The organism is Pseudomonas sp. s4, assembly GCF_046764235.1.
GTDB lineage: Bacteria > Pseudomonadota > Gammaproteobacteria > Pseudomonadales > Pseudomonadaceae > Aquipseudomonas > Aquipseudomonas asiatica.
On the sequence record NZ_CP177209.1, the window covers coordinates 2,015,001 to 2,921,999 of the forward strand.

Annotated in this window: 842 protein-coding genes, 8 tRNA genes, 2 rRNA genes, 24 pseudogenes and 3 riboswitches (2 of these 879 running past the window's edge); of the genes and pseudogenes, 477 read left to right on the forward strand and 399 right to left on the reverse strand. The window is 62.5% G+C overall.

All coding sequences use genetic code 11. From position 1 onward, the window contains the following. The 3 genes from ACK56M_RS09400 to ACK56M_RS09410 form a co-directional block, all read left to right on the forward strand. Nucleotides 1-1,739 (forward strand): 23S ribosomal RNA (locus ACK56M_RS09400); it begins 1,153 nt to the left of the window's first position. A 131-nt stretch (nt 1,740-1,870) separates the two neighbouring features. Then, nucleotides 1,871-1,986 (forward strand): 5S ribosomal RNA (gene rrf / locus ACK56M_RS09405). Between the two features lie 194 nt (nt 1,987-2,180). Next, nucleotides 2,181-3,989, forward strand: coding sequence for an ABC transporter ATP-binding protein/permease (locus ACK56M_RS09410; RefSeq protein WP_217190567.1), 1,809 nt, complete (start codon nt 2,181-2,183; stop codon nt 3,987-3,989). Here ACK56M_RS09410 and ACK56M_RS09415 read toward each other — a convergent pair. Next, complete coding sequence (locus tag ACK56M_RS09415; protein ID WP_411959379.1) at nt 3,986-5,215, reverse strand: MFS transporter; 1,230 nt, start codon at nt 5,213-5,215, stop codon at nt 3,986-3,988. The genes ACK56M_RS09410 and ACK56M_RS09415 overlap by 4 nt on opposite strands. Nucleotides 5,216-5,514: 299 nt before the next feature. Between ACK56M_RS09415 and ACK56M_RS09420 the strand changes: the two genes are divergently transcribed. Further along, the gene (locus ACK56M_RS09420) at nt 5,515-7,749 is read left to right on the forward strand and encodes a TonB-dependent siderophore receptor (RefSeq protein ID WP_411959380.1); all 2,235 of its coding nucleotides are present in this window, start codon (nt 5,515-5,517) and stop codon (nt 7,747-7,749) included. A gap of 131 nt (nt 7,750-7,880) precedes the next feature. Then, a complete protein-coding gene (locus ACK56M_RS09425; RefSeq protein WP_085721229.1) occupies nt 7,881-8,420 on the forward strand; it encodes a histidine phosphatase family protein in 540 nt (179 codons plus the stop codon). Between the two features lie 3 nt (nt 8,421-8,423). On the opposite strand, the gene ACK56M_RS09430 is transcribed toward ACK56M_RS09425, so the two are convergent. Together ACK56M_RS09430 and ACK56M_RS09435 are read right to left on the reverse strand one after the other, a co-directional pair. After that, nucleotides 8,424-9,209, reverse strand: a complete 786-nt coding sequence (locus ACK56M_RS09430; RefSeq protein ID WP_013971855.1) for a sulfite exporter TauE/SafE family protein — start codon at nt 9,207-9,209, stop codon at nt 8,424-8,426. A 218-nt stretch (nt 9,210-9,427) separates the two neighbouring features. Continuing rightward, nucleotides 9,428-10,021 carry a helix-turn-helix domain-containing protein gene (locus ACK56M_RS09435; RefSeq protein WP_015269673.1) on the reverse strand — a complete coding sequence of 198 codons (594 nt, stop codon included), beginning with the start codon at nt 10,019-10,021 and terminating at the stop codon, nt 9,428-9,430. A 114-nt stretch (nt 10,022-10,135) separates the two neighbouring features. On the opposite strand from ACK56M_RS09435, the gene ACK56M_RS09440 reads away from it, so the two are divergent. From ACK56M_RS09440 to ACK56M_RS09450, 3 genes are all read left to right on the forward strand, one after another. Then, the gene (locus ACK56M_RS09440; protein ID WP_015269674.1) at nt 10,136-11,272 is read left to right on the forward strand and encodes an NAD(P)/FAD-dependent oxidoreductase; all 1,137 of its coding nucleotides are present in this window, start codon (nt 10,136-10,138) and stop codon (nt 11,270-11,272) included. Nucleotides 11,273-11,284: 12 nt separating this feature from the next. Beyond that, a complete protein-coding gene (locus ACK56M_RS09445; protein WP_015269675.1) occupies nt 11,285-11,662 on the forward strand; it encodes a RidA family protein in 378 nt (125 codons plus the stop codon). 150 nt (nt 11,663-11,812) lie between these two features. Continuing rightward, nucleotides 11,813-12,877: a hypothetical protein gene (locus ACK56M_RS09450; RefSeq protein ID WP_411959381.1), complete on the forward strand. Its 1,065-nt coding sequence runs from the start codon at nt 11,813-11,815 to the stop codon at nt 12,875-12,877. A gap of 28 nt (nt 12,878-12,905) precedes the next feature. Here ACK56M_RS09450 and ACK56M_RS09455 read toward each other — a convergent pair whose 3' ends face one another. From ACK56M_RS09455 to ACK56M_RS09465, 3 genes and pseudogenes are all read right to left on the reverse strand, one after another. Further along, nucleotides 12,906-13,646, reverse strand: coding sequence for a methyl-accepting chemotaxis protein (locus tag ACK56M_RS09455; protein ID WP_370290711.1), 741 nt, complete (start codon nt 13,644-13,646; stop codon nt 12,906-12,908). Between the two features lie 162 nt (nt 13,647-13,808). After that, nucleotides 13,809-14,837, reverse strand: a pseudogene (mcpA, locus tag ACK56M_RS09460) (methyl-accepting chemotaxis protein McpA); the annotation flags it as partial. A 97-nt stretch (nt 14,838-14,934) separates the two neighbouring features. After that, a complete protein-coding gene (locus tag ACK56M_RS09465) occupies nt 14,935-15,813 on the reverse strand; it encodes a LysR family transcriptional regulator (RefSeq protein WP_023661323.1) in 879 nt (292 codons plus the stop codon). Between the two features lie 101 nt (nt 15,814-15,914). Here ACK56M_RS09465 and ACK56M_RS09470 point away from each other — a divergent pair, with 101 nt between their 5' ends. Further along, nucleotides 15,915-16,343 carry a PACE efflux transporter gene (locus ACK56M_RS09470; RefSeq protein ID WP_054572833.1) on the forward strand — a complete coding sequence of 143 codons (429 nt, stop codon included), beginning with the start codon at nt 15,915-15,917 and terminating at the stop codon, nt 16,341-16,343. Between the two features lie 97 nt (nt 16,344-16,440). On the opposite strand, the gene ACK56M_RS09475 is transcribed toward ACK56M_RS09470, so the two are convergent. The 4 genes from ACK56M_RS09475 to ACK56M_RS09490 form a co-directional block, all read right to left on the reverse strand. Next, a complete protein-coding gene (locus ACK56M_RS09475; RefSeq protein ID WP_085721233.1) occupies nt 16,441-17,502 on the reverse strand; it encodes a hypothetical protein in 1,062 nt (353 codons plus the stop codon). Nucleotides 17,503-17,745: 243 nt separating this feature from the next. Next, entirely contained in the window at nt 17,746-18,414 is a 669-nt protein-coding gene (locus tag ACK56M_RS09480) for a GntR family transcriptional regulator (protein WP_015269681.1), read from the reverse strand. A gap of 16 nt (nt 18,415-18,430) precedes the next feature. After that, the gene (locus ACK56M_RS09485; protein ID WP_015269682.1) at nt 18,431-19,135 is read right to left on the reverse strand and encodes a FadR/GntR family transcriptional regulator; all 705 of its coding nucleotides are present in this window, start codon (nt 19,133-19,135) and stop codon (nt 18,431-18,433) included. A gap of 44 nt (nt 19,136-19,179) precedes the next feature. Further along, a complete protein-coding gene (locus tag ACK56M_RS09490; protein WP_054572835.1) occupies nt 19,180-20,490 on the reverse strand; it encodes a C4-dicarboxylate transporter DctA in 1,311 nt (436 codons plus the stop codon). Nucleotides 20,491-20,995: 505 nt separating this feature from the next. Between ACK56M_RS09490 and ACK56M_RS09495 the strand changes: the two are divergent. The 3 genes and pseudogenes from ACK56M_RS09495 to ACK56M_RS09505 form a co-directional block, all read left to right on the forward strand. Beyond that, nucleotides 20,996-21,277: pseudogene (locus tag ACK56M_RS09495) on the forward strand (PAS domain-containing protein); the annotation flags it as partial. Nucleotides 21,278-21,436: 159 nt separating this feature from the next. Then, on the forward strand, nt 21,437-22,561 hold the full coding sequence (locus ACK56M_RS09500) for a methyl-accepting chemotaxis protein (RefSeq protein ID WP_371034806.1): 1,125 nt from the start codon (nt 21,437-21,439) through the stop codon (nt 22,559-22,561). A 13-nt stretch (nt 22,562-22,574) separates the two neighbouring features. Continuing rightward, on the forward strand, nt 22,575-24,260 hold the full coding sequence (locus ACK56M_RS09505; protein WP_085721235.1) for a putative bifunctional diguanylate cyclase/phosphodiesterase: 1,686 nt from the start codon (nt 22,575-22,577) through the stop codon (nt 24,258-24,260). A gap of 3 nt (nt 24,261-24,263) precedes the next feature. On the opposite strand, the gene ACK56M_RS09510 is transcribed toward ACK56M_RS09505, so the two are convergent. From ACK56M_RS09510 to ACK56M_RS09520, 3 genes are all read right to left on the reverse strand, one after another. Next, a complete protein-coding gene (locus ACK56M_RS09510) occupies nt 24,264-24,743 on the reverse strand; it encodes an Lrp/AsnC family transcriptional regulator (RefSeq protein WP_015269686.1) in 480 nt (159 codons plus the stop codon). Between the two features lie 162 nt (nt 24,744-24,905). Beyond that, on the reverse strand, nt 24,906-25,970 hold the full coding sequence (locus ACK56M_RS09515) for an ornithine cyclodeaminase (protein WP_015269687.1): 1,065 nt from the start codon (nt 25,968-25,970) through the stop codon (nt 24,906-24,908). Between the two features lie 179 nt (nt 25,971-26,149). After that, on the reverse strand, nt 26,150-27,898 hold the full coding sequence (locus ACK56M_RS09520) for a sigma-54-dependent Fis family transcriptional regulator (protein WP_015269688.1): 1,749 nt from the start codon (nt 27,896-27,898) through the stop codon (nt 26,150-26,152). 224 nt (nt 27,899-28,122) lie between these two features. Between ACK56M_RS09520 and ACK56M_RS09525 the strand changes: the two genes are divergently transcribed. The 6 genes from ACK56M_RS09525 to ACK56M_RS09550 are packed head-to-tail and all read left to right on the forward strand — an operon-like array spanning nt 28,123 to nt 34,057. Then, the gene (locus tag ACK56M_RS09525) at nt 28,123-29,217 is read left to right on the forward strand and encodes an ABC transporter ATP-binding protein (RefSeq protein WP_015269689.1); all 1,095 of its coding nucleotides are present in this window, start codon (nt 28,123-28,125) and stop codon (nt 29,215-29,217) included. Next, nucleotides 29,217-30,329: an ABC transporter ATP-binding protein gene (locus ACK56M_RS09530; RefSeq protein WP_015269690.1), complete on the forward strand. Its 1,113-nt coding sequence runs from the start codon at nt 29,217-29,219 to the stop codon at nt 30,327-30,329. Before ACK56M_RS09525 ends, ACK56M_RS09530 begins: the two co-directional genes overlap by 1 nt. Next, nucleotides 30,326-31,189, forward strand: a complete 864-nt coding sequence (locus ACK56M_RS09535; RefSeq protein ID WP_015269691.1) for a carbohydrate ABC transporter permease — start codon at nt 30,326-30,328, stop codon at nt 31,187-31,189. Before ACK56M_RS09530 ends, ACK56M_RS09535 begins: the two co-directional genes overlap by 4 nt. Before the next feature lie 3 nt (nt 31,190-31,192). Further along, a complete protein-coding gene (locus tag ACK56M_RS09540; RefSeq protein WP_013971876.1) occupies nt 31,193-31,993 on the forward strand; it encodes a carbohydrate ABC transporter permease in 801 nt (266 codons plus the stop codon). Between the two features lie 12 nt (nt 31,994-32,005). Continuing rightward, on the forward strand, nt 32,006-32,278 hold the full coding sequence (locus ACK56M_RS09545; RefSeq protein ID WP_013971877.1) for a DUF2160 domain-containing protein: 273 nt from the start codon (nt 32,006-32,008) through the stop codon (nt 32,276-32,278). Nucleotides 32,279-32,317: 39 nt separating this feature from the next. Further along, nucleotides 32,318-34,057, forward strand: coding sequence for an ABC transporter substrate-binding protein (locus ACK56M_RS09550; RefSeq protein WP_232881009.1), 1,740 nt, complete (start codon nt 32,318-32,320; stop codon nt 34,055-34,057). Between the two features lie 166 nt (nt 34,058-34,223). Here ACK56M_RS09550 and folD read toward each other — a convergent pair whose 3' ends face one another. Then, complete coding sequence (gene folD, locus ACK56M_RS09555) at nt 34,224-35,078, reverse strand: bifunctional methylenetetrahydrofolate dehydrogenase/methenyltetrahydrofolate cyclohydrolase FolD (RefSeq protein ID WP_015269692.1); 855 nt, start codon at nt 35,076-35,078, stop codon at nt 34,224-34,226. Nucleotides 35,079-35,350: 272 nt separating this feature from the next. Between folD and ACK56M_RS09560 the strand changes: the two genes are divergently transcribed. The 4 genes from ACK56M_RS09560 (at nt 35,351) to ACK56M_RS09575 (ending at nt 35,802) form a co-directional block, all read left to right on the forward strand. Further along, nucleotides 35,351-35,427 (forward strand) — tRNA-Arg (locus ACK56M_RS09560). A 42-nt stretch (nt 35,428-35,469) separates the two neighbouring features. Next, nucleotides 35,470-35,545: transfer RNA gene (locus tag ACK56M_RS09565), tRNA-His, on the forward strand. Between the two features lie 52 nt (nt 35,546-35,597). After that, nucleotides 35,598-35,682, forward strand: a tRNA-Leu gene (locus tag ACK56M_RS09570). Nucleotides 35,683-35,726: 44 nt separating this feature from the next. After that, a tRNA-His gene (locus tag ACK56M_RS09575) sits at nt 35,727-35,802 on the forward strand. Nucleotides 35,803-35,875: 73 nt separating this feature from the next. Here the strand turns inward: ACK56M_RS09575 and ACK56M_RS09580 are convergent. Together ACK56M_RS09580 and ACK56M_RS09585 are read right to left on the reverse strand one after the other, a co-directional pair. Then, nucleotides 35,876-36,178 (reverse strand): XRE family transcriptional regulator, encoded by a 303-nt coding sequence (locus ACK56M_RS09580; RefSeq protein WP_015269693.1) that lies wholly within the window; start codon nt 36,176-36,178, stop codon nt 35,876-35,878. Continuing rightward, the gene (locus tag ACK56M_RS09585; RefSeq protein WP_015269694.1) at nt 36,175-36,531 is read right to left on the reverse strand and encodes a type II toxin-antitoxin system RelE/ParE family toxin; all 357 of its coding nucleotides are present in this window, start codon (nt 36,529-36,531) and stop codon (nt 36,175-36,177) included. The genes ACK56M_RS09580 and ACK56M_RS09585 overlap by 4 nt, the downstream gene beginning before the upstream one ends. A gap of 206 nt (nt 36,532-36,737) precedes the next feature. On the opposite strand from ACK56M_RS09585, the gene ACK56M_RS09590 reads away from it, so the two are divergent. From ACK56M_RS09590 to ACK56M_RS09620, 7 genes are all read left to right on the forward strand, one after another. Continuing rightward, the gene (locus tag ACK56M_RS09590; RefSeq protein ID WP_015269695.1) at nt 36,738-37,037 is read left to right on the forward strand and encodes a DUF6388 family protein; all 300 of its coding nucleotides are present in this window, start codon (nt 36,738-36,740) and stop codon (nt 37,035-37,037) included. A gap of 247 nt (nt 37,038-37,284) precedes the next feature. Continuing rightward, nucleotides 37,285-38,598, forward strand: coding sequence for a trigger factor (gene tig, locus ACK56M_RS09595; protein ID WP_015269696.1), 1,314 nt, complete (start codon nt 37,285-37,287; stop codon nt 38,596-38,598). 91 nt (nt 38,599-38,689) lie between these two features. Next, nucleotides 38,690-39,331 (forward strand): ATP-dependent Clp endopeptidase proteolytic subunit ClpP, encoded by a 642-nt coding sequence (gene clpP, locus ACK56M_RS09600; RefSeq protein ID WP_003259400.1) that lies wholly within the window; start codon nt 38,690-38,692, stop codon nt 39,329-39,331. 108 nt (nt 39,332-39,439) lie between these two features. Beyond that, nucleotides 39,440-40,723: an ATP-dependent Clp protease ATP-binding subunit ClpX gene (gene clpX, locus ACK56M_RS09605; RefSeq protein ID WP_013971882.1), complete on the forward strand. Its 1,284-nt coding sequence runs from the start codon at nt 39,440-39,442 to the stop codon at nt 40,721-40,723. Nucleotides 40,724-40,886: 163 nt separating this feature from the next. Further along, nucleotides 40,887-43,283 carry an endopeptidase La gene (gene lon, locus ACK56M_RS09610; protein ID WP_015269697.1) on the forward strand — a complete coding sequence of 799 codons (2,397 nt, stop codon included), beginning with the start codon at nt 40,887-40,889 and terminating at the stop codon, nt 43,281-43,283. A 152-nt stretch (nt 43,284-43,435) separates the two neighbouring features. Then, a complete protein-coding gene (locus tag ACK56M_RS09615) occupies nt 43,436-43,708 on the forward strand; it encodes an HU family DNA-binding protein (protein WP_003259401.1) in 273 nt (90 codons plus the stop codon). Between the two features lie 183 nt (nt 43,709-43,891). Continuing rightward, nucleotides 43,892-45,763, forward strand: a complete 1,872-nt coding sequence (locus ACK56M_RS09620; protein ID WP_411959382.1) for a SurA N-terminal domain-containing protein — start codon at nt 43,892-43,894, stop codon at nt 45,761-45,763. 237 nt (nt 45,764-46,000) lie between these two features. Here ACK56M_RS09620 and ACK56M_RS09625 read toward each other — a convergent pair whose 3' ends face one another. Then, nucleotides 46,001-47,041 (reverse strand): patatin-like phospholipase family protein, encoded by a 1,041-nt coding sequence (locus ACK56M_RS09625; RefSeq protein WP_024086621.1) that lies wholly within the window; start codon nt 47,039-47,041, stop codon nt 46,001-46,003. A gap of 178 nt (nt 47,042-47,219) precedes the next feature. On the opposite strand from ACK56M_RS09625, the gene ACK56M_RS09630 reads away from it, so the two are divergent. The 3 genes from ACK56M_RS09630 (at nt 47,220) to ACK56M_RS09640 (ending at nt 49,170) form a co-directional block, all read left to right on the forward strand. Beyond that, nucleotides 47,220-47,498: a hypothetical protein gene (locus ACK56M_RS09630; RefSeq protein WP_003259403.1), complete on the forward strand. Its 279-nt coding sequence runs from the start codon at nt 47,220-47,222 to the stop codon at nt 47,496-47,498. A gap of 17 nt (nt 47,499-47,515) precedes the next feature. Next, nucleotides 47,516-48,295, forward strand: a complete 780-nt coding sequence (locus ACK56M_RS09635) for a CHAD domain-containing protein (RefSeq protein ID WP_015269700.1) — start codon at nt 47,516-47,518, stop codon at nt 48,293-48,295. A 77-nt stretch (nt 48,296-48,372) separates the two neighbouring features. Further along, nucleotides 48,373-49,170, forward strand: a complete 798-nt coding sequence (locus ACK56M_RS09640) for an acyl-CoA thioesterase (RefSeq protein WP_015269701.1) — start codon at nt 48,373-48,375, stop codon at nt 49,168-49,170. A gap of 168 nt (nt 49,171-49,338) precedes the next feature. Here ACK56M_RS09640 and ACK56M_RS09645 read toward each other — a convergent pair whose 3' ends face one another. The 3 genes from ACK56M_RS09645 to ACK56M_RS09655 all read right to left on the reverse strand — a co-directional run bounded on the left by ACK56M_RS09645 (nt 49,339) and on the right by ACK56M_RS09655 (nt 52,315). Beyond that, nucleotides 49,339-49,707 (reverse strand): Mpo1-like protein, encoded by a 369-nt coding sequence (locus ACK56M_RS09645; RefSeq protein WP_054572839.1) that lies wholly within the window; start codon nt 49,705-49,707, stop codon nt 49,339-49,341. A 75-nt stretch (nt 49,708-49,782) separates the two neighbouring features. Continuing rightward, entirely contained in the window at nt 49,783-51,261 is a 1,479-nt protein-coding gene (locus ACK56M_RS09650; protein WP_013971890.1) for a methyl-accepting chemotaxis protein, read from the reverse strand. Nucleotides 51,262-51,517: 256 nt separating this feature from the next. Then, nucleotides 51,518-52,315 carry a TatD family hydrolase gene (locus tag ACK56M_RS09655; protein WP_015269703.1) on the reverse strand — a complete coding sequence of 266 codons (798 nt, stop codon included), beginning with the start codon at nt 52,313-52,315 and terminating at the stop codon, nt 51,518-51,520. A 158-nt stretch (nt 52,316-52,473) separates the two neighbouring features. On the opposite strand from ACK56M_RS09655, the gene ACK56M_RS09660 reads away from it, so the two are divergent. The 4 genes from ACK56M_RS09660 (at nt 52,474) to greB (ending at nt 55,474) form a co-directional block, all read left to right on the forward strand. Continuing rightward, nucleotides 52,474-53,880 carry a transglycosylase SLT domain-containing protein gene (locus tag ACK56M_RS09660; RefSeq protein ID WP_015269704.1) on the forward strand — a complete coding sequence of 469 codons (1,407 nt, stop codon included), beginning with the start codon at nt 52,474-52,476 and terminating at the stop codon, nt 53,878-53,880. A gap of 113 nt (nt 53,881-53,993) precedes the next feature. Continuing rightward, a complete protein-coding gene (locus ACK56M_RS09665; protein WP_015269705.1) occupies nt 53,994-54,431 on the forward strand; it encodes a DoxX family protein in 438 nt (145 codons plus the stop codon). 249 nt (nt 54,432-54,680) lie between these two features. After that, nucleotides 54,681-54,989, forward strand: a complete 309-nt coding sequence (locus ACK56M_RS09670; protein ID WP_015269706.1) for a hypothetical protein — start codon at nt 54,681-54,683, stop codon at nt 54,987-54,989. 11 nt (nt 54,990-55,000) lie between these two features. Then, nucleotides 55,001-55,474 carry a transcription elongation factor GreB gene (gene greB, locus ACK56M_RS09675; protein ID WP_054572842.1) on the forward strand — a complete coding sequence of 158 codons (474 nt, stop codon included), beginning with the start codon at nt 55,001-55,003 and terminating at the stop codon, nt 55,472-55,474. A gap of 126 nt (nt 55,475-55,600) precedes the next feature. Here the strand turns inward: greB and ACK56M_RS09680 are convergent, their stop codons facing one another. Together ACK56M_RS09680 and ACK56M_RS09685 are read right to left on the reverse strand one after the other, a co-directional pair. Beyond that, nucleotides 55,601-58,108 carry an ABC transporter permease gene (locus tag ACK56M_RS09680; protein WP_411959383.1) on the reverse strand — a complete coding sequence of 836 codons (2,508 nt, stop codon included), beginning with the start codon at nt 58,106-58,108 and terminating at the stop codon, nt 55,601-55,603. Next, nucleotides 58,108-58,791 carry an ABC transporter ATP-binding protein gene (locus ACK56M_RS09685; protein WP_003259775.1) on the reverse strand — a complete coding sequence of 228 codons (684 nt, stop codon included), beginning with the start codon at nt 58,789-58,791 and terminating at the stop codon, nt 58,108-58,110. The genes ACK56M_RS09680 and ACK56M_RS09685 overlap by 1 nt, the downstream gene beginning before the upstream one ends. A gap of 10 nt (nt 58,792-58,801) precedes the next feature. Between ACK56M_RS09685 and ACK56M_RS09690 the strand changes: the two genes are divergently transcribed. From ACK56M_RS09690 to ACK56M_RS09700, 3 genes are all read left to right on the forward strand, one after another. Beyond that, nucleotides 58,802-59,407: an arylesterase gene (locus ACK56M_RS09690; protein ID WP_015269709.1), complete on the forward strand. Its 606-nt coding sequence runs from the start codon at nt 58,802-58,804 to the stop codon at nt 59,405-59,407. A gap of 58 nt (nt 59,408-59,465) precedes the next feature. Next, nucleotides 59,466-59,756, forward strand: coding sequence for a hypothetical protein (locus ACK56M_RS09695; protein ID WP_013971899.1), 291 nt, complete (start codon nt 59,466-59,468; stop codon nt 59,754-59,756). A 111-nt stretch (nt 59,757-59,867) separates the two neighbouring features. Then, a complete protein-coding gene (locus ACK56M_RS09700; protein WP_003259779.1) occupies nt 59,868-60,845 on the forward strand; it encodes a L,D-transpeptidase family protein in 978 nt (325 codons plus the stop codon). 132 nt (nt 60,846-60,977) lie between these two features. On the opposite strand, the gene oprI is transcribed toward ACK56M_RS09700, so the two are convergent. Continuing rightward, nucleotides 60,978-61,229, reverse strand: coding sequence for an outer membrane lipoprotei OprI (oprI, locus tag ACK56M_RS09705; RefSeq protein ID WP_003259780.1), 252 nt, complete (start codon nt 61,227-61,229; stop codon nt 60,978-60,980). 510 nt (nt 61,230-61,739) lie between these two features. On the opposite strand from oprI, the gene ACK56M_RS09710 reads away from it, so the two are divergent. Continuing rightward, the gene (locus ACK56M_RS09710) at nt 61,740-62,021 is read left to right on the forward strand and encodes a GNAT family N-acetyltransferase (protein ID WP_003259781.1); all 282 of its coding nucleotides are present in this window, start codon (nt 61,740-61,742) and stop codon (nt 62,019-62,021) included. Nucleotides 62,022-62,153: 132 nt separating this feature from the next. On the opposite strand, the gene ACK56M_RS09715 is transcribed toward ACK56M_RS09710, so the two are convergent. Continuing rightward, a complete protein-coding gene (locus tag ACK56M_RS09715) occupies nt 62,154-63,230 on the reverse strand; it encodes a 3-deoxy-7-phosphoheptulonate synthase (protein ID WP_013971901.1) in 1,077 nt (358 codons plus the stop codon). A gap of 231 nt (nt 63,231-63,461) precedes the next feature. Between ACK56M_RS09715 and ACK56M_RS09720 the strand changes: the two genes are divergently transcribed. From ACK56M_RS09720 to cysB, 3 genes are all read left to right on the forward strand, one after another. Further along, nucleotides 63,462-64,409 (forward strand): putative 2-dehydropantoate 2-reductase, encoded by a 948-nt coding sequence (locus ACK56M_RS09720; RefSeq protein ID WP_137138077.1) that lies wholly within the window; start codon nt 63,462-63,464, stop codon nt 64,407-64,409. Nucleotides 64,410-64,533: 124 nt separating this feature from the next. Continuing rightward, nucleotides 64,534-65,031, forward strand: coding sequence for a universal stress protein (locus ACK56M_RS09725; RefSeq protein WP_015269711.1), 498 nt, complete (start codon nt 64,534-64,536; stop codon nt 65,029-65,031). A gap of 129 nt (nt 65,032-65,160) precedes the next feature. Continuing rightward, a complete protein-coding gene (gene cysB, locus ACK56M_RS09730; protein WP_013971904.1) occupies nt 65,161-66,135 on the forward strand; it encodes an HTH-type transcriptional regulator CysB in 975 nt (324 codons plus the stop codon). Between the two features lie 122 nt (nt 66,136-66,257). Here the strand turns inward: cysB and ACK56M_RS09735 are convergent, their stop codons facing one another. From ACK56M_RS09735 to ACK56M_RS09755, 5 genes are all read right to left on the reverse strand, one after another. Continuing rightward, nucleotides 66,258-66,992: a phosphoadenylyl-sulfate reductase gene (locus ACK56M_RS09735; RefSeq protein ID WP_015269712.1), complete on the reverse strand. Its 735-nt coding sequence runs from the start codon at nt 66,990-66,992 to the stop codon at nt 66,258-66,260. A 166-nt stretch (nt 66,993-67,158) separates the two neighbouring features. After that, entirely contained in the window at nt 67,159-68,502 is a 1,344-nt protein-coding gene (pabB, locus tag ACK56M_RS09740; protein ID WP_015269713.1) for an aminodeoxychorismate synthase component I, read from the reverse strand. A 213-nt stretch (nt 68,503-68,715) separates the two neighbouring features. Next, the gene (locus ACK56M_RS09745) at nt 68,716-69,696 is read right to left on the reverse strand and encodes an alpha-L-glutamate ligase-like protein (protein WP_013971907.1); all 981 of its coding nucleotides are present in this window, start codon (nt 69,694-69,696) and stop codon (nt 68,716-68,718) included. Continuing rightward, entirely contained in the window at nt 69,696-71,231 is a 1,536-nt protein-coding gene (locus ACK56M_RS09750; protein WP_013971908.1) for an inactive transglutaminase family protein, read from the reverse strand. Before ACK56M_RS09750 ends, ACK56M_RS09745 begins: the two co-directional genes overlap by 1 nt. 5 nt (nt 71,232-71,236) lie before the next feature. Beyond that, nucleotides 71,237-71,773 carry an ATP-dependent zinc protease gene (locus ACK56M_RS09755; protein ID WP_023662146.1) on the reverse strand — a complete coding sequence of 179 codons (537 nt, stop codon included), beginning with the start codon at nt 71,771-71,773 and terminating at the stop codon, nt 71,237-71,239. 329 nt (nt 71,774-72,102) lie between these two features. Here ACK56M_RS09755 and ACK56M_RS09760 point away from each other — a divergent pair, with 329 nt between their 5' ends. The 6 genes from ACK56M_RS09760 to prpD all read left to right on the forward strand — a co-directional run bounded on the left by ACK56M_RS09760 (nt 72,103) and on the right by prpD (nt 80,768). After that, nucleotides 72,103-72,819 (forward strand): GntR family transcriptional regulator, encoded by a 717-nt coding sequence (locus ACK56M_RS09760; RefSeq protein WP_013971909.1) that lies wholly within the window; start codon nt 72,103-72,105, stop codon nt 72,817-72,819. Next, nucleotides 72,816-73,706, forward strand: a complete 891-nt coding sequence (gene prpB / locus ACK56M_RS09765) for a methylisocitrate lyase (protein WP_003259689.1) — start codon at nt 72,816-72,818, stop codon at nt 73,704-73,706. Before ACK56M_RS09760 ends, prpB begins: the two co-directional genes overlap by 4 nt. Before the next feature lie 167 nt (nt 73,707-73,873). Further along, a complete protein-coding gene (gene prpC / locus ACK56M_RS09770; protein WP_015269714.1) occupies nt 73,874-75,001 on the forward strand; it encodes a 2-methylcitrate synthase in 1,128 nt (375 codons plus the stop codon). Between the two features lie 191 nt (nt 75,002-75,192). Beyond that, complete coding sequence (gene acnD / locus ACK56M_RS09775) at nt 75,193-77,781, forward strand: Fe/S-dependent 2-methylisocitrate dehydratase AcnD (RefSeq protein WP_015269715.1); 2,589 nt, start codon at nt 75,193-75,195, stop codon at nt 77,779-77,781. A gap of 157 nt (nt 77,782-77,938) precedes the next feature. Continuing rightward, nucleotides 77,939-79,129 carry a 2-methylaconitate cis-trans isomerase PrpF gene (gene prpF / locus ACK56M_RS09780; protein ID WP_054572632.1) on the forward strand — a complete coding sequence of 397 codons (1,191 nt, stop codon included), beginning with the start codon at nt 77,939-77,941 and terminating at the stop codon, nt 79,127-79,129. Between the two features lie 154 nt (nt 79,130-79,283). After that, nucleotides 79,284-80,768, forward strand: coding sequence for a 2-methylcitrate dehydratase (gene prpD, locus ACK56M_RS09785; RefSeq protein WP_411959384.1), 1,485 nt, complete (start codon nt 79,284-79,286; stop codon nt 80,766-80,768). A gap of 208 nt (nt 80,769-80,976) precedes the next feature. Here prpD and acnB read toward each other — a convergent pair whose 3' ends face one another. Beyond that, nucleotides 80,977-83,586, reverse strand: coding sequence for a bifunctional aconitate hydratase 2/2-methylisocitrate dehydratase (gene acnB, locus ACK56M_RS09790; protein WP_023661205.1), 2,610 nt, complete (start codon nt 83,584-83,586; stop codon nt 80,977-80,979). 406 nt (nt 83,587-83,992) lie between these two features. Here acnB and ACK56M_RS09795 point away from each other — a divergent pair, with 406 nt between their 5' ends. Beyond that, nucleotides 83,993-84,472 (forward strand): DUF1289 domain-containing protein, encoded by a 480-nt coding sequence (locus tag ACK56M_RS09795; protein ID WP_177342386.1) that lies wholly within the window; start codon nt 83,993-83,995, stop codon nt 84,470-84,472. Between the two features lie 68 nt (nt 84,473-84,540). On the opposite strand, the gene queD is transcribed toward ACK56M_RS09795, so the two are convergent. The 12 genes and pseudogenes from queD to ACK56M_RS09855 all read right to left on the reverse strand — a co-directional run. Beyond that, entirely contained in the window at nt 84,541-84,897 is a 357-nt protein-coding gene (queD, locus tag ACK56M_RS09800) for a 6-carboxytetrahydropterin synthase QueD (RefSeq protein WP_015269720.1), read from the reverse strand. A 63-nt stretch (nt 84,898-84,960) separates the two neighbouring features. Further along, complete coding sequence (locus ACK56M_RS09805; RefSeq protein ID WP_054572450.1) at nt 84,961-85,173, reverse strand: helix-turn-helix transcriptional regulator; 213 nt, start codon at nt 85,171-85,173, stop codon at nt 84,961-84,963. Between the two features lie 24 nt (nt 85,174-85,197). Further along, on the reverse strand, nt 85,198-85,374 hold the full coding sequence (locus ACK56M_RS09810; protein WP_411959385.1) for a hypothetical protein: 177 nt from the start codon (nt 85,372-85,374) through the stop codon (nt 85,198-85,200). Between the two features lie 15 nt (nt 85,375-85,389). Beyond that, a complete protein-coding gene (locus ACK56M_RS09815; protein WP_411959386.1) occupies nt 85,390-86,124 on the reverse strand; it encodes a metallophosphoesterase in 735 nt (244 codons plus the stop codon). 51 nt (nt 86,125-86,175) lie between these two features. Beyond that, the gene (locus ACK56M_RS09820) at nt 86,176-86,394 is read right to left on the reverse strand and encodes a hypothetical protein (RefSeq protein ID WP_016711333.1); all 219 of its coding nucleotides are present in this window, start codon (nt 86,392-86,394) and stop codon (nt 86,176-86,178) included. Nucleotides 86,395-86,437: 43 nt separating this feature from the next. Next, a complete protein-coding gene (locus ACK56M_RS09825) occupies nt 86,438-86,626 on the reverse strand; it encodes a hypothetical protein (protein ID WP_411959387.1) in 189 nt (62 codons plus the stop codon). Next, nucleotides 86,623-87,201, reverse strand: coding sequence for a hypothetical protein (locus tag ACK56M_RS09830; protein ID WP_371034159.1), 579 nt, complete (start codon nt 87,199-87,201; stop codon nt 86,623-86,625). Before ACK56M_RS09830 ends, ACK56M_RS09825 begins: the two co-directional genes overlap by 4 nt. Further along, nucleotides 87,198-87,449, reverse strand: a complete 252-nt coding sequence (locus tag ACK56M_RS09835; protein ID WP_411959388.1) for a hypothetical protein — start codon at nt 87,447-87,449, stop codon at nt 87,198-87,200. The genes ACK56M_RS09830 and ACK56M_RS09835 overlap by 4 nt, the downstream gene beginning before the upstream one ends. Then, complete coding sequence (locus ACK56M_RS09840) at nt 87,446-88,036, reverse strand: hypothetical protein (RefSeq protein ID WP_411959389.1); 591 nt, start codon at nt 88,034-88,036, stop codon at nt 87,446-87,448. The genes ACK56M_RS09835 and ACK56M_RS09840 overlap by 4 nt, the downstream gene beginning before the upstream one ends. Nucleotides 88,037-88,119: 83 nt before the next feature. Beyond that, entirely contained in the window at nt 88,120-88,953 is an 834-nt protein-coding gene (locus ACK56M_RS09845) for a hypothetical protein (protein WP_411959390.1), read from the reverse strand. A gap of 18 nt (nt 88,954-88,971) precedes the next feature. Then, on the reverse strand, nt 88,972-89,283 hold the full coding sequence (locus ACK56M_RS09850) for a hypothetical protein (RefSeq protein ID WP_411959643.1): 312 nt from the start codon (nt 89,281-89,283) through the stop codon (nt 88,972-88,974). Nucleotides 89,284-89,547: 264 nt separating this feature from the next. Then, nucleotides 89,548-89,997 (reverse strand): annotated as a pseudogene (locus ACK56M_RS09855) (DNA cytosine methyltransferase); the annotation flags it as partial. 78 nt (nt 89,998-90,075) lie between these two features. Here ACK56M_RS09855 and ACK56M_RS09860 point away from each other — a divergent pair. Continuing rightward, nucleotides 90,076-90,279 carry a hypothetical protein gene (locus ACK56M_RS09860; protein WP_411959391.1) on the forward strand — a complete coding sequence of 68 codons (204 nt, stop codon included), beginning with the start codon at nt 90,076-90,078 and terminating at the stop codon, nt 90,277-90,279. Between the two features lie 29 nt (nt 90,280-90,308). On the opposite strand, the gene ACK56M_RS09865 is transcribed toward ACK56M_RS09860, so the two are convergent. The 18 genes from ACK56M_RS09865 to ACK56M_RS09950 form a co-directional block, all read right to left on the reverse strand. After that, a complete protein-coding gene (locus ACK56M_RS09865; protein WP_377734933.1) occupies nt 90,309-90,920 on the reverse strand; it encodes a hypothetical protein in 612 nt (203 codons plus the stop codon). Between the two features lie 72 nt (nt 90,921-90,992). Further along, entirely contained in the window at nt 90,993-91,328 is a 336-nt protein-coding gene (locus ACK56M_RS09870; protein WP_411959392.1) for a hypothetical protein, read from the reverse strand. Beyond that, nucleotides 91,303-91,650: a hypothetical protein gene (locus tag ACK56M_RS09875; protein ID WP_411959393.1), complete on the reverse strand. Its 348-nt coding sequence runs from the start codon at nt 91,648-91,650 to the stop codon at nt 91,303-91,305. Before ACK56M_RS09875 ends, ACK56M_RS09870 begins: the two co-directional genes overlap by 26 nt. A 41-nt stretch (nt 91,651-91,691) precedes the next feature. Next, nucleotides 91,692-91,886, reverse strand: coding sequence for a hypothetical protein (locus tag ACK56M_RS09880; RefSeq protein WP_049818798.1), 195 nt, complete (start codon nt 91,884-91,886; stop codon nt 91,692-91,694). Nucleotides 91,887-91,889: 3 nt separating this feature from the next. Beyond that, nucleotides 91,890-92,402 (reverse strand): hypothetical protein, encoded by a 513-nt coding sequence (locus ACK56M_RS09885; protein ID WP_411959394.1) that lies wholly within the window; start codon nt 92,400-92,402, stop codon nt 91,890-91,892. Nucleotides 92,403-92,409: 7 nt separating this feature from the next. Continuing rightward, a complete protein-coding gene (locus tag ACK56M_RS09890) occupies nt 92,410-92,973 on the reverse strand; it encodes a siphovirus Gp157 family protein (RefSeq protein ID WP_411959395.1) in 564 nt (187 codons plus the stop codon). Next, the gene (locus tag ACK56M_RS09895; protein WP_054572438.1) at nt 92,970-93,698 is read right to left on the reverse strand and encodes a hypothetical protein; all 729 of its coding nucleotides are present in this window, start codon (nt 93,696-93,698) and stop codon (nt 92,970-92,972) included. Before ACK56M_RS09895 ends, ACK56M_RS09890 begins: the two co-directional genes overlap by 4 nt. Nucleotides 93,699-93,714: 16 nt before the next feature. Continuing rightward, on the reverse strand, nt 93,715-94,149 hold the full coding sequence (locus ACK56M_RS09900; protein WP_054572439.1) for a hypothetical protein: 435 nt from the start codon (nt 94,147-94,149) through the stop codon (nt 93,715-93,717). A 188-nt stretch (nt 94,150-94,337) separates the two neighbouring features. Further along, nucleotides 94,338-94,643: a hypothetical protein gene (locus tag ACK56M_RS09905; protein WP_028697931.1), complete on the reverse strand. Its 306-nt coding sequence runs from the start codon at nt 94,641-94,643 to the stop codon at nt 94,338-94,340. Between the two features lie 301 nt (nt 94,644-94,944). Then, nucleotides 94,945-95,160, reverse strand: coding sequence for a hypothetical protein (locus ACK56M_RS09910; protein ID WP_411959396.1), 216 nt, complete (start codon nt 95,158-95,160; stop codon nt 94,945-94,947). Then, entirely contained in the window at nt 95,157-95,684 is a 528-nt protein-coding gene (locus ACK56M_RS09915) for a hypothetical protein (RefSeq protein WP_411959397.1), read from the reverse strand. The genes ACK56M_RS09910 and ACK56M_RS09915 overlap by 4 nt, the downstream gene beginning before the upstream one ends. Then, nucleotides 95,681-95,884 (reverse strand): hypothetical protein, encoded by a 204-nt coding sequence (locus ACK56M_RS09920; RefSeq protein WP_196184252.1) that lies wholly within the window; start codon nt 95,882-95,884, stop codon nt 95,681-95,683. Before ACK56M_RS09920 ends, ACK56M_RS09915 begins: the two co-directional genes overlap by 4 nt. Continuing rightward, the gene (locus tag ACK56M_RS09925) at nt 95,881-96,300 is read right to left on the reverse strand and encodes a hypothetical protein (protein WP_411959398.1); all 420 of its coding nucleotides are present in this window, start codon (nt 96,298-96,300) and stop codon (nt 95,881-95,883) included. The genes ACK56M_RS09920 and ACK56M_RS09925 overlap by 4 nt, the downstream gene beginning before the upstream one ends. Nucleotides 96,301-96,320: 20 nt before the next feature. Further along, nucleotides 96,321-96,557, reverse strand: a complete 237-nt coding sequence (locus ACK56M_RS09930) for a DUF551 domain-containing protein (protein WP_411959399.1) — start codon at nt 96,555-96,557, stop codon at nt 96,321-96,323. Next, entirely contained in the window at nt 96,554-96,766 is a 213-nt protein-coding gene (locus tag ACK56M_RS09935; RefSeq protein ID WP_411959400.1) for a hypothetical protein, read from the reverse strand. The genes ACK56M_RS09930 and ACK56M_RS09935 overlap by 4 nt, the downstream gene beginning before the upstream one ends. Before the next feature lie 463 nt (nt 96,767-97,229). Continuing rightward, a complete protein-coding gene (locus ACK56M_RS09940; RefSeq protein ID WP_411959401.1) occupies nt 97,230-97,502 on the reverse strand; it encodes a hypothetical protein in 273 nt (90 codons plus the stop codon). A 65-nt stretch (nt 97,503-97,567) separates the two neighbouring features. Then, nucleotides 97,568-98,113 carry a hypothetical protein gene (locus ACK56M_RS09945; protein ID WP_411959402.1) on the reverse strand — a complete coding sequence of 182 codons (546 nt, stop codon included), beginning with the start codon at nt 98,111-98,113 and terminating at the stop codon, nt 97,568-97,570. Beyond that, complete coding sequence (locus tag ACK56M_RS09950; protein WP_411959403.1) at nt 98,101-98,532, reverse strand: hypothetical protein; 432 nt, start codon at nt 98,530-98,532, stop codon at nt 98,101-98,103. The genes ACK56M_RS09945 and ACK56M_RS09950 overlap by 13 nt, the downstream gene beginning before the upstream one ends. Nucleotides 98,533-99,042: 510 nt before the next feature. Here ACK56M_RS09950 and ACK56M_RS09955 point away from each other — a divergent pair. Then, nucleotides 99,043-99,357 carry a DUF1654 domain-containing protein gene (locus tag ACK56M_RS09955; protein WP_236222296.1) on the forward strand — a complete coding sequence of 105 codons (315 nt, stop codon included), beginning with the start codon at nt 99,043-99,045 and terminating at the stop codon, nt 99,355-99,357. A 50-nt stretch (nt 99,358-99,407) separates the two neighbouring features. Here ACK56M_RS09955 and ACK56M_RS09960 read toward each other — a convergent pair whose 3' ends face one another. Both ACK56M_RS09960 and ACK56M_RS09965 read right to left on the reverse strand, forming a co-directional pair. Further along, on the reverse strand, nt 99,408-99,785 hold the full coding sequence (locus ACK56M_RS09960) for a hypothetical protein (protein WP_411959404.1): 378 nt from the start codon (nt 99,783-99,785) through the stop codon (nt 99,408-99,410). A 68-nt stretch (nt 99,786-99,853) separates the two neighbouring features. Further along, nucleotides 99,854-100,675 (reverse strand): S24 family peptidase, encoded by an 822-nt coding sequence (locus tag ACK56M_RS09965; protein WP_236166642.1) that lies wholly within the window; start codon nt 100,673-100,675, stop codon nt 99,854-99,856. Between the two features lie 90 nt (nt 100,676-100,765). Here ACK56M_RS09965 and ACK56M_RS09970 point away from each other — a divergent pair, with 90 nt between their 5' ends. The 19 genes from ACK56M_RS09970 to ACK56M_RS10060 all read left to right on the forward strand — a co-directional run bounded on the left by ACK56M_RS09970 (nt 100,766) and on the right by ACK56M_RS10060 (nt 109,758). Next, a complete protein-coding gene (locus ACK56M_RS09970; RefSeq protein WP_024086961.1) occupies nt 100,766-100,975 on the forward strand; it encodes a hypothetical protein in 210 nt (69 codons plus the stop codon). Nucleotides 100,976-101,007: 32 nt separating this feature from the next. Further along, a complete protein-coding gene (locus ACK56M_RS09975; protein WP_027907145.1) occupies nt 101,008-101,211 on the forward strand; it encodes a hypothetical protein in 204 nt (67 codons plus the stop codon). A gap of 290 nt (nt 101,212-101,501) precedes the next feature. Continuing rightward, the gene (locus tag ACK56M_RS09980; protein ID WP_027907143.1) at nt 101,502-101,708 is read left to right on the forward strand and encodes a hypothetical protein; all 207 of its coding nucleotides are present in this window, start codon (nt 101,502-101,504) and stop codon (nt 101,706-101,708) included. 19 nt (nt 101,709-101,727) lie between these two features. Beyond that, entirely contained in the window at nt 101,728-101,940 is a 213-nt protein-coding gene (locus ACK56M_RS09985; RefSeq protein ID WP_027907142.1) for a hypothetical protein, read from the forward strand. A gap of 127 nt (nt 101,941-102,067) precedes the next feature. Next, nucleotides 102,068-102,883 carry a Rha family transcriptional regulator gene (locus ACK56M_RS09990; protein ID WP_411959405.1) on the forward strand — a complete coding sequence of 272 codons (816 nt, stop codon included), beginning with the start codon at nt 102,068-102,070 and terminating at the stop codon, nt 102,881-102,883. Next, entirely contained in the window at nt 102,880-103,287 is a 408-nt protein-coding gene (locus ACK56M_RS09995) for a hypothetical protein (protein ID WP_411959406.1), read from the forward strand. Before ACK56M_RS09990 ends, ACK56M_RS09995 begins: the two co-directional genes overlap by 4 nt. Beyond that, nucleotides 103,284-104,039 (forward strand): hypothetical protein, encoded by a 756-nt coding sequence (locus ACK56M_RS10000; RefSeq protein ID WP_411959407.1) that lies wholly within the window; start codon nt 103,284-103,286, stop codon nt 104,037-104,039. The genes ACK56M_RS09995 and ACK56M_RS10000 overlap by 4 nt, the downstream gene beginning before the upstream one ends. Then, nucleotides 104,036-104,797 (forward strand): replication protein P, encoded by a 762-nt coding sequence (locus tag ACK56M_RS10005; RefSeq protein ID WP_411959408.1) that lies wholly within the window; start codon nt 104,036-104,038, stop codon nt 104,795-104,797. The genes ACK56M_RS10000 and ACK56M_RS10005 overlap by 4 nt, the downstream gene beginning before the upstream one ends. Next, the gene (locus tag ACK56M_RS10010; protein WP_411959409.1) at nt 104,794-105,162 is read left to right on the forward strand and encodes a hypothetical protein; all 369 of its coding nucleotides are present in this window, start codon (nt 104,794-104,796) and stop codon (nt 105,160-105,162) included. The genes ACK56M_RS10005 and ACK56M_RS10010 overlap by 4 nt, the downstream gene beginning before the upstream one ends. Beyond that, the gene (locus ACK56M_RS10015) at nt 105,162-105,446 is read left to right on the forward strand and encodes a hypothetical protein (RefSeq protein WP_411959410.1); all 285 of its coding nucleotides are present in this window, start codon (nt 105,162-105,164) and stop codon (nt 105,444-105,446) included. The genes ACK56M_RS10010 and ACK56M_RS10015 overlap by 1 nt, the downstream gene beginning before the upstream one ends. Then, nucleotides 105,443-105,727 carry a hypothetical protein gene (locus tag ACK56M_RS10020; RefSeq protein ID WP_182408144.1) on the forward strand — a complete coding sequence of 95 codons (285 nt, stop codon included), beginning with the start codon at nt 105,443-105,445 and terminating at the stop codon, nt 105,725-105,727. Before ACK56M_RS10015 ends, ACK56M_RS10020 begins: the two co-directional genes overlap by 4 nt. Beyond that, nucleotides 105,724-106,323 (forward strand): hypothetical protein, encoded by a 600-nt coding sequence (locus tag ACK56M_RS10025; protein WP_182408143.1) that lies wholly within the window; start codon nt 105,724-105,726, stop codon nt 106,321-106,323. Before ACK56M_RS10020 ends, ACK56M_RS10025 begins: the two co-directional genes overlap by 4 nt. After that, entirely contained in the window at nt 106,316-106,786 is a 471-nt protein-coding gene (locus ACK56M_RS10030) for a hypothetical protein (protein WP_182408142.1), read from the forward strand. Before ACK56M_RS10025 ends, ACK56M_RS10030 begins: the two co-directional genes overlap by 8 nt. Then, nucleotides 106,783-107,073 carry a hypothetical protein gene (locus ACK56M_RS10035; RefSeq protein ID WP_411959411.1) on the forward strand — a complete coding sequence of 97 codons (291 nt, stop codon included), beginning with the start codon at nt 106,783-106,785 and terminating at the stop codon, nt 107,071-107,073. Before ACK56M_RS10030 ends, ACK56M_RS10035 begins: the two co-directional genes overlap by 4 nt. Before the next feature lie 202 nt (nt 107,074-107,275). After that, nucleotides 107,276-107,881, forward strand: a complete 606-nt coding sequence (locus ACK56M_RS10040; RefSeq protein ID WP_411959412.1) for a recombination protein NinG — start codon at nt 107,276-107,278, stop codon at nt 107,879-107,881. After that, the gene (locus ACK56M_RS10045; protein ID WP_411959413.1) at nt 107,878-108,000 is read left to right on the forward strand and encodes a hypothetical protein; all 123 of its coding nucleotides are present in this window, start codon (nt 107,878-107,880) and stop codon (nt 107,998-108,000) included. The genes ACK56M_RS10040 and ACK56M_RS10045 overlap by 4 nt, the downstream gene beginning before the upstream one ends. Then, entirely contained in the window at nt 107,997-108,533 is a 537-nt protein-coding gene (locus tag ACK56M_RS10050) for a hypothetical protein (protein WP_061302580.1), read from the forward strand. Before ACK56M_RS10045 ends, ACK56M_RS10050 begins: the two co-directional genes overlap by 4 nt. A 232-nt stretch (nt 108,534-108,765) precedes the next feature. Next, nucleotides 108,766-109,275, forward strand: a complete 510-nt coding sequence (locus tag ACK56M_RS10055) for an acyloxyacyl hydrolase (RefSeq protein ID WP_038409512.1) — start codon at nt 108,766-108,768, stop codon at nt 109,273-109,275. Between the two features lie 243 nt (nt 109,276-109,518). Continuing rightward, nucleotides 109,519-109,758 (forward strand): hypothetical protein, encoded by a 240-nt coding sequence (locus ACK56M_RS10060; RefSeq protein WP_023661593.1) that lies wholly within the window; start codon nt 109,519-109,521, stop codon nt 109,756-109,758. Nucleotide 109,759: 1 nt separating this feature from the next. On the opposite strand, the gene ACK56M_RS10065 is transcribed toward ACK56M_RS10060, so the two are convergent. Next, nucleotides 109,760-109,942, reverse strand: a complete 183-nt coding sequence (locus tag ACK56M_RS10065; RefSeq protein ID WP_023661592.1) for a hypothetical protein — start codon at nt 109,940-109,942, stop codon at nt 109,760-109,762. A gap of 104 nt (nt 109,943-110,046) precedes the next feature. Between ACK56M_RS10065 and ACK56M_RS10070 the strand changes: the two genes are divergently transcribed. The 22 genes and pseudogenes from ACK56M_RS10070 to ACK56M_RS10175 all read left to right on the forward strand — a co-directional run bounded on the left by ACK56M_RS10070 (nt 110,047) and on the right by ACK56M_RS10175 (nt 126,730). Continuing rightward, complete coding sequence (locus tag ACK56M_RS10070; protein ID WP_023661591.1) at nt 110,047-110,370, forward strand: phage holin, lambda family; 324 nt, start codon at nt 110,047-110,049, stop codon at nt 110,368-110,370. Nucleotides 110,371-110,427: 57 nt separating this feature from the next. Then, nucleotides 110,428-110,658 (forward strand): annotated as a pseudogene (locus tag ACK56M_RS10075) (hypothetical protein). Between the two features lie 8 nt (nt 110,659-110,666). Then, entirely contained in the window at nt 110,667-111,119 is a 453-nt protein-coding gene (locus ACK56M_RS10080; protein ID WP_016487771.1) for a proteasome subunit beta, read from the forward strand. Further along, nucleotides 111,094-111,717 carry a putative metallopeptidase gene (locus tag ACK56M_RS10085; protein ID WP_411959414.1) on the forward strand — a complete coding sequence of 208 codons (624 nt, stop codon included), beginning with the start codon at nt 111,094-111,096 and terminating at the stop codon, nt 111,715-111,717. The genes ACK56M_RS10080 and ACK56M_RS10085 overlap by 26 nt, the downstream gene beginning before the upstream one ends. Before the next feature lie 31 nt (nt 111,718-111,748). Continuing rightward, entirely contained in the window at nt 111,749-112,225 is a 477-nt protein-coding gene (locus ACK56M_RS10090) for a DUF2280 domain-containing protein (protein WP_411959415.1), read from the forward strand. Beyond that, nucleotides 112,197-113,495, forward strand: coding sequence for a terminase large subunit domain-containing protein (locus ACK56M_RS10095; protein ID WP_044047016.1), 1,299 nt, complete (start codon nt 112,197-112,199; stop codon nt 113,493-113,495). The genes ACK56M_RS10090 and ACK56M_RS10095 overlap by 29 nt, the downstream gene beginning before the upstream one ends. A 2-nt stretch (nt 113,496-113,497) precedes the next feature. Beyond that, entirely contained in the window at nt 113,498-114,904 is a 1,407-nt protein-coding gene (locus ACK56M_RS10100) for a DUF4055 domain-containing protein (RefSeq protein WP_411959416.1), read from the forward strand. Beyond that, a complete protein-coding gene (locus tag ACK56M_RS10105; RefSeq protein WP_411959417.1) occupies nt 114,904-115,980 on the forward strand; it encodes a hypothetical protein in 1,077 nt (358 codons plus the stop codon). Before ACK56M_RS10100 ends, ACK56M_RS10105 begins: the two co-directional genes overlap by 1 nt. 153 nt (nt 115,981-116,133) lie before the next feature. Continuing rightward, entirely contained in the window at nt 116,134-116,880 is a 747-nt protein-coding gene (locus ACK56M_RS10110; protein WP_411959418.1) for a DUF6651 domain-containing protein, read from the forward strand. 9 nt (nt 116,881-116,889) lie between these two features. Continuing rightward, nucleotides 116,890-117,858: a major capsid protein gene (locus ACK56M_RS10115; RefSeq protein ID WP_100414007.1), complete on the forward strand. Its 969-nt coding sequence runs from the start codon at nt 116,890-116,892 to the stop codon at nt 117,856-117,858. Between the two features lie 42 nt (nt 117,859-117,900). Continuing rightward, nucleotides 117,901-118,197, forward strand: coding sequence for a hypothetical protein (locus ACK56M_RS10120; RefSeq protein WP_286595161.1), 297 nt, complete (start codon nt 117,901-117,903; stop codon nt 118,195-118,197). Next, the gene (locus ACK56M_RS10125) at nt 118,197-118,565 is read left to right on the forward strand and encodes a hypothetical protein (RefSeq protein ID WP_411959419.1); all 369 of its coding nucleotides are present in this window, start codon (nt 118,197-118,199) and stop codon (nt 118,563-118,565) included. Before ACK56M_RS10120 ends, ACK56M_RS10125 begins: the two co-directional genes overlap by 1 nt. Before the next feature lies 1 nt (nt 118,566). After that, nucleotides 118,567-118,953, forward strand: coding sequence for a hypothetical protein (locus tag ACK56M_RS10130; protein WP_286595158.1), 387 nt, complete (start codon nt 118,567-118,569; stop codon nt 118,951-118,953). A 2-nt stretch (nt 118,954-118,955) separates the two neighbouring features. Then, nucleotides 118,956-119,627: a hypothetical protein gene (locus tag ACK56M_RS10135; RefSeq protein ID WP_411959420.1), complete on the forward strand. Its 672-nt coding sequence runs from the start codon at nt 118,956-118,958 to the stop codon at nt 119,625-119,627. Continuing rightward, nucleotides 119,624-120,052 (forward strand): phage tail terminator-like protein, encoded by a 429-nt coding sequence (locus ACK56M_RS10140; protein WP_411959421.1) that lies wholly within the window; start codon nt 119,624-119,626, stop codon nt 120,050-120,052. Before ACK56M_RS10135 ends, ACK56M_RS10140 begins: the two co-directional genes overlap by 4 nt. Nucleotides 120,053-120,091: 39 nt before the next feature. After that, nucleotides 120,092-120,751 carry a phage tail protein gene (locus tag ACK56M_RS10145; protein WP_411959422.1) on the forward strand — a complete coding sequence of 220 codons (660 nt, stop codon included), beginning with the start codon at nt 120,092-120,094 and terminating at the stop codon, nt 120,749-120,751. A gap of 9 nt (nt 120,752-120,760) precedes the next feature. After that, nucleotides 120,761-121,144, forward strand: a complete 384-nt coding sequence (locus tag ACK56M_RS10150; RefSeq protein WP_411959423.1) for a phage tail assembly chaperone — start codon at nt 120,761-120,763, stop codon at nt 121,142-121,144. 92 nt (nt 121,145-121,236) lie between these two features. Further along, on the forward strand, nt 121,237-121,458 hold the full coding sequence (locus ACK56M_RS10155) for a DUF1799 domain-containing protein (RefSeq protein ID WP_411959424.1): 222 nt from the start codon (nt 121,237-121,239) through the stop codon (nt 121,456-121,458). Nucleotides 121,459-121,461: 3 nt separating this feature from the next. Next, the gene (locus tag ACK56M_RS10160; RefSeq protein ID WP_411959425.1) at nt 121,462-124,875 is read left to right on the forward strand and encodes a phage tail tape measure protein; all 3,414 of its coding nucleotides are present in this window, start codon (nt 121,462-121,464) and stop codon (nt 124,873-124,875) included. Beyond that, the gene (locus ACK56M_RS10165; protein ID WP_100414002.1) at nt 124,875-125,213 is read left to right on the forward strand and encodes a phage tail protein; all 339 of its coding nucleotides are present in this window, start codon (nt 124,875-124,877) and stop codon (nt 125,211-125,213) included. Before ACK56M_RS10160 ends, ACK56M_RS10165 begins: the two co-directional genes overlap by 1 nt. Before the next feature lie 9 nt (nt 125,214-125,222). Further along, nucleotides 125,223-125,972, forward strand: a complete 750-nt coding sequence (locus ACK56M_RS10170) for a phage minor tail protein L (protein WP_411959426.1) — start codon at nt 125,223-125,225, stop codon at nt 125,970-125,972. A gap of 2 nt (nt 125,973-125,974) precedes the next feature. Next, nucleotides 125,975-126,730: a C40 family peptidase gene (locus tag ACK56M_RS10175; RefSeq protein WP_411959427.1), complete on the forward strand. Its 756-nt coding sequence runs from the start codon at nt 125,975-125,977 to the stop codon at nt 126,728-126,730. Nucleotides 126,731-126,923: 193 nt separating this feature from the next. On the opposite strand, the gene ACK56M_RS10180 is transcribed toward ACK56M_RS10175, so the two are convergent. Then, nucleotides 126,924-127,121 (reverse strand): hypothetical protein, encoded by a 198-nt coding sequence (locus tag ACK56M_RS10180; protein ID WP_054573889.1) that lies wholly within the window; start codon nt 127,119-127,121, stop codon nt 126,924-126,926. 176 nt (nt 127,122-127,297) lie between these two features. Here ACK56M_RS10180 and ACK56M_RS10185 point away from each other — a divergent pair, with 176 nt between their 5' ends. From ACK56M_RS10185 to ACK56M_RS10240, 12 genes are all read left to right on the forward strand, one after another. After that, complete coding sequence (locus ACK56M_RS10185; RefSeq protein ID WP_411959428.1) at nt 127,298-127,630, forward strand: hypothetical protein; 333 nt, start codon at nt 127,298-127,300, stop codon at nt 127,628-127,630. A gap of 56 nt (nt 127,631-127,686) precedes the next feature. Then, nucleotides 127,687-128,298: a tail assembly protein gene (locus tag ACK56M_RS10190; RefSeq protein WP_411959429.1), complete on the forward strand. Its 612-nt coding sequence runs from the start codon at nt 127,687-127,689 to the stop codon at nt 128,296-128,298. 56 nt (nt 128,299-128,354) lie between these two features. Continuing rightward, nucleotides 128,355-133,538 (forward strand): DUF1983 domain-containing protein, encoded by a 5,184-nt coding sequence (locus ACK56M_RS10195; protein WP_411959430.1) that lies wholly within the window; start codon nt 128,355-128,357, stop codon nt 133,536-133,538. Further along, nucleotides 133,538-134,593, forward strand: coding sequence for a hypothetical protein (locus ACK56M_RS10200; protein WP_411959063.1), 1,056 nt, complete (start codon nt 133,538-133,540; stop codon nt 134,591-134,593). The genes ACK56M_RS10195 and ACK56M_RS10200 overlap by 1 nt, the downstream gene beginning before the upstream one ends. A 9-nt stretch (nt 134,594-134,602) precedes the next feature. Further along, nucleotides 134,603-135,181, forward strand: a complete 579-nt coding sequence (locus ACK56M_RS10205) for a hypothetical protein (RefSeq protein ID WP_411959062.1) — start codon at nt 134,603-134,605, stop codon at nt 135,179-135,181. Next, nucleotides 135,181-135,780: a tail fiber assembly protein gene (locus tag ACK56M_RS10210; RefSeq protein WP_411959431.1), complete on the forward strand. Its 600-nt coding sequence runs from the start codon at nt 135,181-135,183 to the stop codon at nt 135,778-135,780. Before ACK56M_RS10205 ends, ACK56M_RS10210 begins: the two co-directional genes overlap by 1 nt. Before the next feature lie 60 nt (nt 135,781-135,840). After that, nucleotides 135,841-136,059, forward strand: coding sequence for a hypothetical protein (locus ACK56M_RS10215; RefSeq protein WP_274079542.1), 219 nt, complete (start codon nt 135,841-135,843; stop codon nt 136,057-136,059). Further along, nucleotides 136,056-136,502 carry a structural protein P5 gene (locus ACK56M_RS10220; protein ID WP_411959432.1) on the forward strand — a complete coding sequence of 149 codons (447 nt, stop codon included), beginning with the start codon at nt 136,056-136,058 and terminating at the stop codon, nt 136,500-136,502. The genes ACK56M_RS10215 and ACK56M_RS10220 overlap by 4 nt, the downstream gene beginning before the upstream one ends. Next, entirely contained in the window at nt 136,499-137,020 is a 522-nt protein-coding gene (locus tag ACK56M_RS10225; RefSeq protein ID WP_411959433.1) for a DUF2514 family protein, read from the forward strand. Before ACK56M_RS10220 ends, ACK56M_RS10225 begins: the two co-directional genes overlap by 4 nt. A gap of 109 nt (nt 137,021-137,129) precedes the next feature. After that, on the forward strand, nt 137,130-137,501 hold the full coding sequence (locus ACK56M_RS10230) for a hypothetical protein (protein WP_411959434.1): 372 nt from the start codon (nt 137,130-137,132) through the stop codon (nt 137,499-137,501). 91 nt (nt 137,502-137,592) lie between these two features. Continuing rightward, nucleotides 137,593-137,901, forward strand: a complete 309-nt coding sequence (locus tag ACK56M_RS10235) for a hypothetical protein (protein ID WP_411959435.1) — start codon at nt 137,593-137,595, stop codon at nt 137,899-137,901. Beyond that, complete coding sequence (locus ACK56M_RS10240) at nt 137,891-138,094, forward strand: hypothetical protein (protein WP_411959436.1); 204 nt, start codon at nt 137,891-137,893, stop codon at nt 138,092-138,094. The genes ACK56M_RS10235 and ACK56M_RS10240 overlap by 11 nt, the downstream gene beginning before the upstream one ends. Nucleotides 138,095-138,106: 12 nt before the next feature. Here the strand turns inward: ACK56M_RS10240 and ACK56M_RS10245 are convergent, their stop codons facing one another. Then, nucleotides 138,107-139,285 (reverse strand): tyrosine-type recombinase/integrase, encoded by a 1,179-nt coding sequence (locus ACK56M_RS10245; protein ID WP_411959437.1) that lies wholly within the window; start codon nt 139,283-139,285, stop codon nt 138,107-138,109. Nucleotides 139,286-139,522: 237 nt separating this feature from the next. Then, entirely contained in the window at nt 139,523-140,602 is a 1,080-nt protein-coding gene (locus tag ACK56M_RS10250) for a patatin-like phospholipase family protein (RefSeq protein ID WP_411959438.1), read from the reverse strand. A 279-nt stretch (nt 140,603-140,881) separates the two neighbouring features. Here ACK56M_RS10250 and ACK56M_RS10255 point away from each other — a divergent pair, with 279 nt between their 5' ends. From ACK56M_RS10255 to ACK56M_RS10275, 5 genes are all read left to right on the forward strand, one after another. Next, a complete protein-coding gene (locus ACK56M_RS10255; RefSeq protein WP_003256549.1) occupies nt 140,882-141,193 on the forward strand; it encodes a PepSY domain-containing protein in 312 nt (103 codons plus the stop codon). After that, entirely contained in the window at nt 141,193-141,507 is a 315-nt protein-coding gene (locus tag ACK56M_RS10260) for a PepSY domain-containing protein (protein ID WP_013971918.1), read from the forward strand. Before ACK56M_RS10255 ends, ACK56M_RS10260 begins: the two co-directional genes overlap by 1 nt. After that, nucleotides 141,508-142,176 (forward strand): response regulator transcription factor, encoded by a 669-nt coding sequence (locus ACK56M_RS10265; protein ID WP_013971919.1) that lies wholly within the window; start codon nt 141,508-141,510, stop codon nt 142,174-142,176. Then, nucleotides 142,173-143,492 carry a sensor histidine kinase gene (locus tag ACK56M_RS10270; protein ID WP_015269723.1) on the forward strand — a complete coding sequence of 440 codons (1,320 nt, stop codon included), beginning with the start codon at nt 142,173-142,175 and terminating at the stop codon, nt 143,490-143,492. The genes ACK56M_RS10265 and ACK56M_RS10270 overlap by 4 nt, the downstream gene beginning before the upstream one ends. Before the next feature lie 568 nt (nt 143,493-144,060). Next, nucleotides 144,061-145,215 (forward strand): HPP family protein, encoded by a 1,155-nt coding sequence (locus ACK56M_RS10275; RefSeq protein ID WP_253152908.1) that lies wholly within the window; start codon nt 144,061-144,063, stop codon nt 145,213-145,215. Here the strand turns inward: ACK56M_RS10275 and ACK56M_RS10280 are convergent. After that, nucleotides 145,189-146,055, reverse strand: a complete 867-nt coding sequence (locus tag ACK56M_RS10280) for a LysR family transcriptional regulator (RefSeq protein WP_411959439.1) — start codon at nt 146,053-146,055, stop codon at nt 145,189-145,191. The genes ACK56M_RS10275 and ACK56M_RS10280 overlap by 27 nt on opposite strands. 180 nt (nt 146,056-146,235) lie before the next feature. On the opposite strand from ACK56M_RS10280, the gene ACK56M_RS10285 reads away from it, so the two are divergent. Beyond that, nucleotides 146,236-148,125 carry a propionyl-CoA synthetase gene (locus tag ACK56M_RS10285; protein WP_411959440.1) on the forward strand — a complete coding sequence of 630 codons (1,890 nt, stop codon included), beginning with the start codon at nt 146,236-146,238 and terminating at the stop codon, nt 148,123-148,125. Nucleotides 148,126-148,252: 127 nt separating this feature from the next. Here the strand turns inward: ACK56M_RS10285 and zapE are convergent, their stop codons facing one another. Continuing rightward, on the reverse strand, nt 148,253-149,323 hold the full coding sequence (zapE, locus tag ACK56M_RS10290) for a cell division protein ZapE (RefSeq protein ID WP_015269727.1): 1,071 nt from the start codon (nt 149,321-149,323) through the stop codon (nt 148,253-148,255). A 158-nt stretch (nt 149,324-149,481) separates the two neighbouring features. Here zapE and ACK56M_RS10295 point away from each other — a divergent pair, with 158 nt between their 5' ends. Then, entirely contained in the window at nt 149,482-149,907 is a 426-nt protein-coding gene (locus tag ACK56M_RS10295; RefSeq protein WP_015269728.1) for a DUF1810 domain-containing protein, read from the forward strand. Between the two features lies 1 nt (nt 149,908). Here ACK56M_RS10295 and ACK56M_RS10300 read toward each other — a convergent pair whose 3' ends face one another. Then, nucleotides 149,909-150,151, reverse strand: a complete 243-nt coding sequence (locus ACK56M_RS10300) for a DUF465 domain-containing protein (protein ID WP_013971925.1) — start codon at nt 150,149-150,151, stop codon at nt 149,909-149,911. Nucleotides 150,152-150,411: 260 nt separating this feature from the next. On the opposite strand from ACK56M_RS10300, the gene ACK56M_RS10305 reads away from it, so the two are divergent. Beyond that, a tRNA-Gln gene (locus ACK56M_RS10305) sits at nt 150,412-150,486 on the forward strand. 93 nt (nt 150,487-150,579) lie between these two features. On the opposite strand, the gene ACK56M_RS10310 is transcribed toward ACK56M_RS10305, so the two are convergent. From ACK56M_RS10310 to ACK56M_RS10320, 3 genes are read right to left on the reverse strand one after another with little or no spacing between them, the layout of a single operon-like run. Continuing rightward, nucleotides 150,580-152,967, reverse strand: a complete 2,388-nt coding sequence (locus tag ACK56M_RS10310) for a hybrid sensor histidine kinase/response regulator (protein WP_100413134.1) — start codon at nt 152,965-152,967, stop codon at nt 150,580-150,582. A gap of 13 nt (nt 152,968-152,980) precedes the next feature. After that, complete coding sequence (locus ACK56M_RS10315) at nt 152,981-153,442, reverse strand: response regulator (RefSeq protein ID WP_015269730.1); 462 nt, start codon at nt 153,440-153,442, stop codon at nt 152,981-152,983. A gap of 15 nt (nt 153,443-153,457) precedes the next feature. Beyond that, nucleotides 153,458-155,707, reverse strand: coding sequence for an ATP-binding protein (locus ACK56M_RS10320; RefSeq protein WP_015269731.1), 2,250 nt, complete (start codon nt 155,705-155,707; stop codon nt 153,458-153,460). A 261-nt stretch (nt 155,708-155,968) separates the two neighbouring features. Between ACK56M_RS10320 and ACK56M_RS10325 the strand changes: the two genes are divergently transcribed. From ACK56M_RS10325 to ACK56M_RS10355, 7 genes are all read left to right on the forward strand, one after another. Then, nucleotides 155,969-156,496, forward strand: coding sequence for a spore coat U domain-containing protein (locus ACK56M_RS10325; protein WP_137137317.1), 528 nt, complete (start codon nt 155,969-155,971; stop codon nt 156,494-156,496). A 30-nt stretch (nt 156,497-156,526) separates the two neighbouring features. Beyond that, the gene (locus tag ACK56M_RS10330; protein ID WP_054573132.1) at nt 156,527-157,063 is read left to right on the forward strand and encodes a spore coat U domain-containing protein; all 537 of its coding nucleotides are present in this window, start codon (nt 156,527-156,529) and stop codon (nt 157,061-157,063) included. 18 nt (nt 157,064-157,081) lie between these two features. Next, the gene (locus tag ACK56M_RS10335; RefSeq protein ID WP_054573133.1) at nt 157,082-157,612 is read left to right on the forward strand and encodes a spore coat U domain-containing protein; all 531 of its coding nucleotides are present in this window, start codon (nt 157,082-157,084) and stop codon (nt 157,610-157,612) included. Between the two features lie 3 nt (nt 157,613-157,615). Continuing rightward, nucleotides 157,616-158,119 carry a spore coat U domain-containing protein gene (locus ACK56M_RS10340; protein WP_054573134.1) on the forward strand — a complete coding sequence of 168 codons (504 nt, stop codon included), beginning with the start codon at nt 157,616-157,618 and terminating at the stop codon, nt 158,117-158,119. A gap of 39 nt (nt 158,120-158,158) precedes the next feature. Beyond that, nucleotides 158,159-158,935, forward strand: coding sequence for a molecular chaperone (locus ACK56M_RS10345; RefSeq protein WP_411959441.1), 777 nt, complete (start codon nt 158,159-158,161; stop codon nt 158,933-158,935). Nucleotides 158,936-158,998: 63 nt separating this feature from the next. Then, nucleotides 158,999-161,332, forward strand: coding sequence for a fimbria/pilus outer membrane usher protein (locus ACK56M_RS10350; RefSeq protein WP_015269736.1), 2,334 nt, complete (start codon nt 158,999-159,001; stop codon nt 161,330-161,332). Next, nucleotides 161,329-162,297 carry a spore coat protein U domain-containing protein gene (locus tag ACK56M_RS10355; RefSeq protein WP_411959442.1) on the forward strand — a complete coding sequence of 323 codons (969 nt, stop codon included), beginning with the start codon at nt 161,329-161,331 and terminating at the stop codon, nt 162,295-162,297. The genes ACK56M_RS10350 and ACK56M_RS10355 overlap by 4 nt, the downstream gene beginning before the upstream one ends. Before the next feature lie 151 nt (nt 162,298-162,448). On the opposite strand, the gene ACK56M_RS10360 is transcribed toward ACK56M_RS10355, so the two are convergent. From ACK56M_RS10360 to ACK56M_RS10380, 5 genes are all read right to left on the reverse strand, one after another. Next, complete coding sequence (locus ACK56M_RS10360) at nt 162,449-163,597, reverse strand: M14-type cytosolic carboxypeptidase (protein ID WP_015269738.1); 1,149 nt, start codon at nt 163,595-163,597, stop codon at nt 162,449-162,451. A 109-nt stretch (nt 163,598-163,706) separates the two neighbouring features. Next, nucleotides 163,707-164,480, reverse strand: a complete 774-nt coding sequence (locus ACK56M_RS10365; protein ID WP_054573137.1) for an AraC family transcriptional regulator — start codon at nt 164,478-164,480, stop codon at nt 163,707-163,709. 36 nt (nt 164,481-164,516) lie between these two features. After that, a complete protein-coding gene (locus ACK56M_RS10370; protein ID WP_015269740.1) occupies nt 164,517-165,749 on the reverse strand; it encodes an MFS transporter in 1,233 nt (410 codons plus the stop codon). A 288-nt stretch (nt 165,750-166,037) separates the two neighbouring features. Next, a complete protein-coding gene (locus ACK56M_RS10375; protein ID WP_061302719.1) occupies nt 166,038-166,277 on the reverse strand; it encodes a hypothetical protein in 240 nt (79 codons plus the stop codon). Continuing rightward, the gene (locus ACK56M_RS10380) at nt 166,267-167,049 is read right to left on the reverse strand and encodes a VacJ family lipoprotein (protein WP_015269742.1); all 783 of its coding nucleotides are present in this window, start codon (nt 167,047-167,049) and stop codon (nt 166,267-166,269) included. Before ACK56M_RS10380 ends, ACK56M_RS10375 begins: the two co-directional genes overlap by 11 nt. A 168-nt stretch (nt 167,050-167,217) precedes the next feature. Here ACK56M_RS10380 and ACK56M_RS10385 point away from each other — a divergent pair, with 168 nt between their 5' ends. Both ACK56M_RS10385 and ACK56M_RS10390 read left to right on the forward strand, forming a co-directional pair. Beyond that, on the forward strand, nt 167,218-167,928 hold the full coding sequence (locus tag ACK56M_RS10385; RefSeq protein WP_003256403.1) for a response regulator: 711 nt from the start codon (nt 167,218-167,220) through the stop codon (nt 167,926-167,928). After that, a complete protein-coding gene (locus tag ACK56M_RS10390; RefSeq protein WP_411959443.1) occupies nt 167,925-169,280 on the forward strand; it encodes an ATP-binding protein in 1,356 nt (451 codons plus the stop codon). Before ACK56M_RS10385 ends, ACK56M_RS10390 begins: the two co-directional genes overlap by 4 nt. Here the strand turns inward: ACK56M_RS10390 and ACK56M_RS10395 are convergent, their stop codons facing one another. The 6 genes from ACK56M_RS10395 to ACK56M_RS10420 form a co-directional block, all read right to left on the reverse strand. After that, on the reverse strand, nt 169,281-169,745 hold the full coding sequence (locus ACK56M_RS10395; protein WP_015269744.1) for a DUF1348 family protein: 465 nt from the start codon (nt 169,743-169,745) through the stop codon (nt 169,281-169,283). It lies immediately after the preceding gene. 136 nt (nt 169,746-169,881) lie between these two features. Then, nucleotides 169,882-170,385: a hypothetical protein gene (locus ACK56M_RS10400; RefSeq protein WP_411959444.1), complete on the reverse strand. Its 504-nt coding sequence runs from the start codon at nt 170,383-170,385 to the stop codon at nt 169,882-169,884. Next, nucleotides 170,360-170,614: a hypothetical protein gene (locus ACK56M_RS10405; RefSeq protein WP_052329211.1), complete on the reverse strand. Its 255-nt coding sequence runs from the start codon at nt 170,612-170,614 to the stop codon at nt 170,360-170,362. Before ACK56M_RS10405 ends, ACK56M_RS10400 begins: the two co-directional genes overlap by 26 nt. Before the next feature lie 4 nt (nt 170,615-170,618). Then, entirely contained in the window at nt 170,619-171,422 is an 804-nt protein-coding gene (gene dkgB, locus ACK56M_RS10410; RefSeq protein WP_015269745.1) for a 2,5-didehydrogluconate reductase DkgB, read from the reverse strand. 356 nt (nt 171,423-171,778) lie between these two features. After that, on the reverse strand, nt 171,779-172,273 hold the full coding sequence (locus ACK56M_RS10415; protein ID WP_013971943.1) for a DUF934 domain-containing protein: 495 nt from the start codon (nt 172,271-172,273) through the stop codon (nt 171,779-171,781). Continuing rightward, nucleotides 172,257-173,909, reverse strand: coding sequence for a nitrite/sulfite reductase (locus ACK56M_RS10420; RefSeq protein WP_013971944.1), 1,653 nt, complete (start codon nt 173,907-173,909; stop codon nt 172,257-172,259). Before ACK56M_RS10420 ends, ACK56M_RS10415 begins: the two co-directional genes overlap by 17 nt. A gap of 213 nt (nt 173,910-174,122) precedes the next feature. Here ACK56M_RS10420 and ACK56M_RS10425 point away from each other — a divergent pair, with 213 nt between their 5' ends. Then, complete coding sequence (locus ACK56M_RS10425; RefSeq protein ID WP_015269746.1) at nt 174,123-175,199, forward strand: ABC transporter substrate-binding protein; 1,077 nt, start codon at nt 174,123-174,125, stop codon at nt 175,197-175,199. 263 nt (nt 175,200-175,462) lie between these two features. Here ACK56M_RS10425 and ACK56M_RS10430 read toward each other — a convergent pair whose 3' ends face one another. Continuing rightward, nucleotides 175,463-175,678: a DUF2970 domain-containing protein gene (locus tag ACK56M_RS10430; protein WP_003256398.1), complete on the reverse strand. Its 216-nt coding sequence runs from the start codon at nt 175,676-175,678 to the stop codon at nt 175,463-175,465. A 160-nt stretch (nt 175,679-175,838) separates the two neighbouring features. Next, nucleotides 175,839-179,546 (reverse strand): methionine synthase, encoded by a 3,708-nt coding sequence (gene metH / locus ACK56M_RS10435; RefSeq protein WP_411959445.1) that lies wholly within the window; start codon nt 179,544-179,546, stop codon nt 175,839-175,841. Between the two features lie 183 nt (nt 179,547-179,729). Here metH and ACK56M_RS10440 point away from each other — a divergent pair, with 183 nt between their 5' ends. The 5 genes from ACK56M_RS10440 (at nt 179,730) to ACK56M_RS10460 (ending at nt 185,229) form a co-directional block, all read left to right on the forward strand. Next, nucleotides 179,730-182,030 (forward strand): fatty acid cis/trans isomerase, encoded by a 2,301-nt coding sequence (locus ACK56M_RS10440; protein WP_054572711.1) that lies wholly within the window; start codon nt 179,730-179,732, stop codon nt 182,028-182,030. A gap of 208 nt (nt 182,031-182,238) precedes the next feature. Further along, on the forward strand, nt 182,239-183,273 hold the full coding sequence (locus ACK56M_RS10445) for an acyltransferase family protein (protein WP_100413124.1): 1,035 nt from the start codon (nt 182,239-182,241) through the stop codon (nt 183,271-183,273). Nucleotides 183,274-183,331: 58 nt separating this feature from the next. Continuing rightward, nucleotides 183,332-183,916 carry a Fe-S biogenesis protein NfuA gene (nfuA, locus tag ACK56M_RS10450; protein ID WP_003250416.1) on the forward strand — a complete coding sequence of 195 codons (585 nt, stop codon included), beginning with the start codon at nt 183,332-183,334 and terminating at the stop codon, nt 183,914-183,916. Nucleotides 183,917-184,137: 221 nt separating this feature from the next. Next, a complete protein-coding gene (locus ACK56M_RS10455) occupies nt 184,138-184,746 on the forward strand; it encodes an SCO family protein (protein ID WP_024086651.1) in 609 nt (202 codons plus the stop codon). Then, entirely contained in the window at nt 184,747-185,229 is a 483-nt protein-coding gene (locus tag ACK56M_RS10460; RefSeq protein ID WP_015269749.1) for a copper chaperone PCu(A)C, read from the forward strand. A gap of 44 nt (nt 185,230-185,273) precedes the next feature. On the opposite strand, the gene ACK56M_RS10465 is transcribed toward ACK56M_RS10460, so the two are convergent. From ACK56M_RS10465 to ACK56M_RS10500, 8 genes are all read right to left on the reverse strand, one after another. Continuing rightward, a complete protein-coding gene (locus ACK56M_RS10465) occupies nt 185,274-185,501 on the reverse strand; it encodes a hypothetical protein (RefSeq protein ID WP_003260451.1) in 228 nt (75 codons plus the stop codon). A gap of 72 nt (nt 185,502-185,573) precedes the next feature. Continuing rightward, a complete protein-coding gene (locus ACK56M_RS10470; RefSeq protein WP_015269750.1) occupies nt 185,574-186,407 on the reverse strand; it encodes an AraC family transcriptional regulator in 834 nt (277 codons plus the stop codon). Continuing rightward, entirely contained in the window at nt 186,404-186,718 is a 315-nt protein-coding gene (locus ACK56M_RS10475; RefSeq protein ID WP_046615691.1) for an AzlD domain-containing protein, read from the reverse strand. The genes ACK56M_RS10470 and ACK56M_RS10475 overlap by 4 nt, the downstream gene beginning before the upstream one ends. Continuing rightward, entirely contained in the window at nt 186,715-187,407 is a 693-nt protein-coding gene (locus ACK56M_RS10480) for an AzlC family ABC transporter permease (protein ID WP_411959446.1), read from the reverse strand. Before ACK56M_RS10480 ends, ACK56M_RS10475 begins: the two co-directional genes overlap by 4 nt. A 224-nt stretch (nt 187,408-187,631) precedes the next feature. Then, a complete protein-coding gene (locus tag ACK56M_RS10485) occupies nt 187,632-188,327 on the reverse strand; it encodes a hypothetical protein (RefSeq protein ID WP_015269752.1) in 696 nt (231 codons plus the stop codon). A gap of 138 nt (nt 188,328-188,465) precedes the next feature. Next, nucleotides 188,466-189,548: a hypothetical protein gene (locus tag ACK56M_RS10490; RefSeq protein WP_137137323.1), complete on the reverse strand. Its 1,083-nt coding sequence runs from the start codon at nt 189,546-189,548 to the stop codon at nt 188,466-188,468. A gap of 39 nt (nt 189,549-189,587) precedes the next feature. Next, a complete protein-coding gene (locus ACK56M_RS10495; protein WP_015269754.1) occupies nt 189,588-190,214 on the reverse strand; it encodes a LysE family translocator in 627 nt (208 codons plus the stop codon). A gap of 2 nt (nt 190,215-190,216) precedes the next feature. Further along, a complete protein-coding gene (locus ACK56M_RS10500) occupies nt 190,217-191,005 on the reverse strand; it encodes a YqcI/YcgG family protein (RefSeq protein ID WP_015269755.1) in 789 nt (262 codons plus the stop codon). Between the two features lie 159 nt (nt 191,006-191,164). Here ACK56M_RS10500 and ACK56M_RS10505 point away from each other — a divergent pair, with 159 nt between their 5' ends. The 7 genes from ACK56M_RS10505 to ACK56M_RS10535 all read left to right on the forward strand — a co-directional run bounded on the left by ACK56M_RS10505 (nt 191,165) and on the right by ACK56M_RS10535 (nt 202,194). Further along, a complete protein-coding gene (locus tag ACK56M_RS10505; RefSeq protein ID WP_003260436.1) occupies nt 191,165-192,085 on the forward strand; it encodes a LysR substrate-binding domain-containing protein in 921 nt (306 codons plus the stop codon). A gap of 154 nt (nt 192,086-192,239) precedes the next feature. Next, nucleotides 192,240-194,600, forward strand: coding sequence for a DNA polymerase II (locus tag ACK56M_RS10510; protein ID WP_137137324.1), 2,361 nt, complete (start codon nt 192,240-192,242; stop codon nt 194,598-194,600). A gap of 81 nt (nt 194,601-194,681) precedes the next feature. Next, complete coding sequence (locus ACK56M_RS10515; protein WP_253153199.1) at nt 194,682-199,169, forward strand: NEL-type E3 ubiquitin ligase domain-containing protein; 4,488 nt, start codon at nt 194,682-194,684, stop codon at nt 199,167-199,169. 199 nt (nt 199,170-199,368) lie between these two features. Next, nucleotides 199,369-199,923: a DUF4174 domain-containing protein gene (locus ACK56M_RS10520; protein ID WP_015269758.1), complete on the forward strand. Its 555-nt coding sequence runs from the start codon at nt 199,369-199,371 to the stop codon at nt 199,921-199,923. Nucleotides 199,924-200,086: 163 nt separating this feature from the next. Then, nucleotides 200,087-200,578 (forward strand): hypothetical protein, encoded by a 492-nt coding sequence (locus tag ACK56M_RS10525; RefSeq protein WP_013971966.1) that lies wholly within the window; start codon nt 200,087-200,089, stop codon nt 200,576-200,578. Nucleotides 200,579-200,654: 76 nt separating this feature from the next. Further along, the gene (locus tag ACK56M_RS10530; RefSeq protein WP_015269759.1) at nt 200,655-201,503 is read left to right on the forward strand and encodes a DUF692 domain-containing protein; all 849 of its coding nucleotides are present in this window, start codon (nt 200,655-200,657) and stop codon (nt 201,501-201,503) included. Continuing rightward, nucleotides 201,496-202,194: a DUF2063 domain-containing protein gene (locus tag ACK56M_RS10535; protein ID WP_015269760.1), complete on the forward strand. Its 699-nt coding sequence runs from the start codon at nt 201,496-201,498 to the stop codon at nt 202,192-202,194. The genes ACK56M_RS10530 and ACK56M_RS10535 overlap by 8 nt, the downstream gene beginning before the upstream one ends. Nucleotides 202,195-202,344: 150 nt before the next feature. Here ACK56M_RS10535 and ACK56M_RS10540 read toward each other — a convergent pair whose 3' ends face one another. From ACK56M_RS10540 to ACK56M_RS10555, 4 genes are all read right to left on the reverse strand, one after another. Beyond that, entirely contained in the window at nt 202,345-202,833 is a 489-nt protein-coding gene (locus ACK56M_RS10540) for a DoxX family protein (protein ID WP_054572705.1), read from the reverse strand. Nucleotides 202,834-202,847: 14 nt separating this feature from the next. Continuing rightward, nucleotides 202,848-203,465, reverse strand: a complete 618-nt coding sequence (locus ACK56M_RS10545; RefSeq protein ID WP_015269762.1) for a ferric reductase-like transmembrane domain-containing protein — start codon at nt 203,463-203,465, stop codon at nt 202,848-202,850. Between the two features lie 248 nt (nt 203,466-203,713). After that, nucleotides 203,714-205,000 (reverse strand): sensor histidine kinase, encoded by a 1,287-nt coding sequence (locus tag ACK56M_RS10550; protein ID WP_015269763.1) that lies wholly within the window; start codon nt 204,998-205,000, stop codon nt 203,714-203,716. Then, complete coding sequence (locus tag ACK56M_RS10555; RefSeq protein ID WP_003250463.1) at nt 204,997-205,737, reverse strand: response regulator; 741 nt, start codon at nt 205,735-205,737, stop codon at nt 204,997-204,999. Before ACK56M_RS10555 ends, ACK56M_RS10550 begins: the two co-directional genes overlap by 4 nt. 220 nt (nt 205,738-205,957) lie before the next feature. Here ACK56M_RS10555 and ACK56M_RS10560 point away from each other — a divergent pair, with 220 nt between their 5' ends. After that, the gene (locus ACK56M_RS10560; protein ID WP_054572704.1) at nt 205,958-206,233 is read left to right on the forward strand and encodes a DUF2790 domain-containing protein; all 276 of its coding nucleotides are present in this window, start codon (nt 205,958-205,960) and stop codon (nt 206,231-206,233) included. Next, complete coding sequence (locus ACK56M_RS10565) at nt 206,223-206,759, forward strand: thioredoxin family protein (protein ID WP_411959447.1); 537 nt, start codon at nt 206,223-206,225, stop codon at nt 206,757-206,759. Before ACK56M_RS10560 ends, ACK56M_RS10565 begins: the two co-directional genes overlap by 11 nt. Nucleotides 206,760-206,878: 119 nt before the next feature. Here ACK56M_RS10565 and ACK56M_RS10570 read toward each other — a convergent pair whose 3' ends face one another. Both ACK56M_RS10570 and aroQ read right to left on the reverse strand, forming a co-directional pair. Further along, the gene (locus ACK56M_RS10570; RefSeq protein ID WP_015269766.1) at nt 206,879-207,727 is read right to left on the reverse strand and encodes a shikimate dehydrogenase; all 849 of its coding nucleotides are present in this window, start codon (nt 207,725-207,727) and stop codon (nt 206,879-206,881) included. Further along, nucleotides 207,724-208,173, reverse strand: a complete 450-nt coding sequence (gene aroQ, locus ACK56M_RS10575; protein ID WP_013971975.1) for a type II 3-dehydroquinate dehydratase — start codon at nt 208,171-208,173, stop codon at nt 207,724-207,726. Before aroQ ends, ACK56M_RS10570 begins: the two co-directional genes overlap by 4 nt. A 215-nt stretch (nt 208,174-208,388) precedes the next feature. Between aroQ and ACK56M_RS10580 the strand changes: the two genes are divergently transcribed. The 3 genes from ACK56M_RS10580 to ACK56M_RS10590 are packed head-to-tail and all read left to right on the forward strand — an operon-like array spanning nt 208,389 to nt 213,997. Beyond that, the gene (locus ACK56M_RS10580; RefSeq protein WP_411959448.1) at nt 208,389-209,642 is read left to right on the forward strand and encodes a TolC family protein; all 1,254 of its coding nucleotides are present in this window, start codon (nt 208,389-208,391) and stop codon (nt 209,640-209,642) included. Next, nucleotides 209,635-210,834, forward strand: coding sequence for an efflux RND transporter periplasmic adaptor subunit (locus ACK56M_RS10585; RefSeq protein WP_015269768.1), 1,200 nt, complete (start codon nt 209,635-209,637; stop codon nt 210,832-210,834). Before ACK56M_RS10580 ends, ACK56M_RS10585 begins: the two co-directional genes overlap by 8 nt. A 16-nt stretch (nt 210,835-210,850) precedes the next feature. Beyond that, nucleotides 210,851-213,997 (forward strand): efflux RND transporter permease subunit, encoded by a 3,147-nt coding sequence (locus ACK56M_RS10590; protein WP_054572703.1) that lies wholly within the window; start codon nt 210,851-210,853, stop codon nt 213,995-213,997. A 134-nt stretch (nt 213,998-214,131) separates the two neighbouring features. Here ACK56M_RS10590 and ACK56M_RS10595 read toward each other — a convergent pair whose 3' ends face one another. From ACK56M_RS10595 to nhaR, 14 genes are all read right to left on the reverse strand, one after another. Then, a complete protein-coding gene (locus ACK56M_RS10595; RefSeq protein ID WP_015269770.1) occupies nt 214,132-215,469 on the reverse strand; it encodes an MFS transporter in 1,338 nt (445 codons plus the stop codon). 187 nt (nt 215,470-215,656) lie between these two features. After that, nucleotides 215,657-216,628, reverse strand: a complete 972-nt coding sequence (locus ACK56M_RS10600; RefSeq protein WP_411959049.1) for an IS110 family transposase — start codon at nt 216,626-216,628, stop codon at nt 215,657-215,659. A 395-nt stretch (nt 216,629-217,023) separates the two neighbouring features. Next, entirely contained in the window at nt 217,024-219,174 is a 2,151-nt protein-coding gene (locus ACK56M_RS10605) for a TonB-dependent receptor (RefSeq protein WP_411959449.1), read from the reverse strand. Nucleotides 219,175-219,244: 70 nt separating this feature from the next. After that, nucleotides 219,245-219,655 carry a DUF2946 family protein gene (locus tag ACK56M_RS10610; RefSeq protein ID WP_013971980.1) on the reverse strand — a complete coding sequence of 137 codons (411 nt, stop codon included), beginning with the start codon at nt 219,653-219,655 and terminating at the stop codon, nt 219,245-219,247. Nucleotides 219,656-219,739: 84 nt separating this feature from the next. Beyond that, nucleotides 219,740-220,516: a ParA family protein gene (locus ACK56M_RS10615; RefSeq protein ID WP_015269772.1), complete on the reverse strand. Its 777-nt coding sequence runs from the start codon at nt 220,514-220,516 to the stop codon at nt 219,740-219,742. A 228-nt stretch (nt 220,517-220,744) separates the two neighbouring features. Further along, the gene (locus tag ACK56M_RS10620) at nt 220,745-222,316 is read right to left on the reverse strand and encodes a sensor domain-containing diguanylate cyclase (RefSeq protein ID WP_054572701.1); all 1,572 of its coding nucleotides are present in this window, start codon (nt 222,314-222,316) and stop codon (nt 220,745-220,747) included. A gap of 78 nt (nt 222,317-222,394) precedes the next feature. After that, entirely contained in the window at nt 222,395-222,874 is a 480-nt protein-coding gene (locus ACK56M_RS10625; protein WP_061302684.1) for a hypothetical protein, read from the reverse strand. Between the two features lie 204 nt (nt 222,875-223,078). After that, the gene (locus tag ACK56M_RS10630; RefSeq protein WP_054572699.1) at nt 223,079-224,416 is read right to left on the reverse strand and encodes an OprD family porin; all 1,338 of its coding nucleotides are present in this window, start codon (nt 224,414-224,416) and stop codon (nt 223,079-223,081) included. A 16-nt stretch (nt 224,417-224,432) separates the two neighbouring features. Continuing rightward, nucleotides 224,433-225,221 (reverse strand): ABC transporter ATP-binding protein, encoded by a 789-nt coding sequence (locus tag ACK56M_RS10635; protein ID WP_280167907.1) that lies wholly within the window; start codon nt 225,219-225,221, stop codon nt 224,433-224,435. After that, a complete protein-coding gene (locus ACK56M_RS10640; protein WP_054572697.1) occupies nt 225,218-226,234 on the reverse strand; it encodes a FecCD family ABC transporter permease in 1,017 nt (338 codons plus the stop codon). Before ACK56M_RS10640 ends, ACK56M_RS10635 begins: the two co-directional genes overlap by 4 nt. Beyond that, nucleotides 226,234-227,244, reverse strand: a complete 1,011-nt coding sequence (locus tag ACK56M_RS10645) for an ABC transporter substrate-binding protein (RefSeq protein WP_015269777.1) — start codon at nt 227,242-227,244, stop codon at nt 226,234-226,236. The genes ACK56M_RS10640 and ACK56M_RS10645 overlap by 1 nt, the downstream gene beginning before the upstream one ends. 110 nt (nt 227,245-227,354) lie before the next feature. Next, nucleotides 227,355-227,553, reverse strand: a riboswitch (cobalamin riboswitch). A gap of 28 nt (nt 227,554-227,581) precedes the next feature. Further along, complete coding sequence (locus ACK56M_RS10650; RefSeq protein ID WP_236222388.1) at nt 227,582-228,748, reverse strand: DUF1624 domain-containing protein; 1,167 nt, start codon at nt 228,746-228,748, stop codon at nt 227,582-227,584. A 290-nt stretch (nt 228,749-229,038) separates the two neighbouring features. Next, complete coding sequence (locus tag ACK56M_RS10655; protein WP_411959450.1) at nt 229,039-231,165, reverse strand: TonB-dependent receptor; 2,127 nt, start codon at nt 231,163-231,165, stop codon at nt 229,039-229,041. Between the two features lie 108 nt (nt 231,166-231,273). After that, a riboswitch (cobalamin riboswitch) is annotated at nt 231,274-231,482 on the reverse strand. Between the two features lie 34 nt (nt 231,483-231,516). After that, the gene (nhaR, locus tag ACK56M_RS10660) at nt 231,517-232,410 is read right to left on the reverse strand and encodes a transcriptional activator NhaR (RefSeq protein ID WP_013971990.1); all 894 of its coding nucleotides are present in this window, start codon (nt 232,408-232,410) and stop codon (nt 231,517-231,519) included. Between the two features lie 134 nt (nt 232,411-232,544). Between nhaR and ACK56M_RS10665 the strand changes: the two genes are divergently transcribed. Beyond that, nucleotides 232,545-232,784 carry a hypothetical protein gene (locus ACK56M_RS10665; RefSeq protein WP_015269781.1) on the forward strand — a complete coding sequence of 80 codons (240 nt, stop codon included), beginning with the start codon at nt 232,545-232,547 and terminating at the stop codon, nt 232,782-232,784. A 29-nt stretch (nt 232,785-232,813) separates the two neighbouring features. After that, entirely contained in the window at nt 232,814-233,566 is a 753-nt protein-coding gene (locus ACK56M_RS10670) for a TerC family protein (RefSeq protein WP_003260907.1), read from the forward strand. A 133-nt stretch (nt 233,567-233,699) separates the two neighbouring features. Here ACK56M_RS10670 and ACK56M_RS10675 read toward each other — a convergent pair whose 3' ends face one another. Further along, nucleotides 233,700-233,876 (reverse strand): hypothetical protein, encoded by a 177-nt coding sequence (locus tag ACK56M_RS10675; protein ID WP_015269782.1) that lies wholly within the window; start codon nt 233,874-233,876, stop codon nt 233,700-233,702. A 165-nt stretch (nt 233,877-234,041) separates the two neighbouring features. Between ACK56M_RS10675 and ACK56M_RS10680 the strand changes: the two genes are divergently transcribed. After that, a complete protein-coding gene (locus ACK56M_RS10680) occupies nt 234,042-234,776 on the forward strand; it encodes a peptidase C39 family protein (protein ID WP_013971993.1) in 735 nt (244 codons plus the stop codon). A 111-nt stretch (nt 234,777-234,887) separates the two neighbouring features. Here ACK56M_RS10680 and ACK56M_RS10685 read toward each other — a convergent pair whose 3' ends face one another. Then, nucleotides 234,888-236,171, reverse strand: a complete 1,284-nt coding sequence (locus tag ACK56M_RS10685) for an NAD(P)/FAD-dependent oxidoreductase (RefSeq protein ID WP_013971994.1) — start codon at nt 236,169-236,171, stop codon at nt 234,888-234,890. 203 nt (nt 236,172-236,374) lie between these two features. Here ACK56M_RS10685 and ACK56M_RS10690 point away from each other — a divergent pair. From ACK56M_RS10690 to ACK56M_RS10705, 4 genes are all read left to right on the forward strand, one after another. Continuing rightward, a tRNA-Val gene (locus ACK56M_RS10690) sits at nt 236,375-236,451 on the forward strand. A 166-nt stretch (nt 236,452-236,617) separates the two neighbouring features. Beyond that, nucleotides 236,618-236,694: transfer RNA gene (locus ACK56M_RS10695), tRNA-Val, on the forward strand. A gap of 131 nt (nt 236,695-236,825) precedes the next feature. Then, complete coding sequence (locus tag ACK56M_RS10700; protein ID WP_003260952.1) at nt 236,826-237,395, forward strand: SPOR domain-containing protein; 570 nt, start codon at nt 236,826-236,828, stop codon at nt 237,393-237,395. 240 nt (nt 237,396-237,635) lie between these two features. Next, on the forward strand, nt 237,636-238,061 hold the full coding sequence (locus ACK56M_RS10705; RefSeq protein WP_061302673.1) for an HD domain-containing protein: 426 nt from the start codon (nt 237,636-237,638) through the stop codon (nt 238,059-238,061). A gap of 12 nt (nt 238,062-238,073) precedes the next feature. On the opposite strand, the gene ACK56M_RS10710 is transcribed toward ACK56M_RS10705, so the two are convergent. Together ACK56M_RS10710 and ACK56M_RS10715 are read right to left on the reverse strand one after the other, a co-directional pair. Next, complete coding sequence (locus tag ACK56M_RS10710; RefSeq protein WP_003260955.1) at nt 238,074-238,316, reverse strand: DUF1654 domain-containing protein; 243 nt, start codon at nt 238,314-238,316, stop codon at nt 238,074-238,076. Nucleotides 238,317-238,451: 135 nt separating this feature from the next. Continuing rightward, nucleotides 238,452-239,540, reverse strand: a complete 1,089-nt coding sequence (locus ACK56M_RS10715; RefSeq protein ID WP_015269784.1) for an asparaginase — start codon at nt 239,538-239,540, stop codon at nt 238,452-238,454. A gap of 404 nt (nt 239,541-239,944) precedes the next feature. Between ACK56M_RS10715 and ACK56M_RS10720 the strand changes: the two genes are divergently transcribed. Together ACK56M_RS10720 and ACK56M_RS10725 are read left to right on the forward strand one after the other, a co-directional pair. Then, complete coding sequence (locus ACK56M_RS10720; RefSeq protein ID WP_013971996.1) at nt 239,945-240,901, forward strand: sugar ABC transporter substrate-binding protein; 957 nt, start codon at nt 239,945-239,947, stop codon at nt 240,899-240,901. Between the two features lie 21 nt (nt 240,902-240,922). Continuing rightward, a pseudogene (locus ACK56M_RS10725) lies at nt 240,923-241,684 on the forward strand (ATP-binding cassette domain-containing protein); the annotation flags it as partial. Between the two features lie 141 nt (nt 241,685-241,825). On the opposite strand, the gene ACK56M_RS10730 reads toward ACK56M_RS10725, so the two are convergent. Then, entirely contained in the window at nt 241,826-242,806 is a 981-nt protein-coding gene (locus ACK56M_RS10730; protein WP_058178368.1) for an IS5-like element ISPpu18 family transposase, read from the reverse strand. Nucleotides 242,807-242,862: 56 nt separating this feature from the next. On the opposite strand from ACK56M_RS10730, the pseudogene ACK56M_RS10735 reads away from it, so the two are divergent. The 6 genes and pseudogenes from ACK56M_RS10735 to ACK56M_RS10760 all read left to right on the forward strand — a co-directional run. Continuing rightward, nucleotides 242,863-243,672, forward strand: a pseudogene (locus tag ACK56M_RS10735) (ATP-binding cassette domain-containing protein); the annotation flags it as partial. Then, nucleotides 243,669-244,664, forward strand: coding sequence for an ABC transporter permease (locus ACK56M_RS10740; RefSeq protein WP_015269786.1), 996 nt, complete (start codon nt 243,669-243,671; stop codon nt 244,662-244,664). The pseudogene ACK56M_RS10735 and the gene ACK56M_RS10740, both read left to right, overlap by 4 nt. A 4-nt stretch (nt 244,665-244,668) precedes the next feature. Beyond that, nucleotides 244,669-245,691: a LacI family DNA-binding transcriptional regulator gene (locus tag ACK56M_RS10745; RefSeq protein ID WP_015269787.1), complete on the forward strand. Its 1,023-nt coding sequence runs from the start codon at nt 244,669-244,671 to the stop codon at nt 245,689-245,691. Nucleotides 245,692-245,706: 15 nt separating this feature from the next. Beyond that, a complete protein-coding gene (gene rbsK, locus ACK56M_RS10750; protein ID WP_015269788.1) occupies nt 245,707-246,615 on the forward strand; it encodes a ribokinase in 909 nt (302 codons plus the stop codon). After that, on the forward strand, nt 246,612-247,010 hold the full coding sequence (gene rbsD, locus ACK56M_RS10755; protein ID WP_015269789.1) for a D-ribose pyranase: 399 nt from the start codon (nt 246,612-246,614) through the stop codon (nt 247,008-247,010). Before rbsK ends, rbsD begins: the two co-directional genes overlap by 4 nt. Before the next feature lie 156 nt (nt 247,011-247,166). Then, complete coding sequence (locus ACK56M_RS10760; RefSeq protein WP_191472910.1) at nt 247,167-248,168, forward strand: nucleoside hydrolase; 1,002 nt, start codon at nt 247,167-247,169, stop codon at nt 248,166-248,168. Here the strand turns inward: ACK56M_RS10760 and ACK56M_RS10765 are convergent. Beyond that, entirely contained in the window at nt 248,140-248,352 is a 213-nt protein-coding gene (locus ACK56M_RS10765; protein ID WP_003260960.1) for a hypothetical protein, read from the reverse strand. The two genes, ACK56M_RS10760 and ACK56M_RS10765, sit on opposite strands and share 29 nt — an antisense overlap. A gap of 276 nt (nt 248,353-248,628) precedes the next feature. Here ACK56M_RS10765 and ACK56M_RS10770 point away from each other — a divergent pair, with 276 nt between their 5' ends. After that, on the forward strand, nt 248,629-248,949 hold the full coding sequence (locus ACK56M_RS10770; protein WP_191472908.1) for an I78 family peptidase inhibitor: 321 nt from the start codon (nt 248,629-248,631) through the stop codon (nt 248,947-248,949). A 207-nt stretch (nt 248,950-249,156) separates the two neighbouring features. Here the strand turns inward: ACK56M_RS10770 and ACK56M_RS10775 are convergent, their stop codons facing one another. Beyond that, nucleotides 249,157-249,369, reverse strand: a complete 213-nt coding sequence (locus ACK56M_RS10775) for a cold-shock protein (RefSeq protein WP_003250656.1) — start codon at nt 249,367-249,369, stop codon at nt 249,157-249,159. Nucleotides 249,370-249,531: 162 nt separating this feature from the next. Further along, the gene (locus tag ACK56M_RS10780) at nt 249,532-249,837 is read right to left on the reverse strand and encodes a hypothetical protein (RefSeq protein ID WP_411959451.1); all 306 of its coding nucleotides are present in this window, start codon (nt 249,835-249,837) and stop codon (nt 249,532-249,534) included. Between the two features lie 338 nt (nt 249,838-250,175). On the opposite strand from ACK56M_RS10780, the gene thrS reads away from it, so the two are divergent. The 9 genes from thrS to ACK56M_RS10825 all read left to right on the forward strand — a co-directional run bounded on the left by thrS (nt 250,176) and on the right by ACK56M_RS10825 (nt 257,661). Next, the gene (gene thrS, locus ACK56M_RS10785; protein ID WP_054572421.1) at nt 250,176-252,098 is read left to right on the forward strand and encodes a threonine--tRNA ligase; all 1,923 of its coding nucleotides are present in this window, start codon (nt 250,176-250,178) and stop codon (nt 252,096-252,098) included. Beyond that, on the forward strand, nt 252,098-252,649 hold the full coding sequence (gene infC / locus ACK56M_RS10790; RefSeq protein WP_013972005.1) for a translation initiation factor IF-3: 552 nt from the start codon (nt 252,098-252,100) through the stop codon (nt 252,647-252,649). The genes thrS and infC overlap by 1 nt, the downstream gene beginning before the upstream one ends. Nucleotides 252,650-252,710: 61 nt before the next feature. After that, nucleotides 252,711-252,905: a 50S ribosomal protein L35 gene (gene rpmI, locus ACK56M_RS10795; RefSeq protein WP_003250667.1), complete on the forward strand. Its 195-nt coding sequence runs from the start codon at nt 252,711-252,713 to the stop codon at nt 252,903-252,905. A gap of 27 nt (nt 252,906-252,932) precedes the next feature. Next, complete coding sequence (gene rplT / locus ACK56M_RS10800) at nt 252,933-253,289, forward strand: 50S ribosomal protein L20 (protein WP_003250671.1); 357 nt, start codon at nt 252,933-252,935, stop codon at nt 253,287-253,289. A 109-nt stretch (nt 253,290-253,398) separates the two neighbouring features. Beyond that, entirely contained in the window at nt 253,399-254,415 is a 1,017-nt protein-coding gene (gene pheS / locus ACK56M_RS10805; protein WP_013972006.1) for a phenylalanine--tRNA ligase subunit alpha, read from the forward strand. Nucleotides 254,416-254,446: 31 nt separating this feature from the next. Further along, on the forward strand, nt 254,447-256,828 hold the full coding sequence (gene pheT, locus ACK56M_RS10810; protein ID WP_102083871.1) for a phenylalanine--tRNA ligase subunit beta: 2,382 nt from the start codon (nt 254,447-254,449) through the stop codon (nt 256,826-256,828). A gap of 4 nt (nt 256,829-256,832) precedes the next feature. Then, a complete protein-coding gene (ihfA, locus tag ACK56M_RS10815; RefSeq protein ID WP_003250679.1) occupies nt 256,833-257,135 on the forward strand; it encodes an integration host factor subunit alpha in 303 nt (100 codons plus the stop codon). Continuing rightward, the gene (locus ACK56M_RS10820; RefSeq protein ID WP_003250681.1) at nt 257,116-257,472 is read left to right on the forward strand and encodes a MerR family transcriptional regulator; all 357 of its coding nucleotides are present in this window, start codon (nt 257,116-257,118) and stop codon (nt 257,470-257,472) included. Before ihfA ends, ACK56M_RS10820 begins: the two co-directional genes overlap by 20 nt. Nucleotides 257,473-257,584: 112 nt before the next feature. After that, nucleotides 257,585-257,661, forward strand: a tRNA-Pro gene (locus ACK56M_RS10825). Nucleotides 257,662-258,162: 501 nt separating this feature from the next. Here ACK56M_RS10825 and ACK56M_RS10830 read toward each other — a convergent pair. Then, nucleotides 258,163-258,810 (reverse strand): HEPN domain-containing protein, encoded by a 648-nt coding sequence (locus ACK56M_RS10830; RefSeq protein WP_110639956.1) that lies wholly within the window; start codon nt 258,808-258,810, stop codon nt 258,163-258,165. A gap of 219 nt (nt 258,811-259,029) precedes the next feature. Here ACK56M_RS10830 and ACK56M_RS10835 point away from each other — a divergent pair, with 219 nt between their 5' ends. From ACK56M_RS10835 to ACK56M_RS10845, 3 genes are read left to right on the forward strand one after another with little or no spacing between them, the layout of a single operon-like run. After that, entirely contained in the window at nt 259,030-260,505 is a 1,476-nt protein-coding gene (locus tag ACK56M_RS10835) for a hypothetical protein (RefSeq protein WP_409279718.1), read from the forward strand. A 23-nt stretch (nt 260,506-260,528) separates the two neighbouring features. Further along, nucleotides 260,529-263,930: a TM0106 family RecB-like putative nuclease gene (locus tag ACK56M_RS10840; protein WP_409279719.1), complete on the forward strand. Its 3,402-nt coding sequence runs from the start codon at nt 260,529-260,531 to the stop codon at nt 263,928-263,930. A gap of 37 nt (nt 263,931-263,967) precedes the next feature. After that, entirely contained in the window at nt 263,968-264,627 is a 660-nt protein-coding gene (locus ACK56M_RS10845; RefSeq protein WP_409279720.1) for an ankyrin repeat domain-containing protein, read from the forward strand. Between the two features lie 61 nt (nt 264,628-264,688). Here ACK56M_RS10845 and ACK56M_RS10850 read toward each other — a convergent pair whose 3' ends face one another. Beyond that, a complete protein-coding gene (locus ACK56M_RS10850) occupies nt 264,689-265,564 on the reverse strand; it encodes a WYL domain-containing protein (protein ID WP_409279721.1) in 876 nt (291 codons plus the stop codon). 119 nt (nt 265,565-265,683) lie between these two features. Between ACK56M_RS10850 and ACK56M_RS10855 the strand changes: the two genes are divergently transcribed. The 4 genes from ACK56M_RS10855 (at nt 265,684) to ACK56M_RS10870 (ending at nt 268,312) form a co-directional block, all read left to right on the forward strand. After that, nucleotides 265,684-265,944 (forward strand): hypothetical protein, encoded by a 261-nt coding sequence (locus ACK56M_RS10855; protein ID WP_144968035.1) that lies wholly within the window; start codon nt 265,684-265,686, stop codon nt 265,942-265,944. Between the two features lie 8 nt (nt 265,945-265,952). After that, the gene (locus ACK56M_RS10860) at nt 265,953-267,005 is read left to right on the forward strand and encodes an ADP-ribosylglycohydrolase family protein (RefSeq protein WP_409279722.1); all 1,053 of its coding nucleotides are present in this window, start codon (nt 265,953-265,955) and stop codon (nt 267,003-267,005) included. 272 nt (nt 267,006-267,277) lie between these two features. After that, on the forward strand, nt 267,278-267,403 hold the full coding sequence (locus ACK56M_RS10865; protein ID WP_256592196.1) for a hypothetical protein: 126 nt from the start codon (nt 267,278-267,280) through the stop codon (nt 267,401-267,403). Nucleotides 267,404-267,517: 114 nt separating this feature from the next. Continuing rightward, entirely contained in the window at nt 267,518-268,312 is a 795-nt protein-coding gene (locus ACK56M_RS10870) for an EcsC family protein (protein WP_409279723.1), read from the forward strand. Nucleotides 268,313-268,605: 293 nt separating this feature from the next. Here the strand turns inward: ACK56M_RS10870 and ACK56M_RS10875 are convergent, their stop codons facing one another. From ACK56M_RS10875 to ACK56M_RS10895, 5 genes are all read right to left on the reverse strand, one after another. Next, the gene (locus ACK56M_RS10875) at nt 268,606-268,827 is read right to left on the reverse strand and encodes a hypothetical protein (protein WP_409279724.1); all 222 of its coding nucleotides are present in this window, start codon (nt 268,825-268,827) and stop codon (nt 268,606-268,608) included. A gap of 117 nt (nt 268,828-268,944) precedes the next feature. Beyond that, complete coding sequence (locus ACK56M_RS10880) at nt 268,945-269,973, reverse strand: IS30 family transposase (RefSeq protein ID WP_188258425.1); 1,029 nt, start codon at nt 269,971-269,973, stop codon at nt 268,945-268,947. 351 nt (nt 269,974-270,324) lie between these two features. Beyond that, entirely contained in the window at nt 270,325-272,397 is a 2,073-nt protein-coding gene (locus tag ACK56M_RS10885; protein WP_409279725.1) for a dynamin family protein, read from the reverse strand. Next, complete coding sequence (locus tag ACK56M_RS10890; protein WP_409279726.1) at nt 272,394-274,637, reverse strand: dynamin family protein; 2,244 nt, start codon at nt 274,635-274,637, stop codon at nt 272,394-272,396. Before ACK56M_RS10890 ends, ACK56M_RS10885 begins: the two co-directional genes overlap by 4 nt. 13 nt (nt 274,638-274,650) lie before the next feature. Next, the gene (locus tag ACK56M_RS10895) at nt 274,651-276,357 is read right to left on the reverse strand and encodes a dynamin family protein (RefSeq protein ID WP_411959452.1); all 1,707 of its coding nucleotides are present in this window, start codon (nt 276,355-276,357) and stop codon (nt 274,651-274,653) included. Between the two features lie 687 nt (nt 276,358-277,044). Between ACK56M_RS10895 and ACK56M_RS10900 the strand changes: the two genes are divergently transcribed. Further along, a complete protein-coding gene (locus ACK56M_RS10900; RefSeq protein WP_411959453.1) occupies nt 277,045-277,530 on the forward strand; it encodes a hypothetical protein in 486 nt (161 codons plus the stop codon). 51 nt (nt 277,531-277,581) lie between these two features. Here ACK56M_RS10900 and ACK56M_RS10905 read toward each other — a convergent pair. Next, nucleotides 277,582-277,848, reverse strand: a pseudogene (locus ACK56M_RS10905) (WYL domain-containing protein); the annotation flags it as partial. Between the two features lie 171 nt (nt 277,849-278,019). On the opposite strand from ACK56M_RS10905, the gene ACK56M_RS10910 reads away from it, so the two are divergent. The 8 genes from ACK56M_RS10910 (at nt 278,020) to zorD (ending at nt 291,298) form a co-directional block, all read left to right on the forward strand. Continuing rightward, complete coding sequence (locus ACK56M_RS10910) at nt 278,020-278,406, forward strand: hypothetical protein (RefSeq protein ID WP_409279728.1); 387 nt, start codon at nt 278,020-278,022, stop codon at nt 278,404-278,406. A 382-nt stretch (nt 278,407-278,788) separates the two neighbouring features. Continuing rightward, on the forward strand, nt 278,789-279,532 hold the full coding sequence (locus tag ACK56M_RS10915) for a hypothetical protein (RefSeq protein WP_411959454.1): 744 nt from the start codon (nt 278,789-278,791) through the stop codon (nt 279,530-279,532). 89 nt (nt 279,533-279,621) lie between these two features. Then, a complete protein-coding gene (locus ACK56M_RS10920) occupies nt 279,622-281,049 on the forward strand; it encodes a DUF262 domain-containing protein (RefSeq protein ID WP_411959455.1) in 1,428 nt (475 codons plus the stop codon). Beyond that, nucleotides 281,039-283,069 carry a DUF262 domain-containing protein gene (locus ACK56M_RS10925; protein ID WP_015269892.1) on the forward strand — a complete coding sequence of 677 codons (2,031 nt, stop codon included), beginning with the start codon at nt 281,039-281,041 and terminating at the stop codon, nt 283,067-283,069. The genes ACK56M_RS10920 and ACK56M_RS10925 overlap by 11 nt, the downstream gene beginning before the upstream one ends. 367 nt (nt 283,070-283,436) lie before the next feature. Beyond that, on the forward strand, nt 283,437-285,629 hold the full coding sequence (gene zorA1 / locus ACK56M_RS10930) for a type I Zorya anti-phage system protein ZorA1 (RefSeq protein ID WP_411959456.1): 2,193 nt from the start codon (nt 283,437-283,439) through the stop codon (nt 285,627-285,629). A 13-nt stretch (nt 285,630-285,642) separates the two neighbouring features. Next, the gene (zorB1, locus tag ACK56M_RS10935) at nt 285,643-286,386 is read left to right on the forward strand and encodes a type I Zorya anti-phage system protein ZorB1 (RefSeq protein ID WP_015269894.1); all 744 of its coding nucleotides are present in this window, start codon (nt 285,643-285,645) and stop codon (nt 286,384-286,386) included. After that, the gene (gene zorC, locus ACK56M_RS10940) at nt 286,383-288,011 is read left to right on the forward strand and encodes a type I Zorya anti-phage system protein ZorC (RefSeq protein WP_015269895.1); all 1,629 of its coding nucleotides are present in this window, start codon (nt 286,383-286,385) and stop codon (nt 288,009-288,011) included. Before zorB1 ends, zorC begins: the two co-directional genes overlap by 4 nt. After that, nucleotides 288,011-291,298 carry a type I Zorya anti-phage system protein ZorD gene (zorD, locus tag ACK56M_RS10945; RefSeq protein WP_015269896.1) on the forward strand — a complete coding sequence of 1,096 codons (3,288 nt, stop codon included), beginning with the start codon at nt 288,011-288,013 and terminating at the stop codon, nt 291,296-291,298. The genes zorC and zorD overlap by 1 nt, the downstream gene beginning before the upstream one ends. On the opposite strand, the pseudogene ACK56M_RS10950 reads toward zorD, so the two are convergent. From ACK56M_RS10950 to ACK56M_RS10975, 6 genes and pseudogenes are all read right to left on the reverse strand, one after another. Then, nucleotides 291,275-291,680, reverse strand: a pseudogene (locus ACK56M_RS10950) (IS5/IS1182 family transposase); the annotation flags it as partial. The gene zorD and the pseudogene ACK56M_RS10950 overlap by 24 nt on opposite strands. Before the next feature lie 165 nt (nt 291,681-291,845). Continuing rightward, entirely contained in the window at nt 291,846-293,654 is a 1,809-nt protein-coding gene (locus tag ACK56M_RS10955) for an AIPR family protein (protein WP_015269897.1), read from the reverse strand. Further along, nucleotides 293,654-294,622, reverse strand: a complete 969-nt coding sequence (locus tag ACK56M_RS10960) for a PD-(D/E)XK motif protein (protein ID WP_232874169.1) — start codon at nt 294,620-294,622, stop codon at nt 293,654-293,656. Before ACK56M_RS10960 ends, ACK56M_RS10955 begins: the two co-directional genes overlap by 1 nt. A 28-nt stretch (nt 294,623-294,650) precedes the next feature. Further along, on the reverse strand, nt 294,651-297,482 hold the full coding sequence (locus tag ACK56M_RS10965; protein WP_411959457.1) for a Z1 domain-containing protein: 2,832 nt from the start codon (nt 297,480-297,482) through the stop codon (nt 294,651-294,653). A gap of 17 nt (nt 297,483-297,499) precedes the next feature. After that, nucleotides 297,500-298,945 carry an ATP-binding protein gene (locus tag ACK56M_RS10970; RefSeq protein WP_043936122.1) on the reverse strand — a complete coding sequence of 482 codons (1,446 nt, stop codon included), beginning with the start codon at nt 298,943-298,945 and terminating at the stop codon, nt 297,500-297,502. Between the two features lie 52 nt (nt 298,946-298,997). Further along, nucleotides 298,998-300,650, reverse strand: coding sequence for a DNA cytosine methyltransferase (locus ACK56M_RS10975; protein ID WP_015269901.1), 1,653 nt, complete (start codon nt 300,648-300,650; stop codon nt 298,998-299,000). Nucleotides 300,651-300,679: 29 nt separating this feature from the next. On the opposite strand from ACK56M_RS10975, the gene ACK56M_RS10980 reads away from it, so the two are divergent. Beyond that, nucleotides 300,680-301,111, forward strand: a complete 432-nt coding sequence (locus ACK56M_RS10980; RefSeq protein WP_015269902.1) for a very short patch repair endonuclease — start codon at nt 300,680-300,682, stop codon at nt 301,109-301,111. A 2-nt stretch (nt 301,112-301,113) separates the two neighbouring features. On the opposite strand, the gene ACK56M_RS10985 is transcribed toward ACK56M_RS10980, so the two are convergent. After that, nucleotides 301,114-302,166 carry a hypothetical protein gene (locus ACK56M_RS10985; RefSeq protein WP_173585867.1) on the reverse strand — a complete coding sequence of 351 codons (1,053 nt, stop codon included), beginning with the start codon at nt 302,164-302,166 and terminating at the stop codon, nt 301,114-301,116. 339 nt (nt 302,167-302,505) lie between these two features. Here ACK56M_RS10985 and ACK56M_RS10990 point away from each other — a divergent pair, with 339 nt between their 5' ends. Next, the gene (locus ACK56M_RS10990; protein WP_411959458.1) at nt 302,506-303,273 is read left to right on the forward strand and encodes a hypothetical protein; all 768 of its coding nucleotides are present in this window, start codon (nt 302,506-302,508) and stop codon (nt 303,271-303,273) included. Between the two features lie 114 nt (nt 303,274-303,387). Here ACK56M_RS10990 and ACK56M_RS10995 read toward each other — a convergent pair whose 3' ends face one another. Then, nucleotides 303,388-303,651, reverse strand: coding sequence for a DUF3077 domain-containing protein (locus tag ACK56M_RS10995; protein WP_003256566.1), 264 nt, complete (start codon nt 303,649-303,651; stop codon nt 303,388-303,390). Nucleotides 303,652-303,816: 165 nt separating this feature from the next. Beyond that, nucleotides 303,817-304,059: a hypothetical protein gene (locus ACK56M_RS11000; protein WP_063915107.1), complete on the reverse strand. Its 243-nt coding sequence runs from the start codon at nt 304,057-304,059 to the stop codon at nt 303,817-303,819. 531 nt (nt 304,060-304,590) lie between these two features. On the opposite strand from ACK56M_RS11000, the gene ACK56M_RS11005 reads away from it, so the two are divergent. Continuing rightward, on the forward strand, nt 304,591-305,259 hold the full coding sequence (locus tag ACK56M_RS11005; RefSeq protein ID WP_411959459.1) for an HD domain-containing protein: 669 nt from the start codon (nt 304,591-304,593) through the stop codon (nt 305,257-305,259). A gap of 554 nt (nt 305,260-305,813) precedes the next feature. Here ACK56M_RS11005 and ACK56M_RS11010 read toward each other — a convergent pair. After that, nucleotides 305,814-306,851 (reverse strand): sensor domain-containing diguanylate cyclase, encoded by a 1,038-nt coding sequence (locus ACK56M_RS11010; RefSeq protein WP_316927896.1) that lies wholly within the window; start codon nt 306,849-306,851, stop codon nt 305,814-305,816. Between the two features lie 200 nt (nt 306,852-307,051). Here ACK56M_RS11010 and glsB point away from each other — a divergent pair, with 200 nt between their 5' ends. Further along, entirely contained in the window at nt 307,052-307,960 is a 909-nt protein-coding gene (gene glsB, locus ACK56M_RS11015) for a glutaminase B (RefSeq protein ID WP_015269909.1), read from the forward strand. Nucleotides 307,961-307,999: 39 nt separating this feature from the next. Here glsB and ACK56M_RS11020 read toward each other — a convergent pair whose 3' ends face one another. Both ACK56M_RS11020 and ACK56M_RS11025 read right to left on the reverse strand, forming a co-directional pair. Next, nucleotides 308,000-308,722: a FadR/GntR family transcriptional regulator gene (locus ACK56M_RS11020; RefSeq protein ID WP_024086746.1), complete on the reverse strand. Its 723-nt coding sequence runs from the start codon at nt 308,720-308,722 to the stop codon at nt 308,000-308,002. Nucleotides 308,723-309,232: 510 nt separating this feature from the next. Next, nucleotides 309,233-310,966, reverse strand: a complete 1,734-nt coding sequence (locus ACK56M_RS11025; RefSeq protein ID WP_054572970.1) for an IlvD/Edd family dehydratase — start codon at nt 310,964-310,966, stop codon at nt 309,233-309,235. Nucleotides 310,967-311,150: 184 nt separating this feature from the next. On the opposite strand from ACK56M_RS11025, the gene ACK56M_RS11030 reads away from it, so the two are divergent. The 3 genes from ACK56M_RS11030 to ACK56M_RS11040 all read left to right on the forward strand — a co-directional run bounded on the left by ACK56M_RS11030 (nt 311,151) and on the right by ACK56M_RS11040 (nt 315,219). After that, nucleotides 311,151-312,458 carry an MFS transporter gene (locus tag ACK56M_RS11030; protein ID WP_013972014.1) on the forward strand — a complete coding sequence of 436 codons (1,308 nt, stop codon included), beginning with the start codon at nt 311,151-311,153 and terminating at the stop codon, nt 312,456-312,458. A gap of 28 nt (nt 312,459-312,486) precedes the next feature. Then, nucleotides 312,487-313,476 (forward strand): AraD1 family protein, encoded by a 990-nt coding sequence (araD1, locus tag ACK56M_RS11035; RefSeq protein WP_411959460.1) that lies wholly within the window; start codon nt 312,487-312,489, stop codon nt 313,474-313,476. Nucleotides 313,477-313,644: 168 nt separating this feature from the next. Beyond that, nucleotides 313,645-315,219, forward strand: coding sequence for an aldehyde dehydrogenase (NADP(+)) (locus ACK56M_RS11040; RefSeq protein WP_411959461.1), 1,575 nt, complete (start codon nt 313,645-313,647; stop codon nt 315,217-315,219). A gap of 58 nt (nt 315,220-315,277) precedes the next feature. Here ACK56M_RS11040 and ACK56M_RS11045 read toward each other — a convergent pair whose 3' ends face one another. The 4 genes and pseudogenes from ACK56M_RS11045 to ACK56M_RS11060 all read right to left on the reverse strand — a co-directional run bounded on the left by ACK56M_RS11045 (nt 315,278) and on the right by ACK56M_RS11060 (nt 320,800). Continuing rightward, nucleotides 315,278-316,042 (reverse strand): DUF2182 domain-containing protein, encoded by a 765-nt coding sequence (locus ACK56M_RS11045; protein WP_191472891.1) that lies wholly within the window; start codon nt 316,040-316,042, stop codon nt 315,278-315,280. Next, entirely contained in the window at nt 316,023-316,658 is a 636-nt protein-coding gene (locus ACK56M_RS11050) for a DUF1326 domain-containing protein (RefSeq protein WP_013972018.1), read from the reverse strand. The genes ACK56M_RS11045 and ACK56M_RS11050 overlap by 20 nt, the downstream gene beginning before the upstream one ends. Before the next feature lie 122 nt (nt 316,659-316,780). After that, complete coding sequence (locus ACK56M_RS11055) at nt 316,781-317,584, reverse strand: DUF6708 domain-containing protein (protein ID WP_226989605.1); 804 nt, start codon at nt 317,582-317,584, stop codon at nt 316,781-316,783. Further along, nucleotides 317,581-320,800, reverse strand: a pseudogene (locus ACK56M_RS11060) (T6SS effector BTH_I2691 family protein). Before ACK56M_RS11060 ends, ACK56M_RS11055 begins: the two are co-directional and overlap by 4 nt. Nucleotides 320,801-321,045: 245 nt before the next feature. Between ACK56M_RS11060 and ACK56M_RS11065 the strand changes: the two are divergent. Together ACK56M_RS11065 and ACK56M_RS11070 are read left to right on the forward strand one after the other, a co-directional pair. Then, nucleotides 321,046-321,213 carry a hypothetical protein gene (locus ACK56M_RS11065; protein ID WP_160320193.1) on the forward strand — a complete coding sequence of 56 codons (168 nt, stop codon included), beginning with the start codon at nt 321,046-321,048 and terminating at the stop codon, nt 321,211-321,213. A gap of 96 nt (nt 321,214-321,309) precedes the next feature. After that, on the forward strand, nt 321,310-321,438 hold the full coding sequence (locus ACK56M_RS11070; RefSeq protein ID WP_262926140.1) for a hypothetical protein: 129 nt from the start codon (nt 321,310-321,312) through the stop codon (nt 321,436-321,438). Nucleotides 321,439-321,616: 178 nt separating this feature from the next. Here the strand turns inward: ACK56M_RS11070 and ACK56M_RS11075 are convergent, their stop codons facing one another. The 8 genes and pseudogenes from ACK56M_RS11075 to ACK56M_RS11110 form a co-directional block, all read right to left on the reverse strand. Next, nucleotides 321,617-322,381: a hypothetical protein gene (locus ACK56M_RS11075; RefSeq protein ID WP_411959462.1), complete on the reverse strand. Its 765-nt coding sequence runs from the start codon at nt 322,379-322,381 to the stop codon at nt 321,617-321,619. Between the two features lie 64 nt (nt 322,382-322,445). After that, nucleotides 322,446-323,723, reverse strand: a complete 1,278-nt coding sequence (locus ACK56M_RS11080) for a bifunctional O-acetylhomoserine aminocarboxypropyltransferase/cysteine synthase (RefSeq protein ID WP_013972022.1) — start codon at nt 323,721-323,723, stop codon at nt 322,446-322,448. 117 nt (nt 323,724-323,840) lie between these two features. Beyond that, nucleotides 323,841-324,278, reverse strand: coding sequence for a hypothetical protein (locus ACK56M_RS11085; protein ID WP_191472885.1), 438 nt, complete (start codon nt 324,276-324,278; stop codon nt 323,841-323,843). A gap of 63 nt (nt 324,279-324,341) precedes the next feature. Continuing rightward, the gene (locus tag ACK56M_RS11090; RefSeq protein ID WP_015269921.1) at nt 324,342-325,031 is read right to left on the reverse strand and encodes a hypothetical protein; all 690 of its coding nucleotides are present in this window, start codon (nt 325,029-325,031) and stop codon (nt 324,342-324,344) included. Nucleotides 325,032-325,211: 180 nt separating this feature from the next. Continuing rightward, a complete protein-coding gene (locus tag ACK56M_RS11095) occupies nt 325,212-325,928 on the reverse strand; it encodes an aspartate/glutamate racemase family protein (protein WP_411959463.1) in 717 nt (238 codons plus the stop codon). Next, complete coding sequence (locus tag ACK56M_RS11100) at nt 325,925-327,121, reverse strand: DUF917 family protein (RefSeq protein ID WP_411959464.1); 1,197 nt, start codon at nt 327,119-327,121, stop codon at nt 325,925-325,927. The genes ACK56M_RS11095 and ACK56M_RS11100 overlap by 4 nt, the downstream gene beginning before the upstream one ends. Nucleotides 327,122-327,151: 30 nt before the next feature. Beyond that, nucleotides 327,152-329,410, reverse strand: coding sequence for a sigma 54-interacting transcriptional regulator (locus ACK56M_RS11105; protein ID WP_411959465.1), 2,259 nt, complete (start codon nt 329,408-329,410; stop codon nt 327,152-327,154). A gap of 67 nt (nt 329,411-329,477) precedes the next feature. Next, nucleotides 329,478-329,813, reverse strand: a pseudogene (locus ACK56M_RS11110) (OPT/YSL family transporter); the annotation flags it as partial. A gap of 166 nt (nt 329,814-329,979) precedes the next feature. On the opposite strand from ACK56M_RS11110, the gene ACK56M_RS11115 reads away from it, so the two are divergent. Continuing rightward, nucleotides 329,980-330,426 (forward strand): hypothetical protein, encoded by a 447-nt coding sequence (locus tag ACK56M_RS11115; protein WP_015269926.1) that lies wholly within the window; start codon nt 329,980-329,982, stop codon nt 330,424-330,426. 98 nt (nt 330,427-330,524) lie between these two features. On the opposite strand, the gene ACK56M_RS11120 is transcribed toward ACK56M_RS11115, so the two are convergent. Beyond that, complete coding sequence (locus tag ACK56M_RS11120; protein ID WP_139657626.1) at nt 330,525-331,496, reverse strand: GlxA family transcriptional regulator; 972 nt, start codon at nt 331,494-331,496, stop codon at nt 330,525-330,527. A gap of 130 nt (nt 331,497-331,626) precedes the next feature. Between ACK56M_RS11120 and ACK56M_RS11125 the strand changes: the two genes are divergently transcribed. Further along, the gene (locus ACK56M_RS11125; protein ID WP_253153074.1) at nt 331,627-332,268 is read left to right on the forward strand and encodes an HD domain-containing protein; all 642 of its coding nucleotides are present in this window, start codon (nt 331,627-331,629) and stop codon (nt 332,266-332,268) included. 116 nt (nt 332,269-332,384) lie between these two features. Here ACK56M_RS11125 and ACK56M_RS11130 read toward each other — a convergent pair whose 3' ends face one another. The 3 genes from ACK56M_RS11130 to ACK56M_RS11140 form a co-directional block, all read right to left on the reverse strand. Continuing rightward, nucleotides 332,385-333,371 carry a 5'-nucleotidase gene (locus ACK56M_RS11130; RefSeq protein ID WP_015269929.1) on the reverse strand — a complete coding sequence of 329 codons (987 nt, stop codon included), beginning with the start codon at nt 333,369-333,371 and terminating at the stop codon, nt 332,385-332,387. 82 nt (nt 333,372-333,453) lie between these two features. Further along, entirely contained in the window at nt 333,454-333,945 is a 492-nt protein-coding gene (locus ACK56M_RS11135; protein ID WP_013972028.1) for a DUF1543 domain-containing protein, read from the reverse strand. Between the two features lie 194 nt (nt 333,946-334,139). Next, nucleotides 334,140-335,048, reverse strand: a complete 909-nt coding sequence (locus ACK56M_RS11140) for a LysR family transcriptional regulator (RefSeq protein ID WP_054572955.1) — start codon at nt 335,046-335,048, stop codon at nt 334,140-334,142. Nucleotides 335,049-335,142: 94 nt separating this feature from the next. Between ACK56M_RS11140 and ACK56M_RS11145 the strand changes: the two genes are divergently transcribed. After that, nucleotides 335,143-336,318, forward strand: coding sequence for an MFS transporter (locus ACK56M_RS11145; RefSeq protein ID WP_191472879.1), 1,176 nt, complete (start codon nt 335,143-335,145; stop codon nt 336,316-336,318). Nucleotides 336,319-336,448: 130 nt separating this feature from the next. Here ACK56M_RS11145 and ACK56M_RS11150 read toward each other — a convergent pair whose 3' ends face one another. Continuing rightward, nucleotides 336,449-337,072 carry a glutathione S-transferase family protein gene (locus ACK56M_RS11150; RefSeq protein WP_015269931.1) on the reverse strand — a complete coding sequence of 208 codons (624 nt, stop codon included), beginning with the start codon at nt 337,070-337,072 and terminating at the stop codon, nt 336,449-336,451. A gap of 197 nt (nt 337,073-337,269) precedes the next feature. On the opposite strand from ACK56M_RS11150, the gene ACK56M_RS11155 reads away from it, so the two are divergent. Both ACK56M_RS11155 and ACK56M_RS11160 read left to right on the forward strand, forming a co-directional pair. After that, nucleotides 337,270-337,572, forward strand: coding sequence for a DUF3077 domain-containing protein (locus ACK56M_RS11155; RefSeq protein ID WP_015269932.1), 303 nt, complete (start codon nt 337,270-337,272; stop codon nt 337,570-337,572). A 78-nt stretch (nt 337,573-337,650) separates the two neighbouring features. After that, nucleotides 337,651-338,373, forward strand: coding sequence for a hypothetical protein (locus ACK56M_RS11160; RefSeq protein ID WP_015269933.1), 723 nt, complete (start codon nt 337,651-337,653; stop codon nt 338,371-338,373). A gap of 99 nt (nt 338,374-338,472) precedes the next feature. Here ACK56M_RS11160 and ACK56M_RS11165 read toward each other — a convergent pair whose 3' ends face one another. Further along, nucleotides 338,473-338,952, reverse strand: coding sequence for an REP-associated tyrosine transposase (locus tag ACK56M_RS11165; protein WP_137137396.1), 480 nt, complete (start codon nt 338,950-338,952; stop codon nt 338,473-338,475). A 256-nt stretch (nt 338,953-339,208) separates the two neighbouring features. Further along, on the reverse strand, nt 339,209-339,751 hold the full coding sequence (locus ACK56M_RS11170) for a WYL domain-containing protein (RefSeq protein ID WP_015269935.1): 543 nt from the start codon (nt 339,749-339,751) through the stop codon (nt 339,209-339,211). A 735-nt stretch (nt 339,752-340,486) separates the two neighbouring features. On the opposite strand from ACK56M_RS11170, the gene ACK56M_RS11175 reads away from it, so the two are divergent. From ACK56M_RS11175 to ACK56M_RS11190, 4 genes are all read left to right on the forward strand, one after another. Next, complete coding sequence (locus ACK56M_RS11175) at nt 340,487-341,680, forward strand: MFS transporter (RefSeq protein WP_015269936.1); 1,194 nt, start codon at nt 340,487-340,489, stop codon at nt 341,678-341,680. 30 nt (nt 341,681-341,710) lie between these two features. Further along, nucleotides 341,711-342,817 carry an alkene reductase gene (locus tag ACK56M_RS11180; protein WP_054572951.1) on the forward strand — a complete coding sequence of 369 codons (1,107 nt, stop codon included), beginning with the start codon at nt 341,711-341,713 and terminating at the stop codon, nt 342,815-342,817. Nucleotides 342,818-343,060: 243 nt separating this feature from the next. Then, nucleotides 343,061-343,306 carry a type II toxin-antitoxin system Phd/YefM family antitoxin gene (locus ACK56M_RS11185; protein WP_013972043.1) on the forward strand — a complete coding sequence of 82 codons (246 nt, stop codon included), beginning with the start codon at nt 343,061-343,063 and terminating at the stop codon, nt 343,304-343,306. Further along, complete coding sequence (locus ACK56M_RS11190; protein ID WP_085721569.1) at nt 343,296-343,577, forward strand: type II toxin-antitoxin system RelE family toxin; 282 nt, start codon at nt 343,296-343,298, stop codon at nt 343,575-343,577. The genes ACK56M_RS11185 and ACK56M_RS11190 overlap by 11 nt, the downstream gene beginning before the upstream one ends. Before the next feature lie 15 nt (nt 343,578-343,592). Here ACK56M_RS11190 and ACK56M_RS11195 read toward each other — a convergent pair whose 3' ends face one another. The 3 genes from ACK56M_RS11195 to ACK56M_RS11205 form a co-directional block, all read right to left on the reverse strand. After that, entirely contained in the window at nt 343,593-344,225 is a 633-nt protein-coding gene (locus ACK56M_RS11195) for a BRCT domain-containing protein (RefSeq protein ID WP_015269938.1), read from the reverse strand. A gap of 16 nt (nt 344,226-344,241) precedes the next feature. Next, entirely contained in the window at nt 344,242-344,637 is a 396-nt protein-coding gene (locus tag ACK56M_RS11200; RefSeq protein ID WP_411959466.1) for a hypothetical protein, read from the reverse strand. Nucleotides 344,638-344,725: 88 nt separating this feature from the next. Continuing rightward, nucleotides 344,726-345,634, reverse strand: a complete 909-nt coding sequence (locus ACK56M_RS11205; RefSeq protein WP_411959467.1) for a LysR family transcriptional regulator — start codon at nt 345,632-345,634, stop codon at nt 344,726-344,728. A 291-nt stretch (nt 345,635-345,925) separates the two neighbouring features. Between ACK56M_RS11205 and ACK56M_RS11210 the strand changes: the two genes are divergently transcribed. From ACK56M_RS11210 to ACK56M_RS11220, 3 genes are read left to right on the forward strand one after another with little or no spacing between them, the layout of a single operon-like run. Next, nucleotides 345,926-347,230 (forward strand): MFS transporter, encoded by a 1,305-nt coding sequence (locus ACK56M_RS11210; protein ID WP_013972046.1) that lies wholly within the window; start codon nt 345,926-345,928, stop codon nt 347,228-347,230. 30 nt (nt 347,231-347,260) lie between these two features. Next, nucleotides 347,261-348,502 carry a Zn-dependent hydrolase gene (locus ACK56M_RS11215; RefSeq protein WP_411959468.1) on the forward strand — a complete coding sequence of 414 codons (1,242 nt, stop codon included), beginning with the start codon at nt 347,261-347,263 and terminating at the stop codon, nt 348,500-348,502. Next, a complete protein-coding gene (locus ACK56M_RS11220; RefSeq protein WP_015269942.1) occupies nt 348,502-349,524 on the forward strand; it encodes a histone deacetylase family protein in 1,023 nt (340 codons plus the stop codon). Before ACK56M_RS11215 ends, ACK56M_RS11220 begins: the two co-directional genes overlap by 1 nt. Nucleotides 349,525-349,867: 343 nt before the next feature. Here the strand turns inward: ACK56M_RS11220 and ACK56M_RS11225 are convergent, their stop codons facing one another. Further along, nucleotides 349,868-351,292, reverse strand: coding sequence for a PLP-dependent aminotransferase family protein (locus tag ACK56M_RS11225; RefSeq protein ID WP_015269943.1), 1,425 nt, complete (start codon nt 351,290-351,292; stop codon nt 349,868-349,870). 47 nt (nt 351,293-351,339) lie between these two features. Between ACK56M_RS11225 and ACK56M_RS11230 the strand changes: the two genes are divergently transcribed. The 3 genes from ACK56M_RS11230 to tam all read left to right on the forward strand — a co-directional run bounded on the left by ACK56M_RS11230 (nt 351,340) and on the right by tam (nt 353,930). Further along, nucleotides 351,340-351,615: a hypothetical protein gene (locus tag ACK56M_RS11230; RefSeq protein ID WP_411959469.1), complete on the forward strand. Its 276-nt coding sequence runs from the start codon at nt 351,340-351,342 to the stop codon at nt 351,613-351,615. Continuing rightward, on the forward strand, nt 351,615-353,024 hold the full coding sequence (locus tag ACK56M_RS11235) for an amino acid permease (RefSeq protein WP_013972050.1): 1,410 nt from the start codon (nt 351,615-351,617) through the stop codon (nt 353,022-353,024). The genes ACK56M_RS11230 and ACK56M_RS11235 overlap by 1 nt, the downstream gene beginning before the upstream one ends. 129 nt (nt 353,025-353,153) lie before the next feature. Beyond that, entirely contained in the window at nt 353,154-353,930 is a 777-nt protein-coding gene (gene tam / locus ACK56M_RS11240) for a trans-aconitate 2-methyltransferase (RefSeq protein WP_015269944.1), read from the forward strand. On the opposite strand, the gene ACK56M_RS11245 is transcribed toward tam, so the two are convergent. After that, entirely contained in the window at nt 353,920-354,291 is a 372-nt protein-coding gene (locus tag ACK56M_RS11245) for a DUF2784 domain-containing protein (RefSeq protein ID WP_015269945.1), read from the reverse strand. The two genes, tam and ACK56M_RS11245, sit on opposite strands and share 11 nt — an antisense overlap. A gap of 156 nt (nt 354,292-354,447) precedes the next feature. Beyond that, nucleotides 354,448-355,317, reverse strand: a complete 870-nt coding sequence (locus ACK56M_RS11250; RefSeq protein WP_015269946.1) for a LysR substrate-binding domain-containing protein — start codon at nt 355,315-355,317, stop codon at nt 354,448-354,450. 243 nt (nt 355,318-355,560) lie between these two features. Here ACK56M_RS11250 and ACK56M_RS11255 point away from each other — a divergent pair, with 243 nt between their 5' ends. The 5 genes from ACK56M_RS11255 to ACK56M_RS11275 all read left to right on the forward strand — a co-directional run bounded on the left by ACK56M_RS11255 (nt 355,561) and on the right by ACK56M_RS11275 (nt 361,843). Continuing rightward, complete coding sequence (locus ACK56M_RS11255; protein ID WP_003259277.1) at nt 355,561-356,877, forward strand: MFS transporter; 1,317 nt, start codon at nt 355,561-355,563, stop codon at nt 356,875-356,877. Between the two features lie 15 nt (nt 356,878-356,892). After that, on the forward strand, nt 356,893-358,284 hold the full coding sequence (locus tag ACK56M_RS11260; protein ID WP_411959470.1) for an FAD-dependent oxidoreductase: 1,392 nt from the start codon (nt 356,893-356,895) through the stop codon (nt 358,282-358,284). A gap of 226 nt (nt 358,285-358,510) precedes the next feature. Continuing rightward, a complete protein-coding gene (locus ACK56M_RS11265; RefSeq protein WP_013972055.1) occupies nt 358,511-359,221 on the forward strand; it encodes a YebC/PmpR family DNA-binding transcriptional regulator in 711 nt (236 codons plus the stop codon). A gap of 144 nt (nt 359,222-359,365) precedes the next feature. Continuing rightward, the gene (locus ACK56M_RS11270; RefSeq protein ID WP_015269948.1) at nt 359,366-360,310 is read left to right on the forward strand and encodes a LysR family transcriptional regulator; all 945 of its coding nucleotides are present in this window, start codon (nt 359,366-359,368) and stop codon (nt 360,308-360,310) included. A gap of 120 nt (nt 360,311-360,430) precedes the next feature. Then, nucleotides 360,431-361,843 carry a DOPA decarboxylase gene (locus tag ACK56M_RS11275; RefSeq protein ID WP_253139773.1) on the forward strand — a complete coding sequence of 471 codons (1,413 nt, stop codon included), beginning with the start codon at nt 360,431-360,433 and terminating at the stop codon, nt 361,841-361,843. 274 nt (nt 361,844-362,117) lie between these two features. Here the strand turns inward: ACK56M_RS11275 and ACK56M_RS11280 are convergent, their stop codons facing one another. Next, entirely contained in the window at nt 362,118-363,491 is a 1,374-nt protein-coding gene (locus ACK56M_RS11280) for an MFS transporter (protein ID WP_015269950.1), read from the reverse strand. A 374-nt stretch (nt 363,492-363,865) separates the two neighbouring features. On the opposite strand from ACK56M_RS11280, the gene quiC reads away from it, so the two are divergent. Beyond that, nucleotides 363,866-365,773: a 3-dehydroshikimate dehydratase QuiC gene (gene quiC, locus ACK56M_RS11285; RefSeq protein ID WP_191472869.1), complete on the forward strand. Its 1,908-nt coding sequence runs from the start codon at nt 363,866-363,868 to the stop codon at nt 365,771-365,773. Nucleotides 365,774-365,917: 144 nt separating this feature from the next. On the opposite strand, the gene ACK56M_RS11290 is transcribed toward quiC, so the two are convergent. The 6 genes from ACK56M_RS11290 to ACK56M_RS11315 form a co-directional block, all read right to left on the reverse strand. Next, nucleotides 365,918-366,586: a class I SAM-dependent methyltransferase gene (locus ACK56M_RS11290; RefSeq protein ID WP_102083892.1), complete on the reverse strand. Its 669-nt coding sequence runs from the start codon at nt 366,584-366,586 to the stop codon at nt 365,918-365,920. 139 nt (nt 366,587-366,725) lie between these two features. After that, nucleotides 366,726-368,084, reverse strand: coding sequence for a chromate efflux transporter (gene chrA / locus ACK56M_RS11295; RefSeq protein WP_015269953.1), 1,359 nt, complete (start codon nt 368,082-368,084; stop codon nt 366,726-366,728). A gap of 17 nt (nt 368,085-368,101) precedes the next feature. Further along, a complete protein-coding gene (locus ACK56M_RS11300; protein ID WP_043935540.1) occupies nt 368,102-368,965 on the reverse strand; it encodes a sensor domain-containing diguanylate cyclase in 864 nt (287 codons plus the stop codon). A 90-nt stretch (nt 368,966-369,055) separates the two neighbouring features. After that, nucleotides 369,056-370,384 (reverse strand): TolC family outer membrane protein, encoded by a 1,329-nt coding sequence (locus ACK56M_RS11305; protein WP_015269955.1) that lies wholly within the window; start codon nt 370,382-370,384, stop codon nt 369,056-369,058. 1 nt (nt 370,385) lies between these two features. Continuing rightward, on the reverse strand, nt 370,386-371,726 hold the full coding sequence (locus tag ACK56M_RS11310; RefSeq protein ID WP_085721579.1) for an HlyD family type I secretion periplasmic adaptor subunit: 1,341 nt from the start codon (nt 371,724-371,726) through the stop codon (nt 370,386-370,388). A 6-nt stretch (nt 371,727-371,732) separates the two neighbouring features. Further along, nucleotides 371,733-373,469, reverse strand: coding sequence for a type I secretion system permease/ATPase (locus ACK56M_RS11315; RefSeq protein ID WP_100413706.1), 1,737 nt, complete (start codon nt 373,467-373,469; stop codon nt 371,733-371,735). 547 nt (nt 373,470-374,016) lie between these two features. Between ACK56M_RS11315 and ACK56M_RS11320 the strand changes: the two genes are divergently transcribed. The 3 genes and pseudogenes from ACK56M_RS11320 (at nt 374,017) to ACK56M_RS11330 (ending at nt 385,704) form a co-directional block, all read left to right on the forward strand. Beyond that, nucleotides 374,017-384,774, forward strand: a complete 10,758-nt coding sequence (locus ACK56M_RS11320) for a peroxidase family protein (RefSeq protein ID WP_411959471.1) — start codon at nt 374,017-374,019, stop codon at nt 384,772-384,774. 197 nt (nt 384,775-384,971) lie between these two features. Beyond that, a pseudogene (locus ACK56M_RS11325) lies at nt 384,972-385,145 on the forward strand (LysR family transcriptional regulator); the annotation flags it as partial. 73 nt (nt 385,146-385,218) lie between these two features. Continuing rightward, nucleotides 385,219-385,704 carry an isochorismatase family protein gene (locus tag ACK56M_RS11330; RefSeq protein ID WP_100413704.1) on the forward strand — a complete coding sequence of 162 codons (486 nt, stop codon included), beginning with the start codon at nt 385,219-385,221 and terminating at the stop codon, nt 385,702-385,704. A 166-nt stretch (nt 385,705-385,870) separates the two neighbouring features. On the opposite strand, the gene ACK56M_RS11335 is transcribed toward ACK56M_RS11330, so the two are convergent. Beyond that, nucleotides 385,871-386,569, reverse strand: coding sequence for a pirin family protein (locus tag ACK56M_RS11335; RefSeq protein ID WP_013972071.1), 699 nt, complete (start codon nt 386,567-386,569; stop codon nt 385,871-385,873). Nucleotides 386,570-386,744: 175 nt separating this feature from the next. Here ACK56M_RS11335 and ACK56M_RS11340 point away from each other — a divergent pair, with 175 nt between their 5' ends. Then, a complete protein-coding gene (locus tag ACK56M_RS11340) occupies nt 386,745-389,261 on the forward strand; it encodes a UvrD-helicase domain-containing protein (RefSeq protein ID WP_015269961.1) in 2,517 nt (838 codons plus the stop codon). Nucleotides 389,262-389,268: 7 nt separating this feature from the next. Here ACK56M_RS11340 and ACK56M_RS11345 read toward each other — a convergent pair whose 3' ends face one another. Further along, nucleotides 389,269-394,140 (reverse strand): NEL-type E3 ubiquitin ligase domain-containing protein, encoded by a 4,872-nt coding sequence (locus tag ACK56M_RS11345; protein WP_411959472.1) that lies wholly within the window; start codon nt 394,138-394,140, stop codon nt 389,269-389,271. Between the two features lie 254 nt (nt 394,141-394,394). Here ACK56M_RS11345 and ACK56M_RS11350 point away from each other — a divergent pair, with 254 nt between their 5' ends. The 3 genes from ACK56M_RS11350 to ACK56M_RS11360 all read left to right on the forward strand — a co-directional run bounded on the left by ACK56M_RS11350 (nt 394,395) and on the right by ACK56M_RS11360 (nt 397,946). Then, nucleotides 394,395-395,321 (forward strand): alpha/beta fold hydrolase, encoded by a 927-nt coding sequence (locus tag ACK56M_RS11350; RefSeq protein ID WP_015269963.1) that lies wholly within the window; start codon nt 394,395-394,397, stop codon nt 395,319-395,321. A 310-nt stretch (nt 395,322-395,631) separates the two neighbouring features. Next, entirely contained in the window at nt 395,632-396,057 is a 426-nt protein-coding gene (locus tag ACK56M_RS11355; RefSeq protein WP_411959473.1) for a VOC family protein, read from the forward strand. Nucleotides 396,058-396,269: 212 nt separating this feature from the next. Then, nucleotides 396,270-397,946 carry an MFS transporter gene (locus ACK56M_RS11360; RefSeq protein ID WP_013972077.1) on the forward strand — a complete coding sequence of 559 codons (1,677 nt, stop codon included), beginning with the start codon at nt 396,270-396,272 and terminating at the stop codon, nt 397,944-397,946. Nucleotides 397,947-398,057: 111 nt separating this feature from the next. On the opposite strand, the gene ACK56M_RS11365 is transcribed toward ACK56M_RS11360, so the two are convergent. Next, the gene (locus ACK56M_RS11365) at nt 398,058-398,627 is read right to left on the reverse strand and encodes a hypothetical protein (protein WP_013972078.1); all 570 of its coding nucleotides are present in this window, start codon (nt 398,625-398,627) and stop codon (nt 398,058-398,060) included. 111 nt (nt 398,628-398,738) lie between these two features. Here ACK56M_RS11365 and ACK56M_RS11370 point away from each other — a divergent pair, with 111 nt between their 5' ends. From ACK56M_RS11370 to ACK56M_RS11400, 7 genes are read left to right on the forward strand one after another with little or no spacing between them, the layout of a single operon-like run. After that, nucleotides 398,739-399,416, forward strand: coding sequence for a thermostable hemolysin (locus ACK56M_RS11370; protein ID WP_015269965.1), 678 nt, complete (start codon nt 398,739-398,741; stop codon nt 399,414-399,416). Next, nucleotides 399,406-400,866 (forward strand): AMP-binding protein, encoded by a 1,461-nt coding sequence (locus ACK56M_RS11375; RefSeq protein WP_411959474.1) that lies wholly within the window; start codon nt 399,406-399,408, stop codon nt 400,864-400,866. Before ACK56M_RS11370 ends, ACK56M_RS11375 begins: the two co-directional genes overlap by 11 nt. Nucleotides 400,867-400,881: 15 nt before the next feature. After that, the gene (locus ACK56M_RS11380; protein ID WP_023663323.1) at nt 400,882-401,562 is read left to right on the forward strand and encodes a TenA family transcriptional regulator; all 681 of its coding nucleotides are present in this window, start codon (nt 400,882-400,884) and stop codon (nt 401,560-401,562) included. Beyond that, nucleotides 401,549-402,355, forward strand: a complete 807-nt coding sequence (locus ACK56M_RS11385) for an SDR family oxidoreductase (RefSeq protein ID WP_013972081.1) — start codon at nt 401,549-401,551, stop codon at nt 402,353-402,355. Before ACK56M_RS11380 ends, ACK56M_RS11385 begins: the two co-directional genes overlap by 14 nt. Beyond that, on the forward strand, nt 402,352-402,993 hold the full coding sequence (locus ACK56M_RS11390) for a tetratricopeptide repeat protein (RefSeq protein WP_015269968.1): 642 nt from the start codon (nt 402,352-402,354) through the stop codon (nt 402,991-402,993). Before ACK56M_RS11385 ends, ACK56M_RS11390 begins: the two co-directional genes overlap by 4 nt. A gap of 2 nt (nt 402,994-402,995) precedes the next feature. Then, nucleotides 402,996-403,658, forward strand: a complete 663-nt coding sequence (locus tag ACK56M_RS11395; RefSeq protein ID WP_015269969.1) for a response regulator — start codon at nt 402,996-402,998, stop codon at nt 403,656-403,658. Further along, the gene (locus ACK56M_RS11400) at nt 403,655-405,022 is read left to right on the forward strand and encodes a sensor histidine kinase (RefSeq protein ID WP_015269970.1); all 1,368 of its coding nucleotides are present in this window, start codon (nt 403,655-403,657) and stop codon (nt 405,020-405,022) included. Before ACK56M_RS11395 ends, ACK56M_RS11400 begins: the two co-directional genes overlap by 4 nt. A gap of 7 nt (nt 405,023-405,029) precedes the next feature. On the opposite strand, the gene ACK56M_RS11405 is transcribed toward ACK56M_RS11400, so the two are convergent. After that, nucleotides 405,030-405,416: a VOC family protein gene (locus ACK56M_RS11405; protein WP_061302467.1), complete on the reverse strand. Its 387-nt coding sequence runs from the start codon at nt 405,414-405,416 to the stop codon at nt 405,030-405,032. A gap of 200 nt (nt 405,417-405,616) precedes the next feature. Between ACK56M_RS11405 and ACK56M_RS11410 the strand changes: the two genes are divergently transcribed. Then, complete coding sequence (locus ACK56M_RS11410; protein ID WP_061302466.1) at nt 405,617-405,802, forward strand: hypothetical protein; 186 nt, start codon at nt 405,617-405,619, stop codon at nt 405,800-405,802. Between the two features lie 147 nt (nt 405,803-405,949). Continuing rightward, nucleotides 405,950-406,855 (forward strand): LysR family transcriptional regulator, encoded by a 906-nt coding sequence (locus tag ACK56M_RS11415; RefSeq protein WP_013972086.1) that lies wholly within the window; start codon nt 405,950-405,952, stop codon nt 406,853-406,855. 38 nt (nt 406,856-406,893) lie between these two features. On the opposite strand, the gene ACK56M_RS11420 is transcribed toward ACK56M_RS11415, so the two are convergent. Continuing rightward, complete coding sequence (locus ACK56M_RS11420) at nt 406,894-407,367, reverse strand: YMGG-like glycine zipper-containing protein (RefSeq protein WP_003259312.1); 474 nt, start codon at nt 407,365-407,367, stop codon at nt 406,894-406,896. A gap of 150 nt (nt 407,368-407,517) precedes the next feature. Between ACK56M_RS11420 and ACK56M_RS11425 the strand changes: the two genes are divergently transcribed. From ACK56M_RS11425 to ACK56M_RS11440, 4 genes are read left to right on the forward strand one after another with little or no spacing between them, the layout of a single operon-like run. Next, entirely contained in the window at nt 407,518-408,114 is a 597-nt protein-coding gene (locus ACK56M_RS11425; protein WP_015269972.1) for a paraquat-inducible protein A, read from the forward strand. Continuing rightward, nucleotides 408,111-408,755, forward strand: a complete 645-nt coding sequence (locus ACK56M_RS11430; protein WP_100413700.1) for a paraquat-inducible protein A — start codon at nt 408,111-408,113, stop codon at nt 408,753-408,755. Before ACK56M_RS11425 ends, ACK56M_RS11430 begins: the two co-directional genes overlap by 4 nt. Next, entirely contained in the window at nt 408,739-410,379 is a 1,641-nt protein-coding gene (locus tag ACK56M_RS11435) for an intermembrane transport protein PqiB (RefSeq protein ID WP_015269974.1), read from the forward strand. The genes ACK56M_RS11430 and ACK56M_RS11435 overlap by 17 nt, the downstream gene beginning before the upstream one ends. Before the next feature lie 11 nt (nt 410,380-410,390). Next, on the forward strand, nt 410,391-410,924 hold the full coding sequence (locus tag ACK56M_RS11440; RefSeq protein ID WP_100413699.1) for a membrane integrity-associated transporter subunit PqiC: 534 nt from the start codon (nt 410,391-410,393) through the stop codon (nt 410,922-410,924). A 138-nt stretch (nt 410,925-411,062) separates the two neighbouring features. On the opposite strand, the gene ACK56M_RS11445 is transcribed toward ACK56M_RS11440, so the two are convergent. Beyond that, nucleotides 411,063-412,841, reverse strand: coding sequence for a phosphoethanolamine transferase CptA (locus ACK56M_RS11445; RefSeq protein WP_080604859.1), 1,779 nt, complete (start codon nt 412,839-412,841; stop codon nt 411,063-411,065). A 153-nt stretch (nt 412,842-412,994) separates the two neighbouring features. Between ACK56M_RS11445 and ACK56M_RS11450 the strand changes: the two genes are divergently transcribed. Next, entirely contained in the window at nt 412,995-413,141 is a 147-nt protein-coding gene (locus tag ACK56M_RS11450; RefSeq protein ID WP_015269977.1) for a DUF2986 domain-containing protein, read from the forward strand. Between the two features lie 157 nt (nt 413,142-413,298). On the opposite strand, the gene ACK56M_RS11455 is transcribed toward ACK56M_RS11450, so the two are convergent. Next, nucleotides 413,299-413,667, reverse strand: coding sequence for a hypothetical protein (locus tag ACK56M_RS11455; protein ID WP_015269978.1), 369 nt, complete (start codon nt 413,665-413,667; stop codon nt 413,299-413,301). A 286-nt stretch (nt 413,668-413,953) separates the two neighbouring features. Between ACK56M_RS11455 and ACK56M_RS11460 the strand changes: the two genes are divergently transcribed. Next, a complete protein-coding gene (locus ACK56M_RS11460) occupies nt 413,954-414,445 on the forward strand; it encodes a GNAT family N-acetyltransferase (protein WP_015269979.1) in 492 nt (163 codons plus the stop codon). 60 nt (nt 414,446-414,505) lie between these two features. On the opposite strand, the gene ACK56M_RS11465 is transcribed toward ACK56M_RS11460, so the two are convergent. Together ACK56M_RS11465 and ACK56M_RS11470 are read right to left on the reverse strand one after the other, a co-directional pair. After that, complete coding sequence (locus ACK56M_RS11465) at nt 414,506-415,879, reverse strand: 8-oxoguanine deaminase (protein ID WP_100413698.1); 1,374 nt, start codon at nt 415,877-415,879, stop codon at nt 414,506-414,508. Between the two features lie 159 nt (nt 415,880-416,038). After that, nucleotides 416,039-417,418: an APC family permease gene (locus ACK56M_RS11470; RefSeq protein WP_411959475.1), complete on the reverse strand. Its 1,380-nt coding sequence runs from the start codon at nt 417,416-417,418 to the stop codon at nt 416,039-416,041. Nucleotides 417,419-417,699: 281 nt separating this feature from the next. Here ACK56M_RS11470 and ACK56M_RS11475 point away from each other — a divergent pair, with 281 nt between their 5' ends. The 5 genes from ACK56M_RS11475 to ACK56M_RS11495 all read left to right on the forward strand — a co-directional run bounded on the left by ACK56M_RS11475 (nt 417,700) and on the right by ACK56M_RS11495 (nt 425,578). Then, on the forward strand, nt 417,700-418,542 hold the full coding sequence (locus tag ACK56M_RS11475) for a helix-turn-helix domain-containing protein (RefSeq protein WP_013972098.1): 843 nt from the start codon (nt 417,700-417,702) through the stop codon (nt 418,540-418,542). A gap of 42 nt (nt 418,543-418,584) precedes the next feature. Continuing rightward, nucleotides 418,585-419,967: an aspartate aminotransferase family protein gene (locus ACK56M_RS11480; RefSeq protein WP_015269983.1), complete on the forward strand. Its 1,383-nt coding sequence runs from the start codon at nt 418,585-418,587 to the stop codon at nt 419,965-419,967. 178 nt (nt 419,968-420,145) lie between these two features. Continuing rightward, nucleotides 420,146-421,639: an aldehyde dehydrogenase gene (locus ACK56M_RS11485; protein ID WP_015269984.1), complete on the forward strand. Its 1,494-nt coding sequence runs from the start codon at nt 420,146-420,148 to the stop codon at nt 421,637-421,639. Nucleotides 421,640-421,908: 269 nt separating this feature from the next. Further along, nucleotides 421,909-424,794 (forward strand): HD domain-containing phosphohydrolase, encoded by a 2,886-nt coding sequence (locus tag ACK56M_RS11490; protein ID WP_411959476.1) that lies wholly within the window; start codon nt 421,909-421,911, stop codon nt 424,792-424,794. A 520-nt stretch (nt 424,795-425,314) separates the two neighbouring features. Further along, nucleotides 425,315-425,578, forward strand: coding sequence for a DUF3077 domain-containing protein (locus tag ACK56M_RS11495; RefSeq protein WP_411959477.1), 264 nt, complete (start codon nt 425,315-425,317; stop codon nt 425,576-425,578). 194 nt (nt 425,579-425,772) lie between these two features. Here ACK56M_RS11495 and ACK56M_RS11500 read toward each other — a convergent pair whose 3' ends face one another. After that, the gene (locus ACK56M_RS11500; RefSeq protein ID WP_100413696.1) at nt 425,773-427,485 is read right to left on the reverse strand and encodes an FAD-dependent oxidoreductase; all 1,713 of its coding nucleotides are present in this window, start codon (nt 427,483-427,485) and stop codon (nt 425,773-425,775) included. A gap of 194 nt (nt 427,486-427,679) precedes the next feature. Here ACK56M_RS11500 and ACK56M_RS11505 point away from each other — a divergent pair, with 194 nt between their 5' ends. The 3 genes from ACK56M_RS11505 (at nt 427,680) to ACK56M_RS11515 (ending at nt 430,482) form a co-directional block, all read left to right on the forward strand. Further along, nucleotides 427,680-428,456: an IclR family transcriptional regulator gene (locus tag ACK56M_RS11505; RefSeq protein ID WP_085663306.1), complete on the forward strand. Its 777-nt coding sequence runs from the start codon at nt 427,680-427,682 to the stop codon at nt 428,454-428,456. A 140-nt stretch (nt 428,457-428,596) separates the two neighbouring features. After that, nucleotides 428,597-429,649 (forward strand): Gfo/Idh/MocA family protein, encoded by a 1,053-nt coding sequence (locus ACK56M_RS11510; protein WP_100413695.1) that lies wholly within the window; start codon nt 428,597-428,599, stop codon nt 429,647-429,649. Between the two features lie 17 nt (nt 429,650-429,666). Continuing rightward, nucleotides 429,667-430,482, forward strand: coding sequence for a sugar phosphate isomerase/epimerase family protein (locus ACK56M_RS11515; protein ID WP_102083882.1), 816 nt, complete (start codon nt 429,667-429,669; stop codon nt 430,480-430,482). Nucleotides 430,483-430,840: 358 nt separating this feature from the next. Here ACK56M_RS11515 and ACK56M_RS11520 read toward each other — a convergent pair whose 3' ends face one another. The 5 genes from ACK56M_RS11520 to ACK56M_RS11540 form a co-directional block, all read right to left on the reverse strand. Further along, entirely contained in the window at nt 430,841-432,166 is a 1,326-nt protein-coding gene (locus tag ACK56M_RS11520; RefSeq protein ID WP_015269991.1) for an MFS transporter, read from the reverse strand. A gap of 191 nt (nt 432,167-432,357) precedes the next feature. Further along, nucleotides 432,358-434,037, reverse strand: a complete 1,680-nt coding sequence (locus ACK56M_RS11525; RefSeq protein ID WP_054571862.1) for an FAD-dependent oxidoreductase — start codon at nt 434,035-434,037, stop codon at nt 432,358-432,360. Between the two features lie 39 nt (nt 434,038-434,076). Further along, nucleotides 434,077-434,397, reverse strand: coding sequence for an NIPSNAP family protein (locus ACK56M_RS11530; protein WP_013972108.1), 321 nt, complete (start codon nt 434,395-434,397; stop codon nt 434,077-434,079). After that, entirely contained in the window at nt 434,382-436,115 is a 1,734-nt protein-coding gene (locus ACK56M_RS11535; protein WP_100413693.1) for an FAD-dependent oxidoreductase, read from the reverse strand. The genes ACK56M_RS11530 and ACK56M_RS11535 overlap by 16 nt, the downstream gene beginning before the upstream one ends. A 4-nt stretch (nt 436,116-436,119) precedes the next feature. Then, entirely contained in the window at nt 436,120-436,929 is an 810-nt protein-coding gene (locus ACK56M_RS11540) for a shikimate dehydrogenase family protein (protein WP_015269994.1), read from the reverse strand. A 154-nt stretch (nt 436,930-437,083) separates the two neighbouring features. Here ACK56M_RS11540 and ACK56M_RS11545 point away from each other — a divergent pair, with 154 nt between their 5' ends. Beyond that, nucleotides 437,084-437,854, forward strand: coding sequence for an IclR family transcriptional regulator C-terminal domain-containing protein (locus ACK56M_RS11545; protein WP_054571860.1), 771 nt, complete (start codon nt 437,084-437,086; stop codon nt 437,852-437,854). Nucleotides 437,855-438,093: 239 nt separating this feature from the next. Here ACK56M_RS11545 and ACK56M_RS11550 read toward each other — a convergent pair whose 3' ends face one another. From ACK56M_RS11550 to ACK56M_RS11580, 7 genes are read right to left on the reverse strand one after another with little or no spacing between them, the layout of a single operon-like run. Then, on the reverse strand, nt 438,094-439,137 hold the full coding sequence (locus tag ACK56M_RS11550) for an ABC transporter substrate-binding protein (RefSeq protein WP_015269996.1): 1,044 nt from the start codon (nt 439,135-439,137) through the stop codon (nt 438,094-438,096). Then, nucleotides 439,134-440,267 carry an NAD(P)/FAD-dependent oxidoreductase gene (locus ACK56M_RS11555; protein WP_015269997.1) on the reverse strand — a complete coding sequence of 378 codons (1,134 nt, stop codon included), beginning with the start codon at nt 440,265-440,267 and terminating at the stop codon, nt 439,134-439,136. Before ACK56M_RS11555 ends, ACK56M_RS11550 begins: the two co-directional genes overlap by 4 nt. Continuing rightward, complete coding sequence (locus ACK56M_RS11560; RefSeq protein WP_100413692.1) at nt 440,264-441,622, reverse strand: NAD(P)/FAD-dependent oxidoreductase; 1,359 nt, start codon at nt 441,620-441,622, stop codon at nt 440,264-440,266. The genes ACK56M_RS11555 and ACK56M_RS11560 overlap by 4 nt, the downstream gene beginning before the upstream one ends. Continuing rightward, the gene (locus tag ACK56M_RS11565) at nt 441,619-441,909 is read right to left on the reverse strand and encodes a (2Fe-2S)-binding protein (protein WP_013972115.1); all 291 of its coding nucleotides are present in this window, start codon (nt 441,907-441,909) and stop codon (nt 441,619-441,621) included. Before ACK56M_RS11565 ends, ACK56M_RS11560 begins: the two co-directional genes overlap by 4 nt. A 14-nt stretch (nt 441,910-441,923) precedes the next feature. After that, nucleotides 441,924-442,718 carry an ABC transporter permease gene (locus tag ACK56M_RS11570; RefSeq protein WP_100413691.1) on the reverse strand — a complete coding sequence of 265 codons (795 nt, stop codon included), beginning with the start codon at nt 442,716-442,718 and terminating at the stop codon, nt 441,924-441,926. A gap of 4 nt (nt 442,719-442,722) precedes the next feature. Continuing rightward, nucleotides 442,723-443,592 carry an ABC transporter permease gene (locus ACK56M_RS11575; protein WP_100413690.1) on the reverse strand — a complete coding sequence of 290 codons (870 nt, stop codon included), beginning with the start codon at nt 443,590-443,592 and terminating at the stop codon, nt 442,723-442,725. Beyond that, nucleotides 443,589-444,608, reverse strand: coding sequence for an ABC transporter ATP-binding protein (locus ACK56M_RS11580; protein WP_015270001.1), 1,020 nt, complete (start codon nt 444,606-444,608; stop codon nt 443,589-443,591). The genes ACK56M_RS11575 and ACK56M_RS11580 overlap by 4 nt, the downstream gene beginning before the upstream one ends. Before the next feature lie 249 nt (nt 444,609-444,857). Between ACK56M_RS11580 and ACK56M_RS11585 the strand changes: the two genes are divergently transcribed. Next, a complete protein-coding gene (locus ACK56M_RS11585; RefSeq protein ID WP_100413689.1) occupies nt 444,858-445,685 on the forward strand; it encodes an IclR family transcriptional regulator in 828 nt (275 codons plus the stop codon). 315 nt (nt 445,686-446,000) lie between these two features. On the opposite strand, the gene ACK56M_RS11590 is transcribed toward ACK56M_RS11585, so the two are convergent. Both ACK56M_RS11590 and ACK56M_RS11595 read right to left on the reverse strand, forming a co-directional pair. Continuing rightward, on the reverse strand, nt 446,001-447,854 hold the full coding sequence (locus ACK56M_RS11590; protein ID WP_054571855.1) for an ABC transporter ATP-binding protein: 1,854 nt from the start codon (nt 447,852-447,854) through the stop codon (nt 446,001-446,003). A 244-nt stretch (nt 447,855-448,098) separates the two neighbouring features. Then, entirely contained in the window at nt 448,099-449,016 is a 918-nt protein-coding gene (locus tag ACK56M_RS11595) for a LysR family transcriptional regulator (protein WP_015270004.1), read from the reverse strand. Nucleotides 449,017-449,135: 119 nt separating this feature from the next. Between ACK56M_RS11595 and ACK56M_RS11600 the strand changes: the two genes are divergently transcribed. The 7 genes and pseudogenes from ACK56M_RS11600 to ACK56M_RS11630 all read left to right on the forward strand — a co-directional run. Further along, complete coding sequence (locus tag ACK56M_RS11600; protein ID WP_100413686.1) at nt 449,136-449,894, forward strand: 5-oxoprolinase subunit PxpA; 759 nt, start codon at nt 449,136-449,138, stop codon at nt 449,892-449,894. A gap of 90 nt (nt 449,895-449,984) precedes the next feature. After that, entirely contained in the window at nt 449,985-450,872 is an 888-nt protein-coding gene (locus tag ACK56M_RS11605) for a 5-oxoprolinase subunit B family protein (protein ID WP_013972123.1), read from the forward strand. Beyond that, nucleotides 450,869-451,840, forward strand: coding sequence for a biotin-dependent carboxyltransferase family protein (locus tag ACK56M_RS11610; RefSeq protein WP_100413685.1), 972 nt, complete (start codon nt 450,869-450,871; stop codon nt 451,838-451,840). Before ACK56M_RS11605 ends, ACK56M_RS11610 begins: the two co-directional genes overlap by 4 nt. A gap of 232 nt (nt 451,841-452,072) precedes the next feature. Next, on the forward strand, nt 452,073-452,945 hold the full coding sequence (icmH, locus tag ACK56M_RS11615; protein ID WP_015270006.1) for a type IVB secretion system protein IcmH/DotU: 873 nt from the start codon (nt 452,073-452,075) through the stop codon (nt 452,943-452,945). Between the two features lie 14 nt (nt 452,946-452,959). Further along, nucleotides 452,960-455,038: a type VI secretion system Vgr family protein gene (locus ACK56M_RS11620; RefSeq protein ID WP_411959478.1), complete on the forward strand. Its 2,079-nt coding sequence runs from the start codon at nt 452,960-452,962 to the stop codon at nt 455,036-455,038. Beyond that, nucleotides 455,038-455,961, forward strand: a complete 924-nt coding sequence (locus tag ACK56M_RS11625; protein ID WP_015270008.1) for a hypothetical protein — start codon at nt 455,038-455,040, stop codon at nt 455,959-455,961. Before ACK56M_RS11620 ends, ACK56M_RS11625 begins: the two co-directional genes overlap by 1 nt. Beyond that, a pseudogene (locus ACK56M_RS11630) lies at nt 455,958-459,075 on the forward strand (T6SS effector BTH_I2691 family protein); the annotation flags it as partial. The gene ACK56M_RS11625 and the pseudogene ACK56M_RS11630, both read left to right, overlap by 4 nt. A 29-nt stretch (nt 459,076-459,104) precedes the next feature. Here the strand turns inward: ACK56M_RS11630 and ACK56M_RS11635 are convergent. Beyond that, nucleotides 459,105-460,133, reverse strand: a complete 1,029-nt coding sequence (locus ACK56M_RS11635; protein ID WP_188258425.1) for an IS30 family transposase — start codon at nt 460,131-460,133, stop codon at nt 459,105-459,107. A 165-nt stretch (nt 460,134-460,298) separates the two neighbouring features. On the opposite strand from ACK56M_RS11635, the gene ACK56M_RS11640 reads away from it, so the two are divergent. From ACK56M_RS11640 to dapA, 4 genes are all read left to right on the forward strand, one after another. Then, the gene (locus ACK56M_RS11640) at nt 460,299-461,108 is read left to right on the forward strand and encodes a DUF6708 domain-containing protein (protein ID WP_224765925.1); all 810 of its coding nucleotides are present in this window, start codon (nt 460,299-460,301) and stop codon (nt 461,106-461,108) included. Further along, on the forward strand, nt 461,105-461,362 hold the full coding sequence (locus tag ACK56M_RS11645) for a PAAR domain-containing protein (protein ID WP_015270011.1): 258 nt from the start codon (nt 461,105-461,107) through the stop codon (nt 461,360-461,362). The genes ACK56M_RS11640 and ACK56M_RS11645 overlap by 4 nt, the downstream gene beginning before the upstream one ends. Before the next feature lie 103 nt (nt 461,363-461,465). Further along, a complete protein-coding gene (locus tag ACK56M_RS11650; protein ID WP_023661540.1) occupies nt 461,466-461,618 on the forward strand; it encodes a hypothetical protein in 153 nt (50 codons plus the stop codon). Between the two features lie 121 nt (nt 461,619-461,739). Next, complete coding sequence (gene dapA / locus ACK56M_RS11655) at nt 461,740-462,606, forward strand: 4-hydroxy-tetrahydrodipicolinate synthase (protein ID WP_054572901.1); 867 nt, start codon at nt 461,740-461,742, stop codon at nt 462,604-462,606. A 214-nt stretch (nt 462,607-462,820) separates the two neighbouring features. Here the strand turns inward: dapA and ACK56M_RS11660 are convergent, their stop codons facing one another. Then, complete coding sequence (locus ACK56M_RS11660) at nt 462,821-464,497, reverse strand: NAD(P)H dependent flavin oxidoreductase family protein (RefSeq protein ID WP_191472840.1); 1,677 nt, start codon at nt 464,495-464,497, stop codon at nt 462,821-462,823. Nucleotides 464,498-464,575: 78 nt separating this feature from the next. Here ACK56M_RS11660 and ACK56M_RS11665 point away from each other — a divergent pair, with 78 nt between their 5' ends. Continuing rightward, nucleotides 464,576-466,123 (forward strand): PLP-dependent aminotransferase family protein, encoded by a 1,548-nt coding sequence (locus tag ACK56M_RS11665; protein WP_015270014.1) that lies wholly within the window; start codon nt 464,576-464,578, stop codon nt 466,121-466,123. Nucleotides 466,124-466,331: 208 nt separating this feature from the next. Here the strand turns inward: ACK56M_RS11665 and ACK56M_RS11670 are convergent, their stop codons facing one another. Together ACK56M_RS11670 and ACK56M_RS11675 are read right to left on the reverse strand one after the other, a co-directional pair. Continuing rightward, nucleotides 466,332-467,576 (reverse strand): DUF1835 domain-containing protein, encoded by a 1,245-nt coding sequence (locus tag ACK56M_RS11670; RefSeq protein ID WP_015270015.1) that lies wholly within the window; start codon nt 467,574-467,576, stop codon nt 466,332-466,334. 189 nt (nt 467,577-467,765) lie between these two features. Further along, nucleotides 467,766-468,164 carry a tetratricopeptide repeat protein gene (locus ACK56M_RS11675; protein WP_024086815.1) on the reverse strand — a complete coding sequence of 133 codons (399 nt, stop codon included), beginning with the start codon at nt 468,162-468,164 and terminating at the stop codon, nt 467,766-467,768. A 253-nt stretch (nt 468,165-468,417) separates the two neighbouring features. On the opposite strand from ACK56M_RS11675, the gene ACK56M_RS11680 reads away from it, so the two are divergent. Next, on the forward strand, nt 468,418-470,043 hold the full coding sequence (locus tag ACK56M_RS11680) for a methyl-accepting chemotaxis protein (RefSeq protein ID WP_054572897.1): 1,626 nt from the start codon (nt 468,418-468,420) through the stop codon (nt 470,041-470,043). A 460-nt stretch (nt 470,044-470,503) separates the two neighbouring features. Here ACK56M_RS11680 and ACK56M_RS11685 read toward each other — a convergent pair whose 3' ends face one another. The 4 genes from ACK56M_RS11685 to ACK56M_RS11700 form a co-directional block, all read right to left on the reverse strand. Next, nucleotides 470,504-470,824, reverse strand: a complete 321-nt coding sequence (locus ACK56M_RS11685; RefSeq protein WP_015270018.1) for a hypothetical protein — start codon at nt 470,822-470,824, stop codon at nt 470,504-470,506. A gap of 147 nt (nt 470,825-470,971) precedes the next feature. After that, nucleotides 470,972-472,813 carry a potassium transporter Kup gene (locus ACK56M_RS11690; RefSeq protein WP_080604860.1) on the reverse strand — a complete coding sequence of 614 codons (1,842 nt, stop codon included), beginning with the start codon at nt 472,811-472,813 and terminating at the stop codon, nt 470,972-470,974. A 301-nt stretch (nt 472,814-473,114) separates the two neighbouring features. After that, nucleotides 473,115-474,341, reverse strand: coding sequence for an MFS transporter (locus tag ACK56M_RS11695; RefSeq protein WP_013972141.1), 1,227 nt, complete (start codon nt 474,339-474,341; stop codon nt 473,115-473,117). 371 nt (nt 474,342-474,712) lie between these two features. Further along, entirely contained in the window at nt 474,713-475,588 is an 876-nt protein-coding gene (locus ACK56M_RS11700; RefSeq protein ID WP_411959479.1) for a universal stress protein, read from the reverse strand. Between the two features lie 245 nt (nt 475,589-475,833). Between ACK56M_RS11700 and ACK56M_RS11705 the strand changes: the two genes are divergently transcribed. Then, on the forward strand, nt 475,834-476,067 hold the full coding sequence (locus tag ACK56M_RS11705; protein ID WP_054572896.1) for a hypothetical protein: 234 nt from the start codon (nt 475,834-475,836) through the stop codon (nt 476,065-476,067). Between the two features lie 101 nt (nt 476,068-476,168). On the opposite strand, the gene ACK56M_RS11710 is transcribed toward ACK56M_RS11705, so the two are convergent. Continuing rightward, complete coding sequence (locus tag ACK56M_RS11710; RefSeq protein ID WP_015270021.1) at nt 476,169-476,546, reverse strand: hypothetical protein; 378 nt, start codon at nt 476,544-476,546, stop codon at nt 476,169-476,171. A 289-nt stretch (nt 476,547-476,835) separates the two neighbouring features. On the opposite strand from ACK56M_RS11710, the gene pstS reads away from it, so the two are divergent. The 11 genes from pstS to ACK56M_RS11765 all read left to right on the forward strand — a co-directional run bounded on the left by pstS (nt 476,836) and on the right by ACK56M_RS11765 (nt 487,184). Next, nucleotides 476,836-477,867 (forward strand): phosphate ABC transporter substrate-binding protein PstS, encoded by a 1,032-nt coding sequence (pstS, locus tag ACK56M_RS11715; RefSeq protein ID WP_003259756.1) that lies wholly within the window; start codon nt 476,836-476,838, stop codon nt 477,865-477,867. 72 nt (nt 477,868-477,939) lie between these two features. Further along, nucleotides 477,940-478,905, forward strand: coding sequence for a phosphate ABC transporter permease subunit PstC (gene pstC, locus ACK56M_RS11720; RefSeq protein WP_061550789.1), 966 nt, complete (start codon nt 477,940-477,942; stop codon nt 478,903-478,905). Continuing rightward, nucleotides 478,905-479,798: a phosphate ABC transporter permease PstA gene (gene pstA, locus ACK56M_RS11725; RefSeq protein WP_023661149.1), complete on the forward strand. Its 894-nt coding sequence runs from the start codon at nt 478,905-478,907 to the stop codon at nt 479,796-479,798. Before pstC ends, pstA begins: the two co-directional genes overlap by 1 nt. Nucleotides 479,799-479,873: 75 nt before the next feature. Next, complete coding sequence (gene pstB, locus ACK56M_RS11730; RefSeq protein ID WP_031324478.1) at nt 479,874-480,635, forward strand: phosphate ABC transporter ATP-binding protein PstB; 762 nt, start codon at nt 479,874-479,876, stop codon at nt 480,633-480,635. Between the two features lie 93 nt (nt 480,636-480,728). Continuing rightward, nucleotides 480,729-481,427, forward strand: coding sequence for a hypothetical protein (locus tag ACK56M_RS11735; RefSeq protein ID WP_015270024.1), 699 nt, complete (start codon nt 480,729-480,731; stop codon nt 481,425-481,427). After that, nucleotides 481,427-482,026, forward strand: a complete 600-nt coding sequence (locus tag ACK56M_RS11740; protein ID WP_015270025.1) for a hypothetical protein — start codon at nt 481,427-481,429, stop codon at nt 482,024-482,026. The genes ACK56M_RS11735 and ACK56M_RS11740 overlap by 1 nt, the downstream gene beginning before the upstream one ends. 160 nt (nt 482,027-482,186) lie before the next feature. Beyond that, nucleotides 482,187-482,741 carry a helix-turn-helix domain-containing protein gene (locus ACK56M_RS11745; RefSeq protein WP_015270026.1) on the forward strand — a complete coding sequence of 185 codons (555 nt, stop codon included), beginning with the start codon at nt 482,187-482,189 and terminating at the stop codon, nt 482,739-482,741. Nucleotides 482,742-482,768: 27 nt separating this feature from the next. Then, entirely contained in the window at nt 482,769-484,115 is a 1,347-nt protein-coding gene (locus ACK56M_RS11750; RefSeq protein WP_039613291.1) for a glutamine synthetase family protein, read from the forward strand. An 84-nt stretch (nt 484,116-484,199) separates the two neighbouring features. Then, on the forward strand, nt 484,200-484,973 hold the full coding sequence (locus ACK56M_RS11755) for a gamma-glutamyl-gamma-aminobutyrate hydrolase family protein (protein ID WP_015270028.1): 774 nt from the start codon (nt 484,200-484,202) through the stop codon (nt 484,971-484,973). Nucleotides 484,974-485,042: 69 nt separating this feature from the next. Continuing rightward, nucleotides 485,043-486,401, forward strand: coding sequence for an aspartate aminotransferase family protein (locus tag ACK56M_RS11760; RefSeq protein WP_015270029.1), 1,359 nt, complete (start codon nt 485,043-485,045; stop codon nt 486,399-486,401). 228 nt (nt 486,402-486,629) lie between these two features. Continuing rightward, entirely contained in the window at nt 486,630-487,184 is a 555-nt protein-coding gene (locus ACK56M_RS11765) for a helix-turn-helix domain-containing protein (RefSeq protein WP_054572893.1), read from the forward strand. A 26-nt stretch (nt 487,185-487,210) separates the two neighbouring features. Here ACK56M_RS11765 and ACK56M_RS11770 read toward each other — a convergent pair whose 3' ends face one another. Beyond that, on the reverse strand, nt 487,211-487,981 hold the full coding sequence (locus ACK56M_RS11770; RefSeq protein WP_054572892.1) for an SDR family NAD(P)-dependent oxidoreductase: 771 nt from the start codon (nt 487,979-487,981) through the stop codon (nt 487,211-487,213). Between the two features lie 158 nt (nt 487,982-488,139). On the opposite strand from ACK56M_RS11770, the gene ACK56M_RS11775 reads away from it, so the two are divergent. The 3 genes from ACK56M_RS11775 to ACK56M_RS11785 are packed head-to-tail and all read left to right on the forward strand — an operon-like array spanning nt 488,140 to nt 490,410. Beyond that, nucleotides 488,140-488,661 (forward strand): chalcone isomerase family protein, encoded by a 522-nt coding sequence (locus tag ACK56M_RS11775; RefSeq protein ID WP_085720410.1) that lies wholly within the window; start codon nt 488,140-488,142, stop codon nt 488,659-488,661. A 43-nt stretch (nt 488,662-488,704) separates the two neighbouring features. Further along, entirely contained in the window at nt 488,705-490,231 is a 1,527-nt protein-coding gene (locus ACK56M_RS11780) for a cryptochrome/photolyase family protein (RefSeq protein WP_054572891.1), read from the forward strand. Further along, nucleotides 490,228-490,410, forward strand: a complete 183-nt coding sequence (locus tag ACK56M_RS11785) for a DUF2256 domain-containing protein (RefSeq protein WP_081013970.1) — start codon at nt 490,228-490,230, stop codon at nt 490,408-490,410. The genes ACK56M_RS11780 and ACK56M_RS11785 overlap by 4 nt, the downstream gene beginning before the upstream one ends. Here ACK56M_RS11785 and ACK56M_RS11790 read toward each other — a convergent pair. The 7 genes from ACK56M_RS11790 to ACK56M_RS11820 all read right to left on the reverse strand — a co-directional run bounded on the left by ACK56M_RS11790 (nt 490,348) and on the right by ACK56M_RS11820 (nt 495,853). Beyond that, a complete protein-coding gene (locus ACK56M_RS11790; RefSeq protein ID WP_054572890.1) occupies nt 490,348-490,836 on the reverse strand; it encodes a DUF2878 domain-containing protein in 489 nt (162 codons plus the stop codon). The two genes, ACK56M_RS11785 and ACK56M_RS11790, sit on opposite strands and share 63 nt — an antisense overlap. Next, a complete protein-coding gene (locus ACK56M_RS11795) occupies nt 490,836-492,098 on the reverse strand; it encodes an SAM-dependent methyltransferase (RefSeq protein WP_015270035.1) in 1,263 nt (420 codons plus the stop codon). The genes ACK56M_RS11790 and ACK56M_RS11795 overlap by 1 nt, the downstream gene beginning before the upstream one ends. Continuing rightward, nucleotides 492,073-492,882, reverse strand: a complete 810-nt coding sequence (locus ACK56M_RS11800) for a DUF1365 domain-containing protein (RefSeq protein ID WP_015270036.1) — start codon at nt 492,880-492,882, stop codon at nt 492,073-492,075. The genes ACK56M_RS11795 and ACK56M_RS11800 overlap by 26 nt, the downstream gene beginning before the upstream one ends. Further along, on the reverse strand, nt 492,879-494,126 hold the full coding sequence (locus ACK56M_RS11805; protein ID WP_015270037.1) for an NAD(P)/FAD-dependent oxidoreductase: 1,248 nt from the start codon (nt 494,124-494,126) through the stop codon (nt 492,879-492,881). Before ACK56M_RS11805 ends, ACK56M_RS11800 begins: the two co-directional genes overlap by 4 nt. Nucleotides 494,127-494,132: 6 nt before the next feature. Beyond that, nucleotides 494,133-494,885 carry an SDR family NAD(P)-dependent oxidoreductase gene (locus tag ACK56M_RS11810; protein ID WP_054572887.1) on the reverse strand — a complete coding sequence of 251 codons (753 nt, stop codon included), beginning with the start codon at nt 494,883-494,885 and terminating at the stop codon, nt 494,133-494,135. Next, nucleotides 494,882-495,304: a nuclear transport factor 2 family protein gene (locus tag ACK56M_RS11815; RefSeq protein WP_015270038.1), complete on the reverse strand. Its 423-nt coding sequence runs from the start codon at nt 495,302-495,304 to the stop codon at nt 494,882-494,884. The genes ACK56M_RS11810 and ACK56M_RS11815 overlap by 4 nt, the downstream gene beginning before the upstream one ends. Before the next feature lie 102 nt (nt 495,305-495,406). After that, nucleotides 495,407-495,853 (reverse strand): PAS domain S-box protein, encoded by a 447-nt coding sequence (locus ACK56M_RS11820; protein WP_003257626.1) that lies wholly within the window; start codon nt 495,851-495,853, stop codon nt 495,407-495,409. A gap of 154 nt (nt 495,854-496,007) precedes the next feature. Between ACK56M_RS11820 and ACK56M_RS11825 the strand changes: the two genes are divergently transcribed. From ACK56M_RS11825 to ACK56M_RS11840, 4 genes are all read left to right on the forward strand, one after another. Further along, nucleotides 496,008-496,895, forward strand: coding sequence for a MerR family transcriptional regulator (locus ACK56M_RS11825; protein ID WP_217190486.1), 888 nt, complete (start codon nt 496,008-496,010; stop codon nt 496,893-496,895). A 217-nt stretch (nt 496,896-497,112) separates the two neighbouring features. Then, complete coding sequence (locus tag ACK56M_RS11830) at nt 497,113-498,297, forward strand: porin (protein ID WP_217190488.1); 1,185 nt, start codon at nt 497,113-497,115, stop codon at nt 498,295-498,297. A 269-nt stretch (nt 498,298-498,566) separates the two neighbouring features. Further along, a complete protein-coding gene (gene nosP, locus ACK56M_RS11835; protein WP_013972164.1) occupies nt 498,567-499,730 on the forward strand; it encodes a nitric oxide-sensing protein NosP in 1,164 nt (387 codons plus the stop codon). Then, on the forward strand, nt 499,699-501,594 hold the full coding sequence (locus ACK56M_RS11840; protein WP_015270042.1) for a NahK/ErcS family hybrid sensor histidine kinase/response regulator: 1,896 nt from the start codon (nt 499,699-499,701) through the stop codon (nt 501,592-501,594). Before nosP ends, ACK56M_RS11840 begins: the two co-directional genes overlap by 32 nt. 171 nt (nt 501,595-501,765) lie before the next feature. Here ACK56M_RS11840 and ACK56M_RS11845 read toward each other — a convergent pair whose 3' ends face one another. The 6 genes from ACK56M_RS11845 to ACK56M_RS11870 form a co-directional block, all read right to left on the reverse strand. Beyond that, nucleotides 501,766-502,431, reverse strand: coding sequence for a response regulator transcription factor (locus ACK56M_RS11845; RefSeq protein ID WP_013972165.1), 666 nt, complete (start codon nt 502,429-502,431; stop codon nt 501,766-501,768). Nucleotides 502,432-502,488: 57 nt separating this feature from the next. Next, the gene (locus ACK56M_RS11850) at nt 502,489-503,049 is read right to left on the reverse strand and encodes a PQQ-dependent catabolism-associated CXXCW motif protein (RefSeq protein ID WP_411959480.1); all 561 of its coding nucleotides are present in this window, start codon (nt 503,047-503,049) and stop codon (nt 502,489-502,491) included. A gap of 304 nt (nt 503,050-503,353) precedes the next feature. After that, nucleotides 503,354-504,145: an ABC transporter permease gene (locus ACK56M_RS11855; RefSeq protein WP_013972167.1), complete on the reverse strand. Its 792-nt coding sequence runs from the start codon at nt 504,143-504,145 to the stop codon at nt 503,354-503,356. After that, a complete protein-coding gene (locus ACK56M_RS11860) occupies nt 504,142-504,882 on the reverse strand; it encodes an ABC transporter ATP-binding protein (RefSeq protein ID WP_015270045.1) in 741 nt (246 codons plus the stop codon). The genes ACK56M_RS11855 and ACK56M_RS11860 overlap by 4 nt, the downstream gene beginning before the upstream one ends. After that, a complete protein-coding gene (locus tag ACK56M_RS11865; protein WP_217190492.1) occupies nt 504,879-505,868 on the reverse strand; it encodes a YVTN family beta-propeller repeat protein in 990 nt (329 codons plus the stop codon). Before ACK56M_RS11865 ends, ACK56M_RS11860 begins: the two co-directional genes overlap by 4 nt. 31 nt (nt 505,869-505,899) lie before the next feature. Continuing rightward, a complete protein-coding gene (locus ACK56M_RS11870; RefSeq protein ID WP_411959481.1) occupies nt 505,900-507,093 on the reverse strand; it encodes an ABC transporter substrate-binding protein in 1,194 nt (397 codons plus the stop codon). A 151-nt stretch (nt 507,094-507,244) separates the two neighbouring features. Here ACK56M_RS11870 and ACK56M_RS11875 point away from each other — a divergent pair, with 151 nt between their 5' ends. Beyond that, nucleotides 507,245-508,519, forward strand: coding sequence for a histidine kinase (locus tag ACK56M_RS11875; protein WP_100413427.1), 1,275 nt, complete (start codon nt 507,245-507,247; stop codon nt 508,517-508,519). Continuing rightward, nucleotides 508,519-509,157 carry a response regulator transcription factor gene (locus ACK56M_RS11880; RefSeq protein ID WP_003257635.1) on the forward strand — a complete coding sequence of 213 codons (639 nt, stop codon included), beginning with the start codon at nt 508,519-508,521 and terminating at the stop codon, nt 509,155-509,157. The genes ACK56M_RS11875 and ACK56M_RS11880 overlap by 1 nt, the downstream gene beginning before the upstream one ends. A gap of 179 nt (nt 509,158-509,336) precedes the next feature. Here the strand turns inward: ACK56M_RS11880 and ACK56M_RS11885 are convergent, their stop codons facing one another. Both ACK56M_RS11885 and exaA read right to left on the reverse strand, forming a co-directional pair. Next, complete coding sequence (locus ACK56M_RS11885; RefSeq protein ID WP_137137417.1) at nt 509,337-509,996, reverse strand: pentapeptide repeat-containing protein; 660 nt, start codon at nt 509,994-509,996, stop codon at nt 509,337-509,339. Nucleotides 509,997-510,184: 188 nt separating this feature from the next. After that, nucleotides 510,185-512,080 carry a quinoprotein ethanol dehydrogenase gene (gene exaA, locus ACK56M_RS11890; RefSeq protein ID WP_043935556.1) on the reverse strand — a complete coding sequence of 632 codons (1,896 nt, stop codon included), beginning with the start codon at nt 512,078-512,080 and terminating at the stop codon, nt 510,185-510,187. A 254-nt stretch (nt 512,081-512,334) separates the two neighbouring features. Here exaA and pedF point away from each other — a divergent pair, with 254 nt between their 5' ends. The 10 genes from pedF to ACK56M_RS11940 all read left to right on the forward strand — a co-directional run bounded on the left by pedF (nt 512,335) and on the right by ACK56M_RS11940 (nt 522,927). Continuing rightward, a complete protein-coding gene (pedF, locus tag ACK56M_RS11895) occupies nt 512,335-512,796 on the forward strand; it encodes a cytochrome c-550 PedF (protein ID WP_013972175.1) in 462 nt (153 codons plus the stop codon). A gap of 5 nt (nt 512,797-512,801) precedes the next feature. Beyond that, the gene (locus ACK56M_RS11900) at nt 512,802-513,677 is read left to right on the forward strand and encodes a substrate-binding periplasmic protein (protein WP_015270051.1); all 876 of its coding nucleotides are present in this window, start codon (nt 512,802-512,804) and stop codon (nt 513,675-513,677) included. Nucleotides 513,678-513,839: 162 nt separating this feature from the next. Continuing rightward, a complete protein-coding gene (locus tag ACK56M_RS11905) occupies nt 513,840-514,607 on the forward strand; it encodes a quinoprotein dehydrogenase-associated SoxYZ-like carrier (RefSeq protein ID WP_015270052.1) in 768 nt (255 codons plus the stop codon). Between the two features lie 40 nt (nt 514,608-514,647). Further along, nucleotides 514,648-515,580, forward strand: coding sequence for a quinoprotein relay system zinc metallohydrolase 1 (locus ACK56M_RS11910; RefSeq protein WP_137137419.1), 933 nt, complete (start codon nt 514,648-514,650; stop codon nt 515,578-515,580). Nucleotides 515,581-515,847: 267 nt separating this feature from the next. Then, nucleotides 515,848-517,632 (forward strand): PQQ-dependent alcohol dehydrogenase PedH, encoded by a 1,785-nt coding sequence (gene pedH, locus ACK56M_RS11915; RefSeq protein ID WP_024086834.1) that lies wholly within the window; start codon nt 515,848-515,850, stop codon nt 517,630-517,632. Between the two features lie 162 nt (nt 517,633-517,794). Continuing rightward, complete coding sequence (locus ACK56M_RS11920; protein WP_137137420.1) at nt 517,795-519,315, forward strand: aldehyde dehydrogenase family protein; 1,521 nt, start codon at nt 517,795-517,797, stop codon at nt 519,313-519,315. Nucleotides 519,316-519,566: 251 nt separating this feature from the next. Further along, the gene (gene pqqA, locus ACK56M_RS11925; protein WP_003253598.1) at nt 519,567-519,638 is read left to right on the forward strand and encodes a pyrroloquinoline quinone precursor peptide PqqA; all 72 of its coding nucleotides are present in this window, start codon (nt 519,567-519,569) and stop codon (nt 519,636-519,638) included. 52 nt (nt 519,639-519,690) lie between these two features. Beyond that, the gene (gene pqqD, locus ACK56M_RS11930; protein WP_061302426.1) at nt 519,691-519,963 is read left to right on the forward strand and encodes a pyrroloquinoline quinone biosynthesis peptide chaperone PqqD; all 273 of its coding nucleotides are present in this window, start codon (nt 519,691-519,693) and stop codon (nt 519,961-519,963) included. An 89-nt stretch (nt 519,964-520,052) separates the two neighbouring features. Then, the gene (gene ercA, locus ACK56M_RS11935) at nt 520,053-521,216 is read left to right on the forward strand and encodes an alcohol dehydrogenase-like regulatory protein ErcA (protein WP_013972181.1); all 1,164 of its coding nucleotides are present in this window, start codon (nt 520,053-520,055) and stop codon (nt 521,214-521,216) included. Beyond that, nucleotides 521,200-522,927, forward strand: a complete 1,728-nt coding sequence (locus ACK56M_RS11940) for a NahK/ErcS family hybrid sensor histidine kinase/response regulator (RefSeq protein ID WP_054573832.1) — start codon at nt 521,200-521,202, stop codon at nt 522,925-522,927. The genes ercA and ACK56M_RS11940 overlap by 17 nt, the downstream gene beginning before the upstream one ends. Before the next feature lie 237 nt (nt 522,928-523,164). Here the strand turns inward: ACK56M_RS11940 and ACK56M_RS11945 are convergent, their stop codons facing one another. Continuing rightward, complete coding sequence (locus tag ACK56M_RS11945) at nt 523,165-524,817, reverse strand: SulP family inorganic anion transporter (protein ID WP_411959482.1); 1,653 nt, start codon at nt 524,815-524,817, stop codon at nt 523,165-523,167. Between the two features lie 766 nt (nt 524,818-525,583). On the opposite strand from ACK56M_RS11945, the gene ACK56M_RS11950 reads away from it, so the two are divergent. From ACK56M_RS11950 to xth, 3 genes are all read left to right on the forward strand, one after another. Continuing rightward, nucleotides 525,584-526,198 (forward strand): hypothetical protein, encoded by a 615-nt coding sequence (locus ACK56M_RS11950; protein ID WP_031324729.1) that lies wholly within the window; start codon nt 525,584-525,586, stop codon nt 526,196-526,198. Between the two features lie 160 nt (nt 526,199-526,358). Next, a complete protein-coding gene (locus ACK56M_RS11955) occupies nt 526,359-526,601 on the forward strand; it encodes a hypothetical protein (RefSeq protein ID WP_003257678.1) in 243 nt (80 codons plus the stop codon). Beyond that, nucleotides 526,598-527,392 (forward strand): exodeoxyribonuclease III, encoded by a 795-nt coding sequence (gene xth / locus ACK56M_RS11960; RefSeq protein ID WP_100413429.1) that lies wholly within the window; start codon nt 526,598-526,600, stop codon nt 527,390-527,392. Before ACK56M_RS11955 ends, xth begins: the two co-directional genes overlap by 4 nt. Before the next feature lie 18 nt (nt 527,393-527,410). Here the strand turns inward: xth and ACK56M_RS11965 are convergent, their stop codons facing one another. From ACK56M_RS11965 to ACK56M_RS11990, 6 genes are all read right to left on the reverse strand, one after another. After that, nucleotides 527,411-527,839: a hypothetical protein gene (locus ACK56M_RS11965; RefSeq protein WP_100413430.1), complete on the reverse strand. Its 429-nt coding sequence runs from the start codon at nt 527,837-527,839 to the stop codon at nt 527,411-527,413. A 26-nt stretch (nt 527,840-527,865) separates the two neighbouring features. Next, nucleotides 527,866-528,975 (reverse strand): mechanosensitive ion channel family protein, encoded by a 1,110-nt coding sequence (locus tag ACK56M_RS11970; RefSeq protein ID WP_100413431.1) that lies wholly within the window; start codon nt 528,973-528,975, stop codon nt 527,866-527,868. A gap of 86 nt (nt 528,976-529,061) precedes the next feature. Beyond that, nucleotides 529,062-529,217 (reverse strand): hypothetical protein, encoded by a 156-nt coding sequence (locus ACK56M_RS11975; protein ID WP_217190497.1) that lies wholly within the window; start codon nt 529,215-529,217, stop codon nt 529,062-529,064. A 45-nt stretch (nt 529,218-529,262) separates the two neighbouring features. Further along, nucleotides 529,263-529,508, reverse strand: coding sequence for a hypothetical protein (locus ACK56M_RS11980; protein WP_015270062.1), 246 nt, complete (start codon nt 529,506-529,508; stop codon nt 529,263-529,265). After that, nucleotides 529,508-529,972 (reverse strand): hemerythrin domain-containing protein, encoded by a 465-nt coding sequence (locus tag ACK56M_RS11985; RefSeq protein ID WP_004376291.1) that lies wholly within the window; start codon nt 529,970-529,972, stop codon nt 529,508-529,510. Before ACK56M_RS11985 ends, ACK56M_RS11980 begins: the two co-directional genes overlap by 1 nt. A gap of 432 nt (nt 529,973-530,404) precedes the next feature. Beyond that, nucleotides 530,405-530,908: a CinA family protein gene (locus ACK56M_RS11990; protein WP_013972207.1), complete on the reverse strand. Its 504-nt coding sequence runs from the start codon at nt 530,906-530,908 to the stop codon at nt 530,405-530,407. 186 nt (nt 530,909-531,094) lie between these two features. On the opposite strand from ACK56M_RS11990, the gene ACK56M_RS11995 reads away from it, so the two are divergent. Beyond that, entirely contained in the window at nt 531,095-531,328 is a 234-nt protein-coding gene (locus ACK56M_RS11995; protein WP_015270063.1) for a PLDc N-terminal domain-containing protein, read from the forward strand. 296 nt (nt 531,329-531,624) lie between these two features. Here the strand turns inward: ACK56M_RS11995 and ACK56M_RS12000 are convergent, their stop codons facing one another. Beyond that, a complete protein-coding gene (locus ACK56M_RS12000; protein WP_253138514.1) occupies nt 531,625-532,824 on the reverse strand; it encodes a zinc-dependent alcohol dehydrogenase in 1,200 nt (399 codons plus the stop codon). 226 nt (nt 532,825-533,050) lie between these two features. On the opposite strand from ACK56M_RS12000, the gene ACK56M_RS12005 reads away from it, so the two are divergent. After that, nucleotides 533,051-533,746: a DUF2238 domain-containing protein gene (locus tag ACK56M_RS12005; protein ID WP_191472820.1), complete on the forward strand. Its 696-nt coding sequence runs from the start codon at nt 533,051-533,053 to the stop codon at nt 533,744-533,746. A 350-nt stretch (nt 533,747-534,096) separates the two neighbouring features. Beyond that, nucleotides 534,097-534,582, forward strand: a complete 486-nt coding sequence (locus tag ACK56M_RS12010) for a glycine zipper domain-containing protein (RefSeq protein WP_015270066.1) — start codon at nt 534,097-534,099, stop codon at nt 534,580-534,582. A gap of 50 nt (nt 534,583-534,632) precedes the next feature. Here ACK56M_RS12010 and ACK56M_RS12015 read toward each other — a convergent pair whose 3' ends face one another. Further along, nucleotides 534,633-535,463: an AraC family transcriptional regulator gene (locus ACK56M_RS12015; RefSeq protein WP_015270067.1), complete on the reverse strand. Its 831-nt coding sequence runs from the start codon at nt 535,461-535,463 to the stop codon at nt 534,633-534,635. A 130-nt stretch (nt 535,464-535,593) separates the two neighbouring features. Here ACK56M_RS12015 and ACK56M_RS12020 point away from each other — a divergent pair, with 130 nt between their 5' ends. Further along, a complete protein-coding gene (locus tag ACK56M_RS12020; protein ID WP_013972212.1) occupies nt 535,594-536,112 on the forward strand; it encodes a carboxymuconolactone decarboxylase family protein in 519 nt (172 codons plus the stop codon). A 13-nt stretch (nt 536,113-536,125) separates the two neighbouring features. Further along, a complete protein-coding gene (grxC, locus tag ACK56M_RS12025; protein ID WP_411959483.1) occupies nt 536,126-536,380 on the forward strand; it encodes a glutaredoxin 3 in 255 nt (84 codons plus the stop codon). Nucleotides 536,381-536,500: 120 nt separating this feature from the next. Here grxC and ACK56M_RS12030 read toward each other — a convergent pair whose 3' ends face one another. From ACK56M_RS12030 to ACK56M_RS12040, 3 genes are all read right to left on the reverse strand, one after another. Beyond that, entirely contained in the window at nt 536,501-537,517 is a 1,017-nt protein-coding gene (locus tag ACK56M_RS12030; RefSeq protein WP_015270069.1) for a GlxA family transcriptional regulator, read from the reverse strand. Between the two features lie 223 nt (nt 537,518-537,740). After that, nucleotides 537,741-539,126, reverse strand: a complete 1,386-nt coding sequence (gene gabP / locus ACK56M_RS12035) for a GABA permease (RefSeq protein WP_039612831.1) — start codon at nt 539,124-539,126, stop codon at nt 537,741-537,743. Nucleotides 539,127-539,209: 83 nt separating this feature from the next. Next, entirely contained in the window at nt 539,210-539,983 is a 774-nt protein-coding gene (locus ACK56M_RS12040) for a creatininase (RefSeq protein ID WP_023660546.1), read from the reverse strand. A gap of 331 nt (nt 539,984-540,314) precedes the next feature. On the opposite strand from ACK56M_RS12040, the gene ACK56M_RS12045 reads away from it, so the two are divergent. Both ACK56M_RS12045 and ACK56M_RS12050 read left to right on the forward strand, forming a co-directional pair. Next, on the forward strand, nt 540,315-540,878 hold the full coding sequence (locus ACK56M_RS12045) for a hypothetical protein (RefSeq protein ID WP_061550744.1): 564 nt from the start codon (nt 540,315-540,317) through the stop codon (nt 540,876-540,878). A gap of 199 nt (nt 540,879-541,077) precedes the next feature. Next, nucleotides 541,078-542,289 carry a M24 family metallopeptidase gene (locus ACK56M_RS12050; protein WP_013972218.1) on the forward strand — a complete coding sequence of 404 codons (1,212 nt, stop codon included), beginning with the start codon at nt 541,078-541,080 and terminating at the stop codon, nt 542,287-542,289. Nucleotides 542,290-542,381: 92 nt separating this feature from the next. Here ACK56M_RS12050 and ACK56M_RS12055 read toward each other — a convergent pair whose 3' ends face one another. Beyond that, nucleotides 542,382-542,762 carry a cupin domain-containing protein gene (locus ACK56M_RS12055; RefSeq protein ID WP_003256754.1) on the reverse strand — a complete coding sequence of 127 codons (381 nt, stop codon included), beginning with the start codon at nt 542,760-542,762 and terminating at the stop codon, nt 542,382-542,384. Nucleotides 542,763-542,872: 110 nt separating this feature from the next. Here ACK56M_RS12055 and ACK56M_RS12060 point away from each other — a divergent pair, with 110 nt between their 5' ends. Beyond that, nucleotides 542,873-543,724, forward strand: a complete 852-nt coding sequence (locus tag ACK56M_RS12060) for a LysR family transcriptional regulator (protein ID WP_047932473.1) — start codon at nt 542,873-542,875, stop codon at nt 543,722-543,724. A gap of 100 nt (nt 543,725-543,824) precedes the next feature. On the opposite strand, the gene ACK56M_RS12065 is transcribed toward ACK56M_RS12060, so the two are convergent. Further along, on the reverse strand, nt 543,825-544,724 hold the full coding sequence (locus tag ACK56M_RS12065) for a LysR family transcriptional regulator (protein ID WP_100413436.1): 900 nt from the start codon (nt 544,722-544,724) through the stop codon (nt 543,825-543,827). Between the two features lie 106 nt (nt 544,725-544,830). Here ACK56M_RS12065 and ACK56M_RS12070 point away from each other — a divergent pair, with 106 nt between their 5' ends. After that, nucleotides 544,831-545,832 (forward strand): zinc-dependent alcohol dehydrogenase family protein, encoded by a 1,002-nt coding sequence (locus ACK56M_RS12070; protein ID WP_100413437.1) that lies wholly within the window; start codon nt 544,831-544,833, stop codon nt 545,830-545,832. A gap of 124 nt (nt 545,833-545,956) precedes the next feature. On the opposite strand, the gene arsJ is transcribed toward ACK56M_RS12070, so the two are convergent. The 6 genes and pseudogenes from arsJ to ACK56M_RS12100 form a co-directional block, all read right to left on the reverse strand. Next, nucleotides 545,957-547,180, reverse strand: coding sequence for an organoarsenical effux MFS transporter ArsJ (gene arsJ / locus ACK56M_RS12075; RefSeq protein ID WP_054573826.1), 1,224 nt, complete (start codon nt 547,178-547,180; stop codon nt 545,957-545,959). Nucleotides 547,181-547,189: 9 nt separating this feature from the next. Continuing rightward, nucleotides 547,190-548,194: an ArsJ-associated glyceraldehyde-3-phosphate dehydrogenase gene (locus ACK56M_RS12080; protein WP_039612838.1), complete on the reverse strand. Its 1,005-nt coding sequence runs from the start codon at nt 548,192-548,194 to the stop codon at nt 547,190-547,192. Between the two features lie 23 nt (nt 548,195-548,217). Continuing rightward, nucleotides 548,218-548,934, reverse strand: coding sequence for an arsenical resistance protein ArsH (gene arsH, locus ACK56M_RS12085; protein ID WP_054573825.1), 717 nt, complete (start codon nt 548,932-548,934; stop codon nt 548,218-548,220). A gap of 3 nt (nt 548,935-548,937) precedes the next feature. Next, nucleotides 548,938-549,999 carry an ACR3 family arsenite efflux transporter gene (gene arsB / locus ACK56M_RS12090; protein WP_015270079.1) on the reverse strand — a complete coding sequence of 354 codons (1,062 nt, stop codon included), beginning with the start codon at nt 549,997-549,999 and terminating at the stop codon, nt 548,938-548,940. Between the two features lie 18 nt (nt 550,000-550,017). Beyond that, nucleotides 550,018-550,104, reverse strand: a pseudogene (locus tag ACK56M_RS12095) (arsenate reductase ArsC); the annotation flags it as partial. A 9-nt stretch (nt 550,105-550,113) separates the two neighbouring features. Next, on the reverse strand, nt 550,114-550,470 hold the full coding sequence (locus ACK56M_RS12100) for a metalloregulator ArsR/SmtB family transcription factor (RefSeq protein WP_013972227.1): 357 nt from the start codon (nt 550,468-550,470) through the stop codon (nt 550,114-550,116). A 383-nt stretch (nt 550,471-550,853) separates the two neighbouring features. Here ACK56M_RS12100 and ACK56M_RS12105 point away from each other — a divergent pair, with 383 nt between their 5' ends. From ACK56M_RS12105 to tcuB, 3 genes are all read left to right on the forward strand, one after another. Next, entirely contained in the window at nt 550,854-551,774 is a 921-nt protein-coding gene (locus ACK56M_RS12105) for a LysR family transcriptional regulator (protein WP_013972228.1), read from the forward strand. Between the two features lie 148 nt (nt 551,775-551,922). Beyond that, entirely contained in the window at nt 551,923-553,377 is a 1,455-nt protein-coding gene (gene tcuA / locus ACK56M_RS12110; protein ID WP_100413439.1) for an FAD-dependent tricarballylate dehydrogenase TcuA, read from the forward strand. Next, on the forward strand, nt 553,358-554,539 hold the full coding sequence (tcuB, locus tag ACK56M_RS12115) for a tricarballylate utilization 4Fe-4S protein TcuB (protein ID WP_054573822.1): 1,182 nt from the start codon (nt 553,358-553,360) through the stop codon (nt 554,537-554,539). Before tcuA ends, tcuB begins: the two co-directional genes overlap by 20 nt. Nucleotides 554,540-554,599: 60 nt before the next feature. On the opposite strand, the gene ACK56M_RS12120 is transcribed toward tcuB, so the two are convergent. After that, a complete protein-coding gene (locus ACK56M_RS12120; protein WP_013972231.1) occupies nt 554,600-555,493 on the reverse strand; it encodes a LysR family transcriptional regulator in 894 nt (297 codons plus the stop codon). Between the two features lie 147 nt (nt 555,494-555,640). Here ACK56M_RS12120 and ACK56M_RS12125 point away from each other — a divergent pair, with 147 nt between their 5' ends. The 4 genes from ACK56M_RS12125 (at nt 555,641) to ACK56M_RS12140 (ending at nt 560,847) form a co-directional block, all read left to right on the forward strand. Further along, a complete protein-coding gene (locus ACK56M_RS12125; RefSeq protein ID WP_015270082.1) occupies nt 555,641-556,720 on the forward strand; it encodes a 4-oxalomesaconate tautomerase in 1,080 nt (359 codons plus the stop codon). A 73-nt stretch (nt 556,721-556,793) separates the two neighbouring features. Beyond that, complete coding sequence (dctA, locus tag ACK56M_RS12130) at nt 556,794-558,107, forward strand: C4-dicarboxylate transporter DctA (RefSeq protein ID WP_003256769.1); 1,314 nt, start codon at nt 556,794-556,796, stop codon at nt 558,105-558,107. A 123-nt stretch (nt 558,108-558,230) separates the two neighbouring features. Further along, nucleotides 558,231-559,535: a CitMHS family transporter gene (locus ACK56M_RS12135; protein WP_411959484.1), complete on the forward strand. Its 1,305-nt coding sequence runs from the start codon at nt 558,231-558,233 to the stop codon at nt 559,533-559,535. Nucleotides 559,536-559,593: 58 nt separating this feature from the next. Continuing rightward, nucleotides 559,594-560,847, forward strand: a complete 1,254-nt coding sequence (locus tag ACK56M_RS12140; RefSeq protein WP_015270083.1) for an OprD family porin — start codon at nt 559,594-559,596, stop codon at nt 560,845-560,847. Between the two features lie 48 nt (nt 560,848-560,895). Here the strand turns inward: ACK56M_RS12140 and ACK56M_RS12145 are convergent, their stop codons facing one another. The 3 genes from ACK56M_RS12145 to ACK56M_RS12155 all read right to left on the reverse strand — a co-directional run bounded on the left by ACK56M_RS12145 (nt 560,896) and on the right by ACK56M_RS12155 (nt 564,592). Continuing rightward, nucleotides 560,896-561,795, reverse strand: a complete 900-nt coding sequence (locus ACK56M_RS12145; RefSeq protein ID WP_100413440.1) for a DMT family transporter — start codon at nt 561,793-561,795, stop codon at nt 560,896-560,898. A gap of 24 nt (nt 561,796-561,819) precedes the next feature. Continuing rightward, nucleotides 561,820-563,331 (reverse strand): sensor domain-containing diguanylate cyclase, encoded by a 1,512-nt coding sequence (locus ACK56M_RS12150; RefSeq protein ID WP_100413441.1) that lies wholly within the window; start codon nt 563,329-563,331, stop codon nt 561,820-561,822. A gap of 160 nt (nt 563,332-563,491) precedes the next feature. Further along, the gene (locus tag ACK56M_RS12155; protein WP_015270086.1) at nt 563,492-564,592 is read right to left on the reverse strand and encodes an SDR family oxidoreductase; all 1,101 of its coding nucleotides are present in this window, start codon (nt 564,590-564,592) and stop codon (nt 563,492-563,494) included. Between the two features lie 73 nt (nt 564,593-564,665). Here ACK56M_RS12155 and ACK56M_RS12160 point away from each other — a divergent pair, with 73 nt between their 5' ends. The 9 genes from ACK56M_RS12160 (at nt 564,666) to ACK56M_RS12200 (ending at nt 573,723) form a co-directional block, all read left to right on the forward strand. Beyond that, complete coding sequence (locus tag ACK56M_RS12160) at nt 564,666-565,052, forward strand: MerR family transcriptional regulator (protein WP_411959485.1); 387 nt, start codon at nt 564,666-564,668, stop codon at nt 565,050-565,052. Nucleotides 565,053-565,145: 93 nt separating this feature from the next. Next, entirely contained in the window at nt 565,146-565,670 is a 525-nt protein-coding gene (locus tag ACK56M_RS12165) for an RNA polymerase sigma factor (protein WP_015270088.1), read from the forward strand. Next, nucleotides 565,667-566,503, forward strand: coding sequence for a FecR family protein (locus ACK56M_RS12170; RefSeq protein WP_411959486.1), 837 nt, complete (start codon nt 565,667-565,669; stop codon nt 566,501-566,503). Before ACK56M_RS12165 ends, ACK56M_RS12170 begins: the two co-directional genes overlap by 4 nt. Before the next feature lie 77 nt (nt 566,504-566,580). Then, nucleotides 566,581-569,019 (forward strand): TonB-dependent siderophore receptor, encoded by a 2,439-nt coding sequence (locus tag ACK56M_RS12175; RefSeq protein WP_100413442.1) that lies wholly within the window; start codon nt 566,581-566,583, stop codon nt 569,017-569,019. A 91-nt stretch (nt 569,020-569,110) separates the two neighbouring features. Next, the gene (locus ACK56M_RS12180) at nt 569,111-569,617 is read left to right on the forward strand and encodes a GNAT family N-acetyltransferase (protein ID WP_015270091.1); all 507 of its coding nucleotides are present in this window, start codon (nt 569,111-569,113) and stop codon (nt 569,615-569,617) included. A gap of 10 nt (nt 569,618-569,627) precedes the next feature. Continuing rightward, entirely contained in the window at nt 569,628-569,894 is a 267-nt protein-coding gene (locus ACK56M_RS12185) for a hypothetical protein (protein ID WP_411959487.1), read from the forward strand. Between the two features lie 37 nt (nt 569,895-569,931). Continuing rightward, nucleotides 569,932-570,960, forward strand: a complete 1,029-nt coding sequence (locus ACK56M_RS12190) for an IS30 family transposase (RefSeq protein ID WP_188258425.1) — start codon at nt 569,932-569,934, stop codon at nt 570,958-570,960. A gap of 50 nt (nt 570,961-571,010) precedes the next feature. Then, entirely contained in the window at nt 571,011-572,708 is a 1,698-nt protein-coding gene (gene leuA, locus ACK56M_RS12195; protein WP_100413443.1) for a 2-isopropylmalate synthase, read from the forward strand. Between the two features lie 298 nt (nt 572,709-573,006). Then, nucleotides 573,007-573,723, forward strand: a complete 717-nt coding sequence (locus ACK56M_RS12200) for an SDR family NAD(P)-dependent oxidoreductase (RefSeq protein WP_015270093.1) — start codon at nt 573,007-573,009, stop codon at nt 573,721-573,723. Nucleotides 573,724-573,848: 125 nt separating this feature from the next. Here the strand turns inward: ACK56M_RS12200 and ftrA are convergent, their stop codons facing one another. Further along, the gene (gene ftrA / locus ACK56M_RS12205) at nt 573,849-574,808 is read right to left on the reverse strand and encodes a transcriptional regulator FtrA (RefSeq protein WP_100413444.1); all 960 of its coding nucleotides are present in this window, start codon (nt 574,806-574,808) and stop codon (nt 573,849-573,851) included. A gap of 95 nt (nt 574,809-574,903) precedes the next feature. Between ftrA and ACK56M_RS12210 the strand changes: the two genes are divergently transcribed. Continuing rightward, complete coding sequence (locus ACK56M_RS12210; RefSeq protein ID WP_015270095.1) at nt 574,904-575,338, forward strand: rhodanese-like domain-containing protein; 435 nt, start codon at nt 574,904-574,906, stop codon at nt 575,336-575,338. A 348-nt stretch (nt 575,339-575,686) separates the two neighbouring features. On the opposite strand, the gene ACK56M_RS12215 is transcribed toward ACK56M_RS12210, so the two are convergent. Continuing rightward, complete coding sequence (locus tag ACK56M_RS12215; RefSeq protein ID WP_100413445.1) at nt 575,687-577,123, reverse strand: IS1182 family transposase; 1,437 nt, start codon at nt 577,121-577,123, stop codon at nt 575,687-575,689. Between the two features lie 196 nt (nt 577,124-577,319). Here ACK56M_RS12215 and ACK56M_RS12220 point away from each other — a divergent pair, with 196 nt between their 5' ends. Then, on the forward strand, nt 577,320-577,769 hold the full coding sequence (locus tag ACK56M_RS12220) for a GNAT family N-acetyltransferase (RefSeq protein ID WP_085719787.1): 450 nt from the start codon (nt 577,320-577,322) through the stop codon (nt 577,767-577,769). Nucleotides 577,770-578,028: 259 nt separating this feature from the next. On the opposite strand, the gene ACK56M_RS12225 is transcribed toward ACK56M_RS12220, so the two are convergent. Continuing rightward, nucleotides 578,029-578,940, reverse strand: a complete 912-nt coding sequence (locus ACK56M_RS12225) for a LysR family transcriptional regulator (protein ID WP_100413446.1) — start codon at nt 578,938-578,940, stop codon at nt 578,029-578,031. 93 nt (nt 578,941-579,033) lie between these two features. Here ACK56M_RS12225 and ACK56M_RS12230 point away from each other — a divergent pair, with 93 nt between their 5' ends. From ACK56M_RS12230 to aroE, 5 genes are read left to right on the forward strand one after another with little or no spacing between them, the layout of a single operon-like run. Beyond that, the gene (locus ACK56M_RS12230; protein ID WP_015270099.1) at nt 579,034-579,981 is read left to right on the forward strand and encodes a ketopantoate reductase family protein; all 948 of its coding nucleotides are present in this window, start codon (nt 579,034-579,036) and stop codon (nt 579,979-579,981) included. Continuing rightward, nucleotides 579,978-580,376 carry a VOC family protein gene (locus ACK56M_RS12235; RefSeq protein ID WP_015270100.1) on the forward strand — a complete coding sequence of 133 codons (399 nt, stop codon included), beginning with the start codon at nt 579,978-579,980 and terminating at the stop codon, nt 580,374-580,376. The genes ACK56M_RS12230 and ACK56M_RS12235 overlap by 4 nt, the downstream gene beginning before the upstream one ends. Continuing rightward, the gene (locus tag ACK56M_RS12240) at nt 580,373-580,828 is read left to right on the forward strand and encodes a MaoC family dehydratase (protein WP_003256790.1); all 456 of its coding nucleotides are present in this window, start codon (nt 580,373-580,375) and stop codon (nt 580,826-580,828) included. The genes ACK56M_RS12235 and ACK56M_RS12240 overlap by 4 nt, the downstream gene beginning before the upstream one ends. Further along, on the forward strand, nt 580,825-582,057 hold the full coding sequence (locus tag ACK56M_RS12245) for a CaiB/BaiF CoA transferase family protein (protein ID WP_015270101.1): 1,233 nt from the start codon (nt 580,825-580,827) through the stop codon (nt 582,055-582,057). Before ACK56M_RS12240 ends, ACK56M_RS12245 begins: the two co-directional genes overlap by 4 nt. Continuing rightward, the gene (gene aroE / locus ACK56M_RS12250; RefSeq protein ID WP_015270102.1) at nt 582,054-582,872 is read left to right on the forward strand and encodes a shikimate dehydrogenase; all 819 of its coding nucleotides are present in this window, start codon (nt 582,054-582,056) and stop codon (nt 582,870-582,872) included. The genes ACK56M_RS12245 and aroE overlap by 4 nt, the downstream gene beginning before the upstream one ends. Before the next feature lie 53 nt (nt 582,873-582,925). On the opposite strand, the gene ACK56M_RS12255 is transcribed toward aroE, so the two are convergent. The 8 genes from ACK56M_RS12255 to ACK56M_RS12290 all read right to left on the reverse strand — a co-directional run bounded on the left by ACK56M_RS12255 (nt 582,926) and on the right by ACK56M_RS12290 (nt 592,219). After that, on the reverse strand, nt 582,926-583,645 hold the full coding sequence (locus ACK56M_RS12255) for a proteasome-type protease (protein ID WP_100413448.1): 720 nt from the start codon (nt 583,643-583,645) through the stop codon (nt 582,926-582,928). A gap of 41 nt (nt 583,646-583,686) precedes the next feature. Next, nucleotides 583,687-584,466, reverse strand: a complete 780-nt coding sequence (locus ACK56M_RS12260) for a transglutaminase family protein (RefSeq protein WP_015270104.1) — start codon at nt 584,464-584,466, stop codon at nt 583,687-583,689. Next, a complete protein-coding gene (locus ACK56M_RS12265; protein ID WP_015270105.1) occupies nt 584,463-585,413 on the reverse strand; it encodes an alpha-E domain-containing protein in 951 nt (316 codons plus the stop codon). The genes ACK56M_RS12260 and ACK56M_RS12265 overlap by 4 nt, the downstream gene beginning before the upstream one ends. Nucleotides 585,414-585,416: 3 nt before the next feature. Then, nucleotides 585,417-586,826, reverse strand: a complete 1,410-nt coding sequence (locus ACK56M_RS12270) for a circularly permuted type 2 ATP-grasp protein (protein WP_015270106.1) — start codon at nt 586,824-586,826, stop codon at nt 585,417-585,419. 478 nt (nt 586,827-587,304) lie between these two features. Further along, the gene (locus ACK56M_RS12275; RefSeq protein WP_061302399.1) at nt 587,305-587,796 is read right to left on the reverse strand and encodes a GNAT family N-acetyltransferase; all 492 of its coding nucleotides are present in this window, start codon (nt 587,794-587,796) and stop codon (nt 587,305-587,307) included. Nucleotides 587,797-588,232: 436 nt separating this feature from the next. Further along, the gene (locus ACK56M_RS12280) at nt 588,233-589,498 is read right to left on the reverse strand and encodes an MFS transporter (protein ID WP_039612867.1); all 1,266 of its coding nucleotides are present in this window, start codon (nt 589,496-589,498) and stop codon (nt 588,233-588,235) included. Nucleotides 589,499-589,531: 33 nt separating this feature from the next. Continuing rightward, a complete protein-coding gene (locus ACK56M_RS12285) occupies nt 589,532-590,602 on the reverse strand; it encodes a sugar phosphate isomerase/epimerase family protein (protein ID WP_015270109.1) in 1,071 nt (356 codons plus the stop codon). Between the two features lie 111 nt (nt 590,603-590,713). Further along, entirely contained in the window at nt 590,714-592,219 is a 1,506-nt protein-coding gene (locus ACK56M_RS12290; RefSeq protein ID WP_043935571.1) for a PLP-dependent aminotransferase family protein, read from the reverse strand. A gap of 896 nt (nt 592,220-593,115) precedes the next feature. On the opposite strand from ACK56M_RS12290, the gene ACK56M_RS12295 reads away from it, so the two are divergent. After that, on the forward strand, nt 593,116-593,352 hold the full coding sequence (locus ACK56M_RS12295; protein ID WP_015270111.1) for a hypothetical protein: 237 nt from the start codon (nt 593,116-593,118) through the stop codon (nt 593,350-593,352). 660 nt (nt 593,353-594,012) lie between these two features. Continuing rightward, on the forward strand, nt 594,013-596,565 hold the full coding sequence (locus ACK56M_RS12300; protein WP_054572909.1) for an EAL domain-containing protein: 2,553 nt from the start codon (nt 594,013-594,015) through the stop codon (nt 596,563-596,565). Between the two features lie 22 nt (nt 596,566-596,587). Here ACK56M_RS12300 and ACK56M_RS12305 read toward each other — a convergent pair whose 3' ends face one another. After that, nucleotides 596,588-597,502 carry a LysR family transcriptional regulator gene (locus ACK56M_RS12305; RefSeq protein WP_054572910.1) on the reverse strand — a complete coding sequence of 305 codons (915 nt, stop codon included), beginning with the start codon at nt 597,500-597,502 and terminating at the stop codon, nt 596,588-596,590. Between the two features lie 199 nt (nt 597,503-597,701). Between ACK56M_RS12305 and ACK56M_RS12310 the strand changes: the two genes are divergently transcribed. The 4 genes from ACK56M_RS12310 to hutH all read left to right on the forward strand — a co-directional run bounded on the left by ACK56M_RS12310 (nt 597,702) and on the right by hutH (nt 601,963). Next, complete coding sequence (locus ACK56M_RS12310; RefSeq protein ID WP_015270114.1) at nt 597,702-598,670, forward strand: ABC transporter substrate-binding protein; 969 nt, start codon at nt 597,702-597,704, stop codon at nt 598,668-598,670. 75 nt (nt 598,671-598,745) lie between these two features. Beyond that, the gene (locus ACK56M_RS12315) at nt 598,746-599,597 is read left to right on the forward strand and encodes an ABC transporter permease (protein ID WP_015270115.1); all 852 of its coding nucleotides are present in this window, start codon (nt 598,746-598,748) and stop codon (nt 599,595-599,597) included. Continuing rightward, the gene (locus ACK56M_RS12320) at nt 599,594-600,427 is read left to right on the forward strand and encodes a quaternary amine ABC transporter ATP-binding protein (RefSeq protein WP_003256804.1); all 834 of its coding nucleotides are present in this window, start codon (nt 599,594-599,596) and stop codon (nt 600,425-600,427) included. The genes ACK56M_RS12315 and ACK56M_RS12320 overlap by 4 nt, the downstream gene beginning before the upstream one ends. A 12-nt stretch (nt 600,428-600,439) precedes the next feature. After that, on the forward strand, nt 600,440-601,963 hold the full coding sequence (hutH, locus tag ACK56M_RS12325) for a histidine ammonia-lyase (protein WP_015270116.1): 1,524 nt from the start codon (nt 600,440-600,442) through the stop codon (nt 601,961-601,963). Between the two features lie 412 nt (nt 601,964-602,375). Here the strand turns inward: hutH and ACK56M_RS12330 are convergent, their stop codons facing one another. Further along, the gene (locus tag ACK56M_RS12330; protein ID WP_015270117.1) at nt 602,376-603,701 is read right to left on the reverse strand and encodes an SDR family oxidoreductase; all 1,326 of its coding nucleotides are present in this window, start codon (nt 603,699-603,701) and stop codon (nt 602,376-602,378) included. Nucleotides 603,702-604,062: 361 nt separating this feature from the next. On the opposite strand from ACK56M_RS12330, the gene ACK56M_RS12335 reads away from it, so the two are divergent. After that, nucleotides 604,063-605,691 carry a mechanosensitive ion channel family protein gene (locus tag ACK56M_RS12335; protein ID WP_015270118.1) on the forward strand — a complete coding sequence of 543 codons (1,629 nt, stop codon included), beginning with the start codon at nt 604,063-604,065 and terminating at the stop codon, nt 605,689-605,691. Nucleotides 605,692-605,883: 192 nt separating this feature from the next. Here the strand turns inward: ACK56M_RS12335 and ACK56M_RS12340 are convergent, their stop codons facing one another. Genes ACK56M_RS12340 through ACK56M_RS12350 form a run of 3 tightly spaced genes read right to left on the reverse strand, consistent with a single transcriptional unit; the run spans nt 605,884 to nt 607,999 of the window. Continuing rightward, nucleotides 605,884-606,942 (reverse strand): MgtC/SapB family protein, encoded by a 1,059-nt coding sequence (locus tag ACK56M_RS12340; protein ID WP_100413534.1) that lies wholly within the window; start codon nt 606,940-606,942, stop codon nt 605,884-605,886. After that, a complete protein-coding gene (locus tag ACK56M_RS12345) occupies nt 606,927-607,748 on the reverse strand; it encodes a helix-turn-helix domain-containing protein (RefSeq protein WP_015270120.1) in 822 nt (273 codons plus the stop codon). Before ACK56M_RS12345 ends, ACK56M_RS12340 begins: the two co-directional genes overlap by 16 nt. Nucleotides 607,749-607,750: 2 nt before the next feature. Beyond that, on the reverse strand, nt 607,751-607,999 hold the full coding sequence (locus ACK56M_RS12350; RefSeq protein ID WP_223997932.1) for a hypothetical protein: 249 nt from the start codon (nt 607,997-607,999) through the stop codon (nt 607,751-607,753). Nucleotides 608,000-608,371: 372 nt separating this feature from the next. On the opposite strand from ACK56M_RS12350, the gene ACK56M_RS12355 reads away from it, so the two are divergent. Then, the gene (locus tag ACK56M_RS12355) at nt 608,372-609,298 is read left to right on the forward strand and encodes a universal stress protein (RefSeq protein WP_411959488.1); all 927 of its coding nucleotides are present in this window, start codon (nt 608,372-608,374) and stop codon (nt 609,296-609,298) included. 27 nt (nt 609,299-609,325) lie between these two features. On the opposite strand, the gene ACK56M_RS12360 is transcribed toward ACK56M_RS12355, so the two are convergent. After that, complete coding sequence (locus ACK56M_RS12360; protein ID WP_411959489.1) at nt 609,326-609,874, reverse strand: N-acetyltransferase family protein; 549 nt, start codon at nt 609,872-609,874, stop codon at nt 609,326-609,328. Nucleotides 609,875-610,060: 186 nt separating this feature from the next. Here ACK56M_RS12360 and ACK56M_RS12365 point away from each other — a divergent pair, with 186 nt between their 5' ends. From ACK56M_RS12365 to ACK56M_RS12375, 3 genes are read left to right on the forward strand one after another with little or no spacing between them, the layout of a single operon-like run. Further along, complete coding sequence (locus tag ACK56M_RS12365; protein WP_015270124.1) at nt 610,061-610,975, forward strand: universal stress protein; 915 nt, start codon at nt 610,061-610,063, stop codon at nt 610,973-610,975. Between the two features lie 2 nt (nt 610,976-610,977). Then, nucleotides 610,978-612,345, forward strand: a complete 1,368-nt coding sequence (locus tag ACK56M_RS12370; RefSeq protein ID WP_015270125.1) for an MBL fold metallo-hydrolase RNA specificity domain-containing protein — start codon at nt 610,978-610,980, stop codon at nt 612,343-612,345. A 55-nt stretch (nt 612,346-612,400) separates the two neighbouring features. Beyond that, complete coding sequence (locus tag ACK56M_RS12375; RefSeq protein WP_043935573.1) at nt 612,401-613,009, forward strand: hypothetical protein; 609 nt, start codon at nt 612,401-612,403, stop codon at nt 613,007-613,009. A 185-nt stretch (nt 613,010-613,194) separates the two neighbouring features. Here ACK56M_RS12375 and ACK56M_RS12380 read toward each other — a convergent pair whose 3' ends face one another. After that, nucleotides 613,195-613,764, reverse strand: coding sequence for a GNAT family N-acetyltransferase (locus tag ACK56M_RS12380; RefSeq protein ID WP_054572914.1), 570 nt, complete (start codon nt 613,762-613,764; stop codon nt 613,195-613,197). A gap of 57 nt (nt 613,765-613,821) precedes the next feature. Continuing rightward, nucleotides 613,822-614,280 carry a hemerythrin domain-containing protein gene (locus ACK56M_RS12385; RefSeq protein WP_015270128.1) on the reverse strand — a complete coding sequence of 153 codons (459 nt, stop codon included), beginning with the start codon at nt 614,278-614,280 and terminating at the stop codon, nt 613,822-613,824. 231 nt (nt 614,281-614,511) lie between these two features. Here ACK56M_RS12385 and ACK56M_RS12390 point away from each other — a divergent pair, with 231 nt between their 5' ends. Then, nucleotides 614,512-615,243, forward strand: a complete 732-nt coding sequence (locus tag ACK56M_RS12390; protein WP_024086875.1) for a helix-turn-helix domain-containing protein — start codon at nt 614,512-614,514, stop codon at nt 615,241-615,243. Here the strand turns inward: ACK56M_RS12390 and ACK56M_RS12395 are convergent. Further along, nucleotides 615,218-615,943 carry a hypothetical protein gene (locus ACK56M_RS12395; RefSeq protein WP_015270130.1) on the reverse strand — a complete coding sequence of 242 codons (726 nt, stop codon included), beginning with the start codon at nt 615,941-615,943 and terminating at the stop codon, nt 615,218-615,220. The genes ACK56M_RS12390 and ACK56M_RS12395 overlap by 26 nt on opposite strands. 194 nt (nt 615,944-616,137) lie before the next feature. Between ACK56M_RS12395 and ACK56M_RS12400 the strand changes: the two genes are divergently transcribed. Next, complete coding sequence (locus ACK56M_RS12400; RefSeq protein WP_054572917.1) at nt 616,138-616,692, forward strand: Hsp20/alpha crystallin family protein; 555 nt, start codon at nt 616,138-616,140, stop codon at nt 616,690-616,692. A gap of 140 nt (nt 616,693-616,832) precedes the next feature. Here ACK56M_RS12400 and ACK56M_RS12405 read toward each other — a convergent pair whose 3' ends face one another. From ACK56M_RS12405 to ACK56M_RS12415, 3 genes and pseudogenes are all read right to left on the reverse strand, one after another. Beyond that, on the reverse strand, nt 616,833-617,258 hold the full coding sequence (locus ACK56M_RS12405) for a potassium channel family protein (RefSeq protein ID WP_411959490.1): 426 nt from the start codon (nt 617,256-617,258) through the stop codon (nt 616,833-616,835). 27 nt (nt 617,259-617,285) lie between these two features. Beyond that, nucleotides 617,286-617,504 (reverse strand): annotated as a pseudogene (locus ACK56M_RS12410) (cell division protein FtsH); the annotation flags it as partial. Further along, nucleotides 617,456-617,773 (reverse strand): annotated as a pseudogene (locus tag ACK56M_RS12415) (divalent metal cation transporter); the annotation flags it as partial. The pseudogenes ACK56M_RS12410 and ACK56M_RS12415, both read right to left, overlap by 49 nt. A 287-nt stretch (nt 617,774-618,060) precedes the next feature. On the opposite strand from ACK56M_RS12415, the gene ACK56M_RS12420 reads away from it, so the two are divergent. The 11 genes from ACK56M_RS12420 (at nt 618,061) to ACK56M_RS12470 (ending at nt 632,736) form a co-directional block, all read left to right on the forward strand. Further along, the gene (locus tag ACK56M_RS12420) at nt 618,061-618,630 is read left to right on the forward strand and encodes an acyl carrier protein (protein ID WP_015270135.1); all 570 of its coding nucleotides are present in this window, start codon (nt 618,061-618,063) and stop codon (nt 618,628-618,630) included. Between the two features lie 11 nt (nt 618,631-618,641). Continuing rightward, the gene (locus ACK56M_RS12425) at nt 618,642-619,916 is read left to right on the forward strand and encodes a beta-ketoacyl-[acyl-carrier-protein] synthase family protein (RefSeq protein WP_411959491.1); all 1,275 of its coding nucleotides are present in this window, start codon (nt 618,642-618,644) and stop codon (nt 619,914-619,916) included. 157 nt (nt 619,917-620,073) lie between these two features. Continuing rightward, entirely contained in the window at nt 620,074-621,000 is a 927-nt protein-coding gene (locus tag ACK56M_RS12430) for a hypothetical protein (protein WP_015270137.1), read from the forward strand. Continuing rightward, nucleotides 620,997-622,295 carry a beta-ketoacyl-[acyl-carrier-protein] synthase family protein gene (locus ACK56M_RS12435; protein WP_015270138.1) on the forward strand — a complete coding sequence of 433 codons (1,299 nt, stop codon included), beginning with the start codon at nt 620,997-620,999 and terminating at the stop codon, nt 622,293-622,295. Before ACK56M_RS12430 ends, ACK56M_RS12435 begins: the two co-directional genes overlap by 4 nt. After that, entirely contained in the window at nt 622,292-623,497 is a 1,206-nt protein-coding gene (locus ACK56M_RS12440; RefSeq protein WP_015270139.1) for a beta-ketoacyl synthase N-terminal-like domain-containing protein, read from the forward strand. The genes ACK56M_RS12435 and ACK56M_RS12440 overlap by 4 nt, the downstream gene beginning before the upstream one ends. A 43-nt stretch (nt 623,498-623,540) precedes the next feature. Next, on the forward strand, nt 623,541-626,411 hold the full coding sequence (locus ACK56M_RS12445) for an aminotransferase class III-fold pyridoxal phosphate-dependent enzyme (RefSeq protein ID WP_015270140.1): 2,871 nt from the start codon (nt 623,541-623,543) through the stop codon (nt 626,409-626,411). 9 nt (nt 626,412-626,420) lie between these two features. Next, nucleotides 626,421-627,158: an SDR family NAD(P)-dependent oxidoreductase gene (locus ACK56M_RS12450; RefSeq protein WP_015270141.1), complete on the forward strand. Its 738-nt coding sequence runs from the start codon at nt 626,421-626,423 to the stop codon at nt 627,156-627,158. After that, on the forward strand, nt 627,155-627,919 hold the full coding sequence (locus ACK56M_RS12455) for an SDR family NAD(P)-dependent oxidoreductase (RefSeq protein ID WP_015270142.1): 765 nt from the start codon (nt 627,155-627,157) through the stop codon (nt 627,917-627,919). Before ACK56M_RS12450 ends, ACK56M_RS12455 begins: the two co-directional genes overlap by 4 nt. Nucleotides 627,920-627,921: 2 nt before the next feature. Then, the gene (locus ACK56M_RS12460; RefSeq protein WP_217190529.1) at nt 627,922-629,205 is read left to right on the forward strand and encodes a DUF1302 family protein; all 1,284 of its coding nucleotides are present in this window, start codon (nt 627,922-627,924) and stop codon (nt 629,203-629,205) included. A gap of 51 nt (nt 629,206-629,256) precedes the next feature. After that, entirely contained in the window at nt 629,257-630,093 is an 837-nt protein-coding gene (locus tag ACK56M_RS12465; protein WP_100413528.1) for an outer membrane lipoprotein-sorting protein, read from the forward strand. Between the two features lie 33 nt (nt 630,094-630,126). Then, nucleotides 630,127-632,736: an efflux RND transporter permease subunit gene (locus tag ACK56M_RS12470; protein ID WP_411959492.1), complete on the forward strand. Its 2,610-nt coding sequence runs from the start codon at nt 630,127-630,129 to the stop codon at nt 632,734-632,736. 69 nt (nt 632,737-632,805) lie between these two features. On the opposite strand, the gene ACK56M_RS12475 is transcribed toward ACK56M_RS12470, so the two are convergent. The 7 genes from ACK56M_RS12475 to ACK56M_RS12505 form a co-directional block, all read right to left on the reverse strand. After that, entirely contained in the window at nt 632,806-633,189 is a 384-nt protein-coding gene (locus tag ACK56M_RS12475; protein WP_003256870.1) for a MerR family transcriptional regulator, read from the reverse strand. Between the two features lie 164 nt (nt 633,190-633,353). Beyond that, on the reverse strand, nt 633,354-633,932 hold the full coding sequence (locus tag ACK56M_RS12480) for an NAD(P)H-dependent oxidoreductase (protein WP_015270145.1): 579 nt from the start codon (nt 633,930-633,932) through the stop codon (nt 633,354-633,356). A 515-nt stretch (nt 633,933-634,447) separates the two neighbouring features. Continuing rightward, entirely contained in the window at nt 634,448-634,831 is a 384-nt protein-coding gene (locus ACK56M_RS12485; protein WP_225903934.1) for a type II toxin-antitoxin system YhaV family toxin, read from the reverse strand. Beyond that, on the reverse strand, nt 634,831-635,148 hold the full coding sequence (locus ACK56M_RS12490; protein ID WP_095064487.1) for a type II toxin-antitoxin system PrlF family antitoxin: 318 nt from the start codon (nt 635,146-635,148) through the stop codon (nt 634,831-634,833). Before ACK56M_RS12490 ends, ACK56M_RS12485 begins: the two co-directional genes overlap by 1 nt. Before the next feature lie 322 nt (nt 635,149-635,470). Further along, entirely contained in the window at nt 635,471-635,614 is a 144-nt protein-coding gene (locus ACK56M_RS12495) for a hypothetical protein (protein ID WP_167506595.1), read from the reverse strand. 338 nt (nt 635,615-635,952) lie between these two features. After that, on the reverse strand, nt 635,953-636,864 hold the full coding sequence (locus ACK56M_RS12500; protein WP_411959493.1) for a magnesium transporter CorA family protein: 912 nt from the start codon (nt 636,862-636,864) through the stop codon (nt 635,953-635,955). Nucleotides 636,865-636,867: 3 nt separating this feature from the next. Beyond that, nucleotides 636,868-638,448 carry a RimK family protein gene (locus ACK56M_RS12505; protein ID WP_100413526.1) on the reverse strand — a complete coding sequence of 527 codons (1,581 nt, stop codon included), beginning with the start codon at nt 638,446-638,448 and terminating at the stop codon, nt 636,868-636,870. A gap of 94 nt (nt 638,449-638,542) precedes the next feature. Between ACK56M_RS12505 and ACK56M_RS12510 the strand changes: the two genes are divergently transcribed. After that, nucleotides 638,543-639,637 carry a GNAT family N-acetyltransferase/peptidase C39 family protein gene (locus ACK56M_RS12510; protein ID WP_217190530.1) on the forward strand — a complete coding sequence of 365 codons (1,095 nt, stop codon included), beginning with the start codon at nt 638,543-638,545 and terminating at the stop codon, nt 639,635-639,637. A 134-nt stretch (nt 639,638-639,771) separates the two neighbouring features. Continuing rightward, nucleotides 639,772-641,673, forward strand: coding sequence for a potassium transporter Kup (locus tag ACK56M_RS12515; RefSeq protein ID WP_100413524.1), 1,902 nt, complete (start codon nt 639,772-639,774; stop codon nt 641,671-641,673). A gap of 181 nt (nt 641,674-641,854) precedes the next feature. Here the strand turns inward: ACK56M_RS12515 and ACK56M_RS12520 are convergent, their stop codons facing one another. From ACK56M_RS12520 to ACK56M_RS12530, 3 genes are all read right to left on the reverse strand, one after another. Continuing rightward, nucleotides 641,855-643,213, reverse strand: a complete 1,359-nt coding sequence (locus ACK56M_RS12520; RefSeq protein WP_411959494.1) for a glutamine synthetase family protein — start codon at nt 643,211-643,213, stop codon at nt 641,855-641,857. Nucleotides 643,214-643,296: 83 nt separating this feature from the next. Further along, nucleotides 643,297-644,526 (reverse strand): outer membrane beta-barrel protein, encoded by a 1,230-nt coding sequence (locus tag ACK56M_RS12525; RefSeq protein WP_280167952.1) that lies wholly within the window; start codon nt 644,524-644,526, stop codon nt 643,297-643,299. 442 nt (nt 644,527-644,968) lie between these two features. Next, nucleotides 644,969-645,883: a LysR family transcriptional regulator gene (locus ACK56M_RS12530; RefSeq protein WP_013972367.1), complete on the reverse strand. Its 915-nt coding sequence runs from the start codon at nt 645,881-645,883 to the stop codon at nt 644,969-644,971. Between the two features lie 206 nt (nt 645,884-646,089). Here ACK56M_RS12530 and ACK56M_RS12535 point away from each other — a divergent pair, with 206 nt between their 5' ends. The 5 genes from ACK56M_RS12535 (at nt 646,090) to ACK56M_RS12555 (ending at nt 654,584) form a co-directional block, all read left to right on the forward strand. After that, a complete protein-coding gene (locus ACK56M_RS12535) occupies nt 646,090-647,112 on the forward strand; it encodes a zinc-dependent alcohol dehydrogenase family protein (protein WP_015270146.1) in 1,023 nt (340 codons plus the stop codon). 512 nt (nt 647,113-647,624) lie between these two features. Continuing rightward, nucleotides 647,625-649,010: a hypothetical protein gene (locus tag ACK56M_RS12540; protein WP_137137437.1), complete on the forward strand. Its 1,386-nt coding sequence runs from the start codon at nt 647,625-647,627 to the stop codon at nt 649,008-649,010. After that, nucleotides 649,010-650,365 carry an aminotransferase class I/II-fold pyridoxal phosphate-dependent enzyme gene (locus ACK56M_RS12545; RefSeq protein ID WP_100413522.1) on the forward strand — a complete coding sequence of 452 codons (1,356 nt, stop codon included), beginning with the start codon at nt 649,010-649,012 and terminating at the stop codon, nt 650,363-650,365. Before ACK56M_RS12540 ends, ACK56M_RS12545 begins: the two co-directional genes overlap by 1 nt. 311 nt (nt 650,366-650,676) lie before the next feature. Then, the gene (locus ACK56M_RS12550; protein ID WP_217190534.1) at nt 650,677-652,326 is read left to right on the forward strand and encodes a VRR-NUC domain-containing protein; all 1,650 of its coding nucleotides are present in this window, start codon (nt 650,677-650,679) and stop codon (nt 652,324-652,326) included. Then, complete coding sequence (locus tag ACK56M_RS12555; RefSeq protein ID WP_054572927.1) at nt 652,323-654,584, forward strand: ATP-dependent DNA helicase; 2,262 nt, start codon at nt 652,323-652,325, stop codon at nt 654,582-654,584. The genes ACK56M_RS12550 and ACK56M_RS12555 overlap by 4 nt, the downstream gene beginning before the upstream one ends. Before the next feature lie 172 nt (nt 654,585-654,756). Here ACK56M_RS12555 and ACK56M_RS12560 read toward each other — a convergent pair whose 3' ends face one another. After that, a complete protein-coding gene (locus ACK56M_RS12560; RefSeq protein ID WP_054572928.1) occupies nt 654,757-655,938 on the reverse strand; it encodes an NnrS family protein in 1,182 nt (393 codons plus the stop codon). 214 nt (nt 655,939-656,152) lie between these two features. Here ACK56M_RS12560 and xerC point away from each other — a divergent pair, with 214 nt between their 5' ends. The 9 genes from xerC (at nt 656,153) to ureG (ending at nt 663,191) form a co-directional block, all read left to right on the forward strand. Further along, nucleotides 656,153-657,067: a tyrosine recombinase XerC gene (xerC, locus tag ACK56M_RS12565; protein ID WP_015270152.1), complete on the forward strand. Its 915-nt coding sequence runs from the start codon at nt 656,153-656,155 to the stop codon at nt 657,065-657,067. Between the two features lie 555 nt (nt 657,068-657,622). Next, the gene (locus tag ACK56M_RS12570; protein WP_100413517.1) at nt 657,623-658,456 is read left to right on the forward strand and encodes an urease accessory protein UreD; all 834 of its coding nucleotides are present in this window, start codon (nt 657,623-657,625) and stop codon (nt 658,454-658,456) included. A 9-nt stretch (nt 658,457-658,465) separates the two neighbouring features. Continuing rightward, nucleotides 658,466-658,768, forward strand: a complete 303-nt coding sequence (locus ACK56M_RS12575; protein WP_003256923.1) for an urease subunit gamma — start codon at nt 658,466-658,468, stop codon at nt 658,766-658,768. Between the two features lie 19 nt (nt 658,769-658,787). Continuing rightward, entirely contained in the window at nt 658,788-659,105 is a 318-nt protein-coding gene (locus tag ACK56M_RS12580; RefSeq protein WP_015270155.1) for an urease subunit beta, read from the forward strand. After that, nucleotides 659,102-660,805: an urease subunit alpha gene (ureC, locus tag ACK56M_RS12585; RefSeq protein ID WP_013972449.1), complete on the forward strand. Its 1,704-nt coding sequence runs from the start codon at nt 659,102-659,104 to the stop codon at nt 660,803-660,805. Before ACK56M_RS12580 ends, ureC begins: the two co-directional genes overlap by 4 nt. Nucleotides 660,806-660,815: 10 nt before the next feature. Further along, on the forward strand, nt 660,816-661,319 hold the full coding sequence (gene ureE / locus ACK56M_RS12590) for an urease accessory protein UreE (protein WP_015270156.1): 504 nt from the start codon (nt 660,816-660,818) through the stop codon (nt 661,317-661,319). Nucleotides 661,320-661,336: 17 nt separating this feature from the next. Then, a complete protein-coding gene (locus tag ACK56M_RS12595) occupies nt 661,337-661,882 on the forward strand; it encodes a HupE/UreJ family protein (protein WP_013972451.1) in 546 nt (181 codons plus the stop codon). Further along, entirely contained in the window at nt 661,882-662,556 is a 675-nt protein-coding gene (locus ACK56M_RS12600) for an urease accessory protein UreF (RefSeq protein WP_015270157.1), read from the forward strand. Before ACK56M_RS12595 ends, ACK56M_RS12600 begins: the two co-directional genes overlap by 1 nt. Before the next feature lie 11 nt (nt 662,557-662,567). After that, nucleotides 662,568-663,191, forward strand: a complete 624-nt coding sequence (gene ureG, locus ACK56M_RS12605) for an urease accessory protein UreG (RefSeq protein WP_010953755.1) — start codon at nt 662,568-662,570, stop codon at nt 663,189-663,191. Between the two features lie 184 nt (nt 663,192-663,375). Here the strand turns inward: ureG and ACK56M_RS12610 are convergent, their stop codons facing one another. The 10 genes from ACK56M_RS12610 to pnuC (ACK56M_RS12655) form a co-directional block, all read right to left on the reverse strand. Further along, nucleotides 663,376-664,104, reverse strand: a complete 729-nt coding sequence (locus tag ACK56M_RS12610) for a DUF899 domain-containing protein (RefSeq protein WP_015270158.1) — start codon at nt 664,102-664,104, stop codon at nt 663,376-663,378. A gap of 93 nt (nt 664,105-664,197) precedes the next feature. Beyond that, nucleotides 664,198-666,399: an LTA synthase family protein gene (locus tag ACK56M_RS12615; protein ID WP_411959495.1), complete on the reverse strand. Its 2,202-nt coding sequence runs from the start codon at nt 666,397-666,399 to the stop codon at nt 664,198-664,200. 135 nt (nt 666,400-666,534) lie between these two features. After that, entirely contained in the window at nt 666,535-667,815 is a 1,281-nt protein-coding gene (locus ACK56M_RS12620; RefSeq protein ID WP_015270160.1) for a transporter, read from the reverse strand. Between the two features lie 46 nt (nt 667,816-667,861). Beyond that, nucleotides 667,862-668,614, reverse strand: a complete 753-nt coding sequence (locus ACK56M_RS12625; RefSeq protein WP_054572457.1) for a hypothetical protein — start codon at nt 668,612-668,614, stop codon at nt 667,862-667,864. Between the two features lie 46 nt (nt 668,615-668,660). Next, complete coding sequence (locus ACK56M_RS12630; RefSeq protein ID WP_015270162.1) at nt 668,661-669,341, reverse strand: C39 family peptidase; 681 nt, start codon at nt 669,339-669,341, stop codon at nt 668,661-668,663. 62 nt (nt 669,342-669,403) lie between these two features. Next, on the reverse strand, nt 669,404-670,855 hold the full coding sequence (locus ACK56M_RS12635) for a hypothetical protein (RefSeq protein ID WP_039612960.1): 1,452 nt from the start codon (nt 670,853-670,855) through the stop codon (nt 669,404-669,406). A 48-nt stretch (nt 670,856-670,903) separates the two neighbouring features. Next, nucleotides 670,904-671,482 carry an adhesin gene (locus ACK56M_RS12640; protein ID WP_085719915.1) on the reverse strand — a complete coding sequence of 193 codons (579 nt, stop codon included), beginning with the start codon at nt 671,480-671,482 and terminating at the stop codon, nt 670,904-670,906. A 1-nt stretch (nt 671,483) separates the two neighbouring features. Beyond that, nucleotides 671,484-671,918, reverse strand: coding sequence for a hypothetical protein (locus tag ACK56M_RS12645; protein WP_015270165.1), 435 nt, complete (start codon nt 671,916-671,918; stop codon nt 671,484-671,486). Nucleotides 671,919-672,216: 298 nt separating this feature from the next. Further along, nucleotides 672,217-672,786, reverse strand: coding sequence for an AAA family ATPase (locus ACK56M_RS12650; RefSeq protein ID WP_054572459.1), 570 nt, complete (start codon nt 672,784-672,786; stop codon nt 672,217-672,219). Next, complete coding sequence (gene pnuC, locus ACK56M_RS12655; protein WP_015270167.1) at nt 672,783-673,349, reverse strand: nicotinamide riboside transporter PnuC; 567 nt, start codon at nt 673,347-673,349, stop codon at nt 672,783-672,785. Before pnuC (ACK56M_RS12655) ends, ACK56M_RS12650 begins: the two co-directional genes overlap by 4 nt. A gap of 355 nt (nt 673,350-673,704) precedes the next feature. On the opposite strand from pnuC (ACK56M_RS12655), the gene ACK56M_RS12660 reads away from it, so the two are divergent. Continuing rightward, nucleotides 673,705-674,676 (forward strand): IS110 family transposase, encoded by a 972-nt coding sequence (locus ACK56M_RS12660; protein WP_411959049.1) that lies wholly within the window; start codon nt 673,705-673,707, stop codon nt 674,674-674,676. Nucleotides 674,677-674,759: 83 nt separating this feature from the next. Here ACK56M_RS12660 and ACK56M_RS12665 read toward each other — a convergent pair whose 3' ends face one another. Continuing rightward, nucleotides 674,760-675,494: a methyl-accepting chemotaxis protein gene (locus ACK56M_RS12665; RefSeq protein ID WP_404940922.1), complete on the reverse strand. Its 735-nt coding sequence runs from the start codon at nt 675,492-675,494 to the stop codon at nt 674,760-674,762. Between the two features lie 186 nt (nt 675,495-675,680). Next, nucleotides 675,681-676,394 (reverse strand): annotated as a pseudogene (gene mcpP / locus ACK56M_RS12670) (methyl-accepting chemotaxis protein McpP); the annotation flags it as partial. 299 nt (nt 676,395-676,693) lie between these two features. Between mcpP and ACK56M_RS12675 the strand changes: the two are divergent. Next, nucleotides 676,694-677,524, forward strand: a complete 831-nt coding sequence (locus ACK56M_RS12675; protein WP_015270169.1) for an undecaprenyl-diphosphate phosphatase — start codon at nt 676,694-676,696, stop codon at nt 677,522-677,524. Next, nucleotides 677,517-677,930 (forward strand): DUF1294 domain-containing protein, encoded by a 414-nt coding sequence (locus ACK56M_RS12680; protein ID WP_043935580.1) that lies wholly within the window; start codon nt 677,517-677,519, stop codon nt 677,928-677,930. The genes ACK56M_RS12675 and ACK56M_RS12680 overlap by 8 nt, the downstream gene beginning before the upstream one ends. A 120-nt stretch (nt 677,931-678,050) precedes the next feature. On the opposite strand, the gene ACK56M_RS12685 is transcribed toward ACK56M_RS12680, so the two are convergent. Together ACK56M_RS12685 and ACK56M_RS12690 are read right to left on the reverse strand one after the other, a co-directional pair. Continuing rightward, entirely contained in the window at nt 678,051-678,410 is a 360-nt protein-coding gene (locus ACK56M_RS12685) for an MmcQ/YjbR family DNA-binding protein (RefSeq protein WP_043935581.1), read from the reverse strand. Next, nucleotides 678,403-679,305: a LysR substrate-binding domain-containing protein gene (locus tag ACK56M_RS12690; RefSeq protein ID WP_015270172.1), complete on the reverse strand. Its 903-nt coding sequence runs from the start codon at nt 679,303-679,305 to the stop codon at nt 678,403-678,405. The genes ACK56M_RS12685 and ACK56M_RS12690 overlap by 8 nt, the downstream gene beginning before the upstream one ends. Nucleotides 679,306-679,438: 133 nt before the next feature. On the opposite strand from ACK56M_RS12690, the gene ACK56M_RS12695 reads away from it, so the two are divergent. Beyond that, nucleotides 679,439-680,050 carry an FMN-dependent NADH-azoreductase gene (locus tag ACK56M_RS12695; RefSeq protein ID WP_003258995.1) on the forward strand — a complete coding sequence of 204 codons (612 nt, stop codon included), beginning with the start codon at nt 679,439-679,441 and terminating at the stop codon, nt 680,048-680,050. A gap of 154 nt (nt 680,051-680,204) precedes the next feature. On the opposite strand, the gene ACK56M_RS12700 is transcribed toward ACK56M_RS12695, so the two are convergent. The 3 genes from ACK56M_RS12700 to ACK56M_RS12710 form a co-directional block, all read right to left on the reverse strand. Next, on the reverse strand, nt 680,205-681,407 hold the full coding sequence (locus ACK56M_RS12700) for an NAD(P)/FAD-dependent oxidoreductase (RefSeq protein ID WP_015270173.1): 1,203 nt from the start codon (nt 681,405-681,407) through the stop codon (nt 680,205-680,207). Between the two features lie 69 nt (nt 681,408-681,476). After that, nucleotides 681,477-682,076, reverse strand: a complete 600-nt coding sequence (locus ACK56M_RS12705) for a helix-turn-helix domain-containing protein (protein WP_015270174.1) — start codon at nt 682,074-682,076, stop codon at nt 681,477-681,479. Between the two features lie 39 nt (nt 682,077-682,115). Further along, nucleotides 682,116-684,068, reverse strand: a complete 1,953-nt coding sequence (locus ACK56M_RS12710; RefSeq protein ID WP_054573111.1) for an FAD-dependent oxidoreductase — start codon at nt 684,066-684,068, stop codon at nt 682,116-682,118. A 174-nt stretch (nt 684,069-684,242) separates the two neighbouring features. Here ACK56M_RS12710 and ACK56M_RS12715 point away from each other — a divergent pair, with 174 nt between their 5' ends. From ACK56M_RS12715 to ACK56M_RS12740, 6 genes are all read left to right on the forward strand, one after another. Next, the gene (locus ACK56M_RS12715; protein ID WP_054573112.1) at nt 684,243-685,286 is read left to right on the forward strand and encodes an ABC transporter substrate-binding protein; all 1,044 of its coding nucleotides are present in this window, start codon (nt 684,243-684,245) and stop codon (nt 685,284-685,286) included. A gap of 23 nt (nt 685,287-685,309) precedes the next feature. Further along, entirely contained in the window at nt 685,310-686,065 is a 756-nt protein-coding gene (locus ACK56M_RS12720; protein WP_054573126.1) for a class II aldolase/adducin family protein, read from the forward strand. A 140-nt stretch (nt 686,066-686,205) separates the two neighbouring features. Continuing rightward, nucleotides 686,206-687,090 carry an EamA family transporter gene (locus tag ACK56M_RS12725; RefSeq protein WP_023663280.1) on the forward strand — a complete coding sequence of 295 codons (885 nt, stop codon included), beginning with the start codon at nt 686,206-686,208 and terminating at the stop codon, nt 687,088-687,090. 114 nt (nt 687,091-687,204) lie between these two features. Beyond that, on the forward strand, nt 687,205-687,525 hold the full coding sequence (locus tag ACK56M_RS12730) for a YbjQ family protein (RefSeq protein WP_015270179.1): 321 nt from the start codon (nt 687,205-687,207) through the stop codon (nt 687,523-687,525). Between the two features lie 138 nt (nt 687,526-687,663). After that, nucleotides 687,664-687,852, forward strand: coding sequence for a hypothetical protein (locus ACK56M_RS12735; RefSeq protein ID WP_003253897.1), 189 nt, complete (start codon nt 687,664-687,666; stop codon nt 687,850-687,852). 140 nt (nt 687,853-687,992) lie between these two features. Next, nucleotides 687,993-688,304: a hypothetical protein gene (locus tag ACK56M_RS12740; protein WP_023663278.1), complete on the forward strand. Its 312-nt coding sequence runs from the start codon at nt 687,993-687,995 to the stop codon at nt 688,302-688,304. A 46-nt stretch (nt 688,305-688,350) separates the two neighbouring features. Here ACK56M_RS12740 and ACK56M_RS12745 read toward each other — a convergent pair whose 3' ends face one another. Next, the gene (locus ACK56M_RS12745; RefSeq protein WP_003253895.1) at nt 688,351-688,683 is read right to left on the reverse strand and encodes a hypothetical protein; all 333 of its coding nucleotides are present in this window, start codon (nt 688,681-688,683) and stop codon (nt 688,351-688,353) included. Nucleotides 688,684-688,984: 301 nt separating this feature from the next. Further along, nucleotides 688,985-690,127: a class C beta-lactamase gene (gene ampC / locus ACK56M_RS12750; RefSeq protein WP_100413514.1), complete on the reverse strand. Its 1,143-nt coding sequence runs from the start codon at nt 690,125-690,127 to the stop codon at nt 688,985-688,987. A 119-nt stretch (nt 690,128-690,246) separates the two neighbouring features. Between ampC and ACK56M_RS12755 the strand changes: the two genes are divergently transcribed. Beyond that, nucleotides 690,247-691,239 (forward strand): bile acid:sodium symporter family protein, encoded by a 993-nt coding sequence (locus ACK56M_RS12755; protein WP_411959496.1) that lies wholly within the window; start codon nt 690,247-690,249, stop codon nt 691,237-691,239. 62 nt (nt 691,240-691,301) lie between these two features. Here ACK56M_RS12755 and ACK56M_RS12760 read toward each other — a convergent pair whose 3' ends face one another. Both ACK56M_RS12760 and ACK56M_RS12765 read right to left on the reverse strand, forming a co-directional pair. Then, nucleotides 691,302-691,895 carry a DUF4157 domain-containing protein gene (locus ACK56M_RS12760; RefSeq protein WP_024087033.1) on the reverse strand — a complete coding sequence of 198 codons (594 nt, stop codon included), beginning with the start codon at nt 691,893-691,895 and terminating at the stop codon, nt 691,302-691,304. Continuing rightward, nucleotides 691,882-692,445 carry a TetR/AcrR family transcriptional regulator gene (locus tag ACK56M_RS12765; RefSeq protein WP_061302367.1) on the reverse strand — a complete coding sequence of 188 codons (564 nt, stop codon included), beginning with the start codon at nt 692,443-692,445 and terminating at the stop codon, nt 691,882-691,884. Before ACK56M_RS12765 ends, ACK56M_RS12760 begins: the two co-directional genes overlap by 14 nt. Before the next feature lie 89 nt (nt 692,446-692,534). Here ACK56M_RS12765 and ACK56M_RS12770 point away from each other — a divergent pair, with 89 nt between their 5' ends. Together ACK56M_RS12770 and ACK56M_RS12775 are read left to right on the forward strand one after the other, a co-directional pair. Next, entirely contained in the window at nt 692,535-693,266 is a 732-nt protein-coding gene (locus ACK56M_RS12770) for an SDR family oxidoreductase (protein ID WP_015270184.1), read from the forward strand. A 29-nt stretch (nt 693,267-693,295) separates the two neighbouring features. Beyond that, nucleotides 693,296-693,907 (forward strand): 2-hydroxychromene-2-carboxylate isomerase, encoded by a 612-nt coding sequence (locus ACK56M_RS12775; RefSeq protein ID WP_054573116.1) that lies wholly within the window; start codon nt 693,296-693,298, stop codon nt 693,905-693,907. A 94-nt stretch (nt 693,908-694,001) separates the two neighbouring features. On the opposite strand, the gene ACK56M_RS12780 is transcribed toward ACK56M_RS12775, so the two are convergent. The 4 genes from ACK56M_RS12780 to ACK56M_RS12795 all read right to left on the reverse strand — a co-directional run bounded on the left by ACK56M_RS12780 (nt 694,002) and on the right by ACK56M_RS12795 (nt 697,501). After that, a complete protein-coding gene (locus ACK56M_RS12780; RefSeq protein WP_003248033.1) occupies nt 694,002-694,547 on the reverse strand; it encodes a cupin domain-containing protein in 546 nt (181 codons plus the stop codon). A gap of 81 nt (nt 694,548-694,628) precedes the next feature. Further along, nucleotides 694,629-695,834 carry an MFS transporter gene (locus ACK56M_RS12785; RefSeq protein ID WP_054573117.1) on the reverse strand — a complete coding sequence of 402 codons (1,206 nt, stop codon included), beginning with the start codon at nt 695,832-695,834 and terminating at the stop codon, nt 694,629-694,631. An 84-nt stretch (nt 695,835-695,918) separates the two neighbouring features. Beyond that, the gene (locus ACK56M_RS12790) at nt 695,919-696,452 is read right to left on the reverse strand and encodes a cytochrome b (protein WP_015270187.1); all 534 of its coding nucleotides are present in this window, start codon (nt 696,450-696,452) and stop codon (nt 695,919-695,921) included. Then, nucleotides 696,449-697,501: a catalase family peroxidase gene (locus ACK56M_RS12795; protein ID WP_041506053.1), complete on the reverse strand. Its 1,053-nt coding sequence runs from the start codon at nt 697,499-697,501 to the stop codon at nt 696,449-696,451. Before ACK56M_RS12795 ends, ACK56M_RS12790 begins: the two co-directional genes overlap by 4 nt. A gap of 124 nt (nt 697,502-697,625) precedes the next feature. Here ACK56M_RS12795 and ACK56M_RS12800 point away from each other — a divergent pair, with 124 nt between their 5' ends. After that, on the forward strand, nt 697,626-698,147 hold the full coding sequence (locus tag ACK56M_RS12800; protein WP_013972484.1) for a sigma-70 family RNA polymerase sigma factor: 522 nt from the start codon (nt 697,626-697,628) through the stop codon (nt 698,145-698,147). Beyond that, nucleotides 698,144-698,896, forward strand: a complete 753-nt coding sequence (locus tag ACK56M_RS12805) for an anti-sigma factor family protein (RefSeq protein ID WP_061552185.1) — start codon at nt 698,144-698,146, stop codon at nt 698,894-698,896. The genes ACK56M_RS12800 and ACK56M_RS12805 overlap by 4 nt, the downstream gene beginning before the upstream one ends. Before the next feature lie 308 nt (nt 698,897-699,204). Here the strand turns inward: ACK56M_RS12805 and ACK56M_RS12810 are convergent, their stop codons facing one another. Further along, nucleotides 699,205-700,212 carry a GlxA family transcriptional regulator gene (locus ACK56M_RS12810; RefSeq protein WP_100413712.1) on the reverse strand — a complete coding sequence of 336 codons (1,008 nt, stop codon included), beginning with the start codon at nt 700,210-700,212 and terminating at the stop codon, nt 699,205-699,207. A 160-nt stretch (nt 700,213-700,372) separates the two neighbouring features. Between ACK56M_RS12810 and ACK56M_RS12815 the strand changes: the two genes are divergently transcribed. After that, a complete protein-coding gene (locus ACK56M_RS12815; protein ID WP_100413713.1) occupies nt 700,373-700,843 on the forward strand; it encodes an FAD/FMN-containing dehydrogenase in 471 nt (156 codons plus the stop codon). Nucleotides 700,844-701,067: 224 nt separating this feature from the next. Further along, the gene (locus ACK56M_RS12820) at nt 701,068-701,280 is read left to right on the forward strand and encodes a PLDc N-terminal domain-containing protein (RefSeq protein WP_013972488.1); all 213 of its coding nucleotides are present in this window, start codon (nt 701,068-701,070) and stop codon (nt 701,278-701,280) included. A gap of 44 nt (nt 701,281-701,324) precedes the next feature. On the opposite strand, the gene ACK56M_RS12825 is transcribed toward ACK56M_RS12820, so the two are convergent. Further along, a complete protein-coding gene (locus ACK56M_RS12825; protein ID WP_015270192.1) occupies nt 701,325-701,648 on the reverse strand; it encodes a hypothetical protein in 324 nt (107 codons plus the stop codon). Between the two features lie 210 nt (nt 701,649-701,858). Here ACK56M_RS12825 and ACK56M_RS12830 point away from each other — a divergent pair, with 210 nt between their 5' ends. Both ACK56M_RS12830 and ACK56M_RS12835 read left to right on the forward strand, forming a co-directional pair. Continuing rightward, entirely contained in the window at nt 701,859-702,269 is a 411-nt protein-coding gene (locus ACK56M_RS12830; protein ID WP_054573119.1) for a RidA family protein, read from the forward strand. A 108-nt stretch (nt 702,270-702,377) separates the two neighbouring features. Continuing rightward, nucleotides 702,378-703,250: a DMT family transporter gene (locus tag ACK56M_RS12835; RefSeq protein ID WP_100413714.1), complete on the forward strand. Its 873-nt coding sequence runs from the start codon at nt 702,378-702,380 to the stop codon at nt 703,248-703,250. On the opposite strand, the gene ACK56M_RS12840 is transcribed toward ACK56M_RS12835, so the two are convergent. Together ACK56M_RS12840 and ACK56M_RS12845 are read right to left on the reverse strand one after the other, a co-directional pair. Continuing rightward, complete coding sequence (locus ACK56M_RS12840) at nt 703,247-703,966, reverse strand: TorF family putative porin (protein WP_015270195.1); 720 nt, start codon at nt 703,964-703,966, stop codon at nt 703,247-703,249. The genes ACK56M_RS12835 and ACK56M_RS12840 overlap by 4 nt on opposite strands. An 81-nt stretch (nt 703,967-704,047) precedes the next feature. Further along, nucleotides 704,048-704,299: a hypothetical protein gene (locus ACK56M_RS12845; RefSeq protein WP_015270196.1), complete on the reverse strand. Its 252-nt coding sequence runs from the start codon at nt 704,297-704,299 to the stop codon at nt 704,048-704,050. A 122-nt stretch (nt 704,300-704,421) separates the two neighbouring features. Between ACK56M_RS12845 and ACK56M_RS12850 the strand changes: the two genes are divergently transcribed. The 5 genes from ACK56M_RS12850 (at nt 704,422) to ACK56M_RS12870 (ending at nt 710,113) form a co-directional block, all read left to right on the forward strand. Beyond that, nucleotides 704,422-705,081 (forward strand): VIT1/CCC1 transporter family protein, encoded by a 660-nt coding sequence (locus tag ACK56M_RS12850; protein WP_217190554.1) that lies wholly within the window; start codon nt 704,422-704,424, stop codon nt 705,079-705,081. A 189-nt stretch (nt 705,082-705,270) separates the two neighbouring features. Beyond that, the gene (locus tag ACK56M_RS12855) at nt 705,271-706,728 is read left to right on the forward strand and encodes a DUF3300 domain-containing protein (protein ID WP_015270198.1); all 1,458 of its coding nucleotides are present in this window, start codon (nt 705,271-705,273) and stop codon (nt 706,726-706,728) included. Further along, the gene (locus ACK56M_RS12860) at nt 706,725-707,618 is read left to right on the forward strand and encodes a DUF2950 domain-containing protein (protein WP_100413716.1); all 894 of its coding nucleotides are present in this window, start codon (nt 706,725-706,727) and stop codon (nt 707,616-707,618) included. Before ACK56M_RS12855 ends, ACK56M_RS12860 begins: the two co-directional genes overlap by 4 nt. Nucleotides 707,619-707,867: 249 nt before the next feature. Beyond that, on the forward strand, nt 707,868-708,896 hold the full coding sequence (locus ACK56M_RS12865) for an RHS repeat-associated core domain-containing protein (RefSeq protein WP_243897546.1): 1,029 nt from the start codon (nt 707,868-707,870) through the stop codon (nt 708,894-708,896). Nucleotides 708,897-709,132: 236 nt separating this feature from the next. Next, on the forward strand, nt 709,133-710,113 hold the full coding sequence (locus tag ACK56M_RS12870) for an IS5-like element ISPpu18 family transposase (protein WP_058178368.1): 981 nt from the start codon (nt 709,133-709,135) through the stop codon (nt 710,111-710,113). Between the two features lie 460 nt (nt 710,114-710,573). On the opposite strand, the gene ACK56M_RS12875 is transcribed toward ACK56M_RS12870, so the two are convergent. Continuing rightward, nucleotides 710,574-711,437 carry a LysR family transcriptional regulator gene (locus tag ACK56M_RS12875; protein WP_015270202.1) on the reverse strand — a complete coding sequence of 288 codons (864 nt, stop codon included), beginning with the start codon at nt 711,435-711,437 and terminating at the stop codon, nt 710,574-710,576. A gap of 92 nt (nt 711,438-711,529) precedes the next feature. Here ACK56M_RS12875 and ACK56M_RS12880 point away from each other — a divergent pair, with 92 nt between their 5' ends. Continuing rightward, nucleotides 711,530-711,958, forward strand: coding sequence for a multidrug/biocide efflux PACE transporter (locus ACK56M_RS12880; protein ID WP_102084222.1), 429 nt, complete (start codon nt 711,530-711,532; stop codon nt 711,956-711,958). Between the two features lie 230 nt (nt 711,959-712,188). On the opposite strand, the gene ACK56M_RS12885 is transcribed toward ACK56M_RS12880, so the two are convergent. After that, nucleotides 712,189-713,208, reverse strand: a complete 1,020-nt coding sequence (locus ACK56M_RS12885; protein ID WP_013972500.1) for a branched-chain amino acid aminotransferase — start codon at nt 713,206-713,208, stop codon at nt 712,189-712,191. A gap of 473 nt (nt 713,209-713,681) precedes the next feature. Next, a riboswitch (cobalamin riboswitch) is annotated at nt 713,682-713,895 on the forward strand. A gap of 99 nt (nt 713,896-713,994) precedes the next feature. Here ACK56M_RS12885 and cobW point away from each other — a divergent pair. The 4 genes from cobW to ACK56M_RS12905 all read left to right on the forward strand — a co-directional run bounded on the left by cobW (nt 713,995) and on the right by ACK56M_RS12905 (nt 720,519). Further along, nucleotides 713,995-715,062 carry a cobalamin biosynthesis protein CobW gene (cobW, locus tag ACK56M_RS12890; protein ID WP_015270204.1) on the forward strand — a complete coding sequence of 356 codons (1,068 nt, stop codon included), beginning with the start codon at nt 713,995-713,997 and terminating at the stop codon, nt 715,060-715,062. A gap of 3 nt (nt 715,063-715,065) precedes the next feature. After that, nucleotides 715,066-718,827 carry a cobaltochelatase subunit CobN gene (gene cobN, locus ACK56M_RS12895; RefSeq protein ID WP_100413717.1) on the forward strand — a complete coding sequence of 1,254 codons (3,762 nt, stop codon included), beginning with the start codon at nt 715,066-715,068 and terminating at the stop codon, nt 718,825-718,827. Nucleotide 718,828: 1 nt separating this feature from the next. Then, a complete protein-coding gene (locus ACK56M_RS12900; RefSeq protein ID WP_411959497.1) occupies nt 718,829-719,851 on the forward strand; it encodes an ATP-binding protein in 1,023 nt (340 codons plus the stop codon). A gap of 101 nt (nt 719,852-719,952) precedes the next feature. Next, nucleotides 719,953-720,519, forward strand: a complete 567-nt coding sequence (locus ACK56M_RS12905) for a vWA domain-containing protein (protein WP_015270207.1) — start codon at nt 719,953-719,955, stop codon at nt 720,517-720,519. A gap of 108 nt (nt 720,520-720,627) precedes the next feature. Here ACK56M_RS12905 and ACK56M_RS12910 read toward each other — a convergent pair whose 3' ends face one another. Beyond that, nucleotides 720,628-720,894: a hypothetical protein gene (locus ACK56M_RS12910; RefSeq protein WP_013972506.1), complete on the reverse strand. Its 267-nt coding sequence runs from the start codon at nt 720,892-720,894 to the stop codon at nt 720,628-720,630. Nucleotides 720,895-721,236: 342 nt separating this feature from the next. On the opposite strand from ACK56M_RS12910, the gene ACK56M_RS12915 reads away from it, so the two are divergent. Then, nucleotides 721,237-722,562: a sigma-54 dependent transcriptional regulator gene (locus ACK56M_RS12915; RefSeq protein WP_015270208.1), complete on the forward strand. Its 1,326-nt coding sequence runs from the start codon at nt 721,237-721,239 to the stop codon at nt 722,560-722,562. Nucleotides 722,563-722,686: 124 nt separating this feature from the next. On the opposite strand, the gene yghU is transcribed toward ACK56M_RS12915, so the two are convergent. Continuing rightward, nucleotides 722,687-723,529, reverse strand: a complete 843-nt coding sequence (gene yghU, locus ACK56M_RS12920) for a glutathione-dependent disulfide-bond oxidoreductase (RefSeq protein WP_013972508.1) — start codon at nt 723,527-723,529, stop codon at nt 722,687-722,689. A 200-nt stretch (nt 723,530-723,729) separates the two neighbouring features. On the opposite strand from yghU, the gene ACK56M_RS12925 reads away from it, so the two are divergent. Then, nucleotides 723,730-724,776: an alpha/beta hydrolase family protein gene (locus ACK56M_RS12925; RefSeq protein ID WP_015270209.1), complete on the forward strand. Its 1,047-nt coding sequence runs from the start codon at nt 723,730-723,732 to the stop codon at nt 724,774-724,776. Here ACK56M_RS12925 and ACK56M_RS12930 read toward each other — a convergent pair. Both ACK56M_RS12930 and ACK56M_RS12935 read right to left on the reverse strand, forming a co-directional pair. Next, nucleotides 724,738-725,931, reverse strand: a complete 1,194-nt coding sequence (locus ACK56M_RS12930; protein WP_085719956.1) for an MFS transporter — start codon at nt 725,929-725,931, stop codon at nt 724,738-724,740. The two genes, ACK56M_RS12925 and ACK56M_RS12930, sit on opposite strands and share 39 nt — an antisense overlap. A 184-nt stretch (nt 725,932-726,115) precedes the next feature. Then, a complete protein-coding gene (locus tag ACK56M_RS12935; protein ID WP_013972511.1) occupies nt 726,116-727,702 on the reverse strand; it encodes an ABC-F family ATPase in 1,587 nt (528 codons plus the stop codon). A 606-nt stretch (nt 727,703-728,308) separates the two neighbouring features. Between ACK56M_RS12935 and ACK56M_RS12940 the strand changes: the two genes are divergently transcribed. After that, the gene (locus ACK56M_RS12940; protein WP_224765924.1) at nt 728,309-728,638 is read left to right on the forward strand and encodes a hypothetical protein; all 330 of its coding nucleotides are present in this window, start codon (nt 728,309-728,311) and stop codon (nt 728,636-728,638) included. A 131-nt stretch (nt 728,639-728,769) separates the two neighbouring features. On the opposite strand, the gene ACK56M_RS12945 is transcribed toward ACK56M_RS12940, so the two are convergent. Then, nucleotides 728,770-729,435 (reverse strand): SOS response-associated peptidase, encoded by a 666-nt coding sequence (locus ACK56M_RS12945; RefSeq protein WP_217190561.1) that lies wholly within the window; start codon nt 729,433-729,435, stop codon nt 728,770-728,772. A 130-nt stretch (nt 729,436-729,565) separates the two neighbouring features. Then, a complete protein-coding gene (locus ACK56M_RS12950; RefSeq protein ID WP_217190563.1) occupies nt 729,566-730,933 on the reverse strand; it encodes an HD domain-containing phosphohydrolase in 1,368 nt (455 codons plus the stop codon). Nucleotides 730,934-731,104: 171 nt separating this feature from the next. Between ACK56M_RS12950 and ACK56M_RS12955 the strand changes: the two genes are divergently transcribed. The 9 genes from ACK56M_RS12955 to ACK56M_RS12995 all read left to right on the forward strand — a co-directional run bounded on the left by ACK56M_RS12955 (nt 731,105) and on the right by ACK56M_RS12995 (nt 749,595). Continuing rightward, on the forward strand, nt 731,105-732,031 hold the full coding sequence (locus tag ACK56M_RS12955; RefSeq protein ID WP_015270215.1) for a cytochrome-c peroxidase: 927 nt from the start codon (nt 731,105-731,107) through the stop codon (nt 732,029-732,031). Next, nucleotides 732,028-733,839, forward strand: a complete 1,812-nt coding sequence (locus tag ACK56M_RS12960; protein ID WP_100413724.1) for a DAHL domain-containing protein — start codon at nt 732,028-732,030, stop codon at nt 733,837-733,839. The genes ACK56M_RS12955 and ACK56M_RS12960 overlap by 4 nt, the downstream gene beginning before the upstream one ends. Before the next feature lie 412 nt (nt 733,840-734,251). Continuing rightward, nucleotides 734,252-734,407 (forward strand): hypothetical protein, encoded by a 156-nt coding sequence (locus ACK56M_RS12965; RefSeq protein ID WP_158239717.1) that lies wholly within the window; start codon nt 734,252-734,254, stop codon nt 734,405-734,407. Nucleotides 734,408-734,718: 311 nt separating this feature from the next. Next, nucleotides 734,719-735,051: a hypothetical protein gene (locus tag ACK56M_RS12970; RefSeq protein WP_015270217.1), complete on the forward strand. Its 333-nt coding sequence runs from the start codon at nt 734,719-734,721 to the stop codon at nt 735,049-735,051. Between the two features lie 129 nt (nt 735,052-735,180). Next, nucleotides 735,181-735,492, forward strand: coding sequence for a hypothetical protein (locus ACK56M_RS12975; RefSeq protein WP_039614856.1), 312 nt, complete (start codon nt 735,181-735,183; stop codon nt 735,490-735,492). 380 nt (nt 735,493-735,872) lie between these two features. Next, a complete protein-coding gene (locus ACK56M_RS12980) occupies nt 735,873-744,995 on the forward strand; it encodes an Ig-like domain-containing protein (RefSeq protein ID WP_411959498.1) in 9,123 nt (3,040 codons plus the stop codon). Further along, entirely contained in the window at nt 744,995-746,266 is a 1,272-nt protein-coding gene (locus ACK56M_RS12985) for a TolC family protein (RefSeq protein ID WP_039613506.1), read from the forward strand. The genes ACK56M_RS12980 and ACK56M_RS12985 overlap by 1 nt, the downstream gene beginning before the upstream one ends. Further along, nucleotides 746,256-748,418 carry a type I secretion system permease/ATPase gene (locus ACK56M_RS12990; protein WP_411959499.1) on the forward strand — a complete coding sequence of 721 codons (2,163 nt, stop codon included), beginning with the start codon at nt 746,256-746,258 and terminating at the stop codon, nt 748,416-748,418. The genes ACK56M_RS12985 and ACK56M_RS12990 overlap by 11 nt, the downstream gene beginning before the upstream one ends. Then, on the forward strand, nt 748,408-749,595 hold the full coding sequence (locus ACK56M_RS12995; protein WP_411959500.1) for an HlyD family efflux transporter periplasmic adaptor subunit: 1,188 nt from the start codon (nt 748,408-748,410) through the stop codon (nt 749,593-749,595). The genes ACK56M_RS12990 and ACK56M_RS12995 overlap by 11 nt, the downstream gene beginning before the upstream one ends. 9 nt (nt 749,596-749,604) lie before the next feature. Here the strand turns inward: ACK56M_RS12995 and ACK56M_RS13000 are convergent, their stop codons facing one another. After that, nucleotides 749,605-750,462: a LysR family transcriptional regulator gene (locus ACK56M_RS13000; protein WP_161551370.1), complete on the reverse strand. Its 858-nt coding sequence runs from the start codon at nt 750,460-750,462 to the stop codon at nt 749,605-749,607. 90 nt (nt 750,463-750,552) lie between these two features. Between ACK56M_RS13000 and ACK56M_RS13005 the strand changes: the two genes are divergently transcribed. The 3 genes from ACK56M_RS13005 (at nt 750,553) to ACK56M_RS13015 (ending at nt 752,943) form a co-directional block, all read left to right on the forward strand. After that, on the forward strand, nt 750,553-750,966 hold the full coding sequence (locus ACK56M_RS13005) for a VOC family protein (protein WP_161551371.1): 414 nt from the start codon (nt 750,553-750,555) through the stop codon (nt 750,964-750,966). Nucleotides 750,967-750,993: 27 nt separating this feature from the next. Then, nucleotides 750,994-752,262, forward strand: coding sequence for a cation:dicarboxylate symporter family transporter (locus ACK56M_RS13010; protein WP_411959501.1), 1,269 nt, complete (start codon nt 750,994-750,996; stop codon nt 752,260-752,262). Nucleotides 752,263-752,520: 258 nt separating this feature from the next. Beyond that, nucleotides 752,521-752,943, forward strand: a complete 423-nt coding sequence (locus ACK56M_RS13015; RefSeq protein ID WP_015270222.1) for an anti-virulence regulator CigR family protein — start codon at nt 752,521-752,523, stop codon at nt 752,941-752,943. A gap of 28 nt (nt 752,944-752,971) precedes the next feature. Here ACK56M_RS13015 and ACK56M_RS13020 read toward each other — a convergent pair whose 3' ends face one another. Next, on the reverse strand, nt 752,972-753,193 hold the full coding sequence (locus ACK56M_RS13020; RefSeq protein ID WP_080604868.1) for a hypothetical protein: 222 nt from the start codon (nt 753,191-753,193) through the stop codon (nt 752,972-752,974). A gap of 164 nt (nt 753,194-753,357) precedes the next feature. Here ACK56M_RS13020 and ACK56M_RS13025 point away from each other — a divergent pair, with 164 nt between their 5' ends. After that, a complete protein-coding gene (locus ACK56M_RS13025; protein ID WP_015270223.1) occupies nt 753,358-753,687 on the forward strand; it encodes a hypothetical protein in 330 nt (109 codons plus the stop codon). Between the two features lies 1 nt (nt 753,688). Here the strand turns inward: ACK56M_RS13025 and osmE are convergent, their stop codons facing one another. Together osmE and ACK56M_RS13035 are read right to left on the reverse strand one after the other, a co-directional pair. Next, nucleotides 753,689-754,045 carry an osmotically-inducible lipoprotein OsmE gene (gene osmE / locus ACK56M_RS13030; RefSeq protein ID WP_015270224.1) on the reverse strand — a complete coding sequence of 119 codons (357 nt, stop codon included), beginning with the start codon at nt 754,043-754,045 and terminating at the stop codon, nt 753,689-753,691. Nucleotides 754,046-754,125: 80 nt separating this feature from the next. After that, nucleotides 754,126-755,361: an NADH:flavin oxidoreductase/NADH oxidase family protein gene (locus ACK56M_RS13035; protein WP_015270225.1), complete on the reverse strand. Its 1,236-nt coding sequence runs from the start codon at nt 755,359-755,361 to the stop codon at nt 754,126-754,128. A 111-nt stretch (nt 755,362-755,472) separates the two neighbouring features. Here ACK56M_RS13035 and ACK56M_RS13040 point away from each other — a divergent pair, with 111 nt between their 5' ends. Next, nucleotides 755,473-755,892: a MerR family transcriptional regulator gene (locus ACK56M_RS13040; protein WP_015270226.1), complete on the forward strand. Its 420-nt coding sequence runs from the start codon at nt 755,473-755,475 to the stop codon at nt 755,890-755,892. 166 nt (nt 755,893-756,058) lie between these two features. On the opposite strand, the gene ACK56M_RS13045 is transcribed toward ACK56M_RS13040, so the two are convergent. Next, nucleotides 756,059-756,265: a hypothetical protein gene (locus tag ACK56M_RS13045; protein WP_015270227.1), complete on the reverse strand. Its 207-nt coding sequence runs from the start codon at nt 756,263-756,265 to the stop codon at nt 756,059-756,061. A 229-nt stretch (nt 756,266-756,494) separates the two neighbouring features. Between ACK56M_RS13045 and ACK56M_RS13050 the strand changes: the two genes are divergently transcribed. The 7 genes from ACK56M_RS13050 (at nt 756,495) to ACK56M_RS13080 (ending at nt 762,929) form a co-directional block, all read left to right on the forward strand. Beyond that, the gene (locus ACK56M_RS13050; protein WP_015270228.1) at nt 756,495-757,475 is read left to right on the forward strand and encodes a quinone oxidoreductase family protein; all 981 of its coding nucleotides are present in this window, start codon (nt 756,495-756,497) and stop codon (nt 757,473-757,475) included. A 13-nt stretch (nt 757,476-757,488) separates the two neighbouring features. Further along, nucleotides 757,489-758,337, forward strand: coding sequence for a TauD/TfdA dioxygenase family protein (locus ACK56M_RS13055; protein WP_013972530.1), 849 nt, complete (start codon nt 757,489-757,491; stop codon nt 758,335-758,337). A gap of 54 nt (nt 758,338-758,391) precedes the next feature. Next, nucleotides 758,392-759,441, forward strand: coding sequence for a 3-keto-5-aminohexanoate cleavage protein (locus ACK56M_RS13060; protein ID WP_015270229.1), 1,050 nt, complete (start codon nt 758,392-758,394; stop codon nt 759,439-759,441). A 194-nt stretch (nt 759,442-759,635) separates the two neighbouring features. Then, on the forward strand, nt 759,636-760,949 hold the full coding sequence (locus ACK56M_RS13065; protein WP_139657679.1) for an MFS transporter: 1,314 nt from the start codon (nt 759,636-759,638) through the stop codon (nt 760,947-760,949). Beyond that, complete coding sequence (locus tag ACK56M_RS13070) at nt 760,946-761,599, forward strand: DsbA family oxidoreductase (protein WP_280167970.1); 654 nt, start codon at nt 760,946-760,948, stop codon at nt 761,597-761,599. The genes ACK56M_RS13065 and ACK56M_RS13070 overlap by 4 nt, the downstream gene beginning before the upstream one ends. After that, the gene (locus ACK56M_RS13075; protein WP_015270232.1) at nt 761,596-761,922 is read left to right on the forward strand and encodes a Rieske (2Fe-2S) protein; all 327 of its coding nucleotides are present in this window, start codon (nt 761,596-761,598) and stop codon (nt 761,920-761,922) included. Before ACK56M_RS13070 ends, ACK56M_RS13075 begins: the two co-directional genes overlap by 4 nt. Next, the gene (locus ACK56M_RS13080) at nt 761,919-762,929 is read left to right on the forward strand and encodes a YeiH family protein (protein WP_015270233.1); all 1,011 of its coding nucleotides are present in this window, start codon (nt 761,919-761,921) and stop codon (nt 762,927-762,929) included. The genes ACK56M_RS13075 and ACK56M_RS13080 overlap by 4 nt, the downstream gene beginning before the upstream one ends. Nucleotides 762,930-763,081: 152 nt before the next feature. Here ACK56M_RS13080 and ACK56M_RS13085 read toward each other — a convergent pair whose 3' ends face one another. After that, entirely contained in the window at nt 763,082-764,140 is a 1,059-nt protein-coding gene (locus ACK56M_RS13085; protein WP_015270234.1) for an AraC family transcriptional regulator, read from the reverse strand. Between the two features lie 307 nt (nt 764,141-764,447). On the opposite strand from ACK56M_RS13085, the gene ACK56M_RS13090 reads away from it, so the two are divergent. From ACK56M_RS13090 to ACK56M_RS13125, 8 genes are all read left to right on the forward strand, one after another. Continuing rightward, nucleotides 764,448-765,026: an RBBP9/YdeN family alpha/beta hydrolase gene (locus ACK56M_RS13090; protein ID WP_015270235.1), complete on the forward strand. Its 579-nt coding sequence runs from the start codon at nt 764,448-764,450 to the stop codon at nt 765,024-765,026. Between the two features lie 74 nt (nt 765,027-765,100). After that, complete coding sequence (locus ACK56M_RS13095; RefSeq protein WP_015270236.1) at nt 765,101-767,056, forward strand: DUF1302 domain-containing protein; 1,956 nt, start codon at nt 765,101-765,103, stop codon at nt 767,054-767,056. Between the two features lie 38 nt (nt 767,057-767,094). Then, nucleotides 767,095-768,453: a DUF1329 domain-containing protein gene (locus tag ACK56M_RS13100; RefSeq protein WP_191472763.1), complete on the forward strand. Its 1,359-nt coding sequence runs from the start codon at nt 767,095-767,097 to the stop codon at nt 768,451-768,453. Between the two features lie 21 nt (nt 768,454-768,474). Continuing rightward, the gene (locus ACK56M_RS13105) at nt 768,475-769,470 is read left to right on the forward strand and encodes a WD40/YVTN/BNR-like repeat-containing protein (protein ID WP_100413732.1); all 996 of its coding nucleotides are present in this window, start codon (nt 768,475-768,477) and stop codon (nt 769,468-769,470) included. 15 nt (nt 769,471-769,485) lie between these two features. Continuing rightward, nucleotides 769,486-771,951 (forward strand): efflux RND transporter permease subunit, encoded by a 2,466-nt coding sequence (locus ACK56M_RS13110; protein WP_054571966.1) that lies wholly within the window; start codon nt 769,486-769,488, stop codon nt 771,949-771,951. Further along, the gene (locus ACK56M_RS13115; protein WP_054571965.1) at nt 771,944-773,722 is read left to right on the forward strand and encodes an acyl-CoA dehydrogenase C-terminal domain-containing protein; all 1,779 of its coding nucleotides are present in this window, start codon (nt 771,944-771,946) and stop codon (nt 773,720-773,722) included. Before ACK56M_RS13110 ends, ACK56M_RS13115 begins: the two co-directional genes overlap by 8 nt. An 11-nt stretch (nt 773,723-773,733) precedes the next feature. Then, a complete protein-coding gene (locus ACK56M_RS13120) occupies nt 773,734-775,374 on the forward strand; it encodes a fatty acid--CoA ligase (RefSeq protein ID WP_411959502.1) in 1,641 nt (546 codons plus the stop codon). Nucleotides 775,375-775,575: 201 nt separating this feature from the next. Further along, complete coding sequence (locus ACK56M_RS13125) at nt 775,576-776,076, forward strand: methylated-DNA--[protein]-cysteine S-methyltransferase (RefSeq protein ID WP_025339247.1); 501 nt, start codon at nt 775,576-775,578, stop codon at nt 776,074-776,076. Between the two features lie 4 nt (nt 776,077-776,080). Here ACK56M_RS13125 and ACK56M_RS13130 read toward each other — a convergent pair whose 3' ends face one another. The 3 genes from ACK56M_RS13130 to ACK56M_RS13140 all read right to left on the reverse strand — a co-directional run bounded on the left by ACK56M_RS13130 (nt 776,081) and on the right by ACK56M_RS13140 (nt 777,655). Further along, nucleotides 776,081-776,323, reverse strand: a complete 243-nt coding sequence (locus tag ACK56M_RS13130) for a hypothetical protein (RefSeq protein ID WP_015270243.1) — start codon at nt 776,321-776,323, stop codon at nt 776,081-776,083. Further along, on the reverse strand, nt 776,320-777,063 hold the full coding sequence (locus ACK56M_RS13135) for a carbon-nitrogen hydrolase family protein (RefSeq protein ID WP_411959503.1): 744 nt from the start codon (nt 777,061-777,063) through the stop codon (nt 776,320-776,322). Before ACK56M_RS13135 ends, ACK56M_RS13130 begins: the two co-directional genes overlap by 4 nt. Nucleotides 777,064-777,139: 76 nt before the next feature. Next, the gene (locus ACK56M_RS13140; RefSeq protein ID WP_015270245.1) at nt 777,140-777,655 is read right to left on the reverse strand and encodes a DUF3016 domain-containing protein; all 516 of its coding nucleotides are present in this window, start codon (nt 777,653-777,655) and stop codon (nt 777,140-777,142) included. A gap of 75 nt (nt 777,656-777,730) precedes the next feature. Between ACK56M_RS13140 and ACK56M_RS13145 the strand changes: the two genes are divergently transcribed. Next, nucleotides 777,731-778,438 (forward strand): metallophosphoesterase, encoded by a 708-nt coding sequence (locus tag ACK56M_RS13145; protein ID WP_015270246.1) that lies wholly within the window; start codon nt 777,731-777,733, stop codon nt 778,436-778,438. Here ACK56M_RS13145 and ACK56M_RS13150 read toward each other — a convergent pair. Both ACK56M_RS13150 and ACK56M_RS13155 read right to left on the reverse strand, forming a co-directional pair. After that, nucleotides 778,404-779,018, reverse strand: a complete 615-nt coding sequence (locus ACK56M_RS13150) for a LysE family translocator (RefSeq protein ID WP_100413736.1) — start codon at nt 779,016-779,018, stop codon at nt 778,404-778,406. The two genes, ACK56M_RS13145 and ACK56M_RS13150, sit on opposite strands and share 35 nt — an antisense overlap. A 211-nt stretch (nt 779,019-779,229) precedes the next feature. Then, nucleotides 779,230-780,039 carry an AraC family transcriptional regulator gene (locus tag ACK56M_RS13155; protein ID WP_411959504.1) on the reverse strand — a complete coding sequence of 270 codons (810 nt, stop codon included), beginning with the start codon at nt 780,037-780,039 and terminating at the stop codon, nt 779,230-779,232. A gap of 131 nt (nt 780,040-780,170) precedes the next feature. Between ACK56M_RS13155 and ACK56M_RS13160 the strand changes: the two genes are divergently transcribed. Then, complete coding sequence (locus ACK56M_RS13160; RefSeq protein ID WP_054571959.1) at nt 780,171-780,797, forward strand: LysE family translocator; 627 nt, start codon at nt 780,171-780,173, stop codon at nt 780,795-780,797. Here the strand turns inward: ACK56M_RS13160 and ACK56M_RS13165 are convergent. The 6 genes from ACK56M_RS13165 to ACK56M_RS13190 all read right to left on the reverse strand — a co-directional run bounded on the left by ACK56M_RS13165 (nt 780,794) and on the right by ACK56M_RS13190 (nt 787,733). Beyond that, complete coding sequence (locus ACK56M_RS13165) at nt 780,794-781,069, reverse strand: peptidylprolyl isomerase (protein ID WP_013972552.1); 276 nt, start codon at nt 781,067-781,069, stop codon at nt 780,794-780,796. The genes ACK56M_RS13160 and ACK56M_RS13165 overlap by 4 nt on opposite strands. A gap of 208 nt (nt 781,070-781,277) precedes the next feature. Then, nucleotides 781,278-783,230: an acetoacetate--CoA ligase gene (locus ACK56M_RS13170; protein WP_100413739.1), complete on the reverse strand. Its 1,953-nt coding sequence runs from the start codon at nt 783,228-783,230 to the stop codon at nt 781,278-781,280. Nucleotides 783,231-783,373: 143 nt separating this feature from the next. Continuing rightward, complete coding sequence (gene eco / locus ACK56M_RS13175; protein WP_054571957.1) at nt 783,374-783,853, reverse strand: serine protease inhibitor ecotin; 480 nt, start codon at nt 783,851-783,853, stop codon at nt 783,374-783,376. A gap of 55 nt (nt 783,854-783,908) precedes the next feature. Further along, on the reverse strand, nt 783,909-784,679 hold the full coding sequence (hbdH, locus tag ACK56M_RS13180; RefSeq protein WP_015270252.1) for a 3-hydroxybutyrate dehydrogenase: 771 nt from the start codon (nt 784,677-784,679) through the stop codon (nt 783,909-783,911). 10 nt (nt 784,680-784,689) lie between these two features. Then, nucleotides 784,690-786,081, reverse strand: coding sequence for a GntP family permease (locus ACK56M_RS13185; protein WP_217190448.1), 1,392 nt, complete (start codon nt 786,079-786,081; stop codon nt 784,690-784,692). Between the two features lie 269 nt (nt 786,082-786,350). Beyond that, nucleotides 786,351-787,733 (reverse strand): sigma-54 interaction domain-containing protein, encoded by a 1,383-nt coding sequence (locus tag ACK56M_RS13190; RefSeq protein ID WP_015270254.1) that lies wholly within the window; start codon nt 787,731-787,733, stop codon nt 786,351-786,353. A 143-nt stretch (nt 787,734-787,876) separates the two neighbouring features. Here ACK56M_RS13190 and ACK56M_RS13195 point away from each other — a divergent pair, with 143 nt between their 5' ends. Together ACK56M_RS13195 and ACK56M_RS13200 are read left to right on the forward strand one after the other, a co-directional pair. After that, the gene (locus ACK56M_RS13195) at nt 787,877-788,728 is read left to right on the forward strand and encodes an RHS repeat-associated core domain-containing protein (RefSeq protein WP_411959505.1); all 852 of its coding nucleotides are present in this window, start codon (nt 787,877-787,879) and stop codon (nt 788,726-788,728) included. Nucleotides 788,729-788,752: 24 nt separating this feature from the next. After that, entirely contained in the window at nt 788,753-789,781 is a 1,029-nt protein-coding gene (locus ACK56M_RS13200) for an IS30 family transposase (protein WP_188258425.1), read from the forward strand. A gap of 73 nt (nt 789,782-789,854) precedes the next feature. Here ACK56M_RS13200 and ACK56M_RS13205 read toward each other — a convergent pair whose 3' ends face one another. The 10 genes from ACK56M_RS13205 to ACK56M_RS13250 all read right to left on the reverse strand — a co-directional run bounded on the left by ACK56M_RS13205 (nt 789,855) and on the right by ACK56M_RS13250 (nt 800,207). Continuing rightward, a complete protein-coding gene (locus ACK56M_RS13205) occupies nt 789,855-790,871 on the reverse strand; it encodes an ABC transporter permease (protein WP_015270256.1) in 1,017 nt (338 codons plus the stop codon). After that, complete coding sequence (locus tag ACK56M_RS13210) at nt 790,871-791,929, reverse strand: microcin C ABC transporter permease YejB (RefSeq protein ID WP_100413742.1); 1,059 nt, start codon at nt 791,927-791,929, stop codon at nt 790,871-790,873. Before ACK56M_RS13210 ends, ACK56M_RS13205 begins: the two co-directional genes overlap by 1 nt. After that, nucleotides 791,926-793,854, reverse strand: a complete 1,929-nt coding sequence (locus ACK56M_RS13215) for an extracellular solute-binding protein (protein ID WP_102084098.1) — start codon at nt 793,852-793,854, stop codon at nt 791,926-791,928. Before ACK56M_RS13215 ends, ACK56M_RS13210 begins: the two co-directional genes overlap by 4 nt. A 13-nt stretch (nt 793,855-793,867) precedes the next feature. Continuing rightward, nucleotides 793,868-794,149, reverse strand: coding sequence for a peptidylprolyl isomerase (locus ACK56M_RS13220; protein WP_015270259.1), 282 nt, complete (start codon nt 794,147-794,149; stop codon nt 793,868-793,870). 80 nt (nt 794,150-794,229) lie between these two features. Continuing rightward, a complete protein-coding gene (locus ACK56M_RS13225; protein WP_085720108.1) occupies nt 794,230-795,285 on the reverse strand; it encodes a 3-deoxy-7-phosphoheptulonate synthase in 1,056 nt (351 codons plus the stop codon). Between the two features lie 555 nt (nt 795,286-795,840). Next, on the reverse strand, nt 795,841-796,392 hold the full coding sequence (locus ACK56M_RS13230; protein WP_013972562.1) for a YbhB/YbcL family Raf kinase inhibitor-like protein: 552 nt from the start codon (nt 796,390-796,392) through the stop codon (nt 795,841-795,843). Nucleotides 796,393-796,440: 48 nt separating this feature from the next. Next, on the reverse strand, nt 796,441-796,749 hold the full coding sequence (locus ACK56M_RS13235; RefSeq protein WP_015270261.1) for a hypothetical protein: 309 nt from the start codon (nt 796,747-796,749) through the stop codon (nt 796,441-796,443). Between the two features lie 146 nt (nt 796,750-796,895). Beyond that, on the reverse strand, nt 796,896-797,861 hold the full coding sequence (locus ACK56M_RS13240; RefSeq protein ID WP_015270262.1) for an endonuclease: 966 nt from the start codon (nt 797,859-797,861) through the stop codon (nt 796,896-796,898). A gap of 199 nt (nt 797,862-798,060) precedes the next feature. Continuing rightward, a complete protein-coding gene (locus ACK56M_RS13245; RefSeq protein WP_170976247.1) occupies nt 798,061-799,245 on the reverse strand; it encodes an MFS transporter in 1,185 nt (394 codons plus the stop codon). A gap of 80 nt (nt 799,246-799,325) precedes the next feature. After that, complete coding sequence (locus ACK56M_RS13250; RefSeq protein WP_015270265.1) at nt 799,326-800,207, reverse strand: LysR family transcriptional regulator; 882 nt, start codon at nt 800,205-800,207, stop codon at nt 799,326-799,328. Between the two features lie 170 nt (nt 800,208-800,377). Between ACK56M_RS13250 and ACK56M_RS13255 the strand changes: the two genes are divergently transcribed. Beyond that, nucleotides 800,378-802,021: an acetolactate synthase large subunit gene (locus tag ACK56M_RS13255; RefSeq protein ID WP_013972567.1), complete on the forward strand. Its 1,644-nt coding sequence runs from the start codon at nt 800,378-800,380 to the stop codon at nt 802,019-802,021. A 260-nt stretch (nt 802,022-802,281) separates the two neighbouring features. Here ACK56M_RS13255 and ACK56M_RS13260 read toward each other — a convergent pair whose 3' ends face one another. Together ACK56M_RS13260 and ACK56M_RS13265 are read right to left on the reverse strand one after the other, a co-directional pair. Next, a complete protein-coding gene (locus ACK56M_RS13260; protein ID WP_054571951.1) occupies nt 802,282-803,604 on the reverse strand; it encodes an APC family permease in 1,323 nt (440 codons plus the stop codon). Nucleotides 803,605-803,703: 99 nt separating this feature from the next. Beyond that, nucleotides 803,704-804,525, reverse strand: coding sequence for a carbon-nitrogen hydrolase family protein (locus ACK56M_RS13265; RefSeq protein WP_100413927.1), 822 nt, complete (start codon nt 804,523-804,525; stop codon nt 803,704-803,706). 162 nt (nt 804,526-804,687) lie between these two features. Between ACK56M_RS13265 and ACK56M_RS13270 the strand changes: the two genes are divergently transcribed. Beyond that, nucleotides 804,688-805,476, forward strand: a complete 789-nt coding sequence (locus tag ACK56M_RS13270) for a helix-turn-helix transcriptional regulator (RefSeq protein WP_013972570.1) — start codon at nt 804,688-804,690, stop codon at nt 805,474-805,476. Between the two features lie 91 nt (nt 805,477-805,567). Next, entirely contained in the window at nt 805,568-806,209 is a 642-nt protein-coding gene (locus ACK56M_RS13275; protein ID WP_289805829.1) for a dTMP kinase, read from the forward strand. An 18-nt stretch (nt 806,210-806,227) separates the two neighbouring features. Here the strand turns inward: ACK56M_RS13275 and ACK56M_RS13280 are convergent, their stop codons facing one another. Beyond that, nucleotides 806,228-806,650 (reverse strand): hypothetical protein, encoded by a 423-nt coding sequence (locus ACK56M_RS13280; RefSeq protein WP_289805828.1) that lies wholly within the window; start codon nt 806,648-806,650, stop codon nt 806,228-806,230. A gap of 239 nt (nt 806,651-806,889) precedes the next feature. Here ACK56M_RS13280 and ACK56M_RS13285 point away from each other — a divergent pair, with 239 nt between their 5' ends. The 4 genes and pseudogenes from ACK56M_RS13285 to ACK56M_RS13300 all read left to right on the forward strand — a co-directional run. Next, a complete protein-coding gene (locus ACK56M_RS13285; RefSeq protein WP_003258763.1) occupies nt 806,890-807,327 on the forward strand; it encodes a YeeE/YedE family protein in 438 nt (145 codons plus the stop codon). Between the two features lies 1 nt (nt 807,328). Next, nucleotides 807,329-807,748 carry a DUF6691 family protein gene (locus ACK56M_RS13290; protein WP_015270271.1) on the forward strand — a complete coding sequence of 140 codons (420 nt, stop codon included), beginning with the start codon at nt 807,329-807,331 and terminating at the stop codon, nt 807,746-807,748. A gap of 90 nt (nt 807,749-807,838) precedes the next feature. Further along, complete coding sequence (locus ACK56M_RS13295; protein WP_411959506.1) at nt 807,839-808,342, forward strand: peroxiredoxin; 504 nt, start codon at nt 807,839-807,841, stop codon at nt 808,340-808,342. A gap of 405 nt (nt 808,343-808,747) precedes the next feature. After that, nucleotides 808,748-808,828, forward strand: a pseudogene (locus ACK56M_RS13300) (dehydratase); the annotation flags it as partial. Nucleotides 808,829-808,906: 78 nt separating this feature from the next. Here ACK56M_RS13300 and ACK56M_RS13305 read toward each other — a convergent pair. After that, a complete protein-coding gene (locus ACK56M_RS13305) occupies nt 808,907-809,773 on the reverse strand; it encodes a patatin-like phospholipase family protein (protein WP_015270273.1) in 867 nt (288 codons plus the stop codon). A gap of 240 nt (nt 809,774-810,013) precedes the next feature. Between ACK56M_RS13305 and ACK56M_RS13310 the strand changes: the two genes are divergently transcribed. From ACK56M_RS13310 to ACK56M_RS13350, 9 genes are all read left to right on the forward strand, one after another. Then, nucleotides 810,014-810,232, forward strand: a complete 219-nt coding sequence (locus tag ACK56M_RS13310; protein WP_013972583.1) for a hypothetical protein — start codon at nt 810,014-810,016, stop codon at nt 810,230-810,232. Between the two features lie 18 nt (nt 810,233-810,250). Beyond that, nucleotides 810,251-810,547 carry a hypothetical protein gene (locus ACK56M_RS13315; RefSeq protein ID WP_013972584.1) on the forward strand — a complete coding sequence of 99 codons (297 nt, stop codon included), beginning with the start codon at nt 810,251-810,253 and terminating at the stop codon, nt 810,545-810,547. Further along, nucleotides 810,547-811,260: a DUF72 domain-containing protein gene (locus ACK56M_RS13320; protein ID WP_289805827.1), complete on the forward strand. Its 714-nt coding sequence runs from the start codon at nt 810,547-810,549 to the stop codon at nt 811,258-811,260. Before ACK56M_RS13315 ends, ACK56M_RS13320 begins: the two co-directional genes overlap by 1 nt. A 112-nt stretch (nt 811,261-811,372) precedes the next feature. After that, entirely contained in the window at nt 811,373-811,669 is a 297-nt protein-coding gene (locus ACK56M_RS13325; RefSeq protein WP_015270275.1) for a DUF6555 family protein, read from the forward strand. Nucleotides 811,670-811,776: 107 nt separating this feature from the next. Next, nucleotides 811,777-812,301: a hypothetical protein gene (locus ACK56M_RS13330; protein ID WP_015270276.1), complete on the forward strand. Its 525-nt coding sequence runs from the start codon at nt 811,777-811,779 to the stop codon at nt 812,299-812,301. A 241-nt stretch (nt 812,302-812,542) separates the two neighbouring features. Then, nucleotides 812,543-813,130 carry a hypothetical protein gene (locus ACK56M_RS13335; protein ID WP_100413923.1) on the forward strand — a complete coding sequence of 196 codons (588 nt, stop codon included), beginning with the start codon at nt 812,543-812,545 and terminating at the stop codon, nt 813,128-813,130. Beyond that, a complete protein-coding gene (locus ACK56M_RS13340; RefSeq protein WP_003258743.1) occupies nt 813,130-813,558 on the forward strand; it encodes a phage holin family protein in 429 nt (142 codons plus the stop codon). Before ACK56M_RS13335 ends, ACK56M_RS13340 begins: the two co-directional genes overlap by 1 nt. Then, nucleotides 813,555-814,361, forward strand: a complete 807-nt coding sequence (locus tag ACK56M_RS13345) for a DUF3618 domain-containing protein (RefSeq protein WP_411959507.1) — start codon at nt 813,555-813,557, stop codon at nt 814,359-814,361. The genes ACK56M_RS13340 and ACK56M_RS13345 overlap by 4 nt, the downstream gene beginning before the upstream one ends. A gap of 83 nt (nt 814,362-814,444) precedes the next feature. Further along, complete coding sequence (locus tag ACK56M_RS13350; RefSeq protein WP_100413921.1) at nt 814,445-815,419, forward strand: LysR family transcriptional regulator; 975 nt, start codon at nt 814,445-814,447, stop codon at nt 815,417-815,419. Nucleotides 815,420-815,468: 49 nt separating this feature from the next. On the opposite strand, the gene ACK56M_RS13355 is transcribed toward ACK56M_RS13350, so the two are convergent. The 3 genes from ACK56M_RS13355 to ACK56M_RS13365 all read right to left on the reverse strand — a co-directional run bounded on the left by ACK56M_RS13355 (nt 815,469) and on the right by ACK56M_RS13365 (nt 818,231). Continuing rightward, nucleotides 815,469-816,476 carry a zinc-binding alcohol dehydrogenase family protein gene (locus ACK56M_RS13355; protein ID WP_100413920.1) on the reverse strand — a complete coding sequence of 336 codons (1,008 nt, stop codon included), beginning with the start codon at nt 816,474-816,476 and terminating at the stop codon, nt 815,469-815,471. 172 nt (nt 816,477-816,648) lie between these two features. Continuing rightward, a complete protein-coding gene (locus ACK56M_RS13360) occupies nt 816,649-817,413 on the reverse strand; it encodes an SDR family oxidoreductase (protein WP_191472746.1) in 765 nt (254 codons plus the stop codon). A gap of 20 nt (nt 817,414-817,433) precedes the next feature. Continuing rightward, nucleotides 817,434-818,231: an SDR family NAD(P)-dependent oxidoreductase gene (locus ACK56M_RS13365; RefSeq protein ID WP_061302325.1), complete on the reverse strand. Its 798-nt coding sequence runs from the start codon at nt 818,229-818,231 to the stop codon at nt 817,434-817,436. Between the two features lie 106 nt (nt 818,232-818,337). Between ACK56M_RS13365 and ACK56M_RS13370 the strand changes: the two genes are divergently transcribed. After that, nucleotides 818,338-819,291, forward strand: a complete 954-nt coding sequence (locus tag ACK56M_RS13370) for a GlxA family transcriptional regulator (protein WP_054571942.1) — start codon at nt 818,338-818,340, stop codon at nt 819,289-819,291. 45 nt (nt 819,292-819,336) lie between these two features. On the opposite strand, the gene ACK56M_RS13375 is transcribed toward ACK56M_RS13370, so the two are convergent. The 5 genes from ACK56M_RS13375 to ACK56M_RS13395 form a co-directional block, all read right to left on the reverse strand. Further along, nucleotides 819,337-819,714 (reverse strand): NUDIX domain-containing protein, encoded by a 378-nt coding sequence (locus tag ACK56M_RS13375; RefSeq protein WP_024087115.1) that lies wholly within the window; start codon nt 819,712-819,714, stop codon nt 819,337-819,339. Nucleotides 819,715-819,811: 97 nt separating this feature from the next. After that, entirely contained in the window at nt 819,812-820,135 is a 324-nt protein-coding gene (locus ACK56M_RS13380) for a hypothetical protein (protein ID WP_054571941.1), read from the reverse strand. Between the two features lie 212 nt (nt 820,136-820,347). Next, nucleotides 820,348-821,952: a hypothetical protein gene (locus ACK56M_RS13385; RefSeq protein WP_411959508.1), complete on the reverse strand. Its 1,605-nt coding sequence runs from the start codon at nt 821,950-821,952 to the stop codon at nt 820,348-820,350. A 70-nt stretch (nt 821,953-822,022) separates the two neighbouring features. After that, a complete protein-coding gene (locus ACK56M_RS13390; protein ID WP_054571939.1) occupies nt 822,023-823,759 on the reverse strand; it encodes a hypothetical protein in 1,737 nt (578 codons plus the stop codon). Further along, complete coding sequence (locus tag ACK56M_RS13395) at nt 823,756-825,582, reverse strand: tyrosinase family protein (protein ID WP_411959509.1); 1,827 nt, start codon at nt 825,580-825,582, stop codon at nt 823,756-823,758. The genes ACK56M_RS13390 and ACK56M_RS13395 overlap by 4 nt, the downstream gene beginning before the upstream one ends. A gap of 159 nt (nt 825,583-825,741) precedes the next feature. On the opposite strand from ACK56M_RS13395, the gene ACK56M_RS13400 reads away from it, so the two are divergent. After that, a complete protein-coding gene (locus tag ACK56M_RS13400) occupies nt 825,742-826,221 on the forward strand; it encodes an Lrp/AsnC family transcriptional regulator (protein ID WP_003258733.1) in 480 nt (159 codons plus the stop codon). A 47-nt stretch (nt 826,222-826,268) separates the two neighbouring features. Here ACK56M_RS13400 and ACK56M_RS13405 read toward each other — a convergent pair whose 3' ends face one another. Continuing rightward, on the reverse strand, nt 826,269-826,721 hold the full coding sequence (locus tag ACK56M_RS13405; RefSeq protein ID WP_054573578.1) for a helix-turn-helix domain-containing protein: 453 nt from the start codon (nt 826,719-826,721) through the stop codon (nt 826,269-826,271). A gap of 173 nt (nt 826,722-826,894) precedes the next feature. Further along, entirely contained in the window at nt 826,895-827,581 is a 687-nt protein-coding gene (locus ACK56M_RS13410) for a hydrolase (protein ID WP_013972601.1), read from the reverse strand. 263 nt (nt 827,582-827,844) lie between these two features. On the opposite strand from ACK56M_RS13410, the gene ACK56M_RS13415 reads away from it, so the two are divergent. After that, nucleotides 827,845-828,306: a Rid family hydrolase gene (locus tag ACK56M_RS13415; RefSeq protein WP_411959510.1), complete on the forward strand. Its 462-nt coding sequence runs from the start codon at nt 827,845-827,847 to the stop codon at nt 828,304-828,306. 20 nt (nt 828,307-828,326) lie between these two features. Here the strand turns inward: ACK56M_RS13415 and ACK56M_RS13420 are convergent, their stop codons facing one another. Further along, nucleotides 828,327-829,253: a LysR family transcriptional regulator gene (locus ACK56M_RS13420; RefSeq protein ID WP_411959615.1), complete on the reverse strand. Its 927-nt coding sequence runs from the start codon at nt 829,251-829,253 to the stop codon at nt 828,327-828,329. 216 nt (nt 829,254-829,469) lie between these two features. Between ACK56M_RS13420 and ACK56M_RS13425 the strand changes: the two genes are divergently transcribed. The 4 genes and pseudogenes from ACK56M_RS13425 to ACK56M_RS13440 all read left to right on the forward strand — a co-directional run. Beyond that, a complete protein-coding gene (locus tag ACK56M_RS13425) occupies nt 829,470-829,892 on the forward strand; it encodes a hypothetical protein (RefSeq protein WP_411959511.1) in 423 nt (140 codons plus the stop codon). Between the two features lie 338 nt (nt 829,893-830,230). Then, nucleotides 830,231-830,500, forward strand: coding sequence for a DUF3077 domain-containing protein (locus tag ACK56M_RS13430; RefSeq protein ID WP_025339172.1), 270 nt, complete (start codon nt 830,231-830,233; stop codon nt 830,498-830,500). Between the two features lie 154 nt (nt 830,501-830,654). Continuing rightward, nucleotides 830,655-831,068, forward strand: coding sequence for an alternative ribosome rescue aminoacyl-tRNA hydrolase ArfB (gene arfB, locus ACK56M_RS13435; RefSeq protein WP_410952433.1), 414 nt, complete (start codon nt 830,655-830,657; stop codon nt 831,066-831,068). A gap of 90 nt (nt 831,069-831,158) precedes the next feature. Then, nucleotides 831,159-831,554 (forward strand): annotated as a pseudogene (locus tag ACK56M_RS13440) (transposase); the annotation flags it as partial. A 283-nt stretch (nt 831,555-831,837) separates the two neighbouring features. On the opposite strand, the gene ACK56M_RS13445 reads toward ACK56M_RS13440, so the two are convergent. Then, a complete protein-coding gene (locus ACK56M_RS13445) occupies nt 831,838-832,383 on the reverse strand; it encodes a GNAT family N-acetyltransferase (RefSeq protein ID WP_158239723.1) in 546 nt (181 codons plus the stop codon). A 336-nt stretch (nt 832,384-832,719) separates the two neighbouring features. Here ACK56M_RS13445 and ACK56M_RS13450 point away from each other — a divergent pair, with 336 nt between their 5' ends. From ACK56M_RS13450 to ACK56M_RS13465, 4 genes and pseudogenes are all read left to right on the forward strand, one after another. Further along, complete coding sequence (locus tag ACK56M_RS13450; protein ID WP_411959616.1) at nt 832,720-832,935, forward strand: hypothetical protein; 216 nt, start codon at nt 832,720-832,722, stop codon at nt 832,933-832,935. Between the two features lie 292 nt (nt 832,936-833,227). Beyond that, nucleotides 833,228-834,049: an ABC transporter substrate-binding protein gene (locus ACK56M_RS13455; RefSeq protein WP_309673689.1), complete on the forward strand. Its 822-nt coding sequence runs from the start codon at nt 833,228-833,230 to the stop codon at nt 834,047-834,049. Then, nucleotides 834,046-834,790 (forward strand): annotated as a pseudogene (locus tag ACK56M_RS13460) (amino acid ABC transporter permease). Before ACK56M_RS13455 ends, ACK56M_RS13460 begins: the two are co-directional and overlap by 4 nt. 35 nt (nt 834,791-834,825) lie before the next feature. Beyond that, on the forward strand, nt 834,826-836,202 hold the full coding sequence (locus ACK56M_RS13465) for an LLM class flavin-dependent oxidoreductase (protein ID WP_061302316.1): 1,377 nt from the start codon (nt 834,826-834,828) through the stop codon (nt 836,200-836,202). Between the two features lie 354 nt (nt 836,203-836,556). On the opposite strand, the gene ACK56M_RS13470 is transcribed toward ACK56M_RS13465, so the two are convergent. The 3 genes from ACK56M_RS13470 to ACK56M_RS13480 form a co-directional block, all read right to left on the reverse strand. Beyond that, nucleotides 836,557-837,927, reverse strand: coding sequence for an IS1182 family transposase (locus ACK56M_RS13470; protein ID WP_061302315.1), 1,371 nt, complete (start codon nt 837,925-837,927; stop codon nt 836,557-836,559). Nucleotides 837,928-838,042: 115 nt separating this feature from the next. Further along, the gene (locus tag ACK56M_RS13475; RefSeq protein WP_100413911.1) at nt 838,043-838,639 is read right to left on the reverse strand and encodes an NADPH-dependent F420 reductase; all 597 of its coding nucleotides are present in this window, start codon (nt 838,637-838,639) and stop codon (nt 838,043-838,045) included. Nucleotides 838,640-838,651: 12 nt separating this feature from the next. Then, nucleotides 838,652-839,404 carry a 3-oxoacyl-ACP reductase family protein gene (locus tag ACK56M_RS13480; RefSeq protein ID WP_061302313.1) on the reverse strand — a complete coding sequence of 251 codons (753 nt, stop codon included), beginning with the start codon at nt 839,402-839,404 and terminating at the stop codon, nt 838,652-838,654. A gap of 110 nt (nt 839,405-839,514) precedes the next feature. Here ACK56M_RS13480 and ACK56M_RS13485 point away from each other — a divergent pair, with 110 nt between their 5' ends. Continuing rightward, on the forward strand, nt 839,515-840,453 hold the full coding sequence (locus ACK56M_RS13485) for a LysR family transcriptional regulator (RefSeq protein ID WP_061302312.1): 939 nt from the start codon (nt 839,515-839,517) through the stop codon (nt 840,451-840,453). Between the two features lie 611 nt (nt 840,454-841,064). On the opposite strand, the pseudogene ACK56M_RS13490 reads toward ACK56M_RS13485, so the two are convergent. Continuing rightward, nucleotides 841,065-841,705: pseudogene (locus tag ACK56M_RS13490) on the reverse strand (efflux RND transporter permease subunit); the annotation flags it as partial. A 150-nt stretch (nt 841,706-841,855) separates the two neighbouring features. On the opposite strand from ACK56M_RS13490, the pseudogene ACK56M_RS13495 reads away from it, so the two are divergent. The 4 genes and pseudogenes from ACK56M_RS13495 (at nt 841,856) to ACK56M_RS13510 (ending at nt 844,859) form a co-directional block, all read left to right on the forward strand. Further along, nucleotides 841,856-842,946 (forward strand): annotated as a pseudogene (locus tag ACK56M_RS13495) (VOC family protein). Between the two features lie 173 nt (nt 842,947-843,119). Next, a pseudogene (locus tag ACK56M_RS13500) lies at nt 843,120-843,434 on the forward strand (fumarylacetoacetate hydrolase); the annotation flags it as partial. A gap of 178 nt (nt 843,435-843,612) precedes the next feature. Beyond that, on the forward strand, nt 843,613-843,888 hold the full coding sequence (locus tag ACK56M_RS13505; RefSeq protein ID WP_411959512.1) for a hypothetical protein: 276 nt from the start codon (nt 843,613-843,615) through the stop codon (nt 843,886-843,888). 467 nt (nt 843,889-844,355) lie between these two features. Then, on the forward strand, nt 844,356-844,859 hold the full coding sequence (locus tag ACK56M_RS13510) for a hypothetical protein (RefSeq protein WP_411959513.1): 504 nt from the start codon (nt 844,356-844,358) through the stop codon (nt 844,857-844,859). Between the two features lie 41 nt (nt 844,860-844,900). Here the strand turns inward: ACK56M_RS13510 and ACK56M_RS13515 are convergent, their stop codons facing one another. From ACK56M_RS13515 to ACK56M_RS13565, 11 genes are all read right to left on the reverse strand, one after another. Then, nucleotides 844,901-845,542 carry a helix-turn-helix domain-containing protein gene (locus ACK56M_RS13515; RefSeq protein ID WP_411959514.1) on the reverse strand — a complete coding sequence of 214 codons (642 nt, stop codon included), beginning with the start codon at nt 845,540-845,542 and terminating at the stop codon, nt 844,901-844,903. A gap of 4 nt (nt 845,543-845,546) precedes the next feature. Then, nucleotides 845,547-845,711: a hypothetical protein gene (locus ACK56M_RS13520; RefSeq protein ID WP_411959515.1), complete on the reverse strand. Its 165-nt coding sequence runs from the start codon at nt 845,709-845,711 to the stop codon at nt 845,547-845,549. A gap of 1,064 nt (nt 845,712-846,775) precedes the next feature. After that, nucleotides 846,776-847,468, reverse strand: a complete 693-nt coding sequence (locus ACK56M_RS13525; RefSeq protein WP_411959516.1) for an HAD family hydrolase — start codon at nt 847,466-847,468, stop codon at nt 846,776-846,778. After that, nucleotides 847,465-848,253 (reverse strand): GntR family transcriptional regulator, encoded by a 789-nt coding sequence (locus tag ACK56M_RS13530; protein WP_411959517.1) that lies wholly within the window; start codon nt 848,251-848,253, stop codon nt 847,465-847,467. The genes ACK56M_RS13525 and ACK56M_RS13530 overlap by 4 nt, the downstream gene beginning before the upstream one ends. Then, a complete protein-coding gene (gene pnuC, locus ACK56M_RS13535; protein ID WP_411959518.1) occupies nt 848,250-848,846 on the reverse strand; it encodes a nicotinamide riboside transporter PnuC in 597 nt (198 codons plus the stop codon). The genes ACK56M_RS13530 and pnuC (ACK56M_RS13535) overlap by 4 nt, the downstream gene beginning before the upstream one ends. Nucleotides 848,847-848,865: 19 nt before the next feature. Continuing rightward, nucleotides 848,866-849,699: a 5'-nucleotidase, lipoprotein e(P4) family gene (locus ACK56M_RS13540; protein ID WP_411959519.1), complete on the reverse strand. Its 834-nt coding sequence runs from the start codon at nt 849,697-849,699 to the stop codon at nt 848,866-848,868. A gap of 9 nt (nt 849,700-849,708) precedes the next feature. Further along, nucleotides 849,709-851,874 carry a TonB-dependent siderophore receptor gene (locus tag ACK56M_RS13545; RefSeq protein WP_411959520.1) on the reverse strand — a complete coding sequence of 722 codons (2,166 nt, stop codon included), beginning with the start codon at nt 851,872-851,874 and terminating at the stop codon, nt 849,709-849,711. Between the two features lie 120 nt (nt 851,875-851,994). Continuing rightward, nucleotides 851,995-852,873: a sulfurtransferase gene (locus tag ACK56M_RS13550; protein WP_411959521.1), complete on the reverse strand. Its 879-nt coding sequence runs from the start codon at nt 852,871-852,873 to the stop codon at nt 851,995-851,997. Between the two features lie 11 nt (nt 852,874-852,884). Continuing rightward, nucleotides 852,885-854,033 (reverse strand): phosphotransferase enzyme family protein, encoded by a 1,149-nt coding sequence (locus ACK56M_RS13555; RefSeq protein WP_411959522.1) that lies wholly within the window; start codon nt 854,031-854,033, stop codon nt 852,885-852,887. Then, nucleotides 854,030-854,950 (reverse strand): ABC transporter substrate-binding protein, encoded by a 921-nt coding sequence (locus ACK56M_RS13560; protein WP_411959523.1) that lies wholly within the window; start codon nt 854,948-854,950, stop codon nt 854,030-854,032. The genes ACK56M_RS13555 and ACK56M_RS13560 overlap by 4 nt, the downstream gene beginning before the upstream one ends. Before the next feature lie 160 nt (nt 854,951-855,110). Beyond that, on the reverse strand, nt 855,111-856,193 hold the full coding sequence (locus tag ACK56M_RS13565; protein ID WP_411959524.1) for an amidohydrolase: 1,083 nt from the start codon (nt 856,191-856,193) through the stop codon (nt 855,111-855,113). On the opposite strand from ACK56M_RS13565, the pseudogene ACK56M_RS13570 reads away from it, so the two are divergent. Then, nucleotides 856,155-856,435 (forward strand): annotated as a pseudogene (locus tag ACK56M_RS13570) (transposase); the annotation flags it as partial. The gene ACK56M_RS13565 and the pseudogene ACK56M_RS13570 sit on opposite strands and share 39 nt — an antisense overlap. A gap of 528 nt (nt 856,436-856,963) precedes the next feature. On the opposite strand, the gene ACK56M_RS13575 reads toward ACK56M_RS13570, so the two are convergent. Together ACK56M_RS13575 and ACK56M_RS13580 are read right to left on the reverse strand one after the other, a co-directional pair. Next, entirely contained in the window at nt 856,964-858,547 is a 1,584-nt protein-coding gene (locus ACK56M_RS13575) for a rhodanese-related sulfurtransferase (RefSeq protein ID WP_411959525.1), read from the reverse strand. After that, on the reverse strand, nt 858,544-859,146 hold the full coding sequence (locus tag ACK56M_RS13580; protein WP_411959526.1) for a cysteine dioxygenase: 603 nt from the start codon (nt 859,144-859,146) through the stop codon (nt 858,544-858,546). The genes ACK56M_RS13575 and ACK56M_RS13580 overlap by 4 nt, the downstream gene beginning before the upstream one ends. A 299-nt stretch (nt 859,147-859,445) precedes the next feature. Between ACK56M_RS13580 and ACK56M_RS13585 the strand changes: the two genes are divergently transcribed. Both ACK56M_RS13585 and ACK56M_RS13590 read left to right on the forward strand, forming a co-directional pair. Beyond that, a complete protein-coding gene (locus ACK56M_RS13585; protein ID WP_411959527.1) occupies nt 859,446-860,399 on the forward strand; it encodes an ABC transporter substrate-binding protein in 954 nt (317 codons plus the stop codon). Between the two features lie 112 nt (nt 860,400-860,511). After that, the gene (locus tag ACK56M_RS13590) at nt 860,512-861,831 is read left to right on the forward strand and encodes an LLM class flavin-dependent oxidoreductase (protein ID WP_411959528.1); all 1,320 of its coding nucleotides are present in this window, start codon (nt 860,512-860,514) and stop codon (nt 861,829-861,831) included. Nucleotides 861,832-861,860: 29 nt separating this feature from the next. On the opposite strand, the gene ACK56M_RS13595 is transcribed toward ACK56M_RS13590, so the two are convergent. The 13 genes from ACK56M_RS13595 to ACK56M_RS13655 form a co-directional block, all read right to left on the reverse strand. Further along, on the reverse strand, nt 861,861-864,272 hold the full coding sequence (locus tag ACK56M_RS13595; RefSeq protein ID WP_411959529.1) for a TonB-dependent receptor plug domain-containing protein: 2,412 nt from the start codon (nt 864,270-864,272) through the stop codon (nt 861,861-861,863). Nucleotides 864,273-864,305: 33 nt separating this feature from the next. Further along, nucleotides 864,306-864,800, reverse strand: coding sequence for a RidA family protein (locus ACK56M_RS13600; protein ID WP_026020330.1), 495 nt, complete (start codon nt 864,798-864,800; stop codon nt 864,306-864,308). Between the two features lie 19 nt (nt 864,801-864,819). After that, entirely contained in the window at nt 864,820-866,382 is a 1,563-nt protein-coding gene (locus ACK56M_RS13605) for an NAD(P)/FAD-dependent oxidoreductase (RefSeq protein WP_411959530.1), read from the reverse strand. Between the two features lie 363 nt (nt 866,383-866,745). Continuing rightward, nucleotides 866,746-867,840 carry an LLM class flavin-dependent oxidoreductase gene (locus ACK56M_RS13610; RefSeq protein ID WP_411959531.1) on the reverse strand — a complete coding sequence of 365 codons (1,095 nt, stop codon included), beginning with the start codon at nt 867,838-867,840 and terminating at the stop codon, nt 866,746-866,748. 62 nt (nt 867,841-867,902) lie between these two features. Next, on the reverse strand, nt 867,903-869,237 hold the full coding sequence (locus ACK56M_RS13615) for an LLM class flavin-dependent oxidoreductase (protein ID WP_411959532.1): 1,335 nt from the start codon (nt 869,235-869,237) through the stop codon (nt 867,903-867,905). Nucleotides 869,238-869,509: 272 nt separating this feature from the next. Continuing rightward, nucleotides 869,510-871,129, reverse strand: a complete 1,620-nt coding sequence (locus tag ACK56M_RS13620) for a dipeptide ABC transporter ATP-binding protein (protein ID WP_411959533.1) — start codon at nt 871,127-871,129, stop codon at nt 869,510-869,512. Further along, the gene (locus ACK56M_RS13625; protein ID WP_411959534.1) at nt 871,126-872,022 is read right to left on the reverse strand and encodes an ABC transporter permease; all 897 of its coding nucleotides are present in this window, start codon (nt 872,020-872,022) and stop codon (nt 871,126-871,128) included. The genes ACK56M_RS13620 and ACK56M_RS13625 overlap by 4 nt, the downstream gene beginning before the upstream one ends. Before the next feature lies 1 nt (nt 872,023). Further along, nucleotides 872,024-872,974: an ABC transporter permease gene (locus tag ACK56M_RS13630; protein ID WP_198751238.1), complete on the reverse strand. Its 951-nt coding sequence runs from the start codon at nt 872,972-872,974 to the stop codon at nt 872,024-872,026. Then, nucleotides 872,971-874,590, reverse strand: coding sequence for an ABC transporter substrate-binding protein (locus ACK56M_RS13635; RefSeq protein ID WP_411959535.1), 1,620 nt, complete (start codon nt 874,588-874,590; stop codon nt 872,971-872,973). The genes ACK56M_RS13630 and ACK56M_RS13635 overlap by 4 nt, the downstream gene beginning before the upstream one ends. Nucleotides 874,591-874,683: 93 nt before the next feature. Further along, on the reverse strand, nt 874,684-875,481 hold the full coding sequence (locus ACK56M_RS13640; protein WP_411959536.1) for a class II aldolase/adducin family protein: 798 nt from the start codon (nt 875,479-875,481) through the stop codon (nt 874,684-874,686). Between the two features lie 17 nt (nt 875,482-875,498). After that, nucleotides 875,499-876,443, reverse strand: coding sequence for a D-isomer specific 2-hydroxyacid dehydrogenase family protein (locus ACK56M_RS13645; RefSeq protein ID WP_411959537.1), 945 nt, complete (start codon nt 876,441-876,443; stop codon nt 875,499-875,501). Then, the gene (locus ACK56M_RS13650; RefSeq protein ID WP_411959538.1) at nt 876,440-877,573 is read right to left on the reverse strand and encodes an acyl-CoA dehydrogenase family protein; all 1,134 of its coding nucleotides are present in this window, start codon (nt 877,571-877,573) and stop codon (nt 876,440-876,442) included. Before ACK56M_RS13650 ends, ACK56M_RS13645 begins: the two co-directional genes overlap by 4 nt. Nucleotides 877,574-877,785: 212 nt before the next feature. Then, the gene (locus ACK56M_RS13655) at nt 877,786-878,676 is read right to left on the reverse strand and encodes a LysR family transcriptional regulator (RefSeq protein ID WP_411959539.1); all 891 of its coding nucleotides are present in this window, start codon (nt 878,674-878,676) and stop codon (nt 877,786-877,788) included. Between the two features lie 200 nt (nt 878,677-878,876). Between ACK56M_RS13655 and ACK56M_RS13660 the strand changes: the two genes are divergently transcribed. From ACK56M_RS13660 to ACK56M_RS13670, 3 genes are all read left to right on the forward strand, one after another. Beyond that, nucleotides 878,877-879,842 (forward strand): ABC transporter substrate-binding protein, encoded by a 966-nt coding sequence (locus ACK56M_RS13660; RefSeq protein WP_411959540.1) that lies wholly within the window; start codon nt 878,877-878,879, stop codon nt 879,840-879,842. A gap of 16 nt (nt 879,843-879,858) precedes the next feature. Beyond that, nucleotides 879,859-880,815, forward strand: a complete 957-nt coding sequence (locus ACK56M_RS13665; protein ID WP_411959541.1) for an aliphatic sulfonate ABC transporter substrate-binding protein — start codon at nt 879,859-879,861, stop codon at nt 880,813-880,815. Between the two features lie 145 nt (nt 880,816-880,960). Then, the gene (locus ACK56M_RS13670) at nt 880,961-881,269 is read left to right on the forward strand and encodes a hypothetical protein (protein ID WP_411959542.1); all 309 of its coding nucleotides are present in this window, start codon (nt 880,961-880,963) and stop codon (nt 881,267-881,269) included. A 471-nt stretch (nt 881,270-881,740) separates the two neighbouring features. Here ACK56M_RS13670 and ACK56M_RS13675 read toward each other — a convergent pair. The 5 genes and pseudogenes from ACK56M_RS13675 to ACK56M_RS13695 form a co-directional block, all read right to left on the reverse strand. After that, nucleotides 881,741-882,379, reverse strand: a pseudogene (locus ACK56M_RS13675) (integrase); the annotation flags it as partial. Nucleotides 882,380-882,663: 284 nt separating this feature from the next. Continuing rightward, entirely contained in the window at nt 882,664-883,434 is a 771-nt protein-coding gene (locus tag ACK56M_RS13680; protein ID WP_217190427.1) for an SDR family NAD(P)-dependent oxidoreductase, read from the reverse strand. 26 nt (nt 883,435-883,460) lie between these two features. Beyond that, on the reverse strand, nt 883,461-884,489 hold the full coding sequence (locus tag ACK56M_RS13685) for a phosphotransferase (RefSeq protein WP_217190425.1): 1,029 nt from the start codon (nt 884,487-884,489) through the stop codon (nt 883,461-883,463). A gap of 11 nt (nt 884,490-884,500) precedes the next feature. Then, nucleotides 884,501-885,712 carry an acyl-CoA dehydrogenase family protein gene (locus ACK56M_RS13690; RefSeq protein ID WP_217190423.1) on the reverse strand — a complete coding sequence of 404 codons (1,212 nt, stop codon included), beginning with the start codon at nt 885,710-885,712 and terminating at the stop codon, nt 884,501-884,503. Nucleotides 885,713-885,865: 153 nt separating this feature from the next. Continuing rightward, nucleotides 885,866-886,030, reverse strand: coding sequence for a hypothetical protein (locus ACK56M_RS13695; RefSeq protein WP_190288806.1), 165 nt, complete (start codon nt 886,028-886,030; stop codon nt 885,866-885,868). Nucleotides 886,031-886,468: 438 nt separating this feature from the next. Here ACK56M_RS13695 and ACK56M_RS13700 point away from each other — a divergent pair, with 438 nt between their 5' ends. After that, nucleotides 886,469-888,247 (forward strand): acyl-CoA dehydrogenase C-terminal domain-containing protein, encoded by a 1,779-nt coding sequence (locus ACK56M_RS13700; protein ID WP_061302308.1) that lies wholly within the window; start codon nt 886,469-886,471, stop codon nt 888,245-888,247. 35 nt (nt 888,248-888,282) lie between these two features. Here the strand turns inward: ACK56M_RS13700 and ACK56M_RS13705 are convergent, their stop codons facing one another. Both ACK56M_RS13705 and ACK56M_RS13710 read right to left on the reverse strand, forming a co-directional pair. Next, nucleotides 888,283-889,380, reverse strand: coding sequence for an AraC family transcriptional regulator ligand-binding domain-containing protein (locus tag ACK56M_RS13705; protein WP_411959543.1), 1,098 nt, complete (start codon nt 889,378-889,380; stop codon nt 888,283-888,285). Beyond that, entirely contained in the window at nt 889,377-890,411 is a 1,035-nt protein-coding gene (locus ACK56M_RS13710) for an AraC family transcriptional regulator (RefSeq protein ID WP_236222185.1), read from the reverse strand. Before ACK56M_RS13710 ends, ACK56M_RS13705 begins: the two co-directional genes overlap by 4 nt. A 47-nt stretch (nt 890,412-890,458) precedes the next feature. Here ACK56M_RS13710 and ACK56M_RS13715 point away from each other — a divergent pair, with 47 nt between their 5' ends. The 11 genes from ACK56M_RS13715 (at nt 890,459) to ACK56M_RS13765 (ending at nt 904,424) form a co-directional block, all read left to right on the forward strand. After that, nucleotides 890,459-890,779 carry a hypothetical protein gene (locus tag ACK56M_RS13715; RefSeq protein ID WP_217190419.1) on the forward strand — a complete coding sequence of 107 codons (321 nt, stop codon included), beginning with the start codon at nt 890,459-890,461 and terminating at the stop codon, nt 890,777-890,779. 418 nt (nt 890,780-891,197) lie between these two features. Then, nucleotides 891,198-892,622, forward strand: coding sequence for a DUF1329 domain-containing protein (locus tag ACK56M_RS13720; RefSeq protein ID WP_217190417.1), 1,425 nt, complete (start codon nt 891,198-891,200; stop codon nt 892,620-892,622). 83 nt (nt 892,623-892,705) lie between these two features. After that, a complete protein-coding gene (locus ACK56M_RS13725; RefSeq protein WP_061302303.1) occupies nt 892,706-894,292 on the forward strand; it encodes a DUF1302 domain-containing protein in 1,587 nt (528 codons plus the stop codon). A gap of 14 nt (nt 894,293-894,306) precedes the next feature. Then, nucleotides 894,307-896,709, forward strand: coding sequence for an efflux RND transporter permease subunit (locus tag ACK56M_RS13730; protein ID WP_061302302.1), 2,403 nt, complete (start codon nt 894,307-894,309; stop codon nt 896,707-896,709). Nucleotides 896,710-896,719: 10 nt separating this feature from the next. Continuing rightward, nucleotides 896,720-897,697 (forward strand): WD40/YVTN/BNR-like repeat-containing protein, encoded by a 978-nt coding sequence (locus ACK56M_RS13735; protein ID WP_217190413.1) that lies wholly within the window; start codon nt 896,720-896,722, stop codon nt 897,695-897,697. Nucleotides 897,698-897,870: 173 nt separating this feature from the next. Then, complete coding sequence (locus ACK56M_RS13740) at nt 897,871-899,205, forward strand: NAD(P)/FAD-dependent oxidoreductase (RefSeq protein ID WP_411959544.1); 1,335 nt, start codon at nt 897,871-897,873, stop codon at nt 899,203-899,205. Nucleotides 899,206-899,268: 63 nt separating this feature from the next. After that, nucleotides 899,269-899,985 carry a hypothetical protein gene (locus ACK56M_RS13745; RefSeq protein WP_061302300.1) on the forward strand — a complete coding sequence of 239 codons (717 nt, stop codon included), beginning with the start codon at nt 899,269-899,271 and terminating at the stop codon, nt 899,983-899,985. Nucleotides 899,986-900,076: 91 nt separating this feature from the next. Beyond that, nucleotides 900,077-901,564, forward strand: coding sequence for a flavin monoamine oxidase family protein (locus ACK56M_RS13750; RefSeq protein ID WP_411959545.1), 1,488 nt, complete (start codon nt 900,077-900,079; stop codon nt 901,562-901,564). 9 nt (nt 901,565-901,573) lie between these two features. Next, nucleotides 901,574-902,227 (forward strand): c-type cytochrome, encoded by a 654-nt coding sequence (locus tag ACK56M_RS13755; RefSeq protein WP_061302298.1) that lies wholly within the window; start codon nt 901,574-901,576, stop codon nt 902,225-902,227. Nucleotides 902,228-902,260: 33 nt separating this feature from the next. After that, complete coding sequence (locus ACK56M_RS13760; RefSeq protein WP_061302297.1) at nt 902,261-902,911, forward strand: hypothetical protein; 651 nt, start codon at nt 902,261-902,263, stop codon at nt 902,909-902,911. Between the two features lie 88 nt (nt 902,912-902,999). Beyond that, nucleotides 903,000-904,424: a coniferyl aldehyde dehydrogenase gene (locus ACK56M_RS13765; RefSeq protein WP_236222178.1), complete on the forward strand. Its 1,425-nt coding sequence runs from the start codon at nt 903,000-903,002 to the stop codon at nt 904,422-904,424. 331 nt (nt 904,425-904,755) lie between these two features. Here ACK56M_RS13765 and ACK56M_RS13770 read toward each other — a convergent pair whose 3' ends face one another. Together ACK56M_RS13770 and ACK56M_RS13775 are read right to left on the reverse strand one after the other, a co-directional pair. After that, on the reverse strand, nt 904,756-906,336 hold the full coding sequence (locus tag ACK56M_RS13770) for a GMC family oxidoreductase (protein WP_061302296.1): 1,581 nt from the start codon (nt 906,334-906,336) through the stop codon (nt 904,756-904,758). 55 nt (nt 906,337-906,391) lie between these two features. Further along, nucleotides 906,392-906,999, reverse strand: the 3' portion of a protein-coding gene (locus ACK56M_RS13775) for an alpha/beta hydrolase (protein WP_411959546.1). 352 nt of this gene lie beyond the right edge of the window; only the last 608 of its 960 coding nucleotides appear in the window; its start codon lies beyond the right edge, outside the window; it ends in the stop codon at nt 906,392-906,394.

Below are 906,999 nucleotides of genomic sequence, written 5' to 3' on the forward strand. Positions count from 1 at the left end.
GGGTGTCATCTTTGATGACGCGGTAGAGGAGCGTTCTGTAAGCCTGTGAAGGTGAGTTGAGAAGCTTGCTGGAGGTATCAGAAGTGCGAATGCTGACATGAGTAACGACAATGCGAGTGAAAAACTCGCACGCCGAAAGACCAAGGTTTCCTGCGCAACGTTAATCGACGCAGGGTTAGTCGGTCCCTAAGGCGAGGCTGAAAAGCGTAGTCGATGGAAAACAGGTTAATATTCCTGTACTTCCAGTTATTGCGATGGAGGGACGGAGAAGGTTAGGCCAGCCTGGCGTTGGTTGTCCAGGTTTAAGGTGGTAGGCTGAAATCTTAGGCAAATCCGGGATTTCAAGGCCGAGAGCTGATGACGAGTTGCCTCTAGGCGACGAAGTGGTTGATACCATGCTTCCAAGAAAAGCTCCTAAGCTTCAGATAACTGGGAACCGTACCCCAAACCGACACAGGTGGTTAGGTAGAGAATACCAAGGCGCTTGAGAGAACTCGGGTGAAGGAACTAGGCAAAATGGCACCGTAACTTCGGGAGAAGGTGCGCCGGCGAGGGTGAAGGACTTGCTCCGTAAGCCCATGCCGGTCGAAGATACCAGGCCGCTGCGACTGTTTATTAAAAACACAGCACTCTGCAAACACGAAAGTGGACGTATAGGGTGTGACGCCTGCCCGGTGCCGGAAGGTTAATTGATGGGGTTAGCGCAAGCGAAGCTCTTGATCGAAGCCCCGGTAAACGGCGGCCGTAACTATAACGGTCCTAAGGTAGCGAAATTCCTTGTCGGGTAAGTTCCGACCTGCACGAATGGCGTAACGATGGCGGCGCTGTCTCCACCCGAGACTCAGTGAAATTGAAATCGCTGTGAAGATGCAGTGTATCCGCGGCTAGACGGAAAGACCCCGTGAACCTTTACTATAGCTTTGCACTGGACTTTGAATTTGCTTGTGTAGGATAGGTGGGAGGCTTTGAAGTGGGGACGCCAGTTCTCATGGAGCCATCCTTGAAATACCACCCTGGCAACTTTGAGGTTCTAACTCAGGTCCGTTATCCGGATCGAGGACAGTGTATGGTGGGTAGTTTGACTGGGGCGGTCTCCTCCCAAAGAGTAACGGAGGAGTACGAAGGTGCGCTCAGACCGGTCGGAAATCGGTCGTAGAGTATAAAGGCAAAAGCGCGCTTGACTGCGAGACAAACACGTCGAGCAGGTACGAAAGTAGGTCTTAGTGATCCGGTGGTTCTGTATGGAAGGGCCATCGCTCAACGGATAAAAGGTACTCCGGGGATAACAGGCTGATACCGCCCAAGAGTTCATATCGACGGCGGTGTTTGGCACCTCGATGTCGGCTCATCACATCCTGGGGCTGAAGCCGGTCCCAAGGGTATGGCTGTTCGCCATTTAAAGTGGTACGCGAGCTGGGTTTAGAACGTCGTGAGACAGTTCGGTCCCTATCTGCCGTGGACGTTTGAGATTTGAGAGGGGCTGCTCCTAGTACGAGAGGACCGGAGTGGACGAACCTCTGGTGTTCCGGTTGTCACGCCAGTGGCATTGCCGGGTAGCTATGTTCGGAAGAGATAACCGCTGAAAGCATCTAAGCGGGAAACTTGCCTCAAGATGAGATCTCACTGGGATCTTGAATCCCCTGAAGGGCCGTCGAAGACTACGACGTTGATAGGTTGGGTGTGTAAGCGCTGTGAGGCGTTGAGCTAACCAATACTAATTGCCCGTGAGGCTTGACCATATAACACCCAAGCAATTTGCTAACGCAGATTGCGGTGGTGAAGACGAAGCAACCGAAAGTTCGCAACATCACAAATATCGCATATTCGAATTCGCTGGGCTGTCCATCTGGACATTCTGGCAACAGAATTTCTTGACGACCATAGAGCATTGGAACCACCTGATCCCATCCCGAACTCAGCAGTGAAACGATGCATCGCCGATGGTAGTGTGGGGTTTCCCCATGTGAGAGTAGGTCATCGTCAAGATTCATTTCGCAAAACCCCTATCTGCGCATGCAGGTAGGGGTTTTGTCTTTCTGGCCAATAAGCCCCAGACCTGTGCAACGCTCCCACAGAGGCCCGCGTAGCTCCGAAAGCAATCATGAAATGTGCGTCATTTATGCCTGACGAATCACAGGTCAATGCTACGCTCGCGGAAATACTCAGCACGGATACCCATCATGGAAATGAACTGGCACCAGGCCTTGCAAGAGAGCCTGAGCTGGCTGGCAATCGCCTCGTTCATCACCCTTGTCTGCTTCACAGCAGCCGCCACACTGGCCGTACGTTGTACGCGCTGGGGCAGCCAGTTCTGGCAGCTTGCCGGGCCCTATTTCAGTTTCAGGCGCAGTTGGCGGCCGTTACTGGTGTTCGCCCTGCTGCTGGTATTGACGCTATTCTCGGTGCGCCTGAACGTGCTGTTCTCGTTCTGGTACAACGGCTTCTACAGCGCCTTGCAAGGCCTTGACCAAGCCGCCTTCTGGTACCTGCTCGGCGTCTTCGCGGTATTGGCCACCATCCATGTGCTGCGTTCGCTGTTCACCTTCTATGTAAGCCAGGCGTTCAGCATCCAGTGGCGGGTCTGGCTGACCGAGCGCCTGACCCACGACTGGATGCACGGCGATGCCTACTACCGTGGCCAGTTCCTTGCCGAGCCGGTGGACAACCCTGACCAGCGTATCGAACTGGACGTCAACGCCTTTGTCAGCAACTCGGTGACCCTCGCCCTGGGCGCGGTCAGCGCGCTGGTTTCGCTGGTGGCGTTCACCGGTATCCTCTGGGGGCTGTCGGCGCCGCTGGCCGTCGCGGGTGTGGAGATTCCCCGGGCGATGGTGTTTGCCGTGTACCTGTACGTCATCGTCGCCACCTGGATCGCCTTCCGCCTCGGGCGGCCGCTGATCCGCCTGAACTTCCTCAACGAAAAGCTCACCGCCAACTTCCGTTACGCGCTGATGCGTCTGCGCGAGAACGCCGAGAACATCGCTTTCTACCAGGGTGCGCAGGTCGAGCGGGGCACCTTGCTGGGCCGCTTTGGTGCCTTGATCGTGAATGCCTGGGCGCTGGTGTTCCGGAACCTGAAATTCAGTGGTTTCAACCTGGGCGTGAGCCAGGTAGCAGTGGTGTTCCCGTTCATTCTGCAGGCACCGCGCTTCTTCAGCGGGGCGATCAAGCTGGGCGACGTCATGCAGACCTCCCAGGCCTTTGGCCAGGTGCAGGATTCGCTGTCGTTCTTCCGCGAGTCGTATGATGCGTTTGCCCAGTACCGGGCTACTCTCGATCGTCTGACCGGCTTCCTCGATGCCAACGAGCAGGCAAGCGCTTTGCCGCGCGTCATCACCGAGGAGCAGGAGCATGCCTTGGCGATCAGCCGCCTGCAGGTGCTGCGCCCGGACGGGCATGCCCTTATCGCCGACCTGGACCTTGACCTGCACGCCGGCCAGGCGCTGTTGATCAAGGGGCCGTCGGGCAGCGGCAAAACCACGCTGCTGCGTGCGCTGGCAGGCCTCTGGCCGTATGCCGAGGGTGAGGTCAGGCGCCCGCTGGGCCACCAGGCGTTGTTCCTGTCGCAGCGGCCGTACCTGCCGCTGGGCGATCTGCGCGCCGTCATTGCCTACCCGGCGGCCAGCAGGCCTGAGGATGAAACGCGGATGCAGCAGGCCTTGCGCCAGGTCAACCTGGCCCACCTGGCCGAGCGACTGGACGTCAGCTGTGACTGGTCACACATTCTCTCGGTCGGTGAGCAGCAGCGCCTGGCATTTGCCCGGGTGCTGTTCAACCGGCCGCAGGTGGTGTTTCTCGACGAGTCCACTTCGGCCATGGACGAAGGGCTCGAGCATGCCCTGTATTCACTGTTGCGCACGGAAATGCCGGGAGCGTTGCTGGTCAGTGTCGGGCACCGCAGCACACTGGCAGGTTTCCATACCCATCGGCTGGAGGTGGATGGGCATGGCGGCTGGTCGCTGCTGGAACAGCAGCCAGCGCTGGCCTAGTGCGGCTTGCCGGTGATCGGGCCTGACCTGAGCAATGCGACCCCGACCAGGGTGCTGCCGGCACACGCTGCGCCAAACAGGAATGTCGCCTTGAAGCCGACCCCGTCCCACAGCAGCCCGGCCACCACGCTGGCCACCAACAGCGCCACGCCGGTCAGCAGGTTGAACAGCCCGAAGGCTGTACCGCGCAGCTCCGCGGGGGCGCTGTCGGCGATCATGGCGGCAAAGATGCCTTGGCTGAAACCTAGGTGCAGGCCCCAGGCAGCCACCCCCATGGCCAGCCCGGTCCAGCCCGGCAGCAGGGCCAGCAGCAGGTCGGCGGCGACCAGCAGCCCCAGCCCGGTCATCAGCACGCCGCGGCGGCCCACGCGGTCCGACAGCACCCCCGCGGGGTAGGCCGACAGCGAGTAGGCCAGGGCCATGAGCACCAGCACTGCCGGCGCCCACAGCGGCGCCAGGCCCATGTCCTGTGCGCGCAGCAGCAGAAACGCCTCGCTGAAGCGGGCGAGGGTGAACAGCGTGGCCAGGCCGATCAGCCGCCAGTAGGCCGGGCCCAGGCGGGCCAGCTCGTGCAGGGCCAGCGGTGAGCGCACCGGCCGGGTGGTGGCCGGCGTTTCAGGTTCGCGCACGAAGGCGATGAGGATGTACACCGCCACGAACGCCGGGAGCACCGCCACCCAGAACACCGTCTGGAAATGGCTCGCGGTCAGCCACATCAGCACGATCGCCAGCAACGGCCCAAGGAAGGCGCCCACGGTATCCAGCGCCTGGCGCAGGCCGAAGGCTGCACCACGCAATTCTGCGGGCGTGACGTCGGCCACCAGCGCATCGCGCGGCGCCCCACGAATGCCTTTGCCTACCCGGTCGACGAAGCGTGCCGCGGTCAACCACTCCAGCCCGGAGGCCATGGGGAACACCGGCTTGGTCAACGCACCCAGGCCATAGCCCAGCACCGTGAGCAGCTTGCGCTTGCCCAGCCGGTCGCTGAGGGCACCGGAAAACACCTTGGTGATCGAGGCGGTCGCCTCGGCGATACCTTCGATAAAGCCCACCGCCACTACCGAGGTACCAAGCACAGTGACCATATACAGCGGCAGCAGTGCGTGAATCATTTCCGAGGAAATGTCCATGAACATCGACACGAACCCCAGCGCCCAGACACTGCGAGGGATCTTCGACAGGGACCTGGTGGTGTTCGTGGCGTGGCTTTCTTCGTGGCTGCGCATCAGGAGGTTCGGCAGAGGGCTACGTTCGAAACTGTAGGAGCCGTCACGCAGGATGCAAATCGGACAGGTGTATGCAAGCAACAGCGCGAATAGCCGGGCTGCGTCGGCAACGCTGTCGTGTCAGCAAAGTTCCGTTACAAACATGTAAACTTCGTAAATAAGATTTAAACTCATTTGCGAATCTCTATATTTACCATCCCTGTTGGCCACCAAACTGTGTTTGCGAGGCCGGTGGGCGAGGGCCCCCGGTTTCCGACAGGGATGTGCCGTTTCGCTCATGAATCGCAGGAGATGTACCCATGCAGTGCAAGACTTCACCCAACAGCCTGGCCCTGGCGTTCGTCGCGCTGGCGTCACCGGCCATGGTGGCCACCGCGGCCCAGGCCGAAGAACAGCGTACGGGTGAGGTGCTGGAGATGCCGGTTGCCGACAGCGCGCTGGTTATCCAGGACACTCTGGTTACCGCCGAGCGCGAGGCACGCCAGGCCCTGGGTACGTCGATCATCACCGCCGAAGACATCAAGCGCCATCCGCCGGCCAATGACCTGTCAGACATCATCCGCCGCGAGCCCGGGGTCAACCTGACCGGCAACAGCGCCAGCGGCGCGCGTGGCAACAACCGGCAGATCGACCTGCGCGGCATGGGCCCGGAAAATACCCTGATCCTCATCGACGGCAAGCCATCCAGCGCACGCAACGCCGTGCGCTATGGCTGGAACGGCGACCGCGATACCCGCGGTGAAACCAACTGGGTACCGGCAGAAGCGGTCGAGCGCATCGAGATCCTGCGTGGCCCGGCGGCCGCACGTTACGGTTCCGGCGCCATGGGCGGGGTGGTCAACATCATCACCAAGCGGCCCACCGACGAACTCAAGGGCAGCGTCAGCCTGTACACCCAGCTGCCGGAAGACAGCGCCGAGGGCGCCAGCCGTCGGGCCAACTTCAACCTGGGCGGCGGCCTGACCGACAACCTCGGCTTCCGCCTGTACGGCGGCCTGGCCAAGACCGATGCCGACGACCTGGACATCAACGCCGGGCATGCCACCAGTGCGCTGGTGGCGGGCCGCGAAGGCGTACGCAACAAGGACATCAATGGCCTGCTGAGCTGGAAGCTGAACGACGAGCACCGCCTCGAGGCCAGTGCCGGCTACAGCCGCCAGGGCAATATCTTTGCCGGCGACACCATGAACAGCAACGGTGGTGGTGACGTCGAGTTCGTGTCCAGCCTGTACGGCCACGAAACCAATGTGATACAGCGCAGTACCTACGACCTGACCCACCTGGGCGATTTCACCTGGGGTACCAGCAAGACCGTGCTGGCCTACGAGTACGTGCGCAACTGGCGCCTCAACGAGGGCCTGGCAGGCCGTACCGAAGGTGCCCCCAATGCCGAAGGCGCTGCCATGTCGCGCCTGCGCAACACGCGCCTGAGCAGCGAAGTGAACCTGCCATTCGCCATGGGCAGCACCGAACATGTGCTGACCCTGGGCGGCGAGTACCTGTACGAAGCGCTCAATGACCAGGGCTCGCTGCGCCCGCAAAGCTCGGACCCTACCGGTAACGACGGGTTGGTCGGTTTCGACCGCAGCAGCTCGAAGATGACCGCCCGCAGCTATGCGCTGTTCGTCGAGGACAACATCATTGTCGGCGACACCACCATTACCCCGGGCCTGCGTTTCGACCACCACGAAACCTTCGGCGACAACTTCAGCCCCAGCCTGAACCTGTCGCACAAGCTGACCGAAGCACTGTCGGTCAAAGGCGGTATCGCGCGCGCCTACAAGACCCCGAACCTGTACCAGTCCAACCCCAACTACCTGCTGTACAGCCGCGGCAATGGTTGCAGCGTGCAGCAGACCAACAACGGTGGCTGCTACCTGCAGGGCAACGCCGACCTCAAGCCCGAGATCAGCGTCAACAAGGAAATCGGCCTGATGTACGACCGTGGTACCTGGCGCACCAGTGCCACGTACTTTCGCAACGACTACAAGAACAAGATCGTCGGTGATACCGATGTGTTGTACACCATCGGCACCGGCAGCCGCGTGACCCAGTGGGACAACGCCGGCAAGGCGCGGGTGGAAGGTATCGAAGGCAACCTGTTCATCGAGCTGACCCCGGCCCTGGACTGGAACACCAACCTGACCTGGATGCTCGACAACGACAACCGCGAGACCGGCGAGCCGCTGTCGGTGATCCCGGAATACACCGTCAACACCACCCTCGACTGGCGCGCCACCGAGAAGCTGTCGTTCCAGGTGGCGGGTACCTACTTCGGCAAGCAGAAGTCGCCGACCTTCAACGACCGAACCCAGCAAAGCTACGACAAGGCCGCGCAACAGGATGTGGAAGCCTACGGGCTGGTGGACGTGAGCGCCGGGTACAAGTTCAACGCCAACTACGACGTGCGGGTGGGGGTGAACAACGTGTTCGACAAGCAGATCCTGCGTGGTGGCAACGCCAGTACTTCGGGCGCCAATACCTATAACCAGCCAGGCAGGGCGGTGTTCGCTGCGCTGAATATCACCTTCTGACATCGGGGTGCTGTACGGCCCATTCACCGACAAACCGGGGAACACTGGCGCAGGCGGTGCCATATTTGTTGCGGCAAAAAGTGCCGCAGCATGCTAAACCTTGCGCCTCAACCCGCCATGAGAAAAACCCGGTGAAAGCCGTCCGCCTGACGCTGATCTGCCATGCCCTGACCCAAGCCCAGAAGTCCGGGCGACTGCACCATGCCGAAGACGGCATTCTTCCACTGGGCCAACAGCCTTTCGCCGACCTTTCCGGTGTGCCGGTGCTGACTGCACCAGAGCGGCGAGCCTTCGAGACAGCGGCGTGGTTTTCGGGGCCGGTGCAGGTCGAGCCGGCATTGGCCGATTGCGACCTGGGGCGTTGGCAAGGGCTGACACTGAAGCAACTGCAGACCGAGCAATCGCAGGCGTTGACCGAATGGCTTCAGGACCCGGCCAGTGATGTTCACGGCGGCGAGTCGTTCGCCGTGCTTTGCCAGCGCATCGCCGCCTGGCTGGCGGCCTTCGACAGGCCTGGTGAATGGCTGGCAGTTACCCACCCGATGGTGATGCGCGCCGTGCTTGTACAAGTACTTGGCTGCCCGATGAGCGCCAGCCAGCGGGTCGACGTGTTGCCCCTGTCGCGCCTGGAGCTGAGCTTTACCGGGCAGTGGCGCCTGCGCCTGGGCTGAAGGTCAGAACGCCAGCTTGTAGCCGATCAGCAACAGCATCGCCGCCAGGCACGGGCGCAGCACGCGGTCGGAAATCCGCCCGGTGAGGTGGCTGCCCAGGTAGATGCCTGGCAGCGAGCCCAGCAGCAGGTAACCCAGCAGCGACCAGTCCATGTTGCCCATCCCCGCATGGCCCAGCCCTGCCACCAGGGTCAGCGGCACGGCGTGGGCGATTTCGGTACCGACCAGACGGCGGGTGACCAGGAACGGGTACAGCAGGAACAGCGCCACGGTACCCAGTGCGCCAGCGCCGATGGAAGTAAGGGTGACCATCACCCCCAGCACCACGCCGGTGAGCACGGTAAGGGTGTTCAGGCTGCGGTCGCTGAGGTGATAGTGGTCACCGGCATGGCGGCTGGCGAAGGCCTGCAGACGCGATTTGAACAGGATGGCCAGCGCGGTCAGGATCAGCACGACCGCCAGACCTTGCTTGATGACGGCGTTGAGCGCCGATGTGTCGGTGTGCAGGGTGCTGAGGAACCACAGGGTCAGCGCCGCGGCGGGCACGCTACCCAGGCTGAGCAGGCCGGTGATCTTCCAGTCGACGTTCTTGTTGCGCGCATGCACCCAGACGCCACTGGCCTTGGTGATGGCGGCATAGAGCAGGTCGGTACCGACGGCCGTTGCCGGGCTGATGCCGAACCACAACAGGATCGGGGTCATCAGCGATCCGCCACCGACGCCGGTCATGCCGACGATGAAACCCACGACCAGGCCTGCAATGGTGAAACCGAAAGAACCTACATCCATACGCTACTCGACTGCCCAACTTTGCCCGTTATCGGATGCAGCCAGCATATAGATTTTTTTATAGCCAAATAGACTTGTTCGTTATTAGGTTATAACCAGGTGCTGCCTGCCAGGGCCCTATCAAGCCGGCACCCACACCGACCGCATCAACCTCAAGGCCTGTGCCGTACCTGTGGGAACTGGCTTGCCGGCGATAGGCCCTGGCAGGCAGCACCGGGTCAGCGATCAGTCATCACCACCATCACATGCGCATCTGCGCCATCGTCACTTTCCGACAGGTAGATATGTCCCACCTGGCTGTCGAAATACGCCGTCTCCTGCGGCCCGATGCTCACCGCTTCCCCGGTTTCGAACTCGATACGAACGCGCCCGCTCAGTACCAGCGCGAATTCTTGGCCCGGGTGGCGGATAAAATCGTCGAACTGGCCACGTTCACGGGCAATGATGCGGGCATAGGCGGGTGTCATGCGCCGTTCAGGGAAGTCGCCGGCAATCGGGTGATAGTCATAGGTGCCGGTCGAGTAGCCAGCCGCCGCTGGCAGTGAATCGACCACCACCGTCACCGGCACTGGTGCGGTTACCGTGCCGCTGGCGCGCAACAGCTGGGCAATGTCGACGTTCAGCGCCCGGGCGGCGGCGGCGAGTTTTTCGTAGCTGACCGAGACCTGCGCCAGCTCCATCTTTGACAAGGTGGACAGCGGGACGCCACTGGCTTCGGACAATTGCTTGAGTGTCATCTGACGCGCCTTGCGCACCTGGCGCAGGCGCTGGCCGACTACGGCACGGTCCAGCAAGGGTAGGGCAGCGGGCATTCGGGGGTCTCGGCATGCGGCGTTGGTCGGGCATCTTACCTTGGACCCTTGCGTATTCGTAAATTCTCATATATTAGAATTCTCATATATGAAAATTCCTTGGCAGGAGCGTGCATGATCCCGATCTACGACACCCTCATCATCGGCGCGGGCATCGCTGGTGCATCCCTCGGTTATCGCTTGGCCGGCCGGCAGAAGGTGCTGCTGCTCGAGCGCGAGGCGCAGCCTGGCTACCATTCCACCGGGCGTTCGGCAGCCATGTTCATGGAGGCCTACGGCACTCCGCAGATACAGGCGCTGACCCGTGCCAGCCGGGCCTTCTACGAAGCACCACCGCAAGGGTTCTGCGAGCACCCGCTGCTGGAACCGCGCGGCTGCCTGTACGTCGCCAGCCTGGAACAGCGCACGCTGCTCGAGCAGACCCACGCACAGAACCTGGCCAACGGCACCAAAGTCAGCCTGCTCGACCGCGACGCAGCCCTGGCCCTGGTACCGAGCCTGCGTGCCGAGAACCTGGCCGGCGCGGTGCTTGAAGCGGGCGCAATGGACCTGGACGTACATGCCCTGCACCAGGGCTTCTTGCGCGGCTATCGCGCCGCTGGCGGTGAACTGCGCTGTAACGCCGAGCTGATCCAGGCCTGGTACCTGGATGACCTGTGGCAGGTGCAGCTGGGCGATGGCAGCCACGTACAGGCGCGCCAGCTGGTAAATGCCGCTGGCGCCTGGGCCGACCGAGTAGCCGAGCAGTGCGGGGTGGCGCGCATCGGCCTGCAACCCTGCCGGCGCAGTGCCTTTACCTTCCCCGGCCCGGCAGACCAGGACTTCGCCCGCTGGCCGGCGGTGATCGGCGTAGACGAAAGCTTCTACTTCAAGCCCGACGCCGGCCAGCTGTTGGGGTCGCCGGCCAATGCCGACCCGGTCGAACCCCAGGACGCCGTGCCCGAGGAGCTCGACGTGGCTTTGGGCATCTACAACATCGAAGCCATGACCACCCTGGAGATCCGCCGGCCGAGCCACACCTGGGCCGGGCTGCGCTCGTTCGTCGCCGACGGCGACCTGGTGATCGGTTTCGATGTGCGCGCGCCAGCGTTCTTCTGGCTGGCGGCACAAGGTGGCTATGGCATCCAGTCGGCTGCGGGCGCCTCGCGCCTGGCTGCCGACCTGCTGCTGGGCCTGCCCCTGTGTCCCGGCCTTGTCAGCCAAGGGGTGGTGCCCGAGCGCTTGTCCCCGGCCCGTTTCCAGCAACCCTGAAAGGAGCATCCCATGAGCAATGATATCCAGCGTTTCCCCAGCAGCCTGCCGTTCCCGTTCTCCCGAGCGGTGAAAGCCGGCGGCTTCCTGTTCCTCTCCGGCCAGGTGCCGATGAGTGCTGGCGGTGAAGTGGTGCGCGGCGACATCCAGACCCAGACCCGCGCCGCCTGCGAGCGTATCTCCGAAAGCCTGGCTGCCTGCGGCGCGCGTTTCGACCAGGTAGTCAAGGCCACGGTCTGGCTCTCGGACATGAGCCACTTCGCCGGCTTCAACGAGGTGTACAAGGAATTCTTCGGCGCAGCGCTACCGGTGCGCTCGACCGTGGCCTCGGCATTGGCGCTGGGGGTGGATGTGGAGATCGAAGTGCAGGCGTTCGTCGGCGACGCCTGAGCGCTTCTGTAGGAGCAGCCTTGCGCTGGGAAGAGGCCAGTAAAACCCATGCATTTGCAACAGTCATACCGGCCTCTTCGCAGCGCAAGGCTGCTCCTACAAAAAGTATGCGGTGGCAGTGAGACAACAACAATAAATCCAGAGGTTCACATGCAAGAGCAGCTGAAGATTGCCGGCGCGTTTGTCGGCGTGATCGTGGGGGCGGGGTTCGCTTCGGGGCGGGAACTGTTGTTGTTCTTTGTCGATTTCGGTGTGTGGGGGCTGGTCGGTGCGCTGGTCAGCGCAGCCTTGTTCACCTTCCTCGGCATGGCCCTGGCGGGGCTGGGCAATCGCCAGCAGGCCACTTCGCACAAGGATGTGATCCAGGCCATCTGCGGCCGTCACCTGGGCCTGTTCGTCGACTGGCTGATCACCTTTTTCATGTTTGCCGTCACCGTGGTCATGCTGGCCGGTGGTGGTGCCTTGCTGGAGCAGCAGTTCGGTATCCCGGCGCTGGCCGGCAGCGTGCTGGTGACGCTGGTTGTGGTGGGCATCGTGTGCCTGGATGTGCGCAGGGTGATCCTCGCCATTGGTGCCATCACGCCGTTGCTGATCCTGGTGGCCTCGGCGATTGCGTTGTACGCCGTGTTCAGCCGGGAACAGAGCTTCGCCCAACTCGACCAGCTGGCCAGCCAGCAACAGGCGGGCGCCCGTCACTGGCTGCTGGGGGCGTTCCTGTACGTGTCTTACAACATCGTTGCCGGCGCGCCGATCCTGGCCATCCTGGGTGGGTCGGCCAAGGGCGAGCGAACCGCTGTATGGGGTGGGCTGCTTGGTGGCGCCGCACTGGGTGGGCTGATGCTGGTGATGAGTGCCGGGCTGTTGTCGCGCCTGGACAGCGTGGCTGAACTGCCGATGCCGATGCTGTCGATTGCCAACGAAGTATCGCCACTGCTGGGGCTGGTGATGTGCCTGATTATCTTCGGCATGATCGTCAACACTGCGGTGGGTACGTTGTTCTCGTTTCTCTCGCGGCTGATGCCGGCGGGTACGGTGAGGTTTCGCTGGGGCTCGGTGGTGACCGGCGTGGCGGCGTTCGGATGCAGCCTGGTGGGGTTCATCAGCCTGGTGGGTGAGGTGTACCCGCTGTTCGGCTACCTGGGTTTCGTGCTGATGGCGGCGGTGCTGCTGGCCTGGGTCCGGCGGAGCAGAGTGGTTAAAGCGGCGGTGGCGTAGGGGGCTGCGCAGCAGCCCCCCTGGGCCATCAGATTCTGAAGCTGCCTACCAGCTGCTTCAGGCGCCCGGCCTGCTGGGCCAGTTGGTCACAATGGCGCAGGGTCTCGTTGAGGTTCTCCACCCCTTGCTGGTTCAGGGCGTTGATCTGGGTGATGTCCAGGTTGAGGCTCTCGACCACGGCGGTCTGTTCTTCGGTAGCAGTAGCCACCGACTGGTTCATGCCATCGATCTCGCCAATACGCTGGGTCACGCTGGCCAGGCGCTCGCCGGCCTGGTTGGCCACCTGCACGGTCTGCTCGCTGGAAACCTGGCTGGTGTTCATGGTGTGCACCGCTTCGCGCGAGCCTACCTGCAGGCTGGTGATCATGCGGTGGATTTCTTCCGCCGATTCCTGGGTGCGGTGCGCCAGGTTGCGTACCTCGTCGGCCACCACGGCAAAGCCACGGCCGGCCTCACCGGCACGGGCCGCTTCGATGGCGGCGTTCAGCGCCAGCAGGTTGGTCTGCTGCGAGATGCCCTTGATCACGTCGAGGATCTTGCCGATTTCGTCAGTGCTGGCGTTGAGCGTTTCGATTTGCGCGCAGGACTCGCTGATGCGCTGCGACAGGGCGGTCATGGCGCTGATCGCTTCTTCGACCACTTCACGGCCACCGTGGGCCTGCTCGCTGGCACCGCTGGCATGCTGCGAGGCATCGGCGGCGTTGCGGGCGATCTCCTGGGTGGCAGCACCCAGCTCGTTGATCGCTGCGGCCACGCTGTTGGTGCGCATGCTTTGCTCTTCGGAACCGATGATCGACGCATTGGAGGCATTGACCACCTTCTCCGACAGGTCGTGCACCAGGCGGGTTGCCGAGGACACTTCGCTGATCGAGGCATGAATGCGCTCGACGAAGCGGTTGAACGAAGTGGCCAGTTCGCCGAACTCGTCCTTGTTCTGCACGGTCAGGCGGCGGGTAAGGTCACCTTCGCCCTCGGCGATGTCGCGCATGGCGCGGCCCATGGTGGTCAGCGGGCTCATCAGTATCGGGATCAGCAGGCCGAGCAGGCCGGCGATGGCAGCCACCGCAATCAGCATCGCGATGATCGCCGAGGTGCGGAACTGGCTGAGCGCAGCGTAGGCCTTGTCCTTGTCGATCGACAGGCCGATGTACCACTGTGCCGAAGGCAGGCCGGCCACCGGGGCGAAGGAAATGATGCGGTCCTGGCCATTGAGGGTGACATCCTGCATGCCGGCGGCGACTCGCAGGTTGCTGCCGGGGTAGATGTCCTTGAGGTTCTTCATCACCTGGTCTTTGTCGGGGCTGACGATCACCTGGCCATTGCTGTCGGCCAGGAAGGCGTGGCCGATGCCGCCGAAATCGACTGAGTTGATGATCTCGACCAGGGTGTCGAGGGTGACGTCACCGCCGACCACGCCGATCAGCTCGCCATTGTTCTTGCTTTTCACTGGCGTGGCGATGGTTACCATCAGGCCGCCGACAGCCCCCTGGTACGGGGCAGTCAGCACGGTCTGCCCGGCGCTGGCCGCGGCGCCGTACCACGGGCGCTGACGTGGGTCGTAACCGGCGGGCATCTGCGCATTGGGGCGTTGGGTGAACGCACCGGTGGCCAGGCCCAGGTAAGTGAACAGGAAATTACGCGTATAGGATGGCTGCTCGATCAGTCCTTCCAGGGTATCGCCAGCGCCTTGCTGGGCGATGTCCTGGGCCAGGTTTTCCAGCACCAGGATGCGCCCGTTCATCCAGTTCTGCACACTACTGGCGGTCAGTGCGCCCGACTGCTGCACCGAAGCTTCGATGTTCTGGCGGATGGTATTGCGTTGCAGGTAGTCGTTGTAGAGCGTGAACAGGGCAAATGCCAGGACCACGACACCGCAGGCGCTGAGCAGGATCTTGTGGCGAAATTTCAGGTTCATGTTTCGAGACCTTGGGCCAATGAGGGGAGGGCGCAGCGCGCTCATGACGCATTGCGGAACCTATCGTTCGGGATATCGGCTCAAGGGTTAAAAGATTGAAGTGCTTACAGAATTTTCTTACGGTCATTTCGACGGACGGCATTCACTGGCTACACAACTGCTCGATCAACAGGCGTGCAGCCTGCTGCAACGGTTGTTGCTTGCGCCAGAAGATGTGTACCGGCAACTGCAGCTCGTTGCGGGTGTTGCGAAAATCCAGGCGCACCAGGCGCCCGCTGGCCAGCAGTGGCGCGACCCTCGACAGCGGCAAGTCGCCCCAGCCCAGGCCGGCCTCGACCATCTGCAGGGCGAGGTCGAAGCTGTCGGTTGACCAGTGCGTGGCGCCTATCAACGGGCGTGGGTCTGTCACCGGAAGGTCATGGCTACGCACCAGGATCTGGCGCACTCGGGTCAGGTCTTCGAGGTAGTGGATACGCCCCTCGCGCAAGGCCGGGTGAGCGGGGGACAGTGTGGCCACCAGCGATTCCATGCCGATGTGCTGGAAGCCGCGACGGGCATCGACCTGCAACCCGGCAAAAGCCACGCAGAGGTCGGCGCGGCCACTGTCCAGCAGGTGTACGGCCTCTTCCTGCGGGGCGCTGAGCAGGGCGATGTCCAGCAGCGGGTGCCGCTCACCCAGGTGAGCGATGGCCGCCAGCAGCGGGCGGTGGTCGATGTCCGGCACCACGGCCAGGGTCAGGCTGCTCTCCAGCCCCTGGGACAGTTCCAGGGCATGCACCTGCAGCAGCCCCAGTTGTTCGGCGATCAACCGGGCATGAGGTTCCAGCGCCTTGGCCTCGGCGGTGGGGCGGACTTCCCGTGGGCCGCGCTCGAACAGGGTGTAGCCCAGTTCGGCCTCGAGGTTGCCGATGGCCATGCTCACGGCCGAAGGCACCCGCTGCAGGGCCCGCGCAGCGGCGGAAAACGAACCGCGGTCGAGCACGGCGAGAAACAGCTGGATATTGTCGCTGGAAAAGTTCATGGCAGCCTCCTGTCAGAAGATCTGACAGCTGCTGACTTTTGCTGTCAAGAGCGATGAAGCATGATCGCGCCCCATCGCTTTGTCATTGGAGGTAATCCCGGGTGCAGGGACTCAAACGCAAACTCGTCTACGTGACTTTCTATGAACTGATCGGGCTGTGCATGTCGACCCTCGGGCTGGCCTACCTGTCGGACACCCAGGCATCGCATACCGGGCCTCTGGCGGTGATGATCACTACCATCGCCATGCTCTGGAACCTGATCTACAACACCCTGTTCGAGTGGTGGGAGAGCCGCCAGGCCACGCGCGGGCGCAACGTGGCACGGCGGGTGGCGCATGCCATCGGCTTCCAGCTGACCCTGGTGGTGTACCTGATCCCGCTGATTGCCTGGTGGCTGGACATGACATTGCTAGAGGCGCTGCTGGTGGACATGGCGTTCATCGTGCTGGTGCCGTGCTACACCTTTGCCTACAACTGGGCGTTCGACCGGATCTTTGGCTTGCCCAGCTCAGCCTTGGCAGCAGCCTGATTCAACCTGTTCCGGCCTCTTCGCAGCACAAGGCTGCTCCTACAGCGACCGCACAACCTTCAGGCGGGAGCTGCGAAAAGGCCGACACAGTCAACCACTAAGGCGGCAGGCGAATGATCAAAGGCTCCTGCTGCTGCTTCACCTGCTGCTCAACCGGTTGTTCCTCCGTCCTCGGTGCACTGGCCAGCAAGCTGTCCTCGACCTGCCCCGAAAGGTAGTACACCCCCGACATGGCCCCGCTCTGGCGGTTCTCCATCAGCTCTTGCCATTCCTGGTTCAGCGCCACGTTGAGGATCACCCGCAACTGCTCGACCATCTGCGGGTGTTCGCGGTCATGGGTCATGACCCCGTAACCGGCCGCCGCAATCGAAATCATCGCCCCCGCCACTTTGCCCACCGCCGACGCCACGGCACTGGCGATGCCGCGCGGAGCCAGGGTGGCGCCGAGCTTTTCGCTGGCCTGGTTGGCCACCGAGTTCAGCCCGACATCGGTCTTGCCCGGGCCTTTGCTGGCCTGCTGGTGCAGATGCTGGCGCATGGCTTGCCAGGCAGGTTGCTGGGCCAGCGACTTGGCCCGCAGAAGCTGGTAAAGGCTGGCATTGCGCGCATCCGGTGGCCCCAGGGCGATGGCGGGAATGCGGTTGAGGCGTTGGCTGAACTGCTCGGGGGGAGCGTTGTAGCGGCTGATGATAGCCGGCAGCTGCTGGCCGAGCAGTTGCAGGTACAGCTCGCTGGCGCGGTCGCGAATGCCTTCGGGGTTGATCTGCTCGGCCACCGGTTCGATCACCCGCTTGTGGTACTGCTCCTGCAGGTACAGCGCCAGGCGCTTTTCCGCCGGCTCCCGGCCTTCACCGCTGTCGATCTTGTACCAGGCCACCTTGAGGGTCAGCCACTGCTGGGTCCAGTAGCCGGTAAACCAAGGGATGAATTCGCTTTCGGTACGCTGCTGTACCTGTTCCTTCCACACCCGCATGGAACGGCGTGCATAGTCGTTGGCCGAGCTGCCGGCGCCGACCGAGGCTTCGATCAGCTCCTGGTCGATGCGTTGCCAGGTGGCGGGGGTGAGCACCACCGGTGGCGGCGGGACAGGTGGGGGCTTGCCTGCGCAGCCGGCCAAGGCCAGCAGCAGGCACAGCAGCAGGAGGGCTCGAGTGCTCACGCAACCGCCTCCCTGGTAGAGGCTGGGGTGGTTCTCGGAGTATAGGGTGGGTAGTGAAGGGCTGCCGTGCAGCCTATCGCCCATCGTCCGGCCAACGCGATCCATGTAGGAGCGGCCTTGTGCCGCGAAAGGGCCGCAAAGCGGCCCCGGCAATTTCTGCTGCACAGCTGAAATCCTGGGGCCGCTTCGCGCCCCATCGCGACACAAGGCCGCTCCTAGAAGGGGGGCGTCAGCTTGAATCGGTCATTCCAGGTCGAGCTTTTCTTCCAGGCGGTCGAGGTGCTTGTGCATCAGCCCCAGCGCCGCCTCGGCATCGCCATGCTCCACGGCATCGATGATCGCCGCATGTTCCTCCCACGCGCAGTGGTCGCAGCAAGGCGACTCGTAACGGGCGATGATCAGCGAGGTCATCGGCACCAGGCCATTGAGAAACCGCGCCAGTGGCGCATTGGCAGCCACCTGCGCCAGTTTCAGGTGAAACTCGCCGCCCAGGCGGATCGCCGCACAACGCTCGCCGTTTTCATGGTGCTGGCGCTCGCGCGCCACTAGTTGCCGCAGCTGGCGAATCTGTACCGGCCGGGCGCGTTGCGCGGCCAGGGTGATCAGCGTGGTTTCGGCCAGACGCCGGGCGCTGAGCACCTGGCGTGCCTGCTCCGGGTCGGGCACGGCCAGATGCGCAGTGTGGCTGGGGCGTTGCACCACCACCTGCTGGTCGGACAGGCGCCCGAGCACACGGCGGATCACTGTACGGCTGACACCAAAGGCATGGCCCAGCGCCTGTTCGGGCAACAGGCTGCCAGGTGGCAAGCGCTGTTCGAGGATGGCATCGAACAGCCGCGGGTAGATCTGCTCGGCCGACAGGCGGGTTTCGCCGGCCGCGAGCAGGGCCGGCAAGTGAGGGGCGGCGTTCATGGTCGCTCTCCTGGGGTCATGGATGCGGGTGTTCGTCCGGGATGTTCAACGGGATGCCCATGCGCAACCCTTCGGCCAGGATGTGCTGACGCATCTGGGCACTGGCCTGGGCGCTGCTGCGCTCACGTATGGCGCGCACCACCGCTTCGTTTTCCTTCAGCCGCGCGGCCAGGTGCTCTGGCGAATTGCGCAGCATGTCAGCGCTTTGCTTGAGGGCATTGCCGGTCTGTTGCACCACGCTCTGGAAGATCGGGTTGGTGGTCAGGGCGAACAGCGCTTCATGAAAGGCGATGTAGGCCCTGACGCCGGCTTCGCTGTCATCGGCCTCCAGCGCTTCACGCATGTCCATCAGGGTCAGGCGCAGTTGGCCGATGTCCTGACTGTTGGCCGACTGCGCCACCAGGCCGACGATGAAAGGCTCAAGGGTGTAGCGCAGCTCCAGCACGTCGGCCAGGCTGGCTGCGGCGCTGGTGTCCAGGCCCGGTTCCTGGGTGGCGGCATCGACATCCAGTACCAGCACACCCTTGCCTGGCAGCGAACGCACCAGGCCCAGGGTTTCCAGCACGGTCACCGCTTCGCGCAGGCTGGGGCGGCTGATGCCCAGTTGTTCGGCCAGTTCGCGCTGGCCTGGCAGCATGTCGCCGGTGCGCCATTGGCCTCGGGCCAGGGCCTGGCGCAGTTTTTCCACCACTGAGTTGACGACGGTAGATGAGCTGATCACGGTTCGCTCCTGGAAGGGCCGGCGTCAGTGCCGGCCACGTTCCCTCAGAATTCCTGTTGATGGGGGTTGGGCTGCTTGCGTGGCATGGGGGCGAAACCGGGCTTGCCGTCGAGCACGTTGTGCGCGCGTTCCAGGTCGATGTCCTTCTCCCAGCGGGCGATGGCCACGGTGGCCACGCAGTTGCCGATCAGGTTGGTCAGCGCCCGGCCGATGCCCATGAACCAGTCCACCGCCAGTACCAGTACCAGGCCGACCACCGGGATCGCCGGCACGGCGGTCAGGGTAGCGGCAAGGATCACCAGCGCCGAGCCTGGGATGCCGTGAGCGCCCTTGGAAGTCACCAGCGATACCAGCAGGATGGTCAGCAGGTCGGTCATTGCCAGTGGCGTGCCGGTGGCGTTGGCAATGAACACGATGGCCAGGGTCAGGTAGATGGAGAAGCCATCGAGGTTGAACGAATAACCGGTGGGGATCACCAGGCCGACGGTGGAGCTGCCGATGCCCAGGTGCTCGAGCTTGCGCATGATCTGTGGCAGTACGGCGTCGGACGAGGCGGTGCCCAGCACGATGGTCAGTTCTTCACGCAGGTACTTGATCAGCGGCAGCAGCTTCAGCCCCGACAGGCGCATGACCGTGCCCAGCACGATCAGTACAAAGCCGGCACAGGTCAGGTAGAACAGCGCCACCAGCCCGCCCAGGTGCTGCAGCGATTCCAGGCCGTACTTGCTGGTGGTGAAGGCGATGGCGCCGAACACGCCGATCGGTGCCAGGCGCACGATCATGCCCATGATGCGGAAGATCACGTGGCTCAGTTCGTTGATCAGCCGCGAGATGCCGGCTGCCGAGTCACCCACCAGGTTCAGCGCGCTACCGAACAGTACCGAGAACAGCAGCACCTGGAGGATGTTGTTGTCGGCAAAGGCGCCGATCACCGAGGTGGGGATCAGGTCCATGAAGAACGCCGTGGCACCGTGGATGTGCTGGCCGCGCTCGGCCAGGCTGCTGGCGTCGGCGCTGGACAGTTGGTCCAGGTGGATGTTGGCGCCGCTGCCGATGCCGCTGGTGAAGGCGAACACCAGGCCGATCACCAGCGCCAGGGTGGTCAGTACCTCGAAGTAGATCACCGACTTCAGGCCGATGCGCCCGACCTTTTTCAGGTCACCGGCGCCCGAGATACCGCTGACCACCACGCAGAACACGATCAGGCCGATGAGCATCTTGATCAGCTTGATGAAGCCGTCGCCAAGGGGTTTGAGTTGCAGGGAAAGGTCGGGGAAGCTGAGACCGCAGGCGATGCCGAGGGCAAGGCCGAGCACGACTTGAAGGAAGATCGAACGCGAGCACCATTTGAGCATGGGAGGGATCTCTGATCGGTGTCCTTGCTTCGGTAGCCGCACGGGGCGAAAGAGCGCAGGACTTAATTATTGTGGTCTTACCGGTTTGTTCAGCGCGAAGCCATGAAAGCGCGAAAAATCCGACATTGCAAGGATTTTTGGCCTTACCGGTCTGACCAGTTGTGGGGCAATCCAGCGTATCTGGCTCTAATTCGGTGCATCTGGTTGGGTGGAGCCGCAGTGCGGTCGTTTACAGGTGAATCGCAGCGGCGAACCGCGTGCGCACATGAATCAGATCAGGCTTTGGCCAGTGCCTAGGGCACCTTTGCAATCAGCTTGCCAATCGCCATGCCAACTTCGATATTTTCGATAACGCCATGATTCGTAAGGTTTATTTGCATTCCTTGGCTGACCTCGTAGAATCCGCGCCCGACCGGGAAGTCACCAAAGGGTCGATTGCAGGGGATTCATCCTGATAATCGCCTCGCAAGCAGGCTCCCGGCGTTTGAATGAATGGAGTCTCATAGTGCGTCTCAACCTTCCGGTTACCCCGGTCGAGCAACGTTTCCCCCCCGATCAGCGATTGATTTCTGCTACCGACACCAGCAGCCTGATCACCTACTGCAACCCCGAATTCGCCGCCATCAGCGGTTACAGCGAGGCGGAGCTGATCGGCAGCCCGCACAACCTGGTACGCCACCCGGACATGCCGCCGGCGGTGTACCAGTTGATGTGGAGTTACCTGAAGGCCGGCAAGAGCTGGATGGGCATCGTCAAGAACCGCTGCCGCAACGGCGATTACTATTGGGTCAACGCCTACGTCACGCCTATTCTCGAAGCCGGGCGGGTGGTGGGCTATGAATCGGTACGGGTGTGCCCGACGCGTGAGCAGGTGGCCCGTGCCGAGGCCCTGTATGCACGCATGCGCAACGGTCAGGCTGTGTTGCCCTGGTCACGGCGCGCGACCATGCTGGCGCGTGACCTGGCCGTACCGCTCGTGGGCGGGGGGCTGGCTTTGGGGGCCAACAAACTGTGGCCCGGCCTGGTCGCGCAGGGGCTGACCCTGGGGCTGTTCCTGGCCTATGGCCTGTTGGCACGCAATGCCGTTGGGCGGCAGATGGAGCGCGTAGTGCAGGGCGCAGGCGGCACCTTCGCCGACCCGATCGCCGCCTTGACCTACAGCGACCTGCCCGGTGCTGGCGGACAACTGCAATTGATGCTGATCAGCGAGGAGGCGCGGCTGAAAACCGCGCTGACCCGGTTAAGTGACCTGGCGGCCCAGATGGCCGTGGCTGCACATGATGCCGGTGCGTTGTCGCGCAGCACCGAGGCGGCATTGCTGGAGCAGCGTGCGGAAACCGACCTGAGCGCCACTGCCATGAACCAGATGGCCGCTTCCATCGGTGAGGTTGCCAACCATGTGCAACTGACTGCTGCCGAAGCCCACACTGCGCACCTGCTGGCCGAGCAGGGCAGCCTGGTGGCCGACGCCAGCGGAACTGCAATCCGCACCTTGGCCGGTACCGTGGCCCAGATCAACCAGGCGGTCAGCCACCTGGCTGGTCAGACCGGTGCTATCGCCGAAGCCACCGGGATGATCCGCGGCATCGCCGAGCAGACCAACCTGCTGGCGCTAAATGCCGCCATCGAGGCGGCCCGTGCCGGTGAGCAAGGCCGTGGCTTTGCCGTGGTCGCCGATGAAGTGCGGGCACTGGCCGACAAGACCCGGCAGTCGACACTGCACATCCAGGCTATCATCGATGCTCTGCGCAGTGGCGCAGAAGAGGCCGTGGCGATTGCCAGCCAGGGCATCGACGGTGCCGAGCAGGGCGTTGCCCAGGTGCAGGAAGCGCGGCAGGCGTTGCATGGCATTCGTGATGCGGTGCAGCGCATCAGTGACATGAGCCAGCAGATGGCTACGGCTTCGCAGCAGCAGTCAGCCGTCGCCGAAGACGTCTCGAGGCAGATCAATGGTGTGGCCGGCATAGCCCAGCACAGCGCACACAGCGCCAACGCCGCAGCCTCTCGCGGCGCCGAACTGGAAGAGGTGTGCGCCGGACTGCGTGCCCTTGTGGAGCGCTTCAACCGTTAAGGCAGGATGCTTTATGGATGACAACTATCGTGCAGCCGTTGACGCGGCTGCGATCTTTTCCGAAACCGACCTGCGTGGAACCATCACTTACGTCAACCAGCAGTTCTGCAGCATCTCGGGCTACAGCCGCGAGGAGCTGCTGGGCGCCAACCACCGCATCCTCAACTCCGGCCTGCACGAGCCGGAGTTCTTCGTTGGCATGTGGCGGGCGCTGGCCGCCGGCCGGGTATGGAAGGGCGAGATCTGCAACCGCGCCAGGGACGGCTCGCTGTACTGGGTCGACAGCACCATGGTGCCACTGGTCGACCCGCTCACCGGAGAGGTGCGCAAGTACGTGTCGATCCGTTTCGACGTCACCGAGAAGCGCCAGCTGCTGCATACCTTGCAATGGCGTGTGGGCCATGACGTGCTAACCGGCCTGCCCAACCGCGCTTACCTGTCCGACCTGCTGAACCAGGCCCTGGCCTACTCGCGCCGTGAAGACATTCCGCTGGCTGTGTGCATGCTCGACCTGGATGGCTTCAAGGCAGTCAACGACGGCTACGGGCATGCCATGGGCGACCTGCTGTTGGTCGAGGTGGCGCAGCGGCTGAAGCACATCCTGCGCGATGGCGACGCAGTGGCCCGGTTGTCGGGGGACGAATTCGTGCTGATCCTGCGCAACGTCGAAGACCGCCAGTTGCATGCTGCGCTGCGCCGGGTGCTGCGGGCACTGGCGGCGCCTTATGTGGTACGCGAGCAGCGCCTGTCGCTCAGCGCCAGTATCGGCGTGACCCTGTACCCGCAGGACGACGAAGACGCCGACACCTTGGTGCGCCATGCCGACCAGGCCATGTATGTGGCCAAGCAGCGTGGGCGCAACCGCTATCACCTGTTCGACGTGACACAGGAACAGGAACTCAAGGCTACCCACCAGACCGTGGCGCGGGTGCGCCGGGCCCTGCACAACGGCGAGCTGTGCCTGTATTACCAGCCCAAGGTCAACCTGCGCAGCGGCCAGGTGCTGGGCTTCGAGGGCTTGCTGCGCTGGCAGCGGCCAGGCCGCGGGCTGGTGCCGCCTGGTGATTTCCTGCCGGCGGTGGAGCAGACCGACCTGATCGTGGAAATCGGCGAATGGGTGCTCGACCAGGCGCTGAACCAGTTGCAGGCATGGCAACGTCAGGGGCAGCCCTGGTCACTGAGCGTGAACATCGCCGCGCGGCATTTGCAGCGTGGTGACTTTGTCGAGCGCCTGCAGCAGTTGCTGGCGGCGCACCCGGAGGTGGACCCGGCGCGGCTGGACCTGGAAATCGTCGAGTCGGTGGCCATCGATAACCTGCAGCATGTCAGCTGCTGTCTCGATGCCTGCCGCGCACTGGGTGTGCGCTTCTCCCTGGACGACTTTGGCACTGGCTATTCGTCGCTGAGCTACCTGAAGCGCTTGCCGACACAGACGATCAAGATCGATCAGTCATTCGTGCGCGACATCCTGCATGACCAGGACGACCTGGCGCTGACCGAAGCGGTGATTGGCCTGGCCCGGGCGTTTGGCCGCGAGGTGATTGCCGAAGGGCTGGAGAGCGTCGAGCACGGCCGCGTGCTGATGGGCCTGGGCTGCGAACTGGCACAGGGTTACTGCATCGCCCGGCCGATGCCGGCCAGTGCGGTGCAAGCCTGGGCGCAGGCCTACCGGCAGCCGGTGCAATGGCGTGACCCTTGATCATCAGCGGGCCATTGGCTTGACCTCGGCCAGCACCGGGTGCGCCACCAGCTTGTCGATGTGCAGGGCGTCGTCGTTCATCCAGCTTTCGCTGAGCAGCCGGTAGTGTTCCATGTCGCGGCAGCGCAGGCGCAGGCTGTAGTCGAAGTGGCCGCTGATCAGCTGGCACTCGTGCACTTCCGGGCAGTTGCGCAGGGTGGCTTCGAAGGCCTTCTGCGCGGCCCGCCCGCTTTGGTTGGACAGGGCGACCAGCACCAGCAGCGACACCCCGGGCGCGACCTTCTGCAGGTCGATGATCGCCCCGTAGCCGCGGATCACGCCACGGCGCTCCAGCTTGCGTACACGCTCCAGGCAGGGGCGCGGGGTGAGGTGGACGAGGCTGGAGAGTTTTTCGAAAGTGATGCGGCCGTCATGGCGCAGGATGTCGATGATCGCTTCGTCGATGCGGTCGAGGGGGTGGGCGTTGGCGTCCTTGGTGTCCATGCGCTTGGGCTTCTTTCAGAAGAGGGCATGGGACAGGGTAGGCGGTAAAGGGGGCCGCTGCGCGGCCCATCGCGACACAAGGCCGCTCCTACAAGGGATACGCGGTCCTTGTGTAGGAGCGGCCTTGTGTCGCGATGGGCTGCGCAGCAGCCCCAGGATCCATCAGGCGCAGACAGAACCAGCCTTGGGCACCGCCCGCAACTCCACCACCCGCGGCTGCAACAACCCATACAAATCCTTCGGATCCTCCAGCACCGGCACCAGCCCGATGTCCGTGCCGATACCCAGTGCCTGCGCCGTGTCCAGCACATAGCGCAATGCCGAGTAATCCTCCAGGGCAAACCCCACCGAGTCGAACAGCGTCACCTGTTCGCCGTGCTCACGCCCCTTGGCTTCCCCGGCGACCACACGCCAGAACTCGGTCACTGGCGAGTCTGCAGGCATCTGCTGGATCTCGCCTTCCACCCGGCTTTGCGGTTCGTACTCGACGATCACCCGGGCCCGCTCGACAATCGCCCGATGCAGCTCGGTCTTGCCCGGGCAGTCACCACCCACGGCATTCAGGTGCATGCCCGGCTCGATCATCTCCGGGGTGAGGATGGTGGCGCAGGCCTTGTCGGCGGTTACCGTGGTGACGATATCGGCCCCGCGCACCGCTTCGGCCACGGAGCTGGCGATGCTCAGCTTGAGGCCGGGGCGGTTGGCCAGGTTGGCGACCAGCTTGGCCGAGGCAGCCGGGTCGATGTCATACAGGCGGATTTCATCGATGCCCAGCAGGGCATTGAAGGCGATGGCCTGGAACTCGCTCTGCGAGCCATTGCCGATCAATGCCATGCTGCGGCTGTCCTCGCGCGCCAGGTAGCGGGCGGCCAGGGCCGAGGTGGCGGCGGTGCGAATGGCGGTGGTCAGGGTCATTTCGCTGAGCAGCAACGGGGCACCGGTATCGACGCTGGCCAGGGCGCCGAAGGCCATCACCGTGAGCAGGCCATGGCGAGTGTTCTTCGGATGCCCGTTGACGTACTTGAAGGCGTAGCGGCTGGCGTCCGAGATTGGCATCAGCTCGATCACGCCGTCCGCTGAATGGTTGGCCACCCGGGCGCATTTTTCGAAGGCGGGCCAGCGCAGGTAGTCCTGGCGGATGTACTCGGCCATTTCCAGCAGGCACGTGGGCAGGCCTTTGCGGTTGACCAGGCGGGCCAGGTCTTGCACATCGATATAGCGGGTCATGAGGGGTCTCCCTGCGGTCGACGCTTCCAGAGTGGGCTCTGGTTTCATTGTGCGGCGGGTGGGGAGGCAAAGCTGGCTGTAATGGGCTGTGGCGGCAGCGGCTTTGGCTGATTTCGCTGCGCTGGCAGCCGAATCGGCTGTGGCTGGGCCGGCGATGAGGCCAGTACAGGCCGGGGCAATCATCGCTCACGCAGCCGCTTGTACAGCGTGGTGCGGCTGATCCCGAGCCCACGCGCCACCGCCGAGAGGTTGCCGTTGGCTTGTGCCACCAGCTCGCGCAGGTCCGCCTTTTCGGTCGCAATCGGCACAGGCACCTGAGCCTCGGCGAGAAAACCCGCAGGCAGGTGTTCCAGGCCGACAGGCCCATTGCCCGCCAAGGCCAGCGCCACCTGCAGCACACTCACCAGTTCACGCATATTCCCCGGCCAGGGGTGCTGATCGAGCAGTTCGATAATGGCCGCAGGCAGCCGCGCAGGCTGCCCGGGATCACGGTAGCGCGCATGCACCTGCTCGATCAGCTGCCGGCGGTCATTGCGCTCGCGCAGCGGCGGCAAAACCACTGCCAGCCCGGCGATGCGGTAATACAGGTCCTGGCGAAAGCGCCCGGCGCGCACTTCTTCGGCCAGGTCGCGGTTGCTCGCCGACACCACGCGGATATCCACCGCCACCGGTTCGCCGCTGCCCAATGGCTGGATGCTGCGCGTCTGCAGCACGCGCAGCAGGCGGGCCTGGGTGGGCAACGGCATGTCGCCGATTTCGTCGAGGAACAGGATGCCGTGGTGGGCCTTGCGGATCAGCCCCGGGTTGCCCTTCTGGTGGGCGCCGGTGAACGCGCCCTTGTCGTAGCCGAACAGCTCCGACTCCACCAGCTCTGCGGGGATCGCCGCGCAGTTGACGGCTATGAGCGGCTGGCTGGCGCGGCTGCTGGCCCGGTGCAGGGTATCGACGAATACCTCCTTGCCTACGCCGGTTTCGCCCTGCACCAGGACCGGGATGTCCTTTTCCAGCAGCAGGCCGGCCTGCGCCAGGGCTTTCTCCAGGCGTGGCTCGGCGCTGCTGGCGGCGGGGCGGCCGGGAGCCTCGCGCGGCGGCTGCCACTGGCAATGAAAGCGGTTGCGCCCGGTGGCTTGCAGGGCGAAGGGCTGTTGCCGGGGATGGCTGAGCAGCTGTTGCAGGGGCAACTGGAACAGTTGCGCGATGTTCTGCTGCAGCGGGTTGCCCCCGAGCAGGGTGTCGGCCCGGTGATTGGCGGCCAGCACCTGCCCCTGCTCATCGAACACCAGCAGGCCGGCCCAGGGGCTGTCGAGGTTGTCGGAGGCGCTGTTGAAGATCAATTGCGCATGCTGGTCGGCATGCTTGGCGAGGATCAGGCGGTTCTCCAGGCTCTGGCCCATCATGCGTACCAGGCCCAGGGTCTGGCTGGCGGGCAGGTAGCCGTCGCTGGCCACATCGAGCACCCCGACCAGCTGCCGTTCGGCGTCGAACAGCGGCGCGGCGGCGCTGGACATATAGCGGTTCTGGCGCAGGAAGTGCTCTTCCTGGCCCACGTGGATCGCCTCGGCGCAGACCAGCGCGGTGCCCAGCGCATTGGTGCCGACACCGCGCTCGTGCCAGTGGGCACCGGCGCTGAAACCATGCTGCTGGCGCGGCTCGATGAACCGCCGCGAGCCCCAGCTGTCGAGCAGGCAGCCGCTGGCATCGGCCAGCATCACCAGGTAGCTGGCATTGCCCAGCAGGTGGGCATATTGCGGCAGCACCGCTTCGCGGGTCAGGTGCAGCAGGGCCTGGCGCCGCTCCAGCAGGGCGCTCAGCTCGGCGCGGGTCAGGCAGTCGAAGTCCGGGGCGTGTTGGGGGTGCAGGCCGTGGTCGCGGCAGCGGGCCCAGGAGGCCTGGATCAGTTGGGCATGGGGCGAAGCGGATGCGGCCATGGGCCTGTCCTGTGTGATTGTTGTCATGGGGCCGACCGCTGTTCAGTGTCGTGCACGGTTGTTCAATGTCAAACCGGCAAGTGTTCAGTTGTTCAGTGCTTGTGTTCAGTTGTGAACCTGCGATTGACCGGCATTGCCGGCCAGGCCCCGGGCCAGACGGTTGCGGCGCATCTGGCACGAAACTGGCTGTGTCCGGCAGACAAAAACCACAAGAAGGCCACGCCATGTCCCTGGTGCTGGAACAGGTCAGCCGCAGCGTCGACAACCAGGCCTGGATCGTCGATGCCTCACTGCGTTTCGAACCCGGCTCGTTCAACGTGCTGCTGGGCCGCACCCTGGCCGGCAAGACCAGCCTGATGCGCCTGATGGCCGGGCTCGATCGCCCGGACCGGGGGCGGGTGCTGATGGATGGCCAGGACGTGACTGGCGTGCCGGTGCGCCAACGCAATGTGTCGATGGTGTATCAGCAGTTCATCAATTACCCGACCCTCAGCGTTTACGAGAACATTGCGTCACCGCTGCGCCAGGCACGCATGGACGAGCCCCAGATTCGCCGACGGGTGCAGGAAACCGCCGAGATGCTGCGCATCGAAGCCTACCTGCAGCGCCTGCCGCTGGAGCTGTCCGGTGGCCAGCAGCAACGCACGGCAATGGCCCGGGCGCTGGTCAAGGATGCCTCGCTGATCCTGTTCGACGAGCCACTGGTCAACCTCGACTACAAGCTGCGCGAGGGCCTGCGCCAGGAGCTGCGCGAACTGTTCGCGGCGCGCCACTGCATTGCCGTGTATGCCACCACCGAGCCCAACGAGGCGCTGGCTCTGGGCGGCACCACCACCCTGGTGCATGAGGGCCGTATCGTCCAGAGCGGGCCTACCGCCGAGGTCTACCAGCGCCCGGGCAGCGTGCTGGCTGCCGAGCTGTTTTCCGAGCCGCCGATCAACCTGGTACCTGGCCGTATCAGCGGCAACGACGTGAGCCTGGCCCAGGCCGTGCACTTTGCTCGCAATGCCGACTTGCAGCCGCTTGCCGAGGGTGACTACCGCTTTGGCGTGCGGCCCAGCCACATCAGCCTGGTGCCGGCGCACGACGACGACCTGGAATTGTCGGTGCTGGTGGAACTCGCCGAGATCAGTGGTTCAGAGACCTTCCTGCATGTACGCAACGAACACTGGCGCATGATCCTGCACCTGCCAGGGGTACACGAATACCAGGTGGACACGCCGATCCGCGTGTTCATCCCCACCCACAAGCTGTTCGTGTTCGACAGTACCGGGGCGCTGGTGCAGGCCCCGGGGCTGCGCCAGGCAAGGAGAGGTTGATGGCCGAGATCCGCCTGCGCCAACTGGCGCACAGCTACAGCCGCCAGCCCGCCAGCGAGGCGGACTATGCCCTGCACGCGCTGGAGCATGTGTGGGAGCAGGGCGGTGCCTACGCCTTGCTCGGGCCGTCGGGCTGCGGCAAGTCGACCTTGCTCAACATCATCTCCGGGCTGCTGACCCCTTCCCACGGCGAGGTGCTGTTCGACGGCAAGCCGGTCAACCAGCTGTCACCGCAGGCGCGCAACATTGCCCAGGTGTTCCAGTTCCCGGTGGTTTACGACACCATGACGGTGTTCGACAACCTGGCGTTTCCCTTGCGCAACCAAGGGTTGGACGAAGCCCGGGTGCAGGCCCGGGTGGAAGAGATTGCCGAGGTGCTCGACCTGTCGGCCGTGCTGCGCAAGAAGGCGCGCAACCTCAGTGCCGACGAAAAGCAGAAGGTCTCCATGGGACGGGGCCTGGTGCGCGATGACGTGTCGGCGATCCTGTTCGACGAGCCGCTGACGGTGATCGACCCGCACCTGAAGTGGAAGCTGCGGCGCAAGCTCAAGCAGATCCACGAGCAGTTCAACATCACGATGATCTACGTCACCCATGACCAGCTGGAGGCCTCGACGTTCGCCGACAAGATCGCGGTGATGCACGGCGGGCGCATCGTCCAGTTCGGTACCCCGCGCGAACTGTTCGAGCGGCCGCGGCATACCTTCGTCGGTTACTTCATCGGCAGCCCGGGGATGAACCTGATCGAGGTGCGCGCCGAAGCGGACGGGGTGGCGTTCGGCGATATTCACCTGATGCTGCCCGGGCATTTGCGGGAACATCTGCAAGAGCGCCTGGCGGCCACAGGTGGTGGTGGTCGCCTGCAGCTGGGCATCCGCCCGGAATTCGTGCAGCTGTGGGACAGCCCGTTCGATGATGCCTACCCGGCACGGGTGCTGGACGTCGAGGACCTGGGCACCTACCGCATCGTCACCCTCGAGCTGGGAGGTGTCGCGCTCAAGGCACGCCTGGGCGAGGACCGCCCGGTGCCGGTGGCCCAGGCCTGGGTCAGCCTGCCGGCGCAGTGGCTGATGCTGTACCTCGACGATGTGCTGCTGGAGGCCGGGCCATGAACAAGGTGCCGAACAACAAGGCCTGGTGGCTGGTGCTGCCGGTGTTCCTGCTGGTGGCATTCAGTGCGGTGGTGCCGATGATGACGGTGGTCAACTACTCGGTGCAGGACATCTTCGACCAGTCCAACCGCTACTTCGTCGGCGCCGACTGGTACCGTCAGGTGCTGCGCGACCCGGCGCTGCACGATGCGCTGCTGCGTCAGTTCATCTATTCCGCCTGCGTGCTGCTGATCGAAATCCCGCTGGGTATCGCCATTGCCCTGACCATGCCGACCAAGGGGCGCTTGGCCTCGGTGTGCCTGATCGTCATGGCCATCCCGTTGCTGATCCCGTGGAACGTGGTCGGCACCATCTGGCAGATTTTCGGCCGGGCCGACATCGGCCTGCTCGGCGCTACCCTGGCCAAGCTCGGGGTCAGCTACAACTACGCCGGCGACCCGTTCGACGCCTGGCTGACCGTGCTGGTGATGGACGTGTGGCACTGGACATCGCTGGTGGCGTTGCTCTGTTACTCGGGGCTGCGCGCCATCCCCGACGTGTACTACCAGGCTGCGCGCATCGACCGCGCCTCGGGCTGGGCGGTGTTCCGCCATATCCAGTTGCCCAAGCTGAAGAACGTGCTGCTGATCGCGGTGATGCTGCGCTTCATGGACAGCTTCATGATCTACACCGAGCCCTTCGTGCTGACCGGTGGCGGGCCCGGCAACGCCACCACCTTCCTCAGCCAGACCCTCACGCGCATGGCCGTGGGGCAGTTCGACCTGGGCCCGGCGGCGGCGTTCTCGCTGGTGTACTTCCTGATCATCCTGCTGGTTTCTTGGCTGTTCTACACAGCCATGACCCATGCCGACAAGGACTAGGCCATGAGCACGCGCAAATCGCTGGCCCTGCTGCTGTACTTCTTCTTCCTGCTGGTGCCGATCTACTGGCTGCTGAACATGTCGTTCAAGAGCAACACCGAGATCCTCGGCGGCCTGACCCTGTGGCCACAGGCGTTCACCCTCGACAACTACCGGGTGATCTTCACCGATGCCAGCTGGTACAGCGGCTACATCAATTCGCTGTACTACGTGTGCCTGAACACGCTGATTTCGCTGCTAGTGGCGCTGCCAGCGGCATATGCCTTCTCGCGTTACCGCTTCCTCGGTGACCGGCACCTGTTCTTCTGGCTGCTGACCAACCGCATGGCGCCACCAGCGGTGTTCCTGCTGCCGTTCTTCCAGCTGTATTCGTCGATCGGCCTGTTCGATACCCATATCGCCGTGGCCCTGGCCCACTGCCTGTTCAACGTGCCGCTGGCAGTGTGGATCCTCGAGGGGTTCATGTCTGGTGTGCCGAAGGAGATCGACGAAACGGCCTATATCGACGGCTACAGCTTCCCACGCTTCTTCGTGAAGATCTTCATTCCGCTGATTGGCTCCGGCATCGGCGTGACGGCGTTTTTCTGTTTCATGTTCTCCTGGGTGGAGCTGCTGCTGGCGCGCACCCTCACCTCGGTGAATGCCAAGCCGATCGCCGCGGTGATGACCCGTACCGTGTCTGCCTCGGGCATAGATTGGGGGGTACTGGCGGCGGCGGGGGTACTGACCATCTTGCCGGGCATGCTGGTGATCTGGTTCGTGCGCAACCATGTGGCCAAGGGCTTCGCCCTGGGCCGAGTGTGAGGAGGGCAAGGCATGGAGTGGATGGCCTGGACCTTGCCGACGGCGCTGTTCTTCGCCGCCGTTGGTGTGCTGCTGCTGGGCATGACCCTGCTCGAACTGCGCCGCCCCTGCGTGGAGCGACGCGGCTTCCTGCCGCTGGTCACCAGCCGTGGCGACCGTTTGTTCATCGGCCTGCTGGCCAGCGCCTACCTGCATTTGCTGGTGGTTGGCGTCAGCGAGTGGCCATTGTGGGTGGCCTCGCTGCTGTCGCTGGCGTGGCTGGTGGTGGTGCTGCGCTGGGGCTGAGCGAGCGGCCCTGTGGGATAACTGAAACGGGAGATCACAATGTTCGACAACAAGTACAACAGGCGACATTTGACCCTGGCCGCGTTGCTGGTACTGGCCAGCGTGCAGGGCACAGCCTGGGCCGACCAGTACGAGGATGCGGCAAGGAAGTGGCTCGGCAGTGAGTTCAAGCCTTCGACCCTTACCCCTGAACAGCAGTTGGCCGAGTTGAAGTGGTTCATCAAGGCTGCCGAACCGTTCCGTGGCATGAAGATCAACGTGGTGTCGGAAACCATCACCACCCATGAATACGAGTCCAAGGTGCTGGCCAAGGCCTTCAGCGAGATCACCGGTATACAGCTGACCCACGACCTGCTGCAGGAAGGCGACGTGGTGGAAAAGCTGCAGACACAGATGCAGTCGGACAAGAACATCTATGACGGCTGGGTCAACGACTCCGACCTGATCGGTACGCACTTTCGCTACGGCAAGGTGGAATCGATCACCGACCTGATGGCCAACGAAGGCAAGGACTACACCTCGCCGACCCTGGACCTGAAGGACTTCATCGGCATTTCCTTCACCACCGCGCCGGATGGCAAGGTCTACCAGCTGCCGGACCAGCAGTTCGCCAACCTCTACTGGTTCCGTGCTGACTGGTTCGAGCGGCCCGAACTGAAGGCCAGGTTCAAGGAAAAATACGGCTACGAACTTGGTGTGCCGGTGAACTGGTCAGCCTACGAGGACATTGCCAGGTTCTTTACCGAAGACGTCAAGGAAATCGACGGTAAACGCGTCTATGGCCACATGGACTACGGCAAGAAAGACCCGTCACTGGGCTGGCGCTTCACCGATGCCTGGTTCTCCATGGCGGGTGGCGGCGACAAAGGTTTGCCCAATGGTCTGCCGGTGGACGAATGGGGCATTCGCGTGGAGGACTGCCACCCGGTGGGGTCCAGCGTGACCCGTGGCGGCGACACCAATGGCCCGGCTGCCGTGTATGCCACGCAGAAATACGTGGACTGGATGCGTGCCTATGCGCCCAAGGAAGCCCAGGGCATGACCTTCTCCGAAGCCGGCCCGGTGCCGGCCCAGGGCAACATCGCCCAGCAGATCTTCTGGTACACCGCGTTTACCGCCGACATGACCAAGCCCGGTCTGCCGGTGGTGAATGCCGACGGCACGCCGAAGTGGCGCATGGCGCCTTCGCCGAAGGGGCCGTACTGGGAGGAGGGGATGAAGCTGGGCTACCAGGACACCGGTTCGTGGACCTTCTTCAAGTCCACCCCCGAGAAGCAACGCCTGGCTGCGTGGCTGTACGCCCAGTTCGTCACCTCCAAGACCGTGTCGCTGAAAAAGACCATCGTCGGCCTCACGCCGATTCGCGAATCGGACATCAACTCCCAGGCCATGACCGAGCTGGCGCCCAAGCTGGGCGGGCTGGTGGAGTTCTACCGCAGCCCGGCGCGGGTACAGTGGACACCGACCGGCACCAACGTGCCGGACTACCCGCGGTTGGCGCAGTTGTGGTGGAGCCACATCGCCGAAGTGGCCAGTGGCGAGAAGACCCCGCAGGAAGCGCTGGACGGCCTGGCCCGCGACCAGGACCGGATGATGGAGCGCTTGCAGCGGTCCAACGCCCAGGCCACCTGCGCACCGAAGCTGAACCCGGAGAGGGACGCCCAGTACTGGTTCGACCAGCCTGGGGCGCCGAAACCGAAACTGGCCAACGAAAAGCCCAAGGGCGAGACAGTCAGCTACAACGAACTGCTGAAGTCGTGGGAGGCGGCCAGGAAGTGATCGGCTGAGCACCGCGCTGGCTTCTTCCCACAGGTACCCCGCGCATCTTGAGAGCGGCGCAGTACTTGTGGGAGCGGGCAAGCCCGCGAAGAAGCCGGCGCGGTGCATAGTTTACGGGCAAAAAAAACGGCACCTGCCAGAGGTGCCGTTTTCATATCACGCGGTCTTACCTGTGCAGCTCTTCAGCCGCATACAGCGTGTTCTCCAGCAGGCATGCGCGGGTCATCGGCCCGACGCCGCCCGGCACCGGCGTGATCCAGCCGGCGCGCGGCAGGGCGGTCTCGTAGACCACGTCGCCGACCAGCTTGCCGTCTTCCTGGCGGTTGATGCCCACGTCGATAACGATGGCACCTTCCTTGATCCATTCACCCTTGACCAGGCCAGGCTTGCCTGCGGCCACTACCACCAGGTCGGCGCGGCCGACATGGCCGGGGAGGTCCTTGGTGAAGCGGTGGCAGACGGTCACGGTGCAGCCGGCCAGCAGCAGCTCCATGGCCATCGGGCGACCAACGATGTTGGACGCGCCGACGATGACCGCGTTCATGCCGTACAGGTCCTGGCCGGTGCTTTCCAGCAGGGTCATGATGCCCTTCGGTGTGCACGGGCGCAGCAGCGGGATGCGCTGGGCCAGACGACCGATGTTGTACGGGTGGAAGCCATCCACGTCCTTGTCCGGGCGGATGCGCTCGAGCAGCAGCGAGGCGTCCAGGTGCGCCGGCAGCGGCAACTGCAGCAGGATACCGTCGACGGCCGGATCGTCATTGAGGCGGTCGATCAGCTCGGTCAGGGCCTGCTGCGTGGTTTCGCTGGGCAGGTCGAACGCCTGCGAAATGAAGCCGACCTCTTCGCAGTCCTTGCGCTTGTGCGAGACATAGACTTGGGAGGCGGGGTCGGTGCCGACCAGGATCACCGCCAGGCCCGGCGTACGCAGGCCTTGCTGGCGACGCTCCACGACACGTTGAGCGATCTGCTGGCGCAGGCTGGCGGCGATCGCCTTGCCATCGATTAGGTGTGCAGTCATAGACGCGTGATTAACCATCGAGAAGGAAACAATTAAAGAGGGCGCATTCTCGCACGACATGGGCCAAGGGCAAAGGCGGGTGGTCGGGCAAATCCCCTAAGCCCTTAAATAATTTAAATTTTTTTGAGAAAGGTGTTGACGACTTTCAGGCTCGCCTATAAGATTCGCCGCACTTGTCGGGCACAGCCTAGCACTGGTTGGCGAAGTCGGGCAGAATGAGTGGTTTAGCAGTTACCTGTTAAAGGTCTCGTTCGGTTAGGCTTCAAGCTTAAGCGCCCGTAGCTCAGCTGGATAGAGCATCCGCCTTCTAAGCGGATGGTCGCAGGTTCGAGTCCTGCCGGGTGCGCCATTTAGGCAGCTTTGGCAAGCAAGTAGGCTGTAATGCAATATGGTGGGCGTAGCTCAGTTGGTAGAGCGCTGGATTGTGATTCCAGTTGTCGTGGGTTCGATTCCCATCGTCCACCCCATATTCTTCAAAGGCGCCTCGATAGCATCTGGCGCCTTTGTTTTAAGCGTTACGCGGACGTGGTGAAATTGGTAGACACACTGGATTTAGGTTCCAGCGGCGCAAGCTGTAAGAGTTCGAGTCTCTTCGTCCGCACCATGCTTCTGTAAGGTTGTACTGCAACATCGCAAGACCGCAATATGGTGGGCGTAGCTCAGTTGGTAGAGCGCTGGATTGTGATTCCAGTTGTCGTGGGTTCGATTCCCATCGTCCACCCCATATTCTTTGAAGGCGCCTTGATCGTGAGATCGGGCGCCTTTTTGTTTTGCGCCCTGATCTGGCGGCGCTGCGCTCAGGCGAGGGCAGGGCTGTTTTCCGGTATCAGGCGCACCTCTACGCGATGCCCGAGGGCGCGCGCTGCGCTGGCCAGGGTTGCCAGTGTCATGCCTGAGTCGTTCTGGTCGAGCGCCCGGTCAACCGCGGTGCGACTGGTGTGCATGCGCTCGGCCAATGCCTTCTTGCTGATCTTCTGCGCTTTCATGGCCTCGGCGATCTGCCAGGCGATCACGCGCTTCAGGGCGGCTGCGGATACCTCCTCTGCAAGGTCCTCGCTTGCCAGGAAGTCGTCGAAGTCGGAGCCGATATGTATGGTCATTGCTTGTGCCTCTTTATGGCGGCTTGGCGCTGCCTGGCGGCGGCCAGGTCCGGCGCTGGTGTTTTCTGGCTCTTCTTGATGAAGCCGTGAAGCAGGATCATGGTGTTTCCATCCACGGTAAAAAGTACCCGGGCGATCGTGTTCTCAAGGTTGACCCTGGCCTCCCATAGGCCTTTCCCGAGCTTCCTGACAATGGGCATGCCTAGCGGCCATCCGATTTGTATTGTCTTGATCTCGGTTCCAATCAGGTATTTGTGGGTGCGGGGGAGTGAGGTCAACCATTCGCGTACAGGCTCATTGCCGGCTTCGGTGCGAAAGAAGCGGACATCTAGTGTTGTCGTGTTCCTGCCCATGGAAGTGTACCAAAAAAGGTGCTCCATTCAAGCGCAGGGCAATCGCTTGTGCCATAGCGTGTTTCCCGCAGTGCTGTAGGAGTGTTCGCCGGGTTGCAAATCAATCGATCCCGGCCCTTGCAATCCTCTGGTGACACCCCAATAAAAGCTGTTAGATTTCAGCCGGTTGAAACACTGGCCCATTTGGCCGGCAGAGGAACAACCCGATGATCGCAAAAGAAGGCCGTCAGGCCCTGGCGCTACAGCGCTTTGCCGAGGCCAACCCGCAGCTGCTCGAAGAGATCCGTGAGCTGGATGCGCGCGAGCAGGCCCAGCAGATCGAGTGGGCGTTCGAGGATGCGGCCGAGGAGCTGGGTATCCAGCCTTGGGAGCTGGCCCTGCAACTGATCGCCGAAACCCCCGAGCAGCTGCAGGCCATGCGCCTGGAGACGCACCGCGAGGTAGCCGAGGCGCTGGGGATGGAGTGGGAGGAGTACTGCCAGTTCAACGAAATCGAACCTGAATAAAGGAAGCGAATTCGTTGGTGGCAGTTGTTTGACAAGGTATTTCGGCTGCAGGTCGCCTGGTGGCGTCGTGCGGCCCCATTGAAGCAGGCTCGGCGTTATGTCGTACGGGCCTTGAAAGTTAATCGACCGGCGTGGTTTCTCGTCGTCCCGAGTGGGGTGACTTCTGCTGCGCGACTCACTAGAATGCTTGCCCTTGATTCTGGAGTCGGGCTAACGCCGGCTAACGTCTGTGCAACGAGGAATATCCATGCAAGTTTCTGTTGAAAACACTTCCGCTCTCGAGCGCCGCATGACCATCGCCGTTCCGGCCGAGCGCGTCGAGAACGAAGTCAACAAGCGTCTGCAACAGACTGCCAAGCGCGCCAAGGTTGCCGGCTTCCGCCCAGGCAAAGTGCCGATGAGCGTGATTCGTCAGCGTTTCGAAGCCGATGCCCGTCAAGAGGCGTTCGGTGACCTCGTCCAGGCTTCCTTCTACGAAGCCATCGTCGAGCAGAAGCTGAACCCGGCTGGCGCCCCTGCGGTAGAGCCGAAGTCCTTCGAGAAGGGCAAGGACCTGGAGTTCGTCGCCATCTTCGAAGTGTTCCCGGAGTTCACCGTTGGCGGCCTCGAGTCGATCAGCGTCGAGCGCCTGAGCGCCGAAGTGGCTGATGCCGACCTGGACAACATGCTGGAAGTGCTGCGCAAGCAGAACACCCGCTTCGAGGCCGTCGAGCGTGCCGCGCAGAACGACGACCAGGTCAACATCGACTTCGTCGGCAAGGTCGACGGTGAAGTGTTCGCCGGTGGTTCGGCCAAGGGCACCCAGCTGGTACTGGGCTCCGGCCGCATGATCCCAGGCTTCGAAGACGGCCTGGTTGGCGCCAAGGCTGGCGAAGAGCGCGTTGTTAACGTGACCTTCCCAGAGGACTACCAGAACCTGGACCTGGCTGGCAAAGCCGCCGAGTTCACCATCACCGTCAACAGCGTTGCCGCTCCTGTGCTGCCAGAGCTGAACGAAGAGTTCTTCGCCCAGTTCGGCATCAAGGAATCGACCCTGGAAGGCTTCCGCACCGAAGTTCGCAAGAACATGGAGCGTGAACTGCGCCAGGCCATCAAGGCCAAGGTGAAGAATCAGGTCATGGACGGTCTGCTGGCTGCCAACCCGATCGAAGTACCGAAAGCCCTGCTGGAAAACGAAGTCAACCGTCTGCGCGTGCAGGCTGTTCAGCAGTTCGGTGGCAACATCAAGCCTGAGCAGCTGCCGGCCGAACTGTTCGAAGAACAAGCCAAGCGCCGTGTAGTCCTGGGTCTGATCGTGGCCGAAGTGGTCAAGCAGTTCGAACTGAAGCCGGACGAAGGCAAGGTTCGCGAAATGATCGAAGAAATGGCTTCGGCTTACCAAGAGCCTGAGCAGGTCATCGCCTGGTACTACAAGAACGACCAGCAACTGAACGAAGTCCGTTCGGTTGTGCTGGAAGAACAAGTTGTAGATACTGTTCTGCAGAAAGCGACTGTGACCGACAAGTCGGTCTCGTACGAAGATGCCGTTAAACCAGCACAGGCTCCAGCCGCCGCTGAGTAACAGGCTTCTCTCGTAGGAAACCCCCACAAGCCAGCCTTCGAGCTGGCTTGTGCGTATTCAAGCCATGACTATTTGGGAGTGAGCGCAGGACATGTCCCGCAATTCTTATATTCAGCAGAGCTCTGACATCCAGGCCGCAGGCGGTCTGGTCCCGATGGTTATCGAGCAGTCCGCCCGTGGCGAACGCGCTTACGACATCTACTCGCGCCTGTTGAAGGAGCGTGTGATCTTCCTGGTTGGCCCGGTAGAGGACTACATGGCCAACCTCGTCGTTGCGCAACTGCTGTTCCTTGAAGCGGAAAACCCGGACAAGGATATCCATCTGTACATCAACTCGCCGGGCGGTTCCGTCACCGCCGGCATGTCGATCTACGACACCATGCAGTTCATCAAGCCGGACGTCTCGACCATCTGCATCGGCCAGGCCTGCAGCATGGGCGCCTTCCTGCTGGCTGCTGGTGCCAAGGGCAAGCGTCACTGCCTGCCCAACTCGCGCGTGATGATCCACCAGCCGCTGGGCGGCTTCCAGGGTCAGGCCACCGATATCGAGATCCACGCCCAGGAAATCCTCAATATCAAGGCCCGCCTGAACGAGCTGCTGGCCTACCACACCGGCCAGGATCTCGAGACCATCAAGCGCGACACTGAACGTGACAACTTCATGAGCGCCTCGCGCGCGGCCGAGTACGGCCTGATCGACTCGGTCTACGACAAGCGGCAACTGGCCTCCTGAACCGGGGTGCCAGAGCAGGTAGGCGCGGAAAGCGCCTACCTGCGGACTTGAAAAAGCCCGCAATTGCCTTCATCTTGTGTTGCAAGCCTACCGGATTGGATCGATCGAATGACTGACACCCGTAACGGCGAGGACAGCGGCAAATTGCTTTATTGCTCCTTCTGCGGCAAAAGCCAGCACGAAGTGCGCAAACTGATTGCCGGGCCCTCGGTATTTATCTGCGACGAGTGCGTCGACCTGTGCAACGACATCATCCGTGAGGAGGTGCAGGAAGCCCAGGCCGAGAGCAGCGCGCACAAATTGCCTTCGCCGAAAGAAATCAGCGGTATCCTGGACCAGTACGTCATTGGTCAGGAACGCGCGAAGAAGGTGCTTGCCGTAGCGGTGTACAACCACTACAAGCGCCTGAACCAGCGTGACAAGAAGGGTGACGAAGTCGAACTCGGCAAGAGCAATATCCTGCTCATCGGGCCAACCGGCTCGGGCAAGACCCTGCTCGCCGAAACCCTTGCACGCCTGTTGAACGTACCGTTCACCATTGCTGACGCCACCACCCTGACCGAAGCCGGTTACGTGGGTGAGGACGTCGAGAACATCATCCAGAAGCTGTTGCAGAAGTGCGACTACGACGTGGAAAAGGCCCAGATGGGCATCGTCTACATCGACGAGATCGACAAGATTTCGCGCAAGTCGGACAACCCGTCCATCACCCGTGACGTATCGGGCGAGGGCGTGCAGCAGGCACTGCTGAAGCTGATCGAAGGCACCGTGGCCTCGGTTCCGCCGCAAGGCGGCCGCAAACACCCGCAACAGGAATTCCTGCAGGTCGATACCCGCAACATCCTGTTCATCTGCGGTGGTGCCTTCTCGGGCCTGGAAAAGGTCATCCAGAACCGCTCCACCAAGGGTGGCATCGGTTTTGGCGCCGAAGTACGCAGCAAGGAAGAGGGCAAGAAGGTTGGCGAGTCCCTGCGTGAGGTCGAGCCGGACGATCTGGTCAAGTTTGGCCTGATCCCGGAATTCGTCGGCCGCCTGCCGGTGCTGGCAACCCTCGACGAGCTGGACGAGGCCGCGCTGATGCAGATCCTCACCGAGCCGAAGAACGCCCTGACCAAGCAGTATGCCAAGCTGTTCGAGATGGAAAACGTCGACCTCGAGTTCCGCAGCGATGCGCTCAAGGCCGTGGCGCGCAAGGCCCTGGAGCGCAAGACCGGCGCCCGTGGCCTGCGTTCGATCCTCGAAGGCGTGTTGCTCGACACCATGTACGAGATTCCTTCGAAGAAGGATGTCAGCAAGGTGGTGATCGACGAGAGCGTCATCGATGGCACTTCGCAGCCGCTGATGATCTACGAAAACAGCGAGCCGCAAGCCAAGGCCGCGCCGGACGCCTGATCCAGGCAATGGCTGGTTGACGGTTGCAAGCAAGAAGGGGCCTACGGGCCCCTTTCTGCTTTTCCTGCGCTAGCGCTTGTAATTTCCCAAGCCTGCCCCCACATTAGGTCCAAGCATCATTTCCACCGGTTTCCGGCCATAAGGCCGCTGTAGAGGCGAAATCATGAAGACCACCCTCGACTTGCCTCTTTTGCCATTGCGCGATGTCGTTGTTTACCCGCACATGGTCATCCCGCTGTTCGTGGGGCGCGAAAAGTCCATCGAAGCCCTTGAGGCGGCGATGACGGGCGAAAAGCAGATTCTTCTGCTGGCCCAGAAAAACCCGGCCGACGATGATCCGGGCGAAGACGCCCTGTACCGCGTCGGTACCGTTGCCACCGTGCTGCAATTGCTGAAACTGCCCGATGGTACCGTCAAGGTGCTGGTCGAGGGCGAGCAACGCGGCGCCGTGGAGCGTTTCAGCGAAGTAGAAGGGCACATCCGTGCCGAAGTTTCCCTGATCGACGAAGTCGACGCCGCCGAGCGCGAGTCGGAAGTGTTCGTGCGCACGCTGCTGTCGCAGTTCGAGCAATACGTGCAACTGGGCAAGAAAGTCCCAGCCGAAGTGCTGTCGTCGCTGAACAGCATCGAAGAGCCAGGGCGCCTGGTCGACACCATGGCCGCACACATGGCCCTGAAGATCGAGCAGAAACAGGAAATTCTCGAAATCGTCGACCTGCCGACCCGTGTCGAGCACGTACTGGCGCTGCTGGATGCCGAAATCGACCTGCTGCAGGTCGAAAAGCGCATTCGCGGTCGGGTCAAGAAGCAGATGGAGCGCAGCCAGCGCGAGTACTATCTGAACGAGCAGATGAAGGCCATTCAGAAGGAGCTCGGTGATGGCGACGAAGGCCACAACGAAGTCGAAGAGCTGAAAAAGCGCATCGAAGCCGCTGGCCTGCCCAAGGACGCACTGGCCAAGGCCCAGGCCGAGCTGAACAAGCTCAAGCAGATGTCGCCGATGTCGGCCGAGGCCACTGTGGTCCGTTCCTATCTCGACTGGCTGGTGCAGGTGCCGTGGAAGGCCCAGAGCAAGGTGCGTCTGGACCTGGCCAAGGCCGAGGAAATCCTCGATGCCGACCACTACGGCCTGGAAGAGGTCAAGGAACGCATCCTCGAGTATCTTGCCGTGCAAAAGCGCGTCAAGAAGATCCGCGGCCCGGTACTGTGCCTGGTTGGCCCACCCGGCGTCGGCAAGACCTCGCTGGCCGAGTCGATCGCCGCTGCCACCAATCGCAAGTTCGTGCGCATGGCCCTGGGTGGTGTGCGTGACGAGGCTGAGATCCGTGGTCACCGCCGTACCTACATCGGTTCCATGCCTGGCCGCCTGATCCAGAAGATGACCAAGGTGGGGGTGCGCAACCCGCTGTTCCTGCTGGACGAAATCGACAAGATGGGCAGCGACATGCGTGGCGACCCGGCCTCGGCACTGCTCGAGGTGCTCGACCCGGAGCAGAACCACAACTTCAACGACCACTACCTGGAGGTCGACTACGACCTCTCGGACGTGATGTTCCTGTGCACCTCGAACTCGATGAACATCCCGCCGGCGCTGCTCGACCGGATGGAAGTCATCCGCCTGCCGGGCTACACCGAGGACGAGAAGATCAACATCGCGGTCAAGTACCTGGTGCCCAAGCAGGTCAAGGCCAACGGCTTGAAGAAGGACGAGCTGGAAGTCGATGTCTCGGCGATCCGCGACATCATCCGCTTCTACACCCGCGAAGCCGGTGTGCGCGGCCTGGAGCGGCAAATCGCCAAAGTCTGCCGCAAGGTGGTCAAGGAACATACCGGGCAGAAGCAGGTCAAGGTCAAGGTAGCCAGCGAGCAGTTGGAGCACCTGCTCGGCGTGCGCAAGTTCCGCTACGGCCTGGCCGAGCAGCAGGACCAGATCGGCCAGGTTACCGGCCTGGCCTGGACCCAGGTGGGCGGCGAACTGCTGACCATCGAAGCCGTGGTCATCCCCGGCAAGGGCCAGCTGATCAAGACCGGCTCGCTGGGCGACGTCATGGTCGAGTCGATCACCGCCGCGCAGACTGTGGTGCGCAGCCGTGCCCGCAGCCTGGGTATCGCCGCCGACTTCCACGAGAAGCACGACGTGCATATCCACATGCCTGAAGGCGCCACGCCGAAGGATGGCCCAAGTGCCGGTATCGGCATGTGCACCGCGCTGGTGTCGGCGCTGACGCAGATTCCGGTACGTGCCGATGTGGCCATGACCGGCGAAATCACCCTGCGTGGCCAGGTGCTGGCCATTGGCGGGTTGAAGGAAAAACTGCTGGCGGCACACCGTGGCGGGATCAAGACGGTGATCATTCCCGAGGAGAATGTTCGCGATCTGAAGGAGATTCCGGAAAATATCAAACAGGATCTGCAGATCAAACCAGTCAAATGGATTGACGAAGTCCTGCAAATTGCGCTGCAATACGCCCCGGAGCCCTTGCCAGATGTGGCTCCGGAGATTGTCGCGAAAGATGAAAAGCGCGACGGCGATGCTAAGGAAAGAATTAGCACGCACTAGTAGTTTTTGGCTGGGGGGCTTTCCTTGACAGTTTTTTCGGGGCCTTGCTATAAAGCGGCACGCTATTGTCATCAGGCCACCCAGCGCACGTTTCATAAGCTTTTCATTACATACTTAGAAACAAACTCAATAGAGAAATAAGGGGACTTAGAGTGAACAAGTCGGAACTGATTGACGCTATCGCCGCATCTGCTGACATCCCGAAAGCTGTAGCCGGCCGTGCGCTGGACGCAGTCATCGAATCCGTCACCGGCGCCCTGAAGCAAGGTGACGATGTGGTACTGGTTGGCTTCGGTACCTTCTCGGTCAAGGAGCGTGCAGAGCGCACCGGCCGCAACCCGCAAACCGGTAACGCGATCAAGATCGCTGCCGCCAAGGTTCCAGGCTTCAAGGCTGGCAAAGGCCTGAAAGACGCCGTCAACTAAGTCGTCTCTTTCAGCCGGACCCGGCCTGGCCAGGTCCGAGCACGGTGATGGCGGGGCGCAAACGTTCCCGCCTGACACGTTTGCTAAGAAAAGGCGCATCCTCGGATGCGCCTTTCTTTTATCAGGTTTCTACCCACGCTCCGCGGTTGTCGACGCAGTGGTACAGCCGTTTCTGGGGGACGCATGCTGCAAAATATCAGGGACAATTCACAAGGTTGGATTGCCAAGACCATCATCGGCCTTATCGTCGTGTTGATGGCGTTGACCGGCTTCGAAGCCATTTTCCAGGCCGCCACCCATAGCCAGGACGCCGCCAAGGTGAACGGCCAGACCATCAGCCAGAACGAGCTGAGCCAGGCGGCCGACATGCAGCGCCGTCAGCTGATGCAACAGTTGGGCAAGGATTTCGACCCGGCGCTGCTGGATGACAAATTGCTGCGCGAAGAGGCACTGAAGGGGCTGATCAGCCGCAAGCTGCTGCTGCAAGGCGCCGAAGATGCCAAATTCGCCTTCTCCGAGGCCGCACTGGACCAGGTGATCCTGCAGACGCCGGAGTTTCAGGTGGACGGCAAGTTCAGTGCCGACCGTTTTGACCAGGTCATTCGCCAGATGGGCTATGGCCGCATGCAGTTCCGCGACATGCTTGCCGAGGAAATGCTCATCGGCCAGCTGCGCACCGGCCTGGCCGGCAGCAGCTTCGTGACCGACCAGCAGGTCGATGCCTTTGCCCGCCTCGAGAAGCAGACCCGTGACTTCGCTTCCCTGACCTTCAAGGCCGACCCGGCCGCGGTCAAGGTCAGCGATGAAGAGATCAAGGCGCACTACGACCAGCACGCCAAGGAGTTCATGTCGCCAGACCAGGTGGTGATCGACTACATCGAGCTGAAGAAGTCGGCGTTCTTCGATCAGGTCAAGGTGACCGACGAAGAGCTCAAGGCCCAGTACGAGAAGGAAATCGCCAACCTCGCCGAGCAGCGCCATGCCGCGCACATCCTCATCGAGGTCAACGACAAGGTCGCCGACGCCCAGGCCAAGGCCCGCGCCGAAGAGATCGAGCAGCGCCTGGCCAAGGGCGAAGACTTTGCCGCGCTGGCCAAGGAGTTCTCCCAGGACCCTGGTTCGGCCAATAGCGGCGGTGACCTTGGCTTCGCCGGCCCGGGCGTTTACGACCCGGCGTTCGAGGATGCGCTGTACAAGCTGCAGGACGGTCAGGTCTCGGCGCCGGTTCGCACCGAGTTCGGCTACCACCTTATCAAGCTGCTGGGCGTGCAGGCGCCGGAAGTGCCGAGCTTCGCCAGCCTGAAGGACAAGCTGACCCGTGACCTGAAGATCCCGCTGGTCGAGCAGCGTTACGTAGATGCCAGTAAGCAGCTGCAGGATGCTGCCTACGAGGCTTCCGACCTGGCCCAGCCGGCCCAGGACCTGAACCTGAAGGTGCAAACCTCCGCAGCGTTCGGCCGCGAGGGTGGCGAAGGCATCACTGCCAACCGTTCGGTCGTGCAGGCCGCATTCTCCGAAGAAGTGCTGGAGGAGGGTGCCAACAGCACCGCCATCGAGCTCGACCCGGAAACCACCGTGGTGCTGCGCGTCAAGGAGCACCGCAAGCCTGAGCAGCTGCCGCTGGAAGCCGTGGCCAAGAACATCAGCGAGCACCTGGCCAAGGAGAAGGCAACTGCCGAGCTCAAGGCCAAGGCGGACAAGCTGATTGCCGGCCTGCGTGACGGTTCCATCGCAGCGGGCAGTGTGCACGAAGGGCAGGGCTGGAAGGCCTATGAAGCAGTTACCCGCGGCGAGGACGGTATCGACCCGGCCGAGCTGCAGGCGCTGTTCCGCCTGGGCAAGCCACAGGCCAAGGACAAGCCGGTTTATGGCAGCGTCGTGCTGCGTGACGGTAGCCTGGTGGTACTGCAGCTCAAGGGTGTCAACGAAGGCGCTGCTGCCACCGACGAAGAGAAGCAGCAGATCCGCCGCTACCTCGCATCGCGTGCTGGCCAGCAGGACTTCGCGGCATACCGCAAGCAGCTGGAAGCCAAGGCGGACATCACCCGCTACTAAGGTGATGGATGCATGAACGAACAGGCCGCCTTGAGCGGCCTGTTTCGTTTCTGTTGCTCATCGCCGCGCTTTAGGCCTGTTCGATACCCCTGTAGGAGCAGCCTTGCGCTGCGAAGAGGCCAGCAGGGCAATAGATTCTCTTCGGCCCTGATGGCCTCTTCGCAGCGCAAGGCTGCTCCTACATGTGCTTCGCATGTCTTGACGTCGATGCCGGCAATGAGGCCAGTACAGGCCATGTTAGCGTTTCACCCCTTCATGGATATCCAGCGTATCCCGCGCAATCTCCCGCCCCAGGGCAATCAGCTCCGGCGCCTTGTAGAACTCGAAAAACCGGCACACTCGTTTGGGCACGTTGATCAGCACATCCGGTGGATAGCCTGCGATCTTGTACTGTGCCAACGAGGTCTGCATGACCTCGAAGCTCTGGTTGATCAAGTCCAGCAGCGAAGCGGGCCCCACGTTGTCGATGATGAACGAGCCGGTCGCAGACTTTGGCGCACCCTCGCGCTCCGGTGCCGCCGCCGGTTGCTGGCCTTCCGGGTTGGCGGCATCGGCCAGCCACGGGTTAGGCGGCGCCAGCCCTTCGGCGACGATTTCCTGCTCGATACGTATCAGCTCCTCCGCCGGCTTGCGCCGGAACGGCAAGCGCGAACCCAGCGAACTGAGTAGCGCATCGAAGCGCATCTTGAACGCCGCTGGGCGTTCGATCACCGGTAGCTGGTACTGCTTCTGGTTGGTGGCATTGAGGTTGACCGCGATGATCAGGTCGCAGTGGCTGGACACCACCGGCACGATCGGCAGCGGGTTGAGGATGCCGCCGTCGACCAGCATGCGGTTGCCTTGCATCACCGGGGTGAACAGGCTGGGGATGGCTGCCGAGGCGCGCATGGCCTGGTGCAGGCAGCCCTCCTGGAACCAGATTTCCTGCTGGTTGGTGAGGTCGGCTGCAACCGCGGTGTAGGGGATGCGCAATTGCTCGATGTTGATCTCGCCGACGATCTTGCGGATTTGCCCGAACACCTTGTCGCCGCGAATTGCGCCGAGGCGAAAGCTGACATCGACCAGGCGCAACACATCCAGGTAGTCGAGGCTCTCGATCCAGTTGCGGTAGTCTTCCAGCTTGCCCGCGGCGTAGATGCCGCCGATCACCGCACCCATCGAGCAGCCGGCGATACAGGCAATGTCGTAGCCGCGGCGCTCGATTTCCTCGATCACCCCGATGTGTGCATACCCCCGGGCTCCACCCGATCCCAGTACCAGTGCCACGCGTTTGCTCATGAACATTCCCCGGCCAGTGCAACCATGGTCCTACAATGCACCCATCGCCACCTGTGCTTCAATGTGCATCGTGCTGAGCTACTGTAATAAAACTGGCTGGGCCAAGCTGGCTGGGCAGGGCACTTTTCAGATGCCGGGGCGTCGAACAGCCAATGTTTTTTCCATTGAGGTATTACCGATGAAAGCCTGGATCTGCCTTCCACTGATTGCCTTGGCCCTTGCTGGCTGCGCGGGCAAGACGGCCTACCGCGAGAGTTGCGCAACCCAACTGGATGCCGCCTGGAAGGAGCTGGACCTGGCCAAGGCCGAAGGCTTTGCCGGTGCCGTGAGCTACTCCAAGGCCTTGTCGCTGCTGACCGGTGCCAAGACCCAACAGCAGTTCGAAGGTTATGAAAGCTGTACCAGAAAAGCCGAAAAGGCCCGTTTCTACATTCGTGAGTCTCGCGCCGGGCGCTGACCAAGGAGCGTCTTTCAATGTCTGCCATGCTCGATCACGTGGTTGCCCAGATAGTGGCCTTGCAGGTGCGCCTGCTGGCCTGCCGCGAGCGCCTGGCTGCCGATACCGACAGCGAGGCCTTGCATGACCTGCGCACCACCCTGCGGCGCCTGCGCAGCCTGCTGCGGCCGCTGCGTGGGCTGCCGGGGGTGGAGCAGCTGGAGGAGGCCGCCAGGTCGTTGGGTACCCTCACCACGCCGTTGCGCGACCGTGAGGTGCTGGCGGCCGAACTGATTGGGCATGGTTTTGCCGAGGCCGGGCAGCGGCGCCTGGAAGGGCGTGCCAGGACATTCGCCAGTGTTGCCGCCAGCCCCGAGCTGACGCGGGTGCTGGCGATTGTCGACGCGTTTCCGCTGTTCATGCGTGCAGCCGGTCGCGAGGGCTTGGTCAAGGCGCTGGAAAAGCGCATCGACAAACGCCTGGTCAAGCAGTGGCGCAAGTTGTACCAGGCGCTGCAGGACCCGGCCCACGACCGCCACCGCTTGCGCTTGCTGATCAAGCGTGCGCGCTATGGCGATGAGGCCTATCCGCAGCTCGACCATGCGGGCAAGCAGTTGCGGCGCTTGCTGAAGCAGGCCCAGGGCGATTTGGGTGACTGGCATGATCGCCTGCAATGGCTGCTGCAGGCGCGCGAGCATGCCGACCTGGCGCCGTGCAAGGTCGCCTGGGAGCAGGAATTGCACGAGGCCGAGCGCCATTCGGATGCGACGCTGGATGCACTGCAGCGGGCGTTGGCGCGGCGAAAGCCCGAAAAATGACCGAAATGCGGGCTGATCGGTATGGGTTTGCTGGCTAGGATGGGCAGACCTTATTCGCAGCAGGCAGGAGCCGGCCAATGAATTTCAACCAACTGCTCGACGCCGTGCGGGCCAACCCCGAAGCTGTATGTGTCCCGCCAAGCTGGGCCCAGGGGCGCGCCGCCTTTGGCGGGCTGATGGCGGCCATGGTGTATGAAGCCATGCGCCAGAAAATCTCCGATGACCGCCCCGTGCGTTCTTTGGCCATCAGCTTTGTGGCGCCAGCCGCGGCAGATGTGCCAATCCGCTTCGATGTAGAGGTGCTGCGTGAAGGCAAGGCTGTCAGCACCTTGCTGGGCCGTGCCGTTCAAGACGGCCAGGTAGTGACGCTGGTGCAGGGCAATTTCGGTGCAGGGCGGCCGTCGGTGGTCGATGTGCCAGCCTTGCCGGCCGAGGAAATGAAAGCGCTCGACGATGCAGCTCCCGAGCTACCCCATATCAAAGGCGTTACTCCGGAGTTCATGCAGCATGTGGCCTTGCGCTGGGCGGTGGGTGGTTTGCCGTTCAGTGGCAATCAGTCGCGGCAAATGGGCGGTTGGGTACGTTTGCGCGGGGTGGCCGAAGAACCGGTCAACGAGGCGCACCTGCTGGCGCTGGTCGATGCCTGGCCGCCAAGCCTGATGCCGTTTCTCAAACAGCCGGCTGCCGGCAGTACGTTGACCTGGACCATAGAATTCATGCAGCCCACGGCGCAGCTATCGACCCTGGATTGGTGCCGTTATTGCGTGGAAACCGAGCATGCGCGGGATGGTTACGGGCACGCTGCCGCTGCGTTGAGGACGGCGCAGGGCGAGTTGCTGGCCTTGAGCCGGCAGACGGTTACCGTGTTTGCCTAGCAGATACCTGCAGGCCTGCACGCTTTCCTGTAGGAGCGGCCTTGTGTCGCGAAAGGGCCGCAAAGCGGCCCCGGCAATCTTCGCGGCGAAGCTGTAAATCCGGGGCTGCTGCGCAGCCCTTTCGCGACACAAGGCCGCTCCTACAAAAGATTGCGCGTGATTGGAGCATCAATGGCGATGCTTGTGTCGTTCCCGCCAGGCCTTCCACCAGGCCCCGCTCAGCAAGAAGCGCGGAAAGGTGATGAACTGCTCGGTCAGCAGGCGTTGCACGGCATCCTTGCGGTTGGCGAAGGGTTCGGGTTGCTCGGCTTCCAGTCGGTGGCCCTGGCGTTGCAGGCCCAGGCCGGCGATCAGCGCAATGATGCCAACGGCAATCTGGCCCAGGTCCAGGCTGAACAGGCCGGACAGAATCAGCAACGTGCCAAGGATGAACAAAGGCACGGCGATCAGGTGCAGCACCAGGTTGGCCGGGTGGCGGTGATTGTGGTGGTAGCCGCGCCATTGCCAGGCGGGCAGGTTGGGCAGGCGTTTGCTCATGGGCATTTCCTCTCGGTCATGCCCAAAGCTTAGTGCGCCCCCCAGGCGGGGGCCAATCGAGGCTGGCTATGGTGACTATAGCTTGAGCTGGCCAATGGCCTTGTTCAGTTCACCGGCCAAGGTTGCCAGTTCGCTGCTGGTGGTTGCCGAGCCCACGGTCTGTTGCACGGTCTGTTCGGTGACATCGCGGATACTCACCACGGCGCGGTTCATTTCCTCGGCCACCTGGCTTTGCTGCTCGGCTGCCACGGCAATCTGGGTGTTGCTTTCGCGCATCTGCGCCACGGCACCGGTAATCTCGGCCAGTGCTTCGCCGGCCTCCTGGGCCTGGCGGACGCAGTCGTCGGCCTTGTACGAGCTCTCCTGCATGAACTCCACTGCATCCCGGGTGCCCGACTGCAGGGCCGAAACCATGGTGGTGATCTCGTCGGTGGAGTTTTGCACGCGCTTGGCCAGGTTGCGCACTTCATCGGCCACCACGGCAAAGCCGCGGCCCAGGTCGCCGGCGCGCGCTGCTTCGATGGCGGCATTGAGCGCCAGCAGGTTGGTCTGCTCGGCGATGCTGTGGATCACACTGACCACGCCATTGATCTTCTGACTGTCTTCGGCCAGTTGACGAATCATCTCGGCAGTCTGCTGCACGCCGCTGGACAGCCCGGAGATCGAGTCCTGTACCCGGCTGACCACCTCCTGGCCGCTACCGGCCAGGGCGTCGGCTGTTTGTGACAGGTCACGGGTGGCGCCGGCATGCTGGGCGATGTGGTGCACCGTTGCTGACATTTCGTTGATGGCGGTAGCGGCCTGGTCGGTCTCGCTCTGCTGGCCGAGCATGCCGTGGCGCACGTCGCTCATGCTCGCGGCCAGGCGCGCGGCACCGGAGTCCAGTTGCGCAGCGGTGTGGGCGACAGTACTGACCACGCGGTGGTAGGTCGCCTGCATGGCATTGAAGGCCCCGGCCATCTGGCCGACCTCGTCACCACAGGCCAACGGCACGCGGGCCGACAGGTCGCCAGTCTTTTCCACGTGCAGCATCACATCCTTGAGGGTGTTGAGCTGGCTGAGCAGGAAGCGGATCAGCAACTGCGAGGCGCCGAGCATGGCCAGCATCAGGATCAGTACGCATACCGCGTAGTTGCTGAATCGGTCGAAGAACACCTGGCGCAGGCTTGGCGACTGGGCCAGCACGGCCATTTGCTGATCACCGTTGCGCAGTACCTGCGCGCCCTGTAGCGGGTTGTTGCCCAAGAGCCGGGCGGCAGGCAGTTCGACCCAGCCTTGGGCATTGCGCAGGGCCTCCAGGGGTTCGCCCGCGAAGGTGGGCGTTTGCCCGGGCGACCAGCTGATGACATTGGCCGGGCGGGGTAGCGGCTGGCCGGCCGGCCAGGCAGCAAGCAGTTGCGCCTGCGCGGCCGCCTGGGCCTGCGCGGCCTCGGCGCGGGCGCGCTGCTCCAGGTGCACGGCATAGAGCACCAGCAGCAAGGTCGTGACAAAGGCCACCGCGTTGACGGCCCAGAACTTGTACTTCAGGGAAACATTGCTAAGCCAGGCACCCATGGGCAGGTCTTCTCTGAGTTGAGCGGGAACAATATTGGCAAGGTGCCATCATTGTGCCTGCGCAAGCCAGGGCCTTTCTTGATGTGTATCAAGAAAATTCCGCCGCAAGTACTGCCGCGCTTTTGTAGGAGCGGCCTTGTGTCGCGATAGGGGTGCGAAGCGCCCCCAGGTTTTCAGCTTCAGCGGATAGATTGCCGGGGCCGCGTTGCGGCCCTTTCGCGACACAAGGCCGCTCCTACAGGAGAACGCGTCGGGTTCAGGGGAGTTGGAAAAACGCCCGCGCCGTTGCCGTGGTATGTGCCGCCGTATGTTCGGTCGACTCACCCCGGTGCAAGGCCACTTCACGCAACACCTCTGGCAGGAACGCTGGTTCGTTGCGCCCGTTCTTCGGCTTGGGCCGCAGGCTGCGCGGCAGCAGGTAAGGCGCATCGCTCTCCAGCATCAGCCGCCCCTCGGCAATGTTGCCCACCAGCGGATGCAGATGGGTGCCACGGCGTTCGTCGCAGATCCAGCCGGTAATACCGATGTGCAGGTCCATGTCCAGGTAGGCGAACAGCGCGTCGCGCTCGCCGGTAAAGCAGTGCACCACTGCGCCGGTCAGGTGGTCGCGGTAATCCTTGAGGATCGCCAGCAGGCGTTCGCTGGCGTCGCGTTCGTGCAGGAACACCGGCAGACGCAGCTCGGCAGCCAGTGCCAGTTGTGCCTCCAGGGCTTTTTCCTGCAGCGGGCGAGGGGAGAAGTCGCGGTTGAAGTCCAGGCCGCATTCACCCACGGCGCGTACACGTGGTTCACTCAACAGCTGGCGCAACTGGCGCTCGCTGCCGGCATCCCAGGTTTTGGCATCATGAGGGTGTACGCCTGCCGTGGCGAACAGGTGCGCGCCGCTCGCATCCAGTTGCTGGCACAGCTCCAGCGCCTGTTCGCTGACCGCCAGGCTGGTGCCCGTCAGCACCATCTGCGTGACCCCGGCCTCAAGGGCGCGCTCGACGATTGCCGCCTGCTGGTCGTGGAAACTGCTGTTGGTCAGGTTGACGCCGATATCGATCAGTTGCATGGTGCTATCTCGTGCCGCGGGGCGGCCAGCATAGCAAAAACCGTGTTTTTCTGAAAAAACCAAGAACTTCATGCTGTTGCCGTGGTCTTTTGCCGTCATTTCTCTCTTGGCGGTGCAACCCCATGGATGCCGCTCACCGACCACGGACACGTTTTCGCATGCAGCGATGCTGGCTCATTTTCCTGCTGATGCTTGGGCTGACCTTGACCGGGCCTGCCCACGCGCGCGTGCCGGGACCGCAGCAGAACATCGCGCCGGCCAAGGTCCGTGACCTGCAACAGATTCGCACCAGCCAGGTGCTGCGGGTGCTGGTCAACCAGAGCCGCAACAGCTCCGGTGAGGTCAAGGGCGAGCCGGTCGGCATCGAATACTATCGCTTGCGTGCCCTGGAGCATTACCTCAATGCCCGCGCCGCCGACGGCCAGGAGATCCAGCTCAAGCTGATCCCGCGGGCCAAGGAGCAGTTGCTGGGCGCCCTGGCCCGTGGCGAGGGCGACCTGGCCGCGCCGGGCGAGCTGCTCGACCCCGCCGTGGTGCGCGGGGTCAGCAGCAGCGCACCAGTGCTCGACCAGGTGCCGCTGCTGCTGGTGGGGCGCAAGGGCGAGCGCAGTTTCAGCCATGTCGAGCAGTTGTCCGGGCGTACCGTGGCCCTGACCAGCGCCAGCGCGGCCGGCCCTTTGATCCAGCAGGTCAACCAGCAGCTGGCGCTGCGCAAGCGCGCGCCGATCAAGGTGGAGTGGGTCGACTCGACCTTGGCGGTGGAGGATGTGCTGGAAATGGTCCAGGCCGGCATCTATCACCTGACCGTGGTCGAGCAGCCGATCGCCCGGCGCTGGGCCCGGGTGATGCCGCGCCTGCGCCTGGACAGCCGCGTAAAACTGGGGGCGCCGCAAGCCATGCGTTGGTATGTGAGGCCCGATGCGCCGCAGTTGCAGGCCACGGTCGATCGCTTTCTGCAGGGCTACCGCGCACCGGACAACCAGGACGCCGCGTTCGAGCGCATCTACCGCCGCCAGTACCGGGTGCACGACCCCTTGGCCAGCAAGAATCGCCAGCGCCTGACCGCACTGCGGGCGGTGCTGCAGAAACACGGTGAGGCGCAGCAGATCGACTGGCTCAACCTGGCCGCGCTGGCCTTCAAGGAGTCGACGCTCAACCCGGCAGCGCGCGGCACCGGAGGGGCCCATGGCCTGATGCAGATCACCCCTTCGGCGGCGCAGCGCGTGGGGGTGAGCAACACCGCCACGGTGGATGGCAATGTCCAGGCCAGCGCCCGTTACCTGGCGCTGATCCGGCGCAAGTTCTTTGCCAGCGCCAAGATCAACGAGCGCGAGCGCATGGCCTTCGTGCTGGCGGCCTACAACCTGGGCCCCGAGCGCGTCCAGGCCATGCGCGCGGAAGCGCGCCGGCGCGGGCTGAATGGCGACCAGTGGTTTTTCCAGACCGAACGCATCGCCATGGAGCAGGTGGGCATGGGGCCAGTCAACTTCGTCAATAGCGTCAACAAGTACTTTGTAGCGTTCAACCGGGAGCGTGCCGCGCTGGAGCGTGTGGCTAAACGCTGACAAATCGATATTGTCGATTGTTTTGTTGGGTTTTTTGCGATTTTCATATCTATCGAATCGATTATGATGGCGCCCATCCCAACACAACTTTCCCGCTTCAAGGAGTCTTCGACATGAACAACGCTACCCTCAACGCTCTGTTCTCCACCCGCGCCGGCGCTGGCCTGAGCGTCATCCGTATCCTGGTCGGCATCATCTTCATTGCGCATGGTGCGCAGAAACTGTTCGGCATGTTCGGCGGCTATGGCCTGGAAGGCACTGGCCAGTGGATGGAGAGCATCGGCCTGGCCCCGGGTTACCTGATGGCCCTGCTGTCCGGTAGTGCCGAGTTCTTCGGCGGCCTGGCGCTGGTGATCGGCCTGCTGGCCCGCCCGGCGGCCCTGGTGCTGGCGGTGACCCTGGTGGTGGCGATCCTCTCGGTGCACATCGGCAACGGCCTGTTCATGTCCAACAACGGCTATGAGTTCGGCCTGGCCCTGCTGGCTGGCACCGTCGCGGTGCTGATCGAAGGCGCTGGCCGCTTCTCGCTGGACCGCCTGATCGCCCGGTAACGACAGCTGCACGCTACAAGCAACAAGCCGCAAGCAAGAGCAGACCGAGTATTGGCCTGCCACTGCTTGCGGCTTGTTGCTTGCAACTTCCAGCTCATGGCTCTAGCATACCGTCTGCGCCGATTTAAACAGCTACTTGCGGGGCGCAGGAAAGCCCCTCTCCGGGTCATCCGAAATACCGCTAAAGCGCTGGTTCGGTGACGCCTCCCACCGCTGCCCAGCGGGATTCGCGAGGCGGAGAGAAGCTCCATGAGTTGCCCACGTACCAGTGTCTGTTTGAGCCCCTTGCCTGCCAGCCAGGCGTCCCGCACACCGCGCATCCTGCTCGGCGGCCAGCATCAACCCACTCTTTTGCGTCACCTTGAAGGCCTGTCCAGGCGCAAGGGCCAGGCGCGGGCCTTTCTGATCCAGTTTGCCGATAGCGGCTGTCACCTCGCGCAGTATGGCAATGACCGTTTCGACCTGGCCGTGATCCAGGCCCCGGCGCCGGACGAAACCGCAGATATCATCGGCCACCTCACCCGTATCGCGCGTCAAGGCTTGATTACCCGCCGCTGAGGAGCGCGCTGTTGAGTACCAATATCATCACCACGGAAGGCCATGAGGCGCTGAAGAAAGAACTGGACCACCTGTGGCGGGTGTACCGCCCGGAGATTACCCAGAAGGTTACCTGGGCGGCCTCGCTGGGCGACCGCAGCGAGAATGCCGACTACCAGTACAACAAGAAGCTGCTGCGCGAGATCGACCGCCGGGTGCGTTACCTGCGCAAGCGTCTTGAAGATGTGAAGGTGGTGGCCTACTCGCCGCAGCAGGAGGGCAAGGTGTTTTTCGGTGCCTGGGTGGAGATTGAGAACGACGAGGGCGAGACCATGAAGTTTCGCATTGTCGGGTATGACGAGATCTATGGGCGCAATGACTACATCTCGATCGACTCGCCCATGGCTCGCGCCTTGCTGAAGAAGGAGGAGGGTGATGAGGTGGTGGTGCACACACCTACCGGTGAAGCGACCTGGTATGTAAACAGCATCAGCTACGGGCACTGATCTGATATTGCCTGTTATGGCCCTATCGCCGGCAAGCCAGCTCCCACAGGGATAGCGCATGCCTCGAGGCCGATGCGGTCGAGGTGGGAGCTGGCTTGCCGGCGATAGGGCCCTGACAGGTAAGTCTCACCCTTCCCGCAAGACCGCCAACGGGCTGGCATTCAACGCCCGCCGCGTCCCCAGCACCCCCGCCCCACCTACCAGCAGCGCCCCTGCCAGCGGCAACAGCAGCAACCACACATGCGGGCTCCATTGCAGGTCGAAGGCATAGCGGTACAGCACCAAGGTAATCAGCTCACACCCGACCGCCGCCAGCAAGCCGCTGGCCGCACCCAGCAAGCCGAACTCGATCCGCCGCGCCTTGACCAGCAATGGCCGCGCTGCGCCCAGCGCACGCAGCAAGGCGCCCTGGCGGATGCGCTCGTCCAGCGTTGCCTGCAAGCCAGCGAACAGCACCGCCAGCCCGGCTGCCAGCACGAACAGCAACACATACTCGACCGCCAGGGTCACCTGGGCGAGGATGCTGCGCAGCTGATCGAGCAAGGCGTCCACCTGCAGGATGGTCACTGCCGGGAATGCCCGTGACAGCGCCACCACATCCAGGTCATGGCCCGGTGCCAGATAGAAGCTGGTCAGGTAGGTGGTCGGGAGCCCCTGCAGCGTGCCGGGTTGGAAGATCATGTAGAAGTTCGGCTGGAAGCTGTCCCAGTGCACGCTGCGCAGGCTGCTGACCCGTGCCTGGCGTTGCTGGCCGCCGATGTCGAAAGTCAGCAGGTCACCCAGTTGCAGCTTCAGGCTGTTGGCCAGTTCCGCCTCCACCGACACACCGGGGATTTCATCTTCGGCGGGCAACGCCTGCCACCAGTTGCCGCCTGTCAGTGCGTTGCCTTCGGGCAGCTCGGCCGCCCACGTCAGGCTGAGGTCGCGCTGAACGGCGCGCTCACCTGCCGAGTCCTTGCTGACCACCTGCTGCACCGGTTGCTCGTTGATTTTTACCAGGCGGCCGGGTGTCACCGGGTACAGCGGCGCCGAGGCGGCATTGACCTGCTGCAGGTGTTGGGCGAAGGGCTCACGATCATCCGGCAGGATGTTCAGGGCGAAATGGTTGGGTGCATCCTTGGGGAGCTGCGCTTGCCAGGTGTCGAGCAGTTCTGCGCGCAGCAGCGCGACCAGGGCCATGGCCAGCAGGATCAGGCCGAAGGCCAGGGCCTGGCCGGCAGCGGCCATGGGGTGGCGCAGCAGTTGGCCCAGCCCCAGTCGCCAGGTCAGTGGTGCCCCGGCCAGCAATTGGCGCAGGCTGCGCAAACCGAGCAGCAGCAGGCCGCCGAGCAGCAGAGCGGCGACCAGGCCGCCACCGAGCAGGGCGAAGGTGAGCAGCAGGTCGAGGCTCAGGCGCCACATGATCAGGCCCAGGGCGAACAGGGCCGCACCGTACACCAGCCAGCTGCTGGGCGGTATCGGCAGCAGGTCGCGGCGCAGCACGCGAAGCGGCGGTACCTGGCCCAGCGCGGCAATTGGCGGCAGGGCGAAACCGGCCAGGGCTACCAGCCCGGTAGCGATGCCGGCCAGGGCTGGGACGATGCCGCCTGCAGGCACCACGCTTGGCAACAGGCCATGCAGCAGGCGGAACAGGCCCAGTTGCGCCAGCCAGCCGAGCAGGGCGCCGGCCAGCGCGGCGACCAGGCCGAGCATGGCCAGCTGCAGGCAGTACAGGCCCAGTGCCTGGCGGCGCGAAAGGCCCAGGCAGCGCAGCAGGGCGCTGGCGTCCAGGCGGCGTGCGGCATAGCGGCTGGCCGACAGGGCCACGGCAACGCCTGCCAGCAGCACCGCCACCAGGCTGGCCATGTTCAGGTAGCGCTCGGCCTTGCCCAGCGCGCCGCCGACCTGCTGGTTGCCATCGCGGGTGTCGCGCAGGCGCTGGTTGGCGGCCAGGTCCTTTTTCAGTGCCCCGCGGTACTGGGCCAGCGCTTCGGCATCGCCGCGCCACAGGTCGCGGTAGGTGACCCGGCTGCCCGGCTGGACCACGCCGGTGGCTTGCAGGTCGGCCAGGTTCATCATTACCCGTGGGGTAAGGCTGTAGAAGTTGTTGGCGCGGTCCGGTTCGTAGGTCAGTACGCGGCTCATGCGCAGCGTCTTCATGCCCACGTCGATGCTGTCGCCAACCTTCAGCCCCAATGCCGCCAAAAGGCGTGGTTCGACCCATGCTTCGCCAGGTGCCGGGCCGCCGCCCGGGGTTTCTGTGGCATAGGGCTGCGCAGCACTGCGCACTTGCCCGCGCAATGGGTAGGCACCGTCGGCAGCCTTGACGCTGGACAGCTGGATGCCGTTGTCGCCGCCGACCACGCTGGTGAACTCGACGACCTGGGCGTGGCGCAGGCCCAGTGCCTTGCCGGCCTCGATCTGCTGGTCGCGGGCCGGGGCGCTGCCCTGCAGCACCAGGTCGGCACCAAGGAACTCGCTGGCGCGCAGTTGCATGGCGCCGTTGAGGCGGGCACCGAAATAGCCGATGGCAGTGCTGGCCGCGACCGCCACCAGTAGGGCGAAGAACAGCACGCGCACTTCGCTTGCGCGAATGTCGCGCAGCAGCTGGCGCAGGGCCAGGCCGCACAGGCGGGACAGCGGCATGTGGGTCATCAGGCCTCCGCCGGGGCCACCAGGCGGCCCGCATCCAGGCGAATCTGGCGGCGGCAGCGCCGGGCCAGGCGTTCGTCATGGGTAACCAGCACCAGGGTGGTGCCGCGCTCCTTGTTCAGTTCGAACAGCAAGTCGCTGATGCGTTCGCCGGTGTGGCTGTCGAGGTTGCCGGTGGGTTCGTCGGCAAACAGCACTGCCGGTTGCGCGGCGAAGGCGCGGGCGATGGCCACCCGTTGTTGTTCGCCGCCCGAAAGCTGGCGCGGAGTGTGGCTCAGGCGCTTGCCCAGACCGACCCGTTCGAGCAGGGTGCGCGCGTGTTCGCGGGCATCGCGGCGGCCATCCAGTTCCAGCGGCAGCATGACGTTCTCCAGGGCATTGAGGCTGTCGAGCAACTGGAACGACTGGAACACGAAACCCACATGTTCGGCGCGCACCCGCGCGCGCTGGTCTTCATCCAGCGGCCCCAGGTCGTGGCCAGCAAGGATGACCTTGCCGGCACTGGGCTGGTCGAGGCCGGCGAGCAGGCCGAGCAGGGTCGACTTGCCCGAACCCGAGGCGCCGACGATTGCCAGGCTGTCGCCTTGGGCCAGGTCGAGGGACAGGGCGTGCAGGATGGTCAGGTCACCTTCCGCGCTGGGGACCACTTTGCTAAGGTTCTGCGCAACGAGAATGCTGGGGCCCATGGAGAATCCGATGCGAGTGTGGTGGTTGAGTGCCGGTCTGGCCCTGTATTGCCTGGCCCAGAGCGCGGCGGCGGGAACACTGCTGGTTGTCGGCGATAGTATCAGCGCCGGTTTTGGCCTGGATACCCGCCAGGGCTGGGTTTCCCTGTTGCAGACCCGCCTGCGGGACGAAGGTTTCGACGACAAGGTGGTCAATGCATCGATCAGCGGCGACACCAGTGCAGGTGGCCAGGCGCGGCTGCCGGCGCTGCTTGCAGCGCACAAGCCGAGCCTGGTGGTACTGGAACTGGGCGGCAACGATGGCCTGCGTGGGCAGCCGCCAGCGCAATTGCAACAAAATCTTGCCTCGATGATCGAGAGCTCGCGCAAGGCCGGTGCCAAGGTGGTGCTGCTGGGCATGCGCCTGCCACCCAATTATGGCGTGCGCTACACCACCGCCTTCGCCCAGGTGTATGAGCAGCTGGCGACGGAAAAACAGGTGCCGCTGGTGCCGTTTTTCCTCGAGGGGGTAGGGGGCGTGCCTGAGTTGATGCAGGCGGATGGCATTCACCCGGCCCAGGCCGCCCAGCAGCGCCTGCTGGAAAATGCCTGGCCGGCGATAAAACCCTTGCTGTGACGCTTTAAACGGCGCCGGCTTTCGGCTAATGTTGCGCCCCCCGTTTCGAGTGCCACCGATGCCGCGCCCTGCCTGGTCCCTGTATGCCTACCAACTGATCGAGCCTGATGAGCAGCTCGACCTGTTCGCCTGCCAGGAAATCCGCGTCCACCTCGTGGCCCGCCAGCTGGAGCTGGGCGTACCGGCCGATCGCACCTTGTGCGGTGGCCTGCTGCCGGCGCAACCGCGCTGGTCGGGGGTGCCGCGCTCGATCTACCGCGATGGCCGCCTGTGCGACCTGTGCCGCGCCATCCTCGATGCCCAGCGGCGCGGCATGCGCCCGGTGTGGCCAGAGCTGCAGGGCGGCTGAACGCCGCACCTTTCATCATCTGAAACGCTTGCATGGCGCCAATGCCTCCCGCTTGCATCGGCGCGGGTGTACAATCGATTCTCTTGACCCACCTTTCGAAGGATTTACCGGATGTTGCCGCGCTTTCCTGCCGTCACCCGTAGCCTGTCCCTGGCCGCCCTGCTGGTAGCAGGCCCCGCTGCTGCGCTGGAGCTGCCACTGCCACCACCCGGTGAAGACATCATCGGCCAGGTGCATGTGATCAAGGCAAAGTACGAGGACACGTTCGCCGATATCGGCACTGCCAACGACCTCGGCTACCTGGAAATGATCGCCGCCAACCCGGGCGTGGACCCGTGGTTGCCAGGTGCCGGCACCGAGATCATCCTGCCGACCCGCTACATCCTGCCGCCTGGCCCGCGTGAAGGCATCGTTATCAACCTGGCCGAATACCGTATGTACTACTTCCCGAAAGGGCAGAACGTGGTGCATACATTCCCGCTGGGCATCGGTCGTGAAGGCTGGGGTTCGCCGATCGCCAATACCAAGATCACTGCCAAGACGCCAAACCCGACCTGGACTCCGCCAGCGTCCATCCGTGCCGAGCACGCGGCTGACGGCGACATCCTGCCGAGCGTGGTGCCGGCTGGCCCGGACAACCCGCTGGGGCCGTTCAAGTTCACCCTCGGCGTGCCGGGCTACCTGATCCACGGTTCGAACAAGAAGTTCGGCATTGGCATGCGTACCAGCCACGGTTGCTTCCGCATGCTCAACAACAACGTGCTGGAACTGTCGAAGATGGTGCCGGTGGGTACGCCGGTGCGCATCATCAACGAGCCCTACAAGTTCGGTATCAGTGGTGGCAAGGTCTATCTGGAGGCGCACACGCCGCTGGACGACCAGGGTAATCCGTCGGTGGTCGATAAACACACTGCTGTTATCAATGCCTTGCTCAAGCGAGAAGACCTGGCCAATAACCTACGCATGAACTGGGACATGGTGCGTGATGTGGTGGCCGCGGAAGATGGCATGCCGGTGGAAATTGCCGTACCGACCGAAAACCAGGGTGGTGCGCCGATGGTTTCGAGCATTCCGCCCGAACTGCAGTAAGGTAATTGCGACACACCCGGGCCTGCCTTAGTGCAGGCCTTTTCGTTTCTGCCTGGCGCGTTTGCCTTGTGCGCAGGCAATAAAAAAGCCGACCCACAAGTGGGTCGGCTTCATAACAATCCGTGAGGATTATTACTTGCGGCTGGCTTTGTCCAGCATACGCAGAGCGCGCTCGTTGGCTTCGTCAGCGGTCTGCTGAGCCTTCTGAGCGGCTGCCAGTGCGTCGTCAGCCTTACGGTAGGCTTCGTCAGCACGAGCTTGAGCGCGAGCTGCTGCGTCTTCAGTCGCAGTCAGACGAGCTTCGGTTTCTTTGGATACGCTGCTGCAACCGGTAGCCAGAACTGCGGCCAGAGCCAGAGCAGAGAATTTCAGAACGTTGTTCATCGTGTTCCCCTTCAAGGACTTTCTATTAAATAGCCATCTCTCGGAAAAGAGAAACTGGCCGGCGTACATAGTACCCATTACTTGTAGTAAGTAAACTGACTAAGCGCAAGAACTGCAAAAAAAATGTTGCCTGACGCCTTTTCGACAAGATTTGCGGCACGCTCCGTGAAAAAAACGTGCAAGGCTCGCAAGCGACTGTAGTACAGGAACTTTTTTGTTGAACTAAGGGTGACTCTAACTGTCTGCCAGCGTCTTAAGCCCTAGTACATCCGGTTGCTGCAGGGCGCGCGGTCAAGAATGGCATTTGGCTGCATTTTCGCCATTTTTAACCGCCACCACCTTGAGCAATCCTGCCTGCGGCGCCTACTATCTTGTGAGTGCCAGAAGATCCGAACGATTGCAATCGTCCAGTGGTCGAAGTGGGCAACAGGTGGCGTAGAGGATTCTGTGCCGGATAAACCACCATCGGTTAAGGTATGGGTCTGCCGAGAAGACCTGCGAGGAGTAGTGATGAGCGAAGCGCTGACCATCCATCATGACCAGGCCGGTCATCAGTTCGAGACCAGCGTGGACGGTCATCGTGCCTATCTGACGTACATGGACCTGGGCAAGCAGACGCTGGACATCTATCGCACCTTCGTACCCAACGCCCTGCGCGGCCGCGGGATTGCTGCCGCCCTGACCGAGCGGGCCCTGGAGTATGCTGAGCAGATGGGCTACACGGTGATTCCGTCCTGCTCGTACGTGGAACGCTACATGGAGCGCCAGCAGCGGCATTCGAGCAAGGTCTGATTCTGTATAAAAAAGCGGGGCCGCTTCGCGCCCCATCGCGACACAAGGCCGCTCCTACAGGAAATCGCATAACCCTGTAGGAGCGGCCTTGTGTCGCGATGGGGCGCGAAGCGGCCCCGCTCTTTTATTGCATCAGCCGCGCTTACGCTGCGGCAGCACATCCTTAAGCTTGGCACGCATGCTGCGCAGGGTCTTCTCGGTAGCCGACCAGTCGATGCAGGCATCGGTAATCGACACGCCATACTGCAGCTCGTCCAGGTTCTTCGGAATCGACTGGCAGCCCCAGTTCAGGTGGCTCTCGACCATCAGGCCGATGATCGACTGGTTGCCTTCGAGGATCTGGTTGGCGACGTTCTCCATCACCAGTGGTTGCAGGGCCGGGTCCTTGTTGGAGTTGGCGTGGCTGCAGTCGACCATGATATTGGCCTTGATCTTGGCCTTGGCCAGGTCCTGTTCGCAGAGGGCGACGCTGACCGAGTCGTAGTTCGGCTTGCCGTTGCCGCCGCGCAGTACCACGTGGCCGTACGGGTTGCCCTTGGTGGTGACGATCGACACGCCGCCTTCCTGGTTGATGCCGAGGAAGCGGTGCGGCTTGGATACCGACTGCAGGGCGTTGATGGCAACGGTCAGGCCGCCGTCGGTGCCGTTCTTGAAACCGACTGCCGAGGACAGGCCCGAAGCCATCTCGCGGTGGGTCTGCGATTCGGTGGTGCGGGCGCCGATGGCCGACCAGCTGATCAGGTCCTGCAGGTACTGCGGGGAAATCGGGTCGAGCGCTTCGGTGGCGGTCGGCAGGCCCATTTCGGCCAGGTCCAGCAGCAGCTTGCGGCCGATGTGCAGGCCATCCTGGATCTTGAACGAGTCATCCAGGTACGGGTCGTTGATCAGGCCTTTCCAGCCGACGGTGGTACGCGGTTTTTCGAAATACACGCGCATGACCAGGTACAGCGTGTCGGACACTTCCTCGGCCAGCACTTTCAGGCGCTCGGCGTACTCGTGGGCGGCCTTGATGTCGTGGATCGAGCAAGGGCCGACCACGACGAACAGGCGATGGTCCTTGCCGTCGAGAATATTGCGCACCACTTCACGGCCGGCAGTCACGGTCTGCAGGGCCTTGGCGCTGAGGGGGATTTCCTTCTTGAGCTGATCGGGTGTGATCAGGGTCTCGTTGGAGGCAACGTTCAAGTCATCGATCGGTAAATCAGCCATCGTGTTACTCGTCAGGTCACGGGTGCCGGCCGCCAACTATCCCCGTGCGGCCCAGCAGCAAGAATAATCGCAGCGGGGAGCCGAACCTTAGCGCGTTACAGGTGGCGCGACAATGGGCTGGGCCCAGTCCGTGTGGGGTTTTTCCGAGATGGCAGGTGTTTGCCGAGCATGGGCTGCCCAGCGCCGCGCAACCTGTGTAAAAAGAGGGCTGACATTTACCAGGAGATCGGCATGCATCCGCACACACCACGTATCGGCATCATCGGCAGTGGCGCCATCGGCGGCTTCTATGGGTTGATGCTGGCCCGGGCCGGCTTCGATGTGCATTTTCTTTTGCGCAGCGAGTACGAGGTTGTCCGCAAGCAGGGGTTGACCCTGGAAAGTGCCGAGCATGGCAAACTGCAGACAAAGGTGCAGGCCTATTCCAGTGCCGCCGGCATGCCGCCCTGCGACTGGCTGCTGGTGGGTGCCAAGGCCACCAGCAATGACCAGTTGGCGCCGCTGATCGTGCAGGCGGCTGCACCGGGCGCCAAGGTGGTGCTGTTGCAGAATGGTCTGGGCGTGGAGGAGCAGTTGCGTCCGGCCTTGCGCAGCGACATGCACCTGCTCGGCGGCCTGTGTTTCATCTGCGTCAACCGCCAGGCGCCCGGCGTGATTCGCCACCAGGCCCTGGGCGCGGTCAACCTCGGCTACCACAGCGGGCCGGCAAACGATGGCGGTGCCGCGCTGGTCAATGAGGGTGCTGAGCTGTTCCGGGCTGCGGGCATCGACTCGCAGGCCATGCCCGACCTGGCCCAGGCACGCTGGCAGAAGCTGGTATGGAATGTGCCCTATAACGGCCTGTCGGTGCTGCTCGGAGCCAGCACCACGCCGTTGATGGCCGACAGTAATGGCCGTGCCCTGATCCAGGCCTTGATGGCGGAGGTAGTACAAGGCGCGGCGGCATGTGGCCATGTGTTGCCCGAGGGATATGCCGAGCACCTGTTCCAGGTGACCGAGCGCATGCCCGACTACTGGCCCAGCATGTACCACGACCATGTCCACAAGCGCCCGCTGGAGCTGCAGGCCATCTATGCCGAGCCGTTGGCACAGGCGCGTGCGGCAGGCTGCCACTTGCCGCGCATGGAGATGCTGTATCAGGCGCTGGCTTTCATCGACCGGGGCCAACAGCCCCGCTGAGGGTGGCTCTGGCCCCGTCGGGGCGCTCCAGCCCGCATCGGCAGCGCGCCGGACGGCAAAGCGTGCGTCCGGCGCGCTGCTAAGCTGAAGCTTGCTCTGCCGCAGCGGCAGTCGAGGAGGTCGAATGATCCACTCCATGCTGTATGCCACCGACCTCGGTGTCTACGCCCCTTTTGTCATGCAACACGCGCTGGCGCTGGCGCGCACATTTGGCGCCGAGTTGTATGTGATCCATGCGGTGGAGCCCATGGGCCAGTTCGCTGAATCTCTCCTGCAGAGCTACCTGGATGAACAGACGCTCGACCAGTTGCACAGCCAGGGGGTGAATACGGTGATGGCCAATATCGAGCAGCGTGTGCTGGAAAACTTTCGCGACGAACTTGGCGAGGAGGCTGACCTGGCAGTGATCAAGGCAGTGCGGGTACGCCAGGGCGACCCAGCGCAGGTGATCCTCGACCAGGCACAGCGGCTGAGCGTCGATCTGCTGATTTTCGGTAGCCATAGTGCCGGCGCCGGCGTGGATGTGCCATTGGGGCGCACAGCGGTACGGCTGCTGCAGCTGTCGCCGGTACCGGTATACATGGTGCCGCTGGCGCAGCATTTGGGGCGTAGGAAAGCATGAAGATGGCCGTAGGCCATTTCGGGGTGGTATGTAACAAAATAGTTCTAGATTTATTTCCAGAACCACTAATATAGTTATATATCGTCGCCGCCTGCTGCCGCGGACTCATCGCTGAACCGAGGGAAACCTATGAAGCTTCAACAACTGCGCTACATCTGGGAAGTGGCGCACCATGACCTCAACGTCTCCGCGACGGCGCAGAGCCTGTATACCTCCCAGCCAGGTATCAGCAAGCAGATCCGCCTGCTCGAGGATGAACTGGGTGTTGAAGTCTTTGCCCGCAGCGGCAAGCACCTGACCCGCGTTACCCCGGCCGGTGAGCGCATCATCAATACCGCCGGCGAAATCCTGCGCAAGGTCGAAAGCATCAAGCAGATTGCCCAGGAGTTCTCCAACGAGAAGAAGGGCACGCTGTCCATCGCCACCACCCACACCCAGGCGCGTTATGCCTTGCCGCCGGTGATCAGCAACTTCATCAAGCAGTACCCGGAAGTGTCCTTGCACATGCACCAGGGTTCGCCCATGCAGATTGCCGAAATGGCTGCGGACGGTACGGTCGACTTTGCCATCGCCACCGAGGCGCTGGAGCTGTTCGGCGACCTGATCATGATGCCGTGCTACAAGTGGAATCGCTGCGTGGTAGTGCCGCAGGGCCATCCGTTGACCAAGCTGCCAAAGCTTACCCTGGAAGCGGTCGCCGAATACCCGATCGTTACCTACGTGTTCGGTTTCACCGGGCGTTCGAAGCTGGACGAAGCGTTCAACCACCGCGGCCTCACGCCGAAAGTTGTGTTTACCGCGGCTGACGCCGACGTGATCAAAACTTATGTGCGCCTGGGGCTGGGCGTGGGAATCGTCGCCAAGATGGCGGTGGATACCAAACTCGACAGCGACCTGGTGGCCCTGGATGCCAGCGAGCTGTTCGAAGCCAGCATTACCAAGATCGGCTTCCGCCGCGGCACTTTCCTGCGTGGTTTCATGTGCGACTTCATTGAGAAGTTCGCCCCGCACCTGACCCGTGAAGTGATGGCCAAGGCCATTCAGTGCCATAACAAGCAGGAGCTGGAAGATCTGTTCGAAGGCGTCGAGCTGCCGGTGCACTGATCCGGAATTGCAGGGGGCCGCTTTGCGGCCCATCGCGACACAAGGCCGCTCCTACAGGAGATCACATTCCCCTGTAGGAGCGGCCTTGTGTCGCGATGGGCTGTGAAACAGCCCCGGCTATTTCAAGCCTTGCTGATCAGGTTGCCCGCGTGCAACCCGCATTCCTTCTGCGTCGACTCTTCCCACCACCAACGCCCTTCGCGCTCATGCTGGTTTGGCAGCACCGGGCGGGTGCAGGGCTCGCAGCCGATGCTGATGAAGCCGCGCTCGTGCAGGCTGTTGTACGGCAGCTCCAGCATGCGGATATAACCCCACACCTCCTCGCTAGTCATCTGCGCCAGTGGGTTGAACTTGTACAGGGTGCGTTCGGGCGTGGAGAACGCGCTGTCGATTTCCACTGCAGCCACCTGGCTGCGGGTGCCCGGGCTCTGGTCGCGGCGCTGGCCGGTGGCCCAGGCGCTAACGGTGGCCAACTTGCGACGCAGCGGCTCGATCTTGCGGATGCCGCAGCACTCGCCGTGGCCGTCCTTGTAGAAGCTGAACAGGCCCTTTTCCTTGACGAACGGGTCGAGTTTGGCGCGGTCGGGGCTGAGGATTTCGATCGGCAGGTTGTACTGCTCGCGGACCTGGTCGATGAACCGGTAGGTCTCCGGGTGCAGGCGGCCGGTGTCGAGGCTGAACACCTTGACCTGCTTGTTCAGCTTCCAGGCCATGTCCACCAGCACCACGTCCTCGGCGCCGCTGAAGGAGATCCACAGGTCATCACCGAAGTGCTCGAAGGCAAGCTTGAGGATGTCCTGCGGGGACTTGTTGGCATAGGTCGCGGCCAGGGCGGCGACGTCGAAGGGTTGGCTCATCAGGCGGTTTCCATCTTGGCTGTGGCGCTGTGCGCTCGTAGTGAGGTGATGGTAACAAAAAATGCCGGGTTAGGCGGGCCTGGAGTCGGTGGCGCCTGCTCCCACAGGTACAGCACACATCTGCCAGTTGTGGGTGCGGGCGAGCCCGCGAAGCAGGCGTCGCCGATCACAAGCCCTGCAAGGTCTCCATCAACACCCGCACCTTGGCAATCGACTCTTCATATTCGGCCTGCCACTCGGAGTCGGCCACCACCGCGCCGCCGCCCCAGCAACTGACCTGCCCACCCTTGACCAGCAGGCTGCGAATGGCAATCGAGCTGTCCATCTCGCCGCGCACATCCACGTAGAGCAGTGAGCCGCAGTACAGCGCCCGGCGTACCGGCTCCAGTTCATCGATGATCTGCATGGCGCGGATCTTCGGCGCGCCGGTGATCGAACCGCCGGGGAAGCTGTCGCCGATCAGGTCAAGGGCGTCCTTGTCGCTGGCCAACTGGCCGGTGATGCTGCTGACCAGGTGGTGCACGTTGGGGTAGCTCTCCAGGCTGAACAGCTCCGGCACCTTCACCGAGCCGATCTCGCAGGTACGCCCCAGGTCGTTGCGCAGCAGGTCGACGATCATCAGGTTTTCCGAGCGATCCTTGGGGCTGTGCAGCAGTTCCTCGGCATTGCGCATGTCTTCTGCCGGGTTGCTGGCGCGCGGGCGGGTGCCCTTGATCGGCCGGGTTTCCACCTGGCGCTGGCTGACGCGGATGAAGCGTTCGGGCGAAAAGCTCAGCAGGGCGCTGCCGTCGGCCAGTTGCTGGTAGCCGGAGAAGGGGGTGGGGCAGGCTTTGCGCAGGGCCTGGTAAGCGTGCCACGGGTCGCCCTGGCAGGGCGCGCGGAAGCGCTGGGTAAGGTTGATCTGGTAGCAGTCGCCGGCCTGGATGTAGCGCTGCACCTGGTCAAAGGCGGCCTTGTACTGCTCGGGCTGCAGGTCGCCGGCCATCGGCGCGAGTAGCTGGAAGCTGCCGCTTTCCGCGTTGTCGACACCTTCGAACAGGGCGATCAGGCGTTCCCGTTCGCTGTCCGGCAGGCTCGGGTGGAACACCAGTTGGCTGGTCGCGCACTGGTGGTCGGTCACCAGCGCCCAGGCATACAGCCCCAGTTGCGCGTCCGGTAGGCCAAGGTCGTCCACGGCCAGGCTGGGCAGGTGTTCCAGGCGGCGGCCGAAGTCATAGCTCAGGTAGCCGATCAGGCCGCCGGCAAACGGCAGCTCGCTGCCTGCGGGCAACTGCGCATGGCCCAGCTGTGCCAGGCCGGCGCGCAGGCGCTGGAGGAAGGTGCGGCCATCTTCGTCGGGCTGCGCCTGCAGGTGTTGCAGCGGCCAGGCGCTGAGCAGGTCGAAGCGCCCGCGTTCGGCGCCGGGGCGGGCGCTGTCCAGCAGGATCGCACCGGGGGCCTGGCGCAGGCGGGCGAAAAAGGCGGCAGGGTCGGGCTGGTAGGGCAGGGGGTGGAGCGTACAGGTCGGCATCAGTGTGGACGGCGATGTAAAAGCGAGGAGAGCGATTGTAGACCTGTGCAGGAAATGCGCCTAGCGCTGGGCGCGACATTCAACATTGTGTTTGGCGCCGGGGGGCTGCTTTGCAGCCCATTCGCAGCACAAGGCTGCTCCTGCAGGAGATAGCGTAAACCTGTAGGAGCAGCCTTGTGCTGCGAATGGGCCGCAAAGCGGCCCCCCGGGTTGCTAGCGCGGATGCACGTGCCCGAACAAACCTTGCGATACTCGCACGCGCTGTTCGGCATCTTCGCTGATGCCATCCTTGGCCAGCGCTTCCAGGTGCGCCTCGATGGCGTGGGTGCGCTGGGTCAGGCCGCAGTCGTTGGCGATCTGGATGTTCAGGCCCGGGCGGGCGTTGAGTTCGAGGATCAGCGGCCCCTTGTCCTGGTCCAGCACCATGTCGACACCGATGTAGCCCAGGCCGCACAGCTCGTAGCAGCCGGCCGCCAGCTTCATGAAACCGTCCCAGTTCGGCAACTGCACGCCATCCACCGCATTGGTGGTGTCCGGGTGCTTGCTGATGATGTTGTTCAGCCAGGTGCCGCGCAGGGTAACGCCGGTGGCCAGGTCGACACCCACGCCGATGGCGCCCTGGTGCAGGTTGGCCTTGCCGCCGGACTGGCGGGTCGGAAGGCGCAGCATGGCCATCACCGGGTAGCCCATCAGCACGATGATGCGGATGTCCGGCACGCCTTCGTAGCTGATGCTCTTGAAGATCTGGTCGGGGGTGACCCGGTACTCGATCAGTGCGCGGTCGCGGTGGCCGCCCAAGGAGTACAGGCCGGTGAGGATGCTCGAGATCTGGTGTTCGATCTCCTCGTGGCTGATGATCTTGCCCGATACCGTGCGGTAACGGTCCTCGAAGCGGTCGGCGATCACCAGGATGCCGTCACCGCCAGCGCCCTGCGCCGGCTTGATGACGAAATCGTTGCGCCCGCCGATGATCTGGTCGAGCTTCTCGATCTCTTTCTCGGTCTCGATGATGCCGTACATTTCCGGCACATGGATGCCGGCCGCCAGGGCGCGCTCCTTGGTGATGATCTTGTCGTCGACGATCGGGTACAGGTGGCGCTTGTTGTACTTCAGCACGTAGTCCGCGTTGCGCCGGTTGATACCCATGATGCCCCGGGCCTCCAGGGCTTTCCACGTCTTGATCAGGCCAAACATCAGGCGTCAGCCTTCTTCAGGAATGCCTTGAAGCGCACGAGCTCGGTCAGGCGGTAGCCGCGGTAGCGACCCATTGCCAGCATGAAGCCCACCAGGATCAGCAGCACGGCCGGGAAGGTGAACACGAAGTACACCAGCTCCGGCACCATCATCAACAGGTGCGCCAGGGAAGCGGCGAACAGGGTGCCGATGGCCACTTTCATGGCATGGCCGCCGCCACGCTCTTCCCAGGTGATGGACAGGCGCTCGATGGTCATGGTCAGGATCACCATCGGGAACAGCGCTACCGACAACCCGCGCTCCAGGCCCAGCTTGTGGCTGAACAGGCTGATGGCGGCAATCAGCACCACGACGAAGGTCAGTACCACAGACAGGCGTGGCAGCATCTGCAGCTTCAGGTGTTCCAGGTACGAGCGCAGCGACAGGCCCAGGGCGGTGATTACCGTGAACAGCACGATACCGAAGCCCAGCTGGGTCTCGCGGAAGGCCAGGGCGATCAGTACCGGGGTGAAGGTACCCAGTGTCTGCAGGCCGACCAGGTTGCGCAGCACCAGGATCACCAGCACACCGATCGGGATCATCACCATGATCATGAAGGTTTGCTGGGTCTGCAGCGGCAGGCCGTACAGCGAATATTCTAGGAAGTCGGCGTCGGTATTCTCGTCGGTCAGCTTGGCCAGACGGATGGCGTTCATCTCGCTGTTGTTCATGCTGAAGGTAACGTTGGCCTTCTTGCCGCCATCGACGGTGATCAGGTTGTCGTCACCGGTCCACCACAGCAGGCGATCGCTGGGCAGGCCCTGCTCGCCGGTGTCCGGGTTGAAGTACAGCCAGTCGGTACCGTTGAAGCTGCGCAGCCACAGTTCCGGGGTTTGCGGGGTGTCGGCCACCAGGCGGATGGTGTGCACCTTCTCCATCGGTACGTGGGCGATCGACAGCAGCAGGTCGATGACCTGGGCCTTCTTCATGGCCGAGGTGTCGCCGGCCAGCAGAAGCTTGACGTTGTCGTCGTTGAGGTTGTTGACCCGCTTGATGGTCTCGCTGACGAAGGTCTCGACGTCGGCCGAATGCTGGCGGATCGGCGCCATCAGGGCCTCGGCGGCGATCTTTTCGGGGCCTTCCACTGCCAGGCTGTCACGGAAGGTCGGGCCTTTGACCGTGGTCTTCTCGTTGCTGTAGCGCTTGGTCAGCACCAGGCGGTAGTAGAGGGTCTGGTTGCCGCTGGCGCGGCGGGCCGACCAGGTAACCTTGCGGTTGCCGTCGGCACGGTTGACGCTCACCCCGTAGTTGTTGGAGATGAAGCTCTCGTTGAGGCTGACGTAGTCGCGGTTCAGCGGTGGCACGAACATCTGCACCTTGACCGGGTCCTTGGTGCTGGCCACGAACTCGACCTTGGCGTCGATGTTCCACAGGTCGTCGGTTTCATCCTCGGTTACCGGGATGCCGAGTACGAAGATCTGATAAGCCGTGACCGCCACGCCCAACAGCACCAGCACGGTGATCAGGACTTTCAGATGGAGGGTAAGAGAGCGCATCGGGATTACTCTGCTTTGGGAGCGTCGGTGGCACAGGCAGGTTTGCCGGCCGCGTATTTAAGGCTTGGGTCGACCAGCGCGTCGAAGTGCTTGAGCGCCTCGGAGCCGATCAGCAGCGGGAACTGGAAGGCGCTGCGGTCGGTGAGGTTGACTTCGATGGTGCGCATGGCCTGGCCCATGCAGATTTCAAGTTCGATGACCGGGCGCGCGGTGTAGGCCTTGCCCGATTCAGCATCATAGTCGCCGGCCCGGCGCTTGATCTTGCTTACGCGTGCCAGCGGGCGTTCGATAGGGTGCGAATGGGCGGCGTCGATGGCCAGGTAGAAGCGCACCCAGCTTTCGCCGTTGCGCTTGAAACGCTTGATGTCGCGGGCGCTGAGCGACGCGGTCTTGGCGCCGGTGTCGAGCTTGGCGGCCACTTCCAGGTCCAGGTCGCCCAGGCGTGCATATTCGTTGAGACCGTACACGGTCTTGCCTGCGGCCTGGCCAAGGGCCGGCAGCAGGGTGAGGCAGAGCAGCAATGATGCGGGTGTAAGTCTCATATTCCTGGCGCGGTGCAGTGCAAGGTTCGGGGCTGTTTTCAAAGCCATGTTCAGAGCCGTGTTCAGGGCAAGGCGACTGGCAGCGACTGCGCAAGCTTCCTCGTTCATCTGTCAACAGCATGAATGGATGACAGACAGGCTATCCATACTCCATCGGAGGCGCGGCATTCTATCACGCCGGCGCCTTGACGCCAGCGGTGCGCGATCTGACAGCACCGGGCTGGCATTAGTTCGTTCTTAGACGATTGTCGACAATATTGATTTTGTCTTTGACTGCTTCGGTCTAATTCGCTAATTTCTGGCAAAGAGATTTTCAAGGTGTCGACAATATGCAGGACCTATCCACCCCCAGCCCGGTGCTGACAGACGAAACGGAAACCTTGTCCGAAAACGTCTTCCGGCGCATCCAGGCGGCCATCGTCAAGGGCGATATCGCCCCCGGCAGCAAGATTTCCGAGCCGGAGCTGGCGCGTACCTATGGCATCAGCCGCGGGCCGCTGCGCGAGGCCATCCACCGCCTCGAAGGCCAGCGCCTGCTGGTGCGCGTGCCGCATGTGGGGGCGCGGGTGGTGTCGCTCAATCATGCCGAACTGATCGAGCTGTACGAAATTCGCGAATCGCTGGAAGGCATGGCTTGCCGCCTGGCCGCCGAACGCATGAGCCAGGCCGACATCGACGAACTGCGCCGGGTGCTCGACACCCACGAGCGCGATGCCGCGTTCCAGGCCGGCCTGGGCTATTACCAGCAGGAAGGCGACTACGACTTTCATTACCGGATCATCCAGGGCAGCGGTAACCAGACCCTGGTCAAGATGCTCTGCGGCGAGCTGTACCAGCTGGTGCGCATGTACCGCATCCAGTTTTCCGCCACGCCCAACCGGCCGCGCCAGGCCTTTGCCGAACACCACCGCATTCTCGATGCCATCGCCGACCGTGACGGCGAGCTGGCCGAACTTCTGATGCGCCGCCACATCGGCGCGTCCAAGCGCAATATCGAGCGTCACTATCTGGACGCCCACAACAACAGCCCACGAGGTGAGAAATGACTGTGAAGAGCACCCCCGGTCAGCGTTTCCGCGACGCCGTTGCCGCTGAACATCCGCTGCAGGTGGTTGGCGCCATCAATGCCAATCATGCCCTGCTGGCCAAGCGCGCCGGCTTCAAGGCCATCTACCTGTCCGGTGGCGGCGTCGCCGCCGGTTCGCTGGGCCTGCCGGACCTGGGCATCAGCGGCCTGGACGATGTACTCACCGATGTGCGCCGCATCACCGACGTGTGCGACCTGCCGCTGCTGGTGGATGTCGACACCGGTTTTGGTGCCTCTGCCTTCAACGTCGCCCGTACCGTGCGCTCGATGAGCAAGTTCGGCGCTGCCGCCATCCATATCGAGGACCAGGTTGGCGCCAAGCGCTGCGGCCACCGCCCGAACAAGGAAATCGTCAGCCAGCAGGAAATGGTCGACCGCATCAAGGCCGCAGTCGATGCCCGTACCGATGACAGCTTCGTGATCATGGCGCGTACCGACGCCCTGGCCGTGGAGGGCCTGAACGCCGCCCTGGACCGCGCCGCCGCCTGCGTCGAGGCCGGTGCCGACATGATCTTCCCTGAAGCCATCACCGAGCTGCAGATGTACAAGACCTTCGCCGACCGGGTGAAGGCACCGATCCTGGCCAACATCACCGAGTTCGGCGCCACGCCGCTGTACACCACCGAGGAGCTGGCCTCGGTCGACGTGTCGCTGGTGCTGTACCCGCTGTCGGCGTTCCGCGCCATGAACAAGGCAGCCGAGAACGTGTACACCGCGCTGCGCCGCGACGGCACGCAGAAGAACGTGATCGACACCATGCAGACCCGCATGGAGCTTTACGATGCCATTGGTTACCACGCCTTCGAGCAGAGCCTCGATGCGCTGTTTGCCCAGAAAAAAGGTTGAGCCTGTGAGGGCCTCATCGCCGGCAAGCCGGCTCCCACAGGTACCGCACAAGGTTCGAGCCCTGTGCAGGACATTGTGGGAGCTGGCTTGCCGGCGATAGGGCCGATACAGCCACCCCCGAATTAGCCAGAAAGAATCCATAACAAGTTCAAGAAAGGAGAAACACCATGGCCGAAGCAAAAGTACTCAGTGGCGCAGGCCTGCGCGGCCAGGTGGCCGGCCAGACCGCGCTGTCGACCGTGGGCCAGGCCGGTGCCGGGCTGACCTACCGCGGTTACGATGTGCGTGACCTGGCAGCCGGTGCCGAATTCGAGGAAGTCGCCTACCTGTTGCTGTACGGCGAGCTGCCGAACAAAGCCGAACTGGCCGACTACAAGCGCAAGCTCAAGGGCCTGCGCGACCTGCCGCAAGCCCTGAAGGAAGTGCTCGAGCGCATCCCGCGTGACGCCCACCCGATGGACGTGATGCGCACAGGTTGCTCGGTGCTGGGTACCCTGGAGCCCGAACTGACCTTCGAGGCCCAGCGCGACAAGACCGACCGCCTGCTGGCGCTGTTCCCGGCGGTGATGTGCTACTGGTATCGCTTCACCCACGATGGCGTGCGTATCGACTGCACCAGCGACGAAGACACCCTCGGTGGCCACTTCCTGCACCTGCTGCACGGCAAGAAGCCGAGCGAGCTGCACGTCAAGGTCATGAACGTGTCGCTGATCCTCTACGCCGAGCACGAGTTCAACGCCTCGACCTTCACCGCTCGCGTCTGTGCCTCGACCCTGTCCGACCTGTACTCCTGCGTCACCGCTGCCATCGGCTCCCTGCGCGGCCCGCTGCACGGCGGTGCCAACGAGGCGGCGATGGAATTGATCGAACGCTTCCAGAGCCCGCAGGAAGCCACTGCCGAGCTGCTGCGCATGCTCGAGCGCAAGGACAAGATCATGGGCTTTGGCCATGCCATCTACAAAGAGTCCGACCCGCGCAACGAGGTGATCAAGGGCTGGTCGAAACAGCTCGCCGACGAAGTCGGTGACAAGGTGCTGTACCCGGTCTCCGAAGCCATCGACAAGACCATGTGGGAGCAGAAGCGCCTGTTCCCCAACGCCGACTTCTACCACGCCTCGGCGTACCACTTCATGGGCATCCCGACCAAGCTGTTCACCCCGATCTTCGTCTGCTCGCGCCTGACCGGCTGGGCGGCGCACGTCTTCGAACAGCGCGCCAACAACCGCATCATCCGCCCGAGCGCCGAGTATGTCGGCGTCGAGCAGCGCCAGTTCGTGCCGATCGAACAGCGCTGACAGGCCGTACCTGTGGGGGTCTGTTCCGGCCTCATCGCCGGCAAGCCGGCTCCCACAGGGACTGCACCAGCCTCAGGAGCAGTGCAATACCTGTGGGAGCCGGCTTGCCGGCGATGAGGCCGGAACAGCTGACACAGGGCTGCAACTAGAAAGCTATCCACGACCGTACCGTGACCGAGCCTGATAACGATATGAACACTGCATTCCGCAAGCACCTGCCAGGCACCGACCTGGACTACTTCGATGCCCGCGCGGCGGTCGAGGCCATCAAGCCCGGCGCCTACGATGGCCTGCCTTACACCTCTCGCGTACTCGCCGAGAACCTGGTGCGCCGCTGCGACCCGGCTACCCTCGACGCCTCGCTGGGCCAGCTGATCGAGCGCAAGCGCGACCTCGACTTCCCGTGGTTCCCGGCCCGCGTGGTGTGCCACGACATTCTCGGCCAGACTGCACTGGTCGACCTCGCCGGCCTGCGTGACGCCATTGCCGACAAAGGCGGCGACCCGGCCCAGGTCAACCCTGTGGTGCCGGTGCAGCTGATCGTCGACCACTCGCTGGCCGTCGAGTGCGGTGGTTTCGACCCGCAGGCCTTCGAAAAGAACCGCGCCATCGAAGACCGCCGCAACGAAGACCGCTTCCATTTCATCAACTGGACCAAGAAGGCGTTCAAGAACGTCGACGTGATCCAGCCGGGCAACGGCATCATGCACCAGATCAACCTGGAGAAGATGTCGCCGGTGATCCACAACGACCGTGGCGTGGCCTACCCGGATACCTGCGTCGGCACCGACAGCCACACCCCGCATGTCGACGCCCTGGGCGTGATTGCCATCGGCGTGGGTGGCCTGGAGGCCGAGAACGTGATGCTCGGCCGTGCCTCGTGGATGCGCCTGCCGGAAATCGTCGGCGTCGAGCTGACCGGCAAGCTGGCGCCGAACATCACCGCCACCGACCTGGTGCTGGCCCTGACCGAATTCCTGCGCAAGCAGAAAGTCGTCGGCGCCTACCTGGAGTTCCACGGCGAGGGTGCACGTGCCCTGACCCTGGGCGACCGCGCCACCATTTCCAACATGGCCCCGGAATATGGCGCCACTGCGGCGATGTTCGCCATCGACCAGCAGACCATCGACTACCTGCGCCTGACCGGTCGCGAAGAGCAACAGGTCAAGCTGGTGGAAACCTATGCCAAGGCCACCGGCCTGTGGGCCGACAGCCTGGGCGGTGCAGTCTACGAGCGCACGCTGAGCTTCGACCTGTCGAGCGTGGTGCGCAACATGGCCGGCCCGTCCAACCCGCATGCCCGCGTCGCCACCAGCGACCTGGCGGCCAAAGGCATCGCTGGCAGCTGGGAAGAAGTGCCAGGGCAGATGCCAGATGGCGCGGTGATCATTGCTGCCATCACCAGCTGCACCAACACCAGCAACCCGCGCAACGTGATTGCCGCAGGCCTGCTGGCGCGCAATGCCAACAAACTGGGGCTGGCCCGCAAGCCGTGGGTCAAGTCGTCGCTGGCGCCTGGTTCCAAGGCCGTGCAGCTGTACCTGGAAGAAGCCGGGCTGGAGAAGGAGCTTGAGCAGCTCGGCTTTGGCATCGTCGCCTTCGCCTGTACCACCTGCAACGGCATGTCCGGTGCCCTGGACCCGGTGATCCAGCAAGAGATCATCGACCGTGACCTGTACGCCACTGCCGTGCTGTCGGGCAACCGCAACTTCGACGGGCGCATCCACCCGTATGCCAAGCAGGCCTTCCTCGCTTCGCCGCCACTGGTAGTGGCCTACGCCATCGCCGGTACCATTCGCTTCGACATCGAGAAGGATGTACTGGGCGTGGTCGATGGCAAGGAAATCCGCCTCAAGGATATCTGGCCCAGCGACGAAGAAATCGACGCCGTGGTACGTGCTGCGGTCAAGCCGGAGCAGTTCCGCAAGGTGTACATCCCGATGTTCGCCATCGAGGAAGACCGTGGGCCGAAGGTGGCGCCGTTGTATGACTGGCGCCCGATGAGCACCTACATCCGCCGCCCACCGTACTGGGAGGGTGCCTTAGCCGGTGAACGGACCCTGCGCGGCATGCGCCCGCTGGCAGTGCTGCCGGACAACATCACCACCGACCACCTGTCGCCGTCCAACGCCATCATGCTCGACAGCGCTGCCGGCGAGTACCTGGCGAAGATGGGCCTGCCGGAGGAGGACTTCAACTCTTACGCTACCCACCGTGGCGACCACCTGACCGCCCAGCGCGCCACCTTTGCCAACCCCAAGCTGTTCAACGAAATGGTGCGCAAGGAAGACGGCAGCGTGAAGCAGGGCTCGCTGGCGCGTATCGAGCCGGAAGGCAAGGTCACCCGCATGTGGGAGGCGATCGAGACCTACATGGAGCGCAAGCAGCCGCTGATCATCGTCGCCGGTGCCGACTACGGCCAGGGTTCGTCCCGTGACTGGGCGGCCAAGGGTGTGCGCCTGGCCGGTGTCGAGGCGATCGTCGCTGAAGGCTTCGAGCGTATTCACCGTACCAACCTGGTGGGCATGGGCGTACTGCCGCTGGAGTTCAAGCCGGGCACCGACCGCAAGACCCTCGGGTTGGACGGCAGCGAGACCTATGACGTGCTGGGCGCGCGCACGCCCCGGGCGACGCTGACCCTGGTGGTTACCCGCGCCAACGGCGAGCGTCTGGAGGTACCGGTGACCTGCCGCCTGGACACCGCCGAGGAAGTGTCGATCTACGAGGCTGGCGGGGTGCTGCAACGCTTCGCCCAGGACTTCCTCGAAGCGACCGCCTAATTGCAGGGGGCCGCTTTGCGGCCCATCGCCGGCAAGCCAGCTCCCACAGGGATTGCACATCCTGCAGCCAGCTGGGTTCCTGTGGGAGCTGGCTTGCCGGCGATGGGCTGCATGGCAGCCCCGGGTTTTTATGCCTATCAGACAGGACAGCACATCCATGGCTCATGTACCGCAAGTAAAAATCCCCGCCACCTACATCCGTGGCGGCACCAGCAAAGGCGTGTTCTTCCGCCTGCAAGACCTGCCCGAGCAGGCGCAGATCCCCGGCCCGGCCCGCGACGCACTGCTGCTGCGGGTGATCGGCAGCCCCGACCCTTACGGCAAGCAGATCGACGGCATGGGCGGTGCCACTTCGAGCACCAGCAAGACCGTGATTCTGTCGCAGAGCATCAAGCCTGAGCACGACGTCGACTATCTGTTCGGCCAGGTCAGCATCGACAAGGCCTTCGTCGACTGGAGCGGTAACTGCGGCAACCTCTCCGCCGCGGTCGGTTCGTTCGCCATCAGCAGCGGCCTGGTCGACCCGGCGCGCATCCCGCGCAATGGCATCGCCACCGTGCGCATCTGGCAGGCCAACATCGGCAAGACCATCATCGCCCATGTGCCGATCACCGAAGGTGAAGTGCAGGAAACAGGCGACTTCGAGCTGGACGGGGTGACCTTCCCGGCCGCCGAGGTGCAGCTGGAATTCTTAGATCCGGCGGCCGATGAAGATGGCGACGGCGGGGCGATGTTCCCCACCGGCAACCTGGTCGATGACCTCGAGGTGCCGGGTGTCGGTACGTTCAAGGCGACCCTGATCAATGCCGGCATCCCGACCATCTTCGTCAATGCGGCGGATATCGGCTACACCGGCACCGAACTGCAGGACGCCATCAACGGCGATCCGCAGGCGCTGCTGCGCTTCGAGACGATTCGCGCCCATGGCGCCGTGCGCATGGGCCTGATCGACAACGTCGACCAGGCTGCCGGGCGTCAGCACACGCCGAAAGTGGCTTTCGTCGCGCCGCCGAGCACCTACACTGCGTCCAGTGGCAAAGCGGTGCAGGCAGGTGATATCGACCTGCTGGTACGGGCCTTGTCGATGGGCAAGCTGCACCATGCAATGATGGGGACGGCCGCGGTGGCCATCGGTACCGCGGCGGCCATTCCGGGCACGCTGGTCAACCTCGCCGCAGGCGGGGGCGAGCGCAGCGCCGTGCGTTTCGGCCACCCCTCGGGCACCCTGCGGGTGGGGGCCGAGGCGCGCCAGGTGAATGGTGAATGGACAGTGACCAAGGCAATCATGAGCCGCAGTGCTCGCGTGCTGATGGAGGGCTGGGTTCGCGTGCCTGGCGATAGCTTCTAACGCACCACTGGCGCTCGGCTTTAGTTCGTTGGGGCCGCTTTGCGCCCCTTCGCGGGCAAGCCCGCTCCTACACGGTGTGCGCGGTACCTGTAGGAGCGGCCTTGTGTCGCGAAGGGCTGCAAAGCAGCCCCGGCAATTCTGAAGGGAGCTGGATATGAGCGCCAACGTAGACCTCAACGCCCGCCCAGACTATGACCGGGTGCTGCAAACCCTCGCCGATTACGCCCTTACGTACCGGGTCGAATCCGCCGAAGCCCTGGATACCGCGCGCAACTGCCTGATGGATACCCTCGGCTGCGGCCTGCTGGCCCTGCGCTTCCCCGAATGCACCAAGTTGCTAGGCCCCCAGGTGGAAGGCACCGTGGTGCCCAATGGCGCCCGCGTGCCCGGCACCGCCTACCGCCTCGACCCGGTCAAGGCTGCCTGGGACATCGGCTGCACGGTGCGCTGGCTGGACTACAACGATACCTGGCTGGCCGCCGAATGGGCCCACCCCTCGGATAACCTTGGCGGAATCCTGGCCGTTGCCGATCACCTGTCGCAGAAGCACGTGGCCGCAGGTGAGGCACCGCTGCTGATGCGTGATGTGCTCGAAGCCATGGTCATGGCTCACGAGATTCAGGGCGTGATGGCGCTGGAAAACGCCTTCAACCGCGTTGGCCTCGACCACGTGATACTGGTCAAGGTGGCCTCAACCGCGGTGTGTGCGAGGCTGATGGGGGCCAACCGTGAGCAGATGCTGAGCGCTCTTTCCCATGCCTTCGTCGACGGCCAGGCGCTGCGTACCTACCGCCATGCACCCAACGCTGGCTCGCGCAAATCGTGGGCCGCTGGTGACGCTTCCAGCCGTGGCGTGCGCCTGGCCGATATCGCCCTGCGTGGCGAGATGGGCGTGCCTGGCGTGCTCACCGCGCCGCAGTGGGGCTTCTACGATGTGCTGTTCAGCCACACCAACAAGGACCTGGCGCTCAAGCCTGCCGGGCAGCAAGAGCTGCGCCTGCCGCAAGCCCTGGGTAGCTACGTGATGGAAAACGTGCTGTTCAAGGTCAGTTTCCCCGCCGAGTTCCACGCTCAGACTGCCTGCGAGGCGGCGGTAGCCCTCCACCCACTGGTGCGTAACCGCCTGCACGAAATCGACCGTATCGTCATCACCACCCAGGAGTCGGCGATCCGCATCATTTCCAAGAGCGGTCCGCTGGCCAATGCCGCTGACCGCGACCACTGCCTGCAGTACATGGTGGCAGTGCCGCTGATTTTCGGTCATCTGGTGGCCGAGCATTATGAAGATGCCTTCCATGCCAATCACCCAAGCATCGACCGCCTGCGCGAGAAGATGGAGGTGGTTGAAGACCCGCGCTTCAGCCGTGAGTACCTGGAGGCGGACAAGCGCTCGATCGCCAACGCACTGCAAGTGTTCTTCAAGGATGGCAGCAGTACCGAGCAGGTGGTGGTGGAATACCCGATCGGGCATCGCCGGCGGCGAGGGGAGGGCATACCGTTGCTGGAGGCCAAGTTCAGGGACAACCTGGCGACGCGCTTTGCGCGGCAGCGGTGTGGGGAGATCGTGGATGTGTGCAAGGACCAGCAGAAGCTGGAGCAGATGGCGGTGCACAGGTTTGTCGACCTGTTCGTGATCTGAGTCGGCCTGCACAGCGCTCAAGGCCTGTGCAACCCCTGTAGGAGCAGCCTTGCGCTGCGAAGAGGCCATTAAAGCTCAGGAGAGTCTGTCGCCTTGCTGGCCTCTTCGCAGCGCAAGGCTGCTCCTACAGGGATCTCGACTGGTGCGGGCAAAACAAGAAAGCCCCGACATTTCTGCCGGGGCTTTCTTTTACATCTTACAACTCAGCTTACGCCTGAACCACCGGGATCTTGGCGTTGGCTGCCGCTTCGCGGAACTCGGCGATCTGGTCGAAGCTCAGGTAGCGGTAAACGTCGGCAGCCATGCTGTCGATGTCCTTCGCGTACTGCATGTACTCTTCGACGGTCGGCAGCTTGCCGATGATCGAAGCGACAGCGGCCAGCTCGGCCGATGCCAGGTACACGTTGGTGGCGTCGCCCAGACGGTTCGGGAAGTTACGGGTCGAGGTGGAGACCACGGTCGAACCGGTCTGCACACGTGCCTGGTTACCCATGCACAGCGAGCAGCCTGGCATTTCCATGCGCGCGCCAGCCTTGCCGTAGATGCCGTAGTAGCCTTCTTCGGTCAGCTGGTGAGCGTCCATCTTGGTTGGCGGAGCCAGCCACAGACGGGTCGGGATACCGCCCTTGACCTTGTCCAGCAGCTTGCCGGCAGCGCGGAAGTGGCCGATGTTGGTCATGCACGAACCGATGAACACTTCGTCGATCTTCTCGCCCTGTACCGAAGACAGCAGGCGGGCATCGTCCGGGTCGTTCGGTGCACAGAGCACAGGCTCTTTCACTTCGGCCAGGTCGATTTCGATGATCTCGGCGTATTCGGCATCGGCGTCGGCCGACAGCAGCTCAGGCTTGGCCAGCCACGCTTCCATGGCCTGGGCGCGGCGCTCCAGGGTGCGGGCATCGCCGTAGCCTTCGCCGATCATCCAGCGCAGCAGGGTGATGTTGGACTGCAGGTACTCGGCGATGGCCTTCTCTGGCAGCTTGATGGTGCAACCGGCAGCGGAACGCTCGGCCGAGGCGTCGGACAGCTCGAAGGCTTGCTCGACGGTCAGCTCGTTCAGGCCTTCGATCTCGAGGATGCGGCCGGAGAAGATGTTCTTCTTGCCCTTCTTCTCGACGGTCAGCAGGCCCTTCTGGATGGCGTAGTAAGGGATGGCGTGGACCAGGTCACGCAGGGTGATGCCTGGCTGCAGTTTGCCCTTGAAGCGCACCAGCACGGATTCCGGCATGTCCAGCGGCATGACGCCGGTGGCGGCGGCGAAGGCCACCAGGCCGGAACCGGCCGGGAACGAGATGCCGATCGGGAAGCGGGTGTGCGAGTCGCCACCGGTACCCACGGTGTCAGGCATCAGCATGCGGTTCAGCCAGCTGTGGATGATGCCGTCGCCCGGGCGCAGCGACACGCCGCCACGGGTGCGGATGAAGTCTGGCAGGGTGTGGTGGGTGGTGACGTCGATCGGCTTCGGATAGGCCGCGGTGTGGCAGAACGACTGCATCACCAGGTCAGCGGAGAAGCCCAGGCACGCCAGGTCTTTCAGCTCGTCGCGGGTCATCGGGCCAGTGGTGTCCTGGGAACCGACGGTGGTCATCTTCGGCTCGCAGTAGGCACCTGGGCGCACGCCCTGGCCTTCTGGCAGGCCGCAGGCACGGCCGACCATTTTCTGTGCCAGGGTGAAGCCCTTGCCCGAATCGGCAGGCTGCTCCGGCTTCTTGAACAGGTCGGAGGCGCCCAGGCCCAGTTCGGCACGGGCCTTCTCGGTCAGGCCACGGCCGACGATCAGCGGGATACGGCCGCCAGCGCGGACTTCATCCAGCAGCACTTCGGTTTTCAGCTCGAAGGTGGTGACCAGTTCGTCGCTGCCGTTACGGCGCACTTCGCCCTTGAACGGGTAAACGTCGATGACGTCGCCCATGGCCAGGTTGGTGCAGTCGAATTCGATCGGCAGGGCGCCGGCGTCTTCCATAGTGTTGTAGAAGATCGGGGCGATCTTGGTACCGAAGCAGAAACCACCGGCGCGCTTGTTCGGTACGTACGGAATATCGTCGCCGAAGAACCACAGCACCGAGTTGGTGGCGGATTTGCGCGACGAACCGGTACCGACCACGTCACCGACGTAGGCAACCGGGTAACCCTTGGCCTTGACCGCTTCGATCTGGGCCAGCGGGCCGACCGAACCAGGCTGCTGCGGCTCGATGCCGTCGCGGGCCATCTTCAGCATGGCCAGTGCGTGCAGCGGGATGTCAGGGCGCGACCAGGCGTCCGGGGCAGGGGACAGGTCGTCGGTGTTGGTTTCGCCAGGCACCTTGAACACGGTCAGGGTGTACTTGTCGGCGATGGCCGGACGCGAGGTGAACCACTCGCCGGCAGCCCAGGATTCCAGCACGGCCTTGGCGTGAACGTTGCCGGCCTTGGCTTTTTCGGCCACGTCGTGGAAGGCATCGAACATCAGCAGGGTGTGCTTGAGCTGTTCGGCCGCGACGGCGCCCAGTTCGGCGTCATCCAGCAGTGCGACCAGCGTTTCGATGTTGTAGCCGCCCTGCATGGTGCCCAGCAGTTCGGTGGCGTGCTTGCGGTCGATCAGAGGCGACTTGGCTTCGCCTTTGGCGACGGCGGAGAGGAAAGCGGCCTTGACATAGGCAGCTTCGTCGACCCCTGGCGGTACGCGGTGGGTGATCAGGTCTACGAGGAAGGCTTCTTCGCCGGCCGGCGGGTTTTTCAGCAGCTCGACCAGGCCTGCAGTTTGTTCGGCGTTCAGCGGCTGGGGCACGATACCCAGGGCGGCACGCTCTTCGATGTGTTTGCGGTAGGCTTCAAGCACAGTTATTTCCCTCATCAGTGGTCCCTAAAGGGGGTCCGGGACGCTCATCCAGCATTCAATGCACCCATGCGCTGCCACGGCTTTGTGGGCCGCCCAGCCAGAGTCGCAAAGAATCCTTACAGAAGCTGCTTTCAAAGTTTTACGCCTGCAGAACGGGGAGCTGATGAGGGCTGGCACGGGCATGCGAGGGATGCATGGCCCGGGCCAACGCCGTTCTACCGGATGAACTGTGCTCGTGACGCTTTGAAAACAGCTTCCAACGGACATTGTTGCCTTTGAAAAGGCGGGATGATTCTACGGCAAAAAAAGCCCGAAGGTAAGGCGGCGAAGATGACTTTAACGAGTGACCCTGGTTAGACAAAGGGCTAACATGGGTTCGTGTTCCATCGCCAAGCTGTTGTTTTTCATGTCCAACAAGTCCATCAAGACCCCTTGCGTCGGCCTGTGCTCCACGGTTTACGGAGACACGGTTTGCCGTGGCTGCAAGCGGTTTCACCACGAAGTGATCAACTGGAACGGCTACGACGATGCGCAAAAGCGCGCCGTGTGGCTGCGCCTGGAGCAACTGCTGGTGCAGGTGATGATGGCCAAGCTGGAGGTGTTCGACAAAGGCTTGCTGCGCCAGCAACTGGAGCAGCGTTCCATCCGCTTTGTCGAGCAGCAGTCGGAATATTGCTGGGCGTACCAGCTGATTGCCCGCGGGGCGCGGATGATCCGCGACCTGGAAGCCTACGGCATGGTGCTGTTGCCGGAATTTCGCGACTGGGAGCTGCCGCAGTTGCGCGACGCCATCGACCGCGAGTTCTTCCTGCTGTCCGAGGCGCATTACCAGCGCTACATCGCCCCCGGTTTCCTGCGCGATGCCTTGGAGGCGGGGCAGGGCTGAAGCTTTATTGGTGAAGCTGCCGGCCTCTTCGCGGGCACGCCCGCGAATGGGCTGGTGCGTTTACCAAATCAGTCGCCGGTATATTCGCAACCGCTGGTGCAGGTTTCGTGGATGCGCACCTTCGACAGTTCCGGCAGCAGCGGCTTGACCTGGTCCCAGATCCACTTGGCGATCACTTCGCTGGTGGGGTTTTCCAGGCCCGGTATGTCGTTCAGGTAGTTGTGATCCAGTTGCTCGTAGATCGGCTTGAAGACCGCCTTGATCTCGGCGAAGTCGCGAATCCAGCCGGTGTGCGGGTCGAGCGGGCCGGTCAGGTGCAGGCCGACCTTGAACGAATGGCCGTGCAGGCGACCGCATTTGTGCCCGGCAGGGACGTGAGGCAGGCGGTGGGCCGATTCGAATGTGAATTCCTTGAAGATTTCCACTGGTGGACCTGTATAGCTGGTGGGATAAGGGCTTGAGCGGAAATTGGCGTTACAATGTACTGCTCAATGTACTGATTGGTCGTCGCTGGGGTCGAAAGAGGTCATCCACTGGGTGATGTCCGACTGGCGCCAGGCAACCGAATTGGGGCCTATCTTAACCTGTTTTGGGAAGGTGCCTTCACGGATTCTGCGATAGACGGTGTTACGGCCAATGCCGGTCACGTGCAGCACCTCGTCGAGGCGCAGGAAGCGGTCGATGTTTTCTGCGGGTCGCATGGGTGTCTCCTTTATATAGAAGGGTCAGGCCAAGAAGTGGTGCCCGACCTTCGCCGCGCGGGCGGCTTCCTCGGTGCGGAACATGAGCCTGGTCTTGCTGGTGCTGCCCCAGGCGTTGTACTCGACATCGACCCACCAGGCGCCGAACTTGCGGTACGGCTCGCCGAGGATCTTCGTGACGTAGCAGTCGATCAGGTTCATGGATGGTCTCCTGGCTCAGTCCCAGTCGTGAGTGATCTTCGGGTTAATAGGTGGTGTGCATTGGAGGGTGGCCAGATCAATAAGAGTGAAATGGCCATCCATCCAGCCGGCAGTGTCGATGTGGTAGACGTTGCCGAGTAAGGCGGGCTGGCGTAGCGGGGTGTGCCCGACCACTACGGCGCTGATTCCTGTCACGGGATCGGTCTCGCCTGAGTTGATCCTGCTGCGCGACCACTGGGCGACAGCCTGTGCATGCTCTGTTTCGGCAGGCGAGCCAGTCTCAATGCTCAGCTTGAAATCAGGCCAGCGACCGTACGGAACGTCTGCGTGAACGATTCCGACAATCCCGTGCGCGGTTTCAACCTCGATGGCCAGCGGAAGGGCTTCAAGCGCCACAACGACATCGGCCCGCTCATCCTGCGATAGCGCGTAGAACCAAGCGCCACCGTTGCAGAAGTGCAGGTCGGTGTTTCCTTCGCGGAAGGCCGATACGGTCATTTCCTCATGGTTGCCGCGAATTGCGTGAAACCACGACCGGTCAAGCCATTCCATGGCGGCCAGGCTTTCTGGGCCACGGTCTACAAGGTCACCAACGCTAAACAGCCGGTCAACCGCCGGATCGAATCTGGCCGCGTCCAGGGCAGATTGCAGCCGGGTGAAGTGCCCATGGATGTCGCCGACCGCGAAATCGCGGCCAGCCGTGTTTGTGGCGAAACGCTTGATGCGCACCACCTCGATGGTTTCGAGCATGCAGTATCCTTGCCCGCGCATGTCGGCGGGCTTTAGTAGTTGGGGGAGGGGTTATGCGCGGTGACCGCGCTTGCAGAACCAGTCGAGCGCGTCGCAGATCAGCGGGTTTTCGTACCAGGTCTCGATCTCGCGTTGCTCATTGCGGTCGCGGAAGAAGGTGGGGCCGAGGTAGTTGTGCCAGGCCATGAACACCCGGGTGCCGTCCGCAAGCGGCAGGCGGTAGAAAGGCGACAGGCAGACAAAGCCATGCTCGATGCGGAGGCAGGTCATCGCGGCCACCTGTAGAGGTGGAAGGCCACAAAGGCGAGGGCGATCATAGAAGGTGTCCTCCGGCTTCGAGCAGGCTGTCACGGTCTTCGCGAAGATTGTCCCGCTCTGTGGCCAAGCGCTGTATCTCGCGGTGCAGGTAGTGGGCGATGGATTCGCCGCAGCGCAGGTCGCAGGGAATGGCGCGGCCTTTGAGGGCGGCTTCTAGTTCGTGAAGTGCGAATTGCTCGATCATGGCGCCACCTGCTTGCTGTATCCTGCGTCGATCATCGCCTCAATCACCTGCCGGGAAATGGACTCAGCGGGGATATCGCCTCGGAAAGACTCAAGCGTTCTTGCTATGGCCGTGTGAGCATTGCGGACCTTGTGCAGGCGTTCATCAGCAGCGATTTGCTCTGGCGTTCTGATTGGGCGGAATCGTTCGATGGCCTTGTGTGGCAGTCGCTCCTCAACAAGAGGGCGGCCGTTCTGATACGAGGGGCGGGTAAATACGATGCCCAGGTCAGTAACCGCGGTAATGGTCGCCTCGACCCAGCCGAGAACGTTGGCCTTAAACTCGCACTTTGTACCAACTGCAGGTAGGCCTTCACCATCCCAGCGCGCCGGTCGTGGCGTGATGTACTGCACCTGGCCACGCGTGAAGTTGTGCCGGTTATCGCCGGTGCCCCCGCCATAGGGATAAGCGCGATCCTCGGCGCCGACCACTGCGTACTGGTCCATGTTGATCCACACTTCGGTGATGCCGTGGTGGGCGACCAGGCCGTGCCCGTCTGCCCACTCGGGCGCCTTGCTCCAATCGATCTTGCTCACAGCTGATACCTCTCATCAATCCAGCGCCCAGGCGCCAGAGCGGGTGTAGGTTCGGGTTGGGTTTCGTGCGGGGAGAGCTGGCGCTGGCTGCCCGCCTGCAACTGGCTGTCGGGGATGCAGCTGATTCCGACCCCATTGAGCAGGTAGCAGGTGACGCCGCGCTGGCTGTCGTGCTCGATGTCGATGACGTTCTCGGTTGCGCTGGCGCCGGTGGCCAGCAGGAGGAGGCAGAGGGCGAGGCGGGTCATTCCTGAGCCTCCAAGCGTTCATGGGCAACCATATCGATGAATGCCTTAGGCAACTCGACAGCCTCATGACCGGGCGACCAGGACAATGGCGGGCTCTTGCGGATCATCTCATTGAGCAGTTCGAACGCTGCAAGCAACTGGTCGTCGTTGATCTCGCCATCTTCCGGCAGGTCATCACAGAAGTGGTCGCCTGGATCAATCTCGCTGGGGTAGTTCGGCGTGCAGAAGACCAGTTTCAGGTCGGTCAGATCGATCTCATGCTCGATCAGGTAGTCGCGCAGCTCTTCCTCGTCGAAGAAGTACTGGTCACCGTCGTATTCGGTGATCACCTCGCCGGCCCATACGCGCTTCGGCATGGATGCGAACTTGGCCGCCCGGCTCTCTGCGTGACAGACCGCGCACCACCCGTTTGTGGCATGGATGGGGTGCTCCGGATTCTTCGCGCAGTGGCGGTGGGTCGACCCGCAATAGCGGGCCATGTGTTCATCCTTGCCCCAGAACCGGCCGGAAGGATCGACCCAACCGGTAACGGTCTGCAGGCTGGCGGCTTCGGGGGATTCGTACATCACGACTTTTTCTTGGCGCACGGGGATTCCTTGGCCGCCATATCGCGGCAGTGAATAGAGGGGAGAGGGGTTACAGCGAAAGGAGTACGGATGTACTCCAGTGGTCAGGAGGGCTTGCGCTCCAGGGCGGCGCGGGCTTGCCAGCCTTCCCATGCCATCTGTACAGCCATGCGTGAATATTCGTCGCCATCGCGGTGCAGGGCATCCTTGTGATAGCCCTTCTCAAACGCCGCCCGCTCATCGAGCTCAACCGGCGCGCTCGGCGCTGCGCTGGCGGATAGGGCGTCGTCTATCGCATCAATCAAGGCTGGGGTTGCCTGGCCAAGCCCTTCTGCATTGCGCCCGACCACGCCTTCGAAGTCGCGCGCGATTGGGTAAAGAACACCGTCACGTGCAGATGTAATCCACTCCAGGCATTTGCGTAGAAGGTCGTTTCGCTCTTCGATCTTCAGCCCATACTTGATCTCTAGCACTCGAAGGCGGTCAACCTCTTGCACATGGCTGCGAATGCTCTCCCGCTGTGTTTTGATTCGAGATTCCAGCCGCTCAACCTCGGCGGTATCGGTCATCGGCCCCAGGCCAACAATCGGCAGCCCAGTATCCGCCGCATCCCTCTGTGCCTCTTCTTTGGTCCACCAGATGGCAGTACCAACCATCCAGGCTATTGGCTCGGGGTGGGGCTGTGGTGCTGGCTGGGCCATAGCCTGAATGATGCTGAGCAGGTCATCCCGTCCGAGCTCGTCACAGTCGCCTAGGCACAGGCGGTCGCCAATGTCGCGGGTGCACTGCGCATCGTCTTCGGTCAACTCTTCGGAGCTGCCAACCCAACCGCAGCTGCGGCATTGGGCGGGGTAGTAAAGTCCAACCAGCGGCTCACGGCCAATGTATGGCGGCACGCTGACCATCTCTGTGTTGCTGGATCGGTTTTCTGTGGGCATGGGGATACCTCGCCGGGGTTATAGGGTTTCGAGATAGGCGGCTATGAAGTGCGTTGCCGCTTCAGCATTGATGGCGTTTCCGTAGGCGCGCAGGCGTCCCACTCGGGCGGTAGCCCCATGAGCCAGCGGGAATGTGCCGGGTTCAACTGGCCGCCACTTTCCATCCCGGCAGAAGAGCCAGTCAGCATCTGCCCACAGGCCGTTAACCGGGCCGGGCCATCCGCTATTGCAGCCATTGAGCAGAGTGTCCATTCCCCCTTGGCTGCCTTCGCTTGCGCTGCCGGAGAGAAAGTCGCGTGTTTGGCGTTCTGGGCTGTCGGCGTTGGCCATCCCGCCAGATACGCCTGCCTCGGAAGCTGATCGTTGCGGTCCTTGCCGTCCCGCTGAGCCACCATGCCCGGGGTGTCCTTCCAGTCGCGCGTGGTCGGCGTCGTCCATCCCGACAAGCACGCTGCCGCTGCTAGATCTGGCCCATGATTGCGCATGGCTTCCAGCAGGCCGCCTTCGAAGGTGCGCACGCCCTTGTCGGCCAATGCGGCCGTTGGAGTTGGCCACCCAGTACGTGCGGTCTCGGATATGCGGCGCACCGACGCCCGCAGACGGGAACGCGATAGCCCCGAAGGCATAATCCATGGCTTCCAGGTCAACTTGTACAAGGTCGAGCCAAGGCTCTGCGTCCTTGCTTGCAACCTGCTCTCCAAAGACGACTGCAGGCTGGCGCTCGCTGATGAGCCAATGGAAGTGCGGCCAGAGGTGCCGCTCGTCATCAAACCCAGCTCCCGCGCCTGCCGCGCTGAAAGGTTGGCACGGACAGGAACCAGTCCAAACAGGTCGATCATCGGGCCAGTCGGCGCGGCGAAGGGCGTAGGACCAAACGCCGACGCCGGCGAAGAAATGGCATTGGGTATATGGCTTGAGGTCATCAGGATGAACATCCTCGATCGATCGTTCGTCAACGTCGCCTGGCGCGATGTGGCCTGCGGCAATCAGATTGCGGAGCCACTGCGCGGCGTATGGGTCGATTTCGTTGTAATACGCAGTCATGCGACTCCCTTTTATGATTGGCGCAGATTGGATAAGTGGGTTATCACTGCTCTCCGACACGACATAACGGAGGTCGCCATGGCACTGAAAAGTGATACCGACGCTCTTGCGTTGATCGCAGAAGAGGCTGAGGTGATGCTGGAAAAGATTGGGCTTCCGAACGATCACCTACAGAAAGAACTGGCCATCGGGCTCCGACAGATCATCGCTTTGGCTCGCTACAGGGCAGGATCTGGCATCGGCGATGACGATCCTCGCCGGGTCGGCGTTATCGTTGAATAGGGGAAGGCGCTGGCGGGCAGCGCTTGGTGTTACGGGCGGTTATCGTGATCGCAGTGGCGGCAATCTTCGTAGCTGGGCGAAGGCACGAATCGGCCACAGCCGCCGCAGTTCTGAATGCTTGCTGACTGCCGTCGCTTTGCCTTGGGCAGCACAATGCCGGTGCCCATCAGGGCCTCTTTGATATCAACGTCCCGCTTGTGCACCAGGCGCCGGGCCTTGGCTTCGAGGTAAGCCACCGGCCAGATCACTGCCTCATCTGGTGTGTTGCCGATCGCCTGAGCAGCCTCAAGAGTCAGGCGGTGGGCCTTCTCGAATCGGTAGGTATGGCCAATAGGCCAGTGTGCCAAGGCGATGTCATTGCCGTTCCAGTGGCCTGGGATCTGCAGGACAACGGTGCATCCCGGGTTCAGTTGGTCGCGAGCTTCGTCCAGGCTGATGTACTGATGATCGACGCCAAGATGCGCGCGGGCATCAACGTAGTCCTTCGGCCATGGAATGTCGGTGTCGCGGTGGCTACAGGCCTGCTCTTGGGTGAACAGTTCGGCCTTGTCGAGGCTGGTGGTGTATCCGCCGCCCAGGGCCCAGAACATCAGGCCATCACCAACATCGGTACGACTATCCTGCAGGTAGAACTGGGTCATGGCTTTCTCCATGCATGCGCCGCCCTCCGTGGCCGGATGCGGCATGGTGGCAATTTGGTTTTGGATGGGGTATTATGAAGGACGATCGATTTCGTCGTCGGCGTCCTGATCTGGATCTGAAATGATCTTCCGCACGCTGGCATCGTTGAATGCCTGCACCACGTTTTCGCTAAGTAAGATTTCGTGGCGCACAATCAGGAATTTGGCCAGCTCATCATCGCTCATGGCGTCCATCTTCAGGATCGCCATCTGAAGCACCTCATTGATCGGCATGTCATCGGCGCGCTTGCAGATACGCTCCATCGCCTGATGGATGCCGGGCCTAACCCGATGCCTCAGCGCCTTCTCGTCGAACTTGATGCGTTTCCTCTCAGCGTTTTCATTACGCTGCTGCTGCGTCAGAGCCATCATCTTCTCCATTACGCACAAAGCGGGTGCCCGGCCCTATGTCGAGCAGGTCGCACACCCGGTTGATGATCTTGAGCGCGGTGTCGAACACCATGGCGTCGTCCGGCTCGCGGGCCAGGCGCTTCATGTTCGGCTGGTGCTCCAGGCAGACCTTGTCGACCAAGCGGCGGGCCAACCTGCGCAGGTGATCCGCGCTGTCGTGCATGCGCAGGCTCAGCGCGAATGCCAGGGCCACATCATCAGGCCGGTACTGGCCGCCGCTGCGGGTGATGTACAGCTTTCGGACCGGCTTGCGAATCGATGCGTCGAAAAGGGATGCCATGCTCGACCTCCTGCAGGCCACTTGGTGGAAGGTGGAAATGCTCACGCCGCCTTGTTCTTTGCAGCGCGCTTCGGATTTTTCTGCTCAATCTCAAGATCCATGTCGTTCCAGCCGGCCAAGAACCAGGCCCCATGGAACGTGTGATAGGCGAATGGGTTGGCCATCTTGCCGCCACCGTTTCGGCGGCATTCCCGGCCAAGGTAGTAGACGCTGGGGTGCTCGCCGTGCTCGTTCATGGCCTACCCCTGGCGCCGCTGAACTGGAAAATCAATGCCGAACTCATCGAGGATCCGCACAAGCCGACAGTTGCCGATACCCAGCTCAGACGTGGTCCGGCATCTGGACTTGCCAGCATCACGCATGGCAATGATCTTGTCGGCCAAGTCGCGATCCTCCTGGCTCGGTTCGGCATTTACCTTCGCCGGTCTGGACGGTTTGGGCGGGCTGAAGAACCTGAATCCTCCCCGCGCCGCTACGCCCCATAGAGCGGTCTTGGTTTCGCCCAGGAGCTTTGCGACCTCACCACAGGTCATGGTCTTGGCGAGCTCTTCGATCTTGGCTGTGCGGGCCTTGGCGCGGCTTTTGCGCTCGCCGCCGCGCTCCTGCTTGATTGGCTTGGCCCGCTTTGGCTTTGGTTCGGGGTGCTTGCGCTGCCGAAAAGGCACGTATTCGAAGCCCTCAAGCACGACCAGCTGGCCGCCAGATGCGAAGAAGGCAGCCTTCGCTGCCTCCAGGTCGATTGATTGGTCCATGGGCGCCTCACTTGATGCGGATCGAGCTCTCGCCGCGCTCAAGATGCGCCCAGCCTGGCTCGGGGATGAGTTCGTGCTCGCAGTCTTCGCCTGCGGCCATGCGCTTGCGGACAGCTTCGTTGTGCTCGCGGTCGGCCTTGAGCTTGGCGGCGATGGCGTTCTTGTCCGGTGCGATTTTGGTCACCACCGACGTCAGCTCATCGGGTACCGCCTGCTCGTTATCGACGATCACCTTTTCCTTTCCGGCTACCAGGCTGATGGTGAACAGCGGGCGCTTGATCGACTTGATGTTTGCGGCATCCATGTTCCGGCGCAGGTAGTCGGTGATGGCTGTCACGCTGTTGGCCTTGATGCGCTTGAGCTCGCTCAGGCGGTTGATCTCGGCGTCGATCGCGCCAATGTCGCCCTCGATGTTCCGGCGCAGCATGACGATGTTGTCGGCCTTCACCTCGAACTCGCCCTGGATGCCGGCCATGGTGTCCTGAATGGCCTGCTTGAGGCCTTCATCGTCGGTGTCACACATGGCGGCCAGTTCGGCCATCTGGCCGGTGAGTGCGTAGAGCTGGGTCATGCTGCAGCCTCCTGTGGTTTCCCGGCCTCAAGGTTCTTCAGTTCTAGCGAGATTCGCGCAGCTCCTTTCTCATCTTTGCGACCAATGAGCTTGCGCACTGCGTGGTCATGGATTTTCTTGCGCTCATGCGGCGTAACCGCCTTCTGCATGGTCTCGATCGTGTCCTTGATGAAGTCCAGGCGCTCTTGCTGTTGGCGCTCGATCTCGGCCTGCCTGTCCTCGGCCTGCTCGATGGCCTGCTCGGCCTGCAACTGCTGCACGTAGTTCACATCGTCGAACATGCCCAGGAACACATCGGCGCTGAAGCCCAGCATGGAGAGAGCCTTCTTGATGGCGTCGGTCAGCGATTTCTTCGGCGCCTCGCCATCAGTGGTGGTTCCGTACTTCGACTTGTAGAGGTACTGGGTGCAACCGTACTGCTCGATCTCGCCGCGCTGGCCGTCGAGCATGAACCAGAAGGTGATCTTGATTGTGTGGTTGAGCTCGAAGCCCAGGCTGACGCGCTTGTCGCCTTCGCCGCTGAACATCTCGGCGCCTTTGTCGAAGCGCTCCTCAACGACATTCCACCCAAAGCCGATGCCGGCCGGCCCGAATACCTCGGTGGCCTTCATGATCATGGCGGTGCCGTTCAGGCTGGTGATCTGCTGGCCACCGACCTTGGCGTCCTTGGTGAATCGGGTGTCGGTCGTCTGGACCTTCTCCCAGATGCTCATGTTGTTGGTCATTTCAGGCTCCAGCAGCTTATGCCGTCAGCTTCTTGATAATGGCCTCGCCGACCTGAGTTTCGATCAGGTCGCGCAGGGCGCTATGGTCGTAGTCGGCGATGATGTCGCTGACGCGCTGGTGGATCATTGGCTTGAGGTCTTCAATCGCCTGCTGCATCTGCTGCCAGCCTTTGCTGGCCTCGCGATCCCAGGCGTTCGGCGGACTGAATACCGTCGTCGATGACAGGTTGTTGATGACGCTGATGGCCTTGTCTTTCAGGGTGGCCACCATGCTGCCGTCGAAGTGCTGGTCGACGATCTCGCCAACCAAGTAGTAGGCGGAGTTGCTGATGATGCGCTCGAAGTCTTTCTGAGCATGGGCGGCTGCAGCGGCGCTGAAGGCATCGGTCACGATCCGACGCTTATCCGACTCGCTCAGGTAGTCGTCGACGTTGATGGTTAATTCGGACATTGGGATACACCTCGCGCCAGGCCGGCGCTGTCAGTTGGAATAGGGAATGCCAGGTCACCCAGGCACGGAGGTACGCTCCAGGCCCTGGCTGCGGTGGATGGTTGCGCGCTCTCGCCGCTTACGCTCCCGAAGGGGTACGGTTATCCCGAAGGGCCGCCGTGCTCGGCTACGTGATTCGGGTCAGGGGATCATTCGCCGCTGGTGTAGTCGCTGATCCATTCCTGAATTCGTTCTATGCCGATGGCATTCAGGGCTTCGTAGAAATCACCGCTGGCTTCAACCCATGCAGAGAAATGCTGTTCGCCCATGGCATTAAGCAGGTTGACTGGTCCGGCTGTTTCTACGATGTCGGCCGGATCAACATCGTGCAGTCGATCTGCAACCGGGATGTCTTCTACAACCGCGGTCAAGTCGGCCTCAACCGTTACCAGCATCGTGTTGCCGCAGAAAGCCTCGAGCTGAACGTCGTGCGCCTTGAATGTGATGCTGCTCATTTGATTTCCTCAGGAAGTGATGTTGCCGGCCAGGGCGCTCAGGAGGAGCCAGCCGGTGCAGAAGGCGAAGAGGGCAGAGAAGGAGCCGCGCCAGATGACCAGGCGGGCGCGCTGGTAGCGGGTCATTTCAGCTCTCTCCAGCCCAATACGCCACCGATGAAGATACCGTCATGAGTGGCCCATCGACCTTCATTGGAGTGGAATCGACATCTCCATCGAACGCGTGATCCGTTGTCGAGTTGGCGCAGCGCTTGGACCACTCGGTCGCTATCAGGAACTCCTGATTTCCAGCCAACCACCTTCATGCCCGCACCTCGTAGGCCAGGGTGCACATGCCGCAGAGATATGCCCGTCCCGACCAGGCTGCCGGGTTCTCAATGTGAGCCAGGCGCGCCTGATTCATGGCGTCCTTCATGGTCAGGCCCTTAAACACCAGCAGGATTCGATCGTCTGGCACGGCCTGGGCAGCCTCGGCCACCTGGTCGTCGATGATCGACGGGAAGATCGGCGTGGTCATGATGCCTCCTGCTTGCGGTATCCGGCGTCGTAGATGCGCGCAGCAGCCTCATCTGAACCGACCACGCCATACTCCCAACCCACGAGCTTGACGATCTCGGCAATGCTTTTGCTGCGCTCTTCCGCCGCAATCTGCTCGGGCGTGCGAACAGGGCGCACCTCGACGGCATGTGCATACGAGGCGCACAGACCGTTGATTGCTGGCTCGCCAGCCCAGTCCCAGACAATCACATTGCGAGATGCGAATACGACAGTTGCCTGCGACCACTCGGTTTCTGCTGCGACGTTGCGCAGCTCGCATACAGTGCCAGCCGGCGGAATACCTTCGCCATTCCACTCCGGACGCTTGACCAATGGGCGATTACAGTCGTCGATGCGCAGGCCGTACACGGTATGAAGAGGCACGGTCCAGCCGCGCTTGATGTTGAACAGAAGCAACGCCTCGCCAATCTCGCGCAGGAAGTTCTGGTCCACCGGGTCGAAGTGGGTCGCTTCAGGGCAGCTTGCCCAGTCAATGCCGCTCATGCAGCCTCCTTGCGCCGAACGGCAATACGCCGAATGCGCTCGCAGTAGTGTTTGAACTCGTTGGAGTCGATGACGAGGATGGAGAAGTAGGCGACGACCATCGTCTCAGCCTTCGCGTCTTCCACCGGGCCTGAGCCCGGCAGAAGCATCGTCTCGATTGCGGCCTCGATGGCGCGAACCGCCACGCTGTGGGGATTCATTCCGCGTCCTCGCCCTGGGCCAGCACTGCTTCCTTGGCAAAAGGGGTGAGCAGCTGCCGGGCAATCTCTTCAAGTTGGACCTCTGGGTTGGCAACGCTCAGGATCTCGTCGGCTGCGGCGGCCGCATCGCTGGTGACCTTGCAGCGCGCCGCCAGCACCAGCCGACCCAGCACCGAGCAGCTGACCTCTGGCAAGCCAAGCTGGCCCATCACGAACTCATCCACCGCCTGAGCGAAGCGCTCGTAGGTCACGCCACGCTGGCGGAAGTTGCGCTGGAACACTACGTCACGACGCGACATCAGCTCTGCGACACCGTCGTCGATCCAGCGTGCCTCCGCTTGCTCGGCCGAGATTTCGCTGACCGCCGGAGGCAACTGGTTGTCGTACTGCCATTGTGCTGCTCGAAGTGCGCCCATGGTCGCCTCCTGGTGATGGGTTACTCGGTGGGTGGCGCCGGGAGTGGCTGCCAGTGGGTGACTTCGTTCATCTCGCCGTCGAAATCAGCCTCGTACTCCCCTTCGCCATTGTCACGAAGAGGGTGGAAGCAGCCTTCGTCGTAGATGACTGGCTCAACCCACCGGCCTCCGCCGCAAGATTCGAACCTGAACCCACTCGCAAGCACTACGACACCAGCTGCTGGCAGCCTGTCGCTGCAATTGATCCAGCCGCTCATGGCTTCACCCGGGCGGCGAGCATGGCGTCGGCCAGTTCGTAGCACTCGGCGACAATATCCTCACGCTTGGCGTTCGCAGTATTAGGGTCTGCGCACAGGCCTTGCAGCGCCTTGGCAGCGAAGTAGTCGCGCAGATTCATGCCGTTGAAGTCGTCGTCATGCTGCAGGCCAGGCACCGGAAAAGCCGGGCCGCCAGTTGGTTTGCTCATCGTGTGAACCTCGGTAGCCAACCGCATTGGCCGGATGCCAGGCGCAGTGACCAAACTGGGCGTGAAAAGCCAGCCTGGCACCCGCCAATGCGGTCGCGTGTGAAGGGAAGGGGTGATGCAGATGCCGGGCGCTACCCCTGCAGCTGGCTTGGCGTGGACCCATCCAGCGGCGCAATTCGTTTACCCTCAGAGCGAGGGAAGGGACGTCCACAGGTGCTTCGGTAACCGCGCCCTGAGCTGGGCGCTTCTCTGCATCGGGGTGTGATCTGGCCGGTGCTGATCTCCGGCGTGCGTGAGAAGTGTCAGGTTCTACCGAGCCGGTCAGCTTTCGCCCGCCGGCGCCGCGCTTGTGAGCCTGCATCGCTGCGCATCAGCCTGCGCATTCAGATCACACTCCGATGCAGCCTGCGATGGGGAGCAGGGCATCGGGCAGTTAACGTCAGGCTGACGTGGCGCTGGTTGTTCAGTCGTCCTCGCCCTGGGCCAGCATCTTCTCGATGTCAGCGGCGCCCGGCTTATTCCAGTTCTTGATCTGGCCGGTCTCCAGGTCAATGTTCAGGATCAGGTAGTCGCCATAGTGATTGCCCGGGAAGAAGTCGGGCACATAGCCCTCGTAGCTGCCCACCTCGTCGCCCTGCGCGTCCTGGAGGCCAGCCGCAAAGCCGTCGCGTACCTTGATGTGAAGGCGAAGCTCGGTCACGTCGACCTGAACCGTTTTCTGTTGGTTGATCTGCATGCTGGGTTCCTCGGTTGATTTCCCGTCTGGCCCTGTCGCCAAGGCCAGCCAGTGAAATCCATTGGTTACTGAGTGCCGATGATCTTGATCGGGTCGGACTTGACCGCCAGCGGCTGATCAGAAACGAAGTAGTTGAGCCCGGCGATTTCGATGTAGGCATCAGTGGCCGCATCGAAGAAGAACACGCTGCTGCAGGGGCCCGGGCTATAGGTGCCACCCAGGCCTGGGGCAGTGAGGCGCTGTGACGTGAGCCCGCCATTGCCGTTGTAGTCCTTCCAGACGTCATCAGGCGGGGTCAGAAGCGAGCAGGTTGGCACTGGCCGCGTGTTCGATACGTAGTAGCCCATCTGCTGGCCGTTGTTGCCGAGGATGTAGACGTAAAACAGCTTGCCTTTCTCATCCAGGCGGCGGACCTGCTTGGCTACCGCTTCGCGAGACAGGAAGTTGTTCACCTGAGGCACTGGAACCGCCGAGGTGGCGCGCTCCATCAGCGACGACTGGGCCTGCATGTTCTTGTCACGAGCGGTCGGCGGAGCCGCCTCGCACCCCTTGTTGCCCATCATTGCCCCGCACAGCAGGAGGCCGAGCGGGACCATCATCAGTTTGCGCATACAGTGACCTCCGATTTAGCGTCGATTGCCTTTGGCAGGCCTGAGTCGAGGAAGCGCGCCTTGGTGTAGTCCTTGCGCACGTCCACGTTGTATTGGGCGATTGCCCGAGAGCGCTGGGCCGTGATTCCTGCGATAACCGTCCTGACGCGGCTGGCATCATCGCCAGTCAACCCGGACAAGGCCGCCTTCTGGGCAACAAGTGATGCCTCATAGCCCTGAATCGCGGCGCATTGGTCGAAGTAGCTTTCGTAGTTGGCGATTCGGCTTGGCGCAGATTCGATCTGCACTTCGGCGTTAACCCGTCCGCTCACTTCTGCGGTCAGGTACTTCCATGCCAGCATGCCCGCTGACAGAACGATCAAAACTAGAACCGCGAATACCAGGTACAAGCTGGCCGATTTTGCTTCTGAGGCTTTCATAAGCACTCCTGTGGTTGATTCCCCTGATACCCCTCGCGAGAAGGGCATCAAGGAAATCTCTTTCTCTTGCACAGGCCGACGGTCGCTTTCCCGTCAGTGGCTTTCAGCGCGACACGGGATCATGGTCCCAAGGCCAAACGCTTACTTGCCACCACGCAGCCTCTCCAGCTACGCCCTCCGATGAGGTCTCCTGTGCCCAGCGCCGACATGAGGTCGAATCGCTGCGTACCGTTGCGCGGTACGTCCGCTGGCTATGCATCGGCCAGCTCGGCGTTCATCTGGTTTTTAAAGAGCGGTGAGGCTTGAGGGCCTCTGCAGTCCCTCGTGAGTGACTGCTTGAGGTGAATTTAGAAAACTAAACGGATCGCGTCAAGAATTATTTTAGAAATCTAAACAGGCGAGACGAACGGAAATTCCTACAGGCCGCGTAATGTCAAGACTTCCGGCTCTGTAGGAGATCGGCTAATCTTGTGTCGTCCCTGTATGAATATACAGTTATTGGAGTGTCAGATGGCAAAGCCCCAGAAGCAGCAGGAGAGAGCGGTTATGTCGGGCGTGGAGCGACTGGGTCTTCGAGTGTCATCGATGATCAACCACCCGATCGCGCAGCAGCAGCGATGGGTCGTTATTCACCGCCTGGACACCGACGGTGACCGGGAGTGGGAAGAGGTGATGGGGATTCTCAAGGAAACTGACGGGATAGAGATGGAATTCAACGAGGAGGATGCCTCGGTCACGCTGCGCTGGGAGGCATTCTCGGATGACGACCCTCAGGCGCAGAACCAGGATGAGTTTGTGGCGATCGAGGAGCCGGCCCCTTTCTGATGGCCACAAAAAAGCCCGCTCGGTTGGCGGGCTTCTTAAAAGCAGTTCTGCTACGGCTCACTACCAAACTTTGAACGGAAATCTTTTTCCAAGAGTTTGCAGGCGCCGGTAATGATTTCACGAGCGGCCTCTGGCCCTTCATACGAGGCTTCGCGATCCCGGCACAGCTCGATTGCCGCTCTAGCTTTGGATCGCTCTTTGCCCTCTGGCGTGCTGTCGACGTAAAAGCCAAACCCCAAGAATGCAACGACCAAAGCCAGCAGCGCGAGGAAAATCTTTGTGATCACCCCCATGCCCTTTGGCCTATCAATGTAGTCGGCCGGCAAAATAATTGCCTTATCCAGGTCGGCGTGACAATGCTTGCAGCGAATGGCTTCAGCTTTGATCGTCTCGGCGCAAAAGGGGCACCGCTTTTCGGTTAAGTCCAATCGTGATCTCCATATCAGGCAGGAAGGGCCTAATTCTAGCATTGTGGCTAGGGGCTATCACGTGATGGTCACGCCTTCTTGGCGTTCCATATCAGCAGAACCTTCGCGTGCACCGTAACGTCATCGATCCGCGCGGTCTGGTTCTCGTAGTGCTTGTTGTCCGAGATCAGGCGGAAGTGGTCCTCATCGAGGCGCATCAGGCGCTTGATGTACAGCTCCTGGTGCCAGGTGATCACGTAGATGCCTTCGCCGATGAACTCGTTGATCCCGCGATCGACAATGACCAGGTCCTTGTCGTTGATCGTACCTTCCATGCTCTGGCCCCAGCCGGTAATCATCGCCAGCGCTGACGGAGCGGTGTAGGTGACGCCTTTCTCGCGCAGGATCTCCTCGCGCACCACCAGGTTACGAACGGCCTCGTTGTAGTCGGCCGGCACCTGACCGTGGCCCATGGCTGCCCGAACGTCGTACTGCGGGATGAGGATCTCTTCCTGGGTGGGTTTTAGGCTCGAGTAGGCAGCAGGCAGGTACTCCTGGCCATGGTCCGGGCTGTCGGCCTCAGCCGCGGCAGCCATCATCACCTCGCGCGCCTTTTCGGAGAGGTTCTTCCCGGCCTTGGAGGCCAGCATCTGCGCAACCAGCTCTGCAGTAGTCGACGCAGCGCCGACAGGAGATGGCTGATCAGTAGCCTGGCCAGTTCCGTCCGACAGCCATTCTGCTGAGCACTCCAGCGCTTTCGCCAGGGCGAGCAGGTTCTTTCCCTTGGCGCCGTTCGTTCCGTTGATCCAGAAGCTCACGGTGCCCTTGGACACGCCAGTCAGTTTGCAGAGGTCGGCGGAGCTGAGATTTAGCTCCTTCATGCGTGCTACGACGCGGTCTTTGAATTCCATATTAAGGATTCTAAACACTTCATTGTTTAGATAACTTGCCTTGTGCTGTTTAGAACTCTAAACTCGGTGGCAGACATCGGAGAAACACCCATGACCTACGACGAAGCCCTGAAATTTTTCGGCACCGGCCGCGCAATCGGAGACGCCCTGGGCGTTACCGGCAGCCGCGTTTCTCAGTGCCGTACGACAGGCGGGTTCTCCTACCCAATGCAATGCGTTTTGGAGAAGGAGTCGAGCGGGGCGCTGATCGCGAAACGCGAGGACGACCCGGCCAACTCGCTCAAGAAATCCGCCGCTTAACCCATTTCATAGCCGCAAGGAGCCAACCAAGCATGTACCAAGACCCGAATCAGAAGCGCGCCATCCCGGTGAAGGTCCGTTTCGAGCCCGTGCTCGACCGAATCCTGCGCAAGGCCGCGAGCAAGACCCGCATGCAGCACGCCACCTATCTGTACGAAATCATCGAGTGGGCCGTAGCCAACGGCGTTATCGAGGAGCTGATGCAGGACAAGCAGCAAGAAGATATCGCGGGCTGAAGGCCCTTTGGAGGCCTAAATGACCGTACAGCTTGATCAGCTGTCGCCAGATGTGCGGCAGCGAGTAGAGGGGCTGATGAGGGCCAATAACTGGGATTTCAGCACAGCGATGAACCAGGTGTTCGAAGCGGCTGTAGCCAGTGGGGCTCTTTCAGTGGTTGGCCGCAGGAAGGCCAAAGTCTTGCAGTTGGTGACCCCAATGAGGGCCTCTGCGAGGGACTCTTCAGGGTAGGGCGGAGGCCCTCATAACACTCAACCCAAAACGACCGAAGCATCCTGGGGATCACCCGATGGCCTACGACGACAAAGCACACCGACACGACCACCAGGTCAAGGTCCGCTTGGATGACGAGGACTTCAACGAGCTGAAGGGGTACGCCCTGGAGCTCAAGGCTCAGCACAGCGTGCTGGCAAGGGAAATCATCCTGGCCGCGCTGGCGTTCAAGAAAGAGCACGGCCACCTGCCGCTGATCAACGAGAAGAAGGCCAGGGCCTGAATAGGTCAAGGGAGGACGAATGTCGCCTGCAAACGAAGCGGTACAGCAGCACGACGTAGAGGTCGCCCGGTTCCGCCGGAATGACTTCGCGGACCTGGAGGCCTGGGCGGAGGAGGTTGGCGTCAGCACCGACGAGCTTGCCGCGCAGATCCTGAAGAAGGCCACGCACTTCCTCGCTCAGCGGGGGAAGCCAAAGAGCAACAACGTGGTGCCGTTCGCGGCGCCGAGGTAAACGTCCGATCCCTAATTAGGGACCCGGGCGCCAGTCCCTCATAAGGGACGCCAAATCGCAGAGACAAAAAAGCCGGGTTCGCGGCCCGGCTCTCTGCAATACAAAACTCTGTAGGGGAATTATGCATATGCAGACCCAAAGTGTACAGGCCCTGCAAAGGGTCGCGCCACAAAATGACAAGCGCGATTCTGTGGCGCGGATGTCGTCCCGAGAGATCGCCGACCTGGTTGGCTCTAGGCACGACAGCGTGAAGCGAGCCATGGAGCGCCTTCAGGAAAAGGCCATTGTGAGCTTTTCACCGTCGGTGGAAACCTCTCATCAAGGCGCGGGCTCCCGTCCTGTCGAGGTTTATCTGGTCAACAAGCGAGACAGCTTCGTCGTTGTCGCCCAGCTGTGCCCGGAATTTACCGCGGCGCTGGTCGACCGCTGGCAGGAGCTGGAGAGGCAGGTGGTAGCCGCGCTGCCCGATTTCACCAATCCAGCTGCCGCCGCGCGCGCATGGGCCGATCAGGTCGAGCAGAAGGAAGCCGCCGAGAAGGCGCGCGTTCTACTGACCGTTGAAGTGCAGGCCCAGGCCAAGAAGATCGACCACTTGGAGAATCTTTTCAAGGAAGGCATGAGCCACGTCCAGTTCTGCAAGGGCCTCAATGGGGTCAACGTGATGCAGGTCGGCCATTTCCTGGAGGGCCGCAACTGGCTCTACAACGAGAGCAAGTCCGGTACCCGGTACCGCGTCGCCGCCTACGCTCGCGACAAGTACATGACCGAGCACCAGCAGGAGATCACCCCGCACGGGAAAGAGGCGTTCATCAGCTACACGCCGGTCCTCCTGCGCAAGGGTGCTGTGCGCCTGTACGAGCTGTACCTGGCCGGTGATCTGCCCATGAAGAAGAACTGGGACGGCCTGCACACCCACGACAAGGCCGTGCGGGGTGCAGCATGAGAAGCCGTGAGCAAGATCGCCAGCAGTGGCAAGATCCCGACTTCAACAAGTGGCTGGATGACGCCATATCCGACGCCGGCCATATCGTTTGGGATGCCATTCCTGACGTGGGTTCGGCCTGGAATGGCTGGGATGCTGCGAAGGCAGCGCTTGGCTACTACTGCCCAGCCTGCAACGGTTCCGGCGAGGAAATCCACGTCTCCTATCAAGGCCCTGAGTCGTTCGAGCGGCTTGGCGACTGCACTACCTGCGGCGGCGACGGAAGATCGTCTGCTGCCTTGCAGGTGGCGCATGCCCGTCTTGAGCAGTTGCTGTCTGAAAAAAACCAGCTGCAAGGCGAGGTTTGGGCGCTCAATCACAAATTGGAGCAGGCAGATGCCATGGCCAGGGAGCGCGGGCAATGAGCATCATCCGCGCGCCTCGCCCCGAGGCCAACTTCTACATGCTCAACAAGTCGATCAGCGAGGACGGGCGCCTGAGCTGGGCTGCCCGTGGCCTGCTGGTCTTCCTGCTGGGCAAGCCTGACCACTGGGCAGTGTCCGTCACCCACCTGCGCAACGAGACCGCCAAGTCGTCGAAGCCGACGGGTCGTGACGGCGTGTACGGCCTGCTTCAAGAGCTGATCACCGCCGGCTACGTCCAGCGCCGCCAGGACCGTGGCGAGTCCGGTTTGCTGGGCGAAACCCACTACGTCGTCTCGGAAACACCGCTTCCGGCTTTGCCGTATCCGGTTGAACCGCTTACGGCTCAGCCGTATCCGGCAAATCCGACACTAGTAAGTATTGAAGGTAAGCAAGGACTGAAGGGAGTAAGGACTGACTCTCGCGAAAGCGACCTGGTCGACTTCGAACGTTTCTGGTCGCTCTACCCGCGCAAGGTGAGCAAGGCCGACGCCAAGAAGGCTTGGGCGAAGATCAAGGTCACCGCTGACCTGTTCGACCTGATGGCCAAGGCGTTGGCTGCCTGGACCGTATCGACCGACTGGACGAAGGACGGCGGACAGTTCATCCCGCACGCCTCGACCTGGTTGAACGGCAAGCGCTGGGAGGACGAACTGCCGCAGCCAGCAGGCTCCGCCCCGTTCGCAACCCGCCGCCCCGCCAGCGGCCCCGACTTCAACGACACCAGCTGGGCTGATGACCTGGGGGGCTTATGAGTGCACAACCGAAACTGCGCAGCGTGACGCAGATCATGGCCACGGCTCGCAACCTGCCAGCCGAGGCGAAAGCCCCGGCCCAGCAGCTCGACCCTGGCACCACTGAGGTGGTCAACGCCCTGTTCAAGGAGCTGCAGGCCATCTTCCCGGCGTGGAAGCAGGCCTGGCCGGATGACGAGGCCCTGAAGGCTGCCAAGCGCAGCTGGATCAAGTCGTTCGTCGCCGCGGGCATCAACACGCTCGAGCAGATCCGCTTCGGCATCCAGAAATGCCGGGTGCTGGGTACCGACTTCGCCCCAAGCAGCGGCAAGTTCATCAAGCTGTGCCAGCCGACCCCGGAAGAGATGGGTATTCCGCCGCTTGCGCGGGCCCTGGCAGAGGCGCTGGAGAATTTCCACCCCAGCAGGGCAGGTTCCCGCACCTGGACGCACGCAGCGGTGCGCCACGCGGCCCTGCAGTGCGAGGCGCAGAACCTGGGGTCGATGGAGGTGGAGCGGGCCGAGAAGGTCTTCGCCCGGGCCTACGACATCACGATCCGCATGTTGGTGGCCGGTGAGCCTCTGGGCGACATCGCCATGGGCATCGGCCACGACAGCCAGAAGAGCGCCGCCCAGCTGGCCGACGAGTACGCCAGCCAGAAGCAGGTTCGCCTGTTGGAGATCCAGCAGATCCCATCCAGCGTCGCCGCGTGCCGTGCACACCTCCTGGCCAAGTTGAATATCAAGCGCGCCGGTCAGCCGGCCGGGGAGGGCGTATGAGCCTGACTGATCGCGAATTGTTGGAGCTGGCGGCGAAGGCCGTGGGCATTGACACGAACCACAAATGGAACGCCCAGCGGATGGACATGAATCCGCCTGTGGTGAGCCTTGTGGCGCACCGGGGCGGCGAGTTGGTTTCGACGGCATGGAACCCGCTCCGGCGAGATGCAGATGCCTTGCGCTTGGCTGTAGACCTCAGCCTCCAAGTTAAGCCCAGCGAGACTGGTGTCGACGTCTGTGACGAGTTCGGTGACGAGATTTGGTGCGCCTATACCGAGGCCAATAGCTGCCATTACGAGATGACTCGACGCGCCATCACTTGCGCCGCCGCCGAGATCGGCAAAGGCATGCAGGAGAAGCACTGATGGACACCAACAAGATGCGCGAAGAGTTCGAGACCAGCCCGAAATTCAGGGGCATGGATTTCACACGGTCGTCCACACACCCCGATTACTACCAAAGCGCCTATGCCAACGGTGCCTGGGATGGCTGGAAGGCCTCCCGCGAGGCCGTGGTGGTGGAGCTGCCTTCCGAGGACACCTGCAGGACTAGCACCTCCAAGGAGGAGGCGGTGCAGGAGGCCTACAACCATGCTCTGGGCGAGTGCAGGACGGCTATCGAGGCCCAGGGCCTGAAGGTGGCGCCATGAGCAAGAGACAACCCATGCAGCCTGTTGTGGTAGCGGCCGACGGCGTTATCCGCTTCAAGGCAAATCAGATCATCAGCGACATGCTCGACCTCTGCCAGAAGCATGGCTTCGGCCTGAATGAGATCGCCATTCGCGAGTACGAAAAGGATGACAGATCCCAGCTCATGCAGCTGATCGGGTACAGCGTCAGTAGCTACGGCAACCTGGACTGTTCACGCGCCAAGCACGTGATGCGCGCTGACCAGAAGGCTGAGACGTTGGTGCGGGAGGTGGCGCCATGACCATCGACAAAGAGAAGCTGAAGGCACTGGCTGAGGCCGCGAACGCAGTAGCAGCCGACGTGAACATCACCATGGCCGTCGGCTCGGCCCCTGAGGAGGTCAAGGCCGTGCAGGATTTTCTTCAGCAGGCCATGCCGAAGACCATCCTGGCCCTGCTCGCGGAGATCGAGCGGTTGTTGACCAGTCGCAGCAAAAAAGAGCGAGAGCTTGAACAAGAGCTTGAAACCTGGCGCCACGGACCATTCTGCTGGACCTGCGGCGACACCGGCGACGTGCACGACATCACCGGGGAGTGGCGAGGCGAATGCGATTGCCTATCCGCCCAGCTCATCAACGCCAATCGAGAGCGCGACCAGCTCAAGGACGAGAACGCTCAACTCAAAAATCATGAAATTGAGTTGAAGGCCGAGAACGAGGTGCTGCGCAAGCAGGTGGCAGATCTGTCGCCATTCAAGAACGCATCGCCCCAGGACTACCGAGCATCGAACAAGTGCTTGGCCTGTGGCGACTATCACCATGGTCTCGGCAACCTTCCATGCCCGAGGTGCACCCCTGTCGCTCAGTCGGCCATGGCCAAGGAGTCGAGCCATGACTGAGAAGGTCAGCGTCAACAGCCAGGCCAAGCTGTCCGAGGCCGTGACCATGCTCACCCGTCTGTTCCGCGACAAGAAGTTCGTCGTGGTCACCATGCGTCCGGGCAAGGATCGCACCCTGGACCAGAACGCCCTGTGGTTCGCCATGTACGACCGAATCGCCAAGAGCACCGAGATGGGCGACATCGAGGACGTGCGCCGGTACTGCAAGCTGCACTTCGGCGTGCCGATCATGCGCGCCGGCTGTGATGAGTTCCGCACCGGCTGGGCCGAGTCGTTCATCCACCTGCCGTATGAGGTGAAGCTGCGCCTGATGGGGCCGTGCGCCATGTTCGGGCCGGATGGATTCCCGGTGACCCGGCTGTTCGACCGGGCTCAGGGCTGCCAGTACACCGACCGCATAGTGGCCGAGTTCGCGCCGCAGGGCGTGGTGTTCAGCGACCTGCTGAGCGAGGAGGCGGCATGAGTCATCAATTCAAGCCGGGCGATCTGGCTCTGGTGACCAACCACACCTACCCGCCAGCTATCGGCTTGTGCGTGGAGCTGGTGTCGCGACATCTGGTTGGGCCTGTTGATCGCCGCGACCCAATGGACCCTGGAGTGTATGAGCAGGAAGGAGGAGATCCCGTGTGGGTCGTCGCTGAAATGGAAGGCGAGTCAGGAGCCATTGTTTGGGAGAAATGGATCATGCCTCTGCGCGGCGACTTCGAACCCGAACAGCAGAAAGCCAAGGAGGTCGAGCCATGCGCATAGTCATGTCGCACCAATGCGAATGCCACCGCTGCATCGAAGAGCACCGGTTGGGCACCGAAGGTCCATTCGGCTGGGTGCCGCTGTCGTCCACAAAAATGATCCTGTGCCCAGTATGCGGGTGCAAGCGCTGCCCTCATGCGAGTGATCACGATCTGGCGTGCAGCGACAGCAACAAGCCTGGCCAGCCAGGGAGCGTGTACCAATGAATGCCCTGAAAACTTCGAAACCGAAGAAGTGCAAGGCGCCAGGTTGCGGCAAGCCCTTCAACCCGACCATGACCACGCAGAAGGTGTGCAGCATCGCCTGTGCGCTGGCCATGTCGAAGGATTCGAAAGTGCAGAAGGTGGCGGCCAAGGCCATCACGAAGCAGGCCCGCCAGGACCTGCAGGAGCGCCGGGAGAAGCTGAAGACCCGCCGCGAGCACATGGCCGAGGCGCAAACCGCGTTCAACGCCTACATCCGCGAGCGCGACGCCGGCCTGCCGTGCATCAGTTGCGACTCGCTGCCGAGCGACCACGACCTCATCACCGGCAGCCGCTGGGATGCCGGCCATTACCGGTCGGTGGGTGCCTGCCCGGAACTGCGCTTCGAGCCGCTGAACGTCCACCGGCAGTGCGTGAAGTGCAACCGAAACCTCTCAGGCAACGCGGTCGAGTACCGCATCCGGCTGGTGAAGCGCATCGGCGTCGACGCTGTGGAGTGGTTGGAGGGGCCTCATAAGGCCCTGCGCCTGACCATCGAAGACCTGCAGACCATCAAGGCCCTGTACAGGCAAAAACTCAAAGACCTACGGAGGGCAGCAGCATGACCTGGACTATCCAAGACACCGCCAGCCTCATCTTGCTGGCCATGATCACCACCTCCACTTGGTGCGTTCTGCGCGCCCAGTTGATCGCAAACCGCCGCAAGAAGGAGGTGCAGGCATGAACAAGACTTCCGTGTTGATCCGCATACTGCTGGCTGGATCGGAAGGGAAAACCGCTTCGGCGGCCTGGGTCGACGCTGACCAGGGCTGCGCAGGCTACGGCGGGTTGAGTCGCCAGGAGCGCTTCGAGATGGACTGCGAGTATCGCAGCCTACTTCACAAGCGCCTGCTGCCGCGGCACTGGGATGCGCTGATCGCTCGCTACACGCTGGACACTACAGAGCGGGGCCACGCCATTAAGGGGCTGGGCCGGGTGATCGCCACCCACGCACACCAGCACTTCAAGTTCTATGCAGTGCTGACCTGGGCAGAACCGCAGAAGCCTGGCGCAGATGGAAAGCGGTCCTCCGCCATCCTGCAGGCGAACATCTACGACATGAACCTGTGGGATGACAACAAGGGCACCCCGGAGCGCACTCGCCGTGACTGGCGGAGCAAGATCCACAAGGCCCTGGAGGAAATGGTAGGCGAGGCCATAAACGCTGGCGTAGAGCTTCTGGAGCAAGAAGAGCTATTTGTGAAGATGGCAGCTTGACATCCTTTGCCGCATTGCCGAATATATCCCCATCCTGTCATTCCTGCGCGTGTTGAGGAGTGACGAAAAGAAACCCGGCCAATGAGCCGGGTTTTTTATTGCCCGAAGAGGCCCTCAAGAGGCCCGACGCCACCTCTGGCGAGGGCAGATTTTTTTTGTGTAGCACGGAACGTTTTGATGGCGCTATGATTCTGATAGGTTGCTAACTAAACAAACATGGAAGACCGTGATTATGAAAACCGTTCTAGCTGCTGCAGCACTGTCCCTTGTCGCTGCGTCTGCCGGAGCAGCTGAGCTTTCCGGGGCGCTGGGTGCGACAAGTCAAGGCGGCATTACGGCGCGTGCAGGCGTTGGCTTTAACTGGGACAAAAGCTGGTTTGAATCCAGTACTGGCCGTCTAACCGGTTACTGGGATGCTGGGTATACCTATTGGGAAGCAGGAGATGCTTCCGGTGGCGCTCACTCGCTGTCCTTTGCGCCAGTTTTCGTTTACGAGTTCGGCAGCGGTAACGTGAAGCCATTCGTTGAGGCTGGCATCGGCCTGGCGGTCTTCTCTGGTACGTCCGCAGGTGACCAGGACTTTGGTTCGGCCTTCAACTTCGAAGACCGCATCGGTGCGGGCTTGAAGATCGGCGAGACGCAGAAGGTTGGCATCCGAGCGATTCACTACTCCAACGCTGGCATTAAGCAGCCCAACGACGGTATCGAGTCGTACTCGCTGTTCTACAGCCACCAGATTTAAAAAAGCACGATCCCTCTTTGCCCGCCCTGTGCGGGCTTTTTTATGCGGATGACACGCTCAGGCAGCTGGGCTAAGTCGGTAGTGGCGTCGATCAAAGCCGTGCGCTCCCTGATCGGCTACGCGGTGAGAGTCTGGGGTATGTGGCCCAGCGATCCAGGCCACCAAGCCGGGTAAGCACCGGCCCTCCGCACCCATTCCAAGCCTCGGTATCTGCCGGGGCTTTTTCGTATCTGGAGTTAGCAAATGTCCGAAACCAACGAAGCCATCGCGTCATTGCGCTCTAGTGTTGATGTGGTACACGCCATGCTGGCCCGACTTCAAGCCCAGGCGGCCGACCTAGCCTCTCGGGTAGAGTCACTCACCGCGCTGATCCAATCGGAAGTTGCCGCTAGGGTCGCGGCCGATTCTGCGCTTGGCGGTAAGGTTGATGCCCTGCAAGCGCAAATCGACAACTTGCAGAGCAAAGTCTACAGCGGAAGCTGACTCAGTCTCGATGTTGGTTTTTAGCGTGCTGAATCGCCGCGTCACGGACTTGAGCGACTGTCATGTTTTCGTACTGAATTGGCGGTATTGGCAAGGTCACATTGATGTTCAAAGTGTCGTTGACCTTGACTGATACCCGCATACAGGCCTGATCAAAGCCAATTGATTGGATTTCCGGTTTCATGCTGTGTGACTCCATGGTGTGAGAACCCTGAAACATAGCACGAAGCCACTACCCGCCCTGTGCGGGTTTTTTATTCATAGCTCCCCGCAACGGGAGGAATCGAGATGGCCCATATGCCAGAGAAAGACCCATCCTTCTGGGTGCTTGTACTGACAGCCCTGAGAGAGAACGGCCTGGCGATGGGCCTGACATTCGCCCTGACCTGGTTGCGTATTCAGTACGACGGCAAGGAAACCCGCCCAGTCCGCCAACTAATCGAGGCAACGCTTGGCGCGCTGATCGTGATGGTGGTCGGACTGACTGTGAAGGAATTCGGCCTCAGCATAGCCTGGTCGTTCGCCACCGCTGGCTTTGTCGGCGTGCTTGGCGTTGAGCAGGCTCGCCAGCTTGGCAAACGCTGGGCTGAACGAAAGGTCGATGGGCCCTAACCCGCGCCACAAATTGGAGATGCGCCGTTTCGTGGCGCGACAACCTGAGGGTCATCCATGCACAACCAGCACAAGAAGATCACCGGCTACCGCGACCTCACCCAGAGCGAGATCGACGGCATGAACTCGATCAAGGCCCTGGAGGCCGATGCCGGCGAGCTGTTCAAGTAGATCGGCCAGATCGAAGGTGTTGACCCGCGACTGCTGGCCTTGGCCAAGACCAACCTGCAGCAGGGCTTCATGTGGTTTGTGCGCTCGATCGCCAAGCCGGCCGATCCTTTCGCCTGAGTGCAGCCATGACCACCATTGCCTACAAGGACGGCGTAATCGCCTACGACTCCCGCCAGACCCGCAGCGGCTCCATCGTTTCCGATGACTGCCAAAAGCTCACCGTCGTGGATGGCGTCAGCTTCTTCCTGTCCGGTGCCGTGTGCGACGAGAAGGCCCTGATTGCGGCCTACTTCGGCACGCCATCGCCGGTACCTGTCGAGTGCTCGGGATACGTGGTGGATGGCGGCAGGCTGCAGATGGTGGGCCATGACGACAAGACTGGCGTATGGCGGCAGGACCTCGATCCGGCCAACCCTGACGCGATCGGCAGCGGCTCGGCCTATGCCCTGGCAGCAATGGACATGGGCGCAAGTGCCGAAGAGGCGGTTCGTGCCGCGATGAAGCGGGATATCTACACCGGCGGCAAGGTTCGGACTATGAGGATTGACCAGCATGGAAAGGCCAGTTCCTCCGGCTGACCTCCTTGAGCTGACCGAGCTGTCGATGTTCGGCACCAGGCTTCAGCCAGCGCGCGATGTGGGCGAATGGGTGCAGGCTGTGATCCTCAGCGAGGGTGGCGAGCTGCATAACCCTGACCATGCACACCTGATCGACGCGCCGCTGCGCTTCCTGTGGGCCTCAGCCTGCTTCGAGAAGCAAGGGCGAACCGTGGTAGGGCAGGCCGAGGCTGTGATGTTTCGTGCTGGCGGGTGGCAGAAGGCCCGGCAAGAGCAACAGATGATCGACTGGTTCGGCGAGGTGCCGGGCTTCGTCATCACACTGGCTGCCGACTACTGCTCCCAGTGTTCCGACACCGAGTTCTGCGCCCTCATCGAACATGAGCTGTACCACATTGCCCAGAAGCTCGATCAGTACGGCGCGCCCAAGTTCACCCAGGACGGGTTGCCCAGCCTGACGCTGCGTGGACACGATGTGGAAGAGTTCGTCGGGGTGGTTCGCCGCTACGGCGCCGGGCATGACGTACAGCAGCTGATCGAAGCTGCAAGCCGGCCGCCAGAGGTGGCCAAGATCAACATTTCGAGGGCCTGCGGAACCTGTCTGCTCAAGTCTGCCTGACCCCTGACAGACCCACGACGGATGAAAACCTATGGCGGCCCTGAGCAACGAGGTGAAAGCCTTCATCGTTCAGGCCCTAGCCTGTTTCGATACCCCCTCGCAAGTCGCGGCAGCCGTCCGAGAAGAATTCGGCCTTGAGGTTACCCGGCAGAAGTGTGAGGCGCACGACCCGACCAAGCGTGCTGGGCGTGACCTGGCCAAGCGCTGGGTGACCCTTTTCGAAGACACTCGTAAGCGCTTCCGCGAGGAGACGGCTGAGATACCGATCGCCAACCGAGCGTTTCGGCTTCGTGTGCTGGGGCGGATGGCTGAGAAGGCCGAGAACATGAAGAACATGGCCCTGACGGCTCAGCTGCTGGAGCAGGCTGCCAAAGAGGTCGGTGATGTCTACGTGAACCGCCAGACCAAGAACGAGAATCCCCACGACAACGTGCCGCCCACTCGGGTGCAGGTCGATGTGGTGGATGCGAGGAAGCCTGATGCCGTCGCTGAACGTTCCGCAGGCTAGCTTCCTCCGGATGGAGAACAAGTTCCGCGGATTCGTTGCCGGATTTGGCTCAGGCAAGACCTGGGTCGGCTGCGCGGCGCTGTGCAAGCACGTGTGGGAGTGGCCCCGGATCGACTCCGGCTACTTCGCCCCGACCTACCCGCAGATTCGCGACATCTTTTTCCCGACCATCGAGGAGGTCGCCTTCGACTGGGGCCTGAAGGTCAAGACGAAGGAGAGCGACAAGGAGGTCGAGTTCTACAGCGGAGGCCAGTACCGCAGCACGACCATCTGCCGCTCGATGGAGAAGCCGCAGACCATCGTCGGCTTCAAGATCGGGCATGCCCTGGTCGACGAACTCGATGTACTGCCAGCGCTGAAGGCCGAGCACGCCTGGCGCAAGATCATTGCCCGGATGCGTTACAACGTGCCCGGGCTGAAGAACGGCGTGGATGTGACGACTACCCCCGAGGGGTTCAAGTTCGTCTATCAGCAGTTCGTGAAGCAGCTGCGCGAGAAACCGGCCCTGCAGGGCATGTACGGCCTGGTGCAGGCCAGCACGTTCGACAACGAGCTGAACCTGCCGCCCGACTACATCCCGTCGCTGATGGAGTCCTATCCGGCCCAGCTCATCCTAGCCTACCTCAACGGCCAGTTCGTCAACCTGAACTCCGGGTCGATCTACCACGCCTACGACCGGAAGCTGAATTCCTGCTTCGACACCGTAGAGCCTGGAGAACCCCTGTTCATCGGCATGGACTTCAACGTCGGCAAGATGGCGGCGATCGTCCATGTCAAAAGGCCTGACGGAAAGCCCAGGGCCGTGGATGAGCTGATCGACGGCTTCGATACCCCGGACATGATCCGGCGCATCAAGGAGCGCTACTGGCGGCACAACGGCAGGGACTACGAGAAGACCTGCGAGATCCGGATCTACCCCGACGCCTCGGGCGGCTCCCGCAAGTCGGTGAACGCCAGCGAGACGGACATCGCCATCCTGCGCCAGGCCGGGTTCAGCGTTATCGCCCCAGACGCCAACCCTCCGGTGAAGGACCGCATCAACGCCATGAACGCGATGTTTTGCAACGCGAATGGCGAGCGGCGTTACCTGATCAACCCGCTGCGCTGCCCGACCTATGCGGACGGCCTGGAGCAGCAGGTATGGGCTGCCAACGGTGAGCCAGACAAGAAATCTGGCGTGGACCATGCGAACGACGCGGGTGGCTACTTCATCCACCACGACTACCCAATTGAACGACCGGTCTTCACGACCCAATCCCTGAGAATGTGACCATGAGCGATAACCCGAGCATCACGCTGCCCGCTGTCGACGCGATGCGCGCCTACTGGGCCGTGATCTCGCCACTCATGGGCGGAACCATGGCGATGCGGGCGGCGGGGAAGGTCCTGCTGCCGCAGTACCCAGCCGAAGACGACGAGGCCTACAAAGAGCGCCTGCGCCTCTCGACCCTGCTGCCGGCGTACTCCGAGACCGTGGGCAACATGACCTCCCGCGTGTTCGCCGAGCCGCTGCAGGTGGGTGACGATGTGCCAGAGGCCATTGTCGAGATGACCAAGGACATCGACCACGCCGGCAATGACCTCAACTCCTGGTCGGTCGGGTTCTTCACCGAGGGGTTGAGCCATGGCCTGTGCCATGCCTTCGTCGATCACCCGCCAGCGGGTGAGCTGAAGACCCAGGCAGACGAGCAGGCCGCTGGCGTGCGCCCCTATGTGGTGATGGTGAGGCCTGAGCAGGTACTGGGCTGGCGCTCCAAGGGCGGCGTGCTGACCATGGTCCGCTACATCGAGGTGGTTGAGGAGGAGGATGGCGAGTTCGGCGCCAAGTGCGTCGAGCAGATTCGCGTGCTGGAGCCGGGCTCTTGGCGAACCTATCGCAGGTCGGCCAAGGCCGTACGGGGCAAGCAGGCTGCAGCCGGCGGTACCTGGGAGCTGTACGAGGAAGGCACCAACAGCCTGGCCGCGATCCCATGGGTCACTTTCTACACGGGCCGGACCGGCTTCATGACGGCCAAGCCGCCACTGATTGAGCTGGCGCACCTGAACGTGAAGCATTGGCAAAGCCAGAGCGACCAAGACAACATTCTTCACGTGATCCGCGTCCCGATCCTGGTTCGCATCGGCATCCAGACCCAGTACGACAACCAGGGGAAGGTGATCCCGCCAGAGTTCAAGGTGGGCACCGGTCAGCTGACCGATCTGCCCAAGGACGGTGACCTCAAGTACGTCGAGCACACCGGCCAGGCCGTCGATGCGGGTCGCACGGCGCTGCAGGACCTGATCAACGAGATGCGCATGGCTGGGGCCAAGCTGCTGACGCCGGACAAAACGGCTACCAAGACCGCCACCCAGGCGGAGGAGGAGGCGGCGCAGGAGTTGTCCCCGCTCGCGCGCATGGCGCACCACTTCGCAGACTGCCTAGCCCAACTGCTCCAGTTCATGGCCGATTACCGCGGCTTGGGCGAGGGCGGCACGGTCGAGATGCGCGGCAACTTCGATGTCGACTACATGCCGGAGGTGTCGCTGCCGACGCTGGTATCCATGGCCAATGCCGGGATGATCAGTAAGGAGACGCTGTTCACCGAGATGCAGCGCCGCGGCGTGATCAGCGACGAATACGACTGGGAAGAGGAACTGGCGAAGATTGAGGCCCAGGGCCCGTCCCTCGGTACGCTGTGATGAAGACGGCCAACGAGAAGCTGCTGAACGAGCTGATCGGGCATGAGGTCGACCTGTCCAGGCTGAGCAACAGCCAGGTTGTGACGATCATCAAAATCCTCAACAGCAAGGACGCCGACCTGCGCGCCGCGTTGATCGAGGCCATCGACAACCTCGGCACCGACCTGTCGGCCGCAGCTGTCGATATCGCCCTGTCGGCGGTGCTGCGGATCAACCAGCAGACCTTCATTGAGATTCGCCTGGCCATGGACCAGATGGCCGACGGGTTGATCAGCTACGAGCTGGCGTTCCAACAGAGCGCGCTGCGTGCCGTTCTCCCGGCCCTGGTGCAGGAGGCGTACCCGGTCGTTTCACCAGCGTTCAGCGCGGTGAAGGCGATCGCCCAGGCCCGACCGTTCCGGGGGCGCTTGCTGAGGGAGTGGATGGCCGGCATCGAGTCCAGTCGCGCTGCCGCAGTGCGCGATGCCGTGCGCTCGGGCGTTGTCGAGGGGCGCACCACTGCGGAGATCGTCCGCACGGTCATGGGTAGCTGGTTTCAGAAATACGCCGACGGAGCCCTCCAGAAGGCCAGGCGCGATGTTGAGGCGGTAGTGCGGTCTGCGGTGTCTCACACGGCTGAAACAGCCAGTGACGCAGCCTACGAGGCCAACAGCGACATCATCAGCCACGTTGAGTGGCTGAGTACTCTGGATAACCACACATCGTCCGACTGCCGTATCCGTGACCGCCTGCCGTACACGCTGGGCATCTACAAGCCCATCGGGCACACGATCCCGTGGCTGGCGGGGCCGGGGCGTATCCACTTCTGTTGCCGCTCCTCCAAGGTCCCGGTGCTCAAGAGCGCCAAGGCCCTGGGTTTCAGCGACGGAGCAACGCGGGCGAGCATGGACGGCCAAGTACCAGAGTCGACCACCTACGCCGAATGGCTCAGCAAGCAGTCGGCGGCGCGCCAGGACGAGATCCTTGGGCCGGAACGTGGCCGACTGATGCGTGAGGGCGGGCTGAAGCTCAGCGCGTTCTACAACGACAAGGGAAAGCTACTCACGCTTGCGCAACTGCAGGATCGGCTCAAGTAACACCGCGCCACGAATCCATCACCTGCGATTTCGTGGCGCGCAACTTCAAGGCCTCGCCTCGTGCGGGGCTTTTTTCTGCCTGCGGTTCGGATGGACGGGGCGCAACTGGGGCCGGATGGCTCACCTACAGGCCGGATGGCCCAGAGAGACGAGATGAAACTCAAAACCGTTGAAGTGGATGGCAAGCAGTATGCCGTGATCGAAGATGGCAAGCCGGTCTACGTCGAGGACGATGGCAAGGAGGTCGCCTTCGACGCTGTAGGCACCCGCAACACCATCACCCGGCTGAACGCCGAAGCCAAGTCGCACCGCGAGCGCGCCGACGGCTTCGAGAAGACCGCCAAGGCATTCGAAGGCATCGAAGATGCTGCGGCCGCCAAGAAAGCCCTGGAGATCGTCGCCAACCTCGACGCCAAGAAGCTGGTGGATGCCGGCGAGATCGAGAAGGTGAAGGGCGAAATCAGCAAGGCCTTCCAAGCCCAACTGGATGAAGCCAACGGCAAGGCGCAGACCTTCGAGCAGCAGCTGTATGCCGAGAAGATTGGCGGCAGCTTCGCCCGCTCGCAGTTCATCGCCGAGAAGATGGCGGTGCCGGCTGACATGGTCCAGGCCGCCTTCGGCAACAGCTTCAAGATCGAAGAGGGCAAGGTCGTCGCCTACGACGTCCAGGGCCAGAAGATCTTCAGCCGCAGCCGCCCGGGTGAGCTGGCCGACTTCAACGAAGCGCTGGAAACCCTCGTCTCGCAGTACCCCCATCGCGACCACATCCTCAAGAGCTCCGGCGCCAACGGCGGCGGCGCTCCGAATGGCGGTGGCAGCACCAAAACCACCAAGGGCAACTTCGGTGGCACCAAGGCAGAGCGCCTGGAAGCCATGAAGGGCCTGATCGCAAGCGAATAAGGAGGCCCAATGGCCCTTTCGAACATGAAGGTGTTCAACGAATACCTTCGCCACGCCACCATCGAAACCCTTACCCAGGATGTCGATAAGTTCAACGCCGCATCTGCAGGCTCCATCCGCCTCACCACCCAAGGTATCGACGGTGACTTCCTGCAGGAATCGTTCTGGGCCGGCCTGCACGGTGCACAACGCCGCGTGGACCGTTACGCCGCCAACGGCAACCAGGCCGCAACCCCTCTGTCGCAGAAACAATACGACTCGGTGAAGATCGCCGGCGGCTTCGGCCCGATCCTGTGGGAGCCTGCCCAGCTGTCCTGGGTGCAGAAGAATCCCGAGGAGGCGCTGGAGGTCATCAGCCGCAACCTGTCCGAGGCCATCGTGTCGGACCAGCTGAACACCGCCATCGCTGCACTGGTTGCTGCAATCGGCAACCAACCGGGAGCGGTCAACGATGTGTCGGCCACTGCTGGCGTCGACTATATCGCCATCAACGGCGCTCACGCGCTGTTCGGCGATGCTTCGGCTCGACTCATCGCCCAAGTCATGACCGGCGCGCAGTATCACGCCCTGATCGGCAAGAACCTGGCCAACAACCAGCAGCTTTTCCAGGCCGGGGGCGTTCTGGTCGTCGATGTCTTGGGCAAGGCGGTGATCGTCACCGACGCCCCGGCGCTGTACGAGGCAGGCACCCCGAACAAGCAGAAGGTGCTGAGCCTGGCCGACGGCGCCGCGATGGTGATGGATGGTTCCGACCTGATCACCAACATCGAGACCTCCAACGGCAAGGAGCGCATCGAGACCACCATGCAGGCTGACTACACCTTCGGCATGGGCCTCAAGGGCTACACCTGGGACACCGCCAACGGCGGCAAGTCGCCGACCAACTCCGAGCTGTCCACCGGCACCAACTGGGATCTGGTGGCGAACAGCATCAAGGGCTCGGCCGGCGTCATGACCATCGGCGACGCCACCAAGTAACCGGTACCGCGCCCTTCGGGGCGCCTTCCTCAGGAGATCGCCATGAGCGAGAGCATCATCTACGAGCAGCACCCGGTCTCGGCAGAGCGCAAGACCTTCCTGCGTCGCAAGGGCTACAAAATCATCGACGCCAAGTTCGCGCCGGAGGGCTACGAGCATCCCGAGCCGATCAAGGAGGGTAAAGCCTCCAAGGTCAGTAAGTCCGCAGCCGAAAAGAAAGCCGCTGAAGAAGCCGAGCAGAAGGCAAAGCTGCAGGCTGCGCTGACCGAGAAGGGCGTCCAGTTCGCGCCTGAAGCCAGTCTGGAAGACCTGCAGAAGCTGCTGGACGGGGCCGCGTAATGACGACCTACATCAGCATCGAGCAGGTCGACGCACTGCTGGGCCAGACCTGGGCGCCGGATGAAAAGAAGGCGCGCGCGGTGCTGATGGCCAACACCTGGCTCACCAACCAAGGTCTGCCTGAGTTCGACACGGTTCCCGCCGATGTCGCGCAGGCTGGCGCAGAGGTTGCTGTAGAGGCGGCTGCGGGCAATCTGTACCAGGCGAAGGAAACTGGCGTGCTGAGCAAATCCGTGGATGCCGACGGCGTGTCGAGCAGCAAGACCTACTCGGCTACATCCAAGGCCATCAGCGCCGGCGAGTCCTTCGCCCTCGCCCTGTTGGCGCGGTATCTGGGCGCTGGCCAGGTCAAGATCGTTAGGGGGTGACATGGGGCTTCGAGGCGAGTTGCAGGCCGAGCTGGGCCGTGCCTTCGATACGGAGCTGGCCGATGCGGTGGGTGAGGTCGATGGCAGCCGGTCTGTGCCTGGCACCTACGATCCTGAGAAGGGCGGCAGTACGCCGGCGACAACGCTGTACTACGCCGGTCGCGGCGTCTTCGGCCAGTACAAGGCCCGAGAGATCGACGGCACGCGCATCCTGGCGTCGGACGTGCGCCTAAAGGTGCTGCAAAATGAACTGCTCATGAAGGAGGGCGGCACGGTCACGGAAGATCCTGCCATCCCCGCCATCGGTGATCGTATCAGTGGCTACCGAGTCATGAACGTTGGCCAGGACGCCGCCAAGGCAACCTGGACCATCCAACTGAGGAAGTGACTATGGCCCGCGGATCACACATGAAGGACCGCTATGGCGGACTGAATGGAAGCTTCGCAGCCCAGTTGGAGCAGTTCGCTGAGCAGGCAAAAGAGGCTATGGACCTGACCTTCCGTGAGGTCGTGATCATGGTTGGCCGGAGACTGGTGACCATGTCACCGGTGGGCAACCCTGACCTCTGGAAGGTGAACGTCGAGGCCCAAGGCAGCGCTGCGGAGCAGATCGCGGCCTACAACGCCAAGGCGGCGGCCATCAATGCCAGCATCACATCCAACCAGGCCAACTACACCAAGAGCGGCAACCTGAAGGGCGGTCTGCGGCTGCGCAAGCCGCTGACCAAGCGCGAGCAACGCGAGAACTTCGGGTTCGGCGTTCGGAGGGCTGGCCAGGGCTACGTGGGCGGCCGCTTCCGCAGTAACTGGCAGCTCACCACCGGCGTACCGGCGGCAGGCGAGATCGAGGAAATCGAGAGCGCCGGCGAGACGCTGGACAGGCTTCTCCTGGCTGCCGGTGATCTGTCCGCTGGCGAGGCCGCCTACATCGTCAACAACCTTCCGTACGCCCTTCCTCTGGAGTACGGCCACAGTTCGCAGGCGCCTGCCGGCATGGTGCGTGTCACCGTCGCCGACTTCCAGCGCATCGTCGAAGAAGCCATCAGGATCCACCGAGTATGAGCCAAGCACGAGCCAGGCAGGCCATCGAGATCAAGCTGATGGCCTGGGCCACGGCGCGCCCGATCAGGGTCGCGAACTTCGAGCAGGGTTTCGAGGCCGGGCCCGACGAAACCTACCTGCAAGCGTTCCAGCTGCCGGCGGGCACTACCTGCCGCTACCTGGGCAGCGATGCCTACGAGTACACCGGCGTCTACCAGGTGAGCATCGTTTGCCCGGCGGGTCAGCCACTGGCTACCGCTGAGAGTCTGGTCGAGGAGCTTTCGAGTCTCTTCAGGGTGGATTCGGAACTCAGCCGCAACGGCTTTGAGGGCCTAGTTACCGAACCAGTTGACCAGGGGCCAACCATCACCGAGTCGGCGACCTACACGGTACCGGCCAGCTTCATCTACCGCGGTGTCGCGGACCAACCGCCCGCTGGGGCATAACCAACCGCCGCCCGGCGGGCTATCAAGAGGAAACAAACCATGGCCGCACGCTTCCCGCTGCCAAACGGCGCCGTGCTGGAGATCGCACGCGTCATCGGCGCCGCCGTCCCATTCACCGCGCTGACCAATGCGAAGCCTCCGGTGGCGACTGCTGCCGGTCACACCATCCAGAACGGCGACGTTCTGCTGGTCAACTCCGGCTGGGCGTTGATCAATGACCGTGCCGTTAAGGCATCCGCTGTTGCTGCCGACGCGTTCTCCCTGGCCGGCCTTGATACCAGCGATGTCGAGCGCTTTACCGCTGGTGCGGGTGTTGGTTCTGTGCTGCCCGTGTCCGACTGGGTGCAAATCTCCAAGGTCACTTCGTTCAACTCGTCCGGCGGTGAGCAGCAATATGCGACCGTCGGATATCTGGAAGACGATGATGACAAGCAGTTCCCGACCAACCGCAACCCGACCAACCTGTCGATCGTGGTTGAGGACCAGCCGTCCGCTGCGTACGTTGAGGCTGTTGAGGGTTACGACGCTTCAAAAGAGCTTGCGGTGATCCGCATGAAGCTCCGAAACGGTGACCAGATCCTGTATCCGGGCTACGTCAGCATCACTCCAGACCCCACAATGGAGCGGAACAACATGATGACCCGCACCATCAGCGTCGGCCTGTCGGCTCGTTCGCTTCGTTACCTGGCCGGCGCGTAAGGAATTCTCATGGCGAAGATCAAAATCGCGCAGAACCCCACTTTCGCTGCCGTGGTGCAGGTTCCGCGCATTGGCGCCGAGCCGGCACCGGTGGAATTCCAGTTCCGCTACATGGACCGCGTGGCCCTGTCCGCAATGTTCGACCGCTGGAACAAGGCGCGCGACGCTTGGGCGGAAAAGGCCCAGAAGGACGGGGTGACTTGGGAGGAGGTCACTACCGGTGAAATCGCCCTGCAGGCTGAGCAGCTGGGCGATATCGTCACAGGCTGGGACCTGGAGGACGAGTTCAGCGCCGAGGCCATCGTTGACCTGGTGCGCACCTGCACCGGCGCTCCGAAGGCGGTCATCGATGCCTACCAGGCTGCCTACAGCCCGGCCCGCCTGGGAAACTGAGGGCGGCGGCCCGGGCCTGCTATGAGCGGGGGCCCTCCGTCGAGCAACTGGCGGCGCTGGGACTGACCCCGGATGACATTGAGGAGGAGGTGGTGGAGGTCTGGCCAGATGCATGGCCGGCCTTCCGCCTGTTCGATGCCCTGGGCACGCAGTGGCGGGTGGCTTCGGGCGGCCCGTCCGGCCTGGACTACACCGCCATCCCCGCAACTGCCTCAATGCTCGGCATCAAGCGCCGCGACCTCACCGACATTTTCCCCGATCTCCGCGTCATGGAGGTTGAGGCCTTGGCCGTCATGGCCGAATCCATGGAGTAGATCATGACCACCATTGCCTCTCTCGGTCTTCAGATCGACTCCGGTGATGCCGTTGAGGCCAAGGACAATCTCGACCAGTTGGCCCAATCTGGCGCGAAGGCGGAAAAAGCCGCTGAAGGGCTGGCGGCAGGGTTCAGCAAGGTCGCATCGGAAGCGGCAGGGCTCGCGACGGCGGAAGCCAAGGTCGCCGAGACGACTGAAGAGGCTATGGCACGCCTGACGGCCATGGCCAAGGCATCTCTCGACGCCAGTGAGTACCACAAGAGCTTGGCTTCGAGCCTTGCCAGCACCTCGACAGCCATGGGCTCCGCTAGCGCAGCAGCGACCGACTGGTCGGCCTATCAGGCCGAAATCAACGCCCGCGGCAAGTCGCTGATCGAAACAGAAGAGCGCTTGGCGGAATCGGCCCGGCAGGCGGCCGCAGCAGCGGGCATCCAAGGCGATGGCCTACAGGCCCTGCTGGGCAGGATCAACCCCGCAGCGGCTGCGCTGGAGAAACTGGACCAGCAGCAAGCCCAGCTTCAGAAATACCGTTCCGCCGGGCTGCTAGACGCAGAGACCTTCCGTGAGTATGACGCTCGTATCGAGTCGAGCCGGCAGAAGCTCGGCGAGTTCGACGAGGGATTGAGGAAAGCTGGGGCGTCCTCTGCTCAGACGGAAGCGGCGCTCCGCCAGCTTCCCGCTCAGTTTACCGATATTTTTACCAGCATTGCTGGTGGCCAGAACCCTCTCCTGGTCTTGATCCAGCAAGGCGGCCAGATCAAGGACTCGTTCGGCGGTATCGAGGAAACCTTCGACGCTCTGAAAGAGAAGTTCCTGTCGCTGTTTTCTGGTGTTTCCGGTGGCCCCGCTCTGGGCGGGTCTCTGCTTGATGTAGCCACCAGCTCCAAGGAGGTGGCGGATACCGCGGGCGAGGCTGGCGAAAGCCTCTCTGACCTGGCAGAGCAGACGAATTCGGCCGCAGAGGCTGCAGGCAACGCGAAGACCGCAATCGATGCGGTCGGGCCTTCTGTCAGCTCTGCTTCGCTAAGCTTTTGGGGTGTCGCTGGCGCGCTAACCGCCACTGCGGCTGCGATCGCGGCCGTTATCTACGGCTACAGTCAGGGCAGCAGAGAGGCAGATGAGTACAACAAATCCCTGATCCTCACCGGCAACTACGCCGGAACCACTGCGAGCGCCCTGGGCGACATGGCGCGGCGGGTCAGTGAGGTGAACGGAACTGTCAGCGGGGCAGCCGAGATCCTGGCCTCGCTGGCGGGCAACGGGAAAGTCGCAAGCGAGAGCTTCGAGCTGATCGCAAAGGCGGCAGTTGCGATGGAAGACGCTACCGGACGGGCTGTTGATGCCACCGTGGCCGAATTCCTCAAGATCGCCGAAGACCCTGTCAAAGCGGCGAAGGAACTGGATGACCAATACCACTTCCTGACCGCATCGGTGTACTCGCAGATCGTTGCCCTCAAGGAGCAGGGCGACACTATCGGTGCAACCAAGCTGCTGACCGAGACTTATGCCGATGCAGTCAGCGACCGCTCCAAGGAGATCACCGACAATCTTGGCTTGATTGAGTCGGCCTGGAAACGCGTGAAGGACGGCGCTGCCGCGGCAGTAGACGGCATTTTGAATGTTGGCAGAGTGTCGACCGTTGCAGAGCAGATTGCTGATGTTGAGCGGCGCATTGCCATGACCCAAGCCGGCGGTTTCGGTCTGTCGATGAACCGCCAGCGGGCTCTCGCGCTTCTAAGCGACGAGAAGGTCTTCCTCGAAGACAAGCTGAAAGCTGAAGCCGAAATCGCGAAGTATGATGCTGAGCAGGCGAAGCAGCAGAAGGACGCTACGTCGGCGATGGTGCGCGTAGACGCTCTGACGAAGTCAGCGCTGACCAATGAGCAAAAGCGCAACGAGGAGATCAAAAAGTATCGCCGTGACCTTGAGGAAATCAGGAAAGCTGACCCGACCGATGCCCGACTGAACGCTGAAACTATCGCCAAGAACATCTCCAACATCGAAAGCAAGTACAAGGACCAGCAGGGGCGGACTGCTGGGGTCGATCTGACATCCTTTAATGATCAGAAGAACGCTCTGAATGCGATCTTGAGCGAATACAAAAACCACCAGAAAGAGCTGGATGCGGCGCAGAAGGCTGGTCTGATCTCTCAAGAATCCTACGCAGCGCAACGGGCCGCAATCATCGAGCAGCAGAAGGTCGAAGTTACAAACGCCTACGAGGCCGAGATCAAAGCTCTGGAGGAGGCAAAAGGCAAGAACACCACCAGCGCCCAGCAGCGAATCCAGCTTGACCAGAAAATCGCGGATGCCCGCGCCGCCATGGTCAAGGCGCAGAAGGACGCCGATACCGAGCTCTCGGTGCTGGCGACCAATAAGCAGGGCCGACTGGCCAAGCAGGCCAGGGCAGTGCAGACCTACACCGACGCCCTTGACCAGCAGGTCCAGGCGCTGAGGTTGCAGGGGCAGCGCGCCGCCGATGGCCTTGGGCTTGGCGACCGTCAGCGCGGTTTGCAGGACCAGCAGAACGGCATCACCGACCGGATGAACCAACAACGCCTGGACTTGGCCAACCAGTATGGCGACGGCTCCCGCGGCATGAGCCTCGATGAGTACAACCAGAAACTGGCGGCCCTTGGCAAAACCGAGAGGGATCTACAGGAAACCACCATCGCCAACTACGGCCAGATGACCGCCGCGCAGGGCGACTGGCGCAAGGGTGCATCGTCGGCCTTCCAGAACTACCTGGAGCAGGCAAGGGATGTAGCAGGGCAGACGAGAACCTTGTTTACCAATGCCTACTCCAGCATGGAAGACTCGATCGTGAACTTCGCCATCACCGGCAAAGGGGCATTCTCGGATTTCACCAAGTCGGTGCTTGCCGATATGGCACGGATCGCGACCCGGCAGGCTGCTTCTGGGCTGCTGGGAAGCCTGGTGAGCTTTGGCGCGTCTGCAGCTGCAAGCTACTTCGGTGGCGGAACTACCTCCGCCGGATCGACCCAGGCTGGATACAGCCCGGACATCATGGACAACTTCGTCTCCGGCCAGCGCGCTGGTGGCGGCCCAGTAGCAGCAAACTCGCTCTACCAGGTTAACGAGCTTGGGCCTGAACTGCTAAATCAGGGGGGTAAAACCTATCTGATGATGGGGGGGCAGGGTGGCACCATCACCCCGCTCGGCACTGGGCCTGCTTCAACCCTCGCTACCACGAGCACTTCGGGCACGATGATCAGTGTGTCGGCACCGGTCAACGTGGCGGTCGCGGATCGAAGTGACGAAGGTATGGAGCTCGATCAGACGCTGCTTCAGCAAAACATGCAGAAGCAGATGCAGCTCGCTGCCGAGAAGGCTGTTGCAGATTCGTGGCGGCCCGGCGGAGTGAGCTACCGAAACACTAAAGGAGGGCGCTGATGGCCATCGAGACGTTCAGCTGGCCGACGCATCGCGGCGAAACGCCAGACATCACCTACCGGGTCCGCGAGTCCAGGTTTGGCGGCGGGTACCGTCAGGTTGTGGGCGACGGCCCCAACAACAAGGAGGACAGCTACCCGATCACCGTCACCGGTACGAAGGCACAGGCCCGCAAGATCATGGAGTTCTTCGATCGGCATGGCGGCGCGAAGGCGTTCGTCTGGACAACACCACTTGGTGATCTGGGGTTGTTCACCTGCGCCGACCCCAAGCCCACGCCGGTGGGCGGCGGTCGATTCAAGGTCTCCGCCACCTTCGAGCGGGCTTTCCACCCATAGGGAGCGAGTATGTCGCTGATCAAAGACATCCAGACCCTGGAGCCTGGCAGTGAAGTACTGCTGTTCGAGCTGGACGGCTCGGATTTTGGCGCTGACACGCTGCGATTCCACGGGCACGCGATTCCACACACGCCTCAGGAGCTTGCGGCGGCTGGCGCGAACGCCGACCAGCTGCCGGCCAAGTCGATCTGGTGGCAGGGCAACGAGTACGGCGCCTGGCCAATGCAGATCGAAGGCATCGAAGTGAACTCGGACGGTACCGCCGTGCGCCCAACGCTGACGGTGGGCAACGTCAACGGAAGGATCACTGCGCTGTGCGTGGCCTTCGACAATCTCCTCGAGTTCAAGCTGACCATGCGCCACACCATGGCGCGTTACCTGGATGCGGTGAATTTTCCGGCAGGCAACCCGGAGGCCGACCCCACTGAGGAAGCCATCGAGGTCTGGTACATCGATCAGAAGGTTTCGGAGAACGGCAAGACGGTGGCCTGGGAGCTGGCCAGCCCTGGCGACGTTGGCGGGGAGACGATTGGCCGGCAGATGACCCAGCTATGCCACTGGGCGATGACCGCCGGCTACCGTGGCCCGAATTGTGGGTACACCGGCCCCTATTACGACTTGGACGGCAACCCCACGGATGACCCGGCCAAGGACCAGTGCAACGGCTGTCTCGACTCAGGCTGTACTGTTCGCTTTGGCCAGGGCAACCAACTTCCCTTTGGCGGCTTCCCGGCTGTTTCCCTCATCGCACGGAGCTGACCATGCGCAAACACATCCTCGCCGCCGTGCAAGCGCACTCTGCGGCGGAGTACCCGCGCGAGTGCTGCGGGCTGCTCATCGCTGTGGGGCGCGCCCAGCGGTACGTCCCGTGCGACAACATCGCTACCGATCCTACAGAGGAGTTCCGCATCTCGCCGGAGCAGTACGCCGCGGCCGAAGACCGGGGTGAAGTGATCGGCATCGTGCACTCGCATCCAGATGCCACCAGCAGGCCGTCACCCCGTGACCTGGCCATGTGCGAGGCCACGGGGCTGCCCTGGTACATCCTGTCGTGGCCGGAGGGCGATCTCCGGAGCATCACCCCGACCGGACACACGCCGCTGCTGGGTCGTCCGTTCGTGCACGGTGCATGGGACTGCTGGCAGGTCTGCGCCGACTGGTATAAGCGGGAGTGGGGCCTGGATTTCCCGGCCTATACCCGTGAAGAGGGATGGTGGGAGAAAGCAGACGGCCCAAGTCTCTACGAGCAGGCCTATGACGCCGCCGGGTTCTACCAGGTCAGCCAGCCGCAGCGAGGCGACATGATCGTCATGGCCGTGGGGCGAACCGCGCACCCAAACCACGCAGGTATCTTCCTGGGGGGTGACGCGCAGCTGCCCGGTGAGGACGGACACGTCTTCGGACCTGGGCCTTTTATGCTGCACCACCTGCTGGGGCGGCCATCTGAAATCGTCGTGTTCGGCGGGCCATGGTTCGACCGAACGCGTCTTGTGTTGCGTCATCGGGACGCGAAGTGAAGCGGCCTGGCCGCAGGGGGAAGCATGAGCGATAACCTGAAGTTAGAAATTGAAGCTTTGCGCCGAGACCTATCTGCAATGGACGTAAATGCTGAGGCTCGGTTTCATCGCATCGAGCACCGAATCATGGCAGTAGAGAGTGACTTGGCTGCCCTCCAGGCTCAAGTAGAAAGCCTGAAGGGCTCACGGGAAGTTACGCGTTAGCTTCTTCCCACTTGGCTAGCGCATATTCCTTGATTTGCTTGAAGGTCATGCTATCGATATTGCTTGGCGCAGGCACGTGGCAAGTAGTCTGGGCGCCCAGTGGTCCGGCAAGATTCACCATCATTGTCCAGTTCGGATTGTCGAGATTGGCGCAACTGATAGTGACGATTTTCCATTTAGAGCTCATGGTGCTTCCTTGATGATTGTGCCCCAGTCCGTGGGCTTTCCGGCAACGGACCGGGGCGGTTCGTTGGAGGAGCAAAGCTACACTGGCGAAATGCTGGCGCGGTACTGGCATTTCATCCACGCTGGATGCCTGGCCAGGCCGGCTGGTACAGTCGCCGTTTTCAATGGAGGGATCACATGCGAGTTCTGATCGGAGCAGTGGGGCTGGCGTTGTTGGCGGGGTGCGTGTCACCGGCGGACCTTGAGGAGAAGGGCCCTGTCCTTGATTCGCTCACGCAGAAATCGGCACGTGACTATTCGAAGTGCCTGACCCCCAAGTGGCAGGATCTCAATGCCCGAGTCGCATCGACTGAAACTGAGAATGGGTACCGCATTCGTTTGGATATCGATATGGTCGGCACGCCGGTAATGGCTCTTGTCGAGGAGGCCGCCGGAGGCGCCAAGGTGCGTGTGTACATCAGGAATAGCACCTGGTCCAACTGGGTAAGCGTTGCACGCAGCTGCATATGATCTAGTCCTGAAACATGAACCGCCTTCGGGCGGTTTTTTATTGCCTGGAGAAAAGCATGGCTGCAACAGCCGCTCATTATGAGCCAATGACTATAATCAAACTGTCTGGTCCTCTCGCCAGGCGATTCGGCAGAGTGCATCGCCGGCTTCTGGACGTAAGAAGCTTCAGAGATGCATGTAGAGCTCTCAGCGCCACGCTGCCTGGCTTTGATGAAGAAATAAAACGGCTAGATCGCCTGGGGATGAGGTTCGCCATTTTCCGTAATGGCCAGAACGTTGGGGAGAGCGAGTTCGACCGAGGTGGGGTGCGGGAAGTACGGATAGTCCCTATTGCCGAAGGACGCAAGCGCGGAGGGACTCTTCAAACAGTCATCGGGGCAGTCTTGATCGCGACTGCATTTGTGCTGTCCTTCACGCCTTTCGCCGGGGCATCTCCGTTCCTCTATCAGGCTGGCGCGGCCATGATGATTGGTGGCGTCATCCAGATGCTCAGCCCCCAAGCCAAGGGCCTGTCCCAAAGCGCTGCACCCGAAAACTTGGCGTCCTACGCCTTCGGCAGCGCTAAGAACACCACCGCCAGCGGCAACCCAGTCCCGATCTGTATCGGCGAGCGCCGATGGGGCGGGGCGATCATCTCTGCCTCCATTGAGGCACAAGACAAGGCCTAGGGCCGATTCAGCGTACAAACCGCCTCCGGGCGGTTTTTTGTTGCCCGGAGGAAAGCATGGGCCCGACAGATCACCTGGACATCACCGGCGCCAAGGGCGGCGAGAGCAAGCCGAAGTCACCCGTCGAGGCTCCTGACAGCTTGCAGTCGACGAACATTGCCAAGATTCTGCTGGCTGTGGGCGAGGGCGAGTTCGACGGTGTGCCGACCGACCGCGACATCTACCTCGACAACACGCCGATCATGGACGCCAGCGGCAACGTGAATTTCCCGGGCGTGAAGTGGGAGTGGCGTCCTGGCTCCGTTGAGCAGGACTACATCCAGGGCATCCCGTCGGTGGAGAGCGAGACCACAGTCAACGTCGAACTGCGCAGTGACAACCCGTTCACCCGGGCGCTGAGCAATACCCAACTGTCGGCCGTCCGCGTGCGAATGTCCTGGCCGCGCCTGGCCCAGCAGGACAGCAGCGGCAACACCAATGGCTACCGCATCGAGTACGCCATCGACATTGCCACCGATGGCGGCGCGTACGTCGAGGCTCACCTTGGGGCGGTGGACGGCAAAACTACAAACGGGTACCAGCGCTCGGTGCGGGTGAATTTGCCGGCGGCGACGTCCGGTTGGATGATGCGTGTGCGCCGAATCACCCCGAATGCCAACAGCGGCACTGTGGCCGACACGATGACCATCGCTGGCTACACCGAGATCATCGATGAGAAGCTGCGCTACCCAAACACCGCGCTGCTGTACATCGAATTCGACGCTCAGCAGTTCCAGAACATCCCGGCCGTGACGGTGAAGTGCAAGGCCAAGCGCTGGCCCGTGCCGACCAACTACGATCCGGTTACCCGCACCTACACCGGCGTGTGGGATGGCACCTTCAAGCAGGCCTGGACCAACAACCCAGCGTTCGCCACCTATGGCATCTGCGTGGAGGACCGTTTCGGCTTGGGCAAGCGCATCAAGTCCTGGATGGTCGACAAGTGGGAGATGTACCGCATCGCCCAGTACTGTGACCAGCTGGTGCCAAATGGGCAGGGTGGGCAGGAACCCCGTTACCTGTGCGACCTGAACCTGCAGGGCCGCGCGGAGGCCTGGACCCTGCTGCGCGACTTGTCTGCCATCTACCGTGGCATGGTGTACTGGGCCCACGGCTCGCTGTTCATGCAGGCTGACATGCCGCGTGCTCAGGACATCGACTACGTGTTCACCCGGGCCAACGTCATCGACGGTGAGTTCGTATACGGCGGTGCCGAGCGCAACACACACTACAGCCGGGCCTTGGTCAGTTACGACAACCCGGCCAACAACTACGACACCGACGTCATCCCCGTGACTGACCTGGCGCTTCAGCGCCGGTACCGGGATAGACCGGTGGAAATCTCGGCGATTGGCTGCACCCGCGCCTCCGAGGCCCAGCGCCGCGGTAAGTGGGCGCTGCTGAGCAACAGCCAGGACCGCACCGTCACCTTCAAGACCGGCATGGAAGGCCGTATCCCGCTGCCTGGCTATGTCATCCCTGTGGCGGATGAGCTGGTGGCCGGCCGCCCGAATGGTGGACGGATCTCCTCCGCAGCCGGTCGCGTGGTCACCATCGATCGCGACACGCCGATCAAGGCAGGTGACCGCTTGATCCTGAACCTGCCGAACGGCACCGCCCAGGCGCGCACCGTGCAGTCTGTGGTCGGGCGCGCGGTGACGGTGACGACTGAATACAGCGTGCAGCCAGAGCCCGAGCTTCAGTGGGCAATCGACTACGAAGACCTGGCGGTACAGCTTTTCCGCGTGCTGAAGACCACTCGCACTCAGGAGGGTGAGTACGAGATCACTGCGCTTGAGTTCAACCCAAGCAAGTTCGCAGCAATCGACACCGGCGCCAAGCTGGATGAGCGCCCGATCAGCATCATCCCGGTGACAACCGTGCAGCCGCCGGCCAGCGTGTCGCTGACGTCGGCCTACGCGGTGGACCAGGGTATCGGCGTCAACACGATGACGATCGCCTGGCCGGCAGTACAGGGCGCAGTCGCCTATGACGTCGAATGGCGGAAGGACAATGGCAACTGGGTTCGAATTCAGCGTACCGGTGCGACATCGGTCGATGTGGTAGGGATTTACGCGGGCGCTTACCTTGCCCGTGTGCGTGCAGTCAGCTCGTTCGACATTACCTCGATTTGGCGCGACTCCACGCTGACGCAACTGAAGGGAAAGGAGGGGCTTCCCCCCGCGATTGCATTCCTCATCACGACACCACTGGTATACGGGACTCGTCTGAGTTGGGGCTTTCCGGCTGGCGCCGAAGACACGGAGCGGACGGAGATCTGGCAGAGCGCGACGACCAGTCGCAACGACGCCACCAAACTCGGCGACTTCGCCTATCCGCAGGCTGAGCACGAAATCCACGGCCTTGCCGCGGGCGTTTCCTTCTTCTACTGGGCGCGCCTGGTGGATCGGAGCGGGAATGTCGGTCCATGGTATCCAACTGGTGTCGGGGTGAACGGCCAAGCCAGCAGCGACCAATCGGAATACGAGGAGTACTTCAAGGACAAGATCACCAATGGCGCTCTGTATCCGGAGCTGCGGGAAGAGATCGAATTGATCTCGGGCCCGCCCACACTGGAAGGCTCTGTGGCGCAGCGAGTTGCAGCCGAGGCGACGGCGCGCATCCAGGCGATCGACGCAGAGGCGGCGGCACGCGCTCAGGGCCTGCTGGCCGAGGCTCAGGCGCGTGGCACTGCCATCACCAGTGAGGCGCAGACTCGCCAGTCGGCCGATGCCGCCTTGGGCCAGCGCATTGATACTGTCACTGCCTCGGCGGGCGGTAACGCTGCTGCCATCCAGTCGGAGATCACCGCGCGCACCAATGCGGACACGGCTCTGGGGCAGCGGATCGACACCGTGGCGGCCAGCAGCGCGGCCAACTCGTCGGCAATCAGCAACGAGACCACGGCGCGAACCAACGCGGACGCGGCCCTGGCTTCGCAGATTGCAACGATCCGGGCCGAGTCTGGCGGGTTCGATTCGGCGCTCAACTATGGCTTTGGTTCGACGGTTGAAGGCTGGACGGGCTCACGCTGCACGCTCACTGTAGAAAACGGCCGCCTGGTTGCCGCAAATGACGGTACCGGCACTGCATATCTGAGCTCGCCAACGGTGTCGGTCAAGGGCAGAGACCACGACCGCGTCCGCTGCCGGATCACCCGGCGCGCGGGTTCTGGGTGGACTGGTCAGGTCACCTACACTACTGCCACTCATGCTTCGTCTACGTCCTACCGCAAGGTGATCCCGGATCCGGGGTTGGCGGTTGGGCAGACCGTGGTGCTTGAGTGGGACATGTCGCAGTTGACCAATGGTGGCAGCGACTGGTCGGACAGCACGATCACCAGGTTCTACCTGTGGCTCAGTCCCGGCGCTACCGATGTATTCGAGATCGACTGGATTGCCGTAGGCCAGATCGCACCGTCGGCTTCGGTGGCCTCGGTTGTGGATGAACGCACTGCCAGAATCAGTGGTGATGAGGCGAATGCCTCGGCCATCCTGGGCCTGAGCAGCAGCTTGCAGACCACAAACGGTAATGTGACGGCTGCGCAGCAGGCTGCCCAGGCGGCATCCGACAAGGCCGGTGGCAAAGGCGAGGTGATCTACAGTAGCACCGAGCCGGCAACGGACAAGCGCCTGGCGCAGAACCTGTGGATCGATACCGCTGGGGCGGCGAACACGCCAAAGCGCTGGACCGGGTCCGCCTGGGTTGCAGTGACCGACAAGGTGGCCACCGATGCAGCAGCAGCTGCCGCTAGCGCGCTCGCTCAAGTCGCGGCCAAAGCTGATGCCTCTGCCCTTCAGACGTTGCAAACCACCGTCACCAACCAAGGCAACACGCTGACCGCTCAGGGCACCTCGATCACTCAGATCAAGGCGTCTATCGGCCAGCAACCTGACAATCTGCTACGGCGTGGGAGTTTTGAAGATGGCCTGCTTGATCCTTGGGTGCCGGTCACGGGCGGTATTGATCCAACGATCACGGCTGTTGCCGCGCATCCTTCCGCAGGTAAGGCCATCACATTCTACAGCAACAGCTTCTGCGGCAACGCCTATTCCGTGCTCACAAAGGCTGGAGAGCAGTTCGATGTGTCGGCGGATATCTTCCGGAATTACATGACGGCAGGCCAAGCGGGCCACTTCCAAATGCAGTTTATCGACAAGGCGGGGGCTAGCCTTGGCTACTTCACAGCGTTTTCCTTCACTGCAGGGGGGCAGTTCCAGACATACACCGGACGCATTACCGCTCCAGCTGGCGCTGTTGCGGGGCGCTTCCTGACATTGATCACGCCGTCTGATGGCTCTGGGCGGACACTCTGGTGCAACATCGTGGCGAGGCGCGTCACCGCTGCAGATGCGGCAAACGCCGATGCAATCAGCACGCTTAGCAGCACGGTTACCCAGCAGGGCACAACGCTGACCAGCCAAGGGCAATCGCTGTTAAGCCTCACAAACCGCATGAGCGACGCCGAGGGCGTGAATAGCGCGCAGGCGTCGGCCATCAGCCAGATGGACACGACGGTCAAGCAGCAGGGTACTGCGATCACCGCGCAGGCCAGTCGCCTGGACGGGCTGTATGTCCAGGTGAATCCGGAAATGGAAGGGGACAGCTCCGGTCTGGCAGGCGCCACGGGTGGCCTGGTGGGTGTCTGGACTGAGCAGTCGGCCCGGGTCGAGGACGGCATTGCGATGGGGCGCCAGGTCGAAACGGTCCAAGCGCAGATGGGCCAGACCAATGCCTCTGTACAGCAGGTCAGCGAAGTCGTAGCTGGTGTCGATGGCAAGGTGTCGGCCATTTCTTCCTGGAAAACCGAGACGAATGCCAGCGGCAAAAAGGTGGCCACCGGCATCATTCAAGGAAGTGATGGGTCCGTTGGCGAGATTCTGCTGTCGGCCGACCGCGTGGCGATCATCAACGGCCTGAACGGGCAAGAGGCAAGCCTGTTCGTTTTCCAGAATGGTCAGCTGTTCTTGAACTCGGCATTGATCAACCAAGCCTTCATCCAGGAGCTGATCATGGGTATGAGTATTCGTTCTCAAGCACTCAACTCACAGGGCCTGCCACTGCTGGAAATCAACTTCGCTGCGGGCACGTTCACGCTGCGAGGCCAGGATGCCAACGGTTCGACACTGCTCAACAACGGAGGCCTCTATGTGTATGACGCCAATGGCACCGAGCGTACGGCAGTGGGGAGACTTACCTGATGGCTGACCTGTATGGACTCCGGGCGCGCGATGCGTCCGGGGTTATCACCTTGGACACCACCATCACCTCGGTGCGGTCGCTGAAAATGATGCAGGTCGCTGGCAATGGAGCGTTCGACCAGTACATCTCAATTCCCGAGATTCAGGCGCAGTCGTTCGTGGTGGTTGATGCGCTGTATAACGGGTCAGATCTCACTTACACCCCGCCGGCCTGGGCCACTCCGGGTCAGCTGCAGCTACGGCAGCCCGGGACTCTGACTTGGCAGGTAATGATCTTGTCGCAGGGCGGTGAGCCGTTCGCCGCCCCGGGCAGTTATGGTATCCGGGCTTCCAATAACAGCATCCGCACCCAGATTGACTCAGTCAACCAGGTGTTGACGGTTCGCTACAGCGGAGGCTTGAACATCGGCTTTCAGGGGCCGGGAAGTGCGAATCAGATCCAGTATGGAACTGTGACCTTTCCGCAGCCGATTACCACCTATGAGCGGCCGCTGATCTTCCTGAATGCCGAAAATTACATGATGGTTGGCAACTTCTTTATGACAGGGGCGCCGGGCAATTGGACTGGCTTCCGCATCAAGGCATACAACAATCAGGCGGCGCACGGCGACACTGCGCTTTACCCGATGATGATCAAGTGGTTCTGTGCGAGCTACATGACGCCAAACACCGCAGTCGATATGTACGGCGCCTCTGTTCGTGATGCCTCTGGTAATCGCACGTTCGTAACGACAGCCAATCTTGCATTGCTGAACAGTCAGCCAGCGAACAATTCGTTCGTCAACGCTGGCGCGCCCATTACCGGGGTGAGCTACTACGCCTCGTCAGCCCAGATGGGGTGGACGGGAAATTACAGCGACTATGTCCTGGCCAATGCGCTGTTCTCCTGCACCAGCATTGGTCAAACCACTCAGCCTATTCGGGCAAATTATGGCGGCTTCCTTCCTGGTAGGCGTGATGTGCTCCAAATGTATTGCGAGAATTTCGATGGCGTTAACCCGCTGAGCGTGAATGGTCGAACGCTATTCGCGTCTCGCCCAATGAAGCCTATTTAAGGAAGCGACATGGCAAAACAAGTAATTAACCTCGGAACGGCTCCTAGCGGCGCCGGTGGAGACGACCGCCGGAGCGCCTGGCTGAAGGCAATCGCAAACTTCGATGAGCTGTACAACTTCCTTGCGGGATCTGCCAACGCTGCCGGGCTGCCAGCTAGCTTGGCGGCGGCTATCACTGCAGCTGGGGGGTATGCAAAATCGAACATTGTAGGGGCGGTCGGCCAGGCGGGAGGCGTGCCCAGTGGTGCCGTCATTGAGCGGGGATCTAACTCCAATGGCAACTACGTCAGATACGCGGATGGCACGCAAATTTGCTGGCACTCGGTTAACGTTGGAGCTGTTGATCACCCCAGCTTGATTGGGCCGCTGTACTACTCAGCGATCACGGGGGCGAGACCTTTCCCGATAGCATTCTCGGCGGTTCCAATCTGTGAGATGAGCTTGCGCTCTGTCTCTGGAGGCACGGTGATGATGACCGAAGCTGCGGCTGCAACGGCCTCAGCCTCAAAGACGCTGTACAGCATCGCGCCCACCGCGGGATCCCGCACCCTGGTAATTGAATATATCGCTATAGGACGGTGGTATTGATGATCATCAAGCTTTCTCCTGTCCGCTCTGACTTGGAGCTGACCGTGTACAAGCAAGGCGACAGCCTCACTATCAACGGGCTGACCCTGGACCTCTCGCCGCTCCCTGACGGCGCGACCATTCCTGCCGCTGCAACGGGTTGCGAATGGATCATCGATCAAGTTGCTCGGATCAATGGTCAGCTGACGTTCAGCCTGAGCCTGCCACATGGGCCCGACGCCCCAGAGGCTGCCCGTTTCCCGGCTGACATTGCCGACCCGGCAAATGGCAAGGTCGCGCTGCCAATCCCTGACGCCCTGCTGCCATCGCCGAGCCGAGGCTATGCAGCCATTGATTGGGGGCAGGTGGTGACTGCCGAGGATCAGGCCCAAGCAGCGATTCAGCAAAAGCGCGATGTCGCCATCGCTGAAGTTGCTCAGCGGCGGATGGTGGCAGACGCGGCTATCGCGCCGCTGCAGGATGCTGTTGATCTGGAGGACGCCACCGCAGAAGAGGCCGAGACGCTCAAGGCCTGGAAGCGGTACCGAGTTGCCCTGAGCCGGTTGCCTGAGCAGGCCGGCTACCCCGACGAGATCGACTGGCCCGCATTGCCGGCCTGACCAAACACTGCAGCTCACCCAACCGCCACCTGGCGGTATTTTTTTGCCTGGAGAAAACCTATGCCGTTCATCGTCATCAACACCAGTAACAACTTCGATCCCATTCACCAGAACGAATACCCCACGGAACAGGATGCGGATGCCGCAGCTCGCAAGCTGCTGGAGGAGCAGCCAGCTGCGATCGTGCGCACCGCCCAGGTAATCAAGCGTTACTCCGCTAAGGTCACCGTGTCCGTGGAGGAAGTTGAAGGTCAACCAGTACAGGAGGTCACTGAATGACTACTCCCCGCGGTGTGCGCAACAACAACCCCGGCAACATCGATTTCAACCCCCGCAACTCCTGGCAGGGCCAGCTCGGCGTGGAGGTTGGCGTGGCCAAGCCGCGCTTCGCCCGTTTCGACTCGCCCGAGAACGGCATCCGCGCCCTGGGCAAGCTGCTGATCAACTACCGCGGCAAGGACGGCATGCCCGGGGTGGGCGGGAAGGGCATCGATACGGTGCTGGAGACCATCAACCGCTGGGCGCCGAGCAACGAGAACGACACCCAGGCCTATGCCGGCGCCGTGGCCAAGCGCCTTGGCGTGCGCACCACTGATCCGATCAACATCAAGGACCCGGCCACGCTGCGCGGGATGGTGGTGAGCATCATCATCCACGAGAACGGCGGCAACCCGTACAAGGCAGAGGTGATCGACGAAGGCATTCGGCGGGCGCTGGCATGACCTGGCTGGGCGCGGTACCAGCCTGGTGCTGGTGGCTGATCGCTCTGGTTCTGGTCGCTGGCGGGCAGCAGTACCGGGTTGTGCTTGCCGATGGAGAAGCCACAGAGGCACGCAAGGAACTGTCCGACTACCGCCTGGAGGTTTCCGAGCGGGACCGGCGCGCAGCCGCTCAGGCAAGAACCGAAGAACAGCGCCGCCAAACCGTGGCGGACGAGGAGGGTGAGAGTGCACGCAAGAAACTGGAACTGGCCCAAGGCCGCGCCGCTGATGCTGAGTCTGCTTCTGACGGGCTGCGCGGCGAGATCGCCAGACTGCGAGCCGGCCACCGAGCCACCTGCGGTGCCATTGCTGCCCAGCAGCGCCAGGCAGGAACCTCTGCCGTCGTGGTGCTCGGGGGATTGCTTGAGGAAGCTGACCGAATGGCGGGAGACCTCGCGACAGCGCTTGAGCGAAGCCGAATAGCCGGGCTGGCCTGTGAGGCGATCATTAGCGGAATGCATGCTAAGTCGAAACGCTAACCCACTGGTGATCATTACCAGTCCAGCAGAGCCGCCAGTAGATTTATTTTTCTAGATGAGATAAATGGTCAAGATGTGGCAATAGGACATCACCAAAGGCGGGGTAAATGTGGCAAAAATCATAATCGATGGAAACACGATGATAGGTGTTTCCACAGGCTTAAGCATTCCAGCGAACTCCTCGGCAATCGTGGATTTCACAAACAACAAGCTCATTGGAGTGCAGACGGCCATCCTTGAGCGGGACGAGCCAGGGCTATTAGAGAGCCTTGGGCTGCCGGCCGACACACCGACCGAGCTTGTGATTGAGGTGTTGAGGGCTATCAAAGAAAGAAAAATCGACACAGCCGAGGAGGGGGCGTCCTACCTAAAAGAGTCGAAGCTGTGGACCTACATCGAGCGGTCATCCAACTCTGCCTCGGTAATCGGAGCGATTGTCTCGTTCGCGTCGGCAGTCATCGGAATCCCTCCGACCTGGTAAATCGATGGCTGGCTTTGGCGACCAGTTGCTATTGCCAGGCGTCTAGAGGAGGCTGTACGGTGCTGTATCGATATACAGTATTCGGTGCAGCATGTACTTCCTCCTCGTTCGCCGCCGCGTGAATGGCGTGGCCATTCCTTCCGATCAGCTCAGGAAGATCCAGCCCCTGCGGGCCGACATCCACATCGGTGACCACCATAGTGGGCCGCTGGGCCGGGTTTCGACCCAGGCATGGGTGTTCAACCCGTCCCCCGGGCCTGACATCATCCCCCGGTTGCACGACGCCAAGCTCAATGGCATGGCCCAGCTCGGGATCAACATCAACGGTGTCGAGGAAATCGACGGTGTGCTGTACGCCCAGTCGTGGTGGTGCCGGGCGGTGGGCAGTTATGGCGACTGACCTGCCGCAGGCCTGGCTGGCCGAACTGGACGATCAGGTCGCCCTGGTCGAAGACCCGGATGGCCGCGCGGCCGTGCTCAGTGAGATGGCCTATGCCGCGCACCAGCGGCAGGAAATCGACGAGGGTGACCTGGCGGACATGCTTGAACTGGCAGAGGCGGCCAGGCTGTGGGCGCTCCAAGGGAACGAGTGATTAAGCCACCAATCAATCCTTTGGTGGCAGCACCATGTCGGCCCAGGCCTGCATCATGTCGCGGCGCTGCTCTATATATGTGGCGTGGTTGTACACATCACGGATGGCGCTGCTGTCGGCGTGGGCTAGCTGGCGCTCGATCCAGTCCTTGTTGTAGCCACGGCTGTTCATCTCCGTGGAAAACAGGTGCCGGAAACCGTGGGGCGATTGCCGCCCTGTATACCCGCAACGGTCCAGCAGGTTTACCGCGTAATTGATGCCAATCGGCCGTACGGCATCGGATCGGTTGGGGAACACGTATTTCATCCCGCCCGAGATCGGCAGCATCGAGCGCAGCAGTTCGACGGCCTGGCGCGACAGCGGGACCACGTGATCGCGGCGCATCTTCATCTTGCTGGCAGGGATGGACCAAGTCGCTGTGTCGAGGTCGATTTCCGCCCACTCGGCTTTGCGCACCTCTGCCGGCCGGCAAGCAGTGAGGATCAGCAGCTTGGTGGCACACTGCAGTTGCAGGCCTGACTGGCTTTCCTCAATCGCCTTGATGATGGTCGGCATTTCCGAGAAGGCGAGGAACGGCCGATTTTTGTGCGGCGCCATTTTCTCAGTGACAGTGTGCATTTCCGCCGTGGGGTTGTTCTCGATCATGCCGGTGGCGATCGCATACCGAAAAACCTGACCCATCCATTGCCTGGTCTTGACGGCAGTGGTCACCGACCCGCGACGTTCAATGCGGCGAATCAGCGTGATCACATCGGACCGCTTGATCGAATCGATCTGGCGCAGGCCGAACGCCGGCAGTACATCCAGCTCCATGGCATTCGAAATGATCTTGACCGACGATTCGGTCAGGCTTCCCTTCCTGAATTCCAGCCACTCGTCGTAGACGCGGCGGAATGTCCTCTCCTGGGCGCCAAGGCGCTCTGTCTTCTTCATCCTCCTTGATTCGCGCGGGTCTGTTCCCTGCGCTACCTCTTCGCGCGCCTCATCCCTCCGCGCACGCGCCTCCTTCAAACCGATTTCCGGGTAAGTCCCGAGCGAAATCCTGGCCTGCTTGCCGAGCCAGGTGAACCTGAAATGCCAGCTCTTCACGCCTGTGTCAGCGATGTACAGAGAGAGCCCGAGCGAGTCTGCAAGGGTGTAGCCCTTTTCCCGGGGCTTGGCCTGCCTGGCCGCGGTGTCCGTGAGTGCCACTAGTACATTGCCTCTCGCTGGTCTGTTGGATGTACTGGATGATGTACTAGCTTTTTGGGATTGGGAAGGTACAGAGTGGTACGCGGCGATACGCCAATGACGCCGTATTCAGGGCGTCATGGCTGTTTGTGGTATCGCTCGGTTTTCGGCGGGAATCCACTGTGGAATCCTTGAAGATTTCCACGCTGTCATAACTCTATGTGAATCAAGAATGCGCGCAGTCTACCAGCATGGCCGCTACAAGGCTTGCAGGCGTTCATGCAACCGCCCGGTGGCAATCAGCTCCAGCAGCTCGTCGCCCAGCCGCTGGCTCTCGGCAATGGCCTTGTACCAGTAGCGCTTGCGGCCAGGCGCATCGCCCATGAAACGCTTGAAGTCATTGCGGTCGGGTAGCTTGCCGTAGGGCAGGGCAGCCAGGTACTGCGGCGAGGGCGTCATCAGCAGCACGTTCTGCAGGCGGGTGGCATCGCCCTTGCGCCAGGGCAGGGCCTTGTCGAACCAGCCGGGTACGACCTTGTCGGTGAAGTGCGGGTACAGCACCAGGTCGCCGCCGCGGTAGGGCAGGTCGAGGTGGTAGTCGAGCAGGCCGCCGTCGCGGTAGGTGCCTGCACCTGCACCAGGGATGTCTTTCACGCCTTCCATGACCATGGGGATGGAGCCCGAGGCAAGCAGGGCATGGCGCAGGTTGGCCAGGTCCAGCGGCAGGCAGCGCGAGGGGAAGTCGGTCAGTGCGTCGAGCGGCGGCGTGGCGCGGCCGTCGTGCAGGATGACGCGCTCGAAGTGCCGTGCCAGGCGCGAGCGGCCGAGCAGGTTGCTGGCGATCACCGAACCCAGGCCGAGGCCCAGGCGGCCCCGATGGTCGTGGGCGAGCTGGCCATGGCTCTTCACCACCAGGATGTTCAGGCGATAGTGCGGGTTGGCCAGCAGCTGGCTGTCGCGGCCTTGCAGCAGGTCATCGAGCATGTGTTGGCAACTGCGGCTGATTTCGGCCGGGGTGACGCCCTTGGCGAAATCCTGCTCGGTGTACAGTTCGCCCAGGCGACGGATGCCTGCGACCGGGTCGTCGAGGCAGGCACTGGCAAAGCGCCAGGCGCCGATCGAGGCGCCGATCAGCGCACGTTGGCGTGGCGCCGACGGCAGCCACTCACCGAACAGCGCCAGGTCCAGGCCCTGGATGCCCAGCGGCTTCGGCCCGCCAGCCGCACCCGGCAGCACACCGACATCGGCCGCCTGCAGGCCGCGCTCGCGGACCTGCCGCAGGGCACGTTGGCCGGCCTTGAAGGTGAGGGCGGGGTATTTGATGTGAATGGCGCTCATGGCGGATCTCTTGGGCAGCAGGCGGTCATTATAAGGCTTCATGCGAATACCCTGTGGGATCGGGTTCACCCGCGAAGCATGCAACGTGGTGTATGGCACCGGCTGCACCGGTGTTCGCGGGCCAGCCCGCTCCCACAGTGACCGCGCAGGATTCGGTGATGGCGAGACAGCAGCCTGACCTGCGCTATCATGGCGCCAGTTGTTTTCAGGTTGAATTAAGGACCGGTGGTTAATCTTAACCCCGTAGACAACTTGCACAGTTCTCAGGAGAGAAGAACGATGAAACGCATGACTGCCCTGTTCACCGTAGCCGCCGCCCTTGCCCTGGGCGCCCATTCCGCCATCGCCAAGGATGTGCAGCCCGACGAAGTGGTCAAGCTGGTAAATGCCAAGACCGTCAAGTCGCTGGATGAACTCAAGGCCGCCGCCGTGGCCAAGCACCCAGGAGCCACCGTCACCGACTCGGAACTTGAAGATGAGTACGGTCGCTACGTCTACAAGGTCGAGCTGCGCGACACGCAGAACGTCGAATGGGACGTGGCGCTGGACGCCAAGACCGGTGAAGTGCTGAAGGACGAGCGGGACAACTGATGATCCACCTACTGCGGCCGGCGCGCTACTTCGCGCTGGCGCTGCTGGCCGTGTGTTCCCTGGCCGTTGCCCGAGACCTCGATCAGGACGAAGCCCTGGAACTACGCCAGAAGGGCATCATCCTGCCGCTCGAGCATCTGCTGGAAACCGCCCTGGGGCGTCACCCCGGGGCGCGCCTGCTGGAGGCCGAGCTGGAAGAAGACGACAATCGCTACGAATACGAAGTCGAGTTGCTGACAGCTGAAGGCGTGGTGCGCGAGATCAAACTCGATGCCAGCAGCGGTGCCCTGCTAAAAGACGAGGAAGACGACTGAATGCGCCTGTTGCTTGTCGAGGACAATGTACCGTTGGCCGATGAACTTACCGCAGGCCTGCAGCGCCAGGGCTACGCCGTGGACTGGCTGGCCGATGGCCGCGACGCGGTGTACCAGGGCCAGAGCGAACCCTACGACCTGATCATCCTGGACCTTGGCCTGCCGGGCCTGCCGGGCCTGGAGGTGCTGGCCCAGTGGCGTGCCGCCGGCCTGGCCACGCCGGTGTTGATCCTTACTGCCCGTGGCTCGTGGGCCGAGCGTATCGAAGGGCTGAAGGCCGGGGCGGATGACTACCTGAGCAAACCCTTTCACCCCGAAGAGCTGCAGCTGCGCATCCAGGCGTTGTTGCGCCGTGCCCGTGGCCTGGCCAACCAGCCGACGCTGGAAGCGGCCGGCCTGCACCTGGACGAAAGCCGGCAGTGCGTGAACCGTGACGGCGTGGATATCCAGCTGACCGCCGCCGAGTTCCGCCTGCTGCGCTACTTCATGCTGCATCCGCAGCAGATCCTGTCCAAGAGCCACCTGGCCGAGCACCTCTACGACGGTGAAACCGAGCGCGACTCCAACGTGCTGGAAGTGCACGTCAACCACTTGCGACGCAAGCTGGGCCGCAGCGTCATCGAGACCCGCCGCGGGCAGGGCTACATCTACGCCGGGAGCGCCGCGTGAAGTCGATCCAGGCGCGCCTGAGCCTGGGCCTGGTGGCGGTGCTGGTGGTGGTCGGCCTGGTGCTTGCGCAGCTGACCCTGTGGTTGTTCGAGGTCGGCCTGCAGCGCTACCTGGAGAATGGCCTGCGCAAGGAAAGCGAAAACCTGCTGGTGGCCCTGGTGCGCGGGCCTTCGGGCCTGCAGCTGGATGAGCGGCGTATCTCGGCCGCCTACCAGCGGCCGTTTTCCGGCTATTACTTCCGCATCGATTTCGATAAAGGCACCTGGCGTTCCCGGTCGTTGTGGGATCTGGACATGCCCAAACCCGCCGCGCCGGGCCTTTCCGACAGCCACGAACTCGGCCCGGAAGGCCAGCAACTGCTTGCCCTGCGTGCCGACTACCGGCGCCTGGGCCAGGACATCTCGATCAGCGTGGCACAGGATTATTCACCGGTACGCGAAGGTTTCCGGCGCCTGCAGCAGATCGGCCTGGGCATGGGCCTGGTGGCGCTGATCCTGGTGCTGGTGTTGCAGCGCATCACCGTGACCCGCTCGCTGCGGCCGCTGGAGCGGGCACGCCAGCAGATCGCCCAGTTGCAGCAGGGCCAGCGCTCGCAGCTGGATGCCGAAGTGCCCAGCGAACTGGCGCCGCTGGTGGGGCAGATCAACCACCTGCTGAGCCATACCGAAGACAGCCTGCGCCGCTCGCGCAATGCCCTGGGCAACCTGGGCCATGCATTGAAGACGCCGCTGGCGGTGTTGCTGAGCCTGGCCTCCAGCGAGCGCCTGAAAGACCTGCCGGATGTTCGCGCGCAGATGCGCGAGCAACTGGAGCAGATTCAGCAGCGCCTGGCGCGTGAGCTGAACCGTGCGCGCCTGGCGGGGGATGCGCTGCCTGGCGCGCAGTTCGACTGCGACGTCGAGCTGCCGGGGCTGCTGGGGACGCTGGGCATGATCCATGGCGAGGGCCTGCTGCTGGCCAGGGATGTGCCGCCCGGGCTGCTGCTGCCTTGGGACCGCGAGGACATCCTGGAGCTGCTCGGCAACCTGCTGGACAACGCCTGCAAGTGGGCCGACAGCGAGGTGCGGCTGGGTATCGCGCCGAGTACCGATGGCTACCAGGTGTGGGTCGATGATGATGGCCCCGGTATCCCCGAGGGCCAGCGGCAGCAGGTGCTGGAGCGCGGCTCGCGGCTGGACGAGCAGGTAGACGGGCACGGGCTGGGGTTGGGCATCGTGCGCGATATCGTCGAGGCCTGGGGCGGGCGCCTGGCGCTGCTGGATAGCCCGTTGGGCGGCTTGCGGGTAAGCATCGACTTGCCGCGCAAGGCTCGGTAATGCCGGGGCCGCTTTGCGGCCCATCGCCGGCAAGCCAGCTCCCACAGGTACAGCGTTGCTCTCGAGGTTGTCGCTGTACCTGTGGGAGCGGCCTTGTGTCGCGAAAGGGCCGCAAAGCGGCCCCAGGATTGATGCGCAACAGTTGAAATTGCTGGGGCTGCTTTGCAGCCCTTTCGCGACACAAGGCCGCTCCCACAGGGAGCGCGCCAACTTTTAGAATTTGAGCAAGACAGTTGCTCCCACGCCGCTCGCATCGACCTCAAGCCATGTGCAGGGCCCTGTGGGAGCTGGCTTGCCGGCGATGGGCTGCAAAGCAGCCCCATTGTGGGAGCCGACAAGCATGACCCCGTGGGCCATATCACCACTGCAAAAAAATTGCAGTACAGCCGCATTTTTTTGAATTAGCCCAATCTCACCCCACCCGGCAAAATTCCCCCACGAAACCCTGTGGTTTCCATCTCTCCACGGACGGAGCCCCTTGTGCTATTGCGACCGCAATACGAGGCCCAGGCCACCTCGGCTGGGCTTTCTTTTTAACCAGAAAAAACTACAGATTCCGATTACCTACATGCCTGCCTCGCGTTTCGAAAGTCGTTTGCAGCGGCTGTTGCCAGCGCCCCTGAATATTCCCCCCAAAGAATGGTTGCGTGCCGGTATCGGCGCGTTGTTCGGCCTGTTCCTCGCCGGCTGGCTGACCAGCATGGCCTACGGCCCCAGCATTGCCTTGCACCTGCTCGGCCCGCTGGCGGCTTCGGCCGTGCTGGTGTTCGCCGTGCACTCCGGCCCGTTGGCCCAGCCCTGGCCGGTGCTGGGCAGCTACGCCCTGGCCGGCGCGGTCGGCCTGGCCATGCGCCAGGGCTTCGGCCCGGAGCTGTGGGTGGCCGCTGCAGCCCTGGGTATCTCGATTCTGGTGATGTGCCTGCTGCGCTGCCTGCACCCGCCAGGCGGCGGGGTGGCGGTGAGCGCGGTGCTGGCCGACCCCGGGCTTACCGCCATGGGCGACCACCTGCTGGAGCCGGTGCTGCTCAACGCGCTGATCCTGGTAGCGGTGGCGATCCTCTACAACCACCTCACCGGCGTGCGCTACCCGAAAGGCGCGGTGCCGCGCAAGGACCTGCACCACACCCATGACCCGCTGCCCAGCGAGCGGGTCGGCATCCGTGGGGAAGACCTGGACCAGGCTCTGGAAGAACTGGGCGAGTTCGTCGATGTCACCCGTGACGAACTGGAGCGCATCATCCTGGCCACCGAGCAACACGCCCTGCAGCGCAGCCTCGGCGGCATCACCGCGGCCTCGGTGATGTCCCGCGACGTGCAGTTCGCCACGCCCGACACCACCCTGGAGCAGGCCTGGAAACTGCTGGCCAGCCACCACCTCAAAACCCTGCCGGTGCTGCAGCAGGGCAAGCTGGTGGGAGTAGTCAGCCTCAGCGATCTGGTCGGCCCGGCCATGCAGCGTGGCCGCTTCAGTTGGCGTGGGTTGTTCGGCCGCAAGACGGTGCGCATGGAGCAGGTGATGAGCCGCCGGGTAATCAGTGTCAGCAGCCAGCACCCGCTGGAGCGCTTGCTGCCACTGCTGTGCGAACAGGGCCTGCATTGCCTGCCGGTGCTCGATGCCGACCAGTTGGTGGGGGTGATCACCCAGACCGATCTGATCGCCGGCCTCAAGCGCCAGTTGCTCAGCGAGGCCGAGGCTTCAGATAAGCGGGTCCCAGCGTTGTGACCAGTCGCTGGCGCCGGCGGCCACCAGCCGGCGCAGGATGGCGAAGGCCTGCTGCAGGGCTTCGCTGTCGCGTTTACGCGGGTACACCAGGAAGGTCGGGTAGGTGAATTCCGGCGCCTGCGGTACCCGCTCGAACACCCCGCTGTCCAGATAGGCCTGCACTACCCGCGTTCGGAAGTAGCCACTGCCGCCCTGGTCGAGTATGAACTGCAAGGCCAGCGGGCCCAGGTTGAAGCTCAGCGCCGGGCGCGCGCAGTCGGGCAGGGCGGCATCGTGCTGGCGACGGAAGGCTTCGCCCCAGTCGATATAGATGTACGGGTCCGGCTGGGCGACCCGGCGCACACGGATCAGCTTCTCCTCCATCAACTGCTCCACCTGCAGGCCCGGGCCGTAGGTCGGCTGGTAGACCAGCGCGGCATCCAGCAGGCCCATCTCGACCTTGCGCAGCAGCGATTCGCCGTCGCTCACCTCGCTGCGGATGGCATGTTTAGGCAGCTCGCGGTGCAGGGCACTGACCCAGTCGAGCAGCATCGGGTTGCCCAGGCTCACCTCAGCGCCCACGTGCAGCACTTGCTGGCAGCCTTGGGGCAGCGGGAGGTCGCGGCGCGCCGCTTCCCAGGTTTGCACCATCTGGTTGGCATAACTGACGAATGCCTCGCCGTCGCTGGTCAGGCTGGCGCCGTTGCGGCTGCGCACGAACAGCTGGCAGCCCAGTTGCTGCTCCAGGCGCTGCACCCGCGCGGTGATCGCCGTCTGTGACACGAACAGGCGTTCGGCGGCGGCGACCAGGCTGCCGCAACGCACGATTTCCAGAAAGGTACGGGCCTGATCGATGTCCATGAGCTGCTCGGTGGCTGAAGGGGTGGCCTATTCTAGAGGCTTTGCACCGTTATGGGGCGTTTTTGCGTTGTCTGCAAATTTGCAGGTCGGTTGTGACTTTAGTCCCATGGCGGCGCGGGTGTAGCGGTCCATACTCAAGTTTCGCCCTTCAATAACAACAAGTACCGGGTTTCTTTCGATATGAGCTACCAGCACAGCTACGCCCATTCCATTTCCGACCCTGCCGCTTTCTGGGCGGAGCAGGCCGCGCACCTGGCCTGGCACCGCAAGCCGGCCCTCACGCTGCAAGAAAATGCCGACGGTACCCACCGCTGGTTTGCCGATGGCCGCCTGAACAGCTGCTACCTGGCCCTCGATCACAAGATCGAGCAGGGCCGTGGCGAGCAGCTGGCGCTGATTTACGACTCGCCGGTGACCGGTGTGCAACAGGCCTACACCTACCACCAACTGCGTGACGAGGTGGCGCGCCTGGCCGGTTTGTTACGCCAGTTGGGGGTGAACAAGGGCGATGGCGTGATCATCTACATGCCCATGGTGCCGCAGGCGGCCATGGCCATGCTGGCCTGCGCGCGGATTGGCGCAGTGCACTCGGTGGTGTTCGGTGGCTTTGCCGCCAACGAACTGGCCTTGCGCATCGACGATGCCCGGCCGACGCTGCTGCTGACGGCGTCCTGCGGGCTGGAGTTCGACCGGGTGATCGAATACAAGCCGCTGGTCGATCGTGCCCTGCAACTGGCCCGCCACCAGCCGCGCAACGTGCTGGTGCTGCAGCGCCCGCAGGCGCGTGCCCAGCTGCAGCCAGGCCGCGACCTGGACTGGCAGGCGGCATTGGCCAAAGCCGAGCCGGTGCCACCGGTGGAACTGGATGCGGGTGATCCGCTTTACATCATGTACACCTCTGGCACCACCGGCAAACCCAAGGGCATCGTGCGGGAAAACGGCGGCAATGCCGTCGCGCTGTGCTACGCCATGCGCCATATCTACGGCATGCAGGCCGGCGATGTGTGGTGGGGCATATCCGACGTGGGCTGGGTGGTTGGCCATTCGCTGATCGTCTATGGGCCGCTGATGAGCGGCTGCACCACGGTGTTCTACGAAGGCAAGCCGATCCGCACCCCGGATGCCTCGGCCTACTGGCGGGTGGTGGAGCAATACAAGGTCAACGCATTGTTCTGCGCCCCTACGGCCATGCGCGCCATCCGCAAGGAAGACCCTGAGGGCGAGCTGATCCGCAAGCACGACCTGAGCTCGCTGCGCCAGTTGTTCCTGGCTGGCGAGAAACTGGATTCCAGCACCCACGAATGGCTGGAACGGGTCAGTGGCAAGCCGGTGCACGACCATTGGTGGCAGACCGAGACCGGCTGGCCGGTCACCGCGCCCTGCGTAGGGCTGGAAGGCAGTGCGGCGAAGCCCGGGTCGAGCAACCGGGCGGTGCCGGGCTATCACGTGCGCGTGCTGGATGACGAGGGCAACCTGCTGGGGCCGAACCACCAGGGCTCGATCGTCATCGCCCTGCCATTGCCGCCCGGGTGCAGCCAGACGCTTTGGGGCGACCACGAGCGTTACCTGCAGGCTTACCTGCGGACTTACCCGGGGTATTACCACACGGGTGACGGTGGCTACCTGGACGATGACGGCTTCGTCTACATCATGGGGCGCACCGATGACGTGATCAACGTGTCCGGGCACCGGCTGTCCACCGGCGAGATGGAAGACCTGGTGGCACGCCACCCGGCGGTCGCCGAGTGCGCGGTGATTGGCGTGCATGACGAGATCAAGGGGCAGGTGCCGTTGGCGCTGGTGGTGCTCAAGGACGGCGAGGGCATTGCCGAGGCGCAGTTGCTGGTGGACCTGGTGGGCAGCGTGCGCGAGGAGATTGGCGCGTTGGCGTGTTTCAACCGGGTGCGGTTGGTGAAGCGACTGCCCAAGACCCGCTCCGGGAAGATTCTGCGGGCGGTGCTGCGCAAGATTGCCGACGGGCAGGATTATGTGCCGCCTTCGACCCTGGATGACCCGGCGGTGCTGGGGGAGATCGAGGCGGTGCTGGCGGACTTGCCCAGGGCTGGCTGAGGGTTTGACCTTGCTGGCCTCTTCGCGGGTAAACCCGCTCCTACAGGGATGTCGCAGGCCTTGAGAACTGTGCAATACCTGTGGGAGCGGGCGTGCCCGCGAAGAGGCCGGCCCGGGCAAAGCAGTTCTAGGGTCCTACCTGATGCAGCTGCCCCAACCGGCTGCGCGTACGCATCAGGTCGGCAAGCGGCCCGCCCAGGCTTTCTTCCAGTGGCCGCTTGCCGATCACCAGCACCTGCCGGTCCTGGTCATACAGCACATCCACCAGGTTGACGAAGCGCTGCTGCGCCGCCAGGGAACATTCCGACAAGTCATCCAGCCCATCGATGATCCACTCATCGTATTGCCCGGCCAGCACCAGGTAGTCGATCACTGCCGTGGCCTTTTCGCACAGGTCGTCGAAGCCCAGCACCACCCGCCGGCCGTCCACCGCCAGTGCGCGCAGCGGGCGCTTGTTCACTTCCAGCATCACCGGCTGCGGCTCGGGCACATTCAGCGCCTGGCGCTGCGCTGCATTGCCCGGCCAGACATAGTGGCCCCGGGTAAAGCGCTGATGTTCGCGGTTGGCCGGCAGGCTGCGGAAATCGGTATCGCCCCCCACTTCCAGCACTTCCATCGCGCTGTTGATCAGGCGGATCACCGGCAGGAAGCGCTCGTGGTACAGCGGGTTGGGCAGCAGCCCTTCGGGTGCATAGTTGGACGTCACCAGCAGGAATACGCCACGGCTGAACAACGCATTGAACAGCCGCGTGAGCAGCATGGCATCGCCAATGTCGTGCACATGGAATTCGTCGAAGCACAGCACCTGGCAATCACCCACCAGCTCGTCGAGGGTCGCGCCCAGTGCATCATCCAGCGCCCGGTGGCGGTGCATGCCCTGGTGCAGGCGGGCAAAGAAGTCATGGAAGTGCAGGCGCAGCTTGGCCTGCACCGGCACGGCCTGGAAAAAGCCGTCGAGCAGCCAACTCTTGCCACGGCCCACCGAACCGTACAGGTACAGGCTGCGTGGCTGGCCTTGTTCGAGCTGCGCCAGCTGTTCGGCCATGCAGTGGATTACCCGGCGTTGGCCGTCGCTGAGTTGGTAACCGCGGCTGTGCGCCTTGTCCTCGAACCAGCCGAGCAGTTCGCTCTGGTTGGCGGCGGCGCCGCGCAGGCGTTGGCCAAGCTGGCGTAGCGGGGTAGGGATCCAGGCAGGCAAAAGCAAAGCTCCTTGGGCGATGGCAGGGCAGGGTGCAGCTTGCCCGAGGGCAGCCATTTTGACTAATACAGAAAGTGCGCGGCAATCATCGCCTGACGAGATAGGTTCGCCATGCAGGCGTACAGTAAAGGCTGGAACCGGTGCGAGGAGGGGCGAGCATGCACGCCGACTTTGATCTGCAGCGCTTCGTAGAGGCGCAGAACCCTGTGTATGACCAGGTGATGCAGGAGCTGCAGGCCGGGCGCAAGCGCAGCCACTGGATGTGGTACGTGTTTCCCCAGCTCGATGGCCTGGGCCACAGCGCCATGGCCGAACGCTATGCGCTGGCCGGTATCGACGAAGCCCGTGCCTACCTGGCTCATCCGCTGCTCGGCCCGCGCCTGCAAGCGTGCGTGACTGCGCTGCTGCAGCACCATGACAAGAGTGCCCGTGAAATGCTCTGCAGCCCTGACTACCTCAAGCTGCGCTCGTGCCTGACCCTGTTCGCCCAGGCCGCGCCCGGCAACCCGTTGTTCCAGCTGGCGCTGGTGCAGTTCTACGACGGTGAGCCGGACGCCATGACGCTGGCCATGTTGCCGGGTTAGTTCAGGCCTTTTGCTCCAGTTGGCGCTCGATCATGTACTTCACTGCCAGCCGACGTTCTTTCAGGCGGCGCAGGTCTTCATCCTCGAAGTTGCCCGCCGAAATCGACTCGGCGGCCAGCACCTGGTTGTCGATGTCCATGTATTCGTCCAGCAGACGGTCCAGTGCCTTGTCCTGCTGTCGGCGCTGCTGGACGATTTCGCGCGGGTAGTGCAAGTCCTGGTAAAGATCGTGGGAGACAGGCATGGGGTCCTCCTTGGTCAATGCAGATGGTTCATCTGATTGGAAGGGAGGAATGCGATTGTGTTGAAGCCAAGCGGGCGGAAAGCGACGGATGGTCACCTCGCCAACCGCGAAAATGACTAACTCGCTGTTTTTTGGTAATTTTTTTTCATCAGGGGGTTCACAGACCGAAAGTTTGTTGTTAAAGTGCCGCGCATTCCAAGACAACAACCCAGTTGTCACTCAGTTGGAATTGTCAGAGCAGCAGATGCTGCATCCGATACAGGGGCGTCGCCAAGCGGTAAGGCAGCAGGTTTTGATCCTGCCATGCGTTGGTTCGAATCCAGCCGCCCCTGCCATTTTCTTGCTTCAAACGTATCTCGGTCCGGTGCTTGGAAAGACAAGCGCTGGGCTTTGTCGTTTCCACAGGTTTTGCCGAAGGCTCTGTTCGGTCACCTGGCCGTTCCAAGCATCTCGTTCAGCAAGCGGGCCAGTTCATCGGCCTGTACCGGCTTCTGGATCACCAGGCTGCCCGGCAACTCCAGTCCCTGCAACTCTGCATAACCGGTAAGAAGCACCACCGGCAGGTGCGGGTAGCGCTCGCGCGCCGCCAGGGCCAGTTGCGCACCGTTGAACTCGGGCATGGCGAAATCGCTCAGTAGCAGGTCGATCTGCTCATCCAGCAAGGCCAAAGCCTGTTCGCCACTGTGCGCCTGGCGTACCTGGTAGCCGTACTGGCGCAACACATCACCAAGCATGTCGCGTACCAGATGGTCGTCATCCACCAGCAGCACGGTGCGATTACAACCGCTTTCGCTAGTCGAGTGGCTGAGCAGCGACGGCATCGGTTCGTTGACGGCTTCACCCTTGACTGCCGGCAGATACACGGCCACCTGCGTACCACGCCCCGGCGTGGTGTCGATGCGCACGCCACCCCCGGACTGTTTGGCGAAGCCGAATACCTGGGCCAGGCCCAGGCCCGAACCCTTGCCGATATCCTTGGTGGTGAAGAACGGTTCGAACACCTTGGCCAACACCTCTTCGCTCATGCCGCAGCCGGTATCGCGGATACTCAGCATCACGTACTCGCCCGGGTCCGGGTCTTCCGGGCGCTGTGGACGTGCGTCGATCCGGGTGTTGCGGGTCGACAGCGTCAGCTGGCCACCGTCGGGCATGGCATCGCGGGCATTGATCGCCAGGTTGAGAATGATCATTTCGGTCTGGGTCGGGTCGGTCAAGGCCTGCCACAGGGTTGGTTCCAGGTCCAGGCGCACCGAGACATTGCCGCCCAAGGTGCGGCGCAGCAACTCTTCCAGCCCGGCCAGGGTGCGGTTGAGGTTCAGCGCCACCGGCTCCAGGCGCTGGCGGCGGGAGAAAGCCAGCAACTGCGAGGTCAGCTTGGCGCCGCGCTCGCCGGCTTCGCGGATGTGCTTGAGCCGCGCACTGGCCTTTTCCAGGTCGGCTTTGGCCAGGTCGCGCTCAAGGAAGCTGGCGCCGGTGAGGATTACCGTCAGCAGGTTGTTGAAGTCGTGAGCCACACCGGCGGTCAGCTGGCCGACCGCTTCCAGGCGCTGCATCTGCTGCAGCGCGGCCTCGATGCGTTCGCGTTCGGCGATCTGCTCGCGCAGGCGGGCGTTGGCTTCGGCCAGGCCCAGGGCGGCTTCGCGCTCGCTGGTGATGTCGCGTGCCACCACGTACAGCAGGGTGTCTTCCGGCACCACCACCCAAGACAACCAGCGCTGCTGACCACCGGCATCCAGGATACGCCCGACAAAGCGGGCGCTGGTGCGACCATGGGCGAGGGCGGCCAGTTCGGTGAGCATCAGTTCCTGGTCATGCTCGGGCAGCAGGTGCAGCAAGGACGACTGGCTCAGACGTTCTCGGGACAAGCCCAGGCTGGCTTCCCAGGCGGGGTTCAGCGCGACTGGGGTCAGGTCCTTGTTGAGCACGGCCAGCAAGTCTTGCGACAGCTCCCAGGCACGGTCGCGTTCGCGGGTGCGGCGCTCGACCCTTTCCCCCAGCATTTCGTTGAGCTGGCGCAGTGCCTGGGTGGCCAGGCGTTGGGTGTGGATGTCCTGCAACACCCCGGAAAAGCGCACGCACTGGTCGTTGACGAACCGGCTCTGGCCGCTGCTGAGCAACCAGCGCGGTTCCAGGCCGTCGGGTTGGGCGATGCGGAATTCGACCCGATACAGGCCGCCACCTTCCGGGCACATGGCCTGTTCCACCGCCTCGCGCACCTGCGGCAGGTCGTCGGGGTAGATGCCGGCGTAAAACACCTCGAGGCTCATTTCAGTATCGGTGGGTAGACCGAACAGGGTCTTGCAGCGGTCATCCCACAACAACAGGCCTTCCTGCGGGCGCATGTCCCATGTGCCCATGCCGGCAGCGTCGATGGCAATGCGTGCACGTGCCTCGACGTCTGCCAGGGCCTCTTCGGCGCGGCGTCGGCGCTGGCGCTCCTGCACTTCGGTCAGGGCCCGGCGCACGGCCTTGGGCAGCAGAGGCAGGTTCTTCTTCAGCACATAGTCGGTGGCGCCCAGGCGGATCATTTCCACCGCATGTTCTTCGCCATAGATACCAGACAGGAAAATGAACGGAATGTCGGGTGCCAGGCGCTGGGCGATGGCCAGCACATCGGTGCCGGACGAGCCCGGCAGCACGCAGTCGCACAAGATCAGGTCGTAGTGGGCCTCGCTCAGGGCTTGCTCGACACCGGCATGGTCGAACACCAGCTGCGCCTGCACCTGCAACCCGCTGCGTTCCAGGCGCATCAGGGTCAGCTCGGCGTCCATCGAGTTGTCTTCGACCATCAGCAGTTTCAGCGGCGTTGGCTGCATCGTCGCGGCCACCTCAGATGCTGCCACGCCGGTTCAGGCGCAGCGAGCCGGGTGGCGGTTCGTTGAGTACCGCCCAGAACACCCCCAGGTCGGAAATGGCGGCGACGAATTCCTTGAACTCCACCGGCTTGACCACGTACGCGTTCACCCCCAGCTCGTACGCGCGCAGCAGGTCGGGCTCCTCGCGCGAGGACGTCAGCATCACCGTCGGGATACTGCGCAGCTCGGCGGTGGCGCGCACTTCCTTCAGCACCTCCAGGCCGTCGACCTTTGGCAGTTTCAGGTCCAGCAGCAACACGGCGGGGTTGCCATCGTCACGTTCGGCATAGGCATTGCGCCGAAGCAGGTAGTCGAGTGCCTCGGCACCGTCACGCAGCACGATGACCTCGTTGGCCAACTGGCTGCGCTCCAGCGCCAGGAGCGTCAGCTCCAGGTCCCGTGGGTTGTCTTCGACCAGCAGGATGGGTTTGAGCATGATGGTAGCGGTGCCTCAGGTAGTTGCGGGATGGCGCGGGAGGGTGAAGTGGAAGGTTGCACCCTGGCCAACCTTGCCATGGGCCCAGACCCGGCCGTCATGGCGTTCGATGATGCGACGCACGCTGGCCAGGCCGATCCCGGTGCCTTCGAAGTCTTCCATGCGGTGCAGGCGCTGGAACACGCCGAACAGTTTGTTGGCGTAGGCCATGTCGAAGCCCACGCCGTTGTCGCGAATACAGATCTCGGTTTCGCCCGGATGTTGCACGGCGCTGATGCCGATGCGCGCCGGTGTGCGCCCACGTGTGTATTTGATGGCGTTGGCCAGCAGGTTGTGCAAGGCCATGTTGATGAACGCCGGGTCACCGACCACCTTGGGCAGTTGGGCGATGTCCCAGACAATTTCGCGGTTTTGGTAGTCGGGCGCCAGTTCGCTGCGAATGGCCTCGACCAGGGCGTTGAGGTCGACCTCGGACAGGCGCAGGGCCGAGCGGCCCATTTGCGAGAAGTTGAGCAGGTTGTCGACCAGGCTTCCGGCAAAATGCGCGGCTTCCTCGATGTGCTGCAAAAAACGCCTGCCGCGCTCGCTGAGGCTCTGGCCCTCGATTTCGCCGAGCAGTTCGGAGTAGCCGGCAATATGGCGCAGGGGGGCGCGCAGGTCATGGGACACGCTGTAGGAAAACGCTTCGAGCTCCTTGTTCGAGCGGCGCAGCTCCCCAGCCAGCTGCGCCAGTTCCTCGGCCTTGCGCAGGACAATGCCGAGCACTGCCGTGCGCAACTCCTGCACGCCTTCGATGACCAGCGGGTGCCAGGGTTCACAGTAGCCGCGCAGTTTTTCCTGCCAGCTTTCGAAACTGTGCCGCGGGTCGAGGTTGCCCTGCGGCCCGACCTGTTTGTTCGGCTGCCCGGCCCAGTTCACCGTGCGCACCTGCTCGGGACGGAACCACAGCAGGTAGTGCGAGTGGATCTGCGAAATGGCCACTGCCAGCACACCGCCTGCATGGGCCGCGAGCTCGGGCAGTTCATCGATGTCGCGGCACAGGTTGTCGCTGTGGAACACGCTGTCTTCGCCACGCTGGGAGAGCCAGTGCACCAGGGCGTTTACCTGCGCGGCCGGAGGGGTCTTGCCGATCAGGTCGCAACGTTCGGCGGATATGACCGCGGCACCTTGGGCGCCGGCGAAGGCCAGCAGTACTTCGGGCAAGTCGCGCAGGCCGTCGCCGACACTGTCATGGTCGGCCATGGACGAGATCATGCGCACGATGTGCTGGCGCAGCTCCAGCAACTGGCGAGTGTTGGCGTGGGACTCGCGCGACTCGATCTGCAGCGACAGCACACTGGCCAGCAGTTCGCAGGCGGTACGGGTGCGCAGGTCCACCGGGCGTGGCTGTTCGTGGTGACAGGACACCAGCCCCCAGAGTTGCCCGTCGACCACGATCGACAGCGACATCGATGCCAGGGTACCCATGTTGCGCATGTACTGCAGGTGCACTGGCGACACGCTGCGCAGCGCGGCAAAGCTCAGGTCCAGCGGCTTGCCGGTGCGTGGGTTGGCAGCGGGCAGCAACGGCGAGGCCTGGTAGTTGGCATCCTCGATCACGCGGATGCGGTTGATTCGGTACAGCTCGCGCGCCTGGCGCGGTATGTCCGAAGCGGGGAAACACAGGCCCAGGTAGCTCGGGTAGCCCGGGTCGGCCACCTCGGCCAACACCTGGCCGTTGCCTTCGGCATCGAAGCGATAGGCCTTGACCCGGCCAAAGCCGGTGATGCGCTTGAGCTGCAGCACTGCTTGCTGCAGCAGTTCCTCGAGGCTGCCGGCCTGGTGCAGGCGGCCCACGAAGCTGCGCACCAGCGGGTAGTAGTCGCCTTGCCCGACAAGATCGGCCGGCAGGCGAGGGGGTTCGAATTCGGCGATCAGCACCTGGTCGTGACGATGGACCAGCAGGTGCAGGTTGCCACGATATGGAGCGTCCTGGCGCAGGTGCACATCGCTGATGTGGAACGGAAAGACCTCGTCCTGCGGCAGGCGGGCCAGGTGCAGGCGCAAGTCGAAGGCACCGCTGACCAGTTCGGCGAACTCGCGACCTATCAGTTCACTGGCCGGTATGCCCAGCCAATGCTCGACATTTTCACTGGCCTGGAGTACCCGCATGTCGGTTTCGTCCAGCACCAGCAGAAAACCGTGGGGCTGGATGCTGCCAGGTAGCTGGATCGGCTCCTGGGCGCAGCGCTCGAGGGCTTGGGTGAGCGTGCTGTCTGCAATCATCTATGAAAACGCTCCTGTCGTGTCCTTCCATGCATGCCGCATGAGTCTAGGCAGGATGAAAGGGATACACCCTAACAGAATATCGGTCCGGATAACGGCCTTTGGCCATTTGAGGAGAATGTCGGCGATGCGTTCTGTGTCGTGCGGCTTTTTTTTAGTGGTAGCGCTTTTTGGCTAATACAAAAAAATGGCTCGATGCCAGCATCATGATGCCACCTCGCTGCTACGCTCAAGGCAGCAGATATCGACAAGGATAATAAGGTGAAGGAGCGCTACCTGGCCGCCCTGTTGGGCCTTATGTTGAGCAGCAGCGCCATGGCGGCGGACTTCCTGGTGGAGGTACGGGTGCTGGTGCAGCGTGGCTGCATGCTGGTCAACCAGCCCCGCGATGCTGGGGCGCAGGCGCTGGGGCGCATCGACCTGGGTGCTGCTGCACGGCTGGATGGCCCTGGTGCGCCGCTCACCGGCGCGCTGCTGAGCCAGCGCCCGCCACGCCTGGAATGCAATCCCCACACCCCCTATCAGGTCCGCGTCGATGGTGGGCAGCATGGCGGCGTCGGCGAGTTGCGCTTTCTGGCCAGTGACGATGACACGGCCCGGCTCATCCCGTATCGCCTCTACCGCGACGCTGCCTGGCGCGAGCCGCTGGCGGTGAATGTGGCGCACTCGGCGCGGGTGCCGGACAGCGGCTCGGTCGAGCTGCCGTTGTACGCACGGATCGACAAGCTGGCCTGGGTACCGCCTGCAGGCCTGTACGCCGATCTGCTCAAAGTCACGGTCACCTGGTAGGGATGCAACCATGCTCAAGGACGCGACGCCATGAACCGCACCTCGATCCTGCTGCTTTCCCTGGGCCCGTTGCTGGTGCCCGGTGGAGCCGCGCATGGCACCAGCACCGGTTTCATCCAGGCGCGGCTGGTGATCAGCACCGCTTGCCAGATCAGCAGCAACGAGACGCAACCGGCAACGGTGGGTAACCCCGGCGTGATGGACTTCGGCGAGCGCGGACCGAACTGGGACCAGCCGCTGCGCAGCCGGGTTGATGATGTGAGCGGCGAAGGCAGCCTGCAGATCAGTTGTACGCCCGAGGTGCGGGCGTTCAACGTGCGCATCAACGGCGGCCTGAATGGCAGTGACGGCATACGGCGGCTGAGCAACGGCCGCGAGCTGATCCCCTACCAACTGGCGATCGACCCAGGTGGTAACAGCCGCTACGGCATCGGCCAGGCGCGTGCCTTCACCATCAGCAGTACCCGGCAGATCCCGATCCCCATCTACGGTGTGGTAATGGCGCAACCGCGTGCGCTGCCAGCCGGCCTGTACCGTGACACCCTGAGGGTGACCCTGGACTGGTAATGACACAAGGAGACTTCGATGCGAACGAACCTTTCACGCTGCATCCTCGCCGGTCTGGGGCTGATGCTGACTTACCAGGCGCAGGCCGCCACCACCGGGACTATCGAGTCGACGCTGACCTTGACCGCAGCGTGTCAGGTCAACGGCAGCTCAGCCACATCGGGGACCGACTTCGGTACCTTGGACTTCGGCACTCACGATGCCTTGTTCAACACCGCCGACGGCCAGGTAATCGGCGGCGGCGGTGGGGCGATCAGCATTCTCTGTTCGGCTGGCACGGTACCAGTCATCCGCGTGGGTGCAGGTTCCCACGATGGCCAGTCGGCCGGGGGCAGCCGTGCGCTGGCGGATGGCGTCGGCAACTTCGTGCCGTACGACTTCTACACCGATGCCGGGCGTACGCAGGTGTTGGCCATCAACGGCACCATCACCTTGCCGCTCAGCAGTGGTGTGGCCCAGACCGTCAACCTGTATGGCCAGGCGCGCGGCAAGGTCGGCCTGCCGGCGGGGGAGTACACCGACACAGTGTCCGTCGAGCTGTCGTTCTGAACCATGCGCAGCTGGCTGGCGGGCGGCCTGAGCGGCCTCGGCGTGCTGCTGGCCGCGCCTCTGGATGCGGCGACCACCAGCAGCTTCCAGGTGACGGCGCAGATCGTCGCCGGGTGCCTGGTGGTGGGCGGCGTGACCAGCTACGGGACGCTCGACTACGGCTCGCAGTCGGCACTGGCCACCGGAACTCTCGGCACCTCGTTGGGCGGTACCACGGTGACCTTCCAGTGCACCCCGGGCGTGGCCTTGAGCATGAGCGTGGATGGCGGGCAGAACAGTGCCAGTGGCACACGCAACCTCAAACGCACGGGCGGCACGCAGGTGCTGGCCTACCAGTTGTACCGGGACGCGGCATACAGCCAGAGCCTGGGGATCGGCCAGAGCGTGGCCGTGGGCTATACCGACCCGACGGCGATCAAGCTGCCGGTGTACGGGCGGGTTCAGCTGACCGGCACGATGCCGGCGGGGACTTACACCGATGTGGTGCAAGTGACGGTGACCTGGTGAATGCATCGGCACCAATGACCAGTATCCAAGGAGAGCTTCATGGGGGCAGGCGCGAAGTGGGCGCGAGGATTGATCGGGGTATCGTGGCTGGCGAGCCTGCCAGCCTGGGCGGCCACCTCGGTGCTGATCTGGCCGATCGACCCGGTGTTGGAGGCTGACCAGAAGGCTGGCGCACTGTGGCTGGAAAACCGCGGAACCGCACCGGCCAACCTGCAGGTGCGGGTGTTCGCCTGGCGCCAAGTTGATTACCAGGAACAGTATCAGGCACAGCGCGAGATCATTGGCAGCCCGCCGGTGGCCAACGTCGCCCCCGGGCAGAAGCAATTGATCCGCCTGACCCGCACCGGCCCCTCGCCAGTCGGCCAGGAGCAGGCCTACCGCATCATCATCGACGAAATCCCGCCCGCCATCCCGGTCGACAAGGCCGAGCCCGGCACCACCGCGGCGATCCGCCTGCAGATGCGCTACTCGGTACCCCTGTTCGTATACGGCGAAGGCCTGTGGGGCAAGGCAGGCCCTGAGGGCAAGCGCAATGCCGAGGGCGTCGGCAAGCCGCAACTCAGCTGGCGCGCGGTGACCGTGCAGGGCAAGCCGTACGTGGAACTGCGCAACACCGGCCCGGTGCATGCACGCCTGACTGATGTGGTGGTGCAGCAGGGCAGCCAGAGCAAACCACTGGCCGATGGCTTGCTGGGTTATGTGCTGCCGGGGGCCAGCATGCGCTGGCCGGCACCGCTAACACCGAGTGCCGGCAGTGTGCTGAAGGGGAGGGTAAACGGCCAGAGCAGCGCGGACGCTATCCGCCAAAGCCAATGAGCCTGCGCCTGAATGCCGCGCAGAGGCCGTGGAGAACCCGGCAATGGTTGGAAACCATGTGTGATGTGGCTGACCCACCGTTGGTGCCTGGGGCTCGCCCTGGTCGGCCCTGGCCTGGTGCTGGCCGACGACCTGCCGCCACCACCTACGGAGATGTCCGCTATCGCCGATGCCACGTTGTACCTCGAGTTGCTGGTGAACCAGGTGCCCAGGGCTGAGCTGGTACCGGTGCAGCAGCGCGCCGGGCAGTTGTACCTGGACAGCGAGGTGTTGCGGGCGGCCGGCGTCTCGCTGCCAGGCAACCCGCAGGGCGAGGTGGCCCTGGAGGCCATCGTGGGGATGCATGCCGACTACGACAGCCAGAACCAGCGCCTGCTGCTGCAAGTGCCGCCGGCCTGGCTGCCCGACCAGCAGCTGGGCGACCGCAACCTGTACCCGGCCAGCGATGCGCGCAGTAGTTTCGGCGCCTTGTTCAACTACGACCTGTACCTGAACGACACCGATGACGGCGGCAGCTACCTGGCGGCCTGGAACGAACTGCGTCTGTTCGACAGCTGGGGTACGTTCTCCAGCACCGGGCAATGGCGCCAGTCGTTCAATGGTGCGCCGACCGACGACACGCGCCAGGGCTTCTTGCGCTACGACACCACCTGGCGTTTCACCGACGAGCAGCGCCTGCTGACCTACGAAGCCGGTGACCTGGTGACCGGGGCCTTGCCCTGGACCAGCTCGGTGCGGGTCGGTGGCCTGCAGTTGTCGCGCGATTTCGCTGCGCGCCCCGACCTGGTCACCTATCCGCTGCCGGCGTTCTCCGGTGAAGCGGCGGTACCGACCTCGCTGGACCTGTTCATCAATGGCTACAAGTCCAGCACCAGCGAATTGCAGCCGGGCCCCTACACGTTGACCAACGTGCCGTTCATCAACGGCGCCGGGGAGGCGGTGGTGGTCACCACCGATGCCCTTGGCCGGCAGGTGTCGACCACCTTGCCGTTCTACGTCACCAGCAGCCTGCTGCAGCAGGGCCTGGCGGATTATTCGGTAGCGGCCGGCAGCCTGCGGCGTGACTACGGGGTGCGCGATTTTGCCTACGGCCCCGGGGTCGCATCGGCCAGCCTGCGCTACGGGGTCAGCGACATCTTCACCCTGGAAACCCATGCCGAAAGCGCCGAATCGCTGATGCTGGGAGGCCTGGGTGGCAACATGCGGCTGGGCAACTTCGGTGTGCTCAATGCGGCGCTGGCGCAGAGCCGGTTCGACGGCGACAAGGGCCACCAGGTCGCCCTCGGCTACCAGTACAATAGCCAGCGCATCGGCTTCAGCTACCAGCGCCTGCAACGCCATGGCGACTATGCCGACCTGACCCGGGTCGACAGCCGGGACATACAGCTGAGCCAGCGCAGCGAGCAGGTCACGCTGAGCCTGAACCTGAACGAATACGGCAACATCGGCGCCGGCTATTTCGATGTGCGCGCCGGCGACGGCACACGTACCCGGCTGATCAACCTGAGCTACAGCAGGCCGCTGTGGGGCAACAGCAGCGTTTATCTGTCGGCCAACCGTGAAGTGGGGGACAGCCAGTGGGCAGTGCAGGCGCAACTGGTGATCCCGTTCGACCTGCACGGCACCCTGGCCCTGGGCATGGAGCGCAGCCAGCAAGGCGAAACCCTGCAGCGGGTCAACTACAGCCGCGCGACGCCGGTGGGGGGCGGTGTCGGTTACAACCTGGGCTACGCCACCGGTAGCGAGCGCGACGCCTACCGCCAGGCCGATGTCACCTGGCGCCTGCAGTCGGTGCAGTTGCAGGCCGGTTTGTATGGCAGCAGTGGAGAGATGACCCGCTGGGCCGACGCCAGTGGCTCGCTGGTTTGGATGGATGCCGGGCTGTTCGCTGCCAACCGTATCGACGATGCCTTCGTGTTAGTCAGCACCAGTGGTTACGCCGACGTGCCGGTGCGCTATGAAAACCAGGAGGTCGGCCGTACCGATGCCGATGGTCACCTGCTGGTGCCGTACAGCAGCGGTTACTACCGCGGCAAGTACGAGATCGACCCCATGGGCTTGCCGCCGGACATCCTCGCGCCGGAAGTGGAACAGCGGGTGGCGGTGCGCCGAGGCAGCGGCTACTTGCTGGAGTTCCCGCTCAGGCGCGTGCTGGCGGCCAGCGTCGAACTGGTGGACACCGAACAGCAGGCACTCAAGCTGGGCAGCCGTGTCACCCATGCAGAAAGTGGCAGCCAGGCGGTGGTCGGTTGGGATGGCCTGGTTTATCTGGAGAACCTGACGCCGCATAACCGACTGCAGGTTGAGTTGGAGGGGGGCGGGCATTGCCAGGTGGCGTTCGACCTGCCTGAGTCGCAAGGCTCGATCCCGTTGATTGGCCCGTTGGTGTGCAAGTGAAGGCCTGCTGGCGTGGTTTGTGGGCATGCGCCTTGTTGTTGTGGGCGGGCTCGGCCTGGGCCAAGTGCACGTCAGTGTTGACTGCGCCTGCGGCGTTTGGTTCGCTCAACTCGACTCAGGTACGTGGCACGGTCCAGACAGCTTCCAGCACCAACTCTGGCCTGCAGTGCAACGGTTCGGTGATTAGCGTGCTCAGTAGCACCGACTCCTTCAAGATCAAGATCACCTCCACCACCAGCGGCCTGGTAGGGCCTACCGGGGATGTGATCCCCTACACGCTCTATGCCGACGCCACAACCAACTATCCGATCACCCGTGGCACCCCCTTCGAATTTAGGACCACCGGCATCCTCGACTTGCTCGGGTTGCTCAACGGTACACCGAAGAACGTGCCCATCTACATGCGCACGCAGGTGGGCAGCAACGTATCGGCGGGGCTATATCAGGAACTCCTCGATGTCGAGTGGGCCTGGGACTATTGCGACGGGATTGGTGTTGGCGGGCTTTGCATAGGGCGAGACCAGGGCTCCGGTACCAGGACCCTGCTGGTAAGCATGACGGTGACCGACGACTGCCAGATCACCACGCCCAGCATCAACTTCGCCAGCGCGCCGGTGGTGGCGGGGTTCGGCACGGTGAGCCAGAGCCTGAGCGTGTCGTGCACCAAGGGCAGCAACTACACGGTGGGCCTGGATGACGGGCAGAACGTGGCCAATGGTCGACGGCGGATGAAGTCGGCGGCCAACAACTACCTGGCCTATGACATTTTCAAGAGCGCCGGTGCGGTGCGCTGGGGTTCGACAGGGGCTGCGCGACGGGCCAGCGCCGATGCCGATGTGAACCCCGGCACGGGGACCGGCACCGGTAGCCAGGTGTTCAACTACAACGCCAAGGTCTACACCGACCAGGCTACACCACCGGCTGCGACCTATACCGACAGCGTGATTCTGGATGTGCAGTTCTGAGCGCAGGATTGCTATCGGCCGAGGGACCTTGTGGGAGCGGGCGTGTCGAGGCGTCGAACCGCCGCGAACACCGGCGAAGCCGGTGCCATACACCGTATTGGATTCTTCGCGGGCACGCCCGCTCCCACAGGGGACGCGTCAGCCAGGGGCCTCAGCGCAAATCGCCAACCATCTTCGCCAAGGTCTCAAGCACCGCCCCGGCCAACGCCTTCGAACGTGCCCCCGACCACCCGGTGACGGCATCCGGCGCGTCGTCATGGTCCTTGAACGGCATTTCCAGGGTCAGTGACAGGCAGTCATGCGCCATCCCCACCGCATTGCAGGCCAGCGTCGTGTTGGCTTGCCCCGGTTCGTCGCGGGTATAGCCATGCACGGTCTGGAAGTCGCGGGTCAGGCTGCACAGGGTGCTGCGGAACTGCTCCTCCAGTTTGGCCAGACGCGGCGTGTAGCCCGGGTTGCCCTCGCAGGCCGCGGTGAACACATGGGGGATCTCTTCGTCGCCATGCACGTCGATGAACGCATCCACGCCGTGTTGCTTCATCTGTGCCTGGGCGAAGAAGACCTCGGGGCTGAGCTCGACGCTGGCGTCCTGCCAGGCACGGTTGAGGTCCTTGCCCTTGAAGTTGGTGCGCAGGTGGCCGAGGAAGGCACCGTCGGGGTTCATGTTGGGGATCAGGTACAGGTCGGCCTTGGCCAGCAACTGCCGGATCACCTCGTCGTTGGCCTGCAGGCGGTCGATCACGCCCTCCATGAACCATTCGGCCATGTGTTCGCCCGGATGTTGCTGGGCAATCAGCCACAGCTTGCGCTTGCCTGCGGCACCATCACCGGCACGCAGCAGGGGAATGTCGCGGCCCTGTACGCTGCGGCCACTGGCGAGCAATTCCACCCCCGGCAGTTGCCGTGCACGTTCGATCAGCTGGTTGTGACGAGCGCGCGGGTAGGGCTCGAAGTAGGCGAACCAGATGTGCGGCTGTTCGGCCTTTACCTCGAACGACAGCGCCGTGCCGTCGAACTGGCTGGGGACGCGGAACCAGGTTTGCTGGTCGTAGGAGGCCACGGCGTTGTAGCCGCTCCAGGCGTTCTTGTAGGAGGAACCGGAGGCATTGTCGAGGCTGAAGCGATGGACCTGGCCTGGCGTCAGCCCGCTGACCTTGAAGTGGAACCACTGGTAGTGGCCGCTGTGGGTGTCCGGGCGGATAGCCAGGTGCACCCGGGCCGGGTTGCTGGCATCCAGCACCTGAATGTTGCCGGAGTCGAAATCGCAGTCGATCTGCAGGGGGGACAGCGTCACTGTCATGTGCCGGGCTCCTTCTGGTGGCTTTGTTGTGAGGGTACTGTACACGGCTTGACAGGGTTGCTGTGCGAGATCAGGCGACGCGGGGGCGATCTCATATGTTTCCTACAGGCTATTTGAAGAACTGACTCGGCGTGATACCGAACTGGCGCTTGAACATGCTGGCGAAGGCACTGGGGCTGTCATACCCCAGCGTCCCCGCCACATCGATGATCCGCTCGCCCAGGGCGATCCGCTCCAGTGCCTGCATCAGCCGCGCCTGCTGGCGCCACTGGCCGAAGGTCATGCCGGTTTCCTTGCGGAACAGGCGCTGGATGGTCTTTTCGTCCACCCCCAGCTGCTGGCCCCAGTCGGCCACGGTGGCGTTATCGTCAGGCCGCTCGTGCAGCGCGGAGCAGATCGCCTGCAGGCGCTTGTCGCCGGGCTGCGACAGCTTCAGCGGCAAGGTCGGCAGCACGCAGATCTCGTCGAGGATCAGGCGCATCACCCGGGCTTCACGCGAGTCTTCGGCAAACGGCGCGGTAAAGCCTACGGAGGCCTTGATCAGCTCGCTGAGCAATGGCGAGATGCTGATCGCCTTGCTCTGCAGGGGCAACTGCACTGCCGCGTCGACGCGCACGAACACACTGCGCATTTTCACCTCGCCCACGCAGCGTATCGCGTGCACCTGGCCGCAAGGCATCCATACGCCGCGGCTGGGTGGCACGGTCCAGCGTTCGTTACCGGACTCGACGATCATCAGGCCTTTGGTGGCATAGATCAGTTGGTGCTTGGCATGGCTGTGGGGCTCGATGAACCAGTCGGTCGGGTAGTCCGTCGCACGGCTGCCCACCTCCCAGCTCCACTCATCCACCTCCACCAGCAATTCGTGCTGCGGCTTCAGCATTTCGACCTCTTGTACGGGCAGCCTGGCACGCCCACTTTAACAGCAGCGGCTGGGGCGGGCTTGCGAGCGGGTTGCCGGCAGCAGCGCGGTGGCCAGCCCCAGCAGCGGCAGGAACGAGATGATCTGGTACACCCACTCGATGCCATGCCGGTCGGCCAGTTCGCCAAGCCCGGCGGCGCCGATGCCGCTGATACCGAACATCAACCCGAACATCACCCCCGACACCATGCCGACCCGGCCCGGCACGGCCTCCTGGGCATACACCACCAGGGCGGCGAAGGCCGAGGACATCACCAGGCCGATGCCCACCGCCAGTACCGCCGTCCAGGCCAGGTTGGCGTAGGGCAGGGCGAGGGCGAAGGGCGCCACGCCGAGGAACGAGACCCAGATCACCGCCTTGCGCCCGATACGGTCACCCACCGGGCCACCAGCGAAGGTGCCCAGGGCCACGGCCGCGAGGAACACAAACAGGTACAGCTGGCTGTGCTGCACGCTCAGGCCGAAATGCTCGATCAGGTAGAAGGTGAAATAGTTGGTGAACGAGGCGATGTAGACGAACTTGGCGAACATCAGCACGGCGATGACCGCCACGGCGCGCCACATGGCGCCACGCGACAGGCCGGGGGCCTGCTGGCCGGCGAAGGTCTTGAGCCGGGTCTGGCCGTGACGCACGGTCCAGCCGGTCACCCGCAGCAGCACGAATACCGCCAGCGCGGCCGCCAGCATGAACCAGGCGATGGCCGGCTGGCCGTGCGGAATGACGATGGCAGCGGTCAACAGCGGGCCGAGGGCCGAGCCGGTGTTGCCACCGACCTGGAAGGTCGATTGCGCGGTGCCAAAGCGCCCGCCGGAGGCCATCCTGGCCACTCGCGAGGCTTCGGGGTGGAAGGTCGCCGAGCCCACGCCGACCACCGCGGCGGCCACCAGCAGCATTTCATAGCTGCTGGCGAAGGCGAGCAGGGCGATGCCCACCAACGTCACCAGCATGCCGGCCGGCAGCAGGTAGGGCTGCGGGCGCTTGTCGGTGTACAGGCCGACCCAGGGTTGCAGCAAGGACGCGGTCACCTGGTAGATGAGGGCGATCCAGCCGATCTGGGCAAAGCTGAGTGCGAAATCGCTCTTGAGCATCGGGTAGATGGACGGCAGCACGGCCTGGATCAGGTCGTTGAGCAGGTGGGCGAATGCCGCAGCGCCGACGATGCGGACCAGAAAGCCCTGGGGTTGGTCGGCAGGTGTGGTGGCGGCCATGGAGGCGGTGGAGGTCGTCATGGGCGATCTTCTTCTGGCGAAAGGGAACAAGGCATTTGCCGAAGAAGGGTAGCCAGTGCCCGGTTTGCCTGTCTCACGCCGAACAGGCAGCCACTGTCGCGTTTCGGACATCCGTCAGAGGAACATGCACGATCCCTTGTAGGAGCGGCCTTGTGTCGCGAAAGGGCTGCGAAGCAGCCCCAGAGTTTCAGCGCAGATGCACAAATTGCTGGGGCCGCTTCGCAGCCCTTTCGCGACACAAGGCCGCTCCTACAAGGGCCCGCGCTGGGTGGAAGAAGCCGGTCCCTTTCAGAACGATTGACCCTGCCGCGCCACCCAGCGCAGCAATGCTGCAATCGGTACGCTGCGGTGAGCCTCGTGTCGGTAGGGCTTGCCCTCGGCGGTAAAGCGTTCGCGATAGCGGCTCAGCACCAGGCTTCGGCCATCGGCCGAAACCCGGGCCTCCAGTTCATGCAGCAACAGCGGTTGCCGGGCAGCGCCTTCCAGGCGCCTGAACAGCAGCATGGCGCCTTGGGCATCATTCTTCATGGGCACCCCCTGCGCAATCCACTGGCCAGGTGCCCGGCTCGCCGGCCTTGCCTTCTGCCACCCGGTTGCTGCGCCGCTGCGCGGTGTAGTCACGCATCGCAACGTAGTAGTCAGGCCAGGTGCGCAGCAGGTCGGTCAGTGGCAGTGCTTCGGCCCGTGCATCGACGATGCCGCCGGCCATGGCTACGTTGCCCATGGTTTCGACGGTATCGCTGTTGCCACCAAACGGGTCCAGTGCCAGGCCCAGCAGCGTGCCGGTGGCATCGCGCAGGTTGTGGGTGCCCAGCAGCGGCAGCTCGACGATGGGGCCAGAGGCGATGTTCCACACCCCGAAAGTCTGGCCAAAGTCCGAGCGATGCTGGCTCAGCCCCATCTTGCCAGACACGTCGACCAGCCCTGCCACACCCAGGGTGGTGTTGAAGATGAAGCGGGAGAGGCTGGTCATCGCCCGTTCGCCATTGCCCTGCAGCAGGTCGTTGACGAACACCTTCGGCTCACCGAAGTTGCTGGCAAAGTTGTGCATGCCCTGCCGGGCAAAACCGGGCAGCGCGGTGTAGCCCCGTGCGACGGGGGCCAGCAGATAGTCGTCGACCGTGCGGTTGAAAGCGAATACGGCGCGGTTGGCGGGCTCCGCCGGGTCACTGACCTGATAGGCGACATTGCCGCAGGCCGCCGTGGCCGGTGCACGTTGGCTGCAGCCTCCCGCCACAAGCAGCGACAAGGCCAGCGCGGCTGAGCGCGCTGAGCGGGAGGCGGATGATGAACGGGACATAGATACATTCCTGGCAAGAACTGGCAGCGATGCTGCGCAGTTTTCTTTGCCTGGTAATGTCCGGATTGTCTCGGCGTCGACACTTTGTTTCCGGGTTGAAATATATGACGGCTACGTGGGGATGGCCTTAAAGTACGGCCTGATAACCTTGTTTTGCGGTGCTTTTTTGTGAGCCATTTGCTGATAGTCGACGATGATGTCGAGGTGCTCGACCTGCTGCAGAAGTTTCTCTGCCAACATGGCTACGAGGTTGATGTGGCCAGGGATGGCAAGGCGCTGTGGCAGGCCGTCGAGCGGCGGGTGCCGGACCTGGTCATCCTGGATGTGATGCTACCTGGCGACAGTGGCCTGGTGTTGTGCCAGCGCTTGCTGGCCGAGCACAAGGTGGCAGTGATCATGCTCACCGCCATGGGCGAGTTGAGTGACCGGGTGGTTGGCCTGGAGCTGGGGGCAGACGACTACCTGACGAAGCCGTTCGCCGCCCGTGAACTGCTGGCCCGGGTGAGGGCAGTGCTGCGCCGTGCCGGCGAAGCGGCCGGGAGCGCGGCGGGCCATGCCTGCGCGACCCTGGAGTTTGCCGGCTGGCGGCTGGATGTGGTGCGGCGCGAGCTGCGTTCGCCGGACAACGTCATGATCCCCTTGTCCAACGGTGAGTTCGAGCTGCTGCTGGTGTTCGCCGAACATCCGCGGCGGGTGCTCAGCCGCCAGCAGTTGCTGGACATGGCCCGTGGCGATGCCTACGACGCCTATGATCGCAGCATCGACGTCCAGGTCAGCCGGCTGCGCCGCAAGCTTGAAACCGACAACGGCAACGAGCCCTTGATCCGTACCCTGCGCAACGCCGGTTACCTGTTCACGCCCACGGTCGCGAAGCGATGAAGCTGCTCGCCAGGGTTCGCCAGGCCCTGCCACGGCCCAGGATCACCATTGCCCGCTGGATCGCGCTGACCACCCTGACGGCGATGCTGTTCCTGTTGCTGCTCAAGGGGCTGTTCAGCCTGTTGCTGAGTGTCTGGGCGCAGCCACCGCTGCTGGAGAGCGGGGTGATCGAGAAGGTTGCAGCGGTCACTCGCATCCTCGACGTCGCGCCCATGGCGCAGCGCGCCAACATCGCCAGTGCGGCGGGCGACGGCTCATACTCCGTGCGCTGGCTGCGCCGCCATGACGAAGCGGGCGTACCCGTGCTGGTCGATGCCGAGTTCAGCGAGGGCACGCCTATCCTGCGCGCATTGCTCAAGCGCCCGGATGCCAGGGTCGAGGCCTTCGCACCGTCCGACATGCCGGAGTACGCACCTGAACGTGGTTATGCGCTGATGATCGAGCTGACCGACAAGTCCTGGGTACTGTTCCGTGCCACCAGCCGTAGCTGGGGCCTGGACGAACTGCCGCGCAACCTGATCATCCTCGGGCTGATGCTGGTTTCCAGCCTTGTCGTCGCGCTGCTGGCCACCCGCTACCTGGCCAAGCCGCTGGAGCGCTTTGCCGAAGGTGCGCGGCGTTTTGGCAAGGACTTCAACGCCCCGCCCATTCCGGTGGTCGGCCCGCACGACCTGCGTCAGACCATTCTTGCGTTCAATGCCACCCAGGCGCAGCTCAAGCATTTTCTCAACGACCGCACCCAGATGCTCGCGGCCATCTCCCATGACCTGCGTGCACCGCTGACGCGCATGCGCTTGCGCGCCGAGTTCATCGACGATGCCCAGCTACAGGCCAGGTTGTTCAAGGACGTCGACGAGATGCAGGCGATGGTCGATGCGGCGTTGGGGTTCTTCCGTGATGACGCGCGGCTGGAACAGACGACCGTATTCGACCTCGGCGAATTGCTGCTGACCGTGGTGGACGACTTCAAGGACGCGGGGGTCGAGGTCGGCCTCAGCGGGCCGCGTCGCTGTGTGTATACGGGGCGGCCGGTGGGTATCAAGCGGGTGCTGGTCAACTTGATCGACAATGCAGCGAAATACGGCTGCGAGCCCACGGTGGTGTTGGCGGTAAACGCCAGGCAGATCGAGATTACCGTGCTTGATCGCGGGCCGGGCATTGCGCCGGAGCTGCACGAGCAGGTATTCGCGCCGTTCTACCGTATCGAAGGTTCACGCAACCGCAATACTGGTGGCGTGGGGCTGGGCCTGCCCGCAGCACGTGCCATCGTGCTGGAGCAGGGGGGCAGCATGTCCCTGGGCAACCGCCCGGGTGGCGGGCTGGAAGTCAGAATCATGCTGCCGCAGGGCTGATCAGAGCCCCAGTTCGCTGAGCCCGGGGTGATCATCCGGGCGCCGGCCCAGCGGCCAGTGGAACTTGCGCTCGGCTTCACTGATAGGGTGCTCGTTGATGCTCGAATGGCGGTTCTGCATCAACCCGTCCTCGGCAAACTCCCAGTTCTCATTGCCATAGGCGCGGTACCACTGGCCACTGTCGTCGTGGTACTCGTAGGCATAGCGCACGGCAATGCGGTTGCCGGTGAAGGCCCAAAGCTCCTTGATCAGGCGGTACTCCAGTTCATGGTTCCATTTACGCGTCAGGAACGCCTCGACCTCGGCACGACCGCGCGGGAACTCGACGCGGTTGCGCCACACGGTGTCGATGGTATAGGCAAGCGCGACCTTGGCCGGGTCGCGGCCGTTCCAGCCATCCTCGGCCAGGCGGACCTTTTCGATGGCGCTTTCGCGGGTGAAGGGCGGCAGGGGTGGGCGGGACATCGGGGTTCTCCTCAGTTCGATTGGCTGGTAGGAGAGTAGTAGCCGCTGGCTGAACAGAGAATGGGTGTGCCTGGCACATCATAATTGCAGTGCGTGGAACAATGAAGACCGCTGGAGATGGGGCAAGGGGGCTCTATCAGGCTGCGTCGGCTGCAGTTTTCCCGGCAGCCTTGCTACGCCCACCCAGCCACACCAGCAGCAGCCGGTGGCCGCCAGCACGCCACCTGCCATCGGCACGGCCGCATAGTCCAGGTCCAGGCTGATCACCGCACCACCCAGCGCCGCGCCTACGGCATTGCCCAGGTTGAACGCGCCGACATTGATCGATGAGGCCAGCCCCCGTACGCAGGACGCGGAGCTCGGCCGCCAGCGCCTTGCGGCCGCCGCGGAAACCGAAACGCCAGCGTTGCAACGGTTCGTCAGGGTTGTCCGCCAGGTCCAGGCGGATGAAGCTGCTGTAGGGCTTGTTGCCCGCCACCGTGCGCCAGGTGGCGACCTGGTGCCGGTGGTCGTCCGGTGTGCCGGGGTGGGCCAGGCAGCCGTCGAGGTTGCTGCCGATCCATTCCGGGTTCTGCTGGGTCAGGCCGGCTACCAGCTGTTGGCCGATTTCAGGGTCATACCTCGAACACCTGGGCGGCATCGCCGAACGACGGGTCGTACAGCGGCACATCGCGGACCCACAGGGCGCGGTAGCCCAGGCGGTCGGCCAGTTGTGCCAGTTCTGCGTGGCGGGCCAGGTCCGGCTCGCCGAACTGGCGGCCATCGCGGCGCCGCGCCTGGTCGCCGGCGGGCGTCCAGTCGTGGTCCAGCGGTGCTTCCAGGCCGATGCTGAAACCGCCAGCGGTCAGGCGTTCGAGGGGCGTGGTCATGGTATCAATCCCAGATTGGCGCCAGGCCGTCAGGGCTGACTTCACGGCCGTTGCGCTCGAGCTTGGCGATGCGTGCCATGTCGTCAGCGTCCAGCTTCAGGTCACGTGCGAGCAGGTTGCTGGCCAGGTTTTCCCGCTTGGTCGACGACGGGATCACCGCGTAGCCCAGCTGCAGGGCCCAAGCCAGGGCAACCTGGGCCACGGTGGCCTTGTGCTTGGCGGCGATGTCGGCCAGTACCGGGTCTTTCAGCACCTTGCCGTAGGCCAGGGTCATGTACGAGGTGACGGTGATGCCTTGCTCCTTGAGGAACGCGGTCAGCTTGCCGTTCTGCAGGTAGGGGCTGAGTTCGATCTGGTTGGTGGCGATCTCGCCTTCGCCGACCACTTCGATGGCCTGGCGTGTCAGTTCGATGTTGAAGTTGGATACACCGATCTGGCGGGTCAGGCCCAGCTTCTTGGCTTCGGCCAGGGCGGCCATGTACTCGGGCAGCTCAACGCCGTTGCCTGGGGCTGGCCAGTGGATCAGCAGCAGGTCGACGTAGTCGGTGCCCAGTTTTTGCAGGCTGTCGCGCAGGCTGGGGACCAGCTTGTCGGCGGCGTAGTTTTCGACCCAGATCTTGGTGGTGATGAACAGCTCGCCGCGCTTGACGCCGCTTTCGGCGATGGCCTGGCCGACGTCGGCTTCGTTCTTGTAGATCTGCGCGGTGTCGATGACGCGGTAGCCAAGTTCCAGGGCCGACTTGACCGAATCGATGACGGCTTGGCCGGTTAGGCGAAAGGTGCCGAGGCCGAAGGATGGAACGCTCATGGATCTGCTCCTGGTGAGTGAGGGGGGGGGCCGAATCGAGCTTGGTCGCTCGGGTTCGATCGCTCTTCGTGTGGGGGAGCAGTGTGCGGCTTTGAGGGGGATTGATTAAGATGGGGCGGGGCCAAGGTCATTTGATTCACAGTCAAGAATCAGCGGCAAAGTCGTGACTGTGTTGCTGGAATAGCAGATTCTTCCTGTACCGGCCTCTTCGCGGGCTTGCCCGCTCCCACAGGTACACCACAGGCTTCAAGGAATGTGGCATTCCTGTGGGAGCGGGCAAGCCCGCGAAGAGGCCGGTACAGGAAAACGAAACGGCCCGCCATATAGGCGGGCCGTCTGGCATTGCAAGGTGACGATCAGCGCCGGCGGAACAGCGGCAGCGGCTCGTCGGTGGCGGCCTGGTAGGTCACCGAGAAGTCCTTCAGGCTTTGCAGCGCGTCTTCCGGGTCCTTGTCGGCACGGATGGCGAACGCGTCAAAGCCGCAACGGGCCATGAAGAACAGCTGGTCGCGCAGCACGTCGCCAATGGCGCGCAGCTCGCCCTTGAACTTGTAGCGGTCACGCAGCAGGCGCGCATTGGAGTAGTTGCGCCCGTCGGTGAACGCCGGGAAGTTCAGTGCGATGACCTGGAAGTGCTGCACGTCTTCGCCGATTTCTTCGGCTTCTTCGTCACTGTCCAGCCATATGCCCAGCCCGCCGTCACGGGCTTTGAGCGCATGGGCATGGTCGCGCCACATCTGCAGCGGGACGATGTAGTCGTCGCAGTTGGTCAGCTCGTCAAAGGACGTTTCCTTGGGCAGCAGATGCCAGGTTTCGTCGACGATCTGGTTGTTCTTAATGATTCGCTGCATAGACGCGTTCCTTGAAGGGGTCGATGCCGATACGCTGGTAGGTGTCGATGAAACGCTCTTCCTCGGTACGTTGCTCGACGTACACGGCGATCAGCTTCTCGATCACATCGGCCATGTCATCCTGGGCGAAGGACGGGCCGAGGATCTTGCCAAGGCTCGCGCCACGCGCGGCATTGCCGCCCAGCGACACCTGGTAGAACTCCTCACCCTTCTTGTCCACGCCGAGGATGCCGATGTGGCCCACGTGGTGGTGGCCGCAGGCGTTCATGCAGCCGGAGATGTTCAGGTCGATCTCGCCGATATCGAACAGGTAGTCCAGGTCGTCGAAGCGGCGCTGGATGGATTCGGCGATCGGGATCGACTTGGCGTTGGCCAGCGAGCAGTAGTCACCGCCCGGGCAGCAGATGATGTCGGTCAGCAGGCCGATGTTCGGCGTGGCGAAGCCGTTTTCGCGCAATTCCAGCCACAGGGCATGCAACTGACGCTGCTCGACGTCGGCAAGAATGATGTTCTGCTCGTGCGAGGTGCGCAGGAAACCGAAGCTGTAGCGTTCTGCCAGGTCGGCCACGGCGTCCAGCTGCTTGTCGGTCACATCGCCCGGGGCAACGCCGGTGGGCTTCAGCGACAGGGTTACGGCCACGTAGCCAGGGCGCTTGTGGGCGCGGGTGTTGCGCGAGCGCCAGCGGGCGAAGCCTGGGTACTCGGCGTCCTGCGCGGCGTAGTCGACGTTGTCCAGGGCCAGGTAGGCCGGGTCGACGAAGTGGCGCGATACACGCTGCACTTCGGCTTCGGTCAGGGTGGTGCTGCCGCCACGCAGGTGGACCATTTCGGCCTCGACCTTCTCGGCGAACACTTCCGGGGTAAGGGCCTTGACCAGGATCTTGATCCGCGCCTTGTACTTGTTGTCACGGCGACCGTAACGGTTGTACACGCGCAGGATGGCGTCGAGGTAGCTGATCAGGTCCTGCCACGGCAGGAACTCGTTGATGAACGAGCCCACCACCGGGGTACGGCCCAGGCCGCCACCGACCAGTACCCGGAAGCCCAGCTCGCCAGCGGCATTGCGCACCGGCTCCAGGCCGATGTCGTGCACTTCGATGGCGGCGCGGTCTTCCTGCGAGCCGTTGATGGCAATCTTGAACTTGCGCGGCAGGTAGGCGAATTCCGGGTGGAAGGTGGTCCACTGACGGACGATTTCGCACCACGGGCGCGGATCGACGATTTCGTCTGCGGCCACACCGGCGAACTGGTCGGTGGTGGTGTTGCGCAGGCAGTTGCCGCTGGTCTGGATCGCGTGCATCTGCACGGTGGCCAGTTCGGCGAGGATGTCCGGGATGTCCTCCAGGGCCGGCCAGTTGAACTGCACGTTCTGGCGGGTGGAGATGTGGGCGTAGCCCTTGTCGTAGTCGCGGGCGATCCTGGCCAGGGTGCGGACCTGGGTGGCGTTCAGCTGGCCGTACGGCACGGCGACGCGCAGCATCGGCGCGAAACGTTGGATGTAAAGGCCGTTCTGCAGGCGCAGAGGGCGGAATTCTTCTTCGCTCAGCTCACCGGCCAGATAGCGGCGGGTCTGATCACGGAACTGCTTGACGCGGTCCTCGATGATCCGCTGATCGTACTCGTCGTATACGTACATAAAAGTCCTGTCTCAGGCATGCAGCTATTCGCGCGCACGGCCGCGCACTCCGCTTCGGAGCCGGGGAACGATAGCAGGTTGCGTTTATGCGCTAAAGTGATGTTTTTGCATATGAAAAGAACCAAATGGACTATGTGAGACTGACTGCCATTTGTGCGCTGGGCGTGGCTTGGCGTTTATAATCCGGCGTTTGCTTCGCAGGGATGTCAGCCCATGCTCAAGGCGTTGTGCCAAAGCTTGTGTCTTGCCTTGCCGCTGGCGGCAAGTGCGCAACCGGCTTCGGTGGTTTTCCTCAACCCGGGGCTGTCCACCGAAACGTTCTGGACCAGTTATACCCGCTTCATGCAGGCCGCTGCAGACGATCTGGGCATGACCCTGCACGTGGAATACAGCGAACGCCGCGCCGACCTGGCGCTGACCCAGGCCAGGGCGATCCTGGGCGGACCGCAGCGGCCGGATTACCTGGTCCTGGTCAATGAGCGGTACGTGGCGCCGGAGATCATCCGCCTGTCGCGTGGCACCGGCGTCAAACTGTTCCTGGTCAACAACGGCCTGACTGCCAGCCAGGCCCGTAGCATCGAGGCCCAGCCGGACAAGTATGCCGAGCTGCTGGGCACCTTGACGGCCAACGACGAGCAAGCGGGTTTTGAGATGTTGCACCAGATGGTCGCGCAATTGCCCCGCGACAGTGGGCCGGTGGACCTGCTGGCGTTTGCCGGGGTCAAGACCACCCCGGCCTCGCAGCTGCGCGAGGAGGGCATGCGCCGCGCCCTGGCCGACTTCCCCCAGGTGCGCCTGCGCCAGGTGGTATATGGTGGTTGGAGCCGCCAGCGCGCCTACGAGCAGGCGCAGCAACTGGTGGAGCGCTACCCGGCCACCCGCCTGGTATGGTCGGCCAACGACGAAATGGCCTTTGGTGCCATGCAGGCGTTCGAGGAGGCAGGGCGCAAGCCGGGGCGCGATGTGCTGTTCAGCGCCATCAACAGCTCGCCCGAGGCCCTGCATGCCCGTATCGACGGGCGTCTTAGCGTGCTGATGGGCGGGCATTTCACCCTCGGCGGCTGGGCCATGGTGATGCTGCACGATGATGCCCAGGGACTGACGGTGAACCGCGACGGCCTGCGCGAGCATCGCATCCCGGTGTTGCAGTCGATTGACCAGGCCAAGGCAACCCGTTGGCTGAAACTACTGGAACGGCCCGACTACGGTATCGATTTCCAGCATTACAGTGCCGAAGGGCGGCCGCCCGACTACCAGTACCCATTTCTGACATCACCGATCAATTATTGAAAGACCCTGCTTGAGGGAAGGGCATTGCTCGTCTTAACTGCTGGTGGTGAAGTGCATTCCCATAACCACTACAAGAGGCAATGCAATGGGAAACTCAACCAAGGTCCGCAAAGCTGACAGCAGCGTCGATGCCTGGGCGATCCTCTGCCTGATCGTTCTGGTGGTGGTCACTGCCGTGTATTGGGTCAGCCACCAGTAGACTTGTATTCAAGACCGTGATGCAGCCAGAGCGCCTGCGGGAGGGAGTCCCGCAGGCGTTCTTGCTAGCGCGCAAGGTGCAGGGCCAATTGCACCAGGCCGATCAGTACGGCAATGAACACCAGGGTGAACAGCGTCCCCAGCGCAATGAAATGGCTGGCCTTGCCGTGGGTGAAGTCGCGGGCGCGGTTCTTGCCGCTTTGCACGCCGAAGGCGGCAGCGAGGATGCTGTGCAGCATCTGCCAGAAGGTAGGGGGCTTGCCCTGGCTGGAATCGTCCATGGTGGCTCCTGAGGAAATCAGAGGCAATCAGGGACAGTGTAGGTGGCTATTGGGGCTGCTGTGCAGCCCATCGCGACACAAGGCCGCTCCTACAAGGGATTGCATTCTCCTGTAGGAGCGGCCTTGTGTCGCGATGGGCCGCAAAGCGGCCCCAAGGGTCTTAGCTGTCGTAACCCAGGTTAGGCGCCAACCAGCGCTCGCTGACACTCACATCCTGGCCCTTGCGCGCGCTGTAGCGCTCGATCTGGTCCTTGTCGACCTTGCCCACCGCAAAGTACTGCGCCTGCGGGTGGGCAAAGTACCAGCCGCTGACCGCCGCTGCCGGGAACATCGCAAAGTGGTCGGTAAGGAACACGCCGCTCGGCCCGGTCTCACCGATGGCAGTGCCATCAAGCAGGCGGAACAGGGTTTCCTTCTCTGTGTGGTCCGGGCAGGCCGGGTAGCCGGGGGCCGGGCGGATGCCGCGGTACTGCTCCTTGATCAGCGCCTCGTTGTCGAGGTGTTCGTCGCGGGCATAACCCCAGTGCTCTTTACGCACCTGCTCGTGCAGCCATTCGGCACAGGCCTCGGCCAGGCGGTCGGCCAGGGCCTTGACCATGATCGAACTGTAGTCGTCGCCCTTGTCCTGGTAGGCCTTGGCCACTTCCTCGGCACCGATGCCGGCGGTAGTGATGAAACCGCCCACGTAGTCGGTAACGCCACTGGCCTTCGGCGCGACGAAGTCGGCCAGCGACCAGTTGGGCTTGCCGTCCGGCTTGATGGTCTGCTGGCGCAGGTGGTGCAGGGTAGCCAGGGCCTGGCCGTCCTCGCCGTACACTTCGATATCGTCATCGGCCACCTGGTTGGCCGGCCAGAAGCCGAACACCGCGCGGGCGCTGATGAGTTTTTCGTCGATCAGTTTGTCGAGCATCTCGCGGGCATCCTTGTACAGCGCCGTCGCCGCCTCGCCGACCACTTCGTCGGTGAGGATGCGCGGGAACTTGCCGGCCAGGTCCCAGGAGATGAAGAACGGGGTCCAGTCGATGTACTCGGCCAGCGTGCGCAGGTCGATGTCTTCCAGCACCTTGACGCCGGTGAAGGAGGGCACCGTTGGCTGGTAGCCAGCCCAGTCGTACTGCGGCTTGGCGGCGATAGCCTGGGCGTAGCTCAGGCGCTCGGTGCGGGCACTGCGGTTGGCGGTGCGCTCGCGTACTTCTTCGTATTCCTGGCGGGTCTTCTCGACGAAGCCGGCTTTCAGCTCCTTGGACAGCAACTGGGTGGCAACACCTACCGCGCGCGAGGCGTCGGTGACGTAGACCACGGCGTCGTTGCTGTACTTGGGCTCGATCTTGACTGCGGTGTGCGCCTTGGAGGTGGTGGCGCCGCCGATCATCAGCGGCAACTGGAAGCCCTGGCGCTGCATTTCGCGGGCCACGTGGACCATCTCGTCCAGCGACGGCGTGATCAGGCCGGACAGGCCGATGATGTCGCACTTCTCGTCGCGGGCGGTTTGCAGGATCTTCTCGGCCGGCACCATCACGCCGAGGTCGACGATGTCGTAGCCGTTGCAGCCCAGCACCACGCCGACGATGTTCTTGCCGATGTCGTGCACGTCGCCTTTTACCGTGGCCATCAGGATCTTGCCCTTGGCTTCCGGCTTGTCGCCTTTCTCGGCTTCGATGAACGGAATCAGGTGCGCTACCGCCTGTTTCATCACGCGGGCCGACTTGACCACCTGAGGCAGGAACATCTTGCCCGCGCCGAACAGGTCGCCGACCACGTTCATGCCATTCATCAGCGGGCCTTCGATCACTTCGATCGGGCGGGCGCACTGTTGGCGGCATTCTTCGGTGTCTTCGACGATGAACGCTGTAATGCCCTTGACCAGCGCGTGCTCCAGGCGTTTTTCCACCGGCAGCGAGCGCCACTCTTCGTTTTCCACTTCCCTGGTTGCGCCGCCGCCCTTGTAGTCGTCGGCAATGGCCAGCAGTGCGTCGGTGCCATGCGGGGTGCGGTTGAGCACCACGTCCTCGACCTTTTCACGCAGTGCAGGCGGGATCTCGTCGTAGATCTCCAGCTGGCCGGCGTTGACGATACCCATGGTCAGGCCGTTCTGGATCGCGTGGTACAGGAACACCGAGTGGATGGCTTCCCGCACCGGGTTGTTGCCACGGAACGAGAACGACACGTTGGACACACCGCCCGAGCTCAGGGCGTGCGGCAGGTGGTCGCGGATGTAGGCGCAGGCCTCGATGAAATCGACGGCGTAGTTGTTGTGCTCTTCGATGCCGGTGGCGACGGCGAAGATGTTCGGGTCGAAGATGATGTCTTCCGGCGGGAAGCCCACTTCATTGACCAGGATGTCGTAACTGCGTTGGCAGATCTCTTTCTTGCGCGCGGCCGTGTCGGCCTGGCCGACCTCGTCAAAGGCCATCACCACCACGGCAGCGCCATAGCGCTTGCACAGGCGGGCGTGGTGCTTGAACTGCTCGACGCCTTCCTTCATGGAAATGGAGTTGACGATGCCCTTGCCCTGAATGCACTTGAGGCCCGCTTCGATCACTTCCCACTTGGACGAGTCGATCATGATCGGCACGCGCGAGATGTCCGGCTCGCCGGCGATCAGGTTGAGGAAGCGGACCATGGCGGCCTGGGAGTCGAGCATCCCTTCGTCCATGTTGATGTCGATCACCTGGGCGCCGGCCTCTACCTGCTGCAGGGCGACTTCCAGGGCTTCGGTGTGGTTCTCTTCACGGATCAGCCGGGCGAACTTGGCAGAGCCCGTGATGTTGGTGCGCTCGCCGACGTTGACGAACAACGACTGGCGGTCGATGGTGAACGGCTCCAGGCCCGACAGGCGGCAGGCCTTGGCGATTTCCGGAATCTCGCGCGGCTTGTACTTGGCCACGGCCTCGGCAATGGCCTGGATGTGGCCCGGCGTGGTGCCGCAGCAGCCGCCGATGATGTTGAGGAAGCCGCTGGCGGCGAATTCCTCGACCACCACGGCCATTTCGGCCGGGGTTTCGTCGTATTCACCAAAGGCGTTTGGCAGGCCGGCGTTGGGGTGGGCCGAGACATGGGTGTCGGCCTTGGTCGCCAGCTCTTCCAGGTACGGGCGCAGGTCCTTGGCGCCGAGGGCGCAGTTCAGTCCCACGGAAATCGGCTTGGCGTGGCGTACCGAGTTCCAGAACGCTTCGGTGGTCTGGCCCGACAGGGTACGGCCCGAGGCGTCGGTGATGGTGCCGGAGATCATGATCGGCAGTTCGACGCCGTCTTCCTCGAACACCTGCTGCACGGCGAAGATCGCCGCCTTGGCGTTGAGGGTGTCGAAGATGGTCTCGATCAGCAGCAGGTCGGCGCCGCCCTCGATCAGGCCGCGGGTGGCCTCGATGTAGTTCGTTACCAGCTCATCGAAAGTGACGTTGCGGTAGCCTGGGTCGTTGACGTCCGGGGAAATCGAGCAGGTGCGGCTGGTAGGGCCGAGCACGCCAGCGACGAAGCGCGGCTTGTGCGGGGTTTCCAGGGTCTTGGCATCGGCCACCTGGCGGGCGATGCGCGCGCCCTCGACGTTCAGCTCGTAGACCAGCGACTCCATGCCGTAGTCGGCCTGGGAAATCTGCGTGGCGTTGAAGGTGTTGGTTTCGAGGATATCGGCGCCGGCATCCAGGTAGGCCTTTTCGATGGCGGCGATCACATCCGGGCGGCTGAGCAGCAACAGGTCGTTGTTACCTTTGACATCGCTTGGCCAATCGGCGAAACGCGTGCCACGATAGTCGTGTTCCTCGAGCCGGTAGCTTTGGATCATAGTACCCATGCCGCCGTCGAGGATCAGGATGCGCTCCTTGAGTGCGTTCTGGAGTGCTTGGAGACGAGCGCTGCGGTCGGACATAGGAACTACCTGGTCGGGCAAATTTCAGAAGGTGCAGAATCATAACAAAGCTGCGCGGTTTTTAGGCGCATCGCCCATTTGCATGAAAATGGCTCATGTTGGGCGGGCGTCGGCGAAGCAGGGCACCCAAGGACGACCAGGCAACAAATCGTGATGGCTTTCAATACCCAGGACTTTCCGCACATGGTGCATCGTATTCTTGCCGGCGTTTTCGCCCTGCTCATCAGCAGTATGGCGTTCGGGCAAGCCCCCCAGTCGAGCCCGGCTATTTCCTACACCCGGGACATTCAACCGATCTTCACCGAGAAATGCGTGGCCTGCCACGCCTGCAACGACGCCGCCTGCCAGCTGAAGCTGGAAAGCCCCGAAGGCGCGGTGCGCGGCGCCACCAAGGTGCCGGTGTATCAGGGCGAGCGCAGCAAGGCAGTGCCCACCACGCGGCTGTTCTACGACGCCCACAGCGAGGGCGAGTGGCGCAAGAAGGGCTTTTACTCGGTCCTCGACAACCAGGGTAGCCAGGCCGCGCTGATGGCGCGCATGCTGGAGCTCGGGCACAAGACCCCGCTCACGCCCAATGCCAAGCTGCCCGAAGAAATCGTCCTGGGCCTGAACCGCAACAACATGTGCCCGTTGCCGCAAGAATTCGATGCCTATGCCGGCGCCCATCCCAAGGAAGGCATGCCACTGGCGGTGACCGGCCTGACCGACAAGGAATACGACACCATGCGCCGCTGGCTGGCCGCCGGTGCGCCGGTCGAGTACCAGCCGATCAAGCCAAGTGCGGCCGAAGCCAAGCAGATTGCCGACTGGGAAGAGCTGCTCAACCGCCCGGGTTCCACCGAGGCGCTGGTCGGCCGCTGGCTGTACGAGCACCTGTTCCTGGCGCACATCTATTTCGTCGGTGGCGAGCAGGGCCACTTCTTCCAATGGGTACGTTCGCGTACACCGAGCGGCCAGCCGGTCGACCTGATCGCCACGCGCCGCCCCAATGACCCGCCGGGCACCGATTTCTACTACCGGTTGATCCCGGTGCAGGGCGTGATCGTGCACAAGACGCACATCACCTACCCGATGGGGCCGCAGAAGCTCAAGCGGGTCAAGCAACTGTTCTATGCCGGCGACTGGCATGCCGCCGCACTGCCAGGCTACGGCCCGCGCCACCGGGCCAACCCGTTCGAAACCTTCGAAGCGATACCGGCAGTGGCGCGCTACCAGTTCATGCTGGATAACGCCGAATACTTCGTGCGCACCTTCATCCGTGGTCCGGTATGCCGTGGGCAGATTGCCACCGACGTGATCCGCGACAACTTCTGGGCGTTGTTCCAGGAGCCGGCCCACGACCGCTACATCACCGATGCCAAGTACCGTGGCGAGGCCACGCCGCTGCTGGCCATGCCTGGGCAGATCGATGACGTGGGCAGCGTGCTGAGCCTGTGGCACGCCTACCGTGACAAGCGCAACGAGTACGAAAAACTGCGCCGCGAAGCCTATGCCGACATGCCGGCCCCGGGCTGGGCGACGCTATGGGCCGGTAACGACAACGCGTTGCTGAGCATTTTCCGCCACTTCGACAGCGCCTCGGTGACCAAGGGCCTGATCGGTGATGTGCCGCTGACCGTGTGGCTGTTCGACTACCCGTTGTTCGAGCGCACCTATTACCAGCTGGCGGTCAACTTCGATGTGTTCGGCAACGTCTCGCACCAGTTGCAGACGCGCCTGTACTTCGACCTGATCCGCAACGGCGCCGAGGTCAACTTCCTGCGCCTGATGCCGGCCGACCAGCGCAAGGCGATCCTCGGCGACTGGTACCAGAACAGCGGCAAGGTAAAGATGTGGATGGATTATGAAGACATCGACACCGACACCCCGAGCGGCATCCAGCTCGACCCGCGCAACCCCAAGCGCGACTTCGGCCTGAAGCTTCTGCAGCGTACCGGCAGCCTGAATGCCGCGCCTGACCCCATCAACCGCTGCCAGGGCGCGTTCTGTTCACGGCCGCAGGTCAGCGAAGAGTTCCGCAATGCCGAGCAGTCGCTCAGCCGCCTGGTGTCGCGCCCGGCTGCCGGGTTGAAGGTGATCAACCAGCTGCCCGAGGCAACCATGCTGCGCATCGAAGGGCAGGGCGGCCAGCGCCAGGTGTACAGCCTGCTGCGCAACCGCGCGCACAGCAACGTGGCGTTCCTGCTGGGCGAGGCGTACCGCTACCAGCCGGGGCTGGATACCCTGACCCTGTACCCGGGCGTGCTCAGCAGCTACCCCAACTTCATCTTCAACATCCCGACCAGGGATGTGCCCGAGTTCGTCGAGGACATGGAGTATGCGAAAGATGACCCGGCCAGGTTCGAGCGCATCGTCATGCGCTGGGGTGTGCGTCGCAGTCACCCAGAGTTCTGGCGCTACTTCCATGACCTGAACAGCTTCATCAAGGAGACCGAGCCGGTCGAGGCGGGCGTGCTGGACATGAACCGCTACGAGAACCTCTGATCGGTTGGGCTGACCTTTCCGATTACCCTGCGGTCGGAACCGATGGGTGGTCCGGGGGCTGCTGTGCAGCCCAATCGCCGGCAAACCAGCTCCCACAAGGGCCGCACATGCCTGAAGGCTGCGCAGTACTTGTGGGAGCTGGCTTGCCGGCGATGGAGCGCAACGCGCTCCCAAAGGCCTCAATGCACCGGCAATTGCAGGGTTCTCCATGCTGTATTCGCTTCAGGCACTGCGGGCGTTCGCCGCCTGGGTGGTGGTCTGCCACCATTTCATGCAGATCTTCTTCGACTTCCAAGCCTCCGGCCCCATCGGGCAACTGCTCACCGACCGCGGCGCCGCAGGCGTCGACATCTTCTTCGTCATCAGCGGGCTGGTCATCTACCTGTCGACTTGCGACAAGGCCATTGAGACCCGCCAGTTCTTGCTCAACCGGGCGCTGCGTATCGTCCCGGCCTACTGGTTCTACACGGCGCTGATGGCAACCCTGCTGTTGGCCTTCAGCCAATGGATGCCGCACCAGGCATTCACCTGGCACCACCTGCTGCTGTCGCTGCTGTTCATCCCGGCGGAAAACCCCGGTGGCTACGGCTTGTACCCGACCCTGAACGTGGGCTGGACGCTGAACTTCGAGATGTTCTTCTACCTGCTGTTCGGCCTGGCCTTCCTGGTGCGCCAGCGTCATCACCAGTTGCTGGTCACCGCCGCGCTGCTGCTGGCCAGCGAGATACTGGGCGGGCTGGGCGTGCTCAGTCGCTTCTATAGCAACGACATCATCTACGAATTCCTGCTAGGCATCGGCCTGGGCGTGCTGCACCGTCGCGGGCTGATTCACCAGGGCCGCTGGCTGCCGTTGGCGTTGCTGGCGGTGGCAGGCCTTGCCATCTACCACCTGGACGCTTCCCGGCGCTTGCTGCACTGGGGCGTGCCGAGCGCAATGATCGTGCTGGCCTTCGTCGCCCTGGAGCCGGTGTTCCGCGGCAACCGGGTGCTCAAGGCGCTGGGCGACTGTTCGTATTCGGTGTACCTGGTCCATGTGCTGGTGCTGTACGCCGGCTGGTTCGCCAGCCAGCGCCTGCAGTTGAACCCGTACCTGGTGTTCGCCCTGTGCGTGCCGTCCATTGGACTAATGTCGTGGTTCAGCTACCAGTGGCTGGAGCGCGGCCTGTACCGGCGCATGCAGGCCTGGCTGGCGGCGCCACGGGGGCAGGCCCCTGAATATGCGCTTTCCCGAGTCAAATACTAGGACTTTGTTCGAAGGCCGGGTTGGCGTACACTTGGCCGCAAGTCTGTGAGGAACCTACATGAGCGCTATAACCATTACCGACGCCGCCCATGACTACCTGGCCGATCTGCTCTCCAAGCAGAACACGCCTGGCATCGGCATTCGCATTTTCATCACCCAGCCGGGCACCCAGTACGCCGAAACCTGCATCGCCTACTGCAAGCCGGGCGAAGAGAAGCCTGACGACACCGCCGTGGGTCTGAAGAGCTTCACCGCTTACCTGGACGCGGTCAGCGTGCCGTTCCTGGAAGACGCACTGGTCGATTATGCCACCGACCGCATGGGTGGCCAGCTGACCATCAAGGCGCCGAATGCCAAGGTGCCGATGGTCAACGAAGACAGCCCGATCAACGAGCGCATCAACTATTACCTGCAGACCGAGATCAACCCCGGCCTGGCCAGCCACGGCGGCCAGGTGAGCCTGGTGGATGTTGTCGACGACGGTATTGCCGTGCTGCAGTTCGGTGGTGGTTGCCAAGGCTGTGGCCAGGCCGACGTGACCCTGAAGGAAGGCATCGAGCGCACCCTGCTCGAGCGTATTCCCGAACTCAAGGGCGTGCGTGACGTGACTGACCACAGTCAGAAAGAGAACGCCTACTACTGAGGTTGACGCGCTCCTACAGGGATCGCGTTGAACCCTCTTCCTTAGCAACAAAGTGTTACTGTTTCAACCCCTGCGACAACAGGCCGCAGCCCGTATTCAAAGGGCTGCAGCCGATCCTTGCCTTCGTCGGGTAGAACCCCTCGGGGTGTCGTGCCAGAATGCCCCGGTTTTTCGACCGGCCCGTCCCGAGGGCCGGCACCTTCCCTGTAAAGGATGGTTTCATGAATGATCTATATACCCGGCGCGCAGTTGTCGCCGGGATGGGCGTTCTCGGGCTTGGCCTGCTGGCAGGCTGCAGCCCGGCCCGGGGGCTCGAGTTCAAGTACGGCAAGAACATGAGCAACGAAATCCTTGGGCGCAAGTTCAGCCTCAAGGACACCCAAGGCAATGTGCGCACCCTGTCGAGTTTCTACGGCAGCATGCCGATGATCTTCTTCGGCTTCACCCAGTGCCCGGCCGTGTGCCCGACCACCCTGGCGCGCGCGGCGCAAATCCGCAAGCTGCTGCGCGGCCGCGATCGCGACCTGTTCCAGGTGGTGTTGATTACCCTGGACCCGGAACGTGACACCCCCGAGGTGCTCGATGCCTACGTGAAGGCGTTCGACCCGTCGTTCACCGCGCTGACCGGCACCCCCGAGGAAATCGCCGCGGTGGCCAAGGAATTCAAGGTGTTCTACGAGAAAGTCCCGGCCGGTGATACCTATACCGTCTCTCACTCGTCCACCAGCTACGTCTACGATACGCGTGGCACCCTGCGCCTGAGCCTGGGCCATTCCCTTACCGCCCAGGAATGCGCCGAAGACCTGGTCACCCTGATGGAGATCTGCTGAATGTCGATGCAACCGATCAAGCGCGGCCTGGCTGCCCTGGTCCTGATGGGCCTGGCGCTGCCGGCCCTGGCCCAGACCACCGTAAGTGACGCCTGGGTGCGGGCGACCGTGCCGCACCAGCAGTCCACCGGTGCCTTCATGACCCTGACCGCCAGCAGCGACAGCAAGCTGGTGGGCGTGGCTTCGCCTGTGGCCAAGACCGTGCAGGTGCACGAGATGACCATGAACGGCGATGTGATGGGCATGCGTGAGGTCAAGGCGGTCGAGTTACCGGCCGGCAAGGCGGTGACCCTCGACCCGAATAGCCTGCATGTGATGCTGATGGGCCTGAACAACCAGGTGAAGGAAGGCGAGAAAGTGCCGCTGACCCTGACCATCGAAGATGCCAAGGGGGCCAAGGAAACCCTGGACGTGCAGGCCGAAGTGCGTGCGCTCAACGCCGAGGCGGGCGGCGGGCATGATCACATGCACATGAAGCACTGATCAGGCTGAACCCTTTGGGGGCTGCCAGGCAGCCCCCGGTTCAATCAGCTGCGAAACTTGGGCAGCGGTCTGTCCAGGGTCAGCGAGGTCAGGGTCTTGCGGACCTGGGCCTCATCAGCCTCCAGAGCCTTGAGGCTTGCGCGGATCTTGCCGGCGGCGGGCACGTCGCCCTGCCGGTCGATCCAGTCGGCTATCTCCTTGCAGGCACTGCTCAGGCAGGCCTGGCGCTGGTTCATCAGCGACAGGAGGGTGGTGAGCTCTCTTTCGGACATGGCAGGATCCTCCATTCAGCCTTGTCAGTGTAGCAGTGGCTGGCCGGCCTGCCTGAGGCCGGCTGTCGCAGCTCAGCCTTGCAGGCAGGCGCTGCGATAAGCCCCTGGCGTTACCCCGTAGGCCTGCTTGAACTGCCGGCTCAAATGGCTCTGGTCGGCAAAGCCCAGGTCGAACGCCACTTCCGAGGCCACCCAGCCACGCTTGAGCATTTCCCGCGCACGGGCCAGGCGCCGCTGTTTCAACCAGGCATGTGGCGGCAGGCCAGTGGCCTGGCGGAACACCCGGGCGAAGTGGAACGGTGACAGGTTGACCGCCGCCGCCAGGGCTTCGAGCGAGGGTGGGTCGGCCAGTTGGCTTTCCAGCAGCTCACGGGCGCGGGCCACTGCCAGCGGTTCGTGGCCAGGGGTGGCAGGATCGGCGCATTGCCCGTGCCGTTGCACCAGGGCCAGCACCGCCTGGCGCCAGGCGGTCTGCTGCTGCAGGGCACTGGCGCCGGCTTCGGACAGCTGGTGCAACTGGCTGAAGGCAAGCGCCAGGGCCGGGTCGTGGATCACGCTGTCTTTGAAGCTGGGCATGCCGTGGCGGCCCAGTTCCAGTTCGTCGAGCACCCCGGTTACCCGTTCATGTTCCGGGTAGAACCCACGGTAGCGCCAGCCCGCTTCGTGGGCGGTGGCACCGGTGTGCAGCTCGTCGGGGTTGATCAGCACCATGCTGCCGACCGGCGCCAGGTGCTCACTGCCGCGATGCCAGAAGCGCTGTGCGCCCGACTCGATCACGGTGAACACATAGCCTTCATGCACATGCGGGGCGAAGCGCTGCTGGAAATAACGCGCGTGCAGCATCTCGACGTCGCCCAGTGCCGGCGCCTGCCAGAGGTGTGTCTGTTCGCGCAGGGGCGTGCTCATGCCAGCCAGCTGCGCAAAAGGAAGAAGATCAACATGCTCACCAGCATGCTCAGCAACACGCTGCGGGTCAACAGCACCAGGGCGATGGCCACCAGCGAACCCAGCAGGTAAGGGTTGAGCAGGCTCAGGTTCAACTGATGCTCGGGCATGAAGATGATCGGGCCGCAAATCGCGGTGAGCATGCCTGGCACGGCAAAGCCGAGGAACTGCCTGGCGTTGGAGCTCAGGCGCAAGGGCAGGCGCGGCTCCAGGAACGCATAGCGGTTGAGGAACACGATGGCGCCCATGGCAAGAATCAGGACCCAGGTCATGCGCGGGCTCCGGCGAATTTCTGGCAGACGAAACCGGCGCTCATGCCCAGCAGGCCTGCGGCCACCAGGGCGGTTTCCCAGTACCAGTAGCTGAACAGCACCGAACAGAACAGCGACACCGCCACGCACACCAGCGTGGCCAGGTTGCGCACCAGCGGCGCGATCAGGGCGACGAAGGTGGCGACAATGGAAAAGTCCAGGCCGAGCTGGTCCAGGTGCGGAATGTTCTGCCCCAGCAGGATGCCGGCCAGGGTGAACAGGTTCCAGGCGACGTAGAAGGTCAGGCCCACGCCCAGGGCGTACCAGCGGTTGAACTGCTGCTGGTCGTACTGGCTGGTCAGGGCGAAGAACTCGTCGGTGAGCAGGAAGCCCAGGCCCAGCCGCCAGCGCAGCGGCTGGCTGGACAGCACCGGGCGCATCGTCAGGCCATACAGCAGGTGCTGCGAGGTCAGCAGCAGGGTGGTCAGCAGGATCGACGCCAGGTTGGCGCCGCCCTTGAGCATGCCGATCGCCACCAGTTGCGCGGCACCGGCGAAGACGATGGCCGACAGCCCTTGCCCCTCCCAGGCGCTGAGGTTGGCCTCGATGGCCATGGAGCCGGCCAGCAGGCCCCAGGGGGCGACGGCCAGGGACAACGGGAGAATGGCGATGGCGCCGTGGAGAAAGGCTTGGCGGGCGATGTGGGGCATGGTGGCTGCAGTGCGTGTACGTTGGCAGGCCAGCATGCCAGACGGGGCGGGGGATGGCTTGAACGATCTTGCTATGCCTGGGCACGGTCCCTTGTAGGAGCGGCCTTGTGTCGCGATGGGGCGCGCAGCGGCCCCGGCAATATCTGCGGCGAAGCTGAAATCCTGGGGCCGCTGCGCGCCCCATCGCGACACAAGGCCGCTCCTACACAGAAACCGCGTCCGTGTTACGGATGGCTGGTCAGGTGCTGCTGCGCCGTCACGCAGCCGTTGGTGTCCACGGCCTTCTGCAGCAGGCTCTGGCGGTGCTGCGGGTCCAGGTCGCCGAGCAGGCGGTATACCTCGGCCTGGTAGTCACGCTGGCGCCCCCACTGCATTTCCAGGCCTTGTGGCCGGTTGCGGTTGCAGGCCAGGTGCGTGGCCGGTTGCGGGTAGTAGGGCGCATACACGGTGGCCATGTTGGGGATGGCCTCCAGCGCAGTACGGTACTCGTTGCTGGCGTTGTAGGGAGGGCACCAGGTTGCGATGGCCGGTGCCGGTGCGGCAAAGCCCTGCCTGAGGCTGGCTTCGAGCAACGGGCAGGCGGCATCCGGGATTTGCGCGGCGGGCAGGTAGGTCATGTAGTACAGCGCCAGGCGGTACTGTGCGACCGGGTGGCCCAGCTCCACGGACTTTTTCAGCAAGGCGACCGCGGTCGGCAGGGTGTGGGCCATTGCCTGGCCCTGGCGGCTGAGCTCCGGGTCGCCGCCGATGGCCGTGCGCAGCGTGCTGGCGCCGTCGTCCTGGTTGTCGGCCTGCTCCAGCAGGGGCAAGGCCTGGCGGTAGAGCAGGTCGGCATGAGGGTCGATGCGCACCTCCAGCGCGTGCGCAGCCAGTGGCATCAGGGCGATCAACAGCGGGGGCAAGCGAAGCATGCGGCTCACAGGCAAGCTCCAGAGGGTGCCAGGTACTGATGGAAGGCTTCGATGTTCATGGCGGTCAAGCGTGCGCCTCGGGCAGATCGGAACGACGGCCTATTCTAGCCACCCAAGGGGCCTGGCCGAAAGACCACCCGGCAATTCTCAGACGAGCTTGATCGGCGTGACCTTGCGCTGGGCATGTTTTTCCTGGGCCAGGCCAAGCTTGGCGGTAATGACCTTGGCAAGGGCATTGTTGCCCAGGTCGTTCAAATGCAGGCGGTCGATGAACAGGTCGGCGCCGAACACCGGCGAGCTGCTGAGCATGCAATTCATGTCGTAGCAAGGCACCGGGTCGGCCTGGCTCTTGATACGGCGGAAGAAGGCCGAGTGCAATTGGCTGTCGAATGCGCCGTCCAGCAGCCGGTCGAAATTCGCCGGTTGCCGCTGAAGCGCATCCAGCATCGCCTCCTCGCCAGCGGGCACGCTATCCCGGCACCAGGGCAGCAACGGCTGCAGGATGAAGGTGAGGGTGGAGTGGCTGTCTGCCAGCAGCCGGTCCCATTGGCGCAAGGTCCGGCCAATGTTGTCGGCGGCTCGGGTGAGGCGCTTTTCCGGAGGCGACAGCGACCAGGTGGCAGATATCGCGGCCGGGGGCGTGACCAACGCCTGACCGATGCGCCGCCACAGCGATTGCCGACGTGGCGTTGTCGTGGGCTGCATGCCTTCGCTGAAACTGTTGAGAAAGTCCTGATAGGCCTTGGCGTGCCGCGGGTCGTTCAGGTTTTCGAGGACTTCGCAGAGGGCTTCGTGTGCCAGGGTGTTGAGGCCGCTGAGCACCACCACATGGCCAAGCTGGCCAAGGCGGTGCTGGTGGGTCAGGAACATCAGTAGCTCCTGGCTCGCATTAAGCCCGCAGCCGGCCAGGCTCAGCCAGACTTCGCCAGTAAGCATCGACATGTGCGAGGCCACCGTGTGTTCGTCGGAGCTGGCACCGATGCCCAGCGCCGCGGAACCGCCGACCAGCAGGTTGACACGTGATGCACCACCGCGTTCGGCCACCGAAAAACGCTTGCCGGCGCAATGGCTGTATCGCAGGCCCAGGGCATCGGTATTGATGGTGCCGGAGCGGTAGCCGGTTTCGTGCACACGCACGGTGTGCGGTGCACGCCGGCTGCCCAGCAGCAGAAAGCGCTGGTAGTCCTGTTGCAACGGCGAAGGTGAAGGGCTCGTGTCAATCGCAGTCATGGGTTCTCCTTCTCTCGCAGCGGGCACCGTGCATCACATTCAGGCCGCCAGCTCCCTGACGTTGTACAGCAGGCCGCCGGCGGCAATCAGCAGCAGGGCGACCCCCGAGGCCAGGCTGATCATGCGGTTGCTGCGTTGCGAGGCGATCTTGCCGATGGCGAAGATGTAAAGGCTGAGCACGGCAAAATCGATGGCCACCCACAGCAACGACAGCACCACCATGCTCTTGCCGAATGACTCGGTGATCTGGATGAACTGCGGGAAGAAGGCGATGAAGAAGATGATGTCCTTCGGGTTGGAGATGCCCACCATGAAACCTTGCAGCAGCCCGCCGCGGCCAGGCTTGGCGAGGTCGCTTGGCGCCTCGGTTGCAGGCGCCTGCAGGGCTTCCCGCAACGTGCCGACGGCGATGTAGCCGATGAACAGGCAACCCAGGAGGCTCATGGCGCTGAGCCAGGCCTTGTCGATGGCGGCGCTGGTGAGAATGATCCAGGCCGCTGCGCCGATCAGCACCAGTGATGCCCAGTTGGTGCCGACAGCGGTGAACATGGCCTTGCGTGAGCCGGAGGCGGCCGCGGTGTTGACGATCAGTGCCACCACCGGGCCGGGGGTGGCGATCAGTAGCAGGACAGTCAGGGCGTAGGTAGCGGTGAGTGCGGTATTCACGGTCAGGTCTCGATCAGTATGTCGGGTGTTGCCGGCTGTACGGCATGGGCGTGGAACGGGCAGCGGGACGGGTTGAGCGACCCTGCCTCCTGCAGTTGGTACTGCTTCCACTCGTAGTTGTCGGCATCGCCGAAGAAGCCAAGGGTGTCGGGCATGACGCCGTCGTTGTAGTGGTGCACGCGCTCGCGGATGCGTTCGCGGATACGATGGCCGCTTTCGGTGTTGACGTTGGCCACTTCGTCGAAGTTCGCCCGCGGGTTGATGACGAAGGTAATGTGTGGCCCCAGGTTGCGGCTTTTCATCTGCTGGTGGCCGGGGAAGTTCATGTTGATGAACAGCGGCATGCCGGCAAAGCAGAACGACCAGGCATTGTCGTCGGGGTCGGTCGGGATGCCCTGCGGCCAGGGATGCGGGTCGCGCGCGTGCACACCACGCAACACCTTCCAGGCCAGCGCCTGTTGCTCGGCCAGTGTGTAGTCGGCGGCGGTTTCGAGAAACACCACCAGTGGGCTGCCGATACGCTGCTTGGGTGGGATAGGTGCGACGGTGCGCACGTAGTCGGCCAGGCCCATGGCGATGTCATCGGCCAGTTGCCCGGCTCGGGCGAAGAGGATGTGGCAGGTTGCGCCGTTTACCGCCTTGCGGCCGAACAGGCAGGGAAACTCGGGGTTGGCGAGGACACTGCGAAAATGTTCTACGGCTTTGTAGGTCCAATGTCGCGTGTTGCGCACATGGTCAGCGGCCAGCTCTAGCGCATCCAGGCGATAGCAAGTTCCATAACCCGTCGACATGATTTCCCCAGGCGTAAATTTGATGAACGTTCAAGTCACATGCAGGCAGGATCTTGGTTATGTTTATTATTTACCTGCATTTTCCGAGACGTCCTTGACGTTGTAAAACGCGTGGAACTATGACCTACTATTAGTCTTACTCATGCTCGGGGCGTCGCCATGTCGGAACGGATTCAGGCTTTGCACGCGCTGCGTGCCTTCGAGGTAGCCTCTCGCTATGGCTCATTTACCCGTGCCGCGGAAGAGCTGGCCCTGACCCAGGGCGCCGTCAGCCACCACATCAAGACCCTCGAAGCCATGTTCGGCTGCGACCTGTTCGAACGCCGCGGGCCGAAGCTGGCCCTGACCGAGCACGGCCGCCTGCTGGCGCAGGAACTCAAGGTTGGCTTCAAGATCATCGAAAATGCCTGCGCCCTGTTGCGCCAGGACCGCTACGGCCTGCGTCTGAAGGCACCGTCCACGCTGACCGTGCGCTGGCTGCTGCGTGCGCTGGATGCGTTCAAGAAGACCGAGGACAACTGCAGCGTGCAGCTGTCCAGCGTGTGGATGGACATCGACAGCGTGGACTTCTATTCCGAGCCCTACGACTGTGCGATCCTCCTGGCCAACGGGCGTTTTCCCGCCGATATCGAGAGTTTCAAGCTGTTCGATGAATGGCTGATCCCGGTGTGCCACCCGGATTACATGGCCCAGGCGCAACCGGACCTTGCCGATCTGGCCCAGTGCGAATTCCTGCACCCGTCCCCTGACCGGCGCGACTGGCGGCGCTGGCTGGCTCGCATGGACGCGCTGGACATCAGCATCGACCACGGGCAAGTGTTCGATACCCTCGACCAGGGCATCTCGGCCGCACAGCAAGGCCTGGGTATTTCGGTGGTCGACCTGGTGCTGGCCAGTGCCGACCTGCTGGCCGGGCGCCTGGTTACGCCGTTCAAGCACGCGGTGGCCACCGGCGACGGCTATTACATGACCTGGCTCAAGGCCAGCCCCAAGGCGCGGCAGATGCACAAGCTGCGCGAGTTCCTGCTTGGCCAGGTGCCACCGCTGCCCTGCAAGGACATCAATTACCTGTACGGCTGAACACGCGTTCGAGCATGCGCCCGGCCTTCGGCAAGCGCCCGGCGCTGAAAATATTTCGGCAAACACCTGCTGGCCCCAACAAAATGCGCTGCGACGGTGCGTCAGCGGTAGAATCGCCGCAATCAGCACAACAAACGATTCAGAGGTCGACGCGGTGGAGTTGCAGCAGGGCTTTGTCCTGACCCGACATTGGCATGACGCGCCCGAAGGCACCTTCGTGGAGTTCTGGCTGGCCACCGACCAGGGGCCACGGCAGCTGCGCCTGGCGCCACAGGCATCGGTGGCATTCATCCCCCAGGCGCAGGAAGCGCACGCACGGGTGCTGCTGGCCAACGAAGCCGGTGTCGAGCTGCGGCCGCTGCAGCTGAAGGACTTTGACCACCGCCCGGTGCTGGGCCTGTACTGCCGCCAGCACCGGCAACTGATGCAGTTGGAGCAACGCCTGCGCACGGCCGGTATCGAGGTGTTCGAAGCCGATATTCGCCCGCCCGAGCGCTACCTGATGGAGCGCTTCATCACCGCCCCGGTGCAGTTCACCGGCCAACCGGATGCCCAAGGCGTGCTCTGCGATGCCCAGCTCAAGCCCCTGCCGGGTTATCGCCCGCCGCTGCGCCTGGTGTCGCTGGACATCGAGACCAGCGAGCGGGGCGAGCTGTACAGCATTGCCCTGGAAGGCTGTGGCCAGCGCCAGGTGTACATGCTCGGGCCGGCCAACGGCACGGCTGATGGCCTGGACTTCGACCTGCACTACTGCGCCGACCGCGCCGATATACTGGCCTGCCTCAACCTGTGGATGGCCGAGCACGACCCGGATGCAATCATCGGCTGGAACCTGATCCAGTTCGACCTGCGCCTGCTGCACGAGCACGCCAAGCTGCTGCAGGTACCACTGGCACTGGGACGCAATGGCGCGCCGATGACCTTGCGCAGCCATGCCGGTGGTGGCCACGTGTTCGCCGATGCCCCGGGGCGGCTGCTGATCGACGGCATCGAGGCGCTGCGCTCGGCGACCTGGAGCTTCCCGTCGTTCAGCCTCGAAAGTGTCGCCCAGACCTTGCTCGGTGAAGGCAAGGCCATCGATACGCCGTACCAGCGCATGGATGAAATCAACCGCCGCTTCGCCGAGGACAAGCCGGCGCTGGCGCGCTACAACCTCAAGGATTGCGAGCTGGTGACGCGCATCTTCGCCCACACCCGCCTGCTCGAATTCTTGCTGGAGCGGGCCTCGGTCACCGGCCTTGCGGTGGACCGCAGCGGTGGCTCGGTGGCTGCGTTCTGCCACTTGTACATTCCGCAGATGCACCGCCTTGGCTTTGTTGCGCCCAACCTCGGTAGCCGCCCCGACGAAGCCAGCCCCGGTGGCTTCGTCATGGATTCGCGCCCGGGCCTGTACGACTCGGTGTTGGTGCTGGACTACAAGAGCCTGTACCCGTCGATCATTCGTACCTTCCTGATCGACCCGGTGGGGCTGGTCGAAGGTTTGCGCCTGCCCGACGATGAACACTCGGTGGAAGGCTTCCGGGGTGGGCGTTTTTCCCGTAGCGAGCATTGCCTGCCGGCCATCGTCGAGCGGGTATGGCAGGGCCGGGAAGCAGCCAAGCGCGAGGGCAACGCGCCGCTTTCGCAGGCGCTGAAGATCATCATGAATGCCTTCTACGGGGTGTTGGGTTCGAGCGGCTGCCGCTTCTTCGACCCGCGCCTGGCTTCCTCGATCACCATGCGCGGCCACCAGATCATGCGCCAGACCCGTGCGCTGATCGAAGCCAGGGGCTACGAGGTGATCTACGGCGATACCGACTCCACTTTCGTCTGGCTCAAGGGCGCCCACTGCGAGGAGACTGCAGCACGCATCGGCCGTGAGCTGGTGGCCGAGGTCAACCAGTGGTGGCGCGAACACCTGCGCGAGCAGATGAGCCTGGATAGCGCGCTGGAGCTGCAGTTCGAGGTGCATTACCGGCGCTTCCTGATGCCCACCATCCGCGGTACGGACGAAGGCAGCAAGAAGCGCTACGCCGGGCTGGTGCAGCGGGCCGATGGCAGCGAGCAGATGGTCTACAAGGGCCTGGAGTCGGTGCGTACCGACTGGTCGCCGCTGGCCCGGGAGTTCCAGCAGGAGCTTTATGGCCGGATATTCCGCGGGGAGCCTTACCAGGCGTATGTGCGCGATTATGTACGGCGCACCCTGGCGGGCGAGCTGAATGAGCTGATGGTGTACCGCAAGCGTTTGCGCCGGCCGCTAGTCGATTACCAGCGCAATGTGCCACCGCACGTGCGTGCGGCCCGGCTGGCCGATGACTACAACCGCCGCCTTGGCCGCCCGTTGCAATACCAGCGCGGCGGCTGGATCAGCTATCTGATCACCCTGGCGGGCCCCGAACCCCTGGAAAACCTGCAAGCGCCGGTGGACTACGAGCATTACCTGACGCGGCAGCTGCAGCCGGTGGCCGATGCCATCCTGCCTTTTGTTGGCGACAGTTTCGAAGGGTTGACCGGCCAGCAGCTGGCGCTGTTCTGAAGAGGTGGTACCTATCTAGCTTATCGCTTGGCAAGCCTGCGTCTAGTGTCGGGCCTTTTGATCAGCCCGAGGCGCAACAACGTGACTACACCCAGCCAGGAACAACCGCCAACTGCCGATACGCTGGCCATGGAGCAGGCCTATCAGGACAACCTCATCGTCAAGCGACTGCCCAGATGGATTCGCCGGCTGCGAATCGTATCGCTGACCGAGCAGAACATCCCGGCCAACGGTCTGTATGAATCGCAGCATGCTGCATTACGCGACGCGTTGAAAGACAGCCTGGCCTGTCGACAGTGGCTGGAAAAGGAGCTTGCGCGAATCGAGGGCATCGACCGTTTCGTCAAGCCGCTGCTTCGACACGCCATGCAGGAAGAATTCGGCACCACGGAAAATGTCGATGGCCTGTATTTCAGGCGCTGGTACACCTACACCGCTCCCAGCCAGGGCACCGTGTGGGGGCGCTACCCGGTGGTGGAAAAGGACTATTTCGACGTACCGCTGATCGAGGCGGCACTGGACAACTTCACGCCGGGCGAGGGGCGGAACGAACAGCACAAGGACAACTGCATCGTCGACAGCCTGTCGCAACGGCTCCCCTCACCAACCGCGCCAGCCTTCGCACGCTTGTGCCGCAAGCTGGATCTGGGCAGGCGCTATCAACAGCACCTGGACAGTGTACTCAAAGCGCCGAGCAGCCAGGCAAGCGGCTGGCGCAGCATGGCTTCGACGCTTGCCCAGCTTTACAGCTCGGTCATGCTGATCGATGCGTGCAAGGCCAAGAGTGATGGCGTACTGAACGCCGCTGAACTGGAACTGGTGGTGGACCTGTGTAAGCACGGACGCCCCGGCACGCTCTACGAATCGAAAGTGGTGGCCCGGCAACTGAAGGCGTTCGGCTGCGACTTGCAACAGATCGTGATACTCGATGTATTTCATGACAAGGTCAGCCGCAAGATCATTGTCTATATTCCCGATGACCCCCACGGTCCCTGGACCGCAAGCCCCGACCTGGAAAGCTTCACCCGCAAGGTCTTGGGCAAGCGTCTGCGAGACAAGCGCTATCAGGATTTCTTCAAACGCTTCGTACGCCGGCGCGACAGCCAGCAGTTCTTCTCCAGGGTTGCCAAGGAACTGGTGGGCGTCGCCGATTGGGCAACTCGGGAAATGGACCAGCACATGCGGGACTACCCGCTGCCGTTGTTCGCCCAACTTGCCGCCGCGCGCATTGCCCATATCAAGGACGATGCTGCGCTGATTGCAACGCCGGTGTCAGACCTTGACCGCAAGGCCCAGGAAGCCCATCGGCAAAGGTTGGTTGCCGAGGGTTGGACCCTGGCCACGGTGGCGGGCGTGTTCATCCCCGCACTCAATGCACTGCTGCTGGCGGTAATGGTCTGGGACCTGCTGGGCGAGCTGTTCCAGGCCGTTGAAGACTGGCGCGAGGGCGATACCAGCGCCGCAATGGAGCATGTGCTCAACGTGACCAAAGACCTGGCCGTGATCGGTGTCACCGCCGTGGTATGGCGGGAAGCGAGCCGGGCCTGGGCCGCATTGGACCAGTGGGTGCCAGCGCGCCTGGAAGACGGCAGCGAGAAGCTCTGGAATGGAGACCTGGTGCCGTTTCGCAGCGCTGCACCTCCCGCTGGGGAAGTGGCCGATGCAATGGGCATCTACCGTGCCCAGGACAGAAGCTGGATGATCATGGACGGCCACAACTACGAAATCGTCCAGCGCGCAGATGAAGAGTGGCAACTGGCACCACGAGGTGGTCATGGACCTTTGTTGCGTCACAATGACGCCGGTGCCTGGCGGCTATGGACCGAGCAACCGGCCAGCTGGACAGACAAGCACAGGATGTTCCGCCGCCTTGGTGAGCGTTTCGCTCGCCTGGATGATGAACAGATTGACCAGGCCATGGCCGTCCATGCTCTGGATGCAGACCATCTACGGGCGCTGCATGTGTACGGCCGGCCACCTGAGGCCGAGCTGGTCGATACCGTAGAGCGCCTGCTGATCGATCGCCGGCTGCAAACCCTGCTGGACGATTTGAAGCTCGGGCGGGTGCCGGAGGACGCGCCGTTGCTGGCGAAGGCCCGCGCCCTGCCTGGCGTCACCGAGCAGGGCGGGCCAGCATTGGCGGCGCAGGTCTCGGCAAGGCGGCGCCAGCTGTTTCAACAGGTGTATGACGGGCAGCAGGAGCCAGACGATGCGGCGGTGGCAACCTTGCGCAAGGCGTTCCCGAGCCTGCATTGCCGAGCGGCGCGCGAGCTTGTGGGCGAGCTGTCGGCAGAAGGTGCGGAATTTCAGGCACTGGTCGGCGGCACAGTGCCGCTCCGGTTGGTCGAAAGGGCCAGGCTGAGCGTACTGCGCATACGCGTTGCGCGTGCCTGCGAGGCGCTGTTCATCGAGACGCCCCAGACCCTGGACCAGGCCAAGGTCGCGCTGACACTGTTGGAGACTCTGGATGTCAGGGAGACCAGGCCGCGCTGGCGGCTGTACGATGGCGGTAGCCCGCAGCCGATAATGACTACTGCTGGCGACGGGCAGAACTACAGGCTTGTGCATGACAACGGGCGGTTCGAGCTTGAGGACGCGTTAGGCCTCGAGCTGCGCGGCCCCGGCGAGCTGTTCGAGACCTTGGCGGAAGCGTTTGCCCCGGCCGATCATGCGGCACTCGGTATCACTGAACCCTACGCACCGAGTTTGAGAGCAGTGTTGGCTCGGCAAATGCCCGGGCACAGCAGGGTACTCGCCCAGGTGTTGGGCAAAAACCCTCGACAGCCATGGATGCTGGCGCCAGTGCGCCTGGAGGATGGCAGGGTCGGATACCCGCTGGGCGGCTGCCAGGGATGCTTTGCCCGGTCTGCGTCTCGACCCCGGGCGTTCGAGGCGCGTCTGCGCGACCTTTACCCAGCGTACAGTGACGAGCAGATCGAAGATTGGCTGACCACCTTGCATGCTTCGGGGCGTGATACCGACACCGAACTCGGTGTGCTCGAAGAGCAAGCCCGCAGGTTGAACGACCACCTGAAAAGCTGGGAGTGGCGAGGGTTGCTGAATCGCGATCGACCCGAGCGCAAACGGTTTCGCAAAGCACTCATGCAATGCTGGCGGGAACGGGTGCCCGCTCAGGTTCTCGCTCAGCATGAACGTCTGACGGTAACTTGGCAGTTCAGCGCGTATGACCTGCGCTCATTGCCTGAATTGGGCCCACTCTTCAGCTTCCCGCACGTTACCGAGCTTTCCCTGCGTAGCCTGTTGCTGAAGGAGGTACCAGAGCAATTCCTGCTTTCATTCCCCAATCTGAGCTCGCTGGAACTGAGCTACAACAAGTTGCAACGTCTGCCAGAGAGCCTGTCGTTGCTCAATGACTTGCGCATACTCGACTTGTCCGGCAATCGCATCTCTCTGGACGAGTCCCAGGCTCAAGTGCTGGCGCAATGCAGCCGGTTACGTTACCTGAACCTTTCGCACAACCGCTTGAACATGACCTTTTCTGTGGCGCAGATGAACCAGTTGGCCGAACTGCGTTTGCGCAATGCCGGGTTGGTACTGCTGCCCGAGGGCATCACGGATTGTCAGACGTTGTACATGCTCGATGCTTCCAACAACTTCATCAATCTGTTGCCCCCTAACTTCATCCAGTCCCGGTTGTGGCGGGAAGGCTACGTGGCGCTGTCAGGCAATCCTGTGCTGCTGCAACAGGCTGAAGATGTGCAGGAGGCCTGGAACATTCCGGAGGACAGTTCAGTCCCTCACAGGTTTCGTTGGATGGACCGCCTGGACGGTGTGGAACGCGAAAATCTGGGTATCCGCTGGAGCACTATCGAGCAAATGGATGGGGTGACGAACTTCATGCAACTGCTGAAACAGCTTACGCGCTCGCAAGACTTCACCCATCCTCGATATGGGGAAATGCTGGCCTCACGCGTTCTGGCCATGATGGAAAAGGTGGACAAGTCAGCAGCACTGGCCAATGAAATTTTCGCCCATGCACTGGTCGAGAACTGCGCCGACAATGCCACGGTGGTCTTCCAGCAGCTTGAAATCCGATGCCTTGTGTGGGACGCCGAGCAGGCTGCCCCCTCTGGGAGCCAGGAACAAGCCCTGGTGAAACTGGCGCGGCAGTTGTGGAGGCAACAGGAGGTTGACTTCATCGCCTTGCGCGAGGCTGAGGCTGCAGGTGCGGGCAATGAGTCGATCGAATGGGCGCTGGCCTACTCGATCCGCTTGCGCGATGACCTGGGCCTCCCTGGCAACGCGCGGAGCATGCTACACGCGGGCATCCCGGACCTGGATGACGCTTCGGTGATGCGCGCGGCTGATCAAGTCAGGCGTAACGAGACAGACCAATCGGTGGCAGTGTGGATGGTCCAGCAACCGTTCTGGAGAAATTATCTCGAGAAACGCTACGTGCGCGAACTGGAAGTGCCGGCCAGTTTTCAGAACCAGTTGGCAGAGGATGCAGATGCCGAGGACGCCGCCAGGTTGATGGCGGAAATCAGGCTTTGGACCGAGAAGACCGAACTCCAACTGACCATCGAGGCTCTGCAACGGCCGGTATGACCAGGGCGCATTGGACTATGCTCAAGCTACAAGTGATAGAGGTACTTTTTCGGGCTCGGGACGGGGAGCGACCGCACTTGGTAACCGCCGGTTACTGTTCATTCAAACATGGAGGCCTTTTGCTGGTTTACGCTCGCTTGTCGGATCTTTCGCCCTGATCTGTAGTCTTCTGGTTTATCGAGAGAATAAGGAGATACGCATGCTCGTCCGGTCACTGACCCTCGCCACCTTGCTCGCGCTCGTCGGCCCTGTGTTTGCTGCCGACAGTGACGCGCCGCTGGCCAAGGAACTGGGCAAGGCCAGGCCCTTGGTCGTCATTGCGCCCAGCAGCGCCGACCCGACGTTGCGTGGGTTGAACGAGGCTCTCAAGGATCCGGCCACCCAGGCCGCCTTCAAGGAGCGAAACCTGGTGCTCTACAGCGTTGCCAACATGATGGGCAAGCGTGAGGACAAGAACCTGGAGCAGCAGACTACCATGGCCTTGATCCGCGAGTTGAAGCTGGGTGCCAGCAAAGGCACCAAGGTGATCCTGGTGGGCAAGGACGGTGAACGGCACATGCTCAAGGACGATGAGGAGGGCGGGGCCATTGACCCGCAGGTTATTTTCAAGGCGGTCGATGAGCTGCCTGCCAGCGAAAAAGCCATGACGGCGCCCGAACCTGTGGCTGCAGCGGCACCGGAAGCCAAGGCCAAGGACAGCAAGCCCGCCAAGCCCGCCAAACCTGCCGCGCCGCCCAAGCCGCTGGAAGACTGACCCTGCACGACGGCCCCGAGGCACCTTGGGGCCGTTGTGTATCCCACTGTATCTGCCCACGCTGCAGACCCATTCCCATACAAAACCGCACCCCGCGCGATACATCCACGACATACCGCAACGGCCTAATGGCTCCACATTCCAACCACAGTGGAGCGACACCATGACTCAAGTACGAAACACCCTCGGCCTGCTCGGCGCTGCCCTGATCGGCAGCATGGCTTTGAGCAGCAGCGCTTTTGCCGTCGAGCCGTTGGCCCAGGGTTACCAGCTGGCTTCGGCCAAGGTGGCAGGCGAGGGCAAGTGTGGTGAAGGCAAATGTGGTGGCAGCGCAAAGGCCACCCAAGGCGAAGGCAAATGCGGTGAGGGCAAGTGCGGCGCCAGCGCCAAGGCCGGGGCCGAAGGCAAGTGTGGCGAGGGCAAGTGTGGTGATGCCTCGTTCGCCAAGACCGACAGCAACCACGACGGCAAGGTCTCTCGCGACGAGTTCCTGGCGGTGGCCAAGGACCGTGCCGGCGACTTCGACAAGATCGACAGCAACCATGATGGCTTCATCTCCGAACAGGAGGCGGCGGATCACCTCAAGGCGATCTACCAGGCTAATGGCAAGGCCATGCCCGAAGGATTGTTCAGCCACCTGACCGGCAAGTCCTGACCTTCTGCCCCATGAACCGCGCAACGCCCCTCCTGCTGGTCAGGCGGGGCGTTGTGCCTGTTGCGGAGACCTGTTCATGCACCCCACATCTTTGCCCCCTGCACCGTTACAGACCGGGCTTGGCCTGCGCCGCGGCCTGTTGCCGGAACTGCTGGCCATGGAGGCTGGCGCCGTGGACTTCCTGGAATGCGCACCGGAAAACTGGATTGCCGTGGGTGGTGCCTATGGCAAGGGCCTGGCGCAGTTGGCCGAGCGTTTTGCCATTACCTGCCACGGGCTGTCGTTGTCGCTGGGTGGCAGCGAGCCGCTGGACCGCCATTTCCTTGGCCAGACCCGCCAGTTTCTCGATCGCCACCAGGTGCGCCTGTACAGCGAGCACCTGAGCTACTGCAGTGATGACGGGCACCTGTATGACCTGATGCCCATTCCGTTCACCGACGAAGCGGTGCACCATGTGGCCGCGCGGATTCGCCAGGCCCAGGAACACCTGGAGCGGCGTATTGCCGTGGAAAACATCAGCTACTACGCGGCGCCGTACCAGGCGTTGAGCGAACTCGATTTCATCCGTGCGGTCCTCGATGAGGCCGACTGCGACCTGCTGCTGGACGTCAACAACGTATTCGTCAACGCCTGCAATCACGGCTACGACGCCCGCGAATTCCTGGCGGGCTTGCCCCAGGCGCGGGTCACCGGCATGCACGTGGCTGGCCATTACGATGAAGCGCCGGACCTCAAGGTAGACACCCATGGGGCTGCGGTGAAGGAGGATGTGTGGGCGCTGTACGCGGTCGCCTGTAAGCGTTTCGGTGTGCAACCGACGGTACTCGAGCGTGATTTCAACTACCCGCCGCTGGTCGAACTGCTCGCCGAAACGGCGCGCATCCGTGCTGTGCAGCGTGCTTCTGGAGGGCATGCAGATGAATGAGGCCTTGCGTGAGCAGCAGTACACCTTGGCCCGACACCTGCGTGACCCGCAGCGCCATGCGCCGCCGCCGGGCGTGGAGGCCCGGCGCCTGAAGGTTTACCGCGAGCTGTTCTATGGTGCTATCGAAGGTTTGCTGGCCGGCAGTTTTCCGGTGATGCGCCAGGCGTTGGGTGAACCGCGCTGGCATGCCCGAGTGCGAGACTTCTATGCCAACTATCGCAGCCAGACACCGTTGTTCACCGAGATTGCCGAAGCGTTCGTCGATTACCTGCAAGGCATCGAACTGGATGCACCCTGGCAGCTGGAGCTGGCGCACTATGAGTGGGTCGAGGCGCAGTTGTATCTGAGCGATGCGCAGGACCCGCCCCATGACCCGGCAGGCGACCTGCTGGAAGGGGAGCCACTGTTGTCGTGTGTGGCGCGGGTGTTGGCCTATCGCTGGCCGGTGGAGCGGATCGGGGCGGATTACCAGCCAGCGGTCGCGCCAGAGGCGCCGACCTTGTTGCTGGTTTATCGCGATGCGGGGCTGAAGGTGCGCTTCGCGCGCCTGGCGCCGCTGGCGTACCGGTTGCTGGCGCTGGAACAGGGCAGTGGGCGGGCGCGGTTGCAGGCGTTGGGCGGTGCTGTGGAGGAGGGGCTGGCGTTGCTGGAGGGGCTGCGCGAGCAGGGGGTCATCATCGGTACATGTTGAATCGTGGTATTGGGGCGCTTTGCGCCCAATCGCCGGCAAGCCAGCTCCCACAGGTACAGCGCATGCCCAGAATCTTGCGCAGTACCTGTGGGAGCTGGCTTGTCGTGGCGATGAACCGCGGCGATGGGCTGCAACGCAGCCCCGGCGATATCACCTGCAGAACCGCCCTCTGAGCCAATGATCCAGGCTCAACCGCCCAGCCCCTTTCAGCAGCAGTGGCAGCAACGCCACCAGGTAGATCAGCGGCAGCTTGAAGTTGCCAAAGCCCTGGTCGGTAATCGCATAACCTTGGGCCAGTTCGGCCAGGCTCGACCAGTGCGCCGGCCAATGCACCGCGGCAATCGCCACCACGGTCACCACCATCAGCCCAAACGAGGCCAGCCGGGTACCCAGCCCCAACAACAGCAGTAACGGCAGGATCAGCTCCGCCCACATCGACAGCTGCCAGTTCAGCTCTGCAGGCAGCAGGTTGAAGGGGAACGGGAAGTTCGCCTGCAGGTCGGCGAACCAGTTGCTGCCATTGAATTTCTCCCAGCCGGATTCAAAAAACTCCCAGGCCAGAAACAGCCGCAATGGCAGGTCGGCGCTCCAGGTACCGAAGCGGTCGAAGGTGGTCAGGGTGCGGGTCAAGGTGGTCATGCTGGATTCTCTCTTCAGGAAAGGGCACGGGCGTTACGGCGTTGCTGACGGGCCAGCTTGGCGGTGAGCTTGACGGCGATGGCGCTGAACATCAGGGCGAACGCCAGCGGGTACCAGCCGCCCATGGGGATGCGTTTGTAGAACGACAGGCAGAACACCGCGGCCAGTACCCACATGCCGGTACTGTGCAGGGCCTGCCAGGCATGGCCACCCAACAGGCGCATCGGGGCCTTGAACGAGGTGATGGTGAGCAGCAGCAGGAACAGGTAGCCGAGGGTGCCGGGCAGGCTGGAAGTAAACGTGCGGCCGGCCCAGAACAGCTCGGGGAATTGCTGGGCATAGCGGTAGATCAGTACGCCGTGCACGGTGTGGGAAAAGGCGAATGCCAACCCCAGATAGCGCCGTTCCTGGAGGATGCGGCGGCTGCTGGTGCCAGGCAGCAAGGTCACCAGCGACGAGGCCAGAAAGGCCAGCAGGAATAGCGCGAAGGAGCTGCGCGCAGTGGCACGGATCGCACTGCGCAGGCCGTCCGGATCAGGTTGGCTGGCCAGGACCACGGCGGTCATCGCCAGGGTCAGGCCGGCGAGCGTGGCGAACAGCTTCCAGCCGGAGGGAAGGGTGAGGGGTTTCATCAGGGAGGCTCCCGGGGTGTGGTTGTGTGACCGGGAGTGTGTCGGGGTGGGGTATCTGCAGTGTGTCGGCGGTGGTGGGGTTGTGTATCGGATTGTAGAAGTCGCTCAAGCGCCGCAGTCCCTGTAGGAGCGGCCTTGTGTCGCGATGGGCTGCGAAGCAGCCCCAGGTTTTCAGCTTCGCCGCATGAATTGCCGGGGCCGCTTTGCGGCCCGATCGCGACACAAGGCCGCTCCTACCTGAGATTGCCTTACTTCAGCTCGATCTGCGCGCACAGCCCGCCGCCTGCGCGGTTGCTCAGGGTCAGTCGGCCGCCCATGGCCTGGATCAGCTGATGGGCAATCGCCAACCCCAGCCCGGTGCCGCCGGTGCTGCGGTTGCGTGAGCCTTCCACGCGATAGAACGGCTTGAGTACTTCATCCAGTTCGCCACCGGGGATGCCTGGCCCGTTGTCGAGCACTCGGATCACGGTCAGGTCCCCTTCGCGGCATACCTCCAGCTCGGCAGCACCAGCAAACTTGAGGGCGTTGTCCACCAGGTTCACCAGCACCCGACGCAGGGCATGCGGGCGGGTTTCCAGCAGGCTGCCGCTGCTGCCATGGCGCAGCACCTGGGCACCACTGTCCTGGTAGTCGAACACCAGGCTGTCGAGAAAGGCATCGAGGTTGACCCGGCACGGTGCCTCGGTGCTGGTATCCATGCTGCGGGCATAGGCAACGCCTTCGCGCACCAGATGCTCCATCTCGCCAAGGTCGTTCCACAGCTTGTCCTTCTCTACTCCTTCGTCCATCACTTCGACACGCAGTTTCATGCGCGTGATCGGTGTTTGCAGGTCGTGGGAAATGGCCGCCAGCAACTGCATGCGTTCCTTGAGGTAGGCAGCGATGCGCGCCTGCAGGGCGTTGAAGGCCACGGCGGCGTAGCGCACCTCGCGCGGGCCGCTTTCATCCAGCTGCACGCCAGGCTTGTCCGGGTCGAGATTGTCCACCGCGCGGGCCAGGCGGGTCAGCGGGCCGATCGCCAGGCGTACCGCCAGCCAGGTGCACAGCAACAGCACGGCCAACTGGATCAGCAGCACCACGGGCAGCCAACGTGCCACCGGGAGCGGCGACGGGGTTACGTCGATGGTCAGCGGAGCGCCATCGGCGAGGGTCAGGTGGGCCTGGAAGTGCGCATTCGGGCCGGGGATTTCCTGGAAGGAAAGGCGATAGTCGGCGCCAATGGCCTTGACGATCGAGTCCGCGGCCATGGGCGGGTCGCTGGTCGGCATGGCTTCGCCCGCCAGGCCCTGGTCCAGCCGGTAGCGGTAGGTACGCCGCTCCAGACGCGGCAGCCAGGCGGGGCGCTCGGCCGCGGGCAGGCGGTCGAGGATGGCCACCGAGGTGGCCACGTCCTGCTCCAGGGTGCTGAGCATCATCGAGCGGCTGCTGATGTAGCGCTCGTAGGCCTGCAGGCCGAACGACAGGCCGTAGGCCAGCACCAGGCCGGTGAAGAAGATAAGTGCCAGGCGCGAGGCCAGGGTACGTGGCCACTTCATGATGGTGACTCGAGCAGTTGCACCGGCAGCGAGAACACGTAGCCCTCGCTGCGCACGGTCTTGATGCAGCTGGGTTCGCGGGCGTCGTCACCCAGGCGCTGGCGCAGGCGGCTGACCAGCAGGTCGATGGAGCGGTCGAAGATGTCGGCTTCGCGGCCCTGGGTCAGGTTGAGCAACTGCTCACGGCTGAGCACCCGCTGCGGGTGGTCGAGAAACACCCGCAGCAGGCGGTATTCGGCACCGCTCAGGGCTACCAGGGTGCCTTCGCTGTCGAGCAGGTGGCGCGCGGTGGTGTCCAGCCGCCACTGGCCGAAGCCGAGCAGGCGGCTGCTTTCGCTGATGGTCAGGTTGGGCGGCAGCATGCGCGTGCGGCGCAGCACGGCGTTGATGCGGGCCAGCAGTTCGCGGGCCGAGAACGGCTTGGTCAGGTAATCGTCGGCGCCCATTTCCAGGCCGATGATGCGGTCGGTTTCGTCGTTGCGGGCGGTCAGCATCAGCACCGGGGTGTTGCGGTGCTTGCCGGCGCGCAGCTCGCGGCACAACAGCAGGCCGTCGTCGCCGGGCATCATGATGTCCAGGACGATCAAGTCGACGCTGTTGGCTTCGAGAAAGGCGCGCATCTGCCGGCCGTCGGCGACGATGCTGGTGCGCAGGCCGTTCTTCTTCAGGTAGTTGCCGACCAGTTCGCGGATTTCGCGGTCGTCGTCGACGATCAGGATGTGATCGACGTGTTCCATGCGCTGCGTTCCTGTTCAAGAGGGGATGGGCGCAGTGTACCGAGCGCGTTCGCGCTTGCCTGCGGGGGTTTGTATTGCAGTGTATCTGCCATGCGTACAGACACAGGAGGAAGCACATCACAGCTTCGGGCGACACATACGGGATACCTGGCCGGCGTGAAATGGCTCTCGACCGGGGAGCGCAACTCCCCACCCTCAAGCGTTACACAGGAGAGATGCCATGAACTTCAATACCTTCGCCCGTGCCAGCCTGCTTGCCGTGCTCAGCTTCGGCGCCATTGCCGCCCAGGCCTCCACCATGCCGATGGACGACAGCGGGGTCATGCAGTACCGCTACGGTGACCACCTGGATGTGAAGAAAGTGCTGTCGATACAGGATGACCAGAGCGACGCCTGCGGCCTGGTGAACACCCGCATGGACTACCTCGACTCCAAGGGCCAGCGGCAGAGCGTGCAGTACCGCACCTATGCCACCGGCGGTTGCCATGAGAATTGATCGCCGCTTGTTGTTGAAGGTTGGCGGCATTGCCCTGGCGCTGGCCGGCCTGGGTCTGGGCGGGCACCTGATGGCCCGCGACAGCTACGGTGCCATGCCGTCGCTGTCCGGCGCCAGCCAGTGGCTTAACTCGGCGCCGCTGGATGGCCCCGGGCTCAAGGGCAAGGTGGTGCTGGTGGACTTCTGGACCTGGGACTGCATCAACTGCCGGCGCAGCCTGCCGCATGTGAACGAATGGGCGCGGCGCTATGCCGACCAGGGCCTGGTGGTGGTCGGTGTGCACACTCCGGAGTACGACTACGAGCACGATGTAGGCACCTTGCGTGACAAGGTGGCCAGGCTGGGGATCGCTTACCCGGTGGCGGTGGATAACGACTACAAGGTGTGGAATGCCTGGGGCAACCAGTTCTGGCCGGCACACTACTTTGTCGACCGCAAGGGGCAGGTGCGCCATGTGCACTTTGGCGAGGGGGATTATGGTGGGCAGGAGCAGGTGATACAGACGTTGCTGGATGAGAAAGGGTGAGTTGTCTGTGCCGGCCTCTTCGCGGGCTTGCCCGCTCCCACAGGGATTTGCGTAATCAGTGAAATTTGCGCAGTACCTGTGGGAGCGGGCAAGCCCGCGAAGAAGCCGACACCTGTCTGTCAGGTGAAACTGGCAAAGTGCGCCTGCATCCGCGCCGCATCCGCTTGGCGCCCGCTGAACAACTCGAACGCCTTCACCGCCTGGAACACGGCCATGTTGCTGCCATCCAGGGTGCGGCACCCCAGTGCCCGGGCGGCGCGCAGCAGTTCGGTCTCCAGCGGGAAGTAGATGATCTCCGCCACCCACAGGCGAGCATGCAGCAGCTCCACCGGCAGCGGCGTGCCCGGCAGCTTGGCCATGCCCACCGGTGTGGTGTTGACCAGCCCGTCCGCCTCGGCCAGGGCCGTGGCCAGGTCGGTGCCGACAACGGCGCGCCCGGCACCGAAATGGGCATTCAGGTTGTCCACCAGGGCCTGTGCACGGGCCACGTCCACTTCGAACAGTACCAGCCGCTCGACCCCTTCACCCAGCAGGGCATGGGCCACGGCCGAACCTGCGCCACCGGCACCCATCTGCACTACCTGGCGCCGTGCCACATCCGGCAGGCCACGGCGCAAGCCTTCGGCAAAGCCCAGGCAATCGGTGTTATGACCCACCCGCTTGCCGTCCTTGAGTACCACGGTGTTCACCGCGCCGATGCCGCGGGCTTCGTCCGACAGTTCGTCGAGCAACGGCAGGATCGCCTGCTTGAACGGGTAGGTGATGTTTAGCCCGGTGAAACCGGTGTGCTGGGCAGCGTCGAGCAGGCCGGGCAGGGCGCTGTCGTCCAGTTGCAGCTGGTCGGCATCGATCAGCCGGTACAGGTAGCGCAGCGCCTGGGCATCACCTTCGTGTTCGTGCAGGGCAGGGGTGCGCGACAGCTGGATGCCGCGGCCGATCAGGCCGGCGAGGATGGCTTGCTGGCTCATGCGCTGCGCTCCTGCAACATTTCGGCAAAGTGGCTGATGGCCATGCGATAGCCATGGCTGCCCAGGCCGCAGATGACCCCGACGGCGATGGACGATATGAACGACAGGTGACGGAACGGTTCGCGCTTGTGCACGTTGGACAGGTGCACTTCGATAACCGGCACTTCGCCGGCCACCAGGGCATCGCGGATGGCCACCGAGGTGTGGGTCCAGGCACCGGGGTTGATCACGATGCCGGCGCAGCGGCCACGGGCGGCATGGATCCAGTCGATCAGTTCACCTTCGTGGTTGGTTTGGCGGAATTCGATTTCCAGGCCGAGGGAATGGGCGGTGTCGGCACAACCCTGGGCCAGGTCGGCGAGGGTTTCGTGGCCGTACTGGGCAGGCTCGCGGGTGCCCAGCATGTTCAGGTTGGGGCCGTTGAGTACGAGAATAAGGGGCTTCATGACGGGCATCGCTTTGTTGTTGTTGGATGCTTCCTAGTTTTGTACCGCCTGGTTAGTTTAGTCAATTGGACTAAACCGCTGTTCCGGGAAAGTGGGCGATTATCGAACCCTCAGCAACTCAGACTGGATTACAAAATTGTAATTTTCCCGCCACCGCCCCGATAAGCGCGGCTTTCTACAGTCCCTCGGCAAATCTCGCCGACGAGGACTGTTTCGTGCCCATCCCCCGCAAGACCGCCTTGCTCTGCCTGTTGCTGGCTGGCGCCGGCACTGCCCACGCCAGCCAGAGCCTGAGCCTGCCCCAGGCGCTAGACGCCGCCTTTGCTCAGAACCCGGAGCTGGCCGCAGCCGGACGGGAAATCGGCATTGCCGATGGCGAACGGCGCCAGGCCGGGCTGATCCCCAACCCGGAGCTGTCCTGGGAGGTCGAGGACACCCGCCGTGACACCAGCACCACCACTGTCACCCTCAGCCAACCGCTGGAGTTGGGCGGCAAGCGCGGCGCACGCATCGCCGTGGCCGGTGCTGGCCAGGCCATTGCCCTGCTGGACCTGGAACGCCAGCGCAACGGCCTGCGCGCCGATGTGATACAGGCCTTCCACGCGGCCCTGCGCGCACAGACCGCGCTGGATTTGGCGCAGCAATCGCAGGCGTTGACCGAGCGTGGGCTGCGAGTGGTGCAGGGGCGGGTGACCGCTGGCCAGTCATCGCCCGTCGAGGCCACCCGGGCCCAGGTGCAGTTGGCCCAGGCCCAGGCTGAAGTGCGCCGTGCGCAAACCCAGCGCAGTGTGGCCTACCAGGCCCTGGCACGGTTGACCGGCAGCCCGCTGGCAAGCTTCGACCAGTTGCAGGCAGCCAACCTGTCCCCCGGTGATGCACCCAGCGCCGATGCTCTGCTCGACCAGGTCGAGCAAACGGCCGAATGGCGCCTGGCCGCCGCCCAGGTCGAGCGCGGCGAAGCGTCCCTGGGATCGGAAAAGGCCCTGCGTATTCCCAACCTCACCGTCAGCCTTGGCAGCCAATACAGCCGCGAAGACCGCGAGCGGGTCAATGTGGTGGGCCTGTCGATGCCCTTGCCGCTGTTCGACCGCAACCAGGGCAACGTGCTGGCCGCGGCCCGCCGTGCCGACCAGGCGCGTGACCTGCGCAACGCCGTGGAGCTGCGCCTGCGCAGTGAAACCCGCAGCGCCGTCAGCCAGTGGACCACGGCCATGCAGGAAGTGCAGGCCTATGACCGCACCATCCTGCCTTCTGCCCAGCAGGCCGTGGACACCGCCACACGCGGTTTCGAAATGGGCAAGTTCGCCTTTCTCGATGTACTCGACGCCCAGCGCACGCTGATCGAGGCACGCGGGCTGTACCTCGAGGCGCTGGCCTCGGCGACCGACGCGCGGGCACAGGTCGAGCGGATCTATGGCGACCTCGATGAGCTGAGCAACAAATTGAACAGCAGGAGCAACAATGACTAATCCACGCAAGATAGCCCTTCTGGCTGCCGCCATTGCCGCGCTTGGCCTGGGTGGCCTGGCCTGGACCGGCAACCTCGGCAACGCATCAAGCACTGAAGCCCGGCACGACGACCACGGCGAAGACAGCCACGGCCACGGCGAGGAACAGGCCGGCGAAGGTCACGAAGAAGAGGCGGGCAAGCTGCACCTGTCCATCGCCCAGATCGAAGCTGCCGGTGTGCAACTGGCCGATGCCGGCCCTCGTGAACTGGGCACCGCCATCAGCTTCCCGGGTGAAATCCGCTTCGACGAGGATCGCACTGCCCACGTCGTGCCACGTGTGCCCGGTGTGGTCGAGTCGGTGCAAGCCGAACTGGGCCAGGCGGTCAAGCGTGGTCAGGTGCTGGCGGTAATTGCCAGCCAGCAGATTTCCGACCTGCGCAGCGAACAACAGGCTGCCCAGCGCCGCCTGGAACTGGCGCGCCTGACCTTCCAGCGCGAACAGCAGCTGTGGCAGGAGCGGATCAGCGCCGAGCAGGATTACCTGCAGGCCCGTCAGGCGTTGCAGGAAGCAGAGATTGCCTTGGCCAACGCCCGGCAGAAGGTCGCCGCCGTGGGCCCGGCCGGTGCCGGCAACCGCTATGAACTGCGCGCGCCGTTCGATGCAGTGGTGGTGGAAAAGCACCTGACCGTGGGTGAGGTGGTCGATGAGACCAGCAATGCCTTCACCCTGTCTGACCTGAGCCGGGTCTGGGCCACCTTCGCCGTCGCCCCGCGCGACCTGGACAAGGTGACCACCGGCCGCAATGTCACGGTCAGCGCGCCGGACCTGGGTGCCCGGGTCGAGGGCAAGGTCAACTACGTCGGCAGCCTGCTCGGCGAGCAGAACCGTGCCGCCACTGTCCGCGCCACGCTGGCCAACCCCAACGGCGCCTGGCGCCCCGGGTTGTTCGTCAACGTCGCGGTCAGCGTCGAACGCTTCAACGCCGCCGTGGTGGTACCAGAAAGCGCATTGCAATCCTGGGAAGAGCAAACCGTGGTGTTTGCCCGTACCGAGGAAGGCTTCGAGGCCCGCCCGGTGAAGGCCGGCCGCCGCGACGCCGGCCTGGTGGAAATCACCACCGGCCTTGCCGCCGGAACCCAGGTGGCCGCTGCCGGCAGCTTTGTCCTCAAGTCCGAGCTGGGCAAGGGCTCGGCCGAGCACAGCCATTGATCACGGGGACACCTGCATGTTCGAACGCCTGATCCAATTCGCCATCGAGCAACGCCTGGTGGTGATGCTGGCCGTGGTCCTGATGGCCGCGGTGGGCATCCACAGCTACCAGAAACTGCCGATCGACGCTGTACCGGACATCACCAACGTCCAGGTGCAGATCAATACCGCCGCACCTGGCTATTCGCCGCTGGAGACCGAGCAGCGCATCACCTTCGCCATCGAGACCGCCATGGCCGGCCTGCCCGGGCTCAAGCAGACCCGCTCGCTGTCGCGCTCGGGCCTGTCGCAGGTCACGGTCATTTTCGACGACGGCACCGACCTGTTCTTCGCCCGCCAACTGGTCAACGAGCGCCTGCAAGTGGCGCGTGAGCAGTTGCCCGCCGGCATCGAAGCGGGCATGGGGCCGATTTCCACCGGGCTAGGTGAAATCTTCCTGTGGACGGTGGAAGCCGAGCAGGGCGCGCTGAAGGAAGACGGCACACCCTACACCCCGACCGACTTGCGGGTAATCCAGGACTGGATCATCAAGCCGCAGTTGCGCAACGTGCCCGGGGTGGCCGAAGTCAACAGCATCGGCGGCCATGCCAAGCAGTACCTGATTGCGCCGGAGCCCAAGCGCCTGGCAGCCTACAAACTCACCCTCAACGACCTGATCGCGGCGCTGGAGCGCAACAACGCCAACGTCGGCGCCGGCTACATCGAGCGCAATGGCGAGCAGTTGCTGATTCGCGCGCCAGGCCAGGTGGCGTCGGCCGAGGACATCGCCAATATCGTCATCTCCAGTGTCGATGGCACGCCAATCCGCGTCAGCCATGTTGCCCAGGTCGGCCTGGGCGAAGAGCTGCGCTCGGGCGCGGCCACCGAAAACGGCCGGGAAGTGGTGCTGGGCACGGTGTTCATGCTGATTGGCGAGAACAGCCGCACGGTGGCCCAGGCGGTCGCCGCCAAGCTGGTCGAGATCAACCGCAACCTGCCCAAGGGCGTGGTCGCGGTGACGGTGTACGACCGCACCAACCTGGTGGAAAAGGCCATCGCCACGGTGAAGAAGAACCTGGTCGAGGGCGCCATCCTGGTCATCGCCGTGTTGTTCCTGTTCCTGGGCAACATCCGCGCTGCATTGATCACCGCCATGGTCATTCCGTTGTCGATGCTGTTTACCTTCACCGGCATGTTCAGCAACAAGGTCAGCGCCAACCTGATGAGCCTGGGCGCCCTGGACTTCGGCATCATCGTCGACGGCGCGGTGGTGATCGTGGAGAATGCCATCCGCCGCCTGGCCCACGCCCAGCAACGCCATGGCCGCATGCTGACCCGCACCGAGCGCTTCCATGAAGTGTTCGCTGCCGCCCGTGAGGCGCGCCGGCCGCTGATCTACGGCCAGCTGATCATCATGGTGGTGTACCTGCCGATCTTTGCCCTGACCGGGGTGGAGGGCAAGATGTTCCACCCTATGGCCTTTACCGTGGTCATCGCCCTGCTTGGTGCCATGATCCTCTCGGTCACCTTCGTGCCGGCGGCCATTGCCCTGTTCGTCACCGGCAAGGTCAAGGAAGAGGAGGGCCTGGTAATGCGCACGGCGCGTCAGCGCTATGCCCCGGTGCTGGCCTGGGTGCTGGGCCGGCGCAAGCTGGCATTCGCTGCCGCCGCTACCTTGGTGTTGTTGTCCGGGGTGATGGCCAGCCGCATGGGCAGCGAGTTCATCCCCAGCCTCAGCGAAGGCGACTTTGCCCTGCAGGCCCTGCGCGTGCCGGGCACCAGCCTGTCGCAGTCGGTCGACATGCAGCAGCGCCTGGAACAGGCGATCATCGCCCAGGTGCCGGAAGTGGAACGGGTGTTCGCTCGCACCGGCACCGCCGAGATCGCCTCCGACCCGATGCCGCCGAACATTTCCGACGCCTATGTGATGCTGCGTCCGCGTGAGCAATGGGGCGACCCGGGCAAGCCGCGTGATGAGCTGATCGCCGAGGTACAACGCGCCGCCGCCAGCGTGCCGGGCAGCAACCACGAGCTGTCGCAGCCGATCCAGCTGCGCTTCAACGAGCTGATTTCCGGGGTGCGCAGCGATGTGGCGGTGAAGCTGTTTGGTGATGACATGGACGTGCTCAACCGCACCGCAGCGCAGATCGCCAGCAGCCTGCAAGGCGTGCCGGGCGCGTCCGAGGTAAAGGTCGAGCAGACTACCGGACTGCCGGTGCTGACCATCGATATTGACCGCGACAAGGCGGCCCGCCATGGCCTGAACGTGGGCGATGTGCAGGACGCCATTGCCATTGCCGTGGGTGGCCGCACCGCCGGTACGCTGTACGAAGGTGACCGCCGTTTCGACATGGTGGTGCGCCTTTCGGAAACCCTGCGCACCGATGTCGACGGGCTGGCCAGCCTGCTGATTCCGGTGCCGGCCAGTGCTGCTGCGGGTGCCGGGCAAATCGGCTTCATTCCGCTGTCGCAGGTAGCCACGCTGAACCTGCAGCTGGGGCCGAACCAGGTCAGCCGCGAGGATGGCAAGCGGGTGGTGGTGGTCAGTGCCAACGTGCGCGGGCGTGACCTGGGCTCGTTCGTCGAGGAGGCAGAACAGACGCTGATCCAGCAGGTGCAGATACCGCCGGGTTACTGGACCCGCTGGGGCGGCCAGTTCGAGCAGCTGCAGTCGGCGGCCGAGCGCCTGCAGGTGGTGGTGCCGGTGGCCTTGCTGTTGGTCATGGCGCTGTTGCTGATGATGTTCAACAACCTCAGGGATGGCCTGCTGGTGTTCACCGGCATCCCGTTCGCCCTTACCGGCGGGGTGCTGGCGCTGTGGTTGCGCGACATTCCGTTGTCCATATCCGCTGGCGTGGGGTTCATTGCCTTGTCGGGGGTGGCGGTGCTCAACGGGCTGGTGATGATCGCCTTTATCCGTAGCTTGCGGGAGGAGGGGCGCACGCTGCGGGCAGCGGTCGAGGAGGGCGCGCTGACGCGCTTGCGGCCGGTGCTGATGACGGCACTGGTGGCGTCGCTGGGGTTCATCCCGATGGCCTTGGCTACCGGGACCGGGGCCGAGGTGCAAAGGCCGCTGGCGACCGTTGTGATTGGCGGGATTCTGTCGTCCACCGCACTGACCTTGCTGGTGTTGCCTGCGTTGTATCAGTGGGCGTATCGGCGCGAAGAGGTGCAGGAGGGGTGAGCGTTTTGGGGCTGCTTTGCAGCCCATCGCGACACAAGGCCGCTCCTACAGGGGACCGCATCAGCCGCAAATTGACGCGATCCCTTGTAGGAGCGGCCTTGTGTCGCGATGGGCCGCAAAGCGGCCCCAAATTCTCAAACAGTACGACGAGCCCCAGCCCTTGCACCGTCGCCCCCAGCCTCATCATGCAACGAAATCCGCGAAGTCTCCGGCAACGCCAAACCACCCACCAAAGCCACCAGCGCAATCACCACCAGGTAGAACGCCGGTGCCAGGCTGCTGCCGGTCTGCCCGATCAGCCAGGTCGCCACCAGCGGCGCAGTGCCGCCAAACAGCGTATAGGCCACGTTGTAGGTAATTGCCGAAGCGGTATAGCGGGTGCGGGTGGGGAAGCTTTCCGACAGCAATGCCGCCGTGACCACGCCACTGCACAGCGCTCCCACCGCCAGCAGGATCACTCCCAGCAGTGCACCGGGCATCGAGCCGGAACTGGCCAGCCAGTACGCGGGGAACACGCACAGCATCACCCACAGGCAGGTAAAGCCGATGGTCTTGCGTCGCCCCACGCGGTCCGAGAACGCTCCGGCCAGCGGGCAGCCGACTGCGGCGAACAGCAGGGCCACGGTGGTTACCAGCAGCGATTGCGCGCGGGTCAGGTTGCCGACCAGTTGCAGGTAGGTGGCGAAGTAGGTGGTGAACATGTAGAACGACAGCGCGGTCAGCGAAATGAAAGCCCCCAGGTTGCGGATAGCCCGGCCATGGTTGCGCAGGGTTTCCTTGAGCGGCGAATGTTCATGCTCCTTGCCTTGGGCGATGGCTTCGCGGAACGCCGGTGTTTCTTCCATGCGCCAGCGCAGGTACAGGCCGACCAGCCCCAACGGCGCGGCGATCAGGAACGGAACGCGCCAACCCCATGCATTCATCGCCTCGGCCGACAGGCTGGCTTCCAGGCCATAAGCGATCACCGCCGCGCAGGCAAAGGCGGAAAAGGTCGACACCGGCACGAAGCTGCCATAGAAGGCGCGCTTGTCGTTGGGCGCGTGCTCCATCAGGTAGGCGCAGGCCCCGGCATACTCGCCACCGGCAGAAAAGCCCTGCAGGCAGCGCGCCAGGGTCAGCAGCGCGGGGGCTGCCAGGCCGATGCTGGCGTAGGTCGGCAGCAGGCCGATGAGGGTAGTGGAGCCGGCCATCAGCAGGATGGTCAGCGACAGGATGCGCTTGCGCCCCAGGCGGTCACCCAGCGCGCCGAACACGATGCCGCCCAGCGGGCGCAGGGCGAAGGCCACGGCGAACACCGCAAAGGTCTTCAGCAAGGCCACGCTGGCGTCTTCGCTGGCGAAGAACTGGCTGGCGATCAGGGTTGCGAGAAAGCCGTAGACGGCGAAGTCGAACCATTCGACGAAATTGCCGATGGCCGAGGCGGCGATCACCCGGCGCAGGGTGGCGGGGGATACCTCGTGAGGTGTGGGCATGCGAGTGCTCTCCGGTTCCATGGGCAGGCATGATGAAAGTGGCGCGGTCGGGCCGCGCCATCATTGTTGTGCTTGCCAGTAGATCGCCGGGTGCTGGAGGACGCTTTGTCGAGGGCGACCTCGGGATACCTGATTCAACCGCGAGCTGTTCGCTTGGCACGGTCCACTGTAGATACCGTCTTGACCCTCACCCTGCAAGAGGGATTTTGGGGTCAAACGGTATCCCCGACTTCACCACCCCATAAACCAGGTGCAGCAGCTTGCGCATCGCCGCGCAAACGATCTGTTTATAGGCTTTGTGTCGGCTGTTCAACCGCTCTGCCAGTGCCTTCACGACAGGGTTGTACCTGATCGAGACAGTGCCTGACATCCACAAGCCCGCCCGCAGCCTTGAGGCGCCTGTACGCGAGATAGTGCTCTGACCTATGAACTCTCCCGATTGCTGCACTACCGGGTTCAGGCCTGAGAACGCGACGATCGCAGAAGAGCTTTGGTATTTCAGTGGATCGCCCAGTTCGGCGAGCAGCAACGTAGCAGTGGTGTCACCCAAACCATCTATCGAAGTAATCAGATCACGTCGCTTGCGCAGGTCTGGATCATCATCGATCGTCTGTTCGATGGCCTTCCTGGTCTTTTCCAGTTCTTCGGTGATGTGCCCGATGACGTCTTGAATCGACTGCTGCACCGCATCCTGTGCGACATCCAAACGATTCTGCTCCATCTGGCGCATTTCCTTGAGGTCGTCCAGTCGCCGCACCAGAGCACGCAAACGGCGCTGTGCAGGTGGCTCCGGCTCCCACTGGCGAAGCGAGGCCGCCTTCTGCTGGCCATAAGCAGCAATGACTTTGGCGTCAGCTTTATCGGTTTTGACGCGCCGAAGCTCCACGTCAGCGAATTTCGCGATCACCGCCGGGTTCAGAATACACACCCGATAACCTTGGTTGTGACAGTGCTCGGCTAACGCTTCGTGATAGGTGCCTGTGGCCTCCATAACGATCCAGGCGCCTGGTTCGGCATGGCGCTCAAGCCAATCGCTGAACTGCTTGAACCCTCCAGGATCATTGGACAGCTTGGCTTTGGTGCGCGTCTTGCCGTTGGGAAGTGGGGTGGCAATGTCGAAAGATTTTTTGGCGACATCAACGCCAACAAAGGCGGACATGATCTTCTCCTTCAAACTACGAAAGTCGATCACCCTACACTCAGTTCAACCTTGTTAATGCGTGCTCACGCCGGGGGCGGGCACTAGATACCGTTCGAACTCGTCGAGTGGGGTTGAAAGGCCAGAGCGTTATCTACAGTGCGGGCTCGATGCCCTTGGAGCGGCTCCGCTTCAAGACCTTCCCTCGATGATCAGTCGAGAACTTTCGCCTCTTGGGAGGCGAAAGTCGAGATACAAGGAGCGGCCTTGTGTCGCGAAAGGGCTGCGCAGCAGCCCCTCGATTGCAGCTTCGCTACTGACATCGCCGGGGCCGCTCTGCGACCCTTTCGCGACGCAAGGCCGCTCCCACAAGAGCCAATGCAGGCCGGGATGTTCATGCAAGACAGGCCATGCGCTCAGAAGCGCATGTCCAGCGCCAGTTCGAAGGTGCGCGGCGGCCCCATGTAGTACTGGCTGTTGTAGGCCTGCTTGGCATACACCTCGTCGGTCAGGTTGCGTACCCGACCGGTGAGCGTGGTGTGTTCATCCAGCCGGTAGCGGGCGAACGCACCGAACAGGGTGTACGCCGGGGCCTTGAGGCTGTTGGCGTTGTCGGCATACACCGAGCCCACGTAGCGCCCGTCTGCCCCCACCGACCACGCCGGGGTCAGGCTGTAGGTAAGCCACAGGTTGGCGACGTTGGCCGGTACGTTCACCGGTGCGTTGCCCTTGCGCGACACCGACACGCCGTTGACCGCCTCGTTGAACTCGTCGTACTGCGCATCGACATAGGCATAGTTGGCCTCGGCCAGCAGCTTCGGCGTCACCTGCAGGCGCCCGGACAGCTCGACGCCGCGGGAGGTCTGCTGCCCTGCCTGGACCGTGAGGTTGGCGTCGTTGGAGTCGCGCACGGCAAAGTCCTTGCGCACGATCTGGTACAGCGCCAGCGTGGCCGCACCGCGCCCGCCGAGAAAGTCGAACTTGCTGCCCACTTCCCACTGCTCGCCCTTGGACAGGTCGAACATCCCGACGTTGGAATAGGTCGCCGCCGCCAGCGAGCCTGCCGGCAGGTCGGCAGAGGTACTGTACTGCGCATAGACGCTGGCGGACGGGGTCAGCGCATACGTCAGGCCGATACGCCCGGAAAGCGGTTCCCAGCGGCGTTCGAAGAACGCCGGCGAGGTTGGCGTCACCGCGCCGTAGTTGGTCACCTGCATGTCCAGGTAGTCGTAGCGCAGGGCGGTCAGCAGGGCCAGGCGTTCGGTGAGTTGCAGGCGGTTTTCGGCAAACACCGCGCGGTTGGTCACCTCATGACGGCGTTGCTTGGTCAGGCCGGCATTCACCCCGGGGATGTCGTCGAAGCTGCCGGGGGCGAAGTGCTCGGCATCGACCACGTCGCTCCAGCTGCTTGAGGTGGGGTAGAGGGTCTGGCGCATGCGCGAGTACTCCAGCCCCAGCGACCACTGGCTGGCCAGGCCGAACAACTGGTTGTCGTGGCGCAGCTCGATGCGGTCACCCAGCAGGTTCTGGTCGTGGCGCTGCAGGTAAGGGCTGCTGCGTCGTACCTTGCCATCGCTGGTGTAGCTGTAGCGTTCGAGGTTGCGGTAGTCGCGCTGGGCGTTGTAGTGGTACAGCGTGTTCTGCACGCTGGTGCTGTCGCTGAGCTGGTAGTCGAGGATCGAGCGTAGCCAGCGTACCCGCTGCTCATAGCGCCCGTCGCCGACGTTGTAGTTTTCGAAGCGGCGGCTGTTGTCGATCTTCATCGTGCTGCGCCCGGGCAGGATCGGCGAGCCCCAGTAAGGGCTGTCTTCGCGGTCTTCCTGGTATTCCAGGGCCAGGGTGTGGGTGAGGTTGGGCGTGAGGTCGCTCAGCAACGAAAAAGCCAGGCTGTCTGTGTGCCGTTCGTTGCGGTCGATGTAGCCGTTGCCCTGCCCGCGGCTGAAGTCCAGGCGCATGAAGTGGCGGGCATCGGCGGGGTTGCTGGCCAGAGCCTGGTTGATGCCGAACGCCACTTCGCTGTCGTCGAAGCTGCCATGGCGGATACGGCCGTCGATGGTCTGCTGATCGCGGCTGGCCAACTTGGTGATGTAGTTGATCGAGCCGCCGACCGCGCCGGCACCATGCAGGAACGACGACGGCCCGCCAATCAATTCGACGCGGTCGAGTACCCAGGCATCCACTGGCCGGGTGGCGCTGCTGTAGCCCAGGTTTATGCCGTTGTACAACTGGGTGACCTGGTTCTGGGTGAAGCCGCGGTAGGCGACGAAGCCGCCAAAGCCCGGGTTGGCCGAGGCGTTGACGCCGGTCATGGCGTTGATCACGTCCTGGCTGTCCTTGGCGCCGCGCTCTTCGATCAGGCGGCGGTCCGAGACGCTGACCGAGGCTGGCGTTTCCCGCGCGGTGAGGCCCAGGCGCGAGCCAGTGCGGATCGGCTCGTCCAGTTGCACGCCGCTGGCGGCGTCGCGTTCACCGTCGATGGTGGTGGCGCTCAGTTCTACCGGGGCAGCATCCGCCCAGGCAAGGTTGCAGGTGCCCATGAGGAGCACCAGGGAGGTTTTGCGAAGCATGTTGGTGTGTCTTCCACGCAAAGGTCATGGCTGACCGCGAACGCGCACAGTCAGGCGCGCCCGGCTGAGGTCAGGCGAAATGAGGTACGGCTGCGGGGAAGGTGGCAGGGGAGGCGCGGGGGTTGAGGGCGGGGCGCTGATAACGCGGCGGCGGTTGCGCCCAGCTGCGCACCACGATGGGCGAGGTGGCCACGGCTTGCGCCGGGGTGAACGACCAGCCGCTGCTGCTGAGCGGCACGGCCAGGCCGAACGAGGAGCACACCGGGCAATCGAGCTGGGCCATGTGCTGGTCGCCGCCAGCGCCTTCCAGGTCGATGGCTACGCCGTGTTCGCTGTTGATCGAGCAGAAACCGCCTTCCAGGCCGGCCAGGCGCAGGCCACCCATCTGGCCATGGTGCAGGCCACACAGAACCAGGCTGAACAGGACGCTGGCGTAGAGCGTCCAGGCGGTCAGCGTGCGGGTGTGCCGGGTGGTTTTCATGGCGGCGAATCTACCACCCGGACGAACGGTCGGGTAGTGCTTCGGCCTTGATATTTTTGCGGCGCTTTGCGCCCTGGGGTTCTGTCAGGCCGCACGCTCCAGTACATCCAGCAAATCGACGAACTCCAGCGCCAACTTGTGCCGCGGCGCCAGGTGCACCAGCGGCACCGAGGCATGGTGCGACTCACGCATCTTGATCGAATGGCTAAGGTATACCGGCAGCACCGGCATGCCCTCGCTGCGCAATTGCTCGACCAGGGTCTGGTGCAGTGCGGTGCGCCCGGCGAACTGGTTGACCACAACACCTTCCACCAGCAGCGCCGGGTTGTGGTCCTGGCGCAGTTCTTCGACCTCGGCCATGACGTTGCGCAGGGCCTGGCGCGAGAAACTGTCGCAGTCGAACGGAATCAACAGCCGCTCGGCCGCTACCAGCGCGCTGAAGGTATAGAAGTTGAGCGCCGGTGGTGTGTCGATGTAGATCCGCTCGTAGTCCTCGCCCAGCTCCACCAGCAGCTTGCGCAGCTTGTTGATCTTGAACTTGCGATCCAGCTTGCCTTGCAGGTCGCTGAGGTCGGGGCTGGCGGTGACCAGGTGCAGGTTGCGGTAGCGGGTCTCGGTGATCGCCACCCGGTGCTTCTTGCCGGCAGCGGTGACCGGCGACAAGGTCTGGCGGAAGAAATCGGCGATGCCGGAAGGAATGGCGTCATTGACCAGCCCGGTCAGGTAGTAGGTGGCATTGGCCTGCGGGTCGAGGTCAACCAGCAAGGTCCGATAGCCTTCGGCGGCACTGGCTGCGGCCAGGTTGCAGGCGATGCTGGACTTGCCGACGCCACCTTTCTGATTGAAAACCACACGACGCATCAGACGTTCATCCATGAAGTGAAAATGTCAGGTTGGGGTCAATCCTATGACTGAAACAAGACAGTTTCATGACAATGAATGTTACAACCTGCCCATTCATTATTGTTTGTTCCGGCCCTTTCGCGGGCATGCCCGCTCCCACAGGAACTCTGTTGCCCCCAAGGGTGGCGCATCATCTGTGGGAGCGGGCGTGCCCGCGAAAGGGCCGGAACAGGCAAGCAAGGGCGCTCAGGCAACAACCACCCGATTGCGCCCCTCCTGCTTGGCCCGGTAAAGCGCCCGGTCAGCCTCGCTGAACGCATCCCCCGGTTCGCTCTCGGCCTCGCCATCCCAATGCGCCACCCCCAGCGACACCGTCACCGCGCCCACCGGCTCCACCGGCGTATCCTGCACCGTTAGCCGCAGCCGCTCGGCCACCCCTGCAGCAACGTCCAGGCTAGCCCCTGGCAGCAGCATCAGGAACTCCTCGCCGCCGGTGCGGCACAGCAGGTCACCCTCGCGGCAGCAGCGGCGCATCAGCTCCGCCAACCGGCGCAACACCTGGTCACCCACCTCGTGCCCGTGGCAGTCGTTTACCCGCTTGAAATGGTCGACATCCAGCACGATGGCCGCAAACGCCCGGCCTTCGGCTTCCAGCAGCGACAGGCTGAACTCCAGGCTGCGGCGGTTGCCCAGGCCGGTCAGCGGGTCGGTCTGGGCGTCGCGGTTGAGCCGACCGATGCGCTCATGCAGCAGGTTCAGCCCGAACAGCAGCGCACGCTTCAACTCGGCCGCCTCGAAATACCAGGCCGGTACCCGATGCAGGCGTTCGGCAGTGCCGGCCCGATCCATCGAGCGGGCACCGGCGGCCAGCTGCCACAGCGGCCGAGCGATGGTCATGGCCAGCCACCACAGCAGCATGCTGCCCACGAGTGCCAACGGCGCGGAGGTGCCGACCACGTTGAGGATCAGATGGCTCAGTGGCATCACCGTCTGGGTCAGCGGCTGCTGCGCCACCACGCCCCAACCGGCGCTGGGCACGGTGGCGTATCCGGCGAGCATTTCCACGCCGAGGCTGTTGGTCAATTGCCGGGTACCATTGCCCAGGCCCGCCAGCTGGTCGATCAGTGCATTGCCCTCAACCACCGTACCCACCCGCTGACTGTCGGGGTGGTACAGCAGACGGCGGTTGCGGTCGACCACGTACAGGTAGGAACCGTCCTTGTAGAAATGCTCGCCCAGCAGGCTGTTGAGAATGTTGCGTTCACGCAGGTACAGGCTGCCGCCGACATACCCCAGGTAGCGGCCGTTGCTGTCGTAAATGGGTTGCGACAGCGCCACCACCAGGTTGTTGGCCGCCGAAATGTAGGGCGTCGACACCAGTGGGCGGCGCGCCTGTAGCGCTTCCTGGACACCGGGAGAATGCATGTGCCTGCCGACCAGGTGCCGCAAGGGGGCGGGAGAAATCGCCAGCAGCACCCCGTTTGCATCGATCACGAACGTGGAATTGAAGGCCATGCTCTGGCTCAGGACACGCTCGGCCTCCGCCTGCAGGGCGACGGCGTCACCCAGCTGGCGGCCTTGCACGCCCGCGCTGAACGACAGCTGTTGCAAGGCGTTGTCGATAAAAGTCTCGGTAATGCTGGCCAGCTTCATCGCATACACCCGGTTGGCTTCCAGGGCGTGGTCGATCAGCAACTGGCGTTGCACCCGGTAGCTGGCGAAATAGCTGGCGCACAGCATCACCACGGCGGTAAGGGCGCAAAGCACCAGAATGAGTGTGCGTAGATCCAGGCGCAGTCCGTGCTTGGTGTGTGGCAATCCTGACCTCGAGTGATCAAAAACCGGCTACGAAATGTGGGCAACATTACGCGTTATGGGCGCAGTGGGGAACTGCGTTCAGGAGCCTGCGTTTTCCAGCGCGTCCAGCTCGTCTTCAACCTGTTGCATGCGCTGCTGCGCCAAGGCCTGCACCTTTGCGTCGCGGGCCGATTCGCGCATCAGGGCAGTGAGCTTCTCGCTCAGGCGTTTGCCGGCCTCGGTGTCTTCCAGGGCGCGGGCCTTCGCCGGGTCCTGGGTGGCCTCGACGATGGTGGCGAACTCGGCATCGCTGAAGTTCTTTTCGCTGTACAGGCGGAACAGGTCCTGGCGCTGGTCCTCGACCGTCAGGTGCTTGCGCAGCACGCCCTGGATGGTCGCCTGCGACAGCTGCGGGTGCGTGCGGCCGAGCAGCGCGGCCATGCGCTCGATGTTGTGCGTGTAGGCATCCTGCAGCGGCAGCTGGGCCAGGATCTGTTCTTCGCGGGAGGGTTTCTGGTCGCAGGCGGTGAGGGCTGCAGTCAGCAGCAGGGGCAACAGCAACTTCTGGAGGCGAGGCATGGTGTGGCCTGGTTGGGCAGTGAGTGCTGCCGATTATACGGCAGTTGTGGTCGCCTGATGGATTTTGGGGGCCGCTGTGCGGCCCATCGCGACACAAGGCCGCTCCTACAGGGAGCGCGCCTGGCCGGATCTTTGCGCGAATCCCCTGAGCGGCCTTGTGTCGCGATGGGCTGCAATGCAGCCCCATTCAGGCAACGCGAAACATCAGAACCCACCCCCCAACGGCCATTCCACCGCCAAGCGTATCTGGTCCCCATCCAGCTCCGCCTGTGCCGTATTGCCCCGATGCACGTTATGCCGCAGCGAAAACGCGGTGCCTTTGGCCTTGCCGCTCTGCACCACATAGCGTGCCTCCAGGTCGCGCTCCCAATGCTTGCCCCCCTTGCCATACCCCAGGTAGGCATACCCTCCCGCAGGGTCGACATGGCTGCCGTCGATATCGAACCCGCGCACGTACAACGCCGTCAGGTTCAACCCCGGCACGCCGTAGGCGCCCATGTTCAGGTCATAGCGCGCCTGCCACGACTTTTCGTTTGGCGCGTTGAAGTCCGACATCTGCACCGCGTTGGCAATGAAGATCGCCCCTCGCGTCACGTAGTCGAACGGTGTGTTGCCGTCCACCTGCTGCCAGCCCAGGCTGAAACCGTGCGGCCCATGGTCGTAACGCGAGACCAGGCTCCAGGTGGTGTTGTCGATGCGCCCGGACAGCGCCTTGCCGGTGTCGGTGGTGCGGTACAGGTTGAGGTCGAGGGTGAGGCTGCGTCGCTCATCCAGGGCATGGCTTAGGGTGCTGCCCAGGTAATGCTGGTTCCAGCTGTCCTGGTAACGTGAGGTGTACAGGCTACCGCTGGCGGCGCCGGGGTTCCACACCACGCCGGCCAGGTCGAAGCTGTTGCCTTGGCGGCCATTGGAGTAGTTCACCACGAAGCCTTGATCGTGGCTGGAAGCATTGCGGTCGGTGTTTTCGTTGAAGTGCCCGGCCACCAGCCTGAGGTGGTCGAACTCGGTGCTGTCAAGGAAGAACCCGGTCGCTGTCTCGGGTAGCAGGCGGCTATCGGATGAACTGAACACCGGGGTCTTGACCCGTTGCTCGCCGTAGGACAGCACGGTATTGGACACGCGCAGTTTCAATGCCGCGCCGGCACGGCTGTATTCGTTCTTCGGGTGCCCCTCGTTATCCACCCCGAGCAAGCGTGCCTTGCCCACGCGCCCGCCACCGCTGTCGAGTTGCACGCCCAGGTAGGCGTGGGCGTCGACCCCGACACCGATCAGCCCCTGGGTGAAACCGGACCGGAAGGTGCCCATCAGGCCATAGGCCCATTCCTCGGCCTTGCCGCTACGTTCATCGCGCGGCTTGTAGGCGTTGCGCCCGGCACTGTTGCGCCCGCCATGCTTGTAGTCGCGCTGGTCGAATACGCTGCGGTTGAGCAGGCTCCAGCGGCCATCCTCGACAAAACCGTTGCTTTGCGACTGGGCGGAGTCGGCCAGCGCAGGGGGCGCGAGCAGGGCGCTGGCGAGCAGCAGGGCGACACGGCGCGGCATAGGCAGAACTTCCTGTTCAGGGGGCGCGCAAACGCAGGATGTGCGCGCCGTCGAAGGGGTCGATGAGGTAGTGGGCGCGCACGCCGAAAGTGTTCAGCAGGCGCTCGGGGGTGAGCACCTCCAGCGGTTTGCCGAGGGCGACCAGGCGGCCTTTGTCGAGCACCGCGACGCGGTCGCAGGTGAGCGCCTGATTGAGGTCGTGCAGGGCCACCAGGGTGGTCACCGGCAGGGCCTGCACCTGTTGCAACAGGCTCAGCTGGTGCTGGATATCCAGGTGGTTGGTCGGCTCGTCCAGCAGCAGCACCTGCGGCCGCTGTGCCAGGGCTCGGGCGATGTGCACCCGCTGGCGCTCGCCCCCGGACAGCGACCCCCAAAGGCGTGCGCGCAGGTGCAAAGCGTCGAGGTCGGCCAAGGCCTGCTCGACGATCGCACGGTCTTCCCGGGAGAACGGCGCCAGCACCGACAGCCAGGGGGTGCGGCCCAGGGCAACGGCATCGAACACGCTGATCGCATCGAGGGTGTCGGCCTGCTGTTCGACCAGCGCCAAGGCCTGGGCAACACGGCGGCGGGGCAACCGTGCCAGCGGTTCGCCCAGCAACTGCACGCTGCCGTTGCCTGGCTTGCGCAGCCCGGCCAGCACCTTCAGCAGCGAGGACTTGCCGGAACCGTTGGGGCCGACGACGCCCAGGGTTTCACCGGCGACAACGCTCAGTTCGATATCGCTGAGCACGGTATTGCCGGCCAGTTGCAGCCCCAGGTTCTGGCAACTCAAGGGGGCCACCTGTAGCGCCGTCATGACCGTCATGGGCGCCCCCGGCGGCTGACCAGGATCAGCGCGAAGACCGGTGCGCCGAGCAGCGCTGTGACTACGCCCACGGGGATCACCTGGCCAGGGATCAAGATGCGCGACAGGATGTCGGCGGCAATCAGGAACAGTGCCCCGCCCAATGCGCTGGCGGGCAGCAGGCGGCTGTGCCCGGGGCCGAGCAGCAGGCGCAGGGCATGGGGGATCACCAGCCCGACAAAACCGATGGCGCCGACGATGGACACCATCACGGCGGTCACCAGCGCCGCGCAGCTGATCAGCAGCAACTGGGTACGCCGCACCGGGATGCCCAGCGACGCCGCCGAGTCGGCACCGAAGGTGAAGGCATCCAAGGCACGGCGATGCCACAGGCACACCAACAGCCCGAACAGTACAACTGGCACGGCCAGCCACACCGAAGGCCAACGTACACCACTGAGGTTGCCCAGCAGCCAGAACAGGATGCCGCGCGCCTGCTCGGCGGTGGCCGACATGGTGATGAGGAAGGCGGTAAGGGCGTTGAACAGTTGCGAGCCGGCGATCCCGGCAAGGATCACCTGGGCATTGTTGCTGCTGGGGCCGGCTGCCCGGGCCAGCATCAGAACCAAAGCGAACGCTGCCAGGGCACCGATGAACGCGCCGCCGGACATGCTCAGCGCCAGGCTGCCGAAGCCCAGCAGGCCCACCAGCACCGCACCGGTCGAGGCGCCGGCAGACAGGCCCAGCAGGTAAGGCTCGGCCAACGGGTTGCGCAACAGTGCCTGGAGGATCACGCCGCAGGTGGCCAGGCCGGCGCCGCAGGCTGCGGCAACCAGGGTGCGGGGCAGGCGGTAGTTCCAGACGATGCCGGCGTCGATCGGGTCGACCGGGTAGCCGGCCTGCCACAGGTGGTTGGCCAGTACCTGGCCGACCACGCCGGGCGACAGGTTGGTTTCGCCGATGGCGGTGCCGGCCAGCAGGGCCGCCAACAGGGCGGCCAGGGCAACGGCGATGCAGGGTAGCAGGCGCATCATTACTGGGCTGCTTTGCCGCTGGCGAAGGCAGCGGCCAGCGTCTGCAGGCCGCTGAACAAGCGAATGCCGGCCTGCATGGCGTCGGCGTCGAGGATGATGATGCGGTCGTGCTTCACCGCGTCCATGTTGCGCGTTACCGGGTCGCTACGCAGGAATGCCAGCTTCTTCTGGTAGTCGTCGGCGGGGTAGCGGCGGCGGTCCATGCGGGCAATGATCAGCCAGGTGGGGTTGGCCTTGGCCAGAGTTTCCCAGCCTACGGTCGGCCATTCTTCGCTGGACTCGACCACGTTGCGCACGCCAAGGGTGCGCAGCATGAAATCGGCGACCCCCTGACGGCCCGCCACATAGGGGTCGATGTGCAGATCGGCGCTGGAGAACCAGAACAGCGCCGAGGTGGCGGACAGGTCCTTGTCGGCCAGTTGCGCCTTGGCACTGTCCAGGCGGCCTCTGAGCTCGGCATTCAGGGCTGTGCCACGGTCCTGCACGTCGAAGATTGCCGCCAGCTGGCTGACGCTCTTGTAGAGGGTGTCGACCTGAAACGCCTGCAGGCGAGTACCGTCGGCACCCACCAGGTTGTCCTTGCCTTCGCAGTCCGATGGCAGCAGGTAGGTGGGGATGCCCAGTTCATCGAACTGTTCGCGGGTGGCGACCGCCCCCTGGGCACCGACCATCCATTCGAACTGCACCGTCACCAGTTGCGGGCGCTTGCCCACTACCGCCTCGAAGCTGGGCTCGTTGTCGGCCAGGCGCGGCACCTTGGCGTTCTGCACCTGGTACTCGGGCAGCACATTGTTGAACCACAGCGAGGTGGCCGCCAGTTTGTCGCCCAGCCCCAGCGCGTAGAGCATCTCGGTACTGGCCTGGCCAATGGTGACCGCGCGTTGCGGCGCCTGGGCGAAGGTTTGCGGCTTGCCGCAGTTGTCGACCGTCAGCGGGTAGTGGGTGGCAGCAGCCTGGGCCAGGCCGGTAAGGCCGAGGCCGGCGAGCAGGGTGGCAAAACGGGGCAGCATGCTGGGCGATCTCCTATCGGACAGTTCGGGTGAGGAACGCACGGACAGGCATCGCCGAGCCCCAGCTGGCGGCAGGGGCAACACTGATGGCCAATCCCGGACACCCCGCCGGTTGGTGAATGTGGGCCGGCAGGTCTCCTGACTGGTGCGTCATGGCCTGGCTCCGGCCTTCCCGGGTTCGTGGCCCAGTGGCATTGATGGAGCAGGCTCGGCACCTACAGTTGCGGGGGCAGTTCCGTTTGGCCCGAATTGGCGGGCCTGGGATTCCCTATTGATTCCGTGGTGGAAACCGGCGGCCGGCATGGTAGACCATCGTGCCGCCGGGTGAAAACGCTTTTCAGAAGTACTTCAGCCAGGTGATGTCGCGCCGCCGCGCCTTCAGGCGGGCGAACCAGCGCACCGGCAGGTACAGCGAAACTGCCAGCAGCACTGCCCCCAGCCACACCGCGGCGATGCCATCGAAGCCGAAGTAGTCACCATGGTTGCGGCCGAACAGCGCCACGCTGGCCAGGTACAGCAGCTTCAGCACATACAGGTGCAGCAGGTAGAAGAACATCGGTGCCGCGCCGAACACCGCCAGGGCACTGATCCAGCGGGCCTGGCCGGCGCGTTCGAAGGCGCGCAGCAACAGCAGGCCACAGCCCAGGGTCAGGGCCAGGAACAGCAGCGATGGCGGGTACTTGGTGATGTTGAAGAAGCTCATCAGGGTTTGCGTGACGGTCGGGTAAACGCTCCACGGCGCCTCGCCGTAGCCGTTGACCAGGCGCAGCACGACAAAGCCCAGCAGCGCGATCAGCCCGGCCAGCAGCAGGCGATGCTGACGCTGGCCGGCCTCGCTGGCACGGGCGAACCAAGGGCCCAGGCCGTAGCCCAGGGCGATGACCCCGATCCACGGCAGCACCGGGTAGGAGGTGCGCAGGCGCAGGTTTTCGGAGAACTCCAGCCAGCCCCGGTCATGCAGGATCGCCCATGGCACGTGCAGGGCGGATTCGACGCCGAAGTGCAGGCCATCGAGCAGGTTGTGGCCGGCGATGATGATTGCGCCCGCGGCGATCAGGGCGGCACGTGGCAACCACACCAGCAGCGACAGGGCGATCATGCTCACGCCGATGGCCCAGATCACTTGCAGGTAGATGACGCTGGGCGGCAGCTGGAAGGTCCAGGCGAAGTTGACCAGGGTGAACTCCAGCACCACCAGGAACAGCCCGCGCTTGAACAGGAATGCCGAGACATCGCCGCGGCCCTGGTGTTTCTCGCCGTACAGCCAGGCTGAAAGGCCGGTCAGCAAGACGAACACCGGCGCGCACAGGTGGGCCAGGGTGCGGCTGAAGAACAGCGTGGGCTCGGTGGTATCAATGGCCATCGGGTCACTGACCTGCCGGTGCAGGAAGAAGGTTTCACGAACGTGGTCCAGGAGCATGAACAGGATTACCAGGCCGCGCAGGGCGTCGATGCTCTGCAGGCGCTGGGTGACCAGGGTGGGGTTGGCGCTGGCGCTTGTCATGGGAGGTCGCTGATAGGAATGGATGTCAACTGAAACGTTATCTTATAACTATTTGTTCGGCGTCGGGTAGTGGTTTCTGTGTTGAGCGATCTCTTCGCGGCTACCCAGCGGACCTGTAGGAGCAGCCTTGTGCTGCGAAGGGGGCGGCATGACAGAAGCTTTTCTGTGGCAGTTATGGCCTCTTCGCAGCACAAGGCTGCTCCTACAAAGGTTTCTCATCGGGCCTGAGGGCAGCGGTACTCCTGTGGGAGCGGGCAAGCCCGCGAAGAGGCCGGTGCAGGCAGTTCAGATCAGAAGCTGTAATCCACCGTCGCAAAGTACGACCGTGGCATCCCCATCAGCCACTGCTGGCCACTGAACGCCGACTGCACATACTCACGGTCGAACAGGTTGTTCAACTGCAACCCCAGCCGCACATCCGGCAACACCTGCCAGCCGATGTCGGCATCGACCACGGTGTAGCCGGGGGCGCTCTGGGTGTTGGCGGTATTGGCATAGCGCTCGTCCACATAACGCGCGCCAATGCCGGCCTCCAGCCGCTGGCCGAAGCCTTTGCTCAGCCACAGGTTGGCGGTACGCCGCGGGACATTGGCCGGGCGATTGCCCGCACGATCCTGCGCCACGCCGCCGACCATTTCGTCGAAGTCGTCGTACCTTGCGCGCACGATCGCCGCGTTGGCCGACACCTGCCACTGGTGCGCCAGCGCCAGTTCCAGGGTTGCCTCCAGGCCGTCGGACGTCTGCTGGCCAGCCTGTTGCTTCTCGTGGGTGACCGGGTCATCCACCAGCAGCTTCTTCTTGACGATGTGGTAGGCCGCCAATGTCCATTCGCCACGCCCTTCCCAGAAGCGCTGCTTCAGGCCCACTTCGGTCTGCCTGGCCTCGGTCAGGTCGTAGTGCATCTGGTTGGCGCTGAGGCTGATGAGGTTGTCGACCCCATCCTCGCTGGTGGAGTACTGGCCATACAGCGACAGGTCGTCGCTGACCGCGAACACCAGCCCGGCACGCCAGTTGCCGCCTTGCAGGCTGCGGTCGCTGCGGCTGTCGGTGGTCAGTTTTTCCTGGTCGATGTGGTTCTGGTCGCGGCGCACGCCGGTGACCAGCGACAGGCGATCGCTCAACTGCAGGCGGTTTTCGGCAAACAGGGCAAAGGTGTGGGTGGTAGAGAGCGTTTGCGGGCGCAGAGGCGACGCGCTGTGGAACCAGCCTGGTTGCGGCTGCCAAGGGTCGACGTAGTCACCGCCCACATCGTTGTAGGGCGCGTTGCTGTCGACGTTGAAGCGGACCTTGTTGTACTCGGCGCCGACCACGGTCTTGCTGGCCAGGCCAAACAGCCTGTGGTCGAGGGTGAAGGCCTGTCGGTCGCCGAACTGTTCCTGGTTGTGCTTGATCTGCAGGTAGCTGCCGCGCAGCAGCTGCTGGCGCCCGGCATCCCAGCTGTATTCCTCGGCATTGCACCAGTGACGGCGGCTCTTGATGTAGTACAGCTGGTTGCTGGCGCTGAGGTGGTCGTTCAACGTCCAGTCGGTATTCAGGCGGGTCCATTCATCGACGTAATGCTGCACGTCGTCCTGCACGTTGTAGTTCTTGTTACGCAGGCTGCTGCGGTAGTGGCCGTCGATCAGCGGGGTGCCGTAGTAGTTGGCAGGCTGCGCATCGCCACGGTCGTGAGCGAGGGTGAAGCTGAGGTCGTCGCTGGCATCGAAGCGCAGCGCGGCGCTCAGCGCCAGGCTGCGTGACGGGGTGCGGTCGACCCAACCGTTACCGGTTTGCTGGTTCAGGGCCAGGCGGTAGCTCAGGCGCTCACCGAGGCTGCCGCCGCTGTCCAGGCCGAGCTGCTGGCGGTCCCACGAACCGTAGCCCAGGCGCAGGTGGTTGCGTACCTCGCCGGCAAACGGCTTTTTCGGGATCACGTTGACCACCGCCCCGGTGGCGCCTTCGCCATACAGCACCGAAGCCGGGCCGCGAATGACATCGATGCGCTCGACCATCCACGGGTTGACCGGGAACGTCTGGGTGCCGGCACCGGTGTATAGGCGTGCGCCGTCGAACAAGTTCATCACCGAGCCGTGCCCGGTAAAACCGCGGGCGGACAACCCCGTGCCGCCGTCGCCCGGGGAGCCGATGTAGCTGATGCCCGCTGAGCGGGTCACCGCGTCCTGCACGGTCAGGTTGTTGCGCTGCTGGATCTGCTCGGCGCTGATGCTGCTGGTGCTGGCCGGTGTCTCCAGGGCGCTGAGGCCCAGGCGCGAGCCAGCCTGGGTCGGGGTGGCCAGGTCGATGGCGTGGCTGTCTAGGGTGTCGGTGATGGCCGTGGAGGGCAGGGCCAGTGGTTGTCGCTCGAGGTCATCGGCCAGGGCCGGCAGGGAAACGGCCAGGCAGGCCGCCAAGGGGTGAAGCTTGAAGATACGGGACATGTCGTTCCACTACTGCAGGAATGAATGGATCCCGGTGGAAAACACGCAAAGGCGCACCGTGCACGCAGGCGCACGCACGGATACCGGCCTGCGCCCGCCCACCGCGGGTTGCCAAGTGAAGCTCCAGGCCGGTCTCCGGGCTTGCGAGGGGCATGAAACCTTCACCTTCCCATGCATGTGCACAGTGGTATCTCGAAGGGTTCGCTCGCTTACCGTTGCGGGGGCAGCGCCGGACTTGTCGTGGGCAACACGACGCACCGGCTTCCCGTTTCACCCTGCGCGCGGCGGCGCAGGGCACCTGAAACTGGCGGGCATATGACCATTGAAACGCGGGGGCGTCAATTCTGCCTGTTACCAGTGAAACAACTCTCGTCGTGCCCCCTCGGTAATCGCCACGATTCCCGGGTGCTTGACCTTGCGCTCCACCGAAATGGCATAGAACGACTCATGCACCGCCTCGGTCTGCCCGATCAGCTCCACGCCATATTGGCGGCACACCTCCTCGGCGATCACGCTGGGCGCGACGAAGATGCCGCTGCCCGACTGCCCGAATGCCTGCATCAAGGCACTGTCATCGAACTCGCCCACGATGCGTGGCTGCACCTGCTGCTCACCCAGCCAGCGCAGCAGGCGGCTGCGTACCACGGTTTCCTGCCCGGGGATAAGCAATGGCGCATCCTGCAGGCAGGCGGGGAAGGGGCCTTCCAGGCGGTGTGCCAGCGCCGGGGTGGCGAAGAAGCTCAACCCACACTCGCCCAGTTTCTGGCTATAACCCTTGATGTCCAGGTGGCTGGGCATAGGGCTGTCGGAAATCACCAGGTCCAGGCGCTGGATTGCCAGGTCGGCCAGCAGCCGTTCGAGCTTGTCTTCGCGGCAGTTGATGCGCAGAACGTCGTCCAGCTCCATGGTCGGTGCCAGCAGGCGGTAGACGATGGACTTGGGCACCACGTCCGCCACGCCCACGCGGAACAGGATCTGCTCCTGCGGGCCGGCCCGCAGCATGGCCTCCAGCTCGCTTCCCAGCTGGAACATCTGCTCGGCATAGATCAGCGTCTGGCGCCCGGTTTCGGTCAGTTCCAGCTGGCGCCCCACGCGCTGGAACAGCTCCAGGCCATAGGTCTGCTCGAACAGGCTGATCTGACCGCTGATGGTTTGCGGGGTCAGGTTCAACTGTTCGCTGGCGCGGGCGATGCTGCCGGTCTTGGCCACGGCCCAGAAGTAGTGCAACTGCCGATAGTTGAGCATCGGTATCGTTCCGGATTCGCAAAAACCGAAGTATAACCGCTGAAAATACGAATTTTCCGGATGTGTTGCGCTCTTTAGAATGCGACTCCATCAGGCGCCGTGTACGCCGCCGGAACATGAAAAGCGAGGAACCCATGCTGCAACTAAAATCCATCGGCACGCCGCTGGTGCTGGCCTTGGCCCTGTTCACCCTGGCCGGTTGCGAGCAGGCCGAGAAATCCGCCCAGCAGATGCTCGACCAGGCCGCACAGTCGGCCAAGCAGGCCATCGACGACACCAACAAGGCCGCACAGCAGGCGTTGAGCGAGGCCATCGGCAGCGAAGGGCAAAAGCCCAAGGACGCCGACAACAAAGAAGACACCCAGGAAATCTGACCCCCAACCGCTGCTGCAGGATTTGAACAATGGAATACTTGCTGGAACTCGTCGCTAGCCCTACCGCCTGGGTTGCCCTGGCTACGCTGGTGGCCATGGAAGTCGTGCTGGGCATCGACAACCTGATTTTCATCTCCATCCTGACCAACAAGCTGCCGGTGGAGTACCGCTCCAAGGCGCGCCGTATCGGTATCAGCATGGCCTTGGTCATGCGCCTGGCCTTGCTCAGCACGGTGGCCTGGATCGTCCAGCTGACGGACCCGGTGTTTGAAGTATTCGGCAATGCCTTCTCCTGGAAGGACGTGATCCTGATTGCCGGTGGCCTGTTCCTGCTGTGGAAGGCGACCAAGGAAATCCACGAGAACGTCGACCCGCACGGGGCCAAGGAAGAAGCCAAGGTGTCGTCGACGGTTACCCTGGGCTTTGCCGCGGCGATCTTCCAGATCCTGCTGCTGGACATCGTCTTCTCGGTCGACAGCATCATCACCGCCGTGGGCATGACCGAGCACCTGCCTATCATGATCATTGCCGTTATCACTGCCGTGATCGTCATGATGGTGGCCGCCGACCCGTTGGCCAACTTCATCAACGACAACCCGACCGTGGTGATGCTGGCCCTGGGCTTCCTGATCATGATCGGCATGACGCTGATCGCCGAAGGTTTCGGCGCCCATGTACCGAAGGGTTATGTGTACGCGGCCATGGCCTTCTCGACGGCGATCGAGATCCTCAACATCCTGGCCCGTCGGGCACGGTTGAAGCGTGAGGCGGCTGAAGGTTGATGTAAAAAAATGCGGGGCGCTCGCGCCCCGTTCGCGGGCTTGCCCGCTCCCACAGGTGCCGCGTCAGCCAGATAGCTACGCGGCCCCAGTGGGAGCGGGCAAGCCCGCGAATGGGGGTAGGGAAAATCTGTAGTCAGTGCACCCCGGCATGCCGCCGCGACCGGCGCACAGGCTGTGGCTTGGCGGGGGCTTGCGGTGGCAGGTGGTGGTGGGAATGACGCCGCACGATACGCAGTACACCCCATAGCATGGCGGCTGCAACGCTCAGCCACATGCCAACCAGCATGAGGATTGCCATGGTCAGGCTCATCTGTGCCTCCATCTCTACGGGCCGCGCTCGGTCGCCGACGCTGGCCTTCCAGACACTGCTTTAGTCTAGTCTTTCGCCTGTGACGTTCCATTGACCAAAGGTCTATTGCTTGGTCCGATTTGCTCCTAAGCGGTGTCGGACTATACCCGCGCCGCTGTCCGACCTATGATCGGTGGCCAGAGCCGGGCGCTGCCTGCCCGGCGTTGGAGCAAGCGAGTGTCCATGCAGCAACCTTCCTTCAAGACCATCCCTCGTCGGCTGCTGGCTGCCTGCCTGGTTGCAGCCAGCCTGGCCGGTTGCGCCAGCGCACCCTCCGGCAACCTCAAGGGCCTGCCGCAGCGGGTCGAGATCAGCAGCGTGCCGTTCTACCGTGGCAACGCCAACCACAGCGGGGCCATGGCATTGGCGGCGGTGCTGTCGCAACAGGGGGCTCCGATCACGCCGGGGCTGCTGGACAAGCCGCTGAACCTGCCGCAGGGCGCCGAGGCCCTGGACACCGGCATCCCCCGGGTGGCGCGCGACTACGGCATGGTGGTGTATCCGCTGGACAAGCAGCTGGACGCGCTGTTGACCCAGGTGGCGGCGGGCAACCCGGTGCTGCTGCGTTACGAGGATGGTTCGGCCTGGTGGAGCGAGCCACGCTACGCCGTGCTGATCGGCTACGACCGCTACAAGCAGCGGGTGCTGTTGCGCTCGGGCATGCACCGGCGGCAGTTGATGGCGTTCGATGACTTTGCCTCGGCGTGGGCGAAGCTTGGGAGCTGGGCGGTGCTGGTGCAGCCACCTCGGCAGCTGCCAGCCCAGGTGGACCGCCAGCGCTGGTTGCAGGCTGCCGATGAACTGGCCCGGGCGGGGCAGGAGATTGCGGCGAAGCAGGCTGTGAGTAGCCTGAACAAATAGCTTTGTCTGTACCGGCCCTTTCGCGGGCACGCCCGCTCCCACAGGGACCGTGCAACCAGCACAAATCCTGTGGGAGCGGGCGTGCCCGCGAAGAGGCCAAGCCTGCCTACATCAGAAGCCCAGGCGATCGCGCAGGCTGTAGTACCAGGCCCCAATGGCGCTGAACGGCACGCGCAGCATCTGGCCACCCGGGAACGGGTAGTGCGGCAGCCCGGCGAAGGCGTCGAAACGCTCGGCCTGGCCACGCATGGCCTCGGCCAGCACCTTGCCCGCCAGGTGGGTGTAGGTCACGCCGTGACCCGAGCAGCCCTGGGAGTAGTAGATATTGTCGCCGATACGGCCAACCTGTGGCAGACGCGACAGGGTCAGCAGGAAGTTGCCGGTCCAGGCGTAGTCGATCTTCACGTTCTTCAGTTGCGGGAAGGCCTTGAGCATCTTCGGACGGATGATCGCCTCGATGTTGGCCGGGTCACGCGCGCCGTACACCACGCCACCACCGAAGATCAGGCGCTTGTCGCTGGTCAGGCGGTAGTAGTCGAGCAGGTAGTTGCAATCCTCGACGCAGTAGTCCTGCGGCAGCAGGGTGCGCGCCAGCTCGTCGCCCAGCGGTTCGGTGGTGATCACCTGGGTGCCGCATGGCATGGACTTGCTGGCCAGCTCCGGCACCAGGTTGCCCAGGTAGGCGTTGCCGGCGACGATGATGAACTTGGCGCGGACCTTGCCCTGCGGGGTGTGCACCACCGGGTTGGCGCCGCGCTCGATGCGTACGGCCGGGGTTTGCTCATAGATGATGCCGCCCAGCGACTCGACCGCAGCGGCTTCGCCCAGGGCCAGGTTCAGCGGGTGGATGTGGCCGCCGCTCATGTCCAGCATGCCGCCCACATAGTTGTCGCAGGCGACCACTTCGCGGATGCGCTTCTGGTCCATCAGCTCCAGCTGGTTGTGACCGAAGCGTTCCCACAGGCGCTTTTGCGACTCCAGGTGGCCCATCTGCTTGCTGGTGAGGGCAGCGAACACGCCACCGTCCTTCAGGTCGCACTGGATGTTGTACTTGGCCACGCGCTCACGAATGATGCGCCCGCCTTCGAAGGCCATGTGGCCCAGCAGCTGAGCCTGCTTGGGGCCGACGGTGCGCTCGATGACGTCGATGTCGCGGCTGTAGCTGTTGACGATCTGGCCGCCGTTGCGGCCCGATGCGCCGAAGCCGACCTTGGCTGCTTCGACGATGCTCACCTTGAAGCCGTTCTCCAGCAGGAACAGGGCGCTGGACAGGCCGGTGTAGCCGGCGCCGATGATGCACACATCGGTTTCCACCTCACCCTGCAGCGCCGGACGTGGCGGCACCGGGTTGGCCGAGGCGGCGTAGTAGGACTGGGGGTAGGGGGTGTTAGCCATGCTGCAGGAACCTCGTGTTTTATATTTTTAACGAATGTACCGATGCTATCAATAATAATAAACACCCGCTAGTCGTCCGTTGAAAATCCTTTACTCGGTCCCCGCCAGCGCACTTTTCTATAAAGAGTTTAAGATTCAGTAGGTTAGCGCGAAAAAAAGTGTTGACAGGGTTTTTGGAATGGGTAGAATGCGCATCACACGACAGGCACATAGCTCAGTTGGTTAGAGCACCACCTTGACATGGTGGGGGTCGTTGGTTCGAGTCCAATTGTGCCTACCAAATCGAAGAAGGGGTGATCCGCAAGGGTCACCCCTTTTTTCATTGGGTTCTCGCGGCCTGGTGCTGCGCAGCAGGCCCTTATGCACGAATTCGCAAAGTTTTTGATTTTTCTGAAAAAAACGCTTTACAGGTACGCATTCGATCACTAATATGCGCACCACACGACAGGCACATAGCTCAGTTGGTTAGAGCACCACCTTGACATGGTGGGGGTCGTTGGTTCGAGTCCAATTGTGCCTACCAAATCGAAAAAGGGCGATCAGTAATGATCGCCCTTTTTGCTGTGCGCATGAAGCAGCGTGTAACGTTTGGTCGCGGTTCGGGGCATTGCCCGGCGTGCTAGAATCCGCCCCTTCGAATCTGGAGGTACACGCGTGCGCAAACTGGCTGTGGTAATGGCAGTGCTCGCCCTGGCGGGCTGTGAGAACGAAGTCGAAGGCGTGCACAAACAGGTGGCCGAACACCTGCACAACCCCAAGACCGCCAAGTTCGGCAACGTGCGGATCGACACCCAGGGCACCATCTGCGGCCAGGTCCGTGGCAAGGATGATGCCGGGCAGTACGAGGCCTACCGCAGCTACGTGGCCATCAAGCGCGATGGCCAGTACGAAATCATCGTCGACGACAGCGGCAACAACCTGCGCATCCGCGAAATGTGCGGCGGCGCCGAGCTGCAGCGCCGCGCCGAGGCCCTGGCTGGCCAGCCGGCCCCGCAAGGCTGGGATGTGGAAGTGATCCAGGGTGCAAACATGGGCGCACTCAGCGACATGACCGCACGCCTGATCGAAAAGGGCATCCCGTCCTCGGTGGAGTACCGCGACGGCAAGCCGGTGGTGCTGATGGGGCCATTCCCCACCCGTGAGGAAGCCGAAGCGCGCAAGGCCGAGGTAATGGCCAAGCTGGGTACCGATTCGGTGGTGATTCAGCACGGCGCAGCGCGCTGAAAACTCTGTGTGAGTGGGGGGCTGTAGGAGCGGCCTTGTGTCGCGACGGGCTGCGAAGCAGCCCCACAGAATCTGCTGTGATGCCGAATCCCGGGGCTGCTTTGCAGCCCGTCGCGACGCAAGGCCGCTCCTACAGGGCATGCGCCAGCTTCCGGATTTCGAGCAGTCACACGCGCGCTAGACATTGTCCGCACAGTTTTGGCTATGCTTGTCAGGAAGAAGCCGAACGGGGAGGGCCTCATGTCTACACTGGAGCGGGCCATTGCCGTGGCCGCCAGGGCGCATGAAGGGCAATACGACAAGGGTGGGGCCGCTTATATCCTCCACCCGCTACGCGTGATGATGCGGGTTTCCACAACCGAACAACGGATTGTCGCGGTGCTGCACGATGTGATCGAAGACACCCCGCTGACCCTGTCCGACCTGGCGCGCGAGGGTTTCGCGCTGAAAATCCTTGCCGCCTTGCTGGCGCTCAGCCGCCGTGAGGGCGAGGCCTACCAGGACTTCGTGGTGCGCCTGGGCGGTGACCCGCTGGCGCGCACCGTCAAGCTGGCCGATCTGGCCGACAACAGCGACCTTTCGCGCATCCCGTGCCCAAGCCCCACCGACCTGGCACGGCTGGCGCGTTACCGCGAAGCCAGCGCCTACCTGCAGGCCTTGGCTTGAGGCTGAATGCAGTCAGTCTTCCTTCGGTACCGTCCAGAAAATCTGCACGCCGCCATCGTCGCGGTGGGCGAGGGTGACGTTATCGTTTTCGGCGATTTCCTCTAGCAGGGTTTCCCAATCTTCCGGGGTTTCCTGCTCCAGACGGAAAATCAACGCCGCACGGCTGCGCTGGGCAGTGGGGCTGTTGATGATTTTCTGAATGCGCATACCCAGTTGTTCATAGCTGCTTGGGGTGGCGGAGGCGGTGCTGGACACAAGTGTTTCCTTGTTTTTGCTGTATGCGCATACAGTATTTCACTGTAAGTAATTTCGCAACAGTCAGACAGCAAACGCCCCGCCTGGGCAGCGGGGCTGTTTGCATTTCCGGGGGGGGGGGGGGGCGGCTGGCGATCAGTACTCCCAGAAGATGCGCTGCAGCTCCTTGCTGTCCTGGGTCCTGGTCATCGCTACCATCGCCAGAATCCGCGCTTTCTGTGGGTTCAGGTCATGGGCCACGACCCAGTCGTTCTTGTCATCCGGCTGCTCGGCGTTGCGCAGCACGAAGCCACCCTGGTTGACGTGCGACGAGCGAATGATCTGCACGCCGTTCTTGCGCAGCTCCTGCAGCGCCGGCACCACCCGCGACGACACCGAACCGTTGCCGGTACCGGCATGGATCAGTGCCTTGGCGCCATTCTGCGCCAGTGCCTTGTAGGCGGTGTCAGTGACGTTGCCATAGCCATAGGCGATATCCACCTGCGGCAGGCTGCTGATCTGCTTGATGTCGAACTCGGAGTTGACCGTGTGGCGCTTGGCCGGCAGGCGGAACCAGTACGACTTGCCTTCCACCACCATGCCCATCGGGCCCCAGGCGCTCTTGAAGGCTTCGGTCTTGATGTTCACTGCCTTGCTGACATCGCGCCCGGACTGGATCTCGTCATTCATGGTCACCAGCACGCCCTTGCCGCGCGACTGCTTGTCGCTGGCCACGGCCACGGCGTTGTAAAGGTTGAGCATGCCGTCGGCGGACATGGCGGTACCCGGGCGCATCGAACCGACGACCACGATCGGCTTGTCGGTCTTTTCCACCAGGTTGAGGAAGTAGGCGGTCTCTTCCAGGGTGTCGGTGCCGTGGGTAATGACGATGCCGTCGACGTCCTTGCTTTCGGCGAGTTCGGCAACGCGTTTGCCCAACTTGAGCAGGTCGTCGTTGGAGATGCTCTCAGAGGCGATCTGCATGACCTGCTCGCCGCGGACGTTGGCCAGGTCGGCCAGCTCCGGCACACCGGCGATCAGTTTGTCGACGCCCAGCTTGGCGGCCTGGTAGGTGGCGCTGTTGGCGGCGCTGGCGCCAGCGCCGGCAATGGTGCCGCCGGTGGCGAGGATGACCACGTTGGCCAGCTTCTGCTGGGTTTCAGCCTCTTTGGCCGAAACGGTGGCTGGAATGGCCAGCAGCACGGCGAGTGCGCTGGGGGCGAAGATTTTCAGTGCGGCATTCATCGTTATTGTTCTCTCTCTTCCTAATGAGATGGTTGTTTTGTCGCACAGGGTGCAAGGCAGGTTTCGTACCAGGCATGTGTGCGCTGCCTGTAGGAGCGGCCTTGTGTCGCGATGGGGCGCGTAGCGGCCCCGGATTCACTGGCAAATGCACAAATTGCCGGGGCTGCTGCGCAGCCCATCGCGACACAAGGCCGCCCCCACATGAAGGTGCGTTCCATTCGAGATTCCGAACAAATGCAGGAAAAGACGTTCGGCTTTTCGGAAAAAATCCGGATAAACTGCGCCAAGTTCGACTTGACCTCCGACAGCCAAACGGATTTGACAAACCCCGGTCCTGTTTCCATAGTTAGGCAACGCAAACGTTTGCGATCCGACAAAAAACACAAGATTCGGAGTCATCGTCCATGAAACTGCCGTTCCCCGGTCGTCTGCTGGCCCTCGCGGTCATTTCCTCGCTGTCCCTGGCCCTGCCATTTTCCCCCGCCCACGCCGAAGACAAGCCCAAGGTCGCCCTGGTCATGAAGTCGCTGGCCAACGAGTTCTTCCGCACCATGGAAGACGGCGCCAAGGACTACCAGAAAGCCCACGCCGATGAATTCGAGCTGATCGCCAACGGCATCAAGAACGAGACCGATACCGGCGAGCAGATCCGCATCGTCGAGCAGATGGTCAACGCGGGCGCCAAGGCCCTGGTCATTGCCCCGGCCGACTCCAAGGCGCTGGTATCGGCGGTGAAGAAGGCCATGGACCAGGGCGTTGTGGTGATCAACATTGACAACCGTCTGGACCCTGAACTGCTCAAGAGCAAAGGCATCAGCGTACCCTTCGTGGGCCCCGACAACCGCAAGGGCGCGCGCCTGGTCGGTGACTACCTGGCCAACGAGAAGCTCAAGGCCGGCGACCAGGTCGGCATCATCGAAGGCGTGCCGACCACCACCAACGCCCAGCAGCGTACCGCCGGCTTCAAGGACGCCATGGACGCCGCGCAGATCAAGATCGTTTCGGTGCAGAGCGGCAACTGGGAAATCGACAAAGGCAACGCCGTCGCCGCCTCCATGCTCAACGAATACCCCGACCTGAAAGCCCTGCTGGCCGGCAACGACAGCATGGCCCTGGGCGCGGTGTCGGCCGTGCGTGCCGCCGGCAAGACCGGCCAGGTGCAAGTGGTGGGCTACGACAACATCAACGCCATCAAGCCGATGCTCGCCGATGGCCGTGTGCTTGCCACCCTCGACCAGGCGGCCAGCCAGCAGGCGGTGTACGGCATCCAGGCGGCGCTGAAAATGGTCAAGGGCGAGAAACCCGACGTGGATGCCGACAACGTCATCCAGACCCCGGTCCAACTCATCACCAAGCCCTGATCGCTGGCAGGAGAAACGGCCATGCCTGCATCGGCCAACGAAGTAGTGCTCGCCGCCAGTGGCCTGGGCAAGACCTACGCCCAGCCCGTGCTCGGCGAGGTCAGCCTGAACCTGCGTGCCGGCGAAGTGCTGGCCCTGACCGGCGAGAACGGCGCCGGCAAGAGCACCTTGTCCAAGCTCATCAGTGGGCTGGAAACCCCCACCACCGGGCACATGCGCTACCGCGGCCAGGCCTACGCGCCTGGCAGCCGCAGCGAGGCTGAGCGCCTTGGCGTGCGCATGGTCATGCAGGAACTCAACCTGCTGCCCACGCTGACCGTCGCGGAAAACCTGTTCCTCGACAACCTGCCCGGCCGCTTCGGCTGGATCAGCCAGAAGCGCCTGCGCCAACTGGCCACGGCCGCCATGGCCCAGGTCGGCCTCGACGCCATCGACCCGGACACCCCGGTCGGCGAGCTGGGCATCGGCCATCAGCAGATGGTCGAGATCGCCCGCAACCTGATTGGCGACTGCCATGTGCTGATCTTCGACGAGCCCACCGCCATGCTCACCGCGCGCGAAGTGGAGCTGCTGTTCACCCAGATCGAGCGCCTGCGCCAACGTGGCGTGGCCATCGTCTACATCTCCCATCGCCTGGAAGAACTGCAGCGCGTGGCCCAGCGCATCGTCGTGCTGCGCGACGGCAAACTGGTGTGCGATGAGCCGATACAGCGCTATAGCAGCGCCGAACTGGTCAACCTGATGGTCGGCCGCGAGCTGGGCGAGCATATCGACCTAGGGAAGGTCTGAAGTAGCCCTGTATTTCCGGTCGACTTCAGCCCTCGCTGCTTTTGAAAGCGGGCCGTCGATCAAATTCGACCAGGTAACCCGCTCAGTTCTCCGTTTTTGGCCGCCGCGAGCACCTCGCAGCAGCCATTTTCCGCATTACAGGTGCACCTTTCCTGCGGTAGTCAGCAAATGTCGGCGCGCCATCCATAGGTTCGACAGCGCGAACAGCGTCACCAGCTGAGCGGTGTTCTTGGCCAGGCCACGGAAGCGCACCTTCACGTAACCGAACTGGCGCTTGATCACTCGAAACGGGTGCTCGACCTTCGCTCGCACTTGTGCCTTGGCCTTCTCGATCTTGCGCTTGGCTTTGTACAGGGCGCTGCGTTTATCGAGCTTCTTGTAGGTGCTGCGGCGTGCTGCGACCTGCCAGATCACTTCGCGGCCAGCATGTTCGGGGCGCTTTTCGACGCCGGTGTAGCCGGCATCGGCGCAGACGACGTTCTCGTCACCGTGCAGCAGTTTTTCGACCTGGGTGATATCCGCCACGTTGGCTGCCGTGCCTACCACGCTGTGTACCAGCCCCGACTCATCATCCACGCCGATGTGCGCCTTCATGCCAAAGTAATACTGGTTCCCTTTCTTGCTCTGGTGCATTTCCGGGTCGCGCTTGCCGTCCTGGTTCTTGGTCGAGCTGGGCGCGTGGATCAGTGTGGCATCGACGATAGTGCCCTGGCGCAGCGACAGGCCGCGATCCCCCAGGTAGCCATTGATTACGCCGAGGATGCCGGCTGCCAGCTCATGTTTCTCCAGCAAGCGACGGAACTTGAGGATGGTGGTTTCGTCGGGAATACGCTCGAGGCTCAGCCCGGCGAACTGACGCAGGATGGTCGTCTCGTAGAGCGCTTCTTCCATGGCCGGGTCGCTGTAGCCGAACCAGTTCTGCATCAGATGGATACGTAACATGGCCATCAGCGGATAGGCTGGACGACCACCTTCACCCTTTGGGTAGTGTGGCTCGATCAGGGCAATCAATCCCTTCCACGGCACCACCTGATCCATCTCGATCAGGAACAATTCCTTACGGGTCTGCTTGCGCTTGCCGGCGTACTCGGCGTCGGCGAAGGTCATCTGCTTCATGGAAAAACTCGGCTGGCGGGATCGGCGTATTTCACCAGATTCAGGAAGTCTTTTTCAGACCTTCCCTAGGCCGCCGGCAGATCGGCGCGCCGCTGCTCAAGGTCGACAGGCTAAGCCGTGCCGACAAGGTGCGTGAAGTGTCGTTCGAGGTCAGGGCAGGGGAGATCTTCGGCATTTCCGGCCTGATCGGTGCCGGCCGTACCGAACTGCTGCGCCTGATCTACGGCGCCGACCGTGCCGACAGCGGCAGCATCGCCCTCGGCCAGCCGCCCAAGGCTGTCACCATCGACTCGCCCAAGGCTGCGGTGCAGGCCGGTATCGCGCTGATCACCGAAGACCGCAAAGGCGAGGGCCTGCTGCTGACGCAGTCGATCAGCGCGAATATCGCCCTGGGCAACCTCGGCGCGGTATCACGGGCCGGGGTGCTCGATGGCGAAGCCGAAGCGGCATTGGCCGAACGCCAGATCCAGGCCATGCGCATTCGCAGTGCCGGCCCGCAGCAGGTGGTAGGCGAGCTGTCTGGCGGCAACCAGCAGAAGGTGGTGATCGGCCGCTGGCTGGAGCGCGACTGCCAGGTGCTGCTGTTCGACGAGCCCACCCGTGGCATCGACGTCGGCGCCAAGTTCGACATCTATGGCCTGCTGGCCGAGCTGGCGCGCCAGGGCAAGGCCCTGGTGGTGGTGTCCAGCGACCTGCGCGAGCTGATGCTGATATGCGACCGCATCGCCGTGCTGTCGGCCGGTCGCCTGATCGACACCTTCGAGCGTGACCATTGGAGCCAGGACCAGTTGCTGGCCGCGGCCTTTGCCGGTTATCAGAAACGTGACGCACTGCTGCATGAAGCAGCTCCCAGGATGGATGCATGAAAACCACCCCGCTCGACAGCCAAGGCGCCGCACCGGTGCGCCGCAGTGGCACCTATCTTGGCCTGGGTACCTACCTGGGCCTGGCCGGCGCCTTGCTGGCGATGATCGTGCTGTTCTCGTTCCTCAGCAGCCACTTCTGGTCGTACAACACCTTCAGTACCCTGGCCAACCAGATCCCCGACCTGATGGTACTGGCGGTGGGCATGACCTTCGTGCTGATCATCGGCGGCATCGACCTGTCGGTGGGCTCGGTACTGGCGCTGGCGGCCTCCACGGTCAGCGTGGCGATCCTCGGCTGGGGCTGGGGCGTGCTGCCTTCGGCCCTGCTGGGCATGGCCGTGGCCGCGCTGGCCGGCAGCATCACCGGCGGCGTCACTGTGGCCTGGCGCATTCCGTCGTTCATCGTTTCGCTCGGGGTGCTGGAAATGGCCCGCGGCCTGGCCTACCAGTTCACCGACTCGCGCACCGCCTATATCGGTGATGCCTATGCCTGGTTCTCCAACCCCATCGCATTCGGCATCTCGCCGGCGTTCATCATCGCCTTGCTGGTGATTGTGCTGGCCCAGTTGGTGCTGACCCGCACGGTGTTCGGCCGCTACCTGATCGGTATCGGCACCAACGAAGAGGCCGTGCGCCTGGCCGGCATCGACCCGCGCCCGTACAAGGTGCTGGTGTTCGCCCTGATGGGCCTGCTCGCCGGCCTGGCCGCGCTGTTCCAGATCTCGCGCCTGGAAGCCGCCGACCCCAATGCCGGCTCCGGCCTGGAGCTGCAGGTAATCGCTGCCGTGGTGATTGGCGGCACCAGCCTGATGGGCGGGCGCGGCTCGGTCATCAGCACCTTCTTTGGCGTGCTGATCATTTCGGTGCTGGCTGCAGGGCTGGCGCAGATCGGTGCCAGCGAACCGACCAAACGCATCATCACCGGGGCGGTGATTGTCATCGCCGTGGTGCTCGACACTTACCGTAGCCGGCGTGCAGGCCGGCGGAACTGAAAACATGGCAACCATCAAAGACGTCGCGGCACTGGCGGGCATTTCCTACACCACGGTGTCCCATGTGCTGAACAAGACCCGGCCGGTCAGCGAGCAGGTGCGGTTGAAAGTCGAAGCCGCCATCGCCGAACTCGACTACGTACCCAGCGCCGTGGCCCGCTCGCTGAAGGCGCGCAGCACGGCCACCATCGGCCTGCTGGTACCCAACAGCGTCAACCCGTACTTCGCCGAACTGGCGCGGGGCATCGAAGACGCCTGCGAGCGCAACGGCTACTGCGTGATCCTGTGCAACTCCGACGACAACCCGCAGAAGCAGCGCAGCTACCTGCGCGTGCTGCTGGAAAAGCGCATCGACGGCCTGGTAGTGGCTTCGGTAGGGCAGGACAGCGACCTGCTGCAAAGCCTGGCTGGCGTGCGCACGCCCATGGTGATCGTCGACCGCGAACTGGACGGTGTCGATGCCGACCTGGTGCGCATCGACCACGAGCAGGGCGCCTTCCTGGCCACCCAGCACCTGCTGGAACTTGGTCACCATGACATCGCCTACATCGGCGGCCCCGCCGAGACCGGTGTGACCCAGCTGCGCCTGAGCGGCTTCCGCCGCGCCATGGCCGAAGCCGGTGTGCCGGTGCGCAACGACCGCGTGCTGCACTGCGATTTCACCAGCCCCGGCGGCCATGCAGCCGCAGGCCGGCTGCTGGAGGGCAAGCGGCCTACGGCGATTTTTGCCGGCAACGACATGATCGGCTTCGGTGTGTTGCGTGCCGCGGCCGAACGCAATATCAACGTGCCCGGCGAGCTGTCGGTGATCGGCTTCGACGACATCGAGCTCAGCCGTTATGTGTACCCACCGTTGACCACGGTGGGCCAGTCGATTCGCGAGCTGGGCGAGAGCGCCGCGTCGCTGTTGCTGGCGCGTATCGGCACCCCCCGGCAGGGCGCGGCAGAGCAACGCATCGTCGCCCCGCGCATTGTGCTGCGCGAGTCCACCGGGCCGCGTCCGGACCTGTTCAACGATTACCGCTGATGCTAAGGAAATGTCATGAATGCCAAGGTTGTGGTAGTCGGTAGCCTCAACATGGACCTGGTGGCCCGCGCGCAGCGCCTGCCCCGGGCCGGCGAAACACTCCCCGGCGAAAGCTTTTTCACCGTGCCGGGCGGCAAGGGGGCCAACCAGGCAGTGGCCGTGGCGCGCCTGGGTGGCAGCGTGGCGATGATCGGCAACGTTGGCGACGATGACTATGGTCGACAACTGCACCGGGCCCTGTATGTGGAAGGCATCGACTGCCAGGGCGTCAGCACCTGCCAGGGCGTGTCCAGCGGGGTGGCGCTGATCACCGTGGATGCCGCCAGCCAGAACTGCATCGTCATCGTCCCCGGTGGCAACGGCCTGCTGACGCCGCAGTCGGTGCAGCGGTTCGATGCGCTGCTGCAGGCGGCCGAGGTGATCATCTGCCAGTTGGAAGTACCGGCCGACACCGTGGCCTGGACCTTGGCCCGGGGGCATGAACTGGGCAAGCGGGTGATCCTGAACCCGGCGCCGGCGACCGGCCCCTTGCCGGCGGACTGGTTCGCCCGCATCGACTACCTGACGCCCAACGAAAGCGAGGCCGAAGCCCTGACCGGCGTGGCGGTGACTGACCTGGACAGCGCCCGACGTGCCGGCGAATGCTTGCTGAAACTGGGCGCGGGCAAAGTGATCATCACCCTGGGCGCGCAAGGGGCTTTGCTGGTCACCCCTCGGGGCCACCAGCACTTCCCCGCGCCGGTGGTGCAGCCGCTGGACACCACGGCAGCCGGCGACACCTTCATCGGCGGCTTTGCCGCAGGCCTGGTGCGCGGCCTGGAGGAGGGCGAAGCCATCGCCTTCGGCCAGCGCGCCGCGGCCCTGTCGGTTACCCGCGCCGGTGCCCAGCCGTCGATTCCCTACCTGGCGGAGCTTGCGCCATGAAGAAAACCCCGCTGCTGAACGTTGCCCTGTCGCGGACCATCGCCGGCATGGGGCATGGCGACATCCTGGTGATCGGCGATGCCGGGCTGCCGGTGCCGCCGGGCGTCGAACTGATCGACCTGGCCGTCACGCCTGGCCTGCCGGATTTCGCCAGCGTGTTGCGGGTTGTGCTGAGCGAGTTGCAGGTAGAGCGCCACGTGCTGGCCGAAGAGATGCAGAAAGTGGTGCCGCCGGCGCTGGTCGAGATCGAGCGGCTGAAGGGCAAGCTGGGCAAGCGCGAATGGCTGAGCCATGAAGATTTCAAGGCATTGTCACGCAGTGCCCGTGCGGTAGTGCGCACCGGCGAGTGCCAGCCCTACAGCAACATCGCGCTGATTTCCGGCGTGACTTTCTGAAGGCGGGGGCTGCGCCCCCGAATCGCCGGCAAGCCAGCTTCCACAGGTACTGCACAATGCTTGAGGCCGATGCAGTACCTGTGGGAGCTGGCTTGCCGGCGATTGGGCCGCAAAGCGGCCCCAGAAGCCACCACCCAGGCAACAGGAGTGCCACCCATGCTCAAACCCCTGCTACAAGGAATCGCCCTCATGGCCGCAGCCACCACCCTCCAGGCCGCCCCCATCGACCTGATCATCGACACCGACCCCGGCGCCGACGACGTGGTCGCGCTGTTCCTGGCCATGGCCTCGCCCGACGAGCTGAACATCCGCGCCATCACCACTGTGGCCGGCAACGTGCGCCTGGAAAAGACCGCGCGCAACGCCCGCCTGGCCCGCGAATGGGCCGGCCGCGAAGACATCCCCGTGTACGCCGGCGCCGCCCGCCCGCTGGTGCGCAAGCCGATCTACGCCGCCGAGGTGCACGGCGAAGAAGGCCTCACCGGCATCCAGGTTCACGAACCGAAAGCGCCGCTGGCCCGGGGCAATGCCGTGCAATACCTGGTCGACACCCTGGGCACCGCCAAGCCCCACAGCATTACCATTGCCATGCTCGGCCCACAAACCAACCTGGCCCTGGCGCTGATCCAGCGCCCGGATATCGCCAAAGGCATCAAGCAAGTGGTGGTCATGGGCGGTGCCCATTTCAACGGTGGCAATATCACCCCGGCAGCGGAGTTCAACCTCTATGCCGACCCGCATGCCGCCGAAGTGCTGCTGGCCAGCGGCGTGCCGCTGACCTACCTGCCGCTGGACGTCACCCACAAGCTGCTGACCAGCGACGCCCGCCTCAAGCAACTGGCGGCGGTGAACAACCAGGCCAGCAAGCGGGTGGTGGATATCCTCAACGCCTACATCACCCACGACATGGACCTGTACGGCATGCCCGGCGGCCCGGTGCACGACGCCAGCGTCATCGCCTACCTGCTCAAGCCCGAGCTGTTCAGCGGCCGGCGTATCCACATGACCATCGACAGCCGCGAAGGCCCCAGCTTCGGCCAGACCCTTGCCGACTGGTACGGCGTGCTCAAGCAGCCAGCCAACGTGATGTGGGTGGACGAGGGCGATGCCCAGGGCCTGTTCGACCTGCTCAGCGCCCGTTTGGCGCGATTGGAATAGCCGTGTGCGGCGCGTAGCGCTCGAACACCTGGTCGAAGAAGCTGCGTGCCGCCTCGGCGCCGCGATCGCGCACCAGCAGGTCGATGGCAATCAGCAGCAACTCCTCCGGCGTGCCAGGGCTGTACGCGCTCTGGCCTTCGGCCCATTTGACCTTGATATCGGCTTCGATGCTGTGGCTGCTCATGAAAGGCTCTCGCTTGGGGCCCGGGACGAAGGGGCGAACACCTGACCCTGGTGTTCGATGGAGGCGGGGTGCGCTCCACTTCTTGCACTAAATCATGACTTTGCGTCAGTGACCTTGCGGCTTAAGCATATGGCAAACGCAGCGGCTTGTGCAAAATCCGGTCACGATTGCGTTTTCGCCTCGGCTGGCGAGTTCAGGCAGACTTGACCGGTTTTGCAACAAAAGATCAGCGGAACTGTCGGATCAGACAGTTCCCGGACCGATTTAGGAGGCTTCATGTTCCGTACCCGTGCTTACCTGGCAACCCTGGCGGTGGCTGCTGTCCTGGCTGGTTGCAGCACTGGTGGCAATTCTGCTGGTGGCGTTGCGCCAGCCACGCCGGCAGGCAACGATGGCCGCTGCGAAGCCAGCGGCGCCGATTTTGCCATTGGCAAGCCGGCCAGCGCCGAGCTGCTGGAGCAGGCGCGCAAGGCCAGTGGCTCGCAGATGGCCCGCATTCTCAAGCCGCACGACGTGGTTACCCTCGAGTACCGTTCCGAACGCTTGAACCTGAATGTGGACGAGCAGGGCAAGGTGGTTCGCGTCAACTGCGGCTGACACGCGGTCCTTGTAGGAGCGGCCTTGCGTCGCGAAAGGGCCGCAAAGCGGCCCCGGCCATTGATGCTGCGAAGCTGAAACCCAGGGGCCGCTTCGCGCCCCGTCGCGACACAAGGCCGCTCCTACAAAAAAAGCGAGCGCGTGCAGCCTGGTAAACGCCCATAAAAAAACCCGCCACAAGGGCGGGTTTTTTTACAGCTATCCGAATTACTCCGGACGAACCTGTGCAGCCTGCATGCCCTTCTGGCCGCGCTCGGCGACGAAGGAAACAGTCTGGCCTTCTTTCAGGCTCTTGAAGCCGTCAGATTCGATGGCCTTGAAGTGAACGAACAGGTCGTCGCCGCCGCCTGCTGGGGTGATGAAGCCGTAGCCTTTCTCATCATTGAACCATTTGACGGTGCCTTGTTGGCGATTGGACATGGGTGAATCTCCAGAACATTTAGTTTTTTCAGTGGTGCAATGCGGCCGAGGCTACGGAGCACGGAACACATCATAGTCTAATTCTGCGCATCTAGCGCCTTTTACCTTCGCAGGATGTTGATCCAGCTCAAAGAATGGCTGGTCTGCTCTGGCTTTAAGGTTTCAGCTCTTCGGTGCACAGGCCTGTTTCACGACCATCTGGGCCTTCTGCATCAGCTTGGCGTCCACGCCATCGTTGCTGTCGAGGTCGGCAATTTCCGCGTCGGTGAAATTCTTTTTGATGGTTTGCGCGCCACAGTCGCAGTGCTTTTTCGCGGTCGCAGCGTCAACGCCTTGGCCTTGAGCCACTTGCGTGCACTGGGTCATGTAGGCGGCTTCCTTCCCGCCCGGGAAGTTGCCGGCGTTCGCAGCCATGGGCAGCAGCAGGGCCCCAGCGGCCGCCAGGGCCAGAAGAGACGGAACTCGCATAACCAGTTACTCCTTGGGTTAAGGTCTCATCAAGAGTAGGTTGCTTCCCAAGGTCTGATAGGAATTTTTCCGCGTTAGTTCACCGCTGCGGCGTAATTTCCAAATATTTCTGCCTGGCGTGCAACCCGCGTGCTAGCATGCCCGGCTTGCAGCTGACAACTTGCAGCTTGCAGCTATCTTTTTTCTTTCCAGTCACTCTGGTTCGTCCCTGGCAAGCCGAAAGGCTTCTGCCACTGTGAGGCAGGCTTCCCGTTGCGGGAAGGCAGGTCGGATCTTGTACTGGCTCATCCCAACCCACGTGACCTTTGGTAGGGGTCACCACTAGGAGAGGAGGCGCCATGCCCGTTATTACTCTTCCCGATGGCAGTCAACGTTCGTTCGATCATCCCGTATCCGTAGCCGAAGTCGCCGCTTCCATCGGCGCCGGCCTGGCCAAGGCCACCGTGGCCGGCAAGGTCGACGGCAAACTGGTCGATGCCTGCGACCTGATCAGCAACGACGCCACCCTGCAGATCATCACCCCTAAAGATGAAGAGGGACTGGAGATCATCCGTCACTCGTGCGCCCACCTGGTCGGCCACGCGGTGAAACAGCTGTACCCGACCGCCAAGATGGTGATCGGCCCGGTCATCGACGAAGGCTTCTACTACGACATCGCCTACGAGCGCCCCTTCACCCCTGAAGACATGGCCGCCATCGAAAAGCGCATGATGGAGCTGATCGACAAGGACTACGACGTCATCAAGAAGGTGACCCCGCGCGCCGAAGTCATCGACGTGTTCAAGGCCCGTGGCGAAGACTACAAGCTGCGCCTGGTCGAAGACATGCCGGACGAGCAGGCCATGGGCCTGTACTACCATGAAGAATACGTCGACATGTGCCGCGGCCCGCACGTGCCGAATACCCGCTTCCTCAAGGCATTCAAGCTGACCAAGCTGTCCGGCGCCTATTGGCGCGGCGATGCCAAGAACGAACAGCTGCAACGCGTGTACGGCACCGCTTGGGCCGACAAGAAGCAGCTGGCTGCGTACATCCAGCGCATCGAAGAAGCCGAAAAGCGCGACCACCGCAAGATCGGCAAGCAGCTCGACCTGTTCCACCTGCAGGAAGAAGCCCCGGGCATGGTGTTCTGGCACGCCAACGGCTGGACCGTGTACCAGGTACTCGAGCAGTACATGCGCCAGGTCCAGCGCGTCAACGGCTACCAGGAAATCAAGACCCCGCAGGTTGTCGACCGCATTCTCTGGGAACGTTCCGGCCACTGGTCCAACTACGCCGAGAACATGTTCACCACTTCTTCGGAAAGCCGTGACTACGCGGTCAAGCCGATGAACTGCCCGTGCCACGTGCAGGTGTTCAACCAGGGCCTGAAGAGCTACCGCGACCTGCCGCTGCGCCTGGCCGAGTTCGGTGCCTGCCACCGTAACGAGCCGTCCGGCGCCCTGCACGGCATCATGCGCGTGCGTGGCTTCGTGCAGGACGACGCGCACATCTTCTGCACCGAAGAACAGGTGAAGAAAGAAGCCGCCGACTTCATCAAGCTGACCCTGGACGTGTACAAGGACTTCGGCTTCACCGACATCGCCATGAAGCTGTCGACCCGCCCGGCCAAGCGCGTGGGTTCCGAAGAGCTGTGGGACCGTGCCGAAGGCGCACTGGCCGACGCCTTGAACGAATCGGGCCTGGAGTGGGAATACCAGCCGGGCGAGGGCGCCTTCTATGGCCCGAAGATCGAGTTCACCCTGCGCGACTGCCTCGGCCGTAACTGGCAGTGCGGTACCCTGCAGTACGACCCGAACCTGCCAGAACGCCTGGATGCCAGCTATATCGCCGAAGATAACAGCCGAGTTCGCCCGGTCATGCTGCACCGCGCCATCCTCGGTTCGTTCGAGCGCTTCATCGGCATGCTGATCGAGCACTACGCCGGCGTGTTCCCGGCCTGGCTGGCCCCAACCCAGGCCGTGATCATGAACATCACCGACAAGCAGGCCGATTTCGCCCTCGAGGTGGAAAATACCCTGAACGGTAGCGGTTTCCGTGCCAAGTCGGACTTGAGAAATGAGAAGATCGGCTTTAAAATCCGCGAGCATACTTTGCTCAAGGTCCCGTACCTTTTGGTTATAGGGGATCGCGAAGTCGAAACGCAGACCGTCGCCGTACGCACCCGTGAAGGCAAAGACCTCGGCTCCATGCCGGTGGCTGAATTCACGCAGCTGCTCAACAGCGCTGTTGCCCAGCGCGGTCGCCTAGAATCGGAGTAATGACTATTAAGCGTGAAATGAGAAACGATAAACGAACTGCACCGAAAGCCCCGATCAACGAGAATATCTCGGCACGCGAGGTTCGGTTAATTGGCGCTGACGGCGAGCAGATTGGCATCGTCTCGATTGATGAAGCGCTTCGTATCGCTGATGAAGCGAAGCTGGATCTGGTGGAAATCTCCGCCGACGCGCAACCGCCCGTCTGCAAGGTGATGGACTACGGCAAGCACCTCTTCGAGAAGAAGAAGCAGGCCAACGAAGCCAAGAAAAACCAGAAGCAGATCCAGATCAAAGAAATCAAGTTTCGTCCAGGGACGGAAGAAGGGGATTACCAGGTAAAACTACGCAACCTGGTACGTTTCCTTACCGATGGGGACAAGGCCAAGATCTCTCTGAGGTTCCGCGGCCGTGAGATGGCCCACCAGGAGCTGGGCATGGAGCTGTTGAAGCGGGTCGAAGCCGACCTCGCCGAATACGGCTCTGTTGAGCAGCATCCGAAGATGGAAGGACGCCAGCTTATGATGGTCATCGCCCCCAAAAAGAAGAAGTAATCTCCCGGGCACGGCAGGCCTGATGATTATTGTGTAATTTTATCGAATGCGGAGTTCCAACATGCCAAAAATGAAAACCAAGAGCGGTGCTGCGAAGCGCTTCCTGAAGACCGCTTCCGGCTTCAAGCACAAGCACGCTTTCAAGAGCCACATCCTGACCAAAATGTCGACCAAGCGTAAGCGTCAACTGCGCGGTGCCAGCCTGCTGCACCCGTCTGACGTGGCAAAAGTCGAGCGCATGCTGCGCGTACGTTAATTCTGGTTTAGATAGAGGAAGTTACTCATGGCTCGTGTTAAGCGTGGCGTCATCGCTCGTAAGCGTCACAAGAAAATTCTGAAACTGGCTAAAGGCTACTACGGTGCACGCTCGCGCGTATTCCGCGTTGCCAAGCAGGCTGTCATCAAGGCAGGTCAATATGCCTACCGTGACCGTCGTCAGAAGAAGCGTCAGTTCCGCGCACTGTGGATCGCTCGTATCAACGCCGGTGCCCGCACCAACGGTCTGTCCTACAGCCGTCTGATTGCTGGCCTGAAAAAGGCTTCGATCGAAATCGACCGTAAGGTTCTGGCCGATCTGGCAGTGAACGAAAAAGCGGCGTTTGCTGCGATTGTCGAGAAAGCTAAAGCCGTTCTGGCTTAAGTACCCGCGACAATCACCCGGCGGCGCTAGCGCCGTCGGGCATTGAACGTCATCGATAGGGGAAGAGCCTTCAAAGCTCTTCCCCTATTTTCGTATCTGGAGTCTGTACATGGAAAACCTGGATGCGTTGGTCTCCCAAGCCCTAGAGGCCGTGGAGCGCGCTGAAGACATCAATACCCTGGAACAGATCCGGGTGAATTATCTCGGCAAGAAAGGCGAGCTGACCCAGGTGATGAAGACCCTGGGCAACCTGCCAGCCGAAGAGCGGCCGAAAGTCGGCGCGCTGATCAACGACGCCAAAGAGCGCGTCACCGTTGTGCTCAATGCCCGCAAGGCCGCCTTCGAAGAAGCCGAGCTCAGCGCTCGCCTGGCTGCCGAATGCATTGACGTCACCCTGCCAGGCCGCGGCCAGGCCACCGGTGGCCTGCACCCGATCACCCGTACACTCGAGCGCATCGAGCAGTTCTTCACCCACATCGGCTACGGCATTGCCGAAGGCCCAGAGGTGGAAGACGACTACCACAACTTCGAAGCGCTCAACATCCCAGGCCACCACCCGGCCCGGGCGATGCACGACACCTTCTACTTCAATGCCAACATGCTGCTGCGCACCCACACCTCGCCGGTGCAGGTGCGGACCATGGAGTCCACCCAGCCGCCAATCCGCATTGTCTGCCCGGGCCGCGTATACCGTTGCGACTCGGATATCACCCACTCGCCGATGTTCCACCAGGTCGAAGGCCTGCTGATCGATCGCGATATCAACTTCGCCGACCTCAAGGGCACCATCGAAGAATTCCTGCGCGTGTTCTTCGAAAAAGAACTGGCGGTACGTTTCCGCCCATCGTTCTTCCCCTTCACCGAGCCGTCCGCCGAAGTCGACATCCAGTGCGTGATGTGTTCCGGCAAAGGCTGCCGCGTGTGCAAGCAGACCGGCTGGCTGGAAGTGATGGGCTGCGGCATGGTGCACCCGAACGTGCTGCGCATGTCCGGCATCGACCCTGAAGAGTTCCAGGGCTTCGCCTTCGGCATGGGCGCCGAGCGCCTGGCCATGCTGCGCTACGGCGTCAACGATTTGCGTCTGTTCTTCGATAACGACCTGCGGTTCCTTGCCCAATTCCGCTAGGCCCAATCGACGCACATTCTAGGAGAACAGCATGAAATTCAGTGAACAGTGGCTGCGCGGTTGGGTAAACCCGCAAGTCTCCCGTGACGAACTGGTCGCCCGCCTGTCCATGGCTGGCCTCGAAGTCGACAGCGTTACCCCCGCTGCCGGCCAGTTCAGCGGCATCGTCGTGGGCGAAATCCTCGCCACCGAACAACACCCGGACGCCGACAAGCTGCGCGTGTGCCAGGTAAGCAACGGCCAGGAAACCTTCCAGGTCGTGTGCGGCGCCCCTAACGCCCGCCCAGGCATCAAGATTCCGTTCGCCATGATCGGCGCCGAACTGCCAGGCGACTTCAAGATCAAGAAGGCCAAGCTGCGCGGCGTCGAGTCCTTCGGCATGCTGTGCTCGGCTGCCGAGCTGCAAATCAGCGAAGAGAACGACGGCCTGCTGGAACTGGCTGCCGACGCCCCGGTTGGCGAAGACATTCGCCAGTACCTGAGCCTGGATGACGCCAGCATCGAAATCGGCCTCACCCCCAACCGCGGCGACTGCCTGTCCATCGCAGGCCTGGCCCGCGACGTCAGCGCCCTGTACGACACCCCGGTCACCCGCCCGGTAGTGCCAGCCGTACCGGCTGCCCACGACGAAGTGCGCCCGGTCGAAGTCAGCGCCCCGGCTGCCTGCCCACGCTACCTGGGCCGCGTCATCCGCAACGTCGACCTGAGCAAGCCGACCCCGCTGTGGATGGTCGAACGCCTGCGCCGCAGCGACGTGCGCAGCATCGACGCCGCCGTCGACATCACCAACTACGTGATGCTCGAACTCGGCCAGCCGATGCACGCCTTCGACCTGGCAGAAATCAACGGCGGCATCCGCGTACGCATGGCCGAAGAGGGCGAGAAGCTCGTCCTGCTCGACGGCCAGGAAGTTGCCCTGCGCGCCGACACCCTGGTAATCGCCGACCACACCCGCGCCCTGGCCATCGCCGGCGTCATGGGTGGCGAGCACAGCGGTGTGAACACCGAAAAAACCCGCGACCTGTTCCTGGAAAGCGCCTTCTTCGAGCCGATCTCCGTCGCCGGCAAAGCCCGTTCCTACGGCCTGCACACCGACGCCTCGCACCGCTACGAGCGCGGCGTAGACTCGCAGCTGGCCCGCGAAGCCATGGAGCGCGCCACCCAGCTGCTGCTGGACATCGTCGGCGGCGAAGCCGGCCCGGTTGTCGAAGCCGTCAGCGAACAGCACCTGCCGCAAGTGGCCCCGGTCACCCTGCGCGCCGAACGCATCACCCAGATGCTCGGCATGGAAATGGACCCAGCCCAGGTCGAGCAACTGCTCAACGCCTTGGAGCTGACCACCACCAAGAGCGGGGAAGGGCAGTGGACGGTGAACGTGCCGAGCCACCGCTTCGACATCAGCCTGGAAGTGGACCTGATCGAAGAGCTGGCCCGCCTGTACGGCTACAACAACCTGCCGGTTCGCTACCCGCAAGCCCGCCTGGCCCCCCAGGGCAAGCCGGAAACCCGCGGTGACCTGCCGACCCTGCGCCGCCTGCTGGTTGCCCGCGGCTACCAGGAAGCCATCACCTACAGCTTCATCGACCCGAAACTGTTCGAACTGTTCAGCCCGGGCGTAGAGCCGCTGCTGCTGGCCAACCCCATCTCCAGCGACATGGCCGCCATGCGCGCGTCCCTGTGGCCGGGCCTGGTCAAGGCACTGCAGCACAACCTGAACCGCCAGCAAGACCGCGTGCGCCTGTTCGAAAGCGGCCTGCGCTTCGTCGGCCAGCTCGGCGACCTGAAGCAGCAGCCGATGATCGCCGGCGTTGTCACCGGCAGCCGCCTGCCAGAAGGCTGGGCCAACGGCCGCGACGGCGTCGACTTCTTCGACGTGAAGGCCGACGTGGAAGCCCTGCTGGGCTACTCCGGTGCCCTGAGCGACTTCACCTTCAGCGCCGGCAAGCACCCAGCCCTGCACCCAGGCCAGACCGCCGCCATCGAGCGTGACGGCAAGCTGGTCGGCTACCTCGGCGCCATCCACCCAGAGCTGGCAAAAGCCCTGGACCTGGACCGCCCGGTGTTCCTGTTCGAGCTGGTGCTGGGCGACGTGGTCGAAGGCCGCCTGCCGAAGTTCAGCGAGCTGTCCAAGTTCCCGGAAACCCGCCGCGACCTGGCTTTGATCGCAGGACGTGATGTAGCTTCTAGCTCGGTGCTTGAAGTAATTCGTGACAATGCAGGCGAATGGCTCACAGACCTCAGGCTGTTTGATGTCTACCAAGGTAAAGGCATTGATCCTGATAGAAAAAGCCTTGCCGTCGGCTTGACCTGGCAGCATCCATCGCGCACTCTTAACGACGATGAGGTGAACGCCGCACTGCAAAACATCCTCACCTCGCTCGAACAAAGGTTGAACACCACGTTAAGGAAATAACGGCATGGGTGCTCTGACGAAAGCTGAGATGGCCGAAAGGCTGTACGAGGAGCTGGGGCTTAACAAGCGTGAGGCCAAGGAGCTGGTCGAGCTGTTTTTTGAAGAAATTCGGCACGCACTTGAAGAGAACGAGCAGGTCAAGCTGTCCGGTTTCGGCAACTTCGACCTTCGCGACAAACGCCAGCGGCCGGGCCGCAACCCCAAGACAGGGGAAGAAATCCCGATCACCGCACGGCGCGTCGTCACCTTTCGTCCAGGGCAGAAGTTGAAGGCCCGGGTTGAGGCCTATGCTGGAACCAAGCCATAACGACGAACTGCCCCCCATACCGGGCAAAAGGTACTTCACCATTGGTGAGGTGAGTGAGCTTTGTGCGGTAAAACCGCACGTGCTGCGGTATTGGGAGCAGGAGTTCGATCAGCTCAATCCCGTGAAGCGGCGGGGGAATCGGCGGTACTATCAGCGGCAGGATGTGCTGATGATTCGCCAGATTCGTGCGCTGCTTTATGACCAGGGGTTCACCATTGGCGGGGCTCGGTTGAGGCTTTCCAGTGATGAGGCCAAGGATGAGTCTAGCCAGTATAAGCAGCTGATTCGGCAGATGATTGTCGAGTTGGAGGATGTGTTGGTGGTGTTGAAGAAGTGAGCTGGGTTTTTGATGAGTGAAATTTTTTGAGAAAAAGCTTTCATTTATCAGGAGGTTAGGGTACATTCTTCAACGTTCTCGGTAGGATTGAGAACATGCTTCAAAGCCCAGTCGGGGCGTAGCGCAGCCCGGTAGCGCACTTGCATGGGGTGCAAGGGGTCGAGTGTTCGAATCACTCCGTCCCGACCATTATTTAAACGACTAAGCCACCTTCGGGTGGCTTTGTTGTTTCTGGAGTTCTTGGTTTTTTAGAGGCTTCGCTTGTTTCATTAATCAATCTTGTGATTCGGTTAGGCAAGATAGCTGCGCGCATCGTTTCGCGAACCTCGTAACTGAGCAGGCGTATCGTAAAGGAGTGGGCTACCCTGGTTGGATTCGCTGTCCAGCTACGGATGCTCCCTGCGCTAAGTTATGAGGGCCGGTGTGGGCGAATAGATTTGCGGGCTGAACTTCTTGTGTTGGACCGTAAGCAGCTTTTCACTGGTCGTGCTACGGAGTGCGCGACCCATGCATCGAGAGCGCCGGGGTAATCTGAATTAAGTTAGTAACATATTGATTAATAGTGGGAGTACCGGTTTGTAATTTTGGCTGGAATACCGATTGGAGTACTGCGAGAAGTATTCCTGGTCTGCCGATGACCGGCTCGGGCGCCCAGCGTCGGGCGACCCAGGTCCAAGTGCGGTCACTGAGCTAAACAACCACGGGATAACATGCATCACCCCACAATGTATCCGGGTTATCCAACATCAGCAGAATGATGACCGGAACCAGCTTACCGAGCAGGTTGGCGCAGTCGCGCAATTGATCTCGATTGACGCTGCTGTTCCAAGTGGCGCCGCCATGCATTATCTGGTTTCGCAGGGTGTAGATCCGGTTGAACAGCACCCCTAGCACGGCTGCGGTGTTGCGATTGGCCAGTGCTTGCTGCGCGGTTTTACGACCGTTGGCAAAGCGTTCGGTCCACAGTGGCTCGCTGATCTTGCCGTTCTGGTAATCCCAGAAACTCTGAAACACATAAGGGTTGTCAAGCAAGACGCGAATACTGCCAGAGAACTCGGACCACACCAGATTTTCGATCAGGCTGTTCTTGTCCAAGGCACAGAGTTTTTCGAGAAATGCCTTAAAGGTGGCCTGTTCGGACAGGCGGAACTCTTCATCAATGTCCGTCGCGTATGCCGAGTTGAAGGCGATCCACAGAAAGATAAAGCGTCCATCAATATCATCAGTCTGCTCGGCGCGGTTCAGCCAGCTCAGTGCTCGATGAACACGCAAGGTGAGGTTGGGGTGATGGCCCTCACGTTCTTGGCGGTGCCGGGTCTTGAGTGCTTGATGGTCCATGAGGTGATGATCCTTGAGGGGGCGCGCGGTCCGTAAAGAACTGATGTGTGTCTGAAAACTTTACAGTTAAATGAGCGACTCGCCGCTGGCGCTGGAAACTATCTGGCCAGGGCACTCGAACCTGCTCCAATTGTTTACCTGTATGAACAGACAACGTGGACGCAGCCTGTCATTTTGCTTAGGGTATGGCCATTCGACACTACCTGCAAGGCGGCTGGCATGAAGCGTGATGAGTTCCTGGCACAACCCGAAGTCGAGGCTTTCATTGAATGGCTGGCAGCCAACTTGTCGGTACTCACCTTCAAGCTGCGATTCAAGTCCAGCAAGTTTGTGCCAGGCGGTTTGACGGTCGATGTACAGGGGATTGAGCAGGTCCTTGAGCATTACCGCTGGAAGGCAAGCTGGCGCGACAGCCACCAGAGCGCGGTTGACTCTGAAACCTGGATGCAGACCCAGGGCTCGCTTAGGCAATTGCGTGAGTGGCTGTCGGCTGGTGTCCGCGCCGGTGATGAGCAACAAGCGCTTCAGGCCTGTTTGCAGATTCTGCGCTGGGGCGGCGTGCGGGGCGCCATTCCATTCTTGCATCGGCTGGCGGCCAGCGGCGAGTTGTCGAGCTACCTGCAGAAGATGGCTGGGCTCATGGCGCTCGATGCCGACAGTGACCTGGATGATCTCAGCAGTGTCGAGCGTTTCGATTCGGGCCTGACCAAGATTCACGCCTTGCTCGACTTTTCCGGTTCGCCGATCTATGACAGCCGAGTGGGCGCCGCGATTGCCATGTTGTATGCGCTGTTCCGCCAGCAGTGGGTAGGGCGTGGCAAACCTCTGCTGAGGTTTCCGTCCGGCGGCGCGCGTGGCGACCAAATCCGCAACCCCGGGGCGTTTGCCAATTGTTTGGCAGCGCCGCAGTTCTCGGCGATCGAATACGCTGAGTGGGCGCGCTGGCAGGTCCGCTTGGGCTGGATTGTCCGCGCGTTGCTCGGGCGCACAGGCTGGTTTGCCGACCAAGGGGCAATGCCCGCGCGATGCCATGCATTCGAGGCGAGCCTTTTCATGCTCGGCTATGACCTTCGCTGCTTTGGCCTGACACCAGTACCTGAGGCCCAGGCTGTTGGCGAGCAGGGCGAAGTATCGCTGCGCGAGTCTGGCAATAGCGGCTGGGTGCCCACGGGTCATTCTTTTGGCCAGGTGCTCAGTGACTACTTGGCCTTCCGTCACAGCGGTGCGCCAGACAATAAAGACGCGTTCGTTGACTGGCTGGTGGCTGAGCCGCGCAATGGAAAAACGCTCTCACGCGCTACTGCACAGGGCTATTGCTTCCCGTTTTCCATTGACGAGTTTGACTTGTTCGGCCGCTCGCTTGCTGCGCTTGAACGCATAGTTGAAGGTGGTGAGGATGGACTGCGGGCAGCCTTGTCTGGTGAAACGCTCGAGCCGTTCACGGTGGGGGACGAGCGCGTCAATGTCTGCCTGGTTGATGTATTTATCACTGGCAATGCCTATGCCCGCGCAGAGAGCGACAAGGAACGTGTCGACTACGTCGTAAACGCTGGCTATGCCGGTACCGAGAACTCCGCAAGAACACTCATGGCCGTAGGGCGCAGCGTAGGCAAACACTTCGGCCTGCTCGATGTGCAGCATTTGCCAACGCCCTTGTTCGAGCAGTTCTACCAAGGTTGCTCGCTCGACGCCTGAGCCACGCCGGAGGCAATACAACCATGCAAACTCGAAATGGGACTCGGCTGTATTCCGCCTCGGACATCTGCGGCTTCCTGGAATGCCAGCATCTGACAGCGCTGGACCTGCAACACCTGGTCGCGCCGATGGAGAAAGCCCCGGCAAGCGAGCAGAACCGGTTGATCCAGGACAAAGGGCTGGCCCACGAAGCAGTATTTCTTGAACGGCTCAAAAGCAACCATGCCCACGTAGTCGACATCGCTGAGGGTAATCCGAGCTTCCCTCGGCGGGTGGAACTGACCATCGAAGCCATGCAGGCTGGTGCGGACATCATCTTTCAGGCCTCGCTTCAGGAGGGCGCCTTTATCGGGCATGCCGACTTCCTGCGCAAAGTGCCTCGGCCGTCGGCGTTGGGTGGCCACAGCTATGAAGTGATCGACACCAAGTTGGCCAAGAGTGCAAAGGCCAAGTTTCTGGTGCAGGTTGCGCTTTATTCGCGGATGCTGATAGCGATTCAGGGCGTACAGCCACAGTTCATGTACATCGTGCTGGGTGATGTTGCGCGTACCGAGCAGGCCTATCGGGTTGCTGACTACGCGGATTACCTAGAGCAGGTGCTGCAGCGTTTCACTGCGTTCGTGAACATTGACGGACCTCGGGTCACCTACCCGGACCCGTGTGGGCATTGTGGTTTTTGTGGGTGGCGTGATCGTTGCACTGAACAACGTCTGCAGGATGATCATCTTTCGGCAGTCGCTGGTATCAGCCGCTCGCAAATCAAGAAATTGCAGGTTGGCGGTGTGACCACCTTGCAACAATTGGCGGCCAGTGGCGATGACTTGCGTATCCCCAAGCTGCAAGCGGAGTCACTGAACAAATTACGCCATCAGGCGCGCCTGCAGTTTCAGGGGCGCTCCAGCGATACCCCGTTGTACGAGCTGTTGCCGGTCATGGGGCCGCGGCGTGGCTTTGGCCGTATGCCTTCTGCAGTCGAGGGTGATCTGTTCTTCGATATGGAAGGTAATCCTCTGGAGGAGGGTGGCCTGGAGTACCTCTTCGGCCTGTATATAGACGAAGGCGGTGAACAAACCTTCAAAGCTTTTTGGGCGCACAGCCGGGACGAAGAAAAGATCGCGTTCGAGCAGTTCATCGACTGGGTCATCGCGCACCTTGAGCGTTACCCGAATGCGCATGTCTACCACTATGCCAGCTATGAAGAAACGGCCATCAAGCGCCTGATGAGCCAGCACGGTACGCGAGAGGCGCAAGTGGACTGGCTGCTGCGCAGTGGCAAATTGATTGACCTTTACAAGGTGGTGCGTGAAGCGATCCGGGTGTCGGAACCCAGCTACTCGATCAAGAACATCGAACACTTCTACATGGCAAAGCGCGACGGTGATGTTACCAATGCCGGTGCGAGCATCGTGTTCTATGAGCGCTGGAAAGAGACTGGTGAGCCAGCATTGCTCGAGCAGATCGAGCGGTACAACGAAGACGATGTGCTTTCTACGTATCTGTTACGCAACTGGCTTGCAAACATAAGTCCGTTGGGCCTCAAGGCTCTTGTCGTACCGCATGCTGAGGGCGAGAAAGCCGTAGCAGAGCAGAAGGAGATCGAGGTTCTGCTGGCAAATTATCGTGATCGACTGCTTGCTGGCTTGCCGTCCGAGGAATGCGCACTGAGCGACGAGCATCAGGTCAGGGTACTGACCTTCCAACTGCTCGACTTCTACCGTAGGGCAGAAAAGCCGGTGTGGTGGCAGCTGTTCAGCCGCCAGGACATGACGACCGAAGAGTTGCTGGAGGATATCGAGAGCCTCGCCGGTTTGCAGCGTACAAAAACACCACCGGAACCGATCAATAATTCGTTCCTGTTCGAATACAGTTTCGAGCCGCAGGAAAGCAAAATGCGTTCGGGATCCCAAGGTGTCATCCCAGAATCGTTGGCCAGTGTGCAACTGGTCAGTCTGGACCATGACGCGTGCCTGGCGACATTCAAGGCCACCGCAAAAAAGGCGCCACCGGAAGCCTTTGACATGATTCCCGGCAGGCCAATACCGTCCACGCCGCTGCGCAAGGCACTGTTTCGTTATGCCGATAGCGTCTTGGCTGGTGAGCAACGCTTCCAGGCGGTGGCGGATTTCCTCCATCGACGCGCACCACGGGTTAAAGGCATCGAGCCGGGTGCGCCTCTGCTTGATCCGGACCTGGCAACGACCGATGCCATCAAGCAGGTGGTACGCAACCTCGAGGACAGTGTGCTGTTCATTCAGGGGCCGCCAGGTGCCGGCAAGACCTACACCGGCTCGCAGGTGATCGTTGACCTGCTCAAAGCCGGCAGGCGCATCGGGGTAACCTCCAATTCGCACTCTGCCATCAACAACCTTTTGGCTGCTGTCGAGGCGCGTGCACAAGAGGAGGGTGTTAGATTCAAGGGGCTGAAAAAGTCATCGGAAGGCGAGGGCACGGAATTCATCGGCCGTTGCATCCGCTCCATCGAGGACAAAACGGAATTTCTCGACAACTGGGGGCCCGATATCAACCTGACCGCCGGTACTGCCTGGCTGTTCGCCGATGCGAGCTTCACCGAGCAGTTGGATTACCTGTTCATCGATGAAGCAGGCCAGGTGAGTGTGGCGAGCCTGGTCACCATGGGCATGGCGGCCCGTAACATCGTCTTGATGGGTGACCAGATGCAATTGTCGCAACCTGTGCAGGGCGTGCACCCGGGCCGCTCCGGTGACTCCATCCTCGACTATCTGCTGGCCGGCACGCCCGCCATCGCACCTGACCGAGGGGTGTTCCTGGCACAGACCTGGCGGATGCATCCGCAGGTTTGCTCTTTCATCTCCCAGGCGGTGTACGAAGGTCAGCTTTCATCGGCTCCAGGGACCGAGCGGCAGTTGTTGCTGCTCGATGGGGAGCGACCGGAAGTACCGCCCAGCGGGCTGATGTTCTGCCCTGTCGAACATGACGGCAACAGCCAGAGTTCCGATGAAGAAGCCGCCTGCGTCAAAGCGCTGTACCTGTATTTCCTACGCCAGCGCTATGTGGATAAAGCCGGCGTGGAGCATGCGCTGTGCCTTGAAAATATCCTGGTCGTGGCGCCTTACAATCTGCAGGTACAACTGTTGAAGCAATTGCTCCCGGCGGGCGCGCGCGTCGGCACTGTGGATAAGTTTCAGGGGCAAGAGGCGGAAATTGTCATCGTATCGATGGCGACGTCGAATGAAGACTACCTGCCAAGGGACATTGGCTTCCTGTACTCGAAAAACCGTTTGAATGTGGCGGTCAGCCGAGCCAAGACGCTGGCGTGCATCGTTGCCAGCCCGGACCTGACGGCCATTCGCTGCCAGACGCCGCAAGACATGAACCTGGTCAACGGCTTGTGCATGGCGACCCGTCATGGGCGACAGGAAAACCGGTCGTCCCGTTGTGAATAGTGGCCTTGGCCTTTCTGTGTATCCGGGAAAACGTGTCATGACCTATCCGCCCGCTTTCCTTGCCGTGATGGAAAAGACGCTCAGGACTACGCGCTTCGGCATCGACGACCTGCTGGCGCTGGAAATAGGCACCTGGCATGCCGCCGTGCTTTTTGACGATGCCGAGCATCTGATGGCGTTTGCTCCCGTGGCGATGAACGACCGAGACCGCGCCGAAAACACGCCACTGGATATGGCCTACCGGCTTAACCGAACGGCATGGATCGACACGCTGGAGGCGCTCGGGGCTGAGGGTGAAAAAGAACTTCTGGATTGGAAAGGCCTCGGCAGCTTTCTGACCCCTGTCAACCATGATCGTTTGCCCAGCAAACGCGGCATCATCAAGGCGCTCGCCAATCGATACCGGCAGGGCCGCAGTCTGAATGACCGTGATGCGGCAGGTAATACTCCACTCCATTGGCTGGCCGCGCACGGCCACAGCAAGGCTGCGAACTACTTCGCCAACCACTATCGGACCTTCTGCCTGGACCTGAGCGCGAGGAACAACGAGGGCCACACCGCCCGAGACGTTGCCAGGCTGGCGGGCTATCACGACATAGCGGCGCAGCTGTTAATCCGGGAAATCGACAACTACCTGGGCGCGGCATATATCTGGCAGCAAATGTGTGCAGACCGCAGCAGTTACAGCCGTAGCTGAACCTCTGTGAGCGGGCCATCGACCAAGGGCATTGACCCCCTCGTCTGAGAGACTCGCGATTTCAATCATGCAACAACCACGGCTTCAGCTCTTTGAGGTTGCTCACGACAATCTGCTGGGCCTCGGGGCTCATGGCCAGGCTGCGCCGGTCAATCTGATAGCGCTGCAGCACATACTTCACCAGCGCCCTGCGGCTGGGCACAATCAACTGCCCCTGGGTCATACCGAGGTCCGTTTCGATGATTGCCTTCTGCGCCTCGTTCAAGCGTCCATCGGGCTCGATGATCACCGGAATCTCGGTGTTCCAGTCTTCATCCAGCTCGCGCGTGTTCGGTGAGGCGTCGAGCAAATCCGGCTGCCCGCGCAAGCGGCTCAGCACGAAGTCGCGGTATTGGCCATTCTTTTCGCAGTAAGCCCGCACATGCCAGCGCATGCCGGTATAGACCAGCGTGTGAGGGGCGATCAGGCGAACCTCGACGTTGGGGGTGTTGAACGACACGTACTCGGTTTCCAGGCGCAGGCCCTCACGGCAGGCCTTGAGTAAAGGGCGCAGGACCTCCGGGCGGATGGGCCGATCCGGCACCTCCAGCACCTTGGTGTGCGCATAGGCCAGTGCGAGGCCGTCGATGTGCGGGGCCCGCTCATTGTTCTGGTAGAGCAGGTGAAGATAGGCGCTGGCGCTGTCGTCGATGAACAGCGGCTTGAACTGCTTGCTCGGTACATACCCCTTGAGCTGCTTGTCATATGTCAAGTTTTTGGGCGCATGCTCGGTGATGTAGGTGTTGATGTCCTTGGACGCCTGCTGGCGACTGATCCCAAAGCTCTGCATCAAGTGCCCCGTGGTGAGCCGGCCTTCCCACCAGGCAACGGTCTCGATTAAACGATAGCGAAGTGCCAGGTCCCAGCGTACCTGCTCAATGGATTGCTTGCGTTTCATACCCTCTCCATGTGCGCGATTACTTTACCTGTATAAGTCTACATTCTAGACGTGTAGTTTTGCATTACATATCTTTGGTTTGTCTTCGGAATACATCGGGGGCAGCAAAGGATATGAGCATGACTATGCCGGAAGTGGTTGCGACAGGGGCCTTGGTGGCGATGGGGATCATCCTGCTGGTGCTGATTCAGCAGGCTTTGAAGCTCGGTGAGCTTGGGAAAAAGGTCGAGCATTGCCAGAGGGACCTGCGCTGGCTACAGATTTGGGAAATGGAAAACCGCGAGCTTCGGTCGGCGTTGCGCGCAGAGCGGGAGCATGTTGCGCAGTTGCAGCGCAAGCTGGTGATTTTGCAGGACCTAGCTTCTGGTGAAGGGTGTTAAGGGACGATATGAACAGAATTGAACGGATCAGCGGCTGCCTGCTGGGGGGAGCCGTCGGAGATGCGCTGGGCTCTCCCGTGGAGTTGCTTGAGTGGCCTGTGATCGAGGCCAGGTTCGGTGCGCAGGGCATCAGTGATTTTGCCCAGGCTTACGGCATCACCGGTGCCATCAGCGACGCTACGCAGATGATGCTGTTTACCGCTGAAGGCTTGCTGCGAGCTTTTGTGCTTGGCAGTTCGCGGCAGCCATGCCATGTGCCCAGCGTAATTCACCACGCGTTACTACGCTGGCTGACGACCCAGGATCATCCCTCGGTGATACCGGTCGTAACGGATGGCTGGCTGATCGAGCATGTGGCGCTCTGGTCGCGTCGTGCCCCGGACACCACCAGCCTGAATGCCCTCAAGGCCAGCGGCCGGTTGGGTGCGGTCGCCGAAAACCACAGCAAAGGCTGCGGTGCTTTGGTACGCGCTGCACCCTGCGCATTCTTCGCCAACGCATTCGACTACGCAGCGCAGTCCGGGCGCCTGACGCACGGGCACCCGCCGGCCTACTTGGCGGCAGGGCTGTTCGCCGACCTGCTTCAGCGTGTTGTAGATCGGCAAGCCAGCCTGGAACACGCTGTGACGCAAACTTTGGCCCGGTACGGGAAAGTACCTGGGATGGAAGATATCTGTGGCCTTGTCGAGCGTGTGCTGTTCTTCTTTTACGAGGGCTATGCACCGACCCCGCATCGCATTGGTAATTTTGTCGATGGCTGGGCTGCCGAGCAGGTGCTGGCGATTGGGCTGTGGTGCGCGCTGACGGCGCCCTCGTTCGAAGAAGGGGTGATCACGGCGGTGAATCACAGTGGTGACAGTGCCAGCACGGGGCTTGTAGTCGGGCACTTGCTGGGGGCGCTGCATGGTGCTGGCGGCATTCCGGCCCGCTGGCTCGAACGCCTGGAACTGCGCCAGGTGATTGCGCAGGTTGCCGAAGACATTGAGCGCGTTCCGCTTGACTACTGTGGGATTGGCGGCGCGTTCGATCAGCAGATCGAGCTGGCTTATCCCGGTAGTTGAATGTGGTTGATGCAACGAGTTTGTACAGGGACCAAGGAGCTTAAACATGCCCATCAAACCCAGGCCCTTCACTGTTGAATGTGAAGGTTGCGGTTGGACGAAAACAGTGGCGTTGGCGCCGGGGGAGTGGGTCGACCATTGCCCGAAGTGTAGGGGCAAGGAATTGAAGGTGCGCGCTGCTGGGTGGTTGGCCGGAACGGTGGCGGAGTTGCTGGCGCGGCGGCGGTTTTAGAGCATGGGCGGGCAAATCAATCAATAAGGAGCATGCAGCCATGAAGAATATCTTTGCCGTTGTTGGGTTTATCGTGATCGTTACCAAGGGGTACGAGTTGTATCGCGAATATAGTGAGATGAAGCGTGAGAAGGCGGCGCGGGAGGCCGGTGGCGGCTCGGTGTGACGTATGTCCAGCGAGGCTGGTAGTCGAAGCAGGTGCTGGTCGAGCTGGAGTCAAAAAGCAGTGATATCATATAGCCTTCATTGGCGTCGTTCAGGCTTCGAGGGTTTTACCGTGATGGACCAAATTTCTGATGCTGATCTGAAGTCCCTGCAGAATGCAAAAAATCTTCTGGAGAATCCTGGCGTTGCAGTGAAGGTTACTAACCTGATAGGTGCCCCAATCGAAAAGGGCTTTGAGTTGCTGCCCGAGGATTGGAACAAAAATATCGGAGATGTTGTAAAGACGGCTTTGCTCAAAGCGTCGGATATGGCCATCTTCACGATGAAAGATATTCCGGGTGAAGAGTCCTCAAATATTTGGCATAAGCTTGGAGTAGCAATCACCGGCGGAATCGGAGGTTTTTTTGGATTGCCAGCTCTGGCAGTCGAACTTCCGATCTCTACCTCAATCATGTTGCGATCTATCGCTGACATAGCAAGAAGCGAAGGCGAGTCAATATCTGACGCTGACACTAAACAGGCTTGTCTGACCGTATTCGCGCTCGGCGGTGAAAGTGTTGATGATGATTGCGCTGAAAGTACTTATTATGCGGTGAGGACAGCCCTCGCTAAGTCAGTTGCGACTGCTTCTGAATTTCTTGTTAATAAAAAGCTTACCGAGGAGAGCGCCCCTGTTCTAGTGAGGCTGATAGCTGCAATTGCAGAACGGTTCAGTATTCAAATCACTGAGAAGGTTGCGGCGCAAGCAGTTCCGGCAATTGGTGCGGCAGGAGGTGCGTTTATAAATACTATATTTATGGATCACTTCCAGGACATGGCAAAAGGGCACTTCACCGTCAGGCGTCTGGAGAGAAAATATGGTGATGAGCTAGTGCGGTCAGTTTACGACGGGCTTCCAAAGCTCGGATAAGTCTAAAGGCTGCAACCTAGGCGGCCTTTATACAGAATGTATCGCAAAAATTTTTCAATTAAATTGTGTAGGGCTCTGCAGGGTGAGGACTGTCAAGTGAAACACTTTTACGAGGCCTCTTCATTGCTCGGAGTGCGAGCTCGGGATTTTCAATAAATCTTGAGCGTTTCATCACCCTCTAGCGGGAAGCCGCGAGCTGCAGCCGGCATTGAGTGGGATAAAAGGGGACAAGATTTATATCTTGCGTTCCGGTATTCAATCAACACCGGAACGTGGGTAGGCATGGGGCAGGATCAATTCAGCTTGGCTATCGTCGCGGCATCCTTGCTTAATACAGGAGCGGCTACATGCACCTTGGCCTCGGACAACGCAATACAGCGATGTGCGTAGCTGTCGATCTCTTTCAAAGCGATATTTCGGTAGCTAGCGGGACAGATCAACAGCGTATTGCCGAAGCGGAACTGACGGAACGCCCTGACGCTGTACAAACCATTCGGCCCCTCGTAGCTTTCCATTTGCCACGGGGCGCTACTGAATACCTCCTTTGGATATCCGGGCAGTTGAATGCACCGATGGCAATACATCAGCGAAGGGACCAAGGAGGGCGGTTGCAGAAGCTGAGTGCAACACGGTTATTGGATTGAAGTGGGCGCATCGTGCCGCATAGCCATGGCCTTTTGCATCACCTCACTCATCATTTCGATCGGACATTTGAAATCGAAGCGCTTACGGGGACGCATATTCAGTTGCAAGGCAATGGCGTCCAGCTCCTCCTGGCTATGTACCGACAGGTCTGTGCCCTTGGGCAAGTACTGGCGAATCAGGCCGTTGATGTTTTCGTTGCTGCCGCGCTGCCAGGGGCTGTGCGGGTCGCAGAAGTAAATTGCCACCCCGGTCTGCTGGGTGATTTCAGCATGCCGCGCCATTTCTCGGCCCTGGTCGTAGGTCATGCTCTTGCGCATCGCCAGCGGCATGCCATTGAGCGCTGCACTGAAGCCTTCCATCGCCGAGGTCGCCGTCGCGTCGTTCATCTTTACCAGCATCAGGTAGCCACTGGTTCGCTCCACCAGCGTGCCTACACACGAGGCGTTGGCCTTGCCCTTGATGAGGTCGCCTTCCCAATGCCCCGGCATCAGCCTGTCTTCAATCTCCGGCGGGCGCACATGAATACTGACCATCTCGGGGATCTGGCCGCGCCGATCCACGCCACCAGAGCGCGGTCGGCGCGTCGTCTTGCCTTGGCGCAGACAGATGATCAGCTCCTTACGCAGCTCACCCACTGGCAGGGCATAGATCGCGTTGTAGATCGTCTCGCGACAGACGTAGGCTTCTCTGAGGCTGGGAATGTTCATGCTGCGCAGCTTGCCGGCAATCTGCTCGGGAGACAAACGCTCGCGCAGCATATGGGCCACCAACTGGAAGCGCTCACTACTCGGCAAGAGCTTTCGTTTCGGTCGACAGCGTTGGCGGCGGGCCTGCATTTGCTGCTGGGCCAGGCGGGCCGAGTAGCCACCGCAAGCACCTCGGTTACGGCGCAGCTCACGGCTGATGGTCGAAGGGGATCGGTTGATCAAGCAGGCAATCCTGCGCAGGCTGAAGCCTTGGGTACGACCGATTTGAATGGTGGCGCGTTCTTCAACGCTGAGTTCGGAATAAGACATAGGGGCAGCACCGTACCGGAAAGGTCAGGTGTTGCACTCAGTTTTTGCCGCCGCCGAGCTTTAGAATGCCCATCAAACCCAGGCCCTTCACCTTTGAATGTGAAGGATGCGGTTGGACAAAGACAGTGGCACCGCAAAGTGATGCGCTGATGCCCAGCGAGTGGTTTGACCAGTGCCCGAGGTGCGGGAGCAAGGCACTGAAGATGCGCACCGCAGGGTGGCTTGAAGGGGCGTTGGCGGAGTTGCTGGCACGGCGGCGATTTTGAGCGCACAGGCCAGGGTTCAGCGCCCTGGCCTGCAACGGCCTGCCAGCAGGCAGGCCTGGGTTAGTAACACGCTGTGTGCCGGCGTTTACCGGCGTATTCGAGTGCGAAGGAAGTCATCAGACTCGACAGAGGTTCTGGTGCGAACGAGTTCGCAAACCTCTAGGGCTTTTCGAGCGGCCAGCTTGAGCTTTCGACGAAGGCCTTCGCATTCATCAACGAGTTTTTCCAGCCCGGAAGAATCGAACATTTGCTCAGAGATGGGGAATGCTCGATCAATTCTGTCAAACAGCGCCGTTCCGCCTATTTCCAGCGCATCGAGCTTGAACGCATTGAACTCGCCCTTGCGGCCTTCCAGTTGCGCAATATCGGCCTGGATGGCCTGCTTGTAGGCATCGAATACGGTATCGAGCTTGCTGTTAACCTTGCCGACTACATCCACTTTACGGTTGATCGAGCGCAGGAACTGCTCGAACGTCAGGCCGCTGGAGGGGTAGTCTTTCTTGCGCGTGGACGAATAGGCGCACATGCCGGCGTACTCGATACCCGCGAAACTCAGGTCGTCGGCTACTTGCTCCATGATCTCAAGAATATCGTCCTGAGACTTCACATCCGCCTTGTTCAACACGATATACAGCGACTCTGCGCGGAACGGCGTGGACTCGATGAACTCGATGTCGGACTGGTCGATGGTCCCGGCCGGGTCAAGGCCGATGACCCAGACCAGCGCCGAGGCCTGATTGACCAGGGAGGCTGCAGTGCTACGGTCGGAGGCTGCGGCCCCACCCGTGGTACCCGGGTTGTAGCCGGGCGTATCGATGATGCACAGGTTGCCGAACAGCTCCGGGTCCATGGGAACCTTGACGCTGATGAAGGGCAGGATGCGCCGCAGGTCGAAGCCGAAGGCCTGAACATATTCGTGGCACATCGACGCGTACAGGCTGGGCTCCAGGTCGATGGCCCCACCGTTATACGAATAACCCTTGATCCGGGTTTCTTCGGAGCACACCACGTAGCTGGGGACCACGGTCACCGGGTTGATGCCGGTCGCCAACTTCACGCTCGGGTTACGGATGAAGCTGTTGACGAACGCCGACTTTCCGCTGCTGAAACCACCCGCAATGCTCAGGATGGTTTTGCCGGCAATGCTCGGGAAGTTGTTGAGCATCTGCATTTCGGCGAGGATCGCCTGCATGTCGAGCACTGCCTGGGCTTCACCGGCCAACGACGATTCTCGGCTGGCGAACTCCATGTAGTCGTGGTTGATCAGATCGGCGAATTTGGCCAGCTCTTCATTACCGGGCGGTTGCTGGGCCAGGATTTTGCTCACCAGGGAAAATTTCTCGGTTAGCGACAGGTGCTGCTTGTTGATGTCGGCGTAATTGTCTTCCAGGTGCTGCTGGGAGGCCTTCAGTTGTTCGGTCAGGCTTTCCAGTAGGTCGACGTTCTGCTCCGTGGAAATCAACTGGTTCTTATGTTCCTCCAGGTACGTCTCCAGCTCGGCAATTTGTGCCAGCGCCTGGTTCTTGCGTGCTTCCAGCTCTGCCGTATTGGCCTGTTCTGCCTGCAACTGGTCGCTGAGCGTCTGATTGCGCGACTCCAGCGTGCGGATCCGCTCAGTCTGCTCGGCGCACTGCTCGGTCAACCGCTGTTTGACGTTGTTCAGCGCTTCGATCTGCTGTCGAGTATCGGCCAGGGTGTGCTGGAGTTCCTGAATGCACCGCTCTTTGTCGACAAGCTCCTGCTTGTGATCGGCAAGGTGCTCTTCGAGCCCTGCGATCTGGGTCATTGCCTGAGCCTGCCGCTCTTCCAGATCCTTGGCGTGCACCTTGGCCTGGGCCAGTGCGAGCATAGCCTTCTGGAGCTTGCCCCTCTCCTGCGCTAACGCTTCGGAGGTCGAGGCCAAATTGGCTGTTTCAAGCTGCAACGCATCGACTAGCGAGCCGTTGCGCGATTTTAGCTCGCCGATTTCGTCGTTCTGGCCCGCGCACAGCGCGGACAATTGCTGATTGGTGCTGAAAAACGTGTCGAGCTGGCACTGGGCATCATCCAGGTGGCCCTGAAGTTCAGCTGCCAGCTTCTTGCGTTTGAACTGCCAGAAGCGGGACAGCGACTCCAGCGTCGAGCGTGCCTCTTTATGAATGGCTGGCGGGTTGCTCACAGGGTGACCTCTTCGGCCTTGCGTGCCAGACGTTCAAGCCGGTCAATGGTTTGAGCCGCGTTGTCGACCTGATCCTTGAGCACATTGATCCGGCGTTGAATTTCATCGACGAAGGAGTTGGAGATGGTGGAAGGTGCGTTGCGTTCAACATCGTTGATGAACGAACTGATCTTGCTTTTGACCTTGCTACCCAACGAGCCAATGAAGTCATCGGCGGCATCCTTGAAACGTTCGGCCTCGTAGCCCTTGAGCGTGCCGTTGCTTTTCAGGGAGTCAGGCAACGGAATGCCCAAATCAAAGTCATCGTCAGGAATCGATTGAATGATCGAAAGAATCGCGAGCTTGATCATTTGCGCATTGGCATCCTGTTCAAGCACCTCACGGATCTTCGGCGTGAGGGTCCGGGCCAGTTCTTCGTTCAACCCGCGATGAGAGCTCTCCACCTTGGCGCCCAGCTCATCCTGGATGTCGTTCATGAACTCGTTGATGGTGGAGATGACCTGACTACTGATGATCTTGGAGCGGACGACCGTTTTCTCGGTAGTACCGCCGCCCCAAAGCTTGCGGGCAAACCAGCTGCCAACCCCAGGGTTGTCGACGACAATGGTTTCACTGAAAGAGCCTTCCGCGTCTTTGACAGTGGACTGCGTCTCGCGAAGCAATTGCGCAGCTGTCTTGCGCATGTCGTCACGCAACTTCTGGCGGTAGTCGGCCATGGTGTATTTGAAGCTGACATCCAGTTCCAGCGAGAGATCCAGTCGCTTCGATTCCAGCGAAGCCAGTTGTTCGTCCAGCTGATCGACGTTGGCGTTCTTGATCTGGATGACCTGGTTGCGTGCCAGGGTGATGATCAGCGCCTTGAATGCCTCAAGGTTCTTTTGTTTGCGAACCATCAGGTTGGCGATTTTTTCCCGCGTGATCTCCGTTTTCTTCTCGCGGACCTGGGCAAGCATGGCGTTGATCGCGTCAATGTTTGCCAAGCTGTCCAGGCTGCTCAACGACAGTGCCTGGTTGTCACGAGTGAAGTAATCCGGGTAATCGGTGGACAGGTTGTCCCAGGTCACCTGCTCGTTCGAGTCCCAGGTTTCGGGCGTTTCGAAGCGGCGGTTGAGGCTGTGGCACAAGCCGGAGCTATGCAGCAGGTTACGGTGTACTGATCCGATCAGGTTGTCGAACACCGAGCCCACTTCCGGGCTGCTCATCTTGAGGTCTGCAAGGGTGCTCTGTGCCCGTGCCGACAGCTGGGCACGGATGGCTTCCACGGCATCGCTCAAGCGCGCGCGTTTTTCGCTGCCGTACAGTTGTGTGTCAATCTGGCTGGCCACCAGTACCAGTTCCTGAATGCCTTCCTTCTGGGTAATACGCCCCATCACCTCAAGGTCTTGCTCATTGAGGAACTGGCCAGCCGGGCTGACGATGAACACTACGTCGCAGGTTTTCAGCAATTCGACCGTGCGCTCTTCGCGCGACTGGACCGGATCGTTCATGCCGGGGGTATCGATGATGCAGATATCGCGCAGTGCCTCCAGCGGCATGGCGACATGAACCGTCTTGGTGAACGGCATGTATGTACCGTCGGCACCGACATAGTTATGCAAAAGCGCCGCCAGCTCTTTCGGGTTACCTGCCTGAATCTCGCTGTGCAGGTGCAGGGTGGCTGCATCGAGCTCTGACTTCTTCATGCGGTGGAACTGGTCGTATGCCGCGAACAAGCCTTCTTCGCGTTGCAGTTCGCTCAAGGCTTTTTTATCGGCCATGCTCGTCAGCTGCGCCATATCGAGGGGCGCGCCATTGGCCTGGGCGTTTCGACGCTTCACCAGTTCTTCCAGACATTCGCGCTTGCGCGTGGCCAGGCGTTGCTCGAACTGGTCCGATTTGAAGCGGATCGCGGCGATGTCCGTTTCGCTGTAGAACTCAACCTTGGCCTGGAACACTTCGCCCCAGGTAATGGTGGTCAGTGCAGCGGTCATGGGCGTTGCGGCCTTGGGCAGGATCGGCTCGCCATTAAAAATCAGCGCATTGAGCAGCGATGACTTTCCGGCTTTCACACGGCCAACGATACCGATGTTCATCAGCCGGTTCTGGTCCTGCAGCGTCTGGCACGCTTGCGCGAGCTGTTGCGGTTGGTCGATGCCGTTCAGCCGCTTGAACTGCTCGATTTCGCGCTCAAACAGGTCCTGGTTGCTTGCTGCCAGCGTGTGCAGGCTTTCGCTAAAAGCGACGAGTGATTGGTAATCCATTAGGTCGTTCGCCTTACTTGTAGAGGTGTTCGTTTGCAGCGGCTTTCACTGCGGTGGCAAGGTTTTCCAGCACAGCGGTCTTCTCGCTGATCTGCGCTTCAAGCTGCAGGCTTTCCTGTGCAATTGAGTCGATAACGTGCTTTTGCTTGGTGATCTGCTCTTCGAAACCGTCGCTGATTTTCTTCAGCATGGCGTTGAGCTGCTCGTCGATGATTGCCGGAATTTTCCCGCGCAGTTCCGCCTTGATGTTGGGGAACACTTCGCCGGTCAGCTTCTGGCGAAACTTCTCGCGCTCGTTACCGCCACCGTTAAACATCTTGAGAATTTCGGGCAAGAAGATGATCACCAGCTCTACCAGCGGATTGACTACGGTGGTGGTGACAGCGAGCACGGTAGAGAGGCTGCGGTAGAGCATGACGCCGCTGTTTTTGTCTTCCTCGGCACGATTGCTCAGGCGTGTCGACCAGTCGCTGAGCATTTCCGTGGTGCGCTCCAGCGAGAATTTGACCTTGTTGGAAAGCTCCTCGCTCCAGTTGCCGCTAATGTCCAGCACGGACATCTGGCTGCTGGTGGCACTGAGGTTGCTGGCAATTCGGTCGACCATGTTGGTGGAGATGTCCTGCACTTCAGATTTGATCGTGCTGGACAGGCTGCTGCGGATGATGTCGGAGAGTGCATTCGACAGGGCACTCGGGTTCTTGCTGCTACCCAAGGTGACCAGCTCGTCGAGGGAGTCGTTGAGGGAGTTGTCTAGGCCGCGGAGGCTACGGTCGAGCATTTTTCCCGAGTAGCGATCCTTCAGGTCCGACTCGACGTCCTTGCGCTGCTCCAGCAGCTTGGCCAGGGCCTGTTCGAGTGCGCGTGCGGTTTGCTCGCTCTCGGCCTTGTCCTTTTTCAGCATGCTCAACGCCAGGTTGATCTGCGCCAGCACTTCGAAGTTCTGGTCTTTGAGAATGTCGATGAACAGACGCGAGAACAACGCGTCGGGCTGCAAGGCGGTCAGCGCGTGTGTCAGTTCCTCGCCACCCCGGTTGCCGAGGGGGATGCTGCGGTAATGCTCGCCGAAATACACCCCGAGCTGGTCGTCGATGTAGGCTTGTACGTCTTCTACCTGGTCGGCGGCGCGCAGGTTGCATTTGCTCAGTAGGAAGGTGAAGTCGGTGTTGTAGGTTTTCAGCTCGTCGAGTTTACGCAGCATCGACTGCGTAATGTTGCCGTCCTCGATACTGGTCAGCACCACGAAGTGCACACCGCGCGGCAGGTAGTAAGCAATGGCCTTGTTGTGGTTTTCCAGCGATGAGCCAAAGCCAGGCATGTCGACCAACACCAGGGGCGCAATGGCTTTCAGCGCCTCACTGTCGAGGTATAGGCGCAAGTGAGAAAACTCGCTGGAACGACGGTTGATGGTACTCAGTGCTTCAACAGGCAAACGTTCCTGCACGCCGTCGGGCTTGATTGCCAGCAGATAAGGCTCGGAGGAGTAACGAAGCTCGGTCGCCAGTTCAGTTTCTGGCGCAATCCCGACCGGCAAGATGTCCTTGCCCATCAGCGCGTTCAACAGCGAGCTCTTACCGGCACTGAAGGCCCCGATCACGGGCACTACAAGCTCGGTCTCCATCACTTTTGGAAGCAATGACTGATCGAATGAAAACGCTTGGTCATTGAGCAGCACCTGCATTTTCTTCAAGTAAGTGGCGAACGCTTTCTGGCTTTCGAGCATGGTGATATTCCTTTAAGTGTTGATGGTCTGCGCGAAGGCATGGCATAGGGTGCACAGAGGCTTATGCGCTGGGATACTCAAGTAATCTCTGGTCTTTTCCCGTCGTGCGAGAAGGGGGCCGGCCCGAGAAGGTTACAACCGCAGTTGCCGCATTCGGGTCGCGTTCAGGGCCGTTCACGAGGTCAGTGCGTCACTGCTTGGCACAGAAGCATTGAGTGCAATGGAAGGGGAGGGCAAAGGCATGCACACGTCCTTGTCTGTAGGGTGTTGATCGCGCATGCCCAATAACTGATGGCATATCGCATCCCGGATGAGATTGCGTTGGGTGAAACCAATAGATCGGCGCAATCCGTTCTGTCTGTATGATGGCACTTTGATTGGACATGGTAAACTGTCAACAAAACGCCCATATCCCGGGGGTTTCTTCAGATGCAACGCGCATTTTCAAGGCCTTGCGCGGAGGTGCATGATTGAAATTTTTACCTGTATGTTTAACCAGCATTCATGCGCTGCAGGTGTAACTCCAAGCGGTAGAAATAGAACGGAAGCCGGCCAAGCTATTTTCTCGCCAATAAGCATTTGGCGAAGGCTTCATTTTTAGTGGTGGCGTATTGGTATTATGCTGATCGCGTTTTTTGGTGATGGACCTCGCTTGGTTATCCAGCGAACTGGCAGGAGCAGCAATAAATGGTGTGGGTTATTGGTATCGTCGTCGCGTTGATCGGCTTTGCGATGATGTCTCGTCCTTTCAGGATTGGTTTCGCCCTCTATTTGGCCTTCCTGGTTTACTACGTCTACCTGTATGGCGGTAAAGGGGATCTGGCAGAGGCGTCCACCGCACTTTCACTCGTGTCCGGGGCGGTAGGCCTTTTGGTCCTCGGGGCAGTGCTGGGTGGCATACGGTCGAGTGCTGGCAGTGAGTCGGAGTACATAGCCAAACGTAAGCGAGTCTGGTTTTTTCTGCTGAAATTTGGTGGCGCATACGTTGTGTTTACCCAGCTGCTGACTGTGGCCTTGTTTTTGGGCGGAGGGGGCGGTTCCTGGGAAGACTGGACAGCAGCAGGGCTCATGGTGAAGTTACTGCCCTACAAGTGGGTTGGGTATTTGCTGATGTTGGCGGGGTACTACTGCTTGAAAGGCAAATCCAAAACGCCCCGACCCCTACGCACTTGATAGCTTTTTATCTCTTTCAGAACTATCAAGCATTACCACCACTGCTGGACGTGCGCTGGCACTGGCGTCGATGAACAGCGGCTTGAACTGCTTGCTTGGCATATAACCCTTGAGTTGCTTGTCATATGTCAAGTTTTTGGGCGCATGTTCGGTGATGTAGGTATTGATAGCCTTGGACGCCTGCTGCCGACTAATGCCAAAGCTCTGTATCAAGTGTCCCGTGGTCAGCCGGCCCTCCCGCCAGGCTGCGGTTTCAATCAGGCGATAGCGAAGAGCTAGGTCCCAGCGAACCTGTTCGGTGGATTGCTTGCGCTTCATACCCTCACCATATGCTCGGATTCTTTACCTGTATAAGTCTACATTCTAGACGTGTCACTTTCAGATACATATCGTCTTGCTGTCTTCGGAATTATCAGGGTTTTGAGGGGGGCGAGCATGGCTCGTGGGATGGGGTTTCTATAGGCGCATTGCTGTTGTTCTTCGTTCGAAATGCAAAGCCGCTACGCCACGTTCAAGGAGGAAGCCCAGTACCTGGCCATCGCTCAAAAGATTCGCTCGTTCAAACTCGAGGGCAGTATCAAGGAGTGCGAGCGGTTGATGGAGCGATTGTCCACCGACACTGTGGTATTCAACAAGGTCGAGGCAGGTGCGTTGGTAGTCATCGGTGATGAGTGTAAGCCAGCTCTGGAAAGAAGCTTTCTCATCGTGCCTGACTGTGCTGGGGAATGTGTTTCGGTTGGTGGCAAGCAGGTACTATGCGTTACACCGGATGCGCCAGTGATCAAGTCATTCATCGGCCTTGAGCAAGGCGACTATTCAGATGACTTCGTGGGCGACAGCACATTAGAAGGTGCCTATGTTAAGAGTGTTCGATAGGCGCTGGACATGTCGAGAAGCCAATCGCAGCAGCCCGGAAGCAAGCCTGGACGTTCCCCTGCCATGGGTTTGGGTGAAGAATCGATAACCCCCATCTCCAGCCCCATCCGAGATTCGTAAAGACGAGAAGTAGGGAGGGGACAGGTTGGCGCATCCGCAGCTGATTCCGATTGAGGCTGCTGCTGGTGGCCTCGTCATGAATGAAGCTGTGCTGGATGAGAATTGTAGAGTCATATCATGCAGTGGTGGCATTATGCCTTTTCAAGCACGCGGTTTCCGCGTGGGATGACACTCACTGCTCTATGCACTCATCCCGATGTTTGCAAACTTGACACATCAGCTCGTAACGCCCACCCAAGGTCCCGCTCAAGGAATGAACGCAATGATCAAAAAATCGGTGACGGAGCTCGCGTTCGTCAACAGTAAATCGCCCCTACCCACCGTCGAGGTCGATTCGCAGTCCATAGAGGACGCAGGTTTCAGCATCTACCGCACGGTGATGCAGGTACTCACCCAATTGGCTGAACAGGATGCTTCACTGCGGGCGACTCTCTATATGTACGGTACTGTCAGCGTCAATTTCCGCGAGCCGTGCTGGTCTGAGTTTTTGCTGGTCGCAGGCCCAGAAAAAGTGCTGCGTGCCTTGGGGGCTGGCTTTGAACGTTTGCCGGCCGTGAAGTCGCGCTTCAGTGATTACGTTCCGTCTTCCGCAGCCCTGCGCACCTTCCATGTCCAGGATGGCTTAGTGTGGGAACAAGAGGATGCCAGCACATGGTACTCCCATGCCCAAGCGCTGGCTGACCTGACCGCTGAAGTCGACGAGGCTGAAGAGGCTTACGACGATGGCGAGCTGATCGAGGAGGATGATGCGGAAGAGAGCTGGGATGCCGAGGACCAGGAGGCTTCTGGTGATCAGGAAGAAGACTCGACGGTCGTTATCGGAAACCGGAAGGCGGCTCGCTATCGGGCCGCACGCTCGGATGCGAAAGTGAGCACCATACGGGCAAGGATCGAAGATGTCTTCGGATTACCGGAAGGCTCTGTCGCACTCTGTGGGCCAGACGGCCGCGCGTTGCGAGGAAACGCGCTGATCAGGACGCTGCGTAAACGTTGGGACGAAAATTGAATCGGGAAATTTTACCCGCGAAGCCGAGTTCGCTTGTACGGGTCAGTACTCTGTCTTTCGCAGAATTACTCAATGCAAGCGATTGGCCATTGGCATTGGACAGCTATCAGCGTGGTTTCGTCTGGGGGCCAGACAAGCTGACGCAACTGGTCAATGACCTGGCAACATATGCAGCACAGGCGGATACCTCCCTGCCTTACTACATGGGTGGTGTACTGCTGCATCGTGATGCAAGCCAGTCGAAGCGGTTCATTATTGATGGTCAGCAGCGCATCACCGCGCTCTCACTGTTGTACCACCGCTCTACCGGCAAGCTGCCAGTGGGGCAGGTACTCAGCTATTCGGGCCAATCCGCGCGACATATTGCTGAGGGATTGCAAGCATTGAAGCAAATGGAGGCGATTGCGCCGCAGATCATCGAAAGGCTGCGGCTGACAGTGATCGAAGTGGACAGCACTGACCTCGCTTTCACCTTCTTCGACACCCAGAACAACCGCGGGGTGCGCTTGGAGGCCACTGACCTGCTCAAGGCCTATCACCTGCGTGCGATCGACTATGCGCAAGGGAAGACTGAACTCAAGGCTGCACTGCAGCGGGACTGTGCAGAGCGCTGGGAGAGGCTGCAACGCCACCCGGCGGTGCTGAGCCCAGGTCAGGACTTCGCCCCTAACTTATTCAATCGTTTTCTCTGGCGTGCGCGGCGTTGGCGCGGATCGCACACGCCTGCGGGGAAGCACGAACCGCTCCTGGCAGAATTCCAGCGTGACACTTGGCCCCACGCCGCCGACAGCCGTAGCCGTATTGACAGCGTGCCGCTCTACGCGACCCGGCACAATCGGCTAGCGTCCTGCATGACGCTGGCGGGAGATGGTGATTATGTGCTGCAGGGTAGCCAGCTGCGAGTCGGGCAAAATCCTGCAAGCCTGCCTATCGCGTTGCGTCAGCCCATCCATGAAGGTGTAGGGTTCTTTCTATACGCAGACAAGTACGCAGCGTTGCTGCAACGGCTAATGAATGTTCCTGCGCCTTGTCCGCAGGTCAGTAGGTTCCGCACGATTTACAAACAGCTGCTGCGTAGTAACCAGGAGTACCTGCGCGAGATCTTCATGCTCTGTAGCCTGATGTATGTCGATCAGTTCGACGTTGAGCAATTGACCGCTTTTGCCCTGCGCTTGGAGTTTTTGCTGGGCGCGATTCGCCTGGAGAAAAAACAGGTCAAGCAGGAAACCGCGGCCAATTTCTTCAGGCTGGCCGAGCTGAACCTATTGGATGTGATTGCCCAGAGTTACCACCCGAAGCAGGTGCTGGATTTCCTTCAGCACCGACAACAAGCGGTGGCGTCTTCGTATGCTAACGAAACGGTATCAGCAGGGCAGGGGGTGCAGGGGCGATACAAGAGGGCAGTCCTGGATTTCTATCAAGGGCAGTTGGACTCCGACTGCTCGACCCTTGCGGGTAAATCGCGATGGCTCGAAACGTACTTGAAGGCTTGCCAGGAACATCGCCATGAGTATTGATTCCCGTCTCTTCACCTTGGAACAGCTAGTTAATCAAGACGACGCGGCCTGGTGCTTCAACGTGCCTATCTACCAGCGCCTGTACGTCTGGGGTGATGATCAGATCAAGACATTGCTGACCGATATGGCGAATGCCTTTGATCGGGGCGAAGACCAGTTTTTTCTGGGTGGTGCCCTGCTGGTCGAAAAAACCTCTGAGCAAGATCGCCTTAAGGGGCTGCGCCGCTTCGACCTAATCGATGGGCAGCAGCGCTTCACGACGCTGTGGATGCTCAGCACGGTCGCCATATGGAACCAAGTGATGGGCGACTTCAGCAGGGTAGTGCTGAAGGACAGCGTGATTCCACGCCTGCATTTCTCGATACGCGAGCAGGTGAACACCTTCCTTGCCAGCATGATGCCTGGCAAAAGTGGAGCAAGCCCAGAGATCCCGGATACTCAAAGCATGAGAGAAGCTCAGCAACTGATGGCCTCTTTCAAGCAGACCTACAAGCGTGCGGATGGCAAGCCTGTGGATGACGAATACCTCAAGGAGCTGGCTTCCTTCGTTTACCGCAAGGTTTCTCTCGTGCTCACACAGGTGCCTGAGGGGATGGACTTGAACAAGTTGTTTGAGGTCATCAACAACCGCGGGATCCAGCTTCAGCATCACGAAATTCTCAAGGCAAGGCTACTGCGCGACATCCCCGCCGAAAGTCGTTCCCGTTACGCAGCTTTGTGGAACGCTTGTGCCGACATGAGTGGCTTTGTCGAACGTAATCTCTGCCAAGATACCCAGCTTGAGGCTCACCGTTTGGGTGATCTCTATAGCAAAGGGCAGTTGCTTCACGCAGTAGCTGTGCACGGGCTGCTGTCGCGAAGAGCTGAGGCTGCACAAGCGGAGTCTGCTGAACGACTGACCTTGGAGAACATCGTCAACGGTGCAGATTCCGAGTTTGACAATGGATACGCGACCATCGCGGCGGACGAAGGGGAGGCACCATGGGCGCGCAGTATCATTGGCTTCCCTTTGTTCCTTCTGCATGTGCTGCGTATCTGGTTGAAAGAGCAAGGGCAGCCGGATCTGCCCCGCGTGCTGGATCGGCACCTGCTTACCTTGTTCGAGTCCCATTTACTGCAGCCGGCGGAGCCCGAGCAGCGTACCGCGAGGGCACAAGGGTTCATCGACCTGCTTTGGCGTATGCGGGTGCTTTGGGATGAATACGTCATCAAGTGGGTCGATCAGGGGGATGACGAGGTTCATCATATTTGCCACACCTCGATCTCTGCCAATGATGACAAGCGTTACATCAATCGCAGCCGTGACAATGATCTGAAACAAGGCATGTCGTTACTGCAGAGCATGCTCTACCACTCCCAGGAGATCACCACCCATTATTGGTTGACTCCGTTCCTCTATTTCATCCACAAGCATGCGCAAACCGTGCGTGGCAGCGTGGAGGAGGTTGAGCGCTACTACGGCTTCCTGTGCCATTTGGATAACCAATTGCTCGGGGAAGTGACGAGCGATCCCTTGGTAGTGCGCACGCGGGCATTCATGAATGAGCCCTGGCGTACCGCCGCTGCGCTTCAATTCGAGGCAGTGTTGCCCTGCGATTACGGCGTCGACTTTGCCCATTACTGGTTCTACAAGCTGGACTTTGTGCTCTGGCATGAGCAGCATCGTGATCATGATGCATGGGGCAACTTCCGCTTCACAGCCAAGAACTCGGTGGAGCATATTTCGCCGCAGAATCCACAGGTGACCGATACCAATAAGGTCACCAACGCCTGGCTGAACCGCTTTGGTAATCTGGCGCTGGTCTCGCGCAGCATCAACTCCGAGTACAGCAATCTGCCATACAACGAAAAGCGCCAGCGATTCCTCAACAAGCGAGCCCTTGAGAAGCGGCCAGACTCTTTGAAAATGGACTTGATATATTCGAATAGCGAATGGGGTGATGCGAAGGCAGAAGCGCATCAAACTGCAATGCTGGAGGCAATGCGACGCCACTACCAAAGGGATCTCTGCAGAGACTAGCGGGTAGCGAAGGCTTGGGATTTCAGCGAATCCCATGCCTTCATTCAGCCGCCTGCTTGTTAAGGCATGGAGCGCCCTCGACAAGCTTTTTCGGTCTTTCAAGTCAGGGGGCCATTAGTGGTCCTCGGCTTTACGCCAGTTACGGCTCAGGCTAAGGTGATGGCATAAGGATATTGTTCTCTGGCATTTTTCCAAGGAAGGTTCTGGGGGCGCATTGATGCACCCATTCCACTCCGAGCTTGTAGTGCCCCAAAACGTGCTTGGCAAGGTGCTGTCGCTGTCCCCAGCTGGACAGGCGATTGGCGCATCCGTGTGGGTAATGCGGTCTTGCTGAATATCAAAAAATGCTTAATTGAAGGCGGAAGGTATGGATTTTTCGACGTTGTTGCACCTATGGGGTGCAGCAAGCTCTGAGCAGCTGATCGCACCCAAAATGGTTGTTGGTCTCGTTTTCATTCTTTGCGCTTGGTACTTCGTCCGTTACTTCTGTAGGTCATTCAAGCTTAGCGCCCAGCTGAAACGTTTGACTGTTAGCTTGCAGAACGTGAAAACTCTCGATCCATCTCTCCGGCGTTCTGAGCTGGAACGTCTGTTCAGTGGCAGCAGACTGGAGCATTCCTGGCGCGAGTATGCTGAAACGCTGCACGATCAGTTCGAGCTCAAGGAGGGCGAACAGGTTCTTCTCCGATCACGAGCCACTGCCGGTGCTGCACATTTCTTCTCACCTCAAAGTGTGGTTGATACCCCGCTGGGGACCGAGTTCTACAAGCACCTACCCGGTATTTTGACCGGTATCGGGATCGTCGGAACCTTCTTCGGCTTGATGCTAGGTCTTCAGCACTTTGACCCGAGCACGCCTGAACAGGTTAACGCCAGCGTCGATAAGCTGTTGAAAGACGTGCTGTTCGCTTTCATCGGCTCCTTCATTTCAATCATGGCCTCTATCGCCGTCACGCTTACTGAAAAGTGGCGCTTGGGACACTGCTACAAGCTGCTGGAGGCATTCAATGAAACCATCGATGGGCTTTTTGACAGCGGTGTCGGCGAGGAATACCTGGCCGAGCTGGTGCGATCAAGTGCTGAAAGCTCGGTGCAAACCCGTCAGTTGAAGGACAGCCTGGTAACCGATCTGCGGGAAATGCTACAGAACCTGGTTGATACCCAGGTCCGTGAAAGCCTCAAATTGGCAGATACCTTGTCGACGACCTACCGTGACTCGGGGCAGCTGCTGGCCGACCAGGTGAGCGGCGCAATTGAAAATAGCCTCAAGTCGCCGCTTGAAGCCATCGCGGGGGCCGTGCAGGCCGCCAGTGGCGATCAGTCCGGGCAGGTACAGAACCTGCTTCAGGATGTTCTGGTGGCGTTTATGAACAAGCTGGAAGGTACGTTCGGCCAGCAGTTCAATGACCTGCACGAGTTGATGGGCCAGTCGGTTGCCGCCATGCAGTCGATGCAGCAGGGCTTCTCGACGCTGATCCAGGATATGCGTTCGGCTAGCGAGTCCTCGAATCAAAACAGTTCGACCATGATTGCCCAGCTACTGGCCGATATGCAGGCCGGACAAAACGCCATGCAAGCGGGGATGAACGAGATGCTCGCCAATCTGCAGGCTTCGGTTGCCCGTATCGGCAACGAAGGGGAGGGGGCTGGCGCTCGAATGGCCGAGCAACTGGAGAAGCTGTTTGCTCAAAGCGAGGCTCGCCAACAGGCAATGGCTGAGAATCTCCAGGCTTTTGTCGAGTCGATCAAGCAGAGCATCGGCCAAGGCCAGCAGGAAACCATGGCCAAGATTGCAGGCTCCGTTGAGGTGCTGGGTGAGCAGCTCTCTGCAGTCTTCAAGCAACTGGAACAGGGCCAGCAGCAGATGGATCAATCCACTCGCGCTGCCCAAGCAGACCTGCACCAAGGTACCCGCGACCTGGTGGGTGGCCTCGACGAGCAGGTCAAGGCATTGCTGCAGACGGTTTCCGAGCAACAGAAATCTGCCCAGGACACCGTCAATGCATTGAGCGCCCAGACAGAGCAGCATCTGCACAGCATGCAGTTAGGTGCGGACAAGATGCGGGCGGCGGCTGAGCGATTTGAAACTGCCGGGCAAAGCGTTGTGCGAGCCAGTGAATCGACTGCAGGGTTGATGGGTACAGTCCAGGGCGCAGGGGCTGAACTTGCACAGGCTTCGCGAGAGCTGAATACCGTTGTCGCGGACTACCGGAACAATCGTGAAGCGCTCGCGAAAACGCTCGCTGTCATCGAAGGGGTAGTTGCCAGTGCGCAAGGGGAAGCCAGCGGGCGCAGCCAATATCTCCAGGACCTGAAGGTTCAAAGCGAGCGGATGCAGGCGCTCAACCGTGAAGTATATGAATACCTCGAAAACATCAGTGGTGTGCTGGGTAACGGCTTCAAGGAGTTCGGTGAAGGTATGGACCGGGCGTTGAGACAAACCCTGGGTAGCCTCGACACCGAGCTCGATAAAGCCGTCAAGAGCCTTGCTGGCGGTGTGGAAGGGGTCAAGGAAAGTCTCGAAGACTTCGGCGACATCATGGAACGCATCAGGCGGTAACGGAGGCTAGTCGATGTTTGGTAAGCAAATGCCTTCGGCTGCCCGTTCCAAGGACGAGGGAGAGAAGCCTTTCTGGATTTCCTTTGCTGATTTGATGACCGCGATGATGATTCTGTTTCTCGTGGTCATGGTGGCGGCTTTGAGCTCCGTGACTCAGCGGATTAACCAGGCGGAACAGGGGGAGAAGCAGCGTAGCAAGGACATCAGTCAGATTTGCGAGCACCTGAGCCTCAAGGCGAAGACTGCCAGCAAGACCATCGTCGTGGACTGCAAGGACAACCGGATTAGCTTCGGCGATGCTGGCCGCTTTGGGCACAACCAGTACGCGCTGAGCAACGATGGCCAATCGGCACTTCAGGAGGTCGTGCCGATGATTCTGGACGCGGCCAACAGTGAAGAGGGGCGCAAGTGGTTCAAGCAGGTCGTGATCGAGGGGTCTACCGATACCGATGGTTCCTACCTTTATAACCTGCACCTGTCACTGCAGCGTTCGGAGTGGGTGATGTGCAGCCTGCTCGATAGTCGCAGCCCGCTCCAGGTCGGATTGTCGCCGGAGCATCAGCAGCAAATCAGATCGATGTTTCTGGCGGGTGGCGTGTCCTTCAATAATGCAAAGGACACCAAGGAAGAAAGCAGGCGAGTGGAGTTGCGCATGCAGTTCTTTGGCTTGAAGGAGAAGGAGGGCAATCTCAAGCCTGAAGTGCCGGTGTTCACTAATACTGATGTGGAAAAATGTCAGTTGGCGATGAACCGATGACCAGCTCGATCGCGAGGCTTTCCGCCGCCATTAGCCAAAGCCTGTCAGCTCATCGCACGGTGCAGGCCCCACAACCGTTGGAGCGTTTCCCTCGTCTGGCTGCTGCGGGAGTCGATCTATACGAGCGATTCGAGCGCGCTGAAAAGGCCTTGCCGCCACCCGAAGAAAAGCGCCGTGCTGCGATAAGCAAGTTTCGCAATGTGCTGCCACTCAACGCCTCTGAATGGCGCTTGGTGTTCGCCGGCCTTTCAGACAAGAGTGAGCTAGTCGGGCCGATACTGGACGATGACCAGCTTTACGCCCGGGTGCACGAAGAAGTACATCAGCGTATCGAAAAGCGAAGGCTGAGCCGCCGGGATTGGTTGGCGCTGTGCTTCAGCTACTTTGGGTACGATGCCGCCACGCCCGCACAAAACGCCAATTGGTGCCTATTGCGCGAAGACGTTCAGCTCGGTTTCGAATGCGTCAGAGACCAGCAGAAGCGTGTGAAGGAATGGGTGCAGATCGTTCAGCAGCATCAGGAGCTTTTTTCCGAGCAGGCAGGTGCCACGCTGGGTGACCAGATGTTCAAGGGTGAGATCAATGACCTTTCGGCATTGCAGACGATTGCGCAGATCCCGGATAACAGCTGGCTGTGGCGCAGGATCTTTACCGTGCTGATTTCTCGCATTTTCATGCTCGATGACGCCGAGTTCTCTCAGCGTTTGGCTGACCTAGTCGACATCGGCCGGCAGCACCCGCGGTACATGAACGACATTCTGAGTGCATGCCTGTCGCGTTACCACTTGGCAGCTTATCGAGAGAAGCCATCGTCGCTGCTCAAACAGCTCGCGCTCGACAATTGGGGTAGTCCGCAGATCCGCTCCAGACAAAACAGCTGGCTGCAGTATGTCGATAAAGATGTCTGTGCGATGGTTGTGGCGTGGTTTGCGAAGGAGGATCTGGAGCACTTCTTCAACCTGCTTAAAGGGGAGGCAGAAGTCGATCAATCTCGTCTGCATTATTGGCTGCGTTTTGCCAACCAGATGAGTTACACCCGGATTGTCATGGGTTCGGATGCCTGGAATGACAGCGGGCGAGACTTCGTCCATTTCCGAGAGAAGAACAAAGGACGCCTCAGCCGACTGGTAGGTGGCCCCGGTTATAACAACGCCGTCATCATGCAGATCGGGAACTACTTTTTCGTGGAATTCTCCGGTACGGGTAATGCCTGCTATGTCTATCAAGCAGACAAGTCGCCTTTCAACCCAGACAAGATGCAGCTCGAATTGGCGAGCGAGCTGAAGCAGCCTAATCGTGCACTGGATCGAATGCGGCATTCACCTGCACCCAGCCGCCCAGACCGCATAGAGGGTTGGCTCAGCAAATTCGATTATGCCCTCGAGCAATGGGGTATTCGTTTACAGAGTCAGGTCGCAGCGGCAGGTTCAGCCAAGCCGTTGCCTTTTGAAGACCAGGTCCGTGACGCTCTAAAGTCGGTCAAACACAAGGTCTATGATCAGCGCGAGCGCGGCGGTGCATTTCAGGTCCAGCTTGATGATCATGACCCGGCCGCAGTAACTGCACTGCAGCGCCTGGGCTTCAGGCCCGTCAATAATCAGCCACTCCGGTTCTGGAGACAGTAATGCTCAAGCGTTTCCTCAAAGGCATTGGCCTGCAGCCAAACTCGGCTGTAGAAAATACTGAGCCGGTTTTTTCCATTGAAGAGCAGGGCATCTGTTATCCCTTGAGCTTGGCGGAGAGTACGGAGTCCTGGTCGCTGGCGAGTTATCTTGATCAGCTGGAGGAAGAGGAGTTCGTCTCCCAGTTGAGCGATCGCTGGCTCTTGACGTGGGATGAGCTCTACCGGCTGCTGGATGAGCCAGAGCACGAAACAAGCCTGCCACTATTGCGGTTGCCGTCGCAGACAGCCCTCATCCCTCAATTGAGCAGCCAAGGCAGCCTTGCCTCCGACGATTTCAAGGTCTCCATCAGTGGCTGGCGTGATCCGCAGTCCAATGCCAACGTGCAGGTGCGGCGAACGGGGGCCATTGTTCAGCATCAGGGCGCTACAGAAATGCTGCCAGAGGCATCCTGGAAGCTGACCGGTGCGGTACGGCAGCTTTATCTGGCACAACAAAATGAGCCCGGTGAAGTGACCAACCAGATCGGCTGGGCCAGCATCAGAAAGCTGGCGCGCAAGGCTGGCGCTGGTATGGATGGCTTCTTGGACAAGACCGTCGTTATCAAACCCGAGAAACTGCGGCTCAACCCACGAAAGTCGAAGCTTGGCGACACACCAGTTATCGAGTTGCAACCGAGCTTTGATGGCCAGCCGGCCAACTGGCTTGAGAGCTTTGACGGTGCCAAGCAGGTTCAGGATCGGTACCGGATAACGGGTGACGATGGCTCGCTGACTCATGTTCTGATTGAGCCTGAAGTCAAATCGGTACTGGACTACGTGCGTTCCTTACCCGGGCGTCGGGTTGCTGGTGACGATGCCCTTTCATTCGTCCGTAACCCTTACAGCACACTCGGCGAAAGTGCCGCACACGTGCTGGATGCCGAAGTCTATGAAGACGAGCTCGCTGAGGCCGGTATTTTCTTTCATCGCTTCCATCTGGAACCCAAACTGGATGAAGCGGACCAGCGTATCGAGCAGGTAACACTGACGCTCGAGCCGATTTCTCCAACCCCGCAGGCGCCTATCGAAATTGAGTTCAAAGCGGCCCATGAATTCGCGCCGCTTGCGCATGAACTGCACCTGAAGTTGGCCGCCGGCATGCCTGCAGGCTTCTGGCAGGGCTATGAGCTGGAACTCAGCGATTTTGATTTGCGCCAGTTGGCAGGCATCAATGACCTGCTCAAGCGTTGGCAAAACGAAGCGGCCGGAATCGAGTTTGAATCGGTCCTGGACCTTTCTCTCTACGGCGACCGTGTGACAGGCATTGGGGAAGCAGAAAGGATTACTTCGCCTTTCTTAGTCAAAGAGGCGACCGAGAACTGGTTGCCGAAGGATGTGGCGGCGCTTGGCATCGACGCAGAAATCCTTGGGCGTTGGGATCCTTCCGACCGCGCTCAATTTGAGGTTTTTGGGCAGCGGTTGGATGAAGCGCGCGCTGCTGGTGATGAAACGGTCTGTTTGCCAGAGTCCGAGACGCCACTCTCGATTGCCGCTGCCGAGCAACTGTTTGATGCTTGGTCGAAGAAGATTGCACCTGACGAAATTAGCCAGGTTGAGCAACGGGAGAAAGTTGGCCGCGCCGTACTGCAAATCGGCCACAACATTGATGAGCCGACCTACGTTCAGGTGCGTCAAGCAGCCTTGCGCGCCGGTTTGGACGCAACGCCGGAGTTACCTGGCTTGCTCAAGCCTGAAGTCGTCCTGCGCGAGCATCAGCTTCAAGGCGTGGCGTGGTTGCAGCATTTGTTCCGTTTGTCCCCCACAGACGTATCAGGTTGCTTGCTCGCTGATGACATGGGGCTTGGGAAAACGATCCAGTTACTCACCTTCCTGGTATGGTACCTGGAACAGTACCCAAAAGATCAGCCAGCACTGATCGTCGCTCCGGTTTCGTTGCTCGACAACTGGGAGCGAGAGCTTCACAGGTTCTTCTTTGCTGACGCACTGCCCGTGTTGAAGCTGTATGGTTCAGCCTTGAGTGCAGTGAAATTCAAGAAAGATGAAATTCCAGCGGACTTGAAAGCCAAAGGCATCAAGAATCTGCTGCGCCCAGGTTGGATGGGCGATGCCCGAATCGTCCTGACGACTTACGAGACACTGCGTGATCAAGAGTTTTCCCTGGCGCGCCAGCAATGGTCCATCGTCGTGTGTGACGAAGCTCAGAAGCTGAAGAATCCTGCGGCACTGGTGACTCAGGCGATCAAAGCCATCCCCGCACGGTTCCGAGTGGCGTGTACCGGTACGCCGGTCGAGAACACCCTGATCGATCTGTGGTGTGTGTTCGACTTCATTCAGCCAGGATTCCTAGGTAGTTTGAACCAATTCGGTCGCGAGTATCAGCGCCCCATTGAGGGCGCACTGGAGCGTGATACGGTTGCTTTGGAGCGCCTACGTGGACTTATCGATCCGCAGACTTTGCGGCGTACCAAGCAGGACATAGGCAAAGACCTGCCTGCCAAAATCGAAGACACAGCATGTCGTTCACTTGGCATGTATGCTCTGCAGCGCAATCTGTACTTGTCCGAAGTAGCCGCATACAGCCAGAAGCAGCAGATTGAAGAGCAGCTCGATCAAAAGACCTCCAGCATGCTTGGGTTGCTGCACAAGCTCAAACTGATTTGTGCCCATCCTTATAGTGTTCAGCCAGACACGCGGTTGCGCGACCACTCGCCGAAGCTGCAGTGGTTGACGCAGACCCTCGAGTCGATCAAGAGGGCCGGCAACGGCGACAAGGTCATCGTCTTTACCGAGTTGCGTGATATTCAGCGTGAATTGCAGCACGCGATTCAGCAGCATTTCGGGTTTCGGGCGACGGTCATCAACGGTGACACCAGCACCAGCAGTCAGAGCGCCAATAGCCGACAGAGGCTGATTGATCAATTCCAGGAGCTGCCAGGTTTCGCCGTCATCATCCTGTCCACTATCGCCGTCGGATTCGGCGTGAACGTTCAGGCTGCCAACCACGTCATTCACTTCACGCGTTGCTGGAACCCTGCCAAGGAAGATCAGGCGACCGATCGGGCCTATCGGATTGGACAGCAGAAGGATGTGTATGTGTACTATCCGACGGTTCGGGATGCGGCGATGCCGACATTTGAGGCGACGCTGGATGAGTTGCTGGGTAAGCGGCGAGCGTTGGCGCGAGATATGTTGAGTGGGGCTTCGGAGCTTCAGGCTTCAGATTTTGAGGCGTTACTAGGCCCTGTACGAAAAGAGATTTCGCAATCACCGCATGGAACAAGCCAGTGAGACCATGGCGGCGTAGCTTTTCGCGAGCTGTCGAGGCGTGTCACGATGCGCCGGTTCTCTTTCAGCCAGCCAAAAATGTGCTCGATCATATTGCGCTGTCGGTACTTGGGCCGATCAAAAGCTTAGGTAAGCCAAGCTTAGATTTGCGCGTCATCGAGCGCATCGGGCGGCCACGTTGGCTCGATTAAATGCTGACTTCATCCAACAGGGATAGCTGATATCGCTGGCTTGACGGCCAGAGGGGAGGAAGCGCAACGGTGTCCCGTTGGCGTCGCGGAGCAGTGGATTTGTTGTCAGGCCACCACAACTGCGACCTAGAGCGTGATCGGCAGGCCCGTCAGGCCCCGTTTTCTCCGGCGCCAAGTGAGGCTCGGGTTGCGCGTACACAGTGGTTGAGTCGATCATCCAGGATTGCACATCGCGGGATTTCGTACAGAGCTTAGGAAGCGATGCCGTTGAACCTTGGTCGGGTCCAACAGCACGCAAAGAAAACTGCATGGATAGCTGACGCAACAATTACTTCGAAGAAACGTGCTGTAGATGCTTCTTAGTGTATTTCTGGGATATTGTCATCCGGGCTTGTATATTTGAGAGATTTGATTTCCTCCCAGCATTCGGCTTTTTTTGCCCATTCGGATATCATTCTCCCTCCGGCGCCTTTATGTAGAGCTCTGTCCACTTCCTTGGCCCAGATGACTATCTGATCTTCAAGTGCTGGGGAGATTCGTTGCTCCTGCCATACTAGATCAAACCTGAATCTTGTTCCGAGCTTGAGCCCAAGCAGTGAAACTGTGTAAGCGGTGATGTTTGCTTGGAATGCAGGAAATACTGGGCGTATGATGCGTTGTGCTGCTTTGAAAATAATGGCTTTAGCAATCATCTCTTTATAGTTTTCAGGGGTTGGCAAAGTGTCTTCGCCAGCTTCCTCTCGTTCTGAAAGTTCGTCCATGAAAGCTTGGAAGTTCTTTTGCGACCCAAGGCTGACAATATTGGGCTTCTGACCCCATGCGAATATATATTTGGCGAGGTCAGGCTTGGTCAGTTTTCGCGTCGCCGGAATTTCGGACTGCAGCTTCTTTTTTTGCGCTGGAGTGGCTGCATCTTTCTCCAGCATCACTTTGTAGCTGCCAGCTGAGCGTTCGTAGAACCATCTACCTATGCCGTCCGGGCAGAAAGTCCGCATCGACATTTTTTCTAGCTCGCGATGGAAGGGCTTGTTTGCGGAAAGGTCGGACTGTTTAACTACGTTTTGGCTATTCGCAAAACGAGAGATTTTTGCAATCAGTTCATCAGAATCGCTATTTTCAGAGCGCAATACGATAATTTTCGCAGGCACCCTGACATGGTCGAGATCCAGCGCGGGCTGCTTTCGTTTGGCAAAATATATGGAGGCAGTAGTCTGGCCACCGTTAACAATTTGCATGCCTTTGAGCGACGAAATGCCAACAGATCCATCACTAGTTCGCCCCAACTCGCTGGCAGTAGCTACAATCACGATGCCATTGTTATAAGCCATGAAGCGGTCGGGAGTATCTCGCAGAGTGTCCCGAATGCCTTTGTTGACTCCTTTTGCCCCGACTCCCAAGAAAGAGCGAACGTTAGCCTCGAGAATGCGCGGTCCATACTTCTCGTAAAGCGCTCTGAGTGCGTTGCCTGGTACTGCCGTCAGGGCGTAGTCATATTCATCATTGGCAGATCCGGGTACCCAGACGCTTGGCAATGGACCTCCGCACAAGTCTGGGAAATTGACAACAAGCTCATCTCTGGAGTGACCTTGCTGCAGGTGGTTGAAGAGGCGTTGAATATCCATTACCTCTATTCGAACTTGCTTGTTTTCTACCTCGTGAGGTGCGTAATCTCGAGTCTTGACTCGTGCATCCGTGATTATAAAAACTCTGATGCTATCGAGGTTCGCGAAAATACGCTCAACTTCAGCAACTAATGCGTAAACATTATTGGTTTCGTCCAGTTGCTTGGAAAGCTGATTGTTTGCGCAAAACCTCAAGAATTGAATGCCTTGAGACGCTGCTCGGGCGACTTCCTGGTCGGCGAGCAGTTCAACTTGGTCCGACCCCTTGTATAAACTTACAAAAAGGTCCAGTCGGTCTGGATTGCCTGCTTCATCTGTGGTGTCCGATACAGAATAGCCGCTGAGCTTGACTTTGTGTCTGCCGACCTTGGCCTCGTAATGACAAACATTGGTGTCAAACGTGATGCCTTGGTCGCTCAAATGGTTCATTACCTGCTCGGTAAACAGCTCTTCCGCAGAGACAGGAATTTTACCAGGTACAAAATCCTTGCTCAGCTCATCTCTGATAGCTGTCTGTGTGTCTTGCAGGAATTCCGCCAATTCCATCAAATTACTCCAAGCTTTTCAAGGACTTCTGGCAACGACAGCTTTTCGGTCGCTATCAAGGAGAGGTCGATTTCGTATTGCGCCCAGCAAATAGCTGCGGGCGTGTTAAAAGGGATCAATCTTGGGAAGTTAGAGTCCACAAGCAGCATTCTCAGCTCAATCGGCAGAAATTTTCTGGAATAATATTCAGAATGCATATCCAAGTAGCCCGCATCATGCAGCGCTTTTTCAAATAGAGTCAAAGCTGCCAGGTCGAGTTGCAGTGTAGTTCGAATATTCGCTATGTACTCCGTCAGCGTTTTCCCTTGATCACTGATGCCCAGACGAATTCCTGCAAGATAAAGGGGGGAGCTGCGAGAATCGTCAAGCTGATCCAGTGAGGCAATTCGTACTGGAAATCCCTCTTTGCCAATTGTGGATTTTACTTCTATTGAACCAATGCCGAGAATAAAATCATGAAGGCCATCCGCGGGCCCTTTCCAACCATCTATAACAGAATGAGTGGGTATGCCTGATTCGATGAGCTGGTTGATAAAACATAGTTCTCCGATCAGTCCTTGCTCGGCTTCGTTGCTCAAGCCCTCCTGCCCTTTACGCATGAACTCCTGCCAGCCTCTGACTCGCCCCATGAGGCGTTGGTAAAGCAAGTCCTCACTGCTATCTCTGGTTGCAGCCAAGAGCTCAGTGATGTCAGCGACTACCGCAGCAAACAAGTCAACGCATCCCGAAGGCTGCTTCACTATTGCAAGCCACTGGCGGCCACCGGATGACTCGCCCAAATTGGCACGTTCCATCCGGAAGCCTTGTCCTTTTGGAAGTAGCGATGTTCGGGCCAATTTAGCGTTGGCGAAACCTATCAATATCGCTTCATGGCCGCTCGGTGAGTGTCGTGCCAACTTGATCAGGCAGGTGCTGGTCTGAAAAAGATCGATGGATCGCCAGCCTGGAATCGTAAGCTCACCTTGCAAGGCTCTCCATATCGTCAAGACCCTGCTGCTATTCACTACCACCGTATTCCTGCTCCCAAAGAAGATTTGCAACTACGTATGGTACTGATTGGTTTTTTGTGCTTGAGGGAAAACTGATCGCAAATGCAACGACTGGTGTTTCGACATTTTCAACTTTGCTGGCTTCCGGATCCAGAATGTAAATCATGAGCACGCCGCGTTCTGGGTGGGCAGTCACTCCGCCCTTGCCGAGCCCCCGCACCTGACGAATGTATGGGCCACTTGGGATTTCCGGGCGCTCTTGTCCACGGGCCCGCGCCGGATCAGGTTTCCAAGCCTCCTGCGTCAGTCGCAGGGCAGCATTCCATGAACTTTCATCGAGATCGATAGCCTCATCCTGAGGAGACAAGATTCGGCCTATGGAGTATTTGTCCTCTGCTGCTGGCGCTTTGTTTGTCCGCCTCATTCGGTTAATAGGATGACCAGGAATGTCTTCAACTGCTTTTTCGCCCCCGCCAATGATTGCAACAGTCCAAGCGTTCAGCTCACCTGACAAGCTCATTTTTTCGATAAAATCGGCCAGAATATCGCTACGTACTTTTCGGGAGTCAGGATGGGTCTGATAGGATCGAAGGAAGTCGACAACATGTTGAGCAGATACATTATTCCAGCTCACACCTTTCCATCTGTCTTGGCGGCCGTTGCGCTCTTGTGGCGGAATATATCCGGGTTTGCCAAGCGCCTTGGAGAGAGAGGCAAGTGCATTCAAGTTTGACGTCAGCTTATCTTTGTCCTTGAAGAAACTTACTGTTTCAAGTAGCTGACCGCTGAACGAAAGGTATAGCGTCTTGGCTGTCCGCATTTTGAGTGGGGAGGTGACCATCAAAACTGGGTGTGATCTTACCTTCAGTCCATAATCCCGCGGTGTAAGCCCACTCTCCATCATATAGTCAAATTCTGCTCGCAGTTCTTCCGCTGCATCGGCGATATGCTCGAACCATTCGACAAGATCCGGTGTTGTATAGAGCCGGCAGAGGTCCAGGTAACCCGGACGATATCCGAACCATCGCCCCATCTGCATTAGAGTGTCGTACATCTTGGAGGCGCGCAGGAAATAACTTACACACAACCCTTCAAGAGTCAATCCACGAGCTAGCTTGTCACCGCCCACAGCAATGACCTTCAGCCCATCCGTGCTCTCGACATAGTCCAAGGCATCCTTGGCTGTGCCATTGATCATTCTTATCTTTATATCGTCCAGCACGCTGGGCAGCAATCTTTCGATCTCGTCCCAATCCGGGATAGTGCGGTACATGTCCTCGGAGGTCTGGTTTGCAATTCTTTGGCTCGTTGCAAGGAAATCATTATCCCAAAGTTTGCGAAGGTCAGAAATGAATGTTTCATGATCGATCTTGCGCATGACGCGCTGCTTTTGAAGCGACACGTAATCTTCGATCTGTCGATGGACGTGCTGCTGGACCAAGTTGAATCGTGTAACGTGAACCAACATTGACGAGTGTTCGTTTTGTTGCCCGCGCAGCTGGCGAATACAGCATGTCAAAATGAACGCCTGAATGGCCTCGACTAGTGACGCAGGCATATCTTCTTCCGGAACATAGGCACTTTTGTGCCCGACTGGCATCCAGCCGCTGCGACCATCCTCAGAGCAGTGATCCTCCACAGTGCGTACTAGGTCGAGCGCACCATCGCGACCATTTTCGCCAGCCAGACCAAAGACGCGAGACGGTCCGATATAGTTCGATGGGGCAGAAAGGTTGGTTATGAACGCCGATGGGAACAAATCGGGCCCTTCGCGCTTCGTAGTCCCATGCTCGTGAATGTAAATATTGGCAAAGGGAGTTGCGGTGTACCCGACATAAGCCTTCCTTGCAAATGAATGTAGAATTTGCCGGATAAGTTTGTTGATCGCTGTGGGCTCATGTTCGAGATCAGGTTTGCCATCGTCGCCAATGACGTGCTCACCGGTATCCACCGAGGCATGATCTGCCTCATCATCAATGATGAGCAGAGGTAGATGAGTTACCAAAGGTCTGCCGGTTTCCGGATCAACGGAGCGCGCGACATGGCTGTGAAGCCACTTGAGTAATCTTGTAAGAACGGATTTGTTCTTTTTGACTACAAATAGCCAAGGCTTGTGTTCAGGCGAAACACCAAGGTTGTTCACAAATCTCAGGTTGAAGTCGCCGTTGTCTGCCCGGTTTGTCACATATTGGGGGCGCTGCTCGTGCGAACCGTCAATCAATCCCACGCCGATGAGGCGATGGCTGCCATTTTTGGTCGCCGCTGTTTCGTAGCCTAGGAAGCCTTCATCCAAGCGCATCTGGGTTTGCGAGCGCAAATTGTTGTGGAGCCCGGCAAGCACGATGATGATCTTGTAACCTGCGTCTGCAGCTTTGCAGATCAGACCAGTATAATTGGCAGTCTTGCCTGACTGCACATGGCCGACCACCATGCCGCGCCTGTCCCAGGTCCCGTCGCGTTTAGGGTCCTCAAGCATGGAGAGCGTCTGATCCGTTGTCTTATCCAGCCCCTCCATTGCCTTCCATGGAAGTTTACGTTCCTGCCATTCGCGATACCTCTGCCAGTACCGCCAATTTTGTTTACGCTCGGCTGTTAGCCACGGGACATGGCCTTCCATGTTGACCAAGGAAGCATCATCGCCAACCCAGATACTGAAACGGCTGATAAGCTCTTCGGTGACAGCGTCGCGGTCCAGGCCGATGCCGCGCTTCGGCATGATGCTAAGGACCTTGTCGATATGTTCGGAGATCAACTCCGGAGTGATCAGGGTCTTTTCATCCAATTCGCCCAGCATGGTCTGGACGACCTGAATCACAGTCCACTTGTTTTCCTCGGACATGAGGGGGTCTAGCTCCATTAGATATTGTCGGGAAGGGAATCCACCAACGAAGGAAAGGCATGGAAAGGCTCAGTAATACGCAACTGGGCTTTTGCCGAGGCAGGAGAATAGCCTTTTTTCTTTACAAAGCTTCGATACATGATGTTTAGAACTTCATAAACCTCTTCCGGAGGCGTCTGATCGAATCCGGTAGCAGGGGTATCCTTGCTTTCTGCAGTGTCGATCCATATGCGTTGAACAGGCACAGTTTCCTCGATTACACGCAGCATCGCCTTGATCTGCGGCAGCAGCATGCCAGCGTCATCCAAAACTGCCCGAACCGCTGGGTGTTCGCTGTCGACCCGATAGCGCACACCGCTGGAAAGGTGCTCGACCCTCCAAGCTTCGATCAACTGTCTGTTGCCCATCAGCGTAGGTTTTCCACGGTGAGCAAATGCTCGTCTGGCACGGCTCCTTGTTTCCTCTGCGAGGCCGGTAAGCCAAGATCGAAGATATACAGGTGGTCGTGCAGTAGATTTGCGAATATCAATCTTCCAATCCGCATCAGCGGAGTTGGGAATATCAAGACGAATACGTGCAAGCCTGTGCGCCTCGTCTTTCGTCCATGATCGACCGGAGCCTAATCCGAGCCAGCTGCCTGCCACGAGCAGTCTTTCGTTTCGGTAGACATAGAATCCTTGCTGTGCAGTCCATCCCTCTGGGCCAGACAGATTATCGAATTCGAACGGAGTGAGCCTGTCCTTGTGGGGTAACACGTGACATTCAGCCTCTATTCCAAATGCGGAATGATGTCTAAAGGGCGGGGGGTTGAATGGTTTGGCCGGGTGGCCGCTCATGAAAGGGTCCCATGGTTTTACAGGGCGATCATTGAGCAGAATCCTCAGTCGAGGTTTGCTTCCTTCCAGATAGCGGTGAAACACCATCCCCAGGTGCTGTTCCACCTTGTCGGCCAAGTTGAGGAAGTCTTTGACGGTACTCCCTTTGGTCACAATTCTATCCAGCAGCTCCCAGAGTACCAACGTGCCGGATGGTTGCTTCGATAGCATGGAAATGTTCGCTTCGGACCCCGGGTGGGGGCCTTCCAGAAGATGCCATCCATCATCTGCACTGCTCGCAAGAAAATCCAGATCCCACCGCAGGCAGTGCACTCCTTCTACGGCTTTAGTTGCTACGGTCAGGCGTCTGCATTGGGAAAATGAGGCCGTCTTGAGTCCCATTCCGAAGCGGCCGAGATCCGCCGAGGTGCGCTCCTCCAGTGGGTTACGCTCCCCGAGTCTCATTGCTCGATCAAGCTCTGACTCTGTCATGCCCCTGCCGTTGTCTAGGCAAGAAATCAGGCTCGCCTCATCTGCCCAATCAAACTTCAATCGAACTTCGTTAGCTCCAGCAGCAATGCTGTTATCGATGATGTCTGCTAGCGCCGTTTGAACGTTATATCCTAGCCCGCGAAGCGCTTCGACCATCGCGCTGGCTTTGGGGGGGGCGCTGCGGGTCTTGAAAGGGGATGGCTCCACATCAACTCTCCGTTTCGAACATGCGGAACTGCTTGATTGGCAGCTTTACCGGATTTCCCGAGCTCTTGCCATTTTTCAGAATTCTTGCAACGACATCGGCAATCTGCCGCGCCAGAAGTGGTGGCACCGCATTACCGACCTGGTGGAACTGCTGCGTTCGGTTACCCAGGAAAAAATAGTTATCCGGGAATGTCTGCAGTCGCGCGGCTTCGCGAACAGTCAGGCTGCGGCATTGCTTGGCATCGTAATGGATGAAATAGTGGCCATCCTTTGCGATGTGGCTGGTAATCGTTGTCGATGGAATTCCAGCCCGCTGTACTCTGAAGCGATCGCTGAACTTCCCTGTCTTCCAGTTCTTGTGGTCAGGTTCAAGACCTGGCAAATCGAAGTCCTGATGACCCTTGGGGGAGCCCTTCTTGACATCGGCAAAGACCGCTGCATAGACGTAGCGACGAAGGTCGGAGCTCATGTGTCCTCGGGCTTCGTGATTGAGCCAGAAGCGAAGTCGAGGATCATGAAGCCATGCATCGAGATGAGTTCCGGTTTCGCCACTCCATTCCGGGCGTTTCAGCATTCGCAGGCCACCATTTGTCCAGCCGTTGCTGCTAAAGCTGTCAGCCATTATGCCAAGTCGGCGCGCCAGCATGACGCCGCTTGCAGTGTCATGGTTCTTGTCATCGCATGATTCGGCCAGCTCTGCGAGATGTTGCTTGACCACGTCAGCCCAGAGCTCAGGGGAATCTGCCTGGCGAGTCAATGTGCTGCGCAGGGGAGGCAGATTTCCGATGACCTGGTCAATACTGGGAGACGCGGTCTCGAGCAGCTTGTGATCAGCTACTGCGCCCAGATACTCCTCGGAAACACCTAGCAGAATCACTCGATGTCGGGCTTGAGGTATTCCGAATCTCTCTGCATGGATGATGTAATTTGCAGGGGATACGCTGTCCGGATCCGCTCCGCTTTCATAGATATCATCAGTGACAAGCGAGCAAATGCGATACTTGGGCCCAGTAGTGCTTTCACCGAAGGCGGCATCCGGATCTGCCAGATCGCGCAAGATCTGAGGAAACATCTGATTACCACCCACCGTCGATGACAGGATGCCTTTGACGTTTTCCATCACGAAAATGGCGGGTCGTTTGCGCTGAATGATCCTCAGATACTCTCTGTACAGGAAGTGCCTGTGATCATTTTCTGCTCTGTAATCGGACTTGGCCTGGTTTCGGGCTCGCCCCATGATCGAATATGCTTGGCAAGGTGGGCCGCCAATCAGGACCCACGGCTTGGACTCATCGAGGCGATGCTCCAATAGACCATCCAGTTTGTTGTTGCCTTCTGGAGTTCCCAGTTCGATTTGCTGTGCTTCATTGTCAGCGTGTTTCCAAGCGGAATGGCTTCGTCTGGTGTAAGGATTCTCCACATCTGCGGTCTCGCAGAAGTGATAGTAGTCCTCAAGAGCTTCCGGGAATTCGCGCTTGAGAAGTCTGTAGAACGCCCGAAGTCGCAGTGTCGATCTTGCGGATGTCTCCATTTCGGCTGAAACCTTGATTTCAAAGGTTTCAGCGCCATCGCTCAGGTGAGAGGAAAAACCTTCTCCAAGGCCTCCAGGCCCTGCAAACAGATCCACAACCTGGATGGGATAGGTACGACTCATGAATTCACGCTGCTGTAAAAGGGAGATGAATGGATATCGTTGACACGGCAACCCGATCTCGCATGATGGCTGGTATCAAGGGGCGAAATACACGACCTGAGATGATCGTACGGCGCTTCCTCCATGCCAACGGTTACCGATTTCGGCTTCATCGCCGGGACCTTCCGGGAAGCCCGGATATTGTACTCCCCAGATTCAGAACCTGTATATTTGTCCATGGATGTTTCTGGCACCGCCATGATGGCTGTCGTTACGCCACTACCCCCAACACTCGCGCAGACTTCTGGCAAGCGAAATTCACCCAAAATGTCGAAAGAGACGGTCGTGCCAGGCGTGCGCTCAGAGCAGATGGATGGAAAGTGCTCACAATCTGGGAGTGCGAGCTTAGAAGCCCGGCTAGAATTCTCGGGCATGTGTTGGAGTTCCTCCGAGTCCAAGGGGAGGAGCTTGACAATCTCTGACGTCACTCGAGGTTGCCGTCCATGGCGGCCAGAACATCTTGGACCCACGTATGGCATGCCCAGCCGCCTGACTTGGTTTTTTCAACATAGCGGCTCAGCGTTCCTGTAAGGAGGGCGTTGATCATTCCGCGCGGAATGCCGGTGAACTCCTCGGCATGTGAGCTTTTGTCATCAGGGTTGTCGGCAAAATACCTTAGTACCTCAAGGGCTGCCTCGCCTAGCCCAGCAGTTTTCTCGACAATGAACGCCAAGTGTGGTGAGGGTAGCGCCGAGCTTATTGCAGCAGCGGCAGGTGCGGACGCCCGAGGTCCAAAATTATTTTCCAAGAGCAGCGGAGACTCGGTTTCAGCATCACTGAGAACGTCCCTGTCAGCTGTGGTAGGGGCGATAATCCTCCAGTCGTCAGCAGCGGGTAGCTCGCCCAGGCTTTCGATGCGAAGCCCAGTTTCTAACGCTACATGAGAGCCGATCAGCTTTTGTGTTTTTGTAGCAAGGTCGCGCAGCTCGGAGTCGTCTGCCTCGGTTGCATTCCACCCAAGCTCAGGCTGCCAGTCGAATGACCAGTCATCATCCCCCGCTATTGCGTCTGGCAGCTCTCCGAAATTGCCGTCTGCCGAGTCGAAAAATGAGGAGTCCTCTGCCACAGCATGAGCGTGTTCGGAGGCGGAAGGAGTTGGTTCGGCATGTGACCGGGACTGATGCTGCAGCTCAAGGAAGTCCATGAGAACTTCCTTTGCAACAAGCTTGAGCCCCAGCTGCGCGAGCGTTGCTATGGAGATCACGGTAGCATCAGGCACTTCTGGAAATCTGGATCGCAGCAGAGCTGTACAGTCAGTCAGAGCTACGGTCAGAGGTTTTTCGATGAGGTCGAGGAACGGTCTGAGGTCAGCAAGAAGGGCTGCATTCTCCAAGGTCGCGGGTATCTCGGGTAATGCATCGACATGTATGCAACCTTCTTCAATGGGCCATTCTCTTCGTCGGTACCAAACGAAGAACTCCCCATCGACGTTTTTAAGGGGCCGCGTTATTCGGTCAATCTCACGACCGGCCATCATGACCCGCACCGTCAATTCCATATCCAACTGCCTGAAACAAGAGAGTTTGCGCTGTGGTGGCGTTGTGCCAATAATGCCAACGATAGCTTTCCGAGTACAGCGGTTCGCGCTTGTAAGCGATCAAAGGCAACCGCTGGAGGATGGTCCTGGCAGGTCAGAAATGCGCTTTTAGATCAAATGTCTGAGTGGTGCTCTATCCGTGCGGCCCAGCGTCGAGCTATCCGTACCAAGGATAACCAGGGGCCAGTGGGCAGGGCCGGGGAAGTACTGGGCTCGCGTTGATCAGACCCTTGAACGCTTCACGACAGACTCGAAATCACTTTTTTCGTAGGAACATGGATGCCAATCGATCAAAAAAACCAGTTGCGATCCATTAGCCAGGCTCAGGCTCTGATCTCCGATTGGATCATTCCCGATGCTACTAGCCAGCACAATCAACTTTCACAGTTGTTGAGTCTTTTGGAAACGACTGATATCACCAGTCAAGGGCAACCCTCTCTGGAGATTGATTCGAGCTTGTTGCCACCAGCCCAGAAGGTTGCCTATGACCTGCTGCGCAAATACAAGGTCCTTATTGACCCCAGTACGCTGAGCGACTCAGCAATAGCTCGGCTTAGAGGGCGAAAGAACTATCCTCGTGGGGATGAGAAGGCGACGCTGCGAGAGTGGGGAGATGCAGTGCTCGGTTATGGGGAGCAAGTAAATTTCTTTTTGCCATGCGAGCTCCGACGAAATACTCAGTTGGGTACCGTGCAGCGGATGACTCGCAGGGCCGGTGACTTGATCGGTGCCCTCGTGGCGTCTGTACAGCCAACGGCTGTGGGAGTTGCTTGTGGGGAGCAAGGTGAGGGGCTCGCGACTTCGTCAGCCAGCCAGGAAGAGGAGCGCAAATCAGCTTTTCAGGCGGAAAGGGATGTGATCATGGATGCAGACTACGGCGGGCTGCAGTTGCTGGAGTCACTGCAGCAGCAGGCAGAGCAGCGCTGGTCTCCGGTAATTCAAGCTTGCATCAACGAAGTGGCCCAATCGGGGGGCATGGGGAGCGAGTCGGAAATGATGATGCGCTTGTTGGATCGTCTCGATCATTTCAATCGGAGCAATGTATAGCTTTGTTTCTCGTAGTATGGCTGCTCACTTGAAGGTCTCGGAATGGGAGGGTGAGATGCCTCCGGCGCTGGGCTTTGCCCAACCTTCGAAGGCGGTGCTGAGATAGTTGACTCTTCAGCGCATCATGCCCAGCTCGGCATCATCCATCAGCGCCTTAGCCAAGGCGCAGAGGTAATGCGAAGCCCAGATCAGCTGGGGTTTGTCTTCCATCAAGCCGTCCAGGGTCATATCCCGTGCGTAGCCCATAAGCTCCGAGGCTTGTTCGCGGGCGCTCTGGCAGGGGATGCCTGCTTCGATGCGGAACAGTGGATGGGTCTGGTTTTCCCCTTGGTAGAAGGTGGTTTTGCCGACGGTGAATTTGGTTTCTTCTGTGGTCATTGTTCAATCTCCCCGAAATTTCTTGTGCCTGGTCTGGCCTCATCGCCGGCAAGCCAGCTCCCACAAATACTGCATAGGCCTCGAGATCTGTGGCGCAGCTTAGATCCATGTGGGGGCCTTGCTTGCTGGCGATAGGGGCAGCCCAGGCGACACATAAATGAAGCCTTAGTGCAAAGTCCTAGGCTCAGTGGGCATCTGCACCTGGACCAGTGCGGACTCAAGCAAAGCTCGCAGCGTCTCCAGTTCATGCATCGAGGCCATCATCAGAATCGACGCAGGCGATTTGGGCTGCAGCAACATAGCCTGATGCACAACGGTCGCCGCGCACAGCGCGTAATCCGTGGCCTGGATCAGGGTGTCTTCGAGGGATTGGAGAGTGTGGGGTGGATCAGGAACTATTTTTAGCATCGTACTGTGTTCTCGGTGGGGCCACCGCCAGCCCGCTGTCAAACGGAAAGGTGGCAGCTGTGCATGGGTTGACAGACCGGCGAACACAGAAACCGGCGCACGCGAGCGTGCCCCATGCACAACCGCCATAAACGGGTATGCACTGTGTATCGTCGCGGCCTGTCAAAGCCGGTCGTTGATATGCAACGACGGACCGAGACTAGAACGCTGAAAAAACGACCGCAACGAAAAACAGGCGCAGGGAGTATCTTTGGGAAATGGCCTACAAGGAAGGGGTTAATTCTGACTTTTTTTGCCCATTCACCTTCACAGCATGCAACGCCGGCTGCTCTGTTAACGGTTTGTGGCTCTCAAAAAGCTTTCCCCTCACGAATCCCTGTATCCAGTTATGTCGCGATGCCAACAAACGGTCCAGCATGGACTTTCGCCACTCAAGCCTTGAAACTGACCCGCTCGCATCTGGACCAAGGCAGGTCACGGTCCAGCCCTTGGCAACGGACGCCAAATAGCAGCCCATGGAATGCACCGAAGATGACTATCGAAGCTTTTGCCCCTTTCCAGCGCTTTGCCGCTGACCTGCTGAAGTATCTACCGGCTGACCAGCCAGATGGCTCCCACGACCTGTCCCACATCCATCGCGTATGGGTCAACGCGCAACGGATACAGCGCGCAGAAGGCGGCGACCTGGAAGTGCTGCTTGCGGCGACTGTGCTGCATGATTGTGTCGCAGTAGAAAAGAACTCGCCCTTGCGTGGGCAGGCGTCAACGCTGTCCGCACAAAGGGCGGCGTCAATCCTGGCTGATATGGGCTGGCCCTTGCAGCGCATCGAGCAGGTGGCGCATGCAGTCAAAACCCACAGCTACTCGGCTGGCTTCGAACCACTCACCCTTGAGGCCAGGATTCTTCAGGACAGCGATCGCCTGGACGCCATAGGTGCAGTGGGTATTGCCCGGTGTTTTTACGTTTCCGGGCGAATGGGGTCGGCGCTGTACGATTTCGAGAACCCCACTGCGTGGGGGAGGGAGTATCAGGACAAGGCGTATGCGGTCGAGCACTTTCATACCAAGCTGCTCAAGCTTGCGTCAGGGTTTAAAACTGCTGAAGGGGCTCGACTGGCTGCTGAGCGCCATGCTCGGCTTGAAGTGTTTCTTGAGGATTTCATGGATGAGATCGGGGCCGGCGGGGTAGGGATGCAGTGACGGGGCTTGGGGCGATTGGCAGGTTGTTTTGGGCGTTGGCCAGTTGTCCTGGAACTGCATATGGCTGATCGATTTGGTAGGTGCCTTTGGGCAAGGTGCAAGGCCTTGGGTTTTGGAGGCGGGTAGCTGTGGTCTCATGGCCCTGAGTATTGCGTTTGGGCGGGGAAGAATCTGGCGTGGGCATGGCACCGGCTGCGCCGGTGTTCGCGGCTGAAGCCGCTCCTACAGGGGAACCTGCTAAGTCAGGGAGATGTGGGCAGTTTTGAGGGCGGATTTGTTCGTGGAGACTTTTTGTATGCGGTTCTGCTTATTGATGAGTGGCTTGCAGCTTTTTTAGCGGGTTTACCTTGGATGGCACGGGCTGCGCCCGTGTTCGCGGGCGCGCCCGCTCCCACTCCCACAGGTGGGGGGCGCAGGGTTTGAGCGCTGTGTTGGGGCATTCAGATAATCCAGCTTTGGCGAAGCGGGAGTGTCGAGCGGGGCGGGGTCTGGGGCAATGAATAGCCGGGCTGAGAGGCGAGAAGAGACGCCGTACAGCCCGGATCGTGCTCGTCTCAGAGAGGTGGCGCTATGTAGACAACCCGGTTTCGTCCATTCTGTTTGGCGTCATAAAGCCCTTTGTCAGCGCGTTCTAATGCGTCATCCAGCGTTTCTCCCTTGGCAAACAGGGTGCACCCGATGCTCAGGGTTACGTTCAACTGGCCACAGGGCAACTGCATCGGGCTGGCACCCACCTGTTCGCGAATCCGCTCAGCAATCCGGGTCAGCTCTTCGCTGTCCTTCACCTGCAAAATTGCAACAAACTCCTCACCCCCATGGCGCACCACCAGGTCATCGGGGCGCAGTGCCGCGCGCAGGCGACGGGCCGTTTCGCAAAGCACCTTGTCACCGCCGCCATGGCCGTACTTGTCGTTGATGGACTTGAAGTGGTCCAGGTCGGCATAAACCGCACCCAGCTGTAAGCCGTTCACCTCGGCCAATCGCCGTTCATGCGCTTCAAACGCCGACAACGCGCCGCGGTTCCACAGTTGTGTCAAAGGGTCGAGCAGGGCTTTGCGTTGTTCGCGATCCATTTCAAGCCGCAGATCGCGGTTCACCTGGGCCAAGGTACGCAGCTGCAGATACCCCTCGGCGAGCGTGGCCAGGTCCCTGAAGTTCGCTTGTTGAGCCTCGCTGAGCACGCGCGGGCGCGGGTCGAACATGCACAGCGTACCGATGGCTTTACCGTTGCCAGCACGCAAGGGGTGGCCGGCGTAAAAGCGGATGTAGGGCGCGTTCAGCACGAGCGGGTTGTCGACGAAGCGCCTGTCGCACTTGGCGTCGGGCACCATCAGGGTATCCTCGCCGAGAATGGCGTAGCCGCAGAACGAAACACTGCGCGTCGTCTCGCTTGCCTCAAGGCCTATGCGGGCCTTGAACCACTGCCGGTCCTGGTCGATCAGGCTGATCAGCACAGTGTCCACATGGGCCAGGTCCTGGGTGAGCCGCACCAGGGTATCCAGGTAATGCTCGGCTGGCGTGTCGACCAGGTTCATGTCGTCGAGCGTGCGCTGGCGCAGCGCTTCGTCAGCGGGCAAGGGGCAAGCTGGCATTGTGGGTCCTCCGTTCCTTGGTTGGCTTGGGTACCTGGCGGGTGCGCGGTCTGTATACCGTCGAAACAAGCACAGCATAGGCCATGGCGTGATGCACGGTCGGCCGACAATTTCTTGCCGGGAGTGTGATTTCTTTCGCTCGATCTTCGTCAAGAATGCTACCCCTTAGCCGTCGTCTGGGGACTGATACAGGGCCTTTCATGCAAACGCTGTTGAACGAGATTCTCGAAGAAGTACGTCCCTTGATCGGCAAGGGCAAAGTGGCTGACTACATTCCCGCGCTGGCCGATGTGCCGGCGAACCAGCTGGGCATCGCGGTCTATGGCAACGATGGCAGCTATTACTGCGCAGGCGACGCGCTGGTGCCGTTCTCGGTGCAGAGTATTTCCAAGGTGTTCAGCCTTGTGCAGGCGATTGGGCACTCCGGGGAAGCCATTTGGCAGCGGCTTGGCCATGAGCCTTCCGGCCAGCCGTTCAACTCGCTGGTACAGCTGGAGTTCGAACGCGGTCGGCCGCGCAACCCCTTTATCAATGCGGGTGCGTTGGTGATCTGCGATATCAACCAGTCGCGCTTCGCTGCACCCACATTGTCGATGCGCGATTTCGTGCGGCGGCTATCGGGCAATCCCCATATCGCGATCGATGCCCGCGTTGCCGACTCGGAGTATCAGTTCCGCGCGCGCAACGCGGCCATGGCTTACCTGATGCAATCGTTCGGCAACTTCCATAACGAGGTGGAAACGGTGCTGCGCAGCTATTTCAGCTATTGCGCGCTGCAGATGAATTGCCTGGACCTGGCTCGGGCGTTCTGTTTCCTGGCCAATGATGGGTTCTGCAAGCATAGCGGTGAGCAGATTCTGACCCGGCGCCAGACCCAGCAGGTGAACTCGATCATGGCCACCAGCGGGTTGTATGACGAAGCAGGGAATTTCGCCTATCGGGTGGGGTTGCCGGGCAAGAGTGGCGTGGGGGGCGGGATCGTGGCCATCGTGCCGGGGCAATTCACAGTGTGCGTGTGGTCGCCGGAGTTGAATGCGGCGGGTAACTCGCTGGCCGGCATGGCGGCGCTCGAACTGCTCAGTTCGCGTATCGGCTGGTCGGTGTTCTGATCGGCGGGCCCGGTGGCTGAGGTAGGCCCGGTCGATACCTCAGCTCGTCGGGTCCTGCCCCAGTACCTTGGCCAGGGCCACGCGGGCATCTTCAAGCTGTACCAGTGAAGCATGCCGCGCGCCCAGCGCGTCACCGTTCTGGATAGCGGTCAGAATCGCCTTATGGCGGGGCAGGGCGAGTTCGTCGAAATTCGCCCGCTGGTTGGAGTAGCGCACCGACTCGCGCAGCGCCATCGACAGCATGTTGCACAGGTAGGCCAGCAGGTCGTTGTGGGTGGCGTCGGCGATGCGGGCGTGGAAGTCCAGGTCCGGTTGCAGGCGTTCTTCATGGTTGCGGGCGGCTTCCATGCGCTGGTAGGCCTCGGCGATCGAATCGACGTCGTCGGCGCTGGCGTTGGTGGCGGCCAGTGCGGCGGCGGCGGGTTCGATGACCCAGCGTACGCTGCTCAGCATGTTGAAGAATTCCTGTTGCGGTGTGGCCTGCATCAGCCAGTGCAGCACGTCCGGGTCGAGCATGTGCCAGTCATGGCGCGGCCGCACCAGGGTACCCACCCGCGGGCGGGCCTCGATCAGGCCCTTGGCGGTAAGGGCGCGCATCGCCTCGCGGAACACCGGCCGGCTGATCGCGTAGGCTTCGCACAGGCTGGCCTCGGAAGGCAGCTTTTGCCCGGGTGCGAGTTGGCCGGATACGATCTGTACGCCAAGGTCCTGGACCAGGGTGGCGTGCATGCTCTTGCGCGTGGTGGGCTGGCGGTAGTTCATGTGGGGCGGGGCGGATCCTTCTGGCGGGGGCAGCATCATAGCATTAGCGCGTCGACGCGGTGCATGGCACCGGCTGCGCCGGTGTTCGCGGCTAAAGCCGCTCCTACAGGTACCGCGTGAGCCTGAAGCCTGCGCCGTCCCTGTGGGAGCGGGTTCACCCGCGAAGCAGGCGACGCGGTGGATGGCACCGGCTACGCCGGTGTTCGCGGCTGAAGCCGCTCCCACAGGTGTAGCGTCACCTCGAAGCTAGCGCGGTACCTGTGGGAGCGGGTTTACCCGCGAAGAATCCGGCGCGATGGATGGCACCGGCTTTGCCGGTGTTCGCGGGCATGCCCTGATGCCAGTCAATTAAGCGGTCTGGGGGCCGCTTTGCGGCCCATCGCCGGCAAGCCGGGCTCCCACAGGGACCGCGTAGCTCTTGGGGGGGGGGCGCCGTACCTGTGGGAGCCCGGCTTGCCGGCGATGGGCTGCGCAGCAGCCCCGATGACGCTAAACGACAGGCTTCAGGCCTTAGTGCGAGTGCTTGGGCACCGCCGCCCCGCGGCATCCGACCAGGAAGTCGAAGTCGCAACCCTCATCGGCCTGCATGACGTGGTCCAAATACAGCTTGGCGTAACCACCGCTGATCAACTGCGGCGGGGCTTGCAGGTCGGCCAGGCGGCCGGCCAGTTCCTCGTCGGTAATGTCCAGGTGCAGCCGGCCTTCCTTGCAATCCAGTTCGATCCAGTCGCCTTCGCGCACGGCAGCCAACGGCCCGCCAGCTGCCGCTTCCGGCGCCACGTGCAGCACCACGGTGCCGTAGGCGGTGCCGCTCATGCGGGCATCGGAAATACGCACCATGTCGGTCACGCCCTGGGCCAGCAGCTTGGCCGGCAGGCCCATGTTGCCGACCTCGGCCATGCCCGGGTAGCCCTTGGGCCCGCAGTGCTTCATCACCAGCACGGAACTGGCATCCACATCCAGCTCGGGGTCGTTGATGCGTGCCTTGTAGTCGTCGAAGTTCTCGAACACCACGGCGCGGCCACGATGCTGCATCAGCGCCGGGGTGGCGGCCGAGGGCTTGAGCACGGCGCCCTTGGGCGCCAGGTTGCCGCGCAGGATGCAGATGCCGCCGTCGGCCACCAGCGGCTTGTCGATCGGGCGGATCACCTCTTCGTCGTACAGCGGTGCGGCCTGGCAGTTGTCCCACAGGCTCTTGCCGTTGGCCGTCAGCGCGGCAGGGTTGGGCAGCAGGCCGTGTTCGCCCAGGCGGCGGATGACCGCAGGCAGGCCGCCGGCGTAGTAGAACTCTTCCATCAGGAAACGGCCCGAAGGCTGCAGGTCGACCAAGGTTGGCGTACCGCGGCCGATGCGGGTCCAGTCTTCCAGCTGCAGGTCCACGCCGATGCGTCCGGCAATGGCCTTCAGGTGAATCACCGCGTTGGTCGAGCCACCGATGGCGGCGTTGACGCGGATGGCGTTCTCGAAGGCTTCGCGGGTGAGGATTTTCGACAGGCGCAGGTCTTCGCGCACCATGTCGACAATGCGCATGCCCGACAGGTGGGCCAGCACGTAACGGCGTGCATCCACCGCCGGAATGGCGGCGTTGTGCGGCAGCGAGGTACCCAGCGCTTCGGCCATGCAGGCCATGGTCGAGGCGGTGCCCATGGTGTTGCAGGTGCCTGCCGAGCGCGACATGCCGGCCTCGGCCGAGAGGAACTCGTTGAGGTCGATCTGGCCGGCCTTGTAGGCCTCGTGCATCTGCCAGACGATGGTGCCGGCGCCAATGTCCTTGCCTTTGTGCTTGCCGTTCAGCATCGGCCCGCCGGTAACCACGATCGCCGGCACGTCACAGCTCGCCGCGCCCATCAGCAGCGCCGGGGTGGTCTTGTCGCAGCCGGTCAGCAGCACCACGGCGTCCACCGGGTTGCCACGGATCGCTTCCTCCACATCCATGCTCGCCAGGTTGCGGGTGAGCATGGCGGTGGGGCGCAGGTTGGACTCGCCGCTGGAGAACACCGGGAACTCCACCGGGAAGCCACCAGCCTCCAGCACGCCCTTCTTGACGTGTTCGGCAATCTTGCGGAAATGCGCGTTGCACGGGGTCAGCTCCGACCAGGTGTTGCAAATGCCGATGATCGGCTTGCCCTGGAATTCGTGGTCCGGAATACCCTGGTTCTTCATCCAGCTGCGGTACATGAAACCGTTCTTGTCGGCGGTGCCGAACCATTGGGCGGAGCGCAGTGGGCGTTTGTTATCAGACATGGGAACACCTAATTAGTATTACTATTTGTCGTTGTACGACCGACTGTACTGATAAAAATGGTCTCTGTGAAGGCTTGTTGGCTTAATTAGTAATACTATAAGATCATTCCCCCAGGTCAGAGGTCTGCCAAAAAGTCCCCGGCCAGGTGCTGTACCCATTACAAGAACAATTGGAGACATCGCCATGATTCAGGAGCAGCGGCTCGTCCGCCTGATCACACTGAAACTCATCCCTTTTCTGGTACTGCTTTACCTGGTGGCTTATGTCGACCGTTCCGCGGTGGGCTTCGCCAAGCTGCACATGGGCGCCGACATCGGCCTGGGTGACGCGGCCTACGGCCTTGGCGCCGGGCTCTTCTTCATTGGTTACTTCCTGTTCGAGGTGCCGAGCAACCTGTTGCTCGACCGCTTTGGCGCGCGCCGCTGGTTCGCCCGCATCCTGGTCACCTGGGGCGCAATCACCGTCGGCATGGCGTTCGTTACCGGGCCTAACGGTTTCTACGTGATGCGCTTTCTGCTGGGGGCGGCCGAGGCGGGCTTCTTCCCGGGCGTGCTGTACTACATCACCCAGTGGTACCCGGTGCGCCATCGCGGCAAGATCCTCGGCTTCTTCATCCTCTCCCAGCCGCTGGCAATGCTGATCACCGGGCCGCTCTCGGGTGCGCTGCTGGGGCTCGATGGCATCTACGGCCTGCATGGCTGGCAATGGCTGTTCATCTGCATCGGTACCCCCGCGGTGCTGCTGGCCTGGCCGACCCTGCGCCTGCTGCCAGACAGCCCGGCCAAGGTGCGCTGGCTCAGCGACGAACAGCGCAGCTGGCTGCAGGAACAGCTGGCCAATGACCTGCGCGAGTTCGGCCAGACCCGCCATGGCAATCCGTTGCATGCCCTGAAGGACAGCCGGGTGCTGTTGCTGGCGCTGTTCTACCTGCCGGTGACTCTGAGCATCTACGGCCTGGGCCTTTGGCTGCCCACGCTGATCCACCAGTTTGGCGGCAGTGACCTGGTCACCGGTTTCGTTTCGGCCGTGCCTTACCTGTTCGGCATCATCGGCCTGCTGATCGTGCCGCGCAGCTCCGACCGCCTGAACGACCGCTATGGCCACCTGGGCCTGCTGTATGCCCTGGGGGCGATCGGCCTGTTCTTCAGTGCCTGGCTTAGCGTGCCGGTCATGCAGCTGGCAGCGCTGTGCCTGGTGGCATTCGCGTTGTTCTCCTGCACCGCCATCTTCTGGACCTTGCCGGGCCGGTTCTTCTCCGGGGCCAGCGCCGCAGCCGGCATCGCCTTGATCAACTCGATCGGCAACCTCGGCGGCTACCTGGGCCCGTTCGGTATCGGCGCGCTCAAGGAGCACACCGGGCAACTTTCGTCGGGGCTGTATTTCCTGGCCGTGGTGATGCTGTTCGGGCTGTTGCTCACCGGGGTTGTCTACAACCGCCTGGAGCGCCGCCAGCGCCTGGCTTCCTCGCGGGCAGCCGAAGCCTCCCGCTAATTTTCGCAACCGAGAAGCGAGCACAAATATGCGATTGATCCAATTTGAAACCGCCACCGGCGAGCGCTGCGTGGGCGTGGTGGAAGGCGATTACGCCCTGCAGGTGCAGGGCGCTGGCAGCACCCGCCAGCTGGCCCTGCAAGCCATTGCCGCCGGCCGTGACCTGGCCGCTGAAGTGCAGGCTGCCGGCCTGGGCGAGCGCCACGACTACCTGGCCATGCTGGCCGAAGGCCGCGTGTTGCCGCCACTGGACCACCCGGACCCGGCGCACTGCCTGGTCACCGGCACCGGGCTGACCCACCTGGGCAGCGCCGCAACCCGCGACAAGATGCATCAGCAGCAGGCCGAAGGCGCGGTGACCGACAGCATGCGCATGTTCCAGTGGGGCCTCGATGGCGGTCGGCCGCCGGCAGGCGAGGAGGGCGCGCAGCCGGAGTGGTTCTACAAGGGCGACGGTGGCATCGTCGTGCGCCCTGGCGCCGACCTGCCGCTGCCGGCGTTCGCCGAGGATGCCGGCGAGGAGCCAGAGCTGGTCGGGCTGTACCTGATCGGTGCCGACGGCACGCCTTACCGCCTTGGCTATGCGTTGGGCAACGAGTTTTCCGACCATGTGATGGAGCGGCGCAACTACCTGTACCTGGCCCATTCCAAGCTGCGCGCCTGCAGCTTCGGCCCAGAGCTGCGCCTGGGTGCGCTGCCGGCTCACCTGGAAGGCACCAGCCGCATCCTGCGCGACGGCCAGGAGCTGTGGCGCAAGCCGTTCCTCTCGGGCGAGCAGAACATGTGCCACAGCTTCGAGAACCTGGAATTCCACCACTTCAAGTACACCCAGTTCCTGCGCCCCGGCGATATCCACGTGCATTACTTCGGCACTGCCACGCTGTCGTTCGCCGACGGCATCCAGGCGCGCCCGGGCGACACCTTCGAAGTCAGCCTCGACGCCTTCGGCCAGCCGCTGCGCAATGGCATTGCCGCCGCGCCCGGGCAGGTTCGCCCCGGGGTGGTGAGAAGCCTTTGAGCCCGCTGCCAGCCAGTTGCTGAATCGGGGCCGCTCTGCGCCCCTTTCGCGGGCTCGCCCGCTCCCACAGTTACCCTGTAGGAGCTGGCTTGCCTGCGATGGGCTGCGCAGCAGCCCCCTTACCGCCATGAGCATCTGAACCGTCTTTCTCAATTACAGGAGCCAACCATGTCTGGAAGCAACTTCATTGGCGGCCAGCGCAGCGCTGCCGGCAGCGTGCGCCTGCAAAGCCTCGACGCGCGCACCGGCGAAGCCCTTCCGCAGGCCTTTGCCCAAGCCACCCCGGAGGAAGTGGACGCCGCCGCGCAGGCTGCCGAAGCGGCCTTCGCCGAATACAACGCCCTGGCGCCGCAGCGCCGTGCGCAGTTCCTCGATGCCATTGCCGACCAGTTGGATGCGCTGGACGACACCTTTGTCGCCACCGTGTGCCGCGAAACCGCACTGCCGGCCGGGCGCATCCAGGGCGAACGCGCGCGTACCAGCAACCAGATGCGCCTGTTCGCCTCGGTGCTTCGTCGTGGCGACTACCTGGGGGCTCGCATCGACCGTGCCCAACCCCAGCGTCAGCCGCTGCCGCGCCCCGACCTGCGCCAGTACCGCACCGGCGTCGGCCCGGTAGCCGTGTTCGGCGCCAGCAACTTCCCGCTGGCCTTCTCCACCGCAGGGGGGGATACCGCCGCAGCGCTGGCCGCCGGTTGCCCGGTGGTGGTGAAGGCGCACAGCGGCCACATGGCCACTGCCGAACGGGTGGCCGAGGCCATCGAGCGGGCGGTGGTGGCCACCGGCATGCCCGCGGGCGTGTTCAACATGATCTACGGTGCCGGTGTCGGCGAAGCGCTGGTGCGCCACCCGGCGATCCAGGCCGTGGGCTTCACCGGTTCGCTCAAGGGCGGCCGTGCGCTGTGCGAGCTGGCTGCAGCGCGCCCGCAGCCGATTCCGATGTTCGCCGAAATGAGCAGCATCAACCCGGTGCTGGTCTTGCCTGAGGCCTTGCAGGCCAGGGGCGAGCAGGTAGCCAGGGAGCTGGCCGGTTCGGTGGTGCTGGGCTGCGGGCAGTTCTGCACCAACCCCGGGCTGGTCATCGGTATTGCCGGCGAGGCGTTCAGCAACTTCCTGGCGGCCCTTGGTGCGCAGCTGGCCGACCAGCCCGGGCAGACCATGCTCAATGCCGGAACATTGCGCAGCTATGCCCAGGGCGTGCAACGCCTGCACCAGCACCCGGGCGTGCGTCATCTGGCCGGCGCCGACCAGGCTGGCGACCAGGCGCAGGCGCAGCTGTTCCAGGCGGATGTGAGCCTGCTGCTTGACGGTGATGCGTTGCTTCAGGAGGAGGTGTTCGGGCCGGCCACGGTGGCCGTGGCGGTGGCCGACGAAGCCGAACTGCGCCGCGCGCTGCAAGCCTTGCACGGGCAGCTGACGGCAACGCTCATTGCCGAGCCACAAGACCTGCAGCGCTTCGCCGCGCTGGTGCCGCTGCTGCAGCGCAAGGCCGGGCGCCTGCTGGTCAATGGTTACCCGACCGGTGTCGAAGTGTGCGATGCCATGGTGCATGGCGGGCCTTACCCGGCCACGTCCGATGCCCGTGGGACCTCGGTCGGCACCTTGGCTATCGACCGCTTCCTGCGGCCGGTGTGCTACCAGGACTACCCGGATGCGCTGCTGCCCGACGCCCTGAAAAACGCCAACCCGCTGGGCCTGCAACGCCTGGTCGACGGCCAGCACAGCCGCGAGGCGCTGGCCTGACGCCAAGGGCTTCGGCGTGGTACCGCTGCACCCCGCCCGGGCAGGCCCGGGCGGGTTGTCAGATATGCGGCCAGAGCGCCAGCAGCAGTCCACCAGCGATAAGCAGGGCGCCACTGTAGCGGCGCCAGGCCGCGCCCAACCGCAACACTTTCTCCGCCAGAACCAGCATCGCCAGCGCGGCCATGCCCCACAGGCTCATGGCGCCAACCACCAGCAGCACCAGCATCAGCGCCCAGCAGCAACCGATGCAGTACAGGCCATGCTGCAACCCCAGTCTCCAGGCGCCGCCAAGGCCCGGGCGTACATGGTGCTGAAGAAAGAACAGCGGGCTCTGGCAATGCTCCAGGCAAGCGGCCTTGCCCTGGCTCATCTGGTAGCCACCGGCCAGCAGAAGCAGTAGCGCACCCATGAGCGGTGGCAGGCGCAGGGTCATGGGATCGAGCCAGCCAAGCCATTCGCCAAGGGCCTGCAGCAGGGTCATCAGCAGGGCGAAGCCACACCAGAGCAGCGCATAGGCCGCGCAGAACAGCAGCAGCTTGAATGGGCCGGTGCTGTCGCGCAGCAGGCAGCGTCGGTAAAGCAGGAACACCGGCAGGGCGGCCGGCAGCATCATCGCCTGCATCATCGCCAACCACATCAGCAGGGTCAGCGCGCCCTGGCGCGACCACCAGGCGGTGGGTGGCATCTGCATCTCGCCCATCGCCGCCATGGTCGTTGCCTGCTCGACGTGCCACCACCAACCCAGCGCGCTGATCATCAGCACCAGCGCGCCGGTCAGCAGCGCGCCCGGGGCTGGCCAGCGGCTAGCCGCGGATGATGCCATTTGGCCCCATATCCAGGTCGTAGAGCATGGCGTTGCGCCCGGCATAGTCCAGCTTCACCGCCCCGGAGCAGTTGAAGGTGGCGCTGGCGCAGTCCGTCTCGCCGAACTCGAAGCCCTCTGGCAGTACCAGCCTGGCCCGGTGCACCGATCCGTCCACGGGGTTGCGGATCGGCTCGGCCCGGCCATCCAGCACCCCGGGCACGTGGATGCTGGCGGTCAGTGCGGCGCGGTCGGTGTGCACCTCAACCGGCACGAACTGCGGTGCGTGCATGGTCTGCACCGTGCTGGCAAAAATGGCGAAGAAGGCCGTGGGTTCCTGCTCCTGGCCGCTGAGAATGGTCAGCAATGCCTGGCGCTGGGCATCACTGGCGCGTTCATCAATAAAGGCCTGGCATTGCCCACCGCCCTCGTGGATGGGTCCAGGCCAGGCGAAGGTGCAGGCCACATTCAAGCCGGCCAGCGACACCTCGTCGAAGTACCCCTCCTCGATGTGATAGCCCACTGCCGCTTCGCAAGTGCCATGGGTGGGCAAGGCATTGAACTGGCAGGGGCAGCCATAATCGCAGTTGCAAAGGTCGACCCCTGCGCCGCGCAATCGCCAATCGACATAGGCCATGATCCTATCCTCGCAAACAAGTGCCACTTGTTAGTTTAGTTCCGGATCATGCCGCCATATTTAGATGGATTCGGCATCTGACACGGGCCGTATAAAACTGCTGCGTCAAAGCATCGGCCTTCTCAGTCAGATGGGGCAGTGCGGGATTCACGGTCAATCTCCTCCGGCCAATGAACCTTTGGTGCCAGGCAATGCATGTGGCTCAGGCCATCGTCATCGTTCCAGTCACGGGGTGGGTGTACGAACGCTGGCAGGGCTTCTGGGCCTTGCTGCATGAATAGCCGGGCGATAGCCCAGTAGGCTTCGCCTTGGTACAGGTCATAGGTGAAGAACACACGGTCGATAACTTCGTTGGTTTCCGGGTTGCGGATTGACAGCATGACGTTTTCGATCAGGCCACCGTGGCCGGGGGCGTAGACTCGGTAGACTTCGGCGGTTACATCGTCCCAGTTGTAGGCGACCGGTTTGACGCCCCAGCGTTTGCGACTGAAGATGAAGATACGGTCATATCGAAACTCATAAATATATATTTTTTGGCGTAGTCGATTGAAGCGAATAGGCTCGTCTCTAGGGGCAACCAGATCAAGCTTGATGTAAGGAATCAAGGCCCACAGTATTGCTGAGGCGGTAATTACCAATGATAGATTCATCAGCCAGTCGTGCCGCCAGTCGTCGTATAATAAATCCCAGTACAAGTAAAGCGTCATTCCAAAAAGAAAAAGCAGGCCCGCAACACCGATTAGAAATATAGCGCCTCGAAGGATGGTGCTGCTCCGTGGCAACTCGAGATAAACATCATCGAAATAGTTGGGCGACGGTTTGACACTCGCCCACACTTTTCTCCACTTTGGCCCTTCATCCACCTTGGGAAGGTCATGGCTCCAGCCAAAACCACGCTCCCACAGAACTTTACCATCACGCTTCACTCGTTAATCTCCCTGACACTAATCTCAATGTACCCACTTGGCAAGCTCCGATCCGGCCAGTACATCACCAACAGCGTAGCTGCCAGAATCGTGTGTTTTCCTATAGTCGCCATAAGCGATATTGAGCCAGAAATCTCTAACTGACAGAGTCCAGTAGAATAAGGTTTCTGCTTCTCGCTAATTGAAATACTGCGGTCGTGATCGGGGATCCGTGGCGATGCAAAGCTGGAAAATGAAGAGGACGGTGAGAGAGGTTGTTCAGCGTTTGCAAAGAAATTGCCCGAAGCAATAGTTTCCCCGCCAACGTAATCAGGGTGATTGCCGTCACCGTGACGATGCACAATCAATTTCCAGCGATATCCCGAGGACCGCTCATCGTACATAGGCAATGCGATCAAGAATTTTAGCTTTTTAGTTATTTCGGTATTAATCAAGCCACCGATTTTCGGAAGTCCTGGATCAGTGGCCAAGCGCGACTCAAAAATTCAACTTCGCCTGAACGCCTAGCGTGGCAGCATTGAGTTCGGCAAAAGCGATATCCGCATGTTCCGGAGCATTCCAATGAATGCTCGGCTTTTCGTTTGCTTTTCCAAAGCAGCATCGCCTTACCCACCGCTCCAGATCAGTTGATTCATTTTCCTGAGCCAGTTTACTTAGTTGATAAGCAGCAAGCGTGAGGGCTATCGCCAGTCCCAACGGGCCGAAAAACAAGGGCTTGAGTACTGCAACACTAAACACCATAGTGCCCGAGCCATATAAGAGGAAGGAAAAGAAGTGTTGGCTTCTCGCTGCATCATCACCCGCAGCGGCGGTGCGCTTCATGGCCTTGATTGCTTGAGCCGTATCAAAGACCCCTGCAACCGCACTCACCAAAGCACCAAGCCTTATCAAGGCCCCCCCACTGGCTGCAACACCCTTTGCCCACCCCAAATTCAGTGGACCAGCACTTGATCTCAAAATGAGCCCAACCAGTTCGATTTGCCCTCCCAACACGCCCAACTGCGATCCTTGCAACGCCAACCTGGCCTCATGCGCCTTGGGCCCGATCTCCGTTTCCGCCTTTTCCTGATTCCTGCCCAGGCTGTCCTGCTGCAGATACAACCCGCCTATCGCCAGCAGGACTTCCCAGCTGCCAGCAATCCCGCGCAACCCGGAAAAACCGGTTTTTACCAATCGGGCCGCCTGCTGCGACGTGATCTTCATCCCCTGCAACAACCTGCGTGCATCGTTTTCCAGCGTCCCCGCTGCCACCGAGATATCCACCAGGGCAAGCTGCGCCGCGCTGCTCGCCTGGGTCACGCCCATGCTGGCCTCCTTGAACAGCCGCCCGTGCACTTCCTCGGCCTTGCCCTCGACCCACACCGTCACGCTGATCATCGTATTGGTGAGCCGTGGATCGAGCATTGCCAGGCTCATCAAGCCATGCTGGATGATCGGCCGCACCTTGCGCATGGCCTTCATCGAGCCAAACTCGAAGTCATCGATATTGCGGCGCATCCGGTCCCGCGCCTCGGCGATCGACGCATTGGCCTTGTGCTGCAACTCCCGGAGGTGGGCGCTCTGCAACGCGTAGTACTCGCCCAGCTTCATCTTCACTTCCAGTTCGATCAGGTGGACGCCGTTGTAGAGAAACTGCGTGGCACTGTTCAAATGCCGCACAGCCTTCTGAATACCAGGTGACAAACATGGCGCCAGCCGCTGACTGGCCGCATTGAGCGCACCCTGCGTTTCAGCAATGGCCTGTTTGAGGGTATTGCGCGTGCGCAAGCCGGCGTCATCGCTGGCGATGATCTTGCTCAGCATGCCGTAGAGCTTGTCGCTGTCGTTCCAGCTGATCGCTTCTGTGGCGGAGAAACTGGGCAGCAGCCCGGCCAGCAGTGCCTGGTCGCGTATCAGCAAGGCACGGTAGGGCGGGCTGTCAGGGTCCTGCAGCCATTTCAGCCAGAGCAGTTCGCTGGTGCCGGAAGCGGGAACATGCGGTTCAAGCCGGGGGACGACAGCTTCCGTAACCCCACCGCCCAGGCACAGGGCCATGGTCTTGGCGTAGGCCACCCCGGACTCACGATCGTTACCGTCGTAGTCGTACGCCTCGGCCACCTTGAACATGGGCGTATCGAACAAGGCAACGTACGCCTGCGCGTCCTTGTCGATGTAACGCTGAAACTCACGTTCCTGCTGCTCATAGTCAGCCTGGAACGCGGCCCGCTGCGGTTCGTGGTAGCGCTCTTCAAGCCGCTCGTCACTCTCCTGCTGCGCACGCTCGACCAACAGCTGCCGCTCGACTGCCGGGTCGGTGAACACCGGCGGCCCATCACCCGTCATCGGTTCCAGCGACGGCACCTTCTGCGCCGCCCATTCCCTGTGCGTGGCGCGAATGATCTGCAGGATCTGCGAGGTCTGCAGCTGATAGGCGCGCATCGGGTCTTCACGCCAGGCCTGACGCTTCACTACCCAGTTCAGGCGCTGATGGTTGTACTCCTGAATCAGCCCGACAGTGTCGTCGAGCACCACCGCCAGCACGCCGTTTTCCAGCTTGTGCCGGTTGATCGCATTGACCAGATACCCTCGCAGGGCGAACCGGCGCAACCAGCGGCTGTGGAAGCCATGCGCACTGTCGAAGGGGGCACAGCCATGCTGGGCGTACTCGAACACCTGCTGGTCGACCCCAAGCTTATCGGGCGTCATGGCGATGCCCAGCAGTTCGGGATTGTTGCGCGCCTGAATCAGGTCCAGGCCCTGGAAGCGATGCGCAGGCGACGCGCCGCTCTTGTAGGCGTTCAGCACGCTCACCGGCCAAGGATCGCTGGAGAAGGCCAGCCAGGCGCTGGTGTACCTGCCGGTATCGAGGTTGAGAAAGGCCGAAGGAATGTCGTGATCTGCGTTCACGCATTTTTCGGGCAGCGGCGAAGGCGGGCCATCTGGCGGCTCGTAAGGGTTGAAGCGGCGCAGATGACCTTGCTCGCTGACGGCATAGGCATGCCAGACCTGCTGGTCGAGCAGCACATACAGGAAGCCCCTGCGCAAGGTGCGCAAGCCGATCTTTGTCGAGATATGCCGGTTATCCGCCACGGTGGAGACACACTCGGGGCGGGTATCGGGCACCAGGGCGCGGCGCAGCGGCAGGATCGGCAGGCCCTGGCGCTCGCAGAACATGCACTGGTCGTGCGGCAGCCCGGCTTCGGCGATCGCGAGGGCAATACGTTGGCTGATGGTCATGAGCGATCCTCGTGTTGGACAGGGCCTTGTCGACCCCTGAACACTAACGGGGAATCGCTTTCTAGAGAGGCATTGGGCTTCCTAAAAGCTTGTAGGAAACGTCTCTGAATAATGGTTTAGCTCTATATGGGGCCATGATCGGTACCCCGGCCTTTTGCGCCACCTGTCGAACCCAAGGCACTGCTGCTGGCCGTTTTCCGTCCGATCTGTATGCGCGATCAACGCGCAAACCCAGGAGAACGTCCATGGCAAACGATCAGAATGACCCCGGCCCCGAGCAAACCGAATCCCAGCCCGGCAGCGGTGACAGAGAGGTCCCGCTACCATCGGATGACGAAGGCCCGATAGAAGAGGAGATGGAGGACGTGCAGGCAAACAATTCGGTTTCTGCCGAGCACCCGCAGCCTCGGTGACGGAATTGGCCCGGAACGAATGTGGTTCACACCTTTCTTGCGAGGTAGGCAGCGATGAGCCCCAACCCGAATGCACAAGGCGGCACGAACCCGGACATGCCCACTTCACCCGACCCTGACGACGACCCGCTCATGAACGAAGAGGAGGGTGGTGATTGGCAGGAAGACGATGCCAGGCAGAGAGGGGAGCAACCTGCGGTAGACCTGGATCAGCGCAGGGAATGACCTCCGTGAAGAACCCGACACGGCGTATGGCACCGGCTGCGCCGGTTCGCGGGCATGCCCGCTCCCACAGGTACTGCATCTGCCTTGAAGGCTTTAGTGATCCTGTAGGAGCTGGCTTGCCTGCGATGGGCTGCGCAGCAGCCCCAATCGACGCAGCCCTGGCATGCGCGCCGGCGTATCACCCCCGTCGCAACATCGCCGCCAGCCCCACGGTCAGGATCACGGCACAAAGCATGGCCAGGCTGATGGCAATTGCGACACCCCAACCATCGAGCAGCCCTGCCAATACCAGATAAAACGCAATCACCCCCACCGCCCCGATCGCATTGCCCCGCACCATCGCCGCCATTCCGGCACGGCCAGTCTGCACATGGGCGAACACCACCAGCGGCCAGGCAATCACCGGGATCGGCGCCAGCATCCCGCTGGTCGCCGGGCCCAGCCAGTTGGCCAGGCTTGTGGTGACCATCAGCAACGAAGTGGCAGACACCATGCGCAGAGGGATTTCCCAAAATCGATGCCGGGGCCGGACCAGGGTGTCCGGCCTGGGCTCGCGGCTGCTGGCGCGTATCAGCACGCCAATCAGCACCAGCGCCACGGCAATCGACAGGTACAGGTTGCCCCCGTGGGTAAACGCGTAGGCCGCGACGCCATAGAACAGCATCGCCAGCAATATGGCCCAGCCGATGCCGAGCCTGCGTGTGGCGAACAGGTAGAAGGTGTACGTGGCCTGCACCGCCGCCAGGCCGCCCAGCGCGCCGGGCACCGCACCCAGGGCGAAGGCCGTGCCCTGTTCCAGGCACAGGAAGGTCATTACCAGTGCCGAGGTGATCGGCAGGCCGGACAGCAACCCGCCGAGCAGGCCGCCCCAGCGACGCGAGGCGAGAGAGATGGCCCACATCAGGAGCGGGGTGACGATCAGCTTGAGGTAGAACAGGGTCATCGCAGGGCTATCCATATGTGCGAAAGGTGCGCCCGCCGTAGGCATTGGGTAGGGCGCAGATGAATCAACCGCGGCTGGCCTCCAGCGCCTGGGCCAGGTCGGCGATGATGTCGTCGCTGTGCTCGATGCCGATCGACAGGCGCACCATGTCCCGTGGCACGCCGGCCTTCTCCAGTTCCTCGTCGTTGAGCTGGCGGTGGGTGGTGGAGGCGGGGTGGCAGGCCAGCGACTTGGCGTCGCCGATGTTCACCAGGCGCACCACCAGCTGCAGCGCATCGATGAAGCGCGCGCCGGCCGCCTGGCCGCCCTTGATGCCGAACGACAGGATCGACGCCGGCTTGCCGCCGGTGTAGCGCTGGGCCAGTTCATGCTCGGGGTGGTCGGGCAGCCCTGCATATTTCACCCACGCCACCTGCTCGTGGGCTTGCAGGTAGCGGGCGACCTTCAGCGCGTTCTCGGTGTGGCGCTCCATGCGCAGGGCCAAGGTTTCCAGGCCTTGCAGGATCAGGAAGGCGTTGAAAGGCGACAGCGCGGCACCGGTGTTGCGCAACGGCACCACCCGGCAGCGGCCGATGAAGGCGGCGGGGCCGAAGGCTTCGGTGTAGGTGACGCCGTGATAGGACGGGTCGGGGGTGTTGAGCAGGGCGAAGCGTTCCTTGTTGTCGGCCCAGGGGAACTTGCCGGAGTCGATGACGATGCCGCCAATGCTGGTGCCGTGGCCGCCGATGTACTTGGTCAGCGAGTGCACGACTATATCGGCACCGTGCTCGAACGGCCGGCACAGCACCGGGGTGGCCACGGTGTTGTCGACGATCAGCGGCACACCATGGCGGTGGGCGGCCTCGGCCAGCGCGGCGATGTCGACGATATTGCCGGCAGGGTTGCCGATGGACTCGCAGAACACCGCCTTGGTGCGCGAATCGATCAATGCTTCGAGGGCGGCGATGTCGTCATGGGCGGCGAAGCGGGTGTGGATGCCCATGCGCGGCAGGGTGTGGGCCAGCAGGTTGTAGGTGCCGCCGTACAGCTTGGCCACCGAGACGATGTTGTCGCCGGCCTCGGCGACGGTCTGGATGGCGTAGGTGATGGCCGCCATGCCCGAGGCCACCGCCAGCGCGCCAACCCCGCCCTCCAGGGCGGCCATGCGCTGCTCGAGCACGTCGTTGGTGGGGTTCATGATGCGCGAGTAGATGTTGCCGGCCACCTTCAGGTCGAACAGGTCGGCGCCGTGCTGGGTGTCGTCGAAGGCGAAGGAGGTGGTCTGGTAGATCGGTACGGCCACTGCCCGGGTGGTCGGGTCGGGGCTGAAGCCTGCGTGGATAGCGAGGGTTTCCAGCTTCATGCAATCGTTCCTTGAGCGTGGGTGGAGCGATCGAGCATGTGGTGGGTGGAGGGTGTGGGTCAAGCGTGAACTGGCGATGGGCTGCCCGGCAGCAGCCCATCGCATCCACGGGCGCTGCTACTCGTCCTGTCGGCGCACGTGCATCACCCACTGGCCTGCATACCAAGCGCCGCCTACCGCGATCAGGCCTGCTACTGCGCGCCAGTCACGGAAGAACAGTCGCATCGCATTGATGGTGGGTGGTGCGTCGCTGCTGCGGACGAAGATGCGGATGCGCGAGGGTTGTGGGGCGGGATCGGTCTCCACGCCGTCGTGCGGTGGCAGCGACGCCGGGCTCAGGCCCTCCTGGATGATCAGGTACTCACGGCCCTGCTGCACCACGCGGGCGTTGATGTTGCCCTTCTTCAACTGCTCGACCAGGCCCTTGGTGACGCTTTCGATCTGTCGATCCACGGTATGGACGAAGTCCAGCAACTGGGCGCCGGTCACTTCTGGCTCGGCGGCAAACGCCAGCGGCCCGGCGTAGATGAGGGCGATGTCTAGGGGTTTGTTCATTTCCAGCTCCTTGCCGAATCCGGCGACAGCGGGCCGGCGCGCTGCTGCGCGCCGGCCGTGGTCTCAGGCGTGTTCGAGGACTCTGCCAAGGCGTTCCTTGCGGGCCGCGATCAACCGTTGAGTAGCCTCGTAGGACACCTTGGTCACCTGGGTGTAGGTGAGCGTCAGCTTGATATTGGCGCCATCCATGCGCGCAGACGCTGTTGCGCAGTTCATGCCACTGGGGAACTGGATCTGCATTGGGCCGACTACGACGTTGCTGCTGATGACTTCACCCAGCTGTACCTTCTGGAACAGCCCCAGGTAATACGTGGGCGTCACCTTGAACTGGGCCTGGCCGCCACCGACCACATCCGGCTTGAACACCGAACCCTGGCCGCTCATGCCGATGCCCAGGTTGGCAGGCAAGTTCGATTTGTTGTTGATCTGGATGCTGTCTGCGGGCGCGGAGCCGCTACCCAGCACCAGTTGCTGGACGTTGTCCTTGAACACGCAATCCCAGACCGACCCGAGCTGCGTCGACAGCGTCTGGCTGGCCTTGTACACCCCGACACCCCCGACTTGCCGATAATTGGCAATCACCACGTTGTAGTCGATGGTCCACTCCACCCCGCTGTAGCCCTGGGTGGGCACGGTGGTCTGCTTCCACGACACGCTGTCGAGCCCTACCGAGCTTGGCAAGGTCTGGTAGACCGCGAGGGTCCAGGTATCGTTGGTCTGGTTATCGAAGTCGACATAGTAGTCAGTGCTCATGATGCTCTCCTTGTCATGTGGGCCGAGGGCATGGGGTCACGCGCTCGGCCCAGTGACAGGAGCATCGATCATGCCAAGCTGCTGATCGCTTGCTTTTCAACCAGTTAGGTTGAAAAGCAAGGGGGCGGGTGGACGTTTTCGTCCACCTCGGGGTGCTCGCGGCGGACGCATCCGACCACCTCAACCAAGGGGCGCCCTGGCGTAGCACAAACGGCTCGGACGCACCTTCATCCGCACCAGCGACAGCAGGAAGCCGAACCCGCACTGGTTGGGGTCCAGCACTGGTACGTAGCAGCCAAGGTCCTGCTCGATGAGCTTCGACAAGCGCTCGGCGACACCCATGAAGCCGGTACAGCCAAGCAACAGTGCCTGCGCGCCGTCCTCTTTGATGGCCGCCAGCCCGGCTTGCAATGCCTTGACCAGTACCACCTCGACATTACCCAACTGGGCTACCGGGCAGTCGATGGCACGGATCGAGGCAAAATTGATGCTCTGGCCATAATTGGCCACATGACCGCGTTGCAGGGCCAGGGTGCTCTGCAGGATGGTGATGATGGAAAACCGCTGACACAACCCCAGGGCACTGAACGCGGAGGTGGGGAAGCCGCCAATGATCGGGATATCGATCACTTCGCGGGCAGGCTCCACGCCGCACATGTCGAAATCGCTCAGCCAGATGCCGTCGAACCCCTGCTGCTCAAGGTGCTGTGCCAGGCGTACCACTGCCAGGGCGTTCTCGGCGAGATTCAGCCGGTTCTGGATACACGGGCTGCCCTGATCGATGTTGTACACCTGGACCTCGACATCCGGGGGCACCACTGGGGCTATCGAGGCCAGCAGGCCCTCGTTGTAATCGCTGCAGTTGACCGGCGCGAGAACCGCAATGCGCAGGCTCATGGTCGTAGCTCCTGCAGTTGCTCGATGCTTCGGTAGGCGCCCATGTAGCCCAGGTCTGCCAGCAACTGCTCGAAGCTCCACGCGATCAACCCACCGGGCTGGCGTAGCGGCGCCGCCGCCTGCCAGCCGATCAGGCAGGCAGGGCGCCCGGCATAGCTCGGGTCCAGCGAGCCATCGGCGCGCACCAGGTCGCCGTTGGAGGCCAGTGCCGGCCCCGCACCTTCGAAGAACCAGGCAATGCTGTCCGGGGCCATGGCCAGCGGTTGCGGCTGGTGCTTGTCCCACAGCAACAGCGACTCGTTCTCGTAGCACAGGCGCAAGCTTCCTTCGTGGCTGTCGAGGTCGATGCGGCCGATGTCGAAGCCGCCCTGGGTAGTCACGCCAGCATGGGTCAGGCGCGCATTGCGAGACAGGCACCGAGCCATCAGGCCGAACTGGCCAAGCCAGTCGAGCACGGCCTGGCAAGTGTGCAGCTGCCCCGCAGCCAGGGCTCTGCCCAGCGCCAGGGCGCGGCTGAGGGTGCCGCGCAGCGGCAGCGCGGAAGGCAGCTGGTCGGGGCTCATGCACCATAGCGCCAGGCCACCGAACTCACCGAACGCCGGCGAGCCGACCACAGGGCGCAACATTTGCTCGGCGATCACATTGGCGTTTTCTGCGTACCCCTGGGCCTCGGCCGGCGGCGTTACATTCAGTTCCACCACCAGTCCGCCCTGGCTGACCACGAACGACGGCCGCGGCGGTATACCGGCAGCAGCGAAGGTGAGCATCGGCAATGAGGGCACCGCGCGCCCGGCGCCGTCCGCATCGACCACCGCCAGGCCCAGCTTGGCGGCGGCCAGGCACGCAACCAGAAAGCCCAGCGCGCCGCTTTCCGGCGGCACGACATAGGCAAGCTCGCGGCCCTGTTCATTCAAGCGCTGGCGCAAGCATTCCAGGGCCTGAATCGGCCCGAGGGGGTACTGGCAACGCCCGATCGTTTCCGGTGCACCCATGTACGCCACTACCGCGGCGTCGCCGGCACGGGCCTCATCCACCGTGACCACCCTGACGCGGTCGCGCGGGTAGAATTCCCCGACATTGAACGCGGCCAGCAAGTGCCGGGCCGACGCCAAGGTACCGCCACCACCACTGCCAAAGAAACAACCACCGTTGATCAACGCTTGCAGATCCTTGTGCTCCAGCTCGAACGCCATGATCGTGCTCCTGCTTTCCGGTTGAGGGGGTCAGCTCGACAAACGTGCCAGCCAGCTACACACGTTGCTGGCGGGCGGGTAGTCCAGTTGCGGGTCGAGGCCGCGAAGCGCACGCATCAGGATCGACTGCACCTGGGCGCCACGTTCGCTGCGTTCGAGCAACCGGGCCAATTCCAAGGCGGCATGCAGCCGCGCCGGCACCACGCCGAGGGTCAGCGCGGTGGACAAGGCGACGCGCAGGGTCGCCTCGGCTTCGCGGTCGTCGCCAAGCGCCAGCAGCGCCCGGCCGCGTAACAACATCAGTTCGCACAGGTAGGCACGCTCCTGATGGTCCTGGGCCAGGTCCAGGGCGACATCCACCAGTTCCAGGCAGGCCTCTGCGCGCCCGCCCAGCAACAGCACTTCGCCGCGCTTCCAGGCCTGGAAGCCGTGGAACAACAGGCCCCCGTTACGCAGCACATGCTGCTGGTAGCCTTCGGCAATGGCCTGTTCACCGGCTTCGTACTCACCCGATAGGCCCTGGTGATAGCCGCGCAGGATCATGCCCACGCCCCGGTAGAAGGAGAACTCGTGGCGCGCACTGAGCAGCTCCAGCTCGCGGGCCTGGCGCCCGAGTGCATCGCGCTCGCCCAGTACTGCGGCGAGCCAGGCCGCGCCCTGCAGGGCGACCGCGCGGTTGAAGGGGTTGTCGACCGCCTGCTCGGCGCGGGACTGCAAGCGGGCCAGCGCCTGGCGCGCCTGGCTGAACAGGCCCAGCTCGAAGGCGGCCAGGCCTTCGAAAGTGCGGGCCAGGCCCACCAGGTCCAGCCCTTGGTTCGATGGCCAACTGGCCTGGTCGTCCTCCAGCAGCCTGCCGCGCGTCAGGCAGGCCAGGCTTTCCTCGAAGTCGCCGAGCCAGAACAGGGTATTGGCCATGGCCAGGTGGGCCTCGATGCGCAGTGCCTCGCCACCGGCTATCTGCGCCTGCTGCAGCATCTGTTGTGCCGTAGCGCGGGCCTCTGCCAGTTCCAGGCCCATCAACAGAGTGGTCCACAGCCCGAACGACACCGACGCCATCTCTTGCGGCTGGCCTTGACGCGCGGCCAAGGCCTGGGCGTCCCGGTAGCTGGCCAGGCTGGTGATGCTCAACCAGCCCTCGATACTGCGAAAGCTAACTCCCAGTAACCGGTGCAACTCAAATTGCAAACGCCACAGGTCTTTGCCCTCGTAGACCCGCTCGGCCACTTCCAGGCCTTTCTGCAAAGGGCCCAGGGCGCCGCGGAAGTCGGCCCCGTCGATCAGCTTGCGGCCTTCGGCCAGGTAGCGCTCCACGGTCAGGCGCAAGTCCTGGCGCAACCGGACCCGCCGCTCGATCACCTTGCGGTTGACCCCCAACAGCTGCGCCGCAGCACTCTTGTTGCCGTTGCAGCGGTTCAGCGCATGCTCTATCAGCAGTGTCTCCACCGCTGCCAGTTTGTCCGGCCCCTCAAGCCCGAGCAGCGCTTCGGCCAGCTCTACGGCAGGCGCTGAGGCGGGCGAGGGCGGTACCAGCAATTGCTCGAGGGTTTCCCGATCGACCAGTGGTGACGGGGCCAGGGTGCCGATGCGATCGATCGAATTGCGCAGTTCGCGCACATTGCCAGGCCAGTCTCGTTGGCACAGCAGCTCCAGCGCTGCTGCATCGAAGCGCAGCGGTCGCCGTTGCTGGCGGCAAAAATGCTCGATCAGGTCCGGGATGTCCTCACGGCGCTCGTTCAGTCCCGGCAGTTCGAGCTCGAACACTGACAAGCGGTAGTACAGGTCTTCGCGAAAGCGCTCCTCGGCCACCAGGCGCTTGAGGTCACGGTGGGTGGCTGCCACCACCCTGCCGCGGAAGCGCCGGTTTTCGCTGCTACCAAGCGGCCGGTACTGCCCGGTTTCCAGCACCCGCAGCAGCTTCGGCTGTAGGGTCAGGGGCAGTTCGCCGATCTCATCGAGGAACAGTGTCCCCGCCCCAGCCATCTGCAGGTGGCCCATGCGCTCGCCAACCGCGCCGGTGAACGCGCCGCGGGCATGGCCAAACAGCTCGGACTCGAGCAGTGGCTCGGGTATTGCCCCGCAGTTGAGGTCGATGAATGGTTTGCCCGGCGCGCTCAAGCGGTGCAGTTGCTGGGCGATGACTTCCTTGCCGGCTCCCGTCGGGCCGAAGATCAGTACCGGCCGGTCGCTCTGCGCCACCCGCCGCAGCAAGGCCTGCAGCGCCTGCATGGCGGGCGAACGGCCAGGCACGCCATCCTCGTCGCCCGGGTGCGTGGTGCACAGTGGCTCCATGAGAATCCATCCTCGTTGGGGTGAGCCAGGCAATGAGGTATAGCAGAACGACGCGGCCGCTGCTGGTGTCCGGGCGGCCACCGGTCAGAACGTCGAAAATGCGCGCGACCAGCCCGCCAGAAACGATGGAAGCGGCGGCCGAGGCCACTGTCTGGTTGATGTTGCTTTCGTGCAACGTCCATGCGGGCCGGCCCTTGCTGCGCCCCGCCAGGCCCTGCCACAGGGTGAAACCGACCAGCAAGGCGATGATCGACATGTTGAACGACCAGCCGATCCGAAGGCCCGCGTACACATTCGAGGGCGTCAGCAGAATGCCCAGCGCTACGCCGGTGAGCACCGCCCGCGGGCTCAGGTCACGTTCGATGCGAACCTGGGGAGGGGCGGTAGACGGGGCAGGTCTCATGGCAATCCCTTGTCGGAGTGGTAAGCGCGCTTTGCACAACTGAGCCAGTGATGCCACAAAGGTTCACTGTCGCTTCTGGTTGTGAAAGGTGTCCAGCAACGGCCCGGAAGTGCTAGCGGCTACACCGTCGGGTCTCAAGAAAAGTGCTGCGCACAGGGGCCCGCTCTTGCTGACACTGCCGAATCAAGAGAGATTAGTTAAGTTATCCAAATTCGATAACTTTCCTAATCTTGGTATAAGTCAGGAGTGGGGCAAGCATTCATGGGATGTAGCCTCGCAGAGCCCCATCACCAGCGCTGATGTCGAAACCGCTTCAGAGCAGGCCATTGCCACACTGGATGAGAGCTTCTTCCGGGTGCGCTTTGACCGCCTTACGCTTGCGGAAAAGAAGTACCTGCGTGGCATGGCGGATCTGGGGGCCGGCCCTCATCGTTCTGGTGATATCGCCGCCAGCCTGGCGCGGAAGGTTTCCACGCTCGCACCACTGCGCAGTGCATTGATCGAGAAAGGGATGATCTACAGCCCGAACCACGGTGATACGGCGTTCACTGTGCCGCTTTTCGATGAGTTCATGCGGCGTATCATGCCGGGCGATGATTGGCGGATGGGCTAGCCTGCTTTACGGCGCTGCAAGCCGCAACCACAGGCAACGCTCCTCGGCCGGGACGCAAAAGCGTACCCGGCGCGAGCGCACGCACACCACGGTTCATTTCAGCCCGACCGCCCAAACCGCTTGCGATACTCCGCCGGCGTAACCCCCACATGCTTCACGAACGCCCGCCGCAACGTATCCGCATTGGCAAACCCGCACAGCGCCGCCACCTGCTTCGGTGGCTCTCGCCCAGCCTCCAGCCGCGCCCGCGCAGCATTCACCCGCGCCAGCTCCACCCACGCGGCCGGGGTCATCCCCACATCACTCTGAAACACCCGCGCAAAATGCCTCGGGCTCAGCCCAACCCGCGCAGCCAGGCTGGCAACCCCGTGGTCCACTGCAGGGTTGGCGGCCACGTAACGCTGCAACCCCTGCAATGCCGAACGCCCGACCGGTGATGTCCCACCTTGCCGGCTGAACTGCAGCTGCCCGCCAGGCCGCTTGAAGTACATCACTAGGTGCCCGGCAACCTGCTTGGCAATATCCCGCCCCAGGTCTTCTTCCACCAGGGCCAGCGCCAGGTCCAACCCGGCCGTTACCCCCGCAGCGGTACGCAGGTTGCCGTCATGCACCTGAATGGCATCGGCATCCACCTGCACCCGCGGATAACGCTCGGCCAACGGCTGCGCCACCGCCCAATGGGTGGTCACACGCCGTTCATCCAGCAACCCGGCAGCCGCCAGGGCAAACGCCCCCGTGCACACCGAGCCGTAACGCCGGCAAGCGCCCGCGCGTTGCCGCAGCCAGTCGAGAATGCCGGGGCGCAGGTATTGCTCGGCAGCCTGCGGCGTGCCGGCGACCAGCAGGGTGTCGATGGCTTCCAGGTCTTCGCCGATCCAGCCGTCGGCGACCAGGCGCGTACCGGAAGAGCTCACCAGCGGCCCCGGTTCGCAGGCCAGCAACAGCAGGCGATAGGCTTCACGGCCGGCCTGGCGGTTGGCTTCGGCGAATACATCGAGCGGGCCGCAGGCATCCAGCAGTTGTACGCCGGGCATGGCCAGGATGGCGACCGTGATGGGGGCAGAGGGCATGGTGGCTCCGGGCGTTGCGCCGCAAGTCCGTAATCCGCCGACAATGGCAGTATTTGGCTGTACAAGTCAATTGAGGACATTGGCCCACGACCGCAGACTGGGCTCGTCATCAACCCACCCAGGAGCGACCATGTCCTCATCCATCGCCGGTATCCAGGTGCCCGACAGCACCATGGCTCGGGAAATCACCGAGCTCGTCCGTGACACGGCTTCCCCTTTGCTGTTCCACCACTCCAGCCGGGTGTTCTACTTCGCAGCCCTTGCCGGGCAGCGGCTGGGGCTGCGTTACGACAGTGAACTGCTGTACGCGGGCTGCATGTTCCATGACATGGGCCTGACCCATCAGCACAGCAGCGATTGCTGCCGCTTCGAGGTGGACGGTGCCAATGCGGCGCGCGATTTCCTCCAGCGCCACGGCGTGGACGAGCGCGATGTCGAACGTGTGTGGACGGCGATCGCGCTGCATACCACGCCGGGTATTCCAGAGCATATGCACCCGCTGATCGCTCTGGTGACTGCGGGGGTGGAGACTGATGTGCTGGGGTTGCACCACGAAGGGCTGGAAATTGCCGCACGGGACGCCGTGGTCCAGGCGCACCCGCGTGGGGGAAGGTTCAAGGAGGCGATCATCCAGGCGTTTTACGACGGCATCCGGCACAAGCCGCAGACCACGTTTGGCAACGTGAAGGCGGATGTGATCGCGGACAAGGAGCCTGCATTCCGGCCTGGGAATTTCTGCAGCGTCATTCGGCAGTCCTGCTGGGCGAGCTGAGTAAAGCGGGCTGGTGCTGCCGGTGTTCGCAGGCCCTGGTGCCTGTCAGCTAAACAGATTGGGGTCGCTTTGCGGCCCTTCGCGGGCGTGCCCGCTCCCACAGGTTGCGCATCAGATCAAACCGGTGCTATCGAAGTGGGAGCTGGCTCGTCGAACGCAGAGTCCGCCGCCGAGCGCTCGCGATTCGCCACCCCGAACGGCACATGCACCATCGGCAAGTCCCCCGCCGGCGACTGCAGGTGGCTGCGCTGGTCATCAAAGAACACATGCGGCTTCAGTATCGACAGCACCCTGGGTTTTTCCATCCCGCCCAGAAAGAAGCACTCGTCCGGCGATACGCCCCAGTCCTTCAGCGTCGTCACCACCCGCTCATGCGAAGGGGCATTGCGCGCCGTCACGATGGCAATCCGCAAGATGCGCTTGTACGCCGGGTCTTCGGCCAACTTGCGGTCCTCGAGCATGCGAATCAGCGAAAGCTTGCGGTACAGGTCCGCCAAGGGCCCCGGCGAATGCGGGATCCCCTTGCGCACACGTTCATGCTCCTGAAACTCGTCCAGGTTGTCGTCGCGCTTGTACACGCGCTCGGCCTCGTCATCGGCAATCACCCCGTCAAAGTCGAAGGCCACCCGCAATTCGGTGTCGATCTCGTCATCGTAGATGCGCGTCGGCAGCACCCGCCCGGCCGGGTAGTTGGCGTCGATGGCTTTCTGTACATCTTCCTCGTTGGCACTGAGGAACAGCGAGGCATTGAATGCCGGGATGTACTCGTAGGGCGAGCGGCCCGACATGAATGCCGCGCGGGTGATGTCCAGCTGGTAGTGGTTGATCGAGCGAAACACCCGCAGGCCGGTCTCCGGCGAATTGCGCGACAGCAGCACCACCTCCACCGGCAACTGCTCGGGGAAGGCCTGGTTGATGCTCAGGAAGCGGCGAATGAACGGGAACGCCACGCCCTTGGGGAAGGGTTCGTCCAGGTTCTGCTGCTGGTGCTGACGGTAAGCCTCGACGCCCTCGGTCTGGTAGATGTCGTCCGAGACGGTGAGGTCGAACAGCGCACTCGAAGCAACGCCGATGACCAGTTTCTGTTCGATGGGGTAGGGCATGAAACAACTCCTGCGTGAGCTGAAGGCAAGTGTACCCGTGCGCTGTGACGAAAGCCCTCAGTACCCACAGGCGCTATCGGCATCAGATGAGGATGTAGTCACTACGCACCATCAGCGGCTCATGCGCCCCTTCGACCAGGTGCACGAACTGCCCTGCCACCTGGTCGATCGCCAGGCAGTCGTCGACATCCAGCAAGGCATCGGTATGCGGCTTCAGCCAGTCCGCCTGCATGCGTTGCTTGCCCAGGGCCTTGGCCTCGGTCTTGCTGTGGGCGGTGACCAGCAGGTAGCGGTGCGCCTCGCCGAATACCTCCCGTTCGTAGCCACCGAGGTTGATGAAGTACAGACGCAGGGCACCAGGGGCAGGGGCGTGCGGGCGCAGTTCGATGCGCTGGCCGTCGACACCATGCACTTCCAGCCATGAATCGATGTGCAAACCTTTCGGGCTGCCGAACCAGGCCTGGCGCAACTGCGGGTAGGCCTGTTCGAAGGTGTCGGCCAGGGCGAACACCACATCGTGAACTTCGATCTTGGCGCCGGGGTGGCGGCCTCCGAGCATGACGACGTAAAGCATGGGCGGTCCTTTGCATGGTGGATGTAAAAGTGCGGCATTGTACTGCCAGATCAGCGGATGCCGCATGGATCCAGTGGCCCCTTGTAGGAGCGGCCTTGTGTCGCGAAAGGGCCGCAAAGCGGCCCCTGGATTTCAGCAACTGTGCATAGTCTGTTGGGGCTGCTCTGCAGCCCTTTCGCGACACAAGGCCGCTCCTACAAGGCGCTGGGCATGCCTGACAGTTGCTCCACCAGAAAATCCACGAACACCCGCACCCGCGCCGGCATCGCCGGGCCGCCGACGAACACCGCATGGATCGGCTCGCGATCACCGGGGTTGTACGCCTGCAGCAACGGCACCAGCTGCCCGTTGGCCAGGTCATCGGCCACGGTAAAGGTACCGATGCGCGCCACGCCGGCGCCGAGCCTGGCCAGATGCGCCAGGGCCTCGCCGCTGCTGCATTCGATATTGCCCGTCACCTTCAACGAGAATGCCTGCCCGTCGCGACGGAACGGCCAGTCGGGTGCGGCGCGGCGGAAGTTGAAACGCAGGCAGTTGTGCCGGGCCAGGTCCTCTGGCACAAGCGGGGTACCGCAGCGCGCCAGGTACTCGGGCGAGGCGACGATCACCTGGCCGGTTTCGCCAATGGCACGGGCGCTCAACGAGCTGTCCGGCAGGTGGCCGAAGCGCAGCGCCACATCGGCCTGGCCGCCGAGAATGTCGGCCACTTCGTCGCTGAGGGTAAGGTCGACCAGCACCTGCGGGTAGCGCGCGCTGAACGCCGCCAGCAACGGCACCACGGTCAGCCGGCCATGGCCCAGTGCTGCGCTGACCCGCAAGCGCCCGCGGGGCACACCCTGGTCGGTGATGGCCTCTTCCACTTCGAGCATGTCGGCCAGCACCCGCCGTGCACCGCGCAGATACGCTTCGCCCTCAGGCGTGAGGGTGATCGCCCGGGTGGTACGCAGCAGCAGGCGGGTGCCCAGGCGCTGTTCGGTCCGCGCGAGGATGCGGCTCACCGCCGAAGGCGTCAGGCCCAGCGCGCGGGCGGCGGCGGACAGGCTGCCCTCCTGGGCCACCTTGGCAAATATTTCCATCTCTCCGGATCTTCCACTGAAGTCCATTTGTGCCTCTTGAGCAAAGGTGGTTCGCAAAAATGCAGTCTAGTGCGGCTCAGCTTCGGATCGTAGCATTTGCAGCACAGATAAGGAGCTTGCCATGCGTATCAATCCACCTCTTGTCGCACTCGCCATCGGTGCCTTTGGCATCGGGGTCACCGAGTTCGCCCCCATGGGCATGTTACCCAGCATCGCCACCGATCTTGGCGTCTCCATCCCAGCAGCCGGGCTGTTGGTCAGTGCCTATGCAATCGGTGTGCTGATCGGTGCACCGCTGATGACCCTGGCCACGGTGAAGATCCCGCGGCGTTACCTGCTGATCGGGTTGATGGCCATCTTCACCCTCGGCAACCTGATGTCGGCCCTGGCCAGCGACTATGCCAGCCTGCTGGTCGCCCGTGTGGTCACCTCGCTGAACCACGGTGCGTTCTTCGGCATCGGCTCTATCGTCGCGGCCAGCGTGGTGCCGCCCGAGAAGCGCGCCGGTGCCGTGGCCGCCATGTTCATGGGGTTGACCCTGGCCACCATCGGCGGTGTGCCGCTGGCGACCTGGTTCGGTGAAATGCTGGGGTGGCGTATGGCGTTCTGGGGCATCGCCGGGCTCGGCCTGGTGGCAATGACAACCCTCTGGTACGCACTACCCGATGTGCCGTCGCCCAAGGGTGGCGGGGCCATGGCCGAAATCCGCGTGCTGGGCCGCGGGCCGGTGCTGGCGGCATTGCTGCTGACCGTGGTGGGCTCCAGTGCGATGTTCACGGTATTCACCTACATCGCGCCGATCCTGCAGAGCGAGGCGGCAGCGTCCACTACCTTCGTCACGGCCATGCTGGTGTTGTTCGGTGTCGGCCTGACCTTGGGCAACGTGTGGGGTGGCAAGGCCGCGGACCGCTCGATCGACCGTACCCTGATGCTGTCGCTGGCCGTGCTGATTGCGGTGTTGCTGGTGTTCCCGCTGGTGATGGACTGGCCGCTGCCGACTGCGCTGGCGATCCTGGTGTGGGGCGCTGCCAGCTTTGCCCTGGTGCCGCCGCTGCAAATGCGGGTGATGGAGGCGGCCAACGATGCGCCCAACTTGGCGTCGGCGGTGAATATCGGGGCGTTCAACCTGGGTAACGCGATTGGTGCGGCGCTGGGTGGAGCGGTGATCAATGCCGGGCTTGGGTATTCGGCGGTTTCCCTGGCGGGGGCGGCGATGGCGGTTTTGGGCCTGGTGATGGTGCTGCTGTTCGCTTGGCGGGGGCGGGCGGGGGCTGCGGCGAGTCAAGTTGCTGTGTAACAGGTGGAGATCTTCGGGGGCGCTTTGCGCCCCATCGCGACACAAGGCCGCTCCTACAGGAAACCGCGATTCCTTGTAGGAGCGGCCTTGTGTCGCGATGGGCTGCAAGGCAGCCCCACAGTCTTGCCCATCACGGCGTACCGTTGCGGCCATGCAGGTGATAGGCAGGGCGCTCGCTCAGCCGCTCGTAATAGTCGCGCACGGCCGGCAGGTGCGGGTGCTCGAAGGGCGTTTCGAACCAGCGGTTGACCGACAGGCCAATGGGGATGTCGGCCAAGGTGAACTGGCTGCCGGCCACGTAGGCACCGGTGCTTGCCAGCTGGCGGTCGAGAATGTGCATGTAGCGCGCCCAGTCCGCGCAGCCGGCGGCCAGGGCCTGTGGGTCCTGGTGGGCCGGCGAATGCCTGACCAGCGACATGAACGCGTAGCTCCAGGAACGGTTGAGGTCCGAGGCCTGCCAGTCGATCCACTGGTCGATCCTGGCCCGCGCCTGCGCCTCGCCCGGGTAGAACGCGGTGGCACCATAGCGCGTGGCCAGGTAGCGGATGATGCTGTTGGATTCCCACAGGGTGAAGTCGCCATCCTGGATCACCGGGATCATGGCGTTCGGGTTCAACGCAAGGAATTCGGCGCTGTCCGTGGGCTTGAAGCCCGCCCCCCAGTCTTCGCGCTCGAACGCGACCTCGAACTCGGCGCATGCCCACAGGACTTTTCGCACATTGATGGAGGAGGCTCTGCCCAATATCCGTAGCATGATGTTCATCCTTGTGAGGGGGGATTGATCGTCCGTCACTGCCGCTTGCCGGTCAAGAGCCAGCGGGGTGGCGGAGCGTCCTCTTTGTAGGGTTCTTGTAGTCCATTTCCGAAAGTAAGCCTTTCCACCCCCAAGGTTATTGTGGCGGGGCAGGCAGCGCCCTAGTCTCGGCACGCTCGTAACCCGAGGAAATGGACATGGACAAAGACACTCCGAAAGAAAGCGGCAATCTCAATGTCGTGCGTGCAGCGGGCCGTTTTGGCAACGGCGGTGCCGAACTGGTGCAGATGAACGCGCAATTGCCGATGCGCACGGCATTGATGGAGGCCTCGAGCATCATGGGCTGTATTACCGAACTCACCCGCAAGGCCATCGACCGGCCCGGTGACCGCAAGGCGATGATGCAGGCCACGTACTACCTGGCAGGCATGGCCAAGGCGCTGATCGACGGCCAGTTGCAGCAGTTGCGCCAGGCTCGGGGAGGCGAGCAGGAGCCTTAGTCAGGCTTGCCTGGGGACCATGAACTTGGCACCCTTGGTCAGTTTGAATCTCTGTATCACGACAGAAGGAAGTTCGCATTGAGCTGGGACAAGGTGGGGAAACTCCTCGTAGCCGTGCTGCTTGGCCTGATGGTCCTGCTGGCCGCCTATGGGTTGCTCAGGGGTAACCCGCGCCTGGAGGCATCGCTGACCTATGCCTACCTCACCTATCCCAGCCAGTTCAGCGAACGCATCACCAAAGCCAGTGAACAGCTCAAGTACGAGCAGTTGCAGGGGCGTATCAATGCCATCAGCGAGGGCGGGCTGAGCCACGATCAGGTCGAGCGGCTGATCGAAATGGCCCAGGCGCCGTATGCCCAGCTGTTCGCCAAGCCCTTCGAGGCCGGGTTGGTCGACCACCGTACCGGTCTGCTCATCGAGCTGCGCAACCGTGGTGATGCGCAAGTGCGCCAGGTGAAAATCCGCCTGCCGGCGAAAGGCCTGGTGCAGGTGCGCGATGCAGCTGGCAATGACACCATCGTGGAAACCTCCACCATGCAAGCGGATATCCCCACCATCGAGCCGGGTGGCGTATGCAAGGTATGGGTGTATTTCGATGCAGACTATTCGCAGATCCGCCAGGGCGGGGTCAGCATCAGTCACGCCGATGGCAAGGCTGACATACAGGTTTACCGCGAGGTCATCGGTTTCCCGGCCTGGGTGGCCCGCTACAGCCGCGAGCTGATGATGCTGCTGGGCGTATTGGCGGCCAGCGTTTTGGGCCTGGGGTATGCCTGCCTGTCGCGCCGTAACCCGCACTGAACGCCTCACCAGTAGGAGCAGCCTTGTGCTGCGAAGAGGCCGGTACTGACTGAACATGTGTACCACCTGTACCGGCCTCTTCGCAGCACAAGGCTGCTCCTACAAGGAGTTGTGCAGGCTGTCAGTGAGCCATACTGCGTCCCAGTGTGGATAATCGCCAATCTCTGCTACCAGGCCAGCCCGCAGAGGGTTGGCAACGATGTATCGGGCTACCTTGCGCACATCATCTACCTGGCGCAGCGCTCGGTCATGAAACCCGCGTTGCCAGACTGGGCCCGGGCTCACGCCCGCCTTGCACAGTGCCGTACCAGATCGCGATTTGAACTGTCGCATCAGGCTGCTCAATGTGACGGCACGCAGCTCCACCAGCCAATGCAAGTGGTCAGGCATCAGCACCCAGGCAAGTGAGCGGCAAGCGCCAAGGCGTTCCGTCTGCCTCAGCTCACTGATGACCAGGCGAGCTGTACGAAGATCCTGAAACAGTGGCTTGCGTGCATGGGTGACAGTGGTCAGCAGGTACAGCCTGCCAGGCTCTGAAAAACGCCCCCGACCTAGCCGGTTGGCCTCAGCACGATCCATGTAATCTTCCTCGCATCCGTTCCGTGTGGGATACCTACAATAGAGATCCCAGACGCTACCGACGTTGGCAGATCGTTACCCGTTTTTTCAGTCATACACATTTGTAGGAGCAGCCTTGTGCTGCGAAGAGGCCGGTACGAGCGATACACATGTTTGGTCAGTACCGGCCTCTTCGCAGCACAAGGCTGCTCCTACAGGTCAGTGCCCAATGGCACTGGTAGTCAGTGACTCGCCACGGGGTTGGTGTTCTTGCCGGTCAACAACCACCCTCGTGCAGCGCCAGGCTCTGGCGCAACTGCACGAGCATGGCCTGTCGCAATGCCTGCGGCGCCTGCACGCGGATCGAGCCGGCCTGGGACAGCAGCCAGCCCATCAGCGAGCGGTTGTCGTCGACGGTAGCTACCAGGGTGGCACCACCTTCCGCCTGCAGCGTCAGTTGCATATCTGCCGACAGCGGCGACGCCTCAAGGCGCCGGGCAAGGGCATCATCGACCCAGGCGTGCAACTCGACCTGTTCCGCAGGTGTGAGCGCATCGGGCTGCAGCTGTTGCGCTTCGCCAGGGCTCAGGCCCGCTTGCCAGTACCAGCCGTAGGGCATGCCTTTGCTGTTGCACTGCAGCGGGAACAGTGCCGCGAGTTCGACCAGGTCGCGTTCGACCGTGCGTTTGCTGGTGATATGGCCAACGGTGGTCAGGGCGGCCTGCAACTGGGTGGAACTCATCCCCGGGTGACGGCCTGGCAGCAGCTTGAGCAACTGCCATTGGCGGGCGATGGTGTGGCGGGTAGGGTGGCTGGGCAAAGGGCTCGTCCTTGAAGGCAGGCACGAAGCCTGCCTAAGTAGTGGCGTTTAGCTATTGCTCAGCATACCTTGTAGCAGAATGGGATCCAAGTTTTCGCATTTAGCGTTCAGTCCAGGCGCGTCACCCATTTGCCTGTGCCTTGGCCCTCTTTCAGCTGCCGCAGAGCCTGTGGCAAAGCAGAGAAGGTGAACTCGCGGCGCTGTGGCACCTTCGGGAACCTTGGCCAAGGCCTGCCAGGCGGTCAGGGCGGGGCAGGGCACGGCGGCCGCGGCGGTGTCGCTGAGCGCGCTGTGGATATGCATGACCAGGCTTGCATCGAGCAGGCAGAGCTCGGCAAAACTGCCGTCACGCGCCAGCGATTGGGTGCGGGTCCTTTCGAGACGGGTGTGGGCTGCAAAGCAGCCCCAATTCACTTAGCCGGGGGTTTTCGCCAAGGCTTCCAAGCCACCTTCATAGATGGCCTTGAACAGCGCTTCGGTCGCTTGGTAGCCGGGGTTGAATTCAGATAGCCAGGCTGTCGACCACGCCGCCGTCGACCCGCAGCGCTGCACCGGTGGTGGCGGGCGTGCCCGCGAATGCGTCTGTCAGGCAACACAAAAGATTGACCCTTTCGCAACAGCCCAGTCGCAACCTTTGCTTCCAGATCAAAACTCATTGTCCCGCGCCCATCTTTTTCCCATCCCCACGTCCCCCCGAGAATCCACCCATCCCAACCTTCCACAGGTGATTCTCAAATGCCTCTCGCCTTGTTAGCCCTGACCCTGGCGGCCTTCGCCATCGGCACCACGGAGTTCGTGATCGTCGGCCTCATCCCGACCATCGCCAATGACCTGGCAGTGACACTGCCTTCGGCCGGCCTGCTGGTAAGCCTTTACGCCCTCAGCGTCGCCATCGGCGCGCCCCTGCTCACCGCCATGACCGGTCGCGTCCCGCGCAAGCTGCTGCTGGTCGGCCTGATGGCGCTGTTCACCGCCGGTAACCTGGTAGCCTGGCAGGCGCCCAGCTACGAATCGCTGATCATGGCGCGCATCCTCACCGGCCTGGCCCACGGGGTGTTCTTCTCGGTGGGCTCGATCATCGCCACCAGCCTGGTGCCGAAAGAAAAAGCCGCCAGCGCCATCGCCACCATGTTCAGTGGCATGACCGTGGCCTTCGTCACCGGTATCCCGCTGGGTACCTTCATCGGCCAGCACTTCGGCTGGCGCGTGACCTTCCTGGTGGTGGCTGCCTTCGGCCTGGTGGCGCTGCTCGGCGCACTGCTGTTCGTGCCCAAGCGCATCCAGCACAGCCAGCCGGCACCGCTGCTGCGCCAACTGCGGGTGATGCTGCAACCGCGCCTGCTGCTGGTGTATGCCATGACTGCCGTGGGTTACGGCGGCTCGCTGATCGCCTTTACCTTCCTTGCCCCGATCCTGCAGGACCTCGCCGGCTTCGGCGCCAACAGCGTCGCCCTGGTGCTGCTCGCCTACGGTGTTTCGGTTGCCCTGGGCAACATCTGGGGCGGCCGCCTGGCCGACCGCAAAGGCCCGGTCAAGGCACTGTCGATCATCTTCCTGCTGCTGGCCGTGGTGCTGCTGGCGCTGACCTTCACCGCGCCGCATCCGGTACTGGTGGTAATCACCGTACTGGCCTGGGGCGCGGTGGCCTTCGGCAATGTGCCGGGCCTGCAGGTGTACGTGGTGCAGCAGGCGGAAAAGGTCGCCCCCGACGCAGTCGACGTGGCTGCCGGTTTCAACATCGCCGCATTCAACCTGGGTGTGGCCGGTGGCTCCTGGGGCGGTGCCCAGGTAGTGCAACAGCTCGGCCTCGGCCACACCCCATGGATTGCCGCGCTGGTCACCCTCGGTGCCCTGGCCCTGACCCTGTACAGCGGCCGCCTCGACCGCCGCGTACCTGCCCAGCCACAACCTGTCGTCAGCCGCGCCTGACCCCTGATTCGCCTTACGGAGATGCTCGCAATGGCTCAAGATCCACTGTTCCAACCCCTGCAATTCGGCGCCCTTAACCTGGCCAACCGCGTGCTGATGCCACCGATGACCCGCTCCCGCGCTGCCCAGCCTGGCGATGTACCGACCGCGCTGATGGCCGAGTACTACGCACAACGCGCCAGTGCCGGGCTGATCGTCAGTGAAGGCACCTGGATCTCGCCACTGGGCAAGGGTTACGCCCGCACCCCGGGTATCCACACCCAGGCGCAGATCGACGGCTGGCGCCTGGTCACCGAGGCTGTGCATGCCGCGGGCGGGCGCATGTTCGCCCAGCTCTGGCACGTCGGCCGCCTCAGCCACAGCAGCCTGCTTGGTGGCCAGGCACCGGTGTCGTCCTCGGCGATGCAGGCTGAAGGCGTGAATGTGTTCATCGACAATGCCGACGGCACGCCAGGCTTTGTCCAGGCTTCCAAGCCGCGCGCGTTGAGCGAAGCGGAAATTGCCGAGACCATCGAGCAATACCGCCAGGCTGCGCGCAACGCCATGGCCGCCGGTTTTGATGGTGTCGAGTTGCACGCGGCCAACGGTTACCTGGTCAACCAGTTCCTCGATTCCGGCGCCAACGACCGCACCGACCGCTTCGGCGGTTCGCTGGAAAACCGCCTGCGTTTCCTCGACCTGGTCACCCGTGCGCTGGTCGAAGGTACCGGCGACGCCCAGCGTGTAGGCGTACGCCTGGCGCCGCTGACCACGCTCAATGGCTGTGTCGACGCCGACCCGGTCACCACCTATACCGCAGCGGCCAAGCGCCTGGGTGAAATCGGCATCGGCTACCTGCACATTGCCGAAGCCGACTGGGATGACGCGCCGGACATGCCGGTGGACTTCAAGCAACAGCTGCGGGCGGTGTTCCCCGGGGTGATGGTGTATGCCGGCAAATACACCGGCGAACGTGCACGGCGCGCGCTGGAGGAGGGCTGGGCTGACCTGGTCGGCTTCGGCCGGCCATTCGTGGCCAACCCGGACCTGCCGGCGCGGCTGAAACTGAATGCGCCCCTGGCCGAGCACGAACGTGCCACGCTGTTCGGTGGTGATGCCCATGGCCTGACCGACTATCCGGTCATGGCAACAGCCTGACCCCGACCGCTCCTCATGGAACTGCAAATGACTCATTGAGTTAGCAGGGACCCTGTGGGAGCGGCTTTAGCCGCGAACACCGGCGCAGCCGGTGCCATGCACCGCGTTGGATTCAAAGGGCTGGTCGATCTCCCACAAAGACGGCATTTCGCCTGTCGTGTCTCACCTCTATGCTTGAGCAGTGACGACTTGTTTGTGTCCTATATATGGACCAAAATATGGCTCTCTATTGAGGGTGCAAACATGCAAAACATATTCGCTGACGTGGCCGTAAGCGTGTCGGAACTGAAAAAGAACCCATCCGCGGTGATGACCGGCGCTGCGGGTATGCCCGTCGCCGTGCTCAATCACAACCGCGTGATGGGTTACATGGTGCCGGCCGAACTGTACGAGGCCATGATGGAGCGCTTGGAAGATCTCGAATTGAGCGAACTGGCCAAGTCGAGGTTGGGTGAAAAAGGCGTACCGGTTTCCCTGGATGACCTATAAACTCGAATTCCTGCCTTCGGCACTGAAAGAGTGGGGCAAGCTAGGCCACACCGTGCGCGAACAGATCAAGAAAAAACTCGCCGAGCGCCTGCAGTCACCCAAGGTACAGGCCGACGCGCTGCGTGACCTGCCGAACCACTACAAAATCAAGCTCAAGGCCTCTGGATATCGCCTCGTCTATCGAGTCGAGGAGGAGCGTATCGTTGTAGTGGTGGTATCGGTTGGCAAACGCGAGCGTAGCGAGGTGTATCGATCCGCTCAGAAGCGGTAAACGCCATCATGGCCATCAACCAAACGCCGCACGCTGCCAATGCGCCTCGCTTATGATCGCAATGTTCGCACCCGCTTCCCTGATTTCCACGGCTTTCTTGATCTTCGTGCCATAACTGCTGTGCAGCCACTGCTCGTTGCCAATACTGCCAATGACCAGGTAGTGGGTCTTCTTGTTCACCCCCGCGGCGATTGAACCCCCACGTTCGACTACCAGCGCTTCGCATGCTTTGCGAGGCCCGTAAGCCATTGTGCCGGTAAACAGGAACATGCGGCCTGTCCACTCCAGTGTGGGTTCGGGGTTATCGAGTGGCAGTGAGGTGGGTGAAGAGAATGGGTTGTCGCTGCAGCGCGGCTTGCCGGTGAACTGCTGCAATAGCTCAAGCAGTTCAGCCGACTCGGCAGCATCCAGCATATTGTCCTTGAGCATGTCGCTCAGGCGCCGGTACAGCAAATTGATGACCGGATCCTCAAGATGAACGAGTTGCTGCTCCATCCATCCTTTGAGGAACTCGGCTTCTTGTTGATTGACCTGATTGTCAGCAGTCAGGCCCGCAGCGATTCCAATCAACCCATCAACCGAGCGCTGCGCGATCCGCGCTTCGTGAAAAAAGCGGCTGTTCTGAAATTCCTGATGAAGATCGACCATTCCCTGTTCCTCGTTGCTATTCCATCAGCATCACAGCGTTGGCGTATTTTTCCTGGTCCGGTGTGAACGTTGTCATCATGCCGGTGTGATTACAGGTCAGGGTGAGCTCTGTTCGCGTATCGATGAACAGATCCTCGCCGCGAAGGCCCTGCCATTGCGCCAGGTACTTGAACGAACCGTACTTCATCGGTTTCTTCAATGCGCGATCATGGCCACCTTTCCAACCTAGCACCGGGAGCGCGCCATCGGCGCAGTGCCGGGCAAGTTCTGGCTGGGCCAGAGCCCGCTCACGGCCAATCTCCCAGCAGCGGATCAAGCCCTCGTCGGGCCCCTTCCATGCTTCTTCCCAGGTGATCAAGGGGCGGATGGGGTGATGAATGGGGCGTCGAATGACCCCGGTAGCTCGATCCATGACTGAGATTGTCCGTAATGTTCAGTTGGTCTGGATGCTACTAATTGGCCACTATCGTGTCCAGTGCTCGCCGACCCCAGCTCTGCGTTCAGTCAAGGCTGTGCTGCAACGCCTCGATAAACACCTCTTCCGCGCGGCTGAAGCGCTGCTCCCTGTTCCACAACAGGTGGATATCCACATCGGCAATCCCTTCCTGCGGCGGCAGCTTCCACAACAACCCGGCGCCTACATCCGGCGCTACCACATGCTCGGGCAGGCAACCTATGCCAAACCCGGCAATCACCAGCCGGCGTACCTCCTCAAGGCTTGGTGACGATGCCACGATCCGCCCGGCAAACCCCTGCTGGTCGCGGAAAATGGTCAGGGGCGACAGCATGCCGCCAATCTGGTCACTGGTGAAACTGACGAAGTTCTCGCGCTGCAGATCGCCCTCGTCCTGGCCAAATAATGCGTGGTGCTTGCCACAGAAGAATGCATAGCGCTGGCGCAGGAACAACCGTTGCTCCAGCCGTGGCTGCGCACGCCGGTTAAGGCTGAGGCCCGCCGTGGCGGTTTTTTCCTGCAGGGCGGCAACGATGTCGGAGCTGCGCATCACGTCGATCTCCAGCTCCACCCGCGGGTGCTGGCGGTGGAAGTCGGCGAGGAAGTCGTCGAAGTGTTCGTTGACGATACGGCTGATCATCAGCAGGCGTACCTTGCCCACCAGTTCGTCCGCCGGCTGCTCCAGCAAGCCGCCGATCTGCGACATCTGCCCATAGACCTCGCCAGCCAGCTGGAACAGCTGCTCGCCCATTTCCGTCAGCACGAAGCGCGGCCCGCGGCGGGCGATGAGCTGGCGGCCAAGCTGTTCTTCAAGGCGCTTGAGCGCCTGGCTCACTGCCGGCTGGGTGAGGTGCAGGCGGGCGGCCGCACGGCTGATGGACAGCTCCTGGCCGATGACCCGGAAGGTGCGCAGCAGGTTCCAGTCGAGGCGGTCGTTGAGCAGACGGTCGGGCATGGCAGGGCTCGATAATAAGCAAGGCTAATATTTCGAATAATAAATAGAAAATTGACTAATCATAGCCCCGGGCCGATAAATCGCAGGTATCGAGGCCTGCCGAGTCGGTGTTGGATTCTTCGCGGGCTTGCCCGCTCCCACAGGGTTACCACAAGTTTCGAATGCTGCGCAGTACCTGTGGGAGCGGGCGAGCCCGCGAAGAATCCAACACCGATTCAACAGGTCAAGCGCCACAAGAGCGCCCCCGTGCCCCTGACAACTCCTGCCAGAACAACAAGCAAAGGAGCCCCCATGAAGCCCACCGCTTCCCCCCAGCCACGCCGTGCCGCCGCCGCCGCGTTCATCGGCACCATGATCGAGTGGTACGACTTCTACATCTACGCCACCGCCGCCGCCCTGGTGTTCGGCGCGCTGTTCTTCCCCTCCGACAACAGCCTGTTCAGCACCATGGCCGCGTTCGGCACCTTCGCCGTTGGCTTCTTCGCCCGGCCGCTGGGGGGCATCGTCTTCGGCCACGTGGGCGACCGTATCGGCCGCAAGAAGTCGCTGGTCATCACCTTGCTGATGATGGGCATCGTCACCGTGGGCATCGGCCTGCTGCCGACCTACGCACAAATCGGCGCCACCGCGCCGGTACTGCTGATCCTGCTGCGCATCGTCCAGGGCATTGCCGTGGGCGGTGAGTGGGGCGGGGCGGTGCTGATGGCCGGTGAACATGCACCCAAGGGCCGGCGCAACTTCTTTGCCTCGTTCGCCCAGTTGGGCAGCCCGGCGGGCCTGATCCTGTCGCTGCTGGCCTTTGGCGCGGTCACCCGCCTGCCGGAAGAAGACCTGATGAACTGGGGCTGGCGCGTGCCGTTCCTGGCCAGCGCGCTGTTGCTGCTGGTGGGCCTGGCGATTCGCCTGGGGGTGAATGAGTCGCCCGAGTTCATCGCCAGCCGCGAGCAGGCGGAAAAGGCCCGGCGCAAGGAGCAGGCCCCGGTATTCGAAGTGCTTCGCACGGCCTGGCGCCCGCTGTTGCTATGCATCGGTGCCAATACCTTGGGTATTGCCGGGGTCTACTTTACCAACACCTTCATGATCAGCTACACCACCACGCAATTGCACCTGGAGCGCTCCTTGATCCTGGAGTGCCTGTTCTTCGTGGCGATCATCCAGTTCTGCGTGCAGCCGTTGGCCGCCTGGCTATCGGAAAAGATCGGCGCCACCCGCTTCCTGGCCCTGGTCGCGTTGCTGGCGATGGCCTCGCCTTACCCGATGTTCGTGCTGGTCAGCTCTGGCCAGGGCCCGTTGATCGTGCTCGGCATCGCCCTGGCCGCAGCGTGCATGGCGTCGTTCTACGCGGTGATCGCCGGCTATGTCAGCGGCATGTTCGACACCCGCGTGCGCTACACCGCCATATCCCTGGCCTACCAGATCTGCGGCGCCATCGCCGGCGGCCTGACCCCGCTGATCGGTACGTGGCTGGCCCACACCTTCACCGGCCAATGGTGGCCGATGGCGGTGTTCTACACCCTGATCGCAACCATTTCGCTGGTCTGCGTGCTCGCCCTGGCGCGCCAGTACGCCCGCAGCCAGCGCCTGGAACTGGCCTGATCGAACCGCTTTTTTCTGGAGTACCCGCACATGTTGAAAAGCAATGGCGAACGCCTGTGGGCGAGCCTGATGGCCATGGCCGAAATCGGTGCCACTGCCCGTGGCGGCAGCTGCCGCCTGGCCCTGAGCGACGAGGACAAGGCTGGCCGTGAACTGTTCAGCCACTGGTGCCGCGAAGCCGGCCTGACGCTGACTGTGGATGCCATCGGCAACCTGTTCGCCCGCCGCACTGGCAGCGACCCCGATGCAGCGCCGGTGATGATGGGCAGCCACCTCGACACCCAACCTGAGGGCGGCCGTTTCGATGGCGTCTACGGTGTGCTGGCAGGCCTTGAAGTGGTGCGCCGGCTCAATGACCTGAACATCCAGACGCGCAAGCCGCTGGAAATCGCCGTATGGACCAACGAGGAGGGCGCCCGCTTCACCCCGGCCATGTTCGGTTCGGCGGTGTTCACCGGTACCCTGGCGCTGGACGAAGCGCTGGCCATTCGCGACGCCGATGGCATCAGCGTCGCCGACGAACTGCAACGCACCGGTTACGCCGGCCGGCGCCCGCTGGGCGGCCAGGTCGATGCCTATTTCGAGGCGCATATCGAGCAAGGTCCGATCCTTGAAGACAACGCCAAGGCCATTGGCGTGGTCAGCGGCGGGCAGGCTATCCGATGGCTCGACGTCACGGTCGAAGGCATGGCCGCGCACGCCGGTACCACGCCGATGCCACTGCGCAAGGATGCCCTGTATGGCACCGCGCGGATGATCCAGGCAGTCGAGCAACTGGCTGCCGATTTTGCCCCTGAAGGCCTGACCACGGTGGGTGAACTGTCCATCGCCAAGTCCTCGCGCAACACCATTCCGGGGCTGCTGCAGTTCACAGTCGACCTGCGTCATCACCGAGACGAAGCCATCGAGGCGATGGAACGCGAGCTGACGTTGAAGCTGCAAGCCATCGCCAATCAACGCGGGTTGCAGGTGCGTATCGAGCGCCACTGGACAAGCCCGGCCACGCCATTCGATGCCGATTGCGTAGCCGCCGTGCAGCAGGCGGTGGATGGCCTGGGCTATGCCCAGCAGTCGATCGTCAGCGGTGCCGGCCACGACGCCATCCTGCTGGCCCGCTACTGCCCGACCGCCATGGTGTTCATCCCCTGTGTCGGCGGCTTGAGCCACAACGAAGCCGAAGACGTGTTGCCCGACGACGCCCGCCAGGGTGCCGATGTACTGCTCAATGCCGTGCTGGCCCGCGCGGGCATTGTCGAACAAGGAGAAGCCTGATGCGTTGCTACTTCCACCCCGAACAACTGCTGCACCACCCACGCAGCTACTACTCGCGCGGCGCCATGCGCACCCCGCAGGAAGTCCCCGAGCGTGCCCAGCGCCTGCTGCAGGCGGCCAAGGATCTGGGCTTCGACATCCGTCAGCCTGAGGACGCCGGCCTCGAGCCGCTCAAGGCAGTGCATGGCGAGGCCTACCTGGCCTTCCTCGAAGAGGCCCATGCGCGCTGGAAGGAAGTGCCCGAGGACTGGGGCGACGAGGTCATGTCCAACATCTTCGTGCGTGAACCCAACGCCTTGCGCGGCATCCTCGCCCAGGCCGGGCGCTACCTGGCTGACGGCAGCTGCCCTGTAGGCGAACACACCTGGCGCTCGGCCTATTGGTCTGCGCAAAGCGCAGTGGCCGGTGCCAAGGCCATTCTCGACGGCGAGCCGGCGGCCTATGCCCTGTGCCGACCGCCAGGCCACCATGCGCGCTTCGATGCGGCCGGTGGTTTCTGTTACCTCAACAACGCCGCTGTCGCTGCCCAGGCCTTGCGCAGCCGCTACAGCCGCGTGGCCATCCTCGATACCGACATGCACCACGGGCAGGGGATTCAGGAAATCTTCTACGACCGCCGGGATGTGCTGTATGTGTCGGTGCATGGCGACCCCACCAACTTCTACCCGGGTGTGGCCGGGTTCGCGGACGAGCGTGGCAGCGGTGCGGGGGAGGGGTACAACCTCAACTTGCCGATGGCGCATGGGGCTAGCGAAGCGGACTTCATGGGCCAGCTGGAGGTTGCGCTGGCTGCAGTGAAGGACTTCGGCGCCGAGGTGCTGGTGTTGTCGCTGGGGTTCGATATCTACGAACTCGACCCGCAGAGCAAGGTGGCGGTGACGACTGAAGGGTTTGCGGTATTGGGCGAGCGGATTCGGGCGATGCGCTTGCCGTGCCTGATCGTGCAGGAAGGGGGGTATCACCTGGAGAGCCTGGAGGCGAATGCGCAGGCGTTTTTTGCCGACAAGGCGGACTGGCGATAACGTAGTGTCGGGGCTGACAGGTGCTTGCCTTGACAGTTTCAGCGCCTATGAGATCGAGCGCCGCCCGCGCGGCGCTTCGCGGGACAAGCCCGCTCCCACATCTGTTTCGGGCCAATTACTCCTGCGCCAGATAGGTTGCAGCCTTGGGGCATGGCTGAAGATCGATGAAGAGCAGTCGCGCCCCCTCGATATCGAATGGAACAAACAAGGCGGACACAGGTGCCCTCACAGGAGTGACTGGCCCGAAACAGATGTGGGAGCGGGCTTGTCCCGCGAAGCGCCGCGCGGGCGGCGCTCGATCTCATAGGCGCTGAAGGTGTTGTGGCGAACACCCCGCAGCCCGTTACACCCCACCCCGCCGCACATGCTTCACCAACACCTTCTCCAGCAACTCCCACATCGCCGGCTCGGTACTGAACGCCACGTTGAACCGCATCCAGCCGGTCGCTTTGGCATCGACCATGAACAACTGCCCAGGCCCCAACATGATGCCTTTCTCCAACGCATCATCCAGCAACGCCGCGCTGTCCGGAATCGCTGGGTGGCGGGTCCAGATATACATCCCTTCATCCGACTCGATGAACAGCTCGAAGCCCAGCCGATGCAGATGCCGGCCAACTTCCTGGTGCGCCTCGGCCAGCCGCTGGCGCAGGCGCTTGAGGTGCTTGCGCCAGCGCCCGTCGATGATCGCGGCATACACCACACGCTCCATAACCTGCGAGGTGGTCAGGCCAGAGCGCATTTTCAGGTGCAGCAGCTTCTGCATCAGCTCGGGGTTGGCCAGCATGTAGCCGACCCGCACATTGGGCGAAATGCTCTTGGAGTAGCTGCCCACGTACACCACCTGCTGCAGGTGGTCGAGGCTGGCCAGGCACGGCTGCGGTTCGGCGACCATGTCGGCGTACAGGTTGTTCTCCACCAGGCGGAAGCCGTGCTGGCTGGCCAGTTGCAGCAGGCGGTGCAGCTGCGGCAGCGGCGTGCGCGAGCAGGTCGGGCTGTGCAGGTGCGGCTGGGTGAAGAATGCAGTGGGGCGGTGATGGGTGAGCAACTGCTCCAGCTGGTTCAGGTCGTAGCCGGCCGGTGTGCGCGGCACGCCGACCAGAGTCGCGCCCTGGGTACGCAGGATGCTCATCAGGTTGGGGTAACCGGGGTCGTCCACCAGCACCACGTCGCCCGGGCGTACCAGGGTGCGCGCGGCCAGGTCCAGGGCCTGGCTGGCGCCATGGGTAAGCATCAGCTGCGCCGGGTTGGCGACGATCGACAGTTCCTGCTGCAGGTTCTGTGCGGTCAGTGCACGCAGCTCCATCAGGCCCATGGGGTCGCCGTAGCCCGACAGCTCCAGCGGGCTGCCGGCCACCTGGCGCAGGCCGCGGCGCAGGCCGTCTTCGTACATCCAGTCGTTGGGCAGCCAGCCGCAGCCAGGCTTGAACGGCAGCTGGCGGATTTCGAAGATCTGCTGCAGGTACCACTCGGAGTTGAACGTTGGTCGACTGGTGTCGGCCTCGGCGTTGTGCGGGTCGAGCAATTCGCCCGCCGCGCGGTTGACGAAGAACCCCGCATTGCCCCGGCTCACCAGCAGGCCCTGGGCGACCAGACGGTCGTAGGCCTCGACCACGGTGAAGGTGCTCACCGAATAGCTCGCGGCAAAGGCGCGGATCGAGGGGACCTTGGCGCCTGGCTTGAGGGTCTGGTTGTCGATCAGCTCGCGCAGCCCGTCGATGATCTGGTTCACCAGCGGGGTCGAGGAGTCTGGATGTAATTCGAACATTTGGGCCTTCAGGTTGCGTATCGCCCGGCGTTTGCAAGGTGTATTGCATGGGCGACCTGTACAGTGCAGTGCGAGTTTCATGCCACTGTGCATGGCTCTCTGCGTCGGACATTTTTACATTAGGTGTCAGATATCGCCACCTAAAGCATGTTCAGTTCGCTCCAGGCGCCTGCCTTGGGGCGCGTCAGCAGGCCGCCATGGAAGGCCTGCGTGTGTTCGCTCACACCATCCTGCGCGCATTAGCACTGATGTACGTGAAACCGCCAGCCATCGGGGTTTCACAGTTTTCCTTGGATAAAAAGAAGCACGGGGTACACAACTGATGGACGCAACATCCACAACCACCACCGCGAAAAGCGGGCATGAGAGCAAGCTCAGTGCCTCGCTCAAGTCGCGCCACCTGACGATGATGTCGATCGCCGGGGTTATCGGCGGCGCCTTGTTCGTCGGTTCCGGCAGCGTGATTCACAGCGCCGGCCCAGCTGCTGTGCTGGCCTACCTGGCAGGCGGCATCCTGGTGGTACTGATCATGCGCATGCTGGGTGAAATGGCGACTTCCTCGCCAGACACCGGTTCGTTCTCCACCTACGCCGATCGCGCCATCGGCCGTTGGGCCGGTTTCACCATCGGCTGGCTGTACTGGTGGTACTGGGTCATCCTCATGGCCTGGGAAGCTTATGTGGCGGGCAAGATCCTGCATGGTTTCTTCCCCGACGTCAGCGTCAACGTGTTCGTGCTGGCCACGACCCTGTTGCTGATCACCGTCAACTTCTTCAACGTCAAGCACTACGGTGAGTTCGAGTTCTGGTTCGCCTTGATCAAGGTGATCGCGATCGTCTGCTTCCTGATCGTGTGTACCGCTGCCGTGCTGAACATCTGGCAGTTCGGTGAAGTACGTGGCATCAGCCACCTCACCGCCGAAGGCTTCATGCCCAACGGCATCACCACAGTGATCGGTGCCTTGCTCGGGGTGATGTTCGCCTTCCTCGGCGCGGAAATCGTCACCATCGCCGCTTCCGAAGCCAAGGACCCGGCCGCGCAGATCGTCAAGGCGACCAACTCGGTGGTCTGGCGTGTGTGCCTGTTCTACGTGGGTTCGATCTTCCTGATCGTCTGCCTGGTACCGTGGAACGACCCGCACCTGGGCGTTTCCGGCTATGGCGCCTACCGCCGCACCCTGGAGCTGCTGGGCGTGCCATATGCCGAGCTGCTGATGAACTTCGTGGTGCTGACCTCGGTGAGCAGCTGCCTGATCTCGGGCCACTACACCGCTTCGCGCATGCTGTTCTCCCTGGCCCAGCGTGGCGACGCGCCGTCGTTCTTCAAGATCACCCGCGCCGGCACCGGTGTACCGGTGTACGCGATCATGGGTTCGTGCGCCGTGGCCGTGGTGTGTGCGCTGATCAACTTCAGCGAGACCCTGCGCCCGAAAGACGTGCTGGAAACCCTGATGAACACCACCGGCATGATTGCCCTGCTGGTGTACCTGGTGATTGCTTTCTCGCAGCTGCGCATGCGCCGCAAGCTGGTTGCCGAAGGCAAGGAAGTACGCCTGAAGATGTGGCTGTTCCCATGGCTGACCTACCTGGTGATCGCGTTCATCGTGGCCGCCCTGGTAACCATGGCCTTCATGCCTGACTACCAGATCCTGGTGATTTCCACCGGTATCGCCGCGGCAATCGTGGTGGCGATGGGTGTAGTGCACCAGATCCGTACTGGCAAGCAGCACTAAGCGTCACTCGCTTCTCGAAACGGCCGGCTCCCTGGGGGACCCGGCCGTTTTGCGTTATTGGGCCAGGGGTATATGGCCGCCTGTTACATGGCATATGCTGAACACATTGCCCGCCCAAAGGAGCTTCACATGGCCTGGTCCGCCACCCAGTATTCGCAATTCGAAGACGAGCGTACCCGCGCGGTGCGTGACCTGCTGGCCGCTGTACCGGCACGCCCTGTACGCCACGCCACCGACCTGGGCTGTGGCCCTGGCAATTCCACCGAGGTGCTGCTGCAACGTTACCCGGATGCCCAGGTGACGGCCCTGGACAGCGACCCGGACATGATCGACAAGGCCCGCGAGCGCAAACGGCTGTGCATCCCCCGCGTGCGCACAGTCATCGCTGACATTGCCGGCTGGTCCGCCCCCGAGCCGCAGGACCTGATCCTGGCCAATGCCTCGCTGCAATGGGTACCCGACCACGCCTCGCTGTACCCGCACCTGGTGCGCCAGCTGAGCGAAGGTGCCAGCCTGGCCGTGCAGACCCCGGACAACCTCGATGAGCCGGCCCACCGGCAACTGCGCGAAATCGCCAGCCAGGGACCTTGGGCGGCGAAGTTCGCTGATTTCCAGCTGCCGCCACGGCACAGCGCGGCGTTCTACTACGACCTGCTCAGCCCGCTGTGTGCACGGGTGGATGTGTGGCGCACCACTTACCACCACCCGTTGGCCGGTGGCGCAGAAGCCGTGGTGGAATGGTTCAAGGGTTCGGCCTTGCGACCGTACCTGGCGCGGTTGGATCCCCAGGAGCAGACGGATTTCCTGCAGATGTACCTGCAGGCGATGCAACGCGACTACCCGCCGGCCACCGATGGCAAGGTGCTGTTGCCGTTCCCGCGGCTGTTCGTGATCGCTACCCGCTAGGGCGGCGCCAGCGCCAGGCCACGTAACCGTAGACGCCGAGGTTGAGCAGCAGCACGAAAGTGCCCAGCAGCAGCTGGATGTGTGGAGTCAGCCCGGCGGGGTAGATCAACGGCCAGATATAGTGCTCGACGAAGCCGCCCTGGTAGCCCGCGTCACCAGCCGCGTTGCGCATGCGGTTTTCCCAGGTGGTCAGCGGGCAGCCCAGGTGCAGGCACTCCACCGCCAGGCCCCAGGCCAGCACCGGCAGGTGCAGCAGCAGGGCAGGGCGCCAACGCAGTACCAGCAGGCCGCCGAACAGCACCAGCAGGATGAAGAGCAGGTGCAGCAGGACCAGGGTGTCGGCGGCAAGGCGGTAGAGCATGGGTTGTGTGCCGAGGGTTGAGGTTATCCCAGCATAGTTGGGTTGCCTGTGCTGGCCTTTTCGCGGGCTTGCCCGCTCCCACAGGATCACCACAGGTTTTGAATTCTGTGCAGTGCCTGTGGGAGCGGGCGAGCCCGCGAAGAGGCCGGCACAGGCTTACAACCCTTCCTCCACCATCTGCAGGAAGGTCGCCACCACCCGCCGCGTGCGCTGCTCGCTCAGGCACACCAGTGTCTCGGTCAGGTGCCGCTGGCAATCGACGATCGGCAACGCGCACACCCGCGCATCCGCACCAAACTCAGCCGCCGACACCACCCCCACACCAATCCCCACCACCACCGCTTCCCGCGCCGCTTCCCGGCCTTCCACCTGGATCGCCGGGCGAATCCGCAGCCCGGCCCGTTGCATTTCTTCTTCCAGCGTCTGCCGCGTCACCGACCCGGGCTCGCGCAGTACCAGCGGTGTATCGTCCAGGTCCGCCAGGCTGATCGCGCCGCGGCTGGCCCAGGAGTGCTGGTGCGAGACAAACGCCACCATCGGGTCGCGGCGCAGCGGCAGGCAGTGCAGCCGCTCATCGTCGACGTCCCGCCCCAGCAGGGCCAGGTCGGCTTGGTAGCTAAACAGCCGGGCCAGCGACTCGTCGGTGTTGCCGGTCTCGATCTTGACCTGGATGCCCGGGTAGCGCTGGCAGAAGCGGGCGATCTGCGGCAGCACGTGCACCGGCGCGTCCACCGCCAGCACCAGGCTGCCGGTGTGCAGCGCACGCGAATCCTGCAGCAGTTCATGGGCCTCGGCCTCGCAGGCGAACAGGCGCTGGCTGATGCCCAGCAGGCGTTCGCCGAGGTCGGTGAGCTGCACCGAACGCTTGTTGCGGTGGAACAGCAAGACGCCGAAGCGCTCCTCCAGTTTGCGCACCTGGTCCGACACCGCGGGCTGGGTAAGAAACAGCTTTTCGGCGGCGCGGGTAAAGCTGCCGTGCACCGCGACGGCGTGGAAGGCCTTGAGTTGTGCGTGGGAAACCGACATGACGACCTCAGTAACAAGCTGGGCTTATGTGTGAAATACGATAAATCGATTTTATTTATCTTAGCGCAACTGTTTCCATGCATGTCAGCCCGACGCTGGCACCACAAGTGCCGCCAGGGCCATGGCACCCAAACGGCGCCATCTGACCCGATGACAGCCTCGTCATCGCTGTGCGTAACACAAGAACAAGACAGGCGTTTCTTCACATTCTGCCGGCACACTCAAGCAAGAGGTCAGACTTACATGAACCAATCCCTAGCCGCGTTCAAACGCTGGCGTATCCAGATTTTCGCCATTACCTGGCTGGCCTACGCCGCCTTCTACTTCACCCGCAAGGCCTTCTCGGTGGCCAAGCTGGGCATCGGTGAAGACCCCGACTTCATGCTCGACAAGGCCGCCATGGCCAACCTCGACGCCATCTACCTGGCCGCCTACGCCGTGGGCCAGTTCACCTGGGGCATGCTTGCCGACCGCTTTGGCCCACGCGTGGTGGTGCTCGGCGGCCTGCTGATTTCTGCTGTTGCGGCGGTGGTAATGGGCAGTTACGCCACATTCCCGATCTTCGCCACCTGCATGCTGGTGCAGGGCCTGGCGCAATCCACCGGCTGGGCCGGGTTGTGCAAGAACATCGGCAGCTTCTTCCCGGCGTCGCAGCGTGGGCGGGTGCTGGGCCTGTGGAGTTCCTGCTATGCCTTCGGCGGCCTGGTGGCCTCGCCGTTCGCCGGCTGGTGGGCCTACACCCTGGTCGGTACCTGGCACGCGGCATTCTTCTCCAGTGCCGCGGTGGTGGCACTGGTGGCCGTGCTGTTCTTCTTCCTGCAGCGCAACAAGCCTGAAGACGTCGGCCTGCCGGCGGTGGAGCCCGAGCCGCAGAGCATGGCCCCGGCCGGCAACCTGTGCAGTGTGTGGGCGCCCCTGAAGGAGATCATGCGCAACCGCACGGTGCTGACCCTGGGGCTGGCGTACTTCCTGTTGAAACCGGCGCGCTACGCCATCCTGCTGTGGGGGCCGGTGATCGTCTTCGAGCAGATGCCCTCGGTGGGCAAGGTGGGGGCAGCGATCATCCCGACAGCCTTCGAACTGGCCGGGCTGCTCGGCCCGATCATCATCGGCCTTGCCTCCGACAAGCTGTTCGGCGCCCGGCGCATGCCGGCCTGTGTCATCAGCCTGGTGCTGCTGACCGTGGCGCTGGCGGCATTCATGGCGGCCATGCACACCGGCAGCGTGATCCTGGTGGTGGCCCTGCTGTTCGTCATGGGCCTGACCCTGTACGGGCCAGACTCGATGATCAGCGGTGCTGCGGCCATCGACTTCGGCACCGCCAAGGCCGGTGCCACCGCAGCAGGCTTCGTCAACGGCTGCGGCTCGGTGGGGGCGGTGCTGGGCGGGCTGCTGCCGGGATACTTCGATGGCGTCACGGTGTTCATCGTGTTTGCCGGCTGCGCGCTGTTCTCGGCGCTGGTGCTGCTGCCGCACTGGAACAGCCGCCCGGCCAGCGCTGCGCAAAGCACCGACGTGGCACCGAATACCAGCATGGCAATCAAGCCATTGCGTACCTGAAAGGAAAGCGAGCGAATGAGACCCTTCTGGCTGCAACAGGCCCTGGATTCGGCGCAAGAGGCGGTGTGCCCGCCGCTGCAAGGCGATGCCCGTTGCGATGTATGCATCGTCGGCGGCGGCTATACCGGCCTGTGGACCGCACTGATGCTCAAGGAAGCGGTGCCGGCCCTGGATATCGTGCTGATCGAGGCCGATATCTGCGGTGCCGGTGCCAGTGGCCGCAATGGTGGCTGTGCGTTGTCGTGGTCGGCGAAGTACTTCACCCTCGAGCGGCTGTTCGGGGTGGCCGAGGCGGTGCGCCTGGTGCGTGAGTCGGAGCGCAGCATCGGTGAGATCGGCGCGTTCTGCTCGGCCAATGGCATCGACTGCGACTACCGCCTGGATGGCACGCTGTACACCGCCACCAACGCCGCGCAGGTCGGCGCCACCGACGCGGTGATCGCCGCGCTGGAGCAAAAGGGGATCAATTCGTTTCGCCGCCTGCCGCTGCCGCAGGTGCAGCGTCTGGCGGGTTCGGCGCGGCACCTGGAAGGCTGGTTCTCGCCGGCCGCGGCCACGGTGCAGCCGGGCAAGCTGGTGCGCGGCCTGCGCCGGGTGGCCTTGCAGCGCGGCGTGCGCATCCATGAGGGCACCGCCATGACCGGCCTGGAGCACGGCGCCCCGGTGCAGGTGCGCACGGCCCATGGCACGGTGCGCGCCGACCGCGTGGTATTGGGCCTGAATGCCTGGATGGCGCGGGCTTTCCCGCAGTTCGAACGCAGCGTGGCGATTGTTTCCAGCGACATGGTGATCACCGAACCTTGCCCCGAGCTGTTGCACCAGGTCGGCCTGGACAGCGGCATCAGCGTGCTTGATTCGCGGATTTTCGTGCATTACTACCACAACACCTCCGATGGTCGGCTGATGCTCGGCAAGGGCGGCAATACCTTCGCCTATGGCGGGCGCATGCTGCCAGTGTTCGACCAGCCGTCGCCGTACCGGCCGCTGCTGCGTGAAAGCCTGGGCGGGTTTTTCCCGGCGCTGGCCGAGGTGCCGCTGGCGGCCAGCTGGAACGGGCCGTCCGACCGCTCGGTGACCGGTTTGCCGTTCTTTGGCCGGCTGGACGGGCAGGGCAACGTGTTCTACGGCTTTGGTTACTCCGGCAGCGGCGTCGGGCCGTGCCACATGGGCGGGCAGATTCTGTCGTCGCTGGCACTGGGGCTGGACAACCCATGGACCCGTTCGCCGCTGGTCAAGGGGCCGCTGGGGCTGTTCCCGCCCGAGCCGATCCGCTACCTGGGTTCGCTGATGGTGCGCAATGCCATCCGCCGCAAGGAGCGGGCCGAGGACCGTGGGCTGCGGCCGCGCAGGCTGGATGTGCGTCTGGCGCGGTTTGCCGCGGCGGCGGGCAAGGCCGATAAAGGCTGATATTTTGGGGGCGCTTCGCACCCCTGTCGCGACACAAGGCCGCTCCTACAGGGGGACGCGCAAGCCCAGATTGGCGCGCTTCTTCTGTAGGAGCGGCCTTGTGTCGCGATAGGGTCGCGAAGCGGCCCCAGCGATTTCTTGTCGAACACAGGCCAGAGGGCGTATAAACTGCACCCACTTTTGGCCGGTCGCTTCCTGAACCGGCCGCTGAAACAAGAGAGTCGACATGGGCGCACAGTGGAAAGCCAAACATAAAGAAGCCGCGGCCAACGCCAAAGGCAAGATCATGGGCAAGCTGTCCAAAGAGATCCAGATCGCCGCCAAGTCCGGCGCCGACCCGGACATGAACCCACGCCTGCGCCTGGCCATCGAGCAGGCCAAGAAGGCCTCGATGACCCGCGAGACCCTGGAGCGCGCAATCCGCAAGGGCGCGGGCCTGGACGGCGATGCCGTGCAGTACTCGGCGGTAAGCTACGAAGGTTTCGCCCCGCACCAGGTGCCGCTGATCGTCGAGTGCCTGACCGACAACGTCAACCGCACCGTCGCGCAGATCCGCGTGCTGTTCCGCAAGGGCCAGCTGGGTGCCAGCGGTTCGGTGGCCTGGGACTTCAACCATGTCGGCCTGATCGAAGCCACCCCGAACGGCGACGCCGACCCGGAAATGGCGGCCATCGAAGCCGGCGCCCAGGACTTCGAGGAAGGTGACGAAGAGGGTTCGACCCTGTTCATCACCGACACCACCGACCTTGACGCCGTGCAGAAGGCCCTGCCGGAGCACGGCTTCACCGTGACCTCGGCGAAGATCGGCTACACCCCGAAGAACCCGGTGAGCGCGGCCAGCCTGAGTGCCGAGGCGCTGGCCGAGGTGGAAGCGTTCCTCGAGGCGATCGACGAGAACGATGACGTGCAGAACGTTTATGTTGGCCTGACTGACTGATCTGCTTCTCTGGGGCCGCTTTGCGGCCCAATCGCCGGCAAGCCAGCTCCCACAGGTACAGCACAAGCCCCGATGGTTGTGGTGACCCTGTGGGAGCTGGCTTGCCGGCGATTGGGCCGGTCGATCCTTTAGAAGGGAGCCTGTATGAACCCCGCTTTCGCCTCCCTCAGCCTCGCCCACCTGCGCACCCTCGACCACCTGCTGCAGCTGAAGAACCTCAGCCACGCCGCCGAGCGCCTCGGCGTCAGCCAGTCCGCACTTAGCCGCCAGCTGGCCCACCTGCGCGAAGCCTTCGACGACCCCTTGTTGGTACGCCAGGGCCGCGGTTACGTACTCAGCGAACACGCCGAAGCCCTGGTCGAACCCCTGCGTCAGGTTCTCGAGGAGCTGCACGCCCTGCGCCAGCCCGCGGTGTTCGACCCGGCGCGTTGCGAGCGGCGCTTCTGTCTGGCCGCGTCGGACTATGTGGCCGAGCACATGCTGCCGCTGCTGGTGGCGGCGCTGGAGCGCGAGGCGCCGGGTGTATCGCTGGAGTACCGCACCTGGCAGGCCGGCCAGTACGCCTTGCTGGCCAGCGGCGAGATCGACCTTGCCACCACCTTGTTCGACGAGTCGCCACCCAACCTGCACGGTCGGCTGTTGGGGGAGGACCGGGCAGTGTGCCTGATGCGCCACGACCACCCGCTGGCTGCCCACGGTGCGCTCAGCCAGGCCGACTACCTGGCGCACAAGCATGTGCGTATTTCCGGCGGAGGCGACAAGGACAGCTTCATCGACCGCCACTTGCGCGCCCAGGGCCTGCAACGGCAGGTCAGCCTGGAAGTGCCGTTCTTCTCGGCCACCGTGCAGGTGATTGCCAACAGCCAGGCGCTGGCCACCGTGCCCGAGCACATCGCCCGGCAGCTGTGCCGCCTGCATGACCTGGCCTGGCGGCCGCTGGGTTTCATCGACCACAGCCAGCGCTACTGGGTGGTGTGGCACCAGCGCCTGCAGGCCTCGGCCGAACACCGCTGGTTGCGCAACCGGGTGTTCGAGTTGTGGCGCCAGTCGCAGTTCGGTGTGCAGGGTGGGCATGCGGGTTTGCCATAGCAGGTATGCGCGAAGCGGGGTTATTCACTTCGGGACAGGTGCCTAGACTGGGGGCATTGTGCTGCCTGCGCTGGCCTCTTCGCGGGCACAGGCAGCGAAAAACCCCACAGGAGACCCCAGGTGACCCCCGAACAATTCCGCCAGTACGGCCACCAACTGATCGACCTGATCGCCGACTACCGCCAATCCGTCGGCGAGCGCCCGGTCATGGCCCAGGTCGAGCCCGGCTATCTCAAGGCTGCGTTGCCTGCACAGGCCCCCCGGCAAGGCGAGCCTTTCGCAGCGATCCTTGACGACGTCAACCAGTTGGTCATGCCCGGCCTGTCCCATTGGCAGCACCCGGACTTCTACGGCTACTTCCCCTCCAATGGCACCCTGTCGTCGGTCCTCGGTGACTTCCTCAGCACTGGCCTGGGCGTGCTGGGCCTTTCGTGGCAGTCCAGCCCGGCCCTGAGCGAGCTGGAGGAAACCACCCTCGACTGGCTGCGTCAGCTGCTCGGCCTGTCTGGCCAATGGAGCGGGGTGATCCAGGACACCGCATCCACCAGCACCCTGGTGGCGCTGATCTGCGCACGGGAACGCGCCAGCGACTACGCACTGGTACGCGGCGGCCTGCAAGCCCAGGCCAAGCCGCTGATCGTCTATGTCAGCGCCCATGCCCACAGCTCGGTGGACAAAGCCGCATTGCTGGCCGGTTTTGGCCGCGACAACATACGCCTGATCCCGACCGACGAACGCTATGCGCTGCGCCCTGAGGCATTGCAGGCGGCGATCGAGCAGGACCTTGCCGCTGGCAACCAGCCTTGCGCGGTGGTCGCGACCACCGGCACCACCGCCACCACGGCCCTCGACCCACTGCGGCCTATCGGCGAGATTGCCCAGGCCCATGGCCTGTGGCTGCACGTGGACTCGGCCATGGCGGGCTCTGCGATGATCCTGCCGGAATGCCGCTGGATGTGGGACGGCATCGAGCTGGCCGATTCGCTGGTGGTCAACGCGCACAAGTGGCTGGGCGTGGCCTTCGATTGCTCGATCTACTACGTGCGCGACCCGCAGCACCTGATCCGGGTCATGAGCACCAACCCCAGCTACCTGCAGTCGGCGGTGGATGGCGAGGTGAAGAACCTGCGTGACTGGGGTATCCCGCTGGGCCGCCGGTTCCGCGCATTGAAGCTGTGGTTCATGCTGCGCAGCGAGGGGGTCGAGGCGTTGCAGGCACGGCTGCGGCGTGACCTGGACAATGCCCAGTGGCTGGCCGGGCAAATCGGCGCGGCGGCGGAGTGGGAGGTGCTGGCGCCGGTGCAGTTGCAGACGTTGTGCATTCGCCATCGGCCGGCGGGGCTGGAAGGGGAGGCGCTGGATGCGCATACCAAGGGCTGGGCCGAACGGCTGAATGCCTCCGGGGATGCCTATGTGACGCCGGCGACGCTGAATGGGCGGTGGATGGTGCGGGTGTCGATTGGCGCATTGCCGACCGAGCGGGAGCATGTCGAACAGCTCTGGGCGCGCTTGCAGGAAGTGGTCAAGGGCTGAAACTGCCGGGGCCGCGTTGCGGCCCATTCGCCGGCAAGCCAGCTCCCACAGGAACCGCACAAGGCTTGAAGCCTGTGCGGTCAAGGTGGGAGCTGGCTTGCCGGCGAAAGGGCTCCCACAGGGACCGCACAAGGCTTGAAGCCTGTGCGGTCAGGTGGGAGCTGGCTTGCCGGCGAAAGGGCTCCCACAGGGACCGCACAAGGCTTGAAGCCTGTGCGGTCAAGGTAGGAGCTGGCTTGCCGGCGAAAGGGCTGCAGAGCAGCCCCCTGCAATCTCAGTGGCTCACCGCCTGAAAGCTACCTTTACGGCTAGCTTCATACGCGGTCTTGTCCATCGGCTTGGCATCGGGGTTACCCAGGTCTTCCATCGCCAGGCGATGGGTTTCCGGTGCAATGTAGGCTGCCAAAGCACACACGCAGGTGATGAAGAACGCCAGGCTACCAACCACCAATGGGATGTTGTCCGAACCGGGCGGGGCTACCAAGGCGAACAGCGCCGGCAGCATGGCGGTCAGCATGGTGCCGATGTTCTGCGCGATGGCCATGGCCGAAACGCGGTAGCGAGTGTGGAACAGCTCTGGGTAGAAGCTTGGGAACACCGCGTTGTAACCCTGGTACACCATGCCCCACATCACGATCGACGAGGCGAACGCCAGCGGTACGTTCTGGATGCTGATCGCATACAGGTAGACGAAGGCCAGCAAGCCCGAGCCCAGGCAACCGGCGATCATGGTCGGGCGACGGCCGATCTTGTCGGACAGGTTGCCGACAAACGGTATCACCAGCACCGCGACGATGTTGCCGACTACCGGAATCCACAGGTACACGCTCTTGTCGAAGCCGATGCCATAGGCCGGCTGCACCGCGTAGGCCGCACCGAAGATGGTGGCGACCACCGGGATCACGTTCATCAAGGCCATGAACATCACCAGCACCATGTGCTTCCAGCTGTGGCGGAAGGCCTCGCTGATCGGCGACTTGGCGACCTTGTCCTGCTTCTCTTCCTTCACGAACGCCGGGGTTTCGTGCACTTCCTTACGGATGATGAAGCCGGCGATCAGCACGAAGGCGCTCAGCAGGAACGGAATGCGCCAGCCCCAGTCGTTGAAGGCTTCGCTGGGCATGAAGTAGGCCAGCGGCAGGAACACAGCCGCCGCGAGCACCTGGCCAGCCTGCACGCCTTGCAAGGTGAAGCTGGCGTAGTAGCCCCGTCGACCGAACGGTGCGTGCTCCATGATCATGGAACTGGCTCCGGAGATTTCCCCGGCCACGGCAAAGCCCTGGACCAGGCGCAGCACCACCAGCAACGCCGGGGCGAGCAGCCCGATGTCGTGGTAGGTGGGCAGCAGGCCAACGGCCATGGTCGACAGGCCCATCAGGAACATGCACAGCAGCAGTACGTTCTTGCGGCCGCGGGTGTCACCCCAGTGGCCCAGCACGAAGGCGCCGACCGGGCGCGCCAGGTAACCCACGCCGTAGGTGGCCAGCGAGGCGATGATGGCCATTTTCGGGTCGGTGTTGGGGAAGAAGATCTGCGGGAAAATCAGCGCAGCAGCCTGGGCGTAGATGAAGAAGTCGTAGTACTCGAGTGCCGAGCCTATCCATCCACTGGCAGTCGCTTTCTTGGCTTGAGAGCTGGAGTGAGCCATCGTTGTCTCCGTTGTTATTGTTGTTTGCACAGGTTCCGCCGGAGATTCGCCAAGGCAGGAGGCGAGGGTCGGTGTGCCTGCGTCTGTGGTTCATGTTGACCACGGGCCAGTGGGCTGGCAATTCGCTAAAACCGGTTTTGTTCGATAATCGAACGCAAAACTAACCATTCCGTACAAAGGGATTGAAGCGACGACTTTACCTGCGAATAATCGATCGTGCCAGGAACTGTGGTCCGGATTTTCCAGGTCTGGCCCTATCGCCGGCAAGCCAGCTCCCACAAGGTATGCGCCAATCCTGTGGGAGCTGGCTTGCCGGCGATAGGGCCGGTACAGGCAGCCCTGGCCTCAACCTCCAACAACAAGGAACTCCCGCCATGCAGCGTTCGATCGCTACCGTGTCCTTGAGCGGCACCCTGCCGGAAAAGCTCGAAGCCATCGCCGCCGCCGGTTTTGACGGCGTCGAGATCTTCGAAAACGACCTGCTCTATTACGCCGGCAGCCCGCGCCAGGTACGGCAGATGTGCGCCGACCTGGGTATTGCCATCACCCTGTTCCAGCCGTTCCGCGATTTCGAGGGTTGCCGCCGCGACCGCCTGCAGAGGAACCTCGACCGCGCCGAGCGCAAGTTCGACCTGATGCAGGAACTGGGCACCGACCTGGTGCTGGTATGCAGCAACGTCCAGGCCGATGCCCTGGGTGAAGAGCAATTGCTGGTCGACGACCTGCGCCTGCTGGCCGAGCACGCCGGCAAACGCGGCCTGCGCATTGGCTACGAAGCCCTGGCCTGGGGCCGCCACGTCAACACCTACCAGCAAGTCTGGAACCTGGTGCGCCAGGCCGACCACCCGGCCCTCGGGGTGATCCTCGACAGCTTCCACACCTTGTCGCTCAAGGGCGACCCGAGCGCGATCCGCGATATCCCCGGCGACAAGATCTTCTTCGTGCAAATGGCTGACGCGCCGATCCTGGCCATGGATGTGCTGGAGTGGAGCCGCCACTTCCGCTGCTTCCCGGGGCAGGGCGAGATGGACATGGCCGGTTTCCTGGCGCCGATCCTTGCCACCGGCTACCGTGGGCCGCTGTCGCTGGAAATCTTCAACGACGGCTTCCGCGCCGCACCGCCCCGGCAGAATGCCGCCGACGGCCTGCGTTCGCTGCTGTATCTCGAGGAGCACACCCGCCTGCGCCTGGAGCAGGAAGGTACCTCGATCGAGCCCGGTGTGCTGTTCACCCCACCGGCGGCCAGTGCCTATGACGGCGTGGAGTTCCTCGAATTTGCAGTCGACGAAGCCGTCGGCGCGCGCCTGGGCAGCTGGCTGAAGCGCCTGGGCTTTGCCGATGCCGGCAAGCACCGCAGCAAAGAGGTGCAGTTGCTGCGTCAGGGCGATATCAACATTGTGCTGAACGCCGAACCCTATTCCTTCGGCCACAACTTCTTCGAGGCCCACGGGCCGTCGCTGTGCGCCACCGCGCTGCGGGTCAAGGACCAGCAAGCCGCCCTGAAGCGCGCCACCGCCTTCCGTGGCCAGCCATTCCGTGGCCTGGTCGGGCCCAACGAGTGCGAAGTGCCGGCGGTACGTGCGCCAGATGGCAGCCTGCTGTACCTGGTGGAGCAGGGCACTGCCGGCCAGACCCTGTACGACACCGACTTCAGCCTGGACAAGAACGCCACCGCCACCGGCGGCCTGCGCCGTATCGACCACATGGCCCTGGCCCTGCCGGCCGAGTCGCTGGACAGCTGGGTGCTGTTCTACAAGAGCCTGTTCGATTTCGAAGCCGATGACGAAGTGGTGCTGCCGGACCCGTACGGCCTGGTCAAGAGCCGCGCGCTGCGTAGCCAATGCGGCACCCTGCGCCTGCCGCTGAACATCTCGGAAAACCGCAACACCGCCATCGCCCATGCGCTGTCCAGCTATCGTGGTTCGGGCGTGCACCACATCGCTTTCGATTGCGACGACATCTTCCGCGAAGTGGCGCGGGCCAAACTGGCCGGGGTACCGTTGCTGGAGATCCCGCTGAACTACTACGACGACCTGGCGGCGCGTTTCGATTTCGACGACGAGTTCCTCAGCGAACTGGCCTACTACAACGTGCTGTACGACCGCGATGCCCAGGGCGGCGAGCTGTTCCACGTGTATACCGAGCCGTTCGAAGAGCGTTTCTTCTTCGAGATCATCCAGCGCAAGGGGGGGTATGCCGGTTACGGTGCAGCCAACGTTGCGGTGCGCCTGGCGGCCATGGCCAAGGCCCGCAGCGGGGCGGCGCGCAAGCCAGTCCTCTGAGCCCGGCGCGGTCCCTGTAGGAGCGGCCTTGTGTCGCGATGGGCCGCAAGGCGGCCCCAGGATTTCAGCAGCACCGCATGAATCCTGGGGCCGCTTTGCGGCCCATCGCGACACAAGGCCGCTCCTACACCGACCGCGTATGCTTCAAGAGCGTTCGGCCACCAACAGCAGCGACTGTGGCAGCGCACTCTGGGGGTGCTGTGGCTCCTGCAGGCTGACCAGCCGCAACCCCGCCATGTCCAGCGCGTTCAACCAGCTGGCCAGGGTGCGGAAGTACCACGGCATCACCTGCCAATCCCCGGCGAACCCGGCAAACGACTCTTCCCGCCAGCCATCCTGGTAATCGCCATCCGCCACGCTCCACGGGTGCAGGGTCTGGATCACCAGTGCACCGCCGGGCGCCAGCAAGGCATTCATCGCTGCCAGCAGCGGGATGATGTCCTGCTGCAACAGGGCGAAGTTTGCACAGATCAGGTCATAGTCCTTGCCAACATAGACTTGGGCAGCGGTCAGCTGTGCATAGCTGGCCAGGTGCACCTCGGCGGAACCCGCAGCACGCGCGGCATCCACCAGCGCCCGGTCACCGTCCACACCTACCGCCTCGACACCCCGGTCGCCCAGCGCGCGCAGCAGCCAACCTTCACCACAGCCCAGGTCGAGCACCCGTTCGGGCTGGCGACCAAGAATGGCCAGCAGGATGGCCTGGTCGGTAACCTGGCGACGGCTCTCGATACTGCCGCTGCGCACCGCATCGATCCAGGCCTGGGCGTTGTGCTGCCAGCTGTCGAGCAAGGCGTCTTCAGGGTTGCGCATGTTCATCTCCGTTGGATTGGAGATAGGCCCTGCGACCTATCACTACCCTCTGTAGGAGCAGCCTTGTGCTGCGAAGAGGTCAGTATGGCAGACAGATTTCCGCCAGCCATGCGGGCATCTTCGCAGCACTAGGCTGCTCCTACAGTGGGCTCGACAGATGGGTGGCAAGCCCCGCCAGGGCACAGGCTATCAACACCTGGATCACCCCACGCTTGTAACGGAACAGCGCCACCGCCGCCGCCAGCGCAATCAGCGCCGAAGGCCAGTCGAACCGCCCGTCGAAACCGGCCGGCCACAATACGTGGTAGCCGAAGAACAGCGCGAGGTTGAGGATCACGCCCACTACCGCCGCGGTTATCCCGGTCAGCGGGGCGGTGAATTTGAGTTCGTTGTGGGTCGATTCCACCAGCGGGCCACCGGCCAGGATGAACAGGAACGAGGGCAGGAAGGTGAACCAGGTCACCAGGCTCGCCGCTACCGCGCCGGCCATGAACGCCTGGTCGGTGCCGAACATGGGGTGCAGGTAGCCACCGACGAAGCCGACGAAGGCCACCACCATGATCAGCGGCCCGGGGGTGGTTTCCCCCAACGCCAGGCCATCGATCATCTGCGTCGGCGACAGCCAGCCGTAATGGCCGACGGCCCCCTGGTAGACGTAGGGCAGCACCGCGTAGGCGCCGCCGAAGGTCAGCAATGCCGCCTTGGTGAAGAACCAGCCCATTTGCGTCAAGGTGCCTTGCCAGCCAAAGGTAGCCATCAGTACACCCATGGGCAGCAGCCACAGCGCGGCACCCACCAGCAGCAGGCCCAGCAGCCGCCCCCAGCTGAAGCGGGCGTGCTCTGGCGCCGGTGTGTCGTCGTCGATCACGGCCGGGCCATGGCTGGCCCTGGCTGCGCCGTGGCCACCACCAGGCGCGAACTGCCCCGGTAGCAGCCGCCCGCCGATATGGCCCAGCAGCGCGGCCGCCAGCACGATCAGCGGGAAGGGAACGTCGAGCGCGAAAATGGCCACGAACGAGGCCGCGGCAATGGCCCACAACCAGCCGTTTTTCAGGGCGCGCGTGCCAATCCGATGTGCGGCATGCACGACGATGGCGGTCACGGCCGGCTTGATCCCGTAGAAAATACCAGCCACCACCGGCACTTCGCCCCAGGCCAGATAGACCCACGACAGGCCGATCAGGATGAACAGCGACGGCAGTACGAACAGGGTGCCGGCAATCACCCCGCCCCAGGTGCGGTGCATCAGCCAGCCAATGTAGGTGGCCAGTTGCTGGGCCTCGGGGCCAGGCAGCAGCATGCAGTAGTTGAGGGCATGCAGAAAGCGCCGCTCGCTGATCCAGCGGCGCCGCTCCACCAGTTCCTGATGCATGATCGCTATCTGCCCCGCCGGGCCGCCGAAGCTGATGAAACCCAGCTTCAGCCAGAACAGCAAGGCCTCGATCCGGCTGATGTGACCACGCGTTTGCTCGGCGGCGCCTTGCAGGTGTTCCGTCATTTTCTTCCCTTTGGTATTCAGCTGGCCGCAGCGCGCTGTCGCTTGATCCGGTACATATCGCCATCAGCATGGCGCAGCAGCATGTCGGCATCATTGCCGTCTTCGGGGAAACGGGCCACGCCAATGCTGCAGGACGGCGCTCCGATGCCTGCAAACTCGGCGCCGAGTGGCTCGGCCATGGCTGCCAGGATACGTGCCACCTGCTCGACAATGGCCTCTGGTGAGGCGTAGTCGGTCAACAGCACGGTGAACTCGTCACCGCCCATCCGCGCCACTGTATCGGTCGCCCCAACGCAGCCTTCCAGGCGCCGCGCCAGGGTGCACAGCACCCGGTCGCCCACGCTGTGGCCGTGGTTGTCGTTGATATCCTTGAAGTCGTTGATATCGATGAACAGCAACGCCAGCGGATGGTTGTGGTGCCGGGCCGCGACAAGTGCGGTGCCCAGCCGCTCATTGAACATGGCCCGGTTGGCCAGGCGAGTCAGCGGGTCATGGTGGGCCAGGAAACGCAATTCTTCCTCGGCCTGGTGTTGGGCGGTGATATCCCGCGCTACACCAATGCGGGCATTGGCCTCATCGGACCAGGAGGCCGACCACAGGATATGCACGATACTGCCATCCTTGCGGATGTAGCGGTTACGGAAGTCGTAATGGGGTTGGCCGTTCATCACCCGTACGATCGACGCGCGGGTAATCGCCAGGTCGTCAGGGTGCATGTAGTCGGTGATCGGGGTGCCGATCAGCTCGCAGGCCTGGTAGCCCAGCAGCGCCTCGCAGGCATCGCTGACGAAAACGATCTGGTTGTCCCTGTCGACCACGAACACCGTGTCCAGCATCAGGTGGATCAGCCTGGGGTATAACGATTGCAGGTCTACGGGCATGGGGCATGGCGTCCGCGGCGGGGTCACCGATCATAGCCTGAAATGGAACAAAATGCGGTAGGCGCCGCTGTGGGAGCGGGCCGCCGATAGTCAGTTGCTTACTATCAGTTCCGGCCCGAGGTAATCGTTGATCTGCTGGATATCGTCATCTCCCAGGCTGCCCACCGACGATGCCAGGCGCAGCCGCGACATCAGGTAGTTCAGCTTCGCCTCGAACAGGTCATGCCGGGCGTCAAAAAGCAATTCCTCGGCATTGAGCACATCCGAGTTGGTGCTGGTGCCGCCCTCCCTGAAGCCCTTGCGGGCCGAAAGCAGCGAGCGTTCGTTGGATGCCACGGCCTTTTCCAGCGCCTGGATGCGCAAGGCGCCACTCTGTACGCCGCGGTACTCGCGGGTGGTGTCGGAGATCACTTCCTGGCGCGTGGCATCCAGTTCATCCAGTGCCTTGGAACTGTTGGCACTGGCCTGGCGGGTGAGGGCGCTGGTGCTGCCGCCGCTGTATAGCGGAATGTTCAGCTCCAGCCCGATCGAGCTGTAGTGGTTGCGCTGGTTCAGTTCGGAGATCGACTGGCTGCTGCCGGCGGTATAGCCCGCCACGAAATCCAGGGTCGGCCAGTGCCCGGCGCGGGCGCGTTTCACTTCTTCTTCGGCCAGCTCGTAGTTGTGCCGGCGCGCATGGATCAACGGGCTGTCGGCCTGAGCCTTGACCAGCCAGTCCTGCAGGTTGCCCGGCATCAGCGGCGGTGTGTTGAAGCCCGGCTGCAAGGTGGTCAGCGACTCCGGCGTTTCACCAATGTATTCCTCCAGCTTGCGGCGGGCGTTGACCAGGTTGTCCTGGGCCTCGATCAGGTCGGCCTCGGCCAGGTCGCGACGGGCTATCGACTCGTCGATGTCGGTGATGGTGCCGGCGCCCAGCTCCATGCGCCGCTTTGCCGACGCCAGCTGCTCTTCGAAGGCATTCAGCTTGGCCTTGGCCAGGGTGATGGTTTCGCTGGCCAGCAGCACGTCGAAGTAGGCATCGGCCAGGCGCACCGCAGCGTCCTGGGTCTTGGCATCGAACACCGCCACGCTGTAGTCGGCACGTTGCTGGCCCTGATGGTATTCGGCCATCTTCTGCTTGTTGAACAGCGGTTGGCGCAACCGCACGTTGGCGCCCTTGGAGTCATAGTCCAGGTCGTTGTCCCGGCCACTCTGACGCTGGCTGCCATTGACCTTGTTGAAGTAACCCACAGCGTTGATCTGCGGCAGCAGGCCGGCCTGGCCGATGGCGCGGTTCTCGCTGCCGGCTTCTTTCTCGTGCACCGCGGCGCGGTAGATCGGGCCCTGGTACTGCAGCAGGTCCCAGGCTTGCTTCAGGTCCATGGCACTGGCCTGTACGGACAACCCCAACAGGCACAACATCAGGCACGGGCGATTCATGTCATTGCTCCTTGAACGAGGCGTCCACGCGTTCGAGCATCGGCTTGAGCAGGTAGCTGAGCAGGTTGCGCTCGCCGGTCTTGATGGTGACGGTGGCCGGCATCCCGGGGCGGATATGGTTGCTGCCCAGCAGGGCCATGCCGTCCTGCGTCACTTCCACCTGGGCCAGGTAGTACGGCTGCTTGCTTTCTTCGTCCATCAGGCGGTCGGCGGAGATGGTCTTGACCCGCCCCGGGATATTCGGTGTCTTCGCATGGTTGAAGGCCGGGAAGGCCAGGTCCACGTCCAGGCCCGGCACCATCTTGTCGATGGCCTGTACCGGGATCATCGCGTCCACCTGCAACGGCTGGTCCAGCGGCACCACCTCCATGATCTTGGCCCCTGGCTGGATGATGCCGCCTACCGTGGCGATGCTCAGGGCCTGGACCATGCCGTCGATCGGCGAGCGGATCACCGTATGGGTCACTTCGTAGTCCAGCGCGCGCAGGCGATCGGCCAGGGTGGTGTTCTCCTTGGCGGTATCGGTCAGCTGCGATTCCACTTCCTTGAGGTAGTCGTGCTGGCGTTGCAGGATGCGCAGCTTGATCTCGGTGGCCTGGCTGCGCGCCCGGGCAATGTTGTTGAGGTTTTCGGCCTGGCCGGCGGACAGGTCGGCATTGTTGCGTTCCAGCTCCAGCAGGCGGTTGCGTGGTACATAGCCTTCGGCGGCGAGCACGCGTGTGCCTTGCAGTTCCTGGTTGAGGAAGCCGATCTGCGAGGCGCGGGCGCCGTACACCTGCTGCAGGCCCTTGAGCTGCACCGCCGTGGCAGCCAGGTTTTCCTCGAGGATGCTCAGTTCGCCAGCCAGGCCCGCGCGGCGGGTGTCCAGCAGGCGCTGTTGCAGGTCCATGGCTGCCAGCAGGCGCGGGTCGCCGCCGTAGTGCTTGAGCAGGGCAGGGTCGAAGGCGACCTGGTCGCGGCCATCGCGCTCGGCTTCCAGGCGGTTCTCCACGGTCTTGCTGACGATGTACTGGGCACTGACCGCGCCCTGTTCGGCCACCGCGCGCAGGGCGTCCAGGCGTACCACCTCCTGGCCTTTCTTCACAACATCGCCTTCACGCACCAGGATCGCCTCGACCGTGCCACCGGTCAGGTGCTGCACGGCCTTGCGGTTGCTGCTGACCTTGACGGTACCGGTGGCGACCACACCGGCATCCAGCGGCGCCAGGCCCGACCACAGCAGGAAACCGCCAAAGCCGGCGACGACCAGCCACACGCCCCAGCGTGCCGGCCGATGAATGTCCAGGTCGATCTCGTTGCGAGCCTCGGCGGGAATCAACTCGGTGTGTTGGGTCATCTGCATGATCGGTCACTCCCGTACTTTTACCGACGCCAGCGGCGCAGCGGTCGCCGTCGGGATCACGCTGGCCTTGCGCAGCGCCGCGAACACTTCGTCGCGGCTGCCGAGCATGTGCACGGCACCGTCACGCAGCATCAGCACCTTGTCGACCGCGCACAGCACATTGGGCCGGTGGGAAATCAGGATTACCGTGGCCCCGCGCGCCTTGAGTTCGGCCAACGCATCGACCAACGCCTTTTCGCCAACGTCATCGAGGTTGGCGTTGGGCTCGTCCAGCACCACCAGGTTCGGCTCGCCATACAGCGCGCGGGCCAGTGCGATGCGTTGCTTCTGGCCACCGGAGAGCGGGCTGCCGTCGGCTGCCAGACGGGTGTCGTAGCCCTGCGGGAAGCGCAGGATCATGTCGTGCACACCGCTGCTGCGGGCAGCGCGGATCACCGCTTCGCTGTCCACTTCGGCAAAGCGTGCGATGTTTTCGGCGATGGTGCCCTCGAACAACTCCACGTCCTGCGGCAGATAGCCGAGCCACGGGCCGAGTTCGGCCTTGTTCCAGGTGAAGATGTCGGCGCCGTCCAGGCGCACCTTGCCGGCCTGGGTCGGCCACACGCCTACCAGCAGGCGGGCGAGGGTGGATTTGCCCGAAGCCGACGGGCCGATGATGCCCAGGCTTTCACCCGGGACCAGGCTGAAGCTGACCCCGCGCACGATGCTGTTGCTGGTGCCGGGAGCACCGGCAACCACGTTTTCCACGGCCAGCATGCCCATTGGCCGTTGCAGCGACATGCTTGGTGGCCGCTGCGGGTAGTCGTGCAGCAGATCGTTGAGCCGGCCCCAGGCGGAGCGGCTGCCTTGCAGTTGCTTCCACGCGGCGATTACCTGTTCTACCGGGGCCAGGGCGCGGCCGGTGAGGATCGAGCAGGCGATCATCATGCCGGGGGTGATCTTGCCTTCGATCGCCAGCAGTGCGCCGGCGCCGAGGATCACCGATTGCAAGGTAATGCGCACGAAGCGCCCGGTGCTACTGATGATCGCCGCGCGGTCGGAGGCCAGGGTCTGCATCTGCAGGATGCGCAAATGGCCCTGAAACCAGCGCTTGCCGATCGCTGGCAGCATGCCCATGGCTTCGATCACTTCGGCGTTGCGCAGATTGTTGTTGGCGTAGCTGGCCGAGGACAGGGCCGCCTGGTTGGCTTCGGCCAAGGGTTTTTGCGTGGCCTTCTCGGTGATGTAGGCCAGGCCCACCAGGATCAGCGAACCGATCAACGTCACCAGCCCCAGCAGTGGGTGGATCAGGTAGCAGACCAGCAGGTAGATCGGCGTCCACGGGGCATCGAAGAAGGCGAACAGGCCGTTGCCGGTGAGAAACTGCCGTACCTGGGCCAGGTCCTGCAAGGCCTGGGCCGGGTTGCCGCCGGCGCGGCTCAGGTTGCGTTCGAAGGCAGCGCTGAAGATGCGTCGGTTCAGATCCATGTCGAGGAAGTTACCGACCCGGATCAGTACGCGGGTGCGGACCATCTCCAGGGCCGACATCAGCATGAACAAGCCGATCACCAGCAAGGTGAGCATGGTCAGGGTGGTGACGTTGCGGCTGACCAGGGCGCGGTCGTACACCTGCAACATATAAATAGCTGGCGTCAACATCATGACGTTAATGACGCCGCTGAAGGCGGCCAGGGCAAAAAAGCTGCGGCGCAGGCGGAACAGCACGTCGGCCAACTCGGAACGAGTGCGTGGTGGCTTGTGCATCGGAGGCCTCCCTTTATCACAAACGGGAAGCCCTTGCGGCGGCCCGTACAGCGGTAGTTGTGGCTTCTGGTCGGCTCGCAGGCGGGTCGCTCTGAGGGCGAATGGTCCAAAACGCTGCGTTGCTCCCACATGCTGGAGCGTAGGTTGCAGTGAAACACTCGGTAATATCTTTTCGCTCTATAAAATCGTTGAACTTTTCATAAGTCTCAGAAAAACAGTAAGTTGAGTCGCATTATCGATGCTGAACGAATTTTTTGACGGGATATTGACAAGGTTTTCTTCTGCGACTTTAGTCTGATGTATTCGGACCCTGTGCGAGCTGGGGTCGATGTGTGTGCGGTGCCAACCTGTATCGCACCATTTACAAGGTTCCCGCCGTTCCTGTGGGAGCCGGCTTGCCGGCGATGAGGCCAGTGGCGATAACGCAGCACCGTAGTGCCCAACTGCCCCAGAACCCAGAATCAGAAACTGCGCACGTCACACTGACTGGGCGCGGGAAGGACCCTGCTGCCCTGAGTCATCTCCCGACAGATCGAGGGCAATTGAAATGGCAGATTTCAGCAAGTCGGACCTGGAGTTCATCCTTCAGCAGATCTTCATAGCCGAAGCGCATGCCGATGGCGCCAGCCTGATCGACCTGCTGCCCAACAGCCAGGTGCCGTTCGGCCTGCGTACCGTCGACGGCAGCTACAACAACCTGGTGACCGGGCAGAGCGAGTTCGGCGCCGCCGACAATTCGTTCCTGCGCCTGCTCAGCCCATCCTTCACCGGCGACTATGCCGGCACCGGCACGGTCATCGACTCGCAACCACGCACCATCAGCAACCTGATCGTCGACCAGACGGCGAACAACCCGGCAGCGGTCGAAGCCAATGGCGGCGCCGCCCCGGTGATCAGCCCCGGCATCGACGGGGTATTCGGCACCGCTGACGACACGGAGGTGTTCTTCATCCCCAACGTGTCGCCCGACGTCGGCCTGACCGCCGGCTTCAACGCCTGGATGACCTTCTTCGGCCAGTTCTTCGACCACGGCCTGGACCTGGTCACCAAGAGCAGCACCGACGTCGTGTTCATCCCGCTGCAGCCGGACGACCCGCTGTACGTCGAAGGCAGCCCGACCAACTTCATGGTGCTGCCGCGCGCCGTGCGTACTGCAGGCGCCGATGGTGTGGTGGGTACTGCCGACGATGGCCAGACCAACACTACCTCGCCGTTCGTCGACCAGAGCCAGACCTACAGCTCGCACCCCTCGCACCAGGTGTTCCTGCGTGAATACACGCTCAATGCCGCAGGCGACCCGGTAGCCACCGGGCGGTTGATCACCAACCGTGACCTGGGCGCCGATGGCCGCTTCGGCACCGCCGACGATGGCAATGGTGAAAGCGGTGGCATGGCCACCTGGGCAGTGGTCAAGGCCCAGGCCCGCGACCTGCTCGGCATAAACCTGACCGACGCCGATGTGCACAGCGTGCCACTGCTGGCCACCGACCCCTACGGCAACTTCCTGCGTGGGCCCAACGGCATGCCACAGGTGGTGATGCGCGTGAACAATGGCGCTGACGGCATCGCCGGCACCGCCGACGACGTCACCACGCTGGTCGAAGGCAACCGCGACGCGCCGATCAGCCTGGCCAATGCCGTGAGCACCGGGCATGGCTTCCTTGACGACATCGCCCACAACGCCGCGCCGGTGATCGTGAACGGTGTGCTGCAGGCCGACGCCGATATTGCCGTCGGCAACGCGCAACCAACCGGGCCTGGCGGCAACAACCTGACCTATGACAACGAACTGCTCGACGCCCACTACATCGCCGGCGACGGCCGGGTGAACGAGAACATCGGCCTGACTGCCGTGCACCATGTGTTCCACTCCGAGCACAACCGCCTGGTGCAGCAGACCAAGGACACCCTGCTGGCCGCCGGTGACCTGGCGTTTCTCAACCAGTGGCTGATCGATGATGTCGCTGCCATCCCCACCACGCCCGCCGAAATCGCCGCGCTGGTATGGGACGGCGAGCGGCTGTTCCAGGCTGCCAAGTTCGGCACCGAAATGCAGTACCAGCACCTGGTGTTCGAGGAGTTCGCCCGCACCATTCAGCCGCAGATCGACGAGTTTCTCGCCCCCAACGGCTATGACACCTCGATCGACCCGGCCATCCTCGCCGAGTTCGCCCACGTGGTTTACCGCTTCGGCCACTCGATGCTGACCGAAACCGTCGACCGCTACGACCCGACGTTCGCCACGGTGAATGACGACCCGCAGCTGGGCCTGATCGCTGCCTTCCTCAACCCGCTGGCATTCGCCGGCAGTGGCGCCACTGCCGATGAAGCGGCCGGTGCGATCATCCGCGGTGTCACCCGCCAGTTGGGCAACGAAATCGACGAGTTCGTCACCGAAGCGCTGCGCAACAACCTGCTCGGCCTGCCGCTGGACCTGCCTGCGCTGAACATCGCGCGTGGCCGTGACACCGGCATCCCCACCCTGAACGAGGCGCGCCGCGAGTTCTACGCCATGACTGGCGACAGCCAGCTCAAGCCCTACATCAGCTGGGCCGACTTTGCCGACCACCTCAAGCACCCGGCGTCGCTGATCAACTTCATCGCCGCCTACGGTACCCACGCCACCATCACCGGGGCTGACACCGAAGCGGCCAAGCGCGCCGCCGCCGTGGCGCTGGTGCTTGGCGGTGACGGCGCGCCAGCGGACCGCCTGGACTTCCTCAACGGCACCGGCGCCTATGCCAACGTGACACTGGCCGGTGCCGACGGCATCGCCGGCACCGCCGATGACATCACCGGGGTGACCGTGACCGGTGTCGATGCCATCGACTTCTGGGTCGGCGGCCTGGCCGAGAAGAAAATGCCATTCGGCGGCATGCTCGGCTCCAGCTTCAACTTCGTCTTCGAAACCCAGCTGGAAGCCCTGCAGAACGGCGATCGGTTCTACTACCTGTCGCGTACGGCGGGCATGAACTTCGGCACCGAACTGGAGAACAACTCCTTCGCCAAGCTGATCATGCTCAACTCCGATGTCACCCACCTGTCCAACACCGTGTTCCTCACGCCCACTTTCACCCTGGAAGTGGACCAGACCAAGCAGTTCACCGGCCTGGGCGCCGACGGCCGGGCCGACCCGACGGGCGGCATCATGATTAACGGTGTCGAAGTGGTGCCGCTGGTGATTCGCGACAACCCCGATACCGTGGGCACCGACACAAACTTCCTGCATTACACCGGCGAAGACCACGTGGTACTGGGCGGTACCTCCGGCAACGACATCATCATTTCCAGTGAGGGCGACGATACCCTCTACGGCGACGCCGGCAACGACACCCTGGAAGGCGGTGCGGGCAACGATGCGGTGCTGGGCGGTGCCGGTGACGACATCATCACCGACTCGTTCGGCGACAACCGCCTGGAAGGCAACGACGGCAACGATGTGATCGTCGCCGGCAGCATGCTGGTGGGCGGCAACCTGATCCTGGGCGGCAACGGCCAGGACTTCATCATCACCACCGAAGACATCAGCACCACCTTCGGCGGCCAGGGCGACGACTTCATTCTCGGCGCCAAGACCAACCTGCCACCGACCGGCAACGAGGGTGACGACTGGATCGAGAAGGGCACCCAGGACGGTGCGCCCGGCGACAACTTTGCGCCGCTGCTGGGTGACGAAGTGGTCGGCAACGACATCTTCGTCGGTGGTGGCGGCTTCGACGAAATGATCGGCGAGGGTGGCGATGACATCTTTGTCGGCAGCGATGCCCAGGACAAGATGGATGGCATGTCCGGTTTCGACTGGATTACCAACAAGAATGACCAGGTCGGCGTCACCGTCGACCTGACCCTGGCCGCCCTGGCTCAGCCTCATGGCAACGCACCGAACCAGAACACCGGTATTTTCAACCCGGTCGGCGCCTCGCCGGCCTCAATCCTCGACCGCTTCGCCGAGGTCGAGGGCGTGTCCGGTTCGAACTTCGCCGATGTGCTCAAGGGCGATAATGTCGATGCCGTGACCATCCTCAACCATGGTGGTGCTACCGGTAGTGCGCTGACCAACGTGGCGCTGATCCGTGGCCTGCAGCAGTTCCTGGCCGATGCCGGATTGCCGACCACCGGCTTTGCCACCGGTAACATCATGCTCGGCGGCAACGGCAGCGACCTGATCGAAGGCCGTGGCGGTGATGACCTGATCGACGGCGACAAGTGGCTCAACGTGCGCATCGCCGTGTACGCGCCGGGAGACGTCAACCACACCGGCCCTGAAATCGCCAGCTTCGACAGCATGGTCGACATGATTCCGTTCATGCTCGACCGCACCTACAACCCTGGCCAGTTGAAGGCCGTGCGGGAAATCCTGCCCGGCACCTCGACCGGTGGCGCAGCCTTCGACACGGCGGTGTTCTCGGGGTTGCAGAGCGAGTACACGGTGACGCAGAACACCAAAGGTACGCTGGACACTTCCGATGATGTCTGGACGGTGACCGACAACGTGGCCGGCCGCGATGGCGTCGATACCCTGCTGCACATCGAGCGCCTGCAGTTCGCCGACAGCCAGCGGGTGCTGGTGGAAGGGCTGAATGCGCAGCCTGTCGGCAGCCCGGCCGTTACTGATAACAACGGCGGCGCGATTACCGTGGGCGACCTCCTTACGGTAAACGTGGCCGGCGTGCGGGATGCCGACAACATCAGCGCCGGCAACCCGCTTGGCACGCTCGCCGACCGTTCGGTGTCGTACTACTGGCAGTTCGAGGCCACCCCGGGCAGTGGTGTGTTCGAAGACATCATCCTGCTGCCGGCAGGCGACCTGGCGTTCCAGAGCGCCGACGGCACCACGTTCAAGGTGTCGCCGGACCTGGCCGGGTTGTCGTTGCGGGTCAAGGCGATCTACCAGGACGCCCATGGCACCACCGAAGTGCTGTTCTCCCAGCCCACCACCGTGGTGCAACCGGGCGCGCCTGTGGTACCGACGCCAGCCACGCCGGTGGTGGATGCCACGGCAGGTGGTGCCGGGCTGCACATGGTGCGCTCCGACCTCAACTTCATCCTCGAGCAGATCAAGATCGCCGAGGCCGACGCCAATGGGGCAGACATCCTCTCGCTGCTGCCCAACATTCGTGCGCCACTCGGCCTGCGGGCGGTGGATGGTTCGAACAACAACCTGATGAACCTCAACGGCATCAACAACACCGAGTTCGGTGCGGCCGACAACGTCTTCCCGCGCGTGACCGACCCGGTGTTCAACCCGGCCGAAGGTGCACCGGCCGGCTTCTTTGGCCCTGGCTCGCCGGCCATTCCGGGCTCGTCGTACCAGCAGACCAGTGGCCCGGTATTCGACTCGCAGCCGCGCACCATCAGTAACCTGATCGTCGACCAGACCTCCAACAACCCGGCGGCCTATGCCACCGCGTATGATCCGGGTGCGGACGGCGTGCTCAACTTCGGCGTCGAGGGCAATGACGACGTGCTCAAGGACGGCGTGCGCATCGTCGCCAGCCCGGGCCTGGACGGCCAGTTCGGCACCGACGACGATCACGACGTTTACCTGTTCGAGAACACCGCCGCCGATGCCGGCCTGTCCGCGCCGTTCAACGCCTGGATGACCTTCTTCGGGCAGTTCTTCGACCATGGCCTGGACCTGGTCACCAAGGGGGGCTCGGGCACCATCTACATCCCGCTGCAACCGGATGACCCGCTGTACGTGGAGGGCGGTTTCACCAACTTCATGGTGGTGACACGTGCGACCAACCAGCCTGGGCCGGACGGCGTGCTTGGCACGGCCGACGATATCCACGAGCACACCAATACCACCTCGCCGTTCGTGGACCAGAACCAGACCTACAGCTCGCACCCCTCACACCAGGTGTTCCTGCGCGCCTATGTGACGGTCGACGGTGCCCCCGTCGCCACCGGCCGCCTGATCACCAACCGTGACCTGGGGGCAGATGGCAAATACGGCACCGCGGACGACACCGAAATCGGCGGCATGGCGACATGGAAGGTGGTCAAGGCCCAGGCTCGTGACGTACTGGGTATCAACCTGACCGATGCCGACGTCGACAACGTACCGCTGCTGGCAACCGATGCCTACGGCAACTTCATCAAGGGGCCCAACGGCTTCCCGATGGTGATCATGAAAGGCGCCGACGGCATTGCCGGCACGGCCGACGACCAGCAGGTCGAGGGCAACCCGCTGGCGCCGATCGACCTGACCAATGCCGTGCGTACCGGTCACCAGTTCCTTGCCGACATCGCCCACAATGCCGTGCCGGTGTTCAGCAATGGCGCGCTGGTGCCTGATGCTGATACCGATGTCGGCAACGCCGTGCCGGTGAACCCGCAGACTGGCGCCAACCTGGCCTACGACAACGAGCTGCTCGATGCGCACTACATCGCCGGCGACGGCAGGGTCAACGAGAACATCGGCCTGACCGCCGTGCATGCGATCTTCCACTCCGAGCACAACCGGCTGGTGGCGCAGACCATGGACACCGTGCTCGACTCGGGTGACCTGGCCTTCATCAACGAGTGGCTGCTCAACCCGTTGAGCGCGCTGCCGGCCAACCAGGCCGAGATCGACGCACTGGTGTGGAATGGCGAGCGGCTGTTCCAGGCCGCCAAGTTCGGTACCGAGATGCAATACCAGCACCTGGTGTTCGAGGAGTTCGCCCGTACCGTGCAGCCGCGGGTAGACTTGTTCTTCGCCCCGACCCAGGTGTATGACGTCGACCTCGATGCGTCGATCGTGGCCGAGTTCGCCCACACCGTGTACCGCTTTGGCCACTCGATGCTGACCGAAACCGTCGACCGCTTCGACGTCGACTTCACCGTCATCAGCGACCCGGCCAGCGCCAACCCCGACCAGCAACTGGGCCTGATCGCGGCGTTCCTCAACCCGCTGGCGTATGCCGCCAGTGGCGTCACCCCCGAGGATGCCACCAGCGCCATCGTGCGCGGGGTAACCCGCCAGGCCGGTAACGAAATCGATGAGTTCGTCACCGAGGCGCTGCGCAACAACCTGCTCGGCCTGCCGCTGGACCTGCCGGCGATCAACATCGCTCGGGGCCGCGACGTCGGTATCCCTTCGCTGAACGCCGTGCGCCGCGACATCTACGCGCAAACCGGCGATACCCAGCTCAAGCCCTACACCAGCTGGGTCGACCTGGTGCAGCACCTGAAGCATCCGGAGTCGTTGATCAACTTCATCGCCGCCTACGGCACCCACAGCACCATCACCGGGGCCACCACGTTGCTGGAGAAACGCGCGGCGGCCATGGCCCTGGTGTTCGGCGGCGACGGCGCGCCAGCCGATCGCCTGGAGTTCCTCAACAGCACCGGCGCCTACGCCAACGTCACCCTGCCTGGCAAGGATGGCGTGCTCGGCACCGTCGATGACCTGCGGGCAGTGACCGTGACCGGTGTCGATGCTATCGACCTGTGGATCGGTGGCCTGGCGGAGGCGAAAACCCCGTTCGGCGGCATGCTGGGCAGCACGTTCAACTTCGTGTTCGAAAACCAGATGGAGAAACTGCAGGACGGCGACCGTTTCTACTACCTGGAGCGCACCGCCGGCCTGTCGATGAACGCCGAGCTGGAAAGCAACTCGTTCGCCAAGCTGATCATGGCCAACACTTCGGCCACCCACTTGCCGGGCCTGGTGTTCTCCGACGTTGGCTTCTACCTGGAAGTGGACCAGAGCAAGCAGTTCAACGAAGGGCTGGGCAATGCCGACCCAGTGGGCGAAAACGGCGAGCAGGTGGTGTTCCGCGACAGCCCGCTGACAGTAGGCCCGGACACCAACTACATACGCTACGCCGGTGACCAGCATATCGTGCTGGGTGGCACCAACGGTGACGACATCCTGGTTTCCAGCGAGGGTGACGACACTGTCTGGGGCGATGGCGGCAACGACCGCATCGAGGGTGGCGACGGCAACGACCAACTGCGTGGTGGTGCCGGCGACGACATCATCAGCGACATGGGTGGTGACGACAACATCCAGGGCGGCGACGGCAACGATGTGCTGCACGGCGGTAATGGCGTCAACCTGATCATCGGCGGTTTCGGCAACGACTTCATCGTCACCGGTGAGGACGCCTCCGAAGCCATTGGCGGCCAGGGCAACGACTTCATCCTGGGCAGCAAGGCCAACGAGCAGGACATGGGCAACGAAGGTGACGACTGGATCGAGAAGGGCACCTCGGACGGTGCGCCTGGCGACAACTTCGACCCGCTCGGCAACGACCCGGTCATCGGCAACGACGTGTTCATCGGTGGCAACGAGAACGACAAGTTCAACGGTGAAGGCGGTGACGACATCATGGTCGGCAGCCTGGGCTTCGGTGACCGCTACATCGGTGGTTCCGGCTACGACTGGGCGACCTTCAAGGGGCTGGCCCAGGGCGTGACTGTCGACTTCAGCGACCGCTTCTTCAATGTGCCGCCGGTACCGGGCTCGGGCGCGTCTGCGCTGGTGCGTTTCGACATCATGGAAGGCCTGTCGGGGTCGGCTCATGGTGACTTCCTGCGTGGTGACAGCGAAACCTCTGCCACCTTGCCGACCAATGGCGCCAACGGCAGCGTACTGACCAACATCAGCCTGATCAACGGCCTGTCCAGCCTGCTGGCCGCCGGTGCAACGTTCTACGATGGTGGCAACATCATCCTCGGTGGCAGTGGTAGCGACCTGATCGAAGGCCGCGGTGGCGACGACATCCTCGACGGTGACAAGTGGCTGAACGTGCGCATCAGCGTGCGCGCCAACAGCGACGGCACCGGCCCGGAAATCGCCAGCTTCGACAGCATGGAGCCGATGGTGCCGCTGATGCTCAATGGCACCTACAACCCGGGCCAGCTGGTGATCGTTCGCGAAATCCTCAACGGCACCGACAGCTACGACACGGCGGTGTACTCCGGGGTGGCCAGCGACTACAGCGTGGTAGTCGATGGCAACTCGGTGATCGTCACCGACTCGGTGGCCGGGCGTGATGGTGTCGACCGCCTGACCGGCATCGAGCGCCTGCAGTTCTCGGATGGCTCGCAAGCTTCCGGTGTGGGTACCGCCGTCAACGCCGGCCCCACCGGCAGCCTGGTGATCCTTGACGCTGCCACCGGCGTGCGTGACGACACACCGGTAAGCGGCCAGCTGCTGCGGGTTACCCCGCTGGCGGTACATGACGCGGACAATGTCAGCGCAACCAACCTGACCGGTGCGATCACCGGCCCGGTGGCGTACTACTGGCAAGTAGAGACCCTGCCAGGTTCGGGGGTCTATGAAGACATCACCTTCGTTGCTGCCGGCGAGGTTTCGCGAGCTGTCGGTACCACCTACCGGGTCACGGACGATGTGGCGGGGCTGAACATCCGCGTACGCGCGGTGTACCAGGACACCAAGGGCACGCTGGAAATCGTCGATTCGGCGCCGAACAACGCGCCGACCGCCGGGCCTACCGTGACCGGGCTGCTGGTGCAGAACCAGACGCTCACCGCCAACCCGGCAACCATTGTCGATGCCGACGGCCTGAGCAACCCGCGGTTCACCTTCCAGTGGCAGTCCAACCGGGGTACCGGCTGGGTCGACATTGCTGGCGCCATCAACAGCACCTTCCTCCTTACCCAGAACCAGGTGGGGCAGAACATGCGGGTGGTGGTCAGCTACGTGGATGACTTCGGTGTACAGGAAAGCATCGCCTCCGACATCCTCGACCCGGTGGCCAACGTCAACGATGCGCCCACCGGTGCCGTGCTGATCAGCGACACCACGCCAGACCAGGGCCAGACGCTGACCGCCCTCACCGGCAGTATCGCCGACCTGGATGGGCTGGGCGCGTTCAGCTTCCAGTGGCAGCAGAACATTGGCGGCACCTTCAGCAACATCGCGGGTGCCACTGCTGCAACCTTCACTCCGGGCTTCGAACAGGGTAACCGGCAGTTGCGGGTGGTCGTGAGCTACACCGACGCCTTCGGCACCCTGGAATCGCTGACCTCGGCAGCGACTGCGGCGGTGGTGCCGCCGCCAGGCGTGGTGCTGGTCGGTACTGCCGGGGCCAACACCCTGACCGGTGGCGCGGGCAACGACACGCTCTCGGGGCTGGGCGGCAACGATGTGCTCAACGGCCTCGGCGGCGCCGACCAACTGTTCGGCGGTGATGGTAACGACATCCTCAATGGGGGTAACGACCCCGACAGCCTCGACGGCGGTGCCGGCAACGATACCCTCAACGGCGGGCTTGGTGCGGATGCCATGGTTGGCGGTGCAGGCGACGATACCTTCGTGGTCGACAACCTCGGCGATACCGTGAGCGAGGCGCTGAACGGCGGTGTCGACCTGGTGCAGACCACCCTTGCCAGCTACACCCTGGGTGCCAACGTCGAAAACCTGACCTTTACCGGGGCAGGCAACTTCACGGGTACCGGCAACACGCTGGCCAACACCATCACCGGTGGCGCTGGTAACGACCTGCTCAATGGCGGTGCCGGTATCGACCGCCTGGTCGGTGGCCTGGGCAACGACACCTATGTGGTGGACAACGCCGGGGATGTGGTAGTCGAGGCTACGGCTGCCGGTACGGATACCGTGCGTGCCACGGCGGCCAGCTACACGCTGGGTGCCAACGTCGAGAACCTGACCTATATCGGGGCGGGCAACTTCACCGGTACCGGCAATGGCCTGGCCAACATCATTACCGGCGCGGCAGGTAACGACACCCTCAACGGCGATGGCGGCAACGACCAGTTGCTCGGTGGCCTGGGCAGCGACACCCTGAACGGTGGCGCTGGCAACGACACCCTCGACGGCGGCGCCGGTAACGACTCGCTGTTCGGGGACGCCGGCAACGATAACCTGCAGGGTGGTGCCGGCGATGACAACCTTGACGGCGGCAACGGCGTCGATGTGCTGCAGGGTGGCGATGGCAACGACACGCTGTTTGGTGACGTTGGCAATGACACCTTGCAGGGCGGTGCCGGCAATGACTTCCTCAACGGTGGGGCGGGTAACGATACCGTCGAGGGCGGTGCCGGCAACGACACGATGATGGCCACCGATGGCAATGATGTCTTCCTGTTCAGTGCAGGCTTCGGCAATGACCTGATCATCAACTTCGACGCAGTCCCGCAGGGTGGCCAGGACCGGCTGGATATCTCTGCCCTCAACATTACCGCTGCCACCTTTGCCGCCAACGTCACCATCGCCGATGTCGGCAATGACACGCTGGTCAGCATCGGTGCTACCGACTCCATCCGCCTGGTGGGGGTGGCGGATGCAACCACGGTGACCGTAGCGGACTTCAACCTGGCAGGTTGAGGGCCTGGGAGGACGCAGCAAGGGCCGCTCTGCGGCCCATTCGCGGGCAAGCCCGCTCCTACAGGGATATCACTGCCCTCAGGCTTGGTGATACCCCTGTAGAAGCGGGCTTGCCCGCGATGAGGTTGGTTCAGGCAACAGATAACTCACAGATACCCCACAATACTCAGCCCTGTGGTGAACCTGTGGGAGCAACCTGCATCGTGTTACGCCAGAATGACGCCGCGTTCGGTATCTGGCGGCTGAGCCGCGGCAAGCAGAGCGAGTCGGTGAAGGTACATGGCAGCCTCAGCACCAATGATGGCGAGGTCGCCCTGAACTGGGCGCTGGACGGGCAGGGTATCCTGTTGCGGGCCGAGTGGAACCTGGCAGCGTGGCATTGAGGCCTTTCCCACAGGCGATCGCGTTATACTCCGCGCCTTTGCCCATGCCCGGAATCCGCCCATGCGCCAGGTTTTGCTCATTGTCGATGTCCAGTCCACCTTCAGCCCGCCCGAGTGGCTGGTCGATGGCCTGCGCCGGTTGTCGGCCAACATCCCCACCATTGCCTCGGTCGAGTTGCACGATGAACAGGTCACGCCGTTCGAGCGCCAGCTTGGCTGGCACCCGGCGGCGGAGGACGAGAGCCTGGTCGAAGCTGACCAGGTGTTCGTCAAGCATGGCTACGGGCAGAGCGCAGAGGCCATCGAGTACATCCGGCAACTGGGCGTGGAGAGGGTGCTGGTATGTGGGCTGCAGACCGAAACTTGCGTGCTGGCCGCCGGTTTTGCCCTGTTCGATGCGGGGCTGATGCCCACCCTGGTCACGGACATGACTGTAGGGTCTTCGCTGGACAGGTCGGGCAAGCTGGGCATCGACCTGTGGAAGCATCACTTCCGCCAGGTCACCACCTCGGCCGAGGTGCTCGCCGAAGTGGCTGCGCTAGGCTAGAACCGTAGCCCAAAAGGCCTAAATTGTAGGAGCGTCCTTGTGTCGCGAAAGGGCCGCAAGGCGGACCCGGCAATATGTGCAGCGCAGCTGAAATCGAGGGGCTGCTGCGCAGCCCGATCGCGACACAAGGCCGCTCCTACAGAGAACGCGTCGCAAGGCGAAAGCCTCAGGCCACATCCACCAGCACGATCTCGCTGTCCTCGATGGCGGTCACCCGCAGCACCTCCTCCTGCTCGATCGCCACGCCATCGCGCGCCTTGGCACGCAGCCCGTTGACCTCCACCAGCCCCTTGGCCGGCACCAGGTAACCCCGGCGAGCGGTATCGAAGCGGTACTCGGCAGTTTCACCGGCCCGCAAGGTGGCAGCCACCAGCCGCGCATCGGTGCGGATCTGCAGGCTGTCCTCATCGCCCGCACGGCCGCTGGCCAGGGTCACGAAGCCTTCGCCACGCTCACCTTTGGGGAACGGCCGGGTACCCCATTGCGGTGCTTCGCCGGTGCGCTCCGGCACGATCCAGATCTGGAAAATACGCGTGTCGACGTCTTCCAGGTTGTACTCGCTATGCACGATGCCGGTACCGGCGCTCATCACCTGTACGTCACCGGCTTCGGTACGGCCTTTGTTACCCAGGCTGTCCTGATGGCTGATCGCGCCTTCACGCACATAGGTGATGATTTCCATGTCGCGGTGCGGGTGCGGCGGGAAGCCGCTGCCGGCAGCGATCAGGTCGTCGTTCCACACCCGCAGGTTGCCCCAGTGCATGCGCGCCGGGTCGTAGTACTCGGCAAACGAGAAATGGTGGTGGGCGTCGAGCCAGCCGTGGTTGGCGTGGCCGAGGCTTTCGAACGGTCGCAGTTGCAGCATGGTCGTGCTCCTTGAATCAGTGGAATGAGGCCATGATGCGTCAAAGAAGCATCGAAAATAAGCGTAAATATCGGCTTAAAACAATCAGTAAAATTGATTTAATGCGATCGAGTGTTTTATTCGCTTCATCGCCTAATCCACTGATCTGCAAGCATTCGCTGGCGATTTTTTGTCGATGCGGCGAACATGCCCGCTGATTTTGTTTTTCAACGGAGTGACCGTGGCCCACGAGCAACCCCAGGCCCCCGCCGACCTTACCCCTCCTGCACAACTGCCTTGGTTTCGCCGCCTGGCGGCCCGCCTGCTGGGGCGTGGCCTGACCCGCCTGCAGGCCCAGCACCGCGACTCCTGGTTCCTCGGCCACGCCAGCGGCCAGCGCAGTGGCCATGCCGATGGCGTGCGTGAAGGGTTCGAACGCGGGCGGGTGGAAGGTTACGAGGCCGGGCGCCAGGTGCTGGTGATCCGCGACACCCGGCCAGACACCGCCGCCGTACCGGGCCGGGATGACAACCTGTTCGATGACTGGCGCCTGCCGCTGACTGCCGAGCTGAAAAAGCGTTTCAAGGCCGATGTCGCCCAGCGTCTGCCCGCCGAGGCGCAACCCAGTGCCGCGCAATGGAAGCTGATTTTCAGTGACACACCGTCCACCTGCGTGGTGGCAGGGGCCGGGGCGGGCAAGTCCACCTCGCTGGTGCTGCGCATCCTGCTGTTGCGCCACTACCTGGGCTACGAGCTCGATGCGATGACCGTGGTCACCTTCACCCGTGAGTCGCGCAAGGACTTCATCAAGCGCCTGCTGCAGGTTTTCGCCCTGTGGCAGATCAACCTGCAACCGCCACAGGCCCGCGAGCTTGTGCGCACGTTCCATTCGCGCATCCTGCCGCTGGTGCGCAGCCTGCCGGGCTTTGGCCAGGTGCGCGCGTTCGAAACGCTGGGCAACGAGATGCCGGCCGGGCGTGAAGCCGAGGCCGAGAGCAACCCGTTCGACCTGCGCCTGAACGATGCCCAGCGCCAGCAGCTGAACCAGTGCTACAGCACGCTGCTGGGCGAGAGCCAGCGCTTTGCCGAGCTGGTCGGCCTGTTGCGCAGCGAAGCCCTGCAGCTGAAGCCGCTGGACCCGAACAACCCCGATGTGCAGAAGCGCGCCCAGGTAACCCAGCTGGCCGCCCAGCGCGACGAAGAACTGTGCGATGTGATCGAAGACCTGTGGTTCGCCGCCGGCGCCTGGCCGATCAAGGGCATCGAACCCTGCCGCGAGACCATCGAGATCCGTGGCAGCCGCTTCCATGTGCATGGTCGTCTGGCCGGCCAGGGGCCTTTGCTCGTGCTGGGCTTCGACCCTGCGGAAAGCGCGCAGTACCAGCGCCCCGGCGCCAAGCTGGCGGTGCGTGCCGAGTGGGCGGTCAAGCGCACCCTGTTGCAGGCCTTCTGCGACCAGCCGCTGATCTGGCTCGACAACTACGCCATGGCCCGGCGCCTGGCAGCCTCGCTGGCCGGTGATGCCGTGGCCGGCCCCGGCTTCGAATACAAGGTCAAGGGCGAACTGGCCCCGGCGCCACTGCTCGATGCCTTTGTCGGCGCGGCGAATTTCATCGAGAACCTCGGCCTGGAAGTGAACACTGCCGTGGCGGCGATGAGCTTCCCCTCCGGCGACAGCGATGCGCTGTTTTTCGAGGCCCTGGCCCTGTACTGGAAGGCCCTGGAGGCCCACCTGCTGGACCAGTCGCCGCCGGTGATGAGCTACAACCGCATGTTCGCCTTGTTCGGCGAGAACAACCCGGAAAACCTGCAACTGCTGCCCGACCCGTTGCTGCGGCCGCTGGCGCACCTGATGATCGACGAGTTCCAGGATGTGTCGCCGCAGATCGTCAGCTGGTTGCGGGCCAGCCTCGCCGAGATCCGTCGTCGCGGCCCGGCGATGCACATCGGGCGCCATGCGCAGCATTCGTCGCTGCTGTGTGTGGGCGACGACTGGCAGTCGATCTACGGCTGGCGTGGCAGTTCGCCCAAGTACTTCATGGAGTTCACCAAGGCCTTCCCGTCGCCGGCCAACACCCGGGTGATGCTGGTCGACAACTACCGTTGCCAGCAGCAGGTGATCGACGCGGCCGAGCACCTGGTCAAGGGCACCCCGGCGATAGCCGGCAAGAAAGCCCGGGCCAGTGGGCCGGCGGCCGAGTTGCCAGGCTCGCCGGTCAAGGTATTCGACCGTGACGAGGCAGCCCTGGGTGAAACGCTGATCGAGCACTACCAGCGTGGCGAGACGGTGATGATGCTTTACCGCAAGGGCAGCGACAGGGCGCTGATGAACGAGCACCTGCAGGGCGTGCTGCACGCCGAAGCGGCGTTGCCGGCCGAGCAGCGCCGTCTGCGGCAGTTGACCTACCACAGTGCCAAAGGCTTGCAGGCCGATGCAGTGTTCATGCTGGGCGACTGTCAGTACCTGACCAGCTCGCCCTACAAGAACCAGGTGTATCGCCAGGCCGGGTTGGGCAAGGCCGGTGATGCCCAGCCGTTCGATACCGCACAGAAGGAAGAGGTGCAGCGCCTGGCCTATGTGGCGGTAACCCGCGCGGTCAGGCACTGCTATTGGCATGTGGAGGCGGCCAACGCAGAGGCGGCGGCAGCGCCGCGTGCGTCGAGCCAGGTGGATGGACGGCAGGCCTTCTTCGAAGACCTGCGAGGTCATTGATCAGCCTTCAGGCATCGAGGACGTCCGCTTGCCGGGTAAGGCTCAGCAGTAGCCCGGCTTCCACCTCCTGCTGTGCCTCGGTCAAGGCTTTCGTAGCCCTGACATAGGCTTGCTCATTGAGAGGAACCCGACGTAGCGTGCCGTTTTCGTCCAGTGCAGGGTCAGGCATTTCCGGGGCCAATGCACGTAATATCGCGTCGTCCAGGTGCGTGACCGGCTCCTGAGTTTCATCCAGGCAATAGAACAGGTAATCGAGGCCCGGGCGCCAGAAGTCGGTAATGGCTTCGAACTGGTTGGCATATTGGCGCTTGAGGTAGTCAGCCCAGACCGGCTGTTTGCTCGTCCACTGCTGTCGGGTGGTGGAATCGGCATCGAGTTCGAGCACAGCAGCGCGGACGTTGTCGACGATTTGCTGGTTTATGTTGGCGAAATGGCGATAAATCATGCCGCTGCTAGGTTCGGGGAAATCGAGCTCTTCGGCCAAGGACTGGCGCAGTGCCAGGCGAACTTCGATATCGTCGACCCGTTCTCTGGCCAGGACCGCATCAGGGATTGCCGCAGGGACATCCAGCACGTCAAGGTCCGGTAACTGACCGGCATCTCCACCTAGCGCCGCCCTGCGCACGATGCGATGCGTGCTGATGCGGTCCGCCAGTTCGTTGACTTTTTCGCGACGATACAGCTTGCGGTAAAGGTCGAGCAGCGGCTTGGCCGTGTCCCGTGCCCGCCCTGAGGCCTGGCTGGCCAGCAACTCCACTTCCAGGGCGCTGAATGCATCTGCGCCGGCATCGCCGCAAGTGGGTGGGAAGGTATGCGCCACCTCGTTCAACCGCTCGCGCAGCGCTGTATCCTCGTGGGCCTGCTTCAACAGTGCCCACACTCGGGCACGCAGGCCATCCGGATCCCTTCGCGCTACCAACGAGTAGGTCAGGGGCTCCAACACCGCTTGCAGGTCGCCATTGTCGTTCTGGTCGAACAGGTCGGACCACAGCTGCTTTTGAGGGTCTGTCGCGACATTGCGCCAGAACCCTTGCCACTCCTGTCTTTCGGGCGTGTGCTCGAAGATACTGACGCCGCTGGCTCCCAGGCGCCTGGCCGACTCGGTCTCCAGATCGTTGTAGTTGAAGAGCCAGCGGCGCTCGGGCAAGCGGGCGGCGACGTCCCGCGCATAGGGGCTGCGCAGGATACCTTCGAGGTCTGGAACATGGTGAATACGGTTGGATGAGAGGTCCAGGTAGCGCAACTGGTACTGTGGCTGATTCATCAACGTGGTCAGGCCAGTAGGAAATGCCTGCAACTGAGCATTGGATAGGTTCAGGCGCTGCAGCCGCGCCATGTAGCGTACATCAGGCGCGTGCTGCAGCGGGTTGAAGTCCAGGTCCAGTTGCTGCGGATGGATCATGTCCTGAAAGCGCGTGGAGAGGTTTTCATCGAGCGTGATGCGATTGTGCCCCAGCCTCAGGACATCCAATGGCCGGCCGCAGAGGAAAGTCAATGTCGCTTCATCCAGTGTCAGCTGGTTGCGGCGCAAATTCAGTTGGCGCAGGTCTGGCATCGCCGCCAGCACACGTTGTGCGGTGGGTGAGAGGGTAGTAAGGGTGTTGTTGGTCAGATCCAGCGTGCGCAGCCTGGGCACCGATTCAAGTGCCTCGAACAGTGCTTGCGCGTCAATTGTACGGTTGTTGGTCACTTCCAGCACTTGCAGGTTGGGGAAGCGTGACAGGAACGCCCTGTCCAGTCGTTGCAGTTGCAGCTCGTCCAGCTTGAGTTCACGGATGTGGGGCAGGCTGGCTGTGATCGCTGGCAACTCGCCTAACTGCATTCGCTCCAGCACGAGTGTGCCCAGGTTGCCGGGACCCTCCCGTCGCCAGGCGGCTTTGAGGCGGTCGGCGCATTGTTGTCGCTCGAAGCGCTGGCTGATGTTGCGTGCGGTCAGGTACCACGTTTCCAGATAGCGTTTCAGATCTTGCCACTCTGCCTGCAGTTGCCGCACTGCCGTGCCCAGGTCACCGGTCTGGCTCAGTTCGGCTCTCAAGGCGCTGATCTCGTTGCTGTTCAGTGAGGGGAAAAGTGACTTGAGCCGGCGTGTCGCGGCGCTTTCGCCGAAAGGGCCTGCTCCTCGGCCACTGAGCGGGTAACCGATTCGCCCATGTGCCAGGCGCATGGGTGAGCGAAAACCAGGCCTGATTGGCTGCTGGCCGAGCAGCACCGCGCAGCCCGAGCGGTCGGCGAGGGCGCTGGCGAACAGCTCGGCTTCACTCGCCTGCGGCTGTTCGGCTACCAATGCATCACGCAGCAGTTGGCTGTCGGCATTGGCCAGGTCTGCTCGGTACAGGCCGGTCAAGGCACGATCGAGGCGGGCACGAGCTTGCAGGTAGCGGGCTTCTTCAGCCACGCGCAAGGGCACGCGCCCGTTCTTCAGGCGTTCGCGTTCGGTGCTGTCGGCATGCGCGACGAGTTCTTCCAGGGCATTGTCAGGCAAACCGGGGAACTGGCGGCCCAAGGTCTGCGCTTCGTCGCCAAGCGGTGCGCGATGGCTTTCCAGCATGCTCGCGAAGACTTCGCGACGACGTGCTGACAGGCGGTTGGCCAATAGCTCGTTAAGGGCGCCCGGGCGCTGCTCTACTGGCGTATCGGGTAGTAGCTGCTCTATGACATCTTCATCCATCCCCGCCAGGACAATCTTGCTCAGTTCGCCATCGTCAAGCTCTTCGCGGCCGATCTCGATCTGCAGCGTGTCGGCTTTTGGCTCCGCACCGAAGTAGACTGCGTCCCCCCACTTTTCGGCACCGGTGAAGACCTTCAGCCTGTAGTTCGCGGGCCAGCCAGGCAGCTGTACCAGTTCCGGCAGCGCGAAGTTCATATGTGCAGCCAAAGGCTGGCCATGACGTACTCGGGTGATGATGCCCTCCACGTCGTCAGCCAGTCGCAGGCGCAACAAGGTATCGGCCAGCAGAGCCGGCGGCTGCGAGCCGGTGACCTGGCTGCGACGCAAGGTGTCTGCGTCGACTTCGGTAATGCGCAATGCGGCAAGTTGCTCCGATGCATCCAGCCCCTGGCCGAACCGGCCCAGCCCCTCGAGCAACTGCGCATCGTCCCATTCGAGCGGGTTGTCGTGGGCCAACTGCCAGCGCTGGTCGCCGAGGTAGCGCAAGGCCGGAGTGTAGGCATCGGGGGCGTCCGGGTGGCGCACATGCCACTGTCCGTCGGTTTCGAACACCTCATACAGTTTGCCTTGAAGCCAAACGTGGGTTTTGCCATTGATGATGTAGAGCCCTTGGGCATTTTTCTGCACACCCACCGGCAACGAGCTCGAAGTGCTGTAAGGGCCCATGTCTGGGTGCCAAAGCCGTTCGCGGCCACCTTTCCAGACGCTTTCCAGCGCATCGACGAACCCTGATGCCTTGACCGCGCTGCTGCCGACGGCAAAACCGGCGATCACGGCGGCATTGATGGCCAGTGACTCAAGTTGTTGCAGCGCTTCCTGGGTATCGCCTTCTTCCCAGGCTTCGAACCCGGTGAACACCGAATCCATGAGATCGTAGGCAAACACCCCAAGCATCGCGGCATCCAGCCCAGGCACGAAGAAGGCGGCCACGTTCAGTACGTTCATGCCTGCGTCCAGCCAGTGCTGCAGCCGTTCCTTGCGTGCCTTGGCGTCGGCATCTGCGGTCGGTACTGCGATCGTTCTGGCATTCGCCTTGATGCGGCGCTTGTGGTCCCTGTAAAGCACTTGCCAGATGGGAAAGGCCAGGCGGGTTCGCTTGAAGTGCAGCTCAGGCTTGTCCTTGGGTTTGCGCGTGGAGGTGCCATGCTCGAACAGGGCATTTTCGAGCTTGCGGCTGAGCTCGATCTGGTTGTCCTGGTCAGCGAAGCTGATCAAGTGCTGGCGAAACGTGGTTTGCAGCAGGCGTTGACGCATGAGCGAGCCGGCCTTTTGCAAGGAAGCAAACTCCCTCACCGGGTGTTCGGAATCATGGGGAATGTAGAGCATGCAGGGGTTAGTCTGGTCGGCTTCATCAGGGCCTATCAGCAGTACGCCATGAAGCGGGATGCCGAACAGGCTGAAGCGCCAGCAGCGAAGCTTGTGTTCGCCGTAACGCGGCGTGCTTTCGTTGTCGCATAGCTGTACCAGAGCACTGTGGCCTTTGAGCGTCAACAGGCCCTTGAGGTAGGCGATCATTGCCTCGGTTTTCAGTGCCTGCTGGCTTGCATCGATCCACTGCTGCTCGATTGCGGCTTTTCTGGGGCCTTCATAGATACTCTGCAGGTGGTCTTGATACTGCCGGCCGAGGTCCAGGCTTCGGCAAAGGTTCACGAACGCTTCGGGCTCCAGCCCAGGAAGTGAGGCGTCGTCGTCCGGGCCAAGGGTCAGGGTGTCGAACGGGCCCACTTCGTCGGTTCCTTCGAAATTGTGCAGGGCGGCCTCCAGCAGCGTGCGCTTCTGTGGTGACCCTTCGGGGCGCTTGATGTACGTATCGTCACCGCCGAGTGAGAAATCGAGGCCGGGGACATTCACCAGCGTGGTGTACACCTTGAACGGCTGGTGCAGGTACTGGGCCTTGTCCGCTTTGACATCCGGGCCCAACCGGCTCTCGAGCAAAGGCTTGCAGAATTCGCTGATCTGCCTGAAGTCTTCGAGCAAGGCCCGCAGAGCTTTGAACTCGGCATCGCGGGCGCTGATCAGCTGCCGTAAACGCGCCTTGTCTTCATCGCTGGCTGCGGTGTACCAGGCGTAAGGCGAACCGTTTTCGTCGAGGTAGTCCTTGCGGATGCTCTGTACGACGCGGCGGGTATGGTCAGGGTGCATCGTTCGGCACCAGTCAGGCAGGTTACGGACAATCTGGGCCTGATGGAAAGGCATGGGTGTGCTGGTCATGCTGAAGTCTCCGTGGTCGATGGAGGGGCCAGTCGACAGGTTTCGCCTCGGCATGCGGTGGTATTTAGTTGAATGCACAGGTCGGTCCTGTGCACGAGAGCGTCGGTAGGGGAGCAGCGCGGGCAGGGTTGTTGGGAGATGGTGAAGCAAGGCATGGGGTAGGCATGTCGTGTGGATGACGCCGGCACGTGGGGTATGGGCCGGCGTCATGTGATGCCTGGCCATGGGCCGGCGTTCTATCAGGGAGAACTACGATGCATTCGCTGTGCAGTCCCAAGGATCACCTGCTGGACCTCGACGGTATTGAAATAGCGGTACGCACCTGGGGGGCGGAGGACGGCATCCCGGTGCTGGCTCTGCACGGCTGGCTGGACAACGCCGCCTCGTTCGAACGCCTGGCACCGATGCTCGACGGCTGCTTCGTGGTCGCCCCCGACCTGGTTGGCCACGGCCGCTCGGACCATCGCCGCCACGACAGTGGCTACTACCTGTGGGAACATGCCGAGGACATGCTGGCAGTGACCGACAGCCTGGGCCTGTCGCAATTCCATGTGCTGGCCCATGGCATGGGCACCGGGGTGGCGTCGCTGCTGGCGGCCATGACCAGCGGTATTGCCAGCATGACCTTCCTCGACGGCATGGGCGCACCGTTCACGGTGGCCGAGGATGACCGCGTGCAGCACCTGGCCCGGGCCTACCGGCTCAAGCGCATGGTGCAGCGCAGCCAGTTGCAGGGTTTTTCCGAGCCGGACGTCGACCGTTTCGAGGACCTGGACACGGCGTTGGAACAACGCCGCGAGCGCCTGGACACCGAGCTGTCGGAAGAGGCGGCACGGCTGCTGGCGCTGCGTGACCTGCTGCAACTGGGCGAGGGCTATTGCTGGCGCCACGACCCACGCCTGGTGCTGCCCGAACCCATGCCGCTGACCGAGCGCGAAGCCTGCGACCTGCTCAGCCAGATCCGTTGCCCGTTGTACCTGCTGTTCGGGCGCCAGGGGGCATTCACCGGCGAAGCCTTTACCCGGCGCCAGGCGGCCTTGCCCAGCCAGGCGAAGATCTCCTGGCATCCGGGCGGGCACCACTTCCACCTGGATGCGCCGGACCGGGCGCTGGTCGATCAACTGCTGCGCATCCTCACCCGCCATGAAGGGGGCGTTCTGCAACGGTTGGTAAACGAATAACTGCATATGGTCATGCCATGCGCACGTGGGCTATGGTGGTGAATCTCATCGGGCTTGCGTGATCCCTTGTGGGAGGTTGTCCAGCTCTTTGGGCTGCGCTGTCGCGCAGATAACAGATATCGCTCGCTTGGTGCGTCCTTTGTAGGAGCAGCCTTGTGCTGCGAAGAGGCCGGTAAAGTCAACAGACAAGCATTGTCAGTACCGACCTCTTCGCAGCACAAGGCTGCTCCTACAGGCCCCTGGCAAACCAATGAGCCAAAGCGGGCACGCCCGCTCCCACAGGAATCCAGCGGCCACAAGGAGCCTTGGCATGCGACCATTCGTCATCAAGCACATCGACCACCTCGTCCTGCGGGTCAGCGACCTGGAGCGCAGTGTCGCCTTCTACACCGAGCTGCTCGGCTGCACGGTCAGCCGCGTGCGCGACGACCTGGGCATGGTCCACCTGGCCACGGGCACGGCGATGATCGACCTGGTGACCCTGGATGGTCCCCTGGGCCAGCCAGGTGGTGCGGCGCCGGGGGCCGAGGGGCGCAACCTGCACCATTTCTGCCTGCGCATCGAGCCGTTCGACGAGGCGGCACTTACGGCATACCTGCAAGCTGCAGGGGTTAAAGTCGAACCTGCCGAAAAACGCTATGGCGCCGAAGGCGAGGGGCTGTCGCTTTACTGCTACGACCCCGATGGCAACCAGGTCGAGCTGAAAGGGCCGGTAACGGCAACGCAGGCTCCATGAGCAACCTGCACACTCGCGCGCGGTAGAGATCGCGCAAGGTTCAGGTGGATATCCCGGCAAAGCCTATTATGCTTCATTTACCTTGCTGCGATCCGAGACGGCCCGCCTCGTCGTGCTTCGCATATCCAAAGCAAGCCCCCAGGGCCTGGGTGCGACGGTGAAAAAAATATGAGGTGCTCCCGGCCTGCATGACGACAAGACGGAGGCACCCCATGGCGGTTCTCGACAGCACATCCACGGGCAGCGCGCCCCAACGCGGTATCACCCGGGAGGAGCGCAAGGTCATCTTCGCCTCGTCCCTGGGCACGGTATTCGAATGGTACGACTTCTACCTTTACGGCTCTCTGGCGGCGATCATCGCCAAGCACTTCTTTGCCGGGGTCAATGAAACCACCTCGTTCATCTTCGCCTTGCTGGCCTTTGCCGCCGGCTTTGCCGTGCGGCCATTCGGCGCCATCGTGTTCGGTCGCCTGGGCGACATGATCGGGCGCAAGTACACCTTCCTCATCACCATCGTCATCATGGGCTTGTCCACCGCTGTGGTGGGCCTGTTGCCCAGCTATGCCACGATCGGCGTGGCAGCGCCAATCATCCTCATCAGCCTGCGCCTGCTGCAGGGCCTGGCACTGGGTGGCGAGTACGGCGGTGCGGCCACCTACGTGGCCGAACATGCACCCAAGGGCCGGCGCGGCTTTTTCACCGCCTGGATCCAGACCACGGCCACCCTGGGGCTGTTCCTCTCGCTGCTGGTGATCATGGCCTGCCGCACGGCCATGGGTAACGAGGTGTTCGAGGCCTGGGGCTGGCGAGTGCCATTCCTGCTGTCGATACTGCTGCTGGCGATTTCGGTGTACATCCGCATGCAACTCAACGAGTCGCCGGTGTTCATGAAGATGAAGGCCGAGGGCAAGGCGTCCAAGGCGCCACTGACCGAATCGTTCGCTCGCTGGGACAACCTCAAGGTGGTGGTCATGGCGCTGCTCGGTGGCACCGCCGGCCAGGCCGTGGTGTGGTACACCGGGCAGTTCTATGCGCTGTTCTTCCTGTTGCAGATGCTCAAGATCGAGCCGCAGACCGCCAACCTGCTGATTGCCGGTTCGCTATTGATCGGCACACCGTTCTTCATCTTCTTCGGCAGCCTGTCCGACCGCATCGGCCGCAAGAAAATAATCATGGCCGGTTGCATCATCGCCGCGCTGACCTACTTCCCGATCTTCAAGGCACTGACCCAGTACGGCAACCCGGACGTGTTCGTCGCCCAGGAGCAGAACCCGGTGGTGGTGATGGCAGACCCTGCCCAGTGCGCGTTCCAGTTCGACCCGGTGGGCAAGGCCAAATTCACCAGTTCGTGCGATATCGCCAAGAGCCTGCTGGCCAAGCGGGCCATCCCCTATACCAACGAAGCGGCAGAACCTGGCAGCGTGGCGCAGATCCGCATTGGTGAACGGGTACTGCCAAGCTTTGATGGGCGCAGCCTGGCGGCAGCGGACTTCAAGGCACAGAGCGATGCCTTTACCGCGACCTTGACCGGGGCGTTGAAGGAAGCCGGCTACCCGGAAAAGGCCGACCCGGCGAAGATCCACTACCCGATGGTGCTGTTGCTGCTGACCATTCTGGTGATCTACGTGACCATGGTCTACGGGCCGATCGCGGCCTGGCTGGTGGAGCTGTTCCCGGCACGCATCCGTTACACCTCGATGTCGCTGCCTTACCACATCGGCAACGGCTGGTTCGGCGGCTTCCTGCCGACCGTGGCGTTTGCCATGGTGGCGGCGACCGGGGATATCTATTACGGCTTGTGGTACCCGATCGTGATTGCAGTGATGACGGCGGTGCTGGGGATCTTCTTCCTGCCGGAGACCAAGGACCGCGATATCAACCACACTTGAAGGTGAGGCTGCCTGTACCGGCCTTTTCGCGGGCTTGCCCGCTCCCACAGGGATACCACTGCGCCCTGTGGGAGCGGGCAAGCCCGCGAAGAGGCCGGTACAGTCAACCCATCAGTCGAAATAGCCACGCAACCCAAAGGCATACCCGGTATCCACCCCAGCAGCCTCGCCGCGGCTCCAGCGCTTCTTCAACACGAACTCGAACGCTGGCTCGTACAGCCCGTCCCGCACCAGTGCACCCGCCAGCACCTCCACGTCATACCAGCCATTGTCCAGCTCGATGATCGGCCGCCCCGGCACCTGGTAACGCGCCATCAGGTCACCCAGTGTCTTGGGCGTGAAGTGCTGCAGGATGCGCCAGGTGTACAGCATCAGCGCACCGTGCTCGACCTGCAGCACATAGCCATTGCGGCGGTGCTTCAGGCGGCTGCCGGGTTCGCGCAGGGCCGGGGTATGGTTGTCCAGGGTGAACAGGATGCGGTAGGGCAGGTTATCGACCCCGGCCAGTGGCAGCACGACCCCTTCGCGCACGGCCTGGTCGCCGCTGTCGCCGTGGGTGAAGGCATGGGCAAGGTCGTCGGGCAATTCATGTTGTTGCTTGAAGCGCTCGAGCAACTGGATATCGCCGAGCAGAAAGTAGTCGACCAGGTCGTTGAGCACTTCGCTGAATTCGTGGCGCATCTGTTTTCCTTGTTGGTGCGCGTGAGGGCAATGGCAAATGTAGCACTTCAGATTGGCTTCAGATTGCCCCCTGATACTGCCCCCAACACCTGACTTGAAAGGGGGACCGCCATGACTCAGGCAGACAGCGCCAGCCTGTTTCCACTGGCTATCGGCAGCCACGGCGAGCGCCTTGCCCGCATGACGCTGAAACGCTCGGGGGAGCCCGGGCGCGACGAGCTGGAACAGTTCATTCACGCCCGCTTTGCCTGCGCGCACCACGCCGACGTGCAGCACTACCTGCCCGAACTGCTCGGCCTGCATGACAGCCACGGGCGCCTGATGGCCGCCGCCGGCATACGCCTGGCCAGCAGTGGGCCGACCTTCCTCGAGCGTTATCTGGATGAGCCGCTGGAAGCGGCCGTGACCCGGCTGTCTGGCAGCTCGGTGAGCCGTGCACAGCTGGTCGAAGTGGGCAACCTGGCCGCGCTCAGCGCCGGCAGCGCGCGGATCATGATCATTGCCGTGACCTGGTTGCTGGCTGCCCGCGGTTTGCAGTGGGTGGCCTTCACCGGTGCCGCGACCCTGGTCAACAGCTTTCATCGCCTGGGCCTGGTGCCGACGGCGCTGGCCGTGGCCGACCCTGGCCGGCTGAACGGCGATGCCGACAGTTGGGGCAGTTACTACGCACAGCACCCGCAAGTGTTCGTTGGCAACATCGGCTACGGCCATGCAGCCCTGGCCCGCGGCGGCGTTTTCGAGCGGCTGGGCTTGCCCGCGAGCGTGCAGGAGGCCGGCCATGCCGCGTGAATGCCAGCTGTTCAGGGAAGTGTTGCAACTGCATGCCCGCCACCGAGGGGCGCAACCGGCGTTGCTGGGCCTTGGCGGGCCGTTCACCTATCAACAATTGCTGGACGAGGTCGAGCAACGCCAGGCCTGGCTGAGCGCGCAGCCACCGGGCACTTTCGCTCTGGCCCTGGAGAACGGTCCCGAGGCGCTGTTCTGGGACCTGGCGGCGCTGTTCGCGGCGCGCCCCATCGTTATTCTGCCGGCGTTCTTCAGCAGCGCCCAGCGCCGCCACTGCCTGGCACAGAGCGGGGCGGTGCTGGCGCTGGCCGACGAGGCCTTCGCTGACGACTTGCACGCCAGCGGCTTCTCTGCCGGTGAGCGCTTCTGGAGCCGGCAGCCGCCAGCGGCCGCACCCTTGCCACCGGGTACCGCGAAGATTACCTACACCTCCGGCAGTACCGGTGCACCCAAGGGCGTATGCCTGAGCGCCGAGGCCATGCTGCGGGTAGCGCATGAGCTGGAGGCTGCCAGCCGGCCCACGGCGCCCGGCAAGTACCTGGCGGTATTGCCTCTGGCGGTGCTGCTGGATAACCTGGGCCTGTACGCGGCCCTGCTGGCCGGGGCGAGCATTGCCCTGTATCCGCAGGCGCAACTGGGTTTTCGCGGTGCCAGTCAGGTCGACTTCAAGCAATTGCTGGGCGCCATCGCCTTGAGTGGTGCCGAAAGCCTGATCCTGGTGCCGCAACTGCTGCTTGGGCTGGTCACCGCCATCGAGCGCGGCCTGATGCGGGTCGGCCCGTTGCGCTTCGTGGCGGTGGGCGGCGCGCGGGTGGCGCCGAGCCTGCTGGCCCGGGCCCAGGCCATCGGGCTACCGGTGTTCGAGGGCTATGGCTTGTCCGAATGCGCTTCGGTGGTATGCCTCAACCGCCCCGGGGCGCATCGTGCGGGCAGTGTCGGGCGGCCGCTGCCGCATGTGCAGGTGCGCATTGCCGAAGATGGCGAAGTGCAGGTGGCCGGTTCGGCGTTGCTCGGCTACCTGGGCGAACCACCCTTCAGCGAGCCGTGGTTGTCGACCGGTGACCTGGGCCACTTCGACAGCGACGGCTTCCTGTACCTGGCCGGGCGCAAGAAGCACCAGTACAGCACCAGCTTCGGGCGCAACGTCAACCCCGAATGGGTCGAGGCCGAACTGACCCAGGGCGGGGTGATCGCCCAGGCGTTCGTCCACGGCGAAGGCCTGGCATACAACCTGGCGTTGATCTGGCCGCTGGACCCGCAGGCTGACGACCACACCCTGGAACAGGCCATCCGCCAGGCCAATGCCGGCCTGCCGGACTATGCCCGGGTGCATGCCTGGCGGCGTCTGCCCGAACCTTTGAGTGCCGCCGGGCAAACCCTGACCGCCAACGGCCGGCCACGCCGCGAACAGATCCTGCGGTGTTACCAGTCCCTGTTATCCGACCTTCAATGATCTACGAGGTTTGCCATGCTTTTCTTCGACATGCTGCAGCAGGAAACCGCCGACGAGCGTACGGCATTGTTCAGTGTCCCGGTCATCCGCGACGCGCTGGCCGGCAAGGCCAGCCTCGAGGCCTATGTGGCCTTTCTCACCCAGGCCTACCACCACGTGCGGCACACCGTGCCATTGATGATGGCCTGCGGGGCCCGTTTGCCGGCGCGGCTGGAGTGGCTGCGCGGCGCAGTGTGCGAGTACATCGACGAGGAGTACGGCCATGAGCGCTGGATTCTCGATGACATCGCCGCCTGCGGTGGCGACCCGCACCAGGTGGCCGGCGGCCGGCCGGCATTGCCCATCGAGCTGATGGTGGCATTTCTCTACGACCAGATTGCCCGTGGCAACCCGGTCGGGCTGTTCGGTATGGTCAACGTGCTCGAAGGCACCAGCATTGCCCTCGCCACCCAGGCAGCCGGTACCCTGCAGAGCAGCCTCGGCCTGCCGGACAAGGCGTTCAGCTACCTGAGTTCCCACGGCGCCCTGGACCAGGACCACATGGCCACCTACCGTGGCCTGATGAACCGTCTGGACCAGCCCGAAGACCAGCAGGCGGTAATCCACGCTGCCAAAGTGGTGTATCGCCTGTATACCGCCATGTTCGAAGGGCTGCCGCGTACCGCGCAGCAGGAGGTAAAGCATGCGCTTGCCTGATTGCGTGGCGGTGCTCACCGGTGCCAGCGGTGGCATCGGCCTGGAGTTGGCGGCCCAGCTATGCAGTGCCGGTGCTCGCGTACTGGCGGTCAGCCGGCAGCAGGGCAAGCTGACCGAACTGATGGCGCGCTACCCCGGGCAATTGCGCTGGCAGCAGGCCGACCTGCGCTGCGCCGAAGGCCGCCGTGACGTGCTGGAGGCAGCGCGGGCGATGGGTAGTTGCAACCTGTTGATCAACGCCGCCGGGGTCAACCGCTTCGCCTTGCTCGAACAGATGGACGAGGCCGCCCTCGACGAGTTGTTCGACCTCAACATCAAGGCCGCCGTGCAGCTCACCCGCCTGTGCCTGCCGCTACTGCGCGCCCAGCCCAGTGCGCTGGTGGTGAACGTGGGGTCGATCTATGGCTCCATCGGCTACCCAGGCTATGCCACCTACTGCGCCAGCAAGTTTGCCTTGCGCGGGTTCTCCGAGGCATTGCGCCGCGAGCTTGCCGACACCTCGGTGAACGTGTTGTATGCCGCACCGCGCACTACCCGCACGACGATGAACAGTAGCGCCGCGCAGGCGCTGAACCAGGCGTTGAAGGTAGGCGTCGATGACCCGCAGGATGTCGCCCGGGCAGTGCTCGACGCGGTACAGGCCGAGCGCAGCGAACTGTACCTGGGTTGGCCGGAGAAACTCTTCGTGCGCCTTAACGGCATGCTGCCAGGCGTGGTCGACCGCGCCCTGCGCAAGCAATTGCCGCTGATCCGTCGCTACAGCAACTGGCACAGCAAGGAGTCGAGCAAATGAAACGTCTGATACTGGCCAGCCTGCTGGCCATCGCCCCGTTCACCTGGGCCCTCGACCAGACCGGTACCCAGCAACTCAACGCCATCCAGCAGCGCTGGGCGGTGGTTCGCTATAACCTGCCCGAAGCCCAGCGTGCCGGGGCATTCGAGGCCCTGGCGGCACAGTCGGCGGCGTTGGTGCGCCAGCATCCGGGCTCGGCCGAGCCGCTGATCTGGGACGGCATCGTCAACAGCAGCTGGGCCGGCGCCACCGGTGGGCTGGGCGCGTTGGGCAAGGTCAAGGCCGCCCGCGCCAGCCTGGAAAAGGCCCTGGCCATGGACCCCAAGGCGCTGCAAGGCTCGGCCTACACCAGCCTGGGCGCGCTGTACGACCAGGTGCCCGGCTGGCCATTGAGCTTCGGCGACCAGGCCAAGGCCGAGGCCATGCTGCGCCAGGCGCTGGCGATCAACCCCGACGGTATCGACAGCAACTATTTCTGGGCCGACCACCTGTACCGGCAGAACCGCTATGACGAAGCCCGCGCCGCCCTGCAAAAGGCGTTGCAGGCACCGCCCCGGCCCGGGAGAGAGTTGGCCGACCAGGGCCGGCGTGGTGAAATCGATGCTTTACTCAAAGCGATCAAGGACAAACAGGATTAAGCATGCGCCTGCTGCTGGTAGAAGATGACGTCGCGTTGGGGGAGGGGATTTGTGACGGCATGCGCCGCGAGGGCTATACCCTCGACTGGTTGCAGGATGGCGCCAGTGCCTTGCATGCCCTGTGTCACGAAGAGTTCGACCTGGCCATCCTCGACCTGGGCTTGCCGCGCCTGGATGGCATCGAGTTGCTGCGGCGCCTGCGTGCGGCCGGGAAGAGCCTGCCAGTGCTGGTGCTGACCGCCCGCGACGCCACCGATGACCGCATTGCCGGGCTGGATGCCGGCGCCGACGACTACCTGGTCAAACCCTTCGACCTCAACGAACTCAAGGCCCGCTTGCGGGCCTTGCTGCGGCGCAGTAGTGGCCGCGCCCGCGTGCTGATAGAGCATGCCGGGGTATGCCTGGATCCGGTCAGCCAGCAGGTGCACTACCTGGGCCAGCCGGTGGTACTCACGCCCAAGGAATACCTGCTGCTGCACGAGCTGCTGGCCCAGCCGGGCAAGGTGTTCACCCGCGAACGCTTGACCCAGTTGCTGTATGGCTGGGATGAAGAGCCGGAGAGCAACACCCTGGAAGTGAACATCTACCACCTGCGCAAGAAGCTGTTCAACGGCCTGATCCGCACCGTGCGCGGGATCGGCTACCTGGTGGAACGCAAGTCATGAGCTCGTTGCGCCAACGCACCTTGTGGCGGGTGATGCTGCTGTTGCTGGTCGGCAGCGGGTTGCTGGCGCTGTACAACTATCACGACAGCCGCCACGAAATTAACGAAGTGTACGACGCCCACCTGGCACAGGACGCCCGGCTGCTGCAGGGGATCATGAGCCTGCCGGTGCAAGAGCAGAGCCGTGACGAGTTGTACCGCGCATTCGACGAGGCCTTGAGCAAGGCCGGGCACCACAAGGTGGGGCACCGCTACGAGAGCAAGCTGGCCTTCCAGGTATGGGCCGACGACGGCGGGCTGCTGGTACACACGCCCAGCGCCCCGCAGCTGGGGCAGGCGCCGCGGGTGCCGGGTTTCGCCGACGTGGTGGTGGATGGGCGGCGTTGGCGCAGCTTTGTCTTGCCGGTGCCGGAAAAACACTGGGTGATCTGGGTGGGCGAGCGCAACGACGTGCGTGACGACCTGATCGAACGCATCGTGCAGCACACGCTGTTGCCATTCCTGTTCGGCAGCCTGGCCCTGGCCTTGCTGGTGTGGGCGGCCATAGGCTGGGGGCTGCGGCCGCTGCAGAACATGGCCAGGGTGATCCGCGCCCGACACGCCGAGTCGCTCGAGCCGTTGCAGCTGGTGCCGTTGCCTAAGGAGCTGGAGCCGATGCAGGCGGCGATCAACCGCCTGCTCGGGCAGATCGACGACCTGCTGCGCCGCGAACACCGTTTCATCGCCGATGCTGCCCACGAGATGCGCACGCCCTTGGCCATCCTGCGCCTGCACGCGCAGAACGCCCTGAATGCAGACAGCGCTGCCGAGCGGGACAAGGCCCTGCAGTTTCTGATGGGCGGTGTCGACCGCCTTGCCCGGGTGGTCAACCAGCTGTTGACCCTGGCCCGCCTGGAGCCGCGACCAGGCCGGCGTGACTGGCCGCGGGTGGACCTGGAGGGCGTAGTGGCCGAGACCCTGGCAGAGCTTACCCCCTGGATACTGGAGCGCGGGCTGGAGCCTTCGCTGGACATCGCGGCCGGCGACTACCACTTGCACACCGACGCTGGCGCGTTGGGTATTGCGCTGCAGAACCTGGTGGCCAATGCCGTGGACCATTCGCCGGCAGGCGGTCGGGTCACCGTGACACTGCAGTGCGAAGGGCAGGCCTTGCTGGTCAGTGTCGACGACGAAGGGCCGGGCATCGCCGAAGTCGACCAGCAGCGGGTATTCGAGCGCTTCTACAGCAAGGGCTCGACCAATGGCGCCGGGCTGGGGTTGTCGATCGTCAGCACCATCATGACCCGCCTGGGTGGCAGCGTGCAGTTGCGCAACCAGACGCCACACGGACTGCGCGCGACCTTGCGCCTGCCCGTGGAGCCCTGAACGCTTGCTAGTGTTTCTGGGCGATCTGGATCAGGTTGCCGCAAGTGTCATCGAACACCGCTACGGTGACCGGCCCCATGGCAGTAGGCGGTTGGGTGAACTGCACGCCCGCTGCGCGAAGCCGGGTATATTCGGCCTGGATGTCCCGCACGCCGAACGAGGTGGCGGGGATGCCGTCCTGCTTGAGCGCGGCCTTGTAGACCTTGGCGGCCGGGTGCGCGTCGGGCTCGAGCAGCAGCTCGACGCCGTTGGGGTCGTTGGGGGAGGTGAGGGTCAGCCAGCGGTGTCGGCCCATGGGGATGTCGTGCTTGGGCTCGAAACCGAGTACGTAGTGGTAGAAAGCCAGGGCCTTGGCCTGGTCGTCGACGAGGATGCTGGTGACTATGATCTTCATGAACGCACACCGTATGCCTGGAGTCGTTGAGTACCAGTAAAGACAATCAGCGGCATTTGGCCAGGGCACCGGGTTCACTGCTAACCCTGCAGCGCGATCCGACAGCATTTCTCTTCACGGTCAAAGTTCCAGATGGGTTGGTGGCAATGGGGGTTGTAGCGTTGATCGGGCAATACCACCCAAACCAAGGAGTGAACCCCATGCAAGAAGAACCCGTTAACGAGCCAGACGACACGCTTGACCACGAACAGCTGGAAAGTGCAGAGCCGCAGGTAACGTTGTCCCGGCGCAAGCGCGGTATAGGGCCAGTAGTCGGCATGCCCTGCAGGCCAGGGTACAAGCTGATTGGTGATGACTGTGTAATCGCCAATATCGATTTCGAGTGAAGCAAAGGGGGGCGCATCGCGCCCCTCGTAAAAACCTGCTCAAGCCATAGGTAAATCCTTCATCACCCGGCCCCCACCCAGCCGCTGCCGAGGGTAAAGTGACAGGCATGATCCCAGCGCGCCCAGACCGGCGTCAGAGAGGTGCCCGTGGCGGCCTACACATTGCGACAACTCAAGTACTTCGTTACCACTGTCGAGGCCGGCAGCGTGGCCGAAGCTTCACGCCAGCTGTACATTGCCCAGCCGTCCATCTCCACGGCCATCAAGAGCCTGGAAGAAAGCTTCGGCGTGCAGCTGTTCATCCGCCACCACGCCCAGGGTGTGTCTCTGACGCCCAGCGGCAAGCGCTTCTATGCCAAGACCAAGTCGCTGCTGCAGATGGCCCACGAATTCGAGCAGAACGCCCTGGCCGACAACGACACCGTGGCCGGGCAAATCGACATCGGCTGCTTCGAAACCGTGGCACCGCTGTACCTGCCGCGCCTGATCGCCGGCTTTCGCCAGCGTTACCCGGGGGTGGATATCCGCCTGCGCGACGGCGAGCAGCAGGACCTGATCCAGGGCCTGACTGCCGGTACCTTCGACCTGGCGTTCCTCTACGACCATGACCTGGACGGCACCATCGAGGCCGAGCCGCTCATGCCGCCGCAGAAGCCCTATGTGCTGCTCCCCGAGAACCACCGCTTCGCCGGGCAGGCCCAGGTGTCGCTGCGCGATCTGTGCCCGGAGCCGATGATCCTGCTGGACGTTGCCCCCAGCCGTACCTACTTCGTCAGCCTGTTCAACGAAATGGGCCTGACGCCCAATATCGTCTTCAGTTCGCCGTCGATCGAGATGGTACGCGGCATGGTCGGGCAGGGCTTTGGCTTTTCGTTGCTGGTGACGCGGCCGCATTCGGAGTACACCTACGACGGGCAACGCCTGGCCATGCTTGATATCGCCGAGCCAGTGGCGCTGTCAGGGCTGGCAGCGGCGTGGTTGAAGCGGGTGCAACTGACCAAGCCGGCGCAGTTGTTCGTCGAGTTTTGCCGGGAAGAACTGGCCAAGTTCTGAAACGGGCACGCCATGCAGGAGCATGGCGTGCCCGTTGGTCAGGGGTTGACCTGATAGCCGCGCCCTTGCAGGCAGCCGGCATAGGCACTGGCATGAGCCTGGGCTTTCGCTTCGTCCTGGCCGCGCCGGTCCTGACGGCGGTCCTGACGCTGGCGCATGCCACCGACCGCAGCACCGGCGGCGGCCACTTCGCCGGCGCGGTTCTGTCGGTATTGCTCCTTGGCATCGTCACCGACCCGGTCATACAGCTCGTCGTGCTGGTTGCCGCGCACCTGCGCGCCTGCCGCACCGGCAACCGCGCCGGCGGCGGCACCGCGTACCCGGCCACCGACATGGGGGTCGCTGGAGGTCGCGGCACTGTTCGCGGCATTGGTCGCGACAGTATTGCAATCATTGATATCCAGTTGCATCTGCTGGCTGCTCTGGCCCTTGAGCGGCACCACCGACTGCGCCTGGGCTGCCGATGCCGCGCACAGCAGCACCAGCAGGCAACTCCACGTGAACGTACGCATGGCAAACCTCCAGCGGGTGGGGATCCCGTTTCACAGGATAGTTCTCTTTGCTGCCGATGATGGCAGTTTTGCCGGGATGGTCTAAACCGGATAACAAACGTGGTTCGCCTGCGTATCACGGCGTGAATCCGGGCTACCTGTGGAAACCCCATGAGCCAGAGCCAGCAACTGATCATCTGTGAGTACTGTGACACGGTTTACAACCGTGCGCCGCTGCTCAAGCACCAGCGCGCCGTTTGCCAGCGCTGTGGCGGCGTACTGTACCGGCATACCTCGCTGACGGTGCAGCAACGCCTGGCCCTGAGTGTGACGGGTGGCATCCTGCTGGTGTTCGCCAACGCCTACCCGGTGATGACCATCGGCATGCAAGGGCTCACCCATTCCGCGACATTATGGGACTCGGTACAGATCCTCAGCCACGGCAGCATCACCTTCATCGCCCTGGTCATGGCCCTGTCGATCATCTTTGCGCCGGTGCTGCAGATTACCCTCTTGTGCTGGGTGTTGGGTTTCGCCCTGGCCGGCCAGCGCGCACCCGGTTTTGCCCTGTGCATGCGCAGCCTGGAGGGCCTGCGGCCTTGGAGCATGCTGGAGGTGTGCCTGCTGGGGGCGATGGTGGCGGTGATCAAGCTGGCGGGGTTTCTCGACGTGATACCTGGCATCGGCCTGCTGGCGCTGGCAGCGCTGAGCATGCTGATCATCCATATCGCCGGCAAGGACATCCGCGGCCTTTGGGAGCAGGTATGAATACCCCGGCCAACGCCGACGACCTGGGCCTGTGCCTGTGCCATGGCTGCGGTCAGGCCTGCGAACTGGGCAGCGACAAGCACACCTGCGACCGCTGTGGTGCCGCCATCCACCGGCGCAAGGCCAATGCAATCAGCCGTGGCTGGGCGTTTCTGCTGGCGGCGCTGGTTTTCTACATTCCCGCCAACCTGCTGCCGGTGATGCACACCGAAATGCTCGGCAGTGGCAGCGAAAGCACCATCGGTGGCGGCGTGCTGGAGTTCTGGGAGGCAGGGGCCTGGGACATCGCGCTGATCATCTTCATTGCCAGCGTGGGTGTGCCGGCCATCAAGTTCTTCTCGCTCGGCCTGTTGCTGCTCACCGCCCAGCGCGGTTCTACCTGGGCCTGCCGGCAGCGCTCGCAGCTGTACCGTTTCGTCGAGCTTATCGGCTACTGGTCGATGCTCGATGTGATGGTGGTGGCGCTGGTGGCGGCGCTGGTGCAACTGCGCGGGCTGGGCACCATCGAGCCGCGGGTAGGCATCCTGTTTTTCGGCATGGTGGTGGTACTGACCATGTTTTCTGCGATGAGCTTCGATCCACGCCTGATCTGGGATAGCCGTACCAACGAGGGAGGCCGCATTGATGGTGCAACAGACTGACAAGCGCGAGGGCGCGGGGCAGGTTGAAGTGCGCACCCGGCGCTGGAGCGTGTCGCTGGTATGGATCGTGCCGATACTGGCGATCCTGATCGGCGCTTCGCTGGTGGTGCGCAACTGGATGCAGCAGGGCCCGGTCATCGCCATTTCCTTCCACACCGGGGAGGGGCTGGTGGCGCACAAGACCCAGGTCAAGTACCGCAGCGTGGTGATCGGCGAAGTCACCACGGTGGACCTGGCCGACGACAAGAAGAGCGTGGTCGCCAAGGTCCAGCTGTCCAACGACGCCCGTGCGTTCGCCACCCAGGGGGCGCGCTTCTGGGTGGTACGGCCACGCATTGGCGTGGGCGGCGTGTCCGGCGTGGACACGCTGCTGTCGGGCAGTTTCATCGGGGCGGATTCCGGCGAATCGAAAGTGCCGGAAAAGTCCTTTGTCGGCCTGGAGCTGCCACCGCCGATCACCTACGACGAGAAGGGCAAGCGCTTTGTCCTGACCGCAAGTGACCTGGGCTCGCTGGATATTGGCTCGTCGATCTACTACCGCAAGATCCCGGTGGGCGAAGTGGTGTCCTTTGCCCTGCAGGGCGATGGCAAGGGCGTGGAGATCGGCGTGTTCGTGCAGGCCCCTTACGACAGCTTCGTCACCGCCGATACCCGCTTCTGGAACGCCAGTGGCGTCGACATGCAGATCGGTGCCAACGGCCTGAAGATCGATACCGAATCACTGTCATCGATCCTGGTGGGCGGGTTGGCCTTTGGCTCGCCCGACTTCGCCCCGCAAGCCGAGGCTGCTGCCGACCAGGCGCACTTCCAGCTGTTTGCCGACCGCGATACCGCCCTGGCACCGCCCAGTGGCCAGGCCCAGTACCTGCAGTTGCGCTTCGACCAGGCCATGCGCGGCTTGTCGGTAGGCGCCCCAGTGGAGTTCAAGGGGGTCGAGTTTGGCCGAGTCACATCGGTGCAGCTCGACTATGATGCCACCCGCCAGACCTTCCCGGTGGTGGTCAAAGCGGTGATCTACCCGCAGCGGCTGGGGCCGGTACACCGCAAGATGCTGTCTGTGTTCAAGCATTCCGAAGGTGACATGGACGGTGCGCGGCGGCTGATCGGCACCTTCGTCGAGCACGGCCTGCGGGCCCAGGCGCGCAGCGGCAACCTGATCACCGGGCAGATGTTCATCTCCCTGGACTTCTACCCGGATGCCCCCAAGGTGGCCTTCGACAAGACCGCAGACCCTATCACCATCCCCACATTGCCCGGCAGCCTGGAGCAGCTCCAGGAACAGCTGCAGCGGGTAGTGGAGCGCATCAGCAAACTGCCACTGGAGAGCATCGCCAGCAACCTGGACGGCAGCCTGCGAGAGCTGCGTGCCAGCCTCAAGCAGTTCAATGGCCAGACGCTGCCGGAGGTGAAAGTGGCACTGGACGAAGTGCACAAGACCCTGCGCACGGCCAATTCGGCCATTTCCGAGGACTCGCCGCAGCGCGAGCGGATGGGGGAAACCCTGGACGAACTGGAGCGCATGTCGCGTTCGCTGCGTGACCTTGCCGATTACCTGGGGCGGCACCCCGAATCACTGATACGCGGCCGGCCGAAAGCGGCCACTGCCGCCGAGCTGGAACCCTGAGGAGACAGCCGATGCTTCGACTGCGCAATGTATGTGGCGCCGGCCTGCTGGCAGTGCTGTTGGGCTGCAGCAGTACCCCGAACAACTATCACACGCTGGTACCGAGCGAGCCTGTACGCGACGGTGGCCAGCGCATCCAGGTGGCGAGGGTGGTCGTGCCGCCGCAGGTGGACCGCCCGCAGTTGGTGGTGCGACAAGGGCAGAGCGGCCTGGCCATCCTCGAGACGGAGTGGTGGGGTGCCAACCTGGTGGATGAGTTTCGCAGCGCCTTGCAGGACCAGTTGGGCGGGCCGGTGGGTGGCGGCAAGGTGTTGTTGCGCGTGGACGTACAGCGCTTCGATACCGTGCCGGGGCGCTACGCCTCGCTGGAGGCGGTATGGCGCCTGACGCGCTCGGGGGAGGCCGAACTGACCTGCCGTACCTCGCTACAGACGCCCGCAGACAGCAGCATCGCCAGCCTGGTCAATGCCCACCAGGCCAACCTGCGCAAACTGGCCGAGGCGGTGCGGGTGAGTGCCCGTCAGGGCAGCTGTTCTGTATCCTGAGCGTCTCGCGGACCGTTGTAGGAGCGGCCTTGTGTCGCGATAGGGCCGCATGGCAGCCCCAGCAATCGTTGTTGTAACGCTGAAAGCCGGGGGCCGCTTCGCGGCCCTATCGCGACACAAGGCCGCTCCTGCAAGCAATCAGTTCAGGCGTCCAGCATTCTGTTTCTTGCCACTGCTGACCATTTCTTGTCCCCGCTCGGTTTTGTCCATTGGCAACTGGTCGAAGTCGCGCAGGCCATCCTTGCGGTACGGGTCGCCGATCCAGCGCGGCGCCACCACAAACTGCGGGCTCACCAGGCTCTTGGCCGGCTCGTAACGGTCATAGCTCAGCCCGGCCAGGTCGGACAGGGTATGGATCAGGTGCGAGCTGCTGTAGGGGCGATCGGCCATCGCCTGCAAGTCGCGCGGGTGCTCGGCCTGCCAGCTTGGCGAAGTCCACAGCAAGAACGGGATGGTGTACATCGGCCGGGTCGGCGCGCCTTCGTTGCGCCCCAGGCGGTCGTGGTTGCCAGAGCTGTACACATCTTCGCCATGGTCGGACAGGTACAGCAGGAAACCATTGGGGGAACTGGCCGAGTAACGCTTGATCAGGCTAGACACCACGTAGTCGTTGTAGCGCACCGCGTTGTCGTAGAAGTTGTAGGTTTGCACCTGGTCGTCCGTCAGCTTGCCGGGCACCCCCTGACGGTCGTTGAAGTGCGCGTAATCGTCCGGGTAGCGGTAGCGATAGTCCATGTGCGTACCCAGCAGGTGCACAATGATGAATTTGTTTGGCGCCGGGTCCTGCAGGGCCTTCTCGAACGGCGACAGCACCACGTCGTCGTATTGGCTGGCATTCTGGTTGCGCTGGTTGTTCAGGTAGACCGGCGCGTCCGTCTGCTGCGAGAAGGTAGTCAGCATGGTGTTGCGCTTGGTCATGGTCTGCTGGTTGGTGATCCAGAAGGTCTTGTAGCCGGCCTGTTTCATCAGGTTGATCAGCGACGGGTCGGTGAGGAAACGGTCCGGGTTCTGCTCGTCGCCGAAGGTGAGGATCTGCTGCATTACTTCGATGGTATACGGGCGTGGCGACACCACGTTGCGGAACACCGTCAGGCCCTTGTCGCTGGCGGCCAGCGCATCGAGGTTGGGCGTGGTGTCGCGGTTGTAGCCGTACAGGTGCATGTGTTCGCGAGTGGTGGATTCGCCCAGCACCAGCACCAGCGTGCGCGGCGCTGCACCGCTGCTGTCACGCAGGTTCTGCAGGGGCGGCAGCGCGGCGTTCTGGGCCAGCAGCTGCTGCATGTTGTCCAGTTGCTGGCGGTACTGGCGGTAGCCGACCAGCAGTTGCCAGGGCACGGCGGGCTCCATGCGTTGCTGCACTTTCTCCGCCGCGTCGGCGAAGCTGCGCTCCTGGGTGACCATCTGCTTGTAGAACGGGTACACCAGGTTGGCCAACAGCAACAGGGCGACCACCGGCAGGCGGCTGCGCAGTGGCAGGCTGACCGGGCGTATGCGCTTCCACAGCAGCACCGCCCCCAGCGTGTAAAACAGCAATGCCAGGCCCAGCCAGGCGCTGAAGTACTGGCTGAAGTACTCACCGGCCTCGGCAGTGTTGGACTCGAACATCACGAAAATGACGCTTTGCGAGAACTCCTGGCGATAGATGCCGAAGTAGCTCAGACCCACCAGTGAAGCGGCCCACAGCACCAGGCCTATACCTGCGGCCGTGGCGCGGGTGAAGCGCGGCAGCAGCAGTACCGGTGCCAGCCACAGACTGCTGAGGAAGAATGCATCGCGAAAGCCGGCGAACCCGGTGGTACCGCTGAACAGCAGCAACGCCTGGGTCACCCCCGAGAAGTACCAGAAGAACAGCAAAAGCCAGCCCAGGCCGGCCCAATCCACGCGCTTGGGCGAGGAGGGGGATGGAGTGTGTGACACGTATGCCTCGTCGTACTTGGCGGCCAGCGGATGTGCTCGTGGCCGGAAAGGGCGTGACGCTAATCTGCCGAGCGTGAAAATAACGTCAACGAGACGCTGGCCCAGGCAAGGTATGATGTATTCAGCCAAACCGGACTGACAGGTCGAGTGAGAATGAACCGTCGCAAGAAGATCAAGCAGCTACTGCAGGCGCACGCCAAGAAGGCCAGTGCCAAGCTGGCGCCGCGCAAGCCCAAGTACATTTGCAAGGCCGACCGTTTGAAGATGGAGGCCGAGGCGGCAGCGGATACCCCCACCTGACTGACTGGCGCGGACCTTGTAGGAGCGGCCTTGTGTTGCGATCGGGCCGCAGAGCGGCCCCACGATATCAGCATTGAAGCAGATATCGCCGGGGCCGCTTTGCGGCCCGATCGCGACACAAGGCCGCTCCTACAGGGAGCGCGTTGGCGGCTTGCGGTCAGCGGCGATAGTAGCGGTGGTCATCATTGTAGCGGTGGTGCATGGCCCGCTCATGGCGGTGCTCCCAGTCGCGGCGCCGTTCCCAGTCGCGTCGGCGTTCCCAGTCTCGCCGGCGCTCCCAATCACGGCGGGCCTGCTCGCGGCGCCACTGCTCGCGGCGCCAGTCGCTGCGGTGGTCATGCCAGCGGTCGTCATCGTGGGCCAGCAACGTGGCTGGCTGTTCATCGGCCACACTGGCCACCCTGGACCAGGGGTTGCCGGCAGGCTGCAACGGTGATTGAACCGCCGGGGCAGCCACTGCGGGCGCCTTCATCTGTGTTGCCGATGCCGTGCCCATCGCCGCGAACGAGAACAGGCCGAGCAGCATCAACCTTGCGACATGTATTTTCATGAGCGAAGCCAACCTCTGATAACAATTGAGCCATCAGGCCAGCAGGTGTCGGGCGAACCTAGTCTCGCGTTCCGTTTCCTTTCTGTGCCTCCCACATAGACCGGTAAACGGGAAAAAGTTCGCAGCGGCAACAACTTGTAGAACTTCAGCGCTTCAAAAAAGGGCACCTTGCGCCTATGGCGACACAAAACAAGCTGTACCTGTGGCAGCGGAGCTCATTTACCATGGCGGCCGTTTTTGACCATTACCAAGGAAACCCGCCATGAGCGCCCCCCAGTTTCGCACCCCCACAGTCGCCGATGCCGAACGCTGCTATGCCATCGAAATCGGTGCCTACGAAGGCGACGAGGCGGCCACGCTGGAGAAGATCCGCACCCGCATCGCGCAGTATCCGCAGGGCTTCCTGGTGCTGGAAAACGCGGGCGAGATCGTCGGTTTCATCAATAGCGGCTGTGCCCACGAAGTGGTGATGTCCGATGAGGCATTCAAGGAGTTGGTCGGGCACGACCCGGCGGCGCCAAACGTGGTGATCATGTCGGTGGTGGTTGACCCGGCGTACCAGGGCAAAGGCTACGCCAAGCAGTTGATGGATGAATTCATCGCACGCATGAAGGCGGCGGGCAAGCTGACCATTCACCTGATGTGCAAGGAACAGCATGTGGCGTTGTACCGGAAGCTGGGCTATCAGTACGTGAAACCGTCGCCGTCGGACCACGGCGGCATGGCCTGGCATGAGATGCTCATGGTCCTCTGATTTCGCAAGACACGGCAGCGTTGCCGGCGATGGGCCGCCAAGGCGGCCCCGAATGGTTGCTTATTCGCCGCTGACCAACTGGCGTGCCAACTGGTTGTGGCGCTCCAGCACCCGTGGCAGGTCGACCGTGGCCAGCTGGCCGTCCTTCACCACCACACGGCCATTGATGACACTGGTGTGCACCTGGGTCGGGGTGCAGAACACCAGCGCCGCCAACGGGTCGTGGTGGCCACCGGCATAGGCCACGTGGCCAAGGTCGAAGGCGACGAAATCGGCCACCATGCCTGGCGCCAGTGCGCCGATGTCATTGCGGTTGAGCACCTTGGCGCCGCCGAGCGTTGCAATTTCCAGCGCCTCGCGCGCAGTCATCGCGTCGGGGCCGAAGCCCACCCGTTGCAGCAGCAAGGCCTGGCGCACTTCACCGATCATGCTGGCGCCGTCGTTGGATGCCGAACCGTCGACCCCAAGGCCCACCGGCACCCCGTGGTCGCGCATCTTGCGCACCGGCGCGATGCCCGAGGCCAGGCGCATGTTCGAGCATGGGCAGTGGGCGACACCCGTGCCGGTGCGGGCGAACAGCTCGATGCCATGCTGGTCGAGTTGCACGCAGTGGGCGTGCCAAACGTCGTGGCCGACCCAGCCGAGGTCTTCGGCATATTCGGCGGGGGTCATGCCGAACTTCTCGCGGCTGTAGGCGATGTCGTTGACGTTCTCGGCCAGGTGGGTGTGCAACGACACCCCGTACTGGCGCGCCAGCACGGCTGCTTCGCGCATCAGGTCGCGGCTGACCGAGAACGGCGAGCAGGGCGCCACCACGATGCGGCGCATCGAGCCGTGGCTGGCGTCGTGATAGTCCTCGATCAGGCGCTGGGATTCCTTGAGGATGTCGGCTTCCTTTTCCACCACCGAATCAGGCGGCAGTCCGCCCTGGCTGCGGCCCACGCTCATGCTGCCGCGCGCGGCGTGAAAGCGCATGCCGATTTCCTCGGCGGCATGGATGCTGTCGTCGAGCTTGCAGCCATTGGGGTAGATGTACAGGTGGTCGCTGGAGGTGGTGCAGCCGGACAGGATCAGTTCGGCCATGGCGGTCTGGGTCGACACCGCGATCATCTCGGGTGTCAGGCGTGCCCAGATCGGGTAGAGGTTGGTCAACCAGTTGAACAGCTCGCCGTCCTGGGCCGCCGGCACCACGCGGGTGAGGCTCTGGTACATGTGGTGGTGGGTGTTTACCAGGCCCGGGATGACCACCTTGCCGCCCATGTCCAGCACCACGTCGGCATGCTGTGGCAGGGTATCGCTGGGGCCGACCTGGCGGATCAGGTTGCCTTCGATGAACATTCCGCCGTTCTTGATCTCGCGGCGTTCGCCGTCCATGGTGACCAGAAGTTCGGCGTTTTTGACCAGTAGCGTTGTTGGAGCATTTGTAGATGACATGGCTTGAGTCTGTCGCAATACGCATCGGCGATTACCGATGTCATAGGCGCAGGGCATTGTAAGCAAGGTTTTTGCGGATTGTATACAGGGCTGATGGTCCTGTGCTGGCCTTTGTATGCGCGGCCCCCTGTGGGACCGCGCAAATGCTCGACAGCGGGGTCACTCGGCCATCTGCAACTCAGGCAGCTTCACCCGAAACGCGCGGGTCAGCCCCAGCAGCACCACAAGGCCCATGCCCATCCAGCACAAACCGATGGTGAACGACAGGCTGGTAAGGCTGCTCCACAGCCACAACGTGCTGAGGAAGCCCAGGCCGGGAATGGCGCCATACAGCAAGTAGTTGCGACCACCACGCAGCTTCTGGTCGATGAGGTAGTGCTTGACCACGGCCAGGTTCACCGCCGAAAAGGCGAACAGCGCGCCAAAGCTGATCATGTTTGCCACCGTGTCGAGGGTGATCACCAAGGCAATCAGCGACAGCAGGCTGACCAGCAGGATGGCCGTGGCCGGTACGCGCTTTTTCGTCACCAACTGGCCGAACGTGCGGGGCAACGCACCGTCGCGGCCCATGGCGAACAGCACCCGCGACACGCTGGCCTGGGACACCATGGCCGAGGCGAAGCAGCCGGCCACGTAGGTGGCGGTGAAGGCGGTCACCAGCAGCTCGCCGCCAACCCGGCGCATCACGTCCACCGACGCCGAGTCCGGGTCGGCGAAGCTGCCCCAGTCAGGGAACACCATCTGTGCGCAGTACGACACCACCAGGAACAACATGCCGCCGATCAGCGACACGGCGAGGATCGCCACGGGGATGCGGTAGGTGGGGTTGCTGGTTTCCTCGGCCATGGTCGAGACCGCGTCGAAGCCCAGGAACGACAGGCACAGCACGGCGGCGCCGGTCATGATCAACGGCACGCTGAAGCCTTCGTGGTGGAACGGCGCCAGCAGCGACACCGGCTGCGCCTGCCCGCTGAGGTTGTGGATGGACAGGGCGACGAACACGATGATGAACACCAGTTGCACCACCACCAGGATCCAGTTCACCCGGGTGATCGACTCGATGCCGATCAGGTTGAGGAAGGTGACCAGGGCAATGGAGCCCGCCACCCACACCCAGGCGTGGATGGCCGGGAAGTACTCCGACATGTAGATGCCGATCAGCAGGTAGCTGAGCAGCGGCAGGAAGATGTAGTCGAGCAGCAGGGTCCAGCCGGTGATGAAACCGATGTGGCTGCCGAAGGCCTTGCGGGTATAGGTGTAGACCGAGCCGGAGTAGGGGTGGGCCTGGACCATGCGGCCATAGCTGTAGGCGGTCAGCAGCATGGCGGCGAGGGTCAGCAGGTAGGCGATGGGCAGGTGCCCCTTGGTCATCTGGGTGACCAGCCCGTAGGTGGTGAATACTGCAAGGGGGACCATGTAGGCCAGGCCGAACAGCACCAGGGCGGGCAGCCCCATGGACTTGCGGAAACGGCCGTTGCTGGCGGTGGGTTGCGACGGGCTATGTGCAGGGCTATGGGCTGTACTTGTTGTTGTATGCATTGCTAACTCCTGGAAAGGGATGCAGGACGCCGCGGTATGCGAGCGGGCTCGATACCGGAGGGTGTTGTGCAAGGAGGTCGAGCGGGTGGCTCGCAGCGCTGGGGCGGGTTGATGCTCCCACACCCCGCCGGTACCCGGAATCACCCTTTGGGGTGAGCCGGGAGGGGGCTTTGCCGGCTCACCCCAAAGGGTGATTTCGGTGTTTGCAGTGTCATGGGAGTATCTGGCCAACGACGCACCGCACTGGCGGCGGTGCCTTTACTTGAGACGGCAGGCCCACAGTGACTGATCAATTGCTTTCGCAACAGTGGTTCGAGCACCAGGCCAAGGTCACCGAGGCGATCGGCCGACCGGGCTTTGCCGCCACCTTGTTTGCTGCACTTGGCGTGATCCGGCCGATCCAGGCGACCACGGTGTACCTGTACCCGCACGACGGCATGCCCTGCGCGCTGTTCGAGCAGGACGACAAGGCGCCCTGGCAGCCCGAGGGCAATGTCAGCCGCTACCTGTCCGGCTTCTATCTGCTCGACCCGTTCTACGGCGCCTGTGTGGAGCAGGTCGAGTCCGGCTGCTACGGCCTGTTCGAAGTGGCGCCCGACCATTTCGAGGTCAGCGAGTACTACCAGTCGTTCTACCGGCACTCGCACCTGGAGGATGAGCTCAACTACATCCTGCAGGTCGCGCCCGGGCAGAGCCTGGCAGTATCGCTGGCGTTCACCGACAAGCTCGATGGGCAAACCCGTGCGTTGTTCGCGCGTATCACGCCCTGGGTGCTGGCGGTGCTCAGCAAGCATTTCGCCGGGCTGGACAGCCGCGCCGGGCGCTTCGAGAACATCCTCGAGCAGCGCATCCACGCGGCGCTGAACAACTTCGGCAGCTCGCTGCTGACCGAGCGTGAATGCCGTATCGCCCAGCTGATCCTGCGGGGCCACTCGACCAAGTCGCTGGCCGAGCGCCTGGGGGTGTCGGAGGACACCATCAAGTCACACCGCAAGAACGTCTACGCCAAGCTCGACATCGGCACCCAGTCCGAGCTGTTCTCCCTGTTCATCGACGCGCTGGCCAATGCCCAGGGCGTGCTGGGCAAGGACCCGCTGGAAAGCTACATGGGCAAGCTGCGCTGAGCGCAAGCCACCCTGCAACCCCACCGCAAAGGAAAACCAACAATGAATGCGCCTTTCGCCCCGCAACGCCAGACCCGCGACTACCAGGCAGCCGATGCCGCGCACCACATCCATGCCTTCCTCGACCAGAAGGCGCTGAACGCCGAAGGGCCGCGGGTGATCGTCGGTGGCGAACGCCTGCACCTGTGGGACAGCGAGGGCAAGCGCTACCTGGACGGCATGTCCGGCCTGTGGTGCACCCAGCTCGGCTACGGCCGCCGCGACCTGACAGCCGCCGCGGCCACGCAGATGGACCAGTTGGCTTACTACAACATGTTCTTCCACACCACTCACCCGGCGGTGATCGAACTGTCCGAGCTGCTGTTCAGCCTGTTGCCTGGGCACTACAGCCACGCGATCTACACCAACTCCGGCTCCGAGGCCAACGAGGTGCTGATCCGTACCGTGCGCCGCTACTGGCAGGTGGTCGGCCAGCCGGACAAGAAGATCATGATCGGCCGCTGGAACGGTTACCACGGCTCGACCCTGGCGGCCACGGCGCTGGGTGGCATGAAGTTCATGCACGAAATGGGCGGGTTGATCCCGGATGTGGCGCACATCGATGAACCGTACTGGTACGCCGAGGGCGGCGAGCTGACCCCGGCCGAGTTCGGCCGCCGCTGCGCCCTGCAGCTGGAGGAGAAGATCCTCGAACTGGGGGCCGAGAACGTCGCCGGCTTTATCGCCGAGCCGTTCCAGGGCGCGGGCGGCATGATCTTCCCGCCGGAAAGCTACTGGCCCGAGATCCAGCGCATCTGCCGCCAGTACGACGTGCTGCTGTGCGCCGATGAAGTGATCGGCGGCTTTGGCCGCACTGGTGAATGGTTTGCCCACGAGTACTTCGGCTTCGAGCCCGACACCCTGTCCATCGCCAAGGGCCTGACCAGCGGCTACGTGCCCATGGGTGGCCTGGTGCTGAGCAAGCGCATTGCCGAGGCGCTGGTGGAGCGGGGCGGGGTGTTCGCCCACGGCCTGACCTATTCCGGCCACCCGGTGGCGGCGGCGGTGGCCATCGCCAACCTGAAGGCGCTGCGTGACGAAGGCATCGTGCGCCAGGTGAAGGACGACACCGGGCCGTACCTGCAACGCATCCTGCGCGAGGTGTTCGCCGACCACCCGTTGATCGGCCAGGTTCAGGGTGCCGGGTTGGTGGCGGCGCTGCAGTTCGCCGAGCACAAGCCGACGCGCAAGCGCTTTGCCAACGAGAACGACCTGGCCTGGCAGTGCCGTACCTTCGGTTTCGAGGAAGGGGTGATCATTCGCTCGACCCTGGGCCGGATGATCATGGCGCCGGCACTGATCGCCAACCACAGCGAGCTGGATGAGCTGGTAGAGAAGACCCGCATTGCCGTGGACCGCACGGCGCGCCTGGTCGGCAAGCTCTAGACCGCTGATCCCTGTGGGAGCGGGCAAGCCCGCGAACACCGGCGAAGCCGGTGCCATCCACCGTGTCGCCTGGTTCGCGGGCATGCCCGCTCCCACAGAGGGAGTGCGGCGTGCTTGCGGACTGTGTGGTACCTGTTACTTGCGCAAGACGACCGCATGACGGTCGCCTGGAGTACAAATGTACACTCTCGGATTCTGGCAACAACGTGCCTCGGACCTCTACCTCCCGGCCAATGCACTGATCGACGGCAAGCCCGTCAACGCACAGGACGGCGCTACCTTCGCCGCCATCAACCCCGCCACCAACAAGGTATTGGCCCAGGTCACCGCCTGCGGTCAGGCCGAGGTCGACCTGGCCGTCGCCAGCGCCCGCAGGGCTTTCGAACAAGGCCCATGGCCGCGCATGGCCCCGGGTGAGCGCAAGAAAGTGCTGCAGCGCCTGGCCGAGCTGATCCTGGCCCATCGCGAAGAACTGGCGTTGCTGGACTCGCTGAACATGGGCAAGCCGGTCATGGACGCCTACAACATCGACGTGCCGGGCTCGGCGCAGGTGTTCGCCTGGTATGGCGAGGCGCTGGACAAGCTGTACGACCAGGTGGCACCCACCGCGCCCAACGCGTTGGCCACCATCACCCGCGAAGCCCTCGGCGTGGTCGCCGCCGTGGTGCCGTGGAACTTCCCGCTCGACATGGCCGCCTGGAAGCTCGCCCCGGCGCTGGCTGCCGGCAACAGCGTGGTGCTCAAGCCCGCCGAGCAATCACCGTTCTCGGCCCTGCGCCTGGCCCAGCTGGCGCTGCAGGCCGGTGTGCCGGAAGGCGTGCTGAACGTGGTGCCGGGCCTGGGCGAGCAGGCCGGGCAGGCACTGGGCCTGCACCCGGACGTGGACTGCCTGGTGTTCACCGGCTCCACCCAGGTGGGCAAGTACTTCATGCAGTATTCGGCCCAGTCCAACCTCAAGCAGGTATGGCTGGAGTGCGGCGGCAAGAGCCCCAACCTGGTATTCGAAAACTGCCAGGACCTGGACCTGGCTGCGGAAAAGGCGGCATTTGGCATCTTCTTCAACCAGGGCGAAGTGTGCTCGGCCAATTCGCGGCTGTACGTGCAGCGCTCCATCCATGACGAGTTCATCGAGCGCTTGCAGGCCAAGGCCCGCCAGTGGCTGCCAGGCAACCCGCTGGACCCGGCGAGCCGTGCCGGTGCAATTGTCGACGCCGGTCAGGCTGGCCGGATCGAAGCCGCCATCGCCCGCGCCGGGCAGGATGGCGCGCGGTTGGTGTGTGGTGGTCGGCGCCTGACCATCGACGGCTCGGACAATTACATCGAGCCGACCATTTTTGCCGGTGTCGATGGCCGTATGAGCCTGGCGCGGGAAGAGGTATTCGGGCCGGTGCTGGCGGTCAGTGCCTTCGACAGTGAAGAGCAGGCCGTGCGCCTGGCCAACGACAGCATCTATGGGCTGGCGGCGTCGGTGTGGAGCGATGACTTCAACCAGGTGCACCGCGTGGCACGGGCGTTGAAGGCCGGCACCGTATCGGTGAACACGGTCGATGCGCTGGATGTGACGGTGCCGTTCGGCGGCGGCAGGCAGTCCGGGTTTGGCCGCGACCTGTCGCTGCACTCGTTCGACAAGTATTCGCAGCTCAAGACCACCTGGTACCAGTTGCGCGCCTGATACCCTGAAGGCATACCCAGGACCTGTAGGAGCGGCCTTGTGTCGCGATAGGGCTGCAAAGCAGCCCCAGGGTTTCAGCACAGATGCACAAATTGCCGGGGCTGCTTTGCAGCCCTATCGCGACACAAGGCCGCTCCTACAAGGGCCGGTACTGGCTAGAAGAGCCATGCAAGACTAAATTTCTTCTCTAGCCCGGCAAAAAGCCCGTCCGCCCTCTACACTGCTGCGGGTATCAGCCAAGGCAATGTGCCATACATGGAGTACCTGGGATGGGCTGCGTGTCGAATGGTCGTGCTGCTGGCAACGCCGGACGTAGCATTTCACTGCAGTGGCTGGTGGCACTCGCCATCGTGCTGGGCATGTTGCTGCTCGGCGCCGCCCTGGCCTGGCAGGGCTATCACGGCATTCGTCAGACCTTGGTTGCCGCAGCGGGTGATTCTGCCCAGCAAATAGGCAAGACCATCGACGAGCGCGCCCGGCGCCTGATCGACCCCGTGCACAGCAGTATCCGCCTGCTGGCCCACAACCCGGCCGCGCAAACCCCGGCTCAGCGCCTGGAACGCTTGCCGCAACTGGTCGAGACGCTGGACGCCAACCGCATGCTAAGTGCTGCCTACATGGGTTACCCCAGTGGTGAGTTCCTGCTGGTGCGCCGCTTGCGTGACCCGCAGTTGCTGCAGCGTTTCGCTGCGCCGCCGGGCACGGTATTTCTGGTGCAGAGCGTCAGCCGTGAGGGCGGGGAGGTGCAGGGTGAATGGCGCTTCTACGACCGCTCGCTGAACCTGCTGCAGGCCCAGGCCAAGCCTGAATACCGCTACGATCCTCGCACGCGCCCATCGTTTGTCGAAGCCAGTGCCCAGCCCACCACCGTGCTGACCCACCCCTATGTGTTCTTCACCACCCGCGAGATCGGCCTGACCATGGCCCAGCGCAGCCTCGACGGCGGGGCGGTGATCGGCATGGACGTTTCGGTCGACGACCTGGCCAGTGAGACTCAGGGCCTGCGCATGACCCCCGGCACCGAGATCGTCGTGATCGACGACCAGGGCAGCGTGGTGGCCTACCCGGACCTGCAGCGGGTAATCGTGCACGAAGGGCAGGCCGTGCGCTTGTCGCGCATCGCCGAACTGGGCATCCCCAGCCTGGAGCACCTTTACGCCGACCTGCCGCAAGGCCCCCGGCCGCAGCCTTATCAGGTGGACGGGCAGACCTGGTATGGCATGCGTGTGCAACTGACCAACCTGGCCGGGCAGGACCTGCAGGTGCTGATTGCCGTGCCAGGCCATGAGTTGCTGGCCGGTGCACGCAAGGTACTGCTCGAACAGTTGCTCTGGACCGCTGCCCTGATAAGCGTGCTGCTGGTGCTCGGTGGTGTGCTTGGCCGGCGTATCGGCCGCCCGTTGCGGTTGCTGGCTGAACAGGTACAAGGCCTGGCTGGCTTTGATTTCAGCCGCGAAGTCGGGGTGCGCTCGCGGGTATCCGAAGTGCGCGAGCTGAGCCGCGTGCTTAGCCGCATGTCCGGTACCATCCGCAGCTTTCAGGCGATTACCCTCACACTCAGCAGCGAGCGCGACCTGGAACGCATGCTCGACGGTGTGTTGACCCATCTGGTGGAAGCCGCCGGGGGCAGTGCCGGCGTGGTTTACCTGTTCGATGCCGAACACGCCTTGCTGCGCCTGGCCGCTGCCTGCCATGGCGAGCAGTACCCTGGCGAGCTGGCCGTGGACGAGACTGCCCAGCAGCACCTGGCCACGGCAGTGAGCCAGGCCCTCGGCCTGCATGAGGGCACCCTGGCCTTGGTGCTGAATGACCGCAGCCAGGCGCTGCTGGGCATATTGATCCTGCAACTGGGCGATGGACATGTACACGAGCAGGCAGGCCAGCCGTTGCGCAGCTTTGTCGCGGAACTGTCCGGGGTGGCGGCGGTGGCCATCGAGACGCGCCAGCTGGCCGAAGCCCAGCAACGCCTGCTGGATGCCATGATCAAGTTGCTGGCCGATGCCATCGATGCCAAGAGCCCCTATACCGGTGGCCATTGCGAGCGGGTGCCACAACTGGCGCAGATGCTGCTGGACCAGGCGGTGGCGGCCGAAACCGGCCCGTACGCCAGTTTCAGCATGACCGCGGCTGAACGCTACGAATTCCACGTCGCGGCCTGGCTGCACGACTGTGGCAAGGTCACCAGCCCCGAGTATGTAGTGGACAAGGCGACCAAGCTGGAAACCTTGTACAACCGTATCCACGAGGTGCGCATGCGTTTCGAGGTGCTCTGGCGGGATGCCGAGCTGGCTTATTGGCAAGGCCTGGCCAGCGGTGGCGACCAGCAGGCGCTGCAAGCCACCCTGGTGCGCAGCCAGGCGCAGTTGCAGGACGACTTCGCCTTCGTCGCCCAGGCCAACATCGGCGGCGAGTTCATGCAGGACGCCGACATCGAGCGCCTGCAGCAGATTGGCCAGCGCCTTTGGCAGCGCCATTTCGACAACCGCCTGGGCATCTCCCGTGATGAGCTGGAGCGCTTTGCTGACGTGCCTCCACCTGCGCTACCGGTTGACGAGCCACTGCTGGCCGACCGCCCCGAGCATTGCGTGCCCTGGGGCCCCCGCAAGCCGCCGGTGGCCAAGGACGACCCGCGCAACCGCTGGGGCTTCGACATGCGCCTGCCGGCCTGTGCCAGCAATTACGGCGAGCTGTACAACCTGGCGATCCGCCGCGGCACGCTGAATGACGAGGAACGCTTCAAGATCAACGAACACATCGTGCAGACCATCATCATGCTCAGTTCCTTGCCGTTCCCCCGCCAGCTCAAGCGGGTTCCGGACATCGCTGGCAACCACCACGAGAAAATGGACGGCAGCGGCTACCCGCGCAGGCTGGGCGAGCAGGACCTGGGCATTGCCGAGCGGGTGATGGCGATTGCCGACATCTTCGAGGCGCTGACCGCGGCCGACCGGCCCTACAAGGCGCCGAAGACCTTGTCCGAGTCGGTGAAGATCCTGGTGGGCATGGCCCGCGGCGGGCACATCGACGGCCAGTTGCTGGAGCTGTTCCTCAGCAGCGGGGTGTACCGCCAGTATGCCGAGCGATTCCTGCGTGCCGAGCAGATCGACGAGGTGGACGTGGCGTACTGGCTGGGGCAGATGCGTTGCCCGGCTTGAGCGAAAAATCAGATTTAGCCCCTTCCTTGTAGGCCATTTCCCAAAGATACTCACGCCGCCTGTTTCCCGTTGCGGCCGCTTTGGCAGCGCTCTAGTCTCGGCGGGTCGCTGCACATCAGCGATCGGCTTTGACAGGCCGCGACGAGATACTTCGCATGGCTTTGCGCTTCATGGTGGCTGTGCATGGGGCACGTTCGCGTGCGCCGGTTCTGGTATCCGCCGGTCTGTCAACCTATGTACAGCTGCCACCTACTTGTTTGACAGCAGGCCGGTAGTGGCCCAACAAATGCATACCAAAGCATGCTGAAAGTTGTCCCCGATCCACCCCACATCCCCCGATTCCTTCGAAGACACTTTGCACCAGGGCATAAGTAATGTGTTGCCTGTTCTGGCCTCTTCGCGGGCACGCCCGCTCCCACAGGATCTTCACCGTACTCAAGAGTTGCACAGTACCTGTGGGAGCGGGCGTGCCCGCGAAAGGGCCAGTGCAAGCAGTCGAGAAATTTCAGGGGATTCACCAATGACCACAGAAGAGACCCAATTTACCGTCGGCAACACCACCTTCTACCAAGGCGAAAACGGCACCCATCCACTGTTCCGCATCGAGCCCGGCATCCCCTGCCGCGATGCCCGCGAGCAGTCCTCGGAATTGATGGGCTATGTCCGCGAACTGACCATTACCGGCCTGATGGATGAGAAACCGATGATGATCTGGGCCGCCCATTACCTGAGCGCGATGGCCAAGGCGCTGATGGATGATGCCGAACTGGGCATGAAGCACTGAGGTATCGCAGGCAGGCGCGGTTTCCTGTAGGAGCGGCCTTGTGTCGCGAAAGGGGTGCGAAGCGCCCCCAACGATCTGTGCATCACCGCAAAAACGCCGGGGCCGCTTTGCGGCCCTTTCGCGACACAAGGCCGCTCCTACAGGAATCGCGCCGTCCATGAGGTACAGGGCATGGCCATCAGTGATCGCTCACCTCATTCATACTCCCGCACCCCAGCAATATGCCGCCCGGCCACATAGCCAAAGGTCAGCGCCGGGCCCAGGTTGATACCACCCGACGGATACCAGCCGCCAAACACGCTGGCCATGTCGGTACCCGCCGCATACAGGCCAGCAATCGGCTGCCCAGCTTCATCCAGCACTCGGGCATTCCCGTCGGTGCGCAGCCCGGCAAAGGTGCCAAAGCAGCCGGGCTGCACCTTCACCGCATAGAACGGCCCATGTTCGATAGGCGCCACGCAAGGGTTTGGCCCCTTGTGCTGCGGGTCACCCTGCTTGCGGTTGAACGGTGTGGAACCTCGGCCGAACGCCGGGTCCTGGCCGTTGCGGGCATGGTTGTTGAAGTCGCTGACCGTGGCGCGCAACCCTACCGGGTCGATGCCGCAGGCCTGGGCCAACTGCTCGAGGGTGGCAGCCCGCTTGAGATAGCCGCTACGCACGTGCGGCCACACCGGCAGTGGCGCCGGGCGGGCGTGGCCCAGGCCATAGCGGCGCAGGAAACGGTGGTCGCAGACCAGCCACGAACACACCTCTTCGCCCTGTGGCACCGCCGCGACCATCGCTGACACGTAGTCGTAGTAGCCATGCGCTTCGTTGACGAAACGCTTGCCGTTGGCCAGCACGCCGATGATGCCCGGTTTGCCGCGTTCGATGATGTGCGGGAAATGGCCGACGCTGCCGTCGCGGTGCGGCACGCGCGAAACCGGCGCCCAGGCCACCGGCGACTTCAGGTCGGTAGCGACCACACCGCCGGCCGACTCGCCCAGGCGCAGGCCGTCACCCGAACAACCATTGGGGGGCAGGGCCAGGTTGTCATGGCCACTGGCATCGCGCGGGAACAGTTGCTGACGGCGGGCGTTGTCGTTGGGGAAGCCACCCGCCGCAAGCACCACGGCCTTGGCACGGATCAGTTGCTCGCCCTGCGGTGTAGCCACCAGCGCGCCCCGCACCTGGCCATCCTCGACCAGCAGGCGTTTGGCCGGCGCCGATTCCTGCAGGCGCACGCCCAGGTCTTGTGCCGACCTGGCCAGGCGGGCCACCAGCGCCACGCCGTTGACCAGGTGCATCGCCCGGCCGTACCGGGCCAGGTGATACAGGTGGCGGCCAAAGCGTTTGCACACGTGCAGCAAGGCCTTGGGCGAGCGGGTCATGTTGAGGAACGCGGCAAGGTCGGCACCCGCCATGATCGGCATGCCCATGAACGAGGTTTCGCGCATGGTCTTGCGCAGGCGTGGCAGCAGCGCACCCACCTCGCGGGCATCATAGGGCGCGGCAATCACCTGGTGCCCGCCCTGGGCCGCGCCCGGTGTGTCGCCATGCATGTCGGGGATGCCGTTGCCGTCGGCAAACTGCAGTGCCGTGTGCTTTTCGAAAAACGTCACCATGTGCGGGCAGGCTTCGAGGAAGGCGTCGACGCGTTCGGCGTTGTAATACGCCCCCAGTTCATTGCGCAGGTAGGTACGCGGCTGCTCGATGTCCTCCTCGATGCCAGCCCGGCGTGCCAGCGGGTTGCGCGGCACCCAGGCCCAACCACCGGACCAGGCGGTGGCGCCGCCGAACACTGGCTCCTTCTCCACCACGATCACCTTCTGCCCATGCCAGGCCGCCGTCACGGCCGCAGCCAGCCCGGCGGCACCAGAACCTATGACCAGCACATCGCATTCGGTTTCGTAGGGAGCGGAAGGCATTGCGGGATTCCTGTATTGTTATTGGAACAAGGTTCCACATTCTTATTGGCAGCGAATCGGCCCGCAAGGGTATGGCGGCCCTTCCGGGCAAGTAATGGGCGATAACCGGACAGTTCGTGCCGCCCTTGCTGCGGCGGCTATTGGCGGTGTGGAATCATCTTCTAGAATTCGCAGAAATTTCAGGGACCTGTGTCATGGCTGGTAGTCAGATCGAACGCGCCTTCAGTCTTGTAGAAAGCCTTACCGGTGAGCCGCAAGGGCTGCCGTTGCAAACCCTGGCCGAGCGCCTGGATATCCCCAAGAGCGCCACCCATCGCATGCTCACCGAACTGGTGCGGCTGGGCTATGTGCGGCAGAACCGGGATAACAGCCGCTACCAGCTGTCGGCCAAGCTGGTGGCGCTGGGCTTCCGCTACCTGGCCAGCAGCGGTGCCGACATCATTCAGCCGATTCTCGACCGCCTGGCCCAGGACAGCGGCGAACTGGTGCGCCTTGGCGTGATCGACGGCGCCCGCCAGACCTGGATCGCCAAGTCCCAGGGTGCCCGCTCCGGGCTGCGCTATGACCCGGACATGGGCCGCGACGCGCCGCTGTTCTACACCGCGTCCGGGCATGCCTGGCTGGCCAGCCTGGACGATGAGCAGGCGCTGCAGATGGTGTTGCGCCAGGGTATTGCCGACCCGGCGCAGTTCGGCCCGAATGCGCCACGCTCCACCGACGAGTTGCTCACCTACCTGCGCCGCGCCCGCGAGCGTGGTTATGCCTGGGTCGAGGAAACCTCGGCCATTGGCACCTCGGCCCTGGCTGCGGTGGTGCGCCGCCCGCAAAGTGACGAGGTGATCGGTGTGCTGAGCATCGCCGGGCCCAGTGCGCGCCTGGCGCAAAGCCGCCTGGCAGAACTGGCGCCGCTGTTGCTGGCGGCGGCAGAGGAACTGTCGGCGGCCAGCCGGGCCAGTGAGTTGTTCGCTTGAAGGTGCATTTCCGGTCGATTACCGCACACTCTGTCCTGCGGCTTCTTCTTAAAAGCTGAACCTGGTTCTAAATTGTCGAATGTGGATTGTGGAATCAGATTCCGGAATCCGCATGACAACAATGACAAGAGGACAGGCTGTTGAACGCACCCCTTCGTATTGCCTTGATTGGCGCCGGCAGCATGGGCCGCCAGCATTACCAGCATTTGCTGAATGTGCCGCAGGCCCAGCTGTGCGCTGTGGCCGACCCGGGCCCGCAGGCCGAGGCCTTTGCCGCCGAATGCGGCGTGCCCTGTTTTGCCGACCACCGCCAGATGCTGGAGCACGCGCGCCCCGAGGCAGTGATCGTCGCCAACCCGAACAACCTGCATGTCGCCACCGCCCTGGACTGCGTCGAGGCCGGTGTACCGGTGCTGGTCGAAAAACCGGTGGGCGTGCACCTGGATGAAGTCCGCGCGCTGGTGGAAGCCTCGCGCCGCCACGATGTGCCGGTGTTGGTCGGCCATCATCGCCGGCATAACCCGCTGATCGCCAAGGCTCACCAGGTGATTGCCGACGGCAAGCTGGGCCGACTGATCAACGTCACCGCGCTGTGGCAGTTGCAAAAGCCCGACAGCTATTTCGACACCCCCTGGCGCCGCGAGCCGGGCGCTGGCTTCCTGCTGACCAACCTGATCCATGACCTCGACCTGCTGCGCCACCTGTGCGGCGAGGTGGTACAGGTGCAGGCATTCACCCGCAACGATGTGCGCGGTTTTGCCAACGAGGACAGTGCCGCGGTGCTACTGCAGTTCGCCAATGGAGCATTGGGCAGCCTGACTGGCTCCGACGCGGTGGCCGCGCCGTGGAGCTGGGAGCTGGACTCCGGCGAAAGCCCCGTCTACCCGCGCCAGGATGGCCAACCGTGCTACCTGCTGGCCGGCACCCAGGGGGCCCTGAGCATTCCGCAACTCAAGCGCTGGCACTACGCCGAGGTCGGGTCGGGCTGGCACACGCCGTTGTTGCAGAGCGAGGAAAGCATCCCCGCCGGCGAGGCATTGACCTTGCAGTTGCAACACTTCGTGCGGGTTGCCCGGGGTGAGCAGGCGCCGCTGATCGATGCCGCCGATGGTGGCCGTACCCTGGCGCTGGTCCAGGCGATCCGCCAGGCCGCGGAAACTGGCCGGGCCCGTGCGCCCGAGCACATTGCTTGAATTGTCGGGTGACGATAATGACTGATCGAATTTTCTCCCTGGCGGCCCTGACGGTACTCGAGCTGTCCCCGCCGGACATGGTCGAGGCAGCAGCCCGCGCCGGTTACAGCCACGTTGGCCTGCGCCTGGTGCCCGCCACCGAGCAGGAGCAGCATTTCCCGCTGGTGGCCGATGCCGGCCTGCGCCGCCAGACCCAGGCGCGCCTGCGCGACACGGGCATCAAGGTGCTCGACCTGGAGATCCTGAGGCTGAAGCCGGAAACCTGTGTCGCCGATTTCGAGCCGATCCTGGCGGTGGGCGCCGAGCTGGGCGGCACGGAGCTGCTGGTGGCTGGCAACGACCCGGATGAAGCGCGGCTGACCGAGCGCTTTGCTGCGTTGTGTGACCTGGCGGCGAGGTATGGCATTCATCCGCACCTGGAGTTCATGCCCTGGACTGATGTGCGTGACCTGCGCCAGGCCATGCGGGTGGTGGCCAACGCTGACCGTGCCAATGGCTGTGTGCTGGTGGATGCCTTCCACTTCAACCGCTCCGGTTCTTCGCTGGACGATCTGGCGCAACTGGCACCGCAGCGCATGCGCTATGCCCAGCTGTGCGACGTTGCCGGCCCGGTGCCGGCCGAGATGGACGAGATCCTGCGCCAGGCACGCAACGAGCGGCGCTTCCCGGGCGAGGGCGATGCCGATCTGGTCGGCCTGCTGCGCGGCTTGCCGCCAAATGTGCCGTTGAGCCTGGAGATCCCCACACGGCAGTTGCTGGAACAGGGCATGAGCGGCGAACAGCGTGCGCGCATGGCGCTGGAGAAGGCCATGGCAGTGCTGGCCAGAGTCTGATTGATAGTACGCGGCGCATGGCACGGGCTACCGCCCGTGTTCGCGGGCACGCCCGCTCCCACAGGTAACTGTGGGAGATTGCCCAGCCCTTTGGGCTGCGCTGTCGCGCAGAGAACCAATATCGCTCGTCTGACGCGTCCTTTGCTGGAGCAGCCTTGTGCTGCGAAGAGGCCGGTACAGCCAATAGACAGGCTTTGGCAGCCCCGGCCTCTTCGCAGCACAAGGCTGCTCCTACAGAACCTCGCCGAACCAATGCTGGCTTGCCGGCCATGAGGCCGGGCAGGCAAGAACTGCTGTTTGCTGACTGGCCAAAAAAAAGGGCCCGCAAGGGCCCCGTAGAGGAAAATGGTCAGCGCGTTCAGGCGCTCTCGATCTTGCGCGGCGCCATGAAGTACATCCACACCAGCGCCAGGAAGTACATCGCCGGGATCATGGTGAACAACACGGCATAGTTGTTATTGGTAGCGGTCAGCACGCTACCGACGATCTGCGTCATGAACATCCCGCCAATCGCCGCGCACATGCTGCCGAAACCGAACACCGTACTCACCAGGTGCTTGGGCGTGTAGTCCATCACCAGGCTCCAGATATTCGCCGTCCATGCCTGATGCGCGCCCACCGCCAGCGAGATGGCCGCCACCGCGACCCACAGGCCACTGGCGTTGGCGGCAAAGGTGACGCTGACCATGGTGCAGGCGAAGATCAGCATCGACACCAGCCGCGCGGTGGTGGCGCGCACGCCACGGCCGATCAGCCAGGAAGACAGGATGCCGCCGCCGATGCTGCCGAAGTCCGCCGTCAGCCAGATGATGATCAGCGGGATGCCCATCTGGGTCACGTTGATGCCCAGGCTGTATTGCTGGTTGAGGAACGGTGGCAGCCAGTACAGGTAGAACCAGAACACCGGTGCGGTAATCGCGTAGGCCACCGCGAAGGCCCAGGTGCCACGCAGGCGCAGGATACGGCTGAACGGCACGCGGGTCGGCTCGGGCTCGTCATCCTGCTGGATGTACTCCACCTCGCTCTGGCGCACGCGCGGGTGATCTTCAGGGTTGTAGTACTTCAACACCCACAGCACCACCCACACCAGGCCCAGGCTGCCCATGGCGATGAACGCGGCCTGCCAGCCCCACACGGCCAGAATCATCGGCAGCAGGGCTGGTGTGACCATGGCGCCGACGTTGGTGCCGGCATTGAACAGGCCGGTGGCGATGGCCCGCTCGCCAGCCGGGAACCACAGGCGCACGGTCTTCACGCAGGCCGGGTAGTTGGCGGCCTCGGTCAGGCCGAGGATGAAGCGGCAGACCATGAAGCCAGCGGCCGAGGTGGCCAGGCCGTGAGCGCCGGTGGCCAGGCTCCACAGCAGCACGGCGAAGAAGAACGCGCGCTTCACCCCGACCTTGTCGATCAGCCGGCCCTGCAGCAGGAAGCCGACCGCGTAGCCGACCTGAAACCAGAAGTTGATGTTGGCGTAGTCCATCGCCGTCCAGCTCATTTCCTTGGCCAGGACGGGCTGCATGATGCCGAGCGCGGCACGGTCGATGTAGTTCAGGGTGGTGGCGAAGAACACCAGGGCGAGCATGCCCCAACGGGTCTTGCCGACGCCGAAGGCGCCGCGAAGCTTGTCGCCGATCGAACCCTGGGGCATCCGGGGGGCGGCGGGGGTGATCTTGGAGTGGTTCATAAACTGCTCGATTCTTGAAATTGTATTCAGCTGCGGTGCTGCGAGTACGTGACCAGTTCCCAGGCAGGGGGCACGCAAGGCCGGTGCATGGTGAGCAGTGAAGGCGGCAGCGTCAATTAAAGGGAGGGGCTAGTGTTCGGTTACCGAACGGTTGCGTTGGGCCTGCGGGCGAGGCAAGGGGCAACGTGAATTCAGGTGGTCAAGGTACTCAACGCTCTACCAGCCAGATAACCGAATGTCATCCCCGGCCCCAGTGTGATACCGCCACTCGGGTAGTGCCCGCCCATCACGCTGTGCATGTCGTTGCCCACCGCATACAGCCCGGGGATCGGCCGCGCATTGCGGTCCAGTACCCGGGCCGAGGCATCCGTGCCCAGGCCGGCGAAGGTACCCAGGCTGCCCGGCAACAGTTTCACTGCGTGGAACGGCCCGTGCAGCAGTGGCCGCAGCGACGGATTGGGGGCTTGCGACGGCTCGCCCTGCGCCCGGTTGTAGGCCGATACACCGCGCTGGAAAAGCGGGTCTTCACCCCGGGTTGCATGGCGGTTGAAACCGTCCACCGTGCGCTGCAACTGCTCGACGTCGATCCCGCAGCGCTGCGCCAGTTCCTCCAGCGTGCGACCGCTGTGCAGGTAACCGCAGCGTTGATAGTGACGAGTGGGGAAAGGGAAGGGCTTGGCCCAGCCGATACCATAGCGACGTTGCGCGGCATGGTCGCAGATCAGCCAGGCTTCCGGCGCTTCACCCTGCGGCGTGGCGGCGAACAGCGCGTTCATGAAGTCGTGGTAGCAATCGGCCTCGTTGACGAAGCGCCGGCCATCGCCGCGCACGGCGATGAAACCGGGCTTGGCGCGATCGATCAAGTGCGGGAAATGGCCGAAACTGCCATCGCTGCGCGGCACCCTCGACACAGGTGCCCAGGCACCTGCATGGGTCGCAGTCGCCTGGACCATGCCACCGGCCTGTTCGCCCAGGCGCAGGCCGTCGCCGCTGTTTTCCCTGGGGGCTGCGGAGTAATGCTGGGTACCGTCCGGCGCATGTGGCATCAGGTGCGCGATGCGCTGGCGATCATGTGCAAAGCCACCGCAGGCCAGCACCACACCGCGGCGGGCGTGGATCATCTGGCCGTCGGCAAACTGTGCGCCGCTGACCCGGCCTTCGCCCAGCAGGCGGCTGGCCGGCTTGTCGGTCAGTAGCGTCACGCCCAGGTCCAGGGCGCTGCGCAGCAGCCGTGCCACCAGGGCGTTGCCATTGACCAGTTGCAGGCTGCGGCGGTGCAGCAGCAGGTCGCGGCCATGGCGCAGCAGGCGTTTGCCCACATGCAGCGCGGCCGTGGGCGAGCGTGTGGCGTTGAAGAAGGCGGCCATGTCGGCGCCGCCGGCAATGCCCATGCCGGCCAGGCTGACGATGTCCAGCGGTGGGCGCAGCTTGTGCAGCCAGGGCCCGAGCAGGCGCCCGTCGTATGGCAGGGCGCACAGCGAACGACCACCGCGCGTGCTGCCATCGCCCTCGCGCATGTCGGGCATGCGGCTGCCGCACTGGAACTGCACGGCGGTGTGTTGCTGGAAGAACGCCACCATCTCCGGGCCATGGTGCAGGAAGGCGCGCTGGCGCGGGTCCAGTTCGCTGACGTGGGTTTGCCCGCGCAGGTAGCGCTCCGGGGCATCGTCTGTCTCGACGATGCCTTCGGCAATGGCCAGCGGGTTGCGCGGTATCCACAGCCAGCCCCCCGACCAGGCACTGGTGCCGCCCAGTTGGCTGGCTTTTTCCGCGACGATCACCTGCTGGCCGTGATGGGCGGCAGTAACGGCGGCAGCCAGGCCAGAGGCACCGGAGCCGATGACAAGTACGTCACATTCGAGGGGTTGCATCGTGGGGTTCCGCTCAGGCATTGGAGGAAGGTTTTAGTTTTACTGCAGCGGCGAAAAGCCGGTGGGCCGCAGCATTCGCGACTGCAAGCGCAGCACCGCGCCCAGTTCGCGATTGCGCCTTGAGAACTCTGCCCAACGGGGGTCCGCTGCCATGGCTGCGCGGCGTGCCATGCGTTCGTCGAGGCTGGCATAGCCCCAGATATGCACCACCTGGTTGACCTCGCCGAATTCGCTGGTGAAAAAGCCGACCAGGTTACCGAGATGCTCGCTTTGCACCTCCAGCGCGTGGCTTTGGTACAGGCTCAGCCAGTCGGCCATTTTCAGTGGGTCGAGGGTGTAGGTTCTCAGTTCGTAGTACATGCTGGGGTCTCCATTTGGGTGGTTGGCGCCTGCAGGCGCACGGCGATGTGGTTGGCAGCGAGCCAGCCGAAGGTGAGGGCAGGGCCCAGGGTGATGCCGGGGCCGGGGTAGGTGCCTTTCATCAGTGAGTTCATGTCGTTGCCGACTGCATACAGCCCGGCAATCGGCTGGCCATCGCGGTTCAGCACGTTGGCCTGGGCGTTGGTCACCAGGCCGCGGGCTGAGCCAAGGTCGCCGGTGTGGATGCGGATGGCGTAGAACGGGCCGCTGGTCAGCGGCGCCAGGCATGGGTTGGGCGTGTGTTGCGGGTCGCCCATGTAGCGGTTGTAGCTGTTGCCGCCTTTGCCGAACGCGCGGTCGATGCCGTTGCGGGCATCGGCGTTGAACTGCTCCAGGGTCTGCATGAATACCTGTGGGTCGACACCAATGGTCTTGGCCAGTGCCTGCGCTGTTGCGGCGCGGTGCAGGTAGCCGGCATGGATCAACGCCTGGTTGTCCACCGGCTTTGGCCGCGCCAGGCCCAGGCCGTAGCGGTTCATCGCTTCGGCATCGCAGACCAGCCAGCAGCTGGCGATGCCTTTGGCGAACATGGTCTGCACGAAGTGGTGGTAGGAATCGGACTCGTTGACGAAGCGTCGCCCGTCCGGGCCCACCGCGATCATCCCCGGCTTGGCGCGGTCGGTGACCAGGTGCGGGAAGCGCTCATGCTCGCCACTGGCATGGCGCAGTTCCGAAACCGGCGCCCAGAAGAAGTTGGCCACCAGGCCCTCACCCTGGGCTGCGGCCACGGCTTGGCCAAGGCGCAGGGCAGCGCCGTCATTTGTGGGCGGTGACATGGTCAGGTGCGGCGCCTGCCGGGCCGGCCGGTAGCTGTCGGCGAGCGCGCCAGCAGCGAACCCGCCCATGGCGCACACCACACCACCCCGGGCCAACACCCGTTCACGGCGCCCTTCGCGTTGCACCACCACGCCGGTGACCACGCCGCGTTCGACGATCAGCTCCAGGGCTTCGCTGCGCAACCACAGCTGCGTGCCATGGGCGAAGGCGCTGCTGGCCAGGCGGGCGATCAAGGCGTTGCCGGTGGTAAGGCGGGTGCCACGCGGATGATGCAGGCGGTCCCGCGCGTAACGCGCCATCAGCTTGAGGCAATGCCACAGCGACCGGGGCGAGCGGCGAATACTGAGAAAGTGCTGGATATCCACGCGGTTGACCATCATGCCGCCGAACAGCAACATGCCGGGCGGCGGCATCTGCAGGTCCTTGAAGTGCGAGCCGAGCTGCCTGCCGTCGTACTCGACCATCTCCAGCGCCCGGCCAAACTGGGTGGCACCGGGGGCGTCCGGGTAGTAGTCCGGCGAATGCGGGCGCAGGGCGTAGCGCAGTTCGGTGTTCTGCTCCAGCCAGCGCAGCGCCTGGTGGCCATGCTCGATGAAGGCGTCGACCAGCGCGGGGTCATAGCCGTCGCCGATGACCTGCCGGAGGTAGGTGCGAATGGCCTCGGGGGAATCCACCGCACCAGCGGCGCGGGCTTGATCAGTACCATAGAGCCACACCGCCCCACCGGAAATTGCCGAGGTACCGCCAAAGTGCTCGGCCTTTTCCACCACCAGCACTTTCAGCCCCCGGCGGGCGGCGGTGGCGGCAGCGGTAAGGCCACCGGCGCCGCTGCCCAGCACGACCAGGTCAAAGTTGTGTTGCGTATGTTCATGTGTCGGCATGGCTTCAGATCTCCAGCGGCGTGACGCCCATGAAGGCGCCCAGGTGGCCGAGTTGGGCGAAGGCCATTTCCGGGCCGGTCTGGACCGAGCAACCTGCCTGGCGTGCCCGTTTCAGCAGCGGGGTGATCTCGGGTGAGGTGACCACATCGGCGACCAGGGTTTCGGGTTGCAAGGTGGCGAGCAGGGCGGCAGGCAGTGGCAGCTCCGCGCTACCGCCCATGCCGACAGGGGAGGCGTTGACCAGCAGGTCGAAGCCTTCCAGCCCGTCGACCCGGGTGGCGAGTTCGACCGCGGGGAAGGCATTGCCGAGCAGCTCGCACACAGCGCCCATGCGCGCGGTGCTGGGGTCGCTGAGGGTGATGCTGGCGATGCCGGCCTCGCCCAGCGCATAGGCAATGGCACTGCCGACCCCGCCACAACCGATCACCAACGCACGCTTGCCCGCCGGCTCGAAGCCATGTTTGCGCGCAGCACCGAGGAAGCCGGCGCCGTCCACGTTGTCGCCCAGCAGTCGCCCGTCACGCTCTCGGCGAATCACATTGACCGAGCCCAGCGCGGCTGCGCGCTCGCTCAGGCCGTCAAGGCGGCTGGCCAGGGCCTGCTTGTACGGCACGGTGACCACGCAACCGCGCAGGTTCTGCCAGCCGCGCAGGGTGCCGGCGAAGGTAGCCAGCGCGGCCTCATGCAGATCGATGGGCAGCATGGCGAGGTTGCAGTTGTTGTTGGCGAACCAGGTGTTGAAGTTTTCGGGGGACTTCACCTGGGCAATGGGCGAACCGACGATGGCGACCAGTTCAGTCGAACCACGAATCATGCTGACCTCCTTATTGGCGTTGTTATGCAGGCCAAGGGTGAGGCAAGGGGGCGTGGGCAACAATGCGCTGATCGGGCGTTTGATGCGATAATCGCAACATTGATCCGGTTATCGCGGTAATCGGCTGTTTTTGCCCTGCTTGCGAGTCGAATAGATGAACACCCCCGCTATCCACCCCCGTGACCTGATCGCCGGCTTGCAGAAGGGCCTGGCGCTGATGCAGCTGTTCAGCGCCGAGCAGCCGCGCCTTAGCGTGCCGCAGGCGGCCAGGTTGTCCGGCCTTACCCCCAGTGCCGCGCGGCGGTTTCTGTTGACCTTGGTGCACGAAGGGTTTGCCGAAACCGACAGCCGTGAGTACTGGCTTACGCCCAAGGCGCTGCGCCTCGGCCAGGCGTATGTGGATTCGGCGCAACTACCGCGCATGCTGCGGCCGATAGTCGAGCAGGTGGCGCGGCAGACGCAGGAGCATGTGTCGGTGGGTACCCGTGATGGTGACGAGATCATCCATCTGGTACGCAGCCGTTACAGCCATGTGTCCTCGTTGTCGATCCGGCCGGGTTCGCGGGTGCCGATGTATTGCACTGCCGGCGGGCGCGTCTGGCTGGCCTGGCTGGATGAGGGGGAGCGGGATGCCTACTTTGCGCGTAACCCGCTGCGAGGGTTGACGCCTTATACACAGACGGACCGGTTGCAACTGGAGGTGGAGTTGCTGCGGGTGAGGGAGCAAGGGTTCTGTATCGTGGACCAGGAGTATGAAGTCGGCATGCGCGTGCTGGGTGTGCCACTTCTGGACCGGGCTGGCCGGCTGAAGGCGACATTGACCATCACCACCCATGCTTCGCGGTTGAGTGTGGATGAAATACGCTTGCGGTATCTGCCGACCTTGTATGAGGCCCAGGCGTTATTGCGGCCGGTGCTGGATTGAGGCGGTATGGTTCGGGAATCGTGCTGCCGTCTTCGCGGGTAAACCCGCTCTCATAGAACAACACATGACTCATTGGTTTAGTGAGGTTCTGTAGGAGCAGCCTTGTGCTGCGAAGAGGCCGGTACTGACAAAGCCTGTCTATTGCTTGTACCGGCCTCTTCGCAGCACAAGGCTGCTCCTACAAAGGACGCTTCAAACGAGCGATATTTGTTCTATACGTGACGGCCCAGGTCCTCGGCTTATCGCTCGATCTGGCGGTTCCAGCGCGCGTTCCACTCGGGGCGCTGGGTATTGACCTGGTCCCAGTCGATGGTCACGGCGGTCTGCAGGTAGGTCTGCATGGCTTCGACCTGGCCACGGGTCTTGTCGCTGGTGGGCGTGTTGGGGTTGGACGGGATCTGGTCACCCAGCTCCAGTGCCGGCGACTGCGCCTCGGGGCTGAGCAGGAACTCGGCGAGCTTCTGTGCAAGCTCCGGCTGGTCGTTGTTGGCCGTGACGCATTCGGCCTGGTTGAGCACCACGGCACCTTCCTTGGGCGCGGCGTACTCCACCGGGATGCCTTTGAGCTTCAGCGCCGTCACCTGAGTGGGGGTGAGCGGGAACAGCGCGGCTTCGTCGGTTTGCACCATTTCCGAGAGTTTGGCCGAGTTGGGGATGTACTCCAGCACGTTCGGGCCCACGTTCTTCTGCCAGGCGGCGAAGCCCGGGTTGACGTCGGTATCGCTACCGCCGTGCAGGCGGTTGTACATCAGGAAACCATGCAGGCCGAAGGTGGACGATGCCATCGACTGGAACACCACCTTGTCCTTGAAGCGCGGGTCGGCCAGGTCGTTCCATGAGGTAGGCGCTGCCCAGCCATTGGCCTTGAACAGGCGGCTGTTGTAGGCAAGCCCGGTCACGCCCAGGCTGACTGCGGCAGCCTTGTCCTTGATCAAAGCCTTTTCCGGCAACTGGGCCAAGGTCGGGTTGGGTTTGAGCGTGCTGCACAGGCCCATGCCGATGGCGCGGTACATGATGCCGTCATCCAGCACCATCACATGGATCGACGGCTTGTTCGGCGTGGCCTGGACCTTGGCCAGGATGTCGGCCGAGGTGCCGGGAACGATCACCACCTTCACCCCGTTGGCCTGCTCGAACCTTGGCAGGATATTGTCGCTGAACAGCCGCTCCATGGTGCCGCCGTTCATGCCCAGGTACAGCGTGGGTTGGGCCATGGCGGGCAGGCAGGCGAACAGGCCGGGCACGGTGCAGAACAGGGCGAGCAAACGTTGCTTGTGCGTCATGACAGGTTTTCCTTGTAGTGGTTGGGCTGAAAGCGGTTGATGGAAAAAGCCGCCAGGCTGAGTGCCGGCGCGCCGTGCAGGATGCATTGCGCCAACGCTTCACCGGCAGCCGGGCCTATCTGGAAGCCGGCACCGGCAAAGCCGAATCCATGCAGCAGGCCAGGCTGGTGCAGGCTGGGGCCGAGCACCGGTTCGTCATCGGGCAGGTAACCCTCGGTGCCGCTCCAGGTGCGTATGGCCTGGGCGCCCGCCAGTGCCGGGTACAGCTCGGTGGCGTTGCGCAGGATGTCGAGTACTGCGGCCTGGCCCGGGCGTGCGGTGGTCGGGGTCAGGGCAAAACCGCGCCCGCCACCCAGCACGCAGTTGCCACGCGCCACCTGGCGGGCGTAGATGCCGCCGCCTTCGACCCCGGTGCTGGCGGTCATGAACAGCGGCAGCGGCTCGGTGACCAGCATGGCCGGGTGGGCCGCGGTCAGCGGCGCCGGCTCGCCGAACCGCTCGGCCAGTTGCGCCGACCAGGCGCCGGCGCAATTCAACAGCCAGGGCGCCTTGAAGCCTTGGCCGCTGCTGGTGTGTAGGCTGAAGCGGTAGCCGTCGTGACCCACCTCCAGCACCTTGCACTGCTCATGCACCTGGGCGCCGCTGCGCTTGGCTGCCTGGGCGAAGGCCGGTGACACCAGCCGTGGGTTGGCATGGCCGTCCTCGGGGCAGTACGAGGCGCCGACGGCGATATCGCCCACCCAGGGGAAGCGCTGGCGCAGTTCGCGTCGTTCAAGCAGTTGCAGGCGCAGGTCAAAAGCCTGGGTACGCTGGGCATAGGCCTTCAAGGCATCGAAGTCGGTTTCGCTGCGTGCCAGCTTGAGGTGGCCGCTGCGGGCGTATTCGCCATCGATGCCGATCCACTCGCGCAGATTCCCCCAGATGGCATGGGCGCGCATCGACAATGGCAGCTGCGCCAACGAGCGGCCCTGACGGCGCACACCGCCGTAGTTGACCCCGCTGGAATGCGAGCCGCAGAAGTCGCGTTCCAGCAATGCCACTTGCCGACCAGCGCGGGCCAGGGTCAAGGCAGCGCTGCTGCCGACGATGCCGCCGCCGACGACGATGGCGTCCACTTCGATCAGCTTCATGGTTTTATCTCCAGGCCAAAGGGCAGGGGCTTGACCGGAGCCTGGCCACGCAGGCGCCCGACCTGGTCAATGGCCCGACCGCTTTCGCAGGCGATCAACTCGGCGGCAGCAGCACCGCACACGCGGCCCTGGCAGCGGCCCATACCGACTCGGCATATGGCTTTGACCCGGTTGATTTCCCAGTGCCCGGCACGCACGGTGGCGCGGATTTCCCCGGCGCTGATCTGCTCGCAGCGGCACACGGTGAGCTGGTCCGGAGCTTGCCGTGCCCACTGCTCGGGAAACGGAAAGGCCTGCTCCAGCCCCTGGCGGAAGCGCTGCAGGGTGGCCAGGCGCCTTTCCAGTTGCTGCTGGCGCTGCGGGTTGCCGGGCTTGCCGAGGTCGGCCAGCAGTGTCAGGGCGGCCAGTTCACCGCTCATCTCGGCACCGTCGGCACCGAGGATGCCGGCACCGTCGCCTGCCAGGTATACGCCGGGGCTGCTGGCCCGGCCCTGGGCATCACGTACCGGTAGCCAGGCGCGGTTGAGCGCGCTCCAGGCGAACTGGCAACCCAGCAGGTCGGCCAGTTGGGTTTCACTGCGCAGGGCGTGGGCGAATGCCATGGCGTCGCACGGCAGGTCGTGTTGCTGGCCATTGCTCAACCAGCGCACACCGCTGGCGCGTTGCTCGCCGTCGATACCCAGCAGGGTCACGCCCTGGTGCACGGGCACCCCCTTGCGGGCCAGCCAGGCTCGGTAGTACAGGCCCTTGGCAAAGGTGCCCGGTTGCAGAAGCAGGCGTGGCAGGGCACGCACCTGGGCGCTGAACGGTGAGGTGTCGAGCACCGCGCTGACCCTGGCACCGGCCTTGGCATACTGGTAGGCCACCAGGTACAGCAGCGGCCCGCTGCCGCCCAGCACCACCCGTTCCCCGATCGCGCAGCCCTGGAACTTCAGGGCGATCTGCGCAGCGCCCAAGGTATAGACCCCAGGCAGGGTCCAACCGGGTATCGGCAACACCCGGTCGGTGGCACCGGTGGCGACGATCACCCGGTCGAACGCCAGGCGGTCGGCCAGGTGGCCCTGTTGCAAGGTGTCCAGCACTTGGTTCTCGGCGTTCCAAACCAGGGTGTCCGGGCGGTAGTCGACCTGCCCGCGCAGTTGCTCGAGGGTGTTGTGCAGGGCTTGGGCCTTGCCGGCCTCGAAGCCGTACAAGGCTTTGGCCGAGCGGCGAAAATTGGCCGGCTGCTGGCGGTAGATCTGCCCGCCGCCGCGGCTGGCTTCGTCCAGCAGCACCGGGCGCAGGCCGTGGGCTACGAGGGTTTGCGCGGCGCGGATGCCGGCCGGGCCGGCGCCGATGATCACGATCGCACTCATGGCTGGCGCCCCGGGTCGCGGGTCACGCACTGGCCCGATTCCAGAAAGGTCGAGCAGGCGCGTACCCGGCGGCCATCCTGCAGCCGTACCCAGCAGTCCTGGCAGGCGCCCATCAGGCAGAAGCCGGCGCGTGGTTCGGCGTTGAAGTCGCTGCCGCGCAGGTGCCCGGCATTGGTCAGGATGGCAGTCAGCAGGGTATCGCCGCTCATGCCTTTGGCCGGTTGGCCGTCGAGCAGGAAAGGCACAGGCTCGCGGTCGTGTTCGGCCACGCGCTTGAACAGGGGCATGGGAGCATTCCTTGTCATTGCTTACCCACCAGCACGCGGTCCAGGCCATATACGCGGTCCAGGGCGACCATGGTCAGGGCGGTGACGGCGATCACCAGCGCCGAGACGGCGGCCATCATCGGGTCGATGGATTCGGTGGCGTATACGTACATGCGCACTGGCAGGGTCTGGGTGGCAGGCGAGGTGACGAAGATCGACAGGGTCACTTCGTCGAAGCTGTTGATGAAGGCCAGCAGCCAGCCGCCGGCTACACCGGGCAGGATCATCGGCAGGGTGACCTTGCAGAACAGCGTGACCCGGCCAGCGCCCAGGCTTTGCGCAGCCTGCTCGGCACTGCGATCGATTCCGATGGCTGCAGCCAGTACCAGGCGTAGCACGTAGGGGGTAATCACCACGACATGGGCGAACACCAGCCAGGCGAAGCTGCCATTGACCCCCAGCAGGGCGAACAGCCGCAGCAAGGCCACACCCAGCACCAGATGCGGGATGATGATCGGCGATAGCAGCAGGCCGTTGAGAAAGCCTTGGCCGGGGAAGCTGTAGCGGGTGATCGCCAGGCCCGCCGGCACGGCGATCAGAGTGGCCAGCGTGGCAGCCAGGGCCGCGAGTTTCAGGCTGTTGTAGAACGCATTGAGGAAATCGGCACGCTCGAACACGGCGCTGAACCAGCGCAGCGAGAAGCCGGCAGTGGGCAGACTCAGGGTGTTTTCCGGGGTGAATGCCACCAGGCACACCACCACCAGCGGGGCGAGCATGAACAGCATCACCAGGGCGTGAAAGGACAGGGCCAGCGGGCCGTTACGGGTCATCGGTTCAGACTCCAAGTGCGCGTTTGTAGCGGTGTTCGACCAATCGGTTCCAGCTGAGCATCACCAGCAGGTTGATCAGCAGCAGGGCCACGGCGATGGTTGCACCCATCGGCCAGTTCAGTTCGGCCAGGTACTGGTCGTAGATCATGGTGGCGACCATCTTCAGGCGGCGACCGCCCAGCAGGCCTGGGATGGCGAACGAGCTGGCGGCCAGGCCGAACACGATCAGCGTGCCCGACAGCACGCCGGGCATGATCTGTGGCAGCACGATGCGGCGGAACACCGTCCACTGGCTGGCACCCAGCGATAGCGCAGCCTGCTCGGCAGTCGGGTCGAGTTTCTGCAGCGAAGTCCACACCGGGATGATCATGAACGGCAGCATCACGTGGACCAGGCCGATGATCACTGCAAACGGCGTATACAGCAGCTTCACCGGCTGCCCGCCGAGGGCAGTGATGCTCTGGTTGACCAGGCCGTCGGCGCCTAGCAGCAGGCTCCAGCCGAAGGCTCGCACCACTACCGAAATCAGCAGCGGGGTCAGCACCAGGATCAGGAATATGGAGCGCCACGGCGCGCCCATGCGGCTGAGCACCAAGGCCTCGGGGATGCCGATCAGCACGCAAAGCAGGGTGACCAGGGCGCTGATCCAGAAGGTGCGGAAGAAGATCTCGTAGTAGTAGGTGTCGGTCACCAGGCTCAGGTAATGGCCGAGGGTGTACTGGCCGGCCTGGATGCCGCTGCTGTAGTCGAACGCGTTGAACGACAGCAGCACGGTCAGCCCCAATGGCACCACCAGCAAGGCCAGGAACAACAGCAGCGCCGGGCTGCTCAAGCCATAGCCCCAGGCGCTGCTGCGCAGCTTTGCCGCGCTCATGCCGCCACCTCGCCAGCGTTCAGCACCCGCAGCAGGGCATCGTTCCAGTCCAGGCCGACCTGTGTGCCTTCATCCAGCGGGGTGTTGCCGTCGTTGGCACGCACCACGGCCAGGTTGCCCAGGGCGGTGTCGACCCGATACAGCCATTGGCTGCCGAGGAAGTAACGGCAGCTGATGCGGCCTGCGAGCTTGCCGCTGCCGGCCGGGCCGAGGCTGATCTTTTCCGGGCGCAGGCTGAGGGTCAGCGGGCCCTGGGCATCCGCCCGCGGTTGCCCGTCGGGGCCGGTTACGCCGTGCAGGCGGTTGGCCTTGCCGACAAAGTCGGAAATGAAAGGCGTGCCCGGGTGTTCATACAGGCGGTAGGGGGCATCGACCTGGGTAATGCGCCCGGCTTCCATCACCACCACCCGGTCGCTGATCGACAGCGCCTCGGCCTGGTCGTGGGTGACCATCAAAGTGGTAATGCCGACCTCGTTCTGGATACGGCAGATCTCGAACTGCATTTCTTCACGCAGATGGGCGTCCAGGTTGGACAGTGGTTCGTCCAGCAGCAGCACCGGCGGTTCGATCACCAGTGCACGGGCCAGGGCCACCCGTTGACGCTGGCCGCCGGAGAGTTCGCGCGGGTAGCGCTCGGCATGTTTGTCCAGGCGCACCAGCGCCAGGGCCTGGTCGACCCGGCGGGCTATGTCGGCGTTGGCCACCTTGCGCATGCGCAGGCCGAAGGCGACGTTGTCGCGCACGGTCATGTGCGGGAACAGCGCGTAGCTCTGGAATACCACGCCCAGGCCTCGGCTGGCCGGCTTGGCGTGGGTGATGTCGCGGCCGTCGAGGACAATGCGGCCGCTGGTGACCTCGACGAAGCCGGCAATCATTTGCAGGGTGGTGGTCTTGCCGCAGCCCGAAGGGCCAAGCAGGGAGACGAACTCGCCTTTCTCGATGGCCAGTGACGAGCTGGCCACTGCCTCCGTGGCGCCATAGCGCTTGCAAAGCTTGTCGATCAACAGAAAGGTCATGGCTGTGCTCCATCGCAAACGGAACCGGGGTCAACCGGCAGTTTCAGGGTGGGCAGAGCGCCAGCGGCGAAAAGCAATGCTTTTACGGACGTTGGCGCTCGCTTCTGTGGCGGCGGCCGATGTTGTGATATCGCCCTATGGACCGGAGAGTAGGGCAATGATTAGGATGGCGACAAAGGGTAATTTCACTGGGTGACAGCTATTTTGAAATTATTCCGCTGACTGGAATTTTCTAAGGTTTGACGAAAAATGGATTCCGATAAACGAAATGAGCAGGCCAAGGAAGTAGGTGTCAGTGCAGTGTCGCGTTTGTTCGCCGTGTTGCGTGCGCTGGGAGATAGCGGTGGCGAGGGCGAGAAGGTCAGCCAACTGGCGCTGCGGGTTGGCCTGGCGCAACCCACGACCCACCGCCTGCTGCGCAGCCTGATTGAAGAAGGCATGGTCGACCAGTGCGCGACCAGCAAGCGCTACCGGCTGAGCCTGGATTTTTTTGCCTTGGCGGCCAAGGCCGGGCAAGCCGGCAACCTGCGCGATGTGGTGCGCCCCAGCCTGCTGCGGCTGTCGGCCTCGCTGGGCGATTCGCTGTTCCTGCTGGCGCGCTCAGGGTTCGATGCGGTGTGCCTGGACCGCAGCGAAGGGCCATACCCGATTCGTACCTTCACCGGTGATATCGGCGGCCGTGTGGCCTTGGGGGTGGGGCAGGGCAGCCTGGCAATCCTGGCCTTCCTGCCGGAGGAGGAGCGCGACGAGGTGATCCGCTACAACCTGCCGCGGCTGAAGGATTTCCACCATTACGACGAAGTCATGCTGCGCGCCGAAATCGACAATGTGCGCAGCCTCGGCTATGCCGGGCGCAATACTGGAGTACTCGATGGCATGGCCGGCCTGGCGGTGCCGATCCTCGATCGTAACGGCCATGCGGTGGCGGCCCTGAGCGTGGCGACCATCAGCGACCGCCTGGGGCCCAACCGCATGCCGACCGTGGTAGCGCTGCTCAAGCGCGAGGCGGCGGCGATTGGCGAGCGGGTCAACCCGTTCGACCCGGTGCTGCGCCGGCCTTCGCATGTGTTTGGTTGAGCTGCAGGCCCGGCAACAGCTGGATGGCACGCGCATGCTTTCGAGGCTTGAGCGTGGCGCCATCCCTGTGGGAGATTGCCCAGACCTTTGGGCTGCGCTGTCGCGCAGAGAACTCAGTGCGCAAGCGGTCCGCGTACCGTGTGGGAGCGGGCGTGCCCGCGAAGAATCCAACGCGGTGCCTGGCACCGGCTCCGCCGGTGTTCGCGGGCGCGCCCGCTCCCACAGAGCCCCGCTAAATCAATGAGTTATGTGTTGTTCTATGAGAGCGGGCGTGCCCGCGAAGCAGGCGACGCGGTGCCTGATCCCTCCTTGCGTCTACTCCATCGCCTCGGCCACACCCTGGTCCTCACCCAGGAACCCGCCGCTCTGGTGCTGCCACAACCGCGCATAAGTACCATTCTTCGCCAGCAGTTCCGCATGGGTGCCTTGCTCAATGATGCGCCCTTCATCCATCACGATCAGCCGGTCCATGGCGGCAATCGTCGACAACCGGTGGGCGATGGCGATGACGGTCTTGCCTTGCATCATTTCATCCAGGCTCTCCTGAATGGCCACTTCCACTTCCGAGTCCAGCGCACTGGTGGCTTCGTCCAGCAGCAGGATCGGCGCGTTCTTAAGCATCACCCGGGCAATAGCGATGCGCTGGCGCTGGCCACCTGACAGCTTGATGCCGCGCTCTCCCACCAAGGTGTCGTAACCCGTGTTGCCCTGGCGGTCGCTGAGCTGGCTGATGAAACCATCGGCCTGGGCATTGGCCGCAGCGGCGCGGATCTGCGCTTCGGTGGCATCGGGGCGGCCATAGGCAATGTTGTCGCGAATCGAGCGGTGCAGCAGCGAGGTGTCCTGGGTGACCATGCCGATCGCCGCGCGCAGGCTGTCCTGAGTGACCTTGGCCACGTTCTGCCCGTCGATACGGATTTCCCCTCTGTCCACGTCGTAGAAGCGCAGCAGCAGGTTGATCAAGGTGGATTTGCCGGCGCCGGAGCGGCCGACCAGGCCGACTTTTTCGCCCGGGCGAATGTGCAGGCTCAGGTCGTCGAGCACCTGACGCTCGCCGTTGTAGTTGAAGCCCACCTTGTCGAAACTCACCGCGCCACCCGTGGTTACCAGCTCGGCAGCGCCCGGCGCATCCTTTACCTTGGGGCCGCGGGTGAGGGTGGCCATACCGTCCTGCACGGTGCCGATGTTTTCGAACAGCGAGGTTATCTCCCACATGATCCAGTGCGACATGCCGTTGATACGCAAGGCCATGGCGGTGATCGCCGCCACCGCCCCGGTACCGACCTGGCCCTGGTGCCACAGCCACAGCGCATAGCCACCGGCAGCGATGATCAAGCCCACCACCAGCGCCTGGTTGACGATTTCGAACTGGCTGACCAGACGCATCTGGCGAAAGCCGGTCTGCTTGAAGTCCTCCATGGCCGCGCGCGCGAAGTGCGCTTCGCGGTTGGCGTGCGAGAACAGCTTCACCGTGGTGATGTTGGTGTAGGCGTCGGACACCCGCCCGGTCATCGACGATCGCGCATTGGCCTGCTCCTGGCCGACCTTGCCCAGGCGTGGCACGAAATACAGCATGGCCAGGCCGAACAGTACGACCCAGGCAATGAATGGCAGCATGAGTTTCAGGGCAAAGCCACCGGCCAAGGCAATGATCGCGATGAAGTACACCCCGATCCCGGGCAGGATCTCGATGATGGTGAACAACACATCGCGCACCGCCAGTGCCGTCTGCATCACCTTGGTGGTGACCCGACCAGAAAACTCGTCAGAAAAGAACGACAGGCTCTGGCGTAGCATCAGCCGGTGAAAGTCCCAGCGCAGCCGCAGCGGCAAGTTGATCGCCAGCACCTGGTGCTGAACCATGGTGCGCAGCGCCACCAGCCCGATGCTGACCAGCAGGACGATGCCAATACCCCACAGCACCCGGGTTTCTTCGGGGCCGACGGTACCGCCGGCCTGCCAGGCCGAGAGCAGGTCCACGACCTGGCCGAGAAAGGCGAACAGCCAGGCTTCGTAGATCGATACCCCGGCACTGAGCAGCGCAAGCGCCAGGATGTAGCCGCGTGCGCCCCGGGTGCAGGCCCACATGAAGCGCAACAGGCCAACCGGTGGCGGTGGTACCTCATCAGGTGGGAAGGGATCGAGCCAGCGCTCAAAGATGCGAAGCATGCTTGTCTCCGGAAAATCAATTCTTGCCTGGCCGGTGACCATGACACGCAGCGATATGTCCGCTGTCGCCATGGCAGGCTTGGGCTGCAATGCAGCCCCAGTCAAGCCGGCAACCTTAACTGACAGACACTGACCCAACGGTCGTTGTTAACAAAACTTTGCAAATTATTACATTTCTGTCTGATTTCATTTTGCCTTGGTGCTGTAGGGGTACCCGCGACGAGATCGGGCCTGCAGGGAACGGTCAGCGCCGTGCCGACAACTGCTGCGGTGCCAAAAAAGCATCATGGAAGTAATTGCGTACAGCCTGCATCGCCGGGCTGAACGCCCGTTCCCGGTGCCAGGCCAACCCGACGCTCATCGGTGTCACCGGGTCGCTGATGCTAACCGTCTCGATACGCTTGCCCTCCAGCGACCAAGGCCGGTGCACCAGGTCCGACAGGATCGCTACACCGCTACCATTGGCAACCATGCTGCGCACGGCCTCCACCGAACTGGTCCGCACCCGCACTCTCGGCCGCTGCCCGGCCTGCTCCCAATAGCGCATGGCGCTTTGCTCGGCCTCATCCACGGTCAGCAGGATGAACGGCTCGCAGGCCACATCGGCCAGGCTTACCGCCGAGCGCTCGCACAGCGGATGGTTGCCAGGCAGCCACAGGCGGCGTTCGGAGTTGAACAGGGTTTCCGAGACGATGTCCGGGTGGGTGAGGTTGGCGGTGAGTACCACTGCCATGTCGAAACGACCCTCCAGCAACCCTTGCTCGATGGCGCTGCGCTCCTGCTCGTACAGCTCCAAGGTCACATCCGGATGCCAGTGCTCCAGCCGCTGCAGGTGATGGGGCAGGAAGTAGCCGATCACCGTGTAGCTTGCCGCCAGGCGCAGCAGGCCACTGGCGCGCACGTCCGGCAGCGGGCTATTCAACGCATCGTCCACGCTACGCAGGATCACGTAGGCGCGGTTGAGGAAGTGCCGGCCGGCCTCGGTCAGGCTCATGCCCTGCGCCGAGCGCTGGAACAGCAGCACGCCGAGCATCGCCTCCAGCTCCTTGATAGCCGTGGTCACTGCAGACTGGGAAATGTTCAGGTGGATTGCCGCCTGGGAAATCTGGCCGATCTCGGCGGTGGCGACGAAATAGCGGACCTGGCGCAGGGTCAGTGACACGATAGCTCCCGAGGTATCTGATTTTCAGAAGACACCCTATCTGTTTATAGATCTTCCCAAGGGGGTGCGGAGAATCTAACGTGGCTTGCATGCAGTCACAAGCGCCAGGAGAGACAGTCATGCAGGTGGTGGATTTCAACTCGGACATGGGTGAGGGCTTTGGCCCGTGGATGATTGGCGACGGCGTCGACAACGAGCTGATGGGCTACATCAGCACGGCCAACATCGCCACCGGCTTCCATGCTGGTGACCCCGGCACCATGCGCCGTACCGTCGAGCGGGCCAAGGCCCTGGGCGTCGCAGTGGGGGCGCACCCTGGGTTCCGTGACTTGGTCGGCTTCGGCCGCCGACACATCAATGCCCCGGCCCAGGAACTGGTCGACGACATGCTCTACCAACTCGGCGCCCTGCGTGAAATTGCCCGCGCCCAGGGCGTGCGCCTGCAGCACATCAAGCCGCACGGTGCCCTGTACATGCATCTGGCACGTGACGAAGAAGCTGCACGGCTGCTGGTGGAGAACCTGCGAGTGATCGAGCCGGAGCTGCTGCTGTACTGCATGCCGGGTTCGGTGATCTGCCGCATTGCCCAGGAGCTTGGCCAGCCGGTAATTCGCGAGTTCTACGCCGACCGCGAGTACGACCTGAGCGGTTCGATCGTGTTCACCCGCAATGTGCGGGGCTACGAACCTGGAGCGGTCGCTGAACGGGTGTTGCGGGCTTGTCAGCAAGGCGTGGTGCGCACGGTCGAGGGCCAGGACCTGGCCATCGAATTCGATTCCATCTGCCTGCACAGCGACACCCCGGGGGCGCTCGACCTGGTCGAGGCCACGCGCAAGGCGCTGGACGCTGCCGGTATCGTGGTGCGTGCGCCACGCTGAATCCGTGGGGCATCCGGCAGGTATACGCCGGAGCCCGTGCAATTTGCTTTCGCCTGCCTTTCTGTAAAGACTCCAAGAAAAGGAACAGTCATGGCCGAACCGCTCGCTACAACCCCTATCCGCTACAGCTTCGGCGCCGACGAGCACCTGTTTGCCGAAGTCAGCGAGAGCATGTCGCTGGAGGCCTTTTTCAAGGGCATGGCTGTCACCCGCGCGGTGGAGCGGCTGGCCCTGGATGGCGTGCTGGATGTGTGCCTGGCCAACGCCTCGTTCCAGATTCGCTTCGACCCGGACCGTATCGCGCCGCAGGCACTGCTGGAGGCGGTGCGCGGTGCCGAAGCGCAGGCGGTGGCCGAGCGCTCGTTGCAGACACGGATCATCGAGATTCCAGTGCTGTACAACGACCCCTGGACCCATGAAACACTGATGCGTTTTCGTGACCGCCATCAGGACCCGGGCAGCACCGACCTGGAGTACGCCGCGCGGATCAACGGCCTGGCCGATGTCGAGGGGTTCATTGCCGCGCACAGCGGTGCGCCGTGGTTCGTGTCGATGGTCGGGTTCGTTGCCGGCCTGCCGTTCATGTTCCAGATGGTCGAGCGAGAGCGGCAACTGCAGGTGCCCAAGTACCTGCGCCCGCGTACTGACACCCCCAAGCTCACCCTTGGCCATGGCGGCTGTTTCGGCTGCATCTATTCAGTGCGCGGGGCAGGTGGCTACCAGATGTTCGGCGTCACTCCGGCGCCTATCTACGACCCGCAGCAGACGCTGAACTACCTGAAGGAGCACATGGTGTTCTTCCGCCCGGGAGACATCGTGCAGTTCAAACCCATTGACCGCCGCACCTACGACCAGGCGGTGGCGGATGTCGAAGAAGGCCGTTTCGACCTGCGCATTCGCCCGGTGGAATTCTCCCTGGACGCGTTCCTTGCCGACCCGGTCGGTTATCCACGGACTCTGCAGGAGGTGCTGGCATGATCAAGGTACTCAAACCCGGCTTGGCTACCTCGGTGCAGGACCTGGGCCGCGAAGGCTACTACCATCTGGGCATCCCGCCGTCCGGCGCCCTCGACCAGTACGCCCTGAGGGCGGCCAACCACCTGGTGGGCAACCCGTCCGGCGCCGCCGGCCTTGAGTGTGCGCTGGTGGGGCCGGAGCTGGAGTTCCAGCGGGATGCCCTGGTGGCGGTTTGCGGTGCGCAGATGCCGGCCTTGCTCGATGGCCGTGAGCAACGCCCGGACACCGCGTTTGCCGTACGTGCCGGGCAGGTGTTGCGTTTCGGCTTCCCTACCGCAGGTGCCCGGGCCTACCTGGCGGTGGCCGGCGGTATCGATGTACCCGAGGTGCTCGGCAGCCGCTCCACCTATGCGTTGGGTGCATTGGGTGGCTTGCAAGGGCGCAAGCTGATGGCGGGTGACCTGTTGCCGGTCGGCATGCCCAGCGGCAAGACCCGCGCCGGCGCGAGCCTGCCGATGGCCTTGCGCCAGGCCTTGGGCGGCGAGGTGGTGCTGCGGGTAGTGCCGGGGCTGTATTTTCACCGCCTGACCAAGGCTGCGGTGCAAAGCTTTTTCACCGAAGCCTGGACGGTCGGCTCCGAGGCCGACCGTATCGGCTATCGCTACAAGGGCGGCAGTGCCTTGAGCTTCCAGCCACGGGAGCAGCCGTTCGGGGCCGGCTCGGACCCGTCGAACATCGTTGACAGCTGCTACCCGATCGGCTCGATCCAGGTGCCCGCGGGGCTGGAGCCGATCATCCTGCACCGTGACGCGGTGTCGGGTGGCGGCTACGCCATGATCGGCACGGTGATCAGCGCCGACCTGGATTTGATCGGGCAGATGCAGCCCAATCAGCAGGCGCGGTTCCTCGAGGTAAGCCTGGAGGAAGCCCTGGAAGCTCGGCGCTCGTACAAGAAGAAGCTGGGTTTCCTGGCCAGATTGTTTGGCTGATTGATGTTTGCGGCGGTGCGCCACCCACACAAGGGCTGGCGCAGTCGTTGCAGGAGCGGCCTTGTGACGCGAAAGGGCCGCCGAGCGGCCCCGGAATTCCGGCATCACAGCGTCCAGACAAGCCAAAAGGAGAAAATTCCTACAGCGCTTTGGGACGCACCACGCTCCTCGAAGAATTGATTCCCCGATAGTGTTCATGTCTTCAGCCTAACTGGAAGACAAGGACCTCTTCATGCCCGGCCCATCTGCTGTTCATATTGGAAAACCCCAGGCCGCCAACGCTGCCCATGACGTAACCGAAAGCAGCCTGCATGCCATGCTCGATGTCCCGGAGGGCAGCGATTCACCTTATCCACCCGGCCAGGGCAGGCGCGCGGATCATGAGGGTTATCCGGCCGACCCGGACTTCCAGCTACGCGGCGGCTTCGCCAACCTGATGCTCGACGCGGCCAACCCGCTGTTCGGCCTGGTCATACGCCTGCGTACGCTGGATGACCTGCCCAACATCGAACATGTGCACAAGACCCTGCAGATTCAGGTCAGCACAATCCGCGAGGAAATACAGCAGCACGGTTATTCCTCTGTGCACCTCGAAGCCTATTCCTATGCCTTGTGCCTTTACCTGGACGAGGCCGTGATGAGTCGCCCCTGGGGGAACAATTCGTGCTGGAGCCACGAACCGCTGCTCAGCATCTTCCATGGCGAAACCCAGGGTGGCGAGAAGATCTTCGTGTTGCTGGAGCGGTTGATGCAGTCTCCGGAGGAGTTCCAGGATGTGCTGGAGTTCCTGTACTTCTGCTTTTGCCTGGGCCTGAAGGGCAAGTACGCCCTGGACCCGAAGTGCGATGAAATCATCAACGCCCTGATTTCGCGGATGCACAAGGTCATTCGTGCACTGCGCGGCCCCACGCCGGAATTCCCGGGCGACCCCTATACCAACGTGGTCCATCGCCCCCACCGCATGCGTCGTCGGGAATGGCCCTGGTGGAGCCCGTTGGTGATCTCCGCCATCGCCATGGTCTGCGCCTACTGCTACTACAGCTACCGCCTGAGCTTGATCACCGCCGAGGTGCTGGAGTCGCTCAACGGCATTTTGCAGCAGTAGCAAAGGGGATCCGCATGCCTAGCCAATCCGACTTGCGCTTCACCTTCCAGCCGCTGGCTGGCCAGATTGACTTCGAGGTGGTTTCGTTCGAACTCGACGAAATGATCAGCTCACCGTTCCAGCTGAAGCTGGAATTGATCAGTTTTGAAGACGAGGTCGACTTCGGCCAGTTGCTCGACCAACCAGTGCTGTTCACGATCTGGCGCGGTGAGCGCCCCCTGCGCTATGTGCACGGCCTGGTCAGCAGTTTCAGCCAGGGTGAGACGGGGTTCTATCGCACCCGTTACCGCGCATTGGTCGAGCCCGTGCTGGCCCGTGCCGGCTTACGTTCGAACTGGCGCATCTTCCAGCAGAAAACCGTGCCGCAGATTCTCGAATTGATGCTCAAGCGCCAGGGCATTGCCCGTTTCGAAATCAACAGCATGGGCGAGCATCAGGTGCGCGAGTTCTGCGTACAGGCCGGTGAAACGGACCTCGACTTCATCGCCCGCCTGGCGGGGGAAGAGGGTTTCGTCTATCGCTTCGAGCACACACCGAAACACCATCAGCTGGTCATCACCGACCGACTGCTGGCGCTGGGGCAGATCAGCCGAAGCGCGCTCAAGGCCGACGACGAGGATGAAGACTTCTTCGACGAAGACGACATCGGCCCCGGCCAGGTGCTGTACCGTGCCAACAGCGGTGGCGACCAGGCCAGGCCTTGCCTGCGCCGCCTGCGTTACAGCGAACAGGTACGCACTGCACGTCAGGTGCAGCGGGACTACACCTTCACCAACCCGCAGTACCGGCAGGAACACCGCGCAGGTGACAGTGGCATCACCCATCAGTCCCGGGACTATGAGCGCTTCGACTACCCCGGCCGCTACAAGCGCGATGCGGTCGGAGTGCCCTTTACCGCCACGCGCTTGACGGCCCTGCGCCATGACGCCCGTATTGCCGAAGTCGAGGGTGACGATGTACGCCTGCAACCGGGGCTGAGCTTTACCCTCATCGAACACCCGCGCAAAGACCTCAACGCCCATTGGCGTGTGATGCGTGTACATCACGAGGGCAGCCAGTTCACCAGCCTGCAAGAAGAAGCTGCCGGGGCCGAACAAGGAACGCGCTACTCGCAGGAAGCCGTGCTGGTGCCCGGCCGAATCGAATGGCGCCCGGCGCCGTTGCCCAAGCCACGCATCGACGGCCCGCACATGGCCACGGTCGTCGGGCCGCCCGGGGAAGAGATCTACTGCGACGAGTGGGGCCGGGTCAAGGTGAGCTTCCCCTGGGACCGGGAGAGCGAGAACAACGAGTTCAGCTCCTGCTGGGTGCGCGTGTCGCAAGGCTGGGCCGGTGGTAGCTGGGGTTCGATGGCCATCCCGCGCATTGGCCAGGACGTGATCGTCCAGTACGTCAACGCCGACCCCGACCAGCCGATGATCACCGGGCGTACCTATTGCGGCGACCAGCTGCCGCCGTACGACCTGCCCGAACACAAGACGCGCATGACCATCAAGAGCCAGACCCACAAGGGCGATGGCTTCAACGAGCTGCGCTTCGAGGACGAACTCGGCAAGGAAGAAGTGTTCATCCATGCCCAACGGGACCAGAACAATGTAGTCGGCAATGATGAGACCACGCGTGTGGGGCGTAATCGTGTCGAGCAGGTCGGCAATGATGAGCACTTGAATATCGGCAATGACTTCCGCCAGGAAACCGGGGGTGACCATACCCAGCTCATTGGGCAAACCTGCCACGTAGACATCAAGCAGGACCTGATCGAGAAGATAGGCAACGACCGTAGCGAATCAACAGGGGCCAATCACAGGGCCCTTGTCGGGAAAGACGCCGAGCTGGTCGTCAAAGGTACGCAAAAGGTCACCGTCGGGCAGGGCATGGAGCAACATACGACGATCTATCAGCTGCGCGCCAGTGAGCGCATCGAGTTCAGAACCGCGGGCGGCAGCATTGTGCTGGACGGGCAGGGCATCACTATCAACGGGCTGAAGCTCGAGCTGTTGGGGCAAACCAGCGCGGCTGCGTCAGGGGCTGGAAACAGCCAGCCACTTACGCTTGCGCCTGACGCCAGCAACAAGTGCGAGGCCAAGGCCTGATGCGCACTGACAACCTGGCGAGGCTCATCGAAAGCCATCATGGGGCGCACTTGTACTGCCATGTGCTGATAGATCCGCTTGCGACTGCTCACGATGGCGACCACGGCGTGCTTGCCCCGCTGCGCAATGCCCTGGGTGAGCAGGCATTGACCCGTGTGCACCGGGCCGACCTGGCCCATGCCCCCCAACTGCATCCCGTACTGGTCTGCCTGGCTTCGCCCGGCATGGTCCCCAGTCGCCGTCTGTTGGAACTGACCGCCCGAGCGGCGCAGAGGGCGTTGTTTCAGCAACGGCGTTACCTGTGTGGCTGGCTGTTCAGTGAGGCGCCTTCGGCCACTGTCGCGTCCCATCTCACGGCCTTGTGTCGGCTACCCGATTCCAATCGGGAATTTGGCTGCTACCCGGTCTACGAACCCGTCCGGCTGGAGTTGCTTGCGGCGACGTTCGAGCGGCTTGAACAAGGCCCATGGTGGCCGATCAGTGACTGGTTGTTCCTGAGTAGCGGTGGGAGGTTGGCAAGCCTGAAAGGGCAGAGCGGGCAGCGACACCCTTTGCCGACCCCTGCGCGGCGAATTCAGGATGACGTGGGGCTGATCGAACGTGTGCTGGCTACCTGGAGAGTGTTGCGGGCGGGTTCGCAGCACATCAATCAGTGTCAGATTCCACCGTTTGCTGCGGTGCGTGCTTCGAACCATATCGATGATGCACGCAGGTTGGGCCTGAGCGAGATGGAGGACATCGTGGCCTTCGCTCTCCATCACCTGTGCATTCACCCGAGGCTGCATACCGTACCTGCGGTGGGCGAAATGATCGATGCAGCGGCCAGAGGCCAGGCGCCTCTTGCCGCGTTGCTCGCCCGCTACTCCGAGGCGCAATGGCGCCAACTGATCGAATGCCTGCCGAAATCCGAGAATCGCTCATGACCATCAGCCAACGTATTGCCCTCGCGATCGCCGAAGCCGGGCTGCCGCACGACCAGTGCATGTTCTGCGAGCGCCAGGGCCTGCCGATCCTGCCGCTGCGCCGCGCCCTGGTGCCCGATACCCGCCCCGAGTGTGTCTCCACCGTGGCGGATAACCGGCATATCTCGACAAAGATCGGCTTGCGCACCTTGCGCAGGGGCTTCCTGTATGTGCTGCTCGACCAGCAGGTCTGGCATGCCTATGCCGTCAGCGAGCAAGGTCATCTGCGCCGCTTCAACCCTTACGAGCCGCCAGATGGCCCGCCTTCCCCGCTGCCCGAAAAATGCGTGAACGCAGATCACGACATTCCTTCGGCCTTTCTCAACCTCGATACCGGCAGGTACACCAGCGCCTGGCTGGCCTTCTCCAGCGATCCTTGGCCGGTGAGCGTTGCTGAACGCCTACAAGAGCGGCGCGTCGCCTGCGCATCGCTTCGAGGGCCTGGACCTGATTCAGGCCCGCAACAATCCCGAACTGTTAGGCATCGCCATGACGCCCGATAAGCTTGGGGTCGACCAGCAGGTGTTCGAGTACGCCCAGCATGGCTGTGCCCCCTTCGACAGTGCGCATGGTTTCCACAGCCGCTGGTTGCGCCGGTTCGCCCTGCGAGGGTATCTGGTCAATGCGATCAACCGGCACAAGCTGGAAAACGGCGTGCTGGCGGTGGTGCTCGACGACACTGTCGGGCTGATTCAGGAGTACAACCATCAGCGGCTGAACTGGGTACTGAAGCGTCAGGCCTGGCGTGAAGAACCGATGCGCGCCTATCAGCTGCAAACCTCGCAGATCCTGCAGATCATTCGCGCCACGCACAGGGAATGGGCGGCGCAGAAGGTGCCGTCGCTGGAACCGATGACGGGTGATGGGCCGCCGGTGTTCACCGCCCCGGCAGTCGAGCGGCAGCTGTTGGTCGAGCGTGCGCAGCAGGAGAGTGACGAGCGGCTTGAAGAGCGCTACCACGAACCGCAGCGGGCCGCGTTCCAGGCTGACTATGAGCAGCAGGAACGTGAGTTTCAGCGTTACATCGACAAGGACGCGCAGGCGTACGTTGCCTTGTTCGATACGCCCATGTTCAAGGTGGCCGAGGCGTACGACTACGACGGTAACGATCGTGAGTCCGGGGTGGCCTACGCCAAGACCATGGCCCTGTGCCTGGGCGGTGGGGTTACGGAAGCTGTCGTCCCCCGCCTTGAACCGCATGTTCCCGCTTCCGGCACCAGCGAACTGCTCTGGCTGAAATGGCTGCAGGACCCGGACAGCCCGCCCTACCGTGCCTTGCTGATACGCGACCAGGCACTGCTGGCCGGGCTGCTGCCCAGTTTCTCCGCCACAGAAGCGATCAGCTGGAACGACAGCGACAAGCTCTACGGCATGCTGAGCAAGATCATCGCCAGCGATGACGCCGGCTTGCGCACGCGCAATACCCTCAAACAGGCCATTGCTGAAACGCAGAGCGCACTCAATGCGGCCAGTCAGCGGCTGGCGCCATGTTTGTCACCTGGTATTCAGAAGGCTGTGCGGCATTTGAACAGTGCCACGCAGTTTCTCTACAACGGCGTCCATCTGATCGAGCTGGAAGTGAAGATGAAGCTGGGCGAGTACTACGCCTTGCAGAGCGCCCACCTCCGGGAGTTGCAGCATAAGGCCAACGCGTCGATCGCCGAGGCGCGGGACCGGATGCACCGCAATATCGATGACTTCGAGTTTGGCTCGATGAAGGCCATGCGCAAGGTGCGGCCGATCATCCAGCACGGGCTGATGAGCCTGGCCGTGCTCGATCCACGGTTCACCAATTCGATGATCAGCGTGACGGTGTGGGTCGAGGGCAAGGCCGAGGAAGTGCATGGGCGGTTGTTCAAGGAGGCCAGCATGGGCGTGACCCAGGCCAGCAGCGCGGCGGAGCTTGCCTTGGTGGATATCTCGGTGGCGGCGGGGACGTTGGAGACAAATGCGCGCAAGTTGTTTCAAGGGATGCAGATCACATCGCAGCAGGCTGCCAGGTTAGTACGGACCGGGTTCTCCGGTTTACGTGGTGTGGCAGGTAGTTGGGAGTTATTGCTGGCGATAGGCGGGTTGTATTTACAGCAGGACAGCCTGGGCAGGAATCAGGAAAAGGCGGAAACGGAGATTGGGCCCAAGGCGTTTGAGGCCAAATTGGCGTTGCAAGGATCGCAGTTGGGCCTGTTGGGAGGGCAAGTCGAACTGGTTGGGCTCATTTTGAGATCAAGTACCGGCCACATGGCTGAGTCATGGGCTAAAAGCACGTCCGGAGCTGGAGTGTCGCTGATAAGGCTCGGTGCAATGGTCAGTGCGATAGCTGGGATTTTTGACACGGTGCAAGCATTTTCTGCTGCTAAACGCGCACTGACAGCAGCGGATAGTAAGGCGGGAGCGCTTTATTATGGTGCAGGGTTCGTATATGGCATCTCCACTGGGGTATTTGCCTATGCAGTTATTAAGTCATTTGTATTAGGGCCTTTAGGTCTGGCTGTAGTGCTGGCGCTCACTGCCTACGCAATCAGCAAGTTGGCTGAGGGAAGCGAATCTACCGCACTAGAGCGCTGGGCACGACGCTGCTACTTTGGTAAGGCTGATGAAAAGCCAGCTGTGCATTGGGATGTTCCTGAGTATGCAGATATTGCATTTGCAGAGCTTAATGCGGCCACGCTAGGCGTGTATGTGGGGGTTCATTTCGAATCCAGGCGCTCAAGCGATCCGGCTGCCTCCAAGATAGGTGGCTTGGTCAGCTTGGAGCTAGAACATCAACTTAAGTTTCGAATTGAATTGCCTGGGTACAGTGATCAGAACTCGGCCTTTCGTTGGACTCTAGTAGTACATCGACAGGGTGACGGAACCTTCCCCGAATTTTTCGGCGGTGAGACTCTTATTGTTGATGAATATCAGGCCTTTCCAGTCAAGGATCTTGCTAAAGCTGTAAAACTCCCTGGCTTTTCTCAGCCAAGGTCGCCTGACTACAAAAGTGATTTTTTGGTGAATAAACAGCGACGATCGTGGGGCTTAGGTGGCTTGCATGTGTCCAGGTTGGAAATCACCGGAGCTGTGGAACTTATGCCGGGCGGTTGCAGAAGCTGAGTGCAACACGGTTATTGGATTGAAGTGGGCGCATCGTGCCGCATAGCCATGGCCTTTTGCATCACCTCACTCATCATTTCGATCGGACATTTGAAATCGAAGCGCTTACGGGGACGCATATTCAGTTGCAAGGCAATGGCGTCCAGCTCCTCCTGGCTATGTACCGACAGGTCTGTGCCCTTGGGCAAGTACTGGCGAATCAGGCCGTTGATGTTTTCGTTGCTGCCGCGCTGCCAGGGGCTGTGCGGGTCGCAGAAGTAAATTGCCACCCCGGTCTGCTGGGTGATTTCAGCATGCCGCGCCATTTCTCGGCCCTGGTCGTAGGTCATGCTCTTGCGCATCGCCAGCGGCATGCCATTGAGCGCTGCACTGAAGCCTTCCATCGCCGAGGTCGCCGTCGCGTCGTTCATCTTTACCAGCATCAGGTAGCCACTGGTTCGCTCCACCAGCGTGCCTACACACGAGGCGTTGGCCTTGCCCTTGATGAGGTCGCCTTCCCAATGCCCCGGCATCAGCCTGTCTTCAATCTCCGGCGGGCGCACATGAATACTGACCATCTCGGGGATCTGGCCGCGCCGATCCACGCCACCAGAGCGCGGTCGGCGCGTCGTCTTGCCTTGGCGCAGACAGATGATCAGCTCCTTACGCAGCTCACCCACTGGCAGGGCATAGATCGCGTTGTAGATCGTCTCGCGACAGACGTAGGCTTCTCTGAGGCTGGGAATGTTCATGCTGCGCAGCTTGCCGGCAATCTGCTCGGGAGACAAACGCTCGCGCAGCATATGGGCCACCAACTGGAAGCGCTCACTACTCGGCAAGAGCTTTCGTTTCGGTCGACAGCGTTGGCGGCGGGCCTGCATTTGCTGCTGGGCCAGGCGGGCCGAGTAGCCACCGCAAGCACCTCGGTTACGGCGCAGCTCACGGCTGATGGTCGAAGGGGATCGGTTGATCAAGCAGGCAATCCTGCGCAGGCTGAAGCCTTGGGTACGACCGATTTGAATGGTGGCGCGTTCTTCAACGCTGAGTTCGGAATAAGACATAGGGGCAGCACCGTACCGGAAAGGTCAGGTGTTGCACTCAGTTTTTGCCGCCGCCCCGACTATCGGGCTGCATAATATTAGAGCTGCGACACTTTTAGTGATGTATTGGCCAGATAGGAATGTGCCGAATGCCTATGTTGAGGTTTGTGCCAAGGAGGCTAATGAGTGAAAGCTAAGTTCAGGGCTCGGCGGGCTCTTTGTTGGAGTTATGATCTGCCTGATGTCAGCTCGCAGAAGGTTCCGCGTTTTAGTTTTGAGGATATAAATCCATCACCTAACTATCTAGATAAAGTGTACTTGGAGCTTCCTCGATCTACTGTCAGTTTGCGTGGTGTTGCGGTCCTGCTGGGCATTCCAGGGTTGATCGCGTCTTCTGGTGCGCTTATATATTTGTATTTGCTTATGCTGGATGTTAGTTGGTCGCGTGACTGGTATGTTGCTGTTATTATAGTGCTGGTGCCTCTGATTGGAATGTGGGCTGTTGCGTCCTTTGTAAAGATCGACCTAATGCTCCCAAGGGACGAACCAATCCGCTTCAATCGCCTGCGACGCAAAATTTATCTCTATCAATTCAGATTCCACTACATCTATCTGTTCAGCCGCAAACACTGGGGCGTTAAACCGGTCGCCTACAACTGGGACGACGTAACCGCCGAAGTCTACCGAGTCTACGCCCCCGGCCACGGTGGGCTGATCGAAAACGTCATGCTGTCGGTCCGCAACCCGGAAACCAACGAAGTCATCGACCGCGTCTTCTTCACCCACGACCTGTACCACGGTGAAGCCTACTGGGCCATCGCCCGGCTATTCATGCAGCAAGGCCCCGAAGCCCTGCCGAAGTTCGTACACCCACCCCGTGACTGGAACGATGACGATGGCCTGAGCCACATGCATTGCCTGGCACCCAAGGTTAATTGGCCAGAGGAGATAGACCGTGAATCTCGCACCGGGCCATCAGAAGGAGAGACCCAATGAATCCTGTCGTACTTGTAGGCCATCGACATGTCTGCCCGCTGCATGGCATCAACGAGGTAGAAAGCGGCAGTGCAACGTACATCTTCAACGGCAGGGCGGTTGCCAGGGTGGGGGATCGGACCACGTGCGGTGCCGTGATTGAGAGTGGAGCCGAGCATTTCCTGATTGAAGGCGCGGCCGTGGCGCGTAAAGGTGACCGGACGGATCACGGTGGTGTGCTGGAGGAGGGTGATGCTGGGTGGATGCTGGACTGATCAAATGTCTCTTGTACAAGATCGGGCCCACAGATCTCTGTGCGGCTTTGGCAGTGAACACCAGCGCAGCCGGATGGGTTTGCTATCTCGGTGTTGACACCGAGTGCGCCGCGCCACCATTATCCAGCCATATCCACGCAACGGGCTTGCCGGCATGTCCATTTCCAACCACGCCATTTTCGCTTCGGGCTTCATCGCCCAGGCAGGCGCGTGCGTTGCCGTTGCCAAGAAATCCAAGAAACAGCCGCTCATCTGACCGAGGCGCGCTGTCTCGTCAGGTGGGCTGACGAGACAGAAGGCGCCAGGTATCCCTGCCAGACCACTTCGACTCTCCGCTCTGCTGACGCTGACTTTCGGTCAACATCAGGAGTTTTTGCATGTCGAATTTCCGTGGTATCTGGATTGCCCTCGTCACGCCATTGCGCGCCAATGAAGTCGACTTCGCCGCCCTGGAAAAACTGGTGAAGAAGCTGCTCGAAGAGGGTGTGGCCGGTTTTGTGGTGTGCGGTACCACGGGCGAGGCGGCGGCGCTGTCCAAGGCCGAACAACTGGCCGTGCTGGATGCCGTGCTGGCCTGGGTGGAGCCGGGCAGGGTGGTGATGGGCTTGTCGGGCTACAACTTGCGCGAGTTGTTGGCCTTCCAGGCTGAAATCCAGCGGCGTGAGATTGGCGGGCTGCTGGTCCCTGCGCCGTGCTACATCCGGCCTTCGCAGGCCGGCATCGAAGCGTTCTTCAGCACCGTGGCGGATGCCGCCAGCGTACCGGTGATCGTCTACGACATTCCCTACCGCACCGGGGTACGTATCGAGCGTGAAACCCTGCGCCGCATCGTGCGCCACCCGCGCATCGCGGCGGTGAAGGACTGCGGCGGTGACAGCGAGACCACCATGGCCCTGATCCAGGACGGCCACGCCCAGGTGCTGGCCGGTGAGGACGTGCAGATCTTCAACAACCTGTGCCTGGGTGGCGCAGGGGCCATTTCTGCTTCGGCGCATGTACGCGCCGACCTGTACGTGCGCATGCTGCAGCAGGTCGGCCATGGCGACTGGGTAGCCGCGCGCGGCACGTTCTACCAATTGCTGCCTTGGATGAAGATGGCCTTTGCCGAGCCCAACCCGGCTGTGGTCAAGGCGGCCTTGCAGCTGCAGGGGCTGATGACCGACGAACTGCGAGAGCCCATGCAGGCGTGCACGGAGATGACCCGGGGCAAGCTGCGAAGCGTTGTGGATTCGCTCGGCGCTTGAGGGTGTACCTGCCGGGCTGTTGTTCTGTTGACGAATGCCCGGCCTTTTGAGCTGCGCTGGCGCGTTGAAAACAAATATCGCTCACTTGGCGCGTCCTTTGTAGGAGCAGCCTTGTGCTGCGAAGAGGCCCGTACTGACAATTCGTATCTGTTGCCTGTACCGGCCTCTTCGCAGCACAAGGCTGCTCCTACCGGGCCCCTGCTAAATTTTCACCTCAGGAGACCGACCTGGCCTCGCCAATCAGGATGTCTTCGAAAAACGCCCCGACCGGCTCGGTAGGGTGGCACAACTGGATCTCCAGCACCCACACCACTTCGCTCGGGACGATTTCCACCTCGGCCAGTTTGTCCTGCCCATACAGCACATGCGGGAAGTCGGCGATGCGATGCCCGGCCAGGTTGCGCTCCAGCTGCCAGCCTTTTACCTGGGCACTGCGCTCGGCGAAGTCGTACAGTTCGCGCCCGGTCAGGCCACGGCCCCAGGCCTGGCGGGTTTCGTCGAACACCTCATGCAGTGCCTTGACGCAGGCGTGGTGCAGCTCGTGCTGGCCGAACACGAAGGTGTCGCCATAGTCGCCCTCATAGCCATCCCATACCGGGCCGACGTCGACCACGACGATATCCGTAGTACGTAATACACGTTGCAGATCAATGCCTTGGCGCGGCGTGCGCACGGTGTCGTCGCCAAAGCGGATGTAGGTCGGGTGCCAGGTGTGCGATGCACCCATCGCCTGCAAGGTTTGCGCGGCCATCTCCAGCGCCTGGGCAGTGGTCATGCCGACTTTCAGCTGGTTCGCTATCGCAGCAACGGCCCGCACCGACTGCTCGCGGGCAGCGAGCATGCCGTCCAGCGAGTAGCGTGGGCCGACTTTTTCAAGCTCCGGGTGCAACGGGCTGGCTGTTGAAGCCTCTGGCGCCAGTGTGCCGCTGGCAACGAAAGCCTCCGCGACAAAACGATGGGCCTGCAGGCCTGCCGCGAGGCACTGCTCGCGAACCTGGCTGATCATCGCCGCATTGCCGCAGGCATAGACCTGGGTGTCGGCCCAGCGATGGGCCTGGGCCAGCGCTACCTGCTGCACCCGCGCCTGGTCCGATAGCACCGGGTACCAGCGAAAGTGAGCGTGTGCACGGCTGGCCTGATCGAGAAACTCACGGTCATAGAAGTCGGCGTCCGATCTGCCGCCCCAGTACAACGTGACCTCGGCATCACCTGCCAGGGCGGTCAGCAGCAATGGCTTGATGCCGGCGTAACCTGTGCCAGTGGCGAACAGCACCAGGGGCCGCTGGTCCTCGTGCTGCCAGGTGCAGGCACCCACCGGCCCTTCCAGCTTCAAGGTGTCACCTGCTTGCAGGGTTGGCAGCAGGCGTTCGGTAAACAGGCCGCCGCTTACCTTGCGGATGTGAAACACCAGTTTCCCCTGGTCCCGGTCGGGCAGGTTGGCGATGGAAAAACAGCGGCTATCGCCGTTGGCGAGCCGAATGCGTACGTACTGGCCAGCCCGTACCGCCAACGGCTGTGCAGGCTGCAGCACCAGTTCGATGATATCGGCGCTCAGTTCGCGTTTACCATGTACCTGCGCGTGGATTTCCAGTGTCTGGGTTTCCAGGGACCAGCCGGGGATTTCCAGGCGCATGTCGCTGCAGGCGTGGCTCTGGCACAGCAACATTTCGTCGTCGGCCAGGGGGTAGCAGGGCGCCGGCATGTCTGCCGTCCGCTGCTTGTCCCGATACTGCCCCGACACCACCTTGACCTTGCACGACCCGCAGGCGCCGCGGCGGCATGAGAAGGGCACCGGCAGGCCGCTGGCGAGCATGGCATCGAGCAGCAGCTCCTGGCTGGCGTCGAAGGTTTTGCCCGAGGGCGACAATTCAATGACGTGGCGGTTCTGCATGGGCATCTCGGGGCAAGTGGAGGTTCGATTGTTGCTATAGTCCAGGACCAGTAGAACCTCCAGTTTCGGTTAATTCACATGGTCCAGCTTCGCAAATGGCAGCCGCTGCTCAAGCTCGACGGGGCGCAGCCGCAGGCTTCGTACAGGCAGATCGTCGAGGGCCTGGTAGCCGCGATCTCCGAGGGCCGCCTGCGCCCCGGTACGCCGTTGCCCGGCACGCGGGAAATGGCGCAACTGCTGAACGTCAATCGCAAGACGGTGATCCTCGCCTACGAGGAAGCCGAGACCAAAGGCTGGCTGGAAAGCGTGCAGCGCCGTGGCACCTTCGTCAGTCGGCAGCTGGCGGCTGGCACCCTGGCCGAGCCCGATGCAGCGCAGCCTTTTGCCCTGGTGCTACAGGAGGAGCCTGCCGTTGCCTACTTCGCGGCCAACGAACAGGCTGCCGCGCAGCAGGATCGGCCGGGTGCGCTGTTCTTTGACAACGGCGCCTGTGACCACCGCCTGCTGCCGCAGACCGTTCTGCACCGCTATTACCGTAATGCCTTGCGCAACAGCTTTGCCGCCAACACCGTGCGCCATGGCAGCGCGTGCAGCAGCCACTCCCTGCGCAGCGCCTTGGCCGACATGCTGCGGCACAATCGCAGCCTGAACGTTGGCGCCGAGCATATCTGCCTGACCCAGGGCGTGCAGATGTCGCTGTACCTGGTGGCTAGCGTGCTGCTCAAGCCTGGTGACGTTGTGCTGGTCGAACGCCTGAGCTATCCGCCCGCGTGGGAGATCTTCCGCCAGCTGGGCGCCCGGCTGGTCACCGTGGACCTGGATGAGGAGGGCTGTCGGGTCGAGCAGATCGATGCACTGTGCCGGCTGCACCAGGTACGCATGCTGTACATCACACCCCATCACCAGTTCCCGACCACGGTCAGCCTGCCTGCCGGGCGCCGGCAGCAGTTGCTGGAACTGGCGCGGCAGCACGACTTCTGCGTGGTCGAGGAAGACTACGACCATGAATACCACTTTGCCGGGAGGCCTTACCTGCCGCTGGCCAGCGACCGTCAGCAGCGGCACGTGATCTACATTGGCTCATTGTCCAAGTCCCTGGGCAGTACGTTCCGTTGCAGTTTCATCGTGGCGCCGGCGGAGGTGGCTGCGGCGCTCGAACGCAGGGCGACGCTGACCCTGGGGCAGGGTGATGCGGTGATGCAGCAGATGCTGGCGGACTTGATCAATGATGGCGAACTGAAGAAGCACTTGCGTCGGGTCACCCGGGAGTATCGCCGACGTCGAGAGACCCTGTTGGTTTGCTTGCGCGATGCCTTTGGCGAGCAGGTAACCGTGCGCGAGCCGGAAGGTGGGCTGGCGCTGTGGGTGAGGTTTGCTGACGAGATCAATGTGGATCAGTTGGTTGGCAAGGCGTTGGAGTTGGACCTGGTGGTACGCAGTGGCCGGCAGTTTTCGCCGTTTGGTCATGCGGAAAATGCCTTGCGCCTCGGGTTTGCCTCGCTGGACATGGATGAAATCCGGCTGGCTACACAACGTTTGGCGCAGGCGGCGAAGGCGATTGCAACATCGGTCCAGCGCAATCCCTGTGGGCGATCACCCAGCCCTTTGGGCTGCGCTGTCGAGTAGAGAACTGAATTCGCAAGCGGTCCGCGTACCCTGTGGGAGCGGCTTTAGCCGCGAAGATCCCAACGCGGTGCATGGCACCGGCTGCGCCGGTGTTCGCGGCTAAAGCCGCTCCCACAGGGGCCCTGCTAATGCAATGAGTTATGGGTAGTTCCATGAGAGCTGACTTGCCGGTGCCATCCACCGCGTTACCTGATCAAGCTTGAGCGGGCTATTTGCGCTGCCACACTCCGCCTTGTTCGCTGACCACCCAGGGCTTGTCCGCGGCATCGATAACCACTCCACCCACCCAGCGCTGCGCAGGGTTGTGGTCAAGCCAATGCGCCTGCCCCGCCAGCACCTGCTCGGCAAGTGCGGTCAGCCGCAACGGCCGTTGCGCCCAAGACTCGCCCGGGCCTTCCAGCAGCAGCGGGTGCGGTGCATGGATCAGGGGCTGCAGCAAAACATGGAACATCATGTCACCCAGGTAAGGCAGCGGTTCATCCTGCATCATCAACTGGGCAAACACACGTCCGGCCGGCAGCTCGCCGCGTGAGGCCAGAATGCGCAACAGCAGGCGTTCGGTGAGGCTCAAGCCGTCGTTCGCCCCCGGCAGTTCCTGAAGTTGCCGCGCAAGGGCCCGGCCCAGCAACGGCAAGGCCGTATGCTGGAGGCCCGCCAGGGCAGCCCAGGCCCTTGGGTCAGGCGCGGTATAGGCTGCCCATGTCTGGCGGGCCAGGGCCAGCACGTCCTCACCCAGCGCGCGACGTTGTGGCCATAGCCAGGCGAGCAAGTCCGGGGCCAGCTGGCCGATACCGATGAAGCGCTCGACGCCAGGTACCTGGGTGATTTCGATCAGCTCCAAGCGGCGCGGCAGGCTGGGCAGGCTGGCGAGTACGCGGATCAGGAACAGCTGGTCGTAAGCGTCACCCTCGCACCACAGCACGATCTTGCTGTCGCTGTTCAAGCCGGCCAGGGCGGTGCGCTGTGCCGCTTGGCGTTGCTCAACGTCCTGGATGCTCAGGTTGAACGCCTGCTGTATGTAAGCGGCCCGAACCTGCCAATACTGCTCCTCGGGCAGTGCGCAGACCGGCCCCATGACCATGGGGTCCTCGAACATCTGGAAGGCACCGGCAAAACCGGCCGTGCGCAAGCTGTGGGCGATGTCGTTGCCGCAGCGCCAATGCTGCACGGCTGCCTCGTCATCGGCGGTGAAGCCAGGGTGGCGTGCCGCAAAAGCGACGGCATCGGCATGGGCCTTGAGCTTGGGCCAACTGGCAAAACCGGCCTCGCGGGCCACCAGCCATTGGGTATCGGCAAGCCGGTAGTCAGGGCCAGGCAGGCCGAGTGCGCGTAGCTGCTCGCGGGTGTCGTCGGCCTTGTGGTTTTTCAGGGCGGTGAGCAAGCGTTTGGCGCGTTTGCGCAAGGCGGGCAGGTCGAGCAGGCCGTGGTGGCGGGATGCATTGATGGCGGGCATGCCAACTCCTTTGGGGCTCGGTCCGCCGACAAGCCGGGAGCTGGTATGGGAATGTGATGATGCTTGGCTCGGGAAACCCCTTGGCGCGGACCGCAGGCGCAGCCAGCGCCCTGGCGCCGACTTTACCGGGTAATGCGCGTGGGTGCAAAGAAGGTCGATGGTGGCCTGACGCGCAGCGTCCGATCGCCGTCAATGCGCAGCCGTCGGCAGCATGCCCGAGCCCTGGGCCTTGTGCGCGGCTTCTATCAGCTGCAGGTTGCGGCTGCGCAGGGCGTGATTGTTGCCAACACGCAGGTTGGAGCGAAGCGCCAGGGTTTCGGCCTGTTCATACTGCCCTTGCTGAAGGCGCAAAACGCCAAGGTAGTGCAGCGTTGCCGGGTTGTTCGGTTGAATGTGCAGCGCACGCTCCAGCGTGGCCGCCGCCTGGTCCAGCTGGCCGTCGGCATACTGTTGCGAGGCGGTTTCGATCAGCACCGTCGAGGCATTGTTGCTGCGTGTGGGCGCGTAGCGTTCGCCGGCCAGTGCGCCCTGTGCCGTGATTGCGCTGAACAACAGGAGCAGGGCTGACAGAACAGGTGTGCTGGGCATCGGCGGAAGACTCGGCAGGGCTTGGGCGGGCCAGGTTGGAGGGCGAGGGGATGCTATCGACCGAATTGGAGCGTTGAAGTTCCCGCCTGGTCTGCTTGTTGCCCGTCGCCCGGTCTGTGCCTCGACAACATCTGTTCGGTTACCGCCCATAACCGCACTCCGGCGCCTCAAGCCTGGGGCAATGCCTCCGATAGCAGCACACCCACCGTCGAATCATCGACCAGAAGTGGTGCCAACAAGGAGTACTGCCCCCATGCTTGCCAACCTGAAGATCCGCACCGGAATGTTCTGGGTGCTGTCGCTGTTCAGCGTGACCCTGCTGTTTTCCACCGTCAGTGCCTGGCGGGCGGCGGTGGGCAGCGACCAGCAGATCACCGAACTGGACCAGACCGCGCACCAGTCGGACCGGTTGAACAATGCGTTGCTGATGGCGATTCGCGCCAGTGCCAATGTGTCCTCGGGCTTCATCGAGCAGCTGGGTGGTCATGAGGAAAGCGCCAACAAGCGCATGGCGCTGTCGGTCGAGCTGAACGACAAGAGCCAGAAGCTGGTGGACGAGTTTGTCGAAAACGCCCGCGAGCCTGCGCTGCACGCACTGGCAACGGCACTGCAGGCCACCTACGGCGAGTATTCCAAGGCGGTCGCCGGGCAGCGTGAGGCAACCCGTCAACGTTCACTCGAGCAGTATTTCAAGGTCAACACCGACGCCGGCAACGCCATGGGCCGGCTGCAGGCGCTGCGCCAGCAACTGGTCGGCGCATTGAGTGAGCGCGGTCAGCAGATCATGCTGGAATCCGACCGGCGCCTGGCGCGCGCCCAACTGCTGAGCCTGGGGCTGCTAGGCGTGACGTTGGTGTTGGCGGTGCTGTGCTGGGCCTTTATTGCCCAGCGCGTGCTGCACCCGCTGCGTGAAGCTGGCCGGCACTTCCAGCGCATTGCCGGCGGCGACCTGAGCGTGCCGGTGCAGGGGCAGGGCAGTAACGAGATCGGCCAGCTGTTCCATGAACTTGAGCGCATGCAGCAGAGCCAGCGCGACACTCTGGGGCAGATCAGCAACTGTGCCAGGCAGCTGGACGCAGCCGCCACGGCGCTGAATACGGTCACCGAGGAAAGCGCCAACAACCTGCGCCAGCAGGGCCTGGAGCTGGAGCAGGCCGCTACCGCCGTTACCGAAATGACCACGGCTGTCGAGGAGGTTGCGCGCAATGCCATCACCACCTCGCAGACCACCAGCGAATCCAACCAGCTGGCGGCGCAAAGCCGCCGGCAAGTCAACGACAACATCGACGGCACCGAGGCCATGACTCGGGAGATCCAGGCCAGCAGCGCACACCTGGAGCAACTGGTCGGGCAGGTGCGGGACATCGGCAAGGTGCTGGAAGTGATTCGCTCGGTGTCCGAGCAAACCAACCTGCTGGCGCTCAATGCCGCCATCGAGGCCGCCCGTGCGGGCGAGGCCGGGCGCGGCTTTGCGGTGGTGGCTGATGAAGTGCGTACGCTGGCTTACCGCACGCAGCAGTCGACCCAGGAAATCGAGCAGATGATCGGGCGCGTGCAGGCGGGTACCGAAGCGGCCATGACCTCGATGCAGGCCAGTACCAGTCGTGCCCAGTCGACGCTGGACGTGACACTGGCCTCGGGGCAGGTGCTTGAGGGTATCTACAGTGCGATCGGCGAGATCAACGAGCGTAACCTGGTGATTGCCAGTGCAGCCGAAGAGCAGGCCCAGGTGGCGCGAGAGGTGGACCGCAACCTGCTGAACATTCGCGAGCTGTCGACATCCTCGGCAGCAGGGGCGCAGCAGACCAGTGAGGCGAGCAAGGCGTTGTCGGGGTTGGTGGGGGAGATGGCGGCGTTGGTGGCGCGGTTCAGGGTTTGAGGTCTGGCGGGCACCAGACTGTGGCAGTGGGCGCGCCCGCGAACACCGGCGTAGCCGGTGCCTTCCACCGCGTCGCCTGCTTCGCGGGTAAACCCGCACACAGGGGCACCACCAGCTGAAGGAATGCGCCATACCTGTGGGAGCGGGCGCGCCCGCGAACACCGGCGCAGCCGGTGCCATCCACGGCGTCGCCTGCTTCGCGGGCATGCCCGCTCCCACAGGGACCCCACCAGCTGAAGGAATGCGCCATACCTGTGGGAGCGTGCGCGCCCGCGAACACCGGCGCAGCCGGTGCCATCCACGGCGTCGCCTGCTTCGCGGGTATGCCCGCTCCCACAGGGACCCCACCAGCTGAAGGAATGCGCCGTACCTGTAGGAGCGGGTTTACCCGCGAACACCGGCGCAGCCGGTGCCATCAACCGCATCGCCCGGTTCGAGCGCACGCCATGTGTGCTTTCAGTTATCGATCGTGCTTCGAAGAGGAGCGCCCGGCCTTGTTGTGTTCCTTGGAATGGGCAATGCCGGACCGGGTAGTGCCACGGCCGTTGTCATCATTGCGCAGGCTTCCATAGTGATTGCCGCTCTCGCCATGGTTGCGGGTGGCCTTGCCTGCATGATCACTCTCGTAGCCGGCGCCATTACCGTTGAACCCACCTTTGCCACCGCCATTGCCATTACCTTTGGCATATGCGGAACCAATCGGCGAGACATCGGCAGGCAACAATGCAGTTGCGCCGAGCGCCAGGGCACAGGTAAAGACGGCTACCAGGGTTTTTTTCATGTTTGTTCGCCTCCAAAAGGCGCAGGGGAGGAAATTTGAGTGCGGATACGACATAAGGTTGCCTTTTAAGTTCCGCAGTGCGCAGCCTTTCGACGAAGCGGCTGCCAGGCCCTTTCAGTACCTGGCAGCCTCAAGCTTCATGACTGTTCAGATTTCGACCTGGGTGCCAAGCTCGATCACCCGGTTCAGCGGCAGCTTGAAGTACTTCAGGTTGCTGTTGGCATTCTTCAGCAGGAAGGCAAAAAGGTGCTCACGCCAGCGGGCCATGCCCATCTGCCTGCCTGCAATGACCGTCTCCCGGCTGAGGAAATAAGTGGTGCGCATGGGGCCGAACTCAAGGTCCGCACGCTGACAGCGGCTTAACGCCAACGGCACGTCGGGCTCCTCCATGAAGCCGAAATGCAGGCTCACGCGGAAGAAACCGTCACCAAACTCCTCGACCTCAAAGCGCTTGCCAGCGTTGACCCGTGGCTCGTCCTCGAACACGACGGTCAACAGCACCACCTGTTCATGCAGTACCTGGTTATGCAGCAGGTTGTGCAGCAAGGCGTGAGGCACCGCCTCGGGCCTGGCGGACAGGAATACGGCAGTACCGCCCACGCGGTGAGGCGGCTGGGCCTTGAGGCTGGTAATGAACAGGTCCAGCGGCAGCGAACTTTCGTCCAGCCGCTCGACGATCATCCGTCGCCCGCGCTTCCAGGTAGTCATCAGGGTGAACAGTGCAAGGCCGGCAATCACCGGAAATGCACCGCCCTGGAGGATCTTCGGCGCATTGGCGGCGAAATACAGGCTGTCGACCAGCAGGAATGCCAGCAGCATCGGCACCGCCAGCCAGCGTGGTGCCTTCCACAGCAACAGCACCACTGCCGAAGCCAGCAGTGTGGTGATCAGCATGGTCCCGGTCACGGCTACGCCATAGGCTGCCGCAAGTGCCCCGGACGACTCGAAGCCGACCACCAGCAGCACCACGCCAACCATCAGTGCCCAGTTCACCATGCCGATGTAGATCTGCCCCTGTTCCTCGCTGGAGGTGTGCTGGATGAACATGCGCGGTACGTAACCCAGCTGGATGGCCTGGCGCGTCAGCGAGAACGCACCGGAAATCACGGCCTGGGACGCGATGATGGTGGCCAGCGTGGCCAGCCCGACCATGGGCAGCAGGGCCCATTCGGGCGCCAGCAGGTAAAACGGGTTGCGCACTGCCTGCGGGTCGCCGAGGATCAGCGCGCCCTGGCCGAAGTAGTTCAGTACCAGGCCGGGCAGCACCAGCAGGAACCAGGCCCGGGCGATGGGTTTGCGGCCGAAGTGCCCCATATCGGCGTAGAGCGCTTCGGCGCCGGTCAGCGCCAGCACCACTGCGCCCAGGATCGCAACCCCCATGCCCGGGTGCAGCACGAAGAACTTCACCGCCCAGAGCGGGTTGAGTGCCTGCAGCACCTCCGGGCGCTGGACGATGCCGTGCAGGCCCAGTGCACCCAGCACGACGAACCACAGCACCATGATCGGCCCGAAGAGGATGCCGATGCGCGCGGTGCCATGCTTCTGGATCAGGAACAGGGCCACCAGCACCACCACCGACAGTGGCACGACCCAATGCTCGATACCGTCGAAGGCCAGTTGCAGGCCCTCGACGGCCGATAGAACGGAAATCGCCGGCGTGATCATGCTGTCGCCGTAGAACAGCGCGGCGCCGAACAAGCCGAGCAGCACCAGTATCCTGCCCAGGCGCTGGTAGGGCGCCGCCGCCCGATGCGCCAGGGCGGTCAGGGCCATGATGCCGCCTTCGCCCTGGTTGTCGGCACGCAGGATGAACAGTACGTACTTGAGCGATACCACCCAGAGCAACGACCAGAAAACCAGCGACAGCACTCCGAGTACGCCAGCGGTGTTGGCCTGTACGCCATAGTGCCCGGCGAACACCTCCTTGAGGGTGTACAGCGGGCTGGTGCCGATGTCGCCATACACCACGCCGACAGCGGCGACGAGCATGCCGACAGGGTTGGACTTGGCGGGAAGGGATTGATTTGCGATGACGGTGGACTGGCTCACGAAAGGTTTCTCTGGACTGGCGGGTATAAATGCATGCCATCCCTGAGCATCGCGCGCCCAGTATTCCTTCTGTCTGCCGGCTCAGTCGTAAAAAGAGCGTAAAAAATCAGCCAGCGCCCCAATACCTGTCAGTCAAGCAATTCGGGGCCGCTTTGCGGCCCGGCCAACTCCCACAGGTACAGCGCAGACTTCAAGAGTTTACGTGGTCCCTGTGGGAGCTGGCCTGCCGGCGATGGTTTGGTCAGCCAGGTTGCGCCGCCAGGCTGTTGCTGACGTTACGCCCCAGCACCAGCACCGTAGCGAAACCGCAACCCACCAGGGCCGTGGCCAGGCTCAGCAACACCGAGCTGCCCAGCTGGTCGACGATCCGACCGCCGAAGAACGAGCCCAGTGCAATGATCACCTGGAACATGGCAACGAACAGCGGCATACCACGTTCGACATCCTTGGGCGCGACGACGAACATCCAGATACTGGCGCAGGCCGGGAACGCGCCGAAGGCGAAGCCCCACAACCCGATCAGCATCGCGGCACCGGTCATGCCGGTGGCGAAGTGAGGGAACAGGGCAGTGCTGGTGCCGATCATCAGCGCTACCAGCAGCAGGGTGTGACGTACGCTGCGGTTGGCGGCGAAACCGGCGAAGATATTGCCGAATACCCCGGCCACGCCATAAAGCAGCAGCAACGAGCCAATGGTAGGCCCATCGAAGCCGGAGCTTTGTTTGAAGAAGGGCGCGACATAGGTGTACGCGGCAAAGTGCGCCAGGCCGATCAGCAACACGGCAATCAGGCCAACCCGCGCCTGTGGGTTGATGAACAGGGCCGGCAGGTCGCTGATGCGAATGGCTTTGTCCGGGTTGAGCCGCGGGAGCAACAGGATCTGCGCCAGCAGCACCGGTATGCCCAGTAGCGCGGTTATCAGGAAGGTCATGCGCCAGCCCATCAGGCCACTCAACCAGGTGCCCACCGGCACGCCCAGCACGGTGGCCAGGGTTACGCCGACCATGATGATCGAGGTGGCCTGGGCTACGCCCACGCCCTTTGGCGCCAGGCGGCCGCTGAGGGCAATGGCCGTTGCCCAGAAGCCGCCGATACTCACGCCCAGCAGCACGCGGCCGAACAGCAGCAGGTTGAAGTCGCTGGCGTAGGCTACTACCGCGTTGGCGATGATCATGATCAGCGTCAGCCCGATCAGCAGGTAGCGACGGTCCAGAGCGCCAATGCCCACCGAGAGTAGTGGGGCGGCGAGGGCGGCCATGATGCCGGGCAGGGTGACCATCAGGCCGGCGTGGCCTGCACTGATGCCAAGGTCGCTGGCAACATCGTTGAGTACGCCCACCGGCAGGAACTCGCTGGTCACCAGGGCGAAGGCGCCGACGGCGACCGAAAGGATTGCCAGCCACTGCTGGCTGACGCTTTGTTGATCATGCTCGGGGAGGCCGCGAGGGGCCTGGCTGGCACTTGGCATGGTATTGGATTCCAAGAGAGGGATGTCGCCTGAAGCAGGCGCAAGGAGCGGGGGAAATTTGCCGGGGATTATAGGGGGCGGTTTCGCCTGGCCAACATGCGGGTCGCTCGATAGTAATCATCAGCGCAATCGATGAAACGCCTTGCGCAGAGCGCCCGCTGTTGGATGGGAGCGCAGAGAACAAATATCGCTCGTTTGAAGCGTCCATTGTAGGAGCAGCCTTGTGCTGCGAAGAGGCCGGTACTGACAAAGCCTTTGTATTGCTTGTCCCGGCCTCTTCGCAGCACAAGGCTGCTCCTACAAAACCTCACTTAACCAATGAGTCGCCTGTCCGCGAAGGACAGGCACGTGTCCTCCACATCACATGCATCTTATGGCGATACCAGCACATCGCACTGGGATTCGTTCAGCACATGCTTGGTGACGCTGCCTATCAGCAGCTCTTCAAGCGCGCTTTCCCCTTGCTTGCCAACCACGATCAGGTCGCATTCCAGCTCTTGTTCCTGCTCGGCAATCCGCCAGGCAGGGTCGCCATGCACCACGATTTGCCGAGCATCTGCCACTCCGGCGGTTTCGCTCAAGGCCGCGAGCTGCTGGACCGCATCCTTGCGGATGACATTGCGGTAGTGTGCAAGGGTGTCATGGTCGATGTGGGCGAAACGCATGCTGCCTTCGAACGGCGCTTCGTAAACATGCAACAGAATGATCTCGGCCTGTGGGGCAATGGCTTTTGCCAGTTCGATGGAGCGCAGTGACGAAGGCGAAAAATCAACTGCAACCAGCAAGGTTCGGTAGGCATCGCGTGGCGCCTGCTTGACCACCAGCAAAGGGCAGGGCATGCGGTTCAGCATCTTCTGCACCGTGGAGCCCAGCAGCAGGCGCCGCGCGACGCTCTGGCCCTTCGCCCCGCATACCAGCAGGTCGCTGTGTTTATCCTGCACCACACGGGTGATCTCCGTGGTCACCGAGCCATGCGCTACCTGCACGCCAGCGGCGATGTCATGGCGCTGGAACAGCATTGCAGCCAGTGCGCGGATTTTTTCGCCAGCGGTATCCAGCACACGCTTCAGCAGATCATCACCAGGTGCGACCAGCTGCTTCAAGCGCTCGAAGGGGGCCGGGTTGGCAACGTACAGCAGGTCCAGCGATGCCTGCTGCGCCTTGCTCAGGTGCGCAGCGCGCTCTGCCGCGTTGCGGGCGGAGGTGGACAGGTCGGTTGCTACCAGTACGTGGTTCAGGTGGCTCATGTGGGACTCCTTATCCAAGGCCGCGCACAGTGCTCGATGGCGATGGCCTTGAGCACAATGCGCATGGCGGTTTTCGATTCGTTCCTTGCTGACAGCCATCGTCGCGCGAACCCGGCCCAGCGGCTTGACGTGCGTCAAGGGAGCACTTCGGCTGATAGGCTCGCAGGGCTATTGCGATTGTTTGCATGAGTCAACTTGATGCTTTCCCGTAGCAGTACTAATACTAAGAGACTGCCGGGAGGGGGATGATCATGCAGACGCGCTTTGTTGTGGTTCCCGCTGTGCCGCTCAAGAAAGAGATTTACCCGCGTAGTCTTGGCTTTCCCGCAACGTTAGGGGAGGGCTATGACCTTTATGACACACAGGAAAAGCTGCGCCTGACCCTCAACTACCCCACACGTGCCGAGGCGGAATTCGTATGCGCATCCCGCAACAGTTGCCGGGATGCCGACACGGCGGATATCGCCGGGAATGGTTGATGCTGTGGCGGACACCGGCGTAGCCGGTGCCATGCATCACATTGCGTTCTTCGCGGGCACGCCCGCTCCCACAGGGATTGCGCCCGGTTCAGGGCTTGCGGTCATGCGTGCTTGAGCGCTTCCACCAACTGTGCCTTGGTCATGGTGGAGCGCCCTTTGATGTTTTTGCTGCGCGCTTCCTTCATCAGGCTTTGCTTGCTCTGGGTTTCCAGGGAGCTGCCCGATGTGCGGGAATGACCTTGGCGCGACTTCGCCGCCCGTTTGGCCGAGTCCGAGCGGGCAGTTTTCTTCTCGCTGGAGGATGTAGCCTTACCCGAGCCACCTTTCTTCTCGCCTCCACCGGACTGTTTGTTCACGGTGGCCCAGGCACGCGCTTCGGCCTGCTCTTTGGGCACGCCTTTTTGCTCGTAGCTTTCCTCAATGTGTTCGGCCTTGCGCTTCTGCTTGTCGGTGTATTTGTCCTTGTCGCCGCGAGGCATGGCATTCACTCCCGTCTGGTTTACATGAGCGGTTGAATGCCGCGGCAACGCCCGAGTGCCCGGTAATCGACGAGCGGCGCCACGAAGCCTGCTGCCTGCCGGAAGCAGTCATTCAATCGACACATCGAAGCCGTAGGGTTGAGACAGGAACCACTCCAGGGCTCTGGCCCCTGATGTTGCCGTGATGGCGCCGCCAGACGGCTCTACCGTGCGGCCTGCCATTCATCGGTCACAAAGCTGTAACATTGCTGCTGCAAAGTGTGCCGGCCATCACACGGAGCGCTTTTCGATGATACGCCTGATGAAATCTGCTGCACTCGCCGTTGCCGTTTCTCTTTGCGCCACTTCGGCATCCTTTGCCGCAGAGAACATCCGCCTGACCGGTTCCGGCGCAAGTTTCCCGGCACCGATCTACCTGACCTGGTTCAAGGCCTTCAGCAAGGAAACCGACGGTGTCACCGTTGACTACCAGTCCAAGGGGAGCGGGGCGGGTGTTCAGGACTTTCTGAACAAGACCGTCGACTTTGCCGCCAGCGACTCGGCAATGAAAGCCGAAGAAATCGCCAAGGTCGGCGAAGGCGTGCAGTTGCTGCCAATGACCGCCGGTGAGATCGTCCTGGCTTACAACCTGCCAGGCAACCCCAAAGGGCTGAAGCTGCCACGCGATGTGTACTCCAACATCTTCCTCGGCAAGATCACCCAGTGGAACGACCCGCAGATCGTCGCGGCCAACCCTGAGCTGAAACTGCCCGCCACCCCGATCACCGTGGTCGTGCGTGCCGACTCCAGCGGCACCACTGCGGTATTCACCAAGCACCTGTCGGCCATCAACGCTGACTTCAAGCAAGCGCTGGGTGAAGGCAACACCGTCAACTGGCCGGCCAGCGACAAGTTCATCAAGTCGCCGAAGAACGATGGCGTAACCGCCACCGTCCGCCAGACCCCAGGTGCCATCGGCTACATCGAATACGGCTTCGCCAAGCTGGCCAAGGTCGACTTCGCCCAACTGCAGAACAAGGCCGGCCAATACGTCGTGCCGAACGCCGAGAGCGGTGCCGAGGCGCTGGCTGCGGTGAAGATGCCGGAGAACCTGGTGGCCTGGCTGCCTGACCCGGACGGTGCCAAGTCCTACCCGATCACCTCCTACACCTGGATGATCTTCCGCAAGGACAACGGTAACCCGGCCAAGGCCAAGGCCATGCGCGAAATGGTCGAATACAGCCTGACCGAAGGCCAGAAGATCGCCGACTCGATGGGCTACATCCCGCTGCCAGCGTCGGTTGTCGATCAGGTACGCAAAGCGTCGGCCAACATTCAGTAACACGCCCAGGCGCTCCCGGTGTGGTCTGGCGGCCATGCCGGGTGTGTTTGCCCTCTGTCCCGGAACTTGCCAATGAACACTCCTTTTGCCATCCCGGCTAACCCCGACTCCGCGTGCCAGCCACCGTCTGCGAAAGACTTCCTGGTTGATCGCACCTTCCGTGCGCTTGCACGCATCGGTGTGGTGCTGGTGCTGGCGCTGGTCTTCGCGCTGGTCTACGAAGTGGGCCGCAAGGCACTGCCAGGCATCGAGAAGCACGGCTTTGACGTGCTGTTCGGCAGTGTCTGGGACGTCAACCAAGGCAAGTACGGTATTCTGCCAGCGATCTGGGGCACGCTCTACAGCGCCCTTATCGCCCTGTTGATCGCCGGTTTCTTCGGCGTCAGCATGGCCATCTTCCTGACCCAGGACTTCCTCCCGGCCCGGCTGGCGGCGGTGTTCCGCACCATCGTCGAGCTGCTCGCTGCCATCCCCAGCGTCGTCTACGGCCTGTGGGGGATCTATGTGGTCATCCCGGCCATTCGCCCGCTGACCACCTGGCTGAACAGCGAGCTGGGCTGGATTCCCTTTTTTGGTACTTCCCTGAGCGGCCCAGGGCTGCTGCCTGCCGCGCTGGTGCTGGCGATCATGATTCTGCCGACCATCGCCGCCGTTTCGCAGGACGCCCTGACCAGCGTGCCGATGAAGACCAAGCAGGCCGCCTACGGCCTGGGCGCCACCCACTGGGAGGCCATTCTCAAGGTAATGGTGCCATCGGCAGCCACCGGTATCTTTGGTTCGCTGGTACTCGGCCTGGGCCGTGCGCTGGGTGAAACCATGGCACTGGCCATGCTGGTGGGCAATGCCAACAACATTTCCCTGTCCTTGTTCGCCCCGGCCAACACGCTGGCGGCCTTGCTGGCCCTGAACTTCCCGGAGGCCGGCCCGAACGAGGTCGAGGTACTGATGTACGCCGCACTGGTGCTGATGTTCATCACCCTGGCGGTGAACGTACTCGGCTCGATGATCATGCTCTACGCCCAGCGGGGTAACAAATGATGACCAACCTCACCACCCCTGCAAACGCGTTGCCCAGCCTGCAGCGCAAGCTGGAAGGCCGTTCCCTGCGCAGCCTGTTGTTGACCACGCTGGCATGGTTCGCGGCACTGGTTGCCAGCGTGCCGCTGATCTCCGTGCTGTACATGCTGATCACTCGCGGTGGCGCACGCCTCAACCTGGAGGTGTTCACCGAGCTGCCACCCACCGGCTTCGAGATGGGCGGGGGCTTTGGCAACGCCATGGCCGGTACTTTCGTCATGGTCGGCATTGCTGCTGCCATCGCCGTCCCGGTCGGTATCCTGGCCGCGGTATTCCTGGCCGAACTCGGCCCGGACAGCAAGCTGGCCAACGCCGCGCGCTTTGCCGCCAAGATGCTCACCGGCCTGCCGTCGATCCTGGCTGGCGTATTCGCCTATGCCCTGGTGGTGATGACCACCGGCACCTACTCCGCGCCGGCAGGTGGTGTGGCCCTGGCGGTACTGATGCTGCCCATCGTCGTGCTGACCGCTGAAGAGTCGATGAAGATGGTGCCCAAGATCATGAAGGATGCCGCCTACGGCATGGGCTGCACCCGTGCCCAGGTGATCTGGAAAATCGTCCTGCCCACCGGCCTGCCGGCCATCCTGACCGGCGTCATGCTGGCCGTGGCCCGTGCCGCCGGCGAGACCGCGCCGCTGCTGTTCACCGCACTGTTCAGCAACTACTGGATCCTGCATGACGGCGACCTGGCAGTCATGAACCCGACGGCCTCGCTGGCCGTACTGATCTACAACTTCTCCGGCATGCCGTTCGACAACCAGCTCGAGCTCGCCTGGGCGGCCTCGCTGGTACTGGTGATGATCGTGCTGGTAATCAACATTCTGAGCCGAGTATTCGGCAAGCCCAAGTATTGAGAAAGGGAGCATCCGACCTTGAACGTATCCACTGCGCCAAAAGCCGCTCCCGTGGTCAGCGAAGCCCCCATCGTCATGGACTGCAAGCTGGACAAGATCTTCTACGGCAATTTCATGGCCGTTCGCGACAGCCATGTGCCGATCCGCAAGAACGAGATCACCGGTTTCATCGGGCCGTCTGGCTGCGGCAAGAGTACCGTCCTGCGTAGCCTCAACCGCATGAACGACCTGGTGAAGGGCTTCCGTTTCGAAGGCCATGTGCACTTCCTGGGCCAGGACGTCTACGGCAAGGGCGTCGACCCTGTGGTGGTGCGCCGCTACATCGGCATGGTGTTCCAGCAGCCCAACCCGTTCTCGATGAGCATCTTCGACAACGTCGCCTTCGGCCTGCGCCTGAACCGCTACAAGGGCGATATCGGTGACCGCGTCAAGCATGCGCTGCAGGGCGCCGCGCTGTGGGACGAGGTGAAGGACAAGCTCAAGGTCAGCGGCCTGGCCCTGTCCGGCGGCCAGCAGCAGCGTCTGTGCATCGCCCGCGCCATCGCCACCGAGCCGGAAGTGCTGCTGCTGGACGAACCCTGCTCGGCACTCGACCCGATTGCCACCCGCCGGGTGGAGGAGCTGATGGTCGAGTTGAAGAAGGACTACACCATCGCCCTGGTGACCCACAACATGCAGCAGGCGATTCGTGTGGCCGACACCACCGCGTTCTTCTCGGTCGATATCTCCAAGGGCACCCGTACCGGTTACCTGGTCGAGATGGGCCCGACCACGCAGATTTTCCAGAACCCGCGTGAGCAGCTGACTGCTGACTACATCAGCGGCAAGTTCAGCTGAGGCCGCACGTGCCAAGGTGGCCGGGTGTTGCAGTCAGGAAGGCTGCAACACCCGGGCGCATTACCTTCCGTCAAGTGTTACAAGGGATTTCCAATGCCAGCGACGCGTCGTCTTGATCTGCCAGCGGTAGAGCGCGCACTGCGTGAGGTGCAGGCCCGCTTTGCCGAACTCAGCCAGCATTTCACCGAACCGCGCGATCCGTTTACCGACGAGGTGCTGCTGAATGTGGTTGAAGGCTATGCCCTGATTGACGACTATGTCGCCCGGGGTGTCGACCTTTTCGACCTTCAGCAACTGAACCTGATGCTGGAGATCAATGCCACCGTGCTGTGCGGCAGCGACCCGGCACGCAGGCTGGAGTTTGCCCCGCACCTGGCGGCGACCGAGGCGCACTTTTTCAACAACGTGGAGGGCGGCATCAAGGACCTCTACAACTGGTATTGCTCGTACGGCAGCGACTCGATCTGGAAGCGCGCGGCGGGTGTCTACGTTCGAATTCTGAGCAAGCCGCAGCTGTTCATCGAAGGCAACAACCGCACAGGGTCGCTCATTGTCAGCTACCTGCTGATGCGCGCGGGGTTACCGCCATTCGTGTTGTCGCTGGACAATGCCGAGGGTTACTTCAACCCATCCTCGGTCATACGCAACTCTGCCAAGCATGGTGTCAAGGCTTTGTACGAACTACCCAAGATCAAGAAAAAGTATGCAGCTTTCCTTGAAGCGCACGCGCCTGAGCCCGGCAAGTTCTTCCTGGGCGTCACATCCATGCCTGCGCGCGAGAGGTGCCGCTGATGCAAAGCTCTTCTCTGTTCCAACGCGGGCGGCAAGCCATCGAGCGCACGTTCAACCGCCCGCAGATACGCATTTCGTTCGATATCGACGACACGCTCGCCTGCCAGGCCGACCATGCCGCCGCCGAGGACAGCAAGCTGCCGGCGTTCATCCACCGCTGGTTGGGTGAACCCCTGCGCAGTGGCACGCGCTCGCTGATGCGCGATTTGCGCCGCCAGGGCTGCAGCATCTGGATCTACACCTCGTCGGGGCGCACACCGTCCTACATACGCCGTTGGCTGATGCTCTACGGTATCCGGGTCGATGGCGTGGTCAACAGTGACCGGCACCAGCATATCCTGGCCGTGAACGGGCTTGAGAATGCGCCTTCCAAGTTGCCGTCGGCTTTCGATATCGACCTGCATGTCGATGATTCCGAGGGCGTGCGGCTGGAAGGCGTCGACCACGGTTTTCGCGTGGTGGTGGTGTGCCCCAAGGATGAGAACTGGGCGCAGAAAGTGATGGATGCGGCGGTCGATGTGCAGGCACAGCTGGCCTGGCAGCAACCGCACCGCTATGAAATGCCGGTACGGCAGCGTTCGCAGGCCCTCGCTTCCTGAGGGCTTCAAGGTACTTTTCTCGTTACGCCTCTTCGCTACTTGTTGCCCCCCCACACCTCCCTTCGCGGTTTCCCATTTTCAGCTTCGGCTTGACTCGTGAAATTTTTCATGTAATTTTTCATGAAAAATAACTCTAAAAATTTCACGGCAGTCTCAAACGATGAAGATGCACGAAGAGGTTGAAGCCCTCGCGATCCTTATTCACGACCTGCGCAAATTCAAGAACCTGACCCTGGGCGAACTGGCCGAGCGCATCAACCGCTCGGTGGGCTTCCTGTCCCAGGTCGAGCGCGGTGTTTCGCGCCCTACCGTGGCCGATCTCACCGCCATCAGTGAAGCGCTCGGCGTATCCACCGCGTACTTCTACAACCTGAGCAAGCCCCGCAGCGTCAGCTGGGTCACGCGCCCCCACGAGCGGCGCACGCTGTACCTCGAGTCGGGCATCACCGATGTGCTGGCTTCGCCCACCATCGGCGGCGCGTTCTCCATGCTCGACAGCCATCTCGAGCCAGGCGCCAGCAGTGGCGAGCTGTACCTGACCGACCGTTCCGAGCAAGGCTGTTTCGTGCTCGAAGGCGAACTCACGGTCTGGCTGGACCACGGCGACGCCGTGACCCTGCAGGCCAACGACTGCTTCCAGCTGCACCCCCACGCGCAGTTCCGTTACGCCAACCTGACGGAAAAAGCCACCCGCGTGCTCTGGGTCTTCAACTGAATTCGTTCACCTCACAAGGACAAGAAGATGAGTGTCGTCTTTCCGGATCTGCTGACTGAAGTGCGCTCGTTCCGAGCGAAACACCCAGAAATACGTTATGTCGACCTGATTGCGCTGGATATTCCCGGGCACTTCTACGGCAAGCGCTACCCCATGGACATGCTGGAAAAAGTCGCAGCCGGCGCGCCGCTGAAGTTGCCGCAGAACTGCGTGCTGCTGGGCACCCAGGGTGGCCTCTATCCAATCGGTGACTACTGCTTCGCCGATGGCGACCCGGATGCCGCCCGCCGCCTGGTGCCGGGTACCCTCAGGCCGGTGCGCTGGGAAAAGGAACCGATCGCGCAGATGCTCATCACCTCTGACGGCACCGCCAACCCCATCGAGTTCGAGCCCCGTGAAGTGCTGGCCCGGGTGATCCAGCGCCTGGCCAGGCGCGGCATTCGCCCGGTGGTGGCCTTCGAGCTGGAGTTCTACCTGTTCGACCGCAAGCTCGATAACGGCCTGCCACAGTACCCACGCGACAAGGCGACCGACGACCACGACGACCAGCCGAACATGCACATCGAGCGGCTGTCGCGCTTTGCACCGGTGCTGCACGAAATGGTCGATGGTGCCAACGAGCAAGGCGTGCCGGCGAACGTCATCACCGCGGAGCTGGGCCCAGGCCAGTTCGAGATCAACTTCTCGCACAGCGACGATGCCATGAGCGCGGCGGACTGGTCGGCGCTGTTCTGCCGCAGTACCCGCGGGATCGCGATGAAGCACGGCTACCGAGCCAGCTTCATGAGCAAGCCGTACCTGGATGCGCCGGGCAGCGGCATGCATGTGCACGTCAGCCTGTACGACAACGCCGGCAACAACATCCTCGCCGGCGATGACCAGCGCAAGCTGCGCCATGCGGTGGCAGGGTGCCTGGAGTTGCTGCCGCACTGCATGCCGATCTTCGCCCCGAACCACAATGCCTACCGCCGTTACGGTGCCATGGTCAACGCGGCGAGCAAGGCCAGCTGGGGTTTCGAAGATCGCGATGCGTGTATTCGCATCCCCGAGTCCGACCCCCGCAACCTGCGCATCGAACACCGCCTCGCTGGGGCCGATGCCAACCCGTACCTGGTGCTGGCGGCCATCCTGACCGGGATGGAGCATGGCCTGGAACGTGGCGTCGAGCCCATCGCCCCGCTGAACGACAACCGCCAGAGCGGCATCGAGTTCCCCAAGGATGCCTTCAGTGCCCTGGCCGCCATGCGTCACCACCCGGAGGTCAACGCGGGCCTGGGCAGTGAATTCGTGATGGTCTACTGCGAAAACAAATACCAGGAGCAACTGGACTTCATGCGCCACATCGATGCCCGCGAATACCGCTGGTTCCTGTAGGTGCCGGGGTCGGGGCAGCGCCGCTGCACCCTGCCTTTCTACCGTTTCAATACAACGCGCAATATGGATTTGCCGGAGGAAGATATGCCACGTGTGCCCGTTATCGGCATTACCGCATGCACCAGCATGATCGAGCTGCATGCAACCCAGACCATCAGCGAGAAGTACGCGCGCGCGGCGGCCAAGGCAGCGTGTGGGCTGCCCATCGTGATACCCAGCCTCGCAGACCTGATGGACAGCGCCGATATTCTCGACGTGGTGGACGGGCTGATCTTCACCGGTTCGCCGTCCAACATCGAACCGTTCCACTACAACGGACCGGCCAGTGCAGCGGGCACCCATCACGATCCGCTGCGTGATGCCACCACACTGCCACTGATGCGTGCGGCCATCGCCGCCGGAGTGCCGGTGCTGGGCATCTGCCGTGGTTTCCAGGAAATGAACGTGGCGCTCGGTGGCACCTTGCACCAGAAAGTGCATGAGACCGGCATGTTCATGGACCACCGCGAAAGCAAGGGTGAGCCCATCGAAAAGCAATACGGCCCGCGTCACGCCCTGCATATAGAGCCCGGCGGCATGCTCGACCGCATGGGTTTGCCGGCGGTCATCGATGTCAATTCCATCCACGGCCAGGGCATCGATGTACTGGCCCCCGGGCTGAGGGTGGAGGCGCTGGCGCCCGATGGCCTGGTGGAAGCTGTTTCGGTCGAGAACAGCAAAGGCTTTGCCCTGGCCGTGCAATGGCACCCCGAGTACCAGGTCATGGACAACCCGCATTACCTGACCATCTTCCAGTCCTTTGGCAAGGCCTGCCGGCATCGCTCGGTACTGCGCCAGATGCTGTTGAAGACCGCCTGACAGCGATCTTTCCCAATTACAAAAAAGTACCTGCGCAGCACGGCTGCGCAACTTGATGGAGTGAAGTCAATGAGTGAGCAGAATTCGCAGACCCTTGCCTGGCAAGCCATGAGCCGCGACCACCACCTGGCCCCGTTCAGCGATGTTCGGCAGCTGGCCGAGAAAGGCCCGCGCATCATCACCTCGGCCAAAGGTGTGTACCTCTGGGACAGCGAGGGCCACAAGATTCTCGATGGCATGGCGGGCCTGTGGTGCGTGGCGGTGGGCTATGGGCGCGATGAGCTGGCCGACGTCGCCAGCCAGCAGATGAAGCAGCTGCCGTACTACAACCTGTTCTTCCAGACCGCGCACCCGCCCGCACTGGAACTGGCCAAGGCGATCGCCGATGTGGCCCCGCAAGGCATGACTCACGTGTTCTTCACCGGCTCTGGCTCCGAAGGCAACGACACCGTGCTGCGCATGGTCCGCCATTACTGGGCGCTCAAGGGCCAGAAGAACAAGAAGGTCATCATCGGCCGCATCAACGGTTACCACGGCTCCACCGTGGCCGGCGCGGGCCTGGGCGGCATGAGCGGCATGCACCAGCAGGGCGGGCTGATCCCGGATATCGTGCATATCCCGCAGCCATACTGGTATGGCGAAGGCGGCGACATGACCGAGGCCGACTTCGGCGTGTGGGCGGCCGAACAGCTGGAGAAAAAGATCCTCGAAGTTGGCGTGGACAACGTTGCCGCCTTCATCGCCGAACCGATCCAGGGCGCTGGCGGGGTGATCATTCCACCGCAGACCTACTGGCCGAAGGTGAAGGAGATCCTGGCCAGGTACGACATCCTCTTCGTCGCTGACGAAGTGATCTGCGGCTTCGGCCGTACAGGCGAGTGGTTCGGTAGCGACTACTACGACCTCAAGCCCGACCTGATGACCATCGCCAAGGGCCTTACCTCCGGCTATATCCCCATGGGCGGCGTGATCGTGCGAGATGAAGTGGCCAAAGTCATCAGCGAAGGCGGCGACTTCAATCACGGCTTCACCTATTCCGGCCACCCGGTGGCGGCTGCGGTCGGCCTTGAGAACCTGCGGATCCTGCGTGACGAAAAGATCATCGAGCAGGTGCACGACAAGACCGCGCCTTACCTGCAACAACGCCTGCGCGAGCTGGCTGACCACTCGCTGGTAGGCGAGGTACGCGGCCTGGGCATGCTCGGTGCGATCGAGCTGGTGAAGGACAAGGCCACCCGCGCGCGCTATGAAGGCAAAGGTGTCGGCATGATCTGTCGCCAGCACTGCTTCGACAACGGCCTGATCATGCGTGCCGTGGGCGACACCATGATCATCGCGCCGCCGCTGGTTATCAGCATCGAGGAGATCGACGAACTGGTGGAGAAGGCCCGCAAGTGCCTGGACTTGACGTACGAGGCTGTTCGGTAAGGGGGGCTGCTGTGCAGCCCATCGCCGGCAAGCCAGCTCCCACCTCGACCGCATCGACTTCAAGTGCTGCGCAGTACCTGTGGGAGCTGGCTTGCCGGCGATGGGCCGCAAGGCGGCCCCGAATTAAACTGCCGGTTCCCGCAATTCCTTGAAGAATCTTGCTTTGTGAAATGAATCATGTACTTTTCAGGGCATCAATTTTTCCCATCCGAAAGTCGCGATTCAACCATGAAAGTGCACGAAGAGATCGAAGGCCTGGCCGTACTGATTCGCGACCTGCGCAAGTTCAAGGGCCTGACACTGGGCGAACTGGCGCAGCGCATCGGCCGTTCGGTGGGCTTTCTGTCCCAGGTCGAACGGGGCGTATCCCGCCCAACCGTGGCCGACCTCACGGCTATCAGCGAAGAGCTCGGCGTCTCCACGGCCTATTTCTACAAGCTGGACCAGCCCCGCGAGCTCGAGTGGGTCACCCGCCCTCACGAGCGTCGTACCCTTCACCTGGCCGGTGGCATCACCGATGTGCTGGCATCCCCCACGATAACGGGCGCGTTCTCCATGCTCGACAGCCACCTGGAGCCGGGGGCCAGCAGTGGCGAGGAGTACCTGGACGACAGCTCGGAGCAGGGCTGCTTCGTGCTCGAAGGCGAACTGACCGTCTGGCTGGATGGCGGCGAGCCGGTAACGCTGCGCGCCAATGACAGTTTTCAGCTGCAACCCCACGCGAGCTTTCGTTACGCCAACCTGACAGACAAGCTCACCCGCGTGCTCTGGGTATTCAGCTGAGAGGGGAATCCAGGCTGGCTCTGGAGTCACCAGGCAATCGGTGTCCCGTCCCACGCCCAGAATGTACCGCTCTGTTCCGGGCCGTGTCGGCTCACCAGCGCTAGAATGCATGTGGCTGCAAACGCCGGCGAGAACAGTTTTCCTGGCGCCACATTGCCCTGAAAGGGTTGGGAAAGGCGGGTGTCGGTGGTCCCGGGATGCAGCAACAGTACCGTGGAAGCGGGGTTCAGTCGCTTGAGCTCGATGCTCGCGGTACGCAGAAGCTGGTTGAGCGCCGCCTTGCTGGCGCGATAGCTGTACCAACCGCCAAGATGATTGTCGCTGATCGACCCGACCCGCGCCGACAGCGCCACATAGGTCATCGGTTGCTGTCGCAACAAGGGCAGCAAGTGCCTGAGCAGCAGGACAGGGGCGAAACAGTTGGTCGTGAAGCTGGCCAGCAGCCCCGCCATATCCACCTGTGTCAGCGCTTTTTCGGCCCGTGCGGGTGGCGCTTGCAGCACGCCAAGCGTGCAAAATACCAGGTTCAAGTGGTTGCAGCAGGCTCCCACCCGCGCCGCCAGTGTTTGCAGTGCCACTTCGGAACAAGCGTCGCAGTCGATGCGAACCAACTGTCGTGGGTGCTCGGCGAACAAAGCATCCAGCGCAGGGTTGCTGGTGGCATGTCGCGAGACGGCAAACACCCGTCCGATGTCGTCGCGCGCCAGCAGCTGTGTGCACAGTGCAAGGCCGATCCCCTGGCTGGCTCCGCAGACCAGCACGTTGGCGGGGGTATGAAGGTCATTGATAAGGCTCACTGAACTGCCTCCTTTGCCGGCCCCGACGCAGGTATGCCACTGTCACTGGCTCTGCCGAAACAAGGCCCTGAGACCCGCAAGTAAAAGTTGTACAACCTCATAAAAAACTGTACATAGTTTCTAATATTGTACAGGTATTTCACGTGCTCGAGGTCAGTATGGGGCACACGACTCGTTGGGCCTGGCTTTGCCTGCTATTGACTGCCCTGTCGGAGGCGGCGGACTGGCGAGCGGAGCTGCCGGCAGCGCAACGGCTGGGCGTCGGTGAGTTCAGCTGGTTTGGCTTGCGCCTTTACACCGCACAGCTATGGGCAGCAGGTCCGGTCCAGGACTGGAGCCGGCCTTTTGCCCTTGAGCTGGCCTATCACCGAAGCCTGTCCAGGGACACGCTGGTACAGGCCAGCCTCGAGGAAATGTACCGCCTGGCACCTGAAAACGTGACGCCGCAGCGGCGCGCGGCGTGGTCCCAGGCCATGCAGCAGGCGTTTGTGGATGTACGGCCAGGCATGCGCATCACCGGCTTGTACATGCCGGGGCAGGGCTGCCGCTTCTACGTCGATGGCAAACTCAGCCGGGCGGTCGCCGACCCCGTTTTTGCACGGGCGTTCTTCGCCATCTGGCTCGATCCGCGGGCCAGGGATCAACAACTGCGTCAGCGTCTGCTGGGGGGCATGCCATGAATCTGCATAGCGGTAACGCTGACCAGCCTGGGGTAGCCTGAAGATGCGCCTGGGTCTGGTACTGGGTGACCAGCTGTCCTTCGACCTGGCAAGCCTCAACGCCCTCGATCCTGCCCGCGATGCTGTGCTGATGGCGGAAGTGGAAGGGGAGGCCAGGTACGTGCCGCATCATCCGCTGAAGATCGTCCTGATCTTCAGCGCCATGCGGCACTTCGCACTGGCACTGCGCGAGCGCGGTTGGCAGGTGCATTATGTGCAACTCGATGATGACGGCAACAGCGGAACCATCGTTGGCGAGTTGCGGCGCTGGCAGCAGGCCCTGGGAGCCACGCATATTCACCTGACCGAGTGCGGAGAGTGGCGCCTGGAGCAGGCGTTGCGCGATGCCGCACTGCCGCTTGTGTGGCATCGCGACACGCGGTTTCTATGCTCCCGCGAAGCTTTCGCGCGCTGGGCCCGGGAGCGCGGCCAACTGCGCATGGAGCACTTCTACCGTGGCATGCGCAAGCGCACCGGCCTGCTGCTGGAGCCTGACGGCAGCCCGGCAGGTGGAACCTGGAATCTCGATGGCGACAACCGCAAGGCCTTGCCTCGCCAGCTACGTGGCCCTTTCGCCGCACATTTCGCACAGGACGACATCACAGCTGCAGTAATAGCCCTGGTACGGCAACGCTTCAGCGACCACTACGGAGCCATCGACGGTTTCGACTACCCGGTGACCCATGCCGAGGCACAGCAGCTCTGGCAACACTTTCTGGATTTCGGCCTGGCGGCTTTCGGTGACTACCAGGATGCGATGGCCGAGGGCGAGCCGTACCTGTTCCATGCGCGCATCAGTGCAGCACTCAACATCGGGCTTCTTGATGTGCGTTTTCTATGCGACGGGGTCGACAAGGCCTGGCGCGAGGGGCGAGTACCGCTCAATGCAGCAGAGGGCTTCATCCGCCAGCTGATCGGCTGGCGTGAGTATGTACGCGGCATCTATTGGCTGCGCATGCCGGAGTATGCCGCGCTCAATTACCTGGGTAACGAGCGAGCGTTGCCGGAATTCTACTGGACCGGTCGCACCCGCATGCGCTGCATGGAGCAGGCCATCGGGCAGACCCTTCGCTTGGGTTACGCTCACCATATCCAGCGCCTGATGGTCACCGGCAACTTCGCCTTGTTGGCCGGTATCGCGCCCACCGCAATCTGTGAGTGGTACCTGGCTGTCTACATGGACGCCTTCGACTGGGTCGAACTGCCCAACACGCTTGGTATGGTGATGTACGCCGACGGCGGCTACCTGGGCTCCAAGCCTTACTGCGCCAGCGGTCGCTACATCCAGCGCATGTCCGATCATTGCAAGGCCTGCAGTTACAGGGTTGACCAGGTGGCCGAGGAGGACGCCTGCCCGTTCAATGCCCTGTACTGGCATTTTCTCATCCGTCATCGCCACCTGCTTTCGGCTAACCCGCGTCTGGCGCTGGTCTATCGAAACCTCGATGGCATGTCGGCTGACCGTCGCGATGCCATCTGGCAGCGTGGCCAGTCACTTTTGGCGCGACTCGATGCGGTGCAGCCGATATGAAAAAGGTTCTTTTGCCCAGCAAGGTCTGCGTGGTGTGTGGGCGGCCGTTCAACTGGCGCAAGCGCTGGTCACGTTGCTGGGAGCAGGTGCGCTACTGCTCCGAACGATGCCGCAAGTCAGCACCGCACCGCAAGGCGCACGAGCAGGGGGAGGGTAACGGCCCATATCGGCATCAGTAACAGGCCGGTTACCGGTGCGCCCATGGGCAAGTCGACATTTGCCAGCCCCGCTCCGCCTATATAGGCCAGCGGGCCGCCAACTGCACCTAGCAGTGCACCGAGCTGCCAGTGCCTGTCGGCCCATGCCAGGCTGTGGCGCATGCCGCTGGCCAGTACCAGCCACAGCAGCGCAAGCCACAGCGGCAATGGCCAGGTGTCGAAGCTGAACACGCCCAGCGCGCCCAGCACGCTATCCAGCACACACCCGACCGGCGTTACCAGCAACAGCGCCTTGACCTCTGCGTGGACGGCCGGGCACAGGCTCAGATGCACGGCCAGGCCAGCAATCACCAGCATCGACAGGAAGGGTTTTTCGGCCCCCAGTATGCATAGCCACCAGCCAGCCTGTAGCCACAAGGCATTGGCGAGCAGCCAGCCACGGCTCATCAGGCACTGCCAGGCAAGGGCGCGCGCCGTGCCTGGGGCGCTGCCCAGAGCAGATGCGCGACACCGATGGTGCGCTCCTCGAAACCGCCTTGGCAGTAACACAGGTAGAACTCCCACAGGCGCTGGAACATGTCGTCGTAGCCCAGGTCCGTCAGCGCTGCGCGTGCCTGGCGCAGGTTTTCTCGCCAATGCCGCAATGTGTGGGCATAGTCCTGGCCGAAATCTTCCATGTGCAAGAGGTTGAGTGCGGTGTGCCGGCTGGCAGTTTCCAGCATCACGCTCAACGAAGGCAGGGCGCCACCGGGGAAGATGTAGCGCTGGATGAAGTCGACCGACCGCCGCGCCTGCTCATAGCGCTGGTCGCGTATGGTGATCGCTTGCAACAGCATCAGGCCGTCGGGCTTGAGTAGCGAGGCGCACTGGCGGAAATACACCGGCAGGTAACGGTGGCCGACAGCCTCGATCATCTCGATCGAGACCAGTTTGTCGAAGGTGCCTTGAAGATCGCGGTAGTCTTCGCGAAGCACTTTCACGCGCTGCTCCAGCCCCAGGGCCTGAACGCGTTGCAGGGTATGGCTGTACTGCGCCTCGGAAAGCGTGGTGGTGGTGACCTTGCAGCCATATCGGGTGGCGGCGTGGATTGCCAGGCTGCCCCACCCGCAGCCGATCTCCAGCAGGTGGTCGGCAGGGCTCAGCTCCAGCTTCTGGCAGATGCGCTCCAGCTTGTGCAGCTGTGCTTGCTCCAGTGTCTGCCCCGGGTGTTCGAACTGAGCTGCCGAATACATCATGGTGGGGTCGAGCAGCCGCTCGAACAGGGCATTGCCCAGATCGTAGTGCGCCAGAATATTGCGGCGGGCACCGCGCCTGTTGTTGCGGTTGAGTTTGTGCTGCAACCGCAGGGCAGGGCGGCCGAAGCGGGCCAGGCCCCCCTCGAGGGCGTCAAGTACCTCAAGGTTTGCGACGAACAGACGAGTCACCAGCGCCAGGTCGGGACTGCGCCAATAGCCGTGAATGTAGGCTTCGCCAGCACCGATCGAGCCATTGCCGGCTATCAGGCCCCAGGTGATGTCATCAAGGATCTCCACCTCGGCCTGCAACGGGCTGTGGGCGTCACCGAAACTCCACTGTTGCCCGTGGCTGAGCAGGCGCAGGTGGCCATGGCGCAGCCTGCCCAGCCGGGCGAGCACGGCATTTCGTGCCAGCCCGCCGAACAATGGCCCGAGGCCTGCGAACTTGCTAACGCTCAGGGTGGGGTTCGACATCATCAGGGTCCTCGCAGGAATGGCCGAGCGCCAGGTCACGCTGGCTGGCCGTGTGGTCATGGACGGGTGTGCGTTTGAACAGCAGGCGCAATGCCTGCCAGTAAATGGCCGAGACGGTGCGCAGGCTCATCCATGGGAAGGCCAGTACGTATCGGTGCACAGCGGCTCTATCCAGCGCCTGGCGTTGCAAGGCCAGGTCGGCCTCGAACACCTTGCTATCGGCTTGCCAGTTCTCCATGTGGATGCGCACATGTTCAGCGTCCAGGGCGAAGCGCAAGCGATAGTCCATGTGCAGTGGCATGAACGGTGACACATGGAAGGCCTTGGCGACGGTGAAGGGCCCGGCAAGGTTTCCGCGCACCGGCAGCACGTAATGGAAGCGTTCACGCCATGGTGTGTTTCGCACCTCCAGCAGGATTGCCGTCAGCCGTCCGTCACGGTCATGGCAGAAATAGAAACTGACCGGGTTGAACGACAGCCCCCAGCAACGCAATTGCGTGAGCAGGTGCACCGGCCCCTCAGGCATTTCTCCCGTCGCGCTGCGCACCAGCAAGCGTGCAGCCTGGGCCAGGGTCTCGCCCCGGCGGGTCTGGGCTGGCAGGTAATCTGCCTGGTTCCAGCTCAGCGGCGCCAGGCGCCAGCGCCACAGCCAGCGTGACAGGCCTGTCAGCAAGGCTTGCTCGTCCAGGTCCAGGTAGAACATGCCGATCCTGTAGCGGAAGGCGTGGGGGCGCGGCGCCAGGCGCCGGTGGCTGACCCAGCCCACGCAAAGGCTGCTGTTCACAGGTGCTCTCCGAAATGCGCGGCCACCTTCAACGCACTGACCACGCCATCTTCGTGAAAGCCGTTGCCCCAGTAGGCGCCGCAGAAGTAACTGTGGCGCTGGCCCTGCAGCTGCGCCTGGCGCGCCTGCGCGGCGCACGCCGCAAGGCTGTATTGCGGATGGTCGTACTGGAAGCGGGCAATGATCTGCGCCGGATCCACCAGCGCGGTCTGGTTGAGGCTCACGCAGAAGGTCGTCGCTGCCTGGATACCTTGCAGAATGTTCATGTTGTAGGTCAGCGCGGCAGGCGCCTGCTGCGGCCCGCCGAGACGGTAGTTCCAGCTGGCCCAGGCGCGCTTGCGGCGGGGTAGCAGACGGGTATCGGTGTGCAGCACCACATCGTTGCTGGCATAACCGATGGCGCCGAGCACTTCCCGTTCCTGCACGCTCGGCGCTTCGAGCAAAGCCAGGGCCTGGTCGCTGTGGCAGGCGAACACCACATTGTCGAAACGCTCGGTACCGGCAGCGCTCGTCAGGGTGACGCCACCTTCGTCGCGGCTGACCCGAAAAACCTTGCAGTCGAGGCGGATGCGCCCGGCAAACGGCCGGCACAGCGGACTGACGTAGCTGCGCGAACCCCCTTCGATCACGCGCCACTGTGGACGTTGGTTGACCGACAACAAGCCGTGGTTGCGACAAAACCGCACAAAGAACGCAAGTGGGAAGGCGAGCATGTCCGCGCGGGACATCGACCAGATCGCCGACCCCATCGGTACGATGTAATGGTCGATGAAGCGCTGTCCATAGCGCTGAGCCCGGAGGTAAGCGCCCAGGGTCGCGTTGGCATCGATACGCTGGTTATCCAGGTCGGCGAGCGCCTGACGATTGAAACGCAGAATATCCCGTAGCATCCCCCAGAACCCCGGGGACACCAGGTTGCGGCGTTGGGCGAACAGGGTATTCAGGTCGTGCCCGTTGTATTCCAGGCCAGTGACCGGATCATGCACGGAGAAGCTCATTTCGGTCGGCCGTGAGGCGACCTTCAGGTGGTCGAGCAAGCGGATGAAGTGCGGGTAGGTCCAGTCATTGAAGACGATGAAGCCGGTATCTATTGCATGGCGTTCACCCTGCCAGATCACATCGAGGGTATGCGTGTGGCCCCCGATCCATTTCTCGGCTTCGAAAACCGTCACCTCATGCTTGCGTGACAGCAGATGAGCGCAGGTTAACCCTGCAATGCCGCTGCCGATGATTGCTATACGCATGGATCATCATTCCTGTTCATGACGGGCAAGGCGTTGCCCAAGCCCCAGGCGCAGGCGCGCGGGCAGTGCGCCAAGCAGGCGCAATACCAGGATGAAAAGCCGGGGGAAGTTGATTTCCAGCGGGCGCTCGGGAAGGCGTTTGGCAATATGGCTGGCTGCGCGCTGCGCCGACCACAGCTGCGGCATGGGGAAATCGTTGCGACGGGTCAATGGCGTGTCGACAAAGCCCGGGTTGACGAGGGTGACGGCGATGCCTTCGCGGGCCAGGTCGATGCGCTGCGATTCCACCAGATAACGCACGGCTGCCTTGGACGCGCCATAGGCGCCGGCACGGGGCAAGGCCAGCCAGGTCACCGAACTGCCCATGACCACCAGATGAGGGCGTTGACCGGCGCGAAGCAAGGGCAGGGCCGCTGCCAGGCAGTAGCTGACAGCAAGGAAATTGGTACGGACCACGCGCTCGACCAAGGCAGGGTCGAAATGGTCCGGCTCCAGGTACTCGCAGGTGCCTGCATTGAGGATCACCCTGTCCAGCGCTCCCCAGGCCTGCTCGATACGGGTTGCGATCCCGGCGACCTGTACGGGGTCGTTCAGGTCGCCAATGGCCAGCAGCACCTGCCCGGGAAAACGTTCAGCCAACGGGGCGAGACGATCTGCATGTCGTGCGCCCAGGGCAACCTGGTGGCCTTGCTCCAGCAGGCATTGTGCAAGTGCGGCACCGATACCGCTGCTTGCGCCTGTCAGCCAGCAGCGGCTCATGCCATCCGGCCTTTGAGCCATCGAATCGCACCGCCCATAACCGGAACATGTTCGTAGAGCAGGGCTGCTGCGTCGAAATAGTCCTGGTGAAAATGGACCCGGTCATGCCATTGCAGGTAACTGCATCCTTGCAAGCTGATCTGCTGACCGCGGGCCAGGCGTGGGTGGCGAAACTGCAGGGTCCAGCGCAGGTAACCTTGCCCAGGCATCACTTCGTCGATGCTGGAAAAGGCATAGCGAATATCGTGAGCGTTGGCGTACAACTGCGCGAAATAGGTTCGCAGAGCGCGCAGCCCCTGGATCTGATGCAACGGATCGCGAAAAGTGACATCGTCGCTGTACAGCTTTTCAAGGGTGCCGAGGTTGCCCCCGTCGAGTCTGCTGAAGTGCTCGGCGAATTGCTGCAGATACGCTGACATGCTGGACTCCAGGAAATCCTGTACAGAAATGGCTTGTTGTACAGGTATATCTGAAGTCTAAGCGTAAATCTATACAAGTCAACGATCTTGTATAGGTTTTGTTCAGCGCTCAGCTTGGCCCAGTTGTCGGCGCAATTCAGCCACCTCGGCCTCCAGCTCGCGTAGCTTCTCCTCAGCGAAAATCTGCGCTGTGACATCGCGCTGGATGCCGATGTAGTACGTCAACTGGTCCGCCTCGTTGTACACCGGCGTGACGGACAACTCGTTCCAGAACAAGCTCCCGTCCTTGCGGTAATTGCGCAGCACCTGGCAGCACGGCAGGCCTCCACGGATCGCCTCGCGGATGTTGGCAAGGCCGGCCTGGTCATGATCGTCGCCCTGCAGAAAACGGCAGTCCTGATACAGGATGTCCTCGGCGCGATAGCCGGTCAGGCGCTCGAAGGCGGGGTTGACGTAGATAAGGATGCTGTCGTCGCCCTCCTGCTCCGCGACGACGATGCCATCGTTGGAATGCTCGACCATCAGTTGCATGAGTTTCGCGTTGATCATGGGGCCCACCTACAGGCATTTAGGATGCAAAGTGCGCGGCCTGGCCTGCGTGCAGAAGGCCTCGGCGCCGTTTGTTGCATGATGACCCAAGGAGGCTCGCCGCAGAAGGTGCATATGGGTTTAGAATGTGCCACCCCCCAGATAAACCCTCATCATGACTGACGCCATCCCAGCCGATTTGCTACCCATGCGCGATGTGGTCAGCCTGACCGGCATCAATCCGGTGACCTTGCGGGCATGGGAGCGGCGCCATGGGTTGATAAGCCCGCAGCGCACCGAGGGCGGCCATCGCCTTTATACCGCCCGCGATGTCCAGCGCATACGCGACATCTTGCGCTGGACCGGCAATGGGGTGCCCATCAGCAAGGTAGGCGGCATGCTCGCAGGCCAGCCGGATGCGCCGGTGCAGCAGCACTCGGCGTTCGACGACTGGCGCGCTGCCGTGGAGCGTGCAACCAAGGCATTCGATACACAAGCGCTGGAAAGCATCCATGGGCAGTTGTTCACCGTCCTGCCCAAGTCCACCGTGCTGCGTGAGGTGCTGATGCCAGTCTGGCATGGCCTGGCCTCAGGCATTGCGCCGGGCCAGCGTAGCCAATGGCTGTTTCTGGACATGTTCCTGCGCGCCCGCCTGCTGATGCGCCTGCAGATGAACCAGGCCGATGCACCGCGCGTGCTGCTGGCAGGCACCGAGGGGCAAGCCGAACTGCAGGTGTTGTGCACCGGGCTGCTGTTGAGCAGCGAGCAGCAACGCATCGAAGTGCTCGGTTGCGGGCAGCCGCTGGAAGAAATACCCATGCTGTGTGCAGCAATGCAGCCCGCAGCAGTGGTGATCAAGGTCCAGGTGCCGGTGGACCCTGCCTTGGCCAGGCGCCTGCGTTCGCTGCAAATGGCAATCGTTTGTCCGCTGGCCTTGATTGGCGAGGGATTGGCCGATTTACAACCAGCCTGGCAAGGCCTCCCGCTGTGTCTGCTGGACGAGCAGCGCGCTGACGTCGCACCCATGCTGAACGCCTTGCTCAGTGGTGCCCTGGACCTTTGACAGGGGCCCGCCGTAGTCTGCCGTACTGATCCTCGCCTGCTCCTGTGGGTTACGCCAGAAGTCTTGCCTCTGGGCGTAACCCGGTCCTGGGCCGGAATCATCACGCCGCGCGCGCAGGCCCAAAGCACCTGGCAGCCCCCTCCAAGGCAGCGTTTCTGGCTGTTTGCCAGCTTCTGATAATCGCCTCCGACATCCCGTCCCCGTTTCGGAGCGCGACATGTACAACAATAAGAATCTGTCCCCACGTTTGCTGGCGGCTGTTACCGTCAGCCTGTCGACCCTTTGCCTGAGCAGCCTGGCTCAGGCCGAGATCATGCTGTACGACAAGGACCAGACGACGTTTTCCACCGACGGCTATATCAACGCCTTCTACGTCAACAGCGATGTCGATCGGCAGGGTGAGCAGTTCGATCGCCGCCAGTCACGGGTGAAGATGGGCTTTCTGCCCAACTACCTGGGCTTCAACATGGGCAAGCAGGTAGATGACCTGAAGCTCGGCGCGCGAGCCTCGTTCTGGGTGACCATCAACGACAGCGAAACCAACGGTACCGACACCGCCATCGACGTGCGCCAGTTCTACGGCACCGTGGCCAACCCCGAGTGGGGTGAGGTGCTGATCGGCAAGGACTTCGGGCTGTTCGCCCGTTCCAATATCCTGCTCGACGAACTGCTGGCCGGTTATGGCCAGGTCAGTGACACCCTGGGGCTGGTTGACGGCGGCGGGGTCTCGTTCGGCAACATCGGTAGCGGCTACCCGTACCCGTTCCCCACCTCGCAAATCACCTACCGCACCCCAGTGATGGACGGCCTGCGGGTGGCGGTGGGCATCATGGACCCGGTGGACACCAACGACAGCAGCCCGACCGGCAAGGCCTACCAGGAAAACCCGCGTACCGAAAGCGAGATCACCTACCAGTTCGACCTGGGTGGGGCGCAGATCTACAGCTGGCTCAACGGCAGCTACCAGACCTCCGACAACACCGACCCGGCGGTGCAGTCGGTCACCTCCAAAGGTGTCGGCTACGGTGTGCAGGCGAAGATGGGGGGGGTGTCGCTGACCGGCTCGGGGTTCCAGGCCAAGGGCATCAACCCGTTCTTCACCAACAACGCTGGCGAACCGACCTTGCGCAATGTCGACAGCGACGGCTACCTGCTACAGGGCTCCTACAAGGTTGGCAAGAACCGGGTGGCGCTGTCGTATGGCAAGACCAAGGACGATGGCAACGGTGCGGTGGGCAGCGGTGCGGATTACGAGACTCGTGGCGTGGCGCTGTTCCATGACGTCAACGACAACCTCAAGCTGGTTGCCGAGTACAACCAGTTCTCCATCGACGGCCATGAAACCAGTGACCAGAACGAAGACACCGATACCTTTGCGGTGGGGGCGGTGCTCACCTGGTAAGCCTTGCCAGACCGGGCAACACGGTCAATTGTAGGAGCGGCCTTGTGTCGCGAAAGGGCCGCAAAGCGGCCCCAGGATTTCAGCAGCGATGCACAAATTGCTGGGGCTGCTTTGCAGCCCTTTCGCGACACAAGGCCGCTCCTACAAGGTCCCGCGCATGCCGGTGATATTACGTCCATGGAACCGCCCACCCGCTACCCAAGTAGCATTCGTCCTCGATGATCGCCTTCGTACACTCATCACTCAGCCACCCCGCGCCGGAGACCACGATGCAGCAGGCTCACAACGACGGTGTGGTCAGCGCCATGTCCCAGGCAACCGACGCCCGGCAGGCAGCCCAGGAGCTGGCGGCGCAGTTGCTGCACCCGCACCTGGGCTTCGTGCTGTTCTTCTGCTCCGCCGAGTACGACCTGCAGGCCCTGGGCGAAGCCCTGGAGCAGGGTTTTGGCGGCATCCGCCTGGTCGGTTGCACCAGCGCCGGGGAAATCACCCCGCAGGGCTATGGCCGCAACTGCATAACGGCAGTGGGGTTCGATCATCGGCACTTTTCCATCGCCACCGAGCTGATCGATGAAATGGAGCGCTTCAGCCTGATCGACGCCCAGCAGATGGTCGAGCGCCTGGTCGGCACCTGCCGCAGCAATAACCTGGCGCCGATCAAGGGCCACAGCTTTGCCCTGACCCTGCTCGACGGCTTGTCCAGCCGTGAGGAAATGGTGCTTGCCGCCCTCAGTGCGGCCCTGGGCGACATCCCGCATTTCGGCGGCTCGGCCGGCGACGACAACTACCTGACCCGCACCCACGTGTATTTCGGCGGCGCGTTCCACCACGGCGCGGCGGTGGTGGTGCTGGTCAATACCTGGCTCGACTTCGAAGTGTTCACCACCCACCACATCCTGCCGCGCCAGGAAAAGCTGGTGGTCACCGGTGCCGACAGTGCCCAGCGCCGGGTCTTCGAACTGAATGCCGAGCCAGCTGCCGAGGAATACGCCCGGCACATCGGCGTGCCGGTGGCCGAGCTCGATCATCGTGTGTTCGCTGCCCATCCGCTGGCCGTGCGCATCCACGACCAGTACTACGTGCGGGCGATACAGCAGGTGCACCCGGACCTGAGCCTGAGTTTCTACTGCGCTGTTGAAAACGGCATCGTGCTCACCGCCATGACCCCAGGCCCGCTGTTGCCGAACCTGCACCAGTTGTTCGACGGCTTGCAGCAGCGCCTCGGCCCGCTGCTGCTGACCATCGGTTGCGATTGCTTCCTGCGGCGGCTGGAGCTGGAAGCCCGGGACGGGCTGGAAGCGGTCGGTGCGTTCCTGCGCGAGCAGCGGGTGATCGGCTTCAACACCTACGGAGAACAGTTCGATGGCATGCACATCAACCAGACCTTCACCGGAGTCGCCATTGCCCGCAACCGGCCTCCTGTCGGTCGCTGAACTGCAGGCCGAGGTCGCCCGGCTGCAGCACCAGAACCACAAGCTGCAGCGTATCAACGGCGCCCTGATCGAGCGTATCGAGTCCGGCGTCACGCGTGGCAACGACCCTTATGCCGCGTTTCAGCATTCGGTGGTGCTGGCCGAGCAGGTGCGCGAACGCACCGAAGCGCTGAACCAGGCCATGGCCGAGCTCAAGGCCGTCAACCACCTGCTCAGCGAGGCCCGGCAGCGGGCCGAGACGGCACACCAGCACCAGATCCGCCTGATCACCGACCATGTGCCGGCGCTGATCGCTTACCTGAATGCCGACCTGGTCTACGAATTCACCAACAAGGTCTATGAAGAATGGTATTGCTGGCCTCGCGGCGTGATGCTGGGCCAGAGCCTGCGCGAGGCCCACAGCGAGCAGCATTACCAGCGCCTGGAGGCCTACGTGGCGCGGGCGCTGGCGGGGGAGAGCGTAACCTTCGAATTTGCCGAAACCAACATCAACGGCCAGGAACGCTACATGCTGCGCTCCTACGTGCCGAACCGCCTGGCCAATGGCGAAGTGGTGGGCATCTTCGTGTTGATCCGCGACATCACCGAGCGACGCAATACCGCACAGGCGCTGCACCAGGCGTATCAGCACCTGGAGCAACGGGTACGCGAGCGCACGGCCGAGCTGACCAGCCTCAACGAGCAGCTGCTGCGCGAAATCGAGGAGCGCAGCCGGGTGGAATCGCGCCTGCGCGAGGCCAAGCGCGAGGCCGAGCAGGCCAACCTGTCGAAAACCAAGTTCCTTGCCGCCGTCAGCCATGACTTGCTGCAGCCACTGAACGCGGCGCGGCTGTTCACCAGCGCCTTGCTCGAACACCGCGAGCCGCACAACAGTGCCCACCTGGTGCGTAATGTCAGCAACTCGCTGGAGGATGTGGAGAACCTGCTAGGTACCCTGGTGGATATTTCCAAGCTCGATGCTGGCGTGATCAAGGCCGATGTCGCCCCGTTCGCCCTGCGCGAACTGATGGACAACCTCGCTGCCGAATACGCCCAGGTGGCGCGCAGCGAAGGGCTTGAACTGCATTTCGTGGGCTGTTCCGCCGTGGTCCGTAGTGACATCCAGCTGCTGGCGCGGATCCTGCGCAACCTGCTCAGCAATGCCATTCGCTACACCCGCAGTGGGCGCGTGGTGCTGGGCTGCCGGCGCCAGCGTGGCGGCTTGCGGATCGAAGTATGGGACAGCGGGATCGGTATCGCCGAAGAGCACCTGGAAGAAATGTTCCAGGAGTTCAGGCGCGGTGATGTGCAGCGTCCGGACCAGGACCGTGGCTTGGGCCTGGGCCTGGCGATCGTGGAAAAGATCGCCGGCATTCTTGGCCACCGGATTCGGGTGCGTTCATGGCTTGGCAAAGGCTCGGTATTCGCGGTCGAAGTGCCGCTGAGCACCATCGCGCCCAAGGCCCAGCCGAGCCAGGCAATCAGCGAGCCGATGCTCGAACGCCTGCGCGGGGCGCGGGTGTGGGTACTGGATAACGATGCGGCGATTTGCGCTGGCATGCGCACCCTGCTGGAGGGGTGGGGCTGCCGGGTGGTCACCGCGCTGTCGGAGGAGGACCTGGCGCGCCAGGTGGACAACTACCATGCCGAGGCCGACCTGCTGATCGCCGACTACCACCTGGACAATGACTGCAATGGCGTCGACGCCGTGGCGCGGATCAATGCCCGCCGTACCCAGCCCTTGCCGGCGATGATGATCACCGCCAACTACAGCAACGAGCTCAAGCAACAGATCCGCGAGCAGGGCCACACCCTGATGCACAAGCCGGTGCGGCCGATGAAGCTTAAGGCGGCGATGAGCCATTTGCTGGGCAGCCAGGGCTAGCCGTGATGCCAGACAATCGGACCCAAAGGCTGCTCAGTACCTGTAGGAGCAGCCTTGCGCTGCGAAGAGTCCATTACTGCTAGAGAAGATTTTTGCCTTGCCGGCCTCTTCGCAGCACAAGGCTGCTCCTACAGGGCAATGATGTAGCCTGGGAAAAGGAGCAGCGGCAGATCAACGCCGCAGGTAATCACCGAAATCGATATCACCGGCACTGAGGATGGCCTGCACCCGGTTGTGCACGTTGAGCTTGCGCAGGATCGCCGAAACGTGGGCCTTGACCGTGGTCTCGGCGATATCCAGGGTGTAGGCGATCTGCTTGTTCGACTCGCCCTTGGTCATGCGCTCGAGCACCAGCAGCTGCTTGCGGGTCAGGGCCTGGAGCATCTCCGGGGGGAAGCTCGGGGCATCGTTCAGGCGCCGGCTGGTGCTGCTTTTCTGGGCTCGGATGATGTCGGGCGGCAGGTAGACATTGCCGTTGAGGATCTGCTCGATCGCTTCGATCATTTGTGAACGTGGCGAGGACTTGGTGATGAAGCCCACCGCGCCATAAGTGATGGCCTGCAGCACGATCTGCTTTTCCTGCTCGGCCGAGACGATCACCACCGGCGTCGTCGGTGCCTCGTTGCGCAGGGTGATCAGGCCATTGAGGCCATGCATGCCGGGCATGTTCAGGTCGAGCAGGATCAGGTCGAGGTCGTCATGTTCGTGGGTCAGCGCCAGGGCGCTGTCCAGGTCGGCAGTTTCCATGACTTCGCTGCCCTGGAAGCCATCGCTGATAACGTTGTGGATGGCTTCGCGAAACAGGGGGTGATCGTCGGCAATCAGAATTTTGTACATGGCCTTTTCACCTCGTTTTTATTGGATGGAGCGGGCACGCGTTTGCAGGCGATGAATTCAGGGGAAGGGTTCCGGCTGCGCTGGCTGCAGCGGCAGGTTGGCCTGTTGCCAGGCGTCCAGGCCATCGCGGTACCAATACAGATTCTTATAGCCCAGGGCTTTCGCGCGTTTTACCGCGTTCCAGCTTAACCAGCAATCGGAGCGACAGTAAAAAACTAGCGGTTGCTCCGTGCGCCCGGTGGTGGCTAGTTGCAGGTTGCGCACGAAGTAATCGTGCCACGCCGGGCTCAGCTCGCCGTCGCCGGTGTTGGCCAGCCAGCGGCTGCCGGGGATGTTGGCGTGGGGTTCATCTTCGATGAAGCGGCCTTGCAGCCATTGGCGGCGATAGACGTCGATCAGCACCGGCTTGGGGGTGTGCCCCAGCAGGGCTTGCAGCATGGCGGTGTCGATGACCTGGCCGCCCTCGACCTGCTGTGGGGTCGGGCTGCGGTAGAGGGTGGTGCGGTAGCCGTCGGCAGAGAATAGCGGCGTGGTATCGGCCTGGGCAGCGCCTAGCGTCAGGCTCAGGGAGAGCGCCGCCAGCAATGGGCGTGGCAGCCGGGGCAGGGCACGTGGCATGGGGGTTGTCCTTTTTGTTATAGGCCCATTACATGCCAGTGGCGGTGCATTGTGAATGCGACGATCAGACAGCAAAGGCAGTACCAAAGTAGTAGAAAGCCGGGCGCGCAAACCTGTGGGAGATTGCCCAACCCTTTGGGCTACGCTGTCGCACAGGGAACAATGTTCGAGAGCGTGTCACCTTCCCTTGTGGGAGCGGGCGTGCCCGCGAACACCGGCGAAGCCGGTGCCATACACCGCGTCGCCTGTTTCGCGGGCGCGCCCGCTCCCACAGGGTTCGCGCTAAGCGATGGATCGCTGCCGCTCAGCGTGGCTTGCGCAGCGCCGCATGCTGGGGGTTGAAGGTAAGGATCGCCAGCAGGGTGAACAGCACGGTCAGCCCCAGGCATACCGCCAGCGCCAGCGGGTTGAAGCGCTCATACAAGGCAAAGCGCACCAACTCCACGGCATGGGTGAACGGGTTCACTGCACACAGCCAGTACAGCCACTGGCTGGCCTCGCGCATCTTCCACAACGGGTACAGCGCCGAGGACAGGAAGAACAGCGGGAATATCACGAAGTTCATCACCCCGGCAAAGTTCTCCAGCTGGCGAATCGCATTCGATAGCAACAGGCCCAGGGCGCTGAGCATCAGCGCCACCAGCAACAACGCTGGCAGCGCCAGCAACAGGCCCGCAGCCGGTGGCTGCACGCCATACAACCAGGCGATGGCAAGGAAGGCGTACACCTGCAGCAGGGAGATCAACGAGGTCGCCAGCAGCTTGCTGCCGAGCAGGAAGGGCCGCGGCAACGGGCTGGTCAGCAACACGCGCATGCTGCCCATCTCCCGGTCATAGACCATCGACAGCGAGCCCTGCATGCCGTTGAACAGCAGGATCATGCAGGCAAGGCCCGGAATGATGTACACCTCGTAGGGGATATAGGTGTCGTAGGGCTCGATGATCGCAATGCCCAGGGCCGCGCGAAAGCCGGCGGCGAACACCAGCAGCCACAGCAGCGGGCGCACCAGGGCGCTGAGAAAACGGGTGCGTTGCAGGACGAAACGCAGGCATTCGCGCAGGAGAATGCCGTTGAAGCACTGCCAGTAAGCGTTCATCGGGCATTGGCTCCTGTGGGGGCGCTGGTCAGGCGGGCAAAGGCATGGTCGAGGTCACCGCCGTGCTCCAGGCTCAGGGCATCGGCCGTGCCGCTGGCCACCAGGCGCCCTTGATGCAGGATCAGCAGGTCATCGCTGGGCTGCACTTCGTCCAGCAGATGGGTGGTCCACAGCACACTGAGGCGCTGCTCGCGGCACAGCAGCCGCAGGTGCTGGTTGAGCGCCAGGCGGCTAGCCGGGTCGAGGCCGACGCTGGCCTCGTCGAGCAACAGCAAACGCGGCTCATGCAGCAGCGCGCGGGCAATCTCCACCCGGCGCCGATGGCCGATGTTCAGCGCCCGGACCGGTTCGCGCCGCCGCTCATCGAGGCCCTGGCGGGCCAACTCGGCATCGACCCGAACATTGCCCTGGCGCCGCGACAGGCCGTGCAGCGAGGCGTGGTAGCGCAGGTTCTGCTCCACGCTCAGGTCCAGGTCGAGGGTGCTTTGCTGGAACACCACGCCCAGCTGGCGCAAGGCCGGGCGCGTGGCGTTGCGCAGCGAGCAGCCGCACACGCGGATGTCGCCATGCTGCAGGTCGTACAAGCGGGTGAGCAGGGCGATCAAGGTCGACTTGCCGGCGCCATTGGGGCCCAGCAAGGCGGCGAAGCGCCCGGGCGCCAGGCTGAAGCCGACGTGCCTGAGCGCCTCGCGCTGGCCGTAGGCAAAGCTCACGTCACTGACTTCGAGGGTATTCATGGCGTCACCACCACGCCCCAGGGGTAGCGGCCGACCTTCACCGACTTGAGCACCTTGAGGTTTTTTGCATCGATCACCGAAACGTCGCCACTGACCCCGTTGGTGGCCAGCAACTGGCTCTGGTCCGGGGTGAACGCCAGTTGCCAGACCCGCCGGCCCACCAGCAGGTAGTCGAGTACCTCATAGGTCTTGGCATCGACCACCGCCACATGGTTGGCAGGGCCCAGGGCGACGAACGCGTACTTGCCATCGGCGCTGAGCTTGATGCCTACCGGCTGGACCTTGTCCGGGTGCACGCCCTTGATCTGGAAGTTCAGGGTTTTCAGCACCTGGCGGCTGGCCACGTCGAGGATGGTCACCGTGCCGCCGATTTCTGCCGAGGCCCACAGCCGCGAGCCGTCCTGGCTGAATTCGACGAAGCGCGGCCGCTGGTCCACCGGGGTGCTGTCCGCCAGGGTCTGGGTGCTGGTGTCGATCCAGTGCAGCATGTTGGTGGTTTCGCTGGTGTTGACCGCCCATTTGCCATCCGGGCTCACTGCCATGCCTTCGGGCTCGATGCCGACGTCGATTTGCCCGAGCACCTTGTCGGTCTGGGTATCGATTACCGTCACCAGCGCGTCGTCCTCGTTGGACACGTACAACCAGCGGTCGTTGGGGTGCAGGGCGAACTGCTCGGGGTCCTTGCCGGAGGGCAGTTCCTTGATGATCTTGCGGCTGGCCACATCCATCACTTGCACCCGGTCCGAATCGCTGGCGCAGATGTACAGCAGCGTGTTGTCGTGGGACAGCAGCAGGCCGCGCGGGCGCTGGCCCACTGGCAGGGTTTCGGTGACTTGCAGGGTCTGCATGTCGATCAGGCTGAGGCTGTTGTCCTTCTCGTTCGATACCCAGGCGGTGGCGGCCACGGCGTGCCCGCTGGCAAGGGCCAGGGCGCCCGACAGCAGGCTGGGGTAAAGCAGTGCCCGGTGAAAAGGGGAGCGACGCATGGCGAAATCCTTTTTTGTTGTGGTTATCGGGTCAGGGGTAGCCGCAGGTCACTTCGGGCCTGTCGTAGCCCAGGCTGTCCATTTCGTTGAACGGGTGCAGGAAGCCCTCCTGCGGCGAGGTACTGACCAGGGCCCGCGGCTGCACCAGCGGGATCGGCTGGCGCAGCTCGCCGTTCCACGGGCGGTAGCTGAGCTTGCGGCCCTTGAAGCCGTCCAGCGGCAACTGCTCGCTGAGCAGCAGTTGCTGCAGGGCGCGGGGCTCGGCCTGGCGCAGTTTGCTCACTGCGCTGGCGACGCTGCGCACGGCCATCCAGGCGGCGAAGTCGCGGTCGTTCATCCAGCGCCCGGCCTGGGCTTCGAAGCGCTTTTGCAACTGCGCCGCGCCGAAGGTTTCAACGGTCTTGTGCCAGCCGGTGGGGGTCAGGCCCTGGGTGCCGGCTACCGGCCGCGGATACCAGGTCTGGTAGGGCAGGTACTCGCCGAAGTCGCCGCGTTCGTCAGCCACCAGCACCACGTCGTACTCGGCGGTTTGGGTGAACAGCGGCATGTCGGCCTGGGCGCTGCGGCGCTGGTCGTTGTCGAATGTCCAGGCTTTCTCCGCGACCAGCTGCATGCCAAAGCGCTTCATGGCGCGGCGCAGGGCCGCCGCATAGGCCCGGTCATCGTCTGTCTGGCCGACGACCAACAGCGCCCGCTGCCATTTGCGCATTACCAGGAACTGCGCCAGGGCATCGGCCAGCATGGCGCGGCTGGGCAGGCTGTGTAGCACATTGCCCAGGCACTGGCTGCTGCGCAGGCTGTCGTCCGGGCTGCCGGCGTTGAACAGCAGGCTGTCGGGCAGGGCGGCAGATAGCGCGCGCAGGCTGGCGGCGGGGGCATTTACCACGAACAGCCGCAGGCCCTGGTCATGCTGGGCCTTGGCAGCTTGCAGCAGGGCTTCGGGGCTTTCGACCGTGGCATTGGCCAGGTGGAATTCCTGTTTGAGAAAACGCCCGCTGCTGTTGCTGTCGACAATCGCCAGTTCGGCGCCCTGCAGCCCGGCATCGGTGGGTTCGGGAATGATGTTGGACAGCAGCGGGCCGGGATCGGGGCGATAGCCGAGATAGCCGATGCGCACCTGCAACGGTTCCCCGTCCGGGGCCTGCGCGGCGGGTGCCGGGCTTGCAGAAAGCGTCGCGGCCAGGGCCAGCAGGCAGGTCATGGCAAGGTGGGCAGGCAGGCGCATAAGGCAACTCCACGGCAGATGGCGCCAGCATAGGAAGCGCGCCGGGAGGGGGGAATATGCAGAAAGTAGCGCTCGCCCGGTACCAAGGTAGTAATTCACCATATGGGCGCGGGTTTTACGATGGCCGCAGCAACCCCGAGGAGAACTGCCCATGCGCCTTGTCAACCTTTCGGCCCTGTGGCGGATCAACCTCTGGGTCACTTGTTGCTTCGCGATGTTGACGCTGGCCTGTGCCGGGGTGCTGTTGCGCCAGGCGGTGGCTGACGTGGAGCGGGAGTTGCAGTCGGCGCAAGCTGTGGTGGCATACCTCGGCGACACTGCCGAGCGCGACCCGCAGAGCCTGCAACCACGGCTGACGCAAAGCCTGCGCCATGTGCGGGTGCACTGGCTCGCGGCGGATGAACCTGCGCGGCTGCCGCAAGCAACCGGCCTGGATGCCTGGTTGGGCCGCCAACTGCTTGGGCAGCGCCACGACAGCAGCCGGCTGCTGGAGCTGGGGGATGGTCGCCGGGTAATGATCGCCGTGGATGCACGGGATGAAATCGACGAGGTGCGTGACTCCCTGCAGCAGTTGTTGGTCCTGTGCGGCCTTGCGTTGCTGCTGAGCTTGTTGACCATCCGCTGGGCGGTGCGGCGGGGCATGGGCTTGCTGGACGATCTGCTGCAGGCCTTGCGCCAGGTCTCAGGTGGGCAATTGACCGCACGCCTGCGCGAGGCCGGCCTGCCGGAGGCGCGCCAATTGGCGGAGCACTTCAACCGCATGACCGCGTCTCTGGAGCAGGCCCGCTGCGACAATACCCAACTTACCCAGGCCCTGCTGGCGGTGCAGGAGCAGGAACGCACCCAGCTGGCGCAGACCCTGCACGACGACCTCGGGCAATACCTGGCGGGTATTCGGGCCCAGCTCTGCCTGCTGCGCATGGTCGCCGACCAGCCAACCGCGGTGGCGCAGACGACACGCACCCTGGAACTCGATTGTGAACGCCTGCAGCAAGGTTTCCGCGCCCTGGTACATGACCTGTACCCGCTGGCGTTGCAGCACATGCCGCTGGCCGAAGCCTTCGGCCTGCTGGTGAGCCAATGGCAGGCCAGCCAGGGTATCGATTGCCGCCTGCGGGTAGGCGAGCATTTGCCGGCACTACCCGGGCCGAGTCGCACGCATTTGTATCGTTTGCTGCAGGAGGCGTTGACCAACGTCGCCCGTCACGCCGGTGCAAGCCAGGTGCGGGTGCGCCTGCAACGCAGCGCCAAGGGCTTGCGCCTGCTGGTTCGCGACAACGGTTGCGGTGCCAGCCAGCCCCAGCGCCCCGGGGTAGGCCTGCACTCGATGGCCGAGCGCGCCCGCAGCCTGGGCGGTGAGCTGCGCATCCTCAGCCGACCGGGTGCCGGCTGGGCGCTGGCCCTGAACATTCCCATGGAGGTGTGATGAATATCGTGTTGGTCGATGACCACGCCGTGGTCCGCCAGGGCTATGCCAGCCTGCTGCGAGCGGTGCTGCCGAAGGTACAGGTGCGTGAGGCTGCCAGTGGCGAAGAGGCGCTGGCGCGGGTTCAGGAACAGGTGCCCAACCTGGTGATCATGGACTTTGGCCTGCCAGGCATCAGCGGCCTGGAAACCACCCGGCGCCTGCGTCAGCGCCTGCCGCAGTTGCGGGTGCTGTTCTTCAGCATGCATGACGAACTGCCGCTGGTGCGCCAGGCGCTGGATGCTGGTGCCTCGGGATACCTGACCAAGAACTCGGCGCCCGAAGTGCTGATCGAGGCGGTGCAGCGGGTGTTGGCCGGGCATGCCTATATCGAACAGCCCTTGGCCACCCAGCTGGCCTGCACGTCACAGCAGAATGCCAGCGACCCGCGCCTGCAGCGCATGACCCAGCGTGAGCTGGAAATTTTCGTGATGCTGGCCAAGGGCACACCGGTGCGGGGGATTGCCGAGCAGTTGTGCATCAGTGCCAAGACCGTGTCCAACCACCTGACCTTGCTCAAGAGCAAGTTGCAGGTCAGCTCCCATGCCGAGCTGGTGCATCTGGGGATTGACCTGGGGGTGGTGCGGGTGGCGGGGTGAGGTGTTCTGCTATCTGGACGCTGCGCAGAGCCCTGTAGGAGCGGCCTTGTGTCGCGATGGGCCGCAAAGCGGCCCCCAGGGGCTTCAGCGTCAACGCAGCAATCGTCGGGGCTGCTTTGCAGCCCATCGCGACACAAGGCCGCTCCTACAGGGGGCCTGCGCAAGGCAGGATATCGGGCTCAATTGTCCCAGGTCTCGGGGCACCCCTTGCACCCCTCCATGTTGGCCTCTTGAAAATTCCCGTAATGCTGCCGCGCCCCGCGCAAGTCGGCGCGGGCCAGGTTGCTCTGGCCAAACTTGGCCTCCTGCAGGTTGGCATCGCCAAGGTCGGCCCCTTGCAGATCAGCCTTGCTCAGCCAGGCCATTTCCAGGTCCGCCGCGTGCAGATTGGCCTGCTGCATCTTCGCCGCTGACAACCTTGCGAACTGCAGGTAGGCCGCGCTGAGGTCGGCCCTGGCAAATTGCGCACCTTGGGCAAACAGGCCCCAGCCCTGAATTGCAACGAGCCGGCTTTGGCTCAGGTCGGCCAGGCGCAGGTTGCTTTGCTGCAGGCTGGCGCGGGTCAGGTTGGCGCCTTGCAGGTTGGCCTTTTCCAGGTTGGCCAGGTCCAGCCGGGCATGGCGCAGGTCCGCATCGCGCAGGTCGGCGCCGGCCAGGTTCATCTTGCGTAGGTCCTGGTTGGCCAGGTTGGCGCCCCGCAGGTCGGCCCCCGGGCACTGGCTGGCTTCGGCAATCACGCAGCCGTTGATGGTCAGGGGGGGATCGTTGCCTGCGTCGTCGGCATTCTCGGCCATGGCAGGAGACAGCACGATCAGCAAGGCAAGTGGCAGATAGGTCATGGCAAAAGGCTCTCAATGTGAAGTCGAGCAATCATCCCGGGCCGCATTGCGGCCCATCACCTGTAGGAGCAGCCTTGTGCTGCGAAGAGGCCAGCAAGGCCACAGATCTGCTTCGGCTGTAATGGCCTCTTCGCAGCACAAGGCGGCTCCTACAAGCAATAGGCTGCACCGCAGGTCACCTCAGGCAGTCAACGCTGTGCAGTCTTGTTGTCCCAGCTTGGGATCTTGAACACCCAGAACGAACCGCCCTGGGCCACCGGTTTGGTCAGTTCGGCCATGTCGCCGCCCCACAGCGGTACCGCGCCGCCGTAGCCCACGGTCACGCCGATGTACTGCTCGCCGTCCTGTTCCCAGGTGATCGGCGGCGAGACGATGCCGCTGCCGGTCTGGAACTTCCACAGCTCCTTGCCCGTCTTGGCGTCGAAGGCCTTGAAAAAGCCGTCGCCGGTGCCGGTGAACACCAGGTTGCCCTTGGTCGCCAGCACGCCGGCCCACAGCGGCAGGTGCTCCTTGTGCTCCCAAACCAGCTTGCCGGTGGTCGGGTCCATGGCGCGCAGGGTGCCGACGTGGTCGTCGTACATGCGCTTGATGCGGAAGCCCATGCCCAGGTAGGCCGAGCCCTTCTTGTAGTTCACTTCCTCGGTCCAGTACTCCTCCTTCCACTGGTTGCCGGGGATGTAGAACAGGCCGGTGTCCTGGCTGTAGGCCATGGGGTTCCAGTTCTTGCCACCCAGGAACGGTGGCGAGACTTCCACCGGCTTGCCCTTGGTTTCGCCCGGCAGCGGTTTGGCCGGGCGTTGACCGGGGTTCTCCACCGGGCGCCCGGTCTTGAGGTCGATGTGGCTGGCCCAGGTGATGTTGTCGACGAAGGGGAACGCGTTCTGCAGTTTGCCGTTGCTGCGGTCCACCACATAGAAGAAACCGTTGCGGTCGGCGTGGCCGGTGGCCTTGACCTGCTTGCCGTCCTTGTCCTTGTAGTCGAACAGCACCAGTTCGTTGTTGCCGGAGAAATCCCAGGCATCGTTGGGTGTGTGCTGGTAGAACCACTTCACCTCACCGGTGCTTGGGTCGACGCCGACCTGCCCTGAGGTATACAGGCTGTCGAAGTCTTGCGGGTTGCCATCCTTCGAGGTGCGCGCCCAGGTGTTCCAGGGGCCGGGGTTGCCGGCGCCGACAATGATGGTATTGGTCTCGGGGTCGAAGCTGGCGCTTTGCCAAGGGGCGCCGCCGCCATGGCTCCAGGCTTCGACCTTGCCGGTTTCGGTGGTGGGGTCGTCCGGCCAGGACGGCGCCTTGACGTCACCGGTCGGCGTGCTGTCCTTGCCGTTCAGGCGGCCCATGTGGCCCTCGACGAAGGGCCGCATCCACACCTCTTCACCGGTGTCCGGGTCGCGGGCGAACAGTTGGCCGACCACGCCGAATTCATCGCCGGAGCTGCCGTGGATCAGCAGTACCTTGCCGCTGGTCTTGTCCTTGATCAGCACCGGGGCACCGGTCATGGTGTAGCCGGCGGCGTGGTCGCCGAATTTCTTGTTCCACACCACTTTGCCGGTGCGCTTGTCGAGGGCGATGACCCGCGCGTCGAGGGTGCCGAAGTAGATCTTGTCGCCGTAGATCGCTGCGCCGCGGTTGACCACATCGCAGCAGGGGCGAATGTTGTCCGGCAGGCGGTGGTTGTAGGTCCACAGGCGCTTGCCGGTTTTCGCATCGAGGGCGAACACCCGCGAATAGGAGCCGGTGACGTAGACCACGCCGTCGCTGACGATGGCCTGGGATTCCTGGCCGCGTTGTTTCTCGTCGCCGAAGGAATAGGACCACGCCGGGGTCAGCTTGAACACATTCTTGTCATTGACCTGGGCCAATGGGCTCCAGCGCTGGGCGTTGGTACCCATGCCGTACTGCAGCACATCCTGGGTGGTCAGGTGGTCGTTGGCGATGTCTTCCCACGTCACGTTCTTGCTGGCAGGTGCCGCAGGGGTGGTGGCTGCCGTGGCCACGCTGCCCAGGGCCAGGCTACCGGCCAGCAGCAAGGCTCGCACGCTCAGGGCCAGAGGGGAAAGGGCGGGTAGCGTTCTTGTTGTCATGGTTGCAGTTCCCAGTGGAGGTTTTGGCCTGCACAGGGTGGGACGGGGCGGGCCTTGCGGGATACGGAAAAAGTCCCGCCCTTGCCGGGAATAGTTCCCACGGGGCACCTCATTTGGCCGTTCGCCACAAGCCCTACTACCAAGGGAGTAAGGCGCGGCCACCAAAGCAGCATTCGGCCGCCTGCGGGCTGTTTCTAAGATGGCGACACGGCCTCTGTGGTTGAGGCCTTGCGTGCAATCGTGAGGGCATAAAAATGACAACAAAACGCAACGTCTTGCTGGCTGCCGGGCTGCTTGCCAGTGCAGTGCTGACCGGCACTGCCTGGGCACATGGCAATGTGGTGCCCCAGGCCGTGGAAACCAAGGGCCTGACCCCGATCAAGGACGCTGGCGTAACCCTGGACGGCGATGGCTGGGCAGCGGTCAACCCGTACCGCAGCTCTCCCGAGCACGACAAGGCCGTGGAGATCGGTGCCTCGGCCTACAACCAGAACTGCGCCGCCTGCCATGGCCTGGAGGCCAAGTCGGGGGGCATCGCCCCGGATCTGCGCATGCTCGATGCCGGCGAGGCCGGGGATGAGTGGTTCGTCGAGCGGGTACGCCACGGTGCGGTCCGCGACGGCCGGGTGTACATGCCGAAGATGGCCGACTACCTGAGCCAGGAGGCCCTGTGGGCGGTGCGCACCTACTTGGACAGCGTGCACGTCGAGGAATGACGGCCATGCGTCTGTTGGCGGTGCTGTTCAGTGGCTTGCTGCTGTGCTGCGCGGCGGCGCAGGCGCAGGTGCGCAACTACGACGCGATCATCGCCGCCGGCGAATTGAAGGTGGCTGTGTACAAGGACTTTGCGCCCTACAGTTTCGAGGACCACGGCCAGCCGCGAGGTGTCGACGTGGAGCTGGCGCAGGCCCTGGCAACGGCGTTGGGAGTGCGCTTGCAGCTGATCTGGGCGCCACCCGGGGAAAAGCTCGACGACGATCTGCGCGACTACATCTGGCGCGGCAGCCCGTTGCGCCACCAGCAACTGGCCGACCTGATGATGCGGGTGCCATACGACCATGCCTATGCGCAGCGGCGCAACGAGGTAGGCGAGCTGGAAAACGCCCAGGTGGTCATGTTCGGCCCTTATCAGGAGGAGCGCTGGCAGGTCGCCTATGATCGCCGCCGCCTGCCCTCGGTGGCCAGTGTCGCGGTGTTCCAGCAGCACCCGATCGGGGTCGAGGTGGACAGCGTGCCGTCGTTCTACCTGACTTCTGTGTTCAACGGCATGCTCAGTGCCAGGACCCATCATTACCCCAATGTGCAGCAAGCTTTCGGCGCCATGCAGGCCGGCCAGGTGGACGCGGTGATGGCGATGCGCGGCGAAGTTGACTGGCAACTGCATCAAGCCGCCGACCCGCAGCTGGCCCTGGCGGAAAACGCCTACCCGAACCTTGGCAAGCAGGCCTGGGAGATCGGCATGGCGGTGCATGAAAGCAACCGGCAGCTGGCCTATGCGGTGGAGGAAGCGCTTGAGACGCTGATTCGTGATGGGCGGATGAAGGCGATTTATGCCAGTTATGGCCTGCGTTACCAGGTGCCGGAAATGTATCAGTAGCGCTGGTGCGACCCCTGTGGTAGCGGGCTTGTCGAGGCGTCGAACCGCCGCGAACACGGGCGAAGCCCGTGCCATCCACCGCGCCGCCTGCTTCGCGGGCATGCCCGCTCCCACAGGGATCATGCTGGCTCAACGGATAACTGTTTCATCAAGGAGTGGGCGATGAACTGGCGAGCGACTTTCCTGCTGGCCTGCTGGATGCCCTGGGCCGCACAGTCCCAGGCCAGCGAGCCGAGTAACCACAAGGACCCGGTGCCGTCGGTGATGTGGGACTTCTACCACAAGCAGCTGCTGGGCCAGGCCGCATTCGTGTTCGATGATCGGGTCAAGCTGCTGGCGCCACCCTTTGCCGAGGACGCACGCCAGGTGCCGTTGGAGATCGACGCTCGGGCGTTCAGCGGCGAAGTGGTGCGGATCATTGCCTGGGCCGAACTCAACCCGCTGCCGCGTATCGTCGACTTCCAGCCTGGCGAGCGCGTGCTGCCCTGGTTGTCGATCCGCATCCGCGTCGAACAGGCCACACCGCTGCGTGCCGCGGTGCTGACCCGCGACGGCCTGTGGCATGTCGGCTCGACCCTGATCGATGCTGCCGGCGGCGGTTGTACCGCGCCCAGCGTGGTACGCACTCAGCCCGGCTGGGAGGAACACCTCGGTGAAGTCCTGGGCGGGCGCTACCCGCGTGGCGACAGCAGCCGCCTGCGCCTGCAGGTGGCCCACCCGATGGACAACGGCCTGGTCAGCGGTATTCCCGAATTCTTCCTCAACCATGCCGAGTTGCAAGGCGCGGATGGCCAGCGCCTGGCCAGCCTGGAACTGTACCCGGCGGTCAGCGAAAACCCCAACCTGGGCTTCGACATCCAGGGCCCCGGGCCGACCCGGTTGGTGTTGCAGGACAACAGCGGCAACCAGTTCGAGGCGGCAGTGCCCTGAACGCGTTGCCCGACTCCATCCCTGACCAGAGGCGCCCGTCATGCGTTGCATTCTGCTGTTGCTACTGTGCCTGGGCCTGCCGGCCTGGGCAGACCTGGACTATCGGCTCAAGCCCCGGCAGATCGCCGAAGGCACCTGGCTGCTGGAGGGCAGCACCGACAATTTCGCCAAGGATAATGGCGGCAATATCGTCAACACCGCGTTCATCGTCACCGACAACGGGGTGGTGGTGATCGACAGCGGGCCGTCGAAACGCTACGGCGAAGCATTGCGCCAGGCCATTGCCGCCACCACCGACAAGCCGGTGGTCGAAGTGCTGCTGACCCATCATCACCCCGACCATGTGCTGGGCAACCAGGCCTTTGCCGATGTGCCCATCGGCGCCCTGGCCGGTACCGGCGAGCTGTTGCGCCAGCAGGGGGAGGCCATGGCCGAGAACATGTACCGCCTGGTTGGCGACTGGATGCGCGGTACCGAGGTGGTGCTGCCGACCCGTGTGCTGGAGCCAGGTATTCACGAGGTGGGTGGGCACCGCCTGCGGCTGCTGGCGCTGGGCGGGCACACCGGTGCCGACCTGGCGATTCTGGATGAAAGCACCGGTGTGCTGTTCGCCGGCGACCTGGTGTTCTACGAGCGCGCATTGACCACGCCCAACAGCCCGGGGCTGGAGGTGTGGCTGAAGGACCTGGACACCTTGCAAGCGCTGCCCTGGAAGCAGCTGGTGCCTGGTCATGGCCCGCTGGCCAGCGATGCCCGGCCGTTTGCCCAGATGCGTGATTACCTGGGCTGGCTGGACGGGCTGATGCGCGACGGCGCGGCGCGTGGCGATGACATGGCCGAGATGATCCGCAGCCCCATACCCGAACGGTTTGCTGCTATCAGCCTGACCCGTTACGAGCTGATTCGCAGTGTCAGCCACCTGTACCCCCGTTACGAACGCCAGCAGCTGCGGCGCCTGGACAGCAAGGGCTGACACGGTCCCTGTAGGAGCGGCCTTGTGTCGCGAAAGGGCTGCAAGGCAGCCCCGGCAATTTCAGCCATGGGCACAAATCCTGGGGCCGCTTCGCGCCCCTTTCGCGACACAAGGCCGCTCCTACAGGGGACCGCGCAAGTTCACTGCTACCAAGGAACTAGAAAACTCAGCACTGCGGGCAATTGTTGGCAAGCAGGTCGGGACCAAGAATTCCCGACACACCGGGAAGTTTTCCCGGATACAACAAAAAAACCAAAGGTAGCCGTCATGACCCGATCCACACGTCGTCCCGTGTTCGCCTTGAGCCTGGTGCTCAGCGCCATGCTGCTTGCCGGTGCAGCCCACGCCGCTGTCAGCAATGAAGAAATTCTCCAGGACCCGAAGAACCCGCAGCAGATCGTGACCAATGGCCTGGGCGTGCAGGGCCAGCGCTACAGCCCGCTGAACCTGCTCAATACCGACAACGTCAAGGACCTGCGGCCGGTCTGGGCATTTTCCTTCGGTGGTGAGAAGCAGCGCGGCCAGCAGGCCCAGCCGCTGGTCAAGGACGGGGTGATGTACCTGACCGGCTCCTACTCACGGGTGTTCGCCGTGGACGCCCGTACCGGCAAGAAACTGTGGCAATACGATGCGCGCCTGCCCGATGACATCCGCCCGTGCTGCGACGTGATCAACCGCGGCGTGGCCCTGTACGGCAACCTGGTGTTCTTCGGCACCCTCGATGCCAAGCTGGTGGCGCTGAACAAGGACACCGGCAAGGTGGTATGGAGCAAGAAGGTGGCCGACCACAAGGAAGGCTACTCCATCAGCGCCGCGCCGATGATCGTCAACGGCAAGCTGATCACCGGCGTCGCCGGCGGCGAGTTTGGCGTGGTGGGCAAGATCCAGGCCTACAACCCGGAAAACGGCGAGCTGCTGTGGATGCGACCGACCGTGGAAGGGCACATGGGCTACGTGTACAAGGACGGCAAGGCGATCGAAAACGGCATTTCCGGCGGCGAGGCGGGCAAGACCTGGCCCGGCGACCTGTGGAAGACCGGTGGTGCGGCGCCTTGGCTGGGCGGCTACTACGACCCGGAAACCAACCTGATCCTGTTCGGCACCGGCAACCCGGCGCCGTGGAACTCGCACCTGCGCCCGGGCGACAACCTGTATTCCTCTTCGCGCCTGGCCCTGAACCCCGACGATGGCACCATCAAGTGGCACTTCCAGAGCACGCCGCATGACGGCTGGGATTTCGACGGCGTCAACGAGCTGATCTCGTTCAACTACAAGGATGGCGGCAAGGAGGTCAAGGCCGCCGCTACCGCTGACCGCAACGGCTTCTTCTACGTGCTGGACCGCACCAACGGCAAGTTCATCCGCGGCTTCCCCTTCGTCGACAAGATCACCTGGGCCACCGGCCTGGACAAGGACGGCCGGCCAATCTACAACGAGGCCAGCCGGCCGGGGGCGCCGGGTAGCGAGGCCAAGGGCAGCTCGGTGTTCGTCGCCCCGGCGTTCCTCGGGGCCAAGAACTGGATGCCGATGGCCTACAACAAGGACACCGGGCTGTTCTATGTGCCGTCCAACGAGTGGGGCATGGACATCTGGAACGAAGGCATCGCCTACAAGAAGGGCGCGGCGTTCCTCGGTGCCGGCTTCACCATCAAGCCGCTCAACGAAGACTACATTGGCGTGTTGCGCGCCATCGACCCGGTCAGCGGCAAGGAAGTGTGGCGCCACAAGAACTATGCGCCGCTGTGGGGCGGGGTGCTGACCACCAAGGGCAACCTGGTGTTCACCGGCACGCCGGAAGGCTTCCTGCAGGCCTTCAACGCCAAGACCGGCGACAAGGTCTGGGAGTTCCAGACCGGTTCCGGCGTGCTCGGTTCGCCAGTGACCTGGGAAATGGACGGCGAGCAGTACGTTTCGGTGGTTTCCGGTTGGGGCGGCGCGGTGCCGCTGTGGGGCGGTGAAGTGGCCAAGCGGGTCAAGGACTTCAACCAGGGCGGCATGCTCTGGACCTTCAAGCTGCCCAAGCAACTGCAAACGGCAAGCGCCAGTCGCTAAGCCGACAACCTGCCGCTTGCTGCCAGGGACCCTGTGGCAAGCGGCCCTACTACCAAATGACGAGAGCCCCGCTGCCAACGATGCATTCGCCCGGCAGGCGGGGCTTTTTACCATCGGCTCATCGCCTGTCGCTGGACAGGCATCGACCCACAGAGGCTCAGCATGATCTACGCACAACCCGGAACCCCAGGCGCCATCGTGTCCTTCAAGCCACGCTACGGCAATTTCATCAACGGCGAATTCGTGCCGCCGCTGGGCGGCCAGTACTTCACCAACAGCTCGCCGGTCAATGGCCAGCTGATTGCCGAGTTCCCGCGCTCCGGCGCCCAGGACATCGAGCAGGCCCTGGACGCCGCGCATGCCGCTGCCGAGGCCTGGGGCAAGACCTCGGTGCAGGACCGCGCCCTGGTACTGCTGAAGATCGCCGACCGCATCGAACAGAATCTCGAAGTACTGGCCGTTACCGAGAGCTGGGACAACGGCAAGGCCGTGCGCGAAACCCTCAACGCCGACGTGCCGCTGGCGGCGGACCACTTCCGCTACTTCGCCGGCTGCATCCGTGCCCAGGAAGGCGGCGCCGCCGAAATCAACGAGGGCACCGTGGCCTACCACATCCACGAGCCATTGGGCGTGGTCGGGCAGATCATTCCATGGAACTTCCCGCTGCTGATGGCCGCCTGGAAACTCGCCCCGGCGCTGGCAGCCGGCAACTGCGTGGTGCTCAAACCGGCGGAGCAGACGCCGTTGTCGATCACCATTTTCGCCGAGCTGATCGCCGACCTGCTGCCAGCAGGCGTGCTGAACATCGTCCAGGGCTTTGGCCGCGAAGCCGGTGAGGCCCTGGCCACCAGCAAGCGCATCGCCAAGATCGCCTTCACCGGTTCCACCCCGGTGGGCTCGCACATCATGAAGTGCGCCGCCGAGAACATCATCCCGTCCACCGTCGAACTGGGCGGCAAGTCGCCGAACATCTTCTTCGAAGACATCATGCAGGCCGAGCCCGCGTTCATCGAAAAGGCAGCCGAAGGCCTGGTGCTGGCGTTCTTCAACCAGGGTGAAGTGTGCACCTGCCCGTCGCGGGCGCTGATCCAGGAATCGATCTACGAGCCGTTCATGGCCGAGGTGATGAAGAAGATCGCCAAGATCACCCGTGGCAACCCGCTGGACACCGCGACCATGGTCGGCGCCCAGGCCTCGGAGCAGCAATACGACAAGATTCTTTCCTACTTGCAGATTGCCCGGGAGGAGGGCGCGCAGCTGCTCACCGGTGGCGCTGCCGAGCGGCTCGACGGCGACCTGGCCAGCGGTTACTACATCCAGCCGACCCTGCTCAAGGGCAACAACAAGATGCGCGTGTTCCAGGAGGAGATCTTCGGCCCGGTGGTGGGCGTGACCACCTTCAAGGACGAAGCCGAAGCCCTGGCGATCGCCAACGACAGCGAGTTTGGCCTGGGCGCGGGGCTGTGGACCCGTGACATCAACCGTGCCTACCGCATGGGCCGCGGGATCAAGGCCGGGCGCGTGTGGACCAACTGCTACCACCTGTACCCGGCGCATGCCGCGTTCGGTGGCTACAAGAAGTCCGGGGTGGGCCGCGAGACGCACAAGATGATGCTTGATCACTACCAGCAGACCAAGAACCTGCTGGTGAGCTACGACATCAACCCGCTGGGCTTCTTCTAAACCGCGTCGCGGCCTTCGCGGGCTCGCCCGCTCCCACAGGTATTGCACTGGTCTTGAAACTTGTGCAGTCCCTGTGGGAGCGGGCGAGCCCGCGAAGAGGCCGGCACTGTCATGCACAAATCCACAGCAGCTCCGTGTTACCCCTACCAACGCACCCCGCAAACCTGTCCCAAAGTAGCATTCGGCCCCGTCGCCCCTCGTGCATTAATGCCTATACCGGAATCGCCCGGCACCAAGAAGAGGAATGCCCCATGTGGACTAAACCCGCCTTTACCGACCTGCGCATCGGCTTCGAAGTGACGATGTACTTCGCCAATCGTTGATGCCTGTCCGGCCATCAGCGCGATGGCCGGTTCTTCATTGAGCATGCCCGTTGTGAACCTGATCGATCGCGAACAAGCCCTGGCCTTGCGCAAGGGCTTCCGCCTGCGCTGGGAGCCGCGCCAGGCCTGCCATGTGCTGCTGTACCCGGAGGGCACCATCGAACTCAATGCCAGTGCCGGCTGGGTGCTCGAGTTGCTGGATGGCCGGCGCAGCGTGGCGGCGGTCATCGACCGCCTTGCACAGCGCTTCCCCGGGGTGCCGGGGCTGGACGAGGACATCCTGGCGTTCCTGGAGGTGGCCCGTGCCAAGTACTGGATCGAATGAGCCCTGGCCAGGCTTTGGTCTGGTTGCTTTCGCTGCGGGATGCTTTACGCTGGCGGTTACCTTCCAGAACAATAAGAACAGGCTTCCCGATGAGCCAGAGTTTCAGCCCGCTTCGCAAGTTCGTTTCGCCCGAGATCATCTTTGGTGCCGGCTGCCGGCATAATGTTGCCAATTACGCCAAGACCTTCGGTGCGCGCAAGGTGCTGGTGGTCAGCGACCCCGGTGTGATTGCCGCCGGTTGGGTGGCGGACGTGGAGGCCAGCCTGCAGGCCCAGGGCATCGACTACTGCCTGTACAGCGCCGTATCGCCCAACCCGCGTGTGGAAGAGGTGATGCTTGGCGCCGAGATCTACCGGCAGAACCACTGTGATGTGATCGTCGCGGTCGGCGGCGGCAGCCCGATGGATTGCGGCAAGGCCATCGGCATCGTGGTCGCCCACGGGCGCAGCATCCTCGAATTCGAAGGCGTGGACATGATCCGTGTGCCCAGCCCGCCGCTGATCCTGATCCCGACCACGGCCGGCACCTCGGCGGACGTGTCGCAGTTCGTGATCATTTCCAACCAGCAGGAGCGCATGAAGTTCTCCATCGTCAGCAAGGCGGTGGTGCCGGACGTGTCGCTGATCGACCCGCAGACCACCCTGAGCATGGACCCGTTCCTGTCGGCCTGTACCGGTATCGATGCGCTGGTGCATGCCATCGAAGCCTTCGTTTCCACCGGGCACGGCCCGCTGACCGACCCCCATGCGCTGGAAGCCATGCGCCTGATCAACGGCAACCTGGTGGAAATGATCGCCAACCCCACCGATATCGCCCTGCGCGAGAAGATCATGCTGGGCAGCATGCAGGCGGGGTTGGCGTTTTCCAATGCGATCCTGGGTGCGGTCCACGCCATGTCGCACAGCCTGGGCGGGTTCCTCGACCTGCCGCATGGCCTGTGCAATGCGGTGCTGGTGGAGCACGTGGTGGCGTTCAACTACAGCTCGGCACCGGAGCGTTTCAAGGTGATTGCCGAAGTGCTGGGTATCGACTGCCGCGGCCTCAACCACCGGCAGATCTGCGCGCGCCTGGTGGAACACCTGATCGCGCTCAAGCGTGCCATCGGCTTCCACGAAACCCTGGGCCTGCATGGGGTGCGCACGGCCGATATCCCGTTCCTGTCGCAACATGCGATGGACGACCCGTGCATCCTCACCAACCCGCGTGCGTCGAGCCAGCGTGATGTCGAGGTGGTCTATGGCGAGGCCCTCTGACGAGCAGCAACGGGCGCTGGCCGGGCTGCTGGGGCTGGGCGATCACTCGGCGCGCAAGAGCCATTACCCGGAGCTGGCTGCGCGCCTGGACGAACTGGAGGCCGAACGCAACCGCTACAAGTGGCTGTTCGAAAACGCCGTGCACGGGATTTTCCAGGCCAGCCTGCAAGACGGCATGCGTGCCGCCAACCCGGCGTTGGCACGCATGCTGGGTTACGACAACCCGCAAGCGTTGCTGTTTCCGCTGACGGACCTTGCCGCCAACCTGTTTGTCGGCGGGGCCGAAGAGTTGCACGCCATCACCGCGACCCTCGCTCGTGAACGCAGCCTGCACGGTTATGAAACCCGCTTGCGGCGCAAGGACGGCAGCCACCTCGATGTGTTGATGAACCTGTTGCTCAAGCCAGGTCAGGAAGGGCTGGTGGAAGGGTTTGTCGCCGACATCACCGAACGCAAGCTGGCCCAGCAGCGCCTGCAGCAACTGAATGACGAGCTCGAACAACGGGTGGCTGCCCGTACCGATGAACTGCTGGAGGCCAACCGCAACCTGCAACAGCAGATCGCCGAGCGCAAACAGATCGCCCGCGCCCTGCGCGATGCCCGCGACGCCGCGGAAACCGCCAACCGCAGCAAGGACAAGTACCTCGCTGCCGCCAGCCATGACCTGCTGCAACCGCTGAATGCCGCGCGGCTGCTGATCTCGACCTTGCGCGAAAGACCGCTGCCAGAAGCGGAAAAAGTGCTGGTGGAGCGTACCCATCAGGCGCTGGAGGGCGCTGAAGACCTGCTGACCGACCTGCTGGACATTTCCCGGCTCGACCAGGCGGCGGTCAAGCCGGACGTGGCGCTGTACCGCCTCGACGAGCTGTTCGGGCCACTGGTCTCGGAGTTCCGCACGGTGGCCGATGCGGCAGGCCTGAAGTTGCGTGCGCGCATTGCCGACTACGCCATCAGCACCGACCTGCGGCTGATGACGCGTATCCTGCGCAACTTTCTCAGCAACGCCTGCCGTTATACCGATGAGGGCAGGATTCTGCTGGGCGCCAGGCGCCGCGGCGATCACTTGCGCCTGGAGGTGTGGGATACCGGGCGGGGTATCGCGGCCGATCGGCTGCAGGCCATCTTCCTCGAGTTCAATCAACTGGACGTTGGCCGTGCCGCCGATCGCAAGGGCGTGGGCCTGGGGCTGGCGATCGTCGAGCGGATCGCCAAGATTCTCGGCTACCGCATCGAGGTGCGTTCGTGGCCGGGGCGTGGCTCGATGTTCAGCATCGACGTGCCGATCGGCGAAGCCATGCCGTTGCCTATCCACCAGGCCGCGCCGCAGCCTGGCGCCGGCAACCCGTTGCCGGGCCGCCGCCTGCTGGTACTGGACAACGAAGTGAGCATCCTCGAGAGCATGGGCGCGCTGCTCGGGCAGTGGGGCTGCGAAGTGGTTACCGCGACCGACCAGGCCGGGGCCTTGTTGGCCTTGCAAGGGCGGGCACCGGAATTGATCCTGGCGGATTTTCACCTGGACCACGGTGTTGTCGGCTGCGAGGTGGTCAGGCACTTGCGTGAACATTTCGGCGCCGCCATTCCTGCGGTGATCATCACTGCCGACCGCAGCGATCAGTGCCGACGCTCCTTGAACAAGCTCGGCGCGCCGTTGCTGAACAAGCCCGTCAAACCGGGGAAGTTGCGTGCGGTGTTGAGCCAGTTGCTGGGCTGAAGCCTCAACCCCATGGCCTTGCGCGTACCTCTGTAGGAGCAGCCTTGTGCTGCGAAGAGGCCCGTACTGATTATGCATATCTGTTGCTTGTACCGGCCTCTTCGCAGCACAAGGCTGCTCCTACAGGGGGGGGCCGCGCAGTGCCAGGTGGCTGTTCCTGAAATGGGACTCTGTATGGCCTTTCAATACAAGCGACTGGACAAGAATAACGCCGCTGTACTGCTGGTGGATCACAAGTCAGTTGTGTGCCGCCGGTGCCTTTGCCTCCAGCAGGGCGGTACCGAGCGTTTGGTGATAGTGCCCGGGGCCAAGCAGGCGCAAGATTCCGGCCTTTTCGAGCTTGCCAAGCACCTTGCCGTTGGCTTCGCACAGTTTCACAACGATCTGGCGTTCATGCAGTTGCTGGATCACTTCCTCCAGGGTCTGCAGCCCGGTGATATCCATGAAGGGCACCCGCTTCAGGCAAATTACCAGCAGTTCAGGGTCGGTATGCGTTTGTGACAGGGCGCGCTCGAAGGTTTCAGCGGCGCCAAAGAACAGCGGGCCTTCGATGGTGTACACCAGCACGCCGGGGGACAGCGATTTCTGGCCGTTGCTGTGCAGTTCATTGGCCAGTTCCTCTTCGACCACCTGCTGGACGTCGACGGACGATGCCATGCGGCGCATGAACTGAAGCATGGCGAGGATGACGCCGATATTCACGGCGATCACCAGGTCGCTGAACACCGTCAAGGTGAAGGTGACGAGCAGGATGGCGATGTCGGCTCGCGGTGCGCGCTGCAGCATGCGCTTGAAATGCTTCAGCTCGCTCATGTTGTAGGCGACGACGAACAGAATCGCCGCCAGTGCGCAGAGTGGAATGTTCGACGCCAGTGGCGCCAGGAACAGAATGATCAGTACCAGTGTCAGCGCATGGATGATGCCGGCCAACGGCCCGGTAGCACCATTGCGGATGTTGGTCGCTGTCCGGGCAATGGCACCTGTGGCGGCAAAGCCCCCGAACAGCGGCACTACCAGGTTGGCGACCCCTTGGCCGATCAATTCCTGGTTCGAGTCGTGCCTGGTCCCTGCCATGCCGTCGGCGACGACAGCCGAGAGCAATGATTCGATGGCCCCCAGCATGGCGATCGCAAATGCTGGCCCGATCAGTTCGATCACCCGCGCCAGGGAGACTTCGGGCCAGGTCAGTGACGGCAAACCTTGTGGGATCGCCCCGAAGGCGGTGCCGATGGTAGCCACACCGTCAAAATGGAACAGGGATTGGACGAGCGTCGCGAACACCATGGCTACCAGTGGCCCGGGCAGGCGTTTCAGCACGGGCAGCCTTGGTGCCAGGATCAGCAAAGCAAGGCTGCATGTCGCGAGCAGCGTCGTGGCAATGTGGAGGTCCGGCAGGGCTAGCAACAGATGCCACAGTTTTTCGTGGAAGTGCCCACCTTCGATTACGGGCAGGCCGAAGAAGTCACGCCATTGCCCAACCCAGATGATGATGCCGATGCCGGCGGTGAAACCCACGATCACCGGGTCGGGAATGAACTTGATGACTGCACCCAGGCGGGTAATGCCAAGCACCAGCAGTATGGCGCCAGCCATCATCGTGGCCAGTTGAAGGCCTTCCACTCCGTACTTCGCCGTCACCCCTGCGAGGATCACGATGAAGGCCCCGGTCGGTCCGGCGATCTGCAATCGACTGCCGCCCAGCAAGGAAACCAGCAGCCCGCCTATGATCGCCGTGTAGATGCCTTGCTCCGGCTTGACCCCGGAAGCGATGGCGAAGGCCATGGCGAGGGGCAGCGCAACAACCCCGACGATGAGGCCGGAGACAAGGTTGCGCATCCAGTGTTCACGCTTGAACAGGCCGGCGTTCCAGGCTTCGCGAACCGCGATCATTGCAGGCTCCTTGATAAGGTGCATGCACATAGTATTTAGCATGCCATGGGCCTGTTGTGCCTCTGAACGAACTGATCGAGCTGAACGAGGCGGAGCAGGGCAGGCGCGGCATCTGCACCCTCAAATGTGAAGGCGTTGTGCGGGTCCAGATTCACGATGTCTCGCACGCTTCCTTCCGACCGCCCGTGATGATCGGAATGTAGCTTGCCGGGCCTGACTGATGGCACTTCAGGCACGGTCACCTGCAAAGCGATAACTGCGAAACAGCAGGATAGAGCGTCCAAAGACACTTGCTAAGTTTGGATCCAGTTGTTGGTAAAACTTTCCATTCGGTCAAATTACAACAACTTAGCAAACTAACTAACTTGATTTAGTGTGCCGCCTGTCGGTCGTTTTGCTCGAGAAATGAACGATTTGGATGACACTGACTCCTATTTGCCAGCAGGTGCGTTCAATGTGATTGCACCTCGCGCCTTTCCCCAGAACTTATGGACGTTCAACCTCATCGGCATTGCAGGGATGCTCATGGGGCTTTTTTATTCCTGAATAGTGGAGTATTGCCATGCCCAACCGAGGCTCTTCGGGTGAGCCACCGCGTGTATTGAGTGACAATCTGCTTTTTCATTTAACGATTAGAATTTGGCTCTGTCGTTGCGATTAAATCGTTCGCACACCTATTTCAAAGCCATCTAGCGCTAACGCATTGCGTGGAGAAAATGTCGTGGAGATTAATACAATTATTAGCCTGTTCGGGCAGAAAGAATCCATGGAGCTGGTGCGGTTGTCTGTTATTTACGTTCATTTATTGGCCTGTTGCATTGCCATCGGCATGGTATTCGCCAGTGACGCCGAGATGGTCAGGAACTTGTTGAAAGGTCATAAAGAAGCCGGGCATGACAGTAAGCATATGACGAGCTTGCAGAAGTCCGTGGCCAATGCCCTGATATTCCTGTGGCTCACGGGTGCCGCAGTGATTGGAATTGACTACCTTGATAAAGGTATGAACTATTTTGCCAATCCTAAACTTCAAGCGAAGGTCATTATTGTCATGTTGCTGACCTTTAACGGCATGTTGTTGCATCGCTATGTATTGCCGGCCCTGCTCAAAGCAGGCAACTTGCTGGACCTTAACTTTGGCGTGCGGATGTTTGCGTTGTTCTCCGGCGCACTGTCGGGTGTGTCCTGGCTGTATGCGGCGATGCTGGGTGTTGGCCGCCCACTGGCCTGGAAATACTCGCTGACCGAGTTGCTGCTGGCTTATCCGGTACTGATCCTGCTGGGCTTTGCCATGATGGCTGCCCTGACCCAGTGGGCACGCAAACGCAGCCAGGCCGAACCGGCTCCAGCGCCTGTCTGGCGACTGGCAGGCATTCCTACCTGATTGCCTGAGTAACGCTTCGGTTGCGCCGCGAACCGGGAAACCTGGTTCGCGGCGAGCTCGTTTCATGCGCAGCCTCTGGGCGGTTCGACTGGCGGCATTGAATTTGAACGTCGCCCAATGGTGGGGCTCTTAATGCAAAGGACACCGTGAGGGTTCCATCATGAGCATTGAACGCAGCATCCCCGAGCTCGAAGCCTGGTACGCCCAATACGACGACATCAGTTACCGCCGTGAGTCGCCGGATGCCTACCACCATGAACTGCTACGCACGGCCGAGGCGCTGCGTGACGATGGTGCCATCGACTGGGACGACTGGCTGGCACTCAAGGCATTGGCCGATGACGCCCATGTGCGCGCCCTGGAAGATGCCGTGCAGGCCCATGTGAGCGACCCCGACGCATGAAAGCGCTTAAGATTGCCACGTTCAACATCAACGGCATTCGTAGCCGACTGCCGGCACTGCTGGCCTGGCTGGAGCGGGAAAGGCCTGACATTGCCTGCCTGCAGGAGCTCAAGGCGGCGGATCAGCAGTTTCCTCACCAGGCGCTGGAAGCGGCGGGGTACGGCAGCCTCTATCAAGGGCAGCCTTCGTGGAACGGTGTGGCCATTCTGTCGCGAGGCAGCGAACCACTGGAAGTACGGCGTGGCCTGCCTGGCATGGAGGACGACAACCAGAGCCGCTACCTCGAAGCCGCGGTGCACGGGGTGCTGGTGGCTTGCCTGTACCTGCCGAACGGCAACCCGCAACCGGGGCCGAAATTCGATTACAAGCTCCGCTGGTTCGAGGGCCTGATCGAGCATGTCAAAGGGCTGCATGACGGTGGCCATCCCGCGGTGCTGGCGGGCGATTTCAATGTGGTGCCAACCGATATGGATATCTACGACACGCGCTCCTGGATGAAGGACGCGCTGCTGCAGCCCGAATCACGTGCGTGCTACCAGAAACTGCTGAATCAAGGCTGGGTCGACGCCATTCGCCATCTGTATCCGGACGAGCGCATTTACACCTTCTGGGATTATTTCCGCAACCACTGGGCACGCAACGCCGGTTTACGTATCGACCACATGCTGCTCAACCCCGAGCTCGCGCCCTACCTGAAGCGGGCTGGTGTCGATGCCTGGGTGCGTAACGAACCCAAGGCCAGCGACCATGCGCCCGTCTGGATCGAGCTGGGCACGCGTCGCCGGCCATAGGGCAATTCGAGCGAACCTTCAACTACCGGAACCACCGCTGGAGCCCGAACCACCAGAGCCTCCGGTCCCGCTACCCGTCCCGGTGCCGCGTTCCGATCCACTGCGGTCACTACCGGATCGGTCGGTGGTGCCATCGCCACCGGTATTGTCAGTGTCATTGCCATCGGTTCCGCCGGAACCTGTCCCCATGGCATCCGCAGGCGTGCCGGAGCCGGTCGCTCCGCCTTGGTTGCTCATGTGCCCACTGTCATGCGGCTGCGTGCCAGGAGCACGCTGATCGTTCAGGTCGGTGGCTGCCAGCACCACAGGTGCGCTGACCCCCAGGCACAGCGCGAGCAGTAACGAATGAGGCCTCATGATCTTCATAGCGATACTCCGTTGCGGGTTGGTCACCTTCTGTTCGGCCTGCATCACCCACGGGCGTGCCGTGAAATCGACGGAATGCATGGAGCGCTGACATGCACGGGGGCGGGTTACCCCACGTGAATACTTTGAGGCCCGCGCTTCGATTCCTCTGGCAAGGCCGTGACCTTGATCGCGCGTACCGGTACGGCGAATTTTGCACCTACCTTCGAGAAGCGCTCGAGCAGGTGGAAATTGATCGCTTGCTGGATGTCCATGTACAGGTTGTAGCCCGGGTCCTTGACGATATACACGCACTCGAATTCCAGCGCCTCCTTGCCGAAGCCGCGCAGGTGGGCACGGTCGAAGCGTACCTGCTGTTGTGCCTTGATCGCTTCCTCGACGATGGCGGGTGCCTTTTTCACGGCCTCGGTTGACGTGTCGTACGACAGGCCGAACTCGAACACGATCCGTCGTTCCTGCAGGCGCTTGTAGTTCTGGATGGTGCTGCTGATCATGCTGGCATTGGCCATGACGATCTGCTCGCCGCCCAGGCTGCGGATGCGTGTGGTCTTCAGCCCCACGTGCTCCACCGTGCCGGCCAGCGGGCCGATGACGATGAAGTCGCCCACCTCGAACGGCTTGTCGACGGCGATGGACAACGAGGCGAACAGGTCGCCGAGGATGTTCTGCACGGCCAATGCAACAGCGATACCGCCTACCCCCAGGCTGGCGACGAAGGCGGTGATGTTCACGCCCAGGTTGGACAGCATCGCCAGCAGCACCACTGACCACAACAGTACCCGCGCACCCCATGCCGACAGCGTGGCCAGCGCGCTGCCCTGGTTCAAGCCGTCGGTGCGATGCCGGGCGAAGTAGCGACTCAGGCCCAGGCCGATGGCGCGGTTGGCCCACAGCCCGATCTGCAATGCCGCGACCACGAACCACAGGCTACCGACCCGGGTCAGCCAGCGCTCGGGCAGGTCGAGCATGCTCAGGCCCACCAGCAGCGAGGCAAGGAACAGCAGAAAATTGCTGGTCCCGGCGAGCACCTTGGCCAGCACCTGGCTTAGCGCGCCGTCATGCTCGGACCAGCGCCTGACCCGATGCAGCATGAAACTGATGGCCGCCCGCGCCACGACGAATGTCAGCAGCGCTACCGTCAGTGCCAGCAACAAATTGAGAACGGAAACTCCGAACAGTGTGGTATCGGTGAACAAGGCGATGATGCGATCACTCATGAGACACTTGCCTCCTTCCATAGGATTGGGTGACTGGTGGAGCGGCATTGCCGGCGAAGCAGGCAATGCCGCTCGCCAGGTGAGCCTCAGCCGTCGGACTGCTCCTCTGGCGGCACCTGGCCTTCGGGCCAGTCGGGTGCTTCCTTCTCCTGTTCCTGTTCCTGTTCCTGTTCAGGCACAGGCTCGCCCGGGTTGTGGGGTACTTCGTCCACGTACGGGTCGGGTTGGTTGGGGTCGATCATGGTCTGGCTCCTCGCCGTTGGGCTTTCAGGCATGTGTCCGGGCGTTCAGCCCGACTCCACGGCAGTGTTTTTCTTCCAGCCCCGCAGGTTCATGGCGCACAGGCAACCCTGCAGGATGATCAGCGCCCAGGCTTGCGCCTGCCACCCCCAGGCGGCCCACAGCACGTTGCTGGCAATGAAGCAGCAGAAACCCAGCTTGCGCCGGCCTGGGCGCCGTGAGCCGATGCACCACGCAGCAAGTACCGTCAGGGCCATGGCAGGCCATTCAAGAAAGTCGATCCAGGCTTCCATCACGCAGCACGCTGTTCGCCCTTGAGCAGTTTTTTCTGCGCTTCCATGGCCTGGCCGAGCTCATCCAGTTGCTGCTTGCCCAGCAACTTGCGGGCGGTCGGAAACAGCTCGCTTTCTTCTTCCTCGATATGGTGTTCCAGCAGTTCCTTCATCACTTTGACCCGCCCGGCGAACTCGACGGTGCCGGTTTCGGTTTGCAGCAGGTCCGGCAGCACCAGTGAGTCCACGGTGCGGTGTTCCTCCTTGGCTTCGTAGTACATCTTCGCTTCTTCCTTGCCGCCGGCCTGCTTGATGGCCGGGTACAGGATTTCTTCTTCCAGGGCGGTATGGATGCTTACCTCCTGCTTGATGCGTTCGAGCAACTCGGCGCGCTTTTTCACCGCGCGCTCAGTGGTGGAGGAGAGTTCCTCCAGCAGCTTCTTCACCAGCTCATGGTCCTGGATCAGCAAATCGATAGCGTTCATGCGACACCTCTTCGGGGCTGAAAAATTCACGATTGCCTTCGATGGAGTAGGGGCCGCGCGCCAAGGTTCAAAGCGGATGATCAGCGTACTGCTGTCGCGAAAGGCGGCTCTCACCGGAATCCGTGCAGGTTGCGCCGGCCAGGCAGGGTCACTCCTGCGGAATGAAAATGCACTGCGCTGCCTGGGCCGGCGCTGACAACACCTTCGAGAGTGCCGACATGTTCGCTGCGCAGGGTCAGGTATGAGCGGACCGTTGCCGAACAGCCCGGCCAGGCCCAGCAGCACCACCAGCACCAGCGCGTACCATCCGACCCGTTCGAATCGCCAGACCCGCTGCTGCATGCGCATGTCATCCTCGACGGGGTAATGCCTTGAAGCCAGCTCGTCTTCGTCCATGCTCGCAGCCTCTCACGCAGCCCCTTACGTTGCCCCTCAGGCGCGCTCACCGCGCAGCCAGCGTTGGTGGTAATGGGCCAGGTGCGACAACCCGTACAGCGCGCCCTGGCGGATTACATCCGCGCGCTCGCCAAAAAAGCGCTGGCTGCGTGTGAATACCGCCAAAGGCTCGCCGGCAAAGGCCCAGGCAAAGCACACAGTGCCCGGGGCGATGCCATCCTGCGGCTGTGGCCCGGCGACTCCCGTGCTGGCGATGGCGACGGTGGCGTCGCTGTCTTTCAATGCGCCGAGGGCCATCTCCCAGGCTACCGCCTCGCTGGTCAGGCCGTAGCGTTCGATAGTCTGTGGGCTGACGCCGAGCAGGCGTTTCTTGGCGCTTGGCGAGTACACCACGTAGCCGCTTTCCAGAACCTCGCCGGTCCCCGGCACTGCTGCCAACAGCGCAACCATGGCACCGGCCGTGCAGGATTCTGCGGTGGTCAGTACCAGCTTGTGGGCTTTGAGGTAATCAAGGGCCTCGAGTACGGGGTCGGTCGTCATGGCCGGTCACTCGTGCGTTGTTTTCTTGTGGACGTGTTTCCTGCGGGATTGGTTCATTGCTTGGGTGCCACCCATCAATGCTGGGGAAAGCTTCCTGAACTTTGTTCCGTTTGCCGGCTTCCTCTGGGTAGGAGGGCGGCGGTGCGGACCTCGCGCTGCTGCCGGAACAACAGAGGAGAAGCGATCATGACCGAGCCTGTGACGTATTTCTGGATCGCTGTTGCGGCGATCATCGTGTTGCTCGATCTGTGGGCCATCGTCAGTGTCTTCCGCAGTGACAAGAGCGACATGACGAAGGCGATGTGGGCACTGTTGCTGTTGGTGCTGCCCGTTGTCGGCCTGGCTATCTGGGGCGTTTTCGGGCCGCGTGGGATCAAACGCGGTACCGGGCCGTCGTCGCCTGAACACAGCAAGGGGTAGGAGGGGACATGAAGAAAGGATCGGAGGCACCTCGCAGCGGAACCCAAGGTGAAGAGGAACGGGACAATGATGCGCAGCGTCCTGATGGTTCGACTGGCACGTCCCATGATTCCACTGCGCAGAAAACAGCTCGTGAGGAAACGCAACGCAAGCGTTGATCGGGTCGGCTGGAAGAACTGAATTCGCAAGCGGTCCGCGTAACCTGTGGGAGCGGCTTTAGGCGCGAAGAATCCGACGCGGTGCATGGCACCGGCTGCGCCGGTGTTCGCGGCTAAAGCCACTCCCACAGGTCCCTGCTAATGGTCAGGTCCCAATGTACCGGCAGCAGCGCCCGGCACGAGGATGACCTTGCGGCAGTCGTCCTGTTTCTGGTCGAACAGCCTGTAACCCAAAGCCGCTTCTTCCAGGGCCAGGCGATGGGTGACGATGAGTTCCGGCTCCAGGCGCCCGGCCTCGATATGTTCGAGCAGTTCAGGAAGGAACTTCTGCACGTGGGTCTGGCCCATCTTGAACGTCAGGCCCTTGTCGAAGGCATCACCAAACATGAAGGCGTGGATAAAGCCCGCATAGACCCCAGGCACGCTGACCACGCCGCCCCGGCGCACCGCGGCGATACTCTGGCGTAGCGCCTTGCCGCTGCTGCCCTCTATCTTCAGAGTGGTCAGTACCGTTTCGGTGGTACTGCCCTTGGCCTCGAAACCGACCGCATCGATGACGGCGTCCACGCCGCGCATGCCGGGGGTCAGGCGGATGATGCTGTCGGCCGGGTCGTCATCCTGCTCGAAGTTGATCGGCACCACGCCGTAGGCATCGCGGGCAAACGCCAGGCGGTAGTCATTGTCGTCGACCATGAAGATCGTCTGGGCGCCCAGCATGCGCGCGCAGGCTGCGCTCAGCAGGCCGACCGGCCCGGCGCCATAAATCGCAACTGTCGAGCCTGAGCCGACCTGCGCATTGGTGACGGCTTGCCAGGCTGTGGGCAGGATATCCGAGAGGAACAGCACCTTGTCGTCCGGCAGGGCAGTAGGCACCTTGAACGGGCCGACGTTGGCCTTGGGCACCCGCACGAAATCCGCCTGGCCACCTGGCACGCCGCCATACAGATGGCTATAGCCGAATAGCGCCGCCCCTGGCGGGATGCCTTTCTTGTTGATGATTGCACCACGGCCGGTGTTGGTCGTTTCGCAAGCGGCGAACTGGTCGAGTTGGCAGAAGAAACAGCTGCCGCAGGCGATCACGAAGGGAATCACCACGCGGTCACCGACCTGCAGGTTGGTCACCCCGCGGCCGGTATCCTCGACGATACCCATGAACTCGTGGCCGAAGATATCCCCCGGCTCGGTCTGTGGAATCTTGCCATGGTAGAGGTGCAGGTCGGAGCCGCAGATGGCGGTAGCGGTGACCCGGAGGATTATATCGTCCTCGTCCTGGATGAGTGGGTCGGGGACATTGTCGACCCTGACGTCCTGGGTTCCGTGGTAAGTCAATGCTCTCATTGTTTCATCTCCTGCAGAGGCGGGGCCGGATGGTCTATGCAGGGGAAGCCAAGGAGGGAGGTAAAGTTCAGGTGGAATCATCCATCGGTAATTTTCAGTGCTACTGGCCCCACCAACATCATGAAGAACTGTCGTTGGGGGGACATGGCATCAGGTGAAACCGGCGACCGGAGGAAACTTTAGTTGCCCTGCCAGGCTCAACCGTGCTCAAGCCGAGCGTAAAACCATGAACAAGAATCCAGCATTGCAAACAAGCTTTGCCCCTTCGGCCACGCCACGCCAAGCTGCGGGCTTGCTGACATCGGCCACGTTGCTGATGCTTGCCTCGGGGGTTGCGCCGGTTGATCGTGCGGATTGGTGGCTCGAAAACGTTTTGCCGCTGGCACTCCTGCTCACCTTGGCTGCGACCAGCCATTATTGGCGCTTTTCTCGGCATGCTTACCTGGCAATCGTGGTGATGCTGGCGATTCACGAGCTAGGAGCGCATTTTACCTATGCCAAAGTCCCCTATGACGCTTGGCTGCGTGCGCTTACCGACCACTCTCTGAATGCCTGGGTGGGCTGGCAGCGCAACCAGTTCGATCGTCTGGTGCATCTGAGTTACGGCCTTTTGTTCGTCCTGCCGATCAGGGAGCTGCTCCAGCGCCAGGCCCTGTTGCGAGGCGGCTGGTTGGCGTTGTGTACTGTTTCCTTCGTCCTCGCTACATCGGCGCTGTACGAGCTGCTGGAGTGGATAGGTGGCCAATACCTGGGTGATGACCAGGCACAAGCCTTTGTCGCGACCCAGCAAGACCCTTGGGATGCACAAAAGGACATGGCCCTGGCTTTGCTCGGTGCACTTGTCACCTTGTTCATCCAGTGGCTTGGGTCACGCAAGCTTTGGGGCACAAAGGTAGTGTGTCTGGAGGACAGGCACGGCTGAAGGGGCAGGACTTATCGCTGTGTAGGAGCGGCCTTGTGTCGCGAAAGGGCTGCGAAGCAGCCCCAGGGTTTCTGCGTAGACGCATAAGTTGCTGGGGCTGCTTCCGCAGCCCTTTCGCGACACAAGGCCGCTCCAGGTAGCATCCAGCGCGATCAGAATTTCAAAAGGTCTCTCCATCACTGGAAAGGCCTCTCGCAATCAGCCTGTGACTATCGAAAATCCCTTAAGTTTCCATCGGGAAAACAATAACTTGGAGAATTTTTCCAAGTCGTGTCACTCGTCGGATTTCCATTGTAAGCCCCTGTCCAGAGCCTCAGGATCGCCTCCGTATCCCTCTGAGGCTTTCACAAATGAAGTACTCCTCGATTCTGTTGTTGTCACTTGGCCTGCTGAGCGGCGTTGCGTCGGCAGGCGGCAATACCGAAGCAGGTATAGGTGGCGCATTGGGTGGAGTATTGGGCTCGGTAGTCGGCCAGTCGATCGGCGGCAGCACCGGCTCGGCAATCGGCGCCGGCCTGGGTGGTGCGGCCGGTGGTGCGGTGGGTGCCGACAAGCACAGCCGTGGCGAGGCGGCCATTGGCGGCGCACTGGGTGCAGCTGGCGGCAACGTGGTGGGTCGCAAGATGGGCGGCACCACTGGCAGCATGATCGGCGCAGCAGCCGGTGGCGGTGTGGGTGGTGCCTTGGGCAACCACATGGGCCGGGAATACGATGACGAGAGCGGGCATCGCTACCGTGATTATGACGACGATGACGACGACCGGGGCTGGCGCCGTCACCGCCACGACCGTGGCCATCATTATGGCTGGCGCAACAAACATCGCTACGACGATTGATCCCCGCGTTACAGGCCCATCGCCGGGGGCTGGACGCAGCTGTCTCTCGGCTAGGTATCATGCGTGCTCTGCTGTAGCCACTCCCTCGGGCTTGCACCCACCTTGCGGCGAAAGGTGCGGGCCAACGCAGACGGGCTTTCGTAGCCGACCTCATCGGCAATCAGGGCGATGGGGCGGCCTTCGCGCAGCCGTTTCTGGGCAAGGCTGATTCGCCAGTTCGCCAGGTAATCGGCAGGGGTGATGCCCACGGTCTCGCGAAAGTGCGCAGCAAAGCTCGCGCGCGACATGCCTGAGCGGTCAGCCAACTCTGCCACGGTCCAATTGTGCTGTGGCTCGTTATGGATACCCACGAGCGCACGGGACAGCTGTGCATTGGCCAGCCCGGCCATCATCCCCGAAGCAATGCTGCGGCTGGCGATCAGATGGCGAAGTAGCTGAATCACCATCAACTCGAACAGCCGATTGAGAATGACATCCCGTCCACACTCGTCGCCGAAGGCTTCTTCGAACAGCCATTCGAGGGTGCCATCGAGGCCCTGCAATTCGCGCAACGGCTTGATGATGAAGTCCGGCAAGGCCTGGGTCAGCGGATTGTTGGCGCCACCATCGAACTGCAAGGTGGCGCACACCAACTCCGCTTCGTCTGCTTCGATCGCCAGCAACTGATGCTCCTGCGGACGTACCGCAAGTATCAGGCTTGGCTCCGCCAGCTCCATGAGCTGACCACGTTTGTCACTGAAGGTCAGGCGACCCGAACGAAGCAGGTGCGCGTGGCCGGAACTTTGCTGCCCATGAAAGCGGGTCGTTCCACAAAAACCACCGTGGTGGAAGGTAGACGCATGCAGGTTGAAGTGCTTGAGCAGTGTCGATAGTCGGTCCATGGGGCGCTCAGGTTTGGACGATCGGTTGCATAGATTCGACGATCTGAAGCCGAAAGGATAGTCGTCTTCCCTAGTATTGACTCCAGGCTTGATCGACAAGCTGGTTAATCACCCTACTGGAGAAACTACCATGACTCGTATCGCTGCTCTCTCGCTGGACCAGGCCCCTGCTGGCTCGCGCACTGCCCTTGAAGGCATTCAGAAAGGCCTTGGTTTCATACCCAACGCCTTCAAGACCCTGGCTCACTCCCCAGCCGCTCTCAATGGATACCTGGGCCTCGCCCAGGCTCTGGGCAAGAGCTCACTGAGCGCCGCGGAGCGTGAAGTGGTTGCGCTTGCCACCTCGGAAATCAATGGTTGCGACTATTGCCTGGCCGCACACAGCTTTTTTGGTGCCAAAGCCGGCTTGAGCGATGAGGCCATTAGCCAGGCGCGTAGTGGCACGCTCAGCGCGGTCGCCGCGCTGGCGCATCAGATCACCGAAAGCCGCGGCCAATTGAATGACGATCAGGTCGCCGCAGCACGCGAGGCTGGTCTCAGCGATGGCAAGATCGTGGAGGTGGTGGCACAGGTCACGCTGTTGACCCTGACCAACTACCTGAACAACATCGCCACCACCGATATCGACTTCCCGCCGTTGGCACACTAGGAGGGCAACCGACATGAACCAGGTGACAATCTATACCACCCAACACTGCCCTTACTGCGTGAGCGCCAAGCGACTGCTGGCGCACAAGGGGGTCAGTGCCGTGGAAATCGATATCGAGGCTTCGCCGAACCATCTGGCCGAGATGCTGCTGCGATCCAGGCGCAGGACCGTGCCGCAGGTCTTTGTGGGGAGTGTCCATGTGGGAGGTTTTGATGATCTGAAACGCCACGATCAAAAGGGCGAGCTCGAAGCACTGCTCAGTGCCTGAAGGGCTGATTCAGCGATATTTGCCTTTGGCCGTTAGCCGCCCTTGGCAAGGGCAGCTAACGGTTCAAAGCGGTCACTTGCGATCCCTGTTTCACCGACGCTTCGTTGCACTCGTCGATGATCAGCACTGAGCCGCAGCAACCTGCTTGCGTTCACCCATGGGAGAGACGCCGAAGAAACGGCTGTAGCATTTGGAGAAATGCGCCGGCGAAACGAAACCACAGGCAAGGGCGATATCCCGTACTTGTGATTCGCTGTGCAGTAACAGTTGTCGGGCGCGCGACAGGCGTAATTCAAGGTAGTACTGGCTAGGGGTACTTTGCAGGTGCTTGTGGAACAGGCGCTCCAACTGCCGAACTGAGATGTCGTTCAACTGCGCCAGTTCCTCCAGGGTCACAGGGTCTTCGAGATTGGCCTCCATGATGCTGACTACCTGGCTGAGCTTGGGTTGGGACGTCCCTAGCCGCTGTCGCAGGGGCACGCGCTGGCGTTCCTGCGAACTGCGAACGCGGTCGCACAACAGCAATTCGGCCGCATGTTCGGCAATCTCTCGCCCGCCGGGTTCGCGTGCGATCAGTTGCAGGCACATGTCCATTGATGCCACCCCACCCGAGCTGGTGTACCGGTCACGGTCAAGTTCAAACAACTGGCTGGAAATGATGATCCCGGGAAAGCGCTCTTTCAGCGCTTCGATATCTTCCCAGTGGATGGTGCAACGGTAACCCGTGAGCAGATTGGCACGCGCCAACAAATGGCTACCCGTGCAAATGCCACCCAATGCCACTTGGTCATGGGCGAGCTTGCGCAGCCAGTTCAGGATGGCGCGGGTATTGTGGTCGGAGACGATGGGGTTTGGCCCTACCACAAACAGCATGTCCAGCTTGGGCGCATCCTTGATGGTGTATTCAGGCAGGATGCGCATGCCGTTGCTGGCGCTCACCGGCTCCATGTCGGCGGCGATGATCAGTGTCTGGAACATGGCCCTGCGCGCAGCAAGGTTAGCCATGCGCAAGGTCTCCACCGCAGAGGCGAACCCGATGGTGGTGAAATTGGGGATCACCAGAAACCCGACGATCTTGGGTGTGGGGGCATCGACAGGGTAACCCGTGGCCAGCGGGGAGGATCTCGGCGTAGCCATCAATACGACTCCTACAATGCAAGATGACGTGTTCAGCGCCTGTCTCCCGATACAGGCAATTTTTTGTGTAAAAGGGCTCCAAGCCTGCGGCGGCATACTACACGCAGCAATCAGGCTACAGGGTGCGCACTGGCCGATATTCGCCCCCTGTTTTCAGTTTGACGCAAAAAGGCGACACCCTGCGAACGCATAGCCTTCGCAGGGCGAAGCGGCTGAGCCAGCCTCAGGCCGATTTGGTTGCGACACGGGGCAGTGGGCGCTTCCTGGGCGAGAAGATCGAACTCATGCACACGATGGCAATTGCCAGCGCGCCGGTTGTCATTACTTCCATGCGGTGGCCGGGCATGATCAGCATCATTGCCAGAATCCCGATGATGGAGGCGACGACCAAGTAGCTCAGCCAGGGGAACAACCACATCTTGAAGGCCATGACCTCACCTCGACGAGCCATCTGCTTGCGCAGGATCAGTTGCGATACCGCGATGGCCAGGTAGACCAGCAGTGCCACGGCACCGGAACTCGCCAGCAGGAAGGAGAACACCTCGTCCGGCGCAAAGTAGTTCAACGCGGTGGTAAGGAAGCCTACAGCGGTGCTGGCCATGACCGCGACGAATGGCACACCGGCCGATGAGGTGCGCTGGAGAACGGCAGGGCCGTCGCCACGTCTGCTCAGCGAGTAGACCATGCGCGATGCGGTGTAGATTGCCGAGTTGAGGCAGCTGGCCACGGCAATCAGCACGACGACATCCACGATCATCTTGGCGTGAGGGATGTTCATCAGCTCAAGGGCCCTCTGATAGGAGCCGACCTGCACCAGCATGGGGTCGTTCCAGGGCACGATCGAGACGATCAGGAACACCGAGACGATGTAGAAGATGCCCATGCGCCACACGACCGAGTTGGTAGCGCGGGTGATCTGTCTGGAGGGGTTCTTGGATTCTGCGGCGGCGATGGTGACGATTTCGGTGCCCATGAAACTGAACACCGTGGTCAGCATGGCGCCAATCACCGCTGCCATGCCGTTGGGCATGAAACCGCCGAAGTCGTTGCTCAGCTTGGCCACGCCACTGACGCTGAGGTTTGGCACCACGCCGGTCAGGGCCAGCGCACCCAAGGCGATGAAGGCCAGTACGGCGATGACCTTGAGCATGGCGAACCAGAACTCGAACTCCCCGTAGCGCGCAACGCTGAACAAGTTGGTCAAGGTGAGCAGGGCAGTAACGGCCAGTGCGAATTCCCAGGTTTCGATCGCGGGGAACCAGGCATGCAGGATTGCCGCTGCGGCAATTGCCTCGATGGGAATGACCAGCACCCAGAACCACCAGTACAACCATCCAATGGTAAAACCGGCCGAACGACCCATTGCGCGTTCGGCATAGGTGGAAAACGAACCGGTATCAGGGGAAGCAACTGCCATTTCACCGAGCATGCGCATGACCAGCACAACCAGTGTGCCGGACATGATGTAGGCCAGGATGGCCGCTGGGCCGGCCGCTGCAATTGCATGCCCCGATCCGATGAAAAGGCCGGCACCGATAGCGCCGGCTATCGAGAGCATGGTGACGTGGCGCTGCTTGAGGCCGGGGGCCAGAGTTGAATGGCTGGACATTATCATTACCCTTGTTGTTATAGATGGCGGGTTAACAGCTAATGCGAATCGTGCTCTGGTAGATCAATGCGGTGTTGCGGCGCTTAACTGAATGCCTCGCGGACAGCGTTGCTGATGCCTTCGGTGCAGACACGCAGAATCAGTTCGCCTTTCTCGCGGCTGGCGCCTTTTGGCGATGACAAGGTTCCACACGCCGGCGTGCGCTCGGCAATGATCGGGAACACATCGTAGGGGGGGAAGGTGGCTGGCGGATGATCGATGGCACGGGCCAGGTCGACTTTCTCGGGGTGCAGGGCCAGCATCAACGAAGTCTCGAAGACGCCACCGTGTTCAATGTCCCAGCCGAGGAATCCGTCAGGGTAGAGTTCCTGGATGACCTCAGGTGCATTGACGAAGTCCCAGTAGGACAGGACCACGACCTTGAAATCGGTGATGCCGGCATAACGGAGTTCGCGCAGCGCCAGGTCGATGCCTTCCACGATGAACATGGAGTTCTCGTAGTGCCCGTTCATCATCACCAGCTGACGCGCGCCGTGCCGGGCCAGCTCCCTGATGATGTCCTGGATGGTATGTGTCAGTGTTGCGCCATCCAGGCTGGTGGTGCCGGGAAAGTGGTTTCCGCCGCCCGATTTTTGCTGCGACTTGTAGCCGTAGGCCAATGCGGGGAGCACCAGGCCGTCGACATTGCGCGCTACGGCCTTGCACAGCGCGGTCGGTAGCAGTACATCCACTTCCATGCACATGTGGTGGCCGTGTTGCTCCAGGGCGCCTACAGGCAAGAATATCGGGCTGCCGGATGCAACACGCCGGGCGTACTCGGGCCAGGTGAGTTCGCCAATTACAACGCTATCGTTCATCGGGTGGTCTCTCTATGTTCTTGTAATTGCAAAAGCTCGTCCGGTTTGCAGCAGTAGCAGATGTCCCAATTTGATCAGATCGCCATCGGCTGGAATTGTCAGTTTCCGACCTGGAATTGACAAAAGCTGCCGTGGCTCTATCCCGTAGGTCACGGCATGCGTTGATTCACGAGTTCAGGGGCGGCGGAAACGTTCATGTCGGACGAACTGATTTGCTTGCCCATTCTGCCTGGCAATTAGGGGTCGAAATCTGACATATCTGGCCAATCAACTACCGGGACAATATTACTGTTCGCAGTAGACGCTGCGTGGGTAAAGTTGGAGGTAGTACATGCAGCAATTGACCGAAGTGGGCCAGCCATTGGCAAGCACAGTGCGCATTGGTTTCCTGTTGAGTGAAGGATTTGATTTCTATGCGTTGGCCGCCGCATTGGAGCCGTTGCGCATCGCCAATGAAATTGCCCGGTGCGAAGTGTGCCAGTGGCAGATCATCAGCCTTGGCGGCCGGCCGTTGAGGGCCAGCAACGGCATTTCCACGGCCACCGTGGAACTGAGCCAGGCAAAACCGCTGGATATACTCATTGTCTGCCCGGGTGATGAAATGCGTTCACGCACAGGCACCCAGCATCTGCGCCACCGTGTATCGGGGCCGAAGGTGCGGTGTGCGGCAAAACAGATGACGTGGTGGTTGCCCACCGTTGACGATCACGCAGACCTGCCTGTCGGCCAGATCAAATGTGTGCATGCACCGGCCAGTGTTTCGGAACAGGTCAAGAAGACCCTGGCTTTGTTCCCGCCGTCTACATCCCACCTGCTTGGAGTCAGCGAACTGGCAACGCTGATCGGCGTTTCGCGGCAGCTTCTCGAGCGCTTGTTCGCGCACCGACCCCACTGAATCCTCACTATCGGTTGATTGCGCTGGCGCCTCGGATTCTGCGTCGCCTTTGCGGTGTTTGGCCTCGTTTACATGGCGACGGATCTGGTCATTTACGGGTCGGGTTCGCGCAAAAAAACATTCGGCTTATCTGGTCGAATGGTCACCAGTGGCACCGATAAACAAGTTTCTCCGCTGTTAACTACAAGGAATAAAAAACATGCAAATGCCAAAAACCATTCAGATCAAGAACGGCGAAAAAGTCAAACCGACGTTCTCGCAACAGGAATATGCCAACCGTCAGTCCAAGTTGCGCACTTACCTGGCACAAAACAATATCGATGCTGCGGTCTTTACCTCCTACCACAATATCAACTACTACAGCGACTTCCTGTACTGCTCGTTTGGCCGCCCCTATGCACTGGTTGTCACTCAGGAAGCCGTCGTGTCGATCAGTGCCAACATCGATGGTGGCCAGCCATGGCGCCGTACGGTCGGTACCGACAACATCATCTACACCGACTGGCAGCGTGATAACTATTTCGTCGCGATTCAGCAGGCACTGCCCAAGGCCGGGCGCATCGGCATCGAGTTCGACCACCTGAACCTGATGAACCGGGACAAACTGGCCAGCCGTTACCCGCAGGCCGAGCTGGTGGACATCGCCGCGCCGTGCATGCGCATGCGCATGATCAAGTCGGCTGAAGAACACGCGATCATCCGCCAGGGCGCCCGGGTAGCCGACATCGGTGGCGCTGCGGTGGTGGAGGCCCTGCGTGACCAGGTACCTGAGTACGAAGTGGCATTGCACGCTACCCAGGCGATGGTGCGTGAGATCGCCCGCACCTACCCGGACTCCGAGCTGATGGATACCTGGACCTGGTTCCAGTCGGGCATCAATACCGACGGCGCCCACAACCCGGTGACCTCGCGCAAGGTCAACAAGGGCGACATCCTCAGCCTCAACTGCTTCCCGATGATCGCGGGTTACTACACCGCACTGGAGCGTACGCTTTTCCTGGACCACTGTTCCGATGAGCACCTGCGCCTGTGGGAGGTCAACGTCAAGGTGCATGAGGCTGGCCTTGAACTGGTCAAGCCCGGCATGCGTTGCAGCGACATCGCGCTGCAGCTGAACGAGATCTTCCTGGAGCACGATCTGCTGCAATACCGTACGTTCGGTTACGGCCACTCGTTCGGTACGCTTAGCCATTACTATGGTCGCGAGGCAGGCCTGGAGTTGCGTGAGGACATCGACACCGTACTCGAGCCGGGTATGGTGGTGTCGATCGAGCCGATGATCATGCTGCCCGAAGGCCTGCCGGGAGCTGGCGGTTACCGTGAACACGACATCCTGATCGTCAATGAGCACGGCAGTGAAAACATCACCAAGTTCCCGTACGGTCCGGAACACAACATCATCAAAAAGTGACTGAACCCGCCGCACAGTCACCCTGTGCGGCTTTCTCCCTGCACCGGCGATTTGCGCGGTGCGCCTGAAGGCGTGAACCGCGGTTGACTGAGTTACGCCGGATATAACTGCTCCTCTATCGAAACCGTGAGTGATGAAGTCTCTGCACCGGTGTGGAGGGTGGTATCCGTTTCGATCAGCATGACCGCACATTCTTCCTCGGCAATCGGCCGGTGTCGCATTTGCTTTGGAATCACGCAGAATTCTCCTGCGTTCAGGACAATGGTGCGGCTTTCGAGCTCGATGCGAAGCGTGCCAGAGACCACCGTAAACATTTCGTCTTCATGTTCATGGGCATGCCAGACGAACGCGCCTTTCAATTTCGCAATCTTGATGAAATGGTTGTTGACGCGGCCGATGACCTTGGGCTTCCAGTATCCGGTCAGCGTATCCAGTTCATGTTGCAGGTTGATGCTGTCTACCGTGTTGATCATGCGCGTACTCCCTTCTGCAAGTCAGTCTGAGGCTTGCAATCTAGAGCGGCGCGTGGCTTTTGCGTATCGACGAATTACAATACCGGTATTAACACTGCTAATGGCCTGGCATGAACAAGAACCACACCCTTGATCTGGCGCTGCTCAGGGCCTTTGTCGAAGTGGCGGATACCGGAAGCATGAGTGTTGCATCGGTAGGGCTGCACCTGACACAAGGGGCTGTCAGCCAGCGAATCAAGCGACTGGAGGCATTTCTCGGCTGCCCATTGCTGATGCGTGACACTCAAGGCAGTAGCCTGACCTGGCAGGGGAGGTCGTTGTTGCCCGACGCTCGTCGCCTGCTGCGGATGCATGATGCATTTTGCGCCAGTGTCGGGGCCAGGGAATCAGACGCCCCGGTGCGTCTCGGGCTCCCGTTCGATATGGCCGGCGCGCCGCTTGCTCCCGTGCTGAAGGCGTTCGGTGATGCCTTCCCCAAGGCCGAGGTAAAGATCTTCAGTGCTTCGTCCGTGGACCTCGACCAGGTGTTCGCCACGGGCGAACTCGATCTGGTGCTCAGCCAAGGCCCGGTTGATGTCGAGTTGGGCGAACGCCTGGCTGTTGATCAGCTGGTGTGGCTGGGCAACGAGACTGCATCGGCACGGCGCCCATTGGCTCTGTGCTTGCTGACGGCGAATTGCGCCTTTCGCGACACCGTTTTCCGGTGTCTTGGCGAAGCAGGTATCGTGGCAAAGGTGGTATTTGAAAATGCGTCGGTCGATACCACGTTGACCATGGTTCGCAACGGGCTGGCGGTTACGCCATGGCTGCAAAGTCTCGTTCCTGAAGATATCAGCCTGGCTGCCCCCGAATGTGGGTTACCGACACTGCCCGCGTTCGCCGTGCGGTTGCAGACGGTCGAGGATGCCAGTCGTTCCGTTTCTGGCCTCGCGGACATTATCCGGGAACATTTCAAGCGCTGAGACGGCTGCGTTTCTCATCACTGCGAAGCCGGTCCAAAATGAGCAGGGCCAGATTGTTTGTTGACGTTGCTCCACGCCTGTGTACCCGACTGACGCAGGCCTACGGCTCTTGCGCAAGACCGTGCAGGTGCTCGCGCAGAAAGTCGATGAAGGCCATCGCCCGTGCCGAATGTCGCCGCTCGCGGCTGAACACCGCGCTGACGGGCAGTGCCGTGGCTTTGTAATCGTCAAGCACGCTTAGCACGCTGCCGCGTTCAACGTCTGCTTTGAAAAGCCATTGTGGGGAGAGGGAGATGCCCAAACCGCACAGCACCATTTCCCGAATGGCCTCGCTGCTGTTGCTGGTGACGTTGCCTGTGATGGCGATATCGAACGCGTCCGACCTCCGTGTGAAGCGCCAGCGATCGTAATGCTCCAGCAACGTGAAGCCGATGCAGTTGTGGTTTGCCAGTTCGCCAGGCTCCAGTGGCAGGCCGTGGCGTTCCAGATAGGCAGGCGAGGCGTATACCTGCCGCAGGGTGTTGCCGAGCGGTATCGCCACCAGGCCCTCGTTTTTCACTACGCCTATCCGGATCGCCACATCTATGTTCTCCATGAGCAGGTCTTCGTTGTGATCGTTCAGCCGGAGGTCAATCCGTACATCGGGATAGCGCTGCAGAAAAGTCCCGATCAGAGGCGCTATGCACAAGCGTCCGTAGCTGACCGGTGCGGCGACGCGCAGGGGGCCCGCTATCTGCTCCTGGCCACTGGCAAAGCTGCGTGTGGCACTTTCCAGTTGACCGAGAATTTCCTGGCAGTGGCGGTAGAAACGTTGCCCTTGGTCGGTCAGCGCCAGGTGGCGGGTGCTGCGGGCGAATACTGGCCCGCCCAGGTATTGCTCCAGCGCACGGACCTGCTTGCTGATTGCCGGCTGCCCCATGTTCAGCTCCCGGGCCACTGCCGAGAAAGACCCACGCTCCACGACGCGTACGAAGATGCGCATGCTGTCGAACAGATCCATTGCCACCTGGCCTCTACTGGGAATGAGTAATATGCGAATTCAGCTTCTTATCGGAATGGGTGAGAGGGCGCAACCTGTATGCATCCACTGAACAGAGGTATCCGTCATGAGTCAGACCATGCTTGCCGCCATCGCCGAGTCCGCCCAAGCCCCACTGGTCGTTCGCCGCATTCCTCGCCCGGTTCCCGCTAGAGGCCAGGTCCTTGTCAGCGTTCACGCCGCTGGAGTAAACCCGCTCGATACCAAGATTGCCTCTGGTGCAGGGGCGCACGCCCGTCAGGCGCTGCCAGCGGTGCTTGGTCTGGATCTGGCCGGTACGGTCGTCGAACTGGGCGAGGCGGTAGAGGGCTTCACGCTCGGCCAGGAGGTTTTCGGCATGGCCGGCGGAATCGGCGGGGCCCAGGGCACCATGGCCGAATACATCGCCGTGGATGCCCGGCTGATCGCAGCAAAACCGCACACTCTGGGCATGCACGAGGCAGCAGCCTTGCCTTTGGTGTTCATCACCGCCTGGGACGGTCTGGTTGATCGAGCCAATGTCCGGGCTGGCCACACCGTGCTTGTTCACGGTGGTGCAGGTGGGGTAGGCCAGATGGCCATCCAGCTGGCGAAAGCTCGCGGGGCCAAAGTCTGTGCCACCGGTTCGGCCAGCAGCCTCGATTTCATACGTTCACTGGGCGCTACGGCGATCGACTACCAGGCGCAGAGCGTAGAGTCCTACGTCGAGCAACATACCGCAGGGGCAGGTTTCGACATTGTTTATGACACTGTGGGCGGTAGCACGCTGGATGCGTCATTCAAGGCGGTGAAGCCCTATACCGGTCACGTGGTGAGCTGCCTTGGTTGGGGCGAGCACAGTCTTGCGCCGCTCTCGTTCAGAAGCGCCACTTATTCGGGGGTGTTCACCCTGGCCCCGTTGCTCACGGGCCAGGGCCGCGAACACCATGGCGCAATCCTGCGCGAGGCGGCCGAGCTGGCAGATGCGGGGCAACTGACGATCCGGGTGGATCGGCAACGGTTCGCACTGGACGAGGTAAACGACGCCTTCCGCCAGGTCGCAGAAGGCCGCGCCAAGGGCAAGACAATCATCCAGTTGTTGAGCGAATAGAATCGAGAACGTTGAACGCCAAGGTATCCGCCGATGGGGGCCGCTTTACCGAGCGGCCCCCTGACTTTGTCGTGCTGGAGAGCAGATTTCGGGGGACGCGATTCTATGGCACACGCTGAGTGGGTCAATTGCAATCGCTGGCATGCCTTGGCAATGCACTCGATATCAATGCTGCCAGCAGAACAAATACTGTGGAGATCCACAGGCAGGCCTCCAACCCGTAAGCCTGGAATACCCAGCCGGAAAGCAGCGTACCGACCAGCCGCCCTAGCGCGTTGGACATGTAGTAGAAGCCCACATCCAGCGATACCCCGTCTTCCTTGGCATAGCTGACGATCAGGTAGCTATGCAGCGACGAATTCACGGCGAACAGCACGCCGAACAGCATCAGCCCGCCAAGCACCATCCCCTGGGCCGACCAGCCTGCCGACAGGCCCACGGCGATGAGCGCCGGCAGCCCGGCAAGGGCGATCGCCCAGATGAAAGCCGCGCGACCGTCGGGCACCTGGCCGCGTTTCTTGCCAGTGATGTGGGGGGCAAGCGACTGGACGATGCCGTAGCCGATTATCCATGCAGCCAGGAAGCCGCCGACTAGCCAGAAGTCCCAGCCAAAAGCCGTGCTCAGGTACACCGGCAAAGCCACGACGAACCAGACGTCACGGGCGCCAAAGAGAAACAGCCGTGCGGCCGAAAGAATGTTGATGGCCCGGCTCTTGGACAGCATGTCGCGGAACTTCGGCTTGGCCTTGGCCTTGCCCAGGTCCTTCTTCAGCAGGATCAGGCTGCCGACCCAGATCAATGCCAGTACCGTCGCCATGGCCAGCACCGCCAGGGTGAAGCCGAGCAGGGCGAGCAGGGCGCCACCAAGGAAGAAACCCACGCCCTTGAGCGCGTTTTTCGAGCCCGTCAGGATGGCCACCCACTTGTACAGGGTGCCTTGCTGGCTGCCTGGCACCAGCAGCTTGATGGAGCTCTTGGCACTCATCTTGTTCAGGTCCTTGGCGATGCCGGACAGCGCCTGTGCCGCCATCACCCAGGGCACTGTCAGCCAGGCTGCCGGCACCGTGAGCATCAGCAGGGCCAGAACCTGCAGGCCCAAGCCTATGTTCATGGTGCGATTCAGCCCCAGGCGGGCGCCGAGGTAGCCGCCCACCAGGTTGGTGATCACGCCGAACACTTCATAGAACAGGAACAGCGCCGCGATCTGCAGCGGCGTGTAGCCCAGCGTATGGAAGTGCAGTACCACCAACATGCGCAACGCACCGTCGGTGAGGGTGAAGGCCCAGTAGTTGCCGGTAACCAGCAGGTACTGACGCACGTGTGTAGGCAGGGCTGACAACGCCTTCATGATTGCCGGTTACTCCGCCGTGCCGACCATTCGGGCCAGTTCCGCTGCACGGTTGGCGTAGCCCCACTCGTTGTCGTACCAGGCGTAGATCTTCACCTGGGTACCATTGACCACCAGGGTCGATAGCGCATCGATGATGGAGGACCGCGGGTCGGTGCGGTAGTCGATGGACACCAGCGGTCGCTGTTCGTAGCCTAGGATACCCTTCAACGGGCCTTCGGCAGCCGCCTTCAACAACGCATTTACCTCTTCGGCAGTGGTCTCGCGTGCCACTTCGAACACGCAGTCGGTCAGCGAGGCGTTGGCCAGCGGTACACGTACGGCGTGCCCATTCAGCTTGCCGCGCAGTTCAGGAAAGATCTCGGCGATTGCGGTAGCCGAGCCCGTGGTGGTCGGGATCAGGCTCATGCCCGAGGCGCGGGCGCGACGCAGGTCCTTGTGCGGTGTATCGAGGATGCTCTGGGTATTGGTCAGGTCGTGGATGGTGGTGATCGAGCCGTGGCGGATGCCCAGGTTCTCGTGAATCACCTTGACCACTGGGGCCAGGCAGTTGGTGGTGCAGGAAGCGGCGGTGACGATACGGTGCTGCGCCGGGTCGAACAGGTGCTGGTTGACGCCCATCACCACGTTCAGCGCGCCTTTCTCCTTCACTGGCGCGCAGACCACCACGCGTTTGACGCCCTGGTCCAGGTAGGCCTGGAGCACGGCTACCGACTTCATCTTGCCGCTGGCTTCGATGACCAGGTCACAGCCCGACCAGTCGGTGTCGGCGATCGCCTTGTTCGCAGTGACCTTGATGCGCTTGCCCTCGATCACCACCGAGTCGCCTTCTGCCCCGGCTTCACGCTGCCAGCGGCCGTGGACCGAATCGAAGTTGATCAGGTGGGCGTGGGTCTCGGCGTCGCCGGCCGGGTCATTGATCTGGACGAATTCGAATTCCGGCCAGCCCCAGGACGCGCGCAGCGCCAGGCGACCGATACGGCCAAACCCATTGATGCCTACTTTGATTGCCATGGTCTTGTTCTCGAGTTGTGACTTCAGATGGATCGTTGATTGACACGCCTGGACAATTCCTCGGCCGACTCCTTGCGCTCGGAGTAGCGGTCGACTAGGTAGTCGGCGCGGTCGCGTAACAGCAGGGTGAACTTCACCAGCTCTTCCATGACATCCACGACACGGTCGTAGTACGGGGACGGTTTCATGCGGCCCGTTTCGTCGAACTCCAGGTAGGCCTTGGGCACGGACGACTGGTTAGGGATGGTGAACATGCGCATCCAGCGGCCAAGCACGCGCAACTGGTTGACCACGTTGAACGACTGCGAACCACCGCATACCTGCATGACCGCAAGGGTCTTTCCCTGGGTCGGCCGTACGGCGCCCATGCTCAGGGGGATCCAGTCGATCTGCGACTTGAACACGCCGGTCATTGCACCGTGGCGTTCCGGCGAGCACCAGACCATGCCTTCGGACCACAACACCAGATCGCGCAGTTCCTTGACCATGGGGTGGTCATCGGGCACGTCATCCGCCAGTGGCAGGCCGGACGGGTTGAAGATGCGCGTCTCGGCACCGAAATGCTCCAGCAGGCGGGCGGCTTCTTCGGTCAGCAGGCGGCTGAAGGAGCGTTCGCGGGTCGATCCGTACAGCAGCAGGATGCGAGGCTTGTGGGTGGACTGTTGCGCGATTGCCAGTTTCTCGGCTGTCGGCAGATCGACCAGGTCGTTGTCGATGTTGGGAATGTGGTGTTCGGTCATGTTTCACTCCTGGGACAAGGCGCCAGATGGCTGATCGAACCAGCGACGCTTGAGCCACCAGGCCACGCCAACCAGCGAGATGAGTACCGGCACTTCCACCAAGGGCCCGATGACGGTGGCAAACGCGACCGGCGAGGCGAGGCCGAAGGTGGCGATGGCCACCGCAATGGCCAGTTCGAAATTGTTGCTTGCAGCGGTGAAGGCCAGCGCAGTGGTGCGGGGGTAGTCGGCCTCCAGCAGCTTGCCCATCCAGAAGCTGAAGAAGAACATCACCACGAAATAGATGGTCAGCGGGATGGCGATGCGCAGCACGTCCAGCGGCAGTTGCAGCACCATGTCGCCTTTCAGGCTGAACATTGCAACGATGGTCAGCAGCAACGCCACGAGGGTCAGCGGGCTGATTTTCGGAATGAAGTGCTCCTGGTACCAGGTGGCGCCTTTACGGCTTATCAGGGTCTTGCGGGTCAGGAAACCGGCCAGGAACGGGATACCCAGGTAGATCAACACCGATTGGGCTATATCGAGGAAGCTGGTCTCGATGACGCTACCTTCCAGGCCGAACAGTGGCGGCAGCAGGCCCAGGAAGATCCAGGCGTACACGCTGAAGAACAGAATCTGGAAAATGCTGTTGAAGGCGACCAGGCCGGCCACGTACTGGTTATTGCCGCCGGCGATCTGGTTCCATACCAGCACCATGGCGATGCAACGCGCCAGGCCGATGATTATCAGGCCGGTCATGTACTCGGGCTTGTCGGAAAGGAACACTACTGCCAGCCCGAACATCAACACCGGGCCGATCACCCAGTTCTGGATCAGCGACAGGGCAAGGATGCGCTTGTTCTTGAAGACCTGTGGCAACTCCTCGTATTTCACCTTCGCCAATGGCGGGTACATCATGACGATCAGGCCGATTGCGATGGGGATGTTCGTCGAGCCCACCGACAGCCTGTTCAGCCACGCTGGCAACCCCTGGAACAGGCTGCCGAGAGTGATCCCCAGGCCCATGGCCAGGAAGATCCAGACCGTCAGGTAGCGGTCGAGGAAGGAAAGCCGGCTTTTGCTCATGGTGTATCTCCCTGAACGTCAGAGCGTTCCGATGATCGCCAGCTCAGCCTTGAGCCGGGCTGCATCCAGTTGTTCGAAAGGCAATGCGAGAAATGCCTTTTTTCTCGGCAGTGGTCAGCAGCAGGCAGCGACGCGCTGAGGGCGGTCACCCATGGTGTCCAGTCGTTTGGCGCTGGTGCTCAACCATTCGCGATTGGCTTCCAGCGTGGTTACCAGCACATCGCGTACCCAGGCGGGCAGTTCTGGATGCAGGCGGTAGTAAACCCATTGGCCCTGCCTGCGGTCTTCAAGCAGGCCGCAGGTGCGCAGTTGTGCGAGGTGGCGAGAAACCTTGGGTTGGCTTTCTTCCAGGGCGCAGATCAGTTCACAGACGCACAGCTCTTCCTCGCGAGCGATCAGCAGCATCATCCGAATGCGGTTCTCGTCGGCGAGGCATTTGAAGACCTGGGTCGGGGTCAGCGAGTCAGTCATGGGCGTTCTCGGCGCGGGCAGCTGGTGCCTATGGCGGGGCATTCAATGTATATGTTTTTTCGAATATACGGATTTTCGAATGTATTGCAAGGCCGCCGGATCTGTTCTGCGCACCTTGTGAAAGCAACGGCCTTGCTCAATTCCCAAAACTGGCGCGATCCCTGTGGGAGCGGCCTTGTGTCGCGAAAGGGCTGCAAAGCAGCCCCAGCAATTTCAACTGTTGCGCATCAAGCCTGGGGCCGCTTTGCGGCCCTTTCGCGACACAAGGCCGCTCCCACAGGGTCCCTGTCAACTTGATGAGGCACGGTAGCGTTCTGTCAATCAAGGCTGTGCAAATACGTTTAACATGCTCCAGGCCTGCCCCCATCGTTGAAGAGATCTGTATGGAGTTACGTCAGCTTCGCTATTTCCTGAGTGTTCTGGAGTACGGCAGCCTTGGCAGGGCTGCGGTCGAGCTAGGGGTTGGCGCCTCGGCTTTGAGCCAGCAGTTGTCGAAGCTGGAGAGCGAGGTGAGTACCCGGCTTTTGACGCGTTCGAGCACCGGCGTAGCGCCGACCGCGGCCGGACTGGCCTTCGAATACCATGCGCGTCTTGCGCTTCGTCAGGCGGAACATGCTGTGCTGGCAGCTCAAAGTGGCCGCATGAGCGGCTATGCCAGCGTGGGGCTGGCTCCGACCACGGCTTCGATTCTTGGCCTTGCCTTGATCGACAGGATGCGCGAACGCTATCCCGACATCCGGCTGCACCTGGTGGAAATGCTGTCTGGTTATCTGATGAACCAGCTCAATGCCAGGCACCTTGACCTGGCGGTGCTGTTCCAGGCAGAGACGGGGCCGCGCCTGGAGGTGCGGGGGCTGCTGACGGAGCGGCTGTTCGTGCTGGTTCCCGCACCGCTGGTCAAGGACGGCTGGGGCGAGTCGCTCACATTGCAACAGATCGCGACGTTGCCGTTGGTGATGCCCAGCAACCAGCATGGATTGCGCACGACGTTGCGCTCGATTTTCGAGCGGGCAGGGCTGGAGGCCAGCATCGTCATGGAAGTCGATGGCCTGTCGCTGTTGATGGATTGCGTGTGTGCGGGCCATGCCGCCACCATCCAACCTGGCGCGACAGTGGCCCGGGCGCATCAGGCGGGCCTGCGCGTGTTTGCTGTCGACGAAGCCCTGGCGCAGCGTCGCAATGTGATTGTCAGCCTGACTGATGACGAGCTCTCACCGGCGGCGCTGGCTACGCGGATCGTACTGCAGGACGTTGCCCGGGAGCTGGTGGAGCAGGGCCGATGGCCAGGCGCACGGCTGCTTTGACCCAGGCGACGGGGGCGCTTGTTCCGACCCTTTAGAAAAACTGAATGCCTCCCCCCGACCATCGCGTTTCGCGGTCTGCGGGCGCTCATTAAAGTCCCCGGTCACGAGGAGCAGCCGAACATTCGGCTCTTCGTGATCTGGAGGCGAAATGATCGATGTGCTAGTCATCGGAGGGGGCAATGCCGCCCTCTGTGCCGCGCTGATGGCGCGAGAGGCCGGAGCCAGCGTGCTGCTGCTCGAGGCCGCACCCCGCGCCTGGCGTGGTGGCAACTCACAACACACGCGCAACCTGAGGTGCATGCATGATGGACCGCAGGATGTGCTGGTCGAGGCGTACCCGGAAGAAGAATTCTGGCAGGACCTGCTGAAGGTTACCGGTGGCCAGACCGACGAAAAGCTTGCGCGGCTGGTGATTCGCGCGTCCTCCAGTTGTCGCGGGTGGATGCGCCGCCATGGCGTGCATTTTCAGCCCTCATTGTCGGGTGCGCTGCACACAGCAAGGACCAACGCCTTCTTCATGGGCGGCGGCAAGGCACTGGTCAATGCCTACTTTCGCAGCGCCGAAAACCTTGGCGTACAGATACGCTACGACACGCCAGTAGCCGACATCGAACTGCAGGGCGGACGCTTCGTCGCGGCCCATGTGCCGGCGCGTGAGGTTCAGGGGCGACACCTGCCTGCCGAGCGCATCGAGGCGCGTACCTGTGTGCTTGCCGCCGGCGGCTTCGAGTCCAACCGTGAGTGGTTGCGCGAGGCGTGGGGGCAGAACGAGCGAGGGGAGTGGCCTTCGGACAATTTCCTGATCCGTGGCACGCGCTTCAATGACGGGGTGCTGTTGCGCCGCATGATCGAACAGGGCGCCGACACGATTGGCGACCCGACCCAGGCGCACATGGTGGCGATCGATGCTCGTGCGCCGTTGTACGACGGCGGCATTTGCACGCGCATCGATTGTGTGTCGCTGGGCGTGGTGGTCAACCGCGATGGCCAGCGCTTCTACGATGAAGGCGAGGATTTCTGGCCCAAGCGCTATGCCATCTGGGGGCGCCTGGTGGCGCATCAGCCTGGGCAGGTGGGGTTCTCTATCATCGACCAGAAAGCTCCCGGGCGCTTCATGCCACCGGTTTTTCCGGGTGCCACTGCCGATAGCCTGGAGGCGTTGGCCGGCCTGCTCGGTTTGCCTGTGCAGGCCTTCCTCGAAACCGTGCATGCCTACAACCGAGCCTGCCAGGTGGGCACTTTCGACCACACCCGGCTGGACGACTGCCACACCGCAGGCCTGGAACCGGCGAAAAGCCACTGGGCGCGCCCGATCGATACGCCGCCTTATTACGGCTACCCGCTGCGCCCTGGCGTGACTTTCACCTACCTGGGGCTGCGCACCGATGAAACCGCCGCCGTCCATTTCGACGGGCGTCCCAGCCCGAACCTGTTCGTTGCCGGTGAAATGATGGCGGGCAATGTACTGGGCAAGGGCTACACCGCAGGCGTCGGCATGTCCATCGGCACCGCCTTCGGCCGTATCGCCGGGACCAGCGCTGCTGCGGCGGCGGGTTACGAACATCCAGAAAAAGAGAAGAGCCATGACTGCGCAACTGCCTGAGCCACGCCAGCCTGACACCGCCGGGCCGGCCCTCGAACTGATCCCGGTATTGAACGTCGAGGAGCAGGAAGTGGACCGGCAAATGCGGATCTGCAATGCCTGCCGTTACTGCGAGGGCTTTTGCGCGGTTTTCCCGGCGATGACCCGCAGGCTGGAGTTCGGCAAGGCCGATATCCATTACCTGGCCAACCTGTGCCACAACTGCGGCGCCTGCCTGCATGCCTGCCAGTACGCGCAGCCCCACGAATTCGCGGTGAACGTGCCCCAGGCGATGGCCAAGGTGCGGGGGCAGACATACGCCGAGTACGCCTGGCCGGCCCTCTTCGGGCGGCTGTACAGGCACAACGGCACCTATGTCGCCAGTGCATTGGCCGTAGCCTTGTCGCTGTTCCTGCTGCTGACCTTGTTCGTCAACGGCACGCTGCTGCCCGGGCGGTTGGCTGGGAATTTCTATGCGGTCTTCCCGCACAACACCCTGGCACTGATGTTCGGTAGCGTCTTTGCCGCTGCAGCGCTGGCCCTGGCGGTGGCGGTACGTCGCTTCTGGCGCTCGGTCTCGCCTGCCGAGGCGCTGGCGCAACCGGCCAAAGGGGCGGTGTTCGAGGCATCAAGCGCGGTGTTGACCCTGAAATACCTCGACGGTGGGCACGGTCAAGGTTGCAACAATGCCGATGATCGCTACACGCTCTGGCGCCGTCGCTTCCATCACTTCACCTTCTACGGCTTCATGCTGTGCTTTGCCGCCACGGTGGTCGCCACCGGTTATCACTACCTGCTGGGCCAGCAGGCGCCGTACCCGCTGCTGAGTGCACCGGTGTTGCTCGGAACCCTGGGCGGAATTGGCTTGATTGTCGGGCCGGCCGGGTTGCTGGCGCTGAACCTGCGCAGGGCGCCGGAGCAGGGCGATGTGGCCCAGCGCCCCATGGACCGGGCCTTCATTCTGCTTCTGCTGTTGGTCAGCGCCACAGGCCTCGCCTTGCTGGGCCTGCGTGATACCGCAGCGATGGCGATCGTGCTGGCGCTTCACCTGGGGACGGTGATGGCGCTGTTCATCACGCTGCCCTATGGCAAGTTTGCCCATGGCCTGTTCCGCAGCGCGGCACTGCTCAAGTTTGCAATCGAGAAGCGCCGGCCCAACAAGCTGGGCCTGGGCGGGGAGTGAACCATGAACTCAGTCCGTATTTCCCCTGCGCCGTGCCGAGCCGGAAGCAAGGCATTTCGTTCAACGGTTGGGCCACTTGTCCAGCAGGATCGACACGAACTTCTCCGCTGCCGGCGACAGCGACGCCCCTCTGCGGTAGACCAACCCCAGGGTGCGGGTTACCTGGGGCTCGATCAGCGGCACGCTGACCAGCGTCGGGTGGTCGGCGCTGGGCATGGCCAGGCTGGGCATGGCCGACACGCCCAGCCCGGCCTCGACCATGCCCAGCGAGGTCGACAGGTGCTGAACCTCATAGAACCACTTGGGCCGCAGGTTGAGCCCGGACAGGGCATGGTCCAGCAGCATCCGGTTACCGCTAAGCCGGCCTACGCCGATCAGGCGGTAGTCGGCCAGTTCTGTCCAGGTGACGGCCTCACGGTTCGCCAGCTTGTGGTCCCTGCGGCAGGCCAGCACGAAGTGCTCCTGTACCAGGGAGACGAACTCGATGTCCGGGTGCTGGCCACTCATCATGTTGATGCCGAAATCGGCTTCACCCCGCAGCACGGCTTCGAGCCCGTCGTTGGCACTGAGGTCCAGCAGACGAATGCGGATCTTGGGGTATTGCTCGTTGTAGTCGCGGATCACCGATGGCAGGAAATAGAACGCTGCGGTCGGAATACAGGCGAGGGTTACCTGGCCGGTCTGTCGTTCTGCGAGTTCGCGAATGCTCAGGATCGAGTCTTCGAAGTCATCCAGCAGGCGCCTGGCCTTGGGCAGGAAGTCACGCCCGACGCTGGTCAGACTGACGCGACGAGTAGTGCGTTCCAGCAACGAAGTGCCCAAGCCTTCCTCGAGCTTCTTGATCCGTCGGCTCAAGGCGGGCTGGGACAGGTGCAGCGCTTCTGCGGCTTCGTGGAAGCTGCCGAGTTCGGCGATTTTCACGAAAGATCGTATGTCTTGCAGCTCATATTCCATCTCGGATCGCTCTTGGCATTGGGTTCGGTATTGATGCTCAAATCGGAACAATAACTACGATATTTGCATTGGATTGATTTATCCATCCCTGTCAATCTTTTGTCCACAGCATCAATGATGTCCATTGATCAACAAGAGTGCGAAATCATGCAACGAATTCCTTGCGTACTCATGCGCGGTGGCACCTCCAAGGGCCCCTTTTTCCATGCATGGGACCTTCCTGCCAATGTGGTCGAACGCGACGAATTGCTGATCAACCTGATGGGTTCCGGGCATGAACTGGAAATCGACGGCATCGGTGGCGGTAGCCCGCAGACCAGCAAGGTAGCGATTGTCAGCCCCTCGCTGCATGCCGACGCCGACGTCGACTACCTGTTCGTGCAGGTCATGGTCGCCCAGCGCCGGGTTGATACGGCGCCCAACTGCGGCAACATGCTGTGCGCCGTTGGCCCGTTCGCCATCGAGCAAGGTCTTGTCAAAGGCCAGGACGGCAAGACGCTGGTGCGTATTCGCAACCTGAACACCGGCACTTTCGTCAATTCGCTGGTGGAAACCCCCGGCGGCATCGTGCGCTATGAAGGCCGCACGGCGATCGATGGCGTACCGGGCACTGCCGCCCCGGTACACCTGACCTTCCTCGATGCGGTCGGCAGCAAGACCGGCAAACTGTTCCCGACTGGCAAGGCCAAGGATGTGATCGACGGCGTTGCAGTCACCTGCATCGACATGGCCATGCCGATGATGGTGGTGGAGGCCAGCCAGCTGGGCGTCACCGGCTCGGAATCCCCGGCCGAACTCGACGCCAACGGCGAACTGCTCGAGCGCCTCGAGGCGTTGCGCCTGAAGGCCGGCAAGGCCATGGGCCTGGGTGATGTCAGCGGCATGGTCATCCCCAAGCCTGTTCTGGTGTCCAAGCCCCGTTATGACGGCACGTTGCAGGTTCGCTACTTCATGCCACACAACTGCCACCGCGCCTTGGCCATCACCGGAGCGATAGGGCTGGCGACTGCCTGCGTCAGCCCAGGTACGGTGATCGGCGATCTGCTGGGCGAGGGCGCCGTGCAGTTGACCGAAGTGCGTCTGGAACATCCAAGCGGCGGTATTGATGTCGCGCTGTCGCGCAGTGGCGCAGATGGCAAGACGATTCAGGCCTCTGTGGTGCGAACCGCCCGGCGGTTGTTCTCAGGCTTCGTTTACGCGCCTACATTCCGCAGGTTGGCGGGGTAGGCCCAGGCGGTAGTCCAGACCTGTACATTCGCAACAAGCGCATCCGCACAATTTCAACAATGGGTGATGCCTCATGAGACTCGCCAAATCGCTGTACTTCCAGATCCTCTGCGCCGTCCTGCTGGGCGTGGTGGTCGGTCACTTCTGGGCGCAACAGGCCGTTGCGCTCAAGCCCCTGGGTGATGCGTTCATCAAGCTGATCAAGATGATGATCGCGCCGGTGGTCTTCTGCACCATCGTCACCGGTATCGCCGGGATGACCGACAAGCGCTCCCTCGGGCGTTTGATGAGCAAGACCTTGCTGCTGTTCCTGGTATTGACTGTCATCAGCCTGATGATCGGCCTGGCAGCGGTATACCTGTTCCGTCCTGGTGTCGGCATGAACATCGACCCTGCCACTCTCAGCACTGCGGGGCTCGGCCAGTACGCCGCATCTGCGGCGAAGCTCAGCGTGGTCGACTTCTTCATGCATATCATTCCCGACACGTTCATCGGGGCGTTCAACAAGGGTGAAGTGTTGCCAGTGCTGTTCATCGCGGTGCTCAGCGGCTTCGCCTTGTCTTCGATGGGCGAGAAGGGCAAGCCGGTACTCGATGTGCTGGAGTCTGCCTCGACCATGGTGTTTCGCATCTTTGGCTACCTGATGCGTTTCGCACCGGTCGGCGCCTTCGGTGCCCTGGCCTTCACCGTCGGGCAGTATGGCGTGACGTCCCTGGGTGCACTGGCCAAGCTGGTAGGTACGCTCTACATCGCCTGTGCGTTTTTCGTGCTGGTGGTGCTTGGCGGCATCTGCCGTGCCCATGGCTTCAGCTTGTGGAAGCTGCTGCGCTATTTCCGCGAGGAGTTTCTGGTGGTGCTCGGCACCTCGTCCACCGAGCCTGTACTGCCGCGCATGCTGGAAAAGCTGGAGAAACTGGGCTGCAAGAAAGGTGTGGTCGGGCTGGTACTGCCAACCGGTTACTCCTTCAACCTCGACGGTACTGCCATCTACCTGTCGTTGGCGGCGGTCTTCATCGCTCAAGCTTGCAACATCGACCTGAGCCTTGGCCAGACGGTGACGATGCTGGCGATCATGCTGTTGTCGTCAAAAGGCGCGGCGGGTGTGACCGGTAGTGGTTTCGTTGCGCTGGCTTCGACCTTGACCGTCATTCACGACATCCCATTGGCAGGGCTTGCCTTGCTGATCGGCATCGATCGCTTCATGTCCGAGGCGCGTGCCCTGACCAGCCTGGCCAGCAATGCCGTGGCCACGGTGGTCATCTCGCTGTCGGAGAATGCCTGTGAGCGGGAAACCTTGCTGCGCCGCCTGAACGGCATTCCGGCTGCACCGGACGAGGCGGATATTGCGCAGGCCGACTGGTCTGCCGAGCCCCGGCATCACGGCTGAAAAGCCTCTTCACCTTCCCTAGTTGACTTAGAATCCCACTCAGCATCCCAGCGATGCCGAGTGGGGTAGGGGGCCGTCTGCCTTGCCGATGGCCGCAATAGAATAAAAACAAGAGAAAAGACCATGCTCGTACTCCTGGGCCTGATCATGGTGGTGACCTTCACCTACCTGATCATGAGCAAACGCCTGTCGCCAATCGTTGCGCTCACCGTGGTACCCATTGTCTTTGCAGTGATCGGCGGCTTCGCCCCCGAGCTGGGCAAGATGATGCTCGATGGCTTGAAAATGGTGGCGCCCTCGGCGGCCCTGTTGTTGTTCGCCATCCTGTTCTTCGGCCTGATGATCGATGCCGGCCTGTTCGACCCGCTGATCCGCAAGATCCTCAAGCGCGTCAATGGCGACCCGGTCAAGATCGCCATCGGTACCGCGCTGCTCTCGCTGTTGGTGGCGCTCGACGGTGATGGCACCACCACCTACATGATTACCTGTGCGGCCATGCTGCCGCTGTACAAGCGCATCGGCATGAACCCGATGATCCTGGCCACGGTATCCATGCTGTCGCTGAGCATCATGAGTGGCATGAGCCCTTGGGGTGGGCCGGCCACCCGGGCCATTGCCGCGCTCGGGCTGGATGCGACCGAGTATTTCATCCCGATGCTGCCCACCGTGATCGGCGGTGCGGCCTGGGTGGTGTTCACCGCGTTCCTGCTGGGCCGCGCCGAGCGCCGACGCATCGGCAACATCGCCCTGGAGTCGGGTGGCGGCAACTGCTACATCAAGGAGATCCTCGGCGAGAGCCCACATAAGCGCCCACGCCTGGCGTATGTGAACCTGGTGCTGGTGATTGCCGTCATGGCAGCGCTGGTGATGGGCGTGATGCATTCCGCACTGTTGTTCATGATCGGTTTCGTCGCGGCGCTGATGATCAACTACCCGCAGCTGGATCTGCAGAAAGAGCGCATCCTCGCCCATTCTGGCAATGCCATGACAGTGGTACTGCTGGTATTCGCCGCAGGCATCTTCGCGGGGATCTTCTCGGGTACCAAGATGGTCGATGCGCTGGCTCAGACCCTGGTCGACTGGATTCCCGAGGCGTGGAGCCACTGGTTCCCGCTGGTGGTGGCGCTGACCAGCATGCCGCTGACCTTCGTACTGTCCAACGACGCTTACTACTTTGGCGTGGTGCCGATCCTTGCCAACGCTGCGGCCGCCTACGGCATCGACCCGGTTGAAATCGCCCGCGCCTCGGTGCTGGGGCAGCCAGTGCACCTGATGAGCCCGCTGGTGGCCTCGACCTTGCTGCTGGTGGGCATGGTCGATCGCGACATCGGCGACTTCCAGAAGGCCACCGTGAAATGGGCGGTGCTGACATCACTGGTCATCACCGCACTGGCCTTGGTCACGGGTGCCTTGTCCTTCTTCGTCTGATCTGCTTCGGGCGCCGCTGGCGCCCACCTCATCCAAGAACAACAACAGAGTATCGAAAATGTCCCGAACTGTTTTCCGCCGGGCCACCTGTGGCCTGCTTTGCGGCTGGCTGCCTGTGGCCGGCGCTGCCGGATTCATCGACGACGGCAAGCTCAAGCTGCAGCTGCGCAACGTTTACTTCAACGAAAACTTCCGCGACGAACAAGGCATGAGCGCCCGTGCTGCTGCAACTGCAAAGAGCGAGCGGGTGGAATGGGCGCAGGGTTTTCTGCTCGACTACCAATCAGGGTTCACCCAAGGCCCGCTGGGCCTGGGGCTCGATGCCTTGGGGCTTGTAGGCGTCCGTCTCGATTCGGGCCGCGGCCGCAGCGGTACCGGCTTGCTGCCGGTGCATGACGATGGCCGTGCCGCGGACGAGTTCGCCAGTGCCGGGGTAACCGCCAAGGCGCGACTGGGGCAGACCATCGTCAAGCATGGCACCTTGCTGCCCAAGACACCGGTGCTGGTGTACAACGATGCACGATTGTTGCCTCAGACCTACCAGGGTACGCAGCTGACCAGTACCGATGTCGATGGCCTGACCCTGACCGCCGGCCACCTGGACCGCTTCAAGCAGCGGGACTCCTCGGACAGCACCGGTCTGTTCCTGGATGGTTATGGTGGCGGCGAGTCTGGCGATTTCAACTTTGCCGGTGCCGACTATGCCGTCAGCAAGCAGCTGCGCCTGAGCTATTTCCACGGCCAGCTCGAACACTTCTATCGCCAGGACTATGCCGGCCTGGTACACGACCTGCCGTTGGGTGGAGGGGTGTTCACCACCGACTTGCGCTATTTCAAGAGCCGCGACAGCGGAGCCGCTCATGGCGGCCAGATCGACAATGACATGTTCAGCGGGCAGTTGTCCTATACCCACTCCGGGCACACTGTCGGTGCCGGTTACCAGGTGCTCGACGGCGAGGCAGGGCTGCCGTACATCAGCGGCGCGACGGTTTACTCGTTCAGTAACGTTGGCATAGGCAAGTTCATCGAGGAGGAAGAGAAAACCTGGATGGCGAGCTACGCCTACAACTTTGCAGCGGCCGGTGTGCCCGGGCTGACCTTCATGGCGCGTTACCTGAGCGGGGACAACGGTCGTTCCGGTGAAGCCGGGCTCAGCGAGTGGGAGCGTGATGTGGAGCTTGCCTACGTGGTGCAATCCGGGCCTGTGAAAGGTCTGGGTGTGAAGCTTCGCAACTACGTCTACCGCTCTGACTTTTCCCGAGGGCGCGACAGCAACCGGATCTACCTGACCTACGATATTGCGATCTGGTAATGCGGCCGTGCGAGCATGCATGCCTCGAGGTGCTTGCTCGCACGCGTTTCATGCTTTGGACGGCTGTGGCGCTTTCCTGCCCAGTCGGATCAGCTCATTGGAGAAGCACAGGCCGAAGAGAATTAGCCCGGCCCCCAGGTACAACGTGTCCCGCGGTACTTCATTGAGCACCACGAACGCCAGCAGTGCGGCAAACAGCGGCTCGGTCAGCTCCAGCGCCTGGACTTGCGAGGGTTTCAGGTACTCGATGGCCTTGGTGGTACAGAAGAAGCCGAGGATAGTCGGCAACGCAGCCAGCGCCAGCAATGCCAGGACCGCTCCCAGCGACAGTTCACCAATGATGAACCCATCGGTTGCAGCCGGCATCAGCAGGTAGAGACTGCCGAAAAACAATAGTTGCCGAGTGAAATGCAGCCCCCCGGAAACGCCCATGCGCTTCATGGCAACCGAAAATGCACCGTAGCCGCAGCCCCCAGTCGCAGCAAGCATTGCGCCTTGCAGCGTGAAGCCTTGGTCCAGGTCGGCTCCAAAAATCACGGCAATACCGGCTATGGTCAAACCGGCGCCTACTGTCGCATTGGCGGTGATTGGATCCTTGAGGACTATCCGTCCCAGTAATATCGAAGAAATGGACGCGCTTGCCATCAGGATCACCACGACGCCTGCCGCGGCGTAATGGCTATAGGCCGAAGTCTCAAAGTGGAACAGCACAAAAATGCCGAGAAAGGCGCAAACGGCGGCATGGAACCATTTGGCCGTATGCAGTGGCCGCTTGAGGATCAGTAGCAGTGCTGACAGCAACAGGCAGCCGAGGACTGTTTTTATCAGGGCGATGCTGCTGGAACTGAATCCACTGTTCATCAATACCTTGCTGAGTACACCGATCGTTGCATTCAGTGCAGCGGCGCAGAGTGCAAAGAGCAAGCCTTTGCTGAATTGAGATTGCATTTATACATTCCTTGTTATTTGGCTTTATGTCTTCGACCGGTCGACATGGAGGCGATTGCGGCCGGCCTGCTTGGCGATATAGAGCGCCCGGTCGGCGCGCTCAATCAGTGATGGCGCGCTGTCCAGGGCCGTACCTTTGGAGCAGGCGATGCCGATACTGGCGGTTATGTGTCCGAATGGGCTGCCGTTGTGAGGGATGGCTTGCAAAGCCAGGCGCTCGAGCATCAGCCTGCCGACGACGGCCGCTCCATCGTTGTCGGTATCGGGCAGGATTACCGCCATTTCCTCCCCCCCGTAGCGTGCCAGCAGGTCGCGAGGGCGGCGAATGCAGGAAGAGAGCAGGGAGGCTATCTGCTGCAGGCAGGCATCGCCCGCCGGATGCCCGTAGGTGTCGTTGTAGGGTTTGAAATGATCGATGTCGATCATCAGCAAAGCCAGCGTGGTGCCATTGCGATGGGCCGTGCGGATTTCCTGAGTCAGCGCTTCGTCAAAGCAGCGCCGGTTGGCAAGCCCCGTGAGCGCATCGTGCATCGCCAGGCTCTCGAGCTGCTGGTTGCTGTCGAGTAGCCGTTGCTGGGTCAGTCGAAGCTCGCTTTCGACCGCATTTCGCCGGCTCATGGCGCGAATCAACAGCCAGCCAATGGCCCCGGTCAGTGCCAGCAGCACAGCGACCACCAGCGTTGACAGCAGCGCCTCGAGCCGCCAGGCCGAGAGTGCCTCCTGCTTGCCCAGCGCGACCGTTGTCACCAAAGGTAGCTTGTCGCTCTTGCGAAACGCATAGAGGCGCTCCACGCCGTCCAGGCTGGAGGTGAACGATGCAGTGCCTGCTGACTGGTCGACGAGATACTTGGTAAAGATGGGCGACTTCGAAAAGTTGCGACCCATGTCCTGTTCCCGAAACGGGTAGCGCACCAGCATGGAACCGTCGGTATAGGCCAGCCCGATGGCACCCTCATGGCCGACATCGAGTTTGCCGAATAGCTGCAGGAAGTTCTCCACGCCAAGCGTCATGGCGACAACGCCGGCGAATTCGCCATGGTCATCGTTGAACCGTCGGCTGATGGTGATCACCCATTCCTGGTTGACGCGGCTACGGATTGGCAGGCCGATGAAAGGGTCGCGGGACGGGTCGTCACGATGGTGTATGAAAAAGGCGCGGTCGCTGCTGTTGGCACCGACGGGGGTCGGCTGGTTGGACGACATCAGCCAGCGTCCGTCCCTGGCGTAGATCATGATGCCGCTCATTGGCGGCATCAATGGTTGCTGGCGCTTGACCAGTTGATCCAGCCGCTCGATCTGCGCAGGTCCGGAGCCTTCGGTTTCCAGGCGCTCGACCAGCCCGAGCAGTAGCATTGAGCTCTGACGGACAATACCTTCCGAATAGGTGGACAATGCCTGGGTCAGGTTAAGGCCATGGACATTGACGTCTTCCAGGGCACGCTCGCGAGAAGCCATGACCTTCCACAGCGTTAGCGAGGCGAGAGAGCAACCGATGACCGATAGCAGTAGCACAACGAGGTGGATGTCACGCTTCACGTCAATTCACACGCCTTTTTCCCTAAAGACCAAGTTGAGCGTCGGCACGCTTTAACTAACCAGACGGTCAGGAAGTAACCATCCGGTTCATGTGCAACAATATAACACCGAAGTTGCTGGAATGTTCGACAGAATCACGCGTTCTATCAGAACCCGTTTGTTATCTTCCGGCAGGGTATGCAGAAGTATCAACATGACGATTGGGCAAGTAACCCTCAACGTAGCGCACCGTCTTTTCCAAAGTTCGCGTCATGTCGGGATGGGCCAACTGATACTTTCGTTCCAGTTGCTGGCTGTCGTTCATGTCGAACCGCTGCGTCTGGATGAAGTTCAGTGACTCCGCGCTGATCGATAATCGGTTGGCCAGTCCTGGAATCGCCAACAGCCACTTCAGCAACCCTATGGGTACATGGCGGCGGGGGGGCTCTATATCCAGCGTTTGTGCCATTTGCTCAAGCATACCCTGCAGGTTCGGCGTGTGCTCATACAGCGCCAGGACCTGCCGGTTGACCATTGATGGGTCGAACGCCACGCAGGTCATCATCTTTACCAGGTAATCAACGCTGACCAGCGGCAACCAGTGCCTGGCGGAGCCGGGGACAGCCTTGAACCGGCCCAGTGCCAGGTTTCTGATGAGGTCCACCAGAGGTTGACCTTCAGGGATATGCCCACTCTCGCTGTGACCACATACCGTAGCAGGATGAACGATCGAGTAATCTGCGCCTACCTCCTGCATGTAACGGACGACCGAGAAATGGGACTCCAGCTTGCTGCCTTCGTAGCCCCCGACACGGCCGTATACTGCAGGCCAATTGGTGTTTTCAGGGTGCGCGTTATCAACCCCGATACTTGCAAGATGGGTAAGGTTCTGCAGCATATAACCGCCAGCCATCAGCAAGCGGATACGCTGGCTCGCCGCAAGCCTGGCGACCCTCAGCGCCCCGTGTACGTTGACTGCGCGGGCCTGTTCCATTGTAAGGCCCCAGGTAAACTGCGCCGCGAGGTGAAAGACCACGGCGGCCGAAGTTACGCATTGCCTGTCTGCTTCGCTGAGTCCAAGCCCATCCCTGCTGATGTCTCCTTCAACTGCGTTTAAATACGCGGGATTACCTCCCAGTTGGCCTACCTGCTCTTTGAGGCGTTCGATGTTTGCAGGGTTGCGCATGAGCACCCAGGTCTTGTGCCCTGTCGCGGTAAGATGGGCCAGCAGATGTTGACCCACAAACCCACTGCCGCCAGTGACGAAGCATTCCACGCTCATATCTGAATCCTTGTCTGGATGATCGGCGCAGGCTAAGGTGTAGAGCCTACTCTACAGTCAAGGAATTTTTATCGTGAATGTCGGAGAGTTGGAGCGCCGGAGTGGGGTGGGCCGCCATACATTGCGTTATTACGAGCAACTCGGGCTTATCGTGGCCCATCGCCAAGCCAACAATTACCGCAGCTACAGCGACCAGACCGTTGTCGATCTGGCCTTTATTCAAAGTGCCCAGAGCGGCGGTTTTTCGCTCGCCGAGATTGGCGAAATCCTTGTGGCCAAGCGCGGTAACACGATCGATTGCGCCCAAGGCGCGATGTTGGTAGCCGGCAAGATGGCCGAAATTCAAGCGAAGATCACCACGCTGCAAGCCGCCTATGTGTTTCTGGATGCGGAGCGTGCAAAGCTGGAAGCCAGTGCCATTGCCAACGGTCTGACCATTCCTCGCCCTCTCTCGGTTTAGCATGGCTCGATGCTGTAGCTTGTTTATTCGCAATTATTTCTCATTTACACTTGTGTCTTGTTTTCGAGGCCTACCTCTTATCCAGGATGCATCGTGTCGTTCGATCCCGCCAAACCGTCGCTGCTGTCTACATTGGTCCGTCACTATGACGAGCTGGTGGACCACATTCGCCGACGCTTCGGCGACAGAAGCGTGGCGCGCGATGTAGTGCATGACGTGTGTGTGCAGTTGCTTGAGCGCGGTGAGAAAGAAGACGTCAGAACCCCACTGGCCCTGCTACGAAAAATCTCCCACGACACCGCCGTGAGCCGCTATCGTAGCGATCGCCGCCGAGGCGCCTGGGTAGAGGCAATTTCCGAGCTGCCAGAGGTGGCCTGCCCGGCAGCCACCCCGGTGACCAGGTATGACAGCGCGCGCGAGTTTCAATTGCTCGTCAACGCTATCGCAGACCTCCCACCACGCTGCCAGGCTGTTTTCGTCATGCACAAGATTCACGAAATCCCCCAGGCAGAAGTAGCTGCGCGCCTCGGTATTTCCCTGAAGACTGTGGAAAAGCATCTGCGCCTGGGGTTGGCGGCGTGCAGGCAACGGCTTGGGCGCGATGAGGTGCATCCATGACCAAGCAGCCCGAACAGGCGCCATTGGACGAGGCACTGGGGCGACATCGTGAAGAGCTCAAGCAGCTGTTCCCCATGCCGCCGTTCAGGCCAGCGCCCTCCAAAGCGGTGAAGTCGGCCGGCATTACACTAGCGGTTGCGATCGCCTTTGCGGCCCTGGCGTGGCTGAACCCTGCCTACAAGAGCGAGCGTTTCGCTACCGCCATTGGTGAGCGGCGCGCTGTGCTGCTGAGCGATGGAAGCAAGCTGCTGCTCGACAGTGGCACGCATGTCGATATCAGTTGGCGTCTGCTCAGCCGCGAAGTCGACCTGCGCGCAGGGCAGGCGCTTTTCGATGTGTCCTCGGCCGTGTACCGCCCCTTCGTAGTGTCCGCTGGCATGGCGAAAGTCGAGGTGCTCGGTACGCTGTTCAATGTCCGCCGGCTGGATAACGACGCGGTGCGTGTGACCCTGGCCCGTGGGCGCGTGGACGTCACCGCTGCAACTGCAGCACAGGCGCCTGTCACCCTGAGGCCAGGGCAACAGGTCGACTCGATTGGCGGGCAACTGATGCCGGTTGCAAAGGCTGACGCCTCCAAGGCGATGGCATGGAAAGATGATCGCATCGTGTTCGAGCAGACGCCGCTGGATGAAGCGGTGTCGTTGTTGCGCCACTATCGCAAGGCCCCCATCGAGCTGAGCGACCCAAGCCTGGCCGCACTCCAGGTGACGGGGGTGTTCGAAGCGCGCAATGTCGACCTGCTACTGGATCTGCTGCCCAGCATCCTGCCTGTCGCCGTGCTGCAGGTAGGGGACGGCAGCGTCCGGATTCAACGCAAACCGACAAGAAAATAATTCTCAGGCGCAGGTAGGGTTTCTCGATCCCCATGGCGGCTACTGAAAAAGCCCAACCACAAAAAGGAACTCGAGAAGTGCATTTTCCCCTCCGCAGTCGCCAGCTACGCCTGTCATTGCTTGCCAGTAGCCTGCTCATCGCAATGTCGGCCCAGGGCCGGGAAAAGGTGAACGTGGATCTCCCCGCTGCACCGCTGGGCGAGGCCATCAACGCGCTCGCACAGCAGTCTTCGGTACAGATCATCTTCGCCAGCGATCTTGGTGCAGGCCGAAACGCGCCTGCGGTGAAGGGGCGGTTCACACCCGAGGAAGCACTTCAAACGCTGCTCAAGGATACTGGCTTGCAGGTACAGGCCAAGGATGAGCGCACGTTCGTCATCGTCGCGCAGGGGGGCCCTGCATCAAGTGCTGGAATCCAGAGCGGACCCGTGGAAATGGCCCAGACGGAAATCACCGCCTCGCGCACCAGCAGCAGCCTGGTTTCCGCGACGCGGCAATCCACCATTCTCGAGCATGAACAACTGCAGGAGCTGCGCCAGGGGTCAGAGAGCCTGGCTACGGTACTGGCCAAGGCGGTTCCCGGCATGTCCGACTCCAGCCGCACCGTCACCGAGTATGGCCAGACCCTGCGCGGGCGCAGCATGCTGGTCATGGTCGACGGGGTGCCGCTCAATACCAACCGCGACTCCTCGCGCAACCTGGCCAACATCGACCCGGCACTGATCGAACGGGTCGAAGTCATTCGTGGCAGCAGCGCCATCTACGGCAGCGGCGCCACGGGGGGCATCATCTCCATTACCACACGGCCCGCGGGTGGTGAAAACCGCGCCGAAACCAGCCTGAGCGCGACCTCGCCGCTGACCCGCCTTGGCAGCGATGGCCTGGGGGGGCAGTTCCAGCAATATTTCGCCGGCTCTCAGGGCGCGGTGGACTACTCGTTCGACTTCGGTACCCGCCATATCGGTGCCTCGTATGATGCGCACGGTGACCGGATCGCCCCGGAGCCAAGCCAAGGCGACCTGTTCGATTCGAACATCTACAACATTGGCGGCAAGCTGGGGCTGCACATTGACGAGAACCAGCGAGTGCAGCTTGCAGTCAGCCACTACGATGCCCGCCAGGACACCGATTACGCTACCGACCCAAGCGTCGCGAAACTCCCTGCTGGCTCTGTGCCGGCCAATGCGATCAAGGGCCTGGATCTTGACGAGCAGAACCGCATTCGCAACACGCTGGTGAACCTGGAGTATGAAAATCTCGACATCCTCGGGAGCCGGCTTTCTGCCCAGATGTACTACCGGGACTACTTCACACGCTTCACCCCGTTCGATGCCCGTGCCGTTGCCACCCGCGGCGGCAATGTTGACCAGATCATGCAAAACAGCGAAGTCTTCGGAAGCCGCCTGACGCTGCGCACGCCAATTGGCGACAGCGGCAGTACCGAACTGGTGTGGGGTGGTGACTATAACCAGGAGCGCAGCGACATGCCGCTCGATGTCTTCGACCCGGCGGCTTATGACGCCAGTGGCGGCCTGGTTTTCGACAAGACCGGCAAGCTCACCTACATGCCCCCGCTGAGGACGCGAAGCGCCGGTGCCTTCGCCCAGCTGCAGCATCGCTTCGATGAGCATTGGTCGGTCGACGGCGGCCTGCGCTACGAATACTCCACCGCCGAATTCGATGACTTCGTTCCGTTGTCCGAGTCCACGGCTGCCTCCCCGGTGGCGGTGAAGGGTGGCGACATTCATTACGATGCGGTGCTGTCGAACCTGGGCATCGTCTACTCGCCGGTACTCGGCCAGGAAATCTACGCCTCCTTCAGCCAGGGCTTCCAGTTGCCCGACGTGGGCATCCAACTGCGCAATGCGCGCCGTGGCTTCGACATCGGCGCATCGAACCTGGAACCGGTCAAGACCAACAACTATGAGCTTGGCTGGCGAGGAGACCTGGGCAGCAACACACTCGGCACCCTGGCGCTGTTCTACACCACCTCCAAACTGGGGGATGTACAAAGTTTCAACAACGGCCTGATTCTGACCCGCACCAAGGAGCGTATCTACGGTGCTGAAGCCAGTGCCGATTGGCTGTCGGACGATGCTGTGTGGGGCGCAGGGGGGAGTGCGACCTGGATGCGCGGACGAGAAAAACCGGACGGTAAAGACTGGCAAGACATGACCGGCTATCGCGTTCCGCCGCTGAAGCTGACCGCCTACGTGCAATACAAGCCGACCCTGGATTGGAGCAACCGCTTGCAAGCCACGTTCTTCGATGCCAAGGACTACAGGCTCGATGGGGTGGACAGCTTTGGTCGACATCAGGTTAGCAGTTATACGACAGTCGACCTGGTCAGCCAGTACCAGATCTCCGCAGACGACAAGGTGAGCGTCGGCATCCAGAACCTGTTCAACCGCGACTACTACCCGCTCTACAGCCAGTTGCTGCGCAATAACAACAACACCAGCCACTTGCCGGCACCCGGCACGGTATTGACTGCCAGTTACACGCACAATTGGTAAGGTAGTGAAAAACCACCGGGCTCGATGTCGGCCCCGGTGGTCATTGTCATGTTTCACACCAATAGCTGGCTTGTAGGGTAGGGAGTCTACGATGGAACGGTCTTGCACCACTTATTATCTGGAAATGGTCTCGGCATCCGAGCTGAAGGAAAAACCACAGCCTCACGAACTCCAGATCATTGAATGTGAAGTGCCTCAGGCGGAATTCAATCGGTTTCTGTACAAGCTGGTAGGCACACCTTGGGAGTGGGGCGATCTTGACACCTGGGGGATTTCTGACTGGCAGGCACTCGTCGAACAGGATTGCCACCGTACCTGGGTTGCCTATTACCGTGGTGCGATAGCTGGCTATTACGAGCTCTATCGCCCCGATGGCAGTAACGCAGAGATACGCTACTTCGGGCTGGCACCTCAATTCCTGGGGTGTGGCTTCGGCGGAGCGCTCCTGAGCCATGCTGTCCGATCTGCGTGGGGATGGAGCGGTACAGAGCGGGTGTGGGTACATACCTGCACCTTCGACCATCCTGCCGCGCTTCGAAATTATCAGGCGCGAGGGTTCCGTATCTTCAAGCAAGAGGAGACGGAAGCAAGCCAATAAGCGCTTTTTCATGAAGGCGCATTCGCCTTTGCCGGATTTTGGGGCTGTAGCTTCCGACGGGATGGTGCTGAAGGCAGTCTGTGGCTGCCTATTTTCATTTTTCGATATTAAAATCCATTTTTTCATTTTTTATAACAATAAATGTTCGCAAGTTGCCGAATTGATGCTGAATAACGCAATCGAGGTAAGCCAGGTTCTGTGTAAATTGGATCCAATATTTTGGCTTGTCCACCACGGGCAAGTACAAGGTGTTACACAGGGCGGCGGCAAAAACTGAGTGCAACACCTGACCTTTCCGGTACGGTGCTGCCCCTATGTCTTATTCCGAACTCAGCGTTGAAGAACGCGCCACCATTCAAATCGGTCGTACCCAAGGCTTCAGCCTGCGCAGGATTGCCTGCTTGATCAACCGATCCCCTTCGACCATCAGCCGTGAGCTGCGCCGTAACCGAGGTGCTTGCGGTGGCTACTCGGCCCGCCTGGCCCAGCAGCAAATGCAGGCCCGCCGCCAACGCTGTCGACCGAAACGAAAGCTCTTGCCGAGTAGTGAGCGCTTCCAGTTGGTGGCCCATATGCTGCGCGAGCGTTTGTCTCCCGAGCAGATTGCCGGCAAGCTGCGCAGCATGAACATTCCCAGCCTCAGAGAAGCCTACGTCTGTCGCGAGACGATCTACAACGCGATCTATGCCCTGCCAGTGGGTGAGCTGCGTAAGGAGCTGATCATCTGTCTGCGCCAAGGCAAGACGACGCGCCGACCGCGCTCTGGTGGCGTGGATCGGCGCGGCCAGATCCCCGAGATGGTCAGTATTCATGTGCGCCCGCCGGAGATTGAAGACAGGCTGATGCCGGGGCATTGGGAAGGCGACCTCATCAAGGGCAAGGCCAACGCCTCGTGTGTAGGCACGCTGGTGGAGCGAACCAGTGGCTACCTGATGCTGGTAAAGATGAACGACGCGACGGCGACCTCGGCGATGGAAGGCTTCAGTGCAGCGCTCAATGGCATGCCGCTGGCGATGCGCAAGAGCATGACCTACGACCAGGGCCGAGAAATGGCGCGGCATGCTGAAATCACCCAGCAGACCGGGGTGGCAATTTACTTCTGCGACCCGCACAGCCCCTGGCAGCGCGGCAGCAACGAAAACATCAACGGCCTGATTCGCCAGTACTTGCCCAAGGGCACAGACCTGTCGGTACATAGCCAGGAGGAGCTGGACGCCATTGCCTTGCAACTGAATATGCGTCCCCGTAAGCGCTTCGATTTCAAATGTCCGATCGAAATGATGAGTGAGGTGATGCAAAAGGCCATGGCTATGCGGCACGATGCGCCCACTTCAATCCAATAACCGTGTTGCACTCAGCTTCTGCAACCGCCCAGGCCCAGGAGAAAGCCGCCATGATGCTTAAGGATCCATCAATCAAATATCGCCATTTCGCCACAGTCGACCTGCCAGACCGCCAGTGGCCCAATCAGGTCCAGAAGGTCGCTCCCACCTGGTGCAGCGTCGACATGCGAGACGGTAACCAGGCACTGATCGAGCCGATGAACGCCGAACGCAAGCGTCGATTCTTCGACCTTTTGGTGAAGGTCGGTTTCAAGCAGATCGAGGTTGGCTTCCCGGCAGCATCGCAAACCGATTTCGACTATGTGCGTGAATTGATCGAGAGCGGTCGGATCCCCGAAGATGTGACTATCCAGGTCATGACACAGGCCCGTACACACTTGATCGAGCGTACCTTCGAAGCGCTCAAGGGGGCGCCACGTGCCATCGTTCATGTGTACAACGCAACGGCTCCCGTATTTCGTGATGTGGTGTTCGGCGTGGATCGCGCAGGTTGCATCGGCATCGCCACGCAGGCTACCCGGGAGATCAAGGCGCTGATGCAGGCCAATCCGCAGACGCAGTGGACTTACCAGTATTCACCAGAAACCTTCTGCTTCACCGAGCTCGATTTTGGCCTGGAAATTTGCGAAGCGGTGATAGACGTATTCGAACCGTCTCCCACCAACAAGATGATCCTGAACCTGCCTACCACCGTGGAAGTTTCGACCGCCAACGTGTTCGCCGACCAGATCGAATGGTTCTGCCGCCACGTACGCAAGCGCGACAGCGTGATCATCAGTATCCACCCGCACAATGACCGTGGCACAGGTGTGTCTACCGCCGAGCAGGCCTGCCTGGCAGGCGCCGAGCGGGTCGAGGGCACCTTGTTCGGCAATGGTGAGCGCACCGGTAATGTCGATATCCTGACCTTGGCCATGAACCTCTACACCAGTGGCATCAGCCCGGAGCTGGATTTCTCTGACATCATCCATGTCCAGCGTGAGGTCGAGTTCTGCAACCAGTTGCCGACCCATCCACGCCATCCCTATGCGGGAGAGCTGGTGTTCACGGCATTTTCCGGCTCTCACCAGGACGCCATCAAGAAGGGCTTCGCCCAACGGCGGAAAAACCCCGACGGTTTCTGGGAGGTGCCGTACCTGCCGATCGACCCGGCCGACATGGGGCGCAGCTACGAGGCAGTCATCCGGGTCAACAGCCAGTCGGGCAAGGGTGGTGTGGCCTATCTCCTGGAGCAGCAGGGTATCGTCCTGCCGCGCCGGTTACAGATGGAGTTCAGCGGCCTGGTGCAGCAGGTCGCCGATAGTGAAGGGAGGGAGATCACCAGCGAAATGATCTTGTCGTGCTTCACCAGAAACTACCTGGAGCAGGGTAATCCCTACGCCTTGCTGCACCCCATGGTCACCACTGACGAAGCCTGCACTTACCTTGACGCTCAACTGCTGGTCGAGGGTGAACGCCTGGAGTTCGCTGGCAAGGGCAATGGCCCAGTGGCCGCACTGGTCCATGCGTTCGCCCAGCAGGGGCTGGTCTTCGATATTGCCGATTACCACGAGCACGCCGTGCGTGATGGTGCTGAGGCCGAAGCCATTGCCTACATCGAAATACGTGTCAAGAACCAGTTGCTGTTTGGCGTGGGCAGGGACGGCAGTACACTCCAGGCATCACTCAAGGCTGTGGTGAGTGCTGTCTGCCGGGCCACGCGCCTGGGGCTGCTCGATACAGTGAAAAGCACGGTCGCCACGGCTTGAGGGATACTGGCTGGCGCTGTTCGGCGGTGTGGTGACCAATGCTGCTGCGGCCACGGCGGAAAAGGTGAAATGCCAGCCTTGTAACCCTGAACCGCTATTGACCTCGAGTTAACTCAAGGTTTTAGAGTGGCGTGGCGGCACACTCGCTGCTTGCGCAAACGAACTCGCAAGCACCAGAAATGGACACTCCGACTTCACTGCTGGTTTTCCAGATTATCGGCTTCATCGCCTTGGGCCTGTCGAAGGCGATGACCGATCCAGTGAGGTCTGGAGCAGATCAGGGAAAGAGGAACAGCATGTGAAGACGATGATCGTAGGCGCCAGCAGAGGCCTGGGGCGGGCTTTGCTCGAAGGCCTCGGCAAGCCCGGGGACACGCTGATTGGCGTATCACGCAAACAGCCGAAAGATCTGGCCCTTGCGCCGGGCATCGACCTGTACTGGATCGATGCCGACCTTTCCGAGCCAGTGGCGGCTGTAGCACGGATCGCGGACCGAACACCTGCCGATCTGGACGTACTGATATACAACGTCGGCATCTGGGAAGAGCATGCCTTCAGCGAGCACTATGCATTCTCCGAAGACAGCGACGAATCGATCACCCGGCTGGTCGAGGTGAACGTCACCGCCACGCTGCTTCTTCTCAAACGCCTGATACCCAGGTTGCTCGGTGCTCCCCGGCCGCAGTTGATCCTCACCGGCTCGACTTCGGCTCTTCGCCAGAGCGGGCGCCCGGAGGTAGCGTTCGGTGCCTCCAAGTTCGCCCTCAACGGCATGGCTGATGCGCTACGCGAAGGCTTCAGGGATGACAACCTGGCGGTGACCGTGCTTCAGCTGGGTTACCTGAATACCGATGACGCCCTGTCCACGCCATTGGTGCAGGCTGCTGCGCGAGGTGAGCGGCGTTGGGTACCGGTACATGATGTGGTCACCATGGTCGATGCGTTGTTACGCCTGTCAGGGGCTTCATTCGTACGGGAGTTGATCTTGCCCGCGATCGGGGATGAGCGCTTCTGACACCACAACGGTCAGTCGCCCTGAGTCCGGATAGCAGCTGACGCGTACCAGGGCGCGACAGAATCGACATGCACGTGTTTCTGCTTCCTTGGCAAAAACGATGTATCAAAGGTACCGCTGAACGGTCAGTGGTTGCCAAACTGCGCACGATACCTCATGGGCGCCAACCCCACGGTCTTGCGAAATGCTGCCCGGAAACTTTCCGCCGAGGCGAACCCGCAGCGTTCGGCGATTTGCTCATTGCTCAATGGGCTGCTTTCCAGCAACTCACGCGCCACGTTCATGCGCACCTGAAGCAGCCAGGTTTTCGGCGTGATGCCTGTCGCTTCGATGAAGCGTCGCAGGAAGGTTCGTTCGCTCATCAGTGCCTTCGCTGCCAGCTGCTTGACCGTAAGCGGCCTGCCCACATGCAAGGTCGCCCACTCCAGCACCGCGGCAAGATCATCGCGAGGCTTCTGGGCAACGGGTGCGGGGAAGAACTGTGTTTGCCCTCCGGAACGCTGGGGTGCCATAACCAGGCGACGGGCAACGGTGTTGGCAACCTGGGTACCAAAGTCTCGACTCACCAGGTGCAGGCAGGCATCTATACCGGCAGCGCTGCCTGCCGAGGTAATCAGCTGGCCGCAGTGTACGTAAAGCACGCCTGGGTCTACTTCAATGAGTGGATAGCGTGCCGCGAGTTCGTCCGTATAGCGCCAGTGGGTGGTGGCACGCTTGCCGTCCAGAAGGCCCGCAGCCGCGAGCACGAACACCCCCGAACAGATGGAAAGCAACCGCGCCCCGCGTTGATACGCGGCGCGCAAGGCGTCCAGCAGCACCTGCGGCGGGCGCTCATCGCGGCTACGCCAGCCCGGAATGATGATGGTATGGGCATCAACGAGCGACTCCAAGCCGAACTCGGCAATGACCTGCATGCCACCTGCCGCGTGCATTGGTGCGGGATCGACGGCGACGATGCGATGCGTGTACCAGGCGAATTCGAACTCCGGGCGTGGCAGCCCGAAGATCTCCACGGCAATGCCGAACTCGAAGGTGCACAGCCCGTCATAGGCAAGCACGGCGACCAAACCAGGGTTCGTGAGCATTGGCGGAAAACTACCGGTGACTGTCGAGTGCGCCACTGTAGCGGTACAGGCGGGCTTCCTACAATGGGCGCACCTTCAACCGAGGAGTGAAATCCATGCCAAGCCTGGTCAGCGAATATCCTGCCGCAAGCCCATCCGAAGCCCTGCTTCATTTCAGCCGCCGTCTGGCGTTCGAGACGGATTGTTCGGATGTTGAACGTAGCCAGCGGTCGGGTGATGTCGACTATGTGCTGGTAGATGTAAGGAGCAGCGAGGCGTTTGCGCAAGGCCATGTGCCGGGCGCGATCAATATTCCTGGCCGCACCATCAGCGCAGAACGCATGGCTGACTATGCGCGCCAGACGCTTTTCGTTGTTTATTGCGCGGGGCCGCATTGCAATGGCGTACATCGGGCGGCGGTTCGTTTGGCTGAGCTGGGTTTTCCGGTGAAAGAAATGATTGGCGGGGTTACCGGCTGGCTTGACGAAGGGTTTTCGTTGGAGGGTGCGGACGTTGCTGCACAGGGTAACGGCGTTTCATGTGCATGTTGAGTCGAGAGGGCACAGTTCGAGCGGCATCACCCGAGGACGTACCCGGCCTGATCGAGCACATGCGAGCATCGGAAAGTTTTTCCGAATATCGATGAGCAGCTCTCTCTGCATTGATGAGCCTTCCCACAGATAGTGTTATCTCGCTAGCCTCTGTTGAATGTCCGCAATGGGGCCAGGCTGTGTGAAAACGCTAATAAGTACGTCGAGTAGCGAAAGAAGCTGGGGCACCCTGTCAATTCAGCAGATCTGAGTGCTGATCTACCTCAGTCGGGCCCGGACGCGGCCTGCGCTATTTGGGCCGCGGCAGCAGCCCGAATAGCCGTATACGGACGCAAAAAATGCGTGGCCTCAAGTCCTGATCGCTTCAATCAGCCCAGCAATGCCAAAGATGCTCATCATTCGTTTGAGATTGTAGGCAAGCACGTGAAGGCTCATTTCGGTGCTTACCCTCGGTAGGGTTTTGGTCAGGAAGTGAGTGCTTCCCATCCAGTATTTGAGCGTTCCGAAGGGATGCTCCACCGTCTGCCGACGAACCTTCATCTTTCCTGGGTCATGCTCCAATCGGATCTGCACGGCTTCGACTACCGTTTCATGCTCCCAGCGCTTCAATCGGCGTTCCTTACCCGTCGTACACTGCTTCTGCATGGAGCAACTTTGGCAGCCAGAGAACCAGTAGGAGTGCAGCAACATACCGTCTTCCACCGAAGAATGCCTGCGGGTCAGTAGTTGATCCGCAGGGCATCGGTATTCATCCGATGCAGCGATGTAGATGAAGTCCTGCTTGCCGAATCGGCCTTCCGCTTTGCTGCTTGATGTCAGCGGCTTCGGGACAAAAGTGGTGATCCCTGCCTGCTCGCAAGCAAGGATCTCCGGACCTTTGTAATTGCCTCGGTCGGCGACCACTGTCAGCGACTCAGCGCCGATCTCTTCGCGTGCCTGGTTCGCCATATTGCTCAGCTGCGTTCGGTCATTGCCAACATTAGTGACTTCATGCGCAATGATCAGATGGTATTTGTCATCGACTGCTGTTTGTACGTTGTAGCCAACCGTGCCAGTACCTCGGCCACTCGTGGCCATTGAGCGTGCATCAGGATCGGTAAGAGAGATTTGCTGATCTGGGCTGGCGTGAAGCTGCGCTTCAATGTCCTTTAGCTTTGTCATCTGCTGTTTCAGCTTTTCTATTTTTTCGCTCAGCCGTTCAGCCTTGGCCTCGGCGACCTCGGGCGCCGCCCGATCCGCCGAATCCAGCGCCGCAAGATAGCGGTCAATGCTCTGCTCGATCTGCTGCATGCGCGCCTTGATCTTGCCCTGGGTGAAGTTGCGGTCGCGGTTATTTACGGCTTTGAATTTGCTGCCGTCGATGGCAATGATCGACTGGGAGAAAAGATTGAGGTTGCGGCACAGCACTACGAATTGCCGGCACACGCCGCGAATAGCTTTACCGTTGTCTCGCCGAAAGTCAGCAATCGTTTTGAAGTCAGGAGCCAACCGGCCCGTTAACCACATCAGCTCGACGTTGCGCTCTGCCTCGCGCTCAAGCCGGCGGCTGGACTGAATCCGGTTGAGGTAGCCATAGATGTAGATTTTCAGCAGGACTGCTGGATGGTAGGCCGGACGACCCGTAGCAGCCGGATCGACACCCTCGAATCCGAGCGCTCCGAGGTCGAGTTCATCGACGAAAACGTCAACCATCCGAACAGGGTTTTCTTCGGTGATGTAATCATCCAGGCACTCCGGCAGCAGCGTGACTTGCGTCCGGGCCTCACCCTCAATGAACCGCTTCATGATCGTCCCCGCCACGATCTCGACGATCAGAAGGTTAGATAATCGCAGGTTTTTTTCACAGCCTGGACCCGAAGCTGCCGGCCTGTAACGTTACCTCTCGCGCATGGAGGTGTCTGTTAGCAGAGGCGTTGTTGCATATCTCTAAGTCGGATGTTCTGGTATAAAAATACCCCTACCCAAGTCACGGACGACGACCATGCAGATACGCAAGATGACTCAGGAAGACCTGCCAAGCGCCAACGCCCTGTGCTTGGAGGCGTTCATGCTAGCGGTTGCGCCATCGCTGTCTGCCCAGGGCGTGGAAACCTTCGCAAAGGTGGTTGCTCAGAAGGCGTTTGCCGAACGAATGGTAAGTGACAACCTGATGCTGGTTTGTGTCGCGGAGGGAACCCTGGTCGGGCTGATCGAGCTGAAGGAAGGGCGCCATGTGGCGATGCTGTTCGTTGCGCCGGCCTGGCAGCGCCACGGCGTTGGGAGGCGCTTGATGAATGCGGCTCTGGAGCAGGCCAGGGCCAATGTAGTAACAGTTAGAGCGTCGCTATCTTCAGTGGCCGCTTATGAACGTTACGGTTTTGCGTTGGCAGGGGAAGTGGGCGAGCTTGCCGGGCTGATCTACCAACCGATGGAGAAGCGGTTGACCATTTGAAGCGCCGTCTACGACCCAGGCTGCTGTTCTTAATGACTTCAAATGGCCGTTAGGGGCCTTGCGCCAAGGGCCGTAATGGGTCGTTAGTCGCCGTTCGTGGACAATTGCTGTCGGCCCAGAGACCGGCCGCTTCGCGGCCCCGTCGCCTTCGACCCGCGCCCGGCGCGGTCGGCAAATAGGCGGCACGCTATGCCCGTTGAACGGCGGGTCAGCCCAGATCCATGGAGCGATGAGGCGAGCGAAGGTTTCGCCGTGTGTGCTAACCGGCCCCTGTTTGAAACAAGCCCCGCACCACCTCCCTGATCCAGCGATTCCCGCTGTCTTGCTGGTACCGTGCGTGCCAGTGCTGCTTGACCGTGAAACCTTCCACTGCAAACGGGCAATCGTGCACGTGCAAACCATGCATGTCGGCGAGTGTCTGGCCGATGTGCCGTGGCAACGTAGCCACCAGGTCGGTCGACCCGACAATCATCCCCAACCCCAGAAACGCCGGCAGCTCCAGCATGATCCTGCGTTCGATGCCGGCCCGCGCCAGGCCAGCCTCCAGTAACTTCTGCCCGGTCCCGGCACTGATTTGTACATGCCCCTCGGCCTGGTAACCCGCCACGCTCATGCCGTTGCTCAATCGAGGGTGTAGCGGGTTGCTCAGGCAGACCCAGTCCTGCTCGAACAACACTTGCTGATACATCCCCGCACCCAGCCAGGGCACGAAGCCGATGGCCAGGTCCGCCTCGCCCGACTCCAGCGCGCTCTCGGTATTGCCATCGATGCGTGCAGCTTCCAGGCGAATACCCGGCGCATGGGTACGCAGGTGGTTGAGGATGCTGGGCAGCAGGGTGATATGGCTGGCATCACTGACGCACAGGCGAAAGCGACGCTGGGCCGTGGCCGGAACGAATTGCGGCTCCCAGGTAGTCAGGCGCCGCAGCGATTCCAGCACCTCGCGGCATGGCCCGATCAACTGGTCTGCCCGCGGGGTAGGGGCCATGCCCCCGGGGGTGCGCACGAACAGCGGGTCGTTCAGTTCTTCACGCAAGCGCCCCAACCAGATACTCACGGTAGGTTGACTCTGGCCGAGCTGTTCAGCGCTACGGGTCACGCTACGGCAGTGGTAAAGCACATCGAACAGCTGCAGCAGCTTGGGATCAGGCAAGGCATCGAGCGTGCTCATTATTGCGAAACTCAATAAGTGTATTGAGGCCATTGTATAGCCGAAATAAGCCTCGCTGCATAAGGTAGTCGCAAACCACAGGAGGTCAGCGATTTGAAAATCTGCATTCTGGGCGCCGGCGCCCTGGGTTGTGCCATCGGTGCGGCCTTGAGCGAAGCGGGGCACGAAACCTGGCTGTTGAACCGTGGCCATGCACATGTCGAGGCGATGAACCTGCACGGGCTGCGGGTGCAGGACGAACGCGGCGAGCGGCAGGTCCCGGTGAAGGCAGCCTGCGACGCGGCAACCGTGGGCGTGGCCGACCTGGTGGTGGTGCTGGTCAAGTCATTCCACACCGGCGAGGCGATTGCCGGGGCCAAGGCGCTGATCGGGCCGCAGACGCTTGTGCTGTCACTGCAGAACGGTCTTGGCCATGAAGACATCCTGGCCGAGGCCGTGGGCCGTGAGCGGGTGCTGGCTGGCAAGACCTACGTCGGTGGCGTGCTGCTGGCGCCGGGTTCGATTCGCGCCGGTGTTGCGGGCAAGCAGACTTTCATCGGCGAGCTCGACGGCCAAAGGACGCTGCGTGTGCAGGCCATCGCCGAGGTCTTCAATGGCGCCGGGCTCGCCACCACGGTCAGTGACAACATTCTCGGCACCATGTGGGACAAGCTGCTGGTCAACGTCGCGACAGGCGCGCTCAGCGGCATCACCAGGCTCGGTTATGGCCAGTTGTACAGCGAGCCGCTGCTGGAAAGCACCGCCAAGGCAGCGGTGGCTGAAGCCATTGCCGTCGCTGAACGAGCAGGCATCCGCCTGAGCCTCACCAGCCCGGATTCTGCATGGCGGCTGGCCGCCGAAGGCCTGCCGGCAAGCTTCCGTACCTCGATGCTGCAGAGCCTGGAAAAGGGTTCGGTCACCGAGATCGATTTCATCAATGGCTCCGTCGTGCGCTGGGGCCAGCGCCATGGCGTGGCCACGCCGGTCAACGCGACCCTGGTGGCCTGCATCAAGGGCATCGAACGCGCCATGGCCGATCAGCAGAAGGGGAGTAATCCATGAGCCAGCCGAAAGCCTACCTTGAACACGTGGCGTTCTGGGTGCGCGACATCCAGTGGCACATCCGCTTTTTCAGCGAGGTGTGTGGCATGACCATGCGTGAAATACAGGGTGACGTCGAGCAGCCTGCACAGTACTGGACCCTTGGTGGCCTGCAGTTCATCCACCAACCGGACTTTGCCGGCCCGGAAGGGCGCATGGCGCACCTGGGCATCATGTGCGAGGACCTCGAAGCTACCCTGGCCGCCGCACAGCGTTTCGGCGTGAGCGAAATGCCCCAGGGCCGCAACTGGCTGCGCCTGCCTGACGGCCTTGCGGTCGAGTTCATTCAGGCATCGCCGGCGAAATGCGTCGCCCAGGCACTGGCCATCGACCCACGTGCAGAGGTGGTGGCATGAGCGTAGTGGAAAGATACTGGGACGATGCCCGCGAAGGCGATGAATGCATCAGCCCCACCTACACGGTGACCCGCGAACGTATCCTGGCCTACGCAGACCTCACCGGCGACCACACCCCGGTGCATGTCGACGAGGCCTACGCCAACGCCAGTCATTTCGGCTGCCTGGTTGCCCACGGCCTGTTCGGCCTGTCGATCGCCGACGGCCTGAAGACCCAGTGCGAATACCGCTTTGTACCGGGCATGTCGCTGGGCTGGACCTGGGACTTCGTGCTGCCGATCAAGGTCGACGATGTGCTGCACGTGCGCATGCGCGTGGGGGCGATGCGCCCGAGCAACAGTCGACCGGGCTGGGGCATCGTGGTCTTGCCGTCGGAGCTGATCAACCAGCACGGCGAAGTCGTGCAGCGTGGCGAGCACCGGCTGATGGTGCCCCGGAGGGTGCAGGCATGAGCCAGGCATTGCCATTGGCAGGTATCCGCGTCATCGACTACAGCCACTTCCTCGCCGGGCCCTATGTGGGCCGCTGCCTGGCAGCACTCGGCGCCGAGGTGATCAAGGTCGAACGGCCGGGCAGCGGCGATGCCGGGCGCCAGCATGCATTTACCCTTGATGAGCAGCAGAGCGGTTACTTCCTGCAGCTGAACATGGGCAAGCAGGGCGTCAGCGTGAACATGAAGGACCCGCGTGGCAAAGCGTTCATGCAGCGCCTGACCGACTCGGCCGATGTGTTCATCGAAAACTATCGCCCCGGCGCCCTGGACAAGCTGGGCCTGGGCTATGCCGAGCTGTCGGCGCGCAACCCGCGTCTGGTGTACTGCTCCATCTCCGCCTATGGCCATACCGGGCCGGATGCCCACCGCGCCGGTTTCGGGCTGATCGCCGAGGCCAAGAGCGGGATCATGCAGATGGTCGGCGTGCCGGGCGAAGCGCCGCCGTTGCTGCGCATTTCCCTTGGCGACATGTACACCGGCATTCATGCCGTGGCGGCGATCAATGCGGCATTGCTGGGCCGGGTGAACAGTGGACGCGGCCAGCACATCGACATGGCCCTGTACGACACGCTGGTGTCGATGCATGAATATGCGGTGCAGTGCTACACCTTGTCCGACGGCACCGTCCTGCCCGAGCAGACCGGCCATGACATGCCCACCTCCACCCTGTACGGCGTGTTTCGCGCGGCCGATGGCGACTTGGTAATCGCCGCCCAGGTCGACGATGCCTGGAAGCGCTTTGCCGCGATGCTGGAAGCCAACGGTGGCCCGGCCGGGTTCGGCAGCGACAGCCGCTACCACAGCCTCAATGGCCGCAACGCCCATCGCCAGGCGATTCTGGCCGTGGTTCGCGACTGGGTCGGCGCGCGCCTGGTGGCGGATATCCTGCAGTTGCTCGATGACATCGACATCCCCAGCGCCAAGGTGCAGCGCATCGACGAGGTGGTGGCCGACCCGCAGATTAAGGCGCGCAACATGGTCATCGAGCAGCAGCACCCGCGCTACGGTACCTTGCGCCTGCCCAACCTGCCGTTCCGCTTTTCCGACTGTGACACCACGATCCACCAGGTGGCCCCGGACCTCGGTCAGCACAATGCCGAAGTGGCCGCCGGCCTAGGTTTCACCCCTGAAGAAATCACCGCCATGCAGGCAGACGGTGTGCTGTTCACCCACGGAGATGCACGATGAGCGACCGCTATGCAGTGATCGGCCGGCCGATCAACCACACCAAGTCCCCGTTGATTCATGGCCTGTTCGCCCAGGTCGCCTGCCAGTGCCTGGAGTATGGCGCGCTGGAGGGCGAGCTCGAGGGCTTCGAGGCTCAGGTACTGCAGTTTCGCAGTGATGGTGGGTTGGGCATGAACATCACCGCGCCGTTCAAGTTGCGAGCCTTCGAGCTGGCCGACCAGCGCAGCGAGCGCGCCCAGTTGGCGCGGGCGGCCAATGCGTTGAAGTTCGAGGATGGCCGTATCTTTGCCGAAAATTTCGACGGCATCGGCTTGCTGCGGGATATCGAGGAAAACCTCGGTGAGCCGCTGGCCAATCGACGGGTACTGTTGCTCGGCGCCGGTGGCGCGGTACGCGGTGCATTGCTGCCGTTCCTGCAGGCGGGGCCGAGCGAGCTGGTGCTTGCCAACCGTGACATGGCCAAGGCGCTCGCCCTGCGCAACGAACTGGATCATCCAAGGCTGCGCATCAGCCGTTATGAGGAGCTGGAGGGACAGTCCTTCGACATCGTGGTCAACGCCACCTCTGCCAGCCTCACCGGCGAGCTGCCGCCACTGCCTGAAGGCGTGCTGGGCGCGACGCAGCTGGCTTACGAGCTGGCGTATGGCAAAGGCCTTACGCCGTTCCTGCGCATGGCCCAGGCGCAGGGGGTGGTGCGCCTGGCCGACGGTGTCGGCATGTTGGTCGAGCAGGCGGCGGAGGCTTTCGCCTGGTGGCGCGGGGTACGGCCAGAAACCCGCGCCGTCATCGATCGCCTGACTATTCCGCTGGAGTAGGACCAAGGCCACTGTAGGAACGGGCATGCCCGTTTCCACAGTGGCCCTGCCAATCAGTACGGCGGCGCTGGCAGTTCGGCCAACAGTCTTTTGAGCCCGTCGCTCCACTGCCTGCGTATCTGCTCGTAATACACATCGTCGCTGGCGATACGCTGGCGTTTCGGTATTTCCAGGCTGTCCTTCTGATACACCAGCAAGTCCAACGGCATGCCCACCGACAGGTTGCTGCGAATGGTCGAGTCGAACGAGATCAGGCCGCAGCGCAATGCTTCATCGAGTGGCATATGGTAGCCGAGGTTACGGTCCAGAATCGGCCGCCCGTACTTGCTTTCGCCCAGTTGCAGGAACGGGGTGTCCGGCGTGGCCTGGAAGAAATTGCCCTGCGCATAGACGTTGTATATGCCCATGGGGCCGCCGGCAATCTGGCCGCCGACGATGAACGAACTGCTCAGGTCGATTCCGGCCGACAGCTTGCTGCGATCACGGCTGACCACCTCGCGCAAGGTGTCGGCGACCAGTACCGTTGCATCGTAGAGCGTCGCAACGTTCAACAGGTGGGGGCCGGGGCCCTTCGTACGTTGCTGGAGCAGGTTCACCACCGATTGCGAGGTCGCCAGGTTGCCAGCGGTCTGCAGGACGATCAGGCGCTCCCCCGGCACGCCGAACACGAACAGCTTGGCAAAGCTGGCGATCTGGTCGATGCCCGCATTGGTGCGTGAGTCGCTGATGAAGACAAGCCCGTCCGCCAGGTGCATGGCGACACAATAGGTCATGCTGTTTCCCTTGTTTTTTTCATGAACGGATGCCGCACCTGTCATTGGCGGTGCACGTGTACGCTGGCCTGCATCGATTCGGCGCCGCCCCCGCGGCGCACGCCCCTGACCGGGCAGGCATCGAGGTAGTCCAGGCCCACTGCCAGCTTCAGGTGGCGTTCTGGCCGGGTCAGGCGGTTGGTGATGTCGAAGCTGTACCAGGCGTCATCGACCCAGGCTTCCGCCCAGGCATGGCTGGCCAGGTGCTGCTCGTCTTCGGTACATAGGTAACCGGACACATAGCGTGCCGGAATACCCAGGCTGCGCGCGCAGGCGAGGAACGCATGGGTATGGTCCTGGCACACCCCGGCAGCGCCGCTGAACGCTTCGATGGCAGTGGTGCCCACCGATGTGGCACCGGGGCTGTATGGCATGTGCTCGGCCAGGCCTTGCATCAGCCCGATCAGCGCCGCCCGGTCGCGGTGCTCGCCACAATGTCGGCTGGCGAAGGCCTTGAGTGTGTCATCGGCCTGGGTCAGGTGGCTGCCGCGCAGGAAGGGCAGGGGTGAATGTTCGCCGGCCTCCTGCTCGCGATCCGGGTCGATTTCTACCTGGCCGCTGGCGGTCAGTGCCAGGTGGCCATGGGGTTTGTCCAAGGTCAGTACATGCAGGATGTTGCCATACGGGTCGATCTGGCCCTTGACCTTGCAGGGCAGGTCGAGTTGCCATTCAGTGATGCGCTGGCGCTCGCTGCTGCGTGGCGTCAGGCGCAGGAACTGGATGCTGTTGCACACATCGCTTGCATAGCTGTAGGTAGTGTCGTGGCGAATGGACAGTTTCATACGACCTCCAGATAGGAGTGGTGGACCGCCTGGCCCAGTTGATTGATGCGCCCAATGAAGTCGCTCAACCACGGGTGCAACCCTGCTTCGAGTATTTCGTCGATCGCGGTGTAGCGCAGGCGAGCGTTGAGTTCGGCGGCCATGCGCTGGGCGGCGCGCCCGGTGCTGCCCGGCAGGCTGGCAAGGATCTGGTCCAGCTCCTCGATGCAGGCATGCAGCGAGCGGGGCACATCGACCCGCAGCAATAGCAACTCGGACACCGGTCGTGCACTGGGTGCGGCGCGATACAGTTCGTTGAAGGCTTCGTAGGAGGTCAGCGCGCGCAGCAAGGCGCTCCATTGGTAATAGCCGCGGGCAGAATCATCGCTGACTTCCTCGGAGGCCTCCCCGAACATTTCATAGCGTGCATCGAGCAGGCGCAGGGTGTTGTCAGCCCGCTCCAGGAAGGTCCCCAGGCGGATGAAGCTGTAAGCGTCGTTGCGCATGATGGTGCCTGAAGTAGCACCGCGGAACAGGTGCGAGCGTTCCTTGACCCAGTCGCAGAACTGGCTGATGCCATAACGGCCGAGACCATTGCTGGCAATGTTGCGCATCTCGATCCAGGTAGCGTTGATGTTCTCCCACATGTCGGCAGTGATGCGGCCACGCACTGCGTGAGCATTGGTCCTGGCCGCCTGCAGGCAGCAATAGATGCTGCCGGGGTTGGTCGCATCGAGGGCGAAGAAGTGCAGCATGCGCTCGGTGTCCAGCTCGGTGTGCCGGCGGCGGTAGTCGTCCAGCGTTCCGGATGCCAGCAGTGACATGGCCAGCTCGGCATGGCCGTCGCTGCGGCCAGCCTGGGGCATCAGCGATAGCGAATAACTGACCTCGAGCATGCGCGCAAGGTTTTCTGCACGCTCCAGGTAGCGCGACATCCAGTAAAGGTCGGAAGCAGTTCTCGAAAGCATGGTTCAGTCCTCCACCACCCAGGTGTCCTTGGTACCGCCGCCTTGCGACGAGTTGACCACCAGCGAACCTTCCTGAAGGGCCACGCGGGTAAGGCCGCCTGGCACCAGTCGGGTTTCACTGCCGGACAGCACGAACGGGCGCAGGTCGATGTGGCGCGGCGCGATGCCGCTGTCGACGAAGGTCGGGCATGTGGAAAGGCACAGGGTAGGTTGAGCGATGTAGGCGTGCGGGCGGGCCTTGATGCGAGCGCGGAAGTCCTCGATCTGTGCGCTGGTCGCCGCAGGCCCGACCAACATGCCGTAGCCACCGGACCCCTGGGTTTCCTTGACCACCAGCTCGGGCAGGTGGGCCAGGACATGGGAAAGCTCTGCAGGCCTGCGGCACTGCCAGGTAGGGACATTGTTCAGGACCGGCTCTTCGCTCAGATAGAAGCGGATCATGTCGTCGACATAGGGGTAGATCGACTTGTCGTCTGCCACCCCGGTGCCTACCGCATTGGCCAGCACCACGTTGCCAGCGCGGTACACCGAAATCAGCCCCGGCACGCCCAGCATCGAGTCAGGGTTGAACGACAGCGGGTCGAGGTAGTCGTCATCCAGGCGGCGATAGATCACATCCACCTGTTTTGGACCAGCGGTAGTACGCATGTAGACGTGCTCGTCACGGATGAACAGGTCCGCACCCTCGACCAGTTCGATGCCCATTTCCCGGGCCAGGAAGGCGTGCTCGAAATAGGCACTGTTGAAGCGGCCAGGGGTGAGCAACACGGCAGTGGGGTTGTCCAGTGGGCTGGCGCTCTTGAGCGTGTCCAGCAGCAGGTTGGGGTAGTGGTCGATGGGCGCGATACGCTGTGCGGCGAACAGCTCGGGGAACAGCCGCATCATCATCTTGCGGTCTTCGAGCATGTAGCTGACCCCGCTGGGGGTGCGCAGGTTGTCCTCCAGCACGAAGTAGCTGCCATCCCCGTCACGGACCAGGTCGACGCCAGCGATATGGGCATAGAGCCCGCGGTGCAGGCCCAGGCCCTGCATGGCGATCTGGTAGCCTTCGTTGGCCAGCACTTGTTCCGGCGGGATGATGCCGGCCTTGAGGATGCGCTGGTCGTGGTAGATGTCCTGCAGGAACAGGTTCAACGCCTGAACCCGCTGGATACAACCGCGCTCGACCATGCGCCATTCGCTGGCGCGAATGCTGCGCGGGATGATGTCAAAGGGGATCAGGCGCTCGGTATCCTCTTTGTCACCGTACAAGGTGAAGGTGATACCGGCGCGGTGAAACAGCAGGTCAGCTTCGCGTCGGCGTTGCTCCAGCAACTCCAGCGGGGTGTTTGCCAACCAGCGGGCGAACTCCTGGTAATGCGGGCGGCAACTTCCGTTCGTATCATACATTTCATTGAAAAATGCCCGGGACATACCCACTCCTTGCCACCGTTGCCGGCAGCTTCATTGCGGTTCATCTACGTGTTTCAGGGTGCGGCCTTGCGGGTCGGTGGGTGTTTTGTCTGCGGTGAGCCTCGAATCCGATCAATTGCTGTGCGTTATGCACGCAAGAGGCCATTGCAATGAAGGTGCCGAAAGCCAGGCACAGTTCTGGAGTGGCAACGGGCTGGCGGTAGCACCTTGAAACTCTTGGGTTTTATTGCTGCATTCGATGACTGCGCCGCATGCAGCCGTGCGGGAACGGTCGGGAGGGGGGACAGGCGCGCCTCAAAAAAAGGCGCGCTATGCACCGAGCTGCAGCTTTTGCTCCGAATTGGAGCGAGTCCATGGCGAGGCGGCACTCCGGCCGCGCAAGCAAGGAGTAGTGCGTTTCGTTCCGAGTGTCAGGTTATGACGCAGTCACCGACGCAGAATACTCTGGGCGTCGCTTGCAGATCGAAAACGGTCACTATCATTCAATGGATTTGGCCATTTCCGACGTTCCAGTCCAGCCGGTCTGCTCATAGACCGGTTTACCCGTCTCGGTGGCATGCAGGACAGCGAAGGTGATACCTCGGCGAGCGAACTCGGCGTCAGCAGCCTGCATCAAGGCCGAAGCCAGGCCGCGGCGGCGGTAGGCCGGCTGGACGAACACATTCAGCACGTACCCACGTTTGTCCAGGGTTGGGTGCGATGGATGGGGAGGCCAGTCAATGCTCATCAGGCCAATGGCTGCAACCGGTTGGTCGCCATCCAGGAGCTTGAAACCGTAATACCGACCGTCACCGAGCCGCTCTTCCAGCCATGGGCGAAAGTGCTGAGTCATGACTTGCAGTTTTTCAGGGTCGCCACCTGCCTCAAGAAACATCTCCTGGCGATGCGAGCAGATCATTGCTGCGTCAGCGGGCCCGACTGGCCGACACTCCAGGCCTGAAGACGCTCCACATCCTTGTAGCTCGATCATCGTTTATCCAACGTAAGTGGCCGATTCATGAGAAGGCAGCCTATGGCCTCTTCAGGCCTGCTTGCAATGGCTTGGTTCAACGCCTGGCCCGCCAGACGAAACAAGACCCAATGGCTAACGATCGACCTTGGCAAGCAACTCAGCTTTTGTCATCTCTCATGGAACTGCACATAACTCATTGAATCAGCAGGGCCCATGTAGGAGCGGCCTTGTGTCGCGATGGGGCGCGCAGCGGCCCCGGCAATTTCAACTGTTGCGCATCAATCCTGGGGCCGCGATGCGGCCCTTTCGCGACACAAGGCCGCTCCTACAGGTACAGCCACAACCTCGAGAGCAACGCTGTACCTGTGGGGTTTTAGCCGCGAACACCGGCGTTGTGGGCGGAGGAGGGCTCGGCATGATGGACGAACCCTCCTCCTGAAGCCCATGGCGACGATCAGGCTTGTACCGCGTCGGCCCCGCCAGAGAGCACGGATTTTTTGCGTACTGCTTGATAGAGAAGGCTGGACACCATGAAGCCTGCAATGGCCAGCATGCTCATCAGAATGAACACATAGTTGTAGCCCTGTTGACCAGGGAAGTGGTCGAGGATCGCGCCATAGATGACGTAGGCAAACATGCCGGGGGCATAGCCGATCAGGCAACCGATGCCGAAGGCCGAGCCGGTGATGTGCTGGGGAATGCCGACTTCGCCCATGGGGGCCCAGAACACGCCGCGCATCGAGAAAACAATCAGGGCGAAGGATAGGGTGGCCGCCATCCCCGCATAGATGAAGCCCGGGCTTTTAGGAATCAGCATGATCACGGCCATCAGCGGCAATAGCGCCAGAAATGCCCACTTCAGGTAACGGCTGGTACTCTTGAACTGCTTGTCGGCAATGAAACCGCCGGCAGGCCCGCCGAGGATTTTCAGGAAGTATTGATTGATGATGCCGTAGGCGCCTACCAACGCTACTGGCAACCCGTACATTTCCTTGAGGTAGGGGATGAAATAGGTCAGGCCGCAGTAGACGATGTAGACCATGAACACATTGAGGCTGACCAACCAGATACCGGGTACCTTGATAGCCTCCATCAGGTTTGCCAGACCGTTTTTCGGCTTGGTGGCCGATTGCGCATTACCGCCCTTGAGCAGGACCCAGGTCAGGGTGCCAGCCAGAATGTCGATGACCGAGTAGAACAGGATCGCCGATTTCAGGCCGGCTTCCCCCGAGCCCATGGCGACGAACACGCCCAGTGCGGAAAAGGCCACCAGCGTATCAACCACGCCACGCCCGCCTTCCAGCAGGCCGAACAACCGGCCTTGCTCCTGATCGTCACCCAGATTGCGGATGGCCTTGAGCAACGATGGCCAGAACAGGCAGTCGGCACAGACGGCCAACAGACTGAACACGATCAGCAAACTGCTGAAGGGCGGAAAGGTCGCCAGGTACAACCCCAGGCTCCCGGTCCCGATCAGGCCGAGGGGGATCAGTTTGCGCGTGTCGTAGCGATCGGCGAGCAGGCCACCAACCACGAACAGTGCAGTCGCGATGATCGCGTTGGCACTCAACAGCATGCCGATTTCAGTGTGGCTCAGGCCCATGAATTCCTGCATGGGGACATAGAAGGCGTCCTTGAGGTTCGCCAGCTTGTAAATGGTGCCGCCACCAAGGATGAGAATCAGGAATCTGAGCCATTTGGCCTTGTTTTGAGTTGTCATTATTGTTCTCCGGGCGTAATCGGGTCGTCAGGTTCATGCGTTGGAAGGAGCGGCCAGGGTCAGTTCAGCCAAGGTGCGCAGTTCGCCCAGCAAACCTCGGACATAGGCCACCTGATTGTTCGCCCAGCGGTGTTCGTCGGCCAGCATGCGCTCGAGCGAGTAGCCTTTCGGGAGCGGCGTTTCGCTCATCTCCCGGTAAGCAATGAATGGATCGGCTGCTTCGAGGCTCTGCCGGAAGGCCGGGGCCACGTAGTGATTTTCCTGCTCGAGAATGAACGCGATCACTTGCGGGGTTGCTTCGCCCAGCATCAACAGTTCGAACAGCATGCGGGCGCTGGGCAGATCGTCTTCGTCGCTGCCTTGCAACACGCCGTAATGGCCGAAGCCGTTTTGTTCGGGGACGATGCGTACGCCCTTGAGGTGAGCCTGGCGGATGTGCGGCGCCAGGTTGTGCAGGGCCTGCAGGGGCTGTTCGCAGGCATTGATCATGTTGCCGAAGTCGAACAGGGCATGCAGGCGAGGGTGGTTGACACGGTTGAGCAGCTGCGCGATTTCGCTGCTCTTGAGTTCTTCATGCTGCTCGAAGTCAAAGTACAGATCGTTGGCATCGGCCTGTTGTGCGAGGTAGTGCAGGTCGGTCTCGATCACGTCCATGACCCGCGACAGCGGACCCTCGTAACGTGAGTAGACACGGATGTTGCGCACCCCCAGTGCCTTGGCGATGGCGATCACCTGGTCGACATCCTTTTTCAGCGTGCTGCTGATTTCCAGATGCACATCCAGCCCCAGCGCCTTGGCCTTGCTGGCAAACACCTGGAGCTGCTCTGGCGACATCTGGCTCAGGCTGTTTTCCTCGCCGTCGAGCAAGTGCAGGCTCAGGCCTTGCAGCTCGTGGCGATAGGCGAAGTCCAGCATGTCCGCGGGTGTGACACGACCGTGGGTGAGGTTGGTCAGTAGCGGGTAGGCGTGGGCAAACAGGCGCAATTGCCCGAGACGCTCAAGCAGCCGCTGGGCCAGTGCCTCTGTCAGCACTGGAGCAGCCACGTGTTCGACCACCTTGTGGCTCAGCAAGGCGTTGAATCGTTCCTGGATCTTGTTGTTCATTAGAGTTGTTCCTGGTTCAGGCACCGGTCTACCGGCGCAGCCTTTATCGCGCCAGCCAGGAACTCTCGATAGATCCATTATCAATTAATTGATAAGGCCACTTTCCACGCATCAAGTGGTCGGCGGAAGATAACCCAGCGTGCGCAAAGCCTGGGCCAGCTCCTCGACACGCTCCCGGGCCTGCTTTTCAGGCGTGCCGGCAAAGCCGATCAACAGGGCAGGCGGCAGGTCATGCTTGATGCGGTAGTCGCTCAAGGCGTAGGTGTGGATGTTGTGTCGGGCCAGTTGCCGGGCGATTTCAGTGTCACTGAGTTCGGGGGGCAGCCAGGCGATCAGGTGCATGCCGGCATCCGTCGGAGTGATCCTGAAAAAGCTGCCGATCTGCTTTTCAAGTTGTTCGATCAACGCCTGCTGGCGCGCCTTGTACAGTGCACGCATGCGGCGGATGTGCCCCAGGAAGTGGCCTTCGCTCATGAAGTCGGCCGTTGTGGCCTGAAGCAGTGTGGGCGGGCTGCGATCCATGACCGCGCGCAGGGTGCAGAAGGGCTCGACCAGAGCCTGCGGCAGAATCACGTAGCCCAGTCTCAGTGACGGGAAGAGCACTTTGCTGAACGTGCCGACGTAGATCACTCGGGCCATCTGGTCCATGGCATACAGTGCCGGAAGAAGTCGACCACTGTAGCGAAACTCGCTGTCGCAATCGTCCTCGATGATCCAGCTCTGATGCTTCGCAGCCCAGTCGATGAGTGCCTGGCGCCGCACATAACTCAGGGTGACACCCAAAGGATGCTGACGCGAAGGCGTACAGAATACCAGGCGCGCATCAGGGCACTCGGCAAGGCCTTGCTGGACATCGATCCCCTGTTCATCAATACGCAACGGAATGATCCGGGCCCCCTGGGCTTGCAACGCAATTCGCGCGGCGATGTGCCCAGGGTCTTCCATCCAGACACTGTCCTGCGGATTGAGCAGCAGCATGCCCAGCAGGTTGAATGCTTGCTGCGCGCCGGAAACGATCACTACCTGGCCGGCATTGCAGTCGATACCTCGCGCATCGAAGACATACTCGGCAATCGCTGTGCGAAACGCCTGCAAGCCTTGCAACTCGCCATAACCCAGGATCGCCTTGGTTGGCTTTAGCAAATGACGGTTCATCAGGCGCCGCCAGATGGCTTGCGGAAACCCTTCATAGGTGCTGTGACTGGGCAGGAAGGAGGTCGGCGTCGCCGGATCCCAGTCGGTATAGGACACCCCGCGAAAATGATCGCTGCGCAGCGACAGCATCGACTGGCTCAGTTCGGACAGGCGCGGTGGCTGGCGCGGTTGCTCGTCCTCGATACTCCGGTTTTCCCACTCAGTACCGACATACGTACCTGCACCCGTGCGCGAGGCCAGAAAACCTTCGGCAATCAACTGATCGAAAGCATTGAGGATGGTGATCCGCGACAGCCCCAACTCGATGCTCAAGGTCCGCGTCGACGGCAGGCGCACGCCCCCCTGAATTCTGCCGTTGAGTATCTGTTTGCGAATTTGCAGATACAGCTGACGGTACAGAGGTATGGCACTGGCACGGTCCAGTTCGATAGCCGACAGCAGCAAACCTGTGGGGGATTTCATGACATGCTCGTCTGGGTGAAACGGGATTTGACCCGGGAACCGTCAGGCGACGGGATTTCAGGGTAGCGAGCGATACCCGATAAGTCATCCGTCCGGCTTTGATGTCCGGCGCAGCGTCCGTTTTGGGTAGATAGTGCCCAGTCGCGAATGGCTACAAACGACCCAAAGCGGACATCTGTGACCGGGGCCGCTTCGCGGCCCATCGCCGGCAAGCGCGGCTCCCACAGGTACAGCGCATGCCTGAAGGCTGGTGATATTCCTGTGGGAGCCGGCTTGCCGGCGATGAGGCCGGTACTGACTACAGAGCTTTGGATCAGTGTCCGCCGTGGGTCGTTAGCCGCCATTCGCGGTCGATCGCTTTTGGCCAAGGCGGACGCTAAAGGATAACTGGTTTCGTAAGCGCGACGCCGTCCCTTTGTGAGCGGGTTTACCCGCGAAGAGGCCGGTGCAGGCGACACAACATGGTGATCACTGCTGATTGGCCAGCAGGTGATGAGTGAGAGGCGCCAACGGAAGTGTTACTGCACATTCCCTTCGCTTGAAACGCTTCCCTGACACCGGTAGTCTTTGCCCGCTGCTGTAAGTCCAGCGGCCGGGTTTGGTCACCCGCAATCATCAAGGCGCACAAGCGCCCGCTCTGCGATACAGTTGGCGCTTTTTTGTGCCCGCTGTTTCGTTTTATGGCGGCTGTGCGTGGGGCGCCTCCGTGCGCGCCGGTTTCCTTGATTCCCGGTTGACCAACCCGCGTACAGTCGCCACCCATTCGTTTGGTCACGTTGTGTGGCGGCTCCAGTGAATCAAGGAGCGACACAATGACAAAAGGCTTACCCGATCCTCCCGTACGCGCCACCACGGCGTCCTCCAGTTTCTCCACGTGCGAATGCAGCCACCCACCGTTGTTTGCCGTGCGTTCTGGGGTGGACTACGACGATGCGCTGGTGCATCTGTCCACGCTGCTCAAAGGCGCGTTTGCGACCAATCTCAAGGCACTGGAGCTGGCCAAGGGAACCTGTCGTGATCTGTTGTTGAGCAATGACCATGGGCTGGATTCGGCCAAGGCGGTGGTGGAGGCGTTGCTGGATGGGGTGGAGAGGCAGCAACTGGTTGGGCGGAAGACGGTGCCGGGTGTCTGACGGGCGCTTGGGCTTTGTTTGATTCAAGCGGCAGCCGTGATTGACCTTGAGGGCCTCTTCGCGGGTGAACCCGCTCCCACAGGTACAGCGCCAACTCGAAGCCCGCGCAGTACCTGTGGGAGCGGGCGCGCCCGCGAAGCAGGCGCCGCGGTGAATGGCACCGGCTTTGCCGGTGTTCGCGGGCATGCCCGCTCCCACAGGCACCGTGTGATCTCAAGTGCGACGCCGGCCCTGTGGGAGCGGGTTTACCCGCGAAGCAGGCGCCGCGGTGAATGGCACCGGCTTTGCCGGTGTTCGCGGGCATGCCCGCTCCCACAGGTACCGTGTGATCTCAAGTGCGACTCCGGCCCTGTGGGAGCGGGTTTACCCGCGAAGCAGGCGCCGCGGTGAATGGCACCGGCTTTGCCGGTGTTCGCGGGCATGCCCGCACAATGATCGCCGTTGGGCAAAACGACAGCTATGGGTCGTTATCCGCGGAACGCACCAGAACCGTTATCCAACCTGGCAGTCGTTCACCGCTGGCAGGCCCCCGCGCTGTACTGACCATAGCCCCGTATCAGGCTCTAGGTTGCCTTTCGCCAACCACCGATCGTCAGCTCCATCGACCTCCAAGCCCGCCGCCCGGTCAACCGGGAGACCCTAGGCCGCGATGGTGAACCAATGGACGTCTTTGCTGACAATGAAATGTCGACCCGCAGTGATGTGGTCGGGCAACTGATCGTGGCGTTTTCCCTGATTCTGCTGTTGGCCTTGTTGCTGGGGCTGTTCTCCCTCTACCGCCTCGCCGGGGCGCTGGACGCCCGAGAAGTGGAGCAGAGCCGCTTCTATGCTGAATCCGCCATGGCCCAGCTGCAGAAGAACGACAGGACGTTCCTGCTGACCCATGCCAACTGGCAGGCCGCCTATGATCACTTGGGCGGGCAGGTCGATGCACATTGGGCATACGACGAGGACAATGTCGGCGCCACGCTCTATACCTCCGATGGGTACGAAGGCGTATATGTGCTCGATGACGACGGTACGCGGTACGCAATACTGGACGGTAAGCTCAGCCAGCTGGGCCTGGAGCAGCATACCGTCAGTGCCGGCAAGATCCTGCAGGAGGCTCGGCAAGCAGCGCAGCACGATCAGGCGTCTTCAGGCTATCTGGTCTTTCGTGGCCAGCCGGCGGTGTACGTCGCTGCACTGATCCGCCCGCAGACCCAGCCGGCCCGCCCGCCGGGACCAACTGCGGTTTTGGTGTTCATTCGGGTTCTATCGCCACAGGTGCTCTTGCCGCTGGGCCAGGCGGCGGGGCTGTTAGGCCTGGCCGTGGGCGATTCGGCCGATCAGCGCCAAGGGCGCGGTGCCCTGCCACTTGAAGGCAGCGGCCACACCTTGACATGGGATATACCGCAGCCCGGCACCGAACTGATCCACACGGTAATCGCGCCCTTGGCTATCGCCGTTCTATTCATCGCACTGAGCATGGCATTGTTTGCACGCTACGCGATCCGCGCCAGCAGCAGGATCGATCGCAGCCACCGTGCTCTGGTGACTTCCAGGGTTGCCCTGCAATCAAGTGAAGAGCGCTTCAAGGCAGTGGCCGAAGCTGCCTCGGACTGGATTTGGGAAACGGATGTGCTCCTTCGCCTGACCTACCTTTCGGACCGGTTCACCGAACTCACCGGGCACCCCGTCGAAGCGTGGCGACAGCGCCCGATTACCGAGTTGCTGTCGTGTGATACCAGCAACCTCCGGACCTCGCTGCACAGCCTGGCCGCGACAGGCTCCTCCGGCACGCTGCGCTGCCAATACCAGGACCATCTAGGCCAGCAGCGTATCTGCAGGATCGCTTCGCGCGCGATCGTGGCCGAGGGCGTGTGTACCGGCTTTCGTGGCACGTGCAGCGACATCACCGACGAAGTGGCCGCCCATGCCCAGATTCAGCACCTCTCCTTGCACGACGCCCTGACCGGCCTGCCGAATCGCAACAAGCTGTTCCGTTTCCTCGAACAATCAGCCCCTGGCGCTGAGCTACCCAAGGTGGCGCTGTTGATGCTCGATCTGGACAACTTCAAGCCAATCAACGACAGCCTTGGGCATCCGGCCGGCGACGCGGTGCTGCTCGAGGTAGCGAGCCGCCTCGGTCAAGTTACCCGTGACAGTGATCTGGTCGCCCGTCTGGGAGGCGATGAGTTCATCGTCGTACTGACCCGGCCAGGCGATCACCAGGACATGGACCGATTCTGCATGCGCGTGATCGAGGCGATCAAACGCCCCATTCAGGTCGAAGGGCATGTCGTGCAAGTGGGGGTAAGCCTGGGTGTAGTGCTGTCTGCCGAGTACCCTGGTACGCCGAGCGACCTGATCCGACACGCCGACGTGGCCCTTTACAGCGCCAAGCAGGCGGGCAAGAACACCTGGCGCTTCTTTTCGGCACAGATGAACGCCGCTTTGATGGAGAAGCGTGTGCTGGAAAGCGAGCTGCGCGAGGGCATACCGCGTGGCGAGCTGGTGCTGCATTTTCAGCCGCGCTTCAAGGTCGATGGGGTCTCGATCGCATCGGCCGAGGCCCTGGTGCGCTGGCAACACCCGCGCCTGGGCCTGCTCCGCCCGGATCGTTTCATCCCGCTTGCCGAAGAGTCCGACCTGATCGTGCTGCTTGGCAACTGGGTGCTGCAGGAAGCCTGTACCAAGGCGCGGGGCTGGCCGCAGGCGGTGATGGTCTCGGTCAACATGTCGCCGGCCCAGTTCAGCCGCAGCGATGTGGTCCGCGACGTCGGCAACGCGTTGCGCGCCACCGGGCTGCCAGCCCACCGCCTGGAGCTGGAAATTACCGAGAACGTCATGCTCAACGATGTCGAAGGCGCACTGCACACCATGCTTGCACTGAAAGAGCTGGGCGTGCGCCTGAACATGGACGACTTCGGGACCGGTTACTCCTCGTTGGGTTACCTGCGTACCTACCCGTTCGACAGCATCAAGATCGACAAGCGCTTCGTGCAGCACCTGGGAAAGAGTGGCAGCGACCGTAGCGTGGTTCAGGCCATCATCAACCTTGGCAATGCAATGGGCATGACGGTGACTGCCGAAGGTGTCGAGACCGCCGAGCAACTGGCCTTGCTCAGCGATGACCAATGCCATGAAGTACAAGGCTTTTTGCTCAGCAAACCGCTGGAAAACGAGGTACTGATGGGGATGATGAAAGACCAGGTATCGTTAGCGCAATGACGCCTCGCAGAGGAGGGCAGTTTCATTCGGATGCAAACGACGGCCGCTCCGCGAACCATGCCACCGCCAGGTCCTTGAACGCCTCAGCCGAAGGCGTCAGCGGATAGCGCTGATCATGCGCCAGCACGATGCTGTGCGTTGGCAATTTCTCCTCGGTCGGCCGACATACCAGCGCTTGACCATCATAACTGCGGTCACCAAATGGCCGGGTGTAGATCAGCGCCACGCCAAACCCGTTGGCGACCAGGCTACGCTGCATCTCGAAGGTGCGCACACGGTGCACAGCGGCGGGCGAAAGATCGTAGAAGCTGAACAGATCCAGCACATGCTGCCAGCTGTGGACCTGATCGGTGACTACCAATGTGTATTCGGATAGCGCTTTGAGGCTGACGCGCGATTCCTTGGCCAACGGGTGATCGGCAGCCAGCAGTACCTGAGCGGTCAGCTGGCACAACTGGGTGCATTGAGTGTTCGGCGGCAGACCCAGATCGTAGGTGATCGCCAGCTCTATCGCACCCTCACTCAGCCGCTTGCCAACATAATCGAAGCTGCCTTCGCGCATATCGACCGTGACCCTCGGGCAGGACTCCTGCATCCGTCGCACAATTTGTGGCAGGCAATAGGGCGCCAGGTCTTCAAAACATCCGACCACCAACTCTCCGACACACTCTCCTGCATTGGCATTGATCTCGGCAAAGGTCCGAGCTTCGCTCAGAACGCGGCGGGCCTGGACCATGACGGTACGCCCGAACGGGGTCAGCGATATGCCGAGGCCACGTTGGCGCACGAAAATCGATTGGCCCAGCACCTCTTCCAATTCGCTGATGGCCGCCGAAATGGAGGGCTGTGAAACATGAAGCTCCATGGCGGCAGTCGTCAGGTTCCCGTGCTTGGCCGCTGCGAGCGCGTAGCGCAGTTGTCGCAGTGTGAACTTCATAGGTTTTTCCGTTGTGATACATCAGGACATATTATTTTATCCTTTTTTGAGGTTGTGAAATATTTCCTCTGTGCAGTGGCCACCGATCACAGGTGCCACGCCGATGCCGATTGCAAGGCTGATCAGCCAGTTTGGCGACCCTCTTTGGGCCGGATGCCCTCGACTACTGCAATCCATGTTCTTGTTTGGGAGCGTCACAATGAAAATTACAAAGGCTCTGCTGACCACCACACTATCTTTCGGGCTGCTGGCGGCCGCTGGTGCCAGCCAGGCGGCCGGCTGGTGCGAGTCTGGCAAACCGGTGAAATTCGCCGGATTGAACTGGGAAAGCGGGATGCTGCTCACGGACGTGATGCAGTTCGTGCTGAAAAATGGTTATGGCTGTGAAACCGACAGCCTGCCGGGTAACTCCATCTCCATGGAAAACGCCCTGAGCAGCAACGACATTCAGGTGTTTGCCGAAGAGTGGGTAGGGCGCAGCGAGGTCTGGAACAAGGCGGCGGCCGCCGGCAAGGTTGTTGGCGTCGGCGCGCCGGTCGTTGGCGCAGTCGAAGGCTGGTATGTGCCGCGTTACGTGATCGAAGGCGACCCCAAGCGCAAACTCGAAGCCAAGGCACCGAACCTCAAGACCATCGCCGATCTTGGGCAATACGCCCAGGTATTCAAGGACCCGGAAGAACCGGACAAGGGGCGCTTCTACAATTGCCCGGCCGGCTGGACCTGCGAGCTGGACAACAGCGAGATGCTCAAGCACTACGGCCTGGAAAGCAGCTACACCAACTTCCGCCCGGGCACCGGCCCGGCACTGGATGCCGCCGTGCTGTCGAGCTACAAGCGTGGCGAGCCGATCCTGTTCTACTACTGGTCGCCGACGCCGCTGATGGGCCTGGTCGACCTGGTCAAGCTGGACGAGAAGCCAGGCGTGGATAAATCCCTGACCATCAAGGTGGGCCTGTCGAAGGCCTTCCACGAGCAGGCGCCGGAACTGGTGGCAGTGCTGGAAAAGGTCAATCTGCCGATCGACCTGCTGAACCAGAACCTGGCGCGCATGAGCAAAGATCGCATCGAGTCGCCGGAACTGGCCAAGTTGTTCCTCAAGGAGCACCCCGAGGTCTGGCACAGCTGGGTCAGCGAAGACGCAGCCAAAAAGGTGGACGCGGCACTCTGAGCGTATGGGCTTGTCCGGCTCCTGCCGGACAAGGCACGCGACAGTCCGTTTCATGCACTTGCTCGAGAGAATTCCATGTTTCCCAAGAACTTCACGTTTTCCATTGCCGACTGGGTCAATGGCTGGGTCGATGCGCTTGTAACCAACTACGGTGACGTGTTCCGGCACATCTCCGACACCCTGCTGTGGGCCATCGTCAACCTCGAAGGCCTGCTGCGCGCAGTACCCTGGTGGCTGATGCTGGCCATTGTTGCTGGTATCGCCTGGCACGCCACCCGCAAAGTCGTGACCACTGCCGTGATCGTCGGCTTGCTTTTTTTGGTCGGCGCGGTCGGCCTCTGGGACAAGCTGATGCAGACCCTGGCGCTGATGCTGGTCGCAACGCTGATATCGGTCCTGGTCGGCATTCCGCTGGGTGTGCTGTCGGCGCGCAACGATCGCCTTCGGGCGGTGTTGATGCCGCTGCTCGACATCATGCAGACCATGCCCAGCTTCGTGTACCTGATACCGGTGCTGATGCTGTTCGGCCTGGGCAAGGTGCCGGCGATCTTTGCCACCGTCATCTATGCCGCGCCGCCGCTGATTCGCCTGACCGACCTGGGCATTCGCCAGGTGGATGGCGAGGTCATGGAGGCGATCAACGCTTTCGGTGCCAATCGCATGCAACAACTGTTCGGTGTGCAGCTGCCACTGGCGTTGCCGAGCATCATGGCCGGTATCAACCAGACCACCATGATGGCCCTGTCGATGGTGGTCATCGCCTCGATGATCGGTGCCCGCGGCCTGGGTGAAGACGTCCTGGTCGGCATCCAGACCCTGAATGTGGGCCGCGGCCTCGAAGCGGGCCTGGCCATCGTGATTCTGGCGGTCGTGATCGACCGTATTACCCAGGCCTATGGCCGACCACGGCATGGGGTGGGCAAATGAGCGCCAAACAGACAATGAACAAGATCGAAGTCAAGAATGTCTTCAAGATATTCGGTGCTCGCGCCGAAGATGCCCTGAAACTGATCCGCCAGCAAAAAGCCAAGGATCAGGTCCTGGCCGAAACCGGCTGCGTGGTTGGGGTCAACGATCTCTCGTTGTCCATCGGCAGCGGCGAGATCTTCGTGATCATGGGGCTGTCGGGCTCGGGCAAGTCGACCCTGGTGCGCCACTTCAACCGCCTGATCGACCCGACCAGCGGCCAGATCCTGGTCGATGGCGAAGACATTCTGCAGTACGACATGGACGCCCTGCGCGAATTCCGCCGGCACAAGATCAGCATGGTATTCCAGAGCTTCGGCCTGTTGCCGCACCGCACCGTGCTGGACAACGTCGCCTACGGCCTGAAAGTCCGTGGCGAGAGCAAGGCCAGGTGCGCAGAGCGTGCCCTGCACTGGATCAACACCGTGGGCCTCAAGGGTTACGAAAAGTCGTACCCGCACCAGTTGTCGGGCGGCATGCGTCAGCGCGTCGGCCTGGCCCGCGCCCTGGCAGCCGACACCGACATCATCCTGATGGACGAAGCCTTCAGTGCGCTCGACCCGCTGATTCGCGCCGAAATGCAGGACCAGTTGCTGGAGCTGCAGAAGACACTGCACAAGACCATCGTCTTCATCACCCACGACCTGGACGAAGCGGTGCGTATCGGTAACCGGATTGCCATTCTCAAGGACGGTCGCCTGGTCCAGGTCGGTACGCCGAAAGAAATCCTCTACCAACCTGCGGACGAATATGTAGATCGTTTCGTGCAGCGTCGCGTAGCTTCGCTTTAAGGAACCGGGTATATGTCGTTTGCCGAAAGAATCATCATCGCCGACGCGCCAGTGCGTTGGCAGGACGTGGTGGCAGTGGCCCGGCATGGCGCGAAGCTTGAGCTGGCCCCATCGGCCTGGGCCCGGATCGAGAACGCCCAGGCGATTGTCCAGCGCATCGTTTCCAGCGGTGACCGCGCCTATGGCGTCAACACCGGGCTTGGCGCCTTGTGCAATGTCTCGTTGCAGGATGAACAACTCAGCCAGCTGTCGCACAACACCTTGCTCAGCCATGCCTGTGGCGTGGGTACGGCGCTGTCGGACGAACAGACCCGGGCGATCATGTGCGCGGCGATCATCAATTTCTGCCAGGGCCGTTCCGGCCTGCAGCGCAAGGTGGTCGAGGCGCTGCTGACCTTGCTCAACCAGCACATCACGCCGCAGGTGCCGAAGCAGGGGTCGGTGGGGTACCTGACCCACATGGCGCATATCAGCATCACCTTGCTGGGCGTCGGCCAGGTCAGCTATCGCGGCCAGATCATGCCGGCGCAGCAGGCCTTGGCCGAGGTCGGCCTGGCGCCGGTCAAACTGGGTGCCAAGGATGGCCTGTGCCTGGTCAACGGTACCCCTTGCATGACCGGCCTTAGCTGCCTGTCCCTGGACGACGCCACTCGGTTGAGCCAATGGGCGGATGTCATCAGTGCCATGAGCTTCGAGGCCCTGCGCGGCCAGCTCGATGCCTTCGACCCTGAAATCATCGCGATGAAACCGCACCCCGGCATGCAGCGCGTGGGCAGTAACCTGCGACGCCTGCTCGACGGCAGCGAAATCATTGCCAGCAGCCAAGGCATACGCACCCAGGACGCCTTGAGCATTCGCTCGATTCCGCAGGTTCATGGCGCCGCCCGCGATCAGCTGGACCACGCTGCGCGGCAGATCGAAACCGAACTCAACTCCACCACGGACAACCCGATGCTGCTGGGTACGCCCGAGTCGTATCGGGTGGTTTCCCAGGCGAATCCGCACGGCCAGTCGGTGGCCATGGCGGCTGACTTGCTGGCCATCGCGGTGGCCGAGATCGGGGCGATTGCCGAGCGTCGTCTCGATCGCCTGATCAACCCGTTGGTCAGCGGATTGCCGGCTTTCCTGGTCAGCCAGCCGGGAGTTAATTCGGGGATGATGATTGTCCAGTACGTGGCTGCTTCACTGTGTGCAGAAAACCGTCAGCTGGCACAACCGGCAGTCGTCGACAACTACGTCACTTCCGGCCTGCAGGAGGACCATCTGAGCATGGGCACCAATGCCGGGTTGAAGCTGCACCGCGCCCTGGAGAACTGCACGCAGATCCTCGCCATCGAATACCTGCTGGCGGCCCAGGCATTCGAGTTCCTCAAGGAGCAGCGCTTTGGCGCGGGTACCAGCGTTGCCTGGCGGTTGTTGCGCGAACGGGTCCCGGCGTATGCCCAGGACCGTTGGCTGGCCCCGGATATCGCCAGCAGCGCATCGATCCTGAAGGATCCGGGCCTGCTTGGCGCTGCATTCCCCGAGCTGTTATGAGCGATGCAAGGGCCGCTCATGGCTTCGGCTCCTGAGGCGCAAGACCTGTGCAATCGGGGGGCAAATGCCCCCTTGATTGTGAACGACCAATATTCAGAAAAAAGGCCAGGGTGCCATGCACCCTGGCCGAGCTCATTTCAAGTTAGCGATTTTCGCTACCACGACCGCCGCCGTGGCTGTCCTGTCCGCCTTTACGTCCAGCCTCAGAGTCGCGTTCATCACCTCATGTCGTCACACAGGAAAGTCTGTGTTCAACTCGGACGTCAGGCAGAGGGGCGTTTGCTCTACTGCATTTTGCTCGGCCCGACGGGTTGCGCGAAAGAACCCGTGCGGGCGCCGGTGGTGCAGCAGAGCTTTGTTCGCCAACCTTTGGGAAGGATCTGGCTTGCATCGGCTTTGACGGCACGGTCGTTCAGCTCCTGCGTCGTGAATGGGTGATTGCAAAACCCACGATCATTCCAAGCGCCGCTGCGCCTATCAGTAGAGGCGTCTTGTCTTTTGACTTCCTCCAACCCCCGTCGATACTCCTCCTGCCACTCGGCGGCTCAAAGAGGTTGCCTGATGATGTTTCGGCTTTCGGGCTGCGGTTTATCCCCCGACGCGTCAGCCACCCCGATAACAGAGGCAGGCCCGGTACCAGGTAGCTGGCCAGATGCGCCAGGCGGGCCGTGGCACCGACCGTGGTGTGAGCGCGTGGTGAGATTGCGCAGGCCACCATGGCCTTCGCCACAAGTTCGGGATCATATACAGGGCCCGGAGGCGTCAGCGCATGGCCTGTGTAGTTGCCGCCGTCTCGGAAGCCCGGTGTGTCCATGACGGCCGGATAGATATCGCACACGTGGATATCGGGAAACTCCGTCAATTCCCCCCGCAGCGCCTCGGTCAGGCCGCGCAAGCCGAACTTGCTCGCAGAGTACGCGGCTGCATAGGGTTGGGCCACCCAGCTGCCCAGTGACAGTGTATTGATCAGGATGCCGCTGCCCTGGGCTTTGAAGAGGGGGAGGGCTACGAACGCACCGCGCAGGTAACCCATCAGGTCGGTCTGAATGACCTGCTCGTGGGCCTCCAGCGGTGTTTCCTCGAAATTGCCGACCGCCCCGACGCCGGCGTTGTTGATCCAGATATCGATTCGCCCGTGGCCGAATTCTGCTGCCTGTGCGGCCAGCGCTTGCACCTGGTCGTTGCGGGTGACGTCGGTCGTGATCGCGATGGCATCGGTACCGCAGTCGGTGCATTCATCCAGCACGTCGAACAACGCCTCTTCGTCGCGCGCAGCGAGCACCAGGCGAGCGCCCTTGCAGGCAAATGCGTGCGCGGCGGCACGGCCGATACCGCTGGAAGCGCCAGTGATCACCACGACTTTGCCGCGCAGTGGCCCTCTGCTCGGAACGCCCCCGCGGGGCGCTTCCTGTTCTGTGCCAGATTTCTTGTGGTCGTCAAGTGGCGCGATCGTTTCGCTGGCCTCGATCCGAGAAAGCTCAAGAGCGGTGCCATCGACCAGGGTCAACCTCAGCCCTTCAATCGTGCCAGCCTCCCGGTTCGGAAACACGGGTTCACCCTCGGCATCCACGCTGTCGTAGATGAAGCGCGTGCCTTCGATCCACCCCACGGCGGTCAAAAGCTCAGGGCCGAGATAATACTTCCCGTCTTGAAAGAAGCCAGGGAACTGATGAGCCCGCTCCACGTTTTCCACGCGATAGCGTTCACCTGGTTTCATACCTGTCGCTTGATCGATCATTTTGCGAACCCCTGTAGTTGGACCTCGGAAATGCCAGCCTTTGCTGTGCTAGTCAGAAGCAGGCCCGGTGCGCTTGACGCTGCGCGGGCCAGCAACGCTCCGGATACCAAAGCGCTCGTTGGCACCTGCCCCGGCAGGCGCATCTTTGCGTGTTGGATATGCAGGGGAAGCCAGGGCGGACCGCAAAGTTCAGACCAACAAGTCCGGTGGTACCAAACGGTGCTTCGCTGCATCCGTGTGTCACAGGATGATGTCCTGAACCGCCGCGCCCGTATTTCCGCTGGTTCCTCAGCCCTGGGCAGTAAACGCTGTGCTATCACTACCTGCATGGTTTTCGCCATAGGGGCCCGGGGATCTCATGATGAAGCGCCTTTATTGCCTGCTGTTGATTCTTTTCACCCTGCAGCCCATGGCCGGGCACGGTATCGAGGTTGCAGGCAGTGCCACAGATGGCGTGCCCGGTGAGCCGGCCGAGCTGACCATCGCCAATCGCAGCATCTTCATCTTCCACGCCACCTTGCTGGGGGAAACGCCGGCGGCGCGGGTGCAACGGGCCACAGCCGTGATCGAAGAGGCCTTGCGCGGGACTGATGAGCTGAAGGTCAGCGTCGACCCCATCCTGAATAGCCACCTGGTGCTATTGGGAGGGCGGCGTGCCTTCATCATTGCGCCGCAGGACCTGGGCCTGGCCGGTGGCGACACTCGCGAAGCCGCCGAGCAGGCAGCCGCTATGCTGCGCCTGGTGGTCGACGAGACCGGTCAGGCCCGCAGCCTGCGCTTTCTGCTCAAGGCAGCAGGCTACTCGGCGCTGGCCACGTTGATCTACGTGGTGCTCATCAAGGGCACCAACCTGGCTCGGCGCAAGCTCCAAGGCCTGTTGCCGCAGCTGATGCGCGAGCGCGCCCGGCAGATACGGCTCGGGCAGATGCCGCTGTTGGACATGCAGCTGGTCTACACCGTGATCGAACGCCTGTTGCGGCTGCTGCACTGGGGCGTAGTACTGTTGCTGAGCTACCAGTGGCTGAGCTTCGTGCTGTCGCAATTCCCCTACACCCGGCCTTGGGGGGAAAGCCTCAACGTCCACTTGATCGACCTGTTACGTTATCTGCTCGACGGCATTTTGCAGGCAATTCCCGGCATCGCCGTGGCTATCATCATTTTTTTCATCGCCCGCGGTATCAGTGGCTTCAGTCGGCGCCTGCTGGAGCGCATGGCTCGGCCGGGCACCCTCAAGTGGCTGACCGAGGAAACCCTGCAGCCAACCACACGCCTGACCTCACTTGCCATCTGGCTGTTCGCCCTGGTGATGGCGTACCCGTACCTGCCGGGTTCCGGCACCGACGCCTTCAAGGGGCTGTCGGTGCTGCTCGGGCTGATGATTTCTCTCGGCGCCTCCAGCATTGTCGGGCAGGCGGCAGCGGGCCTGATCCTGACCTATTCACGCACCTTGAAGGCTGGCGAGTATGTGCGGGTAGGTGACCACGAGGGCACGGTGACCGAAGTCGGCATGTTCAACACCACGATCCGCACTGGACTGGGCGAAGTGTTGACCTTGCCCAACTCGATGATCACCGGCTCGGTGACACGCAATTTTTCACGTGTTGTACAGGGGCAGGGCTACATCGTCGATACTGTGGTCACCATCGGTTACGACACGCCGTGGCGCCAAGTGGAGGCGATGCTGGTGGAGGCGGCCAAGCGTACCGACGGCATACTGGAAAAACCCAGGCCGCAGGTGTTTCAGACCGGGCTTTCGGATTTCTACCCCGAGTATCGCCTGGTGGCGCAGGCGGTGCCGAGTGAGCCACGGCCACGGGCAGAACTGCTGAGCCTGTTGCACGGCAACATTCAGGATGTGTTCAACGAGTACGGGGTGCAGATCATGTCGCCGCATTACCTGGGCGACCCCGCGCAGGAAAAGTGGGTGCCGCACGAGCGCTGGTTCACGGCACCTGCGCGGAAACCTGAGGTTGGCCAGCCGGGGGAATAGCGTCATAACCGGCGATCACAGGGTCGCCATGCTGCCGACGGTGCTCCAGTGGCGTCATGTCGAACCAGCGCAGATGGGCGCGGCACCAACTCTTGAGCAAGGTTGATTGGATATGTCGTGGTCATGGTCCCTGTAGCTTTTCAGTTCCTCAAGCTTGTCCTCATCCAGGGGGTAGAGGTTGCCGATACAACCTCATATCAAAAGCCCCAGCCACATTGCACCGAGGATGACCAGTTGGCCGGGAACAAGGTATCTCCCGAAGCTGCAGCCGCCGCTACCGAGGGACAGAATGCATTTGGTCAAGGTGTTGCCGGTCAGGGCGACGGTGATGATCAGCGCTGTGAAGAGATCGAAGGCACCATCGCCCTGATGCGCTGTTGAAGTGCCTTGGTCGCTACGCCAGGGGGCAAGCAACAAAGTGCCGTAAACCACCGTACCCACGGTACCGAGCCCGATCGAGGCCACGAAAGGCTTCAACAGGTGTCGGTCGACGATGCCTAGCACCAGGGCGAATTGCGCGATGCTGGCGAGGTTCGACAGTACGGCTGCGGCGGCCAAGGGCCTCACGGCTGTGACTTGCCGACGTGCCTCATGGGCAAGCAGCGCAATGGTTGCCGTGCCGGAGGCGAAACCTGAGGCGATCGCGCTCAGGGGCAAGCCGTAGCGTGGGCCCACCAGACGCATTGCGATATGCCCCAGTGCACCGACGGTCATCAGCAGGACGACCAGCGTACAGATGGTGCGAGGGTTGAGTGCGCCATACGGCCCCATGAACCTGTCCGGTGTCAACGGTAGCACCACCAGCGCTACCGTCAGCAGCATCAAACCATCGCGCAGCTCTTCCTCGCTCAGTTGCTGGAGCACGAAATGGTGCAGCTCGCGGCGCAGTGCCAGCAGCACGGTCAGCACCACGCCGACCGCCGTGGCAAGTTCTGGCTCGTCAAGGCTCAGTGCGCCCAGCGTCAGCACCAGTAGCAGGGCGATTTCGCTGGTGACTTCGGGGTCTTTGTCGGCGTGTTTGCGGTAATGCATGCACAGCATCAGAACCAGGCTCAGGCTGGCGACCCCGACCAGTACCGGCCCGGCCAGCAACATGCTGACGTAGCCCAGCAGGGCGGTGATGGCGAAGGTCCTAAGGCCGGCAGCGGCATGATCTTCATTGCGGCCTTTCTTGCGCTCGCGCTCAAGCCCCACCAACATGCCGATGCCCAGCGCGACGGCACCGTGGCTGACATTTACCGCGTCGAGCATGGCGCCTTCGGGGTGTCCTTGGGGCTGACTTCCGCGCCGCCTTGCTCAAGGGCTATCAAGGCTGGCAGATCGAGTATCTCGACAAGCCTGCCACGCATGCTGACGATGCCCAGCGCGCGCATGCGGGCGACTGAGCGACACACGGTTTCCAGGCGCAGGCCCAGGTACGAAGCCATGTCTTCCCGGGACATGCGCAGCATGAAGCCGTGGGCAGAGTAGCCGCGGCTGACGAAGCGCTGTGACAACCCAACCAGGAAGCTTGCCAGGCGCTGTTCGGCGGTGAGGTTGCACAGCATCAGCACCCGCTCATGCTCACGCACGATTTCTCGGCTCATCAAACGGTTCAGGCTTTGCTGCAGGACGGGAAAGTCACGCGCCAATGCCTGCAGCCGGCGATAGGGGACAGGGCACACCTCGCTGTCTTCCAGGGCAATGGCATCGCATACGTGATGTTCGGTGGCGATGGCGTCGAGCCCAAGTACATCGCCCGGCATCCAGAAATTGATCACCACGCCCTGGCCTTCGGCGCTGTTCAGGCTGGTCTTGAAGCTGCCACAGCGCACGGCATAAAGCGTCGTCAGCGGATCGTTGGCGTTGAACAGCGCGGCGCCTTTGCGAATACGCATGCGCGGGCCGATCAGTGCGCCCAGGCAACTGTTGTCATGCACGGGCAGACCGGTGGGCAGGCACAGCCCGCTGACACGGCACTCTGTGCACAGGGTCGTCAGCGGTTTCAGGTGAATCGGGGTTGCCGGGCTCGACGCTGCAGGTTGGTCGAGCAAGGTCACTTTCAGTAGGCCAGTCATTTTCAGGCCTCCTTCGCGCATCGGAGACCTGCCTGGGCTGCCATCCCTGCATTGGCTTTGCCAACGCTGCCCATACCTGGGCGTGGTGACCAGTCGGCGAGCATGTCCCGCGAGTGGGGCGCGTTGAGGCGCGCATTCAACCGGTCGACAAAGGCTTGCGCTTCGGTGGACGTAACGAAGCTCACCCGGCAGTCGTCCATGCGGACCCACCAGCGGTTCTGCTGAGGGCTATTTTCGACGTAGATGTTCATGGAAGCCTCCAAAAGCATGCATGAGCAAACCAACTGCAAATCCATGCGAAAACGAAGGCATCCCTGCCGGCAACAGGGGTGTTCAGGGCGTGATTGCCATTTTCATCGCGCTATCGCGCTGGTTGGCGAACGACCATAGGCGACGTTCGATGGTTTTCATGAGCGCCATGGCACGCCTCCGGGGCATTCGATGACTGTTGTTGGTGTAGGGTCAGATTGCGCCGTTAACGGCCAAGAGCTTTGACCAGTATCAAATTTCCGCGCCGCGGGCGTTGCCGTTTGTCCGCCCAGTGGTTCAGTTGATAAACATCAAATCCGCCAGGTGCGGGTGATGGATGATCCAGGAACACTTCCCAACCGCTGAGGTGCGCCATGGACAACCCGCAAAGACTCTTGCTGATCGCCTCGCCCCTGATGCGGCGCACCCCGGTCTACGACCGTGCGGCTGCGCTGGCCAAGGCCAAGGGCATGGCCCTGCATATCGTTGCTTTCGACTATCTCGAAGGCCTTGCCACGGCGGGCCTGGTCAACGACCAGACACTGGCTGTGATGCGTGAAGGTTATGTACAGCAACACCGTGAATGGCTGGAAACCCAAGCGCTTTCGATGCGCCGTAACGGGGTCACGGTCACCACCGAAGTGGTATGGGTGCAGCATCCGCTGGACGAGATCCTCGTCCACCTGCGCGAGCAGCCGTTCGCCATGCTGATCAAAGCCTTCGAGCATGAACCCTGGTGGGCGCGGGCGATGTTCACCTCGCTCGACATTCAGTTGCTGCGGGAAACCCGCATCCCCCTGCACCTGGTGCATCAGGCCAGCCACGCGCTGCCGCGCAAGATTCTGGCTGCCGTGGACCTGTCCCGCCCCGAGGACCTGTTTGAGGGGTTCAATGACCAGATCATCAGTGAAGCGCTGAAACTGGCATTACAGTGCAACGCCCAGATCGAACTGCTATATGCCTACGACCTGGGGTCCATGTACCTGGACTCAGGCGGCAGCCGCGAGCATTCGTTTCTGTTCGACTCCAACCTCGCCCAGACACTGCACGAGGCGCAAAGCGAGGCATTCCAGGCACTGGCCGAACGTAACGGTATCGCCGCCGAACACCGCCACCTGCGGCTGGGAGACCCGGCCAAGGTGCTGGCGCTGTTCATGGAGAACAATGATATCGATGTGCTGGTCATGGGCAGTTACCACCATCGCGGCATTGGCTGGTTCATCGGTAGCACTGCGGAGCGGGTATTGCATCGGTTGTCCAGCAGCGTGCTGGTGATATCACCAGAGCATTCCCAAGGCTGAGAGACAAGGCCCGAAAGGGCCTTGCTTTCAGGCGTGAAGATCGAGCTCGTGAAGGATTTCGCTGAAATCGCCACCCAGGTAGCGGGAGGTGAACCCCAGGGTCTTGGTCAGCCGGTGCATGGCGTAGTTGTTCGCCAGGTCCCTGGAGATCATGCAGTGGAAGCCATTGCGCTTCGCGGCCGCGATCAGGTGCTGCATCAGCAGCCGGCCCAGCCCCTTGCGTTGCCATTCTTCATTTACGGCTACCGCGCATTCGCACTGGAGGCTGCCGGGAACACTGGCATACCGGCTGACCCCGATCTGGCGCAACTGGCCATCTGCATGGACCAGGGCAACGTAGGCTTCGCACTGGTGATGATCCACCGGCATATGCTGCGCATCCAGGCTCGGCACACCGCCACTGAGCCCGGCGATGAAGCGGAAACGCCGGGCCTCGAAGGCGATCGTGCTGAGAAAGCGGCGGTCCCTTTCGCGGTCTTCCTCGCGCAGGGGGCGGATCAGTACGGCAGAGCCATCAGAAAGCTTGTCGATCCAATGCTCGCACGCGTCTGGCTTTTCAGTCTGTTGCCTGTTCATGTCGCCTCCCGGTCACCTGGTCGATGCTTGCCAGAGCTGTTGTACCGTGCTGGGCGGCGCCGGTTCTGACAATCGTCAAGTTCCGGCTCGGATGGTGGTTTTCTGATCTGCATCAAGCGCGAACAGGCCTGCTTTCGGACAATCGCCTACATCATCACGCCAGCCGCGCAAGCCCGGAGGTTCGCCATGGGTCAATATCGTCAACTGCTGGTGCTGCTCACCGAGCTCGATCCGCATTCGGCCGCGCTGCGCCGGGCCCTGGCCCTGGCGCATGTCAGTGGTGCCAGTGTGCATGTACTGGGCTTGTTCGAACCGACGCAGGAGCACCTGCTGCGCGAAGAGCGATTGAACGAGGCCGATATCCAGCGTCAGTTCGACCACTACGGTTTGCGGCTGGCGGGGTTGGTCGAGCGTCACCGTGGCAGCGGCCCCGCTTTGACGGTCGACACCTTGCAGGCAGATGACATCCGCAGCCAGGCCATCGACTACATCAGCGAACTGCACCCCGATATGGTCATCAAGGACAGCGAAGTGACGCCAACCATGATGCGCCTGTTCAGCACGCCCCTGGATTGCGCGTTGATGCGGGGCTTGAAGGGCATCACGCACTTCGTACCGGAGGCGGCGGTGTCGCTGCCCCGGCGCGTGCTGGTCGCCGTGGACACCTCCTTCAGCGAAACCCCCGAGGACCAGGCGTCCTTCAACCGCAGGCTGATTCGTGCAGCGCAGGCGCTGGCACTGCAATGCGATGCACAGCTGCACCTGCTCTCGGCCTACAACCTGGCGGGCGTGTTCGCCTCGGACATGAACGTTACCCAGGCGTGGATCGATGAGATGCGCAATGCCTTGAAGGAGCCGTTCGACACCTTGGCGGACGCCGAGGGGGTCCCGGCCGATTGCCGCCACTTCCTGGAAGGTGGCCCGGTTCAGGTGATTCGCGAGCAAGTCGCTGTGCTGGATATCGACGCGGTGGTCATGGGCGTCGTGCAGCCAAAGGGCCTGGACAAACTGCTCGGCGACACCACAGAACGCATCGTCAGCCGCCCGCCGTGCAGCGTCCTTGCGGTTCACCCTCAAGCGGCCGAAACCTTGGAGCCCTAGCCATGCAACTGACATTCCTCGGTGGTACCGGGACCGTGACGGGCAGCAAGTTCCTATTGACCCACGAGAGCAGCCGCGTGCTGATCGACTGCGGGCTGTTCCAAGGCTACAAGCAACTGCGCCTGCGCAACTGGGAACCGCTATCGGCGGCGCTGCGCGCGCTTGATGCCGTGGTGCTGACCCACGCCCACCTCGACCACAGCGGTTATCTTCCGGTGCTCGCGAAGGAAGGCTATACCGGGCCGATCTACGCAACACCGGCCACCTGTGCCTTGGCCGAAATCCTGTTGCTCGACAGTGCCCGGCTGCAAGAAGAGCAGGCAGAGCATGCCAACCGGCACGGCTACTCGAAGCATTCGCCGGCACGCCCGCTTTACACCGAACAGGATGCAAAGCGTGCATTGGCATTGTTGCGCCCTGTGGAGTTGCATCACCCGACCATGATTGCGCCGGGGATGGAGCTGTTGTTGCGCACGGCTGGGCACATACTCGGCGCGGCGACGGTACAGATCAAGGTCGACGGCCAGACCTTGGTCTTCTCTGGCGACCTGGGTCGGCCACAAGACCCGATCATGCGCGCGCCGGAACTGATCAGGACGGCAGACGTGCTGCTGGTGGAGTCCACCTATGGCGATCGCCAGCATCCAAGCGAATCGACCGAACAGTTTCTGACCCAGGTCATCAACCAGACCCTCCTGCGCCACGGCATCACCTTGGTGCCCTCATTCGCGGTTGGCCGGGCCCAGTTGCTGATGTATTACCTGTACAAGCTCAAGCGCGATGGCCTGATACCCGACATTCCGGTCTACCTCAACAGCCCGATGGCCACAGACGCAACCACCCTTTACCAGCAGTTCCGGAGCGAGCATCGCCTGACGTTGGCGGAATGCGCCGACATGTGCAGGGACACGCATATCATCCGTACCGTCGATGAATCCCGGCATCTGGATCAGCTGCGTGAGCCCGCGGTCATTATCGCCGCCAGTGGCATGGCGACCGGTGGACGAGTCTTGCACCATCTCAAGGCGCTGGCCCCCAACCCACGCAACAGCATTCTGTTCTCTGGTTTCCAGGCCGGCGGTACGCGCGGCGCCGACATCGTCGCCGGTGCGCGCAGTGTCCGCCTGCACGGTGAAGACGTGCCTATCCGGGCCCAGGTGCATGCGATGGATAATCTCTCTGCGCACGTCGATGCCGACGAGATCATGGAGTGGTTGCGCGGTTTCGCCCGCCCGCCACGCCAGACCTATGTCATCCATGGTGAGCCGCACGCCGCCGACACGTTGCGGCGGCGGATCAGCATCGAGCTCGGTTGGCAGGTGTACGTACCCGAGTACCACGAAACGGTTGCTATTGACCCAGTGCGCTAGCCTGGGCCGGGAGGCTGTCATGGATACACAAGCAAGGGCGAAACTCCGGGCCTGGATGCATCGGCCACGGGGTAGCCTGGGGTTTATCGTGGCAATCTTCGCACTGCTCGTCGTGGTCGCTGCCTACCGGTCGTTGAACCCGAACTGGCGCCTGCCGATGCAACATCCACTTATGCTGCTGGCGTTGCTCGCCTTGTGCGTGGCGTTGGGGTGGGTGGTGCAGCGTGGCGTGAAACGCACGGTAGGCAAGACCATATTCAACGGCCAGGCCACGGGCTGGCAGGCTCGGCTTGCCTTCCTGCGCTCGGTCACCCAGGAGTCGAACGTGCTCTTGGGCATGTTGCTGTTCCTGGCGTTGCTCGCTGGCGGCACGGTTTGGCTGGCGGGGCGCTCGGTGGACCGAATCGTGGAAAATTGCACAGACAGCCTGCAGGCCCGGGTGAACACCCCTGAGGATGAAAAGCTCACGGCATTGGTCGGCAAGCCGGTGTGTACCTGCCTGGCGCAGACGTTTCTCGACCGTAATGGGGTGATACGCCTGGCCTTGTTCGAAACGCCGATGCGGGAAGTGAGCGCATACAAGGCGTTGACGGCAGACGATGAACAGCGCTGCCTCGAGCAGTTCGACCTGCTGCCTGAAGAGGCCCGGGCGACGCTGCCTTGAATGTTATGTAGTGCTTGCCAGTAGCTGAAACGACAGGCGCCCGTCGCGGCGCGGGAGGTTTCCATGTCGCATGATCTTGCTCTTTGTTCACGGATACCTCCTCGTGCGGATAGGGCCGGAGGTCGTGGGGCTTGCAGCGGGCGGGGCAGCACGGTGGCTGCCCCAGGCGCTGGCGCAGCGGCGCTTCAGGTCAGGTTGAGGCGATGGATGACCTGGGCCGGATCATCCGGATCGGTAGTGGTGGTGAATCCTGCCGCCTTGGCCAGGTCGCGCATCGCCAGGTTGGCGGCTGAGTCGATCGAGTACATCTGCCGCAGGCCCTTTGCCCGGGCATGATCGGTCAGGTGCTTGAGCAGCAGGCGGCCCAGGCCATGGTGCTGCCAGCTGTCGAGTACTGTCACGGCGCATTCGCATTCATCCTTGCCGGCAATGGCGGCATAACGCGATATGCCCACCTCCTGCAGCTCGCCGTCCACATGGGCGAGGGCGACATAAGCCGCTTGTCGGTCCTGGTCGACCGCCATCAACTGGTCGAGCATCGCCTCACCGGGCTCTTTGATCTGGCACAGGAAGCGAAAATGCCGCGACTGCGGTGACAGCCGTTCGATGAAGGCCCTCTCGCGCTCCCGGTCCTTGGCTTGTAGCGGCCTGATCAGTACATGGGTGCCATTGTCGAGGGCTTCGATCCAATGCTCGCCCACAGGCTTGGGAAACGAGGGCGCGGTATGTTGACGGGAAGTATCAGCAGAAGCCATGGCAGTATCCTCGTGTGATTGAGATGGGGCGGTTGGGCGCTTGAATTTGCACTCCAGTTAATGCCATTGATGTTTTATTTCCAGCCATTGACTGTTTGAAAGCCATTTGTCTGCAGCTGGAAAGAATATGTTTTCCTCCGACTCCATGTGGTCGTAATATTTTTCGATATAGTCATCGACAGTGTCAGCGATTACTTTCGTGTCTTTTGTCGTAGCCGCTAATGTTTTCAATTGCCCAGCAATGCGCGCAAATGCCTGGTGATCTCGCTCGATATCCAGGATCCGCGGGTGGATCGGCGCCTCCGTGGCCAGCAAGGCTCGCCGAATGATTTCTTCATTCTCATGGTGGTGCCGCTCTGCATTGCTGTGCAAGGCCTCCAACATTTCGAACAAAAGCTTACAGTCATCAGTGGCATCGGGTTCATGCTTTAGCTTTTTCAGCAACTTCCTGATCTGGCTTATCTTATTGGCCATGTCATGGTGATAGGCGTGAAGTTCGTTCAGTAAGGTATTCATGACACATCCTCTACACGTTACCAGACAATGCAGATTTATAAGGCCCAGGGGCCTTCAGACAGGAACACGGGTTGAAGGCTGTCTAAGTCGAGCATGAGGGTAGCGCACTGGCCTGACTTGATCTTGATCAAGCTTTAGGGCACAGCCATGACCCTTGGTCAGTTGCCTCAGAAACTTCGGGCGAAGCGGCTAGCGTTTATAGAGCCCGCAAGAAAAAGCGGAGACATCGTCATGTCAGGCCCTGAAGATATGGGTATAAAGCCCCAGGTAAAGTGCCTTGCGTGCTCTTTGAGCCGACTTTGCCTGCCCGCCAGCCTAAGCGTCGATGAAGTGGAAAAGCTGGAGCGTATCATTCGCCGTAACCGCCCTTTGAAGAGGGGCGAGTATCTGTTCAAGGCCGATGAGCCCATGGAGCATGTGTTTGCCCTGCGCTCAGGAGTCATCAAGAATTTTCTGATTGATACCGAGGGCAACGAGCGGGTCACCGGCTTCGTTCTGCCGGGCGAAATCTTGGGGCTGGACGCTATCGGGGCAAGTCATTATCGGAGCTATGCGTTGGCGCTGGACGTTTCGCTGGTCTGCTCGATCCGGCTGGACCAGTTGGTTGATCTGTCGGGGCAGATACCCGGATTGCGCTATCAACTGTTGCACATGCTCAGCCTGGGTATTCAAGGCAAGGACGAACACCTGCGCTGTTGCCACGGACGAGCCGAGCAGCGCCTTTCGCTTTTCCTGTTGGGCATGGCGGCGCGTTATCAAGAAAGAGGTTTGCGTGCAGACGTCCTTAATCTGCCCATGTCGCGAGGAGATATCGCAAACTACCTGGACCTTACCCTGGAAACTGTCTCCCGGCTTTTCAGCCGGTTCAATCAGGCTGGGCTCCTGCAATGCGTTGGCCGGGAAGTCCGACTCATCGATCAACAGGGCCTGCTCAAGCTTAGTCGGATGGAGGAGCCGAATTGAGGGCCTCGAGAATCCTGTCATAACGTTGCACAGGCCCATTCAGAGGAAATTGACAATTCCAGGATGGACGCGACACATGGTCTGCCCGCAACCAGATACGCTGTATCGGGACCCCTTTTTGCCAACAGATGCGCGCGGCATGCCTTGCCACCAAGGATGGCGCGCAGCAGTAGACAGTGTCCGGCTTGAAATCCTCCAGCTGTTCAGTCAGTTGACTCCAAACGCTTCTGCTGTTGCGCGGCACCGAGGTAAACGCTGAGATCCATGGCTTACATTCAGCGGGCAGTTGCTCCTGCTCAAAGCTTTCGTGCAACAGCCTCACCTCTACCCAAGGTAGCCAACAGCGAACCTCATCCAGTGTGCAAAGTAGCGCCAAAACCCCCTCGCCGTGAGTGATAGCCAGCAGTCGCACACTCTGCAAGGGCACCGGCCAGGCGCTGCCCAGAGGGCCTGAGTACTCCAGCAGATCTCCGACCTTCAATGCCAGGACGCTGCGGGTGGCGACCATGAACCGACCTGCTGCGCCAGGCATGCTGATGTAGTTGCAGGTCCAGCGCTGGGTTTGATTCGCCAGTTGGCAATACTGGCCTGGCATCGCCTCGCTGCGTTGCGGGTTGCACAGCATCAGGCGAAGGTACTGTATGCCGGGCCCCGGCAATGTTTCCAGCAAACGGACACACTCACTGTCATCCTGGTCCATATGCGCCTCGAACAGGTTTGGGCGGGCCACGTTCCATATAAGCTAAGCCCCTGCGATGGCAACACTTTGATCAGGATCAAACCGACAGAGGATGGTGGCCGCATCCTGATTGATAAAGGTCAAACGGGGGCTTGCCTGCCAGCGCAATATCGAGGCGTCTCCCAGGGAGGCATTACTCATTAGAGGAGGTCGCCATGTCCGAAACAGCGAAGAAAGTACCTGTCACTTCCGCAACCACCCAACCTGCCAAGGCTACGCCACCAAGTACCGAGGCATCGGACCTGTGGCGCCCATTCCAGCAGTTGCGGCGTCAGATCGACAGCCTGTTCGACGATTTCGGTCGCCGGCCATTGCGCATGCCGTTCAGCCATACCCCGTTCGATGTCGAGCCATTCTGGCGCCGTGAACTGTTCAGCCATGGCATGCCGGCGATGGATATCAGCGAACTGGCCGATGAGTTTCGCATCAGCGCCGAACTGCCTGGAGTGGACGACAAGGACATCGAGATCAAGCTGGTCAATGGCAACGTTGTGATCCGCGGCGAGAAGCAGGAAGAGGTTGACGAAAAACGCAAGGAGTACCACTTGTCAGAGCGTCACTACGGCAGCTTCGAGCGGGTCTTCCAGTTGCCCCGTGAAGTCGACGCTGAAAAGATCACTGCCCAGTTTGCCAAGGGCGTGCTGCTGGTGCACTTGCCCAAGCGCGCCGAAGCGATTCACCCTGAAAAAGTGATTCCCATCACCAAATGAGCGACCCGGCCGCGTTCAGGAGCATGGACGCTCCCTTTTCGTGTTACAGCGCAACGGTGCTCCAACCAACTGCCCCAGGTGACCTTCGCAAGCCGTCCACTTGTGGCACTGGACGCCACACCCAGACGCCTGAACAGGCGCTATTTGGCTTTCCAGTATTTCTGCATTTCGAGGAACAGGAACGACGCGGTCCAGGTGATCAGCACCAGGCCTGTCAACGCTTGCAGGCCGGTGAGGTACTTCAGATGGCCGTTAGGCGCTATGTCGCCAAAGCCTATCGTGGTGTAGGTGGTGAAGGAAAAGTACACGCAATCCAGGAAGCTGCCGTCGAAGTTGCCACTGAGCGTGCCCCAGCCTTCGGCGTGAATCATCAGGTAATACACCAGGGCGAAACACCAGACCTCCAGCGCATGAGCCAGCAGCGCGCCGAATACGCCTGTGACGATCCGGAATCGGTTCCACAGTTTCAACCGCGGTAGCCAGTCGTTCAGGCGCAGCAGGCATTCGTAGTGGATGATCACCACCAGGATCACCACCAGCATGTTGATCAATGTGACGGTGAGCATGGTCGGTACTCGGACTGGATCGGAGTGTCATTTGGCCGCATCGACCAGATTATAGGTGGCAGGCTCCTTGGCCACCGGCAGCAGCGCCGGGAATTCTTCCGGGGTGATGGTTTCCCTGGCCAACAACAGGCGTGCCCCAGTGTCCAGGTCGGCGCGTCGTTGCTCGAGCAAGGTCCGGGCACGGGCGTAAGCGTCTTTCAGCAGGCCTCGAATACCCAGGTCGATTTCGCGCGCGGTCTGCTCTGTACAGGTAGTCCCCAATGCGCGCTGGCCCTGGCTATCAACTCTTGCCGCGCTTTGCGGTATTTCATGCTGGCGAACAAAGTGGCGAATACGCCTACGAAGAAAATGTACCAGCCGATCGGGCCGAAGAACAGTTCCAACGCCTTGCCCGGGTCGCCGAGCGTTTTCACCTCGATGCCGTTGGGCTGCAGGATTTCCGCGCCGACGATCCAGATCGCCAGGTTGATGACGATAGCGACGAATACCGCAAACAGCAGGTCGTTGCGCATGATGCCTCTGGTGCTTGCGGGCACGGTTATATCCCACTTTTGGAACTATCGTGCTGTTTCAAGCAATCGATTTTGTCATTTTACGATCCCTCTCCAAGCACCATTGAACTGCATAAATCAAAGGTTCCAGGGCGCGTCGGGATTTCTCGCAAAAAGCGATGATGGCACGTTGACTCTCCCCTTAGGGGGAGACTTTAGACTCCCGGCCCTCGATATATCTGGCCTGAAAACAGCATTTTTTGGCCCGATGAATTTATTCATTCAATGCGGCTTTTGTAGGGAAACAATCAATGAACAATCCCTTGGAATTGGACAGCGTTATCAGCAGTACACAGGAGATTCTTGCGCAGTTGCTGGTGTTGGACCGGGCCGACGTGGCAGAGCACAGCAGTATCGTTGACGACCTCGGCGCCGACTCGCTGGATATCGTCGACCTGAGCTTCCAGCTGGGCCGTCAGTACGGTTGCACCTTGCCGAAAACCAGCGTGCTGGATCACGCGGTAGCGGTGTTCGGCGACGCCACCCGGTTTGTCGAAAAAGGCCGAATCACGCAGGACGGCGTGGCCTTGCTGGAACAGAGCCTCAGCGCTTATGCGCCGGGCCAGTTGCACGCGGGCATGCAGCCGGGCGAAGTCTTCTCGGCCACCACCGTGCGTAACTGGGCGCAGCAATGCCATAACGTTTTCAACTACCTCCCCGAGACCTGCCCTGAGTGTGGGGCGGTGCATGCCCAACTCAATGAACGCAAACAAGTGGTGTGTGGCGGTTGCAGTGCTCGTCTGACCCCTCTGGACGGTGACTCGATCTCGCGTCTGTTGGTTGAGCAGTACGCGGCCAACCAGTTGAAGGCTTCGGTGTAGGGGTTGCCTTGATGCAGGCCCGAGAGGTTCTGGTCACCGGCTATGGCCTGGTGGCTCCCACGGCACTGGATGCAGCCTCGCTGTTCACGACGATCAGCGAAAACCGTTCCTGCATTCGCCAGCACCCGGCGTTTGTCGACCTGGGGTTTGCGAACCCGGCGGCCGGATTTATCGATGAGCAACAATGGCAGGTGATCGCTGCGGCCTTTCCGGGCGATCTGCAGACCACCTCCCGCCAGGAATGGCTGGCGCATTACGTGGCCCGTCAGGCGTTGGCCCATGCCGGGTTGGCCGACGGCGCATTTGCCCGAGTCGCCAGCGGTATTTTCGTCGGGGCCAATAAATACTGCATGAGCGGTGATTTGCGGGACGCCAGCCGTTACATGGACGATCAGGGGCGGGTCGATCTTGACCAGTACCTGGATAACCACACCCTCAGCGGTGGGGCGTTCGCCCGGCGGGTTGATCAGCAAACCCGCCATCTCGCCGAATGGCTGGGTGTACGTGACCATATCTCCACACATTCCGATGCCTGTGCCGCTGGCACCATGGCCATCGGCAGCGCCTATCGAGCGATCGCCCGTGGCGAGATCGACCTGGCGTTGTGTGGCGCGGTGGAGTTGATGGCCCATGAATTGTCTTACTACAGCTTTGATGGGCTGGGCGCACTCTGCCAGCGAGTGGACTTTTCCCCACAAGAACAGAGCCGACCGTTCATGCCAGACCGCTGCGGTTTTGTGCTGAGTGAGGGGGCGGCGCTGTTGGTGCTGGAATCCCGCGAGCATGCCGAGCGTCGTCAGGCCCGCTCGCTGGGCCGGGTGCTGGGTTACGCGAATCTGTGCGAGGCAGAGAAAATCACCTCCAGCAGCCGCGATGGCAGCAAGTACGCCGCCTGCATGACCGCGGCCCTGGCCGATGCCGAACTGCCCAATGCGGCTGTGGACCATGTGAATGTTCACGGTACGTCGACACAGGCCAATGACCGTTGCGAGGCCCTGGGCCTGGCGCAGGTGTTCGGCGAAACCCTGGAGCAGATGACGTTCACCGCCAACAAATCTGCCGTTGGGCACTCGTTGGCCGGCAGTGGTGCCATTGAGGCGGTGCTGTCGTTGATGAGCATTCAGTCGGGCGTGGCCTTGCCGACCCTCAATTTTCAGCCGGAAAAATCCGAATTTCCGGAGTTGAAATTCCTTTGCGAACCGTTGCAGCAACCGATCAATGTCGTGCTCTCAAACTCCTTCGGGTTTGGTGGCGTGAACAGTTCGTTGGTGCTGGGCAGGGCATGACATGACCAGATCCAATTCAACTGCTGTTTATATCACTGCAGCGTCGGTACTCAACGCCGCCGGTACTGAATGTGCGCCTCGTGACAGTCAACCTCAGGCCGCGCAACCGCTGGATTTCGACCCGGCACGCCTGGCCCGTTGCGTCGCAGCGCCCGCCTTGCCGGCTGGTGTGTACGACCGCAAATTGTCCCGCAGCCTCGAGCCTCAGGGCGCGCGCCTGCTGTATTGCGCCGGCCGCCTCGCCGAGGCCTTGCGTGAGCTGGAACTGCCCGATGAGCGGATCGCATTGACCGCTGCCATTCCGGAAGTGGATGGCCCCAGCTCGTGCTGGGATGCCGTGCAGGCCATTGGCGCACAACCGGCGGATCTGTTGGCGCAATTCTTTGCCCACACACCGCCGCTGCATGCGCTGATGATGCTCAACAGCAGCGTTATGGCCCACGCGGCTGAGGCCTTGCATTGCAAGGGCCCCATGGGCGGTTTTTGCTCCCAGGGCAATGCAGGACTGGATGCTTTGATGGAGGCCGCCGCCCATCTGAGCGAAGGCCGTGCCGATGCTGCCGTCGTCGTCAGTAGCAGCCCGAACATCACCCCGGCGTTGTACCTGCGTGACGCTACACACCCACCTGTGAACCCCGGCCCGTGGGTTTTCGGCGAAGGTGCTGCGGCACTGTTGCTGACGACCAAGCCGGGTCGTGGTGCTCAATCTGCGTTGCGCATTGCCGGGTTTGCCCGTGGTTACAGCGCGCAACCCGAGCGTGGGCTGGCGGTTGGTCGCGACGTCATCGAGCGTGCTTTGAGCAACGAAAAACTATGCCTCAGCGATGTCGGGCAGGTCGTCGCCGATGCACAGGACCCGCAGATTGCCGCATTGTTCACCCTATCGGGGCACACCCTCGAACACTCCAAGGCGTTGGTAGGTGACTTGGGCGCCAGCGCCTTGCTCAGCGAAATCGCTGTGACCTGGGCACTGGATTGCAGCCGTTACACGCTGTTGCTCGAACATAGCCGAGGTGGGCATTGGGGCGCGGTGCTGCTGGCCAGAACGTCGTCGGACACAGAGACAATGGAGAGTTACCCATGAGCCCCAGACGGATCGTGATCACGGGCATGGGCGCCGTCACCGGCTTCGGTTTCGAGTGGCAGTCCATGTGGCAAAGAATGTTGGCCGGCGAGCATTGCATTCGGCCATGGCAACCGGAAGGCGTCGAGGCGGGTGCGTTCCCTGTGCGTTACGCAGCGCCCGTGGATATGGGCTTGATGCCGGCACACTTGAAAGACCATCCGGCCTGGGGGTTGTCGCTGGAAAAACGCACCCGCTTTGGTTGGGTCGCGGCCACCCAAGCCATTTCCGACGGTGGCCTGAGCCCCGAACAGTTGCGTGGCGCGGCGGTATTGTCAGCGTCCGGCGCACCTGCTCATCGTTTGCAGGACATGCTGCTCAGCCTGGCGGATAACCCGGCGCAGGCACCGTCCTGGGCTCAGTTGATGGCGCGACAGGCGCAGGTCGATCCTGACAGTTCACTGTGTCAGAGCAACGACCGCCTTGCGCGGGTGATTGCCGATGGCATCGGCAGTGAAGGCCCGGTGATCAATATCAGCAGCGCTTGCGCGGGAGCATCCCAGGCCATCGGCAATGCATTCCAGATGATCCGTCGCGGCGAGGTCGAGCTGGCCATTGCCGGGGGCGCCGATTCGGTGCTGAGCCTGGACACCATGACCGCGCTGTATCTGCTCGGCGCCGCCAGCAGCGAGCAGCGTTGGGGCACCGAACTGTGTCGGCCGTTCGACCGCCATCGCAGTGGCTTGATTGCGGGTGAGGGCGGTGGTTTTGTCGTGCTCGAAACCCTCGAACGGGCGCTCGCCCGAGGGGCAACGCCGTACGCCGAAGTGCTGGGTTTCGGCAGCAGCCTGGATGCCTACAAAATCACCGCACCCGACCCGCAGGGCCGGGGAGCGGTGCTGGCGATGCAGGCGGCCCTGACAGATGCCGGGCTGGAGCCGCAACAGGTCGATCTGATCAATGCCCACGGTACGTCGACACCCCTCAACGATGCCGCCGAAACCCTGGCGATCAAGACCCTGTTCGCCGAGCGCGAACATTATCGGCGGTTGCTGGTGACGGCCAACAAATCCCAGTTCGGCCACCTGATTGCGGCCGCCGGAGCACCAGAGTTCATGCTCACGGCCCTGGCCTGCCGGGATGATCGGGTCACGCCGACCCTGAACCTGCATGATGCCGATGAACAATGCGACCTCGACTACTGCGCCCATCAAGCGGTCAAGCGCAAGGTCGACGTTGCCCTGAGCAACTCCTTCGGTTTCGGCGGCCTCAACACTTCACTGGCGCTGGGCAAGTACCGGGAGGCGCCGCGATGAAACAGGCGGTCGCGATTGCCGGTGCGGGCTGCGTGTTGCCCAGCGGCTGGGGTGTCGAGTCTTTCTGGGCGGCTGCGACCGAAGGGCGCAGTGCAATTACGGCGCTGAACGCCCGAAGGTTCAGCAGCGAACGCGTGGTAGCGTTCGGGCAAATTCAGGATCAGGACCACCAACGCAGCCGACAAGACCTTGCGCAAAACCTTCAGCGTTACTGCACGCCGGCAGTGATCTGGGGCGTCAGCGCGGTACGTCAGGCGTTGGCAGAAGCAGGCCTGGCCGATGAGCAGCCGGATGTCCGTTTCGGTTTGTATTGCTGTCAGGGCGGCTACACCCATCCGTCTCTGGAATCCTATGCCGAGTTGTTGCTCGGCTGTCGGCAGGACGGCGTCGCCGACATGGCGGCGTTCGCCAAACGGATCCTGCAAGACCGTGCCCAGGACCCTTTTCTGGTGCTCAAAGGCTTGAGCAACTGCTTGCTGGGTGTCACCAGCCTGGCGCTGAAACTGGTGGGTGAGTGCAACGCCTATATGCAAGGTGTCGCCGGCAACCTGGCAGCCTTGCGTGAGGCTACGGCCGCTTTGCAGGATGGCCGAATCGACGCGGCAATCGTTGTCGGTGCGGGCAGCGAACTGGATGCCCTGGCGCTGTCCGGGTTGGTCCAGGCGGGGGTCATCAGCGCCAACGGCTCGAACACTCTGCTGCCGTTTGACCTTCGGGGCACCGGTGGCATTGCCGGGGAGGGCGCGGCAGCATTGGTGCTGCGCCGGCGCGAAGACCTGCCGGCCGGCCCTCAGGCGTGCCTAGCCGACATGACGGCCCATGCCACCCTCGGTCGCTTGAGCCTGCCCGACAGCCCAACCGATCTATTGGTGTGCAGCGGCACCGGCGATGCGCACAAAGACCGCGTGTTGTGCCAGACGCTGGCCCTTGCGCGCGCTTCGCACATCACCAGCGGGTTGGCGATAAACGGCATTCTCAGCGCAGCGCCGAGCCTGGTGGATCTGATGCTTGCGCGTTGCGCATTGCAGGCCCAAAGCGTGCCGCCGATTGCCGGTTTGCAGCAGCCAGTGGCAAACCTGCCGTTTATTCAGGGCGCGCCCCACGCCGCGAGCCTTGAGCATTGCCTGGTGCTGAACCGCGACGACAACGGATTCAGCGCCGCCTATCAAGTGCTCTACAGCGCAAAGGTCACTCAAGACTGACGCTGACTACCGCCTATTTTTTACTTTCAGGGATATGACAGTCATGGATTATCGCGATTTCGTTCGGCCCAAATTCGTCGGCCTGCTCCAGGCACTGGGCCTGGAGTGTGAGTTTCAGCGCGCCCTCGGTAGCCAGTTGTTCTACCGCAACCCCAAGGGCGACATGGTCACGGTCACCGACTTTCTCGGCGGTTACGGTGCGGCACTGTTCGGCCACAACGACCCACAGTTTGTCGATCAGCTCTGTGCGCTGCTGCGCAGTGACGTGCCGTTCAACGCACAAATGTCGATCCGCGGTGCGGCCGGGCAATTGGGGCGAGAGCTCAGCGACGCCTTCAATCGCGAACTGAAGAACACCGAACGTTACATTTCGACTTTCTCCAACAGTGGCGCGGAGGCGGTGGAAATTGCCGTCAAGCACGCGGAGTTCCGTCGCCAGAAGAGCCTGCAAAAGCAGTTCGACGACATCGATTTCACCCTGGCCAGCCTGACCGCCAGCGAACGCGCTTATCGCGAGCTGGATGTGGCCGACCTCGACCTGCCTGCAGGTGTCCTGCCAGCCACTCTGAACAGCGTGACCTTGCGTCAGGTGGTTGAAGCCGTTCGCCAACACAACCTGGCGCAGTTGCACATCGAACCGGTATTCATCGCCCTGCGCGGCAGCTTCCACGGCAAATTGGTCAATACCGTGCAACTGACCTATGGCCGTCAGTACCGCGCGCCGTTTGCCCGTTTTGGTCTGAACGTCGAGTTCATCGACCCCCAGCAGCCCCATCAGTTGCAGGAATTGCCGGCCCGGCACACGCACCATTGGCTGAGCCTGCAATGGGACGGCGAACACCTGAACGTGCTGAAACTGCCGTTCAGCGCGATTACCGCCGTGTTGATGGAGCCGATTCAGGGCGAAGGCGGTATCAACGAGTTCGCGGCCGAGTTCTACCTGGGGCTGCGCAAGCTGTGTAACGAGCAACAGTGCCCGCTGGTGATCGATGAAGTGCAGTCAGGTTTTGGTCGCGCCGGGACGTTTCTTGCCAGCAGCCAGTTCAACCTGCAAGGCGACTATTACTGCCTGTCCAAGGCCCTCGGCGGCGGCTTGATGAAAATCGCCGCGACGGTGATCCGCAGCAGCCACTACGAAGGCGAGTTCAGCTACATCCATAGCTCGACCTTCGCCGAGGACGATCCGTCCTGCCATATCGCGCTGTCGGCATTGCGCCGGTTGTTCGCCAATGACGACGCGATGCTCAAAGACATACGCACCAAGGGCGCCTACCTCAAAGCCTCGCTCAATGAACTGAAGATGGCCTATCCGGATGTGATCGCCGATGTGCGCGGGCGCGGCTTGCTGGTGGGTTTGGAATTGCACGACCTGAGTGTCAGCAGCTCGCTGGTACAGGCGTCGGCCCAGTACAACGATGCCTTGGGTTACTTGATCGCCGGCTACCTGTTGCAATTCGAAGCGTTGCGGGTAGCACCGTCGGGCAGCAACTCCAACGTGATTCGCCTGGAGCCTCCAGCCTGTATCACCCTGGGCGAAATCGACGGGCTGATCGGTGCCTTGCAACGGGTCTGTGACATGCTGCGCCGTGGCGATGCGTTGCCGTTGGCGGCGGGTATCTGCGCGGACTCGATTCCCGCCGTGCCAGCCCGTCAGGACGATTTTCGGATGGCCGAGCCCGTTGAAAACATCGATGCCAAGGTCGAAGTCGTCGCTCGGGTAGCGTTCATCAACCACCTGATCGATGCCGATATCCTCGGTGACGTCGATCCCTCGCTGGCAGCCCTGAGCCCGGAACAGAAACGCACGTTCATCAACCGCACCAAGCCTGAACGCCGCGCTGCGCCAGTCGGCCCGGTGATCATTCGGTCGCGCCTCGGCATGGCGGTGGAGTTCACGTTGTACCCGCTGTGCATGGATTCGGATGCCATGGCCGAGTACATCCTCAGCGGTGACCTGGACAGCATTCGCGAAGAAGTCGGCAGGCGTGTCACCGATGCCCGCGCCGACGGCTGCAGCATCGCCGGTCTCGGGATGTACACCTCGATCGTCACCAACAATTGTCAGGCGCTGAAGATTGCCGACATGGCGCTGACGTCCGGCAATGCCCTGACCATCGGCATGGGGCTCGAAGCCATCGAGCAAGGCTGTGTTCAGCAAGGCCTGGCACTGCGCGAGCAAACCGCTGCCGTTGTTGGTGCCGCCGGTAACGTTGCCTCGACCTATGCCTCGGTGCTGTCCGCCACCGTCGATCACCTGATTCTGATTGGCAGCGGTCGTGACGGCTCGGTTCGGCGCCTGGAGAAAACTGCCCAACTGATTTACGCCGACGCGGCCCGTTCGATCCTCAAGGGCACAGCCGAAAACGACCGGTTGGCGCAGCGACTACTGAGCCTTGATGGTTTTTGTGACTTGTTGCGCTCACATGGACAAAAAGCCGACCTCGGTTTGCACATCGCCCGTCTGGTGGATGAGCGCCTTGGCGCGAACGCTTTCATCACGGTCACCAACGATCTCGACGCCCTCAAGGGCGCACGGGTTGTCCTGTGCGCGGCCAATGCGCCTCAGCCATTCCTCGGCGCCGAACATTTCGCCGAGCGCAGCGTGATTTGCGATATCGCCGTGCCGCTGAACGTTCATCAAGACATGCCGAGCCAACGCGAAGACGTGCTCTACATGCACGGTGGCATCGTCCAGACGCCGTTCGACGACGGCCTGGCGCCCAACGTGCGGGCCTACCTGAAAAAAGGTCAGCTGTATGCGTGCATGGCCGAGTCGGTGTTGATGGGCTTGTCTGGCATGAGCCAGCACGGCTCCTACGGCGATATCAGCCGTGAGCAAGTTCAGCAGGTCCGCGCACTGGCCGCGACCCACGGCTTCACCCTCGCGCAATTCAAAACTCAAAACTCGCTTTAAGGAGCGGTCATGACTCAGAAAATAGCTGTCGTGACCGGCGGCAGTCGCGGCATTGGCAAGTCCGTCGTGCTGGCCCTGGCCGGCGCGGGTTATCAGGTTGCCTTCAGTTATGTCCGTGACGAGGCGTCAGCTGCTGCCTTGCAGGCACAGGTCGAAGGGCTCGGCCGGGAGTGCCTGGCTGTGCAGTGTGATGTCAAGGATGCGCAGAGCATTCAGGCGTTTTTTGAACGGGTCGAGCAGCGTTTCGAGCGTATCGACTTGTTGGTCAACAACGCCGGTATTACCCGTGACGGTTTGCTCGCCACGCAGTCGTTGAGCGACATCACCGAGGTCATCCAGACCAACCTGATCGGCACGTTGTTGTGCTGTCAGCAGGTGCTGCCCTGCATGATGCGCCAACGCAGCGGGTGCATCGTCAACCTCAGTTCGGTAGCCGCGCAAAAGCCCGGCAAGGGCCAGAGCAACTACGCCGCGGCCAAAGGCGGTGTAGAAGCATTGACGCGCGCACTGGCGGTGGAGTTGGCGCCGCGCAACATCCGGGTCAACGCGGTGGCGCCCGGCATCGTCAGCACCGACATGAGCGAAGCCCTGGTCGGCGCCCATGAGCAGGAAATCCAGTCGCGGCTGTTGATCAAACGGTTCGCCCGGCCTGAAGAAATTGCCGACGCGGTACTGTATCTGGCCGAGCGCGGCCTGTACGTCACGGGCGAAGTCTTGCCCGTCAACGGCGGATTGAAAATGCTATGAGCCAGGCACGCACGATTGTGATTACCGGCGCGGCCAATGGTATTGGCCGCGCCGTCGCGGAAAGTTTTGCAACCCAGGCCGAGCACCTTTTGATCTTGCTTGATCGGGATCTGGCAACCTTGCAGCGGTGGGTCACCGAGGGCGAATTTGCCGCTCGCATCGAAACCCATCAAGCGGACATCGCCGATCTGGCCAGCCTGCAACTTCTGTTCAAGGGCCTGGCCAACCGGGTCGGCTTTGTCGATGTGCTGGTCAACAGCGCCGGTGTCTGCGACGAGAACGAGCCCGAAGACCTGGACAACTGGCACAAGGTGATTTCGATCAACCTCAACGGCACTTTTTACGTCACCTCGTTGTGCCTGCCACTGATGGCGGATGGTGGGCGGATCGTCAACATGTCGTCGATCCTCGGCCGAGCGGGCAAGGTCCGCAACACCGCTTACTGCGCCTCCAAGCACGGCATCATCGGCATGACCAAGGCCTTGGCGCTGGACCTGGCGCCACGGCGAATCACCGTCAATGCCATCCTGCCCGCCTGGATCGATACCCCGATGCTGCAAGGCGAATTGGCGGCTCAGGCGCGCATCGCCGGAATCACCCATGAGCAAATCCTGCGCAATGCCAAGAAGAAGTTGCCCCTGCGGCGCTTCATTCAGGGCGACGAAGTGGCGGCCATGGTCCGTTATCTGGCGAGCCCGCAGGCGAGTGGTGTCACAGCGCAAAGCCTGATGATCGACGGCGGTGCCGGGTTGGGAATGTAGCCATGGCTCGACTGGGATTGAACCGCGGCCTTTTGGCCGCGCTGGTCAGCCTCGGCTCGCCGGTGGCGATCGCCGAGTGGTTGCCGGAGCATCATGAAGCGGAGATCGGCGTAGCCACGGCCGTGCGTCTGCACGGTGACGACCAGGTCACGCAAAAGGCCGTGTACCTCAAGTTCAGCCTGGAGGATGCCTGGGAAAGCGGCTACTACAAGGCCAAGGGCCGAGCCCGTTATGACTTCCGTTATGACGGCAACAATCCCTACAGTGCGCAAGCCCGGGACGATTACCGGGCGACCGCCGATTGGCGGCACCTTTACTGGGGGCTCTACGTTGGCGACGGCGAGCTGACGGTGGGCTGGCAGCAGGTGGTGTGGGGGCGTGCAGATGAATTACGGGTGCTCGACCAGATCAACCCGCTGGACTATCGCGAGGGTGTGATCGGTCTGTTGGAAGACAGCCGCATCGCGGTGCCGATGATTCGCCTGGTGCAGCCGGTCGCCGAGTGGGAGCTCGAAGCGCTGGTGATCACTGATTTCGTGAAAAACCAGGCGCCGGCCGTCGGCAGCGAGTTCGATGCACCGATCTTTGCCACACCCGATCCGCAGATGTTTGTGGTCGATTCGCGGCCCGGTTATGACGGTCACAGTGGCTTCGGTTATGGCGCCAGTGCCAACGGCCGGGTCGGCACGGTGGATGTCAGCTTCGTTGCCCTCAACGCCCGCCAGCAGGACCCGGTTTACGCCGTCGAAGGCCAGACCGAAGAGGGCCTGATTCGCCTCGAACGGCAATTCCCGCGCTATTCCATGGGCGGCGCCAGTGTGGCCATCGATGCCGGCCACAGCATCGTGGTACGCAGTGAAGTCGCCTACTTCGACAATTGGCGCGTCACCAATCCTTACCGCGCTTACGGCAGCGACCAGACGGCGATGACCAAGTCGCTGCTGGGCGTCGATTACCTGTTGCGGGACTGGCTGATCTCGACGCAGTGGCAACATCAGCGGCTGCTCGACTGGCAGCCCGGCATGGTCCAGGACAAACGCGACGACCTGTTCACCGTGTCTGCCGAGGGCTCGCAGTTCCAGGATCGCCTCAAGACCCGTCTGGTTTTCGGCATGTCGCCGCCAGCGCAGGACGATAGCTTCGTTCAGGGGATCTTCACCTACAAACCGGTGGACTGGCTCAAGTTGGGGCTCGAAGTCGATGTGTTCTTCGGCAAGCCCGACCGCCAGTTCGGTGCTTACGCCAACCGCGATCAGGTGCGCGTGTCCGCCGGTTATCTGTTCTGACCACACCGGTGCCGGTGTGCGAACCACTCAAACAATGAAAAGGAAATCGCGATGTTGCCCATCTTCAAGACCCTGACTGTAAGCGCACTGTTGCTGAGCACCGCTGCCGCCATGGCAGCTGAAACACGCACGGCCGACGACATCATTCGCCAGGCCCGGGACCGCGATGACGGCAAGAGCTTCATGTCCCAGGTGTCCCTGATTCTGATCGACAAGCAAGGTAACAGCCGCATCCGCGAGTTCAGCTACCTGCAAAAGGATTACCCGGACAGCGACAAATTCACCATGTATTTCTCCGCGCCGAGTGATGTGCGTGACGTCGCCTTCCACATCGAAAACCCGCGCGAGGCCCTGGGCCTCGAAGACAGCCAATGGATGTATTTGCCGGTCAGCCGACAGACCCGAAGGATTTCCACCACCGACAAACGCGGGGCGTTCATGGGTAGCGACTACTCCTATGCCGACCTCGACAAGATTCGCGCCGAAGACTATCGCCAAACGCTGGTTGGCGAAGAGCAGTTGCAGGGCCGCGATTGCTACGTGATCGAGCGTGAGCCGGCGACGCCTGCCGTGCTGGCCAAGACCGGCTACAACAAGCTCAAGGTCTGGGTTGACAAGAAAAACTCACTGGTGCTGCGCCAGGATTTCTTCGATGTAAAAGGTGTGATGTTCAAGCAGATGCGCACTCTGAAGACTGAAACCATCGACCAGATCGACAGCATTACCTTCAGCGAAACCGAAGACTTCATCGCCGGTACGCGCTCTCAGCTGCGCTTCAACCAGTTGCAGTACAACGTCGCGCTGGACGACCGCCTGTTCACGCAGACCGCGATCAAGCGTGGGCTGAAAGCCGGCGACTTGCCGGAATACGCCGTGTCTGCCCGCTAAGCGCCGCTCTCGATTCATCTGGAACCCTCATTCATGGAAAGATACCTGAACTTCGTCGAGCGCTATGCGCGGGCAATTGTGTTCGTGCTGGTGGCGATCACCGCCTACTTCACCTACACCCTCGGCGCGCTGATGTCGGACACCAATCCGTATCTGCTCAAGGACACTCACCCGGCGCGCAAGACGATCATTGATTTGCAGCGCGAGTTCACCGGCACATATGACTCGGTCATGGTGGCGCTGAGCAACCCCGAGAGTGTCTTCAACACCACGTCGCTGAACGCGCAGTTCGAGTTGTCCCAGGCCATACGCCGGCTGATGCTGGCGAACGATGAGGACCGTGTCGAACTGCAGCGCATCGTTGGCCTCCACAGTGGCGATCCCGATGCCCAGGCCTTGCTGGTGCAGATCCTCGCCGAAGGTTTTTCGCAGAACGATTACGCTGCCGCCAAAGCGCTGCGCGACCATGGGATTGCCCGGCACTGGGACAGCCACGACCTGCAGTTCCTGAGCTTTCTTGCCGAGCGGCTCAACCCGATCCAGGAAATGGCCTCGATGGCTGACCTGGAAAACATCAGCTTGAGTGCCGATGGCGAGTTGTGGATCCACAAGACCCTGCACGCCCTGGATATGGACCCGAGCAAGGTCGAAGCGCAGATCATGGGCAACGAGCAGATGGTTGGTGGCGTCGTCTCGGCGGACAAGAAAGTCGCCATGGTCGTCGCCGAACTGGGCACCAAACAGGACGACGCTCAGGCCCAGTTGCGTGCCTATCACCAGGTCCGCGAGATCATCGCGAAGTACCAGGCCGCTCACCCGGAGTTCACCGATGAGGTATTCATCGCCGGCATGCCGATCTTCATTGCGGCCCAGCAGGAGATCATCGATCACGACCTGGCGATGCTGTTCCCGATCGTGTTCCTGTTGGTGACTTCTCTGCTGGTTTTCTTCTTTCGCAAACCACTTGGCGTGGTGCTGCCGCTGTTCAATATCCTGTTCTGCACCATCTGGACCCTTGGCCTGATGGCGCTGCTGCGTGTACCGATGGACTTGCTCACCAGTGTGTTGCCGGTGTTCCTGTTCACCATCTGTTGTGCCGACGCGATCCACGTCATGGCCGAGTATTACGAACAGCTCAATTCGGGCAAGTCTTTCCGCGAAGCCAACCGAGAAACCCAGCGCCTGATGGTCACGCCCGTCGTTCTGACAACGGTCACGACTATTGCGACGTTCTTGATTTCCACCACCAACAACATTGTCAGCATCCGCAACTTTGGCGTGTTCATGTCCATCGGCCTGACGGCGGCGCTGATCATTTCGTTGCTACTGATCCCGGCGTGGATTTCGATCTGGGGCAAAGATGCCGTCCCGCGCAAAGTGCAACTCAAAGAGTCGCTGATCTCCCACTATCTGGTAGTGTTCTGTGCCTGGCTGATTCGCTGGCGCAAGCCGGTATTGCTGGTGACCCTGCCGTTGTTGGCGATGATGACGGTGTTCACGTTCAAGGTGGATATCGAAGACTCGGGTATTGCCTACTTCAAGAAGGACAGCCCGGTGCGGATGTCCGACGAGTTCATCAACCGGGCCGGAGTCGCGGGTACGTCGCCGGGCTGGATCGCTTTCGACACCAAGACTCCGCGTGGCGCGCTGACCACTGAAACCGTGCAGTTCCTGGAACGTCTGGACCAGTTCATCAGGGCCCAGCCGAACGTGAGTTACACCTATTCGGTGGCGACCTACATCAAGCGCATGAACCTCGTGCTCAATGACATGAACCCTGCTTTCCTGCGGGTGCCGCAGGCGGTGGAGCAGGTGACGGTGGTCGATGATGACGGGAAACCGGAGACCTTCGAAGTCGATGGCAACTCGCTCATCGAGCAACACATCATGATGTTCGAGAACGGTGGCGGCACCGACTTGCAGAACGTGCTCAATGCCGATTACTCGAAGGCGGTGACGCTGTTCACCATGACCTCCTCTGTGGCGGGCGATTACCAGGCGATGCTCGATAAACTGGACGCCTGGCTGGCGATCAACAAACCGGCCAACCTGCAAGTCACCCATGCCGGTACGCCGTACATATGGACCGGGGTGTTGCAGGAAATCACCCAGGGTCAGGTGCTGAGCTTCTCGCTGGCGTTGCTGGCCGTGACCTTGATGATGATGTTCTGGCTCAAGTCAGTACGCCTGGGCATCCTCGGCATGCTGACGTTGCTGACCACGTCGGTGACGGTATACGGCAGCATGTACCTGTTGGATATCGAGTTGAACATCGGTACCACACTGGTGACGTTCCTCGTGGTGGGCGTCGTGGATTACGCCGTTCACCTGCTGTCACGGATCAAGATGCTGGTGCAGAAGGGCGCCGAGATCGACGAGGCCATCCTGGCGGCCATGCAGGGCGTCGGGCGTTCGACGGTGGTCAATGTCGTGATCTTCTCGATGGGCTTTGTCGCGCTGCTGTTCTCCGCCTACAAACCCGTCATTGACCTGGGTGTACTGGTGATACTGGCGCTGTCATCCAGTGGCTTCATGACCATTTTGTTGGTCACGCTGATTTCGCCGTGGTTCTTTGCCTCGATTGTGCCGCAGCCAGCAATGCAAGAGGGCGAGCAGCCGCGGGGTGAGGCTGTGCCAGGTTAAATCGCCGGGGCGCCTGCGTGCTGAAAACGGCACCGGGCGCCATGGCCGTTCAGGGGCGGCGGTGCGGATTCAGCGGGCTTTTTCCAGGTGTTCGAACTGGCATTGCATCTGAGCATCTTTGAGGCTCAGCTCAAACTCGACCAAGCCGTCATGCACTTTCTGCAACGCCTGGATCTGCCCCATCAATTCCTGCTTTTTGTTATCGATGGCCTGCATGGCCAGATCCCAGGGCAGCTCCTGGCCGCGATGATCCTGCAGAATGGCCTGCATTTCCTTGAGCTTGAAACCGAGTTGCTGAGCGCATTTGATGAAGGTCAGCAGCTCTACGCTTTGCTGGCTGTAGATGCGGTACTTGCCTTCGCGTTGCGGGGGGGGCAACAGGCCGATTTCTTCGTAATGTCGAATGCTTTTGACGGTGGTGCCCGACAGCTGGGCGGCTTTGCCGATGTACATGAAAATCCCTTTTTGACGCATCAGAAGCGAAAAGATGTCGCGCGCTCGCACAGGCGCGCGACATCTTTGCACAAGCGTCAGGGGGTTGGAAGCCAGTTTGGACAAGGTGTCGCAGCAGGTAGGCTCGGCTGGGCAGTGCAGGGGCACGGCACGACCGGGGCCGATCAGCGGCTGGCGACTGCCTGGACTTGTTTGAGCCAGGCTTCACGCTGTTCCGGCTTGGAGCCCAATACCGGACCGAAGGTCAGGGTTTTCAGGGGCTTTATGCCGCAGAATTCCAGGGTGGTCTTGCGCATTTGGTGCAGGCCCGGCATGCGATACACCCATCGGTAGTACCACGGCGGCGTGTCCATGGTCACCAAAAGGTGAGCCGTGCGACCCTTGAGCAGCTTATCCGGGAAGGGCGAGCCCTTGCGGTACTTGAAGGCAAAACCGGGCAGAAACACGCGGTCGAAGAACCCCTTGAGCAACGCCGGAATGCCGCCCCACCAGATCGGGTACACAAATGTCAGGTGTTCGGCCCAGGTAATGTCGTTCTGTGCGGCGATCAAATCGGGCTCAAGCAACTGGACCTGGTTATAGCCATCGTGCAGGACCGGATCGAAATCCAGGGTGTCCAGGCGCAGCAGACGCACCTCATGGCCTGCTTGCGTGGCCGCCTCGACATAACGGTCGGTCACGGCGCCGCAAAAGCTGGCGTTCGAAGGGTGGCCGAGGATTACGAGCATGCGTTTGCTCTTCATGACGAACTCCAGATAATGAAGTGCCAAGGGTAAAGTCTGCCCCTAACGGTAGAGTCAAGCCTTGCCGGTTACCGGTGGAGACAAACAGTCCAGCAGCGCTCGGGTGTAACCCGGCAAACCGTCGAATGAGTGGGCGCAGATCCGCAATATGCGTTGCGCCCAGGGGGCCGGCAGATCGCGCCAGATCAAGCCCGGATCATGGAGGGTGCGCCGGCATTTACTGGCTGCTGCCGGAGAGGTGCGCCTGTAAGGCCAGAAAACCAAGGGGCTGCCCTGGTTTTCAATAATCCGCGCCTGCAAATCGAGCTTTTCTGAGCCCGGAAGTCAGCCATTGTCGGGTGTCGGGTGACTTGTTCGGATTTCCCTAAAGACTATCAGGGTCGCCGAAGAATATTTGGACAACCATATAAATCAAAAGGTTATGAATGGGGAGTTGGTTTTGTACCCCCAGATGTACCCTTTTTTACAGCAGCTACGAGTGGATTACAGTGGACGCACCGAGGGGAGGGCCGGTGTCAAACGTGCAATCCCTCACCCAGTCGCGCAGCTTTGCTGCCTGCGGACCGTAGGGTATTTTCGTCGTTGACCCATGCATAGACGATGACCTTGGATTTTGAGTCGTAGCGAAAGAACAGCCGAAAGCGCCTGCCGATTTTTGCCCGCCGCCAATGTCGGTAGGCGGTGCCCAGCGTGTTGCCTTGGCGGAACTCATCACGGCCCGGGTCGGCAGGCACAGCCTCCATGATCAGATGGCTCAATGCCCGAAGCAGCTTGACGTTGGCGTTGCTTTCAAAACCTTGCGGGTCGTTCTGCTCGGCCCGGGCGGCGGCTTCTTGCAATTTGCGTAGCTGTAAAGTCACACCTTCATGGAACAACAGTGCCCAGCCATTTCGCAGCATCAGATCGCGACCTCACCGTCGATATCTTCGTCCAGGTTTACGGAGTGGTTTGCGTTGGCGAGCATGGTTTGCGCCAAGTCTTCCGGCAGAGTGGTGAGGTTGCGGCCGCCTCGGATATCAGCCTCCAGCAAACCCAGGAACGCACCGATGGCAGGGTCTTCGTGGGTGGTTTCTACGCGGCTGACCACGATTTCACCCCCGCGTACGTCGAATGCAATCTTGCCACCAGTGTCAATGCCCAAAAGCTGGCGAACGGATTTGGGCAGTGTGATCTGCCCCTTCGAGGTTAGCGTGGCGATTTCGTGGATGGCAGGCATGGGCGTTCTCCCGGATGTATTGATTGGATGGTAAGGAATAATCCTTACACGATCAATCTTGGTTTTCTGCTGATCAAGCATAGGCGGGGAGGACGCTCAATAGCGCCGCAAGATGAGTTACACCACTTCCAGGGGCACGATCTGTCTGATGTGCACCAAGCGATCTTCTGGTGGCTACCGGCATGGTGAGCAGATGTTGCCGATAGGATTTACCCACCAGAAGATTCATTGGATCAAGGAAGCCGAAAAAACACACCGCATAATTATTGCGGACACTGACAAGGCAGCCTAACAGCGGATCGCGCAATGCTTCAGCGCTGTTTCATGAACGCCGCTGAACTTTGGTGGCCTGACTTTTCATTAACGGTCTTGCTGGTTTATTGATACGGCGCTCGAACAGACTGATGAGCGTCCCAGTGATGGCTACCAGCGCCAGTAAAAACAGTCCGATGTCTGAGTTTTCCATGAGAATCTTCCTGCCAGTCTGTCTGAAAAATGGAGATGTCTGCCTTGCGTTTGCGCTGGGCGAGTTGATCCGTGCGTTGCCAGTACGCCGTTTCATTGGCGTGCATCGAGATTACGGCTTTTCCAGGTCAAGTTGCTGTCGGTTTTCTGCACGCTGGCGTAAAGACTCAATAAAGGGCCTGCATTGGGCTGGCATGAGCTCGCGGTGACCTCTCTGAACCAGGCAGAAAACCGTGCATTGGAAATGGGGACCCTGTGGATGGCAGTGTTCGCTGTCGGGGTAAGCCTGCTGGCAGTGCTCAACGGCCTGTGTCTGCACAATAAGTAGAGGGCAAGGGCTCATGCTACGCGCCGCAACGCCACGGCCATGCCCCCGCCCAGCGCCGCCATGCCCAGCAACAAGGCCGGAAATGACAGCCACCAGGGCATGCCAGCAGTCATCATGCTGAATTCCGACATCCCGCCGATGCTGGCCAGCAGGTTCAACGGCAGGAACACCACGTTGATCAGCGTCAAATTGCGCAGGGCGTGGTTCATGCCGTTGTTGGCCAGGTTGCCGCGGGCCTCGATGAGGTTGGTGAAAACCTGGGCGTGGATTTTCGCCTGCTGGTAGCTCTGCTCGTTCTCGATGATCAGGTCGTTGAGCGCCTCCAGCTGCTCGGGCCTGAAGCCGTGCTTCTGACCGTGGCTGCGCAGCAGCGCGAGCACGGCGCCGTTGCTCTGGATCGCGTTGACGTAATACACCAGGCTTTCGCTCAGGCTGTACATCTGCACCAGGTGCTGGCTGTCCATGGGTCGGTCGAACTGCAGCTGGATCTCCCAGGCCACCTGCTTGACCACCCGCAAATGCCCCAGGTAGTGATGCACGCTTTCGGCCAGCATTGCCATCAGCACATCCAGCGGGGTGCTGATACCGGCCTGAGGATCCACGCCGTCCAGCAGCGAATTGCTGGCGCAAATCACCACCAGGCGTTTCTCGCTGAGCACCACGCCGAATGACGATACGTTGAATACTCGGCCGTCGAAGCTTTCCGGGCGTTTCCAGATCAGGAACAGGTGATCGGGCTTGATCTCGATACGCGCCACTTCGTCCGGGTCCAGCGACGACTCCAGCGCCTGGGCGCTGATGCCCAGACGCCCGCATAGTCGAGCCTGTTCGGCTGCGTCCGGCGCCACGCACAACCAGATGCTGGCCTGATCCTCGGACGACTCAAGAAGGGCACCGTGCTCGGTGCAGTAGTATTCGATCATCGCTCACCAGGTCTGGCCAAGATGTTTGCGTTCGAGCCGCTGCACGAAGGCCTGCAGTACACGGCGGTACAGTTCGTCGCCCAGCACGGCGTCTTCGATGCCGGCATCGAGATTGGGGTTGTCGTTGACTTCAATCACCAGCACGCGGTCGCCGGCCTGCTTGAGGTCCACGCCATACAGCCCATGGCCAATGAGCCGCGCGGTGTCCACGGCCAGCTTTACCACCTCGGGCGGTGCCTGCTCCACCGGCACCGCGCGGCACCGGCCATTGACTTCGCCGGCCTGAGCCTTGTGGTTGTAGATTTGCCAGTGGCCCTTGGACATGAAGTACTGGCAGGCGTAGAGCGCCTCGCCATTGAGCACGCCAATGCGCCAGTCGTATTCGGTGTAGCAGTACTCCTGGGCCAGTAGCAGCACCGAGTGCTCGAACAGCTCCTGTGCCGCCGAGGCCAGCGCTTGGGCATCGGCAACCTTGATCACACCCTTGGAGAAGCAGCCATCGGGGATCTTCAGCACCAATGGGAAGCCTAGGCGGCGGCCCACCAGTTCAAGTTCCTGGGGGCGGTCCTTGTACAGGATCTCGGTGGCCGGTGCGCCAAGGTTGTGGCGTTTGAGCAGGTCGGCCAGGTACACCTTGTTGGTGCAGCGCAGGATCGAGGAGGGGTCATCGATCACCACCAGGCCTTCGCTCTCGGCCTTCTTCGCGAAGCGGTAGGTGTGATCGTCCACCCGCGTGGTTTCGCGGATGAACAGCGCGTCGAACTCGGCCAGGCGTGCGTAATCTTTCTTTTCGATCAGCTCCACGTCGATGCCGAGCGGCTTGCCGTTCTCGATGAACTGTTCCAGGGCCTGGGCATTGGACGGCGGCAGTTCCTCTGCCGGATCGTGCAGGATCGCCAGGTCGAAACGCGCCAGGCGCTTGGAGGCGGGCTGGCGCCACGTGCGGCGGTTGAAGGCATCCAGCGCGTCGGCAAAGAAATGCTGCTGCTCATCGCGCAGCTTGTGCAGGGCGCCTGCTTTGATGCCGGCGATCTGCCAGGCGTCGCCGCGACGAAACTCCACCAACAGGATGGGGCAGGGGAACGCCTCGAACAGCTGGCGGCCGATCTCCTGCAGTGGTTCGATGGCTGTGCGGCCGAAGTACAGGGTGAGGGTGAAGGCCTCGGTGCTGCCATATGGGTGGTTGACCAAGGCACGCTCGAGGGTGCGCTCAAGGTCGTCCAGCCCCACGCCATAGAGCGCCTTGCGGCTCAGTTCGCTGACCGTGCGTACCGACGGGAACACCTTGTGCCCACGTGCCTCGGCCAGCAGCGAGCAGTAGTAGCCCTGGCCCAGGTATTTGTAGTTGCGGCACAGGTTGAGCACCTGAGTGCGACCGGGTGCGTCATCGCTGTGCTCAAGGTAGTCCTGGGCGAGCATCAGGCTTTCGCTGGGCAGGTAGCTGGCCCAGTCCTCCTTGCGCTCCACCAGGATCAGCAAGCGGCTACCGGCGCGCCGTGTACTGGGAGGTTCCTCGTTGAGGGTGATTGTGGAAGTTTCGCTTTTGGCCAATACTTCGGCCACGTTGGCTTGCACCGCTGACATGAGTATTCGATCCCTGTTGAAGAACACGCCGCTTCAATAAATCACGGGTTTCTCGACCTGTCCCGGTTCGTTACTCAAACATTACGGTGGTGCCATGGTTTTTGATTTTCGCTTTGCGTCGGTGGCCGATGTCGAGGCGCTGGCGGCCCTGGAGCAGGACTGCTTCACCCTTGATCGCCTGAGCCCGCGCAATTTCAGCTGGATGGTGCGCCGTGCCAATGCCTGCCTGATCGTTGCCGAGCAGCAGGGGCAAATGGCCGGCTATGCGCTGCTGTTGTTTCATCGCGGTACGTCACTCGCGCGCCTTTACTCGATTGCTGTGAGCCCCGGCTGGCGTGGCCATGGCCTAGGGCAGCGTTTGCTGGAGCAGGCCGAGGCGGCAGCGCTGGAGCGCAATTGCGCTTGGTTGAGGCTTGAGGTGCGCGCCGACAACCCGACGGCGATCAGCCTGTACGAAAGCAATGGCTATTATCGCTTCGCCGTGGTCGAAGACTACTACGAAGACCATGGCCAGGCGTTGCGTTATGAAAAGCGCATCCTCTGCAACGCACCTGCACCTGCTCGGCAAGTGCCCTATTACGCGCAAACGACAGAGTTCACCTGCGGTGCGGCCTGTCTACTGATGGCCATGGCTGCGATCGAGCGTGGGCGGCCGCTGTTGCGCGCCGAGGAGATTCAGCTCTGGCGTGAGGCCACCACCATCTTCATGACCGCCGGCCATGGCGGCTGTAGCCCGCAGGGCCTGGCTCTGGCGGCCTGGCGCCGTGGGTTCGAGGTGCGCGTGGTGCTTAGCCAGCCGGGGTCTCTTTTTCTCGACGGTGTGCGCAGCCCGCAGAAAAAAGACGTCATGAGGCTGGTAGAGGACGAGTTCGTCGAGGCTCTGGGGGAGACTGACGTGCAACAGGTGGTGGCGCCTGGCTTCGATATCCGTTCGGTGTTGCAAGCGGGTTTCAGACCACTGGTGCTGATCAGTTGTTATCGCTTCACCCGTCTGAAGGCGCCGCACTGGGTACTGGTAACCGGCTGCGATGAGGAGTTCGTCTACCTGCACGACCCGGACGTGGACCACAGCCGCCACCGTCGCAGCCTGGATTGCCAGCACCTGCCGGTCAGTCATGGCGAATTTGCACGCATGAACTGCTTTGGCAGGCAGCGGGTGAGGGCGGCCGTTCTTTTGCGTGGTCGGTGAGACGACCGACGAGCATTTCTTACCCATTCTTTATGCGCTGGATCACGGCCAGGGCCAATACTGGTGCAGCTTTTTCAAGCCCCCGAATTCCCGCCTACACTCAGACTTTACGCAAAACAGACGAGACGTTATCTGTGAGTCAGACCGCAACCGCTGAAAATCAATCCCACGCAGGCAAGAGCACGGGCGTTGGCCTGTTGGTCGCAGCTGTTGGCGTGGTCTATGGCGACATCGGCACCAGCCCGTTGTATACCCTCAAGGAAGTGTTCAATGGCCACTTCGGCGTGCAGGCCAACATCGAAGGGGTGCTGGGCATTCTCTCGCTGGTGTTCTGGTCGTTGATCTGGGTGGTGTCGGTCAAATACGTGCTTTTCATCCTGCGCGCCAGCAACCAGGGCGAAGGCGGGATCATGGCCTTGACTGCGTTGGCCAGGCGGGCGGCGCGGCCTTATCCAGTGCTGAGCAGGGTGCTGGTGCTGTTGGGCCTGTTCGGCGCGGCGCTGTTCTACGGTGACAGCATGATCACCCCGGCAATTTCCGTGCTGTCGGCGGTCGAGGGCCTGCAACTGGGGATCGACGGGATTGACCACTGGGTCGTGCCGATTTCGGTCGTAGTCCTGTTAGGGTTGTTCATTATCCAGAAGCACGGAACAGCACGCATCGGTATCCTGTTCGGGCCGGTGATGGTGCTGTGGTTTGTGGTGCTCGGCGCGCTGGGCGTCTATGGCATTGCCCAGCGGCCCGATGTGCTACAGGCGCTGAGCCCGACTTGGGCCGTGCACTTCTTCGTCGCTCATCCCGGCGTGGGCATCGCCATTCTGGGCGCGGTGGTACTGGCCTTGACCGGGGCCGAGGCGCTATACGCCGACATGGGGCATTTCGGTCGCAAACCGATTTCTCGCGCCTGGTTCATGCTGGTGCTACCGGGCCTTGTACTCAACTATTTTGGGCAAGGCGCACTGATCCTCAACGACCCAGCCGCGGTGCGAAACCCGTTCTACCTGCTGGCTCCCGGGTGGGCACTGCTGCCGATGGTAGCGCTGGCCACCCTGGCCACTATCATTGCCTCGCAGGCGGTGATTTCCGGTGCGTTCTCGTTGACTCGCCAGGCCATCCAGCTTGGCTATGTGCCGCGCATGTTCATCCAGCACACCTCCAGCGAAGAGCAGGGGCAGATCTACATCGGCATGGTCAACTGGGCGCTGATGGTAGGCGTTGTGCTTCTGGTGATCGGCTTCGAATCGTCCAGTGCTCTGGCAGCAGCCTATGGCGTGGCAGTGACCGGAACCATGCTGATCACCACGCTCCTGGCGTCGGCAGTGGTGTTGCTGTTGTGGAAGACACCGCGCTGGCTGGCCGTTCCGCTGTTGTTGGGCTTCCTGCTGGTGGACGGCCTGTATTTTGCCGCCAACGCGCCCAAGATCTTCCAAGGTGGCGCATTCCCGGTGATCGCCGGCCTGGCATTGTTCGTGCTCATGACCACCTGGAAGCGCGGGCGCAGCATTGTCGTCGAACGGCTGGACGAAACCGCGTTGCCGCTGCCGTTATTCATCGGCAGCGTACAGGCGCAGCCGCCCCACCGTGTACAGGGTACTGCGGTGTTCCTCTCCGCCCGTACCGACGCCGTACCCCATGCCCTGCTGCACAACCTGCTGCACAATCAGGTGCTGCACGAACAGGTGGTACTGCTGACGGTGGTCTCGGAAGATTCGCCGCGTGTCAGCGCTGACAAACGCTTCGAAGTGGAAGCTTTTGGCGCAGGCTTCTTCAGAGTCAGCCTGCACTTCGGTTTCATGGAAGAGCCCGACGTGCCGCTTGCCCTAAGCCAGAGCAGCACTGCTGAGCTGGACTTTAGCCCTATGCGCACCACCTACTTCCTCAGCCGGGAAACCGTGGTGCCCACCAAACGGATCGGCATGGCCAAGTGGCGCGAGCACCTGTTCGCCTTCCTGCTCAAGAATGCCAACAGCAACCTCAAGTACTTCAAGTTGCCGCTGAACCGGGTGATCGAACTGGGCACTCAGGTCGAGATGTGACGTTGGCCTAAGGAATGAACCGGTCGAGCACGATCAGGTCCGGGCCATGAAGATCAGGTCCATGGCGTTTCCTCCAGTAGTGAAGGAAGGCTAGTGGCACGCAGCGCAAGATGTCAGAAGGATTGGGGCTTTCTGGATAAAGATCGCATCAAGTCCATTCGTGCGGTTTTTTGGAGCGGTGTTACACACTCAATTGCAGATACTCGCGTTCCCACGTGCTGATGACTTGCCGGTAGTGGCGGTGTTCGGTGCGCTTGACCGCGACATACCCTTGCACGAACCTGTCACCCAGGTAGGTCTTGAGCTTGTCGCAGGCGTCCATTCGAGCCAGCGCCTCGTCAAGCGTGTTTGGTAGGCTCAGGCCGCAGTGAGCGTAGGCACGTCCCGATAACGGGGCGCTTGGCTCGATCCGTTCGCGCATGCCCAGATAACCGCACAGCAAGGTGGCGGCCAGCGCCAGGTAGGGATTGGCATCGGCGCCGGGCAGGCGGTTCTCCACGCGCATCGCGGCGGGCGATGCGCAGGGTACACGCAGGCCGACGGTGCGGTTGTCGTGGCCCCAGGCGACGTTCACCGGCGCGCAGTTGTCCGGCAGGAAACGGCGGAACGCGTTCACGTTGGGCGCGAGCAGCGGCAGCAGCTGCGGGATGTAGCGCTGCAAGCCGCCGATGTAATGCAGGAACTGCTCGCTCATGCCGCCGTCATCGCGGGCGAACAGGTTGTCGCTGGTATGCAAGGCTTGCACACTCTGGTGGATGTGCATCGCGCTACCGGGTTGGTAGGCGATCGGTTTGGCCATGAAGGTCGCACTGATGCCGTGCTTGAGCGCCGCTTCGTGAAGGGTGCGCTTGAACAGGATGAGCTGGTCGGCCAGGCGCAAAGCGTCGCCGTGGCGGAAGTTCACTTCCATTTGGGCGGGACCGCTTTCATGGCTCAGGGTATCGAGGTCCAGCCCCTGGGCATCGCACCAGTGGTAGAGGTCTTCGAACAACGGTGCGAATTCGTGGGTGGCGTCGATGGAGAAACTTTGCCGACCCCGTTCCGGGCGGCCGGAGCGGCCGTCGGGTGCCTCCAGTGGCACATCCGGATCAAAGCTGCGCCGGGTCAGGTAGAACTCCAGCTCTGGGGCTACCACCGGTTGCCAGCCCTCATCGGCATACAGGCCGAGCACCTGCTTGAGTACATGGCGCGGCGACAGTTCGATCGGGTTGCCGGCCTTGTCGAACGGGTCGTGGATGACCATGGCGGTAGGCTCGGCCAGCCAGGGTAGAACAAAGCAGGCCTGCGGATCGGGGCGGCAGTACATGTCGGCACCTGCCTCGTCGAGCAGGGTATCGAACACATGGTCATCGACGTATTCACCGGTCACCGTTTGCAGCAGGACGCTTTCCGGCAGGCGCATGCCACCTTCTTCGAGAAAGCGAGCGGTGGCGGCGATCTTGCCTCGGGCGATGCCACAAAAATCGCAGAGCGCGCACTCGACTTCGGTGATGCCGTGTTGCCTCAGTTGCTCTTGCAACTGCTCAAGGGGGTTATTCATGAAAGCCTCGTCGGATTGGACATTTATTCCTTGACGCCCGTGGGTCGAGCCCTGTGCGACCACAGGGCTTTAGGGGCAGAGCATCAGGCCGGTTTCGGCGAGTACCCGAACCTGGTCACGCTCATCACCGCTGGCACCGAACCATCGTCGGCGCCCAGTGCCTTGACGTAGGCCACCTCGCCCCGTACGAAGAACGGGCCGTCACGGTAGGTCGGCGTGGCGGTCAACGCCCAGGCGCCGGAGCCTGGGCCGTAGAGCAGGTTGGTCGAGGCGCAATTCTGGTCGGTGCCGCAACTGCCGCCCTGGCTGTCGATGAATTCGGCACGCACGCCCAAGGCCCAGTGTTCATCGAAACTGTACTTGGCCAGGAGCGCGGCGCCATAGCTTTCGGCGGCTGCATGGATGCCGATGTCGCGGTCTTGGTCAATACGGGTGTATTGCAGGTAGGGGCTGAGGGTGAAGTCACCGTCGGTGTGGGTGTAGATCAGGTTGTAGAGCTGGCTGTTGTTCTGCACTGTGGGCGTGGCGATGTTCGACTTCGCGTTGCTGGAGAAGTTACCCGCCCCGATGAACGCCAGGGTGTTGTCGGCATCGAAAGCGTAGGCGAGGCTGGTGCTGACCCAGTTGTACTTGCCGGAATAGAAGCCATCGTTGACCGACAGGCTGGCGCTGAGTTTGTCCCTCGCATAGTTCAGTTGCACGCCGCGGCTGATGGAGGGCTCCTGGTTCCACAGCTGGCCACGCTGGATGTTGATGTTTTGAAAAGTGAAAGTGGACTCAGCACCAACCAGGGTCGGCAGCGAGCCGGCCAGGATCGCGAAGTGTTCGCCCAACGGCGCCTTCAGGTAAGCCACTGGCAGGTTGCCGTAAAGCTCTTCGGCGGCCTTGGTCGACTTCATGTAGGTGCTGCCCAGGGACGGCAACGAGTAGCCACCGGCCTGGATATAGAACTGCAGCGGCCTGTCGATGGTCTGGATCTCGACTTGGGCATTGCTGAGGTCGGCGCGGAAGGTGTCGTTATCGTTACCGGGAGCATCGATAATATGGTTCTGCCACAGGCCGAGCCCGGTCAGTTGACCGCTGACGTAGACCTTGCCCAGCAGTGTCGTGTCCACGGCGAAGGGGTTGGGGGTGGATGGCAGGGTGCTGGCGATGGCAGGGGTAGGAAGTGGATCCGCCAGTGCTGGCCCGATCATCAGTAATGTGGCAAGACCAGTCTGGACGGGCAACAGGGCGAGGGGCTTGGTCTTGCAGGATTTTGCGAACGAAGCGGACTGGGTGGGGCGAATGAAGGTATTGACGTACAGGAACATGTAACGCTCTCGATACTCCGAAGAAGTGACTAAAGCGTATTGATTCGCGTGCCAAGTTGCTGTCGGTTTATTTTTCGCCGGCGTAAATTCTTGATAAAGAGTACTAGGCATGGTTGCTGCGCGGCCCTACCTACACAGCAGCGCTCCAACTCTCACAACAACGTCAGTTCTTGATGATCTGTGCCGCTTCCTGAATTGGGTTTTCATTATCTCAGGTGTGTAAGGAAAGAGGTTCAAGTCGACAATCTTAAGCGAGCAAATGGCCATCGATTTCAGTTTGGGAGCGGCAGGGGGTGTAGACATCAGGTTGGGGGCATCCTTTTCAAACCATCCAAAGCATGCCCTCAAATATGCCCCAAATTTAGCAATTAGCTGGAGGAAAATGGCTCTTCGAGGCTAGGAAGAGGCAGAAATGATTAGTTATTAAGCATGCGCGAAGCCCCTATAGGCTGTCAGGGTCGCCGAAGAACATCTGAATCCGCGACCGCAACCACCGCTCTGCCGGGTCATTGTCCTGCGCCCCGCGCCAGGCCATGTGCAGTTCGAAACTGCGCACATCCAGCGGCAGATCCTCGGCCCGCAACCCACCCGCCGCGGTCAACGCATCCGCCGTGTAGTCCGGCACCGTAGCGACAATATCGGTGCCCGCCAGCAAGCTCCCCAGCCCGTTGAACTGCGGCACCGCCAGCACCACATGGCGCTTGCGGCCAATCTCTTCCAGCGCCTCGTCGATGAACCCCGACAGGTCCCCGGCAAACGACACCAGCGCATGCGGCCGCGCGCAGAAGTCGTCCAGGGTGATGGCGCCGGGCACGCTGTCGGCGCGCAGCAGTTTCGGCATGCTGCGGCGCAGCACCTTGCGCTTGGCGTTGGCTGGCAGCTCGCTGGTGTAGCTGACCCCCACCGAGATCTCGCCCGAAGCCAGCAGCGTCGGCATCAGCAGGTAATTGACCCGGCGCACCACCAGCACGATACCCGGCGCTTCGGCGCGTATGCGCTTGAGCAGCTGCGGCAGCAGGGCGAATTCGGCGTCGTCCGACAGGCCGATGCGGAACACCGCATTGCTGGTGGCCGGGTCGAATTCGGCGGCGCGGCTGACGGCGGTGGAAATCGAGTCCAGCGCCGGGGACAGCAGGGCGAAGATCTCGTGGGCCCGGGCCGAGGGCTCCATGCTGCGGCCGGTACGCACGAACAGCGGGTCGTCGAACAGGTTGCGCAGGCGCGACAGCGCCGCGCTGATGGCGGGCTGACCGAGGAACAGTTTTTCCGCGGCACGGGTCACGCTGCGTTCGTGCATCAGCGTTTCGAACACGATCAGCAGGTTGAGGTCTACGCGACGCAGGTCGTTTCGATTCATCGGTGAGCTTCGCCTGAAGTGGGGCAGAGGTGAATCTTAAGGCCAAAGGCTGGTACCCTGCACGGGTTTAGGGGGACCAATCGCAGGGAAAGTCAGGTGCCCAATCGATGACAGGCATGTCGACTATTAATGACCACTGATGGTCTAACCGGCAAAGCCCGGATAAAGTCCGTGGTAATTAGAGGTTCACAAAGGCGAGGTATGCGATGTCCCGCATGATCCGTTTCCACAAGTTCGGCGCTGCCGATGTGCTCCGTTGCGAGGAGCAGGCCGAACCGTCACCTGCTGCCGACGAGGTGCAAATCCGCGTCGAGGCGGTTGGCGTCAGCTGGTATGACGTGCTCTGGCGCCAGAACCTGGCACCGTCCCAGGCGCGCCTGCCGGCGGGGATCGGCCACGAGATGGCCGGGGTGGTGACCGCGGTCGGTGAAGGGGTCGAGGATATTGCGGTGGGTGACCGGGTTGCCAGCTTCCCGGCCACCAGTGCCAACGACCACCCGGTGTATGGCGATGTCATCGTGCTGCCGCGTTCGGCCATTACCCGTTATCCGGATGTGCTTACCCCGATCGAGGCCAGCGTGCACTACACGCCGCTGCTGATCGCCTATTTCGCCTACGTCGACCTGGCCCGGGCGAAAGCCGGGCAGACGGCGCTGGTCACCGATGCCAGCCACTGCGCGGGCCCTGCCTTCGTGCAACTGGGCAAGGCCCTGGGGCTGAAGGTGTTCGCCGCCACCAAGGAGCCGGAACAGCGTGAGTACCTGCTGGGCCTGGGCGCCGACAAGGTTATTGTCACCGAAGAGCAGGACCTGCTGCTGCAGGTTGGCAAGTACACCGATGGCCGTGGTGTGGACATGGTCCTGGATGGCATGGGTGGGCCGCAGATGTCGCTGCTCGGCGATGTGCTGGCACCGCGCGGCAGCCTGGTGCTGTATGGCCTGCAAGGCGGCAATCAGACGCCATTCCCGGCTTGCGCGGCGTTCCAGAAGAACATCCAGTTCTATGTGCACTGCATCGGCAACTTCACCGGCAAGCCGGAGCTGGGTATCAGCCAGGACCAGGTGGCGCTGCAGCGCGCCTTGCGCGATATCAACCAGTTCACTGCCGACCAGTTGCTGACACCGCAGATCATCAAGGTTTACCCGTTCGAGCAGGTGGTCGAGGCGCATCGCTACATGGACCAATGCCCATGCGGCGGGCGCGTGGTGCTGGACATGGCGCAACACTGACAGCGGTCTGCGTCATCAGGAAGCCCGGGCAGAGTCCCGGGTTTTTTGTGCCCGGTACAGAATGATTGATGTTTAAAAAAGAATTTTCCTACAATAAAAGGAGACGCGGATTATATTTAAACGATCACTCAGAGGTTCGTCGAAATATTCCGCCAAGCTTTTTGCCTTGAATTGTTATTCCCTCGCGGTCAATGTGTTTTCTCACTTCTTCTGAATGGTTTTTTTACCCTGATCTGTATCTTCTATTCGCCTTGCATCCCTCGATAATGGCTCAATGATAGTTTGCGCAAGGAGCGTGGAATGAGCATGGCTATGCCCAGGCCAGGGCGGTCTATGGCAGCGGCGGGGCGTCGCTACGATGCGTTTTTCTCGATGTCTTGGCGACAGTGACTGGTTACGTCATTACTTCCAATTAGTTGTAGGAAATTTCTTCTGGAAAAGTTCAGGGCATGTTGATGTTCAGGTTCTCTGATCAACCTGCGCTGGCTGCATGAAGTTGATGAGGTGATTTCGTGACTGCTATTCACGACCAGGCAATGCACTATATCTACCAGCAAGTACTCGAGCGCTTGCTCAGTCATATGTCACAGGCGCAGCGTGCTTCCTTGCAGTTGTTGATACAACGGCTGCTGGTTGCTGCAGGCGGGCCAGAATACATCGGCACCTACCGCTTGCTGGTGCTGCAAGGCAACGATCACCGCAGCGCCCGGCTGCTGGCGATGCTGCGTGCCGCACAACTGAGTATCGCCCTGCGTGCGCCGGTAACCTTCCAGCTGCGGGTGCTGGTAGTGAGCCTGCCCGTGGCTGACAGTGCCACGCTCGAATGCCATGAGCGCGGCTTCAATGCGCTGTTCTTGCAGGATGACCCGCGGGTGCAACTGCAGATGATCAAGGGGCGTGAAGTAGTGCCGTTCAGCCGGCATGCCCCTGCCGCGCCCGAGAGCTGGCTGTTGGCGAGGGACGCCATGCTGATGTTCGGTCACCTGGTCGACGCCAGCCCCGAAGCGCTGCTAGGGAGTCGCCTGCACCTGGAGTTGGCGGCCGCGGTGGGCTTTGCGCTGCAGGCCCATACCCCTGCGGATGTATTGATCACCGCCATCCCGGCGTGCCAGCGCCGCCGGTACCTTGCCTGGGCACGGCGCAGCTTGCGCCTGGCAGGGGAGCGGGGTTCGTATGCGGTGCACCAGTGCCTGGCAACGCTGGCACAGGGGCTCAGTCGCCTGCATGGCGGCATCGGGGGCCCATCGAGCGCCCTGGCGGAACCGGCCGTGGGGGCGGCGCCGCAGAACACGCCGGTGCGGTTGATTGCCATTGACGACCTGTTGCCGCCGTTGCTCGAAGAACAGCAGCTTGACCTCATGCTCGGTTGCCGCTTCGAGGGGGGCCTGGACGCCCGGCCATTGGCCGCGTTCGTCGAGCCGTTGGCCCCGGCGCAGTTGCAGGAACTGCACGCGCGCAGTCTCGAACCGCAGGCAAGTCGCCCGGCATTGCGGCTGGCTGGCCAGCCGGGCGCCAACAAGCGGCGCGATGTGCATCAACTGCAGTTCGGCAGGGCATACGGCATCAACCAGATCCAACAGGTGTGCCTGTTGTTCAGCCCGTTTGCCAGGCAGGGGAAGAACCTGGAGCGTTTTCTGCAGTGCTGGCATGCCGACATGCTGGTGGCGCTGCCATACCTGCATAGGGCATTGCAGGGTAAACCCTGCCCTGAAGCGGTGAAAAACTGGCTGGTGAACACCAGCGGCCTGCCGCTGGGGCAACTCAGGTTGATCTATGGCGGGGGCCTGCCGCTGGCCTCCTGGCGCCTGATGAGCCATCTGGCCCGTCGCGATGTACAGCTGAGATTGCTGCCACGGCGGTCAGCGGGGCGGCGGCGTGGTCATGCGGGGCCGCCTTGATGGAGCAATCGGGCGCCGGAGAGTTCGCCTATCGCAAGGTCTATCGCTACCTGGAAGCCCTGATCGACCAGGCTCCACGTAGTGGCCCCTGCCGTTTGCCGTCGTTGCGCGAGTTGGCCCGGCGGTTGCGGGTGTCATTGGCCACCGTACAGAGTGCCTACAGCCTGCTGGAAGAAGAGGGCCGCGTGCAATGCCTGCCCAGGTCGGGCTATTACGTACAGGGCGCTGCCAAGGATGCTGCCGCGGCCATGCCTCTGCAGGCACCCCTGCCGGCACAGCCGATGCTGGAGCGAACCCTGCTCAGCCACGAACGGCGCCTGGCACGTCAGCGCACGCACAATGGTGCCCCTTGGGACGCGCCCGGCAGCGCCCGCCTGCGCAATGCCGTCGCAGAACGCTATACCCGTTCCTCCAACCGGTACTGGCGTGCCGAGGACGTTCAGTTGGCTCCGGATGTGCAGGCGTTGCTGGAGACCTTGCTGGCGGCGTTGGCCGTGCAAGGAGGAACCGTGGTGGTGCACTCGCCCTGTTGCTGGCAGGTACTGCGCGCGTTGGCCCGCGCCGGCATGCGAGTGTTGGAGGTACCACTGGATACCTGCGGCAACCCGGACCTGCGCGCCCTGGCCTGGCTACTGGATAGCGAGCCGGTGTGCATGCTCGTGATGCCGTCGTGCCTTGGCATGCCGCAGGGGCGGCTGGTATCACCGCACTATCAGCAGCAGCTTGGCCAGATGCTTGGGCAGCACTCTGTATGGGTGCTGGAAAACGACCTGGACAGTGAGCACTGTTACAGCGGGCCGCCGAATATGCGCCTGCGCGATTGGGTCGACCCCCGCTGGCTATTGGTGATGGGGGCGTTCGATGCTGCAGTGGGGAGCGAGGCGCCCTATGCCTACTTGCTGGGCCATGATGCCGGGCTGGCCAAGGCTTTTGCGGAGCGTGCGTTTCGGCTTGCACCGCTTCGCCTGCAAGCGCTGGCGCACATGTTGGGCAAAGGCGAGATCGAGACGCAACTGGTGCGGCTACGCACGGACCTGCAAAAGCGTATGCAATGCCTGGCGCGTGAGCTGCAGCTGCAGTTCGGCCAGCGGGTGGCATTGGAAACGCCGGAGGGCGGTCGGACCCTGTGGGTGCGCTTTCGCCAGCCGCTGCCATGGGCGGATATTGCCGCGTCGTTGGCGGGTTCAGCGCTGCATGCAATGCCGGGCGAGCAGTTCAGCCTGCAGGGGCGCTACCAGCAGTGCCTGGCGATGGCGTGGCTGGGTGATCACCCGGGTGAGCTGCAACAGGCGGTAGAGCGCCTGGCCCAGGTGCTGGAACTGCGCTGTGGCCGGCCCGCCGGGGTTACACCTTGAGCCGTCGGGGGATGTCGGGCTGTGCTGTGCGCAAATAACAGATATCGCTCGCCTGACGCATCCTTTGTAGGAGCAGCCTTTTGCTGCGATGAGGCCGACACCGCGATGTAGTCGAACAGGGCAATGTTCTGCACGTATTCGCACAGGCCGACACCGCCGCAGTGCGGGCCAGTTCGCCGGGGCTGCTGCGCAGCCCAACGCGAAACAAGGCCGCTCCACAGACAGCGCCACCGAACTGACCCACGGCACTTGCCAGGCTTACTGGTCTGTATGTATAACCAGTATCCATTCCAGCCGCCTGACCCCAGCCCGTGATCGCCCATTCCGTCGACGACCCGTTCTACTACCTGCACAATTTCCGCCAGGTGCTGCTGTGGGTACAACAGCGCTACGAAGACCTGCTCGACGATCAGGAACTCGCTTTCATCCACACCTTCAGCCAACTGGACGCCCCGGCGCAGGCCCTGATGGTGCGCATGGTCATGCGCAAGGGCGAGCTGTTTCGCAGCGACCGCCTCGACTATGCCGAAATTGGCGATACCGGGCAGGCCCTGCAGCCGTTGCTGGCCCTCGGCTGGGTACGGGAGCCCGCGCAACTGGAACTGGAGCAACTGTTCGCCCTGTTGCGCAAGGACGAATTTGCCCGTTGTTTTGCCCCACAGCTGAGCCGCCCTCGCGCCGCCAAGCATGACCTGCTTGCACAGCTGCAACCTCTGGGCCTGCAAGCCCGTTCACTGGCCGAGTGGTTCCCGGACAGCGGCATGCGCATCCTCCATTGGTGCCTGCAACCCTTGTGCGACCGCATGCGCCTGCTGTTCTTCGGCAACCTGTACCAGGACTGGTCGGACTTCGTCCTCGCCGACCTTGGCTTGTTGCGCTACGAGCAGGTACCGTTCAGCCCCGATTCGCGTGCCCTGCAACAACGTGCCGAAGTCGACCTGGCCATGGCCTTGCACCGTTGCGCCGAGCGCCTTGAGCAAGGCGACGACCCGCAGGCGATCCTGGCAGCCATGCAGGGCCTGCACAGCGACAACCCATGGCTGGCCCGGCGCCATGCGCGCCTGCAATTCGCCTTGGGCCAGCAATGCGAGCGTCTGGGCGACTGGGCGCAGGCCATGGCTGTGTACACGCAGTGCAGCCATGCCCAGGCGCGCATCCGCCAGGTGCGGGTGCTGGAGCGCAGCGAGCAGTGGCCCCAGGCCCATGCACTGGCGCTGCAACTGGCCGCGGCACCGGCCAACGACCTGGAAGTGCAGGCGCTGGAGCGCATGTTGCCACGCCTGGCACGCAAGCTCGGTGGCCCGCCACAGCGGCGCCAGCGTGTCGCGCCCCTGGAGCTGATCGAGCTCGAGCTGCCCCGGGAACGGGCAGCGCTGGGCGTGGAAGAGGCGGTACGCCAGCACCTGGCCGAAGCCGACGGGCCGGTGCATTACTTGGAGAACACGCTGTTCAACAGCCTGTTCGGCCTGCTGTGCTGGGAGGCGATCTTCGCCCCGGTGCCTGGCGCGTTCTTCAACCCGTTCCAGGCCGCCCCGCAGGACCTGCACGACGGCGACTTCCAGCAACGCCGCAGTGCTCTGTTCGAACGTTGCCTGGGGCGGCTCGACGATGGCAGCCATCACCGGGCGATTCTGGATTGCTACGCCGCCAAGCAAGGGCTGCAGTCTCCGTTCGTGTTCTGGTCCGTGCTCAGTGAAGAATTACTTGAGCAAGCCTTGGCCTGCCTGCCGGCGGCCCATTTGAAACAGTGCTTCCTGCGCCTGCTGCAGGACATCCGCAACAACCGCGCCGGCATGCCCGACCTGATCCAGTTCTGGCCCGAGCAAGGCCGCTACCGCATGGTCGAGGTCAAGGGCCCTGGCGACCGCCTGCAGGACAACCAGTTGCGCTGGCTGGAGTTCTGCCGGGCGCACGGTTTGCCTGTCGCGGTGTGCCATGTACGCTGGAGCGAAACGCCTTGAGCTATAGCGTGGCGGTACGGGCTTTGTGCGAGTTCAGCGCCAAGGTCGGCGACCTGGACCTGCGCTTCACCCCATCACCCACCGCTCAGGAGGGGATCGAGGGGCACCGTCGGGTGGTGGCGCGACGCGCTGCGGGCTATGAGTCGGAAATTACCCTCGAAGGTCAGTTCGAAACCCTGAAAGTGCGTGGCCGCGCCGACGGTTACGACCCCACCTGCAAACGCCTGGAAGAGATCAAGACCCACCGTGGCGACCTGGCGCGCCAGCCGGCCAACCATCGCCAGCTGCACTGGGCGCAGGCCAAGGTCTATGGCTGGTTGATGTGCCAGGCTCGGCAACTGCCGGACATCGAGGTGGCGCTGGTGTACCTGGACGTGGACAGCGATGGCCAGACGCTGATCAGTGAACACTGCACGGCAGCCGAACTGCAGGCCTTCTTCGAAACCCAGTGCCAACGCTTTCTGGCTTGGGCACAAGGGCAGGAGCAGCGCCTGGCCGAGCGTAACCAGGGCCTGCAAGCGCTGGGCTTCCCCTATCCGGCGTTCCGCCAGGGCCAGCGACAACTGGCGGAAACCCTGTACAAGGCCGTGAGTACCGGCCGTTGCCTGATGGCCCAGGCCAGTACCGGAATTGGCAAGACCCTCGGTACCTTGTTCCCCCTGCTCAAGGCCATGGTGCCGCAGCAACTGGACAAGCTGTTCTTTCTCACGGCCAAGACCCCGGGCCGGGCCCTGGCCCTGGATGCCATGCGCCAGATCACCGATGCCACGCCGCAGCCGGCCTTGCGCACGCTGGAGCTGATCGCCCGCGACAAAGCCTGCGAGCACCCCGACAAGGCCTGCCATGGCGAATCCTGCCCCTTGGCCGCAGGCTTCTACGACCGCCTGCCGGCCGCGCGCGCTGCGGCGGCAGCGTTGCCCATGCTTGACCGCGCCCAGCTGCGCGAAGTGGCCTTGGCGCACCAGGTGTGCCCGTATTACCTGGGCCAGGAGATGGCGCGCTGGGTAGACGTGCTGGTAGCGGATTACAACTACTACTTCGATGCCCATGCCTTGTTGTTTGGCCTGACCCAGGCCAACCAGTGGCGGGTCGCGGTGCTGGTGGACGAGGCGCACAACCTGGTCGAGCGCGGCCGCGGCATGTACAGCGCCAGCCTCGACCAGGGGCAGTTGCAGGCCCTGCGCCAGAGCAAACCGCCCGGGCTGGTCAGTGCGCTGGACCGGCTGAATCGGCAGTGGAACGCCCTCTACAAGGAGCAGCGCGCGCCGTACCAGGCCAGCGAGTCGCTGCCGGACGCTTTGCTGCGCGCCCTGCAGCAATGCATCGGGCTGATCCAGGAACAGATGAACCAGGCACCCGCGCAAATGGACCCGCAGGTGCTGCAGTTCTTCTACCAGGCGTTGCAGTTCAGCCGGGTTGCCGAGCTGTTCGACGAGCACTTCCTGTTCGACATCAGCCAGCGCCAGGGGCCACGCAAGCGGCGGCTGGCCACCCTGTGCCTGCGCAATGTCACCCCGGCGCGCCTGTTGGGCCCACGCATGCAGGCGGCGCGCTGCGTGACGCTGTTCTCCGCAACCCTGAGCCCACGGCATTTCTACAGCGACCTGCTGGGTATGCCGGCCGATACCGCCTGGCTGGAAGTGGCCGCGCCGTTTCGCGCCGAACAGCTGGAAGTGCGCATCGCCAGCCAGGTATCCACCCGCTACCAGCAACGCCAGGCTTCGCTGGCGCCGATCGTCGAGCTGATTGCCCGGCAGTACGAGCGCATGCCGGGCAACTACCTGGCGTTCTTCAGCAGTTTCGAGTACCTGCAACAGGTGGCCGGGCTGCTGGCCGAGCGGCATGCCCAGATACCCATGTGGGCCCAGGAACCAGGCATGGACGAGGCGGCCCGGCAGGGCTTTCTCGACCGTTTTGTGGCGGATGGCCGCGGGGTGGGCTTTGCGGTGCTGGGCGGTGCATTCGGGGAAGGGGTGGATTTGCCGGGTACCCGGCTGATCGGCGCGTTTGTCGCCACCCTCGGGCTACCCCAGGTCAACCCGGTCAACGAGCAGTTCAAGCAGCGCCTGGGGCGGCAGTTTGGTGCGGGGTTCGATTACGCCTATCTCTACCCGGGCGTGCGCAAGGTTATCCAGGCGGCAGGCCGGGTCATCCGGGGCGACCAGGACCGTGGCGTTCTGGTCTTGATCGACGAGCGCTTCGCCGAACCCCGGGTGCAGCAGATGTTCCCGGGGTGGTGGCCGGCGCCGGGAGGTTAACGCGGCCCCGGCAATTTGTGCATCTGTGCTGAAACCTTGGGGCTGCTTCGCAGCCCATCGTCGGCAAGCCAGCTCCCACAGGTACAGCGCAGGCCTTGAGGTCGGCGCGGTCGGTGTGGGAGTTGGCTTGCCGGCGATGGGCCGCAAAGCGGCCCCAATCTAGGCATCAAGGCTAGCCCGGCATACCGTCAGCCCGTGGCCGCAGCAGGATGGGCAGGTAGTGGCGCAGGAACAGCAGCAGCGCCAGGCTCCAGCACATTACTGAAAGGCTCACCCCCAGCGGCGTTAACAGCGGCAGCACCACCCGCGCCAGCGTCGCCAGTTGGATCAAGGCAAAGGCCCAGGCAATGCTGGTCGGCACCTGCAGCGGCCTGCCGGTGTGGCCCAGGCTGACCCGTGCCATCATCGCCAGGATCAGGCCGCTCATGGCTCCCACGGTCAGGGCGTGAGTCACCAGGCTCGGGCTCAGCGCCACCCCGGCATGCCACAGCGCCATGCCCAGGCAGGCAATGGCAATCCAGGCATAGGCCAGATGCAGCGACCACAGCAGGGGCACACGCCACAGGCCGTGGTCATGCCACAAGGCCAGGCGGGCCGTATGCAGAGCGAACAAGGCGCCGAACAGCACGGCCAGGCCGATACGCGGCGTGTCGGCCAAACCCGCGGCAAAGGCCAGCGGTACCGCCACGCTCAGCAGCAGGCAGGCCCGGTCCAGCCAGGGGCGGGCAGGGGCCGGTGCCATGTTGCCCAGGCCGCGCCGGGTGAAGAACGGGATCACCCGCCCGCCAAGCACGGTCATCATCGTGGCCACCAACCACAACCCGGCAAACAGCCCGCGGCGCTGCCACAGTTCGTCCTGGCGCAGCCAGCCGACCAGGGTCAGCCACTGGCAGGCGGCGATCAACAGCACCAGGCCGACGATCGGGTAGTTGTTACGCAAGCGCCGTTGCACGATCGGCCGTGCCAGGGCTAGTGCCACCAGCGGCAGGAAGCTGCCCTCGATCACTACCAGCAAGCTGTCCGGTAGTGGCAGGAACCAGCTCACCCGGCCCAGCAGCCAAAGCAGGAACAAACCCTGTAGCGCGCGCCCGTTCAAGCCTGGGATGCCGCTCCAGTTCTGCACGGCGGTCAGCAGGAAACCCGCGATGATGGCAGCAGCAAAGCCATAGAGCATTTCGTGGCGGTGCCAGGCGAGCATGCCGCCGGGGGGCGTGGGCTCCAGCGCACCGGCCAGTACGCCGCCCCACAACAGCAAGGCGAGCAGCGCAAACAAACTGCCACCCAGGAAGAATGGGCGGAAACCCAGGCCCCAGACGGCCTGGCGTGGGCGTGAATCGATCGGCTGCACAAGCATGGGCTGACCTTCGTTCGTTCAGTGGGCTCAATTGGGGTAAGATCACGATCCGTGCCAGCTCCGAACCCCTTGTATATCAAGGTGATGGCACTTCTCCGGGTCCGAATGACATGTGTATTCCGCTGTTATTTGGACCTGCTTGTATGTCGTATTGACTTGCTTCAGGGTCTGGCCGGTTCGCCGCTGGCCAACGCTTCGCTACAGGATTCACGTTTTGTCCGATCTCTCGAAAAATCCGCTGCTGCAGTACATGGCCCGCCTGGCCCCATCCAGCCAGCAAACCATGCGCTACATCCTTCAGGACGCCGCCGATCGGCTGGGTTTTGTCGACTGCAATATCGTCGATGTGCCCTGGCATCGGCTCGAGCCCGGCCATGTGATCGCCCTGGTGGCGGCGCTGCGTGCGGACGGTTACGCCCCCAACAGCTCGTCGCTGTACGTCAACGCCATTCGCGGTGTGATGAACGAAGCCTGGCGCCAGGGCCTGATCGATCACGAGCAGTTGCTGCGCATTCGCGAAGTCAAGCCGGCCACCGGCAGCCGCCTGCCGCCGGGGCGCAACCTGCGCCGCAGCCTGATTCGCGAGCTGATGGATGTGTGCGCGGCCGACCCACGGCCGCAGGGTGTGCGTGACGCGGCGATCATCGCCTTGCTGTACGGCACTGGCATGCGCAAGTCGGAATCGGTGGACATCGACCTGGACCAGGTCGACTTCGAGGCGCGCAGCCTGCAGGTGCTGGGCAAGGGCAACCGCCAGTTGATCAAGTACGCCCCGCCATGGGCGTTCGAGAAGTTGCAGGCGTGGCTGGACCTGCGCCGCCAGGACTTGCCCGCAGGGGCCGAAGACGACCCATTCCTGTTCAACCGCATCCGCCGTGGCAGCCATATAACCCGAGCGCGCATCACCAAGCATGCCATTTACTACATCGCCCGCCAGCGTGGTGCGCAGGTGGGCGTGAAGATCATGCCGCACGACTTCCGTCGCGCGTTCATCACCCGGGTGATCGAAGAGCACGACCTGTCCATTGCGCAGAAGCTGGCGCATCACGCCAATATCCAGACCACCGCCATCTATGACCGGCGTGACGACAACGAACGCCGGCGTGCGGTGGACCGCTTCGATTACTGAGTTTTGATAGTTGGGGCCGCTTTGCACCTTGCTCTCATAGAACGGCACATGACTCATTGGTTCGGCGAGGTACTGTAGGAGCAGCCTTGTGCTGCGAAGAGGCCGGTACTGACAAAGCCTGTCTATTGTCTGTACCGGCCTCTTCGCAGCACAAGGCTGCTCCTACAAAGGACGCTTCAAACGAGCGAAATTTGTTCTCTGCGCGACTGCGCAGCCCAAAAGGGCTGGGCAATCTCCCACAGGTACCAGCAAAGTCCTCCAGGTACCTGTGGGAGCGGGCGCGCCCGCGAAGGGCTGCAACGCAGCCCCATTTTCACCTTGCTTCGGCACCGAAACAGGGCCGAAGCACGCCCCTGCCTTGTGCGCCATCTCCCTCTATGCCCGATGCCAGAGCGGCCATGGCAAAAACTTCATCTTCGTTCACCTGCGGAGTTGGCCCGCAACCTGCTATATCCAGCCTGCGAATTTGATCGAGTGGTCAGGGCGCGCACGCCATAGCCGTGCGTGCCTGCCACTCTAAACGGCCAGCAGGCCACGGATTTCAGGGGCCGCAGGATGTCGCTCGCGGAGCAGATCGAACAACAACACGACGATGCCGGCTGGAGCGCTCACCTGCAGTTGCGCTTCGTCAGGCGCGACAAGGTGACCCGCCTTGGTGCGTGGCGGCATTTCGGACCTCTTTTGGTGCAGCGGCCATTCTATCCCGAAGGTGCACCGTGCCATGTCTACGTGCTGCACCCTCCTGGTGGGATCGTCGCTGGCGACCGCCTGGAGCTGGATATCCAGCTGGAGCCGGGCAGCCACGCGCTGCTGACCATGCCGGGCGCCAGCAAGTTCTACCGCAGCATCGGCCCGACCGCGCGGCTGGCCCAGCGTTTTCACGTGGCCGCCGACAGCACCCTGGAGTGGCTGCCGCAGGACAGCATCTTCTTCTCCGGTGCCCGCGCCAGCCTCGACAGCCGTTTCACCCTCGAACCGGGCGCGCGCCTGCTGGCCTGGGAAACCCTGTGCCTGGGGCGCCCGGTGATGAACGAGCGTTTCGAGCAGGGTGCCCTCGACAGCCGCCTGCACATCGAACTGCCCGACGAAGTGGGCCTGCACGAGCGCCTGCGCGTCGAAGGCGGGCGCCTGAGCAAGCTTGGCGGGCATCCGCTGCTGGCCACCTTCTGCGCCGCACCCGCCGACCAGGCTGTGCTGGATCTGGTGCGCCCGCTGCTCGACGAGATGGCCAACCCGGCCGGCGCGACCCTGCTCGGGTCGTTGCTGGTGATCCGCGTGCTCGACCATGACAACCAACACCTGCAACGCACCCTGCAACGCCTGTGGCATGTGCTGCGCCCGGCCGTCCTCGGCCTGCCGGCCTGCCCACCGCGTATCTGGGCCACCTGAGAGAGCGCCATGGAGCTGACCCCGAGAGAGAAAGACAAACTGCTGCTGTTCACCGCCGCGCTGCTGGCGGAGCGGCGCCTGGCCCGTGGCCTGAAACTCAACTACCCGGAAGCGGTGGCGTTGATCAGTGCCGCCGTGCTCGAAGGCGCCCGTGATGGCCGCACCGTCGCCGAGCTGATGAGCCTGGGGCGTGAAGTATTGAGCCGCGAGCAGGTAATGCCTGGCATTGCCGAAATGCTCCACGACGTGCAGGTCGAAGCGACCTTCCCGGATGGCACCAAGCTGGTGACCGTGCATGACCCTATCGTCTGAAATTGCCCAGGAGCCCCGCATGATCCCAGGTGAAATCCAGGTCGCCGCCGGCGACATCGAGCTGAACAGCGGCCGCGCGACAGTCAGCGTCAGCGTGGCCAACCATGGCGACCGGCCGGTGCAGGTCGGCTCGCACTACCACTTTTACGAAGTCAACGAGGCGCTGGTGTTCGAGCGCGCGCCTACGCTGGGCTTTCGGCTGGACATCCCCGCGGGTACCGCCGTGCGCTTCGAGCCTGGCCAGGCGCGTACCGTGCAACTGGTGGCATACGCCGGCAAGCGCGAGGTCTACGGCTTCCAGGGCAAGGTGATGGGCGCGCTGGAGGGCAGGGCATGAGCCGCATTTCCCGCCAGGCCTATGCCGACATGTTCGGCCCCACCGTGGGCGACCGCGTGCGCCTGGCCGACACCGCGCTGTGGGTCGAGGTGGAGCACGACTTCACCATCTATGGCGAAGAGGTGAAGTTCGGTGGCGGCAAGGTCATCCGCGATGGCATGGGGCAGGGCCAGATGCTGGCTGCCGAAGCCATGGACCTGGTACTGACCAATGCCCTGATCATCGACCACTGGGGCATCGTCAAGGCCGATATCGGTATCAAGCACGGGCGTATCGCGGTGATCGGCAAGGCTGGCAACCCCGATGTGCAGCCGGGCGTGAACGTGCCAGTGGGCCCCGGCACCGAGGTGATCGCGGCCGAGGGCAAGATCGTCACCGCCGGTGGTGTCGACTCGCACATCCATTTCATCTGCCCGCAACAGGTGGACGAGGCGCTGAACAGCGGTGTCACCACCTTCATCGGCGGCGGTACCGGGCCAGCCACCGGCACCAACGCCACCACCTGCACGCCCGGCCCCTGGTACCTGGCACGCATGCTCCAGGCTGCCGACAGCCTGCCAATCAACATCGGCTTGCTGGGCAAGGGCAACGCCTCGCGGCCGGAAGCGCTGCGCGAGCAGATCGCAGCCGGCGCCGTGGGCCTCAAGCTGCACGAAGACTGGGGTTCGACACCAGCAGCCATCGACTGCTGCCTGGGCGTGGCCGAGGAAATGGACATCCAGGTGGCGATCCACACCGACACCCTCAACGAGTCCGGCTGCATCGAAGACACCCTGTCGGCGATCGGCGACCGCACCATCCACACCTTCCACACCGAGGGTGCTGGTGGCGGTCACGCCCCGGACATCATCCGCGCGGCAGGCCAGGCCAACGTGTTGCCGTCCTCGACCAACCCGACCCTGCCGTACACGGTCAACACCGTGGACGAGCACCTGGACATGCTCATGGTCTGCCACCACCTGGACCCGAGCATCGCCGAAGACGTGGCCTTTGCCGAGTCGCGCATCCGCCGCGAAACCATCGCCGCCGAGGACATTCTCCACGACATGGGCGCCTTTGCCATGACTTCGTCCGACTCCCAGGCCATGGGCCGGGTTGGCGAGGTGGTGCTGCGCACCTGGCAGGTGGCCCACCAGATGAAACTGCGCCGCGGGCCACTGGCGCCGGACACCAGCTACAGCGACAACTTCCGGGTCAAGCGCTACATCGCCAAGTACACCATCAACCCGGCCCTGACCCACGGCATCGGCCACGAAGTGGGCTCGGTGGAAGTCGGCAAACTGGCCGACCTGGTGCTGTGGGCGCCGGCGTTCTTTGCGGTCAAGCCGGCCTTGGTCATCAAGGGCGGGATGATCGTCACCGCGCCCATGGGTGACATCAACGGTTCCATCCCCACGCCGCAACCGGTGCATTACCGCCCGATGTTCGGCGCCCTGGGCGCGGCGCGGCATGCCACGCGCATGACCTTCCTGCCCCAGGCGGCGATGGACCGTGGCCTGGCCGAGGAGTTGAACCTGCGCAGCCTGATCGGCGTGGCCCACGGCTGCCGCCGGGTGCGCAAGCCCGACATGGTCCACAACACTTTGCAGCCGCTGATCGAGGTCGATGCGCAGACCTACCAGGTGCGTGCCGACGGTGAACTGCTGGTCTGCGAACCGGCCCGCGAACTGCCGCTGGCCCAGCGTTACTTCCTGTTCTGAAGGAGCACCGATGATTGTCTTGACCCGCCGTATCACCGAGCCCGGCCAGCTGGGCGAAACCGGCACCGTTACCCTGGACGTGGACAGCCGCATCAAGAGCCGCCTGCGGGTGACCCTGGATGATGGTCGCGAGGCCGGGCTGATGCTCGAACGCGGCCACCTGCTGCGCGGAGGCGAACTGCTGGCCGATGCCGAGGGCACCCAGCTGATCCGTGTGCTGGCGGCGCCCGAGGCGGTGTCCACGGTGCGCTGCGCCGACCCGCACCTGCTGGCCCGCGCGGCCTATCACCTTGGCAACCGCCATGTACCGCTGCAGATCGAACCCGGCCTGCTGCGCTTCCAGCACGACCACGTGCTGGACGACATGTTGCGTGGCCTGGGCCTGACGGTAGAGGCCGAACAGGCGCCGTTCGAGCCTGAAGCGGGCGCCTACCAGAGCGCACCGCACAGCCACAGCCATAGCCATGCCCACGGCCACGATCACCCGTTCGTGCGCCTGCCTGCCCATTCCTGAACTGCCTGGAGCAACCAATGAAAAAGACTTTCGCCCTGTTTCTGCTGATGCTGGCTCTGCCTGCCTTCGCCCACCCCGGGCACGACGCCAACCCGCTGCAGGACGGCCTGCTGCACCCGCTGACCGGTCTTGACCACCTGCTGATGCTGCTGGGCACCGGTGTGCTCGCCGCGCTGACCCGGCGCAGCCTGACGCTACCCCTGGCAACCCTGGCGGCGATGTTCGGCGGCGCGGTATGCGGCCACCTGTTCGGCGATGTGCTGGGCATGGAAACCCTGATCGCCCTGTCGCTGCTGGTGGCTGCCGGTGCCGTGCTGCTGCCCAGCCGCCAGCTGCTGCTGGCAATGGCCATGCCGGTGTTCGCCCTGTTCCATGGCTGGGCCCATGGCGTGGAAGCCACGCCAAGCGCGTTCTGGCAGTTCAGCGCCGGCTTCGTCACGGTCAGTGGCCTGTTGCTGGCGGCCGGCTTTGCGGTCGGTTGCCTGTTGCGCAGGCATAGCGGCCTGCAGAAGGCCTTTGGCGGCGGCCTGCTGGCCGGCGCCGCGCTGGTACTGGCTGGTTGATGGGCAGCGACCTGGCGCTGTTGCGCCTGCTGCAGCTGGCCAGCCCTGGCTTGCCGGTGGGTGGCTTCACCTACTCGCAAGGCCTGGAGTGGGCGGTCGAGGCGGGCTGGGTACGGGACGTGGACGGTTTCGCTGCCTGGCAGCGCGAGCAGATCGACGACACCCTGGCCTGCCTCGACTGGCCGGTGCTGGCGCGCTTGTACCACGCCTGCCAGGCCGAGGACGCCGAAGCCTTCGGCCACTGGAGCCGCTTTCTGCTGGCCAACCGTGAAACCGCCGAGCTGCGTCTGGAAGAACAGCAGCGCGGCGCGGCGCTGGCACGGCTGCTGGACGGCTGGCAACTGGGCCAGGCGCCAGCCTGGCGGGCCAGCCTAGAACTCACCCAGCTGGGCGGTATGGCCTGGCTGGCTGCGCACTGGGCGATCCCACTGCGCCAGTTGGCCCTGGGCCATGGTTTTGCCTGGCTGGAGGGCGCGGTAATGGCCGGGGTCAAGCTGGTGCCGTTCGGCCAGCAGGCCGCCCAGACCTTGCTGCGCGACCTGGGGGCAGGGCTGCCCGCGGCCCTCGACCAGGCACTGGGCCTGGGCGATGACCAGCTTGGCGGTGGCCTGCCGTTGCTGGCCATTGCCTCATCGCGTCACGAAACCCAATACACCCGTTTGTTCCGTTCCTGAGGACTGCCTGCATGCAAAGCTATCAACAACCACTGCGCGTCGGTGTCGGCGGCCCGGTCGGCTCCGGCAAGACGGCGCTGCTCGAAGCCCTGTGCAAGGCCATGCGCGACCATTACCAGATCGCAGTGGTCACCAACGACATTTACACCAAGGAGGACCAGCGTATCCTCACCGAAGCCGGGGCCCTCGAGCCGGAGCGCATCGTCGGTGTGGAAACCGGCGGCTGCCCGCACACGGCGATACGTGAAGACGCCTCGATGAACCTGGCGGCGGTCGAAGCCCTGGCGCGCAAGTTTGGCAACCTCGAGGTGATCTTCGTCGAAAGCGGCGGTGACAACCTGAGTGCCACTTTCAGTCCGGAGCTGGCCGACCTGACCATCTACGTGATCGACGTGGCCGAAGGCGAGAAGATCCCGCGCAAGGGTGGGCCGGGGATTACCAAGTCGGATTTCCTGGTGATCAACAAGACCGACCTGGCGCCCTATGTGGGGGCTTCGCTGGAAGTGATGGAGCGCGATACCCAGCGCATGCGCCCGCAGCGGCCATGGACCTTCAGCAACCTGAAGAAGGGCGAGGGGCTGCAGGCGGTGATCGACTTCATCGTCGAGCGCGGGATGTTGGGTGTGCGCGGCTGAAGACTATGTGCTGCACTTGAGGATGCTTGGCCGCTGCGCGGCCCCTTGTAGGAGCAGCCTTGTGCTGCGAAGAGGCCCGTACTGGCTATGCAGATCTGTTGCCTGTACCGGCCTCTTCGCAGCACAAGGCTGCTCCTACAAAGGACGTGCCAAGCGAGTGATAAGCGATATGTATTGCCTCTCGTTATTTGTGGCAGCAGTTGGGCTTGTCCGGCTGCCCTTCATAACGGTCGTGGTGCCGCACCCAGTCCATGGTCCCGGCCTCGTTGCGCCCCAGTGGCGCGATGTCGAGGAAGTTGTAGGTGTTGACCAGGATGTCCAGCCCGCGGGCATAGGTCGAGTAGGTGTGGTACACGCTGCCGTCCGGCTCGCGGTAGAACGCACTCAGCCCGGGAAGCTCGCTTTCATCGCCCTCATATGGCTCATAGTTGTACTGCCGCTGGCCCTCGCTGCCGACGCTGACGCCAAAGTCCTCGTTGAAGCCGCTGCCATGTGACGAATACCAGGGAAACTGCCAGCCCATGCGCCGGCGGAATGCCTGGAACTCGGCATACGGCGCACGCGACACCGCCACCAGCGACACGTCGTGATGGGCCAGGTGCAGGTTGGCGCCGTCAAAGTGGTCGGCCAGGAATGAGCAGCCGTGGCAACCTTCGCTCCAGCCTTCGGCGAACATGAAGTGGTAAACCAGCAGTTGGCTGCGGCCTGCGAACAGGTCGGCCAGGCTCAGTTCGCCGTCCGGCCCCTGGAAGCGATACTCGTGCTCCACCTTGACCCAGGGCAGGGCGCGACGGGCTGCGGACAGCGCGTCGCGGTGGCGGGTGAAGGCCTTTTCGTGCAGCCACAGCTGCCGGCGGGCCGCCAGCCACTGGCTGCGGGAAACCACCGGGTGCCTGCTTTCGCTCGTGCTCATGGTGTTATCTCCACATTGGGTGATTCACACACTAGTCGAGCACGGGCGGGTTAAATCGACAGGTCGCGGCGGCCCAGCGATGAGTGGTACCGTTCAGCCCGAATGGGCGATATGCCCTTCGGTCAGCTCATCCGCTGCTTCATCTTCCCCTGGCAGCGCGGTTATCACACTGAAGTCGCTGATTTCCACCTGACCACCACCATAGCCCAGCAAATGGAAGGAAAACGCTTTGCGCGCGGTCGGGTTGTCGAAGCTGAACTCCATTTCCAGCGGCTCTTCGGCGGTCACTTTCACTTCGTAAGGCAAGCCCAGCGGTACGTCCTGCTCCAGCTGTTTGGCCTTGAGCTGGATATAGGCTGCGCGCTTGGGGTCCAGCGAACGTACCTTGACCCGTACGCGGGTATGCGAACCCTCGGGCATTTCCAGGTACTGGGCGCCGATCAGGTTGTCGGCCCAGTCATCTTTGATGCGCTTGCGCAGCTGGATCGGCGATGGGCCGCCGAACTGGTAACGCAGGTTGAGCGGTGTCTGCAGCAGGGACTGGTCGAGCACCCCGGCGAGGGCACCGATCTGCTGGCCCAGCAGGCTGTCGCCCAGGCCAAGGTAACGTGCCTGGTCGGCGATGAAGCCCTCGCTGGCGTAACGCCGGCAGCGCTGCTGGAAGTCGCATTCGGTGAACACACCCCGGCCGTCGTGATAGCGCAGCATGCCGTTGGTGTAGGAGATCATTTCACGACCGCTGTCGTAATCGCGGTACAGCGAGCGACCGCCGAGCGCCATGGGGATGGGCAGCGCAAAGTAGTCGAGCAGCGAGGTGGCCAGGTCGATATGGCCGTAGGTGCCCCGCTTGATCCGTGGCAACTGCGCCTGCTCCGGCGCCAGGGTGAGGTTGAAGCCCCAGGACGAGGCCAGGCGCACACCGTCGATGCCGTGGGACTCGTCGGAAGTCACCACCACCAGGGTGTCCTTGAGTACGCCCTGGCGTTCGAGGTTGTCGAGGAATGCACCGAGCGCATCGTCCAGGTAGGCGACTGCCGCCTGTTTCGGCGTGTCGTAGCGCTCCATGTACTCGAACGGCGCCGAGTAGGGCTGGTGGGTGCCCACGGTGAGCAGGGTCAACATCCATGGCTTGTCCTGCTTTTGCAGCTGGCCGACGTAGTTCAGCGCCCCCTCGAAGAAGGAGCGATCATCCTTGCCCCAGGGGAAGTCCAGGTAGTTCTTGTTGCGGAACCACTCCTGGCCGTGCACCGAGTCAAAGCCGATGTGCGGCATGATGCGGTCCTTGGCCATGAAGCGCAGGCCGGCACCCTGCAGGTAGTGGGTAGTGAAACCGGCCTGGCGCAACTGCGCTGGCAGGCAGGCCTGGTTGCGATCGTTCTGGGTCAGCAGCTCCATGCCCTTGGGCGTGCCGTTGGCCAGCTTGTCATAGTCACCGCAGAGCATCGCGTACAGGCCACGGATGGTCTGGTGGGTATGCAGCACGTAGTCCGGGGTGTTCATGCCGCGCTCGGCCCACTGGCTGAGCTTTGGCATCAGCTCTTCGTCGAAGCGGCTGTGCAGGGCCTGGCGGTTGGGCCGCAGGTAGGCCCCGGGGATGCCTTCCACGGTGATGATCAGCAGGTTGCGGGCGTTGCCTGGCCCGGCGAGCAGCCGCTGGCCATGCAGGTCGGACTGGGTCAGGCCGGTACTGGCCAGAGGGGTGAAGGTATGTGTGCGGCCCATCCAGCCTTCGACCTGGCGCTGCAGGTTGCCGGCCCCGGCCGACAGCAACTGGTGGGTGAGGTTGTATTGCCGCCATTGGTCGGCGTCGGAAGGTACCAGTTGCTGGCTGCCCCAATGGGCGCCAAACAGCAGCAGCGGAATGGCCCAGGCCTTGCGTGGCACCGGCTGGCTGCGTTGGCTACGGCTGCGCCAGGCGATGGCCAGCCAGCCCAGCAGGCCGGTGCCCATGATCAAGGGCAGCCAGGCATGGGCCAGGCCACCACCGGTCGAGTTTTCCATGAACTGCGGGTCGAGCAGGTATGTCAGGTCAGCGCTGGTGGGCAAACGGCCAACCGCGCTGACCAGTTCGGCCGAAGCCACCCAGAGGGCCGCCCAGGCCAGCAATACGGGGAGCGCCAACCACCACGGCCGACGGTGCAGCAGCAAGACCAGCAGGCTGCCGAGTGCGAGGTCGGACAGGTAACCGAGCGGGTTGGACCAACCCAGCATGGCGCGCGTACCCAGTGGGATCACCAGTACCAGGGTCGCCAGGGCGACAATCCGGGTACGTGGGTGGTCTGACAGGTTCTTCACGAAAACATCCCTTTTGCCATTAAATCGTCATGCAACTGTGCTTGATGATAACAGGCCGTGGCATGGAAGGCGGTCCGGGACAAGGCTGGTAACCAAAACCGGGCCCTTTAGCGCGGGCCCGGCCGATGGCAAGTATCAGAAGTAGTAGGGGAATTTCAGGCTGAAGGAAAAGTCCGGTGCGTCATCGGTCAGACCAATGGACAGGTTGGGCACGATGGTCAGGTTGTCGGTGGCGGCGAAGGTCATGCCGATGTTGAAGTTGGCTGCGTTGTAGTCGCTGTTGGAGATCGACTGCCAGTCACCACCATCCGGCTTTATCTTGCTCTTGCGGGCGAACTGGTCGGACACCGAGAACGACATGCTCATCTTCTCGTTCAGGGCAAAGGCGATACCGCCGCCGATCTGCCAGGAGTCGCCCAGCTTCACGTCGCCGGGTACCTTGCTGTTGACCTGTGGGCTGATGTCGCTGAACGAGTCTTCCATGTTGTAGGTATAGGACAGGCTGCCGAAGAGCACGGCCGGGTCGAACGTCTTGACCAGCGAGATGCCCGGCGTGATCGACCAGACGCCGTTGCCGGTCGGCAGGCTTTCCGGTACCGACAGGTTGTCGTTGCCCTCGACCTGGCGCAATTTGATGCCATAGGGGTCTTTGCCGGTCGGTGCCTTTATGCGCAAGGTAGCGACGGCGTCAGGCCAGGTCTCGTCTTCGTCGAGGAACTTGTAGGCGACGCCGACGTTGACGTCGCCAATTTCCGGGTCGCGGGTTACGGTTTCGTCCGAGGTGCTCGCCCCGGCTCCCCCCGCACCGCCGGAAGAGTAGGTGGATTCGCGGTACACCACCGGGACGTTGATGTCGAACTGCCAACGCTGGGCGAGGTTGTAGCGGGCAGTCATGTCCAGGGTCCAGTTATCTGCCTTCACCCGGTCAAGGTTGATACTGCCGAGGAAGATCGAGTCCAGTGCCAGGAAGCCGTTGAGCACCAGCGCCCGAGTATCGTAGTGGGTATAGGTGACACCGGTCTCGAAGCTGAACTTGCCGCCGCCGAAGAAGCCGCTGGCCTCGTCATACAGGTTGGACACGCTCTGTGCCGGTTCGGCGTCGGCGGTCAGCGCCTGACCATAGGAGCTGCCGGTGGTGCCCGGTGCACCCGATGCCACCGTCTGTGCGCCCTTGACCCCTTCGGCCGGGGACCTGACCAGGCGTTTGGGCGGTGGTGCTGCCGGGGTTTCCTCGACCTGGCGTACGCGCTGCTCCAGCACCATCAGCGCTTGCTGCTGGGCTTCGTAGCGACGTTTCAGCTCCATCAGTTCCTGCTTGAGAGCCTCAACCTGCGGGTCGGAGGCGGCGTAGAGCAATGTGGCCGGGGCCAAGGTGGTCAAACACACAAAAACTTTGAGCGATAAAGATCGGTGCATGGAATTGCCGTCCCTGCCGACTTCTTTTGATGAGACTGAGCGTAGATCAGTATCCGAATGTGCGAAGTCCTTTGAGCTGATCGAGGCTACCGTTCAGCGAAGCGGCTGTTGGCACGCTTTCACGCATCACCACATTGAGCGTGGTGACGTTGTTCACCCTGTTGCCATTGCCCAGCAGCGTCGAGTTCTGCATCAGGCCACCCTGCGCCAGACGCTGCACGCTGCTGCCCTGGTTGTTACTGGCATTGATATTGAACTGCACCCCTACGCCGCTGGCAGACACACTCAGCGCACCCGCGCCGTTTTCGCCCGTCAGCGTCTGGCCGTTGGCCAGTGCTTGGCCCTGCGGCTGCATGGCGGGCGCCTGGTTGGCCTTGGAGACATTGATGGCGACATCGTTGTAGGCGGTGTTGTTGTCGCCAGCGGCGCGTACCACCTGGGTAACACCCTCTGTGGTGTTGAGGCCGGCACCGCCCGTGACGGTACCGGTACCTGGTGCGGTGGATCCAGCTGACGTTGTGCCGGTGCCGCTTTCGTCGATCAACGACACATAGAATTGCGGTTTGATGGTCGACTGCTGAATCTGCATCGTGCTCGTGGCACCGATCACGTCCCCTTTGGCATTCTGCCAGGTGCTGGACATGACAATGCCGAAACTCACGATCCGCCCCGGCATCACGTAGCGGCCACGCAGGGTCGCCAACTCATGGTCCTTCAGCTCGATGGGCTTGAACGTTTCGGCATGGGTGGGAAGGCTGACGGCCAGGCATGCGATCGCGAGCCAGAATGGGTTCTTCATTGGGGTGCTCCCCGGAGCCTCGTGCTCCTTGTCGTTGCAAGAGTCGTTAGAAGAAGTCGCTTTTGATGAAACCGAAGTCCAGCAGCTCTGCATCCTGCACCGGGGTGAAGTTGTTCACCCGGCCCTTGGCGGTCAGCGGCAGGGGCGGGTCGAGCAGGATGTTGTGCTTGTCGTAGCCTTGGCCGATGACGGCGAAGATGATGCCGTTCCAGCCCTTGAGAAAATCATCGACCTTGTAACGCTTGTGGCCCAGTACCGGGTCACCGATATACACCCAACCCTTGTCGACCTTCTGCATGACCACGAAGTGCTTGTAGCCGCGCACGTCCATCAGCACCACGACCGGGATGCGCACGCTGTGCAGGGTCTCGGGTGCGACCCGGTAGCCGCGGGCACGCATCCCCAGGCTTTCCACGTAGCGTTTCATGTCGAGCATCGAGAAGCCTTGCGTGCGCACCAGGTCCTGGTCGGCGTGGGCCAGCATACCTTCGATGATCTGTTGCTCGTCCACATCCAGCCAGTAGGCCTGGCGCAGGATGGTGGCCAGCGCGGCGGCGCCGCAGCTGAAGTCGGTTTTCTGTTGCACCAGGTCAGCGAACTTGCGCTCGCGTACGCTCTGGATGGGCTTGAACACCACGGCGCCGCCCGGCAGGACGGACAGCGGCATTTGTGCAGCTTCGCTCATGCTGGCCAGGCACAGCAAAAACGCCAGGGCAATGATGCGCATGATCGGATGCCTTCCGGTTCTGTTGAAGAAAGGCCCCCCGAAGGGGGCCTCAAGCACAGCGATCAGAACGAGGTGTTGGAGATGGCCAGCGAGTTGCTCTGCTGGTTGCCCACACCGGCTGCCACGTTCACGCCCAGGTTGCCACTGCCGCCATTCACCGAACCACTAAGGGTTGCAGTGTTGGTAACAGGGTTTGCCCATCCGGTCGGGGTCAGCACTTGGAAGGACACGGTATTGCTCAAGTCGTAGGCACTGCTTTCGCTGTAGCTCTTCGACACGTCGTTCGACGATTGAGACGATTTCTCGCCAGACTTTTCAAACGCCGATTCCGATGCATTGGCATAGGACGACTCGTGAGCCTTCTCATACGAGGAGTCGCGAGACTTCTCGTAGCTCGATTGGCGAGCCTTGTCATACGACGAGTCGAATGCCTTCTCGAACGACTTGTCGTAAGAGCTTTCCCGCGAGTGGTCGACATCCACATTGAGCGATGCATTGAGCGAGGCATCGAAGCTGTCGGTGCGAGTGCGCTCGTGACGGCCGTAATCGGTGCTCGTGGTGCGGGTCGCATCGGCTGCCGCAGCCAGGGAGGCGCTCAGGCTGGCACTGCTGGACGAACTGGCGTTGCCGGACATCGAACCACTGGCATTCCAGCTGTTGGAGCCGCTGGCAGTGGAACTGTGCGAACCACTGGCGTTCATGCTGCTCGAACCGCTGGAGTTCCAGCCACTGGAGCCACTGGAGCTGGCACTTCGCGAGCCGGCCACGCTGAAGCTCGATGACGAGCTGCGGTCGTCGGTCGAATTGAACGTGCCCTCACGCGAGCTGGAACCGCTCTTGGTGGTGGTGATGGTCAGCGTATCCACCCGGTAGGTGCGGTCGGCGCCGTTGTTCACCGTCAGGCCTGGGCCGTTCTGGTCGGCAGAGGCGGTGGCAGTGGCATTGCCCAGCGGGGCACCGGTGTTGGCGATGGCCATGGTGTTCTTCTGCTGGTTCAGGTCGCCGCCAGCGATGTTGATGCCGACGTTACCCTCGGCACCATCGGCCGAGCCGGTCATGACTGCCGAGTTCTGGGTGGACCAGTTGTCGACACGGTTGTTGTTGCTGAACTGGCGAACGTCAGCGGTGGCTTCGGCGGTGCCGAACACGAAGCTGTTGTCCAGGCTGGACTCGGACGATGCATTGGCAATAGCCGCAGCATTGTCCTGCTGGTTGCCGTTACCGGCTGCCACGTTGACACCCACGTTGCCGCTTGCACCCGTGGCCGAGCTGCTCATTTCGGCTTCGTTGATGGTGCCTTGGTTGGTGATGGTATTACCCGTGCTGCGTTGGCTGTCCATGGCGTTGGCTGTGGCATACACAGGGATCCGGGTGGGAGGAGGGGTGTGATGCCCGTTATTGTGGTGACCATTGTGGTGCCCGCCACGCCGGTCGTTCTGATCAGCTTGTACAGCAACAGCCATGACCGCAGCAATTGCGAAAACCAGAGGCTTGATTGCCATCGAGGGTTTCATGGTGATTCTCCGTACTTTTAGGTTAAGTGTTGTTCTTAACTGGATGGGTCAATCCGCGACCCGGATGCTCAAGGTGTTGGCCATTCGGTTTCCCACCCCGGCACTCTGGTTCAACTGAATCACTCCACGGCTACCGGTGAAGGCCTGGTCACTGGTGGTGACCTGGCGATTGCCAGTTGAAGTGTCAATCGGACCGGAGTTGTTGAGCAGCGCCACGTTCTGTTGCATGAGGACGCTGTCGTCGATGCTTTGCGGCTGGGCACCGAGGCTGATGCTCAGTGCGTTCGCTTGCTGGGTGTTGGCGCCGGCGCTCTGGTTGACCCCCAGGGCGCCGCTACCGTTGCTGAAGGCGTCGCCCTGTATGGTCGCGCGCGCGTCCATCGCGGAAGTTGCGGGGGCGTTCAGCCGTTGGCGGATTTGCGTGGTGGCGCCAGCCTCGGGCCCTGCGGCGAAGGCGCGCGCGTTGGCCTGTTGCTGTTGGTCGCCGGCTGCCTGGTTGACCGACAGGTTGCCCTGGTAACGGCTGCCCGAGCTGTCGATGTCGGCATTGTTGATCACGGGGACCGGGGATTGCGCGAAGGCCGATGTACTGCACAGCGTGACCAGGATCAGCAGCGTGTGCTTCATCTCACTTGCCTCCGGTCAGGATCTGCAGCGGCGCCAGGCCGCGCTGCACACTCGAGTTGACCATGTTCGAGATGCCATTTCCCGAGCCTGTACCGCGGCCACCGGCCAGGTTGGGCAGTTGGGATTGGTTATTGAGGTTGCCGCCCAGGTTGTTGGTCTGCTGGGTAATCAGGGTGCTGATGCCCGCACCGCTGCTGATGTTGGCGAAGTCGCCATCACTCAGTTCGTTGGTTTGCTTGAGGATGTGAGCGGAAGGATTGGCATTGACGGTGGTGGGGTTGGGGTCGGGTCTTAACGGCGGGACCACAGCGTTGCGTGTCTGCACATCACGGGTTATCACGATGATGCCGTTGTCGGCCTGGGCCGTCAGGCTCAACGAACCCAGCACATAGCCCATCAGCAGCAGGTGATAAAGGCGTTTGTCAGTTTTCCTCACGACGGCAACTCCTTCAATGAGCGCTGGCCCTGTTCAGCGATGTGAACGAGGGAGCAGAAGGTGTGCCGCTTTCGAGAAGCGGTTTCAGATCAAAAGGTTAAGGTAGGCACCATGACAAGCTGCGGCATATTCTGTCTCAGGGCTGAAACAGGCAGCCGCGAGTGGTGCAGGCAGAGCCAGTGTTGGCCTTGATTGGAAGGGTTTTTGCAGGAGTGTTTCAGCGCCTTGACATTACTTTCGATGCCCCGCAAGACCTCATGTTTTCAGGGGCTTCGCCCCACAAGGGTGTGTCAGTGGGTTAACACTCGGTGGGGTAGGATGGCGTATTGCTATCAATGAGCTTAGCTACTGTTTGCAGTGCCAGCAACTGGCGTTGTGGCCAATTGCCCTCAATTATTTTGTACGCCTGCTCATGCCGTTGCAGCCAGTGCAGGCTGTCGTCGAAAAAGCGCTGGCGGTCGCGCAGTTCGGGCTGGCTGCGCTGGCCATCGGCAACCCAATCCACACCTTGCGGGCTCAGCAGCAGGTGCAGGTGGTAATGCCGCGCCAGCAACGCCTGTTCCAGCCAGGCCGGGCAGTCGCCGAACAGGGCGTGGCTCCAGAGCATGTTGCTGAGCAGGTGAGTGTCGAGAATCAGTAGCGACGGTGCCTGCTCACGGGCCTGGTCTTCCCAGGCCAGCTGACCACGAGCGATGGCAGGGATATCGGCATAGCAGGTGTCGCGGCGTTCCTGATCGATGAAGTGGCGCACGTATTCGGCCACCACCACGCCGCCGAAATGCGCCTGGATCACACCGCTGAGCCAGCTCTTGCCACTGGATTCCGGGCCGCACAGCACCAGTACTTTCATGGATTGTGCCGCGCTCATGGCTGCACCAACGCCGGGTCACGGCGCCATTCCAGCCAGCCGCGCACGGCAATCAGGGTGAGCACGGCGAAGAAACCGGCGGTGAAGTACAACTGCTGGTGCAGGTACTGGCCCACGTAGACGATATCTACCACTACCCACAGCGGCCAGCACTGCAGGCGCTTCTGCGCCATCCACAGTTGTGCCACCAGGCTGAAGCCGGTCAGGGTAGCGTCCAGCCAGGGCAGGACGGCGTCGGTCCAGGTGGCCATCGCCGCGCCCAAGGTGGCGCTCAACAGCACCCCGCCGGCCAAACCGACGAGCAATGCCGGGCGCTGCAGGCGGGTGACCTGGCGGGCGTCTTCAGCATGGCCCGGGCGCTTCCATTGCCACCAGCCGTAGACCTGCAGGATGGCATAGGCCAGTTGCAGCAACATGCCGGAGTACAGCTTCACCTCGTAGAACAGCCAGCCATAGATCAGCACCATGACCAGACCGATGGGCCAGCACCAGGCATTCTGCTTGACCGTGAGCCAGACAGCGGTGACGCCGAGGACGGCGGCGATGAGTTCAAGGCCGGACATCGGCGATCCTTGGAGACTGCGGGGGAAGGGCGCGATTGTAGCGGGTCGGCCGGGGAAGGTGTAGGGCGTTGGGGTCTTTGGGGCTGCTTTGCAGCCCATCGCGACACAAGGCCGCTCCTTGTATCTCGACTTTCGCCTCCCAAGAGGCGAAAGTTCTCGACTGATCATCGAGGGAAGGTCTTGAAGCGGAGCCGCTCCAAGGGCATCGAGCCCGCACTGTAGATAACGCTCTGGCCTTTCAACCCCACTCGACGAGTTCGAACGGTATCTAGTGCCCGCCCCCGGCGTGAGCACGCATTAACAAGGTTGAACTGAGTGTAGGGTGATCGACTTTCGTAGTTTGAAGGAGAAGATCATGTCCGCCTTTGTTGGCGTTGATGTCGCCAAAAAATCTTTCGACATTGCCACCCCACTTCCCAACGGCAAGACGCGCACCAAAGCCAAGCTGTCCAATGATCCTGGAGGGTTCAAGCAGTTCAGCGATTGGCTTGAGCGCCATGCCGAACCAGGCGCCTGGATCGTTATGGAGGCCACAGGCACCTATCACGAAGCGTTAGCCGAGCACTGTCACAACCAAGGTTATCGGGTGTGTATTCTGAACCCGGCGGTGATCGCGAAATTCGCTGACGTGGAGCTTCGGCGCGTCAAAACCGATAAAGCTGACGCCAAAGTCATTGCTGCTTATGGCCAGCAGAAGGCGGCCTCGCTTCGCCAGTGGGAGCCGGAGCCACCTGCACAGCGCCGTTTGCGTGCTCTGGTGCGGCGACTGGACGACCTCAAGGAAATGCGCCAGATGGAGCAGAATCGTTTGGATGTCGCACAGGATGCGGTGCAGCAGTCGATTCAAGACGTCATCGGGCACATCACCGAAGAACTGGAAAAGACCAGGAAGGCCATCGAACAGACGATCGATGATGATCCAGACCTGCGCAAGCGACGTGATCTGATTACTTCGATAGATGGTTTGGGTGACACCACTGCTACGTTGCTGCTCGCCGAACTGGGCGATCCACTGAAATACCAAAGCTCTTCTGCGATCGTCGCGTTCTCAGGCCTGAACCCGGTAGTGCAGCAATCGGGAGAGTTCATAGGTCAGAGCACTATCTCGCGTACAGGCGCCTCAAGGCTGCGGGCGGGCTTGTGGATGTCAGGCACTGTCTCGATCAGGTACAACCCTGTCGTGAAGGCACTGGCAGAGCGGTTGAACAGCCGACACAAAGCCTATAAACAGATCGTTTGCGCGGCGATGCGCAAGCTGCTGCACCTGGTTTATGGGGTGGTGAAGTCGGGGATACCGTTTGACCCCAAAATCCCTCTTGCAGGGTGAGGGTCAAGACGGTATCTACAGGGGGACGCGATCGTCTGTAGGAGCGGCCTTGTGTCGCGAAAGGGCGCAAAGCGCCCCCGGCATTATACGCGGAACTGCCGCAACAGCTGCTCCAGCTCTTCGCTCAGCTGCCCCAGCGCCATCCCGGCATCGCTGGATTGGCGCGCTGCATCGGCGGTCTGCTGAGACAACCCGGCAGTATCCAGCACGTTGCGGTTGATCTCTTCTACCACGTGCGACTGCTGCAAGGTGGCGCTGGCGATCGAGGCATTCAACGCCGTGAGGTTGTTCAGTGATTGGTTGATGGCATCCAGGCTGGCACCGGCCTCGCGGGCCTGCTCGACCGTCTGGCGCGAGGCCTCGCTGCTGGTGTCGATGGCTTTGACCGCAGCGTCCGACTGGCTTTGCAGGTGCTCGATCATGGTATGGATCTCGGCCGTCGACTGCGCCGTGCGCTGGGCCAGCAGGCGCACCTCGTCGGCGACCACGGCAAAGCCACGGCCCTGCTCGCCGGCCCGCGCCGCCTCGATGGCCGCATTCAGCGCCAGCAGGTTGGTCTGTTCGGCGATGGAGCGGATCACATCCAGTACACCACCGATGCGCGTGCTGTGCCCGGCCAGTTCACGGATCACCTGCACGGCCTGGTCGATGGTCAGCGACAGCCGGTCGATCTGCGCCAGGCTGCCGTGAATGGCCTCCTGGCCGTGTGCCACCTGCTGTTGCGCGGTGCGCATTTCACCGGCGGCCTGCTCGGCGGTCTTGGCGACGTCTTGCACGGCGTAAGTCACTTCGTTGACCGCGGTGGCCACCTGGTCCATCTGCAGCGATTGCTGGGCGCTGTGCTGCTGCGCGGCACCGGCGTTGTCGCCGACATGCCCGGCGGATCGGGCCAGGGCATGGGCCGCGCCTTGCAACTGGCCGACCACGCCTTGCAGCTTGCCATTGAAGCGGTTGAAGTGCTCGCCCAGGTGGGTGATTTCGTCCCGGCCGTGAGTGTCCAGGCGCCGGGTCAGGTCGCTTTCGCCGCTGGCGATGTTGCCCATGGCCTGCACTGCTTCCTGCAACGGGCGGGCGATGCTGCGCGCAATCAGCATGACCACCAGCGCCATCAGCAGGGCGATGGCCACGCCCACCAGCGAGGCGTCGCGCAACTGGCGGGTGAATTCGGCCTGCACGTCATCGACGTACACGCCTGAGCCGATGATCCAGCCCCAGGGCTTGAACAGCTGGATGTAGGACGTCTTGGCCACCGGCTCGCTGGCACCGGGCTTGGGCCAGCGGTAGTTGACCGGCCCGGCGTCCTGCTGCCGAGCCAGGGCGACCATCTCGTTGAACACGGCAAAGCCGTCGGGGTCGCGGATGGCCGACAGGTCCTGGCCGTCGAGCTTGGGGTTGGCCGGATGCATGATCATCTTCGGCCCCAGGTCGTTGATCCAGAAGTAGTCATCGTGGTCGTAGCGCAGCGCCCGCACCACTTGCAGCGCCTGTTGCTGGGCCGCTTCACGGCTGAGCGTGCCGGCTGCCTCCAGCTCTTGGTAATAGGCCAGCACACCGGCTGCGGTCTGCACCACGTGGCGGGTTTTCTCCGCTTTGGCCTGGTACAGGTCACCGTGGATCTGGCGCAGCATCAGCAGGCCCAATACCACCAGCATGGCCACCGCCACCAAAAGGATCAGCCACAGACGGCGGCTGATAGACATCGATCTCAGGGTTTTCATACCACAGCTCCCGCATTGTTCTTTTTATTCAGGCGCATCCAAGCATGCTTTGCGCGAGGCCCCCACACGACTAATGGCTAAGTGCTATCCATTCAATAGTCTGCAGCAGTTTGTACAAGGTGATTGCGAAGGCGCTCTGCTAGGATTTCGGCCGCGCAAGATGAAACCTTTAGGCGGCGTGAACTTTTCTACTGGCATTACGCCCAACAGTCGCTGTAAAACAGCCGGGCCGCGCGCGGCAATTTCAAGCAAATCAAGAACAAGGGGCCTGCAACGAGCAGTGCTCCATCGGGGGAACGATGGATTTTTGGACTGCCTTCCAGGCAATCATCTTAGGCGTGGTCGAAGGGCTGACGGAGTTTCTGCCGATCTCCAGTACCGGCCACCAGATCATCGTCGCCGACCTGATCGGGTTTGGTGGCGAACGGGCCATGGCTTTCAACATCATCATTCAGCTGGCGGCGATCCTGGCGGTGGTGTGGGAGTTTCGCGGCAAGATCTTCGACGTGGTCTTCGGCCTGACCAGCCAGCCCATGGCGCGGCGTTTCACCGGTAACCTTTTGCTGGCTTTCCTGCCGGCAGTGGTGCTGGGCGTGCTGTTCGCCGACCTGATCCACGAATATCTGTTCAACCCGATCACCGTGGCGGCTGCGCTGGTGGTGGGCGGGGTGATCATGCTCTGGGCCGAGCGCCGCGAGCACCGTGTGGAGGTAGACCACGTGGACGACATGCGCTGGAGCCACGCGCTGAAGATCGGCTTCATCCAGTGCCTGGCGATGATCCCGGGCACTTCGCGCTCCGGCTCGACCATCATCGGTGGCCTGCTGTTCGGCCTGTCGCGCAAGGCAGCGACCGAGTTCTCGTTCTTCCTGGCGATGCCGACCATGGTCGGTGCGGCAGTGTATTCGGGCTACAAGTACCGCGACCTGTTCCAGCCTGGTGACCTGCCGGTATTTGCCATTGGCTTCGTGACTTCGTTCATCTTTGCCATGATCGCCGTGCGTGGCCTGCTCAAGTTCATTGCCAACCACAGCTACGCGGCGTTCGCCTGGTATCGCATTGCCTTTGGCCTGCTGATTCTGGCGACCTGGCAGTTCGGCTGGGTTGACTGGGCGACGGCCCATGGCTGAGGCGTCACGGGGACAAAGGGTGGAGGGCGTACGTAATGTGCGCCTGAAGCTGCTGCTGTTGGGCCTGCTGTGCCTGCTGCCCGCCCTGGGCGCGGCGCGCATGGCCTGGGTCGACCAGGCCTGGTGGCCGCTGGCGTTGTACCCGGCAATGAGCCTGATCAGCCTGCTGCTGTATTGGCAGGATAAACAGCAGGCGCGTACCCAGGCCTGGCGTACGCCCGAGAAGGTGCTGCATGCCAGTGAGCTGCTGGGCGGCTGGCCGGGGGCACTGCTGGCGCAGCAGCTGTATCGACACAAGACTCGCAAGGTTTCGTACCAGCTGGTGTTCTGGGGGATTGTGCTGGTGCACCAGGTGTTCTGGGCGGACTGGCTGTTTCTTGGCGGGCGGTATCTGCCCTTCAGTTGATATGTGATTGTGCCGGGCTCTTCGCGGGCTTGCCCGCTCCCACAGGATTTTCACTGCCCTCAAGGCCTGTGGAGTACCTGTAGGAGCGGGCAAGCCCGCGAAGAGGCCGGCACAGGCTAGCTAGATTACCAACCCCACCTGCAACCGCTTCGGCAACCGCCGCACCACCAGCTGGTGCGAGCGCTGCAACAGATCACACAGCTCCTCACGCCCCATGGGGTAGGGCGATGCCATGCTGATCCACCGCGCCCGTGCCAGATACGGCGCAGGCCGCACCCCCGGGCGATCGCAATAGCCGAGAAACAGTTCGTCGGCCACTTTGAACGACAACCCCGCACCCGCCAGGTCGAGCACCGCGAACATCTTGTTGCCTGCTACGGAGAACACCCGGATGCCGCCCCATTTGTAGTCTTCCCGCGCACCCGGCAGGCTCAGGCAGAACGCTGCCACCTGGGCTTCGCTCATGTTCCGCTCAGACATACTTTTCTCCACAGGCCTCGAACGACGCCGCCAGGTGGTCGATCCATACCCGTACCGCAGGCAGCAAGCCGCGCCGGTGCGGGTACACCGCCTGCAGGTAGCCACCCGGCAGCGACCAGTCCGGCAGCAGGCGCACCAGTTCGCCACGCTCCAGTTCTTCTTCACAGAACATGCTGGGCAGCGCGGTAAACCCGAGGCCTGCCCGTACAGCAGCATTACGTACTACGAAATCATCGATGGCAAGGCGCGGTTCCAGGGCGATTTCCTGCTGTTTGCCGTGGGGGCCGAACAGCCGGAAGTGTACCAGCCGGTCCGCCTCGGCAGCGCCCAGCACCGGCAATGATGCCAGTTGGCCCGGTTCGCGGATGTGGTCGGCGAAACCGGGCGCTGCAACCAGTTGCATCTGCGCCTGGCGCAGGCGGCGGGTGACCAGGGCCGGGTCTTCATCGCCCAGGTCGCGTACGCGCAGGGCCACGTCGATACCTTCGGAAATGAGGTCTACCCGGCGGTTGAGCAGCACCATGTCCAGTTGCACCAGCGGGTACTGCGCAAGAAAGCGGCTGATCACATCCGGCAGAAAGGCGTGGGCCAATGCCACCGGGCACGACACCCGCAAGCGCCCGCGCGGTTCGCTGCTCATGCTGGCCACGGCTTCGTCGGCGGCTTCGGCTTCCAGCAGCATGGCCTGGCAGTGGTGCAGGTAGCGCTCGCCCACCGCGGTGAGCTTCAGTTGCCGTGTAGTGCGTTGCAGCAGGCGCGTGCCCAGGCGTTCTTCCAGCTCGGCGATACGCCGCGAAAGGCGCGATTTGGGGATGCCCAGCTGGCGGCCCGCTGCGGCGAAACCGCCGGCTTCGACCACGCGGGCGAAGTAGAAAAGGTCGTTGAGGTCTTGCATGGGAATGTCTCACTGTTCCACCAGTAGGACAAACTAACGCATTTTTGCTGCCTTATCAGCCATTGTTGATGTCGGTAGGATTCTCCCCATCGTGATCGCCCAATGTCGCGGTCTTCATTCACAGGAGAATCCCATGAAACTGTTGCACATCGATTCCAGCATCCTGGGCGACAATTCCGCCTCCCGCCAACTGAGCCGTGAAGTGGTCGAAGCCTGGAAAGCCGCCGACCCGAGCGTGGAAGTGGTGTACCGCGACCTGGCCGCTGACGCCATCGCCCACTTCTCCGCGGCAACCCTGGTAGCGGCTGGCACCCCGGAAGACATGCGTGACGCAGCCCAGGCCTTCGAAGCCAAGCTGAGCGCGGAAACCCTGGAAGAGTTCCTGGCTGCCGATGCCGTGGTGATTGGTGCGCCGATGTACAACTTCACCGTGCCGACCCAGCTCAAGGCCTGGATCGACCGCGTTGCCGTCGCCGGCAAGACTTTCCGTTACACCGAAGCCGGCCCGGAAGGCCTGTGCGGCAACAAGAAGGTAGTGCTGGTGTCCACCGCCGGTGGCCTGCACGCTGGCCAGCCGACTGGCGCCGGGCATGAGGACTTCCTCAAGGTATTCCTGGGTTTCATCGGCATCACCGACCTGGAAATCGTCCGCGCCCATGGCCTGGCCTATGGCCCTGAGCACCGCAGCCAGGCGATCGATGCTGCCCAGGCGCAGATTGCCAACGAGCTGTTTGCTGCTGCCTGATCGAAGGTACGCGATCGAATGTAGGAGCGGCCTTGTGTCGCGATGGGCCGCGAAGCGGCCCCAGGGTTTCAGCGTTGACGCCGAGAATTCTGGGGCCGCTTTGCGGCCCATCGCGACACAAGGCCGCTCCTACAGTGATCGCGTCGGCCTGGTGTCAGGCCACTGGAATAGCCGGGTCAGCCGCTGCCAGCGCCGCAGCACGTTCGGCCGCCGGTGGATAGATCCACACGGTATTGATCTGCGCCTTCAAAACCTTGGCTTCGGCCTTGTCCTCCGGTGGCGACACCGTGCGTTGCCACCCTTCGGTATACACCGCCCCCCAGGCCCCAAGGTCCAGGCAGGTCACGTACTTGGGCTGGCTGTAGGTCTTCGGTGCCACGCCAATCAGCTCGGCCGCCGCATTGTTGCCCGCATGACGCCCCAGCGGAATCGCATGCTGGCAGGACATCACCGCATGATTGCCAGCCTCGTCGCAGGCGGCGTAGGCCACATCACCCGCCGCGTACACGGCATCATTGCCTTTCACCTTGAGATTGCCATCGACATGCAAGCGGCCCTGGCGGTCGCGCTCGCCACTGATCTGTTCGGTGAGCGGGTTGGCCTTGAAGCCCACGGTCCAGATCACCGTGCTGGCGTCGATGCGCTGGCCGTTGTCCAGCACCACGCCGGCAGGGTCGACCGAGGCTACCGTGGCGCCACAGATCCACTCCACGCCCAGGGCCTCGGAGGCCTGCTCGATGGCGGGGCGGATGCCGTCACCCAGGGCCGCGCCAATCCTCGCCCCACGGTCGACCACCACCACGCGCAACGCTGCGTCCTCGCCGAGGATTTCGCGCAGGCGGGCCGGCAGTTCGGTGCCGGTCTCGATGCCGGTAAAACCTCCACCGGCCACCACCACGGTATTGCGCGCCGGTGTGTCGGGCAGGTTGGCCAGTGACTTCAGGTGGGTTTCCAGGCGCGCGGCGCTGTCGAGCTTGTCGACATCGAACACATGCTCGATGCCGACCATGTCGGGCCGGTTGAGCACGCTGCCGCAGGCCATGATCAGGCGGTCGTAGGGCAGGGTGCATTGGGTTCCGCTGCGGGTGCGATAGCCCACACGGCGGGCCGCTTCATCTATATGAAAGGCCGTGCCCTGCACGAAGCGGACGTTGGCGGCATCGAACAGCTCCTGCAACGGCGCGGCCATGGTATGTACGTCGGGTTCGTAGAAGCGCGGGCGCACATGCAGCTCGGCCTGGGGTGCAAGCAAGGTGACCTCGACATCCTTGCGGCCATGGAGGTCAAGCTGGCGGGCGGCGCTGAGCGCGCTCCACAGGCCGGCAAAGCCCGCGCCTATGATCAGGATCTGCTTCATGGTTGTGCTCCTCTAAAGTTCGGTTAACAAGGTAGACCCTGTTGCTGGATATTGGGGAGCGAGCATGCTTCAGAATGTTGGCGGCGTGATCACCCAGATCACCACGGCATCGACTTCACCGGGGTTGCCGTAGCGGTGCGGTTCCTGGCTCGAGAAGCTGAAACTGTCTCCTTCACCCAGCTGGAAATGCCGCTCGCCCACCCACAGCTCGAAGCTGCCGCTAAGGATGTAGCCGGCCTCTTCACCGTCGTGGCTGTAGCTCTGTTGGCTGTAGCTGCCCGGAGGGAAGCGCGAATGCAGGATTTCCAGCTGACGGTTGGGCTGGGGCGTGAGCAGTTGATCGACGATACCGTCTTCGTAATGCACGCTCAGGCGGCTGTTGCGTCGTACCACATAGCCCTGGTCTTCGGGCGCAGTGATGGCTTCGCTGGCGAAGAACCACTGGATGGTCACCCCCAGGCTGCGGGCGATGTTGAACAGCGCCGGAATCGATGGATAGGAGAGGTTGCGCTCCAGCTGGCTGATGTAGCCGGCGGTCAGCTCACTGTGCGCGGCCAGCTCCGCCAGGGTCATGCCACGGCGCTTGCGCAGGCCGCGAATGCGGCTGCCGAGAAACTGCGGCGCGGCGCCCCCGGCTTCGCTGGCGGGGGGCTGGGGGAGTTGGCTCATGCACGTCGGTCCATCGTAAAAGCCGCAGTATGTACAGCCTCAGAGCGCCCAGGCAACCGTCAGGCCATCGTGAATCGCTTCTTCGGCGGTACGCGGCGCCAGGCAGTCGCCAATGCGGCGCACCTCGACCAGGCCAGCCAGCTCCGTTGCCAGGCGGTCTTCCGGTTGATGGCCCTGGCACAGTACCAGGGTGTCGATGCCTTCGAAGATCATCGGTTCGCCGCTGGCGGTGTGCTGCAGGTACACCGTGTTGTCGTCGCAGCCATACAGGCGGGCATACGGTGTGATGGGAATACCCAGGCGATGCAGCTCGCCGGCCAGTTGGTCGCGCACGTACAGCGGCAGGCTTTCGCCGCAATGGGTGCCATTGACCGCCAGCTGCACCTGGTGGCCGTCGCGTACCAGGCGTTCGGCGATGCCGGGGCCGATCCAGTCGCAGCGCCAGTCGATCACCAGTACCGAGCGGCCCGGTTTTGCTTCACTGCGCAGTATTTGCCAGGCATCCACCACCTGTAGATCACCGGTGCGCTCGAAGGCCGGCCAGTAGGGGGTGGCACCGGTGGCGGCGATCACCAGGTCGGGGCGTTCCCGTTCGACCAGTGCGCGGTCGACCCGGGTGTTGCGCACCACTTCCACGCCCGCCAGGGCCATTTCCCGTTGCAAGTTGGTGCTGGCGCCACCGAACTCGCTGCGCCGTGGCAGCAACTGGGCCAGCAGCACCTGGCCACCGAGCTGCGGGCCAGCCTCGTACAGCGTGACCTGATGCCCGCGCGCAGCGGCCACGGCGGCGGCTTTCATGCCGGCGGGCCCGCCACCGGCCACGAGGATGCGCTTGGGGCGGGTGGTGGGTGGCAGTTGCTCGTACTGCAACTCGCGGCCAGTCTCTGGTCGCTGGATGCAGGAAATGGGCAGGCCGCGGTGGAAATGGCCGATGCAGGCCTGGTTGCAGGCGATACAGGCACGTACGTCCTCGACCTGGCCATGCTCGGTCTTGTTGGGCATCTGCGGGTCGCATATAAGCGCGCGGGTCATGCCGCAGACGTCGGCCTGGCCACGGGCCAGGATCAGTTCGGCTTCCTGGGGCTGGTTGATACGCCCGGTGACGAACAGCGGGATGCTCAGGTGTTGTTTGAAGGTGCCGGCCTCACGGGCCAGGTAGGCCGGTTGAATAGCCATCGGCGGCACGATATGCACGGCGCCGCCGAGGGACGCCGACGTCCCGGCAACGATGTGCAGGTAGTCGAGCTGGCCTTGCAAGGCAACCGCTGCGGCCAGCGATTCATCCTCGCTCAGCCCTTGGCTGTCGCGCTCGTCGGCACTGATGCGCAGGCCGATGATGAACTGTTCGTCGGTAGCCGCGCGTACGGCGGCCAGCACTTCGCGCAGGAACCGCAGGCGCTGCTCCAGCTCACCGTTGTAGCCATCCGAGCGCTGGTTTACCCGCGGGTTGAGGAACTGCGCAGGCAGGTAGCCATGGCTGGCCACCACTTCAACGCCATCCAGCCCGGCCTGGTGCAGGCGGCGGGCAGCGCTGGCATAGCCCTGGACGATCTCGTCGATCATCGCTTGGTCCAGTGCGCGCGGCATCACCCGGAAGCGTTCATTGGGTACCGCGGACGCCGAGTAGGCCACCGCCAGCAAACCGTCCGCCGACTCCATGATCTCCCGCCCGGGGTGGAACAGTTGTGACAGCACCACGGTGCCATGCTCATGGCAGGCCTCGGCAAGCTGGCGGTAGCCGTCGATGCAGGCATCGTCGGTGGCCATCAGCACATGCGAGGTGTAGCGAGCGCTGTCATGCACCCCGGCCACCTGCAGCACGATCAGGCCCACGCCACCGGCGGCGCGGGCGCGCTGGTAGGCGATGAGCTTGTCGTTGACCAGGTTGTCGGTAGGCAGGCAGGTGTCGTGGCCGGTGGACATGATGCGGTTCTTCAAGCGTTTGCCGCGGATCTGCAAGGCTTCGAACAGATGAGGGAAGGCGGTCTGCATACAGGCGGCTCCGGTGCTGTTGTTCTTGTTTTTTTATAAAAGTGTAGCACCAGTAAAAAATCAACTTGTTTTTTTACTAGTCGGCGACTAGGTTTTTCTCACCCTCGTGGCGAGGGCGTGACCTCACAACAACAAGAAAACGGGCCCCTCGGGCACCGGCAGGAGGCAACTACGATGCAGGTATTCCCACGTGTAAGCAGCCTTTGCGCAGCGTTGCTGGCCATGGGCCTGGGCAGTGCGCAAGCGGCACCGCAGATGGTCGTGGTCGGCTATGGTGGTGCCGGCCAGAAAGCTCAGGACGAGGCGATCTTCAAACCGTTCAGTGCCCAGGATGGCAGCAAGCTGATCCAGAGTGAGTACAACGGCGAGATGGCACGGATCCAGGTAATGGCCGAGACCGGCAATGTCGACTGGGACGTGGTGCAGATAGAAGGGCCTGACCTGATGCGCGGCTGCGACGAGGGCGTCTACGAGCAGTTGGACTGGCAGCGCATGGGCCATGCGGATGAACTGATTGCCGACGCCGCACAGGCCTGCGGCTCGGCCGCGCTGGTATGGAGCGTGGCCATTGCCTATGACCGCAACAAGCTGGCACAGGCGCCTGCGTCGTGGGCCGACTTCTGGGACGTGAGCAAGTACCCGGGCAAGCGCGGCCTGCGCAAGCGTGCGGTGTACAACCTGGAGTTCGCCCTGATGGCAGATGGGGTGAAGGTCGAGGATGTGTACCAGGTCCTGGCCACCCCGGCAGGGGTCGAGCGTGCCTTTGCCAAGCTCAGCGAGCTCAAGCCGTATATCCAGTGGTGGGACGCCGGCGCCCAACCTGCCCAGTGGCTGGCGGCGGGAGACGTGGTGATGACCTCGACCTATAGCGGGCGCATCGCCGTGGCGGCCCAGCAGGGCAGCCCGCTGGCGGTGGTCTGGCCTGGCAGCCTGTATGGCATGGATTACTGGGCGATCATCAAAGGCTCGCGGCATGTCGACCAGGCCAAGCGGCTGATTGCCTACGCCAACCAGCCGGACACCCAGGTGCGTTATGTGCAGCAGATTCCCTATGGGCCGACCAACACCCAGGCGGCGGCGAAGCTAGACCCGTCCCTGGCCAGCTGGGTGCCTACTTCGCCGCAGAACCTGCAGGGGGCGTTGGCGATGAATGTGGAATTCTGGGTCGACCATGGCGAAGAGCTGGAACAGCGCTTCAATGCGTGGGCCAGCAAATAGCGTACTGCAAAGGTATAACGATGATGACCACAACGGAACAAAGCCTGCGCCAGGAGCTGGCCGCCTGCTATCGGCTGATCGCCCATTTCCGCATGAGCGACCTGATCTTCACCCATATTTCCCTGCGCCTGCCGGGGCCGGAGCACCACTTCCTGATCAATCCGTACGGCTTGCTGTTCGATGAGATCACGGCCTCCAGCCTGGTGAAGATCGACCTGCAGGGCCGGCCGGTTGAAGCGACGCCGCACCCGGTCAACCCGGCCGGTTTCGTCATCCACAGCGCCATCCATGCTGCCCGCGAGGATGCCCGCTGTGTGTTGCACACCCACACCCGGGCAGGTTGTGCGGTGGCGGCGCTGGAATGTGGGCTGCTACCGCTCAACCAGATGTCCATGGAGTTTTATGGCAAGGTGGCATACCACGCCTATGAAGGGATTGCGCTGGACATGGATGAGCAGCGAAGGCTGGTAGCCGACCTAGGCGACAAGCCGGTGATGATCCTGCGCAACCATGGCCTGCTGACCACTGGGCGCAGCGTGGCCGAAGCATTCCTGCGCATGTACTACCTGGAGAAGGCGTGCGAGATCCAGTTGGCGGCACAGAGTGCCGGGCAGGTGATTTTGCCGCCGGCCGAAGTGTGCGCGCATACCGAGCGGCAGTTCAATGAGCCTGGACGAGGGTTGAAACAGGGCGAACTGGCGGATCCGGATGCGTTGCAGCTGGCATGGGCGGCACTGTTGCGGATGCTGGAAAAGGTCGCACCTGGATACCGGAGCTGACGCTCCGCCACCTCGGCAACCCTTGCACGATAACAGTCACTGTTGCGCACCTCTGGGCCGCAACTGTGCTGGTCCCTGTCAAAGGAATAGCCTTATGCTGTAACGAAATATGTCTAGAAAGCTTGAAGAAGGATGTCGCAATGCCACTCAAGGATCTGCTCATCGCCCTGGTGGTGATTGTCGCCTGGGGAGTCAACTTCGTGGTCATCAAGGTTGGCCTCGATGGGTTGCCGCCGATGTTGCTGGGGGCATTGCGCTTCTTGCTGGTGGCATTCCCGGCGATCTTGCTGGTCAAGCGGCCGAAGTTGCCCTGGCGCTGGCTGATCGCCTACGGCGCGACCATTTCGCTGGGCCAGTTCGCTTTCCTGTTCCAGGCCATGTACAGCGGCATGCCGCCAGGGCTGGCCTCGCTGATCCTGCAATCGCAGGCGTTCTTCACCCTCGGCTTCGCCGCGTTGTTCCTCGGCGAGCGGCTGCGCCTGGCCAGCGTGCTGGGGCTGCTGGTGGCCGCCAGCGGCCTGGCGCTTATCGGCAGCGAAGACGGCGGCCATGTACCGATGTTGGCGCTGGTGCTGACCCTGTGTGCCGGCGCCATGTGGGGCATGGGCAACATCATCACCCGGCGCTTTGGCTCGGTTGACCTGGTGGCGCTGGTTATCTGGGGCGGGCTGATCCCGCCACTGCCGTTCCTTGCGTTGTCCTGGTGGCTGGAGGGGCCGGAGCGCATCGGCCACGCCATTGCCAATATCAGCTGGAGTTCGGTATTGGCCCTGGCTTACCTGGCGTTTGTCGCCACCATGCTCGGCTACAGCCTGTGGAGCAAGCTGCTGTCGCGCCACCCGGCCGGCAAGGTGGCGCCGTTCTCGCTGCTGGTGCCTGTGATTGGCCTGAGTTCGTCGGCGTTGTTGCTGGGCGAGCGTCTGACTGCGACCCAGGGCTGGGGCGCATTGCTGGTGATGGCAGGGTTGCTGGTGAACGTGTTTGGCGCAAGGCTTGGGCGCCGGTTAAGGGCTGTCAGCGCGTAGCTGACTCTGTGGGAGCGGACTTGCGTTGCGAAAGGGCCGCTCCCACAAATGCGCGTTGCAAACAGGGCGCTCTGTTAGAATCGGCCTCTTTTGCCAGGCCAATGGAGCGCACCCATGATCATTTCAACCACCAGCCAGCTCGAAGGCCGCCCGATTGCTGAATACCTGGGTGTGGTCAGCTCCGAATCGGTGCAGGGCATCAATTTCGTGCGCGATTTCTTTGCACGTTTTCGCGACTTCTTCGGCGGGCGTTCGCAAACCCTGGAAAGCGCACTGCGCCAAGCCCGGGAGCAGGCCACCGAAGAACTGAAGGCGCGGGCACGCCAGTTGCAGGCCGATGCGGTAGTGGGTGTGGATTTCGAGATCAGCATGCCGTCGGTACAGGGCGGCATGGTCGTGGTATTTGCTACCGGTACAGCGGTGCGCCTGAAGTAGAGCGTCTGCCGCTGGTCGGGTCCAAGGCTTCGGTCTGGGCGGTCCGCAAATGACCAGCTAGTCTCACTTTCACAGGTCGCGTTTGGTAGAGCAACTGTTCTGGTTGCCGACGCGTCCGCCACTGGAGGGAGACAGGGCATGAGCGAATCCTTTTTCGAAGACCTGAACGACGCGTTCCCGATCAACAGCCAGGTGCGTTGCGGCCAAGCGGCATTTCGCCTGGGCTTCGCCCACATGACGCTGGATGATTCCGAACAGCTCCAGCCTGCACATCTGCAGCGCAGCAAAAAAGGCCGCTTCATGCCGCGGGTTCCGCTCAAGAAGTGATCCCGCTCCAGCACAACCCCGCCGAATGGCGGGGTTTTTATTGCCATTTCTTGATCCGCCTCATGGCATTGCCGGGTAGCACTCGCAGGATGGCCAAGGCTGTGGTTTTCTTGCGCGGCATTCCAGCAACGGAGGATTGAATGCTCATGCGAGTCAGGGAAGAGACCTATTGGCAATGGGCCGACGCACAGCTGCACAGCCGCTGCCACGACGAAGCACTCAGTGACGGCACCACGCTGGACGTGCAGGTGCGCCTGTCGCGCCTGGGGGCGACCCAACTGTTTTTGGGGTTGTACGCCGGTGATGGGCGAGCGTTGCTGGAGGAGTATTACCCCGCACGCCCAGGCGAGACCATGACTCGCGCTCTGGTGTGGGGTGTAGACCGCGCCCGGGCGATGGCAACCGGCGCCTTGCCGCTGCCGGAGCCCCGCAGCCAGCGGCGCCAGGCATGAAAAAGCCCGGCCTGTGCGGGCCGGGCTCAGATAAAGGTGGGAACCCTCAGTTTAGCGGTTCGATCACCTTGACTGCCTGCTGCTCACGGGCAGCGGGCCATTCTTGTTGCAGGGTCTGCAGGACGCGGCCGACGAACTCGGTATCGGCGGCGGCCTTCTTGCCGACGTAGCCTTGGCCACGGCGGTAGACCTTGAAGCGGGCACGCATGCTGGGCAGGTGCTCTTCGAATTCATCTTCGACGGTGTTCGGTGGCAGGCGGTCGAGGCGCACTTCACCGGTCTGGCTTACCCACAGCAGATGGTCGTCAAGGCTGTCCTTGCGTACGGCGAACAGCTGGGCCAATTGGTCGATAGTCGGATTGTTGTTCAAGTTCATCATAAAGCCCCCATTACCCATTCGTAGGTGATTTTTCACAGTTGGCGCTACCACGGTGTAGCGCACTACCAAGGCTGCTACAGCAGCATCGCAACAGGGGCTTTCTCACGCTGCCTTTTGGACAGTTTCCCTCTCCACGGACGGCCTGCGTTACCGCGCAGGCCGTCTGGAACACCCTTGCCACCGCTCCCGATCAGGGAGACGGCTTCATCATGCCCAAGGGCGATGAACGGCGTCAACCATTTTGTAGTGAATATTTTTGCTCACTACATTGTGTCGTTTTGTTCGACAATCGCTGCCCGCACTACAGCCCGGAGAGAATGTCGAAGGCTGCGCGCACCCGGGCTTCGTTCGGGTAGTTTCGGTTGGCCAGCAACACCACGGCCAGTTGTTCGGCGGGCACGAACGCGGCGTAGGCGCCGAAGCCATTGGTCGAGCCGGTCTTGTTGTACCAGGCTGCCGGCAGCGGCGGCAGGGCTGGTTGCAAGCGTGTGGTTGCCTGCGGTTCACGGATAAGCTGCGGGCCGTTGCCATCGATCAGTGTGGCCAGCGTGACCGGGTAGGGGTAACGCTCCCAGCCCAGGCCCTGGGTCATGGCGCCGACCTGGAAGTAGCCCCGCTGGGTGATGGCCGTGGCTTGTGCCAGCGCCGGTGGCAAGCCCTCCGGCTGCATGTGCAGGCGCACATAGCGCAGCAGGTCGCTGGCGCTGGTCTTGATGCCGTAGGCTTCGTCGGCGTAAGGGCCGGGGCCGACACGCACCGGCTTGTCGGCACTGTCGTAGCCCTGGGCATACAACCCCTGGGCGCTGGCCGGGACCTGCAGATAGGTGTTTTCCAGGCCCATCTGTTTCAGCAGGCCCTCGCTCATCAGCGTGGAAAATGGCTGATGCTGCGCGCGGGCGGCCAGGTCACCGAACAAGCCCAGGCTGGGGTTCGAGTAGCAGCGCTGGGTGCCGGGTTTGGCGCGGGGTTGCCAGTGACGGAAGAAATCGACCACCTGCTGCGCCGTCTGCACCGCATCCGGGAACTGCAACGGCAGGCAGTCGGCACTATAGGCGCCCAGCTCCAGCACGCTTGCGTCGCCGATGGGGGCGCCGGCAAGGGCCGGGTGATAGCGCTTGGCCGGGGCATCGAGGTCCAGCTTGCCTTCGGCACTGGCCAGTGCGGCCAGGGTGGCGGTGTAGGTCTTGCTCAGCGAACCGATCTCGAACAGCGTGTCGCGGCTGACCGGCACATTGTCGGCCTTGCTGGCCACGCCATAGCTGAAGTAGTACGCGTGGTTGCGAGCATAGACAGCCACGGCCATGCCGGTGATGCCTTGCTCTTGCATCAGCGGGCGGATGATCTGGTCGACCTTGGCCTGCAACTGGTCGTCGGCCTGGGCGGCACTGTAGCCCAGGGTGAGAGTGATGGCGGCTGCAAGTGCAGCCAGGCGGGAGAGGGGCATGAGCGAGTCCTGTGCTGGAGCGTGTCCGTTGAGCGACACCGGTGGGGGTTCCGGCGTTAGCGGCGAAAAGCCGAAGACCTTATCGTCTGCCCTTGCACAATGACAAGACGGAAACTGTGATGAAGTATTTGCGCATGTTATTCGACAATTTCACCCTGGCCTTGCTCGGGGTGGTGCTGATTGCCACCGTGCTGCCTTGCTCGGGCGACGGCGCAGTGTATTTTGGTTGGCTGACCAACCTGGCCATCGGCCTGCTGTTCTTTCTGCACGGCGCCAAGCTGTCGCGTGAGGCGATCATTGCCGGAGCGGGGCACTGGCGCCTGCACTTGCTGGTGTTCTCCTGCACCTTCGTGCTGTTCCCGCTGCTGGGCCTGGCGTTCAAGCCACTGTTCGTGCCGCTGGTGGGCAACGAACTTTACCTGGGCGTGCTCTACCTGTGTGCCTTGCCGGCTACCGTGCAGTCGGCCATCGCCTTCACTTCGCTGGCGCGTGGTAACGTGCCGGCGGCCATTTGCAGTGCGGCGGCATCCAGCCTGCTGGGTATCTTCCTCACGCCGTTGCTGGTAATGATGTTGCTGGGGTCCAGCGGTGATACCGGTTCTGGTCTGGATGCGGTGCTGAAGATCACCCTGCAGCTGCTGGTGCCGTTCGTGGCCGGGCAGGTCGCCCGGCGCTGGATCGGTGCCTGGGTCAAGCGCAATGCGCGCTGGCTCAAGGTGGTGGACCAGGGTTCGATCCTGCTGGTGGTCTACACCGCGTTCAGCGAGGCGGTGGTCACCGGGCTGTGGCACACGGTATCGCCGCAGCACCTGGCCGGGTTGTTTGCCGTGTGCGGAATCTTGTTGGCGGTGGTGTTGTACGGTACCCGGCTGCTCGGCAAGCTGCTGGGCTTTGACCTGGAGGACCGCATTACCATCCTGTTCGCCGGTTCGAAGAAGAGCCTGGCTACCGGGGTGCCAATGGCGCAGGTACTGTTCGTCGGCAGTGGCATTGGCGCGATGATCCTGCCGCTGATGCTGTTCCACCAGATTCAGCTGATGGTCTGTGCAGTGCTGGCGCAGCGTTATGCCAGCCGTGAGCAGGTGGCTGAAGAAGCTTCGGCGGCATCCTGACACCTGGTTTGGCCACTGATGCGGTCGCCGCTCCTACACGGCGACCGCGAAATGACCAGAAATTATCTGGCCTGCCCTGAACCACGCTCGCGCAGCGCCTTGCCTACCTCGGCCTCGATCTTGTAGGCCGGCGCTTCCAGGTCGTCGTAGTTGCGCGTGTAGCGCCGGGCGAACTCTTCTACACCCAGCTGCTGATACTGCTGCACATGCTTGAGCTCATGTGCCCACAACGCCACGTTGTCCTCGGCGTCGGCGGGGCGGCGGAAGATGATCGTGTCGATCAGCGTCACGGCGTTCACATCGGGGTTCTGCAGCAGCGCATTGGCCGCGCTCATCTGCTGTTCGTCACCCACCCGGAAGCGCGCCGCGTCGAGCACGGCAAAGTCGTACCAAGGTTCGAGTTGCGCACGGATATGCAACGGGATCGGCTCGACGCCGCTGGCGGTGGCTTCGTCGCGGGCCTGCTGCAAGGCGTAGGTCAGGCTGGACGAAGCCAGTACTTCCACGTCCTTGAAAATCTGCCCGGCCTGGCCGGGGTCGATGGGCGCACAGAAACATCCCATCAGGCACACCTGGTATTGCCCTGGCGGGCAGGCCTGTTCGGCGAGTGCAGGCAAGCTCATCAGTAGCCCCAGCAGTAGACTAATCCGCTTCATGCAGGGCCTTCTCGACAAAGTGGCGGCTGGCGTCCAGTACCTGCGACTGCACGCTTTCCGTGGCCAGCATGCGCCCGACCAGCAAGGCACCGACGCACTGGCTGATCAGCACCCAGGCCAATTCGCTGTCTTCCAGGGTCGCGCTCCAGGCCTGGTGCAGCTCCACCAGCCAATGCTCGGCCACTGCACGCACCGGTGCTTCGGCCCGGGCAATCTCCACCCCCAATGGCGGCAGCGGGCAGCCACCCTCGGGATTGTGCAGGTGAGCCAGGCTCAGGTACTGCTGCAGGCAACGGCCCAGGCGTTCGCGACTGGCGCCCTGGTTGGCCAGGCGCGCCAGCGGGCTGTTGCACAGTTCCTGTCGCACTACCTCGGTGAACAGGTCGTCCTTGGACGGGAAGTGGTTGTAGAAGGCGCCGCCGGTCAGGCCGATCGCCTTCATCAGCCCGGCTACGCCAGTGCTGGAAAAACCCCCGCGTTTGGCCAGCGCGCCGCTGCTGGCCAGCAGCCGCTCGCGGGTTTGCTGCTTGTGTTCGTTGGTGTAGCGCATTCAGTTGCCTCTGCAGGCGGGCTTGACGGTGGCGGCGATCATAACATAGCGTTCGTTTACTAAACGATCATTCACCAATGGAGACAGGCATGACAGAACAACAAAAAGTGGTGCTCGTGATTGGCGCGGGGGATGCTACCGGCGGCGAGATCGCCAAGCGCTTTGCCCGCGAGGGCTACATTGCCTGTGTTACCCGGCGCCAGGCTGACAAGTTGCAGCCGCTGCTGGACGAAATCCGCGCTGCCGGCGGCCAGGCCCACGGGTTTGGCTCCGATGCGCGCAAGGAGGAGGAGGTGGCGGCGCTGGTCGAAACCATCGAGCGTGATATCGGCCCGATCGAAGCGTTTGTGTTCAATATCGGTGCCAATGTGCCCTGTAGCATTCTTGAGGAAACCCCGCGCAAATACTTCAAGATCTGGGAGATGGCCTGTTTTGCCGGTTTCCTTACCGCCCAGGCGGTGGCCCGGCGCATGGTCCAGCGCGAGCGTGGCACCATTCTGTTCACCGGCGCCACCGCTGGCACTCGTGGCGCGGCGGGCTTTGCGGCATTCGCCGGGGCCAAGCATGCCTTGCGCGCCCTGGCCCAGAGCATGGCGCGCGAGCTGGGGCCGCGGAACATCCATGTCGCCCACGTGGTGGTTGACGGGGCCATCGACACCGCCTTCATCCGTGACACATTCCCCGAGCGCTACGCCCTCAAGGGCCAGGATGGCATCCTCGACCCGGCCCACATCGCCGACAGCTACTGGTTCCTGCATGCCCAGCCCCGCGACGCCTGGACATTCGAGCTGGACCTGCGCCCCTGGATGGAACGTTGGTAAGCCCCTTTCACCGAGCAAGGACCGTAACCATGCACAAGACTGTCGATTTCTTTTTTGACCTGGGCAGCCCGGCCAGCTATCTGGCCTGGACTCAACTGCCTGGGCTGTGTGCCCGCCAGGGTGCCACGCTGCGTTACCGGCCGATGCTGCTGGGCGGGGTTTTCCAGGCTACCGGTAATGCTTCGCCGGTGATGATCCCGGCCAAGGGCCGTTACATGTTCACCGACCTGGCGCGCTTCGCCGAGCGCTACGGGGTACCGTTCGGGTTGCCGCCGGGGTTCCCGGTCAATACCTTGACCCTGATGCGCGGGGCAATGGGCACCCAGCTGCGTTCGCCGGAGCGGTTCGAGGCGTTGCTGGCGGTGCTGTTCAATGGGCTGTTTGCGCAGCGCCGCAACCTGGGCGATAACGCCGTCCTCGACGACACGCTGAGCCAAGGCGGCTTCGACCCGCAGGCATTTCGCGCGCTGGCGGGTGATGACGAGGTGAAGGCCGCGCTCAGGCATGCGACCGAAGCTGCAGTGGAGCGCGGGGTGTTCGGCGCGCCGACCTGTTTTGTCGGTGACGAGATGTTCTTCGGGCAGGACCGCCTGGACTTTGTCGAAGAGGCCCTGCGTCAGGGGGGCGACAGCCTTACCTGAAGGCGCCTCTCCCACAGGGTTGGCGCGTTTCCTGTGGGAGCGGCTTCAGCCGCGAACACCGGCAAAGCCGGTGCCATCTCCATGCATAAAGCAGTCAGAAGTTCGCCGGGGTGTTGGCGCTGATGATTTCGGCCTCGTCCGGGCCGATGTTCTTGAAACTGTGCGGCAGGGTAGTGGGGATGTAGTAACCGTCGCCCGAGTTGAGCACGCTCACCTGGCCATCGACCCACAACTCGACGGTGCCGCGTGTGACCAGGCCACACTCCTCACCCTCGGCATGCACGATAGGCTCGCCCGAATCGGCACCCGGTGCATACAGTTCACGCAGCATGCGCATCTGCCGGCCTTCGACACTGGCGCCAACCAGCAGCATGCGCAGGCCGTTGCGGCCCAGATCTGGCTGCTCGCCGCCACGGAACACGTAGCGCTCTTCGCGCACCGGCTCGTCGAAACTGAAGAACTCCGCCAGGCTCATCGGAATGCCTTCGAGCAGTTTTTTCAGGGAGCTGACCGAAGGACTGACGCGATTCTGCTCGATCTGCGAGATCGTCGAATTGGTCAGCCCGCTGCGGCGGGCCAGTTCCCGTTGGGAGAGGTTGTTGCGTTCACGCACCAGTTTGAGTCGCGTCCCCGTGTCCATAGCCGCCTTGTAATCAGAGGTGTCAATAATAATGAGCGATGCGCATTAAAACACACTCTGCGCGCTTGCGCGCTGTGCTTGTCAGGCCCGCTGATCGCGGGGCATTGGCCATGACCCCACCAGCAGCAACAGCGCCGCCACCGCCAGGAATGGCAAGCGTGGATCGACGGCATAAACCAAGGTGCCGGCCAGCGGCCCGATCACTGCACCCATGCCCTGCGCAGCACCGATGGACCCGGCCGTCGCGCCTTGCTCGGAGGCGTGCATGGCATTGGCCGCCAGCGCCGAAAAGGCCGGGAAGACAAAGCCCATGCCAGCCGCCGCGACAAAGTAGCAAGCCCACAGCCATGGAGCCGTGGTGGCCAGCGAGCCGCAGGCAAAGCCCAGGGCCGAAACCGTGGCGCCGACCCGGATCATCTTCAACGGCGGCCATTCCAGCTGGCGCAGCAGCACCTGCGCCAGGATCAGTGCAACGCCTACCGTGGTCAGGGCGATGCCGGCAGCCTGGGCAGCCTCGGCAGGGCCCAGGTGCAGGCGGTCGAGGGCAAAGAAGCCGACGATGATCTGCGATACCGTGACGCTGAGCATGGCGCTGAACGCCACCAGCAAAGGCCGGCGCAGGCGTGGGTCGTTCAGGCGCACCGGGCTGGGAGCATGGCTGTGCGGCAGCGCCTGCGGCTTCAGGGTGAACAGCAGGACCAGAAAGGCACTGGCCGGCAGCAGCGACATGATATGGAACGGCAGGCTCAGGCTATGCCGCGCCAGCAGCGCTGCCAGCGCCGGCCCCACCACCAGGCCGACGGCGTTGGCCGCCCCCAGCGAGGCCATGGCCCGGGCCCGGCGTTGCGGTTCGACATGGTCGGCGATCAGCGCATTGCAGCCCACCGGGATGGCAGCATAGAAGGCGCCGATACAGCCGCGCGCGACCATCAGGCCGATGAAGGCCAGGGTCGCCCCCGGTAGCCAGCGCAGCGCACCTTCTACGAACAGGCACAGCAGCCAGTAGGCCAGGGTGAAGCCGGCGCTGCCCAGCAGCAGGATGCGCCGACGGCCCAGACGGTCTGCGGCGCGCCCCCAAGGCCGGGCCAGCAGCACCCAGACCACGCCCGCCACGGTCACTGCGGCACCGGCTTGCCAGGTGGCCATGCCGAGCTGGCGGGCGATCGGGCCGATCAGGGCGACGAAGGCCATCATCGACATGGTGCAGGCCATGTTGGCCAGCAGCAGGGGGCGCAAGTCCAGGGTACTGGCGGGTGCGAGTGTGGCAGGATCCTTTGCGACATTCATAGGGCAGTCCAGGGCGGTACGGCAAATAGAAAGCCGATCTTGTTGGGAATCGGTATCGGTGTCGAGCCCCCGGCCTGCCGAGCGTCATTGGCTGCGGCGCAGCGGGCCAGGCCACATGCTACGCAACACGCCATCGCGGCGCACCCACGCGTGCATCAAGGCCGCACCCACATGCACCAGCACCGTGGCGAACAGCAAGTAGCCAGCCCAGCCATGGGCCTGGCGCAGCACTGCATACAGTTGCAGGTCATGGGGGGCAATGGCCGGCAAGCCCAAGGGGCGGGGGTAGCCACCGGCCGACAGCATGGCCCAGCCCAGCAGCGGCATGGCAAGCATCAGTCCGTAGAGCACCAGGTGCGAAGCCCCGGCGGCCCAGCGTTGCAGTGCAGGCAGGTCGCGCGGCAGGGCTGGGTGGGGCAGGGCCAGGCGAACGGCGATGCGCAGCAGCACCAGCACCAGCAGGGCCAGGCCGGTTGCCTTGTGCAACCCGATCAGCACGGGGTGGCGCGGCGACAGGTCGGCGACCATGCTCACACCGATGAACAACATGGCCAGGATCAGCACGGCCATCAGCCAGTGCAACAGGCGGGCGAGGGGGTGGAAGGCGTCGGTTTTCATGGGTGGGCTCCGGTGTCGAGCGACTCGCGGCTGCGGCGGTTGAAGGATTCCGAGTAGGCGGCCGAACGGGCGGCGAGGATCGGGTCGGCAGAGGCCTGGATGCCCCGGGGTAGAATCAGCGGGTCGAAGTTGATGTCGCGGCAGGCCCCTTGCTCGGGGCCGTCGACCTGTTCCAGTACCAGCGTGCCGGCGTCCACGCTGCGCCGGTCGGCAGGCCACGGGCTGGCAGGGTCGTCCACTGCATCGCCGGGTTCCGCCAGTACCAGGCGCAGCGTCCAGCGCAGCGGGCCCTGGGCCAGCCGTTGCTGCAGGTCGTGCTGCAGGAACTGTTTGTCATCGACTTGGGCAGGCAGGGCGGCAAACGCTGTCTGCGGCTCCAGTTGCCAACGCACGGGGTGGGACGCGCCGCTTGCGTCGATCAGGCGGAAGGCGTTGATGCTGTGGTACTGCGTGCTGGCGAAGCTGTTGCTGGGCTTGTACCCCGCCGCCCATTGGCGAAACGCCGCGCTTTCCGGGTGGGCGGCGAAAAACGCCTGCAGTTTGCCCGGGTCCGGTTTGCCGGTGGCCGGGTCGGGTGCCCCCGCCAGTACCTGTTCATAGAAGGCTTGTGGCGTGCTTACCGCCAGCACCGGCGGGTTGTTCATGCCGGTACGCCAGACTTGCCCGTCGTCGGTGCTCAACTCGATGGCCAGGCTGCGCACCGGTATGCCGGTATCCGGCGCGAACGGGTTGGCGCCGCCGATGGCGAAGCGGCCGATCACTGGCACCCGCGGCTGGCTGAACGCCCGCGCCGTGGACAGGCTGACGGCCTGCCCGCTGGGCTGGAAGTAGCCGCTGACGCACAGGCCCTTGGCGTGGTTCTTGCGGTAACCCGGGTAATGCCCGGCCTGTGCTTCGAAGGTGTCGATGATACGTTGTGGGGTCAGGCGGGTATCGCCAACCCAGCCGGCGGCATAGGCAAAGGCGGCGCCCGCGCCCAGCATCACGACGCCGATGGCGGCCAGGCGCAGGGCCTTGGCCGGGCCGTGCAGGGGTGAGTTCATGGTCATTGTCCGGTTCGGTGAAGGTGCCGGTACGACGGCGCAGGGAAAAACTTATTCCCTTGCCGGGAATAGATTTTCCTCACAGGCGTCTGCCTCATACACTGACAGCCCCAGAGGTCGGGACTTTGCCATGCATGATCTGGACGACCACCAGTGGCGCGAGCTGCTGGCCCGCCTACGCCGCTTTGCCGTGTGGCTGACCCGCGAGCCGGGCAGCGCCGACGACCTGGTACAGGCAACGGTCGAGCGGGCCTTGAGCCGGCGCGACCAGCAACGTGATGCCGATGCCCTGCGGGCCTGGCTGTTCACCATCCTTTATCGGCTGTTCCTCGATGGAAAGCGCCGCGAGCGCCTGCACGCGCGATGGCTGTCCTGGTTCGGCCGCGGCGAGCGCGACGACGAGCCGGTTGGCGGCAACCTCGAGGCCATTGTCCTGGCCCAGGCCGACCTGCAGGCTTTCGCCCGGCTCACGGCAGAACAGCGTGCGCTATTGCTGCTGGTCAGCATCGAGGGTTTGAGCTACAAGGAGGCCGCCCAGGCCCTGGGCATCCCTATCGGCACTGTGATGTCGCGCCTGTCGCGCGCCCGCAATGCCTTGCGCGAACTGACCGAGGGCAGCCCCCAGCCCCCGGCCTTGCGGAGACTGAAATGACGCGCCTGATCCCCAGCGAAGACGAACTGCACGCTTACGTCGACGAGCGCCTGGAGCCGGTGCGCCGGGCCGAGGTGCAGGCCTGGCTGGCGGCCAACCCGCAGGCCGCGGCCAAGGTCGAGGGTTGGCGTGCCGACGCCCGCCGCCTGCGTACGGCACTGGCCGGGTTTGGCGAAGTGCCCGGGGCGGCGCAGCTGGACCTGGGGCAGTTGCGCCGGCAATTGCGCCAACGCCGCCAGCGCCGCTGGGCCACGGCGGCGGTGTTGCTGCTGGCATTGGGCGTGGGTGGCCTGGGCGGTTGGCAGGTGCGCGACGCGACCTTGGCGCGTGCCGACCTGCCGATGGCCGATGCTGTCCAGGCACACCGCTTGTTTGCCGGTAGCCAGGCGCTGGATATCCAGGCCAGCGACCCAGGCCAGTTGCGCGACTGGCTGGGGCGCCACTTCAGCCGCGTTGGCCACCTGCCGGACCTGGCGGGCTACGGCTTCAAACCGGTGGGCGCGCGCCTGCTAAGCAATGAGCAGGGGCCGGCGGCGTTGCTGGTGTTCGAGGATGGCAAGGGCCAGCGCATCAGCCTGTTCCTGCGCTCACCAGGTGATCATTATCGGCGCATGCCGGACGGGCAGCGCGTGGACGGGCAGCTGGAGGCGCGGTACTGGTCGCATGGGGCCTACAACTTTGCTCTGGTCAGCGCGGTGGACGATTTGCGTGGGGCGGGGGTGGGGGAGGCGTTGCGCTTGGGTTTGTGAGCCCGCTCTCGCCGGGATCGCACGTGGATGCTTTGGTGATCCTGTGGGAGATTGCCCAGCCCTTTGGGCTGCGCTGTCGCGCAGAGAACCAATATCGCTCGTCTGACGCGTCCTTTGTAGGAGCAGCCTTGTGCTGCGAAGAGGCCGGTACAGCCAATAGACAGGCTTTGTCAGCCCCGGCCTCTTCGCAGCACAAGGCTGCTCCTACAGGACCTCGCCGAACCAATGAGTCATGTGTTGTTCTATGAGAGCGGGCGCGCCCGCGAAGAGGCCTCGCCAGGCCACACATTCCTGCCATTTTCCCCTGCTCACTCGCCCAACCGCTGCTCACGCGACGGCGGGTAGCCAAAGTAAGCCGCATAGCATTTGCTGAAGTGCGACACCGAAACAAACCCGCAGGCCACTGCCACTTCCATCACCGACAGGTCGGAATACTGCAGTAGGCGGCGGCTTTTGGTGACGCGCAACTCCATGTAGTAACGCCGCGGCGAAGTGCCCAACTGGGCCTGGAACAGGCGGTCGATCTGTCGGCGCGAGCGCCCGCTGTAGGCGGCCAACTGGTCGAGGCTGAGGGTTTCCTCGAGGTTGTTCTCCATCAGCTCGACGATGGTGCGCAGGTGCAAACTCATGGATTTCTTCGCGCCAGGGCCGACCTGGCGATAGCGGGCACCGGAGAACGACAGGATCTCCTCGACGCCTTCGGCCAAGCCGTCGCCATACAGCCGGCGCACCAGGCCGAGCATCAGCTCCATGGCACCATTGGGGCTGGCAGCGCTGAGGCGGTCGCGGTCGAGAGTGAAGCTGGCCGGGGTGATCCGCGTCTGCGGGCTGCGCTCGGACAGGCTGGCGCGTTGCTCGGGGTGGATACTGCAGCCATAGTCGTCCAGCACCCCTGCGCGGCCGAGGAACCACGCGCCGTTCCACAACCCGCCCAGGGCCATGCCGTGGGCCGCGCAATCACCCAGCAGGCGGTCAAGCTCGGGGTACTTCAATGGCGTGCGCAGGCCGCCACAGATCACCAGCAGGTCCAACTCCTTCAGGGCCTCGGCGGATAACTCGGTAGCCACCAACTCCAACCCCAGGTCGCTGAGCACGCGGTCGCCTGCAAGCGACAGCGGGGTGAATTGAAAGCTGTCGGCGCGCAGCAGGTTGGCCGTGACCAGCACGTCCATGGCCACGGTGAAGCTGGCCATGGAGAAGTGTTCGAGCAATACGAAATCGACCCGATAGGGGGCTTGGGCATTGGCGCTGGCGGACTTCAGCCGCAGCATGTTGCTGGTACTGGTCTTCTTGCTGAACTGGCGTGGCGTGGGCACTCTGGACTCCGCTTCCTGGCTGGCCTTGAGAGTGTGGCGGGTGGCCGGGGGAAAGACAATCTCCCGGGTGGCCGTGTCGTATTCCAGGTCGTGTTCAGGCAACCTGTCTGGCTTGGCCCGTTGCCGCTATGCTGATGCTCCTGTCACTGAGGATACCTTGATGAAGTACGCCGCTTCCCTGTTGCTTTGCCTGATGCCATTGTTGGCCAATGCCCTGGAGCAGGGCGACAAGCTCGCCCCGTGGACGCTGCTCGACCAGTACGACCAGGCCTATAGCCTCGCCGCCGACACGCACATCCTGCTGGTGGCACGTGACATGGACGGTGCCAAGCTGGTGAAGGCGGCGCTTGCCGAACAGCCCAAGGGTTACCTGGAGGCGCGCGATGCGGTGTTCGTTGCCGACATCCAGCGCATGCCGGCGCTGATCAGCAAGCTATTCGCCATCCCCGCCATGCGCGATTACAACTACCGCGTGCTGCTCGACCGCGACGGGCGCGTGGCCAGCCGTTATCCAGGGCAGGATGGCCAGGTGCAGTGGTTGCAACTGGAACAGGGCAAGCTGGTGAGCCAGCGGGCATTTGCCGATGCGCCGGCGTTGAAGGCGGCGTTGGAGACTGCACCACGGCATTGAGGGCCGTCACTACTCCCTGTAGGAGCGGCCTTGTGTCGCGATGGGCTGCGCAGCAGCCCCAGGATTTTTGCCCTACGAAAGACCGCAGGGGGCTGCTTTGCAGCCCATCGCGACACAAGGCCGCTCCTACAAAGGGCCGTGGTGCCATGCCGCCAGCCAAATCAATCTGAACCCTCGGCAGCCTCTGCAACCCAACCCATTACATGCCAAATGGGAGAGCGCTCATGGAAATCGGAACGATCTGGATCATCGTCGCGGCCTTTGTGATCCTGCTGGAAATCTGGGCCATCTGGCACATCATCGGCAGTGACCGGCGCGCCGAGCGCAAGATGCTGTGGATCGTCTTCGTGGTCTACGCACCGTTCCCCGGTTTGCTGTTCTGGGCCTGGCGCGGGCCTCGGGCAGTGAAGGGCAGGGCGGTACTGCAGGAAAAATGATGGAGAACGGCCTCAGGCGCGGGGGCGCCTGAGGCCGTCGATGTTCACTTGGGCAGGATATCGAAGCGAATGGCTGACCCCAGCCCGTCCACCATCAGGCAACCATAGAACTTCACGGTCGACAGCACACACAGATGCTTGAGCGCTTCATGGATGTAATCGTGAAGCAGCTTTTCGGCATCGCGCCTGCGGTCTGCGAGCGTGGTGCTGCTGAGAGTGATCACCCCGAGCAAGGTGGTTTCAATGTGTTCGACGGTGTCCAGGCCAATTTTTTCGCGCAGGTGCAGGCGCGCCTTTGCCGCATCGTCTTCATCTCGTGCGGTTTTGGGCTTGATGGTATAAGCCAGCTGAAAATCATATTTGCTCATCGCTTTATCCTTGATACGTGCAGGCCTCCATGCCGGGCCTCGCAATCTAGCGCCTGGCAGCCACCGCGTATACAAACGCGTGGTTCACGCAAGCCAGCGCGCTGTGCGAAACGTCCTACGCAGACAAGCCCGTTTTACGATGCATGCTTGACCTCGAGTTAACTCAAGGTTCGATACTCCGTCCCTCTTCCAACTGATCGAGGGTTTACCGTGAGCCATTCAACCGCGTTCCAGCTGAGCAACCCGGAAGGCCTGTACGACCCCAGCGGTAATGCCTACTCTCATGTCGCCGAGGTTCATGCCGACAGCCGCCTGTTGTTCATCGCCGGCCAGGGCGGGGAGGACCGCAACGGGCAGCTGTCGCCGCTGTTCGCCGAGCAGGCGCGCCAGGCACTGGCCAACCTTGAGATTGCCCTGGCGTCGAAAGGCGCCAGCCTGGCCCAGGTGTTCAAGCTGACCCTGCTGATCGTCGAGCATTCCGAAACGCGACTGCATGAATGGGTAGCCGAGGCTGACAGGGCCTGGGGCCGTAGCATGAAACCGACCTGCACGCTGATACCGGTACCCCGGTTGGCGCTGGACGGCATGTTGGTGGAGATCGAGGCAGTGGCGGCTGTATAGGCCCGGGCGATTCGGTGGTCGCGGCAGATAAACACTATGTTGTATATCGGTGCTGGCCCAACCAGCATGGCCGCTATAACAACAATTGACCTCAAAGGTGACCACACCATGAGCACCGGCACCACCACGCTTGCCGAACCCAAGGCCCGGGCCTGGGTCTGGCCCGCACTTTTCAGCCTGGTGGCCTTCGCTGCCAACTCGGTATTCTGCCGACTCGCGCTGAAGGATGGGGCCATCGACCCGGCATCCTTCACCGTGGTGCGCCTGGCCAGTGGTGCACTGTTCCTGCTGCTGTTGATCCGCCTGCGCAAACCCGCGCTTGCCATGGGGGGGAGCTGGCGCGGCGGCTTGGCCCTGTTCCTCTACGCATTCCTGTTTTCTGCGGCATATCTGCAACTGGGCGCAGGCGCGGGTGCGTTGCTGCTGTTTGGCGCGGTGCAGATCACCATGTTCGGCTTCGCCTGGTACAAAGGCGAACAAATCACCGCGCGGATGCTGCTGGGCATGCTGATCGCCTTCGTCGGCCTGCTGGTGCTGCTGTTGCCCGGTACTGCGGCGCCACCTTTTGCCAGTGCCTTGCTGATGACCCTGTCTGGCGTGGCCTGGGGCGTTTACACGCTGCTGGGCAAAGGTTCACCCAGGCCGCTGGCCGACACTGCCGGCAATTTCACTAGGAGCCTGCCGTGCCTGGTGCTGCTGGCGCCGATGCTGTTGCTGGGCGCCGGCTTGCACCTGAGCCCGCTCGGCGTGCTGTATGCGCTGGGTTCTGGTGTGCTGGCGTCCGGTGCTGGCTATGCCGTGTGGTACGGCGTGGTCAGGCAAGTCAGCGCGCAGCAGGCGGCGACCATGCAGCTCAGCGTCCCGGTGATCGCGGCGTTGGGCGGGGTTGGCCTGATTGGCGAGCCATTGTCGTTGCGCTTGCTGGTGGCCTGCGTGGTGGTGCTGGGCGGTATCGCCCTGGCGCTGGCGCCGCGCCGTTAAAAGAAACGGCGTTGCGCCTTGAGCGTGACCATGCTGTCGCAATAAGTGTTGATGCCCGAATACGCATCACACCCGCCACCATTGAGGTTTGAGTTGCTGTAGACCAGGTTCAGGTCGATGCCGAGCCAAGGCCGGGATAGTTCCAGCGACCAATCGGAAAAGGCATTCACCTCGCTGCCATCACGAATGGTGAATGGCGTACCCAGGCGGTGATGGGCGAGCTTGACGCTCAGGTCGACATCAAACAGCGGCAGTTGGCCGAAGTCGGCGAACAGCGTGGCGGTGCGGTTGTCGGGATTGTCGCGCAGCGCTCCACCGAAACGGCTGCCCAGCACCGAAACACCGCCGTACAGGGCATAGCTGTCGGGGCCCGCAATGTTTGGCTGACTATAATGGATCAACCCCACCTCGTAGCCCAGGCTAGTGTCGAACCGGTGCTTGTAGCCCAGGTAACTGTCCAGCCGCAGGGTGGAGTCGGGCGTCACGCCCATGCTCGGGGCGTACTGGCCAAGGTACCAGCCGCTGGGGTGGCTGAAGTCGAGGCCACCGTGGAACGCGCCGATGGCGCTGGGCGATATCAGCCCCTGGGCCATACTGCGTGAGGGGGTGGTGCCGAGTGTAAAGTCGAAGTCGCCCAGTTCGCGTTTGATCTGTTGGGCCAGCAGCATGGGGCTGAACAGCAGTGCAGCACTCAGCAACAGAAGGGGCCTGGTCATGGTCTCCGTCCTGGAAGGCTTGCGGTTGAGCGGTAAAGCATACCTGTGCAGGTAACGTGAGGGAACCGCCGGCTAGCCCATTCAGCCTTTGGTCGAACGGTCGGCGTCTGCAGCTTCGGTCACTACGGGCAGGTTGCCGGCACGCTGGATTACCCGCCGTTGCTGCTCGTAGTCGTCCAGCGACAGGCCACGGCGTTGCAAGGCTTCCAATTGCAGTTGACGGGTTTCTTCGGCGGTGTAGGGACGCAGTTCGGGGTGGCTGGCACAGCCGCTGGTGATGGCGATGGCAATGACGGCAAGGGTGGCGGACAGCAGGCGGGCCAAGGTGTTCATCAGGTAGCTCCAGGGGCCGGGGTGGTGGGCGGCGAGTCGATGGAGCTAGGTTATTCGGCCATGTCGTTCGGCAGAAATTGCCATTCTCGATAGTGACTATCGATGGTTCCTGGGAGGGTGCGATGGGGCAAGACGAGCAACCGCGAAAATGGGGCGTGCTGGAACCGATCGACCGGATCACCGAAGTCATCTTCGGCCTGTTGATGGCGATGACCTTCATCGGCTCGCTGAGCGTGGCCACGGCAGGGCGCGAAGACGCGCGGCTGATGCTGATTGCCGCGCTCGGCTGCAACCTGGCCTGGGGCCTGGCCGATGCCGTCATCTACCTGCTGCGTACCTGGACCGAACGCACCCGCAGCCGGACCTTGCTGGCCCGCCTGCAAGCAGGTGATATCAACCAGGGGCGCAGGCTGATTGCCGATACGTTGCCAGAGCGCATCGGCCTGGCACTGGATGAAGATGGGCTGGAGATGCTGCGCGGGCGATTGCTGCGTGATGCTGCCCGTTCGCTACCGGCACGCCTGGGGCTTGATGATTTCAAGGCGGCGCTGGCCACTTTCCTGCTGGTGGTACTGGCAACTTTCCCGATGGTCATTCCGTTCCTGCTGATCGAGACCACCGGTACGGCCATCCGTGTATCGAACCTGGTCGCCCTGGCCATGCTCTTCCTTGCGGGCTGGCTGCTGGCACGCTATTCCGGTGGCCGCACCCTGTTGACCGGCGTGGTTCTGGCAGTAGTTGGAGCGTCGCTGATCGTGGCGATCATCGCCCTGGGCGGTTGAACACCGCCGCGGGCGTGCCCGCGAAAGGGCCGGTACAGCAATTACAGTTCTCAGCCCAACCCTGATATAGATTCAAAAGCAGCAACCACCGCACCCTTAGAGCGCGAAAAGTTCGCGCCCCCGTATCTGGCCAAAAGCAGCGCCATTGCTACCCTTAACCCACGCGGCCTGATCTCACGGAGAGATGCGATGCGCATGCCATTGTCAGCGGTCCTGTCGGTGATCCTGTATCTGAGTGCCACGCCCGGCCTGGTGCTGGCAGAGGATGTACCGGCCCCCGACCCGGCACCACAAACCGACACGGTCGCGGCCAAGGACCCGGTGTTCACCCAGGAGCAACTGGACCAGATGCTCGCGCCCATCGCGTTGTACCCCGATGCGCTGCTGGCCCAGGTATTGATGGCCTCCACTTATCCGGGGCAGGTGAGCGAAGCGGTGACCTGGTCCAAGGCCAACCCCAAGGCCACCGGCGACGATGCCGTCAAGAAGGTGGCGAACCAGCCCTGGGACCCGAGTGTACAGGCGCTGGTGGCCTTCCCGCAGGTACTGGCGACCCTGGGGCAAGACCCGGTCTGGGTACAGCGCCTGGGTGACGCCTTCCTTGCGCAGCCCGACGATGTCATGGGCGGCGTGCAGCGCCTGCGCCACCAGGCCCAGGCCGCCGGCAACCTGCAGAGCAACCAGTACCAGAACGTGACCGTGCAGACCGCCCCGGCACCGGCCTCCAGTGGTAGCAGTACTCAGGTGGTTACGGCCAGTAGCCCGCCCACCACCATCATCATCGAGCCAGCCGACCCGCAGGTGGTGTACGTGCCCAGCTACAACCCGACCACCAGCTACGGCACCTGGGCCTACCCGGCCTCGCCGCCGGTGTATTACCCGCCACCGCCCATGTATTACCCTGGTTCTGCACTGGTGGCGGGCCTGGCCTTCGGGACCGGCGTGGCGATCGTAGCCTCGCTGTGGGGCGACTGTGACTGGGGCAACAACGACATCGACATCGACGTCAACCGCTACAACAACATCAACGCCAACAACCGCATCACCAACAACCAGAACAAATGGCAGCACAACGCCGCCAACCGCGACGGCGTGCCATACCGCGACTCTCGCAGCCGCCAGCAGTATGGTCGCCAGCTGGACGGTGCCACCCAGCGTACTGCCTTCCGCGGTGACGACGCCCAACGCGCCCAGGCGCGGGACAAGGCCCGGGCGTCGATGGACCGGGCCGGCATCGAACGTCCGGCCACCAGCAACCGCCAGGCACGCCAGCAGATGCGCGAGGCGCAGGCAGGCAATTCGGTCGGCAACCGCATGCAGCCTCGTAGCGACAACCCCAGGGCAACCGACCGTCGACAGGAAACCCGCAACACCCAGGCTCGCCAGCAGAACAGCCAGGTGAACCAGCGCAGGCAGGGCGAAGGCCAGGGGCGGCAGCTGGCACAAAATCGGCCGTCCAATACCGCTGGCCGCGCGCGTAACAATGCCTTCGACGGCGTGCGTTCACCCTCGCGCACCAGCGCTCAGGCCAGCCGTGGCCGCACCAGCCAGTCGTTCGCCCAGCGCCCGAACGCATCGCGTGCCGCCGGGCACCAGATTTCCCGGCCCAGTGCGCCCGCACGCCGCGGGGGAGGTGGCCGTCGATGAACCGTCAAACGATAGCGGCACTGGTAATCGCAGCCGGTATGACATGGTCATCCCTGGCCGCTGCGCAGGAAGCCTTCCCGACACCGGAGAAGGCCGTGGAATCCTTTGTTGCGGCGCTGGGCGAGGAGAAACCTGATGAAGCCCGCCTGGCCCGGTTGCTGGGTGATGACTGGCGTACCTACATACCTCGCGGCGGTGTGCAACGCAGTGATGTGGACACGTTCCTTGCGCAATATCGCGCGCAGCACAGCATCAACCTGTCGGGTACAAACAAGGCCATCCTCGCGGTGGGCAGTGATCACTGGACGTTGCCTATTCCGTTGACCAAAGGCGACCAGGGTTGGCGCTTCGACCTCAAGGCCGGCAGCGCCGAAATCCGCGCCCGGCGCATTGGCCGCAACGAGCTGGGTGCCATGCAGTCGATGCTGGCCTATCACGATGCGCAAATGGAGTACGCCACCCAGGACCACAACGGCAACGGTGCGCTGGAATACGCGCAGAAGATATTCAGCGAGCCCGGCAAGCATGACGGGCTGTACTGGGACGACGATGGCGATGGCCAGGTCAGCCCGCTGGGCCCGCTGTTCGGCCAGGACCGGGTTGGCGACGACTGGTATGGCTACCACTTTCGTATCCTCGATGCTCAGGGCCCATCCGCCCCTGGTGGTGCCTACAGTTACCTGATCGGCAACCAGATGAGCCGTGGCTTCGCCATGGTCGCCTGGCCGGCCAGGTACGATGACACCGGGGTGATGAGCTTCATGATCAGCCATGACGGCGAGGTGTTCGAGAAAGACCTCGGGCCGCACGGCGACAAGCTGGCCAAGGAGATGAAACGCTTCGATCCGGATGACAGTTGGAAGGTGGTGGATGTGCCGGTGGATGACTGACTCTGCAGGGCCTTTGAGCCGCATCGTTTCGTTTGCGGGTATGGAAGCCGACGACTGAAACTGCGCTACGCAGAAGGTGGCGCAATTCTCACGGCGCTTCGTCCCTATGAACTGCAAGGTAGCCCTGGCTTTCATACCGCCAGTGGGCGTTCCACGAAAGCCGTACCTGTCATTTCTGACAGTTGTTTGATGGGGTTCGACGCGAAAATATGGCTACCTCATCCACGGGAGCCAGATATGACCTCGCCAATGAAGTACACGCGCTTTTTCATGCAGCACGACAGGGTTCACACCGCTTTGTCAGGCAACGCTGCCGTGGTATGCATGAGAGGGCAGGCAGGCGTCCTGGCAGAAACCAGGCTGGAGCAGGAAACAGCGCGCTCGGCACTACTGGCTGCAGACAGTGGGGATTCAGTGGTAGGTGTCCGATCTCAGGGGCAGCCGGAGGCGGTGACTTACAATGCCTATGGGTATCACAATCCCAATGACATTCCCTTGCATCGACCGGCATTCAATGGCCACCTGCTGCTGTGGTACCTCTATTTACTCGGAAATGGTTATCGTGCCTTCAATCCGGTCTTGATGTGTTTTCAGAGTCCCGATAGCCAAAGCCCATTTGGTGCGGGGGGCTTGAACTGTTATGCCTATTGTGCGGGTGATCCGGTCAATTTCAGTGATCCCAGCGGGCATATGCCTACAAAACGCCCTATTCAGATTCGAAGTATATCGCCAGCAACCCAACATGAAGTATTAATGGACGCAATAAAGACAGGTTTGGAGGCTGGAGGTGGAAAAAGGCGAAGGCTGTCGTCGCCGACTGAGCGAAGAGTCGGGCAAGAGGTTATGAGTACCCAAACGGGTAGGAAGGACTCAGGTGCGCCTGGGCAAAGCAGTTCGCAGCCCTTGGCAATAACCACAGCTCAAAGTCAGTCGTCGCCTATTGCAGACTCTGCTGTTTATTCGGTCGCGTCATCGGCGGGGACGGTAGGTGCGGTGCACACAGTAGATAGCTGGACATTGCGTCGTGACAAGTTGAAGGCTGGTGAATTTGAAAAGCTTCTTGAATTTATTAATAAGAGTAATCATGCTATAGAAGGATTAAGCTCTGAGCAGACTAGGGAGTTGCGCAGAGTTGCAGTGGAGGCTTTTGCTGTCGGTGGCAATGTACAAGCATCTATTAACCGTGCGAATCCTGATCTTTCACTAACTCAGGTGGAGAGAATTCGGCAGGGTTTGAGGGGCGTACTCGATCGGTACCGCCGTAAACGCCCTGGCTAGACTAAACGATCTTTTTATGTGTCTGGTGAAACATTTCAGGTGATAAATTTCGCCTCCATCTCCCCCGGATTGTACATGGGTGACACACGTTACAGAGTCGTCTTCATCCAATGCAGGACTCCAGTGGCGTTAAGCATGCGGCTGCCTGGAAATCACTTGGGGAGAGCTAAGGGAAGGTCTGAAAAAGACTTCCTGAATCTGGTGAAATACGCCGATCCCGCCAGCCGAGTTTTTCCATGAAGCAGATGACCTTCGCCGACGCCGAGTACGCCGGCAAGCGCAAGCAGACCCGTAAGGAATTGTTCCTGATCGAGATGGATCAGGTGGTGCCGTGGAAGGGATTGATTGCCCTGATCGAGCCACACTACCCAAAGGGTGAAGGTGGTCGTCCAGCCTATCCGCTGATGGCCATGTTACGTATCCATCTGATGCAGAACTGGTTCGGCTACAGCGACCCGGCCATGGAAGAAGCGCTCTACGAGACGACCATCCTGCGTCAGTTCGCCGGGCTGAGCCTCGAGCGTATTCCCGACGAAACCACCATCCTCAAGTTCCGTCGCTTGCTGGAGAAACATGAGCTGGCAGCCGGCATCCTCGGCGTAATCAATGGCTACCTGGGGGATCGCGGCCTGTCGCTGCGCCAGGGCACTATCGTCGATGCCACACTGATCCACGCGCCCAGCTCGACCAAGAACCAGGACGGCAAGCGCGACCCGGAAATGCACCAGAGCAAGAAAGGGAACCAGTATTACTTTGGCATGAAGGCGCACATCGGCGTGGATGATGAGTCGGGGCTGGTACACAGCGTGGTAGGCACGGCAGCCAACGTGGCGGATATCACCCAGGTCGAAAAACTGCTGCACGGTGACGAGAACGTCGTCTGCGCCGATGCCGGCTACACCGGCGTCGAAAAGCGCCCCGAACATGCTGGCCGCGAAGTGATCTGGCAGGTCGCAGCACGCCGCAGCACCTACAAGAAGCTCGATAAACGCAGCGCCCTGTACAAAGCCAAGCGCAAGATCGAGAAGGCCAAGGCACAAGTGCGAGCGAAGGTCGAGCACCCGTTTCGAGTGATCAAGCGCCAGTTCGGTTACGTGAAGGTGCGCTTCCGTGGCCTGGCCAAGAACACCGCTCAGCTGGTGACGCTGTTCGCGCTGTCGAACCTATGGATGGCGCGCCGACATTTGCTGACTACCGCAGGAAAGGTGCACCTGTAATGCGGAAAATGGCTGCTGCGAGGTGCTCGCGGCGGCCAAAAACGGAGAACTGAGCGGGTTACCTGGTCGAATTTGATCGACGGCCCGCTTTCAAAAGCAGCGAGGGCTGAAGTCGACCGGAAATACAGGGCTACTTCAGACCTTCCCTAAGCAGGCTGACCAAGCTGTGCGGGTCAAGTTCGCCGTGCTGAACGAGATGAACGAGTATAGGTTTCCCGATATGACGGTTGAAGAAGGTAGAATCGCGTGCCAAGTGGGAATGGGCGCAAGGCAGAGCGGAGCAGTATCGCATTTGCATTAAAATCTGTTTTCCGAGCATTCCACGGGCAGCAGTTGGCTTCATCAAGAAAGTGGCGGTGAGAACAATTAAGCGGACTTCATCCAATGAATAGATATTTGTATTGGGTCAATAATTTGTTCGCGAGTAGTTCCATGTTTCATATTGCTTCTGAATAGAATTTCATTGCGGACTATTTTCCAGCATCTGCCGCACCAGCCACTGCCCCGCGGGCCCCAGCGCGCGCCGGCTGGACCAGGCCACGTCCATATTCACTCGCCGTGGATAGCCCGCGACCTGCAACTCTACCAGCCCACTGCCAAACCGTGCCACCAGCGCCCTGGGCAGTTCGGCCCAGCCGAACCCGCGCACGGCGAACTCCAGCAAGGTGAGGTAGTCCGGTGCCGACCAGGCTTGGCCACGACCGTGGTGCAGGCTGGGAGCATAGGTCTTGATATACAGCTGCCGGACGTTCTCCAGGTGCTGCGTCTGCACCTGGGGCAAAGCCGCCAACGGATGCCCGCTGGCCACGTACACCCCAAACTCTGCCTGCTCGGGCAAGCGTGCCACGGCAACGTCAGCGGGGTAGCTGGGCTGGGTGGCAAGAATGCCGACGTGTGCCAGGCCCTGCTGGATCAGCTCGATCACATCGGCATCTTCCGACGGGCCGCAGCGCAGCTCGGTATGCGGGTAGTGCTGGGCGAAGCGGGCCATCACCGCGCCCTGGAAGGTCACGCTGTAGCTGTCCGACATCACCACCGAGACCAGTGCCTCGATGTTTTCCGCCAGCCGCACCGCCAGGGCATCGAGCTGGGCGCTGGCATCGAGAATCGCCTCCACATGGCTCAGCACCTGCCGCCCAGCCTCGTTCAGTGTAGGGTGGCGACCGCCACGCTCGAACAACGGGCAACCCACATCGGCCTCGAAATTGGCGATGGCAATGCTGATGGTGGACTGGCTTTTGCGCAACTTGCGCGCCGCAGCGGAGAACGAACCCAGCGATGCGGCTTCGACAAAGGCGACCAGAGCTTCGGGTGAGTAGCGCATGGTATTGATAAAATCGATGGTAGCTATGTCGCGAGTATCAGTTCTATCAAAGAAAATAGGAAGCACGACTCACGCACTGGATGGAATCTGCAATGAAAAATGTCTCTTTCAGCGAACGCCTGGTTCACGCCGTCGGCTATGAAGTGTTCGCCGTGCTGCTATGTGCGCCGCTGTTGTCCTGGATCATGGGCAAGTCGCTGGCGACGGCGGGGGCGCTGGCGGTGACCCTCTCGGTGATCGCCATGCTGTGGAACATGGTCTACAACGCGCTGGTCGACCGCTACGTGCAAGCCGAGCGCATCCACTGGAAGGCCAGCGCACGCTTTGCACACGGCCTGGGCTTCGAAGCCGGGCTGGTGGTGTGGTGCCTGCCGGTGGCGGCGTGGATGCTGGAGATTTCGTTGCTGCAGGCGTTCATGGTGGAGTTGGGCTTCTTTGTGATCATCCTGCCCTACACCGTGCTGTACAACTGGGTTTTCGACAAAGCCCGGCACCTGCTGATGCAGCGTCGCCTTGCATGAAAACCACCAGCCTGCGCTGCTCCTCGATTTGTGCATTGCGCGGATATCCTGGGGCTGCTTCGCAGCCCTTTCGCGACACAAGGCCGCTCCTACAGGGATGGCGCAGGCTTCAGGCTTGCGCTGTACCTGTGGGAGCGGCTTTAGCCGCGAACACCGGTGCAGCCGGTGCACCCAATAAAAAGGGGCATGCCATCGCTGGCATGCCCCGTTTTTCAAAACGTTAAAGCGCCTCAGGCAACCTTGACGATCCAGCCAGCCGGTGCTTCCACGTCACCGCTCTGGATACCGGTCAGCTCGTTGTAGAGCTTCTGGGTAACCGGGCCGACCTTTTCCAGGTCGTGGAACACGTGCAGCTTGCCGTTGTACTCGATGCCGCCGATCGGGGTGATCACCGCAGCGGTACCGCAGGCGCCGGCTTCGATGAAGCGGTCCAGCTTGTTGATTTCCACATCGCCTTCGATCACGGTCAGGCCCAGGCGCGATTGCGCCAGTTCCATCAGCGACAGGCGGGTGATGCCCGGCAGCACCGAAGCCGATTTCGGGGTGACGAACTCGTTGTTGGCGGTGATGCCGAAGAAGTTGGCCGAACCGACTTCCTCGATCTTGGTGTGGGTCAGCGGGTCGAGGTAGATGGCGTCGGCGAAGTTGGCTTTCTTCGCTTCTGCACCCGGCTGCAGGCTGGCGGCGTAGTTGCCACCGACCTTGGCCGCGCCAGTGCCTTGCGGGGCTGCGCGGTCGAAGCTGGAGATCTGGAAGTTGTGCGGCTTCATGCCGCCCTTGAAGTACGAGCCAACCGGGATGGCGAAGATCGAGAAGATGAACTCGGGGGCGGTGCGCACGCCAATGTTGTCACCGGTGCCGATCACGAACGGGCGCAGGTAGAGGGCGCCTTTACCATGCGGTGGCACGAACTTCTCGTTGGCCTTGACCACTTGCTTGCACGCCTCGATGAACACATCGGTCGGCACCTGCGGCATCAGCAGGCGGGCGCAGCTGCGCTGCATGCGGGCGGCATTCTGGTCCGGGCGGAACAGGTTGATCGAACCGTCCTTGCAACGGTAGGCCTTGAGGCCCTCGAAGCACTGCTGGCCGTAGTGCAGGGCAGTGGAGCCTTCACTGATGTGCAGTACGTTGTCTTCGGTCAGGGTGCCCTTGTCCCACTCGCCATTGCGCCATACGGACAGGTAGCGTTTGTCGGTCTTGATGTAGTCGAAACCCAGCTTGTCCCAATTAATGCTTTCGTTGCTCATGACACCCTCATTGTCTTGCAAGTGCCCGATTGCTCGGGCTGCTGTTATATGCGCACCACGCCACCATAATACATCCGTGGCAGATCGGGAACGGCCAGTCACGAATTGATAGCCTGCAATGCATTTATTGCGGCACGGCGCAGGTATTGCAGTGGGGCTGCGAGGTGCTCGCCACAACATTTTCAGGGCCTGTGAGATCGAGCGCCGCGCGGGCGGCGCTTCGCAGCACAAGGCTGCTCCTACATTTGTTTCGGGCCAGTAACGCCTGTACCAATGCGCGCGATCGCCTTGTTTGTCCGGCACGATATCGAGGTGGACACCAAGGGGCCGCGCGCCTTTGCCTCAGGAATAATTGGCCCGAAACAGATGTAGGAGCAGCCTTGTGCTGCGAAGCGCCGCCCGCGCGGCGCTCGATCTCACAGGCGCTACAAGAATCGAGGCGAGCCAATGGTTGACCACCCGCCAGCCACTGCGTAGCCTTGCCACTTCGAGGTTCTTCGGCCAGGCCGAAGCTAAGACGGGAACGCGGTACAAGCCGCGGCTGCCCCCGCAACTGTAAGCACCGACAACGGATCGACACAGCCACTGCGCTCGCGCGCGGGAAGGCGTCATCCCGCCAGCCTGCTGCACCAGCGGGCACATGGAACGGTGCGAGCCAGGAGACCTGCCTCGTCACGTTTTCGACTTTCAACCGGGCGGGGTGATCCGGTGGCGAACAAGCCCGGCCGGCCTGGCCTGCGGCTGTCGTCCTGCATGCCCGCGCCAATCTGCCAAGGGCAATGCGACATGAAAACACTGGCCAAGCTCCCCGTCACCATCGTCACCGGCTTCCTCGGCTCGGGCAAGACTACCTTGCTGCGCCACATGCTCGACAACGCCCAGGGCCGCCGCATTGCGGTAATCGTCAACGAGTTCGGCGAGCTGGGCATCGACGGCGAAATCCTCAAGCAGTGCAGCATCGGTTGCACCGAAGAAGAAGCCACCGGCCGCGTCTACGAGCTGGCCAACGGCTGCCTGTGCTGCACCGTGCAGGAAGAGTTCTTCCCGGTGATGCGCGAGTTGGTGGCACGCCGTGGCGACCTGGACCATATCCTCATCGAAACCAGCGGCCTGGCCCTGCCCAAACCGCTGGTGCAAGCCTTCCAGTGGCCAGAAATCCGCAATGCCTGCACCGTCGACGCGGTGATCACGGTGGTCGACAGCCCTGCGGTGGCCGCCGGCACCTTCGCCGCCTACCCGGACCAGGTCGATGCCCAGCGCAAGCTCGACCCCAACCTGGACCACGAGTCGCCACTGCACGAACTGTTCGCCGACCAGTTGGCCAGCGCCGACCTGGTGGTGCTGAACAAGGCCGACCTGATCGACGCTGCAGGCCTGGCCAAGGTCCGCACCGAGGTGGCCGAAGAACTGCCTCCGGCGGTCAAGGTTGTCGAGGCCAGCAGCGGCAAGCTGCCGCTGGAGGTGCTGCTGGGTGTGGGCGCCGAGTCCGAGGCGCACATCGATGGTCGCCGTACCCACCATGATTCCCACCATGACGGTGATGACCATGACGATCATGACCACGACGCCTTCGACTCCATCTCCATCGACCTGCCCGAAGCCGACGAAAGCCTGCTGCTCGATGCCCTGACCCAGCTGGTGGTGGAGTTCGGCATCCTGCGCGCCAAAGGCTTCGCTGCCATCCCGGGCAAACCGATGCGCCTGCTGGTGCAAGGCGTGGGTACCCGTTTCGACAAGCACTTCGACCGCGCCTGGCGCGCCGACGAGCCGCGCATCACCCGCCTGGTGCTGATTGGCCAGGACCTTGACGCCGCCCAGCTGGAAGCGCGCCTACGCCAGGCACTGGGCGCCTGACCCATGCACCTGCTGCGGACCCAGCCCGGCGGCTTCGTGCCGGATGACAGCATTGCCGACCTCGGCCAGACGCCCGCCGAGCTGGTGATTCTCTGCAGCGGCGATTCGCACCTGGCATTGCTCGCCGATACCGCCGAGCAATTGCCCGAGGATTACCCCAGCCTGCGCCTGGCCAACCCGATGCAGGTACAGAACCATGCCTCGGTCGACCTGTACGTCGACCAGGTGCTGCGCCATGCCAAGGTCATCCTGGTGTCGCTGCACGGTGGTGTCGGCTACTGGCGCTATGGCGTCGAGCAGTTGGTCGAGCTGGCCGGCCGTGGCGTGCAGCTGATCCTGGTGCCGGGTGACGACCGCCCGGACCCGGAGCTGACCAGCCTGGGCAGTGTCAGCGGCGAGCAGGCCGAACGCCTTTGGCACTACTTGCGCCAGGGCGGCAAGGCCAACGCCATCAACCTGTTCAACTGCCTGGCCAGCCAGTGGCTGGGCCGCGACTATGCCTGGGACGAGCCGCAGCCGCTGCCGCGCACTGCCGTGTATCACCCGGCCAAGGGCAGCGCCACGCTGGAGGATTGGTACCCGCAGTGGCACCCCGAGCAGCCGGTGGCGCCACTGTTGTTCTACCGCTCGCACCTGCAGGCGGCCAACACTGCGTTCATCGATGTGTTCTGCCAGCACCTGCAGGCCGCCGGGCTCAACCCGTTGCCGATCGCCGTGGCCAGCCTCAAGGAAAGCGCCTGCCTGGAGCAGGTCGAAGCCTGGCTGGACGAGGCGGGGGCCGAAGTGCTGGTCAACACCACCGGCTTTGCCCTGTCCAGCCCCGAGCGCCCCAACCTGCGCCCGTTCCGTCGTGACATTCCGGTACTGCAGGCCATCTGCGCACAAGACAACCAGCCTGGCTGGGAAGCCAGCGAGCAGGGCCTGGGGGCGCGTGACCTGGCCATGCACATTGCCCTGCCCGAACTGGACGGGCGCATCATCACCCGCCCGGTCAGTTTCAAAGACATGGCCTGGCGCAGCGAACGCAGCCAGTCCGATGTGGTCTGCTACCGCGCCCACCCCGAGCGCATGGACTTTGTCGCCGAACTGGCCCGCCGCTGGGTCGAGCTGGCGCGCCTGCCGAATGCGCAGAAGCGCGTAGCCCTGGTGCTGGCCAACTATCCGACTCGGGACGGCCGTATTGGCAATGGCGTTGGCCTGGACACGCCAGCGGCCGCGCTGAACATACTCAAGGCCCTGCAGGCCGAAGGCTATCCGCTGGCCGACTTGCCGGGCAGCGGCACGCAGCTGATCCATCAGTTGCTCGGTGGCGTGACCAACGACCTCGACCAGCTGGACCTGCGCCCCTGCGCGCAGAGCCTGAGCCTGGCCGACTACCAGGCCGCCTTCGAGCGCCTGCCAGAGGCAAACCGCCAGGCCGTGCTGGAACGCTGGGGGCCGCCGCAGCAGGACCCGATGTACCGCAGTGGCCGGCTGATGGTGGCCGGCCTGCGCTTTGGCTTGACCTTTGTCGGCATCCAGCCGGCGCGCGGTTACCAGGTGGACCCCAGCGCGGTGTACCACGACCCGGACCTGGTACCACCCCACGGCTACCTGGCATTTCACTTCTGGCTGCGCCATGCCTTTGCCGCCGACGCGGTGATCCATGTCGGCAAGCACGGCAACCTCGAATGGCTGCCCGGCAAGGGCGTCGGGTTGTCGGCGCAGTGCTGGCCGGACGCCTTGCTCGGCCCGTTGCCGAACATCTACCCGTTCATCGTCAACGACCCGGGCGAGGGTGCCCAGGCCAAGCGCCGCACCCAGGCGGTGATCATCGACCACCTGATGCCGCCGCTGACCCGTGCCGAAACCTACGGCCCGTTGCGCCACCTGGAGCAATTGGCCGACGAGTTCTACGAAGCGCAGCTGCTCGACCCGCGGCGCGCTCGCGAGTTGCAGCGCGACATTCTCGAACTGGTCAAGGCCAATCACATTGACCGTGAACTGCAGCTGGAAGGCCAGCTGGACGATGCCGCCGTGTGGCTGCCACGCCTGGATACCTACCTGTGCGACCTGAAGGAATCGCAGATTCGCGATGGCCTGCATGTGTTCGGCCAGTCCCCGGAAGGCCGGCTGCGGCTGGATACCTTGCTGGCGCTGTTAAGGGTCGAGCGTGGCGACGGTCGCGGTGGCAATGCCAGCCTGTTGCGGGCCCTGGCCAAGGCGCTGGTGCCAGGCTTCGATCCGCTCGATTGCGAACTAGGCCAGCCGTGGCAAGGGCCACGCCCGGAACAACTGCAGGCCATGAGCAGCGAGCCTTGGCGCACCTGTGGCGATACCCGCGAACGCCTCGAACTGTTGGCGCTGCAGTTGATCGACCAGGCGCTGTGCGGCACCGTGCATTTACCTGCCCAGAGCGAATGGCAGCCGGTGCACGATGTGGTACGGACGCTGCGAGAATCGGTGGCACCCAGCCTGGACGCCTGCGGCAGCGCCGAAATGGATGGCCTGCTGGCGGCGCTGGCCGGGCGTTTCGTGCCCGCCGGCCCCAGTGGTGCACCCAGTCGTGGTCGCCTGGACGTGCTGCCCACCGGTCGCAACTTCTATACCGTGGACGTGCGCAACCTGCCCACCACCACCGCCTGGCGCCTGGGCTTCGCCTCCGCCAACCTGATCCTGGAGCGCCATCTGCAGGACCACGGCGATCACCTGCGCCAACTCGGCCTTTCGGTGTGGGGCACGGCAACCATGCGTACCGGCGGTGATGATATCGCCCAGGCCATGGCGCTGATGGGCGTGAGACCGGTGTGGGCCACCGGTAGCCAGCGGGTCGACGATTTCGAGATCCTGCCGCTCAGCCTGCTCGACCGCCCGCGGGTGGACGTGACCTTGCGCGTTTCCGGCTTTTTCCGTGATGCCTTCGGCAACCTCATCCGCCTGTTCGATGCCGCAGTGCAGGCGGTAGCCGCACTTGATGAACCCGAGGATCTCAACCCCCTGGCCGCCCGCGTGCGTAGCGAGCGTGCCGCGCTGCAGGCGCAGGGCGTGGACGCCGAGCAGGCCGCGCGCCAGGCTGGCTGGAGGGTGTTCGGTGCCAAGCCCGGGGCCTACGGCGCCGGGGTGCAGAACGCCATCGACGGGCGCCTGTGGCACAGCCGCGACGACCTGGCCGAGGTCTACCTCAATCACGGCGGCTATGCCTACGGCGCCAGCGACGACGGAACCCCGGCCCGAGCCCAGTTCGCCCAGCGCCTGGCCAAGGTGCAGGCGGTGCTGCAGAACCAGGACAACCACGAACACGACCTGCTCGATTCCAACGACTATTACCAGTTCCAGGGTGGCATGCTGGCGGCGTCGGAAACCTTGTCCGGTGCGGCAGTTGCCAGTTATCACGGCGACCATAGCCAGGCCGACCGGCCGCGCATCCGTACCCTCAAGGAAGAGCTGAACCGGGTCATCCGCGCCCGGGCGCTGAACCCGAAATGGATCGACGGGGCCAAGCGCCACGGCTACAAGGGCGCCTTCGAGATGGCGGCGACGGTCGACAACCTGTTCGCCTTCGACGCCACCACGGAACTGATCGACGACCATCATTACCAGGCGCTGGCCGATGCCTACGTGCTCGACCCGGCGACCCGCGACTTCATGCGCGAGCACAACCCCGAGGCCCTGCGCGACCTTACCGAGCGTTTGCTGGAGGCCCAGCAGCGCGGTCTGTGGCAGGCACCGGGCGACTACCGTGAAGCCCTCGAGGAACAACTGCTCGACGGCGAGGAACAGGCTTGAAATGAGTGAACCCGTGCAATTTCCACTGGCGGCCGTGGTCGGTGCCGATGACCTGAAACTGGCGCTGTGCCTGACCGCAATCGACCCGAAGATCGGCGGCGTGTTGATCGAGGGGCCACGTGGCATGGCCAAGAGTACCCTGGCCCGTGGCTTGGCCGACCTGCTCGGTGAGGGGCCGTTCGTGACCCTGCCACTGGGCGCCAGCGAAGAGCGGTTGGTCGGCACCCTCGACCTGGATGCCGCACTGGGGCAGGGCAAGGCGCAGTTCTCCCCAGGGGTACTGGCCCAGGCCGATGGTGGCGTGCTGTATGTCGATGAGGTGAACCTGCTGCCCGACACCCTGGTCGACCTGCTGCTCGATGTGGCAGCCAGCGGCACCAACCGCATCGAGCGCGACGGCATCTCGCACCGGCACAGTGCTCGCTTCGTACTGATCGGCACCATGAACCCTGAGGAGGGCGAACTGCGCCCGCAGTTGCTCGACCGCTTTGGCCTCAACGTGGCTCTGGAAGGCTTGCCCGAACCTGAGGCGCGCCAACAGATCATTCGCCGCCGCCTGGCCTTCGACAGCGACCCGCAGGCCTTTTGCGCGCAATGGGCCGAGGCCCAGGCGCAATTGCGCGAGCGCTGCCAGGCGGCGCGTCAGGCCCTGGCCGGCATTGCCCTGGACGACCAGGCGCTGGCCTGGATCACCGAACGCTGCTATGCCGCTGGGGTCGACGGGCTGCGCGCCGATCTGGTCTGGCTGCGCGCCGCACGCGCCCACTGTGCGTGGCGTGGTGGTGAGGCCATCGAGGAGGCCGATGTCGATGCAGTGGCCGAGTTCGCCTTGCGCCATCGCCGCCGCGTTTCGCCCCAGGCCAACCCGCCTGCGGCGCCGCAGCAGCCTGAACAGCAACGCGGTCGACAAGACGCGGGCAACCCTGGCGAACAGAGCGGGCAGGGCGACTGGGGCGCCATGCCGGCGCAGCCTGTGGCCAGCGGCGCGCGCCGCGAGGTGCCGAACTGGGCAAAAAAGCCCTGAGCATCCCCCAGTCACCTGCCAAAGGGGCGGATGCCAAAGCAGGCGCAGGTAAGCAATACGGTGCCAGCCGAGGCCGGGCGCGCAGTGCTGCGGCCGGTCGGGTGGCCTGGCTGCCGACCCTGCTCAAGGGCCGGCCACGCCAGCGCCAGGACCTGTGCTGGCAGCAACGCCAGGCCAGGCCCGCAGAACTGTGGCTGGTAATCGTCGATGCTTCGGCCTCGACCCGTCGCCACCAGGCGTTGGCGCAAACCAAAGGGCTGCTGGCGGCGCTGTTCGACCAAGCCTACCGCCAACGTGCCCGGTTGGCCCTGCTTACCGCCAGCGGGCGCTCACCGCAGTGGCAGCGCCACGGCCTGAAGGCCTCGGCCGCCTTGCAACCGTGGCTGCAAGCCTTGGGAGCTGGTGGTGGCACGCCGTTGATCGCTGCACTGGAGCAGGCTCGGCACTGGTTGCAGGATCGGCAACGGGCCCACCCCGAAGAAGGGTTACGCTGCCTGGTGTTCACCGATGGTCGCCTGCAACACTGGAATACCGTGCAGCCGATGCCGTGCGCCACTCTGTTGGTGGACATGGAACTGGCGCCGGTGCGCCTGGGCCGTGCGCAGCGCCTGGCGCAGCAACTTCAGGCGGATTACCAGCACCTGCAACAGTTCAGATTGGTGGATTGAAAAAGCACCGGTGCGACACTATGCCGCAATAAGAAAAAGTTGCCAGAACAGCAACCCGGAAGTTGTACAAGTGCGTGGCGACGCACGCACTTGGTTTGCTGGCCGATATTATTTCGGCATTGACCACGGCTGCAGGTCGTAACCTTTTTCGCACAGTTCGGCGCGCACTTCCTCGATCAGGCTGGCCCACTGGGCCGGGTCGGAATAGATGCGCGAAGACACTTGCTTGCTGCCGATGCGGGTGCTGGTCCGGTCGATCACTGCCAGGCTCAGTTCACCAGTACCGTTGGGTGCATCCCAGGCTACGCACTGGAAAGGTTCGAAGGCGTGGTCGGCAATCAGCAGTGCTTCGTTGACACGGAGCGGGGCATTCATGGTTCGGTCTCTCTATGGTCCCAAACATCCAGTTAAAGTCCGCGTTGCTTCGAAGTCGCCTCGGTTATCGCGAAGTGCAGCGCGGGGTTATGTGTACTGATGCTCGTTGTCCGGGGGCGAGTCACACATTGGTTGTAAAAAAATTTGCCAAGGTCGAATCCGTTCTTGCCCATGCCGCCATGTGATGTCGATAAAGTGCGAAAATTCCCGTCACGCATTGTAAAAAAATGATTCGGCAGACAGACGGTACTGGGAACCGTCAACTTAGTTGCTACTGTTAATCGGGCGCCACAACTTACTGTTTTATTTCAAAAAACTGAAAACTGGCGCCAAGGATTGGTCATGCAGCAGCTTGCCGCCCAACGCCGTTTGCTCATCGTCGACCCCTGCGATGACTGCCATCGTTTGTTACCCGGATTGCGCAGCGCAGGCTGGGATGTGCACAGCTGCATGCTCGACGCCGCGTTGGATCATCCCTGCGATGTGGGCCTGTTGCGCTTGCAGGCGTCGCACCTGAGGCGCCCGGACGGGGTCAAGGACTTGATCAAACGCAGCAACACCGAATGGATTGCCGTGCTCAGCGCCGAACAACTGCGCATGCCGGCCGTCGGCGATTTTGTTTGTGAATGGTTCTTTGACTTCCACACCTTGCCGTTCGACGTTTCCCGCGTTCAGGTCACGCTGGGCCGGGCCTTCGGTATGGCGCGCCTGCGCGGCAAAGGGATGGCGAGGGTGGATGAAACGAGCCACGAACTGCTCGGTGATAGCCGCCCGATCCGTGAACTGCGCAAGCTGCTGGGCAAGCTGGCGCCCACTGAATCGCCGGTGCTGATCTGTGGAGAAAGCGGCACCGGCAAGGAACTGGTGGCCCGCACCCTGCATCGCCAGTCGCAACGCAGCGAGCAACCGTTCATTGCCATCAACTGCGGGGCAATCCCCGAGCACCTGATCCAGTCGGAACTGTTCGGCCATGAAAAGGGCGCTTTCACGGGTGCTCATCAGCGCAAGGCCGGGCGCATCGAAGCGGCTCATGGTGGCACGCTGTTTCTCGACGAAATTGGCGATTTGCCGCTGGAGTTGCAGGCCAACCTGCTGCGCTTTCTGCAGGAAAAGCACATCGAGCGCGTGGGGGGCAGCCAGCCGATCCCGGTGGATGTCAGGGTGCTGGCGGCTACCCACGTGGACCTGGAAAGGGCCATCGAGCAAGGGCGCTTTCGCGAAGACCTGTATTACCGCCTGAACGTGTTGCAGGTAGTGACCGCACCACTGCGAGACCGGCATGGCGACCTGTCGATGCTGGCCAGTCATTTTGCCCATTTCTACAGTCTTGAAACCGGGCGTCGACCGCGCTCGTTCAGCGAGCATGCCTTGGCGGCCATGGGCCGGCATGACTGGCCGGGCAATGTCCGCGAGTTGGCCAACCGGGTAAGGCGCGGGCTGGTGCTCGCAGAAGGCCGGCAAATCGAGGCACAGGACCTTGGATTGCAGCCCCTGGACCAGGTACAGCAACCGCTGGGCACGCTGGAAGAGTACAAGCACCGAGCCGAGCGCCAGGCGCTGTGCGATGTACTCAGCCGGCACAGTGACAACATGAGTGTGGCGGCCAAGGTGCTAGGTATATCGCGGCCGACTTTCTATCGGTTGCTGCACAAGCACCAGATTCGCTGAGCAGCAGCCCTCGGCCGTGCCCGAGCCTTGTGGGAGCAGGCATGCCCGCGAAGCAGGCGCTGCGGTGGATGGCACCGGGCTACGCCGGTATTCGCGGGTAAACCCGCTCCCACAAGAGGCCGTGTTATTCGTCCAGGTCTGCCGCTGCATGCCGCTCCGGCACCTGGCTGGCCTCATCCCCCCAGGTCCGGTTCACCCGTGTGCCACGCTGCACCGCCGGGCGCAAGGCAATCTCCTCGGCCCAGCGCTGCACATGCTTGTACTCGTCCACCGCCAGGAACTCCGCCGCGCCATACAGGTTGCCGCGTACCAGCTGGCCATACCAAGGCCACACGGCAATGTCGGCGATGCTGTATTCCTCGCCGCCCAGGTAGCGGCTTTCGGCCAGGCGCCGGTCGAGCACATCCAGCTGACGCTTGGCTTCCATGGTGAAGCGGTTGATCGCGTACTCGAACTTTTCTGGCGCATACACATAGAAGTGGCCAAAGCCGCCGCCCAGGTATGGCGCCGCGCCCATTTGCCAGAACAGCCAGTTCAGGCTTTCGGTGCGTGCAGCTGGCGCTTTCGGCAGCAAGGCACCGAACTTTTCCGCCAGGTACAGCAGGATCGACCCCGACTCGAACACCCGCACCGGCGGCTCGACGCTGCGGTCGAGCAGGGCGGGGATCTTCGAGTTGGGGTTTACCTGGACAAAGCCGCTGGAGAATTGGTCGCCCTCGCCAATGCGGATCAACCAGGCATCGTACTCGGCACCAAGGTGGCCCAGGGCAAGCAGCTCTTCGAGGGCGATGGTGACCTTCACGCCATTGGGCGTGGCCAGGGAGTACAGCTGCAGCGGGTGCTTGCCCTGCGGTAGGTCCTTGTCGTGAGTCGGGCCGGCAACCGGGCGGTTGATGCTGGCGAACTGGCCACCGGACGCGGCGTCGTTGCGCCAGACCTTGGGTGGCACGTAGGCGGGCTTGCTCATGCGTGAATCTCCTTAAATGGCGCGAAACGGTCACGTAGAAACGTGGACCTGCATCTATGCCACGGGTTCGACGAAAAGCGCAAATGCATAGGGCGCGGGCGTGAAGTGCATGACTTCGGTTTCATTCAGGTTTCATCCTGTGCAGCCCAGGGCGGTTCTATGCTGGGCTATCTCTTCGCCCTGCAAGGAACCGCCGGCCGATGACTCTTTCTCGCTGCATGCTGGCGCTGGCCCTGCTCGGTAGCCTTCTGGCCCATGCCGAGGCCGCACCCTGGGTTGTCGGCCTGCACCACATGACTCTGGCCGACCCGGTCGATGCCCGGCCCATGCAGGCGCTGGCGTTCTACCCGGCCATTGGCAAGACCCGCAGCAGCCGGATAGACGGCTACCCGGTCGACGTGAGTGAAGAGGCGCCGGTAGCATTGGGCCAGTTCCCGTTGCTGGTGCTGTCCCACGGCAATACCGGCAGCCCGCTGGCCTTGCATTACCTGGCGACGTCGCTGGCGCGCCAGGGTTTTATCGTGGTGGCGGTGGTGCACCCCGGCGACAACGCCCGCGACCACAGCCGCCTGGGCACCCTGAGCAACCTGTACGGCCGGCCGCTGCAAGTGAGTGCCGCAATTACGGCCGCCCGCGATGATGCCTTGCTGGGGCCTTATCTGAACGGTGGCAAGGTTGGGGTGATCGGCTACTCGGCCGGTGGTGAAACTGCCTTGATCCTCTCAGGCGCGCGCCCAGACCTGGACCGCCTGCGCAAGTACTGCCTGGAGCGCCCTGACGACGCCGACGCCTGCAAGACCCACGGTGTACTGATTGCCGACCGCAGCGAGCTGGTGCCAGAGGCCGACCAGCGGGTGGGGGCCGTGATGCTCATGGCACCGCTCAGCCTGCTGTTCGGGCGCCATGCCCTGGCCGGGGTGCAGGTGCCGGCGCTGATCTACAGTGGCGACAGCGACCAGCTGGTGGCGGTGGACCGCAACGCCGAAGCCCTGGCCCGCAAGTTGCCGGTGACACCGGACTATCGCCTGCTGGCCGGCGCCGGGCACTTCGTGTTCATGGCCCATTGCGATGCCGAGCAGTCCGTGCGGATGCCGGCGCTGTGCAAGGACGCCGCAGGTGTGGATCGTCGGCACATCCACCATTCCCTGCAGCAGGAAGCCGCGGTGTTCTTCAGCCAGGCGTTGGGCGCGCCGGAGCCGGCCGAGCGTTCAGCCGCGAGTGGCGCGCCGCGCCAGCAACAGCGTTAGACCGACACCGGCCAGGGCGAGCAACGCGGCCACACAGAAGATCGAGGCATAGCCCAGATGTGCGGCCACTGCGCCCATCACCGGCCCGGCGATGGCCAGGGCCATGTCGAAGAACACGGCGTAGGCCCCCAGCCCTGCACCACGGCTGCTGCTGGGTACCTGCTTGATCGCTTCAACCCCCAGCGCCGGGTAGACCAGCGACAGCCCGAAACCGGTAAGCCCGGCACCGATCAGCGCCCACGGCGGCGACGGTGCCAGCCACAGCAGGCTCAGGCCGAGCACTTCGGTGGCCATGCACGCGACCGCCACGTTGTAGCCACCAAAGCGGTTGACCGCATTGACGAACAGCAGCCGGGAAATGATGAAGCACACGCCAAAGGCACTCAGGCACCAGGCTGCGCCCACCCAGCCGCGCTCCAGGTAATACAGGGTGACGAAGGTGGTCAGGGTACCGTAGCCAATAGAGGCAAGGGTCAGGCCCAGACCGCACGGTGCGACCCGGCCGAAGGCCGACCAGAAGGGCAGGCGCTCGCCGCGCACCACCACCACGTCCGGCCGCTTGCGCAGTACCAGCAGGGCAGATACCGCCAGCACCAGCAATGCCGGCCCCAGCACGCTGAAGTCCAGCCCGTCGACGGCCAGTACACCCAAGGGGGCACCAATGGCGATGGCGCCATAGGAGGCGATACCGTTCCACGAAATCACCCTGGCGGTGTGTTCGGGGCCGACCTGGCTGATGCCCCAGCTCAGCGTGGCTACGCCGATCAGCCCTTGGGCGATGCCCAGCAGCAGGCGCCCGCCGAGCAACAGCACCAGGCTCAGCAGCGGAAGCGTCAGGGTCCAGGCCGAGAGCAGGGTCAACACCCCGCAGCCGGCAATCCCCAGCAAGCCGAAGCGAATGGCCTGCTTGCCCCCCAGGGTATCGGCCACGCGCCCGGCAAACGGGCGGCTGAGTAGCGTGGCCAGGTATTGCAGGCCAATGGTCAGCCCGGCGACCACCGCGCCAAACCCCAGTTGGTCATGCACATGGCTGGGCAGCACGGCGATCGGCAGGCCGATGCAGAGGAAGGCGATGAAGGTGTAGAAAACGATCGACAGGATCTGCAGAGTGATTTGCAGCGTGTTACTGGCGGGAGCAGGCTGTTGCGCGGTCATGGGCTCGTTCGCGGGCGGGCGGTTGGGCGTGGCCCCATCATGGCCGTTGCGCGAAAGAAATGAAAGCAGGCTAACGAATTATTCGTCGGGCAGTGCCAGCCCGTGGATCGGCGGTGAATTCTTCGCGGGCGTGCCCGCGAAGAGGCCGGCCCAGCCATACAAGATGGCCAGGCCGCTCCATCAATCAGACCAGCACACCCTGGCTACGCAGGTAATCGTCGTAGGTACCGCTGAAGTCCACCACGCCATCAGCCGACAGCTCGATGATGCGCGTGGCCAGCGAAGACACGAACTCACGGTCATGGCTGACGAACAGCAGGGTGCCCGGGTAGTTCTCCAGCGCCAGGTTCAGCGCTTCGATCGATTCCATGTCCAGGTGGTTGGTCGGCTCGTCCATCACCAGCACGTTCGGCTTTTGCAGGATCAGCTTGCCGAACAGCATGCGGCCTTGCTCACCACCGGAAATCACCTTCACCGACTTGAGAATCTCGTCGTTGGAGAACAGCATGCGCCCGAGGGTGCCGCGGATCACCTGCTCGCCGGAGGTCCACTGGCCCATCCAGTCGAACAGGGTCATGTCGTCTTCGAAGTCGTGGGCGTGGTCCTGGGCGTAGTAGCCCACCTCGGCGCTGTCGGTCCACTTCACTTCACCCTTGTCCGGGGTCATTTCACCGACCAGGGTGCGCAGCAGGGTGGTCTTGCCGATACCGTTGGGGCCGATGATCGCCACGCGCTCGCCAGCCTCGATGGTGAAGCCCAGGTCCTTGAACAGCACTTTGTCGTCGAAGGCCTTGGCCATTTTTTCGACGGTGACGGCCTGGCGGTGCAGCTTCTTGGTCTGTTCGAAGCGGATGAACGGGCTCACCCGGCTCGACGGCTTGACCTCGGCCAGCTGGATCTTGTCGATCTGCTTGGCCCGCGAGGTGGCCTGCTTGGCCTTGGAGGCGTTGGCCGAGAAGCGGCTGACGAAGGTCTGCAGTTCGGCGATCTGGGCTTTCTTCTTGGCGTTGTCCGACAGCAGCTGCTCGCGGGCCTGGGTGGCAGCGGTCATGTACTCGTCGTAGTTGCCCGGGAACACGCGCAGCTCGCCGTAGTCCAGGTCGGCCATGTGGGTGCAGACACTGTTGAGGAAGTGCCGGTCGTGGGAAATGATCACCATGGTGCTGTTGCGCGCGGTGAGGATGTTCTCCAGCCAGCGGATGGTGTTGATGTCCAGGTGGTTGGTCGGCTCGTCGAGCAGCAGTACGTCCGGGTCCGAGAACAGCGCCTGGGCCAGCAGGACACGCAGCTTCCAGCCCGGAGCCACCTCGCTCATCGGGCCGAAGTGCTGTTCCAGCGGAATACCCAGGCCCAGCAGCAGTTCACCGGCGCGTGATTCGGCGGTGTAGCCGTCCATCTCGGCGAATTCGGTTTCCAGCTCGGCGACGGCCATGCCGTCTTCCTCGGTCATTTCCGGCAGCGAGTAGATGCGATCGCGCTCGGCCTTGACCTTCCACAGTTGGCCGTGGCCCATGATCACCGTGTCGATCACGGTGAATTCCTCATAGGCGAACTGGTCCTGGCGCAGCTTGCCCAGGCGCGTGTTCGGCTCGAGCATGACCTGGCCGCCCGACGGTTCGAGGTCACCGCCGAGGATCTTCATGAAGGTCGACTTGCCGCAACCGTTGGCGCCGATCAGGCCGTAGCGGTTGCCGTTGTTGAATTTGACGGAAACGTTTTCGAACAGCGGCTTGGAGCCGAACTGCATGGTGATGTTGGCGGTGGAGATCAAGAGGCTTACCTATCAATAACTTACGTGACTACTTCGCAGCGTCGGACCCATTTCGGACCAATCAGGAGCTTTTCCAGCTCCTGCCAGTCGTTGGACGAGTTAATCCAGCGCGCATGAGTGATAAGAGCATCTGCACGCTATGCCCGAGCTGATGGGCGATGAATGCGGGGTTGAGACCAGACATTGAGCACATTGTCGCATAGGTGCGACGGCAGTTATACGGGGGCGGTATCTGATCCCCGGACCCTTGACGATCGGGCGCTACTGATGGTGCTGGTTTTACGTGCTCACCGTTCTTCCCGGGCGGGATGACCAATGGCGATTCGGCGAAATGCGCTTTGCCTTGAGCACGCCGTTTGGCGCGCGGTCCACTCAATCGTCATGGATGCTCCAGGTGTTGGCCTGATCGGGGAGGAGTCATTGGTTGAAAGGGGGTGATATGCTTCCTCCGCTTACCAAACAGGGAGATTGGTAATGGGTTTGTTGCGAAGGTTCAGGACGTTTGGCTTACGAATAAAGCCGACTAGATCTCCGACGGCAGCGTTCGTTTGCCTGGCGATGTGGATAGCGATCCTGCGATACGGGGACCCATCCGCGTCATTTATCATGTATTCGGTGCCTTTCGGCATTGCTCTGATCGCGCTGGGGCCGCTGGAGCTGCTGCCAGAACAATGGCCCAGGCTCAATTTTCTGGCGAATGCCCTGGCCAGCGGTTTCTTCTTTGTCAGCATCATGTTCGCTGGCGTGGCACTGTCTTATGAAATGCCGTTGGAGAATGGCGGAAGAACAACCTTCTGCCTTGGCTTCTGGGCTTTACAGCTGTTTATTCTGCACAAGGCTCAGCCCTGGATAAAGCAGTCACCTTTTCGTCGACTTGGCGAGTATCGCATGGCGTACTCCCCTCCGGAGGCCAGCCAAAGAGCCGAGCGGGATTGACGTTGGTGATGGGGGAATGAGCAGTCGCCCGAAAGTGGTGATTGGCCCGTGGTTTCTGTCCAAGCTGTTCAAACGGGTTCCGTACAGGTCGATTTCTGATACCAAAGCGCGCGGAAAGGATTTGCCTCCATTCATTGAAGCGGGTTCATCAGCTCGGCACCTTGATTACGCACATTCCCCACGGCGATACCCACCCGGTACCACTCGAAGGCTTCGGCCGGCTCACCCAGGTTGAGCACCAGTTGTTCTGCGCGCTCGCTGGGCATTGCTGCCGCGATCCACTCGTACGCCAGTTCTGGCGACAACACGACAGGCCGGCGGTCGTGAACGTCGACCATTCCGCCCTGAGCGTCGGCGGTAATGATGACGAACCCGTCGTGCTCGGTGCCGGTGAACTGGCCGATCGAGGCGCAAAGGGCAGGGCGCCCATCCTGGCGGCGGATGTAGTACGGTTGTTTCTTCGGCCCACCTTCATCAACCCATTCGTACCAGCCGTCGACAGGGGTGATGGCCCGGTGCGGCCAGATCGCCCGGAAGAATGGGCCATGCGCCACCTTCTCGACCCGCGCGTTGATCGGCGCAGCGCGATCGGTTGCCCAATGCGGCCGCCACCCCCACCTCACCAGGTCAGCTCGAGGGCCTGCGTCATCCATCCGCAGTACCGCCACCAGCGTGGTCGGCGCGATGTTGTACCGGCCAAGCGGCTGGTCGCCGACGTTGTTCCGCCAGGCCTCTGGCAGGCTCAGGGTTTCAACGAAGTCATGTATGCCACGGTACTGGCTGAGCCTTCCGCACATACGCCCTCCTACCGAAACCTGAAGGATAGCCGTTGGCTGGTAGTAGTGCCGGCAGTCATACGGGGACGGCCAGGCACCCCGCTTGCCACGATGCATGACGAACGGATTTCAGCACCTGCCCGCAACGGGGTCAGCCTGCCGTTGCGGGCGATGGCTGCAGGCTGCCGGCCTGCTCGGGAACCCTGATGAACACGTTGTATCTGCCACCTTCCATTTCTTCGAAGGCAATCAGTTTTTTCACCAGCGCACCGTTCAGTACCTTGCCGGCATTCAATAGCAGCATGCCATTGTCGGCATTCAGGTTGCGCGCCAGTATCATACCCTCTGCCAGTTCGTGCGTGCTCAATACCTTGATCGCCGGGTCGGTCAAGGTAATGTCGCGCATGTACTCGGCACAGACGTTGACGAAGTCTTCCACCAGGTCTGGGTCATACAGCTTTCCAGCATACTTGCGTATGTAGAGCAGTGCCTCATCGCTATTGAGCTGGCGATCCAGGACCATTCCGCGCTGCAACTCGATGAAATCCACGGCCATTTTCAACCAGCGGGCGCCCAGTGGAATTGCCGCGCCCTTCAGGTGGCCCGGAAAACCGCTGCCATCCCAGCGTTCCTGGTGGTGAAGTATGAGTTGTGCAGCCTCTTTTATTGGCTCCAGGGTCATGACCAGCGCTTCGCTCTGTTTCGGGTATGACCGGTACAGTTCGCGCTCTGGTGGAGGAATGAGATCGGCAGGGCAGGTGAGCATGCTGTCGGTCCAGCTCATCTTGCCGATGTTGTAGAGGGCTGCAGCCATGGTCAGGTTGCGACAGCTACCTTCGTCCAGCCCATGGCTGGTGCAATACACCCGTATCAGTTCTATGACTTGCCGGTTGGTCTGCTTGGCCTTGGGCAGACGCAGGTTGCCTAACTGCGAAAAGAATTCGGTGCTGGTCACGTAACTGCGCTTGAGTTCTTCATAGGCAAGGTCAAGCATGTCGGCGGTTTGCTGCAACTCGGCGGTGCGCGCCGCTACACGCTGTTCAAGGCTTTCGTTAAGCGCCTTGAGTTGCTTGATCTGAACCTGAGTCAGCTGTTCCAGGCGCTTTCGTTCGCTTTCCGAATGTTGGTGGGCCAATGCCTGGCGCAATGTGACCAACAGCTCTTCATCATTCCAGGGTTTGCTGATGTAACGATAGATGTGCCCATCATTGATGGCTTTCGCGATGGTGTCCGTGTCAGCGTAACCCGTAAGCAGAATGCGCAACGTGTCGGGAAAACGCTCATGTACGTGGGCCAACAGTGTTGCCCCGTCCATGTTTGGCATACGCGCATCACTCATCACCAGATTGATCGGGCGTTGTTGGAGCAGTTGCAGGGCGTCGGCACCGCTTTCGGCAAGGAGGAGTTCGTAGGGTTGGTTGCGAAGTAGACGACGAAGGCTGCTGAGAATCGAGGGCTCGTCGTCAACCAGAAGTATCACCGGCTTGGCTGCTGCGCCATCGGTAACGGGTAGCTCCATGGGTCCCTCCCTGCCGGCCTCGGCCAGACTACTCCCTGGCCACAGCCTAGATGATATTTGCCCCCGCCGTTAGCTTTTGTCTGTTGGCCTCACTATGCTCGGAGGCAGGTGCATCTCGCCAGGGAGGGTTGTGCTGTGCCGACTTGTCTGCAGGTTCGCATCGTTGTCTCGATGCTTGTGGTTTTGCCGGCATGGGTGCTGGCCCAGAGCATTGGTGGGCCGCTCACGCCATTGCCGGCGGTGCCTGAGCTTGACCCTGCCCGGGTGGAACTGGGGCGCAAACTGTTCAATGACTCGCGATTGTCCCTCGATAACAGCCAGTCCTGTGCTGATTGCCATCGCCTGGATCGTGGTGGCGCGGACGGGCAGGCGCGCTCGCCTGGTGCAGATGGCAAACCCTTGCCAGTTCACACACCCAGCGTCTTCAACGCCAGCCTGAACTTCCTGCAGTTCTGGGATGGGCGCGCGCAATCGTTTGACGGCCTGGTGCACCTGGCAACCGGTAATACGGACGGCAAAGAAGATGGCTGGGCTACCGTGGTCCAACGAATTGCTGACGATCCGGCTTACCAGACGGGGTTCGCCGAAGCCTATGGCAAACCAGTGACCGCCATCGATGTCAAAGATGCCCTGGTTACGTACCAGCGTACCCTGCTGACACCCGATTCACGCTTCGATCGCTATCTGAAAGGAGATACCAGCAGCCTCAGCCTGGAAGAGAAGCATGGCTATCAGCGCTTCCAGGAGTACGGTTGTATAGCCTGCCACCAGGGTGTGAATATCGGCGGCAACATGCTGCAGAAGTTCGGTGTTTTCGATGATTATTTCACCAACCGTGGCAGTGTTACCTTGGCAGATCAGGGGCTCTACAACGTGACAGGTGATCCGGACGATCTCCACCTGTTCAAAGTTCCAAGCCTGCGAAACGTGGAGGTGACTGCCCCTTACTTTCATGATGGTTCGGCGCCCACCTTGGAAGCAGCCGTCGATGCCATGTTTCATTATCAGTTGGGACGTACGCCGAGCGACGATGATAAAGCGCTGATCATCAAGTTTCTCCAGACCCTCACCGGCCAATGGGAGGGTAAACCGCTATGAGGTTGAACGCTCGGCGCAGTCTGCTGCTGTTGGCTGCGTGCGCCATGTCGCTGGCTTCCGTGCTGGTCTACCTGTACTGGATGTCCAGGTCCGATGAGAGTGGCAACTACGCCCAGGCGCGCGATCTGATTCGCCAGATCAAGCAGTACGATGCACAGTGGGAGGGGGCAGTGCTCAAGGCGCGCACCACCACCAATTACAACTACGACCCGCTGGTGCTGCCGTTGATTGAAATGAAGCGCCTATGGCGGGAGTTCGGCACGCTGGAAGGGCGTCATCAAAAAACAGAAATGCTCGCTTGGCAAAAGGCTTTTCGCGATTACCAACAGGCCTTTGACGACAAGGTCCTGCTGGTCTCGCGCTTCAAGACGCACAATGCGATCCTGCGAAATTCCCTGGCTTTTCTCCCGGCTGCGGCCGATGTGATACAGGTGCACCTTCGTCGATTGGTTGATGCCGATACAGTGCGTCTGCGCAGAATCACCAGCGATACCTACGACCTGATGCTGAGCAGCCTTGAGTTTGCCCATGCCACAACAGATGAAAAAGCTGCCGACATCCTTGTCGGACTGAACAACCTTTCGGTCAACAAGGAGCGCTTGCCTGTCAATTTTCAGGTGCCCATCGATACCATCAGCAAACACATTGAGTTGATTCTTCGTGAGCAACCCAAGGTCGATCAACTACTTGAAGCGATCGAGGCGGTTCCGATCGCCGAGAGTCTGGACGCCATTGCGCTGATGCTGGACCGTGACGAGCAAGCAGCAGCGCTGACGGCTCAGCGATACCATTTCTACCTGTTGGTGTTTTCCACCCTGCTGGTATTGCTATTGCTGTACATGGGGATGTGGCTGATGCGTAGCTACGCCGAAATAAACCGTGTAAACCGAGCGCTGGTGAGTGCCAACGACGAATTGGAACAGCGGGTCGAACGGCGTACCCAGGCACTTACCCAAGCCAGCGCAGCACTGCAGCGCGAGGTGGATGAACGCCGATTGCTCGAGAACCAGTTGGTCCAGTCCGAAAAGCTCGCCTCGCTCGGTCAACTGGCAGCCGGCGTAGCCCATGAAGTCAACAACCCGATTGGGTTTGTCTCTTCCAACCTCGGTGCACTGGACGACTATTTCGGCCGTTTGCAGGACATGCTGAAGGCATATGCTGACGCGGAAAATACCCTGGTTCCGAACGCGCTCGGCGCGGAGCTGGCGAAGTTGCGCACGGAAATCGAGCTGGATTACTTGCTGGAGGATATTCCGGCGCTGATCCGCGAATCCAAGGACGGTATCAGCCGCGTTGCGCGGATCGTCAAGGACCTCAAGGACTTTTCGCGAGTAGAGACCAGCCATGACTGGCAAGTGTCAGACTTGCATCAAGGCATAGAGTCAACGCTGAACATCGTTGCCAGCGAACTCAGGCACAAGGCGGACCTTGTCAAGGATTACAGCCCATTGCCGCCGGTCGAATGCCTGCCTTCACAGATCAATCAGGTAATCATGAATCTGCTGGTCAATGCCACCCAGGCGATGGGGGCCGAGCGTGGCAGAATTACCCTGCGAACCGGTGCCAGTGACAAGTGGGTATGGATCGAAGTCGCAGACAATGGTTGTGGCATTCCTGGCGAAAGCCTGCAAAAGATCTTCGATCCGTTCTACACGACGAAGCCCATCGGCCAGGGCACCGGGCTGGGATTGTCACTTTCGTACGGAATCATCAAGCGTCATGGTGGCGAGATCCGCGTAGACAGCGAGGTGGGAGTCGGTACGACATTCAGGGTCGAACTGCCCATCCATCAGGCCCGGTCGGCCTGAGAGCACCCGGGAAGTGGAATGCAAATTGCTGCGACCCTGGGGCATCGATCATGCGGAGTACGCAGAAATGACTCAGAATGACCGCTACTACATGATCTTCGTTGTGGTTGCTGTGCTGGTCCTGGATCTGGCAGCGACATTTGTGTTTCTCAAGGCCATCGCCTGACCCCCATTTGTGGGCCTGGTTGTACCCGAAATCGGGGTCATCTGCAGAGTGACTACCCGGTTTTGGGACAAATTTTGTCCGCCCACTGTCTGGTTCATGGCCACATGGCGCTGCACGTCCTTTGAGTCGACCGCCAGCTGAACTCTTGCCCGCAAGATCACCAGCGGCGTACCTCTGCCTGAACATCCCACCTTTGTGCGGTCCAACGTAAGCAAGGCCTGGTTTCACCTGGCCGGAGGTACGCACATGAAACGCAAGACTGTATGGGTCGTAGTGTTGTCAGGGTTGCTGCTGCTCGGTGGTTGCTGGCCATATTGGCACCACGGTGGGCATCACGGCGGCGGCCATCACCGGCATTTCAACGACGGCTACCATGGTGGTCAGGACTACCGCCGCTATTGATGCACCCAGTAATCCCTTCCGCTTGCGGCCACGCCTGTGCGAACACACTGCAAGACAACGCATGCTCGCCCAGGCTGGCTTGCCTGCAACTTGCCCGCTGATCCATGAACGAAGTTTAACTTCGCGGGTAAAGCCCGCCCTGGAGCCGATATAGCAAACAGGCATATTGCCCGGCTAAAATTGAGCAGTAACATGGTCAAACTAAAACAAAAAAAGGGGCATGCAGTTCGGCAACACTTCCCAAGTTACTCGATGGGGTGGCAGGAGCGTGTCGCGTGAAAAGTTCAAGATCGGTAGCAGGTGCAATATTGATGTCCACCTTCGCCACACTGTTCATGACAGGCTGTGCGCATGACCCCGATGTGCGTCAAGGCCATGGGTATGCAGCCGGGGCCACGGAAAGAAGTACGCCGGCGTACCTGGGGTGCGTCAAAAGCGAGCTTCAAGGGAATGTGAAAACCTACCAGGTCGATGGCGATAACTCGGTCAGGCTGTTTGTCGATAGCACCGACCCCGACACGGCGGGTGGCCTGGTCGAGGTGCGGGGCACGGGAGCCCGGCGCCAGTTCGCGGCCTATCAACGTGATGCCTGGTACGACCATGGCAGGCTGCTGGACGCCGCGCTGATGTGTTCGAAAGCATGATCATCTGACCCTTGATGCAAAAGGCCCGCCCTCGAGAGCGGGCTTTTTGCATTTGCCGCCCCCAGCCGCAATAATCCGCTCATTTGAACGGAGAACACCAAGTTGGAAACCAGAAGCGTTGTTGCTGAGATGTTCATTGGGATGCCCACGCATTTCTGGGTGTTGCCCGTTGCCGGCCTGATCGCCTGGTTCGGCCTGAAATGGGCCGAACAGTCCGATAGCCACGCCAGCATGCTGCGGGCCGTGACCTACCTGCTGCTCATTGCGTTGGCGGTGTTGCCCAACGGTTTCTATGCGCTGTTTCCCCCTTCGCCCGACATGCCCGAACTGTTGTTGAATCGTGAGCCGCTGCCCAACTACGAAGGGCGCTTCTACCTGGATGCGTTCTACGTGTTCAGTGGGTGGGCACTGAGCAAGGTGGCCAAGCTCAAGTTCAACTAGAGCAAATACTGAACAAGCCGCTCGATGAGTGGTGCATGCCGGTATCTCGTCTCGGGGCGGCTCGGTTTCCAAGTCGTTCATCGCGATTTCCTCATCTCCATTGCCGGCGAGTTTACATGCCCATGTTCAATTGGATGGGGCGGCAGTGGAGTGTCATCCAATCGCATCTATCAAAATGGGGGGTTACTCTCCATTCGTATTAATCCAAACAAGCTTCTACTTTCGATCAAGAAATCAATTGCGACTGGCGTTCTCGTCAAAGTTGGGAGGGCTCGCGAGTTATTTGTAATAAACCGGCTGGCGTTTTATGAGCAGCGTGCTATTTCTGGAGATATGAGCGCGACCGCTCAGTCGTGCTGTAGACAAAAGGACTGTCAGGTATGTCGATTCAGGCCAAGGTATCTCCCCTCGCTCAAAGTGTTACTTCTGCCGCCCCCATCGCAATCCCCAACAACGGAATCCTGACTCTTACCCAGAGCAGTAACATTGTTCTGGACATTGCTCCGGAAGGTGTGTCGGGCTACACGAAGAGCGGTGCCGATCTGATCGTACAGCTGAAGAGTGGCGAAAGCCTGCGCATTGCCAACTTCTATGTCGAGGGGCAGCCTGCAAGCCAGTTGTACCTGGTAGACCGGGACAAGCTGCTGGCCGTCGACCTGCCGCCGGTCGCTGCCGATGGGCCGCTGGTGGCGGGTTATGTACCCCAGGAAACGCCGGCCGGGTTCGAGTCACTCACTGGCGCCGACAGCACCATTGGCGGGCTCAGCCCCGGTGCTGCACTTCTGGCTGGCGCTGCGATCATTGGTGGCGGCGTCGCGATCGCCAACAGCAATGGCGGTGGTGGCGGTGGTGGTGGCGGTGACAGCAGTGTGCCGCCCGATACTTCGGCCCCGGCGCCGGCCAGCGGGTTGCAAATTGCCCCGGATGGCAGCAGCATCAGCGGCACGGCCGAGCCGGGCGCCACCGTGGGCATCGACAGCAATGGCGATGGAGAAACCGACGTCAGCGTGGTCGTCGGCCCCGACGGCAAATTCCAGATTCCGCTGAATCCGCCACTGACCAACGGCGAAACGGTTTCCGTGGTGGTGACCGATCCGTCCGGCAATAGCAGCCCGCCCGCTACCGTGCAGGCCCCTGACTTCCCTGATGCGCCGCACATCAACCCGAGCAACGGCTCCAGCCTCAGCGGTACCGCCGAGCCGGGCAGCACCGTGCTGCTTACCGACGGCAACGGCAACCCCATCGGCCAGACTACCGCCGACGGCAACGGCAACTGGTCGTACACACCCGATAGCCCACTGCCCGATGGCACGGTGGTCAAAGCGGTGGTCGTGGATGCCGCCGGTAACAGCGGCCCGCCCGCCAGCACCATTATTGATGGTGTGGCGCCAGCGGCACCCGTGATCAATCCGAGCAACGGTACCGAGCTTAGCGGTACCGCCGAGCCGAACAGCGCCGTGACCATCACCGATGGCAGCGGTAACCCGATCGGCCAGGTGACTGTCGATGGCAACGGCAACTGGAGCTACACCCCGGCGACACCGCTGCCAGACGGTACCGTGGTGAACGCCACCGCGACCGATGCGGCCGGTAATACCAGCGGGCAGGGCAGCACCACCGTGGATAGCGTGGCGCCGGGTGCGCCCACCATCAACCTGAGCGACGGTAGCAGCCTCAGCGGTACAGCCGAGCCAGGCAGTACCGTGGTCCTCACCGACGGCAACGGCAACCCAATCGGCCACGCTACAGCCGATGGCAATGGCAACTGGTCATATCCCACGGATACCCAACTGCCTGATGGAACAGTGGTTAATGCGGTGGTCACGGATGCCGCCGGCAACAGCAGCCCGCCCGCCAGCACCGTGATCGATGGCGTGGCACCTTCGGCACCCACGATCAATCCGAGCAACGGCACCGTGATCAACGGTACTGCCGAGCCGAACAGCACCGTGACCCTCACCGACGGCAGCGGTAATCCGATCGGCCAGGTAGTAGCCGATGGCAGTGGCAACTGGAGCTATGTCCCGACCACGCCGCTGGCAAACGGCACTGTGGTCAACGTGGTGGCGCGGGACGCAGCCGGCAACACCAGTGCTCCATCGACCACCACAGTGGATTCGGTAGCCCCGGCGGCTCCAGTGGTCGAGCCGAGCAACGGCAGCGAGATCAGCGGCACCGCCGAACCGGGCAGTACCATCACCCTGACCGATGGCAGCGGCAACCCCATCGGCCAAACCACCGCCGACGGCAGCGGCAACTGGAGCTACAGCCCTGGTACGCCGCTGGCCGACGGTACCGTGGTCAACGCCACGGCGACCGACCCGGCTGGCAATACCAGCGGGCAGGGCAGCACCACCGTAGACGGCGTGGCGCCGGGTACACCCACCATCAATCTCAGCAACGGCAGCAGCCTCAGCGGTACCGCCGAGCCGAACAGCACCGTGACCCTCACCGACGGCAGTGGTAACCCGATTGGCGAAGCCACTGCCGACGGTAGCGGCAACTGGACGTTCACCCCAGCCACACCACTGCCCAATGGCACCGTGGTCAATGCGACGGCGAGCGACCCGGCTGGCAACACCAGCCCGGCAGCGACGGTCACGGTCGACTCCAGCGCGCCGGCTGCACCGGTAATCGATCCTAGTAACGGGACGACCATCAGCGGTACTGCCGAAGCGGGTGCTACCGTCACACTCACCAATGGCAGCGGCAACCCGATCGGCCAGGTCACCGCCGACGGCAGCGGCAACTGGAGCTTCACCCCTGGCTCGCCGCTGGCCAACGGCACCGTAATCATCGCCACGGCAACCGACCCGACCGGCAACACCGGTCCGCAGGCCGCCACCACGGTGGATTCGGTAGCCCCGGCGGCTCCAGTGGTCGAACCGAGCAACGGCAGCGAAATCAGCGGCACCGCCGAGCCGGGCAGTACCATCACCCTGACCGATGGCAGCGGCAACCCCATCGGCCAAACCACCGCCGACGGCAGCGGCAACTGGAGCTACAGCCCTGGTACGCCGCTGGCCGACGGTACCGTGGTCAACGCCACGGCGACCGACCCGGCTGGCAATACCAGCGGGCAGGGCAGCACCACCGTAGACGGCGTGGCGCCGGGTACGCCCACCATCAATCTCAGCAACGGCAGCAGCCTCAGCGGTACCGCCGAGCCGAACAGCACCGTGACCCTCACTGACGGCAGTGGTAACCCGATTGGCGAAGCCACTGCCGACGGTAGCGGCAACTGGACGTTCACCCCAGCCACACCACTGCCCAATGGCACCGTGGTCAATGCGACGGCGAGCGACCCGGCTGGCAACACCAGCCCGGCAGCGACGGTCACGGTCGACTCCAGCGCGCCGGCTGCACCGGTAATCGATCCTAGTAACGGGACGACCATCAGCGGGACTGCCGAAGCGGGTGCTACCGTCACACTCACCAATGGCGGCGGCAACCCGATCGGCCAGGTCACCGCTGACGGCAGCGGCAACTGGAGCTTCACCCCCGGCTCGCCGCTGGCCAACGGCACCGTGATCATCGCCACGGCAACCGACCCGACCGGCAACACCGGTCCGCAGGCCGCCACCACGGTGGACTCGGTAGCCCCGGCGGCTCCAGTGGTCGAACCGAGCAACGGCAGCGAAATCAGCGGCACCGCCGAGCCGGGCAGTACCATCACCCTGACCGATGGCAGCGGCAACCCCATCGGCCAAACCACCGCCGACGGCAGCGGCAACTGGAGCTACAGCCCTGGTACGCCGCTGGCCGACGGTACCGTGGTCAACGCCACGGCGACCGACCCGGCTGGCAATACCAGCGGGCAGGGCAGCACCACCGTAGACGGCGTGGTGCCGGGTACACCCACCATCAATCTCAGCAACGGCAGCAGCCTCAGCGGTACTGCCGAGCCGAACAGCACTGTGACCCTCACTGACGGCAGTGGTAACCCGATTGGCGAAGCCACTGCCGATGGCAGCGGCAACTGGACGTTCACCCCAGCCACACCACTGCCCAATGGCACCGTGGTCAATGCGACGGCGAGCGACCCGGCTGGCAACACCAGCCCGACAGCGACGGTCACGGTCGACTCCAGCGCGCCGGCTGCACCGGTAATCGATCCTAGTAACGGGACGACCATCAGCGGGACTGCCGAAGCGGGTGCTACCGTCACACTCACCAATGGCAGCGGCAACCCGATCGGCCAGGTCACCGCTGACGGCAGCGGCAACTGGAGCTTCACCCCCGGCTCGCCGCTGGCCAACGGCACCGTGATCATCGCCACGGCAACCGACCCGACCGGCAACACCGGTCCGCAGGCCTCCACCACGGTGGACTCGGTAGCCCCGGCGGCTCCAGTGGTCGAACCGAGCAACGGCAGCGAAATCAGCGGCACCGCCGAACCGGGCAGTACCATCACCCTGACCGATGGCAGCGGCAACCCCATCGGCCAAACCACCGCCGACGGCAGCGGCAACTGGAGCTACAGCCCTGGTACGCCGCTGGCCGACGGTACCGTGGTCAACGCCACGGCGACCGACCCGGCTGGCAATACCAGCGGGCAGGGCAGCACCACCGTAGACGGCGTGGTGCCGGGTACACCCACCATCAATCTCAGCAACGGCAGCAGCCTCAGCGGTACCGCCGAGCCGAACAGCACCGTGACCCTCACTGACGGCAGTGGTAACCCGATTGGCGAAGCCACTGCCGACGGTAGCGGCAACTGGACGTTCACCCCAGCCACACCACTGCCCAATGGCACCGTGGTCAATGCGACGGCGAGCGACCCGGCTGGCAACACCAGCCCGGCAGCGACGGTCACGGTCGACTCCAGCGCGCCGGCTGCACCGGTAATCGATCCTAGTAACGGGACGACCATCAGCGGTACTGCCGAAGCGGGTGCTACCGTCACACTCACCAATGGCAGCGGCAACCCGATCGGCCAGGTCACCGCTGACGGCAGCGGCAACTGGAGCTTCACCCCTGGCTCGCCGCTGGCCAACGGCACCGTAATCATCGCCACGGCAACCGACCCGACCGGCAACACCGGTCCGCAGGCCGCCACCACGGTGGACTCGGTAGCCCCGGCGGCTCCAGTGGTCGAGCCCAGCAACGGCAGCGAAATCAGCGGCACCGCCGAGCCGGGCAGTACCATCACCCTGACCGATGGTAGCGGCAACCCCATCGGCCAAACCACCGCCGACGGCAGCGGCAACTGGAGCTACAGCCCTGGTACGCCGCTGGCCAACGGCACAGTGGTCAACGCCACGGCGACCGACCCGGCTGGGAACACCGGCCCACAGGGCACCACCACCGTGGATTCGATCGCACCTGCCGCGCCGGTGGTCAATCCGAGCAACGGCAACGTGATCAACGGTACTGCCGAGCCGAACAGCACCGTGACCCTCACCGACGGCAACGGTAATCCCATTGGCGAGGTCACCGCTGACGGTAGCGGTAACTGGACGTTCATACCCAGCACGCAACTGCCCAACGGCACCGTGGTCAACGCTACGGCGACTGATGCCGCCGGTAATACTGGTGCCCCCGGTAGCACTACCGTGGACTCGTCGCTGCCGTCGATTCCGCAGGTCGATCCGAGCAACGGCTCGGTGATCAGCGGTACCGCGGATGCGGGTAACACCATTACCCTCACCGACGGCAACGGCAACCCGATCGGCCAGGTCACCGCCGACGGCAGCGGCAACTGGTCGTTCACGCCCGGTATACCGCTGCCGGATGGCACTGTGGTCAACGCTGTGGCACGTAACCCCGGTGGGACCGATAGTGCGCCAGCGGTCATTACCGTGGACGGCGTTGCGCCGGCCGCACCGGTGGTCGAACCGAGCAACGGCACGGAAATCAGCGGTACCGCCGAAGCCGGGGCCAAGGTGATCCTCACCGACGGCAGCGGCAACCCGATCGGCGAGACTACCGCCGATGGCAGTGGTAACTGGTCGTTCACACCTGGCACGCCGCTGGCCAACGGCACGGTGATCAACGCCGTGGCCCAAGACCCGGCCGGCAATACCAGCGGGCCGGCCAGCGTCACCGTTGACGCAATCGCCCCGGCTGCACCGATCATCAACCCGAGCAACGGGGTGGTGATCAGTGGTACCGCCGAAATAGGGGCCAAGGTGATTCTCACTGACGGTAGCGGCAACCCGATTGGCGAGACGACGGCCGACGGCAGTGGCAACTGGGCCTTCACGCCTACAGTTCCGCTGGCGAACGGCACGGTGATCAATGCCGTGACCCAGGACCCGTCCGGCAATACCAGCGGGCCGACCAGCGCCACCGTTGATGCCATCGCCCCGGCCGCACCGATCATCAACCCGAGCAACGGGGTAGTGATCACTGGTACCGCTGAAGCCGGGGCCAAGGTGATCCTCACCGACGGCAGCGACAACCCCATCGGCCAGACTACCGCCGATGGCAGCGGTAACTGGACTTTCACACCTGCAACTCCGCTTGCCAACGGCACGGTGATCAATGCCGTGGCTCAGGATGCCGCCGGCAACACCAGCACTCCACAGGTCAGCACCACGGTTGATGCCGTAGCCCCAGGCCAGCCGACGATCGAGCCGAGCAATGGCACCGAGATCAGTGGTACCGCCGAAGCCGGAGCCAAGGTGATCCTCACCGATGGCAACGGCAACCCGATCGGCGAGACGACCGCCGATGGTAGCGGCAACTGGTCGTTCACACCCGGCACACCGCTGGCCAACGGCACGGTGATCAACGCCGTGGCCCAGGACCCGGCCGGCAATACCAGCGGGCCGGCCAGCGTCACCGTTGACGCAATTGCCCCGGCCGCGCCGATCGTCAATCCAAGCAACGGGGTGGTGATCACTGGTACCGCCGAAGTAGGGGTCAAGGTGATTCTCACTGACGGTAGCGGTAATCCGATCGGCGAGACGACCGCCGACGGCAGTGGCAATTGGACCTTCACGCCTGCGACTCCGCTGGCCAACGGTACAGTGATCATCGCCGTTGCCCAGGACGTGGCCGGCAATACCAGCCTGCAGGGCACCACCACGGTGGATTCAGTCGCACCTGGCCAGCCGACGATCGACCCGAGCAACGGGGCCGTGATCACTGGTAGTGCTGAGGCCGGGGCCAAGGTGATCCTCACCGACGGCAACGGCAACCCGATCGGCGAGACGACCGCCGATGGCAGTGGCAACTGGACCTTTACGCCTGGTGCGCCTCTGGCCAACGGCACGGTGATCAACGCCGTGGCTCAGGACGCCGCCGGCAACACCAGCACCCCACAGGTCAGCACCACGGTTGATGCCGTAGCCCCAGGCCAGCCGACGATCGAGCCGAGCAATGGCACCGAGATCAGTGGTACCGCCGAAGCCGGAGCCAAGGTGATCCTCACCGACGGCAACGGCAACCCGATCGGCGAGACGACCGCCGACGGCAGTGGCAACTGGACCTTTACGCCTGCAACCCCGCTGGCCAACGGCACAGTGGTCAACGCCGTGGCCCAGGACCCGGCCGGCAATGCCAGCGGGCCGAGCAGCGTCACCGTTGACGCTATCGCCCCGGGCGCGCCGACCATCGAGCCGAGCAATGGTGTGGTCCTCACGGGTACCGCTGAGCCCGGCGCCACCGTCATCCTCACCGATGGTGGCGGCAACCCGATCGGCGAGACGACCGCCGACGGCAGTGGCGACTGGAGCTTCACCCCAACCACGCCGCTGGCCAATGGCACGGTGGTCACCGCGGTGGCCCAGGACGCCGCCGGCAACAGCAGTGGCCCGGCCAGTACCACGGTCGACACGGTGGCGCCGTCGGCGCCGCTGCTGAGCATCAGTGCCGACGGTGCGCTGCTGACCGGTACCGCCGAGCCGAACAGCCAGGTGCGCCTCGTGATCGACGGCGATACCGCCAACCCGATCACGGTGAATGTCGACGGCGCCGGTAACTTCAGCCTGCCGTTGGCACCACCGCTGATCACCGGCGAGCTGATCAGCGGGGTCACCGCCGACGCTGCCGGCAACCTCAGCGGCCCGGCAACGATCAACGCGCCGGACCTGGCTCCGCCGACCATCAGCGTACCGGAGGCAGCCGATACCTGGATCAACGCTGCCGAGATCAGCGACGGCATCCAGGTCGACGTGACGATCCGCCCGACCATGCAGGTCGGCCAGGTGATCACCGTCGCGTTCGCCGGGCAGAACGGTTATGAGACGCAGGTAACGCACACCATCACTGCCGGCGACATCCTGGCCGGCAGCGTCACCGTGACCATACCCCCTGGCGATGGCATGGGGCCGTTCCCGGAGGGCGCCTCGACCGTCACCGCCGATATCAATGGCGGTATCGCGTCGAACCCGGTGCCGTTCACCGTCGACACCATTCCGCCTTCAACACCGGTGCTGTCGCTGGTGGGCAGCATCCTGACCATCTCCACCGATCCGGGCACCGAACTGACGGTCACCGTGGACGTCGGCGGGGTCACTGCCACCGCCACGGTAACTGCCGACAACAGCGGGCTGGCTTCGCTGAACCTGCTCACCGACCTGGACATAGACCTTACCCTGGACCAACTGCTCAATGCCCAAGTCTCCGTGACCGGTGAGGACCCTGCCGGCAACCCGAGCAATGTGGCGACCATCGGCGTCGGCAGCAGCATCGAGCAGCCAGTGACCATCGGTAACTTCGGCGTCGATGTCAGCCTCAACCCACTGAACCCGCGGTTCGGTTTCAGCGGCACCACCGAGCCGGACTCCAGCGTGGTGATCCGTGTCATCACCCCGGCGCTGAACGTCGAGCTGCTGCCGATCCAGGCGGACAGTTCCGGCAACTTCTCGCTGAACCTGCTGAGCCCGACCGTCCTCACCCAGTTGGGGTTGAACATCACCGATATCCTCAACCTCGGTTCGCAGATCTCGTTCAACATCGTCGCCACCGACACCAACGGCAACGACAGCTCGGCCTACGGCATCACCCTGGCCCCTAACGGGCTGTCGCTGAATATCGGCCAGATCGACGTCAACGGCACCTCGGGGGACGATGTCATGTCCGGGGCGGACGGCAGTTCGGAGCACATCAATGGAGGCGATGGCAGCGACCTGATCTTCAACGTGGGGACCGGCGATCAGGTAGTGGCAGGCGATGGCAACGACGCCATCCAGATCACCGCGACCGACTTCACCAGCATCGACGGCGGTGCGGGCTTCGACACCCTGATCCTGGCCGACGGCATCGACCTCGACTACAACGCCGTCGGCGTCGGCACGCTCTCGAACATCGAGCGTATCGACCTCGGCAAGGGCGACTCGGGGAGCGTGCTGACATTGACTGCGGCGGAGGTCGACGCCATTACCGATGGCAACAACATCCTGCAGATCACTGGCGAGAGCAACGACACCCTCAACGTGGTGGGTGCCGTGAACACAGGAACCACCCAGCAGGTCAACGGCATTACCTACGATGTCTACAACTTTGGCAGCAGTACCCTGCTGATCGAGGACAACACGGTACAGGTCGTGGTCTGATGCGCGGCCTGTCCGTGCTCAAGGGAAGGCGCCGTGGCGCGGGAGCCCTTTGGCTCCTGTGCTTCGGGCTGCCGCTGTCCGCGCCGGCCATTCCTCTCGACCAGGCGGTGCGGGCGGGGTTGGCGATCCACCCGCAGGTGCGTTCGGCGATGGCCGAAGCGGACCGTGCGGGTACCGAGGTAGAGATCGCCAAGGGTGGTTACTACCCCTCCGTCACCATGTCCGGGGGGCCGCAGGAGTTCGACGTTGGCGAGGTCGTCTACGACGTCACCGTATCGCAGATGCTGTATGACTGGGGAAGGGTGACGAGCAAGGTCGACAGCGCCAGCGCCACCCGGCGCAAACTGTCCGAGGCGGTGCTGGTGGCGCGCGACGATGCTGCACTGGATATCGTCGAGACCTACCTCGACGTGCTTGCCTCGGAGCGCCGGGTGGAAACGGTGCGCCAGCACATCCAGCGTCTGGACGGCATCCGCGAGATGACCCAGGCGCGCGGCAGCGATGGTTACGCCGACCGCAGCGAACTGGACCGCGCCAACCTCGAACTGTCGCGTGCCCAGGAACAGCTGTCGCTGGAGAAGGGCAACCTGCAGGACGCGCGCAACCAGTACGCGATCCTGGTTGGCCAGGACCCCTCCGAGCTGGTGGAGCCAGAGCCGATGTCGCTGCAGCGCTACCTGGCTGCCAGCGACGTGGCGCGGGTGATCCGTGAGTCGCCGTTGCAGCGCAAGGCGCTGGAGGACGCCAATGTCGCCGAGGCGCAAGTGCGCGAGGCCAAGGCTTCGTTGCTGCCGCAGTTGAACCTGGAGGCCTCAGCGTTGCGCCGGGAGATCGGCGGTCGTCCGGAAAGCGACTCGGTGATGTCGCTGCGCTTTCGCATGGATACCTTCCAGGGGCTTTCCAACTTCCGTCGGCCGACTGCTGCGCAACAGCGTCTGGAGTCGGCGCAATGGACGGCCGATGCGATGCAGCGTGACATCCGCCGGCAGTTGCAGACGCTGTTCGACAACGGTGACACGCTACGGTGGCGGGAACAGTCCCTGAGCCAGCAGGTGACGGAGTCGGAGCAGGTTGGCGAGCTGTACCGCGAGCAATTCGAGGTCGGCCGACGCGACGTGATCGACTTGCTCAACGTGCAGCGCGAACGCTTCGAGGCCGAGCGGCAGTTGATCAATCTGCACATAGAGCGCAAGCGTATCGAGTATCGAGCGGCCGCGCAGGTCGGGTTGTTGGGGGCATTACTGGAGAATCGGTTGAATCATGGAAGTTGAACAATCCCCGGATAATGTCGTGACCCTGAACCACGACGACCCGCTGCGCCAGGGCCTGCTGCTGCTGTGCCGGCAACTGGGCCGGCCGTTGGGCGACGCCGAACTGGTCGACGGCCTGGCAATAGAGCACGGACGCCTGCCGCTGCGCCTGGTAGCCCGCGCCCTGCGTCGCGCCGACATAACTGCCAGGGTCGCGGAGCTGCCGTTGCGGCAGATGGACGCCTACCTGCTGCCGGCCCTGCTGTTGCTCGACGATGGCCGCAGCCTGCTGCTGGTTGGCATCGAGGGTGAGCAGTACGAGGTGCTGGTGCCGCAGAGCGACGGCGGCCGTGAGTGCATGGCGCGGCCCGCTCTGGAGGCGCTTTACAGCGGCACGGCGGTGTTCGCCAAGTGCCGCTACCGCCCCGATGGGCGGGTGGGCGACTACGCCAGCGGCCTGCCGGAGCACTGGTTCTTCGGGCCGCTCAAGCGGCTCTGGCGCTCTTATGCGGAAGTCACGGCGGCGGCCCTGGTGGCCAACGTCCTGGCCGTCGCCTCGGCGCTGTTCGCCATGCAGGTTTACGACCGCGTGGTGCCCAACGCAGCCTTCGATACCCTGTGGATACTCGCCAGCGGCGTGGCCTTGGCGATCATCGTCGACGGGGTATTGCGGATCCTTCGCGGGCACCTGCTGAACGTTCTCGGCAAGCGCCTGGACCTGCAGTTGTCGAGCCTGCTGTTCGCGCGCGTGCTGAGTACCCGGATCGCCGCCAAACCGGCGTCGATGGGCGCGTTCAGCACCCAGGTGCGTGAGTTCGAGTCGGTCCGCGAGTTCTTCACTTCGTCCAGCGCCGCACTGATCAGCGACCTGCCGTTCGTGGCGATCTTCCTGTTGATCATTGCCGTGATCGGCGGCCATGTGGTCTGGGTGCCGCTGGTGGCTTGTGTGCTGATGCTGCTGCCAGGGCTGCTGACCCAGCGCCTGCTGGGGCACCTGTCGCGGCAGAACCTGCGCGAGGGGGCGCTGAAGAACAGCGTGCTGCTGGAAGCCTTCGAACACCTGGAGACGGTCAAGGCCGCGCGTGCCGAAGGCCGCTGCCAACAGCAGTGGGAGACGCTCACCGGGGAACTGGCCGGTACCGCAATGAAGACCCACGCCCTGGCCTCGACCCTCAGCTATTCGGCGAGCATCGTCCAGCAGCTGTGCTATGTCGGGGTGGTGGTGTTCGGCGTCTACCGGATAAGCGACGGCGCGATGACCGTCGGTGCCCTGGTGGCCTGTTCGATCCTGGCCTCGCGGGCCATCGCACCGCTGTCCCAGGCTGCCGCCATTCTTGGCCGCTGGCAGCACACCAAGGTGGCGCTGGAGGGCCTCGACCAGCTGATGTCCGCCGAGCAGGAGCGGCCCGCCGGCAAGCGCTTCGTGCACCGCGACCGGCTCCACGGGCATTACCGCCTGGAGGCGCTGCGCCTGGCCCACGGCGACAGCCCACCGGTGGTCGATGTGCAGGCGCTGAACATCCAGGCCGGCGAGCGGGTGGCGCTGCTCGGCGGCAACGGTGCTGGCAAGTCGACCCTGCTGCGGCTGCTCAGCGGCCTGCTCGACGCGCAATCCGGCCGGCTGTTGCTGGACGACATCGCCCTGAGCCAGCTCGACCCGGCCGACCGCCAGCGCGGCATCGGCTACTTGCCGCAGGACGTGGCGCTGTTCCACGGCAGCCTGCGCGAAAACCTCAACCTGGCCAACGCCGCGCTGGGCGACGAGGAATTGCTGGAAGCCCTCGATGGCGTGGGGCTGGGTACTTTTGTGCGCGCCCACCCGTTGGGGTTGGACATGCCGATCCAGGGCAACGCCAGTCTCTCCGGTGGCCAGCGCCAGGCGGTGGGGTTGGCCCGGGTGCTGTTGCAGGACCCACCGATCCTGCTGCTCGACGAACCGACCGCGGCATTCGACCAGAACAGCGAGAAACAGGTCATCGACTATCTGCAGAAATGGCTGGGCCGCCGTACCCTGATCATCACCACCCACAAGAAAAGCGTCTTGGCGCTGGTGGACCGTGCGGTGGTGCTGCGCAACGGCCAGGTGATCATGGACGGCCCGCTGAACCAGGTGGTGCTGGGCAATCAGGTGCAGGCGCCACAGGTCGCCGAAGGAGCCGGCCATGGCAGCTGAAAAGAGTTCTGTAGTGCTGCGCCGGCAACTGGCCGACCCCTTGCTGGCGACCACTCACCCTGTCTATCGCCCGCTGCTCTGGACCCTGCTCGGCAGCGTCTTGCTGTTCGTCGCCTGGGCCGCCTGGACGGAGCTCGATGAAGTGACGCGCGGCGATGGGCGGGTGGTGCCGTTCAGCCGCATCCAGAAGATCCAGAGCCTGGAAGGGGGCATTCTCGACCGTCTGCTGGTGCAGGAGGGCGATCTGGTGGAGGTCGGCCAGCCGCTGCTGCGCCTGGACGAGACGCGCTTTCTCACCAATTTCCAGGAGTCGGCCAACCAGGCCGGCGTGCTGCGCGCGGCCATCGCCCGGCTGGACGCCGAGGTGCTGGGCAAGGCGGCGATAGAGTTCCCGCCGGACATCGACCCGCAAGGGCCGCTGGCGCGTTCCGAGCGCGAGCTGTTCAAGTCGCGGCGGGACAAGCTGCTCGAAGGCAGCCAGGCGATCCAGAGGCAGATCAGCCTGGCCCAGAGCCAGCTCGACCTGGTCCGCCCGCTGGTGGCCAAGCGTGCGGTGAGCCAGATGGAGGCGCTGCGGCTGAGCCAGGACATCGCTACCCTCAACGGTAAGCTGACCGAGCTGAAGAGTAGCTACTTCCAGGATGCCTATACCGAACGCTCACAGCGCAAGGCCGACCTCAGTGCCCTGGAGCCGATCGTCCAGCAGCGCCAGGACCAACTGCGCCGTACCGGGATCGTTTCGCCGGTGCGTGGGCGGGTGAACACCGTGCTGATCAACACCCGTGGCGGGGTGATCCAGCCCGGCGAAGCGATCATGGAAGTGATCCCGGTGGAGGACCGCCTGCTGGTCGAGGCCAGGATCAAGCCGCGCGACGTGGCCTTCCTGGTACCGGGCATGCCGGCCAAGGTGAAGATCACTGCCTACGACTTCAGCATCTATGGTGACCTCAAGGGCACCCTGGAGCAGATCAGTGCCGACACCATCGAGGAGGACACGCCCCATGGCAAGGAGTCGTACTACCAGGTGCTGATCCGCACTGACGGCAGCCAGCTCAAGCGCGGCGAGGAGGTGCTGCCGATCATCCCCGGCATGGTTGCCGAGGTGGATATCCTCAGCGGCAAGCGCAGCGTGCTCAATTATTTGCTGCGCCCGCTGATCAAGGCCCGTCTGTACTGAGCTGGAGCGTCAGGGCATCAGTACGGATGCCAGCAGCTTGATTGCCGACGTGCGGTGATGGCCGGCACTGTAGGCCAGCACTATGTCGCGGCAGTACCTTGGTTCTTCGCTCAGAATCCGGGCGTTTGGCGATTGCTCCAGCAATGACGGCCATTGCGGTACCAAGGAAACGCCTTGCCCCAGCGACACCAGCAGGCTGATGGCTTCGAGCGCATCCAGGTCGCAAGCCACGCTTGGCGCGAGACCCAGATCGTCCAGATAGCGCTGGGTTATCAGGCCGCCCCAGGAATCGACGGCATATCGGATATAGGGCCCGGTGGCCAGCATTGCCTGCGCTTCAGCCCGGGAGGCCGCGACAGGTGCCAACAAGTACAGCGGTTCGCTGCGCAATGTGAGCGTTCTCAACGATTTTGCTGTCTTGAAGGGTGGCGCCACCAGAATTGCCGCATCCAGCTCCTGATTGATCAGCTTGTCATGAAGCAGTTTCGAGTCACCGGGTGTGATGGTGAGCTTGAGGTCGGGCGCGGAGGATGACAAATGCTCGAGTGCTGGCGGTACAAGGCCGGTGAGGGCGGTTGATATGGCGCCAATGCGCAGTTCCCCGGTCAGCGTGTCGGCGTTGAGGTCGTTCCTGAGCTGATTGGCATGCTCGACGATGCAACGTATGCGTGGAATCAATGCCAGCAGCTTTTCTGTCGGCCTTATCGCGTGTGCTTCTCTATTGAAGAGAGTGCAGCCCAAGTGTTTCTCCAGATTTCGAATGCGCAAACTTATTGCAGCGGCTGAAACATTTGCTTTCTTTGCCGCACCCGCAATGGAGCCGCATTCAACAACAGATATGAGGCTTTCCAGATTTTGAATGTCCATAAGTAATGCTTATGCTCAGACCAAGTGTCAGTTGGTGTACATGAATGCCGGGCGGTGTGAGGATAGTGGCTCCGTTCGAGGAGTACCATCATGTTGACACCCTTTCATGTTGCTTATCATGTCAAAGATATGGATGAAGCAAGAAAATTCTATAAAGAGGTTCTTGGCTGTGTCGAGGGGCGTAGCACTGATACGTGGGTAGACTTCGAGTTCTTTGGTCACCAGATATCTCTGCATGTGGGCAAGCCCTTTGAAACCAGCCGCACTGGCAAGGTCGGCCCGCACCTTGTACTGATGCCTCATATCGGGGTGATATTGCCTCTGGATCGCTGGCAAGCCTTGGCTGAACGCCTTGAAGTTCTGGGTGTGCAGTTCGAAATTCCACCGGTTGTACGTTTCGAGGGTGAGCCTGGCGAGCAGAGGACAATGTTTTTCCTGGACCCAAGTGGTAATCCGATCGAAATCAAGGGGTTCAAGAACTTGAGTGCAATCTTTGCCTCCTAGTGTTTTATAAAAGCAGAGGTCAATCCCGTGAGAATAAAAATAAATCTAATCACGCAAATTGCAATTGGTCTGGCTGTCGGTATATGCGTTGGCCTGCTATTGAATAATTTTCCCGATTACAAGGGCTGGTGGATCGAGCAAGTACTGCAACCGGCGGGTGATGCGTTCATAAAACTGATGAAAATGATCATCGTGCCGCTGGTGTTTTCCTGCATGGTGGTAGGCATAGCCGGCTCCGGCAAGCGCGCCCTGGGGTGGTTGGGAACAAAGAGCCTTGTCTATTTCTTTGCCGTGACCGGGGTCGCAATCATTTTCGGCCTGCTGGTCGGTAACGTGCTCCAGCCAGGCGCCGGTGCGGGCTTCGCCGTTTCATCGGCGAGTGAAGCAGTGCCACCGGTGCAAAATGGTTCGGCAGGGCTCGGCAAGGTACTGTTGGGCATCATTCCTGACAATGTAGTGGCGGCAATGGCAGAGGCGAAGCTGTTGTCGGTACTGTTCTTCGCCATCTTGTTCGGGGTGGCACTGTCTACGCTGGATGAACCCAGGAAACAGCCGTTGGTTGCCGTGCTGCAGACGGTGGTGGATACCATGTTCAAGGTCACTCATATGGTCATGGCCTACTCACCGATCGGCATCTTTGCCCTGATAGCTGTTACCGTGTCGACCTTCGGGATTGATTCACTGATGCCGCTGGCAAAACTGATAGCCATTACTTATGTGGCGGTACTGTTCTTTGCAATTGTCGTGCTGGGGCTTGTTGCCAGAGCTGTTGGAGAGAATATCTTTGAGATCATCAAGGCCTTCAAGGGTGAACTGATACTGGCCTTCAGCAGCGCGAGTTCCGCCACCGTCATGCCGCAATTGATGGCCAAGACCGAAGCACGGGGTGTGCCGCGAGCTATCACGTCGCTGGTGATCCCGTTGGGTTATTCATTCAATCTGGATGGCGCGTCGCTGTTTGCGGGCCTGGGTACGCTGTTTATCGCGCAGGCCTACAATATTGAACTGGCCCTGGCAGACCAGGTGATGCTGGTATTCATCATGGTATTGACGTCCAAAGGCGCTGCCGGAGTGCCCGGGTTTATGTTTGTGATTCTCACTGCAACCCTGACGGCGGCAGGTTTGCCTTTGGAAGGCGTGGCCTTGATTGCAGGGGTATATCGATTGATGGACATGCCCGTTACGGCACTGAATGTGCTCGGCAATGCGCTGGCGCCGATCGTGATTGCAAAATGGGAAAGCCGCGCTGGAACATTACCGGCTGATGTCGTGGTTACGGAGCAATCATCTCGATAGCAGATGGGCAGGCTCGTTCAGCGAGGTGTTTGGAACGGGAATTGCTTCATCCCTGAAAACCTGCCCATTCGGGGATACGGCCATGCTTCCAGAAGATCTTTATTTCATGTTTCTCTTCGCCATTGGCGTGCTGGCCCTTGATGTGGCAGCCATCATGCTCTATCGGAGTGCCAAGCCCTGACCCGGGTTTGGGGACTTCCACCCTGAACCGGGTTTTGGTCTACAGTGCTGGGACGTCTCTGGTGTAAGGAAACAGCTATGGCAAAGCGTCGATGGGCAGTTATCGCTACCTCGATCGCGCTGGCAGTGGGGCCGGCGCTCACTTATGCCGACCCGGGTAATGGTAAAGGGCAGGGCCACGGCAAGGACAAGGGCCAGCATGGTCAAGGTCACGGGGGCTCGTATGGTGGCCCGTCGATAAACCGTGGCGATGTGCTTGGCATTCTTGACGGGCACCGTGGCTACTGGAGCGCAGGGCCGGCGCTGCCCCCCGGCATTCAGAAGAACCTGGCCCGTGGCAAACCTCTACCGCCAGGTATCGCCAAGAAGCTGGATGGCAGGCTGCTGGGGCAACTCCCTCATTATGATGGCTATGAGTGGATGCAGGCGGGGGCGGACCTGATCCTGGTGGCAGTCGCTACGGGGATCATCTACGAGGTGTTGAACGGCGCACTGGATTGAAGCCTGGCGCTGGTGTCAGCCAGCGCCTTCATTCTTGTCGATCCTTGCCGCTACTATTTTCCAGAACGTTAAGTACTGAGCCTTTGTCGTCCGTCACCAGCAATTCGCTCGAGTGCGTGCCCTCTGTTTGTAGTTCGGCCAGTGGCATATCTGCATTACGAAAAATGCTGCGACCTTGTTCACCAACACTCAAGGTGATGAGTTTTCCATTCTGATAAAAGAAGTGCGTGCGGTTGGTGTTCTTTTGCATGGTGCGTGCTCCGAAGGCTATTGGCAGGGTTCACTTTCCCAGCCTTCACGCACCCAGGCTACTGGCAGAAATATCAGGTGGGCCTGTGCTGCGAGACTTTGGTTGATTGGTAAGCCAATACAACCCCCGTTAGAATGCAGCGTATCCTTGATGGCTAATTGCAAATGTCTATGTTTCGTATCTTTCTCTTCGCTGTGGTGGTCACCGGTGTTGCCGGCTGCGCAACCCCAGGCAAACCCACTGCCAGCAAACTGACTCACAAATCGCCACAGCAATACGCCGCTTGCGTACTACCCAAATGGCAAGCACTGGCGCCTCAAGCCACGCAGAAATCGATCGCCCACGGCTATCGGCTGACGGCACCCAGCCCCGTGGCATCCGATGATGTGCTGGACGTAGTCGATTCCCACGAGGGCAGCCGCGCGACTTTCTACAAGGGCAGCTTCCTGTCTGGCGACAAATTGCGCCAGGCAGCCAGGGAATGCCTGGACTGATTCAGTAACCCGATCCGCTAGACCCGCCCATGCTGGGCAGGCGGGCCCTGCGCTGAGCATTGCTCCACTCGGCGCAGGTCATGAAAGCGGTATTGTCCACTTTGCCTGTGCCGTCGAAACTTACGCTGTAGGGCTGCCGGTTGTCGGCCTTGGTCAGCATGTAGTCGAAACAGGTGCCGGGCACCACGGTGCGTTCGGTCTCCGCAGCGGGCTTGCCGCCTACCTGCATGACCTGGTCTCTGCTCATGCCGTTGGTGACTTTCGCCACCAGCGGCTGGTCGTGGTACAGCGCGGAGTTGGACGAGCAGGCAGAAAGCGCTGCCAGTGCAAGGATCAGCGCGTGAAAGGGTTTGTTCATGGCAGTGCTCCGGTAGAGGATGCCGATGAAGGCAGTGCTCCCAGCGCGAATGTGCGACGCCTGGCTCTGCGATCACACCATCAATCCGCTCGGCTTTTCATCATACGCCTGTACTGCCGCACCCGCAGTAACGTGTAGCCTTGCTCCAGCAACAAGGCGCGCAAGGGCGACGCATGCGCCTTGGGCCGGCTGCCGGCCGCCAGGCGGCGCATCTGCAATTTCACCAGGGCCATGTAGGCCAGTGCGGCAAAGGCCTTGCGCTTCCAGCGAATGGGCTGCAGTTCGGCGGTTGCCGTCGGCTCGCCGTTCTGCCAGCGCCGGGGCAGGGCAGGTTCGACTGCCAACGCCGTGGCAATCCCAGCCATGGCCACACCGCTGGCCAGCACCTGCTCGACCACCGGCAACCGCCGGATACCGCCGGTGACCATCACCGGCATCTTCGCGATAGCGGCGATTTCCCGGGCAAACTCCAGGAAGTAGGCCTCGCGAGCCAGGGTGCGCCCATCGCGGGCATCACCCTGCATCGCCGGTGCCTCATAGCTGCCGCCCGACAGCTCCACCAGGTCCACCGACAATTCATTCAGCCACAGCACTACCTGGCGCGCATCCGCCGGTTCGAAACCGCCGCGCTGGAAATCCGCCGAATTCAGTTTCACTGCCACGGCGAAACCGGGCGAAACCACCTCGCGCACGGCCTTGACCACCTCCAGCAGCAACCGCGCGCGATTTTCCAGGCTGCCACCCCAGCGATCCTGGCGCTGGTTGCTCAGTGGCGAAAGAAACTGGCTCAGCAGGTAACCGTGGGCAGCGTGGATCTGTACGCCACTGAAACCAGCTTCTTCAGCCAGCGCCGCGGTGCGGGCGAAGCGCTGGATCAACGCGCCGATCTCGGCTTCGTCCAGTGCCTTGGGCAGGGGGAACAGCTTTGACAAATCGCCCATGTCCAGGGCAATGGCCGAAGGCGCCACGGTGGGCTGGCCGAGGTTGGCCTGCATCTGCCGGCCCGGGTGGTTGATCTGCATCCAGAACTGCGCGCCGTGGGCGCGGCCGATGCGCGCCCAGTCGCGAAAACGTTGCAGTGGCTGGCTGGCATCGAGCATCACGCCACCCGGGCCGGTCATGGCGCCAGGGTCGACCATCACGTTACCGGTCAGCAACAGCCCGGCACCGCCCTTGGCCCAAGCCTGGTAAAGGCGCAGCAGCTGGTCGGAAGGGGTCTGGTCCGGGTTGGCCAGGTTTTCCTCCATCGCCGCCTTGGCGATGCGGTTGGGGATGACACTGCCATTGGGCAGGTGCAGGGGCTGGAACGGCGTCATGGCGATCTCCGGAAAGGGTTGCCACGCATCGGTTTTTGCGCACGTGGGCTAGGTTCGGGAAAAGGCTAAGGTTAAAGTCAGCTTTAAGGTCAAGAGGGGAATGCTGCCGCAATGAAAATTGGTGAACTGGCGCGACGCACGGGGCTTAGTGCATCGCGTATCCGCTTTTACGAAGCCAGCGGACTGATTGCTGCGCGGCGCCTGGGCAATGGTTACCGCGATTACCCGGAGCAGGTGGTGCGGGCGCTGGAGATCATCACCTGCGGCCAGCAGGCCGGGTTCAGCCTGGAAGAAATGCGCAAACTCACCGATGCCTCCGGGGCTGCGGCGGGTGGGCATGATTTATTGCTGGGCAGCCTCAAGCGCAAGGTGGCGGAGATCGAAGCGATGCAGCAGCGGCTGGCGCACAACCGCGCGCAGTTGCTGGCGGTTATTGCAGGCATGGAAGACAAGCCGCAGGGGATGGATTGCGAGGAGAATGCCCAGCGCCTGATTGCCGGTTGGCAGCAGGGCGAGGCCACGAACACGTGACCCCTGTAGGAGCGGCCTTGTGTCGCGATGGGCTGCGTAGCAGCCCCGGCAATCTGTGCATCAACGCAACATCCGGGGGCTGCTGCGCAGCCCATCGCGACACAAGGCCGCTCCTACAGGGATCGCACAGGCGTCTGGATTCTGGGTAAGACAGTTGCGCTCGCGATCAGCCTACATCACCGCGCTTGTTCAGCTGCTCGCACTGCACCTGCGCATCCGACCTGCTTGGATAGCTGGGCTTGAGCCGCTCCTTCGCTTGGTTGTCGTAAATGTCGAACCCCCCACAAACGGTAGCGGCGTAATAGCGGCTACCCACGCGGAACGACTCCTTTTCGATCGGCACAGCGGGAACGATAACGAATCTTGGTTGCATTTTTCGTGCCTCCCCAGGCAGAGACTTAAGTATTAGTCTGGCCATGGATAACCATCAAGGATACTCATGAATAAAACCTCGTTTTGTTGAACGGCAGGTCGACGCCCGTCCTGTCATCAAATGAAAACCCGCTGTCGTCCGATGCGAAGCACCCCGCACATCAAGGGCATACAGTCCAATCACCCAGAACTGACGCCATGCGTCCAGATCGATGATTGGAGAGACAAGCATGTCCAAAGTCGTACGTTTCCATCAGACCGGTGGCCCCGAGGTGCTGCGCTACGAGGACGCCGAGGTCGGCGAGCCCGGCCCGGGGCAGGTGCGCTTGCGCCAGGTGGCGGTGGGCCTGAACTACGCCGATACCTATTTCCGCAACGGCACCTACCCGATCCCGCTGCCCAACGGCATTGGCGTGGAAGCGGCCGGCGTGGTCGAGGCGGTGGGCGAGGGCGTGACCCAGGTGGCAGTCGGTGACCGGGTCACCTACACCGGCTTCCTCAACACCCTGGGCGCCTATTGCACCGAGCGCCTGATCCCTGCTGCCGCGCTGATCAAGCTGCCGGATACCATCGCCTTCGAAACCGCCGCCGCGATGACCATGCGCGGCCTGACCTCGGCCTATCTGCTGCGTCGGCTGCATGACTTCAAACCCGGCGACAGCGTGCTGCTGCATGCCGCTGCTGGCGGGGTCGGCCTGATCGTCGCGCAGTGGGCGCAGCTGCTGGGGCTTAACGTGATCGGCACGGTGTCCACCGAGGCCAAGGCCGAAGTGGCGCGCGCCCATGGCTGCAACCACGTCATCAACTACAGCGTCGAGGACGTTGCCACGCGCGTGCGTGAGCTGACCGACGGGGTAGGGGTGAACGTGGTGTTCGACAGCGTTGGCAAGAACACCTTCATGGGCTCGCTCGATTCGCTCAAGCGCCGCGGCCTGATGGTGTGCGTCGGCACGGCGTCAGGCACCATCCCGCCGTTCGACCCGCAGTTGCTGGCGATCAAGGGCTCGCTGCAGCTCACCCGCCCGGCACTGGCCGACTTCATCGCCGACCCGGCGGAAAAGGCCGACCTGGCCGGTGAGCTGTTCGATCACGTCGGCAGCGGGCGCATCCGTATCGAGATCAATCAGCACTACGCACTGCAGGATGCCGTCCAGGCCCACCGTGACCTGGAAGCGCGCAAGACCACCGGCTCGTCGATCTTCGTCATCTGAAGAGGGCAACAGCATGCACATCGAACAACTGACCTGCGCGATCGGTGCCGAGGTAAGTGGGGTCAACCTGGCCGACGCGATCCACGACGACGACCTGTTCGCCCAGCTTCGCGCGCAGTTGCTCCGGCACCGTGTGCTGTTCCTGCGCGACCAGCACTTCAGCCGCGCCGAACACGTGGCGTTCGCCCGCCGCTTCGGCGACCTGGAGGACCACCCGGTGGCCGGCAGCGACCCGGAGCATCCGGGCCTGGTACAGATCTACAAGCGCCCGGACCAGCCCAACGACCGCTATGAAAATGCCTGGCACACCGACGCCACCTGGCGCGAGGCCCCGCCGATGGGCTGTGTGCTGCGCTGCATCGAATGCCCGCCCGTGGGCGGCGACACGATGTGGGCGAACATGGTGCTGGCCTATGAAAACCTGCCAGGCGATGTGAAGGCCAAGATCGAAGGCCTGCGCGCCCGCCACAGCATCGAGGCGAGCTTTGGCGCCGCCATGCCGCTGGAAAAGCGCCTGGCGCTGAAGGCGCAGTTCCCCGATGCCGAGCACCCGGTTGTGCGCACCCACCCGGAAACCGGCGAGCAGGTGCTGTTCGTCAACGCCTTCACCACCCATTTCAGCAACTACCACACCCCGCAGCGGGTGCGCTTCGGCCAGGACGCCAACCCCGGCGCCAGCGACCTGCTGCGCTACCTCATCAGCCAGGCCTACCTGCCGGAGTACCAGGTGCGCTGGCGCTGGAAGCCCAACAGCGTGGCGATCTGGGACAACCGCAGCACACAGCATTACGCCGTCATGGACTACCCGCCGTGCCATCGCAAGATGGAGCGCGCCGGGATCAAGGGCAGCCCCACGTTCTGAATTCGTCGCCGTCGCTGGCGGCAACCGCACAATAACAATAGCGAGGACTACAGCATGCAATTCTTCGACGATTCGTTGCACCCGGAAAACATGGAAAAGGTGGTGATCACCGTGGCCCCCTATGGACCGGAGTGGATGCCCGAAGACTTCCCTGAAGACATTCCCCTGACCATGGACGAGCAGGTGCAGAAGGCTGTCGACTGCTACGAGGCAGGTGCCACCGTACTGCACCTGCACGTGCGCGAGCTGGACGGCAAAGGCTCCAAGCGCCTGTCCAAGTTCAACGAGCTGATCGCCGGGGTGCGCGAAGCGGTGCCGGACATGATCATCCAGGTTGGCGGATCGATTTCCTTCGCCCCGGAAAGCGAGGGCGAGGCGGCCAAGTGGCTGTCGGACGACACCCGGCACATGCTCGCCGAGCTGACGCCGCGCCCCGACCAGGTGACCGTAGCCATCAACACCACGCAGATGAACATCATGGAGTTGCTGTACCCCGAGTACCTGGAAGGCACCTCGCTGGCCAGCCCGGCGATTCATGCCGCCTACAGCGAAATGACCGTGCCGGCCGGCCCGGCCTGGGTCCGCGAGCACCTGCGCCGCCTGCAGGCCAGCAACATCCAGCCGCATTTCCAGCTGACCGGCATGCATGCCCTGGAGACGCTCGAGCGCATCGTCCGCCGTGGTGACTACATGGGCCCGCTGAACCTGACCTGGATCGGCATTGGCGGCGGTTTCGACGGCCCCAACCCGTTCAACTTCTTCAACTTCATCCACCGCGCGCCGGACGGCTGCACCCTGACCGCCGAATCGTTGCTGAAGAACGTGCTGCCGTTCAACACCATGGCCCTGGCCATGGGCTTGCACCCACGCTGCGGTAACGAAGACACCATCATCGACCAGCATGGCAAGCGCTTCACCTCGGTGCAGCAGATCCAGCAGACCGTGCGTGTGGCCCATGAGCTGGGCCGCGAGATTGCCAGCGGCAAGGAAGCACGCGCCATCTACCGCATCGGGCAGCAGTACGACAGCATCGAGCAGACCCTCGAGGCCAACGGCATGGCGCCGAATCGCCAGCCGGGTGTGAAGGGCGTGCCGCAGCGCTGACTTCACTGGCCTGCGCCGGCCTTTGTAGGAGCGGCCTTGTGTCGCGACAGGGCTGCACAGCAGCCCCGGCAATAGTTGAGTTGACGCTTCAATCGGGGGCCGCTTTGCGGCCCATCGCGACACAAGGCCGCTCCTACAGGGGGCGTGCCAATACATAAGAACAAGAAAAACCCACATCACCCCAAGGAGGCAACATGGCCACCTATCTCGCCAGTGCCGAAGATTCCGGCACCGACACCGCCCACAGCGTCCCCCGGCGCTATGCCTGGGTGGTCTTCGCCCTGACCTTTGGCCTGTTGATCTCCGACTACATGTCGCGCCAGGTGCTCAATGCGGTTTTCCCGCTGCTCAAGGGCGAATGGGCATTGAGCGACAGCCAGCTCGGCCTGCTCAGCGGTATCGTCGCGCTGATGGTCGGCCTGCTGACCTTCCCGCTGTCGCTGCTGGCCGACCGCTTCGGCCGGGTGCGCAGCCTGGTGCTGATGGCAGTACTGTGGAGCCTGGCCACACTCGGCTGCGCCCTGGCGGAAAACTACCCGCAAATGTTCATCGCGCGGTTTCTGGTCGGGGTAGGCGAGGCTGCCTACGGCAGTGTCGGCATCGCCGTGGTGGTCGCCGTGTTCCCCCGCGACATGCGCTCGACCCTGGCCGGGGCGTTCATGGCCGGTGGCATGTTCGGCTCGGTGCTGGGCATGGCCCTGGGCGGTGTACTGGCCCAGCACCTGGGCTGGCGCTGGGCATTCGCCGGCATGGCGCTGTTCGGCCTGGTGCTGGCGATGCTGTACCCGCTGATCGTCAAGGAGGCACGTATTGCGCCTCGGTGCGCGCAGCAGTCGCAAGGCAGGGCCGTTCGTCCGCTGCGCACTCTGTACAGCAGCCGTTCGGTCATCGCGGCCTACGTCGGCAGCGGGCTGCAGCTGTTCGTCGGCGGCACCGTGATCGTCTGGATGCCCAGCTACCTGAACCGCTATTACGCCATGGGCACCGACCGCGCCGGGGCAATTGCCGCAGTCATCGTGCTGTGCAGCGGTATCGGCATGATCCTCTGCGCCATGCTCTGCGACCGCCTCGGGCGGCAGCGCCCGGACCGCAAGATCAGCCTTGCCATCGCCTACTGCCTGGGCAGTTGCGCGCTGTTGTCCATCGCCTTCGCACTACCGGCCGGCACCGCCCAACTGGTACTGATCTGCCTGGGCATGATGATCGCCGCCGGCACCAACGGCCCGTCCAGTGCCATGGTCGCCAACCTCACCCACGCCTCGGTGCACGGCACAGCGTTTGCCACCCTGACCCTGGCCAACAACCTGTTGGGCCTGGCGACCGGGCCGCTGATCACCGGGCGCGTTTCCGACCTGATCGGCTTGCATGCCGCCTTCCAGCTGGTACCGCTGATGAGCATCGGCGCGGCGGCAGTGTTTTTCCTTGCCAAACGTCATTACCACCGCGACATGGAGCGTCTGCATGCACCGGCAGGCGACGCTGCCGCACCCCGGGAGTTGAAACCGTGAAACAGCTGTTGTCCGTCGAAGTGTTCTTCGATTTCGTCTGCCCCTGGTGCCTGATTGGCCAGCGACACCTGCAGGCCGCGCTCTTGCACTTGCAGCGTGAACAACCGCAAGTGCAGGTACAACTGCAATGGCGAGGTGTGCAGTTGTTGCCTGGCTTGCCAGCCAGTGGCGTGCCGTTCCATGCCTTTTATCTGCAACGCCTGGGCAGCGAGGAGGCGGTACGCGAGCGCCAGGCCCAGGTGCGCGCCGCTGCCCGTGTGGTAGGCGAGGACATCGACTTCTCGCGTATTCGCCGCATGCCCAACACCGGCAATGCCCATCGGCTGCTGCAACGGGCTGCTCAGTTGCTCGAAGCAGCGCAACTGGAAGCCTTGCTTGCACAGCTGTTCATCGCCTATTTCCACCAGGGCCGCGACCTGGGGGATAGTCGCACCTTGCTCGACATCGCCCAATGTTGCGGGCTGGATGCCGCGCAGGTGGTCGACTGCCTGCGTGACGACGGCAGCCCGTTCCTCGATGGGGCCGGGCGCGCTGGCAGTGCCGTGCCGCGTTTCCGTTTCAATCAGGGGCCGCTCGTTGCGGGTGCGCAGCCTGCCGAGGTGCTGTATGCGGCCATGACCGAAGCGCTGCAAGAGGTTGAAAGGGCATGACCCGGCGCATCGCATTGGCCCCCCATCAGGTGCCGGAACGTGACGGCCGTGTGCTGTTGGCCTGTGAAGGGCGCAGCGTGGCACTGTTCAATGTTGCCGACTCGCTCTATGCCATCGAAGACAGCTGCCCGCACCAGGGCGCGTCGTTGTGTGGCGGCCGGCTGGAAGGCCGTGTCATCCAGTGCTGCGCGCATGGCCTGCGCTTTGACCTGGCCAGCGGCTACCTGGTCAATTCCAGGGCCTTGAAGGTTGCCAGCTACCCGGTCGAGCAGCAGGGCGGGCAGTTTTACATCGTGTTTGACAGTGAGGAAGCGGGGCAATGAATACACTGGCACTTGGCGCTACCCATCAGCGTATCCGCACCCTCGCCCCGGGGGTGGTGGTCAGCCTTATCGTCGGTGCGGCCGCCAGTTTCCTCAGTGAGCATTACGCAGCGCCGGTCATGCTGTTTGCCTTGTTACTGGGGATGGCGCTGAACTTTCTCGCGGTCGATGGCCCCTGCAAAGCCGGTATCGAGTTTACCGCCCGCACGGTACTGCGCCTGGGCGTGGCGTTACTTGGCATGCGCATCACCCTGGACCAGATTGCCAGCCTGGGCTGGAAGCCCGTGGCCCTGGTCGTGACCCTGGTGGTGGTGACCATCCTGGTTTCGGTGGTGGTGGCCAAGGCGCTGGGGTTTTCACGGCTGTTCGGCATGCTCACCGGCGGTGCCACGGCCATTTGCGGTGCCTCGGCGGCGCTGGCGCTGGCAGCTGCCTTGCCCCAGCACCCGCGTAAGGAGCATGCAACGCTGTTCACCGTGATCGGCGTGTCGGCGCTGTCGACCCTGGCGATGATCCTGTACCCAATGATTGCCCAGTGGCTGCACCTGTCCCCAGCGCAAGCCGGGGTGTTCCTCGGTGCGACCATCCACGACGTGGCGCAGGTGGTGGGCGCGGGCTACAGCATGTCTACCGAGACCGGCGACATTGCCACCGTGGTCAAGCTTATGCGAGTGGCCATGCTGGTGCCGGTCATTGTCTGCGCGGCCATGATCACCCGGCGCCAGGGCCTCGAGGCCGGTGGCCAGCGGCCGCCCTTGCTGCCTTGGTTCGCGGTCGGCTTCCTGCTGCTGGCGTGCGTCAACAGCACAGGCTGGGTACCCGCCGCGGTGCAGGGCGGTATCAACGACCTGTCGCGCGGCTGCCTGGTGGTGGCGATCAGTGCCCTGGGCATGAAAACCCAACTCAAGGCGCTGGCCTCGGTCGGGGTGAAACCCATTGCGCTGATGGTGGGGGAGAGCGTGTTTCTTGTGCTTTTGGTGCTGGCGTTGATGCACTGGGGCCTTTAGAAAGTGACCGTGGGTGACAACACTCCGCGGCGCCTGCTTCGCGGGCAGGCCCGCTCCCACAGGGCCCGCGCTGGGTCGAGGGTTTGTACCATACCTGTTCTGGCCTCATCGCCGGCAAGCCAGCTCCCACAGGGATAGCGCATGGCGTGAGGTCAATACGGTCGAGGTGGGAGCTGGCTTGCCGGCGATGGGCTGCATGGCAGCCCCAATGGGCCAGCCCGCTGTGCCCGCCAACTGGCCGGCGGCATGCCGAACTGGGCGATGAACCAGCGGGTGAACGAACTGGGCATCGAATAACCCAGCATGTCGGCGATACGCCCCAGCGAATAGCCGGGGTTCTCCAGGTAGCGCATCACCAGGTCACGGCGCACGCTGTTGATCAGGTCCTTGAAGGTCAACCCGCTTTCCTCCAGGCGACGCTGCAGGGTGCGTACGTTCATGCCCTGGGTCTGTGCCACCTGTTCGATGGTGGCGCGGCCCATGGGCAGCAGCAGGTAGATGGTCTTGCGCAACTCCAGCTCCAGGGACGGCGTGCCGCCCGCCGGCAGGCTGTCCAGATAGCGCTGCGCCAGGCGCGCCATGGCCTCGTTGGCCTGCGGGCTGGCGCTGTCGAGGTCGGCGGCCGGGCAGACAATACCGTTGAATTCGCTGCCGAACACCAGCGTGCAGCCGAAAATGCGCCGGTGGGTGGCCAGGTCGGCGGGAGGCGCGTGGGTGAAGTTGGCGCTGATCGGGTGCCAGTGCGCACCCAGCAGCGCGGCGCACAGGCGCATCATCACGCCGATGGCCAGCTCGGTGGCCTGGCGGCTGCAGGGCGCGCGTTCGTTGATCACCTCCTCACGGATGACCACGGTCTTGCCGGCTTCCTCGATATGAATGGCCAGGGCGTCATTGAGCAGGTGACGGTACTGCACGATCACCTGCAGTGCATCACGCAGGGTGCGTTGGTGGCTGAGCAACAGGCTTATCTCGCCGAAGTCCGACAATTGCCGCAACTCGGCCATGCGCAGGCCGAAGCTTTCGCAGCGGGTGGCGCTGGCGGAGGCTTCCAGCAAAGCGATGACGCTGGCAACCGGAATACGCCGATTGGGGTCTTCGAGCAACGCGGCGCTGAGGCCAACCTGTGCCAACAGCGCATGGGGATTGAGGCCCAGGTGGCGGGACACCTCAAGGTAATTGGTCAAGCTGGCGGCACGGACTAGGGCAGGCATTTTTTGTTGTTATCCATGTTTTCCAGGCTAACTGCTGCTTTTTTGTAGGAGCAGCCTTGTGCTGCGAAGAGGCCGTAAAGGCCATAACAGTGATGTTCGTCGTACCGGCCTCTTCGCAGCACAAGGCTGCTCCTACAAAAAGTGAGCGGCTGATTGGTTTTATAGCCTGCGTGTCATGAATTGAAAAGCAAAGCCCCGTCATGGCCATTGTCATCAAATGAAAAGCCCCTGACGCCCAATGTGAAGCACCCGGTGGGTGGGCTGTTTACTGTGAACCTCAAGAGCTACACCGCACACGAGGTTCACCGTGGAAAAACTGCAAACCACCGCCACCGTGCTGATCGTCCCCGGCCTGCGCGACCATGTTGCCGAACACTGGCAGACCCTGCTCGCAGGCCGCCTGGCCAAGGTGCGCAGCGTGCCGCCGCTGCAGGTCGACGGCCTGAGCTGCACAGCCCGGGTCGAGGCGATCCAGCGCGAGCTGGACCAGATCCATGGTGAAGTGATTCTGGTGGCGCACAGCGCTGGCGTGCTGATGGTCGCCCACTGGGCGGCGCGCTACCGGCGGCCGATCAAGGGTGCATTGCTGGCGGCGCCGCCCGACCTGAACGCGCAATGGCCGGCCCACTACCCGAGCCCGGCCAGCCTGGCCGAGCATGGCTGGTCGCCATTGCCCCAGCAGTTGCTGCCGTTCCCCAGCATTGTCGCGGCCAGCAGCAACGACCACCTGGCCAGCTTTGCCGCAGCCAGCGCCCTGGCCCATGGCTGGGGTAGCGAACTGGTCGCACTGGGGGCCGTCGGCCACCTCAACCCGGCCTCCGGCTTCGGCCCCTGGCCGCAGGCCGAGGCCTTCATCCAGCGACTGGACCAGCCCAACCTGCAATAGCGCATGGACGCCCCAGCCACGCTCGCAAAAGACGGGCGGCGAAAAAAACAATAACAATACGTGGAGCCATCGTAATGCCAGAACACCGCATTTACCGCGCTGTGAAACCACAGCGCTGCCTGCTTGCCTGCGCCATCGGCCTGCTCACGCTGCCCGCCGCCCAGGCGTTCGAAGTCGATACCGGTAATGAAAACTGGGCCGTGCGCTTCGACAACACCGTCAAGTACAACTACGGCGTACGCACCGAAAGCGCCGACAAGCGCATGCTGGGCACGCCCAACAGCAACGACGGTGACTACAACTTCCGCAAGGCCGGCACCAACATCACCAACCGGGTCGACCTGCTGACCGAACTGGATGTGGTCTACCAAGGCAACACCGGCTTCCGCGTCAGCACCGCCAGCTGGTACGACAAGGCCTATGACAACACCGGCTCCAACAGCAACCCGTTCGTCAACGGCAACGGTGACCAGTCCGGCATCAACCCCAGCCTCAATGGCCTGCCTGGCACTGGTGTGCCGCTGGGCAGCCCGCACCTGAGCAACTACGCCCAGCGTTACTACAGCGGCCCGTCCGGTGAAGTGCTGGATGCCTTCGTGTTCTTCAGCCGTGAAGTTGGCGAGGCCTCGCAGGTCAGCGCCAAGCTGGGCCAGCACAACCTGTTCTGGGGTGAAACCCTGCTCAACCCGGTGCACTCGTTGAGCTACGGCCAGTCGGGCCTCGACCTGGCCAAGCTGGCCGCCTCGCCGGGCACCGAGGCCAAGGAGCTGTTCGTGCCGCGCAACCAGCTGTCGACCTCGTTCCTGGTCAACTCCGAACTGACCCTGGGGGCCCAGTACTTCTTCGACTGGGACGCCGCCCGCCTGCCCGAAGCCGGTACCTACTATGGCGGCTCGGATGTGGTAGGCGAGGGCGCCCAAAGCTTCCTGCTCGGCCACACCGGCACCCCGGGGCTGATCCCGGTGCGCGGCGCGCTGACCACCATCCGCCGTGGCCATGACCTCAAACCGGGCAAGAGCGGCGACTGGGGCATCATGGCCAAGTGGTCGCCGGAGTGGCTGGGCGGCACCCTCGGTTTCTACTACCGCAAGACCTCCGAGATCCTCCCGCAGGCCTGGCTCGACGCGCGCGGCATGACCGTCGCCAACGGCCCGTTCGGCAACCCGCCGGGCAGCCGCCAAGGTGCAGTCGGCAACCTGTACAACTCGCTGCAAAGCACTACCTACCAGTTCGCCTATTCCGACGACATCGACATCTATGGCCTGAGCCTGTCCAAGGATGTGGGTGGCATCAGTGTCGGCAGCGACCTGAACATCCGCCACAACATGCCGCTGGCGAGCATCCCGGCAATCGTCAGTGCCCCCGGCCAGGGTGGCCTGGGCGGCGGCTTCGGCCTGCTGCCGGCACGCCTGCCCAGCAGCGGGGTGATCTACGACGTACCCAAGGATGGCGACGGCCTGAGCGCCACCGGCGACACCTTGCACTGGACCTTGAACGGTCTGATGACCATTGGCGATACGCCGCTGTTCGATTCGGCAACCCTGCTTGGCGAGCTGTTCTACAGCAACCTGCTCAAACTCGATAGCCACAACGAGGCCTTGTACAAGGGCAAGAGCAGCTACCGCGGCATCGACAAGGCCACCCGCGACAACTGGGGCATCGCCGTCAACTTCACCCCTACCTGGTACCAGGTGCTGCCGGGCATGGACCTGAGCATGCCGCTGTCGGTCAACGTCGGCCTCGACGGCGTGTCGCCGGTGCAGGGCGGCGGCGCCGAGAACACTGGCAACTATGCGGTGGGCGTAAGCGCCGCGATCTACAACCAGTACTTCGTCGACCTCAAGTACGTCGACAGTTTCGGTGAGACCAAGGCCTGCAAGGACGGCCAGACCGACGGCAGCACCCCCAACGCCCTGGACGGCGAACAGGATTACACCTGCTACGGCGGCGGCTACGCCTCCTTCTCCGGCGGTGGTGCCACCACCGAGGACCGTGGCGCCCTGTACCTGACCGTCAAGACGACCTTCTGAGTCATGTTTCCTACAGCCTACACAGGAAGACAACCATCATGAATTTCGTACGTACCCTGCTGGCCTCGTGCCTGTCGCTGGCCGCCCTGAATGCTGCCCAGGCCGCCGTTTCCACTGACCAGGCCGCGCGCCTGGGCACCAGCCTGACCGCCATCGGCGCGGAAAAGGCCGGCAATGCCGATGGCTCCATCCCAGCCTACCAGGGCGGCCTGCTGACGCCGCCAGCCAGCTACCGGAGCGGCGCCAGCATGCGCCCCGACCCGTTCGCCAGCGACAAGCCGCTGCTGGTCATCGATGGCAAGAACGCCGAGCAGTACAAGGGCCAGCTGACTGCCACCACCCTGGAACTGCTCAAGCGCTACCCCAGCTACCGCGTCGATGTATACCCGACCCACCGTAGCGTGGCGCTGCCGCAAGCGGTACTGGACAACACCCGCAAGAACGCCACTGCCGCCAACAGCAAGGAGGGCGGTACGGCGGTGGACAACGTGCTGCCGGGTATCCCGTTCCCCATTCCGCAGAACGGCGCCGAGGCCATGTGGAACTTCCTGCTGCGCTATCAGGGCGTGAGCATGACTGCCAAGTACGACTCGTGGAACGTCGACGCTGCCGGCAAGCCATCGCTGTCGACCACCGGCCAGGCCAATATCAGCTACCCGATCTACGAGGACATGACCAAGCCGATCGGTGCCAAGGACACCTACTACCAGATGAAACTGGTGTACACCGGGCCCGCACGCCGTGCCGGCGAAGCGATGATGCTGCGTGATGCCGCCAACCCGCTGGTGCAGCCACGCAGCGCCTGGCAGTACCTGCCGGGCCAGCGCCGGGTCAAGCTGGCACCGAACCTCGCCTACGACACGCCCAACCCGGGCACTTCGGGTTCGGGTACCTACGATGACGTGTTCGTCTTCAACGGTGCGCTGGACCGCTACGACTGGACCTTGGTCGGCAAGCAGGAAATGTACGTGCCGTACAACACCTACCAGCTGACCTACAACACCGACGTCAAGCAGGTGATCACCCCCAACCACCTGGCGCCGCAGTTCGTGCGTTGGGAGAAGCACCGGGTGTGGGTGGTGGAAGGCAAGCTCAAGGACGGTGCGCGCCATATCTACCACAAGCGCCGCTTCTACCTCGACGAAGACAGCTGGATCGCCCTGGCCTCGGACCAGTACGACGCCCGTGGCCAGCTGTACCGCGGCTCGTTCGCCTTCCTTACCCAGAGCTATGACAAGCAGACCCCGGACGCCACGCCGTTCATGATCTACGACCTGATCGGCGGCACCTACAACCTCAATGGCGTGGTCGGTGCCTACGGCGGCATCCGCTATATCGACCCACTGTCGAAAACCCAGTGGTCGCCCGAGTCGCTGGCCGGCAACGGCATTCGCTGAACGCACGGAGCAGAGGTGGCAATGTCTGTCTTCAAACGATGCAGCGTGGTAGTTCTGGCTTTGGCCGCGCTGCAGGGCGCGGCCCAGGCTGCGCCCTTCACCGATGTGCTGGACCTGCCCGCCAGGCCCAGCGCCCTGGTCGCCAGCAGCGCCTTGCGCGATGTCATCCTGGCCGGCCAGCGCCTGGTCGCGGTGGGCCCGCGAGGGCACATCCTGTACTCCGACGATCACGGCGCGCACTGGCAGCAGGCCCAGGTGCCGGTCAGCGCCGACCTGAATGCCGTGAGCTTCGCCACGCCCGAAGTGGGCTGGGCGGTTGGCCACGATGGCGTGGTGCTGCACAGCCGCGATGGCGGCGTGCACTGGCAGAAGCAGCTGGATGGCCGGGCACTGGCCGAACAACTGCCGGGCACGGGTAGCGACAATGCCTTGCTCGACGTGTGGTTCAGCGATGCCCGCAATGGCTATGCGGTTGGCGTGTTCAACTTGCTGTTGCGCACCGTTGACGGCGGCGAGCACTGGCAGCCCTGGCTCGACCACAGCGACAACCCGCAAGGCCTGCACCTGACCAGCCTGGCCGCGGTGGGTGACGAGCTGTACATCACCGGCGAGCAAGGCCTGCTGCTGAAGCAGGACGGTGAGCGCTTCAGCCGTGTCGAGACACCCTACGCCGGCACACTGTTCGGTGCTGTCGGCAAGCCTGGCGTACTGCTGGTCTACGGCCTGCGTGGGCATGCCTACCGCAGCACCGATGGCGGCCGGCAGTGGCAACCGGTCAGCACGGGTGTGAACACCAGCCTCACCGCCGCCGGTGTCGACCGTGACGGCCAGCTATGGCTGGCCAGCCAGGCTGGCGACCTGCTGCTCAGCCGGGATGATGGCGCCAGCTTCAGCCCGGTGCCGCAAAGCGCCCGTGGCCCGGTGACCGCGCTCGCCACCGATACCGGCAACGGCCTGGTACTGGTGGGCGAGCGGGGCGTGCGCAACCAGCCCGGTAACCCCACGCTGCACCCATAACAAGAGAAGACCCTGATGGCCGCTACCCGCCAAGACACCCTGCCGGTAATCCGCAACCTCGACGATTTCGACCCACGCTCGGGCAATTGCCTGGAGCGCCTGGTGTTCAACCATCGCCTGCCGTTCCTGCTGTGCATGCTATTGGCGACCCTGGTGCTGGGCTACATGGCGCTGACCCGCCTGGAGCTGCGCCCCAGTTTCGACAAGATGCTGCCGCAGAGCCACCCCTACATCCAGAACTACCTGGAAAACCGCCCATCACTGCGTGGCCTGGGCAACGCGGTGCGGGTGGTGGTGGAGAACACCCAGGGCGACATCTTCGACCCGGGCTACCTGCAGACCCTGCGCCACATCAACGACGAGCTGTTCCTCAGCCAGGGCGTGGACCGGGCCTGGGTGAAATCGCTGTGGAGCCCGGCGGTGCGCTGGACCGAGGTGACCGAGGAGGGCTTCCAGGGTGGCCCGGTAATGCCCGACGGCTACCAGGGCGCTGCGGGTGACATCGAGCAGCTGCGGCAGAACATCGAGCGCGCCAACATCGTCGGCAGCCTGGTGGCGCGCGACTTCAAGTCGAGCATGCTGGTCGTGCCGCTGCTCGACCAGGATTCGGCTACCGGCAAAGGCCTCGACTACCACGCCTTCTCGCAGAAGCTCGAACAACTGCGCAGCCAGTACCAGGCCAGCGGCCAGTACCGCATCCATGTGATCGGCTTCGCCAAGCTGATGGGCGACCTGATCGACGGGCTGATCCAGGTGATGGCGTTCTTCGCCCTGGCGGTGCTGACCAGCCTGCTGATCATCTACTGCTACACCCGTTGCGTGCGCAGCACCCTGCTGGTGGTGCTGTGTTCGCTGACTGCGGTGGTGTGGCAGCTGGGCATCGTCGCCTGGCTGGGCTACGCCATCGATCCGTATTCGATCCTGGTGCCATTCCTGATCTTTGCCATCGGCGTATCCCACGCGGCGCAGAAGATGAACGGCATCCTTCAGGACATCGGCCGTGGCACTCACCGCCAGGTGGCAGCGCGCTATACCTTCCGCCGCCTGTTCGTGGCCGGGGTGACTGCGTTGCTGGCGGATGCGGTGGGCTTTGCCGTGCTGATGCTGATCGACATCCCGGTGATCCAGGACCTGGCGATCACCGCCAGCATCGGCGTGGCGGTGCTTATCTTCACCTCGCTGCTGCTGATGCCGGTGGCGCTGTCTTATGTTGGTGTTGGCCGCAAGGCTGCCGAGCGGGCCCTGCATATCGACGCCCGCGCAGCCCAGCACCGAGGTTTCGGCCGGCTGTGGGACCTGCTCGACCGCTTCACCGAACGCAAATGGGCCAGCGTCGCAGTGCTGGTGGCGCTGGCCCTGGGCGCCCTTGGCATCTGGGGCAGCCTGCAACTGAAAATCGGCGACCTCGACAGCGGTGCCCCCGAACTGCGCGCCGACTCCCGCTACAACCTCGACAACGCCTACATCACCCAGCACTACGCGCTGTCCAGCGACACCTTCGCGGTCATGGTCAAGACCGCGCCGGAAGGCTGCCTGCAATACCAGACGCTGGTGCTTGCCGACCGCCTGGCCTGGGAGCTGCAGCAATTGCCGGGTGTGCAGACCACCGTGTCGCTGGCCAATGCCGTGCGCCAGATCACCGCTGGCACCTATGAAGGCAACCCGCGCCTGAACAGCCTGCAGCGCAACCAGGACGTGCTCAACTACGCCGCCCAGCAGGCCTCGGTCAACGCCCCCGAGTTGTTCAACAACGACTGCTCGCTGATGCCGGTAATCGCCTACCTCAAGGACCATCGTGCCGATACCTTGGCCCAGGTTGCCGCCGTGGCCGAGCGTTTTGCCCAGGCCAACAGCAGCGCCGAACAGCAGTTCCTGCTGGCCGCCGGCAGCGCCGGCATCGAGGCTGCCACCAACGTGGTGGTCCGCGAGGCCAACCACCACATGCTGTTGCTGGTGTACCTGGCGGTCACGCTGTTCTGCCTGTTCACCTTCCGTAGCTGGCGCGCGACGCTGGTGGCGATCCTGCCGCTGATGCTCACCTCGGTGCTGTGCGAAGCGCTGATGGTAGCCATGGGCATTGGCGTCAAGGTCGCCACCTTGCCGGTGATCGCCCTGGGCGTAGGTATTGGCGTGGACTACGCGCTGTACCTGCTCAGCGTGCAACTGCACTACCAGCGCGCCGGGTTGAGCCTGGCCCAGGCCTACCAGAAAGCCGTGGCCTTCACCGGCCGGGTGGTCGGGCTGGTCGGCATTACCCTGGCGGCCGGTGTGGTCGGCTGGGCCTGGTCGCCGATCAAGTTCCAGGCCGACATGGGCCTGCTGCTGACCTTCATGTTCCTGTGGAACATGCTCGGTGCGCTGGTGTTGATCCCCGCGTTGTCGCATTTCCTCCTGCGTGGCCAGGCCGCCCCGGCGCCTGCCGAGGCCCCGGCCACGTCGCTTCCGCAAACCCAAGAAACCGAGTGTTCGCCTCATGTCTGATTACCTTCCGCCACTGCGCGACATGGATTTTCTGTTCAACGAAGTGTTCGACATCCCGGCCTGGTGGGCGCAAACGCCCGCGCTGGCCGAGCAGGTCGATGGCGACACAGCCCGGGCCGTGCTCGAACAGGCCGGCAGGCTGATTGCCGAGGTGGTAGCGCCGCTCAACCGCAGTGGCGACGAGCAGGGTTGCCGCTGGGAGGCGGGCCAGGTACACACCCCCGATGGCTTCGCAGATGCCTACCGGGCATTTGCCGCGGATGGCTGGGTGGGTGTGGCCGGTGCCCCGGAATATGGGGGCATGGGCATGCCGAAAGTGATCGGTGCCCAGCTCGAAGAAATGCTCAATGCCGCCAACCTGTCGTTCGGCCTGTACCCGATGCTCACCGCCGGGGCCTGCCTGGCGCTGCTCAACCATGCCAGCGAGCCGTTGAAGGCGCTGTACCTGCCGCCCATGTACCAAGGGCGCTGGACCGGTTCGATGTGCCTGACCGAGCCGCACGCTGGCACCGACCTGGGCCTGATTCGCACCCGCGCCGAGCCGGTTGCCGATGGCCGCTACCGCATCAGCGGGACCAAGATCTTCATCACTGGCGGTGAGCAGGACCTGACCGAGAACATCATCCACCTGGTGCTGGCGCGGCTGCCGGATGCGCCCGCCGGGCCCAAGGGCATCTCGCTGTTCCTGGTGCCCAAGGTGCTGGTTGACGCCGACGGCGTGCTGGGCGAGGCCAATGCGGTGAGTTGCGGCTCGATCGAGCACAAGATGGGCATCAAGGCCTCAGCCACCTGTGTGATGAACTTCGACGGCGCAGTCGGCTATCTGGTCGGCGAGCCGAACAAGGGCCTCAACGCGATGTTCACCATGATGAACTACGAGCGCCTTGGTGTAGGAATCCAGGGCCTGGCCCTGGGCGAACGCTCCTACCAGGGCGCCATTGCCTATGCCCGTGATCGCCAGCAGGGCCGTGCGCCGACGGGTGCCGAAGCGCCGGGGCAAGCCGCTGACCCGATCGTCGTCCACCCGGATGTGCGGCGCATGCTGCTGACCATGAAAGCGCTGAACGAAGGCGGGCGGGCCTTCTCCACCTATGTGGCACTGCAGCTGGACCTGGCCAAATACAGCGAGGCTCCGGTCGCACGCGCCCAGGCCGAGGCCAAGGTGGCAATGCTCACGCCAGTGGCCAAGGCCTTCCTCACCGACATGGGGCTGGAAACCACCGTGCACGGCCAGCAGGTGCTGGGCGGTCATGGCTATATCCGCGAATGGGGCCAGGAGCAGTTGATCCGCGACTGCCGCATCACCCAGATCTACGAAGGCACCAATGGCATCCAGGCCCTCGACCTGGTGGGGCGTAAACTGTTTGCCGATGGCGGCCAGGCCTATCGCAGCGTGTCCGACGAAATTACTGCCTTTGTCGAGACGCTGCCCGCGGCGTGCGCGGAGTTCGGCGCGCCGCTGCTGGCTGCCGTGCGCAACCTCGACGAGCTGACCGCCTGGTTGCTCGATCGGGCCCAGGGCAACCCGCGTGAGCTGGGCGCGGCGGCGGTGGAGTACCTGCAGGTGTTTGGCTACACCTTCTACGCCTACCTGTGGGCACGCATGGCCGTGGTTTGCCAGTGTCATGCAGCTCCCGAGCCGTTTCACCTGAGCAAGCTGGGCACCGCGCGTTTCTACTTTGCCCGCCTGCTGCCACGTATTCATTCGCTGAGCGCCAGCGTCAGGGCCGGTAGCGACAGCCTGTACCTGCTCGAGGCCGGGCAACTGTGAAGGCCGCCGACATGATCACCACTCGCATCATGCCTGCGGCCGAGCAGGCCTACGCCTATCCGCTGCTGATCAAGCGCCTGCTGCTGTCGGGCGTGCGCTACCAGCCCAACCAGGAAATCGTCTACGCCGACAAGCTGCGCTACACCTACACTACGCTGCTTGAACGCATCCAGCGGCTGGCCAATGTGCTGACCGCCGCCGGGGTCAAGCCTGGCGACACCGTGGCCTTGCTCGACTGGGACAGCCATCGGGCCCTTGAATGCTTCTTCGCCGTACCGATGCTGGGTGCGGTGCTGCACACGGTAAACGTACGGCTGTCCACCGATCAGGTGCGCTACACCATGAACCATGCCGAGGACCGCCTGGTACTGGTGCATGACGACTTCCTGCCGTTGATGGCGCAACTGCGCGATGACTTGCCGACGGTCGAGGGTTTCATTCGCCTCGGCGAAGGCGGCCCGGCAACGCAAGATGTGCCGTTGCTGGGTGAGTACGAAGCGCTGCTGGCGGCTGCCGAGCCACAGTTCGACTTCGCCGATTTCGACGAGCACTCGCTGGCCACGCTGTTCTACACCAGCGGTACCACCGGCAACCCCAAGGGCGTGTACTTCAGCCACCGGCAACTGGTGCTGCATACCCTGGTCGAGCAGGGCACCCTGGCTGCCTGCGGCGAGGTACCGCTGCTGCGCAGCGGCGACGTGTACATGCCCATTACGCCGATGTTCCATGTGCACGCCTGGGGCGTGCCCTATGTGGCCACGGCACTGGGCATCAAGCAGGTCTACCCGGGGCGCTACGAGCCCAACCGCCTGGTGCGCTTGTACCGCGACGAGGGCGTGACGTTCTCCCATTGCGTGCCCACGGTGCTGCAGATGATGCTCGACAGCGAAGAAGGGCGCCGCGCCGACCTGAGCGGTTGGAAGATGCTGCTGGGCGGCAGCGCCCTGACCCTGGGCCTGGCGCAGCGTGCCAGCGAGCGCGGCATCAGCGTGCATTGTGGCTACGGCATGTCGGAAAGCTGCCCGCTGCTCAGCATCACCCACCTGAGCGCTGAGCTGCTGGCACTGCCCATGGCGCAACAGTTGCCGCTGCGTATCGATGCCGGCGTGCCGATTGCCCTGGTGGACCTGCGCATCGTCGACGCTGAAGGCATTGATGTGCCCCGCGACGGAGAAAGCCTGGGTGAAATCGTGGTGCGTGCCCCGTGGCTGACCCAGGGCTATCTGCATGAACCGGAGCAGGGTGCCGCGTTGTGGCTGGGGGGCTGGATGCATACTGGCGACCTGGCCTGCATCGACCCTGCGGGTGTGGTGCGCATTCGTGACCGGATCAAGGATGTGATCAAGACCGGAGGCGAGTGGGTCAGCTCGGTGGCGCTGGAAAACCTGATCAGCCAGCACCCGGCTGTCGCTTCGGTGGCAGTGATCGGCATCCCGGACCCGCAGTGGGGTGAGCAACCCTTGGCCTTGGTGGTCCGTTGTGACGGCATGCAATTCGACCAGGCGGCATTGGCAGGGCATCTGCAGCCGTTTGTCGACAGCGGGCACCTGAACAAATGGGCGATACCGCGGCAGTTGCGTTGCGTGGAGGAGATCCCCAAGACCAGCGTTGGCAAAATCGACAAGAAGCGGATTCGCCAGGCATTTCTCTGAATGCTGGCAGGGCCCGGCTGATGGGGGCCCTGTGGGAGCGGGCATGCCCGCGAAGCAGGCGACGCGGTGGAGGGCACTCTGGTCCGGGCAATATGCCGACGCCGATGTTCCGCTTGCGTGATTGCCTGAGCAAGAAAGCGGATGCAGGCAGAACTGGGGATGCGTACAGTAGGTTGATCGCAACCTGGCAGGAGCCTGCTTATGTCCAGCGCATTCACCTTCATGCAGTCGCCCGTCGGCACCTTGACCCTGGTAGCCCGTGGCGAGTGCCTGGCAGCCGTACTCTGGGAAGAGGAGCGGGAAAACCGCGTGCGCCTTGGCGCCCTGCACCGCGATGACCAGTGCCCGGTACTGCTGGAAACCGCCCGCCAGCTCGGCGAGTACTTTGCCGGCAAACGCCAGCGCTTCGAACTGGCGCTGGATTTTGCCGGCACCGAATTCCAGCGACAGGTGTGGGCCGCGCTGTTGGCGATACCGTTCGGTGAAACCCGCAGCTACAGCGACATCGCCCGGCAGATCGGCAACCCCAGCGCGGTGCGTGCGGTAGGCGCCGCCAATGGCCGCAACCCGATCTCGATCATCGCCCCGTGCCATCGGGTGATCGGTGCTTCGGGCAGCCTCACCGGCTTTGCCGGTGGCCTGGCGGCCAAGCAGTACCTGCTGGCGCTGGAGGGCCGGCAAAGCCTGGCACTGGACCTGTAAGGCGTCAGTAGAACCAGCTGGCGACCAGGCAGACCAGCACGGCCAACGCCGAGCCGGCCATCAGGGTGTACTGCCGATGGGCACGGCGCGCATGGGGCTTGACTGCGCGCAGGTACTCGCCAGGTGTCGGCGCGTCGGGCCGGTGGCGCAAACCCTCGGCCACATCGGCCAGTTGCCCCTGGATGAGCAGACCCGTCAGGTAGTAGGTACAGGCATAGCTCAGCAACGCCAGAAACAGATAGATCATGCCGGGTGTGGGTTCAGGGGCACTGCCATGGCACTGGCGTTGGCGGTGTCCAGCACGATCAGCCCTTCGCTGTGGTCGTCCAGGCTGGCCAGCAAGCGCCCCTGGCTGTCCCACGCCGCCGAGCCGCCAGCGCCGATGAAGGTGTCGGCCGGCCCCACGCAGTTGGCCAGCAACACTGCCATGCCCAGCTCTCGAGCCACCTCGGAGTAGTGCAGGTAACCCTCGCGAATGCCTTTGGCAGTTTTAGCCACACTGACCAGGTACAGGTCGGCGCCGTGTTCCCGCGCGGCTGCCGCATGCGCCATGAACATCGATTCGTAGCAGATCGCAGGCGCTACCCGGTGCGCGCCCACCTGCAGCAGCAAGGCTTGATCGCCTGGGGTGAACCAGGGCAGTTCATCATCATGCAGGCGCCGCTTGGCATAGGCCTGGCGCGGTACACCGGGGCTGAGGATTGGCATGCCGATACGAATGCCATCAGGGGTCGGCAGTGGCAGGCCCGCTGCGACAGTGATACCAAACCGGTCGCAGGCTGCCTGCAGCGGGTCCAGCCGTGCCGAACTGACTGGCAGGGCGGCCTGGCGCGCGAGGGTTGGCTCATAGCCGGTCAGCGACAGTTCGGGAAATACCACCAGTTCGGCACCAAGGGCCGCGGCCTGTTCGATGCAGGCCAGGTGGCGTTCGAGGTTGGCTTGCACATCGCCCTTGAGCGATGCCAGTTGCACGGCGCACAACTTCATGAAAAACCCTTCCCTGGTACAGGTTGAAGGGCCGAGCATACTACCGGCACCAACGCCTGTACCAGTGAAGGGATTTTCAGGATGCCGGGTGGACGGCGAAACGCTGGCGGAACCAGTCGTCGAGCATGGCCTTTTCGGCATACAGGCGGTCGCTGCTGCTCGTGACCCGGCCCGGGCGGCTGAGGTACATCTTGTCGCTGACCCGTTCCTGCGCCTGCTGGTCGGGTTTGCCCGGTTGGCTGAGGGTGTAGCTGAGGTCGATGGTCGGCCAGGTGATTTCGCGCATGAAGCGTACATCGTAGGCCTGGCTGTGCCAGGGCTCGAAACGCCCGGCCAGGTCGATGTCGCGGATGTCGATGACCAGTTGCTGGCCAGGTTGCAGGTAGCGCTGGCCAAGCTTCTGAAGGTACTGGGTCAAGGTTTTCATCACATAGGCGTCGGCACCACGCTCGTACCCGTGGCTGTCGAGGCTGGCATCGCGGAATTTTTCCGGATGGTCGAAACGTACCTCGACCTGCGCGGCCGGGGCGCCTTGTGCCATGCTGTCCAGTGACAGCGCCATGAGCACGGCACACACGAGGGCGGTACGCATGATGCACCTCCGGGGCAGACTGCGTGTGCGTCCATTTTACCCCTGGCATGGCGGCGCCAGCAGAGGAAGATTGTAATGGCACGGTTTCGGCGTCTGATTGCCAACCTGCGGGGGCGTGACCTGGCCGTGGGCGATATCCATGGTCACTTCCAGCGCCTGCAGCAATGCCTGGATGGGGTGGGGTTCGATCCGGCCGTGGACCGCCTGTTCAGCGTGGGGGACCTGGTCGACCGTGGCCCGGACAGCGAGGCGGCGCTGGAATGGCTGGCGCAGCCCTGGTTCCATGCCGTGCAGGGTAATCACGAGGCCCTGGCAATCACCCGCGTACGCGGCGGGCGGCTCGATCTGGACATGTACCGCGCCGCCGGGGGGGGCTGGTTTCTGGACCTGCCGAAGGCTCGGCAGTTGCGTTTCGTGGAGCGATTCGAGCAGCTGCCGATTGCGATAGAGGTTGAAAGTGCGGCGGGCTTGGTAGGGCTGCTGCATGCCGACAGCCCATATGCCGACTGGACGGTGTTGAGGACCTGGCTGGAACTGGATGACGACCCGCAAGTACGGGAAGTGTGCCAATGGTCGCGGCGGCGGTTGAAGGTAGGTGATACCGAGCCCGTGCAGGGCCTGCGTGCCTTGTTGGTGGGCCACACGCCGGTACTGGAAGCCAAGCTGCTGGGCAACGTCTGGCACCTGGACACCGGGGGCTGGGCCAGTGGCCATTTCACCTTGATGGACATGCGGACCCTGCAACTGGTCAGCCCCAGGCCAGGTGAAACAACAGTGCCGTAGCCAATAGCACCAGCATGGCCCCGGAGGCCCGTTCCAGCCAGGGCAGGCTGCGGGCGAAGCGCCGCAGCACCAGCGGGTTGCCGATGGCCACGGCAACCAGCAAGTCCCACAGCAGCACGATGCTGAACATCCACAGGGCACAGGTTGCCTTCCAGGCAAAGCTGGCGCTGGCGACCATGCTTACCAGGCTGGCATAGAACAGCGCATTCTTGGGGTTGAGGATGCCGGACAGGAACCCCATGCCCAATCCACGCCACCACCCTTGGGCGGTCTGTTTGCCAGCGACTGTGCTCAGGCTGGTTTGCCCGGCATGGCGCAGGAACAGGGTGCCGATGTACAGCAGGTAGCCGGCGCCGGCCAGTTGCAGGGCGGTGAACAGCAGGCTGCCTTCCTGCAGCACCGACAAACCGGTGAAAGCCATGGCGATGAACACGCCATTGGCCAGGGCGATACCCAGGCAGGCGCCGCTCGCGACGCGCCAGCCAGCGTTGACCGAAGTGCGTGCGACCAGGAAGAAGTCCGGGCCGGGAGAGAGCAGGGCGAGGAAGTGGGCGAGGGCGATGATCAGGAACTGTTGCATTGGGGTGTGGCTGCTCTGGCGGAAAAGCCTGACTCTGCCCCTCAGCGCAAATGCCGTATTGAACAATATTGCAGGCCCCTGTAGGAGCGGCCTTGTGTCGCGAAAGGGCTGCGCAGCAGCCCCGGCAATCTGTGCGGCGGAGCTGAAAATCTGGGGCCGCTTCGCGCCCCATCGCGACACAAGGCCGCTCCTACAGAGACCGCGCGGGCCTTCAGTCTCCCCGATACTGCCCTGGTGTCACCCCCACATGGGCCTTGAACACCCGCTGGAAATGGCTTTGGTCGGCAAAACCGAGCCGATAGGCCACCTCCGCCAGGGCCTGCCCTTCACCCAACAATTGCCGCCCACGGTTGACCCGGGCATTTAGCAGGTAGGCATGCGGCGTAAACCCGGTGGCCGCGCGAAATGCGCGAATCAGCTGGTAGCGCCCAAGCCCGGCCTGCCGGGCCAGTAACGCCAGGCTCAACTGCGACGGGTCCTTGCCTTCGATGTGCGCGATCAGCCCACTCAGTTCGCTCTTCCCCAAAGCCGGCGCCGGCGCCAGCGGCGCGTGCCTGGCAAAGTCGAGATCACCCAGAAAGGCAATCAGCGCCGCATCTTTCTCTCCGTTGCTGGCGCTGGAAAACAGCAAACTGTTCAGTTCGCAGAACTGCCGATATACCTCCGGCTCCTGGCAGATACGTGCCGGCTCGCCGGGCCCGGCACCATCCAGCCCGGACTCCAGGTGCAGCTGTGCCAGCCAGTCGGCATCCACATGCAGCATCTGGTAGCTCCACGCTTGCCCGGGTTCGGGGTTGCAGGCATGTACCCGGCGGGCCGGGACCAGCACCAGAGTGCCAGGCGTCAGGCGTTGCTGGCCGTTGCCGGCACCGGTGAAATGACTGTGGCCGGCATCCACCACACCGATGGAAAACGTTGGGTGGCTGTGGGCCTTGTAGCAGGCGCGGCTATGACAGGCGCGGCGGCTTTCGACATGCGGCAGGGCCGGGTCGCGCCACAGCGCGGCATGGGAACGGGGCATCACAGGGTCCTCGATATGCCAGGCAGCTTATCAGGCGCTGCGCACCCATACAGTTTTTTCCACTGGCTGTAACTTGACCACCAGGCCAGCTACGCGCCGAAATAGGCGCCTGTTGCCAAAGGAAAACGATAATGGACCTTTCAAGCCTGCTGCTTTTCATCCCCGCCTGTTTCGCCCTGAACATGGCGCCGGGGCCGAACAACCTGCTGTCGCTGCACAATGCCAGCCGTTACGGCCTGCGTACGGCCTGCGTGGCCGGTGGCGGGCGCATCGTCGCCTTCAGCGGCATGATCGCCCTGGCGGCGATGGGCCTGGCAGTGGTGCTGCACACCAGCGAATACCTGTTCCTGGCCATCAAGTTGGCGGGGGCGGCCTACCTGTTCTATATCGCCTGGCAACTGTGGCGGGCACCGGTGGGCGAGGCCGCGGTTGCAGGTGATCAGCCGCACGGCACTTGGCGTCTGATACGCCAGGAGTTCTGGATGGCTGCTGGTAATCCGAAGGCTATCCTGATCTTCACCGCGTTCCTGCCGCAGTTCGTTTCGGTCGGCAGTACCACTCCGGTGAGCGAGCAGTTCCTTTGGTTGGGTGCGTTGTTCCTGTTGCTGGAATGGGCCGCCATCGCCATCTACGCCGGCCTGGGGGCGTACATGCAACGCTGGTTCAGCCAGCCCGGCCCACGCCGGCTGTTCAACCGGGTCAGCGCCTCATTGCTGGGCTGCGCGGGTCTCGGGCTGCTGGCTGCGCGGCGCGCTTAATCGCGGTAGAACGTCTGCACCAGGTGATAGCCGAACTTGCTCTTGATCGGCCCGTGCACCACGCGCAGGGGCTTCTTGAAGATCACCTGGTCGATGGCGCCTACCATCTGCCCGGGGCGGATTTCACCCAGGTCGCCGCCACGTTTGCCCGAAGGGCAGGTGGAGAACTTTTTTGCGAGCACGTCGAAAGCCTCGCCATTGGCGATGCGCTGCTTGAGCTTTTCGGCTTCGTCAGCGGTCTTGACCAGGATGTGGCGGGCTTGGGCTTTCATGGGGTACCTGTGCTTCTGGGGCGGAAAAAGTGGGCATTATGCCTCATAGTTTTGTGCTGAGGCGATTACGCGTCCCTTGTAGGAGCGGCCTTGTGTCGCGATGGGGCGCGAAGCGGCCCCGGCAACCTGTGCTGCGAAGCTGAAAACCTGGGGCCGCTTCGCGCCCCATCGCGACACAAGGCCGCTCCTACAGGGACGGTGACAAGGGTCAGGTTTGCAACTCCTCGCGATCCCGGAACTGCTCCAGTGCCTCGGGGTTGGCCAGGGCGTCGGTGTTCTTCACCGGCAAGCCATGCACCACATTGCGAATCGCCAACTCCACCAGCTTGCCGCTGATGGTACGCGGGATGTCATCGACCTGGGCGATCACCGCCGGTACATGGCGGGGCGTGGTGTACTGGCGGATCACCTGGCGGATGTGCTGGCGCAGGGCCTCATCCAGCTGCAGGCCGTCACGCAGGCGAACGAACAGCACCACCCGCACGTCGCCTTGCCAGTCCTGGCCGATGGCCACGCTTTCCAGCACCTGCTCGACCTTTTCCACCTGGCGGTAGATCTCCGCCGTGCCAATGCGCACGCCACCGGGGTTGAGCACGGCATCGGAGCGGCCATGAATCACCAGCCCGCCGTCGGCACGCTGTTCGGCGTAGTCGCCCTGGGCCCACACCCCCGGGAACTGGCTGAAGTAGGCGTCGTGATAGCGGCTGCCGTCCGTGTCCTTCCAGAACCCCAGCGGCATGGACGGGAAGTTGCGCGTGCACACCAGCTCGCCTTTTTCGCCCAGCACCGGCTGGCCATGCTCGTTCCATACTTCCACCGCCATGCCCAAGCCCTTGCACTGGATCTCGCCACGGCGCACTGGAAGGGTCGGGTTGCCCAGCACGAAGCAGGAGACGATATCGGTACCGCCGGACATCGACGCCAGGCACAGGTCGGCCTTGATCTTGCGGTACACGTAGTCGTAGCTGTGTGGCGACAGTGGCGAGCCGGTGGACAGTAGCAGGCGCAAGCGCGCCAGGCGGTGGCTTGCCGCAGGCTCCAGGCCCGCCTGCTCCAGTGCCGCCAGGTACTTGGCGCTGGTACCGAAGGCCTGGATATCCTCGGCGTCGATCAGGTCTAGCAGCCGCTCGGGGCCGGGATGGAAGGGCGAGCCGTCATACAGCACCAGCGTGGCGCCCACCGCCAGGCCGCTGACCAGCCAGTTCCACATCATCCAGCCGCAGGTGGTGTAGTAGAACAGTACGTCATCGGCTTTCAGGTCATTGTGCAGGCCATGTTCCTTCAGGTGCTGCAACAACACGCCGCCGGCGCGGTGGACGATGCACTTGGGTACGCCGGTGGTGCCGCTGGAATACAGGATGTACAGCGGGTGATCGAAGGGCAGCGGGGTGAAGCGGGGCTCGCCGCCGGGCTGATAGAACTCGTCCCACAGGCTGACATTGGCGGCCTGGAATTCGTCGACACGCGTTCCGCTGCGGGTGTGGGGTACCACGATCAACTGTTCCAGCCCGGGCAGCTGCGCGCACACCTGGTTGACCTTGTCCACCTGGTCGATGGCTTTGCCGGCGTACTGGTACCCGGCGCAGGCGATCAGCAGCTTGGGCTCGATCTGGCCGAAGCGGTCGATGATGCCGTGCACGCCAAACTCGGGCGAGGAGCTGGACCAGACCGCACCGAGGCTTGTGCAGGCAAGCATGGCGACAAGGGTCTGCCAGGTATTGGGCATGATGGCGGCTACGCGGTCGCCGGGGGCGATGCCGGTGGCCTTCAAGGCTGTTTGCAGGCCGGCCACCTGGGCGGCCAGCTGGGCATGGGTGAACAGCTGACGCTGGCCGTCTTCGCGCACGGCGACCAGGGCCGGGCGGTCGTCACGGCGGCGCAGCAGGTGTTCGGCGAAGTTGAGGGTGGCGTTGGCGAACCACTGGGCATCGGGCATCTGCGGCCCTTCGCTGAGCACCTGGCTTGGCGGGGTATGCCAGTGAACGTGGAAGTAGTCGGCAACGGTTTGCCAGAAGGCAGGGCGCTGCTCGATGCTCCAGCGGTGCAGCGCGTGGTAGTCGTCGAGTTGCAGGTTGTAACGCAGGTTGACCCGGCGGCGGAAGGCATCCATCCGGCTGGCCTCGATCTGCGCCGTGGAGGGGCGCCAGAGCACATCGTTCATGCCGAACCTCCTGTTGCCTGCAAGGGCCCCATCGCCGGCAAGCCAGCTCCCACAGGAACCTCACAGGTCTTGAGTGCAGTGACCAACCTGTGGGAGCCGGCTTGCCGGCGATGAAGGCACCATCAAGGCCAAAGGCTTGCGTTTTACTCTACTTTAGCCTTTTGCACGTCCTGCGACGCGGTCCACACGCGGTAGCGCACTTCGACGTCCTTGGGCACATACACCACCACCGGCAGCTTGCTGTTGTAGCGCAGCATGAAGCCTTCACCGACCACAGGCACGAAGGCCTCGGTCTTCTTGCCATCGGGGCAGGCCATCAGCGTGCTGGCCGGGCCGCTGACCTTGTCCAGGCGGTAGTAGCTGTAGCCCCAGCCTTCCAGGGTACGTTCCTCCAGGCTGCCGCCCAGGCGCTGGCGATTGCAGTCCACCTTCAGGGTCTTGCCGGCGAGGATTTCCAGTTGATAGGCCGACTCATCAGCCTGGGCCGGCAGGTGGATGACCTGCCGGGTAAAGCCTTTTTCCGCCTCGGGGTAGGGCGCGACGTCCTTCAGGCTGGCTGCCATCGCGGGTGCGACGGCAGCCAGGGTCAGGGCCAGAATCGCGGTCATCGGGGTTGGGCGCATAGGGCCTCCTTGCAGATAAACGAATGCAAGACCGCCGCCAGGCCCAGGCCGCCCGTCACTGGGCCAACCAGCCACCATCGACGTTCCAGGCGGCACCGCGAACCTGGCTACCGGCCTCGCTGCACAGGAATAGTACCAGCTCACCCAGGTGCTCGGGGGTGACGAAGGCCAGCGACGGTTGTTTTTCTGCCAGCAGATCGTGCTGCGCTTGCAGCGGATCGACACCGTTGGCAGCACGATCGTCGATCTGCTTCTGCACCAGCGGGGTTAACACCCAGCCAGGGCAGATGGCATTGCAGGTGACGTTACTGGTGGCGGTTTCCAGGCCCACCACCTTGGTCAGGCCGACCACGCCGTGCTTGGCCGCCACATAGGCCGCCTTGCCGGTAGAGCCGACCAGGCCGTGCACAGAAGCGATGTTGATGATGCGCCCCCAATTGCGCGTGCGCATGCCAGGCAGGGCCAGTCGCGTAGCGTGGAACACGGCCGACAGGTTGAGGGCGATGATCTTGTCCCAGCTTTCCAGCGGGAACTGTTCCACTGGCGCCACGTGCTGGATACCGGCGTTGTTGACCAGGATGTCGACGTCGCCGAACTCGCGCGCGGCCACGGCGAACAGCGCTTCGATCTGGGCCACGTCCGAGAGGTCGGCCGGGTGATGGACTGCCTTCACCCCGTGCCGGGCGATCTCGGCCAGCGCCGGGGCAGGGTCGCCGAAGCCGTTGAGCACGATGTTGGCGCCTGCGCGGGCCAGCACCTGGGCAATGCCCAGGCCGATGCCGCTGGTGGAACCGGTGACGAGTGCGGTCTTGCCTTTGAGGGTCATGCAAAGCTCCTTAGACGATGCCGGTGGCGTAGAACGTGGCGATGACCACGAACACCGCCAGGGTCTTGATCAGGGTAATACCGAAAATGTCCTTGTAGGCCTCGCGGTGGGTCAGCCCGGTCACGGCCAGCAGGGTGATGACCGCACCGTTGTGCGGCAGGGTGTCCATGCCACCGCTGGCCATGGCGGCCACGCGGTGCAGTACTTCGAGCGGGATGTTGGCGGCATTGGCGGCGGCGATGAAGGCGTCGCCCATGGCCGCCAGGGCGATGCTCATGCCGCCCGAGGCAGAGCCGGTGATGCCGGCCAGCAAGGTCACGGTAATCGCTTCGTTGACCAGTGGGTTGGGGATACCGCGCAAGGCGTCGGCCAATACCAGGAAGCCCGGCAGCGAGGCGATCACCGCGCCAAAGCCGTATTCCGAGGCGGTGTTCATGGCCGCCAGCAAGGCACCGCCCACGGCGCTTTTGGTGCCTTCGGCCAGGCGGGCACGGATGGCGCCGAAGGCACACACCAGCACCATCAGGATGCCCACCAGCAACGCTGCCTGCACCGCCCAGATGGCAGTGAGCTTGGCCACATCGCTTTGCACCGGTGCGCTCATGCCGGGCAGTTGCAGGCTGTGACTGGGGCCGTACCACTGCGGGATCCAGTGGGTGAACAGCAGGTTCATCACCCCCACCAGCAGCAGCGGTGACAGAGCCAGCCAGGGGTTGGGCAGTGCCAGGTCGGCAGCGGTCTCCGGTTCGTTGCGCAAGTCGCTGCCATAGCCTTCACCGGCGCGCTGGGCCTTGTTGCGCTGGCGCTGCAGGTAGGCCATGCCGGCGCAGAACACGAACAATGTGCCGATCAGGCCCAGCCATGGCGCTGCCCAGGCGGTGGTGTTGAAGAAGGTGCTGGGGATGATGTTCTGGATCTGCGGGGTGCCGGGCAGGGCATCCATGGTGAACGAGAACGCGCCCAGGGCGATGGTTGCCGGGATCAGGCGCTTGGGGATATTGCTCTGGCGGAACATCTCGGCGGCGAACGGGTACACCGCGAACACCACCACGAACAGCGAAACGCCGCCATAGGTGAGCAGCGCGCAGACCAGCACGATCACCAGCATCGCCTGGCGGGTGCCGAGCACGCGGATGGCGGCGGCGACGATCGAGCGCGAGAAACCGGACAGCTCGATCAGCTTGCCGAACACGGCGCCCAGCAGGAACACCGGGAAGTAGAGCTTGATGAAGCCGACCATTTTCTCCATGAATACCCCGGTGAATGCGGGGGCCACGGCGGACGGGTCGGTGAGCAGTACCGCACCGAGGGCGGCGATGGGGGCGAAGAGGATTACGCTGTAGCCGCGGTAGGCAGCCAGCATCAGCAGGGCCAGAGCGGCTAGGGCGATGAGCACGGTCATCGGGGTGGGTCTCCTGGGTGAGTCTTGTTTTTATCGGTGAGCAGGAGATAGCGGGAATCGTGCCAGTTTTTAACTCATTGATTTATATGGGTATTTTGTTTTCTTCTGAATTTTTGTCTCTGTCTTGAGATTTTGGGGCCGCTTTGCGGCCCATCGCGACACAAGGCCGCTCCTACATGTGCACCGCAATCTCCTGTAGGAGCGGCCTTGTGTCGCGATCGAGGGCAAAGCCCTCGCGACAGTCTCGAAATGGAAACAAAAGTCTCCAGTCAGAGACCGAGCGCTACCATCTTCTTATACAGCGTTGACCGCCCCAGTCCTAACGCCGACGCAGCTTCCGGCACATTTCCCCCATGTTCGGCCAGTGCCCCGACAATCAGCTCGCGCTCAAATGCCTCACAGGCCTCACGGTAAGTCTGCCGCATAGGTTCACCCGCCACCGGGCTCAACGGCCCCAATGCCGCCCGAAGATCCGCCACCCCCAGCCGCGGCTGATCCGCCAGCAGCGTGGCCCGCTCCAGCACATTGCGCAGCTCGCGAATGTTCCCCGGCCATGCATGCCGCGCCAGTAGCTGCTGCGCTTCGGCCTCGAGCTCATACTGGCTGCCCAGTTCGCCCAGGATGGCCTCGCACAGCGCCGGCAGGTCCTCCAGCCGTTGCCGCAGTGGTGGCACCTCGATCGGCAGCACATTCAGCCGGTAATACAGATCGGCGCGGAATGCCCCGCGGGCGATGGCGGCCTGCAGGTCGATGGAAGTGGCGGCAATGATGCGCACATCACTGCGCAGCATCTGATTCGAGCCTACCGGCTCGTACTCCTTCTCCTGCAACACCCGCAGCAGCTTGCTCTGCAGGGCCAGCGGCATGTCGCCGATCTCGTCGAGGAACAGCGTGCCGCCTTCGGCCAGTTGCAGCTTGCCGCTGCGGCCCTTGCGGTCGGCGCCGGTAAAGGCGCCGGGGGCGGTACCGAAGAATTCGGCTTCCAGCAGCGTCTCGGGGATCGCCGCACTGTTGATGCTGACAAACGCCTTGTGCGCCCGCGCCGACGCCGCATGGATGGCATGGGCCAACAGTTCCTTGCCGGTGCCGGTTTCGCCCAGCAGCAACACCGGCGAATCACTGCTTGCGCCACGCCGGGCGCGGCGCTTGGCCTCCAGGCTGGCGGCGCTGCTGCCGACGAACTGGGCGAAGCTGTACTTGGCCTGGCGAGCGCGCAACTGCGAGCGGGTCGAGGCCAGTTCCTGCTGCATGCTGGAATAGCGTTTGAGCAGCGGCGACAGGCTGCGCAACTCGTCGAACAGGGCAAAGCCGATGGCACCGATTAGCGCGCCCTGGTCGTCGTGGATGGGCAGGCGCATAACCACCAGCGGCTCGTTCGGGGTGTCGAGCATGTCCAGCAGGATTGGCCGGCCATTATTCACCACCTCGCGCATCAGGCTGCCCGGGATCACCGCCTCGCAGGGTTGGCCAATAGCGCTTGCCGCGTCGGCCAGGCCAAAACGCCGGGCGTAGCGTTCGTTCATCCAGACGATGCGCGCCTGGCGGTCGACGATTACCGTGCCTTCGCTGGACTGTTCGATGATTTCGAACAGCGAGCGGATCGCCAGTTGTCGTACCTGGGGGTAATCCTTGAGGCTGTCGCTGTCGTGCATGGGGCTCCCCTTTGAGTAACAAGGGAGTATGCCTTGTTCCCCTTGTCATTAGAATGGTGCGTGGCACTAGTAAAACTGCCAGTTTTAATTGTCGCGTAAAAAATATATGTTGGGGTAGTGCGGCCAGATATCAAGTGAAGGAAATGCATACTCGCCGATTTTACAAAATTGATAAAATGATTACCGTTTTAGTAGCGGGAGAATCAGTCTCGCTATTTCAGGTGAAGGCTGCATGCTTGGCAACGTTGTCCGGCAAGAAGTGTACGATGGTAGTTAGTGATGCGAAGCACACGGGATTGGCGTTTCTGTGTAATCGCACGCTTGATATTCATACGTATTTACCCTTCGGGTATTCTGCCCAGGCGCTTATCCATCCGTTGAGGCCTGGATATAATGGAGAATGGTTGTGTTCAGCTTCAGGCGGGTATCTGTTAGGGAATGGTCATCGCGTATTCAAGCCACAACGCATGGGTTTCGAATCGCCAGACGCATTAAGCCCCTTTGGGGCCGGAGGTATTAACGCTTACACTTATTGCCAAGGCGACCCTTTAAACTATGTGGACCCGTCCGGACAGTTCAGGATTGGCCGGCTAAAATTTTCTAATCTCTTCAGGTGGCCATTCAGAAAACGTGTGCGAGTCAGCGATCGTCAAGTGAGCAAGGGCGTCGCGGCTGTTACGAAAGCGCTGGTGGGTGGCTCAGAGCAGCAAAAAGCATCGCTGCGAAAACTCAGTGAGGATCGCCGTGCTTTTAATGAGCTCTCAAATGAAGTATTAGCGCTCGGTTCGACTGCCTTTGGCATCTCATGGCGTGGCTCTGATTATCGTGGCATCATTACGGATATTGTTGTTGAGCCGTTTTATTGGCAGCAAAGAAAATTTTCGTATGCACATCAAATTAGTCTGCTGGAGGATCGAAAGGCCTTCCTAACAGCATTTGTGGGGGCTGGGCCGGATCAAGACCTGGCGGCGGCAAAAACTGAGTGCAACACCTGACCTTTCCGGTACGGTGCTGCCCCTATGTCTTATTCCGAACTCAGCGTTGAAGAACGCGCCACCATTCAAATCGGTCGTACCCAAGGCTTCAGCCTGCGCAGGATTGCCTGCTTGATCAACCGATCCCCTTCGACCATCAGCCGTGAGCTGCGCCGTAACCGAGGTGCTTGCGGTGGCTACTCGGCCCGCCTGGCCCAGCAGCAAATGCAGGCCCGCCGCCAACGCTGTCGACCGAAACGAAAGCTCTTGCCGAGTAGTGAGCGCTTCCAGTTGGTGGCCCATATGCTGCGCGAGCGTTTGTCTCCCGAGCAGATTGCCGGCAAGCTGCGCAGCATGAACATTCCCAGCCTCAGAGAAGCCTACGTCTGTCGCGAGACGATCTACAACGCGATCTATGCCCTGCCAGTGGGTGAGCTGCGTAAGGAGCTGATCATCTGTCTGCGCCAAGGCAAGACGACGCGCCGACCGCGCTCTGGTGGCGTGGATCGGCGCGGCCAGATCCCCGAGATGGTCAGTATTCATGTGCGCCCGCCGGAGATTGAAGACAGGCTGATGCCGGGGCATTGGGAAGGCGACCTCATCAAGGGCAAGGCCAACGCCTCGTGTGTAGGCACGCTGGTGGAGCGAACCAGTGGCTACCTGATGCTGGTAAAGATGAACGACGCGACGGCGACCTCGGCGATGGAAGGCTTCAGTGCAGCGCTCAATGGCATGCCGCTGGCGATGCGCAAGAGCATGACCTACGACCAGGGCCGAGAAATGGCGCGGCATGCTGAAATCACCCAGCAGACCGGGGTGGCAATTTACTTCTGCGACCCGCACAGCCCCTGGCAGCGCGGCAGCAACGAAAACATCAACGGCCTGATTCGCCAGTACTTGCCCAAGGGCACAGACCTGTCGGTACATAGCCAGGAGGAGCTGGACGCCATTGCCTTGCAACTGAATATGCGTCCCCGTAAGCGCTTCGATTTCAAATGTCCGATCGAAATGATGAGTGAGGTGATGCAAAAGGCCATGGCTATGCGGCACGATGCGCCCACTTCAATCCAATAACCGTGTTGCACTCAGCTTCTGCAACCGCCCCTTATTCCTTTGGCACAAGCTGTAAGTGCCAGTCAGGCGTTGATCAGGTCCGGGGGTCAAAGGCCTCCCGCAAGGCATCCCCAATAAAAACCAGCAGCGACAGAATCACCGCCAGGGCAAAGAACGCGGTAAAGCCCAGCCACGGCGCCTCCAGGTGCTGTTTGCCCTGGGTCACCAGCTCTCCCAGCGAAGCACTCCCGGCCGGCATGCCGAACCCGAGAAAATCCAGCGCAGTCAGGGTGGTGATCGCCCCGGTCAGCATGAACGGCACATAGGTCAGCGTTGCGTTCATGGCATTGGGCAGGATGTGCCGCAGCATTACCTGGCTGTCTGGCAACCCCAGCGCCCTTGCGGCCTTCACGTACTCCAGGTTGCGACCGCGCAGGAACTCGGCGCGCACCACATCGACCAGGGTCAGCCAGGAGAACAGCGCCATGATCCCCAGCAGCCACCAGAAGTCCGGCTCGACGAACCCGCTGAGGATGATCAGCAGGTACAGCACCGGCAACCCCGACCACACCTCCAGCAGGCGCTGGCCGACCAGGTCGATCCAACCACCGTGGTAGCCCTGCAGGGCTCCGGCCGCCACCCCGATCAGCACGCTGACCACGGTCAGGGCGAAGGCGAACAGCAAGGATACCCGCGTGCCATACAGCACCCGGGCCAGCACGTCGCGGCCCTGGTCGTCGGTACCCAGCCAGTTGCTTGCGCTCGGCGGGCTGGGGGTGGGCACCTGCAGGTCGTAGTTGGGGGTATCGGCGCTGAACGGGATGGGGGCGAACAGCATCCAGCCACCTTGCTGCTCGATCAACTGGCGTACATAGGCGCTGCGGTAGTCTGGCTGGAACGGCAGCTGGCCGCCGAACTGCTGCTCGGTGTAACGCTTGAGCGCCGGCACGTACAGGTCGCCCTTGTAGCCCAGCAGCAGCGGTTTGTCGTTGGCCACCAGCTCGGCGCACAAGCTCAGCAGCAGAAGTGCGGTGAACAGCCACAGCGAAACCCAGCCGAGGCGGTTGCGGCGAAAGCGTTGCAGGCGACGACGCGAGATCGGTGAAAGCATCAGTATGCCCTCGCGTCGAAGTCGATACGCGGGTCGAGCAGGGTGTAAGACAGGTCACCGATCAGGCGGATCAGCAGGCCCGCCAGGGTGAAGATGAACAGCGTGCCGAACACCACCGGGTAATCGCGCGACACGGCCGCTTCGTAACTCATGCGGCCAAGGCCATCGAGCGAGAAGATCACCTCGATCAGCAACGAGCCGGCGAAAAACACCGTGATCAACGCCTGCGGCAACCCCGCCACCACCAACAGCATGGCATTGCGCAGCACGTGGCCATACAGCACCCGGCGTTCGCTCAGGCCCTTGGCGCGGGCGGTAACCACGTATTGCCGGGAAATCTCGTCGAGGAAGGCGTTCTTGGTCAGCAGCGTCAGGGTGGCGAAGCCGCCGATCACCAGGGCGCCGACCGGCAGCACCAGGTGCCAGAAGTAGTCGGCGACCTTGCCAAGCAGGCTGAGCTCGTCGAAGTTGTCCGAGACCAAGCCACGCACCGGGAACCAGCTCAGCGAGGTGCCGCCGGCGAACAGCACGATCAGCAACAGGGCGAACAGGAACGAGGGCAGGGCATAGCCGACCACGATCAGTGCACTGCTCCAGGCATCGAAGCGGCTGCCATGGCGCACCGCCTTGCGGATGCCCAGCGGGATCGACACCAGGTAGGTGATCAGCGTGGCCCAGAAGCCCAGCGACAGGGTTACCGGCAACTTGTCGAGGATCAGGTCGGTGACCTTGGCGCCGCGGAAGAAGCTGTTGCCGAAGTCCAGCCGGGCGTACTGGCCCAGCATCAGCCACAGGCGCTCGGGGGCGGACTTGTCGAAGCCGTACTGACGTTTGATCTCCTCGATCAGTTTCGGGTCCAGGCCACGGGTGGCACGTGACTCGCCGTGCACCACCTCGGCCCGGGCACCGGGAGCGCCACCGCCGATACCTTGCAGGCGTGCCACCGCCTGCTCCACCGGGCCTCCCGGTGCGGCCTGGACGATCAGGAAGTTGACCAACAGGATCGCCAGCAGGGTCGGGACGATCAGCAGCAGACGGCGCAGTAGGTAAGTGGTCATGGCGAGGATTTCCGGCGTTCGGCCATTTGCGCGTTGGTCAGCGCGGCAGGGCTGACTTCCCACCAGGTGTCCAGGCCTTCGTCATAGGCAGCCTGGACCTTGGGCAGGCCGAAGCGGTTCCACCAGACAGTGGAGCTGCCCGGTGGGTAGTAGTTGGGGATCCAGTAGTAGTTCCATTGCAGCACCCGGTCCAGGGCATGGGCGTGGTACAGCATGTCGGCCTGGGTGTCGGCGCGCACCAGGCCGTCGATCAGGCGGTCCACGGCAGGGTCCTGCAGCACCATCAGGTTGTTCGACCCAGGATCGCGGGCTGCTGCCGAGCCGAAATAGTTGTACAGCTCGGCGCCAGGCGACAGGGTGACCGGGTAGCCGGTAACGATCATGTCGTAGTCACGTGCCATCAGGCGGTTGACGTACTGGGCCGAATCGACGTTGCGGATGTCCAGGGTCACGCCAATCTGGGCCAGGTTGCGCTTCCAAGGCAGCAGCAGGCGCTCCATGCCTGCCTGGCCGTTGAGGAAGGTAAACGCCAGCGGCGTGCCCTGGCTGTTCACCAGGCGGTCGCCTTCGGGGCGCCAGCCGGCTTGTTCGAGCAGCGCCAGTGCCTGCAGCTGCTGCTTGCGGATGATCCCCGAACCATCGGTGACCGGGGCGGTGAACACGGTGCTGAAGACTTCGTCCGGCACCTTGCCGCGCAACGGTTCGAGCAGTTTCAACTCGCCGGCATCCGGCAGTTGGCGGGCGGCCAGCGGGGTATTGGAGAACACGCTCTGCTGGCGGATGTACATGTTGCGCATCATCTGCCGGTTGCTCCACTCGTAGTCCCACAGCATGCCCAGCGCCTGGCGCACGCGACGGTCCTTGAACGGCGGCCGGTCGAGGTTGAACACGAAGCCTTGGGCCACCTGCGGTTTGGCCGGGCCCAGGTGGGCGCGCTGCAGGCGGCCGTCGTCCAGTTGCGCGCCGTTGTAGCCCAGGGTGTAGGCGGTGGCGGAGAACTCGCGGTTGTAGTCGTAGCCGCCGCCTTTGAGCACCTGCCGCGCCACTTCGGTATCACCGAAGTACTCGATGCGCAGCTTGTCGAAATTGTAGCGGCCACGGCTGACCGGCAGATCGCGCGCCCACCAGTTGGCGTCGCGCTGGAAGGTGATGCTGCGGCCGTTGTCGATGCTCCCGATACGGTACGGCCCGCTGCCGACCGGCTTGTCGAAGCCGGCGCCGTTGGCAAAATCGCGCTGCTGCCAGTCGTGTTCGGGTAGTACCGGCAAGCTGGCGAGGTCGAGTGGCAGGGTGCGGCCGTGGTCAGGCTTGAAGTCGAAGCGCACGCTGTGTGGGCTTTCCACCACGACGGCGGCAACATCGGCGAACTGGGTGCGATACCTCAGGCTGCCCTTGCTCATCAGCAGCTCGAAGGTAAAGCGTACGTCTTCGGCGCGCACCGGCTTGCCATCGGCGAAGGTGGCGCGCGGGTCGATCTCGAAACGCAGCCAGGCATCCTCCGGGCCGCGCTCCATGCGCCGGGCGATCAGGCCGTAGACGGTGTAGGGTTCATCGAACGAGCGCACGGCCAGTGGCGCGTACAGCAGGCCATCGACCTCGCTGACACCGATGCCTTTGTCGATGTACGGCAGGATATGGTCGAACTGGCCGATCTCGATGGCCGAGCGGCGCAGGATGCCGCCTTTGGGGGCGTCGGGGTTGACGTAGTCGAAATGCTGGAAGCTGGCGTTGTAGCGCGGGGCTTCGCCGTAGACGGTGAGGGCGTGGGTGGAGCCGGCGTGGGCGTTGAAAGCCAGGCAAAGCAGGAACAGGCACCACAATCTCTGTAGGAGCGGGCGTGCCCGCGAATGCGTCAGCTCAGGCAACGAGGCTGCATGCTCGGACGCATTCGCGGGCACGCCCGCTCCCACAGGGGATCTCATCACCTGAACAGGTGAATCAGTCCTGGCGGCTGGTCACTTCCAGCAGGTGGTAGCCGAACTGGGTCTTCACCGGGCCTTGCACGGTATTGATCGGGGCGCTGAACACCACGGTGTCGAACTCCTTGACCATCTGGCCCGGGCCGAACGAGCCCAGGTCACCGCCCTGGCGGCTGGACGGGCAGGTGGAGTTGGCTTTGGCGATTTCAGCGAAGTCGGCGCCTGCTTCGATCTGGGCTTTCAGTTCGTTGCATTTATCGATGCTGCTGACCAGGATGTGGCGGGCGGTTGCACGGGCCATGGGTACTGCTCCTTGGGGTAAAAAAGGCAAGCCTAGCGTACTTGTCCAGGGTATGTCTCGCCAGGCTTGCGTCCCGCTGCCTAGAGTTTTTGTGCCGCCTCGCGCAACAGGGTTTCGGTCGAGGCCCAACCCAGGCAACCGTCGGTGATCGACACGCCGTATTTCAGCGCGCCCTTGCCCAGCGCCTGGCAGCCGTCGAACAGGTGCCCTTCGATCATCACGCCGACGATCGAGCGGTCGCCGGCCAGGCGCTGCGCCAGCACATCGTTGAAAACCGCCGGCTGACGCGCCGGGTCCTTGCCGCTGTTGGCATGGCTGCAATCGACCATGATCCGCGCCTGCAGCCCGGCCTTGGCCAGCGCCTGGCGGGCCATGGCGATGCTGTTGGCGTCGAAGTTCGGGCCCTTGTGGCCGCCGCGCAGCACCAGGTGGGTGTCCGGGTTGCCCAAGGTCTCGATGATGGCCGGGTAGCCCTGCGCATCCATGCCGAAGTGGCGGTGCGGGTGGGCGGCACTGCGCATGGCGTCGCTGGCGATGGCGATGCCGCCGTCGGTGCCGTTCTTGAAGCCGACCGGCAGCTCCAAGCCACTGACCATTTCGCGGTGGATCTGCGACTCGGTGGTGCGCGCGCCAATCGCGGCCCAGGCCAGAAGGTCATCGAAGTAGCCGGCGGCCATTGGCTGCAGCAGTTCGGTGGCGACCGGCAGGCCGCGTTCGATCATGTTCAGCATCAGCCCGCGGGACAGCGCGATGCCGGCGTGCATGTCGTCGCTGCCATCGAGGTGCGGGTCGTAGGCCAGGCCTTTCCAGCCGACCGTGGTGCGGGGTTTTTCGACGTAGGCGCGCATCACCAGCAGCAGCTTGTCGTCGACTTCGCGGCTGAGGGCTGCCAGGCGGTCGGCGTATTCCAGGGCCGAGCGCGGGTCGTGGATCGAGCACGGGCCAACGATCACCAGCAGGCGCTGGTCGCGGCCTTCGAGGATGTCGCGAATGGCCTGGCGGTGGGCATGGACTTGCTGGGTAAGTTCGCTGGACAGCGGCATTTGCTGCTTGAGCAGGTGCGGGCTGGGCAGGCGCTGGCTGACGGTGGTGTTGGCTGCTTGCGGCTGGGTCAGGGCGAGGCTGGAGGCGTGCATGGCGTTTTTTCCCTGGGCGGACGGCGGGTTCTGGCCCGCGTCGTCGGCCCTATCGAGGTGTTCGACAAATCGTTGAATTCGTATTGGCTGCTGCATTGCCACCTGTGGAAGACCGAACGGAGGCGGCAGGCTGGCCCGAACGGGATTGGCTAAATCGCCAGGCGTAGGTGTTTGCGTAGTAATAAGTGGCGTAGTTCATGAATCTGTCCTCAATGTGAATCGGTGTTGTTCAAAGGCCTGAAAAGCAAAACCCCCGGTCGGGGAGCCGACCGGGGGTTTGAGTATTCTCATGTTCGGCGGCCCCTCGAAGGTGGGCGCCGTGTGGGTATCGGCGCCTAATGGCTAAACCAATACCCAAAGTAATAGCTGGCAGGTGCCACGCAGCCGGCAACGGCCAGCACAGGGCGCAGGGTGCGGCCGGTGTGGTTGGCGTGGTTGCGGGTGTGTTTCGGCATGTTGCTCTCCAGTGAATGAGCCCGAGCTTACTTCAGTTCGGCTGGGCCATTCAATGGATAAATGCTATGGGGGTGTTTAATTGTTCCGGTACGGCCAGGCTCAGTGGCCATAGCGCCCGACCAGGCTCTGCGCCCCCAGCGCGTGGCCTTGCAGCAGTTGCAGCAGGCCGCTGCGGTCCAGGCCTTCGGGCAGGGTACCCAGTGGCAGGTCGGTGGCGATCAGCGTCAGCGCGTAGTGGTGCGGGTTGTCGCCGGCGGGTGGGCAGGGGCCGCGGTAGCTGAGCGTGCCCCGAGAGTTGCGCCCTACGGTCACGCCTTGCCCGGTCAGCCCGGCGACGCCTTCCTTCAGCCCATCCTGGGCCGGGTCGATGTTGTAGGCGATCCAGTGGACCACGCCAATACCCTTGCCGCCGTCCGGATCGAACATGATCAGTGCCAGCGACTGAGTGCCTGCGGGGAGGTTGTCCCAGCTCAGTTGCGGGGTGCGCTCTTCGCCAGCACCACAGGCCGGGTCCGGGCCAACCTGCTGCAAGGCGATCACGCCGCCATCGGTGAACGACGATGAGCTGATCGACAGCGCGCCCTGGCTGCCAGCGACGGCCAAGGCGCTGCACGGCAGCAGGGCGGCGAGCAGCCAGGGTTTGAGGTTCATGGTGAATCCTTGGCAGGGCGTTCCGGCGCAGTGTAGCCCAGGCCGGCCTCAATGGCTGTCCTGGTCCTCGGCGGTGCCACCGGTGTGCCCGGCGCCGGAGCCGGTTGCTTCGCCGGTGCTGTTGGAGCCGCCAGCGGCGCCGTCGGCGGCATCGCTGTTGCTGCCGGTGTCGCTGCTGTCATTGGTTTCGCTGCTGCCTGGGCTGTTGACGCTGCTGTCTTCACCGGCGGTCTTGCCACCGTACTGGTCGGTTTGCGGGCGGCTGTCGGTGTCTGTGTCGGTGGCGGCGAAGCTGGTGCCAGTGACGCTGACCAGGGCGAGGGCAAGGCACAGTGAAAGTGGGCGAATGCGGATCATGGAACCTCTCCTTTACGGATGATCTGTCATTCGTTGGGCTGGGGGCGGGGAGTGGGGTGCCGTCTGGGCGACGGATGGTCATTGTTGCGGGCTGCTGTGCAGCCCGCTCGATTGCAAGGGGGCCGCGCAGGCCCCGAGGAAGGCGATCAGCGGCAGTTGCCCGCCTTGCGATAACCCGCCGCCTGCGCCTCACCCTCTGTGGCGAAGGTGACCTGGTTCTTCGCGGTAACCTGGGTATAGCCTGGGCAGCCGACGGAAAGGTGATAGACATGGCTGTTGCGGTTGCCAAGCACCGCCCCCACCGACCCGGCACTGGCCAGGCTCGGCTTTGCCTCTGGCTTGGCAGCCTTCGCCGGCACCGCTTGCACCACGCCACTGCCGACTGGCTTGTAGTTGGCGGTCCATTTGCGTTCCCCGGTCACGAAGGGGTTGGCATGCCCCATGATCGCGGCAATGCGCCGGTCACGCTCTTTCTCCCAGGCCGATACCGGGTGCTGTTTGTCCCAGGCCATCAGCAACTGCTGCTGTTGGCGCGACATGCTCAGCTTGTAACGGTCGTACATGTAGAAGGTGGTACGGGCGACCAGGCCTTTCACTTCGTCGCGTGGTTCGGCAGCACGCTGCACGAAGTCCACCTTGGTGGTGCACTGCCCGTATTGCCCTGCATTGCCAGCAACCATGCCGTAGTTGAAATTGCTGCGATCACCGTTTACCTCGCCCACTGCCGGGTACAGGTTGAACAGGTCGGCCTCCATGGCGCGGAACACCGGGTCGTCATCCACGCAATGTTCGCGGCCGCCATTCTTCCAGCACTGGCGCTGGTTGCCGAAGGTGTAGGCCGGCACGATGTGTTCCCATTCGGTGCGTTCGGCGCGGTTCTGCTGCTTGCGGGTCTGGTAGCCGCACGAGGCGGCATCGATACGCCCGCCAGACTTGCCCACCCAGGCCCATTTGCAACCGCAGTACAGGTCGCCCATGGCACTGCTGGCCTGGTCCATGTACACCTTCTGCTTGGCCACCACCTTGGCCTCGGTGAAGGTCGCCGGCGGGCTGGCCAGGGCAGGGAGGGTGAAGGAAAACAGTAAGGATACGGCGTAAAGCAGTGATTTCATGGGAAAAACATATTTCAGGTTGGGGCATGCATTGTAATCATTTCCCTGGGGCTGGCCAGCTCGCTGATCCACACCAGTGGGCGGCGCGGGTCGTCGCTGCCCATGAAAATTTCAGGCATTGTGCGGTCTCTGTGGGAGCTGGCTTGCCGGCGATGGGCTGCATGGCAGCCCCGTTCACGCTATCTGTCAGGCCTCAACCTTAGTGCCCACCCTTCATCCGCCGTGCCACCAGGTAGATCCCCAGCCCGACCAGCGCCGTAGCCGCGCCAATGTACCCGGTGCTGGTCCAGCCCATACCTGCGGTAATCGCCATGCCACCCAGCCACGGCCCCAGCGCATTGGCCAGGTTGAACGCCGCATGGTTGGACGCCGCCGCCAGGCTTGGCGCTTCATGGGCAATGTCCATCAGGCGGATCTGCAACGGCGCCGCCAGGGCAATCATGGTGCCGACCAGGCCAATGCCCAGCAGCAGGCTCCACAGCGCCTGGGCGGCAAAGCTGAAGAACAGCAGCACGGCAATCGACCACACCAGCACCAGCCCGACGGCGCGGAACTGCAGGCGGTCGAACAGCTTGCCACCGGCGATGTTGCCGACGATGCCGCCGACGCCGAATGCCGCCAGGCCGAATGGAATCCACTGCGGCGACACCTGGGTCACCTGCAACATGGTCGGCGCCAGGTAGCTGAACACACAGAACATGCCGGCAAAGCCGATCGAGGCGATGCCCAGCGCCATCCACACTTGCGGCAGGGTGAAAGCTTGCAGTTCCTTGCGCGGGTCGCTGCGCACTTCATCGTGGCGCTGGGGCACGTAACGCCAGACCAGGGCGATGGTGCACAGGGCGATCACGCCGACCAGCACGAACGCCGAGCGCCAGCCGAAGTACTGGCCCAGCAAGGTGGCAACCGGGTTGCCGAGCAACATGGCCACGGTCAGCCCCATCATCACCCGGGCCACGGCCCCCGCCCGCTGGTCCTTGGCCACCATGCTCGATGCCACTACCGCCGCGATGCCGAAGTAGGCACCGTGGGGCAGGCCGCTGATGAAGCGGAAGGCGACCAGGCCACCGAACGAGGGGGCGAAGGCGGTAGCCAGGTTGCCAAGGGCATACAGCGCCATCAACAACAGCAGCATGTGCTTGCGCAACAGCCTGGCACCGATGATCGCCAGTGTCGGGGCGCCAACCATCACCCCCAGCGCATAGGCGCTGATGGCATGGCCCACCTGGGGCTCGCTCAATTGCAGATTGCTGGCGATATCGGGCATCAGCCCCATGATGGCGAACTCGCCGGTGCCAATGGCAAAGCTGCCCAGTGCCATGGCAGCTTCCATCTTCGCGACGGTACTTTTGCTAGAGAGAGGGGGTAATTCCTGAACTGACATCTGGATCCTTGTGAAACATGCTGAAACGTTCAAGGTGGGATCATAGTCAACTCGCGATAGTGACGTCGAGCAGGGTGGAATCAACGTTCCAGGTAATGGGTCTGCGCGGCAAAATCGATGAAGCGCTTGCTGGCCAGCGACAGGTATTCCCCCGAGCGCCAGCACAAGCGGAAGCTCATCTGCTGCGCTGGCTGGAACGGTACGCCGACGATGCCCGGTGTGCGCTGTTGCACCGAGCGCAGCAGGGTCGCCACGCCCATGTTGTCCAGCGCGGCTTGTACCACCAGCGATACGAAGTTGCTCTGCAGCGCTACCTGGTACGTGATGCCATGTTCGGCGAAGAACGCATCCAGCAGGTGGCGCTGCACGAAGGTGCGGTCGAACACCACCATGTCGGTATTGCGCAGGTCCTCGGCTGTGAGGAAGGCCTTGCCAGCATAGGGATGGTCAGGGTGCATGCACGCCAGCATCTCATCGCTGCCCAAGAGGATCGATTCCTTGTCGGGCGGCACGCGCCGGGACTCCAGCAGCGCCAGGTCGATCTCCCGTTGTTCCAGGCGATGTCCAATGTCCTCGGCACTGCCTTCGAACACGGTCATGGCAATACCCGGGTACAGTTGGCGGAAGGCGTTCATCAGGCCGGGTACATAGTGCAGGCCGAACATCGGCGGGATTCCCAGGCGCACTTCGCCGCGCTTCAGGTCGGCCATGTCACGCAGTTCTTGCCGCGCCACATCCATTTCGCGCAGGGCCGATGCGATACGTGGCAGGAAGCGTTCGCCCTCGGCTGTCAGGATGACTTTGCGCGTGGTGCGGTTGAACAGAGTGACGCCCAGTTCTTCTTCCAGGCGGGTAACGGCCATGCTAAGTGCCGGCTGGGCGATATGCAGGTGCTGCGCGGCTTTGGTAAAGCTGCCTTGGCGCACGATCTCGACGCAGCAGCGCAATGCCTTTAGGTTCATTGAGGGGGGTTACCGTTCATAACAAGCTGTGATGCCAAGCATCATAACAATATATTTATTATTATTAACCAGAGGGCCTACGATGCGCGCCACTGAGACATCCTGCAACATCTCAGTCACGCAGCTTAATAAATCTGCAATCCCACAAAGATTTTGAGGTAGTACCCCAAATGGCCAAGGCCGCCGATGTCGTTGTGCAATGCCTGGAAAACGAAGGTGTCGAGTATGTGTTCGGCATTCCTGGTGAGGAAAACCTCGACCTGCTCGAATCCCTGCGCAAGTCGAAGATCAAGCTGGTACTTACCCGTCACGAGCAGTCCGCAGGTTTCATGGCTGCCACCTATGGTCGCCTGACCGGCAAGACCGGCGTCAGCCTGTCGACCCTCGGCCCTGGCGCCACCAACCTGGTCACCGCCAGCGCCTACGCCTACCTGGGCGGCATGCCGATGATGATGATCACCGGCCAGAAGCCGATCAAGAAGTCCAAGCAGGGCCGTTTCCAGATCATCGACGTGTGCGGCATGATGGACCCCATCACCAAGTACACTCACCAGTTCGCTTCCGCCGACAACATCCCTTCGCGCATGCGTGAAGCCTTCCGCCTGGCTGAAGAAGAAAAGCCGGGTGCCGTGCACCTGGAGCTGCCGGAAGACATCGCCGCCGAGCAGACCGACGCACTGCCGATCCCGCCAAGCCTGCACCGCCGCCCGTTGGCCGAGCACGTGGCGATCGACGCAGCCGTACAAAAGCTGCTGAACGCCCGCAACCCGATCCTGGTGATCGGCGCCGGCGCCAACCGCAAGATGACCGCCAAGGTCCTCAAGCAGCTGATCGACAAGACCGGTATCCCGTTCATCACCACCCAGATGGGCAAAGGTGTGGTCGACGAGCGCCATCCACGCTTCCTGGGCAACGCCGCGCTGTCGTCGGGTGACTTCGTGCACCGCGCCGTCGAAGCCGCCGACCTGATCGTCAACATCGGCCACGACGTGATCGAGAAGCCGCCGTTCTTCATGGTCCGTGGCGGCACCGAAGTCATCCACATCAACTTCCGCTCCGCCGAGGTCGATGCCGTGTACTTCCCGCAGGTGGAAGTGATCGGCGACATCGCCAACGCCGTATGGCAGATCAGCGAAGCGCTGAACGACACGTCGCACTGGGACTTCACCCGCCTGATGGCGATCCGTGAAGCCAACGAAGCACAGATCGCCGAAGGTGCCGACGACAACCGCTTCCCGGTCTACCCGCAGCGCATGGTCGCCGACATCCGTCGCGTGCTGCCGTCCGAAGGCATCGTTGCCCTGGACAACGGCATCTACAAGATCTGGTTCGCCCGCAACTACAAGGCGCACAAGCCGAACACCGTACTGCTGGACAACGCCCTGGCGACCATGGGCGCGGGCCTGCCATCGGCCATGGCCGCGCACCTGGTGCACCCGGACCGCCCGGTAATCTCGGTTTGTGGCGACGGCGGCTTCATGATGAACAGCCAGGAGCTGGAAACTGCGGTACGCCTGGGCATGCACATCACCGTGGTGATCCTGCGTGACGACGGCTACGGCATGATCCGCTGGAAGCAGGCGAACATGGGCTTCACCGATTTCGGCCTGGACTATGGCAACCCGGACTTCGTCAAGTACGCCGAAGCCTACGGTGCCAACGGCCACCGCGTGGAAAGCGCCGAAGGCCTGCTGCCGCTGCTGGAGCACTGCATCAAGACCCCGGGCGTGCACGTGATCGACTGCCCGGTCGATTACAGCGAGAACGACCGCATCCTCAACAGCGAGCTGCGTGAGCGCGCGCTCGCCGTGTAAGGCCTGACAGGATCGGCGCCACCTCAAGGCTGGCGCCGAACCTGTGTAGGAGCGGCCTTGTGTCGCGATGGGCCGCAAAGCGGCCCCCCGGATTTCAGCATCAACGCAACAATCGCCGGGGCTGCCATGCAGCCCATCGCGACGCTAGGCCGCTACTACACGGCTAGCTACCTGCCTCAGAATCCGCCACCGCAAACACCGGCGCCGCCGGTGCCATCCAGAGCATCGCTCAAAGCGCCGTATCGACCTGAGTGGACAGCTCAGGCTTCCTCGAAGTGCATCTCCGGGGGCTTGCGCTTGAAACCACGGGTAATCACCGTCAGGTAGAGCACGCCGAGGCAGAGCCAGCCTGCCCCCAGGTAGATCGCCAGGTGATCCAGGCTTGCCATCAGCCACAACGTGGAGGCGAAGCCCACCAGGGGGAATGCGAGGTACATCAGTAGCGCGTTCGCACCACGCTGCTGCATGGCGACCCAGTAGTGGAAGATCACCGCCAGGTTGACCAGGCTGAAGGCGAGAAATGCACCGAAGTTGATGAACGAGGTGGAGGTCGTCACGTCCATGCGCAAGGCAAGCAGGGCGACCACCCCGCACAGGATGATGCTGGGCACCGGCGTGCTGAAGCGTTCGCTCAACCTTCCAAAGAATGACCTGGGCAGCACTCCGTCACGCCCCATCGCATACAGCAGCCGGGAGGCGCTGGCCTGCGCCGACAGGCCAGAAGTGAACTGGCCGACGATCAGGCCCAGCAGGAAGATGCTGACGAAGATGTCGCCACCGATGTTCTGGGCTATTTCATAAGCCGCCGCGTCGGCGTTGGCAAAGTCGGTGGACGGGTGAGCGAGCTGGACGAAGTAGCTGCAGGCGATGAACAGCGCGCCGCCAATCAGGGTGATCAGCAGGATGGCTTTCGGGATGTTCTTGCGTGGTTCTCTGGTTTCTTCAGTCAGGGTACTGACCGCGTCGAAGCCCAGGAATGAATAGCAGGCAATCGCCGCACCGCTCATGATCAGCGGCAACTGGGTACCTTCCTTGTAGAACGGCTCTAGCGTCCACAGCGGTACCGTCGGGTCGCCCCAGACATAGTGCACCGCGAGCACAACGAACGCCGCCAGCACCAGCAGCTGGATGAACATCAACAGGCCATTGACGGTCTTGGCCAACCGCAGGCCGATCACATTGATCGTTGTGGTGATGCCGATGAATGCCAACACCCAAATGGCTTGTGGCACGCCCGGGAACGCCGAGTGCAGATAGGCCGCGCCAATGAGCCAGATCGCCATGGGCAGGAACAGGTAGTCGAGCAACACCGCCCAACCGGTGATGAAGCCCAGCTGCGGGCTGATCGATTTGCGCACGTAGGTATAGGCGGACCCGGCGACCGGGAAGGCGCGCGCCATGTGGCCGTAGCTCAAGGCGGTAAAGAGCATGGCGATGGCTGCAGCGAGGTAGGCTGCGGGTACCCTCCCTCCCGTGGTCTCGGCCAGGATACCGAATGTGCCCAGGACAATGATGGGGGTCATGTAGGCGATGCCGAAAAGCACCACCGAGCCCAGCGAAAGCGTTCGCTTGAGTGTGGCCATTACTGCTTGCTCCAGCTTGTGATTGTTATTCAGAGTCGAACACGCTGCCGTCCCTGGCGGCATTGCATTCCAGTAATAGAGCCTGGAAGGGTGGAATGTTCAGGAGGCGATGATCAGTTCGCGAAGGCCGTTGGCGTGCTCGACCTGTTCACCCGGCAGATGGATGCGGCGCTGGGCAATGTAGCTGTAGTCGCGCCGTGACCGCTGCAGTTGCTCCATGGCCAGCTCGACGGTCATGCGGCACTCGCCACGGCCGGCTTCGCACAGCAATTGGCCGTACGGGTCGACGACGGCACTGCCGCCAGCGAAGACCAGGCCGCCATCACCATCGCCCACGCGGTTGACCATGACTGCAAAGGCCTGGTTTTCCATGGCGCGCGCGGTGATGGCGGTTCTGTGGGTGGGCCCGTACGGGTCCATGTTGCCGTTGGTGACGATGATCAGTTCTGCTCCCAGCTGCCCCAGGGCACGGGCGGTTTCGGGGAATTCGATGTCAAAGCAGATCAGCAGGCCGACACGGATGCCTTTGAACAGGGCTGTCGCAAAACGGTCGCCTGGGGTGAAAACCCCGCAGTCCGATGCCCAAAGGTGGGTCTTGCGGTAGGTGAGCGCTACGCCTTCAGGCGTGACCAGCACAGTGGTGTTGTAGAAACGGCCGTCGTTTGCGGCTTCGGCCATCCCGACGACCACGGCAACATTCTGCGCTTGTGCTGCCTGTTGGACTGCCGTGATGCTCGGGCCATCCAGTGGCTCGGCGATGCGGCCGATGTTTTCTTCGGTTGGGAAGCCCATCAGCTGGGTTTCCGGAAAGACCAGCAGATCGGTATCGGCGCCGCAGTTGCCGATCGCCTTGATGGTGCGCTGCAGGTTGTACGCGGTATCGCCATCGCGACCGGCCAGTTGGACAAGCTCTACCTTCATTTCCAATCCTCGACTAACAGCTTCGACCGCCACGCCGTGGCGACATGGGGTGTAAAAAACGATCCCGGTACAGGTTCGCTCAGCGTAAGCTAGCCCGGATTATGGGGTGGTCATCATGGCGGGGGGTATTACGCCCACGTGGTAACCCAACAGGGGTAGAGGATGAATTTTACGCTGCACGACATCGCCTGGCACCGATCGGTAGGCCAATTGATCGAAACCCTCGACAAGGACCACTTCTGGACAGCCTTGGTGCGGTTACTGAACGAGTACGTTGCCTGCGACAGCTGGGTTGCGCTGCTGTTTTCCGCAGGGCGCCCGCAGGTGTTCGCCGAATGCCCCAGTGCAGACGGCAACCCTGACCCGCTGTTCCAGGATTACCTGAAGGGCTTGTACCTGCTGGACCCTTTCTACGTGGCCAGCCGAGAGGCTGCGGTGTCCGGCCTGGTGCGCCTGGCGGATGTGGCCCCTGAGTGTTTCGAGCAGACGGACTACTACCAGCGCTATTTCCGGCTTAACGTGGTTGCCGATGAAATTCAGTTCAACGTGCAGCTGGATGCGCAGCGCACGCTGTGCCTGTCGTTGGGTAGCAAGCGCCGGTTCAGCATCGAACAGGTCACCCTGCTGGAACTGTTGCGGCCGTGGGTCACTGCGCTGATGCGCCAGCGGATGACGTTCGAGCGGGAGTTGCTGGAAGAGGCCACCAAGCCTGCGCCGCACTGGCAAAGCCGCATGGAGGACAGGGTCGAGCAGATGGAGTCGCCGCTGACCGGGCGTGAGCTGGAGGTGGGCCGGCTGATGCTCAGCGGGTGTTCCAGCAAAGAGATCGCGCGCAAGCTTGAAATCTCGGTGGAGACAGTGAAAGTGCACCGCAAGCATATGTACAGCAAGTTGGGTATCAAATCGCAGTCGGAGCTTTTTTCGCTGTTTCTTCAGGCCCAGCTGGGTTGATTCAGGCTAGCTGCATGGCTCCACTGGCTTGTGGTGAACACTGTGGCACTCAGGCCTGCGCTGCATCTTCAAATTCGACTGGTAATTAAAAATGACTCGCCCGCTGTTTGTTTCCATCGATGGGCCCAAGGGCACCGGCAAGACCACGCTTCTGGAGGCGGTTACCAAGGCCTTGCGGGCTGACAACAAGAAAGTGATCCGGCTTTGCGAGAAAAAAAGCGACCCCTACCGGGGGGAAACCATGGCCCTTGTCAATCAACTGGTCAGAAACCCCTCCCGGGACCTGGAATTGAGGGTATGCGAGCGCTTCGCCGAAAGCCGTGCCTGGATTTCCCGACACGTGCTGCCCAGGCAGCCAGCGGGCAGCATCATCCTGATCGATCGCTGGTACCCGTCTGATGCCGCATTTCGCCGCAGCGTGGCGTTCGACGAAATCCTGCGCCTGAACCTCGAGCGAAATGTGCAAGTGCCCGATTTGCATGTCGGCGTTGTCACGGCCCCCGATACTTCATGGGCAAGGGCCGCGGCACGAACGCGCGGATTGGGCAGTACGGTGATCCATAGCCTGGTCGAGCAGGTTGCCTGTACCGAGGCGTTCGAGCGTGCGGTTGCGGAACACGGCTGGGTATTGTGCCGTAATGAAGGGGCCATCGAGGATGCAATGCGGCAGATAGTGGCCGAGATCGATGGCGTGCTTCGACCACGTCATCGACCGCAGTGCGATCAGTGCTGAAACATCAGCGAGTACTGGTTACTGCTTCATGGGCATATCCATCATCGACGACTGCTGATCCATTATCTTCATCATCATGTCCATCATTCCGTCGCCCATACCCATGCCACCCTTGGCTCCCGACATTCCCATGCCCGAACCCATGCAGCCCGCAGCATGTTGCTGGTGCAGCATGGCCATGCTCTCCTTCATTGTCTTCATGCCCTCGCGCATGGCGGCCTGGCGCTCGGCAGGGGTCTTCGCGGCTGCGGCTTTGTCATGAGCAACCTGCATCTTGTGCATTTGCTCGCTCATCGCCTTGTGCATGGACGACCCGGAAGTTGTACTGGCGGCTGGGGCGCTGGTGGAGGCGTCGCCAGCCTGATTTTTGTCTTCGGCATGCGCCATGAATGCACTACCGGCCAGAACAACAGCAAGAACCAACTTCAATTGCGTTTGCATGGCGAACTCCACTTTTATGGATATATACGACGTGCCTCAAGGCCTTGGTATGCCTGGATGATTGCAGTCTAGGCGGCCATCTGGTCGCGAATTTGACCTGCATCAAACAAGTGCAGCTTCATGCACTTTGAATAGGCTGGCTAATCTCATTGAAATTGTCGGCATAGGGGTCGTGGTATTCTTCAACTTTCTTACTGAACCGTTAATTGTTCTCTTGTTCCTGTTCCGGGAGAAATACGATGGCAATTGATTGGCTGGCCTTTACACCATGGTCCGCGCTGGCCGGTGGTGTGTTGATCGGGCTGGGGGCTGGGCTGTTCGCGGTGGTGAATGGCCGTATTGCAGGAATCAGTGGTTTGCTCGGTTCGATGCTGCAGCGAGGCGGGGAAGGGCGCAGAGAAAAGCTTGCCTTTCTTTTGGGGCTGCTGGCAGCCCCGTTGCTTTGGGGGATATTTGCCACGCTGCCGTCAGCCCGTTTCACCACGGCATCCTGGACACTCATCGCGGCGGGCCTTCTGGTAGGGTTGGGGACGCGCTACGGCAGCGGTTGTACCAGCGGCCACGGCGTCTGTGGCCTGTCGCGCCTGTCACCCCGTTCGGCGGTGGCAACGCTGTGCTTCATGGCTACCGGTTTTGCCACGGTGTATGTGGTCCGCCATCTCGTACAAGGGGCCTGAAATGCCGGTGTTCAGTGGTTTCATCGCCGGGCTGCTGTTCGGCGTGGGGTTGTTGCTGGCAGGCATGGCCGACCCCGCCAAGGTGCTCGGCTTTCTCGACATCGCAGGGCAATGGGACCCTTCGCTGGCGCTGGTGATGATCGGGGCGATTGCCGCAGCATGGATACCGATGCGCTGGGCGAGCGGTCATCCAACGGCCCTGCTGGGTGGGGCGATGCAATTGCCTGGCCGACGTGATGTGGACCGCCGCCTTATCGGCGGCAGCCTGGTATTCGGCATTGGCTGGGGGCTTTCGGGCATCTGCCCGGGGCCGGCCCTGGTGCTGCTGCCTGCAGGGTACTGGCAGGCCTGGCTGTTCGTCGCTGCGATGCTGGTTGGCATGGGGTTGTTCCAGTGGCTTGAGGCGCGTCGTGGTAGCTGACATCCAGCTTTCCAGAGCAGGCCGCTGTATGTACGCACCTTGGTGGATGCTGCATCATGCCTGGCCATTTACCGCCCCACGGAGAAAACGATGATCAAGACCGGCGATACACTGCCCGACGTAACGCTTTACCAGTACAGCAACGGCGAGGGCGGCTGTGCAATCGGCCCGAACGCGTTTTCCCTGCACGCGCGCTGCAAGCAGAAAAAAGTGGTTATCTTCGGCTTGCCTGGTGCCTTCACGCCTACCTGTTCGCAGCGGCACGTACCGGGCTACGTGGCCGCGGCCCAGGCCCTGTTCGCTGTCGGGGTTGCCGAAATTCTCTGTGTTTCGGTCAATGATGCGTTCGTCATGAATGCCTGGGGTGTAAGCCTGCAGGTGGGCGATGAGGTCATGATGATCGGCGATGGCAATGGTGAATTCAGCGAGGCGCTGGGCCTGATCCAGGACCTCTCGGCGCGCGGCATGGGCCGGCGCTCGCAACGCTATGCCATGCTGGTCGACGATCTGGTGGTAAGGCACATCGCGGTCGAAGCACCCGGCAAGTTCGAGTGCAGCGATGCTGCGAGCATGTTGGCTGTTTGTAAGCTCTGAAGGCATACACAGTTCATGTGGGAGATAGCTTAGCCCTTTGGGATGCGCTATCACGCAGAAAACAAATATCGCTCGCTTGACGCGTTCTTTGTAGGAGCAGCCTTGTTCTGCGAAGAGGCCCGTACTGGCATTGCATATCTGTTGCCTATACCGGCCTCTTCGCAGCACAAGGCTGCTCCTACTGGACCCTGCTAAATCAAAGGTTCATGTGTTGCGCCTCACGCCACTAGGACAACGTGTCTTCTGGAGGCAGGTAGGGAAGGGCTAAACTGGCGCCAGTTCCAGACGTTTCGCTTTGCCGTCGCTGCCTGCATACCCAGGAGGTAACTCATGGCTTCTGCACCTGAAAGGCTCTTTTTCGAGGACTTGCAAGTAGGTGAGTCCTTCATGAGCGGCTCGTATGAAATGACCCAGGAGCGGATCCTGAGTTTCGCCTCGGAGTTCGACCCCCAGCCATTCCATACGGACCCCGATGCTGCACAAGAAACCTTTTTTGCTGGGCTGGCTGCTAGCGGCTGGCATACCTGCGCAGTCAGGCGTAAGGCCTCGAACTGTCCACATCATTCAATGCTCATGGGCATGCGAGTGAACGGTCAGGGCACCCGGCACCTTGGTCCGTTCGAGCCCGCCGTGGTCCAGCCACCGAAGCGTCTGCTCATAGGCCCGCTCCAGCAACGACTCGGTCTGGTCGAAGTTGAATACCGAGACATCGACCGGGCACAAGGGCGGAACGATATGCAGGCTGGTGAGCGTGCGGAAGTGTTCGATGTCACTCACAAGCTGGCGCATGCTCATCAGGTTGACAGTGTGCAGGGCCAAGGCGACAAGGCCGCGGGGCGGTTGAGTCAAGGCGCAGCTGAGCCCGGTGGGAATTACCACGACATTGCTGGCGCCCAGCGCTACGGCAGTCGAAATAGGCGTGTTGCTTGCCACACCGCCATCCACCAGGAACTGGCCGCCGATCTGCACGCAAGGGAACACCAGCGGTATCGCGGCGCTGGCCAGTAGCGCCTGCTCGAGTTCGCCATTGCACAGCACTGTCTCGGCACCACTGAGCAGGTCGGTGGTGACGATATGCAGGGGCAGTTTCGCATCCTCGATGCGATGGATCGGCAGCGCCTTGCCAAGCAATCGGTGCAAGGCCGCTGGTTGCAGCAGGAAACCACGCCGTTTGAGCAGGCCTCGGCAGGTATCGAGCCAGGACAACGGAAAGATGTCGGTTCTGCTCAGGCCTCGCCAGAATTCGGCGAGAGTCTCGACACCCTGAGCGTTGGGCCTTGCTGCAAAGTAGGCACCGTTGATGGCGCCTACCGAGGCGCCAACCACCATGTCGAACTGGACTTCGGCTTCGACCAGGGCCCGCAGCATCCCCACCTGGACCGCACCCAGACTGCCGCCGCCAGCGAACACGATTGCGGTTTGCGTAGGCATGATTGCTGTCTCTGCACAGACGTGTGTCGACTGAGTGTAGTTGGCCGGGTGCCGGCGGGGCTGGGTGCTGCCAGTGCCGCCCACCTCTCATTTCTTGCCCGGCAATACCGAACCGAGAACCTGCCTGGCCGTCTGCACGATGACCTGAGCCGGTCGTCGTCGCTGCTGAACGGCTGCACTCAAGCCAGGATCAATCGAGCTGAGTCGCCCGATTTCATTCAGCCAGCAGGAGTTACAGCGATGGCCCAGTACCTGTACCTGATCAGCTACATCCTCGACAACCAACCCGGCACCTGCGAATTGCGCAGCGACCAGGAGGACCTGAGCCGCGAAGCAGCGCGCGATTACCTCCAAGGCCTGCACCGCAACGAAGCGTCATCTTTCACTGACGTGCAGGTGCAACGTCTGGAGCACGACCATGAGCCAGGCACGTCACCGGGGCATTATCAGCAACCATGAAAAGGTGAGGGCTGGCAGATGAAAAGAAGAGGTGAAACCTATAGAAAGTGGTGCGACCCGATCCTGCACCATCAAACCCATGAGGAAACGCTCGGAACCGGCACTTGCCTGGAAGTGCAGACGCGCTTGTCACGCACAGGCGCCACGCAGTTGTTCATTGGTGTCTATCGCACCGACGGTTCGGTGCTGTGCGAACGGATCTACGACCAACGCGCGGGGGAAACCATGAGGCGTGCGTTGCTGTGGGGTGTGGGATATGCCCGACGCGTCGCGGGTGAGGGCGAGGCGTTGCGTGGCGAACCGGCAGGTAGCTGATGATTTATCTCGGTTGCGCTGGCTGGAGCCTGTCGAGCCGTTACGCGGAGGCATTTGCGCAGCCCGGCAGCCACCTGCAACGCTACGCCACCCGCTTCAATGCAGTGGAAATCAACAGTTCCTTCTACCGGCCCCATCGCCCCGAAACCTATGCCCGTTGGGCTGCGTCCGTACCTGAGCATTTCCGCTTTGCGGTGAAGGTGCCCAAGGCCATCAGCCATGAGCAGCGGCTCTGCGGGTGCGAGGACGCGCTGGACAGGTTTCTTGCTCAATGCGGTCAGTTGGGCGACCGCCTGGGTTGCCTGCTGGTACAACTGCCGCCATCGCTTGGCCATGACCCCCAGCATGCGCGACGTTTCTTCGAAAGCCTGCGGCAACGGTATGACGGGCCGGTAGCGCTGGAGCCCAGGCACGCCAGCTGGCAATCGGCGCAACCGATGCTGGTCGATTTGCGCATCGCCCAGGTTGCCGCGAACCCGTCGCGCTTCGTTACCGATGCGCAACCGGGAGGTTGGCCGGGGCTGGTCTACTGGCGCCTGCATGGCGAACCGAGGATCTACCACAGCGAGTATCCCGACGAATATCTGCAGCGTCTGGCTGAACGCTTGCAGCACAGCCTTGCCGCCGGAGTGCCCACCTGGTGCATTTTCGACAACACCGCCTCCGGCGCTGCGATAGCCAATGCACTGGCTTTGGAGCGGCATTTGCGCTGAGGAAGTGATGGAAGCATGGCGATGGAAAAGAGCGATGACCAATCAGTCAAAATTAATGAATCTTTTTACACGTCGCTCGCTCCATTAGTCTGAATTGGTGAAGGAGAGTGCAATGGCTGGACAGCAGTTGTATGTGATCGAGTACGAGCTTCATGGGGAATTTCGCACCTTCATCATCCGGCTCGAGCGTATGGACAACGCCGAAGCCTGGCACTGGGCAAGTTGCGATGCCGGCGTGGGTATCATTCCACGGTTCGGCCAGCACAAGATCAAGAAGGTCAGCCGGCCAATGGCTGAGCGCTACGGCATCGGCAATGTGCGCTGGCGGGTATCGGGCGACGGGCCGGAGTTCGTCGCACCGACCATTGATGTGAAGAAGTTTTCCAATAGCGGTACCGGCAATACCTGAAGCTTGTTGTGCGCAAGGCCTGCCTGAAGTCTTCAGGCAGGCTTGCGCTCATGGGTTCGCTTCTCAGGTTTCGAGGCACCATCACTCTCACTTTCAGGAGCCAGTACGTGCCGCAAATCATCACTCCAGGCACCCCTGAACACGAGATCAGCGAGCGGAACGCCCGCATGTTCGGCTCGCCAAAGGAACGCCTGGATTTCTACCGCCGTGAAATCCAGTACGAGACCAGCATCCTTGCCAACCGCACTGACGCCTATCTAGCTGCCCAGTCGTTTCTGGTGATCGCCTTCGTTTCGTCAATGAGTAACCTCAACCAGAGCTGGGGCGAGATGTTCACGCTGGTGGTTCCCCCGTTTCTCGCATTGCTGGGCGTGTTGAGTTCACTCAATGCCTGGCCGGGCATTCGCGCGGCCTACAAGATCATCGAGCACTGGCAATTGAAACAGAGCCACCTTCTGCGCAGCGAGCCATTGATGGGCCTGGCATATGACGAATCGCCACTGTTCAGCGAGGCGGAAACCTCCCTGGCCGGGCACCGCAAGTCGTTGTTATTTTCGCTGCGTACGCCTTGGATATTCCTGGTCTTCTGGATGATTCTCGGTATTTACGCGGTCTTCATCCAGCTGGCGTGAGCGGCGCGGCTGCACCCCGAGACAACGCGGTACTCCAATCGTTGTCGACGCTGATTACCGCCACCTTCAAAGCCTTTGCTCCGGTACCAATAACCAGGTTTGATTGCGCCATTTTCTTTGGGTCTCCAGACAAGTGTCATAGATCACAAACGCTGAACTCCTGCCGCCCCACCTGCGTCCCTCGAATGAATGCCCCAGTAAAGACGGCATCCACCCAACAATCAGCTTCGAGGGCGAAACGATGGACAAGACTAATCAAAGCTCGACGTCTCCACCCGGTAGCACCCAGGAACATGCCTTGATCGATGACGCCGGTGCGCTGCTTGGCGAGGCGAGGCACAAAGGCAGCGAGCAGTTCGAACACTACCGCGATAACGCAGCCGATCAGCTTGATTCGCTCGAGGAAGGTGCGCGTTCGGCGGCAGCTGCGCTGCAAGGCAAGGACAGTCTCGGGCTGTCGCAGTACCTGAACCAGGCAGCAGAGTGCGTGGGTGAGTTCGCCGAACAGGTACGCCATGAAAGTGCCGAAAGCCTGCTGCAGCGTGGTGCTCAGTTGGCCAGGAGCAACCCGGCGCTATTACTGGCCGGTAGCGTCGCGATCGGGTTTGCCGTATCGCGTTTCATGCGAGCCAGCACCAGCCATGAGTCCACCACCCCTGCGTCGTCCGGTGATTGGCAACAGTCCCGCCCCGCGCAGCCAGTGCCTGATCGTGGTAGCGACGTATCCACCCGTGAACCTTTCACCCCAGTCGACCCAGTCGGCCCTGGTGCAGGCACGCCGGTCAGTGGCAGCCCGTTCGAGCGCGATCCTCTCAAAGGAGGTGAATGATGAACAAAGAACCCTTGCATACCACCCCGAGCTTGCACACGGCGGAAGACGACGCCGTCGGTGTTGGCGGTTTGTTGCGCCAGCTGATGCGGGAAGTACCGGACCTGTTCACCAAGGAGCTGGCGCTGGCCAAGGCAGAGCTGCAGCAGAACCTCGCCACCCTCAAAGCCGGCACGGCTGCGGTGGCAGCGGGTGCGATCGTGATGCTGGCGGGCTTCGTCATCCTGTTGCTGGCGGCAGTCTACGCCTTGGCGATGGTGCTCGAACCCTGGCTGGCAGCCCTGATCGTGGGCGCGGTCACCTTGGTAATCGGGTTCATCATGTTGCAGTCGGGCAAGAAACGGTTCGAACCCACGCACCTGGCCCCTGACCGTACCTTGCATGCCATGCAGCAGGACAAGGACACGCTGAAGAGGAAACTGCCATGACAACTTCCTTCGAACATGAAGCGCACAAAGACCCTGACTTGCTCGAGCAGGAAATCAACGCCAAGCGCGAGCACATCAGCGATCTGGTGGACGCCCTCGAACAGCGCCTGAGCCCGGGCCAGATGGTCGACCGGGTCCTGGCCTATGCCAAGGGCAATGGCGGCGAGTTCTTCGAGAACCTTGGCACCACCCTCAAGAACAACCCCGTACCCGCAACCCTGACGGTATTGGGCCTGGCCTGGCTGGGCCTGAACCAGAACCGCCCCTTCAACCCCGGGCCTGCGCACCATGGGCCTGGGTTGGGCGAAAAACTCGGCGACGCGGTGGACACGGTGAAGGGCGCTTTCGCGCAGGCGGGGGAGGCAGTGCACGACGCCAGCCAGAAGGTGCGCATGAAAGCCCATGACATGCGCGATCGGGCCAGCGACTTTGGCAGCGGCGCCCGCGACTCCGTGGGGGCTTCGGCGGATACCCAGCGCCATTCGGCACACAAGGCCGCAGATCAGGCCACGGCACAGAAGGGCCAGTTCGATCACCTGCTTCAGGAGCAACCTCTGGTATTGGCCGCTTTGGGCATAGCACTGGGTGCGGCATTGGGGGCCGCATTACCCACTACCCGCAAGGAAGACCAGCTGATGGGCGCAAGCAGTGATCGTTTGACCGACACACTCAAGGCCAAGGGCCGCGAGGTGAAGGCGTCGGTCGAAGATTCGTTCGACAAGGTGGGTGGTAAAGCGTCTACACAGGCCGAGCGCAAGCCTGCAGACTCCGACCTTTCCTCAGGGTTGGGCTTCAATTCCTGATCCCGTGGGATGTGCGTCGCCGGCCCCTCTGCCTGCGCAGAGGGCTGGCGGCTCATCACGAAGGTTGTAGGCTCAGGCTGGGAATGGCTGCGCAATATCGCTACGCTTTGGCCCACGCGCCAGGTCAAGAATTCGCCACAGTGAAGAAAACAGTTCGGTTTGATGATCTTCAGGTCTTCGTCACAACAGCCTTTGCCGGCAGCTTCTCGGCAGCGGCCAGGTTGTTGGATATTTCACCGGCCTTGGCCAGCGGGGCTGTCCAGCGACTGGAAAGCAGCCTGGGTGCCAGGTTGTTCGTGCGCTCCACGAGGCGTTTGCGGCTCTCGGATGATGGCGAGCGATATCTGCCCCATGCCCGTCAGGCCTTGGACGCACTGGACGCCGGTGAGGTGGCGCTGACCGAAGGGCGAGATGAGATCGCGGGTACACTTCGCCTGTCCATCCCTTCGGATATTGGCAGGAATCTGCTGCTGCCCTGGCTCGACGATTTCCAGCGGTTGAACCCCAAGGTGACGCTGCAACTGCGGGTCAGCGATCAGGTGGCCGACCTTGTCGGCCAGCAACTGGATGCGAGTATCAGGTATGGGCAACTGGCAGACTCCAGCCTCGTTTCACTGATGCTCGCCCCAGGGAATCGCAGAACGGTCTGCGCCTCACCTCAATACTTGGCACGACATGGGGCGCCAGACGCTCTGGAAGACCTGGGCAGGCATAATTGCCTGCGCTATGTGATGGGCGAGCAGACTTACGAGCGATGGAGTTTCCATTTGCCCGATGGAATCAAGACCGTCCAGGTTACAGGCGACCGCTTGAGCGATGACGCCGATGTCGTTCGGCGCTGGGGCGTTGAAGGATTGGGGATCGTTTACAAATCCAGGCTGGACGTTCTGGCGGACATACGCGCTGGGCGGCTGGTCGAGTTGTTTCCTTGGGGTTACGGCCAACCTGCGCCGTTGCAACTGGTGTGCGCTCATCGAACCTCGCTCACACCTGCCGTGCAGGTGCTCAGAGCGTTTCTGGCGGAGCGTTTCGAGCAGCTCATCGCTGCTGATGGATAAGCTGACGGGGCTCATGGCCCCGCCTTGGTTACCTTGACTGGATGAATGCTCAGAAGCCTTCCAGGACAATTTTACCTTTTGCCTTGCCGCTTTCGATCAGGGCATGGGCGCGTTTGAGGTTGCTGGCATTGATGCTGCCGAAGTGCTCGCTAACGGTGGTCTTGATGACCCCTTCGTCGACCAGCGCCGAGACTTTTTCCAGCAGATGGTGCTGCTTGATCATGTCCTCGGTCTGGTACAGCGAGCGGGTGAACATCAGCTCCCAGTGCACCGACAGCGATTTGCGCTTGAACGGCACGACATCAAGATGCTCAGGGTCATCGATCAGCGCGAGCTTGCCCTGTGGGCGCAGGACTTCGACGATCTGCGCAAGGTACGCATCGGTGTGAGTCAGGCTGATCACGTAATCCACTGGGTTGAGCTGGAGTTGCTCCAGTTGCAGGGCAAAGGATGCCGAATGGTCGATGACGTGATGTGCCCCGAGTTCGCTGACCCAGGCCTGGGTTTCAGGCCGTGACGCGGTACCGATCACCTTGAGCTGGGTACGCTTGCGCGCAAGCTGTACCAGGATCGAACCGACCCCGCCGCCGGCACCGATGATCAGCAGGCTCTTGCCAGCGCCGCCATTTTCCTCAACACCCAGGCGGTCGAACAGCAGCTCCCAGGCGGTGATGGACGTCAGCGGCAAGGCTGCGGCACTGGCATTGTCCAGAGTACGAGGCTTGTGCCCGACGATGCGTTCGTCGACCAGGTGAAACTCGCTGTAAGTGCCCGGGCGGTCGATCGCGCCGGCGTAGAACACTTCGTCGCCAGGCTGGAACAACGACACCTCGGCGCCGACCTCGCGAACGACGCCCACGGCATCCCATCCCAACACCTGGGGCTGGGCGCCGCCGCGGCTGGCTCTGACCTTGGTATCGACCGGGTTTACTGCGATAGCTTTGACTTCCACCAACAGGTCCCTGGCGCCGGGCGTGGGTTTGGGCAGTTCGTGCTCGTACAACGATCGGGAATCCTGGATCGGGAGGCCGGGGGTGTCGTAGACGATTGCTTTCATTGGGATGTGACCTTTCAGGTAAACAGTGGTAACAGGCTAATCGTGTCGCCCTCCCTGAAAAACCGGGCAATTGCCGGAACACTTTCCGCATTTCGCTGAAAATCGGCTAGCTGCCTTGTGGTGGAACGTTGCCAACAGACTGCGCAACGTTGTCGGGATTCGAGAATTGGGTTCAGGCAACAGGGATCGGGTTCTCAATCAGCGCCAGGTTGAACTGGTGAATCAGTTCGTGTTCGTTCAGGCCCTGGTTGGCTCGCAGCGGGACGACACGATCCACCAGGACTTCCGTGGTTGCGGATTCGAGCTTGACCAAGGTTTCCTGAATAAAATCATCCAGCGGCATGGCGCGCTCATCACCGCTCTTGTGAATCAGGTCGGTGTCCACCCAAGGTGGCGCAATTTCCAGTACCTTGACGCTGGTGTCACGCAGGCTGAACCGCTGCGACAGTGAGTAGGAGTGGATGGCGGCCTTGGTCGCCGAATACAACGCGGTGGCCGCTAGCGGCAGGTAGGCCAGAACCGAACTGTTGTTGATGATGCAAGCATCCGGTTGGCGCTTGAGGTGCTCGACGAAGGCCGCGCTGACGCGCACCGGGCCGAGCAGGTTGGTCTGCAGCAGGCTCACTGCTTGTTCGTCGTCGAAGTCCCCGGAAGCCGGATTGTCGAACGGCATGACGCCGGCATTGTTGATGATCACGTTCAATGCAGGATGGCGGCGGATCACATCCTGGGCCACCTCCTTTATCTGCTGCGGATCATTGATGTCCAGGCGCACTGTATCGATGCCCGGGTTGGCCTGGGCGATTTCATCCAACAGTGCCTGACGGCGCCCCGCAACGATCACTTTATTGCCACGTTGGTGGAATGCCTCGGCCAGGGCGCGGCCGATGCCTGAGGTACCGCCGGTAATGAAAATGGTGTTTGCGCTAAGTTTCATGATCCGTCTCCTTGCATTGTTCAGTTGGCGTTGTAGCGAGGGGCAAGCTGATTGCTGGACAGCTGGCCGAACAGGGCTTGCCGGCTGGCCTCGTAGCGTTCGAAGGACTTCAGGTCATGCATCGAGGGGATAGAGATCAGTACCTCGTCGTCAAAGTCCTGCAGGGCACCGTCCACCAGGTCCTGGGCCGACATCACGATGCCCGGATCGAGGTTTTCGACCGGCAAGCCGCCGATCTGCCAGAAGTCGGTGGCGGTGGCTCCTGGCAGCACTGCCTGGATCCTTATGCCTTTGTCCGCAAGCTCCTTGTGCAGGGACTGGGTAAAGGCGGTGACATACGCCTTGCTGCCACCGTACACACCATTGAGCAGCTCCGGCGCCAGGCTGACAACGGACGAGATGTTGATCACGGCGCCTTGCGCACGGGCGACAAATCCGGGGATGGCCGCGTAGGTGAGGCGGGTGAGGGCGGTGACGTTGAGGGTGATCATTTCAGCCATGCGCTCGACATCACTTTCCAGCAGGCTGGTGTGGGTGCCTATGCCTGCGTTGTTCACCAGCAGGCTGATACTGGCGTCCTCGCGCAATTTGCGTTCTACCTTGGCCAGGTCATCTGTGTTTGCCAGGTCTGCCGGAAACACCTCCACGTTCTGCCGGGTTTCTGTAGTCAGCCGGCTGGCCAACGTATTGAGGCGCTCCCGGTTGCGAGCCACCAGCACCAGGTCGTAACCCCGACGCGCCAAGCGTTCTGCGTAGATCGCGCCGATGCCGGTAGAGGCGCCAGTGATGAGGGCAGTGCCTTTGAATTGCTGCTTCATGGTCATGCTCCGTTGTTGGATGTGGAGCCCATGATGCAGAAGGTCGCCTTTGTCTTAAACGACACATATGGTAGGTTTTCAGGACATCTAGTCTGGAGCTCCAACCATGCACCGGGTCGGCTATCTCATCACCGAAGGTTTCCAGATCATGTCGCTGGCGACGCAGGCCGTGTTCGAGTTCGCGAACATTGTCGCGGGCGAAACGGTTTACAAGATCCAGAATTTTTCCATCGGCGGCGGCACGGTGCGTTCTTCTCTGGGCATGTACATGGACACGCTGCCGTTGGGCGCTCCTGGTCTGGCTGATACCTGGATGATCACGGGAACCCTGACGCCGCTGACTCCGCCAGGCGAGGAAGTGCTGGCCAGCGTCAGAGGCTTTGTCGATGGCGCTCGACGCACTGCCGGTCTGTGCACCGGCTGTTTCGTGTTGGCCCAGGCAGGCGTGCTGGACAACCGGCGGGCCACGACTCATTGGGCCTATGCGAAAAAGTTGCGTGAACTGCACCCGAAGATCGAAGTGGAAGAAGACCGAATCTTCATTGTGGACGGGCAGATCTGGACGTCCGCCGGGATGACCGCCGCCCTGGACATGGCACTGGGTATGGTGGAAAAAGACCTGGGAACCGAGATGGCCAGGTCAGTGGCACGCAAGCTGGTGATGCATCAGCGCCGCTCCGGTGGGCAATCGCAGCATTCCGAGTTGCTGGCGCTTTCGCCGAAGTCTGATCGGATACAAAACGCCCTGGATTACGCACGCAAGCATTTGAGCCGTCCATTGAGTGTCGAAGAGCTCGCCGAGTCCGTGCATTTGAGCCCCCGACAATTTACCCGCGTATTCACTGCCGAGACAGGTCAATCACCTGCCAAGGCTGTGGAAAGCCTGCGTCTTGAGGCTGCCCGCCTGATGATCGAGCAGAGTCGCCACAGCCTGGATGTGGTGGCGAAGGAAACCGGGTTCAGGGACCGTCGGCACATGCGGGAGGTGTTCATTCGTGGATTTGGTGTCCCGCCTCAAGCCGTGCGAAGAGATGCCCGGCGGGTCATATTGGTTGAATGACAACGGACCCAGCCCGATGGATGTGCGCTTTCTGGCTCTGATCCACTACACAGGAAGCAGGTGCTCTCGTTCAAGCAACTCGATGTTGGACGGCTTCACCCGAACTTCGTGAAGCTCTGGGGCGGTGAACCAGCGGCACTCGACTATCTCGTGATCTGCAGCAGGCTTTGCTCCCGCTTCAACAGGCAGCTGATAGAGGTAGTGCTCCTCACCTGCGAGCACGTAATGGTTGAGGAATCGAGCACCATTGAAGGGTAGGCAAGTTTCCTCCATCAGCTCGCGCTGCGCTGTATCCAGGTGATGCTCGCCTGGGTCAATCTTCCCGCCTGGCAACGCCCATTCAGCGCCTTGCTTGCGCACGAAAAGGATGCGTCCTGCTTGCAGGCAAATGACCGTCGAGTGTCGTTCTCTGGCGTTGTTCATCATGCCCCTCCCGTACCATGGAGGTGGCATCAGGGCAGCAATCACCCTGATGCCCGCTGCTGATTATCAGCGCTCTTTATCCCACTGCTGCTGATTATCAGCGCTCTTTATCCCACTGCTGCTGATCATCTGCCTGGTTTTGCTGACCACCCATGCGGTCCTTGTCTTGCAGGTTCTGGCTCTGCTTGTCGGTCGTACCCTGGCCGCCCTGGCCGCCCTGGCTACCCGTATCACGGGAACGTTCCCAGTCCTTGTTCATCTTGTCCTCAGGTTTTTGGCCGGATTGGCTGCCACCTTGCTGCTGACCGGGCATCCGCCCCCCCGAACCTTGGCCGCCTTGCTGGCCAGCTCCGGCAGTATTGTTGCCCATGCCGGTGTCGGCATTGCCCTGGTTGCCACCTTTGTCTTGATTGTTTGCCATGATCGCTTACCTCGGGTCAAACACAGGAAGGTCTGTGTGTACTGTTATGACCGAGGCCCGTTCGCGCGGTATTCAAGGAATATTTGGCTAGCTGACTAAACGCATGAATTTCAGGGGTACGAGATTTTGGTGTGTGGGCAGGAAGGTGCCTGAAGGGCAGCGCCATCTGCGAAACCCTGTTCGGGGCGATCGGAGATCGCCCCTTTTGCGGTTCAGGGGCGGTCCTTGAGGGTTTCGAAGGCTTTGACGCTTTTGATCAGGCTTTTGTTGCTGGCGGAGCCGGCACTGTTGAACAGGAAAGAGAAATCCGAGGCCAATGACGGGCTGCCGGCAATCGTCGCGTACTGATGGCACTGATTGCAGTTATCACCCTGTACGTAGGTCTCCATGGTGGTGTTGGCCACCGGCACGTTCCCCTGGCTGATGAACGGCCCGTACGACAGCGGCACTTGCGCGTTGGCGCCCGGTTCCGGGCTGGGCGGATTGGGAGCGAGGGTCCAGAGTACGTTGACCAGCTTGTAGTACTGAAACACCGACTTGCCTTGGCTGTGCTGCGCGAAGTTGGCTTGTACCGCGCTGTTGAGGGCTTGCAGGTCGCCGGGCACGGGGTGTTCGCGGGTGGTCTGTACCGGCTGGTCGCGCGGGAAGAGATCGGTGCAGTCCTTGTCGGGATGCGTTTGCTTGCACTGGATACGGGCTTGGTTTGGTGTGCACTCGGGGCCGTTGCCACAGTCAGGGTTGTTGAAGGCAAACCCGTTTGGCGGGGGTTGTTGCGGCGGAACCTGGGCCGGTTCGGGCACGTTGTCCACCTGCTCGAAGGTGGTCCAGATGAAGTTGGGCGAAGCCTGGGTCTTGTTGATGATATGCAGGCCCACCAGCCCCACCACCTCCTGGGTGCACTCCAGCGTGTCGGGGCGTTTGAGCCAGGCCACGGTAGTCAGGTAGCGCCCGAACAGCTCGGGTTTGCCGGTCAGTACCCGCCAGGCGGCCTTGAGCTCGATCGCGCCCAGTTGCTCCTGTGGCACTGGGGAGGTAGGCAGTGAGCGCATCGGTTCGCCGATGGGCAGTGACAGACCCTCCGGTGTCTGGCCGTCGAGGTTTCGCGCGACCTTCAATTGGTTGGCGGCGTCGTAGAGCCCCTTGTCGACGATGTAGTCGAACTCGGCCTTGCCCACCTTGCGTTCAAAAAACACCAGTTTGCCCGCCTGGTCCGTCAGCCAGCCGCCGGACGCTTCCATGACCGGGTCGGGAATGGAGGCAAGTGTCCCGGTCGACAGGTGGAAACCGTGCAAGGCATTGATCGCGCCTTCGGAGGTGGCGTTCATGAACTTGCGCGCGCCCACCTTGAGTGTCTTGAGGCTACCTTGGGTGCTGCAGTCGGACGGTACCAGGGTTTGCACGCCCCAGCCGGTGGGCGTGGGGGCGCCGGGCAGGAAGATGTCGTTGGCGTCCTTGTAGCTGGCCCATACCGGGGCCACGCTCATGGGTTGACCCGGTGTGGAGGGGACCCCGAACTGCGCCAGCGTGCTTTGCATGTCGGGTTCGCCCGCCAGGCTGGCGGTGGCCGGCCAACCGGGGTTCACCGGCCAGTTCAAGGCAATGAACAACTGCCAGCCAAAGCAGTTCATGAACGCCTGGCTGGTGGCATTGAAGTTGTTGACCGGCAGGAATCCCCCGCTGGCCGGGTTGAACACCAATTGCTGCTGTACACAGGTATCGGCGTCCGACAGCGTGGCCGCCGTGGCGGGTTGCGGGGTCGACAGGCACAGTAGAATGCCGCACAGCAGCGACAGAAGACTCAAGCGTGACCTGGACATCATTGCGCTCCTTGCAAGCTGTGAAGCCGCACCCGAAGGTGCGGCGGTAGAAGGGCGTAAGTGGCGTGGCTCAGGCGCCAGGCACCAGCGCCAGGCCAGACTCCCAAGGGTGGTCTGTCGCGCTCACGTTAACGTCTTCACCCGGGTTGAGGGCACGCAATGCCACCAGGCCGGGTGCTGCGGAGGGGCTGACCGTGATGGTCAGGATGTAGGCCTGGGTGCCGCCCGAGTTGGTCTGGCCGGGAATGGCCGACGCGTCGGGCAGGTACTGGGTGACCTGCGCCGTCACCCCGGGGTTGGAGAATTGCACCCTGGCATTCTGCGCCGTGGTAGTCGGGTCGGCACCTTGCACCACCAGCACGAACTGGTTGCTGCTACCCGGTGCAAGCCAGGCGGGCAGGTCGGTGGGGGATTGCCCGTAGAACAGGTCCAGCGGCAGCAGTTGCACTGGCCAGGGTTGCAGGCCGGCTACCCGGTCCTGCACGCATGGGAATGCTTGGGGCGTGGCGCTGAGCGGCTTGACGGTGACGCTCAGGCCGACCAACAGTTGTTGGGCGATGACCCACACATAGTTGACCTTCTGGTTGTTGATGGTGATGTCATTGATCGAGAAACCAGCGCTTTCCGGCACCTCGAACACCGCCTGCAGGATCTGGTCGGAACCGTTGGCAGCCGACTTGGCCGTACCGCGCGTGATGCGCCAGTACTGGCTCACGTCCTGGCCTTGTGGGCCCTTCCAGGCGCTGAAATCGGTGGGCTGTTGCAAGTACAGGCCAATGGGGTTGGTCAGCGACAGTCGGTTGTTCACCGCCGTGGTATTGGCCATGAAACCGATGTGCGGATCAGAGTTGCGATAGTTTTGCCCGTACTGCGCGCAGCAGATCAACGACTGGGCGTTCTGGCTGCTGCTCACCGGGCGCAGGATGGTGGCGGCGGCGGCCAGGTACACCTCGGCGCTGAGGGTATTGGGGCCGGAGGTCAGGTGCATCGCACCGCCATACTGGCCGGGCACACAGGCCGTTCCGGCGTTCCATTTGTTGACGGTGTCATAGGCCGGCTTGCCGGTGGTGGGGTCGATGACCGGGTCGCCGGCTTTGCCGGTCGGGCAGTCGACGGTGTAGCGCAGGTACAGGTCTTCGAGTTGCACGTTCGGGTCGATGTAGTCGCGGTACAGCCCCAGTACTGCGTTAGGGTCGATGCGCCACATGGTCAGGAAGTACGCGGGGTTTTCGCAGGTGAAGGTGATCTTGCGCATGTTGCCGTTGGCATCGCGTACGATCGACCACTCGCAGTACTCGTCGAGCCAGCCCCGAGGCCCGGAAGGCGAGAACGCCGTGTACTTGCCGTTCCAGTCGATGCTCGGGCAGCGCTTGGCCGGCAGTTGCAGCACGGTACCTTGTTTGTTGGGGTCGTAGAGCATGTAGAGGGTGTTGTCGAGGGTGATCTGGCCGTGGTCGGTCAACTCCATCACCTGGTCCAGGGTCATGGCCTTGCCACCCAGCTGGGGAATGACCGCCGCACCGTTGTTGTAGAAAAACGTCCAGAGCCGGTTGGGGAAGGGCGCCCAGGTGATCGCCGGGGCGGTCACGTCGCCGAAACCTTCCACCAGCGGGTTGTAGTAACCCGAGCGGGGGGCGTCGTTCAGGCCCGACCAGGGGTTGCCAATGATCGACGATTCGGTCCAGCCGGTGAGGTTGTTGTTCCAGTCGGTTTCAAACTGCGGCAACTGGTCTTCCAGGCCCAGCTTGTTGTAGTCCTTGGGGGCTTGGCCGGCGGGAGAGGTGAACTGCTTGAAGGGCGTGCTCATGTCGGTTCTCCTGATGTGCGTGAGGTGGAAGCAGAGCAGCAGCCGGCGACCGGGGGCGGGCCGGCGAGGGTCTGGCGCGGGTCGTCCCACTCCAGTTGGGCGATGAAACCGGGCAAGGTCATGTATTCGTCAGGCGTCAGCACGCGGCCGCTGTCGAGGTGGGTCACCACCAGCGACAACTGCACCGCATCGCCGCGACCAAGGCCCAGCGCAGCAGCGTTGCGGGCCGCATTCAGTGCACGGGACACGCCGTGGGTGATGCACCGGCCCTTGTCGTCCACCAGCCCCATGCCGATACGGCTGAAGCGCCCCACGTAATGGGGGTTGTCGACGCTTACGTCCTGCGTGGCAGCCTCGGGCTGGTCGAGAAAGACATCGATCAGATAGGTGTCATGGGTGCAGCGCACATGATCGAACACCACCCACGGCCCGGGCCCTGCGGCGTTGCCCGCGGCAGGCCCGGCTTTTGCGCTGTGCTTGCAGCAGGCGCCGGTGGCCGCCTTGGGCGCGCCGAATTGTGGGGCCACCGGCACGCCGTAGTCGTAGCCGATGTGCCGGCTGTCCTGGGCCATGTCGCCGATGGTGGTGTAGCGCCAGGCGTCGGCGCTGGTGAAGGTGAGCTGCGTGGCGTCGTGGCCGGAGAACGGCTGGAGCAGGCACTGCGTGGTGAATTGCGCCCCGGGGTTGGCCCTGATCCATACCTCGAGCATGCGGTCGATATTGGCGTGGTAGGAGCAGAACACTGGGTCGAAGGCGGTGTAGGCGTTGTCGGCCATGTCACCGCCGATCCAGCCGTGATAGTTGTCGTGGGGTTGCTCGTACAGGCCGTCGAAGTTGAGGGCACGATTGGGGTACAGGCTGTCCTTCTGGGGCGGGTCGAACACCGGGATGTTGGCCCACGGATAACCGGGCACACCCTGTGGTTGGCTGAAGGTGGTGAACTTCAGGGCATCTACCACCTGTTGCTGGAAAATCCGGCTCATGCCGAACAAACGGGTGCGCTCCGAACGCGAGTCGTCACCGTGGGTGTAGAACAACCGGTCGCGTTGCACATACCGGCAGTCCACCCCTTTGACCGCACCGTTGGCGCACACTTTCGAACAACCATCCTTGGCGGCCGCGTAGCGCAGGGGGTTGGGCCGGGTTTCGCCGGTGTGGGGGTGCACATAGGTTTCATCGAGAAAAGCCTGGGGCAGGCCGGCCTGTGGGCTGCCGTCGACGCTGGCGTCTTCGGCCATCCAGTCCCAATAGGGAATGGCACAGTCGATCAGTTGTTCCAGGTACAACAGGTAGGCCCGGTGCCAGAGGGCAAACGCCTCCTGATAATGCAGGCACCAGTTGGTGTGGATGTAGGCGTAACGTTGCCAGGGCGAACCACTGTCGGGGTCGCCCACCTGCATCACATCGTCCAGGCGGGCGCGGTACAGGTTCAGCTCCTCAAAGGTCAGGGCGCGGATGTCCTTTCTCACCCGCCTGACCGATTGGGGCAGGTCTGGTGGCGGGATGCGTTCGGCCAGATCGAAGGGAGAATCGGCGTCCAGGCGCCAGCCCTGGTTGACCCACAACCTGAAGGTTTCCAGCGCATCGATCGGCCAGAACTGTTGCTGGTCGAGGGTCAGCGGCATGTTGCGCGAGGCCAGGTGCTGGTAGATGGTTTCTGACCAGGTTTTGACCGACTCCGGGTCGTCCAGGTAGACGAAATAGGCGTTCATGCACCCGGTCCAGGAGGCTGCCACGGCCGCGCGCTGCGCAGCGGGAATCCAGTAGGGAGCGGTAAAAAGGCCGTGGATGTCCGCGGTCCATGTCGGTTTCGCGATGATCATAAGGTCCCTCTCATGCGCCCCGCAGGCCATATTCGACCGGGCTGCTAAGCTCAGTTGATGGTAAAGAGCTGGCGCGCAGGGAATCGTGCAAATTGGCGCGTCCTTGCGGCGGATTCATTGCAGTTTTTCAGGGAAGACACGTGAAAAATGACAGACGCCATGGATCTGAAGATTCTGGGAAAGCTGCAAAAGGATTGCAGCCAGAATCTGGAGTTGCTCAGCGACAGCGTTGGGCTGTCTTCCACCAGTTGCTACCGGCGTATCAGGCGCCTGGAGAGCGCAGGCATCATCAAGGCCAAGGTCGCGATACTGGACGAGCGCAAGCTTGGCATTCAGGTGACTGCCTTCTTTCTGGTGAAGCTGGACCGCGACAGCAACGACATCGACCGCAAGATGCAGCACATCCTGGCCAGCCACCCGGAGATTCAGGACTGTTACCTGATGACGGGCGAGTTCGACTTCGTGATGGTTGCCAAGTTTCGCGATGCCACCGAGTACACCGACTATATCTACCGGTTTCTCGACACTTACCGGGATATTCCGATTCGCACTTATTCCTCGACGCTGGTGGTGCGTACGGTGAAGAAATCGTATGAATTGCCGCTGGGAGGAGGGCTGCAGCAGGCTGTCGATGCCTGACAAAGCTAGCGCGGTACCTTGAACCGCTCGTGATACTCAGCATTTATTCAAAGGTAGATTGCTGCCGTAGTGTCGAAAGAGTACAGATGTGCTCCTTGATTGAGCAAAGGCTCAGTTTGAATGGACGCTTGTCGCTGCCAAGCCTGCGGCGACATCCCCTCGGCCTTCACGAATGTGCGGCAAAAGTGGGACTGATCGCAGAAGCCGCACTCCAGTGCGATCTCAGCGAGCATCATTCCCGAGCCCCCCAGTAGTTCCTTGCTTTTGCGCAAGCGTTGTTCACGCATCCACTGCTGCGGGGGCACGTGCATGGTATCCCTGAACATTCGTGTGAAATGGCTACGCGACAGCGAGCAGGCTTGGGCGAGCTCCGTAACAGTTATGCCAGTGTCCAGGTTCTCCAGCATCAACCTCTTGGCAGTCGTGACCTGCCAGGGCTTGAGGAGCCCGGTCGTTTTCAGTGCGACAGTCGCCAGCACAGTGCAGTGATCGCTGTTCATACAAATCCATTAATCAATGAAGTGGGCACGCACGTTTCGAGTGGGCAGGGCTGGCCACTGCAGCCTCGGGCGGGCTACAGACGATAACGCTCGATTCGATGGCCTGGCTCAGCCAGCCGGCGTACCCATCAGCGGGTCATTGAACAGCCCCTGGATGCAGGGGCTGGCAATGGTCAGACAGCGGCAGCAACCGGGGCCAGGGTTGGGCCGTGTTGAACGCGCTCTGGTGCTTTGTGCACCATGGTGTAGGCATAGTCGACACCCATGCCGTAGGCGCCGGAGTGTTCTTTCACCAGTGCCATGACGGCATCGTAGGTGTCGCGGTTTTTCCAGTCGCGTTGCCACTCCAGCAGCACTTGTTGCCAGGTCACCGGAACCACGCCTGCCTGAATCATGCGCTGCATGGCGTAATCGTGGGCTTCCTTGGTGGTGCCACCGGAGGCGTCGGCAACCATGTAGATTTCATAGCCGGCATCGTTCATCGCCGACAGCGCGAAGGTGGTGTTGCACACCTCCGTCCACAGGCCGGAAACGATGATCTTGTTGCGCCCGTTTTTCTTCAGCGCGTCACGCACCTTCTGGTCATCCCAGGAGTTCATGGAGGTTCGCTCCAGCAGCGGAGCGTCGGGGAAGACGGCGAGCAGCTCGGGGTAGGTGTGCCCAGAGAAGCTTTCAGTCTCGACCGTCGTGATGGTGGTGGGCACATTGAAGATCCTGGCTGCCTTGGCCAGGCCCACGGTGTTGTTCTTCAGCGTCTGGCGGTCGATGCTCTGAACGCCGAAGGCCATCTGTGGCTGCTGATCGATGAAGATCAGTTGGCTGTTGAATGGGGTCAGTACTTCAGTTTTCGGATTGTTCATTTGTGTTCCCTGTCAGCTGGATGATGGTCATCGCACAAGTCACGGCGCCTGCTTTTCGCAGGCTGTGCTGAGGCACTGGATGACGTCCTCAGTGATGCCCGTTGCTTGAGTCCGAGAACAAGATAGCCAATCGCAGAGCGAAGCGGTGGCGCACTTTTGCGCTCTCAAAGGCGCATTAATGCGCCCTTCGTTTGTTCATCCTGTTGCTAGTATTCGCACGCAAACGCGGGTCTACCTGATCCGGTTTACGCCAGGAGAAAGCGATGGCAGCTTCACAACCACTCAACAAACAAACCGCCTATTGGGGCGTTCCGTGGGAGAATTCTTACGGGTATCCGCAGGCACGGCGGGTAGGGGATGAGATCTACGTATCGGGCCAGTTCAATCATGACGGAGAAGGGAACCTGATCGCGCCGGCACCCTTGGATCGTGACGGCAGGCCCTGTGATTTCTCTTCGATGGGGGATCAGATGCGCGCCGCCTACGACAATATTGCCAAGCTGCTCGCGCTATACGGAGCGACGCTTGAAGATGTCGTGGAAGAGACGCTGTACGTGCTGGACATGGACGCGGCCTTTGCCGTGGTCGGCAAGGTGCGCAAGGCCGCCTACGGCACGGAACGGCCTCAATGCGCCAGCAACATCATCGGCGTATCGAGGCTTGCCCAGCGCCCACAGCTGATCGAAATCGCCTGCAAAGCGGTACTTGGCTCACACGCTGAGTGACCCGCACTCCCGGTTTCGCTCTACGTGACCGGGAGTACCAGTTGGCCCTCGATCAACGGCTTCTGGTTGGCAACGGCAGCTGCACAGAACGTCATGAATGCTTTGACCCGCCACGATTTACGGATGTCCTGGTGCGTCAGCAGCCACAGCTCATCCTGCAGCTCCGGCACCACCGGGCCGACGCGTTCTAGCCCAGGCGTGATATCACCCAACATGCAGGGCAAAAAACCCACCCCTAGGCCTGCCGCGATTGCAGCACTTGCCGCCGCAACCGAATCGGTGCGGTACGAGATGCACTCGGCAGCGACCCTGTCTTCGACATAGCTCGTTGCCTTGAGCCCGCGTAGCGCTGCGGAATAGGAAACCCATGCCTGGCCTTCAGTGAACAGAGGAGCAGGCGTTGTATGGTTGCTGCTGCCGTAGGGAGCCCAGGCGATTGTGGCCAGTTTGCGGCCCACCAGGCTTTCGGCGGGTTTCCTGGTCGCTCGAACCGCAATATCCGATTCGTCTCGCGCAAGGCTCAGTGATTCGTTGCCCACCAGCACCTCAATCGTGATGCCTTCATTGAGGGCCTTGAAGTCCGCGATGATGGGGGTGAGGAAGTAAAGAAGCAGTGAGTCGCTGGTGGTGATACGAAGCTTTCCGAGTGGCCCCTGGCCGGCACGTGAGACACGCCGCGTCACGCTGACAATGTCCAGCTCCACGCGCTCGGCGAGGGCACGCAATTCCGCGCCCTCGATGGTGAGCAGATAGCCTGATTTGCGGTGATCGAACAAGGCTACGCCCAGTGTTTTTTCAACCTGGGAGACTCTTCGGGAGACAGTGGACACGTTGATGCCGAGCTTCTTGGCTGTGGCAGCGCGATTGCCACACTCACTGAGCGTTTTGATGATCCGCAGGTCGTCCCATGAGAGCTGGTTGGCAGCCTCGCCCACGTTCCATTTCACGTCCTTGGGGGTAGCCGGGGTAATTGGGACATTTCCAGGTAACGACTTCACGAAATCCGTTCCAGATCAGATTGCGACGATCATACGAGAAGGGGCTGCGTGAACCAAGTATCAGCATGAAGGCGAAGGAGGGGGCTTCGGTCGTCCCTTCATGCACACTCAACACTTGTCGGCGTTATCCTGTCTGTTGAGCCGAGAGTCTTTGGGGAATTACTCATGCGCAAGTTGACACTGTTGTTGGCGATCGCTGCATTTGCAGGTTGCCAGGCGCCGATGCCAACTGCCAACCCACAGATGGCTTGGGTCGATCTCTCGACGCCATTCCCGAATGACCGTGTGCTGTTGGCCGAACGCCTGGATAAACAACGCCTGCGTGATGGGCGCTTCTTTGAGGTCAGCCCCGGCAGCCATGAATTGGTCGTCAGGTTCGACTACGAAGTAAATGGTGGCGGTGGCATCAGCCTGATGGGAGGTACCACGGTAAGGCAATGCTACCTGACCATCGACTATGAGCATTTCAAGGCTGGACAGCGTTACGTGCTCGAGGCCCGCTCCATGGCCATGACGCCAGAGGCGAGGCTTTATGATGCGAAGGGAGAGATTGTGGCAGAGGTTAGGGAATTCTATTGCCTGATGTGATGATGAATCGTTCGTTGTTCATTGATTACAACTAGCCTCGAAAAATCAGATTTTTTCGCTTTCTTGTAGGGCATTTCCCAAAGATACTGTTGCCGCCTATTTTCCGTTGCGGGTGCCCTGGCAGGGCTCTAGTCTGGGCCTGTCGCTGCTCATCAGTGACACGGCTTTGACAGGCCGTAACGGTTTAAGCATTCGGCTTTCCCTTTATGGTGGCTGTGCGTGGGGCACGCTTGCGTGCGCCGGAACTTGCTTATTCCGCCGGTCTGTCAACCTACGTACAGCTGCCACCCTTCTGTTTGACAGCAGTCAGGTGGCGCACTCATAAAGGTAATAAGCAATTGACTACTGACGAATCGAACGAGAAAACCACCGTAGGCAAGACCACGTTCTACCAAGGTGAAAACCAGACCCATCCGTTGTTTCGCATCGAAGCCGGCATTCCTTGCAAGAGCGCTCGGGAGCAGTCTTCGGAATTGATGGGGTACGTGCGGGAACTGACGATTGTCGGGTTGATGGATGAAAAGCCGATGATGATCTGGGCCGCGCATTACCTGAGCGCGTTGGCCAAGGCGCTTATGGACGATGCCGAACTGGGTATGATGCGCTGACTTCATTCCACCCGCGGCGGTACGCGAAACGCGGCCGCCATTCACAATGGCGGAGTGGGGTGCCTCGATCATTGTGGTTGAGGTCAACCCTATTTTGTTCTGTGGGTGAGCGGCGAAGGCTGTGATAATGGAGGGGAATTACAAGGGCCATGCCATGCTGACCATCTCCAATAATCTGCATCTGCCAGATGCCGACATCGAACTGACCTACATCCGCGCGCAAGGCGCAGGTGGGCAGAATGTCAACAAGGTGTCCAGCGCCGTGCACCTGCGCTTTGACATTCCCGCCTCGTCGCTGCCCGAGTTTTACAAGGAGAGGCTGTTGGCGCTGCGTGACAGTCGCATCACCGGTGAAGGCGTGTTGATCATCAAGGCACAACAATACCGCACACAGGAGCAGAACCGTGCTGACGCACTGGCGCGCCTTGCCGAGTTGATCATCACTGCCGGCAAGACCGAGAAGAAACGCCGTCCCACCAAGCCGACCCTTGGCTCGAAGACCCGTCGCCTCGAAGGAAAAGCGAGGCGCAGCACTGTCAAGGCGGGTAGGGGTAAGGTGGAGTTCTAGGCTCTGTACGAAATCCCGACAAGCCCAATCGACGCCCTTCGGAAGCTGAAATTCTGTAGGGTTCCCGGCCATCTACGAAGGAATTCTGTGATGGCAAAGCGTTACGAACCCTCGGATGAGGCCTGGACTGTGGTCGGGAGCGGCCCCGACTGAGCGACCTCCTGATGCTCGATGGCGTGCTCTGGGTACTCTGTTCGGGCGCTGCGTGGCGAGATATGCCGGAACGCTTCGGCCCATGGTCAAAGCGGTTCCGGGGTTGGCGAAACCAGGCACCTTCGATCAGATGCTCAAACGCTTGCACCTGAGATTGAATTAGCAAGGCTTGATCGATTTGCAAGCTTGGATGATCGACTCAACTGCTTTACGCGCAACCCGAGCCTCTTCTGGCGCCGGGGAAAAAGGGGGCCTGACGAGCCTGCCGATCACGCTCTAGGCCGCAATCGCGGCGGCCTGACAACCAAGATCCAAATGCTCTGCGACGCCAGCAGGGCCTGATGCCGTTGCAACTGATCTTCGACGGTTAAGCTGGCCAGAAATGCATCTGGCAGGACTCTTTGGAACGTCGCCTGCCAGGCCTCCACCGTAACGACCGCGATGCCTGCCAGATCATCAGGGGCTGCCGGGGTAACGAGCAAGTCCATATAAGTTCTCAGGGAGCCTTTCGACTGGGTTATGTTCGTGACAAATCGCCTTATCCACACGCATCAATTACCCAGCTCTAGCTCTGCTTGCCATGGCCGAGTGAATGCTTGCAGAGCGATCTGTTTCGTCATGAATCGAGCATCAAGCCATAGCGGGTAAGCGGGAGTGATTCACCGCTTTTTTCAAAGATGCGTTGGCTTCCTGCCTGCGCTGAAAAACCATGCTTGCAGTAAAAGCGTGTGGCTCGCTCGTTGCCATCGAGCACCCACGCACAAACCTGTTGATAGCCATGACCCATCAATGCCTGCCGGGCCTCTGCCCAGAGAGCCGTACCAATACCACACGCCCAGAATGCCGGGTCGAGGTAGATTGCCATCAGTTCAGCAGTGCCGGTGGGAGCATCCTGGTCACGGCTAGGGCCGAACGAAACCCAGCCAACCACTTGCCCATCCAATTCGGCAACGCGAATTGACGGGCTGTCAGACTCGATTGCCTTCTTCAGGAACACCACACGGCGTTCCACACTGGTGTCCCAGGAACTCAGGTATCGTTTTGACAACAGCCCTTCGTAGGCGCTTTGCCAACTGCGGATGTGAAGGATGGCAATGGCAGCGGCATCATCACTGACAGGCTTGCGAACAAGGAGCTTGGGTAACAAGCTGATGCTATCCATGCGATCAGATCTAAAAGGGTAATGCGTAGACTTTTGCATGCGCCATGCCAGTTGGCGAGTTACGATCAACTGGCGCTTATGGCGGCATCAGCAAATTTTTCCTGCTTCCCAACCACACAAACTGTTTCGGTGGTGTTCTCAGACCAACAGTAACGGCCTGGTTCCATCCAGCCATGGCTATCGGGGGTTTAACGCTTCGCACAGGGCGGTCAACCACATGAGTGTTTCGAAGGAATGGCTGGAGTCAGCCATTCACGCGCTGGAAGTACGTCTTCTTGAACGCGAGTCTCGCCTTGATCGCGCGACATACTGAAAAGCTTGCTGGCTCCAGATTTTGTGGAATTTGGCGCGAATAGTGCCGTTTCGAACCGAACACAGCTCATAGACGCCTTGCTGGAACAGGACTTTGTCCAGCGTCAAATCAACGATTTTCAGATACGCATCCTGTCCGAAAAAGTGGTGCTGAACACCTATCGATGCACTGTCCTCAGTCCGAGCGGCAGCAGCGAATCCTGGAGAAGCTCAATATGGCGCCAGGTGGGAGGCGATTGACAAATGGCATTCCACCAGGGAACGGCGAGGGCAAAAAAATAATAAATGGCGTCAGCAGTTGAATGGCCGCTACAGGTCGAAAGCTGCCGGTCACGACTGACCGCAATCGGCCAAAAGCACCCGTTCGTTTGATTTAGATACTCCGGAGCTATTCAACCGCGAACCCATTCGCTGCATTCCTGGAACAGCAGGGATATAGCTGGGCAATCCATTGATATTCCATAATGTTAGTACGAAAGGATTTTATATTGCGTTTTAATATTTAAATCCTTTGCTAACTGAGTACCTGTCGTTGAAAGCCATATCTCTCCTCCCTGCTGGCCTGGCGCTCCTTGTTGCCTGTTCCTCTGCCTTCGCTGGCTCGACCCTTGAACGCGTAGAAAACAAAGGCGAGCTCACCGGCGTACTGATGGAAAACTACCCGCCGTTCTCGTTCCTGAATGAACAGAACCAGCTCGACGGGTTCGACGTGGACGTCGCCAAGGCAGTGGCTAAACGGCTAGGGGTCAAGCTCAAGCTCGAAACACCTTCGTGGGATGTCATCGCCGCTGGGCGCTGGAGTGGGCGCTACGACATTTGTGTTTGCTCCATGACGCCAAGCAAGGCGCGGGCAGAGGTATTTGATTTCCCTGTCGAGTATTACCAATCCCCTGCGGTGATCGTGGTCAATGCTAGAGACAGTGGCATCAGCTCCGGTAAAGACCTGTCAGGGAAGAAGGTTGGCGTGATCAGTGCGTCCACCTATGAAGCCTATCTGAACAAGGATCTCGTCATCGAGGGGGCAGAGGACAAACCCCTGACGTACCCGTTTGACAGCGTCCAGATTGCACCCTATGACAACGAAACCGTAGCGTTCCAGGATTTGGCCCTAGGCACCGGAGTACGACTGGACGCCATGGTCACCAATCTGATTACAGCCAAAGAGCGTATCGCCCAAGATCCTCGATTCAGGATTGCTGGCGATACCCTGTATGCCGAGCCCAACGTAGTCGCCGTTGAGAAAAACGATCCCCAGTGGAGTGAGAAAGTTGCCCAGGTTGTGACTGAACTCAAAGCGGATGGGACGCTGGCCAAGATCTCCGAAAAGTGGATTGGCGCTGATATCACCAAATGACAGCCCTCAATCCACATCCGGCCAAAACCGCGCTGCCGTCCAAGACACAGAAGGATCGAATTCGACGAATATTCGGGTTCAAAACCCGTTTGTATCTGACCTGGGTAGCGTTACTCGGCGCCTGCGTGCTTTTCTTCCTGAGCTTCGACCTCAAGTTCTCGATTATTCTCGATAAGCTGCCAAACCTGGTTGGACTCAAACTGGGGCCCAATGGGTTCCTGCAGGGCGCAGCACTGACGTTGTTCCTGTGCTTTTGCTCGATCTGGCTTTCGCTGGTACTGGGGTTCGTAACAGCGCTAGCACGGCTTTCTCGAAGCGCTGTGGCCTTTGGAGTGGCGAGCTTCTACGCCTCCTTCTTCCGTGGCACGCCTTTGCTGATTCAGATTCTGCTTATTTACCTGGGGCTGCCACAGCTCGGCGTAGTGCCCGGCGCAATCAGTGCAGGCGTTAATGACTCCGCCCGCGACGTTCTTTCACATCATCCTGCCCCAGGCGATGCGGACGATCATCCCTCCGATAACCAGCCAGTTCATCTCCATGCTCAAAGACTCATCGTTGATTTCGGTGATGGGGGTATGGGAAGTGATGTTCCTGGCGCAGTCCTACGGCCGCTCTTCTTACCGCTACATCGAGATGCTGGCCACCGCCGCACTCATCTATTGGCTTCTGTCCATTGGGCTGGAGCTTATCCAACACCGCCTCGAGCGCTATTACGGCAAAGGCTTTCAGGATCAGCGATAAGTTGAGCGCTGATATCAATGATTACAGGAACAGTGATGTCCGACCCTAAACCCCTATTGTTTGCCCTCTACGAACAAGCCAGCGTCGGTTGCGGTGGCGCGCCGAGCTTGTGGACACATCCGGCTGATGAACGTCTGGCCGCCAACACCTTCGAATTCTGGGCCAACCAGGCGCGCATCGCTGACCAGGCCAACCTCGACATGCTGTTCTTCGCAGATGTGTTGGGCTTCTATGATGTATTCGGCGGTCATGCGCAGGCCGCCGTGAAGTGGGCTGTCGAGGCCCCTGCAAATGACCCGCTGATGATCATCCCGGGATTGGCTGCGATTACGAAGAATCTGGCGTTCGGCGCTACCGTGTCCACGACCTACGAGCATCCTTTTGCCCATGCCCGTCGCTTCAGCACGCTCGATCACATGACCAACGGCCGGATCGGTTGGAACATCGTCACCTCCTATCTTTCCAGTGCTGCGCGCAACTTCGGCCTGGAGGAAATGCTCAAGCATGGGGATCGATACGAGCGCGCCGAGGAGTTCATGGATGTGGTCTACAAACTTTGGGAGGGCAGTTGGGCAGACGACGCAGTAGTGGCCGACAAAGCCCGCCAAGTGTACGCCCAAGGCGACCGGGTCAAGTCGATCGACCATGTAGGAGAACGCTATCGAGTGGCAGGGCCTCATCTGTCCGCTCCGTCGCCACAGCGAACGCCACTCCTGATTCAGGCGGGTTGGTCTGGAAGAGGCCGCGAGTTCGCAGCCAAACATGCCGAACTGATCTTCATAGCCAAGTCGAATCCACATGAAATCCGTCAAGGGTTGGAAGAAATCTGGACGATGGCTGAGGCGCGTGGTCGTGCTCGGGATGACGTACAGTCGCTGACAGTGCTGCGCATCGTGACGGCGAAAACTGAAATAGAAGCCCAGCGCAAGTACGACGAGCTCCAGAGCAACTATCACTTGGAAGCACAACTCGTCAGCTATGCCGGCGACACAGGCATCGACCTAAGCCGCTACGCGGATAGCGATGCGTTGTCGACACATACCGAGGGTCTTACTTCCTACATGATGCGACCCGACGGAAGCGGTAAGCCTTTAACCGCCGGGGACGTCAGAAAGCGCTTCGCCAATGTCACACGGGGTACCGATCTCATCCTGGTGGGCACTCCGGAGCAGGTCGCAGACCGAATCGAAGAGCATGCACGGATCTCAGGTACGAGCGGCTACATGCTCAACCCCTTGACGAGCCCTGGAACCCTGGAGGACTTCGTAGAATGGGTGGTGCCAGCGCTGCAAAAAAGAGGGCTCTACCGAACCAGTTCTCAGAGCGGGAGCTTGCGATCCAGATTGAGAACTGACGGATCCAGCCGCTTGCCAGCGACTGCATACGGAGCTTCTTTCCGGTTCCCTGTATGACAGGCGTCATCGGGATACAAAAACATGGTGGCGCCTATCTCCTGTAGCGGATGAGCGCCAGCTCCGGCGGAGCATAAGCGTCCGGGCAAGTCACCGTTAGCGCTTTATCACTGTCCGCTTTTGGCCGTTAGCTGTCAGGAGTGAAGGGTAGCTTTGGGTCGAAACCGGCCTCTGGTGAGCGGCTGCTTCCGACCGATTGTGTTGAAAAAGGCGGTTCTGCGGCAGCCAGTCGGCCAGGTGCGCCAGCTTTCGAAGTGGCTGCAAGCCACTTCAAGTTGCCTTTCGGCGTTTCACTGAGCCACCGGGCTCAGGTTTGCTGGTTAATTCGAGGGTTTCTGCTCGCAGTAGGCGTACCTATCCCGTGATCGGTGGGCCGTGAGGCATGAGCTTGGCCATGCGTCGCAGGTTTTGCACCGTCGCGGCCAAGGTGAATTCGTCGGTGGCGCCTGTCAGGCCACGCAGCCGTAAACGGTCGAGTTTCATGATCCGTTTGAGGTGGGCGAACAGCATCTCCACCTTCTTGCGCTCGCAGCGAGAGACGAGGTACTCCGGTGTCTTGGCGATGCGTCGCGCTATGTCGCGAGCAGCCTCATGGATACTGCGGACGATCTTCCGATTCGGCGTATTGGGACAGCACTTGGCTTTCAGCAGGCAGGTGGCGCAGTCGGCTTGGCTGGAGCGGTAGATGATGGTGTTGGCCTTGGTCACCCGCGTTCTCTGTTGGGTGAAGGCGCGCCATTCACTGCGTAGCGGTTTGCCGGCTGGGCAGCAGTATTCCTTGGCCTCCTGATTCCAGTGAAAGTCGTTGCTGGAGAGACTGTCGTCCTTGCGCTCGGTCTTGTCCCACACCGGCACATGCGGCTCGATGTCCTTCTCCTCGACCATCCAGGCCAGCATCGGGGCCGTGCCATAGGCGGTATCGCCGATCAGGCGTTCCGGTGTGAGGTCGAACTGCGCTTCGACGCGCTCGACCATCGTTTTGGTCGACTCGACTTCGGCAGTCCGATGCGCCGGGGTGGCTTCCACATCCAGGATCACGCCGTGCTCGGTGTCGATCAGGTAGTTGGTAGCGTAGGCAAAGAAGGCCGGACCACCTGGCGCGGCGGTCCACCGCGCCTGCGGATCGGTGAGTGAAATTTTCTTGGGCAGGGCTTCGGCCAGCGCCTCTTCATCAAGGGCTTCGAGGTACTCGCGCACGGCGCGGCTGCTGAGCGCCGGATCGCGCCAGTCGACTTCATCGCCCGCCACCCCACGTTGCCGGCTGGCATCCGCCTTGATGATGCTGGCGTCGACGGCGAAGCCTTCGCCCTTGACCAGCCCAGCGGCCATGCAGCGCCGCAGCACCTCATTGAACAACCAGCGGAACAGGCCGCTGTCACGGAAGCGGCCGTGGCGATTCTTCGAGAAGGTCGAGTGATTGGGCACTTCGTCTTCCAGGCCCAGGCGGCAGAACCAGCGGTAGGCCAGGTTCAGGTGCACCTCTTCACACAACCGCCGCTCGGAACGGATGCCGTAGCAGTAGCCGACCACCAGCATGCGCACCATCAACTCCGGATCAATCGATGGTAGCCCGATGGGGCTGTAGAAGTCGGCTAAGTGAGCACGCAGGTCGCTGAGATCCAGGCACTGATCGATGCTGCGCAGGAGGTGTTGGGGCGGGACGTGCTCTTCCAGATTGAACGAGTAGAACAGGCGCGCCTGTCCTCCCGGTAACTGCCCCATCATGCTGCCTGCCCCCACGCTCACTGAGCGCGTGATTTTGCCGGGGGCATGGGGCGGCAGTTACTTTTTCAACATAATCGGCCAAAAGCGGACGCTTGGAGCGCCCGCTGATTGGGGATTAGCCGTGCTTAACCAGGTTAAGTGCCGGTAATGGCCCTCCAGGGAACTGCGCCAGACGCCCTTCGCTTAGGCCTCCCAGATCGATGCCAGCGAAGCCCAGTCGCTCAATTAACGCCCCCACAGTGGCCTTGGCCTCGACATCCTCACCGGAATAGAACAGAACGCGCCGACCGCCTTCGGCCTGCGGATCGCCGCTCAGCAGCGTCGGTGCGAGGTGGTTAAAGGCTTTGACCAAACGCGCTCCAGGTAGCATCCGTTCAACCACTTCGCTCGAACTCTGGCCGCCCAGATCGAAGGGACGGAAGGTCGGCGCCTCGATGGGATTGTTGGTGTCGACCACGATGCGTCCGTTCCAGGGAGGCAGGTTCTCTAGCGCGGCGGGAATTTTCGACCAATTCACCGCGAGAAAGACGATGTCCGCCTGGGCGGCCCGCTCCCGGCTTACCGGTCTGACCTTCGGCCCCAGTTCGTCAGCCAGACTCTGCAAGCTCTCCGGCCCACGGCTGTTGGCAATTTCGACCTCGATACCCGCCTTACTCAGGGCGCGTGCGATGGCACTGCCTATGGCACCAGCGCCGATGATTCCAATCTTCATGTCTGTCTCTCCTCAGGCCGTGAAACCGCCATCTACCAGCAGCTCGGCGCCGCTGACGAAGGCCGCCTCCGGACTGGCCAGCCAGGCAACGGCTGCGGCGATGTCGCGGCCCTCGCCGTAGCGGCCGACAGCAATATTGGGGCGGACGAAATCGGCCACAGGGCCATCCGCTGGGTTCATGTCGCTGTCAGTCGGGCCGGGATGCACGGTGTTGACCGTGATGCCGCGCGGGCCGAGGTCGCGCACCAGGCCACGGCTGAAGCCGGCCAGGGCACCCTTGGTCAGGGTGTAGGCCGAGGCGGTGGCGAAAGCGGCGTACTGCACCATGGAGCTGCCGATGTGGATGATGCGCCCACCGCGGCCCATGTGCTTGAGCGCCTCCTGGGTGGCGACGAACACGCCGGTGACATTCACCGCGAGGATGCGCTGGAAGTCCTCGAAAGCGATCTCCTCCGGTGCGCCGAGCACGCTGATGCCGGCATTGTTGACCAGGATATCCAACCGTCCGAAGGTGCTGGCGACCTGTCGCACAGCGCTGCGTACCGCTTGCGGGTCGCCGGCATCGGCGGCAATCGCCACCGCCCTGCCACCGGCGGCAACTATCTCGCTGACCAGCGCGTCGGCCTTGTCCGGCGATGCGTTGTATGTGATGGCGACACTGGCTCCGTCGGCCGCCAGGCGTTTGGCGATGGCGGCGCCGATGCTACGCGATCCGCCGGTAACCAGTGCGACCTGGCCGTTCAGGGGAAGGTTGGCGTTGTTCATGATGCAGACCTCGTGTGGGTGGTAGGTGTGCTCATGAAATGCCTTTCGCTTTCCACGCAGTAGCGGGTAATGACTAGAATCACCTTCAACTAACGATTGAAGGTTGAGCTATGGAAACCTTGGCAAATTTGGAATCCTTCGTACGCAGCGCCGAGTGCGGTAGCTTCTCCGCAGCCGCACGTCGTCTGGGCCTGACGCCGGCGGCCATCAGTCGCAATGTTGCTCAGCTGGAAACCAATCTCGGCGTACGCCTGTTCCAGCGCAGCACCCGGCGTCTGACCCTGACCGAAGCCGGCGAGCGCTTCCTCGGGAATGTCGGCGGTGGGCTGGAAAGCATCCAGGCAGCGATTGCCGATCTCACCAGCAGCGCCGGTGCACCGGCCGGCCTGCTGCGTGTCTCGGCGGCACCGGCCTTTGGGCGCGACTATCTGCTACCGCTGATGCCTGATTTTCTCGCCCGCTACCCGGCAGTAATGCCGGAATGGCATTTCGACAATCGCCAGGTGGAGCTGATCACTGACGGTTTCGATGCCGCTATTGGCGGCGGTATCGAATTATCAGCCGGTGTGGTCGCACGCGAATTGGCGCCAGCGCATCTGGTACTGGTGGCGTCGCCGGAATATTTGGCCGGGCGATCAGCGCCACGTCGGCCAGAACAGCTAGCGGAGTTCGATCACTTGGGCATGCGGTCGGTTCAGAGCGGCAAGGTGCGCAGCTGGATGCTCCAGAATTCCAAGGGCGAGCGAATCCCGCTGGAGTTACGTCCGCGCATGTTAGTAAACGATCCGCAAGCGCTGTGCCAGAGCACATTGCTCGGGCTGGGGCTGGCTCTGCTGGCCGTACCGGATGTACTGTCGCATCTGCAAAGCGGTGCGCTGCAACGTGTCTTACCGGACTGGTATGTCGATGCCGGCCCCATCTCGCTCTACTTCGCCAGCCAGAAGCTGTTACCAGCCAAAACACGCGCATTCGTTGATCACCTGGTCGAGCACTCCCGTGATTGGCAATGGGGAATACGCTTCGATGCGAGGCTCGCGGCGAGGAGCTAAGGTCCGCTTTTGGCCGATTCTGTTGAAAAAGTCTCTCGGCGATTTCTGCCTGCGAAAGTAGGCGGCCTACGTTGAAATCTGAGCCAATGCAGGTACTGGATTGCCTCAGATTTCGCGTAGCAACGCATCAAACAGGCATTTTTTCAGCTTCGCGCAAGTGGCTCAGGTCGACACCGACTTTTTCAACAGAATCGACCCATAGCGGACATTCGTATCTGAGGTGATCTTTGTGGGAGCGGGTTTACCCGCGAACACGGGCGAAGCCCGTACCATCCTCCGCGTTGCCTGCTTCGCGAGTAAACCCGCTCCCACAGGGTTTGCGCCGGCCTCGAAAAATGAGCAATAGCAGTACTTGCGCAATGGCAGCTTTGGGTCGATTGGGGTCACTCGCGAAGGGCTGCTCCCGGCCCATCGCAGACACTCGCAGAGCCCTAGGAAGCGCGATTAGACCGATGTGATGGTCGACGTGGCTGAACGGCAGATTTTGTGTGTTTATTCATCCTTGGCACAAAAAAAGCGTATTGGCGGTTGAGCACCGCCGGCGTGCGTTCGTTCTATTTATATACCGGCGGTGGAGTTTGGATTGGTAGGGTAGTGCGCAGAATCAACCGTTACCCAGAAACCCTGCCAACCTCGCCGGCCTGAAAATGAGGGATGGCAGGTTCACTGCGTTTTATATTGAACCAGGCAGCGTAAAGAGCAGGAACGAAGAAAATCGTCAGTAGCGTCGCCACGGTCAGTCCCCCCATGATGGCGATCGCCATTGGCCCCCAGAATACACTGCGTGTCAGGGGAATCATCGCGAGCACTGTCGCCAGCGCAGTGAGCATCACCGGGCGCGTCCGGTGAATGGTAGCATCAAGCACTGCGCTCCAGGGATCGCGCCCCTGCTCAGTCTCTGTTTGAACCTGATCGATCAGGATCACCGAGTTACGCATGATCATCCCGCCCAAGGCGATGATTCCCAGAATTGCAACGAACCCCAGTGGCGACTGGAAAACCAGCAGTGCGGGCACGACACCGATCAGGCCGAGGGGGCGGTGAGCACCACCATCCAAATCCGCGAGAAATTCTGAAGCTGCAACATCAGCAGTGTCAGGATGCTGACAAGCATCAGCGGCGCGACTGCCAGCAGGGCCTTGTTGGCCTTGTCGCTTTCCTCGACAGCTCCCCCGACGTCAATTCGGTAGCCCGACGGCAGCTTTGCTTCAATGTCTGTCAACAACGGCTGGAGTTCCTTGGTCACGGATACCTCTGGAAGAAGCCAGGCTGCTGTCAACAAGGGAATTGCCGGTGCTGCCGCCTCTCGACTAAGCGCAGTCGCGTTATCTGAAGATTCTCGCCCCTTTTCATGCCGGGGGTCCGGGAGCGCTCAGCCTCAAGAAACTGGAAAACAACAACAATGAATCAGGACAATGAGACCCCCCGGTTGGCCACGCCACAGCCGTCACCCCATCTGCAGCCAACAGTCAGGGCCAAGGCGCTGACCCACCTGATCTTCCAACGGCCCGACCTGGACAAGGCATCGGGATTTCTGGTGGACTTCGGCCTGATCGTCAGCCAGCGCTGCGCCGACACACTGTACCTGCGCGCAACCGAACCCAGCCCCTACTGTTACCGAATCCACCAGGCGGACGAAGCCCGCTTCATTGGCTTTGGTCTGGCCTGCAATCGCGTGCGAACCTGGAAAAACTCGCGCAAATTCCTGGCGCGTCCTCGGTACAACCTGCGCCCCATCCGGGTGGCGGGTATTTCGTCAGCCTCACCGACCCCTCGGGCTTCATTGTCGAGGCGGTGTACGGACAGCGGCCCAGTCAGGCATTGCCGAGCAGAGCGCCGCTTTCGTGGAACCTGGCCACGGCGCAACAGCGAATCAACGCCACGCAACGCCCATCCATCGCGCCTCCCGAGGTGCTGAAACTGGGCCATATCGTGCTTGAGGTGGCCGCGTACCAAGCAACTTGCGCCTGGTACACGCAGCATTTCGGTTTTATCCCAAGCGATGTCCAGGTTTTGCCCGACGGCTCACCCATTGTCGCCTTCATGCGTCTGGACCTCGGTGACATTCCGGCCGATCACCATACCCTGGCCATCGCACAAGGCTTCATGGCGACCTACAGCCACAGCGCCTATGAAGTGGTTGATGCCGATGCGGTAGGCATGGGGCAGCGCGTTTTGCGAGATCGCGGTTGGGCGCATTCCTGGGGCATCGGCCGGCACATTCTCGGCAGCCAGATCTTCGATTACTGGCAGGACCCATGGGGCGACAAGCACGAGCATTACTGCGACGGCGATGTCTTCACCGCCACATATCCTACCGGAATCCATCCCGAGAGCTCCGAAGCGATGGCCCAATGGGGCCAGCGCATGCCCAGAAGCTTTACCAAGCCCAGGCTCAGCCTGCCCAACCTGGTCACGCTGTTGCGCAACCTTCGGCGCACCCCTGACCTGACGCTACGCAAGTTGATCACGCTCATGCGGATGTTCGGGTAGTGCGTGCCATGCCAGGCAAACCTACGCCTTTCGGCAGGCGCGACATGCTCAAAGCCGCAGCTGTAATGGCAGGCGGCACGTTGACTTACGGCCTGGCCAACGCTTCATCGGAACAACACCAAAGTGCTCGCGCCACTGAGCCCGGGACAAACGCTGCTTCAGGAGTACCTTCCATGTCTGTCGTGCACGTAGTTCGTTATGAGTTCGAGAACGGTATCCACTGGGGCGTGATCCGCCAAGGGCGTATCACGCATGTGCCAGGCACTTTCGCTACCACTGGCGATTTCATCAGCAACAATAGCGTCGAGGCGCTTGCACAGCTGAAGGGCCAGGAACTGTCCGAACAAGAGGTTAAGCTGTTATCGCCTCTCACCCGTAACCAGCAGTTCGTTTGCCAAGGGGCAAACTACCGGCAGCACATGATCGAGTCGGGCATGGACCCTGACGCGAAAAAGTACAACATGATCTTCACCAAGGCGACCAGTTGCACTGCCAGGAAGCCACGGCTTTTCAGCTGCTTCGGCACCTTCTGGCCAGACTGACCAACGCCTCAGGGATGATGTTGGCCCATGCTCAGCTATCCCGGGCGCTCGAGTGCGTTCACCACGAACCTCAGCGCAACTGGGCCGTGACGGAACTCGCCGATCGTTTCGGCATGTCGCTCGGGTGAGCTTTATTACGCACTATCGCGAGACGGTCGATATCACGCCGGCAGATCACCTGGCGAACTGGCGCATCAGCCTGACCCAGAAGCGCCTGCGCGTAGGCCGCACGGTCGCATCCATCCATTCGGGATTCGCATGTATATCACGCTCCGCACTCCCAGGTTGCAAGCAATTCAGGCTTCCGATACCCGCAATTTCATTACAACCAGATCAGCAAGAGTGCAAGTACAAGCACCTGTTGTTCAAGATCGACGAACTCATGCTGGATGCCACATGACCGGGGGGCTATAAGCGACAAGATGCGGGCTCAAGATGCCCTGCTAAGGGGCGATTTGATGGTGCCGCTCGGCGAGGCACTGCGCAGGGGCGGGGTTTATGCACTGTGGCTGCGCGACAGCGGTGTCACCCGTCCCGCCTGCACAGCGGTTAAATCGAGGAGCAGGTGGAAATGACGACCTGACTGGGTTGAAATTGCGGATTTTTAGACCGTTTATTCATTTCAGATATGAAGATAGATCTACATAGAATATCGGTTACTTCGCTTCGGTCGTCATCATGATCCATTGAGTCGTCATAGCGCTTTTTCTGCTGCGTTAGCATCCAAAACATCCTTTATATGCTCTATGTCGGCACTCCCCGCAGCGCAAAGCGCTGCAGCGCCGTCCTGTTGCCTCAGTACCGCATAAGCCTACAATCGCCCTCATCAACTCCACACCCGATCGTCGATTTGAAGAGGATTTCGCCATGATGAACGCAATGCAGATGCCGATGAGCGCCAACATGCCAATGATGCCAATGATGGGCATGCCGATGATGATGGCCACCATGACCTGCAAGATGGTCGAAGACGGCATGATGTGCACCATGAAGCCAGCGGCTGGCATGGACATGGCCGGTTTCCGCAATAATTGCGAAATGATGCAGATGATGATGAACTGCGGCATGCCGATGATGATGCAGTGCGCCAACCTGTGCATGATGGGCATGTCTCAGTCGGCGATGGCCATGAACATGCCGATGATGGGCATGGCGATGCCGATGAATGCCATTGCCATGCCGATGATGAAGTGCATGATGGAATGCACCATGATGGCTGACTCGATGACCTGCAAGATGATGCCGATGGCGGGCATGAGCATGGAAATGATGAACAACTGCTGCATGCTGATGATGAAAATGATGAACGACTGCAGCATGCCGATGATGATGAGCTGCAACGGCATGCCGATGATGTGCTGCACTTGCTGAGCCGTGCTGCTAGCGACCGCTAACTGCGACTGCGCCGCGTATCAGTCGCGGCGCTCCGGGTGGGTGACCACTAGGAAGGCCACCACCTCGCTGTCTACCGGGTTCCGGTAGCGGTGAGGCTGGTCGGCGTAGAACACGATCGAGTCACCGGTCGAGAGCAGGAATCGCTCTTCGTTCACACTGATTTCCAGCGCGCCTTGCGCCACCACCAGATTTTCCTGCACCCCTGGGCCATGCCCGTCTGAATACTCCTCGCCCAACGGATTGATGCGCAGTTCGTAGAATTCCACCTGCCGCGACGTATCATAGGGATACAGCGCCCGACTGACGAAGTGGCCGTTGGCGCTCACCAGGCGCTTGCTTTCGCGTGCCGGCATGAGCGTGACGCCCTCGCATTCGCGGTGCTCGAGAAAAGCCGCCACCGAGACCCGAAGCCCCTTGGCGATCTTGCACAGCACCTTGATCGACGGGACGCTGCGTCCAGACTCGATCTGCGCAAGCATCGCCCTGCTGACGCCGCTGACCCTGGCCAACGCTTCCAGCGACAGCAGGCGTTTGCTACGCAAGCGCTGCAAGTTCTGGGCGACGCGGGGGCCGATGGACTCGTCGTCGCTGCTGTCGATGTCTGTGGGGAGGTTGAGGCTAGGGTCTGTGGAGGTGCTCAGAATCCGAGGGAGACTCATGGTTTCAGGCCTGGCGCGGTGCTTTCGGGACGGCACTTGCGTGGAATCCATGTTGAGCGACCAGGCCGGCTTGCTGCGCGTAAAGCGCCCACATCCAGCGCCCCATCTGCTGCGCGTGCTTGCGTTTGCGGAATAGGGTGAAGTCGATGACGTTATCGGCGTGGCTCATGAAAGATCCTTAGGTTTCTGTAAGGCGTTAACAGAGACTACGAGGTCTTTCTTAGAACAAGAAATAATGATTAAGAATTTGTTAATTCTTTTTTGAGCTAAAGAAAAATATGGCTTGCATCTGGCGCATGATAGAGTCGATCGGCCCCGGAGAGCAGCTCGAGCATTTTATTTCGCACCGAATTCATGTGCGTGCAATCCCATTTGACGCTCGCGCCTGTGACTTGTGGGAAATTGCACCCATTTACACGTTTGCATTCGACATGACCAGCTGTTTGCATTCGACGTAACCAGTCATTTGCATTTGATCTGACCAGACATCCACGTTGGGGCGCAGCCAGGCGCTATCGGTTAGTGGAACGGGGCAAAATCATCGTGTGTGCAACCCAGCTCTAGCATTTGAGGGCGCTGCTGCAGCAGACCTTGGAGTCCTCCACTTACTTATCTTGGTGTTGATTCAGGAGCTAACGGCGCTGCAGATGCAGCCCCCAATAGCGCCCCGAACACGGCGCCAGGAATGACTCCGAGCCCTGTTATGACCACCCCGACCGCCGCCCCGGTCCCAGCGCCGGTCAGCACACCCCGAACGTCGTGGGCGATCACCAGTGCCACCCATTTCTTGTCCAGTTTCCCAGCGAACTCTTTCACGTAGGCGAGGCTGTCTTCGGCGATACTCCCTATCGCCGCGACCACTTCGTTCGCGGCGATCTTTAGTTTCTGCGCCAGGGCCCGCAGTTGTTAACACACATCTTCTAGTCTGTTCGCTCAGCAGTTTCCTGAAGAATGCCCTGAGGGTTTCGGCATTGCCCCTGTCGATGATCTCTTGCTTCACGAGGCTGTCGATCTGCACATCGAAGGCCTTCTGAGTGAACAGCGGCTGACCGCCCAGCAGGCGGGTCGTCTCGTCCAGCATTTTTCGATGGTACTTGCCGATCTCGCTGGGCGGCACTCTCAAGGGGCCGGGCGTGTCGGGTTGCTGCGCCATGCCAGTTGCGGGCAGCAGCGCGACGAGGCCGAGACAGGTGGTGCTAAGCAGGACCAGGCGTCTTCCAACGTGGGTGCCGTTCATTTGAAGCGTTCCTGTCTTCTTCGGCGTCGAGCAATGTGCCGAATCGGGTTGTTCGTCGCTTCTGGTAACGCTAGCAGGTCAGGGGGGGGCAGCCGCGTCACGTCCACTACCGGCAGTCGGCCGCGTCGAGCGGCCTCCAGGCCTTGTTCGCTGTCTTCGAACACCAGGCAACGCGCAGCGGCCAGCCCCAGTTGTCGGGCAGCCTGCAGATGGATAGCGGGATCGGGCTTGGCCTTGCCGACATCGTCGAAGGTCACGATGGCGTCGAACAGCTCGGCCAAGCCCAGGGCGGCCAGCGAATTCAGGACAATTTCCCGAGAGCCGCTGGATGCCACCGCCATGGGCTTCACTCCGGCGAACCGCCTGGCGATTGCAGTCACCTGGGTGATCTCGCACACCTGCCGCGACAGGTTGGCCAGGTAGTGCTGGCGCATCGTCGCCACCGCCCTGGGGCGATCCAGCGTCACTTGGTGGGTGTGCTCGAAATGCGCCATCAGTTGCGTCTCGCACAGGCCGCAGCGGGCGGCGTGCCACGCCGTGTCCATGACCTTGCCAGACTCGGCGAAGGCCGCGCGCCAGGCACTGGCGTAGGCGTGCAGGCTGTCGACCAGGGTACCATCGCAGTCGAAGATCAGGCCGTCGGCGGCTTGCAGCAGCGTTTCCAGTGGGGCGCCGGGCGGATGCTTCATGGCGTATCGACCTGGCCTGGGTAACGGGTTTGCAGCACCACCGCGAGGGCATCCGGGCGCCAGAACTCCTGGTCGAACTCCACCGGCTGGCCGCGTTCGCCGAAGCTCAGGCGCTCAAGGTAGAAACTGCTCGACCCTGGGGAGACTTGCAGCAGGTCGGCCTGAAAGTCGTTCATCGTCTCGGGGTGCATACACAGCTCGCTGCGCGACTGCACGCGGCCGAAGCGTTCGCGCAGCAGGGCGGTCAGCGAGGTGTTGAGGTCGGCGTCGAGCAGCGTGGGGCACCAGTCGGCCACCAGCACGTTGCACTCCAGCAGCACCGGGCGCTGGTCGACCCAGCGGCGGCGTTGCAGGTAGAACACCGGCTCCTCCGGATGCTCCAGGCCCATGCGCTTGGCCAGCCAGGCCCCGGCCGGGCGGCGCTCGGCATGCAGGCACTCGGTGCGTGGTGTGCGGCCCTGGGTGGCGACGTACTCCATGAAGCCGATGATGCTGGTCGGGTCGTAGCGGATGCGTGGGGGGCTGACGTACCAGCCGCGACGGTCCTGGCGGTAGATGATCCCGTCGGTTTCCAGCAGTTGCAGTGCCTGGCGCAGGGTCACGCGGGTACAGCCAAAGCGCTCGGCCAGTTCCCGCTCCGCGGGCAGCTTGCTGTCGGCGGGCAGGCATCCCTTGGCCAGGTCGCCGGCCAGTTGATCGCGGATTCGCAGGTAATGGGGTTGAGTGGCACGCCAGGTGGCCTGGGGTTGCGATTCGCTGACGAACGAGGCGCGAAACGGGTTCATGGCAGCACCTCGGCGCCTGTGGACAGGGGCCGCTGCTGGGCCTGCAGCTCGTTGCGCCAGGTCAGCAGGCCATAGGTGGCCAGTACCACGAAGCCGGCGTACAGGGCGGCGGTTAGTTGCAGGTCCTTGGACAGGAACAGCCCCACGTAGGCGCTGTCGAGCACGATCCACAGCCCCCAGCTGGCCACATACTTGCGCGCCGCCCAGAAGCTGGCCACCAGGCTGAGCGCGCTCAGCAAGGCGTCGATCCACGGCGCCGAGGCATCGGTGTAGCGCTGCATGAGGGCGCCAAGCAGCACCGCGCCGGCCAACCCCGCCGCCAGGCTGACGATCGCCTCGCGGCGCGGCAGACGCTGCACCGCGACCTTGCCGGCAACGCTGTAACCTTGGCTCCAGCGCCACCAGCCGTAACCCTGCAGCACGGCGAAGACCAGTTGCAGCAGCATGTCGCAATACAACTTCACCTCGAAGAAGATCCAGGCGTAGAGCAGCACGGCGACCACGCTCACCGGCCAGCACCAGCGAATGCGTTGGGTGGTCAGCCACACACCGAGGATGTTGAACAGCACGGCGACGATTTCTAACGTTGACATGGGCGCCTCCTGGGCAGCGTCAGTACTGGGGCTTCAAGACCTTGTGCTTGAAGGCGCGTTTCTGTTGTTCCGACAATCCCTCGTGACCCTGGTACGGCGCGCTGTACCAGCTGCCATAGGTGGGGTTGGGCAGCAGGAACCAGCGCTCGCCCAGCCAGCCGAAGTAGGGCCGGGCCGCATCGAGCTGGGCTTGCTGGCTGCCGGTAGTGGCCATGAAGTCGCCGAAGCTGTCGCCCACTTGCATCAACACGCGGGCTTGGGTGCCGACCCACTGGCGGCGGCAGGTCTTGTCCGATCCGCTGGCCTGGCAACCGCCGATCGCGGTGCCCGCGGTGAGGATCTGGGCAGGGCTGTCGATGGGGAAGCCGGCGCGGCGCAGGTTCTTCAGGGTCGCCTGCTCCTGGCCGGGTTCACGGTTGGTCAGGTAGTACGGTGTAATCCCACGGCGCGCCGCTGCCTGCAGGAAGTCCACGGCGCCGGGCAGGGCTGGGGCCTTGGCGCGATCGACCCACAGGTACCAGGCGTCGTAGTCGTACGAGCGGTCTTTGATGATCGCTCGGGCGTTGAGCGGGACGTTGTCCAGCAGGGTTTCGTCGATGTCGACGATCAACGCCGGAGCTAAGCCCTCTAGCGGGCGCGGTGCTTGTGCCAGGGCATCCCAGGCCGGGTCGGCCAAGGCCTGGTCCAGTTGCCGGGTGGCATTGGCGTAGACCTGGCGGAACAGCAGGTCGTGCTCCACCGAGGTCTGGGTCCAGAGCACCGCGTCGAGCTGGTCGTTGGCGGGCGGGTTCTGCTGGCAACCGGTGAGTAGCGCCGCCAGCAGGGCGGCAAGGAGCGGAACGGACCGGGTCATGGTGATTCCTCAGAAATTCACGGTGGCGGACAGGCGGGCGGTGCGCGGTGCACCCTGGAACAGGTAGCCGTCGCCCATGTACTCGCCCACATCGCGCCAGTATCGCTTGTCGAAGAGGTTGTCCACGGTCAGGCGCAGTACCGTTTCATAGCCTTCCAGGTCCAGGGTGTAGCGCGCGCCGGCATCGAACACGGTGTAGCCGTCGACCTTCACGTTGCCGGCCTGGCTTGCATACTTGCTGGCGCTGTAGCGCAGGCCGCCGAGCAGGGCCAGGCCCTTGACGCTGGCGATGCTGTAGTCGGCGTGCAGGCTGGCGCGCACTTTCGGCACGTTGATCGCCTGATGCCCTTCGTAGCTGTCGGTGCCGCTGTCCTCGACCCGGGCGCGGATGGCCGCGGCACTGGCCGCCACCTGCAGTTGCTCGGTCAGGTGCCCGTTGGCGGAAAGCTCGAGGCCGATGTTTTCCTGGTCGCCTTGTTGCACGTAGGTGAAGCTGCCGTCGCCATTGGGGCGCGAATACTGGTAGGCCTTGCTGATGCGAAACAGCGCGGCGCCGAAGCTCAGGCCCTGCCAGTCACGCTTGGCGCCCACCTCCAACTGGCGTGACACCGTTGGCGGCAGGATCTCGTCGGCATTGGTGGTGAACCACGCCGCTTCGCCGCCCAGGGACAGGCCCTTGCTGTAGCTGGTGTACAGCGAGATGTCCGGACGGGGTTTGTAGATCAGTGCCACATTGGGCAGGAATTCCGAGCGCTGGGTATGGCGCGTGGTATTGCCGTCAATGTCGAAGGTCTTCTCGTCCAGGCGTACCTGACGGCCGCCCAGAATGGCCTGCCAGTGTTCGCCGTAGCTCAGCCGATCGCTGAAGAACAGGCCGTATTGACGGCTATCCAGGCGTCGATAGGTATGCCCCAGCGGCGCGCTGCTCGGCGCAAAGTCGGGTACGGGCTGGTAGATATTGGCGGTGCCCACCCATTCATTGACCGCGTCGCGGCGGTCGATGAGCCGGCGCAAGGCGCTGCTGCCAAGGGCCAGCTCATGCTGCAACGGGCCGCTTTCGAAGCGCCCGCTCAGGGTCGCCTGGAGCTCGTCGTTGCGGCGAGTGTCGTCGGGGCTGCGGAAGTCGTAGACATCGTAGTCGCCCTCGGGGCTGAAGTAGTTGGGCACGGCGGAGCTGGCGCAGCTCGGGGCGCCATAGCAGCCCCAGGCGAAGGCACTGTAGTCGTCGATCACCACCCGGCTGCGCGAAGCGCTCAGGTTGGCGCTCCAGTTATCGTCGAAGCGGTACTCGAAGCGGCTGCCAAGGTTGAGCGAGTCGATACCCACCGGTTTCGACCAGTGCTGGTCGGCCAGGCGGTCCTTGGGGTCGATGCCGCTGGGCACCACGTTGCCGCCAAGCAGCTGGTAGCCCGGTACCGAGCGTTGTTCGCGGGTCTGGTATTCGGCATCCAGTTGCAACAGGGCGGCGTCGCTGAGGCTCCAGTCCACGGCCAGGGAGGCGAAATCACGTTTGCCGTCGGAGTTGTCGACGTAGCTGCGGATGTCTTCATGGGCGAAGTTGGCGCGCACGCCCAGGCGATGCTCGCTGTCGAGCCAGCCACCAAGGTCGGTGGCAATGTAGCGCTCGCCCGATTCGTTGGTCGCCACGGTGACCGAGCGCACGTTCTGCGCTCGCTTGGTCACGTAGTTGACCAGGCCGCCCGGCTCGGAAACGCCACTTTGCAAGCCGGAGAGGCCTTTGAGCAGCTCGACCTGCTGCTTGTTTTCCAGCGCGACGTTCTGCTCGCCGGTAATGGTGTTGCCATTGATCTTGTAGCTGTTGGCGGCACTGAGGGAAAACCCGCGGACCACGAAGTTCTCGTAGTAGCCGATCGGTGCATAGCTTTCGCCGGTCGAGGCATCGTTGCTGAGCACTTCGCTGAGCAGCCGGGCCTGGCGATCCTTGAGCAGTTGCTCGGTGAACACCGCGACCGAGGCCGGTGTATCGAGCAGTGGCGCCTCGCCCAGGGTTCCGACCGAGGCCGAGGTGGCCTGGTAGCTGTCGGGCTGCTGGCCCGTCACGGTGACGGTCTCCAGCAGGGTGCTGTCCGCCCAGGCCAGGGCCGGGCTCAATGACAGACTCAGCAGCCCCAGCGCGAGGCCGTGGCGGTGTTGCAGGGGCAAGGATGAAGCCATGAACAAACTCCTGGGTGACCAGCGGCGTGGTACCGAAAAACGGCTAGACGTGTGCTCGCGATGACGCGCGCACGCAGCGGCGACGGTATCTTCGAGCGGGCTCTTGAAAGGGGTGAAAGCTCAGGTCGGAGTTGCTCCGATGGTCATTGGCAACGCAGGGTCGGCGGCCCATTCCTGCAGCGAGCCGTCGTAGATCGAAACGTTCTGGCGCCCAAGGCGCGTGAGGGCCAGGGCAGTGGCAGCGGCGGAGATACCGCCGCCACAGTAGAGGATCAGCGGTTGCTCGCCTTCGAGCAGCGATGGCCCGAGGGCTTGGACCAACGCCTCGGGCGGCAGGTAGCGGCCCTGTTCGTCGAACAACTCGCGGGCCGGTCGGTTGAGGCTACCGGGGATATGGCCGCGTCGGGCATAGCGGGTCACGGCGCTGCCCTCGAACAGCCCTTTGGAGAGTGCGCAGACCAGCGTGCCGGGGGCTTGTCCATCGAGCACGGCCAGCACGTCCTCGCGGCTTGCCCAATACCCGGCTTGAACAGTCGGTGCCGCTGGCGAAGCCGGCTCCCCGACTTGAATCGCTTCGCCTTGGGCCAGAGGCAGATTGGCCTGGCGCCAGGCCTTCAGGCCACCGTCGAGCACCGAGGCGGCTATGCCCATGCTGCGCAGCATCCACCACAGGCGCGCCGCCCAGAAGCCGTCGTGTCGGTCGTAGAGCACGATCTGCCCAGCACCGGTGATGCCCAGGCGCGCCAGTGCCTCCCCGGCAGCCGCCGGCGAGGGCAGGGCGAAGCTGTAGCTCGCCGAGGTATCGGCCAACTCGCGGGTCAGGTCGGCATGGCGTGAGGTCGGGATGTGTTCGGCCAGCCAGGCCGTATAGCCGCTGGCGACACGGTAGTCACCCTCGAACTGCGCGGCGGCGAGCTCCACGCTGGTGTCGAGCACCACGAGCCCCGGCTGTTGCAGGGCCTGTTGCAGGGCATTGGGTGCAATGAGGATGTCGGGCATGGGGGCTCCTGTCAGCGCGTGCGTGCGATTCGGTCGAGATGATCGAGCAGGCGGACGCCTTCGCTGTCGCCAAACCAGCGGCCATGGCCGATCAGAAAGTTGTGGTAGGCAATGTCGGCGTTGCTGCGGGATCCGACGATGCCCTGGAAATAGTCGATTTCCGAGAGGGCGAAATCCACATGCACCAGCGGTAGCAGCGCTTTGAGGGTGAGCAGATCGGCCTGGGTCAGACGGCGCTGACTGTGATAGCCGGCCAGCAGCGCATCGACTGCGTCGAGGTCTGCGCTGGCGTGGCCGCCTGCGTCGAGTTCAAGCCAGGGAATGCAATTGCGTTCCAGCGCGGTGGCCAGATCGAACATAGCGAAGGTCAGGTCGCTCAGGCCGAAGTCAAGGACACTCTGCACCTGCGCGGTGCTTCCTGGTTCGGTCCAAAGCAGGTTGGATCCGTGCCAGTCGTTGTGGGTCCACAGTGCCGGCTGGTGCTTGAGCAGCGGCAGCAGGGCGCGGTGGTGGGGCAGATAGAGCTCGCCTAGCGCCTGCTGCCAGTTCTTATCCGCAAGGTAATGGGCCAGCGCGGGCTGCTGCGCCAAGGCCCTTTCGATCGACGCCAGCGGTGCGCAGTCGCCGAACAAGCGCAGGTTGGAAATCAACACTGGCGTTTGCCGGGCTCGCGCGGGGAAGCCTTCGGCGGCCTGGTGCAGGCGCGCGAGGGCCGCTCCCGCCGCGTGGGCATGCGACAGGGTGAGGAACGGTGTCCACGACAGAGCGTCACGGTACAGGTCCTGGCCCTGGGCGAGCGGCAGCACCTCGTAGGTCCATTCCCCCAGGGCAACCACGCTGCTGCCGTTGCGGTCGAGCAACGGGGTGACAACGGGGGCGCCACGCTGTTTCAGGTACTGGACGAAGCGGTGTTCTTCCAAAAGCCAGGTGGGCTGGCGGACACTGCGGTGGTGGCGCTTGACGAACAGTTGCCCCTGGTCCGTGCGCACCTGCGCGGCCGCCGAGAAGGGGCGGGGGCTGTGCCAGTGCAGCTGCTGCAGGGCGCCAACCTGCGGGAAGTGGTTCAGCGCGCTTTCCACATCCCCTTGCGACAGGGCAGGCCAGTCGGCTTCCACGGGTTGCAAGCCCATGCCGTGGGCGATACGCGATGGCTCGGTCATGCCTGCGGCTCCGTCAGGTAACGGTTGCTGGTGGCGCCGCGCCAGGCGTTGGGGTCGGTCAGTACGCCATGGCGGTGCAACCACTGGGCGTAGGGCGCGATCAGTTCTTCGCGTTGCTGGCCCCAGCGCTGTTCATGCAGCCAAGTTGGCGCGATGTGTTGCAGCGATTGGCTGAGCAGCTCCCTCGGAAAGTAAGGCGTGGAGGCCTCGTAGGCGCCCAGGGCGCTCTGCGGGTCTTCGGCCGCCGCACGAAAGCCACGCTCGGTGGCGGCGAGGAAGGCGCGGGCAGTCTCGTGATTGTGCTCGAACCAGCTTTGCCGGCCGCCAAGTAGGTAGCTGTGGTAACGCGGTGCGCCGATGTCGCCGACCGGCCATACGACGCGGCGCTCGGCCGAAACCTTGCTGTCCATCAGCGCTTCCCAGGCCCAGTAGCCGCCGAAACTGGCGTGGGCAACGCCCGCGGCCAGATCCTCGGGGCGCAGCTCGCGTACTTTGCTGTCGACGATGATGACGGCATCCGGGTCGCCGCCATCGGCGGCCACCAGATGGCGGACCATCGCCAGGCCGCGAGGCGTGGGGTTGAGTGCCAGGCGCTTGCCGGCGAGGTCTCTTGGGCGGCGAATGCCGAAGTCGGTCAGGGTCTGGATCGACTCCAGACCCTGATGGTTGATAGCCGCGACGCCCAACAACGGCTGACCGAGGCTGCGCCTGACCAGTAAGCGGTTGCTGGGAAACACGCCGACATCGGCCTCGCCTTTGAGCAAGTGTTCCAAGGTGTCGCCATGGAACGGGTCCGGCACCATCAACTTCACCGACAAGCCGGCGTCCTGATACCAGCCGCGCTCCCGTGCGACGTAGAACCCCGCCGAATTTGGCCAGGGATGGAAATATTCCAGCATTACCCGTACTGCAACCATTCTGTCGTGCTCCTTGATGCCCGCAGGGCTCACGAAGCAGATTTAACGGGTATATAACTGGTATATACCAATACCAGTGGGCTATAGGTTTATTCTAAAAAGTAATAAAATTAATTTATTTAATTTCTTTTGATTCTTTTTCTGCCCCAGCGGAACGCATCTATGACAAAGTCATCCTGCTCAGCGCCCGGATGCCCACCGCAAGGCTTGGATCATCTACCTGGAACCCCGGCGAATGGGTTGGCCATGCCGGCTTGTCGGCCAATGCCGGTGGCGTCACGCCCATGCGCATGAAGATTCCCGGGATCTGCCGGGCGTACTCGGCAAAATCATCGGCGCCGTAGGTGCCATTGTCGAGCTTCACCGGGGTGGTGGAGGCCTGTTGCAGCACCGGCAGCAGGCTGTCCACCAGCGCGGTGTCGTTGTGCCCGGCGCGGTAGTTGCCGGGCAGGTAGTCGATCTCGGCGCTGGCACCGGAGGCTTCGGCAATGTGTTGCGCAGTGCGGCGCATGCGCTGCAGCACGTCTTCGCGCTGTTCGTCGCTGACGGTGCGGATCGAGCCTTCCAGGCGCACTTCGGCGGGGATGATGTTGTGCCGGTCTCCGGCTTCGATGCGGCCCACGGAAATCACCGGCGCCGGCAGCACGCTGAGGTTGGACTGGCGGCTGGGAATTGTTTGCCAGGCGAGAATGGTCTGCGCCGCCACCGGCACCGGGTCGATGCCGGTCCAGGGGAAGTCCGCATGGGTCTGTCGACCCTTGATGCGGGCGACGAAGGTATCCGCCGCCGCGGTGGTTCGGGTACGGCTGAGGGTGAATGTGCCCGCTGTGCCGGCGGTGACGTGGATGCCGAAGATCACCGCAGGCGCCTGATTCGTCAGCACACCTTCCTTGATCATCTGTCGGGCGCCACCGGTTTCGTCCAGGGGCGGGCCTTCCTCGGCCGGCTGGAATATCAGTTTCAGTGTGCTGGGTAACTCGTCGCGCCGCGCTGCCAGCACTTCGGCCACGCCCAAGGCCATGGCCATGTGCGCGTCATGGCCGCAGGCATGCATCACGCCGACCTCCTTGCCCCGGGTGCGGAAATCACCGCTCTGGTCCACCACGCGAACGGTCGAGGTGTAGGGCAGTCCGGTCTGCTCGGTCAGCGGCAGGGCGTCCAGCTCGGCGCGGATCGCCACCACCGGTCCCACTTTGCCGCCGCGACGACGGGTAAGAAACGCCGATTGAAGCGCTGGGAGCATAAACGGTAGTCGAAGCGGTGCAGACCCGACTGGAGCATGACCTCGGAAAGATGAAGGGTCGCCGGCAGACGGTGGAGCATCCCTTCGGAACGCTCAAATACTGGATAGGAAGCACCCACTTCCTGACCAAAACCCTGCCGAGGGTAAGCACCGAGATGAGCCTTCACGTGCTTGCTTACAATCTCAAACGAATGATGAGCATCTTTGGCATCGCTGGGCTGATTGAAGCGATCAGGACATGAGTCCAAGCGTTTTATGCGTCCGTATACGGCTATCTGGGCCGCTGCCGCGGCCCAAATAGCGCAGGCCGCGTGTCCGATGCCCGACTGAGGTAGATCAACACTTAGATCTGCTGAATTGACAGGGCGCCCCAGCTTCTTTCGCTCCTCGACGTACTTACTTGCGTTTTCACACAGCCTGGGTCGTTAGCAGCCATTCGCGAATGACCTTAACGACCCACAGCGGCCAGTGGGGTCAGAGGTGACTTTGTGAGAGCAACTGTCTTGCTCAATTTTCAGAAGCTGGCGCGATCCCAGTGGGCGCGGGTTTACCCGCGAACATGGGCGAAGCCCGTGCCCACAGGGGGCGCGTTAGCCTTGGAATAATGAGCAAGATCATGGTTTTCGCAATGGCTGCAATGGATCGTCAACAGCCCGCTATCTATCCAGAATGCGCTGTCCAGCGCTTGCGTAATGTGTCTGGGCGCTGATCCCTGGAAAACGATAATCGCAACTGGATGATTGGATTGTCGTGAACCCCTGCGTTCAGGTTCAGAGCACCTTGAACCCATGGGTGCCATCGCGCTCGAGTTGCGCGATCAGACCAAACTCCCAGTCCAGATACCCCTGCATCGCCTCGCGAGGATTGTCCGTACCCTCGTAGGGGCGCCGGTAGCGGTCGCTGCGTGGTACGGCAAGCTGCGTTTCGCCGGTTTCCAGCGGTTTCCCGGCAGCGATCCAGCGCGTGGTGCCGCCTTCGAGCAGGTAAACGGGAGTGCGGGTGAGGGCCTGCAGGTCACGCGCGGCGAAGCGTGCCAGCAGGCTGCTGCCGCACGTCAGTACGTAGCGACTGGCCTGTGGCACCCGTTCCAGGGTTTCGGCCAGTTGCGCGCGAATCGCCCAGTGCGCACCGGGGATATGACGCTTGACGTAGTTGGCGCTGGTGGTGAAATCCAGCACCACGGTGCCGTCTTCCTGCAGCCAGCCTTGCAACTGTTCGACACCGATCTCATTGGCCTTGGGTAGCTCCGGCAGCGGCGCCTGCCAATCGCCGACGGCGCTGAAATCTGCCACCGACAGCCCGTCCAGCACCGCCACCTGCCAGCCCATCTGCGCCAGCCACGACGCGCTCATGTTGGCGCGCACGCCATCGTCGTCCACCAGCACGATGCGTGCGCCGCGCACGCTGGCGACGTGGTCGGTTTCCTGCACCAGCTGCCCGCCGGGCACGCTGCGGCTGCCGGGCAGATGGCCTGCAACGTATTCTTCGGGCGTGCGCACATCGAACAGGTAAGTGGTACGGCTGGCGTCGGCCTGCCAGGCATCAAGCCCGGCGCGCTCCAGGCGCAGCACGCCGGCGCGGTCGGCCACAGCACGAGCCTGGCGGGCGGCGTTGGCACGGGTGCCGGCGCTCACCTGGGCGAAGGTCTTGTCCTGGCCGTGAGCCAACTGCTGCCCGGCCAAGGTCCAGCCGATGGTGCCGTTGCGCAGGGCGGCCACCGGGTTGGGGATGCCGGCGTTGACCAGCGACTGGGTGCCGATGATGCTGCGGGTGCGGCCGGCGCAGTTGACGATCACCTGGGTGGCCGGGTTCGGCGCCAGCTCGGCCACTCGCAGCACCAATTCGGCGCCGGGCACGCTGATGCCACCGGGGATGCTCATGGTCTGGTATTCGTCGAAGCGCCGGGCGTCGAGCACCACCACGTCTGCCTTGTCATCGAGCAGCGCCTGCACCTGCTCGGCGGCCAGCGAGGGGGTGTGGCGCACGCTCTCGACCAACTCGCCGAAGGCTTTGCTGGGGACGTTGACGTCACGGAACAGCTCACCGCCTGCCGCGCGCCAGCCGGCCAGGCCGCCGTCGAGCACGGCCACGTCGCTGTAGCCCAGCGCGAGCAGGCGCTGCGCCGCCACGGCGGCCAGGCCTTCGCCATCGTCGTAGACGGTGATGGCGGTGTCACGTCGCGGCACACGGGCGAAGATTTCCAGCTCCAGTCTCGACAGCGCCACGTTGGCGGCGAACAGCGGGTGCTCCTGGGCGAACGGGTCCTCTTCGCGCACATCGATCAGGGCCAGTTCCTCGCGGGCCAGTAGGGCGCGGCGGATGTCTTGGTAACGGCGGGTGGTGACTGTGCTCATGGGGCAGGGTTCTCTTTGGACAGGTCCCAGATGTTGGGCAGGCGGGTATTGGAATAGCCGGAAATGAACGCTTTTTCGCTGCCGTCCTCAGCGTACACCGCGCGCTTGACCGCGCCGATGTTGCCGCCGTAGACGTGGATGCTGATCGACACCTGATCACTGAAGGCATTGCTGACCTGGTGAATATCACCAATGCGCGGCGACACGGCCTCCACCTGACCTGGCGCCAGGCGCACCGGTGCGCCGCTGGGCTGCAGTGCGCCCTGGGCGTCGCGGGTGAAGTCTTGGGAGTATTCAGCGCCGCGCAGCATGCCGATCAGCCCCCACACCCGGTGATCGTGGATGGGCGTGCGCTGCCCCGGCCCCCAGACGAAGCTCACCACCGAAAAGCGTTGGCGCGAGTCGCAGTGCAACAGGTACTGCTGGTAGCGCTGCGGGTCGGGCTGGGCGAGGTCGTCTGGTAGCCAGTCGTCCTGCGCAACCAGGCTGGCCAGCAGGCCCTGGCCGCGGTCGAGAAGGGTGGCTTCGTCGGGATGCTGTTCGAGCAACTCGGCCAGGCTGTCGATGAAGTGGCGCAGGCGCTCCGGGTTATGGCTCATGGTTCAGGCTCGGTGTTCGGGTTTCATATTACCCTAGCAAAGCCTTTTTCTATTCTCAAAATGCAAAATAATCATAAGCTAATATGCAAATAATGCATTTACAGATGAGCGTTTCTGCTTTCAAATCCCATCACGCCGAAGGCATGAGGTTATGCCCAAAGCGCATTTCACAGCAGCTATATTGATCTATAAATTATAAAAATAGATCAAGTAAGACCTAAACGATATAAACCCGTTGCCACGAGACCGCACCTGCGGATCGGCCCTGACATGCCCCAAGCGGGCATCTGGAGACCCCCGTGCGTTACTTCAAGCAACTGGCCGCCACTGTGCTGGCCACCACCTTCAGCCTTGCCGCCGCCGCCCAGACCTTGGTCGTTGGCGACCAGAGCTACAACGCCCGTGCGGTGATGGAAGCGGCCGGGGTACTGGACAACCTGCCTTATGAGCTGGAGTGGAAGCAGTTCACCGCAGGCTCCCCTGTGGCCGAGGCGCTCAACGTCGGCAGCCTCGACATTGGCCTGCTGGGCGATGCACCGCCCTTGTTTTTGGGCGCCTTGGGCGCGCCGATCAAGGTGATCGCGGTCAGCCGCCAGAACCTCGAAGGGGTGGCGATTCTGGCGCGCAAGGATTCGTCGATCCACAGCCTGCAAGACCTGCGTGGCAAGCGCGCGGCGATCTGGAAGGGTTCGTGGAGCCAGCAACTGTTGTTCAGCGCCCTGGACAAGGCCGGCGTACCGCGTGATGCGTTGGAGCTGCGTTACCTCAGCGCGCTGGACGCTTCCCACGCCCTGGACGGCGGCTCGGTGGACGTGATCGCCACCTGGGAGCCCTACGTTACCCAGCAAGAACGCCAGGGCGCCCGCGTACTGGCCACTGCCGAAGGCGTGATCCCGGCGCAGAGCTTCGTGGTGGCCAACGCCAAGGCGGTGGACGCCAAGCGCGCGCAGATCGCCGACTTTCTGCAACGGCTGAAAAAAGCCCGCGACTGGACCCTGAGCGACCCGGCCCACACCGAGGCCTACGCCGACGCCTGGGCCAAGCGCACCCGCGCCGACCGCGACATCGCCCGCGCCTGGTTCGCCCGTGCGCGCACTGACCTTGCGCCGCTGAACCCGCAGGTGATCGTCGACGCGCAGAAAACCGTGGACTTCTTCGCCGGGCTCGGGCTGATCCAGACGTATCCGGCCAGCAGCTTGTTCGATACCTCGTTTGGTGCGGCTATCGAGCAGCCGGCTGTCAGCCAGCACTGAAGCTCTGCGCTGGCTTCTTCGCGGGCAAGCCCGCTCCCATAGGCAAGCGCAGATCCCTGTGGGAGCGGGCTTGCCCGCGAAGGCCTCCCCTTGATTGCAAAGGACTCCCCCCATGACCCAACGCAAAATCAAACTCGGCGCCCTGACCATGGGCTGCGGCGGCCCCGGCCGGCACAACCTGTGGCTGGACCCCGAACTGCCGGCGGACGCCAGCGTCAACATCGACTGGTACATCGACATCGCCCGCCAGGCCGAGGCTGCGCTGTTCGACCTGATGTTCATCGTCGACAGCCAGTTCATCACCCCTGGATCCCCCTCGCACTACCTCAACCGCCTGGAGCCGCTGACCCTGCTGTCCGCCTTGGCCGTGAGCACCCGCCATATCGGCCTGGTCGGCACCCTCACCACCTCCTACAACGCCCCGTACAACGTTGCTCGCCGGCTCGCTTCGCTGGACCTGATCAGCAAGGGCCGCGCCGGCTGGAACGTGGTCACCAGTGGTGATGCCGGCACCGCCGGCAACTACGGGCTGGATGAGCACTACGACTACGACACCCGCTACGCCCGGGCCCAGGAGCATGTGCAAGTGGTACAGGGGCTGTGGCACTCCTACGAGGACGACGCCTTCCCCCGTGACCGCGCCAGCGGCCGCTTCCTCGACCCCGCCAAGCTGCATGGGCTGAGCCACAAGGGCGAGCATTTTTCGGTGGTGGGGCCGCTGAACATCCAGCGCTCGCCCCAGGGCCAGCCTGTGATCTTCCAGGCCGGCGACTCCGAGCAGGGTCGCGACCTGGGTGCGGCCACCGCCGATGTGGTGTTCACCCATGCCGCCAGCATCGAGCAGGGCCAGGCCTTCTACCGTGACGTCAAGGGCCGCGCGGCACGCCTGGGGCGTGATCCGGAGCAGCTGCTGGTGCTGCCGGGCGCGGAGATCTACGTGGGGGATACTGACGAGCACGCCCGTGAGATCGAACGGCACTATCACCAGGCCGATCACAGCTTCGAGCTGGCGCTCAAGGAGTTCGGGCGCAATTTCGGCTGGCACGACTTCAGCCAGTACGCGCTTGACGCCCCATTCCCGCAAGAGAGCCTGGAGCATGCCCGCAGCAGCTTCTTCACCAATGCCAAGCGCATCGCCGACCAGGCGCGGGAAAAAGGCTTCAGCCTGCGCCAGGCGGTGGAATTCGGTCGCCAGTTGCGTCCCGGCGCGTTCGTCGGTTCCGCGCAGACGGTGGCGGCGAAGATGGCCGAATGGTTCGAGGCGCGGGCTTTGGACGGGTTCAACATTTATATAGGGCATCCGGGGCAGTTCCGTCGCTTTACCGAGGAGGTGGTGCCGCTGTTGCAGGAGCGTGGGGTGTATCGCACGGCGTATGAAGGCAGCACCTTGCGCGAGAGCCTGGGGCTGTCGATTCCGCGGTTTAGCCGGTAGATCGTCGGGGCTGCAACGCAGCCCCCTTTTCAGAAGTTGTACGTCACCCGCCCAAAGTAATACCCCCCGGTAAAACCATACGGCGAGTACACCCCATACCCCTTGACCATGGTCTTGCTGCTCGGCGCCTGGCGCTCTGGGTACACATCGAACAGATTGCGCGCACCCACCGCCAGCTCAAGGTCCTTGGTCAGCTGGTAGCCCACATCCAGGTCGGTGATCCAGCGCGCCTTGTACTCGCGGTCCAGTGAGCGGTCGTTGGCAGCGTTGACCTCGCGCCACGAGCCATAGCGCGTCAGCCCCAGGTTGACCCGGTAGCGGTCCAGCCGCCAGTTGCCGCCCAGGATCAGCTTGGTGTGCGGCTGCACCTCGGTGAGCAGGTTGCGGGCCTGGCGGTCCATCAGCGTGTAGGGGGCGCCGAGAATGTTCACGCTTTGCTTGTAATCGAGGATGTCGGTGTCGTTCCAGTTGAACGCTGCGGTCCACTTCACGGTGCCGGCGCTGCCTAGATCCTGGTCGTAGCTGCCCACCAGGTCCAGGCCCTTGGTGCGGGTGTCTGCGCCGTTGGTGAAGTACTGCCCGCCGGAGGTCGAGTCGATGCCGTTGTCGAGCAACGCCTGAGTGACTTCCGGGCCGAGCAGGGTGCCGGTGAGGGTGATGCGGTCGCGCACGTTGATCAGGTAGGCATCGGCGGTGAAGGCCAGGCGGTCGGTGGGTTGCCAGGTCAGGCCGAGGCTGTAGTTGGTGGATTTTTCAGGCTTGAGCGCTTCGGCCCCCAAGGCCTTGGCCGCCGCCGAGTCCACCGGCAGCACGCCGTAGTTGATCGACTGATACACGCCATTGACCACCCCGTAGGTGGTGGAGCGCGCGCTGAACAGGCTGTTGGCCAGCGATGGTGCACGGAAGCCGTTGCTCACCGTAGCCCGCAGTGCCAGTTCCGGGGTGAACTCGTAGCGGGTGGTGAGCTTGCCGCTGCGGGTGGCGCCGATGCCGCGGTCGTAGTGCTCGTAGCGCACAGCCGCGCCCCAGTACCACTGTGGCAACGGGTTGAAGCCCACATCCAGGTAGCCGGCGTAGCTGTTGCGGCTGGCGCTGGTGGCCTCGGCCGGGGAGATGCCGTTGGTCACCTGTGCGCCGGAGGCGGCGCAGTTGCCTGGGGTGGGGCAGTAACCGCCGTCGGCCCAACTGGCCCAGTCGCCGGCTTGCACCTGGTAGGTGTCGCGGCGCTGTTCAAGGCCCCACGAGAAGTCCAGCGGCTTGCTCAGCCCCACCTCGAAGCTGCGGTGCAGGTCGAGGTTGCTGGTCAGTTGCGAGCTGACCCAGGTGCCGGACTCGAAGTGGTTGGGGGTGGCCTCGCCCAGCGACGGGTTCTGGTTGTTCCAGGTGCCCTGGGCGGCTTCGTTGCGCCCGTAGGTGCTCGACAGGTCCCAGTTCCACTCCCCGGCCAGGCCCTTGGCACCGAACGCGGCCTGGTAGTCGTGCTCTTCGATGTACCAGGTGGGCGTGTAGCCCGACGGGCGCCCATTGGGCCCGGTGGTGATGGTGTTGGCGATGGTCGGCAGACGGAAATTCTGGCCCTGCTCGGCCTTGCGGTACGACCAGGTGCTGAACGAATACAGGGTCAGATCGTCTTGCAGGGGCAGCTCGGCGTTGTAGCCCAGGGTCAGCAGGTTGATCTTCGGCGTGCCGTAGCCGCCGTAGGTGACCTTGCCGGCGCGGTCCAGCGCTTCGGCCTGGCTGTAGCCGTTGGCGCTGGCCTTGTTGTCGTCGTTCTGGCTGCGCGCATCCAGCGCCAGCTGCAGGATGCCGTCACGACCGATCTCGAAACCCTTGTTCAGGCTTTGCTGCACGGTCTGTTTCTTGCCGTCGTAGCCTTGGCCGGCCGTGGTCACGGCGGTGCCGCTGGTGTCGGCCTTGAGGATCACGTTGATCACCCCGGCGATGGCGTCCGAGCCGTATTGGGCAGCGGCGCCGTCGCGCAGCACCTCGACATGGTCGATGGCGCTGATGGGGATCAGGTCCAGGTCGCTGGGCGCGGCACCGGCGTTGATGCCGCTGATGTTCAGGGTGGCGCTGGTGTGGCGGCGCTTGCCGTTGACCAGCACCAGCACCTGGGCGGCGTTGAGCCCGCGCAGGTTCGGCGCGCGGGCCATGCCGCTGGCGTCCCAGCCGGTCTTTTCCGGCAGGGTGAGCGAGGGCACGCTGGCGCTCAGGGCTTCCATCAGGCCGGGCTTGCCGGTTTCCTGCAATTGCTTGGCGCTGATCACGTCGATCGGCACGGGGCTTGTGGTGACGGTGCGCTTCTCGGCGCCACGGTTGCCGGTGACGATCACCGTGCCCAGGGCCTGGGCACTGGGCTCATCGGCCAGTGTCGGGGTAGTTTGCAGCCCCGCGGCGAGGGCCACGGGGAGTAACGAGGCAGAGGTAAAGACTTGCTTCATGCACGCAGTTCCTTGTTGGGCGGGATGGCGCGCTCAGGGCGCCTTGGCCGCGATCGCGTCGATTTCCACCAGCGCGCCCGGCAACGGCAGGGCCACCACCTGCAAGGCGGTGCGGGTCGGGGTGCGGGGTTGATCGGCGGTGGCGAAGAACTCGGTGTAGGCCGCTTGCAGTCCGGCGAAATCGAGGTTGCCGCCATTGGCCGGATCGCCCACCAGGAACACCCGCAACTGGACGATGTCGCCCAGGTCCAGGCCTTGGCTCTGCAAGGCTGCGCGCAGTTTTTTCAGCACCGAACGGGCCTGTGTTTCGGTATTACCCAGGGCCGCGACGCTGCCCTTGGGCGCCTTGGGGTCTGCTACATCCGGCAGGGTGCCGCTGATGAAGGTCAGCTGACTGCCGGCCGGCACCGTGACCAGTTGCGAGATGGGGAAGTTTGAGCCAGGTGGCGCGACGCGCTTGATGCCGTCGGCGTGGGCGTTGAGGGTCAGGGACATGAGCACTCCGGCAAGCAGAAGAAGACGAGGCATGGGTAGGATTCCTGCAGGGTCAGGCGGCAGCGCCGCGGGTGGTCTGGCGGGCGTGTTGGGCGATCAGGCTGACCACGCGGCGGGCAGATTCGGCGGCGCTGTTCTGCCAGATGCCCACCCCGCCATGGGCCAGGGCGTCACTGGCGAGCCAGGTACGGCCCTGGGGCTGGTTGAGCCGGTCGTAGCCGGGCTGGGCGACTTCGTCGTGGACGATCCAAGGCGCCTCGCTGAAGGGGATCTTCGACCAGTTCACCACCACCGGCCGGGCGAGTTTCTGGCTGTGACCGGGGTGCAGCGATTCCACCGCCTGGCGCGACGAGGCAATCTGCGCGGCCAATGGCTTGGCGGCGAACTGCTGGGCCACGCCACCGGTGTTGTAGGTGGCCACCAGCACACCCTGGGCGCTGTTGAGACGATCACTGGGGTACCACAGGGTGCGCGCCTCGTGGTTGATGTAGCTGAGGCCGCCGTAGATCTGAAAATCCGTTTCCCAGAACCGCGGCGACTGCCAGGCCACCTTGTTGGCCTTGTCGCCTTCGGCACTGGCGATGGCTTGCCTGAACGGCGCGTCGAAGTTGTTCGGCAACTTGGCCAGCAGCGGCAAGGGCAGGGTAACGATGGCGTAGTCGGCCTGCTCGACGTGCTGCTGGCCGCTCTTGCGATCACGCCACACTACCTTGGCGCCGGTGTCGCCGGTTTCGACCCCGAGCACCTCGGCGCCCAGGCGTACGCTGTCCTGGACCTGGCGGTAGAAAGCCTTGGGGATCTGGTCCATGCCGCCCACTGGCTGGAACATGGTCGAGGAAAACTCCGGGATCTCGTCGAACACCAGCGGCAGTAGCAGGTTGCTGTCCAGCAACTGATCGAGCGGCACGGGTTGGCGCTGGATCGGCGTCTGGTCGCCGGCGCCGGCGAAGCGGGTGTAGCCGGCGCGCACCGAGCCGCGGTACTGCTGTTGGCTGTCGAGGTCACCGTAGATCTTGAGGAAGTCCAGCAGCGCCTTGCGCTGGCCACTGTTGAGTTCGGCATCCAGGCTGTTGCGGCTGACGCTGCGCGCCAGCAGCTCGCTGAAATGCCCACGGGTGTCGTTGACCGCCTGGCGCAGCAGCAGTGGTGGACGGGCAAGGTCGGGTTGGGCCAGGGCGTTGCGGCTGCTGTTGACCAGCACCTGCAACTCCACGCCCAGTTCGCGGCAGTAACCCAGGATGGTCAGGTGATGGCTGGGCAGGCGTGCGGCGCCGGCGTTGAAGAACTGGCCCTGGTCGAATTCCACGCGCTGCGTGGTGCCGTCGTTGTGTTCGATGCGGTCGCCCTGGCGCAGGGTCCAGACCCGGCCGCCGACCCGCTCGCGGGCCTCCAGCACGGTCACGTTGAAGCCTGCCTTGCGCAGCTCGTAGGCCGACACCAGCCCGGAAATACCGGCGCCGACAATCACCACGCGCTTGCCATTGCCACCGTTGGCGGCCAGTTGCAAGGGTTCGAAGGTGGCGGCCAGGGCGTTCTGCCCCAGCGCGCCCAGTGCCGCTGAATAGCCGCCGATAGCGGCAAGGCGGGCGATCAGATCTCTACGGGACAATCCCATGTCGCGGTCTCCGAGAAGTTGGGTTCGGATGTGCGCAACAGGGCAGGCGGACGCATGGCGAGGCCCGACGACGGTTGGCACGAATCCATTTGCCTCCGCCAGGTCGGGGTCGGTTTACAGAACTTAATGGTCTTTACAGGGGTTGTGAAAGGCTTTTTTGTTCTAAGTTAATTATGTAATTTGATAATTATGTTCGTTTTGTTAAATGCGTAATTTGTATTTTGTGGTGAGTTGTTCATTCATTTGGCGGCAACACGAAAAGGCCCCTTCGCGGGGCAAGCCCGCTCCCACGCGATGCACAACGGTCGTGCTTTTCGTGGGAGCGGGCTTGTCCTGCGAAGGGGCCGTTGCCGTTATGAAGATCTAGGCCGTACGCGTGCTACGCTCACCTTCCCGCAGCGCAACCAGCGCCTTGATCCGCGGAATCAACGCCTGCCCATACTCCACCGCATCGCGCAACTGATCGAACCCCCGGAACAAGAAGGTACTCACCCCCAGCTCGTAATACGCGTGCGCAGCCTCGGCCACCTGATCCGGCGTGCCCACCAGCGAGGTGGAGTTGCCCGCACCGCCGCCGAGCGCGGCGATCTCGGTCCACAGCCGGGTGTCGTGCACCTTGCCGGCCAGCTGCACCAGCCGTTCGGAACCCACGTTGCTCTTGCCGAAGTTCTTCTCGCGGCGGTTGCCCTGGCGGATACCGATACGCTGCTTGGCATCGGCCAGAATGCGCTCGGCGCGGGCCCAGGCTTCGTCCTCGGTGGCGCCGAGGATCGGGCGCAGCGACAGGCTGAAGCGGATGTGCTTCTCGCGCCCGTAGCGGGCGGCGGCCTTGCGGACCTTGGCAATCCGCTCGCGCACTTGCTCCAGCGGCTCGCCCCACATCATGTACACGTCGGCGTGCTTGGCGGCGACCTCCACGGCGGCGTCGGAGGCGCCGGAGAAGTAGATTGGCAGCTTGCCCACCGGTTTGACCAGGGTCAGGTTGTCTTCCACCCGGTAATGTTCACCCTGGTGGTCGAAGGGTTCGGTCCGGGTCCAGGTGTTGCGCAGTACCTCCAGGTACTCGTCGGTGCGGGCGTAGCGGGCGTCCTTGTCGAGAAAGTCACCGTCGCGCTGCAGGTCGCCGCTGTCGCCGCCGGTGATCACGTTGATCGAGGCGCGGCCACGGCTGAGCTGGTCGAGGGTGGCGAACTGGCGGGCGGCGAAGGTCGGCGCCTGGAAGCCTGGGCGGTGCGCCACCAGCAGGCCAATGCGCTCGGTGAGTGCGGCCACGTAGCTGGCCAGGATCATCGAGTCTGGCGCGCTGGTGTTGACGGCCAGCAGCGCCTTGTCGAAACCGCCGTATTCCTGGGCCTGGGAGAACGCCTTGATGAATTCCAGGTCTACCAGCGGGCCGCGCGGGGCCTGGGATTCGCTGCCTTCCTGGGGGCCGATGAGGCCGATGAATTCGAGAGTCATGGAGCAAAATTCCTTTTCTGGGGGTATGGGCGGGCTGGGGCTGCGAAGCCGCCCGGGCGGTCTCAAGCCACTGCGCTTTGTTCGCGGCGCAAGGTATTGCGGTTGGCCGGCACATCGAGCCCGAAGTTGGCGCGCAGGGTGTCGCCTGCGTACTCGCCGTGTACCAGCCCGCGCGCCTGCAACAGCGGCACCACCAGCTCGGTGAAGTACTGCAGGCCATCGGGCAGCAACTGGTTGATGATGAAACCGTCGGCGGCGCCGTGCTCGAACCAGTCCTGCAGGGCGTTGGCCACTTGCTCGGGGGTACCGACGAAGTCGCGGCGCGGGCGCGAGAAGCGCAGGGCCAGTTCGCGCAGGGTCAGTTGTTCGTCCCGGGCCAGCTGCTTGAGCTGGTCGGCGGTGCCTTTGTGGCTGTTGTCGCCCAGGGTGCCCAGGTCGGGGAAGGGCGCGTCCAGCGCGTGCTGGCTGAAGTCGTAGTCGTTGAACGGGCGGCCCAGGGCGACGATGGCATCCTCGATGCTCACCAGCTCCACGGCCTGCTGGTAGCGGCGTTCCACTTCCCCCTCGTCACGCCCGACGATGGGGCGGATGCCCGGCAGGATGAACAGCTGCTCAGGGTCGCGGCCATGCTTGGCAGCGCGCTGCTTGAGGTCCTGATAGTAGGCGCGGGCGTCGCTGAACGACTCGGGGCTGACGAAGATCGCATCGGCGTTCTGCGCGGCGAAGTTGCGTCCGTCCTCGGACACTCCGGCCTGGAAGATCAGCGGCTGGCCCTGGGGCGAGCGCTGGATGTTCAGCGGGCCTTTGACCTTGAAGAACTCGCCCTGGTGGCCGAGGGTGTGCAGTTTGTCCGGGGCGAAAAACTCGCCGGTGTGTTTGTCGCGGGTGAAGGCATCATCCTCCCACGAATCCCACAGGCCCTTGACCACCTCGACGTGCTCGCGGGCGATGCGGTAGCGCACGGCATGCGGCGGGTGCTCGGCCTTACCGAAGTTGTCGGCAGTGCCTGATAACCACGAGGTGACCACGTTCCAGCCGGCACGCCCACCGCTGATCAGGTCCAGCGAGGCGAACTGGCGCGCGACCTGGAACGGTTCGGTGTAGCTGACCGTGACCGTGGCCACAAGACCAATGTGCGAGGTGACTGCGGCCAGGGCCGAAAGAACGGTCAATGGCTCGAAGCGGTTGAGGTAGTGGGGGCTGGAGCGGGCATGGATGTGCAGGCTGTCGGCGATGAAGGCGAAGTCGAATTTGGCGGCCTCGGCCAGTTGTGCCTGCTGCTTGTAGAAGCCGAAGTTGACACTGGCATCGGCCAGCGCCTCGGGGTGGCGCCATTCGCCCCAGCCGTGGCCGACACCGTGGATCATCGCGCCGAGTTTGATTTGTCGCTTGCTCATGGGGAGTCCTTCTGCAATCAGGTGATGGAGGCCTCCGCCGGGTGTGGGGTCGGACTGGTAAAGGGGACGTTAGCGTGGGGGAGAGGGGGTTGTGAAAGGCTTTGTGGTTCTAAGCTAATTATGCATACGCATTATTTGATGCGTTATTTAATATGCATTGTTTTTTGTTTTCGCTTGATGCTGTCGCAGGCTTCGCCAGCTCCCGTAATATCCGGTGTGAACCTTGTGGGAGCTTGCGATAGGGCCGTCAGAGCAAATCAGGGGATCCGCCTTTACACCGCCACCGGCAACACACTGCGCGAATGCCCCGGGATCGCCGCAATCAACTCCCGGGTATAGGCACTGGCCGGACGGCTGAACACCTCCAGCGCCGGCCCTTGCTCCACCACCTGCCCGCGCCGCAGCACCAGCACCTGATCGGCCATGCTGGCCACCACCGCCAGATCATGGGACACCAGCACATAGGCGATCCCCAGCTCGCGCTGCAACTCATCGAGCAGCGCGAGGATCTGCGCCTGCACCGACACATCCAGCGCGCTCACCGGCTCGTCCAGCAGCAACACGTGCGGCTCCAGCGCCAGGGCCCGGGCGATCGCCACCCGCTGGCGCTGCCCACCGGACAACTCCCGCGGCAGGCGGTCGAGAAAGTACACTGGCAACTGCACCCGGGCGATCAGTTCACGCGCCTTGCGCTCCAGGGCCTGGCCCTTGAGCACACCAAACGCCACCAGCGGCTCGACGATGCTGTCGAACACCGTGAAGCGCGGATCGAGCGCGGCGAAGGGGTTTTGCTGCACCAGCTGGATGCGCCGGCGCAGTGGCCTGAACTGGCGCCAGCTGTAGTGGGTGACGTCCTGGCCTGCAAACTCCACACGGCCCTGGGTGGGCGTCTCCAGCCCCAGGGCGATACGCAGCGCGGTGCTCTTGCCCGAGCCCGACTCACCGACGATGGCCAGGGTCTGGCCTGCTTTGACCTCCAGGCTCAGGTCGTGCAGGGCAGTGAAGTGGGCGTCCTTGCCCGGCAGCGCAAAGCGCTTTCCGACGTTGCTCAGACGCAGCAGCGGCGTTTCTCCCAGGGCGGTGTTCGGCCGCTGGCGTGGCACGAAGGCGGGCGCAGCGGCAAGCAGGTCGCGGGTGTAGGGCTGTGGCGTGCCCCACAGCACCTGACGCGGCGAGGCGTGCTCCACCAACTCGCCGTGCTTCATCACCAGCAGGCGGTCGGCACGGTCGCAGGCCATCCCCAGGTCGTGGGTGATGATCAGCAGCGTGATGCCGCGCTCGGCCACCAGCCGTTGCAGGTGGTCGAGGATGCGCCGTTGCACGGTCACATCAAGCGCGCTGGTGGGCTCGTCGGCGATGATCAGGCGCGGATCGCCGGCCAGGGCGATGGCGATCAGCACCCGCTGGCGCATGCCGCCAGACAGCTCGTGGGGGTATTGGCGGGCGCGCAGGGCCGGGTCGTCCAGGCCCACTTGGGTCAACAGCTCCAGCACATCGGCTTCCAGCCCCGGATAACGCCGGCCGCGGGCCAGCAGCAGGGCTTCGGCGATCTGCCGGCCGATGCGCAGGGTGGGGTTGAGGCTGACCATCGGGTCCTGCGGTACCAGGCCAACGATACGCCCGCGCAGTTGGCGTCGGGCCTGCTCGTTGGCCTGCGCCACATCCACCCCGGCGACCAACAGCTGGCCCTGGTCGATCCGCGCATTGCCCGGCAGCAGGCCGAGCAGGGCATTGGCCAGGGTCGACTTGCCCGAGCCGGACTCGCCGACGATGGCCAGGGTTTCGCCCTGGTTCAGGCTGAACGACAGTTGGCGTACGGCTTCGGTACGCTGCCCGGCGAAGTGGTAGCTGACACTGAGGTCGCGGACCTCGATCAACGCAGGCTGGCTCATCGGGCATGCTCCTCGACGCTGCGCGCCAGGTGGTTGAGGCTGAACACCACGGCCACCACGAACAATCCCGGCAACAGGGATACCCACGGGGCGGTGATGAGGAAGTGGCGGCCATTGGCGATCAGCGTGCCCCATTCGGCCGCCGGTGGCGCAGCGCCAAAGCCGAGAAAGCTCAGGCCCGCGGTGGCGAGGATGGCCGCGCCGAAGTCCAGGGTGGCGAGCACCGCCACCGGGCCCCAGGCATTGGGCAGCACATGGCGCAGCAGCGTGCGCGCCCAGCTGGCGCCGCCCAGGCGCGCGGCCTCGACATAGGGCAGGGTCTTGATGCGCAGCACCTCGGCGCGGGTGGTGCGGGCAAAGCCGGGGATGATACCGACGCCTACGGCAATCGCCACCGGCACCGTGCCGAAGCCGATGGCGGTGACGATCGCCAGGGCCAGCAACAGACCGGGCAGGGCCAGCAGCACGTCGATCAGGCGCATCAACGCGGCGTCCACGCGCCCGCCGGCAAAGCCGGCCAGCACGCCCAGGCCCAGGCCGCCGGCCAGGGCGATGGCCACCGCCAGCAGCGCGGCCTGCACGCTCAAGCGCGCGCCGTAGACCACCCGGGTGTACAGGTCGCGGCCCAGCTCGTCGGTGCCGAACCAGTGCACAAGGCTCGGCGCGCTGAGTTTGTCGGCGGGGGAGGTGGCGTACGGGTCGAAGCTGGTCAGCAGTTGTGGAGCCAGCGCGCTCAGCAGAGCGAACAGCACTACCAGCAAGGCCAGGCCGAAACCGGGGCGGCGCAGTAGCGGGGCCACGGCCTCGTGCAGGCGTTGCCAGCGCGTGCGGCGCTGCCATTGCTGTGGAGCAGTTGAGGGGACTGGATGATAGAGGCGAGTATCGGAAGTCATATCAGCTCACCTTGGCAGTATGGGTAATGCGTGGGTCGAGGTACGGGTACAGCAGATCGACAATCAGGTTCACCACCACGAAGGCTGCTGCCGACACCGCGACGATGGCCAGCACCACCGGAATGTCCTGACGCAGCACGGCTTCCTGGGCCAGGCGGCCGACGCCGTTGCGCGAGAAGATGGTCTCCACCAGCACCGCACCGGACACCGTGTTGCCCACCTGCAGGCCGACCAGCGTGAGCAGAGGCAGCGCCGCGTTGCGCAAACCGTGCCGCGCCTGCACCTGCGCCCGGCTCAGGCCCTTGGCGAAGGCGGTGGCGATGTACGGCTCCTGCCACACGCCTTGGAAGCCCCGTTGCAGCACCTGGGCGTACACCGCAGCGCTGGGAATGGCCAGTGTCACGGCCGGCAGCACCAGGCTGGCAATGCCCTGGCTGCCGGTGGCCGGGAACCAGCCCAGGCCAAAGGCGAACACCTGGATCAGCAGCAGTCCCATCCAGAACACTGGCACCGAAAAGCCCAGCGACGGCAGGCGGGTCAGCGCGGTCTTGAGCGGGCGCCATTGCAGGTAGGCGGTCAGGTAGGCAAGGCCAACGCCACCCAGCAACGACAGCACGATCGCCAGGCCTGCCAGCGACAGGGTCTGCGGCAGGCGCTCAGCCAGCAGCGCGGTGACCGGCCGGCCCAGCGAAAGTGACTGGCCCAGGTCGCCGTGCACGGCGCGCCAGAGCAGGTCGAAATACTGCTCGAACAGGCCCTTGTCCAACCCGTAGTAGGCGCGGGCCTTGGCCAGGTCTTCGGGCGACAGGCCGTCGGCCTCCATGCCGGAGGCGCTGAGCATGATTGCCAGGGTGTCGCCTGGCAGCAGGTAGAGGATGAAATAGCTGATGGTGTACGCGCCCCACAGCACCAGCAGCGCCTGGCCGATGCGGCCGATCAGGTAGCGCTTCATGGCTGGCCGACCTGGATGTCACTGAGGAAGGCGAAGCCTTCGGCGGTCCAGCGGAAGTCCTTGACCCGTGGCGCGGTGGCGGCCTGCCAGACCCGTTCGTATAGCGGGAACGCCGCGGCCTCGTCCACCAGCAGGTCCTGCAACTGGCCGTAGGCTGCGGCGCGCTGCGGGTCGGCGGTGGCGGTGATGCCGCTGTCGAACAGCGCCTGGACCTTGGGCAGGGTGTGCGGCTCGTAGCTGTTGGTGGCCAGGGTTGCGCTGTTGGCCGCGCGCGGGTCGAGGATGGTCTGCAGGATGATCGGGTCGGCGCGGGTCATGTAGGTGGACGTCAGGTCGTAGTTGCCGGAAGTGTTGCCGGCCACCCACTCGGCGCGGGTCAGCACATTGAGCTTGAGGTCGATGCCGACTTTGCGCAGTTGGTCCTGCACCAGCACATCGCCTGCGCTTTCGGCGGGGGTGAGGTTGTAGCGCAGGGTCAGGCGCTGGCCGTTCTTCTGCCGGTAGCCGTCCTCGCCCTTGTGCCAGCCGGCGGCTTCGAGCAGTTGCTCGGCGCCCTTGGGGTCGTAGGCCAGCTTGTCGGCCTGGGCCTTGAAGTACGGCGTGGTCACGTCGTACACCCCGCTGACCACCGGGAACTCGGCGTTGTACACGGTGTGCGCATAGCTGGTGCGGTCGATGGCTTTCTGCAGGGCAAGACGCACCTGGCGGTCGCCCAGCAGGCGGTTGTTGCGGGTATTGGGGTAGAGGTTGAGCGCAGGCCCCGGCAGCGACCGGCTCTGGATGGTCGCGCCCTTGGACTGGAACAGCTTGAGGTCGACCTCCGAGAACGGGTTGCGCGGCCACAGGATGTCGGCTTTGCCTTGCAGGAACAGGCCGTTGCGCACGCTTTCTTCGGGGATGTAGCTGACCTCGACGGTGTCCAGGTGGGCAGCGCCCTGGTTGCGCACGTTGGCCGAAGCCCAGGCGTAGTCCGCGCGTTTGACCAGCTTGGCGCCGACTTCCGGCGTGTAGTGTTCGAGCACGAACGGGCCGGTGCCGATGATCTTGCCCAGCGAGCGCTCCTGGGCGGTCAGCTTGTACGAGGCCGGGGCGAGGATCGCCAGGTTGGTGGTCGAGGTGGCTTGCAGGAAGCCTGCATTGGGCTTGGACAGCACCAGGCGCACGGTGAAGTCGTCAATCACTTCGGCGTGATCGTAACCGGCCAGGTAGGTGGCGCCGAAGGTGGCGGGGAGTTGCGTGGCGAAGGCCTTGTTGCTGTCGAAGGCTGTCTTCACGGCGTGTGCGTCGAAGCGCTCGCCGTTGCTGAACGTGACGTCCTGGCGCAGGTGGAAGGTGTAGCTCAGTGCATCGCTGCCGATCTCCCAGCTTTTGGCCAGCCACGGGATGATGCGTCCGGTGTCCGGGTCCTGGTCGGTGAGCGACTCGGCGACGTTGCGCAGCAGCACGCGGTGTTCCAGCCAGTAGACCTGGAACGGGTCGACGCTGACCAGGGTGGTGTTGTCGCCCCAGAAGGCGATGTTGAGGGTCTTGCTGGCGGCGGTGTTGTCGGCGGGGGAGCAGCCGGACAAGGCCAGGGCCAGGGAACTGATGGCGAAAAGGCGGTGCAGTGAGGGCATGGGGTGATCCTTGATCAAGATGGAGTTCGCCAGTACCGGCCCTCTCGCGGGCTTGCCCGCGAAAGGGCCGGTACTGGCAGCAGATGCCTTCAGTCAGTCCTGATAGTCCCGCCCCTCCCGATCCAGCTGGCGAATCAGCGCATCCCAATGCCGCTGGATCCCCTCACCCTGGCCGTCGGAAAACCGCTTGGACTGCTCATGCACCTTGGCAATCGCCGCCGGCGCCGCATGCAGCAGCTGATCATTGCCCCCAGCCTGGGCCGCCACCTGGATATTGCACGCCCGCTCCAGCCCGTGCAGCTCGCGGAAGGCATGCTCCACGCTGACACCGCCCGTGAGCAGCCCGTGGTTGCGCAGAATCAGGATGTTGCTCGTGCCCAGGTTGGCCACCAACCGCTCTTGCTCGTCCAGGTCCAGCGCCACGCCTTCGTAGTCGTGGTACACCACGCGGCTGTAGTAGGCCAGGGCGTGCTGGGAGATCGGCAGCAGGCCATCGCGCTGGGCCGACACCGCCGCGCCGTCGCGGGTGTGGGTGTGCAGTACCGCCTTGAGGTCGGGGCGGGCACGGTGGATGGCGCTGTGGATCACGTAGCCGGCCTGGTTGATGCCCAGCCCCAGCGGGTCGTCGATGATCGTGCCGTCGACATCCACCTTGACCAGGTTGGAGGCGGTGATTTCATCGAACAGCAAGCCGAAGGCGTTGATCAGAAAATGCTCCTCCGGCCCCGGTACGCGGGCCGAGAAGTGCGTGTAGATATGGTCAGTCCAGCGAAACAGCGCGGCCAGGCGGTAGGCGGCGGCCAGCTTGACGCGTACTTCCCATTCCTCGGCGCTGACCCGTTGGCGAACGCTCTGGGCGGTATTGCTGGTGACGGCAGACAGTGAAGTCATGGTGTGTTCTCCGGTGGTCAGTAGCCGCGCGCGGTATCGACCAGGTTGGCCAGGGGCGCCTGCTCGCGGTAGCGGTGGAAGTTGGCGATGAAGGCGTCGAGGAAGGCCGGGTAACCGTCCTCGGAAATAGCCGAGGTGTGGGGTGACAGGAACACCCGTGGGTGGTGGTACAGCGCATGGCCCGCCGGCAGCGGCTCGGGCTCGGTGACATCGAGACTGGCGCGGGCGATCAGGCCGCTGTCCAGCGCGTCGAGCAGCGCCTCCTGATCGAGCAATCCGCCCCGGGCGATGTTGATCAGGTGCAACCCGGGGCGGGCATGGGCCAGCACCTGGCGGTCGATCAGCCCACGGGTGGCGGGGGTCAGCGGGGCGGCCAGCACCAGGTGGTCGCTGCCAACGAACAGCTCACGCAGATCGGCGGCACGCTCCACGCCGGGAATCTCGGCGATGGGTTGGCCGGGGCGGCTCAGGGCCAGCACTCGCAGGCCGAGGGCCTGCGCCTTGCGCGCCAGGCTCTGGCCGATGCTGCCAAAGCCGAGAATGCCCAGGGTGCGGCCACGTACCGGGGCCAGTGGGGTCAGGCGCCAGTCGGCGTCCTTGACCCACAGCTCCGGCAGTTGCTTGGCGGCGGCGAACACCAGGGCCAGGGCGAACTCGGCCACGTGCTCGGCGTTGGCGCCCTTGCCGCTGGTGACCGGCGGGCCCTGGAACACCCAGTCGGGGTAGAAGTCGATGCCTGAGGACAACAGTTGTACCCACTTCAGGTTCCACGGCCAGCCCGGCGGCGGGGTGTCGACCCGCTGTCCGCGGATGTTCACCGGGCGCAGGATGAAAACATCGGCGGGCACATCGACGTGTAACTGGCCGAAGGGGATATCGATTACCTCATGGTCCACCAGTCGCTCGCGCAAGACTTGGTTGGCCTGGGTGTCCAACTGGCTGGCGATGATCGAACGGCTCATGCTGCGACCTCCGTCAGCGCGTTGCGGCCGACCTGGCCGAACACCACATCGTCCTGGGGCGTGTGAATGCGGCTGCACAGCACGTCGCGGTAATGCCGCTCCAGTGGGTTGTGCCGCGACAGCCCTGGGTTGCCGGCGGCCTCGATGGCCAGCTCGACGGCCTGGATGGCGTTGGCGCTGACCAGGTGCTTGATCTGCCCGGCATGACTTGGGGCGATGTGCCCGGCAGCGGCCGAATCGAGCAAGCTCTGATTGGCGAACAGCAGGGTGTCGATGCGCCCGAGCACGTCTTGGAAGCGCGGTAGGCTGGCCAGTGGCGCGCCAAGGTTGGACGGCGTGCGCTCGTTGAGAAAGCGCGCCAGCCAGTCCCGCGCGGCGCGGGCCACGCCGTCGTACACCGCCGGCAGCAGCACGGCCATCCACAGCAGCCCCTCGCCATCAAGTTCGGCGCGCGGTGCGCTGGCGGGACTGACACTGACGGCGTGGTCGAGGGGGATCAGGACGTCGTCGAAACGCACTTCGTGGCTGCACGTGGCGCGCATGCCCAGGTGGTCCCAGTCGTCGATGATGCGGATGCCGGGGGTATCGCGGTGGACCAGAAAACCACCGACCAGCGGGTCGCTGTCATCGCTGCGGCCCCACACCAGGTACCAGCTCAGACCATGGCTGCCGGTGGAGTAGATCTTGCGCCCGCTCAGGCGCCAGCCTTCGGCGGTGCGACGTGCCACGGTGGCGGGCAGGCCACCGCGAGCCGGCGTGCCGAGCTCCGGTTCTACGCGCAGGGCGTTGATCAGCGCACCGTGGCGCACGGCGTCGTCGGCCACGCGCTGGCGCAGGTGGGCGGGCCAGCGGGTGTCGTCCTGCAGGCGAAAGTGTTGCAGGTACTGCATCACCAGGATCAGCGCGGTGGCCGGGTCACCCTTGCCGACCGCGCCGATCACCCGGCGCGCGGTGGCCAGGTCCGCGCCGCCGCCGCCGAGGGCGCGGGGCACGGTGAGGCCCAGCAGGCCGTGGCGCTGGAGCAGGTCGAAGTTGTCTTTGGGAAACTGCGCGCTGCGATCGTAGCGCTCGGCGTTGGCCGCTAGGGCCTCGGTGAGTTCGGCCAGGGCGCTGTCGGAAGGGTGACTCATGGGGGTTCATCCCTGAATGACGGTGTGTGACTAAGACCGTATTCGTATGAATGAGCTCTGTAAAAGTCTTTTTTGTTCTATGCTAATTATCAGTTTATGGAATTTATATTTTTACTAATTATGCGTAATTTGCATTTAGAGGGGCGTGGCAGGCTTCCCCGCGATGGCGATGTCAGCGTTGTACCGCTATCGCGGGGCAAGGCGTCACGCTTTCACCCTAACAACCGATGTCCCGCCACCTCACCAAACAGCTCCACCGGCTCCTGCAAGTTCCCCAGATAGCGCGGATGGAACAGCCACAGATCCACCTGCGGCTTGAAGTCGCTCACATTCAGCACCTCCAGTGCATCGCGGTGCCGGCTGGCCATCAGCAAGGGCTCGGGCACCAACCCCAGGCCTTGTCCGTTGGCCACCAGCCCCAGTTGCAGCTCGGTACCGAAGGTTTCCAGGTTGATCGACAGACTCAGCCCCTGTTCGCTAAGGGCGCGCTGCAGCCCGGCGCGGAAACCACAGCCATCGGGGTTGAGCACCCAGCCACGGGTGTAACAGTCCTTGAGCTTGTAGCTGCGCTTGCCCGCGCTGCCCTTGGCCGCCACCACCTTGAGCGGCATGCGTGCGATAGATTGGCTCGCGATGCCTTCGGGGAAGATCTTGCCCGGCGGGAACAGCGCAGCCGCGGCGTCAAGCTCGCCGTTTTCCATGCGCGCGATCAGGCTGCTGCCCCAACCGCTGCTGACCTGAGTGCGCAATTGCGGGTAGGCCTCGCGGATCTGCGCCAGGGCATCGAGCAGCACCACATCGCCAAGGGTTTGCGGCACGCCCAGGCGCAGCGTGCCTGACGGGGCGCCATCGTTGGCCACCAGTTCGCGCAACGCGTCGATCTCGCGCAGGATAGCCTTGCACTGTTCGTACACTCGCAGGCCCATGGGGGTGGGCTTGAGCGGCTTGGTGTTGCGGTCGAGCAGGGTGGCGCCCAGGTCCTCCTCGAAATTCTGCACCCGGCGGGTGATGGCCGGCTGGGTCAACTGTAGGGCCTCGGCGGCGAGGTTGGTGGACTGGCAACGGATGACCGCGACGAAGGCGTCCATATCATCGATTTTCATAATCGGCGCTCACAGGGGGCGGACGGAAAAATAAGGCATTAGCATAATCGCGTTGGAGCATCATGCCATCAGCTGGATTCTATAAGATAGAAACGCATATTAGGTTATTCCTAAAATCAATTTAATTTATGTGATGGATGCCGCTAGAGTCGCCTGGCACGGGCCGCATGTAGCTGCCCGCCAAGACACCGAGGAACGTCATGTCCATCCGATCGAAGCTGCTGACCTTGGCCGCGACCCTGCTGCTGGCCTGCCAGGCCAGCGCCGCCGAGCGCCTGACCCTGCGCATCGGCGACCAGAAGGGCAACATGCGCGCCCAGCTGGAAGCCGCCGACGCCCTGCGCGACTTGCCCTACGACATCCACTGGGCCGAGTTTCCCGCCGCCGCGCCGTTGGCCGAGGCGCTCAACGCAGGGGCGATCGATGCCGGCATCATCGGCGACGCGCCGCTGTTGTTCGTGCTGGCCTCGGGGGCACCGGTCAAGGCCATCGCGGTGGACAAGTCCGACCCCTATGGCACGGCGCTGCTGGTGCGCCCCGATTCACTGCTGCACAGTGCGGCCGAACTCAAGGGCAAGCGCATCGCCACCGGGCGTGGGTCGATCGGCCATCATCTTGCGCTCAAGGCGCTGGACCAGGTCGGGCTGAGCGAGAAGGACGTGGAATTCCGTTTCCTCGGGCCGGTGGACGCCAAGATCGCCCTGGCCAACGGCGCGGTCGACGCCTGGTCGACCTGGGAGCCTTATACAGCCTTGGCCGAGTTGAGCGGGCAGGGCCGGGTATTGGTCAACGGCCGCGGCCTGTCCAGCGGCAACAGCTTCCTCGCGGCTACTGACAAGGCCCTGGAGCAACCCGCGCGCCGCGCCGCGCTGCAGGACTACCTGAACCGCCTGGCTGGGGCGCAAGTCTGGGCCAACCAGCACCTGGGCAGCTACTCGAAAACCTTGGCTGCGATCATCGGCTTCCCCGAGGACGCCGCCCGCCTGCAGTTCGAGCGTCGCCAACTGCGCTGGCAAGTGATCGACCCGCAGACCGTGGCCGAACAACAGGACACCGCTGACTTTTACCATGCCCACGGCCTGATGGCCGATCGCCTCGATGTGGCACCGACCTTCGCCAGCGGTTTCACCCTTCCCGGTACCGCCAAGCTGGCCGTGCAACCCTGACTACGGAGATTTCCACATGCCCATCAGACCTCTGCGCCGGCTTGGCCTGGCGCTGCTGGCCAGCGCCTTGCTGCCGAGCCTGGCCAATGCCGAGCAGACCCTGCGCATCGGCTACCAGAAATCCTCGACCCTGCTGACCCTGCTCAAGGCCCGCGGTAGCCTCGAACAGCGCCTGCAGGCCCAAGGCATCCGCGTCAGCTGGCACGAGTTTCCCAGTGGCCTGCCGCTGCTGGAGGCGCTGAACCTGGGTAATGTCGATCTGTCGGCGGACGTCGCCGACACCGTGCCGGTGTTCACCCAGGCGGCCGGCGCCAAGCTCACCTACTTTGCCCGGGAAACCCCGTCACCCACGGCCCAGGCGATCCTGGTGCCGGCCGACTCGCCGCTCAAGAGCCTGGCCGACCTCAAGGGCAAGCGCGTGGCGGTGACCAAGGCCGCCGGCAGCCATTACCTGCTGATCCAGGCCCTGGCCAAGGCCGGGCTGACCTTCAAGGACATCACCCCGGCCTACCTGATTCCCGCCGACGGCCGAGCCGCCTTCGAGAACCGCAAGGTCGATGCCTGGGTGACCTGGGATCCATACGTTGCCAGTGCCCAGCGCCAGCAGAACGCGCGTATCCTGGCCGATGGCAGCGAGTTGGCCAGCTACCAGCGCTACTACCTGGCCGGCAGCGACTATGCCAAGGCCCACCCCGAGGTACTGCAGCAGGTGTACCTGGCCCTGCGCGAGGCCGGTGCCTGGACCAAGGCTAACCCGGCGGAGGCTGCGCGTATTCTCGGCCCGTTGTGGGGCAACCTGGACAGCGCTACGGTGCAGCAGGCCAACGCCCGGCGCAGTTATGACGTGCAGCCGGTGAAGCTGGACAACCTGGCTGAGCAGCAGCGTATCGCCGATGCGTTCTATCGCGAGGGGCTGCTGCCGAAGGCGGTGGACGCCAGCTCGGTGAGCCTTTATGAGCCGGCACAGAACTAGCCATCGCTCTAAAATAGTACGGGCAAGGCCGCTGTCTTGAGGCTGCCTGCTGACCGGATCTGGTATCAGCAGGCAGTTGAGCGTTTCAGGAAAAACCGCCGTAACGACCCGCAGAGTAACCCGTCTGCCCGGAATGCCGAGGGAAGTGACTGAGGCATTTCTCGCACTGTGGCAGCAAGCAACCACGATTGCACAAGGAGTGGCCGAGCAATCTTTACCCACAATAAATCAAGCAGCCGACCTGGAGCAGCTGCTGGCGGAGCGCGAAGCTCAAATCGATGATCTACGAGCCCAGTGCCAAGAGCTAAAGAACAAGCAAGATGAAACGCTCAGCCAGCTGGCAGAGTATCGTGAACAACTGCATCAAAGCCAACGGATGCTCGAACGTGTTGAAGCGGAGCTTGCTCGCGCGCTTGAGGCAGCAGCAAGGGAGCGTGCACGTTCCAAGGACTAACTCATCAGCAGACGGATCTCGTCTGAGTAAATCTGTCCTTCATGGAGCGCCGGCATCTCTAATGATTACCGACGAACTTGCGACTTCGCAAATTCGAAACTCAGCATTTTAAATGCATCCATCGTCTTAGACGACCTCGCCCCAGCATCCAAACGACAATCCAATTATAAGCCGAGTTTAATTATATACAAATTAGCGCGGCTCAGTGAGCGTTCACGAATAAAATTGTCGGTTCTTATTGCTAAACAGTATAATGGTCATTTTGCTGCTGCCTATGATTCCTCTCTAATTATGAAACTTTCGAGTGCATGTGCAATTTCGAAACTTCGTAACCTATTGATTTTTAGTGTATTTGTCTAAGAGGCAGGCACTGGACCCACTCTCTCATCCTTCAAGGCCAGCAGGCGCTCCAGAATTTGTGGTGTTCAGTCACAAGCAAAACGAAAAGGTCAGCTTGTTCTGCCGACCCACGTCGGCGTCCAGACGGCGCAGGTCTCCGATCTGCAAACCCACGATTTCCGAGCGGCGTCGGCCACCGCCGCTCCAAGCCAGCAACAGCAGGGCGCGATCGCGCGTGCCACGCACGCCGTCAGTGCAGGTAGCGAGCATCGCCTGCAGCGGCTCCAACACCACTGCGGTTTTCTTCCGCACGGATACGCCTTGGCGCGCCTGGGCCTTGCGTGCCTCTCGAAGAAGCGTCTTCACCGCAGGAGCCTCACTTGGGTTATCCCAGTTTCGCAGGCGATGCCATTTAGCCAAAACTGCCAAGCGATGGCTAACTGTGCTGAACGACAGTGGCCCCGGCTTGCCCTTGATCTTGGCTTCCACCAACGCGGCATCGACGGCCGGCGGTAGCAGGTGTGTCCAGTTACCAGAAGTATCGGGCCTGGCCAAATGGTCGACGATGAATTGCACGGCGACCTCGGGTGGCAACGCGCCGTCGCCGAGCGAGCGGCTATAACGCAACCGCAACCACGCGGACCAGTAGGTGAGGGCGCTCTGGTAGCTACGCACGGTATTGGCCGCAGTGCCTGCCGCGATGAATGCCTCAGCCGCGGCGCGGGTGCTGTCGGCCAACTCTGTTAGCACCAGCGGCCGGGAGGAGGGCATCTGTACCGGCTCTGTCAAATTCATCTCGCTCAACGCTGCAATAGGTTCGGATAACCTGTGGCTTATCAGACCTAATATACCTGGGCTGAGATACAAGCGGTAAGCGATCGGTTCATCGGGTGAGCCATTCAGATAGCGTCTGACGGCAGAATCTCGAAGGTCGGCTTGATGCCCATTACCGGATTTCCGCAGGGCATCGCGCCTTAATGTTTTCGGAGTTTCTGAAGGCCGGCCGGTGGACACAGAGTGTTGGCTACACTGTGTCCTGCTTTGCAGCAATACCGTTATGCCAGGCGGGTATGATGGGCTCCGTCTACTGGCAGCACCACGCCGTTGACGAAGGAGCCCGCCTCGCTAGCGAGCATGATCACCGGTCCAACTAGTTCGTCGAGCTGGCCCAAACGTCGTGATGGCATTGAGCGTAGGGCTGCCTGCCCCTTTTCGCTAGCGAAAAATGCCTGGCTCATTTCCGTTTCAAACCAGCCAGGGGCAATGGCATTGACCCGGATTCCATAGCGCATCAAGTCATTGGCAAGTGCCCGGGTCAACTGGACTACTGCGCCCTTGGACGCTGCATAAACACTGTAACCGGGCTGTACCCCAAGGCCGAGTATCGAGGCGATGTTGATGATCGCTCCCGGGCGCTTTGCCTCGGCAAGCCGACGTGCGGCCTCCTGGGACACACGCCAGATCCCCTTGAAGTTGGTATCCAGCACCGCATCCATCGAGATTTCGTCGGTCTCCAGGAAGGGGGCAGGGGCCGCGATACCGGCATTGTTGATAATGATGTCGCACAAGCCGACCTGGGCCGCCGCAGCGTCGAACGCGGCACGTACGCTGTCACTGGAGGTCACATCCATGGCGACAGCGATGGCCTTGCCACCACTGTTGAGGATGTCGTGCACCAGCGCCTCGATCCTGTCGAGCCGGCGAGCCGAAGCCACGATCGTGGCGCCAGCCTGCGCCAGGCCGCGGGCAAGACAATAACCGATACCGCTCGAAGCCCCGGTGACGAGAGCAACTTTGCCGGCCAGCGAAAAACGTTCATTAACCATCGTAGCTTCTCCAAACAACTGAAATTTCAGTTCCCAGGGGCAATGAGGTCCAACCCCATTTGCGAGAGCGGCCGGGCCAGCTCACCCGTTTCGTGCGCCCGCGTATTGGAAGCGTTGCCTTCTAGGGCGCGTTTTTTTACACCTTGGGCGATCGCCGCAAGCCGGAAAAAACTGAATGCCAGGTAGAAGTTCCAGTTTTCGATCTTTTCCAGTCCCATGCGCGCGCAATAGTCGGCGACATAGGTATCTTCGTCTGGTATGCCCAATGCGTGGCGGTCGAGGCCGCCCAACCCTCGGATCAGGCCGTCATTCGGCATGCGCCACTGCATGCATTGATAGGCCAGGTCGGCGAAGGGATGGCCTAGAGTGGACAGTTCCCAGTCGACTACCGCGAGGATGCGCGGTTCGGTAGGGTGGAACAGGAAGTTGTCCAGGCGATAGTCGCCATGGACCAGGCTGACGCGTCCGTCGTCTGGTGGCAGCAGCCCCGGTAGCCGCTCGATGAGCTGGTTCATCGCAGGGTTGATATCGGTTTCGCTGGCCTGGTATTGCTGGGTCCAGCGCACGAGTTGCCGCTCGAAATAGTTACCCGCTCGACCATAATCGCCGAGGCCGATGGCTTCGACGTCCAGGCGGTGCATAGCTGCGAGTACGCGGTTCATTTCGTCGTAATAGGCAGCGCGGTGGGCTTGCTGTATCTCGGGCAGTGCAGGGTCCCAGAAAATCCGCCCCTCCACGAAGGACATGAGGTAGAAGTCACTGCCGATGATGCTGGCATCCTCGCAGAGGTGATACGGGTGGGCTACCGGAACCTCGGTGTTGCGCAGGGCTTGCATGACGCGAAACTCACGGTCGATCGCGTGAGCGGACTTCAGCAGTGCGCCCCTTGGTTTGCTGCGTAACACGTAATCGGCCCCGCCGGCGCGTAGCCGGTATGTCGGGTTCGACTGCCCGCCAGCGAACTTCTCCAACGCTACAGGTCCGTTGAAACCGGGCAGAACGGCTTCCAGGTAGGCGCCAAGGCGCTCGCTGTCGAGGTTTTCAATGTGGGTCATGTGGTCGTTCCTCAAGCTGTGTAGCGTTTGATCACCGCTTTGCCCAGGGAGGCCATGTGCACCTGATCGGGGCCATCGGCCAGGCGAATGGCCCGAGCATTGGCAAAGGCGCGCGGCAGGAAGCTGTCCTGGCACAGGCCCAGCGCACCGTGGGCCTGGATGGCGCGGTCAATGACCTGCTGCGCCATGGTCGGGGCAACGATCTTGATCATCGCGATAAGGTCCCGCGCGTCCTTGTAGCTGGTGCGGTCCATCTTGTCGGCAGCCTTCAAGGTCAACAGGCGTGCCTGCTCGATTTCGCACAGCGAGCGCGCGATGTCTTCGCGTATCGAACCTTGCTCGGAGAGCTTCCTGCCGAACGCTACCCGGTGCTCGACTCGGGCGCACATCAATTCCAATGCACGTTGAGCGGATCCGATCAGGCGCATGCAATGATGAATCCGGCCTGGACCCAGCCGGCTTTGCGCAATTTCGAAACCTTGCCCTTCGTCGCCGATCCGGTTGCCAACCGGAACGCGCACATTCTCGAACAGGATCTCGGCATGCCCGTGCGGGGCATCATCGTCACCGAACACGCGCAGGGGGCGAAGTAGCTTGAGGCCGGGGGTATCCATCGGCACGATCACCTGCGTCTGCTGGTGATGAGGTGGGGCAGCGGGATCGGTCTTGCCCATCACGATCAGGAACGCGCAACGCGGATCGGGTGCGCCGGTGGTCCACCATTTGTGCCCGTTGATCACGTAGTCGTCACCGTCCCGTTCGATGCGGCATTCGATATTGGTGGCATCGGAGGAAGCGACCGCGGGTTCCGTCATGGCGAACGCTGAGCGGATTTCACCGTTGAGCAGCGGCAGCAGCCACTGTTGTTTCTGCGCTTCGCTGCCATAGCGTGCCAGCAGTTCCATGTTGCCAGTATCCGGCGCATTGCAGTTGAACACTTCCGGGCCGATGAACGAGCGGCCCATGACCTCGGCCAGCGGCGCATATTCCAGGTTGGTCAGGCCCGAGCCGTAGTCGTCGAACTTCGCCAGAAACAGGTTCCACAGGCCTTCGCTCCGCGCACGCGCCTTGAGTTGCTGCATCACCGGAGGAATCACCCAACGGTTGTCGGAGTGCTCGATGAAGTCGTGGTACTCGTGCTCGGCCGGGTATACGTGATCTTCCATGAAACGCTCAAGCCGCCCGAGAAGGTCTCGAACTTTAGGGCTGTATTCAAAGTGCATGCTGTATTCCTCGATAGGACGCGGGGGCGTATTGCGTTGAAGGGGCTTGGATGCGAGCAGGGTTCATGCGCCAATGCATTACCGAACTCAAAGTACTGGGCTTCGACGATTGGAAATCGTGCTTGTCGGATGAAGGATGTGGGCAAATCAGCATTAGATTGCCAATGCATCGCGCAGGGGCTTGAGGATGTCCGCGAAGCTGGACATCAGGTAGACAGGCCAAGGGTAAAGGGGGCTGGTCTGCACGATTTGCTCTGCCGCATACAACGTGCCTGTGAGCAAAAGCGTGACCGTGCCGATGAACGCAATTCGGCGCATGAATCTCTCCGAGTCCAGCGATTGGCTGGTTGCCGGTTTTTGTTGTAGGTGATTGGAAGTCTAAAGACTCCGAGCATCAGAGACTTAACAGATCGCGCCAGAAAATGTGCAATTCATGAATGTACGCTCAAGGTGTTCAAGCACCTTGGGGCTTTCTTGTTATCGATTTTCTGGGTGATGCGAACCTGAATCTGGGCACGCATTGCCGTTCTCAGCCAAGCGCCAGCGGGTTTCTACTCGCCAGTGCGGTAAGCCGGCATACCAATGGGGGCAGCCACAGCACAGCCGAAAGGGCATTGCCAACGAGCAATTTCACGAATTAGCATAACGATGGTTGTTTTAATTGGTGCCCGTACCAGCAATAGCAGTAATCCGCTTGCCCTGTGTGCACTTCGCATCCCGGGATGCGCATCACCCAACTCATTTTCGAGAAATGCCATGTCTGATTACCAAGCCCCCCTGCGGGATATGCAATTCATCCTCAATGAAGTATTCGAGGCCAGTAAACTTTGGGGTCAGTTTCCTGCTCTGCACGACTTTATCGACTCGGAAACAGCCGATGCGATCCTGAACGAGGCAGGCAAGCTCGCAGCCGAGGTACTGGCACCGCTGAATCGTCCCGGTGATGAGCAAGGTTGTCAGTGGCAAGACGGGCGGGTAACGACACCTCAAGGGTTTGTGGAGGCCTACAAGGCTTTTTCCGAGGGCGGATGGGGCGGGGTTGCCGGCGATGCCAGCCATGGCGGGATGGGGATGCCGAAGATGCTCTCGACACTGGTCGATGAAATCGTCAATGCGGCCAACCTGTCATTTGGTCTGTACCCCATGCTCACCGCTGGCGCCTGTATGGCAATCAATGCGCATGCGAGCGAAACGCTAAAGGGCCAGTATCTATCGAGGATGTACAGCGGTGAGTGGACAGGCACCATGTGCCTGACCGAACCGCATGCCGGGACTGACCTGGGCATCATCCGTACTCGTGCCGAGCCGCAAGCGGATGGCAGCTACGCTATAAGCGGCACCAAGATCTTCATCACCGGCGGTGAGCACGACCTGACCGAAAATATCGTGCACCTGGTATTGGCTCGGCTGCCTGACGCCCCTGCCGGTCCCAAGGGTATCTCGCTGTTCCTGGTACCCAAGGTGTTGAGCAATGACGACGGCACATTGGCCGAGAAGAACAGCCTGAGCTGCGGATCCCTTGAACACAAGATGGGCATAAAGGCGTCAGCGACCTGTGTGATGAACTTCGATGGTGCCGTGGGGTGGTTGGTCGGCGAGCCGAACAAAGGCCTGGCTGCGATGTTCACCATGATGAACTACGAACGGCTGGGAGTGGGCGTGCAAGGGTTGGCTACCGGCGAGCGTTCTTATCAGAGTGCGATCAGCTATGCCCGTGACCGCGTCCAGGGACGGGCATCGAGTGGACCTGCCGATGGGCAGCAGATTGCCGATCCGATTATCGTCCACGCCGATGTACGTCGCATGCTGCTCACCATGAAAGCCTTGAACGAAGGCGGGCGTGCATTCTCCAGCTATGTCGCCATGCAACTGGACACGTCCAGGTACAGCGAAGACGCCGAGGTGCGCAAGCGCGCAGAAGAACTTGTCGCATTGCTGACGCCAGTCGCCAAGGCGTTCCTGACCGATATGGGGTTGGAAGCCACGTTACACGGGCAACAGGTGTTTGGCGGGCATGGTTATATTCGCGAATGGGGCCAGGAACAATTGGTGCGTGACTGCCGTATCACCCAGATCTATGAGGGTACCAATGGTATTCAGGCGCTGGATCTGCTCGGCCGCAAGGTCCTGGGAACGGGTGGCGCCTCCGCGAAAACCTTGATCGACGAGGTGCTGGGTTTCATCCATTCGGCGCCAGCAACACTGGCCGAATTTACCGCACCATTGAAAGCTGCGGTCCTCAATCTTGAGGAATTGACGGCCTGGATCCTGGACCGCGCCAAGGGCGATCCCAACGAAGTGGGTGCTGCCTCGGTCGAGTATCTGCATGTCTTCGGATACACCGTCTACGCCTATATGTGGGCGCGAATGGCTCATGCGGCGCTGCCCAAAGCAGGTCAAGACGACTTCTACGCCAGCAAGCTGGGTACCGCGCGCTTCTACTTCGCCCGTCTCCTACCTCGGATCCATTCATTGATAGCCTCGGTGAAAGCCGGGAGTGAATCGCTGTATTTGCTGGACAGTTCGCAGTTTTGAGCCATGCGCCTGGCAACAATGTTGCCAGGCCGTCTTCACTCGGCAGGGCCGTTGTAGTTTTTTCGCCCTCGGAGCAAGCGGGGTTGCCTGGTCAGCCCGGTTCTTCGTTGCCATTGGAGCGGGGTGAGGCCAAACCAGCGATGAAAGGCGCGGCTGAAGCCGCTCGAGTCTGCATATCCCAGAAGCTTCGCCAGCCTGCTCATGCTGATGGCAGTATCCTGCAGGTAGTGCTGGGCTGATTCCTGGCGCACTTCGTCCAGAAGCTGCTGGAATGACGTGCCCTCGGCGAAGAGTTGGCGTTGCAACGACCGTGGATTCACGACCATCCAGCTGGCGGCTTTGTCCACTGTTGCACGGCCGCTGGGAAGCAGGTGGCGAAGCAGTTGCTTGATGGATCCAGGGAGTGCCGCGCTGGACAACCGCTCCATCCGGCCTATGTGCGTTTCCAGCAGCTGGTGCAATGTTGTGTCCTTGGCGTTCAGTGGCAACGACAGGACATCCCGTGGAAAGACCATGCCTGTAAACGCCGAGGAAAACATCGGAGGTGAGCCAAGGATGCTCCTGTAGTCCAGCTCGTTGCCAAGTGGCGCGTGGGTAAAGGCCACATGATCAGGTTGCCATTCGTCACCGATCATCGCACGCAACAGTTTCAGAGCCACGGCACACATCAGCTCTGCGGCCTGGAACTGCCCGGGGCCGTACTGCCGAGGCGTTGTAAACTCAAGGCAGACCTGATCGCGTGTAGGTATGAGCTGCATGCTGACCGCACCATTGAAGACTGCATAGTTGTCCTTGAGCTCCAGCAGTGCTTCGCCTACCGATCGGGTGCTGCCGACTAGATATAGCATGTCACCGAATACTGCTAGCCCTTGGTGCATCCCGAACCGCAAACCGAACAGCGGCTGCTCGGCATGTTGTGCGCACAGATCCAGCAACCCGCAGTAGCGTTGGTAGGCAAGTATCTGCTGGGGGAATTGTTCCACGTCCACAGGCAAAGCCACCAGCCGGAGCATTGCCGTTGGCCTGAGCCCTTCATTGCTGGCGAATTCGGTAAATTTGCTGAGCGCCAGCGCACGGATGAACGAGCCAGTGGTCGTGCTACGCTCGCTGGCCGCGGCGGATACCGCTTTCATGGCGGCGACACCTCGTGGGTTTCCGGTGCAGGCAGTTGCCCTGTGCGATGATGTTGCCGCCATTTCTGCGGGCTGATGCCGTTCCAGCGTGTAAACGCGCGGGAAAATGCCCCCAGGCTGGTATAGCCAAGCAGCGCGGAAAGCTGTGTCAGGTTCACGGTGGAATCACAGAGATAACGCTTGGCCATGGCCTGCCGGGTGTCGTCCAGCAATGCCTGGAAGTGGGTGCCCTCGGCTTGCAGGTAACGCTGCAGAGTCCGCGGGCTGAGCGCAAGCTGCCCGGCTATGTGTTCAACGCTGGCTTGGCCATCGCAAAGGCCGTGCCGCATTAGCCGTTGTACGTGGGCGGGTAGCTCGCGCAGGGTGAGGTACGCAAGCTCGTCATAATGGTTTTTCATCAACACCTGCAGGCCAGCATCACGCTCACCGAGCGCATGGGTCAGCAGGGCGCGATCGAATACCCAGGCATTGACCGCACTGTCGAAGCGCGGAGTAATGTCCAGCAAGGCTCGGTATGTGTTCAGACGGGCGCCGGCAGCGTGGCGAAGCAGAAGCTCCTGGGGTTTCCAGGCCCGCCCCATAAGGCTCTCCATGATCTTGGTGCCGAGCGCCATGGCAAGCTCGACGGTCTGCCGGGTAACTGACACGTTTGCGTCTATCACATCATAGAGCAGCCAGGCCTGGTTACCCCGTTGCTCAAGTCTTAGCTCTGCGCCGTTGCTGTGGGTAGGGAAATAGCGGATCAAAGCCTGCAACGCATCGCCGACCGTATGAGCGCTGCTTATCACATAGTGCAGCGTGCCCAGCGCTGAAAGCCCTTGCTGCAAGCCAAGCTGCAGGCCGAACAGCGCATTGCCGGACTTGCGCGACGCCAGCTCCAGGAGGGCGGCAAAGCGCTCGCCGCTCAGCGGCAGGTCGGTCCGGCCTTCCATCACGCCTGCCTCTTCAAGCAGTGTGCGGGCATCCAGGCCCTGGCGTGTCGAAAACTCGTCGAAACCGAGCAGGGCGATGTCGAGGACGAAAGAAGTCATATCGAAGGTTCTGGTCTGGCAGTGCGCATGCAGTGCCCGGGGTAGTGATGAGTCATCGTAACAGCTGTCCTGCACCCTGGAACATGGCTTTCCAGGCTGTCATGAAAAGCCTGTTTAGTGGCGCGATATGTGAAGCACTCGAGCAAGCTGACCGTCAGACTCGGAGAGGACGCACCAACAAAAACAAACTCTGCTGCGGCGAAGCGCCGATTACGGAGATCGTCATGACTCGAATGCTTATCGTCATTGTGTTCGTTGTGCTGGGTGCAGGCAGTGTTTACCTGTCGACTGTGCGCGCCAATGCAAGCCCAGGCATTACCCCTCACATTCATCCCGTTGCCGGCATCGGCGATGTCTTTCGCCATTAGGGCAACAGCTTCATTCAACATTGCCTTGACCACAGCCTGTCTACGTACTTCAGCGTCCATTGCGGGCATCCGCCTTTCTTCTTTCCTCGATAACGCCTGCCTGCCCCGGCTCGGACTCGCCCTGGGGCAGCGGGCGGAGTCCTCTCCCATTGATTTAAAGTAACAAGTGTTCCGTAATTGCACATATCGCCGTCCTGCGTGCTGCAGAGGAGGGCATCTGAGTCGCCAGGTAGCACATATCAGTCGTTATAAAAAATATAAGTAATTGAAAACAAAAGTAAAAAAATATTGGCAAGTAAATTGCTTTTTACCATTGCGTGGTCGTCATCTGACCATGCTTTCGAAACAAACCCAGCCGTCAGCGCTGCCTCGAACGAGGCACGCCGAACGGTCGCCAAGAGCTCGTGAGGAACTTCGCATGAAAGATGTGATTCAGCGCCTTGATGTTGGACCTTCCATTGGTTGCAGAGGGCGGTCATTGGCCCTGGCGCTTGCGGCGCTGGCCGCTTGCGGCGCAGTGCAGGCTGCGCAGAACGATGCTTCGCAATTGGGAACAAAACTGACCCCCTTGGGCGCTGAGGTTGCCGCCAGCGCCGATGGCGTGATTCCTGCCTGGGCGACGCCTGGCAAGCAGGATACAGGCTGGAGTTATGGGCAGGTGCGTGGGCAATCCTGGAAGTTCAAGGACGACAAGCCGCTCTATAGCATCACCGCAGCCAACGTCGCGCAGTACGCCAAGCAGCTTTCTCCCGGGCAACTGGAGCTGTTCAAGAAAATTCCCGATTACCGCATGGATGTCTACCCGACCCGACGCACCTGTGGTGCACCGGACTTCGTCGTCGACAATACGCGCAAGAATGTCGGCTTCGCCACGCTCGACGCCGACGGGGTTGCGTTGCAGGACGCTCATGTTCCCGGCATTCCATTCCCCATGCCGACCACGGGCGCCGAGGTCATGTGGAACATGAAGATGCGCTACCGCGGCGTAGGCTTCGACATGGCCAAGACGGTGTCCGGCATTTCACCGCGTCCCGGTGGCGGGAGCTGGTTGCAGACCTCGACCGACTGGTTCATGTACACGCCGTGGGGGCAGAAGGGCAGTGCGCTGTTCTCCTCGTTCGACCGGCTCGAGGTTGCCACTTACTTCTCCTACAACGAGCCGGCTGCACTGGCTGGCCAGGCCGGGGTGGTCACGACCAAGGCCGGCGAGCAGGCGAGCACCTTCTACTACTTCCCCGGCCAGCGCCGGGTGCGTCGCATGCCGTCCTATTCCTATGACTCGCCGCAGATCGGCCTGGATAACCAGTACACCATCGACGAGTCGAACATCTTCTTCGGCCCGATGGACCGCTTCGACTGGAAGCTGGTCGGCAAGCAGGAGCTTCTGGTGCCTTACAACTCGTTCGGTGCTTATGACGCCTCCGCCCGTATCGAGGATGTCGCGCAGCAGAACGCCTTTGCGCCACAGTATCGCCGCTATGAGCTGCACCGGGTCTGGGTGGTCGAGGCGACCGTACGCCAAGGCATGCGCCACCAGGCGCCCAAGCGTATGTTCTATATCGACGAGGACAGCTGGAACGGCCTGGTAGCGGTCGACTACGACAAGCAGGGGCAGATCTGGAAAGTCCGCGAGGGCTACCCCATCCCCGTCTACGAGACCGGCACCTGCGATATGGAAGCCCAGGTCCAGTACAACCTGGTCGACGGTCGCTACCTCTATGACATGACCTCCATCGGCGTCGGCAAGAAAGACCATCGCTGGCTCACCGAGGATGCCGGCAACCCACGTCTGAAGCGTGACTTCTACACCTCGGACAACCTGCGTGCCATCAGCGAACGTTGAACTTCCCCACTTCGAGCGCCGACATGAAAACAACAATCACAAAAGCTTCAGGCCTTGCTATTGCGTGCATGACTCCCCTGGCAATGGGGTTCACTTTCGAGACCGAGACCATCAGGGGCTCGTTCGATTCGACGATTTCCTACGGTATGGGTATCCGCACCGAGTCCCAGGGTTGCAATCTGATCAACCAGGGCACCAGCGGGCATCATCCGCCCAGCGGGTGCCTGGCACAGACCTCCGGTATCGGCGACCAGGGCGACCTCAACTACGACAAGGGTGACTTGTTTACCCATTACCTCAAAGGCACCCATGAACTGCTGCTGAAGATGCCGGAAGACTTTACTTTCATGGCACGCGGCAGCTGGATCCGGGATTTTGCAGCCACCGATACCAGCGGCGCTTTGTCGTTCTACACCCCTGATGGCGTCGGCAAGGACGGGCTGACCAGTGCCGCCCGCGATGACCTGGAATTCAAGGCGCGCCTGCTCGACCTTTGGGTGAGCAAGGGCTTCGATGTCGGTGAGCAGCGGGTTCGCGCCCGCCTGGGTAACCAGGTGATCAACTGGGGCGAGAGCCTGTTCGTGCTCGGCGGTATCAACAACACCAACGCCTACGACATCCAGGCGCTGTCGCGCCCTGGCGTGCAATTGAAGGAAGCGGTGCTCCCGGCACCGATGCTGAGCCTGGCATCGGGCCTCGGTAGCGGGGTCAACATCGAGGCCTATTACCAGTTCGCCTGGAACAAGAGCGAGGTGCCACCGGTTGGCAGCTACTGGTCCTACACCTCAGCGCTAGGCAGCGGGATGAAGACCTACGGGTTCGATGACAAGGACGCCCGCGACAGCGGGCAATGGGGCCTTTCGCTACGCTGGCAGCCCCAGGACAGCGACCTGAACGTCGGCTTGTACGTATTGCGCTACCACGACAAGCTGCCATCGCTGACGATGCGTCTGCTGGACCCGGACACCTTCGCCGTGGCGCAGAAGTGGGAGTATCCGGAAGACCGCATGCTCTACGGCATCAGCGCGAACATGCCGATCGGCGATTGGGCGGTGGGTACCGAGCTGTCCTACCGGCCCAAGGACGCAGTGCCGCTCAACCCGGTGCTGGATTTGTGCAGCAACAATGGCGGCAAGTGCTGGAAGGACGAGAAGAAGTTCCAGTGGCACCTCACCGGGCTTTACAGCATGACGCCGTCCAACTCGCCCACGCTGCTCGATTTCACCGGCGCCAGCACAGGCACGTTGCTGACCGAGTTGGTGGTCATCAAATACCCGGGGCTGCACCGCAGCTATGACGGCGAAATCATCGCCGCCGGTGGCAATACCTGGCAGCTGGACCCTGCGACGGCGCCGAAGGCTCGCGGTGACAAGACCTCATCCGGGATCAACCTGGACTTCAGCCTCACCTACGACGGCACCTTGGTTCCAGGCTGGCAGGTGACGCCAGGGATCTTCTATTCGCGTTCCCTCGGGGGGCGGACTCCCAACCTCTCGGCGACCTTCACCGAAGACGCCAGCAGCATGAACCTTTACCTCAACTTCGTGCGTAACCCGGCCAGTTGGCAGGTGTCGTTCAACTACGCCAAGTTCATGGGCGGCGACACCCCCTATGACCAGTTGTTCCGTGATCGCGATTACGTAGGTGTCGTCGTTTCGCGCACCCTGTGAGGCCTGCTGTGAACATGTCTATTCAGATCAAGGAAACACAATCGCGCGGCCCGTTGGCGTGCACCGAGGCCTGGTTGTTCGGGCACCGCGGCTGGGTGCTGGCGATACTCGCGCTGTTCACCCTGGGTATGGCCTGGTTCGCCGTGCAACTGCGCATGGACGCCGGGTTCGAGAAGCAGTTGCCGATTGGCCATGAGTACGTCGAGACATTCAAGCAATACCGCGGCGACCTGCTTGGCGCGAACCGTTTGACCATCGTGGTCAAGGCACGCAACGGCAGCATATGGAGCGAAGCGGGCTTGCGGCGGTTGGCTGATGTTACTCAGGCAGTCACGTTCCTGCCCAGCGTTTCGCGCAGCAGTGTGCGCTCCCTCTGGACGCCGAACGCCTTCGTCAACGAAATCACGGAGGAGGGCTTTCGTGCCGATCCGTTGGTGCCGGGAACTGTGACCCCCGAGCGGCTGGATGCCACCATCATCGGGCGCATCGCTGACTCCACCGCTCAGGGCGGGTATATCGGTACCCTGGTTTCCAGGGACCAGACCAGTGCGATGATCACTGCCGAGCTCAACGAATACGATGTCAATGGGCAGCGCCTGGACTATGTGGCCTACAACCGTGTGCTGGAGCAGCAATTACGAGAGCCGTTCGAGGATGCCGACTTCGAGATCCAGCTGATCGGTTTCGCCAAGCAGATTGGTGATATCGCCGATGGCGCGGCAGCGGTGCTGGAGTTCTGCTTGCTGGCCTTGCTACTGACGGCGGCGGCGGTGTACTGGTACTGCCACTCAGTGCGCTTCACGCTGCTCGCGCTGGGTTGCTCGTTGACCTCGCTGGTCTGGCAATTCGGTAGCTTGCGCCTGTTGGGCTATGGCCTCGATCCGCTGGCGGTGCTGGTGCCGTTCCTGGTCTTCGCCATTGGTGTTTCCCACGGTGTCCAGCAGATCAACTACATCGTCCGCGAAATCGCCGATGGCAAGCCAGTCGCGCAGGCTGCCCGCTCCAGCTTCCGCGGGCTGCTGATACCCGGCACCTTGGCGTTGGTTACCGCTTTGGTGTCCTTCGTCACCCTGCTGTTGATCCCGATCCCCATGGTCCGCGAACTGGCGATCACGGCCTCTCTCGGCGTCGCCTACAAAATCGTCACCAACCTGGTGATGCTGCCGTTGGTGGCTTCGATGCTGAAGGTCGATGCACGCTATGCCGCTGCCGAGGAAGTATCGCGCCAACGGCGGTCGCGCTGGCTGGAGGGCCTGGCGAGGCTGGCGGACTGGCGCAACGCCCGCTGGGTGCTAGTGGTTGCCGTGGCCGTATTCGTCATGGCTGTGTGGCAAAGCCACGACCGTGTGGTCGGCTCGCTTCAGGCTGGGGCACCGGAGCTGCGGGAGGATTCACGCTTCAATCGCGATGCAGTGGCCATCGCCAGCAATTATGACATCGGCCTCGATTGGCTGAGCGTGGTCTTCGAGGTCCGGTCAGGGCCGGATGGCAGCGCCAATGCTTGCGAGGATACCGCGCTGGGGCAATATCAGGACCGCTTCGTCTGGACCATGGAAGGGGTGCCCGGAGTGCTCTCGGTGGCGTCGTTCTCATCAGCGATGCGCCAGTTCAACGAGGGCTACAACGAGGGCAACCCGAAGATGAGCGCGGTGCCCATCGACCCGATGAACTATTCGTCTCTGGCCGCCGAGGTGGGGCGCCTGCCTGGCCTGATGCGCACCGATTGCAGCATGACCGCGGTGCACCTGTACCTGGCTGACCACAAGGCCACCACCATCTCCCGCGTGATCGATGCAGTGAAGACTTTCCGCACGGCCTACCCACAGGACGGCATCGTCGTGCGCCTGGCGTCAGGCAACGCCGGGGTGATCGCGGCGATCAACGAGGAAGTCGAGAAGAGTGAGACGCCGATGCTGCTCTATGTCTATGCCGCGATCGCCTTGTTGGTGTTGATCGTCTACCGCGACCTCAGGGCGGTGCTGGTGTGCTGTTTGCCGCTGACCCTCGGCACCTTCATCGGTTACTGGTTCATGAAGGAGCTGCAGATCGGCCTGACCATCGCCACCCTGCCGGTGATGGTCCTTGCGGTGGGCATCGGTGTCGACTACGCGTTCTACATCTACAACCGCATCCAACTGCACCAGGCCCATGGCCAGCCCATCGCCACCGCGGTGGCCTACGCCCTGCGCGAAGTCGGGATCGCGACCATCTTCACTGCGCTCACGCTCGCGGTCGGCGTGGCTACCTGGTCGTTTTCCGAGCTCAAGTTCCAGGCTGACATGGGCAAGCTGCTGGCCTTCATGTTCATGGTCAACATGGTCATGGCCATGACGGTGCTGCCAGCGTTCGCCGTCTGGCTGGAACGGGTGTTCCCACGCAAGCGCCCGGTACGCATGGTCGGCGCGCTGACCCATTGAGGAGAATGACATGCATTACCTGAAACGGGTCGTGGGCATCGCCTTGCTAGCGGCCATGCCAATGGTCGCGCCCTGGGCCGCGGGGCTGAAAGCGGTGCCGGTGGCACCTGCCAGCAACGCACCGCAGGCCATGATGCTGGGTGCGGGCAAAGCGGGGGAGCGGGTGGTGGCCGTCGGTGACCATGGCATCGTGCTGCTTTCCGACGACCATGGGCGCAGCTACCGGCAGGCCCACGGCGTACCCTTGTCGAGCACGTTGACCAGTGTCAGCTTCGTCGATACCAGCAACGGCTGGGCCGTTGGCCACTGGGGCGCGATCCTGGCCAGTAGTGATGGCGGAGAAACCTGGGCGGTGCAGCGCATCGACAGCGATGTCGACCGCCCGCTGTTCGCCGTGCACTTCTTCGATCGCCAGCAGGGCGTGGCGGTAGGGCTGTGGTCGTTGATACTGACAACCGACGACGGCGGGGTAACCTGGACCGAACGCACCTTGCAACCGCAGCCTGGTGCCAGTCGCGCCGACCTGAACCTGTTGAGCCTGTTCGGCGATGGGCAGGGGGCAGTCTATGCCACCGCCGAGCATGGCAAGTTGCTGCGCTCGGATGACCGGGGCAAGACCTGGCGTTACCTGGACACCGGCTACCAGGGCTCGCTGTGGAGTGGTGCCGTGCTGCCGGATGGCCGTCTGCTGGTAGGCGGGCAACGCGGTACCTTGTTGCGCGGCACGCCGGACGCAAGTGCGTGGCAGCGCATACCTCTGAACAGTCGTAGCTCGATTACCGCCATACAGGCAGAGGGCACGCACGTACTGGTGGCAGGTCTTGACGGCCTGCTGGTTAACAGCCAGGACGGCGGCGCCAGCTTCGACGAGACGCTTAGCGGCGACGGCGTCTCGCTTACTGCAGCACTCATGCTGGGTGACGGCCAGCCGTTACTGTTTTCCCGCCATGGCGTGAGCGAAACGCCTTCAGGTCGAAACCCTCGCTGACCCCGCTCGGTCGGACCGTCCTCAAGCGGTGCGGCCGGGCTTATTCATGCCGGCGAATAGCGTTCCATATGTGATGACGCATACGTGTAAAAAACAACATAACAGCTGTTGCGTTAAATAGGGCGCAGCAGTAGAGTCTGACGAAACAACAACAAATTTTTCGGAGGCAAACCATGTCCGAGCTCAGCAGCAACGTTGACAAGTTCCGCCTTCTCGGCGGATGGGTCGAACAGCCAGACGATCTGCAGCCGGAGCTTGGGGATGACATCAATGCCGATGTGATCATCGTCGGCGCGGGCTTCGCCGGGCTGTCTACTGCCCTGGAGCTCACCGCGCTTGGTGCCAGCGTGGTGGTCCTCGAACAGGCATTTGCAGGCTTCGGCGCCAGCGGTCGCAATGCCGGCTACCTTGCCGGCAGCATGGGCGTCGAGTTCGAACTGTTCCACAAGCGGCTCGGCGTGGATCAGGCCAGCAAGGTCGTGTCCTTCTACGATGAAGGCGTGGCCTACGTGGAACGACGGCTGGGTGAGCTGGCCATCGATTGCGATTACCTGCCCAGCGGTGTCATCCGTGCCGTCATCCATCCCTCTCAGGAAAAGAGACTGCGCCACAGCATGGCGCTGGGACAGGAGCTGGGCTCGGTCACTCGATTTGTGGATCGCGATGAAATGCGCGCTCGCGGTATTCCGCCTGCGTTCCTTTTCGGTTGCATTCAGCACGGTGGCACGCTCGATCCCGGCAAGTACGTGATGGGCTTGCGCCGCGCGGCATTGCAGGCTGGTGTTCGCTTGTTCGAACAGACCAGGCTGCTGTCCTACAGTGACGGCCCAACCATTACCTGCCGAACCAGGAAAGGTTCGGCAAACGCGCCGGTCATGGTCCTGGCCACCAATGCCTACACGCCGCAAGTGGGTTTGCTGCGCGACAAGGTCACGGCGCTACGGGTCTCGGCCATCGAGACACAGCCGCTGTCCGCTGCGCAACTGCAGTCCTTGGGTTGGCAGGGCCGGGAGGGCATCGTGACCCCCCACTGGACCATGGAAAGCCATCGCCTGACTGCGCGAAACACCCTCCTGATAACCACCAAGCAACTGGGTTATGCCTACGGCTCACAGACCCCGAACGAGCCGGACCGGGCGGCGTACGCCGCGTTGAGGCAAGCCCTGGACGACCGTTTCCCGTCATTGCGCGACGTGGCGATCGACAAGTGCTGGAGCGGCTATATAAGCCTTGCTTACGACGCCTTGCCGGTGGTTGGTGAGACCGGGCCGCACAGCAATATCTACTACACGGCTGGTTGCTCGGGACATGGCGTTGGCACCCAATCGCTGATCGGTTTCCTGCTGGCGGAACGTATCGGCGGCATCGAGCAGCCCTTGCTCACGGCGCTGCGCCACAAGACCCCCTCGACGCTTCCTGAACCTTTGCAGTGGTGCGCGGTAAAGGCCGCCCTGGCGGGTGTAAACCTGCTCGACAACGCCCTCAATCGACGGGCACGAGCGTCGTAACTGCGATCAGGCGCTGGCCGATCGCGGCGCGGCGCCTTGCCGATCCATCACCCCGGAGATGCAATGAACAATTATTCGAATGAGGCCATGCGTTTCACGGCATGGGCTTCGATCATCGGCGGACTGTTCGCCTACCTCAATGTCGGTTTCATGCTCATGGTCACTCAGGGTGACATGGCCGTGACGTTGCAGGGAACGACCATGCTGACCCTTCCGGCTGAAGTCAGGCAGTACTTCAGGCTGTCGATGTTCGCCGACATCCTGGGTTTCTATCTGCCAGTGCTGGCTGTGGGGGCTTATTTCTGGCGCGAGTTTCGCGATGAGGCAGGTGCGCTCGGGGACATGGCCCTGTTGTCCATCGTCACCTATGTGGTGCTTGGCGTAACCGGTGCGGGCCTGCAGCTTTCGGTGCTCAACCCACTGGCGCAATTGCACCTGACGGGCAGCGAGGCCGTGCGAGCTGGCGCCGAGGCAGCATGGACGACCATTGCAGTGGGTAGCCAGCGCGGGCTCTGGTGGTGCGAAGGCCCTGTTGTCCTGTTCTGGGGCATCGTCGTGGGGCGCCATTTGAAGAATGCCGGTTGGGGCAGCTCGATCCTGCTGCCGCTGAAGGTGGTGGGCTGGTGCTTCGGGCTGTACTTCGTTTCCGGCTTCTTTGCTGCCCTTGATCCGCTGACCAATGCCCTGCTGGTGCTCGTGGTACTGATCTTCCCGTTCTGGCTGGTGTTGTTCGGGTTGCAGTTGCGACGCCGGGCACTGCGCCTGCCGCTGGGCGCCTGAACATTTTAACGCTTCATCCCTTGCTTGCTGGACCTGAAGCGCCACGCAGTGGCGCAGCACAATCGAACAACAATAGCGTGAGGCTCCCTTTATGGCTGAAAAGCCTACCTCCAATTCATTGGATCTCAAGCGCCGGCAGTTGCTGAAGTTCGCTGGCGCTACCGCGGCCGTTGGCGGCCTCGGCCTGCATGTCGGCCTGGCCAGCGCCGCTGAACCTGTGGCGGCTGCGCATGGCGACGATGCGGGCATCCTGGATGTCGCCATCATCGGCGCCGGCATGGCCGGGCTCACGGCGGCCCGCGATCTGCTGAACGCCGGGTGCCGCTCATTCCAGGTGCTGGAAGCCCGTGAGCGGGTCGGCGGTCGGGTGCTCAATTACGACCTGGGCTCGGGCTACATCTCCGAGGTCGGTGGGCAGTGGATCGGGCCCGGCCAGACGGCCGTCGCCGACCTTGCCCGTGAGCTTCAAGTGGACACGTTCCCCACCTACTACCAGGGGAAGACTGTGGTTCTTGGGGGGGAAGGGCGACTGGAGATCGACTTGCAAGGCACCTTTGGCACCGATGAACGTATCGGCGCCAAGCTCAGCGAGCTCTCCAGGTTGGTACCGTCCGGTAAACCATGGGCTTCTTCCAAGGTCAGCGAGTTGGACAAGCTCTCGGCGGGTGATTGGCTGGCGCAACAAGATATCAAGCCTGAGGACAGGTCTGGCTGGGATACCAGCTTCATGCTCACCTGTGGCGTCGCGCCGGCCAAAATGAGCCTGCTGCACTTCCTGTCGATGATCAATTCGGCAAGCTGCGACTACATGCAGCTGGACTCGATCAAGGACAGCGCCCAGGGCACCCGCTTCGTTGGTGGCTCGCAGATACTGTGCACGCGCATGGCCGAGCAGTTGGGCGACCGGCTGCGCCTGGCCTGCCCGGTGCGCGCGATCAGCGAGTGGGACCGCGACGTCGTCACGCTGCACACTGACCAAGGGTTGATACGCGCCCGGCGGGTCATCGTCGCGATCCATCCGGCGCTGTGCAACCAGGTACGCTTCGAGCCCGCGCTGCCGGAAGGGCGCGCGGCGCTGCAGCGTGCCTGGCCGGCACACAGCCCTGCGCGCAAGACAGCGATGGTCTACAAGCGGCCGTTCTGGCGCGAGAAGGGCCTGAACGGCCACACCATGCAGGTCAAGGGGCCACTGCTATGGGCTTGGGACAACTCCCCACCCAACGGCGAAATCGGCGTGATCAACGCCTTCGTCGTCAATGCCATGCTGCCCTCCGACCACCAGGCCGCGCAGCAGGTGCTGACGGAAATCTACGCCCGCTCATTGGGTGAGGAAGCCTTGCAGCCAGTCGCCTACCACGATCATGACTGGGGACTGACAGATCCCTGGAGCCTCACCTGCGTGTCGGCGATTCCGCCAGGTTTCTGGAGCGAGCATGGCGAATCGTTGCGTCCGCCGTGCGGCAACCTCATCTGGTCGGGTACTGAAACTGCCGATATATGGGCCGGGTATATGGATGGCGCCGTGCGTTCAGGTCATCAAAGTGCACTGCAGGCGCTTGCCTCGCTACGTCGGGCATAGGGGACAGCGATGAAAAAGAAATTGTTGTGGGGTACGGCAGTGTTGCTGGTCGCCCTGCTGGCATTGTTCGGCCGTGACATGCTGGGCTTCTACCACCTCGTTACCTACATCGACAGCACTACCCAGGCCTATGAAGCGGACGGGCCCTGGCCCCAGACGGCCGATGCCTGCTACGGCTGCCATGGGATGCGCGGAAGCTCGCAGCACCAGCGTTACCCCAGCCTGGCAGGGCAGCCTGCCGATTACCTCAAGGCGCAGTTGCACGGCTTTGCCAATGGCACCCGTCATTTCCCGAACATGCAGCCACTGGCGATCAGCCTGGGTGACGCTGAAATCGACAAGCTGGCCAACTACTACGCTCGCCAGACGCCCATGGATAACCACACGTTCCAGCCTGATCCTGGCCTGCGCCAGCAAGGTGAGAAACTGGTCAAGGCGGGTGCCTGTGCTGCCTGCCATGGCGAGAAGCTGATGGGCCAAGGCGCATTCCCGCGTCTGGCTGGCCAAGGTGCCGACTACCTGCTGGTACAGCTGGACGCCTTTGCCCAAGGCAGCCGGGTCGATCCAACCGGTTCGATGAAGGCGGTTACCCAGACCCTCTCGGCACAAGACCGCAAGGCGCTGGCGCATTACCTTGCCGCCTTGGCGGCCACCCCGAAGTAAAGCCTTCATACCTACAAGAAAGAGACCTGAGCTATGGAAACCAAAGATGTTCTTGCGTTGCTCACTTGCGTCCTCCTGGTGGTTTCCGGGAGCACCTACGGCATCAAATTCCTGCGCAGAGGCAACTTCCTGCTGGGCCTGGAATGGTTGATCGTGGCATTTTCCGGCACCAACTTCCTGATCTACCTGCTGACCCAGTCGCAATTCTCCTACGGTATTTCGTATTTCTGCGATGCGTTTTCCCGCGGCTTTGGCATCCCGATCGTCACGGTGCTTGGCCTGATGGCCGTCACCCATGGCTTCCGGCCTTCGGCGGGCAAGGACGCTTTGATTTTCGCTATCACTTTTGCCTGCACGTTCGTGATGATCAAGGCTGATTTTATGATCAAGCCGCTTCCCTACTTCTACGTCATCATGTGGGCTGGCTACACGGTCTACCTGGCGTACTTCATCAGCCGCCTGGCGATGGTCGGCGAGTACCTGCACGCCTTCGGAGTCACGGTGGCGGCGATGCTGGGGCTACTGGTGGCCTGCATCTATGACTTCTACCCAATACCCGGGGACGACACGAAGGCCGTATTCATGTCGATAGCGCTGGCCAGCTGGTCTTTCATGATGATCCAGCTGTACTACGCGTACTTCGCCCTGGTGCGGGCAAAGCATCAAGCGGTGCCAGCGCGCTGACACACCTTGGTTTCCATGCTGGGGCCGCCCGCGCGGCCGCAGTTTGCAGTCGCAGCGATCCAAGAGATCCACCAGGAGTACTTACACAATGTCGATCGAGCAAGTCGCGCCGGAAGTCGAGCGGATGCGTGAAGTTTTCGCGCTTCAGCGCCACGCATTCGCCGAGGAACGCTACCCGTCCTATCAGACCCGGCGGGCCAACCTGCTGGCGCTCAAGGCGCTGGTGCTGGAGAACGCCGAGCGGATCGCCGCCGCCATATCCAAAGATTTCGGCCACCGCTCGGAGCACGAGACCAAGATGCTCGATATCTTCGGCCTGGTCAGCGAAATCAACCATGCGGTCCGCTGCCTGAAACGCTGGATGAAACCGCGCAAGCGCGGTGTCGGGATCTGGTTCAAGCCCGCGCGCGCTGCGGTGCTGGCCCAGCCGCTCGGGGTTATCGGGATTGCTGCGCCGTGGAACTACCCGCTTTACTTGACGTTGGGTCCGCTATGCGGCGCCCTGGCTGCCGGTAACCGGGCCATGATCAAAGTGGCCAGCGACTCCAGCCACTATGGTCGCTTGCTCGCCGAGTTGCTGGGCAAGCGGTTCGACCAGGACCTGGTGGCGGTGATACAGCCAGGTGCAGGTATCAACGACGGTTTCTCTCGGCTGCCCTTCGATCACCTGATCTTCACCGGCTCACCGGCGGTCGGCCGGCAGATCATGCGCAATTGCAGCGAAAATCTTACCCCGGTGACGCTGGAACTCGGCGGCAAGTCGCCTACCATCGTCGCCCCGGGTTACTCGTTGAAGCAGGCCGCCGAGACCGTTCTTTGGGGCAAATGCCTGAATGCCGGGCAGACCTGCGTCGCGCCTGACTACCTGTTCCTGCCTGCCGGCAGCGAGGAAGAGTTCCTCGCGCATGCCAGGGCGGCGGTGGCTCGAAATTACCCGCAACCGTTGGCTGACAACCCCGACTACAGCTGCATGATCAATGCGCGCCAGCTGGCACGTGTCGAGGCGCTGCTGACGGACGCCCGGGACAAGGGCGCGCGCGTGGTGGCGCTGGCGGATGTGGATGGCGCGCGTCGGGCGGGCAAGCTGACACCGCACCTGGTATTCGATGTGCGCGACGACATGCTGATCATGCAGGAGGAGATCTTCGGGCCCGTGTTGCCGGTACTGGCTTATCGCAAGCTCGAGGACGCAATCGGCTACATCAACGCCCATGAACGGCCCTTGGCGCTCTACCTGTTCGACGAAGACGCCGGCCGGGTCGAGACGGTGCTGCGCCAGACATTGTCCGGAGGTGTTTCGGTCAACAGCGTGATGCTGCATGTGCTGCAGGAAAACCTGCCGTTCGGTGGCGTGGGCAATTCAGGGCTCGGGCACTATCACGCCGAGGAAGGGTTCCAGACGTTCAGCAAGATGCGGCCGGTGTTCTACCAGGCGAAGTTCAATGGCAGTTTCCTGCTCAAACCGCCCTATGGGCGCTTGACCCAAGCCCTGATGCGCCTGATGTTGCGTTGAAAAGCGTTTGCTGGGTAGGGCTGACGAGGCTACATCGAGTTGACGCTACGATCGTCATGCCCTTTTTAGCGCCCTTCGGGGCGCTTTTTTTATGTTGATGTGAAAGGTCGGAAACCGCCAAGCCCTTCGAGCAGCGCCATCTGTGGCAGCGGGCGCGCCCTCGAAGCAGGCAGTGCAGTGCATGGCACCGACTTTGACGGTGTTCGCGGGCTTGCCCGCTCCCACAGTTCAGATGGCGTGCAGGCTTGGGGGCGGGAGGAGGGGAGATCGGGTAGGTGGAAACCGCCCATGCCTGGCATGGTGCAGGGCGGTTTAAGTCCGGGCGAGGGTGTCAGCCGTGGGCAATCCACTCAGCGGCGCGTTCGGCGATCATGATCGCGGCCGCGTTGGTATTGCCTCCGACCAGTGTCGGCATGATCGAGGCATCGACGACGCGCAGCCCCTCGATACCATGAACACGCAACTGGCTATCCACCACGGCCATCTCGTCCTGCCCCATCTTGCAGGTGCCGATTGGGTGGTAGATGGTGTCGGTGCGTTTGCGCAGCAGCTCGATCAACTGTTCATCATTGTGCAGGCCGGCGCTGTACATATCCCTGAGTCCGAAGCTGGCCATGGGCGTCTGGGCAATGATGTCACGGGTGATGCGGTAGCCTTTGAGCAGTGTTGCGACATCGTCGTCGTGGGCAAGGAAGTTGGGGTCGATACGCGGCGCCTTGCGCGGGTCTGGCGAGGCCAGGCCGACACTGCCGATGCTCTTGGGGCGAAGCACGCACACGTGGCAACTGAAGCCATGGCCCCAGTGCAGTTTGCGATTATGGTCATCCACCGTGCCGATCACCGAATGCAACTGGATATCCGGGCGCTCCAGCCCTGGATCGGTCTTGAGAAACGCGCCGGCCTCGGCGCAGTTGCTCGCAACCGGGCCATTGCGATGGCGAGCGTAGTCGAACATGGCCTTGCCCATCTTCACGCCACCGCTCAGGGAAAAGCCCAGCAGCGAAGTGTCGTTGCTCTTGTAGCACAGCACCACGTCGGCGTGGTCCTGCAGGTTCTGGCCAACGCCCGGGAGCTCATGGCGCGGGGCGATGCCCTGGGGCTCGAGTTCGGCTGCCGAACCAATGCCGGAGAGCATCAGCAAGTGCGGGCTGCCAAAGGCGCCTGCTGACAGTATGACCTCCTTGCGCGCCCTCAGGTGCACGCGCGAGCCCTTGATCAGCGCCTGTACCCCGGTCGCCTGCTTGCCCAGCAGGACGATACTTTCGACATGGGTATGAGTGAGCACGGTAAGGTTGCTGCGATGGCGGACCGGCTTGAGGAATGCCGTCGCGGTGCTCCAGCGGCGGCCGTCGCGAATCGTCACATCGTAGTAGCCAGCGCCTTCCTGAGTGGCGCCGTTGAAGTCGGGGTTATAGCTGTGCCCGGCACGCAGCGCGGACTCCACGAAGGCTTCGCTGGCAGCGTGGCGATTGGCCGGGCTGACGTAGAGCTCGCCGTCGCCTCCGTGATACTCGCTACTGCCGCCGTGGTGCATTTCGCTCTTGCGAAAGTACGGCAGAACATCGTCGAAGCCCCAGCCTTCGTTGCCCAGCGCCTGCCAGTCATTGAAGTCGTCCTGATGGCCGCGGATGTAGATCATACCGTTGATCGAACTGCTGCCTCCGAGCACCTTGCCTCGGGGCTGGTAGCCTACCCGCCCGCCCAGACCAGGCTGAGGGGTGGTCTTGAATGCCCAGTTGACGTGGCGCGTTGGCAGGATGGCAGCCAGGCCCAAGGGAGTATGGATAAGTGGTGATCGATCCTCCGGCCCTGCCTCGAGCAGGCAGACGGTGACACTGGGATCGGCACTGAGGCGATTGGCAAGGACACAGCCGGCAGAGCCGGCACCCACGATCAGATAATCGAATTCCATGTTGTTGTTCTCGGGGGAATCATTGGGAGGTCTGGGCAGGACAGGAACAGGTTCGCTAGCCATCCCAGTTCGTGTGGTCGTTGACGAAGTCCAGGATATTGCGCTGTGCCTGGAGGGCTTGCGGAAGCGCCGCAATCATCTGGAACACGTGTGGCAGCTGTTGCCAGATTTCCAGGCGAACCGGCACTCCGGCCGCCGCCGCGCTGGCCGCCGCGCGGACCGAGTCGTCCAGCAGCATTTCGGTGCTGCCTACTTGCAATAGCAGTGGTGGCAAGCCGGCGAAGGAGCCGAACAAGGGCGACACTTCAGGCGACGCGTGTTTTTCGGCCGATGCGTAGAAACCGCGGATAGCGATCGCGAAAGGCAGGGTGAAGATCGGGTCGTGACGGGCATTGCCCAGCGCGCTCGCACCACTGAGGGTGAAATCGAGGAACGGTGACAACAGCACTGCGCAGCTTGGCAGTTGTGCTCCCTCGTCCCTGAGCCGCTGCAGCAGCGCCAGCGCAAGGTTGCCGCCGGCGGAGTCGCCAGCGATCACGATGTGTTCGGGCCTGGTCCCCTGTTCGAGCAGCCATCGGTAGGTGGCATGAGCCTGATCAAGCGCCGTGGGGAAGGGGCACTCGGGCGCGAGGCTGTAGTCCACCATCAGCGCCCTGGCCTTGA

Coding starts and splice junctions, on each gene's coding strand:
- ACK56M_RS11220 (WP_015269942.1), top strand. CDS start 348,502: ATGCGTTGCTACTTCCACCCCGAACAACTGCTGCACCACCCACGCAGC.
- ACK56M_RS13410 (WP_013972601.1), bottom strand. CDS start 827,581: ATGAACAATCCGAAAACTGAAGTACTGACCCCATTCAACAGCCAACTG.
- ACK56M_RS12735 (WP_003253897.1), top strand. CDS start 687,664: ATGAGCGAATCCTTTTTCGAAGACCTGAACGACGCGTTCCCGATCAAC.
- ACK56M_RS10455 (WP_024086651.1), top strand. CDS start 184,138: ATGAATGATCTATATACCCGGCGCGCAGTTGTCGCCGGGATGGGCGTT.
- ACK56M_RS12630 (WP_015270162.1), bottom strand. CDS start 669,341: ATGCGCATCATTGCCCTGGCGTTTTTGCTGTGCCTGGCCAGCATGAGC.
- ACK56M_RS13655 (WP_411959539.1), bottom strand. CDS start 878,676: ATGAAAATCGATGATATGGACGCCTTCGTCGCGGTCATCCGTTGCCAG.
- ACK56M_RS09860 (WP_411959391.1), top strand. CDS start 90,076: ATGGCACTGAAAAGTGATACCGACGCTCTTGCGTTGATCGCAGAAGAG.
- ACK56M_RS13475 (WP_100413911.1), bottom strand. CDS start 838,639: ATGAAGATTGGAATCATCGGCGCTGGTGCCATAGGCAGTGCCATCGCA.
- ACK56M_RS12210 (WP_015270095.1), top strand. CDS start 574,904: ATGCCAAGCCTGGTCAGCGAATATCCTGCCGCAAGCCCATCCGAAGCC.
- ACK56M_RS12120 (WP_013972231.1), bottom strand. CDS start 555,493: ATGGAATATGAGCTGCAAGACATACGATCTTTCGTGAAAATCGCCGAA.
- ACK56M_RS12995 (WP_411959500.1), top strand. CDS start 748,408: ATGGCAGCTGAAAAGAGTTCTGTAGTGCTGCGCCGGCAACTGGCCGAC.
- ACK56M_RS11535 (WP_100413693.1), bottom strand. CDS start 436,115: ATGCCGACACATGAACATACGCAACACAACTTTGACCTGGTCGTGCTG.
- ACK56M_RS10775 (WP_003250656.1), bottom strand. CDS start 249,369: ATGTCCAATCGCCAACAAGGCACCGTCAAATGGTTCAATGATGAGAAA.
- ACK56M_RS12470 (WP_411959492.1), top strand. CDS start 630,127: ATGGAAAGATACCTGAACTTCGTCGAGCGCTATGCGCGGGCAATTGTG.
- ACK56M_RS13275 (WP_289805829.1), top strand. CDS start 805,568: ATGACTCGCCCGCTGTTTGTTTCCATCGATGGGCCCAAGGGCACCGGC.
- ACK56M_RS12440 (WP_015270139.1), top strand. CDS start 622,292: ATGAAACAGGCGGTCGCGATTGCCGGTGCGGGCTGCGTGTTGCCCAGC.
- ACK56M_RS10460 (WP_015269749.1), top strand. CDS start 184,747: ATGTCGATGCAACCGATCAAGCGCGGCCTGGCTGCCCTGGTCCTGATG.
- ACK56M_RS09505 (WP_085721235.1), top strand. CDS start 22,575: ATGGATGACAACTATCGTGCAGCCGTTGACGCGGCTGCGATCTTTTCC.
- pstC (WP_061550789.1), top strand. CDS start 477,940: ATGAACACTCCTTTTGCCATCCCGGCTAACCCCGACTCCGCGTGCCAG.
- ACK56M_RS13525 (WP_411959516.1), bottom strand. CDS start 847,468: ATGAAGCATCCGCCCGGCGCCCCACTGGAAACGCTGCTGCAAGCCGCC.
- ACK56M_RS10045 (WP_411959413.1), top strand. CDS start 107,878: ATGACCTGGACTATCCAAGACACCGCCAGCCTCATCTTGCTGGCCATG.
- quiC (WP_191472869.1), top strand. CDS start 363,866: ATGCAGCGTTCGATCGCTACCGTGTCCTTGAGCGGCACCCTGCCGGAA.
- ACK56M_RS12500 (WP_411959493.1), bottom strand. CDS start 636,864: ATGATCGAATACTACTGCACCGAGCACGGTGCCCTTCTTGAGTCGTCC.
- ACK56M_RS10260 (WP_013971918.1), top strand. CDS start 141,193: ATGATCCACCTACTGCGGCCGGCGCGCTACTTCGCGCTGGCGCTGCTG.
- ACK56M_RS13520 (WP_411959515.1), bottom strand. CDS start 845,711: ATGAGCCACGCCGATAACGTCATCGACTTCACCCTATTCCGCAAACGC.
- grxC (WP_411959483.1), top strand. CDS start 536,126: ATGAACCAGGTGACAATCTATACCACCCAACACTGCCCTTACTGCGTG.
- ACK56M_RS10160 (WP_411959425.1), top strand. CDS start 121,462: ATGACCACCATTGCCTCTCTCGGTCTTCAGATCGACTCCGGTGATGCC.
- ACK56M_RS10375 (WP_061302719.1), bottom strand. CDS start 166,277: ATGAAGAATGATGCCCAAGGCGCCATGCTGCTGTTCAGGCGCCTGGAA.
- ACK56M_RS12495 (WP_167506595.1), bottom strand. CDS start 635,614: ATGGAAAACTCAGACATCGGACTGTTTTTACTGGCGCTGGTAGCCATC.
- ACK56M_RS11500 (WP_100413696.1), bottom strand. CDS start 427,485: ATGCCTTCCGCTCCCTACGAAACCGAATGCGATGTGCTGGTCATAGGT.
- ACK56M_RS11680 (WP_054572897.1), top strand. CDS start 468,418: ATGCTTGCCAACCTGAAGATCCGCACCGGAATGTTCTGGGTGCTGTCG.
- ACK56M_RS11755 (WP_015270028.1), top strand. CDS start 484,200: ATGCCACGTGTGCCCGTTATCGGCATTACCGCATGCACCAGCATGATC.
- ACK56M_RS13270 (WP_013972570.1), top strand. CDS start 804,688: ATGAATTTTACGCTGCACGACATCGCCTGGCACCGATCGGTAGGCCAA.
- ACK56M_RS13765 (WP_236222178.1), top strand. CDS start 903,000: ATGTCGATCGAGCAAGTCGCGCCGGAAGTCGAGCGGATGCGTGAAGTT.
- ACK56M_RS11210 (WP_013972046.1), top strand. CDS start 345,926: ATGAAGCCCACCGCTTCCCCCCAGCCACGCCGTGCCGCCGCCGCCGCG.
- ACK56M_RS11025 (WP_054572970.1), bottom strand. CDS start 310,966: ATGTCTGATAACAAACGCCCACTGCGCTCCGCCCAATGGTTCGGCACC.
- ACK56M_RS09640 (WP_015269701.1), top strand. CDS start 48,373: ATGAATTTCAACCAACTGCTCGACGCCGTGCGGGCCAACCCCGAAGCT.
- ACK56M_RS13515 (WP_411959514.1), bottom strand. CDS start 845,542: ATGAGTCTCCCTCGGATTCTGAGCACCTCCACAGACCCTAGCCTCAAC.
- ACK56M_RS13760 (WP_061302297.1), top strand. CDS start 902,261: ATGGAAACCAAAGATGTTCTTGCGTTGCTCACTTGCGTCCTCCTGGTG.
- ACK56M_RS11045 (WP_191472891.1), bottom strand. CDS start 316,042: ATGGCATCATCCGCGGCTAGCCGCTGGCCAGCCCCGGGCGCGCTGCTG.
- ACK56M_RS13730 (WP_061302302.1), top strand. CDS start 894,307: ATGTCTATTCAGATCAAGGAAACACAATCGCGCGGCCCGTTGGCGTGC.
- ACK56M_RS11155 (WP_015269932.1), top strand. CDS start 337,270: ATGGACAAAGACACTCCGAAAGAAAGCGGCAATCTCAATGTCGTGCGT.
- ACK56M_RS11540 (WP_015269994.1), bottom strand. CDS start 436,929: ATGATTCGTGGTTCGACTGAACTGGTCGCCATCGTCGGTTCGCCCATT.
- ACK56M_RS13160 (WP_054571959.1), top strand. CDS start 780,171: ATGGACCTTTCAAGCCTGCTGCTTTTCATCCCCGCCTGTTTCGCCCTG.
- ACK56M_RS13130 (WP_015270243.1), bottom strand. CDS start 776,323: ATGATCTATCTGTTTCTGGCGTTGCTGAGCTATGCCTGTACCTACTAC.
- ACK56M_RS09590 (WP_015269695.1), top strand. CDS start 36,738: ATGATCGCAAAAGAAGGCCGTCAGGCCCTGGCGCTACAGCGCTTTGCC.
- ACK56M_RS09820 (WP_016711333.1), bottom strand. CDS start 86,394: ATGACCTGCCTCCGCATCGAGCATGGCTTTGTCTGCCTGTCGCCTTTC.
- ACK56M_RS13370 (WP_054571942.1), top strand. CDS start 818,338: ATGCACCGGGTCGGCTATCTCATCACCGAAGGTTTCCAGATCATGTCG.
- ACK56M_RS13560 (WP_411959523.1), bottom strand. CDS start 854,950: ATGGTTGCAGTACGGGTAATGCTGGAATATTTCCATCCCTGGCCAAAT.
- ACK56M_RS11645 (WP_015270011.1), top strand. CDS start 461,105: ATGAATCCTGTCGTACTTGTAGGCCATCGACATGTCTGCCCGCTGCAT.
- ACK56M_RS12580 (WP_015270155.1), top strand. CDS start 658,788: ATGATCCCAGGTGAAATCCAGGTCGCCGCCGGCGACATCGAGCTGAAC.
- ACK56M_RS12350 (WP_223997932.1), bottom strand. CDS start 607,999: ATGAACATCTACGTCGAAAATAGCCCTCAGCAGAACCGCTGGTGGGTC.
- ACK56M_RS10765 (WP_003260960.1), bottom strand. CDS start 248,352: ATGAGCAGCCACAGCATCGAAGCCGATATCAAGGTCAAATGGGCCGAA.
- ACK56M_RS10350 (WP_015269736.1), top strand. CDS start 158,999: ATGTGGCTGACCCACCGTTGGTGCCTGGGGCTCGCCCTGGTCGGCCCT.
- ACK56M_RS11205 (WP_411959467.1), bottom strand. CDS start 345,634: ATGCCCGACCGTCTGCTCAACGACCGCCTCGACTGGAACCTGCTGCGC.
- ACK56M_RS12770 (WP_015270184.1), top strand. CDS start 692,535: ATGACAGAACAACAAAAAGTGGTGCTCGTGATTGGCGCGGGGGATGCT.
- ACK56M_RS11635 (WP_188258425.1), bottom strand. CDS start 460,133: ATGTCTTATTCCGAACTCAGCGTTGAAGAACGCGCCACCATTCAAATC.
- ACK56M_RS10145 (WP_411959422.1), top strand. CDS start 120,092: ATGGCCGCACGCTTCCCGCTGCCAAACGGCGCCGTGCTGGAGATCGCA.
- ACK56M_RS12360 (WP_411959489.1), bottom strand. CDS start 609,874: ATGAACAGGCAACAGACTGAAAAGCCAGACGCGTGCGAGCATTGGATC.
- ACK56M_RS09890 (WP_411959395.1), bottom strand. CDS start 92,973: ATGACCCAGCTCTACGCACTCACCGGCCAGATGGCCGAACTGGCCGCC.
- ACK56M_RS13040 (WP_015270226.1), top strand. CDS start 755,473: ATGAAAATTGGTGAACTGGCGCGACGCACGGGGCTTAGTGCATCGCGT.
- ACK56M_RS11090 (WP_015269921.1), bottom strand. CDS start 325,031: ATGAGCACTGACTACTATGTCGACTTCGATAACCAGACCAACGATACC.
- ACK56M_RS13630 (WP_198751238.1), bottom strand. CDS start 872,974: ATGAAGCGCTACCTGATCGGCCGCATCGGCCAGGCGCTGCTGGTGCTG.
- ACK56M_RS12125 (WP_015270082.1), top strand. CDS start 555,641: ATGCAACGAATTCCTTGCGTACTCATGCGCGGTGGCACCTCCAAGGGC.
- ACK56M_RS13565 (WP_411959524.1), bottom strand. CDS start 856,193: ATGCTCCCAGCGCTTCAATCGGCGTTTCTTACCCGTCGTCGCGGCGGC.
- ureG (WP_010953755.1), top strand. CDS start 662,568: ATGCAAAGCTATCAACAACCACTGCGCGTCGGTGTCGGCGGCCCGGTC.
- ACK56M_RS10200 (WP_411959063.1), top strand. CDS start 133,538: ATGGCTGACCTGTATGGACTCCGGGCGCGCGATGCGTCCGGGGTTATC.
- ACK56M_RS13695 (WP_190288806.1), bottom strand. CDS start 886,030: ATGCGCCGAATTGCGTTCATCGGCACGGTCACGCTTTTGCTCACAGGC.
- ACK56M_RS11505 (WP_085663306.1), top strand. CDS start 427,680: ATGGCTGGTAGTCAGATCGAACGCGCCTTCAGTCTTGTAGAAAGCCTT.
- ACK56M_RS12665 (WP_404940922.1), bottom strand. CDS start 675,494: ATGGACCAGGTGGCCACCGCGGTCAACGAAGTGACTTACGCCGTGCAA.
- ACK56M_RS11860 (WP_015270045.1), bottom strand. CDS start 504,882: ATGAATACCCTCGAAGTCAGTGACGTGAGCTTTGCCTACGGCCAGCGC.
- ACK56M_RS09625 (WP_024086621.1), bottom strand. CDS start 47,041: ATGAGCAAACGCGTGGCACTGGTACTGGGATCGGGTGGAGCCCGGGGG.
- ACK56M_RS11855 (WP_013972167.1), bottom strand. CDS start 504,145: ATGAACGCTTACTGGCAGTGCTTCAACGGCATTCTCCTGCGCGAATGC.
- ACK56M_RS11830 (WP_217190488.1), top strand. CDS start 497,113: ATGTACAACAATAAGAATCTGTCCCCACGTTTGCTGGCGGCTGTTACC.
- ACK56M_RS11345 (WP_411959472.1), bottom strand. CDS start 394,140: ATGACCAGCACACCCATGCCTTTCCATCAGGCCCAGATTGTCCGTAAC.
- pedH (WP_024086834.1), top strand. CDS start 515,848: ATGACCCGATCCACACGTCGTCCCGTGTTCGCCTTGAGCCTGGTGCTC.
- ACK56M_RS11065 (WP_160320193.1), top strand. CDS start 321,046: ATGGCAAACGATCAGAATGACCCCGGCCCCGAGCAAACCGAATCCCAG.
- lon (WP_015269697.1), top strand. CDS start 40,887: ATGAAGACCACCCTCGACTTGCCTCTTTTGCCATTGCGCGATGTCGTT.
- ACK56M_RS13200 (WP_188258425.1), top strand. CDS start 788,753: ATGTCTTATTCCGAACTCAGCGTTGAAGAACGCGCCACCATTCAAATC.
- ACK56M_RS12965 (WP_158239717.1), top strand. CDS start 734,252: ATGAAACGCAAGACTGTATGGGTCGTAGTGTTGTCAGGGTTGCTGCTG.
- ACK56M_RS11735 (WP_015270024.1), top strand. CDS start 480,729: ATGCCAGCGACGCGTCGTCTTGATCTGCCAGCGGTAGAGCGCGCACTG.
- ACK56M_RS10530 (WP_015269759.1), top strand. CDS start 200,655: ATGCACCCCACATCTTTGCCCCCTGCACCGTTACAGACCGGGCTTGGC.
- ACK56M_RS10050 (WP_061302580.1), top strand. CDS start 107,997: ATGAACAAGACTTCCGTGTTGATCCGCATACTGCTGGCTGGATCGGAA.
- ACK56M_RS12620 (WP_015270160.1), bottom strand. CDS start 667,815: ATGCACCGATCTTTATCGCTCAAAGTTTTTGTGTGTTTGACCACCTTG.
- ACK56M_RS10400 (WP_411959444.1), bottom strand. CDS start 170,385: ATGCCGCCCAGGTGTTCGAGGTATGACCCTGAAATCGGCCAACAGCTG.
- ACK56M_RS11825 (WP_217190486.1), top strand. CDS start 496,008: ATGACTGACGCCATCCCAGCCGATTTGCTACCCATGCGCGATGTGGTC.
- ACK56M_RS12970 (WP_015270217.1), top strand. CDS start 734,719: ATGTCCACCTTCGCCACACTGTTCATGACAGGCTGTGCGCATGACCCC.
- ACK56M_RS12705 (WP_015270174.1), bottom strand. CDS start 682,076: ATGAGCCAACTCCCCCAGCCCCCCGCCAGCGAAGCCGGGGGCGCCGCG.
- ACK56M_RS09985 (WP_027907142.1), top strand. CDS start 101,728: ATGTCGCCTGCAAACGAAGCGGTACAGCAGCACGACGTAGAGGTCGCC.
- ACK56M_RS10505 (WP_003260436.1), top strand. CDS start 191,165: ATGTCGGAACGGATTCAGGCTTTGCACGCGCTGCGTGCCTTCGAGGTA.
- ACK56M_RS12525 (WP_280167952.1), bottom strand. CDS start 644,526: ATGTTCCTGTACGTCAATACCTTCATTCGCCCCACCCAGTCCGCTTCG.
- ACK56M_RS10550 (WP_015269763.1), bottom strand. CDS start 205,000: ATGAAGTGGCCACGTACCCTGGCCTCGCGCCTGGCACTTATCTTCTTC.
- ACK56M_RS11990 (WP_013972207.1), bottom strand. CDS start 530,908: ATGACGACCGACCCCGTACTCGAGGCCCTTGATTACCTCAAAGCCCAC.
- ACK56M_RS13190 (WP_015270254.1), bottom strand. CDS start 787,733: ATGCACGACAGCGACAGCCTCAAGGATTACCCCCAGGTACGACAACTG.
- ACK56M_RS09745 (WP_013971907.1), bottom strand. CDS start 69,696: ATGTTTGGCCTGATCAAGACGTGGAAAGCCCTGGAGGCCCGGGGCATC.
- ACK56M_RS11400 (WP_015269970.1), top strand. CDS start 403,655: ATGAGCTCGTTGCGCCAACGCACCTTGTGGCGGGTGATGCTGCTGTTG.
- ACK56M_RS10330 (WP_054573132.1), top strand. CDS start 156,527: ATGAACCGCACCTCGATCCTGCTGCTTTCCCTGGGCCCGTTGCTGGTG.
- ACK56M_RS11900 (WP_015270051.1), top strand. CDS start 512,802: ATGCGTCTGTTGGCGGTGCTGTTCAGTGGCTTGCTGCTGTGCTGCGCG.
- ACK56M_RS13530 (WP_411959517.1), bottom strand. CDS start 848,253: ATGAACCCGTTTCGCGCCTCGTTCGTCAGCGAATCGCAACCCCAGGCC.
- ACK56M_RS11565 (WP_013972115.1), bottom strand. CDS start 441,909: ATGCCCCTGTTCAAGCGCGTGGCCGAACACGACCGCGAGCCTGTGCCT.
- ACK56M_RS12800 (WP_013972484.1), top strand. CDS start 697,626: ATGCATGATCTGGACGACCACCAGTGGCGCGAGCTGCTGGCCCGCCTA.
- ACK56M_RS11315 (WP_100413706.1), bottom strand. CDS start 373,469: ATGCACAAGCCACCACGCACTCGTTCCGAGTTGGCCGACGTGCTGTTC.
- ACK56M_RS13610 (WP_411959531.1), bottom strand. CDS start 867,840: ATGACTCTCGAATTCATCGGCCTCATCGGCCCCCAGGAAGGCAGCGAA.
- ACK56M_RS10425 (WP_015269746.1), top strand. CDS start 174,123: ATGCTCAAGGCGTTGTGCCAAAGCTTGTGTCTTGCCTTGCCGCTGGCG.
- ACK56M_RS13555 (WP_411959522.1), bottom strand. CDS start 854,033: ATGACCGAGCCATCGCGTATCGCCCACGGCATGGGCTTGCAACCCGTG.
- ACK56M_RS10140 (WP_411959421.1), top strand. CDS start 119,624: ATGAGCCAAGCACGAGCCAGGCAGGCCATCGAGATCAAGCTGATGGCC.
- ACK56M_RS10120 (WP_286595161.1), top strand. CDS start 117,901: ATGAGCGAGAGCATCATCTACGAGCAGCACCCGGTCTCGGCAGAGCGC.
- ACK56M_RS11200 (WP_411959466.1), bottom strand. CDS start 344,637: ATGGATCGAGCTACCGGGGTCATTCGACGCCCCATTCATCACCCCATC.
- ACK56M_RS12700 (WP_015270173.1), bottom strand. CDS start 681,407: ATGAAGCAGATCCTGATCATAGGCGCGGGCTTTGCCGGCCTGTGGAGC.
- ACK56M_RS12480 (WP_015270145.1), bottom strand. CDS start 633,932: ATGAAGAGCAAACGCATGCTCGTAATCCTCGGCCACCCTTCGAACGCC.
- ACK56M_RS12930 (WP_085719956.1), bottom strand. CDS start 725,931: ATGACCGCGCAACAGCCTGCTCCCGCCAGTAACACGCTGCAAATCACT.
- ACK56M_RS10745 (WP_015269787.1), top strand. CDS start 244,669: ATGGCAACCATCAAAGACGTCGCGGCACTGGCGGGCATTTCCTACACC.
- hutH (WP_015270116.1), top strand. CDS start 600,440: ATGTCGTTTGCCGAAAGAATCATCATCGCCGACGCGCCAGTGCGTTGG.
- tcuA (WP_100413439.1), top strand. CDS start 551,923: ATGATCGATGTGCTAGTCATCGGAGGGGGCAATGCCGCCCTCTGTGCC.
- ACK56M_RS12225 (WP_100413446.1), bottom strand. CDS start 578,940: ATGAGCACGCTCGATGCCTTGCCTGATCCCAAGCTGCTGCAGCTGTTC.
- ACK56M_RS11145 (WP_191472879.1), top strand. CDS start 335,143: ATGCGTATCAATCCACCTCTTGTCGCACTCGCCATCGGTGCCTTTGGC.
- ACK56M_RS11470 (WP_411959475.1), bottom strand. CDS start 417,418: ATGCATACAACAACAAGTACAGCCCATAGCCCTGCACATAGCCCGTCG.
- ACK56M_RS10095 (WP_044047016.1), top strand. CDS start 112,197: ATGCCGTCGCTGAACGTTCCGCAGGCTAGCTTCCTCCGGATGGAGAAC.
- ACK56M_RS11300 (WP_043935540.1), bottom strand. CDS start 368,965: ATGCCCGTAGACCTGCAATCGTTATACCCCAGGCTGATCCACCTGATG.
- aroQ (WP_013971975.1), bottom strand. CDS start 208,173: ATGAAGCCCCTTATTCTCGTACTCAACGGCCCCAACCTGAACATGCTG.
- ACK56M_RS12910 (WP_013972506.1), bottom strand. CDS start 720,894: ATGAATGCCCCGCTCCGTGTCAACGAAGCACTGCTGATTGCCGACCAC.
- ACK56M_RS11955 (WP_003257678.1), top strand. CDS start 526,359: ATGAGCATTGAACGCAGCATCCCCGAGCTCGAAGCCTGGTACGCCCAA.
- ACK56M_RS10285 (WP_411959440.1), top strand. CDS start 146,236: ATGAGCTACCAGCACAGCTACGCCCATTCCATTTCCGACCCTGCCGCT.
- ACK56M_RS10360 (WP_015269738.1), bottom strand. CDS start 163,597: ATGACAGTGACGCTGTCCCCCCTGCAGATCGACTGCGATTTCGACTCC.
- ACK56M_RS12275 (WP_061302399.1), bottom strand. CDS start 587,796: ATGATCGAGCTACAAGGATGTGGAGCGTCTTCAGGCCTGGAGTGTCGG.
- ACK56M_RS09700 (WP_003259779.1), top strand. CDS start 59,868: ATGTTGCCGCGCTTTCCTGCCGTCACCCGTAGCCTGTCCCTGGCCGCC.
- ACK56M_RS11085 (WP_191472885.1), bottom strand. CDS start 324,278: ATGAACAAACCCCTAGACATCGCCCTCATCTACGCCGGGCCGCTGGCG.
- ACK56M_RS10080 (WP_016487771.1), top strand. CDS start 110,667: ATGACCACCATTGCCTACAAGGACGGCGTAATCGCCTACGACTCCCGC.
- ACK56M_RS11985 (WP_004376291.1), bottom strand. CDS start 529,972: ATGAACGCTATCGATTTGCTGATCCAGGACCATGAGCTGGTGAAGAAG.
- ACK56M_RS12900 (WP_411959497.1), top strand. CDS start 718,829: ATGAGTGAACCCGTGCAATTTCCACTGGCGGCCGTGGTCGGTGCCGAT.
- ACK56M_RS11225 (WP_015269943.1), bottom strand. CDS start 351,292: ATGTTCGAATTACATCCAGACTCCTCGACCCCGCTGGTGAACCAGATC.
- ACK56M_RS11460 (WP_015269979.1), top strand. CDS start 413,954: ATGAGCGCCCCCCAGTTTCGCACCCCCACAGTCGCCGATGCCGAACGC.
- ACK56M_RS11620 (WP_411959478.1), top strand. CDS start 452,960: ATGCCTAGCCAATCCGACTTGCGCTTCACCTTCCAGCCGCTGGCTGGC.
- ACK56M_RS11495 (WP_411959477.1), top strand. CDS start 425,315: ATGACCACAGAAGAGACCCAATTTACCGTCGGCAACACCACCTTCTAC.
- ACK56M_RS11100 (WP_411959464.1), bottom strand. CDS start 327,121: ATGGCGTTCGAGCTGGAGCACAAGGATCTGCAAGCGTTGATCAACGGT.
- ACK56M_RS10500 (WP_015269755.1), bottom strand. CDS start 191,005: ATGTCGACGGGTTATGGAACTTGCTATCGCCTGGATGCGCTAGAGCTG.
- metH (WP_411959445.1), bottom strand. CDS start 179,546: ATGTCCGACCGCAGCGCTCGTCTCCAAGCACTCCAGAACGCACTCAAG.
- ACK56M_RS09665 (WP_015269705.1), top strand. CDS start 53,994: ATGAACAACGCTACCCTCAACGCTCTGTTCTCCACCCGCGCCGGCGCT.
- ACK56M_RS13080 (WP_015270233.1), top strand. CDS start 761,919: ATGAATACACTGGCACTTGGCGCTACCCATCAGCGTATCCGCACCCTC.
- ACK56M_RS09980 (WP_027907143.1), top strand. CDS start 101,502: ATGGCCTACGACGACAAAGCACACCGACACGACCACCAGGTCAAGGTC.
- ACK56M_RS10000 (WP_411959407.1), top strand. CDS start 103,284: ATGAGCATCATCCGCGCGCCTCGCCCCGAGGCCAACTTCTACATGCTC.
- ACK56M_RS13620 (WP_411959533.1), bottom strand. CDS start 871,129: ATGAGCCAGCCTGCGTTGATCGAGGTCCGCGACCTCAGTGTCAGCTAC.
- ACK56M_RS09935 (WP_411959400.1), bottom strand. CDS start 96,766: ATGAGCAAACCAACTGGCGGCCCGGCTTTTCCGGTGCCTGGCCTGCAG.
- ACK56M_RS12975 (WP_039614856.1), top strand. CDS start 735,181: ATGTTCATTGGGATGCCCACGCATTTCTGGGTGTTGCCCGTTGCCGGC.
- ACK56M_RS11590 (WP_054571855.1), bottom strand. CDS start 447,854: ATGCTTCGCATCTTTGAGCGCTGGCTCGATCCCTTCCCACCTGATGAG.
- ACK56M_RS09650 (WP_013971890.1), bottom strand. CDS start 51,261: ATGGGTGCCTGGCTTAGCAATGTTTCCCTGAAGTACAAGTTCTGGGCC.
- ACK56M_RS12245 (WP_015270101.1), top strand. CDS start 580,825: ATGAGCCAGGCATTGCCATTGGCAGGTATCCGCGTCATCGACTACAGC.
- ACK56M_RS11690 (WP_080604860.1), bottom strand. CDS start 472,813: ATGCTCGTCGCCGCTGTCGGCGTGGTGTATGGCGACATCGGCACCAGC.
- ACK56M_RS12220 (WP_085719787.1), top strand. CDS start 577,320: ATGCAGATACGCAAGATGACTCAGGAAGACCTGCCAAGCGCCAACGCC.
- ACK56M_RS11920 (WP_137137420.1), top strand. CDS start 517,795: ATGATCTACGCACAACCCGGAACCCCAGGCGCCATCGTGTCCTTCAAG.
- ACK56M_RS10650 (WP_236222388.1), bottom strand. CDS start 228,748: ATGACAAGCGCCAGCGCCAACCCCACCCTGGTCACCCAGCGCCTGCAG.
- ACK56M_RS10150 (WP_411959423.1), top strand. CDS start 120,761: ATGGCGAAGATCAAAATCGCGCAGAACCCCACTTTCGCTGCCGTGGTG.
- ACK56M_RS12545 (WP_100413522.1), top strand. CDS start 649,010: ATGGAGCAATCGGGCGCCGGAGAGTTCGCCTATCGCAAGGTCTATCGC.
- ACK56M_RS12530 (WP_013972367.1), bottom strand. CDS start 645,883: ATGAATCGAAACGACCTGCGTCGCGTAGACCTCAACCTGCTGATCGTG.
- ACK56M_RS09975 (WP_027907145.1), top strand. CDS start 101,008: ATGTACCAAGACCCGAATCAGAAGCGCGCCATCCCGGTGAAGGTCCGT.
- ACK56M_RS13710 (WP_236222185.1), bottom strand. CDS start 890,411: ATGACTTCTTTCGTCCTCGACATCGCCCTGCTCGGTTTCGACGAGTTT.
- ACK56M_RS12365 (WP_015270124.1), top strand. CDS start 610,061: ATGGGTCAATATCGTCAACTGCTGGTGCTGCTCACCGAGCTCGATCCG.
- ACK56M_RS09450 (WP_411959381.1), top strand. CDS start 11,813: ATGCAAGAGCAGCTGAAGATTGCCGGCGCGTTTGTCGGCGTGATCGTG.
- ACK56M_RS10110 (WP_411959418.1), top strand. CDS start 116,134: ATGAAACTCAAAACCGTTGAAGTGGATGGCAAGCAGTATGCCGTGATC.
- ACK56M_RS10415 (WP_013971943.1), bottom strand. CDS start 172,273: ATGCAGCGAATCATTAAGAACAACCAGATCGTCGACGAAACCTGGCAT.
- ACK56M_RS11670 (WP_015270015.1), bottom strand. CDS start 467,576: ATGCCCGCCATCAATGCATCCCGCCACCACGGCCTGCTCGACCTGCCC.
- ACK56M_RS11975 (WP_217190497.1), bottom strand. CDS start 529,217: ATGATCGACCCCAACCAACCCGACCCGTACGTGGACGAAGTACCCCAC.
- ACK56M_RS11910 (WP_137137419.1), top strand. CDS start 514,648: ATGCGTTGCATTCTGCTGTTGCTACTGTGCCTGGGCCTGCCGGCCTGG.
- ACK56M_RS12835 (WP_100413714.1), top strand. CDS start 702,378: ATGAGCACCGGCACCACCACGCTTGCCGAACCCAAGGCCCGGGCCTGG.
- ACK56M_RS12450 (WP_015270141.1), top strand. CDS start 626,421: ATGACTCAGAAAATAGCTGTCGTGACCGGCGGCAGTCGCGGCATTGGC.
- ACK56M_RS13245 (WP_170976247.1), bottom strand. CDS start 799,245: ATGTCAGTTCAGGAATTACCCCCTCTCTCTAGCAAAAGTACCGTCGCG.
- ACK56M_RS10055 (WP_038409512.1), top strand. CDS start 108,766: ATGAAAACCGTTCTAGCTGCTGCAGCACTGTCCCTTGTCGCTGCGTCT.
- ACK56M_RS11740 (WP_015270025.1), top strand. CDS start 481,427: ATGCAAAGCTCTTCTCTGTTCCAACGCGGGCGGCAAGCCATCGAGCGC.
- ACK56M_RS10655 (WP_411959450.1), bottom strand. CDS start 231,165: ATGTCCCGTATCTTCAAGCTTCACCCCTTGGCGGCCTGCCTGGCCGTT.
- ACK56M_RS09500 (WP_371034806.1), top strand. CDS start 21,437: ATGCTGGCGCGTGACCTGGCCGTACCGCTCGTGGGCGGGGGGCTGGCT.
- ACK56M_RS11520 (WP_015269991.1), bottom strand. CDS start 432,166: ATGAACCACTCCAAGATCACCCCCGCCGCCCCCCGGATGCCCCAGGGT.
- ACK56M_RS13255 (WP_013972567.1), top strand. CDS start 800,378: ATGGCCAAGGCCGCCGATGTCGTTGTGCAATGCCTGGAAAACGAAGGT.
- ACK56M_RS12305 (WP_054572910.1), bottom strand. CDS start 597,502: ATGAAGTTCACACTGCGACAACTGCGCTACGCGCTCGCAGCGGCCAAG.
- ACK56M_RS12375 (WP_043935573.1), top strand. CDS start 612,401: ATGCATCGGCCACGGGGTAGCCTGGGGTTTATCGTGGCAATCTTCGCA.
- ACK56M_RS09875 (WP_411959393.1), bottom strand. CDS start 91,650: ATGGCATCCCTTTTCGACGCATCGATTCGCAAGCCGGTCCGAAAGCTG.
- ACK56M_RS11180 (WP_054572951.1), top strand. CDS start 341,711: ATGGCTCAAGATCCACTGTTCCAACCCCTGCAATTCGGCGCCCTTAAC.
- ACK56M_RS09690 (WP_015269709.1), top strand. CDS start 58,802: ATGCGAGTGTGGTGGTTGAGTGCCGGTCTGGCCCTGTATTGCCTGGCC.
- ACK56M_RS12955 (WP_015270215.1), top strand. CDS start 731,105: ATGCTTGTGGTTTTGCCGGCATGGGTGCTGGCCCAGAGCATTGGTGGG.
- ACK56M_RS13595 (WP_411959529.1), bottom strand. CDS start 864,272: ATGAAGCAAGTCTTTACCTCTGCCTCGTTACTCCCCGTGGCCCTCGCC.
- ACK56M_RS09825 (WP_411959387.1), bottom strand. CDS start 86,626: ATGATCGAGCAATTCGCACTTCACGAACTAGAAGCCGCCCTCAAAGGC.
- ACK56M_RS11405 (WP_061302467.1), bottom strand. CDS start 405,416: ATGAAGATCATAGTCACCAGCATCCTCGTCGACGACCAGGCCAAGGCC.
- ACK56M_RS10020 (WP_182408144.1), top strand. CDS start 105,443: ATGAGCAAGAGACAACCCATGCAGCCTGTTGTGGTAGCGGCCGACGGC.
- ACK56M_RS12805 (WP_061552185.1), top strand. CDS start 698,144: ATGACGCGCCTGATCCCCAGCGAAGACGAACTGCACGCTTACGTCGAC.
- ACK56M_RS13120 (WP_411959502.1), top strand. CDS start 773,734: ATGATCACCACTCGCATCATGCCTGCGGCCGAGCAGGCCTACGCCTAT.
- ACK56M_RS09905 (WP_028697931.1), bottom strand. CDS start 94,643: ATGAGCAGCATCACATTCAAGGCGCACGACGTTCAGCTCGAGGCTTTC.
- ACK56M_RS12105 (WP_013972228.1), top strand. CDS start 550,854: ATGGAGTTACGTCAGCTTCGCTATTTCCTGAGTGTTCTGGAGTACGGC.
- ACK56M_RS12280 (WP_039612867.1), bottom strand. CDS start 589,498: ATGACAACTCAAAACAAGGCCAAATGGCTCAGATTCCTGATTCTCATC.
- ACK56M_RS10405 (WP_052329211.1), bottom strand. CDS start 170,614: ATGACCACGCCCCTCGAACGCCTGACCGCTGGCGGTTTCAGCATCGGC.
- ACK56M_RS13325 (WP_015270275.1), top strand. CDS start 811,373: ATGGCTGGACAGCAGTTGTATGTGATCGAGTACGAGCTTCATGGGGAA.
- ACK56M_RS10310 (WP_100413134.1), bottom strand. CDS start 152,967: ATGCAGCCAACGCCGCTGAAACTGCTGATGGTCGAAGACAACTCGATG.
- ACK56M_RS09535 (WP_015269691.1), top strand. CDS start 30,326: ATGAACAAGGTGCCGAACAACAAGGCCTGGTGGCTGGTGCTGCCGGTG.
- ACK56M_RS12080 (WP_039612838.1), bottom strand. CDS start 548,194: ATGGCAATCAAAGTAGGCATCAATGGGTTTGGCCGTATCGGTCGCCTG.
- ACK56M_RS09645 (WP_054572839.1), bottom strand. CDS start 49,707: ATGAGCAAACGCCTGCCCAACCTGCCCGCCTGGCAATGGCGCGGCTAC.
- ACK56M_RS09720 (WP_137138077.1), top strand. CDS start 63,462: ATGCATCCGCACACACCACGTATCGGCATCATCGGCAGTGGCGCCATC.
- ACK56M_RS09525 (WP_015269689.1), top strand. CDS start 28,123: ATGTCCCTGGTGCTGGAACAGGTCAGCCGCAGCGTCGACAACCAGGCC.
- ACK56M_RS13375 (WP_024087115.1), bottom strand. CDS start 819,714: ATGAACAACGCCAGAGAACGACACTCGACGGTCATTTGCCTGCAAGCA.
- pnuC (WP_411959518.1), bottom strand. CDS start 848,846: ATGTCAACGTTAGAAATCGTCGCCGTGCTGTTCAACATCCTCGGTGTG.
- ACK56M_RS10605 (WP_411959449.1), bottom strand. CDS start 219,174: ATGCTTCGCAAAACCTCCCTGGTGCTCCTCATGGGCACCTGCAACCTT.
- ACK56M_RS13335 (WP_100413923.1), top strand. CDS start 812,543: ATGGACAAGACTAATCAAAGCTCGACGTCTCCACCCGGTAGCACCCAG.
- ACK56M_RS10610 (WP_013971980.1), bottom strand. CDS start 219,655: ATGAAAACCACCCGGCACACCCGCACGCTGACCGCCTGGACGCTCTAC.
- ACK56M_RS11010 (WP_316927896.1), bottom strand. CDS start 306,851: ATGCCAGCTTGCCCCTTGCCCGCTGACGAAGCGCTGCGCCAGCGCACG.
- ACK56M_RS11965 (WP_100413430.1), bottom strand. CDS start 527,839: ATGCATTCCGTCGATTTCACGGCACGCCCGTGGGTGATGCAGGCCGAA.
- ACK56M_RS10780 (WP_411959451.1), bottom strand. CDS start 249,837: ATGCGAGTTCCGTCTCTTCTGGCCCTGGCGGCCGCTGGGGCCCTGCTG.
- ACK56M_RS11340 (WP_015269961.1), top strand. CDS start 386,745: ATGCGGCGAACATGCCCGCTGATTTTGTTTTTCAACGGAGTGACCGTG.
- ACK56M_RS11790 (WP_054572890.1), bottom strand. CDS start 490,836: ATGAGCCGTGGCTGGCTGCTCGCCAATGCCTTGTGGCTACAGGCTGGC.
- ACK56M_RS10720 (WP_013971996.1), top strand. CDS start 239,945: ATGAAACTGCCGTTCCCCGGTCGTCTGCTGGCCCTCGCGGTCATTTCC.
- ACK56M_RS11515 (WP_102083882.1), top strand. CDS start 429,667: ATGACTGATCGAATTTTCTCCCTGGCGGCCCTGACGGTACTCGAGCTG.
- leuA (WP_100413443.1), top strand. CDS start 571,011: ATGATGCTTAAGGATCCATCAATCAAATATCGCCATTTCGCCACAGTC.
- ACK56M_RS11050 (WP_013972018.1), bottom strand. CDS start 316,658: ATGGCCTATGTCGATTGGCGATTGCGCGGCGCAGGGGTCGACCTTTGC.
- ACK56M_RS12695 (WP_003258995.1), top strand. CDS start 679,439: ATGAAACTGTTGCACATCGATTCCAGCATCCTGGGCGACAATTCCGCC.
- ACK56M_RS12725 (WP_023663280.1), top strand. CDS start 686,206: ATGCCACTCAAGGATCTGCTCATCGCCCTGGTGGTGATTGTCGCCTGG.
- ACK56M_RS10240 (WP_411959436.1), top strand. CDS start 137,891: ATGGCGACTGACCTGCCGCAGGCCTGGCTGGCCGAACTGGACGATCAG.
- ACK56M_RS12420 (WP_015270135.1), top strand. CDS start 618,061: ATGAACAATCCCTTGGAATTGGACAGCGTTATCAGCAGTACACAGGAG.
- ACK56M_RS10880 (WP_188258425.1), bottom strand. CDS start 269,973: ATGTCTTATTCCGAACTCAGCGTTGAAGAACGCGCCACCATTCAAATC.
- ACK56M_RS10380 (WP_015269742.1), bottom strand. CDS start 167,049: ATGTCCCGTTCATCATCCGCCTCCCGCTCAGCGCGCTCAGCCGCGCTG.
- ACK56M_RS09850 (WP_411959643.1), bottom strand. CDS start 89,283: ATGGCCAACGCCGACAGCCCAGAACGCCAAACACGCGACTTTCTCTCC.
- ACK56M_RS09550 (WP_232881009.1), top strand. CDS start 32,318: ATGTTCGACAACAAGTACAACAGGCGACATTTGACCCTGGCCGCGTTG.
- ACK56M_RS10830 (WP_110639956.1), bottom strand. CDS start 258,810: ATGGACCATCAAGCACTCAAGACCCGGCACCGCCAAGAACGTGAGGGC.
- ACK56M_RS13230 (WP_013972562.1), bottom strand. CDS start 796,392: ATGAACCTCAAACCCTGGCTGCTCGCCGCCCTGCTGCCGTGCAGCGCC.
- ACK56M_RS09735 (WP_015269712.1), bottom strand. CDS start 66,992: ATGAGCCAACCCTTCGACGTCGCCGCCCTGGCCGCGACCTATGCCAAC.
- ACK56M_RS11245 (WP_015269945.1), bottom strand. CDS start 354,291: ATGCTCTACCGCCTTGCCGCCGACACCCTGGTCCTGCTGCACCTGCTC.
- ACK56M_RS11350 (WP_015269963.1), top strand. CDS start 394,395: ATGCATTCGCTGTGCAGTCCCAAGGATCACCTGCTGGACCTCGACGGT.
- ACK56M_RS12680 (WP_043935580.1), top strand. CDS start 677,517: ATGGCTGAGGCGTCACGGGGACAAAGGGTGGAGGGCGTACGTAATGTG.
- ACK56M_RS10585 (WP_015269768.1), top strand. CDS start 209,635: ATGACTAATCCACGCAAGATAGCCCTTCTGGCTGCCGCCATTGCCGCG.
- ACK56M_RS09870 (WP_411959392.1), bottom strand. CDS start 91,328: ATGGCTCTGACGCAGCAGCAGCGTAATGAAAACGCTGAGAGGAAACGC.
- ACK56M_RS12785 (WP_054573117.1), bottom strand. CDS start 695,834: ATGAATGTCGCAAAGGATCCTGCCACACTCGCACCCGCCAGTACCCTG.
- ACK56M_RS13100 (WP_191472763.1), top strand. CDS start 767,095: ATGAATTTCGTACGTACCCTGCTGGCCTCGTGCCTGTCGCTGGCCGCC.
- ACK56M_RS13700 (WP_061302308.1), top strand. CDS start 886,469: ATGTCTGATTACCAAGCCCCCCTGCGGGATATGCAATTCATCCTCAAT.
- ACK56M_RS09805 (WP_054572450.1), bottom strand. CDS start 85,173: ATGCGACCCGCAGAAAACATCGACCGCTTCCTGCGCCTCGACGAGGTG.
- ACK56M_RS13465 (WP_061302316.1), top strand. CDS start 834,826: ATGTCCGACCCTAAACCCCTATTGTTTGCCCTCTACGAACAAGCCAGC.
- ACK56M_RS13485 (WP_061302312.1), top strand. CDS start 839,515: ATGGAAACCTTGGCAAATTTGGAATCCTTCGTACGCAGCGCCGAGTGC.
- ACK56M_RS13150 (WP_100413736.1), bottom strand. CDS start 779,018: ATGCAACAGTTCCTGATCATCGCCCTCGCCCACTTCCTCGCCCTGCTC.
- ACK56M_RS09900 (WP_054572439.1), bottom strand. CDS start 94,149: ATGTCCGAATTAACCATCAACGTCGACGACTACCTGAGCGAGTCGGAT.
- ACK56M_RS10170 (WP_411959426.1), top strand. CDS start 125,223: ATGTCGCTGATCAAAGACATCCAGACCCTGGAGCCTGGCAGTGAAGTA.
- ampC (WP_100413514.1), bottom strand. CDS start 690,127: ATGCCCCTCTCCCGCCTGGCTGCACTTGCAGCCGCCATCACTCTCACC.
- ACK56M_RS11675 (WP_024086815.1), bottom strand. CDS start 468,164: ATGCCCAGCACACCTGTTCTGTCAGCCCTGCTCCTGTTGTTCAGCGCA.
- ACK56M_RS10280 (WP_411959439.1), bottom strand. CDS start 146,055: ATGGACATCGATCAGGCCCGTACCTTTCTGGAAATCGTGCGTTGCGGC.
- ACK56M_RS13770 (WP_061302296.1), bottom strand. CDS start 906,336: ATGGAATTCGATTATCTGATCGTGGGTGCCGGCTCTGCCGGCTGTGTC.
- ACK56M_RS11305 (WP_015269955.1), bottom strand. CDS start 370,384: ATGAATCGCCCGTGCCTGATGTTGTGCCTGTTGGGGTTGTCCGTACAG.
- ACK56M_RS11165 (WP_137137396.1), bottom strand. CDS start 338,952: ATGGATCGTGCTGAGGCCAACCGGCTAGGTCGGGGGCGTTTTTCAGAG.
- thrS (WP_054572421.1), top strand. CDS start 250,176: ATGCCCGTTATTACTCTTCCCGATGGCAGTCAACGTTCGTTCGATCAT.
- ACK56M_RS13075 (WP_015270232.1), top strand. CDS start 761,596: ATGACCCGGCGCATCGCATTGGCCCCCCATCAGGTGCCGGAACGTGAC.
- ACK56M_RS13400 (WP_003258733.1), top strand. CDS start 825,742: ATGGATCTGAAGATTCTGGGAAAGCTGCAAAAGGATTGCAGCCAGAAT.
- ACK56M_RS10740 (WP_015269786.1), top strand. CDS start 243,669: ATGAAAACCACCCCGCTCGACAGCCAAGGCGCCGCACCGGTGCGCCGC.
- ACK56M_RS11410 (WP_061302466.1), top strand. CDS start 405,617: ATGCAAGAAGAACCCGTTAACGAGCCAGACGACACGCTTGACCACGAA.
- ACK56M_RS11040 (WP_411959461.1), top strand. CDS start 313,645: ATGTCTGGAAGCAACTTCATTGGCGGCCAGCGCAGCGCTGCCGGCAGC.
- ACK56M_RS10005 (WP_411959408.1), top strand. CDS start 104,036: ATGAGTGCACAACCGAAACTGCGCAGCGTGACGCAGATCATGGCCACG.
- ACK56M_RS11375 (WP_411959474.1), top strand. CDS start 399,406: ATGCCGCGTGAATGCCAGCTGTTCAGGGAAGTGTTGCAACTGCATGCC.
- pheT (WP_102083871.1), top strand. CDS start 254,447: ATGAAATTCAGTGAACAGTGGCTGCGCGGTTGGGTAAACCCGCAAGTC.
- ACK56M_RS10975 (WP_015269901.1), bottom strand. CDS start 300,650: ATGAGTCGTACCTATCCCATCCAGGTTGTGGATCTGTTTGCAGGGCCT.
- ACK56M_RS12370 (WP_015270125.1), top strand. CDS start 610,978: ATGCAACTGACATTCCTCGGTGGTACCGGGACCGTGACGGGCAGCAAG.
- ACK56M_RS12850 (WP_217190554.1), top strand. CDS start 704,422: ATGGGGCAAGACGAGCAACCGCGAAAATGGGGCGTGCTGGAACCGATC.
- ACK56M_RS11695 (WP_013972141.1), bottom strand. CDS start 474,341: ATGCCAAGTGCCAGCCAGGCCCCTCGCGGCCTCCCCGAGCATGATCAA.
- aroE (WP_015270102.1), top strand. CDS start 582,054: ATGAGCGACCGCTATGCAGTGATCGGCCGGCCGATCAACCACACCAAG.
- ACK56M_RS11610 (WP_100413685.1), top strand. CDS start 450,869: ATGATCAAGGTACTCAAACCCGGCTTGGCTACCTCGGTGCAGGACCTG.
- ACK56M_RS13685 (WP_217190425.1), bottom strand. CDS start 884,489: ATGACCCACATTGAAAACCTCGACAGCGAGCGCCTTGGCGCCTACCTG.
- ACK56M_RS09685 (WP_003259775.1), bottom strand. CDS start 58,791: ATGGGCCCCAGCATTCTCGTTGCGCAGAACCTTAGCAAAGTGGTCCCC.
- ACK56M_RS11575 (WP_100413690.1), bottom strand. CDS start 443,592: ATGAGCGCGGCAAAGCTGCGCAGCAGCGCCTGGGGCTATGGCTTGAGC.
- ACK56M_RS12485 (WP_225903934.1), bottom strand. CDS start 634,831: ATGCTGCGAAATGGCTGGGCACTGTTGTTCCATGAAGGTGTGACTTTA.
- ACK56M_RS10995 (WP_003256566.1), bottom strand. CDS start 303,651: ATGACCACAGAAGAAACCAAATTCACCGTCGGCAAAACCACCTTCTAC.
- ACK56M_RS10060 (WP_023661593.1), top strand. CDS start 109,519: ATGTCCGAAACCAACGAAGCCATCGCGTCATTGCGCTCTAGTGTTGAT.
- ACK56M_RS11820 (WP_003257626.1), bottom strand. CDS start 495,853: ATGATCAACGCGAAACTCATGCAACTGATGGTCGAGCATTCCAACGAT.
- ACK56M_RS12285 (WP_015270109.1), bottom strand. CDS start 590,602: ATGAACAACAAGATCCAGGAACGATTCAACGCCTTGCTGAGCCACAAG.
- ACK56M_RS10900 (WP_411959453.1), top strand. CDS start 277,045: ATGGTGTGGGTTATTGGTATCGTCGTCGCGTTGATCGGCTTTGCGATG.
- ureE (WP_015270156.1), top strand. CDS start 660,816: ATGATTGTCTTGACCCGCCGTATCACCGAGCCCGGCCAGCTGGGCGAA.
- ACK56M_RS11120 (WP_139657626.1), bottom strand. CDS start 331,496: ATGCCCTCTGCCCCCATCACGGTCGCCATCCTGGCCATGCCCGGCGTA.
- ACK56M_RS10520 (WP_015269758.1), top strand. CDS start 199,369: ATGCTCGTCCGGTCACTGACCCTCGCCACCTTGCTCGCGCTCGTCGGC.
- ACK56M_RS13305 (WP_015270273.1), bottom strand. CDS start 809,773: ATGCCTACGCAAACCGCAATCGTGTTCGCTGGCGGCGGCAGTCTGGGT.
- ACK56M_RS13470 (WP_061302315.1), bottom strand. CDS start 837,927: ATGATGGGGCAGTTACCGGGAGGACAGGCGCGCCTGTTCTACTCGTTC.
- ACK56M_RS10465 (WP_003260451.1), bottom strand. CDS start 185,501: ATGTCCGAAAGAGAGCTCACCACCCTCCTGTCGCTGATGAACCAGCGC.
- ACK56M_RS10070 (WP_023661591.1), top strand. CDS start 110,047: ATGGCCCATATGCCAGAGAAAGACCCATCCTTCTGGGTGCTTGTACTG.
- ACK56M_RS12255 (WP_100413448.1), bottom strand. CDS start 583,645: ATGACCTATTGTGTCGCCATGCACCTGGCGGACGGGCTTGTCTTCATC.
- ACK56M_RS13625 (WP_411959534.1), bottom strand. CDS start 872,022: ATGACTTCCGATACTCGCCTCTATCATCCAGTCCCCTCAACTGCTCCA.
- ACK56M_RS10255 (WP_003256549.1), top strand. CDS start 140,882: ATGAAACGCATGACTGCCCTGTTCACCGTAGCCGCCGCCCTTGCCCTG.
- dapA (WP_054572901.1), top strand. CDS start 461,740: ATGTCGAATTTCCGTGGTATCTGGATTGCCCTCGTCACGCCATTGCGC.
- ACK56M_RS13195 (WP_411959505.1), top strand. CDS start 787,877: ATGCATACTCGCCGATTTTACAAAATTGATAAAATGATTACCGTTTTA.
- ACK56M_RS10175 (WP_411959427.1), top strand. CDS start 125,975: ATGCGCAAACACATCCTCGCCGCCGTGCAAGCGCACTCTGCGGCGGAG.
- ACK56M_RS10685 (WP_013971994.1), bottom strand. CDS start 236,171: ATGGCTAACACCCCCTACCCCCAGTCCTACTACGCCGCCTCGGCCAAC.
- ACK56M_RS09545 (WP_013971877.1), top strand. CDS start 32,006: ATGGAGTGGATGGCCTGGACCTTGCCGACGGCGCTGTTCTTCGCCGCC.
- nhaR (WP_013971990.1), bottom strand. CDS start 232,410: ATGCTCAACTATCGGCAGTTGCACTACTTCTGGGCCGTGGCCAAGACC.
- ACK56M_RS11320 (WP_411959471.1), top strand. CDS start 374,017: ATGGCAGATTTCAGCAAGTCGGACCTGGAGTTCATCCTTCAGCAGATC.
- ACK56M_RS11775 (WP_085720410.1), top strand. CDS start 488,140: ATGGGGCACACGACTCGTTGGGCCTGGCTTTGCCTGCTATTGACTGCC.
- ACK56M_RS10665 (WP_015269781.1), top strand. CDS start 232,545: ATGCTGCAACTAAAATCCATCGGCACGCCGCTGGTGCTGGCCTTGGCC.
- ACK56M_RS11940 (WP_054573832.1), top strand. CDS start 521,200: ATGGCGAGGCCCTCTGACGAGCAGCAACGGGCGCTGGCCGGGCTGCTG.
- pnuC (WP_015270167.1), bottom strand. CDS start 673,349: ATGTCCGGCCTTGAACTCATCGCCGCCGTCCTCGGCGTCACCGCTGTC.
- ACK56M_RS10470 (WP_015269750.1), bottom strand. CDS start 186,407: ATGAGCACGCCCCTGCGCGAACAGACACACCTCTGGCAGGCGCCGGCA.
- ACK56M_RS09925 (WP_411959398.1), bottom strand. CDS start 96,300: ATGGGCGCACTTCGAGCAGCACAATGGCAGTACGACAACCAGTTGCCT.
- ACK56M_RS10210 (WP_411959431.1), top strand. CDS start 135,181: ATGATCATCAAGCTTTCTCCTGTCCGCTCTGACTTGGAGCTGACCGTG.
- ACK56M_RS10760 (WP_191472910.1), top strand. CDS start 247,167: ATGCTCAAACCCCTGCTACAAGGAATCGCCCTCATGGCCGCAGCCACC.
- chrA (WP_015269953.1), bottom strand. CDS start 368,084: ATGACGGAACACCTGCAAGGCGCCGCCGAGCAAACGCGTGGTCACATC.
- clpX (WP_013971882.1), top strand. CDS start 39,440: ATGACTGACACCCGTAACGGCGAGGACAGCGGCAAATTGCTTTATTGC.
- folD (WP_015269692.1), bottom strand. CDS start 35,078: ATGACTGCACACCTAATCGATGGCAAGGCGATCGCCGCCAGCCTGCGC.
- ACK56M_RS13065 (WP_139657679.1), top strand. CDS start 759,636: ATGGCCACCTATCTCGCCAGTGCCGAAGATTCCGGCACCGACACCGCC.
- ACK56M_RS10275 (WP_253152908.1), top strand. CDS start 144,061: ATGCCTGCCTCGCGTTTCGAAAGTCGTTTGCAGCGGCTGTTGCCAGCG.
- ACK56M_RS12660 (WP_411959049.1), top strand. CDS start 673,705: ATGTCCGCCTTTGTTGGCGTTGATGTCGCCAAAAAATCTTTCGACATT.
- ACK56M_RS12395 (WP_015270130.1), bottom strand. CDS start 615,943: ATGGACCAGGATGACAGTGAGTGTGTCCGTTTGCTGGAAACATTGCCG.
- ACK56M_RS11525 (WP_054571862.1), bottom strand. CDS start 434,037: ATGCAACCCCTCGAATGTGACGTACTTGTCATCGGCTCCGGTGCCTCT.
- ACK56M_RS10085 (WP_411959414.1), top strand. CDS start 111,094: ATGGAAAGGCCAGTTCCTCCGGCTGACCTCCTTGAGCTGACCGAGCTG.
- nosP (WP_013972164.1), top strand. CDS start 498,567: ATGCAGCAGGCTCACAACGACGGTGTGGTCAGCGCCATGTCCCAGGCA.
- ACK56M_RS12980 (WP_411959498.1), top strand. CDS start 735,873: ATGTCGATTCAGGCCAAGGTATCTCCCCTCGCTCAAAGTGTTACTTCT.
- ACK56M_RS12400 (WP_054572917.1), top strand. CDS start 616,138: ATGTCCGAAACAGCGAAGAAAGTACCTGTCACTTCCGCAACCACCCAA.
- ACK56M_RS12650 (WP_054572459.1), bottom strand. CDS start 672,786: ATGAGCGCGGCACAATCCATGAAAGTACTGGTGCTGTGCGGCCCGGAA.
- ACK56M_RS10595 (WP_015269770.1), bottom strand. CDS start 215,469: ATGCCCACACCTCACGAGGTATCCCCCGCCACCCTGCGCCGGGTGATC.
- ACK56M_RS11175 (WP_015269936.1), top strand. CDS start 340,487: ATGCCTCTCGCCTTGTTAGCCCTGACCCTGGCGGCCTTCGCCATCGGC.
- ACK56M_RS10440 (WP_054572711.1), top strand. CDS start 179,730: ATGGTGCATCGTATTCTTGCCGGCGTTTTCGCCCTGCTCATCAGCAGT.
- rpmI (WP_003250667.1), top strand. CDS start 252,711: ATGCCAAAAATGAAAACCAAGAGCGGTGCTGCGAAGCGCTTCCTGAAG.
- ACK56M_RS12355 (WP_411959488.1), top strand. CDS start 608,372: ATGGACAACCCGCAAAGACTCTTGCTGATCGCCTCGCCCCTGATGCGG.
- ACK56M_RS12870 (WP_058178368.1), top strand. CDS start 709,133: ATGAAGCAGATGACCTTCGCCGACGCCGAGTACGCCGGCAAGCGCAAG.
- ACK56M_RS13445 (WP_158239723.1), bottom strand. CDS start 832,383: ATGGATAGCATCAGCTTGTTACCCAAGCTCCTTGTTCGCAAGCCTGTC.
- ACK56M_RS12925 (WP_015270209.1), top strand. CDS start 723,730: ATGACTCTTTCTCGCTGCATGCTGGCGCTGGCCCTGCTCGGTAGCCTT.
- ACK56M_RS13650 (WP_411959538.1), bottom strand. CDS start 877,573: ATGAGTCACCCTTCCGACAGCGCCCTGGCCGAACTCACCGAGGCCCTA.
- ACK56M_RS13365 (WP_061302325.1), bottom strand. CDS start 818,231: ATGAAGCAGCAATTCAAAGGCACTGCCCTCATCACTGGCGCCTCTACC.
- ACK56M_RS12675 (WP_015270169.1), top strand. CDS start 676,694: ATGGATTTTTGGACTGCCTTCCAGGCAATCATCTTAGGCGTGGTCGAA.
- pedF (WP_013972175.1), top strand. CDS start 512,335: ATGACAACAAAACGCAACGTCTTGCTGGCTGCCGGGCTGCTTGCCAGT.
- ACK56M_RS13085 (WP_015270234.1), bottom strand. CDS start 764,140: ATGCCTGCCCTAGTCCGTGCCGCCAGCTTGACCAATTACCTTGAGGTG.
- ACK56M_RS10105 (WP_411959417.1), top strand. CDS start 114,904: ATGAAGACGGCCAACGAGAAGCTGCTGAACGAGCTGATCGGGCATGAG.
- cobN (WP_100413717.1), top strand. CDS start 715,066: ATGCACCTGCTGCGGACCCAGCCCGGCGGCTTCGTGCCGGATGACAGC.
- ACK56M_RS10990 (WP_411959458.1), top strand. CDS start 302,506: ATGCCAATCGATCAAAAAAACCAGTTGCGATCCATTAGCCAGGCTCAG.
- ACK56M_RS11550 (WP_015269996.1), bottom strand. CDS start 439,137: ATGACGCACAAGCAACGTTTGCTCGCCCTGTTCTGCACCGTGCCCGGC.
- ACK56M_RS10570 (WP_015269766.1), bottom strand. CDS start 207,727: ATGAGCCAGCAAGCCATCCTCGCCGGCCTGATCGGCCGCGGCATCCAG.
- ACK56M_RS13380 (WP_054571941.1), bottom strand. CDS start 820,135: ATGGCAAACAATCAAGACAAAGGTGGCAACCAGGGCAATGCCGACACC.
- ACK56M_RS12815 (WP_100413713.1), top strand. CDS start 700,373: ATGAAGTACGCCGCTTCCCTGTTGCTTTGCCTGATGCCATTGTTGGCC.
- ACK56M_RS09490 (WP_054572835.1), bottom strand. CDS start 20,490: ATGCTCAAATGGTGCTCGCGTTCGATCTTCCTTCAAGTCGTGCTCGGC.
- ACK56M_RS13680 (WP_217190427.1), bottom strand. CDS start 883,434: ATGGTTAATGAACGTTTTTCGCTGGCCGGCAAAGTTGCTCTCGTCACC.
- arsJ (WP_054573826.1), bottom strand. CDS start 547,180: ATGAAGGCGTTGTCAGCCCTGCCTACACACGTGCGTCAGTACCTGCTG.
- ACK56M_RS11230 (WP_411959469.1), top strand. CDS start 351,340: ATGGGCGACCTGTACAGTGCAGTGCGAGTTTCATGCCACTGTGCATGG.
- ACK56M_RS12740 (WP_023663278.1), top strand. CDS start 687,993: ATGCTCATGCGAGTCAGGGAAGAGACCTATTGGCAATGGGCCGACGCA.
- ACK56M_RS13415 (WP_411959510.1), top strand. CDS start 827,845: ATGGCAGCTTCACAACCACTCAACAAACAAACCGCCTATTGGGGCGTT.
- ACK56M_RS13235 (WP_015270261.1), bottom strand. CDS start 796,749: ATGATCCGCATTCGCCCACTTTCACTGTGCCTTGCCCTCGCCCTGGTC.
- ACK56M_RS13055 (WP_013972530.1), top strand. CDS start 757,489: ATGCACATCGAACAACTGACCTGCGCGATCGGTGCCGAGGTAAGTGGG.
- xth (WP_100413429.1), top strand. CDS start 526,598: ATGAAAGCGCTTAAGATTGCCACGTTCAACATCAACGGCATTCGTAGC.
- ACK56M_RS12575 (WP_003256923.1), top strand. CDS start 658,466: ATGGAGCTGACCCCGAGAGAGAAAGACAAACTGCTGCTGTTCACCGCC.
- ACK56M_RS11260 (WP_411959470.1), top strand. CDS start 356,893: ATGAGACCCTTCTGGCTGCAACAGGCCCTGGATTCGGCGCAAGAGGCG.
- ACK56M_RS09655 (WP_015269703.1), bottom strand. CDS start 52,315: ATGCAACTGATCGATATCGGCGTCAACCTGACCAACAGCAGTTTCCAC.
- ACK56M_RS12240 (WP_003256790.1), top strand. CDS start 580,373: ATGAGCGTAGTGGAAAGATACTGGGACGATGCCCGCGAAGGCGATGAA.
- ACK56M_RS11005 (WP_411959459.1), top strand. CDS start 304,591: ATGACTATCGAAGCTTTTGCCCCTTTCCAGCGCTTTGCCGCTGACCTG.
- ACK56M_RS09635 (WP_015269700.1), top strand. CDS start 47,516: ATGTCTGCCATGCTCGATCACGTGGTTGCCCAGATAGTGGCCTTGCAG.
- ACK56M_RS13005 (WP_161551371.1), top strand. CDS start 750,553: ATGTTGACACCCTTTCATGTTGCTTATCATGTCAAAGATATGGATGAA.
- ACK56M_RS13320 (WP_289805827.1), top strand. CDS start 810,547: ATGATTTATCTCGGTTGCGCTGGCTGGAGCCTGTCGAGCCGTTACGCG.
- ACK56M_RS10390 (WP_411959443.1), top strand. CDS start 167,925: ATGAAGCTGCTCGCCAGGGTTCGCCAGGCCCTGCCACGGCCCAGGATC.
- ACK56M_RS09965 (WP_236166642.1), bottom strand. CDS start 100,675: ATGGAATTCAAAGACCGCGTCGTAGCACGCATGAAGGAGCTAAATCTC.
- ACK56M_RS13600 (WP_026020330.1), bottom strand. CDS start 864,800: ATGCCTCGTCTTCTTCTGCTTGCCGGAGTGCTCATGTCCCTGACCCTC.
- ACK56M_RS10680 (WP_013971993.1), top strand. CDS start 234,042: ATGATCGGTGGCCAGAGCCGGGCGCTGCCTGCCCGGCGTTGGAGCAAG.
- ACK56M_RS12875 (WP_015270202.1), bottom strand. CDS start 711,437: ATGCGCTACTCACCCGAAGCTCTGGTCGCCTTTGTCGAAGCCGCATCG.
- ACK56M_RS09990 (WP_411959405.1), top strand. CDS start 102,068: ATGCAGACCCAAAGTGTACAGGCCCTGCAAAGGGTCGCGCCACAAAAT.
- ACK56M_RS13355 (WP_100413920.1), bottom strand. CDS start 816,476: ATGAAAGCAATCGTCTACGACACCCCCGGCCTCCCGATCCAGGATTCC.
- ACK56M_RS11815 (WP_015270038.1), bottom strand. CDS start 495,304: ATGTCAGCGTATCTGCAGCAATTCGCCGAGCACTTCAGCAGACTCGAC.
- ACK56M_RS11995 (WP_015270063.1), top strand. CDS start 531,095: ATGACCGAGCCTGTGACGTATTTCTGGATCGCTGTTGCGGCGATCATC.
- rplT (WP_003250671.1), top strand. CDS start 252,933: ATGGCTCGTGTTAAGCGTGGCGTCATCGCTCGTAAGCGTCACAAGAAA.
- ACK56M_RS12475 (WP_003256870.1), bottom strand. CDS start 633,189: ATGTACATCGGCAAAGCCGCCCAGCTGTCGGGCACCACCGTCAAAAGC.
- ACK56M_RS13260 (WP_054571951.1), bottom strand. CDS start 803,604: ATGGCCACACTCAAGCGAACGCTTTCGCTGGGCTCGGTGGTGCTTTTC.
- ACK56M_RS10480 (WP_411959446.1), bottom strand. CDS start 187,407: ATGCCCCACATCGCCCGCCAAGCCTTTCTCCACGGCGCCATCGCCATT.
- ACK56M_RS10910 (WP_409279728.1), top strand. CDS start 278,020: ATGCAAAGCCGCTACGCCACGTTCAAGGAGGAAGCCCAGTACCTGGCC.
- ACK56M_RS10855 (WP_144968035.1), top strand. CDS start 265,684: ATGACTATGCCGGAAGTGGTTGCGACAGGGGCCTTGGTGGCGATGGGG.
- ACK56M_RS10430 (WP_003256398.1), bottom strand. CDS start 175,678: ATGGACGATTCCAGCCAGGGCAAGCCCCCTACCTTCTGGCAGATGCTG.
- ACK56M_RS09845 (WP_411959390.1), bottom strand. CDS start 88,953: ATGCCCACAGAAAACCGATCCAGCAACACAGAGATGGTCAGCGTGCCG.
- ACK56M_RS10865 (WP_256592196.1), top strand. CDS start 267,278: ATGAAGAATATCTTTGCCGTTGTTGGGTTTATCGTGATCGTTACCAAG.
- ACK56M_RS10115 (WP_100414007.1), top strand. CDS start 116,890: ATGGCCCTTTCGAACATGAAGGTGTTCAACGAATACCTTCGCCACGCC.
- ACK56M_RS12945 (WP_217190561.1), bottom strand. CDS start 729,435: ATGTGCGGAAGGCTCAGCCAGTACCGTGGCATACATGACTTCGTTGAA.
- ACK56M_RS12825 (WP_015270192.1), bottom strand. CDS start 701,648: ATGAGCAAATATGATTTTCAGCTGGCTTATACCATCAAGCCCAAAACC.
- ACK56M_RS13645 (WP_411959537.1), bottom strand. CDS start 876,443: ATGAGCCGTTCGATCATCGCCAGCCAGTTGGACACCCAGGCCAACCAA.
- ACK56M_RS12745 (WP_003253895.1), bottom strand. CDS start 688,683: ATGATGAACTTGAACAACAATCCGACTATCGACCAATTGGCCCAGCTG.
- ACK56M_RS13250 (WP_015270265.1), bottom strand. CDS start 800,207: ATGAACCTAAAGGCATTGCGCTGCTGCGTCGAGATCGTGCGCCAAGGC.
- ACK56M_RS13000 (WP_161551370.1), bottom strand. CDS start 750,462: ATGGACATTCAAAATCTGGAAAGCCTCATATCTGTTGTTGAATGCGGC.
- ACK56M_RS12505 (WP_100413526.1), bottom strand. CDS start 638,448: ATGTCAGCGGTGCAAGCCAACGTGGCCGAAGTATTGGCCAAAAGCGAA.
- ACK56M_RS12455 (WP_015270142.1), top strand. CDS start 627,155: ATGAGCCAGGCACGCACGATTGTGATTACCGGCGCGGCCAATGGTATT.
- ACK56M_RS13635 (WP_411959535.1), bottom strand. CDS start 874,590: ATGCCCTCACTGCACCGCCTTTTCGCCATCAGTTCCCTGGCCCTGGCC.
- infC (WP_013972005.1), top strand. CDS start 252,098: ATGACTATTAAGCGTGAAATGAGAAACGATAAACGAACTGCACCGAAA.
- ACK56M_RS10955 (WP_015269897.1), bottom strand. CDS start 293,654: ATGGAATTGGCGGAATTCCTGCAAGACACACAGACAGCTATCAGAGAT.
- ACK56M_RS10600 (WP_411959049.1), bottom strand. CDS start 216,628: ATGTCCGCCTTTGTTGGCGTTGATGTCGCCAAAAAATCTTTCGACATT.
- ACK56M_RS11845 (WP_013972165.1), bottom strand. CDS start 502,431: ATGTACAAAATTCTGATTGCCGACGATCACCCCCTGTTTCGCGAAGCC.
- ACK56M_RS09530 (WP_015269690.1), top strand. CDS start 29,217: ATGGCCGAGATCCGCCTGCGCCAACTGGCGCACAGCTACAGCCGCCAG.
- ACK56M_RS10040 (WP_411959412.1), top strand. CDS start 107,276: ATGAATGCCCTGAAAACTTCGAAACCGAAGAAGTGCAAGGCGCCAGGT.
- pstB (WP_031324478.1), top strand. CDS start 479,874: ATGGACTGCAAGCTGGACAAGATCTTCTACGGCAATTTCATGGCCGTT.
- ACK56M_RS11605 (WP_013972123.1), top strand. CDS start 449,985: ATGGCCGAACCGCTCGCTACAACCCCTATCCGCTACAGCTTCGGCGCC.
- ACK56M_RS10475 (WP_046615691.1), bottom strand. CDS start 186,718: ATGACCTGGGTCCTGATTCTTGCCATGGGCGCCATCGTGTTCCTCAAC.
- ACK56M_RS10030 (WP_182408142.1), top strand. CDS start 106,316: ATGACTGAGAAGGTCAGCGTCAACAGCCAGGCCAAGCTGTCCGAGGCC.
- ACK56M_RS13575 (WP_411959525.1), bottom strand. CDS start 858,547: ATGAGCACAGTCACCACCCGCCGTTACCAAGACATCCGCCGCGCCCTA.
- ACK56M_RS11105 (WP_411959465.1), bottom strand. CDS start 329,410: ATGGAGCCACTGTGCACCACGCACCCGGGCGACGAGGATGGCGTGCCT.
- ACK56M_RS09435 (WP_015269673.1), bottom strand. CDS start 10,021: ATGCCCGCTGCCCTACCCTTGCTGGACCGTGCCGTAGTCGGCCAGCGC.
- ACK56M_RS11020 (WP_024086746.1), bottom strand. CDS start 308,722: ATGAACTACCGCCAGCCCACCACGCGCAAGAGCATGCACGCCACCCTG.
- ACK56M_RS11560 (WP_100413692.1), bottom strand. CDS start 441,622: ATGAGTGCGATCGTGATCATCGGCGCCGGCCCGGCCGGCATCCGCGCC.
- ACK56M_RS11810 (WP_054572887.1), bottom strand. CDS start 494,885: ATGAGCCGCTGCTGGCTGACAGGCGCAAGCAGCGGTATCGGTGCCGCA.
- ACK56M_RS10965 (WP_411959457.1), bottom strand. CDS start 297,482: ATGTCCGAGGAAAACAAGTGGACTGTGATTCAGGTCGTCCAGACCATG.
- yghU (WP_013972508.1), bottom strand. CDS start 723,529: ATGAGCAAGCCCGCCTACGTGCCACCCAAGGTCTGGCGCAACGACGCC.
- ACK56M_RS10820 (WP_003250681.1), top strand. CDS start 257,116: ATGCTGGAACCAAGCCATAACGACGAACTGCCCCCCATACCGGGCAAA.
- ACK56M_RS13240 (WP_015270262.1), bottom strand. CDS start 797,861: ATGAAATCACTGCTTTACGCCGTATCCTTACTGTTTTCCTTCACCCTC.
- ftrA (WP_100413444.1), bottom strand. CDS start 574,808: ATGCTCACGAACCCTGGTTTGGTCGCCGTGCTTGCCTATGACGGGCTG.
- ACK56M_RS13105 (WP_100413732.1), top strand. CDS start 768,475: ATGTCTGTCTTCAAACGATGCAGCGTGGTAGTTCTGGCTTTGGCCGCG.
- ACK56M_RS12065 (WP_100413436.1), bottom strand. CDS start 544,724: ATGGATCTGTTCGACAGCATGCGCATCTTCGTACGCGTCGTGGAGCGT.
- ercA (WP_013972181.1), top strand. CDS start 520,053: ATGAGCCAGAGTTTCAGCCCGCTTCGCAAGTTCGTTTCGCCCGAGATC.
- ACK56M_RS13280 (WP_289805828.1), bottom strand. CDS start 806,650: ATGCAAACGCAATTGAAGTTGGTTCTTGCTGTTGTTCTGGCCGGTAGT.
- ACK56M_RS12405 (WP_411959490.1), bottom strand. CDS start 617,258: ATGCTCACCGTCACATTGATCAACATGCTGGTGGTGATCCTGGTGGTG.
- ACK56M_RS09945 (WP_411959402.1), bottom strand. CDS start 98,113: ATGCGCAAACTGATGATGGTCCCGCTCGGCCTCCTGCTGTGCGGGGCA.
- ACK56M_RS10320 (WP_015269731.1), bottom strand. CDS start 155,707: ATGATTGCAGACAGCACGCTCACCCAAGCCCTCGAGCGCTGCGCCCAG.
- ACK56M_RS09760 (WP_013971909.1), top strand. CDS start 72,103: ATGCAGGACCTATCCACCCCCAGCCCGGTGCTGACAGACGAAACGGAA.
- ACK56M_RS12050 (WP_013972218.1), top strand. CDS start 541,078: ATGCAAATGCCAAAAACCATTCAGATCAAGAACGGCGAAAAAGTCAAA.
- ACK56M_RS13095 (WP_015270236.1), top strand. CDS start 765,101: ATGCCAGAACACCGCATTTACCGCGCTGTGAAACCACAGCGCTGCCTG.
- ACK56M_RS11430 (WP_100413700.1), top strand. CDS start 408,111: ATGAATACCCCGGCCAACGCCGACGACCTGGGCCTGTGCCTGTGCCAT.
- ACK56M_RS13015 (WP_015270222.1), top strand. CDS start 752,521: ATGGCAAAGCGTCGATGGGCAGTTATCGCTACCTCGATCGCGCTGGCA.
- pstS (WP_003259756.1), top strand. CDS start 476,836: ATGATACGCCTGATGAAATCTGCTGCACTCGCCGTTGCCGTTTCTCTT.
- ACK56M_RS09835 (WP_411959388.1), bottom strand. CDS start 87,449: ATGACCCGCCTCGCCCTCTGCCTCCTCCTGCTGGCCACCGGCGCCAGC.
- ihfA (WP_003250679.1), top strand. CDS start 256,833: ATGGGTGCTCTGACGAAAGCTGAGATGGCCGAAAGGCTGTACGAGGAG.
- ACK56M_RS11420 (WP_003259312.1), bottom strand. CDS start 407,367: ATGCGTACGTTCACGTGGAGTTGCCTGCTGGTGCTGCTGTGCGCGGCA.
- ACK56M_RS12865 (WP_243897546.1), top strand. CDS start 707,868: ATGAAGTACACGCGCTTTTTCATGCAGCACGACAGGGTTCACACCGCT.
- ACK56M_RS10835 (WP_409279718.1), top strand. CDS start 259,030: ATGAAGCGTGATGAGTTCCTGGCACAACCCGAAGTCGAGGCTTTCATT.
- ACK56M_RS13385 (WP_411959508.1), bottom strand. CDS start 821,952: ATGTCCAGGTCACGCTTGAGTCTTCTGTCGCTGCTGTGCGGCATTCTA.
- ACK56M_RS13185 (WP_217190448.1), bottom strand. CDS start 786,081: ATGACCGTGCTCATCGCCCTAGCCGCTCTGGCCCTGCTGATGCTGGCT.
- ACK56M_RS10395 (WP_015269744.1), bottom strand. CDS start 169,745: ATGTCCCGCCCACCCCTGCCGCCCTTCACCCGCGAAAGCGCCATCGAA.
- ACK56M_RS11425 (WP_015269972.1), top strand. CDS start 407,518: ATGAGCCAGAGCCAGCAACTGATCATCTGTGAGTACTGTGACACGGTT.
- ACK56M_RS11125 (WP_253153074.1), top strand. CDS start 331,627: ATGTCCTCATCCATCGCCGGTATCCAGGTGCCCGACAGCACCATGGCT.
- ACK56M_RS10185 (WP_411959428.1), top strand. CDS start 127,298: ATGCGAGTTCTGATCGGAGCAGTGGGGCTGGCGTTGTTGGCGGGGTGC.
- ACK56M_RS10970 (WP_043936122.1), bottom strand. CDS start 298,945: ATGGTCGAAGCGCTTCGCGGGCTAGGATATAACGTTCAAACGGCGCTA.
- ureC (WP_013972449.1), top strand. CDS start 659,102: ATGAGCCGCATTTCCCGCCAGGCCTATGCCGACATGTTCGGCCCCACC.
- ACK56M_RS11080 (WP_013972022.1), bottom strand. CDS start 323,723: ATGAAGCTGGAAACCCTCGCTATCCACGCAGGCTTCAGCCCCGACCCG.
- ACK56M_RS10365 (WP_054573137.1), bottom strand. CDS start 164,480: ATGCTGAAGCCGCAGCACGAATTGCTGGTGGAGGTGGATGAGTGGAGC.
- ACK56M_RS10195 (WP_411959430.1), top strand. CDS start 128,355: ATGGGCCCGACAGATCACCTGGACATCACCGGCGCCAAGGGCGGCGAG.
- ACK56M_RS11950 (WP_031324729.1), top strand. CDS start 525,584: ATGGAGCTGGTGCGGTTGTCTGTTATTTACGTTCATTTATTGGCCTGT.
- ACK56M_RS11290 (WP_102083892.1), bottom strand. CDS start 366,586: ATGCGCAACCCTGAAGACGCCTTGCTCGACAGCTGGCAGCACAACGCC.
- ACK56M_RS11130 (WP_015269929.1), bottom strand. CDS start 333,371: ATGCCCTACCCCATCGAACAGAAACTGGTCATCGGCGTTGCTTCGAGT.
- ACK56M_RS10165 (WP_100414002.1), top strand. CDS start 124,875: ATGGCCATCGAGACGTTCAGCTGGCCGACGCATCGCGGCGAAACGCCA.
- ACK56M_RS11440 (WP_100413699.1), top strand. CDS start 410,391: ATGCTTCGACTGCGCAATGTATGTGGCGCCGGCCTGCTGGCAGTGCTG.
- ACK56M_RS09580 (WP_015269693.1), bottom strand. CDS start 36,178: ATGACCATACATATCGGCTCCGACTTCGACGACTTCCTGGCAAGCGAG.
- pheS (WP_013972006.1), top strand. CDS start 253,399: ATGGAAAACCTGGATGCGTTGGTCTCCCAAGCCCTAGAGGCCGTGGAG.
- ACK56M_RS13315 (WP_013972584.1), top strand. CDS start 810,251: ATGAAAAGAAGAGGTGAAACCTATAGAAAGTGGTGCGACCCGATCCTG.
- ACK56M_RS11135 (WP_013972028.1), bottom strand. CDS start 333,945: ATGCTTTACGTCGTCATGCTCGGAGGCCGCCACCCCGGCGCCAAGATC.
- ACK56M_RS10845 (WP_409279720.1), top strand. CDS start 263,968: ATGACCTATCCGCCCGCTTTCCTTGCCGTGATGGAAAAGACGCTCAGG.
- ACK56M_RS12635 (WP_039612960.1), bottom strand. CDS start 670,855: ATGAAACCCTCGATGGCAATCAAGCCTCTGGTTTTCGCAATTGCTGCG.
- ACK56M_RS12345 (WP_015270120.1), bottom strand. CDS start 607,748: ATGACTGGCCTACTGAAAGTGACCTTGCTCGACCAACCTGCAGCGTCG.
- ACK56M_RS13135 (WP_411959503.1), bottom strand. CDS start 777,063: ATGAAGTTGTGCGCCGTGCAACTGGCATCGCTCAAGGGCGATGTGCAA.
- ACK56M_RS10525 (WP_013971966.1), top strand. CDS start 200,087: ATGACTCAAGTACGAAACACCCTCGGCCTGCTCGGCGCTGCCCTGATC.
- ACK56M_RS11140 (WP_054572955.1), bottom strand. CDS start 335,048: ATGGACTTCAGTGGAAGATCCGGAGAGATGGAAATATTTGCCAAGGTG.
- ACK56M_RS11030 (WP_013972014.1), top strand. CDS start 311,151: ATGATTCAGGAGCAGCGGCTCGTCCGCCTGATCACACTGAAACTCATC.
- ACK56M_RS09465 (WP_023661323.1), bottom strand. CDS start 15,813: ATGAACTTTTCCAGCGACAATATCCAGCTGTTTCTCGCCGTGCTCGAC.
- ACK56M_RS12015 (WP_015270067.1), bottom strand. CDS start 535,463: ATGGACCGACTATCGACACTGCTCAAGCACTTCAACCTGCATGCGTCT.
- clpP (WP_003259400.1), top strand. CDS start 38,690: ATGTCCCGCAATTCTTATATTCAGCAGAGCTCTGACATCCAGGCCGCA.
- ACK56M_RS11485 (WP_015269984.1), top strand. CDS start 420,146: ATGTACACTCTCGGATTCTGGCAACAACGTGCCTCGGACCTCTACCTC.
- ACK56M_RS10315 (WP_015269730.1), bottom strand. CDS start 153,442: ATGCTCAAACCCATCCTGCTGGTCGAAGACAACCCACGGGACCTGGAG.
- ACK56M_RS12570 (WP_100413517.1), top strand. CDS start 657,623: ATGTCGCTCGCGGAGCAGATCGAACAACAACACGACGATGCCGGCTGG.
- zorC (WP_015269895.1), top strand. CDS start 286,383: ATGACCAGCTCGATCGCGAGGCTTTCCGCCGCCATTAGCCAAAGCCTG.
- ACK56M_RS09715 (WP_013971901.1), bottom strand. CDS start 63,230: ATGGCTGATTTACCGATCGATGACTTGAACGTTGCCTCCAACGAGACC.
- prpB (WP_003259689.1), top strand. CDS start 72,816: ATGACTGTGAAGAGCACCCCCGGTCAGCGTTTCCGCGACGCCGTTGCC.
- ACK56M_RS13720 (WP_217190417.1), top strand. CDS start 891,198: ATGAAAGATGTGATTCAGCGCCTTGATGTTGGACCTTCCATTGGTTGC.
- ACK56M_RS09940 (WP_411959401.1), bottom strand. CDS start 97,502: ATGCAGATCAACCAACAGAAAACGGTTCAGGTCGACGTGACCGAGCTT.
- ACK56M_RS11250 (WP_015269946.1), bottom strand. CDS start 355,317: ATGTCGGTTTCCCACGCACAACTCAAGGCCTTCCACGCCGTCGCGGTG.
- ACK56M_RS13615 (WP_411959532.1), bottom strand. CDS start 869,237: ATGAGCAAGCGACAAATCAAACTCGGCGCGATGATCCACGGTGTCGGC.
- ACK56M_RS13390 (WP_054571939.1), bottom strand. CDS start 823,759: ATGAGCACGCCCTTCAAGCAGTTCACCTCTCCCGCCGGCCAAGCCCCC.
- ACK56M_RS11310 (WP_085721579.1), bottom strand. CDS start 371,726: ATGCAGATGACCCAACACACCGAGTTGATTCCCGCCGAGGCTCGCAAC.
- ACK56M_RS09445 (WP_015269675.1), top strand. CDS start 11,285: ATGAGCAATGATATCCAGCGTTTCCCCAGCAGCCTGCCGTTCCCGTTC.
- ACK56M_RS11700 (WP_411959479.1), bottom strand. CDS start 475,588: ATGAGCCACCTGAACCACGTACTGGTAGCAACCGACCTGTCCACCTCC.
- ACK56M_RS11190 (WP_085721569.1), top strand. CDS start 343,296: ATGACCTATAAACTCGAATTCCTGCCTTCGGCACTGAAAGAGTGGGGC.
- ACK56M_RS10025 (WP_182408143.1), top strand. CDS start 105,724: ATGACCATCGACAAAGAGAAGCTGAAGGCACTGGCTGAGGCCGCGAAC.
- ACK56M_RS11365 (WP_013972078.1), bottom strand. CDS start 398,627: ATGCGCCACGAATTCAGCGAAGTGCTCAACGACCTGGTCGACTACTTT.
- ACK56M_RS11750 (WP_039613291.1), top strand. CDS start 482,769: ATGAGTGTCGTCTTTCCGGATCTGCTGACTGAAGTGCGCTCGTTCCGA.
- ACK56M_RS11745 (WP_015270026.1), top strand. CDS start 482,187: ATGAAGATGCACGAAGAGGTTGAAGCCCTCGCGATCCTTATTCACGAC.
- ACK56M_RS13265 (WP_100413927.1), bottom strand. CDS start 804,525: ATGAAGGTAGAGCTTGTCCAACTGGCCGGTCGCGATGGCGATACCGCG.
- ACK56M_RS09515 (WP_015269687.1), bottom strand. CDS start 25,970: ATGACCCGCTATATCGATGTGCAAGACCTGGCCCGCCTGGTCAACCGC.
- ACK56M_RS09930 (WP_411959399.1), bottom strand. CDS start 96,557: ATGAGCGGCTGGATCAATTGCAGCGACAGGCTGCCAGCAGCTGGTGTC.
- ACK56M_RS12020 (WP_013972212.1), top strand. CDS start 535,594: ATGACTCGTATCGCTGCTCTCTCGCTGGACCAGGCCCCTGCTGGCTCG.
- ACK56M_RS12950 (WP_217190563.1), bottom strand. CDS start 730,933: ATGGAGCTACCCGTTACCGATGGCGCAGCAGCCAAGCCGGTGATACTT.
- ACK56M_RS11625 (WP_015270008.1), top strand. CDS start 455,038: ATGCGCACTGACAACCTGGCGAGGCTCATCGAAAGCCATCATGGGGCG.
- ACK56M_RS11795 (WP_015270035.1), bottom strand. CDS start 492,098: ATGTCGAACCCCACCCTGAGCGTTAGCAAGTTCGCAGGCCTCGGGCCA.
- ACK56M_RS10010 (WP_411959409.1), top strand. CDS start 104,794: ATGAGCCTGACTGATCGCGAATTGTTGGAGCTGGCGGCGAAGGCCGTG.
- ACK56M_RS12600 (WP_015270157.1), top strand. CDS start 661,882: ATGGGCAGCGACCTGGCGCTGTTGCGCCTGCTGCAGCTGGCCAGCCCT.
- ACK56M_RS10705 (WP_061302673.1), top strand. CDS start 237,636: ATGTCTACACTGGAGCGGGCCATTGCCGTGGCCGCCAGGGCGCATGAA.
- ACK56M_RS10645 (WP_015269777.1), bottom strand. CDS start 227,244: ATGCTGCCCCGTTTTGCCACCCTGCTCGCCGGCCTCGGCCTTACCGGC.
- ACK56M_RS11490 (WP_411959476.1), top strand. CDS start 421,909: ATGGGCTGCGTGTCGAATGGTCGTGCTGCTGGCAACGCCGGACGTAGC.
- ACK56M_RS11455 (WP_015269978.1), bottom strand. CDS start 413,667: ATGCTGCTCGGCCTGTTCTCGTTCGCGGCGATGGGCACGGCATCGGCA.
- ACK56M_RS12335 (WP_015270118.1), top strand. CDS start 604,063: ATGAAGCGCCTTTATTGCCTGCTGTTGATTCTTTTCACCCTGCAGCCC.
- ACK56M_RS09995 (WP_411959406.1), top strand. CDS start 102,880: ATGAGAAGCCGTGAGCAAGATCGCCAGCAGTGGCAAGATCCCGACTTC.
- ACK56M_RS09970 (WP_024086961.1), top strand. CDS start 100,766: ATGACCTACGACGAAGCCCTGAAATTTTTCGGCACCGGCCGCGCAATC.
- ACK56M_RS11370 (WP_015269965.1), top strand. CDS start 398,739: ATGACTCAGGCAGACAGCGCCAGCCTGTTTCCACTGGCTATCGGCAGC.
- ACK56M_RS11970 (WP_100413431.1), bottom strand. CDS start 528,975: ATGAGTGATCGCATCATCGCCTTGTTCACCGATACCACACTGTTCGGA.
- ACK56M_RS10560 (WP_054572704.1), top strand. CDS start 205,958: ATGAACTTCAATACCTTCGCCCGTGCCAGCCTGCTTGCCGTGCTCAGC.
- ACK56M_RS13035 (WP_015270225.1), bottom strand. CDS start 755,361: ATGACGCCGTTCCAGCCCCTGCACCTGCCCAATGGCAGTGTCATCCCC.
- prpD (WP_411959384.1), top strand. CDS start 79,284: ATGAGCGCCAACGTAGACCTCAACGCCCGCCCAGACTATGACCGGGTG.
- ACK56M_RS11580 (WP_015270001.1), bottom strand. CDS start 444,608: ATGACCTTTCTGTTGATCGACAAGCTTTGCAAGCGCTATGGCGCCACG.
- ACK56M_RS10295 (WP_015269728.1), top strand. CDS start 149,482: ATGCACGCCGACTTTGATCTGCAGCGCTTCGTAGAGGCGCAGAACCCT.
- ACK56M_RS09410 (WP_217190567.1), top strand. CDS start 2,181: ATGGAAATGAACTGGCACCAGGCCTTGCAAGAGAGCCTGAGCTGGCTG.
- ACK56M_RS13170 (WP_100413739.1), bottom strand. CDS start 783,230: ATGAACGATGTGCTCTGGCGCCCCTCCACGGCGCAGATCGAGGCCAGC.
- ACK56M_RS10875 (WP_409279724.1), bottom strand. CDS start 268,827: ATGGAAAGCTACGAGGGGCCGAATGGTTTGTACAGCGTCAGGGCGTTC.
- ACK56M_RS12780 (WP_003248033.1), bottom strand. CDS start 694,547: ATGGACACGGGGACGCGACTCAAACTGGTGCGTGAACGCAACAACCTC.
- ACK56M_RS12040 (WP_023660546.1), bottom strand. CDS start 539,983: ATGAACGATAGCGTTGTAATTGGCGAACTCACCTGGCCCGAGTACGCC.
- ACK56M_RS13350 (WP_100413921.1), top strand. CDS start 814,445: ATGGCTGCGCAATATCGCTACGCTTTGGCCCACGCGCCAGGTCAAGAA.
- ACK56M_RS12715 (WP_054573112.1), top strand. CDS start 684,243: ATGCAGGTATTCCCACGTGTAAGCAGCCTTTGCGCAGCGTTGCTGGCC.
- prpF (WP_054572632.1), top strand. CDS start 77,939: ATGGCTCATGTACCGCAAGTAAAAATCCCCGCCACCTACATCCGTGGC.
- ACK56M_RS11390 (WP_015269968.1), top strand. CDS start 402,352: ATGAAACGTCTGATACTGGCCAGCCTGCTGGCCATCGCCCCGTTCACC.
- ACK56M_RS12795 (WP_041506053.1), bottom strand. CDS start 697,501: ATGACCATGAACTCACCCCTGCACGGCCCGGCCAAGGCCCTGCGCCTG.
- ACK56M_RS11235 (WP_013972050.1), top strand. CDS start 351,615: ATGGACGCAACATCCACAACCACCACCGCGAAAAGCGGGCATGAGAGC.
- ACK56M_RS10180 (WP_054573889.1), bottom strand. CDS start 127,121: ATGAGCTCTAAATGGAAAATCGTCACTATCAGTTGCGCCAATCTCGAC.
- ACK56M_RS11435 (WP_015269974.1), top strand. CDS start 408,739: ATGGTGCAACAGACTGACAAGCGCGAGGGCGCGGGGCAGGTTGAAGTG.
- osmE (WP_015270224.1), bottom strand. CDS start 754,045: ATGAACAAACCCTTTCACGCGCTGATCCTTGCACTGGCAGCGCTTTCT.
- ACK56M_RS10545 (WP_015269762.1), bottom strand. CDS start 203,465: ATGAAACCCCTCACCCTTCCCTCCGGCTGGAAGCTGTTCGCCACGCTC.
- ACK56M_RS12235 (WP_015270100.1), top strand. CDS start 579,978: ATGAGCCAGCCGAAAGCCTACCTTGAACACGTGGCGTTCTGGGTGCGC.
- ACK56M_RS11885 (WP_137137417.1), bottom strand. CDS start 509,996: ATGACCTATCTGCCACTTGCCTTGCTGATCGTGCTGTCTCCTGCCATG.
- ACK56M_RS13640 (WP_411959536.1), bottom strand. CDS start 875,481: ATGACTTCACTGTCTGCCGTCACCAGCAATACCGCCCAGAGCGTTCGC.
- ACK56M_RS12135 (WP_411959484.1), top strand. CDS start 558,231: ATGCTCGTACTCCTGGGCCTGATCATGGTGGTGACCTTCACCTACCTG.
- ACK56M_RS13310 (WP_013972583.1), top strand. CDS start 810,014: ATGGCCCAGTACCTGTACCTGATCAGCTACATCCTCGACAACCAACCC.
- ACK56M_RS10065 (WP_023661592.1), bottom strand. CDS start 109,942: ATGAAACCGGAAATCCAATCAATTGGCTTTGATCAGGCCTGTATGCGG.
- ACK56M_RS12640 (WP_085719915.1), bottom strand. CDS start 671,482: ATGAAGCACACGCTGCTGATCCTGGTCACGCTGTGCAGTACATCGGCC.
- ACK56M_RS10265 (WP_013971919.1), top strand. CDS start 141,508: ATGCGCCTGTTGCTTGTCGAGGACAATGTACCGTTGGCCGATGAACTT.
- ACK56M_RS09955 (WP_236222296.1), top strand. CDS start 99,043: ATGGCAAAGCCCCAGAAGCAGCAGGAGAGAGCGGTTATGTCGGGCGTG.
- ACK56M_RS10980 (WP_015269902.1), top strand. CDS start 300,680: ATGGATATCGTTGACACGGCAACCCGATCTCGCATGATGGCTGGTATC.
- ACK56M_RS12510 (WP_217190530.1), top strand. CDS start 638,543: ATGGTTTTTGATTTTCGCTTTGCGTCGGTGGCCGATGTCGAGGCGCTG.
- ACK56M_RS10445 (WP_100413124.1), top strand. CDS start 182,239: ATGCTGTATTCGCTTCAGGCACTGCGGGCGTTCGCCGCCTGGGTGGTG.
- dkgB (WP_015269745.1), bottom strand. CDS start 171,422: ATGAGCGTTCCATCCTTCGGCCTCGGCACCTTTCGCCTAACCGGCCAA.
- icmH (WP_015270006.1), top strand. CDS start 452,073: ATGCCCGGCCCATCTGCTGTTCATATTGGAAAACCCCAGGCCGCCAAC.
- ACK56M_RS12000 (WP_253138514.1), bottom strand. CDS start 532,824: ATGAGAGCATTGACTTACCACGGAACCCAGGACGTCAGGGTCGACAAT.
- ACK56M_RS10850 (WP_409279721.1), bottom strand. CDS start 265,564: ATGAAACGCAAGCAATCCATTGAGCAGGTACGCTGGGACCTGGCACTT.
- ACK56M_RS09420 (WP_411959380.1), top strand. CDS start 5,515: ATGCAGTGCAAGACTTCACCCAACAGCCTGGCCCTGGCGTTCGTCGCG.
- ACK56M_RS12860 (WP_100413716.1), top strand. CDS start 706,725: ATGAACCGTCAAACGATAGCGGCACTGGTAATCGCAGCCGGTATGACA.
- ACK56M_RS12960 (WP_100413724.1), top strand. CDS start 732,028: ATGAGGTTGAACGCTCGGCGCAGTCTGCTGCTGTTGGCTGCGTGCGCC.
- ACK56M_RS12270 (WP_015270106.1), bottom strand. CDS start 586,826: ATGTCCCGGGCATTTTTCAATGAAATGTATGATACGAACGGAAGTTGC.
- ACK56M_RS12185 (WP_411959487.1), top strand. CDS start 569,628: ATGAAGGCGCATTCGCCTTTGCCGGATTTTGGGGCTGTAGCTTCCGAC.
- ACK56M_RS11265 (WP_013972055.1), top strand. CDS start 358,511: ATGGGCGCACAGTGGAAAGCCAAACATAAAGAAGCCGCGGCCAACGCC.
- ACK56M_RS10190 (WP_411959429.1), top strand. CDS start 127,687: ATGGCTGCAACAGCCGCTCATTATGAGCCAATGACTATAATCAAACTG.
- ACK56M_RS12425 (WP_411959491.1), top strand. CDS start 618,642: ATGCAGGCCCGAGAGGTTCTGGTCACCGGCTATGGCCTGGTGGCTCCC.
- ACK56M_RS11465 (WP_100413698.1), bottom strand. CDS start 415,879: ATGTCATCTACAAATGCTCCAACAACGCTACTGGTCAAAAACGCCGAA.
- ACK56M_RS10630 (WP_054572699.1), bottom strand. CDS start 224,416: ATGCCGCGCCGTGTCGCCCTGCTGCTCGCCAGCGCCCTGCTCGCGCCC.
- ACK56M_RS12535 (WP_015270146.1), top strand. CDS start 646,090: ATGTCCCGCATGATCCGTTTCCACAAGTTCGGCGCTGCCGATGTGCTC.
- ACK56M_RS09540 (WP_013971876.1), top strand. CDS start 31,193: ATGAGCACGCGCAAATCGCTGGCCCTGCTGCTGTACTTCTTCTTCCTG.
- ACK56M_RS13550 (WP_411959521.1), bottom strand. CDS start 852,873: ATGCCCGACATCCTCATTGCACCCAATGCCCTGCAACAGGCCCTGCAA.
- ACK56M_RS09810 (WP_411959385.1), bottom strand. CDS start 85,374: ATGAACCTGATCGACTGCTACGTCACGAAGATCCTCGGCGAGCCGTAC.
- ACK56M_RS09880 (WP_049818798.1), bottom strand. CDS start 91,886: ATGAACGAGCACGGCGAGCACCCCAGCGTCTACTACCTTGGCCGGGAA.
- ACK56M_RS13745 (WP_061302300.1), top strand. CDS start 899,269: ATGAACAATTATTCGAATGAGGCCATGCGTTTCACGGCATGGGCTTCG.
- ACK56M_RS10125 (WP_411959419.1), top strand. CDS start 118,197: ATGACGACCTACATCAGCATCGAGCAGGTCGACGCACTGCTGGGCCAG.
- ACK56M_RS09710 (WP_003259781.1), top strand. CDS start 61,740: ATGAGCGAAGCGCTGACCATCCATCATGACCAGGCCGGTCATCAGTTC.
- ACK56M_RS09430 (WP_013971855.1), bottom strand. CDS start 9,209: ATGGATGTAGGTTCTTTCGGTTTCACCATTGCAGGCCTGGTCGTGGGT.
- ACK56M_RS10100 (WP_411959416.1), top strand. CDS start 113,498: ATGAGCGATAACCCGAGCATCACGCTGCCCGCTGTCGACGCGATGCGC.
- ACK56M_RS13605 (WP_411959530.1), bottom strand. CDS start 866,382: ATGGGATTGTCCCGTAGAGATCTGATCGCCCGCCTTGCCGCTATCGGC.
- ACK56M_RS12690 (WP_015270172.1), bottom strand. CDS start 679,305: ATGCAAGACCTCAACGACCTTTTCTACTTCGCCCGCGTGGTCGAAGCC.
- ACK56M_RS09585 (WP_015269694.1), bottom strand. CDS start 36,531: ATGGGCAGGAACACGACAACACTAGATGTCCGCTTCTTTCGCACCGAA.
- ACK56M_RS09865 (WP_377734933.1), bottom strand. CDS start 90,920: ATGACCCAGTTCTACCTGCAGGATAGTCGTACCGATGTTGGTGATGGC.
- exaA (WP_043935556.1), bottom strand. CDS start 512,080: ATGACAACAAGAACGCTACCCGCCCTTTCCCCTCTGGCCCTGAGCGTG.
- ACK56M_RS09440 (WP_015269674.1), top strand. CDS start 10,136: ATGATCCCGATCTACGACACCCTCATCATCGGCGCGGGCATCGCTGGT.
- ACK56M_RS12155 (WP_015270086.1), bottom strand. CDS start 564,592: ATGAGCGTGGAATGCTTCGTCACTGGCGGCAGTGGGTTTGTGGGTCAA.
- ACK56M_RS13045 (WP_015270227.1), bottom strand. CDS start 756,265: ATGCAACCAAGATTCGTTATCGTTCCCGCTGTGCCGATCGAAAAGGAG.
- ACK56M_RS13425 (WP_411959511.1), top strand. CDS start 829,470: ATGCGCAAGTTGACACTGTTGTTGGCGATCGCTGCATTTGCAGGTTGC.
- ACK56M_RS09670 (WP_015269706.1), top strand. CDS start 54,681: ATGAGTTGCCCACGTACCAGTGTCTGTTTGAGCCCCTTGCCTGCCAGC.
- ACK56M_RS13110 (WP_054571966.1), top strand. CDS start 769,486: ATGGCCGCTACCCGCCAAGACACCCTGCCGGTAATCCGCAACCTCGAC.
- cobW (WP_015270204.1), top strand. CDS start 713,995: ATGAAAACACTGGCCAAGCTCCCCGTCACCATCGTCACCGGCTTCCTC.
- ACK56M_RS12845 (WP_015270196.1), bottom strand. CDS start 704,299: ATGAACACCTTGGCCCGCCTGCTGTCCGCCACCCTTGCCGTCATTGCC.
- ACK56M_RS11780 (WP_054572891.1), top strand. CDS start 488,705: ATGCGCCTGGGTCTGGTACTGGGTGACCAGCTGTCCTTCGACCTGGCA.
- glsB (WP_015269909.1), top strand. CDS start 307,052: ATGCAAACGCTGTTGAACGAGATTCTCGAAGAAGTACGTCCCTTGATC.
- ACK56M_RS12775 (WP_054573116.1), top strand. CDS start 693,296: ATGCACAAGACTGTCGATTTCTTTTTTGACCTGGGCAGCCCGGCCAGC.
- ACK56M_RS13340 (WP_003258743.1), top strand. CDS start 813,130: ATGAACAAAGAACCCTTGCATACCACCCCGAGCTTGCACACGGCGGAA.
- ACK56M_RS13755 (WP_061302298.1), top strand. CDS start 901,574: ATGAAAAAGAAATTGTTGTGGGGTACGGCAGTGTTGCTGGTCGCCCTG.
- ACK56M_RS11480 (WP_015269983.1), top strand. CDS start 418,585: ATGAATGCGCCTTTCGCCCCGCAACGCCAGACCCGCGACTACCAGGCA.
- ACK56M_RS10535 (WP_015269760.1), top strand. CDS start 201,496: ATGAATGAGGCCTTGCGTGAGCAGCAGTACACCTTGGCCCGACACCTG.
- ACK56M_RS12055 (WP_003256754.1), bottom strand. CDS start 542,762: ATGATCAACACGGTAGACAGCATCAACCTGCAACATGAACTGGATACG.
- ACK56M_RS13060 (WP_015270229.1), top strand. CDS start 758,392: ATGCAATTCTTCGACGATTCGTTGCACCCGGAAAACATGGAAAAGGTG.
- ACK56M_RS13715 (WP_217190419.1), top strand. CDS start 890,459: ATGAGTCATCGTAACAGCTGTCCTGCACCCTGGAACATGGCTTTCCAG.
- ACK56M_RS12520 (WP_411959494.1), bottom strand. CDS start 643,213: ATGAATAACCCCCTTGAGCAGTTGCAAGAGCAACTGAGGCAACACGGC.
- ACK56M_RS10035 (WP_411959411.1), top strand. CDS start 106,783: ATGAGTCATCAATTCAAGCCGGGCGATCTGGCTCTGGTGACCAACCAC.
- ACK56M_RS13405 (WP_054573578.1), bottom strand. CDS start 826,721: ATGAACAGCGATCACTGCACTGTGCTGGCGACTGTCGCACTGAAAACG.
- ACK56M_RS10130 (WP_286595158.1), top strand. CDS start 118,567: ATGGGGCTTCGAGGCGAGTTGCAGGCCGAGCTGGGCCGTGCCTTCGAT.
- ACK56M_RS13050 (WP_015270228.1), top strand. CDS start 756,495: ATGTCCAAAGTCGTACGTTTCCATCAGACCGGTGGCCCCGAGGTGCTG.
- ACK56M_RS12490 (WP_095064487.1), bottom strand. CDS start 635,148: ATGCCTGCCATCCACGAAATCGCCACGCTAACCTCGAAGGGGCAGATC.
- ACK56M_RS09950 (WP_411959403.1), bottom strand. CDS start 98,532: ATGAAAGCCTCAGAAGCAAAATCGGCCAGCTTGTACCTGGTATTCGCG.
- ACK56M_RS10840 (WP_409279719.1), top strand. CDS start 260,529: ATGCAAACTCGAAATGGGACTCGGCTGTATTCCGCCTCGGACATCTGC.
- rbsD (WP_015269789.1), top strand. CDS start 246,612: ATGAAGAAAACCCCGCTGCTGAACGTTGCCCTGTCGCGGACCATCGCC.
- ACK56M_RS13540 (WP_411959519.1), bottom strand. CDS start 849,699: ATGACCCGGTCCGTTCCGCTCCTTGCCGCCCTGCTGGCGGCGCTACTC.
- ACK56M_RS11980 (WP_015270062.1), bottom strand. CDS start 529,508: ATGGAAGCCTGGATCGACTTTCTTGAATGGCCTGCCATGGCCCTGACG.
- ACK56M_RS11865 (WP_217190492.1), bottom strand. CDS start 505,868: ATGCGTCGCTCCCCTTTTCACCGGGCACTGCTTTACCCCAGCCTGCTG.
- ACK56M_RS11600 (WP_100413686.1), top strand. CDS start 449,136: ATGCAGGTGGTGGATTTCAACTCGGACATGGGTGAGGGCTTTGGCCCG.
- tcuB (WP_054573822.1), top strand. CDS start 553,358: ATGACTGCGCAACTGCCTGAGCCACGCCAGCCTGACACCGCCGGGCCG.
- oprI (WP_003259780.1), bottom strand. CDS start 61,229: ATGAACAACGTTCTGAAATTCTCTGCTCTGGCTCTGGCCGCAGTTCTG.
- ACK56M_RS12145 (WP_100413440.1), bottom strand. CDS start 561,795: ATGCAATCTCAATTCAGCAAAGGCTTGCTCTTTGCACTCTGCGCCGCT.
- ACK56M_RS11805 (WP_015270037.1), bottom strand. CDS start 494,126: ATGCGTATAGCAATCATCGGCAGCGGCATTGCAGGGTTAACCTGCGCT.
- ACK56M_RS11685 (WP_015270018.1), bottom strand. CDS start 470,824: ATGAAAAAAACCCTGGTAGCCGTCTTTACCTGTGCCCTGGCGCTCGGC.
- ACK56M_RS13750 (WP_411959545.1), top strand. CDS start 900,077: ATGGCTGAAAAGCCTACCTCCAATTCATTGGATCTCAAGCGCCGGCAG.
- ACK56M_RS13345 (WP_411959507.1), top strand. CDS start 813,555: ATGACAACTTCCTTCGAACATGAAGCGCACAAAGACCCTGACTTGCTC.
- ACK56M_RS12180 (WP_015270091.1), top strand. CDS start 569,111: ATGGAACGGTCTTGCACCACTTATTATCTGGAAATGGTCTCGGCATCC.
- ACK56M_RS11395 (WP_015269969.1), top strand. CDS start 402,996: ATGCGCCTGCTGCTGGTAGAAGATGACGTCGCGTTGGGGGAGGGGATT.
- ACK56M_RS13480 (WP_061302313.1), bottom strand. CDS start 839,404: ATGAACAACGCCAACCTTCCCCTGAACGGCCAGGTCGCACTGGTTACC.
- ACK56M_RS10420 (WP_013971944.1), bottom strand. CDS start 173,909: ATGTACGTATACGACGAGTACGATCAGCGGATCATCGAGGACCGCGTC.
- ACK56M_RS11905 (WP_015270052.1), top strand. CDS start 513,840: ATGAACTGGCGAGCGACTTTCCTGCTGGCCTGCTGGATGCCCTGGGCC.
- ACK56M_RS09455 (WP_370290711.1), bottom strand. CDS start 13,646: ATGCGCACCAACAGCGTGGCCGCAGCGATCAACGAGCTGGGTGCTGCC.
- ACK56M_RS13020 (WP_080604868.1), bottom strand. CDS start 753,193: ATGCAAAAGAACACCAACCGCACGCACTTCTTTTATCAGAATGGAAAA.
- ACK56M_RS11195 (WP_015269938.1), bottom strand. CDS start 344,225: ATGGTCGATCTTCATCAGGAATTTCAGAACAGCCGCTTTTTTCACGAA.
- tig (WP_015269696.1), top strand. CDS start 37,285: ATGCAAGTTTCTGTTGAAAACACTTCCGCTCTCGAGCGCCGCATGACC.
- ACK56M_RS13295 (WP_411959506.1), top strand. CDS start 807,839: ATGATCAAGACCGGCGATACACTGCCCGACGTAACGCTTTACCAGTAC.
- ACK56M_RS10715 (WP_015269784.1), bottom strand. CDS start 239,540: ATGAATGCCGCACTGAAAATCTTCGCCCCCAGCGCACTCGCCGTGCTG.
- ACK56M_RS12625 (WP_054572457.1), bottom strand. CDS start 668,614: ATGAAGAACCCATTCTGGCTCGCGATCGCATGCCTGGCCGTCAGCCTT.
- ACK56M_RS09415 (WP_411959379.1), bottom strand. CDS start 5,215: ATGCGCAGCCACGAAGAAAGCCACGCCACGAACACCACCAGGTCCCTG.
- ACK56M_RS12340 (WP_100413534.1), bottom strand. CDS start 606,942: ATGCTCGACGCGGTAAATGTCAGCCACGGTGCCGTCGCGCTGGGCATC.
- ACK56M_RS10215 (WP_274079542.1), top strand. CDS start 135,841: ATGCCGTTCATCGTCATCAACACCAGTAACAACTTCGATCCCATTCAC.
- ACK56M_RS11760 (WP_015270029.1), top strand. CDS start 485,043: ATGAGTGAGCAGAATTCGCAGACCCTTGCCTGGCAAGCCATGAGCCGC.
- ACK56M_RS13140 (WP_015270245.1), bottom strand. CDS start 777,655: ATGCGTACCGCCCTCGTGTGTGCCGTGCTCATGGCGCTGTCACTGGAC.
- ACK56M_RS10370 (WP_015269740.1), bottom strand. CDS start 165,749: ATGACGACCTCCACCGCCTCCATGGCCGCCACCACACCTGCCGACCAA.
- ACK56M_RS10670 (WP_003260907.1), top strand. CDS start 232,814: ATGGAATACTTGCTGGAACTCGTCGCTAGCCCTACCGCCTGGGTTGCC.
- ACK56M_RS10925 (WP_015269892.1), top strand. CDS start 281,039: ATGAGTATTGATTCCCGTCTCTTCACCTTGGAACAGCTAGTTAATCAA.
- ACK56M_RS11075 (WP_411959462.1), bottom strand. CDS start 322,381: ATGACCCTGTTCTACCTCAAGCTGATCGTCACCCCGCTCCTGATGTGG.
- ACK56M_RS11870 (WP_411959481.1), bottom strand. CDS start 507,093: ATGCGCCTGCCTGCCCACCTTGCCATGACCTGCCTGCTGGCCCTGGCC.
- ACK56M_RS10345 (WP_411959441.1), top strand. CDS start 158,159: ATGGGGGCAGGCGCGAAGTGGGCGCGAGGATTGATCGGGGTATCGTGG.
- ACK56M_RS11360 (WP_013972077.1), top strand. CDS start 396,270: ATGGCGGTTCTCGACAGCACATCCACGGGCAGCGCGCCCCAACGCGGT.
- ACK56M_RS12880 (WP_102084222.1), top strand. CDS start 711,530: ATGAAAAATGTCTCTTTCAGCGAACGCCTGGTTCACGCCGTCGGCTAT.
- ACK56M_RS12190 (WP_188258425.1), top strand. CDS start 569,932: ATGTCTTATTCCGAACTCAGCGTTGAAGAACGCGCCACCATTCAAATC.
- ACK56M_RS09680 (WP_411959383.1), bottom strand. CDS start 58,108: ATGACCCACATGCCGCTGTCCCGCCTGTGCGGCCTGGCCCTGCGCCAG.
- ACK56M_RS12265 (WP_015270105.1), bottom strand. CDS start 585,413: ATGCTTTCGAGAACTGCTTCCGACCTTTACTGGATGTCGCGCTACCTG.
- ACK56M_RS12010 (WP_015270066.1), top strand. CDS start 534,097: ATGAAGTACTCCTCGATTCTGTTGTTGTCACTTGGCCTGCTGAGCGGC.
- ACK56M_RS09885 (WP_411959394.1), bottom strand. CDS start 92,402: ATGGACCAATCAATCGACCTGGAGGCAGCGAAGGCTGCCTTCTTCGCA.
- ACK56M_RS10340 (WP_054573134.1), top strand. CDS start 157,616: ATGCGCAGCTGGCTGGCGGGCGGCCTGAGCGGCCTCGGCGTGCTGCTG.
- ACK56M_RS09510 (WP_015269686.1), bottom strand. CDS start 24,743: ATGGACACCAAGGACGCCAACGCCCACCCCCTCGACCGCATCGACGAA.
- acnD (WP_015269715.1), top strand. CDS start 75,193: ATGAACACTGCATTCCGCAAGCACCTGCCAGGCACCGACCTGGACTAC.
- ACK56M_RS11570 (WP_100413691.1), bottom strand. CDS start 442,718: ATGACCCGTAACGGCCCGCTGGCCCTGTCCTTTCACGCCCTGGTGATG.
- ACK56M_RS13225 (WP_085720108.1), bottom strand. CDS start 795,285: ATGCACGCCTCCAGCCTCGCCCTGACCCAGCCGCAAGCAGCCAACACC.
- ACK56M_RS11705 (WP_054572896.1), top strand. CDS start 475,834: ATGATCATGCAGACGCGCTTTGTTGTGGTTCCCGCTGTGCCGCTCAAG.
- ACK56M_RS11335 (WP_013972071.1), bottom strand. CDS start 386,569: ATGCTGCAACTGCGACCGTTCGAAAGCCTCGGCCACGCCAACCACGGC.
- ACK56M_RS09795 (WP_177342386.1), top strand. CDS start 83,993: ATGTCCAACAAGTCCATCAAGACCCCTTGCGTCGGCCTGTGCTCCACG.
- ACK56M_RS11530 (WP_013972108.1), bottom strand. CDS start 434,397: ATGTACTACGAACTGAGAACCTACACCCTCGACCCACTGAAAATGGCC.
- ACK56M_RS13580 (WP_411959526.1), bottom strand. CDS start 859,146: ATGAGCCATAACCCGGAGCGCCTGCGCCACTTCATCGACAGCCTGGCC.
- ACK56M_RS11095 (WP_411959463.1), bottom strand. CDS start 325,928: ATGAGCCTGCGCATTGCGGTTCTCGCGCCGGTCAACTGCAGCGATTAC.
- ACK56M_RS10490 (WP_137137323.1), bottom strand. CDS start 189,548: ATGACTGCGATTGACACGAGCCCTTCACCTTCGCCGTTGCAACAGGAC.
- pabB (WP_015269713.1), bottom strand. CDS start 68,502: ATGCCGACCTGTACGCTCCACCCCCTGCCCTACCAGCCCGACCCTGCC.
- ACK56M_RS13690 (WP_217190423.1), bottom strand. CDS start 885,712: ATGCACTTTGAATACAGCCCTAAAGTTCGAGACCTTCTCGGGCGGCTT.
- ACK56M_RS11385 (WP_013972081.1), top strand. CDS start 401,549: ATGCGCTTGCCTGATTGCGTGGCGGTGCTCACCGGTGCCAGCGGTGGC.
- ACK56M_RS10235 (WP_411959435.1), top strand. CDS start 137,593: ATGTACTTCCTCCTCGTTCGCCGCCGCGTGAATGGCGTGGCCATTCCT.
- ACK56M_RS12005 (WP_191472820.1), top strand. CDS start 533,051: ATGAACAAGAATCCAGCATTGCAAACAAGCTTTGCCCCTTCGGCCACG.
- ACK56M_RS09480 (WP_015269681.1), bottom strand. CDS start 18,414: ATGAACGCCGCCCCTCACTTGCCGGCCCTGCTCGCGGCCGGCGAAACC.
- ACK56M_RS12300 (WP_054572909.1), top strand. CDS start 594,013: ATGGACGTCTTTGCTGACAATGAAATGTCGACCCGCAGTGATGTGGTC.
- ACK56M_RS11380 (WP_023663323.1), top strand. CDS start 400,882: ATGCTTTTCTTCGACATGCTGCAGCAGGAAACCGCCGACGAGCGTACG.
- ACK56M_RS10870 (WP_409279723.1), top strand. CDS start 267,518: ATGGACCAAATTTCTGATGCTGATCTGAAGTCCCTGCAGAATGCAAAA.
- ACK56M_RS12840 (WP_015270195.1), bottom strand. CDS start 703,966: ATGACCAGGCCCCTTCTGTTGCTGAGTGCTGCACTGCTGTTCAGCCCC.
- ACK56M_RS12710 (WP_054573111.1), bottom strand. CDS start 684,068: ATGCAGACCGCCTTCCCTCATCTGTTCGAAGCCTTGCAGATCCGCGGC.
- ACK56M_RS13155 (WP_411959504.1), bottom strand. CDS start 780,039: ATGCCCCGTTCCCATGCCGCGCTGTGGCGCGACCCGGCCCTGCCGCAT.
- ACK56M_RS11585 (WP_100413689.1), top strand. CDS start 444,858: ATGGATTCCGATAAACGAAATGAGCAGGCCAAGGAAGTAGGTGTCAGT.
- zorB1 (WP_015269894.1), top strand. CDS start 285,643: ATGTTTGGTAAGCAAATGCCTTCGGCTGCCCGTTCCAAGGACGAGGGA.
- ACK56M_RS12990 (WP_411959499.1), top strand. CDS start 746,256: ATGGAAGTTGAACAATCCCCGGATAATGTCGTGACCCTGAACCACGAC.
- ACK56M_RS11660 (WP_191472840.1), bottom strand. CDS start 464,497: ATGCAGAACCGCCACGTCATTGAATTGTCGCCCTCGGGCAAAACCTTC.
- ACK56M_RS12320 (WP_003256804.1), top strand. CDS start 599,594: ATGAGCGCCAAACAGACAATGAACAAGATCGAAGTCAAGAATGTCTTC.
- ACK56M_RS11945 (WP_411959482.1), bottom strand. CDS start 524,817: ATGATCGCGGTTCGCGAAGCCTGGAACGCCGGCCTGTTCAAGCGTGAA.
- ACK56M_RS10300 (WP_013971925.1), bottom strand. CDS start 150,151: ATGCCTGTCTCCCACGATCTTTACCAGGACTTGCACTACCCGCGCGAA.
- ACK56M_RS09895 (WP_054572438.1), bottom strand. CDS start 93,698: ATGACCAACAACATGAGCATCTGGGAGAAGGTCCAGACGACCGACACC.
- ACK56M_RS11355 (WP_411959473.1), top strand. CDS start 395,632: ATGCGACCATTCGTCATCAAGCACATCGACCACCTCGTCCTGCGGGTC.
- ACK56M_RS10540 (WP_054572705.1), bottom strand. CDS start 202,833: ATGACCACCTTGACCCGCACCCTGACCACCTTCGACCGCTTCGGTACC.
- ACK56M_RS11070 (WP_262926140.1), top strand. CDS start 321,310: ATGCCCACTTCACCCGACCCTGACGACGACCCGCTCATGAACGAAGAG.
- ACK56M_RS12720 (WP_054573126.1), top strand. CDS start 685,310: ATGACCACAACGGAACAAAGCCTGCGCCAGGAGCTGGCCGCCTGCTAT.
- ACK56M_RS12030 (WP_015270069.1), bottom strand. CDS start 537,517: ATGGCTACGCCGAGATCCTCCCCGCTGGCCACGGGTTACCCTGTCGAT.
- ACK56M_RS12820 (WP_013972488.1), top strand. CDS start 701,068: ATGGAAATCGGAACGATCTGGATCATCGTCGCGGCCTTTGTGATCCTG.
- ACK56M_RS12060 (WP_047932473.1), top strand. CDS start 542,873: ATGAACAAGAACCACACCCTTGATCTGGCGCTGCTCAGGGCCTTTGTC.
- tam (WP_015269944.1), top strand. CDS start 353,154: ATGGCCTGGTCCGCCACCCAGTATTCGCAATTCGAAGACGAGCGTACC.
- ACK56M_RS13115 (WP_054571965.1), top strand. CDS start 771,944: ATGTCTGATTACCTTCCGCCACTGCGCGACATGGATTTTCTGTTCAAC.
- ACK56M_RS12215 (WP_100413445.1), bottom strand. CDS start 577,123: ATGAAGCGGTTCATTGAGGGTGAGGCCCGGACGCAAGTCACGCTGCTG.
- ACK56M_RS12385 (WP_015270128.1), bottom strand. CDS start 614,280: ATGAATACCTTACTGAACGAACTTCACGCCTATCACCATGACATGGCC.
- ACK56M_RS11185 (WP_013972043.1), top strand. CDS start 343,061: ATGCAAAACATATTCGCTGACGTGGCCGTAAGCGTGTCGGAACTGAAA.
- ACK56M_RS10675 (WP_015269782.1), bottom strand. CDS start 233,876: ATGAGCCTGACCATGGCAATCCTCATGCTGGTTGGCATGTGGCTGAGC.
- hbdH (WP_015270252.1), bottom strand. CDS start 784,679: ATGACCCTCAAAGGCAAGACCGCACTCGTCACCGGTTCCACCAGCGGC.
- ACK56M_RS09695 (WP_013971899.1), top strand. CDS start 59,466: ATGCCGCGCCCTGCCTGGTCCCTGTATGCCTACCAACTGATCGAGCCT.
- ACK56M_RS10590 (WP_054572703.1), top strand. CDS start 210,851: ATGTTCGAACGCCTGATCCAATTCGCCATCGAGCAACGCCTGGTGGTG.
- ACK56M_RS10335 (WP_054573133.1), top strand. CDS start 157,082: ATGCGAACGAACCTTTCACGCTGCATCCTCGCCGGTCTGGGGCTGATG.
- ACK56M_RS10640 (WP_054572697.1), bottom strand. CDS start 226,234: ATGATGCGCCTGCTACCCTGCATCGCCGTTGCCCTGGCCGCCCTGTTG.
- cysB (WP_013971904.1), top strand. CDS start 65,161: ATGAAGCTTCAACAACTGCGCTACATCTGGGAAGTGGCGCACCATGAC.
- ACK56M_RS10015 (WP_411959410.1), top strand. CDS start 105,162: ATGGACACCAACAAGATGCGCGAAGAGTTCGAGACCAGCCCGAAATTC.
- ACK56M_RS12985 (WP_039613506.1), top strand. CDS start 744,995: ATGCGCGGCCTGTCCGTGCTCAAGGGAAGGCGCCGTGGCGCGGGAGCC.
- ACK56M_RS12170 (WP_411959486.1), top strand. CDS start 565,667: ATGACCAAGCAGCCCGAACAGGCGCCATTGGACGAGGCACTGGGGCGA.
- ACK56M_RS10915 (WP_411959454.1), top strand. CDS start 278,789: ATGATCAAAAAATCGGTGACGGAGCTCGCGTTCGTCAACAGTAAATCG.
- ACK56M_RS12885 (WP_013972500.1), bottom strand. CDS start 713,208: ATGAGCAACGAAAGCATTAATTGGGACAAGCTGGGTTTCGACTACATC.
- ACK56M_RS12855 (WP_015270198.1), top strand. CDS start 705,271: ATGCGCATGCCATTGTCAGCGGTCCTGTCGGTGATCCTGTATCTGAGT.
- gabP (WP_039612831.1), bottom strand. CDS start 539,126: ATGTCCAGCCATTCAACTCTGGCCCCCGGCCTCAAGCAGCGCCACGTC.
- arsB (WP_015270079.1), bottom strand. CDS start 549,999: ATGAGCAAAAGCCGGCTTTCCTTCCTCGACCGCTACCTGACGGTCTGG.
- zorD (WP_015269896.1), top strand. CDS start 288,011: ATGCTCAAGCGTTTCCTCAAAGGCATTGGCCTGCAGCCAAACTCGGCT.
- ACK56M_RS13290 (WP_015270271.1), top strand. CDS start 807,329: ATGCCGGTGTTCAGTGGTTTCATCGCCGGGCTGCTGTTCGGCGTGGGG.
- ACK56M_RS12315 (WP_015270115.1), top strand. CDS start 598,746: ATGTTTCCCAAGAACTTCACGTTTTCCATTGCCGACTGGGTCAATGGC.
- ACK56M_RS13725 (WP_061302303.1), top strand. CDS start 892,706: ATGGGGTTCACTTTCGAGACCGAGACCATCAGGGGCTCGTTCGATTCG.
- ACK56M_RS13705 (WP_411959543.1), bottom strand. CDS start 889,380: ATGAAAGCGGTATCCGCCGCGGCCAGCGAGCGTAGCACGACCACTGGC.
- ACK56M_RS10890 (WP_409279726.1), bottom strand. CDS start 274,637: ATGGATTACCAATCACTCGTCGCTTTTAGCGAAAGCCTGCACACGCTG.
- ACK56M_RS10555 (WP_003250463.1), bottom strand. CDS start 205,737: ATGGAACACGTCGATCACATCCTGATCGTCGACGACGACCGCGAAATC.
- ACK56M_RS13665 (WP_411959541.1), top strand. CDS start 879,859: ATGCCCATCAGACCTCTGCGCCGGCTTGGCCTGGCGCTGCTGGCCAGC.
- arsH (WP_054573825.1), bottom strand. CDS start 548,934: ATGACCGAACACCACATTCCCAACATCGACAACGACCTGGTCGATCTG.
- ACK56M_RS09910 (WP_411959396.1), bottom strand. CDS start 95,160: ATGACCACGCCGATCTTCCCGTCGATCATCGACGACCAGGTGGCCGAG.
- ACK56M_RS12755 (WP_411959496.1), top strand. CDS start 690,247: ATGAAGTATTTGCGCATGTTATTCGACAATTTCACCCTGGCCTTGCTC.
- ACK56M_RS13735 (WP_217190413.1), top strand. CDS start 896,720: ATGCATTACCTGAAACGGGTCGTGGGCATCGCCTTGCTAGCGGCCATG.
- ACK56M_RS10090 (WP_411959415.1), top strand. CDS start 111,749: ATGGCGGCCCTGAGCAACGAGGTGAAAGCCTTCATCGTTCAGGCCCTA.
- ACK56M_RS10615 (WP_015269772.1), bottom strand. CDS start 220,516: ATGCGTCGTGTGGTTTTCAATCAGAAAGGTGGCGTCGGCAAGTCCAGC.
- ACK56M_RS09755 (WP_023662146.1), bottom strand. CDS start 71,773: ATGAGACTTACACCCGCATCATTGCTGCTCTGCCTCACCCTGCTGCCG.
- ACK56M_RS12070 (WP_100413437.1), top strand. CDS start 544,831: ATGAGTCAGACCATGCTTGCCGCCATCGCCGAGTCCGCCCAAGCCCCA.
- rbsK (WP_015269788.1), top strand. CDS start 245,707: ATGAATGCCAAGGTTGTGGTAGTCGGTAGCCTCAACATGGACCTGGTG.
- ACK56M_RS11555 (WP_015269997.1), bottom strand. CDS start 440,267: ATGAAGCTGATCGAAGTGGACGCCATCGTCGTCGGCGGCGGCATCGTC.
- ACK56M_RS12390 (WP_024086875.1), top strand. CDS start 614,512: ATGTCAGGCCCTGAAGATATGGGTATAAAGCCCCAGGTAAAGTGCCTT.
- dctA (WP_003256769.1), top strand. CDS start 556,794: ATGAGACTCGCCAAATCGCTGTACTTCCAGATCCTCTGCGCCGTCCTG.
- ACK56M_RS11875 (WP_100413427.1), top strand. CDS start 507,245: ATGCGCCTTGTCAACCTTTCGGCCCTGTGGCGGATCAACCTCTGGGTC.
- ACK56M_RS13360 (WP_191472746.1), bottom strand. CDS start 817,413: ATGAAACTTAGCGCAAACACCATTTTCATTACCGGCGGTACCTCAGGC.
- ACK56M_RS10225 (WP_411959433.1), top strand. CDS start 136,499: ATGACCTGGCTGGGCGCGGTACCAGCCTGGTGCTGGTGGCTGATCGCT.
- ACK56M_RS12940 (WP_224765924.1), top strand. CDS start 728,309: ATGTATTCGGTGCCTTTCGGCATTGCTCTGATCGCGCTGGGGCCGCTG.
- ACK56M_RS12765 (WP_061302367.1), bottom strand. CDS start 692,445: ATGCGCTACACCAACGAACACAAGCAGCAAACCCGCGAGCGGCTGCTG.
- ACK56M_RS13210 (WP_100413742.1), bottom strand. CDS start 791,929: ATGACCACTTACCTACTGCGCCGTCTGCTGCTGATCGTCCCGACCCTG.
- ACK56M_RS13125 (WP_025339247.1), top strand. CDS start 775,576: ATGTCCAGCGCATTCACCTTCATGCAGTCGCCCGTCGGCACCTTGACC.
- ACK56M_RS10205 (WP_411959062.1), top strand. CDS start 134,603: ATGGCAAAACAAGTAATTAACCTCGGAACGGCTCCTAGCGGCGCCGGT.
- ACK56M_RS11000 (WP_063915107.1), bottom strand. CDS start 304,059: ATGCTAAAAATAGTTCCTGATCCACCCCACACTCTCCAATCCCTCGAA.
- ACK56M_RS11450 (WP_015269977.1), top strand. CDS start 412,995: ATGAACCGTCGCAAGAAGATCAAGCAGCTACTGCAGGCGCACGCCAAG.
- ACK56M_RS13025 (WP_015270223.1), top strand. CDS start 753,358: ATGTCTATGTTTCGTATCTTTCTCTTCGCTGTGGTGGTCACCGGTGTT.
- ACK56M_RS10135 (WP_411959420.1), top strand. CDS start 118,956: ATGGCCCGCGGATCACACATGAAGGACCGCTATGGCGGACTGAATGGA.
- ACK56M_RS11785 (WP_081013970.1), top strand. CDS start 490,228: ATGAAAAAGGTTCTTTTGCCCAGCAAGGTCTGCGTGGTGTGTGGGCGG.
- ACK56M_RS10565 (WP_411959447.1), top strand. CDS start 206,223: ATGAGAATTGATCGCCGCTTGTTGTTGAAGGTTGGCGGCATTGCCCTG.
- ACK56M_RS09915 (WP_411959397.1), bottom strand. CDS start 95,684: ATGAGCGGCATTGACTGGGCAAGCTGCCCTGAAGCGACCCACTTCGAC.
- ACK56M_RS12045 (WP_061550744.1), top strand. CDS start 540,315: ATGCAGCAATTGACCGAAGTGGGCCAGCCATTGGCAAGCACAGTGCGC.
- pstA (WP_023661149.1), top strand. CDS start 478,905: ATGACCAACCTCACCACCCCTGCAAACGCGTTGCCCAGCCTGCAGCGC.
- ACK56M_RS12100 (WP_013972227.1), bottom strand. CDS start 550,470: ATGACTGACTCGCTGACCCCGACCCAGGTCTTCAAATGCCTCGCCGAC.
- ACK56M_RS09750 (WP_013971908.1), bottom strand. CDS start 71,231: ATGCGCTCTCTTACCCTCCATCTGAAAGTCCTGATCACCGTGCTGGTG.
- ACK56M_RS10635 (WP_280167907.1), bottom strand. CDS start 225,221: ATGACGGTCATGACGGCGCTACAGGTGGCCCCCTTGAGTTGCCAGAAC.
- ACK56M_RS09660 (WP_015269704.1), top strand. CDS start 52,474: ATGCAGCGATGCTGGCTCATTTTCCTGCTGATGCTTGGGCTGACCTTG.
- ACK56M_RS13205 (WP_015270256.1), bottom strand. CDS start 790,871: ATGCTTTCACCGATCTCGCGTCGTCGCCTGCAACGCTTTCGCCGCAAC.
- ACK56M_RS12435 (WP_015270138.1), top strand. CDS start 620,997: ATGAGCCCCAGACGGATCGTGATCACGGGCATGGGCGCCGTCACCGGC.
- ACK56M_RS11665 (WP_015270014.1), top strand. CDS start 464,576: ATGGTCCAGCTTCGCAAATGGCAGCCGCTGCTCAAGCTCGACGGGGCG.
- ACK56M_RS12310 (WP_015270114.1), top strand. CDS start 597,702: ATGAAAATTACAAAGGCTCTGCTGACCACCACACTATCTTTCGGGCTG.
- zorA1 (WP_411959456.1), top strand. CDS start 283,437: ATGGATTTTTCGACGTTGTTGCACCTATGGGGTGCAGCAAGCTCTGAG.
- ACK56M_RS13165 (WP_013972552.1), bottom strand. CDS start 781,069: ATGAAAGCCCAAGCCCGCCACATCCTGGTCAAGACCGCTGACGAAGCC.
- ACK56M_RS12260 (WP_015270104.1), bottom strand. CDS start 584,466: ATGAAACTGTCCATTCGCCACGACACTACCTACAGCTATGCAAGCGAT.
- ACK56M_RS10220 (WP_411959432.1), top strand. CDS start 136,056: ATGACTACTCCCCGCGGTGTGCGCAACAACAACCCCGGCAACATCGAT.
- ACK56M_RS09520 (WP_015269688.1), bottom strand. CDS start 27,898: ATGGCCGCATCCGCTTCGCCCCATGCCCAACTGATCCAGGCCTCCTGG.
- ACK56M_RS09815 (WP_411959386.1), bottom strand. CDS start 86,124: ATGCTCGAAACCATCGAGGTGGTGCGCATCAAGCGTTTCGCCACAAAC.
- ACK56M_RS13510 (WP_411959513.1), top strand. CDS start 844,356: ATGATGAACGCAATGCAGATGCCGATGAGCGCCAACATGCCAATGATG.
- ACK56M_RS13145 (WP_015270246.1), top strand. CDS start 777,731: ATGGCACGGTTTCGGCGTCTGATTGCCAACCTGCGGGGGCGTGACCTG.
- ACK56M_RS11765 (WP_054572893.1), top strand. CDS start 486,630: ATGAAAGTGCACGAAGAGATCGAAGGCCTGGCCGTACTGATTCGCGAC.
- ACK56M_RS10770 (WP_191472908.1), top strand. CDS start 248,629: ATGTTCCGTACCCGTGCTTACCTGGCAACCCTGGCGGTGGCTGCTGTC.
- ACK56M_RS09920 (WP_196184252.1), bottom strand. CDS start 95,884: ATGAATCCCCACAGCGTGGCGGTTCGCGCCATCGAGGCCGCAATCGAG.
- ACK56M_RS10730 (WP_058178368.1), bottom strand. CDS start 242,806: ATGAAGCAGATGACCTTCGCCGACGCCGAGTACGCCGGCAAGCGCAAG.
- ACK56M_RS13660 (WP_411959540.1), top strand. CDS start 878,877: ATGTCCATCCGATCGAAGCTGCTGACCTTGGCCGCGACCCTGCTGCTG.
- ACK56M_RS12445 (WP_015270140.1), top strand. CDS start 623,541: ATGGATTATCGCGATTTCGTTCGGCCCAAATTCGTCGGCCTGCTCCAG.
- ACK56M_RS12140 (WP_015270083.1), top strand. CDS start 559,594: ATGTCCCGAACTGTTTTCCGCCGGGCCACCTGTGGCCTGCTTTGCGGC.
- ACK56M_RS12760 (WP_024087033.1), bottom strand. CDS start 691,895: ATGAAGCGGATTAGTCTACTGCTGGGGCTACTGATGAGCTTGCCTGCA.
- ACK56M_RS10895 (WP_411959452.1), bottom strand. CDS start 276,357: ATGCTCGAAAGCCAGAAAGCGTTCGCCACTTACTTGAAGAAAATGCAG.
- ACK56M_RS10625 (WP_061302684.1), bottom strand. CDS start 222,874: ATGCCTCGCCTCCAGAAGTTGCTGTTGCCCCTGCTGCTGACTGCAGCC.
- ACK56M_RS11270 (WP_015269948.1), top strand. CDS start 359,366: ATGAACCCCGCTTTCGCCTCCCTCAGCCTCGCCCACCTGCGCACCCTC.
- ACK56M_RS12380 (WP_054572914.1), bottom strand. CDS start 613,764: ATGGCTTCTGCTGATACTTCCCGTCAACATACCGCGCCCTCGTTTCCC.
- ACK56M_RS12790 (WP_015270187.1), bottom strand. CDS start 696,452: ATGAAAACCGACGCCTTCCACCCCCTCGCCCGCCTGTTGCACTGGCTG.
- ACK56M_RS12290 (WP_043935571.1), bottom strand. CDS start 592,219: ATGAAATCCCCCACAGGTTTGCTGCTGTCGGCTATCGAACTGGACCGT.
- ACK56M_RS11850 (WP_411959480.1), bottom strand. CDS start 503,049: ATGCCACGTGCCCTGCCCCGGCTGCCACGCCCATTGCTGGCGGCGCTC.
- ACK56M_RS12915 (WP_015270208.1), top strand. CDS start 721,237: ATGCAGCAGCTTGCCGCCCAACGCCGTTTGCTCATCGTCGACCCCTGC.
- ACK56M_RS11150 (WP_015269931.1), bottom strand. CDS start 337,072: ATGCTACGGATATTGGGCAGAGCCTCCTCCATCAATGTGCGAAAAGTC.
- ACK56M_RS12465 (WP_100413528.1), top strand. CDS start 629,257: ATGTTGCCCATCTTCAAGACCCTGACTGTAAGCGCACTGTTGCTGAGC.
- ACK56M_RS09630 (WP_003259403.1), top strand. CDS start 47,220: ATGAAAGCCTGGATCTGCCTTCCACTGATTGCCTTGGCCCTTGCTGGC.
- ACK56M_RS10985 (WP_173585867.1), bottom strand. CDS start 302,166: ATGATGGCCGGTCGTGAGATTGACCGAATAACGCGGCCCCTTAAAAAC.
- ACK56M_RS13590 (WP_411959528.1), top strand. CDS start 860,512: ATGACCCAACGCAAAATCAAACTCGGCGCCCTGACCATGGGCTGCGGC.
- ACK56M_RS12730 (WP_015270179.1), top strand. CDS start 687,205: ATGATCATTTCAACCACCAGCCAGCTCGAAGGCCGCCCGATTGCTGAA.
- ACK56M_RS13395 (WP_411959509.1), bottom strand. CDS start 825,582: ATGATCATCGCGAAACCGACATGGACCGCGGACATCCACGGCCTTTTT.
- ACK56M_RS10860 (WP_409279722.1), top strand. CDS start 265,953: ATGAACAGAATTGAACGGATCAGCGGCTGCCTGCTGGGGGGAGCCGTC.
- ACK56M_RS11545 (WP_054571860.1), top strand. CDS start 437,084: ATGAACACCCCCGCTATCCACCCCCGTGACCTGATCGCCGGCTTGCAG.
- ACK56M_RS12330 (WP_015270117.1), bottom strand. CDS start 603,701: ATGATCGATCAAGCGACAGGTATGAAACCAGGTGAACGCTATCGCGTG.
- ACK56M_RS13740 (WP_411959544.1), top strand. CDS start 897,871: ATGTCCGAGCTCAGCAGCAACGTTGACAAGTTCCGCCTTCTCGGCGGA.
- ACK56M_RS12560 (WP_054572928.1), bottom strand. CDS start 655,938: ATGCTTGTGCAGCCGATCGATTCACGCCCACGCCAGGCCGTCTGGGGC.
- ACK56M_RS12595 (WP_013972451.1), top strand. CDS start 661,337: ATGAAAAAGACTTTCGCCCTGTTTCTGCTGATGCTGGCTCTGCCTGCC.
- ACK56M_RS12460 (WP_217190529.1), top strand. CDS start 627,922: ATGGCTCGACTGGGATTGAACCGCGGCCTTTTGGCCGCGCTGGTCAGC.
- ACK56M_RS11710 (WP_015270021.1), bottom strand. CDS start 476,546: ATGCCTCGCGGCGACAAGGACAAATACACCGACAAGCAGAAGCGCAAG.
- ACK56M_RS12685 (WP_043935581.1), bottom strand. CDS start 678,410: ATGTCTGAGCGGAACATGAGCGAAGCCCAGGTGGCAGCGTTCTGCCTG.
- ACK56M_RS09725 (WP_015269711.1), top strand. CDS start 64,534: ATGATCCACTCCATGCTGTATGCCACCGACCTCGGTGTCTACGCCCCT.
- ACK56M_RS11255 (WP_003259277.1), top strand. CDS start 355,561: ATGAACCAATCCCTAGCCGCGTTCAAACGCTGGCGTATCCAGATTTTC.
- ACK56M_RS10250 (WP_411959438.1), bottom strand. CDS start 140,602: ATGAGCGCCATTCACATCAAATACCCCGCCCTCACCTTCAAGGCCGGC.
- eco (WP_054571957.1), bottom strand. CDS start 783,853: ATGCGCCCAACCCCGATGACCGCGATTCTGGCCCTGACCCTGGCTGCC.
- ACK56M_RS13545 (WP_411959520.1), bottom strand. CDS start 851,874: ATGGCTTCATCCTTGCCCCTGCAACACCGCCACGGCCTCGCGCTGGGG.
- nfuA (WP_003250416.1), top strand. CDS start 183,332: ATGAGCGCTATAACCATTACCGACGCCGCCCATGACTACCTGGCCGAT.
- ACK56M_RS13285 (WP_003258763.1), top strand. CDS start 806,890: ATGGCAATTGATTGGCTGGCCTTTACACCATGGTCCGCGCTGGCCGGT.
- ACK56M_RS09620 (WP_411959382.1), top strand. CDS start 43,892: ATGCTGCAAAATATCAGGGACAATTCACAAGGTTGGATTGCCAAGACC.
- ACK56M_RS13220 (WP_015270259.1), bottom strand. CDS start 794,149: ATGGCCCGTGCAACCGCCCGCCACATCCTGGTCAGCAGCATCGATAAA.
- ACK56M_RS11330 (WP_100413704.1), top strand. CDS start 385,219: ATGCGCCAGGTTTTGCTCATTGTCGATGTCCAGTCCACCTTCAGCCCG.
- arfB (WP_410952433.1), top strand. CDS start 830,655: ATGCTGACCATCTCCAATAATCTGCATCTGCCAGATGCCGACATCGAA.
- ACK56M_RS11215 (WP_411959468.1), top strand. CDS start 347,261: ATGTTGAAAAGCAATGGCGAACGCCTGTGGGCGAGCCTGATGGCCATG.
- ACK56M_RS11880 (WP_003257635.1), top strand. CDS start 508,519: ATGAATATCGTGTTGGTCGATGACCACGCCGTGGTCCGCCAGGGCTAT.
- araD1 (WP_411959460.1), top strand. CDS start 312,487: ATGCGATTGATCCAATTTGAAACCGCCACCGGCGAGCGCTGCGTGGGC.
- prpC (WP_015269714.1), top strand. CDS start 73,874: ATGGCCGAAGCAAAAGTACTCAGTGGCGCAGGCCTGCGCGGCCAGGTG.
- ACK56M_RS11280 (WP_015269950.1), bottom strand. CDS start 363,491: ATGGCTCACTCCAGCTCTCAAGCCAAGAAAGCGACTGCCAGTGGATGG.
- ACK56M_RS12610 (WP_015270158.1), bottom strand. CDS start 664,104: ATGAGCACGAGCGAAAGCAGGCACCCGGTGGTTTCCCGCAGCCAGTGG.